845 protein-coding genes, 8 tRNA genes, 1 other RNA gene, 37 pseudogenes and 1 riboswitch (2 of these 892 only partly in view) are annotated in these 894,578 nt (G+C 68.9%); of the genes and pseudogenes, 427 read left to right on the plus strand and 464 right to left on the minus strand.

The features are described from left to right. The 7 genes and pseudogenes from lexA to HHL28_RS06535 all read right to left on the minus strand — a co-directional run. Positions 1-423, minus strand: the 5' portion of a protein-coding gene (gene lexA / locus HHL28_RS06505; protein ID WP_075769432.1) for a transcriptional repressor LexA. The gene continues 303 nt to the left of window position 1, outside the view; 423 of the gene's 726 nt are visible here — the first part of the coding sequence; its start codon is at positions 421-423; its stop codon lies off the left edge, out of view. A gap of 180 nt (positions 424-603) precedes the next feature. Next, on the minus strand, positions 604-1,803 hold the full coding sequence (locus tag HHL28_RS06510; RefSeq protein ID WP_075769433.1) for a molybdopterin molybdotransferase MoeA: 1,200 nt from the start codon (positions 1,801-1,803) through the stop codon (positions 604-606). Beyond that, positions 1,800-2,564, minus strand: coding sequence for a hypothetical protein (locus tag HHL28_RS06515; RefSeq protein ID WP_169654880.1), 765 nt, complete (start codon positions 2,562-2,564; stop codon positions 1,800-1,802). Before HHL28_RS06515 ends, HHL28_RS06510 begins: the two co-directional genes overlap by 4 nt. A 12-nt stretch (positions 2,565-2,576) precedes the next feature. Then, positions 2,577-3,061: pseudogene (gene moaC / locus HHL28_RS06520) on the minus strand (cyclic pyranopterin monophosphate synthase MoaC). A 3-nt stretch (positions 3,062-3,064) separates the two neighbouring features. Then, entirely contained in the window at positions 3,065-3,874 is an 810-nt protein-coding gene (gene trpC, locus HHL28_RS06525) for an indole-3-glycerol phosphate synthase TrpC (RefSeq protein ID WP_075769435.1), read from the minus strand. Further along, entirely contained in the window at positions 3,871-4,911 is a 1,041-nt protein-coding gene (trpD, locus tag HHL28_RS06530) for an anthranilate phosphoribosyltransferase (RefSeq protein ID WP_075769436.1), read from the minus strand. The genes trpC and trpD overlap by 4 nt, the downstream gene beginning before the upstream one ends. 3 nt (positions 4,912-4,914) lie before the next feature. Next, positions 4,915-5,508, minus strand: a complete 594-nt coding sequence (locus HHL28_RS06535; protein WP_075769437.1) for an anthranilate synthase component II — start codon at positions 5,506-5,508, stop codon at positions 4,915-4,917. Between the two features lie 135 nt (positions 5,509-5,643). On the opposite strand from HHL28_RS06535, the gene cueR reads away from it, so the two are divergent. The 4 genes from cueR to HHL28_RS06555 are packed head-to-tail and all read left to right on the plus strand — an operon-like array spanning position 5,644 to position 7,872. Then, positions 5,644-6,066 carry a Cu(I)-responsive transcriptional regulator gene (gene cueR, locus HHL28_RS06540; RefSeq protein ID WP_075769438.1) on the plus strand — a complete coding sequence of 141 codons (423 nt, stop codon included), beginning with the start codon at positions 5,644-5,646 and terminating at the stop codon, positions 6,064-6,066. Continuing rightward, positions 6,063-7,229 carry a divergent polysaccharide deacetylase family protein gene (locus HHL28_RS06545; protein ID WP_075769439.1) on the plus strand — a complete coding sequence of 389 codons (1,167 nt, stop codon included), beginning with the start codon at positions 6,063-6,065 and terminating at the stop codon, positions 7,227-7,229. The genes cueR and HHL28_RS06545 overlap by 4 nt, the downstream gene beginning before the upstream one ends. A 34-nt stretch (positions 7,230-7,263) precedes the next feature. Beyond that, the gene (locus tag HHL28_RS06550) at positions 7,264-7,467 is read left to right on the plus strand and encodes a heavy-metal-associated domain-containing protein (RefSeq protein ID WP_075769440.1); all 204 of its coding nucleotides are present in this window, start codon (positions 7,264-7,266) and stop codon (positions 7,465-7,467) included. Between the two features lie 6 nt (positions 7,468-7,473). After that, the gene (locus tag HHL28_RS06555; RefSeq protein ID WP_075769441.1) at positions 7,474-7,872 is read left to right on the plus strand and encodes a VOC family protein; all 399 of its coding nucleotides are present in this window, start codon (positions 7,474-7,476) and stop codon (positions 7,870-7,872) included. Between the two features lie 81 nt (positions 7,873-7,953). Here the strand turns inward: HHL28_RS06555 and HHL28_RS18410 are convergent, their stop codons facing one another. Next, positions 7,954-8,115, minus strand: a complete 162-nt coding sequence (locus HHL28_RS18410; RefSeq protein ID WP_404326670.1) for an alpha/beta fold hydrolase — start codon at positions 8,113-8,115, stop codon at positions 7,954-7,956. Continuing rightward, positions 8,112-8,918, minus strand: coding sequence for an alpha/beta fold hydrolase (locus HHL28_RS06560; protein ID WP_404326672.1), 807 nt, complete (start codon positions 8,916-8,918; stop codon positions 8,112-8,114). Before HHL28_RS06560 ends, HHL28_RS18410 begins: the two co-directional genes overlap by 4 nt. Before the next feature lie 108 nt (positions 8,919-9,026). Here HHL28_RS06560 and mnmA point away from each other — a divergent pair, with 108 nt between their 5' ends. Both mnmA and HHL28_RS06570 read left to right on the plus strand, forming a co-directional pair. Continuing rightward, on the plus strand, positions 9,027-10,163 hold the full coding sequence (mnmA, locus tag HHL28_RS06565; RefSeq protein ID WP_075769443.1) for a tRNA 2-thiouridine(34) synthase MnmA: 1,137 nt from the start codon (positions 9,027-9,029) through the stop codon (positions 10,161-10,163). 223 nt (positions 10,164-10,386) lie between these two features. Beyond that, on the plus strand, positions 10,387-11,286 hold the full coding sequence (locus tag HHL28_RS06570; protein WP_404326674.1) for an endonuclease/exonuclease/phosphatase family protein: 900 nt from the start codon (positions 10,387-10,389) through the stop codon (positions 11,284-11,286). On the opposite strand, the gene HHL28_RS06575 is transcribed toward HHL28_RS06570, so the two are convergent. Both HHL28_RS06575 and HHL28_RS06580 read right to left on the minus strand, forming a co-directional pair. After that, positions 11,283-11,894, minus strand: a complete 612-nt coding sequence (locus tag HHL28_RS06575) for an MSMEG_1061 family FMN-dependent PPOX-type flavoprotein (protein WP_075769444.1) — start codon at positions 11,892-11,894, stop codon at positions 11,283-11,285. The two genes, HHL28_RS06570 and HHL28_RS06575, sit on opposite strands and share 4 nt — an antisense overlap. A 158-nt stretch (positions 11,895-12,052) precedes the next feature. Continuing rightward, positions 12,053-12,127 (minus strand) — tRNA-Met (locus HHL28_RS06580). Between the two features lie 518 nt (positions 12,128-12,645). On the opposite strand from HHL28_RS06580, the gene HHL28_RS06585 reads away from it, so the two are divergent. Next, entirely contained in the window at positions 12,646-14,055 is a 1,410-nt protein-coding gene (locus tag HHL28_RS06585) for a hypothetical protein (RefSeq protein WP_169654886.1), read from the plus strand. Here the strand turns inward: HHL28_RS06585 and HHL28_RS06590 are convergent. Then, complete coding sequence (locus HHL28_RS06590; RefSeq protein ID WP_404326677.1) at positions 14,052-15,425, minus strand: AmpG family muropeptide MFS transporter; 1,374 nt, start codon at positions 15,423-15,425, stop codon at positions 14,052-14,054. The two genes, HHL28_RS06585 and HHL28_RS06590, sit on opposite strands and share 4 nt — an antisense overlap. Positions 15,426-15,637: 212 nt before the next feature. On the opposite strand from HHL28_RS06590, the gene HHL28_RS06595 reads away from it, so the two are divergent. Then, a complete protein-coding gene (locus tag HHL28_RS06595; protein WP_075769448.1) occupies positions 15,638-17,047 on the plus strand; it encodes a class II 3-deoxy-7-phosphoheptulonate synthase in 1,410 nt (469 codons plus the stop codon). A gap of 270 nt (positions 17,048-17,317) precedes the next feature. Continuing rightward, positions 17,318-18,580, plus strand: a complete 1,263-nt coding sequence (locus HHL28_RS06600; RefSeq protein WP_075769449.1) for a Xaa-Pro dipeptidase — start codon at positions 17,318-17,320, stop codon at positions 18,578-18,580. A gap of 88 nt (positions 18,581-18,668) precedes the next feature. Here HHL28_RS06600 and HHL28_RS06605 read toward each other — a convergent pair whose 3' ends face one another. The 3 genes from HHL28_RS06605 to HHL28_RS06615 all read right to left on the minus strand — a co-directional run bounded on the left by HHL28_RS06605 (position 18,669) and on the right by HHL28_RS06615 (position 21,827). Continuing rightward, positions 18,669-19,511: a protein phosphatase CheZ gene (locus HHL28_RS06605; RefSeq protein ID WP_075769450.1), complete on the minus strand. Its 843-nt coding sequence runs from the start codon at positions 19,509-19,511 to the stop codon at positions 18,669-18,671. Between the two features lie 16 nt (positions 19,512-19,527). Beyond that, positions 19,528-19,866, minus strand: coding sequence for a response regulator (locus tag HHL28_RS06610; protein WP_404326884.1), 339 nt, complete (start codon positions 19,864-19,866; stop codon positions 19,528-19,530). A gap of 290 nt (positions 19,867-20,156) precedes the next feature. Then, positions 20,157-21,827: an NAD+ synthase gene (locus HHL28_RS06615; RefSeq protein ID WP_075769452.1), complete on the minus strand. Its 1,671-nt coding sequence runs from the start codon at positions 21,825-21,827 to the stop codon at positions 20,157-20,159. Between the two features lie 190 nt (positions 21,828-22,017). Between HHL28_RS06615 and HHL28_RS06620 the strand changes: the two genes are divergently transcribed. From HHL28_RS06620 to HHL28_RS06635, 4 genes are all read left to right on the plus strand, one after another. Then, positions 22,018-23,658, plus strand: coding sequence for an FAD-dependent oxidoreductase (locus HHL28_RS06620; RefSeq protein WP_083698837.1), 1,641 nt, complete (start codon positions 22,018-22,020; stop codon positions 23,656-23,658). Positions 23,659-23,773: 115 nt separating this feature from the next. After that, the gene (locus HHL28_RS06625; RefSeq protein WP_075769453.1) at positions 23,774-24,403 is read left to right on the plus strand and encodes a hypothetical protein; all 630 of its coding nucleotides are present in this window, start codon (positions 23,774-23,776) and stop codon (positions 24,401-24,403) included. A 350-nt stretch (positions 24,404-24,753) separates the two neighbouring features. Beyond that, positions 24,754-26,439: a peptide ABC transporter substrate-binding protein gene (locus HHL28_RS06630; protein ID WP_075769454.1), complete on the plus strand. Its 1,686-nt coding sequence runs from the start codon at positions 24,754-24,756 to the stop codon at positions 26,437-26,439. 76 nt (positions 26,440-26,515) lie between these two features. After that, entirely contained in the window at positions 26,516-27,064 is a 549-nt protein-coding gene (locus HHL28_RS06635; protein ID WP_075769455.1) for an FKBP-type peptidyl-prolyl cis-trans isomerase, read from the plus strand. 89 nt (positions 27,065-27,153) lie between these two features. Here HHL28_RS06635 and HHL28_RS06640 read toward each other — a convergent pair whose 3' ends face one another. After that, positions 27,154-28,305 carry a beta/alpha barrel domain-containing protein gene (locus tag HHL28_RS06640; RefSeq protein ID WP_075769456.1) on the minus strand — a complete coding sequence of 384 codons (1,152 nt, stop codon included), beginning with the start codon at positions 28,303-28,305 and terminating at the stop codon, positions 27,154-27,156. Positions 28,306-28,485: 180 nt separating this feature from the next. On the opposite strand from HHL28_RS06640, the gene HHL28_RS06645 reads away from it, so the two are divergent. Further along, positions 28,486-28,986 (plus strand): YciE/YciF ferroxidase family protein, encoded by a 501-nt coding sequence (locus HHL28_RS06645; RefSeq protein ID WP_075769457.1) that lies wholly within the window; start codon positions 28,486-28,488, stop codon positions 28,984-28,986. 70 nt (positions 28,987-29,056) lie between these two features. On the opposite strand, the gene HHL28_RS06650 is transcribed toward HHL28_RS06645, so the two are convergent. The 5 genes from HHL28_RS06650 to HHL28_RS06670 all read right to left on the minus strand — a co-directional run bounded on the left by HHL28_RS06650 (position 29,057) and on the right by HHL28_RS06670 (position 32,758). Continuing rightward, the gene (locus HHL28_RS06650; protein WP_169654888.1) at positions 29,057-29,524 is read right to left on the minus strand and encodes a periplasmic heavy metal sensor; all 468 of its coding nucleotides are present in this window, start codon (positions 29,522-29,524) and stop codon (positions 29,057-29,059) included. Further along, positions 29,521-29,982 carry a hypothetical protein gene (locus tag HHL28_RS06655; protein ID WP_075773579.1) on the minus strand — a complete coding sequence of 154 codons (462 nt, stop codon included), beginning with the start codon at positions 29,980-29,982 and terminating at the stop codon, positions 29,521-29,523. The genes HHL28_RS06650 and HHL28_RS06655 overlap by 4 nt, the downstream gene beginning before the upstream one ends. Continuing rightward, positions 29,979-30,611: an RNA polymerase sigma factor gene (locus HHL28_RS06660; protein ID WP_083699675.1), complete on the minus strand. Its 633-nt coding sequence runs from the start codon at positions 30,609-30,611 to the stop codon at positions 29,979-29,981. The genes HHL28_RS06655 and HHL28_RS06660 overlap by 4 nt, the downstream gene beginning before the upstream one ends. 46 nt (positions 30,612-30,657) lie before the next feature. Continuing rightward, positions 30,658-31,098 (minus strand): EF-hand domain-containing protein, encoded by a 441-nt coding sequence (locus HHL28_RS06665; protein WP_075773580.1) that lies wholly within the window; start codon positions 31,096-31,098, stop codon positions 30,658-30,660. Between the two features lie 115 nt (positions 31,099-31,213). Then, entirely contained in the window at positions 31,214-32,758 is a 1,545-nt protein-coding gene (locus tag HHL28_RS06670; protein ID WP_169654890.1) for a sensor histidine kinase, read from the minus strand. Positions 32,759-32,979: 221 nt separating this feature from the next. Here HHL28_RS06670 and HHL28_RS06675 point away from each other — a divergent pair, with 221 nt between their 5' ends. Together HHL28_RS06675 and HHL28_RS06680 are read left to right on the plus strand one after the other, a co-directional pair. Next, positions 32,980-33,828 (plus strand): hypothetical protein, encoded by an 849-nt coding sequence (locus tag HHL28_RS06675; RefSeq protein ID WP_075772914.1) that lies wholly within the window; start codon positions 32,980-32,982, stop codon positions 33,826-33,828. Between the two features lie 118 nt (positions 33,829-33,946). Further along, a complete protein-coding gene (locus HHL28_RS06680) occupies positions 33,947-34,162 on the plus strand; it encodes a hypothetical protein (protein ID WP_169654892.1) in 216 nt (71 codons plus the stop codon). Positions 34,163-34,306: 144 nt separating this feature from the next. On the opposite strand, the gene HHL28_RS06685 is transcribed toward HHL28_RS06680, so the two are convergent. Then, positions 34,307-36,637, minus strand: a complete 2,331-nt coding sequence (locus tag HHL28_RS06685) for a S8 family peptidase (protein WP_169654894.1) — start codon at positions 36,635-36,637, stop codon at positions 34,307-34,309. Positions 36,638-36,881: 244 nt separating this feature from the next. Here HHL28_RS06685 and HHL28_RS06690 point away from each other — a divergent pair, with 244 nt between their 5' ends. The 9 genes from HHL28_RS06690 (at position 36,882) to HHL28_RS06730 (ending at position 47,418) form a co-directional block, all read left to right on the plus strand. Beyond that, entirely contained in the window at positions 36,882-38,096 is a 1,215-nt protein-coding gene (locus HHL28_RS06690; protein ID WP_404326684.1) for an acyl-CoA dehydrogenase, read from the plus strand. Positions 38,097-38,386: 290 nt separating this feature from the next. After that, the gene (locus HHL28_RS06695) at positions 38,387-39,514 is read left to right on the plus strand and encodes a hypothetical protein (protein ID WP_075772917.1); all 1,128 of its coding nucleotides are present in this window, start codon (positions 38,387-38,389) and stop codon (positions 39,512-39,514) included. After that, positions 39,511-40,914 carry a hypothetical protein gene (locus HHL28_RS06700; RefSeq protein WP_075772918.1) on the plus strand — a complete coding sequence of 468 codons (1,404 nt, stop codon included), beginning with the start codon at positions 39,511-39,513 and terminating at the stop codon, positions 40,912-40,914. The genes HHL28_RS06695 and HHL28_RS06700 overlap by 4 nt, the downstream gene beginning before the upstream one ends. Further along, the gene (locus HHL28_RS06705; RefSeq protein WP_169654896.1) at positions 40,911-41,867 is read left to right on the plus strand and encodes a hypothetical protein; all 957 of its coding nucleotides are present in this window, start codon (positions 40,911-40,913) and stop codon (positions 41,865-41,867) included. Before HHL28_RS06700 ends, HHL28_RS06705 begins: the two co-directional genes overlap by 4 nt. Further along, positions 41,864-42,382 (plus strand): hypothetical protein, encoded by a 519-nt coding sequence (locus HHL28_RS06710; protein WP_075772921.1) that lies wholly within the window; start codon positions 41,864-41,866, stop codon positions 42,380-42,382. The genes HHL28_RS06705 and HHL28_RS06710 overlap by 4 nt, the downstream gene beginning before the upstream one ends. A 95-nt stretch (positions 42,383-42,477) precedes the next feature. Then, a complete protein-coding gene (locus HHL28_RS06715) occupies positions 42,478-43,647 on the plus strand; it encodes an adenylate/guanylate cyclase domain-containing protein (protein ID WP_169654898.1) in 1,170 nt (389 codons plus the stop codon). Positions 43,648-43,715: 68 nt separating this feature from the next. Further along, a complete protein-coding gene (gltX, locus tag HHL28_RS06720) occupies positions 43,716-45,071 on the plus strand; it encodes a glutamate--tRNA ligase (protein ID WP_075772923.1) in 1,356 nt (451 codons plus the stop codon). Between the two features lie 132 nt (positions 45,072-45,203). Next, positions 45,204-46,574, plus strand: coding sequence for a cysteine--tRNA ligase (gene cysS / locus HHL28_RS06725; protein WP_075772924.1), 1,371 nt, complete (start codon positions 45,204-45,206; stop codon positions 46,572-46,574). Positions 46,575-46,680: 106 nt separating this feature from the next. Next, on the plus strand, positions 46,681-47,418 hold the full coding sequence (locus HHL28_RS06730; protein WP_075772936.1) for a tetratricopeptide repeat protein: 738 nt from the start codon (positions 46,681-46,683) through the stop codon (positions 47,416-47,418). Here HHL28_RS06730 and HHL28_RS06735 read toward each other — a convergent pair. Beyond that, the gene (locus HHL28_RS06735; protein WP_075772925.1) at positions 47,390-47,866 is read right to left on the minus strand and encodes a DUF6691 family protein; all 477 of its coding nucleotides are present in this window, start codon (positions 47,864-47,866) and stop codon (positions 47,390-47,392) included. The two genes, HHL28_RS06730 and HHL28_RS06735, sit on opposite strands and share 29 nt — an antisense overlap. Before the next feature lie 3 nt (positions 47,867-47,869). Continuing rightward, positions 47,870-48,304, minus strand: a complete 435-nt coding sequence (locus HHL28_RS06740) for a YeeE/YedE family protein (protein WP_075772926.1) — start codon at positions 48,302-48,304, stop codon at positions 47,870-47,872. 47 nt (positions 48,305-48,351) lie between these two features. Between HHL28_RS06740 and HHL28_RS06745 the strand changes: the two genes are divergently transcribed. Next, entirely contained in the window at positions 48,352-48,678 is a 327-nt protein-coding gene (locus HHL28_RS06745) for an ArsR/SmtB family transcription factor (protein ID WP_075772927.1), read from the plus strand. Here the strand turns inward: HHL28_RS06745 and HHL28_RS06750 are convergent. From HHL28_RS06750 to HHL28_RS06765, 4 genes are all read right to left on the minus strand, one after another. After that, positions 48,668-49,402, minus strand: coding sequence for an arginyltransferase (locus HHL28_RS06750; RefSeq protein WP_075772928.1), 735 nt, complete (start codon positions 49,400-49,402; stop codon positions 48,668-48,670). The two genes, HHL28_RS06745 and HHL28_RS06750, sit on opposite strands and share 11 nt — an antisense overlap. A 42-nt stretch (positions 49,403-49,444) precedes the next feature. Continuing rightward, positions 49,445-50,419 (minus strand): alpha-E domain-containing protein, encoded by a 975-nt coding sequence (locus tag HHL28_RS06755; RefSeq protein ID WP_075772929.1) that lies wholly within the window; start codon positions 50,417-50,419, stop codon positions 49,445-49,447. A gap of 16 nt (positions 50,420-50,435) precedes the next feature. Beyond that, on the minus strand, positions 50,436-51,983 hold the full coding sequence (locus tag HHL28_RS06760; protein WP_083699500.1) for a circularly permuted type 2 ATP-grasp protein: 1,548 nt from the start codon (positions 51,981-51,983) through the stop codon (positions 50,436-50,438). A 176-nt stretch (positions 51,984-52,159) separates the two neighbouring features. Beyond that, the gene (locus HHL28_RS06765) at positions 52,160-53,215 is read right to left on the minus strand and encodes a flagellar motor protein MotB (RefSeq protein ID WP_075772930.1); all 1,056 of its coding nucleotides are present in this window, start codon (positions 53,213-53,215) and stop codon (positions 52,160-52,162) included. A gap of 146 nt (positions 53,216-53,361) precedes the next feature. On the opposite strand from HHL28_RS06765, the gene HHL28_RS06770 reads away from it, so the two are divergent. After that, positions 53,362-53,838 carry a flavin reductase family protein gene (locus HHL28_RS06770; protein ID WP_075772931.1) on the plus strand — a complete coding sequence of 159 codons (477 nt, stop codon included), beginning with the start codon at positions 53,362-53,364 and terminating at the stop codon, positions 53,836-53,838. 61 nt (positions 53,839-53,899) lie between these two features. On the opposite strand, the gene HHL28_RS06775 is transcribed toward HHL28_RS06770, so the two are convergent. Together HHL28_RS06775 and erpA are read right to left on the minus strand one after the other, a co-directional pair. Beyond that, positions 53,900-54,673 carry an exodeoxyribonuclease III gene (locus HHL28_RS06775; RefSeq protein WP_075772932.1) on the minus strand — a complete coding sequence of 258 codons (774 nt, stop codon included), beginning with the start codon at positions 54,671-54,673 and terminating at the stop codon, positions 53,900-53,902. Positions 54,674-54,823: 150 nt separating this feature from the next. Beyond that, positions 54,824-55,204, minus strand: a complete 381-nt coding sequence (gene erpA, locus HHL28_RS06780) for an iron-sulfur cluster insertion protein ErpA (RefSeq protein ID WP_075772933.1) — start codon at positions 55,202-55,204, stop codon at positions 54,824-54,826. Between the two features lie 111 nt (positions 55,205-55,315). Here erpA and dgt point away from each other — a divergent pair, with 111 nt between their 5' ends. The 11 genes from dgt to tatC all read left to right on the plus strand — a co-directional run bounded on the left by dgt (position 55,316) and on the right by tatC (position 65,819). Next, entirely contained in the window at positions 55,316-56,641 is a 1,326-nt protein-coding gene (dgt, locus tag HHL28_RS06785; protein ID WP_075772934.1) for a dGTP triphosphohydrolase, read from the plus strand. Between the two features lie 115 nt (positions 56,642-56,756). Beyond that, positions 56,757-58,511, plus strand: coding sequence for an arginine--tRNA ligase (gene argS, locus HHL28_RS06790; protein ID WP_075772938.1), 1,755 nt, complete (start codon positions 56,757-56,759; stop codon positions 58,509-58,511). 18 nt (positions 58,512-58,529) lie between these two features. Continuing rightward, entirely contained in the window at positions 58,530-59,642 is a 1,113-nt protein-coding gene (locus HHL28_RS06795) for an SPOR domain-containing protein (RefSeq protein WP_169654900.1), read from the plus strand. Beyond that, complete coding sequence (gene nagZ, locus HHL28_RS06800; protein ID WP_075769113.1) at positions 59,632-60,657, plus strand: beta-N-acetylhexosaminidase; 1,026 nt, start codon at positions 59,632-59,634, stop codon at positions 60,655-60,657. Before HHL28_RS06795 ends, nagZ begins: the two co-directional genes overlap by 11 nt. 1 nt (position 60,658) lies before the next feature. Beyond that, positions 60,659-61,345 (plus strand): site-2 protease family protein, encoded by a 687-nt coding sequence (locus HHL28_RS06805; protein WP_075769112.1) that lies wholly within the window; start codon positions 60,659-60,661, stop codon positions 61,343-61,345. A gap of 6 nt (positions 61,346-61,351) precedes the next feature. After that, positions 61,352-62,167, plus strand: a complete 816-nt coding sequence (locus tag HHL28_RS06810) for a segregation and condensation protein A (protein WP_075769111.1) — start codon at positions 61,352-61,354, stop codon at positions 62,165-62,167. Between the two features lie 3 nt (positions 62,168-62,170). Next, positions 62,171-62,776, plus strand: coding sequence for an SMC-Scp complex subunit ScpB (scpB, locus tag HHL28_RS06815; protein WP_075769110.1), 606 nt, complete (start codon positions 62,171-62,173; stop codon positions 62,774-62,776). 245 nt (positions 62,777-63,021) lie between these two features. Next, on the plus strand, positions 63,022-64,140 hold the full coding sequence (locus tag HHL28_RS06820) for an ABC transporter ATP-binding protein (protein ID WP_404326691.1): 1,119 nt from the start codon (positions 63,022-63,024) through the stop codon (positions 64,138-64,140). Between the two features lie 145 nt (positions 64,141-64,285). Beyond that, on the plus strand, positions 64,286-64,483 hold the full coding sequence (locus HHL28_RS06825; RefSeq protein ID WP_404326693.1) for a twin-arginine translocase TatA/TatE family subunit: 198 nt from the start codon (positions 64,286-64,288) through the stop codon (positions 64,481-64,483). Positions 64,484-64,516: 33 nt separating this feature from the next. Further along, positions 64,517-64,999, plus strand: a complete 483-nt coding sequence (tatB, locus tag HHL28_RS06830) for a Sec-independent protein translocase protein TatB (RefSeq protein ID WP_075769108.1) — start codon at positions 64,517-64,519, stop codon at positions 64,997-64,999. A gap of 4 nt (positions 65,000-65,003) precedes the next feature. Continuing rightward, entirely contained in the window at positions 65,004-65,819 is an 816-nt protein-coding gene (gene tatC, locus HHL28_RS06835) for a twin-arginine translocase subunit TatC (RefSeq protein ID WP_404326694.1), read from the plus strand. Positions 65,820-65,871: 52 nt separating this feature from the next. Here the strand turns inward: tatC and HHL28_RS06840 are convergent, their stop codons facing one another. After that, positions 65,872-66,270, minus strand: coding sequence for a RidA family protein (locus tag HHL28_RS06840; RefSeq protein ID WP_075769107.1), 399 nt, complete (start codon positions 66,268-66,270; stop codon positions 65,872-65,874). Positions 66,271-66,440: 170 nt separating this feature from the next. On the opposite strand from HHL28_RS06840, the gene HHL28_RS06845 reads away from it, so the two are divergent. The 5 genes from HHL28_RS06845 (at position 66,441) to HHL28_RS06865 (ending at position 69,261) form a co-directional block, all read left to right on the plus strand. Continuing rightward, entirely contained in the window at positions 66,441-67,031 is a 591-nt protein-coding gene (locus HHL28_RS06845) for a TetR/AcrR family transcriptional regulator (protein WP_075769106.1), read from the plus strand. 52 nt (positions 67,032-67,083) lie between these two features. Then, positions 67,084-67,617: a mismatch-specific DNA-glycosylase gene (locus HHL28_RS06850; RefSeq protein ID WP_075769105.1), complete on the plus strand. Its 534-nt coding sequence runs from the start codon at positions 67,084-67,086 to the stop codon at positions 67,615-67,617. A 116-nt stretch (positions 67,618-67,733) separates the two neighbouring features. After that, positions 67,734-68,540, plus strand: coding sequence for a hypothetical protein (locus tag HHL28_RS06855; protein ID WP_404326697.1), 807 nt, complete (start codon positions 67,734-67,736; stop codon positions 68,538-68,540). A 78-nt stretch (positions 68,541-68,618) separates the two neighbouring features. Beyond that, entirely contained in the window at positions 68,619-68,930 is a 312-nt protein-coding gene (locus HHL28_RS06860) for a hypothetical protein (RefSeq protein ID WP_075769104.1), read from the plus strand. Positions 68,931-68,958: 28 nt separating this feature from the next. Beyond that, complete coding sequence (locus HHL28_RS06865) at positions 68,959-69,261, plus strand: hypothetical protein (RefSeq protein ID WP_404326699.1); 303 nt, start codon at positions 68,959-68,961, stop codon at positions 69,259-69,261. A 221-nt stretch (positions 69,262-69,482) separates the two neighbouring features. Here HHL28_RS06865 and HHL28_RS06870 read toward each other — a convergent pair whose 3' ends face one another. Continuing rightward, a complete protein-coding gene (locus HHL28_RS06870; protein WP_075769103.1) occupies positions 69,483-69,824 on the minus strand; it encodes a hypothetical protein in 342 nt (113 codons plus the stop codon). A gap of 195 nt (positions 69,825-70,019) precedes the next feature. Between HHL28_RS06870 and HHL28_RS06875 the strand changes: the two genes are divergently transcribed. Further along, the gene (locus HHL28_RS06875) at positions 70,020-70,421 is read left to right on the plus strand and encodes a hypothetical protein (protein WP_075769102.1); all 402 of its coding nucleotides are present in this window, start codon (positions 70,020-70,022) and stop codon (positions 70,419-70,421) included. Positions 70,422-70,425: 4 nt separating this feature from the next. Beyond that, complete coding sequence (gene recD2 / locus HHL28_RS06880) at positions 70,426-72,720, plus strand: SF1B family DNA helicase RecD2 (protein ID WP_075769101.1); 2,295 nt, start codon at positions 70,426-70,428, stop codon at positions 72,718-72,720. On the opposite strand, the gene HHL28_RS06885 is transcribed toward recD2, so the two are convergent. Both HHL28_RS06885 and HHL28_RS06890 read right to left on the minus strand, forming a co-directional pair. Then, positions 72,606-73,241: a LexA family protein gene (locus HHL28_RS06885; protein ID WP_075769100.1), complete on the minus strand. Its 636-nt coding sequence runs from the start codon at positions 73,239-73,241 to the stop codon at positions 72,606-72,608. The genes recD2 and HHL28_RS06885 overlap by 115 nt on opposite strands. A gap of 222 nt (positions 73,242-73,463) precedes the next feature. Beyond that, positions 73,464-74,348 carry a YqaJ viral recombinase family protein gene (locus HHL28_RS06890; RefSeq protein WP_075769099.1) on the minus strand — a complete coding sequence of 295 codons (885 nt, stop codon included), beginning with the start codon at positions 74,346-74,348 and terminating at the stop codon, positions 73,464-73,466. 181 nt (positions 74,349-74,529) lie between these two features. On the opposite strand from HHL28_RS06890, the gene fliN reads away from it, so the two are divergent. Continuing rightward, positions 74,530-74,847 carry a flagellar motor switch protein FliN gene (fliN, locus tag HHL28_RS06895; RefSeq protein ID WP_075769098.1) on the plus strand — a complete coding sequence of 106 codons (318 nt, stop codon included), beginning with the start codon at positions 74,530-74,532 and terminating at the stop codon, positions 74,845-74,847. 207 nt (positions 74,848-75,054) lie between these two features. Here the strand turns inward: fliN and HHL28_RS06900 are convergent, their stop codons facing one another. The 3 genes from HHL28_RS06900 to HHL28_RS06910 all read right to left on the minus strand — a co-directional run bounded on the left by HHL28_RS06900 (position 75,055) and on the right by HHL28_RS06910 (position 77,396). Continuing rightward, entirely contained in the window at positions 75,055-75,753 is a 699-nt protein-coding gene (locus tag HHL28_RS06900) for a Crp/Fnr family transcriptional regulator (protein ID WP_083698789.1), read from the minus strand. 99 nt (positions 75,754-75,852) lie between these two features. After that, positions 75,853-76,362, minus strand: coding sequence for an isoprenylcysteine carboxyl methyltransferase family protein (locus HHL28_RS06905; protein ID WP_075769097.1), 510 nt, complete (start codon positions 76,360-76,362; stop codon positions 75,853-75,855). Between the two features lie 11 nt (positions 76,363-76,373). Beyond that, complete coding sequence (locus tag HHL28_RS06910; protein WP_404326703.1) at positions 76,374-77,396, minus strand: type III polyketide synthase; 1,023 nt, start codon at positions 77,394-77,396, stop codon at positions 76,374-76,376. A gap of 207 nt (positions 77,397-77,603) precedes the next feature. On the opposite strand from HHL28_RS06910, the gene HHL28_RS06915 reads away from it, so the two are divergent. Next, positions 77,604-78,308 (plus strand): DUF502 domain-containing protein, encoded by a 705-nt coding sequence (locus HHL28_RS06915; RefSeq protein WP_075769095.1) that lies wholly within the window; start codon positions 77,604-77,606, stop codon positions 78,306-78,308. Positions 78,309-78,403: 95 nt separating this feature from the next. Here the strand turns inward: HHL28_RS06915 and trpE are convergent, their stop codons facing one another. Together trpE and HHL28_RS06925 are read right to left on the minus strand one after the other, a co-directional pair. Beyond that, complete coding sequence (gene trpE / locus HHL28_RS06920) at positions 78,404-79,918, minus strand: anthranilate synthase component I (protein ID WP_075769094.1); 1,515 nt, start codon at positions 79,916-79,918, stop codon at positions 78,404-78,406. 52 nt (positions 79,919-79,970) lie between these two features. Further along, complete coding sequence (locus HHL28_RS06925; RefSeq protein WP_169654904.1) at positions 79,971-81,815, minus strand: peptidylprolyl isomerase; 1,845 nt, start codon at positions 81,813-81,815, stop codon at positions 79,971-79,973. Between the two features lie 232 nt (positions 81,816-82,047). Here HHL28_RS06925 and tpiA point away from each other — a divergent pair, with 232 nt between their 5' ends. The 18 genes and pseudogenes from tpiA to HHL28_RS07015 all read left to right on the plus strand — a co-directional run bounded on the left by tpiA (position 82,048) and on the right by HHL28_RS07015 (position 97,981). Continuing rightward, positions 82,048-82,803: a triose-phosphate isomerase gene (gene tpiA, locus HHL28_RS06930; protein ID WP_075769092.1), complete on the plus strand. Its 756-nt coding sequence runs from the start codon at positions 82,048-82,050 to the stop codon at positions 82,801-82,803. Between the two features lie 142 nt (positions 82,804-82,945). Further along, the gene (gene secG / locus HHL28_RS06935; protein ID WP_075769091.1) at positions 82,946-83,293 is read left to right on the plus strand and encodes a preprotein translocase subunit SecG; all 348 of its coding nucleotides are present in this window, start codon (positions 82,946-82,948) and stop codon (positions 83,291-83,293) included. A gap of 141 nt (positions 83,294-83,434) precedes the next feature. Then, positions 83,435-85,063, plus strand: a complete 1,629-nt coding sequence (locus HHL28_RS06940; protein WP_075769090.1) for a CTP synthase — start codon at positions 83,435-83,437, stop codon at positions 85,061-85,063. A gap of 118 nt (positions 85,064-85,181) precedes the next feature. Next, positions 85,182-86,023: pseudogene (gene kdsA / locus HHL28_RS06945) on the plus strand (3-deoxy-8-phosphooctulonate synthase). A 61-nt stretch (positions 86,024-86,084) separates the two neighbouring features. After that, the gene (locus HHL28_RS06950) at positions 86,085-86,714 is read left to right on the plus strand and encodes a lysophospholipid acyltransferase family protein (RefSeq protein WP_075769088.1); all 630 of its coding nucleotides are present in this window, start codon (positions 86,085-86,087) and stop codon (positions 86,712-86,714) included. Positions 86,715-86,837: 123 nt separating this feature from the next. Continuing rightward, entirely contained in the window at positions 86,838-88,118 is a 1,281-nt protein-coding gene (gene eno / locus HHL28_RS06955; protein ID WP_075769087.1) for a phosphopyruvate hydratase, read from the plus strand. Between the two features lie 225 nt (positions 88,119-88,343). Next, on the plus strand, positions 88,344-88,643 hold the full coding sequence (locus HHL28_RS06960; RefSeq protein ID WP_404326707.1) for an FtsB family cell division protein: 300 nt from the start codon (positions 88,344-88,346) through the stop codon (positions 88,641-88,643). A 174-nt stretch (positions 88,644-88,817) separates the two neighbouring features. Next, entirely contained in the window at positions 88,818-89,831 is a 1,014-nt protein-coding gene (pdhA, locus tag HHL28_RS06965) for a pyruvate dehydrogenase (acetyl-transferring) E1 component subunit alpha (RefSeq protein ID WP_075769086.1), read from the plus strand. 28 nt (positions 89,832-89,859) lie between these two features. Beyond that, a complete protein-coding gene (locus tag HHL28_RS06970) occupies positions 89,860-91,254 on the plus strand; it encodes a pyruvate dehydrogenase complex E1 component subunit beta (RefSeq protein ID WP_075769085.1) in 1,395 nt (464 codons plus the stop codon). Positions 91,255-91,275: 21 nt separating this feature from the next. Further along, positions 91,276-92,727 (plus strand): pyruvate dehydrogenase complex dihydrolipoamide acetyltransferase, encoded by a 1,452-nt coding sequence (locus HHL28_RS06975; RefSeq protein WP_075769084.1) that lies wholly within the window; start codon positions 91,276-91,278, stop codon positions 92,725-92,727. 15 nt (positions 92,728-92,742) lie between these two features. Then, on the plus strand, positions 92,743-93,006 hold the full coding sequence (locus HHL28_RS06980) for a DUF4258 domain-containing protein (protein WP_075769083.1): 264 nt from the start codon (positions 92,743-92,745) through the stop codon (positions 93,004-93,006). Then, positions 93,003-93,203, plus strand: a complete 201-nt coding sequence (locus tag HHL28_RS06985; RefSeq protein ID WP_075769082.1) for a DUF2283 domain-containing protein — start codon at positions 93,003-93,005, stop codon at positions 93,201-93,203. Before HHL28_RS06980 ends, HHL28_RS06985 begins: the two co-directional genes overlap by 4 nt. 14 nt (positions 93,204-93,217) lie before the next feature. After that, entirely contained in the window at positions 93,218-93,577 is a 360-nt protein-coding gene (locus HHL28_RS06990) for a cupin domain-containing protein (RefSeq protein WP_075769081.1), read from the plus strand. A 163-nt stretch (positions 93,578-93,740) separates the two neighbouring features. After that, on the plus strand, positions 93,741-94,061 hold the full coding sequence (locus tag HHL28_RS06995) for a GNAT family N-acetyltransferase (RefSeq protein ID WP_404326711.1): 321 nt from the start codon (positions 93,741-93,743) through the stop codon (positions 94,059-94,061). A gap of 19 nt (positions 94,062-94,080) precedes the next feature. Next, positions 94,081-95,484, plus strand: coding sequence for a dihydrolipoyl dehydrogenase (gene lpdA, locus HHL28_RS07000; protein ID WP_075769079.1), 1,404 nt, complete (start codon positions 94,081-94,083; stop codon positions 95,482-95,484). Between the two features lie 10 nt (positions 95,485-95,494). Then, positions 95,495-96,484 carry an endonuclease/exonuclease/phosphatase family protein gene (locus HHL28_RS07005; protein WP_075769078.1) on the plus strand — a complete coding sequence of 330 codons (990 nt, stop codon included), beginning with the start codon at positions 95,495-95,497 and terminating at the stop codon, positions 96,482-96,484. A 41-nt stretch (positions 96,485-96,525) separates the two neighbouring features. Next, complete coding sequence (gene lipA / locus HHL28_RS07010; RefSeq protein WP_075769077.1) at positions 96,526-97,503, plus strand: lipoyl synthase; 978 nt, start codon at positions 96,526-96,528, stop codon at positions 97,501-97,503. Positions 97,504-97,513: 10 nt separating this feature from the next. Next, positions 97,514-97,981: a type II toxin-antitoxin system RatA family toxin gene (locus HHL28_RS07015; RefSeq protein WP_075769076.1), complete on the plus strand. Its 468-nt coding sequence runs from the start codon at positions 97,514-97,516 to the stop codon at positions 97,979-97,981. Positions 97,982-98,221: 240 nt separating this feature from the next. On the opposite strand, the gene HHL28_RS07020 is transcribed toward HHL28_RS07015, so the two are convergent. Genes HHL28_RS07020 through HHL28_RS07030 form a run of 3 tightly spaced genes read right to left on the minus strand, consistent with a single transcriptional unit; the run spans position 98,222 to position 100,627 of the window. Continuing rightward, positions 98,222-98,965 carry a nucleotidyltransferase domain-containing protein gene (locus HHL28_RS07020; protein WP_075769075.1) on the minus strand — a complete coding sequence of 248 codons (744 nt, stop codon included), beginning with the start codon at positions 98,963-98,965 and terminating at the stop codon, positions 98,222-98,224. After that, positions 98,962-99,462: a CinA family protein gene (locus HHL28_RS07025; protein ID WP_075769074.1), complete on the minus strand. Its 501-nt coding sequence runs from the start codon at positions 99,460-99,462 to the stop codon at positions 98,962-98,964. Before HHL28_RS07025 ends, HHL28_RS07020 begins: the two co-directional genes overlap by 4 nt. A gap of 4 nt (positions 99,463-99,466) precedes the next feature. Then, on the minus strand, positions 99,467-100,627 hold the full coding sequence (locus tag HHL28_RS07030) for a bifunctional 2-C-methyl-D-erythritol 4-phosphate cytidylyltransferase/2-C-methyl-D-erythritol 2,4-cyclodiphosphate synthase (protein WP_075769073.1): 1,161 nt from the start codon (positions 100,625-100,627) through the stop codon (positions 99,467-99,469). Here HHL28_RS07030 and HHL28_RS07035 point away from each other — a divergent pair. Next, positions 100,620-101,432, plus strand: a complete 813-nt coding sequence (locus tag HHL28_RS07035; protein ID WP_169654906.1) for an HNH endonuclease — start codon at positions 100,620-100,622, stop codon at positions 101,430-101,432. The two genes, HHL28_RS07030 and HHL28_RS07035, sit on opposite strands and share 8 nt — an antisense overlap. 48 nt (positions 101,433-101,480) lie before the next feature. Here the strand turns inward: HHL28_RS07035 and HHL28_RS07040 are convergent, their stop codons facing one another. Both HHL28_RS07040 and HHL28_RS07045 read right to left on the minus strand, forming a co-directional pair. Next, positions 101,481-101,837, minus strand: a complete 357-nt coding sequence (locus HHL28_RS07040) for a DUF3140 domain-containing protein (RefSeq protein ID WP_075769071.1) — start codon at positions 101,835-101,837, stop codon at positions 101,481-101,483. Beyond that, entirely contained in the window at positions 101,834-102,355 is a 522-nt protein-coding gene (locus HHL28_RS07045) for a hypothetical protein (protein WP_075769070.1), read from the minus strand. The genes HHL28_RS07040 and HHL28_RS07045 overlap by 4 nt, the downstream gene beginning before the upstream one ends. 214 nt (positions 102,356-102,569) lie before the next feature. Here HHL28_RS07045 and dusB point away from each other — a divergent pair, with 214 nt between their 5' ends. The 10 genes and pseudogenes from dusB to hflX all read left to right on the plus strand — a co-directional run bounded on the left by dusB (position 102,570) and on the right by hflX (position 114,828). Next, positions 102,570-103,586: a tRNA dihydrouridine synthase DusB gene (dusB, locus tag HHL28_RS07050; RefSeq protein WP_075769069.1), complete on the plus strand. Its 1,017-nt coding sequence runs from the start codon at positions 102,570-102,572 to the stop codon at positions 103,584-103,586. Next, complete coding sequence (locus HHL28_RS07055) at positions 103,583-104,713, plus strand: two-component system sensor histidine kinase NtrB (RefSeq protein WP_075769068.1); 1,131 nt, start codon at positions 103,583-103,585, stop codon at positions 104,711-104,713. The genes dusB and HHL28_RS07055 overlap by 4 nt, the downstream gene beginning before the upstream one ends. Before the next feature lie 3 nt (positions 104,714-104,716). Then, complete coding sequence (gene ntrC, locus HHL28_RS07060) at positions 104,717-106,162, plus strand: nitrogen regulation protein NR(I) (protein ID WP_075769067.1); 1,446 nt, start codon at positions 104,717-104,719, stop codon at positions 106,160-106,162. Between the two features lie 253 nt (positions 106,163-106,415). Continuing rightward, entirely contained in the window at positions 106,416-108,710 is a 2,295-nt protein-coding gene (locus HHL28_RS07065) for a sensor histidine kinase NtrY-like (RefSeq protein WP_075769066.1), read from the plus strand. A 4-nt stretch (positions 108,711-108,714) separates the two neighbouring features. Beyond that, entirely contained in the window at positions 108,715-110,121 is a 1,407-nt protein-coding gene (ntrX, locus tag HHL28_RS07070; RefSeq protein WP_075769065.1) for a nitrogen assimilation response regulator NtrX, read from the plus strand. A 47-nt stretch (positions 110,122-110,168) separates the two neighbouring features. Next, complete coding sequence (trkA, locus tag HHL28_RS07075; protein ID WP_075769064.1) at positions 110,169-111,545, plus strand: Trk system potassium transporter TrkA; 1,377 nt, start codon at positions 110,169-110,171, stop codon at positions 111,543-111,545. Between the two features lie 51 nt (positions 111,546-111,596). Then, positions 111,597-112,466 carry a D-amino-acid transaminase gene (locus HHL28_RS07080; RefSeq protein ID WP_075769063.1) on the plus strand — a complete coding sequence of 290 codons (870 nt, stop codon included), beginning with the start codon at positions 111,597-111,599 and terminating at the stop codon, positions 112,464-112,466. Beyond that, positions 112,463-113,134 carry an HAD family hydrolase gene (locus tag HHL28_RS07085; RefSeq protein ID WP_075769062.1) on the plus strand — a complete coding sequence of 224 codons (672 nt, stop codon included), beginning with the start codon at positions 112,463-112,465 and terminating at the stop codon, positions 113,132-113,134. Before HHL28_RS07080 ends, HHL28_RS07085 begins: the two co-directional genes overlap by 4 nt. Positions 113,135-113,238: 104 nt before the next feature. Beyond that, entirely contained in the window at positions 113,239-113,490 is a 252-nt protein-coding gene (hfq, locus tag HHL28_RS07090; RefSeq protein WP_075769061.1) for an RNA chaperone Hfq, read from the plus strand. A gap of 43 nt (positions 113,491-113,533) precedes the next feature. Continuing rightward, a pseudogene (gene hflX, locus HHL28_RS07095) lies at positions 113,534-114,828 on the plus strand (GTPase HflX). A 21-nt stretch (positions 114,829-114,849) separates the two neighbouring features. Here hflX and HHL28_RS07100 read toward each other — a convergent pair. Both HHL28_RS07100 and purU read right to left on the minus strand, forming a co-directional pair. Then, positions 114,850-115,020: a hypothetical protein gene (locus HHL28_RS07100; protein ID WP_169654908.1), complete on the minus strand. Its 171-nt coding sequence runs from the start codon at positions 115,018-115,020 to the stop codon at positions 114,850-114,852. A gap of 60 nt (positions 115,021-115,080) precedes the next feature. Continuing rightward, positions 115,081-115,926, minus strand: a complete 846-nt coding sequence (purU, locus tag HHL28_RS07105; RefSeq protein ID WP_075769059.1) for a formyltetrahydrofolate deformylase — start codon at positions 115,924-115,926, stop codon at positions 115,081-115,083. Between the two features lie 126 nt (positions 115,927-116,052). On the opposite strand from purU, the gene HHL28_RS07110 reads away from it, so the two are divergent. Continuing rightward, positions 116,053-116,862, plus strand: a complete 810-nt coding sequence (locus tag HHL28_RS07110; protein WP_075769058.1) for an inositol monophosphatase family protein — start codon at positions 116,053-116,055, stop codon at positions 116,860-116,862. A gap of 4 nt (positions 116,863-116,866) precedes the next feature. Here the strand turns inward: HHL28_RS07110 and HHL28_RS07115 are convergent, their stop codons facing one another. Together HHL28_RS07115 and mazG are read right to left on the minus strand one after the other, a co-directional pair. Next, positions 116,867-117,655, minus strand: coding sequence for an SDR family NAD(P)-dependent oxidoreductase (locus tag HHL28_RS07115; RefSeq protein ID WP_083698785.1), 789 nt, complete (start codon positions 117,653-117,655; stop codon positions 116,867-116,869). Between the two features lie 37 nt (positions 117,656-117,692). Next, positions 117,693-118,514 (minus strand): nucleoside triphosphate pyrophosphohydrolase, encoded by an 822-nt coding sequence (gene mazG, locus HHL28_RS07120; RefSeq protein ID WP_075769057.1) that lies wholly within the window; start codon positions 118,512-118,514, stop codon positions 117,693-117,695. Between the two features lie 224 nt (positions 118,515-118,738). Here mazG and HHL28_RS07125 point away from each other — a divergent pair, with 224 nt between their 5' ends. Genes HHL28_RS07125 through HHL28_RS07135 form a run of 3 tightly spaced genes read left to right on the plus strand, consistent with a single transcriptional unit; the run spans position 118,739 to position 120,013 of the window. After that, the gene (locus HHL28_RS07125; RefSeq protein ID WP_075769056.1) at positions 118,739-119,404 is read left to right on the plus strand and encodes an HAD family hydrolase; all 666 of its coding nucleotides are present in this window, start codon (positions 118,739-118,741) and stop codon (positions 119,402-119,404) included. A 45-nt stretch (positions 119,405-119,449) separates the two neighbouring features. After that, a complete protein-coding gene (locus HHL28_RS07130) occupies positions 119,450-119,773 on the plus strand; it encodes a SemiSWEET family sugar transporter (protein ID WP_075769055.1) in 324 nt (107 codons plus the stop codon). Between the two features lie 18 nt (positions 119,774-119,791). After that, entirely contained in the window at positions 119,792-120,013 is a 222-nt protein-coding gene (locus tag HHL28_RS07135) for a hypothetical protein (protein WP_169654910.1), read from the plus strand. Between the two features lie 54 nt (positions 120,014-120,067). On the opposite strand, the gene HHL28_RS07140 is transcribed toward HHL28_RS07135, so the two are convergent. From HHL28_RS07140 to ilvD, 9 genes are all read right to left on the minus strand, one after another. Then, entirely contained in the window at positions 120,068-120,835 is a 768-nt protein-coding gene (locus HHL28_RS07140; RefSeq protein ID WP_075769053.1) for an MBL fold metallo-hydrolase, read from the minus strand. Positions 120,836-120,839: 4 nt separating this feature from the next. After that, a complete protein-coding gene (locus HHL28_RS07145) occupies positions 120,840-121,637 on the minus strand; it encodes a TatD family hydrolase (protein WP_075769194.1) in 798 nt (265 codons plus the stop codon). Between the two features lie 11 nt (positions 121,638-121,648). Continuing rightward, positions 121,649-123,202: a methionine--tRNA ligase gene (metG, locus tag HHL28_RS07150; protein ID WP_075769052.1), complete on the minus strand. Its 1,554-nt coding sequence runs from the start codon at positions 123,200-123,202 to the stop codon at positions 121,649-121,651. A gap of 64 nt (positions 123,203-123,266) precedes the next feature. Continuing rightward, positions 123,267-124,406, minus strand: coding sequence for a DNA polymerase III subunit delta' (locus HHL28_RS07155; protein ID WP_404326721.1), 1,140 nt, complete (start codon positions 124,404-124,406; stop codon positions 123,267-123,269). Next, the gene (tmk, locus tag HHL28_RS07160; protein WP_075769050.1) at positions 124,381-125,016 is read right to left on the minus strand and encodes a dTMP kinase; all 636 of its coding nucleotides are present in this window, start codon (positions 125,014-125,016) and stop codon (positions 124,381-124,383) included. Before tmk ends, HHL28_RS07155 begins: the two co-directional genes overlap by 26 nt. Positions 125,017-125,018: 2 nt before the next feature. After that, positions 125,019-126,266 carry a D-alanyl-D-alanine carboxypeptidase family protein gene (locus HHL28_RS07165; protein WP_083698784.1) on the minus strand — a complete coding sequence of 416 codons (1,248 nt, stop codon included), beginning with the start codon at positions 126,264-126,266 and terminating at the stop codon, positions 125,019-125,021. A gap of 101 nt (positions 126,267-126,367) precedes the next feature. Then, entirely contained in the window at positions 126,368-127,300 is a 933-nt protein-coding gene (locus HHL28_RS07170) for a septal ring lytic transglycosylase RlpA family protein (RefSeq protein WP_404326723.1), read from the minus strand. Between the two features lie 216 nt (positions 127,301-127,516). Further along, positions 127,517-128,320 carry a YdcF family protein gene (locus HHL28_RS07175; protein ID WP_075769048.1) on the minus strand — a complete coding sequence of 268 codons (804 nt, stop codon included), beginning with the start codon at positions 128,318-128,320 and terminating at the stop codon, positions 127,517-127,519. 9 nt (positions 128,321-128,329) lie between these two features. Further along, the gene (gene ilvD, locus HHL28_RS07180) at positions 128,330-130,069 is read right to left on the minus strand and encodes a dihydroxy-acid dehydratase (RefSeq protein WP_075769047.1); all 1,740 of its coding nucleotides are present in this window, start codon (positions 130,067-130,069) and stop codon (positions 128,330-128,332) included. A 296-nt stretch (positions 130,070-130,365) separates the two neighbouring features. On the opposite strand from ilvD, the gene HHL28_RS07185 reads away from it, so the two are divergent. Then, positions 130,366-131,700: a putative bifunctional diguanylate cyclase/phosphodiesterase gene (locus tag HHL28_RS07185; RefSeq protein WP_169654912.1), complete on the plus strand. Its 1,335-nt coding sequence runs from the start codon at positions 130,366-130,368 to the stop codon at positions 131,698-131,700. 190 nt (positions 131,701-131,890) lie between these two features. Here HHL28_RS07185 and HHL28_RS07190 read toward each other — a convergent pair whose 3' ends face one another. The 5 genes from HHL28_RS07190 to HHL28_RS07210 form a co-directional block, all read right to left on the minus strand. Next, entirely contained in the window at positions 131,891-134,587 is a 2,697-nt protein-coding gene (locus tag HHL28_RS07190) for a valine--tRNA ligase (protein WP_075769045.1), read from the minus strand. A 207-nt stretch (positions 134,588-134,794) separates the two neighbouring features. Next, the gene (locus tag HHL28_RS07195; RefSeq protein ID WP_075769044.1) at positions 134,795-135,376 is read right to left on the minus strand and encodes a DUF2497 domain-containing protein; all 582 of its coding nucleotides are present in this window, start codon (positions 135,374-135,376) and stop codon (positions 134,795-134,797) included. Between the two features lie 173 nt (positions 135,377-135,549). Further along, complete coding sequence (locus HHL28_RS07200) at positions 135,550-136,950, minus strand: TolC family outer membrane protein (RefSeq protein ID WP_083698783.1); 1,401 nt, start codon at positions 136,948-136,950, stop codon at positions 135,550-135,552. Positions 136,951-136,953: 3 nt separating this feature from the next. After that, entirely contained in the window at positions 136,954-137,262 is a 309-nt protein-coding gene (locus HHL28_RS07205) for a rhodanese-like domain-containing protein (protein WP_075769191.1), read from the minus strand. A gap of 55 nt (positions 137,263-137,317) precedes the next feature. Further along, on the minus strand, positions 137,318-137,983 hold the full coding sequence (locus HHL28_RS07210) for a protein-L-isoaspartate O-methyltransferase family protein (protein WP_075769043.1): 666 nt from the start codon (positions 137,981-137,983) through the stop codon (positions 137,318-137,320). A 257-nt stretch (positions 137,984-138,240) separates the two neighbouring features. Here HHL28_RS07210 and HHL28_RS07215 point away from each other — a divergent pair. Beyond that, positions 138,241-138,314, plus strand: a tRNA-Cys gene (locus HHL28_RS07215). 74 nt (positions 138,315-138,388) lie between these two features. Here the strand turns inward: HHL28_RS07215 and HHL28_RS07220 are convergent. Further along, complete coding sequence (locus HHL28_RS07220) at positions 138,389-138,985, minus strand: NUDIX domain-containing protein (protein ID WP_075769042.1); 597 nt, start codon at positions 138,983-138,985, stop codon at positions 138,389-138,391. Positions 138,986-139,233: 248 nt separating this feature from the next. Here HHL28_RS07220 and HHL28_RS07225 point away from each other — a divergent pair, with 248 nt between their 5' ends. Then, positions 139,234-139,710 carry a PAS domain-containing protein gene (locus tag HHL28_RS07225; protein ID WP_075769041.1) on the plus strand — a complete coding sequence of 159 codons (477 nt, stop codon included), beginning with the start codon at positions 139,234-139,236 and terminating at the stop codon, positions 139,708-139,710. A 3-nt stretch (positions 139,711-139,713) separates the two neighbouring features. Here the strand turns inward: HHL28_RS07225 and HHL28_RS07230 are convergent, their stop codons facing one another. Genes HHL28_RS07230 through HHL28_RS07240 form a run of 3 tightly spaced genes read right to left on the minus strand, consistent with a single transcriptional unit; the run spans position 139,714 to position 140,557 of the window. Beyond that, positions 139,714-139,953, minus strand: coding sequence for a hypothetical protein (locus tag HHL28_RS07230; RefSeq protein ID WP_075769040.1), 240 nt, complete (start codon positions 139,951-139,953; stop codon positions 139,714-139,716). Between the two features lie 15 nt (positions 139,954-139,968). Continuing rightward, positions 139,969-140,358, minus strand: coding sequence for an SET domain-containing protein-lysine N-methyltransferase (locus tag HHL28_RS07235; protein ID WP_075769039.1), 390 nt, complete (start codon positions 140,356-140,358; stop codon positions 139,969-139,971). A gap of 25 nt (positions 140,359-140,383) precedes the next feature. Continuing rightward, entirely contained in the window at positions 140,384-140,557 is a 174-nt protein-coding gene (locus HHL28_RS07240; protein WP_169654917.1) for a hypothetical protein, read from the minus strand. Positions 140,558-140,740: 183 nt separating this feature from the next. Between HHL28_RS07240 and HHL28_RS07245 the strand changes: the two genes are divergently transcribed. The 8 genes from HHL28_RS07245 (at position 140,741) to HHL28_RS07280 (ending at position 146,853) form a co-directional block, all read left to right on the plus strand. Beyond that, positions 140,741-141,373: an NUDIX domain-containing protein gene (locus tag HHL28_RS07245; protein ID WP_075769038.1), complete on the plus strand. Its 633-nt coding sequence runs from the start codon at positions 140,741-140,743 to the stop codon at positions 141,371-141,373. 68 nt (positions 141,374-141,441) lie between these two features. After that, positions 141,442-142,443: a cysteine synthase A gene (locus HHL28_RS07250; protein ID WP_075769037.1), complete on the plus strand. Its 1,002-nt coding sequence runs from the start codon at positions 141,442-141,444 to the stop codon at positions 142,441-142,443. 22 nt (positions 142,444-142,465) lie between these two features. Beyond that, complete coding sequence (locus HHL28_RS07255; protein WP_075769036.1) at positions 142,466-143,194, plus strand: alanyl-tRNA editing protein; 729 nt, start codon at positions 142,466-142,468, stop codon at positions 143,192-143,194. Between the two features lie 11 nt (positions 143,195-143,205). Then, positions 143,206-144,072, plus strand: coding sequence for a 3-mercaptopyruvate sulfurtransferase (sseA, locus tag HHL28_RS07260; protein ID WP_075769035.1), 867 nt, complete (start codon positions 143,206-143,208; stop codon positions 144,070-144,072). Beyond that, complete coding sequence (locus HHL28_RS07265; RefSeq protein ID WP_404326728.1) at positions 144,065-144,712, plus strand: GNAT family N-acetyltransferase; 648 nt, start codon at positions 144,065-144,067, stop codon at positions 144,710-144,712. Before sseA ends, HHL28_RS07265 begins: the two co-directional genes overlap by 8 nt. Continuing rightward, entirely contained in the window at positions 144,696-145,886 is a 1,191-nt protein-coding gene (metC, locus tag HHL28_RS07270) for a cystathionine beta-lyase (protein ID WP_075769033.1), read from the plus strand. Before HHL28_RS07265 ends, metC begins: the two co-directional genes overlap by 17 nt. Continuing rightward, positions 145,883-146,287, plus strand: a complete 405-nt coding sequence (gene hisI, locus HHL28_RS07275; RefSeq protein ID WP_075769032.1) for a phosphoribosyl-AMP cyclohydrolase — start codon at positions 145,883-145,885, stop codon at positions 146,285-146,287. Before metC ends, hisI begins: the two co-directional genes overlap by 4 nt. 176 nt (positions 146,288-146,463) lie before the next feature. After that, positions 146,464-146,853, plus strand: coding sequence for a hypothetical protein (locus HHL28_RS07280; RefSeq protein WP_404326731.1), 390 nt, complete (start codon positions 146,464-146,466; stop codon positions 146,851-146,853). Positions 146,854-146,869: 16 nt separating this feature from the next. Here the strand turns inward: HHL28_RS07280 and HHL28_RS07285 are convergent, their stop codons facing one another. From HHL28_RS07285 to HHL28_RS07335, 12 genes are all read right to left on the minus strand, one after another. Beyond that, positions 146,870-147,136 carry a DUF6460 domain-containing protein gene (locus HHL28_RS07285; protein ID WP_404326733.1) on the minus strand — a complete coding sequence of 89 codons (267 nt, stop codon included), beginning with the start codon at positions 147,134-147,136 and terminating at the stop codon, positions 146,870-146,872. Positions 147,137-147,237: 101 nt separating this feature from the next. Then, positions 147,238-147,314: transfer RNA gene (locus HHL28_RS07290), tRNA-Arg, on the minus strand. An 8-nt stretch (positions 147,315-147,322) separates the two neighbouring features. Continuing rightward, entirely contained in the window at positions 147,323-147,628 is a 306-nt protein-coding gene (locus tag HHL28_RS07295) for an ETC complex I subunit (RefSeq protein ID WP_075769029.1), read from the minus strand. A gap of 35 nt (positions 147,629-147,663) precedes the next feature. Beyond that, positions 147,664-147,740, minus strand: a tRNA-Pro gene (locus tag HHL28_RS07300). A gap of 79 nt (positions 147,741-147,819) precedes the next feature. After that, positions 147,820-148,737: a DMT family transporter gene (locus tag HHL28_RS07305; RefSeq protein WP_075769028.1), complete on the minus strand. Its 918-nt coding sequence runs from the start codon at positions 148,735-148,737 to the stop codon at positions 147,820-147,822. Positions 148,738-148,878: 141 nt separating this feature from the next. Beyond that, a complete protein-coding gene (locus HHL28_RS07310; RefSeq protein ID WP_075769027.1) occupies positions 148,879-149,370 on the minus strand; it encodes a hypothetical protein in 492 nt (163 codons plus the stop codon). A gap of 34 nt (positions 149,371-149,404) precedes the next feature. Next, positions 149,405-149,875: a DUF192 domain-containing protein gene (locus HHL28_RS07315; protein ID WP_075769026.1), complete on the minus strand. Its 471-nt coding sequence runs from the start codon at positions 149,873-149,875 to the stop codon at positions 149,405-149,407. Positions 149,876-149,916: 41 nt separating this feature from the next. Further along, a complete protein-coding gene (locus tag HHL28_RS07320; RefSeq protein ID WP_075769025.1) occupies positions 149,917-151,065 on the minus strand; it encodes an acetoin utilization protein AcuC in 1,149 nt (382 codons plus the stop codon). Between the two features lie 69 nt (positions 151,066-151,134). Then, a complete protein-coding gene (locus tag HHL28_RS07325) occupies positions 151,135-151,530 on the minus strand; it encodes a DUF1850 domain-containing protein (protein WP_075769024.1) in 396 nt (131 codons plus the stop codon). A 4-nt stretch (positions 151,531-151,534) separates the two neighbouring features. Beyond that, complete coding sequence (locus HHL28_RS07330) at positions 151,535-152,989, minus strand: TRAP transporter permease (protein WP_404326736.1); 1,455 nt, start codon at positions 152,987-152,989, stop codon at positions 151,535-151,537. After that, the gene (locus tag HHL28_RS18415; protein WP_404326738.1) at positions 152,986-153,654 is read right to left on the minus strand and encodes a hypothetical protein; all 669 of its coding nucleotides are present in this window, start codon (positions 153,652-153,654) and stop codon (positions 152,986-152,988) included. Before HHL28_RS18415 ends, HHL28_RS07330 begins: the two co-directional genes overlap by 4 nt. 124 nt (positions 153,655-153,778) lie before the next feature. Then, a complete protein-coding gene (locus tag HHL28_RS07335; protein ID WP_075769023.1) occupies positions 153,779-154,747 on the minus strand; it encodes a TAXI family TRAP transporter solute-binding subunit in 969 nt (322 codons plus the stop codon). A 258-nt stretch (positions 154,748-155,005) separates the two neighbouring features. Here HHL28_RS07335 and HHL28_RS07340 point away from each other — a divergent pair, with 258 nt between their 5' ends. The 8 genes from HHL28_RS07340 to HHL28_RS18430 all read left to right on the plus strand — a co-directional run bounded on the left by HHL28_RS07340 (position 155,006) and on the right by HHL28_RS18430 (position 160,526). Further along, positions 155,006-155,839 carry an SRPBCC family protein gene (locus tag HHL28_RS07340; RefSeq protein WP_075769022.1) on the plus strand — a complete coding sequence of 278 codons (834 nt, stop codon included), beginning with the start codon at positions 155,006-155,008 and terminating at the stop codon, positions 155,837-155,839. 18 nt (positions 155,840-155,857) lie between these two features. Continuing rightward, positions 155,858-156,346, plus strand: coding sequence for a (2Fe-2S)-binding protein (locus HHL28_RS07345; RefSeq protein ID WP_075769189.1), 489 nt, complete (start codon positions 155,858-155,860; stop codon positions 156,344-156,346). A gap of 14 nt (positions 156,347-156,360) precedes the next feature. After that, positions 156,361-157,152, plus strand: coding sequence for an FAD binding domain-containing protein (locus tag HHL28_RS07350; RefSeq protein ID WP_075769021.1), 792 nt, complete (start codon positions 156,361-156,363; stop codon positions 157,150-157,152). A gap of 86 nt (positions 157,153-157,238) precedes the next feature. After that, on the plus strand, positions 157,239-157,742 hold the full coding sequence (locus HHL28_RS07355; protein ID WP_075769020.1) for a GAF domain-containing protein: 504 nt from the start codon (positions 157,239-157,241) through the stop codon (positions 157,740-157,742). 121 nt (positions 157,743-157,863) lie between these two features. Beyond that, positions 157,864-158,196, plus strand: a complete 333-nt coding sequence (locus tag HHL28_RS07360) for an XdhC family protein (RefSeq protein WP_075769019.1) — start codon at positions 157,864-157,866, stop codon at positions 158,194-158,196. Beyond that, positions 158,193-158,636, plus strand: a complete 444-nt coding sequence (locus HHL28_RS18420; protein ID WP_404326742.1) for an XdhC family protein — start codon at positions 158,193-158,195, stop codon at positions 158,634-158,636. The genes HHL28_RS07360 and HHL28_RS18420 overlap by 4 nt, the downstream gene beginning before the upstream one ends. Next, on the plus strand, positions 158,633-158,905 hold the full coding sequence (locus tag HHL28_RS18425) for an XdhC family protein (protein WP_404326744.1): 273 nt from the start codon (positions 158,633-158,635) through the stop codon (positions 158,903-158,905). Before HHL28_RS18420 ends, HHL28_RS18425 begins: the two co-directional genes overlap by 4 nt. 1,063 nt (positions 158,906-159,968) lie before the next feature. Next, positions 159,969-160,526, plus strand: coding sequence for a nucleotidyltransferase family protein (locus HHL28_RS18430; protein ID WP_404326746.1), 558 nt, complete (start codon positions 159,969-159,971; stop codon positions 160,524-160,526). On the opposite strand, the gene HHL28_RS07375 is transcribed toward HHL28_RS18430, so the two are convergent. Both HHL28_RS07375 and HHL28_RS07380 read right to left on the minus strand, forming a co-directional pair. Continuing rightward, positions 160,513-161,379, minus strand: a complete 867-nt coding sequence (locus tag HHL28_RS07375) for an alpha/beta hydrolase (RefSeq protein WP_075769016.1) — start codon at positions 161,377-161,379, stop codon at positions 160,513-160,515. The two genes, HHL28_RS18430 and HHL28_RS07375, sit on opposite strands and share 14 nt — an antisense overlap. A gap of 19 nt (positions 161,380-161,398) precedes the next feature. Beyond that, positions 161,399-163,177: an ABC transporter ATP-binding protein gene (locus HHL28_RS07380; RefSeq protein ID WP_075769015.1), complete on the minus strand. Its 1,779-nt coding sequence runs from the start codon at positions 163,175-163,177 to the stop codon at positions 161,399-161,401. A gap of 180 nt (positions 163,178-163,357) precedes the next feature. On the opposite strand from HHL28_RS07380, the gene HHL28_RS07385 reads away from it, so the two are divergent. Beyond that, on the plus strand, positions 163,358-163,831 hold the full coding sequence (locus tag HHL28_RS07385) for an RT0821/Lpp0805 family surface protein (RefSeq protein WP_075769014.1): 474 nt from the start codon (positions 163,358-163,360) through the stop codon (positions 163,829-163,831). A 24-nt stretch (positions 163,832-163,855) separates the two neighbouring features. On the opposite strand, the gene HHL28_RS07390 is transcribed toward HHL28_RS07385, so the two are convergent. The 11 genes and pseudogenes from HHL28_RS07390 to HHL28_RS07445 all read right to left on the minus strand — a co-directional run bounded on the left by HHL28_RS07390 (position 163,856) and on the right by HHL28_RS07445 (position 173,297). Then, positions 163,856-164,191: a PilZ domain-containing protein gene (locus tag HHL28_RS07390; RefSeq protein ID WP_083698778.1), complete on the minus strand. Its 336-nt coding sequence runs from the start codon at positions 164,189-164,191 to the stop codon at positions 163,856-163,858. Between the two features lie 3 nt (positions 164,192-164,194). Beyond that, positions 164,195-165,396: pseudogene (locus HHL28_RS07400) on the minus strand (PP2C family protein-serine/threonine phosphatase). Further along, complete coding sequence (locus HHL28_RS07405) at positions 165,393-166,046, minus strand: ATP-binding protein (protein WP_169654923.1); 654 nt, start codon at positions 166,044-166,046, stop codon at positions 165,393-165,395. Before HHL28_RS07405 ends, HHL28_RS07400 begins: the two are co-directional and overlap by 4 nt. A gap of 78 nt (positions 166,047-166,124) precedes the next feature. Further along, positions 166,125-166,430, minus strand: coding sequence for an STAS domain-containing protein (locus HHL28_RS07410; protein ID WP_075769010.1), 306 nt, complete (start codon positions 166,428-166,430; stop codon positions 166,125-166,127). Positions 166,431-166,447: 17 nt separating this feature from the next. Next, entirely contained in the window at positions 166,448-167,269 is an 822-nt protein-coding gene (locus HHL28_RS07415) for a protein phosphatase CheZ (protein ID WP_075769009.1), read from the minus strand. Between the two features lie 157 nt (positions 167,270-167,426). Then, a complete protein-coding gene (locus tag HHL28_RS07420) occupies positions 167,427-167,744 on the minus strand; it encodes an STAS domain-containing protein (protein WP_075769008.1) in 318 nt (105 codons plus the stop codon). A gap of 122 nt (positions 167,745-167,866) precedes the next feature. Beyond that, positions 167,867-168,028 (minus strand): hypothetical protein, encoded by a 162-nt coding sequence (locus HHL28_RS07425; RefSeq protein ID WP_169654925.1) that lies wholly within the window; start codon positions 168,026-168,028, stop codon positions 167,867-167,869. A gap of 158 nt (positions 168,029-168,186) precedes the next feature. Next, positions 168,187-168,262, minus strand: a tRNA-Lys gene (locus HHL28_RS07430). Between the two features lie 108 nt (positions 168,263-168,370). Further along, positions 168,371-168,880, minus strand: coding sequence for a pantetheine-phosphate adenylyltransferase (gene coaD / locus HHL28_RS07435; protein ID WP_075769007.1), 510 nt, complete (start codon positions 168,878-168,880; stop codon positions 168,371-168,373). A gap of 30 nt (positions 168,881-168,910) precedes the next feature. Next, positions 168,911-171,652, minus strand: coding sequence for a DNA gyrase subunit A (gene gyrA, locus HHL28_RS07440; RefSeq protein WP_169655663.1), 2,742 nt, complete (start codon positions 171,650-171,652; stop codon positions 168,911-168,913). A 289-nt stretch (positions 171,653-171,941) separates the two neighbouring features. Then, entirely contained in the window at positions 171,942-173,297 is a 1,356-nt protein-coding gene (locus HHL28_RS07445) for an MATE family efflux transporter (RefSeq protein WP_075769005.1), read from the minus strand. 164 nt (positions 173,298-173,461) lie between these two features. On the opposite strand from HHL28_RS07445, the gene HHL28_RS07450 reads away from it, so the two are divergent. Further along, positions 173,462-173,656, plus strand: coding sequence for a hypothetical protein (locus HHL28_RS07450; protein ID WP_169654927.1), 195 nt, complete (start codon positions 173,462-173,464; stop codon positions 173,654-173,656). Between the two features lie 61 nt (positions 173,657-173,717). Here HHL28_RS07450 and ssb read toward each other — a convergent pair whose 3' ends face one another. Further along, on the minus strand, positions 173,718-174,284 hold the full coding sequence (ssb, locus tag HHL28_RS07455; RefSeq protein ID WP_075769003.1) for a single-stranded DNA-binding protein: 567 nt from the start codon (positions 174,282-174,284) through the stop codon (positions 173,718-173,720). Between the two features lie 453 nt (positions 174,285-174,737). Between ssb and uvrA the strand changes: the two genes are divergently transcribed. Continuing rightward, positions 174,738-177,590 (plus strand): excinuclease ABC subunit UvrA, encoded by a 2,853-nt coding sequence (gene uvrA, locus HHL28_RS07460; protein ID WP_075769002.1) that lies wholly within the window; start codon positions 174,738-174,740, stop codon positions 177,588-177,590. Between the two features lie 130 nt (positions 177,591-177,720). Here uvrA and HHL28_RS07465 read toward each other — a convergent pair whose 3' ends face one another. After that, positions 177,721-178,110: a hypothetical protein gene (locus tag HHL28_RS07465; RefSeq protein WP_075769001.1), complete on the minus strand. Its 390-nt coding sequence runs from the start codon at positions 178,108-178,110 to the stop codon at positions 177,721-177,723. Positions 178,111-178,265: 155 nt separating this feature from the next. Here HHL28_RS07465 and HHL28_RS07470 point away from each other — a divergent pair, with 155 nt between their 5' ends. Beyond that, positions 178,266-178,907 carry a DsbA family oxidoreductase gene (locus HHL28_RS07470; protein ID WP_075769000.1) on the plus strand — a complete coding sequence of 214 codons (642 nt, stop codon included), beginning with the start codon at positions 178,266-178,268 and terminating at the stop codon, positions 178,905-178,907. On the opposite strand, the gene mfd is transcribed toward HHL28_RS07470, so the two are convergent. After that, positions 178,904-182,515: a transcription-repair coupling factor gene (mfd, locus tag HHL28_RS07475; protein WP_404326751.1), complete on the minus strand. Its 3,612-nt coding sequence runs from the start codon at positions 182,513-182,515 to the stop codon at positions 178,904-178,906. The genes HHL28_RS07470 and mfd overlap by 4 nt on opposite strands. Before the next feature lie 186 nt (positions 182,516-182,701). Further along, positions 182,702-182,974, minus strand: a complete 273-nt coding sequence (locus HHL28_RS07480) for an FAD assembly factor SdhE (protein WP_075768999.1) — start codon at positions 182,972-182,974, stop codon at positions 182,702-182,704. Between the two features lie 92 nt (positions 182,975-183,066). Here HHL28_RS07480 and recG point away from each other — a divergent pair. After that, positions 183,067-185,147, plus strand: a pseudogene (gene recG, locus HHL28_RS07485) (ATP-dependent DNA helicase RecG). Positions 185,148-185,165: 18 nt separating this feature from the next. On the opposite strand, the gene HHL28_RS07490 reads toward recG, so the two are convergent. Further along, the gene (locus tag HHL28_RS07490; RefSeq protein ID WP_075769187.1) at positions 185,166-186,263 is read right to left on the minus strand and encodes a pyridoxal phosphate-dependent aminotransferase; all 1,098 of its coding nucleotides are present in this window, start codon (positions 186,261-186,263) and stop codon (positions 185,166-185,168) included. 151 nt (positions 186,264-186,414) lie between these two features. Between HHL28_RS07490 and HHL28_RS07495 the strand changes: the two genes are divergently transcribed. Further along, positions 186,415-187,776 (plus strand): M48 family metalloprotease, encoded by a 1,362-nt coding sequence (locus HHL28_RS07495; protein ID WP_075768997.1) that lies wholly within the window; start codon positions 186,415-186,417, stop codon positions 187,774-187,776. A gap of 49 nt (positions 187,777-187,825) precedes the next feature. On the opposite strand, the gene HHL28_RS07500 is transcribed toward HHL28_RS07495, so the two are convergent. Continuing rightward, entirely contained in the window at positions 187,826-189,388 is a 1,563-nt protein-coding gene (locus HHL28_RS07500; protein ID WP_075768996.1) for a DUF3369 domain-containing protein, read from the minus strand. 372 nt (positions 189,389-189,760) lie between these two features. Here HHL28_RS07500 and HHL28_RS07505 point away from each other — a divergent pair, with 372 nt between their 5' ends. The 8 genes and pseudogenes from HHL28_RS07505 to HHL28_RS07540 all read left to right on the plus strand — a co-directional run bounded on the left by HHL28_RS07505 (position 189,761) and on the right by HHL28_RS07540 (position 195,731). Next, complete coding sequence (locus HHL28_RS07505; RefSeq protein WP_075769186.1) at positions 189,761-190,549, plus strand: DsbA family protein; 789 nt, start codon at positions 189,761-189,763, stop codon at positions 190,547-190,549. Positions 190,550-190,745: 196 nt separating this feature from the next. After that, positions 190,746-191,155, plus strand: a pseudogene (gene aroQ, locus HHL28_RS07510) (type II 3-dehydroquinate dehydratase). 35 nt (positions 191,156-191,190) lie between these two features. Beyond that, positions 191,191-191,658, plus strand: coding sequence for an acetyl-CoA carboxylase biotin carboxyl carrier protein (gene accB / locus HHL28_RS07515; protein WP_075769185.1), 468 nt, complete (start codon positions 191,191-191,193; stop codon positions 191,656-191,658). A 17-nt stretch (positions 191,659-191,675) separates the two neighbouring features. After that, positions 191,676-193,022 carry an acetyl-CoA carboxylase biotin carboxylase subunit gene (accC, locus tag HHL28_RS07520; RefSeq protein WP_075769184.1) on the plus strand — a complete coding sequence of 449 codons (1,347 nt, stop codon included), beginning with the start codon at positions 191,676-191,678 and terminating at the stop codon, positions 193,020-193,022. Positions 193,023-193,517: 495 nt separating this feature from the next. After that, positions 193,518-194,351, plus strand: coding sequence for a DUF2339 domain-containing protein (locus HHL28_RS07525; protein WP_169654929.1), 834 nt, complete (start codon positions 193,518-193,520; stop codon positions 194,349-194,351). After that, the gene (locus tag HHL28_RS07530) at positions 194,276-195,034 is read left to right on the plus strand and encodes a DUF2339 domain-containing protein (RefSeq protein WP_169654931.1); all 759 of its coding nucleotides are present in this window, start codon (positions 194,276-194,278) and stop codon (positions 195,032-195,034) included. Before HHL28_RS07525 ends, HHL28_RS07530 begins: the two co-directional genes overlap by 76 nt. Next, positions 194,989-195,273: a hypothetical protein gene (locus HHL28_RS07535; RefSeq protein WP_169654933.1), complete on the plus strand. Its 285-nt coding sequence runs from the start codon at positions 194,989-194,991 to the stop codon at positions 195,271-195,273. Before HHL28_RS07530 ends, HHL28_RS07535 begins: the two co-directional genes overlap by 46 nt. Beyond that, positions 195,267-195,731: a DUF2339 domain-containing protein gene (locus HHL28_RS07540; protein WP_169654935.1), complete on the plus strand. Its 465-nt coding sequence runs from the start codon at positions 195,267-195,269 to the stop codon at positions 195,729-195,731. Before HHL28_RS07535 ends, HHL28_RS07540 begins: the two co-directional genes overlap by 7 nt. A gap of 25 nt (positions 195,732-195,756) precedes the next feature. Here HHL28_RS07540 and HHL28_RS07545 read toward each other — a convergent pair whose 3' ends face one another. Next, a complete protein-coding gene (locus tag HHL28_RS07545; RefSeq protein WP_075768993.1) occupies positions 195,757-197,703 on the minus strand; it encodes a methyl-accepting chemotaxis protein in 1,947 nt (648 codons plus the stop codon). Between the two features lie 291 nt (positions 197,704-197,994). On the opposite strand from HHL28_RS07545, the gene aat reads away from it, so the two are divergent. Then, positions 197,995-198,648, plus strand: a complete 654-nt coding sequence (gene aat, locus HHL28_RS07550) for a leucyl/phenylalanyl-tRNA--protein transferase (RefSeq protein ID WP_075768992.1) — start codon at positions 197,995-197,997, stop codon at positions 198,646-198,648. On the opposite strand, the gene HHL28_RS07555 is transcribed toward aat, so the two are convergent. From HHL28_RS07555 to HHL28_RS07575, 5 genes are all read right to left on the minus strand, one after another. Further along, on the minus strand, positions 198,582-199,070 hold the full coding sequence (locus HHL28_RS07555; protein WP_083698807.1) for a DUF2155 domain-containing protein: 489 nt from the start codon (positions 199,068-199,070) through the stop codon (positions 198,582-198,584). The two genes, aat and HHL28_RS07555, sit on opposite strands and share 67 nt — an antisense overlap. Before the next feature lie 193 nt (positions 199,071-199,263). Further along, on the minus strand, positions 199,264-200,025 hold the full coding sequence (locus HHL28_RS07560; protein WP_075768990.1) for a class I SAM-dependent methyltransferase: 762 nt from the start codon (positions 200,023-200,025) through the stop codon (positions 199,264-199,266). Between the two features lies 1 nt (position 200,026). Next, entirely contained in the window at positions 200,027-200,575 is a 549-nt protein-coding gene (gene mlaD, locus HHL28_RS07565) for an outer membrane lipid asymmetry maintenance protein MlaD (protein WP_075768989.1), read from the minus strand. An 88-nt stretch (positions 200,576-200,663) separates the two neighbouring features. Next, entirely contained in the window at positions 200,664-201,053 is a 390-nt protein-coding gene (locus HHL28_RS07570) for an NADH:ubiquinone oxidoreductase subunit NDUFA12 (protein ID WP_075768988.1), read from the minus strand. Positions 201,054-201,222: 169 nt separating this feature from the next. Further along, on the minus strand, positions 201,223-202,260 hold the full coding sequence (locus HHL28_RS07575; RefSeq protein WP_404326758.1) for a lysylphosphatidylglycerol synthase domain-containing protein: 1,038 nt from the start codon (positions 202,258-202,260) through the stop codon (positions 201,223-201,225). Positions 202,261-202,609: 349 nt separating this feature from the next. Here HHL28_RS07575 and HHL28_RS07580 point away from each other — a divergent pair. Next, positions 202,610-206,402: pseudogene (locus tag HHL28_RS07580) on the plus strand (vitamin B12-dependent ribonucleotide reductase). A gap of 115 nt (positions 206,403-206,517) precedes the next feature. On the opposite strand, the gene HHL28_RS07585 reads toward HHL28_RS07580, so the two are convergent. The 5 genes from HHL28_RS07585 to HHL28_RS07605 all read right to left on the minus strand — a co-directional run bounded on the left by HHL28_RS07585 (position 206,518) and on the right by HHL28_RS07605 (position 209,392). Continuing rightward, positions 206,518-207,030 (minus strand): hypothetical protein, encoded by a 513-nt coding sequence (locus HHL28_RS07585; RefSeq protein ID WP_169654937.1) that lies wholly within the window; start codon positions 207,028-207,030, stop codon positions 206,518-206,520. A 159-nt stretch (positions 207,031-207,189) separates the two neighbouring features. Next, on the minus strand, positions 207,190-208,023 hold the full coding sequence (locus tag HHL28_RS07590; RefSeq protein WP_169654939.1) for a hypothetical protein: 834 nt from the start codon (positions 208,021-208,023) through the stop codon (positions 207,190-207,192). A gap of 174 nt (positions 208,024-208,197) precedes the next feature. Further along, entirely contained in the window at positions 208,198-208,494 is a 297-nt protein-coding gene (locus HHL28_RS07595) for a hypothetical protein (protein WP_169654941.1), read from the minus strand. Continuing rightward, positions 208,491-208,880, minus strand: a complete 390-nt coding sequence (locus tag HHL28_RS07600; protein ID WP_169654943.1) for a hypothetical protein — start codon at positions 208,878-208,880, stop codon at positions 208,491-208,493. Before HHL28_RS07600 ends, HHL28_RS07595 begins: the two co-directional genes overlap by 4 nt. Positions 208,881-209,095: 215 nt before the next feature. Continuing rightward, a complete protein-coding gene (locus HHL28_RS07605) occupies positions 209,096-209,392 on the minus strand; it encodes a helix-turn-helix domain-containing protein (RefSeq protein ID WP_169654945.1) in 297 nt (98 codons plus the stop codon). 171 nt (positions 209,393-209,563) lie between these two features. Here HHL28_RS07605 and HHL28_RS07610 point away from each other — a divergent pair, with 171 nt between their 5' ends. Both HHL28_RS07610 and HHL28_RS07615 read left to right on the plus strand, forming a co-directional pair. Next, positions 209,564-209,818 (plus strand): hypothetical protein, encoded by a 255-nt coding sequence (locus HHL28_RS07610; protein WP_075768982.1) that lies wholly within the window; start codon positions 209,564-209,566, stop codon positions 209,816-209,818. A gap of 670 nt (positions 209,819-210,488) precedes the next feature. Further along, the gene (locus HHL28_RS07615; protein WP_075768981.1) at positions 210,489-210,746 is read left to right on the plus strand and encodes a hypothetical protein; all 258 of its coding nucleotides are present in this window, start codon (positions 210,489-210,491) and stop codon (positions 210,744-210,746) included. 106 nt (positions 210,747-210,852) lie between these two features. Here HHL28_RS07615 and HHL28_RS07620 read toward each other — a convergent pair whose 3' ends face one another. Next, positions 210,853-211,215 (minus strand): hypothetical protein, encoded by a 363-nt coding sequence (locus tag HHL28_RS07620; RefSeq protein WP_075768980.1) that lies wholly within the window; start codon positions 211,213-211,215, stop codon positions 210,853-210,855. A gap of 174 nt (positions 211,216-211,389) precedes the next feature. On the opposite strand from HHL28_RS07620, the gene HHL28_RS07625 reads away from it, so the two are divergent. Next, positions 211,390-211,848, plus strand: coding sequence for a hypothetical protein (locus HHL28_RS07625; RefSeq protein WP_169654947.1), 459 nt, complete (start codon positions 211,390-211,392; stop codon positions 211,846-211,848). 3 nt (positions 211,849-211,851) lie between these two features. Here HHL28_RS07625 and HHL28_RS07630 read toward each other — a convergent pair whose 3' ends face one another. From HHL28_RS07630 to HHL28_RS07640, 3 genes are all read right to left on the minus strand, one after another. Continuing rightward, complete coding sequence (locus tag HHL28_RS07630) at positions 211,852-212,853, minus strand: LysM peptidoglycan-binding domain-containing protein (protein ID WP_075768978.1); 1,002 nt, start codon at positions 212,851-212,853, stop codon at positions 211,852-211,854. 89 nt (positions 212,854-212,942) lie between these two features. Next, positions 212,943-213,605, minus strand: coding sequence for a cytochrome b/b6 domain-containing protein (locus HHL28_RS07635; RefSeq protein WP_075768977.1), 663 nt, complete (start codon positions 213,603-213,605; stop codon positions 212,943-212,945). A 21-nt stretch (positions 213,606-213,626) separates the two neighbouring features. Further along, positions 213,627-214,094 carry a c-type cytochrome gene (locus HHL28_RS07640; protein WP_075768976.1) on the minus strand — a complete coding sequence of 156 codons (468 nt, stop codon included), beginning with the start codon at positions 214,092-214,094 and terminating at the stop codon, positions 213,627-213,629. Positions 214,095-214,278: 184 nt separating this feature from the next. On the opposite strand from HHL28_RS07640, the gene HHL28_RS07645 reads away from it, so the two are divergent. From HHL28_RS07645 to HHL28_RS07655, 3 genes are all read left to right on the plus strand, one after another. After that, entirely contained in the window at positions 214,279-214,863 is a 585-nt protein-coding gene (locus tag HHL28_RS07645) for an LOG family protein (RefSeq protein ID WP_075768975.1), read from the plus strand. A 125-nt stretch (positions 214,864-214,988) separates the two neighbouring features. Continuing rightward, a complete protein-coding gene (locus HHL28_RS07650; protein ID WP_075768974.1) occupies positions 214,989-216,206 on the plus strand; it encodes an NADP-dependent isocitrate dehydrogenase in 1,218 nt (405 codons plus the stop codon). A gap of 126 nt (positions 216,207-216,332) precedes the next feature. Further along, entirely contained in the window at positions 216,333-216,932 is a 600-nt protein-coding gene (locus HHL28_RS07655; protein ID WP_075768973.1) for an exopolysaccharide biosynthesis protein, read from the plus strand. Between the two features lie 46 nt (positions 216,933-216,978). Here HHL28_RS07655 and HHL28_RS07660 read toward each other — a convergent pair whose 3' ends face one another. From HHL28_RS07660 to recA, 10 genes are all read right to left on the minus strand, one after another. Continuing rightward, a complete protein-coding gene (locus HHL28_RS07660) occupies positions 216,979-217,284 on the minus strand; it encodes a GcrA family cell cycle regulator (protein ID WP_404326886.1) in 306 nt (101 codons plus the stop codon). Positions 217,285-217,605: 321 nt separating this feature from the next. Next, a complete protein-coding gene (locus tag HHL28_RS07665) occupies positions 217,606-219,063 on the minus strand; it encodes an NADP-dependent isocitrate dehydrogenase (RefSeq protein ID WP_075768971.1) in 1,458 nt (485 codons plus the stop codon). 122 nt (positions 219,064-219,185) lie between these two features. Then, entirely contained in the window at positions 219,186-220,376 is a 1,191-nt protein-coding gene (locus HHL28_RS07670; protein WP_075768970.1) for a vWA domain-containing protein, read from the minus strand. Positions 220,377-220,425: 49 nt separating this feature from the next. After that, the gene (locus HHL28_RS07675) at positions 220,426-221,814 is read right to left on the minus strand and encodes an adenylate/guanylate cyclase domain-containing protein (RefSeq protein WP_075768969.1); all 1,389 of its coding nucleotides are present in this window, start codon (positions 221,812-221,814) and stop codon (positions 220,426-220,428) included. A gap of 101 nt (positions 221,815-221,915) precedes the next feature. Then, a complete protein-coding gene (gene egtD, locus HHL28_RS07680; protein ID WP_075768968.1) occupies positions 221,916-222,890 on the minus strand; it encodes an L-histidine N(alpha)-methyltransferase in 975 nt (324 codons plus the stop codon). 14 nt (positions 222,891-222,904) lie between these two features. After that, the gene (gene egtB / locus HHL28_RS07685; protein ID WP_075768967.1) at positions 222,905-224,149 is read right to left on the minus strand and encodes an ergothioneine biosynthesis protein EgtB; all 1,245 of its coding nucleotides are present in this window, start codon (positions 224,147-224,149) and stop codon (positions 222,905-222,907) included. 116 nt (positions 224,150-224,265) lie between these two features. Next, entirely contained in the window at positions 224,266-225,114 is an 849-nt protein-coding gene (locus tag HHL28_RS07690; RefSeq protein ID WP_075768966.1) for an AAA family ATPase, read from the minus strand. Between the two features lie 36 nt (positions 225,115-225,150). Then, positions 225,151-225,366 carry a DUF2283 domain-containing protein gene (locus HHL28_RS07695; protein WP_075768965.1) on the minus strand — a complete coding sequence of 72 codons (216 nt, stop codon included), beginning with the start codon at positions 225,364-225,366 and terminating at the stop codon, positions 225,151-225,153. Between the two features lie 6 nt (positions 225,367-225,372). Continuing rightward, a complete protein-coding gene (alaS, locus tag HHL28_RS07700) occupies positions 225,373-228,066 on the minus strand; it encodes an alanine--tRNA ligase (RefSeq protein WP_075768964.1) in 2,694 nt (897 codons plus the stop codon). A 501-nt stretch (positions 228,067-228,567) separates the two neighbouring features. Beyond that, positions 228,568-229,644, minus strand: coding sequence for a recombinase RecA (gene recA, locus HHL28_RS07705; RefSeq protein ID WP_075768963.1), 1,077 nt, complete (start codon positions 229,642-229,644; stop codon positions 228,568-228,570). Between the two features lie 393 nt (positions 229,645-230,037). Between recA and HHL28_RS07710 the strand changes: the two genes are divergently transcribed. Then, on the plus strand, positions 230,038-230,586 hold the full coding sequence (locus tag HHL28_RS07710) for a hypothetical protein (RefSeq protein WP_075768962.1): 549 nt from the start codon (positions 230,038-230,040) through the stop codon (positions 230,584-230,586). Positions 230,587-230,608: 22 nt separating this feature from the next. Here HHL28_RS07710 and HHL28_RS18435 read toward each other — a convergent pair whose 3' ends face one another. The 7 genes from HHL28_RS18435 to flgB all read right to left on the minus strand — a co-directional run bounded on the left by HHL28_RS18435 (position 230,609) and on the right by flgB (position 236,408). Next, entirely contained in the window at positions 230,609-232,990 is a 2,382-nt protein-coding gene (locus HHL28_RS18435; RefSeq protein WP_075768961.1) for an ATP-binding protein, read from the minus strand. A 91-nt stretch (positions 232,991-233,081) separates the two neighbouring features. After that, complete coding sequence (gene flhB, locus HHL28_RS07720) at positions 233,082-234,161, minus strand: flagellar biosynthesis protein FlhB (RefSeq protein WP_075768960.1); 1,080 nt, start codon at positions 234,159-234,161, stop codon at positions 233,082-233,084. A gap of 18 nt (positions 234,162-234,179) precedes the next feature. Next, positions 234,180-234,944 (minus strand): flagellar biosynthetic protein FliR, encoded by a 765-nt coding sequence (fliR, locus tag HHL28_RS07725; RefSeq protein ID WP_075768959.1) that lies wholly within the window; start codon positions 234,942-234,944, stop codon positions 234,180-234,182. Next, a complete protein-coding gene (gene fliQ / locus HHL28_RS07730; RefSeq protein WP_075768958.1) occupies positions 234,944-235,222 on the minus strand; it encodes a flagellar biosynthesis protein FliQ in 279 nt (92 codons plus the stop codon). Before fliQ ends, fliR begins: the two co-directional genes overlap by 1 nt. A 12-nt stretch (positions 235,223-235,234) precedes the next feature. Next, on the minus strand, positions 235,235-235,540 hold the full coding sequence (fliE, locus tag HHL28_RS07735; RefSeq protein WP_075768957.1) for a flagellar hook-basal body complex protein FliE: 306 nt from the start codon (positions 235,538-235,540) through the stop codon (positions 235,235-235,237). Between the two features lie 34 nt (positions 235,541-235,574). Then, on the minus strand, positions 235,575-235,985 hold the full coding sequence (gene flgC, locus HHL28_RS07740) for a flagellar basal body rod protein FlgC (protein ID WP_075768956.1): 411 nt from the start codon (positions 235,983-235,985) through the stop codon (positions 235,575-235,577). Positions 235,986-236,003: 18 nt separating this feature from the next. Beyond that, positions 236,004-236,408 (minus strand): flagellar basal body rod protein FlgB, encoded by a 405-nt coding sequence (flgB, locus tag HHL28_RS07745; RefSeq protein ID WP_083698772.1) that lies wholly within the window; start codon positions 236,406-236,408, stop codon positions 236,004-236,006. A 294-nt stretch (positions 236,409-236,702) separates the two neighbouring features. Here flgB and HHL28_RS07750 point away from each other — a divergent pair, with 294 nt between their 5' ends. The 4 genes from HHL28_RS07750 to fliP are packed head-to-tail and all read left to right on the plus strand — an operon-like array spanning position 236,703 to position 238,527. After that, the gene (locus HHL28_RS07750) at positions 236,703-237,065 is read left to right on the plus strand and encodes an EscU/YscU/HrcU family type III secretion system export apparatus switch protein (RefSeq protein ID WP_075769182.1); all 363 of its coding nucleotides are present in this window, start codon (positions 236,703-236,705) and stop codon (positions 237,063-237,065) included. Then, complete coding sequence (locus tag HHL28_RS07755) at positions 237,062-237,391, plus strand: hypothetical protein (protein ID WP_075768955.1); 330 nt, start codon at positions 237,062-237,064, stop codon at positions 237,389-237,391. Before HHL28_RS07750 ends, HHL28_RS07755 begins: the two co-directional genes overlap by 4 nt. 36 nt (positions 237,392-237,427) lie before the next feature. Next, on the plus strand, positions 237,428-237,769 hold the full coding sequence (locus HHL28_RS07760; RefSeq protein ID WP_075768954.1) for a FliO/MopB family protein: 342 nt from the start codon (positions 237,428-237,430) through the stop codon (positions 237,767-237,769). Continuing rightward, entirely contained in the window at positions 237,766-238,527 is a 762-nt protein-coding gene (fliP, locus tag HHL28_RS07765) for a flagellar type III secretion system pore protein FliP (protein WP_075768953.1), read from the plus strand. Before HHL28_RS07760 ends, fliP begins: the two co-directional genes overlap by 4 nt. Positions 238,528-238,665: 138 nt before the next feature. On the opposite strand, the gene HHL28_RS07770 is transcribed toward fliP, so the two are convergent. Genes HHL28_RS07770 through HHL28_RS07810 form a run of 9 tightly spaced genes read right to left on the minus strand, consistent with a single transcriptional unit; the run spans position 238,666 to position 247,359 of the window. Beyond that, the gene (locus HHL28_RS07770; RefSeq protein WP_075768952.1) at positions 238,666-239,082 is read right to left on the minus strand and encodes a type II toxin-antitoxin system PemK/MazF family toxin; all 417 of its coding nucleotides are present in this window, start codon (positions 239,080-239,082) and stop codon (positions 238,666-238,668) included. 4 nt (positions 239,083-239,086) lie between these two features. Further along, on the minus strand, positions 239,087-242,320 hold the full coding sequence (locus HHL28_RS07775) for a tetratricopeptide repeat protein (RefSeq protein WP_075768951.1): 3,234 nt from the start codon (positions 242,318-242,320) through the stop codon (positions 239,087-239,089). Continuing rightward, a complete protein-coding gene (locus tag HHL28_RS07780) occupies positions 242,317-243,036 on the minus strand; it encodes an OmpA/MotB family protein (protein WP_083698770.1) in 720 nt (239 codons plus the stop codon). The genes HHL28_RS07775 and HHL28_RS07780 overlap by 4 nt, the downstream gene beginning before the upstream one ends. Continuing rightward, the gene (locus HHL28_RS07785; RefSeq protein WP_075768950.1) at positions 243,033-243,701 is read right to left on the minus strand and encodes a flagellar motor protein MotB; all 669 of its coding nucleotides are present in this window, start codon (positions 243,699-243,701) and stop codon (positions 243,033-243,035) included. Before HHL28_RS07785 ends, HHL28_RS07780 begins: the two co-directional genes overlap by 4 nt. A gap of 6 nt (positions 243,702-243,707) precedes the next feature. Beyond that, a complete protein-coding gene (locus HHL28_RS07790; protein WP_075768949.1) occupies positions 243,708-244,364 on the minus strand; it encodes a protein phosphatase CheZ in 657 nt (218 codons plus the stop codon). A gap of 57 nt (positions 244,365-244,421) precedes the next feature. Continuing rightward, complete coding sequence (locus HHL28_RS07795) at positions 244,422-245,222, minus strand: MotE family protein (RefSeq protein WP_404326770.1); 801 nt, start codon at positions 245,220-245,222, stop codon at positions 244,422-244,424. Between the two features lie 23 nt (positions 245,223-245,245). Beyond that, entirely contained in the window at positions 245,246-245,749 is a 504-nt protein-coding gene (locus HHL28_RS07800) for a DUF6468 domain-containing protein (RefSeq protein ID WP_075768948.1), read from the minus strand. After that, entirely contained in the window at positions 245,746-246,822 is a 1,077-nt protein-coding gene (fliM, locus tag HHL28_RS07805) for a flagellar motor switch protein FliM (protein WP_075768947.1), read from the minus strand. Before fliM ends, HHL28_RS07800 begins: the two co-directional genes overlap by 4 nt. Before the next feature lie 15 nt (positions 246,823-246,837). Further along, complete coding sequence (locus HHL28_RS07810) at positions 246,838-247,359, minus strand: flagellar basal body-associated FliL family protein (RefSeq protein WP_075768946.1); 522 nt, start codon at positions 247,357-247,359, stop codon at positions 246,838-246,840. A 355-nt stretch (positions 247,360-247,714) separates the two neighbouring features. On the opposite strand from HHL28_RS07810, the gene HHL28_RS07815 reads away from it, so the two are divergent. Beyond that, positions 247,715-248,656 carry a transglutaminase family protein gene (locus tag HHL28_RS07815; protein WP_083698769.1) on the plus strand — a complete coding sequence of 314 codons (942 nt, stop codon included), beginning with the start codon at positions 247,715-247,717 and terminating at the stop codon, positions 248,654-248,656. Here the strand turns inward: HHL28_RS07815 and HHL28_RS07820 are convergent. The 3 genes from HHL28_RS07820 to HHL28_RS07830 form a co-directional block, all read right to left on the minus strand. Further along, the gene (locus HHL28_RS07820) at positions 248,642-249,133 is read right to left on the minus strand and encodes a gamma-glutamylcyclotransferase family protein (protein WP_075768945.1); all 492 of its coding nucleotides are present in this window, start codon (positions 249,131-249,133) and stop codon (positions 248,642-248,644) included. The genes HHL28_RS07815 and HHL28_RS07820 overlap by 15 nt on opposite strands. Next, positions 249,133-250,746: a peptide chain release factor 3 gene (locus tag HHL28_RS07825; RefSeq protein WP_075768944.1), complete on the minus strand. Its 1,614-nt coding sequence runs from the start codon at positions 250,744-250,746 to the stop codon at positions 249,133-249,135. The genes HHL28_RS07820 and HHL28_RS07825 overlap by 1 nt, the downstream gene beginning before the upstream one ends. Before the next feature lie 84 nt (positions 250,747-250,830). After that, positions 250,831-252,564 (minus strand): DEAD/DEAH box helicase, encoded by a 1,734-nt coding sequence (locus HHL28_RS07830; RefSeq protein WP_075768943.1) that lies wholly within the window; start codon positions 252,562-252,564, stop codon positions 250,831-250,833. Positions 252,565-253,016: 452 nt separating this feature from the next. On the opposite strand from HHL28_RS07830, the gene HHL28_RS07835 reads away from it, so the two are divergent. After that, positions 253,017-254,123 (plus strand): energy transducer TonB, encoded by a 1,107-nt coding sequence (locus HHL28_RS07835; protein ID WP_169654949.1) that lies wholly within the window; start codon positions 253,017-253,019, stop codon positions 254,121-254,123. A gap of 122 nt (positions 254,124-254,245) precedes the next feature. Here the strand turns inward: HHL28_RS07835 and HHL28_RS07840 are convergent, their stop codons facing one another. Next, entirely contained in the window at positions 254,246-256,720 is a 2,475-nt protein-coding gene (locus tag HHL28_RS07840) for a glycogen/starch/alpha-glucan phosphorylase (RefSeq protein ID WP_075768941.1), read from the minus strand. Between the two features lie 756 nt (positions 256,721-257,476). Here HHL28_RS07840 and HHL28_RS07845 point away from each other — a divergent pair. Beyond that, entirely contained in the window at positions 257,477-257,950 is a 474-nt protein-coding gene (locus HHL28_RS07845; protein ID WP_075768940.1) for a sigma-70 family RNA polymerase sigma factor, read from the plus strand. 259 nt (positions 257,951-258,209) lie between these two features. Here HHL28_RS07845 and HHL28_RS07850 read toward each other — a convergent pair whose 3' ends face one another. Next, the gene (locus HHL28_RS07850) at positions 258,210-259,004 is read right to left on the minus strand and encodes an SDR family oxidoreductase (protein WP_404326774.1); all 795 of its coding nucleotides are present in this window, start codon (positions 259,002-259,004) and stop codon (positions 258,210-258,212) included. 233 nt (positions 259,005-259,237) lie between these two features. On the opposite strand from HHL28_RS07850, the gene HHL28_RS07855 reads away from it, so the two are divergent. The 4 genes and pseudogenes from HHL28_RS07855 to HHL28_RS07870 all read left to right on the plus strand — a co-directional run bounded on the left by HHL28_RS07855 (position 259,238) and on the right by HHL28_RS07870 (position 262,168). Beyond that, the gene (locus HHL28_RS07855; RefSeq protein WP_075768938.1) at positions 259,238-259,471 is read left to right on the plus strand and encodes an anti-sigma factor family protein; all 234 of its coding nucleotides are present in this window, start codon (positions 259,238-259,240) and stop codon (positions 259,469-259,471) included. Between the two features lie 45 nt (positions 259,472-259,516). Next, positions 259,517-261,064 carry an alkaline phosphatase D family protein gene (locus tag HHL28_RS07860; protein WP_075768937.1) on the plus strand — a complete coding sequence of 516 codons (1,548 nt, stop codon included), beginning with the start codon at positions 259,517-259,519 and terminating at the stop codon, positions 261,062-261,064. 41 nt (positions 261,065-261,105) lie between these two features. Next, positions 261,106-261,360: pseudogene (locus HHL28_RS07865) on the plus strand (CidA/LrgA family protein); the annotation flags it as partial. 94 nt (positions 261,361-261,454) lie between these two features. Further along, entirely contained in the window at positions 261,455-262,168 is a 714-nt protein-coding gene (locus HHL28_RS07870; protein WP_075768935.1) for an LrgB family protein, read from the plus strand. Between the two features lie 40 nt (positions 262,169-262,208). Here HHL28_RS07870 and HHL28_RS07875 read toward each other — a convergent pair whose 3' ends face one another. Together HHL28_RS07875 and HHL28_RS07880 are read right to left on the minus strand one after the other, a co-directional pair. Continuing rightward, complete coding sequence (locus HHL28_RS07875; RefSeq protein WP_083698767.1) at positions 262,209-263,567, minus strand: tetratricopeptide repeat protein; 1,359 nt, start codon at positions 263,565-263,567, stop codon at positions 262,209-262,211. A 101-nt stretch (positions 263,568-263,668) separates the two neighbouring features. Then, positions 263,669-263,914, minus strand: a complete 246-nt coding sequence (locus tag HHL28_RS07880) for a YdcH family protein (RefSeq protein WP_075768934.1) — start codon at positions 263,912-263,914, stop codon at positions 263,669-263,671. Positions 263,915-264,228: 314 nt separating this feature from the next. Between HHL28_RS07880 and HHL28_RS07885 the strand changes: the two genes are divergently transcribed. From HHL28_RS07885 to HHL28_RS07895, 3 genes are all read left to right on the plus strand, one after another. Continuing rightward, positions 264,229-264,894, plus strand: a complete 666-nt coding sequence (locus HHL28_RS07885) for a transglycosylase SLT domain-containing protein (RefSeq protein WP_075768933.1) — start codon at positions 264,229-264,231, stop codon at positions 264,892-264,894. Between the two features lie 160 nt (positions 264,895-265,054). Then, the gene (locus HHL28_RS07890) at positions 265,055-265,969 is read left to right on the plus strand and encodes a DMT family transporter (protein ID WP_169654953.1); all 915 of its coding nucleotides are present in this window, start codon (positions 265,055-265,057) and stop codon (positions 265,967-265,969) included. A gap of 26 nt (positions 265,970-265,995) precedes the next feature. After that, positions 265,996-266,853, plus strand: a complete 858-nt coding sequence (locus HHL28_RS07895) for a 23S rRNA (adenine(2030)-N(6))-methyltransferase RlmJ (RefSeq protein WP_075768931.1) — start codon at positions 265,996-265,998, stop codon at positions 266,851-266,853. A gap of 60 nt (positions 266,854-266,913) precedes the next feature. Here the strand turns inward: HHL28_RS07895 and phaP are convergent, their stop codons facing one another. Next, the gene (phaP, locus tag HHL28_RS07900) at positions 266,914-267,501 is read right to left on the minus strand and encodes a phasin family protein (RefSeq protein ID WP_075768930.1); all 588 of its coding nucleotides are present in this window, start codon (positions 267,499-267,501) and stop codon (positions 266,914-266,916) included. A gap of 202 nt (positions 267,502-267,703) precedes the next feature. After that, complete coding sequence (locus tag HHL28_RS07905) at positions 267,704-268,141, minus strand: YgaP-like transmembrane domain (RefSeq protein WP_075768929.1); 438 nt, start codon at positions 268,139-268,141, stop codon at positions 267,704-267,706. A gap of 159 nt (positions 268,142-268,300) precedes the next feature. Between HHL28_RS07905 and HHL28_RS07910 the strand changes: the two genes are divergently transcribed. Beyond that, positions 268,301-268,654, plus strand: a complete 354-nt coding sequence (locus tag HHL28_RS07910; protein WP_075768928.1) for a hydroxyisourate hydrolase — start codon at positions 268,301-268,303, stop codon at positions 268,652-268,654. Between the two features lie 121 nt (positions 268,655-268,775). Further along, positions 268,776-269,498: a protein phosphatase CheZ gene (locus HHL28_RS07915; RefSeq protein ID WP_404326779.1), complete on the plus strand. Its 723-nt coding sequence runs from the start codon at positions 268,776-268,778 to the stop codon at positions 269,496-269,498. A gap of 24 nt (positions 269,499-269,522) precedes the next feature. Here the strand turns inward: HHL28_RS07915 and HHL28_RS18440 are convergent, their stop codons facing one another. Then, positions 269,523-270,284 (minus strand): LuxR C-terminal-related transcriptional regulator, encoded by a 762-nt coding sequence (locus HHL28_RS18440; protein ID WP_083698763.1) that lies wholly within the window; start codon positions 270,282-270,284, stop codon positions 269,523-269,525. 239 nt (positions 270,285-270,523) lie between these two features. Between HHL28_RS18440 and HHL28_RS07925 the strand changes: the two genes are divergently transcribed. After that, a complete protein-coding gene (locus HHL28_RS07925) occupies positions 270,524-271,174 on the plus strand; it encodes a LuxR C-terminal-related transcriptional regulator (protein ID WP_075768926.1) in 651 nt (216 codons plus the stop codon). 76 nt (positions 271,175-271,250) lie between these two features. Here HHL28_RS07925 and HHL28_RS07930 read toward each other — a convergent pair whose 3' ends face one another. Both HHL28_RS07930 and HHL28_RS07935 read right to left on the minus strand, forming a co-directional pair. Then, the gene (locus HHL28_RS07930) at positions 271,251-272,318 is read right to left on the minus strand and encodes an OmpA family protein (RefSeq protein WP_075768925.1); all 1,068 of its coding nucleotides are present in this window, start codon (positions 272,316-272,318) and stop codon (positions 271,251-271,253) included. 229 nt (positions 272,319-272,547) lie between these two features. Further along, complete coding sequence (locus HHL28_RS07935) at positions 272,548-272,736, minus strand: hypothetical protein (protein WP_075768924.1); 189 nt, start codon at positions 272,734-272,736, stop codon at positions 272,548-272,550. A gap of 215 nt (positions 272,737-272,951) precedes the next feature. Between HHL28_RS07935 and HHL28_RS07940 the strand changes: the two genes are divergently transcribed. Beyond that, positions 272,952-273,995 carry an MBL fold metallo-hydrolase gene (locus HHL28_RS07940; RefSeq protein ID WP_075768923.1) on the plus strand — a complete coding sequence of 348 codons (1,044 nt, stop codon included), beginning with the start codon at positions 272,952-272,954 and terminating at the stop codon, positions 273,993-273,995. Positions 273,996-274,002: 7 nt separating this feature from the next. Here the strand turns inward: HHL28_RS07940 and HHL28_RS07945 are convergent, their stop codons facing one another. Beyond that, positions 274,003-274,209, minus strand: a complete 207-nt coding sequence (locus HHL28_RS07945; protein WP_404326783.1) for a hypothetical protein — start codon at positions 274,207-274,209, stop codon at positions 274,003-274,005. 113 nt (positions 274,210-274,322) lie between these two features. Here HHL28_RS07945 and HHL28_RS07950 point away from each other — a divergent pair, with 113 nt between their 5' ends. Further along, positions 274,323-274,562 (plus strand): glycosyltransferase family protein, encoded by a 240-nt coding sequence (locus HHL28_RS07950; RefSeq protein ID WP_075768922.1) that lies wholly within the window; start codon positions 274,323-274,325, stop codon positions 274,560-274,562. A 19-nt stretch (positions 274,563-274,581) separates the two neighbouring features. On the opposite strand, the gene HHL28_RS07955 is transcribed toward HHL28_RS07950, so the two are convergent. Genes HHL28_RS07955 through HHL28_RS07965 form a run of 3 tightly spaced genes read right to left on the minus strand, consistent with a single transcriptional unit; the run spans position 274,582 to position 276,357 of the window. After that, positions 274,582-274,911, minus strand: coding sequence for an AzlD domain-containing protein (locus HHL28_RS07955; RefSeq protein WP_083698760.1), 330 nt, complete (start codon positions 274,909-274,911; stop codon positions 274,582-274,584). Continuing rightward, a complete protein-coding gene (locus HHL28_RS07960) occupies positions 274,901-275,668 on the minus strand; it encodes an AzlC family ABC transporter permease (RefSeq protein WP_169654955.1) in 768 nt (255 codons plus the stop codon). Before HHL28_RS07960 ends, HHL28_RS07955 begins: the two co-directional genes overlap by 11 nt. Before the next feature lie 11 nt (positions 275,669-275,679). Further along, positions 275,680-276,357: a hypothetical protein gene (locus HHL28_RS07965; RefSeq protein ID WP_075768920.1), complete on the minus strand. Its 678-nt coding sequence runs from the start codon at positions 276,355-276,357 to the stop codon at positions 275,680-275,682. A gap of 54 nt (positions 276,358-276,411) precedes the next feature. On the opposite strand from HHL28_RS07965, the gene HHL28_RS07970 reads away from it, so the two are divergent. Both HHL28_RS07970 and HHL28_RS07975 read left to right on the plus strand, forming a co-directional pair. After that, positions 276,412-277,419, plus strand: a complete 1,008-nt coding sequence (locus HHL28_RS07970) for an ROK family protein (RefSeq protein ID WP_449687533.1) — start codon at positions 276,412-276,414, stop codon at positions 277,417-277,419. Between the two features lie 408 nt (positions 277,420-277,827). Continuing rightward, positions 277,828-278,988: a hypothetical protein gene (locus HHL28_RS07975; protein WP_075768918.1), complete on the plus strand. Its 1,161-nt coding sequence runs from the start codon at positions 277,828-277,830 to the stop codon at positions 278,986-278,988. Positions 278,989-279,409: 421 nt separating this feature from the next. Here HHL28_RS07975 and HHL28_RS07980 read toward each other — a convergent pair whose 3' ends face one another. Then, positions 279,410-280,579 (minus strand): baeRF3 domain-containing protein, encoded by a 1,170-nt coding sequence (locus HHL28_RS07980; protein WP_075768917.1) that lies wholly within the window; start codon positions 280,577-280,579, stop codon positions 279,410-279,412. Between the two features lie 341 nt (positions 280,580-280,920). Next, positions 280,921-281,430, minus strand: coding sequence for a ferritin-like domain-containing protein (locus HHL28_RS07985; protein ID WP_075769174.1), 510 nt, complete (start codon positions 281,428-281,430; stop codon positions 280,921-280,923). A 167-nt stretch (positions 281,431-281,597) separates the two neighbouring features. Here HHL28_RS07985 and HHL28_RS07990 point away from each other — a divergent pair, with 167 nt between their 5' ends. Beyond that, on the plus strand, positions 281,598-282,038 hold the full coding sequence (locus HHL28_RS07990; protein WP_075768916.1) for a PAS domain-containing protein: 441 nt from the start codon (positions 281,598-281,600) through the stop codon (positions 282,036-282,038). Between the two features lie 3 nt (positions 282,039-282,041). Here HHL28_RS07990 and HHL28_RS07995 read toward each other — a convergent pair whose 3' ends face one another. Then, positions 282,042-282,776, minus strand: coding sequence for a substrate-binding periplasmic protein (locus HHL28_RS07995; protein WP_169654957.1), 735 nt, complete (start codon positions 282,774-282,776; stop codon positions 282,042-282,044). Between the two features lie 491 nt (positions 282,777-283,267). On the opposite strand from HHL28_RS07995, the gene HHL28_RS08000 reads away from it, so the two are divergent. Continuing rightward, positions 283,268-284,794, plus strand: coding sequence for an eCIS core domain-containing protein (locus HHL28_RS08000; RefSeq protein WP_404326888.1), 1,527 nt, complete (start codon positions 283,268-283,270; stop codon positions 284,792-284,794). Positions 284,795-284,863: 69 nt separating this feature from the next. On the opposite strand, the pseudogene guaA reads toward HHL28_RS08000, so the two are convergent. Then, positions 284,864-286,454: pseudogene (gene guaA, locus HHL28_RS08005) on the minus strand (glutamine-hydrolyzing GMP synthase). Positions 286,455-286,665: 211 nt separating this feature from the next. Here guaA and HHL28_RS08010 point away from each other — a divergent pair. After that, complete coding sequence (locus HHL28_RS08010; RefSeq protein WP_169654961.1) at positions 286,666-287,262, plus strand: PRC-barrel domain-containing protein; 597 nt, start codon at positions 286,666-286,668, stop codon at positions 287,260-287,262. Here HHL28_RS08010 and gcvA read toward each other — a convergent pair. Then, positions 287,234-288,157, minus strand: coding sequence for a transcriptional regulator GcvA (gene gcvA, locus HHL28_RS08015; RefSeq protein ID WP_075768912.1), 924 nt, complete (start codon positions 288,155-288,157; stop codon positions 287,234-287,236). The genes HHL28_RS08010 and gcvA overlap by 29 nt on opposite strands. Before the next feature lie 160 nt (positions 288,158-288,317). Here gcvA and HHL28_RS08020 point away from each other — a divergent pair, with 160 nt between their 5' ends. Then, a complete protein-coding gene (locus HHL28_RS08020; protein ID WP_075768911.1) occupies positions 288,318-289,340 on the plus strand; it encodes a quinone oxidoreductase family protein in 1,023 nt (340 codons plus the stop codon). Between the two features lie 307 nt (positions 289,341-289,647). Here HHL28_RS08020 and thiC read toward each other — a convergent pair whose 3' ends face one another. The 13 genes from thiC to HHL28_RS08085 all read right to left on the minus strand — a co-directional run bounded on the left by thiC (position 289,648) and on the right by HHL28_RS08085 (position 301,629). Next, positions 289,648-291,489: a phosphomethylpyrimidine synthase ThiC gene (gene thiC, locus HHL28_RS08025; protein ID WP_075768910.1), complete on the minus strand. Its 1,842-nt coding sequence runs from the start codon at positions 291,487-291,489 to the stop codon at positions 289,648-289,650. 78 nt (positions 291,490-291,567) lie between these two features. After that, a riboswitch (TPP riboswitch) is annotated at positions 291,568-291,694 on the minus strand. A gap of 53 nt (positions 291,695-291,747) precedes the next feature. Further along, the gene (locus HHL28_RS08030; protein WP_075768909.1) at positions 291,748-292,302 is read right to left on the minus strand and encodes a GNAT family N-acetyltransferase; all 555 of its coding nucleotides are present in this window, start codon (positions 292,300-292,302) and stop codon (positions 291,748-291,750) included. A 69-nt stretch (positions 292,303-292,371) separates the two neighbouring features. Beyond that, a complete protein-coding gene (locus tag HHL28_RS08035) occupies positions 292,372-292,905 on the minus strand; it encodes a GNAT family N-acetyltransferase (protein ID WP_075768908.1) in 534 nt (177 codons plus the stop codon). Beyond that, positions 292,902-294,260 carry an RsmB/NOP family class I SAM-dependent RNA methyltransferase gene (locus HHL28_RS08040; RefSeq protein ID WP_075768907.1) on the minus strand — a complete coding sequence of 453 codons (1,359 nt, stop codon included), beginning with the start codon at positions 294,258-294,260 and terminating at the stop codon, positions 292,902-292,904. The genes HHL28_RS08035 and HHL28_RS08040 overlap by 4 nt, the downstream gene beginning before the upstream one ends. 55 nt (positions 294,261-294,315) lie before the next feature. Continuing rightward, positions 294,316-294,735, minus strand: a complete 420-nt coding sequence (locus HHL28_RS08045; protein WP_075768906.1) for a type II toxin-antitoxin system VapC family toxin — start codon at positions 294,733-294,735, stop codon at positions 294,316-294,318. Beyond that, entirely contained in the window at positions 294,735-295,052 is a 318-nt protein-coding gene (locus tag HHL28_RS08050) for an AbrB/MazE/SpoVT family DNA-binding domain-containing protein (RefSeq protein ID WP_075768905.1), read from the minus strand. Before HHL28_RS08050 ends, HHL28_RS08045 begins: the two co-directional genes overlap by 1 nt. Positions 295,053-295,114: 62 nt before the next feature. After that, a complete protein-coding gene (locus HHL28_RS08055) occupies positions 295,115-295,873 on the minus strand; it encodes a TrmH family RNA methyltransferase (RefSeq protein ID WP_075768904.1) in 759 nt (252 codons plus the stop codon). Positions 295,874-295,940: 67 nt separating this feature from the next. Beyond that, positions 295,941-296,993, minus strand: coding sequence for an FAD-dependent oxidoreductase (locus HHL28_RS08060; RefSeq protein ID WP_169654963.1), 1,053 nt, complete (start codon positions 296,991-296,993; stop codon positions 295,941-295,943). A gap of 188 nt (positions 296,994-297,181) precedes the next feature. Next, positions 297,182-297,424 carry a HigA family addiction module antitoxin gene (locus HHL28_RS08065; RefSeq protein WP_404326789.1) on the minus strand — a complete coding sequence of 81 codons (243 nt, stop codon included), beginning with the start codon at positions 297,422-297,424 and terminating at the stop codon, positions 297,182-297,184. Positions 297,425-297,473: 49 nt separating this feature from the next. Beyond that, positions 297,474-297,755, minus strand: a complete 282-nt coding sequence (locus tag HHL28_RS08070; RefSeq protein WP_075768902.1) for a type II toxin-antitoxin system RelE/ParE family toxin — start codon at positions 297,753-297,755, stop codon at positions 297,474-297,476. 54 nt (positions 297,756-297,809) lie between these two features. Continuing rightward, complete coding sequence (gene guaB / locus HHL28_RS08075; RefSeq protein WP_075768901.1) at positions 297,810-299,282, minus strand: IMP dehydrogenase; 1,473 nt, start codon at positions 299,280-299,282, stop codon at positions 297,810-297,812. Positions 299,283-299,862: 580 nt separating this feature from the next. Next, entirely contained in the window at positions 299,863-300,615 is a 753-nt protein-coding gene (locus HHL28_RS08080; RefSeq protein WP_083698753.1) for an RlmE family RNA methyltransferase, read from the minus strand. Positions 300,616-300,678: 63 nt separating this feature from the next. Next, on the minus strand, positions 300,679-301,629 hold the full coding sequence (locus HHL28_RS08085; protein WP_075768899.1) for a Ppx/GppA phosphatase family protein: 951 nt from the start codon (positions 301,627-301,629) through the stop codon (positions 300,679-300,681). A 342-nt stretch (positions 301,630-301,971) separates the two neighbouring features. Here HHL28_RS08085 and HHL28_RS08090 point away from each other — a divergent pair. The 3 genes from HHL28_RS08090 (at position 301,972) to greB (ending at position 303,896) form a co-directional block, all read left to right on the plus strand. After that, positions 301,972-302,045, plus strand: a tRNA-Gln gene (locus HHL28_RS08090). 91 nt (positions 302,046-302,136) lie between these two features. Then, complete coding sequence (locus tag HHL28_RS08095) at positions 302,137-303,330, plus strand: class I SAM-dependent methyltransferase (protein WP_075768898.1); 1,194 nt, start codon at positions 302,137-302,139, stop codon at positions 303,328-303,330. A gap of 14 nt (positions 303,331-303,344) precedes the next feature. Beyond that, on the plus strand, positions 303,345-303,896 hold the full coding sequence (greB, locus tag HHL28_RS08100) for a transcription elongation factor GreB (RefSeq protein ID WP_075768897.1): 552 nt from the start codon (positions 303,345-303,347) through the stop codon (positions 303,894-303,896). 6 nt (positions 303,897-303,902) lie between these two features. Here the strand turns inward: greB and HHL28_RS08105 are convergent, their stop codons facing one another. Next, positions 303,903-305,048, minus strand: coding sequence for a DUF2920 family protein (locus tag HHL28_RS08105; protein ID WP_075768896.1), 1,146 nt, complete (start codon positions 305,046-305,048; stop codon positions 303,903-303,905). A gap of 161 nt (positions 305,049-305,209) precedes the next feature. Between HHL28_RS08105 and HHL28_RS08110 the strand changes: the two genes are divergently transcribed. Next, positions 305,210-306,748 (plus strand): ATP-binding protein, encoded by a 1,539-nt coding sequence (locus HHL28_RS08110; RefSeq protein ID WP_075768895.1) that lies wholly within the window; start codon positions 305,210-305,212, stop codon positions 306,746-306,748. A gap of 56 nt (positions 306,749-306,804) precedes the next feature. Here the strand turns inward: HHL28_RS08110 and HHL28_RS18445 are convergent, their stop codons facing one another. From HHL28_RS18445 to HHL28_RS08125, 3 genes and pseudogenes are all read right to left on the minus strand, one after another. Next, positions 306,805-307,932: a thioesterase domain-containing protein gene (locus HHL28_RS18445; protein WP_404326890.1), complete on the minus strand. Its 1,128-nt coding sequence runs from the start codon at positions 307,930-307,932 to the stop codon at positions 306,805-306,807. A 17-nt stretch (positions 307,933-307,949) separates the two neighbouring features. Further along, positions 307,950-315,206 (minus strand): annotated as a pseudogene (locus HHL28_RS08120) (AMP-binding protein); the annotation flags it as partial. 78 nt (positions 315,207-315,284) lie between these two features. Continuing rightward, entirely contained in the window at positions 315,285-315,485 is a 201-nt protein-coding gene (locus HHL28_RS08125) for an MbtH family protein (protein WP_075768893.1), read from the minus strand. 413 nt (positions 315,486-315,898) lie between these two features. Between HHL28_RS08125 and HHL28_RS08130 the strand changes: the two genes are divergently transcribed. Continuing rightward, positions 315,899-317,383 (plus strand): ABC transporter substrate-binding protein, encoded by a 1,485-nt coding sequence (locus HHL28_RS08130; RefSeq protein WP_075768892.1) that lies wholly within the window; start codon positions 315,899-315,901, stop codon positions 317,381-317,383. 74 nt (positions 317,384-317,457) lie between these two features. Here the strand turns inward: HHL28_RS08130 and HHL28_RS08135 are convergent, their stop codons facing one another. The 3 genes from HHL28_RS08135 to surE form a co-directional block, all read right to left on the minus strand. After that, complete coding sequence (locus tag HHL28_RS08135; protein WP_075768891.1) at positions 317,458-320,646, minus strand: efflux RND transporter permease subunit; 3,189 nt, start codon at positions 320,644-320,646, stop codon at positions 317,458-317,460. After that, on the minus strand, positions 320,643-321,707 hold the full coding sequence (locus HHL28_RS08140; protein WP_404326794.1) for an efflux RND transporter periplasmic adaptor subunit: 1,065 nt from the start codon (positions 321,705-321,707) through the stop codon (positions 320,643-320,645). Before HHL28_RS08140 ends, HHL28_RS08135 begins: the two co-directional genes overlap by 4 nt. 328 nt (positions 321,708-322,035) lie before the next feature. Then, entirely contained in the window at positions 322,036-322,797 is a 762-nt protein-coding gene (gene surE, locus HHL28_RS08145; protein WP_075768889.1) for a 5'/3'-nucleotidase SurE, read from the minus strand. Between the two features lie 84 nt (positions 322,798-322,881). Here surE and HHL28_RS08150 point away from each other — a divergent pair, with 84 nt between their 5' ends. After that, positions 322,882-323,217, plus strand: coding sequence for a DUF1491 family protein (locus HHL28_RS08150; protein WP_075768888.1), 336 nt, complete (start codon positions 322,882-322,884; stop codon positions 323,215-323,217). A gap of 3 nt (positions 323,218-323,220) precedes the next feature. Here the strand turns inward: HHL28_RS08150 and HHL28_RS08155 are convergent, their stop codons facing one another. After that, entirely contained in the window at positions 323,221-323,619 is a 399-nt protein-coding gene (locus HHL28_RS08155; protein ID WP_404326797.1) for a type II toxin-antitoxin system VapC family toxin, read from the minus strand. Beyond that, positions 323,619-323,876, minus strand: coding sequence for a type II toxin-antitoxin system VapB family antitoxin (locus HHL28_RS08160; protein WP_075768886.1), 258 nt, complete (start codon positions 323,874-323,876; stop codon positions 323,619-323,621). The genes HHL28_RS08155 and HHL28_RS08160 overlap by 1 nt, the downstream gene beginning before the upstream one ends. 141 nt (positions 323,877-324,017) lie before the next feature. On the opposite strand from HHL28_RS08160, the gene HHL28_RS08165 reads away from it, so the two are divergent. Next, positions 324,018-326,162 (plus strand): TonB-dependent receptor, encoded by a 2,145-nt coding sequence (locus HHL28_RS08165; RefSeq protein ID WP_404326800.1) that lies wholly within the window; start codon positions 324,018-324,020, stop codon positions 326,160-326,162. Here HHL28_RS08165 and HHL28_RS18450 read toward each other — a convergent pair. From HHL28_RS18450 to HHL28_RS08175, 3 genes and pseudogenes are all read right to left on the minus strand, one after another. Next, the gene (locus HHL28_RS18450) at positions 326,159-326,815 is read right to left on the minus strand and encodes a hypothetical protein (protein WP_404326892.1); all 657 of its coding nucleotides are present in this window, start codon (positions 326,813-326,815) and stop codon (positions 326,159-326,161) included. The two genes, HHL28_RS08165 and HHL28_RS18450, sit on opposite strands and share 4 nt — an antisense overlap. Before the next feature lie 2 nt (positions 326,816-326,817). Continuing rightward, positions 326,818-327,684, minus strand: a pseudogene (locus HHL28_RS18455) (Ppx/GppA phosphatase family protein); the annotation flags it as partial. Positions 327,685-327,700: 16 nt separating this feature from the next. After that, a pseudogene (locus tag HHL28_RS08175) lies at positions 327,701-329,832 on the minus strand (RNA degradosome polyphosphate kinase). A gap of 142 nt (positions 329,833-329,974) precedes the next feature. On the opposite strand from HHL28_RS08175, the gene HHL28_RS08180 reads away from it, so the two are divergent. The 3 genes from HHL28_RS08180 to HHL28_RS08190 all read left to right on the plus strand — a co-directional run bounded on the left by HHL28_RS08180 (position 329,975) and on the right by HHL28_RS08190 (position 332,726). Continuing rightward, entirely contained in the window at positions 329,975-330,514 is a 540-nt protein-coding gene (locus tag HHL28_RS08180) for a SixA phosphatase family protein (protein ID WP_075768882.1), read from the plus strand. A gap of 659 nt (positions 330,515-331,173) precedes the next feature. After that, positions 331,174-332,541, plus strand: a complete 1,368-nt coding sequence (locus tag HHL28_RS08185) for a CYTH domain-containing protein (protein ID WP_169654969.1) — start codon at positions 331,174-331,176, stop codon at positions 332,539-332,541. Further along, positions 332,505-332,726, plus strand: a complete 222-nt coding sequence (locus tag HHL28_RS08190; RefSeq protein WP_169654971.1) for a hypothetical protein — start codon at positions 332,505-332,507, stop codon at positions 332,724-332,726. Before HHL28_RS08185 ends, HHL28_RS08190 begins: the two co-directional genes overlap by 37 nt. Positions 332,727-332,967: 241 nt before the next feature. On the opposite strand, the gene HHL28_RS08195 is transcribed toward HHL28_RS08190, so the two are convergent. The 3 genes from HHL28_RS08195 to purM form a co-directional block, all read right to left on the minus strand. Continuing rightward, a complete protein-coding gene (locus HHL28_RS08195) occupies positions 332,968-333,192 on the minus strand; it encodes a hypothetical protein (protein WP_075768880.1) in 225 nt (74 codons plus the stop codon). 94 nt (positions 333,193-333,286) lie between these two features. Beyond that, a complete protein-coding gene (gene purN / locus HHL28_RS08200; protein WP_075768879.1) occupies positions 333,287-333,946 on the minus strand; it encodes a phosphoribosylglycinamide formyltransferase in 660 nt (219 codons plus the stop codon). Beyond that, the gene (purM, locus tag HHL28_RS08205) at positions 333,937-334,995 is read right to left on the minus strand and encodes a phosphoribosylformylglycinamidine cyclo-ligase (RefSeq protein WP_075768878.1); all 1,059 of its coding nucleotides are present in this window, start codon (positions 334,993-334,995) and stop codon (positions 333,937-333,939) included. Before purM ends, purN begins: the two co-directional genes overlap by 10 nt. Before the next feature lie 111 nt (positions 334,996-335,106). Between purM and HHL28_RS08210 the strand changes: the two genes are divergently transcribed. The 4 genes from HHL28_RS08210 to HHL28_RS08225 are packed head-to-tail and all read left to right on the plus strand — an operon-like array spanning position 335,107 to position 338,778. Then, complete coding sequence (locus HHL28_RS08210; RefSeq protein ID WP_075768877.1) at positions 335,107-336,282, plus strand: DUF2066 domain-containing protein; 1,176 nt, start codon at positions 335,107-335,109, stop codon at positions 336,280-336,282. A gap of 32 nt (positions 336,283-336,314) precedes the next feature. Beyond that, positions 336,315-336,881 (plus strand): CDP-alcohol phosphatidyltransferase family protein, encoded by a 567-nt coding sequence (locus tag HHL28_RS08215; RefSeq protein WP_404326803.1) that lies wholly within the window; start codon positions 336,315-336,317, stop codon positions 336,879-336,881. Beyond that, the gene (locus tag HHL28_RS08220; RefSeq protein ID WP_075768876.1) at positions 336,878-338,053 is read left to right on the plus strand and encodes an AI-2E family transporter; all 1,176 of its coding nucleotides are present in this window, start codon (positions 336,878-336,880) and stop codon (positions 338,051-338,053) included. Before HHL28_RS08215 ends, HHL28_RS08220 begins: the two co-directional genes overlap by 4 nt. A 5-nt stretch (positions 338,054-338,058) precedes the next feature. Beyond that, positions 338,059-338,778 carry an HdaA/DnaA family protein gene (locus tag HHL28_RS08225; protein WP_404326804.1) on the plus strand — a complete coding sequence of 240 codons (720 nt, stop codon included), beginning with the start codon at positions 338,059-338,061 and terminating at the stop codon, positions 338,776-338,778. A gap of 213 nt (positions 338,779-338,991) precedes the next feature. On the opposite strand, the gene HHL28_RS08230 is transcribed toward HHL28_RS08225, so the two are convergent. From HHL28_RS08230 to HHL28_RS08265, 8 genes are all read right to left on the minus strand, one after another. Then, complete coding sequence (locus HHL28_RS08230) at positions 338,992-339,822, minus strand: ABC transporter permease subunit (protein WP_075768875.1); 831 nt, start codon at positions 339,820-339,822, stop codon at positions 338,992-338,994. 3 nt (positions 339,823-339,825) lie between these two features. Continuing rightward, a complete protein-coding gene (locus tag HHL28_RS08235; RefSeq protein ID WP_404326894.1) occupies positions 339,826-340,692 on the minus strand; it encodes an ABC transporter permease subunit in 867 nt (288 codons plus the stop codon). A 202-nt stretch (positions 340,693-340,894) separates the two neighbouring features. Further along, positions 340,895-342,070, minus strand: coding sequence for an ABC transporter ATP-binding protein (locus HHL28_RS08240; protein WP_075769169.1), 1,176 nt, complete (start codon positions 342,068-342,070; stop codon positions 340,895-340,897). A 234-nt stretch (positions 342,071-342,304) separates the two neighbouring features. Next, positions 342,305-343,405: a polyamine ABC transporter substrate-binding protein gene (locus HHL28_RS08245; RefSeq protein ID WP_075768874.1), complete on the minus strand. Its 1,101-nt coding sequence runs from the start codon at positions 343,403-343,405 to the stop codon at positions 342,305-342,307. Between the two features lie 165 nt (positions 343,406-343,570). Beyond that, positions 343,571-344,869, minus strand: a complete 1,299-nt coding sequence (locus HHL28_RS08250) for a replication-associated recombination protein A (RefSeq protein WP_075768873.1) — start codon at positions 344,867-344,869, stop codon at positions 343,571-343,573. Further along, positions 344,870-345,643 (minus strand): 5'-methylthioadenosine/adenosylhomocysteine nucleosidase, encoded by a 774-nt coding sequence (locus HHL28_RS08255; protein WP_075768872.1) that lies wholly within the window; start codon positions 345,641-345,643, stop codon positions 344,870-344,872. It abuts the gene before it with no gap. Position 345,644: 1 nt separating this feature from the next. Continuing rightward, complete coding sequence (locus tag HHL28_RS08260; RefSeq protein ID WP_075768871.1) at positions 345,645-345,965, minus strand: helix-turn-helix domain-containing protein; 321 nt, start codon at positions 345,963-345,965, stop codon at positions 345,645-345,647. A gap of 10 nt (positions 345,966-345,975) precedes the next feature. Beyond that, entirely contained in the window at positions 345,976-346,266 is a 291-nt protein-coding gene (locus HHL28_RS08265; protein WP_075768870.1) for a BrnT family toxin, read from the minus strand. A gap of 98 nt (positions 346,267-346,364) precedes the next feature. Here HHL28_RS08265 and HHL28_RS08270 point away from each other — a divergent pair, with 98 nt between their 5' ends. From HHL28_RS08270 to HHL28_RS08280, 4 genes are all read left to right on the plus strand, one after another. Further along, positions 346,365-348,728, plus strand: a complete 2,364-nt coding sequence (locus tag HHL28_RS08270; RefSeq protein ID WP_449687550.1) for a ligase-associated DNA damage response DEXH box helicase — start codon at positions 346,365-346,367, stop codon at positions 348,726-348,728. Further along, entirely contained in the window at positions 348,719-348,865 is a 147-nt protein-coding gene (locus tag HHL28_RS19105; RefSeq protein ID WP_449687552.1) for a hypothetical protein, read from the plus strand. Before HHL28_RS08270 ends, HHL28_RS19105 begins: the two co-directional genes overlap by 10 nt. A gap of 143 nt (positions 348,866-349,008) precedes the next feature. Further along, positions 349,009-349,386, plus strand: a complete 378-nt coding sequence (locus HHL28_RS08275) for a hypothetical protein (protein ID WP_075768869.1) — start codon at positions 349,009-349,011, stop codon at positions 349,384-349,386. A gap of 211 nt (positions 349,387-349,597) precedes the next feature. Beyond that, complete coding sequence (locus HHL28_RS08280) at positions 349,598-350,080, plus strand: Dps family protein (protein ID WP_075768868.1); 483 nt, start codon at positions 349,598-349,600, stop codon at positions 350,078-350,080. Between the two features lie 177 nt (positions 350,081-350,257). On the opposite strand, the gene HHL28_RS08285 is transcribed toward HHL28_RS08280, so the two are convergent. Then, positions 350,258-351,019: a creatininase family protein gene (locus HHL28_RS08285; RefSeq protein WP_075768867.1), complete on the minus strand. Its 762-nt coding sequence runs from the start codon at positions 351,017-351,019 to the stop codon at positions 350,258-350,260. Positions 351,020-351,081: 62 nt separating this feature from the next. Between HHL28_RS08285 and HHL28_RS08290 the strand changes: the two genes are divergently transcribed. The 4 genes from HHL28_RS08290 (at position 351,082) to HHL28_RS08305 (ending at position 355,550) form a co-directional block, all read left to right on the plus strand. Then, the gene (locus tag HHL28_RS08290) at positions 351,082-351,846 is read left to right on the plus strand and encodes a phosphodiesterase (RefSeq protein ID WP_075768866.1); all 765 of its coding nucleotides are present in this window, start codon (positions 351,082-351,084) and stop codon (positions 351,844-351,846) included. Positions 351,847-352,486: 640 nt separating this feature from the next. Continuing rightward, a complete protein-coding gene (locus HHL28_RS08295) occupies positions 352,487-353,980 on the plus strand; it encodes an aldehyde dehydrogenase (protein WP_075768865.1) in 1,494 nt (497 codons plus the stop codon). 99 nt (positions 353,981-354,079) lie between these two features. Next, positions 354,080-354,718 carry an ATP-dependent Clp protease proteolytic subunit gene (locus HHL28_RS08300; protein ID WP_075768864.1) on the plus strand — a complete coding sequence of 213 codons (639 nt, stop codon included), beginning with the start codon at positions 354,080-354,082 and terminating at the stop codon, positions 354,716-354,718. Positions 354,719-354,905: 187 nt separating this feature from the next. Beyond that, positions 354,906-355,550, plus strand: coding sequence for an MOSC domain-containing protein (locus tag HHL28_RS08305; RefSeq protein WP_075768863.1), 645 nt, complete (start codon positions 354,906-354,908; stop codon positions 355,548-355,550). Positions 355,551-355,590: 40 nt separating this feature from the next. Here HHL28_RS08305 and HHL28_RS08310 read toward each other — a convergent pair whose 3' ends face one another. The 5 genes and pseudogenes from HHL28_RS08310 to HHL28_RS08330 form a co-directional block, all read right to left on the minus strand. Further along, the gene (locus HHL28_RS08310) at positions 355,591-356,001 is read right to left on the minus strand and encodes a VOC family protein (protein ID WP_075768862.1); all 411 of its coding nucleotides are present in this window, start codon (positions 355,999-356,001) and stop codon (positions 355,591-355,593) included. A gap of 77 nt (positions 356,002-356,078) precedes the next feature. Next, a complete protein-coding gene (locus HHL28_RS08315) occupies positions 356,079-356,963 on the minus strand; it encodes a manganese catalase family protein (protein ID WP_075768861.1) in 885 nt (294 codons plus the stop codon). A 112-nt stretch (positions 356,964-357,075) separates the two neighbouring features. After that, positions 357,076-358,089 (minus strand): agmatine deiminase family protein, encoded by a 1,014-nt coding sequence (locus tag HHL28_RS08320; protein WP_075768860.1) that lies wholly within the window; start codon positions 358,087-358,089, stop codon positions 357,076-357,078. A gap of 529 nt (positions 358,090-358,618) precedes the next feature. After that, positions 358,619-359,943: pseudogene (locus tag HHL28_RS08325) on the minus strand (aminotransferase class III-fold pyridoxal phosphate-dependent enzyme). A 122-nt stretch (positions 359,944-360,065) separates the two neighbouring features. After that, positions 360,066-361,118, minus strand: a complete 1,053-nt coding sequence (locus tag HHL28_RS08330) for an esterase-like activity of phytase family protein (RefSeq protein WP_404326809.1) — start codon at positions 361,116-361,118, stop codon at positions 360,066-360,068. 62 nt (positions 361,119-361,180) lie between these two features. Here HHL28_RS08330 and HHL28_RS08335 point away from each other — a divergent pair, with 62 nt between their 5' ends. The 5 genes from HHL28_RS08335 (at position 361,181) to HHL28_RS08355 (ending at position 365,230) form a co-directional block, all read left to right on the plus strand. Next, positions 361,181-361,402, plus strand: coding sequence for a hypothetical protein (locus tag HHL28_RS08335; protein WP_075768857.1), 222 nt, complete (start codon positions 361,181-361,183; stop codon positions 361,400-361,402). A gap of 6 nt (positions 361,403-361,408) precedes the next feature. Next, complete coding sequence (locus HHL28_RS08340) at positions 361,409-361,732, plus strand: hypothetical protein (RefSeq protein ID WP_075768856.1); 324 nt, start codon at positions 361,409-361,411, stop codon at positions 361,730-361,732. Between the two features lie 203 nt (positions 361,733-361,935). Further along, positions 361,936-362,580, plus strand: a complete 645-nt coding sequence (locus HHL28_RS08345; RefSeq protein WP_169654977.1) for a sensor histidine kinase — start codon at positions 361,936-361,938, stop codon at positions 362,578-362,580. 43 nt (positions 362,581-362,623) lie between these two features. Continuing rightward, positions 362,624-364,594: a polysaccharide biosynthesis protein gene (locus HHL28_RS08350; RefSeq protein WP_075769167.1), complete on the plus strand. Its 1,971-nt coding sequence runs from the start codon at positions 362,624-362,626 to the stop codon at positions 364,592-364,594. A gap of 9 nt (positions 364,595-364,603) precedes the next feature. Continuing rightward, the gene (locus HHL28_RS08355) at positions 364,604-365,230 is read left to right on the plus strand and encodes a glutathione S-transferase family protein (protein ID WP_075768854.1); all 627 of its coding nucleotides are present in this window, start codon (positions 364,604-364,606) and stop codon (positions 365,228-365,230) included. A 138-nt stretch (positions 365,231-365,368) separates the two neighbouring features. On the opposite strand, the pseudogene HHL28_RS18460 reads toward HHL28_RS08355, so the two are convergent. From HHL28_RS18460 to HHL28_RS18470, 3 genes and pseudogenes are all read right to left on the minus strand, one after another. Further along, positions 365,369-365,920: pseudogene (locus HHL28_RS18460) on the minus strand (thiamine pyrophosphate-dependent enzyme); the annotation flags it as partial. A gap of 166 nt (positions 365,921-366,086) precedes the next feature. After that, positions 366,087-366,266: pseudogene (locus HHL28_RS18465) on the minus strand (thiamine pyrophosphate-binding protein); the annotation flags it as partial. Further along, positions 366,179-366,907: a thiamine pyrophosphate-binding protein gene (locus tag HHL28_RS18470; protein ID WP_404326812.1), complete on the minus strand. Its 729-nt coding sequence runs from the start codon at positions 366,905-366,907 to the stop codon at positions 366,179-366,181. The pseudogene HHL28_RS18465 and the gene HHL28_RS18470, both read right to left, overlap by 88 nt. Positions 366,908-367,037: 130 nt before the next feature. On the opposite strand from HHL28_RS18470, the gene HHL28_RS08365 reads away from it, so the two are divergent. The 4 genes and pseudogenes from HHL28_RS08365 (at position 367,038) to HHL28_RS08375 (ending at position 369,482) form a co-directional block, all read left to right on the plus strand. Then, on the plus strand, positions 367,038-367,271 hold the full coding sequence (locus tag HHL28_RS08365) for a hypothetical protein (RefSeq protein ID WP_404326813.1): 234 nt from the start codon (positions 367,038-367,040) through the stop codon (positions 367,269-367,271). Between the two features lie 270 nt (positions 367,272-367,541). Further along, entirely contained in the window at positions 367,542-368,510 is a 969-nt protein-coding gene (locus HHL28_RS08370; protein ID WP_075768852.1) for an ABC transporter permease, read from the plus strand. A 17-nt stretch (positions 368,511-368,527) separates the two neighbouring features. Continuing rightward, positions 368,528-368,647: pseudogene (locus HHL28_RS18475) on the plus strand (hypothetical protein); the annotation flags it as partial. 148 nt (positions 368,648-368,795) lie between these two features. After that, positions 368,796-369,482 (plus strand): ABC transporter permease, encoded by a 687-nt coding sequence (locus HHL28_RS08375; RefSeq protein ID WP_404326814.1) that lies wholly within the window; start codon positions 368,796-368,798, stop codon positions 369,480-369,482. Between the two features lie 74 nt (positions 369,483-369,556). Here HHL28_RS08375 and HHL28_RS08380 read toward each other — a convergent pair whose 3' ends face one another. Beyond that, positions 369,557-370,081: a protease complex subunit PrcB family protein gene (locus HHL28_RS08380; protein ID WP_083698743.1), complete on the minus strand. Its 525-nt coding sequence runs from the start codon at positions 370,079-370,081 to the stop codon at positions 369,557-369,559. Positions 370,082-370,083: 2 nt separating this feature from the next. Next, entirely contained in the window at positions 370,084-371,265 is a 1,182-nt protein-coding gene (locus HHL28_RS08385; protein WP_075768850.1) for a M20 aminoacylase family protein, read from the minus strand. A 213-nt stretch (positions 371,266-371,478) separates the two neighbouring features. Between HHL28_RS08385 and HHL28_RS08390 the strand changes: the two genes are divergently transcribed. After that, a complete protein-coding gene (locus tag HHL28_RS08390) occupies positions 371,479-372,270 on the plus strand; it encodes a MipA/OmpV family protein (RefSeq protein ID WP_075768849.1) in 792 nt (263 codons plus the stop codon). Between the two features lie 270 nt (positions 372,271-372,540). On the opposite strand, the gene HHL28_RS18480 is transcribed toward HHL28_RS08390, so the two are convergent. Continuing rightward, complete coding sequence (locus HHL28_RS18480; protein ID WP_075768848.1) at positions 372,541-373,854, minus strand: HAMP domain-containing histidine kinase; 1,314 nt, start codon at positions 373,852-373,854, stop codon at positions 372,541-372,543. Then, the gene (locus HHL28_RS08400) at positions 373,851-374,567 is read right to left on the minus strand and encodes a response regulator (RefSeq protein WP_075768847.1); all 717 of its coding nucleotides are present in this window, start codon (positions 374,565-374,567) and stop codon (positions 373,851-373,853) included. The genes HHL28_RS18480 and HHL28_RS08400 overlap by 4 nt, the downstream gene beginning before the upstream one ends. Before the next feature lie 200 nt (positions 374,568-374,767). Between HHL28_RS08400 and HHL28_RS08405 the strand changes: the two genes are divergently transcribed. The 5 genes from HHL28_RS08405 (at position 374,768) to HHL28_RS18490 (ending at position 378,846) form a co-directional block, all read left to right on the plus strand. Further along, positions 374,768-375,058: a PepSY domain-containing protein gene (locus HHL28_RS08405; protein WP_075768846.1), complete on the plus strand. Its 291-nt coding sequence runs from the start codon at positions 374,768-374,770 to the stop codon at positions 375,056-375,058. Positions 375,059-375,228: 170 nt separating this feature from the next. Next, positions 375,229-376,719 (plus strand): MocR-like pyridoxine biosynthesis transcription factor PdxR, encoded by a 1,491-nt coding sequence (gene pdxR / locus HHL28_RS08410; RefSeq protein WP_075768845.1) that lies wholly within the window; start codon positions 375,229-375,231, stop codon positions 376,717-376,719. A gap of 186 nt (positions 376,720-376,905) precedes the next feature. Continuing rightward, positions 376,906-377,259, plus strand: coding sequence for a hypothetical protein (locus HHL28_RS08415; RefSeq protein WP_169654979.1), 354 nt, complete (start codon positions 376,906-376,908; stop codon positions 377,257-377,259). A gap of 106 nt (positions 377,260-377,365) precedes the next feature. Beyond that, positions 377,366-378,259 (plus strand): redoxin domain-containing protein, encoded by an 894-nt coding sequence (locus HHL28_RS18485; RefSeq protein ID WP_404326818.1) that lies wholly within the window; start codon positions 377,366-377,368, stop codon positions 378,257-378,259. Next, complete coding sequence (locus HHL28_RS18490) at positions 378,250-378,846, plus strand: NHL repeat-containing protein (RefSeq protein ID WP_404326820.1); 597 nt, start codon at positions 378,250-378,252, stop codon at positions 378,844-378,846. The genes HHL28_RS18485 and HHL28_RS18490 overlap by 10 nt, the downstream gene beginning before the upstream one ends. Before the next feature lie 18 nt (positions 378,847-378,864). Here the strand turns inward: HHL28_RS18490 and HHL28_RS08425 are convergent, their stop codons facing one another. Together HHL28_RS08425 and HHL28_RS08430 are read right to left on the minus strand one after the other, a co-directional pair. Then, positions 378,865-379,407 carry a DUF6036 family nucleotidyltransferase gene (locus HHL28_RS08425; RefSeq protein WP_075768842.1) on the minus strand — a complete coding sequence of 181 codons (543 nt, stop codon included), beginning with the start codon at positions 379,405-379,407 and terminating at the stop codon, positions 378,865-378,867. Then, complete coding sequence (locus HHL28_RS08430) at positions 379,407-379,697, minus strand: hypothetical protein (RefSeq protein ID WP_075768841.1); 291 nt, start codon at positions 379,695-379,697, stop codon at positions 379,407-379,409. The genes HHL28_RS08425 and HHL28_RS08430 overlap by 1 nt, the downstream gene beginning before the upstream one ends. A gap of 179 nt (positions 379,698-379,876) precedes the next feature. On the opposite strand from HHL28_RS08430, the gene HHL28_RS08435 reads away from it, so the two are divergent. From HHL28_RS08435 to rpmG, 6 genes are all read left to right on the plus strand, one after another. Then, positions 379,877-381,274 (plus strand): aspartate aminotransferase family protein, encoded by a 1,398-nt coding sequence (locus HHL28_RS08435; RefSeq protein ID WP_075768840.1) that lies wholly within the window; start codon positions 379,877-379,879, stop codon positions 381,272-381,274. Between the two features lie 60 nt (positions 381,275-381,334). Beyond that, the gene (locus HHL28_RS08440) at positions 381,335-381,706 is read left to right on the plus strand and encodes a hypothetical protein (RefSeq protein WP_075768839.1); all 372 of its coding nucleotides are present in this window, start codon (positions 381,335-381,337) and stop codon (positions 381,704-381,706) included. Further along, positions 381,703-382,107 (plus strand): type II toxin-antitoxin system VapC family toxin, encoded by a 405-nt coding sequence (locus HHL28_RS08445; RefSeq protein ID WP_075768838.1) that lies wholly within the window; start codon positions 381,703-381,705, stop codon positions 382,105-382,107. The genes HHL28_RS08440 and HHL28_RS08445 overlap by 4 nt, the downstream gene beginning before the upstream one ends. An 83-nt stretch (positions 382,108-382,190) precedes the next feature. Then, a complete protein-coding gene (gene rnr / locus HHL28_RS08450) occupies positions 382,191-384,479 on the plus strand; it encodes a ribonuclease R (RefSeq protein ID WP_075768837.1) in 2,289 nt (762 codons plus the stop codon). A 275-nt stretch (positions 384,480-384,754) separates the two neighbouring features. Continuing rightward, entirely contained in the window at positions 384,755-386,314 is a 1,560-nt protein-coding gene (locus HHL28_RS08455) for a S41 family peptidase (RefSeq protein ID WP_075768836.1), read from the plus strand. A gap of 210 nt (positions 386,315-386,524) precedes the next feature. Continuing rightward, positions 386,525-386,692: a 50S ribosomal protein L33 gene (gene rpmG / locus HHL28_RS08460; protein WP_075768835.1), complete on the plus strand. Its 168-nt coding sequence runs from the start codon at positions 386,525-386,527 to the stop codon at positions 386,690-386,692. Between the two features lie 273 nt (positions 386,693-386,965). On the opposite strand, the pseudogene HHL28_RS08465 reads toward rpmG, so the two are convergent. The 3 genes and pseudogenes from HHL28_RS08465 to gatC all read right to left on the minus strand — a co-directional run. Then, positions 386,966-387,196 (minus strand): annotated as a pseudogene (locus HHL28_RS08465) (IS110-like element ISMno7 family transposase); the annotation flags it as partial. A 254-nt stretch (positions 387,197-387,450) separates the two neighbouring features. Beyond that, positions 387,451-388,932, minus strand: a complete 1,482-nt coding sequence (gene gatA, locus HHL28_RS08470; RefSeq protein WP_075768833.1) for an Asp-tRNA(Asn)/Glu-tRNA(Gln) amidotransferase subunit GatA — start codon at positions 388,930-388,932, stop codon at positions 387,451-387,453. Next, positions 388,932-389,234: an Asp-tRNA(Asn)/Glu-tRNA(Gln) amidotransferase subunit GatC gene (gene gatC, locus HHL28_RS08475; protein ID WP_075768832.1), complete on the minus strand. Its 303-nt coding sequence runs from the start codon at positions 389,232-389,234 to the stop codon at positions 388,932-388,934. The genes gatA and gatC overlap by 1 nt, the downstream gene beginning before the upstream one ends. A 71-nt stretch (positions 389,235-389,305) precedes the next feature. On the opposite strand from gatC, the gene ruvX reads away from it, so the two are divergent. Further along, complete coding sequence (gene ruvX / locus HHL28_RS08480; protein WP_075768831.1) at positions 389,306-389,839, plus strand: Holliday junction resolvase RuvX; 534 nt, start codon at positions 389,306-389,308, stop codon at positions 389,837-389,839. A gap of 273 nt (positions 389,840-390,112) precedes the next feature. Then, positions 390,113-391,042: an AEC family transporter gene (locus HHL28_RS08485; protein ID WP_075768830.1), complete on the plus strand. Its 930-nt coding sequence runs from the start codon at positions 390,113-390,115 to the stop codon at positions 391,040-391,042. Between the two features lie 13 nt (positions 391,043-391,055). On the opposite strand, the gene HHL28_RS08490 is transcribed toward HHL28_RS08485, so the two are convergent. Next, a complete protein-coding gene (locus HHL28_RS08490) occupies positions 391,056-391,394 on the minus strand; it encodes a hypothetical protein (RefSeq protein ID WP_075768829.1) in 339 nt (112 codons plus the stop codon). Positions 391,395-391,528: 134 nt separating this feature from the next. Here HHL28_RS08490 and HHL28_RS08495 point away from each other — a divergent pair, with 134 nt between their 5' ends. The 7 genes from HHL28_RS08495 to plsY all read left to right on the plus strand — a co-directional run bounded on the left by HHL28_RS08495 (position 391,529) and on the right by plsY (position 399,362). Continuing rightward, the gene (locus tag HHL28_RS08495) at positions 391,529-392,770 is read left to right on the plus strand and encodes a CaiB/BaiF CoA transferase family protein (protein ID WP_075768828.1); all 1,242 of its coding nucleotides are present in this window, start codon (positions 391,529-391,531) and stop codon (positions 392,768-392,770) included. An 86-nt stretch (positions 392,771-392,856) separates the two neighbouring features. After that, positions 392,857-393,732, plus strand: coding sequence for a dienelactone hydrolase family protein (locus HHL28_RS08500; protein WP_075768827.1), 876 nt, complete (start codon positions 392,857-392,859; stop codon positions 393,730-393,732). A gap of 127 nt (positions 393,733-393,859) precedes the next feature. Beyond that, the gene (locus tag HHL28_RS08505; protein ID WP_075769164.1) at positions 393,860-394,840 is read left to right on the plus strand and encodes an aspartate carbamoyltransferase catalytic subunit; all 981 of its coding nucleotides are present in this window, start codon (positions 393,860-393,862) and stop codon (positions 394,838-394,840) included. 325 nt (positions 394,841-395,165) lie between these two features. Next, positions 395,166-395,573, plus strand: a complete 408-nt coding sequence (locus HHL28_RS08510; RefSeq protein WP_169654983.1) for a hypothetical protein — start codon at positions 395,166-395,168, stop codon at positions 395,571-395,573. A gap of 163 nt (positions 395,574-395,736) precedes the next feature. Continuing rightward, a complete protein-coding gene (locus tag HHL28_RS08515) occupies positions 395,737-397,239 on the plus strand; it encodes a tyrosinase family protein (RefSeq protein WP_075768825.1) in 1,503 nt (500 codons plus the stop codon). A 177-nt stretch (positions 397,240-397,416) separates the two neighbouring features. Continuing rightward, positions 397,417-398,715, plus strand: a complete 1,299-nt coding sequence (pyrC, locus tag HHL28_RS08520; RefSeq protein ID WP_075768824.1) for a dihydroorotase — start codon at positions 397,417-397,419, stop codon at positions 398,713-398,715. A 14-nt stretch (positions 398,716-398,729) separates the two neighbouring features. Then, positions 398,730-399,362: a glycerol-3-phosphate 1-O-acyltransferase PlsY gene (gene plsY / locus HHL28_RS08525; RefSeq protein WP_075768823.1), complete on the plus strand. Its 633-nt coding sequence runs from the start codon at positions 398,730-398,732 to the stop codon at positions 399,360-399,362. 9 nt (positions 399,363-399,371) lie between these two features. Here the strand turns inward: plsY and HHL28_RS08530 are convergent, their stop codons facing one another. Continuing rightward, positions 399,372-400,007 carry a lysozyme family protein gene (locus HHL28_RS08530; protein WP_075768822.1) on the minus strand — a complete coding sequence of 212 codons (636 nt, stop codon included), beginning with the start codon at positions 400,005-400,007 and terminating at the stop codon, positions 399,372-399,374. A 138-nt stretch (positions 400,008-400,145) separates the two neighbouring features. Between HHL28_RS08530 and dprA the strand changes: the two genes are divergently transcribed. The 15 genes from dprA (at position 400,146) to HHL28_RS08600 (ending at position 419,367) form a co-directional block, all read left to right on the plus strand. Next, complete coding sequence (gene dprA, locus HHL28_RS08535) at positions 400,146-401,267, plus strand: DNA-processing protein DprA (RefSeq protein WP_075768821.1); 1,122 nt, start codon at positions 400,146-400,148, stop codon at positions 401,265-401,267. A 40-nt stretch (positions 401,268-401,307) separates the two neighbouring features. Further along, complete coding sequence (topA, locus tag HHL28_RS08540; protein WP_075768820.1) at positions 401,308-403,995, plus strand: type I DNA topoisomerase; 2,688 nt, start codon at positions 401,308-401,310, stop codon at positions 403,993-403,995. 230 nt (positions 403,996-404,225) lie between these two features. After that, entirely contained in the window at positions 404,226-405,443 is a 1,218-nt protein-coding gene (gene hemA, locus HHL28_RS08545; RefSeq protein ID WP_075768819.1) for a 5-aminolevulinate synthase, read from the plus strand. Positions 405,444-405,649: 206 nt separating this feature from the next. After that, positions 405,650-406,420, plus strand: coding sequence for an Hpt domain-containing protein (locus HHL28_RS08550; protein WP_075768818.1), 771 nt, complete (start codon positions 405,650-405,652; stop codon positions 406,418-406,420). 51 nt (positions 406,421-406,471) lie between these two features. Beyond that, entirely contained in the window at positions 406,472-407,131 is a 660-nt protein-coding gene (locus HHL28_RS08555) for an exopolysaccharide biosynthesis protein (protein WP_075768817.1), read from the plus strand. 194 nt (positions 407,132-407,325) lie between these two features. Beyond that, the gene (locus HHL28_RS08560; protein WP_075768816.1) at positions 407,326-407,703 is read left to right on the plus strand and encodes a response regulator transcription factor; all 378 of its coding nucleotides are present in this window, start codon (positions 407,326-407,328) and stop codon (positions 407,701-407,703) included. A gap of 25 nt (positions 407,704-407,728) precedes the next feature. Then, the gene (locus HHL28_RS08565) at positions 407,729-409,813 is read left to right on the plus strand and encodes a 3'-5' exonuclease (protein ID WP_075768815.1); all 2,085 of its coding nucleotides are present in this window, start codon (positions 407,729-407,731) and stop codon (positions 409,811-409,813) included. Next, positions 409,813-410,004 (plus strand): hypothetical protein, encoded by a 192-nt coding sequence (locus HHL28_RS18495; protein WP_404326828.1) that lies wholly within the window; start codon positions 409,813-409,815, stop codon positions 410,002-410,004. Before HHL28_RS08565 ends, HHL28_RS18495 begins: the two co-directional genes overlap by 1 nt. Continuing rightward, positions 410,001-412,682: an ATP-binding protein gene (locus HHL28_RS08570; protein ID WP_404326830.1), complete on the plus strand. Its 2,682-nt coding sequence runs from the start codon at positions 410,001-410,003 to the stop codon at positions 412,680-412,682. The genes HHL28_RS18495 and HHL28_RS08570 overlap by 4 nt, the downstream gene beginning before the upstream one ends. A 355-nt stretch (positions 412,683-413,037) precedes the next feature. Next, complete coding sequence (gene purQ / locus HHL28_RS08575; protein WP_075768814.1) at positions 413,038-413,727, plus strand: phosphoribosylformylglycinamidine synthase subunit PurQ; 690 nt, start codon at positions 413,038-413,040, stop codon at positions 413,725-413,727. Then, entirely contained in the window at positions 413,724-415,937 is a 2,214-nt protein-coding gene (gene purL, locus HHL28_RS08580; RefSeq protein WP_075768813.1) for a phosphoribosylformylglycinamidine synthase subunit PurL, read from the plus strand. Before purQ ends, purL begins: the two co-directional genes overlap by 4 nt. A 136-nt stretch (positions 415,938-416,073) precedes the next feature. Then, positions 416,074-416,313, plus strand: a complete 240-nt coding sequence (locus tag HHL28_RS08585) for a BolA/IbaG family iron-sulfur metabolism protein (RefSeq protein ID WP_075768812.1) — start codon at positions 416,074-416,076, stop codon at positions 416,311-416,313. A 133-nt stretch (positions 416,314-416,446) separates the two neighbouring features. After that, positions 416,447-416,782 (plus strand): Grx4 family monothiol glutaredoxin, encoded by a 336-nt coding sequence (gene grxD, locus HHL28_RS08590; protein WP_075768811.1) that lies wholly within the window; start codon positions 416,447-416,449, stop codon positions 416,780-416,782. Between the two features lie 292 nt (positions 416,783-417,074). After that, positions 417,075-418,229 (plus strand): hypothetical protein, encoded by a 1,155-nt coding sequence (locus HHL28_RS08595; RefSeq protein ID WP_169654987.1) that lies wholly within the window; start codon positions 417,075-417,077, stop codon positions 418,227-418,229. Positions 418,230-418,275: 46 nt separating this feature from the next. Then, positions 418,276-419,367 carry a spore photoproduct lyase family protein gene (locus tag HHL28_RS08600; protein ID WP_169654989.1) on the plus strand — a complete coding sequence of 364 codons (1,092 nt, stop codon included), beginning with the start codon at positions 418,276-418,278 and terminating at the stop codon, positions 419,365-419,367. Between the two features lie 4 nt (positions 419,368-419,371). Here the strand turns inward: HHL28_RS08600 and HHL28_RS08605 are convergent, their stop codons facing one another. Continuing rightward, the gene (locus HHL28_RS08605) at positions 419,372-420,265 is read right to left on the minus strand and encodes an alpha/beta fold hydrolase (protein WP_075768809.1); all 894 of its coding nucleotides are present in this window, start codon (positions 420,263-420,265) and stop codon (positions 419,372-419,374) included. Positions 420,266-420,398: 133 nt separating this feature from the next. Further along, the gene (rpsD, locus tag HHL28_RS08610) at positions 420,399-421,013 is read right to left on the minus strand and encodes a 30S ribosomal protein S4 (RefSeq protein WP_075768808.1); all 615 of its coding nucleotides are present in this window, start codon (positions 421,011-421,013) and stop codon (positions 420,399-420,401) included. A 345-nt stretch (positions 421,014-421,358) separates the two neighbouring features. Between rpsD and HHL28_RS08615 the strand changes: the two genes are divergently transcribed. Then, entirely contained in the window at positions 421,359-422,546 is a 1,188-nt protein-coding gene (locus HHL28_RS08615) for a hypothetical protein (RefSeq protein WP_075768807.1), read from the plus strand. Positions 422,547-422,789: 243 nt separating this feature from the next. Here HHL28_RS08615 and HHL28_RS08620 read toward each other — a convergent pair whose 3' ends face one another. Continuing rightward, complete coding sequence (locus HHL28_RS08620; RefSeq protein ID WP_075768806.1) at positions 422,790-423,596, minus strand: RNA methyltransferase; 807 nt, start codon at positions 423,594-423,596, stop codon at positions 422,790-422,792. A gap of 36 nt (positions 423,597-423,632) precedes the next feature. After that, the gene (gene cimA / locus HHL28_RS08625) at positions 423,633-425,249 is read right to left on the minus strand and encodes a citramalate synthase (RefSeq protein WP_075768805.1); all 1,617 of its coding nucleotides are present in this window, start codon (positions 425,247-425,249) and stop codon (positions 423,633-423,635) included. Between the two features lie 471 nt (positions 425,250-425,720). Here cimA and HHL28_RS08630 point away from each other — a divergent pair, with 471 nt between their 5' ends. Further along, positions 425,721-426,179, plus strand: coding sequence for a spore coat protein U domain-containing protein (locus tag HHL28_RS08630; RefSeq protein ID WP_075768804.1), 459 nt, complete (start codon positions 425,721-425,723; stop codon positions 426,177-426,179). Between the two features lie 207 nt (positions 426,180-426,386). Continuing rightward, positions 426,387-428,882, plus strand: coding sequence for an esterase-like activity of phytase family protein (locus tag HHL28_RS08635; RefSeq protein WP_075768803.1), 2,496 nt, complete (start codon positions 426,387-426,389; stop codon positions 428,880-428,882). A gap of 138 nt (positions 428,883-429,020) precedes the next feature. On the opposite strand, the gene parC is transcribed toward HHL28_RS08635, so the two are convergent. The 6 genes and pseudogenes from parC to HHL28_RS08665 form a co-directional block, all read right to left on the minus strand. Next, positions 429,021-431,288, minus strand: coding sequence for a DNA topoisomerase IV subunit A (gene parC / locus HHL28_RS08640; protein WP_075768802.1), 2,268 nt, complete (start codon positions 431,286-431,288; stop codon positions 429,021-429,023). Further along, positions 431,285-432,042: pseudogene (gene recO, locus HHL28_RS08645) on the minus strand (DNA repair protein RecO). The gene parC and the pseudogene recO overlap by 4 nt, the downstream one beginning before the upstream one ends. Before the next feature lie 319 nt (positions 432,043-432,361). Then, a complete protein-coding gene (locus HHL28_RS08650) occupies positions 432,362-433,336 on the minus strand; it encodes a YihY/virulence factor BrkB family protein (RefSeq protein WP_075768800.1) in 975 nt (324 codons plus the stop codon). Positions 433,337-433,355: 19 nt separating this feature from the next. After that, complete coding sequence (locus HHL28_RS08655) at positions 433,356-434,111, minus strand: DUF2383 domain-containing protein (RefSeq protein ID WP_075768799.1); 756 nt, start codon at positions 434,109-434,111, stop codon at positions 433,356-433,358. A gap of 108 nt (positions 434,112-434,219) precedes the next feature. Further along, positions 434,220-435,326, minus strand: a complete 1,107-nt coding sequence (locus HHL28_RS08660; protein WP_075768798.1) for a DUF2336 domain-containing protein — start codon at positions 435,324-435,326, stop codon at positions 434,220-434,222. A gap of 131 nt (positions 435,327-435,457) precedes the next feature. Next, positions 435,458-436,465: a glycosyltransferase family 2 protein gene (locus tag HHL28_RS08665; protein ID WP_075768797.1), complete on the minus strand. Its 1,008-nt coding sequence runs from the start codon at positions 436,463-436,465 to the stop codon at positions 435,458-435,460. A gap of 271 nt (positions 436,466-436,736) precedes the next feature. Between HHL28_RS08665 and HHL28_RS08670 the strand changes: the two genes are divergently transcribed. Continuing rightward, entirely contained in the window at positions 436,737-437,738 is a 1,002-nt protein-coding gene (locus HHL28_RS08670; RefSeq protein ID WP_083698737.1) for a hypothetical protein, read from the plus strand. 3 nt (positions 437,739-437,741) lie between these two features. Here HHL28_RS08670 and HHL28_RS08675 read toward each other — a convergent pair whose 3' ends face one another. The 6 genes from HHL28_RS08675 to HHL28_RS08700 all read right to left on the minus strand — a co-directional run bounded on the left by HHL28_RS08675 (position 437,742) and on the right by HHL28_RS08700 (position 443,343). Next, on the minus strand, positions 437,742-438,488 hold the full coding sequence (locus tag HHL28_RS08675) for a DUF6969 family protein (protein ID WP_075768796.1): 747 nt from the start codon (positions 438,486-438,488) through the stop codon (positions 437,742-437,744). A 228-nt stretch (positions 438,489-438,716) separates the two neighbouring features. After that, positions 438,717-439,733, minus strand: coding sequence for a TAXI family TRAP transporter solute-binding subunit (locus HHL28_RS08680; RefSeq protein WP_075768795.1), 1,017 nt, complete (start codon positions 439,731-439,733; stop codon positions 438,717-438,719). Between the two features lie 24 nt (positions 439,734-439,757). After that, entirely contained in the window at positions 439,758-440,435 is a 678-nt protein-coding gene (locus tag HHL28_RS08685; RefSeq protein WP_075768794.1) for an ABC-type transport auxiliary lipoprotein family protein, read from the minus strand. Then, complete coding sequence (locus tag HHL28_RS08690) at positions 440,432-441,391, minus strand: MlaD family protein (protein ID WP_075768793.1); 960 nt, start codon at positions 441,389-441,391, stop codon at positions 440,432-440,434. The genes HHL28_RS08685 and HHL28_RS08690 overlap by 4 nt, the downstream gene beginning before the upstream one ends. 7 nt (positions 441,392-441,398) lie before the next feature. After that, positions 441,399-442,202 carry an ABC transporter ATP-binding protein gene (locus HHL28_RS08695; protein WP_075768792.1) on the minus strand — a complete coding sequence of 268 codons (804 nt, stop codon included), beginning with the start codon at positions 442,200-442,202 and terminating at the stop codon, positions 441,399-441,401. Positions 442,203-442,206: 4 nt separating this feature from the next. Beyond that, positions 442,207-443,343: an ABC transporter permease gene (locus HHL28_RS08700; RefSeq protein WP_169654991.1), complete on the minus strand. Its 1,137-nt coding sequence runs from the start codon at positions 443,341-443,343 to the stop codon at positions 442,207-442,209. 178 nt (positions 443,344-443,521) lie between these two features. On the opposite strand from HHL28_RS08700, the gene HHL28_RS08705 reads away from it, so the two are divergent. Beyond that, the gene (locus HHL28_RS08705; RefSeq protein WP_075768791.1) at positions 443,522-444,037 is read left to right on the plus strand and encodes an adenine phosphoribosyltransferase; all 516 of its coding nucleotides are present in this window, start codon (positions 443,522-443,524) and stop codon (positions 444,035-444,037) included. Here HHL28_RS08705 and HHL28_RS08710 read toward each other — a convergent pair. The 8 genes from HHL28_RS08710 to HHL28_RS08745 form a co-directional block, all read right to left on the minus strand. Further along, complete coding sequence (locus tag HHL28_RS08710; RefSeq protein ID WP_075768790.1) at positions 444,034-444,822, minus strand: ABC transporter permease; 789 nt, start codon at positions 444,820-444,822, stop codon at positions 444,034-444,036. The two genes, HHL28_RS08705 and HHL28_RS08710, sit on opposite strands and share 4 nt — an antisense overlap. Further along, the gene (locus tag HHL28_RS08715) at positions 444,822-445,580 is read right to left on the minus strand and encodes an ABC transporter ATP-binding protein (protein ID WP_404326838.1); all 759 of its coding nucleotides are present in this window, start codon (positions 445,578-445,580) and stop codon (positions 444,822-444,824) included. Before HHL28_RS08715 ends, HHL28_RS08710 begins: the two co-directional genes overlap by 1 nt. Positions 445,581-445,587: 7 nt before the next feature. Continuing rightward, the gene (locus tag HHL28_RS08720) at positions 445,588-446,562 is read right to left on the minus strand and encodes an ABC transporter substrate-binding protein (protein WP_075768789.1); all 975 of its coding nucleotides are present in this window, start codon (positions 446,560-446,562) and stop codon (positions 445,588-445,590) included. 80 nt (positions 446,563-446,642) lie between these two features. Then, on the minus strand, positions 446,643-447,545 hold the full coding sequence (locus tag HHL28_RS08725; RefSeq protein ID WP_075768788.1) for a lysozyme family protein: 903 nt from the start codon (positions 447,543-447,545) through the stop codon (positions 446,643-446,645). Positions 447,546-447,834: 289 nt separating this feature from the next. Further along, the gene (locus HHL28_RS08730) at positions 447,835-449,022 is read right to left on the minus strand and encodes an acetyl-CoA C-acyltransferase (RefSeq protein WP_075768787.1); all 1,188 of its coding nucleotides are present in this window, start codon (positions 449,020-449,022) and stop codon (positions 447,835-447,837) included. 30 nt (positions 449,023-449,052) lie between these two features. Then, a complete protein-coding gene (locus HHL28_RS08735; protein ID WP_404326840.1) occupies positions 449,053-449,475 on the minus strand; it encodes an MAPEG family protein in 423 nt (140 codons plus the stop codon). Between the two features lie 226 nt (positions 449,476-449,701). Next, positions 449,702-450,622 carry an alpha/beta hydrolase gene (locus HHL28_RS08740; protein WP_169654993.1) on the minus strand — a complete coding sequence of 307 codons (921 nt, stop codon included), beginning with the start codon at positions 450,620-450,622 and terminating at the stop codon, positions 449,702-449,704. A gap of 49 nt (positions 450,623-450,671) precedes the next feature. Beyond that, entirely contained in the window at positions 450,672-451,271 is a 600-nt protein-coding gene (locus HHL28_RS08745) for a TetR/AcrR family transcriptional regulator (protein WP_075769157.1), read from the minus strand. A gap of 108 nt (positions 451,272-451,379) precedes the next feature. On the opposite strand from HHL28_RS08745, the gene HHL28_RS08750 reads away from it, so the two are divergent. Both HHL28_RS08750 and HHL28_RS08755 read left to right on the plus strand, forming a co-directional pair. Further along, positions 451,380-451,784, plus strand: coding sequence for a Crp/Fnr family transcriptional regulator (locus HHL28_RS08750; protein WP_075768785.1), 405 nt, complete (start codon positions 451,380-451,382; stop codon positions 451,782-451,784). A 100-nt stretch (positions 451,785-451,884) separates the two neighbouring features. Beyond that, positions 451,885-453,066 (plus strand): AI-2E family transporter, encoded by a 1,182-nt coding sequence (locus HHL28_RS08755; protein ID WP_075768784.1) that lies wholly within the window; start codon positions 451,885-451,887, stop codon positions 453,064-453,066. Between the two features lie 61 nt (positions 453,067-453,127). On the opposite strand, the gene HHL28_RS08760 is transcribed toward HHL28_RS08755, so the two are convergent. The 6 genes and pseudogenes from HHL28_RS08760 to HHL28_RS08785 form a co-directional block, all read right to left on the minus strand. After that, on the minus strand, positions 453,128-456,046 hold the full coding sequence (locus HHL28_RS08760; protein ID WP_075768783.1) for a TonB-dependent receptor plug domain-containing protein: 2,919 nt from the start codon (positions 456,044-456,046) through the stop codon (positions 453,128-453,130). A 350-nt stretch (positions 456,047-456,396) separates the two neighbouring features. After that, positions 456,397-457,569, minus strand: coding sequence for an isovaleryl-CoA dehydrogenase (locus tag HHL28_RS08765; RefSeq protein WP_075768782.1), 1,173 nt, complete (start codon positions 457,567-457,569; stop codon positions 456,397-456,399). Positions 457,570-457,740: 171 nt separating this feature from the next. Further along, on the minus strand, positions 457,741-460,683 hold the full coding sequence (locus HHL28_RS08770; protein ID WP_404326843.1) for a TonB-dependent receptor domain-containing protein: 2,943 nt from the start codon (positions 460,681-460,683) through the stop codon (positions 457,741-457,743). Positions 460,684-461,250: 567 nt separating this feature from the next. Continuing rightward, positions 461,251-464,085 carry a TonB-dependent receptor plug domain-containing protein gene (locus HHL28_RS08775; protein ID WP_169654995.1) on the minus strand — a complete coding sequence of 945 codons (2,835 nt, stop codon included), beginning with the start codon at positions 464,083-464,085 and terminating at the stop codon, positions 461,251-461,253. A 348-nt stretch (positions 464,086-464,433) separates the two neighbouring features. Continuing rightward, complete coding sequence (gene mgtE, locus HHL28_RS08780) at positions 464,434-465,858, minus strand: magnesium transporter (RefSeq protein ID WP_075768780.1); 1,425 nt, start codon at positions 465,856-465,858, stop codon at positions 464,434-464,436. After that, a pseudogene (locus HHL28_RS08785) lies at positions 465,855-468,135 on the minus strand (NADP-dependent malic enzyme). The gene mgtE and the pseudogene HHL28_RS08785 overlap by 4 nt, the downstream one beginning before the upstream one ends. Positions 468,136-468,371: 236 nt before the next feature. On the opposite strand from HHL28_RS08785, the gene HHL28_RS08790 reads away from it, so the two are divergent. The 4 genes from HHL28_RS08790 (at position 468,372) to HHL28_RS08805 (ending at position 470,625) form a co-directional block, all read left to right on the plus strand. Beyond that, positions 468,372-468,456: transfer RNA gene (locus HHL28_RS08790), tRNA-Leu, on the plus strand. A gap of 125 nt (positions 468,457-468,581) precedes the next feature. Then, positions 468,582-469,274: a lipoyl(octanoyl) transferase LipB gene (gene lipB, locus HHL28_RS08795; RefSeq protein ID WP_404326896.1), complete on the plus strand. Its 693-nt coding sequence runs from the start codon at positions 468,582-468,584 to the stop codon at positions 469,272-469,274. Then, positions 469,274-469,483 carry a hypothetical protein gene (locus HHL28_RS08800; RefSeq protein ID WP_075768777.1) on the plus strand — a complete coding sequence of 70 codons (210 nt, stop codon included), beginning with the start codon at positions 469,274-469,276 and terminating at the stop codon, positions 469,481-469,483. Before lipB ends, HHL28_RS08800 begins: the two co-directional genes overlap by 1 nt. 71 nt (positions 469,484-469,554) lie before the next feature. Next, a complete protein-coding gene (locus HHL28_RS08805; RefSeq protein WP_075768776.1) occupies positions 469,555-470,625 on the plus strand; it encodes a sensor domain-containing diguanylate cyclase in 1,071 nt (356 codons plus the stop codon). A gap of 73 nt (positions 470,626-470,698) precedes the next feature. On the opposite strand, the gene mscL is transcribed toward HHL28_RS08805, so the two are convergent. Further along, the gene (gene mscL, locus HHL28_RS08810) at positions 470,699-471,133 is read right to left on the minus strand and encodes a large conductance mechanosensitive channel protein MscL (RefSeq protein WP_075768775.1); all 435 of its coding nucleotides are present in this window, start codon (positions 471,131-471,133) and stop codon (positions 470,699-470,701) included. 107 nt (positions 471,134-471,240) lie between these two features. Further along, positions 471,241-471,525 (minus strand): acylphosphatase, encoded by a 285-nt coding sequence (locus tag HHL28_RS08815; RefSeq protein WP_075768774.1) that lies wholly within the window; start codon positions 471,523-471,525, stop codon positions 471,241-471,243. A gap of 143 nt (positions 471,526-471,668) precedes the next feature. On the opposite strand from HHL28_RS08815, the gene lepB reads away from it, so the two are divergent. Next, positions 471,669-472,418: a signal peptidase I gene (gene lepB / locus HHL28_RS08820; protein WP_075768773.1), complete on the plus strand. Its 750-nt coding sequence runs from the start codon at positions 471,669-471,671 to the stop codon at positions 472,416-472,418. A gap of 87 nt (positions 472,419-472,505) precedes the next feature. Here the strand turns inward: lepB and HHL28_RS08825 are convergent, their stop codons facing one another. Next, positions 472,506-472,751 carry a 2TM domain-containing protein gene (locus tag HHL28_RS08825; protein WP_075768772.1) on the minus strand — a complete coding sequence of 82 codons (246 nt, stop codon included), beginning with the start codon at positions 472,749-472,751 and terminating at the stop codon, positions 472,506-472,508. A gap of 203 nt (positions 472,752-472,954) precedes the next feature. On the opposite strand from HHL28_RS08825, the gene HHL28_RS08830 reads away from it, so the two are divergent. Beyond that, positions 472,955-474,382: a cytochrome ubiquinol oxidase subunit I gene (locus HHL28_RS08830; protein WP_075768771.1), complete on the plus strand. Its 1,428-nt coding sequence runs from the start codon at positions 472,955-472,957 to the stop codon at positions 474,380-474,382. An 11-nt stretch (positions 474,383-474,393) separates the two neighbouring features. Further along, positions 474,394-475,398, plus strand: coding sequence for a cytochrome d ubiquinol oxidase subunit II (cydB, locus tag HHL28_RS08835; RefSeq protein ID WP_075768770.1), 1,005 nt, complete (start codon positions 474,394-474,396; stop codon positions 475,396-475,398). A 45-nt stretch (positions 475,399-475,443) separates the two neighbouring features. Here the strand turns inward: cydB and HHL28_RS08840 are convergent, their stop codons facing one another. The 4 genes from HHL28_RS08840 to HHL28_RS08855 all read right to left on the minus strand — a co-directional run bounded on the left by HHL28_RS08840 (position 475,444) and on the right by HHL28_RS08855 (position 477,650). Further along, the gene (locus HHL28_RS08840; protein WP_075768769.1) at positions 475,444-475,749 is read right to left on the minus strand and encodes an SCP2 sterol-binding domain-containing protein; all 306 of its coding nucleotides are present in this window, start codon (positions 475,747-475,749) and stop codon (positions 475,444-475,446) included. Positions 475,750-475,828: 79 nt separating this feature from the next. Next, the gene (locus tag HHL28_RS08845; RefSeq protein ID WP_075768768.1) at positions 475,829-476,128 is read right to left on the minus strand and encodes a hypothetical protein; all 300 of its coding nucleotides are present in this window, start codon (positions 476,126-476,128) and stop codon (positions 475,829-475,831) included. A 135-nt stretch (positions 476,129-476,263) separates the two neighbouring features. Then, entirely contained in the window at positions 476,264-476,965 is a 702-nt protein-coding gene (locus tag HHL28_RS08850) for an ATP12 family chaperone protein (RefSeq protein WP_075768767.1), read from the minus strand. 10 nt (positions 476,966-476,975) lie between these two features. Beyond that, positions 476,976-477,650 carry an HAD-IA family hydrolase gene (locus tag HHL28_RS08855; protein WP_075768766.1) on the minus strand — a complete coding sequence of 225 codons (675 nt, stop codon included), beginning with the start codon at positions 477,648-477,650 and terminating at the stop codon, positions 476,976-476,978. Between the two features lie 337 nt (positions 477,651-477,987). On the opposite strand from HHL28_RS08855, the gene HHL28_RS08860 reads away from it, so the two are divergent. Beyond that, a complete protein-coding gene (locus HHL28_RS08860; protein ID WP_169655000.1) occupies positions 477,988-478,185 on the plus strand; it encodes a hypothetical protein in 198 nt (65 codons plus the stop codon). Between the two features lie 157 nt (positions 478,186-478,342). Here HHL28_RS08860 and HHL28_RS08865 read toward each other — a convergent pair. The 3 genes and pseudogenes from HHL28_RS08865 to HHL28_RS08875 all read right to left on the minus strand — a co-directional run bounded on the left by HHL28_RS08865 (position 478,343) and on the right by HHL28_RS08875 (position 480,619). Continuing rightward, positions 478,343-479,361: pseudogene (locus HHL28_RS08865) on the minus strand (RluA family pseudouridine synthase). After that, positions 479,358-479,741: a fluoride efflux transporter CrcB gene (crcB, locus tag HHL28_RS08870; protein WP_075768763.1), complete on the minus strand. Its 384-nt coding sequence runs from the start codon at positions 479,739-479,741 to the stop codon at positions 479,358-479,360. Before crcB ends, HHL28_RS08865 begins: the two are co-directional and overlap by 4 nt. Next, entirely contained in the window at positions 479,738-480,619 is an 882-nt protein-coding gene (locus HHL28_RS08875; protein WP_075768762.1) for a hypothetical protein, read from the minus strand. The genes crcB and HHL28_RS08875 overlap by 4 nt, the downstream gene beginning before the upstream one ends. 94 nt (positions 480,620-480,713) lie before the next feature. On the opposite strand from HHL28_RS08875, the gene HHL28_RS08880 reads away from it, so the two are divergent. Beyond that, positions 480,714-481,049 carry a hypothetical protein gene (locus tag HHL28_RS08880; protein ID WP_075768761.1) on the plus strand — a complete coding sequence of 112 codons (336 nt, stop codon included), beginning with the start codon at positions 480,714-480,716 and terminating at the stop codon, positions 481,047-481,049. Positions 481,050-481,174: 125 nt separating this feature from the next. Here the strand turns inward: HHL28_RS08880 and HHL28_RS08885 are convergent, their stop codons facing one another. Continuing rightward, a complete protein-coding gene (locus HHL28_RS08885) occupies positions 481,175-482,551 on the minus strand; it encodes an aspartate aminotransferase family protein (protein WP_075768760.1) in 1,377 nt (458 codons plus the stop codon). Between the two features lie 325 nt (positions 482,552-482,876). Here HHL28_RS08885 and HHL28_RS08890 point away from each other — a divergent pair, with 325 nt between their 5' ends. Then, entirely contained in the window at positions 482,877-484,652 is a 1,776-nt protein-coding gene (locus HHL28_RS08890; protein WP_075768759.1) for a response regulator, read from the plus strand. Between the two features lie 69 nt (positions 484,653-484,721). Here HHL28_RS08890 and HHL28_RS08895 read toward each other — a convergent pair whose 3' ends face one another. From HHL28_RS08895 to HHL28_RS08905, 4 genes and pseudogenes are all read right to left on the minus strand, one after another. Then, positions 484,722-485,084 (minus strand): hypothetical protein, encoded by a 363-nt coding sequence (locus tag HHL28_RS08895; RefSeq protein ID WP_169655003.1) that lies wholly within the window; start codon positions 485,082-485,084, stop codon positions 484,722-484,724. Positions 485,085-485,290: 206 nt separating this feature from the next. Further along, complete coding sequence (locus HHL28_RS18500; protein ID WP_404326849.1) at positions 485,291-486,547, minus strand: TonB-dependent receptor; 1,257 nt, start codon at positions 486,545-486,547, stop codon at positions 485,291-485,293. Beyond that, positions 486,484-487,713, minus strand: coding sequence for a TonB-dependent receptor (locus HHL28_RS18505; RefSeq protein WP_404326851.1), 1,230 nt, complete (start codon positions 487,711-487,713; stop codon positions 486,484-486,486). Before HHL28_RS18505 ends, HHL28_RS18500 begins: the two co-directional genes overlap by 64 nt. Before the next feature lie 274 nt (positions 487,714-487,987). Then, a pseudogene (locus HHL28_RS08905) lies at positions 487,988-489,330 on the minus strand (glutamine synthetase family protein). Between the two features lie 311 nt (positions 489,331-489,641). Here HHL28_RS08905 and HHL28_RS08910 point away from each other — a divergent pair. Both HHL28_RS08910 and HHL28_RS08915 read left to right on the plus strand, forming a co-directional pair. After that, positions 489,642-491,012: a glutamine synthetase family protein gene (locus HHL28_RS08910; RefSeq protein ID WP_075768757.1), complete on the plus strand. Its 1,371-nt coding sequence runs from the start codon at positions 489,642-489,644 to the stop codon at positions 491,010-491,012. 8 nt (positions 491,013-491,020) lie between these two features. After that, positions 491,021-492,295, plus strand: a complete 1,275-nt coding sequence (locus HHL28_RS08915) for an NAD(P)/FAD-dependent oxidoreductase (RefSeq protein WP_075768756.1) — start codon at positions 491,021-491,023, stop codon at positions 492,293-492,295. Positions 492,296-492,533: 238 nt separating this feature from the next. On the opposite strand, the gene purH is transcribed toward HHL28_RS08915, so the two are convergent. From purH to rpe, 3 genes are all read right to left on the minus strand, one after another. Beyond that, positions 492,534-494,141: a bifunctional phosphoribosylaminoimidazolecarboxamide formyltransferase/IMP cyclohydrolase gene (gene purH, locus HHL28_RS08920; protein WP_075768755.1), complete on the minus strand. Its 1,608-nt coding sequence runs from the start codon at positions 494,139-494,141 to the stop codon at positions 492,534-492,536. Positions 494,142-494,313: 172 nt separating this feature from the next. Further along, on the minus strand, positions 494,314-495,960 hold the full coding sequence (locus HHL28_RS08925) for a heparinase II/III family protein (RefSeq protein WP_075768754.1): 1,647 nt from the start codon (positions 495,958-495,960) through the stop codon (positions 494,314-494,316). A 6-nt stretch (positions 495,961-495,966) separates the two neighbouring features. Beyond that, entirely contained in the window at positions 495,967-496,638 is a 672-nt protein-coding gene (rpe, locus tag HHL28_RS08930) for a ribulose-phosphate 3-epimerase (RefSeq protein WP_075768753.1), read from the minus strand. Between the two features lie 203 nt (positions 496,639-496,841). On the opposite strand from rpe, the gene rraA reads away from it, so the two are divergent. After that, a complete protein-coding gene (gene rraA / locus HHL28_RS08935) occupies positions 496,842-497,321 on the plus strand; it encodes a ribonuclease E activity regulator RraA (RefSeq protein ID WP_075768752.1) in 480 nt (159 codons plus the stop codon). Between the two features lie 111 nt (positions 497,322-497,432). Next, the gene (locus HHL28_RS08940; RefSeq protein WP_169655005.1) at positions 497,433-498,122 is read left to right on the plus strand and encodes an FkbM family methyltransferase; all 690 of its coding nucleotides are present in this window, start codon (positions 497,433-497,435) and stop codon (positions 498,120-498,122) included. Between the two features lie 39 nt (positions 498,123-498,161). Here the strand turns inward: HHL28_RS08940 and HHL28_RS08945 are convergent, their stop codons facing one another. Beyond that, a complete protein-coding gene (locus tag HHL28_RS08945; RefSeq protein ID WP_169655007.1) occupies positions 498,162-499,397 on the minus strand; it encodes an RsmB/NOP family class I SAM-dependent RNA methyltransferase in 1,236 nt (411 codons plus the stop codon). 127 nt (positions 499,398-499,524) lie between these two features. Between HHL28_RS08945 and msrA (HHL28_RS08950) the strand changes: the two genes are divergently transcribed. Next, positions 499,525-500,067 (plus strand): peptide-methionine (S)-S-oxide reductase MsrA, encoded by a 543-nt coding sequence (gene msrA / locus HHL28_RS08950; RefSeq protein ID WP_075768749.1) that lies wholly within the window; start codon positions 499,525-499,527, stop codon positions 500,065-500,067. 113 nt (positions 500,068-500,180) lie between these two features. After that, positions 500,181-500,585 (plus strand): DUF983 domain-containing protein, encoded by a 405-nt coding sequence (locus HHL28_RS08955; RefSeq protein WP_075768748.1) that lies wholly within the window; start codon positions 500,181-500,183, stop codon positions 500,583-500,585. 243 nt (positions 500,586-500,828) lie between these two features. Here HHL28_RS08955 and HHL28_RS08960 read toward each other — a convergent pair whose 3' ends face one another. After that, complete coding sequence (locus HHL28_RS08960) at positions 500,829-504,002, minus strand: YhdP family protein (RefSeq protein WP_075768747.1); 3,174 nt, start codon at positions 504,000-504,002, stop codon at positions 500,829-500,831. 103 nt (positions 504,003-504,105) lie between these two features. Between HHL28_RS08960 and HHL28_RS08965 the strand changes: the two genes are divergently transcribed. The 3 genes from HHL28_RS08965 to HHL28_RS08975 all read left to right on the plus strand — a co-directional run bounded on the left by HHL28_RS08965 (position 504,106) and on the right by HHL28_RS08975 (position 508,098). After that, the gene (locus HHL28_RS08965; RefSeq protein WP_075768746.1) at positions 504,106-507,096 is read left to right on the plus strand and encodes a bifunctional [glutamine synthetase] adenylyltransferase/[glutamine synthetase]-adenylyl-L-tyrosine phosphorylase; all 2,991 of its coding nucleotides are present in this window, start codon (positions 504,106-504,108) and stop codon (positions 507,094-507,096) included. Then, a complete protein-coding gene (locus HHL28_RS08970) occupies positions 507,093-507,557 on the plus strand; it encodes a peroxiredoxin (protein WP_075768745.1) in 465 nt (154 codons plus the stop codon). The genes HHL28_RS08965 and HHL28_RS08970 overlap by 4 nt, the downstream gene beginning before the upstream one ends. 154 nt (positions 507,558-507,711) lie before the next feature. Then, positions 507,712-508,098, plus strand: coding sequence for a hypothetical protein (locus HHL28_RS08975; protein WP_075768744.1), 387 nt, complete (start codon positions 507,712-507,714; stop codon positions 508,096-508,098). Between the two features lie 3 nt (positions 508,099-508,101). Here HHL28_RS08975 and parA read toward each other — a convergent pair whose 3' ends face one another. Continuing rightward, positions 508,102-508,737, minus strand: a complete 636-nt coding sequence (gene parA / locus HHL28_RS08980) for a ParA family partition ATPase (protein ID WP_075768743.1) — start codon at positions 508,735-508,737, stop codon at positions 508,102-508,104. A gap of 175 nt (positions 508,738-508,912) precedes the next feature. Here parA and HHL28_RS08985 point away from each other — a divergent pair, with 175 nt between their 5' ends. From HHL28_RS08985 to HHL28_RS08995, 3 genes are read left to right on the plus strand one after another with little or no spacing between them, the layout of a single operon-like run. Then, positions 508,913-509,674: a substrate-binding periplasmic protein gene (locus HHL28_RS08985; protein ID WP_075768742.1), complete on the plus strand. Its 762-nt coding sequence runs from the start codon at positions 508,913-508,915 to the stop codon at positions 509,672-509,674. Between the two features lie 56 nt (positions 509,675-509,730). Then, a complete protein-coding gene (locus HHL28_RS08990; protein ID WP_075768741.1) occupies positions 509,731-510,720 on the plus strand; it encodes an L-threonylcarbamoyladenylate synthase in 990 nt (329 codons plus the stop codon). A gap of 34 nt (positions 510,721-510,754) precedes the next feature. Next, positions 510,755-512,155, plus strand: a complete 1,401-nt coding sequence (locus HHL28_RS08995; protein ID WP_075768740.1) for an FAD-binding oxidoreductase — start codon at positions 510,755-510,757, stop codon at positions 512,153-512,155. Positions 512,156-512,379: 224 nt separating this feature from the next. On the opposite strand, the gene HHL28_RS09000 is transcribed toward HHL28_RS08995, so the two are convergent. Beyond that, positions 512,380-512,832: a very short patch repair endonuclease gene (locus HHL28_RS09000; RefSeq protein WP_075768739.1), complete on the minus strand. Its 453-nt coding sequence runs from the start codon at positions 512,830-512,832 to the stop codon at positions 512,380-512,382. Positions 512,833-513,145: 313 nt separating this feature from the next. Between HHL28_RS09000 and HHL28_RS09005 the strand changes: the two genes are divergently transcribed. Next, the gene (locus HHL28_RS09005; RefSeq protein ID WP_169655009.1) at positions 513,146-513,595 is read left to right on the plus strand and encodes an ATP-dependent Clp protease proteolytic subunit; all 450 of its coding nucleotides are present in this window, start codon (positions 513,146-513,148) and stop codon (positions 513,593-513,595) included. Positions 513,596-513,611: 16 nt separating this feature from the next. On the opposite strand, the pseudogene HHL28_RS09010 reads toward HHL28_RS09005, so the two are convergent. Together HHL28_RS09010 and tsaD are read right to left on the minus strand one after the other, a co-directional pair. Beyond that, positions 513,612-514,552: pseudogene (locus tag HHL28_RS09010) on the minus strand (NAD(P)H-dependent glycerol-3-phosphate dehydrogenase). Between the two features lie 202 nt (positions 514,553-514,754). Then, positions 514,755-515,813 carry a tRNA (adenosine(37)-N6)-threonylcarbamoyltransferase complex transferase subunit TsaD gene (gene tsaD / locus HHL28_RS09015; RefSeq protein WP_075768736.1) on the minus strand — a complete coding sequence of 353 codons (1,059 nt, stop codon included), beginning with the start codon at positions 515,811-515,813 and terminating at the stop codon, positions 514,755-514,757. Positions 515,814-515,892: 79 nt separating this feature from the next. Here tsaD and hemC point away from each other — a divergent pair, with 79 nt between their 5' ends. The 6 genes from hemC to HHL28_RS09045 all read left to right on the plus strand — a co-directional run bounded on the left by hemC (position 515,893) and on the right by HHL28_RS09045 (position 521,605). Then, positions 515,893-516,786, plus strand: coding sequence for a hydroxymethylbilane synthase (hemC, locus tag HHL28_RS09020; protein ID WP_169655011.1), 894 nt, complete (start codon positions 515,893-515,895; stop codon positions 516,784-516,786). A 58-nt stretch (positions 516,787-516,844) separates the two neighbouring features. Next, entirely contained in the window at positions 516,845-517,555 is a 711-nt protein-coding gene (locus tag HHL28_RS09025; RefSeq protein WP_083698730.1) for a uroporphyrinogen-III synthase, read from the plus strand. 107 nt (positions 517,556-517,662) lie between these two features. Further along, complete coding sequence (locus HHL28_RS09030) at positions 517,663-519,150, plus strand: COG4223 family protein (RefSeq protein WP_169655013.1); 1,488 nt, start codon at positions 517,663-517,665, stop codon at positions 519,148-519,150. Next, entirely contained in the window at positions 519,147-520,562 is a 1,416-nt protein-coding gene (locus tag HHL28_RS09035; protein WP_075768734.1) for a heme biosynthesis protein HemY, read from the plus strand. The genes HHL28_RS09030 and HHL28_RS09035 overlap by 4 nt, the downstream gene beginning before the upstream one ends. Positions 520,563-520,604: 42 nt before the next feature. Further along, positions 520,605-521,474, plus strand: coding sequence for a cobalamin biosynthesis protein CobD/CbiB (locus HHL28_RS09040; protein ID WP_169655016.1), 870 nt, complete (start codon positions 520,605-520,607; stop codon positions 521,472-521,474). Then, positions 521,453-521,605 (plus strand): hypothetical protein, encoded by a 153-nt coding sequence (locus tag HHL28_RS09045; protein WP_169655018.1) that lies wholly within the window; start codon positions 521,453-521,455, stop codon positions 521,603-521,605. Before HHL28_RS09040 ends, HHL28_RS09045 begins: the two co-directional genes overlap by 22 nt. Before the next feature lies 1 nt (position 521,606). Here HHL28_RS09045 and HHL28_RS09050 read toward each other — a convergent pair whose 3' ends face one another. The 3 genes from HHL28_RS09050 to cobS all read right to left on the minus strand — a co-directional run bounded on the left by HHL28_RS09050 (position 521,607) and on the right by cobS (position 523,819). Continuing rightward, a complete protein-coding gene (locus HHL28_RS09050; protein ID WP_075768732.1) occupies positions 521,607-522,284 on the minus strand; it encodes a lipid-binding SYLF domain-containing protein in 678 nt (225 codons plus the stop codon). 108 nt (positions 522,285-522,392) lie between these two features. Beyond that, positions 522,393-523,013, minus strand: coding sequence for a histidine phosphatase family protein (locus tag HHL28_RS09055; protein ID WP_075768731.1), 621 nt, complete (start codon positions 523,011-523,013; stop codon positions 522,393-522,395). Then, a complete protein-coding gene (gene cobS / locus HHL28_RS09060) occupies positions 523,010-523,819 on the minus strand; it encodes an adenosylcobinamide-GDP ribazoletransferase (protein WP_075768730.1) in 810 nt (269 codons plus the stop codon). Before cobS ends, HHL28_RS09055 begins: the two co-directional genes overlap by 4 nt. Positions 523,820-523,929: 110 nt before the next feature. On the opposite strand from cobS, the gene cobT reads away from it, so the two are divergent. Beyond that, positions 523,930-524,982 (plus strand): nicotinate-nucleotide--dimethylbenzimidazole phosphoribosyltransferase, encoded by a 1,053-nt coding sequence (gene cobT / locus HHL28_RS09065; protein WP_075769152.1) that lies wholly within the window; start codon positions 523,930-523,932, stop codon positions 524,980-524,982. A 64-nt stretch (positions 524,983-525,046) separates the two neighbouring features. Next, the gene (locus HHL28_RS09070; RefSeq protein ID WP_404325449.1) at positions 525,047-525,514 is read left to right on the plus strand and encodes a DUF29 domain-containing protein; all 468 of its coding nucleotides are present in this window, start codon (positions 525,047-525,049) and stop codon (positions 525,512-525,514) included. Here the strand turns inward: HHL28_RS09070 and HHL28_RS09075 are convergent. From HHL28_RS09075 to HHL28_RS09090, 4 genes are all read right to left on the minus strand, one after another. Then, positions 525,511-525,984 carry a hypothetical protein gene (locus HHL28_RS09075; protein WP_075768729.1) on the minus strand — a complete coding sequence of 158 codons (474 nt, stop codon included), beginning with the start codon at positions 525,982-525,984 and terminating at the stop codon, positions 525,511-525,513. The two genes, HHL28_RS09070 and HHL28_RS09075, sit on opposite strands and share 4 nt — an antisense overlap. Before the next feature lie 51 nt (positions 525,985-526,035). Further along, the gene (locus HHL28_RS09080; protein ID WP_083698729.1) at positions 526,036-526,914 is read right to left on the minus strand and encodes an ABC transporter permease; all 879 of its coding nucleotides are present in this window, start codon (positions 526,912-526,914) and stop codon (positions 526,036-526,038) included. An 87-nt stretch (positions 526,915-527,001) separates the two neighbouring features. Then, positions 527,002-527,706 carry a cell division ATP-binding protein FtsE gene (gene ftsE / locus HHL28_RS09085; RefSeq protein WP_075768728.1) on the minus strand — a complete coding sequence of 235 codons (705 nt, stop codon included), beginning with the start codon at positions 527,704-527,706 and terminating at the stop codon, positions 527,002-527,004. 132 nt (positions 527,707-527,838) lie between these two features. Further along, positions 527,839-528,690, minus strand: coding sequence for a hypothetical protein (locus HHL28_RS09090; protein WP_075768727.1), 852 nt, complete (start codon positions 528,688-528,690; stop codon positions 527,839-527,841). Positions 528,691-528,919: 229 nt separating this feature from the next. On the opposite strand from HHL28_RS09090, the gene HHL28_RS09095 reads away from it, so the two are divergent. Together HHL28_RS09095 and HHL28_RS09100 are read left to right on the plus strand one after the other, a co-directional pair. Continuing rightward, on the plus strand, positions 528,920-529,594 hold the full coding sequence (locus HHL28_RS09095) for a TIGR04283 family arsenosugar biosynthesis glycosyltransferase (protein ID WP_075769149.1): 675 nt from the start codon (positions 528,920-528,922) through the stop codon (positions 529,592-529,594). Then, positions 529,591-530,181, plus strand: a complete 591-nt coding sequence (locus tag HHL28_RS09100) for a TIGR04282 family arsenosugar biosynthesis glycosyltransferase (protein ID WP_075768726.1) — start codon at positions 529,591-529,593, stop codon at positions 530,179-530,181. The genes HHL28_RS09095 and HHL28_RS09100 overlap by 4 nt, the downstream gene beginning before the upstream one ends. Positions 530,182-530,257: 76 nt before the next feature. Here the strand turns inward: HHL28_RS09100 and moaB are convergent, their stop codons facing one another. Both moaB and HHL28_RS09110 read right to left on the minus strand, forming a co-directional pair. Further along, entirely contained in the window at positions 530,258-530,794 is a 537-nt protein-coding gene (moaB, locus tag HHL28_RS09105) for a molybdenum cofactor biosynthesis protein B (RefSeq protein ID WP_075768725.1), read from the minus strand. 8 nt (positions 530,795-530,802) lie between these two features. Next, complete coding sequence (locus HHL28_RS09110; protein WP_075768724.1) at positions 530,803-531,489, minus strand: fumarylacetoacetate hydrolase family protein; 687 nt, start codon at positions 531,487-531,489, stop codon at positions 530,803-530,805. A gap of 208 nt (positions 531,490-531,697) precedes the next feature. Between HHL28_RS09110 and HHL28_RS09115 the strand changes: the two genes are divergently transcribed. The 3 genes from HHL28_RS09115 (at position 531,698) to HHL28_RS09125 (ending at position 534,306) form a co-directional block, all read left to right on the plus strand. Further along, a complete protein-coding gene (locus HHL28_RS09115) occupies positions 531,698-532,402 on the plus strand; it encodes a sensor histidine kinase (RefSeq protein ID WP_075768723.1) in 705 nt (234 codons plus the stop codon). Positions 532,403-532,650: 248 nt separating this feature from the next. Then, positions 532,651-533,559, plus strand: a complete 909-nt coding sequence (locus HHL28_RS09120) for a PA0069 family radical SAM protein (protein ID WP_449687612.1) — start codon at positions 532,651-532,653, stop codon at positions 533,557-533,559. A gap of 174 nt (positions 533,560-533,733) precedes the next feature. Continuing rightward, a complete protein-coding gene (locus HHL28_RS09125) occupies positions 533,734-534,306 on the plus strand; it encodes a hypothetical protein (RefSeq protein ID WP_075768722.1) in 573 nt (190 codons plus the stop codon). 37 nt (positions 534,307-534,343) lie between these two features. Here the strand turns inward: HHL28_RS09125 and HHL28_RS09130 are convergent, their stop codons facing one another. Next, positions 534,344-535,228 (minus strand): 5'-nucleotidase, lipoprotein e(P4) family, encoded by an 885-nt coding sequence (locus HHL28_RS09130; RefSeq protein WP_075768721.1) that lies wholly within the window; start codon positions 535,226-535,228, stop codon positions 534,344-534,346. 215 nt (positions 535,229-535,443) lie between these two features. Between HHL28_RS09130 and HHL28_RS09135 the strand changes: the two genes are divergently transcribed. Then, entirely contained in the window at positions 535,444-535,827 is a 384-nt protein-coding gene (locus HHL28_RS09135) for a response regulator (protein WP_075768720.1), read from the plus strand. Between the two features lie 103 nt (positions 535,828-535,930). Here the strand turns inward: HHL28_RS09135 and hemN are convergent, their stop codons facing one another. Further along, positions 535,931-537,283: an oxygen-independent coproporphyrinogen III oxidase gene (gene hemN, locus HHL28_RS09140; protein ID WP_075768719.1), complete on the minus strand. Its 1,353-nt coding sequence runs from the start codon at positions 537,281-537,283 to the stop codon at positions 535,931-535,933. Positions 537,284-537,363: 80 nt separating this feature from the next. Next, complete coding sequence (locus tag HHL28_RS09145; protein WP_075768718.1) at positions 537,364-537,618, minus strand: DUF2442 domain-containing protein; 255 nt, start codon at positions 537,616-537,618, stop codon at positions 537,364-537,366. Between the two features lie 104 nt (positions 537,619-537,722). On the opposite strand from HHL28_RS09145, the gene HHL28_RS09150 reads away from it, so the two are divergent. From HHL28_RS09150 to HHL28_RS09185, 9 genes are all read left to right on the plus strand, one after another. Beyond that, positions 537,723-538,349 (plus strand): ribonuclease HII, encoded by a 627-nt coding sequence (locus tag HHL28_RS09150; RefSeq protein ID WP_075768717.1) that lies wholly within the window; start codon positions 537,723-537,725, stop codon positions 538,347-538,349. A 109-nt stretch (positions 538,350-538,458) separates the two neighbouring features. After that, entirely contained in the window at positions 538,459-539,550 is a 1,092-nt protein-coding gene (locus HHL28_RS09155; protein WP_075768716.1) for a site-specific DNA-methyltransferase, read from the plus strand. Positions 539,551-539,803: 253 nt separating this feature from the next. Continuing rightward, positions 539,804-541,147 (plus strand): ergothioneine biosynthesis protein EgtB, encoded by a 1,344-nt coding sequence (egtB, locus tag HHL28_RS09160; RefSeq protein ID WP_083698727.1) that lies wholly within the window; start codon positions 539,804-539,806, stop codon positions 541,145-541,147. A gap of 97 nt (positions 541,148-541,244) precedes the next feature. After that, positions 541,245-541,649, plus strand: coding sequence for a nuclear transport factor 2 family protein (locus HHL28_RS09165; RefSeq protein ID WP_075768715.1), 405 nt, complete (start codon positions 541,245-541,247; stop codon positions 541,647-541,649). A gap of 11 nt (positions 541,650-541,660) precedes the next feature. Next, positions 541,661-541,981 (plus strand): hypothetical protein, encoded by a 321-nt coding sequence (locus HHL28_RS18510; RefSeq protein WP_404325454.1) that lies wholly within the window; start codon positions 541,661-541,663, stop codon positions 541,979-541,981. Further along, positions 541,879-542,502 carry a DUF6671 family protein gene (locus HHL28_RS09170; protein WP_404325455.1) on the plus strand — a complete coding sequence of 208 codons (624 nt, stop codon included), beginning with the start codon at positions 541,879-541,881 and terminating at the stop codon, positions 542,500-542,502. The genes HHL28_RS18510 and HHL28_RS09170 overlap by 103 nt, the downstream gene beginning before the upstream one ends. A gap of 111 nt (positions 542,503-542,613) precedes the next feature. Beyond that, a complete protein-coding gene (locus HHL28_RS09175; RefSeq protein ID WP_075768713.1) occupies positions 542,614-543,477 on the plus strand; it encodes a LysR substrate-binding domain-containing protein in 864 nt (287 codons plus the stop codon). Positions 543,478-543,550: 73 nt separating this feature from the next. Continuing rightward, entirely contained in the window at positions 543,551-543,883 is a 333-nt protein-coding gene (locus HHL28_RS09180) for a DUF6364 family protein (protein WP_075769146.1), read from the plus strand. Next, complete coding sequence (locus HHL28_RS09185; RefSeq protein ID WP_169655020.1) at positions 543,880-544,494, plus strand: hypothetical protein; 615 nt, start codon at positions 543,880-543,882, stop codon at positions 544,492-544,494. Before HHL28_RS09180 ends, HHL28_RS09185 begins: the two co-directional genes overlap by 4 nt. A gap of 65 nt (positions 544,495-544,559) precedes the next feature. Here the strand turns inward: HHL28_RS09185 and HHL28_RS19110 are convergent, their stop codons facing one another. Both HHL28_RS19110 and HHL28_RS19115 read right to left on the minus strand, forming a co-directional pair. Then, positions 544,560-544,925 carry an ABC transporter substrate-binding protein gene (locus HHL28_RS19110; protein ID WP_449686450.1) on the minus strand — a complete coding sequence of 122 codons (366 nt, stop codon included), beginning with the start codon at positions 544,923-544,925 and terminating at the stop codon, positions 544,560-544,562. A gap of 43 nt (positions 544,926-544,968) precedes the next feature. Continuing rightward, positions 544,969-545,910 (minus strand): annotated as a pseudogene (locus tag HHL28_RS19115) (ABC transporter substrate-binding protein); the annotation flags it as partial. A gap of 166 nt (positions 545,911-546,076) precedes the next feature. Here HHL28_RS19115 and HHL28_RS09195 point away from each other — a divergent pair. The 7 genes and pseudogenes from HHL28_RS09195 (at position 546,077) to HHL28_RS09225 (ending at position 552,256) form a co-directional block, all read left to right on the plus strand. Next, the gene (locus HHL28_RS09195; protein ID WP_075768711.1) at positions 546,077-546,829 is read left to right on the plus strand and encodes an ABC transporter ATP-binding protein; all 753 of its coding nucleotides are present in this window, start codon (positions 546,077-546,079) and stop codon (positions 546,827-546,829) included. Continuing rightward, entirely contained in the window at positions 546,822-547,544 is a 723-nt protein-coding gene (locus HHL28_RS09200) for an ABC transporter ATP-binding protein (RefSeq protein ID WP_075768710.1), read from the plus strand. Before HHL28_RS09195 ends, HHL28_RS09200 begins: the two co-directional genes overlap by 8 nt. A gap of 16 nt (positions 547,545-547,560) precedes the next feature. Further along, entirely contained in the window at positions 547,561-548,448 is an 888-nt protein-coding gene (locus HHL28_RS09205) for a branched-chain amino acid ABC transporter permease (RefSeq protein WP_075768709.1), read from the plus strand. A 46-nt stretch (positions 548,449-548,494) separates the two neighbouring features. Then, a complete protein-coding gene (locus HHL28_RS09210) occupies positions 548,495-549,439 on the plus strand; it encodes a branched-chain amino acid ABC transporter permease (RefSeq protein ID WP_449687614.1) in 945 nt (314 codons plus the stop codon). 144 nt (positions 549,440-549,583) lie between these two features. Beyond that, positions 549,584-550,246: a glutathione S-transferase family protein gene (locus HHL28_RS09215; protein ID WP_075768707.1), complete on the plus strand. Its 663-nt coding sequence runs from the start codon at positions 549,584-549,586 to the stop codon at positions 550,244-550,246. A 14-nt stretch (positions 550,247-550,260) separates the two neighbouring features. Further along, positions 550,261-550,872, plus strand: a complete 612-nt coding sequence (locus HHL28_RS09220; protein ID WP_075768706.1) for a glutathione S-transferase family protein — start codon at positions 550,261-550,263, stop codon at positions 550,870-550,872. A 257-nt stretch (positions 550,873-551,129) separates the two neighbouring features. Beyond that, positions 551,130-552,256, plus strand: a pseudogene (locus tag HHL28_RS09225) (acyl-CoA dehydrogenase family protein). Between the two features lie 203 nt (positions 552,257-552,459). Here the strand turns inward: HHL28_RS09225 and HHL28_RS09230 are convergent. The 8 genes from HHL28_RS09230 to HHL28_RS09265 form a co-directional block, all read right to left on the minus strand. Further along, the gene (locus HHL28_RS09230) at positions 552,460-552,765 is read right to left on the minus strand and encodes an SCP2 sterol-binding domain-containing protein (RefSeq protein WP_075768704.1); all 306 of its coding nucleotides are present in this window, start codon (positions 552,763-552,765) and stop codon (positions 552,460-552,462) included. Between the two features lie 13 nt (positions 552,766-552,778). Next, entirely contained in the window at positions 552,779-553,636 is an 858-nt protein-coding gene (locus tag HHL28_RS09235) for a BKACE family enzyme (protein ID WP_075768703.1), read from the minus strand. Next, on the minus strand, positions 553,636-554,505 hold the full coding sequence (locus tag HHL28_RS09240; protein WP_075768702.1) for an SDR family oxidoreductase: 870 nt from the start codon (positions 554,503-554,505) through the stop codon (positions 553,636-553,638). Before HHL28_RS09240 ends, HHL28_RS09235 begins: the two co-directional genes overlap by 1 nt. Continuing rightward, positions 554,505-556,418, minus strand: coding sequence for an acetyl/propionyl/methylcrotonyl-CoA carboxylase subunit alpha (locus HHL28_RS09245; RefSeq protein ID WP_075768701.1), 1,914 nt, complete (start codon positions 556,416-556,418; stop codon positions 554,505-554,507). The genes HHL28_RS09240 and HHL28_RS09245 overlap by 1 nt, the downstream gene beginning before the upstream one ends. Further along, on the minus strand, positions 556,415-557,209 hold the full coding sequence (locus tag HHL28_RS09250; protein WP_075768700.1) for an enoyl-CoA hydratase/isomerase family protein: 795 nt from the start codon (positions 557,207-557,209) through the stop codon (positions 556,415-556,417). The genes HHL28_RS09245 and HHL28_RS09250 overlap by 4 nt, the downstream gene beginning before the upstream one ends. Continuing rightward, positions 557,209-558,732: an acyl-CoA carboxylase subunit beta gene (locus HHL28_RS09255; protein WP_404325460.1), complete on the minus strand. Its 1,524-nt coding sequence runs from the start codon at positions 558,730-558,732 to the stop codon at positions 557,209-557,211. Before HHL28_RS09255 ends, HHL28_RS09250 begins: the two co-directional genes overlap by 1 nt. Before the next feature lie 360 nt (positions 558,733-559,092). After that, positions 559,093-560,283, minus strand: a complete 1,191-nt coding sequence (locus HHL28_RS09260) for an acyl-CoA dehydrogenase family protein (protein ID WP_075768698.1) — start codon at positions 560,281-560,283, stop codon at positions 559,093-559,095. Between the two features lie 7 nt (positions 560,284-560,290). Next, entirely contained in the window at positions 560,291-562,006 is a 1,716-nt protein-coding gene (locus HHL28_RS09265) for an AMP-binding protein (RefSeq protein ID WP_083698724.1), read from the minus strand. Positions 562,007-562,235: 229 nt separating this feature from the next. Between HHL28_RS09265 and HHL28_RS09270 the strand changes: the two genes are divergently transcribed. After that, the gene (locus HHL28_RS09270) at positions 562,236-562,865 is read left to right on the plus strand and encodes a TetR/AcrR family transcriptional regulator (protein ID WP_075768697.1); all 630 of its coding nucleotides are present in this window, start codon (positions 562,236-562,238) and stop codon (positions 562,863-562,865) included. A 131-nt stretch (positions 562,866-562,996) separates the two neighbouring features. On the opposite strand, the pseudogene HHL28_RS09275 reads toward HHL28_RS09270, so the two are convergent. Next, a pseudogene (locus tag HHL28_RS09275) lies at positions 562,997-563,830 on the minus strand (cation diffusion facilitator family transporter); the annotation flags it as partial. 250 nt (positions 563,831-564,080) lie between these two features. On the opposite strand from HHL28_RS09275, the pseudogene HHL28_RS09280 reads away from it, so the two are divergent. Beyond that, positions 564,081-565,690 (plus strand): annotated as a pseudogene (locus HHL28_RS09280) (L-lactate permease). A gap of 57 nt (positions 565,691-565,747) precedes the next feature. Here HHL28_RS09280 and HHL28_RS09285 read toward each other — a convergent pair. Both HHL28_RS09285 and HHL28_RS09290 read right to left on the minus strand, forming a co-directional pair. Continuing rightward, positions 565,748-567,889 (minus strand): calcium-binding protein, encoded by a 2,142-nt coding sequence (locus HHL28_RS09285; protein ID WP_169655024.1) that lies wholly within the window; start codon positions 567,887-567,889, stop codon positions 565,748-565,750. After that, entirely contained in the window at positions 567,856-568,302 is a 447-nt protein-coding gene (locus HHL28_RS09290; RefSeq protein ID WP_169655027.1) for a hypothetical protein, read from the minus strand. The genes HHL28_RS09285 and HHL28_RS09290 overlap by 34 nt, the downstream gene beginning before the upstream one ends. Positions 568,303-568,727: 425 nt before the next feature. On the opposite strand from HHL28_RS09290, the gene HHL28_RS09295 reads away from it, so the two are divergent. The 3 genes and pseudogenes from HHL28_RS09295 to ypfJ all read left to right on the plus strand — a co-directional run bounded on the left by HHL28_RS09295 (position 568,728) and on the right by ypfJ (position 572,132). Beyond that, a complete protein-coding gene (locus HHL28_RS09295; protein WP_169655030.1) occupies positions 568,728-571,118 on the plus strand; it encodes a PAS domain-containing protein in 2,391 nt (796 codons plus the stop codon). A 94-nt stretch (positions 571,119-571,212) separates the two neighbouring features. Beyond that, positions 571,213-571,353 (plus strand): annotated as a pseudogene (locus HHL28_RS18515) (neutral zinc metallopeptidase); the annotation flags it as partial. Between the two features lie 104 nt (positions 571,354-571,457). Further along, the gene (gene ypfJ, locus HHL28_RS09300; RefSeq protein WP_169655032.1) at positions 571,458-572,132 is read left to right on the plus strand and encodes a KPN_02809 family neutral zinc metallopeptidase; all 675 of its coding nucleotides are present in this window, start codon (positions 571,458-571,460) and stop codon (positions 572,130-572,132) included. Here ypfJ and HHL28_RS09305 read toward each other — a convergent pair. The 7 genes from HHL28_RS09305 to HHL28_RS09335 are packed head-to-tail and all read right to left on the minus strand — an operon-like array spanning position 572,122 to position 579,645. Continuing rightward, positions 572,122-573,438 (minus strand): glycosyltransferase family 4 protein, encoded by a 1,317-nt coding sequence (locus HHL28_RS09305; protein ID WP_075768691.1) that lies wholly within the window; start codon positions 573,436-573,438, stop codon positions 572,122-572,124. The two genes, ypfJ and HHL28_RS09305, sit on opposite strands and share 11 nt — an antisense overlap. Before the next feature lie 6 nt (positions 573,439-573,444). Next, on the minus strand, positions 573,445-574,233 hold the full coding sequence (locus HHL28_RS09310) for a class I SAM-dependent methyltransferase (protein ID WP_075768690.1): 789 nt from the start codon (positions 574,231-574,233) through the stop codon (positions 573,445-573,447). Continuing rightward, positions 574,230-575,531, minus strand: coding sequence for a glycosyltransferase family 2 protein (locus tag HHL28_RS09315; protein ID WP_075768689.1), 1,302 nt, complete (start codon positions 575,529-575,531; stop codon positions 574,230-574,232). The genes HHL28_RS09310 and HHL28_RS09315 overlap by 4 nt, the downstream gene beginning before the upstream one ends. Next, the gene (locus HHL28_RS09320; RefSeq protein WP_075768688.1) at positions 575,528-576,751 is read right to left on the minus strand and encodes a glycosyltransferase family 2 protein; all 1,224 of its coding nucleotides are present in this window, start codon (positions 576,749-576,751) and stop codon (positions 575,528-575,530) included. The genes HHL28_RS09315 and HHL28_RS09320 overlap by 4 nt, the downstream gene beginning before the upstream one ends. 5 nt (positions 576,752-576,756) lie before the next feature. Further along, on the minus strand, positions 576,757-578,583 hold the full coding sequence (locus tag HHL28_RS09325) for an ABC transporter ATP-binding protein (protein ID WP_075768687.1): 1,827 nt from the start codon (positions 578,581-578,583) through the stop codon (positions 576,757-576,759). Beyond that, positions 578,567-579,127 carry a hypothetical protein gene (locus HHL28_RS09330; protein ID WP_169655034.1) on the minus strand — a complete coding sequence of 187 codons (561 nt, stop codon included), beginning with the start codon at positions 579,125-579,127 and terminating at the stop codon, positions 578,567-578,569. The genes HHL28_RS09325 and HHL28_RS09330 overlap by 17 nt, the downstream gene beginning before the upstream one ends. 2 nt (positions 579,128-579,129) lie before the next feature. Next, a complete protein-coding gene (locus HHL28_RS09335) occupies positions 579,130-579,645 on the minus strand; it encodes a glycosyltransferase family 2 protein (RefSeq protein ID WP_169655036.1) in 516 nt (171 codons plus the stop codon). A gap of 250 nt (positions 579,646-579,895) precedes the next feature. On the opposite strand from HHL28_RS09335, the gene HHL28_RS09340 reads away from it, so the two are divergent. Further along, a complete protein-coding gene (locus HHL28_RS09340) occupies positions 579,896-580,894 on the plus strand; it encodes a glycosyltransferase (RefSeq protein ID WP_075768685.1) in 999 nt (332 codons plus the stop codon). A 255-nt stretch (positions 580,895-581,149) separates the two neighbouring features. On the opposite strand, the gene HHL28_RS09345 is transcribed toward HHL28_RS09340, so the two are convergent. The 3 genes from HHL28_RS09345 to HHL28_RS09355 all read right to left on the minus strand — a co-directional run bounded on the left by HHL28_RS09345 (position 581,150) and on the right by HHL28_RS09355 (position 587,339). Next, positions 581,150-582,583, minus strand: coding sequence for a mannose-1-phosphate guanylyltransferase/mannose-6-phosphate isomerase (locus HHL28_RS09345; protein WP_075768684.1), 1,434 nt, complete (start codon positions 582,581-582,583; stop codon positions 581,150-581,152). A gap of 237 nt (positions 582,584-582,820) precedes the next feature. After that, positions 582,821-584,404: a M10 family metallopeptidase gene (locus HHL28_RS09350; RefSeq protein ID WP_075768683.1), complete on the minus strand. Its 1,584-nt coding sequence runs from the start codon at positions 584,402-584,404 to the stop codon at positions 582,821-582,823. 679 nt (positions 584,405-585,083) lie between these two features. After that, the gene (locus HHL28_RS09355) at positions 585,084-587,339 is read right to left on the minus strand and encodes a GumC family protein (RefSeq protein ID WP_075768682.1); all 2,256 of its coding nucleotides are present in this window, start codon (positions 587,337-587,339) and stop codon (positions 585,084-585,086) included. An 858-nt stretch (positions 587,340-588,197) separates the two neighbouring features. Between HHL28_RS09355 and HHL28_RS09360 the strand changes: the two genes are divergently transcribed. The 5 genes from HHL28_RS09360 (at position 588,198) to HHL28_RS09380 (ending at position 593,703) form a co-directional block, all read left to right on the plus strand. Next, positions 588,198-588,851 carry a sugar transferase gene (locus tag HHL28_RS09360; protein ID WP_075769143.1) on the plus strand — a complete coding sequence of 218 codons (654 nt, stop codon included), beginning with the start codon at positions 588,198-588,200 and terminating at the stop codon, positions 588,849-588,851. Positions 588,852-588,958: 107 nt separating this feature from the next. Beyond that, a complete protein-coding gene (locus HHL28_RS09365) occupies positions 588,959-590,095 on the plus strand; it encodes a glycosyltransferase family 4 protein (RefSeq protein ID WP_169655038.1) in 1,137 nt (378 codons plus the stop codon). A 35-nt stretch (positions 590,096-590,130) separates the two neighbouring features. Continuing rightward, on the plus strand, positions 590,131-591,576 hold the full coding sequence (locus HHL28_RS09370; RefSeq protein ID WP_075768680.1) for a lipopolysaccharide biosynthesis protein: 1,446 nt from the start codon (positions 590,131-590,133) through the stop codon (positions 591,574-591,576). A 163-nt stretch (positions 591,577-591,739) separates the two neighbouring features. Next, positions 591,740-592,843, plus strand: a complete 1,104-nt coding sequence (locus HHL28_RS09375) for a glycosyltransferase (protein ID WP_169655040.1) — start codon at positions 591,740-591,742, stop codon at positions 592,841-592,843. Next, the gene (locus HHL28_RS09380) at positions 592,843-593,703 is read left to right on the plus strand and encodes a glycosyltransferase family 2 protein (RefSeq protein ID WP_075768678.1); all 861 of its coding nucleotides are present in this window, start codon (positions 592,843-592,845) and stop codon (positions 593,701-593,703) included. Before HHL28_RS09375 ends, HHL28_RS09380 begins: the two co-directional genes overlap by 1 nt. 76 nt (positions 593,704-593,779) lie before the next feature. Here HHL28_RS09380 and HHL28_RS09385 read toward each other — a convergent pair whose 3' ends face one another. The 3 genes from HHL28_RS09385 to HHL28_RS09395 are packed head-to-tail and all read right to left on the minus strand — an operon-like array spanning position 593,780 to position 598,802. Beyond that, positions 593,780-595,888 carry a glycoside hydrolase 5 family protein gene (locus HHL28_RS09385; protein ID WP_075768677.1) on the minus strand — a complete coding sequence of 703 codons (2,109 nt, stop codon included), beginning with the start codon at positions 595,886-595,888 and terminating at the stop codon, positions 593,780-593,782. A 20-nt stretch (positions 595,889-595,908) separates the two neighbouring features. Next, the gene (locus tag HHL28_RS09390) at positions 595,909-596,850 is read right to left on the minus strand and encodes a phosphoenolpyruvate carboxykinase (ATP) (protein ID WP_075768676.1); all 942 of its coding nucleotides are present in this window, start codon (positions 596,848-596,850) and stop codon (positions 595,909-595,911) included. Continuing rightward, positions 596,850-598,802, minus strand: coding sequence for an asparagine synthase-related protein (locus tag HHL28_RS09395; protein WP_083698717.1), 1,953 nt, complete (start codon positions 598,800-598,802; stop codon positions 596,850-596,852). The genes HHL28_RS09390 and HHL28_RS09395 overlap by 1 nt, the downstream gene beginning before the upstream one ends. Before the next feature lie 335 nt (positions 598,803-599,137). Here HHL28_RS09395 and HHL28_RS09400 point away from each other — a divergent pair, with 335 nt between their 5' ends. From HHL28_RS09400 to HHL28_RS09420, 6 genes and pseudogenes are all read left to right on the plus strand, one after another. Continuing rightward, positions 599,138-599,446, plus strand: a complete 309-nt coding sequence (locus HHL28_RS09400; protein WP_083698716.1) for a PqqD family protein — start codon at positions 599,138-599,140, stop codon at positions 599,444-599,446. Continuing rightward, entirely contained in the window at positions 599,421-599,867 is a 447-nt protein-coding gene (locus HHL28_RS09405; protein WP_075768674.1) for a lasso peptide biosynthesis B2 protein, read from the plus strand. Before HHL28_RS09400 ends, HHL28_RS09405 begins: the two co-directional genes overlap by 26 nt. Before the next feature lie 202 nt (positions 599,868-600,069). Beyond that, positions 600,070-600,210: a hypothetical protein gene (locus HHL28_RS09410; protein ID WP_169655042.1), complete on the plus strand. Its 141-nt coding sequence runs from the start codon at positions 600,070-600,072 to the stop codon at positions 600,208-600,210. 241 nt (positions 600,211-600,451) lie between these two features. Continuing rightward, positions 600,452-600,889: pseudogene (locus HHL28_RS18520) on the plus strand (nucleotidyltransferase family protein); the annotation flags it as partial. Between the two features lie 131 nt (positions 600,890-601,020). Continuing rightward, on the plus strand, positions 601,021-601,494 hold the full coding sequence (locus HHL28_RS18525; RefSeq protein WP_404326902.1) for a nucleotidyltransferase family protein: 474 nt from the start codon (positions 601,021-601,023) through the stop codon (positions 601,492-601,494). Positions 601,495-601,497: 3 nt separating this feature from the next. After that, a complete protein-coding gene (locus tag HHL28_RS09420; protein WP_075768672.1) occupies positions 601,498-603,330 on the plus strand; it encodes an ABC transporter ATP-binding protein in 1,833 nt (610 codons plus the stop codon). Positions 603,331-603,475: 145 nt separating this feature from the next. On the opposite strand, the gene HHL28_RS18530 is transcribed toward HHL28_RS09420, so the two are convergent. Both HHL28_RS18530 and HHL28_RS18535 read right to left on the minus strand, forming a co-directional pair. Continuing rightward, entirely contained in the window at positions 603,476-603,625 is a 150-nt protein-coding gene (locus HHL28_RS18530; RefSeq protein ID WP_404325468.1) for a DUF4345 family protein, read from the minus strand. A gap of 107 nt (positions 603,626-603,732) precedes the next feature. Then, positions 603,733-603,897 (minus strand): annotated as a pseudogene (locus HHL28_RS18535) (hypothetical protein); the annotation flags it as partial. A gap of 37 nt (positions 603,898-603,934) precedes the next feature. On the opposite strand from HHL28_RS18535, the gene HHL28_RS09430 reads away from it, so the two are divergent. Further along, positions 603,935-604,837 carry an alpha/beta hydrolase gene (locus tag HHL28_RS09430; protein ID WP_404325470.1) on the plus strand — a complete coding sequence of 301 codons (903 nt, stop codon included), beginning with the start codon at positions 603,935-603,937 and terminating at the stop codon, positions 604,835-604,837. 62 nt (positions 604,838-604,899) lie between these two features. Here the strand turns inward: HHL28_RS09430 and HHL28_RS09435 are convergent, their stop codons facing one another. The 7 genes and pseudogenes from HHL28_RS09435 to pdxH form a co-directional block, all read right to left on the minus strand. Further along, positions 604,900-606,129 carry an SLC13 family permease gene (locus tag HHL28_RS09435; protein ID WP_075768671.1) on the minus strand — a complete coding sequence of 410 codons (1,230 nt, stop codon included), beginning with the start codon at positions 606,127-606,129 and terminating at the stop codon, positions 604,900-604,902. A gap of 91 nt (positions 606,130-606,220) precedes the next feature. Then, positions 606,221-606,844: a PRC-barrel domain-containing protein gene (locus HHL28_RS09440; RefSeq protein ID WP_169655046.1), complete on the minus strand. Its 624-nt coding sequence runs from the start codon at positions 606,842-606,844 to the stop codon at positions 606,221-606,223. Between the two features lie 5 nt (positions 606,845-606,849). Then, positions 606,850-607,953: a PRC-barrel domain-containing protein gene (locus HHL28_RS09445; RefSeq protein ID WP_075768669.1), complete on the minus strand. Its 1,104-nt coding sequence runs from the start codon at positions 607,951-607,953 to the stop codon at positions 606,850-606,852. Positions 607,954-608,089: 136 nt separating this feature from the next. Beyond that, the gene (locus tag HHL28_RS09450) at positions 608,090-608,935 is read right to left on the minus strand and encodes an MBL fold metallo-hydrolase (protein WP_075769140.1); all 846 of its coding nucleotides are present in this window, start codon (positions 608,933-608,935) and stop codon (positions 608,090-608,092) included. 287 nt (positions 608,936-609,222) lie between these two features. After that, the gene (locus HHL28_RS18540) at positions 609,223-609,531 is read right to left on the minus strand and encodes a cation diffusion facilitator family transporter (protein ID WP_404325472.1); all 309 of its coding nucleotides are present in this window, start codon (positions 609,529-609,531) and stop codon (positions 609,223-609,225) included. Then, complete coding sequence (locus HHL28_RS18545; RefSeq protein ID WP_404325474.1) at positions 609,510-610,190, minus strand: cation diffusion facilitator family transporter; 681 nt, start codon at positions 610,188-610,190, stop codon at positions 609,510-609,512. The genes HHL28_RS18540 and HHL28_RS18545 overlap by 22 nt, the downstream gene beginning before the upstream one ends. Continuing rightward, positions 610,153-610,742, minus strand: a pseudogene (gene pdxH, locus HHL28_RS09460) (pyridoxamine 5'-phosphate oxidase). The gene HHL28_RS18545 and the pseudogene pdxH overlap by 38 nt, the downstream one beginning before the upstream one ends. Before the next feature lie 156 nt (positions 610,743-610,898). Between pdxH and HHL28_RS09465 the strand changes: the two are divergent. The 4 genes from HHL28_RS09465 to HHL28_RS09480 all read left to right on the plus strand — a co-directional run bounded on the left by HHL28_RS09465 (position 610,899) and on the right by HHL28_RS09480 (position 614,360). Beyond that, positions 610,899-611,372, plus strand: coding sequence for an RT0821/Lpp0805 family surface protein (locus HHL28_RS09465; RefSeq protein ID WP_075768666.1), 474 nt, complete (start codon positions 610,899-610,901; stop codon positions 611,370-611,372). A gap of 221 nt (positions 611,373-611,593) precedes the next feature. Further along, positions 611,594-612,514, plus strand: a complete 921-nt coding sequence (locus HHL28_RS09470; RefSeq protein ID WP_075768665.1) for a DnaJ C-terminal domain-containing protein — start codon at positions 611,594-611,596, stop codon at positions 612,512-612,514. Positions 612,515-612,528: 14 nt separating this feature from the next. Continuing rightward, on the plus strand, positions 612,529-613,077 hold the full coding sequence (locus tag HHL28_RS09475; RefSeq protein WP_169655048.1) for a tetratricopeptide repeat protein: 549 nt from the start codon (positions 612,529-612,531) through the stop codon (positions 613,075-613,077). Between the two features lie 47 nt (positions 613,078-613,124). After that, a complete protein-coding gene (locus tag HHL28_RS09480; protein WP_169655050.1) occupies positions 613,125-614,360 on the plus strand; it encodes a putative 2OG-Fe(II) oxygenase in 1,236 nt (411 codons plus the stop codon). A gap of 126 nt (positions 614,361-614,486) precedes the next feature. Here HHL28_RS09480 and HHL28_RS09485 read toward each other — a convergent pair whose 3' ends face one another. The 3 genes from HHL28_RS09485 to HHL28_RS18555 form a co-directional block, all read right to left on the minus strand. After that, on the minus strand, positions 614,487-617,318 hold the full coding sequence (locus HHL28_RS09485) for a TonB-dependent receptor domain-containing protein (protein WP_169655053.1): 2,832 nt from the start codon (positions 617,316-617,318) through the stop codon (positions 614,487-614,489). A gap of 325 nt (positions 617,319-617,643) precedes the next feature. Next, positions 617,644-618,321: a YhjD/YihY/BrkB family envelope integrity protein gene (locus tag HHL28_RS18550; protein WP_404325477.1), complete on the minus strand. Its 678-nt coding sequence runs from the start codon at positions 618,319-618,321 to the stop codon at positions 617,644-617,646. Next, positions 618,321-618,899, minus strand: coding sequence for a YihY family inner membrane protein (locus tag HHL28_RS18555; protein WP_404325478.1), 579 nt, complete (start codon positions 618,897-618,899; stop codon positions 618,321-618,323). The genes HHL28_RS18550 and HHL28_RS18555 overlap by 1 nt, the downstream gene beginning before the upstream one ends. Positions 618,900-619,036: 137 nt before the next feature. Here HHL28_RS18555 and fabI point away from each other — a divergent pair, with 137 nt between their 5' ends. The 8 genes from fabI (at position 619,037) to HHL28_RS09530 (ending at position 625,446) form a co-directional block, all read left to right on the plus strand. Then, a complete protein-coding gene (gene fabI, locus HHL28_RS09495; RefSeq protein WP_075768661.1) occupies positions 619,037-619,885 on the plus strand; it encodes an enoyl-ACP reductase FabI in 849 nt (282 codons plus the stop codon). A 110-nt stretch (positions 619,886-619,995) separates the two neighbouring features. Then, on the plus strand, positions 619,996-621,081 hold the full coding sequence (gene aroC / locus HHL28_RS09500) for a chorismate synthase (RefSeq protein WP_075768660.1): 1,086 nt from the start codon (positions 619,996-619,998) through the stop codon (positions 621,079-621,081). 151 nt (positions 621,082-621,232) lie between these two features. Further along, positions 621,233-622,138: an exonuclease domain-containing protein gene (locus HHL28_RS09505; RefSeq protein ID WP_083698712.1), complete on the plus strand. Its 906-nt coding sequence runs from the start codon at positions 621,233-621,235 to the stop codon at positions 622,136-622,138. A gap of 42 nt (positions 622,139-622,180) precedes the next feature. Further along, entirely contained in the window at positions 622,181-623,044 is an 864-nt protein-coding gene (locus HHL28_RS09510) for a phytanoyl-CoA dioxygenase family protein (protein WP_075768659.1), read from the plus strand. 105 nt (positions 623,045-623,149) lie between these two features. Further along, positions 623,150-623,821, plus strand: a complete 672-nt coding sequence (locus tag HHL28_RS09515; protein WP_075768658.1) for a TetR/AcrR family transcriptional regulator — start codon at positions 623,150-623,152, stop codon at positions 623,819-623,821. 77 nt (positions 623,822-623,898) lie between these two features. Further along, positions 623,899-624,270, plus strand: coding sequence for a DUF6491 family protein (locus HHL28_RS09520; protein ID WP_075768657.1), 372 nt, complete (start codon positions 623,899-623,901; stop codon positions 624,268-624,270). 48 nt (positions 624,271-624,318) lie between these two features. Then, positions 624,319-624,555, plus strand: coding sequence for a hypothetical protein (locus tag HHL28_RS09525; protein WP_169655056.1), 237 nt, complete (start codon positions 624,319-624,321; stop codon positions 624,553-624,555). 18 nt (positions 624,556-624,573) lie between these two features. Continuing rightward, complete coding sequence (locus HHL28_RS09530) at positions 624,574-625,446, plus strand: TolB family protein (protein ID WP_075768656.1); 873 nt, start codon at positions 624,574-624,576, stop codon at positions 625,444-625,446. Positions 625,447-625,529: 83 nt separating this feature from the next. On the opposite strand, the gene HHL28_RS09535 is transcribed toward HHL28_RS09530, so the two are convergent. From HHL28_RS09535 to adh, 3 genes are all read right to left on the minus strand, one after another. After that, entirely contained in the window at positions 625,530-626,513 is a 984-nt protein-coding gene (locus tag HHL28_RS09535; RefSeq protein WP_075768655.1) for a LysR family transcriptional regulator, read from the minus strand. Between the two features lie 207 nt (positions 626,514-626,720). Continuing rightward, the gene (locus HHL28_RS09540; protein ID WP_075768654.1) at positions 626,721-627,107 is read right to left on the minus strand and encodes a DUF779 domain-containing protein; all 387 of its coding nucleotides are present in this window, start codon (positions 627,105-627,107) and stop codon (positions 626,721-626,723) included. Positions 627,108-627,232: 125 nt separating this feature from the next. Next, positions 627,233-628,753 carry an aldehyde dehydrogenase gene (gene adh / locus HHL28_RS09545; protein WP_075768653.1) on the minus strand — a complete coding sequence of 507 codons (1,521 nt, stop codon included), beginning with the start codon at positions 628,751-628,753 and terminating at the stop codon, positions 627,233-627,235. Between the two features lie 236 nt (positions 628,754-628,989). On the opposite strand from adh, the gene HHL28_RS09550 reads away from it, so the two are divergent. The 5 genes from HHL28_RS09550 to HHL28_RS09570 all read left to right on the plus strand — a co-directional run bounded on the left by HHL28_RS09550 (position 628,990) and on the right by HHL28_RS09570 (position 634,683). Next, a complete protein-coding gene (locus tag HHL28_RS09550) occupies positions 628,990-629,442 on the plus strand; it encodes a pseudoazurin (RefSeq protein WP_075768652.1) in 453 nt (150 codons plus the stop codon). 250 nt (positions 629,443-629,692) lie between these two features. Then, complete coding sequence (locus tag HHL28_RS09555) at positions 629,693-631,792, plus strand: 4Fe-4S binding protein (protein WP_169655058.1); 2,100 nt, start codon at positions 629,693-629,695, stop codon at positions 631,790-631,792. A 97-nt stretch (positions 631,793-631,889) separates the two neighbouring features. Then, a complete protein-coding gene (locus HHL28_RS09560; RefSeq protein ID WP_075768650.1) occupies positions 631,890-632,897 on the plus strand; it encodes an FAD:protein FMN transferase in 1,008 nt (335 codons plus the stop codon). 250 nt (positions 632,898-633,147) lie between these two features. Further along, positions 633,148-633,789 carry a hypothetical protein gene (locus tag HHL28_RS09565; RefSeq protein WP_169655060.1) on the plus strand — a complete coding sequence of 214 codons (642 nt, stop codon included), beginning with the start codon at positions 633,148-633,150 and terminating at the stop codon, positions 633,787-633,789. 114 nt (positions 633,790-633,903) lie between these two features. Continuing rightward, positions 633,904-634,683 carry a DUF2927 domain-containing protein gene (locus HHL28_RS09570; protein ID WP_075768648.1) on the plus strand — a complete coding sequence of 260 codons (780 nt, stop codon included), beginning with the start codon at positions 633,904-633,906 and terminating at the stop codon, positions 634,681-634,683. A gap of 63 nt (positions 634,684-634,746) precedes the next feature. Here the strand turns inward: HHL28_RS09570 and HHL28_RS09575 are convergent, their stop codons facing one another. Continuing rightward, positions 634,747-635,505: an aminotransferase class IV gene (locus HHL28_RS09575; RefSeq protein WP_075768647.1), complete on the minus strand. Its 759-nt coding sequence runs from the start codon at positions 635,503-635,505 to the stop codon at positions 634,747-634,749. Beyond that, entirely contained in the window at positions 635,502-636,968 is a 1,467-nt protein-coding gene (pabB, locus tag HHL28_RS09580) for an aminodeoxychorismate synthase component I (RefSeq protein ID WP_075768646.1), read from the minus strand. The genes HHL28_RS09575 and pabB overlap by 4 nt, the downstream gene beginning before the upstream one ends. Positions 636,969-637,123: 155 nt before the next feature. On the opposite strand from pabB, the gene sppA reads away from it, so the two are divergent. Then, positions 637,124-638,929, plus strand: a complete 1,806-nt coding sequence (gene sppA / locus HHL28_RS09585; RefSeq protein ID WP_075768645.1) for a signal peptide peptidase SppA — start codon at positions 637,124-637,126, stop codon at positions 638,927-638,929. Positions 638,930-638,950: 21 nt separating this feature from the next. On the opposite strand, the gene HHL28_RS09590 is transcribed toward sppA, so the two are convergent. Further along, entirely contained in the window at positions 638,951-639,706 is a 756-nt protein-coding gene (locus tag HHL28_RS09590) for a TlyA family RNA methyltransferase (RefSeq protein ID WP_075768644.1), read from the minus strand. A gap of 194 nt (positions 639,707-639,900) precedes the next feature. On the opposite strand from HHL28_RS09590, the gene HHL28_RS09595 reads away from it, so the two are divergent. Beyond that, on the plus strand, positions 639,901-641,997 hold the full coding sequence (locus HHL28_RS09595; RefSeq protein ID WP_169655062.1) for a methyl-accepting chemotaxis protein: 2,097 nt from the start codon (positions 639,901-639,903) through the stop codon (positions 641,995-641,997). Positions 641,998-642,105: 108 nt separating this feature from the next. Beyond that, the gene (locus HHL28_RS09600) at positions 642,106-642,243 is read left to right on the plus strand and encodes an entericidin A/B family lipoprotein (protein ID WP_075768643.1); all 138 of its coding nucleotides are present in this window, start codon (positions 642,106-642,108) and stop codon (positions 642,241-642,243) included. Positions 642,244-642,386: 143 nt separating this feature from the next. Here HHL28_RS09600 and dxs read toward each other — a convergent pair whose 3' ends face one another. From dxs to HHL28_RS09625, 5 genes are all read right to left on the minus strand, one after another. Beyond that, positions 642,387-644,309, minus strand: a complete 1,923-nt coding sequence (gene dxs / locus HHL28_RS09605; RefSeq protein WP_075768642.1) for a 1-deoxy-D-xylulose-5-phosphate synthase — start codon at positions 644,307-644,309, stop codon at positions 642,387-642,389. Between the two features lie 35 nt (positions 644,310-644,344). Next, positions 644,345-645,244: a polyprenyl synthetase family protein gene (locus HHL28_RS09610; RefSeq protein WP_075768641.1), complete on the minus strand. Its 900-nt coding sequence runs from the start codon at positions 645,242-645,244 to the stop codon at positions 644,345-644,347. A 66-nt stretch (positions 645,245-645,310) separates the two neighbouring features. Further along, entirely contained in the window at positions 645,311-645,562 is a 252-nt protein-coding gene (locus HHL28_RS09615; RefSeq protein ID WP_075768640.1) for an exodeoxyribonuclease VII small subunit, read from the minus strand. A gap of 268 nt (positions 645,563-645,830) precedes the next feature. Next, a complete protein-coding gene (locus HHL28_RS09620; RefSeq protein WP_075768639.1) occupies positions 645,831-646,760 on the minus strand; it encodes a histone deacetylase family protein in 930 nt (309 codons plus the stop codon). A gap of 105 nt (positions 646,761-646,865) precedes the next feature. Further along, the gene (locus HHL28_RS09625) at positions 646,866-647,099 is read right to left on the minus strand and encodes a sulfurtransferase TusA family protein (RefSeq protein ID WP_075768638.1); all 234 of its coding nucleotides are present in this window, start codon (positions 647,097-647,099) and stop codon (positions 646,866-646,868) included. Between the two features lie 155 nt (positions 647,100-647,254). On the opposite strand from HHL28_RS09625, the gene HHL28_RS09630 reads away from it, so the two are divergent. Continuing rightward, positions 647,255-647,608 (plus strand): ArsR/SmtB family transcription factor, encoded by a 354-nt coding sequence (locus HHL28_RS09630; protein ID WP_075768637.1) that lies wholly within the window; start codon positions 647,255-647,257, stop codon positions 647,606-647,608. On the opposite strand, the gene HHL28_RS09635 is transcribed toward HHL28_RS09630, so the two are convergent. The 3 genes from HHL28_RS09635 to wrbA form a co-directional block, all read right to left on the minus strand. Then, positions 647,605-647,994, minus strand: coding sequence for a DUF423 domain-containing protein (locus tag HHL28_RS09635; protein WP_075768636.1), 390 nt, complete (start codon positions 647,992-647,994; stop codon positions 647,605-647,607). The genes HHL28_RS09630 and HHL28_RS09635 overlap by 4 nt on opposite strands. 176 nt (positions 647,995-648,170) lie before the next feature. Continuing rightward, on the minus strand, positions 648,171-648,881 hold the full coding sequence (locus tag HHL28_RS09640) for a pirin family protein (RefSeq protein ID WP_075769138.1): 711 nt from the start codon (positions 648,879-648,881) through the stop codon (positions 648,171-648,173). Between the two features lie 213 nt (positions 648,882-649,094). Next, positions 649,095-649,697: an NAD(P)H:quinone oxidoreductase gene (gene wrbA / locus HHL28_RS09645; protein ID WP_075769137.1), complete on the minus strand. Its 603-nt coding sequence runs from the start codon at positions 649,695-649,697 to the stop codon at positions 649,095-649,097. Between the two features lie 191 nt (positions 649,698-649,888). Here wrbA and HHL28_RS09650 point away from each other — a divergent pair, with 191 nt between their 5' ends. Beyond that, a complete protein-coding gene (locus HHL28_RS09650; protein ID WP_075768635.1) occupies positions 649,889-650,824 on the plus strand; it encodes a LysR family transcriptional regulator in 936 nt (311 codons plus the stop codon). Positions 650,825-651,086: 262 nt separating this feature from the next. Here HHL28_RS09650 and HHL28_RS09655 read toward each other — a convergent pair whose 3' ends face one another. Next, positions 651,087-652,880, minus strand: coding sequence for an acyl-CoA dehydrogenase C-terminal domain-containing protein (locus HHL28_RS09655; protein ID WP_075768634.1), 1,794 nt, complete (start codon positions 652,878-652,880; stop codon positions 651,087-651,089). Between the two features lie 285 nt (positions 652,881-653,165). Here HHL28_RS09655 and HHL28_RS09660 point away from each other — a divergent pair, with 285 nt between their 5' ends. Next, on the plus strand, positions 653,166-653,654 hold the full coding sequence (locus HHL28_RS09660) for a hypothetical protein (protein WP_075768633.1): 489 nt from the start codon (positions 653,166-653,168) through the stop codon (positions 653,652-653,654). Positions 653,655-653,797: 143 nt separating this feature from the next. On the opposite strand, the gene HHL28_RS09665 is transcribed toward HHL28_RS09660, so the two are convergent. From HHL28_RS09665 to HHL28_RS09675, 3 genes are all read right to left on the minus strand, one after another. Then, positions 653,798-656,143, minus strand: coding sequence for a 3-hydroxyacyl-CoA dehydrogenase/enoyl-CoA hydratase family protein (locus tag HHL28_RS09665; protein ID WP_075768632.1), 2,346 nt, complete (start codon positions 656,141-656,143; stop codon positions 653,798-653,800). 26 nt (positions 656,144-656,169) lie between these two features. Next, on the minus strand, positions 656,170-657,306 hold the full coding sequence (locus tag HHL28_RS09670; protein ID WP_075768631.1) for a thiolase family protein: 1,137 nt from the start codon (positions 657,304-657,306) through the stop codon (positions 656,170-656,172). A 105-nt stretch (positions 657,307-657,411) separates the two neighbouring features. After that, entirely contained in the window at positions 657,412-657,849 is a 438-nt protein-coding gene (locus HHL28_RS09675) for a MerR family transcriptional regulator (protein ID WP_169655064.1), read from the minus strand. 409 nt (positions 657,850-658,258) lie between these two features. Here HHL28_RS09675 and HHL28_RS09680 point away from each other — a divergent pair, with 409 nt between their 5' ends. Both HHL28_RS09680 and HHL28_RS09685 read left to right on the plus strand, forming a co-directional pair. Further along, entirely contained in the window at positions 658,259-658,603 is a 345-nt protein-coding gene (locus tag HHL28_RS09680; protein ID WP_169655066.1) for a response regulator, read from the plus strand. A gap of 54 nt (positions 658,604-658,657) precedes the next feature. Then, entirely contained in the window at positions 658,658-660,361 is a 1,704-nt protein-coding gene (locus HHL28_RS09685) for a histidine kinase famiy protein (RefSeq protein ID WP_075768628.1), read from the plus strand. A gap of 266 nt (positions 660,362-660,627) precedes the next feature. Here HHL28_RS09685 and HHL28_RS09690 read toward each other — a convergent pair whose 3' ends face one another. Together HHL28_RS09690 and HHL28_RS09695 are read right to left on the minus strand one after the other, a co-directional pair. Further along, positions 660,628-661,959 (minus strand): S8 family peptidase, encoded by a 1,332-nt coding sequence (locus HHL28_RS09690; RefSeq protein ID WP_083698710.1) that lies wholly within the window; start codon positions 661,957-661,959, stop codon positions 660,628-660,630. Between the two features lie 52 nt (positions 661,960-662,011). Continuing rightward, positions 662,012-662,860, minus strand: a complete 849-nt coding sequence (locus HHL28_RS09695; protein WP_075768625.1) for a tetratricopeptide repeat protein — start codon at positions 662,858-662,860, stop codon at positions 662,012-662,014. Between the two features lie 469 nt (positions 662,861-663,329). On the opposite strand from HHL28_RS09695, the gene HHL28_RS09700 reads away from it, so the two are divergent. The 5 genes from HHL28_RS09700 to HHL28_RS09720 all read left to right on the plus strand — a co-directional run bounded on the left by HHL28_RS09700 (position 663,330) and on the right by HHL28_RS09720 (position 669,599). Beyond that, entirely contained in the window at positions 663,330-664,253 is a 924-nt protein-coding gene (locus tag HHL28_RS09700; RefSeq protein ID WP_169655068.1) for an alpha/beta hydrolase family protein, read from the plus strand. A 546-nt stretch (positions 664,254-664,799) separates the two neighbouring features. Next, positions 664,800-666,509, plus strand: a complete 1,710-nt coding sequence (locus HHL28_RS09705; RefSeq protein WP_075768623.1) for a long-chain-fatty-acid--CoA ligase — start codon at positions 664,800-664,802, stop codon at positions 666,507-666,509. A gap of 5 nt (positions 666,510-666,514) precedes the next feature. Next, on the plus strand, positions 666,515-667,090 hold the full coding sequence (locus tag HHL28_RS09710; RefSeq protein WP_075769136.1) for a hypothetical protein: 576 nt from the start codon (positions 666,515-666,517) through the stop codon (positions 667,088-667,090). 47 nt (positions 667,091-667,137) lie between these two features. Beyond that, positions 667,138-668,058, plus strand: coding sequence for a ribokinase (locus tag HHL28_RS09715; protein ID WP_075768622.1), 921 nt, complete (start codon positions 667,138-667,140; stop codon positions 668,056-668,058). 191 nt (positions 668,059-668,249) lie between these two features. Then, positions 668,250-669,599 carry a peptide MFS transporter gene (locus tag HHL28_RS09720; RefSeq protein WP_075768621.1) on the plus strand — a complete coding sequence of 450 codons (1,350 nt, stop codon included), beginning with the start codon at positions 668,250-668,252 and terminating at the stop codon, positions 669,597-669,599. Positions 669,600-669,835: 236 nt separating this feature from the next. Here the strand turns inward: HHL28_RS09720 and mnhG are convergent, their stop codons facing one another. The 9 genes from mnhG to HHL28_RS09765 all read right to left on the minus strand — a co-directional run bounded on the left by mnhG (position 669,836) and on the right by HHL28_RS09765 (position 677,674). Continuing rightward, complete coding sequence (gene mnhG / locus HHL28_RS09725) at positions 669,836-670,225, minus strand: monovalent cation/H(+) antiporter subunit G (RefSeq protein ID WP_083698708.1); 390 nt, start codon at positions 670,223-670,225, stop codon at positions 669,836-669,838. Then, the gene (locus tag HHL28_RS09730; protein ID WP_404325490.1) at positions 670,212-670,514 is read right to left on the minus strand and encodes a monovalent cation/H+ antiporter complex subunit F; all 303 of its coding nucleotides are present in this window, start codon (positions 670,512-670,514) and stop codon (positions 670,212-670,214) included. The genes mnhG and HHL28_RS09730 overlap by 14 nt, the downstream gene beginning before the upstream one ends. Next, complete coding sequence (locus HHL28_RS09735) at positions 670,511-670,984, minus strand: Na+/H+ antiporter subunit E (RefSeq protein WP_075768620.1); 474 nt, start codon at positions 670,982-670,984, stop codon at positions 670,511-670,513. Before HHL28_RS09735 ends, HHL28_RS09730 begins: the two co-directional genes overlap by 4 nt. Next, a complete protein-coding gene (locus HHL28_RS09740) occupies positions 670,981-672,549 on the minus strand; it encodes a proton-conducting transporter transmembrane domain-containing protein (protein ID WP_075768619.1) in 1,569 nt (522 codons plus the stop codon). The genes HHL28_RS09735 and HHL28_RS09740 overlap by 4 nt, the downstream gene beginning before the upstream one ends. Then, complete coding sequence (locus HHL28_RS09745) at positions 672,549-672,959, minus strand: Na+/H+ antiporter subunit C (RefSeq protein WP_075768618.1); 411 nt, start codon at positions 672,957-672,959, stop codon at positions 672,549-672,551. Before HHL28_RS09745 ends, HHL28_RS09740 begins: the two co-directional genes overlap by 1 nt. Beyond that, positions 672,959-673,393, minus strand: coding sequence for an MnhB domain-containing protein (locus HHL28_RS09750; RefSeq protein WP_075768617.1), 435 nt, complete (start codon positions 673,391-673,393; stop codon positions 672,959-672,961). Before HHL28_RS09750 ends, HHL28_RS09745 begins: the two co-directional genes overlap by 1 nt. Before the next feature lies 1 nt (position 673,394). Continuing rightward, positions 673,395-675,755 (minus strand): putative monovalent cation/H+ antiporter subunit A, encoded by a 2,361-nt coding sequence (locus HHL28_RS09755; protein ID WP_075768616.1) that lies wholly within the window; start codon positions 675,753-675,755, stop codon positions 673,395-673,397. A gap of 122 nt (positions 675,756-675,877) precedes the next feature. Next, complete coding sequence (locus HHL28_RS09760) at positions 675,878-676,546, minus strand: hypothetical protein (RefSeq protein ID WP_075768615.1); 669 nt, start codon at positions 676,544-676,546, stop codon at positions 675,878-675,880. A 141-nt stretch (positions 676,547-676,687) separates the two neighbouring features. Then, positions 676,688-677,674, minus strand: a complete 987-nt coding sequence (locus HHL28_RS09765) for a calcium/sodium antiporter (RefSeq protein ID WP_075768614.1) — start codon at positions 677,672-677,674, stop codon at positions 676,688-676,690. A 122-nt stretch (positions 677,675-677,796) separates the two neighbouring features. Between HHL28_RS09765 and HHL28_RS09770 the strand changes: the two genes are divergently transcribed. Beyond that, positions 677,797-679,134, plus strand: a complete 1,338-nt coding sequence (locus HHL28_RS09770; RefSeq protein WP_075768613.1) for a cation:proton antiporter domain-containing protein — start codon at positions 677,797-677,799, stop codon at positions 679,132-679,134. A gap of 145 nt (positions 679,135-679,279) precedes the next feature. On the opposite strand, the gene HHL28_RS09775 is transcribed toward HHL28_RS09770, so the two are convergent. From HHL28_RS09775 to HHL28_RS09795, 5 genes are all read right to left on the minus strand, one after another. After that, positions 679,280-680,119 (minus strand): TIGR00282 family metallophosphoesterase, encoded by an 840-nt coding sequence (locus HHL28_RS09775; RefSeq protein WP_075768612.1) that lies wholly within the window; start codon positions 680,117-680,119, stop codon positions 679,280-679,282. Between the two features lie 4 nt (positions 680,120-680,123). Continuing rightward, the gene (locus HHL28_RS09780) at positions 680,124-680,744 is read right to left on the minus strand and encodes a 5-formyltetrahydrofolate cyclo-ligase (RefSeq protein WP_075768611.1); all 621 of its coding nucleotides are present in this window, start codon (positions 680,742-680,744) and stop codon (positions 680,124-680,126) included. A 124-nt stretch (positions 680,745-680,868) separates the two neighbouring features. Next, a non-coding RNA gene (gene ssrS / locus HHL28_RS09785) (6S RNA) lies at positions 680,869-681,027 on the minus strand. 14 nt (positions 681,028-681,041) lie between these two features. After that, positions 681,042-681,404, minus strand: a complete 363-nt coding sequence (locus HHL28_RS09790; RefSeq protein ID WP_075768610.1) for a cell division protein ZapA — start codon at positions 681,402-681,404, stop codon at positions 681,042-681,044. Positions 681,405-681,409: 5 nt separating this feature from the next. Continuing rightward, on the minus strand, positions 681,410-681,691 hold the full coding sequence (locus HHL28_RS09795; protein ID WP_075768609.1) for a DUF4164 family protein: 282 nt from the start codon (positions 681,689-681,691) through the stop codon (positions 681,410-681,412). A 264-nt stretch (positions 681,692-681,955) separates the two neighbouring features. On the opposite strand from HHL28_RS09795, the gene tkt reads away from it, so the two are divergent. From tkt to HHL28_RS09815, 4 genes are all read left to right on the plus strand, one after another. Beyond that, positions 681,956-683,953: a transketolase gene (gene tkt, locus HHL28_RS09800; protein WP_075768608.1), complete on the plus strand. Its 1,998-nt coding sequence runs from the start codon at positions 681,956-681,958 to the stop codon at positions 683,951-683,953. A gap of 242 nt (positions 683,954-684,195) precedes the next feature. Continuing rightward, positions 684,196-684,570, plus strand: coding sequence for a helix-turn-helix domain-containing protein (locus tag HHL28_RS09805; protein ID WP_075768607.1), 375 nt, complete (start codon positions 684,196-684,198; stop codon positions 684,568-684,570). A gap of 139 nt (positions 684,571-684,709) precedes the next feature. Beyond that, on the plus strand, positions 684,710-685,717 hold the full coding sequence (gene gap, locus HHL28_RS09810) for a type I glyceraldehyde-3-phosphate dehydrogenase (RefSeq protein WP_075768606.1): 1,008 nt from the start codon (positions 684,710-684,712) through the stop codon (positions 685,715-685,717). 141 nt (positions 685,718-685,858) lie between these two features. Further along, positions 685,859-686,092: a DUF3126 family protein gene (locus HHL28_RS09815; RefSeq protein WP_075768605.1), complete on the plus strand. Its 234-nt coding sequence runs from the start codon at positions 685,859-685,861 to the stop codon at positions 686,090-686,092. An 81-nt stretch (positions 686,093-686,173) separates the two neighbouring features. On the opposite strand, the gene HHL28_RS09820 is transcribed toward HHL28_RS09815, so the two are convergent. The 3 genes from HHL28_RS09820 to HHL28_RS09830 are packed head-to-tail and all read right to left on the minus strand — an operon-like array spanning position 686,174 to position 689,145. Next, a complete protein-coding gene (locus HHL28_RS09820) occupies positions 686,174-686,881 on the minus strand; it encodes an ABC transporter ATP-binding protein (protein ID WP_075768604.1) in 708 nt (235 codons plus the stop codon). Then, positions 686,881-688,131 (minus strand): ABC transporter permease, encoded by a 1,251-nt coding sequence (locus tag HHL28_RS09825; protein WP_075768603.1) that lies wholly within the window; start codon positions 688,129-688,131, stop codon positions 686,881-686,883. Before HHL28_RS09825 ends, HHL28_RS09820 begins: the two co-directional genes overlap by 1 nt. Before the next feature lie 3 nt (positions 688,132-688,134). Further along, on the minus strand, positions 688,135-689,145 hold the full coding sequence (locus tag HHL28_RS09830; protein WP_404325496.1) for an efflux RND transporter periplasmic adaptor subunit: 1,011 nt from the start codon (positions 689,143-689,145) through the stop codon (positions 688,135-688,137). 184 nt (positions 689,146-689,329) lie between these two features. Between HHL28_RS09830 and HHL28_RS09835 the strand changes: the two genes are divergently transcribed. The 5 genes from HHL28_RS09835 (at position 689,330) to HHL28_RS09855 (ending at position 694,326) form a co-directional block, all read left to right on the plus strand. Next, on the plus strand, positions 689,330-689,758 hold the full coding sequence (locus HHL28_RS09835) for a beta/alpha barrel domain-containing protein (protein ID WP_075768601.1): 429 nt from the start codon (positions 689,330-689,332) through the stop codon (positions 689,756-689,758). 125 nt (positions 689,759-689,883) lie between these two features. Then, entirely contained in the window at positions 689,884-690,813 is a 930-nt protein-coding gene (locus tag HHL28_RS09840; protein ID WP_075768600.1) for a class I fructose-bisphosphate aldolase, read from the plus strand. A 113-nt stretch (positions 690,814-690,926) separates the two neighbouring features. Continuing rightward, on the plus strand, positions 690,927-691,283 hold the full coding sequence (locus tag HHL28_RS09845; protein ID WP_075768599.1) for a hypothetical protein: 357 nt from the start codon (positions 690,927-690,929) through the stop codon (positions 691,281-691,283). Positions 691,284-691,355: 72 nt separating this feature from the next. Then, the gene (thiE, locus tag HHL28_RS09850; protein WP_075768598.1) at positions 691,356-691,979 is read left to right on the plus strand and encodes a thiamine phosphate synthase; all 624 of its coding nucleotides are present in this window, start codon (positions 691,356-691,358) and stop codon (positions 691,977-691,979) included. 238 nt (positions 691,980-692,217) lie between these two features. After that, positions 692,218-694,326 (plus strand): multicopper oxidase family protein, encoded by a 2,109-nt coding sequence (locus HHL28_RS09855; protein WP_083698706.1) that lies wholly within the window; start codon positions 692,218-692,220, stop codon positions 694,324-694,326. Between the two features lie 293 nt (positions 694,327-694,619). On the opposite strand, the gene HHL28_RS09860 is transcribed toward HHL28_RS09855, so the two are convergent. Genes HHL28_RS09860 through thrC form a run of 3 tightly spaced genes read right to left on the minus strand, consistent with a single transcriptional unit; the run spans position 694,620 to position 697,909 of the window. Next, on the minus strand, positions 694,620-695,213 hold the full coding sequence (locus HHL28_RS09860; protein ID WP_075768597.1) for a GNAT family N-acetyltransferase: 594 nt from the start codon (positions 695,211-695,213) through the stop codon (positions 694,620-694,622). 18 nt (positions 695,214-695,231) lie between these two features. Then, complete coding sequence (locus tag HHL28_RS09865) at positions 695,232-696,503, minus strand: M16 family metallopeptidase (protein ID WP_075768596.1); 1,272 nt, start codon at positions 696,501-696,503, stop codon at positions 695,232-695,234. After that, complete coding sequence (gene thrC / locus HHL28_RS09870) at positions 696,500-697,909, minus strand: threonine synthase (RefSeq protein WP_075768595.1); 1,410 nt, start codon at positions 697,907-697,909, stop codon at positions 696,500-696,502. The genes HHL28_RS09865 and thrC overlap by 4 nt, the downstream gene beginning before the upstream one ends. A gap of 134 nt (positions 697,910-698,043) precedes the next feature. On the opposite strand from thrC, the gene HHL28_RS09875 reads away from it, so the two are divergent. The 3 genes from HHL28_RS09875 to HHL28_RS09885 all read left to right on the plus strand — a co-directional run bounded on the left by HHL28_RS09875 (position 698,044) and on the right by HHL28_RS09885 (position 699,919). Further along, positions 698,044-698,637, plus strand: coding sequence for a hypothetical protein (locus HHL28_RS09875; RefSeq protein ID WP_075768594.1), 594 nt, complete (start codon positions 698,044-698,046; stop codon positions 698,635-698,637). Between the two features lie 160 nt (positions 698,638-698,797). Next, positions 698,798-699,379 (plus strand): hypothetical protein, encoded by a 582-nt coding sequence (locus tag HHL28_RS09880; protein WP_075768593.1) that lies wholly within the window; start codon positions 698,798-698,800, stop codon positions 699,377-699,379. Positions 699,380-699,382: 3 nt separating this feature from the next. Next, positions 699,383-699,919 carry a hypothetical protein gene (locus HHL28_RS09885; RefSeq protein ID WP_075768592.1) on the plus strand — a complete coding sequence of 179 codons (537 nt, stop codon included), beginning with the start codon at positions 699,383-699,385 and terminating at the stop codon, positions 699,917-699,919. Here HHL28_RS09885 and epmA read toward each other — a convergent pair whose 3' ends face one another. Next, positions 699,920-700,978: an EF-P lysine aminoacylase EpmA gene (gene epmA / locus HHL28_RS09890; protein ID WP_075768591.1), complete on the minus strand. Its 1,059-nt coding sequence runs from the start codon at positions 700,976-700,978 to the stop codon at positions 699,920-699,922. A gap of 91 nt (positions 700,979-701,069) precedes the next feature. Here epmA and HHL28_RS09895 point away from each other — a divergent pair, with 91 nt between their 5' ends. The 3 genes from HHL28_RS09895 to HHL28_RS09905 are packed head-to-tail and all read left to right on the plus strand — an operon-like array spanning position 701,070 to position 702,703. After that, positions 701,070-701,384 (plus strand): nucleotidyltransferase family protein, encoded by a 315-nt coding sequence (locus tag HHL28_RS09895; RefSeq protein ID WP_404325500.1) that lies wholly within the window; start codon positions 701,070-701,072, stop codon positions 701,382-701,384. After that, positions 701,365-701,739 (plus strand): HepT-like ribonuclease domain-containing protein, encoded by a 375-nt coding sequence (locus tag HHL28_RS09900; protein ID WP_075768590.1) that lies wholly within the window; start codon positions 701,365-701,367, stop codon positions 701,737-701,739. Before HHL28_RS09895 ends, HHL28_RS09900 begins: the two co-directional genes overlap by 20 nt. A gap of 4 nt (positions 701,740-701,743) precedes the next feature. Beyond that, positions 701,744-702,703 (plus strand): lipid II:glycine glycyltransferase FemX, encoded by a 960-nt coding sequence (locus tag HHL28_RS09905; RefSeq protein ID WP_075768589.1) that lies wholly within the window; start codon positions 701,744-701,746, stop codon positions 702,701-702,703. 6 nt (positions 702,704-702,709) lie between these two features. Here the strand turns inward: HHL28_RS09905 and HHL28_RS09910 are convergent, their stop codons facing one another. Next, a complete protein-coding gene (locus HHL28_RS09910; protein ID WP_075768588.1) occupies positions 702,710-703,309 on the minus strand; it encodes a glutathione S-transferase family protein in 600 nt (199 codons plus the stop codon). Then, positions 703,306-704,520: a YbfB/YjiJ family MFS transporter gene (locus tag HHL28_RS09915; RefSeq protein WP_083698703.1), complete on the minus strand. Its 1,215-nt coding sequence runs from the start codon at positions 704,518-704,520 to the stop codon at positions 703,306-703,308. The genes HHL28_RS09910 and HHL28_RS09915 overlap by 4 nt, the downstream gene beginning before the upstream one ends. An 83-nt stretch (positions 704,521-704,603) precedes the next feature. On the opposite strand from HHL28_RS09915, the gene HHL28_RS09920 reads away from it, so the two are divergent. Then, positions 704,604-705,500 (plus strand): LysR family transcriptional regulator, encoded by an 897-nt coding sequence (locus HHL28_RS09920; RefSeq protein WP_075769131.1) that lies wholly within the window; start codon positions 704,604-704,606, stop codon positions 705,498-705,500. A 134-nt stretch (positions 705,501-705,634) separates the two neighbouring features. Here the strand turns inward: HHL28_RS09920 and HHL28_RS09925 are convergent, their stop codons facing one another. Next, positions 705,635-706,078, minus strand: a complete 444-nt coding sequence (locus tag HHL28_RS09925; protein WP_075768586.1) for an HIT domain-containing protein — start codon at positions 706,076-706,078, stop codon at positions 705,635-705,637. Positions 706,079-706,327: 249 nt separating this feature from the next. Between HHL28_RS09925 and HHL28_RS09930 the strand changes: the two genes are divergently transcribed. Further along, positions 706,328-708,940, plus strand: a complete 2,613-nt coding sequence (locus tag HHL28_RS09930) for a glycosyltransferase (protein ID WP_075768585.1) — start codon at positions 706,328-706,330, stop codon at positions 708,938-708,940. Between the two features lie 343 nt (positions 708,941-709,283). Next, positions 709,284-709,802 (plus strand): helix-turn-helix transcriptional regulator, encoded by a 519-nt coding sequence (locus HHL28_RS09940; protein ID WP_075768583.1) that lies wholly within the window; start codon positions 709,284-709,286, stop codon positions 709,800-709,802. On the opposite strand, the gene HHL28_RS09945 is transcribed toward HHL28_RS09940, so the two are convergent. The 4 genes from HHL28_RS09945 to HHL28_RS09960 all read right to left on the minus strand — a co-directional run bounded on the left by HHL28_RS09945 (position 709,785) and on the right by HHL28_RS09960 (position 715,148). Continuing rightward, positions 709,785-710,396, minus strand: a complete 612-nt coding sequence (locus tag HHL28_RS09945; protein ID WP_075768582.1) for a GNAT family N-acetyltransferase — start codon at positions 710,394-710,396, stop codon at positions 709,785-709,787. The two genes, HHL28_RS09940 and HHL28_RS09945, sit on opposite strands and share 18 nt — an antisense overlap. Before the next feature lie 180 nt (positions 710,397-710,576). After that, positions 710,577-712,868 (minus strand): GumC family protein, encoded by a 2,292-nt coding sequence (locus HHL28_RS09950; protein WP_075768581.1) that lies wholly within the window; start codon positions 712,866-712,868, stop codon positions 710,577-710,579. Next, positions 712,865-714,103 (minus strand): glycosyltransferase family 4 protein, encoded by a 1,239-nt coding sequence (locus HHL28_RS09955; RefSeq protein WP_075768580.1) that lies wholly within the window; start codon positions 714,101-714,103, stop codon positions 712,865-712,867. Before HHL28_RS09955 ends, HHL28_RS09950 begins: the two co-directional genes overlap by 4 nt. 37 nt (positions 714,104-714,140) lie before the next feature. Beyond that, positions 714,141-715,148 (minus strand): glycosyltransferase family 2 protein, encoded by a 1,008-nt coding sequence (locus tag HHL28_RS09960; RefSeq protein WP_075768579.1) that lies wholly within the window; start codon positions 715,146-715,148, stop codon positions 714,141-714,143. A 548-nt stretch (positions 715,149-715,696) separates the two neighbouring features. On the opposite strand from HHL28_RS09960, the gene HHL28_RS09965 reads away from it, so the two are divergent. From HHL28_RS09965 to HHL28_RS18560, 4 genes are all read left to right on the plus strand, one after another. Further along, complete coding sequence (locus HHL28_RS09965; protein WP_075768578.1) at positions 715,697-718,102, plus strand: type I secretion C-terminal target domain-containing protein; 2,406 nt, start codon at positions 715,697-715,699, stop codon at positions 718,100-718,102. Positions 718,103-718,473: 371 nt separating this feature from the next. After that, entirely contained in the window at positions 718,474-719,451 is a 978-nt protein-coding gene (locus HHL28_RS09970) for a glycosyltransferase (protein WP_404326903.1), read from the plus strand. Between the two features lie 389 nt (positions 719,452-719,840). After that, positions 719,841-720,857: a UDP-glucuronic acid decarboxylase family protein gene (locus HHL28_RS09975; protein ID WP_075768576.1), complete on the plus strand. Its 1,017-nt coding sequence runs from the start codon at positions 719,841-719,843 to the stop codon at positions 720,855-720,857. Between the two features lie 91 nt (positions 720,858-720,948). Continuing rightward, entirely contained in the window at positions 720,949-722,331 is a 1,383-nt protein-coding gene (locus HHL28_RS18560) for a sugar transferase (protein WP_075768575.1), read from the plus strand. A 327-nt stretch (positions 722,332-722,658) separates the two neighbouring features. On the opposite strand, the gene HHL28_RS09985 is transcribed toward HHL28_RS18560, so the two are convergent. The 8 genes from HHL28_RS09985 to HHL28_RS10015 all read right to left on the minus strand — a co-directional run bounded on the left by HHL28_RS09985 (position 722,659) and on the right by HHL28_RS10015 (position 729,934). After that, positions 722,659-723,582: an NAD-dependent epimerase/dehydratase family protein gene (locus tag HHL28_RS09985; RefSeq protein ID WP_404325507.1), complete on the minus strand. Its 924-nt coding sequence runs from the start codon at positions 723,580-723,582 to the stop codon at positions 722,659-722,661. A 97-nt stretch (positions 723,583-723,679) separates the two neighbouring features. Then, positions 723,680-724,696, minus strand: a complete 1,017-nt coding sequence (locus HHL28_RS09990; protein ID WP_075768574.1) for a hypothetical protein — start codon at positions 724,694-724,696, stop codon at positions 723,680-723,682. Between the two features lie 15 nt (positions 724,697-724,711). Then, positions 724,712-725,359: an MBOAT family O-acyltransferase gene (locus tag HHL28_RS18565; RefSeq protein WP_404325509.1), complete on the minus strand. Its 648-nt coding sequence runs from the start codon at positions 725,357-725,359 to the stop codon at positions 724,712-724,714. A gap of 23 nt (positions 725,360-725,382) precedes the next feature. Beyond that, positions 725,383-726,276 carry an MBOAT family O-acyltransferase gene (locus HHL28_RS18570; RefSeq protein ID WP_404325511.1) on the minus strand — a complete coding sequence of 298 codons (894 nt, stop codon included), beginning with the start codon at positions 726,274-726,276 and terminating at the stop codon, positions 725,383-725,385. A gap of 18 nt (positions 726,277-726,294) precedes the next feature. Then, complete coding sequence (locus tag HHL28_RS10000; RefSeq protein WP_075768572.1) at positions 726,295-726,540, minus strand: acyl carrier protein; 246 nt, start codon at positions 726,538-726,540, stop codon at positions 726,295-726,297. Beyond that, complete coding sequence (locus HHL28_RS10005) at positions 726,540-728,474, minus strand: HAD-IIIC family phosphatase (RefSeq protein ID WP_075768571.1); 1,935 nt, start codon at positions 728,472-728,474, stop codon at positions 726,540-726,542. The genes HHL28_RS10000 and HHL28_RS10005 overlap by 1 nt, the downstream gene beginning before the upstream one ends. Before the next feature lie 414 nt (positions 728,475-728,888). Next, a complete protein-coding gene (locus HHL28_RS10010; protein WP_169654468.1) occupies positions 728,889-729,701 on the minus strand; it encodes a glycosyltransferase family protein in 813 nt (270 codons plus the stop codon). Continuing rightward, positions 729,698-729,934: a glycosyltransferase gene (locus tag HHL28_RS10015; protein ID WP_169655074.1), complete on the minus strand. Its 237-nt coding sequence runs from the start codon at positions 729,932-729,934 to the stop codon at positions 729,698-729,700. Before HHL28_RS10015 ends, HHL28_RS10010 begins: the two co-directional genes overlap by 4 nt. A 314-nt stretch (positions 729,935-730,248) precedes the next feature. Between HHL28_RS10015 and HHL28_RS10020 the strand changes: the two genes are divergently transcribed. From HHL28_RS10020 to HHL28_RS10065, 10 genes are all read left to right on the plus strand, one after another. Further along, on the plus strand, positions 730,249-731,802 hold the full coding sequence (locus HHL28_RS10020) for a hypothetical protein (RefSeq protein WP_075768569.1): 1,554 nt from the start codon (positions 730,249-730,251) through the stop codon (positions 731,800-731,802). A 581-nt stretch (positions 731,803-732,383) separates the two neighbouring features. Beyond that, on the plus strand, positions 732,384-733,202 hold the full coding sequence (gene rfbF / locus HHL28_RS10025; protein WP_075768568.1) for a glucose-1-phosphate cytidylyltransferase: 819 nt from the start codon (positions 732,384-732,386) through the stop codon (positions 733,200-733,202). Positions 733,203-733,252: 50 nt separating this feature from the next. Beyond that, the gene (locus tag HHL28_RS10030; protein ID WP_075768567.1) at positions 733,253-734,323 is read left to right on the plus strand and encodes an NAD-dependent epimerase/dehydratase family protein; all 1,071 of its coding nucleotides are present in this window, start codon (positions 733,253-733,255) and stop codon (positions 734,321-734,323) included. Then, positions 734,320-734,880, plus strand: a complete 561-nt coding sequence (locus HHL28_RS10035) for a dTDP-4-dehydrorhamnose 3,5-epimerase family protein (protein ID WP_075768566.1) — start codon at positions 734,320-734,322, stop codon at positions 734,878-734,880. Before HHL28_RS10030 ends, HHL28_RS10035 begins: the two co-directional genes overlap by 4 nt. 3 nt (positions 734,881-734,883) lie before the next feature. Then, positions 734,884-736,206, plus strand: coding sequence for a DUF4910 domain-containing protein (locus tag HHL28_RS10040; RefSeq protein ID WP_075768565.1), 1,323 nt, complete (start codon positions 734,884-734,886; stop codon positions 736,204-736,206). Between the two features lie 161 nt (positions 736,207-736,367). After that, a complete protein-coding gene (locus HHL28_RS10045; protein WP_075768564.1) occupies positions 736,368-737,630 on the plus strand; it encodes a class I SAM-dependent methyltransferase in 1,263 nt (420 codons plus the stop codon). Between the two features lie 693 nt (positions 737,631-738,323). Continuing rightward, a complete protein-coding gene (locus HHL28_RS10050; protein WP_404325514.1) occupies positions 738,324-738,656 on the plus strand; it encodes a hypothetical protein in 333 nt (110 codons plus the stop codon). Positions 738,657-738,661: 5 nt separating this feature from the next. After that, complete coding sequence (locus tag HHL28_RS10055) at positions 738,662-740,029, plus strand: DUF6745 domain-containing protein (protein WP_075768563.1); 1,368 nt, start codon at positions 738,662-738,664, stop codon at positions 740,027-740,029. Positions 740,030-740,233: 204 nt separating this feature from the next. Further along, complete coding sequence (locus HHL28_RS10060) at positions 740,234-741,913, plus strand: SAM-dependent methyltransferase (protein WP_075768562.1); 1,680 nt, start codon at positions 740,234-740,236, stop codon at positions 741,911-741,913. 131 nt (positions 741,914-742,044) lie between these two features. Next, entirely contained in the window at positions 742,045-744,864 is a 2,820-nt protein-coding gene (locus HHL28_RS10065) for a tetratricopeptide repeat-containing sensor histidine kinase (RefSeq protein WP_075768561.1), read from the plus strand. A 127-nt stretch (positions 744,865-744,991) separates the two neighbouring features. Here the strand turns inward: HHL28_RS10065 and HHL28_RS10070 are convergent, their stop codons facing one another. The 8 genes and pseudogenes from HHL28_RS10070 to HHL28_RS10105 all read right to left on the minus strand — a co-directional run bounded on the left by HHL28_RS10070 (position 744,992) and on the right by HHL28_RS10105 (position 750,851). Next, entirely contained in the window at positions 744,992-745,429 is a 438-nt protein-coding gene (locus HHL28_RS10070) for an arsenate reductase ArsC (protein ID WP_075768560.1), read from the minus strand. A gap of 8 nt (positions 745,430-745,437) precedes the next feature. Continuing rightward, positions 745,438-745,920: a UPF0262 family protein gene (locus HHL28_RS10075; protein WP_075768559.1), complete on the minus strand. Its 483-nt coding sequence runs from the start codon at positions 745,918-745,920 to the stop codon at positions 745,438-745,440. A gap of 73 nt (positions 745,921-745,993) precedes the next feature. Continuing rightward, positions 745,994-747,292, minus strand: coding sequence for a histidinol dehydrogenase (gene hisD, locus HHL28_RS10080; protein ID WP_075768558.1), 1,299 nt, complete (start codon positions 747,290-747,292; stop codon positions 745,994-745,996). Further along, positions 747,282-747,952 (minus strand): annotated as a pseudogene (hisG, locus tag HHL28_RS10085) (ATP phosphoribosyltransferase). Before hisG ends, hisD begins: the two are co-directional and overlap by 11 nt. Positions 747,953-748,114: 162 nt before the next feature. Further along, positions 748,115-748,585, minus strand: a complete 471-nt coding sequence (locus HHL28_RS10090) for a DUF2948 family protein (protein WP_075768556.1) — start codon at positions 748,583-748,585, stop codon at positions 748,115-748,117. 61 nt (positions 748,586-748,646) lie between these two features. Continuing rightward, positions 748,647-749,933 (minus strand): UDP-N-acetylglucosamine 1-carboxyvinyltransferase, encoded by a 1,287-nt coding sequence (gene murA / locus HHL28_RS10095; protein WP_075768555.1) that lies wholly within the window; start codon positions 749,931-749,933, stop codon positions 748,647-748,649. A gap of 100 nt (positions 749,934-750,033) precedes the next feature. Next, the gene (dcd, locus tag HHL28_RS10100; protein ID WP_075768554.1) at positions 750,034-750,588 is read right to left on the minus strand and encodes a dCTP deaminase; all 555 of its coding nucleotides are present in this window, start codon (positions 750,586-750,588) and stop codon (positions 750,034-750,036) included. A 104-nt stretch (positions 750,589-750,692) separates the two neighbouring features. Continuing rightward, on the minus strand, positions 750,693-750,851 hold the full coding sequence (locus tag HHL28_RS10105) for a hypothetical protein (RefSeq protein WP_169655076.1): 159 nt from the start codon (positions 750,849-750,851) through the stop codon (positions 750,693-750,695). Positions 750,852-751,027: 176 nt separating this feature from the next. Between HHL28_RS10105 and HHL28_RS10110 the strand changes: the two genes are divergently transcribed. Further along, a tRNA-Thr gene (locus tag HHL28_RS10110) sits at positions 751,028-751,103 on the plus strand. Between the two features lie 130 nt (positions 751,104-751,233). Here the strand turns inward: HHL28_RS10110 and HHL28_RS10115 are convergent. Continuing rightward, on the minus strand, positions 751,234-752,307 hold the full coding sequence (locus tag HHL28_RS10115; protein ID WP_075768553.1) for an anhydro-N-acetylmuramic acid kinase: 1,074 nt from the start codon (positions 752,305-752,307) through the stop codon (positions 751,234-751,236). A gap of 83 nt (positions 752,308-752,390) precedes the next feature. Here HHL28_RS10115 and tyrS point away from each other — a divergent pair, with 83 nt between their 5' ends. Then, positions 752,391-753,653, plus strand: a complete 1,263-nt coding sequence (gene tyrS / locus HHL28_RS10120; RefSeq protein ID WP_075768552.1) for a tyrosine--tRNA ligase — start codon at positions 752,391-752,393, stop codon at positions 753,651-753,653. Between the two features lie 52 nt (positions 753,654-753,705). Here tyrS and HHL28_RS10125 read toward each other — a convergent pair whose 3' ends face one another. Together HHL28_RS10125 and HHL28_RS10130 are read right to left on the minus strand one after the other, a co-directional pair. Further along, positions 753,706-754,062 (minus strand): hypothetical protein, encoded by a 357-nt coding sequence (locus HHL28_RS10125; protein WP_075768551.1) that lies wholly within the window; start codon positions 754,060-754,062, stop codon positions 753,706-753,708. Between the two features lie 153 nt (positions 754,063-754,215). Further along, positions 754,216-754,476: a hypothetical protein gene (locus HHL28_RS10130; RefSeq protein ID WP_075768550.1), complete on the minus strand. Its 261-nt coding sequence runs from the start codon at positions 754,474-754,476 to the stop codon at positions 754,216-754,218. A 449-nt stretch (positions 754,477-754,925) separates the two neighbouring features. Here HHL28_RS10130 and acs point away from each other — a divergent pair. From acs to HHL28_RS10145, 3 genes and pseudogenes are all read left to right on the plus strand, one after another. Continuing rightward, positions 754,926-756,865 (plus strand): annotated as a pseudogene (gene acs / locus HHL28_RS10135) (acetate--CoA ligase). Between the two features lie 130 nt (positions 756,866-756,995). After that, positions 756,996-757,247, plus strand: coding sequence for an AbrB/MazE/SpoVT family DNA-binding domain-containing protein (locus tag HHL28_RS10140; RefSeq protein WP_075768548.1), 252 nt, complete (start codon positions 756,996-756,998; stop codon positions 757,245-757,247). Further along, complete coding sequence (locus HHL28_RS10145; RefSeq protein ID WP_075768547.1) at positions 757,244-757,681, plus strand: type II toxin-antitoxin system VapC family toxin; 438 nt, start codon at positions 757,244-757,246, stop codon at positions 757,679-757,681. Before HHL28_RS10140 ends, HHL28_RS10145 begins: the two co-directional genes overlap by 4 nt. Here the strand turns inward: HHL28_RS10145 and HHL28_RS10150 are convergent. The 8 genes from HHL28_RS10150 to HHL28_RS10185 all read right to left on the minus strand — a co-directional run bounded on the left by HHL28_RS10150 (position 757,678) and on the right by HHL28_RS10185 (position 761,559). After that, the gene (locus HHL28_RS10150) at positions 757,678-758,118 is read right to left on the minus strand and encodes an NUDIX hydrolase (protein ID WP_075768546.1); all 441 of its coding nucleotides are present in this window, start codon (positions 758,116-758,118) and stop codon (positions 757,678-757,680) included. The genes HHL28_RS10145 and HHL28_RS10150 overlap by 4 nt on opposite strands. A gap of 11 nt (positions 758,119-758,129) precedes the next feature. Further along, entirely contained in the window at positions 758,130-758,870 is a 741-nt protein-coding gene (locus HHL28_RS10155) for a 2OG-Fe(II) oxygenase (protein WP_075768545.1), read from the minus strand. A gap of 64 nt (positions 758,871-758,934) precedes the next feature. After that, a complete protein-coding gene (locus tag HHL28_RS10160; RefSeq protein WP_075768544.1) occupies positions 758,935-759,585 on the minus strand; it encodes a hypothetical protein in 651 nt (216 codons plus the stop codon). Between the two features lie 62 nt (positions 759,586-759,647). Beyond that, on the minus strand, positions 759,648-760,115 hold the full coding sequence (locus HHL28_RS10165) for a thermonuclease family protein (protein ID WP_075768543.1): 468 nt from the start codon (positions 760,113-760,115) through the stop codon (positions 759,648-759,650). A gap of 153 nt (positions 760,116-760,268) precedes the next feature. Continuing rightward, the gene (locus tag HHL28_RS18575; RefSeq protein WP_404326905.1) at positions 760,269-760,562 is read right to left on the minus strand and encodes a DUF1674 domain-containing protein; all 294 of its coding nucleotides are present in this window, start codon (positions 760,560-760,562) and stop codon (positions 760,269-760,271) included. Continuing rightward, entirely contained in the window at positions 760,478-760,819 is a 342-nt protein-coding gene (locus tag HHL28_RS10175; RefSeq protein WP_083698795.1) for a Rieske (2Fe-2S) protein, read from the minus strand. Before HHL28_RS10175 ends, HHL28_RS18575 begins: the two co-directional genes overlap by 85 nt. Further along, a complete protein-coding gene (locus HHL28_RS10180) occupies positions 760,812-761,234 on the minus strand; it encodes an EVE domain-containing protein (protein ID WP_075769128.1) in 423 nt (140 codons plus the stop codon). The genes HHL28_RS10175 and HHL28_RS10180 overlap by 8 nt, the downstream gene beginning before the upstream one ends. A gap of 43 nt (positions 761,235-761,277) precedes the next feature. Continuing rightward, a complete protein-coding gene (locus HHL28_RS10185) occupies positions 761,278-761,559 on the minus strand; it encodes a YciI family protein (RefSeq protein WP_075768540.1) in 282 nt (93 codons plus the stop codon). Between the two features lie 170 nt (positions 761,560-761,729). Between HHL28_RS10185 and HHL28_RS10190 the strand changes: the two genes are divergently transcribed. Continuing rightward, the gene (locus HHL28_RS10190; RefSeq protein WP_075768539.1) at positions 761,730-763,178 is read left to right on the plus strand and encodes an SWFGD domain-containing protein; all 1,449 of its coding nucleotides are present in this window, start codon (positions 761,730-761,732) and stop codon (positions 763,176-763,178) included. Positions 763,179-763,346: 168 nt separating this feature from the next. Continuing rightward, positions 763,347-763,850, plus strand: coding sequence for an RDD family protein (locus tag HHL28_RS10195; protein ID WP_169655078.1), 504 nt, complete (start codon positions 763,347-763,349; stop codon positions 763,848-763,850). Positions 763,851-763,922: 72 nt separating this feature from the next. On the opposite strand, the gene uvrB is transcribed toward HHL28_RS10195, so the two are convergent. From uvrB to HHL28_RS10210, 3 genes are all read right to left on the minus strand, one after another. Beyond that, entirely contained in the window at positions 763,923-766,136 is a 2,214-nt protein-coding gene (uvrB, locus tag HHL28_RS10200; RefSeq protein ID WP_083698793.1) for an excinuclease ABC subunit UvrB, read from the minus strand. A gap of 140 nt (positions 766,137-766,276) precedes the next feature. Continuing rightward, positions 766,277-766,603 carry a hypothetical protein gene (locus HHL28_RS10205; RefSeq protein ID WP_169655080.1) on the minus strand — a complete coding sequence of 109 codons (327 nt, stop codon included), beginning with the start codon at positions 766,601-766,603 and terminating at the stop codon, positions 766,277-766,279. Further along, positions 766,567-766,902 carry a hypothetical protein gene (locus HHL28_RS10210; protein ID WP_169655082.1) on the minus strand — a complete coding sequence of 112 codons (336 nt, stop codon included), beginning with the start codon at positions 766,900-766,902 and terminating at the stop codon, positions 766,567-766,569. The genes HHL28_RS10205 and HHL28_RS10210 overlap by 37 nt, the downstream gene beginning before the upstream one ends. Positions 766,903-767,096: 194 nt before the next feature. On the opposite strand from HHL28_RS10210, the pseudogene HHL28_RS10215 reads away from it, so the two are divergent. Further along, positions 767,097-768,298: pseudogene (locus HHL28_RS10215) on the plus strand (aspartate transaminase). A gap of 6 nt (positions 768,299-768,304) precedes the next feature. On the opposite strand, the gene HHL28_RS10220 reads toward HHL28_RS10215, so the two are convergent. Next, the gene (locus tag HHL28_RS10220; protein WP_169655084.1) at positions 768,305-768,802 is read right to left on the minus strand and encodes a hypothetical protein; all 498 of its coding nucleotides are present in this window, start codon (positions 768,800-768,802) and stop codon (positions 768,305-768,307) included. 131 nt (positions 768,803-768,933) lie between these two features. Here HHL28_RS10220 and HHL28_RS10225 point away from each other — a divergent pair, with 131 nt between their 5' ends. The 3 genes from HHL28_RS10225 (at position 768,934) to HHL28_RS10235 (ending at position 771,032) form a co-directional block, all read left to right on the plus strand. Beyond that, positions 768,934-769,746: a universal stress protein gene (locus tag HHL28_RS10225; RefSeq protein WP_075768533.1), complete on the plus strand. Its 813-nt coding sequence runs from the start codon at positions 768,934-768,936 to the stop codon at positions 769,744-769,746. A 63-nt stretch (positions 769,747-769,809) separates the two neighbouring features. Beyond that, the gene (locus HHL28_RS10230; protein ID WP_075768532.1) at positions 769,810-770,592 is read left to right on the plus strand and encodes an SDR family oxidoreductase; all 783 of its coding nucleotides are present in this window, start codon (positions 769,810-769,812) and stop codon (positions 770,590-770,592) included. Positions 770,593-770,594: 2 nt separating this feature from the next. Further along, entirely contained in the window at positions 770,595-771,032 is a 438-nt protein-coding gene (locus tag HHL28_RS10235) for a dihydroneopterin aldolase (protein ID WP_404325521.1), read from the plus strand. A 652-nt stretch (positions 771,033-771,684) separates the two neighbouring features. Here the strand turns inward: HHL28_RS10235 and HHL28_RS10240 are convergent. Continuing rightward, a complete protein-coding gene (locus tag HHL28_RS10240; protein WP_169655086.1) occupies positions 771,685-771,978 on the minus strand; it encodes a hypothetical protein in 294 nt (97 codons plus the stop codon). Positions 771,979-772,037: 59 nt separating this feature from the next. On the opposite strand from HHL28_RS10240, the gene HHL28_RS10245 reads away from it, so the two are divergent. The 14 genes from HHL28_RS10245 (at position 772,038) to HHL28_RS10310 (ending at position 783,412) form a co-directional block, all read left to right on the plus strand. Next, a complete protein-coding gene (locus tag HHL28_RS10245; protein WP_083698700.1) occupies positions 772,038-772,367 on the plus strand; it encodes a helix-turn-helix domain-containing protein in 330 nt (109 codons plus the stop codon). 65 nt (positions 772,368-772,432) lie between these two features. Then, positions 772,433-773,137 carry a hypothetical protein gene (locus HHL28_RS10250; protein WP_169655088.1) on the plus strand — a complete coding sequence of 235 codons (705 nt, stop codon included), beginning with the start codon at positions 772,433-772,435 and terminating at the stop codon, positions 773,135-773,137. Positions 773,138-773,224: 87 nt separating this feature from the next. Then, on the plus strand, positions 773,225-774,427 hold the full coding sequence (locus tag HHL28_RS10255; RefSeq protein WP_075769126.1) for a helix-turn-helix domain-containing protein: 1,203 nt from the start codon (positions 773,225-773,227) through the stop codon (positions 774,425-774,427). 73 nt (positions 774,428-774,500) lie between these two features. Next, a complete protein-coding gene (locus HHL28_RS10260; protein WP_169655091.1) occupies positions 774,501-774,824 on the plus strand; it encodes a hypothetical protein in 324 nt (107 codons plus the stop codon). A gap of 27 nt (positions 774,825-774,851) precedes the next feature. Continuing rightward, a complete protein-coding gene (locus HHL28_RS10265) occupies positions 774,852-774,998 on the plus strand; it encodes a hypothetical protein (RefSeq protein ID WP_169655093.1) in 147 nt (48 codons plus the stop codon). 518 nt (positions 774,999-775,516) lie between these two features. Continuing rightward, positions 775,517-776,020, plus strand: coding sequence for a peptide-methionine (R)-S-oxide reductase MsrB (gene msrB / locus HHL28_RS10270; RefSeq protein ID WP_075768528.1), 504 nt, complete (start codon positions 775,517-775,519; stop codon positions 776,018-776,020). A gap of 464 nt (positions 776,021-776,484) precedes the next feature. Beyond that, positions 776,485-776,958 (plus strand): peptide-methionine (S)-S-oxide reductase MsrA, encoded by a 474-nt coding sequence (gene msrA, locus HHL28_RS10275; RefSeq protein ID WP_404325524.1) that lies wholly within the window; start codon positions 776,485-776,487, stop codon positions 776,956-776,958. A gap of 309 nt (positions 776,959-777,267) precedes the next feature. Beyond that, on the plus strand, positions 777,268-778,059 hold the full coding sequence (locus tag HHL28_RS10280) for an SDR family NAD(P)-dependent oxidoreductase (protein ID WP_075768527.1): 792 nt from the start codon (positions 777,268-777,270) through the stop codon (positions 778,057-778,059). A gap of 473 nt (positions 778,060-778,532) precedes the next feature. Then, complete coding sequence (gene uvrC / locus HHL28_RS10285; RefSeq protein ID WP_083698698.1) at positions 778,533-780,467, plus strand: excinuclease ABC subunit UvrC; 1,935 nt, start codon at positions 778,533-778,535, stop codon at positions 780,465-780,467. Positions 780,468-780,682: 215 nt separating this feature from the next. After that, a complete protein-coding gene (pgsA, locus tag HHL28_RS10290; protein WP_075768526.1) occupies positions 780,683-781,291 on the plus strand; it encodes a CDP-diacylglycerol--glycerol-3-phosphate 3-phosphatidyltransferase in 609 nt (202 codons plus the stop codon). Continuing rightward, complete coding sequence (moaD, locus tag HHL28_RS10295; RefSeq protein WP_075768525.1) at positions 781,288-781,539, plus strand: molybdopterin converting factor subunit 1; 252 nt, start codon at positions 781,288-781,290, stop codon at positions 781,537-781,539. The genes pgsA and moaD overlap by 4 nt, the downstream gene beginning before the upstream one ends. Positions 781,540-781,552: 13 nt before the next feature. Further along, entirely contained in the window at positions 781,553-782,014 is a 462-nt protein-coding gene (locus HHL28_RS10300; protein WP_075768524.1) for a molybdenum cofactor biosynthesis protein MoaE, read from the plus strand. Between the two features lie 226 nt (positions 782,015-782,240). After that, on the plus strand, positions 782,241-782,537 hold the full coding sequence (locus HHL28_RS10305; RefSeq protein WP_169655095.1) for a hypothetical protein: 297 nt from the start codon (positions 782,241-782,243) through the stop codon (positions 782,535-782,537). After that, positions 782,483-783,412 carry a sensor histidine kinase gene (locus HHL28_RS10310; RefSeq protein WP_169655096.1) on the plus strand — a complete coding sequence of 310 codons (930 nt, stop codon included), beginning with the start codon at positions 782,483-782,485 and terminating at the stop codon, positions 783,410-783,412. The genes HHL28_RS10305 and HHL28_RS10310 overlap by 55 nt, the downstream gene beginning before the upstream one ends. A 13-nt stretch (positions 783,413-783,425) precedes the next feature. Here HHL28_RS10310 and HHL28_RS10315 read toward each other — a convergent pair whose 3' ends face one another. The 3 genes from HHL28_RS10315 to HHL28_RS10325 all read right to left on the minus strand — a co-directional run bounded on the left by HHL28_RS10315 (position 783,426) and on the right by HHL28_RS10325 (position 786,022). After that, the gene (locus HHL28_RS10315; protein ID WP_075768523.1) at positions 783,426-783,782 is read right to left on the minus strand and encodes a GFA family protein; all 357 of its coding nucleotides are present in this window, start codon (positions 783,780-783,782) and stop codon (positions 783,426-783,428) included. A gap of 138 nt (positions 783,783-783,920) precedes the next feature. Then, a complete protein-coding gene (locus HHL28_RS10320; protein ID WP_075768522.1) occupies positions 783,921-784,703 on the minus strand; it encodes a hypothetical protein in 783 nt (260 codons plus the stop codon). A 419-nt stretch (positions 784,704-785,122) separates the two neighbouring features. Then, entirely contained in the window at positions 785,123-786,022 is a 900-nt protein-coding gene (locus tag HHL28_RS10325) for a branched-chain amino acid aminotransferase (protein WP_169655098.1), read from the minus strand. 141 nt (positions 786,023-786,163) lie between these two features. Between HHL28_RS10325 and HHL28_RS10330 the strand changes: the two genes are divergently transcribed. Further along, a complete protein-coding gene (locus tag HHL28_RS10330; protein WP_075768521.1) occupies positions 786,164-786,667 on the plus strand; it encodes a MarR family winged helix-turn-helix transcriptional regulator in 504 nt (167 codons plus the stop codon). A gap of 238 nt (positions 786,668-786,905) precedes the next feature. Here the strand turns inward: HHL28_RS10330 and pgeF are convergent, their stop codons facing one another. The 4 genes and pseudogenes from pgeF to rfaD all read right to left on the minus strand — a co-directional run bounded on the left by pgeF (position 786,906) and on the right by rfaD (position 790,600). Beyond that, entirely contained in the window at positions 786,906-787,673 is a 768-nt protein-coding gene (gene pgeF, locus HHL28_RS10335) for a peptidoglycan editing factor PgeF (protein WP_075768520.1), read from the minus strand. Between the two features lie 23 nt (positions 787,674-787,696). Next, positions 787,697-788,785: a class I SAM-dependent methyltransferase gene (locus HHL28_RS10340; RefSeq protein ID WP_075768519.1), complete on the minus strand. Its 1,089-nt coding sequence runs from the start codon at positions 788,783-788,785 to the stop codon at positions 787,697-787,699. A gap of 13 nt (positions 788,786-788,798) precedes the next feature. Next, a pseudogene (lgt, locus tag HHL28_RS10345) lies at positions 788,799-789,601 on the minus strand (prolipoprotein diacylglyceryl transferase). Between the two features lie 3 nt (positions 789,602-789,604). Continuing rightward, positions 789,605-790,600, minus strand: coding sequence for an ADP-glyceromanno-heptose 6-epimerase (rfaD, locus tag HHL28_RS10350; RefSeq protein WP_169655100.1), 996 nt, complete (start codon positions 790,598-790,600; stop codon positions 789,605-789,607). Between the two features lie 532 nt (positions 790,601-791,132). Here rfaD and HHL28_RS10355 point away from each other — a divergent pair. The 6 genes from HHL28_RS10355 (at position 791,133) to HHL28_RS10380 (ending at position 794,938) form a co-directional block, all read left to right on the plus strand. Next, positions 791,133-791,504 (plus strand): accessory factor UbiK family protein, encoded by a 372-nt coding sequence (locus tag HHL28_RS10355; protein ID WP_075768516.1) that lies wholly within the window; start codon positions 791,133-791,135, stop codon positions 791,502-791,504. Between the two features lie 227 nt (positions 791,505-791,731). After that, the gene (locus tag HHL28_RS10360; protein WP_075768515.1) at positions 791,732-792,235 is read left to right on the plus strand and encodes a type III secretion system chaperone family protein; all 504 of its coding nucleotides are present in this window, start codon (positions 791,732-791,734) and stop codon (positions 792,233-792,235) included. 61 nt (positions 792,236-792,296) lie between these two features. Next, positions 792,297-793,097 carry a pyrroline-5-carboxylate reductase gene (proC, locus tag HHL28_RS10365; protein WP_075768514.1) on the plus strand — a complete coding sequence of 267 codons (801 nt, stop codon included), beginning with the start codon at positions 792,297-792,299 and terminating at the stop codon, positions 793,095-793,097. Between the two features lie 4 nt (positions 793,098-793,101). Next, positions 793,102-793,599 (plus strand): YbaK/EbsC family protein, encoded by a 498-nt coding sequence (locus HHL28_RS10370; protein ID WP_075768513.1) that lies wholly within the window; start codon positions 793,102-793,104, stop codon positions 793,597-793,599. A gap of 103 nt (positions 793,600-793,702) precedes the next feature. Next, positions 793,703-794,314, plus strand: a complete 612-nt coding sequence (locus tag HHL28_RS10375) for a TetR/AcrR family transcriptional regulator (protein ID WP_075768512.1) — start codon at positions 793,703-793,705, stop codon at positions 794,312-794,314. Between the two features lie 153 nt (positions 794,315-794,467). After that, positions 794,468-794,938 carry a phasin family protein gene (locus tag HHL28_RS10380; RefSeq protein WP_075768511.1) on the plus strand — a complete coding sequence of 157 codons (471 nt, stop codon included), beginning with the start codon at positions 794,468-794,470 and terminating at the stop codon, positions 794,936-794,938. Positions 794,939-795,008: 70 nt separating this feature from the next. On the opposite strand, the pseudogene HHL28_RS10385 reads toward HHL28_RS10380, so the two are convergent. Further along, positions 795,009-796,390 (minus strand): annotated as a pseudogene (locus HHL28_RS10385) (ATP-binding protein). A gap of 17 nt (positions 796,391-796,407) precedes the next feature. Next, positions 796,408-797,097: a response regulator gene (locus HHL28_RS10390; protein ID WP_075768509.1), complete on the minus strand. Its 690-nt coding sequence runs from the start codon at positions 797,095-797,097 to the stop codon at positions 796,408-796,410. Between the two features lie 239 nt (positions 797,098-797,336). Here HHL28_RS10390 and HHL28_RS10395 point away from each other — a divergent pair, with 239 nt between their 5' ends. The 4 genes from HHL28_RS10395 (at position 797,337) to HHL28_RS10410 (ending at position 800,338) form a co-directional block, all read left to right on the plus strand. Further along, positions 797,337-798,269, plus strand: a complete 933-nt coding sequence (locus HHL28_RS10395; protein WP_075768508.1) for a ribose-phosphate pyrophosphokinase — start codon at positions 797,337-797,339, stop codon at positions 798,267-798,269. 234 nt (positions 798,270-798,503) lie between these two features. Continuing rightward, positions 798,504-799,097, plus strand: coding sequence for a 50S ribosomal protein L25/general stress protein Ctc (locus HHL28_RS10400; RefSeq protein ID WP_075768507.1), 594 nt, complete (start codon positions 798,504-798,506; stop codon positions 799,095-799,097). A gap of 117 nt (positions 799,098-799,214) precedes the next feature. Further along, complete coding sequence (gene pth / locus HHL28_RS10405; protein WP_075768506.1) at positions 799,215-799,835, plus strand: aminoacyl-tRNA hydrolase; 621 nt, start codon at positions 799,215-799,217, stop codon at positions 799,833-799,835. Between the two features lie 113 nt (positions 799,836-799,948). Next, positions 799,949-800,338, plus strand: a complete 390-nt coding sequence (locus tag HHL28_RS10410; protein WP_075768505.1) for a GxxExxY protein — start codon at positions 799,949-799,951, stop codon at positions 800,336-800,338. Between the two features lie 92 nt (positions 800,339-800,430). On the opposite strand, the gene HHL28_RS10415 is transcribed toward HHL28_RS10410, so the two are convergent. Continuing rightward, positions 800,431-800,658 (minus strand): hypothetical protein, encoded by a 228-nt coding sequence (locus HHL28_RS10415; protein WP_075768504.1) that lies wholly within the window; start codon positions 800,656-800,658, stop codon positions 800,431-800,433. A gap of 105 nt (positions 800,659-800,763) precedes the next feature. Between HHL28_RS10415 and HHL28_RS10420 the strand changes: the two genes are divergently transcribed. The 6 genes from HHL28_RS10420 (at position 800,764) to HHL28_RS10445 (ending at position 805,117) form a co-directional block, all read left to right on the plus strand. Then, the gene (locus tag HHL28_RS10420; protein ID WP_169655102.1) at positions 800,764-801,414 is read left to right on the plus strand and encodes a chromophore lyase CpcT/CpeT; all 651 of its coding nucleotides are present in this window, start codon (positions 800,764-800,766) and stop codon (positions 801,412-801,414) included. A gap of 71 nt (positions 801,415-801,485) precedes the next feature. Then, positions 801,486-802,757 carry a glutamate-5-semialdehyde dehydrogenase gene (locus HHL28_RS10425; RefSeq protein ID WP_075768502.1) on the plus strand — a complete coding sequence of 424 codons (1,272 nt, stop codon included), beginning with the start codon at positions 801,486-801,488 and terminating at the stop codon, positions 802,755-802,757. A 7-nt stretch (positions 802,758-802,764) separates the two neighbouring features. Beyond that, the gene (locus HHL28_RS10430; RefSeq protein WP_075768501.1) at positions 802,765-803,421 is read left to right on the plus strand and encodes a nicotinate-nucleotide adenylyltransferase; all 657 of its coding nucleotides are present in this window, start codon (positions 802,765-802,767) and stop codon (positions 803,419-803,421) included. Positions 803,422-803,470: 49 nt separating this feature from the next. Further along, complete coding sequence (rsfS, locus tag HHL28_RS10435) at positions 803,471-803,938, plus strand: ribosome silencing factor (protein WP_404325534.1); 468 nt, start codon at positions 803,471-803,473, stop codon at positions 803,936-803,938. A gap of 18 nt (positions 803,939-803,956) precedes the next feature. Then, a complete protein-coding gene (rlmH, locus tag HHL28_RS10440) occupies positions 803,957-804,415 on the plus strand; it encodes a 23S rRNA (pseudouridine(1915)-N(3))-methyltransferase RlmH (protein ID WP_075768500.1) in 459 nt (152 codons plus the stop codon). 132 nt (positions 804,416-804,547) lie between these two features. Beyond that, positions 804,548-805,117: a tetratricopeptide repeat protein gene (locus HHL28_RS10445; RefSeq protein WP_075768499.1), complete on the plus strand. Its 570-nt coding sequence runs from the start codon at positions 804,548-804,550 to the stop codon at positions 805,115-805,117. 489 nt (positions 805,118-805,606) lie between these two features. On the opposite strand, the gene HHL28_RS10450 is transcribed toward HHL28_RS10445, so the two are convergent. The 4 genes from HHL28_RS10450 to HHL28_RS10465 are packed head-to-tail and all read right to left on the minus strand — an operon-like array spanning position 805,607 to position 809,883. Beyond that, entirely contained in the window at positions 805,607-805,828 is a 222-nt protein-coding gene (locus HHL28_RS10450) for a hypothetical protein (protein WP_075768498.1), read from the minus strand. Between the two features lie 47 nt (positions 805,829-805,875). Then, complete coding sequence (locus HHL28_RS10455) at positions 805,876-807,177, minus strand: divergent polysaccharide deacetylase family protein (RefSeq protein WP_075768497.1); 1,302 nt, start codon at positions 807,175-807,177, stop codon at positions 805,876-805,878. Positions 807,178-807,199: 22 nt separating this feature from the next. Then, positions 807,200-808,603, minus strand: a complete 1,404-nt coding sequence (locus tag HHL28_RS10460; RefSeq protein WP_075768496.1) for a S41 family peptidase — start codon at positions 808,601-808,603, stop codon at positions 807,200-807,202. Between the two features lie 2 nt (positions 808,604-808,605). Next, positions 808,606-809,883, minus strand: a complete 1,278-nt coding sequence (locus HHL28_RS10465) for a murein hydrolase activator EnvC family protein (protein WP_083698696.1) — start codon at positions 809,881-809,883, stop codon at positions 808,606-808,608. A gap of 387 nt (positions 809,884-810,270) precedes the next feature. On the opposite strand from HHL28_RS10465, the gene rocD reads away from it, so the two are divergent. From rocD to HHL28_RS10480, 3 genes are read left to right on the plus strand one after another with little or no spacing between them, the layout of a single operon-like run. Further along, the gene (rocD, locus tag HHL28_RS10470; protein WP_075768495.1) at positions 810,271-811,539 is read left to right on the plus strand and encodes an ornithine--oxo-acid transaminase; all 1,269 of its coding nucleotides are present in this window, start codon (positions 810,271-810,273) and stop codon (positions 811,537-811,539) included. Next, entirely contained in the window at positions 811,536-812,498 is a 963-nt protein-coding gene (locus tag HHL28_RS10475; protein WP_083698695.1) for an arginase, read from the plus strand. Before rocD ends, HHL28_RS10475 begins: the two co-directional genes overlap by 4 nt. Before the next feature lie 57 nt (positions 812,499-812,555). Then, the gene (locus tag HHL28_RS10480; RefSeq protein ID WP_075768494.1) at positions 812,556-813,041 is read left to right on the plus strand and encodes an Lrp/AsnC family transcriptional regulator; all 486 of its coding nucleotides are present in this window, start codon (positions 812,556-812,558) and stop codon (positions 813,039-813,041) included. A 94-nt stretch (positions 813,042-813,135) separates the two neighbouring features. On the opposite strand, the gene HHL28_RS10485 is transcribed toward HHL28_RS10480, so the two are convergent. The 5 genes from HHL28_RS10485 to phaR form a co-directional block, all read right to left on the minus strand. Beyond that, complete coding sequence (locus HHL28_RS10485; RefSeq protein ID WP_075768493.1) at positions 813,136-814,182, minus strand: phosphotransferase; 1,047 nt, start codon at positions 814,180-814,182, stop codon at positions 813,136-813,138. A 56-nt stretch (positions 814,183-814,238) separates the two neighbouring features. Next, the gene (locus HHL28_RS10490) at positions 814,239-815,030 is read right to left on the minus strand and encodes an SDR family NAD(P)-dependent oxidoreductase (protein ID WP_075768492.1); all 792 of its coding nucleotides are present in this window, start codon (positions 815,028-815,030) and stop codon (positions 814,239-814,241) included. A 56-nt stretch (positions 815,031-815,086) separates the two neighbouring features. After that, on the minus strand, positions 815,087-815,845 hold the full coding sequence (locus tag HHL28_RS10495) for a glucose 1-dehydrogenase (RefSeq protein WP_075768491.1): 759 nt from the start codon (positions 815,843-815,845) through the stop codon (positions 815,087-815,089). Between the two features lie 123 nt (positions 815,846-815,968). Further along, positions 815,969-816,148: a hypothetical protein gene (locus tag HHL28_RS10500; RefSeq protein ID WP_075768490.1), complete on the minus strand. Its 180-nt coding sequence runs from the start codon at positions 816,146-816,148 to the stop codon at positions 815,969-815,971. 129 nt (positions 816,149-816,277) lie between these two features. Continuing rightward, a complete protein-coding gene (gene phaR, locus HHL28_RS10505; protein WP_075768489.1) occupies positions 816,278-816,898 on the minus strand; it encodes a polyhydroxyalkanoate synthesis repressor PhaR in 621 nt (206 codons plus the stop codon). 360 nt (positions 816,899-817,258) lie between these two features. Between phaR and HHL28_RS10510 the strand changes: the two genes are divergently transcribed. After that, positions 817,259-818,500, plus strand: a complete 1,242-nt coding sequence (locus tag HHL28_RS10510) for an alpha/beta fold hydrolase (protein WP_075768488.1) — start codon at positions 817,259-817,261, stop codon at positions 818,498-818,500. A 60-nt stretch (positions 818,501-818,560) separates the two neighbouring features. Beyond that, complete coding sequence (locus HHL28_RS10515) at positions 818,561-819,019, plus strand: GNAT family N-acetyltransferase (protein WP_075768487.1); 459 nt, start codon at positions 818,561-818,563, stop codon at positions 819,017-819,019. Positions 819,020-819,106: 87 nt separating this feature from the next. Here HHL28_RS10515 and HHL28_RS10520 read toward each other — a convergent pair whose 3' ends face one another. The 3 genes from HHL28_RS10520 to HHL28_RS10530 all read right to left on the minus strand — a co-directional run bounded on the left by HHL28_RS10520 (position 819,107) and on the right by HHL28_RS10530 (position 823,810). After that, positions 819,107-819,613 carry a cell wall hydrolase gene (locus tag HHL28_RS10520; RefSeq protein ID WP_169655104.1) on the minus strand — a complete coding sequence of 169 codons (507 nt, stop codon included), beginning with the start codon at positions 819,611-819,613 and terminating at the stop codon, positions 819,107-819,109. 473 nt (positions 819,614-820,086) lie between these two features. Then, entirely contained in the window at positions 820,087-822,345 is a 2,259-nt protein-coding gene (locus tag HHL28_RS10525) for a GGDEF/EAL domain-containing response regulator (protein ID WP_169655106.1), read from the minus strand. A 637-nt stretch (positions 822,346-822,982) separates the two neighbouring features. Next, entirely contained in the window at positions 822,983-823,810 is an 828-nt protein-coding gene (locus HHL28_RS10530) for an ImuA family protein (RefSeq protein WP_075768483.1), read from the minus strand. Between the two features lie 340 nt (positions 823,811-824,150). On the opposite strand from HHL28_RS10530, the gene HHL28_RS10535 reads away from it, so the two are divergent. The 5 genes from HHL28_RS10535 to HHL28_RS18580 all read left to right on the plus strand — a co-directional run bounded on the left by HHL28_RS10535 (position 824,151) and on the right by HHL28_RS18580 (position 826,514). Continuing rightward, on the plus strand, positions 824,151-824,378 hold the full coding sequence (locus HHL28_RS10535; protein ID WP_404325535.1) for a YqaE/Pmp3 family membrane protein: 228 nt from the start codon (positions 824,151-824,153) through the stop codon (positions 824,376-824,378). A gap of 11 nt (positions 824,379-824,389) precedes the next feature. Next, entirely contained in the window at positions 824,390-824,794 is a 405-nt protein-coding gene (locus HHL28_RS10540; RefSeq protein ID WP_083698694.1) for a DUF4112 domain-containing protein, read from the plus strand. Positions 824,795-824,834: 40 nt separating this feature from the next. Then, on the plus strand, positions 824,835-825,374 hold the full coding sequence (locus HHL28_RS10545) for a hypothetical protein (protein WP_169655108.1): 540 nt from the start codon (positions 824,835-824,837) through the stop codon (positions 825,372-825,374). Positions 825,375-825,468: 94 nt separating this feature from the next. Beyond that, positions 825,469-826,092: a hypothetical protein gene (locus HHL28_RS10550; protein WP_075768480.1), complete on the plus strand. Its 624-nt coding sequence runs from the start codon at positions 825,469-825,471 to the stop codon at positions 826,090-826,092. 299 nt (positions 826,093-826,391) lie between these two features. Next, positions 826,392-826,514: a hypothetical protein gene (locus tag HHL28_RS18580; protein ID WP_404325536.1), complete on the plus strand. Its 123-nt coding sequence runs from the start codon at positions 826,392-826,394 to the stop codon at positions 826,512-826,514. Between the two features lie 19 nt (positions 826,515-826,533). Here HHL28_RS18580 and HHL28_RS10555 read toward each other — a convergent pair whose 3' ends face one another. From HHL28_RS10555 to HHL28_RS10620, 15 genes and pseudogenes are all read right to left on the minus strand, one after another. Next, positions 826,534-827,031: an acyl-CoA thioesterase gene (locus tag HHL28_RS10555; protein ID WP_075768479.1), complete on the minus strand. Its 498-nt coding sequence runs from the start codon at positions 827,029-827,031 to the stop codon at positions 826,534-826,536. Between the two features lie 44 nt (positions 827,032-827,075). Further along, on the minus strand, positions 827,076-827,858 hold the full coding sequence (locus HHL28_RS18585) for a molybdopterin molybdotransferase MoeA (RefSeq protein ID WP_404326908.1): 783 nt from the start codon (positions 827,856-827,858) through the stop codon (positions 827,076-827,078). Then, entirely contained in the window at positions 827,792-828,328 is a 537-nt protein-coding gene (locus HHL28_RS18590) for a MoeA family protein (protein ID WP_404325537.1), read from the minus strand. The genes HHL28_RS18585 and HHL28_RS18590 overlap by 67 nt, the downstream gene beginning before the upstream one ends. Positions 828,329-828,350: 22 nt before the next feature. After that, positions 828,351-828,854 (minus strand): annotated as a pseudogene (mobB, locus tag HHL28_RS10565) (molybdopterin-guanine dinucleotide biosynthesis protein B); the annotation flags it as partial. Positions 828,855-829,022: 168 nt separating this feature from the next. Continuing rightward, a complete protein-coding gene (locus tag HHL28_RS10570; RefSeq protein WP_075769118.1) occupies positions 829,023-830,039 on the minus strand; it encodes a formate dehydrogenase subunit gamma in 1,017 nt (338 codons plus the stop codon). Between the two features lie 23 nt (positions 830,040-830,062). After that, complete coding sequence (fdh3B, locus tag HHL28_RS10575; protein WP_075768476.1) at positions 830,063-830,659, minus strand: formate dehydrogenase FDH3 subunit beta; 597 nt, start codon at positions 830,657-830,659, stop codon at positions 830,063-830,065. A gap of 30 nt (positions 830,660-830,689) precedes the next feature. Then, entirely contained in the window at positions 830,690-833,614 is a 2,925-nt protein-coding gene (locus HHL28_RS10580) for a formate dehydrogenase subunit alpha (RefSeq protein ID WP_075768475.1), read from the minus strand. 19 nt (positions 833,615-833,633) lie between these two features. Then, positions 833,634-833,846, minus strand: a complete 213-nt coding sequence (locus HHL28_RS10585; protein WP_075768474.1) for a hypothetical protein — start codon at positions 833,844-833,846, stop codon at positions 833,634-833,636. Positions 833,847-833,976: 130 nt separating this feature from the next. Further along, entirely contained in the window at positions 833,977-834,600 is a 624-nt protein-coding gene (locus HHL28_RS10590; RefSeq protein WP_075768473.1) for a TorD/DmsD family molecular chaperone, read from the minus strand. 256 nt (positions 834,601-834,856) lie between these two features. Next, positions 834,857-835,495 (minus strand): DUF3306 domain-containing protein, encoded by a 639-nt coding sequence (locus HHL28_RS10595; protein WP_075768472.1) that lies wholly within the window; start codon positions 835,493-835,495, stop codon positions 834,857-834,859. Further along, positions 835,488-836,015 (minus strand): DUF3305 domain-containing protein, encoded by a 528-nt coding sequence (locus HHL28_RS10600; RefSeq protein ID WP_075768471.1) that lies wholly within the window; start codon positions 836,013-836,015, stop codon positions 835,488-835,490. Before HHL28_RS10600 ends, HHL28_RS10595 begins: the two co-directional genes overlap by 8 nt. Continuing rightward, entirely contained in the window at positions 836,012-837,034 is a 1,023-nt protein-coding gene (locus tag HHL28_RS10605) for a DUF6352 family protein (protein ID WP_075768470.1), read from the minus strand. The genes HHL28_RS10600 and HHL28_RS10605 overlap by 4 nt, the downstream gene beginning before the upstream one ends. Next, complete coding sequence (locus HHL28_RS10610) at positions 837,031-837,549, minus strand: DUF6505 family protein (RefSeq protein WP_075768469.1); 519 nt, start codon at positions 837,547-837,549, stop codon at positions 837,031-837,033. The genes HHL28_RS10605 and HHL28_RS10610 overlap by 4 nt, the downstream gene beginning before the upstream one ends. A gap of 71 nt (positions 837,550-837,620) precedes the next feature. Next, positions 837,621-838,580: a hypothetical protein gene (locus HHL28_RS10615; RefSeq protein ID WP_075768468.1), complete on the minus strand. Its 960-nt coding sequence runs from the start codon at positions 838,578-838,580 to the stop codon at positions 837,621-837,623. Positions 838,581-838,644: 64 nt separating this feature from the next. Then, positions 838,645-839,373 (minus strand): biotin/lipoate--protein ligase family protein, encoded by a 729-nt coding sequence (locus tag HHL28_RS10620; RefSeq protein WP_083698691.1) that lies wholly within the window; start codon positions 839,371-839,373, stop codon positions 838,645-838,647. Positions 839,374-839,504: 131 nt separating this feature from the next. On the opposite strand from HHL28_RS10620, the gene HHL28_RS18595 reads away from it, so the two are divergent. Next, positions 839,505-840,068: a hypothetical protein gene (locus tag HHL28_RS18595; protein ID WP_404325539.1), complete on the plus strand. Its 564-nt coding sequence runs from the start codon at positions 839,505-839,507 to the stop codon at positions 840,066-840,068. Positions 840,069-840,070: 2 nt separating this feature from the next. After that, the gene (locus tag HHL28_RS10625; protein WP_404325541.1) at positions 840,071-841,519 is read left to right on the plus strand and encodes a 4Fe-4S binding protein; all 1,449 of its coding nucleotides are present in this window, start codon (positions 840,071-840,073) and stop codon (positions 841,517-841,519) included. A 74-nt stretch (positions 841,520-841,593) separates the two neighbouring features. On the opposite strand, the gene HHL28_RS10630 is transcribed toward HHL28_RS10625, so the two are convergent. The 5 genes from HHL28_RS10630 to HHL28_RS10650 are packed head-to-tail and all read right to left on the minus strand — an operon-like array spanning position 841,594 to position 846,604. Then, positions 841,594-842,898, minus strand: coding sequence for a c-type cytochrome (locus HHL28_RS10630; RefSeq protein WP_083698690.1), 1,305 nt, complete (start codon positions 842,896-842,898; stop codon positions 841,594-841,596). A gap of 6 nt (positions 842,899-842,904) precedes the next feature. Next, positions 842,905-843,111, minus strand: a complete 207-nt coding sequence (locus tag HHL28_RS10635; RefSeq protein WP_075768466.1) for a DUF6494 family protein — start codon at positions 843,109-843,111, stop codon at positions 842,905-842,907. Beyond that, positions 843,108-845,078 (minus strand): molybdopterin biosynthesis protein, encoded by a 1,971-nt coding sequence (locus HHL28_RS10640; protein ID WP_075768465.1) that lies wholly within the window; start codon positions 845,076-845,078, stop codon positions 843,108-843,110. Before HHL28_RS10640 ends, HHL28_RS10635 begins: the two co-directional genes overlap by 4 nt. Continuing rightward, positions 845,065-846,222 (minus strand): molybdopterin molybdotransferase MoeA, encoded by a 1,158-nt coding sequence (locus HHL28_RS10645; RefSeq protein ID WP_075768464.1) that lies wholly within the window; start codon positions 846,220-846,222, stop codon positions 845,065-845,067. Before HHL28_RS10645 ends, HHL28_RS10640 begins: the two co-directional genes overlap by 14 nt. Positions 846,223-846,247: 25 nt before the next feature. Beyond that, the gene (locus HHL28_RS10650) at positions 846,248-846,604 is read right to left on the minus strand and encodes a hypothetical protein (RefSeq protein ID WP_169654469.1); all 357 of its coding nucleotides are present in this window, start codon (positions 846,602-846,604) and stop codon (positions 846,248-846,250) included. A gap of 284 nt (positions 846,605-846,888) precedes the next feature. Between HHL28_RS10650 and fliG the strand changes: the two genes are divergently transcribed. Further along, positions 846,889-847,911, plus strand: a complete 1,023-nt coding sequence (fliG, locus tag HHL28_RS10655) for a flagellar motor switch protein FliG (RefSeq protein ID WP_075768462.1) — start codon at positions 846,889-846,891, stop codon at positions 847,909-847,911. A 392-nt stretch (positions 847,912-848,303) separates the two neighbouring features. On the opposite strand, the gene blaOXA is transcribed toward fliG, so the two are convergent. Next, complete coding sequence (gene blaOXA / locus HHL28_RS10660) at positions 848,304-849,101, minus strand: class D beta-lactamase (protein WP_075768461.1); 798 nt, start codon at positions 849,099-849,101, stop codon at positions 848,304-848,306. Positions 849,102-849,377: 276 nt separating this feature from the next. On the opposite strand from blaOXA, the gene HHL28_RS10665 reads away from it, so the two are divergent. From HHL28_RS10665 to HHL28_RS10675, 3 genes are all read left to right on the plus strand, one after another. Beyond that, positions 849,378-850,268, plus strand: a complete 891-nt coding sequence (locus HHL28_RS10665; RefSeq protein WP_169655110.1) for an alpha/beta hydrolase — start codon at positions 849,378-849,380, stop codon at positions 850,266-850,268. Between the two features lie 104 nt (positions 850,269-850,372). Continuing rightward, the gene (locus HHL28_RS10670; protein WP_404325545.1) at positions 850,373-850,606 is read left to right on the plus strand and encodes a type II toxin-antitoxin system HicA family toxin; all 234 of its coding nucleotides are present in this window, start codon (positions 850,373-850,375) and stop codon (positions 850,604-850,606) included. Further along, complete coding sequence (locus tag HHL28_RS10675; protein ID WP_075768458.1) at positions 850,603-850,953, plus strand: type II toxin-antitoxin system HicB family antitoxin; 351 nt, start codon at positions 850,603-850,605, stop codon at positions 850,951-850,953. Before HHL28_RS10670 ends, HHL28_RS10675 begins: the two co-directional genes overlap by 4 nt. A gap of 331 nt (positions 850,954-851,284) precedes the next feature. Here the strand turns inward: HHL28_RS10675 and HHL28_RS10680 are convergent, their stop codons facing one another. The 9 genes from HHL28_RS10680 to HHL28_RS10720 all read right to left on the minus strand — a co-directional run bounded on the left by HHL28_RS10680 (position 851,285) and on the right by HHL28_RS10720 (position 861,967). Beyond that, entirely contained in the window at positions 851,285-852,745 is a 1,461-nt protein-coding gene (locus HHL28_RS10680; protein WP_075768457.1) for a dynamin family protein, read from the minus strand. A gap of 80 nt (positions 852,746-852,825) precedes the next feature. Further along, positions 852,826-853,506, minus strand: a complete 681-nt coding sequence (locus HHL28_RS10685) for a fused DSP-PTPase phosphatase/NAD kinase-like protein (RefSeq protein WP_075768456.1) — start codon at positions 853,504-853,506, stop codon at positions 852,826-852,828. An 81-nt stretch (positions 853,507-853,587) separates the two neighbouring features. After that, a complete protein-coding gene (locus tag HHL28_RS10690) occupies positions 853,588-854,718 on the minus strand; it encodes a CgeB family protein (RefSeq protein WP_075768455.1) in 1,131 nt (376 codons plus the stop codon). Beyond that, positions 854,715-855,818 carry a CgeB family protein gene (locus tag HHL28_RS10695; RefSeq protein WP_075768454.1) on the minus strand — a complete coding sequence of 368 codons (1,104 nt, stop codon included), beginning with the start codon at positions 855,816-855,818 and terminating at the stop codon, positions 854,715-854,717. The genes HHL28_RS10690 and HHL28_RS10695 overlap by 4 nt, the downstream gene beginning before the upstream one ends. A 2-nt stretch (positions 855,819-855,820) precedes the next feature. Further along, entirely contained in the window at positions 855,821-856,945 is a 1,125-nt protein-coding gene (locus HHL28_RS10700; protein ID WP_075768453.1) for a CgeB family protein, read from the minus strand. A gap of 16 nt (positions 856,946-856,961) precedes the next feature. Further along, positions 856,962-858,077, minus strand: coding sequence for a glycosyltransferase family 4 protein (locus HHL28_RS10705; RefSeq protein WP_075769115.1), 1,116 nt, complete (start codon positions 858,075-858,077; stop codon positions 856,962-856,964). Beyond that, on the minus strand, positions 858,070-859,356 hold the full coding sequence (locus HHL28_RS10710) for a TIGR04295 family B12-binding domain-containing radical SAM protein (protein WP_075768452.1): 1,287 nt from the start codon (positions 859,354-859,356) through the stop codon (positions 858,070-858,072). The genes HHL28_RS10705 and HHL28_RS10710 overlap by 8 nt, the downstream gene beginning before the upstream one ends. A 395-nt stretch (positions 859,357-859,751) precedes the next feature. Then, complete coding sequence (locus HHL28_RS10715; protein ID WP_075768451.1) at positions 859,752-860,855, minus strand: NAD-dependent epimerase/dehydratase family protein; 1,104 nt, start codon at positions 860,853-860,855, stop codon at positions 859,752-859,754. Further along, entirely contained in the window at positions 860,852-861,967 is a 1,116-nt protein-coding gene (locus HHL28_RS10720) for an NAD-dependent epimerase/dehydratase family protein (RefSeq protein ID WP_075768450.1), read from the minus strand. Before HHL28_RS10720 ends, HHL28_RS10715 begins: the two co-directional genes overlap by 4 nt. A 308-nt stretch (positions 861,968-862,275) precedes the next feature. Here HHL28_RS10720 and HHL28_RS10725 point away from each other — a divergent pair, with 308 nt between their 5' ends. Next, the gene (locus tag HHL28_RS10725) at positions 862,276-863,424 is read left to right on the plus strand and encodes a trans-sulfuration enzyme family protein (protein WP_075768449.1); all 1,149 of its coding nucleotides are present in this window, start codon (positions 862,276-862,278) and stop codon (positions 863,422-863,424) included. Positions 863,425-863,430: 6 nt separating this feature from the next. Here the strand turns inward: HHL28_RS10725 and HHL28_RS10730 are convergent, their stop codons facing one another. Both HHL28_RS10730 and HHL28_RS10735 read right to left on the minus strand, forming a co-directional pair. Continuing rightward, positions 863,431-863,898, minus strand: coding sequence for a hypothetical protein (locus HHL28_RS10730; RefSeq protein ID WP_075768448.1), 468 nt, complete (start codon positions 863,896-863,898; stop codon positions 863,431-863,433). A gap of 151 nt (positions 863,899-864,049) precedes the next feature. Further along, positions 864,050-864,610 (minus strand): hypothetical protein, encoded by a 561-nt coding sequence (locus tag HHL28_RS10735; protein ID WP_075768447.1) that lies wholly within the window; start codon positions 864,608-864,610, stop codon positions 864,050-864,052. A 537-nt stretch (positions 864,611-865,147) separates the two neighbouring features. On the opposite strand from HHL28_RS10735, the gene HHL28_RS10740 reads away from it, so the two are divergent. The 4 genes from HHL28_RS10740 to HHL28_RS10750 all read left to right on the plus strand — a co-directional run bounded on the left by HHL28_RS10740 (position 865,148) and on the right by HHL28_RS10750 (position 870,647). Beyond that, entirely contained in the window at positions 865,148-866,146 is a 999-nt protein-coding gene (locus HHL28_RS10740) for a hypothetical protein (protein ID WP_169655112.1), read from the plus strand. Positions 866,147-866,315: 169 nt separating this feature from the next. After that, a complete protein-coding gene (locus HHL28_RS18600; RefSeq protein WP_404325549.1) occupies positions 866,316-866,849 on the plus strand; it encodes an alpha-amylase family glycosyl hydrolase in 534 nt (177 codons plus the stop codon). 32 nt (positions 866,850-866,881) lie between these two features. Then, entirely contained in the window at positions 866,882-869,707 is a 2,826-nt protein-coding gene (locus HHL28_RS10745; RefSeq protein WP_404325551.1) for a maltotransferase domain-containing protein, read from the plus strand. A gap of 268 nt (positions 869,708-869,975) precedes the next feature. After that, a complete protein-coding gene (locus HHL28_RS10750) occupies positions 869,976-870,647 on the plus strand; it encodes an outer membrane protein (RefSeq protein ID WP_075772008.1) in 672 nt (223 codons plus the stop codon). 27 nt (positions 870,648-870,674) lie between these two features. On the opposite strand, the gene HHL28_RS10755 is transcribed toward HHL28_RS10750, so the two are convergent. After that, positions 870,675-871,622 (minus strand): glycosyl transferase, encoded by a 948-nt coding sequence (locus HHL28_RS10755; protein WP_075772007.1) that lies wholly within the window; start codon positions 871,620-871,622, stop codon positions 870,675-870,677. A gap of 121 nt (positions 871,623-871,743) precedes the next feature. Here HHL28_RS10755 and treS point away from each other — a divergent pair, with 121 nt between their 5' ends. The 5 genes from treS to HHL28_RS10775 all read left to right on the plus strand — a co-directional run bounded on the left by treS (position 871,744) and on the right by HHL28_RS10775 (position 879,122). Next, complete coding sequence (gene treS / locus HHL28_RS10760; protein WP_404325553.1) at positions 871,744-874,038, plus strand: maltose alpha-D-glucosyltransferase; 2,295 nt, start codon at positions 871,744-871,746, stop codon at positions 874,036-874,038. 358 nt (positions 874,039-874,396) lie between these two features. Continuing rightward, on the plus strand, positions 874,397-875,113 hold the full coding sequence (locus HHL28_RS18605) for a hypothetical protein (protein WP_404325555.1): 717 nt from the start codon (positions 874,397-874,399) through the stop codon (positions 875,111-875,113). Between the two features lie 195 nt (positions 875,114-875,308). After that, a complete protein-coding gene (gene glgB / locus HHL28_RS10765) occupies positions 875,309-877,504 on the plus strand; it encodes a 1,4-alpha-glucan branching protein GlgB (protein WP_404325556.1) in 2,196 nt (731 codons plus the stop codon). Positions 877,505-877,959: 455 nt separating this feature from the next. Next, complete coding sequence (locus HHL28_RS10770; protein ID WP_169655114.1) at positions 877,960-878,355, plus strand: hypothetical protein; 396 nt, start codon at positions 877,960-877,962, stop codon at positions 878,353-878,355. Positions 878,356-878,654: 299 nt separating this feature from the next. Beyond that, positions 878,655-879,122, plus strand: coding sequence for a Csu type fimbrial protein (locus tag HHL28_RS10775; protein WP_075772004.1), 468 nt, complete (start codon positions 878,655-878,657; stop codon positions 879,120-879,122). A gap of 3 nt (positions 879,123-879,125) precedes the next feature. Here the strand turns inward: HHL28_RS10775 and HHL28_RS10780 are convergent, their stop codons facing one another. The 3 genes from HHL28_RS10780 to mutY all read right to left on the minus strand — a co-directional run bounded on the left by HHL28_RS10780 (position 879,126) and on the right by mutY (position 881,257). Further along, positions 879,126-879,308 carry a hypothetical protein gene (locus tag HHL28_RS10780; protein WP_075772003.1) on the minus strand — a complete coding sequence of 61 codons (183 nt, stop codon included), beginning with the start codon at positions 879,306-879,308 and terminating at the stop codon, positions 879,126-879,128. 174 nt (positions 879,309-879,482) lie between these two features. Further along, the gene (locus HHL28_RS10785) at positions 879,483-880,181 is read right to left on the minus strand and encodes a DUF1194 domain-containing protein (protein WP_075772002.1); all 699 of its coding nucleotides are present in this window, start codon (positions 880,179-880,181) and stop codon (positions 879,483-879,485) included. A gap of 35 nt (positions 880,182-880,216) precedes the next feature. Next, the gene (gene mutY, locus HHL28_RS10790) at positions 880,217-881,257 is read right to left on the minus strand and encodes an A/G-specific adenine glycosylase (RefSeq protein ID WP_075772001.1); all 1,041 of its coding nucleotides are present in this window, start codon (positions 881,255-881,257) and stop codon (positions 880,217-880,219) included. An 85-nt stretch (positions 881,258-881,342) separates the two neighbouring features. On the opposite strand from mutY, the gene HHL28_RS10795 reads away from it, so the two are divergent. From HHL28_RS10795 to smc, 3 genes are all read left to right on the plus strand, one after another. Then, positions 881,343-881,852 (plus strand): DUF721 domain-containing protein, encoded by a 510-nt coding sequence (locus HHL28_RS10795; protein ID WP_169655116.1) that lies wholly within the window; start codon positions 881,343-881,345, stop codon positions 881,850-881,852. Positions 881,853-881,880: 28 nt separating this feature from the next. Continuing rightward, positions 881,881-882,552 (plus strand): DsbA family protein, encoded by a 672-nt coding sequence (locus HHL28_RS10800; RefSeq protein ID WP_169655118.1) that lies wholly within the window; start codon positions 881,881-881,883, stop codon positions 882,550-882,552. Positions 882,553-882,659: 107 nt separating this feature from the next. Beyond that, entirely contained in the window at positions 882,660-886,181 is a 3,522-nt protein-coding gene (gene smc, locus HHL28_RS10805) for a chromosome segregation protein SMC (RefSeq protein ID WP_075771998.1), read from the plus strand. Between the two features lie 104 nt (positions 886,182-886,285). Here smc and rodA read toward each other — a convergent pair whose 3' ends face one another. From rodA to HHL28_RS18610, 7 genes and pseudogenes are all read right to left on the minus strand, one after another. Further along, complete coding sequence (gene rodA / locus HHL28_RS10810; protein WP_075771997.1) at positions 886,286-887,434, minus strand: rod shape-determining protein RodA; 1,149 nt, start codon at positions 887,432-887,434, stop codon at positions 886,286-886,288. Further along, on the minus strand, positions 887,431-889,260 hold the full coding sequence (mrdA, locus tag HHL28_RS10815) for a penicillin-binding protein 2 (protein WP_404326910.1): 1,830 nt from the start codon (positions 889,258-889,260) through the stop codon (positions 887,431-887,433). The genes rodA and mrdA overlap by 4 nt, the downstream gene beginning before the upstream one ends. Before the next feature lie 85 nt (positions 889,261-889,345). After that, complete coding sequence (mreD, locus tag HHL28_RS10820) at positions 889,346-889,855, minus strand: rod shape-determining protein MreD (protein WP_075771996.1); 510 nt, start codon at positions 889,853-889,855, stop codon at positions 889,346-889,348. Between the two features lie 11 nt (positions 889,856-889,866). Next, on the minus strand, positions 889,867-890,745 hold the full coding sequence (mreC, locus tag HHL28_RS10825) for a rod shape-determining protein MreC (protein ID WP_075771995.1): 879 nt from the start codon (positions 890,743-890,745) through the stop codon (positions 889,867-889,869). 80 nt (positions 890,746-890,825) lie between these two features. Continuing rightward, positions 890,826-891,865: pseudogene (locus HHL28_RS10830) on the minus strand (rod shape-determining protein). A 311-nt stretch (positions 891,866-892,176) separates the two neighbouring features. Then, positions 892,177-893,742 (minus strand): 2-isopropylmalate synthase, encoded by a 1,566-nt coding sequence (locus tag HHL28_RS10835; protein WP_075771993.1) that lies wholly within the window; start codon positions 893,740-893,742, stop codon positions 892,177-892,179. A 142-nt stretch (positions 893,743-893,884) separates the two neighbouring features. Beyond that, entirely contained in the window at positions 893,885-894,028 is a 144-nt protein-coding gene (locus HHL28_RS18610) for a hypothetical protein (RefSeq protein WP_404325561.1), read from the minus strand. A gap of 387 nt (positions 894,029-894,415) precedes the next feature. On the opposite strand from HHL28_RS18610, the gene HHL28_RS10840 reads away from it, so the two are divergent. After that, on the plus strand, positions 894,416-894,578 hold the start of the coding sequence (locus HHL28_RS10840) for a substrate-binding periplasmic protein (protein ID WP_075771992.1). 572 nt of this gene lie beyond the right edge of the window; only the first 163 of its 735 coding nucleotides appear in the window; its start codon is at positions 894,416-894,418; its stop codon lies beyond the right edge, outside the window.

Raw genomic sequence — 894,578 nt, forward strand, 5'->3', positions numbered from 1 at the left:
CTCGATGCTGCTGCTGTTGTCGCGCATGGCCTCGATGGGCAAGCCCGCGGCGATGCGGCCATAGAGGGGCAGGGACACCGCCTCCGTATCACCCTTGGCCTCCCGGCCGGTGAGGTTGGCGCGGAAGTTGCCGGCGATCACGTTGGGCCGGAAGCGCGGGGAGGTCGCCGGCTCTGCCACCTTGGGCGTCACCACCCCGGGGCTCAACTGCTCCGGCAGGCGCACCACCTCCAGCGCGCGGGCACGGTGGGCGAGGCGGCGGATGAAGCCCCGCTCCTCCAGCCCGGTGATCAGACGATGGATGCCGGATTTGGACTTCAGGCCCAACGCGTCCTTCATCTCATCGAAAGAGGGGGACACGCCGCCGTCCTTCAGGCGCGTGTTGATGAAGAGCAGCAGTTCCTGTTGCTTGCGCGTGAGCATATCGCCCCCTGGTGTCGTACCCCGACTTATCTGTCCCACAAGATATAGAACAATCCCGGAACGTCAAGCATATGTTCTAGGTGTGTTCACGATTTGCGTCAAGGTATGACGGGGAATTACGTCGAAGTCGTGACAAAGACGATTCGGTGCGGCAGCTGGTCCTATGACCTGAGACTCGGATCAGACGTCGTCCAGGGGCAGGACTTCCACAACCGTCCCGGCAGGGGCAGCGGGCGCGTGGCGCGCGCGGAGGACCAGCCCGTCCGCCCAGGCGAGGCGGCTCAGCATGCCGCTGTCCTGCTTGGGGAAGGGGGTGGCGACGGGCATGCCGTCGGGGCCTGGGGCGAGGGTGGCCCGCAAATAGTCCTCCCGCCCGTCATTGGCCGGTAGGTCCGTGCCCGCCACGGCGCGGATGAAGCGCGGCTCGGCCTGGAGTCCCAGCAGGGCCAGCAGCAGGGGCCGCAGGAACAGCAGGGCGCAGACCAGGGAAGAGACGGGGTTGCCCGGCAGCCCCAGCACCGGCATGCCGTCCAGCCGGCCGAACATCAGCGGCTTGCCCGGGCGCATGGCGATCTTCCAGAAACCCAGGTCCAGGCCCCGGTCGCCCAGGACCTTGCGCACCAGATCATGCTCCCCCACCGACGCGCCGCCGCAGGTGACCAGCAGGTCGGCCCCGCGGGCACCGTCCAGGGCCTGGGACAGGGCGGTGGCCTCGTCCCTAGCGATGCCCAGGTCCAGCGGCTCCCCGCCCAGGGTCTTCACCAGGGCGGCGATGGCCAGGGCGTTGGAGCTGACGATCTGGCCGGGGGCGAGGGTATCGCCGGGCATGACGATCTCATCCCCCGTCGCCAGGATGGCGACCCGCGGCCGGCGGCGCACCTTCAGCCAGGGCACGTTCATGGCCGCCGCCAGGGACAGGTCCCGCACCCCCAACCGCCGCCCGGCCTTAAAACCGACGACACCGGCGGCGAAATCCTGCCCCGCCGGCCGGACCCAGCGGCCCGGGCCGGACCCGTCCTTGACCCGGACGGACTCGCCCAGATCGTCGCAATCCTCCTGCACCACCACCGTGTCGGCCCCGTCCGGCAGGGCGCCGCCGGTGAAGATGCGCACGGCGTCCCCCGGCCCCAGGGTCCCGGGGAAGGGCTGGCCCGCCGGGGCGCTGCCGATGCGGCGAAGCTCCACGGGCAGGGCCTGGATATCCGCCGTCCGCACCGCCCAGCCGTCCATGGCGGACACCGCCAGCGGCGGGTGGGTCAGCCGCGCCGCCACATCCTCCGCCAACACCCGCCCCAGTGCCTCCGTCAGCGCCACCTGCTCCGCCGGGAGCGGTACTACCCCGGCCAGGATGCGGGCGCGGGCCTCGGCGACGGGAATCATAAGGGCGGCTCCACCGCATCGATCAGTCCAAGAAGAAACTTGGCTTCACTTTCCGTGATGTTTTCAAGGGCTCTGTCATCATAGCCACAACTCAAGGGCGAAATGGAGTAGTTCTTGAATATGAAACGGAACAAGCGATGGAACTTATTCGAAAGGTAAATTGGATATACAATCGATCTCAAGTTTTCCTTCTGGCCATCTTTATAAACGTATATTTCTCTGTATGCGGATGCTTCCATTTGAGTCAAATTTGTTTCGACATTTATATATGTAAAATCTGGCACAGAGCCATACATTTTGCTTATAATTGGACAATCAAATTCTCTTGCCATCAATCCAGCATCCAGCATTGCCTGCACTAGGCCATTGATTGGCATGTAAGATACCAAAAATTCTTCCAGTTGTTTGGAGCAAGATTTATTTGTTTGGGAAAAATCTATTACAATTGCAAAACTTTCTTCCGGAATTGATTCAAGGTTCAATCGCACTAGTACAATGTGAGTGAACTTTTTGCTATCGCGAGCGGCAATCAAAGCTTGAGTCAGTAATGTCCTACCCGGCCCGTAATTCCCAAGTGAATCCAATTTCATCATCAAAGCTGACGCATTTGGTTGCCCATTGTTCACTGTTACGGCCAATGGAATGCATTCACGGTTTAGGAAAATACTGTTGAAATACAGCAGCAGTGGAAGCAGCGACACGCCTGCCAGAAAGCCAGCCCCGGCAAAGAAGACCGCCTTTGGCCACCGCCGCTTGCCCACCCCTGGTCTCCATTATTCCGCGGTAAACGTCCCACTCTTCCCCCGGCCTTGTAGGCCAGGCGGATGTCGGAGATGGCCATGGCTTTGTCCACGGCCTTGCACATGTCGTAGATGGTCAGCGCGGCGACGGAAACGGCGGTGAGCGCCTCCATCTCCACGCCCGTCCGGCCCTTCAGCTTCACCGTGGCCTCGATGTCCACGGCGTCTCGGGCGGGGTCCAGCGTGAACTCCACGGCCACCTTGGACAACAGCAGCGGGTGGCAGAGGGGGATCAGGTCCCAGGTCTTCTTGGCCGCCATGATGCCGGCCAGGCGGGCGACCTGCAGCACGTCGCCCTTGGCCATCTGCCCGTCGCGGATCAGCGCCAGGGTCTCCGGCTTCATCGTCACGGTGCCGCGGGCGGTGGCGACGCGCTCCGTCTCTTCCTTGGCGGAAACGTCCACCATGGCCGCGTTGCCCTTGGCGTCGAAATGGGTCAGGCGGTTCTCCTCGCCCATGGCTCAGGCCGCGTCGGTCAGGGTGGCGGAAAGCAGGGCGCGGGTCGCGGCGGTCACGTCCGGCTTGGCCATCAGCGATTCCCCCACCAGGAACCGCCGGGCGCCCACCTTGGCCAGTCGGGACAGGTCGTCCGGCGAGTGGATGCCGCTCTCCGCCACCAGGGCGCGGCCGGGGGGCACCATGGCGGCCAGGGCCTCCGTCGTGGCCAGGTCCACGGCCAGGGTCTTCAGGTTGCGGTTGTTCACGCCCAGCAGCCCGCCGGGCAGCCTCAGGGCCCGTTCCATCTCCGGCGCGTCATGCACCTCCACCAGCACGTCCATGCCGTAATGGGTGGCGGCGTCGTACAGGTCGCGGGCCAGCGCGTCGTCCAGGGCGGCCATGATGATCAGGATGCAGTCGGCGCCCAGGGCCCGGCTCTCCGCCACCTGGTAGGTGTCCACCATGAAGTCCTTGCGCAGGCAGGGCAGGTCCACGGCGGCCCGGGCGGCCTGGAGGTAACTGTCGTCCCCCTCGAAGTACGGCACGTCCGTCAGCACGGACAGGCAAGTGGCCCCGCCCGCCTTGTAGGCCTTGGCCAGGGTGGGCGGGTCGAAGTCGGCGCGGATAACGCCCTTGCTGGGGCTGGCCTTCTTGATCTCCGCGATCAGGCCCCAGCGGCCCACCCCCGTCACCAGCTCCAGCGCCCGGGCAAAGCCGCGGGGCGGGCTGGCGGCACGGGCGGCGGCGTCCAGAGAGGCGAGGGGGCGCACCACCTTGCGGCGGGCCACATGCTCCCGCTTGTCGGCGCAGATGCGGGCCAGGACGTCGGTCATTCGCTGATTCCCGGGGCGTGGGTGATGGCGACAAGCTGGTCGAGGGCCTTGGCTGCGGCCCCGCTGGCGATGCTTTCCGCCGCCAGGGCCACGCCTTGCTTGAGGTCCCCCGCCTTGCCGGCGACGATGAGGGCTGCCGCCGCGTTCAGTAGCACGATGTCCCTGTAGGGCCCCGTCTGCCCGGCCAGCACGGCGCGCAGGGCCACGGAATTGGCCTCCGCGTCACCGCCGCGAAGGTCGTCGGCGCTCGCGCGGGGCAGGCCGGCATCTTCCGGGGTGATCTCGAAGGACCGAACCGTGCCGTTCTTCAGCTCGGCCACATAGCTGGGGCCGGTGGTGGTGATCTCATCAAGCCCGTCGGAGCCGTGGACGACCCAGGCCGCCTCCGACCCCAGCCGGCCCAGCACCTCGGCCAGCGGCTCCACCCATTGCCGGGCGAAGACGCCCATGAGCTGCCGCTTGGCCCCCGCCGGGTTGGCCAGCGGGCCCATCAGGTTGAAGATGGTGCGGGTGCCCAGCTCCACCCGCGTGGGCGCCACGTTGCGCATGGCCGTGTGGTGCCGCGGCGCCATCAGGAAGGCGATGCGAGCCTCCCACAGCGCCTGGCGGACCAGGCCGAAGTCCGCGTCCAGGTTCAGGCCCAGGGCGCCCAAGACGTCGGCCGCACCCGATTTGCTGCTGATGGCCCGGTTACCGTGCTTGGCTACCGGCACGCCGCACCCCGCCACCACGAAGGCCACGGCGGTAGAGATGTTGTAAGTCCCGGCTGAATCGCCGCCGGTGCCGCAGGTGTCGATGGTGCCCGGCGGCGCCTCAATCCCGATCACCTTGGAGCGCAAGGTGCGGGCGGCACCGGTGATCTCCGCCACCGTCTCCCCACGCACCCGCAGGGCCATCAGGAAACCGCCCATCTGGGACGGGGTGGCGTTGCCGGACATGATGATGCCGAAGGCGTCCTCCGCCTCCCGCTCGGACAGGCTGGCCCCCGTGGCGACTTTCGCCAGCAGGGCCTTCATGTCGCCGATGTCGCCGGACATGGCTCAGGCGGCCTTGGCCGTGGGCCCGCGGGACAAGCGCAGGAAGTTGCCCAGCAGCTTGTGCCCATGCTCCGACGCGATGCTTTCCGGGTGGAACTGCACCCCGTGGATGGGCAGGTCGCGGTGCTGGAGGGCCATGATCATCCCGTCCGGCAGCTCCGCCGTCACTTCCAGGCAGGCGGGCAGGGTAGCCCGCTCCACGATCAGGGAATGGTAGCGGGTGGCCTTGAACGGGCTGGGCAGGCCCTGGAACAGGCCGGTGCCGGCATGCCGCACCTCGCTCACCTTGCCGTGCATGGGCTCCGGCGCCCGCACCACCTTGCCCCCGAAGGCCTGACCGATGGCTTGGTGGCCCAGGCAGACGCCCAGCAGGGGAATACGCCGTTCGGCCGCCGCGGCGATCAGGGGCAGGCAAATGCCGGCCTTGTCCGGGTCGCAGGGGCCGGGGGACAGGACGATGGCCTCCGGCTTCAGAGCCAGCGCCTCCTCCGGGGCCAGGGCGTCGTTGCGGCGCACCTCCACATGGGCGCCCATCTCACCCAGGTAATGCACGAGGTTCCAGGTGAAACTGTCGTAATTGTCGATCAGCAGCAGCATGGCGCGCCCAAATCCTTACGGGAAGGCTAACGTAGCGCCCGCGGCCCCCGATTTCCAGCCATCCGCGCCCGCGCCGCGGTTGCGGCTGCGTTGGGATTGAGGCAGGACTGGCCGCGAATTGGAGAGGGCCCCCCGATGAAGATCGGCACCGCCGCGGAACGCTCCGGCGTCCCGGCCAAGACCATCCGGTATTATGAGGAGATCGGCCTGATACCCTCGGCCGGGCGGGCTGGGAACGGATACCGGGATTATGACGAGCAGGACGTGCAGGCCCTGCGTTTCATCAGCCGCGCCCGCTCCTTGGGCTTCTCGGTGAAGGAGGTGGCCGGGCTGCTGGCGCTCTGGCAGGACAGGGACCGCTCGGCGGCGGAGGTGAAGCGGTTGGCGGAGGCGCACTTGGCGGAGGTCGACCAGCGCCTTGCCGACCTGCAATCCCTTCGGCGTACCCTGACCGACCTGGTCTCACAGTGTCACGGCGGTGACCGGCCGGATTGCCCTATCCTGGACAGCCTCGCCGCGTCAGGCGGCCCGTGCCACGCCACCCCAGACCATCAATGACCGAGACCCGCCGTCCCCCGGCCAAGCGCCCCCGCGCCAAGGCCGCCCCGTCCCGCGCCGGCAGCCGCTCCCGTGGCAAGGCCCGGTCGCAAGGGTTGCTCGCCCACCTGGACCGTCGCACCCTGCAGTCCCTGGCGGCGCTGCTGGGCTTTGCCGCCTTCGTGGTGCTGCTGGCGAACGTCTATGGCGACGGCTCGAGGGAAGCGCCCGGCTACACCGCCGTGGCGCCCGCCCAACCGGAGGCAGGGGAGGAAGAGTTGGCCGAGTTGGGGGAGGATGCCCCGACCCTGCCGCGGGAGGCCCCGACTGTTCCCCAGGTCCGCACCGTGCCTGAGCCTGCACCGGTGGCGCCCACGCCAGCCCCGCCCGCGCCCGAGCCTGCGAGACAGGTACCCACCCAGACGGCCATGCTGCCCCCGCCGGTACCGCCCCCGGCCGGGACGCCGCTCTGGAAGCGCAACGCCGTGCCTGCCCCGGCCCAGGATGGCCGGCCCCGCATCGTCATCGTCATCGACGACATGGGCCCGGACCGGAAGCGCAGTGACCGTGCCGCCGCCCTGCCGGGCCCGCTGACCCTGGCTTGGCTGCCCTATGCCCGGGATTTGCCGCACCAGGCCGCCGCTGCACGGCGCAACGGGCATGAACTGATCGTCCACATGCCCATGGAGCCGGACGGCAAGGGCGACCCCGGCCGCGACGCCATTCTGACCAAGCTGCCCGCGGCAGAGATCAAGGCCCGCATCGCCCGCAACCTGGCCGCCTTCGACGGCTATGTGGGCATCAACAATCACATGGGCAGCCGTTTCACCGCCAACACGGCCGGCATGGCGGTGGTCATGGCGGAACTGTCGTCCCGCGGGCTGCTGTTCCTGGACAGCCGCACCACGGCCCAGACCAAGGCGCCGGAGCTGGCGCCCCGCTACCATGTGCCGCTGGCATCCCGCGACGTTTTCCTGGACCATGAGATGACGCCCGCCGCGGTGGAGGCGGCCCTGGCCAAGGTGGAGGCCGTTGCCCGGACAAAGGGCACGGCAATCGCCATCGGCCACCCGCACGACGTGACCGTGGCCGCCCTGGAACGCTGGCTGCCGACCCTGTCGGCCAAGGGGTTCCAACTGGTGCCGCTGACCGCCACCATCCGGGCGCAACCGCCGGCCAGTTGAGCTGTTGGGCGGGGAGCTAGATGAGAGGACCCTGATGAGCCAGACCTATCGCGTGACCGGCATGACTTGCCAGGGCTGCGCCAACGCCGTGTCCAACGCCATCACCCAGCAGGCCCCAGGCGCCCGCGCCTTGGTCGACCTTAAGGCCGGTACCGTCAGCGTGGAAGGCCCCCTGGAGGAGTCCGCCGTGCGCAAGGCGGTGGAGGGGGCCGGTTTCGACTTCGGTGGTGCTGCCTGACCCGCCATGCCACTGCGCCTAGCCCTGGTCAGCCTGCTGGTCCGTGATTATGACGAGGCGATCGACTGGTACACCCGCTCCCTCGGCTTCGCCCTCGTGGTGGACACCGACCTCGGCCAGGGCAAACGCTGGGTAGTGGTCACCCCGCCGGGCTCGGACGGCACCGGCCTGCTGCTGGCCCGCGCCACCACGCCGGAGCAGCAGGCCGCCATCGGCAACCAGTCCGGCGGCCGCGTCTTCCTTTTCCTCCACACCGACGATTTCGCCCGCGACCATGCCCGCTTGGCAGCGGCAGGCGTGCGCTTCCTGGAGGCGCCCCGGCAGGAGGGGTATGGGACCGTTGCCGTGTTCGAGGACTTGTACGGGAACAGGTGGGACTTGATCGAGCCGCACAAGCCCGGCTGACCAAGGAAAGGCGTGCCGGAAAGGGGCTGTCATTGGCAAGGTCGAGCGTGGCTCAGGCTCAGCTCGACCAGCAGCTTGTCCTTACAATCCCTTGAGGAAGCTCAGCAAAGCCGCGTTCACCTCCTCCGGGGCTTCCTGTTGCACCCAGTGGCCCGCGCCCTCCACCAGGGTGGTGCCACGGAAGTCGCGGCAGGTCTTCGGCAGGTTGTCCACGGCCTTGTCCATGCCGGGCATGCGGATCACGCCGTCCAGGGAGCCGGCGATGAAGCAGGCGGGGATGGTGATGGGGCGCCGGCCCAGGGGGCGTTCAGCTCCCAGTCGCGGTCCATGTTGCGGTACCAGTTCAGCCCACCCCGGTAACCCGTTCTGGCGTAAGTCTTTCCATAGGTGTCCAGGTCTTCCTCGCTCAGCCAGTCGGGCAGGGTGTCGGCTTCGGGGGACGCGTCCAGCAGGCCCATGCCCGGCGGGATGATGGCAGGCCAGCTCTTGCCATGCTTCACGCCATAGCCGGAGGCGCCCACCAGCAGTCGGCGCTGCACCTGATAGGGATCGCGCTCCAGGTCCGCCTCCGCCACGCCGGGCTCCTGGAAGTACATCATATAGAAACGGGTCAGGCCCATTTTGCCCAACAGGCTGGGCAGGCTCTGGCTGCCGCGGGGGCTGTAGGGCACGGACAGGCCGGCCACGCCACGGAACAGGTCCGGCCGGTAGAGGGCGCAGTGCCAGGCGACGGGCGCGCCCCAGTCATGGCCCACCACCACGGCGCTGTCGGCCCCCAGCGCGCCCACCAGGGCCACCATGTCGCCCACCTTGTGCAGCATGCCATAGGCGTAGAGGTCGTCCGGCGCGTCGGTCAGGCCGAAGCCGCGCATGTCCGGCGCCACCACCCGGTAGCCCGCCTGGGCCAGGGGCTTCATCTGCCGCCGCCAGCTATAGGCCAGCTCTGGCCAGCCATGGCAGAGCAGGACCGGCGGCCCCTCGCCAAGCTCCAGGTAATGGATGCGGATGCCGTTCGCCTCGACGAACTTGCCCTGGATGCTGTCCATGCGTTTCCCCCTCCCAAATGCGGCTTGGCGCCGTCATGTGCCCAGCATAGCCGGGCCCCGCGCCGGCGGCGATTGTGGAACAGGCGGCAGTCCCTATATTCCGCCCCCATGAACTCGCTCGGCTTCGACAAGGCTCCCGGCGACACCCGCGTGGTGGTCGCCATGTCCGGTGGCGTGGACTCGTCCGTCACCGCGGCGATCCTGCGCCAGGAAGGCTATGACGTGGTGGGGATCACGTTGCAGCTCTATGACCACGGCATGACCGTGGGCAAGAAGGGCGCCTGCTGCGCCGGACAGGACATCTATGACGCGAAGCGCGTCGCCGATGCCATTGATATTCCTCATTATGTCCTGGATTATGAGAGCCGGTTCCGCCAGTCGGTGATCGAGGATTTCGCCGACAGCTACCTGCGGGGGGAAACGCCGATCCCCTGCGTCCGTTGCAACCAGACGGTCAAGTTCAAGGACCTGCTGGCCCAGGCCCAGGACCTTGGCGCCGACTGCCTAGCCACCGGCCACTATGTCCGACGGGAAGGCGGGGTGTCCGGCGCCCACATGCTGCGCGGTGCGGATTCCAGCCGGGACCAGAGCTACTTCCTGTTTGCGACGACGCAGGAGCAGCTCGACTATCTGCGCTTTCCCCTGGGCGATAAGCCGAAGGCGGAGACGCGGGCCATTGCGGACCGGCTGGGACTGCCCGTGGCGGACAAGCCCGACAGCCAGGACATCTGCTTTGTCCCCACCGGCGGCTATGCCGCCATCGTGCAGAAGCTCCGCCCCGGGGCCATCGAGCCGGGGGAGATCGTGCATGTGGATGGCCGCGTCATGGGCCGGCACCAGGGCGTCATCAACTATACCGTCGGCCAGCGCAAGGGCCTGGGCATCGGTGGCCGCAAGACGGCGGAGGGGGAGGAGCTGGACCCCCTCTACGTCGTCCGGCTGGAGCCGGAGAAGCACCGTGTCGTCGTCGGGCCGCGCACGGCATTGGCGCGCGACGTCGTGCTGGTGAAGGAGGTCAACTGGCTGGGCCCCGACGCCGTGGGCGTGCCCCTGCCGGTGGCGGTCAAGCTGCGCAGCGCCCAGCCGGCGAGCCCGGCCACCGTGCTGTTGCATGGCGACGGCACAGCGCGGGTGGAGTTGGAGCAGCCCCAGTACGGCGTCAGCCCGGGGCAGGCCGCCGTCTTCTACCAGGGCGACCGGCTGCTGGGCGGTGGCTGGATCAGCGGCACGGCCTCGCGGGCTTGATCTCTAATTATACCAAGGGTTTGACCGGTATTTCCTGAATTGCCGGGTGAGGGAGGATTCGTGCGACGGTCGGCGTCGTAGTCCGGCAACCCTTGAGGTGTCATGGCATGTCGAGCGGCAGCCTTTCCGTCCCCTTGGTCAGACACAAAACCCTCATCTGCGCTCGATTGTATGTAGTTGCCTCGCGAGGCATAGTGCGGCCCTCTACCAAAGGGAGTCGCCCGTGCGTAAGTTCGCTTTGATTGCAGTGACCAGCCTGTTCCTCACCGCCTGCGCGAGCCAAGGGCCGGGCGGTCCGGCGGAGGTGAAGCTCGCCACTTGGAACATCGGTTGGCTGACCGACCGGACGGCGGAGATCAACGCGGACAACCGGGACCCGAACCGGGCCATCTACCAGCGCACGGCCGCGGATTATGCCCGGCTGAAGGGCTATGTGGGCCAACTCGGTGCCGACGTTGTGGCCATGCAGGAGGTGGACGGGGCAGAGACCGCGGCGAAGATTTTCGACCGCAAGCGCTACACCGTGGTGATGAGCGAGGAGGGGGACTACCAGCGCCCCGGTTTCGCGATCTCGAAAGGCATCAAGTTCACCCGCAACCCCGATTTGGCGGAGCTGGATGTCTTGGCCGGGCAGAAGCGCTCCCTGCGCCGGGGCGTGGACGTGACCCTGCACCTGGCCGGCGGCGACCTGCGGCTGCTGGCCGTACACCTGAAGAGCGGCTGCTTCACCCCGGGCCGGTCGGGGGAGGCCTGTGACCAGCTCCAGCAGCAGATCCCGTTCCTGGACGCCTGGATCGACGCCCGCCAGAAGGAAGGCGTGGCCTTTGCCGTGCTGGGCGACTTCAACCGCCGCTTCCCCGCCGGCGACCCGCTTTGGGCGGCCCTGGACGACGGGCCGACGCCCCTGGTCCGGGTGACGGAGGGCAAGAAGTCCACCTGCTGGGGCGGCCAGTACCCTGACTTCATCGACCATATCGTCCTGGGCAACGACGCCCCGAAGCACTTGGTCCAGGACAGCTTCGCCGTGCTGACCTATGCGGAGACGGACCGGGCGTTGCAGAAGGCCCTTTCCGACCATTGCCCGGTGTCGGTGCGACTGAAGGCTGGCGGGGCGGTGTCCTAGTACATCGTCTGCCGCTGCCGTTCAGCCAATGCCGCGTCATAGGCAGCACCCCCCTCCCGGCCGGCGCTGGCCTCGGCCAACATGACGCCCGCGGTCGGGAGGGTGCCGAGTGCCCGGAAAGTGGCCGGGTCCCACAGGCCGGAGCGGGCCACCGCGCGGGCGCACTGGAAATAGACGCTGCGGATGCTGACCCTGACGACCACCTTGGGTGCCTTGCCATCCACGGCGAAGGTGGCGTTCAGGGCCTCGTCGGCCAGGATCTCCGCCGTGCCATTGACACGCAGGGCTTCCCCGATTCCGGGAGTCAGGAAGATCAGGCCCACCTGCGGGTCGTGCAGGATGTTGCGCAGGCTGTCGATTCGGTTGTTGCCCCGCCTGTCTGGCAGCAGCAGGGTGCGTTCGTCCGCCACCCGAGCCAGTTCCCCCAGACGGTCTCCCCTGGGGCTGCAGTCCAAGCCCTGCGGCCCGCGGGTGGCCAGCACATAGAATGGGGAGGCTTCCAGCCAATCCCGATAGGCCGGGGTCAGGTGGTCGGCCACCTTGAGGACGGAAGCCGCGCCGGGCCGGCCATAGAGGCGGTCCAGTTCCGCCGGGTCGGTGATTCGCACTGGTATCCTCCCATCATCCTTTCGCGCCAGCTTAGGGGCATGGCAGCGGGGCAGGGAAGCGGATAGCCCATGCGGCGGGGCGGGGGCAGGGCGGCGGGGGCAGCCCGGAAACAAGAAGGGCGCCATCGCCATGCCGGCGAGGCGCCCTTCTGTCCGATTGGTAGCACCGGGGTGATTTGAACACCCGACCAAGGGCTTATGAGTCCCCTGCTCTACCCCTGAGCTACGGTGCCCCAGGGCCGGGCCGCAGCCCGGTGAGGCCGGTGATGTAGTGAAATCGATCCGGCCTGTCAAGCACTGCGGTGACGGCTTCCGTCGGAGGGCGGCGGAAGGGGCACATCCCCGGCCACCGCCTCCTTCAACCAGGCGCGATACTGGCCCAGCCGGGTGCCATCATGGCCCGGCCAGCCGGCGCGGCGGGCCGACTCCTCCGCTTCCCGTTGGGTTGCGGCCCAGCAGGTCAGGACGGTTCGCTTACCCTCGGCGTTCAGCCATTGGAACTCGAAGGGGATGGGGCCGGATGGTTCGCTCATCGCCGGGGGGGCTGTGACGGGGTCCTATGCCGGGGAGCATGGGGCGGGCCAGCCCTGCTGTCCAGGGTTGCGGCTGCGGGACGATTTGGTGGCGGAACCGTCGGTCCTGCCGGCTGAGACAAGCGGCGGGCTGCCATGGCTGGCTGTCCCCGGCCGTGGCGGGAGCGGGGTCAAGGCTGTAGGCTCCGCCGGAATACCCCTTCCGGTCGGTCCATCCCATGCTCGGCATCCTCCTCGCCCCCCTGCGCTGGCTGTTCCGGCTCGCCTTGTTCCTGCTGATGGCAGCCTTGCTGCTGCTGTTCGCGCTGCCCTATGCGGTGGACTGGCCGGGCCGGGCGAAGACCCTCCTGGCGGCGGTGAACAACGCCAACCTGCCCGGCGTGCGGGTGCAGGCCAGCCCCGACTCGGTCATCGGCTTCCCGCCCCGGCTGGTGGTGCGGAACCTCGCCCTGTCCGATGGGCCCGGGGGACCGCCGGCCCTGGTCGCAGGCACGGCCTATGTGGGGGTGGATGCCCTGGCCTCTCTCCTCGCCGGCGGGGTGGTGGTTAAGGCGGTCATCGAAGACCCCGTGATCCATGCCGATCGTCCCCTGGACCTCCAGCGGGTGACCCAGGCCGTCTCGGGCGCGCTGGGCGTGCCGACCCAACTGGTGCTGGCGGGTGGGGAGGTGGTGACGGCCGGCGGCCGCAGCACGGTGGATTTGGGCCCGGCCGAGACCCAGGTCGCAGCCCTTCCGCCCCCGGATACCATTGGACAATCTACCCCATCGGAGACGCGTCCAGCCGCGCCGGGGGGTGCGGTGGCAGGTACCGACCTCCGCGCCAATAACGGTGCGGTGGGCATCTCGCAGCCCGGGGCAGTCGGGCAGCCGGGTAACCCGGCGCGGCCAGGAACCGCGAGCGGCAGCCAGGGCGGGGCGGGAAGCGCCATTGCGGGCGGCGTTGCGGCCGGGGAGGCTTATGGTCGGGCACAGGGAACCGAGGGCACTACGGCGGGCCGGACGGTGCCCGGATCGGAGGCGACGGCAAGTGCCGGGCGTCCCGGTCCCGCCGGCGGCGCAGCCTCCAGCCCTGGAGCGGGTGGTACGAATGTGGGCCCCAGCGCGGCGGGCCCGTCAGGAGCGCAGCCAGGAACAGCAAGCGGCGGTTCTCCCCGTCCCGGGAACGGTGCGGGACCAGTCGGTATCGCGCAGGGCGGTGGGACGCAGGCCACGGGCTCCGGCGGAGGTGAAGCGATCGCCGCACAGGGCGGGCTTGCCGGCGTCGTCGGCGGCCTGTGGAACGACCTGTTCGGGGAACACCCGGGGCAACAGGTGACCGGTGGTGGGGCGGGGATGGCCGGTCAGCCTGGCTATAACGGAAGCGGGGCAGATGTCGGGCCTGGCGGGCAGGGTGCCTATTCGCCCGTCGGTCCGTCGGCCGGGTCCTTCCCGGCAGAGGCCGGGAGCGGCAAGGGTCCTGGACGGGCGAATGTCCCGGGCGGCGGCAGCAATCCCGGGCTGGCCGGCGGTGGGGCTTCCAGCCCAGCCTTTCCAGGCGGGCGCGGGCCGGTGGTGACAGAGGGGTTCAGCCCCATCCCGGTGCCGGACCAGCCCGGGGTATGCTTCTGCCCCTGCCGGGGCGGCTAATCCTTGGGCTGCCGCCGGGCCAGCAGGATACATAGCAGCAAGGCCGGCAGGCCCATCAGGGCGGTGCCGGCGAAGAACAGGGCATAGGCCGTCATGGTGGGATAGGCGGCCCCCAACCCCTCCACGATCCCGCCGGAGAAGCCCTTTAGGAACTTGCCCAGCAGCGTATAGAAGGAGCTGAGCAAGGCGTATTGCGTGGCTGTGTAGCCCAGGCTGGTCAGGCTGGACATGTAGGCGATCAGGGCCGTGCCCGCGAACCCCGTCGCCACATTGTCCACCACCATGACCGCGGTGAAGATGGGCAGGTCCGGCCCCGACAGGGCCAGGACGCTGAAGGCCAGGTTGGACCCGGGGCCCAGGATGGCGCCCAGCACCAACGTCTTGCGGAAGCCCAGCCGCACGGCGCAGATCCCGCCCAGCGCCACGCCGGCGACGGAGGCCCAGAGGCCGGCGGTGGCGCGGACGGAGCCCACCACTTCCTTCGTCAGCCCCACATCCACATAGAGCGGGTTTGCCATGGGGCCCATCAGGAAGTCCGGCAGGCGGTACAGGCTGATGGCCGCCAGCATCAGCAGGGCCATGGCCCCATGTGTGCGGAAGAACGCCTCGAACGGGCCCCAGACGGCATCCAGCAACCCCCGGCCGCTCCACAACGGCGCCGCACCCAGCTTGGCGGCAAGGACGACACGGGTGGGTTCGTGCGCCAGCAGCGTGGCGCCCAAGCCGATGGCCATGGCGGCACCGGCGGCGGCGTAGGAGGTGGCCCAGCCCACCTGGGCCGCCAGGATCAGGATCAGCGCGTCCGTGGCGATCAACGCTGCCCGGTAGCCCAACTGGTATGCGGCGGAGAGCAGCCCCGTCTCATCCGGGCTGGCCGCCGCCTCGATCCGCCAAGCGTCCACCACCACGTCCTGGGTGGAGGAGGCGAATGCCGCCACCAGGGCAAACGTCGCCAACAAGCCCAGTCCCGCCCCTGGCCCCGTGGCCGCCATGCCGAACAGGCCAGCGGCGACCAGCACCTGCGACAGGGCCATCCAGCCCCGCCGCCGGCCCAGGAACCGGCCGAAAATGGGCGCATCCACCTTGTCCACAAAGGGGGCCCAAAGAAACTTCAGCGAATAGGCAAGGCCGACCCAGGACAGGAAGCCGATGGTGGCCAGGTCCGTCCCGCCTTCCCGCAGCCAGAAGCCCAGCGTGTTGCCGGTGAGCATGAAGGGAAGGCCGGAGCTGAACCCCAGCAGCAGCATGACCAGCACCCGCGGCTGCCGCAGCGCCCGCAGCACGTCGCGCCAGCCGGCGGCCTTCCTGGCGGTGTCAGCGGCCGGAGCAGGGGCCGCCACATCGGCGGCAGTCGAGCTATGCGTGGACAAGGGGGATTTGGCCCTGGCAATCGGTGGCGGTCGACCCCAGCAGTATAGAAGGGCGCCTGGGACACAGGTAAGCTATTTGCGTACGAAGATTGCGCAAAACGCAGGTGTTCCGGACTGGAAAATACCAAGGCGCTTCCGGTAGAACGGTCGTCCCCCGATGCCGCGCCGCGGCAGGGGTTGGATCAGAAGTATTTGGAGCAATGGGGTCTATCATGCCGACGGAATCGAACGCCGCCCTCGCGTCTGGCCGCTGGTCGCCGGACAGCTGGCGCTTCAAGCCGGTGCGGCAGATGCCCCGATACCCGGATGAGGCCAAGCTGAAGGCGGTGGAGGAACGGCTGTCCAACTACCCGCCCCTGGTCTTCGCCGGGGAGGCGCGGCGACTGAAGTCCGCGCTGGCCAAGGTGGTGAAGGGGGAGGCGTTCCTGCTCCAGGGCGGGGACTGCGCCGAGAGCTTTGCCGAGTTCCACCCCAACAACATCCGCGACACCTTCCGCGTGCTGCTGCAGATGGCCGTGGTGCTGACCTTCGGCGGGGCCACGCCCGTGGTGAAGGTGGCCCGCATGGCCGGCCAGTTCGCCAAGCCCCGCAGCGCCGACACGGAAATGGTGGGCGGGGTGGAGCTGCCCAGCTACCGCGGCGACATCATCAACGGCCCGGAGACGACGCCGGAGGCGCGGGTGCCCGACCCGGAGCGGATGGTGCAGGCGTACAACCAGTCCGCCGCCACCCTGAACCTCCTGCGCGCCTTCGCCCAGGGCGGCTATGCCGACCTGCACAAGGTCCATGCCTGGACCCTGGACTTCGTGGAGAAGAGCCCGGCGGGGGAGCGGTACCGCGACCTGGCCGACCGGCTGGATGAGACGCTGGAGTTCATGGCCGCCTGCGGCATCACCGGGGAGACGACACCTCAACTGCGCGAGACGGAGCTGTTCACCAGCCATGAGGCGCTGCTGCTGCCCTATGAGCAGGCGCTGACCCGCATCGACAGCACCACGGGCGACCGCTACGACGTGTCGGCCCACATGCTGTGGATCGGCGACCGGACCCGCCAGCTTGACGGCGCCCATGTGGAGTTCCTGCGCGGGGTAAAGAACCCCATCGGCCTGAAGTGCGGCCCGTCCATGGACCCGGACGACCTGATCCGGCTGATCGACGTGCTGAACCCGGAGGACGAGCCGGGCCGTCTGACCCTGATCGTGCGCATGGGCCATGATCAGGTGGAGGCCAAGTTCCCGCCGCTGCTGCGCAAGGTGCTGCGGGAGGGGCGAAATGTCGTCTGGTCCAGCGATCCCATGCACGGCAATACGGTGAAGAGCAGCTCCGGCTTCAAGACCCGGCCCTTCAACCACATCCTGGGTGAGGTGGGCAGCTTCATGGATGTCTGCCGGGCGGAGGGTGCCCACCCCGGCGGCGTGCATTTCGAGCTGACCGGCCGGAACGTGACGGAGTGCACCGGCGGGGCCGTGGGCATCACCGAGGCTGGATTGGCCGACGCTTATGACACGGCCTGCGACCCCCGCCTGAACGCCAGCCAGTCGCTCGAACTGGCCTTCCTGCTGGCAGAGCAGCTGAAGAAGGCCCGGGCCTTGCAGCCGAAGGTGCGGGTGGCGGCGGAGTAAGGGGGGGGCGCTCACCCCATCATCGAATCCCCGATGTCCTGCCTCCCCCGCGAAGGCGGGGGTCTACAGTTCTTGACCCAGCCTGCACTTTCACCGTGGCCGAAAAACTGTGGACCCCCGCCTTCGCGGGGGAAGCGGCGAGGCTCGGGTGGGGCCGATATCGCTGCGCTAGCAATCCAATGATCGCAATCCCCTAGACGCCGTTCTTCGCTTGACCCCACAGCGCGTGTTCCCCTACGGCTTCCAAGGACACGAACCGAGGGGACCCTCATGCGCGCCGCCCTGCTTGCCACCGCCCTGACCCTGGGCGCCCTGCCGGCCGGGGCGCAGACGGTGATGGTGACCGCCGATCGCATGCTGGACGTGCAGGCAGGGCGCTATCTGGAGAAGCCTGCCCTGCTGGTGCGGGATGGGCGAATCGTTGAGGTCGGCACCCAGGGCCAACTCGCCGCGCCGGCGGACACGGAGATCGTGAACCTGGCCGGGCTGACCATCCTGCCCGGCCTGATCGACATGCATGTACACCTGACCGGGCGGCACGACATGCACGGTTTCCGCCGCCTGGAACAGAGCCCGGTCGATGAGGCCATCAACGGCGTGGTGCATGCTGAGCGCACCCTGAAAGCCGGATTCACCACGGCCCGCAACGTGGGGGCCGGTGGCTATGCCGACGTGGCGCTGAAGAAGGCCATCGACCAGGGGCGGGTGCCGGGGCCGCGGCTCTGGGTCTCTGGCCCGTCCATCGGGGCCACCGGCGGGCACTGCGACAACAACCTGCTGCCGCCCCGATTCCAGGCCAAGGGCGACGGCGTGGCCGACGGGCCCTGGGGCGTCACCCAGAAGGTGCGGGAGAACCACAAGTACGGCGCCACCCTGGTCAAGGTCTGCGCCACCGGCGGCGTCATGTCCAAGGGCACGGCCGTGGGCGCGCAGCAGCTTTCGGATGAGGAGCTGAGAGCCATCGTGGAGGAGGCCAAGCGACTGGGCCTTCGCACCGCCGCCCATGCCCACGGGGTGAACGGGGTGAAGGCGGCCATCCGCGCCGGCTTCGACACCATCGAGCATGCCAGCTTCATCGACGACGAGGGCCTGCGCCTGGCCAAGGAGCGAGGCACCTGGCTGTCCATGGACATCTACAACACCGAATACATCCTGGGTGAGGGGGAGAAGGCGGGCATCCTGCCGGAAAGCCTGGAGAAGGAGCGCCTGACCGGCCGCATCCAGCGGGAAAACTTCGGACGCGCCGTGAAGGCCGGGGTGAACATCGTCTTCGGCAGCGACGCCGGCATCTATCCCCATGGGGAGAACGCCAAGCAGTTCAGCCGCATGGTCAAGTTCGGCATGACCCCGTTGCAGGCCATCCAGGCTGCCACGGTGAACGCCGCCAAAGCGCTGGGCGCGGAGGAGGAGGTGGGCGCCCTGGCGGTGGGCCGCTACGCCGACATCCTGGCCGTAAAGGGTGACCCGTTGGCCGACATCTCCGTGCTGGAGCGGGCGGAGGCTGTGGTGAAGGGTGGGGTGCGGGTGAAGTAGGTCGGGGTGACCAACGGGAACCCCGACATGAAATGGCATAAGGCCGTGCAGTCGGGGTTCGGTTGATGCCTCACCCCGACCTAGGGGGTTACGGGAACAGGTCGTCCACGGCTGACTGGCTGAGGGTAGCGGCGGCAGGCTTGTCGTCCTCCGGCTCCGGCGCGGGCTCCGCGGGCTTGGGTGCGGTGGCGGGCGGGGTGGCCGTCAGCGGGTCGGCGCTGGCCTGGACGGAGGCGGCAGCACCGGCCAGCAGCATGTCGATGGCATCCTGGTTGATGCCGCCCTTGGCGCCGGGGCCATGGATCAGGTGGGCGTCGGGGCGGGTGTCCTGCGGCCCCTCGTCGGACGAGGCCTCCACCGGGTCCAGGTCACCCCAAATGGAGATCATGGCGTGGACCCGCCGCTCGATGTAGCGCAGCGTGTTCACCACCTTGGTCATGCGCTGCCCGGTGATGTCCTGGAAGCTGCAGGACATCATGATCTCCGTCACCTCGTTGTCCAGGGTAGCGGCCAGGTCGGGATGGGGCAGGCGCAGCCGGTCGGCCACGGACTGGATCCGCTCGGCACCGCCCAGGATCTCCGTGGTGGCGCGCTCCGTCGCCTCCAGGATGGCGTCCAACTCCTCCGTCGCCATCAGGATACGGTTGGCGGAGGGATCGTCCGGCTTGAGGGAGGCAATCTCCCGCCGGGTCTGGGCGATGTGGGAGGAAAGCTCCTGCAACTCCCGCCGCAGGATCTTGATGTGCAGCTTCGAGTCCGGGTCGGGGTTGTCCCGATGTTCCCGGAACAGGCGGCGGACATCATCCACCGCCACCACCCGGTGCCGCCGGTCCCGCATGCGCAGGAAGGCACGGCCCCGGGCGCTGGACAGCAGCGCGTCCTCGATCTGCTCGTACTCGAGGTCGGAAAGGTCGGCGATCAGGTCCGACACAATTCTACCCTGGTGCTCAGCCGATGGCGCCGAGGACGCTCTCGATCTTCTTCTTCAGGGTGTCGGCGTTGAACGGCTTCACGATGTAGTTGTTCACGCCGGCTTCCTTCGCCGCGATGACGTTCTCCGTCTTCGACTCGGCGGTGACCATGATGAAGGGCATGGCCTTCAGGCGGATGTCGGCCCGGACCTCCTTCAGGAGTTGGAGGCCGGTCATCGGCTCCATGTTCCAGTCGGAGATCACCAGCCCGAAGCTCCCCGCGCGCAGCTTGGCCAGCGCGTCGGCACCGTCACCGGCTTCCTCGATCTTGGTGAAGCCGATCTGGGTGAGCAGGTTCCTGATGATGCGCCGCATCGTCGCGTAATCATCGACAACCAGCACCTGGAGATTGGTCACGGACACGCGGGAGCCCCCACCTGGACAGTTTGCACGGATCAGCCCGGCCCACCGCGGCCGGTGCAGACCTTATCTCAGAAGAGGGTTAACCGGAGGTTCCCACCGGTCGTCCCGTACCCCTTCCGAACGGCTTGCAGGCCGGCACTTTGGTCGGCAGGGCAGGGGCTTGTCAAGACGGGCGAAGCGTTTGGCGCACTTCATTCCCCTTTCTTGCCCCGCTGACACGGGTCTTGCGGGCCAGTTCCGCGTCACCCCTCCTTGGCCAGGGACAGGAAGCCCGAGGTGATGGGGTAGCGGCGGTCCTTGCCGAAGCTGCGGCGGGTGACCTTGACGCCTGGGGGCGCTTGGCGGCGCTTGTACTCGGCCCGGTCCAGCATGCGCCAGACCCGCTCCACCGTTTCCCGCCCGTGGCCGCGGGCGACGATCTCCGCGATGGAGAGGTCGTTCTCCACCAGGCACTCCAGGATGTCGTCCAGCTCGTCATAGGGCGGCAGGGTGTCCTGGTCGGTCTGGTTCGGCTTCAGCTCCGCCGTGGGGGCCTTGGTCAGGATTCGCTCCGGGATCACCCGGCCGGCGGGGCCTCGGGCGCCGGTGGGCAGGTTGTCGTTCCGCCAGCGGCACAGGCGATAGACCATGGTCTTGTACACGTCCTTCAGGACCGAATAGCCGCCGCACATGTCGCCATAGAGGGTGGCGTAGCCCACCGACATCTCCGACTTGTTGCCGGTGGACAGGACCATGGCGCCGAACTTGTTGGACAGCGCCATCAGCGTCATGCCGCGGGCCCGGCTTTGCAGGTTTTCCTCCGTGATGTCCGGGTCGCGGCCGGCGAAGAAGGGGGCCAGCATGGATTCATAGGCCTTCATCGCCGGCTCGATGGCGATGGAGTCGATCCGGGCACCGATCAGCTCCGCGCACTCCGCCGCGTCCTCCAGGCTTTCCCGGCTGGTGTAGGGGCTGGGCATCATCACGCAGTGCACCCGGTCCGCCCCCAGCGCGTCCACCGCCACCGTGGCGGAGATGGCGGAGTCGACTCCGCCTGACATGCCCAGGATCACTCCGGCGAAGCGGTTCTTCTCCACATAGTCCCGCAGGCCCAGCACCATGGCCTGGTAGGTCGCCTCCTCATCCCCCGGGGGTGGGGTGAACTCGCTGGAGCTGGCCACCCAGCCATCGCCAGCGCGCTGCCAGTGGGTGATGGCCACATGCTCCCGGAAGGCGGGCAACTGGGCCGCCACCGAGCGGTCGGCGTTCAGCACGAAGCTCGCCCCGTCGAACACCAGCTCATCCTGGCCGCCCACCTGGTTCAGATAGACCAAGGGAAGGCCCGTCTCCGTCACCCTCGCCACGGCCAGGTTCAGGCGGGTGTCAGCCTTGTTGCGCTCGAACGGGCTGCCATTGGGGACGACCAGGATCTCCGCCCCCGTCTCGGCCAACGTCTCCGCCACGTCCGGTGTCCACATGTCCTCGCAGACCATGACACCCAACCGCACGCCCCGGAAGTTCACCGGCCCCGGCAGCGGGCCGGGGGAGAAGACGCGCTTCTCATCGAAGGGGCCGTAATTGGGCAGGTCGTGCTTCACCCGCACGGCAGCGACGGCACCGCCGTCCAGCAGCAGGGCGGCGTTGTGGCGCTTGCCGTCCACCCGCCAGGGGGCGCCCACCAGCAGGCCCGGGCCACCGTCCGCCGTCTCTGCCGCCAGGGCCTGTACCAGCGCTTCCACCCGGTCCATGAAGAAGGGCTTGAGCACCAGGTCCTCCGGCGGATAGCCGCAGACCGACAGTTCCGGGAACACCACCAGGTCGGCGCCGCGGGCCGCGGCCTCCGCCCTTGCGCGTCGGATCAGCTCCCCGTTGGCGGGCAGGGCGCCCACCGTGGGGTTCACCTGGGCAAGGGCGATGGTCAGGCTGTCGGTCATCGGAATCTCCACGAGGGCTGGGGCCCTTATACTCATTGCGAGCATATCAAGCCTATGCTCAGGATGAGCATAAGTGTCAAGCCCGCCGCGGGCACTCTGCCATATCGGGCGGGCCCGCCAAGACCGGAACTTACGGGGGAGGGACCTGTTCCCGTGCCGCGGATGGAACGGATCGGGACGGAGGCTGGACATGGCCGAGGCGTATAGGGGTACCGGCGTCACCAAGAGCCTGTGGATGGACACGGCACCCCTGCCGGAGGGGCCCCGCTCCATGCCGGAGGTGGACCCGCCGCCCCACGAATCCGGCCTGGACATGGCGTCCGCCGCCGCTTTCGCGCCGCCGGACTTCCTCAGCCATCAGGATACCCCCATCGACGTGGTGGTGGTCGGCGCCGGCATCTCCGGCCTGACCACCGCCTACTTGTTGGCGCGGGAGGGACGGCAGGTCTGGGTGCTGGACAAGGGTCCGGTGGGCGGCGGGGAGACCAGCCGCAGCACCGCCCACCTGGCCACCTACAGCGACGATGACTACCAGTTCCTGGAGGAGCAGCACGGGGAGGAGGGCGCCCGGCTGATCGCCGAGAGCTATGTCGCCGCCCGCGACATGGTGGGCCGCATCGCCCAGGCCGAGGGCATCCAGTGCGACTACCGCCGCCTGGACGCCTACCTGTTCCTGGGCCCCAACGACGGTCCCGACTACCTGCGCAAGGAACTGGATGCCTGCCATCGGGCTGGGCTGGGCGACACCGAATGGGTGGAGGATTTCCGGCTGGGCGAGGGGTATCGCGGCCCGGCGCTGCGCTTCCCCGACCAGGCCCAGTTCGACCCGCAACGCTATGTGGTGGGAGTGGCGCAGGCCATCGAGAGGCTGGGTGGCAAGATCTTCTCCGGCCAGCACGTGACGGGCATCGAGGGTGGCCAGTGGGCCACCATCACCCTGGCCGACGGGCGGACGATGCGGGCCGACAACTGCGTCGTCGCCACCAACTCCCCCATCGTCGACAAGGTGAAGATGCACACCAAGCAGGCGCCGTACCGGACCTATGTGGTCTGTCTGGCGGTGCCCAAAGGGTCCGTCGAGCCGGCCCTGTGGTGGGACACGCGGGACGTCTACCATTATGTCCGGCTGCAAGCCGCCCAGGACCAGGGCGCGGAAGACAACCTGATCGTGGGCGGTGAGGACCACAAGGTGGGTGAGGCCCATGACATGGAGCAGCGCTTCCTGCGGCTGGAGGACTGGGCCCGCAAGCACTTCCCCATGGCGGGCCAGGTGACCCACCGCTGGTCCGGGCAGGTGTACGAGCCCTTTGACGGGCTGGCCTTCATCGGGCGCGACCCGGCCAACACCGCCAACATCCTGATCGCCACCGGCGACAGCGGCCAGGGCACCACCCATGGCACCATCGCCGGCATGCTGCTGACCGACCTGCTGCAGCACCGTCCCAATGCCTGGGCGGGCCTGTACGACCCGTCGCGCAAGCCCACCAAGCACCTGACGGAATACCTGACTGAGAACCTGGACGTGGCCCGGGAATACGCCAAGGGCCACCTCGGTCCCAGCGAGGCCAGCAGCGAGGCCGCCATCCCCGTCGGCCACGGCGCGGTGATGCGGGAGGGCGGCACCAAGGTGGCGGTCTATCGCGGGGAGGACGGCACCTTCACCCGGGTCTCGGCGACCTGCACCCACCTGGGCTGCACCGTGCATTGGAACGAGCTGGAGCGCAGCTGGGATTGCCCCTGCCACGGCAGCCGCTTCACCCCCGACGGCACCGTCATCGCCGGGCCGGCGGTGACGGCACTGAAGCCGGTGGACCACACGGGCCAGGGTTGATCCGGAGATAGGCTCGCGGGGTGGGACGGCGCGTCCCACCCCGGCCTTGCGGTTGCGGGCGGGCGGCTTGGCGGCTAGGGTCCGGCCCCATCCCAAGCCCCCACGGACCCGTCCCATGCGCCTGCCCCTGATCCTGTCCGCCGCCGCCCTGTCGCTGGCGTCACCCGCCCTGGCTGCCAAGCTGCCACCGCTGAGGGCGGAATATGCGGCGGTGCAGACACTGGTGGTGAACAGCGCGAAGACGGAGGCCAAGCTGGCCCATTCCCGCGGCAAGGAGCGGAGGGAGACCACGGTGGACGGACTGGCCAACCTGCTGCTGCTCCGCCCGGACAAGGCCAAGGCCTGGGTGGTCCAGCCGGAATCGGGCATGGCCATGGAGCTGACCCCCATGGACCCGGAGATCGGCATCGACCCCTCCGCGCTCGCCACCCTGGAAGGGGAGCCGGCGGGTAAGGAGAAGGTGGCGGGACTGGATACGGTGAAGTACCGGGTGCAGGACGTCTTCGCTGAGGGCGGTGGGTTTGACGGCCATGTCTGGTCCACGGAGGACGGCATCTATGCCAAGGTGGAGGGCACGGCCACCGACGGCGGCGAACCCGTCGCCGTGCGCATGGAGTTGCGCGAGGTGAAGCGCGGACGCCAGGACCCGGCGTTGTTCGAACTGCCCGCCGGCGTGCGCCTAATGGACATGGGCACCCTGCCGGACCGTGTGCCGGCGCCGCCCGCGACTCCGGGTAAGCCGTGAATTCTCCCCCGCGGGTTGCGGGGGTCAGTGCAAGGCTGATTCCGCTAAGCGGTGATGTACTGGATGCCTGAGGCTTGGATGCTCGGGCCTTGTCCGACACCCGCCTCCCGAACCCCAGCCAGGTGCCAAGCCCGACCAACGGCTTTGCCGGGTAGGATTACCTGGGCTATAACAACCCATGGATGGACCGGCTGCCGGACAATGTAGGAACGGTGTGCGCTGCTGCGGGTGAACGCGCCCTGTGGCTGCGGCTCCAAGCGCGCCATGCCGGGGATCTGCCGGCGCGGCCGAATGTCCACCAGTTCGGGAGCGCCATGGGGAATCGGGGCTTGGCGACGGGAGGAAGGCTCATGGCGCGGCGATGGCTGTTGGCGGGCCTGACCTTGGCGGCGGCCCTGTTCGGGCCCCTGCCGTCAGGGGCGGCGGATGTGCCGGCGGGCGAGGGCGCAGCCACCCTGACCATCGGCATCACCAGCTTCCCCGGCAATTTCCATCCCAACATCGAAGCCCAGGCGGCCAAATCCTACATGCTGTGGATGGCCTACCGGCCGTTCACCACCTTCGACAAGGACTGGAAGCTCACCTGCCTGCTCTGTGTCGAGTTGCCGACCGTCGAGAACGGCAACGCCTGGATGGCGCCCCTGCCGGACGGCTCGCCCGGCATCAAGGTCCGGTTCCGCATCGACCCGGACGCCACCTGGGGTGACGGCAAGCCGGTGACCGCCCGGGACGCTGCCTTTGCCCTGGAGGTGGGGAAGAACGCCCAGTCCGGCTTCAGCAATTCCCGCCTGTACCAGCAGGACATCGCCGGCATCGAGGTGGAGGATGAGAAGACCTTCGTCCTGCACCGGAAATATGTCTGCGACTACAACCAGATCAACGACTTCCGCCTGCTGCCGGAGCATCTGGAGGGCCCGGTCTTCCGTGCCAACCCGGGGGAGTATCTGAAGCGGAACCTGTACGACACGGACACCCTGAACCCCGGCCTCTGGTTCGGGCCCTACAGGCCCGTGCGCATGACCCGCGGCGCCTTCGTCGTGTTCGAGCGCAATCCCACCTGGAAGGGCAATCCGCCGGCCTTCGACCAGATCGTCGTCAAGTCGGTGGAGAACAACACCGCCCTGGAGCAGACCCTGGTGGCGGGCGGCGTGGACATGGTGGCGGGGGAGGTGGGCTTCAACGTGGTGCAGGGTGCCCAGTTGGAGCGGCGGGTGGGTGACCGGATGAACGTGGTCTGGAAGCCCAGCCTGTCCTACTTCCACATGGACCTGCGGCACGACCACCCGGCCCTGAAGGACCGCCGGGTGCGCCAAGCCCTGATGTATGCCATGGACCGCGGCCTGATCGTGGATGAGCTGTTCTATGGCAAGGGGCTGGTGGCCGACACGCACATCAACCCGCTGAACCAGGTCTTCCACGAGGGCGTCTACCGCTACGCCTACGACCCGGCCAAGGCGGCGGCCCTGTTGGATGAGGCCGGGTGGACCCTGCGGCCCGACGGCTGGCGCTACGATTCGCAGGGGCGGCAACTGAAGCTGGAGTTGCTGGCCGCGGCGTCGGACCGGACGCTGGAGCTGTTGCAGCAGGTGGTGCAGGACATGTGGCGCCGGGTTGGCATCGCCACCGAGCTGCGCACCGTCACCACCCGGGTCATGTTCGGGGAGTTCCTGCGAAAGCGCACCTTCGGTGGCCTGACCATGTTCACTTGGCAGAGCAGCCCCAACGACGTGCCGGAGACGGTGCTCCAGACCACCTACATCCCCACGGAGCAGAATGGCTGGTCCGGCCAGAATTACGGTGGTTACAGCGTGCCGGAGATGGACGATTTGCTGGTGAAGATGGAGAATGTCTGCCAGCCCGAGGAGAACGCGGCCCTGTGGCGCCGCTTCCAGGACCTGTATGCGGAGGACCTGCCGGCTTTGCCGCTCTGGTTCCGGTCCCAGGTCTTCTTCATGCCCAAATGGCTCAAGGGGCTGGAGCCCACGGGCCATCAGTACCACAGCACCCAATGGGTGGAGAATTGGACCCGGGAATGACCGCCCTCGACTTGCCATGTTGGGGTTGCTAGATGCAGCCCCAGTTGCCTGATGTCGCCGCCGGAGTGGCCCCCTGATGAAGACCCGTACCCTTGTCCTGATCGCCACCCTGCTGGCCATGCCGCCCGCCGGCCTGATCGCCATGGCCCAGCAGGCGCCATCGACGCCGCCGGAAGCCGCGCAGCCCACACCCGACCCGCAGCGCCAGTACCTGGCCCAGAATGCCAAGCAGCCGGGTTGGCAGGTCACGCCCAGCGGGCTCCAGTTCAAGATTGACCAGCGCGCCACCAATCCCGCCGCCGTCCGCCCGGCCCTGACCGACATCGTGACCGTCCACTACCGCGGCACGCTGATCGACGGGAAGGAGTTCGACAGCAGCTACAAGCGGGGCCAGCCGGCCACCTTCCCCCTGAACCGCCTGATCCGTGGCTGGCAGGAGGGCATCTCCATGATGCGGGTGGGGGAGAAGTGGCAGTTTGCCATCCCGTCCGACCTGGGCTATGGCCCCAAGGGGGCTGGCGACGACATCCCTCCGGGGGCGACCCTCCTGTTCACGGTGGAGCTGTTGGACGTCCGCAAGCCGGACAACACCAACCTGCTGGACCCGAAGAACTGGGGCCGGTGAGCATCTGATCCGGTGAGGGGCGGGGAACTGCCCGTCCCCCTTCCGCAGATGCGACTTTCGAATTCGAAGGTCGCGGCGCCGCGCGCCGGCTATGGCGCCTTCCGCATCAGGAACTCCCGCCCAACCTTGACCCGCCTTACACCGTCATATTCGACGATGTCGGCGGTGGCGTAGGTCTCCGACCATTTGTCCGGCAGGTAGCTGCCGGTTCCCACCACGTCGATGGGGGCAAGGGCATCGGCCATCACGCGGCACTTTTCCGGGTTGAAGCCGCTGCTGGCGACGATCTTGGCCTTTGGGAAACCCGCCTCATCCAGCCTTTCCCGCATCCAGTGGATGGCGGCGGCAGAGACGCCGGGGCCGATCAGGTGGCGGAGTTCGCCTTCGTCCCGATAACCGCGCAGGCAGGCCGGGGCGCGGCGTTCCAGCACGGCATAGCTCTGCGGCGGGTCCAACCCCTCCACGAAACGGCCGCCGGGCGTGTCCAGGCGGAAGGATAGGTCTCCCGCCGCCGCCAGGTCGGGAAACCGGCGGCAGACTTCCAGGCTGTCGCTGACCTCCCGGCCGAAATAATCGCAGAGCACGGTCATGGGCTCGTCCGGGAAGGTCTCCCGGTACATCTCCGCGGCCCGCAGGGTAGAGCCGGCATAGCCGATCAAGGCGTGGGGCATGGTGCCCAGGCCGCGGGGCTTGCCAAAATGGTGTGCCGTGGCGTCGGTGGCGTTGCCGACGAAACCCACGGCGCCGTCCTTGCGCCGGGCGCGGGCGGAACCGACGGAGGCGGCGTAGGCCATCAGCTCAGCCATCTCGGTGCCGGCGCAGTGGCGGGCATCCATGGCCAGGAAGGCCACCTTGGGCAGGCCCGCGGTCATCATGTAGGCGTTGTATGCGGCCACACAGGCAGGGCCCAGCTTCATCAGGAACAAGGTCTCCAACTCCACCAGCCGGGAGAAGGGGCCTGAGATCCACATCATCGGCTCACCCGCGCCGACCCACTTGCCCTCCTCATAGTTCTGCTGGATGTCCGGCGTGAAGCCGCGGGCGGCACCGGTATCGAGGAGCCACTCCAGGGCAAGGCGCGGGGCGAAGACCACCGGGCGGCGCATGAAGACGGCATAGGTCACGTTGGCGTCGCCGAACCGCTCCACGATGGCCCGGGTCCGCTGGAAATAGACGTCGGTCCAGCGCGGCACGTCTTCGGCCGGGGGCGGGGACGGTGGGAGACGTTTCTGGTCGGCCATGGCGGTGTCCGCTCTCTCGGTGGCTTTCGGCCAGATAAACACCCCCCGGGGAAAAACGGTAGGCCCGTAACGATCTGCCCCCGACCCTGTTGGGGAGCACGGCAGGGACGGTTGGGGGGAACGCCCCGAGCGGTCCGCCATCCTGCCCTGAGAACGGAACCCTGAGAGGACGCGACAACCATGGCCACGAAGTCCATGAAAGACCTGCTGGTCGAAGAACTGCGCGACATCTATGACGCGGAGAAGCAGGCCCTGAAGGCCTACCCGAAGATCATGAAGGCCGTTCAGAACGAGCAGCTCAAGAAGGCCTTCGAGACCCACCGCGAGCAGACCGATGGCCAAGTGGAGCGCCTCAAGCAGTGCTTCGAGCTGCTTGACCAGCGTCCCCGCGCCAAGCACTGCGACGCCATGGAGGGCCTGATCGAGGAGGCCCAGAGCCTGCTGGACGAGGGCCTGCCGCCCCAGCTGCTGGACGCCGCCATCCTGGCCGCCGCCCAGAAGATGGAGCATTACGAGATCGCCGCGTACGGCACCGTCCATGCCTATGCCGAGGCTTGCGGCCTGAATGACGTGGCGAAGCTGCTGGAGCAGACCCTGGCGGAGGAGAAGCAGACCGACGAGCTGCTGAACCGCATCGCCATCGAGGACGTGAACAAGAAGGCCATGCAGGCGGCGGCGTAAGCTTCCGACTGCCGGACATGGGAAGGGCCGCCCCGGCAAGGGGCGGCCCTTTTTCATTGCGCTGCCCGTTTCAGCGCCGGGGCGGCGGGCCCGGCGGATCGTCATCGTCGTGGCCGTCCCGGCTGTCCACTCGGGGCGGGGGCAGGGTGCCGTTGGCCTGGGCCTCGGCCATTGTCCTGACCAGGGTGGCGTGGAGCTTGTCCGCCACCTGCTCTCCGTGGGCACGCAGGTTGGCCAGGGCGGCGTCCGCGGCGGCGGGGTCGAAAGGCCGCGCCCCCAGGGCCGCGGCCACCTGCTGCCGCGCTTCCCGCAACGCCTGCCGACGGGCTTCCCTGGCCTGCCCGTCCTCCGACATGGCGCGCCGCACCTCACGCCGGATCTCGTCGGGGACGGTGGCGAACAGCCGGTCCAACGAGGGATTGCCACCACGCCCGCCGCGGCCGGACAGGTGGTGTCCAAGCATAAGCCCAGCCACGAGCAGGTTCAGGGAAACCGAGATGACGAGGGCGATCGTCAGGAAGAGGGTGGATCGCCTCATTGGAACTGCTCCAGGTCGGAAGAGGTATCGTAATAGACAAGGGTGTCGCCGGACGCGGTGTCGGCTGACTGGCTGCCCGTGAGGTCGGGCACGCTGACCAGTTGGGCATAGCCCAGCACGAACCCCACCAGGGCGGCGGAACAGGCGGCGGCCATGCCCCCGGCGAAGGGTCGCCAGGCATGGCCGAGCAGGCCTTGGAGCCGTGCCCCCAGGCCCGGTGCCGCGACACGCGGGTGGGCCAGCGGGATGGACAGCACGGCCTGGCGCAGGGCGGGGCCCGCCCGCTCCGCCGGAAGGTCGGACAGGGCGTCGGCCAGCAGCCGGTCGGTCTCCAGCATCCGCCGCGCCGCCGGGTCGCGGGCCAGCAGGGACTCGGCGGCGGCGCGGTCGGGGGCGGGCCAGGCGGACAGGTCGGGGCCGTGGCGGTCCAGCAGGTCGGCGAAACGGTCAGGGGTCATGGCTGGCCTCCATCGGTCGTACTTCCGCCCCGCCAGCCGGCGAGGCGGTCACGCAGGCCCCGCTTGGCCCGCACCAGCAGGGTTTCCAGGGCCTTGACGCTGACGTCCAGGGCCTTGGCGGCCTCGGCGTTGCTCAGGCCGGCGTCATAGGTCAGGGAGATGGCCGCCCGCTGCCGTTCCGGCAGGTCGGCCACGGCATGGGCCAGGGCCCCGGCGAAGCGGTGTTGCTCCAGAACCTCGCCCGGGTCGGGGCGGGTGTCGGCGGGGTCCACCGACTCGTCCAGGGGAGCGGCGCCGGGGCGTCGCTTGCGGTCCAGGCAGAGGTTCATGGTCACGCGGTAGAACCAAGTACTGAAGCGGGCGCCGCCCGGCCGGAACCGGTCGGCGCCCTGCCACAGCTTCAGAAATGCCTCCTGGGCCACATCCTCCGCCTCCGCCCGGTTGGACAGCACGCGCTGCGCCACGGTGACGGTGCGGTCCAGGTGGCGCTCCACCAGCATCCCGTAGGCCCGACGATCCCCGGCGGCCACGCGGGCCACCAGCTCCTCGTCGCTCGGCTCTGCCGTCGGATGGGCCAGGGACACCGGGTCCTCCCCGTTGCGGGCGGACAGGACCCGGCCCGGTGCCATCCTAGCCTGTGTGGACGCGAGGGTCACGGGCCAGGCCTGCCGTCACTCAGCGATGGCCGCGGTGGTGGGGACGGTCGCCCGGCGACAGGGTGCCGTCATCATCCCGGTCCATGCGGTCGAACATGCGCTGGGCCGCGGCATCGAACTCCGCCTGGGTGATGGTGCCGTCCTTGTCGGCGTCCATCCGCTCGAAGCGGCGCTTGGCCATCTCCTGCCGGCGCTCCTCGCGCATTTTTTCCAGCCCCTGCTGGAACTGCGCCAGGGTGACCTTGCCGGTGCCCGTGGTGTCGAACTTCTTGAAGGTTTCGGCGCGGCCGGCCTTGAACTCGGCCTCGTCGATCTTGCCGTCCTTGTTGGTATCGAAACGCTCCAGCATCTCGGCGCCCTGGCCGCGCGGGCCCATGGGGCGGTCGCCAGCCGGCTGGGCGGTGGCGGCGGTGGCGAGGAGCAGGCCGGACAGGGCGGCCAGGGACAGGGAACGGATCATGGGGGACCTCTTTTCATCGCGGCGGGTGTCTCGCTGCCCGCCTGTCCCTTCTACGCAAGCGCCCCCGGACCCTGCGCGGGCACCCCGCGGAAATTTTCCCCGGTACCGCGGGCGGTCAGTCCGCCAGGGCTTCCTCCGCCGTGGGCGCGTCGGCCGGGGCGCTAGCCGGGAACCGGGCGGTGAAGGTGGTGCCGCACCCTTCCGCACTCTCCACCATCAGCGCGCCACCCAGGGTGCGAGTCACCAGGTTGAAGCAGATATGCATGCCCAGGCCGCTGCCGCCCGCCCCGCGCTTGGTGGTGAAGAAGGGCTCGAACACCCGGTTCAGATGGTGGGGCGGTATGCCCTTGCCGTCATCGCTGAAGCGCAGTTCCACCATGTCGTCCGGCAGTCTCAGCAACTCGATGGTCATGGTACCGCCCCTGCCGTCGTCGAAGGCGTGCAGCAGGGCGTTGATGACGAAGTTGGTCAGCACCTGGGCGATGGCGCCAGGATAGCTGTCCACCACCAGCCGATCCTCCCCTTGGATCAGCACCCGGTGAGGGGTGCGCTTCAGCCGGGGGCCGAGGCTGAGCATGACCTCCCCCACATAGGCCCGCAGGTCGAACGACCGCCTCTGGTCGTTGGCGCGGTCGACGGAGACCTGCTTGAAGCTCTGGATCAGGGCGGCGGCGCGCTGCATGTTGGATTGCAGCAGGGCGGCCGCGTCGAGGGCGGCCTTGGTGTAGTCTTCCAGGTCCGCCTTGCGGAGCTGGTTGCTCGCCAACGCCCGGTCCAGCGCCCGTGTCTCATCCGCCAAGTGGGATGCGGCGGTGAGGGCGATGCCCACGGGCGTGTTGATCTCATGCGCCACGCCGGCCACCATCTGGCCCAGGCTGGCCATCTTCTCCGCCTGGATAAGGCTGTGCTGGGTGGCGCGCAGGTCGGACAGGGCCTGTTCGGCCCGGTCACGGGCCATGCGCAGGTCGTCGGCGGCGCGGGTGCGCTCGGCCTCCTCCGCCGCCAGCTTGGACAGCAGGCGGTTGTAGGCCGCCATGATGGTTCCGATCTCGTCCTCGGACTCCAGGGGCAGGGGCTGCCGACGCCGCGGGTCCTCCGCCCGGTGGATGGCATCCAGGAAGCGGGCCAGGGGCCGGTCGATGGTCAGGGTGTGGGCGAGCACCGCGCTGCCTGTCGTGGTGGCGATGACAACCAGCAGCAGCAGCACGTCACGCAGCAGCTGCTTCTCCACCGCGGCCTGGATTCGGCCGTCGCCGAAGGTCAGGCCCAGCTCACCGATCAGTTCCGGCCTGCCCTCCGCCACCTCGGGGCCATGGACGGGCACGCGGATGGACCATTCCTTGCCCGGGACGTCCGGCCGGGCCGCGCGGGCCAGGCTCAGCCCCCGCTCGTCCCAGACCTCCACCACGGCGATGTCGGGGTTGGTGAGCATCGCGTCGACGATGCTCTGCAGGGTACGCTTCTCGAAGTTCCAAATCGGGGTGCGCACCGCCAGGGCCTGGGCGGCGGCCACCGTCTCCATCTCCTGTACCAACCGCTGGCGCAGCTCATGCCGGTTGGCCAGGACGGACACGGCGGAGGTCAACAGGGTGCAGGCGATGATCATCGGCAGGATGACCACCACGAACTTGCCCCGCGTCGTCCGCATCCGGCGCAGCATTCCCGATCCCGGCTACCTCGTCCGACAACACAGTTGCCCGATCGCGCGGCGGGCACAAGGTCCATATGAAAGGAAAAGCAGGGCCACACGCTGCACGGGCATGGGGCATGTGCCGCGAGGCGCGTGCATCGAACGCCCTTCGGTGGTAATCATAACCTGTTAATGTGGCGCTGCGGCCGGTCAAGGCCGGGTTCTCGACCCCCACGGGGCAGGGATACGGGATGGTGATGGCAGGTCCGGAGCCCAAGGTCAGGGGCGTCATCTACGGCAGGAGCCTGGATTTCAAGCCGCCCCCGCCGGCGGTGGACGTGCTCGGCTCGCCCTTGAAGCTCACGGACGTGGAGTATGTGCGGGTCCCGCAGAAGAGCTGGCGGGACCAACTGCGCCTTTTCCTCCAGTCCAGCGGTCTGACCACCATCCCCATGGCGGCCAGGCTCCGCTGGCAGTCACATGACGTGCTGGAGTGGTTGCAGGCCTCGCTGTTGGGCAGGGGGCGGGGCAGGCGGGTCGCCGTGACCCACCCCGTCCAACTGATGCCGGCCATCGAGTTCCTGATGGGCCTGCCGCCGGAGCTGGAGATCGAGCGGCGGCTGCTGCACACCCTGATCGGCCGCGGCCTGATCGAGTACCGCAAGCGTATGAGCCAGGCCCGGGAACGGCCGCTGATCTTCGCCAAGGAGGCCAACGGCCACTTCTTCGCCGGGTTCAAGGAGCAGCAGCTCGTTTCCAAGGTCTCCAGTCCCGGGGAGCAGTTCCAGGCTGTCCAGCGGATCTACAACAGCTATTACCATTTCCGCTGCCTCTACATCTTCGCCATCATCTCCCGCGAGCCGCCGGACCACGCCAGCAAGCTGTTCAGCAAGTTCATGCGGGCGTCCTTCTTCCTGTCCACCATCCAGGATGACGGCACGATCTCGTCCAAACCCGCCTACCGCCAGCTGCCGCCGAAGGAGCATGTGGTGTTCCTGGCCAAGCGGGACTCGGCCTTGCAGGCGCGGCTGCGGGAGGATGAGCAATTGCGGGCCGAGTTGCAGGGCCTGTTGCGCTATTTCCGCCCCTTGCGGGGGTAGGGGGGCGCTACCCCCAACAGGCGTGGCATCGCCGCAATCCGGCCATGGGGCCGCCCCGGTTTCGCCCGTGCGCGATGGTCAGGTCGGCGGCATGATGATGCCCCCGGTGAGTGCCCCCATGCCCAGACGCCTCCCCCTTGCCCTGATCGGACTGCTGGCCCTCGGCGCCTGCGCCAGCCCGTGCGACCGCATCAAGGAGGACATGCGCCAGCTCAACGCCGACACCATCCGGAATCCCGGCATCGCCCTGGACGGCACCTACATGTCCCGCTTCCAGGAACTGGCGGCGCAGTCGGTGGAGCATCGCTGCCTGGAAAAGGGCGAGCTGTTCTAGAACCGTTTCCCATAGACGGGAAACGGTTCTAGCCCTTTGTGTTCCTCACTCGCCGGCGCCGCATCCGCGGCTTGGCTTCGCCCGCATGGGCGGGCGCGGCGGCAGTCGCCGCCGGAGCGTGTCTACGGTCAGCGTAAACACGCTCTAAAACCTGACCCTGTAGCGGGCCGCCACGCCATAGGCCGGGGCCGCGTCCGCCACATGGTCCGGCTGGACGCGGACGTGGCCCGCCATCTCCAGGCTGCCGCCGGCCAGTGCCAAGCCATAGCCCAGGTCGAGCCGGATCTCCGCCCCGTCTGGCACGAGGGAGGTGCGGCTTTCCCGGAACAGGATCTCCCCGTCGTCGGAACGGCCCACCGGCACTGTCAGGCGGGCCGAGCCCGATGTGACCCGCAAGGGACGGCTGATGGTGAGGGAGAGCCGGTCGCCCCCGGCCCAGACATCCCCGCCCGCTACCCCGGCGGCGAGGCTGGTGGTGCCGATCCGGCCCCCCGTGACCAGCAGGGAGGCTGCTGATTCGTCTACCCGGGTCGCCCCGAAGGCCGCCGTGCCGAAAAGGGTCAGGCCCGCAAGCTCCAGGGCAAGGTGGCCGGCGACGAAGCCGGTCTCCGCAGCCTCACCGAGGGAAAGGGCACCGTCGCCCTGGCTGCGCAGGATGCGGTCCTGCTCCGTCGTGCTGCCCATTTGCAGGCCCAGGGACAAGGGCCCGGCGCGACCGGACAGCTCCGCCACGCCAATGGTGACGCGGTCTTGGGAGGTCCGGGCCGAGCGGCGCTCCCCCTCCTCGGACTGGGCCAGGGCCAGGCGCAGGGACAAGCCTGCGGGCAGGGGTATGCTGCCCAGGGCAACGCTGCCGCCCCGGGCGAAACCCAGGTAGGGGGTGGAAAGCGCTTCGTCCGCCGGGGTGCCGGCGGCACGCAGGCCCGCCGTGCCGGTCAGGCCCAGGGCGTTGCCAGGGTCATGACCGGACAGGAAACCCAGCTCCGCCCCGCCGGACAGGCGCAGGCGGACGTCCAGCGTCGCGTCATCCGCCCGTTCCGCCAGCCGACGGCTGGCCGGGCGGGCCGTGTCCCCGGGCCACCCACGGTCGGGGCCGGGTCGGTCCAGGGCCGGGACGGCGGCGGCCAAGTGAAGGCTGCCGATGCCGGACAGGGACAGGTCGGCGGATACAGGTGCGGTGAAGGCGGGCGTCAGCCAGTCGGCGATGCCAGACTCCCGATCCGGCTCAGCAAGGACCCGCCGGTCCAGGCGGGCGGGGAAAGGGCGGCCGAAGCCGTCCAGGAACACGGCGTCCCGCAATCCGGGGGCAGCAGCCAAGGCGTGGCCGAAGGCCGTGCCGGTCCGCAGGCCCGTGCCATCGAGGGGAAGGGTGGTGCCGGTGTTGGTGGGGATGAATGAGGTGCCCAGGGGCTGGAGGGCGCGGGCGAGGTTCACCAGGCCACGGCCATAGACGGCATCGGTGCCGGGGGCGCCCAGGTCGGTGGCGCTCTCCAGCAGGATGCTTGCCACCTGGTCCGCCCGGAGGAAGGGTGTGGCGGACCAGACGACCGCCGCGGCCCCCGTGACGAAGGGCGTGGAGATGGAGGTGCCGTTGACCACGGCGAGACCGTTGTTCAGCGTCGCCGTGGTGATGCTAACCCCAGGGGCGACCAGGAAATACGCCGCCGCCACACCGGCACGGTTGCTGAAGGCGGCGATCTGGTTGGTGGCGTCCACTGCCCCCACGGCGATCACCCGGCCGCGAACGCTCGGATCTGTGGCGAAGCCCGCCGGCTGTTCCGGGTTGGCCGAAGGGGGCGTGCCGTTGCCGGCGGAGGCGACGACCAGCAGCCCCGCCGCCGTCGCCCGGGCGATGGCGGCGTTCAGGATGGCGGAGGTGTCTCCACCGCCGAGGCTGAGATTCACGATCCGGGCGTTCTGGGCCACGGCATAGTCGAGTGCCGCGGCAAGGTCGGCGTTGGTGAAGCAGCCGAAGCGGCATTCCGCCGGCGACTGGGCGCGGAAATCCGGGTTGTCCGCCCGGATGGCCAGGATGGTGCTGTCATAGGCGACACCTTGGAGACCCGTGCCGTTCCGTCGCGCGCCGATGGCCGCCGAGATGCCGGTGCCGTGCTCCGACTGTTCGCGCAAGCCCGTCTGGTTGCCGGTGCGGATGTTGATGCTGGCGGCACTGACGGCACCGGCGAATTCCGGATTCTGGGTGTCGATGCCGGTATCCACCACGGCCACGGTGATCCCCTGGCCGGTGGCGCCCCGGTCATAGGCGGCCGAGGCGTTGAGGGCCGCGATGCCGCCGCTGAGGAAGTACTCCGGCGTCTCGAACCGAGCCGGGCCGGTGGCAGGCGGCGGTGGGGGCGGCGGGGGTGGCGGTGGCGGGGGGAGACGGGCGGCGCGACCGGAGCAGGGGTCGGCAGCGTGGCGGTTCCCCCGCCACCACCACCACCCCCGCAGGCGGTGAGTGTCGCCACGGCGCAAGCCAGCGTCAGCGCGACCCGGCTGCGATACCTTCGACCTGCCATGCGTCCCCCACGCAGCTTCTTCGGCTTGTGCGGGAGTTTCCTGCGAACGGCGGGGGTTATCAACAGCCCAGGGGGCATGTACATATCTTCGCATAGACGGGGCGGGCCTTCTGCCGCCCCCTTGACAGTTTACGTCCCACGCAGAATGTTTCGTTTGAAACGATCCTGCGGGACCACCGCCCTTCCGAGGAGGACCAGTCATGGCCGACGGCGCCACGCTCCCGCAGATGTCCAAGCCTGCCAAGGGCGGGACCTTCACCTGGGACGACCCGCTGAACCTGGACGCGCAGCTCTCCGAGGAGGAGCGCATGATCCGGGACACGGCCCGCGACTACTGCCAGGGGCGCCTGCTGCCGCGGGTGCAGTCCGCCTTCCGGGATGAGCGGTTCGACCGCGAGATCATGAGCGAGATGGGCGAACTGGGCCTGCTCGGCATGACCATCGAGGGCTATGGCTGCGCCGGCGTCAACCATGTGGCCTACGGGCTGGTAGCGCGGGAGGTGGAGCGGGTGGACAGCGGCTACCGCTCCGCCATGTCGGTGCAGTCCAGCCTGGTGATGCACCCGATCCACGCCTACGGCACGGAGGAGCAGCGTCAGAAGTACCTGCCGAAGCTCGCCAGCGGCGAGTGGGTGGGCTGCTTCGGCCTGACCGAGCCGGACGCGGGCAGCGACCCGGCCAGCATGAAGACCCGGGCCCGCAAGACGGCCACCGGCTATTCCATCAGCGGGTCCAAGACCTGGATCACCAACAGCCCCATCGCCGACGTCTTCGTCGTCTGGGCCAAAACCGATGACGGGGAAATCCGCGGTTTCGTCCTGGAGAAGGGCATGGCCGGGCTGGCCGCCCCGAAGATCGATGGCAAGTTCAGCCTCCGCGCCTCCGTCACCGGCATGATCATGATGGATGAGGTTCCGGTGGGTGAGGATGCCTTGCTGCCCAACGTGAAGGGGCTGAAGGGGCCGTTCGGCTGCCTGAACAAGGCGCGCTACGGCATCTCCTGGGGGGCCATGGGGGCGGCGGAGGCCTGCTGGCACGCCGCCCGGCAGTACACGCTGGACCGCAAGATGTTCGGCCGCCCCCTGGCCGCCACCCAGCTGATCCAGAAGAAGCTGGCCGACATGCAGACGGAGATCGCGCTGGGCCTGCAAGGGTCGCTGCGGCTGGGCCGGATGATGGACGATGGCACATGGACGCCGGAGATGATCAGCCTGCTGAAGCGCAACAATTGCGGCAAGGCCCTGGACATCGCCCGGGTGTCCCGCGACATGCATGGCGGCAACGGCATCAGCGACGAGTATGGCGTGATCCGCCATGTCCTGAACCTGGAGGCGGTGAATACCTATGAAGGGACGCATGACGTGCACGCCCTGATCCTGGGCCGCGCCCAGACGGGCTTGCAGGCCTTCAGCTAAATCCGGCGCGCGACTTCTCCTCCACATCCCAACGGCACCGCCCCTGGCACCAGGGGCGGTGCCTTCTTTTTGGGCGCTAGCGGCCGGCCTTGGCATAGACTTGCGCAGGCATGGAAGTGTTTTTACTCCCGAATGATTTCATGTCTTTGAACCTGTTTACGAATATTAGGTCCTTGAAAGCAAACGGGTGCAAAGCTAAACTCAGAAACCAATTAATTCTGTTCATACACGGTTTACGTCTTTGACTCGCCGCCACAGGGTGACCCCGTGGCCGCGGGCATGCAGGGATCATGGCTGAGCCCCTCCAGACCTCCCCCCACCTCGGCATCCTGCATGGGCGCCCGTCCACCTTCCTGGAGCGGGGGGTCTGCGTTCCGTTCACCACGCCGCTGCTGTCCCAGGCCCGGCTGCGCATGGACCGGTACGGGCAGTTGGAATGCTTGCTGCCCGGCTTTTCCGGCGGCAAGGGAACCTATGTATTCGCCTGGCGCACGGTGCCGGAGGTGTTCCGCACCACCCTGCACGACCGCGCCCTGCACCGGGAAATCCAGGAGCGCAAGGCCAACACCCCCGACGCCATGCGGATGGCCGCCCTGTCCGTGGCTGCCCGCGGTCTGGCCGGCATCGCCGCCGCCGTGGTGGCGACGGAGGCGCTGGAGAAGGAACAGCGCTTTGCCGTGGTGACCAACTATGTGCTGGTACTGGAACTGCTGCGGGAGGCCGGGGTCAACGCCCCGGACCTGATCCGCGCCATGGCGGATGCCGAGCAGGCCCGCCAGATGGCCAAGAACGCCCTGAAATGGATCGCCGACAGCTATGGCATGACGGCGGACGAGATGTATGCGCGGGCCGAGGCGGTGGCCAATGAACTCGCCCCGGTAGGCTTCCCCCAGGGGCCCACGCCGGGGCGGCTGCGCGAGCTTGTGCGCCGGTTGGCAACGTTCCGGGACGACATGAACCGCTGGGCCGGGACCGAGGCGACGGAAGCCGCTGGACTGGCCACCTTCCTGGCCAAGGTGGCGGACGAGACGCTGGGCATCGCCCAGGCGCGCCTGTCCAGCCTGGACAGGATCCTGGTGAAGACACGGGCACTGATGGTGGACCCGGCCATCCGCAAGGAGGCGGCATCCTTGATCGGGACCCTGTCCTGGCTGCTGGACGGGTGGGAGTACATGGTGCAGGTCTGGCAGGACGCCGCCGAGCAGTCGGACGATCTGCAGCGCCAAACCCTGTGTGAACTGTTCCGAATCGCCCCCGTGATCCCCATGGAGGAGTTGGCCAGCAACGAGAACCTGGACATCGAGGCGCTGCGCACCGTGCAGCGGCGCTGGGTACGGGGGAACCAGGACTGGCGCACCGGCGGGCTGGACTATGACGCCGTCCGCCGTATCGAGGCGGCGAAGGCCAACATCGCATGACCATGCCGCCCTCGTCGGAATGGAAGGACCTGGCGGACAGCGCGGCGTCGCTGACGGACGAGAAGTTCCTGCGGATCGTCGAGCTGCTGGAACAGATCCGCCACCGGCCCGGCGTTCCCATCGCCATCAGCCATCTGCGCCCGCGCATGGCCGTGCTGCGGCCGCCGCGGCGGATGACGGCGTCACGTCTGTTCTTCCTGCCGGTGGAAGACCTGTTGGACGACGTGGCCCGCTACCAACGCCGCCTGTCCCGCGTCTCCCGCTCCACCTTGGCGGTCTGTTGGGAGATCGTGGGGAAGGCGGTGCCCGAGCGGCAGATGCGCCGGATCGAGCGGGAACTGGCCACCCCCATCGGCCATGGCGCCGCCCGTGCGCAACTGGGCGGGGCCCTGTGGCAGGCAGGCTCGGCGGCGCTGCACGAGGCCCTGGCGGAGGCGGGAGCCGACCACAAGCGGCGTGTGGCCCTGTTCGGGCGGGATGACGACGTGCTCCGCCAAGTGCAGGTGGTGGCCGACGCCGCAGCCATCGGGGAGGAGATCGAGGCCATCAAGGCCAAGCTGCCCGATGCGCCCATCGAGTCCTTTGCCGACTTCCATGTGGAGGAGCTGCGCAAGGCGATCCGCGGGATGGCGGCGCGGGACATCACCGCGGTGACCACCTTCCTGCTGGTCCTGACCGCCCGGATGCTTCGGCCGGGCGACCTGTTGGCGGTCCTGGCCGACACCCGGCTGGATGGCATGCAGCGGGAGAAGGAGGCTGTCGGCAAGGAGGTGGGCGGCCACGCGCTGGAGAACCTGCTGCGCCAGTCCGGCGAGATGCCGACCCTGCTGAAGGGCGACGTGTCCGCCCGGGACGTGGCGCTGATGGCGGAGCGGCTGCTGGACGGGTTGGACAGCATGCGGGCCACCTTGCAGGATCCCGACCACCGCAAGTCCCTGGGGCGGGTGGAGCGGGCGCGGGGGATCATCGCCGATGCCATCCTGGACCGGGTGATCGGCCCGGCTGACCAGGAGGTGCTGGCCCCCATCTGCAACCTGCCCGATGCCGCCCTGGCGCCGCTGCGGCCCGGTGAGCCGCCCGTGAACGCGAAGGAACTGGCCAAGGCGGAGGAGTTCGCCCGTGCCTACCGCCGTTGCGCCCGCATCGCCCCCATGGTGGGGCTGAGGAACGAGTTGCAGGCCAAGACCTCGGCCATCTGCCTTGCCGCCCGCACCGCCGCCGACAACATCGGGGAGGCGCTGGAGGCGGGAGCCGCCATGGACCCCCGGGCGGCGGATACTCAGGTGGTGGCCCTGCTGCGGCTGGTGGAGATCATCTCCGGCCCCGACCAGGCGGAAGCCATCCTGCTTGAATGGGAGAAGCGGGCGCGGATTACGGGCCCGGCGGGAGGCGAGCCGTGAGGGAGATGCGCAGCATCAGCTTCAGCGAGCAGGAAGCCATCCGCGCGGTCATCGAACTGATGCAGCGGCAGCGGCAACCGCTGCCCAAGGGGCGGGTGCTGCGGCTGGAACTGCGGGAGGACCCGGTGGGGGCCAGCCTGGTGGTGGAGGATGATTACGGGGCCGTCAGCCACGTGCAGCGGAACGCGGCGGAACTGACGGCCTCGCTGGTCAGCTACTGCATCGACCGGCGCATCCGCCTGCCCAACCGCGGCCGGAAGTTCGTGGAGGTGATCGGCGGCGCCGTTAACCTGCTGCTATACCTGGACGAGGTGCCGGCCGGCAGGAGCCTGACCCGTCCCGCGCGCCAGGCCGGCACTAGGGCGCCGGGCATGGGGCACATCACCGACGCCATGGCCTTCTCGGCCACCATCATGCTGGTGGCCGTGCTGATGGTCATCCTGGCCGTGGGCATGGGGTGGGCCGCCCGCACCCATACCGCCCGGCACACGGTGCGGCTGAAGCTGCTGACCCGGCAGCTCACCGGCGAATGCGAGACGTTGGCGGAGGAGCTGGGGAAGGTCCAGGCAAGCAACCGCCAACTGGACGCGGAGGACAAGGCCCTGGCGACGGAGGCCATGCAGCTCCGCAAGGCCTGCGCCGTGGCGGCCCAGGACACGTTCCAGGTGGTGCACGAGCTGGGCGCCCCCACCGGCGGCAACCGCCGGCTGGACGTGGAGATCGTGATCAGCGCCGCCGCCCTGAACGAGGGCCCGGCAGCGGCCCAGGTGGACCCGCGGATGTGGGCCTGGAAGAACGTGGCACATATCTGGGCGCCCGGCCCGACGGAGGCGCTGCACATGGCCGCCCGGGCCTTCCCGTCGCGCTACGGCTATGTGGTGACGAGGGTGCTGACACCCGGCTACCAGAGCCTGCCGGGCACCGTGGTCGGGGCGGAAGAGGGCGGCGCATGATCGAAGGTGCCGTCTTCGTCGTCGCGCTGCTGCTCATCGCCAAGGCCATGGCCATGATGCTGCGGGCCAACAGGCTTTATGCGGCTTCCGTCAAGGAGATCGCCGCCGTCGCCGCCAAGCCGAAGGAACTGGCCGCGCTTAAGGCCCAGGTGGCCAACCAGATCGCCGAGCAGAAGCGGGAGGGGGAGCGGCTGGCCGCCAGTATCACCCGCCACAAGCAGGAAAAGGTGCATCTCGCGGAGGAGCTGGACCGGCTGCGCAACCGGCGCAAAGACAATCTGTTCGCCATGGAACGGGCCTCCGCCCCCGGGCAGCCGCTGTGGGAAGTCGTGGTCTGCAACGAGACCTATTTCCGCGACTGCGGCGAGCCGGAGTTCGTGTTGTCCTGGGCGGAAGGGCGGCGTTATCTGGTGGCCGCGCCCAGCGAGCGGGACGCGCGCAAGCGGGCCGAGTTGAAATTCCTGGCCTCGCAGGGATATCGGGTGCTGGGCATCGAGCGTTGCAGCCGTTTCTGAGGCGCCCGCGCCCGGCCTATTCCCTTGGGGGCCTTGCCCCCGCGGGAGGTGAGTACCATACCTTCGGGTACCCTGACGCCCTGGAGCCGCTGACCGTGGACTGTGCGCTGTCGCCCCGCATCCGCAGCTTGGCCGATTGGCTGGTGCTGACCGGCGCGTCCTTCCCCGGGCTGGACGAGCTGTTCCGGGCCAGCGTGGACCGGCTGGCAAGCATCGGCCTGCCGCTGGACCGCGTTTCCCTGAACCTGGAGTTCCTGCACCCGGAGGTGTCGGGGGAAGGCCGGGAATGGCTGCGCGACCAGGAGATGCGCCACCACCGGGTGAACCGGGCGGATGGCAACATCGAAGACTATGTCAACAGCCCGATCTATGTGGTGGACCAGACCGGCCAGCCCTACCGCGTCCGCCTGGACCGGGAGGAGACGGTCATGCCCCTGCTGCAACGGCTGCAGCGGGAGGGCTACACGGACTATGTCGCCCACCCGTTCCGATTCCAGGATACCCAGCGCACCGCCGCCATCACCTTCGCCACCAAGCAGGCCGGTGGGTTCTCCGACGCGGACTTCGTGGACATCACCAAGTTCGTCGCCGCCTTCACGGCCCCGGTGGAGGCGCGGGTGGTCCGGACCATCGCCAAGGACCTGCTGTCCACCTACCTGGGCGATGGGGTGGGGGCCCGGGTGTATGATGGTGCCATCGTCCGCGGGGATTATGAGAGCATCTTCGCCGCCGTCTGGTTCTGCGACCTGCGCGGCTTCACCGCCTTCACCCAGGAAAACCTGAACGAGGACGTGATCCGTCGCCTGAACTGCTGGTTCGGTCTGGCCGTGCAGGCGGTGGAGGCCCATGGGGGCGAGGTTCTGAAGTTCATGGGCGATGGCATGATGGCCATCTTCCCCGCCGACGCCATGGACCCTCGGGTAGCCTGTGGGCATGCCCTGGCCGCCTGCGCCGACCTGTCCCGCTCGGTGGCGGCCTGGAACGAGTCCCCGCCCAAAGGGCAGGTGCCCATGGATTACGGCCTGTCCCTGCATCTCGGCTATGTGGCCTTCGGCAACATCGGGGGGCCGCGGCGGCTGGACTTCACCGTGGTGGGCCCGGCAGTGAACGTGGCCAGCCGCCTGATGGACGTGGCCAAGGCGCTGAATCGCCGCGTGGTGGTGAGCCAAGCCTTCGCCGGCTGCTCCGGCCGGGAGTTCACGCCCCTGGGCACGCACGAGCTACGGGGCCTGTCGAAGCCGGAGCCGGTGTTCGGGGTGGATTGAGGGGGCAAGGCTTTCCAGCGGGAAGGCCCCATGTTATCGCTCCGCACCCCTCCAGGTGAGCATGAGACATGACCGTCGCCGTCCGCTTCGCGCCCAGCCCCACCGGCCTGCTGCATATCGGGAACCTGCGCGCTGCGCTGACCAACTGGCTGTTCGCCCGCAAGGAAGGCGGCACCTTCCTGTACCGGCTGGATGACACGGACGAGGAGCGGTCTCGGCCCGAATACGCTGAAGCCATCGAGGAAGACCTGCGCTGGCTGGGCCTGACCTGGGACCGGTTCGCCCGCGAGTCGGACCGCTACGGCCGCTATGCCGAGGCCGTGGAGGCCCTGAAGAAGGCAGGCCGGCTCTACCCCTGCTATGAGACGGCGGAGGAATTGGGGCTGAAACGCAAGGCCCTGCTGGCGCAGCACCGGCCGCCGCTGTACGACCGCGCCGCGCTGAAGCTTACCGATGCCGACCGGGCGCGGCTGGAGGCGGAGGGACGGAAGCCCCACTGGCGCTTCAAGCTGGAGCATGCGGACATCGGCTGGGACGATTTGATCCAGGGGAAGAAGCACTTCCACGGCCGCGACCTGTCCGACCCGGTGCTGCTGCGGGAGGATGGGCGGCCGCTCTATACCCTGACCAGCGTGGTGGACGATCTGGACCTGGACATCACCCACATCATCCGGGGGGAGGACCATGTCACCAACACCGCCGTGCAGATCCAGCTCTTCGAGGCCCTGATGGCGGCGGAGGGGCGGGGGGCGGTGCCCACCTTCGCCCACTTCCCGCTGATCGCCGATTCCGGCGGGCAGGGGCTTTCCAAGCGGCTGGGGTCCTTAAGCCTGAGATCCCTGCGGGAAGAGGAAGGGATCGAGCCCTTGGCGCTGCTGAGCTACATGGCGGCCCTCGGCACGTCGGACGCCATCGTGGCCCGGGCCAGCCATGAGGAGCTGGTGGCCCATTTCGACCTGTCCCACATGGGCCGCGGCACGCCCAAGTTCGACCCGGACGAGCTGCTGCGGCTGAACGCCCAGGTGTTGCATGCCCTGCCGTTCGACGCGGTGAGGAACCGTTTGGCGGCGCTTGGGATGGCGGCGGACGAGGCTTTCTGGCTGGCGGTGCGGCCCAACCTGGGCAAGCTGACCGACGCGCGGGATTGGTGGGAGGTGACCCACGACCCCGTGGTCCCGCTGGTGGACGATGCGGGCTTCCTGGCCAAGGCGGCGGAACTGCTGCCGCCGGAGCCCTGGGGGCCGGAGACCTGGGGCCAGTGGACCGAGGCGGTGAAGGCCGCGACGGGGGCGAAGGGCAAGGCCCTGTTCCTGCCGTTGCGCCGGGCGCTGACCGCGCGGGATCATGGACCCGAGCTGAAAACCTTGCTACCGTTGGTGGGTCGGGAACGGGCGCTGGCGCGCCTGTCCGGTCAGACCGCGTAGGGAATGCTTTCCATGGGTTTCCAGGCCGTGCATAGCTGTTGTCGCTAGCTGTCGCCTGCCGGCGGGGCGTACTGGATTTGCGCCCGGCCCCAAACCCCGTGACCGTCCCTGCTGCCCTTGAGTGCCCGACCCATGGCCCTGTCCCTGTACAACACGCTGACGCGTGCCAAGGAAGAATTCGCCCCCATTGATCCGGCCAATGTCCGGCTCTATGTCTGCGGCCCCACGGTCTATGACTATGCCCATGTGGGCAACGCCCGGACCTTCAGCGCCTTCGACCTGCTGGCGCGGCTGCTGAAGCACCTCTATCCCAAGGTGACCTACGCCCGGAACATCACGGACGTGGACGACAAGATCATCGAGCGGTCGAACCAGTCAGGGGAGGGGATCGACAGCGTCACCACGCGGACCACGGCCCAATTCCACGCCGACATGGACGAGCTGGGCCTGCTGCGGCCGGACATCGAGCCGCGGGCCACCACCCACATCCCGCAGATGGTGGCGATGATCCAGGCGCTGGTGGACAAGGGCTTCGCCTATGCCGCCGAGGGGCACGTGCTGTTCCACGTGCCGGCCATGGCCGACTATGGCCGCCTCTCCCGTCGCAGCCAGGATGAGTTGATCGCCGGCGCGCGGGTGGAGGTGGCGCCCTACAAGCAGAGCCCGGCCGACTTCGTGCTGTGGAAGCCGGCCAAGCCGGGGGAACCTGGCTGGGACAGCCCCTGGGGGAAGGGCCGGCCTGGCTGGCACATCGAGTGCAGTGCCATGACCGCCGCCCACTTCGGAGAGGTGTTCGACATCCATGGCGGCGGGCTGGACCTGATCTTCCCGCACCATGAGAACGAGATCGCCCAAAGCCGCTGCGCCCATGGCACGGCAGTGATGGCGAACGTCTGGATGCACAGCGGCTTCCTGACCATCGCCGGCGACAAGATGTCCAAGTCGCTGAACAACTTCTACACGGCGCGGGAGCTGCTGGACGAGTACCCGGGCGAGGCCATTCGCCTGGCCCTGCTGACCGCCCATTACCGCCAGCCCCTGGACTTCACCAAGGAGAAGATCGGGCAGGCGAAGCAGACGCTGGACAGGTGGTACGGAGTGTTGCGTGGGCTTGACGGGGTGGAGGCAGTCCCTGTGCCTGCGGAGGTGCTGGCGGCGCTGCAGGACGATTTGAACACGCCGCTCGCCTTCAGCCATTTGCATGAGCTGGCGGGCGCGTTCCACCGGGCGGCCAATGCGGACGAAAAGTGGGTGGCGGCCGCGAACCTGAAGGCGGCGGCGGGGCTGCTCGGCTTCCTGGGGCAGGACCCGGAGGCCTGGTTCCGCTGGGCGCCGAAGGGCGCCGGGCTGGACGAGGCGGCGATCGAGGCGGCCATCCAGGCCCGCAAGGACGCGCGCAAGGCCAAGGACTTCGCTAGGGCGGACCGCATCCGTGCCGACTTGCTGGCCCAGGGCATCGTGCTGGAGGACGGGCCGCAGGGGACGAGCTGGAAGCGGGCGTGACCCTGGTGCCGGGCAGCCTCTCCGCCAGGGGCTGCCCGAATATCTTGTTTGCCCCTTAGCGTTGTGAGACTTCTCGGCTCCCCTTTCAATTATGGGGCGGGGCATCATGCCGATAATCTTCCTGCTGTCATTCGCCATCGCCATCTATTTCGCGGTCCATGTGGTTCGGACCGGCCAGCCCATGTTCTGGCTGCTCATCCTGTTGATGTTCCCTTTCCTGGGAAGCCTGGTCTATTTCATCACCATCTACCTCCCGGACATGCGGAACAGCCGCGCGGCGGCGGCTGTGGTCGCCGGGGCCAGCAAGCTGGTCGATCCGGACCGGGAGTATCGGGAAGCAATGGCCGCCCATGCCGAGGTGCCGACCACCGAGAACAAGCGCCGGCTTGCCCAGGTGCTTGTGGGCCGGGGCGACGCGGCCGGCGCCGTCCGCCTGTACCGGGAGTCGCTGCAAGGCATGTACGCCAACGACCCCGGCATCTTGGAAGATCTGGCGAGGGCTCAACTGGCGGGGGAAGACCATAAGGGCGCACTCGATTCCATCACCCGCCTGCGGGAGCACAACCCGGACTACCATTCCGCGGAGGCGCACCTTGTGCTCGCGCGGGCCCTGGAGGGCGTGGGCCGCACGGATGAAGCCATCGAGGAGTACCAGGCCCTCGCCGGCTATTATCCGGGGCTGGAACCGCGCTGCCGCCTTGCCCTGGCCTTGCAGCGCCGTGGGCAGGTGGGCCCGGCGCGCAGCCTGTTCGAGGAGATCGTGCGCACGGCCGACCGGGCGCCGAAGCATGTGCGGGACGCGCAGAAGGATTGGATCAAGGTCGCCCGGTCAAACCTGGCGTAATCCCTCCCGGATCGTGGGCGCGCCGGTGCGTTCGTCGCTGCCATGCGGACCACGCGACGTGCAGCGCCATGCCCGCCAGCATGGAAAGGACGAACAGGCTCGCCTTGCCGGGGACGACCGACAGGGCGGCGAGGGCGGGGCCCGGGCAGAAGCCGACCAGCCCCCAGCCCACCCCGAACAGGGCGGACCCCAGGAGCAAGGGCGCGTCGATGTCCTGGCGGGTGGGGAGCTGGAAGGACGGGGCGAACAGGGGCGAGCGGCGGCGCAGCACCAGGGGCGTGGCGGCCAGGGTCACGCCCACGGCCCCGGCCAGGACGGCGGCCAGGGTCGGGTCCCAGGCGCCGGCCAGGTCCAGGAAGCCTAGAACCTTGGCGGGGTCCAGCATGCCGGACAGGGTCAGGCCCAGGCCGAACAGCAGGCCGGCGATCAGGGCGGCAAGGGCGCGCATGGCTCAGCCCCCGAACAGGTGGCGGGTGGCGTAGACGGTGGCGAGGCCTGCCGCCATGAAGGTAGCGACGGCGGCCAGGGACCGGGCGGAGCGCCGCCCCAGGCCGCAGACCCCGTGGCCGCTGGTGCAGCCGGACCCCAGCCGGGTGCCGAACCCGACCAGCAGGCCCGCCGCCACAAGCAGGACGGGGCTGGCACTCACCGCCACCTCGGGCGGGGCCAGGATGGCGGCATGGGCCAGGGGCGCCAGCACCAGCCCGGCCAGGAAGGCGACCCGCCAGGACACGTCCCCGCTTACCGGCGTCAGCAGCCCGGCCAGGATGCCGCTGATGCCCGCGATCCTGCCGGTGGCGAGAAGCAGCCAAGTGGCCGCCGCGCCGACCAGCACCCCGCCGGCCAGCCCGGCCGCGAGAAGGGGGATGGAAACCGGTAAATCCATGCTAGCCTCTATCTCCTGCCTCCGCACAGATACATATATTCAGAAATATGCAGATACAAGAGCTGGAACAGGCCGCCGACCGGGCGGTCGAACTGCTGAAATCCTTGGCGAACCGCTCCCGGCTGCTGATCCTGTGCCAGTTGGCCGCAGGGGAGCGGTCGGTGGGGGAGCTGGCCGGGCTGATCGGCATGCGCGACACGGCCGTGTCGCAGCAACTTGCCTTGCTCCGCAAGGACGGGCTGGTACGCAACCGTCGGCACGGGCAGACGATCTATTATTCCCTGGCGAGTGACGAAGCGGCTCAGGTGCTGCGGACCCTGTACGCCCTCTATTGCCCCGCCCCGGACGAAGGGACGGCCGGACTTAATCCTTGAAGACCATGGGCACCCAGCCGTCGCGGCCCAGCGCCTCCAGCGGTTGGAAGCGGGCCTTATAGGCCATCTTGCGGCTGCCCTCGATCCAATAGCCCAGGTACAGGTAGGGCAGCCCTAGGCGAAGGCATTGCGCCACGGCCTGGAGGATCAGCCAGGTGCCCAGGGAGCGCCGCGGCTCATCCGGGTCGTAATAGCTGTAGACGGCGGAGAAGCCGTCATCCAGCCGGTCCGCCAGCAGCCCGCCGCGCAGCATGCCATGCGAATCGCGGATCTCCAGCAGATGGGTGTTGACCCGCCCCTCATCCACCATGGCGGAGAAGTCGGCTAGGCTCATCCGGCTCATGTCGCTGTCGGCGTGCCGGGCGCTCTGATAGGCGGCGAAGACCTGGTACTGCTCCCGCGTCGCCGCGGCGGGCACCAGCCTCGTGTGGAAATCCTCGTTGCGGGCCATGATCTTGCGCATGCCCCGACCAGGGCTGAACTTGGCCACGGGGATGCGCACGGGGATGCAGGAAGAACAGCCCGGGCAGACCGGGCGATAGACGATGTCGTGGCTACGCCGGAACCCGGCGCGGGAGAGGGAGGCGTTCACCTCTGCCGCCTGCGGCCCCGACAGCCGGGTGAAGAGCTTCCGCTCGATCCGGCCGGGCACATAGGGGCAGGGCATCGGCCCCGACCGGAAGAACTGCTGTAAAGGCTGGAACTTCGGCGGGATGATGCTCATGGATGGGCGGGCATGCCAGCGGTCAGGGGCGGTACGGGGCGGTCAGGCCGTGACGGCCACAGGCTGGTCGAACCCGAAGAAGGCCCGGCTGATCCCGTCCGACAACGTCCCGAAACAGACCTGCAGGCCATCCAGATATTCATGAAGCCCATGGTTGATCACGGTTTCGATGGACTGTGATGCAAGGAGATCCTGGAGCTCATCCACCTTCTCCAACACCAGGTTACCACGACGCAGCCGGTATTTCGACGTCAGGCCCGACAGGACCTGTTGGATTTCGTGGGTACAGAGGGCGACCGACCGCGGGAACGACCGGTTGAACAGCAGGAACCCCGCCACCGTCGCGGGGGTCATCCCACGGGGGTTGATGCGGCGGAAGGCGTGGTAGCCGGCGGCGGAGCGCAGCAGCGCGTTCCACTGGCTGAGGTCGATGGGGGAACCCACCCCGCCCGACTGGGGCAGCAGGGTGTGGTACTTGATGTCCAGCAAACGGGTGGTCTGGTCCGCCCGCTCCAGGTACTTGCCCAGCTGGTAGAAGTACCAGCCCTGGTCACGGAAGAATGTGCCTTCCGTGATGCCTGCATGGGCTTGGCATGCCTCCTTGATGAAGGCGCATTGGCGCTGCAGGTTCGGCAGGGAGATGTCCGCAGGGCCCAGGGCCAGCAGCCGGTTGTAGAAGACGTTGAGCTGGGCCCACATCTCCGTGCTGATCAGGGGACGCAGTTGGCGGGCGTTCTCCCGCGCCGCTCGGACGGCGAACAGGATGCTGGTCGGGTTCTGGCCGTCCAGTATGTAGAAGTTCAGCACGTTCTCCGCCGTGGCGGCGGGATAGGACTGGAAGAACCGCTCCTGGTCGGCATTGAGCTGGAGGATGGGCCGCCAGTGGGTGGCGCCCTGGCCATCACGGGCGAAGGTCTCGTTCACGTCCAGGATGCGGGCCAGGTTCTCCGCCCGCTCCATGTAGCGGGCGAGCCAGAAGATGCACTCGGCATAGCGGGAGAGGAGGAGGGCAGCCATGGGGTTCGTCCTCCGCTCAAGGCAACTGCGACTGGGATTGGGACTGGCTCTGCAGGAATGCCTGCTGCCGTTCGGCGGCGCAGCGAGCCAGGGTCGTGTCGTCCGCCAGGACCCAGGTGTCCTTGGAACCGCCGCCCTGGCTGGAGTTCACGATCAGCGTGCCCCTCTTCAGGGCCACCCGGGACAGGCCGCCGGGCAGCACCCAGGTGTCCTTGGCGGTGATGGCGAAGGGGCGCAGGTCCACGTGCCGCGGCTCGATGCCTTCCTCCACCAGGGTGGGGCAGACAGAAAGCGGGACCATGGGCTGGCTGATGTAGTTGGCGGGGTCGGCCAGCAGGCTGGCGCGGCAGGCCTCCAGCTCCGCCTTGCTGGCACGGGGGCCGATGGTGATGCCATAGCCGCCGGCCTCACCCACCGGCTTGACAACCAGCTTGTCGAGGTTGTCCAGGGTGTACTGGAGGGCCTCCGGCTCCCGGCAGATGTGGGTTTCCACATTGGGCAGGATGGCATCCTCACCCAGGTAATATTTGATCATGCGCGGCACGTAGGCATAGACGGCCTTGTCGTCCGCGACGCCGGTGCCGATGGCGTTGGCGAGCGCAACATTGCCCTTGCGGTAGGCCTCGAAGATGCCCGGCACGCCCAGCTGGCTTTCCGGGTTGAAGGCCAGCGGGTCCAAAAAGTCGTCACCCACCCGGCGGTAGATCGAATCCACCCGGGCCAGGCCGCCGGTGGTCTTCATGTATACCCGGTCGTCCTGCACCACCAGGTCACGCCCCTCCACCAGGGGCACGCCCATCTCCCGCGCCAGGAAGATGTGCTCGAAATAGGCGGAGTTGTACGGGCCGGGGGAGAGGAGAACCACCTGCGGGTCCGTGCCCGACGGGGTGGGGCCTGCGATCTCGCACATGGCCTCCAGCAGCTTCATGCCGTAATTGTCCACGGGCCGGATGCCGATGTCCTGCATCAGGTCGGGGAAGGCCCGCTGCATCATGTGGCGATTCTCCACCACATAGGACACGCCGGACGGCACGCGGCCATTGTCCTCCAGCACGCGGAACGTCCCCTCGCCGTCGCGCACCAGGTCCACGCCCATGATGTGGATATAGGTACCGTGGGGCAGGTCCACGCCCACCATCTGTTCCCGGTAGTTGGCGTTGCCCAGCACCAGCTCCGCCGGGATCACGCCGTCCCGCAGGATCTTCTGGTCGTGGTAGACGTCGTTCAGGAACAGGTTCAGCGCGGCGATGCGCTGCTTCACCCCGGCCTCCACCCGCGCCCATTCGGCGGCGGAGATGATGCGTGGGATGACGTCGAAGGGGAGGATGCGGTCGATAGCTTGCGCCTCACTGTACACCAGGAAGGTGATCCCCAGGTTGTACAGCTCCCGCTCCGCATCGGAGGCGCGGCGCTTCAGGTCCGCGAATTCCAGGCTGCCGAGCCGTCGCCGGACCGCCTCCGCATGGTGGGCCGGGTTTGATGCGCTGCCGAACAGCTCGTCATAGAAGCCGTTCGATTGGTAGGCCGAGAGAAGGTGGCCGACACCGCTGCCTGGACCGATCACGGAGCCCCCCGCGCCCTGTCATGGTTACCCCGGGGCCGGGGGCGGTTCCGGCCCGGGCGTCTTCGCACTAGCGAAAGGAGCTTACCAGATGCAGGGCGTTTGAACAGGGCGACGTTCATGCCTTGGGCATCCCGCGAAACATAGTTCCACGGGCGGAACGACGCACCCCGGAGTGGTCAGCGCGACGTGGCCGGGCCGGGGACGGGGGGCGCCGGGATGGTGGGCAGGCTGCCGGGTAGCGGGGCCGCCTGGGCCGGCGCAGGGGCTGCGGCGGGGGCGGCGGCATTCTGTTCCCGCAACAGGACGATGCTGATGCGCCGGTTGCGGGGGGAGCGGGGGTCGTTGGGGAACAGGTGCTCCTTGTCCGCCTTGCCCACCACCGTCTCGATCCGGCCGGAATCCACGCCCGCGGCTTCCAGTGCACGGCGGCTGGCGTTGGCGCGGTCGGTGGAAAGCTCCCAGTTCCCATAGCTGCTGCCGGGGGCGTAGGGAGTGCTGTCCGTGTGGCCGCTGATGGACAGCTTGTTGGGCAGCTTGCCCACGGCCTGGGACACCAGGGCCAGGAGCTGGGCGGTCTGGGGGAACATCTTGGCGCTGCCGCCCGGGAACATGGAATAGCCTTCCTGGTCCACCAGCTGGATGCGCAGCCCTTCCCGCGTCTGGTCGATGACCAGGTTCTGGGCAAGGCTCTGCAGTTCCGGGACTTGCTGGATGGCTTGGCGCAACTCGGTGGCCGCCTTCTCGAACTGCTGGGCCTCATGTTTGGCCAGCGCTTCCTGCAACTCCTTCTCGTCCACCTTGCCGTCGCGGTTGGCATCGATGGCGTGCTTGCCGCCCAGCTTGTCGAACTGCTTGGCCTCGTCCTTTTCCCCGTCGGCGTCGCCATCACCCTTGCCGGTGGCGGGCGGGCCGGGGGTGGGGACCTCGATGGTTTCCGGCGAGCTGGCGTTCATCTGGGAGCCGGGCACGGACATCGTCCGACCGCCCAGGATGCCGCCGGAGCCGCTTTCCTGTTTGGAGGCGCTGGCCGGGGCGAAATAGTCGGCGATGCCCATCTTCTGCTCGGACGTGGTCACGTTCAGCAGCCAGAGCAGCAGGAAGAAGGCCATCATGGCGGTCACGAAGTCGGCGTAGGCCACCTTCCAGGCGCCGCCATGGTGCGCGTCGCCACCCTTGTTGACCTTTTTGATGATGATGGGGGCCTTCTCACCGGCCCCGCCGCCGCCTGCCACGGACGTCCCCGTACTCGATCGAACTTTATTGAGAGTAACAGGGTGTTGCCGCGGCGCAAACGGGTAAGCCAGGGTTTCGCTGTGACTTGCGCCGGGCCTGGGTGGCGGCTAGGGATGGGGACCTGCCTGGAGTTGCCGGAGTTCCCATGAGCATCGACCCGAGAGCCTTCCGCGATGCCATGGGCTGTTTCGCCACCGGCATCTGCGTGGCCACCGCCCCGGTACCCGGCGGGCGGCCCGTGGCGGTGACGGTGAACTCCTTCAGCTCCGTCTCCCTGGAACCGCCGCTGGTGCTGTTCTGCCTGGACAAGGACAGCGACAGGCTGGCGGCCTTCACCGCCGCACAGGCCTTCGCTCTCACCGTGCTGGCCGATGCGCAACAGGACCTCTCGATGCGCTTCGCCCGCCCGCCCTTTGACGGGCTCTGGGACGGGGTGGCGACGGAAAGTTGGGACACGGGGGCCCCGATCCTGGCCGGCGGGCTGGCCGCCATGGACTGCGCCCTGCACGCGGTGCATGAAGGGGGCGACCACCTGATCCTGGTGGGTCGGGTGCTTCGGCTGGAGAGCCGGGCCGACGGGCGGCCGCTGCTGTATTTCCGGGGGCAGTACGCGACTTTGTGAGCTTGGGATGTCGGATGCCGCCGCTATGCGGCCAATCCGACCTAGGAACTCGCACGCGTTATCAAACGTCTAGTTCGACGATCACCGGAGTGTGGTCGGAGGCCTTCTCCTGCCCGCGGGGACCGCGGTCGATGGCGCAGACCGTCAGGCGGTCGGCGGCCTGGGGGCTCAGCAGGAAATGGTCGATGCGCAGGCCCATGTCGCGCGGCCAGGCGCCGGCCTGGTAATCCCAGAAGCTATAGGCGTGGGCCATGTCCGGGTGCAGGGCGCGGAAGGCCTCCGTGTAGCCCAGGTGCAGGATTTCCCGGAACTTCAGCCGCGTCTCCTGCCGGAACAGGGCATCCTCGGTCCAGCCCTTGGGGTCGTAGACGTCCTCCGGCCCGGGGATGACGTTGTAGTCGCCGCCCAGCACCACGGGCTGACCCGACTCCAGCAGGCCCTTGGCGTGGGCCTTCAGCCGGTCCATCCAGCGCAGCTTGTAGGGATACTTCTCCGTCCCCACCGGGTTGCCGTTGGGCAGGTACAGGCTGGCGACGCGTACCCCCTGGACGGTGCCCTCCACATAGCGGGCCTGCTCATCCTCCGGCTCGCCGGGCAGGCGGGTCAGCAGGTCGGTGACCGGGTGCTTCGACAGCAACGCGACACCGTTGTAGCTCTTCTGCCCGACGGCATGGACCTCATAGCCCAGCGCCTCGAAATCCTTGGCGGGGAAGCTGGCCGTCTCGCACTTGATCTCCTGGAGCAGGGCCACGTCGGGGGAAGCGGTTTCCAGCCAGCCCTGCACGTTGGGCAGACGCGCCTTGACGGAGTTCACGTTCCACGTGGCTATTCTCATTCGTGTTCCCTCAGGCGCCCCCGGCTCAGGAGCCGGGGCAGGCTTGCGGCCGCGTCCGCGGCCTTGGCTTGCGTGCACAATTGTGCGCGTGGCCGCCGTCGCGGCCCTGCAAGCGCCAGAAGCTAACGCTTCCGCCGCTTGCCCGCCACGTCAGACCGCGAAGGACGTGCCGCAGCCGCAGGAGGAGGAGGCGTTAGGGTTGCCGACCTTGAAATAGGACCCCATCAAATCCTCCACGAAGTCCAGCTCCGCCCCGGCAAGCAGGTCCAGGGAGGTGTCGTCCACCACCAGCTTGGCCCCGTGGGCGGCGAAGACGTGATCGTCCTCGTTCGTGGTGTCGTCGAAGGTGAAGTTGTACTGGAAGCCGGAGCAGCCGCCGCCCGTCACCGACAGGCGCAGCATCAACGCGGGGTTTCCTTCCTGCGCCGCTAAATCCTGGATGCGCTTGGCGGCGGAGGCGGTCAGGCCCACGGCACGGCCGGCGGGCACCATGGCGGTGGTCTCAGCCTCGGGTACGGCGGTGGTGGCCATGTCGGTTCCTCGGTCAATTGGCGTCCGCCCGGGCGCGGGCTGGACATTTGCCTGTTCACTATGTAAGCGGCCACGGACGGTCCGTCAAAGCGGGGCCAGCGGGAGGGTGCCATGATGCGGTGGAAAAGCCTGTTGTCGCGCCAGCGGCTGGCCAAGCCGGGCCGCGACCCGGAGCTGCCCTATCGCAGCGCGTTCGAGATCGACATCGACCGCATCACCTTTTCCACCAGCTTCCGCCGCCTGTCGGACAAGCAGCAGGTGCACGGCATCGGCGGGTCGGATTATGTGCGATCCCGCCTGACCCACAGCATGGAGGCGTCCCGTGTCGGCCGCTCCCTGGGCGCCTGGGCGGGGCAGGAGATCATCAACAGGTATGGTGCGGAGGAGGTGGGGGCGACCCCCTTCGACATCGGCGACATCGTGGCCGCCGCCGCCCTGTCCCACGACGTGGGCACCCCCTGCTTCGCCCATACGGGGGAGGACATCGTCAGCGACTGGTTCCGCACCAGTGACCTGGGCCGGGACATCCTGGACGGGCTGCCGGACCAGCAGTGCCATGAGCTGACCCGGTTCGAGGGCAACGCCCAGGGCTTCCGCGTGCTGACCCGGTTGCAGGGCTGGCGGCCCACGGGCGGGCTGCAGCTCACCGCCGCCACCCTGGGCGCCTACAGCAAGTATCCCTGGAGCGCGCCCGCCGCGCCGGGGGAGCAACGCCCCCACAAGCGCAAATATGGCTTCCTGGGCAGCGAGGCGGAGCTGTTCCGCTGGGTTGCGGGGGAACTGGGGCTGGTGCCGCTGGGTCGCGACGCCTGGTGCCGCCACCCGCTGGCCTATCTGGTGGAGGCGGCGGACGACGCCTGCTACAGCATCGTGGACATCGAGGACGCGGTGAAGATGCGCATGCTGTCCTTTGATGAGGCGGAGGACCTGCTGCGCCCGGTGATCGACGAGCTGGACCAAGGGGAGTACCGGTCCATCGACGACGAGGACCGCAAGCTGATCTATCTGCGCGCCCGCGCCATCGACAAGCTGGTGCACGACGCCGCCGCCATGTTCCTGGAGCGCCTGCCAGCCATCATGGAGGGCAAGGCGTGCCCCGCCTTGCTGGACATGATCGAGCGGGTGGACGCGCTGAAGGAGATCGAGGAGGTCAGCTACACCCGCATCTACCGCGGCCAGCAGCGCTGCGAGACGGACATCGTAGCCGCCCGCACCATCACCACCCTGCTGGACGCCTATGGCGAGGCCTTCCTGGCCCGGGAAGCGGCGGGACCCTACGGCGAGCTGCCCCGCCGCTTCTCCAGCCTGCTGGAGACGGTGCCGCAGGTGCGCGCCGTCCCGTACGACCGGGCCGGGTGGGTAAGGGCGTTGCTGGACTATATCGCGGGGATGACGGACCGGTTCGCCATCAGGCAGGCGCAGTTGATCGCGGGGTAGGGCGGCTCCGCCGCCCCATTCTCGCCCCTGTGCGGCGCAACAGGAATGCGTTAGGGTGCGGCCGTCGAACGGATCGGCGGGCCGCACCGGCCCCCGCTGGCAAAGCAAGAACAAGATGCACGTCTTCAAGGAATTCGAGGCCAAGGTACGGGCCGCCCTGACCGCCATGGAAGCCGCCGGCGAGCTGCCGGCCGGGCTGGACCTGTCCCGCGTGACGGTGGAGCCGCCCCGCGACCCCAGCCACGGCGACGTCTCCACCAACGCCGCCATGGTGCTGGCCAAGCCGGCGGGCAAGCCCCCGCGGGTGCTGGCGGAGGCGCTGGTCGCCCGCCTGCGGGAGCTGCCGGAGGTGACGGCGGCGGAGCTGGCCGGGCCGGGCTTCGTGAACCTGCGCGTGGCTGCCGACTGGTGGCTGGCCCGGCTGGCGGACGTGCTGGTCGCCGGGACCGATTTCGGCAAGAGCGACATGGGCGCCGGCCACCATGTGAACGTGGAGTATGTCTCCGCCAACCCCACCGGCCCCATGCATATCGGCCACACCCGCGGCGCCGTGGTGGGCGACGCGCTGTCGGCGCTGCTGGAGAAGGCGGGCTATTCGGTCACGCGCGAGTACTACATCAACGATGCCGGCGCCCAGGTGGACGTGCTGGCCCGCAGCGCCTACCTGCGCTACCGCGAGGCGCTGGGGGAGGAGATCGGGGAGATCCCGGCCGGCCTCTACCCCGGCGACTACCTGAAACCCGTGGGCCAGGCCTTGGCGGAGCGGGACGGCAGGAAGTGGCTGGAAGCCGATGAGGCCGAATGGCTGGCGGTGTTCCGGGAGTTCACCGTCGCCCGCATGATGGAAGGCATCAAGTCCGACCTGGCCCTGCTGGGCGTGAAGCATGACGTGTTCAGCAGCGAGAAGGCGCTGGTGGATGCGGGCATGGTGGACGTGGCGCTGAAGGCGCTGGAGGACCAGGGCCTGATCTATGTCGGCGTGCTGGAGCCTCCCAAGGGCAAGAAGCCCGAGGATTGGGAGCCGCGGCCCCAGACCTTGTTCAAGGCCAGTGAGTTCGGCGACGACGTTGACCGGCCGCTGAGGAAGTCCGACGGGTCCTGGACCTATTTCGCCAACGACATCGCCTACCACTACGACAAGTTCCGCCGCGGCAGCCCGGAGCTGATCGACGTGCTGGGCGCCGACCATGGCGGCTATGTCAAGCGCATGCAGGCCGCGACCACGGCCATCACCGGCGGCAAGGGCGCCCTGGACGTCAAGATCTGCCAGCTGGTCAACCTGATGGATGCCGGCGTGCCGGTGAAGATGTCGAAGCGGGCAGGGCGGTTTGTCACCCTGCGCGACATCGTGGAGGAGGTGTCCGCCGGCGTCGTCCGCTTCATCATGCTGACCCGGCGGAACGACCAGACCCTGGACTTCGACGTGGCCAAGGTCACGGAGCAGTCCAAGGAGAACCCGGTCTTCTACGTGCAGTACGCCCACGCCCGCTGCAAGTCGGTGCTGCGCCACGCGGCGGAGGCCTATCCCGGCTGGGATCTGTCCGGCGATGCCCTGGCCAAGGCCGACCTTACCCGCCTGTCGGCGCCGGAGGAGGTGGACCTGGTCCGGCAGATGCTGTCCTTCCCGCGCCTTGTGGAGGCGGCGGCGGAGGCACATGAGCCGCACCGGGTGGCCTTCTACCTGTATGACCTGGCCTCATCCTTCCACGGTTTGTGGAACAAGGGGCGGGACGACACCACCCTGCGCTTCCTGATCGAGACGGACCCGGAACTGACCCGGGCGCGGCTGGCGCTGGTCAAGTCCGTCTCGCTGGTGGTGGCCGCGGGCTTGCAGATCATGGGCGTGGAGCCCGTCGAGGAGATGCGCTGAGGCGCGAGGGAAAGCAGCATGTCCTTCCACGACGAGGATGATGGCCGGGAGCGGAACGAGGGGCTGCGGGTGGAGCCGGGCTACAACCCCCGCGCCGCCTATGGCGCGGGGTTGAGCGCCACGCCGCGGGCCCAGCCGCGCACGGCCCCGCCGGCCGATGACGGCTATGGGCAGCAGGGCTATGGCCAGCAGCACGGTTATGACGGCTATGATCAGCAGGGCTACGCCGTCTCGGCGGAGCGGCCGCGCAAGCGCACCGTCACGAGCGCGGCCATCCTGCTGCTGGGCGTCGGCGCCTTCGGCGGGATCATCTATTACGCCTACAGCCAGGGCATGCGGGCGGGCACCGAAAGCGTCGCCCCCATCCTGCGCGCCGACCCGACCCCCACCAAGGTGAAGCCGGAGCAGCCGGGCGGGCTGGACGTGCCGCACCAGGACAAGCTGGTCTATGACCGGCTGACCTCCGGCGGCAACCCCGGCCAGCCGGAGGTGGAGCGCCTGCTGCCCCCGCCGGAAACCCCGCTGGAGCGCCCCAAGGCCGAGCCGCCGCCGGAGCAGGTGGCCCAGGCCCCCGCGGAGGTCGCCCCACCGGAACCGCCGCCCGCTGCCACCGCGCCCGCCACCACCCCGGCGGCACCGCCCCCGGCCGACCCGCGCTACGCCACCGGCGGGCCGATCCCGCTGACGCCGCAAGCCCAGGCACCCAAGCCGGTGCCGCCGCCCGCGACCACCACCCAGCCTCCGGCCGCGACGGCACAGCCGGTGAAGCCGCTGACGCCCCCGCCGGCCCAGCAGGCCGCACCGAAGCCGGCCACCCCGGCCCCCAGCCAGACGGCAGCCCTCCCGGCCACGCCGCCTGCGCCCACGGCGCAGCCACCGGCACCGGCCGGCGCGGTGCGGGTCCAGGTCGGCGCGGTGGACGCGGAGTCCAAGGCGGCCGGTGAGTGGTCGCGCCTGCAACGCAAATTCCCCGGCGAACTCGGCGGCCTTTCCATGAGGACCACGAAGGTGGAGGTCCCTGGCAAGGGCACCTTCTTCCGCATCCAGGCGGGCCCCGTGGACGGCAGCCGGGCTTCCCAGGTCTGCGCGTCGCTGAAGGCCCAGGGCGTGGGGTGCATCATTGTCCGGTAAGGCACCCCTGGCCATCGCCTTCGGTTGCGCCGGAACCAGCCTGACCCCCGGGGAGCGCGCGCTGTTCCGGGAGGCTGATCCGCTGGGCTTCATCCTGTTCCGCCGGAACGTGGACAGCCCCGACCAGGTCCGGCGGCTGGTGGCGGAGATGCGCGACAGCGTCGGCCGCGACGCGCCCGTGCTGATCGACCAGGAAGGCGGCCGGGTGGCCCGCCTGCGCCCGCCGCACTGGCCCGCCCTGCCGGCGGCGCGCGCCTGCGGGGTGGTGGCGGAACGGGACCCGATACGGGGGACGCGTGCGTCGTGGCTGCATGGCCGGCTGCTGGCCCACATGCTGGCGGACCTGGGCATCGACGTGGACTGCGCCCCCGTGGCTGACGTGCCGGTGCCCGGCGCCCATGACGTGATCGGCGACCGCGCTTTCGCGGGGGAGCCGGGGCTCGTGGCCACCCTCGCGCGGGCCCAGGCGGAGGGGCTGATGGCTGGCGGGGTGCTGCCGGTGATGAAGCACATCCCCGGCCATGGCCGCGCCCATGTGGACAGCCACAAGGAACTGCCGGTGGTCCATGCCGACCGGATCGACCTGGAGCGGCAGGACTTCGCCCCGTTCCGCGACCTGGCCGACCTGCCGCTGGGCATGGTGGCACACGTGGTCTACACGGAAGTGGACCCGCACCGGCCCGCCAGCACCTCCAATACCGTGATTTCTGAGGTGGTCCGCGGCTGGATCGGCTTCCGGGGGCTGCTGTTCAGCGACGACATCGGCATGCAGGCCTTGAGCGGCACAGCCGGCCAACGGGCCGCGGCGGTGCTGGCCGGCGGCTGCGACGTGGCGCTCCATTGCGGGGGTGACTTCGCGGAGATGCAGGACGTGGCCGCCAATGGGCGGGCGCTGACCCCGGAGTCGCTGGCCCGCTGGCAGGCGGCAAAGGCGCTGGTACGGGCGCCTGAGCCGGCCGACGCACAAGAGCTTCGGGCCGAGTTGGACGCGATCCTGGCGGGTGGGGTGGCCTGAGATGGACGAGATTTCCGGCTTCATCCAGGCCCTGACCGTGGTGCTGCTCCCCGGGCTGGTCGCCATCACCTTCCATGAGGCGGCCCATGGCTATGTGGCCAAGCGCTTCGGGGACAACACGGCCTACATGCTGGGCCGGGTGACCTTCAACCCGCTGAAGCACATCGACCCGTTCGGCACCATCATCCTGCCCCTGATCATGTTCTTCACCACAGGGTTCCTGTTCGGCTGGGCCAAGCCCGTGCCGGTGGATTTCCGGAACCTGCGTGACCCGAAGCGGGACATGATCTGGGTGGCCCTGGCCGGGCCCGGTGTGAACATCTTCCTGGCCTTGATGTCCGCCTTCCTGCTGCACACCGTGCCGCTGATGCCGGAGGCCGCGCAGGAGTGGTTCCACCAGAACCTGCTGTTCTCCGTCCAGATCAACGTGTTGCTGGCCGTCTTCAACATGCTGCCGCTGCCGCCGCTGGATGGCGGGCGGGTGGTGACGGGGATCCTGCCCGGCCGGCTGTCCTACCAGTTCGCCAGCATCGAGCGCTATGGCATGCTGATCCTGCTGGCGGCCGTGTTCCTGGTGCCCTTCACTGCCCAGCAGCTCGGGTACAGCTTCAACCCGCTGTTCTATGTGCTGCTGCCGCCCATGGACTTCATCACGGACCTGATCGTCCGCGTGGCCGGGCTGACCTGACCTCCCATGGCGGACCCGTTGAGCCCAGACCCGTTCGACCAGCCCGTGCGCGACGGGACGCCGGAGGTGGTGGCCGACGCGCCGCTGCTGCTGGCCATCGACGGTTACGAAGGTCCCATCGACCTGCTGCTGACCCTGGCGCGCGACCAGAAGGTGGACCTGACCCGGGTCAGCATCCTGCAACTGGCCGACCAGTACCTGTCCTTCGTGGAGACGGCCAAGCGCCTGCGCCTGGAGTTGGCGGCGGACTATCTCGTGATGGCGGCCTGGCTGGCTTACCTGAAGTCCCGCCTGCTGCTACCCGAGCCGGAGACGGAGGAGCCCAGCGGCGAGGAGCTGGCCGCCGCCCTGGCTTTCCAGCTCCAGCGGCTGGAGGCCATGCAGGGCGTGGCCGCCCGACTTCTGGCCCGGCCCCGGCTGGGCCGCGACGTCTTCGCCCGCGGCGCGCCGGAGGACATGCCGGTGCTGGAGAAGCGCATCCATGAGGTGTCGCTCTACGACCTGCTGAAGGCCTATGGCGAGCACAAGCAGCGCCAGATGAAGCAGGGCCCCCTGACCATCGCCGCCACCGAGCTGTATTCCATTGAGGACGCGGTGGCCCGGGTGGAGGCCATGCTGGGCAAGCTGCCGAGCTGGACCAAGCTCAGCAGCTTCCTGCCCGCTGGCTGGCGCAGCGGCGGGGTGAAGACCCGCTCCGCCCTGGCCAGCACCTTCGTCGCCACGTTGGAGCTGGCCAAGGCCGGCCGGCTGGAGATTCGCCAGGAGGGGGCGTTCGGCCCCATCTTCCTGCGCACCCCGCAATCCCAGGAAGGGGGCACCTGACCCATGCCCATCCCCGACGACCGCAACCAGCAGCTCCGCCTCGTGGAGGCCATCCTCTTCGCCAGCGCCGACCCGGTGCCGGAAGAGGCGCTCCAGGCCCGTTTCGGGGAGGGGGTACAGGTGCGGGAGCTGCTGCTGGACCTGCAGGCGCTGTATGAGCACCGTGGCGTGAACCTGTCCGCCATGGGCGGCCGCTGGGCCTTCCGCACCGCCCCCGACCTGGGCGAGCACTTGCGCAGTGAGACGGAAGTGACGGCCAAGCTGTCCCGCGCCGCCATCGAGACCCTGGCCATCATCGCCTACCACCAGCCGGTGACCCGGGCGGAGATCGAGAGCATCCGCGGCGTGGCCACCAGCAAGGGCACCCTGGACATCCTGATGGAGGCGGGCTGGATCAAGCCGGGCCGCCGGCGGGAAACGCCGGGCCGGCCGGTCACCTGGGTGTCCACGCCCCATTTCCTGGACCATTTCGGCCTGGAGTCCCTGCGCGACCTGCCGGGGGTGGAGGATCTGCGCGCCGCCGGCCTGCTGGACAGCCGTTCCGGCATGGGTCCGCTGGCGCCGGTCGCCCTACCGGCGGAGGCCGAGCCGGAACCCGCCGAGGGCTGAGGGCGGGGGCCGGCGCAACAGGCCCATTGTCGCACGCGACTGATAATGGTTTGCATTCTGCGCTGGGCGTGACTTAATGGGCGGATATGGCCCCGCTCCCCGGGGCGCGATGTGGGTTCGTCGGCCATCATGGATGCGACGTTTCTGTCTCCCCCCGTTCCCGTTCTCCCCTCTGGCGCAGCCTGTCCGCGAGGGTGGAGGCTGCTGCCCCGGCCAAGGTCCCGGCTCGGGAACGTGGCAGCCCGGTGGACGCCCTGGGCCCCCGGCAGGCGCCGGCCGCGGCGGAGCTGCGGCCTGCCCTGGCTTTGGAGCGGGTAAGCCACCGCTACAAGGCCAAGGTAGCGGTGGACGATGTCAGCCTGCACATCGCCTCGGGGGAGATCGTCTGCCTGGTCGGCCCGTCGGGCTGTGGCAAGTCCACGCTGCTTCGCCTCGCGGCGGGGCTGGAGCGGCTGCAGCAGGGTACCGTCGCCATCGCCGGGAAGACCATTGCCGATCCGTCCGCGAGCCTGCCGCCGGAGCGGCGGGGAATCGGCCTGGTGTTCCAGGACTTCGCCCTGTTCCCGCACCTGACCGTGCTGGACAATGTCCGCTTCGGCCTCAACAAGCTGCCGCCCGCCACCCAGAAGGAGCGGGCGCTGGCCGCCCTGAAACAGGTGGGCATGGAGGCCTATGCCGCCGCCTACCCGGACGCCCTGTCCGGCGGGCAGCAGCAGCGGGTGGCTCTGGCCCGCGCCATGGCGCCCCAGCCGGCGGTGCTGCTGCTGGATGAGCCCTTCTCCGGCCTGGACACCCGCCTGCGTGAGACGATCCGGGACGAGACGCTGCATGTGCTGAAGCAGAGCGGGGCCGCCACACTGGTCGTCACCCACGACCCGGAGGAGGCCATGTTCCTGGCCGACCGCATCGCCCTGATGCGCGACGGCCGCATGGTCCAGGTGGGCAAACCGGTGGATCTCTACACCAAGCCTGTCTGCATCTTCGCCGCCAGCTTCTTCGGGGAGGTGAACCGCCTGCGCGGCACCGTCCGCCAGGGCCGGGTGGAGACGCCGGTGGGCAGCGTTCCGGCGGCCCGGCACGCGGACGGCACGGCCGTGGACGTGCTGATCCGGCCGGAGGGCCTGCGCCTGTCCGCCGACCCGGCCGCCGGCCCGGATGGGCGGCTGCCGTACCTGGCCCGGGTGGAGGCGGCCCGGCTGTTGGGGCGCACCAGCCTGGTGCATCTGCGGGTTTCGGACGGGCAGGGGGGCATCCACCTGCATTCCCGCATGCCCGGCCAGTTCCTCCCCGAGGAGGACAGCCATGTCTCGGTCACGCTCGACCCGCAACAGGCCTTCGTCTTTTCCGCAAGCGACCCCATGTAACGGGTGGCGTTGAGGTGTGGGGGGCGGCGTTGCGGCCCCCGACCCTTTCTGCCATTATCCCGCGCCAGCGTCCGGGGCGCCCCCGAACTGCGGAGAAAGCATAATGTCCATCGGTATTTGGCAGCTCGTCCTCGTGCTCGTTATCGTGCTCCTGCTCTTCGGGGCGGGGAAGCTGCCGCGGGTCATGGGTGACCTCGCCAAGGGCATGAAGAACTTCAAGCAGAACCTGAAGGAAGGCGAGGAGACGGAAGCGGTGGACGCCGGCCGGGCCATCCGGTCCGACACCGCCGTGCCGCCCGCGTCCACCCAGGGCACCGCCTCCAAGGAAGAGGCCAAGGGTTGAGGCCGGCCCCGTCACCTCTAGGACGCTGCCGCCATGCTTGACATCGGTTGGTCGGAGATCGCCGTCATCGCCGTGGTGGCCCTGCTGGTCATCGGGCCGAAGGACCTGCCGCGGGCCCTGGCGACCGTGGGCAAGTGGGTGCGCAAGGCACGCATGCTGGCCCGGGAGTTCCAGTCAAACGTGGATGAGATGGTCCGGCAAGCGGAACTGGAAGACCTGCGCAAGCAGGTGGACGAGGCCCGCAGCTTCAACCTGGCCACCCAGTTCGAGAAGACTGTGGACCCGGACGGCGGCCTGCGGAACGCGCTGAAGGTCGACGACACACCACGCCCCACCGCGGTGGATGCGGGCCGGGAGGCTGACAAGGCCCCGGCACCGGCGGCGCTTCCCCCGGCCCAGCCGGTGCCGACCCTGGAGGCCGACCCGGTGCCGGTCGCGGCCCCCGTCGCCCCGGCGGCCCCCGCCGAGGCCGCCCCGCTGCCCAAGGCGGCAGGCGACACTGCGGCGCGAGGCTGACCCCATGGCGATGCACAACATGCCCGCCGGCGAGGAAGAGGTCGATGCCAGCAAGATGCCGCTGCTCGACCACCTGATCGAGCTGCGCAACCGGCTGGTCTACAGCCTTGCAGCCCTGTTCATCGCTTTCCTTCTCTGCTTCTACTTCGCGGAAGCGATCTACAAGCTGCTGATGTACCCGCTGGTGCTGGCCTATGGCCCGGACGCGCAGAACCGGCGGATGATCTACACGGCGCCGCAGGAGGCGTTCCTGACCTATGTGAAGGTGGCGTTCTGGGGCGGGGCGCTGATCTCCTTCCCCATCATCGCCAACCAGGTCTGGAAATTCGTCGCCCCCGGCCTCTACAAGCACGAGAAGAAGGCGTTCCTGCCGTTCCTGGTGGCAACGCCGGTCCTGTTCAGCATCGGCGGGCTGCTGGTCTATTTCTTCATCATGCCCATGGCCCTGCGCTTCTTCATCGGCTTCGAGTCCGCCGGCGGTGAAGGAAGCCTCGCCATCGTGGCTGAGACGCGGGTGGCCGAGTACCTGTCGCTGGTGATGACGCTGATCTTCGCCTTCGGCATCGCGTTCCAGCTGCCCGTGTTGCTGACCCTGCTGGCCCGGGTGGGGCTGGTGACGGCGGACGGGCTGGCGTCCAAGCGGCGCTACGCCGTCGTCATCATCTTCGTCGCCGCGGCCATCCTCACCCCACCGGACGTGATCAGCCAGGTGGGCTTGGCCATCCCGCTGATCCTGCTCTACGAGGTCTCGGTCTTCATGGCCCGCCGGATCGAGAAGCAGCGCGCGGCGGCCGAGGAAGCCGAGGACGAGGCGGTCTGACGGCTGCACCGGGGCGGCATGGCAGGCGTTCGCCATGCCCCCAGGCAAGCGGTCAGCGCCCCGTGGGGATGCGGGCGATAACCTTGATCTCGAAGTCGAAGCCTGCCAGCCAGGTCACGCCGACCGCGGTCCAGTTCGGATAGGGCGGCGCCCCGATCAATTTGTTCCGCACCTCCATGAAGGTGGCGAACTGTGACGCCGGGTCGGTGTGGAAGGTGGTGACGTCCACCACGTCCCCGAAGCCGCACCCGGCCGCGGTCAGCACGGCGGCAAGGTTGTCGAAGGCAAGCCGGACCTGGGCGGCGTAGTCGGGTTCGGGCGTGCCGTCCATCCGGCTGCCCACCTGTCCCGAGACGAACAGCAGGTCGCCGGAGCGGATCGCCGCGGAATAGCGGTGCTGCTCATAAAGCGCGTGGCGGCCGGGCGGGAAGATCGCTTGGCGTTCGGGCATTGGACTGCTCCAGGTTGCTCTATGGGTCCGTGCGGTACGGGAGCGCGGGGGAGGGCCGGATTTTTTGGCCCTTCCCGGCGAGAGACCGTTTCGCGTACGGTGCGTATGTGATGGCATCACACATACGCTGCGTATGTCAATGCTGCTTTGAGTAAGGCGAGGAGCAGGGGATGGTCGGGAAACGGCGGGCGGAGATGATGGAGGAGACCCGGGCCAAGCTGGTCCGCGCCGCCCGCAAGGCCTTTGCCGAGCAAGGATATGCCGCCGCGTCCATGGATGAGCTGACGGCCACGGTGGGCCTGACGCGCGGCGCCCTCTATCACAATTTCGGCGACAAGCGCGGCCTGCTGCTGGCGGTGGTCAACCAGATCGACGGGGAAATGGCTGCCCAGGCCCGCGCCGTCGGCGCCCGGGCGGGCAATGCCTGGGAAGGGCTGCTGGCGGAGGGCATCGCCTATATCGAGATGGCGCTGGAGCCGGAGGTGCAGCGCATCGTGCTGCTGGACGGGCCGGCCTTCCTGGGGGACCCGTCGCTCTGGCCTAGCCAGAACAACTGCCTACAGGAGACGCGGCGGACGGTGGAACGGCTGGTAGCCCAGGGCATCGTCAAGCCGGTGGACCCGGAGGCCGCCGCCCGCCTGCTGAACGGGGCCGCGCTCAACGCCGCCTTGTGGGTGGCGGCCAGCCCGAACCCGCAGGAGGTGCTGGCCAAGGCGGTGGAGGCGTTCCGCTGCCTGGCGGGCGGCCTGCTGAAGCCCTGAGCGGCAGCGGCCATGGCTTGAAGTGCGGGACGGCGGGTGCCAGCTTCAGCGCATGATCCTGCCTGACGTGCTGGCCCCCGGCCTCGACCTCGTGCTGTGCGGCACGGCGCCGTCCCGCATCTCCGCCGCCAAGGCGGCCTATTACGCCAACCCCGGCAACCGGTTCTGGCCCACCCTGCATGAGGTGGGTCTGACGCCATGCCGGCTGGACCCGGCGGAGTACCGGCGGGTGCTGAATTACGGCATCGGCCTGACCGACCTGAACAAGACCGAGTTCGGCTGCGACCACGACCTGACCCCCGGAGCCTATGACGTGGCCGGGTTCAGGGCGAAGATGCTTGCCTGCCGGCCGACGGCCATCGCCTTCGACAGCAAGAACGCGGCGAAGGCGTTCTTCCGTGCCCCCGTCGTGCCCTATGGGCGGCAGGACGTGACCCTTGAGGGGATCGTGATCTTCGTCGTGCCGTCGCCATCCGGGCTGGCACGGCGCTTCTTCGACCTGGGTCCCTGGCAGGAACTGGGGGATTTCGTGGCCCGGCTGAGGAACCGGCGCGAAGAAGTGGGGGGTGCCTCGCAAAGGGGTTAAGGGCCCGATCTGTTCTTGGTCTGTTCTTGCAAGCTGCGAGTTTGCAGCCATATATTGGTCTCCCGAGTCGCCGTCCCCGGGTAGGGCATGAGGCGACCGGCAGGAGGCTGATCAGCATGGTGAAGATGACCAAAGGGCCCGCCGACCAGACCGCCGCGCCGCAGGAGAATCCCGCGGCGGCCGACGTGGCCAAGAGCAAGAGCGAGAAGGTGGTGGCCCTGCGTGAGCATCTGGGCCTGTGGAACCGCCTGAAGCGGACCGACCCGAAGGCGACGAAGCCATTCCAGCGGTCCGGCGGCTTCCGCGGCACCCAGATCGACCCCACCTGGCGCCTGCAGCAGATGACCGAGCAGTTCGGGCCCGTGGGCCAGGGCTGGGGCTATGAGCAGACCGAGTGGACCGTCGTCGAGCGCATGGTCTTCGTCTGCGTCAAGGTCTGGTACCGCGACCCGGAGAACGGCACCGTCGCCTGGACGGGCCCGCAGTGGGGCGGGACGGAGCTGGTGCGCCGCCGCCGCGACGGCTCGGAGGAGCCGAACGACGAGGCGTTCAAGATGTCCATCACCGACGCGGTGGGCAAATGCCTGGTCCAGCTCGGCCTGGCGGCGGACGTCCATATGGGCCAGTTCGACGACAGCAAGTACCGGGAGGAGTCGGAGGCCTATTTCACGGCCAAGGCCAACCCGGACACCCAGCCCGCCGCTGTGGAGGCCTTCGAGGCCCAGATCAAGGCGAAGCTGGACAAGGTGGCCGACCTGGACGCGCTGGACACCCTCTGGCGCAGCGGTACCGCCACCCGGGTGCGGGAGATCGGCTTGGTGGACAAGGCCGCCCAGCACCGCATCACCAGCCACTTCGCCCAGAAGAAGGCGGAGATCCTTGCGAACGAGCGCGCCCCGGGTCCCGGCCGCGAGGCCGCCTGAGGCCAGGGAGGAACGCACATGCCACGCCTGCCTTTCAGGAAGTGCGAATTCGCAGCTCAAGCGGCCCGGGCTGCTTCCATGTCCGGCACGGCGCCCAGCGGGCTGTTCGGCCGGGCGGCCTTCGAGCGCGACTTGCTGGAGCGCAGCCCGCGCCGCCCGACCTGGTGGGCTGACCCGCAGGCCCGCGATGCCCGCTACCGCGCCTGGGTGCAGGCGGAGGCCGGCGGCATGGTTGCCCAGTTGGGACGGTTGGAGCTGGCGGAGGCCGAGTCGGGTGTCGCCGCCAGCGTGCGGCGGGTGATGGCGGCCTGCGCGGAGGACATGGCCTGGGCAGAAGCCGGTTCAGGCCCACGCGAACAGGACGGGGATGCGCGGCGCGACGCCGCCTGACCGAGGGGGAACGAGGGGAATGGCTGTGATGACCGACAAGATGACCCTGGACCAGCTCCGCCGCCGGCTGCGCACCGTGCATGCCCGCCTGGGCATGGAAGGGCGGCTGGCGCTCACCCTGGACCAGGACGTGGGCGACCGCTGCTACGTCACCCATTGGGTCCGCCCCGACGGCAGCGCCTTTGAGGACTGCCGGGCCGTGGGGCAGGGCACGGTGGTGGAGTGTCTGGCGGCGCTGGAGCGCTATGCCGCCGCCTATCGGCCGCAGCTTACCGCCGAGGATGTGGGCCGCACCCTGGGCCTGCTGCCCCGCGGCCGACTGTCGGGCTGAAGGTCGCGGCGGAGTGACGGGCCGTGGGTGTGGCCACGCTTGCACCCATTCTCGCTAATCGCTCCAACTCTGGCTGGAGTGGAAGCCGAATCTTGCCGCCATGTCCCCTGCTCCAGAGGGAGAGGGGACGCAAGGGCGGCGTTCAGCCAACCTGCTTTGCCGCGGTGGCGACTTTCGAATTCGAAAGTCGGGCTCCGTTGGTATCCACCAGCCTCACGACCTCAGAACGGGATCGTCCCCCGCACCGGTTCCCGCATGCCGGTGAAGGGGAAGGGGTCCCGCCCCATCGCCCGGGCCTGCTTCACCCCGTCATAACGGCGGGCGTACTTGCCGATGAAACCCTTCTGGCAGGCGCGGCCGAAACGCTTGGCGGCGTCTTCGAACCGGTCCTCCGGCCGGACCCAACTGACATGCGGGGTGCCGGTGCGGGCGTCAGCGCGCAGGAAGCGGCCGATGCCGCGCTCGCCGTCGCGCACCCACTGGCCGGGTTGCAGATGCAGGGCACCCCGGGCCAGCAGCAGGCGGACCTGCGGGGTCAGCTCGATGGTGGGAAGGTAACGCATGGGGGGCCTCGCTGGGCCCCGTCCGGCATGGGTTCCGGCCGCCGCGGGCCTGAAAGGCTGCGGCATTCGGGGGCCCGGCGGGTCGGGGCTGATGTCTTGGGATTGTCACTTATATGGGCATTTCCTCCTGGATGTTCCAGGTCTGTTCGCCTATCTTTTCCAGAACAGAACAGGAACATATTGGAGCATCGCCCCATGGCTATCGCAGCCGCCACCGCTGGCCGCAGCCGTCCCAACACGCTTCCTTCCGTGGCGGACCGCGTCGCCTTGGCCCTTTCCCGCGGCACGCTGATGCAATGGCTGCAAGTGGAGGACGGGGCCCAGGCCGCGGAGGCCAAGGCGCTGCTGTCCGCCGCCAAGGCCAAGCACATCCAGGTGCTGACCGACGCGCAGGTGGCGGAGCGCCACGCCAAGGCCCTGGCCGAGGTCACCGCCCGTGCCTTCGCCACCACACCGGCCCCGGTCGCACCGGTGATCGAGGTGGAGGAGGCGCCGAAGCCTGCCGCCCTGAAGTCTCGCCGAAAGGCCGTCGCGGCGCCGAAGCCCACCGCCCGCCGGGCTCCCGCCCACCATCCGATCCCCATCGCCGCGGAGTGAAGGAATGCCGCCGCTCGACACCGGCACGGACCGCTATGACCTCTCCGGGACCGTGGAACGCGTGACGTTCCACAACCCGGACACGGGCTTCAGCGTGCTGAAGGTGAAGGCGCGCGGCCACCAGAAGCCCGTCGCCGTCGTCGCCCACGCCCCCTCCATCGAGCCGGGAGAGCGGCTGCGGGCCCGGGGCACCTGGGTGCATGACCCGAAATACGGGTTGCAGTTCAAGGCGGAGGAGGTGACCTCCACCTTGCCGCGCACGGTGGATGGGATCGAGCGCTACCTGGGGTCCGGCCTGATCGAAGGGGTGGGGCCGATCCATGCCGCCAAGCTGGTGGAGGCATTCGGGGAACAGACCCTCGACGTGATCGAGCGGCAGCCCTGGCGACTGCGCCAGGTCAGCGGCATCGGCCCGGTGCGGGCTGAGTGCATCCGCAGCGCCTGGAGCCACCAGCAGACCCTGCGCGACCTCGTCCTGTTCCTGGGCACACACGGCATCGCGCCGGAGCGGGCCTTGCGCATCCACCAGGCCTATGGCGGTGCCGCCCTGGCCCGGGTCAGTGCCGACCCGTACCGCGTGGCGGCGGACGTGCGCGGCTTCGGCTTCGAGGCGGCGGACGGCTTGGCCCAGTCGCTGGGCTTGGCGCCGGACGACCCGCAGCGCTTGCAGGCGGGCTTGCGCCACTTGCTGGACGCGGCGGCGGAGGAGGGGAGCTGCGGCCTGTCGGAGGCGGAGCTGCTGGACCGCGCCGCCGGCCTGCTGGGGGCGGAGACGCCGAAGCTGATGCGGGCGCTGACGACCGAGGTGGAGGCCGGCACCATCGTGGTGGAGGAGCTGGGCGGGGAGCGCTGCGTGTTCCCGGCTTGGCTGCACCGGACGGAGCGGTCCGTGGCCAACCGGCTTGTGGCCCTGTCCCGTGGGACGCTGCCCTGGCCGGCCTTCGAGGTGACGCCGGCCCTGGCCACCCTGGCGGTGGAGACGGGCATGGTCCTGGCCCCCAGTCAGCAGGCAGCGCTGGAAGCGGTGCTGCGCTCCAAGGTCTGCGTCATGACCGGCGGCCCCGGCGTGGGCAAGACCACCCTGGTGAACACGGTGGTCAAGGTGCTGCGCGCCCGCGGGGTGGAGGTGGCCCTGGCCGCGCCCACCGGCCGCGCGGCCAAACGGCTGGCGGAGGCGACGGGACATGAGGCCCGCACCATCCACCGCCTTCTGGAGGTGGACCCGAATGGGGGCTTCCGCCGCAACCAGGACCGGCCCCTGCCCATCGACTTGCTGGTGGTGGATGAGGTGTCCATGTTGGACGTGCGGCTGATGGCCTCCCTGTTGGCCGCGCTGCCGCTGCGGGCGGCGCTGCTGCTGGTGGGGGACGTGGACCAGTTGCCCTCTGTCGGCCCGGGTCGGGTGCTGGGCGACGTCATCGCGTCCGGCACCATCCCCGTGGTGCGCCTGCGCGAGGTGTTCCGCCAAGCGGCGGAGAGCCGGATCATCCAGGCCGCCCACCGGGTCAACGCCGGGGAGCGGCCCCTGCCGCCCGCAGCCGGGGAGGAGAGCGACTTCTACCTGGTGGAAAGCCGCAGTGCCGACGGCTGCCTGGACAAGCTGTTGCAGATGGTCACCAAGCGCATCCCGGAGCGGTTCGGCCTGGACCCGGTCAAGGACGTGCAGGTGATCTGCCCCATGAACAAGGGCGGCCTGGGCACCCGCGCCCTGAACGCCGCCCTGCAACAGGCCCTCAACCCCGCCACCGGCCCCCGCCTGCACCGCGGCCCCTATGCCTATGCCGTGGGGGACAAGGTCATGCAGGTGGAGAACGACCATGAACAGGACGTCTTCAATGGCGACATGGGCGTGGTCACTGCCGTGGACCTGGACAACCAGGCCCTGACGGTGGAGTTCGACGGGAGGCCGCTCCGCTACGCCGGTGGGGACCTGGAACGGCTGTCCCTGGCCTATGCCGTCACGGTGCACAAGGCGCAGGGGTCGGAGTACCCGGCCGTGGTCATCCCCCTGACCCTGCAGCATGCGCCGCTGTTGCAGCGGACCCTGCTCTATACCGGCATCACCCGCGGGCGGAAGCTGGTGGTGCTGGTGGGGGACGGGAAGGCGCTGGAACATGCGGTGCGCAACGTGCGCGCCCGGCCTCGGCGGTCCACCCTGGCCACCCGGCTGAAGGAGGCCCTGGCTCAGGCCCGCAAGGCGCGGACCAGCTGGACCGCCACCCCGGCGACGGAGGCGCCATCATACAGCATGGGGCAGCAGCTCGAATCCGTGCTGACCGGCACCAGCAGCGGCGGGTAATAGCGGTAGCCGCAGGCCTCCTCCCCGTCCAGCACCACCACCATGTCGCCGTTGCGGGCGGGGACCGTATCCGCCGGCTCCACCACCACATGGTCCTGGGGCAACCAGCCACCGGCGTTCATGTGCAGGCTGGTGATGCGCATGGCGAAGGCGCGGGGGCTGGGGACGGGGTCGGCAGGCACGGTGGGCGTGCCGCCGCGCAGCAGCTTCTCCAGGAACGCCATGCCATCACGCTCCGGCAGGGCCAGCAATTCCTTGGCCGCCTGCGCCTCCAGCACCGGCACGCGGGCGGCGGAGGGGAAGGCGGGCTCTTCCAGGAAGCGGGGCTCCCGGCCCGCGGCAAGGGCCAGACGGCCGATGGTGTCGGCGCTGGGTAGGCTGGCCGTGGCGGGGTCCTTCAGGAAACGGGTGATGTTGGTGGGCGTGACCTCGGCAAGCCGGGCCCAGGCGGCGGCGGTCCAGCGCCGCTCCGCCATCACGTCCCGCATCCACCCCGACAGTGCCTTCCGCACCCGGTCCATGGCCTACCCCTCTGCTCATCCGAGGTCACCAGGGTGGTAGGGAGGATGCGATTTCGCAAGCTTTGGCCGGTGGACAGGCTTGTGGATTACGGTGATTGATGCGGAATCGCAGTGGATCGGAGGTCGGGTCAGGCGCTCCAAGTCGTAGTCCGACAGCCCATAACATCTTGATTCAACATCGGATTCTGCGGGCGAAAGCGCGCTAATCCGACCGACGATCCCTCACAGCCAGGAAATTTCCTTATCCGACATCGGATCACCCCAGGGCTCCGCCTTTGCGGTGTATTGCGGGGAAACCCGGCCGAATCGGAGGGTGATCCTGCCGTCGCGGGACCGGCTGAGATAGAGGCCCTCCGCGACAAAGGCGATGCGGGCGTCCTCCGGCATCAGCGCCTTCAGCCCTGCCTCAGCAGCCCGGTAGGCGGCCCAATCCTCCCGGCATGTCAGCAAGGTGGCCGCATGGGATGCGAACTCGTTGTGGCGACCCATGTCCACGATCCGCATCTGGTCAAGGTCGGGGGCTGGGACGGGCAGGGGATCGCCGGGCTCGATGTCATTCTCCACATGCCACCAGAAGGCCTGGAGGTTTTCCATCAGCCTCGCCTGGTCCGGCGCGCTGTAGGGGATGGCAAGCCAGGAGTAGGAGCCGGGCCGCAGGATGGACAGCACCGCCTTGTCCAATCCCGCGACCAGCATCTGGTGCTGGACCTGCCAGTAATACTGCTCCCCCAACTCCTCATCCGATTTTGGGCTGCCGCAGAACTTGGCTTCCAACAGCGTGTCGGGCTTGGCGAAGGGGTCGAGGGGGAATGCCTCCCAAGTCAGGAAATCCGGGTGGCAGACCAGCCAATCATGCTGCGAGTGGGCATAGCTGCGCCCGTTGGCAGGCAGGCAGGGCAGGCCGGTGCGGCGTTCCCAGAACTTCGGGTGCAGCGCCTCCGTCACGATGCCGATCTGCACGGCGGGGACGAAGTCCAAATTGTCCGGCTCTACCCGGCCCGTCTTCTCCAGCCAGAGCTGGTGCCAATCCCCGGCCATGACCCGCGTCGCGTCAGAGGAGCCGAGGCGGCGGGAACGGTATTGGCGCTGGTCCGGACTGATGGCCATGGGATGGCTTATCCTCGTGCACTGCGGAGTCGCTGTCATTTGGTGATTTGTTCCGGTCAGGCAACGTGAATGCCTGCGCAGTCGCAGTGTCCATCGCCACGTCCCATGTTTTGCCCCGACGGGGTGCCCCTGTTATGCTATGTCTACCCCATACAGGCGTGACCCGGCGGAGCGTGCGGCCATGGCGGACCAGGACGATATCGACGCGATGTTCGGAGAGGCAGGCGGGGCCAACCCGGCCAAGGCCGCGCCCGAGGCGATGGAGATCAGCGCCGTCTATGACACGGAGGTGGAGGTCAGCGTGGTGCTTGGCACCTCGACCATCCGTGTGCGTGACCTGCTGAAGCTGGGCCGCGGTGCCATCGTGGAACTGGACCGCAAGATCGACGACCTCAGCGACATCATCGTTTCCGGCCGCATGGTGGGGCGGGGGGAGGTGACGATCGTGGAGGACAAGATCGCCGTGACCTTCCGGGAATTCGCTCGCATCAACGGGTAAAGGTCGGGCGGCATCCCCCCGGGGAATGCGCGCAAAAAGAAAGCCGGCTGACGAATCAGCCGGCGAAGATGAAGGGAGCCTCATAAGGAGGTTGCTAAACCGTGGCAGCGCTGCCACGGTCAAGCCCTCTCTATATAGACCCTGGCATCGGTGAAGAAAAGATAAAAAGCGTGTGCCTCAGGCCACACATTAGGGGGTCTACTCCCCTCAATCGCCGCGTACTTCTTCCACCATCGCCTCCAACTTCTCGAAATCGCGGATAAGCAGGCTGTTGCCATGCCGTTCGACGATGTGGTCGCGGGCCAAGTCGCTCATCACCCGCGCCACGGTTTCCCGCGTGGTGCTGACACGGCTGGCGATGTCGCTGTGGATGGGTACCGGGGTGATCTCCGCCGTGTTGTCCGGCTTCAGGCCCGGCTTGGCAAGACGCAGCAGCTCGGCATGGACCCGGTTGTTGGCGCCCAGGGTGCTGAGGTCCATGATTCGGCCGGTGGAGGCACGGACGATGCGCGCCAGCCGCTTCATCACCTGCCATGCCACCTCCGGGTGCTTGGTCACCGTTTCCTGGAACAGGCGCGGCGACATGAAGGCGACATGGGTCTCCGTCAGCGCCACGATGCTGGCGGAGCGCGGTTCCCCGTCTATGGCGGACAGTTCCCCCAGGTAACCGCCGGCGTTCACGTCGTCGAAGGTGATCTCCCGGCCCGAGAGGGAATAGTTCACCACCCGGACCCGGCCCTCCACGATCATGCAGACGTCCCGGCTTTCCGAGGCACGGTCGATGATCTGCTCCCCCGGGTGGAAGTGGCGCCAGCTGCACTGCCGCGCGAGGGACGCCCGCTCCTCTGCCGTGCAGGCGCGGAACAGGTCGATATGGTCGAGGCTGGCGGGATGAAGCTCGGTCACGGGAGGTGCTTTCCGCTATGGGACCTTGGCAGGATACCCCATACGGTTCCAGCGGCAAACCTCCCCTCGTGAATGAATTGCCCTGCGAGGCGCAGCGGCTCAGGCGGTACCGCGCCGGGGCGCCAGGGCCGACTCCTCGACCCGGATGCGCCACGCCAGCAAGGCCGCGTTCAGCAGGCTGAAGACCACGGCAACCTCCCACGCCCCGAAGGCCAGGGGCAGCACCGCGATCTCCCCCGTCACGATGAGGTAGTTGGGATGGCGGACGAAGCGGAAGGGCCCGCCTCGGACCAGGGGAGCGGTGGGCAGGGTGATGATGCGGGTCGTCCAGTAGGGGCCCAGGGTGGCGATCACCCAGACGCGGCCAAGCTGTAGCACCAGGAAGACGGCCAGCAACGCCCATGAGACAGGCGCGTCCCCAGGCACAAGGGTGAACAGGGCCAGCAGCCAGGCCGTGTGCAGCAATGGGAACAGCGGATAGTGCCCGGCGCCGATCTCCACCGCGCCCATGTCCTTCAGGTGGCGGGTGTTCCGGGCGGCAAGGACGAGTTCGGCGATGCGCTGGGCGGCCACCAGCAGCACGACCAATTGCGGCAGGCCGGGTTCCATGGCTGCCTCCCTCACAGGTCCAGCAGGGCCATGCCGGCGGTGAAGCCGGGGCCCAGCGCCATCATCAGGTGGGGTCCCCTGGCGCCGCTGGCGATCCGCCGTTCCAGCACGAACAGGGCCGTGGCGGCGGACATGTTGCCATGTTCCCGCAGCACCTCCCGCGCCTCGCCGAGCCCCTCATGGCAGGGGGCCAGGACCTCGGCAAGGGAATCCAGCACCTTGGCCCCGCCGGGATGGCAGACGGTGCCGGCCAGGCTCTCCCTCGTGTGGCCATTGCGCTCCAGGAACGTTTCCATCACGGGACCGAAACGGTCCCGCACCAGGGCGGGGATGCTCTGGCTGAAGATCACGCCCATGCCGTCGGGCTCCACGCTCCACCCCATGATGCCCAGCGTGTCCGGCCAGGTATGCTCCCCCCAGGCCGTCACCGCAGGGCCTCGGCCGTCCGGGTCGGCCCGGAACAGGCAGGCGGCCCCGCCATCGCCAAACAGGGCAGTGGCGATGACGTTGGCCTTGGAGAGGTCGTTGTGCCGGAAGGACAGGGCGCACAACTCCACCACCAGGAACAGCACCGTTTTGCCCGGCATGCTGGCCGCCCAGTTGGCGGCGCGTGACAGGCCGATCACCCCACCGGCACAGCCCAGGCCGAAGACGGGCAGCCGCTGCACGTCCCGCCGCAAACCCATCCGCTCCATCAGCAGGGCGTCCAGGCTGGGGGTAGCGATCCCGGTGGAGGAGACGCAGAGGATGGCATCGATGGCATTGGCTTGCAGGTCGGCCCGGGCCAGGGCCTTGCGGGTAGCCTGCTCCAGCACGTCCAGGGCGCTGTCCAGGTAGACGGCATTGCGCTCCGGCCAGCCGCGGGGCTGCATGTACCAGTCGATGGGCACGCAGGAGAACCGAGCGTCGATTCCGGCGTTGGTGAAGACGGGGGCGAGCCGGTCGAAGTCCCGCAGCCTGTCCGCGAACACTTGGCGGGCCGCGTCCCGGGTCAGTTCCTGCGGGAAACGGTAGGGTGGGGTGGCCGTGGCCATCCCAATCAATCTTGCTGTCGCCATCATGCCCCCGGAAGGGTAGGACCCGTGTCTGTCAGGTCAACGGTGCGGGACGGCGAAAAGTCACCCATCGGTAACCGATTTAGTGCAAAAAAGGGTGGCCGGGTCTGGTGGAACAAACAGAGTTTGCTCACATGCTTAACCCTGGTCCCCTAGGCTGGGGTGGCCGGCACGAGAAGGGGTACCATGGGCCAGTCACCGTTGATTCCCATCCACCGACGCTGGGGGATGAGCCTTGCCGCGCGGCTGAGGGCCTACCTGTTCGCCGGCATCCTGGTGACGGCACCCATCAGCATCACCCTCTATATCGCCTGGATCATCATCGACGCCGTGGACCGTATGGTCTCCGGGATCATCCCGGCGGCCTATAACCCGGAAAGCCTGCTGCCCGTCACCATCCCAGGCGTCGGCCTGCTGGTGGTGCTGGTCTTCCTGATCCTGGTGGGCATGTTCGCCGCCGGCTTCGTCGGCCGCGGGCTGGTGCATATCGGCGAGGGGGTGGTGGGTCGGATGCCCGTCCTGCGCGGCATCTATTCCAGCGTGAAGCAGATCTTCGAGACGGTCCTGGCCAACAAGTCCAACGCCTTCCGGGAGGTGGTGCTGGTGGAGTTCCCCCGCCGGGGCGCCTGGACCATGGCCTTCGTCACCGCGCCGACGACGGGGGAGGTGAAGGACCTGGTCGGCGATGACGAGTTGCTGAACGTCTTCGTCCCCACCACCCCCAACCCAACCGGCGGCTACCTGCTGTTCGTGCCGCGACGGGAGGTGCGCACCCTGACGATGACGGTGGAGGAGGGGCTGAAGTTCATCATTTCCGGCGGCATCGTCACCGGCCCGGACCGACGCCCGGTGCCGGAGCAGGACCGGCAGAAGCTGCTGGCGGGGGAGTGAGCAGGTAGGTCGGATTAGCGACCGGAGGTCGCGTAATCCGACGGCAAGGATAACCCCCGGGATGTCGGATTACGCCGCAGGGCGGCTAATCCGATCTATGACCCGCTTCGTTCCCGGGCGAAGCGGACAGCTTCCTCCGCCGCCTTGAACAGGGCCTTGGCCTTGTTCACCGTCTCCTGGTACTCGGCCTCCGGGTCGCTGTCGGCCACCACGCCGCCGCCCGCCTGCACATACATCATCCCGTCCTTCAGCACGGCGGTACGCAGGGCGATGCAGGTGTCCATGGTGCCGTTAGCGGCGAAATAGCCGATGCAGCCGCCATAGATGCCGCGGCGGGTCTTCTCCAACTCGTCGATGATCTCCATGGCCCGGATCTTGGGCGCGCCGGAGACGGTACCGGCGGGGAAGCCGGCCACCAGGGCGTCCACGGCGGTGAAGCCGGGGTCCACCTTGCCCTCCACGTTGGAGACGATGTGCATGACGTGGCTGTAGTACTCGATGGTGAACTTCTCCGTCACCACCACGGTGCCCGTCTGCGCCACCCGGCCCACGTCGTTGCGGCCCAGGTCCAACAACATCAAATGTTCCGCCAGCTCCTTCGGGTCGGACAGCAGCTCGGCCGCCAGGGCCTTGTCCTCCGCCGCGTCGCGGCCTCGGCGGCGGGTGCCGGCGATGGGGCGGATGGTGACGGTGTTGTCGCGCAGGCGCACCAGGATCTCCGGGCTGGCCCCGACCACGGCCAGGTGCCCGAAATCCAGGTAGAACATGAAGGGCGACGGGTTCAGCCGACGCAGCGCCCGGTACAGGGCGAAGGCCGGCAGGGTGAAGGGCACGGAGAACCGTTGGCTGGGCACCACCTGGAAGATGTCGCCGGCGCGGATGTACTCCTTCGCCTTCTCCACGATGCCATGATACTCCTGCCGCGCCGTGTTGGAGCTGGGCGGGGGCAGGGGGCTGACGTCCCAGTCTGTCTCATGGGCCGCGGGAACCGGCCCGTCCAGGTCGGCCAGCGCCTCCGCCAACCGGGCCTTCGCCGCCTCATAGGCGTCCGCGGCACTCATGCCCGGCACCGGGCGGACCGGGGTCACGATGGTGACCACGTTCTCGATCCCGTCAAAGATCGCCATGATGGTCGGCCGGATCAGGAAGGCGTCGTCCAGGTCCAGCTCATCCGGGTTGCTGTCCGGCAGCTTCTCCATCAGCCGGACCATGTCATAGCCCAGATAGCCGAACAGGCCCGCCGACATGGGCGGCAGCCCCTCCGGCAGGTCGATCCGGCTCTCCGCCAGCAGGTCCGACAGGGCCTTCAGCGGGTGCCCCGGATGGGGTTGGAAGGCGTCCGGGTCCGTATCCGGGCTGCGGTTGATCTCCGCCACCGTGCCGCGGCAGCGCCAGATCAGGTCGGGCTTCAGCCCGATCAGGGAATAGCGGCCCCGGATGGAGCCGCCGGTGACCGACTCCAGCAGGAAGGCGTTCTTCCGGCCGCGGCCCAGCTTCAGCATGGCCGAGACGGGCGTGTCCAGGTCGCTGACCAGCCGCGTCCACATCACTTGCGCCTGACCGGCGTCATAGGCGGTGACGAAGGCGGGCTGTTCGGGATAGCTGCGCAAGGCCGTCACTCCGGCTGGCGGTACATCTGGTCGATGGCGGCGCGGTTCACCGTCACGCCATAGCGGGCGCGAAGGGCGGCCAGGTACTCGCCGGCCAGGTCGCCGGCCAGGGTCTCGGCCGCCTGGGTGCGGATCGCCTCCACCTGGGCCGCGTTCGCGGCGGGATCGACGGGGACCACCTGCACCAGCTTGGCCACGACATAGCCGTCCGCCGTCTCACCGGAAGCGACGGCGTTGGGCTGCGCGGCGAACAACTCCGCCAGGACGCCCGGGGAACCGGGGCGTTGCGGCCGGCATTGCGCAGCAGCGGCTGCGTGCGGGCGAACAGGGCACCCTTCAACCCGGCCGCGGTGGCGGCGGGATCGGCGCCCTCCTTCAGCTTGGCCACGATCTCGTCCGCCTTCGCCTTGGCGGCAACCGACCGCTGCTCTGCCTTCCAATCGGCGATGACCTGGGCCTTCACCTGGTCCAGGGGGCGGAGCTGGGCGGGCTCCACCATCCCGACCTGGACGGCGTAATAGCTGTTGGCCTCACCCTCCTTCACGCCGCTGTTCTCCCCGGACTTCAGGGAGAAGCCGTTCTCCAGCACCGGGGCCAGGGTGGCGCCGAGCTGGGCGGCGGCGGGCAGGGGCTTGCCGTCGGGGCCGTTGCCCTGGTTGTCCACCCGTTCCAGGGTGGTGACTTTGGCACCCACCTGGCCAGCGGCCTCCTCCAGGCTCGCGCCCCCGGCCAGGGCGTCGTCCAGCTTGGTGGAGGCCTGGAAGACCTGGTCCAGGGCGCGCTCACGGCGCAGCTCCGCCCGGAGTTCCTCCTTGACCTCATCATAGGTCCTGGTGCCCCCGACCTTCACGTCCTTCACGGTAAGGACGTGGAAACCGAAGGCCGACTCCACCGGGCCCACATTGGTGCCCGCGGCGGCGGAGAAGACGGGGTCGGCCAGTTCGGGCGGCAGGGCGTCCTTTGTGCTGTCCTCCAGGGTCACGGCCTCCAGGCCGGCATCCTTGGCCACCTGCTCCACGGTCCTGCCGCCGTTGAGAGCCGCAAGGGCCTTCTCGGCAGCCGCCTTGTCAGCGAAGACGGCCTGTACGATGCTGCGCCGCTCCGGCGTCACGAACTCCGCCGCGCGGTTGTCATAGGCGGCCCGGACATCCTCGTCCGACACCTCAATGCCGCCGGCCAGGGCGTCGGCGGTCAGGGTGGCCACCTGCAGGGTGCGGTACTCAGGTGCCGTGTAGCGCACGGCCTTGTCCTGGTGGTACTGGGCAACGGCCGCGTCGTCCGGATTGGCCGGCTCGGCCATGGCGGCGTTGGGGATGGTGACGACGTCGAAGACCCGCTGCTCCTGCCGGTAGCGGAACAGGGACTCCGCCAGGGTCTTGGAGCCGGCGGTACCGCCGGTGATGCCGCCCACCAGGGTGCTGCGGGCGATGTCGGAGCGCATCTGCTCCACGAAGGCCTGCTCGGTCAGGCCGTTCTCCGCCAGCACGGCGCGCATGACGTTGGGGTCGAACTGGCCAAGCCCGTTACGGAAGGCCGGGAAGGTGCTGGCTTCCCGGGCCACGGCTGCGTCGCCCACGCGCAGGCCCTGGTCCTTGGCGGCCAGGGACAGCAGGGTGCGCTGGATGATCTGCTCCAGGGCCCGGTCCACCAGGCCGAACTGGCGGGCCTGCTCGTCCGTCAGCTCCGGGCCGACGATCTGGCGCAGGCGGCGGATCTCCGACCGGTACTCCCGGTCCAGCTCCTGGGGCGTGATCTTGACGTCGCCGATCTCGGCGACACCGCCGCCGACCCCACCCGTGAGCGGGCCCATGCCCCAGAAGCCGAAGCTGACGATCAGCAGGATGAACAGGATCTTCACGACCCAGGAGCCGGCGGTGCCGCGGATGGACTGGAGCATTGGGAGTACGGGTCTTCTGGTTCGGGCGCACGCGCGCGGATACGCCGGGGGTTCCCGGAAAGCGGCGCATCATAGAGAGGCGGTTCCGTGGGGGCAAGCCTGGGGGACTTTGGCGCACCCCCTGCCGGGCCTGTGGCGTAACGGACCCTGGCCTGTTACAGCAGCGCCCATGATCGGCACGGCCAATCGTGCCGACCACGGACCGCCACGAGGGACTTAGGGGAGGACAGGCATGGCCGCGCGCCGCAAGCTGATCGCCGGGAACTGGAAGATGAACTGCCTGCGGGCGGAGGGGTTGGCCCTGGTGGGCGAGCTGTCACGCCGGCTCGAGTCGGCCAAGGACCCGGTTTTCGACATGCTGGTCTGCCCGCCCGCCACCCTGGTCGCCCCCGTGGCCGACGCGCTTAAGGGCGGGAAGCTGGCCGTGGGCGGCCAGGACTGCCATGCCAAGGAGAAGGGCGCCCATACCGGCGACGTCTCCGCCCCCATGCTGAAGGATCTGGGCTGCACGGCCGTGATCGTCGGCCACTCGGAGCGGCGCCAGGACCATGGGGAAACGGACGCGGTGGTGAAGGCCAAGGCCACCGCCGTGCATGTGGCCCACATGACCGCCATCATCTGCGTGGGTGAGACGGAGGCGGAGCGCGACGCCGGCAAGGCGGAAGACGTGGTGGCCGGGCAGCTGCGCGGCTCCATCCCCCAGGGTTCCAGCGCCGCGAACACCGTCATCGCCTATGAGCCGGTCTGGGCCATCGGTACCGGCCGCACCCCGACCAACGACGACATAGCGGCCATGCACGCCATGATCCGCCGCACGCTGGACGGGCTGGTTGCGCACCCCGAATCCGTGCGCATCTTATATGGCGGCTCCGTGAAGCCCTCCAACGCCGTGGAGATCATGGCGCTGGCCGATGTGGACGGGGCCCTGGTGGGCGGGGCCAGCCTGAAGGCGGACGACTTTTGGGCCATTGCGGAATCTTGCCGCTAGCGCTCCGCCGCCTGAGCTAGTAATGAAGCGGCCGATGGCAAGCGGCCCGCCCGCGCGACCGGCGCCCCACCTCCGGGGCGCCGTTTTGGCGTGCGGGCGCTTTTGGTTTTGCCAATAGGGTTTTCGAGCCAGGGAAAGTGTGATGGAGAAGGTTGTTCTGGTCATCCACCTGCTGATCGCGTCCGCGCTGGTGGGCGTCGTTCTCGTGCAGAAGTCGGAGGGCGGCGGCCTGGGCCTGGGCGGCGGCACCATGGGCGGCTTCATGACCGCCCGGGGCAGCGCCAACCTGCTGACCCGGATGACCGCCATCCTGGCGGCGGCCTTCTTCACCACCAGCCTGCTGCTGGCCATCCTGGCGGGCAACGCCCGGGAGGGCCGGTCCATCTTCGACCAGGTGCCACCTGCGGCGCCGTCCGCCCCCGCGGGCGACGCGGCCCCCGCCACCCCGCCGGCCACGCCGGCCCAGCCCGCAGTGCCTTCCGGGCAGTGACGCCTGGGGCAGCGGCGCGGTTGTGAGAGGCGGCGGCAGCGCCGCCTCTTTCCGTTGGGGGACAGGTTTTCGTGTCGGGCCCTGTGGCCCCGGTTCGTTCGGTCAGGGGCGATGGCCCCGGTTGCGATAGGTTAGGGTTCCATGACGCGCTTCATCTTCATCACCGGCGGCGTGGTGTCTTCGCTCGGCAAGGGCATGGCCTCCGCGGCGCTCGGCGCCCTGTTGCAGGCCCGCGGCTTCAAGGTCCGCCTGCGCAAGCTCGACCCCTACCTGAACGTGGACCCGGGCACCATGAGCCCGTACCAGCACGGGGAGGTGTACGTCACCGATGACGGCGCCGAGACCGACCTGGACCTGGGCCATTATGAGCGCTTCACCGGCGTGCCCACCCGCAAGTCGGACAACATCACCACCGGCCGCATCTACTCCAACGTCATCGCCAAGGAGCGGCGCGGCGACTACCTGGGCGCCACGGTCCAGGTGATCCCGCACATCACCGACGCCATCAAGGAGTTCATCGCCGCCGACCTGACGGATGAGGATTTCTGCCTGTGCGAGGTGGGCGGCACGGTGGGCGACATCGAGTCCCTGCCGTTCCTGGAGGCCATCCGCCAGTTCGGCAACGATGTGGGGCCGGAGCGGGCCCTGTTCTGCCACGTCACCCTGGTGCCCTACATCCCCGCCGCGGGCGAGCTGAAGACGAAGCCGACCCAGCACTCCGTGAAGGAGCTGCTGAGCGTGGGCATCCAGCCGCAGATCCTGCTCTGCCGCGCCGATCGGGAAATCCCGGAGAACGAGCGGCGCAAGATCGCCCTGTTCTGCAACATCCAGAAGGAGCGGGTGATCGCCGCCCTGGACGTGGACACCATCTACCGCGTGCCCATCAGCTACCATGAGCAGGGCTTCGACACCGAGGTGCTGCGCTACTTCGGCATGTCCACCGACGGCAAGCCCGACCTGTCCCGCTGGGAAGAGATCGTCCGCCGTGTGCGCAACCCGGAGGGTGAGGTGACCATTGCCGTGGTGGGCAAGTACACCAGCCTGCTGGACGCCTACAAGTCGCTGGGTGAGGCGCTGACCCATGGCGGCATCGCCAACAACGTGAAGGTCAGGCTGGACTGGCTGGACGCCGAGATTTTCGAGACCGACGGCGCCGTCCTGCGGCTGGAGGGGGTGCACGGCATCCTGGTCCCCGGCGGCTTCGGCGAGCGTGGCACCGAGGGCAAGATCAAGGCGGCGGAGTTCGCCCGCACCCATAACATCCCCTATTTCGGCATCTGCTTCGGCATGCAGATGGCGGTGATCGAGGCTTCTCGCCACATGGCCGGCCTGGACCATGCCGGCTCCAGCGAGTTCGGCAACCCGGACCCCGCCGTCGTCGGCCTGATGACCGAGTGGATTCGCGGCAACCAGCTTGAGAAGCGCAGCGTCGACGGCGACCTGGGCGGCACCATGCGCCTGGGCGCCTATGCCTGCCACCTGACCCCCGGCACCAAGGTGCACGAGATCTATGGCAGCGACGTGATCGAGGAGCGGCACCGCCACCGCTATGAGGTCAACATCAACTACCGGGAGCGCCTGGAGAAGGTGGGCCTGACCTTCTCCGGCCTGTCGCCCGACGGGGTCCTCCCGGAGATCGTCGAGCTGCCGGACCACCCCTGGTTTATCGGCGTCCAGTTCCACCCCGAGCTGAAGTCCAAGCCCTTCGAGCCGCACCCCCTGTTCACCAGCTTCATCCGCGCGGCCATCGAGCAGAGCCGGTTGGTGTGACGGGTCGCGGCTGTCGGTTGTCACGCATCGTAGGTCGGGCCGAACGGTAGGTGAGGCCCGCCATGTCCAGGGACGTCGGGCTTCGCTGCACCCAGCCCGACCTACGGCAGGGAAGCCCATGACCACGCCCCGCACCGTCACCGTCGGCCCGCTCGCCATCGCCAACGACAAGCCCTTCGTGCTGCTGGCCGGGCCCTGCCAGCTCGAATCGCGGCAGCACGCGCTGGAGATGTCGTCCGCCCTTGTGGAGCTGACGCGCAAGCTGGGGATCGGCCTGATCTACAAGACCAGCTTCGACAAGGCGAACCGCACCTCTGTCAGCACGGCCCGTGGCCTGGGTATGGCCAAGAGCCTGCCCATCCTGGCGGAGATCAAGGAGAGCCTGGGTATCCCCGTCCTGACCGACGTCCACGCGCCGGAGCAGTGCGCCCCGGTGGCGGAGGTGGTGGACGTTCTACAAATCCCGGCATTCCTTTGCCGTCAGACGGACCTGCTGCTGGCGGCGGGGGAAACGGGCAAGGCCATCAATGTCAAGAAGGGCCAGTTCCTCGCCCCTGGGACATGAGGAACGTGGCGGCCAAGATCGCCAGCACCGGCAACGAGAGCATCCTGCTGTGCGAGCGGGGGGCCAGCTTCGGCTACAACACCCTGGTCAGTGACATGCGCAGTCTCCCCATCATGGGGCAGACCGGCTATCCCGTCGTCTTCGACGCCACCCACAGCGTGCAGCAGCCGGGCGGGCAGGGGACCAGCAGCGGCGGCCAGCGGGAATTCGTGCCGGTGCTCGCCCGCGCCGCCGTGGCCATCGGCGTTGCGGCCGTCTTCATGGAAACCCACCAGGACCCGGACAAGGCCCCCAGTGATGGCCCCAACATGGTCCCGCTGCGGGAGATGGAGGGCGTGCTGACCACGCTGCTGGCCCTGGACCGCATCGCCAAGGCGGACCCGGTCCGCATCTGAACCTTCCCGGGCGGGCCCGTTCTCGCCCGGATGCGCATAACTGCTTGAGGCCCTAGCCCGGATGTCGCTGAATCTGCCTGAGGTCGGCCCGAACGTGCCCCGCCGGGGCAATGCCCTCTCCCGCTGGCTTGGCCGCACCATCCTGTCCCTCGGGGGCTGGGGCTTCGAGGGGACCGTTCCCAACGTGCCGAAGTTCGTCTGTGTCGGTGCGCCGCACAGCTCCAACTGGGATTTCGTCTGGGTCATGGGCGGGCTTCTGTCCTTGGGCATCCGCATGACCATCATGGGCAAGCACACCCTGTTCAAATGGCCCATGGCCGGCTTCATGCGCTGGTGCGGGGTCGTCCCGGTGGACCGTCGGGCGGCGGGCGGCGTGGTTGGCGCCAGCATCTCCGCCTTCCGGGAAGCCGACCGGATGAGCATGGCCATCGCGGCGGAGGGCAGCCGCACCCCCGGCGCCCACTGGAAATCCGGCTTCTGGCACATCGCGCGCCAAGCCAACGTCTATATCCTGCCGGCGGCCCTGGACTATGGCCGCAAGCGCATCCGCTTCGGGGAAGCCTTCCTGCCCACCGACGACATGGCCGCCGACCTTAAGCGCATGTCCGACTTCTACATTGGGACCAAGGGTGCCAAGCGCACCATCGACCGGCCGATCACGGTGAAGGAGCTGGAACGCCCCCCGGCGTGAAGTTCCGCCGCACCCGCATGGGTGGGGTAGCCGATCCACCCCCTTGCCGCGGCGCGGCATGGCGTTTATCCCCTTCCCCTGATATCGCCCGATTCAACGGGCCTTTGCAGAGGAAGCGCGCCCATGTCCGCCATCGTCGACATCCACGCCCGGGAAATCCTGGACAGCCGCGGCAACCCGACCGTCGAGGTCGAGGTGCGGCTGGAGACCGGCGCCCTTGGCCGCGCCGCGGTCCCGTCGGGCGCCTCCACCGGCGCGCATGAGGCGGTGGAACTGCGGGACGGCGACAAGTCCCGCTACCTGGGCAAGGGCGTGAAGAAGGCCGTGGAGAGCGTGAACGGGGAGATCTTCGAGGCCCTGTCCGGGCTGGACTCCACCGAGCAGGTCGCCATCGACCAGATGATGATCGAGCTGGACGGCACCCCGAACAAGGGCCGCCTGGGCGCCAACGCCCTCCTGGGCGTCAGCCTGGCGGTGGCGCGGGCCAGCGCGGAGGAGTTGGACCTGCCGCTTTACCGCTATGTGGGCGGGGCCAACGCCCGCACCCTGCCGGTGCCGATGATGAACATCATCAATGGCGGCGCCCACGCCGACAACCCCATCGACATCCAGGAGTTCATGGTGATGCCGGTGGGTGCGCAGAGCTGCGCCGACGCCATCCGCATGGGCGCGGAAATCTTCCACGCCCTGAAGAAGAAGCTGAAGGACGCCGGCCACAACACCGCCGTAGGCGATGAGGGCGGCTTCGCCCCCAACCTGTCCTCCACGACCGAGGCGCTGGACTTCATCATGAAGTCCATCGAGTCCGCCGGCTACAAGCCCGGTGACGACGTCCTGCTGGCCCTGGACGCGGCCTCCACCGAGTTCTTCAAGGACGGCAAGTACAACCTGGCCGGCGAGGGCAAGGTGCTCGACAGTGGCGAGATGGCCCGGTACTGGGAGGACCTGATCGGCCGCTACCCCATCGTCTCCATCGAGGACGGCATGTCCGAGGACGACATGGAAGGCTGGAAGGCCCTGACCGACCTGATCGGCAGCCGCTGCCAGCTGGTGGGTGACGACCTGTTCGTGACCAACCCGGCCCGCCTGACGGACGGCATCAAGAACGGCCTCGCGAACTCCATCCTGGTGAAGGTCAACCAGATCGGCACCCTGACGGAGACGCTGGAGGCGGTGCGCATCGCCCAGGGCGCCGGCTACACCGCCGTCATGTCCCACCGCTCCGGCGAGACGGAGGACAGCACCATCGCCGACCTGGCGGTCGCCACCAACTGCGGCCAGATCAAGACCGGGTCCCTGTCCCGTTCCGACCGGATCGCCAAGTACAACCAGTTGATTCGCATCGAGGAGGCCCTGGGCCGGGCCGCCGTGTACCCCGGCCGGGGTGCCCTGAAGCGCGGCTGATTGTAGCCTTCTGCCCATTAGACTACCAGATATGGGGGCCGGCCCGCCGTGGCCGGCCCTTTTCTTTGGGGGTCAAGTAATACTGGCGGTGATCTTTTGATCATTGGTGACAATTCATTTGACCGTCCCTTAAGTGCATGATTCCATGCGCTCTATGTTCAAGAGCTACCAGATCCGTGCCGCCCTCGGCGGTCCCTGCGCCAGATCGTCGGCCCCGCCCTGGGCGTGGCCGTCGTGGGATACTTCGCCTATCACACGGTCCAAGGCGACCGGGGCCTGGTCGCCCTGACTCACCTGCAAGGGGAAGTGTCGGAGGCGCAGGTGACGCTCGCCCATGTCCGGGCGGAGCGGGAAGAGATGGAGCGCCGGGCCAAGCTGCTGCGGCCGGACAACCTGGACCCCGACATGTTGGAAGAACGGGCCCGCGTCCTGCTGAACATGACGCATCCGGATGAGCTGGTGGTGCTCCTCCCGGGCCGGCCTGCCCCGCAATCGACGCAAGGCGGGGCGGTAACGAACCGTTAAGCTGCTGAAATCGCACTGATTAGCCAGAAACCGGTTAATCGCAAAATCTGCTGCGATTTCAGTATTTTGCACTGCACACTGCTTGCACTCATCGGCGCAGGGCGTTAGGTCTAGCCACGCATTGCGGCGCGGCAAGGGCCTGCGACCGCCATCCTGCACCGTTGGGAGGAGCCAGTGGCAACGTCCAAGCGCCGCGCCAAGTCCGCCACCCCCGAAGCCCCGACCCCGCCCAGCAAGGACGAGCTTCTCCACTATTACCGGGAGATGCTGCTGATCCGCCGCTTCGAGGAGAAGGCGGGCCAGATGTACGGCATGGGCCTGATCGGCGGTTTCTGCCACCTGTATATCGGCCAGGAGGCCGTGGTTGTCGGCATGCAGGCTGCCATGGACAGCCGCGACAGCGTCATCACCAGCTACCGTGACCACGGCCACATGCTGGCCTGCGGCATGGAGAGCAAGGGCGTGATGGCCGAGCTGACCGGCCGCCGCGGAGGCTACTCCAAGGGCAAGGGCGGCTCCATGCACATGTTCAGCCGTGAGAAGAAGTTCTACGGCGGCCATGGCATCGTCGGTGCCCAGGTGCCGATCGGCACCGGCCTCGCCTTCGCGCACAAGTACAGCAAGGACGGCGGCCTGAACGCCTGTTACCTGGGCGACGGCGCCGTCAACCAGGGCCAGGTGTACGAGTCCTTCAACATGGCCGCACTCTGGAAGCTGCCGGTCATCTATGTGATCGAGAACAACAAGTACGCCATGGGCACCGCCCAGGCCCGCGCCTCGGCCGGTGAGCTGTACCTGCGCGGCAGCGCCTACGGCATCCCGGGCCGCCAGGTGAACGGCATGGACGTGCTGGACGTGAAGGCGGCCGCAGACGAGGCGGTGGCCTATGTGCGCGGCGGCAACGGCCCGATCATCCTGGAGATGAAGACCTACCGCTACCGCGGCCACTCCATGTCCGACCCGGCCAAGTACCGGACGAAGGAAGAGGTCAACAAGATGCGGTCCGAAAGCGACCCCATCGACAACCTCAAGAAGGTCCTCCTCGAGCAGAACATCGCCGACGAGGAGGCCCTGAAGGCCATCGACCGCGACGTGAAGCAGGTCGTCACCGAGGCGGCCGAGTTCGCCACCCAGAGCCCCGAGCCCGACCCGTCCGAGCTGTGGACGGACGTGCTCGTCGAGGCCTGAGCCAGAAGCCGACCCGGAGGGAACGAGAATGTCCGTGCAGGTCCTGATGCCGGCCCTGTCGCCGACCATGACGGAAGGCAAGCTGGCCAAGTGGGTGAAGCAGGAAGGCGACACCGTGAAGAGCGGTGACGTGCTGGCCGAGATCGAGACCGACAAGGCCACCATGGAGGTGGAAGCGGTCGACGAGGGCACCCTGTCCAAGATCCTGGTGCCCGAGGGTACCGAGGGCGTGGCCGTGAACACCCCCATCGCCGTGATCGTCGGCGAGGGCGAGAGCGCCGACGAGAGCCTGGGCAATGCCGAGGAGGTGACGCCCAAGTCCGTCGCCGCCCAGCGGGTGAAGGGGGAGGAGGGGCTGGCCCCGTCGCTCCCCGCCGAGCACCCCAAGGGCAGCCCGGCCGCCCCGCCGCCCATGGACGAGGACAAGTTCTTCGCCAACACGCAAGTGATCACCGTCCGCGAGGCGCTGCGCGACGCCATGGCGGAGGAGATGCGCCGCGACCCCACCGTCTTCCTGATGGGTGAGGAGGTGGGCGAGTACCAGGGCGCCTACAAGATCAGCCAGGGCCTGCTGCAGGAGTTCGGCGCCGACCGCATCATCGACACGCCGATCACGGAGCACGGCTTCGCGGGCCTGGGCGTGGGCGCTGCCTTCGGTGGCCTGCGGCCCATCGTGGAGTTCATGACCATGAACTTCTCCATGCAGGCCATCGACCACATCATCAACTCCGCCGCCAAGACGCTGTACATGTCCGGCGGCCAGATGGGCTGCCCCATCGTGTTCCGCGGGCCCAACGGCGCCGCGGCCCGCGTGGGCGCCCAGCACAGCCAGGACTACGCCAGCTGGTACGCCCACGTGCCGGGCCTGAAGGTGGTGGCGCCCTACACGGCGGCCGACGCCAAGGGCCTGATGAAGGCGGCGATCCGCGACCCGAACCCGGTGATCGTGCTGGAGAACGAGATCCTGTACGGCCACAGCTTCCCCGTGCCGACGGACCCGGACTTCATCATCCCCATCGGCAAGGCCAAGGTGATCCGCCAGGGCACCGACGTGACGGTCACCGCCTATAGCCTGATGGTCGCCCATGCCCTGGCCGCGGCCGAGCGGCTGGCGGAGGAGGGGCTGAGCGTGGAGGTCATCGACCTGCGCACCATCCGCCCGCTGGATATCGAGACCATCGTCACCAGCGTCAAGAAGACCAACCGCATCGTCTCCGTCGAGGAGGGCTGGCCCTATGCCGGCATCGGGTCGGAGATCGCGGCCGTGATGATGGAGCAGGCCTTCGATTACCTGGACGCGCCTGTGGTGCGGGTCTGCGGCAAGGACGTTCCGCTGCCCTATGCGGCGAACCTGGAGAAGCTGGCCCTGCCGCAGCCTGACGAGATCGTCCAGGCCATCAAGTCCGTCGCCTACCGCAAGTAACCGGGACCGGGAGACAAGAAGATGCCGATCGACATCCTGATGCCCGCCCTGTCCCCGACCATGACGGAGGGCAAGCTCGCGAAGTGGCTGAAGAAGGAAGGGGACCCGGTCAAGTCCGGCGACGTGCTGGCCGAGATCGAGACCGACAAGGCCACCATGGAGGTGGAGGCGGTGGATGAGGGCACCCTCGCCAAGATCCTCATCGCCGAAGGCACCGACGGCGTGGCGGTGAACACCCCCATCGCCGTGCTGGTGGAGGAGGGGGAGGACATCTCTGCCGCCGCCTCCGGCGGTGGGGCGAAGCCTGCCCCGCAGCCCCAGGCGAAGGCCACCGACGCACCCCAGCCGCAGAAGGTGGATGCCGGCCACCGGGAGGGCACGTCCGGCCCGCAGGACAACGCCCTGACGCCGAAGCCCGGCCAGACAGCCACCGGCCCCGTGGGCGGGGCCAGCCCCAGCCTGCCGCAGGGTGGTGAGCCCACGGCCGCCGCCCCGGCCCAGTCCGGCGGCGGTGACCAGGGCGACCGCGTCTTCGCCAGCCCCCTGGCCCGCCGCATGGCGCAGCAGGCCGGCCTGGACCTTACGGGTATCCAGGGCAGCGGTCCCCAGGGCCGCATCGTGAAGGCCGACGTGGAGGCCGCCCTGGCCAAGGGCCCCTCCGCCAAGCCCGCCGCGAAGACGGATGCCGCCCCTGCCGCCGCGGCGCCCGCGCCCCAGGCCAAGGCGCCGTCCCCGGCCCCCGCCGCGCCCCCTCGCGGCATCGATGCCAAGGACATGGCCGACAAGCTGGGCATGAAGTACAAGGTCCTGCCCAACACCGGCATGCGCAAGACCATCGCCAAGCGCCTGACCGAGGCTTGGCAGACGATCCCGCACTTCGGCCTGACGGTGGATTGCGAGATCGACCGGCTGCTGGCCCTGCGGACGGAGTTGAACGAGCGCTCGGGCGAGAAGATCAGCGTCAACGACTTCGTCGTGAAGGCGGTGGCCGTGGCGCTGCGCAAATTCCCCGCGGCCAACGTCTCCTGGCACGAGGACGGCATCCTACAATACGAGCAGGTGGACGTCTCCGTCGCGGTCTCCACCGACGGGGGGCTGATCACCCCCATCGTCCGCAACGCCGACCAGAAGGGCCTGTCCGCCATCTCCGCCGAGGTGAAGGCCCTGGCCGCCAAGGCCCGCGACGGCAAGCTGAAGCCGGAGGAGTTCCAGGGCGGCACCTTCAGCGTGTCCAACCTGGGCATGTTCGGCATCAAGGGCTTCACCAGCATCATCAACCCGCCCCAGGCCTGCATCCTGTCGGTGGGCGCCGGTGAGAAGCGGCCCGTGGTGAAGGGCGACGCCCTGGCCATCGCCACCGTGATGACCCTGACCCTGACCGTGGACCACCGCGCCGTGGACGGGGCCGTGGGCGCCCAGTACCTGAAGCTGCTGAAGGGCCTGATCGAGGACCCGATCACCCTGATGCTGTGACCTGGGGCGACCGACATGGGGCCGCTCGCCTTCTCCGCCCATGCCATGGTGGCCATGGAGGAACGGAGGATCGAGCGGCCCTGGGTCGAGCGTGTGGTGGAGGCGCCGGCCTGGACTGAGCCGGACGCCTCCGACCCCACCCTCCGCCTGATGTTCGGCCCGGTGCCTGAGCGGGATGGCCGCATCCTGCGCGTGGTGTACAGTCCGGGGGCACACCGCGTCGTCACGGTGTTCCTGGACCGGACACGCCGCCACGGACCAAGGGGGACCATGCCATGAAGGTGCGTTTCGACGAGGCTGCCGACGCCCTCTACATACGCCTGGATGAGGCCGCCATTGAGGAGTCCGAGGAGGTAACGCCTGGCGTCGTCCTGGACTTCGACGCCGCGAACCGGGTCGTTGGCATTGAGATCCTGAAGGTCCGCGAACGCCTTCCCGGCGCCGACCTGAAACGCATCCAGTTCGAGGTCGCCTGAGGGAGCCCAAGCCCATGGACACCGTGAACATCGCCGCCAAGCTCGCCCAGATCGGCGACCACTGGAACCCGCGCATCATCGGGGAGGTCAATGACTTCCAGGTGAAGGCGGTGAAGCTCCGAGGGGCATTCGACTGGCATCACCATGTGGAAGAGGATGAGCTGTTCCTGGTGGTGAAGGGTACCCTCACCATGAACTTCCGCGACCGGACCGCCACCGTCGGCCCCGGCGAGTTCATCGTCGTGCCTCACGGGGTTGAACACCAGCCGGTGGCGGAGCAGGAGGTGGAAATCCTGCTGTTCGAGCGGGCCACCACCCTGAACACCGGCACCGAACGCACCGCCCGTACCCGCGAGCAGTTGGAGCGGCTGTGAACGACGGCATCGCCATCCGCGAGGCGACCCCCGCCGACCTGCCCCTGGTGGTGCGGTTCGTGCGGGAACTGGCCGAGTACGAGCGGCTGGCCCATGAGGTCAAGGCGGGGGAGGCGGAGTTCGGCGCCGCCCTGTTCGGGCCGGCCCGCGGGTCTTCGCGCTGGTGCTGGAGGCGGGCGGGCAGCCGGCCGGGGTGGCGATCTGGTTCTACAACTTCTCCACCTTCCTCGGCCGGCACGGCATCTATGTGGAGGACGTGTATGTGGCGCCGGAATACCGGGGCCGCGGGCTGGGCCGGAAAGTCTTCCAGTACCTGGCAGCCAAGGCGGTGGATGAGGGCTGCGGGCGTCTGGAATGGTGGGTGCTGGACTGGAACCAGCCGGCGCTGGATTTCTACCGCTCCATCGGGGCGGAACCCATGACGGAATGGACGGTGCAGCGCGTGACGGGGGATGCCCTCCGCCGGCTGGCCGCGACGGATTGACAGACAGGGGACCAAGACCATGGCCGATACCGACTTCGACCTCCTCGTCATCGGCGCCGGGCCCGGCGGCTACGTGGCGGCCATCCGCGCCGCCCAGCTGGGCATGAAGGCGGCCGTGGTGGAGCGGGAGCATTTGGGCGGCATCTGCCTGAACTGGGGCTGCATCCCCACCAAGGCGCTGCTCCGCACCGCGGAGATCGCCCACTACATCCAGCATGCAAAGGACTATGGCATCACGGTGAACGGCAGCGTCAGCTATGACGTGGCGCCCATCGTGAAGCGCTCCCGCCAGGTGGCGGGCCAGCTTTCCGCCGGCGTGAAGGGCCTGTTGAAGAAGAACAAGGTCACCGTCATCGACGGCACCGCCAAGCTGCTGGGCAAGGGCAAGGTGGAGGTGGCGGCCAAGGACGGCAACAAGTCCCAGCTCGGCGCCAAGCACATCATCATCGCCACCGGCGCCCGCGCCCGCACGCTGCCGGGGCTGGAGCCGGACGGCAAGCTGGTCTGGACCTACCGGGAGGCCATGGTCCCGGAGAAGATGCCGAAGAGCATCCTGGTCATCGGCACCGGTGCCATCGGGGTGGAGTTCGCCAGCTTCTACCGCGCCATGGGCGTGGACGTGACCATCGTGGAGGTGGTGGACCGCATCCTGCCGGTGGAGGATGAGGAGATCAGTGCCCTGGCCCACAAAGCCTTCACCAAGCAGGGCATGAAGATCAAGACCGGGGCCAAGGTCACCAAGCTGGACCGCCACACCGACAGCGTCACCGCCACCATCGAGAGCGGCGGCAAGTCCGAGCAGATCACCGTGGACCGGGTCATCTCCGCCATCGGCATCACCGGCAACACGGAGAACCTCGGCCTGGAGAACACCAAGGTGAAGGTGGAGCGGAACCACATCGTCACCGACCAGTACATGCGCACGGACGAGCCCGGCGTCTATGCCATCGGCGACGTCTGCGGCGCCCCCTGGCTGGCCCACAAGGCGAGCCATGAGGGTGTCTTGTGCGTGGAGAAGATCGCGGGCGTGGAGGGCACTCACCCCATGGACATCCGCAACATCCCCGGCTGCACCTACTCCATGCCCCAGGTGGCCAGCGTCGGCCTGACGGAGGCCAAAGCCAAGGCCGCCGGGTACGAGGTGCGCGTGGGCCGCTTCCCCTTCATCGGTAACGGCAAGGCGATCGCCCTGGGTGAGCCCGAGGGTCTGGTGAAGACGGTGTTCGACGCCAAGACCGGGGAGCTGCTGGGCGCCCACATGATCGGGGCGGAGGTGACCGAGCTGATCCAGGGCTACACCATCGCCAAGACCATGGAGACCACCGAGGCCGAGCTGCTCCACACCATCTTCCCACACCCCACCCTGTCGGAGATGATGCACGAGTCCGTCCTTGCCGCCTATGGGCGCGCCATCCATTATTGAGGCCCCTTGATTGAGTCCCGCCCGCATCCACCCGGGCCGGCGTCTTGGCCGGGCCCTGCTGCTGGCCGCGGCGTTGGCCTTGGTCATCTTGTCCCTCGCCGGCTGGGTGCCCGGGTTCCCTACCTTCGAGCACCTGCGTATCCCGTACCTCTGGGCCGGGAGTGCGCTGCTTGCGCTTTCCATCCCGCTGCGGGCGTGGGCGGCGGCCGGTATCACCGTGATGACGCTGGCCCTGAACGCCTGGCTGGTGCTTCCCACCCTGCCGCTCGGCAACACGGTTGCGGCAGGGTCGGCGGACGTGACGCTGGTCCACATCAATATCTGGAAGGACAACGCCACGCCGGAGTTGGTGCGCGACCTGCTGCGGCGGGAGCAGCCCGACGTGGCCGTGCTGCTGGAAGTCCACGACCCCCGCGCGGACCAGTGGCTGCTGGAGTTGGAGCGGCTGTTCCCCTTCAAGGTGACCTGCGGCCGGGTGGCCTGTGGCGTGGTGCTGCTGTCCCGCTGGCCGCTGGAAAAGATCGAGACCACCGGCCTGGATGAGAAGCCGTATCCCGGCTATGTCGCCGCCCGGGTGGACCGGCCTTCGGGTGCCTTCACCCTGGTAGGCACGCACCTGTCCCAACCCTTCTTCCCGGAGCGTCAGGCGGCAGAGGCCGAATGGCTGGCCCGGCGGGTCAGGGAACTGCCGGGCCCCGTGGTGCTGACCGGCGACTACAACGCCACGCCCTGGTCCAACCTGGTCACACGGCTCCAGGAACAGTCGGGCCTGCGCCGCCTGGCCAGGAGCTGGACCACCTGGCCGACCTGGGGCCTACCCATCGGCATCCCCATCGACCTCGGGTTCGGCAGCGACGGCGTCACGGGCCTGCGGGCGGAGGTGCTTGGCGATGTCGGCTCCGACCACCGGCCGGTGCGCTTCACCCTGACGCTCCCACCCGGCCCTGCGGTTGATGCGGGGGAGGGTGGCACCGCGCCGCGCTTGGTAACGCAACCGTAAAGCCCTATCTTCCGGCCAGCCCTTTGCCGAGGTCACGCGACATGCCCATCGACCCGAACCGCGTCCGCCATCCCGAGAAGGCCAACCGCCCGGAGAACCCGATCCAGCGGAAACCGGAATGGCTGCGGGTGAAGGCGCCGGTCAGCCCGGAATATGCCCAGACCCGGGACCTGATGCGGGGGCTGAAGCTGAACACGGTGTGCGAGGAAGCCGCCTGCCCCAACATCGGGGAGTGCTGGAAGAAGAAGCACGCCACCTTCATGATCCTGGGCGCCGTCTGCACCCGGGCCTGCGCCTTCTGCAACGTGGCCACCGGCCGCCCGGACCAGTTGGACCCGCATGAGCCCGACAACGTGGCCGAGGCGGTGGGCAAGCTGAACCTGGAGCACGTGGTCATCACGTCCGTGGACCGCGACGACCTGCCCGACGGCGGGGCGGAGCATTTCGCCCGCACCATCCGCGCCATCCGCAAGGCCGCCCCCGGCACGACCATCGAGATCCTGACACCCGACTTCATGCGCAAGCCCGGCGCCATTGAGGTGGTGGTGGAGGCGCGGCCGGACGTGTTCAACCACAACCTGGAGACCGTGCCGCGGCTTTATCCCGGCATCCGCCCGGGTGCGCGTTACTTCACCTCGCTCCACCTGTTGGCCCGGGTGAAGGAACTGGACCCGTCCATGTTCACGAAGTCCGGCATCATGGTCGGGCTGGGGGAGACGCGGGAGGAAGTCGGGCAGGTGATGGACGACATGCGCGCCGCGGACGTGGACTTCATCACCATCGGCCAGTACCTAGCGCCGACGCCAAAGCACGCGCCGGTGGACCGGTTCGTGACCCCGGACGAGTTCGCCTCCTATGCCTCCTGGGCCCGGGGCAAGGGGTTCCTGATGGTGTCCAGTTCCCCGCTGACCCGCAGTTCCCACCATGCCGGCGACGATTTCCGCAAGCTGCGGGAGGCGCGGGAGGCCCGCCTGTCCGGCCGCACGGTGGCTGAGCCTGTCGCCGTCCCGGCGGAGTAAGGCAGGGCCGATGCCGACCCACGCCGAACAGCGCGTCCTGCCCTACAGCCCGGAGCAGCTTTACCGCCTCGTGGCGGACGTGGAGCGCTACCCGGAGTTCCTGCCTTGGGCGGTGGCCTGCCGCATCCGAAAGCGGGATGGGAACGTGCTGTGGGCCGATCTGGTCATCGGCTTCAAGATGATCCGGGAACGCTTCACCAGCAAGGTGACCCTGGATGAGCCTGGCCGTGCCATCCATGTCGAGTATGTGGAAGGGCCGTTCCATTACCTGAACAACCACTGGACCTTCCACCCGCACCCTGAGGGGTGCCTGGTGGATTTCTATGTGGACTTCGAGTTCCGCAACAAGGTCCTGCAGAAGATCATCGGCGCCCTGTTCAACGAGGCGGTGCGCCGCATGGTGGCCGCCTTCGAGGGGCGCGCGCACCAGCTCTATGGCCGCGGCGCGGTGCCGGGCGGGGCGGCGCGGCCGGTGTAGGTCATTTTGGCGACCGGGTTTCCCCCTCACCCCAACCCTCTCCCCGGTGGGGAGAGGGGGAATGAGCCTGGCGCGCGCTTTTGGTCCTAGTTGCGACGTCGCAACTCGGCCTCTGGTCCTACAGCAATCCAAAACGGAGAATGTCCCCCTCTCCCCACCGGGGAGAGGGTCGGGGTGAGGGGTTTAGCAGCGACACGCCGCCCCGCAGCAGCCGACTTTCGAATTCGAAAGTCGCGTTTCTCAATCCCCCAGCCGCCAGTCAGACGGTGCGATCCGCCGGTGGCCCACGGTGTGGCGGCCGCCGTAGGGGTCGAGGCAGAGGTCCACGAGGGCCACCGCCTCGCCCGGGTCGCCGTCGCGGTACAGTTCCAGGAAGGCGTGCTCGAAGGCGGCGGCGAGACCGGGGTCCAGGCGGCGCAGGGCCTTGAACAGGCCCTTGCCGCTGCCGGTCCAGGCGCCGGCCGCGCGCAGGGTGAAGTCGGCCAAGTCGATGTAGAGGCGGGAGCCGATGGCGAGCTGCTCGGCGCGGGAGCGCCCCTGCGCTAGGTCGGCGGCGAGGTCGGAGATGGCGTAGCGGCGGGCCTGCATCTCCTCCTCCGCCAAGGGTGGCGGGCCGGCGTCCAGCACGGCCTGGGCTTGGCGCTTCAGCTCCTCGATCAGGCCGGGGTCGCCGGCGACGGGCAGGCCGTTGGCCACCATGCGGGCCAGGGAGGGCTTGCCGGCCTTGCGGTCCTGCTCCCAGAACCAGGCCAGGGTGTCCGGGTCGTGCAGGAACAGCTCCACGGCGATGCCCTGGCGCTCATGCGTCTCCCGCACCGCCGCTTCCAAGTGGTGATAGATGATGACCGCGTCGATGTCGGAGCCGGGCCCGGCGGTGCCGCGGGCAACCGAGCCTGCCAAGAAGGCGGCGATCACGTCCGGCCCGTCTGTCCATTCCCGCAGGATTCCGTCGGCCAGGTCGATGGTCGGGGCAGGGGGCCTCATTCGCCCTCCGCGGCTGCGGCCAGGGCCAGTTCCAAGGCGCGCTTGACGGTGGCGAGGCGGATGGCGGTGCGGTCGCCGGGGAAGACGTGGCGCTCCACCCCGATGCTGCCGCCCCGGCGGGCGCAGGCAATGTAGACGAGGCCCACGGGCTTGTCGGCACTGCCGCCGCCCGGGCCGGCCACGCCGGTGACGGCCAGCGACACGTCCGCCCGGCCGGCGCGGGACAGCACCCCTTCCGCCATGGCCTGGGCCACCTCCGGGCTGACGGCGCCCACGGCGGGGAAGAGGGCCGTGGGCACGCCCAGCATCCCGGTCTTGGCCTCATTGGTATAGGTGACGAAGCCCCGGTCCATCATGGCGGAGGAGCCCGCCACGGCGGTGACGCACCCCGCGATCAGCCCGCCGGTGCAGCTCTCAGCCGTCGCCAGCCACAGGCCCCTGGCCGTGAAGGCGTCGCGGACCTGTTCCGCCAGGGCCAGCAAATCGTCCGGGAACATGGGCCTACTCCGTGAAGGGCAGCCTGACGGTGGCGGCGGCCTGGGCGGCGATGCCCTCCCGCCGGCCGGTGAAGCCCAGGCCCTCCGTCGTCGTCGCCTTGACGGAGACGCGGGACGGGGCGATGCCCAGGATTTCCGCCATGCGGGCCACCATGGCTTCCCGGTGCGGGCCGACCTTGGGCCGCTCGCACAGGATGGTCACGTCCACATGGGCGATGACGCCGCCGCGCCGGGCCACCAGGTCGGCGGCGTGGCGCAGGAACTTCGCACTGTCCGCACCCTTCCATTGCGGGTCGCTGGGCGGGAAGTGGGTGCCGATGTCGCCTTCGCCCAGGCAGCCAAGGATGGCGTCGGTCAGGGCGTGCAGGCCCACGTCGGCGTCGGAGTGGCCCTCCAGCCTCTGGGTATGCGGCACCTTCACACCGCAGAGCCAGACATGGTCGCCCTCGCAGAACTTGTGCACGTCGAAGCCGGTGCCGGTACGGATGTCGCCGAGGCCGGACAGGAACAGCCGCTCCGCCCGGGCCAAATCGTCGCTCTGGGTCACCTTCAGGTTCTCCGGGTTGCTGGGCACCAGGGCGACGGGCAGGCCCGCCTGCTCCGCCACGGCGGCGTCGTCTGTCAGGTTCATGCCAACGGCCATGCGGTGGGCCTTCAGGATGTCGGCGAAGCGGAATCCCTGGGGCGTACGGGCCCGCCACAGGGCGGTGCGGTCCACGGTGCCCGCGGACAGGCCGCCCTCCGCCCGCTTCAGCGTGTCGGCCAGGGGGATCGCGGCGATGGCGCCGGGGTGCTTGGCCAGGGCCTCCACCACGCGGGTGATGGTCGCGGCGTCCACCAGGGGGCGGGCGGCGTCGTGGATGAGCACCAGGTCGGGGCTGTGACCCACCAGCGCCTCCAGCCCGTTGCGCACGCTGTCCTGCCGGGTGGGGCCACCCTGGATGGGGTCGGGCAGGTCCAGGCCCTGGACCGCCTGCTCATACAGCTCCCGGTGCCGCGGGTCGATCACCACCCGCACGCCCGACACCAGCGGGTGGTGCAGGAACGGCTCCACCGACCGGCGCAGCACGGGCCGGCCGGCCAGGTGCAGGTACTGCTTGGGCAGGTCGGCGCCGAACCGCTCACCGCGTCCGCCGGCGACGATCAGGGCCACGCAGGTGGGCATGCTCTCGCTTCCACGTCCAGGAAAGAAGGACGGGACCCTAGCGCAGCGGGCCCGGTTCCGCCAATGGCGAGATTACGAACGTCGTTCTGTTATCCTCGCCAAACAGAGAGTATGGAAGCAAGAAAAATACACTATTTACGACAAATCTGGTGTGGCTCTAGTTTCCTTTGCATGGCTGACAGAGCATGTGAGGTCAAAAATCATGACGGATCGTGAAGCACTGCTGGACGGAAAATTTCTCAAGCTTGTATTCTCAGTCCTGGATGGAAAGAGCATTAGAGCGTGCCACAGGCGTTGGCGAGATTTCATCCTCACACGGGACGGATTCCGATGTTTTCTATGTGACGCACAAAGTAAATTGCACGCGCATCATATCATAAGAAAAACTTTATACCCCATAGCACGTTTTGATACTGGAAATGGGATAACGCTTTGCAAAGCTTGTCACCAAGCACTGCATCCGAAGTTTAATGGTAGGCCAAATTTTTACGAGCCTCTAGATGCACAGGGAGGTGAAAACATTGATTGGATGATGGACCTTTTTGGTTTGCTGGCGGAGCAGGCTTTAGAGGATGGTCCTGGCTATAGAGAATTTCACTATTATCTAAGTGAAGCAACCGTAAGTTTCCTAAAGCGATCACAGGGCTTTACTGATAGTACAGAGTTTCCAGGGTTGCTTGTTTATCAAGCTTATCTCATCCTCCGCCAGCCATCGCCCCACATCATGCGGGAGCTCCTTGAGGCAAACGGATTTTCCATGCCTTCTATGCCATTTCTGCCAGGTGTGACAGTTTTTCAGCAGTAAAGGTTTGGGGCGACTTCATAAAGTTGCCCCGAAACATATTTCTGTTGTTTACCCCTTGTCCTTCAGCGGGTCGTGGCCCCAGTTCATCAGGCTGTAGCGCCAGCGGGTGTCGGCCACGTCGCCGGACGGGCGCTGGGCCAAGTGGCGGTGGACATAGCCGATGACGCGGCGCATCTGGCGGTAGTCCTCGTCCGTCAGGTCGGCCTTCTTCTTGTGGCGAAGCGCTACGATCGCGCGGCCGGACTGGTGGCCAACGGCCTCCGCCTCCCCATCCTGGTGCCAGCCGACCTCCTTGCTGTGCTCGGTCTCCAGCCAGCGTTCCAGCTCCTTCGGCGTCATGTTCACAGCCTGGGAGAATTCCCACACGATGCCCGGCTTGTCGGAATCCTGGATGGAAGCTGTCATGACAAGGCCCTCCGCAGCTCCTCCTTGCTCATCTTCGAGCGGCCGGGGATGTCGCGCTTCTTCGCCTCTTCATAGAGGGCGGCGCGGCTGCCGTTGTCCTGCCCGCCGCCATGGCCGTGGCCGGTGCGGCGGCTGGCGGAGGTCTTGCGGGCCACGTCGGCCGGTTGTCTGCTGAACTGCTGCCCCTTGGCGCTGTCCTTCCGCTTCTTGGCAGTGGTGCGCTTGTACTCGCTGTCCGATAGCGTCTCCCGCGCCTCCTTCGGCAGGTAGCGTTCGCCAGTGTCCGTGCTCTTCCGCCCGGACTTGGTGCCCCAGTCCTCCTTCTCCCACTGGACGAGGCTGTTGTCGGCGGACTTGCGGCCCTGATAGCCGCCGCCGCGGCGCTTGTATTCCTGCACCGCCATCTGGGCCTTGCGGGCCGACCATTGGCCGGGGTTGCCGCCCTTGTCGCCCTCCGTGACCTCGTGCTTCACCTTCTCCCATAGCTCGGGATTGTCGCGTTTCGCGCGCGGCGCCATGGCCCTTGCCCCTCGGTTGCCGTCTCCCCCGGCGCGGTCCCCAACAGGCGTCGGCGGCAAAGGGTTGCGGGGCGGTTGATATGGCACGAAAACCACATCATCTCTGACCTTCCGCGCAGGCATGGCGATACCTCGGGCCGATGGTTTGCAAACCATCGGATGCATGGTATTTTCCGCGCCTGATTTTTGTGCATCTGTAGAAAGTGCCTTAAGAATGGGCAAGCGTTTGAAGCCGATCCAGGTCGGCCCGGTGAAGATCGACGATCCCGTGATCCTCGCCCCCATGTCGGGGGTGAGCGACATGCCCTTCCGCCGGCTGGTGAAGCGCACCGGCGCGGGCCTGGTGGTGTCGGAGATGATCGCCAGCCAGGCGATGATCCGCGCCAGCCGGGAAAGCATGCTGAAGACCGAGTGGTCCCTGGACGAGGCGCCCATCTCCATGCAGCTCGCCGGCTGCGAGCCTGACGTGATGGCGGAGGCGGCCAAGCTGAACGAGGACCGCGGCGCCCACATCATCGACATCAACTTCGGCTGCCCGGTGAAGAAGGTGGTCAACGGCTATGCCGGCTCCGCCCTGATGAAGGACGAGCCGCTGGCCGGCAAGATCATGGAGGCGACCGTCAAGGCCGTGTCCGTGCCGGTCACCATGAAGATGCGCAAGGGCTGGGACGAGCAGAATCTGAACGCCCCGCGCCTGGCCCGGATCGCCGAGGAATGCGGCATCAAGATGCTGACCGTGCACGGCCGCACCCGCTGCCAGATGTACAACGGCACCGCCGACTGGCGCTTCATCCGCCAAGTGAAGGAGGCGGTCAGCATCCCCGTCATCGCCAACGGCGACATCACGACCCTGGAGGACGCGGTGCGCTGCCTGGAGGAGAGCGGGGCCGATGGGGTCATGGTGGGCCGCGGCACCTATGGCCGGCCCTGGTTCATCGCCCAGGTGATGCACTACCTGCGCACGGGCGAGGTGAAGCCGGAACCGGCGCTTGCCGACCAGTTGCAGATCGTGCTGGAGCATTACGACGCCATCCTGGCCCATTACGGGACGGAGGCCGGGCTGAAGATCGCCCGCAAGCACGTGGCCTGGTACTCCAAGGGCCTGCCCGGCTCCGCCGACTACCGCAACGCCATCATGACCACCGAGGACCCGGAGCGGGTGAAGCAGGCCGTCATCGGCTTCTACACCGCCGCCATGGACCGTGGCATCACCAGCAGGGCGGCGGCATGACGCGGCGCGCGGCGGTGACCCTGGTGCGGCGGAACACCCGGGACGAGCTGGACCCGGCAGGCATCCTGGCTGCCCTGCCGGACCCGGTGCTGGTCATCGACAGCGACGGCATCGTGCGCTTCGTGAACCTGGAGGCGCAGGAGTTCTTCGACATCTCCGCCGCCCGCGTGGTGGGCACACACCTGTCGGAGCTGATCCCCCCGGACAGCCCCGTCTTCACCCTGCTGGAGCAGGCGCGACAGACCCATTCCAGCGTCTGCGAGTATGGCGTGACCGTGGAGAACCCGCGGATCGGCACCCATTTCGTGACGCTCCAGGCCGCCCCCCTGGCCGACCCGCCGGACCAGGTTGTGGTCAGCATCCATGAGCGCACCATCGCCCGCCGCATCGACAAGCAGCTCACCCACCGCGGGGCCGCCCGGTCGGTGGTGGCCATGGCAGCCATGCTGGCCCATGAGGTGAAGAACCCGCTTTCCGGGATCCGGGGGGCCGCGCAGTTGCTGGAGGACAGCGTCGGCGAGGAAGACCGCATGCTGACCCGCCTGATCTGCGACGAGGCGGACCGCATCGTCGCCCTGGTGGACCGGATGGAGGTTTTCACCGACGGTCGCCCGCTGGAGCGCACGGGCGTGAACATCCATGCGGTGCTGGAGCATGTGCGCCGGGTGGCGCAGAGCGGCTTCGCCCGGCACATCCGTTTCGTGGAGCGCTACGACCCATCCCTGCCGCCGGTCTATGGCAACCGGGACCAGCTGGTGCAGGTGTTCCTGAACCTGGTGAAGAACGCGGCGGAGGCCTGCCCCGAGCAGAACGGGGAGATCGTCCTCAGCACCGCCTACCAGCACGGCGTCCGGCTGGCGGTGGCAGGTTCGGACAGCCGGCTGCACCTGCCGCTGCTGGTCAGCGTGCAGGACAACGGCCCCGGCATCCCCGACGACATCCGGGCCAACCTGTTCGACCCCTTCGTGACCACCAAGCGCAACGGCACTGGCCTGGGACTTGCACTGGTGGCGAAGATCATCGGCGATCATGGCGGGGTCATCGACTTCGAGAGCCAGCCGCGCCGTACGGTTTTCAAGGTCTCTCTGCCCGTGGCGGCGGACGGGGCCGCAGGGGAGGGTGCCTAAAAAATGGGCGCAACTATTCTGGTGGCGGATGACGACCGGGCGATCCGCACCGTGCTGACCCAGGCCCTGGCCCGCCTGGGCCATGAGGTCAGGACGACCGGCAATGCCTCCACCCTCTGGCGCTGGGCGTCGGAGGGGGAAGGCGACCTGGTCATCACCGACGTGGTGATGCCGGATGAGAACGGGCTGGACCTGATCCCCCGGATCAAGAAGGTGCGGCCGGAGCTGCGCATCATCGTGATGAGCGCGCAGAACACCCTGCTGACCGCCGTGAAGGCGGCGGAGCGGGGGGCCTTCGATTACCTGCCCAAGCCCTTCGACCTGAAGGACCTAGTCACCATGGTCCAGAAGGCGCTGTCGGCGCCCCAGGCCAATGGCACGGCCCTGCCGGCCGCACCGGTGGAAGAAGAGGAGAACCTGCCCCTGATCGGCCGGTCGCCGGCCATGCAGGAGATCTACCGCGTCCTCGCCCGGCTGATGGGCACGGACCTGACGGTGATGATCACGGGCGAGTCAGGCACCGGCAAGGAGCTGGTGGCCCGCGCCCTGCACGATTACGGCAAGCGCCGCGGCGGCCCCTTCGTCGCCATCAACATGGCGGCGATCCCGCGGGAGCTGATCGAGTCCGAGCTGTTCGGCCATGAGAAGGGCGCCTTCACCGGCGCCACGGTGCGCTCCACCGGCCGGTTCGAACAGGCCCAGGGTGGCACCCTGTTCCTGGACGAGATCGGCGACATGCCGCTGGAGGCGCAGACCCGCCTGCTGCGCGTGTTGCAGGAGGGGGAATACACCACGGTGGGCGGGCGCACGCCCATCAAGACCGACGTGCGCATCGTCGCCGCCACGCACCGCGACCTGCGCACCCTGATCCGCCAGGGCCTGTTCCGCGAGGATCTGTTCTATCGCCTGAACGTGGTTCCCATCCGGCTGCCGCCCCTGCGGGAGCGGACGGAGGACATCCCCGCCCTGGTCCGTCACTTCCTGGCCCAGGCCGCCCAGCAGGGCCTGCCGCACAAGAGCCTGGACGGGGAGGCGATGGAGCGCATGAAGCGCTACCGCTGGCCGGGCAACGTGCGCGAGCTGGAGAACATGGTGCGGCGCCTCGCCGCCCTCTATTCCCAGGAGATCATCGGGGTGGACGTGGTGGACCAGGAGCTGGCCGATACCAGCCCCGCCGCCACGCCAGCGCCGGAGCCGGTGAACGAGGGGCTGGGGGCCGCGGTAGAGCGGCACCTGCGCGACTATTTCGCCGCCCACAAGGACGGCATCCCCGCCGCCGGCCTGTATGACCGCATCCTGCGGGAGATCGAGCGGCCCTTGCTGGCCCTGTCGCTGACTGCCACCCGTGGCAACCAGATCAAGGCGGCACACATGCTGGGGTTGAACCGCAACACCCTGCGCAAGAAGATCCGTGACCTGGAGATCCAGGTGGTGCGGGGACTGAAGTGAGGCAGGGCGCGGGTCCGGGCGCCCTGGCAACCTTGTCACGCCTTTGCCGAAAAACCCCACTGTCCGAAGGCTGGCGTCGGGTGTAGCTTTCTGGTAACAGTTCACGAGACCGGGCCGCCCCCATGGGCAAGGCCCGGCGTCCCTTGTTCCGTCACCAGGGTACCGGATTGGCCGGACACGCCAGCACAGCCAGGACCGGCGGCAACGCCAGGGCCTTTGACGCGGTGGCGCCAGACTTGGCGGCGCCGGCATCATGAGCGTGGCGACGGACAAGGTCCCGGGCGCCACGCTGTGGCGCCGGTTGGCCGCATGGTCATCCCGTCGCCATCTGGGCGGTGTGTTGGCCGTTCTGCTGACCTTGGCGGCGCTGATCTCCGGCGCCGCCACCTATGGCGCGCTGACCGAGACACCGCCCTTCGGCAACGACCCGAACACGGTCACCTTGCTGCTGACCGCCGACGCGGTGCTGCTGCTGCTGCTGGTCGTGGTGGTGGCCCGGCGCATCGTCGGCCTGTGGGTGGAGCGGCGGCGGGGGCTGGCGGGGTCGCGGCTGCACATGCGGCTCGTGGCCGTCTTCTCCCTGTTGGCGGTGCTGCCGGCCATCACCATGGCCATCTTCAGCGCCCTGTTCTTTTACGTCGGCGTCCAGTCCTGGTTCAGCGAGCGGGTCCGCACGGCGGTGAACGAGTCCCTGGCGGTGGCCGAGGCTTACCTCCAGGAACACCAACTCGCCATCACCCGCGATGCGGAGCTGATGCGCAACGACCTGATCCGCCTGCCCCTGGACGTGGTCTACAACCCCCTGCGATTCCAGCAGGTGTTCAATGAGCAATCCTTCCAGCGCTCGCTGACCGAGTCTGTGATCTTCGACGGGACGGGACGCATCTACAGCGTCTACGGCCTTGGGTTCGCCTTCGACTTCAAGAACAGCGTCAGGGCGGAGGAGTTGGAGCGGGCGCGCCGGGGTGAGGTGGTGCTGCTGGTCAGCGAGGCGGGTAACCGGGTGAGCGCGCTATTGCAGGCCGACCCGCGTTTCGACACGTTCCTGTTCGTCGGCCGTCCGGTGGAATCCAGGGTGCTGGAGCACATGGACGCCACCCAGAGCGCCGTGCGGGAGTACCGGCAGCTGGAGGGCCAGCGGTTCGACCTGCAGACCCGGTTCAGCCTGATCTTCCTGGGAATCGCGGTGTTGCTCCTGCTGGCGGCAATCTGGATGGGGCTGCTGTTTGCGACCTACCTGGTCCAGCCCATCGGCGCGCTGATCGCCGCGGCAGAGCGGGTGCGGTCCGGCGACCTGACGGCCCGCGTGCCGGACACCGATGGGCCGGAGGATGAGCTGTCATCCCTGTCCCGCGCCTTCAACCGCATGACCAGCCAGTTGGAGAGCCAGCGGCACGAGCTGGTGGAGGCCAACAAGCTGCTGGACCTGCGCCGCCGCTTCACGGAGGCGGTGCTGTCCGGCGTTTCCGCCGGCGTGCTGGGCCTGGACCAGGAAGGTGTGGTCAACCTGCCGAACCTGTCGGCGGCGGAGCTGCTGGGAGTGGGCGACCCGCAGTCCCTGGTCGGGCGCAACCTGCTGGAAGTGGCGCCGGAGATGGCGGACCTGATGGGCACCATCCGCCGCCGCCCCGGGAGGCTGGTGGAGGGGCAGGTGCAGCTCCGCCGCGGCGGGCAGCTCCGCACCCTACTGGTGCGTCTGGCGGCGGAGGTGGTTGGCGGCGAGGTCAAGGGCTTCGTCGTAACCTTCGACGACGTGTCGGAACTGCTGTCCGCCCAACGCAAGGCCGCCTGGGCCGACGTGGCCCGCCGCATCGCCCATGAGATCAAGAACCCGCTGACTCCCATCCAGCTTTCCGCCGAGCGGCTGCGGCGGAAATACTTGAAGGAGATCAGCAGCGACCCGGACACGTTCCGGGCCATGACGGACACCATCGTCCGGCATGTAGACGACATCGGCAAGATGGTGGACGAGTTCTCCGCCTTCGCCCGCATGCCGTCGCCCGTCATGAAGCCAGTCTCCATCCAGGAGCTGTGCCGTCAGGCGGTCTTCCTCCAGGCCACCGCGCAGACCGGCATCAAGTTCGAGACCATCCTGCCGGAGGAGCCGCTACAGATCGTCTGCGACAGCCGACAGATCGGCCAGGCCCTGACCAACCTGCTGAAGAATGCCGTCGAGGCCATCGAGGGCAAGGCGGAGGAGGTCGGCGACGACGCGACGCTGCCGCCGGGCCAGGTGACGTTGCGGGTCGCCCAGGAAGACGACCGGGTGATCCTGGCGGTGGAGGACAACGGCAAGGGCCTGCCCACCGAAGAGCGGGACAGGCTTACCGAACCTTATGTGACCACGCGGGCCAAGGGCACGGGCCTTGGGCTCGCCATCGTGAAGAAGATCATGGAAGACCACGGCGGCGCGTTGCTGCTGGAGGATCGGCCGGGCGGCGGTGCCCGCGTCAGCCTCGTGCTGCCGCGGACGCTCGCCCCCGCCTCACCCGAGGCGGCCCCGGCGACCCTCGAGCCAGCGGTGGCCGTCGCCGGGCGGAAGGGCTGAGAAGATGGCGCACGATATCCTGATCGTGGACGACGAGGCAGATATCCGGATGCTCATCGCGGGCATCCTGGAAGACGAGGGGTTGAAGACCCGCGAGGCGGCGGACGCGGACCAGGCCCTGGCGGCCGTGGCCACGCGCCGGCCCAGCCTGGTGATCCTGGACATCTGGCTGCAGGGCAGCCGGCTGGACGGGCTGCAGATCCTGGCCGAGTTGAAACGCGACCATCCCGACGTGCCCGTGGTCATGATCAGCGGCCATGGCAACATCGAGACGGCCGTGGCCGCCATCAAGTCCGGCGCCTACGACTTCATCGAGAAGCCGTTCAAGGCCGACCGGCTGCTGCTGCTGGTGGAACGCGCCATCGAGGCGGCGCGGCTGCGGCGGGAGAACCGGGAGCTGCGGGTCCGCGCCGGGGCGGAGGCGGAGCTGACGGGCCGCAGCCTGGCCATAAACCAGCTCCGCCACGCGGTGGAGAAGGTGGCCCCGACGGGGTCGCGCGTCATGGTCTCCGGCCCGCCGGGCAGCGGCAAGGAGGTGGTGGCACGGATGATCCATGCCCGCTCCCGCCGGGCCGACGGGCCCTTCGTCGCCCTGAACTGCGCCACCATGCGGCCCGACCGGCTTGAGGTGGAGTTGTTCGGGACGGAGGGGAGCTTCGATGGCGGCGGCCGCAAGGTGGGCACCTTCGAGCAGGCCCATGGCGGGACCCTGTTCCTGGACGAGGTCTCCGACATGCCCCTGGAGACCCAGGGCAAGATCGTCCGGGTGTTGCAGGAGCAGACCTTCGAGCGGGTGGGCGGCACCGCCCGGGTGGAGGTGGATGTCCGCGTCATCGCCAGCACCAACCGCGACCTGACCGCGGAGATCGAGCAGGGCCGCTTCCGCCAGGACCTGTTCTACCGCCTGTCCGTGGTGCCGCTGAAGGTCCCGCCCCTGCGGGAACGGCGGGAGGACATCCCCCTGCTGGCCCGCCACTTCATGCAGCGCACGGCGGAGACGTCCGGCCTGCCCATCCGCATCTTCGGCGAGGATGCCATGGCGGCCCTCCAGGCCTATGATTGGCCGGGCAATGTCCGCCAGCTCCGCAACACCGTGGAGTGGCTGCTGATCATGGTTTCCGGCGACCCGCACGAGCCCATCCGCGCCGACATGCTGCCGCCGGAGATCGGCGCCATCACGCCGACGGTGCTGAAGTGGGAGAAGGGCGGGGAGATCATGGGCCTGCCCCTGCGCGACGCCCGCGAGGTGTTCGAGCGGGAGTACCTGCTGGCCCAGGTCACCCGCTTCGGCGGCAATATCAGCCGTACCGCCGCCTTCGTGGGCATGGAACGCTCCGCCCTGCACCGCAAGCTGAAGTCGCTGGGCGTGCACGGGACGGAGAAGGCGGGAGCCCGGGTGGGGGTGGAGTGATCCACCTCAACGCTTGGTCGCGCTGGTCGAATTAGGGTCTGGTTGCCATGAAAGTCATCGTCTGCGGGGCCGGGCAGGTCGGGTCGAACATCGCGCGCTATCTGGCGAGCGAAGGGAACCATGTTACCGTCATCGACCAGTCGCCGGAGCTGATCCAGAAGATCAGCGACACGCTGGACGTCCAGGCCATGGTGGGCTTCGCCAGCCATCCCAACGTGCTGGAGGCCGCCGGCGCGACCGAGGCGGACATGATCATCGCCGTCACCTTGGCGGACGAGGTGAACATGGTGGCCTGCCAAGTGGCGGACAGCCTGTTCAACGTGCCCACCAAGATCGCCCGCGTCCGGCACCAGAGCTACCTGCAACCCATCTGGCGCGACCTCTATTCCCGCGGGCACCTGCCCATCGATGTCATCATCTCCCCCGAGATCGAGGTGGCGCGGGCCATCGGCCGGCGGCTGCAGGTGCCCGGCGCCTTCGACATGATCCCCCTGGCCGACGGAAAGGTGCGGGTCATCGGCGTCGTCTGCGGCCAGAACTGCCCGGTGATCAACACGCCGCTGCGCCAGCTCACCGGCCTGTTCCCCGACCTGAATATCGAGGTCGTGGCCATCGTCCGCAACGACAAGCCCATCATCCCCAGCGGCGACGACCAGATGTTGGCGGGGGACGAGGTCTATTTCGTGGCCGACACGAACCATGTGGCCCGCGCCATGTCCGCCTTCGGCCATGAGGAGCCGGAGGCCCGCCGCGTCATCATCGTCGGTGGCGGCAACATCGGCCTGTGTCTGGCGGAGGACATCGAGGAAAAGCATCCCCAGGTCTCCGCCCGCATCATCGAGATGGACCGCAAGCGGGCCCAGATCGTGGCACAACGCCTGACCCGCACCATGGTACTGCACGGGGACGGGCTGGACCCGGAGATCCTGGAAGAGGCGAACGTCCGCGCCAGCGAGACGGTGGTCGCCGTTTCCAACAGCGATGAGGGCAACATCCTGGCCTCGCTCCTGGCCAAGCGCTACGGCTGCCAGCGGGCCATCACCCTGATCAACAAGACCACCTTCCAACCCCTTGTGCAGCCGTTGGGAATCGACGCGGTGGTGAGCCCGCGCTCCATCACCGTCTCCTCCATCCTCCAGCATGTCCGCCGCGGCCGCATCAAGGCGGTGCACAGCCTGCGCGAGGGGTTCGCCGAGATCATCGAGGCGGAGGCGCTGGAGACGTCCAGCCTGATCAACACCCCGCTGAAGGAGGTCCGCCTGCCGGAGGGGGTGATCGTCGGCGCCATCGTGCGCGCCGGCCAGGTGATCATCCCGCGGCCCTCCACCGTCATCAAGCCGAATGACCGGGTCATCATCCTGGCCGCCGTCGGCCAGGTGAAGAAGGTTGAGAAGATGTTCGCCGTGCGGCTTGAATTCTTTTGAGAATTCGCCGCCGTTCCCCTTCAGACATCACGTGAGATCGGAAGAGGCGCCATGCCCCGCATCGCCTATGTCAACGGCCGCTATGTCCCGCACGGGGAGGCCAGCGTCCATGTGGAGGACCGCGGCTTCCAGTTCGCCGACGGGGTCTATGAGGTGGTCACCGTAGTCGGCGGCAAGCTGGCGGATGAGGAAGGGCACTTGGCCCGGCTGGGGCGCTCCCTCGGCGAACTCCAAATCCCCTGGCCGGTGAAGCCCGCGGTGCTGAAGGTCATCATGCGGGAGGTGGTGCGGCGGAACGGGGCGCAGAACGCGCTGCTGTACATCCAGGTGAACCGGGGCGTGGCGCCCCGCGACTTCCGCTTCCCGGCGAATCCCAGGCCCAGTCTGGTGCTGACCTGCCGCCGGACGAAGTTCCAGACCGCCAGGCAGTTGGCCGAGGGCGTGCCCTGCGTGACGGTTCCCGACATCCGCTGGCTGCGGCGGGACATCAAGTCCGTCGCCTTGCTGGCCCAGGTGCTGGCCAAGCAGAAGGCGGTTGAGGCGGGGGCGTTCGAGGCCTGGCAGGTGGACCCGGACGGGACGGTGACCGAAGGCTCGTCTTCCAACGCCTGGATCGTCACCGCGGACGGCGTGTTGGTGACGCGGCCTGCCAGCAACCTGATCCTGAACGGCATCACCCGGCAATCTATTCTGAGGTTGGCGGGCGAGTTGGGCATCCCCTTCGAGGAGCGGCCTTTCACGGTGGAGGAGGCCTATGCGGCGCGGGAGGCCTTCATCTCCAGCGCCAGCACCTTTGCCTTGCCGGTGACCCGGCTGGACGGCCGCAGCATCGGTGACGGCACGCCGGGCCCGCTCTGCCGCAAGCTCCGCCAGGCCTACATGGAATATGTGGGCAGCCCCGACCCGGTGGGGGCGGCATGACCATGCTGGCGCGGCCCCGGGCCATCCTGTTCGACTGGGACAACACGCTGGTCACCAACTGGCGGTGCGTCCACGCTTCCATCAACGCCGCCCTGTTGGCCTTCGGCAAGGAGCCCTGGAGCCTGGAGGAGAGTTACCAGCGCATCCGCCACAGCCTGCGTGACAGTTTCCCCATCATCTTCGGGGACGACTGGACCAAGGCGCGCGACATCTTCTACGGCCATTTCGAGGCCCACCACCTGGAATATCTGGAACCCCTTGCCGGGGCCGCCGAGATGCTGGAGGAGCTGGCCGGGCAGGGCATCTATCTCGGCGTGGTCAGCAACAAGACCGGCCGATTCCTGCGGGCGGAGGCGAAGCTGCTGGGCTGGGACCGTTACTTCGGCGTGCTGGTGGGTGCCATGGACGCGCCAGCGGACAAGCCGGCCGTGGCGCCGGTGGAGCTGGCGCTGGCCCCGGGAGGCCTGAAGCCCGGGCCCGACGTCTGGTTCGTCGGCGATGCCGACATCGATATGGAATGCGCCCACCGCGCGGGCTGCGTACCCCTGCTGGTGGGGGATACGCCGGCCGTGGGGGAGGGGCTAGACCGTTTTCCGCCGGCCCTGCGCCTTGAGGGCTGTGCTGCGATTTCAGCCTTGGTCCGGAAGGCTCCGCATACCATATCCTGACAGGACGGGACGGCGGGGCTATCATGCCCCGTCGGGCGCCGAACTGTTAATCCGGGTGTTCTGCCAAGGGGCGCCCCAAGAATGAGCGAAGCGAGGCAATTCCAATGTCGGAAAAATCGCAGAACGTGCAGGACGTCTTCCTGAACCATGTGCGGAAGAATAAGACGCCTGTGACCGTTTTCCTGGTCAACGGGGTGAAGCTCCAGGGGATCATCACCTGGTTCGACAATTTTTCCGTCCTGCTGCGCCGGGATGCCCATTCGCAGCTCGTCTATAAGCACGCCATCTCGACCGTGATGCCGGCCCATCCGATCCAACTGTTCGAGCCGGCCGCCAAGGAGACCGACCACGACTGAGGTCCGTAACGACGATCAGCGCGGGCAACCCACCCGCGCCTTCGTGATCCACCCGGTCCTTCCTGAGGACCGGAATGATGCCCGTGATCCCGCCGCGAAGCTGGCCGAAGCCGTGGGCCTCGCCGCCGCCATCGAGCTGGAGGTCGCGGGGGCAGAGAGCTACCGCGTGAACCGTCCCACGCCCGCCACCCTGTTGGGGTCTGGCGTGGTTGAGCAGGTCGGCCAGCGCGTGGAACAGGATGAGATCGGGCTGGTGGTCATGGACCACGGCCTGTCCCCCATCCAGCAGCGCAACCTGGAGCGGGCCTGGAAGACCAAGGTCATCGACCGTACCGGCCTGATCCTGGAGATTTTCGGTGCCCGTGCCCGCACGCGGGAAGGCCAGTTGCAGGTGGAACTGGCGGCGCTGACCTACCAGCGGTCCCGCCTCGTCCGGTCCTGGACCCACCTGGAGCGGCAGCGCGGCGGCTTCGGCTTCCTGGGGGACCTGGTGAGAGCCAGATCGAGCTGGATCGGCGGCTGATCAGCGACCGCATCGACAAGCTGAAGAAGGAACTGGAGGAGGTGCGCCGCACCCGCGGCCTGCACCGCAAGGCGCGGGAGAAGGTGCCGTACCCGGTGGTGGCCCTGGTGGGCTACACCAACGCCGGCAAGTCCACCCTGTTCAACCGCATGGCCGGGGCGGACGTGTTCGCCAAGGACTTGCTGTTCGCCACGCTGGACCCCACCATGCGGTCCATCACCCTGCCGTCCAACCGCAAGATCATCCTGTCGGACACGGTGGGCTTCATCTCCGACCTGCCGCACGGCCTGGTCGAGGCCTTTCGTGCGACGCTGGAGGAGGTGGAGGCCGCGGACATCATCCTGCACGTGCGCGACGTCTCCCACCCCGACACGGAGGCCCAGAAGGCCGACGTGGAGGCGGTTCTCAGGGATATCGGTATCGAGGTGGAGACGGACGACCGGGTGGTGGAGGTGCTGAACAAGGTGGATTTGCTGGCAGCGGAGGAACGCGCCACCCTGCTGGCCGCCGCACGGCGCACCGGTGGTGCCGTCACCATCTCCGCCCTCACCGGGGAAGGGCTGGACACGCTGTTCGACTTCCTGGACCGCCGCATGGTGGCGGGGCGGGATGTGGTGGAGTTGGAGGTGCCCGTCACCGACGGCGCCGCCATAGCCTGGCTGTATGAGCGGGGCGAGGTGCTTGAGCGGCAGGACCTGGAGGATGCCATGCGCTTCCAGGTGGCGCTGGAGCCCGCCGACGTGGCCCGGTTCCAGACGCGCTTCGGCTTTGAGCCGCGGCAGGTCCCGCCCGTGAAGGCGGTGCGGCGGGCCTGACCCCGCCGCCCCACCCAAAAGTCAGTCCCTCTGCTGGTCCGGCCGGACGTGGTCCACGCCCTGGGTAGCCGGCTGGTCGGGGTTGGGGCTCTCAGGTTGGCCGATGCCGCCGGTCCCCGCGTCATTGCCCGGCAGGTTGCGCTTCTGGTCGCCCTGGTTCTGGCCCAAGGTCTTGTCGGTCTTGTCCGCCATGGGGATGCTCCGTCGTTGCGGTGCCGTGGCAACCCGGGACGGGGGCGATCCTCACGCGCGTCAGCGGAAGACAACAGTTTTGTGCCCGTTCAGCAGGACCCGGTGCTCCAGATGGTAGCGGACGGCGCGGGCGAGGACGATATTCTCGATGTCCCGGCCGACGGCGACCAGATCCTCCGCCGTCTGGGTGTGGTCCACCCGCTGCACCTCCTGCTCGATGATTGGGCCCTCATCCAGGTCGGTGGTCACATAGTGGGCCGTGGCGCCGATCAGCTTCACGCCACGGGCAAAGGCCTGGTGGTAGGGCTTGGCTCCCTTGAAGCTGGGCAGGAAGGAATGGTGGATGTTGATGCAGCGCCCGGCCAGCGCCGCACACAGGGCAGGGGACAGCACCTGCATATAGCGGGCGAGCACCACCAGATCCGCCCGTTCCCGCGACACCAGCTCCAGAAGCCGCGCCTCCTGCGCCTCCTTGGTCGCCGACGTGACGGGCAGGTGTATGAAGGGCAGGCCGTGCCATTCCACCAAGGACCGGAAATCCTCATGGTTGGAGACGATAGCCGGGATCTCCATGCCCAAGGCACCGGTGCGGTAACGGTAGAGCAGGTCGTTCAGGCAATGGCCGAACCTTGAAACCAGGATCATCACCCGCGGCTTCCGGGTAAGGTCGTGCAGCTTCAGGTCCATGGCAAAGCGGCGGCCCACCTCCAGCAACGCTTCCGTCAGGGCCACGCGGGCATCCCGCGGCACATCTATGGTCTGGCGCAGGAAGAAGTGGTTGCTGTCCGGGTCGCCGAACTGGGCACTGTCCACGATGTTGGCGCCATGGCCTGCCAGGGTGCCGGACACCGCGGCGACGATGCCCACCGTGTCGGGGCAGGAAAGGGTCAGCACATGGGTCGCCACCGTTGTTCCCCCTGTTGTTCCGTGGGACCGGCATGCACGCCGATCCCTTGCGGCTTGTCTGCGCCGCTGCCATGAAAGGCCCCTGAGCATGGCGCCCAGCCTGCCCGAGACCAAGGACCAAAGTGAATGATCCCTGATATCGACGCCGTGTCCCGGATCGTCCGGGAGGTCTCCGACGCGGAGATCATGCCCCGTTTCCGGAACTTGGCCGAGGGCGAGATCAAGGAGAAGGGTCCGGGCGATTTGGTGACCGTGGCGGACGAGGCGGCCGAGAAGGCGCTGACCCGCCGCCTGTCCGACTTGCTGCCGGGGTCCCTGGTGGTGGGGGAGGAGGCCTATGCCGGGGACCAGGGCGTGCTGGACCGGCTGTCCGGCGACCAGCCGGTCTGGATCATCGACCCCGTGGACGGGACCCACAACTTCGCCGGGGGCAAGCCCATCTTCGGCACGCTGCTCGCCCTGGCCGTGAAGGGGCAGACGGTGGCAGGCTGGATCCATGACCCCAACAGCGGGCGCATGGCGACGGCCGTACGGGGTGAGGGGGCGTGGATGGCGGGGCGGCGCCTGACGGTGCTGCCGCCGGCACCGCCGTCGGAGATGACCGGCGCGATGCCCACGAAATTCTGCGATCCGGAACGGCGGGAGCTGCTGGAGAGCCGCCGGCCGCGCCTCGGCCCCACCTACAATCTGTTCTGCGCGGCCCACGAATACCTGAAGCTGGCCCTGGGTGAGGGCCACTTCTCCATGTATCACCGCACCATGCCTTGGGACCATGCCGCAGGCGTGCTGGTGCATGGGGAGGCCGGGGGCTACTCGGCCAAGCTGGACGGCAGCCCCTATGCGCCAACAGACAGGGGCGGCGGGATCCTGATGGCCCCCGACAGGGCCAGCTGGCTGGCCCTGCGGGACGTGTTGCTGGCCGAGGAAGGCCCGTAGGCGATCAGGCCTTCGGCGTGCGGTGGACGCCCAGGGCACCCGGGCCCTGGGTGGTGGGCATGATCTCCACCCGGTTCACGTTGAAGTGCGGGGGCAGGGTGGCGGCCCAGGTCACCGCCTCCGCCACGTCGTCCGCCGTCAGGGGCACGGTGTCGGCATAGACCTTCGCGGCCCGCTCCGCGTCGCCCTTGAAGCGTACCAGGCTGAAGTCGGTCTGAACCATGCCGGGCTCCACGGATGTGACCCGCACGCCGGTGCCGATCAGGTCGGCCCTGAGGGCCAAGCTGAACTGCGTCACAAAAGCCTTTGACGCGCAATAGACATGGCCGCCTGGGTAGGGGTAGCTCGCGGCGGTGGAGCTGATGTTGATGACGTGGCCGCGGCCCCGCGCCACCATGCCCGGAAGCACCAAGCCGGTGACGATGGCCAGCCCCTTGTCGTTGGTATCCACCATCACCTCCCAGTCGGTGATGTCGGACTTGAAGGCCGGGTCGGCGCCCAGAGCGAGGCCGGCATTGTTGACCAGCAGGTCGATTTCCGCAAAGTCCGGGGGCAGGGAGGCCAAACCCGCCTCCACCGCCGCGCGGTCGCGCACGTCGAACTGCACGAGGTAAGAGGTGCCACCAACCTCTTCCGCCAAGCCCTTGAGCTTGTTCATGTCTCGGCCGGCCAGGACCAGCTTGGAGCCGAGGGCGGCGAAGCGCTTGGCGAAGGCGCTGCCGAAGCCGCCGGTCGCGCCGGTGATCAGAACGATGGCGGGCACATGGGGCGGGTGGTAGGCCGGCTGGGCCATCTCTGTCTCTCCCTTATTGTTTATTGGAATCCGGGGTTTACTCGGCGGCCTCCGCAGGCCGCTCCAGGGATTTGGCGCGCTGCCAGAGGCTTTCCATCTCATCCAGGGTGGCCTGGGACGGGGTGCGCCCCTCCGCGGCCAGGTAGGCCTCCACCTGGCGGAAGCGGCGCTCGAACTTGGCGTTGGCGCCGCGCAGGGCCGTCTCGGGCTCCACCTCCAGCCGGCGGGCGAGGTTCACCAAGACGAACAGCAGGTCACCCATCTCATCCTCGACCCGGGCCGGGTCACGGGTGCCGGCCTGGAGTTCAGCGCGGAGTTCGCCGATCTCCTCTTCCATCTTGTCCAGGATCTGCTCCGCCTCGGTCCAGTCGAAACCGACCCGGGCAGCGCGCTTTTGCAGCTTCAGGGCCCGGGTCAGGGCAGGGAGGCCGGTAATCACCCCGTCCAGGGCGGACGGTGCCTTGCCCTCCGCGGCAGCCTTCTCAGCCCGCTCCCGCGCCTTCTGTTCCTCCCAGCGGTTCGTCTGGTCGTCGGCCGTGGGCACCACGGCATCACCGAAAACGTGGGGGTGGCGGCGGATCATCTTGTCGGCGATCTGGCCGGCGATGGCGTCGAAATCGAAGGCGCCTTGCTCCTTGGCCATCTGGGCGTAGAAGACCACCTGGAACAACAGATCGCCCAGCTCATCCTTCAGCGCGTGCATGTCGCCGGACTGGATGGCGTCCGCCACTTCATACGCTTCCTCGATGGTGTGCGGGGCGATGGTGGCGAAGGTCTGCTCCACGTCCCAGGGGCAACCGCCTTGCGGATCCCGCAGCTTGGCCATGATGTCGAGCAGGCGGGCGAGGTTCTGGGACATGCTGGCAGGTCCTGGCAGCGGGGCAACGGGCCTGACCTTAGCCGAGGGGCTGGCGCGGGGGAAGGCTCCCCACATACCCCCTTTTTGAGGGCAACTTGAACGCGATAAGCATGATTATGGAAACGACCCTATAGAACTATCCGGAATCCCGTGCGACTTGACCGCCCCGCCGCTGTTCAAAGCAGCCCGTGACGCTCCCGCGGAGCATCCAGAAAGGCCTTCCGATGATCAAGGCGGTATTGTTCGATGTGGACGGCACGCTGGTGGATTCCGTCGATCTGCACGCGCGGTCCTGGCATGAGACGCTGAAGAAGTTCGGCCACGACCTGCCCTATGAGCAGGTCCGCAGCCAGATCGGCAAAGGCAGCGACCTGCTGGTGCCGGCCCTGATCGGTGAAGACGCGGACAAGCGGAATGGCGATGAGATTCGGGACGCGCGGCACACCCTGTTCAAGGACCAGTACCTGGATCAGGTAAAGCCGTTCCAGAAGACACGGGACCTGATCCAGGCCGTGCTGGATGATGGCAAGAAGGTCGTCCTGGCATCCTCTGCCAAAGCCGATGAGCTTGAGGCCTACAAGAAGGCTGCCGGGATTGAGGATCTGATCGACAAGGCCACGTCATCCGATGATGCAGAGAAATCAAAGCCCTATCCGGATATCTTCCAGGCGGCGCTGAAGCAGGCCGGGGTTCGGCCCGATGAGGCGGTGGTCATCGGGGACACGCCCTATGACGCCGAGGCTGCCGGCAAGGCGGGCATCCCGGTGCTCGGGGTTCTGTGCGGCGGGTTTCCGGAGGCTGACCTGCGGGAAGCCGGCGCACGAGAGATTTACCGGGACCCGGCGGACCTGCTGGCCCGTTACCAGGACAGCCTGATCGCCAAGGGCTGAAAAGACCGGCGCCCAAACCTGCGAAACGACGAGGATCGGACGACCATGGATGCGAGCTTCATGCCCACGGCGGTGGGGATCGTGGCGGGGCTCTTCTCCACCTACAGCTTCGTGCCGCAACTGCTGAAGGTCTGGCGACAGGGCGATTGTGAGGCGATCTCCAAACGCATGTACCTGGTGACAGTCACCGCTTTTTCCCTGTGGATCACCTATGGGGTGCTGATCGACAGCCTGCCGGTGATGTTGTTCAACAGCCTGAGCCTGTTGCTTAGCGGCAGCATCCTGCTGATGAAGCTGCGCCATGACCGGCGGGCCAAGGCAGGCGGCGCCACGACCGGTCTGGCCAAGGCACCCGCAACCGGAACCTGAAGGATGGGAGACAACCCCATGAACGACAAGGCATCCCAGCCCGGTGACGTGAACACCACGGACAAGCCCAAGGGCTCTTCCCCGGCCGGCACGCCGCTGCCGGGCGATGAAAAGCTGGACTTGGACAAGACGCCCGGTGAGGGATCGCTCACCGGGTCCACGCCGGCTGGACTCAGCGCGGAGGAACTGCGCAAGCGGGCCGAGACGCCCGGCCAGAGCAATGACACGGGCACGAGCTGAACTGACCCCCTGCCCCTGATTTCCATGCGCTTCCAGCGGCTTGGCCGATGAGCCTCAAAGCTCGATTGCCATGCCGTCATAACCCGGCTCCACCCCGTCAGGCAGGGTGCGGCAGAGGGTATCGTAGTCCATGGTGTGATTCATGTGAGTCAGGATCGCCCGGCGGGGGTTCAACCGGTCGATCCAGCCCCGCGTGATGGGCCAGTGGGCGTGGACCGGGTGCGACGGCTCCATGCGCACGCAGTCCACGATCCAGGTGTCCACGCCGTCCAGCGCGGCGAAGGCGCCGTCGTCCAGGGCGACGCAGTCGGTGGAGTAGCCCAGCTTGCCGAAACGGAAACCAAGGCTCTGGCTATATCCATGGTCCTGGACGAAGGGGACGATATCCAGGTCGCCGATGCGCAACGGCCCGGTGATCTCATGCGCCTCCAGCGCCGGCCGGGCGTAATAGCCACTCTCCGACGGGCCCTTGAAGCAATAGTCGAAGCGGTGCCGCAGGCTGGCCAGGGTGGCCGCATCCCCATAGACGTCCACCGGTGTGCGCATCTGCCAGTTCAAGCCGCGCAGGTCATCGATCCCGTGGGTGTGGTCGGCATGGGCATGGGTATAGAGCACGCCGTCCAGGTGCCGGATTCCGGCGTCGGTGAGTTGGTCCCGCATGTCCGGGGTGGTGTCCACCAGCACCGTCGTCGTTTCCGTCTGCACCAGGATGGATGGCCGGCGGCGGCAGTTGCGGGGCTGGTTCGGGTCGCAATCGCCCCACACGCCGCCGATCAGGGGCACACCACTGGAACCGCCGCAGCCGAGGATGGTGACCCGCATCCCGTCAGGCCGCCTTCGCCACGTCGGCCGGCACCCGGTCGAACAGCCGTAGGAAGTTGGCCGTCGTGACCCGTGCCAGTTCCGCGGGACTGACACCCTTCACATCGGCCAGCACGTCGGCCGTGTGCACGGTGAAAGCCGGCTCGTTGCGCTTGCCACGCATGGGCACGGGCGCAAGGTAAGGCGCGTCCGTTTCCACCAGCAGCCGGTCCAGCGGCACGATGGCGGCGGTCGCGCGCAGGTCGTCGGACTTCTTGAAGGTCAGGATGCCGCTGAAGCTGATGTGGAAACCCAATTCCAAGGCCTGTTCAGCCAGTTGGCGGCTACCGCTGAAGCAGTGCAGGAGCCCCCTCACCTCTTTGCATGCCCCTTCCTCCCGCAGGATGCGGATCGTGTCTTCCTCCGCGTCGCGGGTGTGGACGATGACGGGCAGGCCGGTTTCCCGGCAGGCGCGCAGGTGGCGGCGGAAGCTGTCCTGCTGCACGTCGCGGGGGCTCTGGTCGTAGTAGTAGTCCAGGCCCGTCTCCCCGATCCCCACCACCTTGGGCCGCGTGGCGAGGTCCAGGAGGGTTTCGAGGCTGCTGTGCGGCGTCTCATCCAGGGCGTGGTGCGGGTGGACGCCCAGGGTGCAATAGACGTCCGGGTAGGCCATGGCCACCCCGTGGACCTGCTCGAACTTGCTGACATGGGTGCAGATGGTCAGCATCAGCTTCACGCCCGCATCCCGGGCCCGCTGCACCACCGCATCCCGCTCCGCCTGGAAATCCGGGAAGTCCAGGTGGCAATGGCTGTCGACGATCATGGTCATCTACCTCAGGCACCCGCCGCCGGGTCGGCCTCGACGAAGCGGGGGAACACGCCCTGCGGGGCCGGCAGGGCCGTGCCACCGGCCAGGGTCCCCGTCGCCAACGCGTCGAAGCCGCGGGCGTTCCCCGGCACGGCGAGCTGATCCAAGATGCGGTTGCTGGTATCGGGCATGAAGGGCTGGGTCAGGATGGCCACCTGCCGGATCACCTCCGCCAGGGTGTGCAGCACGGTGCCCAGGCGCGCCATGTCTGTCTTGCGCAGGCTCCAGGGCGCCATCTCGTCCACATAGCGGTTGGCGGCGCCGATGACCGCCCAGATGGCGTCGAGGGCCTTGTGGAAGGCCTGCACGTCGATCTCTGCCCGCACCGTCCCCAGCAGCGCGCCGGCGGCAGCCAGCAGCTTTTGATCGGCCTCGTTGTGTGGGCCCGGCTCCGGCAAGGTGCCGCCATGGTACTTCTGGATCATGGAGAGGACGCGCTGGCAGAGGTTGCCATAGTCGTTCGCCAGCTCCCCGTTGATCCGCTGCACCATGGCTCGCTTGGAGAAGTCGCCGTCATTGCCGAACGGGATCTCCCGCAGCAGGAAATAGCGGGTCTGGTCCAGGCCATAGGTCTCCACCAGGTCGCCGGGCTTCACCACGTTGCCCAGGGACTTGGACATCTTCTCCCCCTCCACGGTCCACCAGCCGTGGGCGAAGACACGGCGAGGCGGCTCCAGACCCGCGGCCATAAGGAAGGCCGGCCAATAGACCGTGTGGAAGCGCAGGATGTCCTTGCCGACCATGTGCAGGTCGGCGGGCCAGTACTTCGCGTACTCCCCCGCGGTGTCGGGGTAGCCGACGGCGGTGATGTAGTTGGTCAGGGCGTCCAGCCAGACATACATCACGTGCTGGTCATCGCCCGGGACCTTGATGCCCCAGTCAAATGTAGTCCGGCTGATGGACAGGTCCTTGAGGCCACCGCGCACGAAGCTCACCACCTCGCTGCGCTTGCCGGCGGGGGCGATGAAGTCCGGCCGCTCCTCGTAGAACTTCAGCAGCCTGTCCCCCCAGGCGGAGAGCTTGAAGAAATAGCTGGGCTCCTCCACCCATTCCACCGGCGCTCCGGTAGGGGCGAAGCGCTGGCCGTCGCGGGTGGTCAGCTCATCCTCGCCGTAATAGGCTTCGTCCCGGACCGAGTACCAGCCGCCATAGCTGTCCAGGTAGACGTCGCCGCTGTCCAGCAGCCGCTGCCAGAGCGCCTGGACCGACGTGATGTGCCGCGCCTCCGTGGTGCGGATGAAATCGTCGTTGGAGATGTTCAGCAGCTTGGCCAGGTCGCGGAAGTTCTGGGAGTTCTTGTCCGCCAGGGCGATGGGGGAGACGCCCGCGGCCTCCGCCGACTTCTGCACCTTCTGCCCGTGCTCATCCGTGCCGGTCAGGAACTTGACGTCGAAACCGTCCAGCCGCTTGAAGCGGGCCATCACGTCGCAGGCGATCGTCGTGTAGGCGTGCCCGACATGGGGCGCGTCGTTCACGTAATAGATCGGGGTGGTGACGTAGAAGGGCGTGCGCCCGGCCATCTGACTTCTCCGCTGCGACGGTCTGCCCCGTCCGCCGCGGAGCCGCGCCCCGGCTGGCGGCCGGTCAGGCCGCGGCCGCCTCGATCTGCAGCAGCGCGTTCAGCAGGGTCTGCTTGCGGTCGAGGTTGGCGGAATCCGCCTTGGCGAACAGGCGGTTGGTGTTCTCCCACAGCTCAACCCAACGATCAAGGCCGCTTCCCCCAACGCTCCCCTGCGCCAGCCGCTGGAGCAGCACCCCTTCCCCCGGGACGACCTCCGGCGGCAGCTCCCGCCTTGCGGCCGCACGGGCGATCCGGCCCAGCCACCAGGACAGCAGCTCGGTCACCGCCGCCCAGGAGGCGTCGTCGTTGGGCTTCACCGTGGCGTCGATGAAGGCGTAGGCGTTCAGGATGTCCAGCCGCGGCAGCGGCTCCATCAGGCCCAGCATTGCCTTGTACAGGTTCAGGCCGCCGGCACCGTGCAGCTCCAGCGCCCGGCCGATGGACCCCTCCGACAGGCGGGCCAGGGCCGTGCGCTCCCCGTCCGGCATGTCGGGCCGGTAGCGGAACAGCAGGTTGCGCACCGTCTGCTCCGGCAGCGGGTCCAGCATCAGGCGACGGGTGCGGCTGCGGATGGTGGGCAGCAGGGCGCCCACATTGTCCGCCACCAGCAGGATCAGGGTCTTGGGCGGCGGCTCTTCCAGGATCTTCAGGATGGCGTTCTGGCCGGCGGTGTTGAGCTGGTCCGCCCCGTCCACCACCACCACCCGCCAGCCGCCCTCCGCCGAGGTCAGGCGCAGGAAGGGGGCGATGCGGCGTACCTCCTCCACCGGAAGGTCGCGCTTGAACCGCTTCCGCTTCTCGTCCCAGGTCCGCTCGATGGACAGCAGGCCGGGCTCACCCCCGGCCGATACCCGTTTGAAGACGGTGCTTTCCGGGTCGATGTCCAGACGGGTGGGCTTGGGCGGCGGGCCGAACAGCCCGTCCCCTCCGCCGCCTCCCCGCCCTTGGCAAGGACGAAGCGGGCCATGCGGTAGGCGAGCGTCGCCTTGCCGATCCCCGGCAGGCCGCCGATCAGCCAGGCATGGTGCATGCGGCCGCTGTTCCAGCCCTCCAGCAGCAGCTTCTCCGCAGCGCTGTGCCCTTCGAGGTGGGAGTTGCGGCGGGGGGAAAAGGGGTCCTGGTCCAGGGGGGCGGTGCTCATAGGGGCAGCCCCAGCCGGTCACGCAGGGCGGCGCGCAGGTCGGACTGGATCGCCTCGACCGAGCGGGACGAGTCGACCAACAGACATCGCGCGGGCTCCGACCGGGCCAAGGCCAGGTAGGCGTCCCGCAGGCGGCCATGGAAGGCCAGGTCCATCTGCTCGTACCGGTCCTCGGTCCCGCGGCGGGAGGCCGCGCGGGTAAGGCCCACCGCCGGGTCGATGTCGAAGACGAAGGTCAGGTCGGGGGTCAGGCCGCCGGTGGCGATGGCATGCAGGGTCCTCAGCACGCCAGGGTCCAGCCCATGGCCGGCGCCCTGGTAGGCGAAGGTGCTGTCGGCGTAGCGGTCACACAGCACCCAGGTGCCGGCGGCAAGGGCTGGCTCCACCGTCTCGGCGATGTGCTGGTGGCGGGCCGCGTTCAGCAGCAGCGCCTCCGTCAGGGGCTGCCAACGGCCCGGCTTGCCGGTGACCAGAAGCGCGCGGATCTCCTCTGCCCCCGGGGAGCCACCCGGCTCCCGCGTCGTGACGACGGGGACCCCGGCCCCGCGCAGCGCCTCCGCCAGCAGGCGGAGCTGGGTGGACTTGCCGGCCCCCTCCCCGCCTTCAAGCGTGATGAAGCGCCCACGGGCCATGCTCAGGAGGCCTTGGCGGTGGCGGCCGGCTGCTGCGCCGGGGTGGCGGGTGCGGCAGCCGGCGCAGGCTGCTCCGGCGCGCCGAAGATCAGGTGGCGGGCGGCGGCGGCAACGCGGCCAAAGAAGCCCAGCTCCGCCACGTCCGCAGCGGCAACCAGCGGCACCTCCTTGGCGGGCATGTCCGGCGCCTCGATGCGCAGGGTGGCCAGCTTGGTACCCTTGGTGATGGGGGCCGCCACGGGGGCATCGGCAAGGACGCTGACCTTCATGGCCCGACGCTGGTCATGGGTCAGGGTGATCTTCACCGGCTGTTCGGAGACCAGGGGCACCTGCTCCTGCTGCCCCAACCAGACCGGCAGGCTGTCCACCGTCTCCCCGCCCTTGAACAGCGCATAGGTCTCGAACTCCCGCCAGCCCCATTCCAGGATGCGGGCGGACTCGTCGGCGCGGGCCTGCATGCTCGGCAGGCCGTTGACTACCATCACCAGGCGGCGGCCGTTGCGCTCCCCCGTGGCGATCAGGCCGTAGCCGGCGATCTCCGTATGGCCGGTCTTCAGCCCGTCCACGTTCATGTTCCGGTACAGCAGCGGGTTGCGGTTGCCCTGCTTGATGCCGTGGTAGGTAAACTCCTTCTCCGAGTAGTAATGGAAATGCTCGGGGAAGTCCTGCATCAGCCGGGTGGCCAGGGTGGCCAGGTCACGTGCCGTGGAATAGTGGTTCGGGTCCGGCCAGCCGGAGGCGTTGACGAAGTTGGAGTTGTGCATCCCCAACTCCTTGGCCCGCTTGGTCATGGCGGTGGCGAAGGCCCCCTCGGAACCTGCCAACCCCTCCGCGAGCACGACGCAGGCGTCGTTGCCGGACTGGATGACGACGCCGCGGATCAGGTCCTCAACCTTGATCTGGTTGCCCAACTCCACGAACATCTTGGAGCCCTGGACCTTCCAGGCCTGCTCGCTGACCGGCAGGGTGTCGGTCAGGGTCAGGCGGCCGGACTTTATGCGCTCCAGCACCAAGTACATCGTCATGACCTTGGACATGGACGATGTGGGCATCCGCTCGTCGGCGTTCTTCTCCAGCAGCACCGTGTTGGTGCTGAGGTCGATCAGGATGGCCTCCCGGGCGATGGTCTCCAGCGGGGCGGCCTGGGCCGGAAGCACGGCGGCCCCTGCCAGCAGGAGGGCGAAGCCCGTGCGCCGGGCGGCGGCACCGAGGAGGGCGGGAAGTCTCGTCACGTCGAAGCCGCGAACCATGGCGTTGTCGCTACCTTTGCTGCGAGGCCGGGCCGGCGACTCCTGCCGGCCCGAGGCTGTCTTGCCGTGTTCTAAGGCGGGGCCGGGGCCCACGCCAAGGGTCAATCCACGATGATGCGGGCTTGGTTCTGGCCGGTGGCCAGGACCTGGGCGAGCACCTGGTCCGCCCGGTCCACTGTCTCCAGCGGGCCCAGCCGGACCCGGAAGAACTGGGTGCCGGACACCATGGCGGAAGAGATGGTGGCGGGGCTGATGGAATTCAGCCGGGCGCGGAGCTTGTTGGCATTGTCATAGACGCTGAAGGCGCCCGCCTGCACCCAGATGCGCTGGGGCCCGGCCACGGGCTTCTGCTCCACCACGGGGGCGGGCAGGAAGCGGCCATCGGAATCGGTCTGGCCGGCGACGGTGGTCGGGGCCGATACGGTCCGGACAGGGGCTGGCGGGGTGGCCGGGGCCGGCACGCCCTCCACCTCCACCTTCGGCCGCGGGGCCGCCTTGGGAACCGGGCCGCCGTCGGGGGAACCGGCCATCTGGGTGTTGCCGCCATTCTGGGCCGCCGCGGCGATGGCGCGGCTTTCCTCCGCCAGGACCTGCACCCTGACCTTGGCCGTACCCTGCTGGTCGAACCCCAGGAGCTGCGCGCCCCGGCGGGACATGTCGAGGATGCGCCCGGCCACGAAGGGGCCGCGGTCGTTGATCCGCACGACGATGGAGCGGCCGTTCTCCAGGTTCGTCACCCGCACCAGGCTGGGCATGGGCAGGGTCTGGTGGGCGGCGGTCAGCTCGTTTTCATTGTAGGTCTCACCGTTCGCGGTGGACTTGGTGTGGAAGCCCGGGCCGTACCAGGAGGCGATGCCGGTCTGGTCGTAGTTGTAGTCCACCTGCGGATAGTACCAGACCCCGTTGATCTGGTAGGGCTCCCCCACCTTGTAGATGCCGCCGGCGGGCAGCTTGGGCCCGGCAGGTGCCTGCGCGGCGGGCTTTTCCGGCGGCTTGGTGGCACAGGCGGACAGGCCCGCGGCGACCGCGGCCAATACCAAAATCCTTACCAGATGTGCCCGGACCATGCGCCTTCCACCCCTACCGATTGTGGGCCGCACCCTACATCATCCGGTGCCCTGCCGCCAAGCCGGTGCCGCATGGCCAGGCGTGCTGAGACGGGATCTGACGAACGGGGTACCCCCGGACGGACCGCTTCTGCCACAGGCCCCGGGCTGCCGCAACGGGGCGGCCGCCCGGGCGCAAGCTTGTCACTGCGCCGGTTCCGGGGCCGGGAACCAAGCGTCGGTTCGTCCCATCAGGTGATAGGCGACCAGCCCTATATGTTCCCGCGTGGCGAGGTTAAGCAGGCTGATGCCCTGCTCCAGGTCGAAACCCAGTTGGAACCGGACCTCCCTCCTGGTCTGGAAGTCCACCGGATAGGGCAGCACCGGCCATCCGATCCGACGGAAGATGCCAACGGACCGGGGCATGTGGAACCCGCTGGTCACCAGCAGCCAGATCTCTCCCTCGGCGGGCCGGACGAGTTCCTTGGTCAGGACAGCGTTCTCCCAGGTGTTGCGGGACTCTGATTCGAAAGTCACCCGCGCCGTGTCCACGCCGAGCCGATCCCAGAGCAGTCGGGCATCGACAGCTTCCCGGTTCATTTGGTCCCAGAGATTGCCGGAACCGCCGGTGAAGACCAGCCTTGCCTCCGGGAAGCGCCGGGCGAGCCAGAGCGGATCCAGCATCCGCTCTGCGTGACGGTTCACTTGCGGCACGCCGTGGGATGCGGTCAGGCGGGGCAAGACCGCCCCGCCCAGGACAATGATACCATCCACCCTCTCCGGCAGGTCGGTGGGCACGGGGAATCGGCTCTCCAACCCATGGACCAGGTAGGTTCCGATGGGCAGCACGGTGACTGCGACGGCAACGGCAGTGACGGTACCGACGATCGCCATCCCGGCGCGCCGCCACCGGGTCCAAAGCAGGATCGCTCCCGTGACGAGGCCAATGACCAAGGCATTGCCGGGCTCGGCCAGGAGCCACAGCACCTTGGACAGGACGAAGGACATCCGTAACCCTTACTGGTCGGCGTAGACGTGCGTCTCGGCCTTGGCGCCCGGGTGCGTCACCGCCCCTTTTTCCGCAGGCCCGACCAGTTGAGCGTACTTCCAAAGGGTACCCGATTGGAAGTCGTGTCGGCGCGGCACCCAAGCGGCCCGACGGGAAGCCAGCTCGGCATCGTCCAACTCCACGTCCAATGTCCCAGCCACGGCATCAAGCACGATCACGTCACCATCCCGCAGCAGCCCGATGGGCCCACCCACCGCGGCCTCGGGGCCCACATGCCCGACGCAGAACCCGCGGGTCGCGCCGGAAAAGCGGCCATCCGTGATCAGGGCCACCTTGTCGCCCATGCCCTGGCCATAAAGGGCCGCGGTGGTCGCCAGCATCTCCCGCATGCCGGGGCCGCCGCGTGGCCCCTCATAGCGGATGACCAGCACGTCCCCTTCCCGGTAGTCCCGCCGCTCTACCGCGGCGAAGGCGTCCTCCTCGCAGTCGAACACCCGGGCGGGGCCGCGGAAGGTGAGCTGCTTCATGCCGGCCACCTTCACCACCGCTCCCTCGGTGGCGAGGTTGCCGCGCAGGACCACCACGCCGCCGGTGGGGGACAGGGGGGCGGAGGTGGGGCGGACGATGTCCTGGCCCGTGGGGAAGGCCACGTCGGCCAGGTTCTCCGCTATGGTGTTGCCGGTGACGGTCAGGCAGTCCCCGTGCAGGTAGCCGCCGTCCAGCAGGGCCTTCAGCAGGATGGGCACGCCGCCCACCTCATACAGGTCCTTGGCCACATAGCGTCCGCCGGGCTTCAGGTCGGCGATGTAAGGCGTGCGCTGGAAGATGCGGCCCACATCATGGATGTCGAAGTCGATGCCCACCTCGTTGGCGATGGCGGGCAGGTGCAGGGCGGCGTTGGTGGAGCCGCCGGACGCGGCCACCACGGTTGCCGCGTTCTCCAGCGCCTTGCGGGTCACGATGTCCCGCGGGCGGAGGTTCAGCTCCAGGAGCCTCATCACCGCCTCGCCCGACCGCACGGCCCAACGGTCCCGGTCCTCATAGGGGGCGGGGGCGCCTGCCGACCCCGGCAGGGCCAGCCCGATCGCCTCTGACACGCAGGCCATGGTGTTCGCGGTGAACTGGCCGCCGCAGGCCCCGGCGGAGGGGCAAGCCACGCATTCCAACTCGTGCAGGTCCTCGCTGCTCATCTTCCCGGCGCTGTGGGCGCCCACGGCCTCGAACACGTCCTGGATGGTGACGTCCCGTCCCTGGAAGCGGCCCGGCAGGATGGAGCCGCCATACATGAACACCGCGGGCACGTTCAGCCGCAACATGGCCATCATCATGCCGGGCAGGGTCTTGTCACAGCCGGCAAGGCAGACCATGGCGTCATAGCAATGCCCCCGCATGGTCAGCTCCACCGAGTCGGCGATGACCTCCCGGCTGACCAGGGACGACTTCATGCCCTGGTGGCCCATGGCGATGCCGTCGGTCACGGTAATGGTCGTGAACTCCCGCGGGGTGCCGCCGCCCGCCCGCACCCCCTGCTTCACGGCCTGCGCCTGGCGGCTCAGGGCGATGTTGCAGGGCGCAGCCTCGTTCCAGCAGGTGGCCACGCCGACGAAGGGCTGGGCGATCTCCTCCGCCGTCATGCCCATGGCGTAGTAGTAGGAGCGGTGCGGTGCCCGCTCCGGCCCCACCGAGACATGGCGGCTTGGCATCCGCGACTTGTCCCAGACCTTCCCAGCCCCACCGCCGTTCGCCATTTCCCGCCTCCTCCACCCACGCCCGTCTTGCCGACGCGCTCCGCAGCTTCAAGGATAGGCTTCACCACCGCCTGCGCAAGCACAGCTTGCCCCCGGCATGAGTAAGGCCTTGTTCCGACATTCAATCGTGATGAACAGCAAAGGTCCCGGGGGTGATCACGATCCGGATCACAAATCAATCCCCCTCATTGGTCATACGAAGGGTCTGGAATTCCAGGGTTCAAAGCTGTAAGGCTGGGAGTCGCCGAATACTCGGCCCCTGTCACGCCAATAGTCCATACCGGATCCCATAGACCGTGCCCCCCTCCCCGCCGGCCCCTGGCCCAGCAAGCAACCGCGATCCCGGCGGCCGGCGTGACAGCGTCACCGGGCTGCTGGAGATGCGGCCCTTCTCCGCCCGGGTGGCGGAGGTCCTGGCGGAGCATGGCGGCAAGCTGGTCGCGGCGGTGCTGCTGGTCGAGATCGACCGCATGCCCCAGCTTTTCCGGGTGCACGGGCAGGCCGCCCTGGACAACGCCATGGCCCTGCTGGCCCGCCGCGTCATGGACGGGATCGGCGCCAACGACCTGGTCTGCCGCTTCGGGCAGAGCCAGTTCGCCATCTTCCTGCCAGGGCTGGAACATCCGGGAAAGGCGCTGTTCGCCGCTTCCGCCATCGTGAACCGGATGTCGGAGCCGATCATGGTGGAGGGGCGGCAGCTCTTCGTCACCGCCAAGATCGGCGTCGCCATCGCGCCCAAGGACGCCGCCGACGGCCCCTGCCTGATCCGCAACGCCGCCCTGGCCCTGGACCATGCCAAGCGGTCCGGGAAGGAATCTTACACCCACTACGCCGCCAGCATGCGGGATGAGGTGCGGCAGCGGCTTGACCTGGAAGACGAGCTGCGCGCCGCCATCCGGGACGACCAGTTCGTGCTGCACTACCAGCCCAAGGTCAGCCTGGGCGACCGCCAGACCGTCGTCGGTGGCGAGGCGCTGCTGCGCTGGGGGCACCCGTCCCGTGGGTTGCTCGCCCCGGGCGCCTTCGTGCAGACGGCGGAAGAGACGGGCCTGATCGTCCCCATCGGGGAATGGGTGCTGCGCCAGGCCACGGGCCAGATCCGGCGCTGGCTGGATGCCGGCTTGCCGCCCACGCAGATCGCGGTGAACGTCTCCGAGCGCCAGTTCCGCTGGGGCCACCTGCCCGCCCTGATCGACGTGCTGCTGACGGAGACGGGCATCCCGCCCCACCTGCTGCAGCTTGAGATCACCGAGACGATCCTCCCGGACGACCTTGAGGGCGCCCTGAAGCAGATGCGCTGGATCGCCGACCGGGGCGTGGCCCTGTCCCTGGATGATTTCGGGACCGGCTACTCATCCATGTCCTACCTGCGGGAGCTGCCGCTGGACTGCCTGAAGGTGGACCGCAAGTTCGTCATGGACATGGAGACCGACCCCCGCACCCGCCACATCGTGGAGGCTACGGTGGCCATGGCCCAAGCCATGGACCTGAAGGTGGTGGCGGAGGGGATCGAGACGACGACGCAGTTGGAGCTTCTGCGGCGCATGGGCGTCGAGGAGGGCCAGGGCTACCTGTTCTCCAAGCCTATCCCGTCGGAGGAGTTTGCCAGCTTCGTGCGGGCCCATAGCTGACCCGAGCTGGCGTCAGGTCCGCGGAAGCCAAGCCGCGGATGCGGCAGAGCCCGCCCCGGACCCCGGTCCGGGGGCGCGTGAGGAACACGAAGGGCCAGACCCGTTTCCAGTCTGCGGGAGACGAGTCCAGGGAAAGCGGCCCGGCGGACTGCGGGGCTAGAACGGCCGCGCAGTCCGCCGGGCATCCACATCACCCCAGCCGAGCCAAGGCCTCTTCCAGCTTGGCACGGACGCTCTCCGCCTCCGCACGGCGGTCGCGCTGCTCCTCGATCACCTCTTCCGGTGCCCGCTCCACGAATTGCGGGTTGGCCAGCTTGGCGTCGATCTTGGAAACCTCCTGTGCCAGCTTGGCAATCTCCTTGGACAGGCGGGCCTTCTCCTTCTCCACGTCGATGAAGTCGGCAAGCGGCAGGACCAGCGTAGCCTCTTCCACCACCGCCTGGGCGGAGCCCTTGGGCGGCTCGGCGTCCGACAACTCCACCCCCGACAGGCGGGCGAGGCGCAGGATCAGGTCCCTGTGGGTGGCAAGGCGGGCCTTGGTCACCTCTCCCGCCCCGCGCAGCACCAGCGGGATCTGGGCGGACGGGGGCACGTTCATCTCAGACCGGATGGCGCGGACGGTGGAGATCAGCTTCACCACCCACTCCATCTCCGCACTAGCCGCCGCGTCGATCAGGCCCAGCTGCGGCTCAGGCCACGGCGCGGTGATCAGCTGGCGCTCGTTGCCGCCGATCTTCTCGTTCAGCTCCTCCGTCAGGAAGGGCATCAGCGGGTGCAGCAGGTGCAGGATGCGGTCCAGCACCCAGGCGGTGGTGGCGCGGGTTTCCGCCTTCGCCGCCTCGTCCTCCCCGGTCAGGATCGGTTTGGTGAACTCTAGGTACCAGTCGCAGAAGCTGTTCCAGGCGAACTGGTAGATGCCCAGGGCCGCCTCGTTGAACTTGTAGCCCTCCATGGCCTCCGTGATGCGGGCCGCGGCCTGCTGGGCGGCACCCACGATCCACTTGTTGACCGTCAGCTTCACGCCGGCGGGGTCGAAGCCCGCCACCGGAGCGACCTGCTTCATCTCCGCGTAGCGCGCGGCGTTCCAGAGCTTGGTGGCGAAGTTGCGGTAGCCCTCCACCCGGCTGACCGCCAGCTTGATGTCGCGGCCCTGGGCGGCCATGGCGGCCAGGGTGAAGCGCAAGGCGTCGCAGCCATACTGGTCGATCACGTCCAGGGGGTCGATGATGTTCCCCTTGGACTTGGACATCTTCTGGCCCTTCTCGTCGCGGACCAGGGCATGGATGTAGACGGTGCGGAACGGCACGTCGCCCATGAAGTGGATGCCCATCATCATCATCCGGGCGACCCAAAAGAAGATGATGTCAAAGCCGGTCACCAGCACGTCGCCGGGATAATAGCGGTCCAGCTCCGGCGTCTTCTCGGGCCAGCCCAGCGTGCTGAAGGGCCAGAGGGCGGAGCTGAACCAGGTGTCCAGCACGTCCTCGTCCCGGCGCAGGTTGCAGCCGGGGCCGAACTTGGCCTCCGCTTGGGCCTTGGCGTCCTCTTCCGTCTCCGCGACGAAGACGCTGCCCTCCGGCCCGTACCATGCGGGGATCTGGTGGCCCCACCAGAGCTGGCGGGAGATGCACCAGGGCTGGATGTTGCGCATCCACTCGAAATAGGTGTTCTCCCACTGGCGCGGGACGAAGACGGTTCGGCCCTGCTCCACCGCCTCGATGGCCGGCTTGGCCAGCGTCTTGGCGTCGCAATACCACTGGTCGGTCAGCCAGGGCTCGATGACCACGCCGGAACGGTCGCCGTGGGGGACGGTGTGCTTGTGCGGGTCGATCTTCTCCACGAGGCCCAGGGCCTCCAAGTCGGCGACCACTCGTCTGCGCGCCTCGAAGCGGTCGAGCCCGCGGTATTCCTCCGGCACGGGCTCGCTGAACGGCTCCAGCCCGCCGCCCGCCTTCGGCAAGTACCCTTCGAAGGCCTGGACGATGCGGGCGTCCCGGTCCAGCAGGTTGATGAGGGCCAAGCCATGGCGCCGGCCCACCTCGAAGTCGTTGAAGTCGTGGGCCGGGGTGATCTTCACCGCGCCGGAGCCCGTCTCCGGGTCGGCATAGTCGTCGGCCACGATGGGGATCAGGCGGCCCACCAGGGGCAGGCGCACTTGTCGGCCGATCAGGTCCTGGTAGCGCTCATCCTCCGGGTGCACGGCCACGGCCGTGTCGGCCAGCATCGTCTCCGGCCGGGTGGTGGCGACCACGATGAAGCGGCCCTCCTCCCCGTCGATCGGGTAGCGGAAGTGCCAGAGGTTCCCGTTGACCTCCTTCTGCTCCACCTCCAGGTCGGAGATGGCGGTGTGCAGCTTGGGGTCCCAGTTGACCAGCCGCTTGTCCCGGTAGATCAGGCCCTGGCGGTACAGCTCCACGAACACCTTGCGGACGGCGACGTTCAGCCCCTCGTCCATGGTGAAGCGCTCCCGCGGCCAGTCGGGGCTGGCGCCCAGGCGGCGGAGCTGGCGGGTGATGGTGCCACCGGACTCGGCCTTCCACTCCCACACCCGGTCCAGGAACTTCTGGCGGCCCAGCTCCTGCCGGGTCAGGCCTTCCTTCGCCAGGTTGCGCTCCACCACCATCTGGGTGGCGATGCCGGCATGGTCGGTGCCCGGCTGCCAGAGGGCGTCCTTGCCGCGCATGCGCTCGAACCGGATCAGCGCGTCTTGCAGGGTGAAGGTCAGGGCGTGGCCCATGTGCAGGCTGCCCGTGACGTTGGGCGGCGGCATCATGATGGCGTAGGGCCGCTGGTTGCTATCTACCTTCGCGCCGAAGGCCCCGGAGCGCTCCCAGCGCTCATAGTGCTTCGCCTCGACCTCGGCGGGGGAGAACGTCTTGTCCAGCATGGCGGGAACCTTGGATTGGCTGCTCCGGGGGAGCGGTTGTCATAAAGGAACGGGGCGGCACCATCAAGGCGCCGCCCCGTGTTTGCTGTTCCCTCAATCGCCGGGCGCCCGCTCCGCGGGCTTGGCTCACGCGACCATGGGGTCGCGGGCCGCCGGTCGGCGGCCTGGGAGTTTAAGATCCAGGCCGCGGGGGATCGGGCAGGCGCGTCAGTCCAGGCCGCGCCGTACCACCTTCTCGATCTCGCGCTTGACCAGCCGCTCCACCATGGGCGGCAGATTGTCGTCCAACCATTCCTTGATCATCGGACGGACCAAGGCATGGACGATTTCCTCCAGCGTGGTCCCCCCGTTCCCGATGGGGCCTTCCCCGATCAGGCTGGGGCCGCGCTTGAAGCCGGACAGGCTGCTGAAGGCACGGCTCGCCGCCTCGGCGCTGGCGGCGGACAGCAGGCCGTCCTCGTCCATGGGGGGCATGGGCCGCCGCGGCGGCGGGGGTGGAGGGGGCGGCGGCGGGTCGTAATCGAACGGGTCCGGCAGCACCGGCTCGTCCGGCGCCACCTGCGTCAGTTCCAGCACGTCGTCCTCGACCATGGGCATGTCCATGGGCTCCGGCTCGAACACCGGGTCCATCATCATGGGCGGCGGAGGCGGCGGGGGTGGGGGCGGCGGCGGTGGAGGGGGTGGTGGAGGCGGCGGCGGGGGTGGGGGTGGCGGCTCGGCCTCGGCGGCGGGCGGGACGTCGCTGTCCTCGGAAATGATCCTGCGGATGGAGGCGAGGATTTCCTCCATCGACGGTTCTTGTTGGGACCGGTTGTCGACCATCTCGCCCGTGACCTGATGACGTGCCTAGGGGAGGCAGCCTAGGCACAAGTGAGGTAAATGCCAAGGGGATGATACGGTTCGGGGGGCCAATGGCCCCCCGAAAGCACAGGTATCGCCCCGAAAGGGGTGGGATTGTGCGGTCAGTCGATCGACACGCCCCACAGCTTGTTGCGGGACTCCTTGTAATACGCCTCGTAGTCGTAGGCCTGCACCGGCAGGCCAAGGCGGCTGGCGGTGAGTTGCCCCGTGGCGGCGAGGACCTGGAAAGCGGCCACCAGCTCATCCCGCTGCGCCCGCACCAGGTTCACGCGGGCGTCCAGCAGCTCCTGCTCCTGGTCCAGCACGTCCAGCACGGTACGGGACCCGACCGTGGCTTCCTGGCGGACACCTTCCAGCGCGATCTCGGACGAACGCACCTGCGCCTGGCGCGACTTGATGGTCGCACGGGCGGTCACCAGGCCTTCCCAGGCGCGGATCGCGTTCTCCCGGGACTGGCGGGCCGCCTCATCCACCTCGATTCGCCGCTGGCGGGCAGTCTGCTTGGCCTCACGGACCCGGGAAGTGGTGTTGCCCGCCTCATACAGGGGGATCGTCACCCGTGCGGTGATGGCGGCGCTGTCCACGGGCACGTCGCGGCGGCCCGCGCCGGCGCTGCTGGAGCCCCAGTCGCGCCCGGCCTGGGCGTTCAGGCTGACCGTCGGCAGCAACTCGCCCGTCACCACGTCCACCGCGGCATCGGACGCCTTCTCAGAGTACTTGGCCGCCACCACGGCCGGGTTGTTGGCCTCCGCCAGGGCGATGGTCTCGTCCATGGTGGATGGCAGGGTGAACGTCGGCGCCGGCTGGGACAGCTTCTGCGGGACGATACCCACCAGCCGGGCGAAGGTGGCGCGGCTGGCGTTCAGCAGGCCTTCCGCCTGGATGCGGCTGGAGGTGGCCCCGGCGAGGCGGGCCTCTGACTGGCTCACGTCCGTGCGGGTGATCTCACCCACCCGGAAGCGGTCGTTGGATGCCTCGAGCTGGCGGCGCAGGACCTGCTCGTTGTTCACGTTGAGATCCAGGACCGCCTGGTTCTGGACCACATCGAAATAAGCCGTGGCGGCGTCCAGCAGCACCGACTGCTCGGTGGACAGCAGCGAGGCGCGCTGTGCCTGCACCACGTTCTCCGCCCGGTTGACGCCGGCGCCGGTGCGCCCGCCGCGGTAGATGGGCTGGCTGGCCGTCAGGCCGACGCTCTTGCTGGTACGGGCGACCACCGCGGTGTCGCCGCCCTTCTGGTCCACCCAGCTCCGGGAGATGTCCGCCTCGGCGTTCAGGGTCGGCAGGTAACCGGACCGCGCCTGCGGCACCAACTCGTCCGTCGCGCGGAGCTGGGCGCGGGCGGCCTCCAGCGTGGGATTGCCAGTGTAAGCCTGGGCCAACGCATCCTGAAGGGACTGCGCCCTGGCCGGCGACAGGCCGAGGCCGACGGCGAGTGCCGCCAGCGGAAGGGTCGCGCGCACCATGCGGCGGAGGGTCGGCTTCAGGCTCATGGCATCCATGTCTCAGTACACCTTCATGCTGGGATCAATCCGCCGGGCCCAAGCGTCGATCCCACCCGCGAGGTTGATGGCCCGGTCAAAACCCTGTTGCCGCAGCCAAGCCGTGGCGTGCGCGCTGCGCATGCCGTGGTGGCAGACGACCACGATGACCTCTTCCGCCGGAAGGGCGCCCGCGCGGGACGCCAACTGGCCCAACGGAATGTGCGTGCAGCCCGGAATAGCGCACAGTTCCACTTCCCAGGGTTCGCGCACGTCCAAAACGATGGGAGTGTCACCGGCCGCGCGCATGGCCGCCAGAGTCTCCACTTCCATCTCGTAGTCTGTGACGGGGCGCACAGCAGGTCCGTGTCCAGGCGGGCGGGACGGCTCAGAACTGGAAGGTCGGCTTCGGCTCGAAGCCCGGCAGCTTGCGGACGGCCGCATCAAACAATGGCCGGTGGGAGACCTTGCCGCCCAGCTTTTGGTACAGGCGGGCATAGCCGATGCGGGCATCCTCATTGACGACGCCGACCAGCCGGCCGCCTTCGGCCAGTTGGTCCAGCAACACCTGCGGCACCTGGACCACGCTGCCCTGCAGGATGATCAGGTCATAGGGGCCCTGGTTGGGCCAGCCGGCCTCCAGCGGGCCCTGCACGGCCAGGGCATTGTCGATGCCCATGCGCTGGAATGTCTCGTTGGCCTGGGCCACCAGGGTTGGGTCGCTCTCCAGGGCCACCACGGTGGCGGCCAGCCTCCCGATGACGGCGGCGGAGTAGCCGGTGGCCCCACCCACGTCCAGGACCATGTCCTTCTCCCCCACCCGCGCTTCCTGCAGCAGGCGGGCGAGGACCATGGGCTCCATCAGGAAGCGGCCGGGGGAAACCTGGATGTCCTCATCCACATAGGCGATGCCCCTCAGGGCCTTGGGCACGAACTCTTCCCGCGGAATGGACAGGAAGGCATCGACGACGCGGAAATCCGTCACCTTGTTGGGGCGGATCTGGCCCTCGACCATGTTGACGCGGGCAGTGGCGAAATCCGTGGTGGCCATCATCGGGCGCTTCTTCTGGCTGGGGCTCGAGGCAGGGTGCCTGAGGGGGGAATGACGGGGACGCGAGGTGGGGCGCACGGGCCGGCCAAGGCCGCGCCCAGAGGCTATATATCCCCCTGCCCGCCTGAACACAATGTTGCGCCGCGAGATCACCCCGCCCCCGCGACACCGCTTTCCATCGGGTTCGCACGGCCCTTGACCGCGCCCATGGGGCCATCCTATAAGGCCACTCCCGAGCCGGACACCGGCTCCGGTCCTCTGGCGCGGTGGCAGAGTGGTGATGCAACGGACTGCAAATCCGTGAACCCGGGTTCGATTCCCGGCCGTGCCTCCAAGGACCTCTTTCCAGACATCATAAAGCGCTGATCCAGTGGGCCCGGTGTACTGCACCGCGGGGCTCAGAGCGCCTCACGCCAGCCCGCGCGCGACCGCCTCGGCGGCGCCGGCTGGGATGCGTCCGTCGTCATGCAGCAACCTGAGACGCAGCAGGCCGGCCACGCTGAGGGAATCGGTGATGGTCCCGTCCAACACCAGTGCCACCGCCTCCTTCAAGGGGACCCGGCGGAGCTTCAACTGCTCCGTCTCCTCCGGCGCCGGTTGCCCTTGGGTCAGGTCCCAGGCCAAGTAGACCACCCCTGACTCGTTGCTGACGCTGTTGGAGAGGTCCAGGCGGACCACCTCGGCGATGCTGGAGGCCGCAAGCCCGGTCTCCTCCTGGAGTTCGCGCAAGGCGGACTCCTGCCCCGTGCTGCCCTCCGGCGCGCCGCCTTCGGGAATTTCCCAGCTGTACCGGTCCAGGGGGAAGCGGTATTGGCCGACCAACCACGTATGTCCGTCCTGATCCACCGGGATCACCCCCACGGCCAGGTTCCGGTACTGGACCACGCCATAGATCCCCGGCTTGCCGCTGGGGTTCAGCACCTCATGGTGCACGACGCGAATCCAGGGGTTCTCATACCGAACCTCCTGGGAAAGGGACTTCCAGGGATTGCGAGTCTCGTCCATGCCGCACCGGGGTTGTCGGTCCTTGGCCATGGTAACTGGGATCAGCCCGCCCCGGCCAGGGTGTGGAACGTGCCGACAGGGCACAGGGGGTTTGCTCGGGATGCGTCGCCATCAGCTCCCCACCCCCATGCCACCCTGGGCGCCCCGCATCATTATATGCGCGCAGAACCCGTGCTGGTGGTGCCGCTTGTTTGCGGCGACAACCCAGGCCATGCTACACCGCGGGACGACAGCCACACGGGACCGGCATGCTCCCGCAACTTCAATCCCTGCTCAGTTTCTGGGAAAGCCTCCGCAAGGGGCGGGAACTCCCGTCGCGCCAAGACTTCCGCCCGGAGGACTTGGGCCCCTGGATGGGGCATTTGGGCCTGGTGGCCGTGGAGCACGGCGGCCGCTTCCGGGTGCGCCTCTCCGGTACGACCATCGTGGAATATGACGGGGAAGACTTCACCGGCCGTTACCTGGACGAAGCCGTGCCGCCCGCGGCCTATCAGGAAATCCTTCGGCCCTACCGGCAGGTGCTGGAGACGCGGCAGCCCGTCCATTCGAGTTACGTGTCCCGACTCGGGCCCAGCGCTTCGGCAACTTTGGAAAGGTTGCTCCTGCCATTCTCCGACGATGGCTGCCGCGTGGACCTGATCATGGCCGGCATCTATGCCGTCACGGATGAGCCGTTGAGCCTGCTGCATTCCGACCTGTATGGCCGACCCCGTCTCCGTGGCTGACGGTCACAACTCGTCATAAAGCGTGGGGGCCGGGTCCTGCTCCCCAGGGCTGTCGGCCCTGAGCCCCTGGTGGCGGTGCCATTCCCCGCACCAGTCGGTGGACAGGGTGATGGGGAAGGTACCGCCGGGCGCGCGGTCCGTGACGACAGGCGGATAGCGGCGGCAGGTTCCCTTCGGTCCCCGCTCCCGGACACCGTGGCCCAGCCAGAACCGGCAAGTGTAGCAGCTGTCGCCCCGGCGCATGGCCTGTCCTGTCCCTCAGTCCTTCACCTCGAACCAAAGCTCACAGCCATAGTCGAAGGTGATCTCCTCGCCCGCCTGTATATCACGCAGGGCGTAGAGGTCGATCCGGCAAGACTCCAGGTCGGCCTCGAACCGGGAGTTCGGCGCCTCGGAGTGGTTGCACAGACTGACCGGGCCCAGCGCGATGGCGGCGGACCAATCCTCGTCCGTCGCGCCCTCGTCCCAATAGAACCAGTAATGGGCGACCCGGCTGTCCTCCATCCGCCGCCTGTCCTCCGGCGGCAGGATCAGGACCGGGGCCGAATCGATCAGCAGCCCGCGGGGGATTGGAAGCAGGGCCACCATCCCCCTGCCCTTCGGGCCTAAGTCCCGCACCGCGACGCGGTTCAGCGTGTCCAGGGGCATCGCGGTCTCCATTGCCGGCCCAGGATCAGCGGGGCGGCTTTGCGACGCGGACATCCTCGGCATGGATCTGGTAGAACATCTTGATCTGGGCGTCCAATTCCATCCGCCGCTTGCCTTGGGGCGAGTCATCCGGCGCGTCGCGCAGTTCATTGAACTCCCGCACCGCGTCGGCGAGTTGCTCCTCTGTCTCGATGCCCATGTCAGTCTTCCCTTCTGTTGGTCGACAAGGGGAACCCGGCATGACGGCTGCAAGTTCCTGGACGGGCGGCACACCCCAGCCATCCGGCCCCCGGCAAGGACGGGCTGTTACCGTGCCGGGTCAGCCTGCACTATGCGTTCCCGCTCACGGGCCCCTTCGCCGCCGGAACCCCGAGGATCGACCATGACAGACGACATCCCCACCACAGGGCCCGGCCATAAGGCGGAGGTGCTGGAACGCACCGTGGCCTACAAGGGCTTCTTCCAGATGCACGAGCTGACCCTGCGCCACACCCTGTTCCGCGGCGGCTGGAGCAAGTCGTTCAGCCGCGAGGTGTTCGTCCGCGGGGAGGCGGCTGGAATCCTGCTCTATGATCCCGACCGGGACTCGCTGGTGCTGGTGGAGCAGTTCCGCGTCGGCGCCCTGGCGGCCGGGGAGGCGCCCTGGATGCTGGAGATCGTCGCCGGGATCGTCGACCCGGGTGAGACGGCGGCGGAGGTGGTGGTGCGGGAAGCCATGGAGGAGGCTGGCTGCACGGCGACGGACGTCTTCCCCATCAGCCGCTTCATGCCCAGCCCCGGCGGCTGCAGCGAGGTCATCAGCCTGTTCTGCGGCCGGGTGGACAGCCAAGGCGTCGGCGGCGTCCATGGGCTGGAGTCGGAGAACGAGGACATCCGGGTCCATGTTGTACCCGCGGACCAGGCCATCGCCTGGATGGATGAGGGGCGATTCACCAACAGTATCGCGCTCATCGCGCTTGGCTGGTTTGCGCGGCACCGCGACTCGTTGCGGCGACGCTGGCCTGTGACCACCTAGGCGGGGTTGCACCGCATCGGGGCGGTGTCTACGCTCCCTGCTTTGACCCGCGTAAAGAGGCTGCGCACGTGGACGCGCGTAACGGATTCATCGACACCATCGGCCGCACCCCCCTGATCCGCCTGATAGGCCCGTCGGAGGCCACTGGCTGTGAGATCCTGGGCAAGGCCGAGTTCCTGAACCCCGGCGGCTCGGTCAAGGACCGTGCCGCCCTGGCCATCGTGGAGGACGCGGTGGCCAGCGGCCGGCTGAAGCCGGGCGGCGTGATCGTCGAAGGCACGGCGGGCAACACCGGCATTGGCTTGGCCCTGGTGGGCAACGCCCTGGGCTTCCGCACCGTGATCGTCATGCCGGAGACCCAGAGCCAGGAGAAGAAGGACATGCTCCGCCTCTGCGGGGCGGACCTGCGGCTGGTCCCGGCGGTGCCTTTCAAGGACCCGGGCAACTATGTCCATGTCTCCCGCCGGATCGCGGAGGAGTTGGCCCAGACCGAGCCGAACGGCGCCATCTGGGCGAACCAGTTCGACAATCTGGCCAACCGGGAAGGCCACCGCCGCACCACGGGGCCGGAAATCTGGGAGCAGACCGGCGGCAAGGTGGATGCCTTCACCTGCGCCACGGGCACGGGCGGCACGCTGGCTGGCGTGGGCATGGCGCTGAAGGAGCGGAACCCGGATGTCCGCATCGTCCTGGCAGACCCCATGGGCTCCGCCCTCTATGCCTGGAAAAAGACGGGGGAGCTGAAGGCCGAGGGCAACTCCATCACCGAAGGCATCGGCCAGGGCCGCGTGACCGCCAACCTGGCGGACGCGCCGGTCGACGACGCCGTGCAGGTGACGGATGAGGAGGCGCTGCCCATCATCTTCGACCTGCTGAAGGATGAGGGGCTGGTCCTTGGCGGCTCCAGCGGCATCAATGTCGGCGCCGCGATCAAGGTGGCGAAGGCGCTGGGCCCCGGCCACACCATCGTGACGATCCTCTGCGATTACGGTACCCGCTACCAATCCAAGCTGTTCAATCCCGCGTTCCTGCGGGAGAAGAACCTCCCCGTCCCGGACTGGCTGGCCTGACACGAAGCGGAGCCCCTGCCCCATGACCCTCCTCTACCGCGACGAACCCTATGACCGCACCGCAGAGGCCGTGGTGGTGGAGAGCGACCCCGGCGGCATCCGGCTGGACCGCACCATCTTCTATCCCAGCGGCGGCGGCCAGCCGGGGGATACCGGCGCCCTGCGCTGGGACGGGGGTGAGATCCGCATCATGGACACCCGGAAGGGCGCCGACCTGGTCCAGGTCGGGCCCGACGTGATCCATGTGCCGGCGGAGGGGGCGGCCCTGCCCCCGCCGGGGACCAAGGTGACGTTGGAGCTGGATTGGGAGCGGCGGCACCGGCACATGCGCATGCACACGACCCTGCACCTGCTCTGCGCCGTGGTGCCCGGGGCGGTGACCGGCGGCCAGGTGGGCGCGGACAAGAGCCGGCTGGACTTCGATGTGCCCACCGGCAGCCTGGACAAGGAAGAGATCGAAGAGAAGGTGAATTCCCTGATCGAGGGCGACCATCCCGTGGTGGAGCGTGTCATCACCGATGAGGAATTGGCGGCGACGCCGGACCTGGTCCGCACCATGTCCGTGAAGCCGCCCACCGGCAGCGGCATGGTGCGCCTGCTGAACATCGGCCCCAGCGACATGCCCATCGACCTGCAGCCCTGCGGCGGCACCCATGTGGCCCGCACCGGGGAGATCGGCGGGGTGCAGATCGTGAAGATCGAGAACAAGGGCCGGCAGAACCGCCGGATCGTGCTGGCGCTGCGGGATTGAGGGAGGAACGGATGGCAACGGCGCGCGACCCGCTGGTGACCGTCGAATGGCTGGCGTCCCGTCTGGGGGACCCGTCGGTGCGGGTGCTGGACGCCTCCTGGCACCTGCCCACCTTGAAGCGCGACCCCCGGGCGGAGTTCCTGGCCGGACACATTCCCGGGGCGCGGTTCTTCGACATCGATGCCCTGAGCGCCCCTGGCACCGACCTGCCCCACATGCTGCCCAGCCCGGCGGCCTTCGGGGAGGCCCTGGGGGCGTTGGGCATCGGCAGCGGCGACACGGTGGTGGTCTATGACAGTGTCGGCATCTCCAGCGCGCCACGCGCCTGGTGGATGTTCCGCGCCTTCGGGCACCTGGACGTGTTCGTGCTGGATGGCGGGCTGCCGGCCTGGACCGCCGCGGGCCACCCGGTGGAGACCGGCGAGCCCTCTCCCGCCGAGCCGCGAAGCTTCCGCGCCAGGCTCGACCCGGCCCTGGTACGGGATGTGGCAGACATCCGTGCCAACCTGGAGACGGGGTCGGAGCAGGTGGTGGATGCCCGCGCCGCCGGACGGTTTGAGGGCACGGCGCCGGAGCCGCGGCCGGGCTTGCGGATGGGCCACATCCCCGGCAGCCTGAACCTCCCCTTCACCGACCTCCTGGACCCCGCGACCAAGACCCTGCTGCCGGCGGACACCCTGCGGGACCGCTTCAAGGCGGCTGGCGTGGACCTGTCCCGGCCGGTCACCACCTCCTGCGGCAGCGGCATCACGGCCTGTGTCCTGGCCCTGGCCCTGTACCGGATCGGGCGGAGCGATGTCCCGGTCTATGACGGGTCCTGGGCCGAGTGGGGTGCCCGGGAGGATCTTCCCCTGGCGACGGGGCCCGCCCATGGCTGAGCCGATCCCCTTCCCGCGGCCCCGCGAGGCGGTGCCGTCCCTGCCCGCCGCGGCACCCGGCATGATCCGGACCACCATCACCTACCTGGAGATGACGGAGAAGCCGTCCCGCACCTTCCGGCCCCCGCCGCCGGAAAAGTCCGCCCTGCTGCGGGCGGAGCGCTGCACCGTCTCCTACTACCGCTACCTCTACGACACGGTGGGCGGGCCCTGGCTCTGGTGGTTCCGGCGGGCCATGCCGGAGCAGGAGCTGGCCGCGATCATCGGGGATGAGCGGGTGGAGATCTTCGTGCTGTACGTTGGCGGGGTGCCCGCCGGCTATGCGGAGATCGACCGCCGCGTCGAGGGCACGGCCAACCTGGCCTATTTCGGGCTGGTACCGGATTTCATTGGCCATGGCCTCGGCCCCTGGCTGCTGGATTGGGCCGTGGACGCGGCCTGGGCTGGGGCCGGCGTGACGCGGGTGACGGTGAACACCTGCACCCTGGACCACCCCAAGGCTCTGATGATGTACCAGCGGGCCGGCTTCCAACCCGTTCGCCAGGAGGAGAAGGAAGAGCCCGACCCCCGTCTGGCCGGCCATCTTCCCCGGGGCATCGCCCCCACGTACCCCTGGTGGAACCGTGAGCAAAGCGGGTGACCGGGCGGAGGGAACGACGCAGGTCCATGCGGGCCGGGACCCCGCCGGCCATTCCGGCGCGGTGAGCATCCCGCCCTACCGCGCCTCCACCATCCTGTTCCCCGACCTGGACTCGCTGGAAGCACGGGATCCGGACTATGAGGCCGTCCGCTATGGCCGGACGGGCACGCCGACCAGCCACGCCTTCGAGGAGGCCATGGCGGAGCTGGAAGGCGGTTACCGCGCGGTCAGCTTCGGCTCCGGCCTGCAGGCCATCACCACGGCCTTGCTGGCGGTGCTGCGGTCCGGGGACCATCTGCTGATGGCGGACACCACCTATGGCCCCACCCGCGCGTTCTGTCAGGGCATCCTGGCCCGGATGGGGGTGGAGACCTCCTTCTATGACCCGCTGCTTGGCGCGGCCGACCTGGAAGCGCTGTTCAGGCCGAATACCCGTGCCCTGTTCCTGGAGTCGCCGGGGTCCCTGACCTTCGAGGTGCAGGACGTGCCCGCCCTGGCCGCTGCCGCCAAGACCCGCGGCTGCACCGTGCTGATGGACAACACCTGGGCGGCGGGCGTGTATTTCAAGCCGCTGGCCCATGGGGTGGACATCTCCCTCCAGGCCTGCACCAAGTATGTCGCCGGCCATGCGGACGCGAACCTGGGAACCGCCATCTGCACCAGGGATGCCTGGCGGGCCGTGAAGCAGGCCGCCGTGGACCTTGGCGCCACGGCATCGGCCGACGACCTGTTCCTGGGCCTGCGGGGCTTGCGTACCCTGTCCCTGCGCCTTGCCCGCCACCAGGAAGCCGGCCTGCTGCTGGCGGACTGGCTGGCCGGACAGTCGGAAGTTCGGCGCGTGCTGCACCCGGCGCGGCCGGACTGCCCGGGGCACCAGATCTGGAAGCGCGACTTCACCGGGGCCAGCGGCCTGTTCACGGTGGAGTTGGCACCGCTGCCCCGCCCGGCGCTCAAGGCGCTGGTGGAAGGGCTGCGGTTCTTCGGCATGGGCTATAGTTGGGGCGGGTTCGAAAGCCTCGTCCTGCCCACCAACCCCCGCCGTATCCGCACGGCCCGCCCCTGGGCCGGTGACGGTACCTTGGTCCGTTTCCATGCGGGGCTGGAGGAACCGGCGGACCTGACCCGTGACCTGGAAGCCGGCTTCGCCCGGCTGCGTGAGGCCCTGAAGACATGAGCACCCGAGTGCACCCCGGCCTGCTGGAGGCCATCCGTTTCAACGCCGACGGGCTGGTCCCCGCCATCGCCCAGCAGCACGGCACGGGTGAGGTGCTGATGATGGCCTGGATGAACCGGGACGCCGTGGTCGAGACGCTGGAGACAGGCCGGGTCTGCTACTGGTCCCGCTCCCGCGGCGGTCCCTGGCGCAAGGGCGAGTCCTCCGGCCAGGTGCAGACGCTGGTGGAGCTTCGGCTGGACTGCGACGGCGACACCTTGCTGCTGCTGGTGGACCAAAAGGGCGTCGCTTGCCACACCGGGCGGCGGAACTGCTTCTACCGGGCCGCCCGCGACGGGGAACTGGTCACCATCGCCGAGGTCGCGATCCCGCCGACCGAGCTTTACGGCAGCGGTTTTTGAGATGTTCGCGACGTTTGATCCAAGTCAAAGCGGCTTGAGGGAAAGGCATCTACAAGGAGGATGTCTCTAAACCCTCCCTATACCACTGCTCCGGGGCCCAGAAATGAGCCCCGGAATTTTTTTGTCCCTATCCCTAAGGTCAGGGTTCCTGGCGTGGCAGACGGCGAAGGGCTAGCATGCTCCTATCGTTGGTGGGAGCCTATGGGATGAAGGAACTGCGCTGCATCGTCTTCTCGGACAACGAGCTGTTGGCAGCCATCCTGGACCGTCGCCGCAAGTTGAAGGAGCCGATGCCGGAGGGGGAGATCACCGGCCTGAACACCGAGATGGGTGACGGGCTGAAGGTCAACCTGGAGCTGGACGGCGGCAAGCGTACCCTGGCGCTGGCGGAGCATGAGGTGCAGGGCGCCCTGCTGGCCTATTGCATGGCCAAGAACGTGCCCTTGCCGGTGGAGGCGGACAAGATGGTCTACCTGATCCGGGGCAAGGTCACCCTGATGATCACCATGAACTTCAACAAGCAGCCCCGCCTCGTGGGCGGCGCTGCGGCATCCGCGGGACGTTGAGCGGAAACGGGCCGGATCAGGGCTGCTGCGGCGGGGGCGGCGGGATCTGCCGCCGGTTCTTCCTCTGCATCAGCTTCAGCACCGTGGAGATGGCCACGATGGGCACCACCACGACGGCACCGGTGAGGATATAGGGGATCAGGCCCGCAAGCGCACCGAACACGGCCTCCGGCGCGTTGATCACCGCGTTCCAGGCCCCGCTCAACAGGCGCACCGGGTCGATGTCCAACCAGGACAGGAGGACGCCCACCACGAAAGACGCCACCAGGACCTGGAGCAGCAACCGCAGTGATTCCCTGACACCCATGGATGGTTCCCCTGGCACGGACACGGCTGCGGAACGCCCCTCGGACGGCTGGGTTCCTGTCGGCCTCCGGGATGGGATGGCGACCCCTGCTGGATTCGAACCAGCGACCTACCGCTTAGAAGGCGGTTGCTCTATCCAACTGAGCTAAGGGGCCGTGACCGGTCAGAAGCGGCCGATGCGGGGGCGGTCGGTACGGAAGTTGTCACCGTAGTTCTTGGGCGTGACCCGGCGGTCATGCGGCTCGATCAGGTCCACCTGCCAGCCCTTCTTCTCGGCGAAGGCCAGGGCCTCCTCCTTGCTGTCGAAGCGCAGCTTGACCTGGTTCAGCGTGTCGCCGGAGCTGATCCAGCCCATCAGCGGCTCGGGGCGGCGCGGCGTCTCGATCTCGTACTCCAGCACCCAGGTGCCGGTGGTGGCCCGACCGGACTGCATGGTGGTCTTGGCCGGGGAGTAGATCCGCACCTTCATCAGGGAACCCGTTCCGCAATGTCGTTCGTCAGGGATGGTCGGGGCGAGAGGATTCGAACCTCCGGCCTACGGTTCCCAAAACCGTCGCGCTACCAGACTGCGCTACGCCCCGACACGCCCTGGAGATACACCAGCCTTCGCCCCTGGGCAAGGGTGGGGACTGCTTTGTCGCCCCCCTGCCCCCCGGTTGTTCACGGCTTGGCTTCTGCGCCCAGGAAGCGCCAGCGCGGCAGGCGGCTGGGCGGGGTCATGACCAGCAGGTTTCCGCCCACGGCCAGGGCCAATCCCGCCGCACCCACCGGCGTCCATTCATAACTCTCGAACAGGGTGGAGATGACCAGGGCCACGATGGGGACCATGACAGCCACATAGCCCGCCCGGTCCGCCCCGATGCGGCCCAGCAGGGTGAAGTAGCAGAGGAACGCCGCGACCGAACCGGCCAGGGCCAGGTAAAGCAACGAGCCCACATAGGGCAGGCTCGGGTCGAAGGTGAAGGGCACCCCCCGCACCGCGGCGATGACGGCCATGGTGGCGGAGCCCAGCAGCATGCCCCAGGCCGTGGCGGCGAACAGCGGCACCTCCGCCTTGCGGGCCTTCGCCACGGCCATGTTGCCCAGGGAGGCGCAGAGGTTCGCGCCCATCATCAGCCCGAAGCCCAACAGGGCGCCGCCGCCCAAACCGTGGGCCGTGATCTCCGGCCCGAACAGCATCAGCACGCCCAGCACGCCGATCGTGCCGCCCAGCAACACGACAGGCCGCAGGGGCTGGCCCAGGAAGATGCGCGCGTTCACCACGTTCATCAGGGTCAACACGGACCCTGCCACGGCCACCAGGCCGGAGGGCAGTAGGCTGGTGGCCTTGTAAACGAACAGGTAGTTGCCGGAGAAGGTGAGGATGCCGGTGATGGCGACCCAGTGCCAGCCGTGCCGCGGCGGGACCAATGGCTGCCGCCGGATGGCCAGCCAAGCCAGCAACAGCCCCCCGGCCAGCGCGAAGCGGTAGGCCACGGAGACCGACGGGTCCACGACGCCGAGCTGGAACTTGATGACGAACCAGGTCGAACCCCAGATCAGGATGGTGGCGGCATAGAGCAGGTTGTTGCTCGACATGGGAAGGCACCCAGGGGGCGCGGCCCGGGAAGGACCGCTCGGAGGCGCACGGTAATCCCCTGCCCGGCCTTGTAGAAACCCGATTGTTGTTGGGGTGACATGATTTGCCGGGGATGCGCCAGTGCTTCCCGGCGGTGCCTTTCAGACGTCGATCTCCACTTGGTGGGCGTCCGGCGCGGTGGCCTGGAGGGCATGGACATAGGAGGCGATGCGGCTCGCCGGCTCCGTGTGCATGGACAGGAGCCGGTCCAGTTCCTGGGCCAGCCGCAGGTTCTCGGCCTGCTCCTCCGGCGGCAGGTCAGGGTGCCCGTCCACGGGGGCCGCCGCCTCCACGACGCCGATGGTGGGCTGGGTCGGCTGGCCATCCGGGCCGGGGCCGGGGTGATGGCGGGCGAAAAGCTCCAGGTTGCGGTGTACCCGTTCCCTGTAATCCGGCGTCAGGTCCGGCAGGGAGTCCACCTCGACCTTCAGGAAATCCAGCAGGTCACGCCGTCGGCGCCGCTTGTAGCCAGGCCCCTTGTCTTCCTTGTCCCGATCCCCGACGGGCTTCGCCGGGGTCACGCCGTCCCGGCGCTCGGGCGGCCGTACCGGCTCCAGGATCGGGCGTTGGATGGGTGGCGTGAAGAAGGCCATGGGAGAAGCCTAGCACACCCCGACCGTGTCGTCCTCAGGGTGCGCGCTTGGTGCCGACGGCGGGGTGGCGGACCATGTCGCCCAGGCGGATGCCCAGCCTGGCAGCCAAACCCCCGTTGACCTCCAGCGCGGCAATGGCCGGCCCTTCTGAATAAAGTGGGGTCAGGTCCAGGGGCTTGGCATTGGCGATGTTCAGGATGCGGCCACCCTCCGCGATATAGATGATGTCCAGCGGGATCAGCGTGTTCTTCATCCAGAAGCTGAGCGGCTGCGGCCTGTCATAGGGGAACAGCATCCCCTTGTCGTCGTCCATGCGCTCCCGGTACATCAGGCCGCGGGCCTGCTGGGCGGGGGTGATGGCCAACTCGACCGTGAATCTGTGCTTGGCCCCGCCCGCGGTCTCGATGACCAGGGAGTCGGTGGCCAGCGTCTCGGACAGGGCCGGGTGGGCCAACAGGCCGAACAGGATCAGGGCGGGGGCGATCAGCCGGAGGATCAGGCGCATCTGTCCTGCCTAACCCAACGGCGGGCGCCTGTAAATGCGGGTCAGGTCGCGAGGACGACGGGGACCAGCGCCCTCACCTCCTCCCGAACCGGGCCCTCGTTGGGCGCGTCGGCTATGGTGGTGAACCAGTGCGCCGGCGGGTTTCGTCCTTCCCGCCGCTCCCAGGTGATGGAACGCAACAGCCTCTCGGCCTCCGGCGTGGGGTCCGTCGCAGGGTCGATGCCGTTCATGACCGCCCAGATCCCGCCCCAGCAGCGGGCCACCGACCAGGGATTGTATCCCCCGCCACCCACCACGATGGTCCGGGGCGCCAGGTCCAGCAACTCCAGCACCGCTTCCCACAGGGCGTTGTTGGACAGGGTCAAACGGCTCAAGGGATCGTCGGCCAGGGCGTCCGACCCGGTCTGGAGCATGACCGCCTGGGGCTTGTACCAGGCCGCCAACGGCAGGATCGCCTGCTGCACCAGGAACCGCAGCTCGCTGTCGTTCAGCCCGGCAGGCACGGGCAGGTTCCGGGCGAAGCCGCCGGCCCGGTCCCCAGCCTTGCCCGTATAAGGCCAGCGGGCGCCCTCATGGACGGAGATGGTCAGCACCCGCGGGTCGTCGTGGAAGGCGTCCTGCACCCCGTCGCCATGGTGGGCGTCCAGATCCACATACAGGACCCGCTCAAGCCCCTGGTCCAACAGCTCCAGGATGCCCAACACCGGCGCGTTGAAGAAGCAGAAGCCGCTGGCCCGGCCGGGTGCCGCGTGGTGCGTCCCGCTGGCGGGGCTGTAGACCAGCCCCCCGTCCTTGACAAGCCGGGCAGCCAGGATCGCCGCGCCCGCCCCGGTGGCGGGGCGGCGGTACATCTCGGGGAAGACCGGGTTTTCCAGCTTGCCCAGATTGTAGCGCTGGCCGGTTTCGGCATCGACCCGCTGGTCCGCCTCCGCCTTCGCCAGCGCGGCGATGTAGTCCCGCGTATGGAACCGGGCGAGCTGGTCCACCGACGCCAGGGGCGAGTCCAGGTAGGCCTCGTCCGGCAGCCAGCCCATGGCCCGGGTCAGGTCCGTGGCCAGGCTGACCCGCTGGATGGACAGCGGGTGCTTCCGGCCATAGCTGGAGTTCCGGTAGACCTCCGCGCCCAGGTACAGGGGGCGGCGGGCGGCAGAGGTGGTCGTGCCGCGGGCGGCTAGGCTGTGCGTGTCCATGCCCATCCAGGTAGAAGCAGGACCCACCCGGGTCAACGGCCCGAACGGCAGCCCTGCCGCCCACCCGGGCTATGGCGCGCAGGCCGCCATCTCCACCGGGCTCTCATCCCCGGCAGGGCGGCGCACCCATTTGGCCAAGGGCTCGCATTTGCCGGCGGCACAGAGGGTGTGGTCGGCCGTGAAACCGCTGGTCGCCAGCATCACCTGCCGCTGGGGCGGGAGCTGGGGCACATAGGCCCACCAGCCGTCCCGCAGCACCGCGCCCTCCGCCGGCTCCATGCCGACGCCGCTGCCCTTGACCCGTGCCTCCAGCACCCGCAGGCCCTCCGGCCCGACGGCCCAGTCCTCCTGCCACTCCACCTTTTCGATGGAGTGGGTCCAGGACAGGGTGAAACGGTCCACCTCGACCCGCACGGGCGGGTTGCCGAGCAGGGCCAGGCAAAGGGCCGCGGCAGCCACCGGCATGGGCTCAGGCCGGTGACAGGGGGCGTGACGACCGCTCCCGGTACCATTGCCACAGGAAGAACAGGGCCGCCCCGGCAAAGCCCAGCTCGTCGGTGATCGGCAGCGCGATCACCAGCATGGCCGCGGCGATGCCGGCCCCGAGCCGCTCCAACAGGTTCAGCGGAGTCCAGAAGTAGCCGATCATGGCGGCACCCCAGAGGATGATGCCCAGCCCCGCCTTGAACACCATGTAGGCGGAGTGCCAGTAGTCCCCGCCCTGGAGCATCAGGGCCGGGTCGTACACCGCCATGAAGGGCACGAGATAGCCGGCCATGGCGATCTTGGTGGCCAGCCAGCCGATCTCCAGGTGGCCTGCCCGCGCGATGGGTGAGGCGGCAAGCGCGGCCAGGGCGACGGGCGGGGTCAGGTCGGCCATGATGCCGAAATAGAAGCAGAACATGTGGCTGACGATCAGCGGCACGCCCATCTGCAACAGGGCCGGCGCCGCGATGGCCGCGGTGATGATGTAGTTGGCCGTCGTGGGCAGGCCCGTGCCGAGCACGATGCACGCCACCATGGTCAGCAGCAACGCTGCCAGCAGGTACCCTCCCGACAGGTCCACGATGATGCCGGCCAGGCTGGAGGCGAGCCCGGTCAATGTCAGCATGCCGATCAGGATACCCACCAGGGCACAGGCGATACCCACCGCCACCGCGGCCCGGGCCCCGTCCGCCATGGCGTCCACCAAGGCCCTCAGGAGCTGCCGGCCTTCCATGAAGAAGAAGGAGGGTATGATCAGCAGGCCGACCAACGTGAAGGCCATATGCTCCGTACGGAAGCCGGCCTTGGAGATGCCATAGGCCACCAGGCCCAGGATGACCCAGAATGCGAGCCGGATCGCCAGGGTTCGGCCATGGGTGTTGAGCAGCGTCGTGCCCAGCAGCAGGATGACGGTGCCCGCGATACCGATGACGCCGGCAAACAACGGTGTGAAACCGCTGAACAGCAGGTAGACCAGCGCGACCAGCGGCAGCAGAAGGTACCACCCATTCTTCATGGCCTGCAGCGCGCTGGGGCATTCCGCCTTGGGCAGGCCCAGCAGCTTGCACCGCCCGGCTTCCAGATGAGCCATCCAATAGGCACTGGCGAAGTACAGGATCGCGGGGATGACCGCGGCCTTGCAGACCTCCAGGTAGGAGATGCCGATGGTCTCCGCCATGATGAAGGCGGCCGCCCCCATGACCGGCGGCATGATCTGGCCGCCCATGCTGGCCGTCGCCTCCATGGCCCCAGCGAATGCCGGGCGATAGCCGAAGCGCTTCATCAACGGGATGGTGAACTGGCCGGTGGTCAGCACGTTGGCGACGCCGGAGCCGTTGACCGTGCCCATGAAGCCGGAGGAGATGACCGACACCTTGGCCGCCCCGCCCTTCCGGTGCCCCACCAACCCCAGCGACAGGTCGTTGAAGAGCTGGATCACCCCGCCCGCTCCAGGAATGAGCCGAACAGGATGAACAGGAAGATGAAGGTGGAGGAGACGTAGATGGGCGTGCCGTAGATGCCCTCTGTGGAGTATTGCAGGTTGTCGATGATCTGGTCGAACTCATAGCCCCGGTGGGCGAACATGCCGGGCATGTAGGGGCCGTACATGGCGAAGGGGATGAACAGCACGCAGAAGATTGGCAGCCCCAGCCCCAGGAACCGCCGCGCCGCCTCCACCACCAGGACCACGTTGACGACCCCCACCGCGATGTCCAGGTCGGTGGGCGTGCCGGAGCGCAGGATCAGGTCGTTCTCGAACACCAGGTGGTACAGGCCGATGACGAAGGCCAGCACGCCCAGGGCCCAATCGTACCAGGGAACACGGCTCCGCCCCTTCTCCGTCGCCCCGATCAGGGCGAAGGTCATCAGCAGCAGGAAGCCCACATGGACCGACCGTACCACCAGGCTGGACAGCGGGTTGAAGGTGGCGGTCCAGACCTGGAACACGGCGAAGGCCACGCCGATGGCATAGATCATCCGCTTGTCGAAGGGTGACAGGCCCAACCAGGCGGTGGTCGGGTTGTCCTTCTCGATGGCCTTGCGGATGGCCTCCTCATCGATCTTGAGGTCCGGTTCCGGCAGCTTCGCGGCGTCCGACGCCATGGGCGGTGTCCCCCTGCTACGGGCAGGAACATGAAGGCCCCCAAGGGGCCCGAAAAGGCAAAGCGGCCCGCCCCGTCTGGTCGGGGGCGGGCCGCAGCGTCAGGCCGGCATCAGGCGGTCAGCCTCACACCAGCCCCTTCTCCTTGAAGAACTTCGCCGCACCGGGGTGCAGCGGGGCGAAGGCCTTGGCTGCGTCCTTGCCCAGGGCGATCTGCTTGGCCGCGGCGTGGGCGGCCTGCATCGCCTCCAGGTTCTCGAACAGGAGCTTGGTCATCTTGTAGACCACATCCTCGCTGACGCCGGAATGGGTGGCCAGCGCGTTGCCCGTGGCCACGGTCTGCACGTCCGTGGTCTGGCCGGAGTAGGTGTTGGCCGGGATGACGGCGTTGAGGTAGACCGGGTCGCCGATCTTCGCCACCACGTCGGGCGGCACCGGGACCACGGTGATCTCCATGGAGCTGGAAAGGTCGCGCAAGGACGCGACACCGAGGCCGGCGGACTGCAGGGTCGCGTCGATCTGCTGGTTCTTCATCAGGTCGACCGATTCGGCGAAGGGCAGGTACTCCACCTTCGAGAAGTCCTTGTAGGTCATGCCGGCCGCCTTGAACACGGCGCGGGCGTTCAACTCCGTGCCGGATTTGGGCGCGCCGACGCTGACCTTCTTGCCCTTCAGGTCTGCCAGCGACTTGATGCCGGAAGCCTTGCTGGCGACGATCTGGATGTAGTTCGGGTAGATCACCGCCACGGTGCGCAGCTTGTCCAGGGGCTGGGCGAAGCCCACCTCCGCGTCGCCCTTGACCGCCTGGGCCAGGGTGTCGGTCTGGGTGAAGGCCAGCTCGCCGCGGCCGGCCTGGAGCAGGTTCAGGTTCTCGGCCGACGCCTTGGTGGCCTGGACCGTGAACTTGGCGTCGGGGATGCCTTTGCCGTAGATCTGCGACAGCGCCACGCCCAGCGGGTAGTACACCCCGCTGGTGCCGCCGGTCAGGATGGTCACGAAATTCTGCTGCGCGGCGGCGGGCCGGATGCCGGCCAGCGCGGTGGCCGTGCCGGCCAGGGTCAGCGCGCCGAATGCACGCCGGGTGATGAGCGCCATCTCTGTCGTCCCTCCCAAGGTCGACCGTTGCCGGTCTGGATCATTGATTGCGGGGTATGCCCGTCGGCTTCAACGGGATGCCGCCAACCCTGGCGGTGGGCAGGCACACCGTTCCGAGCCTGATCTTTCAGGAATTCCAGCCGTCTTGCAACCATACCGATGCGACATCCCGTCCCCCAACGGGCTTCACAGTCCGTCCGGCCCCGTTTACCGTTCGCCAGAGGCCATCGTCGCCACGCATTCCGGGAGAGCGCCACCATGGACATGACCGGCGAGTACCGCATCGCCGCCCCGCGGGACCGGGTCTGGGCCGCCCTGAACGACCCGGAGGTCCTGCGCCAGTGCATCCCGGGCTGCGAGGAGCTGACCAAGGTCTCCGATACGGAGTATGCCGCCGCCGCCAAGGTCAAGGTCGGCCCGGTGGCGGCCCGCTTCACCGGGCGTGTGCTGATCACGGACCTGGACCCGCCCGCCGGCTACACCATCACCGGCGAGGGCCAGGGCGGGGCCGCCGGCTTCGGCAAGGGTGGGGCCAATGTCAACCTGGCCGAGGACGGCCCTGACGCCACCATCCTGCGCTATGTCGCCGACGCCCAGGTGGGGGGCAAGCTGGCCCAGCTCGGCTCCCGCCTCGTCCAAGGCACGGCCCGGAAGCTGGCCGACGACTTCTTCGCCCGCTTCGCCAACCTCGTGGCGCCCGGCAGCGTGGCGGCCACGGATGACGAGACCGCCGACGAGGCCGCGACGGAGCTGCTGGTGGAGGCGGCGGAGGAGATTGAGTCCCGACCGGAAGTCCCGTCCAGCGGCATGCCCGGCTTCGCCTCGGTCCCCCTGGTGGCCCGGCCCGAACTGGTGGCGAATGAGGGGCCCGACGCCCCCGGGGACATGGCCCGCCTCGCCGAGCCCCATCACCGACTGGATGAGGATGACGAGGTGGACAGCCCCCCGCCCCTGCCCGAACGTATCCGGTCCGGCCCCGGCGCCTTCCCTGAGGAGCCTGCCGCCGCTCCCGCCGGCAAGGGGCTTGGCCCGGTGGTCTGGATCGGCGGGCTTGCCGCCATCCTGCTCGCCCTGATCCTGATCTTCCGCTGACCCCGACCGCGAGGGATGATGCCGATCACCGTGAGCCTGACCGTCAACGGCAAGCCGGCCAGCCGCGAGGTGGAGCCCCGCACCCTGCTGGTGGAGCTGCTGCGCGACCATCTCGGCCTGACCGGGACCCATGTGGGGTGCGACACCAGCCAGTGCGGCGCCTGTGTGATCCATTTGAACGGCCGGTCGGTGAAGAGCTGCGCCGTGCTGGCCGTGCAGGCGGAGGGTGCCTCCGTCCTCACCATCGAAGGCTTGGCGACACCGGACGGGACCCTGCACCCCATGCAGGCCGCCTTCCGGGAGCACCATGGCCTCCAATGCGGCTTCTGCACCCCGGGGATGGTGATGAGCGCCGTGGACCTGCTGAAGCAGAACCCGCGACCCAGCGAGACCGAGGTGCGGGACTGGCTGGAGGGCAATCTCTGCCGCTGCACCGGCTACCAGAACATCATTAAGGCCGTGCTCGCCTGTGCCGAAGCGACGGCACCGGCGGCCTCGGCGGGCTGAACGGGGGGACGGAAATGTACGCCTTCGACTATCACCGGCCCGCCTCCCTGGCCGAGGTTGCCCGCCTCCTGGCCAGCCGGGAGGATGCAAAGCTGCTGGCCGGCGGCCAGACCCTGCTGCCGACCCTGCGGCAGCGCCTCGCCCAGCCGACGGACCTGGTCGACCTGGCCCAGGTGGATGAGCTGCGCGGTCTCCGCGCGGTGGATGACGGGCTGCTGGTCGGCGCCATGACCACCCACCACACCGTCAGCGCCAGCCCCGTGGCCCGTCGGGTGATCCCCGCCCTGGCAGAGCTTGCCGGCGGCATCGGGGACCCGCAGGTCCGCAACCGCGGCACCCTGGGCGGCTCCATCGCCAACAACGATCCGGCGGCCGACTACCCTGCCGCCCTGCTGGCCCTCGGCGCCACCGTGCGCACCAACAAGCGCGCAATCCGGGCGGATGCCTTCTTCACTGGCCTGTTCGAGACGGCCCTCGACCCGGGCGAGCTGGTCACAGCGGTGCAGTTCACCCGCCCGGATCGGGCCAGATACCTGAAGCTCCGCAGCCAGGCGAGCCGATACGCCACGGCCGGCGTGTTCGTCGCGACATTCGGGACGGCCGTTCGTGTCGCCGTTACCGGGGCCGGGGCTTGCGTCTTCCGCTGGACGGACGCGGAGCGGGCGCTGGCGGCGGATTTCCGGCCGGACGTGATCGACGGGCTGACCCTGGACCCGGGGGACCTGAACGGCGACATCCATGCCAGCGCGGAATACCGGGCGCACCTCGTCAAGGTTCTGGTACGGCGTGCGGTCAACCAATGTTGACACCCTGCCGTGAGGTTAGGGCATGGGAATACCCACACGCGCAGTGCTAATAAGTAGAGACCACATCCCAACGACGTTCCCTCCCCATGCAGCTCGCCCGTACCGCCCTGTCCGGTTTCCGGCGTGACCGCCCGTCCCTGTCACGGGTCTTCGAAGGGGCGTGCCGGGACATCATCCGCGACCTTGCGGTGACCAGGGCCAGCATCTGGTTCTTCTCCTCCGCCGGCACCGCCATCACCTGCGCCTGTGAGGTGGATGAGCGAACCGGACAGGTGATGCAGGGGGAAACCCTGGAGGAATCAGCCTGCCCGGCCTACTTCGCCGCCATCCGGCGGGATCACCGGGTGGTGGCGGATGATGTGATGGCCCATCCGGATACCGTCTGCCTCGCGGACTCCCATCTGCGCGCCCATGGGGTCCGGTCCCTGCTGGACCATGTGGTGATCGCCGACGGGCGGCCCATGGCGGTCCTCTGCGCCGAACAGTGCGGTGAACCCCGGTCCTGGACCTCGGCGGACGAGGAGTACCTGTTCCAGATGGCGACCCTGCTGGGCGTCGCCTTCCAGACCCGGATCGAACTGGCCGCCTGAGGGGCCATACCCCTTCCCCCATTGCCTCGCCTGCACGGCGGGCTAGACTGCGGCATCGATAGCAACGGTGGCCTCGGCCAACCGTTGCCCCAAGGAACCGCTTTTTTAGGGGAAAGCCCGCATGGCCGAAGCGGCAGCGGAAGTCGCCTCCGTCCTGGACCAGGCAGCCGCCTGGCTGGCGGAGGGGCGGCAGGTGGCCCTGGCGACGGTGATCGCCACCTGGGGATCGTCCCCCCGCCCGGTCGGCAGCCAGATGGCCGTGGACGACCGCGGTGCCATGGCCGGTTCCGTCTCCGGTGGCTGCATCGAGGGTGCGGTGGTGCATGAGGCGCAGCAGGTCCTCACGACGGGGGAGCCCCGGCTGCTGTCCTTCGGCGTGGCGGATGAGACGGCTTGGTCCGTCGGCCTCGCCTGCGGGGGCAAGGTCGAGCTTTACCTGGAGGCAATCCGGTGAGGCGCCGCCTGTTCGACGCCCTGCGCCGCGCCCAGGCGGAAAAGCGCGCGGTCGCCCTGGTCACCGACCTGGGCACTGGCCTGCAGACCCTGGTGCACGCGGATGCACAGGAAGGGGACGTGGCCCTGGAGGATGAGTTCCTTCCCCAGGTGCGCGACGCCATCCGCCGGGACCGCTCCGGCATCGTGGAGTTCTATGAGGGCCGGTTCTTCATCCAGGTGCAGAACCCCCCATTGCGGCTGATCATCATCGGCGCGGTGCACATCGCGCAGGCCCTGGCCCCCATGGCGGCCCTGGCCGGCTATGACGTGACCGTGGTCGACCCCCGTCGTGCCTTCGCCACCGACGCCCGCTTCCCCGCCATCACCCTGAACGGGAGTGGCCGGATGACGCCCTGGCCGCCCTGGCCCCTGACCACCGCACCGCCATCGTCACTTTGACCCACGACCCGAAGCTGGACGACCCGGCCTTGCTGGCCGCCCTGTCCTCCCCGGCCTTCTATGTGGGCGCCCTCGGCAGCCGGAAGACCCATGCCAAGCGCCGAGAGCGCTTGGCAGAAGCTGGGGCCGGTGAGGACGCCTTCGCCCGGATCAAGGGGCCCGTGGGGTTGGACATCAGCGCGGTGACCCCGGCGGAGATCGCCATTTCCATCCTGGCGGAGATGACCCTCACCCTGCGCGGTGGCCCGAAAGCCAAGGGCGAGGGCTGAATGCGCTTCGGCCTCATCCCGACCGCGACGGCAGAAGGCACCATCCTGGCCCATTCCATGAAACTCGCCGGCGGCATGCTGCGCAAGGGCCGGCGGCTCACGGCGGCCGATATCGATGCCATAACCCGTTCCGGGATCGACACCATCGTTGCGGCACGCCTGGAAGACAGCGACGTGCATGAGGATGAGGCCGCCGCCAGGGTGGCGGGGGCGCTCGCCGGACCTGGCCTGACCGTCAGCGCCGCTTATACGGGCCGGGTAAACCTTTTCGCCTCCGTAACGGGGCTGGTCGTCCTGGATACGGAGCGGCTGCATGCCTTGAACCTGCTCGACGAATCGGTGACCGTCGCCACCCTGCCCCCCTTTACGCCGGTGCAGGCCGGGCAGATGGTAGCCACCGTGAAGATCATCCCATTTGCCACCCCGGCCGGTGTTGTATCGGAGACGGAACGGCTTGCTGCGGGCCCACCCCCGCTCTGGGTGGCACCTTGGCAGGGGGTGCGGGCCGGGCTGGTACAGACCCTGCTGCCCGGGACCAAGCCCGGGATGCTGGACAAGACCCGATCCGCGACGGCGGAGCGGCTTTCGGCGGTAGGCGCCAGCCTGCTGGCGGAACGGCGTGTGGACCATGACCCGGCTGCCGTGGCTGAAGCCCTGGACGGCTTACGGGTTGAGGGATGCGACCTGCTGCTGGTGATCGGGGCCTCCGCCATCACCGACCGGCGCGACGCGCTGCCCGCCGGCATCCAGCAAGCGGGCGGGGACGTGCTGCATTTCGGGATGCCGGTGGACCCGGGCAACCTGCTGCTGTTGGGCCGGTTGGGTGGCGTGCCGGTGCTGGGCCTGCCGGGCTGTGCCCGCTCGCCTAAGCTGAACGGGTTCGACTGGGTGTTGCAGCGCTTGGCTGCCGGCCTTTCGGTGGGGCGGGAGGACATCATGCGCATGGGGGTCGGGGCCTGTTGGCCGAGATCCCCTCACGCCCCCTGCCCGCGCCGCAGCCACATCGGTCCCTCGCGCGCCACGCATCGCCGCCCTCGTCCTAGCCGCTGGCCTTTCGCGCCGGATGGGCAGCAACAAGCTGCTGGCCGAGGTGGACGGGGTGCCCTTGGTGACTTGGGCCGTGGATGCTGCCCTGGCCTCCCAGGCCGTGTCGGTCACGGTGGTCACTGGAAACCAGGAAGAGGCGGTTCGTGCCGCCCTCACCGGCCGTGACGTGGCGTTCGTCCGGGCGGACGACCACGCCCAGGGCCTGAGCGCCAGCCTGAAAGCCGGGCTGGCCACGGTGCCCGATGATGTGGATGGGGTGGTGGTCCTGCTAGGGGACATGCCCAGGGTCACCCCGGCCGTCGTCAACCAGCTCATCGCCGCCTATGCCCCGGCGGAGGGCAGGGCCATCTGTATACCCACCCACCAGGGCCGGCGCGGCAATCCTATCCTGTGGGACCGGCAGTTCATCCCGGAGATGCTGGCAACGTTGTCCGGCGACACGGGTGCCAGATCGCTGCTCAACTTCCATGCCGACCGGCTGGCAGAGGTGGAGGTCGGCGATGACGGGATCCTGCTGGATGTGGATACGCCGGAAGCCCTGGCGGCGTTGCGGGGTGGCATCAGCGCGGGATGATGGCCGTTCCCCGGCGGGGTCCCTGGTGGTCCAGGGTCGGCGGGGCAGTTCCCTGGGGCCGGTTCAGCCCCGACAGGAAGCCGACCACCTTTTCGGCCAGGCCATGGGCCATCAGGTCGTTGTGCCCCGCCTGCGGAAGCCAGACCGACGTTTTGGGCTCATTGGCCCGGGCGAACAGGGCCTTGCCGAGGCGCGTCGGCACCACCCGGTCCTTCTCCCCCTGGATGACCAGCAGGGGTGAGCCGACATTTCCGATCCTGGACAAGCTGTCAAACCTGTCTTTTAGGAGAAGTCGCACTGGGAAAATCGGGTAGTGGCTTGCCGCCGCATCCGACAGGCTGGTGAAGGGCGCCTCCAGCACCAGGGCGGCGGCCTTCCTTTCCGTCGCCATCTGCGTCGCGACCCCGGTGCCCAGGGACTCGCCATAGATCACCAGCTTCTGGCCGGAGATGCCCTGCCCCACCAGCCAGTCCAGGGCCGCCCGGGCGTCGGCATAGAGGCCCTGCTCGGTCGGCGAGCCGGGGTTCCCGCCATAACCGCGGTAGCCTGCCAGGAACACGCCATAGCCCGCCTTCTGGAACACCCTGGCCTTGTCGGCGCGATAACCCAGGTGCCCCCCGTTCCCGTGGAACAGCACGATGGTCGGCAGGCCTTCCTCTCGCGGCGGGACGAACCAGCCGTCGATGCTCAGACCGTCCGCCGTTGTCACCGTGACGACCCGAAAGTCCGGCAGGCCCGCATCCTCCGGCACCGCTACCCGCCGGTCGGGCATGTAGATCAGGGAGCGCTGGTAGGCATGGAGCAGGCCGCAGACGGCACCGTAGACCAGAAGTACCCCGACCAGCCATGCCATGAGCCGCCTCCCCATCCCCCTACCCTGATGTCCCGGCCAATGCCTCGGCCCCGGACTGCAAGGCGTGGAAGCGGGCATAGGCGCCACCCTTTCGGATCAGGTCGGCGTGGCTGCCCCATTCCAGCACACGCCCCTGGTCCAGCACATAGATGCGGTCCGCATCCACGATGGTGGACAGGCGGTGGGCGATGACCAGCGTCGTCCGCCCCTTCTGCAGCCGCCGCAGGGCTTCCTGGATCAGCCGCTCGCTCTCGCTGTCCAGGGCGGACGTGGCTTCGTCCAGCAACAGGATGGGCGCGTCCCGCAGCATGGCACGGGCGATGGCGATGCGCTGGCGCTGCCCGCCGGACAGGCGCAACCCGTTCTCCCCCACCCGTGTGTCATAGCCGTCCGGCAGGGCGGTGATGAAGTCATGGGCGGCGGCATCCCGGGCCGCACGGATGATCTCCGCCTCGCCCGCCCCTTCGCGGCCATAGGCGATGTTGGCCCGGATCGTGTCGTCGAACAGGGCCGTCTCCTGGCTGACCAGGGCGATGTTGCCGCGGAGCGATGCCAGACCCAGGTCACGCACGTCATGCCCGCCCACCAGCACGCGGCCGCCCGTCACGTCATAGAAGCGCGGGATCAGGTTCAGGACGGTGGACTTGCCGGCGCCGGACGCCCCCACCAGCGCAACCGTCTGGCCGGCTGGGACCTCCAGGTCGATCCCGTCCAGGGCCCCCTTGTCCCCGCCATAGCTGAATCGGACGCCCTCGAACCGCACTCCATGCCGCCCGGCCGGCAAGGCCACAGGTGCCGGCGGGTCCACGATGTGCGGCTTGGTATCCAGCACCTCCAGCACGCGCACGGCCGCGGCGAGCCCGATCTGGAGCTGCGCGTTCAGCTTGGACAGGGCGTTCATCGGCTGGTAGGCCAGCATGAAGGCGCCGATGAAGCTGACCAGCTCACCCGGCGTCCGCTCCCCGGCGGCGATCTGGTGGCCGCCATAGACGATCACCGCCACGACCGCGATGCCGCTGAAGGTCTCGTTCAGGGGCATCAGCGAGGCGGAGATGCGGAAGCTCTTCACCGTCAGGCGGCGCAGCCGGTCGATGGTGCCGCCGACCCGTTCCTCCTCATGCGCCTCCATGCCATAGGCCTTGACGTGGCGGGCGCCCTGGAAAGTCTGGCCCAGGATGGCGGAGAAGGTGCCCAGCTCCTCTTGGGTCCGGGTCGCGACCTTGCGCAACCGGCGCCCCAGCCTGCCCAGGAACCAGCCCGCCACCGGGAAGACGGTGAAGGCGATGGTGGCCAGCAGCCAGTCCTGCATGAACATCACCCCGACCAGGACGACGAGGGTCAGCCCGTGCCGGACAATGCCGGTCAGGCACTCCGCCACAGCCATCCGCATCTGGTTCACGTCATTGACCAGCCGGGAAATGAGCTGCCCCGACGCTTGCCCCTGGAGGTAGGCGAGGTCGGAGCGGATCAGGTGCCCATAGACCTGCCGCTGGATGGTGGCCACCACCCGCTGCCCCACGGCGTTGACGATCACGGAGTGGGCATAGGCCGCCCCGCCCCGGACCACGAATGCCAGGAACACCGCACCGGCGAAGGGCCAGAGTATCCAGCCATTGTCGGGCTGGAAGACATTGTCCAGCAGTGGCTCGAACGCCTTGGCGATGGCGCCGGTGGCCCCGCTCTCCGCCGCCATCAGCAACAGCGCCAGCACCACCCACCAGCGGTAGGGCTTGAGGTAGCTCGCAGCCAACCGGCGCAGCAGGTGCCAGGTCCCCTGGCGGGCGTCGGCGGCAGACAAGGATGAGGGTGCGGGATCAGGCACGATATGGGGCACGGCTCGGGTAAGGGCGGCCGATACCTAGCACAGCCGGCCCCCGCGGGCACCGGCAAACCCCGCCCCGACCCGGGCGAAGGGAACCATCAAGGTCGGGAAAGGGTTGCCGAAGCAAAGACCTGCCGTTGAGCAAGGAAAGCCATCATGATCCGCGCCTATCGCAACACCGCGGCCGCCCTGGCCACCGTCGTCACCTTGGCGGCCTGCCAGCAGGGCCAGGGCCCCTCGAACGAAACCATCGGCACCCTGGGCGGGGCGGCCGGCGGCGCCCTGATCGGTAATCAGTTCGGCAAAGGCGCTGGCAACACAGCGGCCACGGCCGTCGGCGCGGTTCTGGGCGCCCTGGCCGGCCGGGAACTGGCCAAGTCCATGTCCACCACCGACCAGGACCGCGCGGTGCGGGCGGAGCAGACGGCCGTCGCCCGGAACGAATCCATCACCTGGAACAACCCGGACACGGGCAACCGCGGCACCATCGAGCCGACGCGGACCTACACCAACTCCAACGGCAACACCTGCCGGGAGTATAACCACACCGTCTATATCAACGGCCGAGCCGAAACGGCCCGCGGCACCGCCTGCCGCGAGGATGACGGCACCTGGCGCCTGGTGGGCTGAGGACGGGAAAACCAGCCGGAAGGGTCAGGAAGAAGTATCCTGTCCTAAGGTCCAGCCGGCGATGATGGCGCCGATGTCATCCCGTTGGAACCGGATGCCCACGCCTTGGGGCGTCCGGCGGACGACGGTCGCCTCGGCCATGATCCCGGCATCGGGGAGCTCCAGCACCCCCTTGGTGCCCACGGCCAGGGCCAGGGGCGGCTCCAGGAAGGCCCCGGCGGGCGACACATCCCGCAGCCGGCAGTCATGCCGCTGCCCGCCGACGGCAAAGGTGACGGTGCCGCGGACCGGCTGGCGGTCGAACGCCCGCCGGTTCGTGCCCAGCAACCCCGCCATCCACCCCAGTATCCCCTTCGCCATGGCTCACACCCGGGTCACGCAGATGGCCGTCAGGTCGTCGGCCAGGGGGCGGGCGACCACCTCGTCGAAGCGGGCCAGCAGCCTCGCCAGCCGCCCCTCGCCCCCCGGCAGTGATTCCGTGGCAAGGCGCACCAGCCCGTTCTCCCCCAGCAGGTGGCCACCGCGATCCACGGCCTCGGTCATGGCGTCACTGTACATCAGGATCGAGCTGCCCGGGGGAAAGGCAAGGTGTCGCTCGTCAGCAGCGGCGTGTTCGACACCCCCAGCATCAGGCCACTGGCGTCCAGCAGGGTCGCGGTGCCGTCCCGCAGCAGCAGCGGGCTCGGCGCGCCCGCGGCGGCATAGCTGAGTGAGCCCTCGACCGGATCGATTACGGCATAGAAGCAGGTGGCGAACTGGCCCACCGGCAGCAGGTCCTTCAGCGGCCGGTTCAGCATGGTCAACCAGTCCGCGGGCGCATAATCCATGGGGTTGATGCGCTCGATCAGCGTATGGAAGCGGAAGGTGTTGATGGCGGCGGAAATGCCGTGGCCGGAAAAGTCCGCCACCAGGAACCCGACCTTGCCCTTGCCCAGCTCGAACAGTGTCCAGAAATCGCCGCCCAGCTCGTCCGAAGGTTCAAAGTGCCCCTCGATGGACAGGCCGTGGCGGGCACCCACCGCAGCTAGCCGGCGAAAGTCCGGGATCAGCGAAAGCTGCATGCTCCGCGCCAGCCGCAGGTCGCTTTCCAGCCGGCGGTGGAAATCCGCCAGGTTGCGCAGGAAGAACTGCTTTTCCAGGTGCAGCCGCACCCGGGCCATGCACTCCCCGGGGTTGATGGGCTTGGCGATGATGTCGCTGGCGCCCGCGTCGAAGCAGTTCACCCCCGCCGGGTCGGAGGCGGGCGAGGTCTGCATCAGCACCGGCAGGTCCGACCAGGACGGGTTTGACCGGATCCGGCGGCACATTTCCAACCCGTTCATCACGGGCATGTCGACGTCCACCAGGACCAGGTCGGCACCCCGGGCTTCCAGCATGGCCAAGCCCTGCTGGCCGTCGGCGGCGAACTCCACCCGCCCGATGCCGACCCAGGCCAGGAATCGGTGCAGGATTTCCCGGTTGAACTTGCTGTCATCCACCACCAGCACGCGGCAATCGGCGAAGCTGATGCGCTGGGGCGATGGCTGCCCGGTGCCGCCGCTCCAGGGATAGGGGCCGCCGCTCATCGCCGGAACCGGAGGCGGACCGTCCTGCCGCCCCTGTCGAAGGAAACACCGTCAGAGAGTTCCCGCATGATGTGCAGGCCCCGACCCGACTTGGCTGCCGGCGAGGAAGGCAGCGCCTGGGGGCCGGACTGGAACCCCGCCCCTTCATCGTCGACCTGGACCTCCACGGCCGCGCCGTCCCAGACGGCATCCAACCGCAGGATCCTGCCGGCGCGGACGGGATCGGCAAGGCGCATCCTTACTTCCGCATAGAAGCGGTCGAAGCTGGCCGGGTCCTCACTGGGGCCGTGCTGTATGCCCAGGTTCCCATGAACAATGGCGTTGCTCACCGCCTCGTGCACACATAGTTCCACCTCCGGGCGGCGGTCGCCGGCGATCCAGCCCCGGCATTGCAGCGCCTCACACAGCAGCGGCGCCAACTCCAGCCGGAAGGCACGCAACGTGCTCAGCGACAGGTGGATCAGGTTGGGCCGCCCCAGGACAGGCAGGACACCGTCGGCCCGGGCGGGGTCGTCGGCATCCACGACCACCCCGATGCCCCGCACCAACGCGGCCCTAAGTTCATCCGCCGATGTGTCCCCCACCAGCAGCAGGTCCGGCGGCGAATCCGTCTCGGCCCCGTCGATGCCCAGGCCCAGCTTCTGCGCCACCCCGGCAAGCAGACCCTGCGGGACCCCGTGGCCCGCGATCCGGAACCTGCCTGTGGGTACCGGGGCCACGGCGCCACCTCAATCCAGGACGGTGAACAGGGTGTGGAACTTGGCGATCTGCAGGATGCGCCTGACGCTCTCCTGCGCGCCCTTGAGCTGGATCTCCACGTTCTTGGGCATCGCCACGTCCCGGGCGATGAGGAACATGCCCAGGCCGGAGCTGTCCACGAACTCCAGGGCGGCCAGATTGAACTCACAGGCCGTGCCCTGCATCTTCTCGATGGCGTCGACCACGGCGCGGAACTTGTCATGGTCGACCAGGGTCATGCGCCCGGTCAACGTCACCCTGATTCCGTTGTCGGTCGTCTGGACAGAGTAGTCCATCCCCGTCTCCCATGCATTCAGTCGAAAAGGTTGTCGATGGCGGATTGGTCGAGCGGTACCGGCCTGGCCGCGGCAGGTGCCGGCTTGGCGGTTTCGGCAGCCGGTGCCGGTGTTGGCGTCTGGATGATGGTGGCACCGCTCATCAGCGCGTCCACGTCGTCCTGGTTCACCCCGTCGGAGCGCGGGCCGCCCAGCAGATGGGCATCCGGGCGGGTGTCGGCAGCGGCCTGCACGCCCTCCACGCCTTCCAGGTTCCAGATGCTCAGCATGGCGCTGACCCGCTGCTCCACATAGCGCAGCGCATTGACCACCTTGCTGGTCCGCTGGCCGGTCAGGTCCTGGAAGGAGCAGGCGGTGAAGATGCTCATCACCTCCGCCTCCATGGCATCGCAGATATCGTCCCGCCCGCCGGACTGGCGCAGGCGGTTGCCGATGTCCATCAGCCGCTCGGCGGATTGCAGGATGTCGAAGCTGGCCCGCTCGGTCGTGGAGACGATGGCGTCCAGCTCGTTGCTGGCGATCTCCAACCGGTTCGACCCGGCATCCTTGGGGCGGAGCGCCGCCACCTCGCGGCGCGCCTGCTCGATGGAAGCCGCCATTTCCAGAAGTTCGCGGCGCAGCGCATCGGCCCGCCCTGCGGTCAGGAGGGCGTCGGCCTGCTCGCGGAACAACACCTTCAGGTCGGCCAGGGTCTGGGCCAGTTGGGCTTGGCCGGCCTCACCGGCGCGGCGGGCATGCTCGCGAAGGAAAGCCTGGCCCCGGGGCGAAGCCGCGACACGGTCGTACAGTGCCGTGTATTCCTCTTCCCCCAGGCCGCTCGTCTTGCCTTGCTCGAACACCGACGCCGCTCCCCAGTGTCGTCCGGCCGGAACCTATCCGTAAGACGGATGCCCGCCGCCGGCCACTCTTCCCTATAGCTACCACTATCGACGCACAGTCTCCAACCGCTTGCGCGCACGGCAGCTTTTTGACCCGGCCGGGCCTGGACACCTCCGCTCAGGCCGGCACCAACCCGTCGATGTCGAAAAGGGTATGCAGGCAGGCGACGCGAAGGAAGCCGGCCACAGTCGGCCGCGGGGCGCGCAGGATGACCCGACCGCCCCGCCCCTGCACCTTATCCCGCAGCATCAACAGCATGCCCAGGCCGTTGCTGTCGATGAAGGATAGGGCCGACAGGTCGAAGCTCAGACTCGACCCGGCCTTCCCTTCTGCCATGTCCAAAATTTCGCGGAACTGGTCGTGGTCCGCCAGGGTGAGCCGTCCCTGCATGACAAGCACCATGCCCCCGGCCCGCGCCTCGGCCTCATCCTCCATGTCCGCCCCGCACTCCCCCCGCCCGTGCTCGACGCCAAGGGAGAATATCACAGTAGGAAGGCCATACCGCAAGTGTAAGCAGGCACAGACAGATCAACCGCGGATCAACAGAGCCGGAGGGATCAGTGGGTCACGCGCTGGCGCAGCAGCAGCTCGACATTCTCAGCGGCCAGTTCGGCAAGGAACGTCTCCAGGCGTGACCGTTCCTCCGGGCTCGCCTCGGCATAGACCAGCGTCTGCCGGAACCCGGCGAGAAGGTCTTTGTCGTCGTGCCCCTGGGACATCTGCCAGCCCATCTTTGCCCCGTCCTTAAGACAGCCTTAATCATGCCCCATTCTATCGATTGGGCGGGCGTGACCAGAATTGGGCAAAAGGGGTACCAGCGGCGGATTAAGATCCGTTTCCGCCGGAACTTGGATCGAAAACCGATGCGATCTGGAAGTGGTGATCTCGCTGGGATTCGAACCCAGGACCCTCTGATTAAAAGTCAGATGCTCTACCGGCTGAGCTACGAGATCATCCATGCGCCGTGCGGTGCCGGCCGGTGCGGCGGAACATAGGGGGCACGGGCGCGGAGGTCAACGCGGGAGATGTGATTTTCTGCCGCCCTGTCCTGCGCGCCGGGGTCAGCCCGCCGTCAGCTTGAACCGCTCCGCCAACTTTGTGGAGACGCGCGGGCTGACGAAGGTGGAAATGTCACCCCCCAACCGCCCGATCTCCTTCACGAAGCGGGAGGAGATGAACTGATGCCTTTCCGACGCCATCAGAAAGACGGTGTCGACGCTGGGATTCAGGCGGGCGTTCATCCCTGCCATCTGGAACTCGTACTCGAAGTCGGAGACGGCGCGCAGGCCGCGGATGATCACCTGCGCGCCGCTGGCCACGGCGAAGTTCATCAGCAGCTGGTCAAAAGGTTGGACCTCCAGGCTCATGCCTTGGGCCTTCAGCGACTCCAGCTCCCCCGCCACCATGTCCACCCGTTCCTGGGTGGAGAAGATCGGGCCCTTCCCGTCGTTGCGGGCCACGCCGATGATCAGGTGGTCCACCAGCCGCGCGGCACGCTGGATGATGTCCATGTGGCCGTTGGTGATGGGGTCAAAGGTCCCCGGATACACCCCGATGCGCCGCCCCGCCATGTCTTCCCCCTTCCCCTCACCAAGCCGGCGTCAGGCGTCCCCGGCCGGGCTTGCCGCCCCGTTTTCCCCGCCGTCGGCGGGGATGCCATGGTCGCCGTTGCCGTTCTCACCGTTGCCGTTGCCGTTCTCGCCATTGCCGTCATCGGCCAGGCGGGCGACGGAAACGACCTTTTCATCCCCCGACAAGCGGAACAGGGTGACGCCCTTGCTCTTCCGGCCGGTCAGGCGGATGTCGTGGGTGGGCATGCGGATCACCTGGCCGCCGTCGCTGACCATCATCAACTGGTCCGTCTCGGCGATGGGGAACACGGCCGCGATGGCGCGGTTGCGGTCGCCCATGTCCATGTTCCAGATGCCCTGGCCGCCGCGGCCGGTCAGGCGGTATTCATAGGCAGAAGTGCGCTTGCCGAAGCCCTGCTCCGACACGGTCAGGATGATCTCCTCCCGCGCCTGCATCTCGGCGAACAGCTCTGGCGTCAGGCTGACGGAGGTCTCCACCGGCTCGGCCTCCACGTCCGGCGCCTCGTCCGTGTCCACCGACTCGCCAAGCGCCCGGCGCAGTTCCCGCGCCTGCTTCAGGTAGGCCGCCCGCTGCTCCGCCGAGTACTCGGTGTGGTGCAGGATGGACATGCCGATGACCTCGTCGCCCTCCGCCAGCCGGATGCCGCGCACGCCGGTGCTGGTCCGGCCGCTGAAGACGCGCACCTCGTCCACCGCGAAGCGGATGCAGCGGCCCAGGTGGGTGGACAGCAGCACGTCGTCCCGCTCGTTGCAGGTCCGCACGGCGATCAGGGTCTCGCCTTCCTCCTCCAGCTTCATGGCGATCAGGCCGTTGGCCCGGATGTTCTGGAAGTCGGACAGGCGGTTGCGGCGCACCCCACCCTTGCTGGTGGCGAACATCACGTGCAGGTCGCCCCAGGTGGACTCGTCCTCCGGCATGGGCATGACGGTGGAGATGGTCTCCCCCTCCGCCAGGGGCAGCAGGTTGACCAGCGCCTTGCCCCGGGTCTGTGGCGTGCCCTGCGGCAGGCGCCAAACCTTCAGCGTGTAGACGATGCCCCGGCTGGTGAACAGCAGCAGCGGCGTGTGGGTGTTGGCCACGAACAGGTCGCTGACCGTGTCCTCCGCCTTCAGCGACATGCCGCTGCGGCCCTTGCCGCCACGGGCCTGGGCCCGGTAGGTGGACACGGGCACGCGCTTGATGTAGCCGCCCTGGGTCGTGATGACGACCATGTCCTCGCGCTGGATCAGGTCCTCGATGTCGGACTCGAACTCCAGCTCCTCGATGGTGGTCCGGCGCGGCGTGTTGAAGCGCGCCTTCATCTCCCCCAGCTCGTTGCGCAGGATGTCCAGCAGCAGCCCCCGGTCGGCCAGCACCGCCAGGAAATGGCGGATCTGGTCCACCACCTGCCCCAGCTCCTCGCCGATCTTGTCCCGCTCCAGACCCGTCAGCCGGTGCAGGCGCAAATCCAGGATGGCCTTGGCCTGCGCCTCGGAGATGCGGTAGGTCCCCTCCGCCGACAGGCCACGGCCCGGCTCGTCGATCAGGGCGATCAGCGGCGCCACGTCGGCAGCCGGCCAATCCCGGGCCATCATCTGCTCCCGCGCCGTGCCCGGGTCGGGCGCGTTGCGGATCAGGGCGATCATCTCATCCAGGTTGGCCACGGCCACGGCCAGGCCCACCAAGGTGTGGGCGCGCTCACGGGCCTTGCCCAGCTCATACTCGGTCCGGCGGGTGATGACCTGCTCGCGGAACCGGATGAAGGCGGTCAGGATGGACTTCAGGTCCAGCAGCTCGGGCCGGCCGCCGTTCAGCGCCAGCATGTTCACGCCGAAGCTGGTCTGCAGCGGGGTATGGCGGAACAGCTGGTTCAGCACCACCTCCGCCACCGCGTCGCGCTTCAGCTCGATCACCACGCGCACGCCGTCGCGGTCCGACTCGTCGCGAACGTCGCTGATCCCCTCGACCAGCTTCTCGTTCACCACCTCGGCGATGCGCTCCTGCAGCTTCGCCTTGTTCACCTGATACGGGATCTCGGTGACGACGATGGCCCAGCGGTCCTTGCGGATCTCTTCCACGTCGGTCTTGGCGCGCATGACCACGCTGCCACGCCCGGTGTGGAAGGCGGAGCGGATGCCGGAACGGCCCAGGATCAGGCCGCCGGTGGGGAAGTCCGGACCCGGGATGATGTCGATCAGCTCATCGATGCTGATCTCGGGGTTGTCGATGGTGGCGATGCAGGCGTCGATCACCTCCCCCAAATTATGGGTGGGGATGTTGGTCGCCATGCCCACGGCGATGCCGCCGGCGCCATTAACCAACAGGTTCGGGAACTTGGCCGGCAGGACGGTCGGCTCTTCCGACGACTCGTCATAGTTCGGCTGGAAGTCCACCGTCTCCTTGTCGATGTCGTCCAGCAGGAACTCCGCCACCTTGGCAAGGCGCGCCTCGGTGTAGCGCATGGCCGCCGGCGGGTCGCCGTCCATGGAGCCATAATTGCCCTGACCGTCGATCAGGGGCAGCCGCATGGAGAAGTCCTGCGCCATGCGGACCATGGCGTCATAGATGGCGCTGTCACCGTGCGGGTGGTACTTGCCCATCACGTCGCCGACGATGCGGGCGGACTTCTTGTAGGCCTTGGTGCTGTCGTAGCCGCCTTCCTTCATGGCGTAGAGGATGCGGCGATGCACCGGCTTCAACCCGTCGCGCACGTCGGGGAGGGCGCGGCTGACGATCACGCTCATGGCGTAATCGAGGTACGAGCGCCGCATCTCCTCTTCGATGGTCACGGGGGAGATGTCGGACGGGAGCTGATTCGCTGAAGTCACCGAGGGCTACTCGTTCTGATCGGCGGAAAACCGGGGGATACAGGCACATATGGGCATGCGGGCCCCCCGCGGGAACGGACCGCGTCTTGTATCACCATATGCCCGACGCGACAACGAAACGGGGTGCTTGGCACGCAGCCAGTCCAGCGGTCACCGAAGGCCGGCGACCGCCAGCCCGCGGAGCGGGCGCGAGCCTGCCCCGGCTCCAGAGCCGGGGGCGCTTGAGGGCACGTCATCGCTTACCCAGCCACCAGAAGCGGACGGACAGGATGGAGACGGATACGACGCTGGCGATGAAGATGCCCTCGAACAGGCCCAGCACGCCCCGGCCCAGCGGGAAGGCCAGGTACCAGCCCACCGGCATCATCACGGCGAAATAGCTGAAGAAGTGCAGCACCGTGGGAATCCAGGCGTCGTTCCGGCCCCGCAAGGCCTGGGCCATCACCACCTGCCCGCCGTCGGCCACCAGCAGCCAGGCGCTGAACGCCACCACGGGCACTGACAGGGCCACCAGGTCGGGATCACGGGTGAAGACCGCCGCGATGGACCCCGGCGCCACCGCGAACACGAGGCCCAGCAGGCCGAGGACGGCGACGGTCACGCCCAGGCTGGTCCACCCGGCCAATTGCGCCTCCCGCCGGTCCCCCGCGCCGTACGCGGTGCCGACCCGCACGGCCGTGGCGCTGGCCAGTCCCAGGGCCATCATGAAGGGCAGCGCGATCAGGTTCAGGCCGATGGTGAAGGTCGCCACCCCCAGCGCCCCCAGCCAGCCAGCGAACAGGCCAAGGGCGGTGAAGGCGGAGGCCTCGATCCCATTGCTCAAGCCCGCGGCATAGCCAAGCTGCCGCTGCGCCCGCCCGCCGAGCCAGAGGCCCTGGACCGGCTTGCGGATACCGAACCGCTCATGGTCCGGCAGCCGCCATACATAGAGGATCAGCGCCAGGGCCATGGCCCAGCGGATGATGGTGGTGGCCAGGGCCGAACCCTCCGCCCCCAGGGCCGGCACGGGACCGCCGCCGAACACCAGCCACCAATCCAGCCCGATGTTCACCACATTGGCGATGAGGATGGCGACCATCCCAGGCAGGGGGCGCTTGATCCCCTCCAGGAAGAAGCTGGTGGTGAACAGCAGTGCCGCACCGCCCATGCCGAAGGCATAGACCATCATCACGCTGCCCCCGCCCGCCGCCAGGTCCGGGGTCTGGCCGGTCAGCAGGAACAGCGGCTCCCCCGCCAGGCAGAACAGCCCGGTCAGCAGCCCCAGCAGCAGCGAATAGGGGATGGACCGGCGCCAGACGGCCCCCGCCTCCTCCTCCCGCCCGGCGCCCATGGCTTGGGCGGTCTTGACCGACGTGCCGAGCAGCAGCCCCGCCAGGATGGCCAGCAGGGTGCCCTGGATGTTGCCGGCGAGGCCCAAATGGGCCAGCGCCTCGGCGCCGTAGCGGCCGACGACGATGGTGTCCACCGTGACCATGGTCATCTGCCCGGCCCGGGCCACCATGACCGGCACAGCCAGCCGCACCAGCTCACGCACATGGCGGGAAACCCGGGGGGCCAGGCTCTGCTGGGCGAGGTCGGCGGCGGACATGGGACGCACTCTGGATCAGCGGCGGGACGGAGCCCCTAACGCAAGGTGGCGCGGGATGCTGTGACGGCGGACACGGGCGGGAGCGGGCGCCCGGAGCCATGCAGGAACCCGGCCCCACCCGTACCGGTTACCTATGGGAGCGCACGGAACAGAAAGGCACGACCATGGGTATCGCCCCCACCCCGCCGGGCATGCCGTCTCCCGGCAACACCGAGATGCCGCCCCCGGCCGACCAGCCGGCCACCACGCCGTCCTACCCCGGGGAACTGCCGCCGGGCACGGAGAACCCAGGCCACGACACGCCGACCCCGGGCGACTTCCCCGACCGGCCGAGCCCGACCACGCCGCAGCGGATGTAGGGCCAAGGCCGCCAAACGCAACGCGGCCCGGGGTGACCGGGGCCGCGCTTCATGACTGTCCTCAGAACGGGATCTCGTCGTCCAGGTCCGCCGCCGGCGCCGGGCGGCCACCGCCGCCCCCGCCACCACGCGGCCCGCCAGACGACCGGCCGCCGCCGCCGTAACCGCCACCGCCGCGGTCCTCATACCCGCCGCCATAGCTGCCGCCGCCACCGCCGCCGTAGTCGGCGCCGCGGTCCTCGTAACCGCCACCGCCGGCCCCGGCGCCGCCACCCTCCCGACCGTCAAGCAGGGTCAGCTCACCCCGGTACTGGCGCAGCACGACCTCCGTCGTGTAGCGCTCCTGGCCCTGCTGGTCCTGCCACTTGCGGGTTTCCAGCTGGCCCTCGACATAGACCTTGGAGCCCTTCTTCAGGAACCGCTCGGCCACGCCGACCAGGTTCTCATTGAAGATGACGACGCTGTGCCACTGGGTGCGCTCCTGGCGCTCACCCGTGTTCTTGTCCTTCCAGTTCTCGGACGTGGCGATCCGCAGGGTGCAGACCTTGCCGCCGTTCTGGAGGTTCCGGGTCTCCGGGTCCTTGCCCAGATTCCCGATCAGGATGACCTTGTTGACGCTGCCAGCCATAGTTCGCTCTTTCGCTAAATCGTTGTTCCTTCGCCAATAGTCCGATCTGCACGGGATCACCCGCACAGGGCCGGCCGGCGCCGAGGGCCCATCCGGACCCAAGGGGGTGGGAGAGCCTACAGCGCCCCGGTTCCGCCGCCAAGGCGACCAGAACCGGAACGGAGCGGGACCCCATCCCCTCGCCCCGATATGTAGAACATTTGCGGAACTTTGGGAAGACCTATGCCCACCGGCAATCTCCGATCCCCCGCGATTCGGCCCGAGTCACCCGCCGGTTCGGCCGCCCAATCGGTTCCCGCCCGGCGCACAAGCCCCCTTTCGGCAAGGCTGCCTCACGGCAAACCCGAGTCTCCGATGCTCCCGGCCCGTCGAAATACCCGTATCGCGGTGCCATATTGCTGCGACCTTCCAAAGTCCCTTCCCCGGCCCAGGCATTCGCGCTAAGAACATAGCATGAACAAGCACATCAGCGTCCGCGGCGCCCGCGAGCATAACCTGAAGAACGTCGACGTGGACCTGCCGCGCGACAGCCTGGTGGTCATCACCGGCCTGTCCGGCTCGGGCAAGTCCTCGCTGGCCTTCGACACCATCTATGCCGAGGGGCAGCGCCGCTATGTGGAGAGCCTGTCGGCCTATGCCCGGCAGTTCCTGGAGCTGATGCAGAAGCCGGACGTGGACAGCATCGAGGGGCTGTCCCCCGCCATCTCCATCGAGCAGAAGACCACCAGCCGCAATCCCCGCTCCACCGTCGGCACGGTGACGGAGATTTATGACTACATGCGGCTGCTCTACGCCCGCATCGGCGTGCCCTACTCCCCCGCCACGGGCCTGCCCATCGAGAGCCAGACGGTCAGCCAGATGGCGGACCGCATCATGGCCATGCCGGAAGGCGCCCGCCTTTACCTCCTCGCCCCCATCGCCCGCGGCAAGAAGGGTGAGTTCAAGAAGGAGATGGCGGAACTGCGCAAGCGCGGCTTCACCCGCGTGCGCATCAATGGGGAGCTGATGGAGATCGAGGACGCCCCCGCCCTCGACAAGAAGCTGAAGCACGACATTGAGGTTGTGGTGGACCGGCTGAAGGTGGGGCCGGACCTGGGCAACCGCTTGGCCGACTCCATCGAGACGGCGCTGGAACTGTCGGATGGGCTGCTGTTCATCGAGAACGCGGACACGCAGGAGCGCACAGTCTTCTCCGCCAAGTTCGCCTGCCCGGTGAGCGGCTTCACCATCGAGGAGATCGAGCCGCGGCTGTTCAGCTTCAACAACCCGTTCGGCGCCTGCCCCGCTTGCGACGGGCTGGGGGAGAAGCTGTATTTCGACCCGGAACTGGTAGTCCCGGATGAGCGGTTGAGCCTGCGGGAGGGCGCCATAGCCCCCTGGGCCGGCAGCACCAGCCAGTACTATGCGCAGACCCTGGAAAGCCTCTGCCGGCACTTCAAGGCGAAGATGGAGACGCCTTGGAAGCTGCTGCCAGACGCCATCAAGGACGCCATCCTGTTCGGCACCGGCGGCAAGCCGGTGACCATGCGCTATGACGACGGCCTCCGCGCCTATGAGACCAACAAGCCCTTCGAGGGTGTGGTCCGGAACCTGGAGCGGCGCTGGAAGGAAACCGAATCCGCCTGGATGAAGGAGGAGCTGTCCAAGTACCAGTCCTCCCAGCCCTGTGAGGCCTGCGGCGGGGCGCGGCTGAAGCCGGAGGCGCTGGCGGTGAAGGTCCGCGCCCTTAACATTGCCGAGGTCAGCCGCATGTCCATCAAGGACGCCGGCGCCTGGTTCGGCGAGCTGGACCAGCACCTGACCCAGAAGCAGCGGGAAATCGCGGTCCGGATCCTGAAGGAAATCAACGAACGCCTTGGTTTCCTTAACAATGTCGGCCTGGAATACCTGGCCATGGACCGCGCCTCCGGCACCCTGTCCGGCGGCGAGAGCCAGCGCATCCGGCTGGCCTCCCAGATCGGTTCGGGCCTGACGGGCGTGCTCTATGTTCTGGACGAGCCCAGCATCGGCCTGCACCAGCGGGACAACGACCGGCTGCTGGCGACCCTGAAGCGGCTGCGCGACATCGGCAACACCGTCGTCGTCGTGGAGCATGACGAGGACGCCATCCGAACCGCCGACTATCTGGTGGACATGGGCCCGGGGGCCGGCGTCCATGGCGGCACCGTGGTGGCCGCCGGTACCCCAGCAGAGGTGATGCAGAACCCCAACAGCGTCACCGCCGCCTATCTGTCGGGCCGCAAGCGCATCGAGATTCCGCGGGTCCGCCGCCAGGGCCATCCCGGCCAGTTGCTGGAGATCACCGGCTGCACCGGCAACAACCTCAAGGACGTCACGGCCCGCGTGCCCCTGGGCACCTTCGCCTGCGTCACCGGCGTGTCCGGCGGTGGCAAGTCCACCCTTGTCGTGGAGACCCTGTACAAGGCCCTGGCCAAGAAGCTGATGGGTGCGCGGGAGCATCCCGGCCCTTATCAGACCATCAACGGGCTGGAGAACCTGGACAAGGTCATCGACATCGACCAGTCCCCCATCGGCCGCACACCCCGTTCGAATCCAGCGACTTACACCGGTTGCTTCACCCCGATCCGCGACTGGTTCGCCGGCCTGCCGGAGGCGAAGGCCCGCGGCTATGGCGCCGGGCGGTTCAGCTTCAACGTCAAGGGCGGCCGGTGCGAGGCCTGCCAGGGCGACGGCGTCATCAAGATCGAGATGCACTTCCTGCCGGACGTCTATGTCACCTGCGACGTCTGCCACGGCAAGCGCTACAACCGTGAGACCCTGGAAATCCTCTACAAGAACAAGAGCGTGGCCGACGTCCTTGACATGACGGTGGAGGAAGGGGCGGACTTCTTCAAGGCCGTGCCCAGCATCCGGGACAAGCTGGACACCCTGAACCGCGTCGGCCTCGGCTACATCAAGATCGGCCAGCCGGCCACCACCCTGTCCGGCGGTGAGGCGCAACGCGTCAAGCTGGCCAAGGAACTGGCCCGCCGCTCAACCGGCCGCACCATCTACATCCTGGACGAGCCCACCACCGGCCTGCATTTCGAGGACGTGCGCAAGCTGCTGGAGGTGCTCCACGCCTTGGTGGAGCAGGGCAATACCGTGCTGGTGATCGAGCATAACCTGGAGGTCATCAAGACCGCCGACTGGATCATCGACATGGGCCCTGAGGGCGGCTCCGGCGGCGGGGAGATCGTCGCCGAAGGCACGCCTGAGGACGTGGCCGCCGAACCCCGCAGCCACACTGGGCATTACCTCCGCCCCTACTTGGAAGCGGCCAAGCCGAAGAAGAAAAGGGCGTGATGTAGGTCGGATTAGCGGGCTTCTGCCCGCGTAATCCGACGGCAAAACAATTGGTTCACGACGATTGCTAACCCGCCTTGTAATGTCGGATTACGCCGCCCTTGGCGGCTAATCCGACCTACGCGCGGCGTCAGAACTTCCGCTTGAACGCCGCCGCAAGGGTCTTCAGCGACTCCGCCTGTTCGCCCCCTTCGGGCGGTGTCGGCTCCGGCTGTTGGGTACCCATGCGGGCGATGATGGCATCCAGCATCTGGGGCGGGAGCTTGCGCGGGGCGGGCTTGGCGCCGCGGGTGATGCCCTGGCCAGGGGCCGGGGTCACCGATGCCGGGGCCGGTTGCCCCTTCGCGGCGGAGGCGATGGCGCTGCCGGCGATGGCGCGCAGGAAGGGCTTGCACAGGCCGCGCAGGAGTTGGTCGTCATCCAGGGCCCAGGCCACCAGGATACGCTGCGCCTGGGCGCGGCTGCCCTGGGCCGCTGCCAACGCCTCACGGATCTTGAGCGTGACATAGGTTTCGCTCATGGCCCGCCCCCTTGGTTGCATGCTGCCCCAAACTAACGGGTTGGCGGTGGCGCGGAAATGGCAAAGTGTCGGACATATGCTGGAAGGTGCGCTCCGGCACAGCTTCCACGGGCACCCTCGCCAAGGCTTTCCAGGGAAGGTAACCTGCCTTTCCCATGCTGATCGAGATTTACGCCGACTTCACTTGCCCTTGGTGCCACATCGGCAAACGGCGCCTGGAACGGGCCTTGGCGGAGCGGCCACGTTTGCCCGTGGAGATCCGCTGGCTACCATTCCTGCTGAACCCGGACCTGCCGCCGGGTGGCATGGACCGGCAGAGCTATCTGGCGGCCAAGTTCGGTGGGCTGCTGCGGGCGCGCGATGTCCATACGGTGATCGAGCAGACCGCGGCGCGGGACGGCGTGCCCCTGCGCCTCGACCTGATCCGCCGCACCCCCAACACCCTGGACGCCCACCGGCTGGTGCGGCTGGCGGAGGAGGCGGGTTTGGCCGACCGGCTGGTCTCCCTGCTGTTCCGGGCCTTCTTCGAGGAAGGCCAGGATATCGGCAACCACCGGGTCCTGGCCACCCTTGCCGGCCGTGCGGGACTGAACCCGGCCGAGGCCTACGGCCATGTGCGCGGCGACCGCGACCGACAGCGCGTGCTGGCGGCGGATGAGCGGGCCAAGCGCCTGGGCGTCCATTCCGTCCCGGCCTTCGTCTTCAACCGCCGCTATGCCCTGGGCGGGGCGCAGGACTGGACGGCCCTGGTGCCGATGCTGGACCTGGCGGCGGAGGATGCCGCGCTGGAAGACTAACGCTTCCAGGGCGGCAGCACCTTGCGCTTGGCGGGCGGGAACTTGGGCGGCGGGGGGATTGGCGGCGGTGGGGGCGGCGGGGCCAGGTCCTCCGTCACCTTCTCCCCCGCCGCCATCTGGGCCAGGGCCTGCATCAGGGTGCGGACGCCGGCCATCCGGGTCTCCGGGCTGTCCCAGGGCCGCAGCACCACCAGCTTGTGGTCGGGACGCAGCTTGGCCGTGCCCGCCTGTTTTTGAAGGAATTCAACCAGCTTGGGCGGATTCTTGAAGTTGTTGTTGCGGAACCCGACAACCGCGCCCTTCGGCCCCGCATCCAGACTGGCGACGCAGGCCTCCTTGCACAGCCGCTTGATCTCAACGAGCTTCAGCAGGTTGTCCACCTCTTCCGGCAGCGGCCCGAAGCGGTCGATCAGCTCCGCCGCGAAGCCCTCGATCTCGTCACGGGTCTGGAGGTCGGACAGGCGCCGGTACAGGGTCAGCCGCACGCCCAGGTCGGCCACATAGGCTTCCGGGATCAGCACGGGCATGCCCAGGTTGATCTGGGGCGACCAGCCACCCTCCTCCGCCATCTGGGCGTCGGTCTTGCCTGTGCGGGCGGCGGAGATCGCCTCCTCCAGCATCTGCTGGTACAGCTCCACGCCCACCTCGCGGATCTGGCCGGACTGCTCCTCACCCAGCAGGTTGCCGGCGCCGCGGATGTCCATGTCGTGACTGGCCAACTGGAAACCCGCACCCAGGCTGTCCAGTGTCTCGATCACGTGCAGCCGCTGCTGTGCCGTGGCGGACAAAACCGCCCGGGGCTGGTAGGTCAGGTAGGCATAGCCGCGCACCTTCGACCGGCCCACACGCCCACGAATCTGGTAGAGCTGGGCCAAGCCGAACAGGTCCGCCCGGTGGACCACCAGCGTGTTGGCCCGGGGGATGTCCAGGCCCGATTCGATGATGTTGGTGGCCAGCAGCACGTCATAGCGGCCATCGTCGAAGGCGGTCATCACCTCCTCCAACTCCGTGGCCGCCATCTGCCCGTGGGCGGTGATGACCTTCACCTCGGGTACCAGCTCCTCCAACCCGCGGCGGACCTTCTCCAGATCTTCCACCCGCGGGCAGACATAGAAGCTCTGCCCGCCGCGGAAATGCTCCCGCAGGATGGCCTCGCGGATCACCACCGGGTCGTAGGGCAGCACGAAGGTGCGCACGGCCAGCCGGTCCACCGGCGGCGTGGCGATCAGCGACAGCTCCCGCACGCCGCTCAGCGCCAGTTGCAGGGTGCGCGGGATGGGCGTGGCGGTCAGGGTCAGGACGTGGACATCGGACCGCAGCTCCTTCAGCCGCTCCTTCTGCTTCACGCCGAAATGCTGCTCCTCATCCACGATGACAAGGCCCAGCTTCTTGAAGTCCACCCCCTTGCCCAGCAAGGTGTGGGTGCCGACGACGATGTCCATGGTGCCGTCGGCCAAGCCCGCCTTGATCTGGTTCTGCTCCTTCGCCGTCACCAGCCGCGACAGCTGCCCCAGCCGCACTGGCAGGCCCTGGAACCGCGCCTCGAAGGTGCGGTAGTGCTGCCGGGCCAGCAGGGTGGTCGGCACCACGACGGCCACCTGCATACCGTTCATCACCGCCAGGAAGGCGGCGCGCAGGGCCACCTCCGTCTTGCCGAAGCCCACGTCGCCGCAGACCAGCCGGTCCATGGGCCGGCCGGAGGACAGGTCGTCCATCACATCGCTGATGGCGTTCAGCTGGTCGTCCGTCTCCGCATAGGGGAAGCGGGCGCAGAACTCGTCCCAGGCGCCGTCGGGCACGCCCACCGGGTCGGCCTTGCGCAGGGCCCGCTCCGCCGCGATGCGCAGCAGGGCGTCGGCCATGTCCTTCAGCCGCTTCTTGACCCTGGCCTTGCGGGACTGCCAGCCGGCCCCGCCCAGCTTGTCCAGGGTGGCCGCCGCGTCCTCCCCGCCATAGCGGGACAGCACCTCGATGTTCTCCACCGGGACATACAGCTTGTCCCCGCCCTCATAGACCAGCCGCAGGCAGTCATGGGGCGCGCCGCCGACGGTCAGGGTCTCCAGGCCATCATAGCGGCCGATGCCATGGTCGATATGGACCACCAGGTCGCCGGGGTTCAGGCCTGACGCCTCGGCGATGAAGTTGGCGGCCCGGCGCTTGCGCTTCGTCCCGGCCCGCACCAGCCGGTCGCCCAGAACGTCCTGCTCGGTGACGAGGGCAAGGCCGGGGGCCGTGAAGCCATGGTCCATGGCCAGCACCACCAGGGCCGTGGTGGTGCGCGGCAGGGCCAGCACCTCCGCCCAGGTATCGCAGGGCTTCAGCTTCTCCAGCCCATGCTCCTTCAGCACGGACAGAAGGCGGTCACGCGCGCCGGTGGAATAGCCGGCGATGACCACCTGCCGGCCGTCCGCCTGCATGGCATCGATATGCTCGCGGAGGGCGTCATAGACGTTGACGCCGGACTGCACGCGGGCGTCGGCGAAGTCCCGACCCTTGCGCCCGCCGGCATCGGCCAGGTCCGGGTTGCCGCCGGCCTCGACGGCAGCGAAGGGGCTCAACTGGGCCACGGCGCGCACGGACAGGTGCAGGTCCCAGGTGGGGCCGTCCAGGAACAGCATGCTCGGCGGCACCGGCTTGTAGACCGGGTTGCCGGACTGCTTCTCCGCCTCCTTCAGGGTCTTGCGGGCGGTGTAGAAATCGTCCACCTGCGCCAGCCGCTGGTCCCGCGCCTCCTCCACGTTCGGGTCCAGGGTCATGGAGGCGTTCGGCATGTAGTCGAACAGCGTCTCCATGGATGGGTGGAACAGGGGCAGCCAGTGCTCCATGCCCGCCTGCTTGCGGCCGGCGCTGATGGCCTCGTACAGCGGGTCGTCGCCGGTCACGGCACCGAACAGCTCCCGGTAGCCGGTACGGAAGCGCTGGACGCTGACCTCGTCCAGGAACACCTCCGACATGGGCATCAGGACGAAGCTGTCCCGCTTCTCCGTCGTCAGCTGGGTCATGGGGTCGAAGGTGCGGACCCCGTCCAGATCGTCGCCGAACAGGTCCAGGCGCAGCGGCTCCGGCGTGCCCGGCGGGAACAGGTCGATGATGCCGCCGCGCACCGCATACTCGCCCGGCTCCCGCACCGTCTGGGCGCGGACATAGCCGTTCTGGCTGAGGAAACGCTGCAGCTCGTTGACGTTCACCGTGCCGCCCACCTTGGCCCGGAAGGTGGCGTTGCGGAAGGCAAGGCGCGGCGGGACCTTCTGTAATGCGGCGTTCACCGTGGTGACCACCAGCAGGGGCCGGGTGCGCTTGGTCTCCAGCAGCCGGGTCAGCGCGTCGATGCGCTTGGCCACGATCTCCCCGTTCGGGGACACCCGGTCATAGGGCAGGCAGTCCCAGGCCGGGAACTGCACCACCTCCACCTCCGGGTCGAAGAAGCTGACGGCGTCTGCCAGCCGGGCGGCGCGGGCATCGTCCGTGGCCACATGCAGCAGCCCGGCGCTGCCCCCCTTGCGCGCCAACTCCACCAACACGCGGGCATCCTGCCCCTCCGGCGTGCCGGCCAGCAGCAGGCGGCGGGGCGAGCCCAGGTTCAAGGCGACGGCAGGGGCGGGAATCACGGGACATCACCCAACGGCAACGGACAGGCGGGACGCCTTATATGGGAGAGGCCGGGGCGTCGTCGATGCTTTGGCGGGCCCGGAACATCACGACGGGTGAGATCGTCAGCGGCCGGCGGCCAACGGTCACCAGTTCAGCTCTCGCAATTGCCAGAGGTGAGCCGCATCATGAACGGCGCCCTGACGTCACGCGTACCGGTGCCCCTGGAGCAGCGTCATGACAGGCGTGTCATGCTCCGCCGGCACGGGCAGGCGGCCCAGGATCCAGTCATAGACGTCCGGGTCCTGCTCGAACAGCAGGCGCTCATAGGCGTCCACGTCGGCTTCGGACAGCACCGGCAGGTGCTTCTCCGCGAAGCTGCCCATCAGCAAATCCATCTCCTTCGTCCCGCGGTGCCAGCTGCGGAAGATCAGGCGCTTGCGGCGGGTGTCCAGGGTGGCTTCGCTGCTGTCGGTCATGGCCTTGGATGTACATGGTGAAGGGCGTTCCGCTGTAGGATATAGAACCCGGACACGATCCTGTCAGCACCCGCGACCTTACGGCCCTGCCCTTGCGCCCCGCCATCCTGTTCCCCCTGTTCGCCCCCATCACCAGCCTGCCCGGGCTGGGCCCGAAGCTTGGCAAGCTGGCTGAGCGGCTGGCCGGCCCGCATGTGGTGGACCTGCTGTGGCACAAGCCCAGCGGTGTCATCGACCGCCTGGCCGTCGGCAGCATCGCCGAGGCGCCGGAGGGCCGGGTGGTGACCCTGACCGTGCGGGTGGACGGCCATGCCCCCGCCCTGCAACCCGGCCGCCCCTACCGTATCCGCTGCACGGACCATACCGGCCTGATGGAGATGGTGTTCTTCCACATCAAGGGCGACTGGCTGGAGAAGAAGCTGCCCGTCGGCCAGAAGATCACCGTCAGCGGCAAGGCGGAGCGGTTCAACGGCCAGCTCCAGATCGTCCATCCCGACTATTACGGCCCGGCGGAGGAGACGGCCCCCACCAGCGCCACGGAACCGGTCTATCCCCTGACCGGCGGGCTGAACCCAAAGCCGCTGCGTACCGCCATCCAGGCCGCCCTGCAGAAGGCGCCGAAGCTGGAGGAATGGCAGGACGCCGCCTGGATCAAGCGGGCAGGCTGGCCGGACTGGCACACCGCCGTCACCCGGCTGCACCACCCGGAATCGGCCGACGACGTGCAACTGGACGCGCCGCACCGGCAGCGGCTGGCCTATGACGAGCTTCTGGCCAACCAGCTCGCCCTCGCCCTGGTGCGCTGGCACCAGCGCCGGCTGGCGGGGCGGGAGATCAGGGGCGACGGCCGGCTGCGGGCCGCGGTGGCCGCCGCCCTGCCCTATACCCTCACCGGCGCCCAGGCCAGGTCGCTGGAGGAAATCTACCAGGACATGGCCGCCCCCGAGCGCATGCTGCGGCTGCTCCAGGGTGACGTGGGCAGCGGCAAGACCGTGGTCGCCTTGATGGCCATGCTGAACGCGGTGGAGACCGGGGCCCAGGCCGCCCTGATGGCGCCGACCGAGATTCTGGCCCGCCAGCATGCGGAAAGCCTTTCCCCCCTGTGCGAGGCCGCGGGCGTCACCCTGGCCGTGCTGACCGGCCGGGACAAGGGCAAGGCGCGCCAAGCGGTGCTGGACCGGCTGATATCAGGGGAGATCGACATCCTGGTGGGCACCCACGCCCTGTTCCAGGAGGAGGTGGCCTTCCGTGACCTGGCCCTGGCGGTGATCGACGAGCAGCACAAGTTCGGCGTCCACCAGCGCCTGCAACTGGCCGGCAAGGGCCGCGGGGTGGACACGCTGGTCATGACCGCCACCCCCATCCCCCGCACCCTCACCCTGACGGCCTATGGCGACATGGACGTGTCCCGCCTGACGGAAAAGCCGCCGGGCCGCCAGCCGGTGAAGACCGTGGTCATGTCCGCCGACCGGCTTGAGGAGGTGGTGGAGGGCCTGCCCAGGGCCATCCGGAACGGCCAGCGGGTCTATTGGGTCTGCCCCCTGGTGGAGGAGTCGGAACAGGTGGACCTCGCCGCCGCCACCCTGCGCCACGCCACCCTGCGGGAGCGGCTGGGGGAGCGGGTGGGCCTGATCCACGGCAAGATGAAGGGCCCGGAAAAGGACGCCGTCATGGCCCGCTTCGCCGCCGGCGAGCTGGACGTGCTGGTGGCCACCACGGTGATCGAGGTGGGCGTGAACGTGCCCGAGGCCACCATCATGGTGATCGAGCATGCCGAGCGCTTCGGCCTCGCCCAGCTCCACCAGCTCCGCGGCCGGGTGGGCCGCGGCAGCGGGGCCAGCACCTGCCTGCTACTCTGGTACCAGCCGCTGGGGAAACGGCGCGGGAACGCCTCCAGGTCATGAAGGACACGGAGGATGGCTTCGTCATCGCCGAGAAGGACCTGCAACTCCGCGGCGCCGGCGAGGTGCTGGGCACAAGGCAGAGCGGCCTGCCGGAGTTCAGGTTGGCCGACCTTGCCGAACATGGCGACCTGCTGGCCACCGCCCGCGACGACGCGCGCCTGGTGATCGAGCGGGACCCGGAGCTGAACAGTGAGCGGGGCCAGAACCTGCGGGTGCTGCTGTACCTGTTTGAGCGGGACGCGGCGGTGAAGTACCTGCGGTCGGGCTGAGGGCGCGGGTCGCCCGCCCTAAAGGGTCCGTAGCCGCCTCGCCGCCTCCGCGATCTCCGCCTCACTCCCGGCGAAGCTCAGGCGAAGGAAGCGGTGCCCCCGGGCGGTGTCGAAATCCACGCCCGGGGTGATGGCCACACCGGTCCGCTCCAGGATATGGCGGCAGAACGCCTCGCTGTCGTCGGTCAGGTCGGAGACGTCGGCATAGACATAGAAGGCCCCGTCCGCCGGGGCCAGCTTGCCGAACCCGGCCTTGGGCAGCTCTTCCAGCAGCAGGTCGCGGCTGCGGCGGTATCGGGCCACGTGGCCCTCCAGCTCCTCCACCGCGTCGAAGGCGGCCACGGCGGCATGTTGGCTGATGCTGGGCGGGGAGATGTAGAGGTTCTGCGACAGGCACTCCAGCGCCCGCTGCAACTCCGGCGGCACCACCAGCCAGCCCAGGCGCCAGCCGGTCATGCTGAAATACTTGCTGAAGCTGTTCACCACCAGCGCCCGCTGGCTGGTCTCCAGCGCTGTGGACGCGGCCACGCTGCCAAAGGTGATGCCGTGGTAGATCTCATCCGACACCAGCCGCACGCCGTTCGCCTCACACCAGCGGGCGAGGGATGCCAGCTCCGCCGGGGACAGCATGCTGCCGGCGGGGTTGCTGGGGCTGGCGACGATCAGGCCGCGCACGGGCCTGTCCAGCGCTTCCAGCAGGGCCGGGGTGGGCTGGAACCGCGTCTCCGGCCCGCAGGGCACCTCCACCGGCTCCAGGTCAAGGGCGCGCAGGATGTTGCGGTAGGCGGGATAGCCGGGTGCTGCCAGCGCCACCCGGTCCCCCGGCTCGAACGCCGCCAGGAAGCCCAGCAGGAACCCGGCGGATGAGCCTGTCGTCACCGCCACCCGCTCGGCCGGGACGCTCACGCCGTGCCGGTCACGATACCAGCGGCTGATGGCTTCCCGCAGGGCCGGCAGGCCCAACGCGTCCGTATAGCCCAAACGGTCGGACCGCAGGGCCTTCTCCGCCGCCTCCACCACCGCCTTGGGCGCCGAGGTGCTGGGTTGGCCGATCTCCAGGTGCAGCACGTCGCCGCCCGCCGCGGCCCGGGCGTTGGCGGCGCGCATCACCTCCATGACGATGAAGGGTGCCACCCGCCCCCGTGAGGCGGGCTCCCAACAGCCCTGGCCCGGCACGCCCGAAAGGCCGGATGGTAATTCCGCCCTTCCCTCGCCAGATTTTTCATGCTGATTTCCCGGCGGGGGGGCGGCGGTGAAGGAAGGTCCCATGTTCTCGACCCTGAAACGACTGGCCATCGCGGGCGTGGCGCTGGCCATGTCCACCACTCTGGCGGTGGAGCCGGTGCTGGCCCAGGGCCGGCAGCTCAGCTTCATCCGTGACGCGGAAATCGAGCACACCCTGAAGGTCTTCGCCAGCCCGATCCTGCAATCGGCCGGAATTGTCCCCGACGCGGTGACCATCGCGCTGATCAACGACGACAGCCTGAACGCCTTCGTGGCCGGGGGCCAGAACATCTTCTTCCACACCGGCCTGCTGTCCGACACGGACCTTGGCCAGTTGATCGGCGTGACGGCGCACGAGATCGGGCACATCGCCGGCGGGCACCTGGCGCGGTCCTCCGACGCCATGGCCAACGCCTCCACCATCGCCACGCTGTTCACCCTGCTGGGCCTCGCCGCCGCAATTGGTGCTGGCCGGGGCGACGTGGGCGCCGGCGTGATGGGCGGCGGCCAGGACATCGCCATGCGCAGCTTCTTCTCCTTCACCCGCGCGCAGGAGGGCTCGGCCGACGAGTTCGCCATGGGCACGCTGGAGCGCATCGGCTGGTCGTCCCAGGGCATGCTGGAGATGATGCGCAAGCTGGGCAGCCAGGAGCTGCTGCCGGAGAACCGGCAGGTGGAGTATGTGCGCACCCACCCCCTGACCCGGAACCGCATCGAGGCCATCCGCAACTTCGTGGAGACCCGGTCGCAGAACAACGGCAAGCGCTTCCCCGACGAGTTCTATGAGATGCACCGGCGCATGGTGGCCAAGCTGGTTGGCTTCATGCGCCCCGACATCGCCTTGCGCCGTTACCCGGAGGGCGACACCAGCGTCTCCGCCCGCTATGCCCGCGCCATCGCCCTGTACCAGAAGGGCAGCGTCACCCCTGCCCTGAAGCTGGTGGACCAGCTCATCTCCGAGGAAAAGGACAATCCCTACTTCCATGAGCTGAAGGGCCAGATCCTGCTGGAGAACGGCCGCCCGGCAGAGGCCGTGGTGCCGTACCGGCAAGCCGTGAAGCTGGCGCCGGAGGAAGGGCTGATCCGCTCCTCCCTCGGCCATGCGCTGCTGGAGGTGGGCGATGACCGGCTGGTGAAGGAGGCGATGGTCAACCTGCAGGAATCCGCCCGGCTGGAGCGGCGCTCCGCCCTGGTCTGGCGCCTGCTTGCCAGCGCCTACAGCCGGTCCGACATGCAGCCCCAGCTCGCCTACGCCCGCGCGGAGGAAGCCCTGGCCCGCGGCGACGTCCGCGCCGCCAAGTTCCACGCCGACCGGGCGGAACAGATGCTGCCCGCCGGCAGCCCGGAATGGCTGCGCGCCCAGGACATCCGGGTCATGGTCGAAAGCCGCGTGGACATGAACTGAGGCCCGCCAGGGCCTGCGCTGACGCACGCAGCGGGGCCAGGGGAAAGGTTCAGCGCACGCGCCCGCGGCCCTGCATGACCCGGAAGAAGGCCCTGACCACCGCCGGGTCGAACTGGCTCCCGGCCCCTTGCTCGATGGTCTTCAGCGCCTCCGCCACCGGCACGGCGTCCCGCCAGCTCCGCCGGTGGGTCAGGGCGTCGAACACGTCGGCCACGGCGACGATGCGGGCGGCCAGGGGGATGTCCGTGCCGGCCAGGCCCTTGGGATAGCCGGTACCGTCCCAGCGCTCCTGGTGGGTGCGGGCGATGGCGGCGCCGAAGGACAGGTAGTTGCTGCCCTCCACCATCCGCGACGCCTTCTCCAGGATGGCGGCACCCCGTTCGCAGTGCTGCTGCATCAGGGCGCGCTCGTCCCCGTCCAGCGCCCCCTGTTTCATGGTGACCCGGTCGGGCACACCCACCATGCCGATGTCGTACAGCATGGACCCCATGGTGATCAGGTCCAGGAACTCGTCGTCGACCTGCGCGGCATAGTCCGGGTCCGTGCGCAGGATGAAGGCGATCTCCGTCACCAGCCGGGACAGCCGCAGCACGTGGTCCCCGCCCCCGTCCGGGTCCTTGTACTCGGCCAACCCCGCCAGGGCGATCACCGTGGCCTTGTGGGCCTTCTTGAGCTGGTCGTAGAGGTGCAGGTTGTCGAACCCGACGGAGATCTTGGCCACCAGCACCTCGGCCAGCCGCCGCTCGAGCTCGTCAAGCGGCCGGCCGCTGTGCAGGCAGGCGGCGGCATCGCGCCCGTCCGCCGTGCGCAGCCACAGGATCACGCGGTCATCGCCGTAATCGTGCCGCCGCTCCCGCAGCACCGTCAGGACGGCATCCGCCAGCTCCGGGTCGGTGGTGGCCACCAGCGGCATCCCGGCACTGCCGGCATGGCGACCGCTGCCCGCCAGGATCTGCGCGTCGGACTTGGCGAGGCCGCGGGGCACGCAGATCAGCCCGTCCTCCGGCAGGTCCAGCACCCGCGACAGCTCCCGCACCACCGCCTCGGCGAAGCGGTCCACGGTGCGCAGGGTGAAGATCTGGGTGGAGGCGCCGATGATGCGCTCCATCCCCTGGCGGGACCGTTGCAGGGCGGTGATGTGCTCGTATGACCGCAGGGCGGCCACGGTGGCGGTCCCCAGCTTCTGGGCCGTCAGCTCCGTCTTGGCCTTGTAGTCGTTGATGTCGTAGCCGTGGATGACCGCATCCTCCGGCGCCTGGCCGGGCTGGCCGGTCCGCAGGATGATACGCACGGCGTCATTGCCCAGCTCCTCCCGGATGCGGGGCACCAGGCGCAAGCCGGCATCGTCCGTCTCCATCACCACGTCCAGCAGGATCATGGCGATGCCGGGGTCGTTGCGCAGGATCTGCAATGCCTCTTCCGCCGAATAGGCGGACAGGAACTGCACCGGCCGGCCGTTGTAGGCGAATTTCTTCATGACCAGCCGGGTCATGGCGTGGACTTCGGGGTCGTCGTCCACGATCAGGATCAGCCAGGGCTTGGCCACGGCAGCCGGCGCCGGCGGGGCCTCCACCGGCTCGTCCTGGAACAGGAAATCGTCACCGGCGGTCATCGAGCCCCCCAGCCGCCATGTTGTGGGCCGGCGCCCCGGGCACCCCGACCTTGCGCCCCACCGGGCAGGAACGAACCAGGTAACCGTCCAAGGGTGGGGGTCCTTCCGTCACACTTCCGCCGCAACGCCGGCCCAAGTTGGAAAGCCAGACTACCAGCGTAGGCCGTGGCCGCATAGGCTCGCATATCTCGGCATACCACGGTTGGCTAGGCAAGCACCATGTGCCACCCCGGGCAGCGGTCCGTTTCGCAGGGTCCGGAGGGCACCAGGCAACCCGCGGCCCCGCTTTCCGGTTGCACCCCACACGGCGCATGCGCAAGCTGCGCCGCCCGTTCCACGGCCCTGACACGCCCGATTCCGATGGACCTGCCCATGACACCGTTCCGCCGCGCCGTTTCCCGCGCCCTGCTGCTCACCGCCGTGGCGGCCCTGCCGGCCACCGCCCCGGCCCTCGCCCAGGACAAAGGCGCCAAGCCCCTGGACCGGGCTGCCGTGGAACAGATCGTCCGCGAGTACATCCTGGCCCACCCGGAGATCATCCTGGAGGCGGTGCAGGAGCTGGACAAGCGGGAGAAGCAGGCCACCGAGCAGGCCCAGGCCGACGCGCTGAAGGCGAATCGCGACAAGCTGGTCGCCAGCCCCACCAGCCCGGTGGGCGGCAACCCCAAGGGCGACGTCACGCTGGTGGAATTCTTCGACTACAACTGCGGCTACTGCAAGAAGGCCCACCCGGAGCGGGTGGAGGCGGTGAAGGCCGACGGCAAGGTCCGCGTCGTCTACAAGGAATTCCCCATCCTCGCCCCCTCCTCGGAGGAAGCCGCGAAGGCCGCCCTGGCCGCCGCGAAGCAGGGCAAGTATGAGGCCATGCACAGCGCCCTGATGTCCAACGCCGGCCGGCTGGACAGCGCCGCCATCGACGCCGCCGCCAAGACGGCGGGCGTTGACGTGGCGAAGATGCGCAAGGACATGGAAGATGCCGCCATCACCAGGGAGATCGAGGACAACAAGGCCCTGGCCTCGGCCCTCGGCATCCGTGGCACCCCGGGCTTCGTCGTGGGCGACACGCTGATCCCCGGCGCCATCGAGAAGGACCAGTTCGCCCTGGTCTTCGCCTCGGCGCGGGAAGACGCGAAGGCCGCCGGCACCAAGCGGGGCGGCTGAGGCTGGATGGGGGCGGCCGGCCCCCTTCCCGTCCCGCGAAGGTCACCGGCGTCTGCGGGGCGGACGGCTGCCGTTCACGCGCCTTGCCCCGCGGGGCCGCGTGCTATAAAGCCGCCGCCTGTCGTGACACCTCCAGGGTACCGATCCCGTGGCGATCCAGCCGTCCGTGCTCCTCCTCAATGGGCCGAACCTCAACATGCTCGGCACGCGGGAGCCCCATGTCTATGGCGGGAAACGCTGGACGACGTGGAGGCCCTCTGCCGGGTGGAGGCTTCCCGCCTCGGCCTGGACCTGGATTTCCGGCAGTCGAACCATGAGGGGGAGCTGGTCACCTGGATCCAGGAGGCGCGCGGCGAGCACGACGCCATCATCCTGAACGCCGGTGCCTATACCCATACCTCCATCGCCATCCTCGACGCCCTCGCGGCCGTCGACCTCCCGGTCGTCGAGGTGCATCTGAGCAACATCTTCCGTCGTGAGCCGTTCCGGCACCATTCCTACGTGTCGACGATCGCGAAGGGGGTCATATGCGGCTTCGGTTCGCATGGCTACGTCCTGGCGTTGCAGGCGGTGTCCCGCCTGATCGACGCCCAGGCCCAGCCGTGAGCGATTCCGGGCCTGAGAAGAAGGTTGAGAAGACCATGTCGAGCTTCGATCTGGATGCCGAGTTCGTCCGCACCATGGCCAAGCTGCTGCAGGACAGCGGCCTGACCGAAATGGAGTATTCGGAGGGTGAGCGCCGCATCCGCCTGACCCGCGCCGTGCCCCAGGCCCCCACCCTCGCCTACGCGCCCATGCCGGCCGCCATGCCCGCGGCGGCCCAGGCGCCTGCCGCCGCGACCCCGGCCGCCCCCGCCGGCAACCCGGCCCAGCACCCGGGCGCGGTGAAGTCCCCCATGGTCGGCACCGCCTACCTGGCGCCGGAGCCCGGCGCCGCCCCCTTCGTGAAGGCGGGTGACACGGTGAAGGCCGGCCAGACGATCCTGATCATCGAGGCCATGAAGGTGATGAACCCGATCAAGGCCCCGCGTTCCGGCACCGTCACCGACCTGCTGGTGAAGGACGCCCAGCCGGTCGAGTATGGCGAAGCCCTGCTGGTCATCGAGTGATGGCGATGCAGGACGGGCTGTTCGAGAAGGTCCTCATCGCCAACCGCGGTGAGATCGCGCTGCGCATCCACCGCGCCTGCCGGGAGATGGGCATCAAGACCGTGGCGGTGCACTCCACCGCCGACGCCGACGCCATGCATGTGCGCCTCGCGGATGAGAGCGTGTGCATCGGCCCGCCGGCCGCGAAGGAAAGCTACCTGAACATCCCGGCGATCCTGTCGGCCGCCACCATCACGGGTGCGGACGCCATCCATCCCGGCATCGGCTTCATGGCCGAGAACGCCCAGTTCGCCGAGATGGTGATCGAGCACGGCTTCGCCTGGATCGGCCCGACGCCGGAGCATATCCGCATCATGGGCGACAAGGTCACCGCCAAGAAGACGGTGATCGGCCTGGGCCTGCCCTGCGTCCCCGGCTCCGACGGCCCGGTGGAGAGCTTCGAGGTCGCCGCGTCCGTGGCGGACAGCATCGGCTACCCCGTCCTGATCAAGGCCGCGGCCGGCGGCGGCGGCAAGGGCATGAAGGTGGCCTGGGACCGCGACCAGCTGCGGGAGGCCTACCAGCTCGCCCGGGGCGAGGCGCGCGCCGCCTTCGGCAACGACGAGGTCTACCTCGAGAAGTACCTGGCCAACCCGCGCCACATCGAGATCCAGCTGCTGGGCGACCACCACGGCAACGTGGTGCATTTCGGGGAGCGTGACTGCTCCATCCAGCGCCGCCACCAGAAGGTGGTGGAGGAGGCGCCCAGCCCCGCCCTCAACGCCGAGGAGCGGGAGAAGGTGGGCAGCCTGGCCGCCCGCACCGCCAAGCTGCTGGGCTACCGCGGCGCCGGCACGATGGAGTTCCTGTACGAGAACGGCCAGTTCTACTTCATCGAGATGAACACCCGCCTCCAGATCGAGCACACGATCACGGAGATGATCACCGGCGTGGACCTGGTGCGGGAGCAGATCAAGGTCGCCACCGGGGCGCCCCTGGGCATCACCCAGGCGGACGTGCGCTTCAACGGCCACTCCATCGAGTGCCGGATCAACGCCGAGCACCCGGAGAGCTTCATGCCCTCCCCCGGCCAGATCAAGCAGTACCACGCCCCGGGCGGCCTGGGCGTGCGGGTGGACTCGGCCCTCTATGTGGGCTACCGGGTGCCGCCGCACTATGACAGCATGATCGCCAAGCTGATCGTGCACGGCAACAGCCGCAACGAATGCCTGATGCGCCTGCGCCGCGCCCTGGAGGAGTTCGTGATCGAGGGCGTGGACACCTCCATCCCCCTCCACATGAAGATCATCGCCGAGCCGGACTTCATCAACGGCCAGTACGACATCAAGTGGATGGAAGAATGGATGAAGCGGCGGTCCTCCTGACCGTCCCTTCCCAGCCAGCGACCGGGGCCCGGCGGCGACGCCGGGCCCTTCTCGTTTCCGCCCACGCAGCGTCTTGAACGTCGTTCACCCCGCATGTACCGTCCCCGCGTTACCCCACCCCGCGCTTTCCGGAGTGCGCGTCGTGTCGGATGATCTCTGGATGCTGGACCTCCTCCTCCTGATCGGCGCGATCCTCGGCGCCCTCGCCTTCCGGGCCAACCGGCGGCTGGAGCGCGACGTGGCCGCCTTGCGGCAGGAGGTGGCCCGGCTCCAGGCCGTGATCGGTGGAGAGCCGCCGCCCCAGCCCATGCCGGAGGCCACCCCGGCAGCCGCCGGCTCCTGGCCCCGCAGTCCCGCCGCCATCCGCGCTGGGATATCCCCGATGAGGAGGCGCAGGAGCACGCGCCGGCCACGCCGGTCCTGCCACCCGTCGCCGCCCGCGAGCAAGCCGAGGACGGCGCCTCCCTGGAGCAGGCCTTTGCCTCCCGCTGGCTGGTGTGGCTGGGCGGGCTGACCCTGGCGCTGGGGGGCGTCTTCCTCGCCCGCTACGCCATCGAGCAAGGCCTGCTCGGCCCCGCCGCCCGGATGACCCTGGCGGTGCTGCTGGGCCTCGCCCTTGTCCTGGGTGGGGAGTGGCTGCGGCGCCGGCCCCTGGCCCGCGACCTGGGCCGCATCCGCGGCGACCAGGTGCCGTCGGCGCTGGTGGCGGCGGGCCTGTCCATCGCCTCTGCCGCCATCTACGCCTCCTTCGCCCTCCATGACCTGCTGGGCCCCGCCACGACCTTCGTCGCCCTGGCGGCCTTCTGTCTTGCGGCACAGGGCCTGGCCCTGCGGCACGGTGCCCTGGTCGCGTTGCTGGGGCTGGCGGGAGGCCTGGCCTTCCCCGCCCTGATCCCGTCCGACACGCCGTCCGCCTGGACCCTTCTGGCCTGGCTGCTGCTCCTCACCATCGCGACCCTGGCGGCAGCCCGCCGCCTCGGCACCCCCTGGCTGGCGCTGCCCGTCCTGGCTGGGCACGCAGTCTGGACGGTAGGGCTGCTGCACCTGTTCCCACGGGGAGCGGCCGACTGGGCAGCGCTCCTCTACGTGCTGGCGGTGCCCCCGCTGGTGACCTGGGCAACCCTAGGGAATCGGGCCAAGCGCCGCCTCGCCGCCGGCATGGCAGAGGCGTCCGGCTGGCTTGCCACCGTCCTCGCCGTGGTGCTGGCGGGGTGTCGGACTGGTCCGCCGCCGGCTGGGCCGCGACGATCCTGGTGGGTTTGCTCCTCCTCGCCCTCGCGGCCACCGAACCCCGACGCTGGCGCCTGTCCCTGGCGGCGGGGCTGCTGACCCTGGTGAGTGTCGGCCTCTACCAAGCCGTCCCCACCGGCCCCACCCCCGGCACCCGGCTGCTTGTCGCCGGCGGATTCGGCATCGCCTATCTGGCGTTGGGCACGCTGGCCCTCCTCCGCCACCGCCGGCCCGCCCGCGCCTGGGCACTGCTGTCCGGCCTTGTCCCCCTGGGCCTCGCCGCCACCGCTTACGCCCGGTGGGAGGGGGAGGTCACAGGCTGGGCCTGGCTCCCGCCCCTGCTCCTGCTCACCGCGGCCCTGGCCTCGCTCGCCCTTTTCACCCTGCGCCGAGGCTGGCGTCCCGCGGCGGAGGCCCATGCCGCCACTGCCCTGGCCGCCGCCGCCCTCACCTTGGTCACCCAGCTCGACCAGGCCCCACTGACCGTCGCCCTGTCCCTGCTTGCCCCGCTGGCGGCCCTGGCGAGCCGCCGGACGGGCCTCACCTGGCCGGCCTGGGGCAGCAACGCCGTGGCCGCCATCGTCCTGTCCCGCCTGCTGCTTAACCAGGACGTACTGGACTACCCGGTCTGGACGCCGTTCCCCTGGGTGCTCTGGGGCTATGGCATCCCGGCCCTGGCCTTCTGGTGGGCAGCCCGGCAGTTGTCGCCGACAGCCCGGCGCGGGCCGCCTTGCAGGTGGGCAGCCTCGTCCTCGCCGTCGTGCTGCCCGCCTTGGCCGTGAAGGCCTGGACCGACGGCAGCCTGCGCGGCAAGAGTTGGGACCTGCTGGAACTGTCCCTGCGCAGCCTCGCCTGGCTCGCCACCGCCGCGGGCCTGGCGGGCCGGCGCCACCTGCCCACGGTGCTCCTGTGGGGAAGCCGTGCCCTGCTCGTCCTCGCCGGCCTGCATGTCCTGGTCCTGCAACTCCTGGTCCAGAACCCGCTCTGGACGGGGAGGATGTGGGTCCCTGGCCCGTGCTGAACCTGGTCCTGCTGGCCTACCTGGCCCCCGTTCCCCTGCTGCTCCTGGGCGCCCGGCTCTGGCCGGCGGGGGGCCGCGCCCGCACCCTGGCTGCCGCGGCCGCGCTGCTTCTGGCCTTCGCCGGCCTGTCGCTGGAAGTCCGCCAGGCCTTCCAAGGCCGGTACCTCTATGTCGGCAACGGCATCGGCGACGGGGAGCTTTACGCCTACTCCGTCCTCTGGCTGCTCTTCGCCCTGGGCCTGCTGGCGGCAGGTATCCGCCTGCGGCTCTCCGCCGCCCGCTACGCGGCCTTGGCCGTGCTGATGCTCACCGTGGCCAAGGTCTTCCTCCTGGACATGGCGGACCTGGAAGGCCTGCTGCGCATCCTGTCCTTCTTCGGCCTGGGCGCCAGCCTGATCGGCATCGGCTGGCTCTACCAGCGCTTCGTCCAGCCGCCGCGGCCCGCAGCGGCCTCTTGAGCACAAGCGGCGTGGAACAAGGATATCAGGCCGCCCGGCTCCCCTCCAGGATGGCCACCAGCCGTTCCCGCAGGCTGGCCACCTGGGCGGTCACCGCCGCCGCCTTGCGGTCCAGGTCGTCGGCCAAGGTGCGGGCGGCGCCCGCGTCCTCCGCCACGGTGCGGATCCTGTCCGACACCTCGATGGTGCCTGCGGCAGCGCTGGCGGCACTGGCGCTGATGCCCTCGGTGGCGCTGCCCTGCTCGGTCACGGCACTGGCAATGCTGCCGGCGATGTGGTCCACCCGCCCGATCACGTCGAAAAGCTGGGCGATGTCGCGGATGGCCCGGTCGGTGGTCTGGCGCACGGCGGCGATCCGGGTGGCGATCTCCTCCGTCGCCTTGGCCGTCTGGGTGGAAAGGCTTTTCACCTCGCTCGCCACGACCGCGAAGCCCTTGCCCGCCTCCCCGGCCCGTGCCGCCTCGATGGTGGCGTTCAGGGCCAGCAGGTTCGTCTGGCCGGAGATGTCGCCGATCAGCTCCGCCGTCCGGCCGATGGTCCGGGCCGCCTCGGCCAGCTCCGCCAGGATGGCCCGCGTCTTCTCCCCCTTGGCCACCGCCTCATGGGTGATGCCGGCCACGCTTTCCACCTGACGCCCGATCTCGCGGGAGCTGGCGGCCAGTTCCTCCGTCGCCGCGGCGACGGCCTGCACGTTCCCGGTGGCATCCTCCGCCGCACCGGCAACGCCGCGGCTCTGCTCCCCCGTGCGCTGGGCCGCCTCGTTCATCCGCTGGGCCAGGCCGGCGATGGCCCCCGCCTCCGCCAGCACCGCCTCCACCGTACCGGCCACCTCGCGCTCGATGGCAGCGGACAAGCCGCTGAACCGGTCGGCGAACTCCTGCCGGTGCAGCCGCTCCCGCTCCCGCTCCTCCACCTTCAGCCGCTCCACCTCCTCGGCATTGCGGCGGAACACGTCGATGCCCCTGGCCATGTCGCCGATCTCATCCTGGCGGCCGATGCCGGGGATCAGGGACAGTCGCCCGCCCCCGGCCAGCACCTCCATGGCCCCCTCGATCTCCACCAGCGGCCGGGTGATGGAGCGGACCAGCAGCAGGGACAGGCCGCAGAACAGGGCCACCAGCACCCCGGCCACCGCCAGGGTCACCCGCTGCGTCCCCGCCCGGATCGCCTCCTCCTCCGCCTTGGCGGCGTCCAGCCCCTGGCGGGTGAAGGTGAACAGCCCATCCACCAGCGGCCGCACCGCCCCGAACGCTCCCTGGAAGGCCTTCAGCTCAGCCTGCTGCTTCTCCGTCGCCTCGGCGAAGGCAACCATGTCCTGCCTGTAGGCCGTCACCAGCGTGTTCAAGGTGGCCTTTGTCGCCTCGTCCAACTTTGAAACCGGCAGGTTGAAGCCAAACTCGTTATAGGCCTTGCGGTGGAGCCCCAGGAACGACGGGTCGCCGGACATCAGGAAGCTCTTCTCCGCCCCCCGCATCTCGCCCATCCCGATCAGCAGGATGGCCGCCATGTCCGCGGGCCATTTCTTCAGCTCCTCCTGCACCGCGCCAGAGGATTTCAGCATCCGGCCCCGCAGCCCGTCGGTGTCGCTGAAGCCCACCACCCGGGTCTGCTCATACAACCTGTCGAACAACTCCGCCGCCTCGGCCAGCCGGGCCGCCACCCCGTCCAGCGTCTCCCGCGCCGGGGCGGCCGCCGGGTCCTGCCGCACGGCCTCCAGGGACCGGGTCGCCTGCGCCATTGTCTGCCGGAACGCCTCCCCCGCGCCCGGGTCGCGGTCGCGCAGGAAGCCGGCCACCACGGCCTGCAAGGCCATGGCGTTGCGGTCCAGGGTCGCCGCCGACTCCGCCAGGGCGGAAAGCCCGGTCATCCGTCCCGTCGCGGCCTGCCGCTTGGCGTCACCGACCAGGAAAAGGCCGCTGGTCAGCAGGACGGTCAGCAGCGCCGCCCCCACCAGCGCCCCGATGCGGGTCACGATCGAAAGCCGCGCCAGCCATCCGCCCTCATCAGGCGTTACATCCCTGACATCAGCCCCGGGAGAGAGCATCAATGCGGTCATGGCGATGGTTCCTGTCTCCGGCGGGCCCGGTCCGGGCCAAGCGCGTACGGCCACGCCGCCATCGGAACCCGGGGCGCGGTACCCCCATCGATCTAGGGGGCGAGTGCGACAGTTCCGTCACCGACGCTTGAACTTTCCGTGACCGGTTGCCGGGGCTCAGGTTTTGCTAGGAATAAGGCCCAGTGCCGCCGTGGATGCCACGTCCCCATGAACACGCTCACGCCCGACCTGCTATTGCGCGCCTATGCGGTCGGGGTCTTCCCGATGGCAGAGAGTGCCACGTCGGATGAGCTGCTGTGGTTCGACCCGCCCTGGCGGGGCGTGCTGCCCCTGGACCGGTTCCACGTGCCCAAGCGCCTGCGCCGCACCATCCGCCAGGGCACCTATGAGGTGCGGGTGGACACGGCTTTCCGTGACGTGATGCTGGCCTGTGCCGAGCCTGCCCCGGGGCGGGAGAATACCTGGATCAACCAGGGCATCCTGGATGCCTATTGCCTGCTCCAGACCATGGGCCACGCCCATTCGGTGGAAAGCTGGCAGGACGGGAAGCTGGTGGGCGGCCTCTATGGCGTGTCCCTGGGCGGCGCCTTCTTCGGGGAAAGCATGTTCTCCCGTGCCGATGACGCCAGCAAGGTGGCCCTGGTCCATCTGGTGGCCCGGCTGAAGGCCGGCGGCTTCACCCTGCTGGACACCCAGTTCGTGACCAAGCACCTGTCCCAGTTCGGGGCGGAGGACATCCCCCGCCACCGCTACCGCAGGCAGTTGGCCGACGCGCTCAAGCGCGAGGGCCGCTTTCAGTTGGACGTGCCGGAGGACGCCTTGGTGTCCGGGTTCCTGCAATCCTTGACCCAGACGTCATAGACCGGGTGCTCCATCGCCGACAGGGCGGGGCTGCTGGCGAACATCCAGCCGTCGAACACGGGCACCACGCCCTCATCCGGCTTCTGCTCCTGCACCTGCAGGAAGGCGGCGGATTCCGGCGGCTCGATGGGCGGGGCCTTCTTGCAGGCCTTCACCAGGATGGTCAGCTTCCCGAAGGTCGCCGCCTCCCCCACCTTCGCCGTGAAGGTGTTGGTCCGGGCCGTCACCTTGTCCAACCCCTGCAACACCACCACCGGCATGTCCTCGAAGCTGCGCGCCGGCGGCGGCGGCGGGGCCGGCCGGTCCACCGCGGTCGAGGCCGGCGGGGCGGCGGGCGTGGTCTGGGCCTGAGCGGGGTGCGCGAGAAGCGCGGAGACCAGGGCGGCCACACCGGCCCGGGTGCCGCACCGACCAACTGCCATCGCCATCATCCGTGCCATCTGCCTCACATCCCTTTTCCGTCATCCCGCGGAAGCGGGACCCAGGATCACGATCACCACGGTATGGTTCATGCCCGCCACGCCGGAGGGCAAGGCGCACTGCCACCCTGGGTTCCCGCTTTCGCGGGAATGACGGGTTGGAGCGACCCGATGTTTGTCCGCAGAGATGGCAACTCTATGGCCGCACCGCCCGGAACCGCAGCCGGACATAGTCCAATACCGCAGTCCCGTCCGGCCCGGTCAGGCCCGGCTCGATGGCCGCCGCCACCTCGTCCAGGTAAGGGCCCCGCTCGGCCTTGGGCAGCAGGGCGGTGAAGCTGCCGCCGAAGGTTTCCAGCCAGGCGCGCACCCCGGCAGGCACGGGCGTGGGGCGCGGGAACAGCAGCATCTGCTCCACCCGGAACCCGGCCTCCTCCAGGCGGCAGGAATATTCGCCGATGCTGGGGAAGACCCAGGGGTCGGCCGCGGCGCCGTCCAGCCCGCGGCGGTCCAGCGCCTCTATCAGGGCCCGTTGGGCGCTGCGGACGTTGCCGGCCCCGCCCATCTCCGCCACGAAGCGGCCTCCCGGCTTCAGCGACTGGAACACGCCGGCCGCCACTGCCTCCACGTCGGTCATCCAGTGCAGGGCCGCGTTGCTGAACACCGCGTCGAACTCGTCGCGGAACGGCAGGGACTGGCCGTCCACCACCCTGGCGTCCAGCCCGCGGGCACGGCAGGCTTCCACCATGCTGGCGGAGCCATCCACCGCGAGGACGCTGGCGCCGGTGGCCGCGATGGCCGCCGTCAGCTCCCCGTCACCGGCACCAAGGTCCAGGATCCGCTCACCCGGCTTCGGGTCCAGCCAGCCCAGCAGGTCGCGGGCCATGTCGGCCACGAACCGGTAGTCCCGGCCATAGCCGCCAGCGTCCCAGACCTGGCCATCCCCGCCGGGCGCCATGTCACTGCCCCCCGAGCAGGCCGCCCGGAGATCCCTGGGTGGGGGGTGCCGCCCCCTGCTGCCCGCCGGCCGGCGGCGCCGCGTCGCCACCCTGCCCACCGCCGCCGCCGCCACTGGCGCTGAAGATGAAGCGGCCCAGCAGCTCTTCCAGGTTCACCGCGCTCTGGGTGTACTCGATCCGCTCGCCGGCCTTCAGCATCTCCTCCTCGCCCCCGGGCTGGAGCTGCAGGTAGCGCCCGCCCAACAGGCTCTCGCTGGCGATGGCGGCAGAGGTGTCGCGCGGCAATTGCACGGTGGGGTCGATCTCCATGGACACCACGGCCTGGAAGGACTTGGGGTCCAGGGTCTGCCCGGTGACCGTGCCGACCTTCACGCCGCTGATCCGCACGTCGGACCCGGCCGACAGGCCGCTCGTGCTGCTGAACCGGGCCTCCAGCGTATAGCCGCGCACCGGCCGCAGGTCGGCGGAGGTGTAGGCGAAGAACAGGAAGAAGCCGGCCACGACCAGCACGACGGCGCCGAGCACGGTCTCGATCACGTTCCTGCGCATGGGAAGGTCCGTTCAGTTCCGGAAAAATGGGGCACCCACGGCGCGGGTGCCCCTGGTCGAACACATCTCAGGGCCGATCGGCCAACGCTCAGGACGGCGTCCAGGGCTCATAGTCGCCCGTGGCGCGGGCCCGCTCACCCCCCTCGAACAGGTGGCCCGGCGGCCGGTAGGCCTGCAGGGTGCCCGTCGGGTTGGGCAGGTGCTCCTTCTGCCACGGCTTGTGGAACGGGCTGTTCTCGCCCAGCGGCTCCTTCACCGTGTGGTGCAGCCAGCCATGCCACTCCGGCGGGACCTTCGACGCCTCGGGCTCGCCATTGTACAGGACCCAGCGCCGTTCCCGCATGCCGGCACGGGCCTTCTTCTCCCGGTAGTACCGGTTGCCGGCCTTGTCCGTGCCCACCAGCACGCCCAGGCGCCAGGTCAGGAGGTTGATATGGATGTTGGCCATCCAGGTGACGAAGGAGACACGGTTCTTCATGGCCGTCCGTTCTGGGCCCAAGGGGACAAGGACCCGTTGCCGGGTCCCCGGGGGTAAGCTCTTCCCGTGAACATGCGTTCACGCCGGGCGGTACGCAAGCCCCGCCCGGACGCGCGGACTATGGCACCGCGTCGCGGCATCGTCCACTGTCCCGCACGGATGGGCAGCCCTACCGCCGCTTCGCCAGCATCCGCTTCCCGTGCGCCTTGGCCTCCCAGGCCAGCATCAGCAGGCCCGCCACCGCCAGGGGCAGCACATAATACACGGCGCGGAAGGCCAGCAGGGCGCCCAGCACGGCGCCGGCGGAGGCCCCCTGGACCGACAGGCCCAGCAGCATGATGGACTCGAACACGCCCAGGCCGCCGGGCACGTGGCTGACCATGCTGACCACCAGGGCCGCGCTGAACACGCCCAGGAAGCCGCCGAAGCTCACCTCATGGTCAGGCGGCATCAGCACCCAGAGGGCCGCCGCCGCCAGCACGATCTCCACCGACGCGATGACGATCTGGCTGATGACCACCTTGCTGGACGGGGTGGAGAAGCTCCAGCGCCACAGCTTCACCGGCTTGTGGGTGACGCCGGCGATGACGCACAACGCCAGCAGGAAGGCCAAGCTCGCCCCGGCGATGAGCTGCACCGCCAGGTCGGGGATGCTCAGGATGGTGGCCACCGGGTGCGGCCCCACCAGCATGCCGATCGCCCCGGTGAAGGTGACGCCCAGGGTGAAGGTGGTGGTGCTGAACACCAGCACCTTCGCCACGTCCGCCGCCCGCAGCCCCGCCACCGAATAGACCCGGTACCGCACCCCGGCGCCGGAGATCACGGCCCAGCCCACATTGTTGCTGATGGCATAGCCGGCGAAGCTGGCCAGCGCGGTGGTGCTGTAGGGCACCCTGATCTTCAGGAAGCGCAGGGCCGACACGTCATAGAGCGTCAGCACCAGGTACCCGGCGGCGGTCATGGCCACCGCCTCCAGCACCGCCTGCATGGGCAGGCCGGTCAGGTAGGCCCAGACCTCCGCGAAGTCCACCTTCTCCATCACGTGGTGCACGGCCACGCCCAGCAGCGCCACGATGAAGACCACGGTGGCGATGCCGGTCCAGGTCTTCATCCGGGCCGACGGCCCACTGCCGCTGCCGGCCGCCCCGGCGATTCCGGAGTCGGGGGTATCCTCAAGCTCGGTCTGCCCGCTTGGCAGGGGGTGCACGGATGAGTCCATCAAGTCTTGGCCAAAAAGGGGGCAGGTCGCAGGCCCGCGCACCCTGCCACCGAACCGGGTGCTTGCAAAGCCCCCCTGCGGCAGCCTGTCCGCAGGATGCCACGGGCCGGGCCGGCCAGCCCCCACAACCCCAGCCGGGCGCGCGGGTTCCGAGCAGCCGCTCATTGTCCCGACCACCCACCAGACCCGGTATGTCGATCGGCCAGGGCCCCAAAATGTGGTTGAAGGGGCGAGACGTCGTGGCCTAGCCTCCTGTTAGCTACAGCATCTTGGGGAGGGGTGCTGCTGACGGGCCTCGTCGCGCCCCCTCCCCCGTCACAGGCACAGGGGACAGGAAATGCGGGTCGAGCGCCGTTTCACCACCGAGGGCCAGGACGCGTACGCGGGCATCCCGTTCCGCACCGCCACCAGCGAGATCCGGAACCCCGACGGCTCCGTGGTCTTCCAGGCCAAGGACATCGAGGTCCCCGCCGACTGGTCCCAGGTGGCCTGCGATATCCTGGCCCAGAAGTACTTCCGCAAGGCCGGCATCCCCACCGCGCTGAAGCCCGTGGAGGAGCACGACGTCCCCTCCTTCCTCTGGCGCAAGGCCCCCGCCAGCGCCGACACGCCCACATCGGGGGAAACCAGCGCCCGCCAGGTCTTCGACCGCCTGGCCGGCACCTGGGCCTATTGGGGCTGGAAGGGCGGCTATTTCGACACGGAGGCGGACGCGTCGGCCTTCCATGATGAGCTGCGGCACATGCTGGCCCGCCAGATGGCGGCCCCCAACTCCCCCCAATGGTTCAACACCGGCATCCACTGGGCCTATGGCATCGACGGCCCCAGCCAGGGCCATTTCTACGTGGACTTCCGCACCGGCCAGCTCACCCGCTCCGAGTCGGCCTATGAGCACCCGCAGCCCCATGCCTGCTTCATCCAGTCCGTCGCCGACGACCTGGTGAATGAGGGCGGGATCATGGACCTCTGGGTCCGGGAGGCCCGCCTCTTCAAGTACGGCTCCGGCACCGGCACCAACTTCTCCCGCCTCCGCGGGGAGAATGAGCGGCTCAGCGGCGGCGGCAAGTCCTCCGGCCTCATGTCCTTCCTGAAGATCGGCGATCGCGCGGCCGGCGCCATCAAGTCCGGCGGCACCACCCGGCGTGCCGCCAAGATGGTGACCGTCGACCTGGACCACCCCGACATCGAGGCCTACATCGACTGGAAGGTGACGGAGGAGCAGAAGGTCGCCGCCCTCGTCACCGGCTCCAAGACGGTGCGCAAGCACCTCAACACCATCATCGCCGCCTGCAATGAGGGCTTCGGGCCGGAGGCGGACCGCCTCGACCCGCAGAAGAACCGCGCCCTGAAGCGCGCCATCCTCGCCGCCCGCAAGGCCCTGGTGCCGGAGAACTATGTCCAGCGCGCCATCCAGCTCGCCGGCCAGGGCTACGCGGAGTTCGACCTCAAGACCTTCGACACCGACTGGGATTCTGAGGCCTACCTGACCGTCTCCGGCCAGAACTCCAACAACTCCGTCCGCGTGCCCGACGCCTTCCTGAAGGCGGTGGAGGAGGATGGGGAGTGGACGCTGACCCGCCGCACCGACGGCAAGCCGCACAAAACCCTCAAGGCCCGCGCCCTCTGGGACAAGATCGCCTATGCGGCCTGGCAGTCCGCCGACCCCGGCGTGCAGTTCGACACCACCATCAACGACTGGCACACCTGCCCCGCCGCCGGCCGGATCAACGCCTCGAACCCCTGTTCCGAGTACATGTTCCTGGACGACACGGCCTGCAACCTGGCGTCCCTGAACCTGATGGAGTTCCGCCGCCCCGGCGACGGCAGCTTCGACGTCGAGGCGTTCGAGCATGCCTGCCGGCTCTGGACCGTGGTGCTGGAGATCAGCGTCCTCATGGCCCAGTTCCCCAGCCGGGAAATCGCGCAGCTTTCCTATGAGTACCGGACCCTCGGCCTGGGCTACGCCAACATCGGCGGCCTGCTGATGGCCGCCGGCATCCCCTATGACAGCGATGAGGGCCGCGCCCTGTGCGGCGCCATCACCGCCGTCATGACCGGTGTGGCCTATGCCACGTCAGCGGAGATGGCGGAGGAGCTGGGCCCCTTCCCCGGCTATGTCCCCAACAAGGACGCCATGCTGCGGGTGATCCGCAACCACCGCCGCGCCGCCCATGGCGCGGCAAGTGGCTATGAGGCCCTGTCCGTCACCCCCGTCCCCCTGGACGCCGCCCAGTGCCCCGACCCGGCCCTGGTGGATGCCGCCCGCCGCGCCTGGGACCGCGCCCTGGACCTGGGCCAGAAGCACGGCTACCGCAACGCCCAGGCCACGGTCATCGCCCCCACCGGCACCATCGGCCTGGTGATGGACTGCGACACCACGGGCATCGAGCCGGACTTCGCCCTGGTGAAGTTCAAGAAGCTGGCCGGCGGCGGCTATTTCAAGATCATCAACCGCGTGGTGCCGGAGGCGCTGGCCAAGCTCGGCTACACGCCGGAGCAGGTGGCCCGGATCGAGCGCTATGCCGTCGGCCACGGCACCCTGTCCGGCGCCCCGGGCGTGAACCATGACCGGCTGCGCGCCAAGGGCTTCGGCGATGCCCAGCTCGCCAAGCTGGAGGAAGGGCTGAAGTCCGCCTTCGACATCAAGTTCGCCTTCAACAAATGGTCGTTGGGGAGGATTTCTGCACCGGCACCCTGGGCATCCCCGCCAGCAGCCTGGATGATTTCAGCTTCGACATGCTGGCCTTCCTGGGCTTCACCAAAGCCGACATCGACGCCGCCAACACCTATGTCTGCGGCGCCATGACCCTGGAGGGCGCGCCGGGCCTGAAGGTGGAGCACCTGCCCGTCTTCGACTGCGCCTCCCCTTGCGGCCGCATCGGCACCCGGTACCTCAGCGCCGAGGCCCATATCCGCATGATGGCGGCGGCCCAGCCCTTCATCTCCGGCGCCATCTCCAAGACCATCAACATGCCCAACCACGCCAGCGTGGAGGCCTGCAAGGACGCCTACCTCCTGTCCTGGCGCCTGGGCATCAAGGCCAACGCCCTCTACCGCGACGGCTCCAAGCTCTCCCAGCCCCTGAACGCGAGCGTGCTGGAGGAGGATGAGGAGGATTTGTCCGAGGAGGAGCAGACCACGCTCGAGCGCATCCTGGAGGCCCCCGCCGCCGTCCGCACCGTGCAGGTGACCGAGCGCGTGGTGGAGCGGGTGGTGGAGAAGATCGTCCGCGCCAGCGAGCGGGAAAAGCTGCCCCACCGGCGCAAGGGCTACACCCAGAAGGCCATGGTGGGCGGGCACAAGGTCTATCTCCGCACCGGGGAGTACCAGGACGGCCGCCTGGGCGAGATCTTCATCGACATGCACAAGGAAGGCGCTGCCTTCCGCAGCCTGATGAACAACTTCGCCATCGCCATCAGCCTCGGCCTACAATACGGCGTGCCGCTGGAAGAGTATGTGGAGGCCTTCACCTTCACCCGGTTCGAGCCCAGCGGCATGGTCCAGGGCAACGACGCCATCAAGATGTCCACCAGCATCCTGGACTACGTGTTCCGGGAGCTGGCCATCTCCTACCTCGGCCGCAACGACCTGGCCCACGCCACGCCGGAGGACCTGCTGCCCGACACCATGGGCCGCGGCGACGCCCAGGCCGACCTGGCCGAGCCCGCCCACGACCATGCCCACCACCACGCGCACCACGCCCACGTGACGCCGGAGACCCTGGCCCGCATCGCCAGCACCGGCTACGTCCGCTCCAACCTCCGCGTCCTCCCCGGCGGCCAGTCCAAGACCGCCGTCACCGCCTACGCCAGCTACGCCGCCACCGGCACCGATGGCCCCACCGCCTTCGCCGGCCCCCATGCCCCCTCTCCCCACCGGGGTGACGGAGCCCCCCATTCCCCCTCTCCCCCCGGGGAGAGGATTGGGGTGAGGGGGTCCCCGGAGCAGGCCACACCCACCGGGGAGAGGGGGTGTCTCCCCAAGCCCGACATGCCTCCGACCGCATCCGCGAAGCCCGCGCCAAGGGCTACGAGGGCGACCCCTGCCCCGAGTGCCAGAACATGACCCTGGTCCGCAACGGCACCTGCCTGAAGTGCGACACCTGCGGCGGAACGACGGGGTGCAGCTGAGGCAACGGTTTGCTAAACTGCTATGGGATTGAGGAACCGTCGGTCGGGTTAGGCGCCGAAAGGCGCCGTAACCCGACTTTTTAAATACAAATGAGTTAAAATCTTGCAGGCCATTCTAATCTTTAGATGCCGGCAGCACTTGGCGCGGTTTGCTCTTTTGATTGGCGGCGTCTTTTTCCAATATTTGTTCCTGTAGACTCGCAATATATGTCAGCATCTGACGTTTCTCGACATCTAATTCTTCAGTTTCGACCAAATTTTGCTTGCGCATTTGAGTAATTACAAATTGTATAGTTGCCACCAGTCCGACCACTTGCCAGCTTGTGCGAACTGCAATGCATCCGAAAAAGGTACAAACCAAGATAGTTACGTCGGCGATCAAACTCTGCGACCAGGTAGGCACTGCTTTTCCTGACGGAGGATCAAAATAACCAGTGGCAAGAGCCGCCCAAGATAAGGTAGCGATTAGAAAGATCAATATTGCATATTGGAAAGGGAATACATAGTTTTCCAAGCCATCAGGGTTTAATTCTGATAGAGCTACAACTTCTTTCGATAGAATTAATGCTTGGGTGTTTGCGCTCCAAGAGATCGTTAACCCGATGAATATAGCAGAAAGCGGGAGCACTACCGCCTTCGCTACGTCACTTGGTGAAGCGGTTATGACCAGTGGGAAACATACGCTAATTCCCAGGTCTAAGTATATCCAAGGACTAAACGCGCGCAGGAACTGGGATAGTTATATCCACGACCCAATAGCCACCGCCAGAAGTTAGGCGGGAACTGCCTATCTACCGTTCTTAGAGCCATATCGGGTGTCTTCATAGGCTTTGTTGATCCTACGTGCAATCTGATGTTTCTGTTCTGCAACCTCTTCTTCAGTCGCCCTTACAAGAACTGGATTTTTACTTAATGACTTTTTGTGCTTTCTCTTGCTTCCAACTTCTCGATATACAGCGCCTGCATCTTGGCCCGAAGCAGCAGCTTCTCGTGTCAACCCCACTGCAAAATCGTTTTTCAAGCCAACACCGTCCACCACAGCCGTGGTCGTATCGCCTCTCATTGCTTTGGTTAAATGCTTCAACGGGTTAGTAAAGTCTGACATGTCAATAATGTTCGGCTTCCGAACTGTAAAGTAGAACTTGTGTATTTCGACATTCTGGCTCAGGCGCTCGATCAATCCCTGCGGATCTCTCATCGGCTCAAGATAGAACTGCACACCGAATTTCTCAACAACCGGCGAAAGCAATAAGACTGCAGTTAATTGACGAGCAATCCCGTTGGCGCTTTCGGCAACCCTACTCTTCCGAGCAATGGCACAAACCTCTGTCTCATAGTCCAGGAATATCTCGGTAAATGGCGTGGCTTCATCGTCATATTCAGAAAAAACACCATCTTTATATTTAGGAACCTTAATGTGGGATTTCTTGCCGAATTTAAAGAAACACATCGAGTCAAAAAGGCTTTCGTAGTTACCTATTAACCAAGTTTTCGTCTTTAACTGCCTTTCAGGCTTGGACTCAACCATTTCGCGGAGTATATCCTGGGGTCTCGGCGTTTTATCGAACATGTCGGTTTGCGTTGGAAAAATCTGAAAACGATACAGATGAAATTCACGCATCGTCTACGCTCCTAGTTCATCACCTCCAAGGTGTTACCCATTATGGTAGTTTCTGTCAATCCCGAGCAGTTAGTGATCAGGGAGTGCGCGCCATACTCTTCAACTCTTTAGTATGCAGCATTGACTCGGATTTGAGTGAAGGTTCAATGGAAAGGTATGTGTAGCGCCAACGGCTCAATGCCGCGGCACCTTCGCCCGCACAGTGTCGTAATCATCATGCGGGCCAACATGGAAAAGCTCACTTACCTTCCCGTCCATCTCCTTGACCAGCACATAGAAGACCCGCCAGCCGCTGTTCACCCGGAACGCCCAGCAATCCAGGCCTTGTTTGTACTCCACCCGCAGCGCGTTCTCGTTGCTGCGGTTGATGAAGTGCTGGACGGCCGTATCTACGGCAGCCTGTTGCGATGGGGTCAGCTTCTTGCGGGCGTGGAGGAAGGACGGACGGAACCGCACACGCCGCGGAGTCATTCGGCCGCTTGATCCCGCAGATAGCGGATCGCGGCATCCGCATCATCAAACACCGGCCCGGGGGCCTGCTGGGCATTCATCCGGTCGGCATGGACCTTGACCACACGCAGACGCGCATCCCGCAGGGCCCGCAGGGCTGCCAGCCCCTGCCCCTCGGCCTGCTCCACCAGTGCCGTGGCAACGCCGGCTGCTTCCGCCCGCTGGACTGCCTGCCGCACCCGCGCGTGCAACTCCTGCTCCAGCCCCAACAGGGCGTCGGCGTCTTGGTCTAGGTCGTCAAGGGTGCGGCCCGGGGTGCCCAGAGCTTCCGCCACCGCCTCCCGCGCCAGCCGTTCCACCGCCCGCCTGAACTCCCCCAGGGCAGCCACCAACTCCTGTCCAGGCATGGCATCCCCCACGCTCGAAGGCACGAGCGCTTGGATCGGCCCCTTGAGGGCTTGGATATGCTGGGCAAGGGTCATGACAAGAGCATGGGCACACACCCGCACCGTGTCAACGCAGGTCAGATGACCCCCGTAGGTCGGATTTGGAGCCGCGAGGCTCCGTAATCCGACGCCGACGGCGCCTGCCGTCGGATTACGCGGCAAGCCGCTAATCCGACCTACGAGCGGAACGCCACTACGCAGCCCACCTGCCCCCGCACCAGCTCCAGCGCCTTGTCGTCCAACTGGCGGCAGAGGTCCTGAATTTCCCGTTCCAGCCGGCGGCGGGGGGTGTCGTCGGGGTCGTCGATGTAGGCGATCAGGTCGTGCACCGGCATGGCGAAGGCGGTGGCCAGGCTCTCCAGCGTCTTCATGCTGGGGCGGTTCTCGCCGCGCTCCAGGGCGGAAATGGTTTCGGGGGCCAGCTCCGAGCGGCCGGCAAGCTCCTCCTGCGTCAGGCGTCGGGCCTTCCGCAACTCCCGAATCCGCACTCCGCGTCTGGTTTGCTCATCCATAATCCGGAGTTTCCTCCGGGTTCTCGGGCTTGACCACGAGACGGTTCCCGGTTTTCATGTCTCTCAAATCGGGAAGAAACACGGGTCATATTACCCACCCCAACACAGGATCGGCAAGCGCGGAGGGGGCACATGCGTCTGGTGGAGGGGGTGCGGGCGCTGGCGAAGGTGCTGGTGGTGGCCGGGGGGACGGTGCTGTTGGTGGCGCTGCCCTGGGCGCACGGGATGAACCCGGACCGGGGCTTCATCCTCTCCCTGCTGCGCGCGCCCTTCGGCCCGCCGGACGGGGCGCCCTGGTTCTTCTTCCCCCAGCTCTGGACGGCGGCCGTCCCCGCCATGGCCCTGGGCGTGCTGCTGCTGTGGCTGCTGCCGCGGCGGGGGTCGTGACGGCTCTTTCGACGATGGTCGCGAGGCGGGTCGCTCGTTTCGGAACGCAGAGGACGCAGAGGGCCGCAGAGGACAGGGAGGTCTTCTTGATCCTGGGGACCGGGTGACGTGGGGGGCCGTCGCTGAAGGCCACCCATCGCATGAGAATGCTTGCGCCTGCGGCGCGACAGCCTCCCCGGACGTGCCCGATGGCAACGGGGCACGGCCCCTCTGTGTCCTCTGCGGCCCTCTGTGTCCTCTGCGTTCCAGAAACCCGCTGTCCGTTGCCCGACGAGGGCCTGCAACTGGACAATTTTCCTATCCCATGCCACACTCACCCCCGCGCCGCCCCTCACCGGGCGGGGCCGGGTCTTGGGCATGGTGGGGTTCGGGGGATGTGTTAAGGAGACAAAGGTGACACCGTCGCGGGTGCGTCTCCTTTGTCTCGTTAAGCCAAAAATCGCTGTCGCGTCAGGTACTTGGGATGTGACACGCGTCACCTTAAGCGTCACCTTTGGTCACCTTAAGGTCTCCTTAGGTCACCGCGCGTCACCGGCCCGGGCCCCGGGGCGTGCCTACCCGGACGGGCTGCGTTGCGTGGATGCCGCTTTTTCGCCCCATGATCCCTGTTATCCCTGGGGCAGGACGGGCCGTTGGCCCCGGTAGCCGATCTATTGGAAGGATGTGAGCGATGTCGACCCTTCACCGTCAGGCCATGGAAGCCGTGCTGAAGGCTGCGGAGATGGACGTGCTGGGCACGTTGGAGGAGAGCGGCATCACCGACCGCCACAGTGAGGAGGCGGACAGCGCCGTAATGGACGTGGCCATCAGCCATGCCTACCGGGTCTTCGTGCGTATCTGCGAATCGCAGGGCCTGACCGCCGACCCCTGGCTGTTCGCCGACCTGGCGGGGGAGCTGGCGGAGGAGGAAGGTCAGCAGAACGCCTGACCAGAGCGGCGGCGCTTGTCGCCGCAGGCCGGCGACCGCCGGCCCGCCGCCTCGTGGCGGCGTAAGCCAAGGGCGCGGATGCGCCCGCCCGGCGCCTGAGGGAACGCTAGCGACCGAGCGAAGCTCGGAGTTCCCGGGCGCGGGCGGCCACCGCCTCCGGGGTCACCGGCGGGCTGGGGGCGGCGGGGGTCACGGGCAGGCCGTCATGGCCCTTGCCCTCCATGAACTGGCGGCCGTCCCAGGGGCTCAGCATCAGCTCGAAGGGCAGGCCCAGCCGCTCGATATGCTGGGCCAGCAGGTGGGCGGCGTGGCGGTCCAGCGCCGTCTCGGTGGAGACGGCGACCCGGTCCAGGTCGGGGCGGCGGCGGCGCAGCTCGTTCACCAGCCGGACGAGCCGGCTGACGGCCTGGGCCTGGTCGTCCGGCAGGCGGCTGATGTCGGGGTACGGGATGCTCGTCTGGGCGTCCACGCGGGTCCTGGCTCTGGGCGGCTGAGGTTCCGGGAGTATGCGCCTGTCCGCCGGGACAGGAAAGGGCGCAGAACAGCGGCTTGGCGGGCCAATGGCGGAAATCGCTGGACCCGGCGGGGCACCCCGATCTATCAGGGATCAGCACTATCCGTTCGGTCGGTGGGGAGGTTGCGCGTGGCCCAGGCGCTGGAGATGGTCGCCAAGCTGGCCCGGGAGGTCGAGAAGGGCCTGCCCCTGGGGCCGGGGGCCGTGCGGGTGGAGGAGGACGGGGACGTCATCGTGCTCCGCCCGGCGCCACCGTCGCGCCACCACTTCTACCTGGACGGCCTGCTGTTCCATGTGGCGATCACGCCCAAGCCGGACGGGACCACCCTGTTCCAGATCTGGGCGGAGGTGGGCTACATGCCCTACACCATCGAATCGCCGGAGAAGCGGGCCAAGCTGCAGGCCATCCTGCGCTCCGCCAGTTGGATCAACGGCGCCCGCTTCGTGGTGGACGAACAGCAGAAGATCCTGGTGCTCGGCCAGCACGAACACCCCGGTTCCTTCACGGTCAACGACCTGATGTGGGAAACGGTCCAGTTCCTCCAACACGCCCGCCCCTACCTGCGGGTGCTGGGCCAGTACCTGTAACCCCTAACTCTTTGGTTTTTCCGGCGGCAGCAGGAAGATCTGGCCGGGATAGATCAGGGCCGGGTCGCGGATCTGCCCCTCATTGGCCTGGAAGATCAGGCTGTAGCGCAGCCCTTCCCCATAGGACCGGCGCGCGATGGCCCAGAGGTTGTTCCCCGGCAGGACCACCACCGCCTTGTCGCCCAGGGCGTTCTCCGGCAGGGGCCGCTTGTCGAAGGCCACCTCCGCCCGGCCGGCCACCTTGCCCTCCGGCCCCAGCTGGTCGGCCCGCAGGGTATAGCTGCCGGGGTCCAGGTTGCGGCCCGGGCTGATGCTCCAGCGCCCCGCGGGGTCCGCCTTGGCCCGGCCCACCAGGGCATTGTCCAGGTAAAGCATCACCTCCGCCCCCGGCGCGGCCTGCCCGCCCACGGTGACGTTGCCGGCCCGGTCATAGTCCACGGCATCAAGGCTCACCGCCCCCGGCGGCCCGCCTGCCTGCGGCGCCTGGAGCACGCGGGACGCCCCGCCCTCCGGCCCGGTCAGCAGGGCCAGGGCGCCGCCGGTCTCCCCCTGCTTCCGGCCGGCCACGTCCTGGTTCCGCTCCGGCACCACCAGCACGACGGTGCCCTGCCCGTCCTGCCGCTGCCCGTCCGGCCCGGTGGCCTCCAGCCGCAGCTCCCGCCCGCCGGGCGCCAGGGGCTGGTCGGGCAGGTAGACCCACTCCCCCCGGCTGTCGGCGGTGACGCTGCCCAGCTCCTTGGCGCCGTCGAACAGGGTGACGCTGCTGCCCGGCGCCGCCCGCCCGGCGATCACGGCCCGCCCGTCAGGCTCCACCCGGACCACGTCGAAGCTGGGCTTGTCGGACGGGGCCTGCGTCGGCGCCGCGGGGGCCTGGGGCGCGGGCGCGGCGGCGATACCCGCAGGCGCCTGCCCCGGGGCGGACACCTGCCCCCCGGACAGCCACAGGGCGCCGCCGGCCACGGCCAGCCCGCCCACCACCGCCACCGCAAGGATTGCCCGGTTCACACTGTCCCCCGACGGAAACGAACGCGGCAGCCTACCCGCCCGGGGCCGCCGCCGCCAGCTTTCCCTTGGCTTCCGCTGATGTAAGCCCTTCAGGCGAGCGTCGCCAGGGCCCAGACCACACCGCCGGCCCCCAGCGCCACCAGCAACGCCTTCAGGGGTGAGGCGAGGCGTGGCGGCGCCCCCTCCACCTCCGCCCGGCCGGTCAGCATGGGCCCCACCAGGTCGCGCCGGGCGAACAGGCCATAGAAGGCGATGGCCAGCACATGCACGGCCACCATCACCTGCAACAGGATGAAGGCCGTCTCATGCACCGTCTCCAGCCAGTCCTCGGTGCGCTGGTCGACATACTGGCTGAGCGGGCCCTCCACCAGCACGATGTCCCCGCCGGACAGGAACAGCCCCGACCCCACCTGCACCGCCACCAGCCCCAGCAAGGCCAGCACCGCATAGGCGCCCAACGGGTTGTGGCCGGCATGGGCCTCCAGCGCCTTGGTCCCGAACAGGTGCCGCAGGTGCAGCCAGGCGGCGGCCGGGCCCTTCACGAAGCTGGCGAACCGCGCCGTGTCGCTGCCCACCACGCCCCAGACGACCCGGAACAGCAGCAGCGCCAACGCCCCATAGCCGAACAGCAGGTGCGTCTCCAGCCGGTCCTCGTCACCGGACGTGTACCAGGACCCCGCCAGACAGAAGACCAGGCCCCAATGGAAGACCCGCGTGGGCAGGTCCCAGACGGTGACACGGCGCTTCGGCATGGCGGGCCCTTGTGGCTGCGGTCAGTCCTTTTTCTTGTACGAGTCGTGGCAGGCCTTGCAAGTGCCACCGACCTCGCCGAAGGCGGCGCCGGTGGCGGCCTTGTCGGTGAAGTTCACCGCGGCCAGCTTCTTCGCGGCAGCCTGGAAGCTGGCGTTCTTGGCCTCGAAATCGGCCATGTTGGTCCAGATGGCCGGCAGCGCCTCGCTCTTGCCCACGCCCACGGCGGTGCCGGCGGGGAACCAGGTGTGCAGGCCGGCACCGACGGTCACCAAGGTCTGCGCGGCCTTGGAGGCGTCGGCGGCGGTGCCCTCCCCATCCTTGGCATAGCCCTTCAGCACCTTCATGGCGCCGCCGAACTGCTTGAAGTTGGCCTTGCGCTGCTCGATCGTCACCTCCGCCGTGTCCTGGGCCACGGCGACGCCGACGGTGCCGACCAGGGCCGCGGCCAGCAGGGCGCCGGCGGTGGTAATGCCGAAACGACGGGTCATCCTGTCTCTCCTCACCGAAAAGGGGGCCGGTCCTCGGCCCCCTCCGTCTTGTTTCCACGGGGTGGATGGTGTAGGGCCGTCCGGCCGGGTCCCCGCACCGCCAGAGTGCCCGCCCCGACCGGATGGCGCAAGCCCTGCCACCTGCGGCTTAGCCACCCGACTTTCGGTACCAGAAGGAAGCACCATGACCGCCCTCCGAAACGTCTGCGTCTATTGCGGTTCCTCCGGGTCCGTTGATCCGTCCTACAAGGAGGCCGCGCACGCGCTGGGCACCGCGCTGGCCGAGAGGGGCCTGGGACTGGTCTATGGCGGCGGCCGGGTGGGCCTGATGGGCATCGTGGCCGATGCGGCCCTGGCGGCGGGCGGCGAGGTGGTGGGCATCATCCCCGAGCATATCCAGAAGCTGGAGGTGGAGCACACCGGGCTGACGGAGCTGCATGTGGTGGACAGCATGCACACCCGCAAGCGCATGATGGTGGAGCGCTCGGACGCTTTCATCATCCTGCCAGGCGGCCTGGGCACCCTGGACGAGGCGTTCGAGATCATCACCTGGCGGCAGTTGAAGCTGCACGACAAGCCCATCATCATCGCCGACATTGGCGGCTATTGGCAGCCCCTGCGGGACCTGTTGACCCACCTCAAGGACACCGGCTTCGGCCGCGGCGACATTGACCAGCTCTACACCTTCGTCGAGCGGGTGGAGGACATCCTGCCGGCCCTTCGGCGTGAGCCGGAGCCGCAGCAGGCGGTGGACACCGCGCGGCTCTGACCTGCCCCCAAGCGCGTCGGGTCAGGTTGCGGCCTTTCGATGATTGGGGGTAAGGTCGGCCGTCACGGTCGGGGGCCATGTCCGAACCCGACCCACTTCCAAGAGATGCCCGGGAGAGCGTATCCATGCCGAAGATCAAGGTCGTCAACCCCATCGTGGAGATGGACGGCGACGAGATGACCCGCGTGATCTGGCAGTTCATCAAGGACCGCCTGATCCTGCCGTACCTGGACGTGGACCTGAAATACTTCGACCTGGGCATCGAGCACCGCGACGCCACCGACGACAAGGTGACGGTGGAGGCGGCCGAGGCGACGAAGGAATATGGCGTCGCCGTGAAGTGCGCCACCATCACCCCGGACGAGGCGCGGGTGAAGGAGTTCAACCTGAAGCAGATGTGGAAGTCCCCCAACGGGACCATCCGCAACATCCTGGGCGGCACCGTCTTCCGTGAGCCCATCATCTGCAAGAACGTTCCGCGCCTGGTGCCGAACTGGACCGCGCCCATCGTGATCGGCCGCCACGCCTTCGGCGACCAGTACAAGGCGACGGACTTCATCATCCCGTCCGCCGGCCGCCTGTCCATCACCTTCACCAGCAAGGACGGCACCTCGAACATCCGTCACACGGTGTTCGACTTCGACGGCCCGGGCATCGCCATGGGCATGTACAACGTGGACGAGTCGATCCGCGGCTTCGCCCGGGCCTGCATGAACTACGGCCTGCTGCGCGGCTACCCGGTGTACCTGTCCACCAAGAACACGATCCTCAAGGCCTATGACGGCCGCTTCAAGGACCTGTTCCAGGAGGTGTTCGACACCGAGTTCGCGGACAAGTTCAAGGAGAAGGGCCTGACCTACGAGCACCGGCTGATCGACGACATGGTCGCCAGCGCGCTGAAGTGGAACGGCAACTTCCTGTGGGCCGCCAAGAACTATGACGGCGACGTGCAGTCCGACCTGGTCGCCCAGGGCTTCGGCAGCCTCGGCCTGATGACCTCCGTGCTGATGACGCCGGACGGCAAGACGGTGGAGGCGGAGGCCGCCCACGGCACGGTGACGCGCCACTACCGTGACCACCAGAAGGGCAAGCCCACCAGCACCAACCCCATCGCCAGCATCTTCGCCTGGACCCAGGGCCTGAACTACCGCGGCAAGTTCGACGGCACGCCGGAAGTCACCCTGTTCGCCAAGACGCTGGAGCGGGTCTGCGTGGAGACGGTGGAGTCCGGCTTCATGACCAAGGACCTGGCCCTGCTGATCGGCCCGGACCAGCCTTGGCTGACCACCCAGGACTTCCTGGCCAAGATCGACGAGAACCTGCGCAAGGAGATGGGGCTGTAAGCCCCGGAGTTTCGAATTCGAAAGTCGAGGACCCCGGCCCTTCGCGGCCGGGGTTTCTTTTTGTGGGGCCGGGCTTGCGGGCCGAAGGGGCGCCCCCACCTTCGGGAAGCTGCCGCAGGAGCCCCGATGTCCGCCTATCCTTCAGAAAGCCTTGGCCGCCTAGCCGACGAGCTTGGCGAGGGGGCCGTCACTGTGGAGGGCTTGGCGGAGCGGATGCAGGGCAAGGGCCTTGCCCTGCTGCTTGTCATCCTGGGCGTCTGCGCCCTGGTCCCGTCCCCCGGGATCCCCATCGGAATCCCGGCGGGCATCATGCTGGGACTGCTCTCGTTGCAGATGATCCTGGGTGCCCGGGAATTGCGGCTGCCAGGATGGCTGGCCCGCCGTCGGATAGAGGCGTCGCGGGTTGGCAACCTGTTACGGCGGGCCGTGCCGACGGTCCGATGGATGGAGAGGCGCCTGCGCCCGCAACGCATGTCCCACCTGACGGAGGCCGGGTGGCTGCGCCTGCTGGGCGTGCTGGTGCTGCTGCACGGCGTGCTTATTGCCTTGCCGATCCCGCTGGGCAATACGCTGCCGGGCCTCAGCGTGATCCTGTTCGGTTTGGGATTGCTGGCCCGCGACGGGCTGGCGGTGGTCGCCGGGCTGCTGATGAGCTTGGTGGCGGCCCTGTTCGACGCGCTGATGGTGGGCGCCGCGGTCTGGTTCCTGGACTGGTTGGCCCGATGAGGGGCGGGGCTGCCGACGGCCCCAGCCCCCTACATCTGGTACCCGCTCAGGCGACGCCCAGCTTGCGGTCGTCGTCGCGCTTCTTGGCGGGCTGGTAGGCCAGGGCGGCGTGCTCGGCGCAGTAGGGCAGGCCCTGGACGGCGGCCTTGCCGCAGAAATGGAAATCGGGGCTTTTCGGGTCGCCCACCGGCCATTTGCACATGCGCTCGGTCAGCGACAGGATGGTGGCGCCCTTGCTGGGCTTCTTCTTGATGGGTGACGGGCGGCCGGACAGGCCAAGGCGGTGCGCCTTGCCGATGACGGCGTTGCGCGTGACATTCCCCAAGGCGTCGGCGATCTCGCTCGCGCTCATGCCCTGGCCCCAGAGCTGGCGAAGCTTCTCGACCCGCTCATCGGACCATGTGGTTTCAGTCGCTTCCACGCTCCCACTCCCCCTCTAATTCAAGGTGCCGGTCGTGGCCGCCGGCTAGGCTGGCAATCCCTACAACACGCGAACCCACAAAATGTTGTGGCCCACGGGTTGGGAGGCTACCAGACTTGTATCTATCTGGGTAGAGGGGGGACCGGTGAATCCTGTGGGTAAGTGCGACTCCGGCAGTTGGAAAGGCGACTCAGCGGCATCCCGGCAACAGGGGGCCTGACGATCGGGCCAAGCCCCCTGCCCCGTTTTCCCTTACTGGCCGGCGGCGACGGAATAGCCCGCCGCGCCGTCGAAGGTGTAGAGGCTGGCGGTCTGTACCACGTCCAGGCCCGACTCGGCAAAGCGGCCGAGCAGGGAGACCACCTCTGCCGGGGCGACTGTGTCTTTCCCGTCAGCCAGCAGGCGCAGGCGCCAGTGGTCGGTGCAGAAGGTCTCCGGCGCGCCCTCCGGCCAGACCTTCTGGCCGCGGTTGGAGATCATGGCCAGCTTCAGGCCCTGGCCCACCAGCGGCTGGATGCGGGCGGCCATGTCGTCGCCGTTGCCACCCTTGTGGTCCACGAACACGTCCACGCCCACCTGCACCTTGCGCACCGGCGGCAGCTCCTTCAGGGCGATGCCGGCGAAGCTGGCCTTCTCCCCCACCTGATAGCTGGCGGGGGTCAGGGTGGTGGGCCGCTCGCCCAGGCGGTCGATCAGGTTCTGGGCGAAGTCGCGGGTGCCCACGCGGGCCTTGGAGACGCCGCGCTTGAAGATGTCGACGGTGTGGATGCCGTCCTCCACCATCTTCAGCCAGGCGTTATGGATCTTCTCCGCCGCCTGGGCCTGGCCGATATGGACCAGCATCATGACGCTGGCCAGGATCAGGCCCGACGGGTTGGCGATGCCCTTGCCCGCGATGGTGGGGGCGGAGCCGTGGATGGCCTCGAACATGGCGCACTGGTCGCCGATGTTGGATGAGCCGGCGAGCCCGACCGAGCCGGTGATCTGGGCTGCGATGTCGGAGATGATGTCGCCGTAGAGGTTCAGGGTGACGATGACGTCGAAATGCTCCGGCGTGTCGGCCAGGCGGGCCGCGCCGATGTCGATGATCATCGTCTCATGCTCAATGTCCGGATACTCCGCCGCGATCTCGTCGAAGACGCGATGGAACAGGCCATCGCTGATCTTCATGATGTTGTCCTTCACGAACGCCGTCACCTTGTTGCGGTGGTTCGCGCGGGCATACTCGAAGGCGTAGCGGATGATCTTCTCGGAGCCGGGGCGGGAGATCAGCTTGACCGCCTGGGTGACCTCCTGGGTCTGCCGGTACTCAATGCCGGCATACAGGTCCTCCTCGTTCTCGCGCACGATCACCACGTCCATCTTCGGGTGCTTGGTGCTGACGAACGGGTGGTAGCTGACGCAGGGCCGGATGTTGGCGAACAGGCCCAGCGCGCCGCGGATGGTCACGTTCAGCGACTTGTAGCCGCCGCCCTGAGGGGTGGTGATCGGCGCCTTCAGGAACACCTTGGTGCGGCGCAAGGACTCCCAGGCGGACGGCTCCATGCCATTCATGATGCCGCGCTTATAGACGCTCTCGCCGATCTGGATTTCCTCATAGGCGAGGTTGGCGCCGCTGGCCTGCAGCACCTCCAGGGTCGCGTCCATGATCTCGGGCCCGATCCCGTCGCCGCGGGCGATGGTGATCGGGGTGGGGGTATTCTCGGTCATGTCATTGGTCCTTCCGTCAGCCCGTCCCCTTCAGCGGGGTTTGCCGGGCGCGGCGGGACACTAGTCGGGAGAGCCCCCGGGATCAATGGGGCGAAGCGGCGCGGGTGGTACGACCAAAGGGGTCAATGCCCCAGCTCCCGCATGCCCGCGTCCAGCCCCTCCAGGGTCAGGGGGTACATGCGGCCGCCCATGGCCTGGCGCAGCATCTGGATGCTCTGGGTGTAACCCCAGAAGCGTTCCTGGGTGGGGTTCAGCCAGATGGCGTGCTTGTAGTGGGCCAGCAGCCGTTCCAGCCAGACGATCCCCGCCTCCTCATTCCAGTGCTCCACGCTGCCGCCGGGCTGGACGATCTCGTACGGGCTCATGGCCGCGTCGCCGACGAAGACCAGCTTGTAGTCTGGGCCATAGGTGTGGATCACGTCCCACACGGACGTCTTCTCCGCATGGCGGCGGCGATTGTCCTTCCACACGCCCTCATAGACGCAGTTGTGGAAGTAGAAGTACTCAAGGTGCTTGAACTCGGTCCGCGCGGCGCTGAACAGCTCCTCGCACAGCCGGATGTGGTCGTCCATGCTGCCGCCCACGTCCAGGAACAGCAGCACCTTCACGGCATTGTGCCGCTCCGGCACCATCTTGATGTCCAGGTAGCCGGCGTTGCGGGCCGTGGAGGTGATGGTGTCCGGCAGGTCCAGGATTTCCGCCGCCCCGGTACGGGCGAACTTGCGCAGCCGGCGGAGCGCCACCTTGATGTTGCGGGTACCCAGCTCGACCTGGTCGTCCAGGTTCCGGAACTCCCGCTTGTCCCAGACCTTCACGGCGCGGCGGTTGCGGCTACCGTCCTGGCCGATACGCACGCCCTCGGGGTTATAGCCATAGGCGCCGAAGGGGCTGGTCCCGGCCGTGCCGACCCACTTGCTGCCACCCTGGTGCCGTTCCTTCTGCTCCGCCAGCCGCTGGGCCAGGGTCTCCATCAGCTTTTCCCAGCCGCCCAGCGCCTCGATCTGCGCCTTCTCCTCCTCGGTCAGCAGCTTTTCGGCCAGCTTCTTCAGCCAGTCCGCGGGGATTTGGGCGTACAGCTCTTCCAGCGTCGTGGCAGCACAACCTTCCAAGCCCTTGAAGACATGGCCGAACACCCGGTCGAACTTGTCCAGGTTCCTCTCGTCCTTCACCAGGATCGCGCGGGACAGGTAATAGAAATCCTCCACCTGGAAGCCGGCCACCCCGGCCTGCATGGCTTCCATCAGGGCCAGATATTCCTTCAGGCTGACGGGGACGCCGGCCTTGCGCAGTTCATAGAAGAAGGTGGGGAACATGGGCGGACCTGGGGATTTGCGGTTGCCGGCATCCTAACAGGGAACGGGCTCAGGCCGCCACGCTGGGCGCGGCCCGGCGCCCCTCCGGCCGGTGGTACCAGAGGGCGATGGTCCCGTCGCGGCCGCGCAGGGGCATCTCCTCAATCCGATGGAACCCGTCCAGCGCGGGTTCCCCGTCGGTCACCAGGGTGGCGCCGGCCACCTCGTCGCTGATGACGATGTCGGTGTCCAGTTCCCGGGTCAGGTGCATCAGACGGCTGGCCACGTTCACCGTGTCGCCGATGACGGTGAACTCCAGCCGGCGGTCGCTGCCGATGTCGCCGGCCACCACCACCCCGTAATGCAGCCCGATCCCCAGCCCGATGGGCTCCAGCCCATGGGCCGTGCGGAGCCGGTTCCAGTCGGCCACGGAGGCCTGCATGGCCCGGGCGCAGGCCAGCGCCGCCGCGGGGTCGCGGCCGGAGGGGGTGAGCAGCCCGAAGGTGGCCATGACGCAGTCGCCGATATACTTGTCCACCGTGCCGCCATGGTCGAACACCGCCCGCTCCATCCTCAGGCGGAAGCCGCGGAGCAGCTCGATGATCTGGTCCGGCGGGGAGTTCTCGCACAGCCGGGTGAAGCCCGTCAGGTCGGCGAACAGGACCGCCACGGCCCGGGTCTGCGGGTGGGACAGGGGGCTGTCCTTGTTGGCCAGCCGATCCACCATGTCCGGGGAGAAATAGCGGGCGAGGTTCGCGCGCTCCCGCTCCGTGGCGATCTGGTTCATCACCAGCCGCCGTGAGCGCTGCACCGCCATGGCCAGCACCAGCGACACCAGCAGGAGCAGCAGCACCTGGCTGACCCAGGCGGTCAGGTCCACGAAATTGGGGTTCTGCAGAATGCGCAACACCTCCGCCATGTTGGGCTCGTACCACAGCATGGTATGGGGCAGCGTGAAGCTGCCCGGCTGCTGCACCACCCAGACCACGGCCGCCGACCAGGCGATGCTGGCCGCCGCCCCGCTGAACACCACCAGGGCCGGCGACTGGGCCAGGGCGCTGGCACCGATGAACAGGAAGAAGACGGGGAACCAGACACTGCGCAGGTTCAGGGCGGCGGGCGCCACCTCCCCCCCGATGGTCATGGGCATGACCAGGGCGGCGGCGATCAGGGCATGGTCGAAGGCCACGGCCGCGTACAGCATCCACGGGCGGAAGGCCCGCGTCCGGCTACCGCCCCACACGCCCAGGCCCGTCGCGGCCAGCAAGGCCAGGATGAAGTACGGCGTCAGGTTCTCGAAACTGGTCTCAAGCCACAGGGCCCAGCCCAGGATCACGCCCAGGGCGATCAGCCGTGCCTTGGTGGCGATGTCGATGCCCTGGCGCTGTTCACGCAAGAAGGCCGCCGCGACGCGCGCCTCCTGCCGTTCGGCCAAGCCATCCTTGTCCAGCGCCGCCATGCCGGCTCCCCCCTCCCACCGCCTTCATCTTAGCGCATCGGTGCCGGTTAATCCCGGCGAAAGCGTGGCGCCTAGGCCGAAAGGAGGAAGGCCGTGGGTGCTCAGGCCTCCAGCCAATGGACGCTGAACAGGGCCGCCGGGTCCGTCCATACCCGTGCCGGGCGGTAGCCGGCCCGGGCTGCAAGGGCCTGGAACTCCGGCAGGGAGTATTTGCACGAGATCTCGGTGTGGATGCTTTCCCCCGCTTGGAAGGCGAAACGCCGGCCCGCAGCGGGGACGATCTGGTCGCGGGTGGAGACCAGGTGCATCTCCACCCGCCCCTTGGCCGGGTCGTAGAAGGCGTGGTGGCGGAAGGCGGACAGGTCGAACCCGCCCCCCAGCTCCCGGTTGATGCGCGCCAGCAGGTTCAGGTTGAAGGCCGCCGTGACGCCCGCGGCGTCATCATAGGCCGCGTCCAGCACGGCCTTGTCCTTCTTCAGGTCCACCCCCACCAGCATGCCGCCCCCGGCCAGCTCCGGCCGCCAGTGGGCCAGGAACCGCTCCGCCTCCTCCGGCAGCAGGTTGCCGATGGTGGAGCCGGGGAAGAACGCCACCCGCCGCCGCGGCAGGCCCGTGGTGGGCGGCGGTATGGGCACGTCCTGGGTGACATAGTCGGCACAGAGGGCCAGCACCTCCAGGTCTGGATAATCCGCCGCCAAGCGGTCGCAGGCATCTCGCAGGTGGTCCCGGCTGATGTCCACGCCCACATAGCCGGCGGGCGCTTCCAGCCGATCCAGCAACAGCCGCACCTTCACCGACGACCCGCTGCCCAGTTCCACGAGCTGGACGCCCGGCCCCAGCAGGGCCGCCATCTCAGCCCCATGGTCGCGCAGGATCCCGACCTCCGTCCGGGTCGGGTAGTATTCCGGTAGGTCGGTGATGCGATCGAACAGGCGGGAGCCCTCGGCATCATAAAAGAAGGTGGCCGGCAGGCTCTTCGGCGTGCGCGCCAGCCCATGCACCACCGCGTCGGCGAAGCTTTCCACCGTCGGCGCAAGGTCGAGGAAGCCGCTTCGGGCGGCGCTGGATAGGGCCATGTCTCGCGTTCCCGTCAGGCGTCCCGGGCCAGGCGAAGGCCGCTGAACTGCCAGCGGCTCCCGGCCGGGAAGAAGTTCCGGTAGGTCGGGCGGCCATGGCCCGGCGGGGTAACGCAGGAATGGCCGCGCAGGACCACCTGCCCGCTCATGAACTTCCCGTTGTACTCCCCCACCGCCCCCGGGGCCGTGCGGAAGCCGGGGTACGGCAGGTAGGCGCTGTTGGTCCATTCCCAGACCCGGCCCGCCGGGGTGGGGCCGTCCATCGCCGGCGGATGGACCACAAGGCCCGCCATTTCCCTGTCCGGCGCCCAGCGACAGGCAACCTCCCACTCCGCTTCGGTCGGCAACCGTGCCCCGGCCCAGCGGGCGAAGGCGTCGGCCTCGTACTGGCTGACATGGGTGACCGGCTCCGCCACGTCCGGCCGCCGCTCGCCATGCAGGGTGAAGACCCGCCAGTCCCCCTGCCCCGCCTCACGCCAATACATCGGCGCCCGCCAGCCCTCCGCCTGCACCCTGGCCCACCCGTCCGCCAGCCAGAGCGACGGGGTGGCGTAGCCGCCATCGGCCATGAAGGCCAACCACTCCCCCACGCTCACCGGCCGGTCGGCCAGCCGGAAGGGTTCCAGCCACACCCGGTGCCGCGGCCCCTCATTGTCGAAGGCGAAGCCGGGGCCCGCATGCCCGACCTCCACCAGCCCGCCGGGATGGGCGACCCAGCCCAAGGGCGGCACCGTCCCGGCGACCGGCTTTTCCGCCGACCGGTAAGCCGGCTTCAGCGGGCTTTCGTTCAGCAGGTGCTTCAGGTCGGTAAGGATCAGTTCCTGATGCTGCTGCTCATGGTTCAAGCCAAGCTCGACGAGGTCCAGCACCTCCACCGACGGCCCCGTCTCCAGCAAGTCCATGACCTGCCCGTCCACCACGGCGCGCCATTCCAGCACCTCGGACACCGGGGGCCGGGTCAGCAGGCCCCGCTTCGGCCGGGGGTGCCGGTCGCCGATGGCGTCATAGTAGCTGTTGAACAGGAAGCCCCATTCGGCCCGCCAGGGCTGGCGCCCGCCATGGGGCCCCAGCACGAAGGTCTCAAAGAACCAGGTCGTATGGGCCAGGTGCCACTTGACCGGGCTGGCGTCCGGCATGGACTGGACGACCATGTCCTCCGCCGACAGCCCCTCTGCCAGGGCGAGGCTGCGGGCACGGACGGCGCTGAAGGACGCGGCCAAGCGGGTGAGGCGGTCGGAAACTCTGTGCAAGTCCGGCATGGGGCGGGTCCAGGCTACGGGACGGGTGCCCAGCCTTAACCCCTGACACCCCCGCCTGGTCCCTGGCGAGCCCCGGCCCTCACGCGCATTTGAGGGCTACCCCGTCGGACCTAGGCTCACCCGCCCTGCCGCCGGGCCAGGAAGGCCAGCCGTTCGAACAAATGCACGTCCTGCTCATTCTTCAGCAGGGCGCCGTGCAGCGGCGGGATCAGCTTCTTCGGGTCGCGCTGGCGCAGCGTCTCGGGCGTCATGTCCTCGACAAGGAGCAGCTTGATCCAGTCCAGCAGCTCCGACGTGCTGGGCTTCTTCTTCAGGCCCGGCGTCTCCCGCACCTCATAGAACAGGGTCAGCGCCTCGCGCAGCAGCTCCTGCTTCAGGTCGGGGAAGTGCACGTCGACGATCTTCTGCATCGTCTCCGCGTCGGGGAAGCGGATGTAGTGGAAGAAGCAGCGGCGCAGGAAGGCGTCCGGCAGCTCCTTCTCGTTGTTGCTGGTGATGATGACCACGGGCCGCTGCCGGGCCTTCACGGTCTCTCCCGTCTCGTAGACGAAGAACTCCATCCGGTCGAGTTCCAGCAGAAGGTCGTTGGGGAACTCGATGTCCGCCTTGTCCACCTCGTCGATCAGCAGCACCGGGGCGCTGTCGGCCGCGAAGGCCTCCCATAGCTTGCCCTTGCGGATGTAGTTCCGGATGTCGCTGACCCGCGGATCGCCCAGTTGGCTGTCGCGCAGGCGGCTGACCGCGTCATACTCGTACAGGCCCTGCTGCGCCTTGGTGGTGGATTTGATGTGCCACGACAGCAGCGGCTTGCCCAGGGCCTTCGCCACTTCCTGCGCCAGCACGGTCTTGCCGGTCCCCGGCTCCCCCTTCACCAGCAGCGGCCGCTGCAACACCAGCGCCGCATTGACCGCCACCCGCAAATCATCGGTGGCGACATAGTCCTTGGTGCCTTCGAAACGGGTCATCGGGTGTCCTAGGTCGGGGTTCTGAAGGGGGACGACTCACGCTGCCAATCTTGAATGACGCTGCACCAGCGCCAAGGCTTCTGCGATCACATCCGCCTGGCAGCTAGCCAACTGGATGTCATAATCAACCGGCTCACCATCGTCGCCCAGGTCGATGATGACCTCACGATCCTCATCGACCTTCTGCCGGACGGAAGCGCCAGGCCTGATCTTGACGTGAAGGCTCTCGGAGGCGGGGTCGTAGGAGACCATGCGCCCTCAAGCCCCCGCCCCTTGCAGGATCTCCGCCACGGTGGCCTCCACCTCTTGCACGGCCAGGTCGGCCTTGCCGCCGTCCGGGCCACCGGCCTGGGCCATGTCGGGGCGACCGCCGCCGCCCTTGCCGCCCATGACGACGGAGGCGATGCGCACCAAGTCCACGGCGTTCAGCTTGGCGGTCAGGTCCTCGGTCACGCCGACGACGACGCTGCCCTTGCCGTCCGCCACGGCGATGGCCACGACCACGCCGGTGCCCACCTGCTTCTTCAGGTCGTCGGCGAAGGGCTTCAGGTCCTTCGCGGGCAGGTCTTGCACCACCCGGCCCAGGAACTTGATCCCGCCGATCTCCTTGGCCCCGCCGGCCGCCGCACCCCCGGCCGCGGCCCCGCCGCCCAAGGCCACTTGGCGGCGCAGCTCGGCCAGCTCCTTCTCCAGCTTGCGGCGCTCCTCCACCAGGCTCGCCACCTTGGCCGGCACCTCCGCGGCGGGCACCTTCAGGGCCTGGGCGGTGGCGTGCAGCCGCTGCTCCTGCTGCTCCAGGTAGGCCAGGGCCCCGGCGCCGGTCAGCGCCTCCACCCGGCGGATGCCGGCGGCGACGGCGCCCTCCGACACGATCTTGAACAGGCCGATGTCGCCGGTGCGCCGCACATGGGTGCCGCCGCACAGTTCGACGGAGAACTCCTTGTTGGCGCCCTCGTCATGCCCGCCCATGGAGACGACGCGCACCTCGTCGCCATACTTCTCCCCGAACAGGGCCATGGCGCCCTGGTCGATGGCCTCCTGCGGGGTCATCAGGCGGGTGACCACGTCGCTGTTCAGGCGGATGCGGCGGTTCACCTCCGCTTCCACCGCGGCGACGTCGGCGGCGGACAGGGGCGTGGGCTGGCTGATGTCGAAGCGCAACCGCTCCGGCGCCACCAAGGAGCCCTTCTGGGTCACATGCTCGCCCATGCGGCGGCGCAGCGCCTCGTGCAGCAGGTGGGTGGCGGAGTGGTTGGCGCGGATGGCGCCGCGGCGCTCCGTCTCCACCCGCATCTCCACCACGTCGCCGACCTTCAGCGTGCCCTTGCCCACGGTGCCCAGGTGGGCCCAGACGGCGCCGAGCTTCTTCTGCGTGTCCCTGACCGCGAACTCCGCCCCGGTGGGGGTGAACATGATGCCGCTGTCGCCCACCTGGCCGCCGGACTCGCCATAGAAGGGCGTCTGGTTGACGACAACCATCACCTCCTGGCCCGCGGCGGCCTGCTCCAGCCGGCTGCCGTCGGCGGCCAGGATGGCGCGCACCTCACCCTCCGCCACCTCCGTGTCGTAGCCCAGGAACTCGGTGGCCCCCAGCTCGTCCTTCAGCTCGAACCAGACCCGCTCGGTGGCGGCCTCGCCAGAGCCGGCCCAGGCGGCGCGGGCCTTCCGGCGCTGCTCCTCCATGGCGGCGTTGAAGCCGTCCGTGTCCACCCCGCGGCCGCGGGTGCGCAGCACGTCCTGGGTCAGGTCCAGGGGGAAGCCGAAGGTGTCGTACAGGGTAAAGGCGACCTGCCCCGGCAGGGCCTGCCCTTCGCCCAGCTTGCCCTCCTCCTCGGTCAGCAGCTTCAGGCCGCGGTCCAGGGTCTGCTTGAACCGGGTCTCCTCCAGCCGCAGCGTCTCGGTGATCAGGGCCTGGGCGCGCTGCAGCTCGGTATAGTGGCCGCCCATCTCCCGCACCAGGGCGGGGACCAGCCGGTGCATCACCGGGTCCTTGGCGCCCAGCATGTGGGCATGGCGCATGGCGCGGCGCATGATCCGGCGCAGCACATAGCCGCGCCCCTCGTTCGACGGCAGCACCCCGTCCGCCACCAGGAACGACGTGGCGCGGAGGTGGTCGGCAATCACTCGGTGGCTGACCGCGTGGGGGCCGTCCGGGCTGGTGTTGGTCGCATCGGCGGAGGCCAGGATCAGCGACCGCAGCAGGTCCGTATCATAGTTGTCGTGCACGCCCTGGAGCACGGCGGCCAGCCGCTCCATGCCCATGCCCGTGTCGATGCTGGGCTTCGGCAGCGGCACCCGCTCCCCGCCGGGGAGTTGCTCATACTGCATGAAGACCAGGTTCCAGATCTCGATGAACCGGTCGCCGTCCTGTTCGGCGCTGCCCGGGGGGCCGCCGGGGATGTGGGAACCATGGTCGAAGAAGATCTCCGAGCAGGGGCCGCAGGGGCCCGTGTCACCCATCATCCAGAAATTGTCCGACGTGGGGATGCGGATGATCTTGTCGTCGCCGAGGCCGGCCACCTTCTTCCAGAGGTCCGCCGCCTCATCGTCCGTGTGGAAGACGGTGACGCAGAGCCGCTCCTTCGGCAGGCCGAATTCCTTCGTGATCAGGGTCCAGGCCAGCTCGATGGCGTCGGCCTTGAAGTAGTCGCCGAAGCTGAAGTTGCCCAGCATCTCGAAGAAGGTGTGGTGCCGGGCCGTGTAGCCCACATTGTCCAGGTCGTTGTGCTTGCCGCCGGCGCGGACGCACTTCTGCGACGTGGTGGCGCGGCTGTAGGGCCGCGTCTCCTGGCCCGTGAAGACGTTCTTGAACTGCACCATGCCCGCGTTGGTGAACATCAACGTCGGGTCGTTGCGCGGCACCAGGGGCGAGCTGTCCACGACGGCGTGGCCGTTCTTGCCGAAGAAGCCGAGGAAGCTGGAGCGGATCTCGTTGATGGTCTTCTTGGACATGGGGCCACGGGCTCGTGTTCAACGGGTGCGATGGGGAACGGGTTGTACCGTGGGGATGTGGCGACTGTCCACGGGGCAGCACAGGGGCGACGGGAACGGAGGGGGCCTTGCGGCGGTTTCCCGCGGTCCGACCAAGCCAGGGGAGCAACCTGATGCCCAATGACAATGGCCCCCGGCGCGAGTCCCCGCCAAGGAGGGGTGGAAGGGTGCCGTCTACCAGGTCCCCTCAGCCGGCCTCGGCTCCCGCTACCCGCCCATCGGCCGGCACATCCTGTACACGCTGCTGACCATCGGGGTGGCGGTGTTGCTGGCGTTGCTGCTGATCTGAGCCGGTCGGTGCGCGGCATTGCATTTCGCAAAACACCGTCCATTCCGTTGCTGATTGCAGTGCTTCCGGCAAAAGCTGCGCAGGCAAGAGGCCCCCAGCTGTCCCTGGAACAGCAAAAGGGGCGCGACCCCCGAAGGATCGCGCCCCTTCCGAATCCCAATCACACCCGGCGGTCAGTCTGGGCTGCTGGCGTCCGCGTCGGCTTCCGGCGTGCCCATCATGGCGCCGGCGACGATGCCCGCGTTGGAGCGGATCTTCTGCTCGATGGCGTCCGCCGCGGCGGGGTTGTTGCGCAGGTAGGCCTTGGCGTTCTCCCGGCCCTGGCCGATGCGCGTCCCGTCATAGCTGAACCAGGCGCCGGACTTCTCCACCACGCCGGCCTGGATGCCGAGGTCGAGCAGCTCGCCCACCTTGGACACGCCCTCGCCATACATGATGTCGAATTCCACCACCCGGAACGGCGGGGCCATCTTGTTCTTCACCACCTTCACGCGGGTCTGGTTGCCCACCACCGTGTCGCGGTCCTTGATGGCCCCGATGCGGCGGATGTCCAGGCGGACGGAGGCGTAGAACTTCAGCGCGTTGCCGCCGGTCGTCGTCTCGGGGTTGCCGAACATGACGCCGATCTTCAGGCGGATCTGGTTGATGAAGATCACCAGGCAGCGGGACTTGCTGATGGAGCTGGTCAGCTTGCGCAGGGCCTGGCTCATCAGGCGGGCGTGCAGGCCGACATGGCTGTCGCCCATCTCACCCTCCAACTCGGCCCGCGGCACCAGGGCCGCCACCGAGTCCACCACCAGCACGTCGATGGCGCCGGAGCGCACCAGCGTGTCGGCGATCTCCAGCGCCTGCTCACCGGCGTCGGGCTGGGAGATCAGCAGCTCGTCCACGTTCACGCCCAGCTTGCGGGCATAGGACGGGTCCAGCGCGTGCTCCGCGTCCACGAAGGCGCAGGTGCCGCCGTTCCGCTGGGCCTGGGCGATGGCGTGCAGCGCCAGCGTCGTCTTGCCCGAGCTTTCCGGCCCGTAGATCTCGATGATGCGGCCCCGCGGCAGGCCACCGATGCCCAGCGCGATGTCCAGGCCCAGCGAGCCGGTGGAGACGACCTCGGTCTCGGTCGCCGCCTCCCGGGCGCCGAGCTTCATGATCGAGCCTTTGCCAAACGCACGTTCGATCTGGCCCAGAGCCGCGTCGAGGGCTTTCTGCTTGTCCATTGGGGTCTCAACAAGACGGAGTGGGGCTGCCGACATATCCCTGTCCCTTTCCTTCTCGCACGGCTGCGGGGTGCGTTCAACTGAACCTGAATGTACCCGTTCCGTTCTTGCCCGCCAAGGGGAAATGTTTCTGATCTGTTCTCATTCAGGGCGACAGAACAGCGATAAGGGGGGAACGGAACGGCGGGTCGGGGGTCCCGCCGGAGGGCCCTGGCACCCTGGCCGAGGGGGGGAGTGGCCGGGCGCCCGGCCGGCTCCGGCGGGGAGCCCTCATATGGGCGACTCGGGTCGTTGGACAAGGGTCCGCGGCCCCTTTCCGGCTACCCCGGAGCCGTCCTTTCCCTGCCATCGTTCTGCCATGGCATGCCCCCAGCTTGGGGACATACGGGTATCCCGGCGTGGATGCCCGGGTGAACGGAGGAACTCGCGATGGGCACCCTTTTCCGTGGCGCGGCCCTGGCCCTGGTGGGCGGCACCCTGTTGCTGGGCGGCACGGCCGCCCCGGCCTTCGCCGACGATGACGGCCGGCACTGGCGCAAGCACCAGGGCTGGCGGCATGACCACGGCCACCGCTGGGACCGGGATGACCGCAGGTGGGACCGCCGCGACCGGCACTGGGACCGGCGCCACCACCATCACCACCACCGCGGCCGGGACGTCTATATCTATGAACGCAGGCGCGGCGGTGACACGGGCCTCGCCTTCGGCCTCGGCGCCATCACCGGCCTCGCCGCCGGCGCCCTGCTGGCGGCCCCGCCGGCCTATGCCGCCCCGCCCCCGCCGGTCACCTACTACACCCCGCCCCCGCCGGTGACCTATGGGCAGCAGGCGCCCATCTACGCCGCCCCCACCGGGCGGCAGAGCGCCGACGGCCATTGCCGGGAATACCAGACCCAGGTCCGCGTGAACGGCCGGCTGGAGCCGGCCTACGGCACCGCCTGCCTGCAACCGGACGGGTCCTGGCGCACGGTGGACTGAACCAGCGTCGGCGGGCGGTGCCTCACTCCCCGCCGATGACTTCCTTCACCTTGCTGGCGAGTTGCTTGAGGCTGAAAGGCTTGGGCAGGAACTCCACCCGCATGCCGTCGCCCACCTGGGCGCGGAAGCGTTCCTCCGCATAGCCGGAGATGAAGATCACCTTGAGGTCCGGCCGGAACTCCTGCACGTGTCGGATCATGGTGGGGCCGTCCATCTGGGGCATGACCACGTCGGTGACGATCAGGTCCACCACCGGCCCGTCCTGCCGCTTCAGGATTTCCAGGGCGGACTCGCCGCTCTTGGCCTCCAGCACGTGGTATCCCTTGTTGCGCAGGGCCCGGGCGCCGAACACGCGCACCGCGTCCTCGTCCTCCACCAGCAGGATGGTGCCCATGCCGGTCAGGTCGGCCACCTTTTCCTTCGCCTCCGCCGGCAGGGCCGTCGCGGCCCCCGTCTCCTGGAATCGGGGCAGGTAGATGGAGAACTTGGCCCCCTCCCCCGGCGCCGAATCGACGAAGACGAAGCCGCCCGTCTGCCGCACGATGCCATAGACCGTGGACAGGCCCAGCCCGGTGCCGGACCCGATCTCCTTCGTGCTGAAGAAGGGCTCGAAGATACGCTGCAGGTTCTCCTTCGGGATGCCGCAGCCGGTGTCGATCACCTCGACCACCACATAGTCGCCGGGCTGCATCTCCTCCGTGTCGCGGCGCACGGGCACGGGCGTGGAGAAATTGGAGGTGACGATGGTCAGCCGGCCGCCGGCCCCGGCCATTGCGTCGCGGGCATTCACCACCAGGTTGATGATCACCTGCTCCAACTGGCCCTGGTCCACCTTGACGAGGCCAAGGTCCCGGCCGTGAATCATCCGGAACTCGATGTTCTCACCGATCAGGCGGCGCAGCAGGTTGGACAGCTCCGCCAGCACGTCGGTGATGTTCAGCACCCGGGGCTGCAAGGTCTGCTGCCTTGAGAATGCCAGCAACTGCCGCACCAGGTTGGCGGCGCGGTTTGCGTTCTGCTTGATCTGCATGATGTCGGTGAAGCTGTGGTCGCCCGGCTTGTGCCGCAGCAGCAGCAGGTCGCAGAAGCCGATCATGGCGGTCAGCAGGTTGTTGAAGTCGTGCGCCACGCCGCCGGCGAGCTGGCCGATGGCCTGCATCTTCTGCGACTGGACGAACTGCGCCTCCAGGTTCTTCTGGGTGGTCATGTCCACCATGTGCAGGATCAGGGCCCGGCCGCCACCCTCCGTCTCCACCCTGCGGGCATAGACATGCACCGCGGGCGAGGAGCCGCCCCGCAGCCGCGCCTCCACCGGCGCGCTGCCGTCCGCGCCGTCCAGCACGGCGGCCAGATGGGCCAGGAACCCCGCCCGCTGGTCCCGCTGGAACAGCAGCCCCACGGCCTTGCCCTGCACGTCCGCCAGCGGGGCCGCCACCAGGGACAGGAAGGTGGCGTTGCACTCCTCCAGCTTCAGCTCGGCGTTCACCTGGGCGATGCCGATGGGGGCGTAATCGAAGAAGCGCTGGAAGCGTTGCTCCACCCGCTCCAACGCCTGCACCAGGGCCGGGTCGGGGACCGGGGGCGGCACCAGCCCCACCACGCTCCAGCCGCCGTCAGCCCCGTCCAGCAGCCGAACGGTCGGCAGCGCGGCCCCCTGCCCCTGGATGAGGCTTTCCAGCGTCTTGCCGACATTGGCGATGTCCAGGGCGTCCTTGCCCAGCAGGTGTGCCAGGGTGGGGTTTGCCGCCCACACGACACCGCCCGAATCGACCAGGGCGAGGCCGAGGGGCGTCTCATCCGCCAGCAATGGCGGTGGAGACGAGGCAGCCGCATCGCCCGCCGACAGCTGCACGCCCCCCGCCGGCGGCGGTTCCGCCGGGGCCGGCAGGGCCTGCCAGACCACATGGCCCGGGCAGGCCGACAGCGGCTTGGCGCTGACCAGCATCCGGCGCTCCCCCTTGGCTTCGCGGAAGGAGAGTGTCGCGCTTGCCGCGCGCCCTTCCCGCGCCGCCAGTTCCAGGCGGCGGATTTCCAGCCGCGCCTCCGGCCCGGCCGCCGCCTCGGCGAGGGCTTCCGCCGGGGACCGGCCGCGGGGCTGCGCCAAGTCGCGGAACGCCGGGTTGAAGGTGGCAGCGCGCCCATCGGGCCCGGCCAGGGCCGCGGGGCCGTCCAGCTCCTCCAGCATGCGGGCCAGCACCATCCGGCCGCGCTCCACCTCGCCCACGGCCTTGCCCACCAGATGCACCAGGGCGATGGCCCCGAAACCCAGGGCCCCGGCCAGCAGCCAGAGCAGCATCGCCCCCGCCACCCCGTTCATCCCGGCCGCCAGCCACAGGCCGGCGATGCCCAAGGCCGCCAGCGCCCCGGCGCCGATGGCGGCGACACGGGTCGGGCTGGCAACCAAGCTCTCGGAACGGGGAGACAGGGACACGAGTGCGCCTATGCCGTCGTTGGAGGTCCCCCACCCTAACAGCAAATGCACCGATTGGTGGGGATCAGGAGGGGATCGTCTTCCGCTTCAGCTTGAAGACATAGGAAATGACCTGGGCCACCGCCTTATAATGGTCGGCCGGGATCTCCTCATCCACCTCCGCCGTGGCGTACAGGGCGCGGGCCAGGGGCGGGTTCTCCACGATGGGGATGTCGTGCTCCTCCGCCACCTCGCGGATGCGGAAGGCCAGGTTGTCCACGCCCTTCGCCACCACCTTGGGCGCCGACATGGTGGTGCCGTCATACTTCAGCGCCACGGCGAAGTGGGTCGGGTTGGTCACGACCACGTCCGCCGTGGGCACGTTGGCCATCATGCGGTTGCGGGCCCGCTCCATGCGCAACTGGCGGATCTTGCCCTTGATCAGGGGGTCGCCCTCGGACTGCTTGAACTCGTCCTTCACCTCCTGCTTGGTCATGCGCATCTGTTTCATGAACTCGAAGCGCTGGTACATGTAGTCGGCACCGGCCAGCAGGCTGAGGACGATCAGCACGGCGAAGATCAGCTTGCCCGCGATCTCCTTCGTCTCCTGGATCAGGTCGGGCAACGACATGGCGATGAAGTGGTCCACCGACCCCCATAGCGGTGCCAGCAGCCAGGTGACCACCACCCCAACCACCAGCAGCTTCGCCAGGGACTTCAGGAACTCCACCAGGTTGCGCATGGAGAATTTCTGCCCCAGCGCGGCCAGGGGGTTCAGCTTGTTCAGGTCGAAGCTGAACACGCTCTCGGTGCTGAACAGCCAACCCACCTGAAGCAGGTTCCCCGCCACCACGGCCACCGCCAGCACCAACAGCGGCACGATCATGGCGATGAAGATGTCCAGCGCCAGCTCCGACAGCACCCGGCCCACGCCGGCCAGGTCCGTGGCGAATTGGTGGGGCCGCTCGATGAAGGGTACTAGGGACCCGCTGAGGTGGCCGAAGGACCAGGGCAGGATGCCGATCACCAGCACCAGCCCCGCCCCCAGCACCATCAGGTGGTTCATCTCCTGGGTCTTGGGCACCTGGCCGCGGGAGCGCGCGTCGGCCAGTTTTTTCCCTGTCGGGTCTTCTGTTTTGGAGTCTTCGTCCTGGTCCTCGGCCATGCCGCGCGCCCCCTATGCTCAAGGCTGCAGGATGGTGACGAGCTGGTCCTCGAAGGCGGCCAGCCAGAATAGCATCAGCCCCGACAGGCTGAGGCTGAAGAGCAACGTGCCCAGCAGGATCTGGATGGGCGCGGTGACGAAGAAGATCTGGATCTGCGGCACCAGGCGGGAGACCAGCCCGATGCCCAGGTAGAACAGCAGCCCGATGACGACGAAGGGGGCCGAGAGCTGGATGCCCACCAGGAAACTCTGCGCCACCGTGCGGGCCAGATGCTCCGTCGCGTCGCCCACGGGCAGCCCCTGGCCCGGCGCGAACAGGCTGTAGCTGTCCACGATCCCCATGATCAGCATGTGGTGCAGGTTGGTGGCGAACAGCATCACCATGGCCAGGATGCCCAACAGGCCGCTCAGCGCGTTGCCCGGCGATGCCATGGCCGGGTTGAAGGACTGGGCCGCCGACAAGCCGAGCTGGTTGGCGATCATGAAGCCTGCCGTTTCCAGCGAGGACAGCATCACCCGCGCCAGCGTGCCGATGAAGATGCCCACTACCGCCTCCGCCAGGATCAGCAGCACCAGGTCACCCGGCGATGGCGGGCGATCCGGCAGGATCGGCTTCAGCACCGGCATCATCAGGAATGAGACGGACAGCGCCAGCAGCAGCCGGAACCGCGCGTTCACGAACTGCTCCCCGATCCCCGGCATGACCAGGAAGGCGGAGCCCAGGCGCACGAAGACCAGCAGGAAGGCGAACAGCGACCCGCCGACCAGCGCGTCGAGCTGCATCAGCCGTCACCCGTGCCGACGGCCACCACCCGGTCCATCACCTGCTCGGTGAATGTCTTCAGGTGGCCGAACATGAAGGGCAGCAAGAACACCAGCGCCGCGAACATGGCGATGATCTTCGGCACGAAGGACAGGGTCTGTTCCTGCAACTGGGTCAGGGCTTGGAACAGGCTGATGGCCGTGCCGATCACCAGCCCGACCAGCATCAGCGGCCCGCTGACGATGATGGTGATGTAAAGGGCGTCGCGGGCGACGTCGATGGCTTCTGCCTCGGTCATCGGTCCCGCCCGTCACATGGGCATGCGCAGGATTTCCTGGTACGCGCTGATCACCCGGTCGCGCACGTTCACCACGGCCTGCAGGGTCATCTCCGCGTTGGTGACGGCGTTCACCACGTCCGACAGGTCGGCCTTGCCCAGCACGCCCTTGGCGGTCATGGCCTCGCCCCGGTGCATGGTGTCGATGGCGCTCTCGGCGGCTTCCTTCAGCACGTCGCCGAAGGCGGGGCCGTCCGTCTCCGCCGGCTTGGTGGCGGACCGCAGGCCCTGGCCGGCAGCGTTGGCATAGGCGGCGGCGGCGTTGGAGAAGGGGACCATGGTCGTGGTTTCCTGGGTCTAGGGCGGGCCGGGGTCAGTTCCGCAGCAGGTCGAGGGTGCGCATGATCATCGTGCGCGTCGCCTCGATGGTGTTCAGGTTGGCCTCGTAGCTGCGCTGTGCCTCGCGGTAGTCCGTGGCCTCCACCAGGGAGTTCACGTTCGGCATCAGCACATAGCCGTCCTGGTCGGCGCTGGGGTGGCCGGGGTCGTAGCGGCGCTGGAACTCGCTGCGGTCCACGTCGATCTTGCGGACCTTCACCGTGTTGGCGCCCAGCTCCTTGTTCAGCGCGTTCTCGAACAGCACCACTTTGCGCCGGTAGGGCAGGTCGCCCGGGGAGGGCGCGGTGGAGTTGGCGTTGGCGATATTCTCCTGGATCACGCGGATGCGCGTGCCCTGGGCCTTCAGCCCGGCGGCGGAGATGGCGAGGGAGTTCATCAAGTCCATGGCGGCACCCCTCCCCTATCAGCCGCGGTTCGGCGTCATGGCCGTGCGCAGCATGCCGACCTGCTTCCGGTACAGGTTCAGCACGGTCTGGTACTCCATGGAGTTCTGGCCGACCTTGAACATCTGCTCCTCCAGCACCACGCCGTTGCCGTCAGGGGACGTCTCGTAGGGCTGCTCCTTCTCGTCACGGAAGCTGCCGCGGTTCGGCAGGGTGCCGGTCAGGTGGCCCGGGCTGCTGGCCACCGGCTGGAGCTGCGAGGTCTGGCGGAGCTGGCGCTTGAAGTCGAAGGCCGTGAGGTCCTTCGCCTGGTAATCCGGGGTGTCGGCATTGGCGATGTTGTCGGACAGCACTTGGTTGCGCTGGCTGTGCCAGTCCATCTTGTCCGTCATCAGCTTGAACAGACCGATCTGCCGCAGGTCCATGGCACCCATCCCTGAAGTCTGGCCCCGTACGCCGGGCGGCTGACGCCACCCTGGTCCAGAAAGGTTAAGCAATTTCCGGACCAGCTTTCGCGCGAACGGGGTATGGACCCAAGCCATACGCCGCCCGCAGCGGGCTGCCGTACGATCCTTGAGTCTTTATTCCCAGGCAGCATACTCCATCTTCCGGGTTAAGGAACCGAAAAGATGCACCATCCGGGGTGTACCGGATGCAGCGATTTGTTAAGCTGGATGGGTGAGTATCCCCTGCCCCGGCACGCGAGACAGGCCGCCGCCTTGACCCATCCCCAGGACCCGCCTTCCCAGGACGCGCAAAGGCCCCGCCGACAGGTCGCCGTCGCGCTGAAGCACGACAAGGACCTGCCCGGCCTGCCGCGCATCGTCGCCTCCGGCCATGGCGCGCTGGCGGAAAAGATCCTGTCCCGGGCGTTCGAGACGGGGGTGAAGGTCCGCGAGGATGCGGAGCTGGCGGAAATTCTTGCCGTGCTGGACGTGGAAAGCGAGATACCGCTGGAGGCCATTTCCGCCGTGGCGGAAATCCTTGCCTATGTCTATCGGGCCAACGGCCTGTGGCGCCCGGGCGAGCCCTGGCCCCCGTCCGGCTTCCACGACAGCGCGGCGGGGGAGATGCCGGCATGACCGACCGCCCCGCCGACATGGCCACCATCGCCGCGGCCCTTGCCGACCTCCAGGACCTGCTGGACCGCAGCGCCGCCCTGGTCGCCCAGGGTCAATGGGTGGACCTTGCGGGAATGGAGCGGGAGGCCAAACCCCTGCTGGACGCCGTCATCACCCTGCCGGCCGCCGATGCCCGCGCCCTGCTACCTGACCTGGAGCGGCTGCTGACCGCCCTGGACGCGGTGGGCACGGCGCTCCAGGCCGCCCACGGGGAAACCTTGGCGGCGGAGCGCAACGCCGCCCGCCTGCGCGCCGCCGCCGCCTATCGCCCGCCGGAGGAGCGCTGATGTCCTCCCGCCCCGCAGCCTGACGGGCCCGCCCCCATGGAAACCACCTCGCTGGCCAGCATCTTCCTGGCCTTGGTCTTCGTCCTGGCCCTGATCGGGCTGTTCGGGCTGGTGCTGAAGCGCTTCGGCCCCGGGGCCGGCCTGCCCGTCCGACGTCGCGCCGACCGGCGCCTGGGCATCGTGGAGGTGCTGCCGCTGGACGCGCGCCGCCGCCTCGTCCTGGTGAAGCGCGACGGGGTGGAACACCTCTTGCTTCTCGGCATGGGTGACGACCGGGTGGTGGAGACGCACATCAACCCGCCCCCGGCGCCGCCCGAGACACCCAGCTTCCCCACCGCCCTTACCCAGGCCGGCAAGACCGGACAGCCCGCCCCATGAGCCGCCACCACCTTCCCCGCCGCCTCGCCCTCCCGGCCCTGCTCGGCCTTGTCTCCATGGGCCTGGTCGCCTGGGCCGGCCCGGCGGCGGCGCAGAGCCTGTCGCTGGACATGGGCGACGGGGGCGGCAGCAACACCGGCCGCATCATCCAGTTCGTCGCCCTGCTGACGGTGCTGTCGCTCGCGCCCAGCATCCTGATCATGATGACCTGCTTCGTGCGGATCACCATCGTGCTCAGCTTCCTGCGCAGCGCCCTGGGCACCATGCAGGTGCCGCCCAACCAGGTGCTGGTCAGCCTGGCCCTGTTCCTGACCTTCTTCATCATGACGCCGACCCTGAAGGCCAGCTACGAGCAGGGCATCCGGCCGCTGATGGAGGAGCGGGTGGACGAGATGACGGCCTTCAACCGCGCCGTCGCCCCCTTCCACGAGTTCATGATGGGCCATGTGCGGGAGAAGGACCTGCAGCTGTTCATGGACATCTCCAAGACCGCGCCGGTGGCGGAGCCGAAGGACATGCCCCTCCAGGTGCTGATCCCGGCCTTCATGCTGTCGGAACTGAAGCGCGCCTTCGAGATCGGCTTCCTGATCTTCGTGCCGTTCCTGGTCATCGACATGGTGGTGTCGAGCGTGCTGATGGCCATGGGCATGATGATGCTGCCCCCCGCCATGGTGGCCCTGCCCTTCAAGCTGATCTTCTTCGTGCTGATCGACGGCTGGTACCTGGTGGTCGGCAGCCTGGTGCAGAGCTTCGGGTAGCTCGCAAATAGTGAAGGGCAGCCCGCGGGGGCTGCCCTTCCTGTATCTCTCCACCTCTTGCGAGGTTTTGATCGGCGGACATGCCTGACGGCATCCCGTAGGACTACACATAGCGCTTTTCGGGGCCGCTGACAATCTTCAGCGGTGGCCCTCCGTCGGCATCTTGGGCAACCACTCATGGACACGGGCCAGGATGGGTGCGAACTCAGCCTCCGTAAATCGTGGCACGGCCCCCCTGACGGATGACAGCCGCGACGGGGAGACAGTCAGCAAGTGATTGCACACGGCCCACGATTCCGTTTCTGGACCGAGATAACGATGCCGGAATGGCACTGCCCACCGGTTCCCGGATTGGGCCTTCGTCGTCAGCGGCACCACCAGGCACGGCCCTGCCAAGCTGTTCCGGTAGCTCACCACCACGACCGGGCGCCGCTTCCAGAACTCGGGCTTCCGCGCATCCGCCCATAGGTCGCACCAATAGAGGTTCCGGATCGCGGGTGCCGCCTTGATCCGGTTGGCGACATCAGGCGCCTCGACCTCGTCCACAAGCCCCATCGGTTCACCTCGGCGCCTGCGCCTGCTGCCCTGCTCCGGTGGGTGCCGGCGCGGCGTTGCCACCGGGCTTGGTCCGGTAGCTGTCCAGGAAGCTGCGGAACAGGTCGATCTCCGCCATCCGGCCCTGGATGGTGCGGGCATCCACCAGGCCCGCGGCCTCGCCCGGCCGGGTCAGCACCCGGAAGGCGGTGGCCTCGCGGCTCTTCTCCATGGCGGTGCCGAAATCCTGACGCAGCTTGTCCAACCCGACATTGTCCTGGGCCAGGGACAGGGCCACGGCCCGGTTGACCACCAGCCCCACCACCTGCGGGTCCAGCGCTTGCCCGGCGGGCGGCGGCGGGCCGATCACGTCGCCCAGGGCCTGGGCGGCGGCCTTCCACTGCTTGTCCCGCATGGCGATGTCGATACGCAGCAGGTTGGCCGGGCGGGACTGGTCCGCGGTCAGCAGTTGCAACGCGTCCCCGCTCCTGGCGGTCTGCGACAGGGCACGGGCGCGGAGAAGGCGCCGCTCCTCCGCCAGCGGGCCGGGCAGCCCTTGCATCTCGCTCTTGTCCAGGGCGGCCAGGGCCTCCTCCGGCCGGCTGTCCAGCAGCCGGATGCCGGCCAGCCGGGCACCGACCCGGGCCTTCTCCTCCCCCGCCAGCCGGAACTGCACCTGATGGTCCAGCAGGGTACCGGCGCGGTCCAGCAGGTCGATCTCCACCAGCCGCCCGGCCAGCATCTGGATGATCCGGTCGCCGTCGGGGCCGGGCGGGGTCAGTTCGCGGTATTGCTCATACAGCGCCAGCGCCTCCAACGGCGACAGGTGCGCCGCACCGTCCTTGCCGAACAGGTCGGTGAAGGTACGGGTGATCTGGGCCGCGATCTCCTTCGCCGCCGGGTCGTCCGGGAACAGCGAGATGGTGCGCTTCATGGTGTCGAAGGCCTGGGCATAGTTCCCGGCCTTCACATGGGTGTCGCCGATGCGGCGCTGCACAGCCAGTTCAAGCTGGTCGCCGCGCCAGGCGAAGCGCAGCTTCTCCATCTCCTCCGCGGCCTGCTTCGGCGTGATCTTGCCGGCCTTCAGCCGCAAATCCACCAGGTCCATGTCGGCCCGGACCTGGTACAGCCGGTCGTTCCCGGCCAGCGCTTCCTGGAAAGCCTTTTCCGACTTGTCCGTGTCGCCCAGCGCCGCGAAGACGGCCCCGCGCATGTAGTTGACGGCGGCAGCCTGCGGACCCTTGTGGCTGCCCCGGCGGACCAGGCGGTCCACCACCAGCGCCGCCGCCTCCGCCTGCCCCCGTTGCAAGGCCGCGTCGGCCGCCGCCAAGGACATGCGGGTGAAGTAGAGCTCAGGGTAGTTGGACAGCAGCTCCTTGTGCTTGCTGAACAGGTCATGTGCCCGCCCTGGGTCGCCCAGGCCGGAGGCGGCCAGCGCCCGCCAGAGGTCCGTGTCCGGCTCGGCGTCCAGGCTCGCCGCCGACAGGTCCTCCGCCCCACCCTTGAAGTCGCCGGACAGCAGCCGGGCCGGGCCGCGCACGGCCAGGAACTCGGCCCGGCGGTCCACGTCCGGCTGCTTCTCCTGCACGAGCGCCAGCATGCCCAGCGCTTCCGGCCCCATGCCGTTGGCCAGGTAGAACCGCGCCAGGTCCAGCCGCCCACGGTTCCGGATGGCCTCTGGCTGGGCGATCATGGCATCCCAGCGGGCTTGGCGGGTGCGCATGTACTGGTCCGCCGGGACCTGTCCCCAGCGCTTGTAGTCGTACAGCCGGTCAGGCTCGCTCACCACCGGCGGCGGGTTGGCGACGCGGACATCCTCCTCCGGCGACAGGCGCAGGCCCCCCGGCACGGTCAGTTCCACCCCTTCCCGCACCGGCTGGACCAGCAACTGGTCATGCAGCGGCCGGACGACGATGCCCTGCAAGGTGGGCAGCAGCTGCGCCTCGGCATAGCGCTCCGGCGCCGCCACCCGGTTGTCGGGCACGGGCAGGGGCGCCACCCGCAGCCGGTCGCCCACCACCGGGTCGGTGAAGGTCAGCACCTTGTCCGCGTCCTCCGCCTGCACCACGAGGCGGGCCCCCAAGGCAAAGTCGGGGTCGGCCTGCACCGGCAGGCTAGTTACCGCCTGGCCTGCCGGCCGTTCCAGCACCACCCGCCAAGCGGTGCCGTCCCGTTGCACCCTGCCCTCCAGCAGGGCCGGTGACGGCAGGCGGAAGCCGGCGCCCTCCGGCACCTGGACCGGCTCCACCGGCGTGGTCAGGCCGGGGACGGAGCCCGGCGCCGGTGCCGTGCCCGGCGGCACCTCCCGGTCGAACAGCACATAGAGCCACCCTGCCCGCTCAAACACGGCCGCCGCCGCCGGGATCTTGGGGTCGAAGACAAGGGTCACCGACTGGGCCGCCTGTTGCTGCTCGGCAGCCGGGGCCGGCGCGACTGGGGCACCGGCGGCCGGCTGGGCAGCGACCTTGGCCGCCGGGGCCGGCTGGGCCTGGGCCTGCGTCGTGGGCGCTGGCGCAGCCGCGGGGCTTCCCTTGCCCGGGTTCGGGGGCATCAGGGGTGTCGGCGCGGCGGTCGCGGGGCTTGCCGTATCCGGTGTCGGCGCAGGAGCCGCCTGGGCCGTTGCCGGATTCCCGGGGACCGGCGGGGTCTGCTGGTTCCCACGGATCTGGAACAGCGGCGCGCCTTCGGCTTGGCGGCGCGCGGCGGCCTGTTCCTCCGCCGTCGGCGGCTTGGCCGCGGGGGCCGGCTGTTGCTGGGCAACTTGGGCGGGGGGTGCCTTTGCCGGGCTGGCGGCCTGCTGTGGTTGGACCGCTTGCCCAGGCGATGCCGCGGTCTTCGGCGGGTCGGCCACGTCAAGCACCACCCGCGGCCCGATGCGGCTGTCCCGCACCACCGCACCGTCCGGCACGGTGAAGCTGACGGACAGCATCCCGTCCCGGCTGGTCTGGGTCAGGCCGCTGATGCGGGCAAGGCGCGTGCGGCTGGCCGGGGTCAGGTTGGCGGTGGCCGCAACCGGGAAGGTCACCGTCACCCGGTTGCCATCCCGGCTCACCCGGTACTCCGTGGGCTTGGTCCAGTCGAAGACCAGCCGGTTGTAGTCGGGATGGATTCCCCCGCGTACCCCCACCACGGCGGCGGGAGCGGGCGCCACGGCGGCCGGCGGCTGGGCCGTCGCCGGGGCCGGCGCGGCGACCTCCTGGGCCAGGCTGGGCAGGCCCGCCAAGAGGGCGATGGCGGCGGTCAGGCCGGCGCGTCTCATCGCCCGCTCCCATGCTCACGGATCACCAGATCCACCCGGCGGGCGAGCTGTCGCCGCTCAACCTCCTCCGCCCAGGGCGCCACCTCGGCGAAGCGCCCGTCGCCGTGCCCCCGCACCGTCATCTCCCGCTGGTAGCCGGAACGGCGCAGGCTGTCCGCCACGGCCTGGGCCCGGGCCAGGGACAGCTCCCAGTTCGAAGGCCATAGGTTGCCGGTGGGCGTGGGGTCGGCATGGCCCACCACGTCCAAGGCGTTGCCGATGTTCCCGGCCACCCCGCCCAGGATGAACAGGGCCCGCTCCCCCTGCGCCGACAGCTCGGCGGAGCCCGGGCGGAACAGCAGGTCGCCGGGCAGGCTGACCACCAGCGCGTCCCCGCGGCGGCCCAGCCGCACATCCACCAGTTCCGGCTTGCCGACGAGCTGGCTCTCGAACACCCGGCCCAGATAGCCCAGGTCGATGGCCCGGCCCCGGTCCAGCCCCTCAGCCGTGAAGGCCGCCTCCGCCCGCTCCGCCCCGTCGGCCCGCGGGGCGGACTGGCCCGGCACGCTTTCCGCCAGCGCCTTGAACCGCTTCGGGTCCGGGTCCGACATGGCATACAGCATCACGAAGAAGGTCAGCATCAGGCAGACCAGATCCGTGAAGGTGACCAGCCAGGCCTTCCCGGCAGGCCCTTGGCCGATGAAGCTGAACTGCATGAGGGCACGGCCGGCCTTCATGATTGCCCCCCGACCCGGCGCAGGTCCGGCGGGATGCCCGGCGCCTGGATGCGGAACAGCAGGCGCGCCGTGCCCGGCACCCCGCGTTCCAGCCCGATGCTGACGGGTGCGGCAGGCGCCCCCAGCTTCTGGAGTTCACGGGCGAGCAAGCCGGCCTGGGCCACCTGCATCCCCTTGTCCACACCGGGGCTGGTGGCCAGCAGAAGCTCCATCTCCACCTGCACCCCACCGGCGCGTGGCTGGAGTGCCACCGCCGCCCGGTGCAGCAGCCCGCTGGCGCCAGGCGCGACCGCCCCCGCCTCCACCAGGACCGTCACCGGCAGGGCCACCACCAGCGTATCCCCGTCCGCCCCGGCTTCCAGCTTGGCCAACGGCAGTTCCGCCCGGACCAGGTCGCCAAGGTCCCGCAGGGCGCGCGCCGCCTCCGCCCGCGCGCCCTCCCGCTGGCGGTCGGTGCCGGCCCCGTCACGGTCCGTGGACAGGGAGAAGGCGCGCTCCACGCTCTCGCGCACCGCCCCGACCTTGTCCTGGTGGAAGTTGGACAACGCGTTCAACAGGATGAAGAAGGCCAGCAGCAGCACGAAAAGGGCAAGGTACAGCACCAGCCCGGTGGAGCCGTCGCCCTCCGGACCCGTGTCCCGCACCCATGTGCCCTTGCTGGCCATCCCTCCTCAGTCGAACAGGCTGTCGATGAAGGACTGGTCCACGGCGGCGCCGGGCAATTGCGGCCCGTGCAGCAGCAGCTTGTCCGCGTCCTCCGGGCTCATGCCCGTGCTGTCCTGGGTGGCGGGGGCATGCGGGTGGCGGCGCTGCACCTCCTCGCCCAGGGCCACCAGCAGGTGCTCCACCTTCTGCTCGATATGCTTCAGGGCCTTGACCACCTTGGTGATGCGTTGGCCGGTAATGTCCTGGAAGTTGCAGGCCTCGTAGATGTTGGTGGTGATGTCCATCATCTTCGCGGCCACCGCCGGCGGCACGTCGCCGGACAGGCTCATCATCTGGTCGCAGCCGTCCATGATCCGGTTGGTGGCGTCCTCCGTGGCGCCCACCACCGCGTCCAGCTCGTCCGTGGCGCGGGGGATGTGCTCCTGGTGGATGTCCGTCGGCTGGATCGCCGCGATCTCCTTCTTGGCGTTGTTGATGTAGCGCGCCAGCGCCTCCAGCTCAGCATAGAGCTTCAGGTCGTGCTGCGTGATCTCCCCCCCCATGGAGGCGACCACCGAGCTGACGATCTCCGCCACCTCCTCACGCGACAGGGGCTGGCGCGCCTGGGCGCGGGCAGTGTCCAGGCGGTCCTGGAGGATGGGGTCGGCGGCGGCACGCAGCATGTCACACCTGGGCAACGCTAGGGGGGATGGTGGCTTGGGGCTGGCGGGTCCGGCGGGTCATTCGGGCACCGCCGGCAGCTTCTTCCGTTCGGCCAGCAGGATCGTCACCTGCTGGGCCCGCTTGGATTCCATGGCGGCCAGGATGGGGGCCGTCTTGCCTTCCTTCATGCGGCTGATCACGTTCAGCAGCACCGTGTTGTCCAGGTCGTTGAAGATCTTCGCCGCGTCGGCCGGCTTCATGGCCTCATAGATCTTCACCAGGCTGTCCAGCTGGGTGGCCTGCTCCTCGCTCACTTGGCGCAACAGGCCCTGGATCTCGCCCCGCAGCTTCTGCAACTCGGCGATCTTCTGGTCGAAGCGCTGTTCCGCCGCGGCAAGCATGGCCTCCCGCTGGTCCAGCTCGCGCCCCCGCTGATCCAGCTGCTCACGCCGTTCCTGCAGGCGCTGGAGCAACTCCAGTTCCGTGGGGGAGAAGGTCTGCCCGGCGGCGGAGGGCTGGCTGCCGCCCGCTGGCGCCGCTGGGGCGGGTGCCTGGGCGGCCGGGGCCGGCGGGGTCGCGGGCGCAGGGGGCGCTGCGTGCTCGGCGGGCTTGCTCTCCGCCACCTGGGTGGGGGCGCCCTCCACCGGGGCGGCCGGACGGTCGAGCGGCAGGCTCTGCACCGCCCCGCCTTCCGCCACGGCAGACGGGCTGGGCAGGGCGGCACCGGCCGTGACCGAGTACCAGAGGTCCGTCACCTTCGCCCCCAGCATCAGCACGGCGACGAAGATGGTGAGGGGCAGCAGCCGCAGCCTGGGCAGGCCGCGTTTCGCCTTGGCCGGCTTCTGCGCCGCGGCCTTGGGCTTCGTGGGTCTGGCCACCGGGGCCCTGGGCTTGGCCGGGGTCATTGGCGCAGGTTCTCAAGGGCCTGCAACAGCTCCTTCTCCGCCTTGGAGCGGGGCTCCGAAGCAGGGGCGCCGGTGGCGGCGGGGGCTGCGGCGGGACGGGGCTGGGCGGGGGTCGGGGCTGCGGGGCGGCCGGGGGCCGCGGCGGGGGCCGGGTTGGGCACCACCGCCTGCCGCGCCTTGCCGGACGCGGCTTCCAGCCGGTTGGCCAGGCTGTCGGCCGCTTGGACGATCTGGTCCAAATCCTCCTTCAACGCCCGGCCACGGGTGATCATGGAGGACAGGGCCTCCCCCGATTCCTGCGCAGCCTTGCGCATGGCCTTGACGCTGCCGTCGGCCTGGGCCGTGGCCTCGGCGAAGCCGCGCACCAGCTCCTCAAGCTCGACCCGGCTGTCCTTCACGGCGGCAAGTTGCTTGTTCAGCCGGACCGCGTAGACGATGGTCGCCACCAGCAGGCCGATGACGGCCAAATCCAGCAGCAGGGAAACGAAACCCGGGATCATGGCGCCTGCTCCGGCTTCGGGGCCTCGCGGTCGATGCGCACGGCGATGTTGCCGCCCTTGCGGCCCATGCGGCCCAGGAACATGGGCACGTCGCCGCAGCGCAGCTCGATGGTCTCGTCCGGTGCCACGTTCAGCAGCACCCGGCTACCCACCCGCCAGGCCAACACCTCGTTGAGGGGAAGGACGATCTCGTCCAGCACGGCCGACAGGTGCACGTCCGTCTGCCACAGCTCCGACGCCAGGTGCGTTTCCCAGATGCTGTCACGGCCGAACTTCTCGCCCATGAACATCTGCAGCAGCAGCTCGCGCACCGGCTCCAGCGTGGCGTAGGGGATCAGCAGCTCCAGCCGGCCGCCGCGGTCTTCCATGTCGATGCGCAGCTTCACCAGCACGGCGGCGTTGGCCTGCCGGGCGATGGTGGCGAAGCGTGGGTTGGTCTCCAGCCGGTCGAAGCGGAAGGTCACCGGCGACAGCGGGTCGAAGGCGGCGGACAGGTCCGACAGGACCACGTGCACCATGCGCTCCACCAGGTTGCGCTCGATGGTGGTGTAGGGCCGGCCCTCGATGCGCATGGCCGCCGTGCCGCGGCGGCCGCCCAGCAGCACGTCCACGATGGAGTAGATCAGCGCGCTGTCGATGACCATCAGGCCGTAATTGTCCCACTCCTCCGCCTTGAACACGGCCAGCATGGCCGGCAGCGGGATGGAGTTCAGGTAGTCCCCGAAACGCACGGAGCTGATCTGGTCGAGCGACACCTCGACGTTGTCGCTGGTGAAGTTGCGCAAGCTGGTGGACATCATGCGGACGAGGCGGTCGAAGACCACCTCCAGCATGGGCAGGCGCTCATAGTTGACGAGGGCGGAGTTCACCAGCGCCATGACGCCGGTGTTGTCGCCATCGCCGGCGCCGTCCTTGTCGAAGCCCAACAGGCTGTCGATCTCGTCCTGGTTCAGGACGCGGGTCGCCCCGCCGCCGCCCAGGTCGAATCCGTCGCCGCCCGCCCCTTCGTCGGCCAGGGCCGCCCATTCGGCGGCCATCCGTTCTTCTTCGCTCAGCTCTTCCGGTCCGGCCATGTCAGCGCCCCCGCCTCACTGGACCAGGAATTCTTTGATCAGCACGTCCTTCACCTTCAGCGGTGCGGCGGCCATGTTCACGCGCATCAGCAGCTCCTCCCGCAGCCGGTGCAGGCCGGCGGAGCCGCGGAGGTCCTCCACCCGCAGCTCCCGCAGGTAGACCTGGAAGCTGTCGTTGATGCGGGGCATCAGCGTGTCCAACTGGGCCTGGTCCTCCGGCCGGGAAAGCTCCAGCGTGATCCCCAGCTTCAGCAGGGTGGAGCGGCGGTCGCCCGTGTTCAGGTTGACCAGGATGTCAGGCAGGTCCCTGAAGACCGGGGGGCCGGTATAGTCCGGCGGCGGGGCGGCATGCTCCTCCGCATGTTCCTCATGCTTGCCCAGCAGGCTGTCCAGGATGCCGGTGAAGAACAGGGCCGCGCCGCCACCCACCACGAACAGGATGGGCAGGACGATGAACAGGACGATCTTCTTTCCCGCGAACTTCTTGCGGGGCAATTCCTGTTCTGTAGTGCCGCCGTCGGTGTCCAACGCCGTCATCGGATGTGTGCCCCGTTCCCCGAAATCCCGCGGAGTCGCCCCAAATTTCTTACACGTCCGCGGTAACACCTAATCATGGGACGGTTAACAAGCGCTTTCAACAGTTTCCGCCTGCACCCCGCCCTTGTCCCCTGCCCCGTGCGGCCCGGACACACCCGGCGCCCGCCGCCGGGGCGGAAAAGCTGATGCAAGACAAGGGCCAAGGGACTTGGGACACGGTGTCCGGGCCCCGTGCCGCCTGTCGCGGGACTGTCAAAAATCCCCATGACGGCATGGCCCGCCGCCCCAATTACCTGTAGCATCCCGACCATGACGCGCCCGGGGTCTTCGGGCACCCAGAATCGGCAGTCCGCTGTTGCCCCCGTCCGCCCGCCTGATCCAGCCCGCTGAAGACCTGCTGCCCGACCCTGGTCCGGCGGGACCGGTCCGTTACCGCTGCTGGCACCTGACCCGGTACAGCTATGGCGACATGGTGCTGTCATCCCACCTGGTGGCGCACCTGGCCCCCCGCCCCCACCCGAGGCAGGACGCCAAGGTCCTGCGGCTGGAGATCGAGCCGCGGCCGGCCTTCGCCGTGGACCGGCGGGACTGGTTCGGCAACCCCACCACCGTGGCCGGCATCCAGGAGCCGCACCGCACCCTCTCCGTCATGGCGGAGATGGAGGTGGAGGTCAGCCCACCCCCACCCCTGGACCCCTTCGCCACCCCGGCGTGGGAGCAGGTCCGCGCCGCCGCCCCCGCGGACCCGGCATTGGTGGAGTTCACCCTGGCCAGCCCGCGGGTCCCCGCCCCCGACCCGGCCTTGGCCGCCTTCGCCACCCCCAGCTTCCCGCCCGGACGGCCCGTGGCCGCCGGCGCCATGGACCTGATGCGGCGCATCCGGGACGGCTTCACCTTCGACGCCACCGCCACCACGGTGAGCACACCGGTGGCCGAGGTGCTGGCCCGCCGCTCCGGCGTCTGCCAGGACTTCGCGCACCTGATGATCGGGGCCCTGCGGTCGCTGGGCCTGCCGGCCCGCTATGTCAGCGGCTATCTGCGCACCATCCCGCCGCCGGGCCGCCCCCGTCTGGTGGGCGCCGACGCCAGCCATGCCTGGGTACAGGCCTGGTGCGGGGACGCGGTGGAATGGCTGGATCTGGACCCCACCAATGGCAAGCTGGGCGACACCGACCACCTGACCCTGGCCTGGGGCCGGGACTATGACGATGTCTGCCCCTTGCGCGGCGTGATCGTCGGCGGCGGCAGCCACACGCTGACGGTCAGCGTGGATGTAGAGCAGTTACAAGGCGGCTGATTGCGCCAGCCCACGCCCGTGCGCCGCCCAGTTGTCCAGCGCCCGTTCCACCAGCCCCGTCTCCCAGGCCGCCATCCAGGCGGCTGTGGCGGACAGATAGGTCGGCTTGTGCGCCTCGACCCAGGACGCGAAATCCCACCCCTCACCGCCCAGGACCAAGCCCGCGGAGCCAAGGCAAGCGAAGGCAGGCACCGGACCGGCAACGGAACATTCCACCACCGACTCGACAAGCGTCTGGGCATACCCCTCGAAGAACTGCACCCGTTGCCGCTCGAAGTCGTTCCGCAAAGGGAACAGCCGTCCCGCCACCGTACCCGCCGGGTCCTCCGCCAGGGCCGGGAACGCCTCCCCCACCACCGCCACCCGGCGATAGCCGCGCAGCAGCGCCGGCCGGCCCTCCCCGTCGGGGCTGGGCCGGCCGAGCACGATGGACCGGACGTCGGGGTCCAGCAGGGTGCCGTAGGCGAACAGCAGCATCAGGCGGCCTGGGTGGTGACCGCCTTGTTCTGCTCCCGGGTCTTCAGGAACCGGATCTCGGGAAAGTCCTCCTGTGCCCGGTTCAGTTGCCAGCCATTGCGGGCCAGGTAGACCAGGGCGCCGTCATGATCCTCCGCCATGTCGGCACGCCGGCTGTCGATGAACGCCTTCAGGCGGATGGGGTCTTCGCACTCCACCCAGCGGGCGGCGTCATAGCCGCAGGTCTCAAACCGGGCGGTCATGCCGTACTCCGCCTCGATGCGGGCGGCCAGCACCTCGAACTGCAGGGGCCCGACGACACCGACGATCCAGTCGGCACCGATGATCGGCTTGAACACCTGGCTGGCGCCTTCCTCGGCGAAGTGATCCAGCGCTTTGCGCAGGTGCTTCACCTTCATAGGGTCGTCCAGGCGGACGCGCTGCAACAGCTCCGGCGCGAAGCTGGGCACGCCGGTGTAGCGCAGCTCCTCCCCCTCCGTCAGCGTGTCGCCGATGCGCAGGGTGCCGTGGTTGGGGATGCCGATGATGTCGCCGGGGAAGGCGTCCTCCGCCAGCTCCCGGTCGCGGGCCAGGAACAGCACGGCATTGTTCACCGACAGCACCTTGCCGCTGCGCATGTGCTTCAGCTTGATGCCGCGGCGGAACTGGCCGGAGCACAGCCGGAAGAAGGCGATGCGGTCGCGGTGGTTGGGGTCCATGTTGGCCTGGACCTTGAAGACGAAGCCGGTGACCTTGCCCTCATCCGGGTTCACCGAGCGCCCGTCGGCCTTCTGCGGCCGGGGCGGCGGGGCATACTCGGCAAGGCCCAGCAGCAGTTCCCGCACGCCGAAATTGTTGATGGCGCTGCCGAAGAAGACCGGGGTCTGGTGGCCCTCCCGATAGGTCTCCAGGTTGAAGGGCGGGCACAGCTCCCGCACCATGGCCACGTCCTCACGCAGCTTCTCCGCCTGGTGGGCGGGCAGCAGCTCGTCGATCTTCGGGTCGTCGATGCCCTGGCACTCGATGCCTTCGGACGCCACGTCGCCGGCGCGGCGATCCATCAGGATCAGCCGGTCGCGGATCAGGTCGTAACAGCCGCGGAAATCCTGGCCGGAACCGATGGGCCAGCTCGCCGGCGTCACCTCGAGCTGCAGGTCGCGCTCGATCTCGTCCATCAGCTCGAACGGGTCCCGCGCCTCCCGGTCCATCTTGTTGACGAAGGTGGCGATGGGCACGTCCCGCATGCGGCAGACCTCGAACAGCTTGCGGGTCTGCGCCTCAATGCCCTTGGCGGCGTCGATCACCATGACCGCGCTGTCCACGGCGGTGAGCGTCCGGTAGGTGTCCTCGGAAAAGTCCTCGTGGCCCGGCGTGTCCACCAGGTTGAAGGTCCGGTCCGCATAGTCGAAGTTCATGACGGAGGCGGTGACGGAGATGCCGCGCTCCCGCTCCACCTTCATCCAGTCCGACCGGGCGCGCCGCTGCTCCCCGCGCGCCTTCACGGCACCCGCCATCTGGATGGCGCCGCCGAACAGCAGCAGCTTCTCCGTCAGGGTGGTCTTGCCGGCGTCCGGGTGCGCGATAATCGCGAAGGTCCGGCGCTTCTCGACTTCTTCCAGCAGGTTGGCGGGCATGGCGGTCACCGAATGGAGGGCATCACTGAATAGGTTCGGGCGGGCCCCTTGTGAAGGCCCGCCCGTCGCAGTCACGTCAAGATATCAGAACCCGCCGGGCTTGCCGCGGCGGAGCGGCTTGCCGCCGCCGGCGGTGCCGGTGGCGCGCTCACCGTGCCAGGGCTTCTCGGACCGCGGGCCGGAGCGGAAGTCCGTCCGGTTGCCCCGGGGACCAGGATGGCCGTGGTCCTTGGCAGCCTTGTGGTGGGCTTGCGGGCTGGAGTCCGGGGACCAGGGGCGCTGGGGACGCCCCTCGCCGCCCTGCTCATTGGCCGGGGCGCGGTCCTGGAACCGGTCCTGGCGCGGCCCGCCGAAGGGCTTGCGCTCGCCGTACGGCTTGCGCTCACCCTGGAAGCCGCCCTCCTGGAAGCGCGGCCGGTCGTTGAAGGACCGCCGCTCACCCTGGAAGCCCTCGCCACCCTGGGGGCCGCCCTGCGGACGGTCACCCTGGAAGCCCTCGCCACCCTGCGGCCGGTCGCCGAAGGAACGGCGCTCGCCATAGGGCTTGCGGTCGCCGAAGTTCCGGCCGCCCTGGCCGAAGCTCTTGCCACCGTAGCCGCCACCCCCGAAGCCACCGCGGCCGCCCTTGTTGAAGGGCTTGCCGCCGAAGCCGCGGCGATCCTGCTCGGGCTGCGGCTCCAGGCCGGGGATGGTGTGCTGCACCATGGGCATGCCGGTGTACTGCTCGATTGCCCGCACCAGGTTGCGGTCGGACCGGGTGTACAGGCTGCACGAGATGCCGGTGGCGCCGGCGCGGCCCGTGCGGCCGATGCGGTGGACATAGTCCTCCGCCACGCGCGGCAGGTCGAAGTTGATGACGTGGCTGATGTCGGAGATGTCGATGCCCCGGGCGGCCACGTCGGTGGCCACCACCACGCGGATGCGGCCGTCACGCAGCCACTGGACCACGCGGTTGCGCTCCCGCTGCTGCATGTCGCCGTGCAGCGGCATGGCCAGGTGGCCGGCCTCGGACAGCTTGTCCGCCACGCTGTCGGCATCAGCCTTGGTGGCGATGAAGACGATGCCCTTCTGGAAGGACTCGTCCCTCAGCAGCGCCTCCAGCAGCTGGTGCTTGTGGTCAAGCCCGTCGGCGCGCAGCCAGCGCTGCTCCACCTGGGCGGTGACCACGGTCTTGCCGGCCACGTCCACGCGGACGGCATCCTTGGTCAGGGTGGCGGCCAGACGCTCGGCGGTGCGGTCCAGGGTGGCGGTGAACAGCAGGGTCTGCCGCTCCGCCGGGCATGCCGCGGCGATGTGCTCCACCGCCTCGCGGAAGCCCATGTCCAGCATGCGGTCGGCCTCGTCCAGGACCAGGACCTCCACGGCGGACAGGTCGACCTTGCCGTTCTCCAGATGGTCGATCAGGCGGCCGGGGGTGGCGACCACCAGGTCGGCCCGGCGGCGCAGCATCTCGATCTGCTGGCGATAGGGCATGCCGCCCAGCACCGTGCCGGTCTGCACCCGGTGGTACTTGGACAGGGACCGGACATTGTCCAGCACCTGGCTGGCCAGCTCACGGGTGGGGGTCAGCACCAGGACGCGCGGGCCCCAGCTCCCCTCGGCGCGGGGCACGGAGGCGATGCGGGCCAGGGACGGCAGCACGAAGGCGGCCGTCTTGCCGGTGCCGGTGTTGGCGGACGCGACGACGTCGCGGCCTTCCAGGGCGGCCGGGATGGCCTGGGCCTGGATCGGGGTGGGGGTGGTGAAGCCAAGCTCTTCCACGGCCTGCAGCAGCGGCTGCGGGAGGGCGAGGTCGGCGAAGGAAACGGTAACGGTCACGCTCAGACTACCTTTCAGGACACAAGCACACCGCCCCGGCAACCCCATCAGGGCTGCCGGCCGACGGCGCGCAAGGGTGCGGACCCGTCTCATCACGGGGTCCCGCGGTTGCGCGTGAGCGGCCTGGATTGTTCGGAGAGCGAAGGGCGGCGATGCCCTGGGGCATCACGCGCATATACGACCCGACACATTTGGACGGGGCGGTATGCAGGCGCGCTGGCGAAAGCCGTTTCAGCGCCGGAGGCCCCTCAGCCACTCGGTACAGGGCCTTATATGGGCGGGCACCCCACCGATGCCAGGACTTTGCGCACATGGCGGCACGGCGTGGAACGCAGGGCGGCCAGCATCCCTCCCCCGGCTATGCGTTCCTATGCGGCGGGTGTCTGAAGCCTTGCCCCCGCAACCGCTCCGGCTATCATCCCGTCGACGAAATCGGATGGGGTATGCGCTTCATGAAAACCCGCCTGATGGCTGTGGCGTCGCTTCTCGCGCTGATTGCCGCTGGGCCGTCCCTTGCCATGACCTGGCAGGAAGCCAACAAACAGTCGGCCGCGGCCCTGGACGCCGGCAAGCTGGAAGAGGCGGAGGAGCTGGCCCGGAAGGCCGCCGAACTTTACACGGCGAGCCCGACTTACAAGCCGGCGAACCATGCCCAGCTCCTGCTGAACTACCTGGGCATGGTCGAGGAGTCTGGCGACGCGAAGAAGCGGCTGGTGGCTGCCCGTTACGTCCTGCGGGCGCTGGAGGCCCGGGCGGGCGAGGGCGTGGTGGAGACGATCCAGTTCCAGGAGGAGATCCTGCGGGCCCAGTACCGGGTGGGGGAGTTCGCCGACGCCCAGCTGACCCACGACAAGGTCGTGAACCTGAACGCCAAGCATTTCGGCACGGATTCGCTGCAATATATCAGCGCCCTTCTCCAAGCCGCGGACGACGTAAAGCAGGTCAAGGGGGCTGTCGATGGCCGCCGCTACCTGGACCGGGCGTCGGAGGTGGTGGCTGCCCTGGCGCCCGACCATCCGGCGCGGCTGCTGGTTGACCTGCAACACGCCAAGCTGGATGTGGAGGGTCGTCGCTATTCCACGGCGGAGCCGAAGCTGACCCGCATCCGCGACCTGCTGCTGGCCCGGAAGGCGGGTGAAGCCGCGGGGCTGCTGCGCCGGACCTATGGGCTGCTGGCCTTCATCCATGACATGCGGGGGGACGACGCCGCCCTGGACGCGGTGATCAACGCCACCCGCGACCTGCCCTACCCGCCGGGTCGGCCTGTCCCCTTGGCGGGTCGGGCCCCGGAGGTGCCCCGGTCCAACAGCTCCCAGCTCCGCGGGCACGCCGTCGTTTCCTTCGACATCAGCGGCGACGGCCGGACGGCCAACGTCAAGGTCGTGGAGTCCAGCGGGAACCCGCAATTCGCCGCGCTGGCCGCCAATGCGGTGGAGCGTTGGCGCTACCAGCCCCGGTACCAGGATGGCCGGCCGGTGGCGACCACGGGGATGGTGGAAAGCTTCAGCTATTCCATCGAGAACGACGAGCCGGAGCTGGGCACCCGAATCAAGAAGTGACGGGAACCAACCCCGGCCGCTTCCGGTTACACGGTCTGCACGTGCGCTGGACACGGCAGACCGGCAAGACAGGGCCCCTTCCGATCCCCGCGATCGGAAGGGGCCTTTTCCGTTCGGCGGGGCTATTCCGCCGCGGCGAGGACCGGCTGGATGTCCCAGATGTCCCGGGCGTATTCCAGGATGGTCCGGTCAGAGGAGAACCAGCCCATGTTGGCCGTGTTCAGGATGGCCTTGCGGGTCCATTCCTCCGTGTCGCGGTACAACTCCACCGCCTCCGCATGGACGTTGCAGTAGTCCTCGAAATCGGCGGTCACCAGGAAGTGGTCGCTGTTGTACAGGCTTTCCACGATGGGCCGGAACCGCTGCGGGTCGTCGGGGGAGAAGACGCCGGAGGAGATCATGTCCAGCGCCCGCTTCAGGCGCGGGTTGTTGGCGATCACCTCGCGCGGGTTGAAGCCGCCGCCCTGCTTCAGCTCCTGCACCTCGGCCGCGGTCATGCCGAAGATGAAGATGTTGTCCTCGCCCACATGCTCGCGGATTTCCACGTTGGCCCCGTCCAGCGTGCCGATGGTCAGGGCGCCGTTCAGGGCCAGCTTCATGTTGCCGGTGCCCGACGCCTCCATGCCGGCGGTGGAGATCTGTTCCGACAGGTCGGCCGCCGGCATGATCACCTCGGCTTGGCTGACATTGTAGTTGGGCAGGTAGACCACCTTGAGCTGCCCGCGCACCACCGGGTCCTGGTTGACCACGTTGGCGATGTCGTTGGCCAGCTTGATGATCAGCTTGGCCTGGTGGTAGGCGGGCGCCGCCTTGCCGGCGAAGATCTTGGTGACCGGGACGAAGTCCTTGGTCGGGTTGTCCCGGATGTCGTTGTACAGCGCCACCGTCTGCAACAGGTTCAGCAGCTGGCGCTTGTACTCATGGATGCGCTTCACCTGCACGTCGAACAGGCTGTCCACGTTCACGTCCACCTGGACATGACGGGCGACATAGGCGGCCAGGCGCTTCTTGTTGTGCCGCTTAGCGCGCCGGAACTCCTCCCGGAACACCTCGTCATCCACCTTGGGCGCCAGGGCGGTGAGCTGGGACAGGTCCTTGACCCAGCCATTGCCGATCCGGCTGGAGATCAGCTTGGACAGGGCCGGGTTGGCCTGGTGCAACCAGCGGCGGGGGGTGATGCCGTTGGTCTTGTTGTTGATGCGGTCCGGGAATTCCTGGTGGAAGTCGGCGAACACGGTCTGCTTCATCAGGTCCGTGTGCAGGGCCGACACGCCGTTGACCTTGTGGCTGCCCAGGAAGGCCAGGTTGCCCATGCGCACCCGGCGGTCGCCATGCTCGTCGATCAGCGACAGGCGCTGGATGCGCGGCAGGTCGCTGTTCCGCTTGATGCGGGTCAGGAAGTGGGCGTTGATCTCATAGATGATCTGCATGTGCCGGGGCAGCACCCGCTCCACCAGACGCACCGGCCAGGCCTCCAGGGCCTCCGGCAGCAGCGTGTGATTGGTGTAGCTGAAGGTGCGGCTGGTGATGTCCCAGGCCTTGTCCCACTCCAGCCCGTGCTGGTCGATCAGGATACGCATCAGCTCGGCGATGCCGATGGTGGGGTGGGTATCGTTCAGCTGGATAGCCGCCTTTTCCGGCAGCGCGTCGAAGGTGCTGTGGTGCTGCATGTAGCGCCGCAGGATGTCCTGGATGCTGGCGCTGGTGAAGAAGTACTCCTGCTTGAAGCGCAGCTCCTTGCCGGTGTCCGTCGCGTCGTTCGGGTACAGCACCCGCGACAGGTTCTCGGACAGGACCTTGCTTTCCACGGCCTTCAGGTAGTCGCCCTCATTGAAGTGGCCGAAATGGAAGTCGCTGGTCGCCCGCGCGGACCAGAGGCGCAGGGTATTGATCGTCTCCCCGCCATAGCCCACCACGGGGGTGTCGAAGGCCATGGCATGGACCTTGTCCGTGTCCACCCAGCGGTACGACTTGCGGCCGGCGCCGTCCCGCACCTCCTCCACCCGGCCATAGAACTGGACGGGGTACAGCACCTCCGGCCGGGCGAATTCCCATGGGTTGCCGAAGCGCAGCCAGTTGTCGGGGTATTCCACCTGCCAGCCATGCTCGAAGCGCTGCTCGAACAGGCCGTACTCATAGCGGATGCCATAGCCATAGCCCGGCAGGTTCTGCGTCGCCAGGCTGTCCAGGAAGCAGGCCGCCAGCCGCCCCAGGCCGCCATTGCCCAGCGCCGGGTCCGGCTCCACGTCGACCACGTCCTCCAGCCGCACGCCCAGCCCGTCCAGCGCCTCGCGGCAGGCCTCCACCAGGCCCAGATTGGCCAGGTTGTTGGTCAGCAGCCGGCCGATCAGGAATTCCATGCTGAAGTAATAGACGCGCTTGGCGTCCTGGGTATAGACGCCGCGGGTCGTGTCCATCCACCGGTCCACCACCCGGTCGCGGACCGCCAGGGCCGCCGTGGTGAACCAGTCGCGCCGCGTGGCGGCGCGCGTGTCCTTGCCGACCGAATAGATGAGCCATTCGACGAAGGAGCGCTTCAGCGCCTCCACGTCCAGCGCCTTGCGACCGATCTCGCGCGTGTTGAGTCGAGCGTCCATGAACGACGTGTCTTTCCGTGACGGTTCCGCGACCTGCCCCCGACCCCGGCAACAGGCGCCGTGATCCAAGGTGCGGGTCGGCCCGGCCCTTACTTGGACCGTGACTTCGTTAAAACTCGGTCTACCGAGCGGCCCTTCCAGGGGCTTGCCCGATATTCGGCACCGCGACTCCGCCTTTGGCAACACCTTTTCGTTCAGGGGCCGGCAGTCCAGCCTATGCCCGGTGGCAACAGCGTGCCCGAAGGCCGGCATGCCGCCCGGCTGCCGTTCCGGCAACCGTTGCTGGCGCATCGTTCTTTGTCTCAGCCGCTTAACCCGATCGGGAGACGCCCCGGCGAAGGGTTCTGCCCCCTTATCGCAGAGCTTCTAAGAACGTTTTTTTCTTCAACGCCTTAGTATCGATTCTTCGTGCGGCAGCGGAACAACACCCAAGACCCCACGTTACTGAGGCAACGGCAAGCAAGCCGTATCACTTCCGAGACCGACATGGTCCCGAATGCGTGTTCCGCAGTGACCGGGAGGCAACAATGAGGGCCGACACGGGAGGAACCGGGCAGGTGAGGCACCCCATGCCAAGCCGGGCCCAGGCGCCATCGGGATCCACCAACAGGTCCTGACCACAGGGCTTACAGCCACCGAAAACCAACGAGCGACCAACGCGGGGACCCGCTTCCCGCGACAGGGCCGGCGCGCGTCCGCCGCGTGCCCCTTCCCCCCACCAGACAGAGCGTCAAGCGAGACATGGAGCCCACACCGATGGCCTACTCCTTCACCGACGAGCTGATCGGCTGCATCCCCGCCCTGCACCGTTACGCCTGCAAGCTGACCCGGGACGCCGCGGCGGCGGAGGACCTGACCCAGGACTGCATCGCACGGGCGCTTTCCCGCTCCCACCGCTTCGAGCCGGGCACCAACATGCAGGCCTGGCTGACCACGATGCTGAAGAACCTGCACTTCAACAACCTGCAGCGCGACAAGCACATGACCAAGGTGGAGCTGTGGGACCACGCCGCCTCGGTGGAGGCGACCCAGATGTCTCGCCTGCTGTGCCGTGACGTGGACCGCGCCTTCAAGTCCCTGACCCCCTGCCAGCGCAAGGTGGTAAAGCTGGTCGCCATCGAGGGCCGCCCCTACCAGGAAGCCGCGGAGCGCCTGAACGTCTCCATCGGCACCATCCGCTCCCGCCTCTGCCGCGCCCGTGAGCGCCTGAACAACATGATGGCGGCGTAAACATCCCGGAGTTTTGTGCAAGGGGCCGGCGGGGAAATCCTCGCCGGCCCTTTTTGCCGTTGTGCGCAAAGCGCTTGAGGTCACCCCGGGCTTGACCCGGGGTCCTCGGGATCGGTGCATGCAGGGCACCGGAAGCCCACTTTCGAATTCGAAAGTGATGGTTGGTGGCGATCCTCGACCCTGCTGCCGCCCCTTGGCACGTCCGCTTTCCCAAGGTCCCCGGCTCAAGGCCGGGTGACCCTCCTTCCCTCGCACCACCCTACCCGTTCACCACCTCGCCCCCGTTCGGGTGCAGCACCTGGCCGGTCATGTAGGCTGCGTCCGCGCTGGCCAGGAAGACGAAGGCCGGGGCCACGTCCGCCGGCTGGCCGGCGCGGCCCAGCGGCTCGTTGGTTCCGAACTTGGCCGTCTTCTCGGCGCTGAAGGTGGAAGGGATCAGTGGGGTCCAGATGGGCCCGGGCGCCACTCCGTTCACCCGGATGCCCTTCTCCGCCAGGGCAGACGCGAGGGAGCGGGTGAAGGCCACGATCGCACCCTTGGTGGAGGAATAGTCGATCAGCTGCGGGTTGCCGCGGTAGGCGGTGATGGAGGTGGTGTTGATGATGGCCGCGTCCTTCTTCAGGTGCGGCAGGGCGGCCTTGGTCAGGTAGAACTGGGCGAAGATGTTGGTGCGGAAGGTGCGCTCCAGCTGCTCCGCGCTGATCTTCTCCAGGCTGTCCTGGGGGTGCTGCTCGGCGGCGTTGTTCACCAGGATGTCCAGCCTGCCGAACTTGTCGATGACCATGGCCACCAGCTCCCGGCAGCGCTCCTCATAGCCGATGTCGCCGCGGAAGGTCTGGCAGCGCCGGCCCTCCGCCTCCACCATGCGGCGGGTCTCCTCCGCGTCCTGATCCTCGTCCAGGTAGCCGATGCAGACGTCGGCCCCCTCGCGGGCGAAGTGCACGGCCACGGCCCGGCCGATGCCGCTGTCCCCGCCGGTGACCAGGGCCACCTTGCCCTCCAGCTTGCCGCTGCCCCGGTAGTCCTCACGGATCACCACGGGCTTCGGGTCCATCTGGTCTTCCCGTCCCGGCTGTGTCTCCTGGTGCTGCGGCGGCTGCCCCTGCTTCCCGTCCGATGCCATGGCTTCCCCCGTATGTGGCGTGTATCCGTCTCCCGGTGACAACAGGTCGGGGTACCCACGTTCCGGGAACAACCGCCTGACGGTGATGTTGACGGATGGCCCGGGGGGATTGCACGCTGAGCGGCTGTCGCGCCACGGGTGGATGGGTGTTCCGGACGATGTTGATGAAGCGGCTGACCATGAACGACATCAACGCCTACCTCGACGGGGCGCTCGGAGATGACGAGCGCCAGGAGGTTGAGCGGGCGCTGGAACATGACCCGGAGGCGCAGGCCCTGATGGGCCGCTACCGCCAACAGGTGGATGAGCTGCACCGCCTCTATGACAAGGTCCTGGATGAGCCGGTGCCCGACAGCATGCTGAGCCTGCTGCGCGCCCGCCCTTCCAAGCCGAGCTGAGTGTCGGGGTGCCCCCGCCGGGCATTACCCGCTACAGTCCCCGCCATGAGACGTGACCTGAAGATCCGCGGCGTCGGCAGGCGCCGGGCGGGGCCCGACATCGTCATCGGGCCCCTGCTGCATGCGCGGGGCGCCCAGGCGGGCGGCGTGGTGCTGCCGCGCTGGCGCCTGTCCGCCACCGCCTTGCTGGCGGGGGAGCGGGAGCCGCCGGACTTGCGGGTGGAAGGCGTCGGCCTGCCGGTGCCGCCCCGCTTCCTGCATGATTACGGCCCGGTCCTGAAGGGCAAGGGCCCCCTGCGCCTCTGGCGTTGGGACTTCGCCGTGCCGCGGGGGCTGCAGGACAGCCGCAGCGCCTATGGCTTCGACGGGGATGAGCGGCGCTGGTACCTGGACGTGCCCGGCACCGCCATCCCACCCCGCATCGCCTATACGGCCTGTGGCGGCTGCGAGGATGAAAGCCAGATCGCCGCCGCCGGCCTATCCCGCAACGCCCGCTGGGGCCACCTGCTGGGCCGCCACCGGGCCAGCCCCTACCACCTGCTGCTGGCGGGCGGTGACCAGGTCTATGCCGACGGGCTGTGGGAGGGCGTGCCGGAACTGGCGGATGCAGCACTCCTGTCCCTCTCCCGCCGCGCCGCGCTGGACGCCCCGCCGGGGCTTGACGCCTCGCTGGACCGCTGGTTCCTGGAGGTCTACCGCCACGCCTGGACCCAGCCGGAGACGGCGGCCGTGCTGGCCAGCGTCCCGGGCCTGCGCATGTGGGACGACCACGACATCCTGGACGGCTGGGGCTCCCACCCCGAGCCGGTGCTGGACAGCCCCCTCTACCGCGCCATCTACGCCGCCGCCCGCCGCGCCTTCCGCCTGTTCCAGATCGGCATGCCGGAGGACGACCCGGCGGAGACCCTGTTGGCGGATGAGCCCCCCAGTTTCACCCAGGGCCTGGTCGTCAATGGCGTGGGCATCCTGGCCCTGGACCTGCGAAGTGAGCGGCGGCCCACCCGGGTCATGTCCAGCCGGTCGCTGGACGCCCTGCCCGGCTGGCTGGAGCGGTTCCGCGGCTGCCGGCACCTGTTGCTGATGTCCAGCGTGCCCATGATCTTCCCCAGCTTCAGCCTGGTGGAGCGCCTGCTGAACTGGATCCCGGGCCGCCAGGCCATGGAGGACGACCTGCGCGACCAATGGCGCAGCCCCACCCACCGGGAAGAATGGGAGCGGGTGCTGCGCCTGCTGGCCGGCTTCATGCGGGAAAGCCGCTGCCGCATCACCGTCCTGTCCGGGGAGGTGCACCTGGGCACCGTGGGCGTGATCCGCGGCCTGGACCTGGAGCTTTGGCAACTCGTCAGCTCCGGCATCGTCCACCCCGCCCCCACCGGCCTCCCCCTGGACATGCTGGAGCGCGCCGCCCGCCGGACGGAGACACTGTTCGACGGGCTGACCCTGGAGATGCCGGGCTTCCCCGAGACCGGCCGCAAGCTGCTGGGCACCCGCAACTGGCTGTCCCTGACCGCCACCAACGACGGCGGCATCGAGGCGGAATGGCACGCGGAGAGCGGGCCGACACCCCTGAGGCTGAGCATCCCCGGCCTCTGACCGCGTTCACCCCTTGAGCCCACCCCAATCCCGGGGGTCCCATGGTCCACGCCATCGCCACCATCCTGCTGGCCCAGCTCGCGGGGGAGCTGGCCGCCCGCGGCCTCGGCCTTCCCCTGCCCGGCCCGGTGCTGGGCGCCTTGTTCCTGGTGGGCCTGCTGGCTTGGCGCGGCGGTCCGGGGGAAAGCCTGGAAAGGGCGGCGGACGGCCTGTTGTCCAACCTGTCCCTGCTGTTCGTCCCCGCCGGGGTGGGGGTGATGCTGCATGCCGGGCTGATCGGGCGGGAGTGGCTGGCCATCGCCGGGGCCCTGCTGTTCAGCACAGTCCTGACGGTGGCGGTCACGGGCCTGGTCTTCCGCCTGCTGTCCAGGCCGCCCCGGGGGATGCCCCATGACGGAGTTGGAGCGCCTCTGGGTCTACCTGGCCGCAAGCCCCCTGCTCTGGCTGACAGCAACGCTGCTGGCCTACCTGGCCGGGGCCTGGGCGTTCGAGAAGTCCGGCCGCCTCGCCCTGGTGAACCCGGTGGCGGTGGCCATGGCCCTGCTGATCGGCGTGCTGGTCGCCACGGGCACGCCCTACCGCACCTATTTCGAGGGGGCCCAGTTCGTGCATTTCCTGCTGGGTCCCGCCACGGTGGCCCTGGCCGTGCCCCTCTGGCGCTACCGGTCCCAGCTCCGCAAGGCTGCCCTTCCCCTGGCCGCGGCTTTGCTGGCCGGGGCGGCGACCTCCATCCTGTCCGCGGTGGGCATCGCCCTGGCCCTGGGCGCCGACCCGGTGACGGTCGCCTCCTTGGCGCCCAAGTCGGTCACCTCCCCCATCGCCATGGGCATCGCCGAGCAGATCGGCGGCATCCCTTCCCTGACCGCGGCCCTGGTGATCTGCACCGGCATCCTGGGCGCCGTGCTGGGCCCCACGGTCCTGCGCCTGCTCCGCATCACCGACCCGCAGGCGCAGGGCACGGCGCTGGGTACCGCCAGCCATGGCATCGGCACGGCCGCCGCCTTCCAGATCGACAAGCTGGCCGGCACCTTCGCCGGCATCGCCATGGCCCTGAACGGCTTCCTGACCGCCCTGCTGGTGCCCGTGTTCGTGAGGCTCCTGTAGGTCGGGCTGGAGCGGAGCGGAAGCCCGACAGCAAGACTCTTTATCCGCTTATGTCGGGCCTCGCTGAGCTCGGCGCCGACCTACGGCGCAGCACCACCAGCAACCCGTCCAGCGGCTTGCCCCGGTCAAGGCGCGGCACCAGCGGCTCCAGCATTTCCACCTCCAACCCCGCCGCCTCGGCGGCCGCCCGCACATGCGCCTCCGAATGGGCGTAGCGGCGCGACTCCTGCAGCACGAACCCGTCCGCCGCCCGTTCCACGCTGAAGGCGAAGCGCCCACCCGGCACCAGCGCCGCGGCTGCCGCCCGCATCACCGGGTCCAGGTCGCCGAGATAGACCAGCACGTCGGCTGCCAGCAGCAGGTCCCAAGCCCCCGGTTCCGCCCGGAAAGCCTCCACCAGTTCCCCCACCCACAGCCGGTCATAGATGCCGCGGGCGCGGGCCTTTTCCACCATGCGGGGCGACAGGTCGAACCCGGCGAGCGTGCCGGCCAAGCCCCTCGCCTCCACCCCCATCAACCCGGTTCCGCAGCCCGCGTCCAACACCCTAAGCCCGGCCCCATCGACAAGGCCCAACCGCCCCAGCGCCTCCCGCAGCTTCCCCGGCACGCCATAGCCCAGCTTGCCCACCAGATGCTGGTCGAACCGGTCGGCATACTGGTCGAACAGGGCGCGCACGAAAGCCGGGGTCAGTTCGCCACCGCTTCCGTCGATCCCGTCAAGGAGCACCTTCGCGCCGGCCGTATCCGCCGGATCGGCTTCCAGCGCGGCCTCCAGCACGTCCCGGGCCTTCCGCGGTTCCGCCAGCTCGATCCAGGCTCGGGCGAGGGCGACGCCCGCGGCGGCCCGGGCCGGGTCCATGGGGTGGGCCTGGCGCAGGGCGGGCTCCAGCACCTCCGCCGCCAGCAACGGTTCCCCCGCCTCCCGCCAGACATGGCCCAGGGAAGCAAGGCCTGACAGGTCCCGCGGGGCCAGGAAGCGCGCTTCCCGCGCGTGGGACAGGGCGCCGTCCCGCTCCCCCACCGCCAGCAGCAGCCGCGCCAGCAGCCGATGCAGGGCGGCATCGTCAGGACGCCGGTCGAGGGCCGCCGCGGCCACGGCCCGCGCCTCCGCCACCTGCCCGTCGCTGGCCAACGCCTCAGCGAGCAGCCGCTGCCATTCCAGGCGCCCAGGCTCGGCCGCCACCGCAGCCCGGGCATGGGCCACCGCCGTCCCGTCGGCTTGGTCGGCCAGCAACTCCGCCAGCAGGGCGTGCGCCTCACCGACGCCGGCGTCCAGGTCAAGCGCCGCGCGGGCGTGGGCCAGGGCCGCCGTCCTGTCGTCCCGGTACAGCGCCTCCTGCGCCGCGGCCAGGGCCGCCTCCACCCCCTCACCCACCGGCACGCCGACGACTGGCACCATACCCCTCCGCGAGAAAAGCGAGACCCGGTGCCGTGGGGCACCGGGTCGGGGATATGCGCTTCGGCCGCGTTCCGGTCAATCCGGGGGCCTCGTGCCAAAGTTCAGGCGGCGTCCGCCTTGATCATGGCATAGAGCTGGTCCTTCAGGCGCAGCCGCGCGACCTTCAGGGCTTCCAGGCGCTCGTCGGTGGCGGCCTCCGCCCCGCTCTCGATGCGGTGAACCGCATGGTCGGTCTCATGGTACTCGGCGAAAAGCCGGGCGAAGTGGTTGTCGTTGAGCTTCAGGGCATGGATGCGCTCCCGGTGTTCCGGGAACTCATGCACCAAGTCATGTTTCTGGAGGCTCACGTCTCTCTCCCTTATCTGCCCGGATTGGGCGTTGGAGAAAGCATCCTCCCGCGCAAAGGTTGGCTCATTGACACAGGTCAACATGTCGGGCCGCCCCGTACGGATGGGCTAGTCCACCCCTTATGTGCGATTCCGGGTTGACGGGATGCGGAAACTTTGTGATTGCTATGCGGCCGGCGCATGGTGCCGGTGACAATGTCAGGGAGCGGTCGTCGAACAGCGTATCGGCGGCCTGTCAGGAGCGGCCCGCAGCCACGCGGGCGGAACGGACCGGTGGGATGTCCCCCGGGCCACGGATCGAACGGAGGGACGACATGAAGCACAAGCGCGCCCGCGCCGCCGCCCGTCCCCAGCCGGATTCCCGCCTCGCCCTGGCCCTGCTCCTGCTCTTCAGCCTGCTCCTCCTCGCTGCCGCCCCGGCCCGCGCCGGCACCTGCCTGGAGGAGATCGTCCAGGCGGAGAAGGACTACAAGATCCCCCGCGGCATGCTTCTCGCCGTCTCCCTGGTGGAGACGGGCGCCTCCGGCACCCCCGTCGCCTACGCCCTGAACGTGAAGGGCCGCGCCGTCATGGCGAAGACGGAGCTGGACGCCGCCAAGCACCTGCGTGACGCCAAGGGCAACCTGCGGAGCAACGTCTTCGCCGGCTGCATGCAGCTTTCGGTCAGCCACCACAAGAAGGCGTTCACCCCGGTCGAGCGGATCGTGAACCCGGCCGAGAATGTGCGCTACGCCGCCAAGTACCTGCTCCGCCTCCGGACGGAGACGGGAAGCTGGGGCGCCGCCGTGGCCCGCTACAATGGCGGCACCGGCAAGACCGCCATGGCCTACCAGTGCAAGGTGCGTAGCCGCCTCGTCGGCCTGGGTGCCGGCGACTCCGCCGCCCTGATCGACGGCAAGCGCTGCCCCAGCGACGACCCGGCCGCCGTCTCCCCCAAGACCCGCCGCACCTTCCAAGAAGCCCAGGTCCCGGTGGGCTGATCCCCACCCGGGCAACAGTTTCGTCGGCGAACGGTAACCCTGCCATTCCGCATGGGCGGTGGCGGCACCGGGTGGAATGGGCCAAGTCTGTGCCGCCCTCCCCGTTGCCCCGGCAAGTCCGATGACAGCAACCCCGGCGACCGCCGGTGCCCCCGGTTCCGTGGCTGCGGCCATCGCCAGCATGGTCTGCGCGGTGGCCCTGTTCGCCACCATGAACGCGATGATCAAGTCGCTCGGGGATACCTACCCGGTCAGCCAGATCGTCTTCTTCCGCTCACTGTTCGCCCTGGTGGTGCTCTGGCCCATGATCTGGAGGGCCGGCGGCTGGAAGTCGCTGAAGACCGAACGGCCCTGGGGCCATGCCTGGCGTTGCGCCGCCGGCGTCAGCGCCATGACCTGCGGTTTCACGGCCATCACCCTGCTGCCCCTGGCCCAGGCGGCGGCCTTCTCCTTCACCGCGCCGCTCTGGACGACACTGCTGGGCGTGCTGCTGCTGGGGGAGCGGGTGCGCTGGCGGCGCACGGTGGCGCTGGTCGTGGGCTTCCTGGGTGTGCTGTTGATGCTCCGCCCCGACTCGAGCCTGCTCACCGGGTTGATGCAGGGCGATGCCCGGGCCCTGGGTAGCCTGCTGGGCGTCACCTCCGCCATCCTGGCCGCCCTGGCCATGATCTCCATCCGGCGCCTGTCCACGTCGGAGCCCAGCACCACCATCGTCTTCTACTTCATGGTCACCGGGGTGGTGGCCAGCGGCCTTGCCCTGCCCTTCCACTTCGTCCTGCCGGACCTGCCAGACCTTGTGACCCTGGTGACCATCGGCCTGGTCGGCGGTGTCGCGCAGGTTCTGCTGACCCGCGCCTACCGCGGCGCCCCGGTGGCGGTGGTGGCGCCCTTCGACTACACGGCCATGGTCTGGGCCACCGGCTATGGCTACCTGATCTGGGGTGAGCTGCCGGACAGCCTGGTGATCCTCGGCGCGCTGGTGGTGGTGGGCAGCGGGGTGTACATCACTCTGCGTGAGGTGAAGCTCGGCGTCCCCCGCCCGCGGGAGACGACGCCGGCCGCCAAGGGCTCATGACTCGCAGCAATTCGTGACGGCCAAGGATGAACTACCGACACGCCTACCATGCCGGGAACCCGGCGGACGTGGTGAAGCACGCGGTGCTCTGCCTGCTGCTGCAGAAGCTGACCGCGAAGCCCGCCCCTTTCTGCGTGCTGGACACCCATGCCGGCATCGGCGGCTACGACCTGGACGCCACGGAGGCGCAGAAGACGCGGGAGGCGGAGGCCGGCATCCGCCGCCTGCTGGCCCTCCCCGACCTGCCCGTGGCGCTCGCCCCCTACCTGGAAGCCGTGCGCGCGCTGAATCCCGGCCTTGCGGAGGGTAAGGTACCCCTGCGCCACTATCCCGGCTCCCCCCTGCTGGCCCGCCATTTCCTGCGGGAACAGGACCGGCTGGTGCTGGCCGAGCTGCACCCCGACGATGCCCAGACCCTGCGCCGCGCCTTGCAGGGGGAAAAGCGCGCCGCGGTCCACCACATGGACGGCTGGCTGGCCCTGAAGGCCCATCTGCCACCCAAGGAAAAGCGCGGCCTGGTCGTCATCGACCCGCCTTTCGAGGCCACGGACGAGTATGGCCGCCTTGCCGCCGCCCTGGCCCTGGTGCACCGGCGCTGGGCCACGGGCCAGGTGCTGGCCTGGTATCCCATCAAGGACCGCGCCAGCGTCTGGAGGCTGCACCAGCAGATGGAGGACCTCGGGATCCCCAAGGTGCTGGCGGCAGAACTGACCTGGTCAGAGGATGACCGCAGCGACCGGCTGAACGGTTCTGGCCTGATCCTGGTGAACCCGCCCTGGCAGTTGGACGCCACGCTGGCGGAGCTGCTGCCCGCCTTGCACCGGCTGCTCGGCGGCAGGCAAGGCGGCGGGCGGGTGGATTGGATCGTGCCCGAGGCGGCATGAAAAACCCCCGCAGGCGTACCTGCGGGGGCGAAGATTTCATTGTCGAAGAAGCCGTGAGGTTCAGGCGCTCTTGCGCATGTCCTCGGCCTGCTCCTCCGCCCGCTGGGTGATGCGGCGGGTGGCGTCGTTGGTGATCTGGCTGGCCAGCTCGGACATGCGCTGGCTGGTCTTCAGCAACTGCTCCATCTCCGTGCGCACCAGGTCCTGCTGGGCAGTGACCAGGTCCGTCAGGGTGCGCGCGCCGGTCAGGGCCTTGGTCTGCTGGGTCCAGCGGTCCAGGGCGCCCTGGGTGTAGGCGAACCACTCGCGCCACACGGTCTGGAAGCCGTCGGCCACCACGGACTGGGCGGACATCACGGCGTCCATGTTGCGGGTGGCCCGCTCGGACATGGTGCGGCCGGCCTTCACCGCCTCATCCGACAGGCGGCCGAACTGCTCGGCCGCGGCGCCGGTGGTGCGTTGGGCGGTTTCGGCCGCCGTGCCAGCGCCGGCCTGGAGGGCCTGGCTGGCGGTCTCGGTGGTCTGCCGGGTGGCCTTGCCGAAATCCTGGGCCGCATCCCGGGTCTCCGCCGCCCGCTTCTGCGCGTTCTCCTTCGCAGTCGCAACAGTGTCCTTGACAGCGACGGCCAAATCCTTGTCAGCGGTCATTACATTTCTCCTCGAAATCCCGAGTAATTCTGTTGGCAGAACGTTTGCTGCAACAACGAACGCTCATGCTGCGCCGCCGTAATAACATGCCATCGGCGCAACAGGTCAGTGAAAACCGACCTGTCGTTCCGATGGAACATTGGTTGATTCGCGGTAGGCCCTGGGTATTACCTGGATTTCGTAGGCGAATTCAGCCCGTCCCTCACCCCGCGTGGGAAGGCGTGAAGGTTGGCGGGTCGCTGGCCGGGAAGGTTCCTTCCACCGCCTCCTCCACCAGATCCTCCTGGTGGTCCTCCGGCAGTTGGCCGCGGTTGGCCATGGAGTCCGGCCGCGGTCCGGCGAAGACCTCGGCCAGGGCGGGGTCCCGCGGCGCCTCCCGCCAGACCGCCCGTTGGCGGTCGATCCGGCCCCGGCGAAGGCCGCCGCCCATGGCTTGGTAAGCCGGGCAGTGGCCACTTACGGCGCGGACCAACAAAAGGCCGCCCAAGGTCGCCAGGGCGGTCCCGCCGCCGCGGCCCCGGTCCATGCCGAGCGCCAGCAGCGCGCCGCCGAGTCCCCCGGTCAGGATGCGCTCGGCCGGGCTGACATTCACCGGCCCGATGGGCAGGAAGCTGGAAAGCTGGTCGCTGGACAGGCGCACCGCGGTCTCCCCTATCTCAATGGTGTGGACAGAAAGGCAACGGGCGGGGCGCGCGCCGGGTTCCCGGGAAGTCTGCGGCAATAACCGTAGGGATTGTGACGTTGACAAGTGCGGCACAGCTTCCAATCATCCGCCATCCCCTGGCGACATGAGCCCTCGATGGCCAGCCTGACCACCCAAGTCACCGACTCCCTGCACGGCCAGCCTGCGGACGGCATGCATGTGGAGGTGTTCTGGCTCGGCCCGAACGACGCCATCCATCCCATCCGGGAAATGGTGACCGGCCCGGACGGCCGCCCGTCCCGCCCCGCCATGGTAGGGCGCGAGTTCGAGCGCGGGGAGTATGAGCTGCGCTTCCGCGTCGGCGACTATTTCCGCGCCTTCTCGATCATAGAGGCGGAACCGCGCTTCCTGGGCGTCATCGCCGTGCGCATCGGCATCGCGGATGCGGAGCAGGACCACCATGTGCACCTGGTCGTCAGCCCCTGGTCCTACACGGTGTTCCGGGGTTGATCGCCCCTAATCCGAACGGACTACCAATTTAAGCATGCGCGGCGCTCTGTTTTTCAGCACACTCCCCCGACGCTGGCCGTGGGATGGGCCAGTGCTTGAAGACCAGGGGGCTAGGATGGGTGTGCAGCGGCCGTTCATGGCGGAACTCCAGCGGGCCAAGCGGGTGCAGGAGGGGCGCGGCGGCATCCCCGAACCGGCGGCCAGCCAACCTTCCCCGGCCGCCGCCCTGCCCCCGCCCGTGGTGGTGGCGGACAACAGCGAGGTGCTGGCCGCCATCCAGGCCGTCGGCCACAAGCTGGACCGGTTCCTGACCGTCGACCATACGCATATCGAGAAGATCCAGCTGGAGGTGGCCGATATCGCCGGCCGCATCAAGGCGACGAAGGTGGAGATCGCCGCCCTGCGCCACCCACTGGCATCGGAAGACAAGTTTCAGGAGGCAAGCCAGCAGCTCACGGCCGTGGTGAAGTCTACGGAGGCGGCCACCAACGCCATCATCGGCGCGGCCGAGGAGATCGAGGACATCGTCAACGAAGTCCGCTCCCAACTCCCCGAAGGTTACCAGAACAGCCGGCTGAAGGACCTGAACGAGGTCATCCTGCGCATCTTCGAGGCCTGCAACTTCCAGGACCTGACCGGCCAACGCATCACCAAGGTGGTCCAGGCCCTCACCTTCATCGAGGAGCGGGTGGAGGGCATGATGTCGGTCTGGCACGCCAAGGAGTTCGAGGCCCTGCCCCTGCCCCCGTCCATCGCCAAGAAGGACGAGCACCTGGAACTGCACGGTCCCGCCCACGAGAAGGACACGATCAGCCAGGCGGACATCGACGCGCTGTTCGACTGACCGGGCGCGGCCCGGCCCTGCCGCTCAGGCCGCGTGGCCGGGGCGGCGGGCGCAACGGGCCGCCAGCACGGCCACCTGGGTACGGTTCCTGGCGCCCAGCTTCTGCATCATGGCGCGCACATGCACCTTCACGGTGCCTTCCAGCACGCCCAGGCGCCGCGCGATCTCCTTGTTGGAGCAGCCTTCCACCAACAGCTCGAAGATTTCCCGCTGGCGGCCGGTCAGCGTGCCCAGGCCCGCCATGTCCAGCCCACCTGACGGTATCGAGGGCGCCTCCGGAACCAGTGACGGCCGCGGCATCAGGACATAATCCTCCCCCGACAGGGCCAGGGCGACCGCGTGCTCCAGCACGTCGCTGGGGTCGTTCTTCGAGAGCACGGCCCGCACACCGGCGGCCAGGAACCCGCGTGCCTCCGCGCCCGTGGGGCCGCTGGCCATCAGGATCACCGGCGTCGGGGCCACGGCGGCGGTGAAGCCGGCGACCTGGACCGCCTTGTCCTGACCCAACCCGTCCACGTCCATCACGATCAGGTCCGCCGCGGTGCCGCGGCGAAGCATCTCCCCCGCCTCGTCCAGTGTGGCCGCCTGCATGACCTGCGCGCCGGCATGGTGCGACGTCAGGGTGAGGGCAAGGCCATGCCGCACCAGCGCCTGCGGGTCGATGACCAGGAAGCTGCGCCTGTGCAGCGCCGTCACGGGCCGCGGTGTCGCCTGGGGGGCCACCGTCGACAGGACGACCGGTGCGGAAACCCGAACGGCCGCCATGTTCCGCAGTGCCATGCTCATCCCGAGCCTCCTTGCCTTGACCCACAATCCCGTGTTAACGGTGTGTCAACGTATACTACCGAGGTAAGACTTGGCGCAAGTATGACGTAGGGCTTAAATGAAATTTGGGATTACGGCCGGGCTCCGGTGAGTGAACCTGATGTTATCCTCATTATGTTTCGAATTTCGATGTAATTTTCCCTTCCCCTCCACTCGGCCTTGTCTGGGCTTTTCCTAAAATGCAAGGGAATGAGGCGGCGATGCAGAAGACCAACGTGATGCTGGTGGACCATGACCAGCTTTTCAGCGCAGCCCTGGCCGCCCTGCTGGCCGAGGAAGGGTATGGTGCGGACAGCCAGCACGCCGATCTTGAAGACGCGTTGGAGGAGCTGGCAGGCCCCGATGCTCCGGAGGTGGTGATGGTGGATCCCGGTTGCCTGGCCGGCGACCCGCTGACCGCCTTGCGCCGCCTGCGCCAAGCCCTTCCTGAAGGCAGGCTGATCGTCATGGGCGCGGCTCTGGGCGATGAGGCGTTGCGCGCCAGCCTGACGGCCGGGGCGGACGGCCATGTCTCCAAGGCCGCCGCCTTCGACACGGTGCTGCGGGCCGTGCGGCTGGTGATGCTGGGACAGGCGGTCTTCCCCTCCCGGGCACTGGAAATCTGGGAACCGGGCGCCACCCATGGCGCCACCGGATCGGCGGCGACGTCGGAGTTGTCGCGACGGGAGACGCAGATCCTGGCCTGTGTCCTGGGCGGCCAGTCGAACAAGGCCATCGCCCGCCGCCTGGACATCACCGAATCCACGGTGAAGATGCACTTCAAGAATGTGATGCGGAAAATCCAGGCCAGCAACCGCACCCAGGCCGCGGTATGGGCCATTGACCACGGCATCGCGCCGATGGCGTCCTGACGCCGAACCGCCCTTTCCCATTGAAAAAGGGGCGCCCCGGGGGGCGCCCCTTTCCGTTCCGCAAACCCGTCGGGACTTACGGGAACAGGATGACCGCACGGCGGTTGGACGGCTCGCGCACATTGTCGGCGGTCGGCACCAGCAGCTCCGTCTCGCCACGGCCGGCGGTGGCGATCTGGTCGGCGGTCAGGCCCTGGGACACCAGGAACTCCCGCACGGCGGCAGCGCGCGCCTCGGAGAGCTTCTGGTTGTAGGTGGGGGAGCCCGAGGTGTCGGTGTAACCGGTCACCTGCACGGCGGCCACCTTGCCGGTCATGGCATCACGGGCCACGTTGCGCAGCACCTGCTCCGCGTCGGCGGTCAGGGTCGACTTGTTCCAGTCGAAGAAGACCGTGAAGTTGCGGCTGATGGTCGGGGCCGCCACGGCGGGCTGGGCCACCGGCGCCGGCTGCTGGACAACCGGCTGCGGCGCCGGGGTCGGGGCGACCGTGCGGGTGGGGGCGCCGAACAGGACGCGGATGCCGACCAGGACACTGTGGTTGTCGTAGTCGAACTCGAAGTTGTTGCCGGTGGTGGTGGCCATCTTCACCGGCTCCGCCCGCAGGTACCGGTAGCTCAGCGTCGCGTCCATGTTGGACAGGATGCTGTAGTTCAGGCCGGCGTTCAACTGGTAGGCGACGGTGGTGTCCTTCTCATCCGCGAACTGGTTCGCGCTGAACAGGGCACCGGCGTCCCGCAGGCCGATGCGGGCCACACCGACGCCGCCGCCGAAGAAGGGGCTCAGCGGGGTGCCGGTGTCGATGCTGTAGGCGGCGACACCCATCAGGGTCAGGGCGGAGGTGCTGCCGTTGCCGCCGGAGCGGCCGGCGACGCCGCCGACGATGTCACCGATGGTGTGGACACCGTAGCCACCCTCGACGCCGAAGCGCAGGCCGTTGTCCAGCTGGTAGCCCAACTCGACGACGGAGCTGATCGCCGTCTTGAAGTCCGCCTTGTTGGTCACCGGGCCGTTGTACTTCGTGTCCTCCAGCCAGCTCGCGCCGACCTGGGAACCGAAATAGAAGCCCTGGGTGGTCTCGGCCAGAGCCGCGGCGGGGATGGCGGCCGCCAGGGCGGTCCCCAGCAACAGGGTACGGAAAGTCATGGTTGCTTCTCCTTATGGGGCCGCACGTGACGGCCCACTCCCGAGCTGCCGCCCCGTTCTTGGCGCGGGGCGGCGTGAAAATGGGTGAGGGCGGCCGGAATCCGGGCCGCCCGTTCGCGCAAGACTTACCCAAATCGTTTTAGTGACGCAAGCTGGCAACATTGTGGCGAATCGGCCTAAGCCGTTCGGGGAGGCGCAATATTTTCGGGCGGGAACGGTGCGGAGCGCGTCAGGCCGCTTCCCGGAAGACGGCCACGGCGCGGTGGCCGGCGGCTGTCGCATCGGCGAAGGTGTGCCCGTGCAGGCCCGTCAGGGCCGGGTGCACAGCGTGGAACACGACCCGCTCACCCTCTTCCGGCACGGCGATGCCGAGGGGCTCCTCATCCAGCTCGATCACGATGGGCGGAGGGGTTCGCATGGCCTGACTCGTCTTCCCGCAATGCAGTCATGCCCCGGCGCAAGCAGGGCGGGGGCGGTCTAGCAGGCCCCCATGTTCCCCTGCCATCGCGGTTCCATGACGTTCCTGTCACAAGTCCGGGTCAGCGGCATGCCCGCCCGGCGACCGGCGCGGGTTCCTTCCGGCGTGGGAGGCACTATGGTTACGGCGGACCCCATGATGAGCCGAGACCCGCCGTGACCGCACAGCCCACCTCCCCCCTCCGGTTTCCCTTCGCCGCGCCCCCGCCGGAGGGTGAGGTCGCGGAGGTGGCGCCGGGGGTGCTGTGGCTGCGCATGCCCCTGCCCTTCGCGCTGGACCATGTGAACCTCTGGCTGCTGCGCGACGGGGAAGGCTGGGCCGTGGTGGACACGGGCATCTCCAGCAACCGGACCCGGGCCATCTGGGAAACCGTCTTCGCCCAGCACCTGGGTGGCCTCCCGGTCAGCCGGGTCATCGTCACCCATTTCCACCCGGACCATCTGGGCCTTGCCGGCTGGATCACGGAGAGGTTCGGCGTCGGCCTCTGGATGACCCGGACCGAATGGCTGCTGGGCCGCATGCTGTCCCTGGACGGCGGCCCTGACCTGCTGGCGTCCAACCGGCGGTTCCATGAGGAGGCGGGCCTCACCGCCGACCAGATCGCCGCGCTGGAGGAGCGCGGCCACGCCTTCCCCAAGGGCGTGCCGAGCGTGCCCGCCGGCTTCACCCGCATGGTGGATGGTGGGGAGTTGCGCATCGGCGACCACACCTGGCGCGTGACCACCGCCGGCGGCCACGCGCCGGAGCATGCCTGCCTTACCTGCGCCGACCTGGGCCTGTTCATCGCCGGCGACATGGTCCTGCCGCGCATCAGCCCGAACGTCAGCGTCTGGCCCAGCGAGCCGGAGGCCGATCCCCTGTCCGATTTCCTGGAAGGCCTTGCCAAGCTGAAGGCGGGTCAGCCCGACAGCCTGCTGGTCCTCCCCTCCCACGGCCTGCCCTTCCACGGGCTGCACGCCCGCATCGACCAGCTCGCCGCCCACCACCAGGAGCGGCTGGAAGAGGTGGTCGCCGCCTGCCGGCTACGGCCCACCAGCGTGGGGGAGCTGACCGGCATCCTGTTCCGCCGCCCCATGGACGCCCACCAGCTCAGCTTCGCCGTGGGCGAGGCGTTGGCGCACCTGAACCACCTGCTCCAGCAGGGCCGCCTGTCGCGGGAGCGGGATTCCGCCGGCGTGCTTCGCAACCGCGCCGCCTGAACCGCGGTCAGGCCACGAGCTGGAACTGGCTGGGGTCATCCAGCACAGAGGCGGCAAGGGTCTTCAGGGTCCGGGGGTCACCCACTTGGCGAAGCCGGACGTGGGTATTGCCCAGCGCATCCTCGCTGAGCCCTACCACCTCCCAGAGCATGGCACCGAATCCCAGCTTGCGATAGCGCTGTCCCGGGATGATCTCGCGACGTCGCCGGATCAATCCGGTCTCCCTGGCTACGGGCCTGTCGCGGGTGGAACAGGGGCAGCCCGCCCGTGTTCCGCAGGGCCGGGAGGATCCGGGAACGTTGCCGCTGCCGGGCCGTTAGGGACCCCATGACAAACAACCTTGATGCCCTGGCCGTCGCCGTCCTGCTCGTGAGGGAGTTGGGTGACGATGCCGTCATCGTCAGCCGCAACCGCCTGGTGGAGCTGACCGCCGCCGACAACCGCCGTGCCGCCGCCTTCTGGCGGGCCGTCATGGAAGCCTGCGAGGACCGCCTGTCCACGGCCCCGACGCCCCTGCCGGGCACCGGTCCGGGCGTGGCCTCCCATCCCGGCATGACCATGCACTGACGGCCGGGCCGACCGGTCTTCAGCGAAGGGTCATCAGCAGCAAGGTGGCAAGGCCGGCGGCAAGGCCCAGCAGCAGGCTGCGCCGGGCCAGCAGGAACACGCCCAGCCCCACCGCCGCGGCCAGGGCCCGCGCCTCCAGGGATGCCGCCGCCAGCGGGCCGATGGGCAGCAGGATCATGCGGGCCACCAGCCCGGCCAGCAGGGCGTAGGCGACGCAGCCCACCCACTCGAACAGCGGTCCGGCCGGGTCGATCCGCCCACCCAGCAGGACCCCCAGCCCGCGCCAGACATAGGTCACGGCCGCCGCCACGGCCAGGGCGGCAAGCAGGATCAGCGGGTCAGACATCATCCGGTGCCTCCCCCACGGGGGCCGGCGGCGCCGGTCGCTCCTTCGGCAGGGCACGGTTCACCAAGAAGGCGGCCGTCCCGCCCACCAGCCCCGTCGCCAGAAGCCCCCATTCCCCGCCCAGCCAATGGAACACGGGCCCCAGGACGGTGCCGAACGCCAGGGCCAGGACCTTGGACCGGGGCCGCAGGTCCAGCAGGAACAGCAGCAGGAAATAGAGCGGGTTCAGGAAGACCAGGGCGAGGGTCACCGGCTTGGGCACCAGCCCCGCCAGGAAGAACCCGGCCGCCGTGGACACCAGGGTGATGGTCCAGAGGCTGACGGCGAAGGTGGCGAACCAGGCGAAGCGGTGCTCCTGCGCCAGCCGCGGCGTCTCCCGCATGCCGTTGGCCCAGGAGGTGACGGCGATCAGGTGCGCGATGGCGTAATAGCGCCAGGAGCCAACCCCGGGCCGGCGCAGGGACGGCAGCAGGGTCACGGTCATGGGCATCAGGCGGGCGTTGGTCAGCCCCACCGCCATGCCGATCACGAGCAGCGACGACCCGAGCGCCGCCAACTCCACCAGCGCCACCTGCCCCGGCAGAGCCCAGCCGGTGGCCGTGCTGGCCAGCCCGAACCACAGGGGGAACCCCGTTTCCCGCACCAGGGAGCCGAAACCCAGGTAGCTGGCGGCCAGGACGAGACCTGGGATCCCGAACGCTTCCCGCAGCGCGGCGCGGATCACCGCGCCGCGGGCCACCGGCACCCCATCCCTGCCCATCCCGGCGCGGCTCAACCCGCCGAGCCGGACCCGGCGGTCTTTGCCTGTTCCTTCTTGGCCGGAGCCTTGGCGGCGGGCTTCTCCGCCGGCTTCGGGGCGGAGGGGGCGGCCACGCTGATGGCCTGGGCGGGCTGGTCGCAACGCGGCGCGGCGGCGACGCGGACGATGCCGGCGGACTCGCCATGGGCCAGGATGGCCTTCTGGACGTCCTTGTCCGGCATGGACATGGCCTTGCCCACCACCGGCACGTGGTTCTCACAGAAGATCTGGGCGCTCAGCGCGATGGCACGCTGGGACATCTCGTTCGCCAGCCGGGTGCGGAAGCTGTCGAACTCCTTGGTCGGGTTCCGGGAACCGGCGCGCTTGAAATGGCCGATCAGCGACTTCTCCCAGCCCTGCACCGCCGCCTGGTGCTTCAGGGTGAACATCTTGTACTGGGCGAACAGGGAGGGACCGTCCTTCGGGTCCATGGCCTGGCAGGTGAGGCCGACCACCATCAGCTCCGTATGCAGGCGGATGGCCTGCTCCGCCTCGAACTCCGCGGGGGTGTAGCAGGGGGCCTTGGCAGCGGCCTTGCTGGGCTTGGGGGTGGCCTTCTTGGGCGGCGTCGGCTCCGCGGCAGCGACGGGCAGCGTGGCCGGCAGGGCCAGGGCGGCGAGGACGGTCAGGGCGGTACGGAGGCGCGGCATCGGGGTTTCCGGGACCAAGGGGATGCGGGAAAACGGGGATCTGCGGCGCGGAGAATGCCCGAAGGCCCGCTCGCGCCGCAAGTACGGGCTGACGGGCCAGGCCCTCGCGCAGTATTGTCACGCCGCTTCCCGCATCGCTCAACAGGCAACAATGGCGCGAATCGGCATCGACCTCGGCGGCACCAAGATCGAGGGTATCCTGCTGGGCGAGGACGGCGCCGAACGGGCGCGGCGGCGGGTGCCCACCCCCGCGGCGACTATGCCGGGACCGTCGCCGCCATCAATGGTCTGGTCCGGGCGTTGGAGGCGGAAGCCGGACCGCGCACCTGCACCGTCGGTGTCGGCATTCCCGGCGTGGTCTCCCCGCGGACGGGGCTGGTGAAGAACGCCAACTCCACCTGGCTGATCGGCCATCCCCTGGACAAGGACCTGGAGCGGGCCCTGGGCCGGCCGGTGCGGCTGGAGAACGACGCCAACTGCTTCGCCGTGTCCGAGGCGACGGACGGGGCCGCCGCCGGGGCGCACACGGTCTTCGGCATCATCATCGGCACCGGGTGTGGCGGCGGGATCGTGGTGGGCGGCCGGGCGCTGGTGGGCCGCCATGCCATATCAGGGGAATGGGGGCACAACCCCCTGCCCTGGCCCACCCGCGATGAATGGCCCGGCCCTGACTGCTTCTGCGGACGCCGGGGCTGCCTGGAACGCTGGGTATCCGGGCCGGCCTTCGCGGAAGACCACCGTCGGACCACGGGGGAAGACCTGGCGACGGCGGAGATCGTGGCCCGGGCCGAGGCGGGCGACCCGGCCGCCTCCGCCAGCCTGGACCGCTATGTGGACCGCCTTGCCCGCGGCCTGGCGGGCGTGGTGAACCTGCTTGACCCGGATGTGGTCGTGTTGGGCGGCGGCATGTCGAACGTGGCCCGGCTCTACAGGGACTTGCCCGCCCGACTGTCCGCCTGGTGCTTTTCCGACGGGGTGGACACACCCATCCTGCAGGCAAGGCACGGCGATTCCAGCGGCGTCCGCGGGGCCGCCTGGCTGTGGCAGCCGGGGGATTCCTGAAATCCTGTATTTTAAAGAACCGGCATCCCTGCCCGAAATCCGCACCGATTCGCGTTTTTCAAAAGCGGATGGCACCAGGGATGGTGTCCCGACCCGGAACAGCCCCCATTCGGTTGCCCGTACCTTTCAAAACACCGGGTTTCCCGGCTACTTTCGGGCTACGCGAAGCGGGACCTTTTCAAAAGCCCCCGGCGATTTTATAAAAACCGCGAACCTTTTGCCGGGGACCGGCGTTCTTCCTATAGAAATCCGTCCCGGTTTCGACCATATCTAACCTGCTGCTCCTGGCATATCTCCGTATCCGCCATGTTCAACGCCCCACGCGGGCAGAACATCGCGGCGGAGCATCTGCCGAACCCATGAATCCGCGTCATGACGCAAGAGCCTCTCTGGCAACCGAGTGACATCTTGACCGCCGAACCCGAAAACGATTCGGAATCCCCCAAGCGCCGGGGCCGCATTCCGCAAACCGCGTGGCCGCGAATCCTTGAGCGTTACAAGGCCGGGGCCACCCTGTCCGCCATCGCGCGTGAGTTCGACTGCACGCCGAGCGCCATCTCCTACATCGTCCGCAAGGCCGAGGCGGCCGGCGTGGGCGCCGAGGGGGGTGAGGCTGCGCCGGCCCAGGGTGAACTGGCGCCCGTGACCGCGCCCACCCCTGCCCCGGCACCCGCCCCGGTGGTGGAAGCCGCCCCGGTGCCGGAACCGGCCCCGCTGGCCCCGCTGGTCGAATCCACGCCGGTGCCCACCGGCGGTGAGGTCCGCTTGCCGGACCCCCTGCGCGGCGACACGCAGCGGGAGCCCGCCGCCAGGCTGGAACACCGGGGCGAAGGCCCGCGCCAGCCGCGCGCCGACCTGCCACCGCGTGAACCCCGGGAGCCGCGTCAGCCGCTGGAGGGTCGTCCCCAGGGTGACCGCCCGCCGCGCCCGCCGCAGGAAGGCCGTCCGGAGATGCGCCGCCCCGGCGGCGACCAGCCCCAGCGCCCGCCCATGGGCCAGGGCGGCCAGCCGCAGCAGCGCCCCTTCCCCCCGCGGGAGGGTGGCGAACAGCAGCAGCCCCGCGGTGACCGGGACCAGCGTTTCCAGAACCAGCGCTTCGAGCGGGGTGAGGGTGGCGACCGCGGCCAGCGCCCGCAACAGGACCGCTTCCGCAATGAGCGGGCTGATCGCGGCAACGACCGTGGCTTCCAGAATCGCGGCAATCGCGATGAGCTGGACTATGACGTGCCGGCCGGGCTGGAACTGTCGGACAAGCCGCCCGAGGCGACATATCCCTATCTGCGCCACCGCAACGCCAACCGGCTGGAAGCGGCGGAGGTGCCGTCCGTCCCCGCCGACCAGCGGATGGAAGCCGCGGCCAAGGCCGTGGCTGACGCCTACCGCGGTTGGAAAACGCAGGCCCCCGACGTGACCGCCCAAGTGCTGACCGACGCGTTGCATGAGCTGCGCAAGGTCGTCGCCCGGATGGAGATCGAGATGTCGGCCAGCCGGAAGGAAGAGCAGCGGTCAATGCCCCTGCCGAACTACCGGTACAACCAGCTCCCGGCGCCGCAGCAGTCCCGTAGCTGACGAGGGTCGGTGGTCAAGAGAAAGGCCCGGCTCCCACAAGGGGGCCGGGCCTTCTTCTTTTGAGATGGCCACTCTTTAGTCCCCATGTCGCGACTGACCAAGCGACGGACGCCAGAGCAAGATCGGAAATGGGTTTGGGGCGAACGTCGCGGCAGCGTCCCCTCCCCCAGAGGGGGAGGGACAGGGAGAGGGGTTGTCTTGTCTCCGGAGAAGGAAACCTTCGGCGAGGCTCCTGCTGTCCTGGTCGCACCACCCCTCTCCCTGTCCCTCTCCCCCGGGAGAGGGGACGGAACGGCGCCGTTCAACTGGCCCGACAGAGGAGACCCAGTCGCTACGTCCGTTGCCTCAGCTCCCTTCAGCGAAAGCAGGGATGCCTGTGGAGCGAAGCAGGACGCAGAGAACTTCAGCGAACTGATGCAGCCTAGAACCGCAGGATCGCCGCCACGGGGCTGTTGGCCGGCATCTGGTCCTCCGGCAGCTCATACACGGTGCCATCCTTGGCCACCACATGGCCGGCGGCATAGTCGATCAGTTCCCGGTCGCCTTCCTTCCGGTCGTGGTGCATCACGGCCCGCTGGGCGTCGGGCAGCCAGCGACCCCAGCACTGAGCGCCGGCCCGTACGAACAGGGTGTCCACCCGCCCCTGGGCCGCCGCCGTCACCACCTGCGCCGGATCGGCCACGCTCTTGGAGTTGTTGTCGCCGTTCAGCATGCGGAAGCGGTCCGCCGCGTTGCGCAGCCCCTGCTCGAACCGGGGCTTCACCAGCTCCAGGCTGCGGCGGTGCAGATCGTCCCGCGACAGGGAATCGGGCGGCAGGGTCAGGGCAGGTTCCACCAAGTGCTTGTACTTGCAGATGGTCTTGAAGTGCCCGGCCACCCGCTCGTCCGCCACCAGGACCAGGGGCGTGTGGGTGCCGCCCAGATACTGCTCCATGCAGCCGCTGAGCTGCTTCAGGTACTGCATCACCTCGTCGTTGGTGACCAGCTTCTGGCTGCCCGCCTCGGCATAGGCCGGCGCGTCGGAGGCATTGGCCGTCACCGGCTTGCGCACCGTCCCGTCATCGCGGCCCACGGCCTCGCCCTGGATGTTGGGGCCGCCGTTGAAAAGGTTGTCCATGCCCCGGGGCAGTTCCTCGGGCGGGATTTCCTGCAGGCCGGACTTGCCGCCCTCGAAGATTTGCGCCTGCTTCAGGCTGATGGCCAGAACGACGAAGCGCCCGCCCTCCGACACCACCGGCAGCAGGGGGCGCACATGGAACCGGTCATCGATGAACATCTGCTCCGGCACGCTGACCGGCAGCTTGAACGCATGGTGCCGCCCGGGGGACAGGAATACCGCGAGCCCCTCCTGCTGGTGGCGCCAATAGGCGCCGTCATGGACCAGGTCATAGCCGGGCTTCAGGATGGTGTCCGCGTCGGGGCCGCGCATGCCGCCCTCCACCAGCCGGCGGCGGGCCTCATCCAACTGGTTCCTCAGCCGGACGGAGTCCTGGCTGATCTCACGCCCGGCCACATGGGTCGGCAGGAAAATGGAAATCGCCGGGGCCGTCACATCGGCCATCAGCGCGTCAAGCTGTTCGCGGCTGAACATATGGTCCCTCGCGGTTGGGGCAGTGGCTTGTCGCCTTTGCCCATGCCAACCGGGGGAGGCGCGGGTCGGTTCCCCGCCAAACGCCCGTCAGGTCAGAAGCGCCGACCCGAACACGAACCAGCCGCACAGGGTGCCGAACATGCCGGTCACCGCCACGAAGTCCCGAACATAGGCGATCGTTTTCATCGTCTGCTCCCGTGTCGCGCCAACCGTGGCGGGTGGGTGGATTACCGTGACGCACCTCATCGCTACACCCCCAGCATGTCAGAACAAAAATGGAACAGCAAGCGGTTTGTTCTTTATCCGTTCCGCGTAAGTCTCTCCTCCGTTCTCCCGGGTGGTCAGGCGGTCAGGACACCCTCGTTCCCACCCGACCGGGCAAGATAGGCGCGGGTCACCGGCGCCACCTGCCCGTCCAGCCATTCGGCCATGGCCAGTTCCTCGGCCAGGCTTTCCTCCGCCAAGCGCCGCACCTCCGGCTCGCCCGCCTCCTCGGCCACCACGGCGATGATGCGGTAGTTCACCGCCTCCCATTGCTCGTAGGTGTAGGCGGCCATCAGGTCCTTCACGACCTCGTCATCCGCCATGCCGGTGAGGGCCGCCTGCACGAAGCCGCTGAGCTTGGCGCCCATGGTCTTCAGGGCGGACGTGTCCGCCCCCATCCGGTGCAGGGCCGCCTCCAGCCGCTCCGCCTGGTGCTCCGTCTCATCCCGGTGGCGCCGCAGCCGGTCGGCCAGATGGGGCTGGCTGCCGGCCCGCTGGATCTGCCGGTCCAGGATGCTCAAGGCCTCCTGTTCCATGGCATAGGCATCGCGCAGGTAGGCGACCAGGGTCTCGCGCGGGGTTGTCATGGACAGGGCCTCCAAGTCGCGGCACTTGTGTGTTGCCTGAACACCGCAGCCCGATGGGTGTTGCACGCCTGCCCCGATTCCTGACCCTAAGGTCAGCTTGCGGTACCCCTTGGCGGCATCCACTGTCCCGGCAGGCTTAACCCCGCATCCCAGCAAGACCCGCCCCCGTGTCCCCGCCGCCGCCCGACCTCCCCGGCCCAGGACTGCTCCGCCAGCTCTGGGACTATTGGGAATCCAGGCATCCCAAGGGTTTGCTGCCCGGGCGCCAGCACATCGACCCGTCAGACATTCCAACCCTGCTCCCCAACATCTTGCTGGTGGAACGGGTGGAGGGATACTACCGGTACCGTCTGGCCGGGACGCGAATCGCGGAACTGCTTGGGCGTGAGGTGACCGGAAGGCGCCTTGCCGACATCCCGCTGGGCGAGTCGGCCGTCCCCTGGGCCACACGACTGGATGAGATGTGGCAGGCGGGCATTCCCCTTTACGGGGCGGAGTCGGGGTGGAAACGGGGGTTCACCCTGCGTGAACTGCACTGGCTGGCCCTGCCCCTGGCCCGCGACGGCAGGCAAGTGGACATGGCCCTGTGCGGCCTGGATTGGACCTGACGCTCAGTTCCCGCCCAGGCCCCGGGACCAGCCCGTGGGCGCCCCGTACAGGGCGTCGATGCGGGCCGACGACCCGTCGGCGAGCAGGCTGTCCAGGGCCGCCTGCATGCGGTGGACGAGGTCCTTGTCCATGTCCCGATGGCAGGCCATCCCGCCCACCGAAGCGGACAGCCGCCAGACCAACCGCACCGGAACCCCTTCCCGTCGGGCCTGGAAGGTGCCGGACCAGACCCCCGCCGCGTACAGGTCCACCTCCCCCCGCTCCAGCCGCCGCAGGTTCGCCGCCCCGGGGTTGGTGTCCAGGGTGACCCCGCCCACCCGCATCACCAAGTCGCGCAGCCACCCCTCCAGGGCGCTGCGGTCCTGCACGCCGATGCGCAATCCCCGCAGGTCGTGCAGCCCCTCCACCTTGCGGTCCCAGTCGGCGCGGGAGAACAGGGCCCAGCCCCCCGTCATCAACGGCGCGACCCATTGGAACTGCGCCAGCCGTTCCTCGGTCAGGTTGGCCATGAACACGCAGGCGCGGGGATGCTCCTGCGCCAGGGCAAAGGCCTCCGGCCAGGGCAGCAGCCGCACCTCGAACGGCAGCCCGGCCCGGTCCATCAACAGGCGGACCTTGTCCATCGCCACACCGGCCAGCTTGCTTGTGGCGGTATCGGTGAAGTTGGCGGGCGGGTTCTCTTCCGTGGCCAGGATGATCGGCTCGGCCCAGGCGGGAAGGCAGGCGGCCAGCGCCATCAGGCAGGCGCCCAGCAATCGGACCAGAAACTCTTTCCGTCGTCGCCCAGGCATCCATTCCAACCCAGGATGATTAACACGATCGTACTCACACTTTTCGCCGGATGTACAGAATGGCGGTGAAACGGTCCGAAACCCCAAGCCTAGTACCATTGCAATGCGGAGGCGCACTGCACCCTGGAACGTCCTCCTTTTTGGATGCATGATGGTCGTGCCGAGGGGGGAAGCCCGCTGGCGCCCGAATGGGGGATGCGATGGAGAAGGCGGTCCAGCATTTGGGACGCTCGGCCACACGACCGGACCAAGCGTCGGGCAAGGGTGTCGTCGGGCCACAGCATGAGCGGTTGGCAACGATGGCCCGGGAACTCAACGCCGGTCCAGCCGTCCAGCGGCTTGCCGCGTTAGGCTTGAAGCCGGCAACGGATGCGACCGGACGTTCCGATCTTCCAGCCCCGCTGAGGAAAGGGATCGAGGCGCTGTCCGGCATCTCCATGGATGGCGTGCGGGTCCACCGCAACTCCCCGCTGCCAGCGACCATGCAGGCATATGCGTTCGCCCGGGGCCGGGACATACACCTCGGCCCGGGCCAAGAGCACCACCTGCCCCATGAGGCATGGCATGTCGTCCAGCAGGCGCAGGGTCGGGTATCGCCGACGACACAATTGTCCGCTGGGGTGGCAATCAATGACGACGCCCACCTTGAGCGGGAAGCGGACCTCATGGGCGCCCGCGCCTCCGGGTCCGGCGGGTCCGCACCCCTGGCCGGTGCCCTGGCCCCCCTTCACGTCGGCACGGCACCTGCCGCTCAGCGCCGCGCCGGCATCGAGTTCGAAACCTCTGTGGAGGCGCGCGTAACGGCGTCCTACCAACCCAATCAAGCCCCACTTTCCGGCTGGGTGGCACAGGACGAGACCATGGCGCAGTCGAACGGCTGGCAGATCGATTCGGACAACAGCAAGCTGGAGTTCGTCACCCATCCCCCGGTCAATCTCGCCGCGTTGCCGGCCGTGGCCACTGACATGCTGAACCATGTCAGCGCGCTTCCAGCGTCCCTGAATGCGGGCGCTGACCTGGGCACCTTGCTGAACATTGCAACGACGAAGCCCTACACCGTCCTTCCTTATGCCAACCGCAGGATCACCGGGGCGCCGCAAGGAACTGTTGGCATACCCTTCGACAGGCTTTTCTCCTTCTTCGACCTGCTTACCCATTACCAGATGGCGATGGGCGACCTGCAAGTGGCGCAGAACAAGGACGAGCTTCAGCAGGCCTGGAGAAGGTGGAAGGGCCTCCCGGAACGCAATGAAGCGGAGCGAGCCCAAAAAGCCGCAAGGAAAGAAAGACGGATCCAGTTTGGCCGAAACCTCAAGGCTGACCAGCGGCACCACGGCGCCATCTCAGCAAACACGGCCCGGACCTTCAGGGGCGTTGCCGCCGCGGTCAACCAAGCGACCGCCGGCCTCGGCAACGTTGCGCCAGCAGAGTTGGCCAAGCTGAAGGGGCTGCTGCATTTCCTTGGCCAGTACGCGACCTTCGGAAGCACAGAGAACCAGGGGTATGAGAAGAAGCGCTTCCCGGTCATGGCGCGCTCCTCCTTCCACAGCATGTACGCGGCGCTGGGCCAGGAAGCGAAAAACGCCTTTCCCGATGCCGCGACGGCTGTCGTCCAGCACCTGGGTTTCACCGTCGACACCACCCTCTTGCCTGGACGGCCTGGCGTCAGCTTCAACGTGGGGGGATGGCTTGACAGCATCCAGAACCCAACGGATGTGACGATCCCAGAACCGCAGCCACGGGTCGTCCAGTCAGATTGGATGACGGCACCAGGAAGCGTCCAGTATGAGGGCGGCCCGGTGGCGATGAACACCGACAAGTCCATGGGCAGCCTGGGCCTGGACAACGGCTTGGTCGTGGTCGAGTTGCGCCAGTTCCGGCTCAGGTCGACGGGGAACAGCTTCTCCATCGCTGCCGCCAGGCAATTGGTCAATGACCTCGCGGCCCTGGTGGCACGGGCCTGAGCGCTCCGTCCGGCAGGCCGGCAGGTTCGGTCACCCGCCTGCCGATCCTGCCAGGGAAGGCGGCCTCCCTCACTCCCACTCGATGGTGCCGGGGGCTTGCTGGTGATGTCATAGGTGACGCGGTTGATGCCGCGCACCTCATTGATGATCCGCGTGGCGACGCGGCCCAGGAAGCCGTGGTCGAACGGGTAATAGTCGGCGGTCATCCCGTCCACGCTCGTCACCGCACGCAGGGCGCAGGCATAGTCATAGGTCCGCCCGTCGCCCATCACGCCCACGGTCCGCACCGGCAGCAGCACGGCGAAGGCCTGCCAGATGGCGTCGTACAGGCCGGCGTTGCGGATTTCCTCCAGATAGATGCTGTCCGCCTTGCGCAGGATCTCCAGCTTCTCCCGCGTGATCTCGCCGGGGATGCGGATGGCCAGGCCCGGCCCGGGGAACGGGTGGCGGCCGACGAAGCTGTGGGGCAGGCCCAGCTCCCGGCCCAGCGCCCGCACCTCGTCCTTGAACAGCTCGCGCAGGGGCTCCACCAGCTTCAGCTTCATGCGCTCCGGCAGGCCGCCCACATTGTGGTGGGACTTGATGGTCACGCTGGGCCCACCGGTGAAGGAGACGCTCTCGATCACGTCCGGGTACAGCGTGCCCTGGGCCAGGAACCCGGCCCCGCCCACTTTCGCCGCCTCCCGGTCGAACACCTCGATGAACAGGCGGCCGATGGTCTTGCGCTTCACCTCCGGGTCGCTGACGCCCTCCAGCTCACCCAGGAAAAGGTCAGCGGCATCAACGTGAACCAGGGGGATGTTGTAGTGGTCCCTGAACAGGGTCACCACCTGCTCCGCCTCCCCCGACCGCATCAGGCCGGTATCCACGAAGATGCAGGTCAGCCGGTCGCCGATGGCCTCATGGATCAGCACGGCGGCGACGGAGCTGTCCACCCCGCCGGACAGGCCGCAGATCACCTTGCCCTCCTCGCCCACCTGGGCGCGGATGCGCGCGATGGCCTCCTGCCGGAAGGCGGCCATGGACCAGTCGCCGGTCAGCCCGGCCACGCCGAACAGGAAGTTGCGGATCAGCGCGTCGCCATGGGGGGTGTGGACCACCTCCGGGTGAAACTGCACGGCATAGAAGCGGCGCACATCGTCGGCGATGATGGCATAGGGCGCGCCCTCGCTCTGCGCCACGATGCGGAAGCCCTCGGGCAGCTTCGTCACCCGGTCGCCATGGGACATCCAGACCTGTTCCCGGGCGCCCACCTGCCACACTCCCTCGAACAGGGCGCAGGGCTCCTTCACGTCCACATAGGCGCGGCCGAACTCCCGCGTCTCCCCCGGCTCCACCTTGCCGCCCAGCTGCTCGCACATGGTCTGCTGGCCGTAGCAGATGCCCAACACCGGCACGCCCAGGGTGAACACGCATCCGTCCGCACGGGGGAGCCCGGTTCGGTCACGCTGGCCGGGCCGCCGGACAGGATGATGGCCCGCGGCCCGAAGGCGCGGATACGTTCCTCATTGGCGCTGAAGGGATGGATCTCGCAGTAGATCCCCGCCTCACGCACCCGGCGGGCGATGAGCTGGGTGACCTGCGACCCGAAATCCAGGATCAGCACCCGGTTCGGGTGGTTCGCGGCGGATGCGGGGGCGGGAGCGGCGGTGGCAGCCATGGCGCACTGTTCCTGGTCGGGTCGGAAAGTGCGCCGCACCCTAGCCCAGGACCCAAGCCCCTTCAAGAAAAGCCGCCCCCTGCCCGGCGCGGGTCGGGGGTGCGGCAGCCGGGGCGCGCCCCTGGCGGGGCGGCAACAAAGCGGCCGCCCGCGGAACGACCGACCCTTCCCGCCGTTCCCACGGCGAATGGACCCGCAAGGAGCATCCTGCATGAATCGCCGTCTTCCCCTGGCCGCCGCGGCCGTCGCCATCGTGATCAGCGCCGCCGCCCTGGCCCAGACCCCCGCCCCGTCAGGCAACCGCCCCGCCCCGCCGCCGCCCGCCGACAACCCGGTGGCGGGCCAGAACCCCATCGAGGCGCAAAAGGGCAAGGGCGCCACGGCCGGCCGCATGGGCCAGGCCACGGCCCACGCCTTGATCGGCCGCGACGCGGAGGGCCGCGACGGCAAGGAGCTGGGGGAGGTGGTGGACGTCATCACCGACAACCGTACCGGCGCCGTGGACAGCCTGATCGTCAAGGTGGGGGAGATCGACGGGCTGGAGCGGCTGAAGGACCGCACGGTGGAGGTCCCCTTCCAACGCGTCATCATCCAGCCCTCGGCCAACGCCGTGGTGCTGAACATGCCGCCAGAGGACCTCGCCAACCTGAAGGAGTGGGCCTACAACGACGAGGGTGAAGGCATGGTCGGCGTGGGGAACCCATCCCCACCGCCCCGGCGTCCCCCGCGCCCGCCGGCAGCCAGAACAGGCCGAAGCCGGTGGAAGGCAATTCCGGCCGTTAACCTTCCCCCTTCGCCTCGGCGATGATCCAGCCCTTGAAGGCCGCCACCTTGCCCGGGGTGGCGGCCCCTGGCCGATGCACCAGATGGTAGCCCCAGCGCAATGGGGTGCTGACGTCCGGGAACAGGCGGACCAGCCGGCCGGCGCGCAGATCATCGGCAACCACCACGCTACGGGCCAGCGCCACGCCCTGCCCCTCCAGGACCGCCTGCACCACGGCGATGGATGAGTTGATGGTGATGCCCCGGCCGGCATCGACCCCTTGCACGCCCACAGCCGCCAGCCAGCTCTGCCATGTGGGGAAATCCGCGTCGAAGCGGATCGCCGCGTCATGGACCAGGGTGTGGTGGCGCAGGTCCCCTGGCCTTTCCAGCGGGTGCGGCCCGGCCAGCAGCCGCGGGCTGCAAACCGGGAACACCTCCTCCCGCATCAGCAGCGTTGCTTCCACCCCCGGCCAGCTTCCGCCGCCATATCGGATGCCGACATCCGCATCGGACATGGCGAAGTCCACCAGCCGGTCGGTGGCGTCCAGACGCACGTCCAACTGCGGGTGCGCCGCCCGGAACCGGTCGATGCGGGCCAGCAGCCACTTGGCCGCGAAGGCGGGTGAGGATGTGACCGTGACGATCCCGCCCGCCTTCGCCTCCCGCAGCCGGCGCAGGCCCTGCGCCAGCCGGTCGAACCCCTCCCGCAGGTCGGGCAAGGCCGCCTGCGCCTCCTCCGTCAAGGCCAGCCGCACCGGCGGCCCCGGGCTGCGGCGGAACAGGCTGACGCCCAGCCAAGCCTCCAGGGCCCGCACCTGCTGCCCCACCGCCGCCGGCGTCACCCCCAACTCCGCCGCGGCAGGGGCGTAGGACAGGTGCCGTGCCGCCGCCTCGAAGGCGCGCAGGGCGTTCAGGTAGGCCAGGGGTTGGTCCGGCATCCGGGATAGCTTTCCTTTTCCGTGGGCGCACATCTTCTCGTTCGAGGGCGCGCCTGTAAACGGCCAGGATGCCCCTGTCCGAAGCTTCCGGCCAGCGCGCCAGGATAGTCAGGCTATCCGGCACGCCACTGTGCCCGATCCCTGGAACATGGAGAGAGTGATGAAGGCCGCGATCCTGCGCGCGTTCGGCGCGCCCGAGGTGCTGACCCATGGCGACCTGCCCACCCCGGAACCGGGCCCGGGTGAGGTGCTGGTGAAAATCCTGGCCGCCGGCATGAACCGGCTGGACCACTATCTACGCAGCGGCGTCCGGTCCACCCTGCCCCTGCCGCATGTGCTGGGGTCCGACGCGGCCGGCGTGGTGGAGGCCCTCGGGCCCGGTGTCACCGGCTTCAGAAGCGGTGACAGGGTGATCCCGATGCCCGGCTACCCCACCGACCCGGCGGAAGCCGCGTTCCAGCCCATGACCGGCGCCCCCAGCTATGCCATCCGCGGCGCCGGGCCGACGGGCACCTACGCCCAATACATGACCATCCCGGCCCGCTGGCTGCTGCGCGACGACACCGGCCTGCCGCCGGAACAGGTGGCGACCCTGCCCATGGTGGTGGCAACCGGCGTCCGCGCCGTGAAGGTGGTGGGAGAGGTCAAGCCCGGCGACGCGGTCCTGGTCCATGCCGGCGCCTCCGGCACCGGCAGCATGAACGTCCAGGTCGCCAAAGCCCTGGGCGCCCGCGTGGCCGCCACCGTGCGCACGCCGGACAAGGCCGGCTTCGTCCGCGACCTGGGCGCCGACCTGGTGGTGCCGCTGGACGGCTTCGGCGCCGCCATCCTGGATTGGACCGGCGGGCGCGGGGTGGACGTGGTGATCGACAACCTGGGCGGGGAAGTCCTGACCAACAGCCTGGACGTCCTGGCGCCCCTGGGCCGGCTGGTCTCCATGGGCTTCGTCATGGGCACGGAAGCCTGCTTCCCCCTCCGTCCCTTCTTTTTCGGCCAGAAACAGATCCGCGGCACCCTGATGGGCGACCGCGCCGACCTGGAATGGGGCCTGGCCCAGGTAACGGCCGGCCACCTCCGCCCCACCCTGGACCGCACCTACCCGCTTTCCGAAGCCGCGGCAGCCCATGCCCGACTGGCTGCCGGGGAGGCGTTGGGGACGATCGTGCTGCTGCCGTGGGGGTAAACAGGCTGCCCGGATTGGACACGGTAGAGAATAGGTAAGAACAGCGCCCCAGCGTCCCCTCCCCCAGAGGGGGAGGGACAGGGAGAGGGGTTAGGCCCTCTCCGGCTAAGGAAGCGCTGCGGCAAGGGTCCTGCTGTCCTGGTCTGGCCTCCCCTCTCCCTGTCCCTCTCCCCCTAGGAGAGGGAACGACATGGCACCCTACTCCCTTACCGAAGACCCAGTTCTCGTGAACAGCGGCGAGACAAACCGCGATTCCAGGGTCGTGCACAAGCGGCGGGGCTCACCACCCGCCGCCAGCCACTTCCCCTCAGTGATGATCCTCCGGCACCGGCTTGTCGGACAGATAGATCTGCCCGCCGGTGTGCCGGAACGCCTCGGACATCTCCGCCATGCCCTTCTCCGCCTCTTGCGCGGCGGCATAGTCGCGGACCTCCTGGGTGATCTTCATGGAGCAGAACTTCGGCCCGCACATGCTGCAGAAATGGGCCAGCTTGGCGCCCTCCGCCGGCAGGGTCTGGTCGTGGTATTGCTCCGCCGTCTCCGGGTCCAGGGACAGGTTGAACTGGTCGCGCCAGCGGAACTCGAACCGCGCCTTGGACAGGGCGTTGTCCCGCTCCTGCGCCGCCGGGTGGCCCTTGGCCAGGTCGGCGGCATGCGCGGCGATCTTGTAGGTGACGACACCCACCTTCACGTCGTCCCGGTCCGGCAGGCCAAGGTGCTCCTTCGGCGTGACGTAGCAGAGCATGGCGGTGCCGAACCAGCCGATCATGGCGGCGCCGATGCCGCTGGTGATGTGGTCATAGCCAGGCGCGATGTCCGTGGTCAGCGGCCCCAGGGTATAGAACGGCGCCTCCCCGCACTCGCGCAGCTGCTTGTCCATGTTCTCCTTGATCAGGTGCATGGGCACGTGGCCCGGCCCCTCGATCATGGTCTGCACGTCGTGCTTCCAGGCGATCTTGGTCAGCTCGCCCAGGGTCTCCAGCTCCCCGAACTGGGCGGCGTCGTTGGCGTCCGCGATGGACCCGGGGCGCAGGCCGTCGCCCAGGGAGAAGGCCACGTCATAGGCCTTCATGATCTCGCAGATCTCCTCGAAGTGGGTGTAGAGGAAGTTCTCCTTGTGGTGGGCCAGGCACCACTTGGCCATGATGCTGCCGCCGCGGCTGACGATGCCGGTGACCCGCTTGGCCGTCAGGGGGATGTAGGCCAGCCGCACGCCGGCATGGATGGTGAAATAGTCCACCCCCTGCTCCGCCTGCTCCACCAGCGTGTCGCGGAACAGCTCCCAGGTCAGCTCCTCCGCCTTGCCGCCCACCTTCTCCAGCGCCTGATAGATGGGCACGGTACCGATGGGCACAGGCGCGTTGCGCAGGATCCATTCGCGGATGGTGTGGATGTTGCGCCCCGTCGACAGGTCCATGACCGTGTCCGCACCCCAGCGGATGGCCCAGACCAGCTTGTCCACCTCCTCCCCCACGCTGGAGGTGACGGCGGAGTTGCCGATGTTGGCGTTGATCTTCACCAGGAAGTTCCGGCCGATGATCATCGGCTCGGTCTCCGGGTGGTTGATGTTGCTGGGGATGATGGCCCGGCCGCGGGCCACCTCGTCGCGCACGAACTCCGGCGTCACATAGTCCGGGATGGCGGCACCGAAGGATTCGCCCGACCGCCGCGCCGCCTCCCGCAGCCGCTCGCGGCCCAAATTCTCACGGATGGCGATGTATTCCATCTCCGGCGTGATGATCCCGGCTTTGGCGTAATGCATCTGGCTGACATTGCGGCCCGGCTTGGCCCGCAGCGGCCGGCGCGTGGCCCGGTCGAACAGGGGCACGGGGCTTTCCTGCCCGGCCTTCAGCCCGTTGTCCTCCGGCCGGATCTCCCGGCCCTGGTAGTACTCCACGTCGCCGCGCCCCTCGATCCAGGCCTGGCGCAAGGCGGGCAGGCCCAGCCGGATGTCCGTGCGGATGCCGGGGTCGCTGTAGGGACCGGAGGTGTCATAGACCCGCACCGACGGCTCGTCGCCCGTCAGGTCGATCTCCCGCATGGCCACGCGCAGGTCGGGGAACAGGGTCCCCGGCACATGGACCTTGCGCGACGCGGGCAGCGGGCCCGTGGTCACCTGGAAATCGGGGTTCAGCAGGGCATCAGGCATCGGGACCTCCCAGAAACGGTCAGGAGATCCGGGAAGGTGCGCTGGAGCGGCGGAAGGGGCGGCAGCCCTGTCGGACCCATTGCCCCGTCATCCCATCCCTACGCCGGTACGACCCGGATCAGGTTCATAGGGTTCCCGCGGTGCTGCCTTGGCCGGCAGCGTAGCGGTATCTCAGCCCCTTGCCGGGGCTCCCCTTGGTGCTGGGCGGATGGTGTGGGGGATGAACGGTGGAGTCAACCGGGAACGGTGATTTCCCCCTCACCCCACCGGCGGATCGGCCGCCAGGCGGGACAGCGGGATCAGGTCGGTCCAGCCATAGGCGGTCTCCGTCAGGCGCGCGCCGGCGAAGCTGATGGGCTGCTCCGCCAGCCTCTGCCCGCCCAGCCGCTCATAGAACCAGCGGGAGGGGTTGTCCCGCAGCACCCAGACCACGGCCGCCGGCACGCCCACGTCCAGCAGGTCCTGCGCCATGGCGCCCAGCAGGCGGCGACCCCAGCCCTGGCCCTGCGCCTCCCCCGCCACATAGATCGCATAGAACTCCCCGCCATAGCCGGACAAGGCCGTGCGCTGCGGCCCGCAGGAGGCGAAGGCCACCACGTCGCCCCGCCCGTCCACCCCGACAAAGGTCCGCCGCCCCCGCCGCTCCTGCCCCAGCAGCACGGACCAGCGGCGGGCATAGGCGGCGGGTGACAGGTTCACCAAGTAGCGGTCGGGCAGGATGCCGGGATAGGTGGTGCGCCACGTCTCCACATGCACGCGGGCGATGGCGGCCGCGTCCACGGGCAGGGCGGGACGGATGTGGCTGGCGGCCATGGGCGGGCCTCCCCCGGGTTCCGTAGCGACTAAGGACCCATCCTGCCGCATCCGCGAAAGCGTGGCGAGTCAGTCGAGCGCGGCAAGCACCCGCAAATCGGGCCAGCCATACGCCACCTCAACCATCTCCATCCCGTCGAAGATGTGGAAGGTCTGCTTCCTGACCTCCCGCCCGCCCAGCCTCCCATAGAAGCGCCGGGCCGCTTGGTTCGCCTCGAAGACCCAAAGGATCGCGCCCTGCCCGCCCCGGTCCCGCATGGCGCGCCCAGCGGCCCCCATCAGGGCACGGCCCAGCCCCAACCGCTGGGCGGCCGGGTCCACATAGATGCGGTAGACTTCCCACGCATATCCCGGCACCTCGGGCTTGGGCGGCCCGCAGGCGATGAAGCCGCGCACGGCGCCGCCCTCATCCACCGCCACCAGGGCCAGCACGCCCGGCTCGGCCAACATGAAGGCCCAGTCGGCCAGGAACCGCCCGATGTCCAGCCGGTCCAGGAAACCCTGCGGCACGATCCCGGGATAGGCCGCCTTCCAAACCGCCATGTTCAGGGCGGCCAGGGCGTCGATGTCGTCGGCGACCGCGGGGCGCAGGCGCGGGGTCATGCTTCCCCGGCCTCCTCCGCCTCCCCCTCGCCCTCGGCCACGGGCGCGGACCCGTCATCCTTGCGCACCATCACGGCGGCGAAGAACCCGTCCGTGTCGTGGCGCAGCGGGGTCAGCCGCAGCATCACGTCCTTGACCGGCGGCGCGCCCCAGTTGGCGGGCCAGGCCTCCGGCACCGGCAGCAGGGTGAAGTCCGGGTGCCTGGCCAGGAACCCTTCCACCTGCCGCTCATTCTCCTCCGGCAGCAGGGAGCAGGTGGCATAGACCAGCCGACCGCCCGGCCGCACCAACCGGGCGGCACTCTCCAGGATGCTGGCCTGCAGCCCCTCCAGCTCCGACAGCCCCGGGCCTAAGGGCCGCCAGCGGCTGTCCGGGTTGCGGCGCCAGGTGCCCGTGCCGGTGCAGGGCGCATCCACCACCACCCGGTCGAAGCGCAGCTTGTGCCGCTTCACCCAGGGGTCCCGCTCGTTCGCCAGGGGGCGCGTCTCGATGTTGTGCAGGCCCGCGCGGCGGAACCGCTCCTTCGCCCGGGTCAGGCGGCCGGCCAGCACGTCGGCCGCCACCACCCGGCCGCGGTTCTCCATCATGGCGGCGATGGCCAGGGTCTTGCCGCCGGCCCCGGCGCAGAAATCCACCACCTGCATGCCCGGCTGCGCGTCCGTCAGGAAGGCGACCAGTTGCGAGCCCTCGTCCTGGATCTCGATCAGCCCGTCCTTGTAGGCCTGCAACGCCATGATCGGCGCCCGCCCCTCCAGCCGCAGCCCCACCGGCGACAGGGCGGTCGGTTTCGCCTCGATGCCCGCCGCGGCCAGTTGGGCGATGGCCTCCTCCCGCGTGCCCTTCACCGGGTTCACGCGCAGGTCCAGGGGCGCCTCCCCCAGCATGGCGCCCATCTCCGCCAGGAAGCGGTCGCCGAAGGCCCGCTGCAAGGGCTCCGCCGCCCAGTCCGGCACCTCCACCTTCACCGGGTCCGGCTGCTTCGGGTGGGCCAGGGTGCGCGTCTCCAGCGCCTTGGCCAACTTCCACTCCGCATCCGACATGGGCGGGGGGGAGAAGCGGCCACCGGCGAAGTTGTTCTCGATGCTTTCCGGCGTCTTGCCCTGGGACAGCATCAGGTCGGCGATGACCAGCGTGCGCGGCGTGACCGGGGCCCCCACCTTCTCGATCCACCAGGACAACCGCGCCCAGCGCCGCAGCACGCCATAGGCCTGCCCCGCCACCGCCGCCCGGTCCTTGGCGCCGATATAGCGGCGGTTCTTGAAGAACAGGCTGGCGATGGCGTCCGCCGGCCGGGGCGTGTCCATGATCTCCGTCAGCAGTTGGATGGCGGTCTCGATGCGTGCGGCGGGGGTCATGGGGGAACTCGGTGTCTGGAAGAGGCGAAGCGCGAGGGTTTAGCAGAACCGGCGCTCAGGCGGCAGACCAATCTTCCACCGACAACCCAGGCACGCGGCCGAACTCCCCCATGTTCGCCGTCACCACGGCCAACCCACGGGCCAGCGCCTGCCCGGCGATCAGCAGGTCATAGGGGCCGATGGGCCGGCCGGCGGCACGGAGGTGCTCGCGCACACGGCCGGCGTGGGCGGCGTCCCCACCATCAAAGGCCAGGAACCTCAATGCCGGATCCCCTTTTAGGCGTCCAAGCCTCGCCCTGTTCTCCGCCTGCCGCCTTCCCGCGCTCTTGGCGATGCCGAATTCCAGCTCGAACACGGTGATGCTGGACACGAACAGGCCCACCCCACGACGGGATGCCGCATCGTACCGGGCCCACACCGAACCGCGGTCGCTGTTCAGGATGGCGACGCAGACATTCGTGTCGAGCAGGTACATCAGTCGAAATATGTCCGGTCATCATCGGGCATCGGCGGCTGTTCGCGCCCGTCCGGCATGAAGTCCCCAACCTCGTCACGAAACCGGGCCATGTCCTCAAAAAGCTTGCGAGCCGCCTCGCCTCGCTCCTCCGGCGTCATCCGTTCCCAGGCGATGGCCTTCTGGACGTTCACGGGATCGGAGTCGACGACCACCCTGTCACCGTCCAGCCGCACGACGGCCGCATCCCCCGGCAGCACCATCCCCGCCGGCAGGATCACCGCCTGCCCCTCCTCGGTCATCCGCAACTTGGCGACACTGTTCAAGGGGGCATTCATGGCGACCTCCGCCTCGTGGCTGCCACCGGGAGTATAAGCCCGCCCCGCCCCGCTTGGAAGGCCTATGCCCTGAGGTACCAGGCGTACAGCGCCACGCTGGCAGCCACGGTGGCGTTCAGGCTCTCCACCGCCTCCGTCATGGGGATGGTCAGGCGGTGGGCGGCCAGGTCGGGGGGCACGCCCTGCCCCTCCTCCCCCAACACCACGCGCACGTCGTGCGGCCAGTCGAAGCGGGACAGGTCCTCGCCCCCGGCGTCCAGCGCCACCAGCGGCCCCGCCGCCCCCGCCAGGCCGGACCAGCGCGGCCCCCGCCGGATCTCCAGGCTGAACACGGCATTGGCCGCCGCCCGCAGGCACTTGGGATGGAACGGGTTGGCGGACTCCTCCAACAGCACCACCGCCCCCGCCCCGAACCCCGCCGCACTCCGCAGCAGCGCCCCCAGGTTGGCCGGGTCGCCCAGGGCGCAGACCACCTCCAACCCCCGGGGCGGCTGCTTCAGGTCCGCCACCGGCATGGATGGCACCGTGCCCAGCAGCAGCGGGTAGTTGGTGCCGGACACGTCCAGCACCCGGAACAGCTCGGGCGCCAGCTGCACCGGCTGGATGGAGTCCGGCAGCGGCCAGCCCTCGATCCACTCCAGCCTCGGCACCAGGATGGCCTGGAACCGGTCGGGCCAGCGCGTCAGCGCCTCCGGCACGGTCTTCAGCCCCGCCAGCAGGAACTGCCCGGCCTTGCGGATGCCCTTGCCTTCCAGCAGGGACTCCCAGCTCTTGAAGCGGGGATTGGCGGGGCTGTCGATCAGCAGCGGCGGACGGGGCATCACATCATCCAGGCGTCAGGGAACCGGGGCGGACGCTGCCCCAGTCCGGCCCCCGCCGCAAGCGCCGTCACACAGCGGCGAACAGCGACGCGATCGTCCCCACCGCCCGCTCCGCCTCTGCCCGGTCCGGCGCGGTGCCCTCGTCGCCATAGCCGTAGTAGTCGTCAGGACCGGTGAACTGGAACACCAGCCCGTCCCGCCGCGGCACGAAGCTGACCTGGTTGTAGAACAGCCCGTACCCCACCCCCGGCTGGGGCGGCATCCGCGCCAACTGCCCCCGCACCGGCACCACGCTCTCATCCCGCATCAGCGCCCTTGCGCCATAGCCGGTGCAGTTCACCAGCGTCTTCTCCTTCAGCGCCGCGAAGTCCGCCGGCCCCCGGAACTCCCTTATTTCCGTCCGCCCACCGGTGGCGCGGAAATCGGACAGCAGCCGGTCTGCATAGGCGGTCAGGTTGTACATCATGAAGCTATAGCGACGCGCCACCCGGTCGCCGAACGGGTGGTTGCCGGGCGCGTACTCCAAGGCCTTAATGGACAGGTCCGGCACCAGCTCCCGCCGCAGCACGGCGAACCGGGGCCGCGTGTCCGGCCCGGCTTGCGCGGGCCCGCCGGGGTCGGCCACGTAATAGCTGTCGATCCACTCCACCGGGTTGCCGGGCAGGCCCAGCATGTTCTGGAACCGGCCGAAGGAATGCCGGGTCATCGCCTCCCACTGCACCTTGAAGGCCGGGGTGGCGTGCTGCTCCAGGCAGATGCGGCTGTCCGGCGACCACACCCCCGTGGCGGCAGAGGAACGCACGTCCGGCGGCAACTCCTTGGCATAGATGGTCACCCGCGCCCCCGCCCGTTGCAGCAGCACGGCGGTGGTCAGGCCGATGGCCCCGCAACCGATGACCGCGATGTCCCGCGCCCCCGTCCGCATCGCCATGTCCGTGGCGATGGCGCCGGAGCCCCAGGACAATGACCAGCCGCTGCCGCCATGGCCGTACTGGTGGATGACGTCCTTGTCCCCGATCCGCTCCAGCTCGATCCGGGGCCCCTGCGCCCGGAAGGGCCGGGTGCAGACGCTGATCGCGGTGATGCGGTCCACACCGGCCTGGAGCGGCGGCAAGCTCAACACCGGCCCCGAAGGCCGCGCCACGGGCGCCGGCCGGGTGGCACATCCCCCAGCGCCCCCAGCCCTAGCGACGCCCCCGCCCCCAGCAGCACCCCACGCCGCCCCACCAACCCCGCCATCATCCCCTCACCGCCCATGGGTATTCCGCCCTTGATAGCGGCGGAGTGTGGCGGATCAAGGGAGAAGCGTCAGGCGGCGGTCCGCGGCGTGATACCTTCCAGTTCCGCCGCGATCTCCCGTCGGCGAGCCATCAGGTCATGGTCGGCCTGGAGCCCCAGCCAGAACCCCTCGGACACGCCGAAGAACCGCGACAATCGCAAATCCGTGTCCGCCGTGACGGCCCGCTTGCCCTGAACGATCTCGTTGATCCGCCGCGGCGGCACCTTGATGGCGCGGGCCAGCGCATTCTGGCTCAGGCCCAAAGGCTCCATGAACTCCGTCGAGAGGATCTCGCCCGGAGTTGGATTGGGTAGAAGCCCGTCAGTGGTAATCGACGATGTCGACATCGGCCGGCCCTCCGTCGGTCCAGCGGAAGCAGATGCGCCACTGGTCATTGATCCGGATGCTGTGTTGCCCCTTGCGGTCTCCCTTCAACGCCTCCAGCCGGTTTGCCGGAGGAACCGCCAAGTCCTGCAAGACGCGGGCGTTGTTCAACAGTCGGAGCTTCCGAAGGGCCACGGTCTGGATATCGGGAGGCAGCCTTCGGCTGACCTCACCACGCCAGATACGCGCCGCCTCAAGGCTCCGGAAACTCACGATCATGCAGGACCATAACTCCCGGCGTCGGCATGACGCAAGACGTTATGCGTTATACCATCACCCCGGCCGGTAGTTCGGTGACTCGTTGGTGATGGTGATGTCGTGCACATGGCTTTCCCGCAACCCGGCGTTGGTGATGCGCACGAACTCCGTGTTGCTCTGCATCTCCGTAATTGTGGCGCAGCCGGTATAGCCCATGGCCGCGCGCAGGCCCCCGATCAGCTGGTGGATCACCGCGGCGATGGGGCCCTTGTAGGGGACGCGGCCCTCCACCCCCTCCGGCACCAGCTTAAGGGTGTTGCTGACCTCCGCCTGGAAATAGCGGTCGGCGCTGCCGCGGGCCATGGCGCCCACGCTGCCCATGCCGCGGTATGATTTGTAGCTGCGGCCCTGGTACAGGATCACCTCGCCCGGGCTTTCATCCGTGCCGGCGAACAGGCTGCCCATCATGGCGCAATCGGCACCGGCGGCGATGGCCTTGGCCAGGTCGCCGGAATATTTGATGCCGCCGTCGGCGATCACCGGCACGCCCTGCTTCTTGCACTCTTCCACCACGTCCAGGATGGCGGTCAGCTGGGGCACGCCCACCCCCGCCACGATGCGGGTGGTGCAGATGGAACCCGGGCCGATGCCCACCTTGATGGCGTCCGCGCCCGCGTCGATCAGGGCCTTGGCCGCGGCGGCCGTGGCCACATTGCCGGCGACGATCTGGGTATAGTTGGACAGCTTGCGGGCGGCTGAGACCTGGTCCGCCACCTTCTTGCTGTGGCCGTGGGCGGTGTCCACCACCAGCACGTCCACGCCGGCGTCGAACAGCGCCTCCGCCCGGGCCAGCCCGTCGGGGCCGGTGCCCGTGGCGGCCGCGGCGCGCAGCCGGCCCTTGGCGTCCTTGCAGGCCTTGGGGTGGAGCTGGGCCTTCTCGATGTCCTTCACCGTGATCAGGCCGATGCAACGGTACTCCCCATCCACCACCAGCAGCTTCTCGATCCGGTGCTGGTGCAGCAGGCGCTTGGCCTCCTCCTTGTCCACCCCTTCCTGCACCGTCACCAGCCGGTCCTTGGTCATCAGCTCGGACACGGGCTGCTTGGGGTTGCTGGCGAAGCGCACGTCGCGGTTGGTCAGGATGCCCACCAGCTTGCCACCCGCGTCGGTCACGGGGATGCCAGAGATGCGGTACCGCGCCATCAGGTCCAGCGCGTCCTGCAGGGTCGCCTCCGGGTTGATGGTATAGGGGTTCACCACCATGCCGGATTCGAACCGCTTCACCTTGCGGACCTCTTCCGCCTGGCGGGCGATGTCCATGTTGCGGTGGATCACGCCCAGGCCGCCGGCCTGGGCCATGGCGATGGCCAGCGCGCTTTCCGTCACCGTGTCCATGGCCGCGGACATCAGCGGGATGCCCAGCTCGATGGATTTGGTCAGCCGGGTGCGGGTATCCACCTCCGCCGGCATGACGGAGGATTCCGCCGGGACCAGCAGGACGTCGTCGAAGGTCAGGGCTTCGCGGATACGGTCGGCGCGGACAGTCATGAACCTGCTCTCCCGGGCGGGGGCGCAGGGCTGGGGTGAACCTGCGCCGGATATGGCTTATGGGCCGCCATCCCTGCTGGCTGAACAGCCTAGCGGGCGATGCGTCCCAAGTCTCAAGGTTCGCCGCACTATACACACGGGCTGTGGGATGGGAAGACGCAACATATGGGGGGCAGGGTTGCCAAAGGCGGGGGACAAGGCTGGGCCAGACCGCACCCTGGACAAAATTCCTAATCTGGGACAAGCTATTTCCGGTGGCGGCGATGCCCCACGGGTCTTGGAAACGTGAATGTCGTGGCAGGCGGCAAGGCACTACGGGCCGCAGCAGCCCTCCCCCATCGCCCGGGACGGCCCGCCCGGACCTGGCCGGCAAGGCACGACGGGGAGACTAAGGAGACACAATCCCGACCCAGGGGGATTTGGTCACCTTAAGGGGAATTCCCCAGCAAAAACAATGGCCGGATAGCAGTCGCCTGTCACCTTAACGTCTCCTTAGCGTCTCCTTAGCGTCACCTTTGGTCACCTTAAGGTCGCCTAGGGTCACCGTGGCGTCACGCCGGGCCACCCCGGGCCGGACGGCTCAGCCCTCCCCGTCCTGGCCCTTCGCCCCGCCGCGGAACCCCGTCGCCACGATGTAGGTCTCGCTGCTGTCCTGGCGGCTGGCGGCGGGCTTGGCGTTGCGGACAACGGCGAAGTCGCGCTTCAGCCCGTCATTCAGCTCCTTCTGGGCGCCCCCCTGGAACAGCTTGCAAACGAAGGCGCCGCCGGGGCTCAGAACCTCGGAGGCGAACAGGTACGCCGCCTCCGCCAGCCCCACGATGCGGAGGTGGTCGGTCTGGGCGTGGCCCGTGGTGTTGGCGGCCATGTCGGACAGCACGATGTCCGCCGGCCCGCCCAGCAGGTCCTTCAGCTTGTCCGGGGCGCTGGGGTCCAGGAAGTCCAGCTGGATGATGGTGGCGCCGGGCACCGGCTCCACCTCCAGCAGGTCGATGCCGATGACCTTGGTGGCCCCCTTCTGCACGGCCACCTGGGTCCAGCCGCCGGGGGCGGCGCCAAGGTCCACCACGCGCTGGCCCTTCTTCAGCAGGTGGAACTTCTCGTCCAATTGCAGCAGCTTGAAGGCCGCCCGGCTGCGCAGGCCGCGCTTCTTGGCCTCCGCCACATAGGGGTCGTTCAACTGCCGCTCCAGCCACCGGGCGGAGGAGACGGAGCGCTTCTTCGCCGTCTTCACGCGGACGGCCTGGCCGCGGCCGGTGGGGATGTTGCCGCCGGATTTGCTGCTCATGGCATCGGACCTGCTGTTCCCGCCAGGGGTGCGGGGAAAGGCGGACATATCGGCGGGATCGGCCGGCCGCGCAAGGCCGACGGGAGCAAGGCTGGTATCGGGCCCAGGGGGTTAGCGGCCCCGGCTGGCGGCGGCCAGCTCGAACAGGATGCCCTCCCGCACGCCCCGGTCGGCGATACGCAAGCTCGGCACGGCCCAGCGCCCCCAAATGGCCTCCAGGATGGCGCAGCCGGCGATCACCAGGTCGGCCCGGTCGCGGCCGACGCAGGCATGGGCGGCCCGCCCCTCATAGTCCAGGCCCAGCAGGGTCCGGCTGATGTCCAGGGCATGCTTCCGCTCCAGCCAGGACCCGTCCACCTTGGACCGGTCATAGCGCGGCAGGCCCATCTGGATTCCGGCCAGGGTCGTCACGGTACCGGAGGCACCCAGCATCTGCACCTTGCCGGCGGCCACCGCCTCGGCGATCCGGTTGCGTTGGTCGAACCCCTCCAGCACATGGTCCACCGCCCGGACCATGGTGGCGTAATCGTCGGGGGAGACGCGGTCGCTGCCATAGGTCTCCGTCAGGTTCACCACGCCCAGGGGGATGGAGATCTGGTCGATCAGCCGGGGCTTGCCCCGCAGCAGTTCCAGCCAGACCAGCTCGGTGGAGCCGCCGCCGATGTCGAACACCAGGGCCTTGGGCACCTTCGGGTCCAGCAGGGGCGAGACGCCGGCCAGCGCCAGGCGCGCCTCCTCCCCCGCGGTGATGATCTCGATGCTGATGCCGGTTTCCGACTCCACCCGGTCCAGGAACTCGTTGCAGTTCCCGGCGCGGCGGCAGGCCTCCGTCGCCACGGCCCGTGCGACGCTGACGCCGCGCCGCTCCATCTTGCTGCGGCAGACCTTCAGGGCCTGGACGGTGCGGGTCATGGCCTCGTCCGACAGGGTGTTGCTGCGGGTCAGCCCCTCGCCTAACCGGACGATGCGGGAAAAGGCGTCGATGACCCGGAACCCGCCATGGCAGGGCTTGGCGATCAGCAGGCGGCAGTTGTTGGTGCCCAGGTCGAGGGCGGCCAGCACCGGCGTCTTCCACGCCGCCGGTCCCTCGCCCCAGCCAGGCCGCAACCCCGCGGCCGGCGACTCCACTGGCATTCCGTACCCCACTGGGCACCCCGACTTGCGGCGAAAGCCGCGCCACCTTGTAACCAAACTGTATCGTACCTGACCGGTGCTGCGGCGCAAAGGCTTCTGGCAGGGGTTGCCCCATGCGAGGATATCCGTCCCCTCCGGCAAGGGCGCGCCCGCCACCCTGGCAGGCCGGAAGAAAATTTCTGAAGAAAGGGGTTCACAACCCAAAAACCCGGTGCTATAAGCCCGCCCACTTCGCCGGTCGGGCCGCAGCGCCTGACGCGACGTCCCTGCTGGGGGATCGTCTAACGGTAGGACAGCGGACTCTGACTCCGCCAGTCTAGGTTCGAATCCTAGTCCCCCAGCCACTCCCCTTCCTGGTCACCACCCCACCGCTTCCCAAGCCGCCGCACCCCGCCCACATGGTGCCGGTCGCACCCCCTTTTGCCGAAGAGCCCCATGGCCGAACCCCTCGCCCCCGCCCTGGCCGACATCCGGTCCCTGTTGCTGGACCCGGAGGGGCTGGTGCGCGCCGTGGCCTCGGGTGCCGCGCGGGGCAGTGAGCCCAAGTGGCGGCGGGTGGAGTTGCGGCCCGTGGAGCTCAAGGCTGGCCGCCGCTTGCAGGTCGTGGCCTATGATGAGCGGCAGGCCCACACCAGCAACCACGCCTATGGTCCGGCGGCGGAAGCCGCGGTGGACGGGCTTATGGCCGAGGGCTTCGGCAACTGGCATGTGGAGTCCGCCAAGGGCACCACCCAGCTCCGCGTCACCAAGAAGGGGGAGGCGCAGGTGCACCGGGACTCCAAACCCGTCGAGGCCAAGCCGGCCCTGGCCCACAACCGGGAAAAGAACCGGCTGCTGGATCCCAAGGACCGGTTCTGGCAGGTGCTCGGCCTGGCTGACGCCTCCGGCGCCATCAAGCCCAGCCGCCAGGACAAGTACCGGCAGGTGGAGGCCTTCGTGCAGGCCCTGGACGCCGCCCTGAAGCCGGACAAGTTGCCCGCCGACCGCCCCTTGCGCGTGGTCGACCTCGGCTGCGGCAACGCCTACCTCACCTTCGCCGCCTACCGCTTCCTGACCGCCACCCGGTGCCTCACGGTCCAGATGGTGGGCGTGGACAGCAAGGCCCAGGCGCGGGAGCGGAACACCGCCCTGGCCGCCCAACTGGGCTGGGACGGCTTGAGCTTCATCGAGGGCTCCATCGCCGAAGCCCCGGTGGAGGGGGCGGACGTGGTCCTGGCCCTGCACGCCTGCGATACCGCCACCGACGACGCCCTGGCCCGCGCCGTGGCCTGGAAGGCGCCCTTCGTCCTGGCCGCCCCCTGCTGCCACCATGATTTGCAGGCCCAGCTCAAGGACCAGCCGCCCCCGCCGGCCTATGCCATGCTGACCCGCCACGGCATCCTGCGGGAGCGCTTTGCCGACGTGCTGACGGACGCGCTCCGCGCCAACCTGCTGCGCCAGGCCGGCTACCGGACTGAGGTGGTGGAGTTCGTGGGCAGCCAGCACACCCCGCGCAACACCCTGCTCCGCGCCACCCGCACCGGCGCTGCACCGGACCCCAAGCAGGTGGCGGAGTATGAGGAGCTGGTGAAGAGCTGGAACGTCCGGCCCAAGCTGGCCGACCTGCTGGCCACCCAGCCCGCCTTCTGACCCGGAGCCCACCGATGGTGACCAGCCGCACCCCGGCCCCCGGCACGGGCGACGAGGATGAGGACGACCTCCCGCCCCTGCCCAAGGGCACCAAGAACTACATCACCCCCGCCGGCTTCGAGAAACTCCAGGCGGAGCTGCGCAGCCTGTTGCGGGTGGAGCGGCCCAAGGTGGTGGAGATCGTCTCCTGGGCCGCCGGCAACGGCGACCGGTCGGAGAACGGCGACTACCTCTATGGCAAGAAGCGCCTGCGGGAAATCGACCGCCGCATCCGCTTCCTGACCAAGCGGCTGGAAGCGTCGGAGGTGGTGGACCCATCCCGGCAGCCGAATAAGACAAGGGCCTTCTTCGGCGCCACCGTCACCTATGCCCGGGAGGATGGGGCGGAGCGGACGGTGACCATCGTCGGCATCGACGAGGCGGACACAGACCAGGGCAAGGTCTCCTGGATCTCCCCCATCGCCCGCGCCCTGCTGAAGGCGGAGGAAGGCGACTTGGTCAAGCTCCACACACCCGCCGGGGTGGAGGAGATCGAGGTGGTGGAGATCCGCTATCCCAGCGCCTGATCCCGCTCAGTCCCGGCTGAAGCACCAGGTCAGGTCCGGCGCGTAACGGGCCCGGTAGGTTCGCCCCCCAGTGGTCAGCGCCACCTCCGTCCCCCGGTCGAAATCCGTCAGCGCTTCGTCCGCCGCCGGCGGCAGCCCGCCCAGCGCGTCCGTCGCCATGGCGCGCATGGAGGCACCCAGCCCATGCTCCGTGGTCTTGAACAGCCGGCCGTCCAGGTCGCCCCGGCCCACCCGGACATCGCGCAGCCGCATCCGACGTCCCGCGACCAGCCAGAACGCCAACTTGTCCGTCATGGGCACCAGCGTGTCGTCCACCCCGTGGTAGGAGACGACATGGGTCCGCGAGGCCTGCCAGTGGCCCATGCTGGACAGATCCCGGATGCCCTTGATGGCCGGCCCCACGAACCGGTCCGACCCCTCGTCCACCAGCGTCCAGGGGGACTCCTCGATGCTCGACACGGACACCCCGGCGAAGGTGAAGCGGTGGACCAGGCCGCTTTCCAGGTAGTTCATCTCCCTTGTGTCGGCCCGGACATAGCCGGAGTTCTCGATGACCACATGGAAGGTGTTGGGAAGGAACTTCAACGCGAGCGCCGCGCTGTAGCCGCCATAGGACGTCCCGAGCATGAGCAGCCGGTCGCGCCGGACCGGCCACCGCCGCAACGCGTCGGCGAGCACGGCAATCTGGTCCATCGCGGGGATCAGGCCAAAGGACTGGTAGGCCCCGCCGTCGAACCGGCGCACCAAGGGGAACTGGCTGGGCACCGACCCGACACCGAGCGCCGACAACCTGACGAAAACGTCGTCCAGGGACAGGCCGTGGAGGTCCGTGTCGAAGTGGCGCCCCAGCCTCTCCCGCCATCCCGGCAGTTCGTCCAGGAACATCCGGCCCGTCTTCAGGCCGATGCCATGGTAGGCAGCGGACACCGCCACCACGTCATGGTTGGCCGCGAGGCTGGGCAGCAGCTTGTCGGCGACATAGGTCTGGTCCGGACGCATGCCGAACCCGCAGACAAAGATCAGCAGGCCGGTGCGCGGCCCGATCCCCTCAGGCGGGAGGCACCAATGGTAGTCCAGGGGTGGCCTTGGCAGGCCCAACTCGATATCAGGCGGTGGCGGGTCCACAACCGCCACGCCGCTGCGTGCCTGCATCCATCATCTCCCGAAGCCTTGGACGCAGGATGCACGCGACCCGTCGCGGTCGCAATCCCGCCCGCCGACGCAGGGCCGACCCCACCCTTCGCCCGTGCAGTCCGGGCCGGTCTGCGCTATAGGCTGTGCGGTTCAACACGGGTGGGTACCAGGGAGCGGGCATGAAGGTCGGCATCGACATGGGCGTGGCGACGGACGGCAAGCCCGTGCTCATGGACCTGGAGGAGTTGCTGGCCACCCGCCTGCTGGTGCAGGGCAACTCCGGCTCCGGCAAGTCGCACCTGCTGCGCCGCCTGCTGGAGCAGAGCGCAAGGCATGTGCAGCAATGCGTCGTGGACCCGGAGGGGGACTTCGTCACCCTGGCGGACAAGTACGGCCATGTGGTGGTGGACGTCGCCGAGCATAGCGAATCGAGCCTGCAACGGGTGGCGGCCCGGGTGCGCCAGCACCGGGTCTCCACGGTCCTGAACCTCGAAGGGGTGGACGTGGAGGCGCAGATGCGCCTGGCCGCCGCCTACCTGGGCGGGCTGTTCGATGCGGAGCGGGACTACTGGTATCCCATGCTGGTGGTGGTGGACGAGGCCCAGCTCTTCGCCCCCGCCGCCGCCGGTGAGGTGTCGGATGAGGCGCGGAAGGCCTCCCTCGGCGCCATGACCAACCTGATGTGCCGCGGGCGCAAGCGGGGCCTGGCCGGGATCATCGCCACCCAGCGCTTGGCCAAGCTCGCCAAGAACGTGGCCGCGGAGGCCAGCAACTTCCTGATGGGGCGCACCTTCCTGGACATCGACATGGCCCGGGCCGCCGACCTGCTGGGCATGGAGCGCCGGCAGGCGGAGATGTTCCGCGACCTCGCCCGCGGCCACTTCGTGGCGCTCGGCCCCGCGGTGAGCCGGCGGCCCCTGCCCGTCACCATCGGGACGGTGGAGACGGCGGGCCGTGGCGGCTCGCCCAAGCTGCTGCCCCTGCCGGACGCCGCGCCAGAGGATGCCCGCGACCTGATCCTGACCCCGTCGGAGGAGGAGCTGGCCGCCCCGCCCCCGCCGGCCAAACGGTCCCCGCCCCCACCGCCTCAGGACATGACCCACCTGCTGCGCCTCGCCGGTCAACGCCAGGCAGAGGCCGCCGCCGCCCAGGCGGCCCTGCCGGAGGAGCCGGAGGGCGACCCGGCCGAACTGGAGGCGCGGCTCGACGAGGTGCTGCGCCAGGTTCTGTCCGACCCGGGCGCCGCCTTCCGCACCGACGCGGTGCTGTACCAGGACTTCCTGGTCCGCTGCCGCATCCATCGCCTAAGGGGTGAGGCCCTGGACATGCCCGCCTTCCGCCGCCGCCTGTCGGTGCTGCGCGCCGGCGTGGATGAGGCGCGGGAGGAAAGCCCGGAATGGCAACAGGCCGTGGAGGCCGCCAAGAGCCTGCCGGAGGACATGCAGGGCGTGTTCCTGCTGCTGGCCCGCGCGGTGCTGGCCAAGGCGCCCTGCCCGTCTGACGCGGAGGTGGCGCGGGCCTGCGGCAGCCGCTCCCCCGGCCGGGCGCGGCGGCTGCTGAGTTACATGGAGCAGCGGGGCGTCATCGTGCTGCGCGCCCAGCTCGGCGGCCTGCGTTCCATCGCCCTCCCGCACCTGGGCAAGGAGACGGCCGCCGGGGACCCCAATGCCGCCGCGCCGGAGGAACCCGGCGACGGCGACCTGTTCGCCGTGGCCTGACGCCGCCGGGCGCGTTTCACCAGAACGCACTTTCGAATTCGAAACCCGCCCCCGTATCAGGCCGCCTGCACCCGTACCCGTCCCGGCTCCGCCAACACCCCGGCCATGACCATGGCGACAGAGCCTACATTCTCCGGCCCCAACAGGCTGAAATGGTCACCCGGCAGGTCATAGACCCGGGTGTCGGGGGCCAGGACATGCCACGCCGGCGCGGGGTCGGCACCCGCCGGCACCTCCGACGCCCGCAGCAGTGTCACCGGCCCGGCATAGGGCCCACCATGGTAGGCCCGGGCCAGGCGGATGTCCGCGTCCAGCATGTCGGACACCCGCAGCCAGAATTCCAGCTCCGCCTCCACCTCCGCCAGGGCCGCCTTGGTCGCCAGGTCGAGCATGGCGCGCAGGCGTGCCCGCAGGGGAAGGCCTTCCACCTGCGCCATGTCCAGCATCGGCACCTCAGCCGTCATCCGGCCCAGCAACCCGCCCACGATCCCCGGCGGGATGACTTGCCCTGCCAGCGCATGGTCCGCGTCCCGTGCGTCATACGGCGCGCTCCCCGACAGCCAGCTATCGACCAGGAACAGGTGCGACACGTCCTCCCCGGCCACCGCCAACTGCCGGGCCATCTCGAACGCCACCAGCCCGCCGAAGGACCAGCCCGCCAGCCGGTAGGGCCCGTTTGGCTGCACGGCGCGGACAGCCAGCAAATACTCCGCCGCCATGTCCTCCACCGACGGCGGCGGGTCGGCGTCGTCATTGCCCTGGATGGCATGGAAGGGCTGGCGGGTTCCCAGGGCGTCCGCCAGGGGGCGGTAGGCCCAGACCTGGCCGCCCGCCGGGTGGACGCAGAACAGCGGCGGGCGGTCGCCCTGGGGCTGGAGGGTGACCAGCGGGCTCCAGTCGCCACCCCTGCCCAGGGCTTCCGCCAAACCGGCCAGGGTCGGGTCCTCGAACAGCCTGGAAACGGCAAGGCCAGACCCGAAGACCTGCCTTATGCGGGCCGCTAATCGCACGGCCAGCAGCGAGTGGCCGCCCAGGGCGAAGAAGTCGTCATGTCGGCCCACCCGGTCCACGCCCAGCAGTTCCGACCAAAGCTTGGCCAGGATGCTTTCCAGCCCGGGCCGCGGCGGCTCGTACCCTTCCTGGCCCCGCAGGCTTTCAGGTTTCGGCAGCGCCTTGGCATCCACCTTGCCGTTGGTGGTCAGGGGCAGGTCCGGCAGCCAGACGAAGGCGCCGGGCACCATGTGGGGCGGCAGCCGGCGTTGCAGGGATTGCTTCAACTGGGCGTCGGCCGGCCGGGGAAAATCCGGCTGGCCCACCATATAGGCCACCAGCCGCTTGTCGCCCGGCGTGTCCTCCCGGACGACGACAGCCACCTGGACCACGCTGACCTGCTCCATCAGCGCGGCCTCCACCTCCCCGGGCTCGATCCGGTAGCCGCGGATCTTCACCTGGTCATCCATGCGGCCAAGATAGTCCAGCAGCCCGTCGGCCCGGCGCCGCACCAGGTCGCCGGTGCGGTAAAGGCGGCTGCCCGGCGGGCCGAACGGGTCGGCGACGAAGCGCTCCGCCGTCAGCCCCGGGCGGTTCAGGTAGCCGCGGACCACCCCCATGCCGCCGATATACAGCTCCCCCGTGACGCCGTAGGGCACTGGCTGCATCCACTTGTCCAGCACGTACAGCCGGGTGTTGGCGATGGGCCGGCCGATGGGGACGCTGCCGGTCCAGGGCGTGCCCAGCCCCACCACATAGGTGCTGCACCCGACCACCGTCTCCGTCGGGCCATATTCGTTGATCAAGCGGGTGGCGGGGGCATGGTCGCGCCAGGGCTTCAGGGCCGGGGCGGTCAGCGCTTCCCCCCGACTACCAGGGCGCGGGCCTGGAGGGCCAACTCCTCCGGCGCCATGGTGGCGGCCAGGATCTCCAGGTGGGCGGGGGTGAGCTTGACCAGGGTCAGGTCGCGCCGGTCCCGCAGCACCTGAACCAACGCCTCGATCTCCCCCTCCTCGGGCAGCATGATGACGGGGCGGCCGGTGGCCAGCGGCACGAACAGGCTGGTCACCGTGGCGTCGAAGCTGACGGACGTGTTCACGGGCACGCCGCTGCCGCCGGCCGCCCAGTACTCCCGCCGGGCCCAGGCAACATAGTTCACCACACCCCGGTGCGGCACCGCGACCCCCTTGGGGCGGCCGGTGGAGCCCGAGGTATAGATGACATAGGCCAGGTCGTCGGTGAGCAGGGGCCGCGTCCGCTCGACGTCCATGAGCATGCCGTCAGGCAATGCCGCCAACCGCGACCGCTCCCCCGTATCGTCCAGGAGCAGGACCGTGGCGTCATATGGCAGCAGGGCGGCGGTCGATGCTTCCGCCAGCACCACCGCCGCCATGGCATCGTCCAGCATGAAGGCCAGCCGGCCCGCGGGGTAGGCCGGGTCCAGCGGCAGGTAGGCAGCCCCGGCCTTCATCACGGCCAACAGGGCCATCATCAGGTCCGGCCCGCGGCGCAGGCAGACCCCGACGATGCTGTCCGGGCCCACGCCCAGGCCGATCAGCCGACGGGCCAACTGGTTGGCGCCGGCATGCAGCTCCGCATAGGAAAGCGTCCGGTCGCCGAAGACCAGGGCGTCCCGCCCGGGATGCCGCCGCGCTTCCACCTCCAGCAGGTCCACCAACGTCCCGGGGGGCACGTCCGCCGCCGTGTCGTTCCAGGCGGCGAGCACCTGGCGGCGCTCCGCCTCCGTCAGGATCGGCAGGGCGTGGACGGGCCGGTCGGGGGCCGTGGCCATGCCCTCCAGCGCCACCGACAGGTGTCCGGCAAGGCGCTCCACCGTGGAATGGTCATGGAGGTCCGCGTCATATTCCAGGGCCAGGGACAGGCCGCTGCCCGTCTCCTCGAACAGGAAGGACAGGTCGAACTTGGCCTGCTCCAGCCGAGGCGGGATCACCTCGCAGGTGATGCCGTCCAGGGACAAGGGTCGCGCCTCCGGCGTGTTCTGAAGGGCCAGCATGACCTGGAAGAGGGGCGTCTCCCCCAAGGTCCGCTCCGGCTGCAGGACCTCTACCAGCCGGTCGAAGGGCAGTTCCTGGTGGGAGAAGGCGCCGAGGGCCGAGTCACGGACGCGGCCCAGCAGCTCAGCCGCCGTGGGGTTGCCGTCCAGGCGGGTCCGCATGACCAGGGTGTTGACGAAGAAGCCCACCAGCCCTTCGAACTCCCGGTGCGTGCGGTTCGCCACGGGCGTACCCAGGGCGATGTCCTCCTGCCCGCTCCAGCGGGACAGGACGACGGACAGGCCGGCCTGCAACACCATGAACAGGCTGGCGCCATGGGCCTTCGCCAAATCCGAAAGGGCGGTCCGCAGCCTGCCATCGAAGGTCGTCCGGTGCCAACCGGCCCGGCGCACCCGTCGGGCTTGGCGGGGGCGGTCGGTGGGCAGGCCGAGCTGGCCCGGCAGGCCGGCCAGGGCTTCGCGCCAATATTCCTCCTCCGCGGACAGGGGGCTGTCGGCCGCCGACAGGCGGGCGCGCTGCCAGACCGCATAATCGGCATAGGCGAGGGCAAGCGCCGGCAGCCGGGGCTCCGCCCCCCGGCGCAGGGCATTGTAGGTGGCCTCAAGCTCGCCCAGGAAGACACCCACGGACCAGCCGTCGAAAGCGATGTGGTGGACCACCACGGCCAGCACATGCTCATCCGGCCCCAGCGCGACCAGGTCGGCCCGGATCGGCAGTTCCCGTGAAAGGTCGAACCGGTGGGAGCAGAGGCACAGCACGTGGTCGCCCAGGGCGGCCCGGCCCAGCGCCGTGCGTGCCAGTCGGAAAAGGCCGGCGTCACCGACCACCTGGATACCTTCGCCATCCACGGCGGAATAGGTGGTGCGCAGGATCTCATGCCGGTCCACAAGCCGGCGCAGGGCGATCTCCAGCAGGTCGGCGTCCAGGGCACCGCGCAGGCGCAGCACCATGGGGATCAGGTAGCGCCCGCCCCCTTCCAACTGCTCCAGGAACCACAGCCGGCTCTGGGCGAAGGACAGGGGCAGATGGTCCGGCCGGGGCAGCAGCTCCAGCCGCGCCGCGGTCCCGGCATCGCGGAGCTGCTCCGCCAGCTCGGCGACGGTCGGCTTCTCGAACACGGTGCGGACTTGCAGCTCGCTGCCCAGCACGTCGCGCACCCGGGACACCAGCCGCGCCGCCAGCAGGGAGTGGCCGCCAAGGGCAAAGAAATCGTCGTCGATGCCGACGCGCTCCACCCCCAGCAGGTCGGCGATGATCTCCGCCAGCACCGCTTCCCGCCCCTCCCGCGGGGCACGGTAGGCGGCGGCATGCTCAACGGCCATGTCAGGGGTCGGCAGGGCCTTGCGGTCCACCTTGCCGTTCCCGGTCAGCGGCAAGGCGTCCAGCCAGACGAAGGCCGCCGGCAACATGAAGGCCGGCAGCGTGGCGGACAGGTGCTCCCGCAACAGTGGGCCCAGCAGCTTGCCCTGGGTGCCCAGCAGCGGGTTGTTGGTGGCGGTGCGCCAGTCGCCCGGCTGTGGCAGGGGCCGGGCGATGGGCATCAGGGCCGGCGGCTCACCCGCGGCCAGGAAGGCGGCATCAAGTCGGCCTGGGTCCAGCCCTGGGGACAGTTGGACGCGGTAGCCGTATCGGGCGGCCAAGCGGAACAGCGCCTCCGGGTCGACGCCCGGTTCCATATCCGCTGCCAGGGCGGCGGCCAGCTCGCCGACGCTGCCGACGGAACCGGCGTCCAGCAGGTCCAGGGTCCGCAGGTCGGTGGCGACGCGGGCGTTGCGAATGCCGGTCAGGCACAGGCGACGGGGGCCTGTCGCCAGCAAGGCAGTGATGTCTTCGGCGGACAGGCGGCTGCCGTCCTGCCAGGCGTCGTCCGGCGCGGCTGGTACCTCCCCCGTGCGCAGCACGACGCCGTAGCGGAACTTGGTCAGCTCGTTCCAGGCCTCCCCCGGCTGGAGGGCCAGTTCCACGCCTGTCACCTGCGGGAAGCGGTGGGCGATGGCGGCGAACAGGGTTGGGTCGACCAGCAGCTCCTCATCTTGGGTCACCTCCCGGTCGATGACCCGGCGCAGCATGGCGGCCTTCCAGTGCGACGGCGCCCGGTGGCGCTGCACCCAGGCGTGGAAGGCCCGCAGCAGGCGGAGGTCGCGCAGGTCGCCCAGGAACAGCGATCCCCCGGGCCGCAGCTTGGCCAACGCTGCCCCGACCACGTCCAGCAGGTACCCGGCCCCGGGGAAGTACTGGACGATGGAGTTCAGCACCACCGTGTCCACCGACGCGTCGGGGATATGGCCCAACTGGTCGGCGCGGCCATGGTGCAGGGTGATGTTGTCGAACCGCGGCGCGAACCGCCGGACCTGCCCCGCCACATGAGCAAGCGCCTGGGCGGAAAAATCGATGCCGTGATAACTTTCCACCCGCGGCGCCACGCGGAAGGCCAGCAGGCCGCGGCCACAGCCGATCTCCAGCACGCGGCCGGTGCCCAGGGCCAGGATGCTGTCCACGGCGTGGTCCACCCAGACCCGCATCTCCCCTTCCGGGATGGGCTTGCCGTCCTGGCTGCCGAACCAGCCACTGACGTCGAACAGTGGGTCGGCGGAGCTGCCTTCCGGTGTGCCGCCCTCCCCGTCATAGAGCTGCTGCCAACTGTCCACGTGGCTGTCGCCCATGTCGGCGGCGCCGTCCGCCGCCAGGGGCTGCCAGCCCGGCTCCGGCACCACATAGGCGAACAGGCGGGTGTTGCCAGCATCGTCGTCCCGGGCCACCACGGCGGCATCCTGCACGCCCGGATGCTCCACCAGGCGGGCCGCGACCTCGTCCGGCTCGATGCGGAAGCCGCGGATCTTCACCTGGGTGTCGGCGCGGCCCAGGAAATCCAGTTGCCCGTCCTCGCGCCAACGCACCCGATCACCTGTGCGGTAGAGCCGGCCGGGGCCGAAGGGGTTGGCGACGAACCGCTCCGCCGTCAGCCCCGGCTTGCCCAGGTAGCCGCGGGCCACGCCCTTGCCGCCCACATACAGCTCCCCCGGAACGCCCACCGGGACCGGTTGCATGCGGGTGTCGAGCACGAACACCTGTGCGTTGTTGATGGGACGGCCGATGGGTGGGCTCGCCAAGCCTTCCAGGGTCGAGGGGTCTAGCGGCCCTGCCATGGTGGAGCAGACGGTGGCCTCCGTCGGGCCATATCCGTTGAACATGCGCCGGCCTGCCGACCAGCGCCGGGCCAGCTCCGCCGGGCAGGCCTCCCCCGCCACGACCAGGTGGCCGACCGTGGACAGGCTGCCCGCCGGCATCACCGCCAGGGCGGAGGGCGGCAGGATGGCATGGGTGATGCCATGCCGGTCCGCCAGGGCGGCCAGCGGCTCCCCCGGCATCAACCGATCCTTGGGCGCCATCACCAGGGCGCCGCCGCCGGAAAAGGCCAGCAGCATCTCCACGATGGAGGCGTCGAAGCTGGGGGACGCGAACTGCAGCACCCGGGCCTTGTCGGTCACTCCCAACGTCCCGACATGGTCGGCACCCAAATTCACCGCGTTGGCGTGGCTGACCCCCACCCCCTTGGGCCGCCCCGTGGAGCCCGAGGTGTAGATCACATAGGCGAGGTTGTCCCTGTGCAGCGGGCGGCGACGCTCCGCATCGTTCAACGGCCTTGCCTCACCCATGTCCAGGCGGGCCGCGGTTTCCACGTCGTCCAGCACCAGGGTTGGGGTGCCTGGCGGCAGGGCGTCCCGGGTCGCCCGGGTGCAGACCACCAGCTTCAGCCCGCTGTCCTCCACCATATGGGCCAGGCGCTTGGCCGGATAGGATGGGTCCAGCGGCAGGAAGGCGCCACCCGCCTTCAGCACGCCCAAGTGGCTGGTGACGAGGTCTGGGCAGCGGTCCAGGCAGACGCCGACGACATCCTCGGTCCCGATGCCGCGGCCGACCAGCAGGCGGGCAATCCGGTTGGCGCGGGCGTCCAGCCCGGCGTAGGTGTGCGCCTCGTCCTCGAACAGGATGGCCGGCGCGTAGGGGGTCCGCGTGACCCGCGCCTCGAACAGCTTGACCAGGGTCGCCGATGAAGTCTCCGCCGAGGTGCGGTTCCAGTCCTCCAGGATCCTCCGCCGCTCATCGTCGCGGACCAGCGGCAGCGACCAGACCGGCCGGTCTGCCACCCTGTCCAGCGCCTCCAGCAGGTGCAGTACCTGGTCCAGAAGCCGCTCCGCCGTGCCGGGCGGCAGTACCCCGGGATCATGGTCCAGGTCGATGAACGGGTGACCGTCGTCGCTGATCGTCCGCAGCGTGGCCGACAGGGGCGCCTGCACGAAGCCCGTCTCCACCGACTCCGTGGAAAGGGACCGGGCCCCGAACGGATGGTCGAAATCTTCCGTTTCCAGGGAGAAGGTCATGTCGAACAGTTGGCGCCGGCCGGCCTGGAAGGTGTTGGCCGTCCGGTTCAGCTCCGCGATGGGATAGCGGTAATGGCGGGCGGTGACGTTCACCTCCGCATGGACGGACCGGAACAGGTCCATCAGGCTGGCGGTCAGGTCCACCCCTATCCGGATGGCGTTCGCGACCGAGAACATGCCGGCCGTCTGCTTCTTCCAGGCGTTGGGCCGGTTGTGCCGCGCGATGCCGATGGAGATGTCCGTCACACCGGTTTCCCGGGCCAACAGGGCGTAGAACAGCCCCAGGAGCACCGTCTGGATCGAGAGCCGCCGGTCCTGGGCAAATCGCTCGGCCGCCGCATAGACCGGCCGTGGAATCACGCCGACCCGGCGGACGCAGGCGCTGGCGAACTGGAAGCCGCGGCCCTGCGTGTCGAACAGCGGCGGCGGCAGCGTGGCGAAGCGCCCTGCCCAGAATGCGGCGTCCTGGGCGTATCGGGGCGAGTCGCGGTACTCGACATCGTCCCTTACGAAGTCTGCGTAGGACGGGGCCACGACGGCGGGCTCACGCCCCGCCAACAGGTCCCGGTAGGCCGCTGACGCGGCCCGCATGACCAGGGACATGGACCAGCCGTCACCGATCAGGTGGTGGCAGGTCAGTTGCAGGAAATGCCGGTCCTCAGCCGCCCGCAGCAGCCAGACATGCCAGAGGGGTTTCCCGGCTTCCACACGGAAGGCGTGGACACCCGTCTCCCGCGCGAAGGCACGGATGCTCGCCTCCGGGTCGGGTTCCGCCCTGAAATCCAGGAAGCCGACCCGGACGGGCACGGACGGGAGGATGACCTGCTCCGGCCGGGTGTCCGGCGCCGGCAGCACGATGCGCAACGCATCCATCCCCGCGGCCACGGCCATGAAGGCACGTTCCAGCAGCCGTAGGTCCACCTGCCCCTCAAGGCAGGCAAGCAGACCGACATTATACATGGCGTTGTCGGGATGCAGGAGCAGATCATACCAGATCACGCGTTGGGGCGCCGACAGGGGAATGGCCCCCTCGACAAGGTGGGTTTTGTCCCCCGTACCGTGATCGGACATGACCTTCAGCCCTGCTTATGCTTGGGATTATGACGGAGAAAAAGCGTTTGTGGCCCGGATGACTTGCGGATCTTCAGCTCACGCAGGGTTGGCCAGAGTGTCGCGAAGGCTCTTTGGCCTCATGTCGGACCAGACGCCATCCACGAACGACAGGCATTCTTCCCGCGTGCCGGACTGGCCTGCGGATCTCCACCCCTTGGGAATTTCCACTTCGGCCTGCCACAGGCAGTACTGTTCCTCATCGTTCACCAGGACGATGAACGGCCCATTCTTAATCATGCGTGCGGAAACTCTGGTTGTGTCTGGCATAGTTCCTCCGGCAGCCGTCAGGTTTGCGGGTTTACCGCACGCCGTGGCATACCGAAAGGTAATAGGCCTTGCATCGTGACTTTGTCAAAAGTCATAGGCATTGGCTGCCTGCCAAGCCACGGCCGTGTTCATCCTATACGTTTATTGATCGGGCCCCGTTAGTGTTCTTACAACCTCTGGCCCAGGTGTCACCGGCCAGAGATCGCGTTATGGCTGAGGATTGTTGTGGAAGGCTACAAGCACAAAGGGCAAGATCAGCAACGCTGCCGTGACGACTGACCGGGTAACCGTCCCCCATGGATCTAGGCCGGATCGCCTTACGGACCTTGCTGGTCCTCCTACTTCTGGCAGGCGTGCCCAAGGCCTCGGCCACGGATTTGCGCATGGGCCTGGAATCGGTAGCCTCCACGGCGGATCCCCATGCCTATTCCCATGTGGACGGCCGGACCCTCGCATTCCACCAATTCGACCCGCTGGTCGCGAACGACACCCATCTCCAACCCGTGCCGGCACTCGCGGCGAGTTGGTCGGTTGAGAACGAGCTGCGGTGGACCTTCAATATCCGGCCTGGGGTGCGCTTCCACAATGGCAAGGAACTGACGGCCACGGATGCGGTGTACTCGCTCTGCCGCATCGCCCACCTCCCGGGAAGCGGGCTTCTGGGGTCCCTCCAGGGCATCGCCTCGGCCACCGCGAAGGACCGCCTGACCCTGGTGGTCGAGACGGACGTGCCGGCCCCATTACTGGCACGGAACCTCGCCAACATCGCCATCATAGCGTCCCCGCCGGGCTGGGAGGGGCAATACCACCCCGACGGGTGCGGCACGGGGCCTTGGCCTGACGGCGCGTCTTTCGACAAGGGGCAGGTTGCCGGGACCGGTCCGTACAGGCTGAAATCCTTCACCCGCAATGGTGAGACGACCCTTGCCCGCTTCGACGGCTATTGGGGCGAGGTCCCCGCCTGGGAAACGGTCACCATGCTGCCGTTCCCCGATCCAGGGGCGCGGAACCGCAGCCTTGTCCGGGGCATGGTGGACTTGGTGAATCAGGTCTCGGCGGAGAGCATGGCCTTCCTGTCGGAGCAGAGCCGCCTGCGGGTGGAGGCGAGCACCCGGGCCCGTTCGATCTTCATCGGCGTCAACCTGTCGCCTGGGACCACGACGGGGAAGGATGGTGGGAACCCGTTGTCCGATGTCAGGGTGCGACAGGCCATCTCCCTCGCCATCGACCGCAAGGCGCTGAGCGACCGGCTGATGCCGGGGATGTCCGGCCCCGCCTACCAGTTCATGCCTGAGGGGATGCTCGGCTACGATCCCGGCGCCACCTCCCCGTTCAACATCGCCCAGGCGCGGAAACTCCTGGCGGAAGCGGGCTTTGCCAACGGATTCGACACAACGCTGACCGCCGTCGAGCCGTTCGCCAGGGTCGCAGAGGGGGTCAGCCGATACCTGGCCGCGGTGGGGATCCGTGTCCAGATCAGGTTCGTGCGGCCGGGGGAAGTTGTCGACATCATGTCCCGGCGGGACTACGCGCTGGTGCTTGTCAGTTCCGTGCCGCTGACCGGTGAGTTCTCCACCATCGCCCGCGAGGTGTTCGCCCCCATGGACCCGGCCTCGGGAATGGGGATGCAGAACTTCGGGGGGTATTTCAATGACCAGATGAACGTCTTGATCATGAAGGCCCTGGCGACCACCGACACGGAGGTGCGCGGGCGCCTGTTGCAGCAGATCACCGCCATCGGGCTCCAGGACCTGCCGTTCATCCCGCTGCTGCATGTGTCGCGCGCCTGGGCGATGCGCAAGGACCTGCGCTTCCAGGCCCGGGCTGATGGCCATACGCTGGCGCAACACGTCCGTCCCGCGGAATAGCTGCCCGGCATATGTTCCAAAAGGGAAGCGGGCCGCCCCCGGGGGCGGCCCGCTTGGCATTGCCGACCGGAAGCTTACTCCGCCGCCTGCTGCACCGGCTGGTGGGCCGAATCCGGGGCCGGGCTGCGGCCGCCGAAGAAGCGGCGGATCACCACATAGAAGACCGGGGTGAACACCAGGCCGAAGAAGGTGACGCCCAGCATGCCGAAGAACACGGCGGTGCCGATGGCCTGCCGCATCTCCGCCCCGGCGCCGCTGGCGATCATCAGCGGCACCACGCCCAGGATGAAGGCGAAGCTGGTCATGAGGATCGGCCGCAGGCGCAGGCGGCAGGCCTCGATCACCGCCTCGAACCGGTCCTTGCCTTCCGCCTCCAGCTGTCGGGCGAACTCAACGATCAGGATGGCGTTCTTCGAGGCGAGCCCGACCAGCACGACGAAGCCGATCTGGGTCAGCACGTTGTTGTCCATCCCCCGTGCCATGATGCCGGACACCGCCGACAGCAGGCACATGGGCACGATCAGGATGATGGCGAAGGGCAAGGCCCAACTCTCATACTGCGCCGCCAGCACCAGGAAGACGAAGAAGACGCACAGGGGGAAGATGTACAGGGCGGAGTTGCCCGTCTGCTTCTCCTGGTAAGACAGGTCCGTCCACTCGATGCTGAAGCCGTCCGGCAGCTTCTCCGCCGCGATCCCCTCCATGGCGGCGATGGCTTGGCCGGAGCTGGTGCCGGGCAGGGTGTTGCCCTGCAGTTCCGCTGCCGGGAACAGGTTGTAGCGCAGCACCCGGTCCGGGCCGGTGACGTAGCGGAAGTCCACGAAGGACCCCAGCGGCACCATGCGGCCCTGGTTGTTGCGGGTTTCCAGCTTGGCGATGCCCTCCGGGTCCAGGCGGAAGTTTCCGTCCGCCTGCGCCGTCACCCGGAAAGTGCGGCCGAACAGGTTGGTGTCGTTGACGTAGGAAGAGCCCAGATAGATCTCCAACGTGCGGAACAGGTTGGTGATGGGCACATCCAGCATCTGTGCCTTGACGCGGTCGATGTCCACAAAGACCTGCGGCGCCTTGGCGCTGAAGGGGCTGAACACGAAGGTCAGGCCGGGGGTCTGGTTGGCCGCCATGGCCATGTCCCAGGTCGCCGCCTCCAAGTCCGCCGGGCCGCGGCCGGCCCGGTCCTGGATGCGCATGGTGAAGCCGCCCGACGTGCCCAGCCCCTGCACCGGGGGCGGCTGGATCACGAAGATCTGCGCCTCCGGGATACTGAACATCTTCATCTGCAGGGCTTGCAGCAGGCTCTGCGCCGACTGGCCCGCGGCCACCCGCTCCTCGAACGGGGCCATGACGGCGAAGATCGCGCCGGCGTTGGTGGCGATGGTGCGCGTGGCGCCGGAGAAGCCGGCGAAGGTGGCGGTGTGGACGATGCCGGGGGTGTCCAGGATCATCTTCTCCGCCCGGTTGATCACGTCGTCCGTGCGGGCCAGCGACGTTCCCTCCGGCGTCTGGACGGCGACGATCAGGTAGCCCTGGTCCTGCGCCGGGATGAAGCCGCCGGGCACCCGGGTGAACAGGAACCCCGTCAGGGCGATCAGCACCACATAGAGCACCAGCATGATGCCGGCCTTGCGCGTCACCCCGCTGACCAGCCGGCCATAGCCGTGGGACAGCCGGTCGAAGCCCCGGTTGAAGGCACCGAAGCCCCGCTGCACGAGCGCGCCCGCGAAGGCCAGCCGGCCCTTTGCCTGCTCATGCCCGGCATGGTGGCCACGCAGCAACATGGCGCAGAGCGCCGGGCTGAGGGTCAGGGAGTTGAAGGCGGAAATGACAGTCGCCACCGCGATGGTCACGGCGAACTGGCGGTAAAACTGGCCCTGGATGCCTTCGATGAAGGCCGTGGGCACGAACACCGCCGACAGCACCAGGGCGATGGAGATCAGCGCCCCGCCCACCTCATCCATGGTCCTGCGGGCCGCCTCCTTCGGCGACAGCCCCTCGGCCAGGTATCGCTCCACGTTCTCCACCACGACGATGGCGTCGTCCACCACGATGCCCACCGCCAGCACCAGGCCGAACAGGGTCAGGTTGTTGATGGTGAAGCCCAGGGCCGCCATGACGGCGAAGGTGCCGATCAGCGACACGGGGATGGCCACGATGGGGATGATGGTGGCGCGCCAGCGCTGGAGGAAGACCAGCACCACGATCACCACCAGGGCCACCGCCTCGATGATGGTCTTGATCAGCTCGCTGATGGATTCGGCGATGAACTCCGTCGGGTTGTAGATGATCCGGTACTCCAGCCCGGGCGGGAAGCTCTGGCTGATGGTGCGCATGGTCTCCTGGATGCGCTCCGCTGTGCCCAGGGCGTTGGAGCCGGGCAACTGGCTGACGGCGAGCACCACGGCCGGCTTGCCGTCCAGGTAGCTGTTGGTGACGTAGTCGCGCGCCCCCAGCTCCACCCGCGCCACGTCCACCAGCCGCACGATGCGGCCATCCTCGCCTGCCTTGACGATGATGTTCTCGAACTGCTGCGGCTCGGTCAGGCGCCCTTGGAGGGTGAGGTTGAGCTGGTAGTCACGGCCCGTGTCCACCGGCGGCTGGGCAAGCTGCCCGCCCGCCACCTGCACGTTCTGCGACTGGATGGCGGCGACCACGTCCCCGGCGGTCATGTCCAGCTCCGCGATCTTCTGCGGGTCCAGCCAGACCCGCATGGAATAGTCGCGGGCGCCGAAGATCTGGATGTTGCCGATGCCTTCCACCCGGGCCAGCGTGTCCCGAACCTGCAACAGGGCATAGTTGGAGATGTAGAGCTGGTCGTAGGTATCATCCGGGCTGATCAGGTGGATGACCATCAGCAGGTCGGGTGAGTTCTTGCGGGTCACCACGCCGATGCGCCGGACCTCCTCCGGCAGGCGCGGCTGGGCGACGGCGACGCGGTTCTGCACCAGCACCTGCGCCTCGTCCAGGTCAGTGCCCAGGGCGAAGGTGATGGTCAGGTTCATCTGCCCGTCGGAGGTGCTCTGGGAGGACATGTAGAGCATGTTCTCCACCCCGTTCACCTCCTGCTCGATGGGGGCCGCCACCGTGTCGGCCACCGTCTGGGCGTTGGCGCCGGGATACGTGGCCTGCACCGTCACGGTGGGCGGGACCACCTCCGGGTACTGCGCCACCGGCAGGGCGAGGTAGGAGATGCCGCCGATGGTCAGCAGCACGATGGACAGGACGATGGCGAAGACCGGCCTGTCGATGAAGAAACGGCCCATGTTCATCGCGGTGCCTCCGCCTGCTGCGGCTGCTGGCTCAGCGGCTGGTCGACCGGCGTCACCGCCTGCCCCGGCCGGACCCGTTGCAGGCCCGACGTGATCACCCTCTCATCCGGCTTCAGCCCCTCGCGCACCACGCGCATGCCGTCGATGATGGGGCCCAGCTGCACGGGCCGGTACTGGGCCTTGTTCTCCCCGTCCACCACCAGGACATAGCGCCGGGTCTGGTCGGTGCCGATGGCGCTGTCCGGCAGCAGCAGGGCCGGGTAGTCGCCGCGCCCGATCAGGCGGATTCGGGCGAACAGGCCGGGAGTGAACAGCAGGTTGGGGTTCTCGAAGATGGCGCGGCCGCGGATCGTGCCGGTGGAGGCGTCGATCTGGTTGTCCACGAAGTCCATCTTGCCGGCGTGCTTGAAATCCTTCTCGTCCGGCAGGGCCAGGGCGACGGGGTTCTGCGCTTCCCGGCTGCTCTTGCGGGCGCCATCCTGGGCCAAGCGCACATAGCGCAGGTAGGCGGCCTGGTCGGCGTCGAAATAGAAATGCATGGGGTCCAGGCTGACGATGGTGGTCAGCAGGGTGCTCTGCGCCGTGCCGCCGCTGACCAGGTTGCCCACGCTGACCAGCCGGTTGCTGACCCGGCCGGTGACGGGGGACCGCACCTGGGTGAACTCCAGGTCCAGCTCGGAGGTGCGGAGGTTCGCCTCGGCCTCAAGCTGGGTGGCGGTGGCGGATTGCAGCTCCTGCGCCCGCTGGTCCAGCACGGCCTGGGACACTGCCTGGGTGCGGCGAAGGTCCTGGGCACGGCCCAGTTCCCGCTGGGCCAGGGCGACCTGGGACCTGGCCTGCTGTACCCGCGCCTTCGCGGCATCGACGGCCGCCTGGTAGGGCCGCGGGTCGATGACGAACAGCAGGTCGCCCTTGTAGATGATGTCGCCGTCGCGGAAGTTGATGCTGTCCAGGTAGCCGCTGACGCGGGCCCGGACCTCCACCTCCTCCACCGCGGCGAAGCGGCCGGTATACTCATCCCATTCGCTGACGGTCTTCTGGATCGGCGGGCTGACGACCACCTGGGGCGCCTGCTGTGCGGCGCCGGCCTGCTGGCCGGGCTCCTCCCCCCGCAGGCCGCCAGGGCGAGCAGGCTGGTGAGCGCCAGGGCCGGAACCGCCATCCCCCAACGGCGACGGGACCGGGCAAGTGACGCGCCCGCGCCTGGACGGGCCAAGACCTGAGGATGGCCTATGGACATGGACTCTCTCCGGATGAAACCCCACCGTCCCGGATGATGGGCGGCAGGTCCCGGAAAGAATTCCAAATTCTTGCTGCGGCATCGGCCAATTGCCCTGGCCTATCCCGGCAAGACTAATCAGCCTAAGTCATAAGTAATAGCGGCAACCCTTATGACTCCATTTGCCGAAGGGCGTCGAAGACCTTCCGGTCCGTCTGGTCGAACCCGACCGGCGTCACGCTGATCCGGTGGCGGCGAAGGGCGGCGATGTCCGTGTCATCCGCCTGTTCCCCGGGGCTGCGGCGGAAACCCAGCCAGTGGTAAGTCAGGCCGCGGGTGTCGGTCCGGGTCTCCACATCCACCCCCAACAGGGAACCGCCGCCCTGGCGGGTGATGTCCAACCCGGTGACTTGGTCAGGCTCCACGTCGGGGAAGTTCACGTTCAGCACGGTCTCCGGCTTGCCGAAGCGCTCCACCACCTGATGGATGAGTGACAGGGCCGTCTGCCAGCGCACGTTCTTGCGGTCACGGAAAGCTTGGCTGAACGCATAGGCAGGGATGCCGAACAGCCGCGCCGCCAAGGCGGCGCTGACCGTGCCGCTGTAGGACAGCTCATCCGCGATGTTGGCACCGCGGTTCACGCCGGACAGCACGATGTCCGGCGGGTTCTCCGCCATGATGTGCCGCACGCCCAGGATGACGCAGTCGCTGGGCGTGCCAGTGACGGCGAAGCGACGCTCCCCCCGCGGGATGACGCGCAAGGGATTGTGCAGGCTGACGGCCCGGCTGACGCCGGACTGGTCATGTTCCGGCGCCACCACCCAGACCTCCTCCGCGAGCTGCGCCGCGGCTTCCGCCAGGACGGCCAGCCCTGGCGCGTCGATGCCGTCATCGTTGGTCAGCAGGGCGCGGGCGAACCGGGGAGCTTGCATCGGGGGGGCCTTCGGGTGTTGCTACGGGCACGCGCCCATCAAAGTCGAACAGGCGTTTGAAGTCGAGCCCGGAGTCGCCCCCGCATGGAAGAACGCCTGCCCACGCATCTCTACGTTCAGGCCCATGTCTGGCGATGCAGCGCCGCTTCCATCCCCGTCTATGTCCTGCGTAAGGGTGAGTGGGAGAGCGGGCTGGTCCTGCTGAAGGTCGCCATCCCCTTCCAGGGCGTGAAGGTCTTCACCCAGAGCCGCGACCTGGACGGCAAGCTGGGCTGGCTGCCCGGCCTGGGCGGCAACATGGTCAGCGAGCAGGAGGCCAACGACTATGTGGACCGCCAAGTGAAGCGGGACCCGGATTTGTGGGTGGTGGAAGTGGAAAGCCGCGACGGCAGCCATCCCTTCGAGGGCAAGCAGATCTGACGGTCAGGCGGCAACCAGGTCCGTGTGGCGGAAATCGTCGCCCTTGAACAGCACGGGCGCCCCACGCTCCTTCGCCAGGGCATAGGTAAAGCAGTCGCCGAAGTTCAGTTGGGCGGGGTGGCCGGAACCCTTGCCGAAGCGGGCATAGGCTTCGCGGGCGAGTTTCGCCTGTGATCGCGTGACGTCCACGACAGTGAACTGACCCTTTTGCAAGAAATTCTCAATCCATTGATCCACCTCCGAAGCTGTCAGACGCTTCCAAGAGGACAAGACGATACCAATCTCCAACAAGGTTGCCGCCGATATCAAAGGGTTACCATGCCTCCCGATTTGCAGCGTGTAAGCCTCAGCATCAAATTCCTGCTTGAAGATTGCAATGGCAATCGAGGTGTCGACGACCATCAGCGGGGCAACCCGAACTCATCATAGCCAAGGATTTCGTCAGCAGAACGCCTATCCCGGTCCGGCAAGGCAGCAAACCGCCGGCCAAGATCCATCAAGGCCGCAGCCCGCTCCTCAGCACTTCGGCGGCGCTCACGCTCCCGCTCCACTTTGTCGAGGACGACCTTTCGGACGGCATCCTCCCAATTTTCACCGGTCAGGCTCGCCAACTCTACGGCAGCCTCTTCCAGAGCCTTGTCCTTGATGACCAGTCCCATGCCCGCCTCCTTCCAACCGCCTCCATCCTACCACAGGGTGCGCCATGGCCTGAAGTGTCGCCCCGCGGCCCGATGATCCTTGATTCGCCGAGCCGTTCCGCTACACCACCCGCTCCGCATTAACACGCCCGTATGAAGCCCGTGCCCCGCATCGCCCTGCCTGCCGCCTCCGCCCTCGCCCTGCTCGCCGCCCTGCCCGCCCTGGCCGCCGATCCGTCACCCCTGGATGAGGTGGTGGTCACCGCCAACCGGCGGGCGGAGGCCCTGCGGGACGTGGCGGCCAGCGTCTCCACCGTGGACCGGGAGAGGTTCGAGGCCCAGGCCACCCGCTTCATCGGGGAGGAGCTGCGTGGCCTGCCGGGCCTGGTCCTCCGCACCAACGACCAGGGCACCTACAGCGATATCACCCTACGCGGCGTGCCCAACCGCATCCACAACGACACCCTGGCCGTGCTGCTGGACGGGGTGCCCTTCGTCACTGGTGACGATGAGGTGGATCTGGAGCAGCTTCCCTTCGGCGCGGTGGGCCGGGTGGATGTGGTCCGCGGCCCCATGTCGGCCCTCTATGGCCGCGGCGCCATCGCCGGGACCATCAACTATCTGACTCGGGACGTGGGTGACAGCCGGGAAGGCGCGGTGGAGGCCACCATCGGCAGCCATGGCTGGCGCCGGCTGGGCGCGCTGGTCCAGACCCCTACCGTAGAGGGCGGGGCCCTGCTGCTGTCCGGGGAGGTCCAGGAGGGTGATGGCTGGCGCGATCGCACCGGGCGGGAGGAGAGGAACGTCTTTGCCAAGCATCGGCTGGGCTTGGGCGAGTGGGGCCGGCTGAACCTTTCCGCCTCCTGGGTGGACACCGAACAGCGCTTGGCCGGCGAGTTGCCGGTGAACGCAAGGGGCGAGCCCATTCCCCTGCCCCGCGGCCGCGAGGGAAACTGGAACGAGGATGACGCCGGCTTCTACAAGCGCATGCTGACCGCCACGGCGGTGCTGGACGCCGACCTGGCCCCCGGCCTGACCGGCACCACCCGGCTGCATGCACGCCAGGGCAAGACCAGCGCCCTGCAAGGCTTCTTCAACCCGTTCGACCCGGCGGCGGGGACCGTCACCTTCACCGGCTTCCGTGTGGATGCCGATACCGACACCCTGTTCGCCGAGCAGCAGTTCGACTGGACCCTGGGCGACCTTCGCCTGCTGGCGGGGGTGAGCGCGGAGCAGGTGCGGGCCGTGCATCGGGAGACCTGGATCGGGGAGTTCGACTTCGGCCCGCTGTTCTATGCCCAGCAGCGGGACATCCGCACAGGGCAGCACATCAACCGAGACCAGTGGATCAGCGACCGGTTGCTTGACGGGCATGGAAGGGCGCGGAACTATGCCGCCTATGCCCAGGGCGACTACACCTTGGGCGCGGTGACCCTGTCCGCCGGGGCGCGGTTCGACCGGTTCAGCCGCAGGGTCTTCTATGGCCCCAGCGCCACCGGCTTCGGGCCGGAGCCGGTGGCGACCATCCAGGACACGGACCAGCGCGTCAGCCCCAAGGCCAGTGCCAGTTGGAAGCTGTCCGACAGCCTGACCGCCTATGCCGCCTATGGGGAGGGCTTCAGCCCCGCCTTCGGGCCCCTTTGGTCCTTCCGCGGCCGCGACACCGGCCTGGACCCGGAAACGGCCCGGAATTATGAGGCCGGCCTGAAGGGCGACGCGCTGGACGGGAAGCTGGCCTTCACCCTGACCGGCTATGTGCTGAAGCGCGAGGACCTGCTGCAGCTCCTGCCCGTGGGCGGCACGGCCCGGACCATCAATGCCGGCCGGCAGCGCTCCCGCGGGATCGAGGCCAGCGCCACGGCGGACCTGGGCATCCTGGCGGAGGGGCTGTCGGCGGAGGCGACCTATGGGCTGACGGACGCCGTCTGGACCCGCAACGCCTTCCTGGAGCCGGACACGGGCCGGCCCTTCGACTTCACCGGCAAGGACGTGCCCGGCGTGCCCCGGCATGCCGGGCGGCTGACCGTGACGCAGGTGCTGGAGCCCTGGGGCCTTACGGTCCAGGCCTGGGCCGACCTGTCCGGCGACTATGCTTATGACAGCGCCAACAGCGTCCGCGCCGGCGGCCATGCCCTGGTCAATGCCGCCGTCACCTGGGCGCCTGTGGAACGGCTGGAGTTCACCTTGACCGCCCGCAACCTGTTCGACCGGAAGGTGAACACCGTGGTGGGCAACAATGACGGCCCCCTCGCCTACTTCCCGCAGCCGCCGCGGGAGGTTTTCCTGACGGCGCGGCTGTCATTCTAGCCCGCCAGCCGCGCCCCCGGCTGCACCTTGATTTCCCCGCCGCGGTTGAGGGCCTTCGCCAGGGCCTCCACCCGGCGCTGGACGGCGTCGCCCAGCAGCATCTCCGCGTCCTCAGGCAGGACCAGGGTCAGCTTCTCCTGTCCCAGGCGCAGCCCGGTGCGTTGCAGCAGCAAGGCGGCGCCCCCGGTCAGGGTGTGGCCCAGGCGCAGGGCTAAACCCAGGATGTAGGCCCGTTGCAGAGGCCCTTCCTTCAGCAGGCCCCGGGCGGGGGCCAGGGCCGGGCTGTCCAGGGTGCCGGCGTAACGCACGAAGATGGCGGTGGCGAGGAAGGCCCGTTCCGCATGGTCCGCCCCGGCGAAGGGCATGCGTAGGATGCGCAGGAAGGCGTGCTCCGCCCGGTAGTCCGGGTGCTCCGCCCAGCCCAGGTCGGACAGCAGGCAGGCGGCCTGGCGCAGGCGTTTGGCCGACTCATCCTCCCCGCGAACAGGGGCGCCGTCCAGCCGGTCAGGATTTCCGCGTTGCCGAAGCGGCCGATGCGGGTCGCGACGGCCTGGCAGGCGATGACCAGCGGGTCCCTGCGCCGCTCCTCCGGCGAGAGCAGGTCGTGCAGGTGCCCTTCCCGAAGGCCGAAGGCGGAGAAGGCGACCTTCCACGGCGTCACCGCCTTCAGCACCCGTTCCAGCACCAAGGCTGCCAGCGGCAGCGTGTCGATGCGGCGGCGGGAGATGCCGGGCATCTTTTCCAGGGAGGAGCGGGACTGCCGCGCCACCAGCCCGGCGAACTCCGCCATCTGGCCGGCGTCCACCGTGTACTGGTGGATGATGTGCAGGGGGTGGTTCACCTGCTCCATGTGCAGCTTGGCGAGCGCGCGCCAGGCACCGCCCACCGGGTAGAAGGACCGCCCCTTGGCGGCCCCCGCCAGCCAGGGCAGCCGGTTCAGGTGCTGGTCCACATACTTCGCCATGGAGCCGGGCTTGCCGTCCGTCGCCTCAGACAGGCGAAGGGGCCCGAGCGGCGTGGTGGCCTGGGCGCCGATCACGCCCTTGTCCAGGCCCACCAGCTCCAGGCTGCCGCCGCCTAAGTCGCCGACGATGCCGTCGGCGTTGGGGGCACCTGACAGCACGCCCATGGCGGCCAGCCGCGCCTCATCCTCCCCCGACAGGACGGAGACAAGGAAGCCCGTCCGCGCCGTGATCTCCCGCACGAAGTCGGCACCGTCGGCGGCGTCGCGGACGGCGGCCGTGGCCAGCACGTCCACCCGGTCCACCTTCATGGCTGTCAGCAGCCGGCGGAAGCGGACCAGGTTCTCCAGGGCCAGCTTCACCCCGTCCGGGTTGAGCCTGCCCGTCTTCTCGATGGTCTTGCCAAGGCTGGGCAGGACCTTCTCGTTGAACAGGCCGATGGGCGACCGGCTCAGGCTCTCATACACCACGACACGCATGGAGTTGGAGCCCACGTCGATGACGGCGAGCCGTTCATCGGCGGGGTGGGCCTGGGCATAGGTGTCCCCTTGGGCAGGCATTTGCTGTCACTCGTCCTCAGAACGGGAAAGACCGAAGGCTCAGCTTCGGCGGCAGCCGCGCCTCCCCCACCGCGCTGCCCCGGCCGGACAGGCTGGGGTTGGTCATGAAATAGGTGTGGGCCGAGAAGGGTTCCGCGCAGGGCTCCACCCGCTGGTAACGCCCGTCGGGCCGCAGGATCCAGGATTGGGTGTCGTCCTTCAGGTTGGCCACCAGGATCTGGTCCAGGATCTGCTGGTGGACCGTGGCGTTCTCCATGGGCACCAGCGTCTCGATCCGGCGGTCCAGGTTGCGCGGCATCCAGTCGGCGGAGGAGATGAACACCTTCGCCTTGGGATGCGGCAGGCCGTGGCCGTTGCCGAAGCAGACCACGCGGCCATGCTCCAGGAAGCGGCCGACGATGGACTTCACCCGGATGTTCTCCGACAGGCCCTTGATCCCCGGGCGCAGGCAGCAGATGCCGCGGATCACCAGCTCCACCTTCACCCCGTTCTGGGAGGCCTCGTAGAGCTTGTCGATGATCTTGGCGTCCACGAGGCTGTTCAGCTTCACCCAGATCTCCGCCGGGCGGCCGGCATGGGCGTGGGCGATTTCCGCGTCGATCAGCTCCACCAGCCGCTGGCGCAGGGCGATGGGGGCAATGGCGATCTTTTCCAGGTTCCTCGGCGTGGCGTAGCCGGTCATGTAGTTGAACATGTGGGCCGCGTCGTGGCCCAGGGCCGGGTCGCAGGTGAAAAAGGACAGGTCCGTGTAGACCTTCGCGGTGATCGGGTGGTAGTTGCCGGTCCCGAAATGGACATAGGTGCGCAGGCCCTGGCTTTCCCGCCGGACCACCAGGCTGACCTTGGCGTGGGTCTTCAGGTCCACGAAGCCATAGACCACCTGCACGCCCGCCCGTTCCATGTCGCGGGCCCAGCGGATGTTGGCTTCCTCGTCGAAGCGGGCCTTCAGCTCAACCAGGGCGGTGACGCTCTTGCCCTGCTCCGCCGCCTCGATCAGCGCCGCCACGATGGGGCTGTTCTTGGAGGTGCGGTAGAGGGTCTGCTTGATGGCCAGGACGCTGGGGTCCAGGGCCGCCTGCCGCAGGAACTGCACCACCACGTCGAAGCTTTCGAACGGGTGGTGGACGACGATGTCCTTGTGCCGGATGGCGGCGAAGCAGTCGCCGCCGAAGTCGCGGATACGCTCGGGGAAGCGGGCGTTGTAGGGCGGGAAAAGCAGGTCCGGCCGCTCATCCACGATGACCTGCTTGGTGTCGGCCAGGCCGATCAGCCCGTCCAGGACGAAGACGTCGTCATGGCTGACGTGCAGCTCGCTGATCAGGAAGTCCCGCAGCTCCCTGGACATGCCCTGGTTCACGGCAAGCCGGATGACGCTGCCGCGCTTGCGGCGCTTCAGGGCGGACTCGAAGGTGCGGACCAGATCCTCCGCCTCTTCCTCGATCTCCATCTCGCTGTCGCGCAGCACCCGGAAGACGCCGTGGCCCTTCAGGGCGAAGGGGGGAACAGGCGGTCGATGAAGGTCAGGATCACCTGCTCCATCAACACGAAGCGCAGCTCCGACCCGGGCAGGCGGACGAACCGCTCAAGCTGCTGCGGCACCAGGACCAGCGCGTCCAGGTTCAGGGACTTGTGCGGGTCCATGAGCTGGAGGGCCAGGGCGAAGCCGCCGTTGGGGATGAAGGGGAACGGGTGCGCCGGGTCCACCGCGATGGGGGTGAGGACCGGGAAGATGTCGTCGATGAACTTGGCCTCGAGCCAGTCATGCTCCGCGGGGGTCAGCTCCTCCGGGTCGATGACGGCGATGCCCGATCCGCGCAGTTCCTGCCGCAGCATCAGCCAGCTCGCCTGCTGGTCGCGCATCAGTTCGGAGACGCGGGCGTTGATGGCGGCGAGTTGCTGGGCGGGGGTCAGCCCGTCGTCCGAGGGCATGGCGACGCCGGCGGCCACCTGGGCCTTCAGGCCGGCGACGCGGACCATGTAGAACTCGTCCAGGTTCGAGGCGGAGATGGCCAGGAAACGCAGCCGTTCCAGCAACGGGTGATTGCGGTTGTACGCCTCTTCCAGGACGCGCTGGTTGAAGGCCAGCCAGGAGAGTTCCCGGTTGATGAACCGGTCCCGGCTTCCCATGTCGATGCGGTCGGTTTCCATCTCGGCAAGGGCGGTCACGTTCGGGTCTTCCTTCAAGGGCACGTGGGGGGACACGACAGTATGCGCCGCTTCTGTTACGCTTTTCACCGCGGCACCTCGCACCGCCCGCTGTCGGGGACGCTTCGTCGATGTCCGAGTCGTCATGAGAACACTCACCCTGCTGCGCCATGCCAAGTCGGATTGGGGAAACCCTGCCCTGCCCGACCATGACCGCCCGTTGAACGCCCGGGGCCTCCGGGCCGCGGCGACGATGGCCGATTATCTGGGAGGAGGCAAGGGTGCCGCCGGGCGCCCGGACCTGATCCTGTGCTCCACCGCCCGGCGCGCCGTGGACACGCTGGCCCCCCTGCTGGGGACGTGGGAGGACCCGCCGACGGTGCGGTACGAGCGCGACCTTTACCTGTGCGGGCCGTCGGCGCTGCTGCTGCGGCTGCGGCAGGTGCCGGCCCAAGTGGGGCACGTGATGGTGGTCGCCCACAACCCCGACCTGCACGAGTTGTCGCATGGGCTGGCCGGGTCCGGGGACGAGGCGCTGCGCCGGTCCCTGGCCCGCAAGCTGCCGACGGGGAGCTATGTCCGGATCGAGGTGCCGACGGACGATTGGGCCAGCCTGGACTGGAGCCGGGGTCGCTTGGCCGCCTTCGTGCCGCCCCGGTCACTGGGGGAAGAGGCGGGGACGTGAGGGCCGCCGCTGTTTGACGTATGGCGACCTTAACTTGACTAACTTTACCTTAAGGTGACGCTTAACTTTACCGGCGTTAAGTTATATGTGCCTGGAATTGCTGGAGTTTGTCGCTTAAGGAGACAAACTTTACCGGGTTGAGAGTTTGGTAAAGTTAAGGGCCGGGGTGAAGTAGGTCGTCTGTCCTATTTCAGGCGTGGGAACGCGCTGCGGGGACCTACGATTCAGCAGTCCAAGAGCCGGGTCCCGTCAGGGAGCCGCATATGAATCTGCCAGTCCATGGGATTTTTGTCCAGATCCATGCAGGGCACGGGAGTCATCCCGGCCTCCGAGCCGGACCCCTGGGGAAAGCGGATGTGCCAAGGGGCGGCAGCAGGTGCAAGTCAAAGGAAAACGGGGCTTTCGGTGCCCTGCTGTGACCGAACCCGAGGGCTCCGGGTCAAGCCCGGGGTGACTTCCAGTGCCCTGCACGGCGCCATCCCCGGGTCCAGTGCCCTGCAAGGCCCCCTCCCCGGCACACCTCCGTCGGAACGGGACAAGTGCTCCACTTGCCCCTACCGGCAGCTTGGGTTATCCCTGCGCCGCCCCTGCAGCAACGACCGATCCCGCCCCATGACAGGACCGGCCCCCTTACCCCGCCCCGACCGGCCGCCCCGGCCGTGGAAGAGGCGATTCCAGGGCGGGAGGTGGAGCTGAAGCTGCTGGTCGCCCCCGCGGACTTGCCCAGGATCGGGTTGCTGCCGGAAATCCTGGCCATGGCCGACGGGCCGGCGGTGAAGCAGCGCCTGCATACGAGTTATTACGACACGCCAGCGCTGGAGTTGGCGGCGCGGGGCGTGGCACTGCGGCTGCGGCGGCAGAACGGGCACCGGGTGCAGTCGCTGAAGACCCTGGGCGCCGACACGGCCGGCGACGCCGCCGGCATCGCCATGCGGCGGGAATGGGAGTGGGAGATCACCGGCGACCGGCCGGACCTGTCCCTGCTGGCGGAGGGGGAGTTGGCGCGGGTGTTCCCCGCCGACCTGGCTGACCGGCTGGACCCCGTTTTCGCCACCGACATGCAGCGCACCACCCTGCTGCTGCGGCCGGAACCGGGCATCGCGGTTGAGTTGGCCCTGGACCTGGGCCAGGCCGTGGCCCAGCCGCCCGGCAAGGCCAGCACCCACCGGCCCATCAGCGAGATGGAGCTGGAGCTGAAGTCCGGCCGGCTGGTGGACCTGTTCCGGCTGGCGGCCGTGGTCCACCGCAAGGTGCCCCTGCGCCTGTCCACCCGCAGCAAGGCCGACCTTGGCTTTTCCCTGCTGACCGGCGAGTCGCCCAAGGCCAGCCCGGCCCGCCCGTTGGGCCTGACCCCGGTGACCACGGTGGCCGAGGCCTTCCGCCATATGGGCCGCAACGGCTTGGCCCAGTTGCTGGACAACGAGCCCGCCCTGATGGCCGCCAGCGACCCCGCTGCCCTGCGGGAGGTGGCGGCCGCCCTGCGGCGGATCGAGGCTGCCTTCGCCCTGTTCAAGGGCGTGGTCGCCAGCCCCAGGGGCGACGGGCTGCGGCAAGAGATGCGGGAGCTTGGCCAGCCCATCGAACGGGCCCGTGCCTGGGACCGGGTGGCCATCCGGGTCATGGAGCCGCGGCAGCGTGGCCGGCAGACGCCGCGGGTCCTGTCCGCCGCCGTGGCGGGCGCCCGCCGCGCCGCGCGGATGGAGGCGGTGGAGCGTCTGAACTCCCCCGCTGGACGGCATGGCTGCTGGAGTTCGGCACCTGGCTGGAGGGTGGCGACTGGGACCAGGAAGGGGAGCCCGGCCTGTTCGCCCGCACCATGGCGGAGATGGCCCCCGGCCTGCTGGACCACCGGCTGGACAAGGTGGCCAAGGCCGCCGCGAAGATGGCCGCCGGAGAGGATGCGTGGCGCAAGCTGTGGAAGCGTACCCAGCGCCTGCGCTACGCCCTGGACTATTGCCGGGCCGTCTGGCCGGTGGAGAAGGTCCGCCCCATGCTGGCAGCCGTGGAGGCGCTGCGGGCCAAGCTGAAGCAGGCGGCTGACGCCCACCAGGCCCTGACCCTGCTGGGCGGCCTGGCAGAGGGGCGGGACGACATCGGCCAGGCCGTACGCCCGGTGACCGCCGACCTGCGCCGGATGCGGGACGAGGCCCTGCGGGAGGTCCCTGCCCTGCTGGCGGCGGTGCAGCAGGCGGCGGTGGGGTTGAAGGGGTGAGTGCGGGGGGGGAGTGGCACTTCCGAGGAGAAGTGGGTTCTTTGCCCGGTGCGGGTCCTTGGAACGCAGAGGACGCAGAGGGCCGCAGAGGACACGGGGGGTTGGTGCGGCGATGACGTCGGCCCATACCCCCGCCCCGGGGATGATGCGCGGGGGGGGGGTGGCCACCACCTCACCGGAAAAACGAAAAGGCCGCCGGTTTCCCGGCGGCCCCTGCGTCTCGGCGCCGAAACCGGCGACGTCAGATCTTGCCCAGGGCGGCGGCGACGGTGGTGACGATGAAGCCCAGGATCATGAAGGCCGCCGCGTAGCCCCAGCCGATGGCGAACTGGAGCACGAACATCAGCAGCACCAGGATCACGCAGATGATCCCGATGGTGGTGAAACGGGTGAAGGCGTGCCAGTCCTCGGCATGCTCCTTCACGAGCTTGTCGTTGACCACCGGTGCGGTGTGGTTGCCGGCCATGTCTCAAGTCTCCCCGGGATGAAGTCGATGGTGTTTTGCCATCGGTTTAAGCATCGCACGCTTCATTGACAAGACGGTTATGTAAGCCGGTGCATCAGGCCGCAGGGTTCAGCACCGGCGCCGGCACCGCCGCGTCGCCGACGACCTCCGCCCGCTCATCCACCACCCGCACCCGGCCCTCCGCGATCAGGCGGACGGCCATGGGATAGGCCCGGTGTTCCTGCTCCAGCACGCGGGCGGCCAGCCCATCCTCCGTATCGCCGGGCAGCACGGGGACGGCGGCCTGCACCAGGATGGGGCCCTGGTCCATGATGGTGCGGACATAGTGCACGGTGCAGCCATGGAAGCGCACCCCCGTCTCCAGCGCCCGCCGGTGGGTGTCCAGGCCGGGGAAGGACGGCAGCAGCGACGGGTGGATGTTGATCAGCCGGTCGTGCCAGCGCTCCACGAACCAGGGGCTGAGCAGGCGCATGAAGCCGGCCAGGCAGACCAGCTCCACCCCTGCCGCCTCCAGCGCCTCGGTCATGGCCTGCTCGAAGGCGGGCTTGTCGGGGAAGTCCTTGTGGCGGACGACGGCCGAGGGCACGCCGGCCTTGGCCGCCCGCTCCAGCCCATAGGCGTCGGACTTGTTGGACAGGACCAGCGCCACCTCTGCCGGGAAGGCGGGGTCCGCCGCGGCGTCCAGCAGGGCCTGCAAATTGCTGCCGCGGCCGGAGATCAGGACGCCCAGCTTCAGCCGGGCGGTCACTTCCAGCCCTCCAGCCCGTTGATCACCACCCGGTGGCCGCCAGCGGCGATGGGCGCCACGGTGCCGAGGCGGGTCACCACCTCCCCATGGGCGGAGAGGGTGGACGCGGCTTCTTCAGCCTTGTCGGCGGGGCAGACCACCACCATGCCGATGCCGCAGTTGAAGGTGCGCGCCATCTCCGTCGCCGCGATGCTGCCGGTGCGCATCAGCCAGCGGAAGACGTTCGGCAGCTCCCACGCGGTGGCGTCCAGTTCCACCCCCAGCCCGTTCGGCAGGACGCGGGGGATGTTCTCCAGCAGGCCGCCGCCGGTGATGTGGGCCAGGGCGTTGACCGTGCCGGCGCGGACGGCGGCCAGGGTGCTGCGGACATAGATGCGGGTGGGGGTCAGCAGCGCCTCCCCCAGCGTTTTGCCGGCATCCCAGGGGCACGGGCTGCCATAGCCCAGGCCCGCCACGCCCACCAGCTTGCGCACCAGGGAGAAGCCGTTGGAGTGCACGCCCGAGGAGGCCAGGCCCAGCACCACGTCGCCCGCCTTCACGCGGTCGCCGGTCAGCACCTGGGTCCGCTCCACGGCGCCGACGGAGAAGCCCGCCAGGTCATAGTCGCCGTCGGAGTACATGCCCGGCATCTCCGCCGTCTCACCGCCCACCAGGGCGCAGCCGGCTTGGCGGCAGCCCTCGGCGATGCCGGCGACGATGGCGCGCCCGGCGTCCACCTCCAGCTTGCCCGTCGCGAAATAGTCCAGGAAAAGCAGCGGTTCCGCCCCCTGGACGACAAGGTCGTTGACGCACATGGCGACCAGGTCGATGCCTACCGTGTCGTGCTTGCCCGCCTCGATGGCCACCTTCAGCTTGGTGCCCACCCCGTCGGTGGTGGAGACCAGCAGCGGGTCCTGGAAGCCGGCGGCGCGCAGGTCGAACAGGGCGCCGAACCCGCCCAGGCCGGCGTCGGATCCGGGGCGGGCGGTGGACTTCGCCAGCGGCTTGATGGCCTCGACCAGCGCGTTCCCGGCGTCGATGTCGACCCCGGCGTCCTTGTAGGAATAGCTGTTCATGGCATGCTCGCTTCTGGCGTCGGGAAAGTCTGCTAGGGTAGAACGCTGGCACGATGCGGGGCGCCGGGCGTTTAACCGGCGCCGAACATAACAACATCGGAAACCTTGGCAATGCCGGTCCGCTGCACCCCCGCCTTGCGCCATATCCTTCTGGCGCTGAGCCTCGCCGCCCTTCCCCTGGCGCTCCCGAAGTTGCTGCCGCCCGCCGCGGCGGCGGAGACGGTGGGCGACCTGTTCATGGTGCGAGACGTGGCGGTGGACGTGACCGCCGCCTCTGCCACCGCCGCCCGCGACCAGGGCATCCAGGAGGGGCAGCGCCGGGCCTGGGCCATGCTTGTGGACCGGCTGACCCCCGCCGGCACCACCGCCCCCACCCTGCCGGCGGAGGAGCTGGGCCGGATGGTGGAAGCCTTCCAGGTGCAGGAGGAGCGGACGTCGGCCGTGCGCTACCTGGGCCGGCTGGCGGTGCGCTTCAACCCGACCGCCGTGCGGGCGGCGCTGCGGAACCGGGGCGTGGCCTTCACGGAGATCCGGTCCAAGCCGCTGGTGCTGCTGCCGGTAGACCAGACCTCCGGCCAGCCCGTGCTGTGGCAGGGGGAGACGGGCTGGCGCACCGCCTGGGGCGAGGTGGACGCGGCCGGCGGGCTGGTGCCGCTGCTGCTGCCCATGGGCGACGCGCAGGATGTCTCTGCCGTGGATGCCGCCACGGCCCTGGCCGGGGACCCGGCGCAGATGCAGGCCCTGGCGGAGAAGTACAGGGCGGGCGGCGTGGTGGTGACCGTGCTGGGGCCGCAGAATGTCAGCAGCACCATCCACCGGGACGGGGGCAGCCCCGAGACCTTTACCTCCCCCGTGCCCGCGGGACGGGAGACCGCGCTGGAAGCGGCGGCGCTGACCGTGATGGGCGCCATCGACGATGCCTGGGCCAAGGCGAACATCGTGCAGGGCGGCGCCGTCCGCACCCTGGCCGTGACCGTGCCCCTGGCCGACATGGGCGAATGGGTGGAGGTGCGCAAGCGCCTGTCCCAGGTGCCCACGGTCACCGGCAGCCGGGTCATCAGCCTGTCCCGCGGCAAGGCGGATCTGGAGCTGACCTACCAGGGGGACGAGTCCCTGCTGCGCACCGCGCTGGCCCAGCAGGACCTTGGCCTCAGCACCGGCGGCGGCACGCCGACCTTGCGCTATGAGGGCCGGCGGCCCACCTCCGCGGGTACGGCCCCCGCTGCCGAGACCGGCACAGCAGAGCCGTCCGCCACGCCCGCCCAGGCACCCGCCACGGGTCGCTGAGCATGGCGGCCCCCGGGCAGGGAGGGACGCGCTTGCAGAACCTGATGCTGTATGTCCCCAACACCATCACCATCCTGCGCCTGCTGGCGGTGCCGGTGACGGTGTGGCTGGTGCTGGAGGGGCGGATGGCGCCGGCCTTCTGGCTGTTCGTGGCGGCGGGGGTGTCGGACGCGGTGGACGGGCTGATCGCCCGCAGCTTCCGCGCCCGCACCCGGCTGGGCGCCTATCTCGACCCGGTGGCGGACAAGGCCCTGCTGGTCGGGGTGTTCCTGGCCCTGGGCTACACGGATCTGCTGCCCGGCTGGCTGGTGGGGCTGGTGGTGCTGCGGGACGCGGTGATCATCTTCGGCGTCTGGTACCTGACCATGCACCTGAAGGAGCGGCTGGCCATGCAGCCGCTCTGGGTCAGCAAGTTCAACACCGTGGCCCAGATCGCCCTGGCCATCCTGGTGCTGGCGGTGGAGGGCAAGGGGTTGGAGTCCCTCGACACCTATGTCCCGGTGGCGGTAGGACTGGTGGCCGTGACCACCACCTATTCGCTGGCCGCCTATGTCCTGCGCGGCCTGCTGATCCTGAGGACGCGGGAGACGGCGGGATGACATCGGCACGGCAGGTACGGTTCTGGCTGATCGGGTTCGCCGTCTTCGCGGTGCTGCTCTGGCTGCTGCGCGACGTGCTGGGCCCGTTCGTGGCCGGGATGGCCGTGGCCTACCTGCTGGACCCGCTGGTGGACCGGCTGGAGCGGGCGGGCCTGCCCCGCTGGCTGGCCACCACAGTGGTGCTGCTGTCGTTCGTGTTCGTCGTCCTGCTGGTGCTTGTGTTGCTGTTCCCGCTGCTGCGGAGCCAAGTGGTCCAGGCGGTCCAGGGCCTGCCGAACCTGGTGGCCTGGGTGAAGGGGGAGGTGCTGCCGCGGGTGGAGGCCATCGTCGCCACCCTGTCGCCGGAGGATGTGGAGCGGCTGCGCACCGCGGTGGGGGAATATGCCGGGACCGTGGTAGGCTGGGCCACCGACCTGGTGCGGGGCGTGCTGAGTGGTGGCGTGGCCATCGTGGACGTGATCTCCGTCCTGCTGATCACCCCGGTGGTCGCCTTTTACCTGCTGCGGGACTGGGACAAGCTGGTGGGCACCGTGGACAGCTGGCTGCCCCGCCCCCATGCGGAAACCATCCGGGAGCAGGCGCGGGAGGTGGACAGCACCCTGGCCGGGTTCGTCCGCGGGCAGGCCAGCGTCTGCGTGGTGCTGGGGCTGTTCTATGCCTTGGCCCTGTCGGCGGTGGGCCTGGATTTCGGGCTGATCATCGGGCTGTTCTCCGGCCTGCTTTCCTTCATCCCCTATGTGGGGTCGCTGGTGGGGTTCGTGTCCAGCGTGGGCGTGGCCTTCTTCCAGTATGACGAGCTGTGGCGGGTGGGCCTGGTGGCCGGGATCTTCATCCTGGGCCAGGCGGTGGAGGGTAATGTCCTCACGCCCAAGCTGGTGGGCGACAAGGTGGGGCTGCACCCGGTCTGGATCATGTTCGCCCTGCTGGCGGCGGGCAGCCTGTTCGGCTTCGTGGGCGTGCTGCTGGCCGTGCCGGTGGCGGCGGTCATCGGCGTGCTGGTACGCTTCGGCCTGAAGCAGTATATGGCGAGCCCCATCTATACCGGGCGCTTCGCCCGCCGGACGGCGCCGGAGACGGTGGCCGTCTTCCCGGCGGAGATGCCGCTGGCCGGGCCGGCGGGGGCGGAGCACACGGTTACCCGCGCCCCCGCCGACGTACCGGGCGCGCCCTGAGGACCATGATGACGGGCGAGCACCGGCAGATACCCCTGGACTGGGGCCACCGCTCCGCCATGGGTGAGGCGGACTTCATGGTCGCCCCCGGCAACCAGGACGCGGTGGCGTGGCTGGACAGCTGGCCGGACTGGCCGGCCCCGGCCTTGGTGCTGTTCGGGCCGCAGGGCTGTGGAAAGAGCCATCTGGCCCAGATCTGGCGCGCCCGCAGCCGGGCCAGCCTGATCACGCCGGAGGATTTGAGGACCGACGACCTGCCGGACCTGCTGCGGCCCATCCGCGCCCTGGTGCTGGACCATGCCCAGGACGTGGCGGGGGACGCGGGCCTGGAGCGGGCGCTGTTCCACCTCTACAACATCGCCAAGGAGGTGGGCGGGCACCTGCTGCTGCTGGCCGACCGGGCGCCGGTGAACTGGGTGATGCGCCTGCCGGATCTGCGCTCCCGCCTGATGGCGGCGCCGGCGGTGGGCATGGCGGCGCCGGATGACGCGCTGCTGATGGCGGTGCTGGTCAAGCTGTTCGTGGACCGGCAGTTGCGGGTGGGCGAGGACGTGATCGCCTGGCTGATGACCCACACGGAGCGCAGCTTCGCCAACGCCCGCCGGGTGGTGGCCCTGCTGGACCATGAGGCGTTGGTGGCGAAGAAGCCCATCACCGTGCGGTTCTGCCGGCAGGTGCTGGGGGATGGGGGGGCGAACCCGGCGCCGTTGCCGGAATTGGGTTGAGGCGGTTGGGCGTAGCGTTGCCAACAGGATCACCCGCCTCCCCTGCGGAAGCAGGGGCCCACGGTTTTCGAGCCCATAGCCAACTTCACCAGGATTGAAGAACTGTGGGCCCCTGCTTTCGCAGGGGAGGCAAAACAAGCGGGGCGGCTTTCCACCATCCTGCTGCCCTGCCCACCCCCAAACCGCACTTTCGAATTCGAAAGTCGCGCCCCCTCACCCCTGCGCGGCCATCTTCTCATCCAACTGCCGCATGCGTTCCTGGCGGGCGTTGTAGATGCCGGCGATGATGATGCCGACGGCGACGATGGCGACGACGATGGTGGCCAGGGCGTTGATCTTGGGGCTGAGGCCCAGGCGGACGCTGGAGAAGACCACCTGGGGAAGCGTGGTGCTGCCGGGGCCGCTGACGAAGCTGGTGATGACCAGGTCGTCCAGGGACAGGGTGAAGGCCAGCAGCCAGCCGGACACGATGGCCGGGGCGATGATGGGCAGGGTGATGACGAAGAACACCTTGGCCGGCCGGGCGCCAAGGTCCATGGCCGCCTCCTCCAGGCTGGCATCCATGCTGACCAGCCGGGACTGCACCACCACGGTGACAAAGGCCATGGTGAAGGTGATGTGGGACAGGATGATGGTCAGCATCCCGCGCCCTTCCGGCCAGCCGGTGAGCTGTTCCAGGCTGACGAACAGCAGCAGCAGCGACAGGCCCAGGATCACCTCTGGCATGACCAGGGGAGCCGACACCATGCCGGAGAACAGGGCCCGCCCCCGGAACGCGCCGAAGCGGGCCAGCATCAGCCCGGCCAGCGTGCCCAGCACCACGGCGAAGGTGGCGGAGACGAAGGCCACCTGCACCGACAGCCAGGCGGCGGAGAGGAGTTGCTGGTCGTTGAACAGCTCCCGGTACCAATGGAAGGAGAAGCCGCTCCACACCGCCACGGACCGGTTGGCGTTGAAGGACAGGATGACCAGCAGGAGGATGGGCAGGTAGAGGAACAGCAGCCCCGTCACCAGCCCGATGCGGAGGAACCAGCTTTTCGGCATCGCTCAGCCCCTTCCCGCTTCCTGTTGCCGGCCCTGGACGTTCTGGAACAGCATGATGGGCACCACCAGGAACAGCAGCAGGGCGATGGCCACGGCGGAGGCCACGGGCCAGTCGCGGTTGTTGAAGAACTCCGACCACAGGACCCGGCCGATCATCAGCGTGTCCGGGCCGCCCAGCAGCTCGGGGATCACGAATTCCCCCGTCGCCGGGATGAAGACAAGCAGGGAGCCCGCCAGCATGCCGGGGATGGACAGCGGCAGGGTGATGGTCAGGAACGCCTTCCAGGGCGGGCAGCCCAGGTCGGCCGCCGCCTCCAGCAGGGTGTTGTCCATCTTTTCCAGCGTCGCGTAGAGCGGCAGGATCATGAAGGGCAGGTAGCTGTAGGTGATGCCGATATAGGTGGCCGTGGGCGTGTAGAGGATGCGCAGGGGGCTGTCGATGATCCCCAGCATCATCAGGAAGTTGTTGAGCAGTCCCGTGTCCGAGAGGATGCCGATCCAGGCATAGACCCTGATCAGGAAGCTGGTCCAGAAGGGCAGGATGATCAGCATCAGCAGCGGCGCCCGCCAGCGCGGGTCCGCCTTGGCGATGGCATAGGCCACGGGATAGCCGATCAGCAGGCAGAAGATGGTGCTGACGAAGGCGATCCACAGGCTGTTCAGGTAGGCGATGATGTAAAGGTCATCGCCGGTCAGCCGGCGGTAATTGTCCCAGAACAGGGTGATGACCGTCCGCCCCTCCTCCGCCAAGGTCTCCGTCAGCGGGGTGAAGGGCGGGATGGCGAGCTGCGCCTCCGACAGGGAGATCTTCAGGACGATCAGGAACGGGATCAGGAAGAACAGCAGCAGCCAGCCATAGGGGATGGCCATGACGACGCCGCGGCCCGGCCGGAAGCGGGACAGCAGGCCAAGCCCGCTGCCGCGGGGCCCCGGTTCGGCGGCCCCTGCCCCGCCGGGCGCCTGGCCGGACGTGACGGGTTCCACCGGTTCGGGGGGCACGAGGCCCGCGGAATTCCGGCTGCCGCCGGGGACGGGGTTGCTGATCGCGGCCATGCCGGCGTCCCTCCCCCGCCTACTCGGTCAGCACGCTGCCGGCGAAGGGCCGCCAGCTCAGGTGCACGCGGTCTTCCCAGGTGATGGGCATCTCCGTCCGGCGGGTGACGTTGGGGGCGGTCACCCGCACCCGCTTCCCGCTGTCCAGTTCCACGTCATAGATGGAGACATCGCCCAGATAGGCGATCTCCTTCACCACGCCCTGGGTCTGGTTCCGACCGGGCTCCCCGCCCATGGGCTGGTCCTTGGAGATGGTCACCTTCTCCGGCCGCACGGCCACCCAGCAGGGCGTGCCCGTGGCGATGTGGGACGGGTGGGAGATGTAGAGGTCGCAGCCCGCCTCCTCTGACCGGACGAGGCTGTGGTCCTGGGCGGACTCGATGACACGGCCGGAGAAGGTGTTCACCGAGCCGATGAACTCCGCCACGAAGCGGTTGTTCGGGTATTCGTAGATTTCCGTCGGCGTGCCCACCTGGGCGATGTAGCCCCGGTTCATGACCGCGATGCGCGATGACATGGTCATCGCCTCTTCCTGGTCATGGGTCACGATGACGAAGGTGATGCCCACCTTCTCCTGGATGTTCACCAGCTCGAACTGGGTCTGCTCCCGCAGCTTCTTGTCCAGAGCGCCCAAAGGCTCGTCCAGCAGCAGGATCTTCGGGCGCTTCACCAGGGCGCGGGCCAGGGCCACGCGCTGGCGCTGGCCGCCGGAGAGCTGGTGCGGCTTGCGCTTGCCGAACTGGGCGAGCTGGACCAGTTCCAGCACCTCCCGCACCCGGTCCTGGATCTCCGCCTTCGGCACCTTGTCCTGGTGCAGGCCGAAGGCGATGTTGCCCTCCACCGTCATGTGGGGGAACAGGGCGTAACTCTGGAACATCATGTTCACCGGCCGCTCATAGGGCGGCACGCCGGACATGTCGACGCCGTCGATGAAGATGCGTCCCTCGGTGGGCTGCTCGAACCCCGCCAGCATGCGCAGCAGGGTGGTCTTGCCCGAGCCGGACCCGCCCAGCAGGGAGAAGAACTCCCCCCGGTAGATGGACAGGCTGACATCGTCCACGGCGGTGAAGTCACCGAACTTCTTGGTGACCTTCTCCACCCGCACATAGGGCTTGGCCTGGGGGTCGCGCCAGGGCTCGAGGGTCGTCTTGGCCGCCGTGCGGCTGGGGCTGGCGGCGGCGGTGGGCGGGGGCATGGCCATGCGGGGTCAAGTCCCTGGGGTCGGGGCCGGGGTGGGCATAAGCGCTTGCAGCATAACTCAAAAGGAAACGCCCCGGCATAGGGCATGCCGGGGCGGTCCGCAACTTTCATATGGGTAGGCCACTCAAGACACTTTTCCCTACTCGGATCAGGGGGTGGGTCGGCCTGCTCCCGGCACCCCCTCACCCCGACCCTCTCCCCGGGGGGGAGAGGGGGAGGGTTGGGCTGCTTACTTGCCCGTCTCGATCCGGGTCCAGGTGCGGGTGCGGTCGCGGTCGGCGCGTTGGCTGACCTGCTTCACCGTGAACATCTTGGCCATCTGCTCCTTCGGCGGGAACACCTTCTCGTTCTTCGCCACGTCGGGGTTCATCAGCGGCCAGGACGCCGGCACGGCGTTGGCGTAGGAGACGAAGTCGCTGATGCCGGCCATGGTCTTGGGCTCAAGCATCGCGTTGATGTAGGCGTGGGCGTTGTCCTTGTTCGGGGCGCCGGCCGGGATGGCCATGACGTCGAACCAGAGCTGCGCGCCCTCCTTGGGGATGCTGTACTCGATGGTGTTGCCGTTCTTGGCCTCCTCCGCGCGGGCGGCGGCCTGGAACACGTCGCCGGAATAGCCGAGGGCCACGCAGGCGTCACCGGTGGCCAGCGGGTCGATCACCGACGGCACGAAGGTCTTGATGTGCGGGCGGACGGCCAGGAAGGTCGCCTCGACCTTCTTCAGGTCCTCGGCCTTCTCGGAGTTGGGGTCCAGGCCCAGGTAGTTGAAGACGGTGGGCAGCACGTCGGTCTGGGAGCGCAGGACCACGATGCCGCACTTGGCCAGCTTCTGGGCGTTCTTCGGGTCGAAGATGGCGGACCAGGAGGTGATGTCCACGTCCGGGGCGACCTGCTTGATCTTCTCGACGTTGTAGCCGATGCCGATGGTGCCCCACTGGTAGATCACGGCGTAGTCGTTGCCGGGGTCCGTGGTCTCCACCAGCTTCATCAGGGCGGGGTCCAGGTTCTTCAGGTTCGGGATCTTGGACTTGTCCAGCTTCTGGACGGCCTTGGCCTGGATCAGCTTGCGCAGGGTTGGCTCGGCGGTCGGGACGATCACGTCATAGCCGGAATTGCCCACCAGCAGCTTCGACTCCAGCGTCTCCAGGTCGGTGAAGACGTCGTACTGGACCTTGATGCCCGTGGACTTGGTGAACTCCTCCAGGGTGGTCTCGCCGATATAGTCGGCCCAGTTGTAGACGTTGACCTTCTTCTCTTGCGCCACGGCGGCCTGGGAGAGGGCGATGGCGGCAACGGTGCCGGCCATGGCGGCGAGGACGGTCTTCAGCTTCATCAACAGACCCCCAACGGATGGGACGGGCGGGGGACGGATCGCTGTCCCGCGCCCCGGGAGACCCCCTCCCGGACGGGCCGCATTGCACCCGCAGCGCAGCCCGTTGTCAATGCAACACGATTGCGGCGCAAAGACGACGGCGCAGGGCGGTAAACGACTGGCGCGTCAGGTCTTCTCCGACTTTTCCGCCCGCAGGCGGGCCCAATAGTCCAGGCGCTTCTTCACCTCCCGCTCGAAGCCGCGCTCCACCGGCCTGTAGAACTCCCGCCGGCCCATCTCCTCCGGGAAGTAGTCCTGGCCGCTGAAGCCCTCCGCCGTGTCGTGGTCGTAGGCGTAGCCCTTGCCGTAGCCGAGCTGCTTCATCAGCTTGGTGGGCGCGTTGAGGATGTGCTTGGGCGGGGACAGGCTGCCCGTCTCCTTCGCCGCGGACACCGCCGCCTTGTAGGCCACGTAGGCCGCGTTGGACTTGGGCGCGGTGCCCAGATAGATGACCAGCTGGGCGATGGCCAGCTCCCCCTCCGGGCTGCCCAGGCGCTCATAGCTTTCCCACGCCGCCACGGCCTGGGCCAGGGCGCCGGGGTCGGCCATGCCCACATCCTCCACCGCGAAGCGCAGCAGGCGGCGGGCGATGTAGCGCGGGTCCTCGCCCCCCGCCAGCATGCGGGCGTACCAGTAGAGCGCGGCGTCCGTGTCGGAGCCGCGGAGCGACTTGTGCAGGGCGGAGATCAGGTTGTAGTGCCCCTCCTGCGCCTTGTCGTAGAGGGGCATGCGCCGCTGCACGGCGGTGGCGAGGCCGGCCGTGTCCAGCACCGTGCCGGGCGGCAGGGCGAACAGCTCCTCGCACAGGTTCAAGCAATAGCGGCCGTCGCCATCGGCCATGGCCTTGAGGGCCGTGCGGGCGTCGGCATCCAGCGGCAGCGGGCGGCCCTCTTCCGCCTCCGCCCGGGCCAAGAGCTTTTCCAGCGCCGCCTCATCCAGCCGGTTCAGGACGAAGACCTGGGCGCGGGAGAGGAGCGCCGCGTTCAGCTCGAAGCTGGGGTTCTCCGTCGTGGCGCCGACCAGGGTGACGGTGCCGTCCTCCACATAGGGCAGGAAGCCGTCCTGTTGGGAGCGGTTGAAACGGTGGATCTCATCGATGAACAGCAGGGTGCCCTGGCCGGCGGCGCGGCGGGCCTTCGCCGCCTCGAACACCTTGCGCAGGTCGGCCACGCCGCTGAACACGGCGGACAGCGGCTCGAAATGCAGGTCGGAGGCCAGGGCCAGCAGGCGGGCGATGGTGGTCTTGCCCACCCCCGGCGGGCCCCAGAGGACCATGCTGGTCAGGCGCCGCGCCCGGACCATGCGGCCCAGGGGGCTGTCGGGTTTCAATAGGTGCTCCTGCCCCACCACCTCTTCCAGGCTCTTGGGCCGGAGGCGGTCGGCCAAGGGCCGGGGGGCCTGGGACTCGAAGAGGCCGCCGGGCACTTAAACCACCCCGGCCAGACGGCAGACGATGCGGGCCGCCGACTCCGCCGCGGCGTGGACGAAGCTGGGGAAGTCCATGTGGCTGTCCTGGCCGGCCAGGTCGGACAGGGCACGGACCACCACCCAGGGGGTGCCGTACTTCTCCGCCACCTGGGCGACGGCGCCGCCCTCCATCTCCACCGCGCGGGCGTCGAAGCGGGTGAACAGGCGGGTGCGGGTCGACTCGCAGTTCACGAACTGGTCGCCGGTCAGGATGGTGCCATAGACCACCCGCGGCCGCCGAGCCTCCCCGCCCGTGGCGGCGGCGGACAGGGGGGGCAGGTCGATGCCGTCCAGGGCGCCGCGCACCTTGTCCAGCAGGGCGCGGTCCATGGGGTAGCCGTGGTCCTCCGGCAGGCCGGGCATGGGGAAGTTGCCGGGCTGGTAGGTCTTCACCTCCCCCCGGAACACGGCGCCGTAGTCGTGCTGGACGAGATTGTCGGCCACGACCACGTCACCCACGCCCAAATCCGGGTCCAAGCCGCCGGCGACGCCGCTGAACAGCAGCACCCGGCAACGGAACCGTTCCAGCAACAGGGTCGCCACGGTGGCGGCGTTGACCTTGCCGATGCCCGTCTCCACCACCACGGCGGCGCGGCCGTCAAGCTGTCCGCGGCGGAAGGCGAAGCCGGCGACGGTGTCCGCCCCCTCCTCCCGGAAATGCGCGCCGAAATGGGCGATCTCCTCCGGGATGGCGCAGATGATGCCGATGGGGCGGGGGTCGGGGGTGGTCATGTCAGCGCCCCGACACGGCTTGACGGACGACGTCCGGGTTCCGCTCGATCACCCGCAGTAGGGTGCGGGCCGGGCCTTCCGGTTCGGCCTTCTTCTGCTCCCACTCCCGCAGTGTCCAGACGTTGATGCCGAAGGCGCGCGCGAACTCCTCCTGCGTCATGTGCAGGTTCTGGCGAAGTTCGCGGGGGTCCGGGTAGGGGCGGACGACGCGGAAGTCGGGCGGATTGCCCTCGTCAAGGTCTTCATCGCCATCCTCGGCCATCTGGCGCTGGATTTCCTCTTCCGTGGTGGCCTCCAGCCTCGCCCGCGTCTCAGCCGACATGGGCGGAAGATCATAGATGGAAATGAGCTTCATAAGCCCTCCTCTCCTTGCGATTTGCCCGCCGTGCCGAGATGATCCAGCGAAATGGGCCATCAAGCGGGTCGAGCCGCCAAGTGGTGATCACGGCAAGGCAGATGCCATCAACCATGCCTATGCATTTGATCCGGCGCTCGCCATAGTCGAAGCGGCGGTCATCCCACTCCAGCGTGTCGCTCAGGAAAATCAGTGCGGCCGTGGGGAATGCCAGCCCACGCTCGCGGATGTTCCGCTCGTTCTTGCCAGGGTCGAAGCCGATCTTCACGGGTGGAGCATAGACCTGCCCAAAAAGATCGGCAAGAGCAGGCTAGGGCCAGACCCTACCCACTCCCCCAAAGGCCCTTGAGTGCTACATGGTGGGGCATGATGATCGACGCCATGCACGCCGACAGCCCCCTGCCCCCCGCCATCGCCGGCTGGTTCCGCTCCCGCGGCTGGAGCCCGCACCCGCACCAGCTTGCCATGGTGGCAGCGGCCGAGGCGGGGGAGAACGCGTTGCTGATCGCGCCGACGGGCGGCGGCAAGACGCTGGCGGGGTTCCTGCCCAGCCTGATCGAGCTGGCGGAGCGGCCGCGGCCGGGGCTGCACACGCTGTACATCTCCCCCCTCAAGGCCCTGGCGGTGGACATCGCCCGGAACCTGGAGCAGCCCATCGCCGAGCTGCGCCTGCCCATCAGGGCGGAGACGCGCACCGGCGACACGCCGGACGCCAAGCGCGCCCGCCAGCGCACCAACCCGCCCCACATCCTGATGACGACGCCGGAAAGCCTGGCGCTGATGCTGTCGTACAAGGAGGCGGCGGACATGTTCCGGGGCCTGCGCTGCGTCATCATCGACGAGTTGCATGCCCTGGCGGGGACGAAGCGGGGGGACCTGCTGGCCCTGGGGCTGGCGCGGCTGACAAGGCTGGCGCCCCATGTACGGCGGGTGGGGCTGTCGGCCACGGTGGCGCACCCGGACGCGCTGGTGGCCTGGCTGTCGCCCACCGGGCGGCTACATGACGAGGAGGGGGAGCTGGCGCCCGTCCGCACCGTGCTGGGCCGGACAGGGGCCAAGGCGGAGGTGGAGATCCTGGCCACCGCCGAGTACCTCCCCTGGTCCGGCCACATGGCCCTGCACGCGCTGGCGGAGGTGTACCAGCGGATCAAGCGGCACGGCACCACCTTGGTCTTCGTCAATACCCGGGCGCAGGCCGAGCTGGCGTTCCAGGAGCTGTGGCGGCTGAACGAGGAGAACCTGCCCATCGCCCTGCACCACGGGTCGCTTGCCGTGGAGCAGCGCCGCAAGGTGGAGGCGGCCATGGCGGCGGGGAAGCTGCGGGCGGTAGTCGCCACCTCCTCCCTCGACCTGGGCATCGACTGGGCGGCGGTGGACCTGGTGGTGCAGGTGGGGGCGCCCAAGGGGGTGTCGCGGCTGCTGCAGCGCATCGGCCGGGCCAACCACCGGCTGGACGAACCGAGCCGCGCCCTGTTGGTCCCCGCCAACCGGTTCGAGGTTCTGGAATGCGAGGCGGCGCTGGACAGCATCTGCGCCGGGCAGCTTGACGGGGACAGGCTGCGGCCCGGCGCCCTGGACGTGCTGGCCCAGCACGTCACCGGCACCGCCTGCGCCGGGCCGTTCAGCGCGGACGAGATGTATGCGGAGGTGACGAAGGCCGCGCCCTATGCGGACCTGAGCCGGGACGAGTTCGACGACGTGTTCGACTTCGTGGCGACCGGCGGCTACGCGCTGGGGGCCTATGAGCGGTTCAAGCGGCTGAAACAGGACGAAGAGACGGGGCTCTGGCAACTGGCCAACGCCATGGTGGCGCGGCAGTACCGGCTGAACGTGGGCACCATCGTCGAGGAGGTGATGCTGAACGTCCGCCTGAACCGGGGTGGCGTGCTGGGCAAGGTGGAGGAGTATTTCGTCACCGGCCTGACCCCGGGGGACACCTTCATCTTCGCCGGGCAATTGCTGAAGTTCCTCGGCGTGCGGGAGATGGAGGTGCAGTGCGCCAAGGGCGGCGTGGGCGAGCCGAAGGTGCCGGCCTATGCCGGCGGGCGGCTGCCCCTGTCCACCCACCTGGCCGACACGGTGCGCGGCATCCTGGAGGACCCGGACCGCTGGGCGATGCTGCCGGAGGCGGTGCAGGAATGGCTGCGGCTGCAACGCCACCGCTCCGTCCTGCCGGACAGGTCGGGGCTGCTGGTGGAGAGCTTCCCGCGGAACGGCAAGGAATATTTGGTCGCCTATTGCTTCGAGGGGCGCAACGCCCACCAGACCCTGGGCATGCTGCTGACCCGGCGGATGGAGCGGATGGGGCTGAAGCCGCTGGGCTTCGTCGCCACCGATTATGTGCTGGCCACCTGGGCCCTGAAGGCGCCCACGGACCGGGACATCGACGCCCTGTTCGACCAGGACATGCTGGGGGACGACCTTGAGGCGTGGATGGAGGAATCATCCATGCTGAAACGCATGTTCCGCAATGTGGCGGTCATCGCCGGCCTGATCGAGCGGCGGCACCCGGGGCAGGAGAAGACGGGGCGGCAGGTCACCTTCAGCAGCGACCTGATCTATGACGTTCTGCGCAAGCATGAGCCGGGGCATGTGCTGCTGCGGGCCACACGGGCGGACGCCGCGGCGGGACTGACCGACGTGCGGCGGCTGTCGGACCTGCTGGCCCGGGCCAAGGGGCGAATCCGGCACCGGCGGCTGGACCGCATCTCCCCCTGGCCGTGCCGGTGATCCTGGAGATCGGGCGGGAGGCGGTCTATGGCAGCGCCACCGACGCGCTGCTGGAAGAGGCGGCGCAGGATCTGGTGGCCGAGGCGGTGCCGGAATTGGCGCCGCGGCGGGACGGGCAAGCCCGGCTGGCCCTATAAGCTGCCATGCGTTTTGATCATGAATGGTGTGGTCACCATCACATTCCGGGCAGGCCTGGGGGGCCATGATCGCCTCATCCAGACGGCGTCGAGCGCCCCATCGTGCGAGCGCCCCGCCACAGTCCAGGATGATGGAGAGATCGATGCGCACCCTTGCTTCCCTGGCCGCCGCTTCTGCCCTGACCCTGCTGTCCCTCGCCAGCCCCGCCCTCGCCGCCGAGACGAAGGGCGTGGCCCCCCTGCCCGCCCCGATCACCATCACCGCCGCCACCCCCACCAGCGAGGTGCGGGCCTATGAGGCGGCGCTGAAGGCCCATGAGGCCAGCCTGCGCCAGGAGCTGGCCGCCAACCGCGCCAGCCTGACCGGCGAGGAGAAGGCTGCGCTGGCCGCCCGGCTGAGCCGGGTCGAATATGCACTGCGGACCGTGGGCAGCGACCATGCCGCGGCGCAGCGGGTGGCGAGCCTGACCGGGACCCAGACCGCGGAGATGGTGCCGTCCCTGGGGCTGCCGAGCCGGTAAAGGGTTCCGCCCCCTTTCACCTCCTTGCATTGACCATTGCCGCAGCCCCCTTCCCACCGGGAAGGGGGCTGTTCCGTTTGTGGCGTTGCGGTAGGCTGCGGGTTCGTGGCTGGCATGCCCCGCTTGTTTAGAAGAGTTCTAAAAAGCTCTTGCCGCTGCCCGGGCCCAGGACCATCCTTCCTGGGAGCAGACGAGGATTCGGAGAGGAACCATGGCAAAGTCCGTCGCCATCGACATCGGGATCGCCGCCGAGGACCGGCAGGCCATCGCGGAGGGGCTGTCGCGCCTGCTGGCCGACACCTTCCAGCTGTACCTGAAGACCCATGGCTTCCACTGGAACGTCACCGGGCCGCAGTTCAACACGCTGCACACCATGTTCATGACCCAGTACACGGAGCTGTGGACCGCCCTGGACGAGCTGGCGGAGCGCATCCGGTCCCTGGGCCACTTCGCCCCGGCCAGCGGCGGCCAGTTCGGCCGGCTGACCAGCGTGCGCGAAGAGCAGGGCGTGCCCAACGCCACGGACATGATCCGGCAGCTGGTGGAAGGCCATGAGGCTGTCGCCCGCACCGCCCGCGCCGTGTTCCCCGCCGCCGAGAAGGGCGGCGACGAGGCCACCGCCGACCTGCTGACCCAGCGCTTGCAGATCCATGAGAAGACCGCGTGGATGCTGCGGAGCCTGCTGGAGGATTAAGGCCTGGCCGTTGCGTGTCGGATTACAGCGCCAAGGCGCCTAATCCGACCTACGGGGCTGAGGGATTGGGCGTCGGATTACGGCGCTCACGCGCCTAATCCGACCTACGGGGTGCCGCATCGTAGGTCGGATTAGCGAAGCGTAATCCGACAGTACACGGCGCACAGGTTCGACAGGTCACGGCCAGGGGTGGGCCGCGACCTCTTCCAGCAACGTCGCCAGACCCCGTGCCGCGTGCTCAAGCACCGCGGCGCCCTTCCCCGCCGTGGCGAGCGTGGTGTCACCCACGACCCCGGCCGGGTTCAGGTCCTGGGCGGCCCAGCCGATGTCGTGCAGGCGCAGGGCCTTGGTCCGCAAACCAGCGGCGGCGGATCGGAAGTCGGCGAGCTTGTCGGCGCGCACCAGGTCCGGGCGCAAATGGAGCATCAGGCTGGTCTCCACGGCGCCGCCATGGATGCCCCATTTCAGCTCATCCTCCGGGAACAGCCTGTCGGGCAGGCCGAAGCGGCCCCAGCTCACCGGCACCACCAGCATGCCCAGCCGCTGGCGCAGCTCGAAGGCCAGCAGTTCCATGACCGGCGGGTTGCCGCCATGGCTGTTGAACAGGACGAGTCGGCGCAGGCCCGCGCGGTGCACCCCCTCCGCCACCGCGCGCCAGCCGGCCAGCAGCGCCTCCGCCGGGAGGGTCATGGTGCCGGGGAAAGACAGGTGCTCAGGCGAGAAGCCGTAGACCCAGGGCGGCAGGGCCAGGGCGGGGACGCTGTCCGGCAGCTGGGACAAGGCCCTGTCCAGGATGCCGGCATTGATCACCGCGTCCGTGTTCAGGGGCAGGTGGGGGCCGTGCTGCTCTGTGGCCGAGACGGGCAGGATCGCCACGGTTTCCGGCAGGAGGGCGGCGATGTCCGGTGAGGTCAGCTCTTCCCAACGGCGGGGCGGCATGGTGGGGTGTCCGGTGTCGGCTCGGCTGACCAGGAAGATAGGCCACGGGGGGAGCGCTGCCCATGATCATCGCCCAGCTTTCCGACCTGCATTGCACAGTGCCCGGCGAGCGGGCGGTAAAGCGTTATGACACCAATGCCGCCCTGGCCCGGGCGGTGGAGCGGGTGAACGGCCTGCGGCCCCGGCCAGACCTGGTGGTGGTGACCGGCGACATCGGCAACGGGCCGAAGCCGGGGGAGTACGGGCCGGCGGCGGAACTGCTGGGGCGGCTGGAGATTCCCTTCCTGCCCCTGCCCGGCAACCATGACGACCGCCAGGGCCTGCGGGAGGCGTTCGGGCATTTGGGCCTGTTCCCGGCGGAGGGCGAGTTCCTGCATTACGAGCACCGGGTCGGCGGATTGCGTATCCTGGCCCTGGATACGGTGATCCCCATGGACGTGCCGGGCCGCCTGTGCGACGCGCGCCTGTCCTGGGTGGAGGCGCGGCTGCGCGAAGATTCCGGCCCCACCCTGGTGATCATGCACCACCCGCCCTTCCTGGTGGGCTCCGGCGTCATGGACCCGATCCGCTGCCAGGGGGGTGAGGCGTTCGAGATGCTGCTGCGGCAGCACGGGAACATCGCGGGCGTGCTGTGCGGGCATGTGCACCGGGGGATCGCCGTGCCCTTCGCCGGCACCCTGGGTTTCTGTGCCCCCAGCACCGGCATGCTGCTGGCCTTCGACCCCACGCCCGGCGCCCCGCCCGTGTGGACCGACGACCCGCCGGGTTTCGCGCTGCATGTGTGGGAGCCGGGGGTGCCGTTGAGGAGCCATGTGCTGACGGTGTGATTGCCCGCCGCCCATAGCCCCGTGCCCGGCTCTGATTCCCCGTGAAGGCGCAGAGGGCGTTCACACATTCTTGGATGACGCCAGCTTCAGAAGCCAGATGCGGCGAGCATTTGGAGGATCGGCTTGGCCCTGCGGAGAAGTGTGTGGGGAAAACGGATTTAAACGGATCGGAACGGATGGTAACGGATAGAACTGCTATTTAGCATTCATAGTTCTGTTCTTAAATACGACTTAGCAATCCAGAATTCTTAGGAACGGAAATTGGTTGCTATGTTATAGTATCCGTTAAATCCGTTTTGATCCGTTAAAATCCGTTTTCCAAACACACCTATGCCCAGGCACCTCGTTGCCCGATTGGACCGGCCAAGCTGTTGATCCATAAGCGTGCCGGGATTTTGTGAATGCCCAAGCGCGAAGGCGGGGGTCCACTGTTGTTGGCGTGGGTTCCGCGCCGGCTGAGGCAAAGAACCGTGGACCTCCGCCTTCGCGGGGGAGGCAATTCTGCGTGGGCCTCGCTGGTCAGCCAACCCAAAGCGACGGCCGGGAAGCACCTCCCCGCCCCGCTTTCCGGCTTGTCCGGAAGGTTGCCGCCGGTGCACTGTGCGACCAACGAAAAGCGATCCCACCAGGGAGGACAGAGATGGACGCGCTCGCCACCACCAACTGGCACGACCGCGCCGCCCGGATGCAGTTCCGGACCCAGGCCTTCATCGACGGCAAGTTCGTGCCGTCCGCGTCGGGAAAGACCTTCGACAAGGTCAGCCCGCGGGACGGCAAGGTGATCGCCCATGTGGCGGAATGCGACCGGGAGGACGTGAACCGCGCCGTGGCCGCCGCGCGGCGGACCTTCGAGTCCGGCGTCTGGCGTGACCAGCACCCGCGGGCGCGCAAGGCGGTGCTGCTGAACCTGGCCCTGCTGATCGAGACCCATGCGGACGAGCTGGCGTTGCTGGAGACGCTGGACATGGGCAAGCCCATCCGCGACAGCCGCAGCATCGACGTGCCCCTGTCCGCCCGCTGCGTGCAGTACTACGCCGAGGCCATCGACAAGCTGTACGACCAGGTGGGCCCCAGCGGCACGGATGCCATGTCCCTGATCCTGCGGGAGCCGCTGGGCGTGATCGGCATCGTGGTGCCCTGGAATTTCCCGCTGATGATGGCGGTGTGGAAAGTGGCCCCGGCGCTTGCCACCGGCAACTCGGTCGTGCTGAAGCCGGCGGAGCAGTCGCCCCTGTCCGCCATCCGCCTGGCGGAACTGGCCATCGAGGCGGGCCTGCCGCCCGGCGTGCTGAACGTGGTCCCCGGCTTCGGGGAAACCGCGGGCCAGGCCATCGGCCGCCACATGGACGTGGACATGCTGGCCTTCACCGGCAGCACGGAGGTGGGCAAGTACTTCATGCGCTATTCGGGGGAGAGCAACCTGAAGCGCGTGTCGCTGGAGTGCGGCGGCAAGACCCCGCACATCATCATGCCCGACGCTGCCGACCTGGACAAAGCCGCGGCCGAGGCGGCAGGCGGCATCTTCTTCAACCAGGGGGAGGTGTGCAACGCCGGCTCCCGCCTGCTGGTGCATGAGAGCATCAAGGACGCGTTCCTGGAGAAGGTGGTCCATTACGGCCAGAAGTGGGTCCCTGGCGACCCGCTGGACCCCAAGACCCGCATGGGCGCCATCGTGGACAAGCGCCAGCATGAGCGGGTGCTGGGCTATATCGAGAAGGGCAAGGCCGAGGGCGCGGTGCTGAAGAGCGGCGGTGCCGCGGCGCACGCGGACTGCGGCGGCTATTACGTGCAGCCCACCGTGTTCGACAAGGTAGACAGCGGCATGACCATTGCCCGGGAGGAGATCTTCGGCCCGGTCCTGTCCACCCTGACCTTCAAGACGACGGAAGAGGCCTTCAAGATCGCCAACGACACGATCTATGGCCTGGCCGCCGCCATCTGGACCCGCGACATCTCCACCGCCATGAAGGCGGCGCGGACCATCAAGGCGGGCAGCGTCTGGATCAACTGCTTCGACGCCGGCGACATCACCACCCCGTTCGGCGGCTTCAAGCAATCCGGCTTCGGCCGCGACAAGAGCCTGCACGCCCTGGAGAAGTACACCGACCTGAAGAGCGTGTGGATTCAGTTGTGACAGTGGGAGGGCGGCTGTGACACGGACCGGATGGGTTGAACAGCCGCCCATTTCCCGCTAGGTGACTAGGCAGACCCGCGAAGCCATGGAGCGACCCCAGTGTCGGTGAACCCGTTCCGCCTTGACGACGAAGAGCCCGAGACCCCGGAGACCCCGGACAACGGCGCGAAGAAGGCCGAGACCCAGCCGGGCCCCTTCCAGGCCATCCAGCAGGCCCTTTTCAAGAGCCGCACCGTGCTGGTGTTCGGCGAGATCAACCAGAAGGTCGCCCAGGACACGGTCGCCCAGCTGCTGGCCTACTCCGCCATCAGCGACGATCCCATCCGCCTGGTGATCAACTCCCCCGGCGGGCACGTGGAGAGCGGCGACAGCATCCATGACATGATCGGCTTCATCAAGCCGCGCGTCATGGTGCTGGGCACGGGCTGGGTGGCCTCGGCCGGCGCGCACATCTTCCTGGGCGCCAAGAAGGAAAACCGCTTCTGCCTGCCCAACACCCGCTTCCTGATCCACCAGCCCCTGGGCGGGGCCGGCGGCCGGGCCACGGACATCGCCATCGAGGCGCAGGAAATCATCAAGATGCGCAAGCGCATCAACAGCATCATCGCCCGGGAGACCGGCCAGCCGCTGGAGCGGGTGGAGCAGGACACCGACCGGAACTATTGGATGAGCGCCACCGAGGCCAAGGACTACGGCATCGTCAGCCACATCGTGGGCTCGATGGACGAGTTCGTGTGAGGTTTCGTAGGTCGGATTAGCGTAGCGTAATCCGACATCCCAGATCATCGTGGAAGGCACGAAGGCATTGTCTTTCGTGCCTTTCGCTTTGTCTGGGCAGGTTGCCAGGTCCTCACGGCGGGGATGCCGTCGGATTACGCGCCGCTGGCGCTAATCCGACCTACGGGAGGTTGCGGGAGGTTCGGCAATGCGTGTCGTCGGGGTCTATGCGGGGAAGGTGCAGACGCGGCTCAGCAGCAACGGCAAGCCGGGCGATACGGGGATCGCCAAGGCGCCGGTGGACGGGCCGGTGCGGGTGGGACCGCGCGGGCTTGAGGGGGACGAGAGCGCCTATCGGGCTCGGGACCTGGGCGACACGGCCGTGCATGCCTTCTGCCGGGAGAGCTATGCGCAGTTCGGCGCCCTGGCCGGGGACGGGCGGCAATTCCCGATCCCCAGCTTCGGGGAGAACCTGTCCGTCGAGGGCTATACGGAGGCCGAGGCGCGGGTGGGTGACGTGCTGCGGGTCGGCACGGTGCTGCTGCGGGTGAACCAGCCGGTGGTGCGCTGCCGCTGGCCCACCACCGTGTCCGGTGAGCCGCGGATCAGCAAATGGGCGACGCAGCAGGGGCTGACCGGCTGGTACATGGACGTGCTGGAGCCGGGCACGCTCCAGGCCGGGGACGCCATCGAGCTGGTGGAACGGGGGCCGGAGGGGTGGACCATCCTGGCCCTGAACCGCATCCTCTATGCCAAGCCCAAGGTGGACGCGGACGTGCGCGCGGCCCTGGCCCTGCCGGAACTGGCGGACCGGTGGAAGGAAGACCTGCGGGAGGCGTTGGCGGAGGTGTGAGGGCCTGATCTGTCGGGCTTCGCTGCCGCTCAGCCGCGACCTACGGGGCGTTGGGCGTGATCTCCACGCTGTCTGCGGAGCGGGTGGCGGGGCCGTGGTGGACGGCCTCGATGTTGTTCCCGTCCGGGTCCAGCACGAAGGCGGCGTAGTAGCCGGGGTGGTAGTGCCGTTCGCCGGGGCCGCCATTGTCCGTGCCGCCAGCGGCCAGGGCGGCGGCGTGGAAGCCATGGACGGCATCGCGGTCGCGGGCCTGGAAGGCGAGGTGCAGGCCTGAGGTCAAGGGCTCGCCGGTGGAGACGTACAGCTCATCGATGGCCAGGTGGTCGGCGTCCTCGCTGCTGACGGGGATGCCCAGCACCCCCGCGACGGCCTTGTAGAAGCGGCGGGACGCCTCCAGGTCGCGGACCTTCAGGTGCACATGGTCGATGAAGCGGCCGGTGTGGTACGGCATGGCCCCTCCCCCCTCCAAACCTTCTTGCTTGCGGGAGAACGGCCGGGGCGGGCGCTTGGCACGCCCCGGCCGGTGGCTCACATCACGGCGGGGCCCGACGGCTTGCCGATCTGTTCCTTCTGGGCGCCGGAGCCGTCGCGGGCAGGGCCGAGGACCGGTTCCTCACCCAGCGGCTCGGACTGGAGCGGCTTGAACTGGCCCTTGCCGTCCAGGGACGGGCCCTGGGTGAAGCGGCCGGCGGGCGGCGGGGTGCCGTCCTTGTCATGGCCGAAGAAGGCGTAGGAGAACTCCTTCTTCTCCAGGTTCTGGTCGAAGCTGTTGGGGATCGGCAACTGCTCCCCATAGCCGCCCAGCTCCTCGATCACGGCCAGCCACTGCTGCTGGTGCATGGTGTCGCGGGCGATCAGGAAGCTCAGCATGTCCTTCATGCCGGGGTCGTGGGCCGCGTTGTACAGGCGCACGGCCAGGACGCGGCCCGTGCTTTCCGCCGCCACGTTGGCGAACATGTCGGCGGCCAGGTTGCCGCTGGCATAGACGTGGGAGCCGTCGAAGGGCACGCCGTCGGAGTTGCCGGGGAAGGCGGCGAGGCCGGTGGACAGCAGGTGCTTGTGCAGCATCCCCTCCACCACATGGCGCGGCCGCTCACCACCCATGACGGCGTTGACCACCGGGTTGGCGGCGGCCGTGGATTCCTGCAGCGACAAGGGCGCCGTCTCCAGGTTCAGGGCGACGGCGGTGGCCAGCATCTCGATGTGGCCGATTTCCTCCGTCGCGGTATGCAGCAGCATGTCCCGGTATTTGGTGTTCGGGCTGCGGTTGCCCCAGGCCTGGAAGAAGTACTGGAGGCAGACGCGGATCTCCCCCTCCACGCCACCGATGGCCTGCTGGAGCTGGCGGGCGAACAACGGGTCGGGGGTGGTCACCTTGACCGGGTACTGCAGGCGCTTGTCGTGGAAGTACATGGGGCTGGGCCTCCTGCTGACGGGCACAATGACCCCGCCAACAGCCGAGCTGCCCGCCCGTCAGGCCCTTACCCACATTTTTCTAATGATTTTTATTCTCAAGCAGCCGGCATCACGCCGGCTGCTGCTGGGTGATGCAGTGGATGCCGCCGCCGCCGCGCACGATGTCCAGGGCCGGGACGGGGACGATCTGGCGGTCGGGGAACAGCTTCTTGAAGGTGCGGATGGCTTCGTCGTCCGCCGCGTCCTCGAACAGGGGCATGACCACGCCGCCGTTGGCGAGATAGAAGTTCGTGTAGGACAAGGTCAGGCGCACGCCCGCCTGCTCCCGTCGCGCCGGGGTGCGCAGGGTGACCACTTCCAGCTCCCGCCCCGCGGCGTCGCGGGCCATGGCGAGGCGCTCAAGGTTGTCCTGGAAGACGGGATAGTTGGGGTCGGCGGTGTCATCCGTGGTCATGGCCAGGACCAGGCCCGGGCGAATGAGGGTGGCGATCTCATCGATATGGCCGTCCGTCTCATCCTGCTCATAGCCCTGGCCCAGCCAGATGAAGCTGGTGACGCCGAGCTGGTCGCGCAGGTGGCCCTCGATCTCTGCCTTGCTCAGGTGCGGGTTGCGGTTGGGGTTCAGCAGGCACTCCTCCGTGGTCAGCAGGGTGCCCTGCCCGTCCACATGGAAGCTGCCGCCCTCCATCACCAGGGGCGCCTCGTACCGGCGGAGCTTCAGCCGGTCCAGGATCTGGCGGGCCACCAGCGTGTCCGGCTCGAAGGCGTCGTAGTTGCGGCCCCAGGCGTTGAACTGCCAGTCCACGCCAGCCACCTCCCCCGTCGCCGGGTTCTTCACGAAGCTGGGGCCGTTGTCGCGGATCCAGCTGTCGGAGATGCTGATGGGCATCACCGCCACGTCCTTGCCGACCGCGAGGCTGACGGACGCCACTTCCCCGTCCGGGCAGACCATGGTCACCGGCTCGAACTGGGCGATGGCCTTGGCCACCTCCGCATAGGCCAGGCGGGCCGCCTCCAGGCCGTTGGGGAACGTCTCCCCCCGGACAGGCCAGGCCATCCAGCAGCGGGCATGGGGTTCCCACTCCCCAGGCATGCGGAATCCGTCGGCGGCGGGCGTGCTCATGCGCGTCTGTCCTTCGTGCGACTCAGGAACCGGTGCGTCCTGGAAAACGAACGCCCCGGCGAACTTAATCGCCGGGGCGTTGGTCTGACAACCTCATGCCGGGCCGCGGAAACGGGCACCGGCCAGATCGGCTTTCATTCCCACATCAAAACGAGACTGAGAAAAGAAAGGGTCCGGTTCGCCTTAATCGCGGCGGGCGGACTTTTGGACGTCAGACTGGGCGGCGAAAGGCGAAAAAATGCCGAGCCGCAGGGTCGGGAGCATGAAAAAGTACCGCAAGATGGATCCCCATCGCTGTTGACGATGGACGTAATATAGTTGCGCGGCGCCCTTACAGCCATGCCGGGGCCCGCCGGGGCCGGGCTGCGCCGCGCGCATGGCTTGGTGGGGGGCCCTCCTCATCGAGGCCTTCCAAGATAAAAGGAAGCCCGTCATCCCGGCTTTCGCCGGGATGACGGTAGATCCGGTGGATTAGGGCAGAGCTTCATCTAGCAAGTAGCTGCGGTCATCCGACACGCTCCGCGCACACTCATTCGACGGCCGCAAGGGCATCGGCGATGGTCTCCACCATCCGGGCAATTTGCCCTTCCTCCACGATCAGCGGCGGTGACAGGGCGATGATGTCGCCGGTGACGCGGATCAGCACGCCTGCCCCATAGCAGCGGACGAACACCTCATGGGCGCGGCCGCCGGGGGCGCCGGGGCGCGATTCCAGCTCGATCCCGCCGACCAGGCCCAGGTTGCGTACGTCGATGACATGGGGCTTTCCGCGCAGGCTGTGCACGGCGTCGGCGAAGGCGCCCTCCAGCCCCGCCGCGCGCTCGAACAGCCCTTCCACCGCATAGGTGTCCAGAACGGCCTCTGCCGCGGCACAGGCCAGGGGGTGGCCGCTGTAGGTGTAGCCGTGGAACAGCTCGATCAGGTGCTCCGGCCCCTGGACGATGGCGTCATGCACATGGTCCCGGGCAAAGACGGCGCCCATGGGCACGGCGCCGTTGGTCAGCCCCTTGGCCGTGGTCATCAGGTCCGGCAGCACGCCGAACCGGTCGGCGGCGAAGGGTGCGCCCAGCCGGCCGAAGCCGGTGATCACCTCATCGAAGATCAGCAAGATGCCGTGCCGGTCGCAGATGCCGCGCAGCCGCTCCAGGTAGCCCACCGGCGGAACGAGGACGCCGGTGGAGCCGGCCAGGGGCTCCACGATCACGGCGGCGATGGTGTCGGCCCCGTGCAGGGCCACCAGCCGCTCAAGGTCGTCGGCCAGCTCAGCCCCATGGGTGGGTTGGCCCCGGCTGAAGGCGTTGCGGGCGGGGTCGTGGGTGTGGCGCAGGTGGTCCACCCCGGCGAACAGGCTGCCGAAGGCGCGCCGGTTGTTCAGGATGCCGCCCACGGCGATGCCGCCGAAGCCCACGCCGTGGTAGCCCCGTTCCCGCCCGATCAAGCGGGTGCGCTGGCCCTGGCCCTTGGCCCGGTGATAGGCCAGGGCGATCTTCAGGGCGGTTTCCACGCTTTCCGACCCTGAACCGGTGAAGAAGACGTGGTTCAGGTCACCGGGGGCGAGCTCCGCCAGCCGACTGGCCAGGCGGAAGGCGCCGGGGTGGCCCATCTGGAAGCTGGGGCATAGTCCAGCACGCCCGCCGCCTGGCGGATCGCCTCCGTCACCCGCGGGGCGTTGTGGCCGGCATTGACGCACCAGAGCCCCGCCGTCCCGTCCAGCACCTGCCGCCCGTCATGGCTGCGGTAGTACATGCCATCCGCGGCAACCAGCAGGCGGGGGTTCGCCTTGAACTGGCGGTTGGCCGTGAACGGCATCCAATAGGCGCCGAGGTCGTTGGGCGGCGGGGTCAGTCCATCCATGACACGCACTGTGGTTGTTGCGGGAACCCCGAGCCTAGACCCGTTTCCAGGTGGCGGGAAGCGGGTCCGGGCCATCCGATCCCCGTCATGCGCTCCCGCGATATCCGCCGCCGGGCCGCGGGTTACCCCGGCGGCAGCTCGAACATCAGCAGCAAGGTGCGCTGGAGGATGGAGAAATTGTCGTCGGACAGCAGATAGATGAACAGGCTACCGTCCTTCCCCGGACGCACGTCGATTCCTTCGAAATTGTCCACCAGCAGGGGCGGGTCCAGGCGGGCCAGCTCGGCCCCTTCCACCACCCCACCCGTCGCCGCCGCCCGGGACAGGTCCGACGCGGCGATGCGGACCAGGCGCGAACCCCAGCCGCCGATCCAGGAGGCCCGCCGCTCCAGCACCAGCACGTCACCGCCCGGCAGCAGGGCCGCGTCCACCGGCAGGAAAGGCGGTCGCGCGGCATAGGTGAAAGCCTTCCAGTCCCCAGACCGGCCCAGCCAGGCCTTGTGCCGCCCTTCCCCCGCATCATCCTCTGCCAGGGCCAGCAGGGTGCCGTCCGAAAGGGCGAGCACGGTCTCAAGCCCGCTGTTCAGGGGAAGGTCAGCGATGCCCGGCGGGCCTTGCAGCGTCTTGCCCGCGACCCCGGCCAGGGCGGCGGGATAGCGGACCAGCCGGTGGTCCCGCTCGAAGGAGACAACCCAACCGTCGCCGGGCCAGGAGCCCAGGATCGCCAGCCCTTCCGAGTCCCGCTCCCCGCTTCCCAGCGGTTTGCCCCCGCCCCCAGCAGGCCGCGGATGGCATAGGAACCGGCACCGGCCAGGGTCCCGTCGGGCCTGTAGGACAGCCGGCCGTTGACCACGGCCCCCCGGTCGGTAAGGGCGACGAACTGGCTGCCGTCGGGGCTGACCCGCAGGGCGGAGAGGCCGCCGAAGCTGGATGATCCGGACCGCAGGTGCAGCCCGCCCCGGAAAATCAGGGGTCCCACCCGGTCCCCGCGACCCCGTTCCTCCGACAGGCCGACGGGGCTGGAATCGGCCGGCGGGGCGGCTTCGGTCGTGGAAACGGCCAACAGGATGGCCGTTAGCAGGGCGGCGAATAGGGAATGGCGCATCCGGGCTGATCCGGCTTCGGGAAAGGGGCCGGGACCATGGGGCCGGCGGTCCCATCATGTGCCCTTCCATCCGGCCGGACGAAAGGGGTATCTTGGATCAGACTTTCCTCCCCTTCCACAACCGTACAGATCATGAGCGAGCACGACACCCGACTGGACAGCCTGGAGCAGCGCCTTGCCGAACTGGAGGCGAAGCTGGAGCGGCTGGCCGGCCAGACACCGGCCTTCCAACCCGCGGCCGAGCCCGGCGTATCGGCCCCGGTGGGGCTGGACACCTGGCTGCAGAACAACCCCATCCTGGCCGTCTTGATCGTGACCGTCGTGCTGGTGCTGCTGGTCCACCTGTTCGGGTAACCGCCCATGCCGTACTACGACTTCGAGACGACACTGAAGTTCAAATCCAGCGGGGAGATGGACAAGGCCGAGGATTGGATCCGGGCCAACGTCAAAGGGTTGTGGGCGGTGGAGTTCATCGGCCTTCAGGAGGAGATGGACATCGGGACCGGGATGAAGAGCCAGGTCACCCATGTCCGCTTCAAGTTCGGCCGGAAGGAGGATTTCGACCGCTTCCGGAATGAGTATGTGCAGGGCAAGCCGCCGGCCCCGGGACCACGCCGGCCGGCGGCGCCGAAGGCCGGGGGGAAAACGAAGCCCAAGGGCCTGTTGGGCTGGCTGCTTCGCTGATCGGGGAATCCGGCAACTTTTCCGATAACTCCACCGTATGGCAGGGGAAGTAGGTCGGAAGCTCTATTTCAGCACCAGCACCACTGCATTAGAAATTTGGGCTTGGCGAATAAATCGCGGTGGCCGGTTCCCGGATGGCTAAGGCAGATGTGGCGACGGGCAATATGCCCGGCTCCGAAGCTCAACTCGAAGATTTGGAGAACTTGCCGGCAAGCGTTCTTGCCGAGCGGTGCCGTGCGCTTGAGTTAGCACTTTCGGAGAAGGACACGGCGCTGCGCGAATTGCAGCACCGGGCCAAGAACAGCCTCCAGCTTGTCATCAGCCTGCTGCGCTTGCAGCACCACCGGATCACCGACCCCGCCGCCCGCGCGGCCTATGACCAGACCATGTACCGGGTGGAGGTGCTCGCCATCCTGTACCGTCAGGTGCATGAGACCCGGTCGGAGACCCAGGTAAACCTGGCCCGCTACATGCGGGAGGTGTGTGAGACGGCGGTGGCCAATGTGGGCGACCTGCCGGCGCCGGTGAAGGTGACGGTGGAGGGCGAGCCGCTGACCACCTCCCTCTATACGGCCATGCCGCTGGGCCTGATCCTGAACGAGCTGGTGATGCAGGGCCTGCGCCATGCCTATCCGGACGATGCCTGGATGAAGGTCCGGCTGGAGCGGCTGGCGTCCGGCCAGGCGCGGCTGACGGTGGCCGACAGCGGCCGCGGGCTGCCCCAGGGCTTCGACCCGGACGCGGATGCCGCCACGATGCTGGTGGAGGCGCTGGCCACCCAGCTGGGCGCCGACCTGGACATCAACCTCGGGGCAGGCACGGCCGTCCGCCTGACCCTGAAGCTCTGACCCGATGGTGCGCCCGGCCATCCCGGCCGGGTACGGGGGACCCATGGAGAGACTGGCCGACTTGGCGCGACGTTCCGCCAGCGATGCACGCACGCTGGCCTATACGCACGACATCCTGGCCGCCGCCCTGTCGTTCGTCCTGTCCCTGTACCTGCGGGTCGGCGACGACTTCATGGAGTTCATCCCCGCCCTGTGGCCGGGCCTGCTGATCTTCACGGCCATCGCCGCCGTCAGCTACCGGGTGTTCGGCATGAACTCCGGCGTCTGGCGCTATGCCTCGCTGAGCGACCTGGTGGCCATCGCCCGGGCGGTCACGGCCACCATCCTGGTCTTCGTGCTGCTGCTGTTCCTGGTGACGCGGCTGGAGCTGCTGCCACGGTCCCTGCCCATCCTGAACTGGTTCGTCCTGATGGTGTTCCTGGGCGGGCCGCGGCTGGTCTACCGCATGATGAAGGACCGGCGGGTGGCCAGCATCCTGGAGCACAACAGCGGCGACCGCATCCCGGTGCTGCTGGTAGGGGCCGGCGACCCGGCCGAGCTGTTCATCCGCGCCATGCAGCAGGACCCCGATGCCACCTTCCGGGTGGTGGGGATCCTGGACGACAAGCAGAGCCGCATCGGCCGCGAGATCCACGGCGTCAAGGTGCTGGGGCATGTGGATGAGCTGACGGACGTGGTGAAGCGGTTGGCGGAAGGGGGCGAGCATCCCCGCCGCCTGATCCTGACCCGCCCGCGGGAGCGCCTGTCCGGTGACGAGCTGGGCCGGTTGGTGGAGCAATGCGAGGCCCTGAACCTGGTGCTGGCCCGGCTGCCGGACCTGACCGATTTTCGCGCGGCCGTGCCGGAAAACGGGCTGACGCCCAAGCCCATCGTCATCGAGGATCTACTCGGCCGGCCGCAGGTGGCCCTGGACCGCCAGTCCATCGGCGGGCTGATCGCCGGCCGGGCCGTGCTGGTGACCGGGGCCGGCGGCACCATCGGGTCGGAGCTGGTACGCCAGATCGCCAGGCTTGGTCCCAAACGGCTGGTGCTGCTGGATAACGCGGAGTTCAACCTCTACACCGCCGACCTGGAACTGGGCGAGAGCTTCCCTGGGCTGGACCGGCGGGCGGTGCTGGCCAGCGTGCGCGACCGGTCCCGGATCATGCAGGTCTTCGCGGAGGAACAGCCGGAGCTGGTGTTCCACGCGGCGGCCCTGAAGCATGTGCCGATGGTGGAGTTCAACGCCGTCGAGGGTGTGCTGACCAACGTCATCGGCACCCGCAACGTGGCGGACGCGGCGGCGGCCCATGGGGTGAAGGCCATGGTGCTGATCTCCACCGACAAGGCCGTGGCGCCCACCAACGTGATGGGTGCGACCAAACGCAGTGCCGAGGCCTATTGCCAAGCCTTGGACCTGGCCACCGGCGCCGAGGGCGGCACCCGGTTCATGACCGTGCGCTTCGGCAACGTGCTGGGCTCCACCGGGTCGGTGGTTCCGCTGTTCACCCGCCAACTCCGCGCCGGCGGGCCGCTGACCGTGACCCACCCGGAGGTCTGCCGCTATTTCATGACGGTGCAGGAGGCGGTAGAGCTGGTCCTGCAGGCGTCCGCCTACGGCATGGCGCACCGGGACGAGCGGGGGCGCATCTTCGTGCTGGACATGGGCCAGCCGGTAAAGATCGTCGACTTGGCGCGGCAGATGATCCGGCTGGCGGGCCTGCACCCCGACCGGGACATCAAGATCGCCTTCACCGGCCTGCGCCCCGGCGAGAAGCTGTATGAGGAGATGTTCGACGCCAAGGAGCCGCCCCTGCCCACCGATGCGCCGGGCGTGCTTGTGGCCTCCCCAAGGGCGGTGGATTGGGCTATCCTGTGCCGGTCGCTCGACGAGCTCGAGGCGGCGGCCCTTTCCTGGGATGAGGCGCGCGTGTTGGCCCTGATCGAACATATCGTCCCGGATTTCCACCGTGCCGCCAACGTGCCGCCCGACGACGAGAGCGCCAGGGGCGCCCTGCCCCGCCGGCCCCGCTGAGGGGTGGCCATGTCCCGGCTCACCCTGCACACCGCCGGCTCCCCCCACGGCCACCGGGCCTCCGTGATGCTGGAGGAGCTGGGGCTGGAGTACGTGGTCCACAAGCTGGACTATGTGGGCGGCGTGGTCCGGGACCCGGGCTATGCCAAGGTCAGCCCGCTGGGCAAGTTCCCCGCCCTGGAGATCGACGATGCCGACAGCCTGCCCCATACCCTGTTCGGGTCGGGCGCCATCCTGCTGCACCTGGCGTTGACCACCGGCAAGCTGCTGCCGGGTGAGCCGGCGGCGCGGGGTGAGGTGCTGAACTGGCTGAACCTGGTGATGACCGACCTGACCCCCGCGGTCAGCGGCCAATTCCGCTTCAACGTGCTGGCCCCGGACCGCTTCGACTACGCCATCGACTTCTTTGCCGCGGAGGTACGCCGCTGCCTGGCGGCGCTGGATGGGCGGCTGGCCTCCTGCCCCTACCTGGGCGGCGCCGAGTACAGCGTGGCCGACGTGGCCGCCTTCCCCTTCGTGGACGCCACGGCGAAGGGTGGGTCGCTGAAGGACGGCAGCATGCCCCACCTCGCCCGCTGGTACGCGGAGGTGGGCGCGCGGGAGGCGGTGCAGCGGGGGATGAAGGTGCCGGCCTGAACGCTCAGCCCGACCGGGCCTTGGCGCGCAACGCCGACAGGGTGGTGCGGGTGGTGATCGCCTCGGGTCCGGCTTCAATTCGATGACGGCGGCCCGTCCTGACGCCACGGCTTCCTCGAAGGCCGGGGCGAACTCTTCCGTGCGGGTGAGCGTGGCCCCGAAAGCGCCGTAGGACCGGGCCAGTGCGGCGAAGTCGGGGTTGGTCAGGTCGGTGGCGCTGACGCGGCCGGGGAAGCGGTTTTCCTGGTGCATGCGGATGGTGCCGTACATGCCGTTGTTGATGACCAGGGCGATGGGGGCGGCGCCGGCATGCATGGCGGTGGCCAGCTCCTGCCCCGTCATCAGGAAGCCGCCATCGCCCGACAGGGACAGGACCAACCGCTCCGGATGGGTGATCTTGGCCGCCACCGCCGCCGGATAGGCATAGCCCATGGCCCCGCTGGTGGGGCCGAGCTGTCGGCCCGGGCGGCCGTAGCGCAGGAATCGGTGGCCCCAGCCGGAAAAGTTGCCGGCGTCGTTGGTGACGATGGCATTCGGGGGCAGCCGATCCCGCAACCAGCAGAAGACGGCCCCCAGGTCGAGCGTCCCCGGGCAGGGACCCGGCCGCTGCCACGATTCGTAATCCTGCCGTGCCGCCGCGGTCCAGGCGGCCCAGGGCAGCTCGGGTGGCGGGGCCAATGCGGCGGCCACGTCGGCAAAGGCGGCGGGGCTGGATGGGATGGCAAGGTCGGGCTGGTAGACCCGGCCCAGTTCTGCCAAGTCGGCATGGACATGGATGAGGGCCGCCGCGGCCTTGGGGCGGGGCGGGCAGGCCGTAGCCCTGGGTGGTGATCTCCCCCAACCGCGCGCCGGCCACCAGCAGCAGGTCGGCGGCCCGCACCCGCTCCAGCAAGGCCGGGTTCGGGCCGGTGCCCAGGTCGCCGACGTAGGACCGGCTGGCGTTGTGCATCACGTCCTGGCGGCGGAAGGAACACGCGACCGGCAGGTGCCACGCCTCCGCGAAGGACTGGAACCGGGCGCAGGCCGAATCGGGCCAGGGTGCGCCGCCGACGATGGCAAGGGGCCGCTGCGCCCGGCGCAGCATCTCGGCGAGTCGCCCCATGTCGCCGTCGGAGGGGTGGCCTGGACGGGAGCGGCCCGCGGCAGGTCGGGCACGTCGGCCCGCTCCCGCAGCATGTCCTCCGGCAGGGCCAGCACCACCGGGCCCGGGCGGCCCGTGATGGCGGTGCGGAAGGCCCGGGCGACGTATTCCGGGATGCGCGCGGCACTGTCGATCTGGGCCACCCACTTGGCCAGCGGTCCGAACATCTGGCGGAAGTCCACCTCCTGGAAGGCCTCCCGGTCCCGCTGGTCGCGGGCCACCTGCCCGACCAGCAGCACCAGGGGCGTGCTGTCCTGGAAGGCGGTGTGGATTCCGATGCTGGCATTGCAGGCCCCTGGCCCGCGGGTCACCATGCAGACGGCCGGGCGGCCGGTGAGCTTGCCGTACGCCTCGGCCATGAAGGCGGCCCCGCCTTCCTGCCGGCAGGTGATGAGGCGCAGCTCCGGCCGGTCCAGGGCGGCGTCAAGCACCTCCAGGTAGCTTTCGCCCGCCACGCAGAAGGCGATCTCCGCCCCCTGCCCCACCAGCGCGTCCACCAGGATTCGCCCGCCCGTCCGGCCTGCGGCCATCGCCATTTCCCCCCGTCCAAGCGCCCACCCGAGGGGCGCCCGCTTCTTCCGGGGTCACCCCCGGCGCCCCCTTGCATTTGGGGGGAGCATTCCGTATCTGCCAAGCCGAAACCGCCCCCTTCCTGGAGGACGCGCCATGACGATGCCCCTGACCCGTGACATGGTCATCGAGATCTGCGGTCCCATGGACGATTTCCGCATCGCCAGCATCATTGGCACCGGCGTCACCCCCGCCCAGCTGACCGAGGCCAAGGGCTGGATGGCAGCGGACGACGTGCTGGGAGGCACCCTGGGCAAGCGGCTGGACCCCTCTGTCGCCCGGTTGATCGAACTGCTGCGCGCCGACGAGGCGGAGTGGGACGACCGCTGACGGCGGCCCTATCCTGGCATCTCGTGCGGGCTTAGACCTGCTTCCAGCAGACTGGAAGCAGGTCCAGCATTTCGTGGTCCTCAGGCGCCGGCGCCGCATCCGCGGCTTGGCTTACGCGCACACGAGTGCGCGCGGCGGCAGTCGCCGCCGGAGCGGTTTCCAGTCAACTGCAAACCGCTCTGAGCGCGCGGGAAAACCGTAGACAGCGTCGCGGCCCGGCGGCATCGTGCGATGGTGGTAACGGCACGATGCGGGGATGGCGGGCTGCCCATGGCAAGGTTCCTGGTCAACCGGCTGTTGCAGTCGCTGGTCGTCCTGCTGGTCGTCTCCTTCGTCGTCTACATGCTGATCGGGCTGATGCCCGGCGACCCCATCGACCTGATGATCGCCGCCAACCCGGAACTGACGCCGGAGGACGCGGCGCGGCTGCGCGCCCTGTATGGGTTGGACCAGCCGCTGCTGGACCGATACTGGAACTGGCTGACCGCCCTGTTGCAGGGCGACCTGGGCTATAGCCGGCTGTTCGCCCAGCCGGTGGGCGAGATCCTGCTGCCCCGGCTGCTGAACACGCTTGCGCTGCTGGCGCCGGTGTTGGTCATTTCCCTGGCCATCGCCATCCCGGTGGGCATCTACGCGGCCCGGCACCCCTATACGAAGCTGGACAGCCTGATCAACCTGATGTGCTTCGGCGGCATCTCCATGCCCCCGTTCTGGCTGGCGCTGCTGCTGATCATGCTGTTCGCGGTGACGCTGGGCTGGCTGCCGGCCGGCGGCATGGGGACCATCGGCGGGGCGGGAGGCGTCTGGGACTCCCTGAAATACATGGTGTTGCCCGTCACCACCCTGGTGCTGCTGAGCATCGGCCACCAGACACGCTATGTGCGGGCCGCCATGCTGGAGGCGCTGCGCCAGGACTATGTCCGCACCGCCCGGGCCAAGGGCGTGCCGGAGGGGGGCGTCGTCTACCGCCACGCCCTGCGCAATGCGCTGATCCCCGTGGTCACCATCGTGGCGCTGGAGTTCGGAACCCTGTTCGGCGGCGCCCTGGTGACGGAGACCATGTTCAGCTACCTGGGCATGGGAAAGCTGATCTATGACAGCATCCTGGGCAACGACTTCAACGTGGCCCTCTGCGCCCTGCTGTTCGTCACCATCATGGTGCTGCTGGGCAACCTGCTGGCCGACATGGCCTATGTGCTGCTGGACCCGCGGGTCAGCTTCCAGGCGAGGGCGGGATGAGCGCGCTCCCCCAGGGCATGGCGCCCGATACCGGCCAGCTTGCCGCTGCCACCGCCACGGCCGCCCTCCCCTCCGTCACCCCCGGCCGGCTGCGCTGGGAGCGGTTCAAGAGGCACCGGGCGGCGCTGGTCAGCGCCGGGGTGCTGGTGTTCCTGTTGTGCCTGTGCTTCAGCGCGCCACTGCTGGCGGCGGCGCTGGGGTGGATTCCACCAGCATCAGCCTGTTCAAGCGGTTCGACGCCCCTCGGCCCAGCACTGGCTGGGCACGGACGAGCTGGGCCGCGACGTGCTGATCCGCCTGCTGGAGGGTGGGCAGGTGTCGCTGACGGTGGGGCTGGTCACCGCCGTCTTCGCCGCCCTGATCGGCACGACGGTGGGGCTGCTGGCCGGCTATCACGGCGGGCGGCTGGACCAGTTGCTGATGCGATTTACCGACACCATGATCGCCGTGCCGGTGCTGCCGCTTCTGATCATCCTGGCGGCCCTGGACCCGAAGAAGCTGCCCCTGCCGGAGGCGCTGACCGGGTCAGACAGCTTCAGCCTTTACCGCATCGTCCTCATCATCGCCCTGTTCGGCTGGACCACGGTGGCAAGGCTGGTGCGGGCAGCCACCCTGGCGGCAAGGCAGCGGGAGTATGTGCGGGCGGCGGTGGCCCTGGGTGCCGGGAACGGCCGGATCATGCTGACCCACATCCTGCCCAACGTGGTCAGCCCCATCGTCGTGGCCACCACCCTGTCCATCGGCAACATCATCCTGCTGGAGTCGGTGCTGAGCTTCCTGGGACTGGGCATCCAGCTTCCCCTGCCGAGCTGGGGCAACATGCTGACCAACGCGCAGGAGACCATCTGGTCGGCCCCGCTGCTGGCCTTCTGGCCCGGGTTGCTGATCTTCGTCACCGTGATCAGCTTCAACTTCCTGGGCGACGGGCTGCAGGACGCGCTGGACCCCCGCTCCTCAGGGGACAAGAAGTAGGTCGTGGATGGGGCGGAGCCGAACCCCGACAATCGCCGGCCTGGGATGTCGGGGTTCCCGTTGGTCACCCCGACCTACGGGCGTCTGGGCTCGTCCGGCAGCTTGGCATAGCGGACGGGGGCGTCAGTCTGGTCCACCAGGATGATGGCATAGGGGCTGGTCAGCATCTGGGCCACCATCAGCTGCTCCGGCGGCGATTTCTCCCGGTATTCCACCAGAAGGCGGTCGCGCTGGCCGGGGCGGCTGTCCAGGCGGATGTTCTGGATGTCCACGCCGTAGCCGGTGCTGGTGCGGGTGCCGATGAAGACGCCCAGGGCCATCAGCTTGTCCGGCAAGGCGCCCGGCGGGTCCTTGCCCACCAGGTCCCAAAGGGCCTTCCACTCGGCCTCCGTCCGCGCCACCAGGAAGGCGGTGCTCTGGGCGCGGCTGACGTCGCCGTGCCATTGCCGCCGTCCCACCAGCGGCATTCCCGCCTCCGACGGCGGCATGTCGGCCGTGCTCATGGCCGACTCCCCCGCCAGCCAGGCAGATGCCCCGCCGCAGCCCGACAGCGCGGGCAGCAGCAGGGCGGCGGCGACGACCGGGCGTGCCAGCCGCATGGTCAGGCGGCCTTGGGCAGTGCCGTCTCTACCAGCTTGGCCCAGTAGCTGGCGCCCAGCGGCAGCACCTCGTCGTTGAAGTCGTAGCGCGGGTTGTGGAGCATGCAGCCCAGTTCCGACCCGCCCTGGCCGATCCAGACATAGGTGCCCGGCCGTTCCTTCAGCATGAAGGCGAAGTCCTCCGCCCCCATGCTGGGCCCGAGGTCGTCATGCACCCGGTCCCTGCCGACCAGCGCCTCCGCGGCGGCGCGGGCCAGGTCGTTGGGGGTGCCGCTGCTGTTCACGGTGGGCGGGTAACCGATGCGGTACTCGATCTCCGCCGTCGCGCCGAACGCCTGCGGGATGGTGTCCACGATGCGGCGCAGGCCCGCCTCCAGCATGTCCCGCACCTCATGCGTCAGGGCGCGGACAGTGCCGCGCAGGGAAACCTCCTGCGGGATGACGTTGTAGGCGCTGCCGGCATTCACCTGGGTGATGCTGACCACGCCGGCCTCGATGGGGCTGACATTGCGGCTGACCAGGGTCTGGGCGGCCATGATCACCTGGGCGGCCACAACCACCGGGTCGATGGAATGGTGCGGCAGGGCGGCGTGGCCGCCGCGGCCGTAGATCCTGATGTCGAACTGGTCGGCGCCGGCCATGATCGGGCCGGGCTTCACCATGATCTCCCCCGGCGGCATGTCAGGCCAGTTGTGCATACCGAAGACCAGGTCGCAGGGGAACTTCTCGAACAGCCCCTCCTCCACCATCTTGCGGCCGCCGCCCTTCCCTTCCTCGGCGGGCTGGAAGATGAAGTTCACCGTACCGTCGAAGTTGCGCGTCTCCGCCAGGTAGCGGGCGGCCCCCAGCAGCATGGTGGTGTGGCCGTCATGGCCGCAGGCGTGCATCTTGCCGGGGACCTTGGAGGCGTGGGCGAAGTCGTTCGCCTCCTGCATGGGCAGCGCGTCCATGTCGGCACGCAGGCCGACGGCCCGGCCGTTGGGCCCCTTCGCCCCGTGCAGCACGCCCACCACGCCGGTACCCGCCAGGCCCCGGTGCACCTCGATCCCCCATTCCGCCAGCTTCGCCGCCACCAGGGCAGAGGTCTGGTGCTCCTCGAAGCCCAGTTCCGGGTTGGCGTGGATCTGGTGCCGCCATTGCGTCATGTCGGCGTGGAATTCGGCGATGCGGTTGACGATGGGCATGTCTCGAAACTCCGTTGGCCCGCGTCTTCCGCGCGGGTGCAAGGTGAGGACATTAGCAAGCGGCGCGGGCGCGGTCACCCTGGTAACGTTTGTTTTCGCAACGACTTCGGCCCGTGACACCGGTCACAGCCACGGGATACCGCCGCGGGTACCACCACGCCGCGGCCGACCCTATGGTGGTGTCGCCGCCAGATCATCGGGAGTCTTCGGACCATGAGCTTTTCGCTGCGCGCGCCAGCCGCCCTGGCGCTGCTGGCCGGCCTGACCCTGCCTGCCCCCGCCCTGGCCCAGGGTGGCCCGCCCCCGAAGGAGGGGTGGAATGCCCGTGTCGGCCTGCTGGGCCTGGTGCTGCCGGAATATGAGGGAGCGGACGAGTATGAGGTGAAGCCGGTCCCGGACCTGGAGATCACCTATGGCGAGACCTTCTTCCTGGATCGCCGAGGCCTGGGCGTGAACGTGCTGAACACCCGGTCCCTGACCGCCGGCGTCAGCCTGAACTATGACGGCGGGCGTGAGGAAAACGACAACGACGCCCTGCGCGGCCTGGGCGACGTGGACGGGACCATGGTCGGCACCGCCTTTGCCGAGTACCGGATCGGCCAGGTGGGGCTGGGGCTGGATGTGACGGGCGATCTGCTGGGCGACGGGCATGACGGGGTGACGGCCACCGTCTCCGCCATCTACCAGGCCCGGCCGACCGACGACCTGATGCTGTTCGCCGGTCCCTCCGCCACCTGGGCCAGCAAGGATTACATGCGGTCCTATTTCGGCATCACCCCGGCCCAGGCCGAGCGTTCCGGGCGGCCGGTATACGAGACCGACTCCGGCTTCAAGGACGTGGCCTTCACCGTGTTCGGCATCTACAGCCTGACGGAGGATTGGGCCCTGACCGGCATCGCCGGCTACAAGCGCCTGCTGGGCGACGCGAAGGACAGCCCCATCGTGGACCGGGACGGCAGCGCCGACCAGTTCTTCGGCGGGCTGGGCGTGAGCTACAGCTTCTGAGGTGGGGTGGGGCGGGGTTTCCGTTGGGCACCCTGACCCGCAGGCTCCAGCGCCATCCCCCACGGCGACAGTTGCCCTTCCCTGCTTCCCCCGCGCAGGCGGGGGTCCACGGTTTTTCCAGAACCCAGTGACAGCACATCCCTGGTCAAGAACTGTGGGCCCCCGCCTGCGCGGGGGAAACAGAAACGCGGCCCTGCCGCTTGACCCGACGCCTATGGCTTTCGCCGGGATGACGAAAGCTTCAATGGCTCCGGAAGACAAACACTACCCTCACCCCTCCCCCACCGGCAGGGTCACCGTCACCCGGAGGCCGCCGCCGGGCCGGTTGGACAGGCGGATTTCCCCGCCATGGCCGCGGATGATGTCGTTGGCGACCGACAGGCCCAGCCCCGTGCCGCCCGTGTCGCGGGAGCGGGAAGCCTCCAGCCGGTAAAAGGGCCGGAAGACGTTGTCGAACTCCGCCTCCGGGATGCCGGGGCCGTGGTCGTCGATGGTGACCGTCACCGTTTCCGCCCCGCGGGACAGGCCAAGCTCTGCCGTGCCGCCATACTTCACGGCATTGTCCAGCAGGTTGCAGAAGGCCCGGCGCAGGCCCATGCGACGGCCCATCACGGGCAGCGGCTGCGGCGCGGGGGTGAGGCCCACCGGCCTGCCGGCATCGCGCATGTCCTCCGCCACCTTGCCCAGCATGGCGTTGAGGTCGATGGCCTGCATCGGTTCCTCGTTCGCCTGGTCACGGGCGAAGGCCAGGGTGGAGCCGATCATCGCCTCCATCTCCGCCAGGTCCTCCAGCATCTTCTCCCGCACCGCGTCGTCGTCGATGAACTCCGCCCGGAGGCGCAGGCGGGTAAGCGGAGTGCGCAGGTCGTGGCTGACGGCGGCCAGCATGCGCGTCCGGTCCTCCACGAACGCCTTCAGCCGGCGCTGCATGGTGTTGAAGGCGCTGGCGGCCAGGCGCACCTCCCGCGGGCCGGACTCGTCCAGGGACGGCGCGCTCATGTCCACGCCCAGCCGGTTGGCGGCGGCGGCGAAGCGGCGAAGCGGCCGGGTGGTGAAGCCCAGCACCCAGGCGGACAGCAGGATGGCCACGGCGGCGCTGCCGGCGAGCGAGGCCATGAAGCCCGGCTCCTTCAGCGCGTCGGTGGCGGTGACGGGGGCGTGGAACTTCATCCAGGTGCCGTCCTTCAACTGGCGCGACACCTCGATGATGTTCGGCTCCGGCGGGGGCGGCAGGGGCACGCCGAAGGGCGGGACGGAGACGGCGGGGCTCATCTCCGGCTTGCCCTCCACCTTCTTCTGCCTCTCATAGACGTCCAGCACGACGGAATGGCCGGCCGCCGTGCGCACGGTCAGCTCCTGCTGCTTCAGGCTGGCCAGCAGGCCGGTGCGCACGTCGGTGGGCTGCCCCTCGATGGCCAGGGCGAAGGCGTCGAGGCAATTGGAGAGCTGCCCGCCTTCCGCGTCGGCCACCGCCTCTGCCCGGTCGTTGCGGTAAAGGCCCAGGGCGATGGCCTGCGACAGCAGGATGCCCCCCACCAGCACCGCGAAGATCGAGTAGGACATCCGGTCGGTGAGGGCCCTCATGGTGCGGAGACCTCCGGCGAGAAGATGTAGCCGCCCGAACGGACGGTCTTGATGATGGTGGGGTCGGCGGGGTCGGGCTCGATCTTCCGGCGCAGGCGGCTGATCTGCACGTCGATGGAGCGGTCGAACGGCCCGGCGGAGCGGCCACGGGTGATTTCCAGCAGATCATCCCGGGACAGCACCCGGCGTGGCCGGGTGGCCAGGGCCACCAGCAGCTCATACTCCCCGGCGGTCAGCGCCACCTCCTGCCCGTCCTTGTCGGTCAGGCGGCGCTGGGCCTGGTCCAGGGTGAATCCGCAGAAATGGACGGAGCCGGTGGCGACCGGCCCGGCATGGGACGTTCCCTGCGCCCGGCGCAGCACCGCCTTGATGCGGGCCACCAGTTCCCGCGGGTTGAAGGGCTTCGGCAGGTAGTCGTCGGCGCCGATCTCCAGGCCCAGGATGCGGTCCGCGTCCTCACCCATGGCGGACAGCATGACCACGGGGGGCCCACCTTCCGCCCGGACGGAGCGGCAGAGGGACAGCCCGTCCTCACCCGGCAGCATCAGGTCCAGCACGATCAGGTCTATGTTGCGGTCCGCCAGGAAGCGGCGCATCTCCGCCCCGTCCTTGGCGGCGGTGACACGGTATCCGTGGCGCGTCAGGTATCGCGTCAGCAGGTCCCTGATCTCTCGGTCGTCGTCGACGACAAGCAGATGCGTGGTCTCGGTCATGGCCGAATATTAACGTCGCCCTGGGGTGGTGCCGAACGGCTTGTTGTTACCGCACTGTAACGCTTTGGCCCCACCGATACGAAGTGTTTCAAAAGCCCCGCGCGGGTGACATGGACCGGCAACGGCCCTGTGGTCTCCTCCTCCTTACCTGATCCGTTCGCCGCCCCGGACGGTTGCCTTCCCACCGAGGAGACAACCAGATGCGTATCCTGACCGCCGCCGCCCTGGCGACCCTTTTGCTGGCCGCACCCGCCCTGGCCGCCACCGAGACGCCCGGCCGAGGTGAGGCAACAGCCGCCACGGCGCAGCCCATGACCATGTCCGAGGCCAAGCAGGTGGCACGTGCCCACCTGAAAGAGACCAAGAACAAGGGCTGGTTGGGCACCGGTCGGCAGGTGGACGGCAAGTACCACTTCAAGGTCGAGAGCCGCGAGGGCGTGCCCCTGGGCACCATCGTGGTGGACCCCGCCACCGGCAAGGTGGAGGGCTGACGTTCCGAGAGACCGCCGGCGGGCTGCCCCTGCCCGCCGTCGTCGGGGCGGCTCCCCGGTCGTCAAGCCGCCCCAACCCACTTGGCAGGCGGTGTTCCCCACCGCCTGCCAGGGTCCCCTTCCCGAGCCCCACCCAACCACCCCGCCCCGATCCCGAAAGGCCCGGTCGCATGAAGCTCAGCCAAGGACCCCTGGTCAGCCTGTTCGCCGAGGATACCGGCGTGCCGCTGCAACAGCGGCTGTTCGACCGGCTGCGCGGCGCCATCCTTTCCGGCGCGATAAGGCCGGGCGACCGCCTGCCCAGCACCCGGACCCTGTCCCGCGACCTGGGCGTGTCCCGCAACACGGTGGTGGCGGCGGTGGACCGGCTGACCTCCGAGGGTTACCTGGAAGCCCGGGTCGGCAGTGGCACCTACGTTTCGCGCGCCCTGCCGGAGGAGGCCATGGCCCCGGCCCTGCGCCTGGCCCCGACACCGCGGCCCGTGCGGCCGGCCACCGTCCCCGCCGCGGGGGCGGAGCTGCTGCCCTTCCGCCCCGGCGTCCCCGCCATCGACCAGTTCGAGGTGGAGACCTGGCGCAAGCTGCTGGCCAAGCGCTGGCGCGATGCCGCCGGCCTGCTGCTGGGGTCCGACACCTCAGGCGGGTGGCTGCCCTTGCGCCGCACCCTGGCCGCCCATTTGCAGACCAGCCGCGGGCTGGACTGCGACGCCGAACAGATCCTGGTGCTGCCGGGGCGCACGGCCGCCCTGCAGCTCGCCGCCGCCCTCGTCCTCGCCCCTGGCGCGCGGGTCTGGGTGGAGGACCCCGGCTGCCCCGTGCAGCGGACCGTGCTGAACGGGCGGGGGCTGCACCCGGTCACCGTGCCCGTGGACGCCGAAGGCATGGACGTCGACCGTGCCCAACGCCTAGCCCCGGACGTGGATGCCGCCCTGGTCACGCCGGGCTGGCAGTTCCCCCTGGGCGGCAGCCTGGGCATGCGCCGCCGGCAGGCGCTGTTGGCCTGGGCCCGGCGGTCCGGCGCCTGGATAATCGAGGATGATTGTGACGGCGGCATCCGCTACAGCGGCCGCCCGCTGGCCTCCCTGCAGGGGTTGGACGGCGGCGGCCGGGTGCTGCACCTGGGATGCCTGGAGCGGACCCTTGTGCCCGCCCTGCGGCTTGCCTGGCTGGTGGTGCCGCCGGAGCTGGTAGGCGCCGCCCAGGCCCTTCGCCAGACCCTGGACCTGGCCGTGGCCCTGCCGGAGCAGATGGCGGTGCACGACTTCCTGGCGGAGGGTCATTTCGCAAGCCACCTGCGGCGGGCCCGCTGTGCCTATGCCGAGCGGCAGGAGGCCCTGCTGACCGCGGCCAAGCGGCACTGGCATGGGGCGATCAGCCTTTCCCCCTCGCCGGCCGGGCTGCACCTGACCGGCCGGATCGACCCGGGCCTGGGTTTCGCCGACACGGAGCTGGAGGCCCTGGCCGCCGCCCACCGCCTGGAGCTTCCCGCCCTGTCCGGCTTCCGCCAGGGGGCGGGGGAGCGGGACATGGTGGTGCTGGGCTATGCCCCCTTCACGCCGGAAAGGATCGGCCGGGCCGCAGAGCGGCTGGCCCTGGTGCTGGACAGGGCCCTGCCCGCCCGCCGCCGCGGCCTGTTCCGCGCGGCCGTGCCGGCGGAATGAGGTCTCCAGCATTTTAAGAATTTTTCAGACCGGCCTTAAAGACGCCTGCCCCGCGACCGGCGCATCCTTTGCCCCATGACGGCCGCGGCAGAAGCAGGCGGCCAGGATGATCGCTTCGGGGGATGTAGATATGAACACCGTATCCGCCTGGTTCCTGCGGCTGGCGGCCCTGTCCGGCGTGGGGCCATGGGCGTGGGCATCGCCATGGCCATGAGCGGCGACCACAGCCAGGTGCCGGTGCATGTGCACCTGAACACGCTGGGCTGGCTGTCCATGACCTTGTTCGGGCTGGTCTACCACGTGGTGCCCGACATGGCCTGGGGCCGGCTGCCCCGCTGGCACCTGGGCGCCTCGGCCACCGGTTTGGCCCTGATGCTGCCGGCGCTGGTGATGATCGGCATGGGCCAGCATGAGAAAGTGGGCCCGCTGGCGGGGGCCGGCGCGATGCTCACCATCCTTGGCATGGCGCTGTTCGCCGTGCAGGTCTTCCGGGCCACCAGTTCGGCCCGACGGGCTGCGGCCCTGCCGGCGGCGGAGTAACGGCAGGGCTGCGCGGACGGCCGGCAGGGGAACATCGGGGGCCCTGTTCCCTTGCCGGCTGTCCAATCCAATTTAAGGGCCTGCGGTACCGCCAGAAGGAACCAACATGGCGCGGCAGGCTTTCGGCATCACCCGGGCCCCGGAGATCGACCGGCCCGGGCTTACTTGGTTCAACACCGGCAGGCCGCTGTCCCTGAAGGACCTGCGCGGCAAGCTGGTACTCCTGGATTTCTGGACCTTCTGCTGCATCAATTGCGTCCAGATCCTGCCCACCCTGCGGCTGGTGGAAGAGACGTTCCCCGACGACGTGGTGGTCATCGGCGTCCACTCCCCCAAGTTCAGCGCGGAGCGCCAGCCGAAGAACGTGGCCGCCGCTATCGCCCGCTATGGCATCCGGCACCCGGTGGCCCACGACCCCGGCTTCCAGCTCTGGCAGCAATACGGCGTGCGGGCCTGGCCTACCCTCTCCTTCATCTCCCCCCACGGCTATGTGGTGGGCCAGACCTCCGGCGAGTCGGACCCGCAGGTCCTGTTGGAGGCGGTGACCGAGGCGTTGCGCCAGTACCATGGGGAGGGGCTGATGCGCCCCGGCGCACTGGACCTGCCGGAGCCCGTGGTGCCTGCCGGCAGCCTGCTGTTCCCCGGTAAGGTCAAGCCCTTGCCCGGGCCGGACAAGGGCTGGGTCGTGGCGGATGCGGGCCACCACCAGGTGGTCCTGCTGGATGATGAGGGGCAGGAGTTGCTGCGCTTCGGCTCCGGCCGGGAAGGGCCGGGGGACGGGGCCGCGTCCCACGGCGTGTTCAGCAGCCCCCAGGGGCTGGTGGCGGATGAGGACAGCGTCTATGTGGCCGACACGGGCAACCATGCCGTCCGCCGCATCGACCGGGCAACGGGGAAATCACCACCCTGGCCGGGACGGGCAAGCGCGGGCCGGCACTGGGCTTCGATCCCGTCCCCGGCCTTGCCACCGCCCTCGCCTCCCCCTGGGATTTGGAACTGAAGGGCCGCACCCTGTACATCGCCAACGCCGGCACCCACCAACTCGCCGCCCTGGACCTGGACACGGGGGAGCTTCGCGCCATCGCCGGCAGCGGGGCGGAAGGGCTGCATGACGGCCCGGCGGCGGAGATGCCGCTGGCCCAGCCCAGCGGCTTGAGCCTGTCTCCAGACGGGGCCACCTTGTACTTCGCCGACAGCGAGACCTCCTCCGTCCGCGCCCTGGACCTTACATCCGGCACCGTAAGGACCCTGGTGGGTACGGGCTTGTTCGACTTCGGCAACGAGGATGGCCCGCTGGACCGGGCCAAGCTGCAACATCCGCTGGGCGTGGCGGCGTGGGGAAACGGCAAGCTGCTGGTGGCGGACAGCTACAACGCCGCCATCCGGGTGCTGGACCTGGAAACAGGGACCCTTATGGAGCTGGAACAGGGCCGTATCACCTGCATCGACCCCGTCTGCCTGCCCTATAGCGAACCGGCGGGCGTCTGGGCCGACGGGCCGGACCGCATCCTGGTCAGCGACACCAACAACCACCGCATCATGGAAATCCGGCTGGATACGGGCACGAGCCGGACGTGGGCGGGATAACCGGTGACTAGCCGGCTCTTATCGCCCGGTGGCGGCCTTGATGCTTGCCAGTCGGTCGAGCAACACCGGCAGGGCTGGTGCCTTTATCGGCAGGTCTGTCAGCCTTTCGGCCATCTTCTCCACCCGGATCAGGCCTGACCGGGCCGCCACCTTCAGCCAGTCGATGTCCTTCTCTCGCCAGGCGCACAACTTCGACAGGGCAACATCATCATTCTCAGGGCACACGACCCTGATGTCATCCGGTGTCAGATGTGTCTTCTGCCGAGCTTCCCATCCGGCCGGAAGGATCGCCGTCGTCGGGCTCACCCCATCGCAGAAGTATCCAAACCGGGCGTGGAAGGGACTATCCCTGCCGAGGCTGCCGTCGATGATCTCTGACACCAGTTCCACGTCATCAGCGTGCGGCGCGTAGATATCGACCTCCGGCGTCAGCATCATCGTCGCGGGGAGAGTCCGCGCGTTCAGGATCATCGCCCCGCTGCCGACCATGACGAAGCTTGCCTGACCGGTGAGCGTAGCTGCGGCCCGCAAGATATGATGGATCTTTTCCCGGTTGAGCATCACTCAGCGGCGTCTTGCGCTTCCCCGTAGAAGGCGGGCCTTGTCTCGCGGATCAGGGCGCCGCGGGGGGTGTCCTCAACGAGGGCGGCAGCAATCTCATGGGCTGGCAGATCCAGCAGGTCACGCCAGAGGGCCGTGTACCGGGCCATATGGGGATCGTTCGCCATGAAGCGTTCCACGTGCCGCTTGGCGTTGGCGACCAGCGACGCGTCGCGCCGCAACTGGTCCGCCAGGATCAGTGCCTTGCGGTAGTCGCGTTCTTCATGCCGGTCATGGAAAACAGTCTTCATGAGCGGGTCCCCACGGCAGCCATTGTGGCCCGTACCCCGGCGTAAATCAATGATGGCCCGGCGACCAGCCCCATACCCTGTCTATACAGCCATGCCATCCGCCCCCTTGCCCGGCGGGGGCGGGGCGGCGCATCCTGCGGGGCAGAGAAGAAACGATCCTTGGGACGGGACGCACCGCCATGCAAGCCCCTGCGCACCTTGGCAATTCGGCCGCGAGCCGCGACATCGCCTATCACCTGCACCCCTACACGAACGCCAAGGCGCATGAGAGCGTCGGCCCGCTGGTGATCAGCGGCGGCAAGGGCGTGACCGTCACGGACGACACCGGCAAGAGCTACATCGAGGGCGTGGCCGGCCTGTGGTGCACCTCGCTGGGCTTCGACGAGCCGCGGCTGGTGGATGCCGCCATCGCGCAGATGCGCAAGCTGCCCTTCTATCACGCCTTCGCCCACAAGTCGCATGAGCCCGCCATCGACCTGGCGGAGAAGCTGGTGGCCCTGGCGCCCGTGCCCATGAGCAAGGCCTTCTTTGCCTGTTCGGGGTCGGAGGCCAACGATACGGCCATAAAGCTGGTCTGGTACTACAACAACGCCCTGGGCCGGCCGGAGAAGAAGAAGATCATCGCCCGGACCAAGGCCTATCACGGCGTTACCGTGGCGGCGGCCAGCCTGACGGGCCTGCCCAACTGCCACCGCGACTTCGACCTGCCCATCGCCCGGGTGCTGCACACGGACTGCCCCCACTATTACCGCTTCGGCCAGGACGGGGAGACGGAGGAGCAGTTCGCCACCCGGCTCGCCGACAATCTGGAAGCCCTGATCCTGCGGGAGGGGCCGGAGACGGTGGCCGCTTTCTTCGCGGAGCCCGTGATGGGCGCGGGCGGCGTGATCCCCCCGCCCGCGACGTACTTTGAGAAGGTCCAGGCGGTCCTGGCCAAGTACGACGTGCTGTTGGTGGCGGATGAGGTGATCTGCGGCTATGGCCGGACCGGCAACATGTGGGGCAGCCAGACCTATGGCATGCGGCCGGACATCCTGACGTCGGCCAAGGCGCTCACCTCCGCCTACCTGCCCCTGTCGGCGGTGCTGGTGTCCGACGCCATCTATAAGGCCTGCGTGGCGGAGTCGGAGAAGATCGGTGTCTTCGGCCACGGTTTCACCTATGGCGGCCACCCCGTGAGCTGCGCCGTCGCCCTGGAGACCCTGAAGATCTATGAGGAGCGGGACATCGTCGCCCGGGTGCGCGACCTGTCCCCCCGCATGCAGGGCACCCTGCGCCGGTACCTGGACCACCCGCTGGTGGGGGAGGTGCGCGGCGTCGGCCTGATCGCCGGGGTGGAGCTGGTGGCGGACAAGGCCACCAAGCAGCCCTTCGACCCGAAGCTGAACGTGGCCGGCAAGCTGGTCGCCTTCGCCCACCAGCACGGCGCCATCCTGCGCCCCATCGGCGACACGGTGGGCTTCAGCCCGCCCCTGGTCATCAACGAAGGCGAGCTGGACGAGCTGCTGGCCCGCTTCGGCAAGGCGCTGGACGACACGGCGGACTGGCTGGTTCGGGAGGGGGTGCGGGTGGCCTGACGGTTTGCGGGTGCGCGGCGTGCCCCTTGCCTCGCGCACCCGCTTTGCTAGAGTACGGCCATGGCGACACGCATCCCCCTGTCCGGCGAGCAGCTTCGGGCTGCCAGAGCCCTGCTGGGCTACGACCCCGGCCATATCACCTTCCTGACGGCGGTGCCGGAGGAGGTGGTCTTGGCCGTGGAGGAAAGCCGCGACCCGGCGGGGCACTGGCCAGAGGCGGTGCGGTCCATCCGCGACAAGTTCGAGGAGTTGGGCCTGGAGTTCCATGCCGGCGGGGTCCGGCGGCAGGAGCTAACCCCGGACGAGCGGGCCGAGGGAGACGCGCGGAAGCGACAGTTCCAGGCCTTCCTGCGGGAACAAGCGGGCCTTTATCCCGGTATCGGCAGCGGCCAGGCCGATACGCTTTATGGTGACGACGGCCTGCCGGCATGATTGCCATCGACACGTCCGCGGTGCTGGCGATCCTGTTGCTGGAGCCTGAGGAAGACCATTTCCTCGACTTGGTCCGGACCGCCCGTGGCGTGTGCATGTCGGCGGTGAACCTGCATGAATGCGCAATGGTCCTGACCGGCAGGCAGGGCAGCGGGGGCATGCCGGACATCCTGGAACGGTTCATCGCCGAATTCGGCGTGGCCATGGTGCCGTTCGGGCTTGCGGACGTGCGGGAGGCCCAGGACGCGTTCCGCCGCTTCGGCAAGGGCCGGCACCCCGCGGCGCTGAACATGGGGGACTGCGCCGCCTATGCCCTGGCCCGGTCCCGCCGCATCCCCCTGCTGTACAAGGGCAACGACTTCCGCCGCACAGACCTGGCCCCCGCATTCCGGCCGCATTGAGCCATTCCCCGCGACGGGGCGCCCCCGCATCCGTTATAGCTGTCAGGAGCAACCGTCCCCGACACGCAACCACGGATCGCCCGTTGACCGCGCCAAAGAAGAAAGAAGCCCCCTTCCCCAGCCGGGAGCAGGTCCTGGAATTCATCCGGGAGAGCCCCTTTCCCGTGGGCAAGCGGGAAATCGCCCGGGCCTTCCACATCACAGGGGACAACCGCGCCCTGCTGAAGCATTTGCTGCGGGAGCTTGAGGCGGACGGGTCCATCGAGAAGGGCGGACAGCGCCGCGTCTCCGTTCCCGCGGCACTGCCGGAGGTGGGTGTCCTCATCATCACCGACATCGACCCGGACGGGGAGGTGCTGGCCCGGCCCACCAACTGGACGGACGAGGAGAACGAACCACCCCGCATCGTCATGCAGCCGGAGCGGCGGGGCAACCCGGCCCTGGCCGTGGGCGACCGGGTGCTGGCCCGGCTGGCCCGGGTGGAAGACACCCTCTATGAGGGCCGCACCATCAAGAAGCTGGGCGGCAACGAGACTGCCCGGGTGGTGGGCGTGTATGAGCTGGGCCGCGACGGTGGCCGCCTACGCCCCGCCGACCGCAAGGCCAAGGCCGAACTGGTCATCATGCCCCAGAACAGCGAGGGCGCCCGGCCGGGTGAGCTGGTGGTGGCGGAGCTGCTGCCCTCCTCCCGCCACGGGCTGAAGCAGGCAAGGGTGGTGGAGCGGCTGGGCGGGGTGGAGGAGCCCAAGGCCATCAGCCTGATCGCCATCCACCAGAACGGCATCCCTACCGTCTTCCCCAAGGCCGCCATCGAAGAGGCGGAGCGGGCGGAGGAGCCGACGCTGGAAGGGCGCACGGACCTGCGCGACTTCCCCCTGGTCACCATCGACGGGGCGGACGCGCGGGACTTCGACGACGCCGTCTTCGCCGAGCCGGACACGGACCCGGAGAACAAGGGCGGCTGGCACCTGCTGGTGGCCATCGCCGACGTCAGCTTCTATGTGCGGCCCGGCTCCGCCCTGGACCGGGCGGCCTATGAGCGGGGCAACAGCTGCTACTTCCCCGACCGGGTCGTGCCCATGCTGCCGGAAGCCCTGTCCAATGAGCTGTGCAGCCTGAAGCCCAAGGTGAACCGGGCCTGCCTGGCCGTGCATTTGTGGATCGACGCCAAGGGCAACCTGAAGCGCCACAAGTTCGTGCGCGGGCTGATGCGCTCCGCCGCCCGGCTGACCTATGAGCAGGCGCAGGCTGCCCATGACGGGCAACCGGATGAGACCACAGGGCCCCTGCTGGATACCGTGATCCGGCCGCTCTACGGCGCCTATGACGTGCTGGCCAAGGCGCGGCAGAAGCGGGGCACCCTGGAACTGGACCTGCCGGAGCGCAAGGTGCGCCTGACCCCGGACGGCAAGGTGGCCGAGATCGGCGTGCGGGAGCGGCTGGACAGCCACCGCCTGATCGAGGAGTTCATGATCGCCGCCAACGTGGCCGCAGCGGAGGCCCTGGAGGCCAGGCACGCGCCCTGCATGTACCGCGTCCATGCCGAGCCCGCGCGGGACAAGCTGGAGCCGCTGCGGGAGTTCCTGAAGACCTTCGGCTACAATCTGGCCAAGGGGCAGGTGCTGAAGCCCATCGCCTTCACCAACATCCTCGACAAGGCCAGGGACACGCCAGAGTCCGAACTGATCAGCACGGTCATCCTGCGCAGCCAGGCCCAGGCGGTGTACCAGCCGGAGAACATCGGCCATTTCGGCCTGGCGCTCACCCGCTACGCCCACTTCACCAGCCCGATCCGGCGCTATGCCGACCTGCTGGTGCACCGGTCGCTGGTGCGGTCCTATCGCCTGGGTGATGGCGGGCTGGACGACCATGAGGCCGCCACCCTGGACAAGATCGGCGAACATATCAGCTTGACCGAGCGCCGTGCGGCGGAGGCCGAACGGGACAGCATGAACCGCTACATCGCCGCATACCTGGCTGACCGGGTGGGCGGGATGTTCAGCGGCAAGATCGGCGGCGTCACCCATTTCGGCCTGTTCGTCACGTTGGACGAGACGGGGGCGGACGGGCTGGTGCCCGTCTCCAGCCTGCCCGAGGACTTCTATGACCATGACGAGGCCAACCACGCCCTGGTTGGCCGGCGGTCCCGGCGGGTGTTCCGGTTGGGCTCCCGGGTCAAGGTGCGGCTGGTGGAGGCGGACCCCATCGCCGGCAGCATGGTGTTCCGCCTGCTGGACGAGGACGGGGCGGATTTGCCCCCCGGCCGCGGCGGGGCGCGGATGACCATGCCGCGCCGCGGCCGGGACCGGGACCGGAATTTCTCGGAAGGGGGGTCCCTGGACGCGCCCAAGCCGCCCCGGCGGCGGCGATAGTGCGGTTCCCGGTCGCGTGAGCCCAGCCGCGGGTGCGGCGGAGCCTGCCCCGGCCCCCGAGCCGGGGGCGATTGAGGACCCCGAAGAGCTGGGGCCGATTCCAGTGCGCTGGAAATGGCACCAGCCAGACGGGGTAGGCCCTACCCTCCCAGGGCCTTTACCCAGCCATGCGGATTGTGCAGAGTCCCCCCATGCGCGACGTAGACCTGCCCCGGACCCTTCCCCTCCCCCGGCCCGCCTTGGCGGGCGGGACCGCCGACTGACAGGGATCGCCAATGCCCAAGCGCCTCGCCCCCCTTGCCCTGGCTGTCGCCCTGGCCCTTGGTGGCGGGGGCATGGCCTGGACACCCCCGGCTGTGGCGCAGGAAGGGCGTGGGGCGCTGGAACGGCTGCCGGGTGAGCGGCTGTTCACCGTCGCCTACACCCAGATCGCCGACGTGTACCTGGACCCACCCGACCTGCGCCGGCTGATGGTGGACGGGCTGCGCGGGCTGGCGGAGGTGGAGCCGGGGCTGAGCCTGGGCCTGGGCAAGGACAAGCTGGTTGCTAAAGTCGGCAACCTGTCCCTGGGCGAGATGGCCCTACCCGACGGCAACGACCCGCAGGACTGGGCCCAGGCCACGGCCAAGGTGCTGGAGAAGCTGCGCCCCCTTTCCCCCAAGCTGGGCGGGATGGGCCGGGATGAGCTGTACAGCCATTTCTTCACGGCCATGGTGTCCGACCTTGACCCCTATTCCCGCTATACCGACGCCCGCCAAGCCGGGGCGGAGCGGTCGCAGCGGGAAGGCTATGGCGGCGTCGGCATCAGCATCCGCTATGCCGGCAACATCCCGGAGATCGCCGCGATCCAACCCGACGGGCCGGCGGAGAAGGCCGGGCTGGTGATCGGGGAGCGCATCTACGCCATTGACGGCACTTCCACCGCGGGGCTGGAGCAGGATGCCGTCGGCAACCGCCTGCGCGGCATGGAGGGCACCTCCGTGCTGCTGACGGTGGGGCCCGTGGCCAACCACACCCGCAAGGTCTCCGTCCGCCGGGCCCATGTGGTGCCCACCACGGTGGAGGCGCGGATCACCGACGGGGTCGGCGTGCTGCGGGTGGACCGCTTCAACGCCGCGACGGAGACCACCCTGCGTGCCGCCGCGGCCCGGCTGGCGCAGCAGCTTGGGCCGTCGGCCAAGGGCTATGTCCTGGACCTGCGGGGCAACCCCGGCGGCAAGCTCGATCAGGCGGTGGCCGTGGCCGACCTGTTCGTGCGCGAGGGTCGGATCATCACCACCCGTGGCCGCAACCCCGCCAGCCTGCAGCAATGGGATGCCAAGCCGGACGACATCCTGGATGGCAAGCCCATGGTGGTGCTGGTGGATGGCCGCAGCGCCTCCGCGGCGGAGATCGTGGCCGCCTCGTTGCAGGATTCGGGGCGGGCCGTGCTGGTGGGCGCCTCTTCCTATGGCAAGGGCAGCGTACAGACCGTGACCACCCTGCCGAACCAGGGTGAGCTGTTCCTGACCTGGGCGCGCATCTATGCCCCCAGCGGCTATACCCTGCACCGCCAGGGGGTGCAGCCCACCATCTGCACCAGCAACGACGTGGCGACGCCCGAGCAGGCCTTCCAGGTGCTGAAGGCCGGCGGCACCGTCCCGCCCTCCACGCTCGCCTTGTGGCGCATGCGGGCCCCGGAGGATGAGGCGGCGCTGACCGAATTGCGCGGCGCCTGCCCTTACAAGGAGCACGCGCCCGAGCTGGACGTGGACATCGCCAAGGCCCTGCTGGGCGACCCCAACCTGTACGCCCGCGCCCTGGCCCTGTCCGGGACCCGCATGGCGCAGCGCTGATTTCGTGTCCTCTCAAACGGCGGGCGCCGTCGTCACGGCCGTGAGCCGTACCGGCAGGCCAGGACGGCTCCTTCTGGTGGATTGCCCTTGACATCAGGGCGCTTATGGCTAGATTGCCGCGCTACGCCGCAGGGATGCGGTACGGATTCGTTTCACGGCCTGGCATGACGCTGTGGCCGCCCAAGTAAGGCCGCAGGTAGGACTCGTATCATGGCAAAGCAGAACACCGTGCTGATCAAGCTCGTCAGCACCGCCGACACCGGGTACTTCTACGTGAAGAAGAAGAACCCCCGTAAGACGACCGAGAAGCTGTCGTTCAACAAGTACGACCCGGTCGCCCGCAAGCATGTCGAGTTCAAGGAAGCCAAGATGAAGTAAGCGGCCCCGCCGCGCTTCGTCCGAAAGGCCGCCCCGCAAGGGCGGCCTTTTTGTTTTGGGACGTGCAAAATACCGAAGGTCACCCCGGGACTGACCCCGGGTGCCTTGGCAAAGCTGATTTGCCAACGGGCGGCAGCGGATGACAGGATAAGGAAAACGGGCGTTCGGTGCCCTGCATGGGCCAATCCCGATCGACTGTCTTGCCGGTCAAGTGGTTTGCAATGAGGTCTTGTCCCTGAGGATGAGCAGGAGCTTTCGGGCGACGGCGACGAGCACCTGGCGCGGGTTCACCAGCGGCAGCCCCGCCGCGGCCAGCCCGGCCGCCATTACCATCTCAAACTCGCCGATGGCATCCAGTACCACCAGCGCCGGGCCGAGCGCCAACAGCCGCACCGCCAGCGCGCCGTCGCGCGCGACGGCGAGGGCCTCCCCCGTGGGCCGGGCACGCGCGTCCAGCCGGTCCTTGGAGACGTCCACTCCGACGTACAGCAGGTCCCCCGACATGACCCCTCCTTGCCGATGCGAGCTCGCTTGGCGGCTCCGGCGACTGTCCGGGTTTCGGGGAACGACGGCCGGGGGCCCGCGCTCGGGAACGGGCTTCGCTGCCCTGAGGCCTCCCGGCCGCTGCCGCTGAACCTTTACTGGGCGATGGCTCGGGCAGGATACAAAAGCGCCGGGTCAAGCCAGGGATGACATCCAGAGATCGGCATCGGCGCGGTAGTGTCGGGGTTCGGCTGCGCCTCACCCCGACCCACGGGTCACCCCACATACGGCGGCAGGGGCTGCGGGCCTGCCGCCTGTTCCAGGACGCCGGCGACGCGCAGCAGGGTTTCCTCGTCGAACGGCCGGCCCAGGAGCTGGAGGCCCAGGGGGAGGCCATCGTTGGCGAGGCCGGCGGGGACGGAGATGCCGGGGAGGCCGGCGAGGCTGGCCGGGACCGTGAACACGTCGTTCAGGTACATGGCGATGGGGTCGTCCTGCTTCTCCCCGATGGCGAAGGCCGTGCTGGGGGCCGTCGGGGTCAGGATGACGTCGCACTGCTCGTAGGCTTTCGTGAAGTCCTCCGCGATGCGGGCGCGGACCTTCTGGGCCTTCAGGTAATAGGCATCGTAATAGCCGGCCGACAGCACGTAGGTGCCGATCAGGATGCGGCGGCGCACCTCCTTGCCGAACCCCGCGGCGCGGGTGTTCTCGTACATGTCCTTCAGGTCCTTGCCCTCGACCCGCAGGCCGAAGCGGACGCCGTCATAGCGGGCGAGGTTGGAGGAGCATTCCGCCGGCGCCACGATGTAGTAGGTGGGGAGGGCGTACTTGGTGTGGGGCAGGCTGATCTCCACCGGCACCGCGCCGGCCGCCTTCAGCCACTCGATCCCTTGCTGCCAGACGCGCTCCACCTCCGCCGGCATGCCGTCCACGCGGTATTCGCGGGGGATGCCGACGCGCAGGCCACGGATGTCGCCGGTGAGCGCTGCGGCGAAGTCCGGCACGGGCATGTCCACGGACGTGCTGTCCTTCGGGTCGAAGCCGGCCATGCTTTGCAGCATGAGGGCCGCGTCCTTCACCGTGCGGGTCATGGGGCCCGCCTGGTCGAGGGAGCTGGCGAAGGCGACGATTCCCCAGCGGGAGCAGCGGCCATAGGTGGGCTTCAACCCGACGATGCCGACGAAGCTGGCGGGCTGGCGGATGGAGCCGCCGGTGTCAGTACCCGTGGCGGCGATGGCGAAACGGCCGGAGACGCTGGCCGCGGAGCCGCCGGAGGAGCCGCCGGGGACCAGCTTGCGCGGGGCGTTGGCGGGGTCCTTGCCGGTCCAGGGGTTCAGCACCGGGCCGTAATGGCTGGTGATGTTGGCCGAGCCCATGGCGAACTCGTCCAAATTCAGCTTGCCCAGCATCACCGCGCCATCGCGGAACAGGTTGCTGGTGACCGTGCTCTCATACGGTGGGTGGAAGCCGTCCAGGATGTGGCTGGCGGCGGTGGTCAGCACCCCCTCCGTGCAGAACAGGTCCTTGATGCCCAGGGGCATGCCGTCCAGCGGCAGGGCCTTGCCGGCGGCATAACGCTCATCCGCGGCCTTCGCCTGGCGCAGGGCGATCTCCGGCGTCTCGGTGATGAAGGCGTTGAGGGGACGCGCCGCCTCCACCGCCTTCACATAGGCCTCGGTCAGCTCGGTGGCGGTGAACTGCTTGGAACGCAGGCCCTCCAGGGCCTCCGCCATGGACAGGTGGGTCAGGTTCGTCATTATTCGACCACCTTGGGCACGGAGAAGAAATGTTCGGCGGCGTCGGTGGCGTTCTTCACCACCTTGTCCGGGTAGCCGCCGTCGGAGACCACGTCGTCGCGGCGGCGCAGGGTCTGCGCGGCCACGCTGGTCATGGGGGCGACCCCGTCCGTGTCGACCTCGTTCAATTGCTCCACCCAATCCAGGATCTTGTTCAGCTCCTGGGCCAGGCCGGCCTGGTCCTCCTCCGGGACCTTGATCCGGGCCAGGTGGGCGATCTTCGCCACCGTCTTGGCGTCCAATGTGGCTTTGTCGACCGACATGGTGCTAAGTCTCTCCGCGCCGGGGCATGATGCCCCCTCCTGAAAAAGCGCACGGAAGCTAGCACCCCGCCATGCCGATCCGCAACCTCATGGAACTGAAGGACGCGCTGCCGAAGGGCGGGCGCATCATCGGGCTGGACCTGGGTGAGAAGACCATCGGGATGGCGGTCAGCGACCCGGACCTGCGCGTCGCCTCCCCCATCGGCACGGTCCGGCGGACCAAGTTCACGCAGGACCTGAACGAGCTTGCCCGGGCCATGAAGGACCGCAACGTCCGCGCCCTGGTGGTGGGCCTGCCGGTCAACATGGACGGGACGGAGGGGCCGCGCTGCCAGTCGGTTCGGGACTTCTCCCGCCTGCTGTTGCAGAAGTCCGCCGTGTTCGGGTTCGAGCCGGACCTGGCCTTCTGGGATGAGCGCCTGTCCACCAGTGCGGTGGAGCGGATGATGATCGGCTTCGACATGACCCGGAAGCGCCGGGACGAGGTGGTGGACAAGATGGCCGCCGCCTACATCCTGCAAGGGGCGCTGGACTTCATCGGCCGGCCGCCGTCGCTGCCGGACACGTTCGGGCGGGACTTCGACGGGGTGGATGAGGGGGAGTGACGTCCGCTGTCGGCCGGGCGGCGAGGTGTGTGGGGAAAACGGATTGGAACGGATCACAACGGATGAAAACGGTGGGGCCGGTGTGATCCCGCCGTTGGGGAAGTCCTTGGAGGTCTGATTGCCTGCGGCGCAGCCATTCAACATCATGGGGCTTGGCACCCGGGCTGCTGGTGTGTCGACCAATCCGTTCAAATCCGCTTCGATCCGTTCCCATCCGTTTTCCCAACACAGGCCCATGCCAGGACCAACCGCCCTATCCAGCAGGCCGCCCCCGTGACCGCCGTCGTCCTGGCGCTTGCGCCCATCTTCCTGTTGATCGTGCTGGGGTTCGGGCTGCGGCGGTTCCGGGTGCTGCCGGACCATTTCTGGCCGCCGGCGGAAAAGCTGACCTATTACGTGCTGTTCCCTGCCCTGCTGGTGGACAGCACGGCCAAGGCGGACCTGGCCGGGTTGGACATCGTGGGCCTGGGCGGGTCGCTGCTGGCGGCCATGCTCTGCGGGGCGGCGCTGGTGCTGGCGCTGCGGCCCTGGCTGGCGACGGACGGGCCGGCCTTCACCTCCGTTTTCCAGGGGGCGGTCAGGGTCAACACCTATGTGGGCCTGGCGGCCGGGTCGGCGCTGCATGGGCGGGAGGGCACGGCCCTGATGGCCATCGGCGTGATCGCCATCGTGCCCATGGTCAACGTGCTGAGCGTGCTGGTGCTGACCCGCTGGGGGCGGAAGGAAGGGCCGGGCCGGGCGACATGGCGGCAGGCGGTGAAGGGGGTGCTGACCAACCCGCTGATCCTGTCGGTGACGCTGGGGGCGTTGCTGAATGCCCTGGGCATCCATGCCGTGCCCGTCGTGTCGCCGCTGCTGTCCATCCTGGGCGCGGCGAGCCTGCCGCTGGGGTTGCTGGCGGTGGGCGCGGGGCTGGATTTCAGCGCGGTGCGGGCGGCGGGGGCGAGCCTGGTGGCGGCCAGCGTCATGCGGCTGGCGGTGGTGCCAGGGATCACCCTGGGCGTGGGCAGCCTGTGGGGGCTGGGGCCGCTGCCCCTGGTGGTGGCGGTGCTGTACAACGGGCTGCCCACCTCCGCCTCGGCCTATGTGCTGGCGCGGCAGATGGGCGGTGACTCAGGGCTGATGGCCGGGATCATCACCGCCCAGACGCTGGCGGCGGCGCTGACGCTGCCCCTGTGGCTGTGGGTTGTCAGCCTGGTGTGACCAAGGCCGCCGTTCAGACCCGCTTGCCCTTGGGCGGGCTCTGCTGGGCGCTGCGGTCGGCGGAGGTGTAGGCCTGGGCGGCCTGGTCGCCCTTCTTCATCATGTCCATCAGGCGCTGGGCGAACTGGCCCCGGTCGTTGCGGGCGTGGAGGAACTGCATCACCGCGTCCCGCGCCGCCTGCTTGTCATAGGGCTCCATGTCCGGCGGCGGGGCGGCTGGCTTCACGCCGGCGGCCCGGGCCACGGGGGTGTTGCGGGCCGCCTCCTCCGCCCTCTTCAGCACAGCCGGGTCGATGCCGGCGCGCAAGTCCCGGATCTGGCGCAGCAGGGTGGTCTTGGCGTCGGCGGGCATGGGTGGCTCCGGCAGTCGGGCTTCACGGCCAAGGATGCGCCGGGGCCCGGCCGGGCGCAAGGCCGGGACCTTGCCGCCGCTCGACCCCGGGACCTATAAGGGCGGGACACCCACCCGCCACAGCCTGGTGCCCCATGCCGAACCGCGCCCACGTCCCGCCCGTCACCGGCCCGTTGGCAGGGATCAAGGTGCTGGACATGAGCCGCATCCTGGCGGGACCCAGCGCCACCCAGATCCTGGGCGACCTGGGCGCCGACGTGGTGAAGGTGGAGAAGCCCGGCGAGGGCGACGACACCCGCAAGTGGGGCCCGCCCTTCGTCAAGGACGCCGACGGGAACGAGACGGCGGAGAGCAGCTATTACCTGAGCTGCAACCGCAACAAGCGGTCCCTGACGCTGGACTTCACCAAGCCGGAGGGGAAGGCCCTGGCCCTGCGGCTGGTGGGCAAGGCGGACGTGCTGGTGGAGAACTACAAGACCGGGACGCTGGCGAAGTACGGGCTGGCGTATGACGACCTGCGCGACGCGCACCCGCGGCTGGTCTATTGCTCCCTCACCGGGTTCGGGCAGACGGGCCCCTATGCGCCGCGGGCCGGGTACGACTTCCTGGTCCAGGGCATGGGCGGGATCATGTCCCTGACGGGGGAGCCGGGGGGCGAGCCCATGAAGGCGGGCGTGGCCATCGCCGACCTGATGGCGGGGATGTATGCGACCGTGGCGATCCTGGCGGCCCTGCGCCACCGGGACCAGTCGGGCCGCGGGCAGCACATCGACATGGCTTTGCTGGACAGCCAGGTGGCCTGGCTGTCCAACGCCGGGCAGTATTTCCTGACCAGCGGGCAGGTGACGCCGCGCTACGGCAACGGCCACCCCACCATCGTGCCCTACCAGACCTTCCAGGCGGCAGACGGCTGGATCATCCTGGCCGTGGGCAATGACGAGCAGTTCCGCAAGTTCTGCGCCTTCGCCGGCTGCCCGGAGCTGGCGGCGGACGAGCGCTATGCCAGGAACCGCGCCCGGGTGGCGAACCGGGGGGAGTTGGTCCCGGTGCTGGCGGGGATCATCGCCGCCAAGCCGGCCGCGTACTGGCTGGAGGGGCTGGAGCCGCTGGGCGTGCCCTGCGGGCCGATCAACCGGCTTGACCAGGTCTTCGCCGACCCGCAGGTGCTGGCGCGGGAGATGGTGGTGCGCATGCCCCACGCCGCGGCGCCGGAGCCGGTGCCCCTGATCGGCAGCCCGCTGAAGTTCAGCGACACGCCCGTGAACTACCGCCACGCCCCGCCCACCCTGGGGCAGCACACGGGCGAGGTGCTGGGCGAGTGGCTGAAGCTGGACGGGGCCGCCGTGGAGGCCCTGCGCGGCAAGGGCGTGGTCTAGGCCGCCTTCGGCCGTTCGCCGGACTGGACAGCCGGTCCCGCGGCCCCATGCTCTTGCGCCAAAGCGCCGATCCCCTGGGAGGAATGATGAGCACCGATTCCGCCGAAGCCAAGTGCCTGCTGCCCGACCCGGAGATGACCCGCCGCGGATTCGCCATGACCACGCTGGCCACCGGCTTCGCCCTGGCCTCCCTGCCCGTCAGCGCCCAGACCATAGTGACCACCCCGGCGGACGGGCTGATGGTGGGTGAGATCACGGTGAGGGTGAAGGACGGGACCATCCCCGCCTATCACGCCATGCCGAACACCAAGGGGCCCTTCCCCATCGTGCTGGTGGTGCAGGAGATTTTCGGCGTGCATGAGCATGTCAAGGATATCTGCCGCCGCTTCGCCCAGCAGGGTTACCTGGCCATCGCGCCGGAGCTCTATGCCCGCCAGGGCAACCCGGCCGCCATCAAGGACGTGCAGCAACTGATGAAGGAGATCGTGTCCAAGGTGCCGGACCTGCAGGTCATGGCCGACCTGGACGCCACCGTCGCCTGGGCCAAGGAGAATGGCGGCGACACGAACCGGCTGGGCATCACGGGCTTCTGCTGGGGCGGGCGGGTGACCTGGCTGTACGCCAGCCACAACCCGTCCCTGAAGGCGGGCGTGGCCTGGTACGGCCGCCTGACCACCCCGGCCAACCCGTTGCAGGACATGGTGCCCATCGAGCGGGTGAAGGAGCTGAAGGCCCCGGTGCTGGGCCTGTACGGTGAGGCGGACAAGGGCATCCCCGTGGCGGACGTGGAGAAGATGCGTGAGGCGCTGAAGGCCGCCGGCAAGACGGACAGCGAGATCGTGCTGTACCCCGGCGCCCCGCACGCCTTCTTCGCCGACTACCGGCCGAGCTATACGCCCGACGCGGCGGCTGACGGGTGGAAGCGGTGCCTCGCCTGGTTCAAGCGACACGGGGTGGCGTGAGCTTGGGGTGTCGGGGTTCGCTGGCGCTCACCCGCGACCTACGGTATCACGTGCCCCGTAGGTCGGGGTGACCATCGGGAACCCTGACGCTTCCCGCCTGCCATAGTCCCGGCCCATGGACACCGCCATGCCCACCCCCGCCCCGACCTTCGTGCATCCCCATGACCTGGAGGGGCGCGCGCATGCGTTCCCGCACCGGCACCTGCTGGGGATTGAGGGGCTGACGGCGCCGGAGATCAACCTGGTGCTGGATCTGGCGGACACCTATGTCGCCCAGAACCGCAGCCAGGAGCGGAAGAGCAGGGCCCTCAACGGCAAGACCGTGGTGAACCTGTTCTTCGAGAACAGCACCCGGACCCGCACCAGCTTCGAGCTGGCGGCCAAGCGCCTGGGCGCCGACGCCATCAACATGTCCGTCGATGGCTCCTCCGTGAAGAAGGGGGAGACGCTGATCGACACGGCCATGACCCTGAACGCCATGCACCTGGACGTGCTGGTGGTGCGCCACCAGGAATCGGGCGCGCCCAAGCTGCTGGCGGACAAGGTGAACTGCGCCGTGATCAATGCCGGCGACGGCCAGCATGAGCACCCGACCCAGGCCCTGCTGGACGCCCTGACCATCCGACAGCGCAAGGGCAAGCTGAAGGGCCTGACCGTCGCCATCTGCGGCGACGTGCTGCACAGCCGCGTGGCCCGGTCCAACATCCACCTGCTGAACATCATGGGCGCCACGGTGCGCGTGGTGGCGCCCCCCACCCTGCTGCCCGCGGCCGTGGACCGGATGGGGGTGGAGGTGCACCACACCATGGCCACCGGCCTGCGCGACGCCGACATCGTGATGATGCTGCGCGTGCAGAGCGAGCGCATGCAGGGCCAGTTCCTACCCAGCCAGCGGGAGTATTTCCGCTTCTACGGCCTGGACCGGGACAAGCTGGGGCTGGCCAAGCCCGACGCCCTGATCATGCACCCCGGCCCGATGAACCGGGGCGTGGAGATCGACAGCCTGGTGGCCGACGACATCCACCGGTCGCTCATCCTGCAACAGGTGGAACTGGGCGTGGCTGTGCGGATGGCGTGCCTGGACTTACTGACCCGCGGCCGGAACTGAGGACGCGGACACCGTCGGCTTGGGACCCTGCAATAAAGGGCAGGACTAGTTGCCGCCGGTGACGGCCGTATTTTCGCCATTGATACATCCTATCGTTTTGGAACCGCATCTGCGACCATGTCACCGGTCACTCGATGCAATAGGAGGGATCGATGACGGACAGGATCAGGCGGCGTTTGCTGGCAGTCACCATGGGCCTGCCCTGTCTGGCGCCGGTGGCCGGCCTCTCCAGCGCTTGGGCCTCCGACCGCTCCCAACCCGCCCCACGACCGGCCCCGTCCGTTTGGCCGTCCCGGCGGAGCCTGGGCCCATTCCCTTGGACGGGGTGGCGACCCTGGTGCGGCTAGTGCCCGACGGCGGGGCGCCAAGCTTCCGGGCAGCGCTCGACCGGGTCGGCCCCGGCGCGCGGATCCACCTCACCTGCTATGGCCTGATGGCGGCGGGGCCGGTGTCGCGGCCATTCAACCTCTATCTCGGCATCGACCCCGCCGCCCCGCCGGCGCTATGGCCGCGGGCGCGCTTCGTCGGCGCTCTCTCCTTCTTCAACGCCGTCGGGCGCAGCTACACGGCCGAAGAAGACCCGCCCATTGATTTCAGTGCGGAAGTGACGGGCCTGATCGGCCGCCGCTTTGCGGAGGCGGGGGAGATTTGGGTGGGTATCTTGCACTCCGGTCCGATCGCGGCCGGGTCCGATCCGCGGCTGCACAGCCTATCTCTGATTGCCGGCGGCTGAACCACGTATCGCTTATTCCGATAACTCCACCTACAGATCGCGTTGAAAGCGCACTTGGGTATATTGAATATACCTGATAAAACTGCCATCCCCTCGAAAAAATCAATGCTAAGGAGGTATACGCATGATGACCATTTCGCGCCGTGGGGCTCTGATCGGAACGATGGCGGGTATTGGCAGCCTTGCGGTGCCTGGCCTGCTCGCCCGGGTCGCCAGCGCCCAGCAGCCGACCGTGCGGTACAATGCCTACTCGGCCAAAGGTAAGCAGATGCTGGCCATCTACGCCGATGCGGTCGGCAAGATGATGGCCCTGCAGACCAAGGACCCGCGGTCCTGGGATTTCCAGTGGTACACGCATTTCATCCCCGGCCCCCAGAACCTGACGACCAAGCTCCCGAAGATCCTGGAGGTCTACGGCGCCTCCAAGGACCCGAACCGGCAGCTCGCCGAACAGATGTGGAGCATGTGCCAGTCGCACCTAAAGGCTCAGAACGCCTACATGTTCCTGCCCTGGCACCGCATGTACGTGCTCTGCTTCGAGGAGATCATCCGCGCCATCTCCGGCAAGCCGGAATTCACCCTGCCCTACTGGGATTACCTGGACCCGACGCAGAAGTCCCTGCCGGAGGAGTTCCGCCAACCGAACGATCCACTCTACAAGTCCCTCTACCGTCCGGACCGGAACAAGTACGTCTACACCGACCCGAAGACCGGCAAGACCTACAACATCGATGTCAATGCGGGCACGCCCATCGACCTGGGCCAGCCGGAGGGGGCGATCAACCTGAATTGCATGCAGGCCACCACCTATGACGATGCGAGCGGGGTGGCGGGGTTCTGCAACGGCCTGAACAGCAATCCCCACGGCATCGTCCACGACTATGTCGGCAACGAGAAGGGCATGGGCTATGTGCCCACGGCCGCCAACGACCCGATCTTTTGGCTGCACCATTCCAACGTGGACCGCGTCTGGGCCAGCTGGAACAAGAACGGCGGCCAGAACCCGCTTTCCGAGTGGACGAGCTACGATTACACCTTCGCCGACGGCAACGGGAACGCGGTCAGCTACAACGCCGCCAAGGTGGGCGACACGGTGGAGCTGGGCTACGTTTTCGACGCCTATTACGGCGCGCAGTTCGGGCCCGGCACAGCCAAGGTGGAGACGCTGCAGCTCGCTGTGAACACGGCCCCTGTCGGTGCGGCCGCTCCCGCCCCGGTCCAGGCGGCGGCGGCCACGGGCCCTACGGTGCTGGGCGCCGGGCTGACCCGTGCGGTCCTCACCTCCACGAGTGAGGGCACAGCCCTGTTCCAGGCTGCCCCGAAGGCGCCCGCCGCGGGCAAGCGCATGGTCCTGGAGTTGAGCCAGCTCGTGCAGTCCGGGCCGGTGGGCCAGGCCTTCAACGTCTATATCGGGGAGGATGCGAAGTCCGGCACCTATGTCGGCCAGGTCTCCTTCTTCCCGGCCATGCCGGCCGACATGGACCATTCCGCTCATGGTGGCACGGCGGGCGGGGTGAACGCCTATTTCGACATCACCAATGAGGTGGCCAGCGGCGCCATCTCCGCGAAGATGCTGGCGAAGCCGGTCGTCGCCTTCCTGCCTGCCGGGCCGGTGAACGACGCGGCCAAACCCACCGTCGGCGCCATCCTCATCCGGCAGGTCTGATCCCCATAACCGCCCACCAGGGGCGGCATTCGCGACGTCCGCCGGGCACCGCACCGGCGGACGTCGTAATTCCGGGCCCGCGCCGAAAAGGGGCTGCCGGACCGTCACCGCATCTCGACAATCCGGGCGGTTTATGCAGAGTTCGACTGCCTTCCCCGCCGTGAGCCGAGTTGCCTGATGACCAACCGCACCGCCTATACCAACGCCCGCTTGCTGGACCCCGCGACGGGGCTGGATGCCTTGGGCACCCTGCTGACGGAGGGGGCGAAGGTGGCGGACTTCGGGCCCGGGCTGTTCGCCGACGGGGTGCCGGAGGGCATCCAGGTGGTGGACTGCGCCGGGGCCTGTCTGGCGCCCGGCCTGGTGGATCTGCGGGCCCAGGTGGGGGAGCCGGGGTTCGAGCATAACGAGACCATTGCCACCGCCAGCCGCAGCGCCGCGGCGGGCGGCATCACGGCGGTGGCGGTGCTGCCCAACACCGATCCGGTGATCGACGACGTGTCGGGGCTGGAATTCATCGCCCGCCGGGCGCGGGAGACCAAGCTGGTCAAGGTCTTCGCCTATGGCGCCCTGACCAAGGAGACGGCGGGCAAGGAGCTGACGGAGATGGGCCTGCTGTCGGAGGCGGGGGCCGTGGGCTTCACCGACGGCACCTGCGCCGTGGCGGACGCGCTGCTGCTGCGCCGGGCCCTGTCCTATGCCACCGTCTGGGGCAAGCCGATCATGCAGCACCCGGCGGAGCCGCGCCTGTCCGGCGGGGTGATGAACGCGGGGGAGATCGCCAGCCGGCTGGGCCTGTCCGGCAGCCCGGCCATGGCCGAGGTGATCATGCTGGAACGGGACATGCGGCTGGTGGAGATGACCGGCGGCCGCTACCACGCCGCCCATATCAGCACCGCCGAGTCGGTGGAGGTGATCCGCCGGGCCAAGGCCAAGGGGTTGCGGGTGACCTGCGACACGGCCCCGCCCTATTTCGCCCTGACGGAGCAGGATGTCGGCGAGTACCGCACCTTCTTCAAGCTGGACCCGCCACTGCGGACGGAGATGGACCGCCGGGCCATCGTGGAGGGGTTGGCGGACGGCACCATCGACGCCATCGCCAGCGACCACACGCCCCACGACCAGGATGAGAAGCGGGTACCCTTCGCCCAGGCGGCCTTCGGTGCCGTGGGGTTCGAGACGCTGCTGCCCCTGGTGCTGGAGCTGCACCACAAGGGCGCCCTGCCCCTGCTGGCGGCCCTGGACAAGGTGACCAAGGTGCCCGCGGACATTCTGGGCCTGCCCGCGCTGGGCCGGCTGGCGAAGGGCGGGCCGGCGGACCTGGTGGTGTTCGACCTGGACCGGCCCTGGAAGGTGGACGGGGACCGGCTGGCGTCCAAATCCAAGAACACCTGCTTCGACAAGCGGCCGGTGCAGGGCATGGTCCTGCGCACCGTGGTGGACGGGCGCACCGTCCATACCCGCGCGTCGGCCTGAGGGGGGCGATACCGATGGTCGAGACGTCTGCCCTGGTCCTGGCGGCCGCCGCGCTGGGCGGCTACCTGCTGGGTTCCATCCCCTTCGGCCTGGTGCTGGCCCGGCTGGCCGGCTATGGCGACATCCGCAAGATCGGCTCCGGCAACATCGGCGCCACCAACGTGCTGCGGACGGGCAACAAGCCGCTGGCGCTGGCGACCCTGCTGCTGGACAGCGGCAAGGGCGGCATCGCCACCCTGCTGGCCCTCTGGCTGGGGGGCCAAGAGTCGGCGCTGCTGGCGGCGGGCGGGTCCATGCTGGGCCACGCCTTCCCGGTCTGGCTGGGCTTCAAGGGCGGCAAGGGGGTGGCCACCGCCCTGGGCGTGCTGCTGGCCATATCCTGGCCCGTGGGCCTGTTCGCCTGCGGCATGTGGCTGCTGACGGCGGTGGTGTTCCGGATCAGCAGCCTGTCGGCCCTGGTGGCCCTGGCCCTGTCGCCCCTGTTCGGCTGGTGGTGGTCGGGTCCCGCCGTGGCGGGTCTGGCCGCCTTCATCGCCGTGCTGGTGTTCGTCCGCCACAAGGACAACATAACCCGCCTGCTGGCCGGGACCGAGCCGCGGATCGGCGGCAAGAAGGCGGAGGCGGCCGGGGCCACCCCCACCCCCTGACCAGCACCCTCACGCCACCGGCGCGGCGGCCATGGCGTTCAGGCCTTGCTGGAACATCTGGGATTCCGCGTCCCGGCGCTTCTGCAGGCCGGGGGCGTTGGGCCACAGGCGCTTCATGGACGTGAACTGGGCCGGCACGCCTTCCGGCTTGCCCTGGGCGATCAGGTCGCGGATGGCCTGCATCTCCGTCCGGGTGGGGCCGGTCAGGACCGTGCCGCGGTTGTAGACCAGGCTGACCATGGCGCCGATGCAAAGGCCGTTCAGCTTGTCCAGGCCGGGAAAGGCCGCCAGGGTCTTGGCCTCATACACGGGCAGTGACTTGGTGGTGAAGACCTGGACGACGTCGGCGAAGGGGATGGTGATGCCCTTGAGCTGGGCCACCAGGGCCTGGAGCTTCGCCTGGTTGGCGGGGGAGCCGACGATGCCCACGGCGGTGCCGAGCTGCTGGATCGTGGCGGCGTCCAGCAGGTCGCCCCAGGTGGCCTTGAGGTCGGCCAGGGTGTTCTGCCCCAGGTCATAGCCGACGCCGATGGTGATGCCCGACGCCCCGCCCGGCCAGACCGGGTGGCAGGCGAACTTGGTGTAATAAGCTTGGCCGCCCGTTTCCTCGGTGATGATGAAATCGATGCACTGCTGCGGGATCATCGACGCCCTCTCCCCCTGACATGCCGGCCATAGGACGGCCGCGCGTATCCAGGGAGCTTACCATAGCTCTATCGAATGGAGTAACCCGGCAGGCGCAAAGGGGTTGACGGGACCTACGAATTCCACAACCCTTCTTGTATGCAGATCGACCGACGCCCGTTGAACGCGCAAGAGCGCCTGGACTGGCTCCGCCTCTCCCGGGCGGAGAATGTGGGGCCCGTGACTTTCGCCCGGCTGCTGGAGCGGTTCGGCAGCGCCGCGGCAGCGCTGGCGGCCCTGCCCGACCTGGCCCGGCGCGGCGGCCGGGCGCAGCCCCTGCGGGTGCCCGGCAAGGCGGAGGCGGAGCGGGAGCTGGCGGCCCTGGACAGGATGGGCGGGCGGCTGGTCTGTGCGGTGGAGCCGGACTATCCCCTGCCCCTCGCCGGGATCGACGACGCGCCGCCGGTGCTGAGCGTGCTGGGCTTCGCGCAACTGCTGCAACGGCCCAGCGTGGCCGTGGTTGGCGCGCGCAACGCCAGCGTCAACGGGCGGAAGATGGCGGAGACCCTGGCCCGCGACCTGGCGGAGGCCGGGTTCCTGGTGGTGTCGGGCATGGCCCGGGGGATCGACACCGCGGCCCATCTGGGGGCCATCGCCGGCGGCACGGCGGCCGTGGTGGCCGGCGGGGCGGACGTGGTCTATCCGCCGGAGAACAAGGGGCTGTATGAGGATCTGCGCCACCGCGGCGCCATCGTGGCCGAGTCGCCCCTGGGCACCGAACCGCAGGCCCGGCACTTCCCCCGGCGGAACCGCCTGATCTCCGGCCTGTCCCTGGGCGTGCTGGTGGTGGAGGCGGCGCTGAAGTCCGGTTCCCTGATCACCGCCCGGCTGGCGGGGGAGCAGGGCCGGGACGTGTTCGCCGTGCCGGGCTCACCCCTGGACCCGCGGGCCCAGGGTTGCAACCGGCTGCTGAAGGACGGGGCCGTGCTGGTGGAAAGCGCGGACGACGTGGTCATGGTGCTGCGCCAGGCGGCGACCCGCCCGCTGGCGGAGAAGGAGCGGTTCTACCGGGCCGCGGGGCCGGTCGCCGCCGACGAGCGGGACCTCCAGGAGGCGCGGCGGCTGGTGCTGGAGGCGCTGTCCCCCACCCCCGTCCTCATTGACGAAGTTGTCAGGGGCTGCCAATTGTCTGCCGGGGTGGTGCTGACCGTCTTGCTGGAGCTTGAGCTGGCGGGGCGGCTGCATCGGCATCCGGGGGGCCAGGTCAGCCTGGTGGGTTGAGGGCCCCCTTGCACATTTCCGTTGGGGTAAAGGGCCTCCCGTGGCTGGCAGCAGCGTCCTCATCGTCGAGTCCCCGGCCAAGGCCAAGACGATCAACAAGTATCTCGGCTCCGACTTCACCGTCCTGGCGAGCTTCGGCCATGTGCGGGACCTGCCGCCCAAGGACGGGTCCGTGCGGCCGGAAGAGGATTTCGCCATGGAGTGGGAGCTGGGCGACCGCTCCAAGCGCCATGTGGACGAGATCGCCCGGGCCGTGCGCGGCGCGCAGAAAGTCTACCTGGCCACCGACCCGGACCGGGAGGGGGAGGCCATCGCCTGGCACGTGAAGGAACTGCTGGCCGAGCGCAAGCTGCTGGGCAAGGCGGACGTCAAGCGCGTCACCTTCAACGAGATCACCAAGTCCGCGGTGCAGGAGGCCATCCGCAAGCCCCGCGACGTGGACCAGGAGCTGGTGCAGGCCTACCTGGCCCGGCGCGCCCTGGACTATCTGGTGGGCTTCACCCTGTCGCCGGTGCTGTGGCGCAAGCTGCCGGGGTCCAAGTCCGCCGGCCGGGTGCAGTCGGTCGCCCTGCGGCTGGTCTGTGAGCGCGAGGCGGAGATCGAGGCGTTCCGCCCGCAGGAATACTGGACCATCGAGGCGGAGTTCAAGACCCACGCCGGCCAGTCCTTCACCGCGCGCCTGACCCAGCTGGACGGCAAGCGGCTGGAGAAGTTCAGCCTGGGCGACAAGGGGGCGGCCGAGGCGGCGCTGGCCCGCATCCGCCCCATGCTGTTTAAGGTCGGCCGGGTGGAGCGCAAGGAGGTGCGGCGCAACCCCTACGCCCCCTTCACCACCAGCACCTTGCAGCAGGAAGCCAGCCGCAAGCTGGGCTTCGGCGCCATGAAGACCATGCGCACGGCCCAGAAGCTGTATGAGGGTGTGGATATCGGCGGGGAGACCGTCGGCCTGATCACCTATATGCGTACGGACGGCGTCTCCCTGAGCCAGGAGGCCATCGACGGGGCGCGGCGGCTGATCGACAGCACCTGGGGCGACAGTTACGTCCCGGAGAAGCCGCGCATCTACAAGTCTGCCGCCAAGAACGCGCAGGAGGCCCACGAGGCGATCCGCCCCACCGACCTGTTCCGCCGGCCCGAGGACGTGGCCCGGTACCTGGACAAGGACGAGTTGCGGCTTTACGAGCTGGTCTGGAAGCGCACCGTGGCCAGCCAGATGGCCAGTGCCATCCTGGACCAGGTCACCGTCGACATCATGAGCAAGGGTGCCGAGGCGGTGTTCCGCGCCACCGGCAGCGTCATCCGCTTCGACGGCTTCCTGAAGGTCTACCAGGAGGACCGGGACGACGACGGCGACGAGGACGAGGGCAACCGCCGCTTGCCCGCCATGAAGGACGGCGACGACCTGACCCGCGGCGCCCTGAAGAGCGAGCAGCACTTCACCCAGCCGCCGCCCCGCTACTCCGAGGCCAGCCTGGTGAAGCGGCTGGAGGAGCTGGGCATCGGCCGGCCGTCCACCTATGCGTCCATCTTGCAGGTGCTCCAGGACCGGGAATATGTCCGGCTGGACAAGCGGCGCTTCGTGCCGGAGGACCGGGGCCGGCTGGTCACCACCTTCCTGGAGAGCTTCTTCCCCCGCTATGTGCAGTACGACTTCACGGCGGGTCTGGAGGAGAAGCTGGACGACATCTCCGGCGGGCGCGTCTTCTGGAAGGACGTGCTGCGGGAGTTCTGGTTCAACTTCTCCAAGGCGGTGGAGGGGACCAAGGACCTGACCATCACCCAGGTGCTGGACGCGCTGGACGCCGCGCTGGGCCCCCACTTCTTCCCCCAGGTCACCGGGCCGGACGGCAAGGTGGTGGACACCCGCGTCTGCCCCAACTGCCACCAGGGCCGGCTGGGGCTGAAGCTGGGCAAGACGGGGGCCTTCATCGGCTGTTCCCGCTACCCCGACTGCAAGTACACCCGCCCCCTGGCCGTGGCCGGGGAGGAAGGGGAGCAGGCGGAGGGCGACCGCGACCTCGGCACCGACCCGGAGACGGGCCTGCAGGTGCAGATGAAGCGCGGGCCCTATGGCGTCTATGTGCAGCTTGGTGCCGCCGCGTCGAAGGAAGACAAGCCCAAGCGCGTGTCCCTGCCCCGCGGGCTGAACCCGGCGGACGTGGACCTGGACATTGCCTTGCGGCTGTTGGCCCTGCCCCGCTCGTTGGGCACGCACCCCAGCTCGGGCCAGGAGATCCTGGCGGGCATCGGCCGGTTCGGGCCGTACCTGAAGCATGGCGACGCCTACAAGAACCTGACCGCCGACGACGACGTGCTGACTATCGGCCTGAACCGGGCCGTGGTGCTGCTGGGCGACGGGCCGGTGAAGAAGGCGGTGCAGGGGCGCGAGCTGGGGCCGCATCCCAAGGACGGCAAGCCGATCAGCGTCGGCTCCGGCCGGTTCGGGCCCTATGTCAAGCACCTGAAGCTGTTCGCCAGCATCCCGAAATCCATGAACGCGGACGAGATCACCCTGCCGCAGGCGGTGGAGCTGCTGGCGGCCAAGGCGGCCAAGGACTCGGGCAAGGCCCCTGCCCCCGCTGCGGCCGAGACGGAGAAGGCCCCGGCGAAGAAGGCGGCCCCTGCCAAGAAGGCCCCGGCGAAGGCGGCGGGGACCAAGTCCGCAACCAAATCCACGGCTGCCAAGGCACCCGCAAAGCGTGCGGCGGCGAAGAAAGTGACGGCCTGACACTCGCAATACGCGAAGGCTCAGGAAACCGCGCGGCGCCGGAATGATGAATTGAGCGAAATCAATGCGGCGCCTTTCAGGTTGATGCCAAAGTCGCATACGGTCGGGTGCCAAACCGCGCGACAATGGGACGCGTAGGCGTTCCAGCGGGATCGGCGCTGGATTATATAGGGATGGACAATCCTTCCGGCCGGGGTGAGACTGGATCGGCCAACACGGGACCACGGCCCATGGATTACGAGAGCTTCTTCAAGAGCCAGATCGACGGGCTGAAGCGCGAAGGCCGCTATCGCGTCTTTGCCGATCTGGAACGCAAGGTCGGGGAGTTCCCCGTCGCCTCCTATTACCCGGAGCCCGCCGGGCAGCCGAAGGACGTCACCGTCTGGTGCTCCAACGACTATCTGGGCATGGGCCAGCATCCGGTCGTGATCGGCTCCATGGTGGACGCGCTGCACAAGTGCGGCGCCGGCGCCGGCGGCACCCGGAACATCTCCGGCACCAACCACTACCACGTCCTGCTGGAGCAGGAGCTGGCGGACCTGCACGGCAAGGAAGCGGCCCTGCTGTTCACCTCCGGCTACATCTCCAATGAGGCGACCCTCAGCACCCTGCCCAAGCTGCTGCCGAACTGCGTGGTCTTCTCCGACGCGCTGAACCACGCCAGCATGATCGAGGGCATCCGCCACTCCGGGGCGGAGAAGCACATCTTCCGGCACAACGACCCGGCCCACCTGGACCAGTTGCTGTCCCGCTACCCGAAGTCCCTGCCCAAGCTGGTGGCGTTCGAGTCCGTCTATTCCATGGACGGCGACATCGCCCCCATCGATGAGATCTGCGACGTCGCCGAGAAGCACGGCGCCATGACCTACCTGGACGAGGTCCATGCGGTGGGCATGTACGGTTCCCGCGGCGCCGGCGTGGCGGAGCGGGACCGCCAGATGCACCGGCTGACGGTGATCGAGGGCACGCTGGGCAAGGCCTATGGCGTGATGGGCGGCTACATCACCGGGTCGTCGGCCCTGGTGGACTGTGTCCGCAGCTTCGCTTCCAGCTTCATCTTCACCACCTCCCTCGCCCCCGTCCTGGCGGCGGGTGCCCTGGCCAGCGTCCGGTTCCTGAAGGAGCATGACGAGATGCGCCAGCTGCACCAGGAGCGCGCGGCCACCCTGAAGCGCCGGCTGGCGCAGGCCGGGCTGCCGGTCATGCCGTCGGCCAGCCACATCGTGCCGCTGCTGGTGGGCGACCCGCGGTTGTGCAAGCAGGCCAGCGACGACCTGCTGACCAACCACAACATCTATGTGCAGCCCATCAACTATCCCACCGTACCCCGCGGGACGGAGCGGCTGCGCATCACCCCGACCCCGTACCACGACGACCGCAAGATGGACCATCTGGTGGACGCCCTGCTGTCCGTCTGGGCAAACCTGGAGCTGCGCAAGGCGGCTTGAGGTCGGGCCAAGCTTGAGTTCGAGGGGCCGGCGGGGCGACCTGCCGGCCCCTTCGCTTTTCGGGGTTACCCTTCGCCGTCCGTAGACACGTTCAAGCGGAGCCCGCCCGACCCCTGCGACGGCTCGACACTTGAATCGTCACACCCTTCGGCTTGCCCCTCCCGCGTCCGCGGGCGTACAAGGGGCTGCAAAGGTGGGGGAAACGAATGGCCGAGCTTCACGATTCCGATGAACTGATGGACCAGCTCCGGCTGGAGTTCCGGGACGACGTGCAGGACCGGCTGGGCGGTGTCTACCGCGCGCTGGAGGAGGTCCGGGAGGGCCGGCGCACGGCGGCGGAGACGATCCGCGACATCAGGCGTGAGACCCACAGCCTGAAGGGCACCGGCGCCACCTTCGGCTTCCCCATCGTGACGCTGATCGCCCAGCGCATGGAAACCTACCTGTCGGGCCTGCGGGACCTAGACGGGAAGCAGGTGGCGCACCTGCACACCTTCGCCGACCGCATCGCCGAGATGGCGGAGCGGGACCTGCAGCCCACCCTGGTGGAGACGAACCAGATCATCCGCGCCCTGCCGGTGCGGTACGAGTTCGACATCACCGAGGTCGAGGTCCGCGACGTCGACATCATGCTGGTGACCCCGAACAAGCTGGTGGCGAAGAAGGTCTCGCAGGAGCTGGCGGCCTGCGGCTTCAAGGTCAACGTGGTGCCGGACCCGATCGAGGCCATCAGCATCGCGGTGCGCATGCCCCCCGACATGGTGATCGCCGCCGCCGTGATGGACGGGCTGGGCGGCGTGGACCTGATCCGCGGCCTGAAGGCCATCTCCGTCACCGAGAAGGTACCCATGGCCCTGCTGACCAGCCTGGACGCCAACGCGCTGAAGGGGATGCCGGACCAGACCGCCGTGATCCGGCTGGGTCCCGCCTTCCAGGACGACATCGCCGCCGCCATCACCCGCTTCAACCTCGGCTGAAACCCTCCCCGACCGCTGTCGCCGCGGTGTGCCGCGGCGGAGTCGCCCGCGATGCCCATGAGACAGCCGGAACCCCGGACGAGCGACATCCTGCTGGCCTTCCTGGCCGGCGACGGGCCGGACGCGCCCGCGTCCCCCACCGGCGTGCCGGCGGACCGGGTCAGCATCGGCATGCTGATCGACGGGATGGGGGAGCGGGCCTATGGGCTGCTGATGCTGCTCTGCGCCCTGCCAAACTGCGTGCCCGGGCCGCCCGGCGTCTCCACCGTCACGGGGATGCCGATCCTGCTGTTCGCCTTCCAGATGCTGCTGGGCAGCCCGCGGCCCTGGCTGCCGCGCTTCCTGCGCGACCGCAGCTTCGCCCGGTCAGACATGCTGACCATGGTGAACAAGGCCCTGCCCTACATGCGCCGGGTGGAGCGGGTGGCCAAGCCCCGCCTGCCCGGGATGGTGGCCGGGCTGGCGGAGCGGGTGGCGGGGGCGGTGGTGCTGTTCCTGTCGGTGATCCTGGTGTTGCCGGTGCCGCTGGGCAACCTGTTCCCCGCCGTGGCCATCGCCATCATGGCCATCGCCCTGCTGGAGCGGGACGGGCTGGTCATGCTGATCGGCTATGTGGCGGCCGCGGCCTCCACCGTCGTCGCCGCCACCAGCATCTATGTGGTGGTGAAGCTGATCATCCTGGGCATCCGGCACTTCTTCCTCGGGGAATGAGCGGGCGGGGAAAGACCGACCACGCCGCTGGGCGACCTTCGTCGCGTGGCAGAGTGGCGCACCGGTGATGCCCCTGGGGCGCCCTTGATCCCTTGTTCGCCAAGGGCCTACACTGCCTGCATGCGGCCGCCCTGATATGCCAACGGCCAGCGCCGGCACACGGTGCGGACGGGGCGGCACGGGGGAAACGCCTGATGTCGCACAGCATCCTGGTCGCCGACGACGAGCCGAGCATCGTCCTGTCCCTGGAGTTCCTGCTGAAGAAGGCGGGCTACCGGGTGCGGGTGGTGCGGGACGGGTCCGCGGTGATCCCCGCCATGCTGGAGGAGCGGCCGGACCTGGTGCTGCTGGACGCCATGATGCCGGGGCGGGACGGGTTCGACCTGTGCCAGGCCATACGGGCAGAGCCGGGCTGGGCGACCATCCCCGTGCTGATGCTGACCGCCAAGAGCCGGGAGGTGGAGAAGCAGAAGGGCTTGGCCCTGGGCGCCACCGACTACATCACCAAGCCCTTCTCCACCCGCGACCTGGTTGAGACGGTTCGCCGCCACCTGGCCGGGGGTGGGCCGTGACGGCCGGCATGGGCGGGGAAGCCTGATGGACGCGGCCCGGCTGGGGCGGGTCGCCCTGTTCATCGCGTTGGGCGCCGCGGCCTTGTGCCTTTCCCTGCCCTGGGTGGTGCGGGGGTCGCCGGACCCGGTTCTGACCATGGCCTTCGTCTCTGCCGCCGTGGCGGGGATCGCCGTGGCGCTGGTCTGGGGGCTGGTACGGCTGGGGGTCATCAATCCCGGCAAACGCCTGGCGGCCCAGGTGCCGGTGCTGCTGATGAGCGACGGCAAGGGCGGGCTGCCGCCGGAGAACTATGGGGCCATCGGCCCCCTGGCCGCCCTGGTGGCGGAGCTGGCGGCTAAGGTGGCGGCCCTGAAGGCGGACACCGACCGCACCGTGGCGGAGGCGACCCGGCGGGCGGAGGAACAGTCCGGCCGGCTGGCGGCCCTGCTGCGGGACCTGCACCAGGGTGTCCTGGTCTGCAACCTGCGCCACCAGGTGCTGCTATACAATGAGGAGGCGCGGGCGCTGCTGCCCCAGGCCGCCGCCCTGGGCCTGGGCCGGCCGCTGGTGGAGCTGGTGACGGCGGAGCCGGTGCGGCACACCCTGGACCGGCTGACCCGGCGCATCGCCGAGGGCCGGCACAAGGAGCACCGGGATGGCACCACCGCCGGCTTCGTGGCCGGCACGGCGGAGGGGCGGCTGCTGCAAGGGCGGATGGCCGCCATCCTGGGCACCGACGAGTCGGTCACCGGCTATGTGGTGACCCTGGAGGACGCGACGGAGGAGATGGCGTCCCTGGCCGCCCGCGACCGGCTGCTGCGCAGCGCCACGGAGGATGTGCGCGGCCCCCTGGCGAACCTGTCCGCCGCGGCGGAGATGTTGGCGGAGCACCCGGAGCTGTCGCCGGAAGAGCGGCAGGGCTTCGAGCAGGTGATCCTGGCCGGGTCCGGGCAGTTGCAGGACACCCTGGCCCGCATCACGACGGAGTACCGTGCCGGCATCACCGCCGCCTGGCCCATGGCTGACATCATTTCCGGCAACCTGTTCGCCCTGGTGGCGGAGCGCTGCGCCCGCCAGGGGGGGCCGGCCCTGACCTGCACCGGCCTGCCCTGCTGGCTGCATGGGGACAGCTACGGCCTGGCACTGCTGCTGTCCCGGCTGGCCCAGCGGGTGGCGGAGGCGACAGGGCAGCGGGAGCTGGACATCGCCGCCACCCATGACGACCGCTTCGTCTATGCCGACCTCTGCTGGAAGGGGGAGCCGCTGGCGGCGGCATCGGTGGAGGGCTGGCGGGCCGACAGCCTGGCCGACGCTTTGGCCGCCCTGACCGTGGCGGACATCCTGGATTACCACAACGCGGACCTGTGGTCGGAGCGCTGTGGCGAGGGGTTGTCCCGGCTCCGGGTGCCCCTGCCCCTGCCCAAGGAGCCCCACGGCCGCCGCAAGGCCGCCCCGGCGCCGCGGCCGGAGTTTTTCGACTTCGACCTGCTGCACCAGCCCCTGCCCGAGGACGCGCTGGCCAGGATGCCGTTGAAGACCCTGTCCTATGTGGTCTTCGACACGGAGACGACGGGCCTGTCCCCCAGCCAGGGGGACGAGCTGGTGTCCGTGGCCGGGGTGCGCATCGTCAATGGCCGCATCCTGACGGGGGAGACCTTCCAGAGCCTGGTCAACCCCGGCCGCGCCATCCCCGCGGCCAGCACCGCCATCCACGGCATCACCGATGCCATGGTGGCCGACGCGCCGCCGCCGGAACAGGTGTTGAAGCAGTTCCGCGCCTTTGTCGGCGGGGCCGTGCTGGTGGCGCACAACGCGGCCTTCGACCTGAAATTCCTGAAGATGAAGCAGAAGGCGGCGGGGGTGAAATTCGACACGCCCGTGCTGGACACCATGGTCCTGTCCCGGCAACTCCAGGGGGAGGACGGGACACACAGCCTTGACGGCATCGCCGCCAGCCTGGGGGTGGAGGTGGTGGACCGCCACTCCGCCCTGGGGGACAGCCTGGTCACCGCGGCCATCTTCCTGAGGTTCCTGGACGCCCTGGCGGCCCAGGGGATCGTCACCCTGGATGACGCCATCCGCCGGTCCAACATGGCGGTGGAGCTGCACGCGCGGGAGCGCGCCTTCTGATGCCCCGGCGTCGGCGGGAAGCGCGGCACCGGGCGCGGATGCTGGGGTTGTTCCTGGCAGGCTGCGTGATGGTCAGCCCGCCCCTGCTGTCGGGGTTCGGGCAGGAAGCCGGGGCAGGCCTGCTGGCCTGGCTGTTCGGGGCCTGGGCGTTGCTGGTCCTGCTGCTGGCCTGGGCCGGGAGGGGGCGGTGAGCAATACCTTGCCCGTCTGGCTGGTGGCGGGGGTCAGCCTAGCCTACCTGCTGGGCCTGTTCGCCCTGGCCTATGGGGCGGACCGGCGGGCGGCGGCGGGCAAGGCGGTGGGCGGGCCGGTTGTGTATGCCCTGAGCCTTGCCGTCTACTGCACGGCCTGGACCTTCTATGGCAGCGTCGGCCGGGCGGCGGAGGCGGGGGTGGGGTTCCTGCCCACCTATCTGGGCCCGACGCTGGTGATGGCGCTGGCGCCGCTGCTGCTGGCGAAGATCCTGCGGGTGGCGCGACGGCAGCGCTCCACCTCCATCGCCGACTTCATCGCTGCCCGTTATGGCCGAAGCCAGGCATTGGGCGGGCTGGTGGCGTGCGTGGCGGTGGTGGGGCTGGTGCCCTACATCGCCTTGCAGCTCAAGGCCATGTCGGCGGGGTTCGAGCTGCTGACCGGTGGGGCGGCGCCGGGCGGGTTGGCGGACACCGGCCTTTGGATCGCCCTGCTGATGGCCCTGTTCGCCATCATCTTCGGCACCCGCAGCATCGACGCGACGGAGCACCATCCCGGACTGGTCACCGCCATCGCCTTCGAGGCGGTGGTGAAGCTTGTGGCCTTCCTGCTGGTGGGGGCGGCGGTGGTCTGGGGCCTGGCCGGGGGGCCGGGGGCGTTGCTGGAGCGGGCCGCGGAGGTGCCGCGCACGGCAGGCCTGCTGACCGGCGCGCCGGCCCTGGAGGGGGGCGCCTGGGTGACGGGCTTGCTGCTGGCCATGGCCGCCACCCTGTGCCTGCCGCGGCAGTTCCAGGTGATGGTGGTGGAGAACACGGACGAACGGCACCTGCACACCGCCCAATGGCTGTTCCCCCTGTACCTGCTGCTGATCAACCTGTTCGTCCTGCCGCTGGCCCTGGCGGGGCTGCTGCTGCTGCCGGCGGGGAACGTGCCCGCGGACATGTTCGTGCTGGGCTTGCCCCTGGCGGCGGGGTGGGAAGGCTTGGCCCTGCTGGCCTTCATCGGCGGCCTGTCGGCCGGCACCGGAATGATCATCGTGGAGACGGTGGCCCTGGCCACCATGGTGTCCAACGACCTGGTCCTGCCCCTGCTGTTCCGCGGCAAGGGCGCGCTGGAGGGGGTGCGCGACCTGGGCCGGCTGACCCTGATGGTGCGGCGGGCCGCCATCGTCGGGCTGATGCTGCTGGGGGCGCTGTATGTCCAGGCGGCGGGCGGCACGGCGGGGCTGGTGAGCATCGGCCTGGTCAGCTTCGCCGCCGTGGCCCAGTTCGCCCCGGCCTTGCTGGGCGGCCTGTTCTGGATCGGGGGCACGCGCCAGGGCGCCATCGCCGGGATCGCGGGTGGTACCCTGGTCTGGGCCTATACCCTGCTGCTGCCGAGCCTGGTGCCGGAAAGCAGGCTGGTGCTGGCGGGGCCGTGGGGAATCGGGGCGTTGCGACCGGAGGCGCTGTTCGGCGTCCAGGGCCTTTCCCCCTTGGCCCACAGCCTGTTCTGGAGCCTGGTGGCCAATGTCGGGCTGTATCTGGGCCTGTCGGTGCTGGGGCCCGAGGATGAGGGGTCGCGCGCCCAAGGACCCGCCTTCGTAGAGGCGCTGGGCGACGGGGAGGAGGAACCCGGCGACTGGCGCGGCACCGCCACGGTGGCGGAGCTGGAGGGCCTGCTGGCCCGCTTCCTGGGGCCCGGACGCGCCTGGCTGGCCGGGCCGGGGGAGAGTTGCCCGCCGCCGCAGGCCCTGGCCGACGCCGGTCTGGTGCGGCGGGCGGAGCGGCTTCTGGCGGGGGCCATCGGCGCGGCCTCCGCCCGGGTGGCGCTGGCCTCCGTCCTGGGCGGGGGTGCGGTGGGGCGGGCCACCATCCTGCGCATGCTGGATGAGACCAGCGGCGTGATCGAATACAGCCGGCGCCTGGAAAGGAAGAGCGCCGAGCTGGAGGCCGCCACGGCGGCCCTGTCGGCGGCGAATGACCGGCTGCGCGAGCTGGACCGGATGAAGGACGAGTTCCTGTCCACCATCACCCACGAGCTGCGCACGCCCCTGACCAGCGTGCGCGCCCTGTCGGAAATCCTCTATGACACCCCGGACCTGCCGGAGGAGCAGCGGCAGGAGTTCCTGGGCACCATCATCAAGGAGAGCGAGCGCCTGACCCGCCTGATCAACCAGGTGCTGGACATGGCGAAGATCGAGGCCGGGGCCTTGGACTGGAGCATCGGGCCGGTGGATCTGGCAAGGATCGCCCGCGACGCGGCGGATGCCACCCAGGCCCTCTACCGGGAGCGGGGGGTGGCGCTGGAGTTGTCCGTCCCCCCTGCCCTGCCGCTGGTTCTGGGGGACGCGGACCGGCTGGCCCAAGTGGTGCTGAACCTGCTGTCCAACGCGGTGAAGTTCGTGCCCCAGGGGAGCGGGCGGGTGGTGCTGTCGGTGGAGCGGGACGGGGACGGGATGCTGCGCCTGTCCGTGGCCGACAATGGGCCGGGCATCCCGCCGGAGTACCAGGAGGAGGTGTTCGACCGATTCCGCCAGGTCAGCGACGCCCAGGCCGGCAAGCCCCAGGGCACGGGCCTGGGCCTGGCCATCTGTCGCCGGCTGGTGGAGCACATGGGCGGCCGGATCTGGGTGGAGAGCCTGCCCGGCCAAGGTGCGACGTTCCGGTTCACCGTGCCGCTCGCCCCCACCCCTTAATTGGAGGCCCAGAGCAGGTAGAGGCCGTACTTCATGCCCACGAAAGAGCCGAAGCCGATGACGACGATGCTGAGCTTGTCATAGAGCGACATGGGAATCCCACTTTCGATTTCGAAAGTCCTGACGTGGGAAGACCTGCCGACATCCGCAAGAGCCTGTATTCCCACAAAAATTCTGTGGTCCGGCCTGTGATGAAGGGTCGGGAGACGAACGGTTTCCGCCGGGCTGCCATGGCCGCGGCAAAGGCGGCCCGCCTTGCAATCCACCCCCTCGGCCATTAGGGTGCGGCGGCATCGGGGTGACGGCCCCATCCGGTGCCGGCAGCCCTTCCCCATTCACGGAACGGGTCCGCGGGATGAAGTCCGCCGTCATCGTCTTCCCCGGCTCCAACTGCGACCGCGACGTGGCGGCCGCCCTGGAGCAGGTGTCGGGAAGCAAGCCCCACATGGCTTTCCACAAGGATACGGAACTGCCGGAGGTGGACGTGATCGCCGTCCCCGGCGGGTTCTCCTATGGCGACTACCTGCGCTGCGGCGCCATGGCGGCCCACAGCCCCATCATGGCCGTGGTGCGGGAGCGGGCGGCCAAGGGCGTGCGCGTCATGGGCATCTGCAACGGCTTCCAGATCCTGACGGAGGCCGGGCTGCTGCCGGGTGCGCTGATCCGCAACAAGACCCTGAAATACATCTGCAAGACGGTGGACCTGAAGGTGGAGACCACCGACAGCCCCTTCACTGCCCACTACCAGGCCGGCCAGACCATCCGCATCCCCGTCGGCCACGGCGAGGGCAACTATGTGGCGGATGGGGAGACGCTGAAGCGGCTGGAGGGCGAGGGCCGGGTGGCCTTCCGCTATGTGGGCGCGGCCGGTGCCGCGGACGCGGAGGGCAACCCCAACGGCGCCATGAACAACATCGCCGGCATCCTGAACGAGAAGCGCAACGTGCTGGGCATGATGCCCCACCCGGAACGCGCCTTCGAGCCCCTGCACGGCAACACCGACGGCCGCGCCTTCTTCGACAGCCTGCTGGAGTCCCTGTCGTGAGCAAGACCTGGAAAGAGCCCGAGGTCACCGAGGCCCTGGCGGCCGAGCACGGCATCAAGGCCGACGAGTACCAGCGCCTGCTGGAGATCGTGGGCCGCACCCCGACCTTCACGGAGCTGGGCATCTACTCCGTCATGTGGTCGGAGCACTGCTCCTACAAGTCGTCCAAGGTCTGGCTGCGCAAGTTCCCCACCACGGGCCCGCACGTGATCTGCGGCCCGGGCGAGAATGCGGGCGTGATCGACATCGGCGACGGGCTGGCCGCCATCTTCAAGATGGAGAGCCATAACCACCCCAGCTACATCGAGCCGTTCCAGGGGGCCGCCACCGGCGTGGGCGGCATCCTGCGCGATGTGTTCACCATGGGCGCCCGCCCCATCGCCAACCTGAACGCCCTGCGCTTCGGGGAGCCGTCGCACCCCAAGACCAAGCAGCTCATCGCCGGTGTTGTCTCCGGCATCGGGCACTATGGCAACTGCGTAGGTGTGCCGACCGTGGGCGGGGAGACGAACTTCCACAAGGCCTACAACGGCAACTGCCTGGTCAACGCCATGACCGTGGGCATCGCCGCCCAGGACAAGATCTTCTATTCCAAGGCCGCGGGCGTCGGGAACCCGGTGGTCTATGTGGGCTCCAAGACCGGGCGCGACGGCATCCACGGCGCCACCATGTCCTCGGCCGAGTTCAACGAGGACAGCGAGAGCAAGCGCCCCACGGTGCAGGTGGGCGACCCCTTCACCGAGAAGCTGCTGATCGAGGCCTGCCTGGAGCTGATGGCCACCGACGCCATCCAGTCCATCCAGGACATGGGCGCCGCCGGCCTCACCTCCTCCTCCGTGGAGATGGCGGGCAAGGGCGGCCTTGGCATCGAGCTGAACCTGGAGAAGGTGCCCCAGCGCGAGCCGGGCATGACGCCGTACGAGATCATGCTGTCCGAGTCCCAGGAGCGCATGCTGATCATCCTGAAGCCCGGCAGCGAGGACCTCGCCCGCTCCATCATGGAGAAGTGGGAGCTGGATTTCGCCGTCATCGGCCACCTGACGGACACGGGCCGCTTCGTGCTGAAGATGCACGGGGAGACCTATTGCGACCTGGCCCTCGCCCCCCTATTCGACGCGGCGCCCCTGTACCACCGCCCCACCGAGCCGACCCCGGCCAAGCCGGACCTGGAGGATGGGGTGCGGGTGCTGAAGGGCAGTGCCGCCGACGCGCTGAAGACCCTGGTCGCCTGCCCCGACCTGGCCAGCAAGCGCTGGATCTGGGAGCAGTATGACAGCCAGGTGGGCGCCAGCACCAAGTTCCTGTCCGGCCAGGCCGACGCGGCCGTGGTGCGGGTGCACGGCACGAAGAAGGGCTTGGCCCTCACGTCCGACGTGACGCCGCGCTATTGCTATGCCGACCCCTACCGCGGCGGCATGCAGGCGGTGGCGGAGAGCTACCGCAACATCAGCGCCGTGGGCGCCACGCCGCTGGCCATCACCGACAACATGAACTTCGGCAACCCCGAGAAGCCGCGGATCATGGGCCAGTTCGCGCAGTGCGTCGAAGGCATGGCGGAAGCCTGCCGCGCCCTGGATTACCCGGTCGTGTCCGGCAACGTGTCGCTCTACAACGAGACCAACGGCGAGGCCATCCTGCCCACCCCCACCGTGGGCGGCGTGGGGCTGATGGCGGACGGGATGGCGGCCGTGGGGCTGGCCCTGCGCACCGCCGGCGACGTGCTGGTGCTGCTGGGCGAAACCCGGGGGCATCTGGGCCAGAGCCTGTACCTGCGCGAGGTGCTGGGCCGGGAGGACGGGCCGCCGCCGCCGGTGGACCTTGCGGCCGAGCGCAAGCATGGCGAGTTCGTCCGCGCCCTGGTGGCCGACGGGCTGCTGACCGCCAGCCACGATTTGTCCGACGGCGGCCTGTTGGTGGCGGTGGCGGAGATGGCCATGGCCGGCGGCATCGGCGCTGCGCTGGAGCTGGGCGATGCCGACGCGGGCTTCCTGTTCGGGGAGGACCAGGGCCGCTACCTGCTGGCGGTGCCGGCGGCGCAGGCGGACGCGGTGCTGTCCCGCGCCACGGCAGCGGGGGTGCCGGCCCGGAAGATCGGGACCGTGGGCGGGGACGCGTTGAACGGCTTGCCGGGCGGGGCCATCTCCATCGCCAGCCTGAAGCAGGCCAACGAGGCGTGGCTGCCGCAGTTCATGGCAGGCACAGCGCATTGATTCGTGCGCCCTCAGGCGCCGGGCGCCCGCATCCGCGGGCTTGGCTTTCGCGGGCACGCGCCCGCGGGCCGGCAGTCGCCGGCCTCCGGGGGCATCAAGAGTTGATGCCCTCGGCCAGCAGGAAAGGGGACCGACGATGGCGATGGAAGCGGGCGAGATCGAGCGGATGATCCGTGAGGCCCTGCCGGACGCGGTGGTGCGCATCGACGACCTTCGGGGCGACGGTGACCATTACGCGGCCTATGTGGAGTCCGCCACCTTCAAGGGGAAGACCCGCGTGGCCCAGCACCAGCTGGTGTACGCCGCCCTGAAGGGCCGCATGGGCAACGAGCTGCACGCCCTGGCCCTGACGACGGCCGTGCCGAAAGACGCGTGAGCCGCGCCGGGGGGCTGGCTTGCAGGGGCCGGGCCTTCACGGCCTTGTCTGCCATCCCCACCTGTTCCATCATCCTGGCCGAGATAGGGGCCAGTCGTCCGGCAGGCCCGGACGCACCAAGGGGTCGAGAGCAATGAGCAACCCGGTTTTCGAGCGCATCCAGCAGGACATCCAGGACAACGACGTCGTCCTCTACATGAAGGGCACGCCGGTGTTCCCGCAGTGCGGCTTCTCCGCCGCCGTGGTCCAGGTGCTGAGCCACATGGGCGTGAAGTTCAAGGGCATCGACATCCTGGTCGACCCCGCCCTGCGCCAGGGCATCAAGGACTTCTCCCAGTGGCCGACCATCCCCCAGCTTTATGTGAAGGGGGAGTTCGTCGGCGGCTGCGACATCGTCCGCGACATGTATGAGACCGGCGAGTTGCAGACCCTGCTGAAGGACAAGGGCATCGCCTACGAGGCCGCCTGAGCTTTCAGGGTTCCAGTGTGAGTACGGCGGGCCGCCCTGGCGACGGGGCGGCCCAGTTCGTATCGGCTTCGTATCGATTGCGCGCGGGGTGTGCGGGGGCTAAGCCTACGCCAAACCCACCTGGATTGGCATGGCCCCGATGCGCCTTGTCTTCGCGCCGTTTCTTCTCACGATGGGCATCCTGGCCGGCACCGTGGGGGCTTCCCCGGGACAAGGCGGGTCGCAAAGGCCATTCGATTACCTGCAGGGCTTGGCAGATGCCGAAGCAGCCCTGTCCATGACGACAGAGTCCATGGCGGTCGGGGTTGAAGCCGTGCTGGGGAAGGAAGCGGTTCTCCTCTCGCAACTCGCCATGAACCTGTCCTATGTCGGCCGCCATGATGAGGCGATCAGCGTGTTCAACCGGGGCCGGGATGCCCCACCTCCGGAAAGTGATGAGGACGCCGCACAGGCAACAGCCGCCTTGCCGGCCCTTGATGGGATCGCGCGGGCTGCCCAGGGGCGCCGCGTCGTCTTCATCAATGAGGCCCACCACGTGCCCATGCACCGGGCCTTCACCCTCCGGCTGCTGGTCAGCCTGCGGCAGGCGGGATTTACCCACTTCGCCGCGGAAGCCTTCCCGACCATTGCTGGCGGGTCCGAATGGCGGGACGCCGCCCCGGTTCGCAGCCCTTACGGCGTCCTGACGGATGAGCCGATCTATGCGGACCTGATCCGGACAGCCGTCGGCCTGGGCTATAAGCTGGTCACCTATGATGCTGCGCCGGATTGCGAGATCACGGCGGAGACGCGGGAAAAGTGCATTGACCAGCGGGAAAGGGCGGCTGCCGAAAAGCTGGTGCGCGGCATCGAAACGGAGCCCAATTCCAAGGTCCTGGTCCATGTCGGGTTTGGACATGGGGCCAAGGTGACTGGGCCTGGATACAAGTCCCTGGGCCAGTACGTCGCCGAGTTGACAGGGTCAGACCCGCTTTCCGTGGATCAAGTCTCCTTCTCCCCCCAGGACCGACGCGACCTGGAGACGCCCGGCTATACGACATTGCTCAGGCTCTCGGGCCAGACCGAGCCTTTCGTCCCGGTGAAAGGCGACGGGACAATCTGGCGGCAGGCAGGGCCGGGAACAGACATCCAGGTCGTCCACCCCCGCCCCAGGGACCAGTCAGGCCGTCCGGATTGGCTGCGGATGGGGGGATTGCGTGACGACGTGCCCATTCCACCGTGGATGTGTGGTTCCGCCCGGCCGTGCCTGGTCCAGGCCTTCGCAGCCAAGGAGGACCCCGAGAGGTTTGTCCCCGTGGACCAGGTGCTGGTGAGGCAGGGTGAGAGGATGCCGGTCCTGGTCCTGCCACAGGGCGAGCACCTGATCGTGGCCCGCGGGCCCAGGGGTGTGTTGAACACCTCCCGGGATCGGCCCCAGCAGCAGGGCCCCACAGGGGACCAACGCTGACAGGCCCTGTTGTCCCGGCTCCCCACGCGTTGCCTGGAGCCACCCCATGGCCCTGCCCCTGGACCTGCCTGCCCCCGCCCCGAAGCTCTGGATGCCCAAGCGGGTGCTGGTGACCAAGTCCGCGCTGGGGTGGGAGCACGGGCAGCGGATGGTGGCGCGGATGCGCGGGCTGGGGCTGGCGGTGTCGGAGCTGAACGGGGACCGGCTGACGGGGCTGAACAATGACGACCCGCGCCGGGCCTATATTGACGCGAAGAACACCCTGGCCGTGGTGGTGGCCCCGCCGGGGAAGATGCGGTTGCAGCCGATCCCGCCCAGCGCGGATTGGCGGGTGGACCTGGCGGAGGGGTGCCCGGCGCACTGCCAGTACTGCTACCTCGCCGGCTCCCTGGGCGGGCCGCCGGTCACCCGGGCCTATGCCAACCTGCCGGACATATTGGGCAACCTGCGCGCCTACCTGGGCAAGGGCAACGTGACCAGCAAGGCGGGGGAGCGGCAGGCGGAGGGGACGACGTTCGAGGCCTCCTGCTACACCGACCCGCTGGGGATCGAGCACCTGACGGGTTCGCTGTCCGAGTTCATCCGCTTCTTCGGGGCGTGGGAAGAGGCGGTGCAGCTGCGCTTCACCACCAAGTTCGACGATGTGGGCCCCCTGTTGGGCCTGCCCCACCGGCGGCGCACCCGGGTGCGGTTCAGCGTCAACGCCGCCCCCCTGGCCCGCAAGTTCGAGGGCGGCACGGCGCCTTTGCCCGCCCGGCTGGACGCCATGCGACGCATGGCCCTCGCCGGCTATCCCGTCGGCCTGACCATCGCCCCGATCATGCCCATGGAGGGCTGGGAGGAGGCCTATGGCGCGCTGCTGGATGACGTGGCCGCCCGGCTGGCCCCCGTGCCGGGCCTGGATTTGTCGGTGGAGTTGATCACCCACCGCTTCACCCCCGGCAGCAAGGAGGTGCTGACGGGCTGGTACCCCGCCAGCAAGCTGGAGATGGACGAGGAGCAGCGCGCCAGGAAGATGACCAAGTTCCGCTCGGTCAAATACGTCTACCTGCCCGCCCAGATGAAGCGGATGAAGGTCTGGTTCGAGGACGCGGTGCCCCGGGCCTTGCCGGGGGCGCGCATCCTGTATTGGACGTGAGGGTTCACGACCCCTTCAGGAACGCCCCCAGCTCCTTCCGGAACGCCTCCGGCTGGTCGAACATGATGAAGTGCAGGCTGTTCGGGATGTGCTTGAGCTGGGCCTGGGGGGCGGTGGCGTAGGAGAGCTTGTAGACCATGCCCAGCTGCTCCTCCGTCAGCGGCACGGTGGGCGGGCGGACCCAGAGGACGGTCAGGGGGGCCTTCAGGTCCTTCAGGGCCGGGCGCAGGTCGGTGGTGATCAGCTCGTACAGCGCCTGGCCGGACAGGGCCGGGTCGGTGGCCAGGGTGTGGGCGATGGGGGCGGCGCGCAGCTCGGGCGAGGTCACCATGGTAGCCATGGTCGCCTCCACCACCTTGCGGCGGTCGTCCCCGCTGGACGCGGCGGTCTTGGCGCGGAGTTGGGCGGCCACGGGTTCCACGCTCTGGGCCGTGGTGCCGGGCGGGCCGAACAGCACGCCCAGGAAGGGCAGCATGTCCACCACCATCACCTTGCCCGCCGACTCCGGCTTGCGGGTGGCGACCAGCATGGCCAGGGTACCGCCCAGGGAGTGGCCGACCAGGGCCGGCTGCTTCAGGCCCGCAGTGGAGACGTATCGCGCGATCTCATCCGCCACGGGGGTCAGCAAGGGGCCCGTGGCGCTGTTGGCCCCGGCAGGCTTGCCGGCGAAGCCCGCCACATGGACCAGGTGGTAGCGGTAGCCCGGCAGGGCGGCCACCGTGCTCTCCCACACCTCCGGCGACGAGGCCGTGCCGGGGATCAACACCACGTCCGGGCCGGTGCCGCGCACATCCACGCTGATGCGGTCGCTTTTGAACTCCGCCGGCTTGGCGAGGGTGGCGGGGGCCCAGAGCAGGGCCAGGGACGCCAGCAGGCGGGACAGGAAACGGACAACCATGGGCCACCCCGAACTTGAAAGGTGGTTCAGGTTCCATATCCGTTGTTGTCTGGTCAAGCACCAGATGGTGAAAAACGAAAAGGGCCGCCCCCGGGGGAGCGGCCCTTCGTCTGTCCCTGAGGGGACCGGAACCTTAGCGGGAGTAGAACTCGACCACCAGGTTCGGCTCCATCTGGGTGGGGTACGGCACGTCGGACAGGGCCGGGGCGCGCAGGAAGGTGCCCTTGAAGTTGCCGGTGTCCACGGTCATGTAATCGGGGAAGTCCCGCTCACCGGACTGGATGGCTTCCATGATCAGGGCGAAGGACTTGGCCTTCTCACGCACCTCGACCACATCGCCGTCCTTGATCATGTAGGACGGGATGTTGACGCGCTTGCCGTTCACCTTGATGTGGCCGTGGTTGATGATCTGGCGCGCGGCGAACGGGGTCGGCGCGAACTTCATGCGGTAGACCACGGCGTCCAGGCGGCGCTCCAGCAGCTGGATCAGGTTCTCGCCGCTGTCGCCCTTGCGGCGCACGGCCTCCTGGTACAGGCGGCGGAACTGCTTCTCACCGATGTTGCCGTAGTAGCCCTTCAGCTTCTGCTTGGCCATCAGCTGCAGGCCGAAGTCGGACGGCTTCTTGCGGCGCTGGCCGTGCTGGCCGGGGCCGTACTCGCGCTTGTTGATGGGGGACTTGGCCCGGCCCCAGAGGTTGACGCCAAGGCGGCGGTCGATCTTGTACTTGGCCTGGATACGCTTGCTCATCGCTGCTCCACCAGCCGCCGGGGGCGGCCGTTTCTGATGGGGGCCGCCATTCGGCTGGCCCTTGTTGTCCCGGTAGTTCCCACGCGTGATGCCCTGTCCCCCGTAGGGTAAAAGGCAAAACCGGGGACGGGACGCCACCGAACGCCGCGCCCGCCTTCCCAGGAATGAGGGCGGCACTATACGGATCGGCGCGGCCGAGTCAAACCCTGCGCGCCCGGCCCGCGCTGTGGGGCGGCCATGCGCCAGGTAGCTACCCTAAAGATTACCCCTTCCGTCTAGGTGGTCTGCTGACGCACACTCGCACCGGTCGCAACGGACCTATGCACAAGCGGGAGGGGGTTGGGGATGTCGGTGGATTTGTCGAAGATCATCGACGTGGCGTTGGGGCTGGTCCTGGTCTATCTGGTCCTGAGCATCGTCGTCACCGCCATCACGGAAAGCATTGCCGCCGCGTTCAAGCTGCGGGCCGGGGTGCTGCGCACGGCGTTGGCCTGGCTGCTGCGGACGGAGCTGAAGGCCGGCAGCGGGGCCGCGCCGAACCAGGGCAATTATGCCGGCTTGGCCGACCAGGTGCTGGCCCACCCCCTCATCAACAACCTGGCCCAGGGCAGCGACACGCCCAGCGCCATCCCCAGCCGGGTCTTCGCCATCAGCCTGCTGGACGTGCTTCACGGAGCCCAGGCGGGGGCCGAAGGGGCGACCAGGCCGCCAGGGGACCCCGCCTTCACCTTTGCCGACGCGCAGGAGCTGGTGTCAAAGCTGCCGGATGGGGAGTTGCGGAAGAGCCTGGGCCTGGTCCTGGCCGATGCCCAGCGCCGGGCCATCGCGGCGGAGGACGCCATCGCCGCCTGGTACGACCAGATGATGGACCGGGTGGGCGGCTGGTACAAACGCAAGGTCCACGTCATCAACCTGACCGCCGGGTTCGTCCTGGCCGTGGCGGTGAACGCCAGCACCATCCACATCGTGGAGGACCTCTGGCGGGATGACGTGGCCCGCGAGGTGGCGGTGACCACGGCGCAGCAGACCATCAGCGGCCCCATGGGCGGCAGCCTGTGCGGCAAGGCGGACGCCGTCGCCACGACCGGCGGGCAGGCGCAGACCGATGCCGCCGCTGCGGTCATCCAGTGCCAGACCCAGGCGGCCATATCAGCCTATACCAGCGTCGGCTCCCTGCCCCTGGGCTGGTCCCAGGGGGCGCCTGGGGACGCGACGGGATGGGTGACCCTCGTGCTGGGCTGGCTGATCACCGGCTTCGCCCTGTCCCTGGGCGCGCCCTTCTGGTTCGACCTGTTGCAGAAGGTGGTGAAGATCCGCACCTCCATCACCGGCACGACCAACAGCCAGCCGCAGGGCGGGACCCTGCCGACACCGGTGGGCCCGACCTTGGCCATGGCGTCAACCCCCTGCGCCGCCGCTGCCATCCCCTGCCCGCCCTCGGCCCCCGCGGCAGTGGTGGACGGCACCCCCCTGCCCGACGCCCAGCCGGCCCCCTGCGCGCCGCAGCCGGTGCAGCAGCAGCAGCAGGGCTGAGGGACGGGTCAGCGTCCTTTCCCAATGCGAAAGCTCGCCTGAATCAGGTCGAACGGAGCCGCACCGTCCCCTCTCCCGGCGGGAGAGGGACAGGGTGAGGGGTGGTGCGAGCAGGACAGCAGGACCCTGTACGCAGGTTCCCCTTTCCGGAGACAGCCCAACCCCTCTCCCTGTCCCTCCCCCACTGGGGGAGGGGACGCTAGGGGCACCGTTCGGCTTGGTGATATCGGGGTGCCTGAACCCTTAAGCGCCCGGGGTGCGCTGCTTCTTGCGGCCCACCAGGGCGGCGATCAGGCCGTGGAAGGTGCGGATTTCCTGTTCGGTCAGGTGCGCCCGCTGAAGCGTGTTGCGCACGTTGCGGATCATGGAGGGGCGCTTGTCCGGGTGGGTGTAGAAGCCGGTCTGGTCCAGTTCCCCCTCCAGATGGACGAAGAGGTTGTGCAGCTCTTCCTTCGTGGCCGGGCGGCTGGCGCCGGTATGGGTGTAGCGGGGTTCCGTCTCCCCCGCCTCCCCCGCCATCCACCACTCATAGGCCACCAGCAGCACCGCCTGGGCGAGGTTGAGGGAGGAGAAGCCGGGGTTCAGCGGCACGGAGATCATGGTGTCGCTGAGGGTAATGTCGTCATTGTTCAAGCCCGTGCGCTCCGGCCCGAACATCAGGCCGACGCGGCGGCCCGCCTCCATGTGGGCACGCACCTCGGCCGCCGCCTCCCGCGGGGTGACGATGTCCTTGACCAGGTCGCGCACCCGGGCAGCGGTCGAATAGATTTTCTGAAGGTCGGATATCGCCGCCTCCGTCGTGTCGAAGACCTTCACCCCGTCCAGCACGGCGGTGGCGCCGGCGCTGGCGGAGACGGCCTTCTCGTTCGGCCAGCCGTCGCGGGGCGCCACCAGGCGCAGCTCTGTGAGGCCGCAGTTCAGCATGGCCCGGGCGCAGGCGCCGATATTCTCCCCCATCTGGGGCTGGATCAGGATCACCACCGGCCCGCCGGCGGCGATGCCCGCCGCATCCGCCTTGGCCAGTTCGCGACGGTTGGTGCCGCTGGACATGCTCTGACGACTCTCCCGCTGGGCGGCGGGTAAGGGTCAGGCCGCCGCCGTGCGGCTGTCGATACGCGCCCCGGCCCGGAACAGGCAATAGGTAATGCTGTCCGACAGGGCGTTGAAGCTGGCGTCGATGACGTTGGCGGAGACGCCGACCGTGGTCCAGCGATGGCCCGTGGCATCCGCGCTCTCAATCATCACCCGGGTCACGGCCTTGGTGCCGTCCTGGGGGGTGAGGATGCGGACCTTGTAGTCCACCAGCCGCATGCCCTCCAGCGCCGGGTAGGCGGGGATCAGGGCCTTGCGCAGGGCTTGGTCCAGGGCGTTCACGGGGCCGTTGCCCTCCGCCACGGTCATCAGGCTTTCGCCCGCCACCTCCAGCTTGGTGGTGGCCTCCGACATGGTGACCAACTCGCCGCGGGCGTTCCAGCGCCGCTCATCCAGCACGCGGAAGCTGGTCAGGTGGAAATAGTCCGGTACCTCCCCCAACGCGCGGCGGGCCAACAGCTCGAACCCGGCTTCCGCCCCGTCATAGGCGTAGCCCTCGAACTCCCGCCTCTTCACCGTGTCCACCAGCTGGCCGATGCGCGGGTCGTCGGGGGACAGGGTGATACCCACCTCCATCAGGCGGGACAGGATGTTGGAGCGGCCAGCCTGGTCCGACACCAGCACATGCCGGCGGTTGCCCACCAGGGCGGGGTCCAAATGCTCATAGCTGCTGGGGTCGCGGGCGACGGCGGAGACGTGCAGCCCGCCCTTGTGGGCGAATGCCGCCTCCCCCACATAGGGCGCGTGGCGGTTGGGGGCGCGGTTCAGCCGCTCATCCAGCAGGCGGGAGGCGTGGACGAGGCGCTTCAGCCCGTCGGGCCCCACGCCCGTCTCATACCCCAGCTTCAGCACCAGGGTGGGCAGCAGGCTGACCAGGTTGGCGTTGCCGCACCGCTCCCCCAGCCCGTTCAGGGTGCCCTGGACCATGCGCGCCCCAGCCCGGACGGCGGCCAGGGAGTTGGCGACCGCGTTCTCCGTGTCGTTGTGGCAGTGGATGCCCAAGTGGCTGCCGGGGATCGACTTGGCGACCGCCGTGACGATGGCCTCCACCTCATGCGGCAGGGTGCCGCCATTGGTGTCGCACAGCACCACCCAGCGGGCACCGGCCTCATAGGCCGCCTTTGCGCAGGCCAGGGTGAAGTCGGGGTTGGCCTTGTAGCCGTCGAAGAAATGCTCCGCGTCGAACAGCGCCTCCCGCCCCCGGGCGACGATGGCGGCGATGCTGTCGCGGATCAGGGACAGGTTCTCCGCCTGGGTGATGCCCAGGGCCATGTCCACGTGGAAGTCCCAGCTCTTCCCCACGATGCAGACGGCGGGGGCGCCGCTGTCCAGCAGGGCGTTCAGGCCGGGGTCATTGGCGGCGCTGCGGCCGGGGCGCCTTGTCATGCCGAAGGCGGTGAAGCGGGCGCGGGACAGGTTGGGCGCGTCGGCGAAGAAGGCGTCGTCCGTGGGGTTCGCGCCGGGCCAGCCGCCCTCGACGTAATCAATGCCCAGGGTGTCCAGCTCCCGCGCGATGGCGGCCTTGTCCGCCACCGTGAAATCCACGCCGGAGGTCTGGGCACCGTCCCGCAGGGTCGTGTCGTACAGGTAAACCCGGTTACTTTCGTTCATGAACGCACACCTTCACGCAACAGCGTTGCGACAATGGCCGAGCGGGCTGGCCGGATCAACCGGCTTGTGGGGTGCGGCCGGGGATGGCCGGGTTGCGGAGGGCTCGGGTCCGGGCCGGATTTTGTAAACGGCATGTGCATTGCGAGGGTGTGTCGCAGAGACCCACCAGCCGCGGGAGGCAACTGCCCGGAAGTATCAGACCCTGCGCCCTGCCCCCACACTCTGCTGCCAGCCTACCCGTGCCACGCCCGTCCCGCGCGCGGCAACAGGATCATTGCATTCCGCATGCATAGTGCAAAAACATTTGCATTTTCTAAGTTTCTGCAAAATGCAAGGACCACCAGATCAAAGCGGCTTTCTTCTAAATTCTTGATTTCCCTAAATTCAGCCGTGCCAACCGGGTTGGCACCGGATCTGCATTACTCCTCGGCATCAAGGCGCAAACGCCAAACCGAACCGATGGAGCCCACGATGTTCAAGTCCTTCGCCACCGCCGCCCTGCTCGCCGCCGCCACCGTCGCCGCCGCGGCCCCCGCCTCCGCCAACACCTCCGGCAACATCCAGCTCAAGGGCTCCGTCACCCAGAGCTGCACCATCCAGGTCCAGGACCTGGGCCAGAGCCTGAACCTGAGCGGTGGTGAGAACCAGAAGACCGTCGGCTCCGTCACCGAGACCTGCAACGCCGGCCAGGGCTACCGGATCACCCTCGCCTCCGCCAACGCTGGCAAGCTGCGCAGTGGCAACAACGCCATCGACTACCAGGTCGCGTATGAGAGCCAGTCCGGCAACCTGGGCGGCCAGATGGTGATCGACCGCGCCACTGCCCAGTTTGGCCGCAAGGCGGACCTGAAGGTCACCATCCCCGCCAGCGCCCAGTACATCGCCGGCGAATACGCCGACACCGTCACCGTGACCATCGCCGCGAAGTAAGCGCAGGCAAGGCACGGAACCCCCGCCGGGAGCCCTCCCGGCGGGGGTTTCGCGCTTCCGGCCCCTGCGACCATTCTGCCCAAGGAAACGGACCGGCCAGGGCCGTACCGCAACAATCCTGACATGCCGATGAAACGCCGCCGTCACGCGGCGGCTGTATCAGCCTACCCCGAAAGAATAGCCTCACGAAGGATCGGGGAAATCACCATGGCATCATCGTTCCGCGGCCTGTTGCTGGCGACCGCGCTGTCCACCCTGGCCCTGCCGGTGCTGGCCCAGTCCACCACCACCCTGAACGGCACCACCTTCACCAACCAGGGCCTGCAGGGCGTGGGCCGGATGGCCGCCAACCTGAAGGACAAGTTCGGGGAGACCTTCGGGTCCATCTCCGGCATGCAGATCGACCTGCGGACCTGGACCCGGCGGGCCGACGGCAGCTATGCCGCCACGCTCTATACCCTGCCGGACCGTGGTTACAACGTGAACGCCACCACCAACTACATCCCGCGCTACAATGTGGTGGACCTGACCTTCGCGCCCTTCACCGGTGCCTCCGCCACGGCCCAGAACCAGATCGGGCTGACCCTGCGGGACACGATCCTGTTCACGGACAATACGGGCACGCCCTTCACCGGCTTCGACCCCGGCACCAACGGTACGGCCCTGACCTATCGCCCGGCGGCGAACGGCCTGCCCAACCTGCCCAAGGCGGGGAATGGTCGGCTGGCCCTGGACCCGGAGGCCATCGTGCGCACCCGGGACGGCAGCCTGTGGGTCAGTGACGAGTACGGTGCCTACATCTACCGGTTCAGCGCGTCCGGCCAGCTTCTGTCCGCCATCCGCCCGCCCGAGGCCCTGATCCCCAAGCGCGCCGGGGTGGACAACTTCGCCGCCGCGGAGGGCACGCCGGCCAACCCGACCACCGGCCGCCAGAACAACCAGGGCTTCGAGGGGCTGAGCCTGTCCGCCGACGGCAAGACCCTGTTCGTGGCCCTGCAATCCGCCGCCTTCCAGGACCTGAACGGGTCCAGCGTCAACACCAGCCGCCGGAACACCAGGCTGCTGTCCTATGACGTGAGCAACCCCAGCAGCCCGGTGCTGAAGGGCGAGTGGGTGATCCAGCTGCCCCAGTACAACAACAACGGCAACCCCGCCGGCCCCCTGAACCGTGTGGCGGCGCAGAGCGAGCTGCTGGCCCTGAACAATTCCCAGTTCCTGCTGCTGTCCCGCGACGGCAACGGCTATGGCAGCGGCGCCACCCCGAACAGCAGCCCCACCAGCTTCTACCGCCGCATCGACCTGATCGACATCAGCGGCGCCACCAACATCGCCGGCACGGCCTATGACACGCCGGGCACGCCCATCGCCCCCAATGGCGTGCTGGCGGCCAGCATCACCCCGGTGCAGTTCGCCAGCTTCGTGGACATGAACGATGCGGCCCAGCTGGCCAAGTTCGGCCTGGTCAACGGTGCCGCCAACAACCCCAACTGCCGCACCCAGTGCCTGTCGGAAAAGTGGGAGGCGCTGACCCTGGCCCCGGCCCTGGACGCGGCGCGGCCGGACGACTTCTTCCTGTTCGTGGGCAACGACAACGACTTCGTGACCCAGGACGGCTTCCAGGCCGGCGCCGCCTATCGGGACGCGTCGGGTGTCGAGAACGACACCATGCTGCTGGCCTACCGGCTGACCCTGCCCACCTATGTGGACCCGCTGGCCAGCGAGAGCCAGCAACTGACCGGCGGCCTGCTGGGCCAGGCGCTGATGGAGACGGGCCTGTCCAGCCAGCGCGCGGCGGCGGCCGACCAGACCGGCCGCACCCAGGCCATCCGTGGCGGCTTCGCGGGCAACCGCAAGCAGGGGAGCTTCGACCTGGCCGCCGGGGGCGACTGGGCCAGCGCGGACCGTAGCGACTCCGCCAGCCGCCTGTCCAAGCCGGAGGGGTGGAGCCTGGGCGCGGGGGCCGATTATGCCGTCACCGACACGCTGCGGGTCGGCGTCGGTTTCGGCTATGCCGACATGGATGGTGACTTCGGCGATCTGGGCGAGGCGCGGGGCAAGAGCTGGGGCGTGGGCCCCTATGCCACCCTGGCCCTGCCGGGCGGCTTCTACGCCGATGTCAGCTATCGCTATGTGGACGTGAAGCTGGACGGCATCCGCCGCAACAGCTTTGCCTATGGCCTGACCGCCACGGGTGAGACGGAGGGCACCGGCCATTCCGTCGCGGTGGAGCTGGGCAGCGTGCTGGAGTCGGGTGGCTGGCGCTTCGGCCCGGTGCTGGGCGTGAAATACGACCGGCTGAAGCTGGACGCCTGGAACGAGGGCAGTGCCATCCACCTGAACCTGGACCATCCCGGCCAGACGGTGAAGCAGACCACCCTGAACCTGGGCGGCCACCTGTCGACCAGCGTCGATCTGGGCGGTGGCATGGCCCTGGTGCCGGAATTGCGCGCCGGCTACCAGGCCGACGTGTCGAAGGATGACACCCGGTCCTACACCACCGTCCTGTCCACCCGCCGCACCAGCCCGCTGGGCAGCCAGACCGCCCTGTTGGCGGCGCCGGACGACAGCGGCTGGCGCGTGGGCGCCGGCCTGGGCCTGGCGGTCAGCCAGGGCGTGACCCTGCTGGTGAACGGGGAGACCCTGTTCGCCCGCGGCGACGACCCGGACCTGGCCGTGGGCGCCGCCCTGCGGGTCGGGTTCTGACAGGGCTGAAAGGCAAGACCCCCGCCGGGAGCGGCGGGGGTCTTCGTTTGTAGGTCGGATTAGCGAAGCGTAATCCGACGCAACCGCGGCCCTTGGACCGTCGGATTACGGCGCGTCCGCGCCTAATCCGACCTACGGTCAGTCCTGGAACTTGTTGTCCTTCGGGAAGCCGTTGGGGGCCATCTTGCCAGGGGTGCCGCGGTCGGCGATCCAGGCGTTCAGTTCCGGCTGGGCCACCGTGCGGGTCTTGCCAGCCGTGCCGCCCATGGTCCAGGAGATGCCGTCGGCCAGCTTGAAGACCATCAGGTCGGACAGGCTGGCGTCCTTGTATTTCTGGAGCGCCACACCCTTGCCGCGGGCCATGACGGGGAGCTGTTCCAGCGGGAAGACCAGGAGCTTGCGGTTGTTGCCGATGACGGCCACCGTGTCGCCCTCCACCGGTATGGCCAGCATGGCCCTGGAGCCCTCATCGCCCACGTTCAGCACCTGCTTGCCGGCGCGGGTCTGGGCCACGACCTCGTCCGCCTCCACCTGGAAGCCGCGGCCGTCGGTGGCGGCGACTATCAGCTTCTGGCCCGGGCGGTGGCGCAGCACATGGATGATCTCGGCGTCGGCCAGGTCCACCATCAGCCGTACCGGTTCCCCGAAGCCGCGGCCGCGGGGCAGCTTGTCGGCGGACAGGGTGTAGAACTTGCCCGTGCTGGCGAAGAGCAGGATCTTGTCCGTCGTCTCCGCATGCAGGACGAACTTCTCCTTGTCGCCCTCCTTGTACTTGGCCTCCGCGGCCTCGGCCGGGGTCAGGTGCTTGGAGACGGCGCGGATCCAGCCCTTTTCCGACAGGAACACGGTGATCGGCTCCCGCTCGATCAGGGCCTCCACCGGCACGGCGATGTCGGCCGGGGCGTCCGCGATCTCCGTCCGGCGCTCCCCCAACGCGGTAGAGCGGCCGAACTTCTTGTCCATCTCCGCCACTTCCTTGGAGATGGACTTCCAGCGCTTGCGCTCATCCTCCAGCAGGGCTTGCAGGCCCTCCCGCTCCTTGGTCAGGGCATCGTGCTCCTTCTTGATCTCGAATTCCTCGAGCTTGCGCAAGGAGCGCAGGCGCATGTTCAGGATGGCCTCGGCCTGCACGTCGGTCAGGCCGAAGCGGGCCATCATCTCCTTCTTCGGCTCATCCTCCTCGCGGATGATCCGGATCACCTCATCGATGTTCAGGTAGGCGATCAGGTAACCCGCCAGCACCTCCAGCCGATGGTCGATCTGGGCCAGCCGGTGGCGGGAGCGGCGGATCAGCACCTCCTGCCGGTGGTCCAGGAAGGCGCGCAGCACCTCGTGCAGGGTCATGACGCGCGGCACCAGGCCGCCATCCAGCACGTTCATGTTCAGGCTGAAGCGGGTCTCCAGGTCCGTGTTGCGGAACACCTGTTCCATCATCACGGCCGGGTCCACGTTCCGGCTCTTCGGCACGATGACCAGCCGGACGTCTTCCGCCGATTCCTCCTTGATGTCTTCCACCAGCGGCAGCTTCCGCTCCGCCAGCAGGTCGGCCATCTTCTCGATCAGCTTGGACTTGCCGACTTGGTATGGGATCTCCGTGACCACCACCTGCCAGGTGCCCTGCCCCAGCGGCTCCTTGTGCCACTTGGCGCGCAGGCGGAAGGAGCCACGGCCGGTGCGGTAGGATTCGCGGATGACATCCTTGCTCTCCACCAGCACGCCGCCAGTGGGGAAGTCGGGGCCTGGGATCCACTGTACCAGCTCGTCCACCGTCACCGGCCGGCGTTTCTCCGGGACGGGCAGCAGTTCCCGCTCGATGATCAGGTTCAGGGCACCGCAGATCTCCCCCACATTGTGGGGCGGGATGCTGGTGGCCATGCCCACGGCGATGCCGGCAGAGCCATTGGCCAGCAGGTTCGGGAAGGCCGCCGGCAGGACGACCGGCTCCTCCTGCTCCCCGTCATAGGTGGGGCGGAAATCCACCGCGTCGTCGTCGATGCCGGAGAGCATGGCCTTCGCCACCTCCGTCATCTTGGCCTCGGTGTAGCGCATCGCCGCCGGGTTATCGCCGTCGATGTTGCCGAAGTTGCCCTGCCCCTCCACCAGCGGATACCGGGCGGCGAAGTCTTGGGCCAGGCGCACCAGCGCGTCATAGACGGACTGGTCGCCGTGGGGGTGGAACTTGCCGATCACGTCACCCACCACGCGGGCGCATTTCTTGGGCGGCGTGCTGGGGTCCAGCTTCAGCTGGCTCATGGCGAACAGCAGCCGCCTGTGCACCGGCTTCAACCCGTCGCGCACGTCCGGCAGCGAGCGGGAGACGATGGTGGACAGGGCGTAGGACAGGTACCGCTCGCCCAGGGCTTCGGCGAGGCGCTTGTCCAGGATCTCGAGTGCGGCGTCAGTCATGCCGGGTTTGTACCAGATGTGGTGTGCGTGCGGGTATAGCGTTCTACGAATCGCGTGCGGGCCGGCGGCATCTCCGCATGCCGTTGGGCGAAGACGTGGCGGTCCAGGAAATGCCCGGTCAGGGCCAGGCCTTGCGCCACCTCCCGCGCACCGCCAGCCGACTGCCCCACCAGGAAGCCGGGCAGGGCCAGGAGCTTGTCCTTGAAGGGTTCACCGGCCGTCAGGCTGACGGCGCGGCCGGTGCGGGGGCTGACATAGGCGAGGTAGTCGTTGCCCGACGGGGGCTGGCCGGTGCTGGCGCAGACCGACAGGTCCAGGCCGAACCCGGCCTCCTCCAGCAGGCCCAGCTCCCACCGCACATAGACCTCCCCCAAAAGTCGGTGGGCAGGCTGCGCAGCAGGGAGGAGGTGGCGTCATACAAGGCGGGGTGCGGTTCCCGCTCCGGCAGGATGGCGTCAACCAGGGCGCAAGCCGCGGACAGGGCGGCCAAACGGGTTGGGTCGTCCATCACGGCGGCGGCGTGGGCCTTCGCCATCTCCAGCGCGTAATGGCCGAGCTGGTCGGAAAGGCGGGCCTTCCAGGAGGCCTGGAGCAGGTTGCCGGGCTGGAGCAGCGGGCGCTGCCGCGACCCCTGCCCGCCATGCACAAGCCCGACATGGCGGCCATGGCCGCGGGTCAGCAGCACGGCCAGAGCCGCCGTTTCCCCATGGGGCTTGGCGGAGAGGAGGATGCCCTCATCGACCCAGCCTTCCATGTGCAGCGCCCTCCACCGTTCCCGGCCCTTATATGGGAACGATAGTAGAACAGAGCAACCGTGGGGGCCAGCGTGATGGTGGGCGGCGTCTTCAGTTGAGCTCGTTGCCAGATAGGTCGAACGGCATCGAAGCGTCCCCTCCCCCTGAGGGGGAGGGACAGGGAGAGGGGTTAGGACATTTCCGGAAAGGGAAACCTGCAAATAGGAGTCTGCTGTCCTGATCGCACCACCCCTCACCCTGTCCCTCTCCCCCTGGGAGAGGGAACGCAGGAGCGGCGTTCAGCCTTAAGCCAAGCGTGGCCGGCACTTGCTCAGGTTCTTACTTCGTCTGCGCTTCCCCGACCGTGTCGGCGACGAAGGCGCTGCGTTCGCCCATGGGCTTCTCCGGGCCCGTGGTGGTGTCCTTCTTGGTCTGGTGCTCCATCTCCGCGTCCAGCTCCGCCCCCAGCAGCACGGCGTAGGCGCCGAGGTAGAGCCAGAGCAGCAGGATGATGCCAGCCCCCAGGGAGCCGTAGGTGGCGTTGTAGTCGGCGAACTTGGAGATGTAGATGGAGAAGGCGATGGAGCCGGCCAGCCAGAGCAGCGTGGCCGCGGCGGCACCCCAGGTGATCCACCGCCATTTCGGCGTGGCCCGGCAGGGGCCGTAGCGGTAGAGCACGGCCAGGGCCAGGATCAGTGCCGCGCCCAGCAGGGGCCAGCGCAGGATGCGCACCGCCCACTCCACCACCTGCCCCAGCCCGATGAAGTGCAGGGCGGCGGGCACGGCGATGACGATGCCGATGGTCACGACCAGCAGCATGATGGCGCCCAGGGTCAGGGTCAGGGCCGTGGCGGTGAACTTGAGGAAACTGCGCTTCTCCTCCTCGTCATAGGCGATGTTCAGGGCGGACATCATGGACTTGATGCCGCCGGCCGCACTCCACAGGGCCAGCACCAGGCTGGAGACGAGGCCGAAGCTGAGGGCGCCGCTGTTCTGGGAGGCCAGGTTCTGCAACTGGCCCTGGAGCACCTGCAACCCATCCGGCGGCAGCACGCCGGACAGGCTGTTGACGTGTTCCGGGATGCTGGCGGGGTCGGCCACAAGGCCATAGATGGCGATGGTTGCCGACATGGCCGGGAAGATGGCCAGCAGGCTCAGGAAGGCCACCCCCGCCGCGACGATGCTGATGTTGTCGCGGCTCGACTCGCTCCAGGTCCGCTTCAGGATATCCCACCAACCTTTGGCCGGGATCTGTGTCGGGGTGTCGGCGTGGCGGCCACGGCTGTGGTCGTCTGCGGTCCCGGTATGCGACATGCTAAGGCTCCCCTCGGGTTCAGGCGGTCGCCTCGCGAAAGGCATGCAGGCGGGCGTGGGTGCGCTCCACCTCGTGGTAGCGGCCGCCCAGGGCGATGCGGACATCGTCCGGCAAGGGGCGGCGCAGGGCAGAGCGGAATCGGGCCAGGGTCTCCTCCTCCGCCTTGTCCACGGCGCGGAGGATGGCGGCCTCGTCGTTGCTGCCGACCAGCTCCTCCACCTTCTGCCAGAGCTTCACCCAGTCGCCGGTGGGGGCGTGGCCATGGATGGAGCCGAAGCCCAGCCGCTCCGACTCGGCCTGGAGCAGTTTGGCCGTGGTGCCCCGCTCCTCCGCCGCCAGGCGCAGCACGGTGCGCACCCGCCCCTCCGGCAACGAGGCGCCGGCTTGGCGCAGGGCCTTGGTGGCTTGGCGGGCGATGCCCGTCAGGTCGGCCAGCAGGTCGGCGATGTCGGTTTCCACCGGCGTGGCGGTGAGGGTCAGTTCCTTGCCGCCGCGGTCGCCACGCCCGATCTCGATCAGCATCCAGGCGAGCCCGGCCCCCATCAGCAGCAGGGGCAAGGGGTTCCGGCGGATCGCGTCGCCCACGGGATGGGGCCGCCCCTCCGCCATGCTGCGCAGCATCTCAAGCCCGTCGCGGGCGACGTTGGCCGGGCGCAGACGGCGGTCGAGGTCGGCCATGCGGCTGTTCAGCCGGGCGCGGATGGCCTCGATGTCCTCGTGGATGTCATGGGGGCGCGAGCCGGTGCGGTTCGAGTCCTGGTCTGCCGACGCCATCGCCGTTGATCCCCTGTTCCGTTCGTCGGACAGGGACAACAGGGAAGGGATTCCTTGGGTTCCGCCCGGCGGACCCCGCGGCGTGGAAAGGCGGGCGATGCCAGGCCCTCACGCCGCCGCGGTCAGGTCCGACAGCTTTTCCAGCAGGTAGTCGATGTCGTCGCTGGCCAGTTCCTCGAACTGGGTCAGGATGCGCTCCAGCATGCGGCGACGGTGCCGCTCCAGGTCGCGGTCGCCGCCGTCGAACTCCGTCTCGCTGGCCACGTCCAGGGCGATGCGCATGGCCGGGTAGAGCTTGGGCGGCAGGCCGGTGCGGTCGAACAGGGACTTCATGCCCATCTTGCCCGCGTCATGGATCAGCAACCGGCTGTTCACCAACGGCACGCCGCCGAGCTGGGCCATGGCCATCTCGAAGAAGGGCACGTCGCCCATGCAGAGCGCCCGGACCATCAGCGACGGGGTCAGCCGGTTCCCGCGCTTGAGCTGGGTGACGAGCTTTTCCAGCTCCGCCTCCCCCGCCCCGCCGACGAGGCCGTAGGTCGCCTTCTCCCGCGTTTGCAGGACGATGTCCGTGGCCATGTCCGCCGGCAGCTCATGCTTGGCGACGAGCCGTTCCTTGAGCTGCTCCGACACCAGGGCGACCAGCCGCTCCGCCACCGTCACCGGCAGCTTGGCCCGGTTGACCATGGGGCCGGCCACCGACTCGCTGCCCGCGAAGCGGTCCAGGGCGCGGCCCATCTGCGACTCGGTCACCTTGGCCGACTCGTTCCCCATCAGGGCGGCGACCGCCTTTTCCGAGCCAGTCTCCACCAACACGCCGGCCACCGCCTCCGACACCTCGGCGCGCTTGGCCACCGCCGCCTGCTTGTCGGAGGAGCCGGTGCGGATGATCTCAACGAGGTCGCAGTCGGTCAGGACGGTGCTGACCTCGATGAAGGGGAGCGAGACCTGCTCCACGTCCCGCGCCATGGACAGGGCCACGTCGCGGGGCAGGTTGGGGTTGGATTTCAGGCTGTCGGCCAGGGCCGCACGCACCTGGGTCGCGACGTCACGCGCCAGGATGCGGACGATGTCCTCTGCCAAGACCCGTTCGGACGGGGAGAGGCCCTGCGCGCCGAAATGGCTCGCGACCTTCCCGGCCATCTCGGCCCGGGTGGTGGGGGACGGGTCTTGCAGCAGGCGCTGGACGTCCTGCTTGCTCAAACTCTCTGACATGGGATGGACGCATCCTCCCTCGGGGCCGGGATCGCGCGTCGGCCCGGCTACTCCCTTCTATTTAGTCCAGGAGCATCCGTTTTGCGAACGGCAAAAAGCGGTCAATGAGGGGACGGGGCCTGTACTTGTGCTCAGGCCGTGTCGCGGTGGCCGGACAGCTTCACGAACTGGCGCCGGATTTTGCGGCCCAACGGCTCCGGCGTGACCTTTTCCAGCACCTGGATCTGCTGTCGGGTCGTGGGGGCCAAGCGGTAATAGGGGTTGCGGCCGGCCTGGCGGTAACGGGCGGCCAGGCCCACGCTGGCAGCCACGCCGCGCAGGGCGCTGAACACCAGCCCGTTGTAGGCGCCCTTCAGGGTCCAGGCGGCGGCGGACATGGCAAGGGTCGCGGCGGAGGTGCCGAACTTGTACTCCATGTAAAGGCTGTTGCGGACGGCGTAGAAATAGCGCCCGCCCGTCCACGCCACCCGCTTCTCCGGTTGCACCTTGTGCCGCACCACGGCGGTGGCCAGGTAGCGCAGCCGGTAGCCGGCGTTGATCAGCCGGTAGGACAGGTCCTTCTCCTCGCCCAGGAAGAACAGGCTCTCATCATAGCCGCCCACCTGCTCGAAGGCGGCGCGGCGGATGGCGTGGCTGCATCCGCAGTACTGGGTGGCCTCGAAACCGAAGGCGGCCTGGGGCTTCAGGGCGGCCGGATAGCACCAGGACTGCCAGTCATCCTCGCCGTTGAAGTAGTTCATCACTCTGAAGGCCACGACGGCCAGGGTAGCGTCCTTCTCCAGCGCGCCGACGGCCAGGGCCACCGTGTCCTCATGCTCGAAGATGGCATCGTTGTCCAAGGCCACCACGTAGCGGGAGCTGCCCAGCCGCGTGGCGGCGTTGCGCCCACCGGCCACGCCCAGATTCCGCGGGGAACGGTGAATGCGAACGCGCGGTTCGTCGGCGAAGCGGGCCTGGATGGTGTCGATGCAGTCCGCCGTGCTGTTCTGGTCGAACAGGATGACCGTCGGCGCCACCCCCTGCTGGGCAAGGGCGCTCTCCACCGCGGCGATGGTATCCTGGGTACGATTATAGGACAGGATGATGATGTCCACGTCCGGCCCAACGCACGATGTCGGGTCACTGGTGGGAATCGCCACGGCGGTGCTCCTGTTTCCCGAAGTCGGGACGCGCAATCATCGGACTTTTGCTGTGCACAATGATAACAAGACAGGTCCCTTCCACTCCGCGGCGCATCCGGCCAATCCCCCCTCTTCTTGCGTAGGCCCGAAAGGGTCACAGCCGGGTTAGGCCTGAAATTCTCCGACTCGTGCCTTTGCTTGGTTTTTACTCAATCGCTGGAACGGCGATAGTGCATCGCATCACGACCCGCACCTGCCGGGCCGGATCGCGCCCCAAAAAGGGGGTATCATGCTGGTCGAGACCACCGCCGCCGTTCAGCCGCGAACCACGCCCTACCCCGGCGCCTTCCCGGCGCTTGAGGTCCCCGTCGTCCTGATCCTGTTCAACCGGCCGGAGGCGACGGCCAGGACCCTTGAGGCTATCGCCGCTGTCCGGCCCAGGCAGCTGTACGTCATCGCCGACGGGCCACGCCCGGGGCACCCCACCGACCCCGCCCGCTGTGCCGCGGCCCGCGCCGTCATCGACCGGGTGGACTGGCCGTGCGAGGTGCTCACCGACTTCGCCGACACGAACCTGGGGACACGGCACCGGGTGGCATCCGGCCTGTCGAAGGTCTTCGCGGCGGTGGAAGAGGCCATCATCCTGGAGGATGACTGCATCGCCAGCCCCACCTTCTTCCGATTCTGCGCGGAACTGCTGGAGCGCTACCGGGACGACCCCCGCGTCTTCGCCATCTGTGGCCGCACGTCGGTGGCGGGGTCACGGCGCAACAAGGATTACAGCTATTTCTATTCCAACCTCTTCGCCAGTTGGGGCTGGGCGGGCTGGCGACGGTCCTGGCAACATTTCGACATGGAGATGTCGGCCTGGCCCCAGATGCGGCGGGAAGACAGGTTGATGGACCTGTTCAACGACCGGGCGGCGGCCCGGTTCTGGACCTCCACCCTGGACCTGCTGGCGGCGGACCGGCTGAATTCCTGGGCCTACCGTTTCCAGCTCGCCTGCTGGGCGGCCAATGGGCTGGTGGTCAAGCCCACCTGCCATCTGGTGAGCAACATCGGCTTCGGTGACGACGCCACCCTGACCAAGGACGTGATCCCAGGGATCAATGACCTGGCGGGGCACATGCGGTTCCCGCTGAAGCATTTCCCGGTGATGATCCCGGACCGGCTGTCCGACCTGGACAATCTGCGGCGCGGCTATTACCGGCCGCTGCACAGGAAGGCGTGGTTCAAGATGCGGCGGATCGCGCAGCGCTTCTCAGGCAGCGCCCCGAAGCTGCCGGCCTGAGGGTCACGCGACGCCGCGCTTTTCCCGCTGGCGGCGGCGCAGGCGGCGCATGGCCAGTTCCACGCGGGAGATGTGCTCCTCCACCGACACATAGGCCTCAGACGTGACCTCCAGCGCCCGGTCCTCATAGGCGTTGGTGTCGGGGTGGTCCTGCTGCCATTGGGCGATGGTGGCGTCCCGCTGCTGGAGCAGCTGGACGACCAGGGGCCGGTACAGCCGCATCAGGGCGGTGATCCAGCGGTTCAGGGGCCAGGACGGGCGGGCGTGGTCGATGACGAAGCCGTCCAGCATGCGGACCGCATCCGCCGCCGCGTACCAGGTCTCCCCCGTCACCCAGCGGTTGGTGGTGAACAGACGGATGGGGCGGCCGGCCTTGTCCATGGAGATGCCGACCAGGTGGCAGAGGGCGTCATTCCCGTCGGGGTCCGGCTTCAGGTCCGGCAAGTCCAGGGGCTTCACCCCCTCCGGCATGCCCAGGGGGCGCAGGAACGTGTGGAAATGACCATGCTCCCCGTCCACCCGCTCCTCCGGCGGATGGGCATGGTAATAGTACTGGGCGTGGTATTCCGGGTCGTAGACGTCGTTGCTGGGGTAATGGCGCCATTCATAGAAGGGGCCGGCGCCGCGCAGCAGCTCCCCCACCATGGTGTCGCCGGTCTTCGCCAGGACGCGGGTGCACAGCATCACCTCCCGCCCGGCATCGGACAGGGCTTCCAGCTCTTCCTGCGGCAGCAGCTCAAGGTCGATCATGCCAGGTGCCCCGGGGCGCCCGCCCGCCTGCGGGACGCACAAGCCCCTAAGGTAGGTGGGGCCATGGGAAATGCAAACCCCTGTCCATCCTGCGGACAGATTGTCCCAGCAGGGCGTGTTCCCGCTGCCTGGCGACACGCTCCGGCGGTAGCCGCCGCCGCGCCCGCCCATGCGGGCGAAGCCAAGCCGCGGATGCGGCGCCGGCGATTGAGGCGCGCATAAACCACCTCACGGCGCCAGCCCGGCCTCCTTCAACGCCGCGACGGCGCCAGGGTGCAGCGGGGCGGAGCGGCCAAGGTTGGCCAGCGTGTCCACCTGCAAGCCTTCCAGGGCGGGATGCTCCCCGCGTAGCGTGTCGAACTCGTCCAGCACGGCCTTCACCAGGGCGTGCACCAACGATTCGTCCGCCTTGGCCGTCGTGACCAACGTCGCGATCAGGCCCACCGTGGGGATGTCCGTGTCGATGCCGGGATATAGGCGCGCCGGGATCCGGGTGGTGACGAACCAGGGCCGCTCCGCCAGCAGCTTGCGCATGGCATCGCCAGCCAGGGGAACCGGCACGGCGCCACAGTCGGTCACCGCGTCGCGGATGGCACCGTTGGGATGGCCCACGGCGAAGACGGCCACGTCCACCCGCCCCTCGCAAAGGGCAGCCACCGCCTCTGGCGAGGGCAGGTCTTGTGTCTCCGCGAACTTGCCGGCCCCGGCGGCGGCAAGCACCGTCTCCGCCAAGCCGCGCAGGGCGGAGCCCTTCGGCCCCAGGCTGACCCGCTTTCCCGCCAGCGCTTCCGGCCCGGTCACGCCGGCCTCCGGGCGGGCCAGGATGGTCAGCGTCTCCGCATGCAGGGACATGACGGCGCGCAGGTCGGCGAAGGGGCCGGCGGCGGCGAAGCGCCCCTCCCCCTTCAGGGCTTGGTACTGCCAGTCCGACTGCACCAGGGCGAAATCCAGCAAGCCGGCGCGCAGGGCGGTGAGGTTTTCGACAGAACCCTCCGTCGCCTCCACCAGGCAGCGGGGGCCGTTGCGCCCGACCTCATCGTTCATCACCCGACAGAGGGCGCCGCCGACGGGGTAATAGAGGCCGGTGACGGCTCCCGTCCCCAGGACGACGGGTGCCCTCGCCGGGGCCGGCGCGGGGTCGGGGGCCGACGGCTTCGTCTGGGCGGCCGCCGGGAAAGCCAGGAAGGCGAGGCTGGCGGCCAGGATGCCGAGGCGACGGGCCGGGGCGAACGGGGGGAAGGACATGTGCGGGAGCGCTCTGGGGTAAGGTCAGCGGGACGCGGTGGCCAGCGGGTCGAGGTCGGTGTTGGCGGCACCCTGGCGCAGCGTCCACTCCACGACCCGGCGGAGTACCGTTTCCAGCGCCGTGTCGAAGGCCTGGATCACCTGGGCGAAGTTCGGGCCCGCGGCGGGCACCTGCGCCTCGAAGGTGTCGCTGGCGACGATGGTGCGGCGGGGCATGCGCACCAGCTTGGCATTGATCCGGACCATGGCCGCGGGGATGCCAGTGCCAGGCGCGCCGGCGCCATAGTCCGCCGCGAAGTCCCGCAGGTCTGTCTTCAGCACGAAGTCGGACCGGAGGCCCGAGGCCTCGATCCCCACAGCGACGATGCGGTTGCTGTTCTCCAGCGACTCCACCAGCAGGAGCTGGACCATTTCCGGCGCCGTGTCGATCCAGTTGGCATCGGCGAAATAGGTGATGCGGTTCCCGTCCTGCCCCAAGGCGATGCGGGTGGTATTGATGGCGGTGTTGGAGAGCGGCGTCTCCACCAGCAACTGCCAGGGCACCCGCGGCAGGCCGGCGGAGAACTCCCGCGCCGGGGTCAGGGTGTACAGGTTCGGCGGGCGGCCGGCGTCCAGCAGGCGGGTCGCGTTGCAGCCGGCAAGCGGCAGGGCCGCGGCGGCGGCCAGCAGGCCACGCCGGGACAGTCTGGGGGTCGGGGTCATTTCACCTCCACGCCTTCGCTGCCGCCGAAGATCAGTTCCGACGGGTCACGCTCCAGCCGCCCGGTGACGCGGGAGAGCTTGGCCGCCAGGTCCTGAAGGTGGACCAGCAACTGGCTGAAATCATAAAGGCCGGTGTTGGTGAAGTCGCGGATGGGCTCCCGGTTCTCGGCGATCAGGGCCTGCAACTCGTTCGATGTCTTCACCAGGGATTGGGTGAGCTTCTTCAGCTCCTTCGTGGTGTCGGCAAGCTCCCCGGAAATGGCCGTGGCGTCCTTGCCGACGGAACCCACGGTCTGGTTCGCGGTCTTCAGCAGGACCTGCGCCTCCCCACCCAAGGTGGCGAGCTGCCCGCGCAGGTCGACGATCAGCTTGTTGGTGTTGTCCAGCGTGGCGTTCGCCCCGGCGCTGGCGTCGGCGAGGTTGGCAAGCAGGGTGGAGATGGATTGCTGGTTCTTGTCGTCCAGCAGTTCCGACAGGCGGCTGGAGATGGTGATCAGGTTGGCGAAGACCTCCGGCGCCCGGTCCAGCAGGGAGGCGATGGAGCTGGGCCGCGACTTGATCACCGGGATGCCGGACACCTGCTCCCGCAGCAGGGGTGCCGCTTGCGAGCCGCCGGCGATCTCCACATACACGCCGCCGGTGACGCCCACCGGTTCCAGGCTGGCGATGGCGTCGGTCTTGATGGGGGTGTCGCGCGGGACCTCGACGGTGACGCGCACCTCCTCCACATTCTCCGGGTTGATGCGGATGTCGCCGACCGTGCCCACGGCCACGCCGCGGTAGCGCACCGGGCTGCCGGTGACGAGGCCGGTCACCGAGCCGGTGAAGTTGATGTAATAGGCCTGCCGGTCCTCGTTGAGCTGGACCCGCGCCAGCCAGACCACGAAGACGAACAACGCCGCCGCCAGGGCGAGGACGAACGCCCCGACCAGGGTATAGCTGGCCCGTGTCTCCATCCCTGTCCTACCCTTCCCTGGAATCTGCCGCGCCGCCATGGGCGGCGACCGCGGCACGCCCGCGGGGCCCGTGGAAATAGTCCTTGATCCAGGGATGCGTCTCCTGGAGCAGCGAATCGATGGTGCCCACGATCAGCCGTTTGTCGATCAGAACAGCGATACGGTCGCAGATTGCATAAAGGCTGTCGAGGTCGTGGGTCACCATGAAGACGGTGAGGCCCAGGCTCTTCTGCAGGCTGCCGATCAGCTCGTCGAAGGCGGCGGCGCCGATGGGGTCCAGCCCGGCCGTGGGTTCATCCAGGAACAGGATTTCCGGGTCCAGCGCCAGGGCGCGGGCGAGGCCGGCGCGCTTGCGCATGCCGCCCGACAGCTGGGACGGGTACTTGGCCGCCGCGTCGGGGGCGAGGCCCACCATCCCCACCTTCACCCGGGCGATGTCCTCGATCAGGTCCGGCGGCAGGGTCGTGTGCTCCTGCAACGGCACCTTGATGTTCTCCAGCACCGTCAGGCTGCTGAACAGCGCGCCGTCCTGGAACAGCAGGCCCCAGCGGGATTGGAGGTTCAGCCGGTCCCGGTCGGATAGGTTCAGCGCGTCCTTGCCCAGCACCTCGATGCTGCCGGCGCTGGGGCGCAGCAGGCCGACGATCTGCTTCAGCAGCACGGACTTCCCGGTGCCGGAGCCGCCCACCAGGCCCAGCACCTCCCCCTTGCGCACGTCCAGGTCCACCCCGGCATGCACCACCTGGGCGCCGAAGCGGGTGTGCAGGCCCCGCACCCGGATCACGGGCGGCGCGCTGTCGGCCGGGCCCATGGCCTCAGACCCCGAGGTAGGAGAAAAGGACGGAGAAGAACGCATCGATGACGATCACCAGGAAGATGGACACCACCACCGAGCGGGTGGTCAGCAGGCCCACGCTCTCCGCGCTGCCGCTGACGCGCAGGCCTTCGTAGCAGCCGACGAGGGAGATCACCATCGCGAACACCGGCGCCTTGGACAGGCCGACGAACAAATGCTCCACCGGCACGGCCAACTGCATCTGCCGCAGGAACTGGCCGAAGGTGATGTCCAGGTAGAAGTACGCCATCACCGCGCCGCCGAACAGGGCCACGATGCCGGCGTAGAAGCCCAACAGCGGCAGGGCCACCATCAGCGCCAGCATGCGGGGCAGGACCAGCATCTCCACCGGGTCCAGGCCCAGGACGCGCATGGCGTCCACTTCCTGGTTCACCTTCATGGTGCCGATCTGGGCGGTGAAGGCGCTGCCCGACCGGCCGGCCACGATGATGGAGGTCATCAAGATGCCGATTTCCCGCAGGACGCCGATGCCCAGCAGGTTGACCACATAGATCTCCGCCCCGAAACGGCGGAGCTGGTCCGCCCCCTGGTAGGCCAGGACGACGCCGATCAGGAAGGACAGGAGCCCGACGATCGGCAGCGCGTTCAGGCCCACCTGCTCCAGGTGGAAGGCGAAGCTGGTCAGGCGGATGCGCCCGGGCCGTCGCAGCAGCCGCAAGAGGGTGACGGTGACGAGGCCCAGGAAACTCAGCAGCTCCGCCCCGGATTGCAGGGCGCCGATGGTGGCCTTACCCGTGCGCTGGACCAGGTCGAGGGCCGGCTTGTGCGGCGGGGGCTGGGCGCAGTCCAAGCGCGCGGCACGCTGCACCTCCTTCAACAGGTGGCACAGGTCGGGCCGGGCGCCGACCACGGCGACATTGTGCCCCTGGTCCCGCAGGCGGCGGATCAGGCGGTCGATCAACAGGGACCCGGCCGTGTCCAGGGCGGACAGGTCGGACAGGTCCAGGCAGACATTGGCACCCGACCGGCCCGGGTCGGCCGTGCGCAGGCGTGGTTCCAGCATGGCGACAGCCGCCAGGTCCCAGCGCCCGGCGGCGGCCAGGACCCACTGGTCGGCCTCCCAGGCCATGCTGATGCTGCCGGTCTCGCCAGCCATGTCCTTCCCGCGGCGCACAATCGGTCCGGGCCACTTGACATGAGCCCGGCGGAGCGGTCAACAGCGGCACACCAAACGGAGGGGGTGTGCGCGATGTGGCGCGCCCGGACCCTTCCCCCGTAAGATGCCGTTGCACCGCCGGCAGGACAACTGCCGGCCCACGACGCGAAAGCCCGCCATGGACCTCCGCCAGCATATCCGCACCGTTCCCGACTTCCCCAAGCCGGGCATCCTGTTCTACGACATCTCCACCCTGCTGGCCCATGGCCCCGCCTGGAAGGCCACGGTGGAGCAGTTGGCCGACGCGGTACGGCCGCACAAGCCCGACCTGCTGGTGGGCATCGAGTCCCGCGGCTTCCTGACCGCCGCCCCCCTTGCCGTCGCGCTGGAGATCGGCTTCGTCATGGTGCGGAAGAAGGGCAAGCTGCCGGGGGAGACGATCCGCTTCACCTATGAGCTGGAGTACGGCAGCGACACGGTGGAGATCCAGAAGGATGCCATCCAGCATGGCCAGCGGGTGGTGGTGCTGGACGACCTGCTGGCCACCGGCGGCACCATGGCCGCCGCCATCCACCTGCTGCGCATCGCCGGCGCCGACGTGCGCGCCGCCGCCTTCGTCATGGAGCTGGACTTCCTGGAAGGCCGGAAGCGACTCGACGTGCCGGTGACGAGTCTGGTGCGGTACGAGAGCTAAGGCCGCCCCACCTCGCTCTCGTGCCAGCGGCCCAGCAGGCGCTTCTGGACCCAGGACAGCAGGGCGAAGATCATCACACCCAGGGCGGCCAGCAGGAACAGGGCGGCGAACAGGCGGGGGATGTTCAGGCGGTTGCCGGACTCGATGATCCGCCACGCCAAGCCCGAGGCGGTGCCGCTGCCGGCCACGAACTCCGCCACCACGGCCCCGATGAGGGCGAGGCCGCCGGACACCTTCATGCCGGCCAGGATGTAGGGCAAGGCGGAGGGGAACTGGAGCCGCCACACCACCTGCCAGCGGCTGGCGCCGTAGAGGCGGAACAGGTCGCGCAGGTTGGGGTCCACCGCCGCCAGGCCCAGGGTGGTGTTCGACAGGATGGGAAAGAAGGCCACCACCCAGGCCAGGATCAGCAAGGCGAGGTTCACCCGCTCATACCCCACCCAGATGATGACCAGCGGCGCGATGGCGACGATGGGCGTGACCTGGAGCACGACGGCATAGGGATAGAGGGCGGCGGCCAGCAACCGGCTCTGCGCGAACAGCATGGCCAGGGCCACGCCGCTGACGACGGCGAGGCAAAAGGCCTGCAACGTGATGGTCAGGGTCAGCCAAGTGCTGTCGGCCAGGATGCGCCAGTCGCTGGCCAGGGCCGTTGCGATTGATGAGGGCGGCGGCAGGACGAAGGGCGGCACTTCCCAGGCCCGCACCGCCCATTCCCAGAAGCCCAGCACCGCCGCGCCGAGGGCGAGGGGCACCAGCGCCCGCGCGATCCGCCCCGCCACCATCACGCAGCCTCCTGCCCCATGGCCCTGGCCAGGGCGGCGGAGACGTCGCGGCACAGGGCGCCGTAGTCGGCTTGCGTGCGCAAGGCCGCCGTGCGGGGGTGGGCCAGGGGGATGGGGATGTCCGCCACCACCCGGCCGGGGCGGGCGGACATGATGGCGACGCGGCTGGAGAGGTAGACGCTCTCGAACACGCTGTGGGTCACGAACACCGCCGTGAACCCCTCCGCCCGCCAGAGGGCCAGCAGGTCGTCGTTCAGCTTGAAGCGGGTGATCTCATCCAAGGCGGCGAAGGGTTCGTCCAGCAGCAGCAGGGCGGGCTTGGTCACCAGGGCCCGGGCCAGGGCCACCCGCATCCGCATGCCGCCGGAGAGTTCGCGCGGAAACGCACTTTCGAATTCGAAAAGTCCGACCCGGGCCAACTGCTCGGCTACACGCGCATCCGCCTCTGCCTGCGGCACGCCGGCCAAGTCCAGGGGCAGCCGGACGTTGGCCGCCACCCGGGCCCAGGGCATCAGTGTGGGTTCCTGGAAGACGAAGCCGATGCCGCCCCGCCCCGGCCTGCGCCCCCAGGACAGGGTGCCGGAGGTGGGCGCCAGCAGGCCGGCGATGATGCGCAGCAGGGTGCTCTTCCCGCAGCCGGACGGGCCGACCAGGCTGAGGAATTCCCCCTCCCCCAACCGTAGATCCACCCCGTCCAGGGCGCGGGTGCCGCCGGGATAGGCCAGGGTCAGGCCGCTGACGGTGAGCAGGTCCGGCACGATGGCGTCAGTTCTTGGCCGCCGGGTTGGGGAGGAAGCGGAAATCCACGCCCTTCCGCCAATCCAGGTCGGGCTTGTAGATGCCGAGCTGCTGCATCTCCTTGGTGAAGGCGTCCCAGCGGGCTTCCGACATGGCGCCGATTCCGTCGCCGCTGTCGACGATGCCATACTCCACCATCCTGGATCGTGCATAGGCCAGGGTGGCGTCGTCCATCTCCGGGTTGTCCTTCTTGATCAGGGCGTTGGCGGGGGACGGGTCGCCGTACAGGTAATCACGCCAGCCCTCGATGCTGGCCTGGACGAAGGCGCGCACCACCTCCGGCCGCTTCTCCGCCAATTCCTTGCGGACCATGATGGTGGCGGCGTAGCTGAGGTAGCCGTTGTCCGCCAGCAGGAAGACCTGCGGCTTCACGCCATTCTTCTCCGCCGTGAAGGGCTCCGACGTCACGTAGCCCTGCTGGATGGCGTTCCGGTCCACCAGGAAGGGGGCGATGTTGAAGGTGTATTTGCGGATCTGCCGGTCCTCGAACCCGTAGCGGGACTTCAGCCAGCGCCAGATGGTGTTGACGCTGGGGTCGCCGATCATCACCGGCTTGCCTTTCATGTCGGCGATGGACTTAACGTCGTCCCTGGGGTGGGACATGAGCATCCAGGGGTCCTTCTGGAACAGGGCCGCCACGGTCACGACAGGCGCCCCTGCCTCCACTAGGTTCAGGGTGAAGAAGCCGGAGCTGCCCATGGCCGCTTCGATGGCGCCGGCGGCCAGGAGCTGCTGCGGGTCCATGCCCACGCCGCCCTGGCGCAGGGTCACGTCCAACCCCGCCTTGGCGTACAGCCCCTTGGCCAGGGCCTGGTAGAATCCGCCATGCTCCGCCTGGGCCCGCCAGTCCGTGGCGAAGACCAGCTTCTCCGCCGCAGCGGCGGCCTGGGCCGCCAGGAGCCCCACCGCCAGGGCCAGGGCCCCCGCAACACGACGCAGCATTCCCTCACCCCCTCACCATCCAGGACGGGGCAAGAGAATAGCCGGGTGGGCAATCTTTTCCAGGGGAGGATACTGCCCGGTCAGGCCTGCACCACGGCAGGCGCCAGGTTGGGGGCAGCCCTTTCCTCCGCCTGCCCGTCCTTACCGCCGGCGGCGGCCGGCTGCTGCTTGTCCTTCTCGTCACCCGTGGGCGGGGTCAGGGCGTTCAGCATCATGACGGTGAAGGTGGAGATGGGCTCCAGCGCCGTGGCGACGGAGCGGCCATATTGCCAGGGCTGTGAGCTGGTGTCGGCGGCCTGCACGGTGCCGAAGCTGGTGCTGTCGGCGAAACGGGGCTCCTCCCCGTCGAACTTGGCGGCCATGCGGTCGAAGACCTGGCCCAGGGAACGGGGCCGGGCACCTTCATAGAAGACGGACATGTTGGCCCGCGCCGCGTCCGGCACCACGGATGCTGCCGAGGCGTTGGGGTTCTTCTCCATGGCCTTCAGGAACTTGGCGGCCCCGCCGGCGCCCAGGAAATGGGCCATGTACAGCTCCGCCTTGCCCACCGGGCGGCCCAGCCTCTCCTCAAGGAATTCCTTGTTGTCCTTGGCCAGTTCGCTGGCCATGAGGGCGGAGACGCGGGGGTCCTTGCGCAGCTCCAGGATTTCCTTGCGGGCCTTGGGGTCGGAAACGGTCAGCTTGCCATTGGGACCCGACTCGATCATCTCGGCATAGGCGCCCAGGCCGTGCTTTGCCCCATGCTCCTTCACCGTCGCCAGCCAGGTGTTGTCGATGAACTGGAACAGGCCCGTGGCGCTGCTGGTGCGGGCCTTGGCGTCCGTCTTGAAGCCGCTCTCCACCGACGCCTTTTCCAGCAGGTAGGAAAAATCGACCCCCGTGCTGGCACTGGCCTGCTTCACCGCATCCACCACCTGGACCGGGGCGGTACGGGACCCCGCCTTGAGGGTGGTGAGCTGGGCGGTGGTCAGGGCGCTGGTCATGGCGAACCTCACGGGGGTACCGAATTTGCCGGGCGGCCCGGCGTCTGGCCCATGAGAAAGCAAGGCGCGTGCCAGGAGGGGTTGGGATGGCGGCCTAATGCCAGATGAGATCCGCTGCGGTGCCCCTTACTGCTTCCCCCGCGAAGGCGGGGGTCCACGGTTCGTCAACGACAGTGCCGTCACACAACGGGTCAAAAACTGTGGGCCCCCGCCTTCGCGGGGGAAACACAAAGGCTGATCGGCGAGGGTGAGGAGCCCCACCCCACGGGCAGGGCTCCCCACCCCATCCTCAGTGCAGCCGCTCCACCGCCATGGCGGTGGCCTCACCGCCGCCGATGCACAAGGACGCCACGCCGCGCTTCAGGTCGTACTTCTCCAGCGCGTTCAGCAGGGTGACCAGGATGCGGGCCCCGGAGGCGCCGATGGGGTGGCCCAGGGCGCAGGCGCCGCCATGGACGTTCACCTTGTCCCGCGGCAGGTCGAACTCCCGCATGGCCGCCATGGCGACGACGGCGAAGGCCTCGTTCACCTCGAACAGGTCCACGTCCTTGGCGGACCAGCCCGTCTTCTCGAACAGGGTCTGCATGGCACCGATCGGCGCGGTGGTGAACCAGGCCGGGGCCCGGGCGTGGCTGGCATGGCCGACGATGGCGGCCAGCGGCTTCAGGCCGCGCTTCTCCGCCTCGGACCGCTTCATCAGCACCAGCGCGGCGGCGCCGTCGGAGATGGAGGAGGCGTTGGCGGCGGTCACCGTGCCGTCCTTGCGAAAGGCGGGCTTCAGGGTGGGGATCTTCTCCGGCTTGGCCTTCAGCGGCTGCTCATCCTTCCCGACCACGGACTCGCCGCTGCGGGACTTGACGGTGACGGGCACCACCTCCCGGTCGAAGCTGCCATCCTCGATGGCACCCTTGGCCCGGCGCAGGCTTTCCAGCGCGTACTCGTCCTGCATGTCGCGGGTGAACTGGTAGTGGGTGGCCGTATCCTCGGCGTAGGTGCCCATGGCGCGGCCGCGGTCATAGGCATCCTCCAGCCCGTCCAGCGCCATGTGGTCATAGACGGTGCTGTGGCCATAGCGGTAGCCGCCGCGGGCCTTCTCCAGCAGGTAAGGGGCATTGGACATGCTCTCCATGCCCGCCGCCACGATGATGTCGGCACTGCCGGCGGTGATCAGGTCATGGGCCAACATGGTGGCCTTCATGCCGCTGCCGCACATCTTGTTGAGGGTGCTGCACGGCACCGACTGGGGCAGCCCGGCGCCCAGCGCCGCCTGGCGGCCGGGGGCCTGGCCCTGGCCGGCCTGCAGGACGTTGCCCATGATCACCTCCCCCACGGCGGCGCCGTCGAGGTTGGCGCGTTCCACCGCCGCCTTGATGGCGGCGGCGCCGAGCTGGGCGGCGGACAGGCCGGACAGGTCGCCCATCAGACCGCCCATGGGCGTGCGGGCGGCAGCGACGATGACGATGGGATCGCTCGACATGTTCAGGTTACTCCCATGCTTGCCGGGGCTTCAGGCGGAGCCCACGCGGTAGAAAGACCAGACGATCAGGTTCAGGGAGCCGATCAGGATCACCAGCCAAGTCAGCATGGTGCCCGACATGCGGCCGAAGCTCTTGCCCCCAGGGTGGGTGGACAGGCCGTAGGCATGCAGCCCGCGTCCCAGCACCAGGGCGATGCCCAGGGCATGGACCTGCCAGACGCCCTGGCCGGACAGCTCCGTCATCAGGATCAGCACTAGGGCCAGGGGCACATACTCGGTGAAGTTGGCATGGGCGCGGATGACCCCGGCCAGTTCCTTGTGCCCGCCGTCGCCGAGGGAAACCTTCTTGGACAGGCGCTGGCGCGAGACGAGGTAGCTCAGCATCAGCAACATCAGGCCCAGCAACCCGGCATAGAGCGCCGTGGCCACGGGCAGCACCGCGGTGTCCGTCAATCTCCCCTCCCCCTTTCCTGCCCCGCTTGGGCGGGGTCGTTGTCGGGCGGCACACTAGACCAGTTTCCAGCGGACTGGAAACCGGTCCAGCCTGCATGTCGCTCAAGCGCCTGCGCCGCATCACCGGCCCATCGCGCCTGTTGGCAAGGGCCAGCGGGGCTTGCGCCACCACGCTGCCGCGCGGCGCCGGTCGCTGGCGCAGCCGGCCGCCCAGGTTGGTAAGCCTTCACGGACCCTGGTCGGCGATGAAGGCGACGGCCTTCGCCACCACGGACGGGTCCCGCAAAATCCGGCGGTGCCCCAGATCGTCCACCAGGTGCACCCGGGCACCGCGCCACAGGGCGGCGGCGTGCAGGACCCCGTGGACGGGGGCGACGCGGTCGTCAACGCTGTGGATGAACAGGGCCGGGACGGTCAGGCCCGCGGCGCTGGCGGCGACGGAGATGTCGGCCACCGGCCGGCCGAGGGCGCGGTCCAGCAGGGCCAGCATGGCCTGGGTCTCATCCGCCGTCAGGTGGTGAAGGGTGGCGCATTCCTGGGCGTAGCTCAGCGGCTCCGCCGGGGTGCCCAGCAGGGCGACCCGGTCCGCCTTGAGCCCGCCTTCCAGGGCCAGGCTGGCCGCCGCGGCGCCCAGGGAATGGCCGATGATCCCCGTCATCCCGCCCGCGGCCCTGGCCACAGCCGTCATGGCGCGGGCGAAGTCCACCAGGGTGGCGGTTTCCCCGCTGCTGCGGCCATGGGCTGGCGCGTCGAAGGCGACCACGCGGAAACCCCGGTCCAGCAAGGGCTGGATGAAGGGCAGCATGGCGTAGAGGTGGCTTTCCCAGCCATGGACCAGCAGCACGGCCGGCGCCCCGGCGGGGCCCCAGACCCGGGCGTTCAGGTGTGGCTCAAAACCGGGGACGGCCAGCACGGTGCCGCCCTTGGGTTCCGGCAGCATGGGCGGGGACACCACCCGCTCCGGCGACAGGAAGGCCATGGCCGCCTGCTCCGCCCGGCTCCAGGGGCGCAACCCCTCCGCCAAGGTGCCCAGCAGGCCATGGGCTCCCTCGACTAGGAGAGAGGCGACGTTTTTATGACGAACGTTCGTGCTATTTTCTGAGACGAACAGGGCGACCATGTCCAGGTCCTCCGTCAGGCGGCCCACGCGGGGCCGGGTCGATGGGCCGCCATCCCACCCGGGACGGCGGCTCGGTTCAGGTCTTGTCCGGCAGGGAGCGCTGGACCAACCCGCGGATGGCATTGCGGGCCCACTGCTCCGCGTCCGGGTGGTTCAGCAGCCGGTGGTTCATGGCAAAGCCGAAGGAGATGGAAATCCCCTCGAACACGAACTGGTCCACGTCCAGGTCGGGGCGCAGGTGCCCCTCCTCCATGGCCATGCGCACGCCGCGGGCGATGAAGCTGCGCAGCCGGTCCTGCTGGTGGGCCACCAGGTCCCGCAAAGGGCCCGGCTTGTCGTCCAATTCCAGCGAGGCGGACTGCATGGGGCAGCCGCCCGGCAGGCCGGCGCCCTTGGTCCAGTCGATCCAGTTCTCAAACAGGGCGCAGACCCGTGGCAGGCCGCGCGGCTTTTCCAGGGAAGGGCGGATCACCACGTCGGTGAACATCTCCCCCGCCCGCTCGATCACCGCGGCCTGGAGCTGTTCCTTGCTGCCGAAATGGGCGAACAGGCCACTTTTCGACATGCCCAGCCGTTCGGCCAAGCTGCCGATGGTCAGGCCGGCCAGCCCGTCGGTGCTGGAAAGCGCCAGGGCCTCATCGAGGATCATGGCGCGCGTGCGTTCGCCCTTGCTCATGGCGCGCATTAAAACGAACGGTCGTTCTTTTGTCAACACCCCTGGCCCCACAGCTTTACCCGGTGTAGGAAAGGCAGGCCTGCAACCACCGCCGGGACCGGAACCGCCATGTCCGCCGCCTTCCAGCGCCGTGTCTTCGCCCCGGGGGAGATCGTGTTCCATGAAGGCGACCCGGGCGACAGCCTGTATGTGGTGGAAAAGGGCCGTGTCCGCATCTGGCGCGCCCATGACGGGCACGACACGGTGATCGGCATGGTGGAAGAAGGCGGCGTGTTCGGCGAGATGGCGATCTTCGACCGCAAGCCCCGCATGGCCAACGCCAGCGCCGACATGGAGTCCACGCTGATGCGCATGCCTGCCAGCGTGCTGCGGGAAAGCCTGTACGGCGCCGACCCGCTGCTGCGCCAACTGGTGCAGATCCTGATCGACAACATCCGCACCATGGCCCGCCGCATCGACGAGCTGGAGGACATGGTGGAGGCGGCGCAGAAGGGTGACGCCCCGCAGAACTGAGGCCCCTGCCCCATCTCCGCAGGTCTGCCGCCCGGGAACAGACCCGGGAATGTGCGTTTCTACCGGTGGTCACTGAACCGCCGGAAGGGACGCCCCCACCATGGATGACCGGACTTTCGTCCGACGCGTGCTGATCGTCCTGTTGCTGGCAGGCATCGCCGCGGCCCTGATCATGGCGGCGCAGGTGCTGCTGCTGCTGTTCGGCTCCGTCCTGATCGCCGTGCTGCTGCGCGGCCTGGCCCGGCAGGTGAAGAAGCTGGTCCGCATGCCGGACGCGGCGGCGGTGGGGATCGTGGTCCTGGTCCTGGCCGGGGTCACGGGGCTGTTCTTCCTGGTGCTGGGGCAACAGGTCTCCAGCCAATTCAGCAGCTTGGCGAAGACCCTGCCCGCCAGCGTGGACCGGATCAGCGAAAGCCTGGAGCAGACGGCATGGGGCCGGCAGGTGCTGGACCGCATCGGCCAGTTCGCGCCCTTGCCGGGCGACGACAACTCCCCCCCGGCCCAACAACCCGCCCCGCCCGGGGGCCAGCAGCCCCCTGCCCCACCCACGGCACCGGCACCGCCGCCGGACCAGGGCGGCGGCGGGCTGGACCAGCAGCGGGTCGGCCAGATCGTCGGGATCCTTGGCAGGGCGGTGATGACCGTGGTCAACGCCCTGGGGGACCTGGCCTTGGTGCTGGTGGGCGGCATCTACCTGGCCTTCCAGCCGAGCCTGTACCGGCACGGGATCGAGAGCCTGGTGCCCAAGGACATGACGGGGGAACTGCGGACCCTGCTGGACCGCTCCGGCCGAGCGCTTTGGCTGTGGGCGCTGGGCCAGTCCCTGGGCATGATCGCCATCGGCCTGCTGACCACCCTGGGACTATGGGCCCTGGGCGTGCCGGTGCCGCTGGCCCTTGGCCTGATCGCCGGGATCCTGGAGTTCATCCCCATCGTCGGGCCGATCCTGGCAGCCATCCCGGCGGTGCTGCTGGCCTTCCTGCAGGGGCCGGAGGTGGCGCTCTACACCGTGCTTTTCTACCTGGCGCTCCAGCAGGTGGAGGGGAACCTGCTGATGCCGATCATCCAGAACAAGGCCGTGTCCCTGCCACCGGTGGTGACCCTGTTCGCGCTGCTGGTCTTCGGCACGCTGTTGGGCAGCACGGGCGTGATCTTCGCGACGCCGCTGGCGGTGCTGCTGATGGTCTGGGTCCAACAGGCCTATGTCCGCGACACGCTGGGCAAGCGCGTGGAGGTGACGGGCGCGCCAAAGAAAAACGGGTCCCCCGAGGGGGACCCGTGAAGGTTTGTATGGGATACGACAACCGGGGCACCGAGGCGCCCCGGCAGGACATGAAGAAACCTTAGAACCTGACGGTGGCACCCAGGGTGAAGTACCGGCCGACCACGTCGTAGGTCTGCGGGAAGGTGTTGCCGCTGTTCTGGGCGGTGCTGCCAGCGCCCTGACCAACGAACGGGGCCTTCTTGTCGAAGAGGTTCGAGACGGTCAGGTTCAGGCTGAGGGTCTCCTCCCAGTTCCATCCCAGCGCCAGGTCGAAGTAGTCGTACGCGTCGATCTTGCGGTAGGCGGGCAGCAGCGTGGGGCCGATCGGCTCCGCCTTCAACTCGCCGATGTGGCGCCAGGTGAAGCCGACGTCGAAGTCGCTGACCTGCCAGTTGGTCCGCAGGCTCCACTTGTACTCGGGGATCGGGCCGTTGAAGTTCGTGCCGCAGGCGGAGCTGTAGTAGCCCAGGCAGTCACGGTTCACGGCACTCGGCGTGGCCTGGTACTCGACGGTGGTGTTCTTCGTGCCGCGGAAGCTGAAGGTCAGCGCCCCGAGGTCGTTCAGGCCCACATCATCCAGGTCAAGCTTGTAGTCCAGGCCGACATCGATGCCCTTCACGTCAAAGACGCCCAGGTTGGACAGCGCCAGGGTGACGCCGCGGGCATCGTTGCCGTTCAGGGTACCGGTGTTCGCATTGCGGCCGATGAGGGCGCAAGCCGAGTTGAAGGCGAAGGTCGGGTTGGCCGCCGCGCTGTAGCAGGCGTTCACGATGTCGGCAACGGCGGGGGTGCCCACCGCGCCGGTCAGGCGCACCTGGAAGTAGTCGGCGGTGATGGTCAGGTTGTCCAGGAAGCGGGGTTCCAGCACCACACCGGCGGTGAAGGTACGACCCACCTCGGGCGCCAGGGCCGGGTTACCGCCGGACAGGATGTTCACCTGGCTGGAGGACGGGGGCGCGACGCTGCCGATGGCGCCCACTGGCACGCCGGTCAGGCGGCACAGGTTGGACAGGGTGCCGGCCGTGTTGGCCTGGCCCTGGTTGATGTTGGTGCCCTGGCAGGGGTCGGTGGCCAGGTTGCTCAGCTGGGTGACCAGCGGGGCATACAGCTCGTTGATGGCCGGGGCGCGGGTGGCCTTCTGGTACATCGTGCGGACACGGATGTCCTTGATGGGGCTGTAGTCGCCGCCGATCTTGTAGGTGCTGTACTCGCTCTTCTTCTGCGCCTCGAACTGGGTCAGGCGAATGCCCGCCTCCAGGTTCAGGTGCTCGACGCCGGTGATGCCGGAGACCAGCGGGGCGATCAGCTCGCCATAGTACTCCTTCAGCTCGACCTTGCCGCGGCGGTCAGGCGTCGGGGCGCCGGTGCCCAGCACCTCACCGAAGATCTGGGACGGGCCGTCGGACTTGTTGGCGGCCTCCATGTTGCGCCACTCGGCACCGAAGGCGACGCCGATGGCATCCTCCGAGAGCGGGCTGCGCAGGCTGCCCAGGTCACCGGAGACGCTGCCCGACAGGACCTCCATCTCCACCGTCTGGTTCACGATGGCGTCCAGGTTGATGAAGCCCAGCATCGCCGGGGTGATGCTGCCGGCGTTGCCGAACAGGTTCAGCGGCACGCAGCCGTTTGCGGTGTTGGTGCAGCTCGTGGTGTTCAGCGCCCGCAGGGCCTGCTGCACCTTGCTGTTGGAGCCCCAGTTGCCACGGGTCTGGGTCTGCTCCGACTTGCCGTAGGTGTAGTAGGCGTCATAGCTCCAGCCCTCCAGCAGGTCGGCGAAGTCGCCGCGCAGGCCGGTGGTGATCTGGTAGGTCTGGTTCGCGAAGGAGTTCAGGCGGGGCCCGAGCTCCACGAAGCGGCGGTCGATGGTCATCGGCACTTCGGTGGCGTTGCCGACCACGCACTGGCTGGCCGCGATGCCGCGGGCCGCACAGATCTGATCACGCGCCGCCTGCGGGATGAACGGGTTGCCGATGGGAACCTGGTAGGTGTTACCGAAGGTACCGGACGAGGCGAGCTGCGTGTCGACGTCGCTCTCCACGAACATCGCGTTCACATACGCCTCGGCGAAGGAGGCGATCTCGTACTTCGCGATGCCGGTGATCTGCTTCCGGTCCAGCGGGGTGACGTAATACTGTTCCGGGTTGGTGTTCTGGGTGTTGTACGGCGCCACCAGGGTGCCGGTGGCCACGTCGAGCTGGCGGTTCGGCAGCGGCAGGACCTGGATGCGCGACGGCACCGAGGTGTTGGAGCCCTGGAACAGGCCGCTGACCGAGGAGATCGGGCCGGCGCCGACATAGGAACGGTCGATGAACAGCAGCGGGTCGGTCTTGGTGTAGCCGGCGCTGACAACCGCGTTACCGCGGCCGTCGGCGAAATTGCCGCCCAGGGTCACGTCCACGCGGCGGCGCTTCGCGTCGCCCTCGTCCGCCAAGCCGTAGGAGGCATTGACCGAAGCGCCCTCGAAGTCGTCACGCAGGATGAAGTTCACGACGCCGGTGATGGCGTCCGCGCCATACACGGCGGAAGCGCCGCCGGAGACCAGGTCCACCCGCTTGATCAGGGCAACGGGGATGGAGTTGGTGTCCACCGAGCCGAACAGGTTGAACGGCGTCACCCGGCGACCGTCGATCAGCACCAGGGTACGGTTGGAGCCGAGGCCGCGCAGGTCCACCGTGGCCGCGCCGCCGGAGCCGTTGTTGGTGCCCGGGCCGATGGCGGGAATGGCGACGGGCAGGTCCTTGATCAGCGATTCGACGGCGACTGGCTGGGTCTGCTTCAGCTCCAGTTCGCCCACCGAGGAGATCGGGCTGTTGGCGACCAGACCCGGCGTGCGGATGCGCGTGCCAGTGACGATGATCTCCTCAAGCTGGGCGGATTGGTCGCTGGCGGCCGGCGCCGATTGGGCCAGGGCCGGCAAGCTGCTCGCGGCAGCCAAGCCACAGATGGCGACCGTGCGGCCGAGTTGCCGGCGGTAAGCGTTGATCACGGAGTTCTTCATAGACTGAGGCCTCGTTCCCCTGTTCTGGCCCTATGGCATGTCCCATTTTTCGGCATTCCTGCCCAATTGGGCGGGAGCCGGGCACGCCAGTGGCTCTGTAAGGCTCTCTATGTTGAAAGGCGTGATCTGCCAACAAAGGATTACTGCATACGTCTTAGTCAGTGGCGTTTGTGGTATTTAAGCAATAACCCATATGGAGTATATGGTTACTGGGGTGTTTCACGCGCGCCCGCGAAGTCATCTGCGCTGCTGAATTCAGCAGGCGCGCATGCAAAAGGCCGGCGCTGAACGCCGGCCCCTGCAATCTGCGACCAAATACTGTCTCGTTCGGGCGCCTGCCCCGATGCCGGTCAGACCGTCTCGCGGAACAGTTCGCGACCGATCAGCATGCGGCGGATCTCGCTGGTGCCGGCGCCGATCTCATAGAGCTTGGCGTCACGCAACAGTCGCCCGGTGGGGTACTCGTTGACATAGCCGTTGCCGCCCAGGATCTGGATTGCGTCAAGCGCCACCTGGGTCGCCTTCTCCGCCGCCAGCAGGATGGCGCCCGCGGCGTCCTTGCGGGTGATGCGCTTCTGGTCGGCGGCGCGGCCCACGGCATAGACATAGGCGCGGCAGGAGTTCAGGGCCACGTACATGTCGGCCACCTTGCCCTGGATCAGCTGGAACTCGCCGATGGACTGGCCGAACTGCTTGCGCTCATGGATGTAGGGCACGACCACGTCCAGGGCCGCCTGCATGATGCCCAGGGGACCGGCGGCCAGCACGGCGCGCTCATAATCCAGGCCGGACATCAGCACCCGCACGCCGCCATTCACCTGGCCCAGCACGTTCTCTGCCGGGACCTCGCAATCCTCGAAGACCAACTCGCCCGTGTGGCTGCCGCGCATGCCGAGCTTGTCCAGCTTCTGGGCGCAGGAAAAACCCTTGAACCCTTTTTCGATCAGGAAGGCCGTAATGCCCTTGGGCCCGGCCTCCGGGTCGGTCTTGGCATAGACCACCAACGTGTCGGCGTCCGGGCCGTTGGTGATCCACATCTTGGAACCGTTCAGCACATAGCGGTCGCCCCGCTTGTCGGCCCGCAGGCGCATGGAAACCACGTCCGACCCGGCGCCCGGCTCGCTCATGGCCAACGCGCCCACATGCTCACCGGAGATCAGCTTCGGCAGGTAGCGGCGGCGCTGCTCTTCATTGCCATTCAGGCGTATCTGGTTGACGCACAGGTTCGAGTGGGCGCCATAGGACAGGCCGACCGAGGCGCTGGCGCGGCTGATCTCCTCCATGGCCACCATGTGCTCCACATAGCCCATGGCAGCGCCGCCATACTCCTCCTCCACCGTCACGCCGAGGACGCCCAGGTCGCCCATCTTGCGCCAGAGGTCCATGGGGAACTGGTCGGTGCGGTCGATCTCCGCCGCGCGGGGTGCGATCTCGTCGGCGGCAAAGCCGGACACCGCGTCGCGCAGCGCGTCCGCTGTTTCACCAAGGCCGAAGTCGAACATGGGCAGGCTGTTGCGCAGCATCTGGTCGTTTCTCCCGGAACAAATTTGCCGCGGAGACTAGCCGCGATAGCCTATGGGGGAAAGGGACGGATTGCGATGCCTCCCCTGCCCTGCCCGAAAAGAAAGGGCCGCGCCCCCGGGAGGGCGCGGCCAAAGCTTGGGTGAGGCCCGGGCTTCCCCGGGCCTGCCCGATCAGAACTTTTTGGACACGTTGATGAACAGCTGGCGGCCGACATAGTCGTATCCGCTGTACAGCGGGGCGTTGCCGACCCGGTTGTACGCGCCGGAGGAAATCTGCGGCGGCTCCTCATCGAACAGGTTACGCACGCCGAACGTGGCCTGCCAGTCCTCCGCCTCGTACTGCACGGAAGCGCGGTGCAGGTAGTAGGAGTCGGTCTGGAAGTAGAAGTTCGACTCACCCTGGACGATACCCACCAGATCGTAGCTCTCGGTGGCCGAAATCCACTCGACGCCGTACCGGAACTTCCACTCCTCGTAGGCAACGGTGGCGTTCACGTCACCCACCCACTCCGGCGAGCCGATGGTGCCGTTGTTCTCGTCGAAGGTATCGTCCGAGAAGGTGCGGGTCTTCTGGGAGTTGTACTTGGTCACGTTGGCGTTCAGGCGCAGGTTCACCGGACCCACATCGCCGGTCCAACGCAGGTTGTAGTCGAAACCACGGACCAGCTGGGTGGCAATGTTGGTGAAGGCGTCCTGGACGGTCAGCTGGTTGCTGCCCGCCGCACGGGTGACCAGGTTGCAGAGACCGCCGCCGGCGCGGAAGTCCGGATCGTCATAGCAACGGGAGAGGATGTTGGAGGCACCCACGCGCTCCACGCCGTTGTCGATCTGGATGTCGAAGTAGTCGACCGCGAAGGCGATCTCACCGAACTGCTCCGGCAGCTCCGGACGGATGACCGTGCCGAGCGTCAGGTTGTCGGAGGTCTCCGCCTCCAGGCCGGTGCCGGCGCCGCCCTTGGAGATGACGGCGATGCCGGAGGTGGCCTGGAAGCCGGCCGGCAGGCCCTCGCTCGCGCAGTTCTTGGCCCGGTTCGGGTTTACGCTCGGGCCGTTGTAGTTGTTGCAGGGGTCGCTGTTGGAGCTGAGGAAGCCGCTCGTGGCGCCCTGGAACTGCTCAAACAGCGCCGGGGCACGGAACGAGGTGCCGTAGGTACCGCGGAGCGACAGCCAGTCGAACGGCTGGTACTCGCCGCCGACCTTGTACGTCTCATCGGAGCCGTAGGAGTCGTAATCCGTGTAGCGCGCGGAGGCGTTCACGGTCAGCGACTTCACGAAGGGCAGGTCGGCCAGCAGCGGCACCTCGACCTCGCCATAGGCCTCGATCACGGAGTCGTTGCCGCGGGTCGGGGCGGAGGAGGTCAGGTTCAGCAGGTTGCCGGCGACGCTGTTCGGGTCGGGCGTGTCGTTGATCTTCGCGTAACGGTACTCGAAGCCCGTGGCGAGCTGGACCTTGCCGGCCGGCAGGCTGAACAGCGGACCGTCGAAGGCGGCGGCGAGCACCGTCTCCTCATAGGTCGTGGTGCCCTTGATCGGCCGGAAGATGTAGTCACGGAAATCCTGCGGGAGGATACCGGCAATGGTCTGCGAGTTCAGCACCGGCGCCGGGATGCAGTTCGCCGTCGGATCGGTGATGTTGATCGCGCAGGTGACGTTGGTGCCATTTGCGCCGGGCCGGACCAGGGCGGAGTTGAAGCCGACCGGGGCGGCGACCACGTTGACGCTACGGGACAGGCGGTCCGTCAGGAACGACTGCTGCTTGTAGTACGCGTCGGACTTGGAGAAGGTGCCGGTCAGGTCATACTTCCACTCCGGCAGGAAGGTCACGTCGCCACGGACGCCCAGCGTGCCCTTGTAGAACTCGACGCTCTGCTCGTTCTTGTCGTTGCCGAACCCGATGAAAGCGCGCAGGCCGTTGCCGGCGTGCAGGGTGCTGCCGAAGGCGGTACCTTCCGTCTGGAGGAAGGTCGGCACCAGCAGGCTGGCCTGCGGGTAGTCCAGGGACAGCTGGCGGAAGCCGGTCTGCTGGGAGTCGCGCTTGTTGGCCAGGACCTCCGCATAGACCTCAGCGTCGCCCAGGGCCTGCAGCTCGTAGCTGGCCTGGCCGAAGCCGCTGAAGATCTGCACGGGGGAGATCAGGGACTGGTTCAGGACCCGCGGGTCATAGGTGTCGCGGACGTTGATGTTGTTGGAACCACCACCCACGCCCTCGAAGCCGACCAGGCCCGTGGTCACGGCGGCGTTCGGGCGCCAGCGGTTGAAGCTGGCACCGACGGACCCCGGCGCACCGACGCCCGCGCGGCTGCGCGTGCCCAGCGTGTTGATGGTCACGCCGCCCTCACCCGTGCTGCCCGTGGGGTAGCACTTGGGCTGGCCGGTCAGCGGGTCGATGTAGTCGCCCAGGGCGCCAGTCACCGGGTTCAGGCGGTACTGCGTCTGGCAGCGGGTCCAGTCGCGGTCGGCCAGGGTCAGGTTGCCGCGCTCGTAATACTCCAAGGAGCCGGAGGCCTTCCAGCGGTCGCCGGACGTGCCGCCGACGATGGAGAAGCGGCCCTGCTCGCCATTGCCGTGGACCGGGCGGTTGTAACGACCCTCCACGGTGACGCCGTCGACGTCCACCTCGGTGATGACGTTGACCACGCCGGCGATGGCATCGGAGCCGTAGATGGAGGAGGCGCCGTCACGCAGGATCTCGATGCGCTCGACGATCGCGTTCGGCAGCACGTTCAGGTCGGCGGAGCCCACCGCGCCGCGGGTACCAGCGGGGGCCACGCGACGGCCGTTGATCAGCACCAGCGTACGGCCGGCGCCCAGGCCGCGCAGCGAGATGGTGTTCGCACCGGGGCCGCCCTCGGTCACGAAGCCGCCGAAAGCGTTGTTGATCTGTGCGGAACCGCCGCCGACGGAGGTGCTCTGCAGCAGCTCGGCGGCAGAGGCCAAGCCGGCAGCGGTCGCCTCGTCACGGGTGATCACCTGGACCGGCGACGGCGAATTGAACGTGTCGCGACGGATGCGCGAACCAACGACGACGATCTCTTCGATCTTGTCGCCGGAAGTGTTGGAGGTGGACGCGGAGCCCTGCTGAGCCATGGCCGCGTCGGCCATCAGCAGTCCCATCGCGCATCCGCCCAGGAGCGCGGCCTTGAGGCCATGCCCGAGGACTCCCAGTCCCTTGCTCATTCCACATACCTCTTCTTTTGATTGCAGCGCACCACCGTGGCGATCGAAATATGTACTACCAAAGAGGCAGCGCGCCGAACCCGGTCAGTTAGCCCCGCGAGTCATCGATCCGCAATAAAGCATTGCACCTTTCTGCTAGGCGCGGGCTCCCTGTTGCAATTTTGCAAAACGGCGATGGCGTTGGCCGAGCAATAACCGGCAAGATATTAGACGTCTCCTGGTCACTCTGTTACAAATTGGTATCTGCATATGGGGACGTGGCGCCTGACGGCATGGCCAGTGGCGTGAATGCCAAGACAGGTAGCCCATTGACGACGTCAGTATTAGTATCAGGCAAACAAAGATGGTTTGGTGGCACTCGGATACTTACGCTCTTTTTTGCTGGAGCACCCCGCCGCGACCTTGATTGGCTTGGCAAGGGCCTGCCCCCGAACCCGTCTGGGCAAAAGAAAAGCCCGACGCGGGCAAGGCCGCGTCGGGCTTGGGAAGGGAGCGGTGGAGACGTCAGAACTTCGCCGTCACACCCACGAAGAAGCGGCGGCCCAGAACGTCATAAAGCGACGGGTCCGTGTTGGCCTGGACCTGGGCGTCGCCCAGGGTGGGTGGGCTGCGGTCCAGCAGGTTGTCCACGCCGCCCACGAAGGTCAGGTTCTCCGACGCCATGAACTGGAAGCCCAGGTCGAAGTAGTTGACCGCGCCCACCTTGGGCACGGGCACGTCCTCCCGCGGGGTGCCGGTGGAGATGCGGGCATCCTTCATGGAGCCGATGAACCGCCACTGCACGCGCATGCTCAGCGGGCCGGTCTCAAGTGTCGTGGACAGGACGTGCTTCCACTCCGGCGTGCCGGTGCCGGTGACGGCGCCGCCCGGGCCGGGGCACGGGCTGCCGGTGAAGCCGGCGCACTGGATCTCATCCAGGCCGGGGCCGGACTGGAACTTGTAATCGAACAGGTAGGTGCCGAGGAACCCGAAGCGCAGGGCCGTGTCCCCTTCCAGCAGGGTGAACCCGTCCAGCGGCAGGGCGTAGTTGGCCTGGATGTCCAGGCCTTGGGTCTTCAGCGAGGCGTTGTTGGCGTTCGGCGTGTCGACGATGTCGATGTTGCCGCTCTGGTCACGGGTGAAGGCCTGGCAGAAGGGGCTGTTGATGTCGAGGGACTGGAAGCACAGGCTGACGATGTTGCCGGCCCCGCCGCCGAACTGGCCGACGGCATCCTTAACCTTGATGTTGAAGTAGTCCACCGTGATGGACAGGTCGTCGATGAAGGTCGGCGTCAGCACGGCGCCGATCGTGTAGGTGTCGGATTTTTCCTCGTTCAGGTCCGGGTTGCCGCTGAGGCGCGCTTCCACCTGGCTGTTGGCCTGCTCGAAGATGCCCAGCTGGGTGCGCGGGATGCCCTGGGCGACGCAGAGGTCGGCCACAGCACCCGCGGGGCCCTGTCCGGCGTCACAAGGGTCGGTGTAGGCCGGGAAGTCCTGGCTGGGACCGGAGAACAGCTCAAGCACGTTGGGCGCGCGGACGGCGCGCTGGTACAGGCCGCGGATGCGGATGTCGTCGGTGGGGGACCACTCGCCGCCGGCCTTGTAGGTCCAGACGCTGCCCACCGTGGAGTAGTCGGAGTAGCGGAGGCCGCCCTCGAAGCTCAGGTCCTTGACGAAGGGCAGGTCCGAGAGGATGGGGACCAGCACCTCGCCGAACAGCTCCTTCACCGTGAAGGAACCGGCCGTCGGCTCCCCGGCGTTGAAGCCGACCACGTCGCCGGAAGCCAGGAACTCATCCGGGGTGAAGGCCGACTTCTCCTTGCGCCACTCGGCACCCAGCGCCACGCCCAGGCCGCCGGCCGGCAACTCGAACAGGTCGCCGGAGATGCTGGCCGCCGCCACCTGCTCCTCGATGGTGGTGCTGTTGGTGGCGCCGACGCGGATGAAGTCGGCCGCCTCCTGGCTGATGTTGCCCGCGCCGAAGATGTTCAGCGGGACGCACCCGCCGCTGGGGTCCTGGCAGGTGACGGTGCCGCCGGGGCCGGCCACGGCGAACAGGGCCTGCTGGATGCGGGACAGGGCCGCGTCGTTCTCCAGCCGGTTCTCGCGCTTCACCCGGCCATAGGAGTAGTAGGCGTCGTAGTTCCAGCCGAACGGCAGGTCGCCGCGCACGCCGCTCAGGACCCGGTAGGCATTGTACTCGTCGTTGGAAATGCGGGGCCCCAGCTCCGCCAGCCGGCGGCCCACGGTGATGTCGGCGATGCCGTCGCCGTCCTCGTCGAAGTTGGTGGCCAGGATCTGCCGCGTGGCCGCGCTGAGGAACGGGTTGTCCAGGTTGACCTGGATGTCCTCGGCCAGGGGCGATGGGGCGAGCTGCTGGGGCACCTGGTTGTTGATGAAGTTGGCCTCGACATACAGCTCGGCAGCCTCGGCGATCTCATACCGGGCCATGCCGGTCAGGGCCCAGCGCTCCTGCGGGACCTGCAGGTAGTTCACGGGAGCGAAGTTGTAGAGGTCCGTCGGGATGCGGAACGGGCTGGGATTGCCGGCAGTGTCGAAGCCGACGCCGGTGGACGAGGTGGCCCCGTTGGGCAGGGTCAGGGGCCCGAACAGCCGGGTCCCCAGCACGCTGGAGCTGCCGCCGCGGGACAGGATGGCGCGACCCGACGCATCCTCGTCATCCTGCAGGGCGAAGGCGGAGAACTCGCGCTCACCCTGGAAAACCGCCTTGCGCTTGTAATAGTTGGCGAAGACGACGGCATTGCCGCGGCCCTCGGCGAAGTTGCCGCCCAGGGTGGCGGAGACATCATAATCCTCGCCGTCGCCCTCCTGGGTGATGCCATATTGGGCGTTCACCTCCGCGCCCTCGAAGTCGTCGCGCAGGATGAAGTTCACCACGCCGGCCACGGCGTCGGAGCCGTACACCGCCGAGGCACCGCCCGTCACGACCTCCACCCGCTGCACCAGCGAGGCGGGAATATTGTTGATGTCCACCACGCCGCCCTGGCTGGAGGGCACGAAGCGGCGGCCATTCACCAGCACCAGCGTGCGCTGCGGCCCCAGGCCGCGCAGGTCGACGGACGCCGTGCCGTTGCCCGGGTTGTTGGACGTGGAGGTCAGGCCGGGCACGACCTGTGGCATCTCGTTCAGGATCTGCTCGACATTGACGTTGCCCGACAGGCGGATGTCCTCGTTGGAGACGACGGCCACCGGGCTGGAGCTGGTCAGCTCCGGCCGGGAAATACGTGAACCCGTCACCACGATCTCTTCAAGCTGCGCCGAGTCCGTGCCCTGCGCCTGGACCGACCCGGCGGCGAGGCCGAACCCCATGGCGGCCCCGGCCATGAGCCAGGTCCGCATCCGACGATGCTTCGATTGCCGCATCTGCATTCCCACTCTCCCAGTTCAGGTGCCCGGTTTTTCGATGCCGGCCATGCGTCTGCCAGCTTTGATCCGGCTGGGATAGCAGAGATGCGCAATAAAACCCAATCGCATAGCTGCAAGTAATTCTGCTTTATTCCATTGTTGTTGCGATTTCGCTTCGGCCCTATGTCATAGTTTCTAATGTGTTCATTAAACGACTGCGGTGTTCCCAATATACGAGGGATTATATCTTAAATACTCTCATCGCCCGCTGGATTAAGCTTCGCCCAGGCACCCGCCTTAAAGTTCGGGGTGGACGTGGTGGTTGACGGCAGGGAAATCGGCTCAGAACAGGATGAGGGTCGCGAGTCCCAGGAAGGCCAGGAAGCCCACCACGTCCGTTACCGTGGTCAGGAAGACGGCGGAGGACACAGCCGGGTCGATGCCCAGGCGGTTGAGGCCCAGGGGGATCAGGGCGCCGAACAGGCCGGCGCAGACCAGGTTGATGACCATGGCCGCAGCGATGACCACGCCGATCAGCGGGTCCTGGAACCAGGCGAAGGCGGTCAGGCCGGCGATGACGGCGAACAGCACGCCGTTGGCGGTGCCCACCAGCACCTCCTTGCCCACCACGCGCAGGGCGTTGGCCTCCGACAGCTCCCGCGTGGCCAGGGCCCGCACGGCCACAGTCAGGGTCTGGGTACCGGCGTTGCCGCCCATGCTGGCGACGATGGGCATCAGCACGGCCAGGGCCACCACCTGCTCGATGGTCGCCTCGAACAGGCCGATGACGACGCTGGCGACAATGGCGGTGATCAGGTTGATGAACAGCCAGCGGAAGCGGCTCTTGGTCGTGTCCAGCACGGCACGGTAGAGGTCGCCCTCCTCCACGCCGCCCAGGGCCAACAGGTCGGCCTCCGCCTCCTCCTCGATCACGTCCACCACGTCGTCCACGGTGATGACGCCCAGCAGCCGCCCGCCCCCGTCCACCACAGGGGCGGAGACGAGGCCGTATTTGCGGAACAGGCGGGCCACCTCCTCCTGGTCCATGGTGGCCGGGATGCGGTGGATATCCTCGTGCAGGATCTCGTTCAGCTTGACGCCGCGCTTGGCCCGCAGCACCCGCGACAGGGGCACGGTGCCCGCCACCTTGTGCCGGGGGTCGACGATGAAGATGTCGTAGAATTGTTCCGGCACTTCGTCGCTGCCGGACACGGCGGCGGCGCGCAGATAGTCCAGCAGCTTGCCCACGGTCCAGAACATGGGCACGGAGACGAATTCGCGGCTCATCAGGCGGCCGGCGGAGTATTCGGGGAAAGTCAGCCCCTCTTCCACCAGCGCCCGCGTCTCCGGCGGCAAGTTGGCCAGGATGGCGGCCTGGTCCTCCTCCTCCATGTCCTGGATCACGTCGACGGCGTCGTCCGTATCCAGCTCCGCCATGGCGGCGGCCAGTTCCTTGGGCTCGAGCTGGCCGATGACCTCCTCGCGCAGCTCCCCCGGCAGGTAGGCCAGGACCTCGCCGTCGAAGGACGGGCGCAGCAGGTCGATCAGCTCCGTCCGCTGCTCCCCGCCGAGCTGCTCCAGGATGTGGGCCACGTCCGACGGGTGCTCGTCCGCCAACAGGGCGGCGAGGCGGGGGAAGTCACCCGCCTCCAGCAAATCCTCCACCGCGCGCACGGGCATGGCCCCGGCGCCGTCGTCCGAGTTGTCTGTCCGGTCCTCCCCCGGCCGGCGCCCCTCCCTGTCCAGCTCCGCGTCCTGCTGGGTCATGCCCCCGCCGTCTTGTGCATCTGCGCGTCGATCACCGCCAAGGCCGACATGTTGACGATGCCGCGCACGGTAACACTCGGCGTCAAGATATGGGCCGGCATCGCCGCGCCAAGCAGCACGGGGCCCACCGCCAGACCGTCACCCAGCACCTTCAGCAGGTTGAAGGCAACGTTGGCGGTATCACGGGTGGGCATGACCAGCAGGTTGGCCGAACCGGTGAGGCGGGAGTTGGGGAACACCCGCTGGCGGATCTCCTCGCTGATGGCGGCGTCACCGTGCATCTCGCCCTCCACCTCCAGCTCGGGGCAGCGGGTGGAGAGTTCTGTCAGCACCTGGCGCATCTTCTGCGCCTCCACGTCGTTGTGGCTGCCGAAGTTGGAGTGGCTGAGCAGCGCCACCTTGGGCGTCAGCCCAAAGCGCCGCACCTCCTCCGCCGCCTGCTCGGTGATCTCCGCCAACTCGGCCGCGCTGGGGTCGTCGTTCACGTAGGTGTCGGTCAGGAAGAAGGTGCCGCGGTTCAGGATCAGCACGCTGAGGGCCGCCGGGGTACGCACGCCCGGCTTCGGCCCGATCACGTCCATGACATGCTTCAGGTGCCAGTCATAGAGGCCGACGGTGCCACAGACCAGGGCGTCCGCCTCCCCCTTGCGCACCATCAGGGCGCCGATGACCGTGGTGTTGCTGCGCAAGACCTGGCGGGCGCGGTCGGGGCTGACGCCGCGGCGCTCCATCAGGCCATGGTAGCTGGTCCAGTAGTCGTGGTAGGCTGGGTCGTTCTGCGGGTCCACCAGCCGGAAATCCTCACCGATGCGCAGCCGCAGTCCCAGCTTGTCCAGCCGGCGCTGCACCACTTCCCGCCGGCCGATCAGGATCGGGTAGGCCAGGCGGTCATCGATCACCTGCTGGGCGGCGCGCAGCACGCGCTCCTCCTCCCCCTCCGCATAGACCACGCGCCGCGGGTCGGCTTTGGCCTTGGCAAAGACCGGCTTCATCACCAGGCCGGAGCGGAAGACGAACTGGCCCAGCCGGTCGCGATAGGCGTTGAAGTCCTCGATGGGCCGGGTGGCCACGCCGCTGTCCATGGCCGCCTTGGCCACGGCGGGCGCGATCTCCAGGATCAGGCGCGGGTCGAAGGGCCGGGGGATCAGGTATTCAGGCCCGAAGCTGGGCACACCGTCGCCATAGGCGGCGGCGACCACGTCCGACGCCTCCGCCTTCGCCAGGTTGGCGATGGCCCTCACCGCGGCGATCTTCATGGCCTCGTTGATGGCCGTGGCGCCCACGTCCAGGGCCCCGCGGAAGATGAAGGGGAAGCAGAGGACGTTGTTGACCTGGTTGGGGAAGTCGCTGCGGCCAGTGCCGATGATGGCATCGGGGCGGACGGCCTTCACCTGGTCCGGCATGATCTCCGGCGTCGGGTTGGCCAGGGCCATGACGATGGGACTGGCGGCCATGCGCTGCACCATTTCCGGCGTCAGCACCCGGGGGGCGGACAGCCCCAGGAAGATGTCGGCGCCGCCGATGATGTCGCCCAGGGTGCGGGCGTTGGTGGGCTTGGCGTAGCGGGCCTTGCGCGGGTCCATCAACTCGGTCCGGCCCTCATAGACCACGCCGGCGATATCGCTGACCCAGATGTTCTCCACCGGCAGGCCCATGTCCACCAGCAGGTCCAGGCAGGCCAGCGCCGCGGCGCCCGCGCCGCTGCACACCAGCTTCACCGTGGCGAAGTCCCGGCCCGTGAGCGCCAGGGCGTTGGTGATGGCGGCGGCCACGATGATGGCGGTGCCGTGCTGGTCGTCATGGAAGACGGGGATCCTCATCCGCTCCCGCAGCTTCTTTTCCACGTAGAAGCATTCCGGGGCCTTGATGTCCTCCAGGTTGATGCCGCCGAAGGTGGGCTCCAGCGCGGCGATCACCTCCACCAGCTTGTCCGGGTCCTTCTCGCTGACCTCGATGTCGAACACGTCGATGCCGGCGAACTTCTTAAACAGGACGCCCTTGCCCTCCATGACCGGCTTGGATGCCAGCGGCCCGATGTCGCCCAGGCCCAGCACCGCCGTGCCGTTGGTGATGACGGCCACCAAATTGCCGCGGCTGGTGTATTTGGCGGCGTTGGCGGGTCGGCCGCGATTTCCTCACACGCCGCCGCCACCCCGGGGAATAGGCCAGCGCCAGGTCGCGCTGGGTGGCCAGCGGCTTGGTCGGGGTCACCGCCACCTTCCCGGGCGTCGGCAGCCGGTGATAGTCGAGGGCGGCGTCGCGGAAGGCGTCGGACATGGGGGTCCCCTGGGTAACGGAACGGGTCGGTCAGGCACGCATTTGCCTGCTTAGGCCGCGCCAAAGCCCCTTGTCCAGGCGGAATGCCGCACGTCTGGGGCGTGATGATGGCGGGGGTGTCGGGACAGGCATGCGGTGGCGCCTCGCAATCCCCTTGCCCCCCATCGCGGTCTCTGCTATCTCCCCCGCACCCGACGGCAGGAACCTCGCCTGCCATCGTTCGCCCGGGTAGAGTTGCGGTCGTGGCGGAACTGGTAGACGCGCAGCGTTGAGGTCGCTGTGGGGCAACCCGTGGAAGTTCGAGTCTTCTCGACCGCACCACCCGAACGGAAAAGGGCCGCCGGCTGATCCCGGCGGCCTTTTTCGTTCCCTGGCGGGGGACTACATTCCAGCCGCGGTTCACACGTACCAGGGTCCCTGCCCCCATGACCCCATCCCCTTCGACCATCGAGTGGCGCATCAGCGACAGCCCCGTCGACTATCCCGATGCCGTTTCCTTCATGGAACAGCGGGTGGCCGACATCCGCGCCGGCACGGCGCCGGAAACGGTCTCGCTGCTGGAGCACCCGCCCCTTTACACCTCGGGCACCTCTGCCAGGGCAGGCGACCTGCTGACACCGGCCCGCTTCCCTGTCTATCCGGCCGGCCGCGGTGGGCAGTACACCTATCACGGGCCCGGGCAGCGGGTGGGCTATGTCATGCTGGACGTGGCGGCCCGGGGCGGCGACCTGCACGACTTCGTCTGGCGGCTGGAGGAATGGCTGATCCGCACCCTGGCCCAGTTCGCGGTGAAGGGGGAGCGGCGCTGCGGCCGGGTGGGCGTGTGGGTGGACATGGCGGCCCATGGCGGCCCGCCGGGCCAGGAGGCGAAGATCGCCGCGCTTGGCGTTCGCATCCGCCGGGGCGTGAGCTTCCACGGCGTGGCCCTGAACGTGGAGCCGGACCTGACGCATTTCGAGGGCATCGTCCCCTGCGGCATCCGGGAGCACGGCGTGACCTCCCTTGCCGCCCTGGGCCATATCGTCAGCATGGCCGAGGTGGACATGGCGATGCAGTCCTCTTTCGCCGAGGTGTTCGGCACCGGCCCCGTGCCCGCCGACATGCCTGTCGCGGCTCGGCCCTGCGCGGTGCCGGCCTGATGCAGCGGCGGAGATCCATCACGGCGATCGTGCTCTATGCCGTGGGTGGGGCGGCGCTGCTGGTATCGCTGTTCACCCTGTCGGCGCCGACGGCGGAAAGCTACGGCCCCGGGCTGGTGGGCCTGCTGTTGGGCTTCGTTCTGCTGGGCTTGGCGCGGGCTTGCCAACAGCTTTCGCGCATTCGGGATATTCTGGAGAAACGTAACTAGGACCTGTCCATCAGATGTAGTATCTATGACAAAGTGATTACATCTTGATGGACGAAGGGAGGATCGGCGGGATGACGGCGGCGCTGCTCAAGTCTCCCCCGGTCCCGGTTGCCGCCCTCGACCCCACGCTGGCGAAGGCTGATTGTGCCGAGCCGGACCTGGACGGGGTCCTCTGGTCCATCCTGGCCGGCACGGCCGGCAAGACCGGCGAGGATTTCCTGCACAGCCTCGTCGAGCATTTGGCGCGGCTTCTGCGCGTGAAGCTGGTCATGGTCACCCGGCCGGCCGACCACCCGCCCACCAAGGCCACGGTGCTCGCCGCCTCCAAGGACGGCGTCCGGCAGGACAGCTTCACCTATCCCCTGGCCGGCCTGCCTTGCGCCCTGGTGCTGGGCGCGGGCCGGGTGGTGGAGGTGCCATGCGACCTCGCCACCACCTTCCCGGCGGAGGTTGGCGGCGGCTACAGCGCCTATCTCGGCATCCCGCTGATGGACCAGGACGGCATCCTGCCCCTCGGCCACCTCGCGGTGCTGGACGACAGGCCCCTGGTACCCAACGACCGCCGTTCGGCCATCGTCCGCATCTTCGCCACCCGGGCGGAGGCCGAGCTGCGCCGCCTACGGCTGGAGGCGGAGTTGCGCCGCCAGGCTTCCACCGACCCGCTGACCGGCGTGGACAACCGCCGCGCCTTCCTGGCGGCGCTGGAGGGGGAGATTTACCGCGCCCGCCGCTATGACCATCCCCTGTCACTTCTGGCGGTGGACGCAGACCGGTTCAAGCAGGTCAACGACAGCTACGGCCACCAGGTGGGCGACACCGTCCTGGTGGCCCTGGCGGAGATCATGCGGGCCAACATCCGGGCGAGCGACCGGGTCGGACGGCTGGGCGGGGAGGAGTTCGCCATCCTGCTGCCGGAAACCGACCTGGCCGGGGCGGAGGCAGTGGCGGAGAAGCTGCACCGCGCCGTGCGCCGCCTGTCCATCCCGGCCTCCCACGGCATGATCAACGTGACCATCAGCATCGGCGCCGCCCAGATGGCCCGGGCGGGTGAGCCGGTGGAAAGCCTGCTGACCCGCGCGGACCACGCCCTTTATACCGCCAAGCATCTGGGCCGGGACCAGACCGTCACGGCCGGGGCCTGAGCGGTCGCTCGCCCTCAAGCGCCGGGCGGTCGCATCCGCGCCCTTGGCTTACGCGGGCAACGAGCCGCTGTCGTCAGTCCGCCGCGCTGGTGACACGGCCGGAGTCGCGTCGCAGGATGTCGCGGATGTCCGACAGCAGCTCTTCCTGCTTGGTCAGGGCATGCGGCTTCGCTTCCTCCTTCCGGCGGAAGCGGTTGACCTGCTTCACCAGGATGAAGACCGCGAAGGCCACGATCAGGAACTTGATCACGGCGTTCAGGAAAAGGCCGTAATTGATGGTTGCCGCGCCCGCGTCCTGGGCCGCCTTCAGCGAGGCATACTCCCCGCCGGTCAGGTTGATGAAGTAGTTGGAGAAGTCGATCCCGCCCATGATGAAGCCGATGGGCGGCATCAGGATGTCATTGACCAGCGAGTTGACGATGGCCGTGAAGGCGGCACCGATGATGATGCCGACGGCCAGGTCGACCACATTGCCGCGGCTGATGAACTCCCTGAATTCCTTCAACATCGTCCCAATCCCCCTGAAGTGCCGGTTTCCGGCTTGGTAGAAAAACTGACTCGATTCAGGCCTTCCGACCAGTTCCCCCAGTTGGCGTAGGCCTACCACTTCCCTCATCACAAGGTTGGAAGCTGCGTGAAGCCGGTATTGCCAGGATCATCGCCTGGATGCCGCTCCACCCCGCTGACCTGTGCCGCGGGTGGACCCTGGCGGCAGGCATCGAGCATCGACTCGACAGCGGCAGCCGGTCCGGCGAACAGGGCCTCCACGCTGCCGTCGGCCCGGTTGCGCACCCAACCGTCCAGGCCGCGGGCCGTGGCTTGCTCCACCGTCCAGGCGCGGTACCAGACGCCCTGCACCTTGCCCCGGATGCGGGCGAGCACGGCAACGCGGTCAGACATGGGATCCTCAGTCAGCTTCATGGCATGGGTTTAACTGGACTGTACGCTGCGGTTGCTGTCAATCAGGCTGGGAGCATGCCGATTGACCGGAGCGGACGAGTACCGGCATGTTCCGCGCATATGCGAGCGGAGGTAGGGGTCTCATGGGTTCTGTTACGTCCTGGGTGAAGGAATGGCTGGGCGTGGCCGCGGGTGCGGCGGCCATCTGGTTCACCATGAACACCTTCGCCTTTGCGGGCTTCCATGTGCCGTCAGAGAGCATGCTGCCCACCCTGAAGGTCGGCGACCAGTTCTATGCCAACAAGTTCGCCTACGGGTACAGCCGCTACTCCACCCCCTTCTGGCCGCTGCCGGTGGACAAGTTCGGCACGGAGACAGGCCGCTTGCCGGGCGGCATGCCGGAGCGGGGCGACATCGTCGTCTTCCGCCTGCCGGGCGCGGAAGTGGACTATGTGAAGCGCGTCATCGGCTTGCCCGGCGACCGCATCCAGGTCCAGGACGGGCGGCTGTTCATCAACGGCACCCCGGTGGAGCGCACGGAGACGGGCAAGTACGCCTACCGCCAGTACACGGGTGAGGTGGTGCAAGCGACGGAATACCGGGAAACCCTGCCCGGCGGGCGCCAGCACCTGATCCTGGAGCAGTCTGACAGCGGCTATGCCGACAACACGCCTGTCTATACGGTGCCGGCCGGCCACTTGTTCATGATGGGCGACAACCGCGACAACTCCCAGGACAGCCGCTTCCTGCGTGAGGTGGGCTACATCCCCGTGGAGCGCGTGCTGGGCCGCGTCGGGGCCGTGGCCTTCGCTTGGTATGGCTGCCAGGAAGAGCCGGGCCTGACCTGCGTCGGCGGCGGCTGGACCGACCGGCTGGCCCGCTCGGTGGAGTGACGGGCCGGACGGGCCGGAGCGTGTTTGCGCCGACCGTGACCACGCTCCGGCGGCGACCGCGGCCGCGCCCGCCCCTGCCCCTGCCCCTCAGCGCTTCTTGTCGAACAGCCCCATGGCCCAGGCCGTGTGCAGGGCCAGGGGCGCCATCCATGCCACCATGGGGTAGATGAACCAGACCCGGTCGGGCGTGGTGATGAAGTTCAGTGGCACCAACAGGACCAACGCGCCGAAATAGGCGATGAAATGGTTCAGCAGCTGGCTGCGCCGGCGGCGGTTGCGCGCCTGCAGGGCCGTATCCTCGGCCGGGCTCGTATCGGGGGTGTGGGTCGTCATGGCTCCTCCGCCCCGACAGGTTGGCACGGTGCGCAGATTTGCCAAGAGGGCACCGGGCGGGACCGGTTGACATGCCCCTGCGTCAATTCCTCCCGCCCCGTGCGACTTTCCCCGGCCCGGCTGTTATCCCCGCAACGACGAATGAGATATCGCCATCGCTCCATCAGTGGAGCGTCATATTCCGTCTGTCCAGGGGCGCCGCCATGGAACTCGATCCGGTCCTGCTCGCACGGATACAGTTCGCCTTCACGGTATCCTTCCACATCATCTTTCCGGCCTTCACCATCGGCCTTGCGAGTTGGATCGCGGTGCTGGAAGGGCGGTGGCTCTATACGGGCAAGGAGATCTACAAGTCCCTGTCCGAATACTGGACGAAGATCTTCGCCGTGTCCTTCGGCATGGGCGTGGTGTCGGGCATCGTCATGTCCTACCAGTTCGGCACGAACTGGAGCCGCTATTCCTATGTGGGCGGCTACGTGCTGGGCCCCCTGATCAATTATGAGGTGGTGACCGCCTTTTTCCTGGAGGCGACCTTCCTGGGGGTGCTGCTGTTCGGCCGCGACCGGGTGCCAAAGCGTGTGCACTTCTTCGCGGCCTGCATGGTGGCCTTCGGCACGCTGATGAGCGCCTTCTGGATCCTGTCGGCCAACAGCTTCATGCAGACGCCGCAGGGGCACGAGATCCGCGACGGCATCCTGTACCCCGTGGACTGGTGGCAGATCGTCTTCAACCCCAGCTTTCCCTACCGCTACTTCCACATGGTCATCGCCTGCTACCTGACCACCAGCTTCGTGGTGGCGGGGGTGAGCGCGTGGCACCTGCTGAAGGGGCAATTCCAGCAGCATGCCCGCATCGGCCTGTCCATGGCGTTGGGGTTGATCGCCGTCCTGGCCCCGGTGCAGGCCTTCGTCGGTGACCTGACCGGCCTGAACACGCTGGAACACCAACCCACCAAGCTGGCCGCCATGGAGGGCCATTGGGAGACGCACAAGGACGGTGCGCCCCTGATCCTGTTCGCCATCCCCGACCAGGAAAGGGAGATGAACCATTACGAGATCGCCATCCCGAAGCTGGGCAGCCTGATCCTGACCCATAGCTGGGACGGGGAGATCCGCGGCCTGAAGGAATGGCCAAAGCAGGACCGGCCGCCGGTGTGGATCGTGTTCTGGGGCTTCCGCCTGATGGTGGGCCTGGGCCTGATCATGATCGCCCTGGGCCTCTACAGCCTGTGGCTCCGCTTCCGGAAGCGGCTCTATGACACGCGCTGGTACCTGTGGTCCCTGGTGCTCGCCTCCCCCATCGGCTTCTTCGCCCTGACCTTCGGCTGGTTCACCACCGAGGTGGGCCGCCAGCCCTGGACCGTCTACGGCATCCTGCGCACGGCGGACAGCGTCACCCCGGCCCTGACGGGGGCGGGGGTGCTGGCGTCGTTGATCACCTTCTTTGTCGTCTACCTGATCGTCTTCACCGCCGGCACCTACTACCTGGTCCGCCTGTTCCAGCGCGGCCCCGCCGGCCCGGTGAAGGCGGCGGAACCCGCCGTCGGACGGCCGAAGCGGCCCATGTCCAAGGCGGACGAGGAGATCGAGATGGGCGCCCCCCACGGGCCCCAGCCCAGCCCCGCCGAGTGAGGGAGCAGCCCATGAACATCGACCTGACCCTGGTCTTCGCCGGCATCGCCGCCCTGGCCGTCTTCATGTACGTGCTGATGGACGGGTTCGACCTGGGCGTGGGGATCCTGTTCCCCTTCGCCCCCGGCGGGGAGCCGGACCGGGACAACATGATGAATACCGTCGCCCCCATCTGGGACGGCAACGAGACCTGGCTGATCCTGGGTGCGGCGGCGCTGTTCGCCGGTTTTCCCCTGGCCTATTCCATCCTGCTGCCGGCCTTGTACCTGCCGGTGCTGCTGATGCTGATCGCCCTGATCTTCCGCGGCGTGGCCTTCGAGTTCCGGTTCAAGGCCAACACCAGCCGCTATCTCTGGAACATCAGCTTCTTCGTGGGCTCCCTGTTCGCCACCTTCGCCCAGGGCATCATCCTTGGCGCCTTCATCCAGGGCTTCGAGGTGAAGGGCACGGACTTTTCCGGCAGTATCTGGGATTGGGCCACGCCGTTCAGCCTGATGGTCGGCATCGCCATGGTCGCGGGCTATGCCCTGTTGGGTGTCACTTGGCTGATCTGGCGGACGGAGGGGCCGCTACAGGCTTGGTGCTACAAGCTGGCCCCCGGACTGCTGCTGGCCGTGATGGTCTTCGTCGGGCTGGTCAGCCTGATCACGCCCCTGTGGCAGGAGGATGTGCGGAACCGCTGGTTCAGCTTCCCGAACCTGCTGTATCTCAGCCCCGTGCCGGTGATCACCCTGCTGCTGGCGGCGCTGCTCTATACCTCGCTGCGCCGGGGGCGGGAGTTGGCGCCCTTCATCCTGACCATGGCGCTGTTCCTGATGGCCTATATCGGCTTGGCCGTCAGCTTCTGGCCCTATGTGGTGCCGCCCCGCATCAGCATCTGGGACGCGGCTTCCCCGCCGGAGAGCCAGGTTTTCCTGCTGGTGGGGCTGGTGTTCCTGATCCCCACCATCCTGGCCTATACGGCCTTCACCTATTGGGTCTTCCGCGGCAAGGTGAAGGGCGGGTACGCGCACTGACAACCCCGCGGGCGGCGGGCCGGATGCCGGCCCGCCCCTTGCCGCTCAATCCTCCAGCATGGAGGATAGCTTCATCGCCACGCCCATGTTGCCGCTGACCTTCAGCTTGCCGGTCATGAAGGCCATGGTCGGGGCCAGCTTGCCCTCGCTCAGCTTGATGAAATCGTCGAGGGAGATGGCCAGGGTCGTGTCGGGGTCGGTGCCCTGCTGGCTGATGCTGGGCGGCATGGTCTTGCCGTTGACGAAGATGGCGCCCATGCTGCCGAAGTCGAACTTCACCACGGCGTTCAGCCCGGCGAAGCTGGTGGCGCGGGCCTTCATCTGAGCCTCGACCTGGTCGATGGTGGACATGGCTCCCTCCCATTGATGACGTTTACGTAAAGGTAAGTGCATTTACCCGATTTGGGCGCCCGCGACAAGGTCATGCCGGTCAGGGCAGGCGGGCGCGTTCCAACCGCTCGATCCGGCGGGCCAGGTCGCGCAGGGCCAGGGCTTCCTCCAACTGGCTGTGGCTGGCCAGGGCCTGGCGGTAGCGCTGCAGCAGGTACAGCACCGCCTTCTCGTCGCTGATGCCGGGCAGGGCCTGGCCATTGGCCCTGGCCACCGTGATGCCCAGCACGGCCATGGCTTCCGCCACCAGGGTGACCGCGCGGGCAAGCTCCGGCTCGCCGGCTTCCGCGGCGTTCAGCACCGGCTCCAACAGGTCGGCCATGCAGATGCGGCCCGTCACGCGCGTCCCCTTCGTCCCTTGCCATCCTGCCGCCGGGCGGCGGCAGGGGCGGGGCATATAGGGTGCCAGAGGCGTGATTGCGACGGAAGAAGCGAAGCGGGGCGAAGGCCCGCCCCTTTTTGAGTAAGGGGGGCTTCAGCCCGCCAGCAGGGTTAGGAACCGCTCTGTCACCACCAGATCGTCCAGCAGGGATTTGCGCCGGGCCGCAGCCTCCGCATCCTCGCCCCATTGCTCGATCTGGAAGCTCTCATCCAGTTGGGAGACGTCGAAGGCGCCCCTGGCGTCCAGCTTTCCTTCCAGCAAGGCCAACGCGATGACCAGCGACCCGCAGATGCCTACGGCGTTCTGCAAGGCCGTCAGCCGCCATTCATCCATCCCCTCCAGCGCGGCGCGCAGGGCCTTCAGGGCGCTTTCATCCTGGGCGACGTGGCGGATGCCCGTCGTGGGCCTCAGCAAGGCGTCATAGCGCAGGGCCGCCCAATCCAGCAGCGGTTGCCACGCCTTGGCCTGCCGTTCCGCCAGTTCCTGCGGGTGGTCAGCGCGGTAGCACAGGAGGTCCGTCCCGGCATAGGCGGCGGCGGCATCCGCCACCTCGGCCGGCCGGGCCCGCACCCCATCGATGGCCGTGCTGGAAAGCTGGGTCAGCGGCATGGTGCGGGGCACCACCTCCTCCCCCTGCCCTTGCCATTCCGCGGCGATGGCTTCCGCCAGGGCCCGGGTGGGGACAGCCAGGGGCAGCTTGGCCGGGGTCCGCAGGGGCTTGCCGTCCAGCAGGACCGTCCAGCCATCCGGCCCCGCCGTCCCGGCGGCGGTGGCCTGCTTGTAGAAACGCTTCATCCCCATCCCCTTACTGCGTCGCCACGGAGGGCATCAGCCCCAACACCGCCGACGGCACCTCGGCATAGCTGTCCACCAGGCAATTGGCACCGGCGGCCACCAGTTCCGCCCCCTCATGGTAGCCCCAGGTCACGCCCACGCAGCGGACCCTGGCGTTCCGGGCCATCAAAACGTCGAAGGTCGTGTCGCCGATCACCACCGCCGCCTCCCGCTCCACTCCCGCCTCCGACAGGGCATGGATCACCATGTCCGGGTTGGGCTTGCCGGCCACCAGGTCGCTGGTCTGCAGGGTGACAAACCGGTCCAGCAGCCCATGGTGCTCAAGGATCGCCACCAGCCCGCGGCGGCTCTTGCCCGTGGCGATGCCCAGCAGCACCCCGGCATCCTCCAGCGCGTCCAGCGCCTCACGCACACCGGGATAGAGTGGTTCCAGGTAACGGCCGCTGGTCCGGTTCTGGAAGAAGGCGGCCTTGTAGGCCTCTGCCACCCGCTCATGCAGGGCGGGGTCCGCCTCCGGCAGCAGCATGGCCACGGCCCCCACCAGCGGCAAACCCACCACCCGGCGCACCAGGGCCGGGTCCGGCGCCGCCAACCCCTCCGCGGCGAAGCCGGCGGTCATGGCGGCGACGATGGCGTGCTGGCTGTCCACCAGGGTGCCGTCACAGTCGAAGATGGCTAGGCGCACGCGAGGCTCCGTTCACCGGTGAGGCGTCAGGCCGGCTTGTAGCCCAGCGCCGCCGCCCTTTCCAGCCCGCGCATGGCAGTGCACCGCCGCCGCGCGGCCTGGGAGCTACAAGGAAATGTTGAGTATACGCGGACGCAAAATAAACCTATCGGATCATCCCATCCTTTTGTTATAAGGCTTTCGTAAAATTTACTCAGACGGGGCGGCGATGAGAGCGGTATTGGGCTTGTTCCTGCTTGCCCCAGGGTTGGTTGGCTGCTCCCTCATCTCGGGTGGCCCTGATGCCGGTATGTATGTTTATGACAATCGGCCGATACGGCCCTTGGTCTCGGCTGACGTGATCGGTAAGCCGCTGTCCCAGGTCATGCAGACCGTCAGCATCCCAACCCAGCGCGAAGCAGGCCCGGGGGGCGCGGAGTCGCTGGTCTGGTTACAGGCGGACCGGTCCCGCTTGGATGGCAGCCTGATCTATTGCCGGGAGACGGTGACCGCCAGCAATGGCGTCGTCACCAACTACCAGCGCAATGGCTGCTAGACCCGTTTTCCGATGACCGGAAACGGGTCTAGCCGATCAGTTGCCTCAATCGCCGGCGCCGCATCCGCGGCTTGGCTTCGCACGCATGGGCGAGCGCGGCGGCAGTTGCCGCCGGAGCGGGTTTACGGTCAGCGTAAACACGCTCTAACGGTCCCGCTCAGAACTGGAGTTCCGCGAACGGGTCGGCCTTCAGGTTGGTGCTGAAACCGAAATAGTCCCAGGCCGGCCGCATGTGCTCAGGCAGCGGCGCCGTCACGTCGATGGTGCCGCCCCGCGGGTGGGGCATGATGATGCGCCGTGCATGCAGGTGAAGTTGACGACGGATCTCCGCCCCGCCCTCCAGGAACGCCCCCTGCCCGCATATTTCCCGTCACCCAGGATGGGCGTGCCCAGCGCATCCATGTGGACGCGGAGCTGGTGGGTGCGCCCCGTGCGCGGCCACAGCGCCACGAAGGCTGCCTGCCGGTGGGCATGCTCCAGCACGGTGTAATAGGTGATGGCGTGCTGGCCGTCCTCGTCCACCGCCATGCGCTCCCCGCCGCTGCTCGCCTCCTTGCCCAGGGGCAGGTCGATGCGGCCCTGGTGGGGGGTGGGGACGCCGACGGTCACGGCCCAGTAGATCTTGCGCGCGTCGCGGCTGCGGAAGGCCGCCGCCAGCTTCGATGCCGCCGCGCTGGAGCGGGCCAGCACCAGGCAGCCGCTGGTGTCCTTGTCCAGCCGGTGGACCAGCTTCGGCCGCTCCTTCCCGTCCAGCACCAGCAGGTCCAGCATGGCGTCCAGGTGCTTGTCCTGGTTGGTGCCGCCCTGCACGGCAAGGCCCGCGGGCTTGTCCAACACCAGCACGTCCGCGTCCCGGTACAGGACGCGGGAGCGCAAGCCCTGCGCCTCCTTCTCGCTGAAGACCGGCTTCCTCACCGCGGGCTTGGCACCCTCGGCCGCCGGGGCCGGGTCTGGCAGCGGTGGGACGCGGATCGCCTGGCCGGGGGCGAGGCGGGTATTCGCCTCCGCCCGCTTGCCGTCCACCCGCACCTGGCCGGTGCGCAGCAGCTTCTGGAGCTGGATGTGGGAAAGCTGCGGGTAGTGCCGCTTGAACCAGCGGTCCAGGCGCACCTCCCCCTCGTCCTCGCCCACCAGCCGGGTCTCAACCACCCGGCCCGACTGACCTGCCTCGCTCATCCCGCCACCAGAACCCTTGTTGCCCACATGCCCGCGAACAGCCCGCCCACGGACAGCAGCACGGACAGAACCACATAAATGGTCGCTGACGCCACCTCCCCCCGCTGGGCCAGCAAGGCCACGTCCAGGGAAAAGCTGCTGAAGGTGGTGAAGCCGCCCAGCACCCCGACGGTCAGGAAGGCCCGCAACTCCGCCCCCGGCGACCAGACCAGGGCAGAAAGCTGCACCAGCACGCCCATGACGACCGAGCCGACGATGTTCACCGCCAGCGTGCCGTAGGGGAACGCCGCCCCCAACCCCTGCCCCACCCAGGTGATGGCAAGGTAGCGCAGGACGGAGCCCACGGCCCCGCCCAGGGCGATGGCCAGCAGCATCTTCATGCCCCGACCCCGAAAATCCAGCCTTCCCGCCGTGCCGTGTCGGGGTCCAGCCCCGAAGGCGCCCAGGCACTGGCCTTGCCCGCCAGCACCGACAGGCCGGCGGCAGAGATCATGGCATCGCCGGTATGGTCATCCAAGCGCTCCGGCAAGCTAGGTGCCGCACGGCAGCCATACGGCGCCAGCGCCCGCTCCAGCACCGCCAGGTCGGTGATCTTCAATGTCCGGCCCAGGGCCTGGATACGGAACAGGGTCGGATAGATCTCCAACACCACACTGCGCCCGGCGGGGTTCTCCGCCGGCCAGACGGCGATCTGGTCGCCCAGCAGGCCCTTCAGCCGCCGCAGGGTGCGCATCCCGGCCAGCGAGGCCTTGCCCACCTGCTTGGCCGCCGCGGCCAGATTGAACAGGCTGACCGGGGTGCCCGCCCCCGTGGCCGCGGCGGCCAGCTCCGTCCTGCGGCGCTTGGTGCTGCCGTCGCCCCACATGGCGGGCCGCGGGCCTTTGGCCCAGTAGCTGGGCGCGAGCCGCGGATCGGTCACCGCCAGGCCGGCGAAATCGTCCGGCGCGTCGCCGCTGGCATCCTCCACCAGGTCCCACAGGGCGGGCATGTCGGTGACATGGGGCACCCGGCCATCCAGGTAGCCCACGTCAGGCACCCAGGGCATGCCGAAGCCGCAGTCGATCCCGGCCAGGACACGCTTGCCCTCCCGCACCCGCGCGGCGACCCATTCCGCCGCCTCAGCCCGGCCCCAATACCGCCCCGCGGGGGCGATGGGGTGGACGATCCGGTCCGGGCCGACGACGGCGACGGCCACCGCCTTGGCCGGCTGGGCCCCGGTCCAATCGATGCCGACATACAGGTCGAAAGCGAAAGACACCGACGGCCGTCACAGACAAAGTGGCGAAGAGGTGGCGACCCTAGACCCTGCGGCGCTCCCGCGCCAGCACCAACGCCCGCTGAAGAGGCCTGCCATGAAGCCCGGAACCCGCCTGTCCCTCGCCCTTCTGGTCGCGATGCTGGGCAGCGGGCCCGCCCTGGCCCAATCCCCTTCCCCATCGGCCTCCCCACCCCCACCGCCGCCCGCGGCGGCACAGCAGGAGGAGGATGAGGTCATCGTGACAGGCCGGCGCCCCGTCATGCCGTCGATGATGGAAGAGCTGGAGTACCATAACCAGGAATACCGGCGGCTGAAGCAGATCTACGATCCCGACCCGCCGCCGATCCCCCGCGCCGACAAGCTGGTGCGCATCCCCGAATCCATCAGCCAGACGATCCAGGGACGGCCCACCTTGCCGGACAAGTATTGAGTTGTTCCCTCAAGCGCCGGGCGGGCGCATCCGCGCCCTTGGCTTGCGCGGGCATTTGCCCGCGGGCCGGCGGTTGCCGGCCTCGGCTCGGCTGGCTTGACCTCCGGGCAAGCCAGCCGAGCCGGTCAGAGCACTCCCAGGTCCCGCGCCGTCTGGTCCAGGGACAGCTTGGCCAGCCGCGCGATCTCGTCCGCCTCCCCATGGCTCAAGGTCAAAGGCGGGGAGAAGACCAAGCTGTCGCGGATGCCGCGCAGGATCACGTTGTTGCGGAAGCAGTGGTCGCGGGCCATCAGCCCGACCTTTCCGCCACCCGGGAAGCGCTCCCGCGTCTTCCGGTCCTTGACGATCTCGATGGCGCCGATCAGCCCCTCGCTGCGGATTTCCCCGACGATGGGGTGGCCGTCCAGGGCCTCCTCCAGCTTGGCGCGCAGGTAGGGGCCGATGTCGGTGCGGGTGCGCTCCACCAGATTCTCGGACTCGATCACCGCGATGTTGGCCAGGGCCACGGCGCAGGCCACCGGGTGCCCGCTGTAGGTGAAGCCGTGGTAGAACTCGCCCCCTTCCTCGATCAGCGTCTCCGCCACCCGGTCGCCCACCATGACGGCGGACAGGGGCACGTAGCCCGAGGTGATGCCCTTGGCCAGGGTCATGAAGTCCGCCTCGATCCCGAAGCGCTGGCTGCCGAACCAGTGGCCGAGCCGGCCGAAGCCGCAGATCACCTCATCGGCGATCAGCAGGATGTCGTGCTCCCGGCAGATGCGGTTGATCTCCGGCCAGTAGCTGTCGGGCGGGATGATCACGCCGCCGGCGCCCTGGATGGGCTCCCCGATGAAGGCGGCCACGTTCTCCGCCCCCAGCTCCAGGATCTTCTCCTCCACCATGCGCGCGGCCAGCCGCCCGAAGGCCTCCGGCTCCATCCCGTTGGCAAGGTCGAAGGGGTAAGGCGGCATCACATGGACGAAGCCGGGCAGCGGCAGGTCGCCCTGCCCGTGCATCACGCTCATCCCGCCCAGGGAGGTGCTGGCCATCGTGGTGCCATGGTAACCGTGGGTGCGGCTGATGAAGGTCTTCTTGGACGGCTTGCCCTTCAGGTTCCAGTAATGCCGCACCATGCGCACGATGGTGTCGTTGGCCTCCGACCCGGAGTTGGCGAAGAACACCTTGTTGAAGCCGGCCGGCGTGATCTCCGCCAGCTTGGCGGACAGCAGGGCGGCCGGGCCGGTCGTGGTCTTGAAGAAGGTGTTGTAGAAGCTGAGGTCCAGCATCTGCCGATACCCGGCCTCCGCCAGCTCCTTCCGGCCATAGCCGACGTTCACGCACCACAGCCCGGCCATGGCGTCCAGGATGCGGTTGCCGGAGTCATCCTCGATCCAACACCCCTCCCCCCTGGTGATGAGGCGGGAGCCCCCTTGGGCCGACAGTTCCTTGAAGTCGGTGAAGGGGTGCAGATGGTGGGCGTCGTCGAGCTTCTTCAGGTCGTGGTTGGAGAGGACGGCATTCATGGCGTCGGGACCTTCGCGAAAGGGTTCTGCTGATCTGTCTGGCGGGAGGCGGCGAACGGCCTTAGCCCGGCGGGTTGAACCCGATCCGGGCGCAGAGCAGCAGCAGGGCTTCCTTGCGCGTCATGGTCTCGTACAGCATCGTCAAGTCCAGAAAGGCCGGCCGGACACCCCATGATAGCCCAATAGGGGCCGGGCTGGTCAGCCCAAAATCACGCCGGTGCCGCCCGGCCGTTGGGGAACGCCCCCGACGCTGGCCCTTGCCTTATTCCTTCGGGGACTACACAAAAGGCGTAGCAGGTCCGCTCCAGCCAGGACCGGGGGACCCATGCCCGAATCCATGCCTCTTTCCGCGCGGGTCCGACTGGACCAGTTGCGACTGTATGCGGAGACCCACCGCAATGACGCCTTCCTGGAAAGCGTCATTGTGTTCTTGGTGGCGGGTGTGATGCTGGCCTGGATAGGGTGGGCGGCACCGGCCATGTGGGCCGCCGCCTATCTGCCGGCCCTGCTGGGGGCGCACCGGCTGTTCGCCCGCTTCCTCGGCGCCGTTCCCGGCCCACAGGACTACCGGCGCTGGCTTTGGCGGATCGGCGGCATACGGCTGCTGGTGACCTTGCTGTGGGCCTCGATCCCGTTCTGGGGTTGGCAGCAGGGCAACATCCTCAACAATGGCCTGGTGGTGATCCTGCTTGTGGGTTCGCTGGGTGCGACGGCAGCCCTCAGCACGGCCCATTGGCGGCTCTACCTGGTGGACACGGCCCCGGTGGCCCTGGCCCTGGTTGCGGTCCCGTTGCTGGACAGTGAGCTGGGCCTGACCTACTCCGCCCTGGCCCTGGCCTTCGTCTCCTACCTGGTGCTCCCGGCAGTTGTGACACACCGGAACACCGCCCACCTGATCCGGCTGCGGCATGAGAAGGACCGGCTGATCACGGATCTGGCCGGCGCCCGCGATACCGCACAGCGGGCCAATGCCGCCAAGACCCGTTTCCTGGCCAGCATGAGCCATGAGCTGCGCACCCCCCTCAACGGCATGATGGGGATGGCGCAGCTGCTGCGCAGCCGCCAGCTGGGGGAGGAAGAGGCCGCCATGGTGGACGTGCTCCATAGCGCCGGCGAGGGGCTGGTCACCCTGGTGAACGACCTGTTGGACCTGTCGAACATCGAGGAGGGGCGTATCGCCATCACGCAGGCCCCCTATTCCCCCCGGGTGTTGCTGGACACGGTTGCCGGAATCCTGCGCCCCACCGTCACGGCCAAGGGGCTGTCCTTGCGGGTGGAGGTCGGCGACGGGCTGCCCGACCGGCTTGTGGGGGACGAGGCCCGGCTGCGCCAGGTGGTTCTCAACCTCGCCTACAACGGGGTCAAGTTCACCGACCACGGTGGCGTCACCCTGGCCCTGGAGCATCGGGACGGGTGGTTGCGGGTCACCATCCAGGATACCGGCATCGGCATCGCCGCCGATCGGCTGGCGGAACTGGAGGAGGGCGTGGTGATGCCGGAACCGGGCCGCGGCGGGGCCGGGCTCGGCCTTGCAATCTCCCGCGGCCTCATCCGGGCCATGGGGGGTGGGTTGGAGCTGGCGAAGCGCCCAAGCGGCGGCACGGAGGCGCGGTTCAGCATCCCGGCCCCACCCGCGCCCGCGGTGGACACCGGCTGCATTCCCAGCAACGGAAAGGGGCGCTGCCTGTCGGTGCTGGTGGTGGAGGATGACGCCACCAACCGCTTGGTCCTGGGGAAGATGCTGGAACGCCTGGGCCATGACTGCCTGCCGGTGGAAACGGCGGAGGCCGCGCTCGACCTGCTGGCACGCCAAGCGGTGGACGTGGTGCTGATGGACGTTCGGCTGCCCGGCCTGGACGGGGTGGAAGCCACCCGCCGACTGCGGGCCTCACCCGACCGGCGGCTGGCAGGCCTGCCGGTGGTGGCCATGACGGCCAACCTCTTCCCCGACGACATTGCCGATTATTGGGCGGTGGGCATGGTGGACATCCTGCCCAAGCCGATCCGCCTGTCCGCCCTCACCACCCTGCTGGACCGCATCGGCGGCAGCCCGGAAATGGCGCAGGACGCGGCCGTGTCGGACCAGACGCTCACTGCCTGACTTCAGCCAAGGGTGTTTGACTTGGCTGGCGCATCTTGGATCAGAAAGCTCTACACGTTTGAAGAGGGATCACACAGCCTGCATCTGACAAGCTGGCCGGACTGCAACGTCGGCTTTTCCTGCTACCAAACGGATCGCCGTATTCATCCGGATGCCAAAACGGTCATGGTAGCTGACGAACCGGTCCAGGCTGTAAGCCGCCCTGAAGGCGCGTGGCGGGTTGGACCATTGGGCATCGGAATAGAACCAGATGCCTTCTTGAGACTGGCGGAGCAGGCTGCCCAGCAATACAAGGAAACCAGCCCGGGTCGCAGGCGTGAAGGTAAAGCGGGACCAGCCCGTCTCCTCCACGATGTCATAAGCCCAGCGCCGCCCGTCCGCCCGGGGCGGCAGGTCGAAGCAATGTACGACCGTACCACCCAGTCTCCCCATGTGACCTTCCCAAAGGGGGCTGGGCCCCCGGTCGCTGCGGGGCGGACAGGACAAGGCGGTCCCGAATGGCAGCCCGTCCGGCAGCACCAACTTGGTTACCCCGGCACACAGGATCTCGATAGACAGTGTGGGCATGCGGCAGCCCGCGGCTGGAATCAAAACGGCGCCGCCCCATCCGGGACGGCGCCGCTGCACAATACACCAACTTAGAACCGCGCGCTGGCTGTCAGGCCATAGGTGCGGGGCTGGTTGACCTGGAAGGCCGCGCGGGCGCGGAAGCCGCGTTCGCGGTCCAGGGACAGGTAGGCCCGCTCATCCAACAGGTTGTTGACATAGGCCGCCACCTCCCAGCCCTCCAGCCGCACGCCGGCCCGCAGGTTGACCTGGTTGTAGGATGGCAGCTTCGGGTCGAAGCGGTAGGTGCCCGCCGGCTGGCCGCCGATGGGGATGCGGTTGATCACGCCCACCTGGGTCGGGTCCTGGTCCACCGCCTGGGTAAAGCGCGATCCCACATGCTGCACGGCCAGCACGCCGAAGCCGGTCAGGTCGGCGGACAGCTCCTTCTCATAGTTCAGGGAGCCGGTGAGCTGCACCTTCGGCACGGTGGGCAGGCGGTTGCCGTCGCGGATGCCGCCCACCACGGTGGCCACGCCGCCGCTGACCGACGTCACCGTGTCCGTGAACTCGCTGTCCGTGTAGCTGCCGCCCAGCGCGATCGCCAGTTCGTCCGTGAGCTGGTAGTTCAGCTCCGCCTCGATGCCCATGGCCCGGGCGTCGGCGTTGAACACGATTCGGGAAGAGCAGGTGCCCGCGTCCAGCGTGACCTGCAGGTTCTTGATGTCGCTGTAGAAGCCCGCCACGTTGAACTGGCCGCGGCCGCCGGCGAAGCCGATCTTGGCGCCCAGCTCATAGTTCCAGACCTCCTCGTCGTCGAAATCCTCCCGCCCGCCGAAGGTGACCAGATCCTGCGGGGTGCAGAGCGGCGCGTTCAGCGGGTCGTTGATGCCGCCCAGGCGGAAGCCCTTGGCCACCTGCGCGTTCAACTTCACGTCCTCCACCGGCTCGTAGCTCAGGATGACGCGGGGGCTGACGCCGGAACTGTCGGTCTTGCCCTCCCGGCCGATGGTCTGGTCGGCGAACAGGCCGTCGAAGTTCAGGACCCGCTCCTCCTCGAAGTCGAACCAGCGCAGGCCCGCCGTGGCGGTGATCTGGTCGGTGAGCTGGTAGCTGGCCTCCCCGAACAGGGCGAACTGCTTGAAGTCATAGGGGATGCGGGAGAAGTAGAGCTGGTCCACCCCCGCCAGCGGCCCGGCCGTGGGGATGCCAGTGGCGGCCTGGAAGCCCGGCACGGACAGGGTCTGCGCATAGCGGCGGTCGATCTTGGAGTAGAAGGCGCCGGCTACCCACTGGAAGGGCCCGTCGCCGCTGGACGCCACCCGCGCCTCCTGGGTGAAGACCTCCACGTCCGTGGTGTCGTCCAGGGGGAGGAGATGCCATAGATGCTGCGGGGGAAGCCCGCCGGGTCGAAGCTGCCGGGCTGGCCGGTGATGGAGCCGGTGAGCTGGGTGGCGTCGCGCCGGACCAGGATCTGCCGGTCCGTGTAGCTGGTGATGGAAGTCAGGACCACCGGGCCGAAATCATAGCTGGCGGTCAGGTCCACCAGGTAGAACTCGTCCTCGAACTTCTCCTCCAACTGCCGGTACTGCTGCAGCTCGTCGAACTGGAACAGCCGGTCCGGCGCGGGCGCCAGGTCGTTGGCCAGGATGTTGAAGATGTCCTGCCGGTTGAAGCCGTCCGCCTCCACCTTTTGGTAGACCACGCGCGGCGTCAGGCTCAGCGCCTCCGTCGGCTGGAACAGCAGGGAGACGCGGCCGCCGGTCCGCTCACCGTCATTCACGTCCTTGTCGATGCTGCCGTCCGGCTGCACCGCGTTGATGAAGCCCGGATAGGCGGTGTGGTAGGCGACGGCGCGCAGGGCCGCCTGCTCCGAGATGGCGACGTTCGCCATGCCCCGGGCGCCATAGCCCACCTCCCCCTTCTCCACCATGTTCACGTCCAGCTCGGCCGAGCCGCTGTTGCCAGAGGTGTCGGGCTTGCCGGTGATGTAGCGGATGGTGCCGGAGAGCGAGCCGGAGCCATACAGCGTGCCCTGTGGCCCACGCAGTACCTCCACCCGCTCCAGGTCGTACAGGTCCAGGTCGGGGGTGAAGAGGGAAAGGGAGATGACCGATTCGTCCAGGTAGACGCCCACCTGCTCCTTCACGCCGGGCTGGTCGCGCACGATCTGGCCGGCGGAGATGCCGCGGATGGCCACTTGGCTCTGGCCGGGGCCGAGGTTCTGGATGGTCACGCTGGGGATGTTGCGGGCCACGTCCTCCAGGTTGACTGCCCCACGCTCCTGGATCTGGTTGGCGCTGAGGGCATTGATGGAGAAGGGCACGTCCTCAAGCGCTTCGGCCCGCTTCCGGGCTGTGACGATGACCTCCTCCAGCATCACGGGCTGGCCTTCCTGGGCCAGGGCGGCCGGCGAGGGCGCAAGCGGCACCAGGGCCGTGCCCAGCAGCAGGGTCCCCGCGAAGGCGGGCAGGCGCCGGACATGGTTCCGGCGGGTCGAGACGATTCCCAGCATATGCGATCCCCATTCTTCTTGGCTCCGGCACGCCTACCCCAATCGATAGGTAAACGAACCGTGCGGTGAATGAATGGTAACGGAAGCCGGGCGGCGGCAAAGCCGGGACTGGGGGTAAGGGCGAGGACGCGCAACACTTTGCCAGCGGGGCGTGGCAAGGCTGCAACTTTCCTCTGAATACAACGAATTTCAGATAATTCCCGGATGATGCCTTCGTACAAAAGCAAAGGCGCCGGCCCGCGGGGTGCAGGCCGGCGCCTGGAGCTGTCCTGGATCAGACGTTCAGCAATAGGTTCTCACGCTCCCAGGAGCTGATCACCCGCTGGTAAGCCTCATACTCCGCCTGCTTGACATGGGAGACGGCAGAGACGAACCGGTCGCCCAGCAGCTCCTTCAACGGCCTGCAGGAATTGAACTTGTTCAGGGCATCGGCCTGGTGCCGCGGCAGGGAGAAGGCAAGGCGGTGGGCGCTGCCCTTCACCGGGTCGCTGGGCTCCAGCTCCTGCATGATCCCCAGCATGCCGCAGGCGAGGCTGGCGGCGATGGCCAGGTAGGGGTTGGCATCGGCCCCGGCCACCCGGTTCTCCACCCGCCGCGCCTCTGGCGGGCTTACCGGCACGCGGAAGCCGGTGGTGCGGTTGTCCCGGCCCCAATGCACGTTGATGGGCGCGTCGGAGCCCTGGACCAGCCGGCGGTAGCTGTTCACGTTGGGCGCCAGCAGCGGCATCGCATAGGGCAGGTACTTCTGCAGCCCGGCGATGAAGCTCAGGAACAGGGGGCTGTCGCCGCCGTCGGGGTAGCGAACAGGTTCTGGCCCGTGTGGATGTCCACCAACGACTGGTGCACGTGCATGGCGCTGCCGGGCTCGTTCTGCATCGGCTTCGCCATGAAGGTGGCATAGACATTGTGGCGGATCGCCGCCTCACGCACCGTGCGCTTGAACAGGAAGACCTGGTCGGCCAGTTCCAGCGCGTCGCCATGGTTGAAGTTGATCTCGATCTGGGCGGCGCCCGCCTCGTGGGACATGGTGTCCACGTCGATCTCCTGCTTCTCGCAGAAGTCGTAGACGTCCTCGAAGATCGGGTCGAACTCGTTGACCGCGTCGATGCCATAGGCCTGCCGCCCGCTCTCCTGCCGGCCGGACCGGCCGACGGGCGGGACCAGGGGGTAGTCCGGGTCCTTGTTGACGGCGACCAGGAAGAATTCCAGCTCCGGCGCCACGATGGGCCGCCAGCCCCGCTCCTCATACAGCGCCAGGACGCGCTTCAGCAGATAGCGGGGGGAAATGTCCACCGGCGACTGGTCGGCATAGAAGCAGTCGCAGATCACCTGGGCCGTGGGCTCGTTGTACCAGGGCACCATGCGGACGGTCCCGGGGTCCGGGATCATGTAGACGTCCCAGTTCTCGGGGCTGGTGACGTCCTCATCCTCCGGGTACTCACCCGTCACGGTCTGGATGAAGATGCTTTCCGGCAGGCGCAGGCCGCGGTCGCGGAGGATGCGCAGGAACTTCTCGGCCGGGACGATCTTGCCCCGCGCGATGCCCGCCATGTCAGGGACCAAACACTCGACCTCGGTGATGGTCCGGCTTCGGATGAAGTCTTCCAGGCTTTGCATGAACTCGCCGCGTTCGGCGGCCCGACAGGGTCCCCTGGGCTGGCGCCCGCGGCCCTCCACGTTGTTTCAGGTGGGTTGGAGTATAGGCAGAGGCCCCCCGGACCCGGCAAGGGGGGTTCCGCCACCTCCGACGAATAAGTGCGTGAGACCGACGGTTCTCAGACCAGACATTGCGCATCGACCGCCCCGGGGCGGCGCCCGGCGATTGAGGGGACAGGCAATGCTATGCCCAGGGGTTGACTTGTGTCCCGCCCCCGCCAACCATGCCGCCCTGTCTAGACAACGGGGGCGCCAAGCCCCGGGGATGCGCCATGACCGAGTACGCCACCGCGTCGGAGATCCAGGAGTTCCGCAGCCGCCACCCGGACGTGGTGGCCGTGGACGTGCTGCTGCCGGATTTGTGCGGGGTGTACCGGGGGAAACGGGTGCCCATCGATGAGCTGGGCAAGGTCTATACCGACGGCGTCGCCCTGCCCGGCTGCACCTTCGCCGTGGACATCACGGGCGAGACGATCGAGGAAACCGGCATGTCCATCGAGCGGGGCGTGCCGGACCAGACCTGCCGCCCCGTGCCCGGCACCCTGGCCCCCGTGCCCTGGGCGGCCAAGCCGCTGGGCCAAGTGCTGATGAGCATGCGCTCGCCCGACGGTGGCCCCTACCCCCTCGCCCCCCGGTCGCTGGTGGAGAGCCTGCTGGCCCGGCTGGCGGCCAAGGGGCTGACGCCCATGGTGGCCATCGAGCTGGAGTTCTACCTGCTCCAGGGCGGCCGCGCCCCGGCGGAGGCGCCGCAGCCCCCCGTCAGCCCCAAGAGCGGCCTGCGCCAGGACCGCACCCAGGTCTATGGCCTGGCGGAGCTGGAGGATTTCGAGGCGGTGCTGGACGAGGTCACCGCCGCGGCCCGTGCCCAAGGCATCCCCGCCGGCACCGCCATCGCGGAGTACGGGCCTGGGCAGTATGAGATCACCCTGTCCCACCTGCCGGACGCCCTGCGCGCCGCGGACGACGCGGTGCTGTTCAAGCGGGTGGTGAAGGGCGTGGCCCAGCGCCATGGGTTCGAGGCCACCTTCATGGCCAAGCCCTATACCGACCAGGCCAGCAGCGGCATGCACATCCACATGAGCGTGCTGGACAAGGACGGCCGCAACATCTTCGCCGCGGAGGACCCGGAGGGCAGCGAGGCCCTGCGCTGGTGCATCGGCGGCCTGGCGCAGACCATGCCCGCCTGCATGGCGCTGGCCGCGCCGGGCGCCAATAGCTGGCGGCGGTTCCAGGTGGGCAGCTATGCCCCCACGGTGATCGCCTGGGGCGTCAACAACCGCACGGCCCCCTTGCGCATCCCCGCCGGCCCGCCCAACAGCCGGCGGGTGGAGTACCGCATCGCCGGGGCGGACGCGAACCCCTACCTGGTGCTGGCGGGCATGCTGGCCGGGCTGCTGCACGGGCTGGAGACCAAGGCCGACCCCGGCCCGGCCACCGAAGGTAACGCCTACGCCGCCGACGCGCCGCGCCTGCCCACTACCTGGGACAAGGCATTGGAACTGTTCGCGGCCTCGCCGGTGTTGCGGGAGCACCTGGGCGACGCCTTCGTGGACACCTACCGCATCACCAAGCAGGCGGAGCGGGACAAGTTCGCCGCCGTGGTGACGCCGCTCGAGTACGAATGGTACCTCCGCAACGCCTGAGCCCCAGCATGCCCAAGCCCCATGTCGCCTCCTGGTACGCCGACACGGCGAACCCCAGCCGTGAGCGGCCGGCCCTGGACGGGGACCTGTCGGCGGACGTCTGCGTCGTCGGCGCCGGCTACACCGGGCTGGTCACCGCCATCGAGCTGGCCCAGCGCGGCCATTCCGTCGTGGTGCTGGAGGCGGAGCGGGTGGGCTGGGGTGCCTCGGGGCGCAACGGCGGCCAGATCGTCACCGGCTTCAACAAGCCCGTCAGCACCATCGCCGGCTGGATGGGCGACAAGGACGCCCGCCTGTTGTGGGACCTGTCGGAGGAGGCGAAAACAATCCTCTCCGGCCTGGTCGAGACCCACAAGATCGACTGCGACCTGCGCTGGGGCTATTTGCTGGCAGCATTGAAGCCCCGCCACATGGCGGAGCTGCGGGACTACCAGGCGGAGCTGGAGGGGCTGGGCTACGACAAGACCCGCATGGTGGACCGGGAGGAGGTGCGGTCCATGGTGGACACGCCGGCCTATCTGGGCGGCCTGTACGACGCGGGCAGCGGCCAGCTCCACCCCCTGAACTACGCCCTGGGCCTGGCGGACGCGGCGGAAAAGCTGGGCGTGCGAATCTTCGAGGGCACGCGGGTCACCGGCATCGACACCGGCCCCTCCCCATCCGCCACCACGGCCACGGGCACGGTGCGGGCGAGGTTCCTGGTGCTGGCGGGCAACGCCTACCTCGGCAAGCTGGTGCCGTCGATCCAGAGCCGGATCATGCCGGTCGCCACCTACATGATCGGGACGGAGGTGCTGGGGGAGAACCGGGCCAAGTCCCTGCTGCCGGCGGACATCGCCATCGCCGACATCAACTTCGTCCTGAACTATTACCGCCGGTCCAAGGACCACCGGTTCCTGTTCGGCGGCGGGGTCAGCTATTCCGGCCTGGACCGGCCGGACCTGAAGCGGGTGTTGCGGGGCACCATGCTGAAATACTTCCCGCAGTTGAAGGACGTGGCCATCGACTATGTCTGGGGCGGCCACGTGGCCATCACCCTGAACCGCACCCCCCATCTGGGCCGCCTGTCCCCCACCACCTATTTCGCCCATGGCTACAGCGGCCACGGCGTGGCCTTGACCGCCGTCTGTGGCCGGCTGCTGGCGGAGGTGATCACCGGCCAGGCTGACCGCTTCGACGTCTTCGCCAAACTCCCCCACGCGCCGTTCCCGGGGCCGGGGCCGTTGAAGACGCCGGCGCTGGTGCTGGGGATGCTGTGGTACCGGTTGCGGGATTTACTGTAGTCGCGTGGTGCCTTTCGCGGCCGTTTCGTACCCCTCACCCGGCGCGCGAGCGCGCCGACCTCTCCCGCAAGGGGAGAGGTCAATTACGCTGCCGAACCGTTTGGTGCAACGCCGACTGCGAAGCGGATGACGGTTTGCGGATGGCCCTATCGGCCGGGAGCAGCACCAAGTAGACCTCTCCCCCGCGGGAGAGGTCGGCCGGCTTGCCGGCCGGGTGAGGGGGCAGCCCCCTCCCCTCTCAATGCCGGAAGTGCCGCATCCCGGTGAACACCATCGCCAAGCCCCGCTCGTCCGCCGCGGCGATCACCTCCGCGTCGCGGACGGAGCCGCCCGGCTGGATCACGGCGGTCACCCCCGCCTCCGCCGCGGCGATCAGCCCGTCGGCGAAGGGGAAGAAGGCATCCGATGCGACCACGCTGCCCCGGGTCCCGGCCTCCGCCTGGCCCGCCGCCTTGGCCACGTCGGCGGACTTCCAAGCGGCGATGCGGGAGCTGTCCACCCGGCTCATCTGCCCGGCGCCGATGCCCACGGTGGCGCCGGCCTTTGCATAGACGATGGCGTTGGACTTGACGTGCTTGGCGACGCGGAAGGCGAACAGCAGGTCGGCCAGCTCCGCCTCCGTGGGCGCGCGCTTGGTCACCACCTTCAGCCCGTCCAGGCTGGCGCGGCCATTGTCCCGGGTCTGCACCAAATAGCCGCCGGCCACAGACTTGACGAACAGGCCGGGCGCCGCCGGGTCGGGCAGGCGGCCCGTCAGCAGCACGCGCAGGTTCTTCTTGGAGGACAGGACTTTTCGGGCGCCCTCATCCGCATCGGGGGCGATCACCACCTCGGCGAACAGCTTGGCGATCTCCTCCGCCGTGGCGGCGTCCAGGGTGCGGTTGCAGGCGATGATGCCGCCGAAGGCGCTGACGGGGTCGCAGGCAAGCGCCCGGCCATAGGCCTCCAGCAGCGTCTCCCCCTCCGCCACGCCGCAGGGGTTGGCGTGCTTGATGATGGCGATGGCGGGGCGGTCGAACTCCGCCACCAGCTCGAACGCCGCGTCCGTGTCGTTCAAATTGTTATAGGACAGCTCCTTGCCCTGGAGCTGGGTGGCGGTGGCGATGCCGGGCCGGTCCTCCCCCGTGGTGTAGAAGGCCGCCGTCTGGTGCGGGTTCTCGCCATAGCGCAGGGTCTGGCGCAGATCGCCGCTGAAGGTGATGCGGCGGGGATAGTCCTCCCCCAACTGGCCGCCGAACCAGGCAGCGATGGCCATGTCATAGGCGCCGGTGCGGGCATAGGCCTTGGCGGCGAGCTGGCGGCGGAAGGCCAGGGTGGTCTGGCCGTCGTTGGCTTCAAGCTGGGCCAACAACTCGGCATAGTCGGACGGGTCGGTGACCACGGCCACGAAGTCATGGTTCTTGGCGGCACCGCGGATCAGGCTGGGGCCGCCGATGTCGATGTTCTCGATGCAGGTGGCGAAGTCGGCACCCTTCCGCACCGTCGCCTCGAACGGGTAGAGGTTCACCACCACCAGGTCGATGCCGGGGATGTCATGCTGCTCCATGGCGCCGGTGTGGGTGGGCAGGTCGCGGCGGGCCAGGATGCCGCCATGGATCTTGGGGTGCAGGGTCTTCACCCGGCCGTCCATCATCTCCGGGAATCCGGTGTGGTCGCCCACCTCCGTCACCGGGATGCCAGCGTCCGCCAGGGTCTTGGCGCTGCCGCCGGTGGACAGGATCTGCACGCCCCGGGCCGCCAGGGCCTTGCCCAAATCCAGCAGCCCCGCCTTGTCGGAGACGGAGATGATGGCGCGGCGGAGGGGGACGAGGTCCACGTTGGCGGCGGGGATGCTGGCGACGGTCATGGCGGCAGGTCCGGCTGGGAGGGGAAAGCTGGCGGCTGCGTACCGCCGCATGCCCAACCGCGCAACCCGCGTTTTGGCATGGGTGGGCGGGGTCTGGGGAGTGCCTTGCGACTTCGCGGGTTTCCCCCTCACCCCAACCCTCTCCCCGATGGGGAGAGGGGGTAAAGGCGCCCTACTCCCCGTCGTTCCCTTCCCGCCGCAGCGCCCACTTCACCGTGGTGGCGCCCGGCGCGGTCACGCCCCGGCAGACCACCTGCACCGTGTGCGCCGGGTCGGTGCCGTGGCCCAAATAGATGCTGTCGGCGATCTCCAGCGCCTCCGTCGCGCGCAGGCGCCAGACATTGCCGGAGGGCAGGCGCAGCCAGGCGATGCGGGCGTCCTCCTCGTCCAGCACGGCCTGGACGCCGGGGTGCAGGTGGAAGCGCAGGGCGAAGGCCTTGCCGCCGGCGCCTTCCAGCGTGTCCTCCCCGCGCAAATCCTCGCCCGTGTCGGCGAGGTAGAGGCGGCGGCGGTGGGTCAGGCTGTGGGTCTCGCGGTAGCCATCATGGCTGGCGTCCACCAGCCCGCCGCCATTGTTGGCGTCCTGGCGGTGAGATTCGACCTTGGCCGGGCGGCGGCCCAGGCCCCCCTCCGGCAGCACGGCGCTGGAGTTGGTGTCCTCAACGGTCACGGTGGAGTGGGCGGCGGTGGCGGCCAGCGCGGTGCGCCAGGGCCCCACACCGGCCGGGTGGGCGCCGCAGTTCACGATGAGGCGTTCCCGCCCCACGCTCATCTCGAAGCTCAGCGTGCCGGCATGGGCGTGCTCGTCGAGGCCGGGCGGCGGGGGCGGGCCGGCGTCCAGCAGCACGCAGGCGCGGCCCGCGGTCAGCCGCTCGAACCCCACATGGGGGATGCTCTTCAGGGGGCGTCCGCGGGCGTCGGCCTGGCCGAGGACGGTGTCGATCACCACCGGCTCCCCCTCCTGCGCGCCGTTGAACAGGGCCAGGCCCCCGTCCCCGTGGCGGAAGAAGCGCAGGGTCGGCGTCATCCGGTCGATGGCGTGCTGCAAGGCCTCCGGCACCTCCACCCGCGCCGCGCGGAAGCAGCCGCGGATGTCGATCAGGTGGCGCAGGACGATGAGCTGCTGCGCCGGGGAATGCTCCGCATGGCCGCCGTCGGGCAGCACCTGGCGGGGCAGCTCCCGAACCAGGGCCGTGCGCGCCTTCTCCGCCGCCCGGGACAGGCCGGGCAGGGTCAGGCCGCCATAGGCGAGGCCCTTCAGCGCCACGGTCAGGGTGGTGCCCAACAGCTTGCCGGGCGTGACGCGCGAGAGATGGCGCACCTGCCGGGCCAGGCTCTCGAACACGCGGGCGCGAAGCTCGTCATCGGCGCTGGCCAGGAAGAAGTCGTGCTGGCCGATCCAGGCGGCCACCCGGGTGCCCAGCACGTCGGGCGCCCAGGCCACGGGGTGCCAGCCCCGGCCGAACTGGTCCAGCCAAGCACTGACCAGCACGCGGGCCTGCCGCCGCGCCGCGTCGCCGCCGGTGGCGCGCAAATGGCGCAGCCAGTCGAAGCCATGCAGCTCCGCCAGCCAGGCAGGCCCGGCCTCCGCCGCCAGCCAGGGGGGCGACTCGGCGCTGAAGCTCTGCCCGGCGAAGTGGAAGACGTTGTTCAGCAGCTCCTGACCCACATGGGCGTCACCGGGCCAGGGGTCCGGCGGCACGAAGGACAGGCCGGGCGGCACGGGCCCGCGCAGGGAGAGCAGCCGGTAGGGGGCGCTGCCATAGTACCAGCCGCGGCCGGACCGGAACCGCTTGTGCGCGCTGCCGCCGCCAGGCATGGGCGGTCAGTCCCCCAGCCCGCGGAGCTTGCGCATGTTCGGCCCATAGGCGGCAGGCCCGCCCTGGAAGGTGGAGGTGCCGGCCACCAGCACGTCGGCCCCCGCCTCGATGCACAGCCGCGCCGTCTCCACGTTCACGCCGCCGTCCACCTCCAGGTCGATCTGGCGTCCCGTCGCGTCGATGCGGCGGCGCAGCTCGGCGATCTTGTCCAGCTGGCTGCGGATGAAGCTCTGCCCGCCGAAGCCGGGGTTGACCGACATGACCAGCACCAGATCCACGTCGCCCAGCAGGTAGTCCACCATGGCGATGGGAGTGTGCGGGTTCAGCACGATGCCCGGCTTCTTGCCCAGGGAGCGGATCAGCTGCACCGTGCGGTGCGGGTGGGGCCCCGCCTCCGGGTGGAAGCTGATGATGTCCGCCCCGGCCTCCGCGAAGGCCTGCACGAACGGGTCCACCGGCGCGATCATCAAATGGACGTCGAACGGCTTCTGCGAGTGGGGGCGCAGGGCCTTCACCACGCCGGGGCCGATGGTGATGTTCGGCACGAAGTGGCCGTCCATCACGTCGACATGGATGTAATCCGCCCCGGCCGCATCAACGGCGCGGACCTCCTCGCCCAGCTTGGCGAAGTCGGCGGACAGGATGGACGGGGCGATCTTGACGGGCTGCTGTGGCATGGCCCGGTTCGTACCAATCTCTTCGCCACGCCGCAAGGTGGGAGGGGTGGTGTGACCACCCTTGGCCCACCGGTTTCCCGCACTTTCGAATTCGAAAGTCGCGCCAACCGCGCCCCGGGGCCATCGCCCCCGCGACCTTGGGGGCATGGCGCCCCTCCCCGCCCGCCGCTACCATGCAGGACATCCAACGAGGGGGGAAGCCCATGGAGTTCGCCACCGCCGACCTGGTGGACCGGTTCGAGGCCGTGATCCAATCCTGCTCCGTGCAGTTCCGCAACCTCGGCGGCCGCACCCGCTTCCACGGCCCCATCCGCACCGTGCGCTGCCATGAAGACAATGCGCGGCTGAAATCCGTGCTCTCCACCCCGGGCGACGGGGCGGTGCTGGTGATCGACGGCGGCGGGTCCCTGCGCACCGCCCTGGTGGGCGACGTGATCGCCGGGCTGGCGGTCAAGAACGGCTGGGCCGGCTTGGTCATCCACGGCCCCATCCGCGACAGCGCCGCCATCGCCACCCTGGACCTGGGCGTCAAGGCCCTGGGTACCAACCCGCTGAAGAGCGGCAAGACAGGCGCCGGGGAGACGGACGTGCCCGTGACCTTCGGTGGCTGCACCTTCACCCCGGGGCACTGGCTGTACGCGGATGAGGATGGGGTGGTGGTGCTGGAGGGTTCCGCAGGGTAACGAAAGGTCGTTTCCCCACCCTATCCACCACCCCCTTCCTATGCTATCCGGCCAGCATCGCGATGGGGGCGGTGGGGCATGGGCGGGTGGCTGGGGCGTGTGGGGCGAGTGGTGCGGACGCGATGGCGGAAGCTGACCCGGCCCGCGGTGGTGCAGATCGGCGGGGTCAGGCTGCGGACGACGGGGCCCGCCATTACCCCGACCATCGCCAAGTACCTGTACAAGGGCGCCTATGAGGCTCAGGAGCGCCGGATCATCGGGGAGAGCTTACGGGCCGATGATGTGGTGCTGGACGTGGGCGGCGGGCTGGGCTTCATCGCCGCCTTCTGTGCCCGGCGCTGCCGGGGCGTGACGGTGGTGGAGGCAAATCCGGACCTGTGCCCGGTGATCCGCGACACGCTGGCCTTGAACGGTCTGGCGGGCGAGGTGGTGAACGCCGTGCTGGCGCCGGGGGACGGGACCGCGACCTTCCATGTGGCGCGGGACTTCTGGGCGTCCTCCCTCTGCCCCGTGCCGGACACGGTGCGGACGGTGGAGGTGCCGGCCCTGGCCGCTTCGGCGCTGATGGCGCGGGTACGGCCGACCTACCTGGTCATGGACATCGAGGGTGGAGAAGCAGAGCTGCTGCCCCACATCCCCCTGGACGGGGTGCGCTGCCTGTGCGTGGAGATCCACCCGGAGGCGACGGGCCAGGAAGCCATGGACAAGGCCCTGGCCAGCGTCACCGCCCGCGGCTTCCACCGGGACGAGACCCTGTCACAGCCGCAGCAGATTCTTTTCAGGCGGTCGGCCGCTTCCTGACCCGCGCCACGAAGAACCCGTCCATGCCCCCCTGGTCCTTCAGGTCGCCGGGGTGCAGCGCAGGGTGCCTGTGTCGGTGAGGATGCCGGTCAGGCCGCCCACCTCGCCCGCGTCGATGGGGACCAGCTCGGCATCATGGCGGCGTTCCAGCAGGCGGGTGAGCTGGGCCTCCCCCTCCTCCGGCTGGAGGGAGCAGGTGCCGAAGACCAGCAGGCCGCCGGGCTTCAGCATGTCCAGCGCGTGGGTCAGCAGGCGGGACTGGACGCGGGCCAGCTTCTCCACGTCCTCCTCCGTCTTCAGCCGGGCCACGTCGGGGTGGCGGCGGATGGTGCCGGTGGCGCTGCACGGGGCGTCCAGCAGGATGGCGTCGGCCGGGGCGCCGGGGTCCCAGGTGATGGCGTCGGCCGCCACGGTGCCCGCCGACAGGCCCAGGCGGGCCAGGTTCTCCCGCAGCCGCTCCAGCCGCTTGTCGCTGCGGTCCACCGCGGTTACCTGCGCCCCGGCGGCGGCGAGCTGGGCGGTCTTGCCGCCGGGGGCGGCGCACAGGTCGAAGACGCGCTTGCCCGCCACGTCGCCCAGCAGCCGGGCCGGCAGGCTGGCGGCGGCGTCCTGCACCCACCAAGCGCCCTCGGCGAAGCCCGGCAGCTCCGTCACCGTGCCGCCGGCGGGGCGGCGCAGGGTGCCCGTGGGCAGCAAGGTGGCTTCCAGCCTTTCCACCCATTCCGCCGGATCACCCTTGGTGGTCAGGTCCAGCGGTGCCTCATTCAGGTGGGCATCGACGATGGCGCGGGTGCGGCCGGTGCCATAGGCCTTGCGCCAGGACAGCCACAACCAGTCCGGCGTGTTCAGGCGGCCGGCATCCTGGGCGGCCACCATCTCCGCACCCTCCCGCGACAGGCGGCGCAGGATGGCGTTGACCAGCCCCTTGAAGGGCGCCTGGTTGCGGGCCACGGCCAGGGCCACGCTGGTGTCCACCGCCGCGTGGGCGGGGGTGTTGAGGAACAGCAGCTGCGCGGCGCCCAGGCGCAGCAGGTCCTGCACCGGCGCCTTCAGCAACTGGCCGGGCGTGGTCAGGCAGGACTGGATGACGGCATCCAACTGCCCCAGCCGGCGGAACACGGTGGCGCAGAGCAGGCGGGTGAAGGCGCGGTCGCGCGGTTCCAGGTCCCGCAGGCCCTTGTGCGCCTCCAGCGCGTCGTCGAAGGGGACGCGCTTGTAGAGGACCGAGGCGATGAGGTCGAGGGCGGCGGCGCGGGCTGCGAGTTCTGGAGTCATGGAGCCGGATGTAGCGGAGCCGTGAGGGCACGTGAAGCGCGGATCACGCACAGGTGACCGCCGCCGGGCTGGACGGCAAGGGCCTTCGCGCCTAGCTGTAGGGTCAACCAACCAATGGAGGAGTCCAATGGCGACCGAGACGGCGATCCTGGCGGGTGGCTGCTTCTGGGGCATGGAGGATCTGGTCCGCCGCGTGCCCGGCGTGCTGGCGACCCGTGTCGGCTATACCGGCGGCAGCCTGCCGAACGCCACCTACAACGACGTGAAGAAGGGCACCACGGGCCATGCGGAGGCCATCCGCATCACCTTCGACCCGTCGCGCCTGACCTACCGCCGGGTGCTGGAGTTCTTCTTCCAGATCCATGACCCGACGACCCGCAACCGCCAGGGCAACGACATCGGCAGCCAGTACCGCAGCGCCATCTTCTTCACCTCGCCCGAGCAGGAGCGGGTGGCGCGGGAGGTAGTGGCCGCGGTGGACGCGTCGGCCAAGTGGCCCGGCAAGGTGGTGACGGAGATCGTGCCCGCCGGCGATTTCTGGGAAGCGGAGTCCTTCCACCAGGACTATCTGCTGCGCAACCCCAACGGCTATACCTGCCACTGGGTGCGGCCGGATTGGGTGCTGGGCGACGAGTTCAGGACCGACCGCCCGGCCAGCGCGGCGAAATGACGCTGCCCCTTCCCCCTGCCGCCGGGCTGCCATGTCCGGCGGCGGGGTGCCGTTCGCCCGGCAAATCGTCCACATAAGGGTTGTGGAATAGACGAACCCGGGAGGGATGGGAGATGGGCACGGACCGGCCGGACCTGAGTGTGACGCCCTTCGGCTTGGGCATCCGTGGCCTCTGCCCCCGCTGCCACCGCGGCCACATCTTCGACGGCTACCTGACCCTGGCCAAGGAATGTGACGCCTGCGGGCTGGATTTCAGCTTCGCCGACCCGGCGGACGGACCCGCCTTCTTCGCCATGTCCATCGTCAGCTTCCCCGTGGTCGGCGTCGCCGCCTGGCTGGAGATGGGTATCGGCATGTCCGTCTGGTTGAACGTGCTGATCACCTGCACCTTGGCCATGGCGGGCTGCATGCTGCTGCTGCGGCCCCTGAAGGGCTGGCTGGTCTGTTCCCAGTACATCAACAAGGCCGAACAGGCCCGGCTGGCCGAGGAGGAGGAGCGGGAGGGGTCGGGGTATTGAGGGGGGCGGTTCGAACCCATCACCCCGCCGCCAAGCAGCCGCCACCCCAGAGTTTTGTGCTTCCCCCGCGAAGGCGGGGGTCCACGGTTCCTTGACTTCGGCCAAGTTGGAGCACGGTTGAAAAACTGTGGACCCCCGCCTTCGCGGGGGAGGCAAGCGTGCCTGTCACGGGCAGATTGGCCATGACCCACCACCTGTGGGCTTTCGCCGGGCTGATGCCACCGGGCCCGGACAAGAGGGCCCCTACCGCCCTTCCCGCTTCCGCTCCGGCGGCTTCGGCGCCTCCGGCTTCATGCCTTCCTCCCCCGCCGGCTCACCCAGGAAGAACAGGTTGCGCAGGAAGCCCGGGGCCAGGACGGCCAGCGGGTTGACGGAGGTCTTCAGGTCCGCCAAGGGGCCGGTCATCCGGTAGGTGGCGGCGAACAGCCCCTGCCCCTCCCCGCCCACCAGCGCCTCCCCCAGCAGCGGGATGGCGCCCAGCAGCTTGTTGACAGTGCTGAACGGCACCACCGTGCCTTGCAGGTCCGCCGTGTCCTGGTCCAGGTCCAGGTTGCCCTCCAGCGTGATACCCACTTGGGAACCGGAGGTCCGGACCTCTCGCAGGCTGATGCCGCCCTCATGCCAGTGGAAGGTGCCGGACAGGCGGCTGAAGGCGAGGGGTTCGCCCGCCACGAAGTTGGCGAAGCCCTCCGGCCCGGCGGCGGACAGCAGCCGCGCCAGGACCGGCGCGTCCTGCACCTTGTAGTCCCGTATGTCCACCTCTCCCGTCACCGTCCGCTTGGGGTCGCGGGGGTCGCTGCGGCCCACAACCGTCAGGCTGCCGCCGCGGAGCTGGCTCAGCACGTCGAATTCCCGGAAGGCGGCGCCGGCGTCGTCGCTCTCGATGCTCAGGGCCAGCCGGTCCCCCTCCGGCCCGTAGCGCACCCGCACGGTGCCCTTCTCCCCCACCTGGGCGTCCAGCACCGCCAAGTCCCAGGCCTTGCCCGTCCGGCTGAGCTGGCCCACGGCGCGGCGGATGGCCTGGCCCTCATCCCCCATGATGGCCTGGTCCAGGTCGAAGGTGATGGCGAGGGGCGTCGGCTTCTCCTCCGCGGCCGGTGGGGACTTGCCCTTCTCCGGGTCGTCCTTGCGGAAGGGACGGATGTCGAAGGACTGGCCGCGCACGTCCACCACTTGGCTGCCGTCCGGCTTGCCGCGCAGGTCGATGCGGGCGTTTGACTGGCCCAGGCGGAACCGCTCCAGCACCAGATGGTCGATGCCATAGTCGGCCGGGCGGAGGTCCAGGCGTCCCTCGGCACGCAGTTCCCCCGTCTGGACCAGGAAGGCGGGAATCAGGATGGGCTTGCCATCCACGAACCGCACGGTGACGGTGCCCTTGCCGGGCAAGCCGGGTGTCTTGCGCCAGTCCAGCAGGTCGATGCGCACGGTGGCGGGGGTCAGGTCCACGTCCGCCTGGATGGTCTCCACCCGCTTCCCCGCCGACCCTTCGCGGGTATAGGTCATGTCCACCGGGGCGGGGCCGTTGATCCAGTCCGGGAAATCCAGCTTGAACCGGGCACGGCCGGCATCATCGGGCGTCAGGCGCAGGCGGACGCGGGTGCCAACCTTGGCCGCCTCGGGGAAGTTCTCCTCCCACTCCACCTGGGCGGGCACGCCGTTGACATGGGCGGTGCCGCTGACCTGGAGCTGCTTCTGGTCAACGGTCAGGTCCAGTTCCCCGCGCGTGGCACTGATGTCCGCCACCACGTCGGGCACGGCCACGTCGGACAGTTTGGCCTTTCCCCGCAGGTCCACCATGTCCATGGTGAGGTTTGAGATCAGGGGGAACTTGAAGGTCAGGTCCACCTTGGCGGTGCCCTTCACCGTGTAGGGCACAAGGTTGACCTTCTTGGCATAGCCCAGCGGCGGATGGTCCAGCACGGTGAGCGCCGTGGACAGGGGTCCTGACAGGGCCACGGCGATGTCGATGGCCTCTCCCTTGCCCACGTCCAGGTTGGTGATGCGGACTGTGCCCGGGCCGGCGTCCATGTCCAGCAGCTTGCCCGACGCGATGTTGATCAGGAACTCCCGCCCGTCGAAGGTAGCCGTGCCCGCCACCTGCCGGGCCGGCGGCAGGGGCCGGCGGTAGTGGATGGTGAAGCCGGACAGGTCGAAGGTGCCGCGGACCTTCGTCTCCTTGAAGGCGCCCAGGTCGTTTTCCGGCGCGCTGCCTTCCAGCACGAATGTCGTCCTGTCGAAGCTGCCGTCGGCCAGGTTCTCCATCATCCAGCCGCGGGCGCCGGGGGAGGCCTTGGCCGGCCAGTACCGGCCCAACTCAGCCATGGGCATCCCGGTTAGCTCGGCGTTCAGGGCCAGGGCCACCTGGCCGTTGGCCCGGGTGGCGGTGCCGGTCAGCGCCAGCAGCGGCTTGCCCAGGTCCAGGGCCAGCTTGTCCAGGATGAAGCGGCTGCCGCCCCCTTCCAGCCGGCCGTGCAGGTCCAGCCCGTCGAAGGGCACCGGCTTGGGGAAATGCTCCGGCAGCACCAGCCGCCCGGCGGAACCGGTCAGCCCCAGGGCCAGGGTCAGGGGCGCCAGGTCCGGCCCCAACTCCAGGGAGATGGAGCCGTTCAGGTCCGTCTCCAGTGCCGTCAGGGGCGCCAGCACCGGGGCGATGGGGGCGAAGTCGGCGGGGTGCAGGTTCACCAGGGCCGTGCGGATTGAGGTGGTGCCCTCCCGGGCCCGGTACTCGATCTCCGACTGAAGCCGGTTCAGCTTGCCGCCCAGGTCCAGGTCCACGGCGGCCGTGCCACGCACCCCGTTGGCGTTGCGGCGCAGGCGCAGGTCCAGCAGCGGCATGCGCCAAGTGACGCCGATCTGCCGATTCTCCAGCTCCAGCTGCCCGCGGGTGATGCGGACCTCCCGCAGGGCGCCCAGGCTGGTGGTGGGGTCGGGCGGGCGGCGCAGGGCGTCCAGAAGCTCCTGCAGCAGCTTGTCGCCCATGTCATCGTCGTCGTCATCCTTGTCCCGCCGGATGTCCAGGCGGAACTTGCCGTCCTCCGTGCGCAGGCCGTACAGCCGGGGTTCCACCAGCTCGATCCGGGTGGGGGCGATGTTGCCCTGGAGCAGCCCCGGCAGGGAGAGGCCCAGCCTGAGGGCGGGGAGCGATGCCACCACCGCCCCCGACTCGCCATAGGCGGTCACCGACATGGCCTGGATGTCCAGCGGCGCGCCGAAGCCGGGCCAGCTCAGGGCCGTGGAGCCGATGGCGATGCGGGCGGGCGCGTCACGGTTCAGCGCCTCCTCCACATAGGGGGTCAGGAAACCCACGCTCAGCGGACCCTGGGTCAGCCGCCAGGCCAGCAGGCCGCCGCCCAGCGCCAGCACAGCCAGCAAGCCGGCCAGCAGCTCCAGCACCACGATGCCGGTGCGGCGCAGCATTCTTTTGGAAAGGTGGAGCATTCCCGCCGGGCTTGACCGTCGATCCGGCCGGGGCGCAACCTGCGCCGGCCCTTCGTCCCTGGGATAGCCCGGTCCACCGTCCATGTTCAATCCCGAAACCCTTCCCCGGGCGAGCGATGCCCACCGTGCCACCCTTGGCCATGAGCGCTGGCTGGAGTCGGCCGACGCGTCCGGCGACAGTACGCTCGCCGCCTTCGCCAGGGATTTCGCCGCCGACCCCGGCGGCCGGGCGCTGCTGGACGCCGTGTTCGGCAACAGCCCATATCTGGGACAGGCACTGGCCCGGGAGATCGGCTTTTTCCGTGAAGCGCTGGCCGAAGGGTTCGATGCCAAGTTCAAGGCCCTGCTGGATGGACTCGCGGCCGAGCTGGCGGCAGAGGCTGACACGAACCGGCTGATGAAAACCCTGCGCCTGGCCAAGCGCCGGGTGGCCCTGCTGACCGGCTTGGCGGATATCGCCGGCCTGTGGCCGCTGGAACAGGTGACCGGGGCGTTGAGCGACTTCGCCCAGGCCGCCCTGGGGCAAGCGGTGCGCCATATCCTGCGCCAGGCCCACGCGGCGAACCGCATCCGCCTGCCGGACCCCGTCAACGACCCGGAGCGGGGCAGCGGGCTGACAGTGCTGGCCATGGGCAAGTTCGGGGCGCGGGAACTGAACTACAGCTCCGACATCGACCTGATCGTGCTGTATGACGACGGCGTCGCCGACGTGCCGGACGGGGAGCTGTCCAAGACCTTCGTCCGCATCGCCCGGGAACTGGTGCGGGTGATGGAGGAGCGGACGGTGGACGGCTATGTCTTCCGCACCGACCTGCGCCTGCGCCCCGACCCCGGGGCCACGCCCATGGCCGTCAGCCTGTCCGCGGCGGAAGCCTATTACGGCAGCCTGGGCCAGAACTGGGAAAGGGCGGCCATGATCAAGGCCCGGCCGGTGGCCGGCGACCCGGCCGCGGGCAAGGCCTTCCTGGAGATCATCCAGCCCTTCGTCTGGCGCCGCAGCCTGGACTTCGCGGCCATCCAGGACATCCACTCCATCAAGCGGCAGATCGGCAGCCACAAGGGCCACCGGCAGAAGACCGTCAACGGCCACAACATCAAGATCGGCCGCGGCGGCATCCGGGAGATCGAGTTCTTCGCCCAGACCCAGCAGCTTATCTTCGGTGGGCGGGACCGGTCCTTGCGGGTGCCCGGCACCATCCCGGCCCTGTACGCCCTGGTGGACGCCGGGCAGGTGGATCGGGAGGTGGCCGACGACCTGGCCGAGGCCTACCGCTTCCTGCGCCGGGTGGAGCACCGGGTGCAGATGGTGGACGACCAGCAGACCCATGAGCTGCCGAAGACCGACGAAGGGGTGGCGAACATCGCCGCCTTCCTGGGCTATCCTGGCGACGGGCCGTTCCGGGAAGCGCTGATGGACACGCTGGGCCGGGTGGAGGACCACTATGGCCGCCTGTTCGAGGAGGCCCCGCCCCTGTCCGGGGCGGGAAGCCTGGTCTTCACCGGGACGGAGGACGACCCGGAGACCCTGGCCACCCTGCGGTCCCTGGGCTTCCAGAACCCGTCCGCCGTGGCAGGCCAGATCCGAGCCTGGCATCATGGCCGCTACCGCGCAACCCGCAGCACCCGGGCGCGGGAGTTGCTGACGGAGCTGGTGCCCACCCTGCTGGAGGCCCTGGGCAAGACGGCCCACCCGGACCAGGCCTTCATGCGCTTCGACGACTTCCTGGCGAAGCAGCCGGCGGGGGTGCAGCTTTTCAGCCTGTTCTACGCCAACCCCGCCCTGCTGGACCTGGTGGCGGAGGTGATGGGCACGGCGCCGCGGTTGGCGGAGCTGCTGGCACGCCGCCCGGCGGAGCTGGACGCCGTGATGCTGCCCGGCTTCTACGGCCCCCTGCCCGAGCGGGAGGAGCTGGAGGAGAGCTTCGACGCGCTGGTGGGCGGCGCACGGTTCTTCGAGGAGGTGCTGGACCTCACCCGCCGCTGGACCAACGAGCAGCGGTTCCGCGCCGGCATCCACATCCTGCGCAACATGACCGACGCCGACCGGTGTGGCCCCTTCCTGACCGACGTGGCGGAGATCGCCCTGGCCCGGTTGCAGGACGCGGTGCAGGAGGAGTTCGCCAAGAAGCACGGCCAGTTCCCCGGCGCTTCCTTCGCCATCATCGGCATGGGGCGGCTGGGCGCCCGGTCCCTGTCGCTGCGGTCGGATCTGGACCTGATCACGGTCTATGAGCTGCCGCCCGACGCCGCTGCCAGCGACGGGGAGCGGCCCCTGTCGCCCAACGACTATTTCATCAAGTTCACCCAGCGGCTGGTCAACGCCATCACCGCCCAGACGGCGGAGGGCCAGCTTTATGAGGTGGACATGCGGCTGCGGCCCAGCGGCAACGCCGGGCCCCTGGCGGTGAGCCTGGAGGGTTTCGGGCGCTACCAGAAGGAAAGCGCCTGGACCTGGGAACACATGGCCCTGACCCGTGCCCGGGTGGTGACCGGGCCGAAGGAATTCCGGCAGCGGCTGACCCGGATCATCTGTGACGTGCTGACCACCCCCCGCGACCCGGACAAGCTGCTGGCCGACGTGGCCAGCATGCGAGCCCGCATCGACCAGCAGCACCACACCCCCGACATCTGGAACGTGAAGTATGTCCGCGGTGGCATGATCGACATCCAGTTCCTGGCCCAATACCTGGCCCTCCGCCACGCCCCGCACCGGCCGGAGATCCTGGATTCCAACACGGTGGGCGCCCTGGCCTGGCTGGGGGACAGCGGGTTCCTGGACCCGGCCACGGCCAACGTGCTGATCGAGGCACAGAAGCTCTATCGCCGCGTCCAGGGCTTCCTGCGGCTGACGACGGAGGGGCCGTTCATCGCGGCCGCGGCACCTGGCGCGCTGAAGGTGGCCCTGGCCCGGGCCGCCTTCCCCGACCTGCCGGCGGGCGTTGACTTTGCCGAGGTGGAGACCAAGCTCAAGGGCGTCGCCGAAGGGGTACGCGCCCACTTCCGGCGCCTGATCGAGGAGCCAGCGGCCGCCCTGCCCAAGCCGGCGGCCCAAGAGGAGAAAAAGAAACCATGACGGTCGTAGTCGGCGCCCCCGCCCCGGATTTCTCCCTGCCCACCGACGGCGGCGGCAGCGTCAGCCTGTCGGCCCTGAAGGGCAAGACCGTGGTCCTGTACTTCTACCCCAAGGACGACACGTCAGGCTGCACCAAGCAGGCCTGCGGCTTCGGTGAGGCCATGCCCGACTTCGGCAAGGTGGACGCCGTGATCATCGGCGTGTCCAAGGACAGCGTCGCCAGCCATGACAAGTTCAAGGCCAAGTACGACCTGCCCTTCATCCTGGCCTCCGACAAGGACTCGGACGTGACCGAGCGCTATGGCGCCTGGGTGGAGAAGAGCATGTACGGCAAGAAGTACATGGGCATCGACCGTTCCACCTTCCTGATCGGCAAGGACGGCATCGTGAAGGCAGCCTGGCGCAAGGTGAAGGTGCCGGGCCATGTGGAAGAGGTGCTGAAGGCCGCGCAGGGGGTGTGAGCCGCCCGTCCCCGCCGGGCGTCCCTGGCAGGGCGCCCGGCGACTTCCCCGAATAAGAACCTTCTCTGTGCGGATTTTGCCGCAATCCTTGGTAAAGCTCGACCCCATCGAGATCGCGCCGGGGCACCCCTGCCCCGGGCCGGGATGGAGCAGGATGATGGTCGCGCGCGGGGTAGTGTTGGCGCTGGGCACGGTGTTGCTGGCCGGGTGTGCCGAGCTTGAGGCCATGGAGCGGGAGCAGGCAGCCCGCCAGTATGCCGATGACCAGTACACCTGTTCCGGCTACGGCTTCCGCCCCGGGTCTGACGGGTTCGCCGGCTGCATGATGCGCCTGGACCGGGACCGGCAGTACCAGCAGGTGGTGGCCGAGCGGGAGGCGGAGGAGGATCGCCGCCGGGAGCAGTGGAAGGCAGATTACGGCTATCGCAAGAACGGCCGCTGCGACGACCCGCGCTACAGAACCTCCAACGGCGGCCGGGCCAGCCCCGGGTCGGACGAGTATGACTGCAAGAAGCTGGGACTGGGCGACGGGCGGAAGTAGGGGTTAGAACCGGCGCGCGATCTCCGCCGCCAGTTCCGCCATCTCCTCCGCGCCGCGGCTGCGGGGGTCCGTTTCCTGGAGGGACAGGCCGTCCAGGACGGCGCCTGCGAAGCCGATGCGGTTGCCCACGGTGGCCTCGGCCACGGGCACGCCCAGCTCCGCCGCCTTTGTGGCCACCGCGTCCACCAGCTTGCCGCGGGAGGGGACGCGGTTCATGACCAGCAGGACCGGCCGCTTCTCGCTTTTCGCCAGGTCCAGGGTCGGGCGGGTGGCCCAGAGGTCCATGGGGCTGGGCTGGACCGGGACCACCACCAGGCTGGCGACGCGCACGGCGATCTTGGCCTCCGTCTCCGCATGGGGCGGGCTGTCCACCACCACCACGTCATGGGTGCGGGCCAGTTGCTCCACCTCCTTCTGGGTGCGCCAGCCGGATACGGCGGCATGGGTCAGGCCGGTGCGCCCCTCCCCCAGGGCCGCGGTGCGGGCCCGGTGCCACTCGCTGAAGCTGCCCTGGGGATCGATGTCCACCGTGGCGACGCGCTTCCCGGCCAGGGCCCAGGCCACGGCCAGATGGATGGCCAGGGTGGTCTTGCCGGCCCCGCCCTTCTGCTGCGCGATGGTGACGACCCGTCCCGCCATGGTGCCCCTGCCCCCCGATAATCCTTCCGGCGGAGTGTGCAGGAGCGGGGGTGGAAGGGCAACGGTGCGCCGCACAAAAATGCCCGGCCGCCAAAGGCCGAAGGTCGCAGCAGGTCCCGCCGGCCCAGGTCATGGGGCTTGCCAGGATACCCCGATCGAATTAGTGAATTGATCCATGCGCCTGCGGATCGCCCTCATGACCGTCGCCCTGGCCCTTTGCGGCCTGTGGGGGCTACCTGCCCGGGCGGCGGACCTGACGGTCTATGTCACCCGCACGCCGCTGATGACCACGGAAGACGAGCGGCCGAGCCAGGCGGTGCGTGACTGGTACGCCCTGCTGTCCGGCCGGTCGGGTGTGGTGATCGACGTCCGCGTCCTGGATTTCGGCCGGGCCATGCCCCTGGTGCAGCAACGGGATGACGCCTGCATGGCCGGGATCGTCCGCACGGCGGAGCGGGAAACCCTGGTGGACTGGATCGCCCCGGTGCTGACAGACCGCATTGTCCTGGCGGCCCGGGCGCCCGACGGATTCGATGGTGACATGGCGGCGCTGGACATGGTGGCCGGCGGCAGCATCGCAGCACCGGAGGGCATCCTGTCCAACCTGCTGACAAGCCGGGGCATCCGCCACCGCCAAGTCTCCAACCACCGCACGGCCTTCAGGTTGCTGCTGGACGGGCGGGTGCGCTTCACCCTGGTGTCCGGAATCCTGGCGGAACGGATGGAAGCCCAGGGGGTCAAGCAGGTGGCCGACCTGGACCCGGTGAACAGCTGGCTCGCCTGCGGCAAGAAAACCCCGGCGGAGGTGAAGGACCGGCTGCGGGAGGCGCACCGGGCACTGGCCACCGCGCCGGAGGCGGAGCCTTTCCTGGCGCTGTTCACCGCACGCGGGCTGACCCCCGCCCTGCGCGGCATGGCCGCCCCGTCGGCGAACTGACCGCGCACGCCCCCGCCCTTGCCCCGCGCCGCCAAGGGGCGTTAGATGCGGCGGCCATGACCGAGAACCTGCCAAAAGCCCGCCCGGACCTGCTGACCCCCGGCCCCGCCGCCTATGCTAGGGGGGCGGAGGCCCTGGCTGCCGGTGACCTCGTCTCCTTCCCGACGGAGACGGTCTATGGGCTGGGCGGCGACGCCGGCAACGACAAGGCCGTCGCCGCCATCTTCGCCGCCAAGGGCCGGCCCAGCTTCAACCCGCTGATCGTGCATGTGCTGGGGGAGGAGCAGGCGGAAAGCTTCGCCGCCTTTGACGACCGCGCCCGCCGGCTGGCGGAGCTGTTCTGGCCCGGGCCGCTGACCCTGGTGCTGCCCCGGAAGCCCAACGCGCCCCTGTCCCTGCTGGTCAGCGCGGGCCTGGACACGGTGGCCGTGCGCGCGCCGGTGCACCCGGTGGCAAGGGCCCTTCTCCAGGCTTCCGGCCGGCCCATCGCGGCGCCCAGCGCCAACGTTTCCGGCCATGTCAGCCCCACCGCCCCCATCCATGTGGCGGAGGAGTTCCCGGATGGCGGCGGCGGGCGGTTGAAGCTGATCCTGGCGGGCGGGAAATGCCCCATCGGCGTGGAATCCACCGTTCTGGACCTGACCGGCGAGCAGCCGGTGCTGCTGCGGCCGGGGTCGGTGACGCGGGAGGAGCTGGAAGCTGTCCTTGGCCCCGTGGCCCTGGCCGGGGCCGATGCGGGGGTCAAGGCGCCTGGGATGCTGTCCAGCCACTATGCCCCCAACCTGCCGGTACGGCTGGACGCCACCAGCGTCGGCGCGGACGAGGCGCTGCTTGCCTTCGGGCCGGACCAGTTCACCCGGGGCGGGCATGAGCGGCTGAACCTGTCGCCCACGGGCGACCTGCATGAGGCGGCGGCAAACCTGTTCGCCATGCTGCGCGCCCTGGACAAGCCCTGCTGCAAGGCCATCGCCGTGATGCCGATCCCCGAACAAGGGTTGGGGGTGGCGATCAACGACCGCCTGCGCCGGGCGGCGGCACCCAGGTGACGTGACCTCAGACCCCGCATCGGGAAGCCCGACCATGGATGACCTTCTCGACAAGCTCTCCGCCCTCCTCGGCCCCGGCGGGGTGGTCACGGGCGGGGACATGGCGCCTTTCGCCTTCGACTGGCGCAAGATCGAGGAGTCCACGCCATCCGCCGTGCTCCGCCCCCGCTCCACGGCGGAGGTGGCCGACGTGGTGCGGCTGTGCGGGCAGGCCGGCGTGCCGCTGGTGCCCCAGGGCGGCAACACGGGGCTGATGGGCGGGACCGTTGCCAAGCCGGGCGCGCTGCTGCTGAACCTGGGCCGCATGGACCGCATCCGGGACATAGACCCGCTGGGCTATACGGTGACGGCGGAGGCGGGCTGTATCCTGGCCAATGTCCAGGCTGCGGCGGCGGGGGTGGACCGGCTGTTCCCGCTGAGCCTGGGCGCGGAGGGGACCTGCACCATCGGCGGGAACCTGTCCACCAACGCCGGCGGCATCCTGACCATCCGCTATGGCAACGCCCGCGACCTGGTGCTGGGGTTGGAGGTGGTGCTGCCGGACGGGCGAGTCTGGAACGGGCTGCGGTCCTTGCGCAAGGACAACACGGGCTATGACCTGAAGCACCTGTTCATGGGCGCTGAGGGGACGCTGGGCATCATCACCGCGGCCACATGCAAGCTGTTCCCCCGGCCCCGGCAGGTGGAAACCGCCTTGGTGGCCGTACCGGACCCGGCGGCGGCGGTGGACCTGCTGGCAAGGCTGCGCGGTGCCAGTTCCGACGCGCTGACCGCGTTCGAGCTGATGCCGCGCTTCGGCATCGACGGGGCCAAGGAGCTGCTGGGTCGGGACGTGGACCCGCTGGCCGCCCCCGCCCCTTGGTACGTGCTGGCCGAACTGACGGCCGGCACCGCCGGGCCGGCATTGCGGGAGCAAGCGGAGGGGGCGCTGGCCGCGGCGCTGGAGGGCGGCACCGTGCTGGACGCCACCTTCGCCGAGTCGGAGGAGAAGCGGCGCCAACTCTGGCTGATCCGGGAAGGGCTGCCGGAGATCGGCCGTGCCGTCGGCGGGGCCGTGCACCATGACGTGTCCGTGCCGGTAGCCCGGGTGCCGGACCTGATCACCCTGGCGGGGAAGCGGCTGGAGAAGCTGCTGCCCGGCATCCGCCCCTACCCCTTCGGCCATGTGGCGGACGGCAACATCCACTACAACGTGGCCCGTCCCCGCGGGATGGAGACCAAGGCCTATTTGGACCGGGCCAAGGAGATCACCGCCACGGTACACGGAACGGTGCGGGAACTGGGCGGCTCCATCAGCGCGGAGCACGGCATCGGCAGCCGCAAGCGGGAGGAGATGGCCGTCGCCAAGGACCCGGTGGAACTGGACCTGATGCGCGCCATCAAGGGTCTGCTGGACCCCAGGGGGATCATGAACCCGGGGAAGGTGCTTCCCTAGGGATCGATCCAAGTGGCCTGTGAGAAAGGTCAGACGGCACCGTTCCGTCCCCTCCCCCTGAGGGGGAGGGACAGGGTGAGGGGTGGTGCGGCCAGGACAGCAGGACCCTATCCGCCGGTTTCTTTTTCCGGAGAGGCTCTAACCCCTCTCCCTGTCCCTCCCCCTCAGGGGGAGGGGACGCGGTGGCTCGGTTCGGCTTTGGGTCGGAACGAGGTCGCCAGAGGTCAGAAGCTGGCGTCAGGCTTGGAGCGGATGCTTGCGATGGGCCCCGGCGGGCCCAGGAAATCCCGCAGCTTGGCCTCCACGGCCTCCATGTCCTTCAGCTCGCACTCGAAGACGGACAGGCTGCGCCAGCCCTTGTCCTGGAGCTTGGCCGCCACCTCCGGCACCCGGCGCTGGTTGCGGGCCAGCTTTTCCTGCCAGAACGGGGGCAACGCGCTGAGCGGCTTGCGGCGGCAGGGGGCGTGCCAATGCCAGAAGCAGCCATTGATGAAGACCACCGCCCGCCGCGCCGGGAAGACCAGGTCGGGCGTGCCGGGCAGCCCGCGCACATGCAGCCGGTAGCGGTAGCCGAGGGCATGGAGCAGCCGCCGGACCTTCCATTCCGGCTTCGTATCCTTGCCCCTGATCTTCGACATGAGGCGCGAGCGCGCCTCCACCGTCATGATGTCGCCCATGTCCCCCCATCTGGGCATGTGGGGACGATTGGGCAAAGGGGTGCGGCAAGGCAGATCGTTCCGTTCACGAAACTTCACGGGGAACCGCCGGGCATCAATCCCCGGTTAATGATTGCGGGTACGGAATAAAGGGGTAGCAGCATCCCTGGACCGAGCCGAGCCCCGTGACCCGCAGCATCGTCGCCGACCGTTCTAGCCGCACCGCCGCCTCTGCCGAACCGCCCTTCGAGGCCTATGTGTCCTTCGTCAGGCCCGTGACCATGGAAACGGCGGGCACCCTGCTGGCCGCCTGCCAGACCCTGATGAGCGAGGGGTGGAACACATCCACTTGGCCGTGGGCAGCGGCGGGGGCAGCATCATCGCCGGCCTGTCCGTGTACAACCAGCTCCGCGCCCTGCCGCTGCGCTTCACGACCTACAATGTCGGCAGCGTGGACAGCGTGGCCATCCTGCCCTACCTGCTGGGGGAGGAGCGCTATGCCGACCAGTGGACCAGCTTCCTGTTCCACGGGGTGAGCTGGACCTTCGGCAGCAACGGGGACACGGCCCATACCCAGGTGGCCGACGCCTATGCCTGCGTTTCCAGCTATGAGCGCACCCTGTCGGCCATCACGGCTTCACGCACCGGCATCCCCGAGCAGCGAATCCGGGAGATGCGGTCCAACAGCACCATCCTGTCCGCCGAGGACGCCCGGTCCATGGGCCTCGCCACCCGCCTGGGCGCCTTCAGCATCCCCCGGCAGGGGCGGTGGTGGCAGGTGTAGGGGTGGGAATAGGGGCCTAAAAGCCCTCCGTTTTGAACGGCCGGGTCATGAGGGCGCCGATGGTGGCGTCCAGGTCGGCGCCGTGGTTCAGGATGGCGTCCACGGCCTGGCAGATGGGCATGTCCACGCCCTTGGCCGCGGCGAGGCCCACCACCGCCTTGGCCGTGTAAACCCCCTCCGCCACGCTGCGGCGGGCACCCAGGATGTCTGCCAGGGCTTTCCCCTCCCCAGCGCAAAGCCCAACGACATGTTCCGGCTCTGCATCGAGGAGCAGGTGAGGGTCAGGTCGCCCAGGCCCGACAGGCCCATCAGCGTCTCCGGCCGCGCGCCCAGGGCCAAGCCAAGCCGCGCGATCTCCGCCAGCCCGCGGGTGATCAGGGCGGCGCGGGCATTGTCCCCAAGCCTGCGGCCCTCCACCACGCCGCAGGCGATGGCCAGCACGTTCTTCACCGCCCCGCCCACCTGGGCCCCGACAAGGTCGTCGGACAGGTAGGGCCGGAAGGTGCGGCCGCCGATGGCCTCCACCAGCGCCTTGCCCAGGGCCTGGTCGCGGATGGCCAGGGTGACGGCGGTAGGAAGGCCCTTTGCCACCTCCGCCGCGAAGGTGGGCCCGGACAGCACGGCCAGGGGCTGGTCGCCCAACTCCGCCGCTGCGGCTTCCGTCATCAGGCAGCCCGTGTCCAGCTCGATCCCCTTGGCGCAGATGGCAACGGGGACGTTCGGGCGCAGGAGGGGCTTAAGGGAGCGGCAGGCCGTGCGCAGATGCTGGGCCGGGGTGACCAGCAGCAGGGCGTCGGCCTCGGCCAAGTCGGACAGGGTGCCGGTGGCGCGCAAGCTTGGGTCCAGCGGGATGCCGGGCAGGAAGGCGTCGTTCACCCGGCGGGCATTGACGCTGTCCACCACCTCCGGCTCCCGGGCCCAAAGGATGGCCTCCCGCCCGGCCCGCACCGCCGCCATGGCCAGCGCCGTGCCCCAGGCCCCCGCCCCCACAACCCCGATCCGCCGCACCACACCCTCCCCCGCTGGTTTTGCCGAAGGCTTAGCGCGACTTGCGGTGCGAGGCTAGCGCCGTAGGCCGTGGGTGAGTGCAGCGAACCCCGACAGGAATGGATGATGACTCATGCTGCCGGGTTTCCGCTCCGCTGCAACCCGCCCCACGTCACGCCTTCACCCCCGCGAAGGGCGCAGCCTTGGCGGTGCCGTCCAGGGGCCACCTGGGGCGGGGGGCGAAGTCCAGGCCGTCGGTCTGGCCGAGGCGCAGGCGCTCCAGCCCGGCCCAGGCGATCATGGCGGCGTTGTCGGTGCAGAGCTTCAGCGGCGGGGCCACGAAGCCGAACCCGTGCCGCCGGGCCAAATCCTGGAGTCGGCCTCGCAGGATCTGGTTCGCCGCCACCCCGCCGGCCACCACCAGGGTACGGCCCGTGGGGTGGTCCTGCTTGAACTGCTTGATGGCGTGGGCGCAGCGGTCCAGCAGGCTGTCGCCCACTGCCTTGTGGAAGGCGGCGGCGATGTCCGCCACGTCCGCGTCTGTCAGGCTGCCACCCAGCAGCTCCACCTGCCGCCGCACCGCCGTCTTCAGGCCGGAGAAGCTGAAGTCGCAGCCGGGGCGGCCCTTCATGGGTACCGGCAGGTCAAACCGGCCGGGATCCGTGGAGCGGCGGGCCGCCTGTTCCATCAGTGGGCCGCCGGGATAGCCGAGGCCCAGGATCTTGGCGGACTTGTCGAACGCCTCCCCCACCGCGTCGTCGATGGTGGTGCCCAGGCGCCGGTACTTGCCCACCCCTTCCACCGCCAGCAGCTGGCAATGGCCGCCGCTGACCAGCAGCAGCAGGAAGGGGAAGGCCACGTCGTCGGTCAGCCGCGCCGTCAGGGCGTGGCCCTCCAGGTGGTTCACGGCGACGAAGGGCAGGCCGCGCACGGCGGCCATGGCCTTGGCGGTCATCACCCCCACCATCACCCCGCCGATCAGCCCGGGGCCGGCCGTGGCGGCGATGGCGTCCACCTGGCCCAGGCCCACACCGGCCTCAGCCAAGGCTTGGCGCACCAGCCGGTCCAGGTGCTGCAGGTGGGCGCGGGCCGCCACCTCCGGCACCACGCCGCCATAGGGGGCGTGGTCGTCCAGCTGGCTCAGCACGACGTTCGCCAGGACCCTTCGGTCCGCGGTGACCAGGGCCGCGGCGGTCTCGTCGCAGCTTGTCTCGATTCCCAACACGATCATGATGGCCGAAACTAGGGATCGCGGTCATGCTCGGCAAGGACCGCTTCCCCGGGAGCCATTCGGGATTATCCAGTCAACCATGACGAGCCCCCTTCTCAAGATCGGCACCCGTGGCAGCCCGCTGGCGCTGGCACAGGCCCATGAGACCCGCGACCGCCTGGCCGCCGCCTTCCCGGAGCTGGCGGCGGAGGGTGCGGTGGAGATCGTGGTCATCAAGACCACCGGCGACCGCATCCAGGACCGCACCCTGATGGAGGCGGGCGGCAAGGGCCTGTTCACCAAGGAGATCGAGGAGGCGCTGCTGGACGGCAGCGTCGACCTGGCGGTCCACAGCATGAAGGACGTGCCCACCTGGCTGCCGCAGGGGCTGCACATTTCAGCATTGCTGCCGCGGGAGGACCCGCGCGACGCCTGGTTCTGCCGCCATGGCTGCGGCCTGGACGAGCTGCCGGCGGGCAGCGTGGTGGGCACGGCGTCCCTGCGCCGCCAAGCCCTGATCCTGATGCGCCGGCCGGACCTGAAGGTGCTGGCCTTCCGTGGTAACGTGCAGACCCGCCTGCGCAAGCTGGGCGAGGGGGTGGTGGACGCCACCCTGCTGGCCCTGGCCGGCCTGCGCCGCCTTGGCCTTGCCGACAAGCTGACCGCGGTGCTGGAACCGCACCAGATGCTGCCCGCCGTGGCCCAGGGCGCCATCGGGATCGAGACGCGGATGGATGACGCACGCACCAACGCCTATGTCGCCGCCCTGAACTGTGGGGAGACGGCGGCGCGGGTCGCGGCGGAGCGGGCGGTGCTGGCGGCGCTGGACGGCTCCTGCCGCACCCCCATCGCCGCCCTGGCCACCATCGCCGACGGCAGCCTGTCCCTGTCCGCCCTGGTGATCCGGCCCGACGGCACGGAATGGTACCGGACCGAGCGCATCGGCCTGCCGGAAGAGGCGGCCCTTCTGGGCGCCGCCGCGGGCAGGAGCTGAAGGATCGACTGCCCGGGGACTTTTTCGTGCAGCCCGGGGCGGGGACCGGGCCGGTCCTGTGACCCTGGTCCTGGTCACGCGCCCCCGGCCCGAGGCGGACAGCACCGCCGCGGCCGTGGCGGCGCTGGGCCATCGGGCTTTGGTGGAGCCGCTGCTGGACATCCGCTTGTTGCCCCTGCCGGGCCTGGAGCTGGACGGCCTCCAGGGCGTGGTGGCCACCAGCGTGAACGGCGTACGTGCCCTGGCCGGGGCGACGGACGTACGCTCCCTGCCCCTGTACGCCGTAGGGGGCAAGACCGCCGCCATGGCGCGGGATGCCGGCTTTGCCAGCGTGGTCGAGGGCGGCGGGGACGCCGCGTCCCTGGCGGGCCTGCTGGCCCGGACGCTGGACCCGCGGGCGGGCCCGCTGCTGCATGTCAGTGGGGCGGACGTGGCGGCAGACCTTGGCGCGCTGCTGGCCCCGGCTGGGATCGGGGTGCGGCGGGTCGTGGGATACCAGGCGGTGGCGGCAGGGCGGCTGTCGCCCGACGTACAGCTGGCCTTGGCGGAAGGCCGCATCGGGGCCGCGCTGTTTTTCTCTCCCCGCACCGCGCGTACGTTTGCTAGCCTTTGTACGATCGAAGGGGTAAGCGCGGCCTGCGCCGGCCTTACCGCCCTCTGCCTCAGCCAAGCCGTCGCGGATGGCTTGGCAGGCCTGGGCTGGGGGGCGGTGCGGGTGGCGGAGCGGCCGACCCAGGAGGCGCTCCTGGCGCTGCTGCCCCCGGCATAGGGACAGTTCCGGGGACTCGGGATGAGCGGCGACGACAGCAGGACCTTGCCCGAGGCGCCGGAGAACCCGGCCGACGACCCGGCCGCCACGCCCCCGCCGCCGACGCGGTGATCGAGCGCTTCGGCGGCATCCGCCCCATGGCGGCCAAGCTGGGCATTCCGGTCACGACCGTGCAGGGCTGGAAGAAGCGCGGCCACATCCCGGAGAACCGCCGCGCCGACATCCTGGACGCCGCCGCCCGCCATACCGTCGCCCTGTCGGAGGCGGAGTTGGACGCCGCCATGGCACCGGAACCGGCAGGGGCGAGCGAGACGGAAATGGAGGTCATCCCGCCCGCGAGGCAGGATGACGCTCCGGGTCTGCAACCGGCCGTGCTCCCATCCGAGCCAATGGCTGACACGCCTCCCCAGCCCGACCCTTGGGCGGCGGATTTCAAGCCAGAGCCTGTGCCGGATCGCGAACCGCTGCCCCCACCGCCCTCCCCCATCCCGGCGGCACCTTCGCGGAAGGGCAACGGTCTTGCTGCCGTTGCGCTGGCGGCTTCCCTCCTGGCGCTGGGAGTGGGCCTCTATGGCGTGGCCCGGACGGGCGGCATCCCCGGCCTGTCTCTCGGCCCCACGGACGCAGACCCGCGGGTGGCGGTGCTCGAGGCTGAATTGGCGGAGGTGCGGCAGGCGCTGGCAGGCCGCCCCACGGCCCCCACCCTGCCCCCAGGGCTTGCGGACCTGCCCGCCCGGGTCCAGGCGCTGGAGGGGCGGTTGGCATCGGTCGGGGAACAAACCCCTGCGGTCCAGGCAGGCAGCGGGTCGGCGGACCTGTCGGCGGTGCGGGCGGACCTGTCGGCGCTGGCAGCCCGGATCGCGGCCTTGGAAAACACCCCAGCCGGCGGTGCTGGTGTCGATCCGGCCCTGGCCGGGTCCCTCGACTCGTTGCGGGGCCGTATCGTCGCGTTGGAGGCGGCGGCCCAGCGCCAGCAGGCGCTGGAACAGGCCGTGGGCGAGTTGTCCCGGCAGGCGCAGGAGATTGCCGGCCAGGTCACCAACGCCGCCCAGGGCGCCAGCGAGGCGGAGGCCCTGGTGCTGGCGGCGGGGCAGCTCCAGTCGGCCCTGGCGGCCGGCCGGCCCTATTCGGCGGAGTTGCGGGCTGTGGAGGCCCTGGCGGGGCGCTGGCCCGACCTTGCCCCGGCCCTGGAAGCCCTGCGTGCCACGGCGGGCGTGGGCCTTCCCACCTCCGTGGCCCTGTATGACCGCTTCAAGGCGCTGGCACCGGAGGTGGTCCGCGCCGACCGGCTGCGACAGGACGCCGGATGGGTGGACCAGACCCTGGGCCGCCTCTCCACCCTGGTGACCGTGCGCCGCGCGTCCGGCGAGGTGGCGGGGGACACCGTGGACGCGATCCTGGCCCGGGCGGAGGCCGCCGTTGACAAGGGCGATCTGGGCAAGGCCGTGGCCGAACTGGACACCCTGCAAGGCCCCGCGGCCGAGGTGGCCGCGCCCTGGTTGGCGGAGGCGCGGGCGCGGGTGGCGGCGGAGCAGGCGGCGGCAGCCGTGGCAGACTTGGCCGTGGCCCGGCTGGGCGGGGGGGCGAAGCCATGACTCGCCGCTGGCTCTGGTTCTTCGCGAAGGTGGCCTTGCTGGTGGCGGTGGCCGTCTGGCTGGTGCGCCGGCCTGGCACTGTCAGCATCGAGTGGATGGGCTGGCAGGTGGAGATGCGGCTGGCCGTGTTGGCCCTGGCCGTGCTGGTGCTGATGGCCCTAGCGGTGGGGCTGTACCGGGTCTGGCGCGCCCTGCTGGGAGGACCCGGCCTGTGGCGGCGCGGCCGGGCGTCCGGCCGGAAGGAAAAGGGCTACCGCGCCCTGAACCAGGGCTTGGTGGCCGTGGCGGCGGGGGATGCCGACTCCGCCCTGAAGCATGCCCGCAAGGCGGAGGCCCTGTTGGAGGGCGCGCCGCTGGCGCTGCTGCTGTCCGCCCAGGCGGCCCAGTTGCAGGGGGACGAGGGCGCGGCGGAGCGGTTCTTCCAGGCCATGCTGGCAGGCAAGGAGACGGCCTTCCTGGGCCACCGCGGCCTGCTGACCCAGGCGCTGAAGCGGGGGGACCGGGCGGTGGCGCTGGAGCATGCGCGGCAGGCCCAGGCCCTGCAACCCAAAGCCGAGTGGCCGGCCAGTGCCGTGGTGGAGCTGGAGGCGGCCAGCGGCAATTGGCTGGCGGCGGAAGCTGCCCTGGACAAGGCCCAGCGGGCCCAGGCCATCACGCCGGAGCTGGCCCGCCGCCGCCGCGCCGCCCTGCTGGTGGAGGAATGCCGCGCCGACTTGGCGGCCGGCCGGTTGGAGGAGGCGTTACAGGACGCCCAGAAGGCCCACGACCTTTACCCGGCCAGCGTGCCCGCCGCCGTGCATCTGGCGAAGCTGCGCGCCCGCAGCGGCAACGCGAAGGCGGCCAGCCGCGCGATTGAGCAAGCCTGGAAGCTGTCCCCCCATCCGGACCTGGCGGACGCCTGGGTCGATGTGGCCGACACCCAGGACCCCATCGCAAGGGTGAAGCGGGCGGAGGCGCTGGTCGCCTTGGACCCAAGGGCGGCCGACGCCCATGTGGCCCTGGCCCGGGCCGGGATGGACGCAAGGCTGTGGGGCTTGGCCCGCACCCATCTGGAGACAGCGCGCACCCTGGCCCCCACGGCCCGGGTCTACCGCCTGCTGGCCGAGCTGGCCCGGGCCGAGCATGGCGACGGGCCCCAGGCGCGGGAATGGCAGGCCAAGCTGGCCAGCGCCGCGCCAGACCCCGCCTGGGTCTGTGGGTCCTGCGGGACCCAGGCCCATGGCTGGGCGGCCGTCTGCCCCCATTGCGGGGGGTTCGACACCCAGGCCTGGACCACGCCCGGCCCCACCCTGCGGCTGGCCGCCCAGGCGGATGAAGGGCCGGCGGCCCTTTTCTCCCCCACCTCCCGGCCGACCCGTCTTCCCGCCCCCTCGGACAAAGCGGCGCCCCTGGTCGGGCAGGCTTCACAGTAGCGCGCCGCGGGGCTACACCCATCCGAACGGAGGGGTGGGGTCATGCTGTTGCCGTTGCCGGGTGGGGTGGACACCCTGCTGGTCCTGTTAGTGGCGCTGGTGGTGGAGGCCGTGGTCGGCGACCTGCGGCCCGTGGCCAAGGTGCTGCCGGGTCCCCTGCCCCTGCTGGCCCGGCTGGCCGGGATGCTGGACAAGCGCCTGAACCGCATCGACCGGACCGACGGGGCCCGGCGCCTGCGCGGCGCCCTGGTGCTGGTGGCCCTGGTGGCAGGGTCTGCGCTGTTCGGCTTGGCCGTCACCATCTTCGCCCATGGCGCCCGGCTGGGCGTGGCGCTGGAGATCGCGGTACTGGCCAGTTGCCTGACCGTGCGCCGGCCCTGGGTCGCGGTGACGGAAACCTTCGGCGCCCTGGTCAAGGAGGGAGCGGAGGCCGGGCGCTTGGCCGTGGCCCGTATCACCGACCGCCAAGCCTGGAGCCTGGATTTGCACGGCGTCGTGCGGGTGGCCGCGGAGTCCGCGGCGCTGCTGCTCTATCGCGGCGTGGTGGCGCCGGCCTTCTGGTACGCCCTGCTCGGCCTGCCCGGCGCCCTGGCCTGGACCGCGGTGTCGGTGGCGGAACTGGTGATCGGCCCGGACACGGGCCGTTACAAGGAGTTCGGCCGGGCGGCCCGGCTGGTGTCCCGACTGATGGGCTGGCTTCCGGCCCGTCTGTCGGCGCTGTTCATCGCCCTGGCCGCCCTGTTCGTGCCCCACGCCAAGGCCGGGCCCGCGCTGAGGGCCGCGGCCCGGGAGGCCGGCGGCCATCCCCTGGGCAACCCCGCTTGGCCCGTCGCCGCCCTGGCGGGTGCCCTGGAACTGGCCCTGGCAGGCCCGCGGCGGGAGGGGAGCTGGTGGTGCGGGAGCCCTGGTTGAACGCCGACGGCCGCGCACGGGCGGTGCCGAAGGACCTCCGCCCGGCGCTGGCGCTCTACTCCGTCACCATCGTCATCACCGCCGGCCTGACCCTGGCGGCCGGCCTGCTGGTGATGCGGCTGGGGTGGTGATTTATGACCGCGGGCTCAGCGCCGCGGCCAGGGCCTGGGCCTCGGGCCGGAAGAACTGGCGGCGGACCAGGATGGATTCGGGGCTGGTCTTCTGGCCGTAGAAGGTGTCGTTGAACTCCTGCCGCGGGGTGATGACGCTGCCCTCCACCGCCATTCCGCCGAACAGGCCGGACGATTTGGCATAGACATACACGTCCGCCGACAGGCCCACGCCATAGGCGGCGCCGACGCCGGTGCCAAGCTCGCCGATGGCGACATTGGCGTCGGCGCCCAGCTTGAACTTGCGGTCCATGATGGCGTCCAGGCCCTTCTGGGTCATGATCACCAGGATCATCTCCGAGCTTTGCCCACCGAACTGCAGGCCGAAGCTGGCCTCCGCCATGGTGTAGAAGGCGGGGCCGGACCAGGCGCCGTCGTCGCCGCGGGCCACCATCACGCCGGTTCCGCCGCCGCCGCCCAGGAAGAAGCCCGCCTGGATCACGTTGGGCAGGATCAGCACGGCACGGGCCCGGCCCACCAAGCCCTTCAGGTTCTGGTACTCCGGGTCGGTCAGCAGGGTCAGCGCCGTGACCCGGGCCCGCTCCACCAGCAGCTCCGGCTCGCTCAGCGCGTGCGCCGGGCGCGCGAACGCCACCACCGCAAGCACCAGACCCAACAGGGCAGCCCCGAACCGCCTCATCCCAAACCTCCCCGATCAAACGGACTATGCGTTGCGTAGCTCGCGCATTTGCCTACCACATCTGGACGGCAACGCCCAGACACGCGATCGTAGAAGCCGATCGCGGCATCACCGGGGCGGAATGTTGGCCGCGGTAAGCCGCCAGGTGCCCGGCCCCTCCCCGGCGATATGGTCCAGGCGGGTCAGGTGCAGGCAATCCACCGACAGGGCCAGCATACGCTCCGGCGGCAGGCCCAGCGCATGGCCCAGGGCGGCCCGGATCGGCCCGGCATGGCCGACCATGACGATGTCCCGCCCACAATGGCGGCCGGTCAGCGCCTCCACCGCCGCGGCGGTGCGGGTAACCAGCCCGGCGAAGCTCTCCCCCTCCGGCGGGGTGGCCGTCGCGGGGGCCTGCCAGAAGGCGGCGACGGCCTCGGGCTCCTCCGCCGACAGGTCGGCATGGGTGCGGCCCTGCCAGCGGCCGAAATCCTGTTCCGTCAGCTCCGGCACGACCTGAAGCGGCAACCCTTCCCCCTTTGCGTCCATCAGCGCGCGGGCGGTGTCGCGGCAGCGGCGCAACGGGGTGGTCAGCCACAAGGCCTCAAACGGCAGGCGCGCCGCCATGGCCGCCACGGCGCCCGTGTCCGTCAGGTCCGCGGGCAGGTCCAGGCGGCCGGCGATGGTGCCGGATGGCGCGTCGATGGGGGCATGGCGCACCCACCACCAGCGGGTGACAATCGCGCTCACCCGGCTTGTCCCATGGCGGCGACGATGCCCACCAGGAAGGCAAGCTCCGAAAGCTGCTGCGACGCGCCCAGCACATCCCCCGTCACCCCGCCCACCTGCCGGTGCGCGATCCAGCCCATCAGCGCCACCGCCCCGGCCGCGACGGCCATGACCAGCAGGCCCATGGACCCACCGCCCGGCAGGGCCAGCTTGCCCAGGCAGGTGGCGGCGAAGACGAAGCCCACCACAAGCGCCGCCAGGGCGCGGGCGCTGTCCGGCTTGCCCGTGGCGGCCGACAGGCCGGTGCCCCGCGCGTCCGGCAGGGCCAGTTTCAGCAGGGGCAGCAGCCCGCGGCTGAAGGCATGGGCCCCGATCAGGGCCAGGGCCACGGACCGGGGGTGCGCGATGGCAGACAGGGCCGCCAACCGGGTTGCCAGGGCCAGCACCAGCGCCGCGGCGCCATAGGTGCCGACGCGGCTGTCCTTCATGATCTCCAGCTTGCGCGCCTTGTCCCGCCCGCCGCCGAAGCCGTCGGCCACGTCGGCCAGACCGTCCTCGTGCAGCGCGCCGGTCAGCAGCATCAGGCCGGCCACGGTCAGCAGCGCCGCCAGGGCCGGCGGCAGTCCCAACCCGCCCAGCGCCCAATAGGCCAAGCCCCCCGCCGCCCCGATCAGGGCGCCGACGATGGGGAACCAAGCCAGGGCCCGCCGGTCAAGGTCGTCGGGCCAGGCGCCGCGCCAGGGGATGGGCAGGCGGGTGAGGAAGATCAGGGCTGCCGTGAACTCCGCGAGGGCGGAGGGGCGCTGCGGCCGGGTTGCGTCGCTCATCCCAACGGTATACGGGAGAGCCGGCCCAGCCGCCAGGGTCGTCGCTGCCGCAAGTGGTAGCCACGGCCCGGCGCCGCCCCATTCCATGACCGACGATGGTTGAGACCGACATGGCTGCCGACGACACCCCCACCCTGGACGAGATCCGCCGCGTGCTGCCGGAACTGCCGGGCCCGGACCTGGAGGCGGCCACCGCCGCCGTGCAGCGGGAGTCCAACCTGCTGAAGCCGCGGGGCAGCCTGGGCCGGCTGGAAACGCTGGTGGAGTGGCTGGCCGCCTGGCAGGGCCGCACCCCACCGGAGCTGACCCATCCCCGCATTGCCGTCTTCGCCGGGGCGCACGGGGTGGCGTCGCTGGGGGTTTCCGCCTATCCGCCCGCGGTGACGGGGCAAATGGTCCAGGCTTTCGTCAACGACCAGGCCGCCGTGAACCAGCTGGCCAAGGCGGCGGACGCCGACCTGCGGGTCTATGAGATGGACCTTGAGCACCCCACATCTGACTTCACCCTGGGCCCGGCCATGGGTGAGGCCGAGTGCGCCCGCGCCGTGGCCTATGGCATGATGGCGGTGGAGCCGGGGCTGCACCTGCTGTGCTTGGGCGAGATGGGCATCGGCAACACCACCAGCGCGTCCGCCCTCTGCCTCGCCCTGTTCGGCGGCAATGCCGAGGATTGGGTGGGCCCCGGCACCGGCGTTGATGCCGAGGGCATCCGTCGCAAGGCCGCCGTGGTCGCCGCCGGCCTCGCCGCCAACCCGACGGCGGCCACCGACCCATTCGAGGCGCTGCGTTGCGTCGGCGGGCAGGAACTGGCGGCCATCGTGGGCGCCGTGATCGCCGCGCGGCTCGCCCGCGTGCCCGTGGTGCTGGACGGCTTCGCCTGCACCGCCGCCGCGGCCGTGTTGTACAAGGCGGACCCGAAGGCCCTGGACCACTGCATCGTCGCCCACCGTAGCGCCGAGCCGGGCCATACCCGCCTGCTCCAGGCCATCGGCAAGCAGCCCCTGTTCGAGTTCGGCATGCGGCTGGGGGAGGCCTCGGGCGCCGCCCTGACCATCCCGGTGCTGAAGGCCGCCCTGGCCTGCCACACCGGCATGGCCACCTTTGCCGAGGCTGGCGTGTCCGGCCCGGACGGCAAGGCGGGCCCGGCGGGCAGCGTGCACTGACCCCAGCGACGCACCCTCCCCGCCCGTGATATCCTCTGGCCGCAGGAACGGGAGGGTGCTTCCCATGAACATGATCCGCAAGGACAAACCTCTGTACGAGGCTGACGGCTATGCCTGGTACATGGAACAGGCACGCCTGATACGCGAGGGCCGGCTTCACGAGGCCGACCTGTCGAACATCGCGGAGGAGTTGGAGGATATGGGGAGGTCGGAGGCCGCAAAGTTGAGGTCGATGCTGCGGCTGATCCTCCTGCACCTTTTGAAGTGGAAGTACCAGCCACAACGCAGGGCTCGGAGCTGGGCCGTCACGATCGGGCGAGAGCGGGTCAATGTCCCCAGCCATATGCGGGCGAATCCCAGCCTCAAATCCCGGATCGCTGAGGATTTTGCCTGGGCCTACGACGACGCACGCCAGGAAGCGGCAGTGGAGACTGGCCTCCCCATCGTCACCTTTCCCAAAGATTGCCCTTTCACCCTGGATCAAACCTTGCAGCAGGGTTGGATGCCCGAAGACGGGGACAGTTCCCGCTAAACCTTGAACCACAGGGCCCACAACACCAGCGCCAGTGCCCCGAACAGGAAGGCGGCGGCGTAGGTGGTCATGGGGATGGGGATCTTCTCCCCATCGGGCTTGGGGCGGAGGCTGGAGCCCGGGCGGGTGGGCTGGCGCGGCGGCGGGGCCGGGCGCTGGCCCGGGCGGCCGACCGGCTTGCGGGCCTGGGCGGGTGGCGTGGCGCGCTCGCTTCCGGCGATCACCGTGGGCTTGGGGCGGCCGCCCTTGCCCTTGTTGGGGTCGTGCAGCTCGATCAGCCGCCAGTCGAAGTCGGCCAGCGCCTCGTCGCTGCGGAAATCCACCTGGATCAGGCGGATGGGCTTGGCGCCATGCTCGCTGACCGCCACTTGGAACTGCTGTTTGCCGTCGTCCAGGTCATCCACCAGGGCCAGGGTCTCCCACTTGGAGCCCTTGGGCTTCTGCACGGCGTATTTGCGCGGGCCGCTCACGTCAGTCGCCGCCTCCCTGGCAGTCTCCCCGGGTCCGGTCAACCCTGGGCCTCATTCGCCCGCCTGCAGCAGGGCACCGCGCTGGCGCGCGTCGCGGAAGGCGGAGAGGAAGTATAGGACGGCCAGGGCCCCGTAGAGAAGGTTCAACAGGACGGCCCAGCCAAGGTGGTCCCAGCGCATCCCCTGCCCGAACAGGACGGACCGCATGCCCTCGAACACATGGGTGCTGGGCAGGGCCAGCGAGATGTACTGCACCACCAGGGGCAGTGAGGAGACGGGGTAATAGACGGCCGAGACGGGCGCCAGCACGAACACCGCCATCCAGGCCAGCCCCTCCGCCCCCAGGCCGTTGCGCAGGATCAGGCCCGAGGTGATGAGGCCGATGGTGATGCCCATCAGCATGAGGTTGGCGAAGAAGCCGATCAGCGGGAATCCCAGATCAAAGATGGAGAAGCCGAACAGGGGCATGGCGAGGAAGATGGGCAGGGACAGGCCGATCAGCACCCGCAGCCACGCCAGGACCACCAGGGACGCCACCCATTCCCAGGGCCGCAGCGGGCTGACGAACAGATTGCCCAGGTTGCGGCTCCAGAGTTCCTCCAGGAACGTGACGCTCATGCCGATCTGGGTGCGGACCAGCACCTCCCACAGCAGCACCGCCCCCACCAGCACGCCCACCGCCTGGGCCACATAGCTGCTGTTGGTGCGGAGGAACTGGGACAGGAACCCCCAGATCAGGAGCTGGACCGTGGGCCAGTAGCAAAGCTCCAGCATGCGCGGCCAGGAGGTGCGGATCAGGAACCAGTTGCGCAGGACCATGGCCCAGATGCGCCGGACCGCACCCGGGCTGCGGTCGCCGCGGTCATAGGAAAAGGCCGCCACGTCGGGCAACGGCGGGGCGCGGTATCCGGGGGCTGGGTCAGCGGTCATGGCCTGTCACTTAGACCAGCCATGCCCCTTCGGCAAGCGGGGGCGCCTGAGGGGCCGTTGATCGGTCACGACCAACGGCCGCGGGTATCAAGCGAAGTCCGGCATTTCCTGGGCCTCGCCGGGGGTCAGCCACCAGCTCGCCTCCAGCAGCTTGCCCTCATGCAGTTCCATGACCGGGCGCTTCATGCGGTCCACCAGGTACATGTCGTGGGTGGCGACGACCACCGTGCTGCCCAGCTTGTTCATCTCGATGAACAGCCGCATGATCCTGTACGACATCTCCCGGTCGATGTTGCCGGTGGGTTCATCCGCCACGATCAGCTTGGGGCTGGTGATGACGGCGCGGGCGATGGCGACCAACTGCTTCTGCCCGCCGGACAGGGTCGGCGGCAGGGCGTGCATCTTCTCCTCCAGCCCGACCCAGGCCACGAGGTCGCTGACCATCTCCTGCACCTTCTTCTCCGGCGTGCCGGCGATGCGGAGCGGCAGGGCCACGTTGTCGAAGACGGTCATGTGGTCCAGCAGGCGGAAATCCTGGAAGACCACGCCGATCTTGCGCCGCAGCTCCGCCAGTTGCGACCGGGGCGTCTTGGACAGGGCTTGGCCGAACAGGGTGACCATGCCGCGGGAGGGTCGTTCGGACAGGTAGAGCAGCTTCAGCAGGCTGGACTTGCCCGCACCCGTCGGGCCCACCAGGAAGTGGAAGGAGCCCGGCTGCAGGTGGAAGCTGACGTCGCGCAGCACTTCCGGCCCGTTGCCATAGCGCAGGCCGACATTCTCGAACCGGACCAAACCGTCCCCCTGCCCCGAGGCGGGCACCTGGAATGCCAAAGGGCCCCCGCCGGCTTGGCAGGGGCCCCCTAGATGTAATGGACATGCCGCCTGACCGCGAGGGTCATGGTTCAGACATGGGAACGGGCCCCGTCAGGCACACCCCGCGCCCACGGCCTCCACCGGCGCGGGGGCGGGCTCCGCCTTCTCCCGAACCGGGGTCAGGCCCACGGAGTCGAAGGCGGCCAGGGTCTCGTCCGCCCAGGCGCGCAGGTCGGTCAGGCCGCCATGGCCGGTCCAGACATCGATGCCGAACCGCTTCTCCAGATCCACCTCGGTCAGCTTCAGCGCGTCGCGGACGGAGATCAGCTCCTTCTCCAGCAAGGCCCAGATGTCGGACTCGCAGCGCTTCATGCGGATGACATGCACGCCCATGCTCTGGAACGCCTTCAGCTTCTTGAAGGCGGGGTCGTTCTCATACCGCTCGAACCCGCCGGCCACCTCGTTCAGGATGACGAACCGGCGGGCGATGGGCAGCCATTCCTGCTTGTCGAAGCTGTACTGGATCAGGGCGCGGGCATCGTCGATGGCCTGCCCCTCCGCCTTGGTGGCCACCACCAGGTCGATGGGGGCGGAGTTGCGGCGGCGCAGCAGGCTGCCGGCGTTGCGCGCCTCCGCCCAGGCGAACAGCTCCGACGCCACGTTGGCACCCACGTCGATGACGGTGCCGCCGTCCAGAAGGGTGCGACCGAACTCGTCCCAATACTTGATGGCCAGGTTGGGGTCGGTGGAGGTCTTGATCTTGGTCAGCTCCTCCCCGATGCCCAGCTCCTTCACGTTGGTGAACAGGCGGCCGAACTTGGAGCGCTGGTTCAGGCTGTCGCTGTCGGCGGCGGCCAGCTTGGTGGGCACGCCCTTCCGCTCATGCTGGAGCACAAGCATCTGCGCCACCAGGGTCTTGCCCTGGCCGCCGGTCTTGGCCATCGAGATGAAGGTCCGGGTCATGCCTCTCGCTCTCCTCAAGCGCCCTCGGGGCGGCCGCGGACCGGGTTAGCCCGTCCGGCCTAGTCGGGGCGAATCGTTACCCGTTTTCGCAAGGGGCTTCAATGGCGAGGGGACTTCCCAGAGCATTTGACACAACCCCCTTCACGAGCGCGGGAGCCTCATCAGGACAGGGAGGACGGGTGGGGCATCAGGCGCTAGAGTGCCGCCGCCAAGCCACCTGCCCCGGCCCATGCTGAGCATCATCATCCCCACCCTGAACGCCGCCACCACCCTGCCCGCCACCCTGGCGGCGCTGGAGGCATGGCGGCCGCGCCCGGTGGAGGTGCTGGTGGCCGATGGGGGCTCAACCGATGGCACCACGGCCCTGGCCGACTCCGCCGGCGCCCGGGTCCTGCCGGTTGCCCGTGGGCGGGGGGTGCAACTCTCGGCTGGCGCCGGGGCGGCCCGGGGGGACTGGCTGCTGTTCCTGCACGCGGACACGCGGCTGGAGCCGGGCTGGGCCGCGGCGGTGGCGGGGTATGTGGCCGACCCGGCGAAGCAGGGCCGCGCCGCCCATTTCCGCTTCGCCCTGGACGACCCGGGGCCGCAGGCGCGGCGGCTGGAGCGGATGGTGGCCTGGCGCTGCCGGGCGCTGGCCCTGCCCTATGGTGACCAGGGGCTGCTGGTCTCGCGGGCGCTGTATGACGCCGTCGGCGGGTTCCGGCCCTTGCCGCTGATGGAGGATGTGGATCTGGTGCGACGGCTCGGGCGGGATCGGCTGGTGGGGTTGCCAGTGGCGGCGGTGACCAGTGCCGAGAAATGGCGGCGGGATGGCTGGTGGGCCCGCTCCGCCCGCAACCTGGCCTGCCTGTCCCTGTGGTATGCGGGCGTGCCGCCCCGGATCATCCGGCGGGTGTACGGGTGAGGCGCGGCACCCTGATCGTCCTCGCCAAGGCCCCCGCCCTGGGTCGGGTCAAGCGCCGCCTCGCCCGCGGGTTGGGGGAGGCACAGGCCCTGCGGTTCTACCGCACCTGCCTGTCCGGCACCCTACGGCGGCTAGGCAACGACCCGCGCTGGCGGTCGGTGCTGGCGGTAGCACCGGACCGGGCGACGGTGGCACGCCACTGGCCAAGGGGCTGGACCGTGGTGCCCCAGGGCGGGGGCGACCTAGGCGTCCGCATGCTACGCCAACTCCAATCTGCCGGCGGCCCTGCGGTGCTGGTGGGAGGCGACATCCCCGGCATCACCCCAGCCCTGATCGCCCGCGCGTTGGATGCCTTGCGTTACGCAGACGCCGTCTTCGGCCCCAGCGATGACGGCGGCTATTGGCTGATCGGCCTGGCAAGGTCACCCCGGCGGCTGGATAGTCTGGCCGGGGTGCGCTGGTCCACCGAGCACGCCCTGGCGGACAGCATCAGGGCCCTTGGCCTGAAAACCGCCCTGGTGGACCGGCTGGCGGACGTGGATGAGGCGGAGGGGTACCGGCGGTGGGTGCGCAATAGGTCGGATTAGCGGGCATCGGCCCGCTAATCCGACGGCTTGGTGCGGCGGGACGTCGGATTACGCTTCGCTAATCCGACCTACGGACCTACCGGACATGCTCCTGCAAGCGCGGCATCAGCTCCACCAGGTTGCAGGGGCGGTGGCGGTTGTCGAGTTGCCATTTCAGGATCAGGTCCCAGCCGTCGCGGCAGGCGCTGGGGCTGCCCGGCAGGGCGAACAGGTAGGTGCCGCCGGCCACGCCGCCGGTGGCGCGGGATTGCAGGCTGCTGGTGCCGATCTTCTCGTAGGAGAGCATGCGGAACAGCTCCCCGAACCCGTCGATCTTCTTCTCGAACAGGCTCTCGAACGCCTCCGGCGTCACGTCGCGGCCGGTCAGGCCGGTGCCGCCAGTGGAGATGACCACGTCCACGCCCTTGTCCGCGATCCAGGCGCGGAGCTGGTCGACGATGGAGCGCACGTCGTCCTTCACGATGGCACGGGCGGCCAGCACGTGCCCGTCCGCCTGCAGGCGCTCCACCAGGGTGTCGCCGGACTTGTCGGTGGCAAGCTCACGGGTGTCGGACACGGTCAGGACGGCGATGTTGACCGGCAGAAAGGGGCGGCTTTCGTCGATGCGGGCCATGGGGTGCCTCACGCGATTCGGTTGGTCAGGGTGCCGATGCCGGCGATCTCCGCCACCATCACGTCTTCCCGGCGCACGGGGCCGACGCCGGCGGGGGTGCCGGTGAAGATCAGGTCGCCGGCATGCAGGTGGAACAGGCGGGACAGGTGGGCGATCACCTCCGCCACCGACCAGGTCATGTCGGACAGGTCGCCGGTCTGGCGCCGCTCCCCGTTCACGGACAGGGTGATCAGGCCGGATGTGGGGTGCCCCACCTCCGCCACCGGCCGCAGGGGGGACACGGGGGCGGAATGGTCGAAGCCCTTGCCCACCTCCCAAGGCTTGCCCGCAGCCTTGGCCTGGCCTTGCAGGTCGCGACGGGTCAGGTCGTTGCCCACGGCATAGCCCCAGACCAGGTCCAGGGCCTTGGCCGGGTCGATGTCGCGCCCGCCGGCGCCCAGGGCGGCGACCAGTTCCACCTCATGGTGCAGATTGTCGGTACCGGGCGGGTACGGCACCTCCGCCCCATCGGGCAGGATGGCGTCGGCCGGCTTCATGAAGAAGAAGGGTGGTTCCCGCACCGGGTCGGCGCCCATCTCCCGCGCGTGCTCCGCATAGTTCCGGCCAACGCAGTAGATGCGGCGGACGGGGAAGCGGGCGGCGCTGCCGGCCACGGCGAGGCTGGGTTGTTCCGGTGCCGGGATGACGAAGTCCATTGGCGGCTATCCTCTGCGACGGGACCCGCAGCAAAGCGCAGAACCGCCGGCCGGGCAAGGGGACGGCCTGTCACGATCCCCTTACCCCTGGCAGGGACGCGCCACCCATTTGGGGAATGGCCGCCTGTTCCATGGTCGGAACGAAATCGTGCGGCATTGTAAGCATCACAGGACAGGCCCGAAGCGGCCGATCACGGAGGGGGTCACAATGGGAGGCGGAAGCGGCGCGGCCGGTCTGGCCGGCGCCACGACGGAGGGTGACGAGTCCCTGGCCAGCCAACTGGCGCAAGCCAAGCGGGAGTTGGCCCGGCGGGACCTGTTGTTGCGGGTGGCGGCCCACCGGGCCCGCAGCGCGTCCGGCTCCATCATCGCCCTGCTCAGCCTCCAGATCCGGGAAATGCGCGACCCCGCCGTGAAGGCGGCACTGGAGATGACCCGCAGCCGCATGCAGGCCATGGGCCGCGTGCACCAGATCCTGGAAGAGGAGATCGATGGCAAGTCGGTCGACCTGGGCCGGGTGATCCGCGGCGTCGTCCAGGCCCTGGCGGAGGCGCTGGACGCCCAGGACCGGCGCATCAACGTCTCCGTCAGCCACGACGCCCCGCCCATCCTGGCAGAGGCCGCCGTGCCGCTGGCGCTGGTGGCGAACGAGTTGGTGGGCAACGCCCTGCGCTATGCCTTCAAGGGCCGTGATCGGGGCCGGATCTGGGTACAGCTCAAGGTGGATGGCGGGCGGCTGACCATGTCGGTGCGTGACGACGGCATCGGCATCTCCGAGAAAACCCTGGCCGCCGGCAGCAGCGGCCTGTTCCTGGTTCGGGCACTGGCCAGCGATCTGGGTGCCCGGCTGGATTTCGTGCGGTCGGAGGGCACGCTGGTAACCCTCTCCATGCCCTCCGCCTTGGCGGTGTGAGGTGGTACAGCCACTTCCCACGTTCTTGATCGGTTCAACCCGCCATGGCAGCATCGGCCCATGGTGGACGAACTCCCGGACAGGGCCGTCAAGGGTCGCGGCGCCACCTCGAACCGCACCGGAAGGTTCGAGGCGCTGAGCCGTGTGCGCATTAATGATGGCTGGTCCCCGCCCTGCCCGCGGCCGCGGAGGACGACCTGCTGCCGCGGCTCGCCACCCGGCTGCTGGACGACGCCACCCGCGGCATCATCGCCACCAATGACAGCCCGGACATCCCTTTCGACCAGTCGGTGAACCCTTACCGGGGGTGTGAGCATGGCTGCGTCTATTGCTTCGCCCGGCCGACCCACGCCTATCTGGGCTATTCGCCGGGCCTGGATTTCGAGACGGTGCTGTTCCGCAAGAAGGACGCGGCCGCCTTGCTGGCGAAGGAGCTGCGGCGCAAGGGCTATGTCTGCAAACCCCTGGCCCTGGGGGCCAACACCGACCCCTACCAGCCGGTGGAACGGGAGGAGCGGATCACCCGTGCCGTGCTGGAGGTCTGCCGCGACTTCCGCCAGCCCGTGGGCATCATCACCAAATCCGCCCTGGTGACCCGCGACCTGGACATCCTGGCCCCCATGGCGGCGGAGGGGCTGGCCCATGTCTCCCTCTCCGTCACCACCTTGGACCGGCACCTGGCCCGGACGCTGGAACCGCGGGCCAGCACCCCCTCAAGGCGGCTGGCCGCCATCCGGGAGCTGTCTGCCGCCGGCGTCCCCGTGGCCGTCCTGTCCAGCCCCATGATCCCCGCCCTGAACGACCATGAGATGGAAGCCATCCTGGAGGAAGCGACGGCGGCGGGCGCAAGCATGGCAAGCTACATCCTGCTGCGCCTGCCCCTGGAGATCGCGGCCCTGTTCGAGGACTGGCTGCGGGAGCATGCCCCCAACCGGGCCGACCGGGTCCTGTCCCTGATCCGCCAGAGCCGCGGCGGCGCCCTGTACCGCGCCGACTGGGGCACCCGGATGAAGGGCGAAGGCCCCTACGCGGAGATGTTGCGCACCCGCTTCAAGCTGGCCTGCAAGCGCCTGGGCCTGGACAGCCGCCGGTGGGAAATGAGCACAGGCCTGTTCAAGCCACCCCCGGCCCCGGGGAACCAGTTGGGGTTGTTCTGAGGACGATGGCCAGGCGGAGCGTCAACGGCGTTGACGGCCACTGTCCACGAGAAGGACGACGCCGCGGAAAATTGGCCTCCTCACTTCGCAATCCCAAACCTTTAGGTGGCCAGCGGGAGTGGCGCGGGAATTGCTGACATAGGAGACAAAGACCCACAGCCAATGGATCGAGCTATGGACGACACCGTCCCCACCCAGGTTGGCACCGGCCGCAAGATCGCCGCCATCTTCGTTGCCAGCCTTGTGGCTCCGGCCGCAACCGGCGTCTTCACAGGGATCGCCATGCTCACGACCTTCAATCTTCGGGTTCCCGCCGACGCGACCCTGGCCGGCCGCCTCGTAACCTTCATCACGGAATCGCTGCCAAGCGCGTTGCTGCTGATTGTCGTGACGGGGTTCTTCGGGATGATCCTGGGCGCCGTGACCGCAGGTCTGATCATGACGGCAGTGGCCGGCCTCCTCACGCACATCCATCCGGGCCGGCAGGACGGGAGTGCCATCGGCTTGGCGGCCAGTCTAATCTACCTCGCCCTGGGCGTCATGGCGGTGAGGCTTACCGAGATGGGCACCGTCGACGTCACGCTTGTGCCGGCCGCAGATTTCATTGCGAAAATCATCCTGGCTGGCTTCACGCCCTGCTTTCTCCTGGCACAGAAAGGTGGACTGGCGGCCGGAGCCGTGACTGTGGCCGGAACATTGCTGGCCGGAATGGCTGCAGGCAAGATCTACGCCGCGATCCGCTGGTGAACCCCCTACCTGGGAGGTAACGGCAGAGGCCCCTCCCTCAATCCACCCGCAGCGCCGCCACCGGGTCCGGCAGGCTGTCGGCCCAGCCGCCATACATGGGGTTCGGCACCATCACCCAGCGGGTGGAGAACTGGCCGGCGTCGGCCAGGGTGCGGCGGGCGGTGCGGTCAGCGGTGCGGGGGACGTCCACGAAGTCGCCCAACTGGTCGCCCACCAGCATGACGATGCGGTACTTGGCGGCCACAGCCGCCCGCCGCTTGGACTTGTCGGCGGTCCAGCCCTGTTCCTTGTAGAGCAGCAAATCCTCCGGCGGCACCTCGCCGAAGCCGGTGGCGCGCAGGTTGGCGATGGTGTCCGCCTTCTGCGGGCAGTCCTCTTCCGGGCGGTCGGGCCGGGGGGCGCAGGCGCGGTTGGTGACGAAGACGGGCCGAACCCCCGCCTTTCGAAGGGCCGCGACGAAGCCCGGGGCGCCGGGGATGGCGGCGGCCTTCTTCTCCGACACCCATTGGTCCCAGGTGGGGGCGGTGAACCTCTCCCCCGCCAGGATGGCGCGGGCCTGGTAGGGGCTGTTGTCCAGCACCGTCTCATCCACGTCGAAGACCACGGCCGGCGGCTTGCCCTTGCCGCCGTCGGGCTGTTCCAGCGGCGCGGCGCTGCCGGTCTTGCGCAACGCGTCGGGCAGCCGCAGGGCGGCCAGGGCGAAGGCCTGCTCCGCCGCGCGCCGTGCCTCTTCCGCCTGCTGTACGTAGAGGGTCGCCAGCAGCCGGGGATCGTTCGCCCCCTTCACGACCGGCGCCGCGGCGACCGGGGCCGGGGCGGGAACCGGCGGCGCGTCCGGTACGGGGGCCGCCCGCGGGGGTGTCAGGGCGGAGCAGGCCGGGAGCAGCAACGCTAGGGCGAGCAGGGAAAGGCGGAGGCGCATGGTCTTCGTGTGACGGTTTCATGACAGCGCCCCACCATGCACGGGTCAGGGCACGCCGTCCACCAGGGCTTGCAGGCCGGACGCGACAAAGGGCCTAGCCCCAATTTCCGAGTGAGGCTGCCGCGCCCGCTGGGGCATTGTGGCGTCGGAAAGGTGTCTCCGGCCTTCCCGACGCGATCCCGCCGCCCCCGCCAAGACTGACGAAGGTAGACGCCATGACCCCCGCAGGACAGGGACCTGGGTCCGACCTCGCTGGCCGCCGCATCATCGTGGTGGAGGACGAGGCCTTGATCGCCATGATGCTGGAAGACATGCTGACCGACTTCGGCTGCGAGGTCGTCGGCGTGGCCGGCAGCCTGCCGGAGGCGTTGCGCTTGGTGGACAAGGCCATCGACTGCGCCGTGCTGGACGTGAACCTGGGCGGCAGCCCCATCGACCCCGTCATGGAGCGGCTGACCGACCGGGGCGTGCCCTTCGTCTTCCTGTCAGGCTATGACGCCGCCGACCTGCCGCCGCACCTGTCGAAGGCGCCGCTGGTCCGCAAGCCCCTGAAGGCGGAGACACTGCGCCGCGCCATCGTGGACCAGTTGGCAGCTTGAGCCCCTTTCGTAGGTCGGATTAGCGAAGCGTAATCCGACATCGCTTGGCCCAGGCCGTCGGATTACGCGGCTTGCCAGCCGCTAATCCGACCTACGGCCCCCGTCAGATCGCCCGGCTATGGCGCCCGCCCTGCGGGTCCAGATAGGCATCGAACAGGGCGGCCACGCTGCGGACCAGGGGCCGCGCCTCGTCCCGCACCTTGATTCGGGTGCCGTGGAATTCCACCAGCCCGTCATCGCGCAGCCTTTCCAGCTCGGCGGCCGCGGGCAGGACCATGTGGGCCTCATGCCCGTGGCGGCCCGCCACCTCGGCCACGTCCACCTCGAAGCTGCACATGACCGTCTCGATCAGGTCGGCACGCAACTTGTCCTCTCGGCCCATGACGAAGCCACGGCCGACGGCGAGGCCCCCCTCCTCCACCGCCTTCAGGTAGCCCGGCACGGGGACGATGTTGGCGACGAAGCCCTGGGGCAGCTTGCCGATGGCGCTGGCACCCAGGCCAATCAGGGCGTCCGCGTCGTCCGTCGTGTAGCCCTGGAAGTTCCGCCGCAGGGAACCGCCGGCCGCGGCGATGGCGATGGGGTCGTCCGGTCGGGCGAAATGGTCCATGCCGATGCGGACATAGCCGGCATCCATCAGCGCGTCCTCGATGGCGATCACCTGGGCGATGCGCTGGTCGGCGTCGGGCAGCTCCGCTTCCTTGATGCGGTCCTGGTGGGACTTGAAGCCGGGCATGTGGGCATAGCCGAAGACCGACAGCCGGTTCGGGTTCATGGCCACGGCCTGCCGCACCGTCTCCACACAGCTGTCGATGGTCTGCCGCGGCAGGCCGTAGATCAGGTCCAGGCTGATGGCCTTGATCCCCGCCGCGCGCAGGGCGGTGACGGCCTCGGCGGTCTGTTCCGGGCTCTGGAACCGGTTGATGGCGGCCTGGACGTTGAGATCGAAGCTCTGCACGCCCAGGGACGCCCGGTTGATCCCGCCCCGCGCCAGGGCGGCGGGCATGGCCTCACCCAGGGTGCGCGGGTCGATCTCGATCGCCAACTCCGCGTCCCGGTCGAAGTGGAAGCTGTGCCGCAGCGTGTCCATCAGGCTGACGAAGGCGTCCGGCGGGATCAATGTGGGCGTGCCGCCGCCGAAATGCAGGTGGGTGACCTTCGGCCCCTTGGGCAGCAGGGCCCCCACGGTCTGCGCTTCCTTGGTCAGCGCACCAAGGTAGCGGTGAATCGGGTCGTCGTGGGGCACCACCATGGTGTGGCAGCCGCAGTACCAGCACATGGACCGGCAGAAGGGCACGTGCAGGTACAGGGACACGGTCGCGTCATGCGCTTGGCCCCGCAACCAATCCCTATATGTCTCCGCATCCACCGCCGGGCTGAAGTGGGGCGACGGCGGATAGCTGGTGTAGCGGGGGACGCGCTGGCTGCGATACTTGGCGACAAGCTCGGGACGCATGCGGGGGCTCCTATCGTGCGCCCACAGAATGCGTCACTCGCCGAAAGGTCCGCTTTGATGTAGCGCAAACCCGATGCCGATCAGGCGGCCTGGGCCTGGGCGCGGTCCCAGAGCCATGTGCAGGGGATCTCCATGTCGTCTGACCAATGGAGGTCATAGCCCCACTCCCCGACCGACACGGTCCCGAACAGGGCGGGATCGTCCTTGATCGGCGCGTAAACGGGGTTGTCGGCAACAACGTCGGAGAGGTCCACGATATTGACCACCCCGTTGGCCCAGGTCAGCCTGATGATGAAGTTTGGCAGCGGTTCCGCCGCTTTGATCCTTATGGCCATGGGAGCGCCCTAAGTTTGCAACAAGTGTATGAGGCCAGCTGGTACCCTGTCCAGCCCGCCATTCCCCTTGCCCTCCCCCGCCCTTTCCGCCAAACCTCCGGCCCATGCCTGACCTGTCCCATGAAATCCGCCTCGGCCACGCCCCCGCCGCCCTGGTCTGCGGGGTGGATGAGGCGGGGCGGGGTCCCTTGGCCGGGCCGGTGGTGGCCGCGGCGGTAATCCTGCCGCCCGGCAAGGGCATCCCCGCCTGGTGCGCCGGCATCGACGACAGCAAGGCCCTGAAGGCAGCGAGGCGGGAGGCGCTGTTCGAGGCGATCCGGGCCAACGCCCCCGCCCATGGCATCGGGATCGCGTCGGTGGAAGAGATCGACGAGGTCAACATCCTGCGCGCCACCTTCCTGGCCATGGGGCGCGCCGTGGCCGCGTTGGGCCTGACACCCGCCATCGCCCTGGTGGACGGCAACCAGCGACCGCCCCTGCCCTGCCGGGTGGAGACGCTGGTGGACGGGGACGCGCTGAGCCTGTCCATCGCCGCCGCCAGCATCCTGGCTAAGGTGACCCGGGACAAGATCATGGGGGACCTTGCGCGGGAGTACCCCGGATATGGGTGGGAGCGGAACGCGGGGTATGGCACGGCCGCCCACAAGGAGGCGATAAGGCGCCTGGGCGTCACCCCCCACCACCGTCGCAGTTTTGCACCTGTCTCCGAACAACTTTCCCTAACGCTCTGACTCCACTGACTCTTCCCTGAACTTTCGTGTTGACGGCGACTCGGCCGGGACTCATTGTCAGGTCGATTCGGCCCCGATTCGGCCCAACAACACGACGGTCCAGAACCCCATGTCCCAGCCGCTCCAGACCAACCGCATCCTTGTCGGCGACTGCGTCCAACTGATGCGGGACATGCCCGCCGGCTCGGTCGACATGGTGTTCGCCGACCCGCCCTATAATTTGCAGCTCAACGGCGACCTGATGCGGCCCAACCACACCCGGGTGGACGGGGTGGATGAGGAATGGGACCGGTTCCAGGATTTCGGAAGCTATGACCGCTTCACCCGCGACTGGATGGACGGCGTCCGGCACACGCTGAAGGACGACGGCACCTTCTGGGTCATCGGCAGCTACCACAACATCTTCCGCGTGGGCGCCATCCTCCAGGATTTGGGCTTCTGGATCCTGAACGACATCATCTGGCGCAAATCCAACCCCATGCCCAACTTCAAGGGCCGCCGCTTCGCCAACGCGCATGAGACGCTGATCTGGGCCGCCAAGTCCAAGGACGCCAAGTACTACTTCGCCTATGAGGCGATGAAGAACCTGAACGAGGATCTGCAGATGCGCAGCGACTGGACGCTGCCCCTCTGCACCGGCGGGGAGCGGTTGCGGGACGAGACGGGGCAGAAGGCCCACCCCACCCAGAAGCCGGAATCCCTGCTGTACCGCGTGATCATGTCGTCCACCCGCCAGGGCGACGTGGTGCTGGACCCCTTCTTCGGCACCGGCACCACCGGGGCCGTGGCCAAGCGGCTGAAGCGCCGCTGGATCGGGCTGGAGCGGGAACACCAGTACGCCCGCCTCGCCAATGAGCGCATCGCCCAGGTGCAGGAGGTGGCGGAGCCGGAGTTGCTGGAGGTGCCGTCCAAGCGCGCCCAGCCGCGCGTGCCCTTCGGCAACCTGGTGGAGCGCGGCTACCTCCAGCCCGGCACCCTGCTGTTCGACCAGCGCCGCCGCAACATCGCCAAGGTGCGCGCCGACGGCACCCTGGTGGCCGAGAACCATCTGGGTGAGCACAAGGGCAGCATCCACAAGGTGGGTGCCGCCCTCCAGGGCCTGCCCGCCTGCAACGGCTGGACCTATTGGCATTTCCAGCAGGGCGCCAGCCTGGCCCCCATCGACGTGCTTCGCCAGAAGGTGATCAGCGAGATGCATTGAGGGCCATGCGCCCGCATCTGCCTGGACCGAACAGGTTCTAACAAGTTCGATTCAAAACCGTTCCAAAAGTGAACGGGGTGATCCGGACGTGGTGTGGCTACCCCCACAGGGAAGGGCGGTAGCCACGGTGCGTGGTGGTACGCCCATCCCCACCCGGCGTTGAATGGTCCCGACCGGTACCTTGTCGCACCCCCAGCGGGGGAGGCCGGCGGGGTAGCCAGAAGTCGCGGGGCAAACGCGGGGGGATTGGGCGATGGACGGTTTGCGGGATTTCACCGCCGACCTGTCGGGGATGAGCCCGGCATCGGGGTATCAAGGGCAGCCGGCGGCACGGCCGGACACGGAGGCGCGTCCCATCCTGGCCGGACGGTTCCGGCGCATCCGGGGCCTGTCGGGGCAGTTGGCGGCACGGCTGTCGGCAGAGGACCAGATGGTCCAGTCCGGGCCGGAGACGAGCCCCACCAAATGGCACCTGGGACACACCACCTGGTTCCTGGAGCGCCACGTGCTGGAGCGTTTCATCCCCGGCTACACGGCTTTCGACGACCGTTTCAGCTATATCTTCAACGCCATGGTGGAACCGGCGGAGACCTGCCACCCCGCCGCCCAGCGCGGCCTGCTCTCCCGCCCCACGGCGGAGGAGGTGGCGCGCTACCGCGACCATGTGAACGCCGCCGTGCTGCGGCTGGTGGCCGACACCCCGTCCCTGGGCTGGCCCGCGGTGGCCCGGCGGCTGGAACTGGCCCTTCAGCATGAGCAGCAGCACCAGGAACTGATCCTGGCGGACATCAAGCACGCCTTCTGGCTGAACCCGCTGCACCCCGCCTACCAGTCGCCCCAACCCACCGGCCTTGCCGCCGCCGCGGGGCAGAGCTGGCAGGAATATCCGGGCGGCATCTGCGAGGTGGGCATGGAGCCCGGCGCCCATGCCTTCGAGCTGGAGACACCGCGCCACCGGGTCCACCTGGAGCCGTTCCGCTTCGCCGGGCGGCTGGTGACCAATGCCGAGTACCAGGAGTTCATGGAGGATGGCGGCTACGGCAATGCCAGCCTCTGGCACCCGGACGGCTGGTCGCTGGCCCAGCGGGAGGGCTGGAAGGCGCCGCTCTACTGGTTCAAGCGTGGCGGCATCTGGCACACCTTCACCCTGTCCGGGCCCAAGCTGATGGACGGTGAGGAACCCGCCTGCCATGTGAGCTGGTATGAGGCCGACGCCTTTGCCCGCTGGGCCGGCAAGCGCCTGCCCACGGAGGCCGAGTGGGAACATGCGGTGCAGGGTCAGCGCCGCACCGGCAACCTGCTGGACTACGGCAAGCTGCACCCGGTGCCCGGCTCCTGTTCCGGCAACCCGGGGCCGTGGCAGGCCTATGGAGACGCCTGGGAATGGACGGCCAGCGCCCTGGCCCCCTATCCCCGTTACCGGCCGGGCGACCTGGCGATCGGGGAATATGCCCATGTTCCCGCCGCCGGCCGCATGGTGCTGAAGGGTGGCAGCGCCCTGACGCCGGGTGAGCTGGTACGCGCCAGCTTCCGCCACCATCTGGCACCGCACGCCCGGTGGCAGATGACCGGCATCCGCCTGGCGGACGACGTCTGAGCCTGTGCCAATGGCGGGGGGTGCGGATGGCCGCGCCCCCTTGCAACCCAGGCGCAAACGGGGCACTTCTCCCGCGTTAAGCAGGAGGCCCCATCCCTTGTCCGAGACCGACCTTGTCCTGGCGGCCAACCGCCGTTTCTACCAGGCCTTCAACAACGGCGACGCCGACCGGCTTGTGGCCCTGTTGGCAGACCGTGATGACGTGGCCTGCGTGCACCCGGGCTGGCCGGCCTTGCTGAACCGGGCCGAGGTGGTGGCCAGTTGGCGGTCCATCCTGCGCAGCCGCATGACCCCGCAGGTGTCCTGCACGGGCGAGCATGTGATCCTGAACGGGGAAACGGCAGTGGTCCTCTGCCAGGAGACCATCAACGGCGTGGCCCTGGCCGCAACCAACATCTATGTGCGCGTCGGCGGAGACTGGCGGCTGCTGCACCACCAGGCAACCCCCGTCAACCCCGGCATGGACAACCGACCGGCGGAGCGGCCGCCTGTCCTGCACTGAGCGGGCCGCCCATGCGCCATGCCGGCCGCACCGTCGCCCTGGGTACCCGGCACGGCAAGGAACGCGCCTTCGCCCCGCCCCTGCTGCGCCGCCTGGGGCTGTCGGTCACCCTGGCCGACATCGACACCGACCAGCTCGGCACCTTCAGCGGGGAGGTAGAGCGGCAGGGCACCCCCGCGACACGGTCATCACCAAGGCCCGGCTGGCGGCTGAGGCGTCGGGCCTGCCCTTGGGTCTGGCGAGCGAGGGCAGCTTCGGCCCGCACCCGTCCCTGCCCTGGCTGGCCATGGGGCATGAGCTGGCCTGCTTCCTGGACCTGGAGACGGGACTGACCCTGGTGGAGTCCCGGGCCAGCCTGCGCACCAACTTCGGCCACGCCACGGGCCGCACTACCGATGACATTGCCGATTTCCTGGCCCGTGCCCGTTTCCCCAGCCATGCCGTCATCGCCCGCCCCAACGCCGGCCCCTCCCAGCCCCTGGTGAAGGGCATCCGGGAGCTGGGCACCCTGGCCGCCGCCATGGCCGCGGCGGCGGAGACCTCCCCCGACAGGCTCGCCCGGGTGGAGACGGACATGCGCGCCCATCTGAATCCGACCCGCATGGGGGAAATCCGCAAGGTCGCCGTCCGTCTGGCCCGACGCCTTGCCACCCCCTGCCCTGCCTGCGCCGCCCCCGGCTTCGGGCCGGAGCGGGTTGTCCCCGGCCTGCCTTGCGGCTGGTGCGGGGAGCCGACGCCGGCCCCCTTGGGCCTGTCTTGGCGCTGCCCCGCTTGCGACCACGCGGAGACCCGCCCCCGACCCCACCAACCCGCCCTGGCCGATCCCGGCCAATGCCCGGGCTGCAATCCCTGACCCATAGTCCGAATCCAATGGATTTGATGTGAATTATTCATTTCCCGTTGCCCCACAACCATCCCATCTTCCCAATGCAATCCATTGGTGCCGGTGGGCAGGAGGGGTTTGATGGGTACCCGGAACCTGGACCTGGACCTGTTGCGGACCTTCGTGGCCATCGTCGACCTGGGCGGCTTCACCCGCGCGGCAGAGCGGCTGGGCCGCACCCAATCCACCATCAGCCTGCAGGTGAAGCGGCTGGAGGACAGCCTGGGCCAGGACCTGTTCCGCCGCGTGGGCCGCGGCGTCCAGTTGACGGCGGAGGGGGAGCTGCTGCTGGGCTATGCCCGCCGCATGCTGCACCTGAACGATGAGGTGCGGGCCCGCCTGACCGAGCCGGAGGTGGAAGGCACGGTGCGCCTGGGGACGCCGGAGGATTTCGCCACCGTGCACCTGCCCGGCGTGCTGGCCGCCTTCGCCGAGGCGCACCCGCGGGTACAGCTTGAGGTGCGCTGCGACTTCACCATGAACCTGCTGGAGGCCTTCGACCGCAACGAGTTCGACTTGGTGCTGGTGAAGCGGGAGCCACGCGGCCCCAGCGACGGCGCCCTGGTCTGGCGGGAGCCCCTGGTCTGGGCGGCGGCCGGTTCCTTCCCCACTGCGCGGGAGGGCAGCCTGCCCCTGGTCTTGCACCCGGCCCCGGACGTCTACCGCAAGCGGGCCCTGGCCGCCCTGGACGGCGCCGGCCTGTCCTGGCGCATCGCCTACACCAGCCCCAGCCTGGCCGGCACCCAGGCCGCCGTGCGCGCCGGGCTGGGCGCCACCGTCCTGCCCCGCGACATGGTGCCCACGGGGCTGCGCGTCCTGGGCGCCGAGCACGGCCTGCCCGACCTGGCCGAGGCCGAGATCGCCCTCCGCACCGTCCCCTCCGCCAGCCGCGCCGCGACCATGCTGGCGGAGTCCATCATCCAGGGCATGGAGCAGCGGGGGTAGGAGCCGCTTGGTGCCTGTTGACTGCATCCGGCGGTGAGATCACATATATATGTGGACCGTCGGAGGCATCATCATGCTGCGGAACACGACCCTGAACCTGCCGGACGAGCTTGTGAGCCGGGCGAAGGCGTATGCGGCCGCCCATGGCACGACCATGACCGCACTGATCCGGGAGCATCTGGAGACCATCACCTCCACGGGATCGGCGGCCCCTCGTAACGACCCGTTGCTTGCCTATTCCCAGGGGAAGCTTTCCCGTGCTGACGCCATCCGCGAACTCGGCTTGCGGGATTACGCGGAGTTGCTGGTGGCTTTGGGGGACGCCGACCTGCCGATGCCCCTGCCGCCGCCGCATGAGGTGGAGAACCAGGCGGCGATGTTCGCCAAGCTATGGAGGCAGGGGTGAACCGTTGCACCCTGATCATCCCGGATGCCGGGCCCTTCAACAGCCTTTGGGTCGCCGACCGGCTCGACCTTCTGCTCGCGTTGGATATGCCGCTGGTGGTGGTGGACGCCGTATATGACGAGCTGACCAGCGACCCGTCCTATCCCAAGGACCGGGCTGTGAAGGCATTCATCGACGCCAACCACCCCCCCTTCATCGCCCCCACGGAGATCGGGGAAATGGAGAGGGAAAAGCGCCGGGCCGGCAAGAAGCTGAAAAGCAACGCGGGGGAACTGGCCATCGTGGACTTCATGTCCTCCGACGACGGCCTGCGCCGTTATGTCTCGTCCGGGGAGCCGGTTGCCCTGCTGTTCGAGGATGCCGCCATCCGGGTGATCAACAAGCCGCCCCACCTGCACCTGCTGTCCACCGTGGCGCTGTTGCGGGGGCTTGAGAAGGTGGGCGTGATCGACTCCGCCGACGCGGTCATCCATGACATGACGCACCCCACCAAGGCCGACCGCCGCCCCCAGGACCGCCGCGCCTTCACCGACCTGCCCGATGGGATCGACGACCCTGCCGCCATCGGCAGCACCTGGGTGCCGGCGAGTGCCGTGGGACGTCGTCGATAGTCCCGGAATGCAAACGGCCGGGGCACCCTGCCCCGGCCGTCGCTCTCATGCCAACCCGGCCAGCCTCAGCTCTTCGCCAGCGGGCAGGCGCTCTTCTCGATAGGGAGGAAGGCGTCCTTGGCGGGGATGGTCTTGACCAGCTTGTAATAGTCCCAGGGCTTCTTGCTCTCTGCCGGGGTCTTCACCTCGAACAGGTACATGTCGTGGACCATGCGGCCGTCCTTGCGCACGGTGCCGCCGCTCTCACCCACGAACACGTCCTTGACCGGCAGCTCCTTCATCTTGGCGGCCACGGCCTTGCCATCGTCGGTCCCGGCGGCCTTGACGGCGTTCAGGTAGTGCATGACCGAGGAGTAGGTGCCGGCCTGGATCATGTTCGGCATGCGCTGCATCTTGTCGAAGTAGCGCTGCCCCCTTGCGGGACTCGTCATTGCGGTCCCAGTACCAGCCCTCGGTCAGGGTCAGGCCCTGCGCCGTCTTCAGGCCCAGGGCGTGGGCGTCGGTCAGGGTGAACAGCAGGCCCGCCAGTTTCTGGCCACCGGCCACCAGCCCGAACTCCGCCGCCTGCTTGATGCTGTTGGTGGTGTCGGTGCCCGCGTTGGCGAGGCCCACCACCTTGGCGCCGGAAGACTGCGCCTGCAGCAGGAAGGAGCTGAAGTCCGACGTGTTCAGCGGGTGCCGCACCGCGCCCAGCACCTTGCCGCCGGCGGCGGTCACGAACTCGCTGGTGTCCTTCTCCAGCTGGTGGCCGAAGGCGTAGTCGGCGGTCAGGAAGTACCAGGTCTTGCCACCGGACTCCACCACCGCCGCCCCGGTGCCACGGGACAGGGCATAGGTGTCATAGGCCCAGTGGAAGCCGGTGGGGGAGCAGGCGTCGCCCGTCAGGCGGGAGGTGGCCGCACCCACCACGATGTTCACCTTGCCCCGCTCCTTCGCCAGGTCCTGCACGGCCAGGGCGACGGAAGAGGTGGTCAGCTCCCCGATCATGTCCACGCCCTCGGCGTCGAACCACTGGCGGGCGATGGAGACGCCGATGTCCGGCTTGTTCTGGTGGTCGGCGCTGACCAGCTCGATCTTCTTGCCGAGCACGGTGCCGCCGAAGTCCTCGATGGCCATCTGGGCGGCGACGACCGAGCCCTTGCCGCCGAAGTCCGCGTACGGCCCGGACTGGTCGTTCAGGATGCCGATCTTCACGGTGTCGCCGGACACCTGGGCGTTGGCCGCCGTCGGCGCGGCCGCGGCGGCGAGGGCCAGGGCCGCACCCGCGAGCAGGGATTTCGCAAAGCTGGAGCGCATTCGGTTTCCTCCTGGACTTGGTTTCCGCAAGGGCTTGTTTTTCCGTCTCGGCCGAGCGGCCGGCATCCCCTGTCCGTGCAGCACTATGCCGAACGTCCTTGCCACTTCCAAGGGGATCATGGCAAAAACCTGGAACTTGAATCACTTTTCATGTTTGTGCCCCGGATGCGGCCTTGCCAAGCCCTAAGTGCTTGATGCCTAATCCAGGGCGGGAAACGAAAGACGGGGCCCCCGTGGGGGCACCCGGCAGCATGGCCGGCGACAAAGCCGGCCCCGGGGAGGGACGATGACGGAGTACGTCCTGGAGACCCGCGGCCTGACGAAAGAGTTCAAGGGCTTCACGGCAGTGAAGAACCTGAACTTCCAGGTGCGGCGGGGCAGCATCCATGCCTTGATCGGCCCCAACGGGGCCGGCAAGACGACGGTCTTCAATCTGTTGACGAAGTTCCTGGTCCCGACCTCGGGCCAGATCCTCTACCATGGGGAGGACATCACCCATGTGGCGTCGGCGGCCATCGCCCGCCGCGGGGTCGTACGGTCCTTCCAGATCTCCGCCGTCTTCCCGCACCTGACGGTGCTGGAGAACGTGCGGGTCGCGCTGCAGCGGCACACCGCCACCACCTTCCAGTTCTGGCGCTCCGAAAGCATCCTGGACCGGCTGAACGACCGGGCCATGGAGCTGCTGGAGGAGGTGGGCCTGTCCGCCTTCGCCCAGGTGACGGCGGCGGAACTGTCCTATGGCCGCAAGCGGGCGCTCGAGATCGCCACCACCCTGGCGCTGGAACCGGACACGCTGCTGCTGGATGAGCCGATGGCCGGCATGGGGCATGAGGACATCGGCCGCATCGCCAACCTGATCCGCCGCGTCGCCAAGGGCCGCACGGTGGTGATGGTGGAGCACAATTTGTCCGTCGTCGCCGACCTGTCGGACCGCATCACCGTGCTGATGCGCGGGGAGATCCTGGCGGAAGGCCCCTATTCGGAGGTCAGCGCCAACCCCGACGTTCGTGAGGCCTATATGGGGACGGGACATGCCTGACGCCGCCACCTTGACCCGCACCCTGCTGTCCGTGCGCGACCTGCACGGCTTCTATGGGGAAAGCCACGTCCTGCACGGCGTCAACTTCCAGGTCGCCGAGGGGGAGGTGGTCACCCTGATCGGCCGCAACGGCGTGGGCAAGACCACGACACTCCGCGCCATCATGGGCCTGCTGGACCGCCAACAGGGCTCCATCCAGGTGGCCGGGACGGAGCTGGTGGGCCTGCGCCCCGACAAGATCGCCCGCGTCGGCATCGGCTATGTGCCGGATGACCGGGGCATCTTCGCCAGCCTGTCGGTGGAGGAGAACCTGATGCTCCCGCCCGTGGTGAAGCAGGGCGGGCTGACGGTGGAGGAGGTCTATGGCCTGTTCCCCCGGCTGAAGGAGCGGCGCAAGAGCCAGGGCACCAAGCTGTCAGGCGGCGAGCAGCAGATGCTGTCCATCGCCCGGATCTTACGCACCGGCGCCAACCTGCTGCTGCTGGACGAACCGACGGAAGGCTTGGCGCCCGTGATCGTGCAGCAGATCGGCGACATCATCCGCCAGCTCAAGGCCAAGGGCTTCACCATCCTGCTGGTGGAGCAGAACTTCCACTTCGCCAGCACCCTGGCCGACCGCCACTACGTGATGGAGGACGGCAAGGTGGTGGACATGATCCCCAACGACCGGCTGGAGGCCGAGGCCGAGAAGCTGGCCCGGTATCTGGGCGTCTGACACAGGGGCAATGGTCATGATGGAACTGATCGGCATCCCGCCCCAGGCCCTGTTCGGGCAGCTCCTGCTGGGGCTGATCAACGGCGCCTTCTATGCCCTGCTCAGCCTGGGCCTGGCGGTGATCTTCGGCATGCTGGGGGTGATCAACTTCGCCCACGGTGCCTTGTACATGCTGGGCGCCTTCGTCGCCTGGCTGCTGTTCCAGGAGCTGGGCGTCGGCTACTGGCCGGCCCTGATCCTGGCGCCCCTGGTGGTGGCGGCGTTCGGCGTGGTGCTGGAACGCACCATGCTGTCGCGCATCGCCAAGATGGACCCGCTCTACGGCCTGCTGCTGACCTTCGGCATCGCCCTGGTGGTCGAGGGTTTGTTCCGCCACCTCTACGGCGTCTCCGGCCAGCCCTACCCGGTGCCGGACGCGCTGCAGGGCGGCACCAACCTGGGCTTCATGTACCTGCCCACCTACCGGGCCTGGGTGGTGGTGGCCAGCCTGGCCGTCTGCCTCGGCACCTGGTACGCCATCGAGCGCACCAAGCTGGGCAGCTACCTGCGCGCCGCGACGGAGAAGCCGCAACTGGTGCAGGCCTTCGGCGTCAACGTTCCCCTGCTGGTCACCGGCACCTATGCGGCGGCCGTGGCGCTGGCCGGGTTCGCCGGGGTGCTGGCAGCCCCCATGTACCAGGTGAACCCGCTGATGGGCTCCAACCTGATCATCGTCGTCTTCGCGGTGGTGGTGATCGGCGGCATGGGTTCCATCCTGGGCGCCGTCATCACCGGGTTCGGCCTGGGCTTGGTGGAGGGGCTGACCAAGGTCTTCTACCCGGAGGCCGCCAACATCGTGATCTTCGTCATCATGGCCATCGTGCTTCTCGTCAAGCCGGCCGGCCTGTTCGGGAGGACCACCTGACATGGTCGCTCAACACACCGATCCCATGCCCGCCAAGCGCCCCACCATGGCCGTGGCCCCGGGCAACCCCGAGCGGCCGCTGATGATCCTGGCGGCGGTGGCCCTTGTGGGCCTGATCATCGCGCCGTTCGTCGTCTATCCCGTCTTCCTGATGAAGGCGCTGTGCTTCGCCCTGTTCGCCTGCGCCTTCAACCTGCTGATCGGCTATGTGGGCCTGTTGAGCTTCGGCCACGCCGCCTTCTTCGGCGGGGCAGCCTATGTCACCGCCCACGCGGCCAAGGTCTGGGGGCTGACGCCGGAACTGGCGATCCTGCTGGGCGGCTTGTCGGCAGGCGTGATCGGGGCCGCCATCGGCGCCTTGGCCATCCGCCGCCAGGGCATCTACTTCGCCATGACCACGCTTGCCCTGTCGCAGATGGTGTTCTTCGTCTGCCTCCAGGCCCCCTTCACGGGGGGCGAGGACGGTATCCAGGGCGTGCCGCGGGGCAGCCTGTTCGGCCTGATCGACCTGAACAACCCCTATGCCATGTACTTCACCGTGCTGGCCATCTTCGCCGGCGGGGTCTGGTTCATCTACCGCATCGTCCACTCCCCCTTCGGCCAGGTGCTGAAGGCGATCCGGGAGAACGAGGCGCGGGCCACCTCCCTGGGCTATGACACCGCCAAGTACAAGCTGATGGCCTTCGTCCTGTCCGCCACGCTGGCGGGCATCGCCGGGGGTACCAAGGCGCTGGTCTTCCAGCTTGCCACCCTGACCGACGTGCAATGGCAGATGTCGGGTGAGGTGGTGCTGATGACCCTGCTGGGCGGGATCGGCACCATGGTGGGCCCCGCCGTGGGCGGGGTGATCGTCGTCATGCTCCAGAACTACCTGGCCACCACCACGCTGCCGGCCACCGTGGTCATCGGCCTGGTCTTCGTGGCCTGCGTACTGTTGTTCCGCCGCGGCATCGTGGGGGAGCTGGCGCACCGGCTGAAGATCCGCCTCTGAGTCCCACACTTCCCGACACTTTCGAATTCGAAAGGCCCCTTTCGCGGGGGCCTTTCCTGTTTCAGGGCACACGAGAAAATGCGTGCCGCGGCCGGGCCCCCTGCCCTACCCTGCCACCAACCAACAAGAACACCGGGAGGAAGCGTGATCGACCTGTACACCGCCCCCACGCCCAACGGCCACAAGGTGAGTTGCACGCTGGAGGAGCTGGGCCTGCCCTATACCGTCCACGCCCTGGACCTGTCCAAGGGCGTGCAGAAGGAGCCCTGGTTCCTGGCCATCAACCCCAACGGCCGCATCCCCGCCATCGTGGACCGGGAGGCGGGGGACTTCGCCGTCTTCGAGTCCGGCGCCATCATGGTCTACTTGGCGGAGAGGACGGGCCGCCTGATGCCGACGGACCCCAAGGGCCGGTCGCTGGTCATGCAGTGGCTGATGTTCCAGATGGGCGGGATCGGCCCGATGATGGGCCAGGCCAACGTGTTCTTCCGCTATTGGCATGAGACCTACCAGCCGGCCATCGACCGTTACCAGAAGGAGTCCCACCGCCTGTTCACCGTGCTGGACGGGCGGCTGGCAGAGCATGAGTGGCTGGCCGGGGACTTCAGCATCGCCGACATCGCCAACTGGTGCTGGGTGCGGACCCACAGATGGTCGGGCGTGGAGTTGGAGGGCCTGCCCCACCTGACCCGCTGGGTGGACGCCATCGCGGCGAGGCCCGCCTGCGCGAAGGGCATCACCGTCCCGCCCCGGCCGGAGAAGGCGGAGCAGGTGGTGAAGGCCGGCCAGTCCATGGTCGTGCGCTGAGGGGGACCGGAACCATGAAGCTCTATGACGACCCCGTCGCCCCCACCCCGCGCCGCGTCCGCATGTTCCTGGCCGAAAAGGGCCTGGACATCCCCAAGGTCACCGTCACCATCGGCAAGGGGGAGCACAAGTCCCCTGATTACCGCGCCAAGGTCGCCAGCGGCCGCATCCCGGCGCTGGAGCTGGATGACGGCACGGTGATCTGTGAGAGCGTCGCCATCTGCCGCTATCTGGAGGGCATCCAGCCCGAGCCCAACCTGATGGGCCGCGACCCCAAGGAGGCCGCGGTGATCGAGATGTGGCAGCGTCGGATCGAGTGGGAACTGCTGCTGCCCATGGCCAGCGTTTTCCGCCACAGCCACCCCAAGATGGCGGCCCTGGAGGACCAGTGCCCGGAGTTCGCCGGCAAGCAGAAGCCGGTGGCGGAGAAGCGCCTGCGCCAACTGGACCGCGACCTGGGCGAGCGGCCCTTCATCGCCGGCGACCGCTTCACCATCGCCGACATCACCGCCTTCACCACGGTGGAGTTCTTCTGCCGCTACGGCGGCGTGCCCCTGCCGGAGGACCATGCCAACACGCGGCGGTGGCTGGAGGAGATCAGGGCGAGGCCGAGTGCAAAAGCTTAGTGCAGAGCGCGTGATGTCACCCCGGGCTTGACCCGGGGCCCTTGGGAAAGCGGACGTGCCAAGGGGCGGCAGCGGGGTGCAGAACAAGGTAAAACAGGACTTTCGGTGATCTGCATCGACCGATCCCGAGGGTCCCGGGTCAAACCCGGGATGACCTCCCGTGCCCTGCATCCCCCTCCCCGCCTCCCCCCTTGCCCCTCCCGCCCCCGCGCAATAATGTGTCGCGCAACATTCCAACCCTTGCCCGGGCCCCTGCCATGATCCTGACCGACGACCAGACGATGATCCGCGACATGGCCCGCCGCTTCGCGCAGGATCGGCTGGCCCCCAACGCGGCGGCGTTCGAGGAGGCGGGGGAGCTGCCGCGGGCGCTGCTGACGGAGATGGGGGAGCTGGGCTTCCTGGGCATGTCCATCCCGGAGGCCTATGGCGGGGCCCAGGGCGACTATGTCTCCTACGCCTTGGCGCTGATGGAGATCGCGGCAGGCGACGGCGCCACCAGCACGGTGATGAGCGTCCACAACAGCCCCGTGGCCGCCGCCATCGTCGCCATGGGCAGCGATGCCCAGAAGGACCGCTGGCTGCCCCGCATGGCGTCGGGGGAGTGCATCGGCGCCTTCTGCCTGACGGAGCCGCAGGCGGGCAGCGACGCCAGCGCACTGAAGACCCGCGCCCGCAAGGTGGGGGACCGCTGGGTGCTGAACGGGTCGAAGCAGTTCATCACCTCAGGCAAGATTGGCGGCGTCGCCATCGTCTTCGCCGTGACGGACCCGGAAGCCGGGAAGAAGGGCATCTCCGCCTTCGTCGTGCCCACCGACGCCAAGGGCTATGTGGTGGCGAAGGTCGAGGACAAGCTGGGCCAGAAGGCCAGCGATACCTGCCAGATCGTCTTCGAGGATCTGGAGTTGCCCCTGGACGCCCTGTTGGGGCGGGAGGGGGACGGCTACCGTATCGCCCTGGCGAACCTGGAGACAGGCCGCATCGGCATCGCGGCGCAGAGCGTGGGCATGGCCCAGTCGGCCCTGGACTACGCCATCCAGTACGCCAAGGACCGCGTCACCTTCGGCAAGCCCATCGTCGAGCACCAAGCGGTGGGCTTCCGCTTGGCCGACATGGCGGCGCGGCTGGAGGCGGCCCGGCAACTGGTCCTGCACGCCGCCAGCCTGAAGGATTCCGGCCGCCCCTGCCTGACGGAGGCCTGCATGGCCAAGCTGGTGGCGTCGGAGACGGCGGAGGCGGTGTGCTCCGCCGCCATCCAGACGCTGGGGGCTATGGTTACCTGAAGGACTACCCGGTGGAACGCATCTACCGCGACGTCCGCGTCTGCCAAATCTATGAGGGCACCAGCGACGTGCAGAAACTGATCATCGCCAGGGCGCTGTAGCATACCCCTCACCCGGCCCGCGAGCGGGCCGACCTCTCCCGCAAGGGGAGAGGTCAGGTACGCTGCCGATACGAATGGTGCAACGCCGACTGCGGAGCGGGTGGCGTTGGCCGGATGAGTTGAATGGCCGGGAGCAGCACCAGGTAGTCCTCTCCCCTTGCGGGAGAGGTCGGGCGCGACAGCGCCCGGGTGAGGGGTGAACCTCACTCCTCCAGCATGTTCCCCAGCTTCATGGCCAGGCCCATGTCGCCGTTGACCTTCAGCTTGCCTGTGGTGAAGGCCATCATGGGGTTGCTCTCCCCCCTATAGATCTTCACCAGCTCCGGCAAGGGGATGGCGAGGGTGGTCTTGGGATCGCCCTCCGCTGTGCGGCTGACGGTCGGTGGTTCCTGGCGGCCGTCGATGAAGAGCTGGCCGTCATTGGCGAAATCGAACCGCACCAGCCCGCCCAGGCCGGCGAAGTTGGCGGGGTTGGCCTTCAGGGCGGCTTCGAACTCGTCCAGCGTCATGGCTGTCTCCAGGTCAGAGGGAAAGGATCGCGCGGGTCTCGGCGGGGCTGGCAACCTCGCGGCCCGCCTCCCGCGCCAGGGATGCCAACTGTTCGATGAGCCTTGCGTTGCCATCGGCGCGGCTGCCGTCGGGCAGGTAGAAGGTATCTTCCAGCCCCGTGCGCAGATGCCCGCCCAGCTCCGCGGCGCGGCGGTGCACGGCCCAGACCTCTGCCCGTCCGATCACCGTGGTCTGCCAGGAGGCACCGGCTGGCAGGTACTTCAGCAGGATCGGCAGCAGGTCCGGGTCCGCCGGCATGCCCGACGCGACCCCCATGACGAAGTTCACCTGCGGCGGACGCCTTACCATGCCCACCTGCTGGTAAAGGCTAACAGACCGGACGATGCCGATGTCGAAGCACTCGAACTCCGGCACGGCGCCGATCTCGGCCATCGCGTCCAGATAGGCTTGCAGCTTCTCCACCGGGTTGTCGAACACCATGGGCGGCCAGGCCCACTGCCCCTCTGACGTGGCTTTCAGGTAGTTCAGCGTGCCGGCGTTGGCGGCGGCGATCTCCGGCCTGACGGCGCGCAGGCAGTCCAGGGGCCCCGCGATGTCCGGCCCGATGGTGCCGGTGGTGCTGTTGACGATGATGTCCGGCACTTCCGCCCGGATCGCCTCCGTGATGGCGGCAGCGACGGCGGGGTCCCAGCTGGGCAGGTGGCCGCGGCCGGGCTTCTGGGCGCGGTAGTGGATGTGGACGATTGAAGCGCCCGCATCCCGCGCCCCGCGGGCGGCCCTTGCCATCTCCTCCGGCGTCACCGGCACGTTGAAGCGGGCGGGGTCGGTCAGGACGCCGTTCAGGGCGGCGGTGAGGATGACCTTGGACATCACCCCTCCCCCAGCACGGACGGCTTGCTGGCCAGGGGGAAGGCGTCCCATTCCGGGGCCGGCTTGCCCTTGGCGGCGGGCCAGTGGGGCTTGAAGTTCGGGGCCGCCCCGTCCACCCGCAAGGTGGTGCCGCTGATGAAGGCCGCGGCGGGGGACAGCAGGAAGGTGATGGCCGCCGCCACCTCCGCCTCCAGCCCCAGCCGGCCCAAGGGCACATGCTCGGCCAAGCCGCGGATGATGTCCCGCATGTGCGGTGGGTACCTGTCCATGCCGCTGCTGGCGATCCAGCCGGGGGCGACGGCGTTGACCCGCACGGCACACCCCGCCCACTCGAAGGCCGCCGTCTCCGTGAAGTTCACCATGCCGGCCCGGGCAGCACCGCTGTGGCCCATGCCGGGCATGCCATTCCACATGTCGGCGACGATGTTGACGATGGACCCGCCATGGTCGGCCATCCATTGGATGAAGCAGGCCCGCGCCACCAGGAAGCCGCCGGTCAGGTTGGTGCGCACCACCGCCTCCCAGCCCTTCTGGTTGATGGCGGCCAGGGGTGCCGGGAACTGGCCGCCGGCGTTGTTGACCAGCCCGTCGATGCGGCCGAAGCGGGCCAGCACCGCCGCCACCGCGGCCTCCACCGCTGGCTCCTCCCGTATGTCCAAGGGGAAGCAGGCGGCCTCGCCGCCTTCCCCTTCAATCTCCGCCCGGACGGTTTCCAGCTTGTCCGGGTTGCGGCCCAGCAGCGCCACCTTGGCACCCAGGCTGGCCAGCTCATGCGCCGTGCAGCGGCCGATGCCGGACCCGCCGCCGGTGACGATCACCACCTGGCCGTCGAACAAGCCGGGGCGGAAGGCGGAGCGGTAGGACGACATCACAGGCCCTCCCCGCCCAAGTCCAGCCGGGCCAGCAGCGCCCGGGCCGGTACCTGCTGGCCCTGCCGCACCGGCAGCTCCGCCACCACGCCCGCGGCGGGGGCCTTCAGCTCCAACTGCATCTTCATGGCCTCCAGCACCATCAGCTTCTGCCCCTTGGCCACGGCTTGGCCGGCTTCCACCGCCAGCTCCACCACGGTCCCTGGCATGGGCGACAGCACCGTGTCCGCCGCCGCCCCGTCGCGCTTCGCCGCCTTGGACAGGGGCGCGTCCTCAAGCACGTAGGTCCGGCCCTGCCAGTCCAGCCACAGGGCATTCCCGTCCCGGGTGACCGGCAGGGTGTGCGTCCCCCCGTCCACCGTCACCGTGGCCTGTCCGCCGCACTCCCCGACAAGGCTGACGGCCAGGGTCTCCCCGCCGACGGCAACCCCCTCCGGCGTCACCGCCGCCAGCGCCTCGCCCCCGTCCCAGGCGAGGCGGAGCCGCGCCGTCGGCGTGCCATGGCTCCACCAGCCGAGTTTGCCGGCCAGGATCGCGGCGGCGATGGCCTGGACCACCAAATCCGGCGCCGCGTCCCCCACCACGAAGTCGTTGAGCAGGCCCGTGGTCGCCCGCCCCTCCACGAAGGCCGGCGTCTCCAGCACCTGGGCCAGGAAGGCGCGGTTAGTGACAACCCCGTGCAGCCGCGTCTCCCCCAGCGCCCGCACCAGCCGCCGCCGCGCTTCCTCCCGCGTCGCGCCGGACGCGATGAGTTTGGCCAGCATGGGGTCGTAGTGGGGCGTGACCGGCTGGCCCTCAACCAAGCCATGGTCCACCCGCACCCCGTCCGGCGGCACCCAGGCCAGCACCGGGCCGGTCTGGGGCAGGAAGCCTCTGCCTGCGTCCTCCGCATACAACCGCACCTCGATGGCGTGGCCGCAGCTCCGCACCTGGTCCTGGGCCAGGGGCAAGGGCTCCCCCGCCGCCACCCGCAACTGCCACTCCACCAGGTCCAGCCCGGTGATGGCCTCCGTCACCGGGTGCTCCACCTGCAGGCGGGTGTTCATCTCCATGAAGTAGAAGCGGCCGTCCCCGTCCAGCAGGAACTCCACCGTGCCCGCGCCCACATAGTCCACCGTGCACGCCGCGGCCACGGCGGCGGCCCCCATCTCCGCCCGCAGCTCGGGCGTCAAGGCAGGGCTCGGTGCCTCCTCGACCACCTTCTGGTGGCGCCGCTGGACGGAGCAGTCCCGTTCGCCCAGGTGGATGATATTCCCGTGCCGGTCGCCGAAGATTTGGATTTCCACGTGGCGCGGGTCCAGCAGGGCACGCTCCAGGATCAGCTCCCCATCGCCGAAGCTGGCCAGCGCCTCCGCGGCCGCCCGCTCCAGGGCCGGGCGCAGCTCGGCCGGGTCCCGCACCGGCCGCAGCCCCTTGCCGCCCCCGCCGGCGCTGGCCTTCACCATCAGCGGCAGGCCGATCCTCCCGGCCTCCCCCACCAGCCGGTCAAGCGACTGGTCCGCCCCCGTATAGCCCGGCAGCACCGGCACCCCATGGGCCGCCACCCGCTCCTTCGCCAGCCGCTTGGAGCCCATGGCGCGGATGGCGGATGGCGCCGGCCCGATGAAGACCAGCCCAGCCTCCACCACCGCCTGGGCGAAGTCCGCGTTCTCCGACAGGAAGCCATAGCCGGGATGCACCGCGTCCGCGCCTGAGCGCCGGGCGGCATCCAGCAGGGCCGGGATGGACAAGTAGGACTGCGCCGCCGCGGCCGGGCCGATGCGGACAGCCTGGTCGGCAAGCCTGGTGTGCAGCGCGCCCGCGTCGGCGTCGGAATAGACGGCCACCGTCCCATAGCCCAGCCGCTTGGCCGTACGGGCAATGCGGCAGGCGATCTCCCCCCGGTTGGCGATGAGGATGCGGCGGAAGCTCATGCGTCCCCCTTCGCCCACGGGGCCGGTTGCTTGGACAGGAAGGCGGGGATGCCCTTCATGGCCTCCCGACCCAGGGCGGCCTGGGCGAACAGGCTTGCGGCCTCATCCAGCAGGGCGCCGGTGGGTTCCTGCCCAACCCGGTTCAGCAGGCGCTTGGTGGCGGCCACCGCCTTCGGGGCGCAGGCGCGAATCTGGTCGAGGGTGGCGGTGAGGGCCGCGTCCAGCCCGCCTGCGGGCACGATCTGGTGCACCAGCCCCAGGGCCAGGGCTTGGCTACCGTCCAGCTTCCCACCCGTCAGGGCCAGCCGCCGCGTGGCGGGCAGCCCGATGCGGCGGGCGACAAAGGGGGCGATCTGGGCGGGGACCAGGCCCAGCTTGACCTCCGGCAGGCCGAAGCTGGCCGTGTCGCTGGCGATGGCGATGTCCGACACGGCCACCAGCCCGAACCCGCCCCCCATGGCGCCCCCCTCCACTACCGCCACCAGCACCTGCGGCAGCGCCTCCGCCTGCTCCAGCAGCGCGCCGAAGGCCCGGTTCACCTTGGCCAAGCCGGCGGCGGGATCGTCGCCCAACCCGCCGCCCATGTCGCGCAGGTCCCCGCCCGCGCAGAAGGTCCCGCCCGCGCCGCGCAGCACCACCGCGCGCAGGGTGTCGTCCGCCGCCGCCTCGGCGAAGACGGCGGACAACTCCCCCACCATCGCCCCGTTCATGGCGTTGCGGGATTCCAGGCGGTGGAGCGTCACATGCAGCGTCCAGCCCGTGCGCTCGGCCAGGATCGTCTCGTACCCCATTACCCCCTCGCCACGCCGAAGCTGTTGGGCCGCAGGGCCCTGGTTTCCGCCTCCCGCGCCGTGGCCAGGCAGAAGGCCAGGACGCGGCGGGTGTCGCGGGGGTCGATGATGCCGTCGTCCCACAGGCGCGCGCTGCCGAACAGGGCGGTCGTCTCCGGCTCCATTCGCTTCACCATCTTGGCCTTCATGGCGTCCAGCACGGCGGGCTCCATCTCGCTGCCGGACCGCCGGACCTTCTCCTCCATCAGGATGCCCATGACGGTGGCGGCCTGTTCCGGGCCCATCACGGCGGTGCGGGCGTTTGGCCAGGCGAAGATGAAGCGGGGGTCGTAGGACCGGCCGCACATGCCATAGTTCCCCGCCCCGAAGCTGCCGCCGATGAGGAAGGTCACGTGGGGGACGGCGGAGTTGGCGACCGCCTGGATCATCTTGGAGCCATGCTTGACGATCCCGCCCCGCTCCGCCTCCGTCCCCACCATGTAGCCCGTGGTGTTCTGCAGGAAGCAGATTGGCGTGCCGGACTGGTTGCAGAGCTGGATGAACTGCGCCGCCTTCACGCTGCCGGCCGGGTCGATCGGGCCATTGTTGCCGATGAAGCCGCAGGGCCAGCCCTCCACGTCGCCCCAGCCGCAGACGGTGGCCGGGCCGTATTCCGCCTTGAAGTCCAGGAACTCTGACCCGTCCAGCAACCGCGCCAGAACCTCCCGCACGTCATAGGGCCGGCGATAGTCCACGGGCACGGCACCTGCCAGCTCGTCCGGGCTGAACCGGGGCGGGCGCGGCTGCCTCGGCGGGTTCATCGCGGGCAAGGCGGGCGCTGCCCTCGCCAACACCTCCCGCGCCACCTGGATGGCGTCGGCATCATCCTCCGCCACGAACTCGCCCGTGCCGGCGACGCGGGCGTGCAGGTCGCTGCCGCCCAGCTCCTCGTCCGTGGCGATCTCCCCCGTCGCGGCCTTCAGCAGGGGCGGGCCGGCCAGGAACACCTTCGCCTTGCCCCGCACCAGGATCACATAGTCGGACAGCCCAGGCAGGTAGGCGCCACCCGCCGTGCTGGAGCCATGGACCACGGTTACCTGCGGGATTCCGGCGGCGGACAGGCGGGCCTGGTTGGCGAAGCTGCGCCCGCCCTCCACGAACATCTCCGACTGGTAGGTCAGGTTGGCGCCTGCGCTCTCCGCCAGGGTCACCAGGGGCAGCCGGTTCAGCAGGGCCAGTTCCTGGAGCCGCAGGGTCTTGCGCAGGCCCATGGGGCTGATGGCACCGCCCTTGATGGCACTGTTGCTCGCCGCCACCATCACCCGCCGCCCGGCCACGAAGCCGATCCCGGCGATGACGTTGCCCCCCTGCGCCTCCCCCTGGCCGTCGTCGTCATGCATGCCGGTGCCGGCGAAGGGGGCAACCTCCAGCCAGTCGCTGCCCCGGTCCAGCAGGGCCGCCACCCGGTCATGGGGCAGCATCTGGCCCCGCTTGGCGAACTTCTCTGCCTGGCGTTCGGCGTTGGCCCGGATGCGCCCGTGCAAATCCCGCACCTCCCCAGCAGCGCCATCATGTCGGCGCGGTTGCGGGCGAAGTCGTCGGAAGATGGGTCGAGGGTGGGGTTCAATACTGGCATCGGGGTGGTTCGTTCTCTTCAATCAAGTATCTGTGCCTAGGGTTGCGGAACTGCCGTAAATAGGGCCGAACCTCACCCCAGCGTCCCCTCTCCCTGAGGGAGAGGGACAGGGAGAGGGGTTAGGGCCTCGCCGGAAGGGGAAACCTGCGGTCAGGCACCTGCTGTCCTGGTCTGGCCTCCCCTCTCCCTGTCCCTCCCCCCATGGGGGAGGGGACGAAGCGGCGCCGTTCGGCAACAATCCAGGCGTCGGAAAAACGGCGCGATCCTCCTACTCCGCCGCCTGCCGCTCCAGCGCCTCCGTCCCGAACCGAATCTTCGGCAGGGTGCCCATGTATTTGCAGATGATGGACAGCATCACCTCGTCGGCCCCGCCGCCGATGCTCATCAGGCGACCGTCGCGGTAATGGCGGCTGATCAGGGTCTCGTTCATGAAGCCCATGCCGCCGTAATATTGCAGGCAGGCATCCGTCAGCTCCCGCAGCAACCGCCCGGCCTTCAGCTTCGCCATGCTGGCGAGTTGTGTCGCGTCCTTGCCGCGGCAGAAGGTCTCCACCGCCCGATAGGTGAGGGAGCGCAGCGCCTCCACCTCCGTCTTCAGCTCGGCCAGGCGGAAATGGACCACTTGGTTGTCCAGGATGGGCTTCTGGAAGGCCACCCGGTCGCGGGTATAGGCGATGGTGTCCTCGATGATCAGGTCCATGGACTTCAGCACGCTGGCCGCGCCCCACATCCGCTCCTCCTGGAACTGGAGCATCTGGTAGGTGAAGCCCATGCCCTCCTCCCCGATCAGAAACCGCCGGGGGACACGAACGCCGTCGAAGAAAATCTGTGCCGTGTCGCTGGACCGCATGCCCATCTTGTCCAACTGCCGGGCGACACTGACGCCCTTCGCCTTCATGGGCACGCAGATCAGGGACTTGTTCTTGTGCGGCGGCCCGTCGCCGGTGATGGCCAGCAGGCACATCCAGTCCGCCTGGGTGCCGTTTGTGGTCCACATCTTGCCGCCGTCGATGACGTAGTCGTCCCCGTCCTTGCGGGCCACGGTGCGGATAGAGGCGACGTCGGACCCCGCCCCCACCTCCGACACGCCCAGGCACGACACCAGTTCCCCCGCGATGGAGGGGGCCAGGAACTCCCGCCGCAGCTCATCCGTGCCGAAGCGGGCAAGTGCCGGCGTGGCCATGTTGGTGTGGACGCCGATGCCCATGCCCACGCCGGGAGCCCGGGTGGCGCCGATCTCCTCCGCGAACACGGCGGAATAGCTGAAGTCCAGACCCAGCCCGCCATACTCGGTCGGCATGTTGATGCCCAGCAAGCCCAGCTTCGCCATCTTCCCGAACAACTCCTTGGCCGGGAAGATTCCCTCCGCCTCCCACTGGTCGGCGTGGGGGTCGATCTCCTCCTTCACGAAGCGGGCGACCGTGCGGGCCAGTTCCTTGTGTTCCTGGGTGAACTGCATGGGGTCCTCAGGGGGCGTGGAATGGGGAAACGGGGGCGGCGCGCAGGCGAAGCTCACGCTTCAGCACCTTGCCCACGGGGGTCTTGGGCAACTCCGGGATGATCTCCACCTGCCGTGGCCGCTTGTAGTTGGTGAGGCGTTCCTTGCAGTGCTCACGCACGGCATCCACGGTCAGGGCGGGGTCGCGGGCCACGACGAAGGCCTTCGGCGCCTCCCCCGTCGCGTCGTCGGGTACGCCGATGACGGCGCATTCCAGCACGCCCGGATGTTCGGCGATCACCGCCTCGATCTCGCTGGGATAGACGTTGAAGCCGCTGACCAGCAGCATGTCCTTGCGCCGGTCCACGATGCGCAGGAACCCGCCCGGGTCGCGCACCACCACGTCGCCCGTATGCAGCCAGCCGTCGCGCAAGGTGGCCGCCGTCTCCGCCGGCTGGTCCAAATAGCCCTTCATCACCTGGGGGCCGCGCAGCAGCAGTTCCCCAGGTTCCCCGTCAGGGACCTCGTTGCCCCCGGCGTCCACGATGCGGGCCGACAGGCCGGGCAGCAGGCGGCCGATGGACCCGGTATGGTCCTGCCCATCCAGCGGCGTGGCGGTGGCGAGGCCACACTCGGTCATGCCGTACAGCTCATGGATCGGCTGGCCCATCACTTGGCGCCAGCGCTGTTGCGTCGCCGGGGTCAGCGGGGCGGCGCCGGCCAAGCACAGGCGCAGGTGCGGCTTGGCGGCGGGGACGAACCAATCCTGGTTGGCCAGGTTGGCGAACAGGGTGGGCACGCCCGGCAGGAAGGTGGGGTGGAACCGCTCGATGGACTTCTTAAGGTTGGTCAGGGGCCGAGGGTTGGGGATCAGGATGATTTCCCCGCCCAGCTCCAGGGCCTGGAGCATCATGCCCACGCCGAAGATGTGGTAGAAGGGCAGCACCAGCAGGGTGCGCGGCGGTTCGGTCTTCCAAGGCTCCGCGAAGGCGTGGTTGATCAGCGCCATGCTGGCCAGCAGGCTGCGGTGGGTGTGCACCACGCCCTTGGACTTGCCGGTGGTGCCGCCGGTGAACCAGAGGGTGACCGTGTCATCCCCCGTCACCGCCTCGCCATAGGCCCGCACCCGCTCCGCCCCGCCGCGGACCCGCAGGGCCTGCCCCCGGGCCAGGATGTCGTCGAAGCGCCGGTGTTCCACCGGGATGGGCGGCACCATCCGCTTCACCCGGCGCAGCATGAAATGGATGAAGGCGCGGGTGGGCCTCGCAAAGAACTCGGCGATGCCGAAGGTGACCACCGGCAGCGGGCCCGCCTGCTCCAGCACCATGTCCAATTTACCGGCCAGCGCGTCCAGGACGAACAGCACCCGGGCCTTGGCGGCCTTAAGCTGGTCCGACACCTCCCGCGGGGTGTAGAGCGGGTTGATGGCGGTGGGCACCATGCCCGCCTTCAGCGCACCCCAGAAGATGACGGGGAAGGCCAGGCAGTTGGGCCCCTGCACGGCCACCACCGCGCCATGGGGCAGGCCCAGCTCCTCCCGCAGCCAGAGGGCCACGGCGTCCGATGCCTCCGCCAACTGGTTGAAGGTCAGGGTGCCGGCCATGCCGTTTGGCAGGGCGCAGCGCATGGCCGGTCGGGCGCCGTAACGGGCGCAACGGGCCTCCAGGAAAGCCACCAGGGTCGGCGGCAGGGCCATGTCCCCTGCCGCCCCCGGCGACCCACGCACCCAGGCGGAGCCATCCATGCGTCACCTCCCCAGGGATCGGGGCCCTGACTGCGCCGCCGGTTTCCCCGACTGGCGCGGCCCCATCCCATTTGCATGCAGGTTGGATTGGAATTTGGGGCGTGTCAATGGGGCGGTGGGGAGGCGAGCTATCTTCAAGGCACCACCTGTTCTCAGATGAACTTCCATTCACACCATATTGTTTTTTCCCCGCCCCCATCGCATCCTGCCCCTTCACCGGGGAAGACAAATGGCCACCAGCACGGCACGGCGGACACAAGGGGAGCGCAGCGCGGAGGCGCGGCGGCGGCTGTGTGAGGCGACGATCGACTGCCTCGCCGCCCACGGCTATGCCGGCACCACGACCCTGCGGGTGGCGGAGATCGCCGGCCTGTCCCGCGGGGCCATGCAGCACCATTTCGGCAGCAAGCTGGACCTGGTGACCGCGGCCGCAGAGTACCTGCTGGACGGCGCCCTGGCCCGGACCGTGGAGATGGCGCACCGGCTGCGGCCGGGGGAGGACCGGGTGCGGGGCTTCGTGCGCGACGCTTGGCGCAAGCTGGTGGCCAGCCCCCGCTATGACGCCATCCTGGAGATCTTCGTCGCCGTGCGCAGCGACGCGGAGCTGCGCGGCCGGATCGAGCCGGTGCTGCGCCGCCTGTCCCTCAGCCTCGCCGCCGCGGTGGGCACCCTGTTCCGCACCCGCGACGGCAGCGATCCCGCCCTTCTGGTGGGCATGACCTTCACCCTGCTGCGCGGCCTGTCGCTGGAGGCAGGCCTGTACCGGGACCCCGCCCTGGTGGAGCGGGTGCTGGACCAGTGGGCGGACATGCTGGGCGACCGGCTGGTCTTCGTGGACGAGGCCGCAGCCGCGGGCTGACGGTCAGTCGCCGCCCAGGGCCGCCGCCGCCGGGGAGGCGCCGATCCCCGGCCATGGGCCTGGAAACACTGCGCCTCCACGAAGATGCGGGAGACGATGGGGTGGGCGGCGCGCACCTGCCGCTCCACCCGGGTCACCACCCGCTCCACCTCCCCCGCCGGCAGGCTGTCGTCGAAGTCCAGGGACAGGGCCACGAACACGTCGTTCGGCCCGAAATGCATGCTCAGCAGGTCGTTGACCCCGCGCACGCCCGCCTGCTCCCCCGCGATGCGGCGGATGTCCCGGCGCACCTCCGGGTCCACGCTCTCCCCTGTCAGCAGGCGCTGGCACTCCCGGGCCAGCATCATGGCGGTGATGGCCAGCACCACCCCGATGGCGATGGAGGCGACCCCGTCCAGCCGCGGGTCGCCCAGGGCCTCTGCCGCATAGATACCGGCCAGGGCGATGACCAGCCCGGTCAGGGCGGCCGTGTCCTCGAACAGCACGGTGAAGACGCTGGGGTCCTTGCTGCTGTGGATGCCGGCCAGCAGGCCCCGGCGGCCGGCATGGCGGCGGAACTCCTTCAGCGCCACGGTCCAACTCGCCCCCTCGAACAGGATGGACAGGCCCAGCACCACATAGTTGACCCAGGGGCTCTCCACCGGATGGGGGTTCCGCACCTTGTCCACGCCCTCATAGATCGACACGCCCGCACCCAGGCCGAAGATCAGGATGGCGACGACGAAAGCCCAGAAATACAGCTGCAAACCATGGCCGAACGGGTGGTCGGGCGTGGCCGGCCGGGCGGCCCGCCGCATGCCGTACAGCAGCAGGCCCTGGTTGCCCGTGTCCACGGTGGAATGCACCGCCTCGCTCAGCATGGCGGAGCTGCCGGTATAGGCGGCGGCGGCGAACTTGGTGGCGGCGATGGCCAGGTTGCCGGCGAGCGCGGCATAGACGACGGCTTTCGAGCCATGGGCGGCCATGGGGACCCCGGGGGTTTGCGGCGGGAAGGGCCGGTGCAACAGCCCGGGCCGCAAATCCGCACCCCGCCCGGCACTTTCCGGCCATCCGGGTGGGATGCCCCTTCTGCCGTACCCCCATCCATGCAGGAAACCCTACAGACCTTCAGGGTATTGCAGGCCGGTCAGCTCACGATTCCCGCGGCAGGGGTTTACCGGCATGCCTTGGTCACAGGTCTACGATCCGCTCGGCAACCCATGGCTTTCCACGGTCATGGCCGGCATCCCGGTGCTGGTGCTGCTGGGGGGCCTGGGCTTCCTGCACATGAAAGCGCACACGGCGGCCCTGCTGGGCCTCGCCTCCGCCCTGCTGGTGGCGGTGTTCGTCTTCGGCATGCCGGCGGACATGGCGGGCAAGACGGCCCTGTTCGGCGCGGCCTACGGGCTGTTCCCCATCGGCTGGATCGTGCTGAACATCATCTTCCTCTACAAGCTGACGGAGGAGAAAGGCCTGTTCAAGGTGCTGCAGGAGAGCATCACCGGCATCACCGTGGACCGGCGCTTGCAGCTCCTGTTGATCGCCTTCGCCTTCGGCGCCTTCTTCGAGGGGGCGGCCGGGTTCGGCACGCCGGTGGCGGTGACGGGGCCATCCTGATCGGCCTCGGCTTCTCGCCCCTGGCCGCGTCGGGCCTGTCGCTGATCGCCAACACGGCCCCCGTGGCCTATGGCGCGCTGGGCACGCCGGTGATCGCGCTGGCGGGCGTGACCAACCTGCCGCTGGAGGATCTGTCCGCCATGATCGGGCGGCAGCTGCCCTTCTTCAGCGTGCTGGTGCCCTTCTGGCTGATCGTGGCCTTCGCCGGGTTCCGCGGCATGTGGCAGATCTGGCCGGCCATCCTGGTGGCAGGGGTCAGCTTCGCCGTGCCGCAGTTCCTCGTCTCCAACTATCACGGGCCCTGGCTGGTGGACGTGGTGGCGGCCATCGTCTCCATCCTCTGCCTCACCGGCTTCCTGAAGGTCTGGCGCCCGGCCCAGGTCTGGACCTCCCCCAGCGGGGCCGCCCCGGACGGCGGGCCGGTGGACCTGACGCCCCACGACCACGGCCATGACCGGTCCCTGCTGGTCCGCGCCTGGGCGCCCTGGCTGATCCTGTCGGTGCTGGTCTTCATTTGGGGCATCCCCCAGGTGAAGACCGTCCTGGACGGCATCTTCGCCCCGTCCTACGCGGTGGAGGGGCTGGACAAGATGGTGCAGCGGGTGCCGCCCGTGGTGGCTGCCCCGGCGCCGGAGGCCGCGGTCTTCAAGTTCAACATCCTGTCCATGACGGGGACGGGCATCCTGATCTCCGCCATCATCAGCGGCTTCCTGATGGGGTTCAGCCCCGCAGGATTGCTGCGCACCTATGGGCGGACGCTCTGGACGGTCCGCTACAGCCTGCTGACCATCGCGGCCATGCTGTCCCTGGGCTACACCACCCGCTATTCCGGCCTGGACGCCACCTTGGGGTTGGCGTTTGCCCAGACCGGCTTCCTCTACCCGTTCTTCGGCACCCTGCTGGGCTGGCTGGGCGTGGCTCTGACGGGGTCCGACACGGCCAGCAACGTGCTGTTCGGCAGCCTGCAACGGATCAGCGCGGAGCAGCTCGGCCTCTCCCCCACCCTGATGGCGTCGGCCAACAGCTCCGGCGGCGTGATGGGCAAGATGATCGATGCCCAGTCCATCGTCGTCGCCGCCACGGCCACCGGCTTCACCAACCAGGAAGGTACCATCCTGCGCTACGTCTTCTTCCACTCCATCGCCCTGGCCTGCCTGGTGGGGCTGGTGGTGATGCTCCAGGCCTATGTCTGGCCCTTCAGCGCCATGGTGATCCACAGCGGGGGGTAGGCACGGATCGGGCGCCGCCGGGCAAGGCCAAGACCCACCCGGCGGCGCCTCCCCCCCTCACACGAACTTGAAGTCCGTCGCCGACACGCCCCCCAGGTCCAGCCCCAGCAGCAGCATCACCTGCCCAAAGGCCGTGCCCACCAGAAGCCCCTCCGCCGTGTCGGTGAAGGAGAGCCCCGCGAAGCCCAGCCCCAACCCGCGCAGGTCGATCTTGTCGGACCCTTGGGTGAAGTCGGTGATGGTGTCCAGGCCCCAGCCCTTGGCGAAGCGGAAGATGTCGGCCCCGCTGCCGCCGGTCAGGGTGTCGTTGCCCAGCCCCCCTTCCAGCCAATCGTTGCCGGCACCGCCGTCCAGGCTGTCGTCACCGTCCTGGCCGTAGAGCTTGTCGTTGTCCCCGGCCCCGAAGATCGCGTCGTTACCCTTGCCGCCCCACAGGCTGTTGCGCAGCCCGTCGCCGATGAGGGTGTCGGCATGGTTGGAGCCCGTGACGTTCTCGATCCCGGACAGGGTGTCGCTCCCCTCCCCCGTCGCGATACCGGCGGCCAAATCCACGCGCACGCCCGTGGTGGCGGTGCGGAAGTCGGCGTTGTCGGTTCCCGCCCCGCCGATGAGCGTGTCGTCCCCCGCCCCGCCATAGAGCCTGTCATTGCCGTCGCCGCCCTCCAGCCGGTCGTTGCCGCCCAGGCCCTTCAGCGTGTCGTTGCCGGCCAGCCCCTGCATCAGGTCCCCCGCCGCGGTACCGGACAGGCTGTTGCCGGCGCTGGTCCCGAGGATGGTGTTGAGGGTCGGCGCCGTGGGAATCGTCACCGGCGGCACGTAGCGCACCGGCACGTCCAGGTAATGCAGCACCGGGTCCAACAGCAGGTCCGCCTTCACCTGCGCGTCCGTCAGCGCCGCGGCCCCCACCAGGGTGACGCTGCCGCCCGTGCCGCTGACCACCAGGTTGCCGTTGGCGCGGCTGAACAGCAGCCCCGTCGGGTCCGCCAAGCCCCAGTGGCCCAGGTCCAGCTTGTCGATCCCGGCCTCATAGTTCCGTACGGTCAGGTTGGTACCCTTGGATGCCACGAACACGTCCTGCAACCCGTCCCGGGTGCTGGACAGGTCCGCCACGGCGGAACCCACCAGCACGTCCTTGGCCGCCGTGCCGAACACCCGCCCGTCCAGGGCGGCCGCGGCATAGACCACGTTGTACCTGGCGAAGACCTCCTCTGCCGTGCCCAGCGGGCCGGTGTAGGTCAGGCGCACATGGACCTTGGTGTTGTCGAAGTCGCTGGAGCCCGCGGGGTCCAGGATCACGTCCACCCTGTCCCCCGCCTTGAGGGTCAGCACCTTGTTACGAAGGGTCACGTCCGTGCCGTAATAGACGTTGGACGACCAGACCGACGTGCCGTTGACCATGATGATGGCCTTCACGCCGGTGCTGCGGTTGTTGGCGATGGACCATTCCCCATCCAGCCGCACCATCCCGTCCTCGGTGGCCACGTAGCGCTGCATGGCCTGCGCGCCGCTCCAGCCCGTGATCATGTTGTCCCGGCCCACGGTCAGGAACGGGTTGCTGCTGATGCCGATATGGATGTCCCAACCGTTGGGGTCCGGCACCTGCTCGGACAGGGGTGTCAGCTTGCCGGTCCCGGCCGAGCGGGCGAAATAGGCCCACTTGCCCGTGTTGTAGTCCGCCAGCGTGTCAGCCGCGACCTGGGACTTGTCCAGCTTCACCTGGAAGTCGCCCCGCACATAGACCGGCTGGTCGCTGATCTTCAGCACGTCCGCCAGCACCGTGCCGCGGGCGTCATACAGGGTCCGGCTGCCGTCGAACCTCACATTCTGGTCCAGGCCCCAGACCACATGCATGTCGGGCGCCACCTTGAAGGCCTGGATGCGCGGCCCAGCCACGTCCGTGCGCACAGGCGTGTAGCTTTCCCCCATGTTCTTCAGCAGGAACTGGTGGGCGGCCAGGGCCGGGTGGGGATTCATCTGCTCGTCGAACAGGCCCATCCGCTCATAGCCCGGGTGGTCCTTGAACACGTACCAGTAAGCCGCGTCCACGCCGGAGGACGCCATGAGCGTGGTCATCTTCACCAGATAGGCCGGGCTGTCGGCCACGTCGTCCACCTTCTTCCCATATTCGGTGGCGATGATCGGCTTCTCCCCGCCGTACTTCCGCATCAGCGCGCGCAGGGCATATACCTCCTCATCCACCCCCTCGGGCGTGGGGCGGTAGGGTGCACGCTGACCGCGTCCATGTAATTCAGTGCCCCGGCCTGGAACAGCTTCTCCAGGTAGGGCAGCGGGATGCGCACGGTGGAGGCGCCCACCACCTGGACGTCGGGATATTTGGCCTTGATGGCCGTGTAGACGTCCTTCAACATCTCCGTGTAATAGAAGATGCGATCCTGGGTGGCTGGGCCAGTTACGAAGGTCCCACCATTGTATTCGTTCCAGATCTCCACCTGCTTCACTTGGCCGCCATAGCGGTCGAGCATGGCCAATGCATAGTTCACGTAACCCTGACGCCCCTCCTCCGTATAGGGCGCGTGACCGCCATCATAGTTCTTGTTGCCGAATACGAGCTGGACGAGGGGCTGGACGCCGACCGCCTTTGCCTTTGCCATGTATTGGGTGGACATCCAGGAGGGTGAGTAAGTCCCCTTCACCGGCTCCCAATTGGCCCATTGCTGCTCGTCCCTGATATGGTTAATGCCCAGTGACTTGATTGTGTCGAGAAGGCTTGTATTCCAGCCATGGGCGAAATGCGTCTGGACCCCCAACTTCATTTTAATCCCCTGAACCTATCGGCATCTCCAGACATCTTCTTATTGATTGCTTAAGACTCACCTAACGATAAACCAAACTTTAATAACTGAATCCTCGTGATTTACCCGGAGATTTGAACGACTTTCCGTCTGCTTGTCCGTCTGGCGGCGGGGCGGCGCCTTTTCCTGGCGCCGTCGGGTCTGCCTAAGCTAAAAGGAGGGTTGGCGGATTGGCCCCCCGAAAGGCAGGGTGGCCGGCGCGCCGAAAGGCACATGAACTGTTGATGCCGATGCCCCCCGCACCTTCCATCCGGCCGAGCCTCAATGCCGGCCGGCCATTGACACCCGCCCGCTCCGTCCTGTGGCTTTCCGCCGTGGCGGTCATGGTCTCCGCCGGGCTGCTCGCCCTGCTAGGGGTGCAGGAACATGGGCGGGTCTATCGGCAGGCCACCGCCGACACGCTGGGCAGCGCCCGGCAGCTGGCGGAACATGCTGAAAAGGTGCTGAGCATCCACGCCCTGGCGCTGCAGAACGTGCAGTGGACCTACGACGTGCTGGGCTGGGACCGCATGTCGGGCACGCCGTTGGTGCACCGCTGGCTGACCTCGCTGGCCGACCAGGCGCCGGAGGTGCAGTCATACTGGCTTATGGACGCCGCCGGCCAGGTGCGCGTCAACAGCTTCACCTGGCCGGCCCCTTCGCTGGACGTGTCCGACCGCGAATATTTCCGGGCCCACCAAGAGGGGGCGGACCCGGACAGGGTCCATGTGGGCGCGCCCCTGCTGGGGCGTGTCCGGCCGGACGTGTTCTTCACCCTCAGCCGACGGTTAGCGGACGCGGACGGGAACTTCGCCGGCGTGGCGCAGGTCTCGCTGATGCCGGAGTATTTCTCGCGCTTCTACGGCACCATCGCCCGGGCTTCGAAAACCACCATCATGCTGGTGAGGGACGACGGCACGGTGCTCGCCCGCTTCCCGCAGCTTGGGTCGGGCGCCGATTTCGGCAGGGTGCCGGAACTGCTGGCAGGCCCCCGCGCCGCCGGCACGCTGGAGACCGACGGCCCCGCGGACGGCGTCCGGCGCCTCTACGCCCATGTGCCGCTGGAGAAGCTGCCGGTGCAGGTGGTCTATGGCGTTGCCGTGGACAACATGCAGGCGGAGTGGGTCCGCCGCATGCGCGGGTCGCTCCTGCTGGTGCTGGCAGGCCTGGCCCTGCTGGTGCCGTTCGTGCTGCTGGCCTTCCGCAATGCCCGCCGGGCCGAACTGGCCCACGACGCACTGTTGAGCGCCAACAGCGACCTGGAGCGGCGGGTGGCCGACCGGACGGCCCACCTGGACAAGGCCCTGGCCGACCTGTCCAGCAGCGAGGAATGGCTGCGCTATGCCCAGGAGGCCGGCGGCATCGGCACGTGGGAACTCCAGGCCGGCAGCAACGCCCTTATCGTGTCGGACCAGGTCAACGCCCTGTGGGGACTGCCGGCCGGCACGCAACTCGGCCTGGAACGGATGCAGGACCCCATCCACGCGGAGGACCGCCCCGGCGTCCAGCAGGCGCTGGAGGAGACATGGGATGGCCGCCGGCCCCGGCTGGAGTTGGAGTTCCGCGTGGTGCGGCCCGACGGGACTGTGCGCTGGATGCTGTCCCGGGCGGAGGTGCGCGGTGCCGCGGACGGCAGCCCGGAGGCCATGACCGGCGTGGTCTTCGACATCACCGACCTGAAGCGCGCCCTGACCGCCCTTCAGGAGAGCGAGCTGCGCTCCACCCTGGCGCAGGAAGCGGGGGGCGTGGGGACCTGGGATTGGGACCTGGTCAACGGCGCCGTGCACTGGTCCCCCACCTACCGCCGCATCTGGGGCGTGCCGGACGGGGTCAAGCCCAGCTTCGACGGCTTAATCGCCGGCGTCACGCCCGAGGATCGGGCCCGGGTGGAGACGGCCGTGGCCGCGACCCTGGCGGGCGAGGCCCCGCTGGACCAGGAGTTCCGGATCATGCGGCCGGACGGCAGTCGGCGCTGGCTGCTGCTGCGCGGTGAACTGCTGCGCGACAAGACGGGCCGCGGTTCCCGGATGACCGGCATCTGCCGCGACATGACCGACCGCAAGGAGGCGGAGGAACGCCAGCTGCTTCTGATGCGGGAGGTTGACCACCGGGCCAAGAACGCCCTGGCCGTGGCCCAGGCGGTGGTCCGCCTGAGCCGCGCCAACACGGTGGAACAGCTCGTGGCGGCGGTGGAGGGGCGCATCTCCGCCCTGGCCCGGGCCCACAGCCTGCTGGCCACCGCCGCCTGGTCCGGCGCCGACCTGAACCGGCTGGTGCAGGACGAGCTGGCGCCCTTCGCCGAGCCGGGCCATGTCCTGCTGGAGGGGCCGGCGGTGCAGCTCATCCCCGACGTGGTCCAGTCCATCGGCCTCATCCTGCACGAGCTGGCCACCAACGCCGCCAAGCACGGGGCCCTGTCCGTCCCCGCCGGCGTGGTCCGGGTGACCTGGACCCTTGACGGCACCCGCCTGCGCCTGACCTGGCAGGAGGAAGGCGGCCCGCCGGCGGTGGAGCCCAAGCGCAAAGGCTTCGGCTCCACCCTGCTGTCCATGGTGGTGCGCCACCAGCTCCAGGGGACTACCGCATCGAATGGACGGACCAGGGCCTGCGCTGCGTGCTGGACCTGCCCGACATGACCGGCAAGAAGGCGGCGTGACCATCCGCGGCGCGGGGGAGCCACTTTCCCGCCTCGCCTGTTCTTTCCCCGACAAACAATCCGGGGGAACGGCCATGCGCTGGCAAGGCGGGCGACGCAGCGACAATGTGGAAGACCGGCGCGGGGCCGGGGGCGGTGTCGGGCCGGGCATCGGCGGCGGCGGGTTCCGGCTGGGCGGGCGTGGCGGCCTGGGCATCGGCGGCACCATCATCGTGCTGCTGCTGGCCCTGTTCTTCGGCGTGGACCCGCGCATGCTGCTGGGCGGCGGGGATGCAGGCTACGGCCCGGCCCCGGCTACCAGACGGAAGGTGACCCGCAGGTGGCCTACGGCCCGCCGCCCGCCGCCACCGCGGGCCAGGACCCGCAAGGTGAGTTCGTGCGCGTCGTGCTTGGCTATACCGAGGATGTCTGGAACGAGCAGTTTCGCAGCCTGGGGCAGGATTACCGGGAGCCGACCCTGGTGCTGTTCAGCGGCAGCGTACAGTCCGGCTGCGGCTCCGCCCGGTCCACCATGGGACCCTTCTACTGCCCGCTGGATGAAAAGCTGTACATCGACCTCACCTTCTATGACGAGTTGCGCCAGCGCCTGGGCGCGCCGGGGGACTTCGCACAGGCCTATGTGATCGCCCATGAGGTGGGCCACCATGTGCAGAACCTGCTGGGCATCTCCGGCCAGGTGCAACAGGCCCGCCGGACGGCCGGCAGCGAGGCGGAGTCCAACGCCCTGTCCGTGCGGCTGGAGCTGCAGGCCGACTGCCTGGCCGGCGTCTGGGCCCACCACACCCAGGAACGGTTCAAGGTGCTGGAGGCCGGGGACGTGCAGGAGGCCATGGGCGCCGCGGCGGCGGTGGGCGACGACCGGTTGCAGAAGCAGTCCCGCGGCGTGGCGGTGCCCGACAGCTTCACCCATGGCAGCGCCGAGCAGCGCACCCGCTGGTTCGACACCGGCTTCCGCCAGGGCACCATCGAGGCCTGCAACACCTTCAAGGGTTGAGGACGGCGGCCAGCCTCTTGCCCACGGGCTCCAGCGCGTACTCCCGCTCCACCCGCGCCCGCGCCCTCTCCCCCAGGGCGCGGGCCCTGGGCGGGTCGTCCAGCAGCCGCAACAGGGCGGCGGCCAGGGCGTCCGGGTCCTCCGGCGGGACCAGAAGGCCGCCGCTGCCCTCCCCCTCCGCCAGCACGTCGCGGATGCCGTGGGTCTCCGCCGCCACCACGGGCAAGCCGCAGGCCATGGCCTCCAGCGGTGCCACGGGGAAGCCTTCCTGGCGGGAAGCGATGACATAGGCGTCGGCGGCCGACAGGGCCCGCACCACCGCCTTCCGGTCCAGCGTATAGCCCCGGTTCCAGGTCAGGCCCGGCACCGGGTCGGCCGCAAGCAGGGCCTGTAGCCTGTCCCCGTCCGCGCCGTCCCCCAGCAGCAGCAGCCGGATGTCCTGCCCCGGCCGGGCAGCCGCCACCTGCCGCCACGCCGCGAGCAACAGGTCCAGCCCCTTGCGCCGGATCTCCACCCGCCCGTGGCAGACAACCACCCGCGCCCCTTCCGGGATGCCCAGGGCGGCGCGGGAGTCCGCCTTGTCCCGGGCCTGCCAGATCCGCAGGTCCAGCGGGTTGCCGATGCGGTGCAGCCGGCAGGGGTCCAGGCCATAGCGGGCCTTCAGCCGCTCAAGTTCCGCCCCGCTGCCCACCACCAGCCCCGCCGCGGACTTGAGCGACCGGGGGCGGATACGGTCCTCGATGCCGGGCGGGTGCCCGTCCCCCCCCTGGAAGGTGGCGAAGACCGGGATGCCCATGCGCCTGCCCAGCCGGACCGCCAGGTCGAAGCGGGCGTACTCATACTCCTGGACCATCAGGGCGGTGCAGCCCTCGCCCCGCAGCACCGCCTCCAGCGCCGCCCCGGGGAAGGCCATGTAGGGCAAGGCCTGCCGCAACAGGTCCGCCGCCGGGCGCAGGGGCCGAGGCACCGGCCCGAACATGGCCTGGGCGGTCCAGCCATAGGGGTCCCTCACCCGCCGAACCACCTTGGCATAGGCCGGCGGCACCGGCAGCCGCACCATGACGGCCCCGCTCCCGGCATGGATGGTGCGGACGAGGCCCATCTCGTTGGTGCGGGTAAAATGGGCGGCACGGGAGGGATAGGCGATCACCGTCCGCCAGCCCGCCTTTGCCAGGGCCTGGGCATAGCCGAACAGCCAGCCGCCGGTCATGCCCTGCTCGAAATCGTCCACGGTCAGGCCGATGGGGTCGAGGAAATCCTCCACCACGTTGCCCCAGGGCAGCAGCGCCACGGTGCCGCCGGCCATGTCCGCTCAGCCCCTGCGCCAGACGGCGGCCACTTCCTGGCACCGCTCCGGGCCCGGGGTGGCGATGTAGCCAGCCCAGCTCAGCGGGGCCAGCAGGGTGCAGAGGGCGACCTTGGCCTTCTGCGGCAGCCAGGAAAAGGCCACGTCATGCCCGATCACCGACAAGGCCGTGATGAAGCCAACCGCATTGTCCGGCCTGGCCCCGAACAGCCTTTCCAGCTCGGCCATGGCATAGCCGCGGCGGACATGGCCCCACTCCGCCATCAGCTCCGCCTCCGGGCGGCAGATGGGGCGCATCCAGCCATGGTAGGGGTGGCGCCAGTCCGCGCAGGGGGTGCTGACCAGCACGTGCCCGCCCGGCCGCACCACCCGCAACGCCTCCTTCGCCACGGCCGCGTCGTCGGGCACGTGCTCCAGCAGGTCGAACAGGGTCACCGCGTCGAAGCTGCCCGTCTCGAACGGGAGGTTGGTGGCATCACCGCCCACGAACCGGACACGGGGCCCCTGGTTGCAGGGGGCCTTGGCGTATTTGGTGTCCAGCTCCAGGTTCACCACCTGGGCGCGGGGATAGAGCAGGCCGGTCAGCCCGCTCTGCCCCCCGCCCACCTCCAGCACCCGGCGCACGCCGGTGGCCGGGGCGATGCGGTGGATGGCGCGCATCTTCTCCCGGTAGAAGAACCCCAGGGTCAGCGGTCGGGGAAACGGGTTGCCTGCCAGGAAGGCGGCGAGGGCGGCCTTGTCGGGTACCTCGGCCGCGGGGGCCGGGGCGGGCGCCAGTTCGGCGATGCTGCTCATTCGCGGGCCTCCTTGCCCAGGCGGGCACCTTCCCACAGGCCGGACAGGCAGCCCCCCAGCTCCACCGCCAGCAGGGCGTTGCGCCGCCGGTCGCCCCGTCGGAGCAGGGTACGGGCGGACAGCTTGACATAGTGGGCCGGCAGCGACAGGCCGATGCGCCGGACGTTGCCCCAGTGCCGGTGGCGGGCGAACTGCACCAGCAGGGCCGCCACATGGCCCTTCATGTAGGCATGGACCTGCCCCCGCAGCGCCGACCATTCCCGCCGGTGGTGGTGCAGGACGACGGCGGTGGGGTCGTACCGGCAGGTGAGGCCGGCTGCCAGCAGCCGGTACCACATCTCCGAATCCTCGCTGCACCCGGCGGCCCCGGCCCCCAGCCGCTCGTCGAACAGGCCAACGCCCTGGAACACGTCCCGCCGGAAGGCCATGTTGGCCCCCGCCCCCAACCGCCAGACTGGGGCGCCTTGGCGGCGGTAATCGTCCAGGAAATCCGGCCCGAAGGCCACCGGGCGGAAGCCGCCGGAGAAGCCCCCGAAGCCCTTCTCGAACACCACCTGGGCGTCTGTCTCCAGGCTGGCGGGCAGCACCAGGCCGGTCACCGCCGCCACTTCCGGCCCGGTGAAGGCGCAACGCAGGCGCAAGGCCCAATCGGGGCGCACCTCCACGTCGTCGTCGGTGAAGGCCACCAGGTCGCCTTTGGCGGCCCGGATACCGGCATTGCGGGCGCGGCTCAGCCCCGGCCGCGTCTCGGCCACGTAGCGCACCCAGGGCCGGCCCTGCACGACGGCGAAGGTGCCCGGGTCGGCGGGGTCGTTGTCCACCACCAGCAACTCGTCGATGTGCCCGCGGCAGGCCTCCAGCGCGTCCAGGCACTTGGCGAGGGCATCGGGCCGGCGCCGGGTGCAGACGATGACGGACAGGGTCCCCGCCGACCGGCAGCGCGCGGCCTGCCGGGCCAGTTCCTCCTCCAGGGCGCGGAAGGGGTCCTCGACCGCCAGCAGGGCGGCCAGGTCGGCCCCAGCCGCGCGGCGGCGGGCCGGGCTGCGGTACAGCGTGCGGTCCTCGAACCCGGGCAGGCCCAACAGGCCGCCCAGGGCCGGGGCGATGGCCTGCACGGCATCCACCCGCACCGCGGCCGCCGGCCGGGGCAACTCCCCCACATCATATTCCCGACACCCGAGGGGCGTGCCCTTCCATTGCCAATAGACCAGCAGCTTCCGCCAGGGTGGCGAGATCTCCAGGTCCGGCAGGGGTTCGGACAATTCCAGGTGCAGGATGCGCCAAGGGGCCGGGGTCATGGGAAGCGCCTCCGGATTTCCGCGGTCCGGCGAAGGGACCGGTCATACTCGCCAAGGATGCCCGTGACGGCGCCGCGCAGCTCGGCCACCACCATGCCGACGGGCACGTCGCCCTTTCCCCGCAGGGCACGGGCCAGTTCCCGCCCCTGGTGACGCAGCCACCAGAAGATCAGCCAGGAAAACCGCCGCCGCGCGGCCGGGTCGGACCGGCGGGACTTGGTGACAAAGGCCATGAAGCCCTGCCCCCAGGTCCAGTACTGCCGCTTCAGCCCCGCCATGTCCTTGCGGTGCTCATGGGCCAGCGCGTAGTCCGGGTCATAGACCAGCGGCCGGCCGGAGCGGACCACCCGGTAGAAGATGTCCAGGTCCCCGCCGCCTGGCAGGGGGCGGCCGGTGTCCAGCGCCTCGTCGAAGCCGCCGAGCGCGATCAGCACCTCCCGCGGGAAAGCCATGTTGCAGCCGGCGCCGAAGGTCCCGGCCCCGCAGGGATGCACCCTGTTGCGGGGGTCCACTGGCATGTGGCGGATGCGGCGGTAGCCACGGCCGAAGCCGCCCCGCCGCTCGAACAGCACCTGGGCTTCCGTCTCCAGCGCGAAAGGCAGGACCAGCCCGGTGAAGCCGCCCGCGTCCGGGTTGTCCGCCCAGGCCCGGCGCAGGCCGGCCAGCCAGCCGGGCGTCACCACCGCGTCGTCGTCCACATAGGCCAGCAGCCCGTCCCGGCTGGCGGCGATGGCCTTGTTGCGGGCGAAATCCAGGCCGGGGCGCGGCTCCATGGCATAGTCCACGCCGGGGAAGCGGGCGACCACCGCCGCCGTCGCCCCATCGCTGGGGGCGTTGTCCACCACCAGGATGCGGAAGGTCGTCCGGTCCTCCGCCACCCATTCCGGCAGTGCGGTCAGGGCCGCCAGGCAGCGCTCCACCAGGTCCGGGTGGTCCTTGGTGCAGATGCAGGCGGTGACCGGCAGGGGCGGCGGCGCCGGTTCCCCCGCCGCCAGCGCTGCCAGGGCGCGCTGTTCCAGCAGGCTGGTGCCGGCGGCCTTGGCCACCAGCGCCTCCAGCCGCCCGCGTCCGACCACCTCCCCCGGCTTGCCCGGTTCCATCACCATCCCGGCGGGCCGGCCACGGTGGCGGACGACCAGGGCGAACCCGTTTTCCTCCGTGCCCAGGGCAAGGCTGTCAGGAAGGTTCTCGATATCCAGCGTGTGCAAGGCATAGGGCATGGCGGCTATCCCGCGGTCTGGCGGGCGCCGGCCGCTTGGGCGGGGCGCTCCTGATAGGCGTGGAGCTGGGCGAACAGGCCGCGGCGGGCCAGCAGGGTGGCATAGGCCCCCTGCTCCACCACCCGTCCCTGGTCCAGCACGACGATGTGGTCGGCCAGCGCCAGGCTGTCCAACCGGTGGGTGATGACCAGCACGGTCCGGCCCTGGCGGAAGGTCTCCAGCGCCTCCCGCACCAGATGCTCGGCACGGCTGTCCAGGGCTGCGGTGGCCTCGTCCAGCAGCAGGACGTCCGGTTGGCACAGCATGGCGCGGGCCAGCGCGATACGCTGGCGCTGCCCGCCGGACAGCCGCATGGCCCGGTCGCCCAGGGGCGTGTCAAAGCCCTGCGGCAGGGCGGCGATGAAGCCGTCGGCCTGGGCCATCCGGGCGGCCTGCTCCACCTCCGCCCGCGTGGCGTCGGGGCGGCCATAGGCGATGTTGTCGTGGACCGTGCCGCTGAACAGCACCACGTCCTGGGCCACCACCCCGATGCGCCGCCGCCAGGCGCGCAGGTCCAGGGCAGGCAACGGCGTGCCGTCCACCAGGATGGTGCCGTCCTGCGGGTCGAAGAAGCGGCAGAGCAGCCCGGCCACGGTGCTTTTCCCCGCGCCGGACGGGCCGACCACGGCGGTGACCTTGCCCGCCGGGATGGTGAAGCTGGCCTCCCGCAGGGCCGGCTCCCCCTCCCCATAGCCGAAGGTGACCCGGTCGAACGCCACGCCGCGGGTGAGCGGGCCTGGGACCCCGGTCCCGCCGCGGATCACGTCCCGCTCCGCCGGGTGCAGCAGGCCGAACACCTCCGCCACCGGGCCCGCCAGGGTGGACAGGGCCGTGCGGTGGGCGATCAGTTGGCGCACCTGCGGCTGCAGGCGGTAGAGGATCAGCGCGAAGGCCGCCATGGAGGGCAAGGCGCCGCGGTCCTGCACCAGCAGCGCCGCCAGCATGCCCAGGACCAGCAGGGCCGACAGGCTCTCGAACAAGGGCGACGCCAGGGCCGTCATCCGCTCCATGCGGAAGAAGCTGTGGCGTACCCGCTCCGACGCGGCGGCGAAGCGCTCCGCCTCCCGCTCCTCCTGGCCGAAGGCGCGGATCACCCGCATGCCGCCCAGCGCCTCCCACATGCGGTCGGCAAAGGCCTTGTTGGCCGCCACCCCCGCCGCGCTCAGCCGCCGGGCCCGGCGTGTCACCAGATGCACCAGCAGGGCGATGCCCCCCAACGCCCCGGCCACCACCAGGGTGGCCCGCCAGTTGATGGCCAGCAGCAGGGCGACGAACAGCAGGATGGTGCAGACATTGGCGATGGCCGCCAGCAGCACCGACAGGGCGCGGGTGGCGCTCCAGGTCTCCGTCGCCAGCCCGTTCATCAGGGTGCTGGAGCGCTGGCCCTCGAAGCAGGCCTGGCTCATGCCCAGGAAGCGGTGGAAAAGCTGGCTGCGCAGCCTGTGCCCGGCCTGCCCCGCCAGCCAGGAGGCAGCCGTGGACCCGGCATATTGCAGCAGGGACTTCAGGCAGATGCAGCCGAAGATGGCCAGGACGATGGCCGGCATCCGCCAGTCTTCCGGGATGCCCTGGCCCAGGGCCGCCAGCCGCCCCACCAGGTCGCCGCCCACCGGCAGGGGCGCGTCGGCGAAGCTGTGCAGCAGCGGGATGAACAGGGAAAGCCCGATCCCCTCGAACAGCGATGACAGGATACCCAGCCCGATGACGGCGGCCAGCGGCCCCGGCCAGCGTGCGGCCAGGGACCACAGGGCGCGCAGGCCCCGGCGTGGGGGCGGGTCAACCCGCGCGGGCATGGGTCTCGTACCGGGCAGGGTCATGGTCGGTGCCCTGGGCCGGGTTGTCCAGCCATGACCGGATGGAGCGGCGCAGGGCCGGTCCCTGCGACCAGTACCCGCCGTAGGCGCGGAGCTGCCCGCGGAAGAACGCGGCGGAGATGCGGGCCGACAGGACATCGGCCGGGCTGGTGGCCCCCATCCGCGCCAGCCGCCGCTTGCCCAGCTTGGCGGTGGCGGCCAGCACGCGGGGCACGGGGCTGCGCCACAGCGCCTTCAACCCCTTGCCCTGCCGCTGCCAGATCACCTGGCGATAGGTCTCGATCAGCGGGACGGAGCGGCCAAGCTCATAGAACAGGCCCTCCAGATAGCCCTCCGTGAGGCGCCTCGGCGTCATCAGGTGCTGGAAACGCAGGCTTGGCTGGAACCAGGTGTCCCAGCCGTCGGCCACCAGGGCGAGGCACAGCTCCGCATCCTCGCCGGAGGCCAGCCCGGCCCCCGTGCGCCCTGTCAACAGGGGGGTGAAGCCACGGTCAAGCAGCGACAGCACCGCCGACCGGCGCACCGTCAGCCCGGCACCGTAGAAGATGTCCCCCAGGGGAACGGGCCCGCCGCCAGCCGGTCCCTGCGGCCCCACCGCATAGCCGTGGCGGAAGCGCTGGAACCAGGGGGGCCGCCGTCCGCGGGGAAGCGTGCCTCCCCTTCCGCCCCGACCAAGCCGACCGTCGGGTGCTCTTCCATGGTGCGCAGGGCCGTGGCGACCCAGTCCGGTGCCATCCAGGTATCGTCGTCCACGAAGCTCAGCACCTCGTGCCGGGCGGCGCGGATCCCGGTCAGGCGGGCATGCACGAGCCCGAGCCGCGGCTCCGGCACGACGCGCAGGGGCGCCGTCGCCCCTTCACGCTGCCAGACTTGCCGGGCGAGGTCGGCGGTACCGTCGGTGGAACCGTTGTCCACCAGCACCACTTCATAGCCCTGGCCCACAATCAGGCGCTGCCGGGAGAGGTGCGACAGGCAGTCGCCGATGCGGTCACGGGCATTGTGCGCGCACAGGACAAAGGAAAGGCTGTTGTCACCCAGCACGACTTCTCCCCCGCCGGCCCCCGGGACTTGGGACCGCCCAGGCGGCCCTACTGAACTATGCCTGTCCGCTTAGCCCGTTGCCTTTGGGAATAGGGCTTAGGCTGGGGCAGTGACGGGATAATTCGGATTGAACGCATTTTACCGATCGGCGAATCCAGGCGCGACCGCATAGCGGCGTATGCATATATGGGCAAAACACGGCAGATGTCCGTCCCTGGGACACAGGTTTCCAGCGGGGAGGACCTGTGTCATGACCGGATCGTTGCTGCAGATCGTCGTCTGCACCTACAACAACGCGCCAATGCTCGACCGGACCCTGGCGGGGCTGGCCGCTCAGGACGCCCCGCGCGACGGGTCCTGGGCCGTCATGGTGGTGGACAACAATTGCACGGACGACACGCCGGACGTGGTTGGACGTCACCGGGCGGCGGGCCTCGTCCCCGGGCTTGTCCGCGTGCCTGAACCGGTGCAGGGCCTGACCCCTGCCCGCCGCCGCGGGGTGGTGGAAGCCGCGGCCCCCTGGGTGGCCTTCGTGGACGATGACTGCCTGTTGGCGCCCGACTGGGTGCGACATGCCTTGGACTTCGCCCGGTCCCACCTGGGAACGGCCGGCTTCGGTGGGCGGGTGGTGCTGGACTGGCAGGGTGAGCCCACCCCGCTGGCCGTTCGCCACGGCTGGTGCTTCGCGGCCCAGGACCGCGGCGACCAGACGCTGGCCGTGGATTTCCTGGTGGGGGCCGGCATGGTGGTGAACCGCGACGCCCTGGCGGCCACCGGCTGGCTGGACCGGCAATACCTGGATGACCGGGTCGGCAAGCGCCTGGTATCCGGCGGGGACGTGGAGATCGCGTTGCGCCTCGCCGCCACGGGCCGCGGGCTCTGGTACGTGCCGGGGTGTGTGCTGCGCCATGCCATCCCGGCCCGGCGGACCACCGTCCGCTACCTCATGCGCATGACGGCAGGCCTCGGCCGCTCCCAGGCGCTGGCGGACTCCCTGGGACAGCGCCCGGCAGCCGGCTGGTCGGCGGCGGTGGCATGCAAGGCGCTGCGCCACGCCGGCAGCCTGGGCCCCCTTGCCCTGGGGGTGCTGCGGGGGCGCCGTGGCCGCGGCGACCTGCTGCTGGCGGCCTGCTTCGCCTGGGGACGGCTAACAGGGGCGGCGGGCCTGGCCGCCCAGGATCTCACCGCCCGCCTGCCCGAATTCGTGGGCTGCGCGGTGCCGGCCCGCCGGACTGGACAGAACTCCTAGACTGCGCCAGGATGGGCAGGTCGCCTGTATCGGGCGCGCCGGGTCTTGGACAGTGCGGAATGCGGCAAGCTGCTGGTTTTAAAGTGACAAAGGAGACATGGTCGGAACCGCGTCACCTTTGTCACCTTAAGACAGTTTCCCTATGCGGATCAACGTCCTGGGAAGGAGACATGGTCACCTTAAGCGTCACCTTAGCGTCTCCTCAGGTCACCTTAAGGTCACCCCAGGTCTCCCAAGCCACGCCCAGCCCCCGGGTCAGGACCGGCCGTAATGGTCGGCTAGGCGGACGATATCATCCTCCCCCAGGTAGCTGCCGGTCTGCACCTCGATCAGGTGCAGCTCCGCCGGGCCCAGGTTCTCAAGGCGGTGCACCGCCTCGCGCGGGATGTAGACGGACTCGTTGGCGCGGATGGTGCGGACCTCGTCGCCGACGGTGACGATGGCCTCCCCGTCCACCACGACCCAGTGCTCCGACCGGTGGTGGTGGTATTGCAGGGACAGGCTACGGCCGGGATAGACGGTGATGCGCTTGACCTGGAAGCCGCTGCCGTCATGGACGGACTGGTAATAGCCCCAGGGGCGGTAGACGCGCTTGTGCTCCAGGTGCTCCCGGCGGTCATCGGCCTTCAGGCGGGTGACCACCTGCTTGACCTCCTCCACCCGGTCCTTGGCGGCGACCAGCACGGCGTCTTCGGTGACCACCACCACGGCGGACTCCAGCCCCACCGCGGCCACCAGCTTGCCGTCCGTGGTGCGGACATAGGTGTCGCGGCTGTCCACCAGCATCACGTCGCCCAGGGTGACGTTGCCGTCCGCGTCCTTCGAAGCGATGTCCCACAGGGCGGACCAGGAGCCCACGTCCGTCCAACCCAGGTCGCAGGGGATCACGCAGGCCCGGTCGGTCCGCTCCATCACCGCGATGTCGATGGAGACGGAAGGTGCCGCCGCGAAAGCCGCCGGGTCCAGGCGCAGGAAGTCCAGGTCGCGGGCGGCGCGCATCAGCGCCTGCCCCGTGGCGGCGGGCACCGCGGGCTCGAACCGCTCCAGCTCCGCCAGCAGCAAGGCCGCCGGGGCCAACAGGATGCCGCTGTTCCAGAGATGCCGCCCGCCGGCCACATACTCCTCGGCCACGGCGCGGCAGGGCTTCTCGGTGAAACGCTCCAGCACGTGGACGCCCTCATGCCCGTCGAAGGCCGCCCCCACCTGGATGTAGCCGTAGCCGGTGTGCGGGCCGGCGGGCCGGATGCCGAAGGTGACGATATAGCCATGGCCCGCCAGGGCCGCCGCCTTCGCCACCACCTCATGGAAGGCGGGGACGTCCAGCACGGCATGGTCCGCCGGCAATGCCAGGACCAGGGCCTCCGGATCCGCCTCCACCGCCAGCGCCGCCGCCACCGCCAGGGCCGGGGCGGTGTTGCGGCCGGCAGGTTCCAGGACCAGGTGGCGGGGGCTCACCCCCACGGCGCGGAGCTGTTCCGCCACGGCGAAGCGGTGTTCCTGGTTGCAGACCACGATGGGGTCGGCGAAGGCGGGGCCGTGCACCCGCAGGGCCGTCTCCTGCACCATGGTGCGCTCCCCGCACAGGGGCAGGAGCTGCTTCGGGTAGCGCTCCCGCGACAGGGGCCAGAGCCGTGACCCTGACCCGCCGGACATCAGCACCGGGATGATGCGCGCGCCCTGCCTTGCCATGCTGGCCCCCTCCGACACTTGCTTGCCGCCGTTACGGTCAGCGGCAGGATAAGGACCGCCGGCCCCAGGACCGCAGGGGGCATCGGGACTAGCCGTGTTGTGCGCCTGCGAGATGCGGGGTGAGACCCCGCCCTGGGTAGCCGTTTCGCACCGCTCCCCCACGCGGCACCCCGGAATGGCAAAAGGGCGGCCCTCGCCGGGCCGCCCCCCTACTTCCCATTGCCCCGGGAAGGCCCGTCAGGCGCCGATATACTCCAGCCCGTCGGCGGAAACGAACATCTTGGACCCCACCAGGTCCACGGTCTTCACGCCGTTCAGCACCACCCGGTTGCCGTCGCCCATGTCCAGCACGGCCCCGCTGCTGCCCTGGCTGACCTTGATCCCGCTGTCGGACAGGCTGTCCACGCCGTAGCCGCGCAGGTCCAGCTTGTCGATGCCGGCCTCGAAGTTGAAGATGCGGTCGGCGCCGCTGCCCTTGGCGAAGACGAAGGTGTCAGCCACCCCGTCCTTGGCGGAGTAGAGCAGGTCGTTGCCCGCCCCGCCGATGAACTTGTCCGCGCCGTTGCTGCCGTACAGCTTGTCGGATCCGCTGGTGCCCTGGACGGTCTTCCCGGCCACCGTGCCGGGGTCCGGGCTGGTCGAAGGCGGCGGCGGCGGGGCGGCCGTGGCGCCGCCGGCCCGGGCCACCAGGTCGGCCCAGCTCTTGGTCGTGTCGGAGAAGACGAACTTCTCCACGTTCACCACCCGGTCCGTGCCGTCCAGCGTGCTGGTCATCACCAGCGTGCCGCCATCCATGGCGAACTTGAAGCCGCTGAGGTTGCCCTTGTAGGTGGCCGTGTCGGTCCCGGTGCCGCCGTCGATGGTGTCGTTGCCCGCCCCGCCGGTGATGGTGTCGTCGCCACCATTGCCCCGCAGGACGTTGTTCAGCGCGTTGCCGACCAGCTTGTCGCCGGCATTGCCGCCATTGGCATTCTCGATCTTGGCACCGAAGGCCACGGCGATGTTGTTCACCGCGGCGGTGCTGCCCTTCGCCCCGACGGAGCTGAAGGCGCCCTCGTTCAGGTTGATGGTGGCGGACCGGGTTTCCCCGGTGGCGTCGAAGGTGTCGGTGCCGCCGGCGTCCCAGAAGGTGGCGACGTAGTCCTTCAAGCCGGCCAGCTTGTACACGTCGTTGCCGGTCTTGTACGACATGTTGGCGCCGTACAGGTGCTGCAGGGCGGCGATGTCATAGAGCTGCAGGGTCTGCGGCCGGACGGACCCCATGGTGGGGTGCATGTCGTAGGCCATGACCGTGTATTGCTGGTTGTCCGTGGAAGACGGCAGGAACGGCCCGTCCTCCTTACCCCCGGCGACGTCGTAAGGTCCCGGATGCTTCAGGCCCAGGGCGTGGCCCAGCTCATGCATCATCACCCAATAGGGCTTCTGGCCGGCGACGGGGTTGTCCCAACCGGTCTTGGCGGTGCTGATCCACACATCGCCGCCGACCGTGGACGAGGGCGGGTAGCCCCAGCCGCTCATGCCGGAATTGTAGGCGTTGCCGAAGGCCAGCTTGCCGACATCGCCTTCGGCCGTGCCGGACTGCGTCTTCTCGGTGAAGCTGACCTTGGCCACGCTCGAATAGGCAGCCAGGATCTTCTTCATGGCCGCCTCTTGGGCGTCCGTATAGGGCTTGAAGCCATCCTTTTCGCGGACGAGGCGGGAATAGTAGGTCGGGAGTTTCTGGAGGAAGGTGTAGGTCAGGTTGGTGGCCACCCCGACGGAACCTTTGTTCCATTGGGTCATGTCGGGGCCGAGCAGGGCGTCGATGTGGTTGGCGACCATGGCGCAATACCTCTCTTCCGGCCGGCATGGGGAATGCCGACGCATATCGATTGTGGTAATCCCGATCTGATGGGAATTCTTTGGCGGGGTTGTTAAAAAGAGGTAAATGTGTCAGGAAAAAGGCAAGACTATTTAGGTCACAGATAAGTCTACTGTCTGGTCAACTGTGAAAAAATCCGGACCTCACCAGCAAAATTACCCAATATTCGACATGTATCCTTCCATGGATACCTGACGGGAAATTGCATTAGCGAATGCCAATATTCGGATGACGCAACAGGGGCTTGGCCGCACCCACATCGCAAGAAGAAGTCCTGCAACAATCCTGCATGAGATGCAGAAAGCGCATGCTGCGGCGCCGAAAGCCCCAGCAAATGTGATGCCGTTGCTTCGGTGTTGCTGAAGCCCGATTGCGATGGGAAAATGTGGCGAGGTCACAGTTCTGTCACGGCAGGAACGTGCGTCCGCCAACGTTTCGAAGCCTCGCCGAAGCCGCCGCGGCGGGCATTGATCCCGGTCAATCCGGACCCTCCCACCCGTCCGGGAAGGCGTTTTCCAGCCAGCCGAAACGATGCCGGCGTGCTGCGGGCATGACCTGCCTGCCCCGGAAACAGAAAGGCCGGCCCGTTCGTCACGGGCCGGCCTTGTCGCAGGTCGGTTGCTCGGCGGATGCCGGGTGTCAGCTTGGGAAATAGCTTTGCTGGTACTTGGCGGGGGCCTGGGTGCGGCTGTAGCGGGCCAGCTTCTTGATGTTGACCCGGGACAGCACCACCCCGCTGATCCGCGTCCCCGTGCCCGCCAGCTTGGCGACGGCGGAAGAGACGAGGTGGCGCGACGTACGGCCCCAGCGGACCACCAGCAGCGTGGCGTCGGCCATGCCGGCCAGCACCAGCGCGTCCAGCACCACGCCCACGGGCGGCGTGTCGATCACCACCATGTCGTAGGTCGTGGCAAGGTCGCAGATCAGCATCTGCGTCCGCGGGCTGCTCAACAGCTCCACGGCGAAGCGGATGCGCTTGCCCGCGGGGACATAGTGCATGCCGCTGGCCGGGTCGACGCGCAACACCTGGGACAGGTCGTGCTCGCCCTGGATCACCTCCGCCAGGCCTGCGGCGCCCACGTCCGGCCGGCGGCCGGCATTGGCCATCACCCGGGCGATGGTGGGCTTGCGCAGGTCGCACTCCAGCAGGATCACCCGCTTCCCCGCCGCCGCCGCCAGCCGCGCCAGGGACACGGCCACGTTGGTCTTGCCCTCGTCCGGCACGGCGGAGGTGACCATCACCACCCGCGGCCGCCGCTCCGCCGGGGCCAGGGTCAGGGAGGTGCGCAGGGCGCTCACCGCCTCCGCATACTGGCCCAAGGGTTCCTTGATCGCCGTCAGCGACGGGTGCTCCCCGGTGCCGAGACGGCGGAGCTGCGGCACCATGCCCAGCACGGGCAGGCCCAGCTTCTGCTCCACATCCTCCGGGGCGCGGTAGCCGTGGTCCAGGAACTCCACCACCAGCACCAGGGCCAGGGCGGCCAGGATGGCCCCGACCAGCGTCAGCGCCATCAGGATGGTGCGTTGCGGGTAGGACGGGCCCAGGGGACGCTCGGCGCGGGACAGGATGCTGGCGTCGGCGCCGGGGGCGTCCAGCTGGACGGAGATGCGCCCCGCCCCTTCCAGGAAGGTCTTGTAGAGCGACCGGGCGGCGTCCGCCTCGTTCTCAAGCTGGCGCAGGACGATGCTGGCGCGGTCGCCGGCCTCGTTGGTCTTGGCGGCATCCGCCACCTTGCTGTCCAGCTCCCGCTCCTCGGCCCGGGCGGCACCCAGTTCCGCCTCCAGCCGCTGGATGGAGGACTGGAGTTCCTGGGTGAGTTGGGTCTGTACCTGCTTCAGCCGGGCATTGGCGTTGACCACGTCCGGGTGCGTCGGCCTATGGGTGGTGCGCAGCTCGGCCAGCGTGGTGTTTAGGGTGTGCATCTCCTGCCGCAGGGACTGCAGCAGGGGTGTCGTCCATACCGCGGGCGTGGCGTTGGCCGCGTCGCGGGCCGGGTTGCGGGCAAGGTCGCGGGCCTCTCGCAGGGCCGTCTCCGCTGCGGAGCGCTTGGCCCGGGCCGCGATCTGCATGCTGCTGAGGGTGCCAAGCTGGTTGTTGGCCAGGGTGTTGCCGTTCACCGTGACGATGTTGTTCTGCTCACGGTAGAGCTGGACGGCGCGGTCCGCCTCCACCACCCGCTGGCGCAACTCCTCGCTTTTCTGCTCGAACCAGGCCGACGCCCGCTCCACCGCCTGGTATTTGTTCTCGAACTGGGCGGTCAGGTACATGTCGGCGAAGGTGTTGACGATCAGCGCCGCCTTGGCCGGGTCCTCCGACTGGTAGGTCAGCAGCACCGTGTAGGACTTGCCGTCGTTGAACACCCCCAGCTTGGACACCGCGGAGCCCACCACCGCGCTCTCGATGATCTCGGGCGGGATCAGGGTGGGGTCGATCGGCTTCTCTTCGAAGCGGGAACGCAGCGGCTCCGGGAACAGCTTCACCAGACCCGTGCGGGTCAGCAGGCCCGGCTCGAAGGGTTGCAGGGCGAAGTTGAACTCCGGATCCTGTTCCAGGTCCAGCTTGTCCACCACCCGGCGCGCCAGGGCGCGGGATTTCAGGATGTCCATCTGGCTCCGGATCAGGGCGCTGTCCTTGCTCAACCCCGGTTCGAAGCTGTCCATGGCGATGATGTTGTTGTTCTTCACCTCCAGCAGCAATGCCGTGGTCGCGGTGTAGCGCGGCACGATGCTGTTGATGGCCATCACGCCAAGCACGGACAGGACCACCACGACGGCCGCCATCAGGTAGCGGCGACGCCAGAGCATGGTGAAGATCTGGCGAAGGTCGATGTCCTCCGACGCATCCACCGGGGCAATACGCTCCACGGCGACGGGAGGTTTGCCGATCGCGTTCATGTCAGGCGGGGTCCTTCCACGCTGCGGGGCTCCCAAAAGCCCGGGTTGTCAGGCTCGGGGGACTGTGACCGTCCCCTTCATCTCTATTGGAAAGGATAAGCGACAGGTCGCCAATCCTTCTCTTGGCGTGCCCAATTATTGCAGCCATAACCACTTAGCCGGTATGCGGCAGTGCAATGTAATCGGCACACAAATCGGCGCAAAAGGCGCATCTGGATTAGGCGAATAGGTTCCGCTGCTTAGTGGTAAGCACCCCGGGCGACGGCATGCTATTGCGGCGGAAGGCCCGGGAAGCAGGTGGTGGAATCCGGCGATGTCCGGCCACCTCGCAAGTGTCGGCGACCCTTGTCGGTCCGGGTATGGCGATGCAGGCCGAAACCCAAGCTTTCAGCGGCTTCCGGCACCGATCAGGGCAGCTTTCCCTGCCCACCCCCATCCCGAAGATGAACGAGGTTTTCCACAGGGGTGGTAACCTTAACCGCTCTACAAGCGCCTATTTACCCGAAATTGCGGGAACAACACGTTTACCGATGGGGCACTTGATGACATTAAGCATGCCTGGGAGTACACCCACAGCCATTCCGTCGGTCCCGGCCGGAAGCTTGCTTTGACGGCCCGACTGTTTTAGTCAATCGATACATGCGTTGCATTGCAGCAACGGCATGAAATCAAAAGCGAATTCACCTCAAGTCTTGAAGTGTTCGGCATATGAAGCAGACGCTTTACCCGGACATTTAGACTAAAGACGTCAAACCAAGTGAAGGGGCTGCTGCCCGGTCAGCGCGTCGCTCGAAGGCAAACCAGGAGGCGGGGGCAATGGTCGACCAGTCGCTTGCGGCTGATTCCGTCTTTGATCCGATTTCAGAATTCGGCTTCGAAGAGGAACAGGAAGCCAAACCCCTTTACCGCAATGGCGCCAAGCGGGCGCTAGATGTCGTCGGGGCGCTCTGCCTCTTCCTTCTCTTCCTGCCGGTCATGTTGATCGTGGCCGTTCTCATCAAGCTGGATGGCGGCCCCGTCCTGTTCCGGCAACAGCGCATCGGCGCCGAGGGCAAGCCATTCACCTGCCTGAAGTTCCGCACCATGGTGGGGGACGCGGAGACCCGGTTGCAGCGGCTGCTGGCAAGCGACCCGGCCGCGCGGGAGGAGTGGGAGAAGCAGCAGAAGCTGAAGAAGGACCCCCGGATCACCCTGGTGGGCCGCTTCCTGCGCAGGAGCAGCCTGGACGAGCTGCCCCAGATCTTCAACGTGCTTGGCGGCAGCATGAGCCTGGTCGGCCCCCGACCCATCATCGCGGCGGAGATCGAGCGCTATGCCGACTGGTTCGATCATTACAAGCGCACCCGCCCCGGCCTGACCGGCCTGTGGCAGGTGCTGCGGCGGGACGACACCGACTATGACCGCCGGGTGGAGCTGGACAACCTGTACGTCGCCCATTGGTCCCTGCGGGGGGACGTGGTGATCGCCCTGCGCACCGCCTGGGTGATGCTGATCGCCCGGGGCGCCTACTGAGTGCCCGACCAACGAGCGAGCCGGCGACCAACGCCGGCCGGAGGACCTGAGGTCATGCGGATCTGTTACATCGTCGAGGCCATGGGTGCCGGGTCGGACGCCATGTGGTGGACATCGCCCTGGGCATGTCGGCCCGCGGCCATACGGTGCACGTGGTCTATTCCCCCTTGCGGGCAGACCCGGCGCTGCTGGCGGAGTTGGCGGTGGATGCGCGGGTGGTAACGTCCGCCATCCCCATGCGGCGGGAGCCGCACCCCTCCGATGCCCTGGCGCTCGCCCGGATCGCGGCCTACCTCTCCAAGAACGGCCCGTTCGACATCCTGCACGGCCACAGCTCCAAGGGCGGCCTCTATGCCCGCCTGCTGGGCCTTCTGGGCACCGCGGCCAGCATCTATACCCCCCATGCCTTCATGACCTTGTCGCCCGGCCTGTCCGCGGCGGAATCGCGGCTCTACCGCACGGTGGAGGGCGTCCTCGGGGGCATGTCCAGCAAGGTGGTCTGCACCTCCACCCAGGAAAAGGAGCATGCCCAGACCCTGGGCATCCCGGCGCGCAAGCTGGCGGTGATCCGCAACGGCATCGACGCCAAGGGCTTCGAGCCCGCCACCGACTTGCGGGCGGAATTGGGCCTGGCGCCGGAGAAGCTGCTGGTGGGCTTTGTCGGCCGGCTGGAGTACCAGAAGGGCGTGGACGTGCTGCTGCGTGCCGCCCGCATGGCCCTGGACAGCTACCCCGCCCTGCATTTCGCCATCATCGGCAGCGGCAGCCTGGAAGACGACCTGAAGTCCCGCGCCTTCCTGATGGGGCTGAAGGACAACGTGTCCTGGCTGGGCGGGCGGAAGGCCCGGGCCTGCTTCCAGAGCTTCGACCTGCTGGCCATGCCCAGCCGCTATGAGGGGATGCCCTACACCCTGCTGGAGGCGCTGCATTGCGGCGTGCCCGTGGTCTGTTCCGACTTCGGCGGCGTGAGCGACACCATCCGTGACCGGGTGAACGGCATGATCTTCCCCATGGAGGACGCGGCCACCTTCGCCACGCGCCTGGTGGAGCTGGCCAAGGACCCCGCCCTGCGCGCCGGCCTGTCCGCCTCGGCGAGCAACATGTCCCGCCATTTCACGGTGGAGCGCATGTGCGCCGAGCTGGAGGCCCTCTATTACGGCCGGCCCGTCCGGAAGGCCCGGATCACCGTTGTCCGGGACGGGTCCCACCCCCAGGCATCCGCGGTACCGGCAGCCGGCGATTGAAGCCCATCACCCGTCAGGGGGGAACGGAGACGAGCTTGCGCCACCGCTTCTCCATCGCCGTGATCTGGTCGGCCCTGGGCAACTGGTCACGGGAAGGCATCAACTTCCTGGTCTTCCTCATCCTGGCCCGGCTGCTTGGGCCGGAGGCCTATGGCCTTGTCGGGATGGCCATGGTGCTGGCGGCCCTGGCCCAGATCTTCCTGGTGGACGGAATCGGCACCGTGCTGGTGCAGCGCAAGGAGCTGGAACCCGGCCACATCGACATGGCCTTCTGGCTGCTGCTGGGGGTCGCGGGGCTGATCTCGGGCGCCATGCTGCTGGGGGCCCAGCCATTGGCCGCCTTCTACCGCCTGCCGGAGGTGGCGGACCTTGTCCGGTTCATCGCCGTGCTGCCGCCCCTGTTCGCCCTGTGCGGCGTGCAGGTCGCCCTGCTGAAGCGCGACATGCGGTTCGACGTGCTGACCCTGCGCAGCATCCTGGCCACCATCGTGGGCGGGCTGGTGGGGGTGGGCATGGCGCTCCGGGGCCATGGCCCCTACAGCCTGGTTGCCATGTTTGCCACCCAATGGACGGTGCAGCTCATCGTCCTCTGGGCCAAGTCCTCCTGGCGGCCCGGCTTGGCCGCGCGGGCCACCCATTTTCGCGACATCCGCCGCTACGTGGCGGAGACGGTGGGCACCCGCATCCTGATGTACCTGGAGCAGCAGCTTCCCCGCATCGGCATCGGCGCCTTCCTGGGCCCGGTGGCGCTGGGCCTGTTCACCATGGGCTGGCGCCTGCTGGAGATCCTGAGCATCCTGGTCATCATGCCGGTGAGCCAGGTGGCCATGCCCGCCTTCAGCCGGTTGCAGCATGACATGGAGCGGACGGCCGCGGCGCTGGGGTCCATGCTGCGCCTGTCGGTGCTGCTGGCTTTCCCCGCCTTCATCGGCCTGGCGGCCATCGCCCCGGTGCTGGTGCCCCTGGCCTTCGGCGAGAAGTGGGCCGAGGCGGTGCCCGTGGTGCAGGTGATGCTGCTGCTGGGCCTGCCCTGGGCCATGACCTATTGCACCAGCGCCCTGATGGCCGGGGTGGGCATCCTGCGCTGGCGCCTGATCCTGGGCTGGGTCAGCCTGGCCGGGCTCTTCCTGGTCCTGCCCGTGGGCTATTTCCACGGCATGGTCGCCCTGGCCTGGGCCCTTGTGGCCCGTGCCGTGCTGCTGCTGCCCCTGAACTTCTGGGTCCTGCGGAAGGAGCTGGGCATCGCCACCGGCCCCCTGTTGCAGGGCGTGGCGCCGATCCTCATCGCCTCGCTGGGCATGGGGGCCGCGGTGATGGCCTGGCAGCATGAGCTGGCTGGCCACCTGTCGCCCCTGGCCCTGTTGGCGAGCAGCATCCTGGTGGGGGTGGTCAGCTACCCGCCGCTGGTCCTGCTGCTGGCGCGGCGGGCGGTGATGCCGCTGCTGCGCATGCTCCGCGGGTTGAGGCAGGTGACGCCATGAGGGCCCTGGTCCTGTCCGACTTCGGCCATGTCAATGGCGGCGCGCCAAAGGTGGCTATCGCCGCCACGCTGGCCCTGCACGCCCAGGGCACGCCGGTGGAGTTCGCCTATTGCGTCGGCCCGCCGGACGAGGCGCTGGTTGCCTCCGGCATCCCCTGCACCAGGTGCGGGCGGCCAATGTCTGGACGAAGCGCAACCCCCTGGCGGCGGCACGGGACGGGGTGTGGAACCCCTCCACCCGCCGGCAACTGGCCGAGCTCCTGTCGCGCTTCGACCCCGCGGATACGGTGGTGCACAGCCACCAGTGGACCAAAGCCTTCAGCCCCTCCGTCCTGTCCCTTCCTGGGGAGCTGGGCTTCCGTCATGCGGTGACCCTGCACGACTATTTCTTCGCCTGCCCCAACGGCGCCCTGTATGACTTCAACCGCCGCCGGCCCTGCGGCGTGGCGCCCATGTCCGGTGCCTGCCTGCGGACCAACTGCGACAGCCGGGCCTATGCCCACAAGCTGGTGCGGGTGGCCCGGCAGGCCCTTGCCGACCGAGCCTTGGCGGCGGCGCCCGCCTGGCCGGAGCTGGTGCATGTCAGCGACTTCGCCCGGCGCATGGTGGCCCCCTACCTGCCTGCGGGCATCGGCCAGCACGTGGTGCCGAACCCGGTGGAGGTCACCGACCGCGGCCGCGCCCCGGCGGAAAACTACGAGCGCGCCGTCTATGTGGGCCGGCTGGTGCCCGAGAAGGGCGTCGTCCTGGCCGCCCAGGCGGCGGCCGATGCGGGCATGCCCATCACCTTCGTCGGCGACGGGCCGGAGGCCAACGCCATCCGCCTGGCCAACCCGCGGGCTGAGCTGGTCGGCTGGGCCGAGCCCGCCCGGGTGGCAGAGATCGTCCGCACCTCCCGCTGCCTGCTGTTCCCCTCCACCTGGTACGAGACCAGCGGTTTGGTCTGTGCCGAGGCCCTGGCCAACGGCATCCCCGTCATCGCCAGCAGCACCACCGCCGCCGCGGACCTGGTCGGCGAGGGCGGCGGTGGGATCGTCGTTCCCCCCGGCGACCGGGAAGCACTGGCCAGCGCCCTGCGGGTGGTCCGCCAACCGTTGCGCGCGGTCAAGATGAGCCACGCCGCCTACATGCACTTCTGGCGGGACCCTCCCAGCCCCGCGGCCCATGCCGCGGCCCTGGCCCGGCTCTATGCCGGGATGCTGTCCCGCCCCCTCCCCTCACCCGCCGACGCCCCCGCGGCGCGGCACGCCACGCCCGAGGTCGCCTGATGCCCCCCACCCTTGCCGACTATGCCGCCACCTCGGCCCGTCGCCCGGCCCCGCCGTCGGCCCCCATCGTCACCCTGGTCACCGTCTGCCTGAACGCGGCCAAGACCATCGGCCGGACCATCGACAGCGTCCAGGCGCAGACCTTCCCAGGCATCGAGCATGTGGTGGTGGACGCCTGCTCCACCGATGGCACGGTGGAATTGCTCCGGAAAAGGCTGCGGCCCCAGGACTTCCTGCTCAGCGAGAAGGACAAGGGCATCAGCGACGCCTTCAACAAGGGCGTGGCCCTGGCCCGTGGCCGCTATATCCAGTTCATCAACGCCGACGACTGGCTGGAGCCCGACCAGGTGGCAAAGGCCGTCGCGGCCATTGAGGCTTCGGGGGCGGACTTCGTCTTCGGCGACCTGCTGTTCTACCAGGGCGGGCGGCCCACCTTCCGCTACCGGGGGGATGGGAACTATGCCCGCACCATCGGCAAGGTGATGCCAGCCCTGAACCACCCCACGGTGCTGGCCCGGAAGTCCGCCTTCCAGCGGGTGGGCCTGTTCGACCCGGGCTACCGCTGCGCCATGGACTATGACTGGTTCCTGCGCCTGCACCGGGCCGGCGGCAAGGGCGCCTATGTGCCCGGGATCCTGGGCCACATGACCCATGACGGCGTGTCCAACACCCAGTACCTCCGCACCATCGAGGAGGTGCGCCGCATCGCCATCGCCCACGGCCGCCCGGCTGCGCTCGCCACCGCCGAGGCCATGGCCCGCCGCCTGAAGACCGGCCTGGGCCAGCAGGTCAAGGCGAAGGCCTTTCCCCTGTACCAGCTGGTCCGCCAGGGCATCAACCGGAACTACCAGCGGGTGTAAGGGACCCTAGGTCGGGGTGAGCGGCAGCGAACCCCGACATCGCGCCCACGTCGGGGTTCCCGGTGGTCACCCCGACCTACCGCGCCTCCACCTGCACCTCGAAGCTGGTGCTGTCATTGTTCACGTCCAGCCCCGGGCCGGGGGTGATGGCGAGGGTCAGGGTCGTGCCCGGCTTCAGCGTCTCCGGCACGCTGAAGCGGGCCTGGCCGGGGCGCCCCTCCCCACCCAGCAACGCGGACCAGACCGGCTTCCCGTCCAGCAGCATCAAGGCGCAGGTGCCGTCGCCCCGGCTGGAGGAGCGATTGGCGCGACCTTTCAGCAGCACCGGCCCGCCGGTCTCCGCCGTCCAGTTGCGCACCACCCAGACCTGCTGGCCCTTGGTGACGCCGGGATGCCCGCCCTGGGGCGTCACCTCCAGGAAGGGCACCTTGCCCCGCCAGGTGGTGCTCCACTCATTGGCCTTCCATTCCAGCGGGTCGCTTTCCGCGGCGCGCCGGGCAGCGATGTCGGCGCGGCCTTCCGGCAGGGGGCAGGCCGGGTCCAGGTTGCCATCGGCCTTTGCCGCCAGGGCCGCCGGCTGCCCTGCCGCGTCGGGCGGGGCCACGGCCAGGGTGGTGTAGGTCCAGCCCTTGGCCCCCTGGCTGCCGGCGAAATCCAGCCGGCTGTCGGCCAGCAGCGGCTTCCGCCCAGGTTCCTTTACCGCGCCCAACGGGCCATCGATATAGACCGGCGTCTCGTCCAGGGTCAGGGTGACCCTGCCGCCCTTGGGCTGCACCTGTGTCGTGGCGCCCACGGGGGTCGTGAGGGTCAGGGGACCCGAGGCCTCCGCCTCCAGCACCGACGGCCCGTCGGAGGACCAGGCCACGTGTCGCGCCGCGCCGCCGGCGTCGAATCGGTACAGGCGGGTCCGGGGGTCCGTCTTGACCCGGCCCATCGGCTCCGCCGTGCCCAGCTTGGCAACCAGCGTTGCATAGGCCGGGTAGGTGGGGGCCGGGGCGTACATGCCCATGGGGTCGTCGGCGGAGCGGACCAGCCCCATGCCGCCGAACTTGTCATAGTCGCGCAGCAAGTACCAATAGACCCGATCCACCCCGCCGGTCAGCAGGATGGCGCTGATCTTCACCATGTAGCGGGCGGCGTTGTGGCGCCCCTGGGGGCTGGGGTCCCGCCGCCCCACCTCCGTCGCCCAGACGGGTTTGGGCCGGCCACCGTTGGCGTCGCGGATCTGCCGCTGCAACACCTCCAGGTCATCCTCCAGCCCCTCTGGTATGGGGCGGTAGGGGTGGATGGCCACGGCATCCATGTTGTCCAGGGCGCCCTTGTCGAACAGGGCCTGGAACCAGGGCTGGGGCAGCAGCACCGCCGCCCCGCCGGCCACGACCAGGTCCGGCCGGTCCGCCTTCAGGGTGCGGTAGGTCTCCGCCAGCATGGCCACGTAGGTACCGGGGCGGTCCTGCTTGCACGGGCCCTTGCAGAAGCTGCCATTGTACTCGTTCCACACCTCCACCGCCGGCACCTGGCCGCGGAAGGTCTGGGCCAAGAAGCGGGCGTAATTGGCGAATCCCCGGTGCCCCGCCGCCGTGTGGGGCGTCTGGCCGTCGTCGTAATGCTTGTTCTCGAAGCTCAGCACCACCAGGGGCGTGATCCCGGCGGCACCCAGGGCCTGCATATAGGCACGGTAGCGGTCGGGCACGGCGTAGCGGCCCTTTTCCTTCTCCACCTGGGCCCAGTACAGCTCATCCCGCACATGGTTGACGCCCAGCCGGGCGATCAGCGGCACGATGTCCGTCTCCCAGCCCTGGGCGAAGTGGGTCATCACCCCGAAGCGGGCCGGCCCCTTGCCTTCCGGCTTTGGCACGACGGCGAGGCTGGTGGTGGCGGTCTGGCCCCCCGCCTCCACCGCCAGCTCATAATAGCCCGGCACCTGCCAGCGCCGGGGCAAGGCGGCCGCGCCGCCCTGGGCCTTGCCCTGGCCGGAGTCCACCGTCTTGCCGTCGAAGTCCGTGAGGGTCCAGGTAAAGGACGGCGCGTCGGTCAGCACCCGCACCGTCCCCTCCTCCCCCGGGGCGAAGACGTTGCCGAACCGGCCCGTCTCCAGCCGTACGTCCGCCATGGCACTGCCGGAGAGGAGCGCCAGGGCCAAGCCCCAGGCCACGGCCCGTCGGCTTTCGGGGCGGGGTCTCATCACGCCTTGCTCCTTTGGTCTCAGGCATCCACGGTGGCGGTCGCCCCGAGCCGCGCCACATCCCGTTCCACCAGCTCTGCCACGGCCGGCAGCAGGTCGAAGGATTTGGGCCGGACCAGGCGGCGCACCGCCACATGCCGGGCCGCCTCGCCGCACACGGCGAAGCGCCGGGCCTGCTCCGCCGCCCCCCTGACGAAGTGGCCACGATAGGTGTTGGCCAGCAGCACCCGCAGGGCCTCCGCCGGCGGCACCGGTTCCAACCGCGGCGCGGTGCCGTCCGGCGCCACTTCCAGCGCATAGATCGCCACCAGGGGCAGCCCGTCGCGGGCGGCGGACAGGGGCACGCGCAGGTCCGCCTTGTCCATCTCCGGCAGCAGCTCGGCCGCCGCCACCGCCTCCTCCCCGAAGGCGGGGCCCAAGGCGGCAAGGGCGTCCAGGCACAGCTTCGCCCTGGGATAGGCCGGGAAGGCCAGCGGCGGGCGCCCGGGCCGGGGCCGCGTGACACAGACGTCGTCGGACACCAGCCTATAGCCCCGCGCGGCCATCCAGGCGGACATGGTGGTCTTGCCCGCCCCGCTCTCCCCCACGAAGCCGATGGCCATGCCATCGATCTCTACCGACCCTGCATGCAGGGGCAGCAGGCCGCGCTGGTGGTACAGCGCCCCGAAGGCCGAGCCCAGCAGGTACAGCCGCACCGCCGCCGGGTCAGCCCGGCCGATGGGCTGCACGGTGATGGTCCGCCCGCCGCTGACAAGGAACCGGGCCACATCAGGCACGGTCAGCAGCAGGCCGGCGTCGGTGAACTGCACATAGGATTGGGCCGGGTCGCTGTCCGGGATGTCCGGCACCTCCCCCAGCAGCACGCTGGCGTCGGCACCGCCCGGCGGGGCGGGTACGGAGGCCAGTTCCGACAGGTCCAGGGCCGAGGCGACGGTCAGGCCGGAGAAATGGTAGTGCCGCATCACTCCGCCCCCATGGCCACGGGCTGGGGTGCCGAGGCGGCCGGCGGCAGGGAAGCGGCCCATTCCAGGAACCGGGCCACACGGTGGCCCGTCGTCAGCACCATCTGGGTGCGCAGGTCCCAGCCATTGTAGCTCACCCCGTCCGGCGTCTCCGCCAGGGCGGCCTTCAGCTTGGGGATGTCCAGCATGGCGGCCACCTCGGGCACCTTCTCCAGCCGTTCGAACTCCGCGGCGAATCGCTGCCGGTCCCGGGCCACTCGGCGGTGGAAGTCGGGGGTGAAGGCACCCTTGCTGACCCGCCAGCGGATGGGCGGCGGCAGCAGGTCGGCCATGGCGTCGCGCAACAGCCGCCGCCCGTAGCCGTCCCGGTGGATGGCGTCGATGGGGGCGGACAGGCTGACCTGCGCCACCCGCAGGTCCAGGAAGGGGCTGACCGGGCGGATGCCATGGGCGGTGGCGATGGCCGTCACCTCCTCCTGCGTCATGAACAGGGTGGGGGCGGCCAGCTCCTCGTACTGGCGGGCCTTCAGGCTCCAGCGCTTGTGCCAGGCCAGCGGCTTCTGCTGCACGGCCAGCCGCTCCAGGACCCGTTGCCGTCGGGCGAAGTCCGGGTGGATGGACGACAGTTCCAGCAAACGCGCCGGGTCCCCGTTGTTCAGCCGCTGGTTCGAGCGCATCCAGCTATCGGGCACAAGGGGCGCCAGCACGTGCTTGACCAGGTCCTTGCGCCGCATGCGGTAGGAGCGGGCCAGCAGCTTCATCTCCCGGTCCAGGGTCAACAGCCGCCCGGACGCCAGGAGTTGCAGGAAATAGGCGGGGTGCTGGTAGGACGCGAAGGCATCGCCCCCGAACCCGTCCATCAGCAGGCTCACCCCCTGCCGCTTCACCTCGGCCCAGAGCCGGAAATTCATGTAGTCGAAGGCATTGCGCGGCGGGGCCGCCAGGATGTCGATGCTGTCCCCCAACCGGTCCAGCGGCGAGGCGTCGCCGCCCGTGACATAGGTCAGGTCGATGTTCCGCTCCTGGGCCACCACCATTTCCATGTAGGGCCGCTCATCCTCCTCCGGCCCCACATGGTCCTCCGGCAGGACGGAGGAGAAGGCGGCCAGCCGCCGCCCCGACCGGTCCAAGGTCCGCGCCAGCAGGCAGGCGAGGGAGGAGCTGTCCAGCCCGCCCGACAGCTTGATGCCCAGCGGGCTGGGGGCGGAGGCGAACTCCCCCACCACATCGTCCAGCACGCGGCGCAGCTCGCGGGCATATTCGTCCCGGTCGGCGAAGCGCAGCATCTTCATGTCCTGCGCGGACCAGTACCGGCGGGGCTGCGCCGACCCGCCGGGGCCGAAGGTCAGCCGGTGGGCCGGCGGCAGGCGGCGGATGTGGCTGAAATAGGTGCCCTCGTGGTCTGCCACCAGATGGGCAAGCTGTCCCGCCACCCGCTCCAGGTCCAGGTCACGACGGACCCCCGGAATGTCGAGCAGCTGCCGGACGGAGGAGGCGAAGGCAAACCCTTGGGGCAGCCGGGCATAGAAGAGGGGCCGCCGGCCCGACGGGTCGCGGGCGCAGAACAGGGTGCGGTCGGACGTGTCCCATACGGCGAAGGCGAAGGCGCCGGACAGGTGGTGGACGCAATCCTCCTTCCATCGCTCAAACGCCCGCATGATCAGGGCGGAGTCCGACAGGGGTTGCTCCCGCGGGATGCCCAACGCGCCCCGCAGGTCCCCCCGTTCCGTCAACCAGGCGTCGGCCACCAGCACGAAACGCCCGCCGCCTCCAGTGACCGGTTGCCGCTCAAGGCTTTCCGCCGGCAGGAGGGGTTCCACCACGGCGCGAAGCTCCGCCTGGGATGAGCGCCACGCACCCCCTAATCCCGATAACCCCACCCCTCCCCGGTCGGCATCGGCCCGGTCCCTTGCGGCGAAGCTGGTGCCGACCGTCCCGCTGATGGTTGCCATGTCCGCTACCCCCGATCCAGGTGCCCCGGCCCGCGACCCCACCCCTTCCGGCGACCCAATAACCCGATTTTTCGGTCAGACCGCCGCAAAGCCTGGGAAAGAAGAATGGCCCCAGGCGGGGGAGGCTCCTCGTGCCTTCGCGAAGATGATGCAGAAGACAGGGGCGCTGGGTATGGCAGCTTTCGCGCTGCGGCATCTCTCAGGCGGAGTAATTCGCCTCGCCTCTGGACCCATGAAGGTCACCGGTACCACTGTCAGGCCAGAAATACTGCGATGCACCCACCTCGCTTCTTGGGAAGGGTAGAGCACGCGGAACGATCATGGGGGAGTCCTGAATGGCGGCGATGGATCTGGATACCGTCGTGGCGCAGTGCGCCGGCCTGGTTATGGCCGACATCGGGGGCAACCAGAAGGCCCTGATGGATGTGGAGACGGGCACCTATTTCGTGCTGAACCCGCTGGGCGCCGACATCTGGGCGCGGCTGGAAACGCCGCGCCGCGTCGCGGACTTGTGTGAGGAACTCTGCACCGCCTATGCCGTGGAGCGGGAGATTTGCCGGGCCGACACCCTGGCCTTCCTGGGGCGCCTGCAGCGGGACAACCTTGTCCGGGCCGACCATGCGCAAGCTTCGCAGGCTGCTTGACGTCACCGGCGCCGACCGCCGGCTGCTGGCGGAGGCGGTGGGGGAACTGGCCCGCGCCCGGGCCCGCATCCTCCTGGGACACCTGATGCGGCGCAAGCCCGACCTGGGCCGGCTGCACGGGGAGACGGGGGAGAGGCTGAGCCCGGCCCAGGAGCGTGAGGTCGCCCGTATCCGGTGGGCGGTGCGGGCCGCGGCCCGCCACGTGCCCTGGAACGCGGTCTGCCTGCCCCGGGCCATGGCGGCGAAGGCCATGCTGCGGCGGCGGGGCATCGGCTCTACCCTCTATCTCGGCGTCGCCCTACGGCCCGAGCCGGGGGTGCAGGGGCGGGCGGCGGCCCATGCCTGGTTGCGCGCCGGGGCTGTGGTGCTCACCGGGGAGGAGCACATGGACCAGTACACCTGTATCGCCAAGTTCTCCTGAGCAACCTTTATTAGTGGACGCGGCGCTCCGGCTTTTGCCGGCGCGCCGCTTTTTGTTCCTTCACTATAACTTCTATTCGGAACCGTCAGTCGCCGTATTTGGTATTATTTGGTACTTTCGGAGAGGCTCCGGATGGAAGATTGATGGTGACTTGGTTCTGTAGCAATTGAAACCTGCTTCTCCAACCCAACGGGAGCGTAACATGACTGAGAGCAAGATGGCCTGGGCCCGCCCGGACTATGAGAAGATCGACCTGATCGGCACCGAGGGTTCGTCCCTGCCGAACAGCGATGATGGTCAGACCGCCAACAACGCCTTCCCCAACCCGGGCGGGGCGTCCTGACGACCCTTCGGGGTCCGATGGCCTGAGGGATGATGGCAGGGCCGCACGGCCTTCCCACCATCCCGACCGCCGGCCGGGGCATCCCCCCGGCCGGCGTTTTTCTCTGTGGTTGGTCCACTGCCCCAGGGGCCCGGATGCTGTCCACCTTCGCGCCCGCCCTGCCCGACATCCCCGCCCGCCTGAGCCGGGAGCAGCGCCTGTTGGCCGCGCTCTGCCGGGGGGCGACGACATCGACCAAGCGATGCTTGCCGCCGCTGCCTATGGCGACGGGATCGACTTGGCCGCCTTTGACCTGGACGTGCGTCGCCAGAAGGTGATCCCGCGGGTTCATGAGCGGATCAGCGCCCTGCCCGCCCGTGGCCCCGACTGCCCCAGCCGCCGCTTCGCCCGCGAGTATGCCGGCAACGTGAACTGGAGCCTGCGGCTGGTGAAGGAGCTGCTGGCCGCGACCCGCATGCTGCGTGAGGCCGGTATCCCTTCGGTGCCCATGAAGGGCGTGTCCCTGGCCCAGCAATGGTACGGCAGCCTGGCCGCCCGCACGGCCGGTGACGTGGACCTGCTGGTCGCGCCGGAGCATGGAAACAAGGCGGAGCGGCTGTTCCGCGAGGCCGGCTACCTGCCCTGGGAGAACCCGGTCGACCCGGAAGACCGCCTGCCCGAGCGGCTGCGCTATGAGGAGGCGTTCCGCAACCCCCGCACCGGCGTGCTGGTGGAACTGCATTTCCGCCTGAACCACAACCCCAACCTGATGCCCCTGCCCTTCGCGGGATCTGGGCCGAGGCCGAGCCCCTCGCCATCGGGGGGGAGACGATCCGCGTCATGGGCGACGCGCACCAGTTCGCCTACCTCTGCGTCCACGGCGCCCGGCATGAGTGGAGCCGCCTGCAATGGGTCTGCGACCTGGACCGCATGCTCCGGGCCAAGCCTGACGATGCGGGGTCCTGGCTGGCCACGGCCGACCGGTTGGGCGTGGGCGGCCCCGTCATCCAGGGCATGGTCTTCGCCAACGCCCTGCTGGGCAGCCCCATCCCCGACGCGGCCCGGGCCAGGGCGGAGCAGGTGGCCAGCGTGCGTTACCTGTTGGCCCATGGCGCCCAGCACCTGTTCCGCCGCCAGCGCAAGCCGGAGCGGCGGTCGGGCGACCCGCGCACCTCGGCGACCCTGTACATGATGTGCCTGAGCCCCCGACCCGCGTATCTTGCGTTCGAGTTCAGCTCACGGGTGCGGGAGTTCGGGAAGGAAGTGCTGCCCCGCCGGGTCGCCCGGACCATCGGGGCGGGCTGAGCCATGGCCCGCATCCTGCCCCTCCGCCGCGTGGACGGCGAGGACGGCGTGTTCGCCTTCGCCCGCGCCCTGGCGGGCCAGGCCCGGCACAAGCTGGCCATCGCCCTGACCCTGCTGCTGCTGGGCGGGTTGATGGAAGGGCTATCGCTGCTGGTCTTCATCCCTGCCCTGGAACTGGCCGGCCTGTCGGAGACGCGGTCCGGCCTGGGGGCTGCCCTGTCACGGGCGCTGGACGCGGTGGGCCTGCCCGCCACCCTGTCCGGCGCGCTGCTGGCCTGCTTCCTGCTGATCACCCTGCGCAGCATCTTCGTCTCGGTCAAGAACGTCTACCTGACCCGGCTGGTGGTGGAGTTCACCGACCATATGCGCGGCTCCCTGTACCGCAGCCTCGCCGCGGCGCGCTGGTCCGGCATCGCCCGCCTGCGCACAGCCGACATCAACCACATGCTGACCAACGACGTGCAGCGCATCGAGGGCGCCACCAACGCCCTGTTGCAGCTCACCAACTCCCTTGCCATGGCGGCGGTGTACCTGGCCATCTCCCTGCTGGTGGCGCCGCTGGCCACGGCGGTGGTGATGCTGAGCGGCCTTGCCATGTTCGCCATCCTCTACCCGTTGCGCCGCCGCGTGGTGCGCAGCGGCATGGCGGTGGGGGAGAGCCGGCAGGAGCTGTTCCGCACGGTCAGCGAGTTCCTGGGCGGGCTGAAGGTTGCCAAGAGCTTCCAGGCCGAGGCCCGCTATGTCGGGGAGTTCCAGGGCGCCCTGGACCGGGTGAAGGCGGCCACCTTCTCCGTCTCCCGCCTGCAACAGGCCAGCGCGCTGCTGTTCCAGGTCATGGGCGCCGCCGCCCTCTGCGGCTTCCTCTATGTGGGGCTGGAGGTGCTGGCCCTACCGGCGGCAGAGCTGCTGGTGCTGGTGATCCTGTTCGCCCGGCTGTCGCCCCTGTTCGGCCAGGCGCAGAGTTCGTTGCAGGGCTTCCTGTTCATGGTGCCGTCCTTCCGCGCCGCCCGCGCCCTGCAACGCCGCCTGGCCGCGGACCCGGAGGCCGCCACCGCGTCGGCCGGCCGGGCACCCCTGCCCGCCCTGTCCCGGGCCGTGCGGTTCGACCGGGTGGGCTTCGGCTATCCGGGCAACGAGCCCATCCTGAAGGACCTTTCCTTCAGCATCCCCGCGGGCCAGGTCACCGCCTTGGTGGGTCCGTCCGGCAGCGGCAAGACCACCATCGCCGACCTGGTCATGGGCTTCCTCAGCCCCTCCGCCGGGACGATCAGCATCGACGGCGTGCCCCTGGGCCCGGAGACGCTGCGCGCCTGGCGGGCACAGGTGGCCTATGTCCCGCAGGAGACCTTCCTGCTTTGCGACACGGTGCGGGCCAACCTGAAGCTGGCCGCCCCGGATGCCACGGACGCGGAGCTGTGGCATGTCCTCTCCCTCGCCTCCGCCGAGCTGCTGGTCCGGCGCCTGCCGCAGCAGCTCGACACGCTGGTGGGGGAGCGGGGGACACGCCTGTCGGGCGGGGAGCGGCAGCGCATCGCCCTGGCCCGCGCCCTGCTGCGCAAGCCGAGCCTGCTGATCCTGGATGAGGCCACAAGCGCCCTGGACGGGGACAGCCAGGCCGCCATCGCCGCCGCCATCGCCGGCCTGCGCGGCAGCCTGACCGTGGTCACCATCGCCCACCGCCTGTCCATGATGGCCTTCGCCGACACGGTGGTGATGGTGGAGGACGGCAAGCTGGTGGAGACCGGCCCCTTCCAGCAACTGGCCCGCGACCCCGCCAGCCGCCTGTTCCGGGTGGTGCAGGTGGAACAGGCCGGGCGGCTGGCCGTGGGGGCTTAGACCCGTTTCCCGCAGGCTGGAAACGGGTCTAGCCTTTCGTGTTCCTCACACGCCGGCACCGCATCCGCGGCTTGGCTTACGCGGGCATGGGCCCGCGCGGCGGCAGTCGCCGCCGGAGCGTGTTTACGGTCAGCGTAAACACGCTCTAATCCCCGGTCAGTCGCGCCACCCGCCCCTGCCATAGGCAGAGCAGCGGCACCACACCCAGCTCCAGGCCCAACCCGACCAGGTGCGGCAGGGTCGGCGCACCGTGGAACAGCAGGGACAACAGCCGCCCCAGCCCGCCCAGCACCACCAGCGCCGTGCCCAGACGGAACGCCGCCCCGCGCCGTTCGATGGCGGCACGGTACAGGCGAACAGCAAGCCCACCCCCAGGAAGATGCCGGATAGGTAGCGGTAGTGGCTGTCCAGGTCCGGCGGGGTTCCCGGCCCCTCTCCCACCATGGCCGGCCCCACCAGCACACCCGCCAGCCCTGCCGACAAGGGCACGAGGCAGAGCAGGGCCACCACCGCCTGCAACAGGCGCCGTTCCGCCCGGAAGGAAGTTCCCGGCTGCCCAGGGGCCATGCTTTACTCCTTCCGGTCGCGCCCTACCTTCCGGCCCATGATGCCAGAGACCACCCGCCGCCGTCGCCCCTCGCCCCTCCGCCTGCTGGTCCTGGCGGCCGGGGCGATTGCGCTGGCGGGCTGCAACGCCCTGCTGAACGGCACGGTACCGGGGGATGGCTACGCGGTCAGCCGCGACCTGGCCTATGGCGACGGGCCGCGCCGCACCCTGGACCTGTACGTGCCCGACGGGGCGCCGGCGGACGCGCCGCTGCTGGTGTTCATCTATGGCGGGTCCTGGGACAGCGGGTCCAAGGGCATCTACCCGTTCGTCGGCCAGGCATTCGCCTCCCGCGGCTATGTCACGGCCATCCCGGACTACCGGGTCTATCCGGAGGTCCGCTTCCCCGGCTTCATCGAGGACGCGGCCGCCGCCACGGTCTGGGTGGAGCGGGAGGTGGCGAAGCGCCGGGGCGCCCGGCCGCGGGCGGTGTTCCTGGCCGGCCATTCCGCGGGCGCCCACATCGCCCTGATGCTGGCCCTGGACCCCACCTGGATCATCAGGGCGGGCGGCGACGCCTGTGTCCAGCCCGCGGCGGCGGTGGGCTTGGCCGGCCCCTACGACTTCCTGCCCCTGACCAGCGAGCGGTTGAAGCAGGTTTTCGGCCCCGGTCCCGCCGGGCCGGAGACGCAGCCCATCAGCTTCGCCGGCGGCGGCGACCCGCCCTTGCTGCTGCTGCACGGCACCGACGACGACACGGTCCTGCCCCGCAACGCCGAACGCCTCGCCGCCGCGGTGAACGCCGCCGGGGGGCAGGCCACGGTGAAGCTCTATGACGGCGTCGGCCACATCCGCATCGTCGGCGCCTTGCAGTACCGCCTGCGCTTCCTGGCGCCCGTGCTGGACGATGCGGATGGGTTCCTGAAGTCGGTGCCTGCATGCCACCGTAGGTCGGATTAGCGAAGCGTAATCCGACATCATCCCGGCGTCGTCGGATTACGGTGCTTCGCACCTAATCCGACCTACACACCCACATACCCCATCCCGACCAGCCACAGGCTGGCCAGCACCGTGCTGGACAGGGTCATGGGGATGCCGCAGCGGGCATGCTCGGCGAAGGACAGGCGCACCCCGACGGCCGCGGCGCGCTCCGCGACGATCAGGTTGGCCATGCTCCCGGTCAGCAGCAAATTGCCCGCCAGGGTGCTGAGCACCGCCAAGGCGTAGAGGGCGCCATCCGAAGGGTCCGGCCAGACCTGCATCAGCAGGGCGACGGCGGGGACGTTGCCGATGCTGTTGCTGGCCAACAAGGACAGGGGCGCCAGCACAGCCAGTCTTTCCAGCGGCAGGCCCGCCGCGGCCATGTCGCCCACCACCTGACCGGGCAATCCCGTGTCCGCCAAGGCGCGCGTAACGACGAACAGGGACGCGAACAGCAGCAACAGGTGCCAGTCCACCAGCCCCAGCATGCGCCGGCTGCCCAGCTTGCGGCTGACCAGCATGCAGGCGGCCACGGCCAACACGCCTTGTTCGTGGGGCAGCGGCGTGGCGAACAGGGCCAGCAGGGCGAGCGTGCCCAGCGCCCCCTTGCCCAACTGCCAGCGGTCCAGCTCCGGCACCGCCACCGGCGCCCCCGCCCCACCCGGGCAGACCAGCCGCCCCCGCCAGACGCGGGCGACGGTCACGTACACGCACCCCAGCGCCAGCAGGGCCGGCACCCCGCAGGCCGCCAGGAAGGGCCAGAAGCCCAGGCCCCCCACCTGCCCGATCAGGATGTTCTGCGGGTTGCCGATCAGCGTGGCGGCAGAACCGGCATTGGCCGCGCCCGCGAGGGCGATCAGGTAGGGCCGCGGGTCCAGACCCCGCGCCGCCAGCCCGGCACAGAGCAGCGGCGTCATGGCGAAGACCACCACGTCGTTTGCCAGCACGGCGGACAAAGCCCCACCGGTCAGCACCACCAGCCCCAACAGCGCCTCTGGGCTGCGCCGGGCCCGGGCCACGCGGTCGGCGCACCAGCCATAGAAGCCCGCCAGCTCGAACTGGGCGGACAGGACCATCAGGCCCAGCAGGATGAACAGGGTGGGGAAGTCCACCGCCGCCACCAGGGCCCGGTCATCCATCACCCCCGCCAACAGCAAGGCGATGGCGCCCAGCAGCGCGATGCCGGTGCGGTCCACCTGCAAGCCCGGCAGGCGCCCCAGGGCCATGCCGAGATAGACCAGGGCAAATACGGTCAGGACCAGGGCTGTCATGGGAAGGTGGGCGTGGCGGGCGGTGGAGCCCCAGCCCTACGCCGCCCGCCGGGGTCTCCGCAAGCCCAACGGGCGTTCGGAATGGCTCCCGTCAAGGATCGGGCTGGAACCCGCCCCTGCGTCCCCTCCTGCCGAAAGGGAAAGGCCGGGAGGGAAGTTGTGCGGCTTTCGAATTCGAAAGTTCATTGGAAGGGGCGCCTGTCCTGGTCCGGCCTCCCCAGCCCTTGGGTGATGGAAAGGAACGGCACCGCATGGCGCCTTCCCCCAGCCTGATCCAACGTCCGTGCCGGAGGGCCGGCGTGTCAGCGCTCCCCAGCGCCACCAACCCGTCTTCAAGCCGCGCCGGGTCGAAGGGCGGCAGGGCGGCCACGCCGTCGGCATCCAGCCGGGTGCGCAGCCCGTCCCCTTCAGCGTCCAGCCGCACCTCGCCCCGGTGCAGCAGCACCGGCCGGGCGCCTGCGCCCTGGAACCCCTCGGTTGCCAGCACCAAGGCCCGCACGGCGCCGGTCCGCCGGTCCACCAGCACGTCGGCCACCTGCCCCACCGGCTGCCCTTCCGCCGTATAGACCGGTTTGCCCACCAGGTTCTCCGGCAGGGCCGCGTCGGCCATGGGCGCCTGGTCGGGCCCGGACAGGGCGTCCGGGCCCGTGGCCGCCACCAGGGTGGGCGCCAGGACCAGGGCGCCCGCCAGCATCAGGTCCGGCCGGCGGATCATCGCCGCTACTGCCCCGGCCGCGCCTGGCCCACCGTGGGGCCGTTCATCTCAAAGGTCGGCGCCTGGGCCATGTCGGCGGCCGTGAAGGGCACGGCCAGCGCCCCGCCATCCACCGGCCGGATCGCCTCCCACGGCACCAGCACCTGCCGCCCGCCACCCAGCGCGACCACGGCGTGGGAGACGCCGCCGCCCCGCGGGTCGATCAACAGGTCGGCCACGGTGCCCAGGGCGGACCCGGCGGAATCCACCACCGCCTTGCCCAGGACGGAGCCCAAGGCCGCGTCCCCGGCGGCCAGGGCACCCACGGCGGACTGCGCATCATCCTGCGGTGGCAGGGCGGCGGTCTCCGTCCCTGACTGGGGTGCCGGGGTGCTCGGGTCGGTGATCTGGCCCGGGTCGGTCATGCCCAGGGCCGGGCCGGTCTTGTCCGCGGCGTCGCCGGTCCGGGTCTCGGGCGTTAAGGCGGCATGGTGGACATCGGCGACATAGGCATCCAACTGCCGTTCCGCCTCCGCCAGGGTCCAGGCAGCGGCGCGGCGCTGCTCCAGCACGTCGCCCGTGTCGCCTGCCGCCTCGGCCACCGCCGACTTGGCCGAGCGCAGGGCCTGCAGGGTCTGGTCCCAGCTCTGCCGCACCTGGGGCGACTGGCTGGTGTCCGTCCCGCCTTCCAGCGTGGCGGTGAGCTTGTCCAATACCTCGGTGGTCAGCCGGCTCACCTCTGCCGGGTCACCGCCTGGTGTGCGGGCCATGGTGTCGAAGACTTCCCGCGCCTCCGCCAGGGCGGCGCGGCCCTGGAGCAGCGAGGCCGCGGGGCTGCCCTCCGGCAGGCCGCCGGCCAGGGTGCCCGGCTGGTCGGCTTCCGTCGGGGCGCGGGGCAGCAGGATCACCTCGTTCCGGCGTTGCGGCGCCCGGAGCGTCTCCGCCTCCGCCGGCGGGGCAGGCAGGATGATGATGTTGTTGCGGCGTTGCGGCGCGGTCAGGCCGGTCCCGCTGTCCGGGGAGCCCTGGGCCGGGACCGGCGGGCTTTCGGGGGTGGCCTGCGCCCAGGCCGCGGGGGCGAGGGCTGCGAGGGCGAGCGCCAGGGTGGTGGCACGGGGAAGGCGGCGCATGGGGATGGCTCCCACTGGGGTCTTCGGGGGATTCCCCTCTCAACCCCACGCACCGCCCACGGTTCCGGTGACAAGCTGGTGTCAGGGATGGGCGGGGCGCACTATCCGCCCCGTCCATCCCGTGATCGACGGCGGATCAGGCCGCCTCGGCCGCCAAGTCCAGCATGTTCAGGGTCGTGCCCTCCCGCGCGGCGAAGGTGCCGGCGAACTCCCGCCGAGCCTCCCGCTCCAGTCCGGCCATGAAGGCATCGTCATGGTCCGGGTCGTGGTGGAACAGGCAGAGCTGCTTGGCCCCCGCCTCCTTCGCCAGCGCCACGCCCTCGTTCCAGGTGCTGTGGCCCCAACCACGGCGGGTGGCGAACTCCTCCTCCGTGTAGGAGGCGTCATAAACCACCAGGTCCGCGCCCTCGATCAGGGCCAGGATGTTCTCATCCCGCTGGCCGGGGATGTGCTCCGTGTCGGTGACATAGCAAAAGGCCTTGCCGCCATGCTCGATCCGGTAACCCACGGCCCCGCCCGGATGGTTCAGCGAAGCGGTCTTCACCGTTACCCCTGGGGCCAGGTCGAGCTGGTCGCCGGTATGCAGGTTCTCGAAGCTCATCTCCGCCCGCATGGTGGTCAGCGGCACGGGGAACAGCGGCGATTCCATGCAGGTGGACAGCACCTGGCCGATGCAGTCGCAGCCCTTCAGGTCGCGCGCCATGATGCGCAGGCGGAAGTCGGGCCGGTAGCCCGGCTCGAAGAAGGGGAAGCCGTTGATGTGGTCCCAATGCGCGTGGGTCAGCAGCAGCGTGGCATCGCGCACCCCGTCCTTCAGGAAGCGTTTGCCCAAGCTGCGCAGGCCGGTGCCCGCGTCCAGCACCAGCACCTTGCCGCCCACCCGGACCTCCAGGCAGCTGGTATTGCCGCCATAAGCCAGGTGGGAGGGCGACGGGCACGGGAAGGTGCCGCGCACACCCCAGAACTTGACGTTGAACTCCATTTCCGCCCCTTGGCCCGGCGGGATCGCCGTGCCGTCTGAGATCCAGGCGTCGGCCACGGGGGCCCACACCGACTGGAAACGTTCCAGAATTTAGGCGTTTCCGCTACGCCCTTGTGTGACGGGGCGCACAGGGGGCACCGCGAATCCATGACCCCTGCCCCGCACTTGCGGGGGTTTTCCACGGGGTGGAAGCGCCTAGGCCACAGGACCACCCTGGGGCAACGCCCCGCCCCCGGCCTTTGATCCAGAACGGGGAGATCAGCACGCCGCCATGTGGCTTGGCGGAATCACCGTCTCAGCCGGTGATCCAGCCGCTCATCCTCCAGCCCCGCCGGTTCCTGGTGGATGGTGAACTCCGCCGTGGGGAAGGCAGCGCGGAGGTGCTGTTCGATGTCGTCGGTGATGTCGTGGGCGCGGGCCAGGGTCAGGTCGGGGTCCAGTTCCAGGTGGAACTCGATATGCTCCCCCGTGCCGGTGGAGCGGGTGCGCAGGTCATGCAGGCCGCGGGCTTCCGGATGGGACAGGACCACCTCCCGCACCCGCTTGCGTTCCGAATCCGGCAGTTCCCGGTCCATCAGCACGCCGAGGGAGCGCATGGCGATCCGGCTGGCCCCCACACCAGGAACAGGGCGATGCCCAGGGCGAAGACCGGGTCCCAGAAGGCTTGGCCGGTCGCGGCGGTGACGGCCAGGGCCGCGATCACCGCCAGGTTCATGAACACGTCGCCGCTGTAGTGCAGGCTGTCCGCGTCGATGGCCATGGAACCGGTGTGCCGGATCACCCAGCGCTGGAACAGCACCAGCGCACCGGTCAGGGCGATGGCCAGGATCATCACGGCGATGCCGGCCTCCGCCTGCTCCACCGGCCTTGGGTCCGCCAGCCTGCCGATGGCCTCATACCCCAGGAAGACGCCGGAGCCGGTGACGAAAGCCGCCTGGGCCAGGCCCGCCAGGGGTTCCGCCTTGCCATGGCCGAAGCGGTGGCTGCTGTCCGGTGGCTGCAGGGCCTGGGCCACGCCCAGAGGGTGACCAGCGAGGCCAGCAGGTCCACCGAACTGTCGATCAGCGAGGAAAGGATGGCCACCGACCCGGTGTGCAGGTAGCTGCCCAGCTTGGCCGCGATCAGCGTCAGCGCCACGGCCACGCTGGCATAGGTGGCGCGCCGCCGCCAGCGGTTGGCCGTCACCGGGTCCAAGGTGGACATGCCTTCCGCCATCCTCAGGGGTACAGCCGGGCCGTGGCCCAGCCGGCGCCATCGCGGGTGAAGGTGATGCGGTCGTGCAGCCGGAATTCCCGGTCCTGCCAGAACTCCAGGTAGTCCGGCACCAGCCGGTAGCCGGCCCAGTGGGTCGGGCGGGCACGTCCTTGCCCTCATGCTCCGCCGTCAGGGCGGCGATGCGCTGCTCCAGGGTCGCGCGGCTGTCCAGCGGGCGGGACTGTTGCGAGGCCCAGGCGCCGATCTGGCTGCCACGGGGGCGGGAGGCGAAATAGGCATCCGCCTCCGCGTCCGTCACCCGCTCCACCGGGCCCTCCACCCGCACCTGGCGGCGCAGGCCCTTCCAGTGGAAGTTCATGGCGGCCACGCCGGTGGCGTCCAGGTGCTGGCCCTTGCGGCTCTGGGTGTTGGTGTAGAAGACGAAGCCCCGGTCATCCAGCCCCTTCAGCAGCAGCACCCGCACGCTGGGACGCCCCTCCGGGCTGACGGTGGCCAGGGCGAAGGCGTTGGGGTCGTTGACCTCCGTCCCCTCGGCCTCCTTGAACCAGGCCTGGAAAAGCTCAAATGGGTCGGTGGCGGCAGCAATGTCCATGGCCATGCTCTTCGTCATAGTTGTGCCTGATTTGCCGCCGAGGATAAGCGACACAAGGTTGATGTCCATGCCCGCCGCAGCATGGCTGCATCCGCCGCCGGGGTGGCGGCAGGGGCGCCGGGGCCGGCGGGGTGGCTCTTGAGAGAGGCTGTTGAGATGATCCGCAAGTTCGTTGCCGTCGCCGCGGTGGCCGCCCTGCTGACCGGGTGCCAGACCTATGGCGGGCAGAAGCAGACCGGCGGCGCCCTGCTGGGCGGCTTGGCTGGCGGCCTCGCCGGGTCGCAGATCGGCGGCGGCGAGGGCCGGCTGTGGGCGACGGGTGCCGGCGTGCTGCTCGGCGCGCTGATCGGGTCGGAGGTGGGGTCGTCGCTTGACCGCGCCGACCAGCAGGCGCTGGAGCGCAACACCCGCGTGGCTTGGCAGCCCAGCACCCCCGTGGGCCAGCCCATCGTCTGGGACAACCCCAACAACGGCAACCGCGTGGTCGTGACCCCGACGCGCGAGGGCCCCACCAACTATGGCAGCTACTGCCGCGAGTTCCAGCAGACCATCATCGTCGGTGGCCGCAGCGAACAGGCCTATGGCACCGCCTGCCAGCAGCCTGACGGCAGCTGGAAGATCGTCGGCTGATCCCATAGCAGTCGCCGTTGGCCGTGACCGGGGTTCCTGTCGACAGGAACCCATGTCGCGATCGGGCACGGAATGGCAGACCCCCGGCGGCAGCGATGCCGCCGGGGGTTGTCTTTTCGGGGGCGCTGCCAAGGTAAGGATTGGAAACCATCCGGTCCGCTTGACCCCACCGTGTCGCGGCGTAGGATGCGGGCAGTGATTCTCCAGAATTTGCGGTGACCATGCGCGATCCATACCTAGTCCTGGGTGTCGGGCGGACAGCGACCGCCGATGACATCAAGGCGGCATATCGGCGCCTGGCCAAGCAGTACCACCCGGACCTGAACCCCGGCCGGGCCGACATCGAGCTGAAGTTCAAGGAAGTCAACGCCGCCTACAGCCTGCTGTCGGACCCGGAGAAGCGTGCCCGCTTCGACAAGGGGGAGATCGACGCGTCCGGGGCGGAGCGGCCGGACCGCAGCTTCCGCCGGGCCTATGCCGGGGCGGGTGCCGGCCGGGCCGGCGGGGCGGATGATCCGTTCAACTTCGGTGACGATCCCTTTTCCGACATCTTCGGCGCCGGCCGCCGCCGCTATGGCGCCCATTCCGCCGGGGTGAAGGCCAAGGGGGCGGACGTGGCCTATTCGGTCACGGTGCCCTTTGCCGACGCCTGCCTGGGCACCAAGCGCCGCCTGTCCCTGTCCACGGGCAAGAGCATCGACGTGGTGATTCCCCCGGGCACAAGGGACCAGAGCAAGCTGCGGCTGAAGGGCCAGGGCCTTGCCGGCCTGGGCGGCGCCGGGGCCGGTGACGCCATCGTGGAGGTCCATGTGGACCCCCACCCCCACTTCACCCGCCGTGACGACGACATCCACCTGGACGTGCCGGTGACCCTGGCGGAGGCGGTGCTGGGCGCCACCATCAAGGTGCCGACCCTGGACGGCCAAGTGGCGGTGAAGGTGCCGAAGGGCGCCAACACCGGCACGGTGCTGCGCCTGAAGGGCAAGGGCGTACCCAACCCGGAGCGCAAGGTGAACGGCGACCAGTATGTGAAGCTGGTGGTCGTCCTGCCGGACCGGCCGGACGCGGAACTGACCGGCTTCATTGAGAAATGGGCCAAGACGCACGAGTATGACGTCCGCCGCAAGGCGGGCCTGGGCTGATCGGGACCACGCCGATGCGCCCCGCCCCGCCCTCGCCCCAGTTGCTCGCCTGGCTCCAGGCCGGGTTGGCGGCCCAGAAGGCCGGGCGGTCGGCGGAGGCCGAGTCCCTGTACCGGCGCGTCCTGGCCGTGGACCCCCGCAACCCCGACGCCCTACAGCTTCTGGGGTTGGCGGCCAAGGCCGCCGGGCGGCCGGCGGAAGCGGTGGAGCTGATGCGCCGCTCCCTGGCGGCCCAACCCAGCCAGCCCCATGTGCACAACAATCTGGGCAATCTGCTGCTGGATGTGGGCCGCCCGGCGGATGCCCTGGCCAGCTATGACCAGGCGGTGTCCCAGAACCCCGGTTATGCCGAGGCCCATTTCAACCGATCCAAAGCCTTGGAGACCCTGGGCCGCCCAGCCGACGCGGAGGCCGCCCTGCGCACAGCCCTGCGGCTGAAGCCGGACTATGGGGCGGCGCTGACCAACCTGGGCGTGCTGCTGGTCCGGCTGGAGCGCTTCGCCGAGGCGGAGGCGACTTACCGCAAGGCCCTGTCCCTGGGCTCCCCCTCCCCCGCCTGCTGAACAACCTGGGCCTTGCCCTGAAGCACCAGGGGCGGCAGGCGGATGCGGTGGCCTTCTATCGCCAGGCCTTGTCCGCGGCGCCGGACCTGCCCGAGGTCTGGCACAATCTGGGCAACGCCCTGTCCGGCCTGGACCGGCATGAGGAGGCCATCGAGGCCTATCGCCGGGCCTTGTCCCTGGACCCGTTCAACCGGGACACCCACGCCAACCTGAACAAGCTGCTCTGGCAGTTGGGCCGGCATGGGGAGGTGCTGGAGTCCTACCGCGCCGCCAAGCGGGCCGCCCCTGACCGGGCCGACGTGCTGGAGATGGCGGCGGAGGCGGAGGCCCATTTCGGCCGGCCAGAGGAGGCCCTGGCGGACGTGGACCGGGCGCTGGTGCTGGCACCGGACTCGCCCGCCGTGCGGCATACCCGCGGCAACGTGCTGCTGCGCCAGGACCGCCCCGCTGAGGCATTGGCCGATTTCGAACGGGGGTTGGCCGCCGCTTCCGACTCAGCCGCCCTGCTCCGCGGCGCGGGTGAGGCGGCGCTGGCTGCCGGTGACCCGGATAAGGCGCTGGCCTATGCCCGCCGCCTCGCCACCCTGGCGCCGACGGACCAGCTCGCCTATGCCCAACAAGCCCTGGCCTTGCGGCTGAAGGGAGATGCCGGGGAAGCCTATATCAACGATTACGACCGGCTGGTGGGGGTGCTGGACCTGCCGCCGCCGCCTGGCTTCGCCGACATGGAGGCGTTCAACCGTGACCTGCTGGCGGCCCTTCAGACCCTGCACACGACCAAGCATGAACCCATAGACCAGACCCTCCGCCACGGCACCCAGACGGCGGAGACGCTGTTCGGCCGCCAGGGGCTGCCGCCTGTCGTCGGCGTGCTGCAGCGCTCGCTTGAACAGGCCATCACCGGCTGGATCGCCACCCTGCCCGACGACAAGGCCCATCCGTTCCTGGGACGCAAGACAGGGGGCATCCGCATCAGCGGGTCCTGGTCGGCCCGCCTGCATGACCAGGGATACCACACCGACCATGTCCACCCGGCCGGCTGGCTGAGCGCCTGCTACTATGCGGAGGTTCCAGACGCCGTGGCCGACGAGAAGGCCAAGCAGGGCTGGATCAAGTTCGGGGAACCCAACATGGGGCCGCGCCTGCGCCTGCCCTGGGTCCGCGCCGTGCAACCCCGGCCCGGGCGGCTGGTGATCTTCCCCAGCTATGTCTGGCACGGCACCATCCCGTTCCACGGTCCCCAGCACCGGACCACCGTGGCCTTCGACATGGTCCCCGCCTGACCACCCTTCCGTGACGGCAAGAAAAAAGCGGCATGGTTCCCCATGCCGCTTCTTCTTTGACTCCGGTCCCCGGAACCCCGGCAGGGCTTGTGGCACCTGCCGGGGACGCGGGATGGTCGGCGACGATCAGAACTTGATGGTCGCGCCGACATAGAACTGCCGGCCCAGCACGTCGTAGGCGTTCGGGTCGGTGTTGCCGTCCGGGGAGTTGTCGAACACCGGCGGCTTCTTGTCCGCCAGGTTCTTGATGCCGCCGAACAGGTCCACCTGCTCCACCACCGCCCAGCGGAAGGAGACGTCGTGGTACCAGAACGTCTTCACGCCGCTGTAGCCGCCATCCTCGAAGTCGGGGATGTTGCCCTGGTTGTCCATCTTGTCGATGAACTGGGTGTTCCAGGTCAGCGTCACCGGGCCGATGTCATAGGCCAGCCGCAGGTTGGCCTTCCACTCCGGCAGGGTGGCGGAGATGTTGTAGGCGCCGGCGGTGCCGATGTACTCGATGCCGTCCAGCTTGTAGCTGTCGACCCAGGTGACGTTCAGGCCCACGTCGAACTTCTCACCGAAGATGCCGGTGTCGCCGACCATGTCGGCCACCGGGATCTTGTAGTTGATGCCGACGTCGATGCCCGAGGTCTTCAGGGAGGACACGTTGCCCAGGGTGCCGCGGGCCTTCAACTCGCCCGTCGCGTCACGGAACACCTTGTCGCCGATCAGCGGATCGCGGCAAGCGGCGCTGGTCTGGTCGAGGCTGGCGAAGCAGGCAGCCACGATGCCGGCGATGCCGCCCTCGATGGTGCCGATATAGTCCTTCACCTTGATGCTGTAGTAGTCGACGGTCAGGTCCAGGTCCGGGACGAAGTCCGGCTGGAACACGCCACCGATGGTGTAGGTGTCGGACGTCTCTTCCTTCAGGTTCCGGTTGCCGAAGAAGAACGCCTCGATCTGGCTGTTCGGCTGCACGAAGTTCGCGGCGACCGGGTCGAAGCCCAGCTGCTGCGTGCAGAACGCCCGGGTCGCCGCGGAGATGGTGCGGACGGCGCCGGTGTTGACGTTGCGGGTCGAGCAGGGATCGGTGATGGCCGGGAAGCCCTGGTCGCCGTTCTGGAACAGCTCGAACACGTTCGGCGCGCGGCTGGCGCGCTGGTACATGCCGCGGAAGCGGACGCCGTCCACCGGGGCCCACTCACCGCCCAGCTTGTAGCTGGTGACGCTGTCGATCGAGGAGTAGTCGGAGTAGCGGACGCCCAGTTCCAGGCCGACATACTTGGCGAAGGGAACGTCGGCGATCAGCGGAACCACGGCCTCGGCATAGATTTCCGAGACGTCGTACTTGCCGTCCACCGGCTGCTCGGCGTTGAAGCCGAAGATGTCGCCCGCCGCCTTGGCCGCGTCCGGCGTATAGGTCAGCGTGTCCTCGCGGTACTCGACACCGACCGCGACGCCCAGGTCGCCCGCCGGCAGCTCGACCACGGAGCCGGAGACGTTGGCGTTGATGGTGTAGCGCTCATACACCGTCAGGTCGGAGATGTTCAGGCGGATGTAGTTCGCGCCGGCCGGGCTGATGGAACCGGTCGGGCCGAAGAAGTTGATCGGCACGCAGCCGGGAGCCAGGCGCAGGACGGCCGCACCGCAGCTGGTGGTGCTGGCAGCGTTCAGCGCGGCAGCCACGCGGGAGCGGGAGACGTCGTTCAGGATCTGGTCGCGGAACTCGGTGCGGCCATAGCCGAAGAACGTGTCGGCCCTCCAGCCGCCCGGCAGCTCGGCCTCGAAGCCGAAGTTGCCCTGGAACAGCTTGGAGGAGCTGTCCTGCACGCGCGCACCCACCTCTTCCATGCGGCGGCGCATGATGACGGGGGCGTTCGGGTCCGGACGGGCCGCCAGCGCGGCGCGCACGGTCGGGGACAGGAACGGGTTGTTGGCCGGGACCAGGGCGCCGGTCAGCGGGGTGGGGGCCAGCTGGGCGCCGCGGCGGCTGTCGCTGTAGAAACCCTCACCGGTGAACTGCAGCCAGTCCGTCACGTCGTAGTGGCTGAGGAAGGCGGCGGTGATGCGCTCGGCCGGGGACTGCAGGTTGTTGACCGGGGCGAAGTTGTACCGGTCGGTGCTGGGGCCCAGGTCCAGGTCGTTACAGAAGCCGCGGACAGACCCGTCGGCATTGAAGGTCAGGTTGGTCGAGGCCGCGGCCGGGCAGCCGGCGTTGGTCGGGCGCGACGGGAACGGGTTCAGCGGGACGTTGTCGAACCGGGCGCGGCCGGTGGCCGAACCGCCGGCATTGCTGATGCGGGCCCAGTCGCGGTCCGCGCCCAGGACGCGGTTGCGGTCATAGTGCGACGCGAAGGCGGTCACGTTGCCGCGGCCGTTGTCGAAGTTCGCGCCGATGATCATGGAGTTGTCGATCTGGCGCCCATCACCTTCCTCGGTGATGTTGTACTGGCTGTTGAACTCCAGACCCTCGAAGTCGTCCTTCAGGATGAAGTTCACCACGCCGGCCAGCGCGTCGGAGCCGTACACCGCGGAGGCGCCGCCGGTCACCACCTCGACACGCTCGATCAGGCGGGCCGGGATGTTGTTCAGGTCGACCGAGGAGCTGCCCTTGGTGGACGGGTTGAAACGGCGGTTGTTCACCAGCACCAGGGTGCGGGAAGCGCCGAGGCCGCGGAGGTCGACCGTGGCCGTGCCATCCGAGGGGTTGTTCGACGCGGCGGTGAAGCCCGGGACCACCTGCGGCAGGGTGTTCAGCACCTGCTCGACGGCCAAGCTACCGGTGGCCTGGATCTGCTCGGACGTCACGGTGGACACCGGGCTGTTCGCCACGAAGTCCTGGCGCGCGATGCGCGAGCCGGTGACCACGATCTCCTCGAGGTCGGAGGCCTGCTGCGCCTGGGCGGCCGGGGCGACGGCGAACACACCCAGCGCGGCGCTGGCCAGCAGCGCGGCGCGGACGGACCGAGACTTCATCACGGATTGCTTCATGTATGTCGTTCCCTTATCGCGATGCCGTCTGGTGCGGCATCTGATCGGGTAGCCCGGCCTAGGCCGGTGCTGCCCATCGGTCGAGGCATGGCGACGCGGAGGAGGAAAGCCCCACCCGTTCGCATACCTGCTTTCCCGATTTAGCGGAGAGAACGACGATCTTTCAAATACCCCTACCCATTCGAGGTGAAGATTACGGGGAACCGTTGCACTTTTGCAATTCAATGCCTCCCCTAAGTAGCGGCACGGCCGGGGCGCCGCCGCTTCGGCCTATGTCTCGTCCCTTCAGGGCCGCGCTTGGCACAGGGCCTCATGAATTGTCATCTTCCTCGAACAAGGTGGCCAAAGGCACGGCCAGGATCCCGCTGTCCGCCAGCTCCGTCTGTTCGAACAGGTCGGCCAGCCGCGCCTGCCAGCCCGTCTGCAAATGGCCGACGGCGCGCAGATTGCCCCGAAGGGCAAGGCCCAGGCTGTGCCGCAGGTCGTCGATGGTGGCGGTGTGCAGGTCCCGGCTGGCGATCCAGGCGCCACGGGCGGTGCGGTCCACCCAGCGGGCATGCTGGAGTTGCTCCAGCATCCCCTCGATGATGACGGCACCCACGGGGATGCGGGAGGCCAGCGTGGGTTGGCGGATGCCGACGCCCAGCTTCGCCGCCCGGTGCAGCTCCCGCAGGATGGCCACGGCCACGACGATGCGGTGGGCGGACAACAACCCCTCCGGCCCGCCCTCGGTGATGCGGCCCGCCCGCCATTCCGGCAGGGTGGCGGTGATCTCCGCCCCGAACAGGACGATGGACCAGACGGTGTACAGCCAGACCAGGAAGATCGGGATCACCGACAGGGCACCGTAGATGGTCTCATAGGTCGGGAAGGCGGTGACGTAGAGGACGAACCCGATCTTCGACACCTCCATCAGCACCGCCGCCACCAGCCCGCCGGCCAGGGCGTCGCGCCAGCGCACGGCCCGGTTGGGGATGGCCAGGTACATCAGGGTGAAGGCCGCCGCCTCGAACAGGCCCGGGACCAGCAGCTTGAATCCCTCGATGGCTTCCCCCCGAAGGCGTGGAAGTCCACGGCCATGCTGCTGCTGAGCGACATGCTGGCCCCCAGCAGCAGCGGCGCCATGGTCAGCACCGCCCAGAAGGACAGCACCCGCATCAGCAACGGCCGCGGCTCGGTGATCCGCCAGATGGCGTTGAACGCCCCCTCGATGCTGCTGAACAGCAGGATGGCGCTGAACGTCAGGCCCACGGCGCCGAATCCGGTCAATGCCGCGGCGTTGGCCATGAACTGGCTGGCATAGCCCTGGACCTGCTGCCCCACCTGGGGCACCAGGAACTCGAAAAGCATGGTCTGGGCCTGCTCCCGCACCCGGCTGTAGGCGGGGAAGGCGGTGAAGATGGCGAAGGTGACGGTCAGGAGCGGCACCAGCGCCAGCAGCGTGGTATAGGTGAGCGCGGCCGACGCCTGCAGGTCGTTGTTGCGCCAGAAGCGGCCCATGGCATGCCAGGCGACGCTGCCGAAATCCTTGATCCTGTGCGGCAGGGCCAGCCCCCAGGCCTGCAATCGCCCTGCCCTAGACAATGGCGGCATCAGGCGGCCCCCCCATGGGCATGCGGCCCGGATTTGACCCCAAGCCCGGTTCGTGTAGGATGCCGGCCGTTTTTCCAGGCCCCGACAGGGGTCTTGGCGGAGAGATCGGTATGAATCAAACCTCCCCTGCCCCGCTGATGGCCGGCAAGCGCGGCCTGATCATGGGTGTCGCCAACGACCGTTCCATCGCCTGGGGCATCGCCCAGCAGGCGGCCGCCCACGGGGCGGAACTGGCCTTCACCTACCAGGGCGACGCCCTGCTGAAGCGCGTCCGCCCCCTGGCGGAGCAGGTGGGTTCGGACATCCTGCTGCCCTGCGACGTGACGGATGAGGCCAGCATCGACGCGGTGTTCAAGGCGCTGGAGGAGCGCTGGGGCAAGCTGGACTTCGTGGTGCATGCGATCGCCTTCTCGGACAAGAACGAGCTGGATGGTCTGTACCTCAACACGACGCGCGCCAACTTCGCGCGCACCCTGGACATCTCCTGCTACTCCTTCACCGCCGTCAGCCAGCGGGCCGTGCCGCTGATGAAGGACGGGGGCAGCCTGCTGACGCTCAGCTATTATGGCGCGGAGCAGGTGATGCCGCACTATAACGTCATGGGCGTGGCCAAGGCGGCGCTGGAGGCCAGCGTCAAGTACCTGGCCAACGACCTGGGCCCCCAGGCGATCCGGGTCAACTCCATCTCCGCCGGCCCGATCAAGACGCTGGCCGCCAGCGGCATCGGCGACTTCCGCTTCATCCTGAAATGGAACGAGCTGAACGCGCCCCTGCGCCGCAACGTCACCATCCAGGAGGTGGGCAACGCCGCCCTGTTCCTGCTGTCCGACCTGGGTACCGGCGTGACGGGCGAGAACCTGCACGTGGACGCGGGCTACCACACCGTCGGCATGGCCCGGGTGGACACCGCCGCGGAGACGGGGGCCCTGTTGCAGAGCATGACGCCGGCCGGGCATTAAGCGCCCTCAGACGCCGGGCGCCGCCTCCGGCGGCTTGGCTTGCGCGACCACGTGGTCGCGGGGCCGCGGTCGCGGCCCTTGGGTGATTCATTTCGTCGGGAGGCCGGGCCATGGCCGGCAACAGCTTCGGCACCCTGTTCCGCTTCACCACCTTCGGGGAGAGCCACGGGCCGGCCATCGGCTGCGTCGTGGACGGGGTGCCGCCGCGGCTGCCACTGGACGAGGGCTTCATCCAGGCCTTCCTGGACAAGCGCAAGCCCGGCCAGAACAAGTACGTCACCCAGCGGCAGGAGCCGGACCGGGTGCAGATCAAGTCCGGCGTGTTCGAGGGGCTGACCACCGGCACGCCGGTCATGCTTTTCATCGAGAACGAGGACCAGCGGTCCAAGGACTACGGCGACATCAAGGACAAGTACCGTCCGGGCCACGCCGACTATACCTATGACGCCAAGTACGGCATCCGCGACTATCGCGGCGGCGGCCGCTCCAGCGCGCGGGAGACGGCGAGCCGCGTCGCCGCCGGCGCCGTGGCGCGGCGGGTGCTGGAGTCGGTGCCGGGTGCCGGCATCACCATCCGCGGCGCCATGGTGCAGATGGGCCCGCACAAGGTGGACCGGGCCAACTGGGACTGGTCCGCGGTGGCGGAGAACCCCTTCTTCTGCCCCGACCGGCAGGCGGCTGAACGCTGGGCGGATTACCTGGACGGGCTGCGCAAGTCCGGCAATTCCGTCGGCGCGGTGGTGGAGGTGGTGGCCAGCGGCGTCCCCGCCGGGTGGGGGGAGCCCATCTATGACAAGCTGGACAGCGAGCTTGCCGCCGCCATGATGACCATCAACGCCGTCAAGGGCGTGGAGATCGGCGCCGGCTTCGCCGCGGCGGAATTGACCGGCATCGAGAACGCCGACGAGATGCGCGTGGGCCCGGACGGCAAGCCGGTCTTCCTGTCCAACCATGCCGGCGGCGTGCTGGGCGGCATCAGCACGGGCCAGGACATCGTCGTCCGCTTCGCCATCAAGCCCACCAGCTCCATCCTCACCCCCCGGCTGACGGTGGACCGCTTCGGCAATGAGACGGAGATCGTCACCAAGGGCCGCCACGACCCCTGCGTGGGCATCCGCGCCGTGCCGGTGGGGGAAGCCATGATGGCCGTGGTGCTGGCGGACGCCTACCTGCGGCAGAAGGCGATGGCCCGCTGACCCGTAGGTCGGATTAGCGAAGCGTAATCCGACAGCACGCGAGGCACCCTCCACTCAACCCCGGGCATCGGCGGCTTGCCCAGGGATGCTGAGGATCTGCCTTGCAGAAGGCACGTCGTCGAGCGGGCGACGAATGGCTATACTGGAACCCATGTCCGCCGCATTCCCCACCCCCATCGTCGCCATCGATTTCGAGACCGCCAACGAGCAGCGGGCCAGCGCCTGCGCCATCGGCCTTGCCTTCATCGAGGGCGGGCGGGTGGTGGCGACGGAGGAGTACCTGATCCGCCCGCCGGAGCTGCGCTTCACCCCCTTCACCATCGGCGTCCACGGCATCCGGCCGGAGGACGTGGCCCACAAGCCGGAGTTCCCGGACCTGTGGGAGCGGCTGCGGCCACGCCTGTCCGACGCCCTGCTGCTGGCCCATAATGCCAGCTTCGACATGTCGGTGCTGCGGGCGACCCTGGCCTGGTACGGCTTGACGGTGCCGGCCCACAGTTACCTCTGCACCCTGTTGACGGCCCGCCGGCTCTGGCCCGATCTCGAGCGGCACAAGCTGAACTACCTGGCCTGGCATTTCGGGATCGAGCTGGACCATCACAAGGCCGGCAGCGACGCCCGCGCCTGTGCGGAGATCGCGTTGCGGGCCATGGCGGAGTCGGGTGCCGACGACCTCGCCACCATGGCCGCCCTGTCCGGCATCACCCTGGGGAGCTTCGGGGGCGAGCAGGACCTGACCTGCAAGGCCTATGGCGCCCCCCGGCGCGGCGGCGCGCAGCCTATCCGCCTGCCCCAGGTGCTGCGTGACCCCACCCTGGCCGGCCGCCGCATCTGCTTCACCGGCACCCTGTCCAGCCTGACCCGCGGCGAGGCGGAGACGCTGGCCGCCGTGGCCGGCATGGTTCCCCAGGGTAGCGTGACGGCGGAGACCGCCTACCTGGTCGTCGGCCGCACCCGTGACAGCACCAAGCTGCGCACCGCCCGCAACCGGGGGGACCAGGGCCCGGCCATCCTGGACGAGGCCCAGTTCCGCGCCATGCTGGGGCTGGCGGGCTGAGCGGCCTTGCCCCTTGCCCACGGCCGCGCTTACCCTGCCGCCATGACTGGAACCTTCCCCTCCCCCGACCTGGTCGCCCGCTTCCACCGTGACGGCTTCCTGGTCCTGCCCGGTTTCATGCCCGCTGAGCGGTGCGACGCGCTGGTGGCGCGGGCGGGGGAGTTGGTGGAGGGGTTCGAGCCCGCGGACATCCCCAGCGTCTTCTCCACCACCGACCAGAAGAAGACGACGGACGCGTATTTCCTGTCCTCTGGCGACCAGGTGCGGTTCTTCCTGGAGGAAGGGGCGCTTGGGCCCGACGGCGCGCTGAACCGCCCCAAGTCGGTGGCGGTGAACAAGATCGGTCACGCCCTGCATGACCGGGACCCGCTGTTCAGCGACTTTTCCCGCGACCCTCGCCTGGCCGCACTGGTGACGGCGCTGGGGATGCGCGACCCGCTGCTGATGCAGTCCATGTACATCTTCAAGCAGCCGCGCATCGGGGGTGAGGTGGTCTGCCACCAGGACGCCACCTTCCTTTACACCGACCCGCCCAGCGTGATCGGCCTGTGGTTCGCGCTCCAGGATGCGACCCTGGAGAATGGCTGCATGTGGGCGTTGCCCGGCGGGCACGCGGCGGGCCTGAAGTCCCGCTTCGCCCGCGCCGGACAAGGCGGCGTGCGGATGGACGTGCTGGACCCCACCCCCTGGCCGGCCTGCACGCCGGAGAACGGGTATGTGCCGCTGGAGGCGGCGAAGGGCACGCTGGTGGTGCTGCACGGCCTGCTGCCCCACCTGTCCGGCCCGAACCATTCGGACAAGAGCCGCCACGCCTATGCCGTCCATGTGGTTGACGGCACCCTGCCCTACCCCGCCGACAACTGGCTGCAAAGGCCGGCCGACAACCCGGCGCGGGGGTTTGCCTAGGCACCGAACAGTCCCCGCATTCCCTCCCCTGGCACCGCCCCGCCAGAACCGCTACAGTCGGCAAACAAAAGAACGAACGTTTGAGCGGAACGGGGCGGGGGGCGCATGGCGGGGACGGGGGTGGGGGCCGAGGAGGCCCCACGCACGGACGGCAAGGACACCAAGGAAGTGATCCTGGACGCGGCGGAGCGGCTGTTCGCCGAGCGCAGCTATGCCAGCGTGTCCCTGCGGGAGCTGACGGCGGCGGCTGGGGTGAACCTGGCCGCGGTGAACTATCATTTCGGCTCCAAGGACGCCCTGCTGCTGGCCGTGTTCCGCCGCGGGGCCGTGACCCTTAACAAGGAGCGCGCCCGCCTGCTGCGGGAGGCGGAGGCGCGGGCCGGCGACCAGCCCCCGCCGGTGCGGGAGATCGTGGAGGCCCTGGTGGGCCCCGCCATCCGGGCCAGCCTCACCGGCACCGCCCTGTCGCTCTACAACCAGTTCTACACGCTGGCCCGCGCCGGCGGCCCGCCCGAACTGCGGGAGATGCTGGAGAAGGACGTGGGCCACCTGCAGCGCTTCGTCACCGCGCTCACCCGCGCCCTGCCCCACTTGCCGGCGGAGGAGGTGTACTGGCGCCTGCACCTGTCCCTGGGCGTTCAGCACGGCAGCTCCAACGACCTGGGCCGCCTCGCCACCCTGTCCGGCGGCCTCTGCCAGGTCACCGACCGGGATGCGCTGGTGCGCCGGGTGGTGGATTATGTCACCGCCGGCCTGACGGCGCCTTTCGATCCTTGACAGGGGCCGCCCCGCCCTACGCGACGGGAAAACCGCACCCATATGATGGGAATGTCCCACCCCCGGGGAGTCCCGCCATGCTGCGCCTTGCCATCGCCGCCGCCATCGCCCTTGCCGTCTCTTCCCCCGCCCTGGCGCAGGAGGCTGAGCCCAAGAAGGACAAGGGGATCACCTGCATTCCCCTGCGCGACATCGACCGGACGGAGACCATCGACAGCAAGACCATCCTGGTGAAGCTGCGCGGCAAGGACCGGTACCAGAGGATCAGCCTGGCCAACCGCTGCACCGGCCTTCTGTTCAACGGCTTCAGCTTTGCCACCAGCACCAACGACCTGTGCAGCACCGACCCGTTGCGGGTGGTGGAGCCGGGCAGCCAGTTCTGCCTGATCGACAGCATCGACCCCATCACCGCCGAGCAGGCGGACGCCCTGCGCATGGCGAAGAAGTGACGCCCTGGCCGGTCGCCTGTTGCCTTCCCGAACCCGAGGAGGTGACAGATGACCGGCAAGCCCAGTCTGGACGGCCCCGACCGCCCCCAGATCCCCCGCCCGCCCACCAAGGAAGAACAGGCGGAGATGGACCGCGCCCGCAGCCTGGTCCATGACGACTGGACCGGCGACGGCCCGAAGCCGGGGACAAGCCGCCCGCGTCGAATTCCTGACGGCCTCCACCCGTTCCTCTGGAATGGCCCTATCCCGCCCTGGGTCCATCTGGTTTCTGTCGGCGCAGGTTGACGGAAGCGGGAATGGATCATGCGACAGGTCGGGATCGGGTTGCTGGCGGTGGTGCTGACGGCTGGGGCCGCGGGTGCGGCGGATTTGGCCATGGAAGGCCCGTGGCTGCCGGGCACCGTCTCCACCGCGGAGAACGAGTACAACTGGAACATCAGCGCCGACGGCACCCTGGCCGTCTTCGCCCGCTCGGCCGCCAACTTCCAGGGCGCCCGCATCATGGTGATGGAGCGGCGCGGTGATGGTTGGACCGAACCGGCCCCCCTGCCCTTCACCGACAATCGCTACAAGGACAGCGACCCCTGGCTGGCGCCCGACGGGCGGACCCTCTATTTCGTTTCAGACCGCCCCACCCCGGCCAAGGCCGACAAGAAGGACATGGACATCTGGCGCGTGACCCGCACCGCCGCCGGCTGGGGCACGCCCGAATGGCTGGGGGAGGCTGTGAACAGCCCCGGGGAAGAGTTGGGGCCGGAGGTGCATGGCGGCGTCCTGACCTTCAACTCCAGCCGCAAGGGCAGCCAGGGCGGGCTGGACATCTATGCCGCCAAGCCCGATGGCAAGGGCGGGTTCACGGCACCAGAAGCCCTGCCTGCCCCCATCAACTCCGCCAGCCAGGAAGGCGATTTCACCCTGGCCCCGGACGGCAAGTCGGCCCTGTTCTGGAGCCTGCGCGGCGGCAAGGGGGAAATTTACCGGGTCGCCAAGCAGGGCGATGGCTGGGGTGAGGCGGTGAAGCTGCCCGATGCCGTCAACACCGGCCCCTTCACCTTCACCCCGCAGTTCAGCGCCGACGGCAAGACCCTGACCTTCGGCAGCATGCGCGTCCGCGACGGCCAGCCGGCCGGGATGGCGGACGTGTACCGGGTGCCCACATCCTCCGTCCTCCCGTAGGTCGGATTAGCGAAGCGTAATCCGACATAATGGGCTCGACGCGGGGCCGTCGGATTACGGAGCCTTGCGGCTCCTAATCCGACCTACGAGACGGCCTTCCACTCCGCAGGCCCAGCGGCGAGGAACGGGGGCATGTCCCTTACGTCAGGCAGGGTGACCTGCCCCGCGGCCTTCTTCAGGATGGCCAGGAAGCGGGAATAGACATCCACCCGCAGGTTCTGCGGCGGGGCCAGGGCCACCAGGCGGCGTTCCGGCATGGGAACCCTGTACAGGTTCACCGCATGGTCCAGGTGCGGCCCCAGCTTGGCGGCCAGCGCCGGCACCAGCGCCACGCCCGCCCCCGCCTCCACCATGGACAGGGCCACCTCATAGGTGCGGGTCTGGCAGAGCACCCGGTGGCGCGGCAGGTAGTCCCGGTACCATTGCTCCACCCGCCGGCTGCGCTGGTTGCCGAAATTGAACTGGATGCAGTTGTTCAGCACCCGCTTTTCAGCCTCGCCCAGGTCGCGGTCCAAATCCTTGACCGCGGACAGGTCCAGTGAGCGCGGCACGGCCAGCACCTGCGGGTCGGCAAGCAGGTCCACCTGCTGGAAGCTGGCGCTGGTGGCGGCGATGCTGTCGGCGCCCAGGACGGCCATGGTGATGCGCCGGCCATAGAGCAGCTCGAGCGCCTCCGCCGGCGCCACCTCATGGATGTCGATCTCCACCCCCGGCATGGCTTCCGCCGCCTGGGCCAGGGCGAGGGGCAGCACCGTGCGGCCGACGGAGTTCAGCACCCCGATGGAGACCACGCCGCGCGCCCCGTCGCGGAACTCGGTCATGCCGGCGCTGACCTCATCCATGTTGGCCAGGATGGCTTCCGCCTTGCGCAGCAGGAAGCGGCCGGCATCGGTCAGTTCAAGGTTGTTGCCGGCCCGGTTGAACAGGCGGTTTCCCGCCTCCTCCTCCAACTTGGCGAGCTGCTGCGACAGGCTGGGCTGCGCCAGGCCCAGCACCTTGCTGGCCTTGGTCAGGCTGTCCGCATGGGCGATGGCCCAGAAGATCTCGATCTGCCGCAGGGTCATCATGGGCCACGCATCCTCCCGGTCCCGGGGGTTGGGCGGTCCTTGCTGGCCGCGCTCTTCTCCCCACGTGCATGGATGCTAACGGTTTGCCGGGCAGACCGGTCTTGGACTTTGGGCTAATAGAGATCTTCTATCGAGAAAAGCAAAAAAGAGCGCCGCGGAGTGTCCCGCGGCGCCCACAGTTTCGCCGTCGCCACCAGGGAGGGTATGCTAGACGGCGTCGCCGCGCGGGGGAGGGCCCGCAGCGGACAGCTCTTCGGCCTCATCGTCGGTGAAGACGCGGGAGCGGGTCAGGAACCGCATGCCCTCCGGCGCCTCCAACGAGAAGCCCGCGCCGCGCCCAGGCACGGCGTCGATGATCAGTTGGGTATGGCTCCAGTACTCGAACTGGGCCGCCCCGATGAAGACGGGACAGCCGGCGATCCGACCCAGGAACACGTCCTGCTGCCCCACCTTGAACTCACCCAACGGATAGCACATGGGTGCCGACCCGTCGCAGCACCCGCCGGACTGGTGGAACATCAGGTCGCCATGCACGGCACGCAGCTTCCCGATCAGGGCTTCTGCCGCCGGCGTGGCAAGGACGCGATCCACCATGGTGCCATCCCTCAGGTGTCGTGCAAGGGGGTGTCGGGCTTCGCGCCGGGGCTCAAGCCGACCTACGGTACCATTCCCGTAGGTCGGTGCCGAGCGAAGCGAGGCCCGACATTAACACCCCAGGCTCAGAAGAAGCCCAACGCCTTCGGGCTGTAGCTAACCAGGAGGTTCTTGGTCTGCTGGTAATGGTCGAGCATCATCTTGTGGTTCTCACGCCCGATGCCCGACTGCTTGTAGCCACCGAACGCCGCATGGGCGGGGTACAGGTGGTAGCAGTTGGTCCAGACGCGACCGGCCTGGATGGCGCGGCCGAAGCGGTAGGCGCGGTTGCCGTTGCGGCTCCACACGCCGGCGCCCAGGCCGTACAGGGTGTCGTTGGCGATCTCCAGCGCTTCCTCGTCCGTCCGGAACTTGGTGACGGCGACGACCGGCCCGAAGATCTCTTCCTGGAACACCCGCATCTTGTTGTGGCCTTCCAGGATGGTCGGCTGCACGTAGAAGCCGCCCTCCAGCTCGCCACCCAGCTGGGCGCGGGCGCCGCCGGTCAGGACGTTGGCGCCCTCGTTCCGGCCGATGTCGATGTAGCTGAGGATCTTCTCCAGCTGGTCGTTGCTGGCCTGGGCGCCGATCATGGTGCTGGGGTCCAGCGGGCTGCCCTGCTTCACCGACTGCACCCGCTTGATCGCCCGCTCCATGAAGCGGTCATAGATGCTCTCATGCACCAGGGCGCGGGACGGGCAGGTGCAGACCTCGCCCTGGTTCAGGGCGAACATCGCAAAGCCCTCCAGGGCCTTGTCGAAGAAGTCGTCATCCTCCGACGCCACGTCGGCGAAGAAGATGTTCGGCGACTTGCCGCCCAGCTCCAGCGTGACGGGGATCAGGTTCTCGGAAGCGTACTGCATGATCAGCCGGCCGGTGGTGGTCTCACCGGTGAAGGCGATCTTGGCGATGCGCTTGTTCTGGGCCAGCGGCTTGCCGGCCTCGACGCCGAAGCCGTTGACGATGTTCAGCACGCCGGGCGGCAGCAGGTCGGCGATGATCTCCGCCAGGACCATGATGGCCATGGGGGTCTGCTCGGCCGGCTTCAGGACGACGCAGTTGCCGGCGGCCAGGGCGGGGGCCAGCTTCCACACCGCCATCAGCAGCGGGAAGTTCCAGGGGATGATCTGGCCCACGACGCCCAGCGGCTCATGGAAATGGTAGGCCACGGTGTCGTGGTCGATCTCGGCCAGGCTGCCTTCCTGGGCCCGGACGCAGCCGGCGAAGTAGCGGAAATGGTCCACGCCCAGCGGCAGGTCGGCGGCGGTGGTCTCGCGGATCGGCTTGCCGTTGTCGATGGTCTCCGCCAGGGCCAGCAGGTCCAGCTTCTCTTCCATCCGGTCGGCGATCCGGTTCAGGATTAAGGCGCGCTCGGCGGGGGAGGTACGGCCCCACTTGTCCTTCGCCTTGTGGGCGGCATCCAGCGCCAGCTCGATGTCCTCGGCGGTGGAACGGGCAACCTTGCAGATCGGCTTGCCGGTGACGGGGGAGATGTTGTCGAAGTACTGGCCCCGCACGGGTGCCACCCACTCCCCACCGATGAAATTGTCATAGGTCGAGCGGAGGGCGATGCTCGACTTCAGCTTCTCGAGGGCTTGGTGCAACACGGCGCGTTCTCCCTGGTCGGTTTGGCGGGCCGCGTCGGCGCGTTCTTTGGGCGGCGGCCCCTGCCATGCCGCACACCCTGCGCCCCGGGGCTGCCGCCGGTAAATTAGACCTTGGGCGAAGACCCCTTGCCCAGGGGTTCCTGGGCGGCACCAAGGTGCAATTGCCATCTGGGCGTGTGTCCGCGAAACCTGCCCCCGCCATCGCTTCACCCCCCAAACGATACGGGAGAGAACCCATGCGCCACGCCCTGGCCGCCGCCATCCTTGCCGCCCTCGCCCTGCCCGCCGCGGGCCAAGCCGCCGAGCACCAGGTGAAGATGCTGAACCAGGGCACCGCCGGGGCCATGGTGTTCGAACCGGCCTACCTGAAGGTGGCCCCCGGCGACACGGTGCGCTTCCTGCCCACGGACAAGAGCCACAATGCCGAGGCCATCAAGGGCATGGTGCCCGACGGGGCGGAGATCTTCGTCGGCAAGATGAATGAGGAGGTGGTGGTCACCTTCGACAAGCCCGGCCTGTACGGCATCAAGTGCAAGCCCCATTACGCCATGGGCATGGTCGCCCTGGTCCAGGTGGGCGACGCCGCCAACCTGGACACCGCCAAAGCCGTGGGCCACCCCGGCAAGGCCAAGCAGGTGTTCGGCGCCCTGCTGGAGGAAGCGGGCAAGACGCAGACGGCGTCGAACTGAGGGTGATGGTCCGTCGGTGCCTTTTTGCACGGACGGCACGGACTTTCCACGGACGGACACGGACAGGGTTGATGGCTGCGCCGCGTGGCAGTTACCCGCCGGAGGCAATTTTTCACTCGCCCGTGTCGTCCGTGGCTTGTCCGTGTCGTCCGTGTCTGCTGCCCCGACGGCCCCAACGCAGCCCAAAGTACAATTCCCGCCCGCGCGCTGGCCTGCCACGCTCCCGGCGTCCCGCCACGCCAGGAATCCCATGCGCCAGCAGCTTTTCCGCCTGTTTCTGACACTGCTGCTGGTGGTCACCCTTCCCCTCGCCGCCCGGGCGCAAGGGGTGGTGCTGGATGATGAGACGGCGGCGAAGCTGGCGCCCCCCGGCTACGACCTCGGCCCCAAGGAGAAAGACGTGCCCGCCTGGCCGCTGATCAAGGCGGGCATGGTGGCGGGGTACGTCTATGAGACGGGGAAGCTGGCTTCCATCCCCGGCTTCAGCGGCACGCCAATCAACCTGCTGGTGGCCATGGACACCCAGGGCCAGTTCCTGGACGTGCAGATCCTGCACCAGGCGGAGCCGGTGTTCGTGGAGGGGCTGGGGCCGCAGCCCTTAGTGGAGTTCCTGAACCAGTACCGTGGGAAGTCCATCCGCCAGAACATCAAGATCGGCAGCGCCTATGGCGGCTCCGACAAGGGCAACAGCACCAGCGTCACCCTGGACGGGGTGCTGAAGGCCACGGCCAGCGTGCGCATCGCCAACCTGACCATCCTGGCCGCCAGCACCAAGGTGGCCCAGGCCAAGATGGCCGGCGTCGCGCCCCGGCCCAAATCCACGCCCAAGGAGGATGTGGGCCCCGCCCTGCCCTGGGACGAGCTGGTGGCCAAGGGCCATGTGGGGCACCTGCGGCTGAGCAACGCCGACGTGGAGAAAGCCTTTGCCGGGACCAGCTTCGCCGGCCGCGACCCGGAGGCCCTGTCCGACCCGGACGGGCTGTTCACCGACCTGTGGTTCGCCTACCTGAACAGCCCCGCCATCGGCCCGACGGTGCTGGGGGAACGGCAGTACCAGCACTTGCGCGGGCGCTTGCAGGAGGGGGAACAGGCCCTGCTGGTCTGGTCGTCGGGCCGTTACCGCTACATCCCCGATGATTTCGTCCCCGCCACCGTGCCGGACCTGCTGGCCCTGGACCAGGGCGGGTTCCCCGTGAACATCCGGGACATGGTCCACGACTATTCCCTGCCCCCCGGCCTGCCGGAGGGGGAGGAACTGCGCATCTTCCGCATCGACGGCAGCGCCCCGTTCGACCCCGCCAGCCCCTGGACCCTGTCCCTGCGGGTGGTGCGGGAAAAGGGCATGTTCATGCCGGAGACGGAGGCGCGGGACTTCAAGGCGGACTACGCCCTGCCCGCCACCTTGTTCATCGCGCCCGTGGTGGACAATGCGCCGGAATGGCTCAGCGCCTGGACCGACCGGCTGCCGGAGCTTTCGATCCTGGGCCTGATGCTGCTGGCGCTGACCGGGGCCCTGGTGATGCAGCAGCGCCTGTCCCGGAATGAGCGGCTGTTCTACGCCATCCGCCTGTCCTACCTGGCGGCCACCCTGGTCTTCATCGGCTGGTATGCCCAGGGGCAGCTCTCCATCGTCACCGTGCAGGGGGTGATGAAGGGGTTCCGCCAGGGCTTCGACTTCGGCTTCTTGCTGTACGACCCCATCAGCCTGCTGCTCTGGGCCTATGTGGCCGTGGCGGCCATCGTCTGGGGCCGGGGCACCTTCTGCGGCTGGCTCTGCCCCTTTGGTGCCTTGCAGGAGTTCAGCCACTGGCTGGGCAAGCTGCTGCGCTTCCCGCAGGTCAAGGTTCCGGCTTGGCTAGACGGGCGGCTGGTGCTGGTGAAGTACGGCGCGCTGGCGGCGCTGCTGGCGGTTGCCGTCATCGCCCCGGCCCAGGCCGAGAAGGCGGCAGAGTTGGAGCCCTTCAAGACCGCCATCACGCTTGGGTTCGTCCGCGACCTGCCGTTTGTCGTGTACGCCGTCGGGCTGGTCGTGTTGGGCGCCTTCCTGTTCAAGCCCTTCTGCCGCTATATGTGCCCGCTCGGCGCCTTCCTGGCCGTGGTGGGGCGGCTGCGGCTGTGGGATTGGATCCCGCGGCAGAAGGCCTGCGGCAGCCCCTGTCAGCTCTGCACCGCCCGCTGCAAATACAAGGCGATCCGCCGGGACGGCAGCATCCGCTATGACGAATGCTTCCAGTGCCTGGACTGCGTGGGCATCTATGCCGACGCCAAGCGCTGCGTGCCCAAGGTCCTCGCCGCCAAACGGGGCGCCGGCTACGTCCCCCAGCCGCGGAGGGCTGCACATGGAGCCTAATTCGCCCTCAGACGCCGGACGCCGCCATCCGGCGGCTTGGCTTACGCGGCCACGTGGCCGCGGGCCGGCAGTCGCCGGCCTCCAGCGCCCATCGGTGATGGCCGCTGGGCTCACCCGCCGCCGATTCCTGTCCCTGGCCGGCGTCGCCGCCGCCTGCGTTGGCACGTCCGGCTGGGCCACGGCCAAGCCCCCGGTCCCCGTCACCTGGCGGGGTCAGGCGCTGGGCGCGGAGGCCGACCTGACCCTTTACCACCCCGACCCGGATGAGGCCGCCGCGATCATCGAGGGGGCGTTGGGAGAGGTGGCGCGGCTGGAGCGGCTGTTCAGCCTGTACCGGTCGGACAGCGCCCTGTCCGCCCTGAACCGGGACGGCAGCCTGACCGACCCGCCGCGGGAGTTCCTGGATCTGCTTCGGCAGGCGCAAGCGATCTCCGCCCTGTCCGGCGGAGCCTTCGACGTCACCGTCCAGCCGCTCTGGTCACTCTATGCCAGCCATTTTGCCAAGCCGGGCGCCGATCCCGCCGGCCCCTCCCCCGCTTTGGTGAGCGGGGCCCGGGCCCGCGTCGGCTGGCAGGGCATCGACCTTTCCCCCCGGCGCGTCGCCTTGCGGGACGGGATGGCCGTCACCCTGAACGGCATCGCCCAGGGCTTCATCACCGACGCGGTCACCGACTACCTCGCCGCCCGCGGCATCACCGCCACCCTGGTGAACATGGGGGAGTACCGGGCGCTGGGCAGCCACCCGGACGGCCGCCCCTGGCACCTGGGCATCCCCCACCCCGCCGACCCCGCCCGCCTGCTGGCCAGCCTGGACCTTAGGGGGCGCGCCGCCAGCACCAGCGCCGGCCTGGGCACCGCCTTTGACGCGCAAGGCCGCTTCCACCATTTGTTCGAACCGAGCAGCGGCCGCCCGGCCAGCGCCTGGGCCAGCGTCACCGTGGTTGCCCCCACCGCCACCCTTGCCGACGCCCTCTCCACCGCCATCGCCGCCGCCCCGCCGGACCGGGCCGCGGGCATCCTGCGGGCGGGCGGCGGGTTGGAGGCTTGGCTGCTGGGATGGGACAGGAAGGTGACGCGACGGTCCCTGGGCAACGATCCCGCCTGATGGGCAGGGACCCGTGTTGCCGAGATAATTCGGCGCCCGAGTTGCAGGGAGTTTAAATTGCATATATCCTTGTCGACCTTTGAATTCTTGGCTTGAGGCAAGAATGCCCCGGTGGGCTGTCGCTGTTTTGATGGTCATTCTCCTTGCAGGCTGTGACCAAAGCCGTTTTAGCAAAGTGGTCGAGTCTTTCACGACGCCAGAGCGGGTAACCTTAGCGAGAACCTACCTGGACGGGCTCTTTAAGGGGGAGATGGAAGCTTTGGCCCCCCTTACCGCGCCGGAGTTGAAATCGAAAATCCCGGCGGTGGTGCCTCAAATCGGCGGCATCATAGGCGGACAGGTGCCAATCAGTATGGACCTCGTGAACATCCAGATTTTGGAGGAGAGTGGAAAAACCATCACTGTCCTGGTGTTCGACGTAAGGTTCCGGGACCGATGGGTGCTGTCTCAGGTCCAGGTGCAATCAACCCCCAATGGTGAGTTCATCAACGGTTTCCATGTCACGCCGACCCCAGGGCCAGCTGCCTCGTTGAACCCCTTCAGTCTGGCAGACAAGAGCTGGCGGCATTGGCTGATGCTCATGTTGGGCGCCGCATCGCTGGCAACCACCTTGTCCGCCCTTGCGTTGCTGGTACGGTCAAGGGGACTACCGCGCCGGTGGCTCTGGGGTTTGGGGATCATTGTCGGCTTCGGACAGCTTTCCCTGAACTGGACATCCGGCGAAGCATCGTTTTCGTTGCTGGCGCTCCAGGCTTTCGGTGTTGGGGCCAGCAAAGTGCCGATCTATGCGCCTTGGGTCGTCCAGGTCTCCGTTCCTGTGGTCGCGGTCATCTTCCTGATACGTCGTGATGCCCTGCTTGCCCGCGCCCAAGCAGCAACGATGGGGTCCTAGACGGCAACCCTGTGCGCCGCCACGGTGGCGGATTCCGGAAATTTGCCGGGCTTCCCTGTCCGGCCATGCCGACAAGCCCACTTCCCTGTTTGGCACAGGGTTGGAGGAGCTTGCATGACACACCGGATCGGCGCCGCCTTGCTCACCCTTTCCCTTCTCGCCACGCCGACCCTGGCCGCGCCCGCGGACACGGACATGGACCTGATGGACGTCCACGTCCGCCCGGCGGAGCGGGTGCAGCCCACGGACGAATGGATCGACCGCATCACCGGCCTTTTCGCCGAGGGCGTGCTGAAGGATGAGAACAAGCGCGAGCGGCCGGTCACCAAATGGAAGGGCCCCCTGGTGATCGCCCTGCGCGGCGACGCGACCAGGGACTTCCTGACCCCCGTCTATGAGCTGGCGGATGAGCTGTCCGCCGCCACGGGGCTGGAGATCGAGGTGCTGGACCGGCCCCTGCAGCGGGGCGACATCGACGTGATCCTGACCTGGCGCAAGCGCTACTGGCCCTTCTTCGCCGCCCCGGTGGACCCCAAGGACACCCAGTTCACCTGCATGGCCATCCCCAGCTCCGCCGAGAACGGGATCATGCTGCGGGCGGAGGTGCACATCAACGCCGGCAATGTGGGCACGGAGACGGCCAAGGCCTGCCTGCTGGAAGAGATCGCCCAGAGCCTGGGCCTGTTCGGGGAGGTGGAGGACCCCTCCACCCTGCTGAACGACAATGTGGGCTACCAACGGCTGGGGGAGGTGGACACCATCCTTCTGAAGACGCTCTACGATCCCCGCCTCGTCCCCGGTTCCCAGGGGCTGGTTGCCCTGCACCAGGCCCGGCGCATCATCACAGAGCTGGTCCGCAAGCCGCAGGTGGCGGCGCGGCGCGACCCGCCGTAGGTCGGGTTGCAGCGAAGCGGAAACCCGACAGCAAGACTCTTCATCTTTCATTGTCGGGCCTCGCTACGCTCGGCACCGACTTACCCTGGCTTCCCTCACCCCCAGCGCCGTGGTCAGCCGGATGGCCTCCGCCCGGCCCAGCTCGTCAACGGTAAGCGCCCGCTCCACCGCCGCCCATTCCCGGATCATCGCTGCCCGCATCACCCCGGGCAAGGCGCCCTCCCCCACCGGCGGCGTCACCCAGACCCCGTCCAGCAGGGCGAACAAGTTGGCGGCACTCGCCTCCGCCACGCGTCCCCGGGTGTTCAGCAGCACGGCATCGTCGGCCCCGCGGGCCGTGGCCTCGTTCCTCGCCAAGATGCTGTCCAGGTAGTTCAGGCTCTTCACCCGTGACAGCGGGCTGCGCTCATTCCGGCAAGTCACCGTCGCCACCACCAGCCGCGCCGGTCCCTGTGGCGGTGGCAAGGAAGCGGCGGTGAGCATGAGGGTGGGCCGCGGCACCGTCGGCCTCGGCAAGCCCCGCGGCCCCGGGCCGGCGGTGAGGGTCAGGCGCACCGCCGCGTCGGCCAGCCCGTTCGCCCCCGCCACGGCGGCCACGGCATCGGCCAACCTGTCGTCGCCCGGCGGCACCGGCAGGCCCAGCAGATCGGCCCCTTGCCCCAGCCGGGCGAAGTGGGCGTCCAGGCGCATCCCCTGCCCACCTTCCACCCGGATCGTCTCAAACAGCCCGTCGCCCAGGGTCAAACCGCGGTCGGCGGGGTCGATGCGGGCCTCCGCCGCCGGGACCAGGGCCCCGTCCAGCCACAGGACGGGGCCGCTCATTCCGCGGCCAGCCCCAAGGGCGCAACCGCCAGGGGCGGCCAGGCCATGTCGGGGTCCAGGGCGGTCAGCATGGCCTTGGCCTTGGTCAGGCTTTCCTGGTACTCCGCCGCCGGGTCGCTGTCGGCGACGATGCCGCCCCCGGCCTGGGCCTGCACGCACGTGCCGCCCTGCCCGTCCGGGGCGAGGCAAAGGGTGCGGATGACGATGGAGCTGTCCATGGCCCCGTCCCAGCCGATCCAGGCGACGGAGCCGCAATAGGGCCCGCGCCGCGCCGGCTCCAGTTCATGGATGATCTCCATGGCCCGGATCTTCGGCGCCCCGGTGATGGAGCCGCCGGGGAAAGCCGCGCGCAGCAGGTCCACCGGCCCCAGCCCATCCTTGAGCCGCGCCTCCACCACGCTGACAAGGTGGTGGACGGTGCGGTAACTCTCCAACCCGCACAAGGTCGGCACCTTCACGCTCCCGACCTGCGCCACGCGGCTGAGGTCGTTGCGCAGCAAATCCACGATCATCAGGTTCTCTGCCCGGTCCTTCTCGCTGGCCAGCAGCTCCGCCGCCAGGGCGTCGTCGTCGGCCGGGGTGCCGCCGCGGGGCCGCGTCCCCTTGATGGGTCGGGTCTGCACCCGCCCGTCGGCGGAAAGCTTCAGGAACCGCTCCGGTGAGCCCGACGCCACCGCCCGCCCGGCACCCAGGTTCAGGAAGGCGCTGAACGGCGCCGCCGTCCGCGGCCGCAACGCGCGGTAGGCATCCCAAGCCGTGGCGCCGGGTGCCAAGGTCCCCAGGAACCGCTGGGTCATGTTGGCCTGGTAGATGTCGCCGGCCCGGATGTACTCCAGCACCCGCGCCACCGCGGCCTGGTACGAAGCAGGTGGAAGCTCCGCCCGCCAGCCGGGGCCGGACAGCAGTCGCCGGGGTGCCTCCCCCGCGGGCCGCACGGACAGCAACCGCCCCCGCAGGCCCTCGGCCAAGGCCCGGGCCGCCGTGGGCCGGCGGGCCGGGTCCGGCTCCCGCTCCCCGCCGGACAGCACCCACGCCCGGCCGCTGTGGTGGTCGAAGGCGGCGACGGTGTCATACAGGCCCACGGCCAGGTCAGGCAGGGCGATGCCCCGGTCCCGCGGCATGGGGAGCCGCTCCAGCCAGCCGCCCAGCTCGTAACCCAGCATGCCCACAACCCCACCGCGGAAGGGCGGCAGGTCCGGGTCGGGGTCCCGGCGGAAGGGTGCCAGCAGTCGCCCCAGCACGGCGAACGGATCGCCGTCCACCGGGCGGCCGTCGACGGTGACGCGGGTGCCCGAGGCTTCCACCCAAGCAAAAGGGTCGGCGGCGATGAAGCTCCAGCGGGCCCGGGCCGGGTCCGCGGCACCCGAATCGAGCAAAATGGCCCCGTCCTGCCCCGCCAGGGCGGCGAAGGCGTCGGCGGGGTCGGTCCAGGGCAGGTCGAGGCGGACGGGCAGGTTGGCCATGGCCCGGGACCATATCGCCCCGCCGCCCGGCCCACAACCACAGGACCGGTGGGGGCTTGGACCGGCCCCTTGGTGCGCTGCCCGCAACGGCCCTGGCGCGCCCGCGCCGGCTGTGGTCAAGTGGCCGCAATCGCGATTTCGTGGATGGTCTTTCCATGCGCTTCCTGGTTCGCCTGTTCGCCGTGATCGGTCTTCTGGCCGTGCTGTTGGTCGGGGGCCTGGTCGGCCTCTGGCTGATGCTCCGCCCCGATGCCAAGCCCCTGCCGGACGGCCTGGTGCTGTCCTTCGACTTCCAGAAGTCCCTGGCCGAGGCGGCCCCGGATGATCCCATCGCCGGCCTCCTCTCCGGCAAGCAGCCCACCCTGGTGGAGGTGGTCACGGCCATCGACCGCGCTGCCGCCGACCCGCGGGTCGTGGGGCTGGTGGGCACGGTGGGCGACTCCGGCGGCAAGGGTTTCGCCATGACGCAGGAGCTGCGGGACGCCATCCAGCGCTTCCGCGCCGCCGGCAAGTTCACCATCGCCCATGCGGAGACGTTCGGGGAACTGGGCAGCGGCATGCAGGGCTATTACCTGGCCACCGCCTTCGAGCAGGTATGGATGCAGCCCATGGGCGACGTCTCCACCACCGGCCTGCGGGCGGAGCTTCCCTTCCTGCGCGGCACCCTGGACAAGCTGAACGTCGTCCCGCAGTTCGAGAAGCGGTACGAGTACAAGACCTTCGCCGAGCAGTACACGAACAGCGAACCCTCCCCCGCCAACAAGGAAGCGACCGAAAGCCTGATCGGCGACCTGTTCGAGCAGTGGGTGGCAGGCGTGGCCGCTGCCCGCAACCTGCCGGTGGAGGCGGTTCGCGCCGCCGTGGACAGGGCGCCCCTGCTGGACGATGAGGCGGTAGAGGCCAAGCTGGTGGACAAGCTGGCCTATGCCGACGAGGCGCTGGACGCCGCCAAGGCCAAAGGCGCCAAGGGCAACGACACGCCGGTGCTGGACCTGCTGGAATATGGCAGCGCCGCGAGGGCCGAGCCGACCTCCGCCCCGCCGGCCGACGCGCCCAAGGTTGCCCTGATCGTGGGCAGCGGCCCCATCATGCGCGGTGAGGGGGAGGTGGACCCCCTGTCCGGGGAGAGCACCTTCGGCGCGGAGACGGTGGCCGAGCATTTCCAGGCCGCCATCGATGACAAGGACGTGCGCGCCATCCTGTTCCGGGTGGACAGCCCCGGCGGCTCCGCCGTCGCGTCGGCCGTGGTGGGCCGGATGGTGGACCGGGCCCGGGCCGCGGGCAAGCCGGTGGTCATCTCCATGGGTCCCGTGGCGGCCAGCGGCGGCTATTGGGTATCCATGAAGGCCGACCGCATCGTCGCCCAGCCGGGCACCATCACCGGATCCATCGGCGTGGTCGGCGGCAAGATGGTGACCAAGGGCCTGACCGATTGGGCCGGGCTGAACTTCGTCGCCATCGAGCGCGGCAAGAACGCCGGCATGTGGTCGTCCAACAACGGCTTCAGCCCCAGCCAGACTGAACGGTTGAACGCCTTCATGGACTCCACCTACGACGCCTTCACCCGCGGCGTGGCCGATGGGCGCAAGCTGCCGGTGGAGAAGGTGCGGGAGATCGCCAAGGGCCGCGTCTATACCGGCCGGCAGGCGAAGGAGATCGGGTTGGTGGACGCGCTGGGCGGCTACCAGACGGCGCTGGCCCAGGTGCGGGAGCTGATCGGCGTCGCCGCCGACGCCAAGGTGAACCTGGTCCCCTTCCCGCAGCCCAAGGGCCCGATCGAGAACCTGATGGACCTGATGTCCGGCGACACCCGGGCCGAGGCAGGCCGTGCGGTCAGTGCCCTGGTCGCCGCGGACCTGCTGGCGGAAATCCGCCCCGTCATCGCCCCCCTGGCTCCCTATATCCGGGCCCGGAGCATGGATGAGACGGTGCTGCTGATGCCGCCGCTGCTGGTGGAGTGAGGTTGACGGGGTGGGGGAGGTTCAGCCCTCCCTCACCCCGCCGATCAGGAATTCCTTGTTGCCTTCCGGCCCGGTGATGGGGCTTTCGGTCAGCCCCAGCACCCGCCAGCCCGGCAGGGCGCCCAGCCAGGCGCTGATCCGGTCGCAGACCTCCTGGTGCAGTTCCGGCTCCCGCACCACGCCACCCTTCCCCACCCGGCCCTTGCCCACCTCGAACTGGGGCTTCACCAGGGCCACCAGCCGCGCACCGGGCCGGGTCAGGGCCAGGGGTGCCGGCAGCACCACCTCCAACCCGATGAAGCTGGCGTCGCACACAACCAGGTCCACCGGCTCAGGGATCTGCGCGCCGCCCAGGCTGCGGGCGTTGGTTTTCTCCATCACCACCACCCGCGGGTCCTCCCGCAGTTTCCAGGCCAGTTGGCCGTGGCCCACATCCACGGCATAGACCTTGGCCGCCCCCCGGCTGAGCAGCACGTCGGTGAAGCCGCCGGTAGAGGCACCCACGTCCAGGGCGACCAGCCCGCTGGGGTCGATGCCGAAATGGTCCAACCCCTTCACCAGCTTCAGCCCGCCGCGGCTGACCCAAGGGTGGTCCTGCCCCTTCACCGACAGGGGCTGGTCCGCGGCGATGGAGTCGCCCGCCTTGGCGATCCGTTTGGTGTCCGAATAGACCAGACCGGCCAAGATCAGCGCCTGCGCCTTGGCGCGGCTCTCCGCCAAGCCCCGTTCCACCAGGGCCTGGTCCGCCCGGACCTTGCCCGACTTTTCTGCAACCATGGCTCCCCGCCCCAGACTTTGGTCTGCACCTATCCTGATGAACCTGACTTGCCAAGGGTCCGCTGTTGAAAATCGGTGCGGAAGAACATTTCATTCTAACCGAAAGGCCTATTCTTGCTTTCCGATCGGCATAGATGGATAGGACGGTAGTTGTAACCATGCCCTTGCGCCCGGCTTCCCCGACGTCCCCATCCATGCCCCCCTTCCTGCGGCTCCCCTTGATCCTGCTGGCGGGACAGGCCGTGCTGGCTGCCGGGGCGGTGGCCGGCGGGTTGGCCGGGTCGGTGGCAATGGCCGCTGGATTCGGAGCGGCAGCCTTGGCCCTGCTGCTGATGGCGGCTTGGCTGGTGATGTCCGGCATGGCGCAGGCAGTCGCCGGGGTCACCCTGGCCATGTCCCGGCTCGGCACCGATGAGGGCGCCGATGCCCAGACGGGCCTACCAGCCCTGGACAAGGATCTGGCGGAGGTGTCGCGGCGGGTGGCGGGGCTATCCCTCACGGCGGCCGGCTTCCGGGCGGGGACGCTTCCCGCTGTCCTGGTCGGGCCCGACAACAGCTTGGTACAGCTCAACGACGCCGCCCGGCAGCTATTGGGCGATGCGGACGGGCATCCCTTGCCTGATCCCGCTTCCCTTGCCGCTGGGGCCGGGCGGCGGTTCACTGCCCGGACAACGGACCTGCCGGGTGCCGTGCGGTACCGGCTGGTGGAGTGGCGGGAGGAGACGACCCTGGACCGCTTCGCCGCCGCCCTGGAGTCCGCCCTCCAGGCGGTCGCCAAGGGCGAGACGCCGGCGGGTTCCCTGCCCGGTTCCGGCAACACTTCCCTGGACCGTGTGGCGGCAACCCTTGACGGGCTGGCGCGGCGGCAGGCTGACCTGCTGCGCGGCGTCGCCGACCAGTTCGACGCATTGGCCCGGGGCGACCTGACCCACCGGTTCGCGCTGGAAGGGGCGACGGGCACCGGACTCGGCGCCGTTGCCGACGGGGCAGCCGCGACGTCCGGCAAGATGGGGGAGACGGTCCAGGCCATCTTCGGCGGCACGGTGCGCATTTCCAACGATGTCAGCCAGATCGCCGCGGACTTCAACGACCTGTTCCTGCGCACCGCCGACCAGGCCTCCCGCCTGGAGGAGACGGCCGCCGCCGTGCAGCAGATCGCCGCCACCACCCAGGGGACCGCGGCCGGCGTGGCCGATGCCGGGGTGGCCGCCCGCCGCAGCCGCGAGTTGGCCGATGAGGGCTTCCAGACAGCCGGGGAAGCCATCAAGGCGGTGCTCGCCATCGCCGAGAGCGCCAAGCTGATGGCGGAAAACGTGGGCACCATCGAGCAGATCGCCTTCCAGACCAACCTGCTGGCCCTGAACGCCGCGGTGGAGGCCGCCCGGGCCGGGGAGGCCGGGCACGGCTTCGCCGTGGTGGCACAGGAGGTGCGCACCCTGGCCCAGCACACGGCCACCGCCAACAAGGAGATCAAAGCCCTGATCGAGGCCAGCAGCCAGCGCGTCCAGGCCGGCGTGGCCCAGGTCCGCCGCGTGGGAGAGGCGCTGGACAGCATCCGTGACGGCACCGGCCGGGTGGATGGCCTGCTGGACAGCATGGCCCGGTCCAGCCGGGAGCAGGCCCAGACCGTGGCCGCCATCAGCGAGGCGCTGATGCAGCTGGACACCATCACGCAGGAGAACGCGGCCCTGGTGGAGCGCACCCGCGAAGCCGTGACCAACATGGATGAGGAGGCGGGCCGCCTGGGCAGCCAGATGGCCTTCTTCACCATCACGGCGGACGTGCCCTTCGTGGAGGCCGCGACGGATACCGCCGCCCGCATCGCCGACCTGTTCGAGCGCGCCCTGGCCGGCGGGCGCATCGGCCTGTCGGACCTGTTTGACGAGAATTACCAGCCCGTCCCCGGCACCGACCCGCAGCAAGTGCTGACCCGCTTCACCGACCTGACGGACACGCTGTTGCCAAACCTTCAGGAACCGCTGCTCCGCAGCCTGGAGGGCATCGCCTTCTGCGCCGCGGTGGACCGCAACGGATACCTGCCCACCCACAACAAGAAGTTCTCAAAGCCGCAGGGGCCGGACCCGGTCTGGAACGCCGCCAATTCCCGCAACCGCCGCATATTCCGCGATCCCACGGGCCTGGCCGCTGCCAAGAACAAGGAACCCTACCTGCTGCAATGCTACCGCCGCGACATGGGCGGCGGGGTGTTCGTGCTGATGAAGGATGTGTCCGCCCCCATCATGGTCCGAGGCCGCCATTGGGGCGGCTTCCGCATCGGGTACCGGGCGTGACCTTGGCGGGCCTGCTACCCCTTCCGACATAAGGGCCTGGACTTGGCAGGGGCGTGCCACGACTATACTAAGCAAATCCAAGAACTATCTTCCCGGGACCCTCACGCCATGACCGCCCGCCTCGCCCTGATCCTGCTGTCCGGCCTGCTGGCCCTCTCCGCCTGCAACACCGTCTCGGGCATCGGCAAGGACATCGAGAAGGCCGGGGAAGCCATCCAGGGCGCCGGCGAGAAGGGCAGGAAGTAGGCGGTCTTGGTCGGGCGCGCTCGTAGGTCGGATTAGGGGCGGAGTCCCGTAATCCGACATCCCGTCACGACACCACGCGGTACGCCCGCCGCCGTCGGATTACGGCGCCGATGGCGCCTAATCCGACCTACAAGAACAGCGGGTCAGGCCCTCACCGGCGCCGCGGCGCTCTCGTGGATGCCCAGGGCCTTCAGCACCGTGTCCACGATGTGGGGGGCGTTCAGGCCGGCCTCGTCATACTGCTTCTGTGGGCTGTCCTGGTCCTGGAAGCGGTCGGGCAGCACCATGGGCCGGACCTTGCAGCCCTGGTCCAGCAGCCCTTCGGTGGCGAGGAAGTGCAGCACATGGCTGCCGAAGCCGCCGACGGAGCCCTCCTCGATGGTCACCAGCACGTCGTGCTCGGTGGCCAGCTTGCGGATCAGGTCACCGTCCAGGGGCTTGGCAAAGCGGGCGTCGGCCACGGTGGTGGACAGGCCACGCGCGGCCAAGTCCTCCGCGGCCTTGAGCGACTCCGCCAACCGGGTGCCCAGGCTGAGGATGGCGACCTTGCTGCCCTCGCGCACGATGCGGCCCTTGCCGATGGGCAGCACGCGGCCCCGCTCCGGCATCTCCATCCCCACCCCCTCGCCGCGGGGATAGCGGAAGGCGATGGGGCCGGAGTCATAGGCGGCGGCGGTGGCCGTCATGTCCATCAGCTCCACCTCGTCCGCCGCGGCCATCACCACCATGTTGGGCAGGCAGCAGAGATAGGCGAGGTCGAAGCTGCCGGCATGGGTGGCACCGTCGGCGCCCACCAGCCCGGCCCGGTCGATGGCGAAGCGCACCGGCAGGTTCTGGATGCAGACGTCGTGGACCACTTGGTCGTAGCCACGCTGCAGGAAGGTGGAATAGATGGCGCAGAACGGCTTGTACCCCTCTGCCGCCAAGCCGGCGGCGAAGGTCACGGCGTGCTGCTCGGCGATGGCAACGTCGAAGGTGCGCTCGGGGAACGCCTTCTCGAACACGTCCAGGCCGGTGCCTGACGGCATGGCCGCGGTGATGGCCAGCACCTTCTCGTCCCGCTCCGCCTCCTTCACCAGGGCGTCGGCGAAGACGCGGGTGTAGCTGGGGGCGTTGGCCTTGGGCTTGGCCTGGGTGCCGGTGATGACGTCGAACTTGGTGACGGCGTGCAGCTTGTCGGCGCTTGCCTCCGCCGGGGCATAGCCCTTGCCTTTCTGGGTGACGGCGTGGATCAGCACCGGCCCGCCGGCCGGGTCGTCGCGCACGTTCTCCAGGATCGGCAGCAGGTGATCCAGGTTATGCCCGTCGATGGGGCCGACGTAATAGAAGCCCAGCTCCTCGAACAGGGTGCCGCCGGTGACCATGCCACGGGCATATTCCTCGGCCCGGCGGGCGGCCTTCTGCAAGGGGCGCGGCAGGTGCTCCGCCACGTGCTTGCCCACCTCGCGCAGGCCCCGGTACTGCTTGGAGGAGATCAGCCGCGACAGGTAGCCCGACAGCGCCCCGACCGGCGGGGCGATGGACATGTCGTTGTCGTTGAGGATGACCACCAGGCGGGAGCCCAGGGCGCCCGCGTTGTTCATGGCCTCGTACGCCATGCCGGCGCTCATGGCGCCGTCGCCGATCACGGCGATGACGTGGTTCTTCTTGCCGGCCTTGTCCCGCGCCACGGCCATGCCCAGCCCGGCGGAGATGGAGGTGGAGCTGTGGGCGGCGCCGAAGGGGTCGTACTCGCTCTCCGACCGCTTGGTGAAGCCGGACAGGCCGCCGCCCATGCGCAGGGTGCGGATGCGGTCACGCCGCCCGGTGACGATCTTGTGCGGGTAGCACTGGTGCCCCACGTCCCAGATCAGCCGGTCGTCCGGCGTGTTGAAGACATAGTGGATGGCCACCGTCAGCTCCACCACGCCAAGCCCGGCACCCAGATGGCCGCCGGTCACGGAGACGGCGTCGATGGTTTCCTGCCGCAGCTCGTCGGCGAACTGCCGGAGCTGCCCCGGCTGGAGCTTGCGCAGGTCCGCCGGGATGCGGACCTGGTCCAGCAGCGGGGTCTTCGATTGGCCCATTGCCTCTACTCCCTCGATCCCCGTCGGATTGCCGCTCAAGACCGGCGCTCCACCACGTAGCGCGCCACTTCCTTCAGCATTTCCGCACGGTCCCCGAAGATATCCAGGTGGGCGGCCGCCTGGTCGGCAAGCCGGCGCGCCTGGTCCTTCGCTCGTTCTACGCCCAATATCGAAACGAAAGTAGCCTTTCCTGCGGCAACGTCACGCCCCACCGACTTGCCCACCTCCGCCTCGGAGCCTTCCACGTCCAGCAAATCGTCTGCGATCTGGAAGGCGAGGCCGAGGTCATGGGCATAGGCCTGGAGCGCGTGCTGCTGCGCCGGGCCGGCCTTGCCCAGGATGGCGCCAGCCCCGGAGGAGAAGGCGATCATGTCGCCGGTCTTCATGCGCTGTAACCGGGTGATGGCGCCGATGTCGAAGGTCTGCTTCTCCGCGATCAGGTCCAGCATCTGGCCGCCGACCATGCCGCGCGGCCCGGCAGCCCGGGCCAGGGCCGCCACCAGCTTGCAGCGGACCTGCGGGTCCTCGTGGGTTTCGGGGTCGGACAGGATCTCGAAGGCGGCGGTCAGCAGCCCGTCGCCGGCCAGGATGGCCGTGGCCTCGTCGAATTCCAGGTGCACGGTCTTGCGGCCACGGCGCAGGTCGGCATTGTCCATGGCCGGCAAATCGTCATGCACCAGGCTGTAGCAGTGCACGAACTCCACCGCCGCCGCGGCGCGCAGGGCACAGGCCGGGTTCACCCCGAACATGCGCGCGCTTTCCATCACCAGGAAGGGGCGCAGCCGCTTGCCCCCGCCCAGGCAGGCATAGCGCATCGCCTCGAACAGCCGCGCCTCCACCAGGTCCACCGTGGGCAACAGGACCTCAATGGCGGTCTCCACCTGCTCGACGGTGTCGGCCATGGCGGATTGCAGGGTCTTGGGCAGGCTGGGCATGGGTGTGCACCCGGGGGCTGGGCCGGACGACGGCCGGGAAAAGGTCAGATGGGGCGTGGGGGCGGTTCAGTCCAGCCGGGCCGGCTCGGAGCCGATGGACCCGTCGGCGGACACGGTGATGCGGTCCACCTTGGCCTGGGCTTCCCGCAGCTTCAGCTCGCAATGGCGCTTCAGCAGGGTCCCGCGCTCATAGAAGCGTATGGCATCGTCCAGCTTGGCCTTGCCTTCCTCCAGCTGGCGCACGATGCGTTCCAACTCGGCAAGGGCGTCCTCGAAGCTGAGGGCGGCGATGTCTTGGGGTAGGTTCTGCTCGCTCATGGTACGCCGGACCGTTGCGGAAGGGCGGACTGTATGACTCATGGGGGTAGCGGTTCAAGCGGCCTTGCAGGGGGGGCTGGCATGGCCGAACCGCCCGGGACCCTACCCCTTTCGGGGGTGGCGGGATTGACGCAAGGCTGGCTTGGCAGGGCGCCCTGGCACCAAACGCGGCCCGCCTGCCCAGCTCCGCTGATGCCTTTGCCCGGGCGACACAGGCGCGGCGGTCACCGATGGGGAGGAAGCGGGTCGAGCCACCCCTCCCCTGCCCTCAGACCGCCATCAGCGCCTTCACATGGGCCGCGGCGCTGCTGGCCAGGGCGCGGATGTCATAGCCGCCCTCCAGCACGGACACCAGCCGCCCGGTGGCGTGGCGCTTGGCGATCTCCCCAAGCTTCGTGGTGATCCAGGCGAAGTCGTCCTCTGTCAGGTCCAGGCCGGCCAGCGGGTCGCGGGCATGGGCGTCGAACCCGGCGGAGATGATGACCAGCTCCGGCTTGAAGGCGTCCAGCCGGGGCAGCAACTGGGTCTGCACCGCGTGCCGGAACTCCGGGCTGGCGGCCATCGGCGGCAGGCAGGCATTCACCACATTGCCGAAGTCGCCATGCTCCTTGGCGGATCCGGTACCGGGGTAAAGCGGCCACTGGTGGGTGGAGCCGTAGAAGATGTCCGGGTCGTGCTGGGCGAAGCTCTGCGTGCCGTTGCCGTGGTGCACGTCGAAGTCGATGATGGCGACGCGCTTCAGCCCATATGCGGCGCGGGCATGGGCGGCGCCCACGGCGGCGTTGTTGAACAGGCAGAAGCCCATGGCCTTGTCCGGCTCCGCATGGTGCCCGGGCGGCCGCACGGCGCAGAAGGCGTTGCGCACCTCCCCGGTGCAGACGGCGTCCACCGCCGCCACCACGGCCCCCGCCGCCCGCAAGGCGGCCTCGCCCGAGCCGGGGGACAGCACCGTGTCGTCGTCCACCTCCGCCCAGCCATCGGCGGGCACCATGGCCAGGACGCGCTGCACATGGTCGCGCGGGTGGACACGGGCCAACTGGTCCTCCGTCGCCCGCGGGGCTTCCCGCCGGTCCAGGAACATGAAGGCCTCGCCCTCCAGGGCGTTCAGCACGGCACGCAACCGGGCAGGGCATTCCGGGTGACCTTCACCCGTGTCATGGGTCAGGCAGGCAGGATGCGAGAACAGGGCCGTGTCCATGGAGAACCGTTTCTTGTGGCGTTTCCTCTTCGCCCCACTTTCCCCCATTACGCGACAGGTTTCATGGGGAATCAGCACCCCTCCCCCTTCGCCCACCTGTGACGTTCAGCCGCCCTTCCGGATGCGGAAGGAGTAGACCCCGTCCGCGCCTGCGTTCTCCAGCAGGCCATGGCCCGCCTCACGGCAGAAGGTCTCGAAGTCCCGGGGTGCCGCCTTGTCCGTGGCCAGCACCCGCAGCACCTGCCCATCGGCCAGGTCCTTCAGCCGCTTGCGCGCCCGCAGCACCGGCAGGGGGCAGATCAGGCCGCTGCAATCCAACAGGACATCGGTGTCGGACATCCCATCACTCCTGGGCATCGGGATAGGGCCCGTGGGGCCGGGTTCGACCTTGCGCCGGGGCGACCCTGACGCGGGCAGCCTTTCACTATTCGGCCGGGGAATTTTTTTATCGGGCTGCGCTTGACGGCCCGGGCGCCCGCCCGATTTTCACCCTCATGGACGCACAATCGCTCAGAGTCAACGCCCGCAAAGCCAGCACGCTGCTGAAGGCGATGGGCAATGAACGCCGCCTGTTGATCCTCTGCTACCTGGCAGAGGGGGAACATTCGGTGGGGGAACTCGAACGGCTGGTCGGCCTGTCCCAGTCGGCCCTGAGCCAGCATTTGGCGCGGCTGCGCAAGGACAAGCTGGTGCGGACCCGGCGCAACGCCCAGACCATCTATTATTCCCTGAACGGGCGCGACGCCTCCTCGGTCATGCGGACCCTTTACGAGCTTTACTGCGCCGATGACGCCCGCCACCGCAACGGCCGCGACGCCCCCTGCTCGCCCGAGCCGGTGATGGGTTAACGGGCGCGCAGGGCCGCTGCCGCGACACACAGCCAACCCAGGATCAGGCTGAGGCCCCCTATGGGTGCAACGGCGCCCAACGCGCTTGGACCGAACCAGCCCAGCAGGTAGACCGCCCCCGGAAAAAGCAGGCTGCCCAGGGCGACCAGCCACCCCGCCGCGGCCAGCAGGCCCCTACCCGCCTCCATCCGCGCCTGCAGGGCCACCAACCCGACCAGCAGGGCCGCGTGGACCATCTGGACCTGGGACCCGGTGCGCCACAGCTCCACCGCCCTTTCCCCCTTCACCGGCCCCAGCCCGTGGGCGGCATAGGCCGCGCAGGCCACCGCCATCGCCCCGAACAGGCCGGCGAGGAAAAGCTGCGGGCGGGCGCTGCGGTCGGTCATGGTTCGGTTCCGGTTGTTCTGGACGGGCCTGATTTAAGCCATCCTGTCCCCCGGCCCAATGGCAAACGGGGCCGTGTCGCCACGGCCCCGCTTCCACGTCCAACATACATCCCCGAAAGCCCGTTGTGCGACTCTCGGATTACGCTGCGCTGATCCGACCGACGGCGGGCCAGGCGTCAGGCCGCCTGGGGCAGGTCGGCCAGCAGGATCTCGGCCTCCTCCAGCGCCTCGATGGTCAGGGTCGGTTCGCCCCGGATGGCGGCGCCGTCGCGGGCGTCGATCTCCACGCCGTTGACCCGGACCTTGCCTCGGGCCGGCACCAGATAGGCCAGCCGGTCACCCAGCTCATGCGTCACCGTGGTGCCCGCCGGCAGGGTGGCCCCCAACAGGGCGGCGTCCTGGTGGATCATCAGGGCCTGGCTGTCCTTGTCCTGGGCCCGGCCGCTGGCCAGCGTGACCAGCTTGCCGGCACTTTCCCCCTTCGGGAACTGGCGGGCCTCCCAACGGGGCTGCACGCCGGCCTTGTTGGGGATGATCCAGATCTGGAAGATCTGGGTCTCACCCGGTTCGCGGTTGTACTCGGCATGGACGATGCCCGTGCCGGCGGACATCACCTGCACGTCCCCCGCCTCGGTCCGGCCCTGGTTGCCCAGCCGGTCCTGGTGGGTGATGGCCCCTTTGCGGACATAGGTGATGATCTCCATGTCCCGGTGGGGGTGCGGGTCGAAGCCGGTGCCGGCGGCGATGGTGTCGTCGTTCCACACCCGCAGCGGGCCCCAATGCACCCGCTTCGGGTCATGGTAGTGGCCGAAGCTGAAATGGTGCTTGGCGTCCAGCCAGCCGAAATTGGCGTTGCCGAGGCTGGAAAGGCTGCGACGTTCGATCATGGTCCTGTCCTCCAAGGCCCCGCCCCCAGCCCCGACCATCGGCGGCCGGGGGGCGGTCCTGTTTGGTGTCCCCCTCTCCCCTGGGGAGAGGGTGCCCCGCAGGGGCGGGTGAGGGGACGGGTTCCTCGAAACGGGTTGGTTCAAGAGGTGGTCTCTACGCCCACCTCCCTCACCCGGCGCTGCCGCGCCACCCTCTCCCTAGGGAGAGGAAACTTAGGCCGCCAGCTTGGCGGCCGTCTTCGCCACCAGGGCGCCCTGGAAGCGGGCGGCGTCCAGTTCCACCGCGCTGGGCTGGCGGCTGCCGTTGCCGTCGGCGATGGTGGAGGCGCCATAGGGGCTGCCGCCCTTCACCTCGTCCACGCCCATCTGGCCCTGGAAGCTATAGGGCAGGCCGACGATCACCATGCCGAAGTGCAGCATGTTGGTGATCACGCTGAACAGCGTCGTCTCCTGCCCGCCATGCTGGCTGGCGGTGCTGGTGAAGGCGCTGCCCACCTTGCCGTTCAGGGCGCCGCGGGCCCACAGGCCACCGGTCTGGTCCAGGAAGTTGGCCATCTGGCTGGCCATGCGGCCATAGCGGGTGGGGGTGCCGATGACGATGGCGTCATAGTCGGCCAGCTCGGCCACCGTGGCGACGGGGGCCTCCTGGTCCAGCTTGATCCCGGCCTGCTTGGCCACCTCGGGCGGCACCAGCTCCGGCACGCGCTTCACGGACACCTCGGTGCCGGGCACGGAGCGGGCACCCTCCGCCACGGCCTTCGCCATCGTCTCGATGTGGCCGTAGCTGGAATAGTAGAGGACCAGGACCTTGCTCATCATCGTCTCCATCAGCTTTTCGGGTTTCCGGGGTGCGGGTGCTGCCCCAACCTCTCGACGCCCAAGATATGCCGTTGCCGTCCATCCGATAATCGCCCAATATCGCACCGGAATGTTGCGCCATGCGCGACAATCCATGGCCCGGCGTCGGGGCCATGGAAGAGGTATGGCCAAGCGGAAAGGTCGCAAGCATGGATCGGTTGGATGACCTGAAGCTGTTCACCCTGGTGGCGGAGACGAAAAGCTTCACCAAGGCGGCCGACAAGCTGGGCCTGTCCAAGTCCGCCGCCAGCCGCCGGGTAGCGGAGCTGGAGGCGCGGCTGGGTACCCGGCTGTTCCACCGCACCACCCGCAGCATCAGCCTGACCCAGGTGGGCCAGGGCTTCTGCCAGCGGGTCAGCCAGATCCTGGCGGAGTTGGAGGAGGCGGAGCGGTCGGTCACGTCGGAGCACGCGGCCCCCCGCGGCACGCTGAAGGTGGCGGCGCCCATGTCCTTCGGCCTGTCCCACTTGGCCCCGGTCCTTTGCGGCTACATGGAACGGTACCCGGAGGTGCAGGTGGACATGGACGTGTCCGACCGCTTCGTGGACCTGGTGGAGGAAGGCTATGACGTGGCCGTGCGCATCGGCCGGCTGAAGGACAGTTCCCTGGTCGCCCGCCGCATCTGCCCCATCCGCATGGTGGTCTGCGCCAGCCCCGCCTACCTGGCTCGCCGCGGCACGCCCCAGACCCCGGCGGAACTGGTCGAGCATGACTGCCTGCTCTACACCAACAGCCAGAGCTTCGACCAATGGAGCTTCCGCATCGCCCCCGGCTCGGCGGAGACCCAGGGCGTTCGGGTGCAGGGGCGGATGCGGGTCAGCAACGGCGACGTGCTGCGCCAGGCGGCCTTGGCCGGGCTGGGCATCGTCGTGCTGCCCAGCTTCATCGTCGGGGATGACCTTCTATCCGGCAAGCTGCGCGGCATCCTGACCGAATACACCGTGTCGGAGGGCGCGCTCCACGCCGTCTACCCCGCCAACCGCCACCTGTCCCCCAAGGTCCGCGCCTTCGTGGACCTGCTGGCGACCAGCTTCGGCCCGGTCCCCTATTGGGACGCGGGGTTGGTGGTGCTGAAGGGGGGATAAGACCCAAGCAGTGCAAGGCACCTGATGTCACCCCGGCCGCAGCGCAGCGGAGAGCCGGGGCCCTCGGGGCCCCTTAGTGCAGGTCACCGGAAGCCCCGTTGTTCCTTGTTCTGGAGCCCCGCTGCCGCCCCTTGGCACATCCGCTTTCCCAAGGGTCCCGGGTCAAGCCCGGGATGACATCCTGTGATTGGCAGCAATGGTCAAATGGAAAAAGCCCCGGCGTTTCCACCGGGGCCCTTCCCTTTCGCCTGACCGATGACGGTCAGAACTGCTCCACCGACATGTCCATCATGGACTTGCCGCCGGACATCAGGCTGCGGAAGCGGAACTCCACCTCCGGCAGCATCTTCTCCATGAAGAAGCGGGCGGTCTTGACCTTGGCGTCGTAGAAGTCGGCCTTCCCGTCGCCACCCTCGGCCAGCTTGGCCTGGGCGACCTTGACCATCTTCAGCCACATCCAGCCCAGGCTGACCAGGCCGAAGATGCGCAGATAGTCGGTGCTGGCGGCACCGGCCTCGTCCGGCCGCGCCATGCCCTTCTGGGCGACGACGGCGGTGGCCTGCTGCAGCTTGCCGAAGGCCTTGTAGAGGGGGCCGGCGAACTCCACCAGCCCGGCCTCGGACATGGACTGCTCCAGCTCCGCCTGCATGGGGTGGAAGAAGCGACGCAACAGGCGGCCCATGTTCTGGGGCATCTTGCGGCCCACCAGGTCCAGCGCCTGGATGGCGTTGGCGCCCTCATAGATCATGGCGATGCGGGCGTCGCGGACGAACTGCTCCATGCCCCACTCGCGGATGTAGCCGTGGCCGCCGTACATCTGCTGGGAATTGGTGGCGACCTCGTACCCCATGTCGGTGAAGTAGGCTTTCACCACGGGGGTGATCAGGGCGACGAAGTCCTCCGCCTCCTGCCGCACCTTGGCGTCGGGGTGCTTCTCGTACATGTCGATCATCATGCCGACCCAGTAGCCGAGCACGCGGGCACCCTCGGTGAAGGCCTTGGCCTGCAACAGGTTCTTGCGCACGTCCGGGTGGACGATGATCGGGTCGGCGGCCTTGTCCGGGTTCTTGGCGCCGGACAGGGCGCGGCCCTGGATGCGGTCCTTGGCATAGGCCAGGGCGTTCTGGTAAGCGACGACGCCGATGCCCAGGCCCTGCATGCCCACGCCCAGGCGGGCGGCGTTCATCATGGTGAACATGGCGCGCATGCCCTTGTGGGGCTCGCCCACCAGCCAGCCGGTGGCATCGTCGAAGTTCATCACGCAGGTGGCGTTGGCGTTGATGCCCATCTTGTGCTCGATGGAGCCGCACATCACGCCGTTGCGCATGCCGGGCTCGCCATCCTCGGTGGGCAGGAACTTCGGCACCACGAACAGGCTCACACCCTTGATGCCCGCCGGGCCGTCGGGGATCTTGGCCAGCACCAGGTGGATGATGTTCTTGGTCAGGTCATGCTCGCCGGCGGAGATGAAGATCTTCGTGCCGGTGATCTTGAAGCTGCCGTCCTCCTGCGGGACGGCCTTGGTCTTCATCAGGCCCAGGTCGGTGCCGCAGTGCGGCTCGGTCAGGCACATGGTGCCGGACCACTCGCCGGACGCCATCTTCGGCAGGTAGCGCTGCTTCAGCTCCTCGCTGGCGTGGGCGTGCAGGGCGTTCATGGCGCCGTGGGTCAGGCCCGGATACATGGCGAAGGCCATGTTGGCGGAGCACATCAGCTCCTCCATCACGAAGCCGATGGTGTGGGGCAGGCCCTGGCCGCCGTATTCCGGGTCGAAGGACAAGCCCTGCCAGCCGCCCTCCACATACTTGTCATAGGCCTGCTTGAAGCCCTTGGGCGTGCGCACCACGCCGTTCTCGTAGTGGCAGCCCTCCTCGTGGCCGCTGCGGTTCAGGGGCTGCAGCTCGTTCTCGCAGAGCTTCGCCGCCTCCTCCAGGACCGACTGGATCAGGTCCGGGGTGGCGTCCTGGTAGCCGGGCAGCTGGGTCAGGGACTGGGCGTTCAGCACGTCGTTCAGGACGAAGTTGATCTCGTCCAACGGGGCCTTGTAGACGGGCATGGGAGGGTCCTTCCTCTCATGGGCAGCCGACGCGGCTCCGCCCCGGCAGCAGGCTTGAGTCGCCCGCATTCGGGGTCGAAGGCACCGGGGCGCCCTTGTTTTCCGTGGTGGCGACGCCGACCGACGCGCCAGGACAGACCTTACCATTACGTAATGGTAAGGTCCAGCGCCATGTGGGCAGCGGGGCCGGGCATGATGACTTCCAGTTGCGCGGCGGCTGGAATCCTGCCCGCATCCAAGGCATCCTTCGGATTACCCCCACCCCCTGAAACTCGGACACCCCCGATGCGCCATCCCCTGACCGCCTTGGCCGCCCTGCTGCTGTTCTCCCTTCCCGCGGCGGCGGAGGCGCCCCACCCGGCGGCCACGCCCATGGAGAAGGCCTTGCACACGCTGCTGACCGGGTTCAGCCGGGACGAGCGGTCGGTGGAGGTGCTGCTGGGCCGCCCTGACAGCAAGGGCAAACTGCCCGACAGCCTGACCCCCGCCCTGGTCCAGGCCATGCGCGCGGCGGAGCGGGAGACGGTGATGCGGGACTGCGGCGGCAAGTACCTGGAGGGGATGATCTGCGGCCTGGAGTACCACCCCGTCCTGTGCGGCCAGGACGCGCCGGCGAAGTTCCTGTACCGGACCGTAGGCCCCGACCGTGTCGAGATGTTCTGGCCGGGGCAACCGAAGCCGGCCGCGACCTACCGCATGGCCGAGGCAGGCGGGGCCTGGAAGCTGGACGGGGTCGCGTGCACGGAGGCCGACAGCTTCAATCTTGCCAAATGAAATAGGGGCCGCGACGCCTCCCGGCACCGCGGCCCCCAGGTTCTCCGTAGGTCGGATTAGCGGCGCAGCCGCGTAATCCGACGGTCCGGGGCAAAGGGCTGTCGGATTACGGCGCAGGGCGCCTAATCCGACCTACGACGACATCAGTTCCGCAGCGGCTTGCCGGTCTCCAGCATGTGCTCGATGCGGTCGATGGTGCCCTTGGTCTTCACCAGGGCCATGAAGTGCTTCCGCTCCAGCTCCAACAGGTCGTCCTCGCTGACCTCCACCGTTATGTCGGTGTCGCCACCGCTCAGCACCGTGGCGACAGCGCCAGACACCACCACGTCGTGGGGCGTGGCCTTGCCCTGGGCGGCGAAGCCCTCCACCGCGTTCTCCAGGGCCGCGCGGGCACCCGGGCCGGGCAGGCGGATTTTCACCTCCTCCGGCGGCGTGTAGCCCGCGGCCACCAGCTCCAGCGCCTTCTTCTTGGCGTCGGCCAGCAGCCGGTCCTTGTTGAAGGTGATGCCGTCGGCCGGCCGCAGCACCAGCATGTCACGCGCCTCGAAGGCGGACTTCGCCACCTTGGCGGTGGAGATCATCTCGAAGGCGGTGGCGATGGGGGGCATGGGGCCGCCCGGCCGCTTCTTGTTGATGGTGTGGCGGAAGACCATCTCCTTGCAGCCGCCCCAGCCCGGCAGCAGGCCGACGCCGACCTCCACCAGACCGGTATACAGCTCCGCGTGCGCCTGGATCGCGCTGGAGTGCAGCAGGATCTCGCAGCCGCCGCCCAACGCCATGCCCGACGGGGCGGACACGGTGGGGAACGGGGCGTACTTCAGGGCCTTGTAGGTCTGCTGCCCATCGGCGACCGACTGCTCCACCTGCGGCCACAGGCCGATGTTCAGGGCGAACAGGGCGAGGCCGAGGTTGGCGCCGACGGAGAAGTTGGACGCCTCGTTGTGGACCACCAGGGCCTTGAACGAGCCGGACTTGCCGTCGCCGATGATCTCCATGGACTTGCGGATCATCGCCATGATGTCCGCGTCCAGGGCGTTCATCTTGGAGGTGAACTCCAGGCAAAGCACGCCGTCGCCGATGTCCCACAGGCTGGCGGAGCCGTTCTTCGCCACCGGCTTGGACCCGCGCTTCACGTCCGACAGCAGCAGCACGCCCTCCGGCCGGACCACGTCATGGTAGTCGCCGTCGGTGCCCAGGAACTGCAGCTTCGCCCCTTCGGTCCGGTAGAAGGACCGGCCGGCGGCCAGCTTCACCATGTGGGGGACGGGCTTGCCCTCGGCGGCCAGCATCTCGGCGAACCAGCCGGTGCCGAGCTGGTCGATCATCTCGAACGGCCCGAACTTCCAGTTGTAGCCAAGGCGCATGGCCTCATCCACCGACTGCACGTCGTCGGCGATCTGGGGCACCAGGTCGGCGGCGTAGGACAGGCTCTGGCTCAGCACGCGCCAAGCGTACTGGCCGCCCTTGTCCTTGGTCTCCACCAGGGCGCGCAGGCCCTTGGCATTGGCCGACTCCAGCGAGGCGCGGCCGGACTTGCGGTACTCACCGGTCCGCAGGTCGATGGCCTCACGCAGGCGCTTGCCGTCCGGCAGCTTGGTCTGGCGGTAGAAGCCGCCCTTGCCCTTGCGGCCGGTATAGCCCTCGGCGATCATCTTCGCCGCCAGCGGGTTGTCCCGGTAGATGCGGCGATAATCGTCGTCCTGCGGCAGGGTGGACAGCAGCGACTTGGAGATCAGCGGCATCAGGTCCAGGCCGACCAGGTCGATCAGCCCGAAGGTGCCGGTCTTCGGCAGGCCCATGGGCTTGCCGGAGATGGCGTCCGCCTCCTCCACCGTCAGCCCGCCGTCGATGGCCTCGTTGACGGCGGCCTGCATGAAGTAGGTGCCGATGCGGTTGGCGATGAAGCCCGGCGTGTCCTTGCAGCGGACGACACCCTTGCCCAGCACCACGTCGCAGAAGGCGCTGACCGCCTGGAAGGCGTCGTCGCGCGTCTTCTCACCCTTCACCACCTCCAGCAGCCGCATGTAGCGCGGCGGGTTGAAGAAGTGGGTGATCATGAAGTCGGCGGCGAACCGTTCGCTCTGCCCCTGGAGCAGGATGTTCAGCGGGATGGTGGAGGTGTTGGACGACACCACCGAACCGGCCTTACGCACCCCGTCCAGCTTCTTGTAGAGGTCGGCCTTGATGGCCGGGTTCTCGACGATGGCCTCGACGATCCAGTCGACGTCGGCCAGCTTGGGCAAGTCATCTTCCAGGTTGCCCGGCGTGACCAGGCTGGCGGCCTTCTTGTGCATGAAGGGTGCCGGGTCGGTCTTCAGCATCTTCTCGATGGCGGTCTTGGCCACCACCGAGCGGTCGCCCCCATTGTCCTTCACGGACTGGGGGACGATGTCCAACAGCATGACGGGAATGCCGGCGTTGGCGATGTGGGCGGCGATGCCGCTGCCCATCACGCCCGAGCCGATCACGGCGCAGGATTTGATCTGCATGGGTCTATCCTCCCCTACCGGCCGGCTCAGACCGCCTCGAGCACGGTGGCGATGCCCTGGCCGCCGCCGATGCACTGGGTGGTCAGCGCCAGGGCCTTGCCCTCACGCTGCAGCAGGCTGGCGGCCTTGCCGGTGATGCGGGCACCGGTGGCGCCCAGCGGGTGGCCCAGCGCGATGGCGCCGCCGTCGATGTTCACCTTGGCGGGGTCGAAGCCCAGCTCCTTCGCCACGGTCATGGACTGCACGGCGAAGGCCTCGTTGCTCTCCACGATGTCCAGGTCGGCGACGGTGATGCCGGCGCGGGCCAGGGCCTTCCTGGAGGCGGGCACCGGGCCGTAGCCCATGATGGTGGCGTCACAGCCGGACACGGCGATGGAGCGGATGCGGGCCATCACCTTCAGCCCGTGGGCCCGGGCGAAGTCCTCCGAGGTCACCAGCACGGCGGACGCGCCGTCGGTCAGGGGGGAGGAGGTGCCGGCGGTCACGGTGCCGGCGGCGTCAAAGGCGGGCTTCAGGGTGGACAGGCCCTCCGGCGTGGTGTCCGGGCGGATGCAGCCGTCCTGGTTGACCAGCTTGCCCTGGGTCTCGATGCCGACGATCTCCGCCTCCAGCTTGCCGGCGGCGCGGGCGGCCGCGGCCTTGCGGTGGGACTCGGCGGCATAGGCCTCCTGGTCGGCGCGGCTGAAGCCGAACTTCTTGGCCAGGTTCTCGGCGGTGATGCCCATGGACATGTAGGCGCCGGGGTTGGCGGCGGCCAGGGCGGGGTTCAGGGACGGGTTGAAGCCGCCCATGGGCACGCGGGTCATGCTCTCGATGCCGGCGCAGATGAACGCCTCACCGGCGCCCAGCGCGATGGCGCCGGCGGCCTGGTGGATGGCCTGCATGGAGCTGCCGCAGAAGCGGTTCACGGTGGTGCCGGCCACGGACTGGGGCAGGCCGGCGATCATGCCGATCAGCTTGGCGACGTTGAAGCCCTGCTCACCCTCGGGGAAGGCGCAGCCGACGATCAGGTCCTCGATCTCCTTCGGGTCCACGCCGGTGCGCTGCACCAGCGCCTTGACCACCGCGGCGGCCAGATCGTCCGGGCGGACCCGGGTCAGCTCGCCCTTGTTGGCGAGGTGGAAGGGGGAACGGGCATAACCGGCAATGACGACGTTCTTCATCGACTGAGCACTCCTCGCCTGGTGGACTTGCTGCCCGGGTGGGCCCGGGACGTTCACGGAACTGTTTGACCCTTAAGGTATCGGATCGTCAGGCCCTCCGCCCGCTCATTCCGACTCCGGGTCGACACCCTGGTGCTTGAGGTGCGAGACGATCTGGTCGTCGATGTCCCGCAGCTCCCGCAGGGTCTGCTGCACGTCGCGGAGCTGCTGCTCCAGCTGGCGGATGCGGTCGCGCGCCAGCCCGTGCATGTATCGCATCTGCTCGACCTGGGCCTCGTCGGCGTCGTACAGGTCGAGGAAATCCTTGATGTCGCCGATGGAGAAGCCGAGCCGCTTTCCGCGGCAGATCAGCTTCAGCCGCGCCCGGTCCCGGCGGGAATAGATGCGGCTCTGCCCGGCGCGGGCGGGGCGGATCAGCCCCTCATCCTCATAGAAGCGCAGGGTGCGCAGGGTCAGGCCGAATTCCTCGGCCAGCTCGCCGATGGTGTAGGTGCGGCCTTCCTTGCCGGTCGCCTGCGGCTCAGCCCCGTCCAGCATCGCCATCCCCTCCCCCGACACCAGGCCGGCCGATGGCCGCCTATTTCCCCGCGCCACATAGTGGCTTACGTTTACGTAAAGGTAATTGCAGCTTACGTGCACGTCAAGGGGTTTCTGTCCCGGCCGCGTGCCACCCCATTGGGAGCGCCCATCCCCGACCGGCGCCCACTGTTCGGGCGCAGAGCCATTCTACCCCCTATGACTTTGGTAAAAGCTCCTCGGCCCGGCGTAGCACCAATTTCTGACCGGCCATCGCGTCGCACGGCATGGAATCCGCGTTACCCAGCAACTATTCATGCGTCGGGGGCGCCCGCTATCCCTGGCGTGCGCCGAGGCCGCCCGTCGGCCATCCCTTCCCCCCTTGGGATGGCCCGGCAACACCCCGCCCCTGGCACGAAGGACCCGGAGACCCCTGTTGCACGTAATCGTCGCCGAGGATGAAGCGCTGGTGGCCATGATGTTCGAGGCAGCCCTGTCGCAGGCCGGATACCGCGTCAGCCTCGCCCGCGACGGGCAGGAGGCGCTTGAACTCCTCGACCAGGACCCGGCGGACGCGGTGGTCACCGACCTGCGGATGCCGCGCATGGACGGGCGCGACCTGATCCTCCGCCTGCGCGCCAGGGACCCGGGCCTGCCGATCCTGGTGGTCACGGGCTATCAGGGGGACGCGGGCAACGTCGGCCGGGGGACCCGCTGGTCACCTTCTTCAGCAAGCCGGTCAGCCCCAAGAGCCTCGCCCACCACCTGGACCACGTGCTGAAGCGCGGCACGCGGCGGGGCGCCGGGCCCGAGGCCCCCCTGGGCGGCGCCGGCCATGGCTGACACGCGTCGGTCCCAGCCGGACGAAGGCCGCCCGGTCGAGCCGGGCCCGGACAAGGGTACGGCGGGCAACAACGACACGGGCCAGGGGCAACACTGGCGCAAGGGCGTCATCTCCAGGCCCGGCCTGGACGAGCGGGGCAGCATCTTCTTCGCCGCGGTGGAGATGACGCGCATGCCCATGATCGTCACCGACCCCAACCTGCCCGACAATCCCATCGTCTTCGCCAACGAGGCGTTCCTGGACCTGACCGGCTATGAGATGGAGGAGATCCAGGGGCGCAACTGCCGGTTCCTGCAAGGCGCCCGGACGGACCGGGAGACGGTGAACGAGATCCGGGAGGCGCTGGAGGCGCGCCGCGCCGTGTCGGTGGAGTTGCTGAACTATCGCCGCGACGGCACGCCCTTCTGGAACGCCCTGTTCATCGGCCCGATCTTCGACGAGTCGGGGACGCTGCGGTATTTCTTCGCCAGCCAGTTGGATGTCACCCGTCGCCGGGTGTCGGAACAGGCTTACCGCCAGGCCCAGAAGATGGAGGCCATCGGCCAGCTCACCGCCGGGCTGGCCCATGACTTCAACAACCTGCTCCAGGTAGTCTCCGGCAACCTGGAACTGGCGCTGGAACTGGACGGCCTGCCGCCTGAGGCGGGCCGCGCGGTGGAGAACGCGGACCGCGCCGCCCGCCAGGGCGCCAAGCTGACCCAGCAGTTGCTGGCCTTCGCCCGCAAGACGCGCCTGGACCCCCGCCCCACCAACCTGAACAGCCTGGTGGTGGAGTTCAGCGACATGCTGGACCGCACCCTGGGCGACCAGATCGAGCTGCGGCTGGACCTGAAACCGCGCCTGCCCGAATGCACGGTGGACCCCATCCATGTGGAGATGGCCCTGCTGAACGTGCTGATCAACGCGCGGGACGCCCTGCCCGGGGGCGGCAAGGTCACCATCTCCACCGGCAACCTGAAGCTGAATGGCGACGCCGCGGCCCACCAGCTCACCCCCGGCGACTATGTCTGGCTGGCGGTGAGGGACGAGGGTACGGGCATGTCGCCCGACGTGCTGGAACGGGCCATCGAGCCCTTCTTCAGCACCAAGGGACCCGGCAAGGGCACGGGCCTGGGCCTGTCCATGGTGCACGGTTTCCTGCAACAGTCCGGCGGCCGGCTGGAGTTGCAGAGCGAGGCGGGCAAGGGCACCACGGTGCGGATGGTCTTCCCCGTGCAGGCCGTGCGCTCCACCTGGCCCATGACCGTGCCCGACCACCCCCGGGAAGAGCAGGGCGGCGAGGAGACGATCCTGGTGGTGGACGACAGCGAGGACGTGCGCGGCATCACCGCCCACCAGCTCCAGGGCCTGGGCTACCGCGTCCTCACCGCGCCGTCGGGGGAGGAGGCGCTGAAGCTGCTGGAGGCGGGCGACCGGGTGGACCTGCTGTTCACCGATTTGGTCATGCCCGGCGGCATGAACGGGCTGGTGCTCATGGAAAAGGCCCGCGCCGTGCGGCCCGACCTGGGCGTGCTGCTCGCCACCGGCTACACGGAGGAACTGGTGGCGGAGGGGCCGCGCACCCCCGCCATGGACGTGCTGGGCAAGCCTTACCGCCGGTCCGAGCTGGCCGACCGGGTCCGCGCCGCCCTGAACCGCGCCCACGCCCCACCCCAACCCGGCGCCCGCCGGGGCAAGCCGGTGCATGAGGCTTGAGATGACATCAAACCTTTACGGCAGACCATAGGTGCTCTGACCGTAAACCTTCCAATCATGCAAGGTGTCCTCCAGGCGGGACCGGATACGGGCAATTTCGGAGGCATTCCGGCCATCGATTTCAATAATTGCCGTACCCGGCCCTACCTCGACCAGCTGGACCTGCGGAAAATCCTCCAGAACTGAAGCCAACTCCGACTGGCTTTCCGAAACTGGCGCCGACGACGGCTTGGACCAGTTCTGAAGGATAAACCTGTCCGACATCGTCAAACCCTCGGTAGGCCATACCCCTCGTAATCGAAGCTGCCGAGGCCGACCTGCGTGGAGCGGCTCAGCACGGATTGGAGAATGGCGTGGGAGCGCTGCTCATCCCGTTTCGCGTTCAATATATTCAAGTTCCTGGACAGGACAACAGCCGCAAACCCGGCGACCGCAGGGGATGCCATGGAAGTGCCACTCATGGCACCAATTTCCCCGTTCGGAAGAGTCGAGACGATCCAGACACCGGGGCCGGTCAAATCGATCTGCGGGCCGATGTTGGAGAACGACGCGAGGAATATGTTTTGGTCCGATGATGCAAATGGGGAGCTCACAAAGGTTTGGCCCGTAGACCCTGGCGGGAACGTACCCACTCTTCCAATAGCCGACACAGCAATACAATTATGATGGGCAGCAGGATAACTCACAGGCCTTCTCTTATCATTGCCCGCAGCGGCTATACAAACAGAACCGTTTACCCAAGCATAGTTTACGGCATCTCTCACGCCATCATCTTTTGCAGCGCGCCCACCAAGACTCAGATTTATGATATCGCATCCATCTTCGACTGCCGCCCTGATCGCTTGAATAATGCTATAGTTACTGGCACCATCCGACATGTCTTTTGGAAAAACCCGATAGCTCCTGACCTTGGCCCCTGGCGCCACCCCGACCGGACCTGAACTTGGATCGCCCCCCGCACAAATAATCCCAGCCACATGCGTTCCGTGGGCACCCTTGTCCGTCGAGCATGCGCCCCAATCAAGGGGGTTCTCCCCCTGGACTGTGCATCGACCTCCGGTCACTCGACCCGCCAACCGGGAATGATTGCCGTCGACGCCACTGTCCACGACGGCAACGGTAACCCCTTCTCCTTTCGGCGAGCTTGCCGAGGATAGAGGTTCGGAAAAGTGCGTCCGCAGGAAATCGTTATAACCCGCCACCGCGGAGCCAGTCTCAGGGCTGCTGAAAAGGATCACAGGTGCTGACGCCACTTGCAATTGATACTTTGTAATTGGCACGAGCCTGAACGCGCCAGCTCGCAGTATACGCTCACCTTCTGCACTTAGCTTGACGAGTTTTGGGCCATCATCAAGAAAAGAGTCGATCACCTCTCCTAGTTCATAATCATCTTCCATTGAGTCTTTCATGAACGGAAGGCTAACATCCTCTCCACTTGACCATATGCGATTCTTTCCTGACGCTGATCTGAAATCACCGACAATATCTTTCAACCGAAGCACTTCATGACTTTGCGAAAGCGCTTTAATCGTCAGCGCCTCTGATGTTAAACCCTGTGCGGGCAGAACTACATAGAGCTTTGTACGGCGCTTGCTCATATCCACCTCACGAGTTTGAGTCTAGGGTTGTATGGCATACTAAACTATTTTCTTAGCCCCTTGTAAATGCCTGACTCTCTAAAGGTGTAGATATGACGTATGCGTTGTTAATGTCGCAAGGCCATTCAATCTCGATAGGGTTGCAGAAGAGGCTACGCAAAGCCTGTTGGACAAGGGAGTTTCCCGGCATCCGCTCCCGCGCCCCGGCCAGCAGGGCGAGTGCGTCCTCCCGCCGGCCCTGGGCGGCGAAGACCCGGGCCAGACCGATGGCCGCCTCCGCCCGGGACAGGTCGGCGGCCAGGGTGCGGGCATAGAGCAGGGCCGCCTCCGCCAGCCGCCCCGTGTCTAGCAGCAGCCCCGCCAGGTTCAGCCCGGCCTCCGCCAGGTCCGGACGGAGGGCCAGGGCGTTGCGGAAGCAGAACTCCGCCTCTTCCCACAGGCCGCGGTCGCGCAGGACGACGCCAAGGCTGTCATGGGCCTCGGCATAGGCGGGGCTGAGGTCCAGGGCGCGCCGGAAACAGGCCTCCGCCTCCGCCGACCGGCCCTGGCCGCGAAGGGCCGCGCCCAGGTGGTTGTGGCTGGCGGCGTCCCCTTCCTCCAAAGCCAGGGCCCGTCGGAACCGCGCCTCCGCTTCCGCATAGCGTCGGCGGGCCAACAGCAGCTTGGCCAGGCTGGCATGGTAAAGGGGCTCGTCCGGGTCGGCCGCCACGGCCCGCCCGAAATGCTCTTCGGCCTCCTCCGGCCGGTAGCAGCGCAGGGCGATCTGGCCCATCAGGTGCAGCGCCTCCGCGTCCGCCGGCGCCGCTTCCAGGGCGCTGCGGCAGGTCAGCTCCGCATCGGCCAGGAAACCGGCCATGAGCTGCTGGCGGGAAAGGCTGACGCACGCGGCGGCGAACGACATGGGCAGGCTCCATGCGGGGCACGTCCGGCCCCGCGGCGGGTTGTTCGGACGGGGAACAGCAACCGCCGTGCCAGGGAAAAAACCAGGGCTCCCGCGGCTTCCGCCCTTGACCCCGGTTGCCCCCGGGCAATTCATGCCGGGCGGAATGGGCAGGGCCTTCCCGCCTTGATGCCGCCACCGTCCGCTCCTACCCCTTCCGACAAGGGTCGCTCCCCCGCCCTTCCCATGACAGGCCCGCGATGAGACGACTGGCCGCCTTCCTGATTTCCCTGGTGGCCCTGGCCGCCACCCTCTGGTGGTTCCGGGTCCCCACGACCGTGGCCGTGCTGTGGGACATCGCCGACGGCCCCGCTGGGCGCGGCGGCCACCGGGGGCGGAGCCCGCGCGCTCAACGGTATCGGTTGACGTCTCCGGTCGCCCCCTGCCGGCCGATCTTTACGCCCCCGCGGACCCGGGTGGTGCGGGTTTGGTGCTGCTTCCCGGCCTCACCGCCCAGGGCAAGGCGGACGAACGGCTGGTGGATTTCGCGCTGAACTTGGCCCGGGCTGGGTTCACGGTGCTGGTCCCCGACCTGTCCGGCCGGGCCACCCTGTCCGCGGGCACGGCGGACGTGCCGGAAATCCTGGCCACCGTCGCGCATCTGTCCGACCGGCTCGGAGGGCGGCAGGTCGGGCTGGTGGGCATCTCCTACGCCGTCGGCCCCGCCATCCTGGCGGCGCTGGAGCCGGCGGGGCGGGAACGGGTGGCGACCCTGGTTTCCTTCGGCGGCTACCACGACCTGACCCACATGGTCGCCTGGGTCACCACCGGCCAGCGCCGCGGGCCGGACGGCGCCTGGATCAAGGGTTCGGTACCGGACCTGGCCGTCTGGTTCTTCGTCGCCGGCAATGTGCGCTTGCTGAACGACCCCATCGACCGCCACCTGCTGAATGAGATGGCCCGCCGCCGCTGGAACGACGCCACCGTTCCCGTGGGCGACCTTGCCGCCCGCTTGGGCCCGGAGGGGCAGGCCGTCTTCGCCCTGCTGACCAACCGCGACCCGGAGGCCGTGCCGTCCCTCATCGGCACCCTGCCGGAGCGCCTGCGCGCCGAGCTGGCGGCCCTGGACCTCTCGAAGCGGGACCTCAAGGCCCTGCCCGCCCGCCTGGTCCTGGTCCATGGCAAGGACGACCCCGTGATCCCCTGGACGGAGAGCGTGTCCCTCGCCGCCGCCACGGACCCCGCCCGCACCGACCTGTTCCTGATCGGCAAGATGGGCCACACGGAGGTGGGCGGCATCGGCCTGTCCGACGCCCTGGACCTGTGGCGCGCGATCAGCGCCGTGCTGGGGGAGCGGGAGCGGCTGGAGGAACAGACGGGCCCCAGAGCTTCTGGAACAGGCGCTGGCCGGTGAACAGCAGGATGCCGACGACTGCGCCATAGGCCGCGGAAGCGACAAAGAAGTCTGACGGCAACAGATACTTTTCACCCTCCGGTACGCCTCCTGAACTCAGGCCCCACAGAATGAAAGGCGTCAGGTATCCCGCGGCACCGGCCACCATCCCCGCAATTGGGGTCAGGAGCCATCCGCGTCGCCCCACCTGTCCCAACCTCCAGACGAACGCCGCGCAAAGGCCAGCAACTAAACTCGGGAACAGGACCATCGCCGCGAACGGAATGACCAAGGACTTCGGAGATGCGTCCCATTCCGCCTGGCTGAACAGCCAACCAAACAGGCCGAACGAGGCCAGGGCAGCAATCACTCCCGCCTGGAAAGCCCCTTGCCCCGGTCCCCTCATGCCCTGTTCTCCGCCCAAGCTCCCCCACACAGGCTGGAGCCACCGCCCTGCCCGTAAGTTCAAGTTATCAAGAATCACTTGAGTAGCCAAAGCGGGTCCCGATATAGGTCAGGGAAAGGGCGGTCACGCTGGAGGGCCCCCGTCAAATAAGGGAGGGATCGATGCCCGACGCGGCCACCTTGTCGCATCAGAAGACCACGCATGTCTGGGAGGCCGCCTACCCGCCCGGGGTGGACTGGCACGCCAGGATCCCGCAGCGCTCCATGGTCGAGCTGTTCGACGAGTCCGTGCGCCGCTTCGCCGACCGGCCCTGCATCGACTTCCTGGACAAGAAATACACCTACGCCCAGACGGGCGCCCTGGTGGACAAGGTCGCCAAGGGCCTCCAGGCCATGGGCGTGAAGAAGGGCGACAAGGTCGGCCTGTTCCTGCCCAACACGCCCTATTCCGTCATCATGTTCCACGGCATCCTGAAGGCCGGCGGCACCGTGGTGAACTTCAACCCGCTCTATGCCGAGCGGGAGATCCAGCACATGATCCAGGACGCCGAGGCGGACATCATGGTCACGCTGGACCTGAAGGTGGTCTACGACAAGCTGGCCAAGATGTTCGGGCAGAGCCGGCTGCGGACCATCATCGTCTGCCCCATGGCCAGCATCCTGCCCTTCCCGAAGAACCTGCTGTTCCCCTTCGTGAAGAAGGCGGAGATCGCGGACATCCCCCGCGACGACCGGCACGTCTTCTTCAAGGCGCTGACGTCCAACGACGGCCGCCCCGCCCCTGTCCCCGTGAACCCCACCGAGGACGTGGCCGTGCTGCAATACACCGGCGGCACTACCGGCGTGCCCAAGGGCGCCATGCTGACCCATGGCAACATCACCGCCAACACCTTCCAGGCCAACCTCTGGTTCACGGAGGCCAAGGACGGGGAGGAGCGCATGCTGGGCGTGCTGCCCCTGTTCCACGTCTTCGCCATGACCTGCGTGATGAACCTGACCCTGTCCAAGGGCGGGGAGATGGTGCTGCTGCCCCGGTTTGAGCTGGACCAGGTGCTGCAGACCATCCACAAGAAGCGGCCCACCCAGTTCCCGGCGGTGCCCACCATCTACACCGCCATCATCAACCACAAGGACCGGGACAAGTACGACCTGTCCTCCATCAAGCTCTGCAACTCCGGCGGCGCGCCCCTGCCGGTGGAGGTGAAGGCCAAGTTCGAGGGCATGACCGGCTGCTCCCTGGTGGAGGGCTACGGCCTGTCGGAGAGCGCGCCCATCGCCACCATCAACCCGCCGAGCAAGAGCAAGGCCGGCAGCATCGGCCAGCCCGTGCCGGGCACGGAGATCCGCATCATCAGCCTGGAAGACCGCAAGACGCCGGTCCCGCTGGGCGAGCGGGGCGAGATCTGCATCGTCGGCCCGCAGGTCATGAAGGGCTACTGGAACAAGCCCGAGGCGAGCGCCGAGACCCTGGCCGACGGCATGCTGCACACGGGCGACGTGGGCTACATGGATGAGGAGGGCTACATCTTCATCGTGGACCGGATCAAGGACATGATCCTGGCCGGCGGCTACAACGTCTACCCCCGCAACGTGGAAGAGGCCCTGTACCAGCACCCGGCGGTGGCCGAGTGCATCGTGCTGGGCGTGCCCGACCCCTACCGCGGCCAGACGGTGAAGGCCTACATCAAGCTGCGCGACGGCATGACCACCGACAAGGAGGACCTGAAGGCCTTCCTGGAGGACAAGCTGTCCCCCATCGAGCAGCCCAAGCTCTACGAGTTCCGCGACGAGCTGCCCAAGACCATGATCGGCAAACTGTCCCGCAAGGCCCTGCTGGACGAGCTGGAGGCGGAGAAGAAGAAGGCGGGGTGAAGGCCATGCGCGCGCCCCTCCTCGCCGTCCTCCTGACCCTCGGCCTGGTCTCCCCCGCCCTGGCATCCCCGGCCGACGAGTTCGTCGCCCGGCTGTCCGGCCTGTGCGGCAAGGCGTTCGAGGGCAAGGTGGTGGCTTCCAGCACCCCGAACGACCCCTTCACCGGCCAGCGGCTGGTGATGCATGTGCGGGAGTGTTCGGCGGACGAGGTCCGCATCCCCTTCCATGTGGGGGAGAACCGGTCGCGCACCTGGGTCATCACCCGCACCCCCACCGGCCTGCGCCTGAAGCACGACCACCGGCATGAGGACGGGTCGGAGGACAAGGTGACCCAGTATGGCGGCGACACCGTCGCCCCCGGCAGCGTCGGCCGGCAGGAATTCCCGGCCGACGCCTTCTCCAAGGAGATGTTCCGGCGGGAGAACCTGCCCCCCGGCGCCCAGGAGAATGTCTGGGCGGTGGAGGTTGAGCCGGGCAAGGCCTTCACCTATGAATTGTCCAGGCCGGGCCGCCTGTTCCGGGCGGAGTTCGACCTGACCAAACCCGTGGACCCGCCGCCCGCCCCCTGGGGTGCCAAGTAGGCCCGCGACACCTTCCCTCCCCACCCGTTCCCGAAGGCCCATCCCCGATGCCCAAGGTCGTCATCGCCGGCAGCATGAACATCGACATCCTGTCCACCATGCCCCGCGCCCCGCGGGCGGGTGAAACGGTGAACGGCGACACGGTGGCCTTCATGCCCGGCGGCAAGGGCCTGAACCAGGCGGTGGCCGCCGCCCAGCAGGGGGTGGAGGTGGCCTTCGTCGGCCGCCTGGGCCAGGACGCCTTCGGTGACCAGGTGGAGTCGTTTTTGCGGTCCAAGGGCATCGACACCGGCGGCATCGTCCGCACCACCACCTCCCCCACCGCCAACGCCATCATCTTCGTGGACAAGTCGGCGGAGAACTACATCGTCGTCATCCCCGCCGCGAACGCGGAGACGAGCCCGGAAGACGCGGCCAAGCTGGAGATCAACGCCGGCGACGTGGTGGTCAGCCAGTTCGAGATCCCCCGCCCGACCATCGCAGCCGTCTTCGCCCGCGCCCGCCAGGCCGGGGCCCGCACCGTGCTGAACGCCGCCCCGGCCCTGGACGACGCGCCGGAGTCCCTGTGGGCCGACACGGACATCCTGGTGGTGAACGAGACGGAGCTGGGCCACTTCGCCGGCACGGAAGTCAGCGGCGACGCCCCGGTGGCGGAGGTGGGCCGCGTCGCCCGCACCCTGCTGCGCCGCCCGGGCCAGACCATCATCGCCACCCTGGGCGTGCGCGGCGCCGTGGCCGTGACGGCGGAGACCGAGTTCCTGGTCCCCGGCCGCCCCGTGAAGGCGGTGGACACCACCGGGGCCGGCGACTGCTTCGTGGGCAGCCTGTGCGCCCGCCTGTCCGCTGGGGACGAGCTGGAAACCGCCATGCGCTATGCCAACGTGGCTGCCAGCATCAGCGTCACCCGCATCGGCACCGGCACCGCCATGCCGACGGCGGATGAGGTGCGGGGCGCGTTGGCGGGTTGAGCCCCGGCGGGCTCGCGCTGCCCGCCAAATTCCTTGCGACATCGGCGGGACCTTGCCCTTACATCCCGTAGGGAAAGCGTGCTATAGGCCGCGCAAACCGGCCAGGTGAGGGAGGGGCGGGCGGCCATGTCGCCGCCGCCGACACCGGAAAGGCCGGGCCCAACACCACTTGAAGGACGGTGTCGCGCTTCATGACGAACATCAGCATCCCCGCCGGCACGGGTCCGGCGGTTTCCGGCCGGACCATCGCCGGCCATCCGGCCGGGCTGGCCTTCCTGTTCATGACCGAGTTGTGGGAGCGTTTCTCCTACTACGGCATGCGTGCGCTTCTGGTCTATTACATGACCAAGCACCTGCTGATCCCGCAGGCCGAGGCCTCGAACATCTACGGCATCTATACCGCCCTGGTGTATTTCACCCCGCTGTTCGGCGGCATCCTGGCGGACCGGGTATTCGGCCAGCACAAGATGGTCCTGGCCGGCGGCATCCTGATGGCCCTCGGCCATTTCCTGATGGCGTGGGAAAGCCTGTTCTACGTCGCCCTGGGCTTCATCATCCTGGGCAACGGCGCCTTCAAGCCCAACATCTCCACCCAGGTCGGCAACCTCTACCCGGAGGGTGACCCGCGGCGGGACCGGGCCTTCTCCATCTTCTATGTCGGCATCAACATCGGCGCCTTCCTGGCCCCGCTGGTCTGCGGCTACCTGGGGGAGACGGTGGGCTGGCACTACGGCTTCGGCGCCGCGGGCGTGGGCATGGTGATCGGCCTGATCACCTACATCGCCGGCCGCAAGTACCTGCCCCCCGACAATCTGGCCCGTGAGAAGGCCGCCCATGTGGAGCACGAGCCCCTGCACAAGGGCGATTGGGAGGCGATCGGCGCGCTGATCCTGATCAGCTTCTTCACCATCTTCTTCTGGGCCACCTATGAGCAGCAGGGCAACACCATCGCCCTCTGGGCCGATACCAACACGGACCGGGTCATCGCGCTGGGCAGTTGGTCCTGGGAAGTGCCGGCCAGCTGGTTCCAGTCCGTCAACCCCTTCATGATCTTCGCCTTCACCCCCTTCATGGTGGCGCTCTGGGCCAACCAGTCGGCCAAGGGCCGGGAGCCGACGACGGTCAGCAAGATGGCCATCGGCTGCTTCCTGGTGGGCATCAGCTATCTGGTGATGATCGGCGCGGCCTGGGACTATGCCGCCAACGGCCCCACCAACATGCTGTGGCTGGTGGGCTTCCTGGCCATCCTGACCATCGGTGAGCTGTACCTGTCCCCCATCGGCCTGTCGCTGTTCAGCAAGGTGGCGCCCACCAAGTACGTGTCCCTGCTGTTCGGCGTCTGGTTCCTGTCCAGCTTCTTCGGCAACTACGCCGCGGGCTGGTTGGGGTCCTATTGGGAAGTCTGGTCGAAGGAGACGTTCTTCTTCGTCATGTTCCTGATCAGCGCCGGTGCCGGCCTGGGTATCCTGGTCTTCAACAAGCCGCTGAAGCGCATCATCGCCAGCCGTTCCGCCAGCGAGGCCCGCGGCGGCGCGCACTGACCACCGTCCCATCGCGCACGAACGACAACGCCGCCGGGGTGACCCCCGGCGGCGTTTCTGCTTCTGGAACTGCCCCCCCCCGGGACCTTATACCAGCCGCCGTTGATCGTGACCGATCAACGGCCCCTCAGGCGCCGGGCGCCGCCATCCGGCGGCTTGGCTCACGCGGGCATGAGCCCGCGGGCCGGCGGTCGCCGGCCTCCAAGCGCATGAGTCAAAAACTCATGCGCTTGGTATTACGGCTCGTGGCCGTCCGCCGTCAGGGTCTTCAGCCGGTTGCAGGGGTCGTCGGGGGTGCCGCGCAGCTCGTCCGCCACGGTGCCGGACCAAAGCTTGGTGCCGCTGGCATAGGCGGCGCGGCCGATCATGTGGCTGGCGATGGGGGTGCTGACCAGCAGGAAGGCGATGGCCGCCATGGCCCGGGTGACGGTGCCCACGTCGGGGAAGACAAGCGCCACGGCCAGCAGGACAAGGCCGCACCCCACCGTCCCCGCCTTGCTGGAGGCGTGCATGCGCAGGATGGCGTCCTGCAGCCGTACAACGCCGATGGCGGCCACCAGGCAGAACACCCCGCCGCCCACCAGCAGCAGCCCGGCCAGGACCTGGAGCAGGTCAGCGACGGTCATCGGAAATCTCCTCCTGTGCCCGGCGCTCCACATAGCGGGCATAGGCCACGGTGCCGAAGAAGGCCACCAGGGCCAGGGCGATGGCCGCGTCCACCAGCACCGGCTGGCCCATGTGCAGGGCCAGCAGCGCGATCAGCGCCACCGCCAGCACGCCGAACAGATCCACCGCCACGATGCGGTCCGGCAGGGTCGGCCCCTTGAGGATCCGGAAACAGGCCAGGACCGTCGCCAGCAGCACCAGCAGCAGGGCGATGTCGATGCAGGTGGCCAGGAAGGGGGACAGGGTCACCGCAGCACCTCCAGGATGCGACGCTCCATGGTTTCCTTCGTCTCGCGGCGCAGGGCGTCCACGTCGTCGGTGAACATGGAGTGGATGTAGAGGGTCTTCCGGTCGGGGGAGACGTCCAGGCTCAATGTCCCCGGCGTCAAGGTAATGCAGCAGGCCAGCAGGGTGATCTCGAAGTCCGTCCGCGCATCCAACGGGATGGCGACCACCGCGGGCGTGGGCTTCGGCCCGATGCCGACGACCGCCTTGGCCACCCGCACGCTGCTGACCCAGACTTCCTTCAGGAACCAGAGGGTGAAGGCGACGCTGCCCCACAGGGTGCGGAAATAGCGCTGCTCCGGGAACAGCCGCCGGGCCAGGTACAGCACGATGTGGGACAGGATGAAGCCGGCCACGAACCCAGCGCCGCTGAAGTCGCCGTTCACGGCCATCCAGGCCACGGCCAGCAGGATGTTCATGACGAGCAGGATCATGGCGCGCCCCCCTGCCCCGGTGCCGCGGGTGTGACGGGCAGTTCGCCCACCATGGTGGGCTGCGGCGCCGGGGCACCCAGCACCGCCTCGATATAGGGGGCGGGGTCCAGCAGGCCCAGCGCCGCCCGTCCGGCCAGGTCCATCACCGGCTCCGGCCAGACGCCGATGGTGACGGTCACCAGCGACAGGGCGACCAGCGGCGCCACCAAGGCGACCCGCCGCCCGGGGGAGAAGCCGCCCAGCCCCGCGAGGTCCCCCGCCGGATGGGCCTTCCAGACTACCTCGGCCCAGATGCGGCCGGCCAGCATCATGGTCAGCAGGGCGGTGACCAGGGCGGCCGCCACGATCCACCAGGACTGGGCGGCCAGGCCCGCCTGCACCAGCACAAGCTTGGACCAGAAGCCAGACAGGGGCGGGAACCCGGCGAGCGAGCCCAAGGGCACGAACATCACCAACGCCAGGATGGGCGCCGACCTGAACAGCCCGCCCATGCCCTCGTACCGGCTGCTGCCCGACAGGCGGCGGGCCACGCCGGCGCCCAGGAACAGGTTGGTCTTCACCACGATGTCATGGACCAGGTAGAAGACCACGCCCGCGATGGCCAGCGGCGTGTAAAGCGCCAAGCCCATGACCATGTAACCGATATGCGCCACCACCTGCCAGGACAGGGCCTTGCGCAGATCCTTGGTGGCCAGGGACCCCAACGCCCCCGCCACCAGGGTGAAGCCGGCGATCCACAGCAGGATGCCGCCATGGGTCCAGCCCGTGTCGCCCACGAAGATCAGGGTGAAGGTGCGCAGCAGGGCATAGACGCCCACCTTGGTCAGCAACCCGGCGAAGATGGCCTGCACCGCCACGGCGGGGGTGTGGTAGCTGGCGGGCAGCCAGAAGAACAGCGGGAACACCGCCGCCTTCATGCCGAAGGCGATGATGAACAGCACGGCCACGGTGGTCACCGTGCCCTGGTTCTGCACCTGGGGCACCAGCCGGGCCAACTCCGCCATGTTCAGCGTGCCGGTCAGGCCGTACAGCAGCACCACCGCCAGCAGCAGGGCCGCCGTGGCGATCAGGTTCAGGGCGGCGTACTTGATGGCGCCGTCCAACTGTTCCTTCGTGCCGCCCAGGGCCAGGAGGACGAAGCTGGAGATCAGCATCGCCTCGAACCAGACATACATGTTGAACAGGTCGCCGGTGACGAAGGCCCCACCCACGCCCACCAGCAGGGCATGGAAGACGGGGTGGAAGCCGTTCCGTTCCCGCACCGGGTCGATGTCGCCCAGGCTGTAGGCCGCCACGGCCACGGCCATGATGGCGGTGACCAGCACCATGATGGCGGTCAGGGTGTCGGCCACCAGGGTGATGCCGAAGGGCGCCTTCCAACCGCCCATCTGCATGACCTGCACGCCCCCGGCCACCTGCGCCAGCAGGCCGATGGCGCACAACAGCAGGGCCACGGCCCCGGCGAGGGAGATGCCGCGCTGGGCCGGGATGCTTCTCCAGGCCAGGGCGCAGAGGGCCGCCGTGGACAGCGGGACCAGGATGGGGGCGGCGACCAGCCAGCTCATCACGCCGTCTCCCGGCCATGCTTACGCGCCCGCGCCGCGGCTTCCAGGGCGGGCGTGGTCTCCACCGGCTCGGCCACGCGCAGGGCGTCGCCGTCGATGGTGCCCATGTCCTGCCAGCCCCGGTAGACCAGCACCAGGGCGAAGGCCAGCAGGCTGAAGCCGATGACGATGGCCGTCAGGATCAGCGCCTGGGGCAACGGGTTGGCATAGGTGCCTTCCAGCACCTTGTCCGCCCCCTGGATCAGGGGCGGCACGCCATAATCCAGCCCGCCCGCCAGGAAGATGGACAGGTTGACGGCGTTGGACAGGATGATCACGCCGAAGAGCAGCCGCAGCAGGTTGCGCGACAGCAGCATGTAGACGGCCCCGGTCACCAGGCCCCCGATGGTGAAGGCGAGCACCACCTCCATCACAGCTCCTCCATCAAGCCGCGGACCATGGCCAAGATGCCGCCGATCACCACCAGGTAGACGCCGATGTCGAACAGCACCGGCGTGCCGATGGCGAAGCCCTTCTCACCCGTTTCGGTGTAGCTGATGTACCAGCGGCTGGCCATGTAGGGGTCGGCCAGCAACCCTCCCTGCCCTACCACGGCGAACAGGCCGGAGACGATGGCCAGCGCCAGCCCGGCGCCCAGGATGGTCTTCGGATCGGCGGGCAGCATGCGCCGCATCTCCGCCACGCCAAAGGACAGGGCCACCAGGCTGTAGGCGACGGCGGCGATCAGCCCGCCGATGAAGCCGCCGCCGGGCTCGTTATGGCCGCGCCACAGGATGAACAGGCTGAACAGCACCATCAGGGCCAGCAGCAGGCGGGTTCCGGTGCGCAGGATCAGGGAATGCATCTCAGTCCGCCTCCCCCGTCATGGGCTTGCCGGGGTCCAGGCGCGGGGCGGCCGCGTCCTCCTCCGGCTTTGGCGCGTTGCGGGCCTTCAGCAGGGCCAGCACGCCCAGGCCCGCCATGGCCACCACGGTGATCTCCCCCAACGTGTCGAATCCGCGGAAATCCACGATGATCACGTTCACCACGTTGCGCCCGTACGCCTCCACATAGGACGCGGCGGCGAAGTAGTCCGACAGGTGGGGCGACAGGGGCTGGGCCGTGACGGACAGCAGGATCGCCGTCGTCACCCCGCCCGCTGCAACGGCGACCACCAGCTTCACCAGCCGGGTGGCGGCGTCCGTCCGCTCCGACGGGCCGAACTTGGGCAGCTTGGCCAGGACCAGGACGATGATGATGACGGTCAGCGTCTCCACCATCAGCTGGGTGATGCCCACGTCGGGCGCGCTGTAGGCCAGGAAGAACAGGGCCACGGCCAAGCCACTGATGCTCAGCGCCGTCACCGCCGCCAGCCGTGACGTGGCGAGCATGGCGCCGAAGGTGCCCAGCAGCATCAGGAAGCAGAGGAACCAGCCCAGCGGCTCCGCCCACCCCTCGGCCTTGGGCATGGCGAAGCCGCCGCGCAGCAGCAGGGTGATGCCCGGCAGGGCGAACATCACGGCGATGGTCAGCAGCATGTAGCGGCTGAGCCGGCCGGCCTGGAGCAGGTTGGTCACCGCCCGGGCCAGGGCATCCACCCCGGCCAGCACATGGTCCCAGGCCGCGTCGAAGTTCACGCGGCTCGCCCGCGCCAACCCGCCCAGGGCCGCGGTCACGCCGCGCAGGCCCAGGAACAACGCGGCACCCAGCGCCACCGTCACGGCGGACAGGCCCAGGGCGGGCGTCAGGCCATGCCAGAGGTGCAGGTCCACCGTCTTCGCCGTGCCCGCCACGGCAGAGGTGACGGCCCCCATCAGCGGGGCCGGCAGGCTGCCGAACAGGCCGAAGGCCAGGCCAAGGCTCGCCAGCACGGCGGGGCCGATCCACAGGGAGGGGGAGCCCTCATGCGCGTGCTCCGCCGCCTGGCTGGGCTTGCCCAGGAAGGGCTTCACGAAGACCAGCCCGGCGGCGCCCAGCATGGTGGCGTTGGCAAGCACCATCCCCACCAGGACGAAGGTGCCCGTACTCCCGGCTTCCAGCATGCCTTCATACATCAGCTCCTTGCCCAGGAAGCCGAAGAAGGGCGGCAGGCCGGCCATGGACAGGCTGGCCAGCAGGATGAACAGGCCCGTCAGCCGCATCTTGGGCCACAGGCCGGACAGTTGGTTGACGTCGCGGGTGCCGGTGCCGTGGTCCACGGCGCCCGCACCCATGAAGAGGGCGCCCTTGTACAGGCTGTGCGCCAGCAGGAAGACGGCGAAGCCCTTCAGCGCATACTCCGTCCCCAGCCCCACCAGCATGGTCAGGGTGCCCAGCGCCATCAGGGTCGTGTAGGCCAGCACCTTCTTCAGGTCGGTGGAGCGCAGGGCCATCAGCCCGCCCCAGACCGCGGTGACGGTGCCGAAGGCGGCCAGCGTGTAGGTCCACACCTCCGTCCCGCCCAGGGTGGGGTTCAGCCGGGCCACCAGATAGACGCCGGCCTTCACCATGGTGGCGCTGTGCAGGTAGGCGCTGACGGGGGTCGGCGCGTCCATGGCGTTGGGCAGCCAGAAATGGAACGGCACCTGGGCGGACTTGGTAAAGGCGCCCAACAGGATCAGCACCAGGATCGGCAGGTACAGGGCATGGGCGCGGAAATCGATGCCCGACGCCTCCATGGCCGTCAGCCGCCACCCCTCCCCCACCAGCCCCATCAGCACCAGCCCCGCCAGCAGGGCCAGGCCGCCAAGGGACGTCACCACCAGCGCCTGCACGGCGGACCGGCGGCTGCGCCCGTCCTCATGGTTGAAGCCGATCAACAGGAAACTGGTGACGCTGGTCAGCTCCCAGAAGACAAACAGGCTGATCACGTCGTCCGCCAGGACGAGGCCCAGCATGGAGCCCATGAAGGCCAGCAGGAACAGGTAGAACCGGCCCTGGTGCTCGTGCCCGTGCAGGTACCCGCCGGCATAGGCCGTGATGAAGGTGCCGATGCCCGTCACCAGCAGTGCGAACAGCAGGGACAACCCGTCCAGCCGGAAAGCCAGCTCCACGCCCAAGGCCGGGACCCAGGGGACCACCTGCAGCACCGTCTCCCCGCCCGACACGGGGCCCAAGAACTGGGCGAACCAGACGGTCACGCCCGCGGGCACCAGGGCCAGCAGCCAATGGGAAAAGGCCGGCAACAGCCGGTGCAGTGTCGGCGCGATGGCCGCTGCCAGGAAAATGACCAGCACCGCGGCCAGCATCCGCCCCGTCCCTCCCCTAGCGTCCCAATAGAACCGGCTGCACCACACCCCCGGACGGGGGCGGGCGTCAAGGACGCGGCAAGGGCAATGCCTACCCCTTTGCCGCATTCATTCGCTTTCGCCTATATGGGACGGGCCACTCTTGCTTCAACCAAAATCGGAAGCTGAAGCTTCGGGATAAACCTGTTCTGGAACAAGGGCTTTGCCTCGGGCTCCAGGCCAAGCAACTGCCGCGACCGCCCCAGGGCCGCCTGCAAGCCCAGGGATTCCACCCGTGCCAGCCCGTGCAGCTGGCCACAAGCCTGCTCCAGGGCGGCCCGCTCCCGCTCGACCTTGGCAGCCAGGACCGGACGGCTGCCGGGGCCGCAGCGCCGCCGGGCGCAGAGGTGACGGACACAATCGGCCACGGGGGTGTCCAGCCGCAGCACATGCAAGGGTCGCCGCCGGGCCAGGGCCGACGTGGCCACATGCTCCCCGCTCAGCACCAGCCCTTCCAACAGCACGTCATGGCCGTCCGCCGCCATCGAGTCGGCCAGGGCCAGCGCCCCGGCAGGCCCGCCATCCGCCTGCCCGATGGTGTCACAGCCGCCGACGGGGCCCTCACCATAATGCCCCAGCACCACCAGCGGCCGCCCGCCGAGCGGGTGTGCCAGCCGCCAGGCCAGGGGCCTGTCGCGGCCCGGCCGGGTTACCGCCTCGCCGGCCGGCCAGCCGAACTCCGCCATCAGCCGCCTCACTAAGGTCGTCTTGCCCGACCCGCTCGTCCCCCGCACGTTGATCACCAGGCCCATGTCGCCTCCCCTATCGCCGGTGGGGGCGACAAGACCATGGGACCAGTGCTCGCTCAACCCGAAGCGGGGAGGCGCCCTGGAAAGGAAGTGGTAGGGATTTCCGAGACTTGGGCGCGCAGCCCCCAGTCGCCGGAACCCCGCTCAGCCCGGCACGGCCTCCGCCGGTGCCATGGCGCCGATCTGGATCTGCACGGCGATGTAGGCGGCATAGAAGGCCAGCAGGATCCAGCCTTCCCGCCGGGAAATGCGGCCCGACGTCCAGGCGAAGATCACCAGCAGGGCGGAAACGGCCAGCATCACCCAGATGTCGAAGCTGGCGATCTGGGCCGGCACGTCCAGGGGCTGCACAAGGGCCGTCACGCCCAGGATGCCCATGACGTTGTAGATGTTGGACCCGACGATGTTGCCGAAGGCCACGTCCCCGTGCTTGCGGACAGCGGCCATGACGCTGGTCACCAACTCCGGCATGGAGGTGCCGACGGCCACCAGCGTGACGCCGATCAGCGTGTCCGACACGCCCCAGGTCTTCGCCACCTCGATCGCCCCGCCCACCAGCAGGTCGGCGCCGAACACCACCGATCCCAGGCCCGCCGCCGCCACGACCAGGCCTGCCAGCAGGCCCATGCCCGGCGGCTCGGACTTCTCCGCCACCGTGTCGTCGGCCTGGTGCAGTTCCTCCGCGGAGGCGGTGCGCTCGCTGCGGTAGACCCAGACGATGTAGGCCAGCAGCAAAGCCACCAGCAGGGCGCCCACGGGGCGGCCGATATGACCGGTCAGGGTGAAGCCGACCGCCAGCAGGGCGGAGCCCATCAGCACCGCCCCGTCCCGCTTCAGCGGCCCCTTCAGCACGGTCACCGGCATCAGCGCGGCGGAGATGCCGAGGATCAGCAGGATGTTGGCGATGTTGGAGCCGACCACGTTGCCCATGGCGATGCCGGCGGACCCCGCCAGTGCCGCGTCCACGCTGGCCACCAGCTCGGGCGTGGACGTGCCGAACCCCACCAGGGTCAGGCCGATCATGAGCGGGGAGACGCCCAGCCGCTTGGCCACCGCCACCGCCCCCCGCACCAGCAGCTCGCCGCCGGCCAGCAACAGGACCAGGCCGCCCAGGATCGCCAGATAAACCATGCTTGTTCCCCCTGCACCCCATGTGCCGACGATAGATTGGGCTAGATCAGCAAATTCCAAGATTGCGGTTGCACCTGCGAACACCGACATTCACCCGGACCGTTGCCCCGATCGATCGACGTATGGACGCACACCTGGACCTTACCGGCATCGCGCTGGTCACCTCCGTCGCCCTGCTCTGCGGCTTGGCCCTGTCGCGCCTGCGCCAGCCTTCCATCGTCGGCTACATCGTGGCGGGCGTGGTGCTGGGCCCCACCGGCTTCGGCCTGATCCGGGACGCGGAAGCCGTGCGCGCCCTGGCCGATCTGGGCGTGCTGATGCTGCTGTTCCTGGTAGGGATGGAGCTGTCGGTCCGGTCCTTCCGTCAGGTCTATGCCGTGGCGATCCTGGCGGTGCTGGGCCAGGTGGCCTGTTCCCTGGCCGTGACCTTCGCGGCCGGGGCCCTGCTGGGCTGGCCGGCGGAGCGGGCGGTGCTGTTCGGCTTCATCATCGCCCTGTCGGGCACCGCCGTGGCTATCAAGATGCTGGAGGACACGGGCGACCTGCACACGGACACGGGGCGGGTCACCATCGGCATTCTGGTGGCCCAAGATTTGGCCTTCGTGCCCATGTTGCTGACCGCCCAGACCCTGGGACCCCAGGGCGGCGGCTTCGATGCCACCGTGGTGCTGAAACTGGCCGCCGCCGTGGCGGTGCTGGCGGGCCTGGTGATGGTCCTGTCACGGCGGGAGCGGCTGCCCGTGCCCTTCGCCGACTGGTTCCGGAGGAATCCCGACGTGGTGCCGCTGGGCGCCCTGGCCTTCTGCTTCACCCTGGCGGCGCTCACGGGCCTGTTGGGCCTCAGCACCGCCTTCGGCGCCTTCCTGGCCGGCTTCATGCTGGGCAACTCCACCGGCCGCGCCATGGCCCTGCGCGCCACCAAGCCCATCCAGGCGGTGCTGGTGGTGGTGTTCTTCCTGTCCATCGGCCTGCTGATCGACCTGGGCTACATCTGGGAGCACCTTGGCCCCGTGCTGCTCCTGCTGCTGCTGGTCACCCTGGTGAAGACGGCCATGAACGTGGGCATCCTGCGCCTGCTGCGGCAGCCGTGGGAGCGGGCATTCCCCGCCGGCGTGATCATGGGGAGCCTGGGGGAGTTCAGCTTCGTCCTGGCCGCCACGGGCCTTTCCCTGGCGGTGGTGGACCCGGAAGGCTACCAGCTCGCCGTCACGGTCATCGCCCTGTCCTGGCTGTTCAGCCCCCTGTGGCTGGTCAGTGCCCGACGCTTCCACAAACTGGCGGAGACGGGCATCACCTCCATCCGCACCACCCTGGCACAGGTCTATGGTGGGGAGATCGCCTTCGCCAACCGGGTGTTCCGGGCAGTGATCCACGGCGCGAGCATGGTGGCGGAGCACTTTCGAATTCGAAAGTCGCGTTTGGTGGAGGAGCAGAAGGACGATCGGCGGGACGCGGCGTGAGGGGGGCCTTCTTGCACGGACGACACGGACAGTCCACGGACAAGCACGGACGCGTGCTTAACCCAGGATCGTGATCCCGTCAGACACTGTTACTCGCGGCGAAGCCGCAATGTCCTTTTGTCCGTGCCGTCCGTGAAAAACGGCCCTACACCCCCACGCTCTCCTTCAACCGCCCCCCCACCCGGATCGCCTCGGCCCGCCTCGCGAGGCCGGTGCGGTCGTCGGTCTCCACGAACACGCCGCAGACCGTCACGGTGGCGTCGTTCTCCGCGGGGCTGAAGCGTTCGCCGGGGATCTTGCGGAGCATCTTCCACATGGCGGCGTCCTTCTTCATGCCGATGACGCTGTCATAGTCGCCGCACATGCCGGCGTCGGACTGGTAGGCCGTGCCGCCGTTCAGGATCTGCAGGTCCGCCGTGGGCACGTGGCTGTGGGTGCCCACCACCAGGCTGGCGCGGCCGTCCAGGAAGTGGCCCATGACCATCTTCTCCGACGTGGCCTCCCCGTGGAAGTCCATGATGACCGCGTCCACCCCCGCCGGCCCCATGCGGGCGCCGCCCAGCTGGTGGACCTTCAGCACCTTGTCCGCGGCGGCGAAGGGGTCGTCCATGGGGTCCATGAAGACCCGGGCCATGGCGTTGATGACCAGCACCTTGTGGCGCCCGTTCTTGGCCGGAAGCACGGTGAAGCCGCGGCCCGGCGTGCCCTCCGGGTAGTTGATGGGCCGGATCAGGTTGGGGATGCGGTCGATCTGGCCCACCAGCTCCTTCTGGTCCCAGGAATGGTTGCCCAGGGTGATGCAGTCCACGCCGGCGGCGAAGAATTCCTGCGCGATCTTCTCGGTGATGCCGAAGCCGCCGGCCGCGTTCTCCCCGTTCACCACGATGAAGTCGGGCTTCAGCCGATCCCGCAGGCCCGGCAGGTGGCGCAGAACGCCCTCCCGGCCGCTGCGGCCCACCACGTCACCCAGGAACAGCAACCGCATGCCGTCAGTCCTTCGATATCCGGACGGCAGCCTGTTCCGTCACGATCCAATCCAGACGCTGGTCATAGCCATCCCGCGGCACGGCGGGAAGCTCCTGCGCCGCATAGCCGATGCCCGCGGCCACCACGGGCGGCCCCTCCAGCCGCAGCGCCTCCAGGGTCCGGTCGTAGTAGCCGGCCCCGTAGCCCAGCCGGTAGCCCTGCCTGTCCCAGGCCAGCAGCGGCACCAGCAGCAGGTCGGGCCGGACCACCGGCGCCTCTGCCATGGGCTCCATCACGCCGAACCCGCCGGGAACCAGCGGGTGGCCGTCACGCCACAGCTTGAACAGAAGCGGCCAGCCCCGCCCCGCCACCACGGGCAGGCAGGTGCGGATTCCGCGGGCCGCCAAGGCCCGCAGGATGGGCCGCGTGTCCAGCTCATCCCCCCGCGGCCAATAGGCGCTGACGATCAGTTCGGGTGCCAGCCGGTCGGCGAAACTCTCCAGCACCAGCTTGGCCACCGCCTCACCGGCGCCGTTCGGATCGATACCGGAACGGACGGCCCTGGCCGCGGCCCGGGCGGCTCGTTTCGCTTCCGCAACGGCGTCGGCGTCACTCTGTGGGGACAGGGTCTGGCTGCTGGCCATGGGGCGGGCCCGTCTGGTGCTGCCCGGGCACGGGCCTGTTCCCTGCCGCCGGCTGGCGGGCAAGGGCCCGGCACCCCGAGCGGTAAGGCCGGCCCCGATCGGGCCGGACAGGGAATGAGGCCGGAAGACAGCCACCTCGGCCGTTGGTATGTGCGTATCCCTCGTGACCTGCCAGTGCAGGTGGGCGCCGTATGCCGACACCACGGTGCCGGTAGGGACAGCTCCCAGAGAGATGGTTATCGGCCCCGGGGATTATGCGACCTGACGCGCCAGGCAGCCGTCTTCCGTAACCCCAATCTAGGCACGATCGAGCCGCGCGGCAATGTCTTCGATGCGTTTTGCCAACGTGTCCACGGCCGATACCACCGCTTCGTCCTCTGCCGCGCCGCGGGCGGGCACCTGGATGGGGGCCGCCGGGGCCAGGCCCAGGCGGGCGCCGCGCAGGGCCTGCACCTCTGCCTGAAGTTCCTGAAGCCGGTCGGCCAGGACCAGGCTGGTGACCAGAAGCAGCTGGGGCTCGCTGCCGCTGGGCCGGTCGCCCGCGATCTCCCGCAGGGTCTCGTCCACCACGCCCGCCAGCTCGCGGATGCGGCCTTCCTGCCCATCCTCGCAGGCCACCATGTAGCCGCGGCCGTTCACCACCACCTCAACCCGCGCCATGGCGCTCACTCCTCCAACAGGGTGCGCAGCCGCTCGATGGCGGCGTCCAGCCGGGTGGCCGCCGCGTCGGCGTCCGCCCGGGCCTGGGCCTCGCGCTCATTGGCCAGCCGCTCGCGCGCTTCCGCCTCGGCCAGGGCCTGCTCCAGCCGGGCCCGTTCGGCCTCGAACAGGGCGGCGGCCGCGCTGTCCCGCTCGGACCCCACCCTTTCCAGCCGCCGGGTCAGGGCGCTGTCCAACTGGCCGATGGCCTGGTCCAGGTGGTCGAGGGCGGATTTCAGGCGTTCCACGGCAGTTCTGTCCCCGTATCAAGCCCCGGCAAGGGCGCTCCATCACGCAAGCGCGAACAGTAGGGGCCGGGCGTCGCCCCCGTCAACCGCGCGGGGCCCCGGCTAACCTTCCGGGCGGCGGCGGGGGCGCAAAGGCCCTGCCGCCCCTTGACGCGGGCGGGCCGCCTCGCCATGGTGCCGGCCTTTGCGGGCGGGACCCTGGTCCCCTGCCCGCCTTTTGTTGTTCCCAGCCCGTGTCCCGCCCTGCCCGAAAGGTTCCCGTCGATGTCGTCCGCCCCCTTCGACAGCGTTTCCCACAACGACCTGGCCAATGCCATCCGCGCCCTGTCCATGGATGCGGTGGAGGCGGCGAAGTCCGGGCATCCCGGCATGCCCATGGGCATGGCCGACGTGGCGACGGTGCTGTGGACCAAGTTCCTGAAGTTCGACGCGAAGCGGCCGGACTGGGCGGACCGTGACCGCTTCGTGCTGTCCGCCGGCCACGGCTCCATGCTGCTCTACAGCCTGCTGCACCTGACGGGCTTCGAGGACATGACCCTGGACCAGCTGAAGCGCTTCCGCCAGCTGGGCAGCATCACCGCCGGCCACCCCGAATACGGCATGGCCAAGGGCATCGAGATGACCACCGGCCCCCTGGGCCAGGGCATCGCCACCGCCGTGGGCATGGCCCTGGCGGAGCGCATCCTGAACGCCCGCTTCGGCGACGGGCTGGTGGACCACTTCACCTATGTCATCGCCAGCGACGGCGACCTGCAGGAAGGCGTCAGCCATGAGGCGGCGTCCCTGGCCGGGCACCTGGGCCTGAAGAAGCTGATCGTGCTGTGGGACGACAACCGCATCAGCATCGACGGCCCCACCGACCTGTCCTTCACCGACGACACGCTGGCCCGCTTCCGAGCCTATGGCTGGGAAGTGCGGACCGTGGACGGGCATGACCCGGCCCAGATCGAGACGGCCATCGAGTACTGCAAGACCACCGACGCCCCGTCCCTGATCGCCTGCCGCACCACCATCGGCTATGGCGCGCCGACCAAGGCGAACACGGCGGGCAGCCACGGCTCCCCCCTGGGCGCCACGGAGATCGAGGGTGCTCGCAAGAACCTGAACTGGCCGCACCCCGCCTTCCACGTGCCGGATGAGATCCTGCTGGCCTGGCGTGACGCCGGCAGCCGCGGCGCCCCCGCGGCGGACGCGTGGGAGCAGCGGCTGGCCGCGGCGGAAACCGACATCAGCGCTGCCTTCGAGAAGGCCCTGAAGGGCGACATCCCGGCGGAGGTGGTCGCCGCGGTCAACGAGCTGAAGAAGAAGATCAGCGAGGCCAAGCCGAGTGCGGCCACCCGCGTCTCCTCCGGGAACGCGCTGGACGCCCTGGTGCCGCTGCTGCCGGAGATGATGGGCGGCTCCGCCGACCTGACCGGCTCCAACAACACCCGGGCCAAGGGCGCCGGCGCCCTGAAGAAGGGCGACTTCTCCGGCCGCTACATCCATTACGGCGTGCGGGAACACGGCATGGCCGCCGCCATGAACGGCATGGCCCTGCATGGCGGCGTGATCCCCTTCAGCGGCACCTTCCTGACTTTCAGCGACTATTGCCGCCCGGCCATCCGGCTGGCCGCGCTGATGAAGCAGCGGGTGGTGTTCGTTATGACCCATGACAGCATCGGCCTGGGCGAGGACGGCCCCACCCACCAACCGGTGGAGCACATGGCCGCCCTGCGCGCCATCCCCAACCTGCTGGTCTTCCGCCCCGCGGACGCGGTGGAGGTGGCGGAGTGCTGGCTGCTGGCGCTCCAGTCCAAGGACCGGCCCAGCGTCATGGCCCTGACCCGCCAGAACCTGCCCACCCTGCGTGACCAGCACACGGAGGAGAACCTCTCCGCCAAGGGCGCCTATGTCCTGCGGGAGGCCGCCGCCGGCCCGCGCAAGGTGACCCTGCTGGCCACCGGTTCGGAGGTGGCCATCGCGGCGGAAGCGCGGGAGAAGCTGGAGGCCATGGGCATCGGCACCGCCCTCGTCTCCATGCCCAGCTGGGAGCTGTTCGCCGAGCAGCCCGCCGGCTACCGCGCCCAGGTGCTGGGCAGGGGCACGGTGCGCATCGGCGTGGAGGCCATGGTGCGCCTGGGCTGGGACCGCTGGCTGGGCGAGGACGGCGCCTTCATCGGGATGCCCGGCTTCGGCGAGTCCGGCCCCTACCAGGAGCTCTATAAGCACTTCGGCATCACCGCCGACGCCATCGTCCAGGCGGCGAAGGCGCGGGTGTGACCTGATCCCCTTCTCCCTGGGGAGAAGGTGGCGCGCCAGCGCCAGATGAGGGAGGTGGGCGTAGGGACAGACCGTTGCCCTGCCCCCCTCTCCCAAGCGGAGAAAAGGTGAGCGTTTCGCTGCTCCCGTCTCCCTCACCCGCCTCGCTCCGCTCGGCACCCTCTCCCCAGGGAGAGGGGACGATGTTTCGGTCCCGACAGGTCTGGATTATTGTGGTGGTCGCTCCTGAACCGGAGGCAACCATGGACATCCGCATCATCCGAACCGAGGAAGATTACCGCGCCGCCCTGGTTGCCACGGAAGCGTTGATGGATGCCGAACCCGGCACGCCGGAGGCGGAAAAGCTGGAGTTGCTGGCCACGGTCATCGAGGCCTATGAGGCCGAACGCTATCCCATCGACGCGCCCGACCCCATCGACGCCATCCTGTTCATGATGGAGCAGAAAGGCCTGAGCCGCCGCGACCTGGAACCGGCCATCGGCGGGCGCGGCCGGGTGTCAGAGGTACTGGCACGCAAGCGGGCACTGACCCTGCCCATGATCCGGGCCCTGGCGTCGCTGCTGTCCCTGCCTGCTGACATCCTGGTCAGGGAATACCCCCTGAACCGTGCGGCCTGAGGTCACAGCCCATCCGGCTATGCACACCAAACGCCGCTCCTGCGCGATTGCACCGCTTGCCCGGCGGGACCTGCCGCGGTAATCGGCGTTGGAACCAAGGCCGCTGAATGGCCCCCTTACGCTTGCCGGAGGAATGCACATGGCTGTGAAAGTTGCGATCAACGGCTTCGGCCGCATCGGCCGCCTCGTCCTGCGCGCCATCTACGAGTCCGGGCGCACGGACGTTACCGTGGTCGGCATCAACGACCTGGCCGACGTCAAGACCAACGCCCACCTGCTGAAGTATGACAGCGTGCATGGCCGCTTCCCCGGCACCGTGGCGGTGGAGGGCAACAACCTGGTCGTGAACGGCCATTCCATCCCCTGCACCCAGCAGCGCGACCCGGCCCAGCTTCCCTGGGGCGACCTGGGCGTGGACGTGGCGATGGAGTGCTCCGGCGTCTTCACCAGCCGCGAGGCCGCCTCCAAGCACCTGACCGCCGGCGCCAAGAAGGTGCTGATCTCCGCCCCCGCGACGGATGAGGACATCACCGTCGTCTATGGCGTGAACCACGACAAGCTGACGGCCGAGCACAAGATCGTCTCCAACGCCAGCTGCACCACCAACTGCCTGGCCCCGGTCGCCTATGTGCTGCACAACGCCATCGGCATCGACCATGGCTTCATGACCACCATCCACAGCTACACGGGCGACCAGAACACGGTCGACACCATGCACAAGGACCTGCACCGCGCCCGCGCGGCGGCCCTGAACATGATCCCGACCTCCACCGGCGCCGCCAAGGCCGTGGGCAAGGTGCTGCCGGACCTGAAGGGCAAGCTGGACGGCACCGCCATCCGCGTGCCGACCCCCAACGTCTCCGTGGTGGACTTCAAGTTCGTCGCCAAGCGCGCCACCACCACCGAGGAGATCCAGAAGCTGATCACCGAGGCGGCCGAGGGCAAGCTGAAGAACATCCTGGGCGCCTACAGCGAGCCGCTGGTCAGCACCGACTTCAACCATGACCCGCACAGCTCGATCTTCGCGCTGAACGAGGTGAAGGTCATCGACGGCACCTTCGTGCGCATCCTGACTTGGTACGACAACGAGTGGGGCTTCTCCAACCGCATGAGCGACACCGCCGTCGCCATGGCCAAGGTCGGTTGACCCATACCTGACGCGGGGGGAGGACGGGGCATCCGCCCTCCCCCGGACGACGCTGGGCGCCCGTGCCTTTGACAGGCGGGCGCCCTTCGTGCTTTTCCTGACACCCGACCATCCCGAGCAGCAGACAAGGCCTGACACGCCATGACCCCGAACGAGATCGCCCGCCTGCAGGCCTACCTGCGCAAGACCTTCGGCAACGAGAAGGTCACCGTGAACCCGCCGGCCAAGAAGGGCCAGCCCGTGGAGGTGACCCTGGGTGATGAGTTCATCGGCACCCTGTACCGGGACGAGGACGAGGGCGAGGTGTCCTACACCTTCTCCATGAGCATCCTGGAGGAGGACCTGCCCGCCGCCGCCCCGACCAAGGGGAAGTAACGCCAAGCCGCCGGATGGCGGCGCCCGGCGTTTGGGGGGCCGTTGATCGGTCATGATCAGCGGCCCTTAGCGTAAGCAACATCAAGCCGGGTGGGCCGCCTCCGTGCTGCCCACCAGCTTCCCATCCACCAGCAGCACCCTCCGGTCCGTCTGGGCGGCCAGGTGCTCGTCATGGGTGACGGTGACGACCGTGGTCCCGGTGCGGTGGGCCAGGTCGCGGAAGGTGTCGAAGACTAGTTGGGCGTTGCGGCTGTCCAGATTGCCCGTGGGCTCGTCCGCCAGCACCACCCGCGGCTCGTTCGCCAGGGCCCGGGCGATGGCTACCCGTTGGCGCTGGCCGCCGGAAAGCTGGTCCGGCCGTTTCCTGGCATGGTCCCCCAGGTCAAGCTGCACCAGCAGCGACTGGGCGCGGGTGCGCATCTCCCGGTCCGACAGGCGCGCCAGCTTCCGCATGGGGATCAGCACGTTGTCCAGGGCCGTGAACTCCGGCAGCAGGAAGTGGAACTGGAAGACGAAGCCCAGCTTCTCCAGCCGCACCCGCGCCAGGTCCGCCGGGGTCAGGCGGGAGGTATCCTCCCCCTCCACCAGGACCGAGCCCGATGTGGGCGTGTCCAGCAGCCCCAAAAGGTAGAGCAGCGACGACTTGCCGGAGCCAGACGGCCCGGTGATGGCCGCGAACTCCCCCCGCCCGATGGACAGGTCGATCCCCTCCACCAGGGTTACCGGGATTGCCCCCGACAGCACCCGGGTCACGCCCCGGGCCTCCAGGACCGGCTCCCCCGCGCCCATCAGGCGGCCCCCCGCACGATCTCCACCGGGTTCAGCCGCGCCGCCCGCCGCGCCGGCAGGTAGGCCGCCAACCCGGCCGCCACCAGGGCGAAGCCGCCGCCCAGCATGTAGTGGAGCAGCGAATAGGACAGGTGGAACCGGTTCTCGCTGGGGTCGTCGGAGAAGTCGAACCGGATGCTGGCCAGCACCTCCGTCAACCCATAGCCCACGGCCCAGCCCATCACCGCCCCGATGGCCCCGGCGATGATGCCCTCCACCAGGAAGATGCGGCGGATGTCCCCCTCCGTCAGGCCCATGGACTTCAGGATGGCGATGTCCCGGGTCTTCTCATAGATGACGGTGGAGATGACGTTGAAGATGCCGAACGCCGCCACGATCAGGATCGCACCGACGATGGAATACATGATGGCGTTCTGGACCGTGAAGATCTGGAAGATGTTCTGGTTCGTCTCCTGCCAGCTCTCCGCCTTGTAGCGGAACCGCGCCTCCACCCGTTGGGCCACGGCAGGGGCCTGGTCCGGGTCGGCCAGGCGCAGGCGCACCTGGTTCACCACGTTGATCCGGTCCTGCAGCACCTGGGCCCGCTTCAGCAGCATGTAGGCCACGCCCTCGTCCAGGTTCTGGATGCCGGTGTGGAAGATTCCCTCCACCGTCACCCGCCGCGTCACGCCTGCAGCCGTCACGGCCAACAGGCTGTCGCCCAGCTTGGCCCCCAGCTTCTTCGCCAGCTCCCGCCCCAGCACGATGCCGTTGGCCGTGGTGTTCAACCGGTCAAGGCTGCCCGCCTCCATGTCCTTGGCCAGGGTGGTGACCCGCTGTTCCTGCTCTGGCTCGATGCCCACCAGGCTTGCCGCCTCATCCACCCCGCCATAGCGCAGCACCACCTGCCCCGACAGGGTGGGCGCCACCGTCACGCCCGGCATGCGCCGCAGCGCCTCCACCATGGCGCGGGCGTTGCGGATGCCCCGCCGTTCCTCCTCCGGCTTCAACCCGCGCAGCTCCACCGCCCCGCCGGCATAGAGTGCCTGGACCGGCTGGCGGGGCGGGTTCCGGAACTCGTCCTCCACCACAACGTGGGGGGAGACGTCGATGATCGTCTCCCGGAAATAGGTCTGGAAACCCTGCATCAGCGCCGCCACGGCAATGAAGAACCCCACCCCCAGCGCCACGCCCAGGACGGAGACGATGGTCTGCCGCCGCCGGCCCATCAGGTGCGTCACCGCGATATCCACCGACAGGGGCAGCGCCATGGCTCAGCCCCCCGCCCGCACCGCGGCCCCGTCGGCCAGGCCGGCGGGCGGGTTGGTGATGACCGTCTCCCCCTCCCGCAGGCCGCCCCGGATCTCCGCCTTCTCCCCCACCACGCCCACGTCCACGGGGCGGGAGCGGGCGGCACCGCCCTCCACCACGAACACCACCTGCCCTTCCCCGCCGGACACCAGCGCCGTGTCCGGCACCAGCAGCACCTTGTCGGCGGTGCGGACGATGATGTTGGCCTCCACCGTCATGCCGATGCGCAGCGGCGTGTCCTCCGGCAGGCCGATGCGCACCCGGTAGCTCTTGTTCACCGGGTCGCCCTTGGGCGTGATCTGCGCCACCGTGCCCTCCGGCACCTTGTCCGGGAAGGCGTCGGCCTTGATCAGGGAGCGCTGGCCGACCTTGACCAGGGGGATGTCCTCCTCATCCACCTCCACCACGGCCCACAGGGGGCTGGGCTGGCCCACCCAGTACATGGCGGCGTCCGGCCGGGCGATCTCCCCCAGCTCCCCGTCCCGGCGCAGCACCATCCCGCCGATGGGCGCCCGCAGCACATAGTTCTCCAGCTTCTGCCGCTGCGCCTCCACCTGGGCGCGGGCCTGGTCGAGCTGGCTCTGCGCCCGTTCCAGGGCCTGGGGCGCGGCGATGCCCCGCTGGGCGAGCTGCCGCTGCCGCCCCAGCTCGGACTCCAGGAACTTGGCGTTGGCCTGGAGGCTGGTGAGGGTTGCCAACTGGTCCGTGGGGTCCAGCCGGGCCAGCACCTGCCCCGCCTCCACCCGGTCCCCCTCGCGCGCCGCCACCTCCACGATGCGTGCGGCCTGGATGGGGCGGACCTGGGCCCAGGTGACCGGTTCCACCGTCCCGTTGGCATAGACGGCCTGCACCACCGGCCCCACCGTCACGGCGGCCGTATGCACCTGCGGTGCCGTCCCGCCGGAAAGGTGCCAGCCCAGCGCCGCCATGCCCGCGACGACCGCCACCCCCAATCCCATCAGACCGCGGCGCACGCTCCGCCCTCCACCGTTCCGGGACCGGACCAGCCTCCCACGCCGCGGCCCGCCCCGCCTTGACCCGCCTCAACCATGGCAACGAGCGGGGCGCGGCGATGTCACCCGCAAGGCAGCCCCCTTGCCTTTCCGCCGCACCCGGCCGACTGTCCGGGGCCAAGCCCCACCAGATCGCCCCACCGCCTTGCCGCACCACCCCGCCTTCCGCCTCCGCTCCCTGCCCGACGGCCGCGCCATCCTCTCCGTGGCTCAGGCCGCAGGCGTTCCCGTGCTGCTGGTGAGCGACCCCGGGGCGGCCAGCTTCGCGGGCGCCGGCTGGTGGCGGGCGCTGACCGACGACCTCCGCGCGGAATTCCCCGACCTGCCGTTCACCACCCTGCTGGACTGCGGCGACTCCGCCGGTGCCGTGATGGGGGCACTGCGGGAAGGGGTGCGCGCCCTGGCCTTTTCCGGGCCTCCGGGGACGCTGGAGAAACTCCACGCCATGGCCGTGCAACTTGGCGGGCAGGTCATCCGTCCGCCGGAAGCGGCAACCGACCTACGCGGCCTGCGCAAGGGTGACGCATCCATTCGGCAGGCCATCATCCAATCGATTGATTCCAAAAGCTTGTAACGGTCGCGCTTCCGTTACATTGCCGTCCCGCTCCGTTGCAATGCGGGATGCGCTGGGCTATTCAAGCCGCCATCCGCCCGTCCGGCCGCCCTTGGGCCGGACCAGAAGCTAGGGAAGAAGCCGACATGAAGCTGACCCGCCGCGTCAAGGAAATCCTCTCCTTCTATGAGAGCGACAATCCCGGCACCAAGGCGAACCTCGCCCGCATCCTGATGGAAGGCCGCCTGGGCGGCACCGGCAAGCTGGTGATCCTGCCCGTTGACCAAGGCTTCGAGCACGGGCCCGCCCGTAGCTTCGGCGTCAACACCCCGGCTTACGACCCGCACTACCACTACCAGCTGGCCATCGACGCCGGCCTGTCCGCCTACGCGGCCCCGCTGGGCCCGCTGGAGGCCGGGGCCGGCACCTTCGCCGGTTCTATCCCGTTGATCCTGAAGATGAACAGCTCCAACAGCCTGTCCCGGCTGAAGGAAGGCGCGGACCAGGCCGTCACCGCCAGCATCGACGACGCCCTGCGCCTGGGCTGCTCGGCCATCGGCTTCACCATCTACCCGGGCTCCGACGCCATGTTCGGCCAGTTCGAGGAGATCCGGGAGCTGTCGCGTGAGGCGAAGTCCAAGGGCATCGCCACGGTGATCTGGTCCTACCCGCGCGGCGGCGCCATCAGCAAGACGGGCGAGCTGGCGCTGGACGTGGCCGCCTATGCCGCGCACATGGCGGCCCTGCTGGGCGCCCACATCATCAAGGTCAAGCTGCCCACCGCCGACCTGGAGCAGGATGAGGCGCGCAAGATCTATGAGTCGACCAACGTCCCGCGGGAGACCCTGGCCGACCGCGTGAAGCACGTCATGCAGGCGAGCTTCAACGGCCGCCGCATCGTGGTCTTCTCCGGCGGCGCCGCCAAGGGCGAGGACGCGGTGTTCGAGGATGCCCGCGCCATCCGCGACGGCGGCGGCAACGGTTCCATCATCGGCCGCAACGCCTTCCAGCGCAGCCGTGAGGATGCGCTGGCCCTGCTGGACAAGCTGGTGCGCATCTACCAGGGCAAGGAATAACCCCTCCTTCCCCAACGCCTGATTTCAGGACGCGAAGCCGCCGGGCCCTTGGCTCGGCGGCTTTTCTCGTGCTAGTTTATGTGCGAACGGGGTAGCGCGCCGCGGGGTGGTCCATGTCGCCGGATCAAGGCACCGAGATTCTGAAGAGGCTGGACCTGATCCTGGAGCTGTTCCAGCGGCAGGACGGCCGTATCGGGAACTTGGAAACCGGGCAGCAGCGCCTGGAAGCCGGGCAGCAGCGCCTGGAAGCCGGGCAGCAGCACCTTGCCGGTAGGGTTGAGCGGCTCGAAGTTGGGCAGCAGCAGCTCACCGCCAAGGTCGAGCGGCTGGAGGAAGGTCAGCAATCCGTCCTGCGGCAGCTCGCCCGCATCGACGGCACGCTTGAGGCCCAGGCCAAGCGGCTGGATGACCAGAGCCGCATCCTCGCCGCCCTGATCCCCACCAAGATCGCCGCGGTCGGCCCGCGCTGACACGGGCTTGACCCCGGCCTGCCGGGATGCGACAGGGTCCGGGTCCCTGCCCCCTCCCCCACCCGGGTCCCCATGGCCGACTGCCGCCTCTACCTGATCACCCCGCCGACCCTCGACCCCCAGGCCTTCGCCCCCACCCTGGCCGCGGCGCTGGACGCTGGCGACGTGGCCTGCGTCCAGCTTCGCCTCAAGGACGCGTCGGACGATGCCGTGCGCCGGGCGGTGGAGGTGCTGCGCCCGGTGGTGCAGTCCCGCGACGTGGCCCTGATCCTGAACGACCGGCCGGACCTGGCGGCGGCGACCGGCTGCGACGGGGTGCATGTGGGCCAGGACGATATGCCCTTCCGCGACGCGCGGCGGGTCATGGGCAAGGACGCCATCGTCGGCGTCACCTGCCATGACAGCCGCCACCTGGCCATGGTGGCGGGGGAGGAAGGGGCGGATTACGTGGCCTTCGGCGCCTTCTTCCCCACCAGCACCAAGGAGCCCAAGGCCAAGGCGGAGCCTGAACTGCTGACTTGGTGGCAGGAGATGATGGAGGTCCCCTGCGTCGCCATTGGCGGCATCACCGTGGACAATGCCGCGGTGCTGGTGGACGCCGGGGCGGATTTCCTGGCCGTCTGTGGCGGTGTCTGGAACCACCCGGACGGCCCTGCCGCGGCGGTGAAAGCGTTCAACGCCCTGATGGCCCGCTGAGCCAACCCCGCCCCTATCTAAAACTCCCGTATTGCGAGTAGGTAATCCTTGTGAGTTAGGGGCGCCCGTCATATAACTTCGGGCGCCGCGTCGCCTTGCCGTGGCACCACCGGCAGGATCGGGGGAGCCTGCCGTCGCACCAGCACGCGCAGGTACCCTTTCGCTCCCCGCCTTTGCCCGGCCCGCGGCGGACCGGCCGCGGGTCTCCATCCCCGGATTCGTCGAAGACGGAGGCCCCATGCCCGATCCGAACGCCCCCCGCTTGCCCGCGCGCCGGCTGGCGCCCCTGGCAGGCCTGTTGCTGCTGGGTGCGGCCCCGCCGGCACTGGCGCAAGAGGTGCTGCAACCCCTGAAGGACCCGCCCAAGGCGGAGATCTTCCGCGGCACCGCCACGGCCAAGACCCTGTTCGCCCTGCCCAAGGATGCCCCGGCCCTGGCGGATGAGGCGGTGCTGGACCTTCGGGTCAAGTACATTGAGGGGGAGATCGCCAACCCCTCCACGGGCAAGCCGGACAAGGTGAAGCTGCGGGGCTTCGTGGGCACCGGCACCAGCAAGGACGCCCCCTTCGTCGGCCCCACCATTGAGATCATGCCGGGCGAGACCGTCCGCATGACCCTGCACAACGACCTGCCCCCCGACAGCACCTGCGAGGAGGCCGGCGGCAGCGCCAACACGCCCAACTGCTTCAACGGCACCAACATGCACGCCCACGGCCTGTGGGTGAACCCGGCGGGCAATGGCGACAACGTCCTGATCTCCATCAACCCGAAGGTCTCGTTCCAGTACGAGTACAACGTGCCGCCCGACCACCCGGCGGGCACCTTCTGGTACCACCCGCACCGGCACGGCTCCACGGCGCTGCAGGTGTCCAGCGGCATGGCCGGCGCGCTGATCGTCCGCGGCAACCGCCAGCCCACCAAGGATGCCAACGGCGACCTGGACGTGCTGCTGAAGCCCACCAAGGACCAGAAGTTCCAGGAGCGCGTCCTGGTCTTCCAGCAGATCCAGTACGCCTGCCGCGACGCCTCGGGCACCATCCTCACCAACCCGGACGGCACCTATGCCTGCCCGGCCGGCAGCGTGGGGGAAATCAACAATTACGACCTGTTCGCCCCGGGCGCCTGGGCCAAGTCCGGCCGCTACACCAGCGTGAACGGCCGCATCCTGCCCACCATCGCCGAGACCGCCGTGGGCCAGGTGGAGCGCTGGCGCATGGTCCATGCCGGCGTGCGCGACACCATCTCGCTGGAGATCCGCAAGTTCGCCGGCGACACCAGCGCCCTGCCCACCGACCTGCGCAGCCTGACGGCGGTGAACAACGACGCCTGGATCCAGAAGAACTGCGGCGGCGACCCGGTGGAATATGTGCTGGTGGCCGCGGACGGGCTGACCACCCAGCAGGCCATCCAGACCTCCATCGCCACGCTCCAGCCCGGCTACCGCTGGGACGCGCTGGTCACCTTCCCCAGCGAGGGCCGGTACTGCGTGCTGGACACCAGCGCCCCGCCCACCGCCACCCTGTCCGGCAGCGCCCCCAGCCGGCGCCTGCTGGGCATGGCCGACGTGAAGGCCGGCACCGCCCCCATCCCCGAGGGCGGCATCATCAAGGCCATCGCCGACCAGCTCGTGGCCGCGGCCAAGGTGAACATCACCACCGACGCCCAGGCCCAGGTGGTTGCGGACCTGACCTACAACCGCGACCGCGGCAAGACCGACATCCTGCTGACCAAGTTCATCCCCCACGCCACCATCACCGACAAGGAGGTGACGGGCACGCAGGAGCTGGTCTTCAACATCAACGTGACCCAGCAGGGCGCCGCCTTCTTCGAGGTGAACGGCAAGCCCTATGCCCCCGGCCGGATGGACCGCACCCTGGTGCTGGGCGCGGTGGATGAGTGGACACTCAGCTCCGATTTCGTCGGCCACCCCTTCCACATCCACGTCAACCCGTTCCAGATCGTCAGCATCGAGAGCCCGAAGCCGAAGGGCGGCCAGCGCGTGGCCCTGGGCAAGGGCAGCACGGTGGACAACTTCACCGTGGACAAGACGACCAACGCCGTCATCCGCTCCGACCAGCCCAAGGACTTCGACCCGCAGTACAACAACCTCATCGGCGTCTGGAAGGACACGCTGTTCGTCAAGAGCCTGCTGCCTTCGACCGTCGCCGAGGGTCAGACGGCGGAGGACTACAAGTACGTCATCAAGGTGCGCACCCGGTACCAGCGCTATATCGGCCAGTTCGTCCTGCACTGCCACATCCTGGACCATGAGGACCAGGGCATGATGCAGAACGTCCAGATCGTCCTCCCCGACGGCCAGGGCGGCGCCAGCCACGGCCACCATTGAGATGCCGTCGCACTGATTTCAGGCCGGCCGAGGGCGACCCTGGCCGGCCTTTCCTTTGCCGATGTCGACAAACCAAGGTTCACGGCTTGGCCGAACGGCACCGTCCCGTCCCCTCTCCCAGGGGGAGAGGGACAGGGAGAGGGGTGGTGCGATCAGGACAGCAGGACCGGTTACGCAGGGGTACTTTTTCGGAGAGGGCCCAACCCCTCTCCCTGTCCCTCCCCCTTTGGGGGAGGGGACGCCGCGGTGATGTTCGGCTTCAGCTCACACGGTGACGAACGGGGTTGCCCCCCTCACTCCCGCCAATCGTCCCGCAGGATGGCGTACAGCACGTGGTCGGCCCATTTGCCGTCGATGCGCAGATAGGCGCGGGCATAGCCTTCCTCGCGGAAGCCCACCTTCTCCAGCAGGCCCCGGCTGGGCGCGTTGGTGGGAAGGCACGCCGCCTCCACCCGATGCAGGCCCAGCTGGCCGAAGGCGAAGCCCAGGACCAGCCGCGCCGCCTCGCTGGTATAGCCGTGGCGGGCATAGGCCTTGCCGACCCAATAGCCCATGGTGCCCATCTGGGCCACGCCGCGGCGGATGTTGGTCAGGCCCACGCCGCCCACCACGTTGCCGCTGCCCTGCTCGAACACCAGGAAGGCATAGGCCTCGTCCTCCCGCCACTCCGCCGCCTGCCGGCGCACCCGGCGCAGGAAGCTGTCGCGGGTCAGGGCATCGGTGGGCCAGGTGGGCTCCCACGGCACCAGGAAGTCGCGGCTGGCCTCCCGCACGTCGGCCCAGCTCTTCCAGTCCTTGGGCTGGGGCGGGCGGACATAGACCCGCTCCCCGTCCAGCCGCATGGCCGGCGGGCTCAACAGCCCCTCGGGGATCAGGCGGATCGGCATGTCCAGCGCTTCCCTCCCTCAGCCCAGCCGCGCCACGGTGGCTTCATAGGGCTCCAGCGCCTCCAGCGGGCCCAGGGCGGCCACGGTGGGCGTGCTGCCGAACAGCCGGTCGGCACAGGCGCGCACGGCGTCCAGATCCACCGCGTCGATGCGCTGGATCACCTCCCCCGTGGGGATCGGCCGGCCATAGACCAGCAGCTGGGCGCCCAAGGCCTCCGCCCGGTTGGTGGTGCTCTCCAGTCCCATCAGCTGGCTCGCCTTCATCTGTGCCCGTGCCCGCGCCACCTCTTCCTCCGTCAGGCTGCCGGCCAGCTTGGCCACCTCGCCGCAGATGACGGGGACCAGCTCGCCCGCCCGCTCCGGGTCGGTGCCGGCGTAGATGCCGAACACGCCACTGTCGGACATGGACCAGGTGAAGCTGTGCACGCTGTAGACCAGGCCGCGCTTTTCCCGCACCTCCTGGAACAGCCGGGACGACATGCCCCCGCCGAGCAGGGTGGAGAGGACGGAGGCGGAATAGAGGTCCTTGTCGTGGCTGCCCACGCCGTTGAAGCCCAGGACCAGGTGCATCTGCTCCAGGTCCCGGTCCTCCCGGAAGTCGCCGCCGCGATAGGTGGCCTGCTCCGCCCCACGAAGGTCGCCGGCGGGCAGGTCGGTGAACAGCAGGGTCACCAGTTCCACCAGCCGGTCATGGTCCACATGGCCGGCGGCGGAGACCACCATGTTGGCCGGCACGTAGCGGCTGCGGACATAGTCCACCAGCCCGTCCCGCGGGGTGCTGCCCACCACCTCCGCCGTGCCCAGGATCGGGCGGCCCAGCATCTGGCCGGGGAAGGCGGCGCTGACGAAGTGGTCGTAGATGATGTCGTCGGGGGTGTCCTCCACCTGCCCGATCTCCTGGATGATGACCTGGCGCTCCTTCTCCAGGTCTTCCGGATCGAACTTGGCGTGCTGCACCATGTCCGCCAGCACGCCAAGTGCCAAGGCCAAATCCTGCTTCAGCACCTTGGCGTAATAGGTGGTGTGTTCCCGCCCCGTATAGGCGTTCAGGTGGCCGCCCACATCCTCGATCTCCGCGCTGATGCGGAAGGCGTCGCGGGTGGGCGTGCCCTTGAACAGCATGTGCTCCACCAGGTGGGCGATGCCGTTGGCATCCTGCGGCTCATGCCGGCTGCCCACGCCGATCCACACGCCCACCGTCACCGTCTCCACATGGGGCATGAAGTCGGTGGCGACCCGCAGCCCGTTGGGCAGGGTGGTGACGCGGATGCCGGCGCTCCCCTTGCTCATGCGACACCTGCGGCGACGCGGGAACGGGCGCGGACGAAGTCTTTCAACACGTCGATGTCATTGGGCAGCACGGACAGGCGTTCCTCACGCTCGAACAGGTCGGACAGGTGCCGCGGCAGGCCGGGGCGGACGCCGGTCGCCTGCTCCACCGCGTCCGGGAACTTGGCCGGGTGGGCACAGGCCAGGGCGACCACGGGGATGCCGGGGTCCAGTTTGGCGGACCGGGCGGCGTGGAGCCCGACCGCGGTATGCGGATCAAGCATGTAGCCCGTTTCGCGGTAAGTGGAAGCCATGGTCTCCATGGTCTCCGCCTCACCGCAGCGGTGCCCCTCGAACAGGGCCAGCGCCCGGGCAAGCTGGCCCTGGCTGACGGCAAAGCGCCCGGTGGCCCGGAACTCCGCCATCACCTGGGCCGTGGCGGCCCCGTCCCGGTCCATCAGGTCGAACAGCAGCCGCTCGAAGTTGCTGGAAACCTGGATGTCCATGCTGGGGCTGATGGTGGGGGTGACCCCGTTGGCCCACATGGTGCCGGACTGGAAGAAGCGGGCCAGGATGTCGTTGCTGTTGGTGCCGACCACCAGCTTGGCCACCGGCAGCCCCATGGCCCGGGCGGCATAGGCGGCGTAGACATTGCCGAAATTCCCGGTGGGCACGGCGAAGGCCACCTCCCGGTCCGGCGCGCCCAGGGCGACGCCGGCGGCCACGTAGTACACGATCTGGGCCATGATCCGGGCCCAGTTGATGGAGTTCACGGCCGACAGGTTCAGCCCGTCCCGGAAGGGCTGGTCGTTGAACATGGCCTTCACGGCGTCCTGGGCGTCGTCGAAGGTGCCTTGCAGGGCCACGTTGGACACGTTGGGCGACAGCACCGTCGTCATCTGGCGGCGCTGCACGGCGCTGGTCCGGTTGTGGGGGTGCAGTATGACGATGTCCACCCGCTCCCGGTCGCGGCAGGCCTCGATGGCGGCAGAGCCGGTGTCGCCGGACGTGGCGCCCACCACGGTCACCCGCTCCCCCCGCTGGCCCAGCACATGGTCGAACAGCCGGCCCAGCAGTTGCAGCGCCACATCCTTGAAGGCCAGGGTCGGCCCGTGGAACAGCTCCATCACCCAGGTGCGCTCATCCAGCTGCACCAGCGGCACCACGGCCTTGTGGGCGAAGCTGCCATAGGCGTCGCGGACCAGGGCGCGGAACGCCTGCTCATCCACCCGACCGCCCAGGAACGGTAGCATCACCCGCGCTGCCAGCTCCGCGTAGGGCAGGCCGCGGAAGGACCGCAGCTCCTCTGCCGTGAAGCGGGGCCATGTGTCCGGCACATACAGGCCGCCGTCACGGGCCAGCCCTGCCAGCAGGACGTCATCGAAAGCCAGGGTCGGGGCCGCGCCCCGCGTGCTGATGTACTGCACCCGAACCACCTTGGTCCTGAAACGGACGCTACCCTACAGACGCCCCGGCCTTGGGCGCAAGCAACCCAAGGGCCGGCGCGACGACAGGGCCGCCATGCCGGTTGAGGGGGCATCGATCGACCGGAGACCCGAGCATGCCCGACAGCCCCGCCCTTCACCCGCCCCAGACCGGCAGCATGGGGCTGGAGGAGGCCCGCCGCCTGACCACCGCCTTCCTGACCGGCCCCATGGCAGAGGTGCTGCGGTCCGTGGACTATCCCCAGCCCGACTGGCGCCGCCCCGGGGAGCCGCTGGGGGAGCGGCTGGAGCAGGTGGCCAAGGCGGAGGTCACCTTGCGCCACGTCCCCGGCGCCTCCGACGCCCTGTACCGGGTGAAGGCGCTGGGGGAGGTGCTGTCCATGAAGGTGCAGCTCAACGTCTGGCGCTTCGTCATCGTCTACACCATCCCGGCGAGCGAGCTGGTGGACGCCACCGCCATGGCCCCGCGGTTCGAGCGCTGGCAGACCGGGGCCGCCCATGCCGGCTGGACCATCGGCTGGCGCGACGCCGCGGACCCCTGGGACCATGACCGGCGGCAGGTGGAGGTCTATTGCTATGCCATGCTGCCCCGGGACTTCCTGATGGACCCGCTGGCCCAGCTCTATTGGCGGACGGACATCGTGCAGATGACCCGCGGCTTCCTGCTGGAGGCGCGCCGGCTGGGCGTGCTCCTGTCCGCGGCGGGCTGACACCCGCACCGGATCGCGGGGCGCAAGGACAAAACCTTTCGTCCGCCGCATAACTTCATGCGCCCGCAACGAAATCTGCCCCTAGGCCCGTCGTCCGGGCGTGCTATCTTGCGACGCATCACGATTTCGGGGGGCATGGCATGTCGCGGGTGGGCGGGCGATGACCTATGGCAGCGCCCTGATCCTGGGCGGGCTCCTGGCGGTGGCGGCCTGGATCTTCGCCTACCTCGTGGGCAAGATCGGGGAATCCGTCATCGAGGGCCGGCCGGAAGTGCGCTGGGTGGAGCAGGCCCTGCCCCGCCGTTCCCTGATCGAGAGCAAGTTCGACATCCGTTGCAGCGACCTGCGCGCCCGCATCACCGAACTCCAGGCCGAACTGGCCAACCTGCGCCGCAAGCGCTTCACCCTGGAGAAGGAACTGGTGGACTCGCGCAAGGAGGCGGAGTCGCCCATCCGCGTCGTGGGGCGGGAGAATTCCACCGACTACCGGTTCCGCGCCTGGGTCATCAACCGTCAGGTCCAGCAGGCCCTAGGGGAGGGCAAGTCCCACCCCACCCTGGACGTGGAGTGGGCCACCCCGCAGGTGGTGGAGATCTGGGCGGACACGCTGAGCGACGCCCGCCGCGACCTTCAACGCCTTTACCCCCTCCCCCTGGGCTTCAGCCTGCTGAACATCCGGCTGGAGGCCGGCGGCCCGCTTAACGACCAGCCGGCGGACGCCCCGGCCGAGCCGGTGGCCTGAGCCATGTTCAGCGCCCCGATCCTGGTCGCGCTGATGATCGCGGGGGCCGCCCTGGCCTTCGCGCTGGAACGGGCCGTCCGCAAGGTGCGGGAAGCCCAGGCCCGCTACAAGGCCATGATGGCCAAGCGCATCGCCCAGGTGGAGCGGCTGCGCAAGGCGGGGCGGGAAAGCCTTGGCCTGAAGCGGGAGCTGCGCCAGGCCAAGCTGGCGGTGCGCGACGTCACCCTGGAATGCGACCGGCTGGAGGCGGAGATCCGGGAGATGGGCCGGCCGGAAAACCGGCTGTTCGTGCTGGATGAGCGGCGGATGGTGGGCGACACCGACTGGATCGCCCTGGTCGCCGCCCCCCTCGCCCCCGCCGGCATCCCCGACCCCCGTAGCGGTCCCACTTGGCAGGGTGAACGCAAGTTCCGCATCTGGGCCAGCAGCGAGGAGGCGGTGCGCGCCAAGGTGGCCCGCAAATACCCACCGTCGGAGGGCTACACCGTCACCTCGGTCCTGCCCCGCCTGAAGCCCATCGCGGCCATGCCCGCCGCCTGATCAGGCCTTGGCCACCGGCACCCACAGCACGTCGTCGATCTCCGCCGCCCCGGTCACCAGCATGACCAGCCGGTCGAAGCCGAGCGCGATGCCAGCCGACTCCGGCATCAGGGCCAGGGCCTCCAGGAACTCCTCGTCAATGGGGTAGCGCTCCCCGTACAGTCGCTCCTTTTCCGCCATGTCCGCCTCGAAGCGGCGGCGTTGCACCTGCGCGTCCGTCAGCTCCCCGAAGGCGTTGGCCAGCTCCACCCCGCAGGCATACAGCTCGAACCGCTCCGCCACCCGCGGGTCCTCCGGCTTGGCGCGGGCCAGCGCGGCCATGGAAACGGGGTAGTCCGCCAGGAAGGTGGGCCGGCCAAAGCCAAGATGCGGCTCGATCCGCTCCAGCGCGATGCGGAAGAACAGATCCTCCCACGTGTCGCTCTCCGCCGTGCGGATGCCAACCCTCGCGGCCTCCGCCGCCAGAAGGTCCCGGTCGGGCCGCAGCGGGTCCGGCGCCGTGGCCAGCAGGTCGATGCCCGCATGGCGTTGGAACGCCTCCTGCACTGTCAGCACCTCCCACTCCCCGAACGGGTCGCAGGTGCCGTGCCTCCCCGTCAGCCGCTCCGCCCCCGTGGCCCGGCAGGCCGCCCGGACCAGGCCGACACAATCCTCCATCAGGTCCCGGTACCCGGCGCCGGCCCGGTACCACTCCAGCATGCTGAACTCCGGATGGTGGGTTGGCGACCGCTCCCCGTTGCGGAAGACGTGGGCCAGTTGGAACAGCCGGGGCACGCCGCCTGCCAGCAGCTTCTTCATGCTGAATTCGGGGCTGGTGTGCAGGTACAGCCGCCGCCGGTCCTCCGGGTGCGGCCCCACCAGCTCCGTGCCGAAGGCCATCAGGTGCACCTCCAGCCCGGGGGATATCTGCAGCGCCGGCGTCTCCACCTCCTCGAACCCCTGCCCCTCGAACCAGTGCCGCAGGGCCCGCGTCACCGACTGCCGGGCCTTCAGGTGCGGCCGCCGACGGGCTAGGGAATCCGGGTGCCACCAGGGCAGGCGGGGGGTGGTGGGGGGCATGGGCGTTGTTCCATCCATCGTGACGGCCCTGTTTGCCATGCGGCGCGACAAGGTTCATATAGGTGACGTACGCAGGCCGGGTGGGTCCATCATGCAGCACGCCATGCCGCCAAACATCGAGACGATCCGCACCGCCCTGGACAGGCGGGCGACGGAGCTTGCCCGCTACAAGGTCCGTGGCATGTCCGTCTTCGGTTCCGTCGCCCGGCGGGAGGCCGGCTCCGACAGCGATATCGACCTGCTCGTGGAATTCGATGAGCGCCGCCGGCCGACTTTGATCGACCTTGTCGGCCTGGAACACTTCCTGGCCGACCTGTTCCAAGGCCCGGTCGACGTCGTCGAGGCGACCGGCTTGAAACCCGGCATACGGGATCGGGTGCTGCGCGATGCCGTCAAAGTCTTCTGATCCCGTCCGGATCCGCCAGCGGCTGCTGGACATGCTGGGGTCGATCAACCGCATCCAGGATTATACGGCGGGCATGGGCTTGGCCGCTTTCCTGGCGGACCAGAAGACAATCGATGCCTGCGTCCGCAACATCGAGATCATCGGTGAGGCGTCCCGGCATGTCCCCGCCGACTTGGCCGCCCTGTACACCCGCGCCCCTTGGCGGGTAATCGGGGACCTGCGGAACAAGGTCATCCACGAGTATGACGGCATCGACCCCGCCCGCATCTATCAGACCATCACGGATGAGCTGCCGGACCTGAAATCTGCCCTTTTCCGGATGCTCGACGCCTGTCCTGACCCGGCGGCCGACTGACATCGTGACCACCCCCGAAGACCTCCGCATCCTTTGGGACGTGGGCCGCGTGGCCGAGTGGGAAAGCCTGTTGAAGGCCGTCCCCCGCAGCACCCTGACCCAGTGCTTCGGCTATGCCGTCGCCATGCGGACGGTGGAGGGCTGGACCCCCCGCCTCGGCCTCATCGAGCTGGCGGACAAGCCCATCGGCCTGGTGGTGGTGATGGAGAAACGGGCCTTCGGCCTGGCCCGCGTCGCCCGGCTGCACCGCGGGCCGTTGCTGCTGCCCGCGGCGCAAAAACCCGCCATCCTGGCCCTGGTGATGAAGCAGCTCCGCCAGCGCTACCCCACCGGCCCCCTGCGCTGGACCGCCATCGTGCCGGAGCTGCCGGACACGGAGGAGAACCGCGCCCTGCTGCGTTGGGCCGGCTGGCGCCAGGACAAGGGCCCCGGCTACCGCACCCTCTGGCTGGACCTGCGCCCGGATGAAGCGACCTTGCGCAAGGCCCTGGCCCAGAAATGGCGCAACGCCCTGAGCCAGGCGGAACGGTCCGGCTTGGCGGTGGAGGTGGACCGCGACGGCTCGAGCCAGCTTTCCTGGCTGACGGAGCATTATCTGAAGGACCGGGCCGCCAAGGGATTCCGCGGCCCCTCCGCCCCTTTGCTGACCCGCCTGCGCACCGCCCTGCACCGGGACGGGGACATCCTGCTGCTCCGCGCCTGCAAGGACGGGGAGCCGGTAGCCGGCGTCCTGTTCCTGGGCCACGGGCAGGCCGCCACCTACCAGGTGGGCTGGACGGGCGCGGAGGGCCGCCGCACCCGCGCCCACAACCTGCTGCTCTGGCGCGCCATCCTGGAGCTGAAGGCCCAGGGCCGCACCCAGTTGGACCTGGGCGGCCTGCTGCCGGACCAGGCCCCCGGCGTCACCGCCTTCAAGCGCGGCGTGGGCGGGGAAGAGGTGGAACTGTTGGGGGTGTGGCGCTGACCCCCCTCACCGCGGGTCCGTCGCCCGCATGGACGGCCGCTCCCGCACCCCCTCGAACCACTCCCGCAAGGCCGGCGCCCGCTCCCCCCAGGCCAGCGCGGCATGCCTGAAGTCAAGATAGTCCAGCGCCACCGCCACCGTCAGCGCGCCCAGGCCGAAGCCGACGGACAGGGCAGCGACCTCCCCCTCCAGCACCGGCAAGGCGCGGAGGATGGCCGCCTTCTGCCGTTCCACCCAGCCGGGGGATCGCTCCCCCTCCGGCCGCCGCCCCTCGATCACGGCGCTGAAGGCGGCGTCGGTCACCCCCTGCCCCAGGGCGGCGAGGCGCAGTTCCAGCCCCCGCGGCCCCGGCTCCTGGGGCAACAGGCGCGGGCCGGGCAGGGTCGTGTCAAGGTAGTCGGCGATGGCCCAGCTTTCCGGCAGCACCCAGCCCTCATCCGTCACCAGGGCCGGCACCTTGGCCAGGGGTGTGGCGGCCAGCAGGTCGGCCGGGTTGGCCCAGGGATCGGCGTTGACCACCTCCACCCGGTCCAGGGCGCCCTTCTCATGCAGCAGGACCAGCACCTTGCGGGCATAGGGGGACGGTTTGTTGACGAACAGCTTCATGGCACCTCCTCCTTGGCGAAACGCAGGGCCACCCAGGCGCAGGCCGCACCGGCCAGCAGCGTCACGGCGCCCACGGCGAACAGGGGCCTGTGGCTCCCCGTGGCGGCATAGAGGGCGGACATGGCATAGCCGCCCACGGCCTGGGTCAGGGCGAAGGCCGCCGTCATCCGCCCCCAGGCCCTCACATGCCCCCCGGCCCCCGCCAGCAGGGCAGAGACGCCGGAGGCCACGGCCACGCTGCCGGGCGTCAGCAGCCCGGCGACGAAGATGGACAGGGCCAGCGTCGGTGCGGTGGTGGAGGCCAGCGGCAGCGCAACGGCCAGCCCCTTCACCGTCAGCAGCAGGGCGAAGGCCTTGGGAAAGCCGAACCTCGCCCCCAGCCATCCCCCGAACACGGCCCCGCAGGCGGCCCCTGCCCCAAACAAGGCCCAATAATAGCCGCCGACCGCCACCCCCTGCCCCAGCCCGCGGGCCACGAAGTCGGCGAAGAACAGGGTGTGCGGCACATAGCCGATGCCATCCCCGGCATAGGCCAGGGTTGACAGCCACAGAGGCGCCGACCGCACCTTCACCGGCGCCCCCGCCCCCGCCGGACGCGCCACCGGCCCGGGCCAGTGCGGCCATGCCGCCAGGGTCAGCAGCAGGGCGAGCGCCCCCACCACCAGCCAGGCGGCGGACACGCCGGCCCCCGCCAGCAACGGCACGCCCAGCCCGGCCAGCACCACGCCCACCCCGATCCCGGTGAAGACCACGCCGATAGCCCGCGCCTTCACCGCCAAGGGCAACGGCGCCACCACCGTTGGCCCGGCCAGCACGATCAGCACGGCGCCGGTGGCCCCGGCGACGATGCGCCAGACGCTCAGCCAGACCAGCCCGCCGTTCCAGGCGCAGGCCAGCAGCGACAGAGCCGCCAGGGCCATGGCCCCCCGCAGCACCGCCCGGTTCCCGAATCGCCCGCCCAGGGGCGCCGCCGCCAGCGCGCCGACCAGGTACCCCAGCAGGTTGGCCGCCCCCAGATAGGCGGCCTGCGATGAGGTCAGCCAGCCTTCCTGCACCAGGGCCGGCAGCAGCGGCGTATAGGCGAAGCGGGCCAGGCCCAGCCCCAGCAGCGTCGCCGCGAACCCCGCCAGGGCCGGGGCCAGCCAGCCGGGCGCCTGCCCTGCGGCGGCGGCAACGGGAACGGCCATGGATCGGGAGGGCGTCTTATCCATGGCCCCGATCCTGGCACGGACTTGACATCTTGAAAAATGAAACCTCAGGATATCTCCGTTCACTGATCCTGATGGGTGGCGTCATGGACAGCACCGACCTGGCCTTCTTCGCCGCGGTGGCGGAGGAAGGCGGCATCTCCGCCGCGGCCCGGCGGCTGCACTGTGTCCAGTCCAACGTCACCGCCCGCATCCGCGCGCTGGAGGCCGCCCTCGGCGTGCCCCTGTTCCACCGCAACGGCCGCGGCGTCGTTCCCACCCGGGCGGGGGAGGTGCTGCTGCCCCACGCCCGCAAGGTGGCCGCCGCCCTGGCGGATGCCCGGTCCGCCCTGCGTGACCTGATGGACCCAGCCACCCCCCGGGGCCCCCTGGCCATCGGCAGCATGGAGACGACGGCCGCCGTCCGCCTGCCCGCCGTGCTGATGGCCTTCCACCGGGCCCACCCGGACGTGGAGCTGACCCTGCACACCGGCCCCACTGGCCTGCTGCTGGGGGAGGTGGCGGGCTACCGGCTGGACGCCGCCCTGGTCGCCGGCCCGGTGGAGCACCCGGACATGGTCGCCGAGCCCCTGGGCGTGGAAGAGATGGTGGTGGCCACCGCCGCCAATGCCATCCCCTGGCCCGCCCTGCTGGAGCAGCCGAGCCTCGCCGCCCTCAGCTTCCGCCGCGGCTGTGCCTACCGGGAACGGCTGGAGGCCATGCTGGCCGCCCTGAACGCCCGGCATGTGCGGCTGCTGGAATTCGGCACGCTGGAGGGCATCATCGGCGGGGTCGCCGCCGGCATCGGCATCGCCCTGCTGCCCCGCGCCGCGGCGGAGGGGTCCCGCCTTGCCGGCGCCCTGCGCCTGCACCCGGCACCGGCGCCCTTCGCCACCGCCCCCACGGTGCTGGTCCGCCGCCGCGACGCCCTGGTGACCGCCGCCCTGGCCCGCTTCACCGAAACCGCCCGCCTGGGCTGGGAGGAACGGCGGGCGGCGGCGTGATGGACTGTGAGGGTGAGGTCAGGCACATCTGGGGCCACTGCCGCCAGCTTTCGTAGGTCGGATTAGGGCGGAGCCCGTAATCCGACGGCTCACGAACGAAAGGGATCGTCTGCGGCGTGTCGGATTACGCTCCGCTAATCCGACCTACCGCACCCCAGCCACGCCGCCACCCGGCCCGCTACGGCCTGCCCCTCCCCCGCCGGATAGGGCTCGGCATGGCCGCTGCCCCAGACCGGGCCAGGCCAGGCGGGGTCGTCGTGGCGGCGGGCGATGACATGGACGTGGAGTTGCGGCACCAGGTTGCCCAGGGCGCCCAGGTTCACCTTGTCGCAGGGGAACAGGGCCTCCAGCGCCCCGGCAGCACGGGCCATCTCTTCCACCAGCAGGGCCCGGTCGGCCGGGTCCAGCCGGTGCAGCTCCACCGCCCCGGCCCGGCGCGGCACCAGGACTAGCCAGGGGAACAGCCGGTTGTCCATCAGCAGCACGCGGCTCAGCCCCAGCTCGCCCACGGGGATCGTGTCCGCCGCCAGCCTGGGATGCAGCCCGAAGCCGGCTTCCGCGCCCTTCTCCCGGTCCATCCGCGCCTTTCCGTTGTTATAGCCGCCGACATGGCTGCCGCCGGGGGACTCTGTACCATGGCGGGGGGCCTGCGCTATGCTTTCGTGGGACCGACCGCCGCGCCGCCCGTCCGGCCCTGCGCCCCACGCAGGGCCGCCGGGTCGATGGCGGCGGGGCGGTCTTCACGAAAAGAACAAAAAGGCTTGCCAGATAACGCCAGTGCCGGGCGCGGGCTGCCCGGTGGAGTGCGCCAAGGGGCTTGAGACAGAATGCGGAAGATCCTGACCATGCGCGGTTCCGCCTGGGCCGTGCTGCTGCTGGTCATGCTCGGCAACATCGCGGCGTGGGCGTTGACCAACCGCCCGGCCATGCCGGAGCGACTGTGGTCCGGCACCATCGCCGGCGTGGCCTTCAGCCCCTACCAGGAAAACCAGAGCCCCATCGACAAGCGCTTCCCCAGCCGGGAGGAGATCGAGCGGGACGTGGCCGTGGTGGCGCCCTATGTCCGCTCCATCCGCAGCTACTCCACCCTCAACGGGTTCGAGGCCATCCCCGAGCTGGGGGCCAAGTACCGGCTGGACGTGACCGCCGGCGCCTGGCTGTCCGGCAACCTGGGTGAGAACGAGCAGGAGATCAACGCCCTGGTCCGCCTCGCCCGCACCCACAAGAACGTCACCCGCGTCATGGTCGGCAACGAGGTGATGTTCCGCGGCGACCTGAAGGTGCCCCAGCTCATCGATTATATCGAGCGGGTGAAGCGCCAGGTGGACGTGCCGGTCAGCACGGCGGAGCCGCCCTATGTCTGGCATGACCATCCGGAACTGGCCGACGCGGTGGACTACATCACCATCCACCTGCTGCCCTACTGGGAGAAGGTGCCCATCGAGCAGGCCATGCAGCAGGTGCTGCAGGAATACAACCGCATCAAGCAGCGCTTCCCCAACAAGCACATCCTGATCGGGGAGGCCGGCTGGCCGTCCGACGGCGCCTATCGCGGCGGGGCGGAGGCGAGCCTGGTCAACCAGGCCAAGTTCATCCGCAGCTTCCTGAACCTGGCGGGGGAGAACCGCTGGGACTTCTACATCATGGAGGCCTTCGACCAGCCCTGGAAGCGGGCCATCGGCGGCAACGCGGAGGCCAACTGGGGCATCTGGGACGCCAACCGGAACATGAAGTTCCCCATGGAGGGGAGCGTGTTCGAGGTGCCGGGCTGGCCCGTGCTCTGCGCAATCGCCACGGCCCTGGCCTTCCTGCCCCTGTTCTGGTTCGTGCTGCGGCGCAGCGACCTCCGCCCCGGCGGCCAGCTCTTCTACGGCTTCCTGATCCAGGCCGTCGCCTCCGGCCTCGTCTGGACGGCGACGGAGGCGATGACCGCCGGCATGGGCCCCATGTCGCTGACCGCCTTCATCATCCTGATGCTGGCGCAGGTGATCCTGCTGGCCGTCATGCTGATCGACGGGCTGGAACTGACGGAGGTGGTCTGGACCCAGCGCTGGCGCCGCAAGTTCAACCCGGTCAAGGAGCTGCCGCCGGGCTACGCGCCCAAGATCTCCATCCACGTGCCCTGCTACAACGAGCCGCCGGAGATGGTCATCGAGACCATGAACGCGCTGGCCCGCATGACCTACCCGAACTTCGAGGTGTTGATCATCGACAACAACACCAAGGACGAGGAGGTCTGGAAGCCGCTGGAGGCGCACTGCGCCAAGCTGGGGCCGAACTTCCGCTTCTTCCACCTGGCCAAGTGGCCGGGCTACAAGGCGGGTGCTTTAAACTTCGCCCTCGCCGTCACGGCGGAGGACGCGGAGATGGTGGCGGTGATCGACAGCGACTACCAGGTCACGCCGGACTGGCTGACCAGCACCATCCCCTATTTCCAGAACCCCAAGGTCGCCTTCGTCCAGAGCCCGCAGGACTACCGGGACTGGAACGACCATCCTTTCCACCGGATGATCAACTGGGAATACCAGGGCTTCTTCCACATCGGCATGGTGCAACGGAACGAGCGCAACGCCATCATCCAACACGGCACCATGACCATCATCCGCACCAAGGTGCTGAAGGACGTGGGCTGGTGGGCCGAGTGGTGCATCTGCGAGGACGCGGAACTGGGCCTGCGCCTGTTCGAGGAGGGGTACGAATCCGTCTACATGCCGGACAGCTTCGGCCAGGGCCTAGTGCCCGACAGCTTCGGCGGCTACAAGACCCAGCGCTTCCGCTGGGCCTATGGCGCGGTGCAGATCATCAAGCGCCACTGGAAGGAGTTCCTGCCGTCAGGCAAGAAGCTGACCTTCGGCCAGAAGTACCATTTCGTCACGGGCTGGCTGCCCTGGTTCGCCGACGCGGCCCACATGGCCTTCGTCGTCGGCGGCATCATCTGGTCCATCGGCCTGCTGGCCCTGCCCGCCTATTTCGAGTTCCCGCCCACCGTCTTCATCATGCCGACCCTGATGGTGTTCTTCTTCAAGGTGCTGGTGGGCATCTGGCTGTATGAGGCGCGGGTGAAGTGCCGCTTCGTGGACAAGGTCATGGCCGCCATCGCCGGCATGGCCCTGACCCACACGGTGGGCCGCGCCGTCTGGCAGGGCCTGTTCACCAAGGGGCGCCCCTTCGTCCGCACGCCCAAGCTGGAGAACCAGCCGGCCCTGGTGCAGGGCTTCCTGAACGCCCGGGAAGAGGTGGTGCTGATGCTGGGCCTGTGGGTCACCGCCTTCCTGGTCGCCTGGATCGAGGGCGGGGAGAACCGCGACGCCTACATCTGGTCGACGATGCTGGTAGTCCAGTCCCTGCCCTACATCGCCGCCCTGGCCGTCGCCACCATGAACGCCCTGCCCATGCCCAAGGGCAACGAGCCCGCCCCGGCCCCGGCGGGGGCGGATTGAGGGTGGTTGTCGGTTGACAACTGAAATCTTGCGGTCCACCTTGTTGGAAGATAATGGTGACAGGTCGGCCCCGGCACCCCAGCAAAGAGATCGAGGGCGCAGTCTCCTACGCGGAAAGCCAGGGGTGGACCTTCGTCAAGGGGCGCGGCCATTGCTGGGGCATGCTCCGTTGCCCGGCGAACGAGGCGGACTGCCGCTGCGGGGAGTTCTGCCAAGTCTCTGTCTGGAGCACGCCGCGGGTGCCTGAGAATGAGGCGCGCAAAATCCGCCGGGCCGTGGATGGCTGCATCTTCGGTCCGGGGGACTCGGTTGCCAGCATGACGTCGAAGCGGGGTCGAGGGACATGACCTGGGAATTCATCCTGAAGTTCCGCCTGCCGCCTGACGGCACGGCCCCCGCTGGTTGGCTGGACGCGTTGTATGAAGCGGGGTGTGATGACGCGACGGTCGGCGTCGGCAAGCCCGGGACCATCGCGTTGGACTTCTCCCGGGAGGCCGACTCTGCCGAGGCCGCGGTCAGGTCAGCCATCAAAGACGTGGAACGGGCGATCCCGGGGGCGGTGCTGGCGGAGGTCGGACCCGACCTGGTGAACCTCGCCGATTTGGGGGAGATCACCGGCTGCTCCCGCCAGAACATCCGGAAGTACGCGGCCGGGGAGATTAAGGCGGCCAAGGCCCCCTTCCCGGAGCCGGTCCATACCGGGAACCCCAGCCTGTGGCGGCTGGCGGAAGTACTGCCCTGGTTCCACCGCAACACCGACCTGCGGCCCGACCCGGCGTTACTAGAGCTTGCGCGGGTCACATCCGCCATGAACCTGGACATCCAGCGCCAACGCCTGAACCATCTACTGGCTGCCGAATAGCAGGATCGGGGAGCGCTTCAGGAAAAACCGCACCCCGCACCGGCAAACTTCCCCCCGAGCCGGGCAGCGGAACGCTCCGGCGTCGCAGCCTTCCTTCCAGTAGGCGCCGATGTCGGCCAGGTGCCGGTAGCCGCCTTTCACCAGGACACCCTCCAGGTTCGTCCGCGTCCCGTCGCACCAGGCAGGCACCAGGAAGACCCCGGCCCCGAGCCCGGCCAGCCGGCCCTCCACCGCCCCGAACAGCCTCGAGGCGATGCCGCGGCCCCGCATGGCCGATGACACGGCGATGGTCTGGACAATGGCTACCCGCCCCTCCCCGTCCAACGCGCGAACATCATCCGGAAAGCCGGCCTCGGCCAAGCGCGGCAACTCCACGGCAAGCCGGCCCCTGGGCACCATCCAGGCATAGGCGAAGCCGACGACACCTTCAGGCCCAGTCGCCACCAGGAACATCACCCCGTCCCGCGCGGCGATGGCGGCCAGGTCGGTGAAGTAGCCTTCGCCCAGGGCCTCACCGGCGATCCGTTCGACGGCGGCGCCGTGGCGGGCCGGGTCGAAGGGCAGGTTTTCGAATTCGAAAGTCTCTTCGGGCATCGGCGAGCCGCCTCTGGTGAAAAAGCTCAAGCCTATACTTGCCCGCCGCGGCCCGCGCAGCAGAAAGGGCCGCCCCGGCGGGGGCGGCCCTTCTTCTCGGGGTTGTCGGGGTTCGCTTCGCTCACCCGCGACCTACGTAGGTCACGGGTGAGGCGCGGCCGAACCCCAACAGGCACAGTGTCAGTCCGCGTAGTACTTGTTGGTCCCGCGGAGGTAGGCCTTGGTGTAATAGTCGGTGAACAGGGCGTTCTTCTCCACGTCCACCACGCTGAACATCACGCCCAGCACATGGGCCTCGCTGGCGCGCAGCTCCTCCAGTGCCCGGGTGGCGGTCTTGCGGTTGGTGGTCTTCCAGCGGCAGACGAACACGGTCTGGTCGGCCGCGGCAGCGATGATCTTGCTGTCCGACAGGGCCATGACCGGCGGGCCGTCGATCAGCACCAGGTCATAGTTCTGGGACAGCTGCATCAGCAGCCGCTGGAAGGCGGGGGTGCGGAGCTGGTTGCTGCCGTCGAAGGCCCCGCGCCCGGCAGAGATATAGGCAAGCCCCGTGGCGGCGTCGGTCTGGACGCAATCCGCCAGGTCGGCGCGACCCAGCATCAGGTCCACCGTGCCCACCTTGTTCTCGCCGCCGAGGTGCTTGTGGACGTTGGGGTTGCGGAAGTCGCAATCGATCAGGATCACCCGCTCCCCATGCATCGCCGACATCCGGGCCAGCCAGACGTTCAGGGTGGTCTTGCCCTCGTTGGCCAGGGAGGAGGTCAGCACCACGGTCCGGGTCCGGCCGCCGCGGGTGGCCAGCCAGATTTGGGACCGCAAGGCGTTTATCGCCTCCGCCGCCTGGGACAGGGGTTTCTGGATGACATAGTCCGCCACCGCCCGGTCACCCTTGGCCGCCCGCTTCAGGTCGGGCACCAGGGCGATGACCGGGGATCCGGTGGTCGCCTCCACCTGGCGCACGTCGCGGAAGCCGGCGTCCAGCTTCTCCACGATGCCCACCACGGCGATGCCCGCCAGGGTGGAAACCACCAGGACCGCCAGGAACATCAGCTTCTTGCCGGCCCCGGCCGGGTCGGTGGGCACGGTGGCCCGCGAGATGACGCGGGCGTCCGCCTCCACCATCTGTCCCTGCTCGCCCACCTGCTTGGAGCGGGTCAGGAAGGTTTCCAGCAGGGTGCGGCTGGCGGCGGCCTCACGCTCCAGCTCCCGCAGCTTCACCAAGTCACCGGTCAGGCCCTCGGCCCGCTTCTCCACGCCGCGCAGGTTGCCTTCCAGGGCGTTGACACGGGCCTGGGCGGCGTTGACCTCCGACCGCAGGCCGGACAGGCGGCGCTGGATCTCGGCGTTCACCTGGCTGGTGGCCCCGGCCAGCTCGGCCTTCAGCGCCACGATGGCGGGGTGGCGGTCACCCAGGGACTGGCCCTGGTCGGCCAGCTTGCGCTGCAGCTCGGCCTCCTTGCCGATCAACTCGCTCAGCAGCGGCGAGGCGATGGCGGCGAGGGCCGAGACGTTGCGGCTGCCGGAACCGGCGGCCGACTGCGCCTCGTTCAGGCGCGACCGGGCGTCGGCCAGGGTGGCGCGGGCCTGGGACAGGTTGGCGTTGGACTCGCTGATCTGCTGCTGGATGATCGTGGTGTCGTCCTTGCCCGCGACCAGGCCGGCCTGGGCGCGGTACTGCTCCACCTTGCTCTCGGCCTCGGAAACGGAGGCGCGCAGCTCCTGGATGCGGTCTTCCAGCCAGTTGGTGGCCCGCTGGGTGGCCTGGTACTTGGCCTCGTACTGGTCGGTCAGGTACAGGTCGGCCACGGTGTTGACCACGTCCGCTGCCAGCACCGGGTCGCTGGCCTGCAGGCCCAGCAGGATGGTGTAGGACCGGCCGATCTGGGTGGCGGTCAGGTTCTGCGCGATCCAGATGGCGATGCCCTGGGCCTTGTTCGGGTCGGGCGGGAAGACGCAGGGTTCCTCCGTGCCGAAGGCCCGCAGCACCGTGTCACGCAGACCGGAGACACCGCTGAAGAAGGCGCAGACCTTCTGGGCGCGGGAGGGCTGGTTGAAGAAGGGATGCTCGGTCAGCTTCAGCCGGTCCACGACCTTGGCCGCCATCTCCCGCGACTTCAGGATCTCCACCTCGGACTGGATGGCCTCGGCCGTGCCGCCGACGCTCTGCACCAGCTCGTCCAGGTTGACGATGTTGGGGCGCCGGTTCTCGATGAAGATGACGCTGTCCGCCGTGTATTGCGGCGTCAGGTTCATGATCGCCACCAGGCCGGTGATGGCAAGCAGCGCGGCCGTGATGACGAACCAGGGAAGCCGGCGGCGGAAGATGCGCAGCAGGCCGGTGAGGTCGAGGTCCAAATTGTCCCCGATGGCGCGTGGGCTGTCGCCACGCAGCACGCTGACGGGGGCCGGCCCGCCAGGCCCCACCGGGGCCAGGCGCGGCGATGGAACCGGGCTGGAGGTCTGTTGTGTCATGCCTGCTTCCGTGAGGGATTCTCGACCTTGCTATCGGCCTGGACCTTGGGGCCCAGCGTGGCGAACAGGGCCAGCAGCCGGTCACGGCTGTGGCGCCAGGCGATGTCGCGCTCAAGGCGCTCGCGCCCTGAACGGCCCAACTCCTCCCGCCGCCCCGGATCCTGGAGGAGCGCCACCATCGTGTCGGCGAAGGCGCGTTCGTCGCCATGGGGCACATACTCGGCACCCGGTCCGGCTGACCGACGCGTTTCCGTCAGGTCGAAGGCCAGGATGGGCAACCCGAAATGCATGTACTCCATGATCTTGGTGGCCGTGCTCTTGTCGGCGTAGGGCGTATAGGGGTTGGGGTCCACGGCCAGGTCGGCGCTGGACAGGACCCGGCTGATCGTGTCGTTGCCCACGCGGCCGGTGAAGGTGATCATGTCGTCCACCTCCTCCGTCGCGGCATAGGCGCGGATGCGCTCGAAGGCGGGGCCACCGCCCATCAGCACGCAATGCACGGCCCGCGGCCCCATCTGCTGCCGCACCCGGATCAGGGACCGGATCAGCACGTCCACCCCGTCCTGCTCCCCGATCTCGCCCAGGAAGGCGACCATGAAGCTGGCGCCATGGCGCAGGTCCGGCTCCGGCGGCAGGATGCTGAAGCGGTTGGGGTCCGGCGCGTTGCGCACCACGACCACGTCCTCCGGCTTCTTCCTCCCCCGGCCGCGGGCGATCTCCGCATAGCTCTCGTTGGTGCTGATGACCTTGTGGGCGACGGCGAAGGTCAGCCTCTCCATCCAGCGCAGGATGGCCAGGAAGGCCCCGTCGTCCCGGTCGAACTTCGCCGTGTACATCTCCGGCGACAGGTCATGGTGGTCGAAGACGATGGTCTTGCCCATCAGCCGCCAGAAGCCGGCGATGGGCCAATAGATCTCCGGCGGGTTGCACAGGACGATCACGTCGAACCCGCGCCCCCGCACGGCGACCACGAGCGTCAGCCAGAGGAAGCAGAGGAAGCTCCAGACATACTCGGCGATCAGACCCAGCTTGCCCTCGCCCTCGATGCCCTGGCTGTAGCGGCGGATGTCCACGTCCTCCAGCACCTCATGGGGCTTGGTCCATTGGCGGGCGGCGGGGGAGATGACCGTCACCGCATGCCCCGCGCGCTGCAGCGTCGTCGCGTGCTGCCAGACGCGGCGGTCATAGGGGACCGGCTGGTTCTCCACGAAGATCAGGATCGAAGGCAGGGCCATCAGGCTTTCCTGTCGCGTAGGGTCGGGGCGCCGGGCATCAGCCCAGGCGCGTGAAGATTTCCTGGCGGACGCGGCGCAGCAGCGGCCCGCGGTGCGCCAGGTCGGTGTCCCGGAAGTAGGTCCGGGTGGATGGCTCCAGCTTCGTGTTGGGGTCCCGCGGCTTGCCCTTCAGCCCGAAGCAGAGGCGCAAGCCATCCTTGATGCCGCGGAAGGTCTGGGGCAGCAGCCCGTTGTAGGCGCCCTTGGCGATGTACCCCAGGGCGTAGAGCCCGATGCGGGCCGGCTCCCGGTCGTACTTGTAAGTCACGTACAGCCGGTTGCGGACCAGGTAGTAGAACCGGTCCCCCGCCCAGTTCACCCGGGCCTCCGGCGCCACCTTGTGGCGGACCGTGACGTCCGGCACGTAGCGGATCTGGTAGCCCAGGTTCACGATGCGCAGGCAGATGTCCAGCTCTTCCCAGCAGAAGAACAAGGCGTCGTCATAGCCGCCGGCCCGATCGAACGCCTCGCGCCGGTAGGCGTGGCCGGTGCCGTTGAAGCGGGGCACGGCATGCTCCCGCCGCTCCCACTGCTCCAGCGGGCGCTTGGACACCCAGGTGCGCCGGTCGAAGTCGCCGCTGAAATAGTTCACCACCCGGAAGGCCACGGCACCCAGCCCCGGGTCGGCCCGGAAATGCTCGGCCATCCGGCGGAGCTGGTGCGCGTCCTCCAGCACCGCGTCATTGTCCAGGGCCACCACCAGGGGGCGGCTGCCCAGCCGCGTGCCGATGTTGCGCCCGCCCGGGACCCCGGTGTTGCGCCCGACCTCGTGGTAGACGACCCGGTCCGCATGGGCGGCGGCATAGGCCCGCATCTTCTCCAGGGTGGCCGGCTTGCTGCCCTGGTCCACCACATAGACGCGCGCGTCCACCCCTTCCTGGGCCAGCACGCTGTCCAGGGTCTCGATCGTGTCGTCAACCCGGTCCCAGCACAGGACCACCACATCCAGCGGCGCCAAACCCTCGGCCTGCGTGACCTCGCCACGGGGCGCACCAAGCTCCGCCATGAACGGCTTCCTTCCTAAAGGTACCCTGGGTCTTGCCCCGCCGTCGGTCGGCGGGGTCAGGCTGCAAACGCGCCACGGGGTGCTTTGGTGCCCCGACCGATCCCCATTGAACCGGTCTACCCCGCCCCCTCAACGCCGCTTGCGGATTAACGCCCGGACCAGCGGGGCGTGCGGTTAAGTATTTATAAATAATTAACGGCCAATTCCCTGCCCGCCATAGGGTTACCTCAGGCGCAAGTCTGTGATGTCACACCCGGTTGGAGACAGCCGAAGTCGCCTTCCCTGTGGCATTGATGCCACCTTTTTTAGGGCAGACTGGCCTAAACCCTTGATTTCCAAACCACCTACCTCTTAGGAGGGGTTACCTCTTATCGATCACAACATCGGAAAGGCTAAGCCAAATAGCTTGACCGCGTATTGAGAGACACAGCGGAGGAGCTGACATGACCGACGTGATCACTTTGCGTTCCGGGGTGAGCGCGCAGGAAATCCTTGCGACGATTGCCCGTGCCGGAAGTGACACGCGGATTGTCTTTCCGAAGGGAGAGATGATCCGTATCGATCAGAGTCTGGCTTTTGACCTGAATGGTCGGAAGATCACCCTGGACCTTAACGGCTCGACCCTGCAGCAGGGCGCCAGCATGGGCAGCGTCATCAAGGTCGACCCTGGCATGGAGCAGACCTTCGGCGTCAGCTCCCTGGCCACGAAGGACGGCAAGGTCGCCGTGACCTTCAAGTCCGCCCCGGCGGGCATCCAGGTGGGCGACTGGATCAAGGTGGCCGCCGATGACAAGCTGCCCGGCGGCACCCACAGCAGCACCAACCCGGTCCGCATCGGCCAGGCCACCAAGGTGGTCGCCATCCATGGCAACACGGTGGTCTGCGAGCCCCCCCTGAACGACCAGGGCCTGTACAAGACCAACATCCGCGCCGCGGCCTATGAGCCGGGCAAGTTCGTGCTGGAGAACGGGACCATCAAGGGCAACGGCGACAGCGGCGCCGCCCTGGTCAGCATCCGCTCCACCGTGAACCCCGAGGTGACCAAGGTCACCGTGCGCGACGGCGGCGGGCCGGGCATCGACTTCGTCAACACGGTCAACGCCAAGGCGACCGAGGTCGCGGTCATCAACCTGAAGGACGACATCTACAACGGCCACTACGGCTATGGCGTCCACTCCGCCCAGTCCTACGGCACCACCGTGGACGGCATCTATGGTGAGCGCACCCGCCATACCGTGGACAACAATAGCGGCAGCGACCCGGCCAACTCCGACATCGCGAAGTATGGCGGCGACATCGGGCTGAAGGTCACCAACGCGGTGTCCTATGACGCCACCAGCGGCCACTACTCCACCCACTCGGAGGCCAACTGGGCGGTGTTCGACCATGTGCTGGCCTTCAACGGCAGCCAGCTCGCGGTCATCCGCGGCCTGAACAACGTGATCCAGAACAGCGGCGCCAACAATTCCGGCCGCGGCATCCAGCTGTTCCAGTATGGCGAGGGCGACGGCCGCAAGCTGACCGTCAACAACGTCACCCTGAACGACATCAAGGACAAGACGGTCTATACCGCCCGCGCCGTCGGCGACAGCAAGGTGACGAACAGCACCTTCGACAGCAAGATCCAGTACGTGTTCAACGGCAGCCAGTGGGTGTCCGTGACGAACACGAAGCAGACCACCACCGGCGTGGGTGACGACAAGTTCACCGGCACCGACGGGCTGAACATCATGCTGGGCGGCGACGGCAACGACAGCCTGACCGCCCTGGGCGGCAACGACACCCTCTGGGGTGGCATGGGCGCCGACACGCTGAGCGGCGGCGCGGGCCGTGACCGCTTCCTGTTCAACGACGCGGCGGAGGGCGGCGACACCATCACCGACTTCCAGGCGGGCAAGGGCGGCGACGTGATCGACGTGGGCGCCCTGGTGGTCCGGGCCGGGCTGATGCAGAAGGACATCATCGGCGGCGGCTACCTGAAGGTGGCCCAGTCCGGCGCCGACACCAAGGTCATCTGGGATGCCGACGGCAAGGGTGCGGGCACCGGCACCACCCTGGCCACCCTGAAGGGCGTGGCGGCCAGCGCCGTCACCGGCGACAACCTGAAGGTCACCCTGGGCGTGAGCGGCGGCCCCGCCGTCATCCCGGTCCCGACCCCCGACCCCACCCCGACCCCGACGCCTACACCCACGCCAACGCCGACTCCGACCCCCACCCCCACTCCCACGCCGACTCCGAAGCCGCCGGTGGCGGGCCCGGTGGACCTGCTGAAGGACATGGGGCTGAAGGTCGGGGCCTGGTTCAAGACCGCCGTCCCCAGCTACGCCAACCAGGGCGCCCTGGACGGCGCGCCCAAGGTGGTGATCACCAAAGCGGACGGCTCGGCCCTGCCGAACTGGCTGAACTTCGACGGCAAGTCCCTGTCCGGCCAGCCCAAGAGCTGGGACAAGGGCACGGTGGAGCTGAAGGCCACGGTCACCGACGCCGACGGCACCAAGGTGGTGGACAGCTTCAAGCTGGTGGTGAGCGACAGCGGCCTGCTGCCCAGCGGCGGCACCACCGCCCTGGCCACTGCCGCGCCGGCCCAGCCCACCACCCAGGCCAGCCCGGCGGCCCCGGTCCGGCCGACCCTGCCGGACGCCAACACCCCCCTGCCGGACAAGGTCCTGCCAGACCTGATCGCCGACCAGGCGGTGAAGGCCGGCAGCTTCCTGAAGTTCACCTTCCCGGAGGAGAAGTTCGGCGACGGCTCCGTCAGCTTTAAGGCCACCATGGCCGACGGCTCCCCCCTGGAAAGCTGGATGGGCCTGACCGGGGACACCCTGATCGCCAATCCCAAGACCTGGGACATCGGCCAGCATGAGCTGGTGGTCACGGCTTACGAGGGCTCCATCCCCGTCGGCCAGGACAGCTTCACCCTGACGGTGACCGGCGCCAGCAACTGGCTCATCTGACGCCGGCCCTGGGATAAATCCAGGACCAGGTCCCTCGCGATGCCCCGGCGGAGCAGCCCTCCGCCGGGGCTTTCGCTTTTGGGGAAGCGGCCTTTGCGCCGTCGCCGCCTCTCGGCTGTTTCCGCTAGGCCTGGACACCACGCCTGGAGCCGCCGGATGGCACGCGCACCCGATCCCACCCCCATCGCCATGTACCTGCCGGACTTCGCCATGGGCGGCGTCGCGGCCGTGGCCCTGCGGCTGGCGGCCGGATTTGCCGGGGCGGGCCTGCCCACCCGGCTGGTGGTGGACCGAGACACGGGCCCCCTGCGGGAGGAGGTGCCCCCGGCATCCCCGTCACCTCCCTCGGGGCCGGGCGCAAGCTCCAGGCCCTGCCGAGGCTGGCCCGGTTCATCCGGGCGGAGCGGCCGCGGGTGCTGGTGTCCCACCTGGGGCACGGCAACATCATGGCCGTGCTGGCCGCCGCCGGGACGGGGACGAAGGTAGTGGCCTGCCAGCACAACGCCCTGTCGGCCCAGACCAGCGCCACCGGCACTTGGAGCCACCGGGTGCTGCCCCGGCTCTACCGCATGACCCAGCGCTGGACCGCCGGGTTCGTCGCCGTGTCCGAAGGGGTGGCGGCGGACTGGTCGGCGGCGGCCTGCATCCCCCGCCGCCGCATCGCCACCATCTACAACCCGGTGATCGACGCGGGCTTCCAGGACCGCGCCGCCGGGACCGTGGACCATGCCTGGTACCGGGACCGCCCGGCCCCCCTGCTGGTGGCGGTGGGCCGGCTGGAGGACCAGAAGGACATCCCCACCCTGCTCCAGGCCTTCCGCATCCTACGCGACCAGCGGGAAGCCCGCCTTGTCCTGGTGGGCGACGGCAGCCGCCGGGAGATGCTGGAGGACTTGGCCCGGTCGCTGGGCATCGCGGGGGATGTCTGGTTCGCCGGCGCCCAGCGCAATCCCCTGCCCTTCATCCGCGGGGCGGACCTGCTGGCCCTGTCTTCCCGGTTCGAGGGGTTCGGGCTCGTGCTGGTGGAGGCGCTGGCCTGCGGCACCCCCGTGGTCAGCACGGACTGCCCCCATGGCCCGTCTGAGGTGCTGGGCGGGGGCCGGTATGGCCGTCTGGTGCCGCCGGGAGACCCCGCCGCCCTGGCCGTGGCCCTGTCCGCCAGCCTGGACTCCCCGCCGGAGGCAGAGCTGCTGCGCCGGCGGGCGGCGGATTTCTCCACCGAGGTCGCAACCGCCGCCTGGCTGGACATCCTGCGCCCGCTCCTGGTGGACAGCAGGCCCGTCGCGGCGGTGGAAGCCGTCCCCACCGGCCTCGCTACCCCGGCTGCGGAGCCGAGACATCCACGGTAGCAACCACCCCGGTCGGATTACACCCGAACAAGGGGTGCATTGGCCCATCCGCCCATCGGGATTAGCTGCCACCCCATAATCACCCCGTTCGACAGGATAGTAACAAGGATTCTGCGGTTGATAACGGGGAGCCATCAAGGGTCCGTGGAAGCACGCCCTTATTGGTGATGCAGCGCACACAGCAGAACCATTACTGTGTCATGGCCCGCCTTCTTTTGAACTGCCCAAAAAATGGCCCGTCTTGGTTCTTTGAAAGTCCCAAGCATCACCCGGCCGGGGCGGATCAAACGGCCCTGCCCCCCGTTCCTTGCTGCGCCGGCGTCGAAGCCGCCGGCCCCGAAACAGTGCCGACACAAGCCGGCCACCTTGCTGCCTGAGATGGAGGTCCCATGAACCGCAAGCAGTTGCTCTCCAAGTTCGCCAGCAGGAAGCGTTGTCTGGTGACCGGAGGAGCTGGGTTCCTGGGCTCCCACCTGTGCGAGCGGCTCCTCGCCATGGGGCACGAGGTGCTGTGCGTGGACAACTTCTTCACCGGAAGCCGGGTCAACATCGCGCACCTGCTGGACAACCCGCGGTTCGAGGTGATGCGCCACGACATCACCTTCCCCCTCTATGTGGAGGTGGACGAGATCTACAACCTGGCCTGCCCGGCCAGCCCCGTGCACTACCAGCACGACCCGGTCCAGACCACCAAGGTCAGCGTCGTCGGCGCCATCAACATGCTCGGCCTCGCCAAGCGCACCGGGGCGAAGATCTTCCAGGCCAGCACGTCGGAGGTCTATGGTGACCCCACCGTGCACCCCCAGACCGAGGAATACCGGGGCAACGTGAACCCCATCGGCCCGCGCGCCTGCTATGACGAGGGCAAGCGCTGCGCCGAGACGCTGTTCTTCGACTACCACCGCCAGAACGGGGTGAACATCCGGGTGGTGCGCATCTTCAACACCTACGGCCCCCGCATGCACCCGGCGGATGGGCGCGTGGTCAGCAACTTCATCATCCAGGCCTTGGCGGGCGAGCCGATCACCCTCTATGGCGACGGCAGCCAGACCCGCGCCTTCTGCTTCGTGGACGACCTCATCGAGGGCTTCATCCGGCTGATGAACGCCCCGGACGAGGTCACCGGCCCCATCAACATCGGCAACCCCGTGGAGACGACGGTGCTGGAACTGGCGGAGCGGGTGCTGAAGCTGACCGGGTCCAACTCCCGGATCGAGTTCAAGCCGCTGCCGGTGGACGACCCCATGCAGCGCTGCCCCGACATCAGCCGGGCCCGCAGCCTGCTGGACTGGCAGCCGCGGGTCCCCCTGGACGAGGGGCTGGGCCGCACCATCCGGTACTTCCAGGAAGTGATCGGGAACCCGGCCGTCGCGACCCCGGCTTTGGGCAAGGTCGCCACCCGCTGATGACGAGACGGGCGGGGAGGACTCGGGCCGTCGCCTGTTACCGGGCTGGCGGCTACCCGCCCTGCATTCCGATACCCGCGGGGACGGGTGAATGACGCAAGCGCTATCCAGTGAGAAGCCCACGGGCGCGATCGACCATGTCGTCGAAGTGCCGCCTCTGGCGCAGCCCCGGCTGCCCGGGCAGTGGGGGTTCCAGGCCACCCAGTTCGGTGGCGAGTTCCTGGCCATGCTCTGCCTGGGCATGCTGCAAAGCTGGCTGATCCCGGGCTCCGGCCCCAACGTGGCCGCCGTGCGCGCCGGCGTGGAGGCGGCCTTCCTGCTGCTTCCCGTCTGGTACCTGGGCCAGGGCCTGTACCGCTGCGGCGGTCCGGTCGCGGCCAAGCGCATCCAGCGCCGGGTGATGGCGGTGGGGGCGGCCTTCTGCTTCATCGGCGCCCAGTCGCTGTTGCTGGCCCCACGCCTGTCCAGCATGCTGCTGCTCTGCTACCTGCTGGTCACCACCCTGATGGTCGGGCTGGTCATGGAGGGGCTGGTGCGGCCCTTCCTGTCGCGCAAGCTGAAGGCGCGGCTGCCGGCCCTGGTGCTGGGGGACGCCGATTTCCGCCAACTGACGGCGGAGATGATGCGCGCCGGCGCCGATTTCGGCGGCCTGTCGCCGGCAGACCCGGACCCCGACGGGGTGGTGGTGCCCTGGGCCGGGGTGCCCGGCTGGACCGGGCGTGGCCGCGGCCTGGCGCCCGGGCAGGAGGCAGCCTTCATCGTCCCCGCCCCCGGCCGCGCCGACGGCACCCAGCTGGAATTGCACGACCTTGGCGGTTTCCTGGGCCTGGTCTACCGCCAGCACAAGCCGCACCCGCTGCAACTGGCGGCCAAGTACGGCATCGACAAGCTGGTGGCGGGCGTCGCCCTGCTGGCCTTCCTGCCGGCCATCCTGGCCATCGCCCTGGCCATCAAGCTGGGCAGCGCCGGCCCAGCCTTCTACAGCCAGATCCGCGTCGGCCAGGACGGCAAGCCCATCCGGGTCTGGAAGTTCCGCACCATGGTGCTGGACGCCGAGCAGCGCCTGCAGGAATACTTGGCCGCCAACCCGGAGGCCATGGCGGAGTGGAAAACCTACTTCAAGCTGAAGAACGACCCCCGCATCATCCCGGGTGTCGGCAGCTTCCTGCGCAAGAGCAGCCTGGATGAGTTGCCGCAGCTCTTCAACGTGCTGAACGGCACCATGAGCCTGGTGGGCCCGCGCCCCTTCCCGGCCTACCACCTGGAACAGTTCCCGCCCGCCTTCCAGCGGCTGCGCAACTCGGCCCGGCCCGGCATCACCGGCTACTGGCAGATCTCCGCCCGCAGCGACGGTGACCTGCGGGTGCAGGAAGCGCTGGACACCTACTATATCCGCAACTGGTCCCTCTGGCTGGACCTGCACATCATGGCCAGCACCCCCTATGTGATGCTGGCGAGCAAGGGCGCGTATTGAATGGGGCAGTGTCGGGGTGACCAAGGGGAACCCCGACAGAACCCAGCCCCCGGTCATGACCGGTTCTGGACTTTTTTCCTATGCCGTAGCATCCTGGACCAGGTGTCCGAAGCGGCGCCGAGGTCTTTGACATTGTGAAGGCAGGTCGTGGCGGGCCGGGGATCGCGCCCTGGCAATGAGACAAAGGAGACCGCCACGCGAATCACGTCACCTTTGTCTCCTTAAGCAAAAACACCCTGTTTTCTCAATGGGTTGTGATGTGACATGTGTCACCTTAAGCGTCACCTTTGGTCACCTTAAGGTCTCCTTTGGTCACCCTGCGGTGCCTCACAGCCGGTCGCGGTACCAGGCCACCGTCTTCTCCAGCCCCGCCCGCAGGTCGGTGTTGGCCTTCCAGCCCAGCAGGCGCTCCGCCGGTTCGGTCTGGGCGGCGCGGACCATCTCCATCGGCCGGTCGCCCAGGGCGCCGAAGCGCAGCAGGTCCTGGCGGCCGGTGATCTCCCCGATCAGGCTCGCCACGTCGCGCACGGTGGCCAGCCGCCCGGTGCCCACGTCGATGCTCTCCGCCCCCACCCCCTGCACCAGGGCGGCGCGGACGAAGGCATCGGTCACCTCGTCCACATAGACCCAGTCCACCGGGCGGACGCCGCTGCTCAGGGTCGCCGCCTCGCCCTTCAGCAGGGCGCGGATGGTGGCGGGGATGACCTTGTAGTCCTTCTGGCCCGGGCCATAGGTCATCATCAGCCGCAGCACCACCACGGGCAGCCCGTGCAGGGCGGCCAGCATGCGGGCATAGCCGGCGGTCACCCACTTGGCCGCGGCATAGGGGGAGGACGGCACCGCCGTGCCCGCGTCGCCCATGGGCTCCTCCATGGACGCGGTCAGGACGATGCGGGGCGTCTTCTGACGGTGGGCCTCCAGCAGCACGTTCAGGGTTGCGGCCACGTCGTTGCGCAGGCTGTCGGGGATCAGCTCCACCTCCCGCCCGCCGCGGCTGTCGCTGGTCAGGTGGTAGACCACGTCCGGCCGGATGTCCGCGAAGGCGGCGCGGACCTGCCCTTCGTCGCTGGCATCGCAGCGGTGGTTCGTGATGCCGCCGCCCAGGTCGGGGACGCTGCGGGACAGGGCGAATACCTGGGCGCCCAGCGCGTCCAGCCGCCGGGCCACATGGGCGCCCAGGAAGCCGCTGGCCCCGATGACCATCACCCGCCGGCCGCGGAGGTCCTGGTAGTCGATCCTGTCGGCGTGCACGTCCCACTCCCGGCATGGTTCCCGCTCCCCCCGCGCATGGCGGCGGGGGCGGGGCAGGTTATCGCGGCCGTGACGGTACCTTCGGGGCCCGCCCCCGTCAGCGGCCCCGATGGGCGGCCAACTCAGCCTCTTGGGGGGGCACGACCGGGGGAAGGCCGACGGAGAGGGTGTGCCCCAGCCTGTCCGCCACCTCCGCCGAGAACCGGCGCACCGCCGGCCAATGCAGGTGGAAGGCGTCGTAGAAGTCCGCCGACGCGTAACCCGGCGCCTCCTGCATCTCCAGCACCAGCCCGCCCAGGGGGGCCAGCCGCTGCCGCAGGGCGCCGGCCAGGGCCACGGTCTCCTCCCGCATGTCGGGGTACCGCTGGAAATAGCCGGGATGGACCGGGGCGAAGACCACCACGTAGCGGATGCCGCGGCCCGCCGCCTGGCGCGCAAGGGCCACCAACGGCTCCAGGCAGTCCCGCTCCACGGCGATCCGGCCATAGAACAGGCCCCTTGCCTTCTGGGTGGTCCCTGGGGTCCCGCCGATGGGGCCGGCGCCGTAATCGTCCAGGGCCAGCTCCCCGGAGCCGAGCCGCCGCTGCTCCGGCAAATCCTTCAGGGTGCGCAGGTACCGCACGGGCGCGAAGTAGCGCAGGTAGAACAGCAGCGCCGGCTCACCCTTGAAGGCATAGGCCGCGGCGTCCGTGGGGTCGAACATCTCCGCCGGCTCGGAGTTGCAGCGGCGGAAGTCCGGCACGTTGGTGACCTGGACCAGGGTGTGCACGTTGCGGAATTGCTTGAGGTAGAAGTCGGTCACGAACTGGGTCTGGTGGGTCTTCAGGAAGGCGGTGCCGCCGTTCAGCACATGGCTGCCGCCACCGGCCAGATGGGCGAAGGCCGCCCCGTCGAACTGCCGCCAGGTGATGGAGGACCCGACCGCCAGCACCCGCGGGTCCAGCCCGGGGTGCTGGCGCAGGAACTGCAGCTTCTCGTCCAGGTGGTCCAGCCGGCTGATGGCCGGGGCCGGCATGTGCTGGGGTGCGACGAGGCTGAGGGCCTGGATGCCGCCGACCAGCAGGAGCAGCGTCCCCACCACCCCCGCCGCCAGCCCGTACAGGTATCGCCGCATCTTCTCCCTCCCCCCTTAGAAGGTGAAGTACAGGAACTCGGTCGGCGTGACCGAGAAGGCGCGGACCAGCGTCAGGCACAGCACCACCCCCAGCGCCGCCCCATAGGCCAGGGTCGGCCGCCAGCGTGGCGTCGGCAGGTACCGGCGGCGGGCCGCGGCCGGCGGCGCCCCGCTTGGATCCTCGATCCCCCAGCGGGACAGGCCCAGCCACTGCACCGTGTTGGGCAGGCCCCAGACGATGGCGAAGGCGGTGAGGATTTGGACCGCCTCCAGCTTCGGCACGTGGGCGATGTTGGCCGGCGTCATGAAGCCGTGCGGACCCAGCCCCGCCATGGCGCCCAGGATGGTCAGCGCGTGCTCCACGCTGGCCGACCGGAAGAAGACGAAGCTGACCAGCACGCAGAGGAAGGTCAGCCCCACCCCCAGCGCCCGGAAGCGCCGCCCCTGCTCCGGCCCGATCTTCCGCACCTGCCGCACCGCCCGCCAGGCATGGTTGATGGTGATGTAGGCACCGTGGAGCAGGCCGAAGATGAGGAACTGCCACCCCGCCCCGTGCCAGATGCCGGCGATGGTCATGGTGGCCATGGTGGGCCAGGCCAGCAGCGCCAGGAAGGGCCCGGCCTTCGGCGCGTTCTTCCGCAGGGGCGGCTTGCCCGCCAACATCCGCGCCTTGGTCGCGCGCAGGGTCAGGGGTTGTAGATATAGGCGGTGATGAACCTGGTCAGGGTGATGTGCCAGCGGGACCAGAACTCGATGATGCTGGCGGCCTTGAAGGGGCTGAAGAAGTTGATCGGCAGCCGGATGCCGAACATCAACCCCAGCCCGATGGCCATGTCGGAATAGCCGGAGAAGTCGAAGTACAGCTGCAGCGCATAGGCCAGCGACGCCACCCAGGCATCCACCATGTCCGGCGCCACCCCGTCCTGCGCCGGGCCGAACACACCGGCGACGATGGGCGACAGATTGTCGGCCAGCAGCACCTTCTTGGCCAGGCCGATGACGAAGACGGTCAGGCCGACGGCGATCAGCTCCAAGTTCGGCCGGAAGGTTTCCTCTTTCCGGAACTGGGTCAGCACTTCCCTGTGGTGGACGATGGGCCCGGCCACGAGTTGCGGGAAGAAGCTGATGAACAGGGCATAGTCCCAGAACCCCGCCTCCTCGGCCAACCCGTCATGGGCGTCCACCAGGTAGCCCACCTGCTGGAAGGTATAGAAGCTGATGCCCAGCGGCAGGATCACCTCGGGGATCGGCAGCCCCAGGCCGGTGAGCTGGTCGATGGTCAGGGCCAGGAAGCCCGCATATTTGAACCAGCCCAACGCCGCCAGGTTCGCCCCGATGGCAAAGACCAGCATGCCCTTGGTGGGCGCCCGCAGCAGCCGCCGGCCCGCCCAGAAATTGAAAGCCAGCGACCCAAGCAGCAGGCCGGCGAAGGGCGGGTTCCACCAGCCATAGAAGAACACCGACGCCAGGACCAGCCAGACCACGCACAGCCGCGTCAGCCCCAGCCGCCCCAACAGGAAGAACACGGCCAGGGTGACGGGCAGGAAGGCCAGGATGAATTCCGGCGCGTTGAACAACATGGCCGCGGCCTCCCCCGGTTACGCGGCCTTGCGCTCGGCGATCAGCCGCGCGAAGTCGCCGACATTGCGCAGGGACTCGATCTCCGCTGCCCGGAACTTGACGCCGAAGCGCACCTCGGCGGCGACGATGATGTTGATGTGGTTGAAGCTGTCCCAGCCGGGTACGTCCTTGGCGGTCAGCTCGGGCGTGGCGACGATGTCGTCGTCGCCGAAGACGTCACGGAAAATCTCCGTCAGGCCGTCATAGATCCCCTGGTCGGTCATCATGCCTCCGGTCGTTGTTGCGGGGTCAGGTGCAGGTCCAGCGCCACGTGGGGCGCGGTCGGCAGGTCGGCGGCCTCCAGGTCCAGGCGCCAGCGGGTCGCCTCCCCCTCGTCGCCGTCGGGGGCGAAACCCAGCCTGGGGTAGTGCTCCCGCACCATCCCGTTCTTGGGACTCGGCAGGTAGGTGCCAAGCAGCAGGCCGATGCCGTGGACGCGGGCGTCTTCCGCCACCACGCGGAGCATAGCCTGCTCCACCGTCCGGCCCAGGACGCGGCAGCTCATCAGCCAGGTGTCCAGGTCCAGGGCGGGCCGTCCCCCGGCGTCTATCCGGCGGCCGATGATGATGGCGATGATGCCGTTGTCGCCGAACCGGTCCCGCAGCCGCGCCGCATAGGCCAGCACTTGCGCGTCGGCTGCCAGTTCCTGCACCTCCGGCTCGGTATAGCGGCGGGTGGTCAGGTTGAACTGGTTGGTCTTGTTGATCAGCTGGGTGATGCGGGGGAGGTCAACGGGCGTGAAGCGCCGCACCTCCAGCACCATGCCCAGGTCGCGCAGGAACCCGTCCATGTCCGTGGACCCGGCCGCCATCTGCTTGCGCTCGGCGTTGGCGCGGTACTGGTCGGTGCGCTTGGCGTCGTCGACGGTGAAGGCCACGGCCTCGAAATAGCCGGCGTCGGCCAGGGTCTGGACATACAGCTCCGGCGCGTCCGGCACCTCCGGCACCGCCACCTCGGGCAGGGTGCGGCGGACCAGCTCCCGCTCCGCCGGGTTGTCGTCGAAGAAGACCAGGCTGTCGATGCCCAGTTCCAGGTCGCGGGCGATGCGGCGCAGGGCGCTGGGCTTGTCCTCCCAGTTGGCCTCGAAGGCCGCGATGTCCTCCCGCCTCAGCACCATCTCCGGGTGGTCGCGGAACACGGCCTCCGCGGTGTCCAGGTTGTTCTTGGAGCTGACGGCCAGGACCACGCCCCGCCGCGACAGCCGGTGGACATGGCGCTGGAAGGCGACGAAGGCCTCCCCCGTCGCACTCCCCTGCCCCAGCACGATGCCGGCCAGCCCGTCATCGCCGATGACCCCGCCCCAAAGGGTGTTGTCCAGGTCGAGGACCAGCACCTTCTTGGACAGGCCGCGCAGGGCCGCCAGGATGCGCCCCACCTGCTCCCCGTACCAGGGCGTGGCGGCGGGGGAGATGGCCTGCTTGGCATGGTGCCAGAGGCGGAGGTCCCCCACCTCCCGCGCACCGATCTCCGCCAGAGCCGTCCGCAGGTCCAATAGCAGCACCCGCTCCCGCGCCGCCGCCTCCACCAGCTTGGCATCCAGGGCGGCGGCCAGGGCCCCGCGGGAGGCCGGCACCAGCCGCTCCAGGTGGCCGAAGGTGGCAGGCTCGTTCAGGGGCATGGCCTGGTGGATGATGGCGGCACCGGTGCGCTCCCGCGCGCGGCGCCACAGGCCCACCACCTCCTCCGCCACCGCCTCCACGGCCTGGGCGGCATCCTCCGCGCTCGCCGAGAGGGGAAGCTCCGGCAGCAACTCGGCGGGATCGACGGCGAGGAGCAGGACGTCCGGCTTGGCAGCGGCCAAGGGGGAGCCGGGGTCCAGGATGTCCTGCCGCCACTGGCCATAGCCGGATACCGCGCAGTCCACCCGCAGGCCGCGGCGCAGGGCGGCGACCCGGATGCCGGGCGGCAAGTGCTCCATGGTGCCGGTGCCCAGCAGCGTCACGCGCAGCCGCGGCCGGCCGCTCCAAACCTCTTCCGGCAGCTTCTGGACAATGCCGTCCAGGCGGCGGGTCTGCAGGAAGTCCAGCCGCGTGTTGGCCAGGGCCATCGCCTCCGCCAGCCCGTCCGCCCGACCATGGTCGGCTTTCAAGGCGGCGAGGCGGCGGTCGAGGTCCGGACACGGGGGGAGCCAATGCAGGGCATGGGCCGGGAGGATCATGGCAAGGGGTCGCCGTGGTGACGGGTTGCCGTGCGGGCAGGGAGGGACGGCGGCACCGCGCCCTTGGCTGGCGGCACCGGGACGGTCAGCGGTCAGCGGCCCTTCAGGGCGGCGTCACTCGGCTGGCGGTCTGTCCCTGCATGGCGATCTGCCCGTTCGATGGTTCGGGATCACGGGATCCGATGCCCCCATTAACGGCCTGGACGGGCCTCTCGGGCAGGGGCGCAGGCAGCTAGGCCAGTCGCGCAAGGGGGGTAGCATCCCTTACGTTCGGAATAGGTGGGGACAGAAATGGGGCACGGGCCCCCTGCACCGGGGTTACGGGGTCCTCCGCGCGAACAGGGGTACCCAGATGCGAAAACGGCCCGGCGCGGAGGCGCCGGGCCGTTCAGGCCGCAGTACTCTGGATGGGTGTCAGCGCGCGTAGGCGCCGGCCGCCCTTGTGAAGGCCGGGGGCGCGGCCCCCGTTTCCCCCACCTCCTGCGGGCGGTAAAGCCCCTGTCCCTCCGCATGCAGCACCTCAGCCTCCCGCATCAGGGACGGTTCGGCGGTGGCGGGGATGGACGGGCGGAACCAGAAGCCGGCCAATGTCCCGGTGAAGACCACCCGGGCGGCGGCGAACTTGCCGGACAACACCGCCTTCACGGTCAGCCGCACCCCGTCGATCAGGCTCATCAGCACCTCCGCCGGCGGGTAATGGTGGCGGCGCAGGTAGACCAGGTTGCGGTACATGAAGAACATGCGCCGCAGCCGCGATGGGTCCGTCTCCGTCAGCGGGTGCAGCGGACGGGAGATGGCCCGCAGGTGGACCACCTTGCTGCCCGATACCAGATAGGCCCGCCGGTTCTTCGTCGCCCGCATGGTGAAGTCGGAGTCTTCGCCCCACATCCAGAAATCCGGCGCGGAGGGCGGCACGTCCCGCAGCGTCGACCGGGGGAACAGGGTGGAGGTCAGGGAGGCGCGGCGGATCTGGACGAGGCCCAAGTCCAGCTTTTCCTCCCAGGTGGCGTACTCGTCATGCAGGGCCGCCCGCCAGGCCACCTCCGGCGTGTTCATCGGCTGCCCCTCGGGTCCGCGGACCCGGCTTGACAGGAAGGCCAGCTTCTCGGGGTCCGGGAACTCCGTGCCCGCGGTGGAGAGCAGCACCTCCAGCGCCGTGGGGTCGGGGATGATGTCGTCGTCCATCACCCAGATCCAGTCCGCACCGTCGGCATAGGCTTGGCTCATGCCCTGCCAGAAGGCCCGGGCGGGGCCCCGGTTCTGGGGAAGCGCACGAAGACCGTGTCCGCCGTCAGCAGGCCCTGGGCGGCCAACTCCTCGTAAGTGCCGTCGGCTGACCCGTTGTCCATGATGATGATGCGATCGGGCCGCCGTGTCTGGCCGTGGATGGCGGCCAGGCATTGGCAAAGGATGGCCTTGCGGTTGTAGGTGACAACGACCGCCGCGACCTGGTTGCTCATTCCGTTCCCCATGCCTCCCCCGTCCAATCGGGGACCCTTCCAACCGGACGGGCACACCCCGTCCCCGCCCTAACAGCCGGGAACGCATTTCGGGTCGAATTCGAAACATCCGGCGCCGGCATCATAGCCGTGCCCGCCTGGGCAGCGGCGGGGGCTTGGGGGCGCCCCGGGGCGCGGCCGGGCTACCACGCCGGTCCCCTTGCCCAAAACCGGGTGTCGCCTGTTTGTGGGGGCGCCTGCCCGCCCCGCCCCTGCGGCCGGGGCGCCGGCGGCACCTTCCGGAGAAGCAGAAAGCCAACAGGGGAAGAACACCCATGCCGACGCCGCCCGACGCCGGTCCCATCCACCGGCGCCAATTCATCATCGACACCGATCGCCACCGTGAGGCGGAGGGGTGGATGGCGGAACGGCTGGGCAACGGGCTATGGCTGTCCCACTGCCCGCGGCTGCGGGTACGGCGGCTGCCGGACGGCCAGGGCGGCACGGCCCTGTTGCTGGGGACACCGCTTCTGGCGGACCCGGACCAGGACGATTTCCAGCTTTCCCCAGCGCGCGCGGCGCAGGATCTGGCCGACGCCGCCTATGCCTGGTCGGGGCGCTGGACGCTGGTCACCGGCGACTGGCTGCTGGCGGACAGCACCAACCTGGCGAGCATCTTCTACCAGCCAGGCCCGGGCGGTCGGACCCTGGTGTCCACCAGCCTGGCGCTGATCCACGGGCTGCGGCCGGAGTTGCCGGTGCTGAAGCGGCGGATCGGCTGGTATGGGATGAACTGGTTCCCGCCGCCCCACAGCCGCATCGTCGGCGTGCGCAAGCTGTTGCCGGACCAGGCCCTGCGCCTGTCGGACGGCACTGTCCACAGGGTAAGCCGCTGGAACCCGGAGCGTTTCGCCGGGAAGCCGGTGGGGGCGCTGGCGGAGATGCTGCTGCGTTCCCTGGGCCAGTGCTTCAAGTCGGCGGCGTCCGTGCAGGACCGCCTGGCCCTGGCCCTGACGGCGGGCCTGGACAGCCGCACCCTGCTGGCGGCGGCGCTGGAGGTGGGGGTCCGGGTGGACACCATGATCCAGCTCTTCCCCCTGATGCCCCTGGCGGACAAGGTGCTGCCGCCGGAGATCGCCCGCCATTGCGGGCTGCGCTGGGACGCGGTGCCCCGCGGGGCCTTCAACCTGTCACGCCAGCGCCGGTTCGATGCCCACACGTTCCGCAACATGGGCGACGCGGACCGCAGCTTCTATGCCCGCGGCATGTATGACTGGATGGGCCCCGGCACCGCCCTGGTCCGCGGCGGCGGCTTCGAGGTGGGGCGGGAACGGATGGAGGACCGGTTGCGCGGCCTGGGCTGGGAGGAGGCGCTGGCCGACCCGGACGGGCTGCTGGAGTCTTACGGCGATTTCGGCAGCCGCCCCTGGCTGAGGACGCAGATGCGGGATTGGCTGCGTTGGGCGGTGGACGGGCCGCGGCCCTATGGCTTGGGCAACCAGTTCTACCGCGACCAGCGCCTGGCGGGCTGGCTGTCGGCGGCGGAGCAGTCGTCGGACATGCTGGAGGGCTGCGCCCTGCAGGTGGTCAATTGCGGTTACCACCACGACCTGATGCTGGCCGCCCCGCTGGAGGACCGGCGCACGGGCACGGTGCAGCGCCAAGCCATCGCCCTGGCCGGCCGCGGCTTGGCGGAATTCCCGGTGAACCCGCCCATGGAGACGCGCATGCAGCGCCGGCTTCAGCGCTGGTCCCTGAAGGGCCGCCGCACGGCCGGGGAGCTGCGGAACATGGCGATGGGATTGCTGGACGGCCCCGCGGTGGGGGTCACGCCCGTCCGGACCGCTGCAACGGCAACGAGCCCCCCACGGGCGGCGGAGGGCCGCTGACCCGGCTGGTGGGCCTGGGCCTGAACATGGTGTGGCTGTCTTCCACCACGATGGCGGCCCGCAATTCCGCGCAGACCCAATAGACGACGCCCAGCAGGGCGAGCGCCGCCAGCAGCATCATTTCCACCCACGCCTCCCCGCGGCGCTTCTGCGCCCTTTGTGCACTTTCTGTGACCCCGCGAGGAGATTGGACGGCCAGGGGCGATCGGGCAAGCCCCGGAATGGGCCTAACTCGCCAGCCGGACATGCCACCCCGCCCGGAAGGGGTGATTCCAAATCATGGACCCCACACCCGGCCGCGCTTGTGCCGCCGCGGGGGCCGTCGCGTTCATGCTTCGCGACGGGAAGGGGTGAATGGCCGACCGGGCACCCCCTTCCGAGCGCGGGACCAACACATCAGTCACCGCGCATAAGTATCAACTGAGTAATACCACCGATCTGGCATCGGTTTTATCAGTGAGTTCGTAAGTGAAGAAGTGCCGCTTGGCGAAGGGTGTTACGGCTTTCACGGCGTTCGCGCGGCCCTGACCTTGAGCTATGTAGCGGGATACGCCCAACACGGGAAGACTCCGGGGGACATTATGAAGGTTGTCATCCTGGCCGGTGGTTACGGCACACGGATCAGCGAGGAAAGCCAGGTGCGGCCGAAGCCGCTGGTGGAGATCGGCGGACGACCGATCATCTGGCACATCATGAAGATCTACTCGCATTACGGCTTCAATGACTTCGTGATCCTTTGTGGCTACAAAGGCGAGATGCTGAAGCAGTACTTCCGCGACTTCATGCTGACGACGGGTGACGTGGTCTTCGACCTGGCCCAGAACAGCATGAAGATTGTCCCTCGGGAGGTGGAGCCCTGGCGTGTCACCCTGGTGGACACGGGCCAGGAGACCATGACGGGCGGGCGCCTGAAGCGCGTCGCCCACCTGCTGGACGACACCTTCTGCCTGACCTATGGCGACGGAGTGGCGGACATCGACATCGGCACCCTGGTGCGGCACCACAAGGAGGGCGGCCGCTGGGCCACCGTCACCGCCGTGGAGCAGCCGGGCCGGTTCGGCGCCCTGCACCTGCTGCCCCACGACCCCATCGTCCACGGCTTCCGCGAGAAGGGGCCGGAGGATGGTGGCCTGATCAACGGCGGCTTCTTCGTGCTGGAGCCCAAGGTGATCGACTTCATCGACAATGATAGCACCGTCTGGGAGCGGGAGCCGCTGGAGAGGCTGGTGGCCGCCAACCAGCTCCAGGCCTTCCGCCACCATGGCTTCTGGCAGCCCATGGACAGCCTGCGGGACAAGATGGTGCTGGAGAATTTGTGGAAGGGCGGCGACGCGCCCTGGAAGGTCTGGGGCAAGGAACCGGCCATGCCGGCAGCAGCCCCCCGGATGCGGGCGGTCTGACGCCCCCCTTCCCCACCGACACGCATGTGATGACGAAGGGAGCATTCCCCGTGAAAGTCCTGGTGACCGGGGCCGACGGCTATATCGGCGCAGTGCTGACCCCCTACCTGATGAAGCGCGGTTATGACGTGGTGGGGCTGGACGCAGGCTTCTATCGCGGCGGCTGGCTGTTCGACGACCTGGAGGATCGGCCGCGGGTCATCACCCGCGACATCCGCCGGGTGACGCCCAAGGACCTGGAGGGCTTCGACGCCGTGGTCCATCTGGCGGAGCTGTCCAACGACCCGCTGGGCGCCCACAACCCGGAGATCACCTACGACATCAATTTCCGGGGCAGCATGAACGTGGCCCAGTCCGCCAAGAAGGCGGGGGTGCCGCGGTTCGTCTATGCCTCCTCCTGCTCCGTCTACGGGGCCGGCAACGACGACATCAAGACCGAGGAGTCGGCGCCCAACCCGCAGACCGCGTACGCCGAGTGCAAGGTCCGCTGCGAGCAGGGCCTTGCCGAGCTGGTGGAGGACAGCTTCGTCACCACCTGCCTGCGCAACGCCACCGCCTTCGGCGCCAGCCCGCGCATGCGCTTCGACATCGTGCTGAACAACCTGTCGGGCCTGGCCTGGACCACGGGCAAGATCGCCATGACCAGCGACGGCAAGCCCTGGCGGCCGCTGGTCCACGTGCTGGACATCTGCCAGGCCATCGAGTGCACCTTGCGTGCGCCGAAGGAGGACGTGAAGGGCCAGATCTTCAACGTCGGCGACGAGCGGCAGAACTACCGCGTGTCGGAGATCGCGGAGATGGTCGCCGCCGCCTTCCCGGGCTGCACCATCAGCTTCGGCGCGCCGGGGCCGGACAACCGCAGCTACCGCGTGGACTTCTCCAAGATCCGCAAGCACCTGCCTGACTTCCGGTGCCAATGGTCGGCGGAGCGCGGGGCGGCGCAGCTCTACCAGGTGTTCAGCCGCATCGGCATGACCCGGGAGATGTTCGAGGCACCGGCCTTCACCCGGCTGAATGCCCTGAAGCTGCTGGTGGGCTCCGGCCAGCTCGACCCGCTGTTCCATTGGCTGGACATGCCGGAGACCCCGGCCGCCGCGGCCAGCCGGCAGGCCGCGGAATGAAGTTCGAGGACCTGCCCATCCACGGGGCGAAGCTGGTCCGGCTGACGGTGCACCGGGACGAGCGCGGCGGCTTCGCCCGCACCTGGTGCGCCGACAGTTTCCGGGAGGCCGGCATCGACTTCACCCCGGTGCAGGGCAACAGCTCCGTCACCCATGGCCGGGGCACGTTGCGGGGCATGCACTTCCAGCGGGCCCCGCAGCAGGACGCCAAGGTGGTGCGGCTGACCTCGGGCCGGGTCCATGACGTGATCGCCGACCTGCGACCCGACAGCCCCACCTTCCGCCAGAGCTTCGCCATGGAGCTGTCGGCGGAGGCCGGGGTGATGCTGTACCTGCCGCCGGGGCTGGCCCACGGCTTCCAGCTGCTGGGCGAGGAGGCCGGGGTGGAGTACCTGATGGGGGCGGCCTATGTGCCCGACCTCTATGACGGCTGCCGCTTCGACGACCCGACCCTGGGCCTGGCCTGGCCGCTGCCGGTGGAGCGCATCTCGCCCAAGGACCTGTCCTGGCCGCCGCTGGCCGGGCGGATGCCGGGCTTCGGCGTGTCGGCGGGGTGAGCCATGGACGGAAGCTTCGCCAAGCCGCCCCTGACCGGTGAGGGCATGCACGCCCTGGCCGCCGAGCTGTACCCCATCTGCCGCAGCCTGACCGGCGACGGCGTCCGCCGCACCCTGGCCAGGGTGGCGCGGGAGGTGCCGCTGGAGATCGTGGAGGTTCCCACCGGCACGCCCGTGCTGGACTGGGAGGTGCCGCGGGAGTGGAACATCCGCGCCGCCTGGATCGAGACCCTGGACGGGCGGCGGGTGGTGGACTTTGCCGACCACGCCCTGCACATCCTGAACTACAGCCGCCCCATCGACATGGTCGTGTCGCGGGAGGCTCTGGCGAAGCATGTCCACACCCTGCCGCAGCAGCCGGACCTGATCCCCTACCGCACCGCCTATTATGCGGACACCTGGGGCTTCTGCATGGCCCACCGAACCTGGGAAGCTATGACCGACCCGGAATACCGGGTGGTGGTGGACAGTACCCTGGAGCCGGGGCGGCTGACCTATGGGGAGTTGCATGTCCCCGGCACGACGGAGGGGGACATCCTGGTCTCCCTCCATGTCTGCCACCCGCAACTGGCCAACGACAATCTGTCGGGCTTGGTGGTAGCGACCGCGCTGGCGCAGCGGCTGCTGAACGGGCCCAAGCGGCGGCTGGGGGTCCGGTTCGTGTTCCTGCCGGCCACCATCGGGGCCATCACCTGGCTGGCCCGGAACGAGGCGGCGGTGGACCGGGTGCGGCACGGGCTGACGCTGAGCTGCATCGGCGACCCCGGGCCCTTCCACTACAAGCGCAGCCGGCGGGAGGACGCCGCCATCGACCGGGCCGTGGCCCATGTCCTGGCGGCCCGCGGGGTGGAGCACGGCATCCTGCCCTTCAGCCCCTATGGCTATGACGAGCGGCAATATTGTTCCCCCGGCTATGACCTGCCGGTGGGGTGCTTCATGCGGGGCGTCCATGGGACCTTCCCCGAGTACCACACCTCTGCCGACAATCTGGACTTCATCCGGCCCGAGGCCCTGGCGGAGAGCCTGTCCGTGCTGGCCGAGGTGCTGGACCTGCTGGACGCGGACGTGACCTACGCCCGTACCGACGGCGGCAAGGGCGAGCCCCAGCTTGGCCGCCGGGGGCTGTACCGGCAGATCGCCGGGCAGAAGGACCAGGGCGGGCTGGACCAGATGGCCGTGCTCTGGGTGCTGAACCTGGCGGATGGGAAGCACCGCCTGCTGGACATGGCGGAGCGGGCCAGGATGCCCTTCGCCAAGGTCAGGGCTGCGGCGAGGGCTTGCGAAGAGGCGGGGTTGTTGGAGGTTGTCCCCGATACGCGCCGATGAAGAGTTTGCCTCCCCTGCGAAAGCAGGGGCCCACTTTTCTTTGACCCGAACCCAGCGGGACTGGCGGTGAAGAACTGTGGGCCCCTGCTTTCGCTGGGGACGCAGGTAGAGCGAACCGACCCACACTACCGACCACTGACGTCAATCCGACGAGGAACCCAATGAGCCGTATCACCGAGTGCCGGTCCTGTGGCAGCCCGAACCTGACGCCCATCCTGGATTTGGGCGCCCAGCCCCTGGCCAACGCGCTGGTGGAGCCGGACAAGGCCGGCCAGCCGGAGGAGCTGTTCCCGCTGGATGTCTGCTTCTGCGGTACTTGCGCCCTGGTGCAGGTGACGGAGACGGTGCCGCCGGAGGTGCTGTTCGGCCGGGACTACCCGTATTTCAGCAGCTTCTCCCCCGCCCTGCTGGCCCATAGCCGCAGCCACGCGCTGGAGCTGATCGAGCGCCGGAAACTGGGGCCGGACAATTTGGTGGCGGAGGTGGCGAGCAACGACGGCTACCTGCTGCGCAACTTCGCCGCCGCGGGCATCCCCGTGCTGGGCATCGACCCCGCCAGCGGCCCGGCCGCCGCGGCCCGGGCCATCGGCATCCCCACGGTGGAGGATTTCTTCAACCGCACCCTGGGCGAGCGGCTGGCCGCCGAAGGCAAGGCGGCGGACGTGATCCTGGCCAAGAACGTGCTGGCCCATGTGGACGGGATCAACGAGTTCGTGGCGGGCTTCGCGGCCCTGCTGAAGGCCGACGGCATCGCCGAGTTCGAGTTCCCCTACCTGCGCGACCTGATCGAGGAATGCGCCTTCGACACCATCTACCATGAGCATGTCTTCTACTATTCCCTGACGGCGCTGGAGCCGCTGTTCGCCCGTCACGGGCTGCACCTGAACGACGTGGTGCGGCTGGACATCCATGGCGGGTCCCTGCGCCTGACCGTCAGCAAGAACCCGGGCAAGTCGGAGCGCCTTTCCGCCCTGATGGCGGAGGAGCGGGCGCTGGGCATGCACGAGGCCCGCTATTACCAGGACTTCGCCCGCCGGGTGGCGGGGGTGAAGGAGGCTCTGCTGGCCCTGGTGGACAGCCTTCGCGGCCAGGGCAAGCGCATCGCCGCGTATGGCGCGGCGGCCAAGGGCGCCACCCTGCTGAACTATGCCGGGCTGACGGCGAAGGAGTTGGATTTCGTCGTGGACCGCAACACCCACAAGCAGGGCAAGCTGATGCCCGGCGCCCAGCTTCCCATCCGCCCGGTGGAGGCGCTGCTGGAGGAGAGGCCGGATTACCTGGTCGTCCTGGCCTGGAACTTCGCCGACGAGATCATGGAGCAGCAGCGGGCCTATGCCGAGGCGGGTGGGACCTTCATCCTGCCGATCCCCGAACCCCACCTGGCCCGCCCGCAGGCGGTGGAACCGGGCATCGCGGCGGCCTGAGACATGGCAAGCGGCGCCGGGACACCCCCGGCGCCGCTTGACAAACTTCACCTTAGCTTGACTAAGTTTACCTTAAGTTGACGCCTAACTTTACCATGGTAAAGTTATATGCGTTTGAAAATGCTGGATTTTGCGCCTTAAAGTGACAAACTTTGCCGGGTTCGGGCCGGGTAAAGTTAAGGGGTGCGGATTGGACAGGCGGATTGGCCGGATTCACGATGTGCAAGAACTGGCGCCCTTGGATGGGCGACGGTTGTAGAATGGCAGAGGCTAGGATTTTTGTCCATGATTTGCCCGCCCTTGTTGGCCGTCGGTGAGCGGATCGGGACGACGAGCCCGATATGCTGTCCTAGCTGATACCGCAGTCGATAGCTCACCGCGTCGGGCAAACCCTACCGTTTCCCCGCGAAGGAAAACACCTTCGCGGGGGAAACAGTGAGAGCGGACGGGACGTGAGGGGCGAGAGGTTCCCGGCAGCAGGACCGGTTGCCACCCCGTCCTACGCCCCCGCAGCCCGACCTAGGCCCGGCAAGACCTTTGGCGGTTCCGGCAGCCCGCCCGTTCAGGCGACGGGCTTACCCACAGTGCACCGGTGGGCATTGTCACCGAACGGGCCCCAAGCTGTTGTTCCTGTGTCCGACCGATATGCCGGCCGACAAGCGTTCCGCCCGTCCATCCCATGGGAGATGCGTCATGGCCATGCCTGTCCAGTTCCGCCAAGGTGACGTCCTGATCACTGCCGTAGACGGCCTGCCGCCGACGGCGCTTCCGGTCCGCCCCGACGAGGGCCGCGTCGTGCTGGCCTATGGTGAGGTGACGGGCCACGCCCACGCCATGTCGCCCAACCGGGTCGTCATGTTCCGCGACGATGGCGGCGGCCGCAGCTACATCCAGGTGCTGGGCGACCAGCCGACGGCGCTGAGCCATGAGGAGCACCACACCATCGAGGTACCGCCCGGCACCTATGAGGTGGTGCGCCAGCGCGAGTACGAGCCCAAGGCGCGGCCCCGGGCCATCGCGGACTGACGCCCATGGCGCGCGGGGGATTGCCGGGGGAGGCCGTCCCCTGGCCCAGCCATGACGACTGGCGGAAGCGCCTGGCGTGGCGGCAACCTTTTGAGAAGGCGGAGGCGGAGGAAAGCATCCGGGCCGCCTATGAGGCTGCCGGACTCCCCCCGCCGCGCACCATCCTGTGGGCCGGCGGCCCACGGGAGGCCCGCGGCATCCTGAGCCGGACCGGCTGGCGCCGGGCCGGTCCCTGGCTGCTGATGCTGGTCGCGTTGCTGGCCATCGTCGCCTCCACCCTGGGCCTGCCGGCGCGGGAGGGGGTGGCGGCGGTGGAGTTGCCGCGGGGCGCCTTCGTGGTGCTGGGCTTGGCCTTCGTGGCCTTCTGGACCTTCGCCCTGATGCTGTCGGGCGCCTTGCAGGAAGCCAAGTCGCCCCTGGTGCTGGTGGGGGTTCCGGTGGCCATCGCCGGGGCCCTGATGGCGGTGGGGTTGCTGAGCAGCGGCCCCATGGTGCAGGTCTCCCCCCTGGCCATGCTGGGCGGGTTGCTGGCCCTGCCCGCCTCCATCCTGCTGGCGGCGCAGCGGGGGGAAAGCCGGGTCGGCCAACCCTTCCTGTTCGGCCGGTCGGTGGCGCCGCGGCTGAGCCGGACCTTCCACGTGCTTTTGGACAAGGCCCGGCCGGCCATCCGGCCGCGGCCCTATGGGTTGGATTTGGGTGACCGGCTGGCGGCCTTCGTCCGGCTGCTGGCCATCGCCTGCCCGCCCAGCTTCGAGACGCCCATCGCCTTCTATGCCGTGGACCGGCTGGTCCGCGTCGCCCCCGACCCCAAGGCCGGCGGCGACGCGGAGCGCAAGCTGGCCGCCTTCACCGACCTGGTCTACCGGGTGGACGGGCTGTGGGCCTTCGCCAAGGTGGCGGTGGCCCTGGAGCCGCCGTCGGAGGTGCACCTGGACGAGTTCGGTCGCTTCCACCGGACCGACGGCCCGGCCCTATGCTGGAAGGACGGGTCCACTCTGTTCGCCGTGGACGGCCGCTTCGCCGCCGACCCGGCCATCCTGCTGGGGACGGAAGAGCTGACCATCTTCCACATCCGCCAGGAGCCCGACCCCGGCATCCGCCGCGCCCTGTTGCAGACCTATGGCCCGGACAAGGTGATGCGGGAACTGGGCCGGAAGGTGGGGCAGGACGGCACCGGCGAGCTGTGGCGGGTGGATGATTTCGACGGGGAGCCGTTGGTGATGGTCCGCGTCATCAACTCCTCCCCCGAGCCGGACGGCAGCTACAAGCCTTATTGGCTGCGCGTCCCGCCGGCCACGCCCAGCGCCCATGCCGGCGTGTCCTGGACCTTCGGCCTGGTGCCCAGCCGTTACCGGCCCCAGGTCGAGACCTGAGCCTTTCCCCTTTTCCGGCAAATTAGGATCGTGAAGTCCAACGAGGCTGGCCGTGCGATACGCCGGCCTTGCGGACCCGCATGAAAATTTCCTGCCGCCCTATCCCAAGGGATAGGACAACTACCCCTAAAGTGGTTAAGATCACCATCGTAGGGCCGCACAGGCCATACGCGTGGGAGATCTGCAACGTAGGGGGGAAGGCACATGCCGAATTCCATCGAGTCCGTGCGCCCGGTCGCTGCCGGGACCCGGTTGGGCAGCCTAACGGTCGTCGGCACCGGTATCCGGGCCGTGTCACACCTGACGCAGGAAGCCATCGGCCACATCCGGGATGCGGACGCGGTGTTCTACAGCGTGCCGGACGGCATCACCGCCGCCTACATCCGTGACCTGAACCCCAACGCCACCAACCTGTCCGTGCTGTACGGGGAGGACAAGCGCCGCAGCGTGACCTATGTGCAGATGGCCGAGGTGATCCTGCGCGCCGTGCGCCAGGGCAAGACGGTGGTCGCCGTCTTCTACGGGCACCCCGGCTATTTCGTGAACCCGGCCCGCCGTGCCCTGACCATCGCCCGCAAGGAGGGCCATGCCACGGCCATGCTGCCGGGCATCTCCTCCACCGACTGCCTGTTTGCCGACCTGCGCATCGATCCCAGCTTCCAGGGCTGCCAGATCCTGGAGGCGACGGACTACCTGCTGCGTGACCGGCCGCTGGTCACGTCCGGCCATGTGGTGCTGCTCCAGGTGGGCTCCGTCGGTGACGCCTATTTCTCCTATGGCGGCTTCAAGAACTCCAAGCGCGCGGTGCTGTTCGAGCGGCTGATCGAGACGTACGGCCCCGACCATCCCTGCGTGCATTACGTCGGCGCCACCTTCCCCGGCACCGACCCGCAGGTGACCCGCCGCCCCCTGGGCGCCTATCGGGACCCGAAGGTGCTGGCGGGCATCCATTATGCCTGCAGCTTATATATCCCGCCCAAGGAGACGCTGGCCATCGACCCGGCCATGGCGGAGAAGCTGGGCCTGTCCGCCCTGTTGAAGGGCGGCACCCCGGCCCCGCGGCGCGGCGACGAATATGGCACCTTCGAGCTGGAGGCCATCGCCAAGCTGGACAGCCAGAAGCCCACGATGCGGAACCGCGGCGTGTCCAAGGCCCTGTACCGGGTGCTGGCCCAGATGGCCGGCAGCCCGGCGTTGGAGACCGCGTTCCGCGGCGATCCGGCCGCCTTCACCCTGCTGTACCCCGGCCTGACCGAGGCGGAGCGCAAGGCCTTGGTGGGCCGCACATCCAGTGCCCTGCACGCCGTGTCCGCCCAGGTGACTAAGGCCGAAGGGCCGAGGGAGCAGGACGCCGCCGAACTGTCCTCCACCGAGCAGGATGCCGCCGAGCTGTCGTCGAGCGAGCAGGACGCGGCGGAGCTGTCGTCCAACGAACAGGACGCGGCGGAGCTGTCCGGGCCGGAGCAGGATGCCGCGGAACTGTCCAGCAGCGTGACCACGGTGGAGCTGTCGACATCGGAACTCTCCTCCTCGGAGCTGTCCAGCGCTGAACAGGACGCGGCGGAGCTGTCCAGTGCCGAGCAGGATGCTGCTGAGCTGTCGAGCGCCGAACAGGACGCGGCGGAGCTGTCGACTTCGGAACTCTCCTCCTCGGAGCTGTCCAGCGTCGAACAGGACGCCGCGGAGCTGTCGAGCACGGAGCAGGATGCCGCGGAACTGTCCAGTGCCGAACAGGACGCGGCGGAGCTGTCCACCGCAGAACTGTCCACGTCGGAGCTTTCCTCTGCGGAGTTGTCGTCAGCGGAGTTGTCGTCAGCGGAGCTGTCCTCTGCCGAGCAGGACGCCGCGGAGCTGTCTTCCACGGAGCCGGACACGAAGGAGTGACGGCAGCCACCCCCGGGCCCGGTGACGGGCCCGGGGCGCGCTGGCAACGGGACGGCGCGTGCCGTCGTCAAGATTATCGCGCGCCCGTACTCGAACGTGGTAGAGGTGGCGGGGGCCACGTGCGGGATCTCATGGTCGACCTTTTCGGATTGCCTGCCAGGGTTGCCGAGCTGGAAGGACGGTGCGGGCGCCAGGACGGTGACACCGCCGGACGGCTGTCCGACCTGCTGCACCTGGCCTGGTACCTGCGCCAGCGGGATACCCAGCGCTGCCTGTCCCTGCTGGGGGAGGTGGAGCGGCTGCTGGACATGGCCCCCCTGTCCGAAGACACCCTTGCCCTGGCCCGCGCCCGCGCTTCCCTGACCCGGGCGGAATGCGTGGCCCGCCTGCATGTCGACCTTGGCGCCGCCGAGGGGCTGGTCGCCGCCGCCCGGGCCGGGTTCGCCGCCCTGGCCGACCCGGTAGGCGAGGGTGATTCCTGTTTCTGCAGTTCCGACATCGCCTTGCTGCGCGGGGACATGCCCGCCGCCACCCGGCGGCTGGAGGAAGCCCGACAGCTCTACCGTCGCGGTGACGACCCGGTGCGGGCGGCCATTGCCGATGCCTGGCTGGGACGGCTTGAGAGCTATGGCACCCTGGAACAGGCGGAGGTCCGGTGGACCGCGCCGCTGCGGGAGGCCAACACCCTGGAACATCCGGCGGTGCGGGCCCACGTGGCCTGTTTCCTGGGTGGCATCGCCTTCCAGCGCAGCGACTTCACCGGCTGCATCACCCATTGGCAGGAGGCCTTCGACAACGCCGTGGTGGCCGGCTGCCGCTGGCTGAGCATCACCTTGGCCGCCACGACGGGTGCCGCTTACGCCAACCTCAACGACCTGCCCACGGCCCTGGAGTGGAAGGAGAAGGCCTTCGCCCTGGCGGAGCCGACCGGCTGGCCGGAGGCCCTGGGCACCGCGCTTTCCTCCATGGCGGAGACGACCACCAGCCTGGGGCACCATGCCCGCGCCCGGCACCTGTTCGAGGAGGCGCTGACATACCTGGCCAAGGTGCAGGGCGTGCGCCGCTATGTCATCACCTGCATCGCCTATGGCGACCTCTGCCTTGCCATGGGCGACGCGGGCACGGCCCTGCCCTGGTATGAGAAGGCCTGCACCGGGGCCGTCCGGCTGGGCCACCCGGACACGGAGCACTCGGCCATGCGCGGCATGGCCGCGGCCCTGCTGGCGCTGGACCGGCTGGACGAGGCCAAGGCGGCGGCGGAGCGGGCGCTCTCCCTGTTCGCGGACCGGGGCGACCGGTTCCACCAGATCCGGGTGCTGCAGGTGCTGGCCGGCATCCACCGCGCCCAAGGCGACGTCCGCGCCGCCGCCGGCCTGTTGGAGCGGGCCGTGGCGATCGGGGAGGAGATGGCGGGATACCAGCTGCCGCCCGACCTGTTCGCCGAGCTGTCCCACGACCAAGAGCTGGCAGGCGACCTCCGCAAGGCCCTCGCTTATGAGCGGCGGGCCCGCGACGCCCTGGGCAACCTGTATGAGCGCCAGGGCCGCAACCGCGTGCAGGCCATGCAGGTGCGCTTCGACACGGAGCGGGCGCGGGCCGACGCGGAGCACCACCGCCTGCTGGCCAGCGCCGAGGCCGCCCGCGCCGCCGCCCTGGACCACGCCAACACCACGCTGGAACTGCTGGGCCGCATCGGCCAGGAGATCACGGCCACCCTGGACAGCGAGTCGGTGTTCCAGGCCCTGTACCGCCACATCGGCGACCTGCTGCACGCCCCCAGCCTGTTCATCGGCCTGCTGGACAAGGAGGGCGGGAAGCTGGATGTCCGCTTCCGCATGGAGGACGGGCGGCGGCTGCCGCCCCGTCATGACCTGCTGACATCCGACACGCTGGCGGCCCAGGCGGTGCGGGAGAACCGGGAGATCCACAAGGATTTCAGGGAGGACGAGCCGCGCCTGACCATCCCCGGCACCCGGCCCATGCGCACCGCCCTCTACCGGCCCCTGGTGGTGGGGGAGCGGGTGCTGGGCGTGTTGTCGGTGCAGTCCGACCGGGAATCCGCCTATGGCCCGCGCGAGTTGCAGGTGTTCCGCACGCTCTGCGCCTATGGGGCCATCGCCCTGGCCAACGCGGAAGCCTACCGGCAACTGGACCGGGCCGTCACCGACCTGCGCGACGCCCTGGGCCGGCTGGTGCAGCAGGAGAAGATGGCCGCCCTGGGCCAGTTGGTCGCCGGCGTGGCGCATGAGGTGAACACGCCCTTGGGCGTCACCCTGTCGGCCGTCTCGCTGCTGCACGACAGCATGAGGCAGATGCAGGAGACCCTGAACGGTGGCGTGCTGACCCGCACCAGCCTGGCGGAGCACCTGCAGACCGGGGTGGAGCTGGCGGGGCTGGCCCAGCGGAACGTGGTGCGCGCCGCGGACATGGTGCGCAGCTTCAAGGAGGTGGCGGTCGACCGCAGCAACGATGACCGCCGCATCTTCGACCTGGGCGACTATCTGAAGGAGCTGCTGGGGCTGGTGCGGCCGCGGCTGGTGCAGGCGGGGGTGCGGGTGGAATTCGACGGCGCGCCACCCATCCAGATGGACACCTTCCCCGGCGCCCTGGCCCAGGTGGTGACCAACCTGCTGGCCAACGTGGCGGACCATGCCTATCCGCCGGGCAAGGCCGGCACCGCCCGGGTGACCGCCGACGCCCTTCCCGACGGCGGGGTGGAGATCACCGTGGCCGACGACGGGGCCGGCATCCCCGCCGATATCCTGCCCAAGGTCTTCGACCCGTTCTTCACCACCCGGCGGGCGGCCGGGAACATGGGGCTGGGCCTGCATGTGGCCTTCAACCAGGTGACCCAGCGCCTGCGCGGCAGCATCGAGGTGGAAAGCCAACCGAGCCAGGGCACCGCCGTCCGGGTGCGCATCCCCGCCGACGTGATGGCCGCCGCGCCCTAGGCCTGTTTCCAGCAGACTGGAAACAGGCCTAGCATTTTGTGTTCCCCAGGCGCCCCCGGCTCGGGGACCAGGGCAGACTCTGCGGCAGTCGCCGCCGGAACGTTCTTACAATGAAGGTAAACACGCGCTACGCCGGGAACCGCTCCTTCAGCCGGCGCATCAGGGCGTCGCGCACCTGACGGTAGGCGTCCAGCCGCGTCTCCCGCGTGCCCTCGATGATGGAGGGGTCGAAGGTGTGCCAGAACTCCACGTCGCAGGCCATGGTGCGGGTCATCTCCACCGCCCGGTGCTGCGCCTCCGGCGAGAGAGAGATGACAAGGTCGAAGCTGGTGTCCTCCAGCTGGTCGAAGGTCTTGCAGCGGTGGCGGGACATGTCCACGCCCAGCTCCGCCATCACGGCGGTGACGAACGGGTCCTGGTCCCCTTCCCGCACCCCGGCCGAATCGACGTACAGCCGGGTGCCTTGCAGCTTCTTCAGCAAGCCCTCGGCCATGGGGGAGCGGATAGCGTTGTGGGTGCAGGCGAACAGGACGCTGGAAATCCGGGTGGGGTGGATTTCGGCCATCGCCTTGCCTAGCCCCGGATGTGCAGGACGCAGATCAGGGTGAAAAGCCGCCGCGCCGTCTGCAAATCCAGGTCGATCTTGCCCGACAGCCGTTCCCGCAGCAGTTCCGACCCCTCGTTGTGCAGGCCGCGGCGGCCCATGTCGATGGCCTCGATCTGGCTGGGGGCCGCCGTCTTGATGGCCTTGTAGTAGCTGTCGCAGATCAGGAAATAGTCCCGGACGATGGTGCGGAACGGGCTGATGGGCAGCACCACCTTGGCCACCTCCCCGTCATCCTCCCCCCGCACGTCGAACACCAGCCGGTTGTCCTCGATGGACAGGTACAGGCGGAACGGGCCCTGGTCCGGAAGCTCCGCCAGGCGGAACCGGTTCTCCTCCAGCAGGTCGAACAGGGCCACGGCCCGTTCATGCTCGACCTCCGGGTTGCGGCGGACGACATGCTTCTCGACGAGCTGGACGTGGGTGACGCGGTGGTGCGGCTGGTGGGTCATGGCAGGCGCATGATCCCCAACCCCGGGGGGGTATGGCAAGCCGTATCAGTGGGGGTGCCCGCCCTCAGGTACGTCACGTCCCCTGCCCCAACCGGATCGCCACGGACAAGGCGTGCGCCCCGAGCCCCTCCGCCTCTGCCAGCGTCACCGCCGCCGGGCCGATGGCGCGCAGGGAATCGGGCGTGCAGCCCACCAGGGTGGTGCGCTTCATGAAGTCCAGCACGTTGAGGCCGCTGGAGAAACGGGCGGACCGGGCCGTGGGAAGGACATGGTTCGGCCCGGCCACATAGTCGCCGATGGCTTCCGGCGTGTAGCGGCCCAGGAAGATGGCGCCGGCATTGCGGATTTCCGCCGCCAGGGCGTCCGGGTCGGCCACGGCAAGTTCCAGGTGCTCCGGCGCCAGCCGATCCACCAGGGGCACGGCCTGGGACAGGCTGTCCACCAGGATGATGGCGCCATGCTCGGCCCAGCTCTGCCCCGCGATCTCCGTCCGCGGCAAGGTCTGCAAGTGCAGCTCCACCGCCCGGGCCACGGCATCGGCAAAGGCGGCGTCGTCGGTGATCAGGATTGATTGGGCCGAGGTGTCGTGTTCCGCCTGGGACAGCAGGTCGGCGGCGATCCAGGCCGGGTCGTTCTGCCCATCGGCCACCACGAGGATTTCCGACGGGCCGGCGATCATGTCGATGCCGACGGTGCCGAAGACTTGCCGCTTGGCTGCGGCCACATAGGCATTGCCGGGCCCGGTGATCTTGTCCACGGGGGCGATGGTCTCCGTGCCATAGGCGAGCGCGCCCACGGCCTGGGCCCCGCCGATGCGATAGATTTCCGTCACGCCCGACGCGCGGGCGGCGGCCAGGACCAGGGGGTTCAGCACCCCGTCGGGGCTGGGCACCACCATGGCGATGCGCGGCACCCCCGCCACCTTGGCGGGGATGGCGTTCATCAGCACGGAGCTGGGATAGGCCGCCGTGCCGCCGGGCACATAGATGCCCACGGCGCCAACGGGCGTCCAACGGGCGCCCAGGCGCACGCCGGCCGCATCCACATAGTCCTGCCGGTCCGGCACCTGCCGGCGGTGGAAATCCTCGATCCGGGCGGCGGCCAGGTGCAGCGCGTCCAGCGTGGCCGGGTCGCAGGCGGACACGGCGGCATCCACCTCCGCGGCCGTGACGCGCAGGGTATCGGCGGTGAGGTCCAGCCGGTCCCAGCGCTTGGTGTAGTCCAGCACCGCCGCGTCGCCGCGGGCGCGGACGTCTGCCAGGATGTCGGCCACGGCGGCGTTCAGATCCTCGGCCGTCTCCCGCTTGGCATGGAGCAGGCCCCGGAAGCCGTCCTCGAAGCGGGGGTCGGCGGTGGAGAGCCTAAGCGGCATGGGATGCTGCCTCCTGGAATCGGTCGATCCAGCCCTGGATCTCTTCATGGCGGGTCTTGAAGGCCGCCCGGTTGACGACGAGCCGGCTGCTGATGTCGGCGATGTGCTCGATCTCCACCAGCCCGTTGGCCTTCAAGGTGGACCCGGTGGAGACCAGGTCAACGATGCGGCGGCAGAGGCCCAGGCTGGGCGCAAGCTCCATGGCGCCGTTCAGCTTGATGCATTCCGCCTGCACGCCGCGGGCGGCGAAGTGGCGGCGGGTGATCTCCGGGTATTTGGTGGCGACGCGGACATGGGACCAGCGGCTGGGGTCGTCCTCCCCACCAGGGCCACCGGCTCGGCCACGGCGATGCGGCACTTGCCGATGCCCAGGTCCAGCGGCGTGTAGATCTCGGGGTAGTCGAATTCCATCAGCACGTCGTTGCCGCAGACGCCAAGCTGGGCCGCGCCGAAGGCGACGAAGGTGGCCACGTCGAAGCTGCGCACCCGGATGATCTGCACGTCGGGCCGATTCGTGGCGAAGCGCAGCGCGCGGGACTTGGGATTGTCGAAGTCCGGCTCCGGCTCGATGCCCACATGCCGCAGCAACGGGCGCACCTCGTCCAGGATGCGGCCCTTGGGCAGGGCCAGGACCAGGAGGTCGTTGGCGGGCGGCGACATGTCTATACAGGCTCCGGCGTCTCGACAGGCCGACGGCCAGAAGACGCCCGGCCGCCGGGCGCCCTTACTTGGCATGGCAAAGGGCGTGCGTCCAGCCGTGAGCGATACGCGGGCGGCAACCCTGCCCGGATGTCAGAGGGTCCAGATGCGCCGTGGCCCCGCTCAGGCCGTCGCCGCCTGCCCATCATGGCAGGGCCGGGCCCCCGTGGGCCAGGGCTCGCCGATGTCCTCCAGGCGCACGTCCAGGGCAGCCGTCTCCAGCCGGACGCAGTGGCCGCCGGAGAAATGGAGCAGCACCGCGCCTTCCCCCGGCTCGATGGACAGCAGGCTCAGCATCTGGGTGCGGTCGCGCAGGTCCAGGTTGCGGTAGCTGGCGCGGGTGATGTTGTGGAAACGGATGGCGCAGTTGGTGCGCTCGAAGCCGCAATCCTCGTCAGGGGTGGGGCCGGTGGCGGCCTTGGCGCCGTTGCGCTCGGCGCATTCCCACTTGAAGCGGTTGGCCACCAGGACGAAGGCCTGCTCGTCAGGCAAATAGCCCACGTCGCAGATGGGGATGATGGCGTCCTGCATCATGGCGGAGACCACCTTCAGATCATCCGCGTCCTGCGCGCGCAGCTTGAGACCCGTCGCCATCGCCCCGACCACCCCTTGGCAAGCCCCGGCGGTCCCGCACGGGACCGCCACGGCCCCATATTTAGGAAGCGTCCCGCAGACGTTCCATATCCGCCCCGCAGGCGATGAGCTTCTCTTCCAAATGCTCATAGCCCCGGTCCAGGTGGTAGATGCGGTTGACCACCGTCTCCCCCTCCGCCGCCAGGCCGGCGAGCACCAGGGAAACCGAGGCGCGCAGGTCCGTGGCCATGACGGGCGCGCCGGTCAGCTTCGGCACGCCGCGCACCAGGGCGGAGGCGCCGTGCACGGTGATGTTGGCGCCCATGCGCGCCAGTTCCGGCACGTGCATGAAGCGGTTCTCGAAGATGGTCTCCGTGATCATGCTGGCGCCCTTGGCCACGCACATCAGGGCCATCATCTGGGCCTGGAGGTCGGTGGGGAAGCCGGGGAACGGCTCGGTCATGGCGTCCACGCCGATCAGGTCGCCGGTGCGGGCGACGCGCAGGCCGCGCTCCGTCTCCGTGAAGGTCACGCCCGCGCCGGCCAGGATCTTGGCCATGGCGCGGAGGTCGTCCAGCCGGGCGCCCAGCAGCTCCAGGTCGCCGCCGGTGATGGCGGCGGCCATGGCATAGGTGCCGGCCTCGATCCGGTCCGGCAGGATGGCGTGGGTGGCGCCGTGCAGGGTCTTCTTGCCGCGGATGCGCAGCCGGTCGCTGCCCACGCCGTCGATGTCCGCCCCCATGGCGATCAGGCAGCGGGCAAGGTCGCCGATCTCCGGCTCCCGGGCGGCGTTGACCAGGGTGGTCTCCCCGTCTGCCAGGGCCGCCGCCATCATCAGGTTCTCGGTCGCGCCCACGGAGACCTGGGGGAAGACGATCTCCGCCCCCTTCAGCCCGCCCTTGGGAGCCTTGGCCAGGATGTAGCCACCCTCGATATCGATCTCCGCCCCCATGGCCTGCAGGCCCTTGATGTGCAGGTCGACGGGGCGGGGGCCGATGGCGCAGCCCCCGGGCAGCGACACCTTCGCCTCCCCGAACCGGGCCACCAGGGGGCCCAGCACCAGCACGCTGGCGCGCATCTTGCGGACCAGGTCGTAATGGGCGGTCAGGTTGGTGATGTTGGCGGCGTCCAGATGGACATCCCGCCCCTCATAGCTGGTGCCCTTGCCGTTCACCACCACGCCGACGCCGTGCTGGGCCAGCAGGTTGGACATGGTGACGATGTCCGCCAGGTGCGGCAGGTTCCGCAGCGTCAGCGTCTCCTCCGTCAGGAGGCAGGCGGCGAGGAGCGGCAGGGCGGCGTTCTTGGCCCCGCTGATGGCGATCTCGCCCTTCAGCGTGCGGCCACCGCGGATACGGAGCTTGTCCATGGCAGGTTCTGAGGCTCGGGGGTGGGGACGGGCGGGGACTGTCGGCCGGGACCATGGCCGAAGCATGGTTAACGCGGGGTATGCCTGCGGCAGGAAACCTTCAGAGCCGCGGCAGGGTCACGCCCTTCTGGCCCATATATTTGCCGGCCCGGTCGGCATAGGAGACCTCGCACGGGGTCGCGCCCTGGAAGAACAGGAACTGGCACAGCCCCTCATTGGCATAGACCTTGGCCGGCAGCGGCGTGGTGTTGCTGATCTCCAGCGTCACATGGCCCTCCCACTCCGGCTCCAGCGGGGTGACGTTCACGATCAGGCCGCAGCGGGCATAGGTGGACTTGCCCAGGCAGACCACCAGCACGTCGCGGGGGATGCGGAAATATTCCACCGTCCGGGCCAGGGCGAAGCTGTTGGGCGGGATGACGCAGACGTCGGTCTTGCGGTCCACGAAGCTCGTCTCATCGAACCGCTTGGGGTCGACGACGGCGTTGTCCACGTTGGTGAAGATCTTGAACTCGTCCGCCACCCTTGCGTCGTAGCCGTAGGAGGACAGGCCGTAGGAGATCACCCCTTCCCGCTTCTGCGCCTCCGTGAACGGCTCGATCATGCCCTTGGTGGTCGCCATGTCGCGAATCCAGGTGTCGGGCATGATGGGCATGGGGACCTCGGCGGGTTGGGGTCAGCGGGTTGGGGATCGGTGGCGCGTGACGCACGATCCTTGGTAGCCCACCGGGTACGGTCCTGCCAAGCGGGACGGGATGCCTAGGCCGCCCCCTCCGTCGGGGTGACGGGCGCCGGGTCCGTCACTTCCCGCCCGCGCTCTTGTTCTTTCCGTTTGCGCAGGTTGTCGCGCAGGGCCTGGGCCAGGCGGTCCTTGCGGTCGTCCTTCTGGGGCGGGGATTTTTTCGGCGGGGTGGTCATGGTGCTCCCGGGGAGTGGCGTGTGGCATCCGTTGGCCGGATTCCAGGCTTTCCGCGGCTTCCCGTCAAGTCGGCGGAAAAACTGTGGCGAGCCGGGCGATTTGTGTTGCAAGCCCGGAAACCCTGTGGCACATAGCGCGCCACTTCGGCGGACGGACGCCGGGGTGACGAAAGGTTGCTGCCGTAGCTCAGTCGGTAGAGCGCGTCCTTGGTAAGGACGAGGTCGTTGGTTCGATTCCAATCGGCAGCACCATTCCCCCTCCCCAAAATCGGTAAATCGTAGGTCGGATCAGGCGCGGCGCGCCGTAATCCGACATCCATGACGACCGCCTTCGGCGCGTCGGATTACGCGACCTTGCGGCCGCTAATCCGACCTACGGGTCTCACGCCGCCCAATAGCGCCCGCCGGTCATGGGCTGCGGCACGCCCGTGGTGCCCGGGACGGAAAGGGGCAGGCCCAGCCGGCTGCGGACGGCCAGGTAGGCGAAAGCCTCCGCCTCCAGCGAATCCCCGTTCCAGCCCACCGCGTCCACAGGGGAGACGGGCGCGCGCAGGCGTCGGGCCAGCATCCACATCAGCGTGTCGTTGCGCCGCCCGCCGCCGGTGACCAGCCAGCGCGCCGGGCGGCTGGGCAGGTGCTCGGCCGCCGCCGCGATGGAAGCCGCGGTGAAGGCGGTCAGGGTGGCGGCCCCGTCCTCCAGCGACAGGCCGGCCACCGCGTCGGCCGACCAGGCGTCCCGGTCCAGGCTCTTCGGGAACGGCGCGGTGAAATAGGGATGGGCCAGCAGGGCGGCCAGGATGCCCTCGTCCACCGTGCCCTTGGCGGCGATGCGGCCGCCATCGTCGAAGGGATCGCCCGTGTGGCGCAGCACCCAATCGTCCACCAAGGCGTTGCCCGGGCCGGTGTCGAAGGCGGCAACGTCCAGCTCCCCGGCCCCCAGCCAGGTCACGTTGGCCACGCCGCCGATGTTCAGCACGGCAAGGGGCCTGTCCAGGTCCGTCGCCAGGGCCTGGTGGTAGAGGGGGACCAGCGGCGCCCCCTGCCCGCCCGCCGCCACGTCGGCGCTGCGGAAATCGTTCACCACGGGGATGCCGGTCAGGGTGGCCAGCAAGGCGCCGTCGCCGATCTGCCAGGTGCGGCGCTGCTCCGGCGCGTGCAGGATGGTGTGCCCGTGGAATCCGACCAGGCCGACCTCTTCCCGCTCCACGCCCGCCATGCCCAACAGGCTGTCCACCGCGGCGGCATGCAGCTCGGTCAGTTCCCGCTCCACCCCCGCCACGTCCCCCTGCCCGCCCAGCACGGCGCGCAGCCTGTCGCGGAAGGCCCGCCGGTAGGGCACGGTCAGGAAGGCACCCGCCTCTGCCACCCCGCGCCCGTCCGTGCGCAGCAGGGCGGCGTCGATCCCGTCCAGGGAAGTGCCGCTCATCAAGCCGATGGCGAGGGTCGTGTCTGGCATGCGTGGGATCCGTCAGATTTGTCCGGGGGCATCCGACATGATAACAGACACGCCCTTACGCAACGCTCAACAGGTTCCGTGACATGACCACGCCCCTGCCTTCATCCGTGAAGTCCGACTTCCTGCGCGTGATGCTGGAGCGGGGCTATTACCACCAGGCCACGGACGTGGAGGCCTTGGACAAGGCCCTGGGCGCGGGCGGGCTGGTGGCCTACAACGGCTACGACGCCACGGCGGACAGCCTGCATGTGGGGCACCTGCTGCCCACCATGATGCAGCGCTGGCTCCAGAAGTGCGGCGGCAAGCCCATCCTGCTGATGGGCGGCGGCACCACCAAGATCGGCGACCCCTCCGGCCGGGACGAGACGCGGCAGCTGCTGACCAACGAGGCCATCGACGCCAACATCGCCAAGATCAAGACGGCGTTCGACCGGCTGTTCGACTTCGGCCCCAACGGCGCCCTGCTGGTGAACAACGCGGATTGGCTGGACCGGCTGGAATACATCCCCTTCCTGCGGGACGTGGGCCGGCACTTCACCATCAACCGCATGCTGACCTTCGACAGCGTCCGCCTGCGGCTGGACCGGGAGCAGCCGCTGACCTTCCTGGAATTCAACTACATGATCCTCCAGGCCTATGATTTCGTGGAGCTGAACCGGCGCTACGGCTGCGTGTTGCAGACCGGCGGCAGCGACCAGTGGGGCAACATCGTCAACGGCGTGGATCTGGGCCGGCGCATCGCCAACAAGGATTTGTTCGGCCTGACCTGCCCGCTGCTGACCACCGCGTCGGGCGCCAAGATGGGCAAGACTGCCGCCGGGGCCGTGTGGCTGAACAGCGACCGCCTGTCCGACTGGGACTTCTGGCAGTACTGGCGCAACACGGAGGACGCGGACGTGGGCCGCTTCCTGAAGCTGTTCACCGAGCTGCCGTTGGATGAGATCGCCCGGCTGGAAGCCTTGCAAGGGGCCGAGATCAACGAGGCCAAGAAGATCCTGGCCACGGAGATCACCAAGCTGGTCCGCGGCCCCGAGGCGGCGGAGGCCGCGGCGGAGACGGCCCGCCGCACCTTCGAGCAGGGGGCTCTGGCGGAGGGCCTGCCCACCGTGGAGGTGGCGGGGGCGGAGCTGGCGGACGGAGTGACCGTCTTCTCCCTGCTGGCCAGGGCGGGGCTGGTGGCGTCCAACGCCGAGGCCCGGCGGCAGATCAAGCAGGGGGCGGTGAAGCTGAACGACCAGCCGGTGAGTGACGAGTTCGCCAAGGTGACGGCAGCGGACTTGGTCAGCGACGGTGCCGCCAAGCTGTCCCTGGGCAAGAAGAAGCACGCGCTGGTGCGGGCATCGTGACGGGTACGGCCGGGGCGGGTGCCATGCCCGCCCCGGCCATCCGCGACAGGGCTTACTTCTCGCCCTTGTGCTGCTCCATGTAGGCGCGGGTGTGGTGGTGGACGTTGCCGTCGGCGTCCTTGTATTCCCGGCTCTTCAGGTCGTCGGCCCCCTGCCCCGTGCTGGGGGAGCCGCCGCTGGCGGACTGGCGGCCGGTGTCGGACTTGCCGCTGTCGGAGCGGTTGTTGTCCGAGCGCTTGCCGTCATTGCCGGAGGCCGACTGGCGGCTGTTGTCGGACTGGTGGCTCTCGGATCGGCTGCTGTCGCTGGCGGACTGGCGGCCGCCCCCGTCGTCCTTGGTGTGGGGATAGGGTTCGGCCGCGCTCTTGTGCGGGTGCTTTCCCGTGCCCTGCTGGCTGCTGTTGGCCATGCTGTCTCTCCCTCTGTTCTTCGATCCCGGCTACACGGGCCGGAAGGGACCGGGTGAACAGGATGGGCCGAGCGGGCATCGCGCCGGGGAAGCGGGGTGGCCCCGCCCCCTCTGCGTGGCGAGAGCATTAGCGAACAGCGGGGTGCCTTGCCTTCAGGCCCGCGACAGGCAGCCCGGCATGGCGGCACGCAGGTCGTCGGACGTGGCCTGGAGCCGGCGGGCAAGGATGCGGGCCTCCATCGCGGCATCGACATAGCCGTGGTCCTGCTTCGGCAGGGAGGCCAGCAGCGCGTCGATGGACATCAGTGTCGTGCGGTTGGCGATGCGGCTGAGATGGGCCGGGCTGCCCGGCACCTCCTCCTGCGGTCCGCGGCGCCCGCTGGGCAGCCCGCCGCCTTGCCATTCGTCTGACATGGGTTCCCCTCGGTCCCGTCCGGTGCGCCTTGTGTCGGCGCTTTTCGCTGTCGGGAGCAGACTAACACGTATGGTCGGATTCCGCACCCATGGGATGGGCGCGACCGGCCAATGTCCTAGCCGAACGGACGGTCGAATCGGTCCCGGACAGCCACTAAAGGATGAGCAACAGGTTGAGATGGATCAACGACCGTGACGGGGGACCGTGCATAGATGTCGCAGCGGGGAGGACGGATGAATTTTCGTGTCCCGGAACCGGCCCCCGGTTGATATGTCTGGCCGCAAGGCCTGGGGACCGGCCTACTAAGGTCTAGGCCGCCGTGGAGGTGGATCGGCTTGAGCAACCGACCGCGCCGCGGGATAATCAGGAAACGCTAGGGATCGGCGGCGCCCCTCTTTCCGGTGCCGACCATGGATCAAACCAGAACCCGCGGGGGGATAACCAGCCCATGAGCAACAACACGTTCTTCCCGGTGCAAGAGGACGTCGCCCGCAGCGCCTGGGTCGACGCGGCCAAGTACCAGGCCATGTACGACCAGTCCATCAAGGACCCCGAGGGCTTCTGGGGCGAACACGGCAAGCGCATCCACTGGTTCAAGCCCTACACCAAGGTCAAGGACACCTCCTATACCGGCGACGTGCACATCCGCTGGTTCGAGGACGGCACGACCAACGTCGCCTACAACTGCATCGACCGGCACCTGGCCACCCGCGCCGACCAGACGGCCATCATCTGGGAGGGCGACAGCCCGGAGGAGAGCCGGCACATCTCCTATGCCGAGCTGCACCAGAACGTCTGCCGCCTGGCCAACGTGTTCAAGAAGCACGGGGTCAAGAAGGGTGACCGGGTCACCATCTACCTGCCGATGATCCCGGAGGCCGCTTACGCCATGCTGGCCTGCGCCCGCATCGGCGCCATCCACTCCATCGTCTTCGGCGGCTTCTCCCCCGACAGCCTGAAGGACCGCATCGAGGGCTGCGAGAGCGCCCTGGTCATCACGGCGGACGAGGGCCTGCGCGGCGGCCGCAAGGTGCCGCTGAAGGCCAACGTGGACAAGGCCGTGGCCGGGCTGGACGTGGTCAAGTCCGTGCTGGTGGTGAAGCGCACCGGCGGCGCCGTGGCTTGGACCGAGGGCCGCGATCTCTGGTACGACGACGAGATGTCCAGCGTGTCCAGCGACTGCCCGGCGGAGGAGCTGGGGGCCGAGGACCCGCTGTTCATCCTGTACACGTCCGGGTCCACCGGCAAGCCCAAGGGCGTGCTGCACACCACGGGCGGCTACCTGGTCTATGCGTCCATGACGCACGAGTACGTCTTCGACTACCATGACGGCGACATCTACTGGTGCACCGCCGACGTGGGCTGGGTGACCGGCCACAGCTACATCGTCTATGGCCCGCTGGCCAACGGCGCCACCACGCTGATGTTCGAGGGCATCCCCAACTACCCCGACGTCAGCCGGTTCTGGCAGGTCATCGACAAGCACAAGGTCAACATCTTCTACACCGCCCCCACCGCCATCCGCTCGCTGATGCGCGAGGGCGAGGGCCCGGTGAAGCGGACCAGCCGCGCCTCCCTGCGGGTGCTGGGCAGCGTGGGTGAGCCCATCAACCCCGAGGCCTGGCTCTGGTACTACAACGTGGTCGGCGACGGCCGCTGCCCATCGTGGACACCTGGTGGCAGACGGAGACGGGCGGCATCCTGATCAGCCCGCTGCCCGGCGCCATCGGCCAGAAGCCCGGTTCGGCCACCCTGCCCTTCTTCGGCGTCAAGCCCGTGGTGGTGGACAATGAGGGCAACCTGCTGGAGGGGGAGACGGAGGGCAACCTCTGCATCGCCGACAGCTGGCCCGGCCAGATGCGCACGGTCTTCGGCGACCATGAGCGGTTCGTGCAGACCTATTTCAGCACCTTCGCCGGCAAGTACTTCACCGGTGACGGCTGCCGCCGCGACAAGGACGGGTACTACTGGATCACCGGTCGCGTGGATGACGTGATCAACGTGTCCGGCCACCGCATGGGCACGGCGGAGATCGAGAGCGCCCTGGTCGCCCACCCGAAGGTGGCGGAGGCCGCGGTGGTGGGCTACCCGCACGACCTGAAGGGCCAGGGCATCTATGCCTATGTGACCCTGAACGCCGGCGAGGAGCCCAGCGACGAGCTGCGCAAGGAGCTGGTGACCTGGGTCCGCAAGGAGATCGGCCCCATCGCCACACCGGACCTGATCCAGTGGGCGCCGGGCCTGCCCAAGACCCGTTCCGGCAAGATCATGCGCCGCATCCTGCGCAAGATCGCCGCCAACGAGTACGAGGCCCTGGGCGACACCAGCACCCTGGCCGACCCCAACGTGGTCACCGACCTGGTGGGCAACCGCATGAACCGCGGCTGAACGGCCGGTTCGGTGGAGTGAGAGACGGCGGCCGGGGCAACCCGGCCGCCGTTTTCGTTGGGTGTGGTGTTGCCGATGCGCTGGCAGGCCGTTAGCTTGTAAGGCACGGAACCCTTGCGGGATTGGCGCCATGGGCATCATGTTGACGGTGACGGCCAAGGGCCAGGTGACCCTCCGCAAGGAGGTGCTGGAGCACCTCGGGGCCAAGGCTGGTGACAAGCTGGAGATCGACCTCCTGCCCGGGGGGCGGATGCAGGTGCGCGCCAAGCCGACCCGGCCGATCTCCGACGTGTTCGGCATGCTGAAGCGGCCCGGGCAGCCGACCCTGACCGTCGAGGAGATGAACGACATCATCGCGGCAGGTTGGGCCGGAGAGCGATGAGGCGGCTAAGGGTCACCGCGGACACGAACATCCTGGTCCGCGTCATCACCGAGGACGACCCCGCCCAGGCCGCGGTGGCACGGCTGATGCTGGATCAGGCGGAGATCGTATCCATCCCCGTGCCTGCCTTGTGCGAGATGGCCTGGGTGTTGGGTAGGGGTTACAGGTTGCCCGCGGCGGATATTGCCGCAGCCATCGAGCGCCTACTGGAGGCCGGGACCGTCGAGACGGACACGCCGTCGGTCGAAGCCGGGTTGGCCCTCCTCAGGCAGGGCGGTGACTTCGCGGATGGCGTCATCGCCTTCCAGGGACAACAAAGCGGCGGGGTTGTTTTTGCCAGCTTCGACAGATCGGCCGTGAGAAAGCTGGCCGCGTCCGGCATCGCTGCGGCCGATCCCGTCGAACTGGTCGAGGCGGGGGCGTCGCGCCCCTAATCGGCCGTTGCCACAAGGTGACGCACGGTCGTCGGCGGCAACGGCAGCCACTCCTTCAGCACCGCCGGCCTCAGGTCCACACCCTCAAGCCCGTCCAGGTCGAACCAGGCGAACTCCAGCCGCGGCTCCACCCCACGGAACGGGTTGGTGGGCAGGTCGGGGATGGTGGCATCGTAGCAAAAGCCCACCTCGATGAAACCCGTGCCCGCATAGGTGAATTGGTTCTCCACAACCCAGAGCAGCGAGCCCACGGTGGCGGTGCGGCCCAGCTCCTCCCGCAGCTCGCGTGCCACGGCCTGGGCGCTGGTCTCCCCCGGCTCGATCCCGCCGCCGGGCAGGGACCAGAAGCCGTCCCCGTCCTGCCGATGCAGCAGGACGCGGCCGCCCTGGCGGACCACGGCCACGGCGCGGATGTGGCGGCGGATCGCGTCGGGCATGGCCCCTCCCCTCACCTCTCCCGCAGCCACCCGGTCATGCTGTAGCGCCCCGCCCCGGCGAAGGGGGTGACGTAGCTGACATGGTGGGGGGTGGGCACGTGGAAGAGGTTCAGGGCGTTGAAGCTGGGGATGAAGCCTTCCAGCACGTTGCCGGCCGGGTCGGTGAACTCCAGGATGCCGCCCCACTCGGTGCGCCATTCCGGGGTCAGGTTCAGCACATAGGCCAGCTTGCGCTTCTGGGCTGACGTGCCCAGGTCGGTGTGGCCGGTCAGGAAGTGGTGGGGCTTGAACAGGGTGGCTTGGCTGTCGGCCATGGCGATGGTCGGGACGCCGCTGATCTCCCGCACGAAGTCCAGGAAGGGTTCGCTGTTCAGGAACTCCAGCAGCCGGAACACGTAGAGCGGCTGGTTCGGGTCCCGCTGGTACAGGTCCCAGACCGGGTAGTTGCAATAGATGTACTGGAAGCCCTGGCGCGCGCTGGTGCGGATCAGGTTGGCCAGCCAGGCCTGCTTGTCCGGGGTCAGGGCGGCATATTGCTGGGGCGCCAGGGCGTGGACCTTGTCCCCTTCGTTGAAGATGACGTTCCAGGGCACCTCGGAGACGAGGCAGCGGTGCAGCCGCTGGGCCGCGGCGGGGTCGAGTATGCCGGGGATGTGGGCGCGCCCGTGTTGGCGCAGCCTTTCCGCGATGGCGGCCCGCGCTTCCGGCCGTTCCAGGTCAGGGTGAAGGCGGATGGGCGGCTCGGCGGTCATGGGCGGGTTCCCGGCGGCAGGTCACCCGCTGCATAGCCGGAAGCCCGCCGCCGGTCCAGGCCCCTCAGCGCGTGCGGGTCGAGGCGGACGCCCCCATGCCGGGCAGCACGTCGAAGCCGCTGGGGAAGAGCTGTTTCGCCACGTCGGACACCAAGAAGCGGAAACTGGCCTGGTCGGGACGCAGCTCACCGCTGACCTGGTTGGTGGCGGTGCTCAGCGCCTCCTCCCCCTTGCAGAAGGCGCCCGCCACGCGGACGGTGCTTTTCAGGTCCAGGAAGCCGGCGTTGGCGGCGGGCGCGGCCTGTTCCTTGGCCACCGTGGCGCACAGGCCGCGCGGGTCCAGCTGGTCGTCGCCATGGAAAACCATGACCATGCGGTGCTCCGCCTTCGGGTCGAAGCCCTCGCCCCGGGTGAAGTTGCGGGTCGGGTCGGTGAGTTGCTCCGGCAGGGCCTTCATGACCGATTCCGCGAAGGCGGCGGGCTCCATGCCGGGCACGTTGCCCTGGACCACCAGGGCGAAGCCGGGGTTGCCGGGCGGCAGGGGGGAGTCGGGGGCCGGCGCGGGGCTCGCCGGGGTGCTGGGCTGGACAGGGACCACCTGCGGCTGGGGCGGCGGCTCCGCCGGCTGCTGCGCCAGGGCCGGCATCGCCAGCAGGGCCGAGGTCGCCAAGAGCAGGGAAAGCCGCGCGGCGCGGGCAAACTTAAGGGTTCGCAAGGGCTGTCCTCCGTCGCGTCGGTAAGGACGGAACGCGGACAGGGGTCACGGGTTCCCCTGCGCTACCCGATATCCCGCTTCAGCACGCCGCCCGCCCCGCACCAGGGCAGGCGCTTGCCGCCCTTGTAGGGCCGGGCTAAGCCGTCGGCGATCAGGGTCTTGGCCAGGTCCGTGCCGTCGGCCAGCACCACCCGGGCCCGGACGCGCCCGCCGAACTTGTCGTCCTGCACGTCCAGCAGGCGCACCTGGGCATCGCCCCGGGCCACAAGGGCTTTCAGCCGCGCCTTGGCTTCCTGGGCCAGTTCCTTTTCCGCCTTGCAGCGGGAACGGGTCTCCGGCGTGTCGATGCCGTCCACCCGCACCCGGGTCTCCACCGCCTGGTTCAGCCAGACGGTGGCGCGGACGGCCAGGGTATCGCCGTCCACCACCTCCAGCACCTCCGCCGGCACGGGGCCGGACAGCCGCTCCACCGCCCCGGCGGGGGCGGACAGCAGGGCCAGGAGGGCAACGCTACTTAGGACGGTGCGCACGGGAGACCTGTCGGCCTTGGGATCATGGTCTGACCATACCCCAGAACCCGGTCTCGATGAAGCGCAATCGGGATGATGGTCCTATATATCCCGCAGGAATAGACCATTTTGCACGCGCCAGGGGGATAATAGGCGCGCTTACCTACACTAGAATTAGAAGTCGCTGCACCGGCCGCCCTGTTCCCAGTCACCATAGCGCGTGGGCTCCGGGCCGGCAGGCCCGCCGATCTCACCGGGCGGCTGGGCGGCCGGCTTCTTGGCGGGTCGGCGGCGGGCGGGGTGGCCTCGGTGGCCTGGGGCTTGGTGTCGGTGTTGGTCATGGGCCTGATATGGCGCTGGGTGAACGGGATGCCAAGGTGGGGTCAGTCGGCGACGACCTGCCCGTCGGCGTCCACGGAGACCGCCAGCGGGCGCAGGCGCCGGCCCTGGCAGGGGCCGGAGACGCAGAAGCCATCCTCCACCCGGAACAGGGCGCCATGGGTGCCGCATTGCAGGTGCTGGCCGTCCAGGCTCATAAACCGGTCGTCGCCCCAGTCCAGGGGCACGCCCACATGGGGGCAGGCGTTGAAATAGCCGAAGGCCTGGTCGCCACGGCGGGCCACCAGGAACTTCACCTTCCGCTCCCCCTGCCCGCCCTCGATCCCCTTGGCCTGGCCGTCGGGGATGTCGGAAAGGGCGCAGAGGACGGTGCCCGGATCAAGCACCGGCAAGCTCGACCCCCGCGAGGCGGCAGGCGTGGGCCCACTGCTCCGGCGTCACCGGGCAGACGGACAGGCGCGATTGCTTGATCAACTGCATCTGCGACAGGACCGGGTCCTGCTTCATCTGCTGGAGCGTCACGGGCACCTTTACCGGGGTCACCGGCTTCAGATCCACCATGACGAACTTGCCGGATTCATCGGAGGGGTCCGGATAGGCCTCCCGCACCACCTCGGCGATGCCGACGATCTCCAGCCCTTCGTTGGAATGGTAGAAGAAGGCTTGGTCGCCCACCCGCATGGCCTTCAGATTGTTGGCTGCCTGGTGGTTGCGCACCCCGTCCCAATGGGTGCGGCCGTCGGCCACGAACTTGTCCCAGGAGTATTTGAAGGGCTCCGACTTCACCAGCCAGAAGGCCATGGTGGGCTCCGATTTGCGTTGCACGGGCATGGGATCGGGCGGCTCAAGCCGCCGGAAAGACCTTGCGGAAGGGTCGGATGGTGGTGCTGGCGAACAGCCCCGCCTGCGCATAGGGGTCGGCCGCGGCGAAGGCCTCAACCTCTGCCTTCGTGTCGAAATCCAGCACCAGCAGGCTGCCGATGGGGCTGCCCTCCTCCGTCAGGATCGGGCCGGCGATCATGACCTTGGCGATGTTGGCCTCGATGTAGGCCAGGTGGGCCGGCCGGTTGGCCAAGCGGGTGTCGAGCGCGCCCGGCTTGTCCAGGCATTCCAGGATGAAGGCCATGTGGGGGTCCCCTCGGCGTTCGGATGAGTCGGCCGGGACCTTAGCGCGGGGGCGCCCCGCGATAAAGCGTCAACCAAGGGTGATGTTCGGGCGCCCCGCCTGTTGGGGAGGCGCTGGCCGCGTGGCCGGCCCATCCTTCCCGAAAAGGCAAAGACGAGGAGCGCACAACCATGGCGGACCACGACGATCGCTACCGCGGTGACCGATCCCGCGGCGACAACCGGGGCCTCCGCGGCTATGCCGAGGAGTTCCGGCGCGAGTTCACCGGTGAGGGCTATAACCGCGGCGACCGGGATTATTACGGCGCCCGCGACCAGGGCTCCCGCGATTATGGCCGCAGCGGCGCGGACTATTCCCGTGAGGGGCGCGACTATGGCCGCACCGACTATGCCCAGGGCATGCGCGACGACATGCGCGGCTATTCCGAGCAGTCCGGCTCCGGCGGCAGCCGCGGCTATGGCGACGAGGACCGGTTCTTCGGCCGTGGGCGGGAATATGGCTCGGGCAGCATGGGCGGCAGCTACAACGAATCGTCCCGCGACTATGGTTCCCGCCTGATGGGCAACCGCGACTATGACCGGCAGGAGTTCGGCTCGCGGGAACGGGACTATGGCTCGCGGGATTATGGCAGCCGGTCCTATGGCGACCGCGACTACGGCCGGTCCGGCGAGGATTATTCCTCCCGCAGCTATGGCTCCAACTATGGCGGCGGCGGCGCCCTGGGTGGCGGCTTCCGGGAGCGGGTGGACCGGGACTTCGGCGCCCGCGACTATAACTTCGGCAGCCCCAACGTCAGCCGCGGCGGCTATGGCGGGGGCAGCTACGGCTCCTCCTACGGTTCCTCCTCCGGCGGTGGCCGGGACGACAATGAGCGCGGTTTCTTCTCCCGCGCGGGGGACGAGGTGAAGAGCTGGTTCGGCTCCGACGATGCCGAGCGCCGGCGCGAGATGGACGCCCGCCGGGGCGATGACGGGGCGCAGCACCATGTGGGCCGCGGCCCGCGCAACTACCAGCGCTCCGACAGCCGCATCCAAGAGGATGTGAGCGACCGGCTGACCGCCGACCCGCGGGTGGACGCCAGCGAGATCGACGTGGCCGTGAGCGGCTGCGAGGTCACCCTGACCGGCACCGTCAACAGCCGGGAGGAGAAGCGCCGGGCCGAGGACGTGGCCGAGGCTGTCATGGGCGTGAAGCATGTGCAGAACAACCTTCGCGTCCAGCAGCGCGGCAGCTCCACCAGCTTCGGCGGCTATGGCAGCAGCAGCTATGGCACCAGCGCCGCGGGCATGAGCGGTGCCCTGGGCGCCGGCGGCCTGTCGGGCGGCACCGGCGGCGGCATCTCCAACGCCGGGATGGGCGCGCTGAACAACAGCGGCGGCAGCACCGGGACGGGTGACCGCTCCACCGGCAGCAGCTTCGAGGGCACGGGCAGCATCGGCGGCACCAACAATGCCAGCGCCGGCCTGGGCTCCATGGGCGGCGGCACCGGCAGCACCAGCACGGTGCGGACGGGCGACACCGCCTCTGGCAGCAACGCCGTCAGCGACCTGGGCAGCACCCCCAGCAGCGGCGGCACCGGCGCCACCACCGGCACGTCGGGCACGACGACGCGGAAGTGAAACTGGCCGGGGTAATCGACAATAGGGCCGCCCTGGCAACAGGGCGGCCTTTTTCCTTAATGGGAACAGCTACTTGTGCCATTGCAGCGGGCCACACCGCCTGGACATCCTGCGCCCCGGATAAATCGATGGGGGATGGGGATGTCGGGGAACATTGGGGTCGGCGCAATGCGCCTGGGCCAGCAGGCCGCACCGGGGATTGGGCGCTTCCGGGTCACGCCGGCAGATGCCGCCCTGGACCCGCCTTATGCCGGGTTCTGGATCCGGGTTGCCGCCTATCTGGTCGATATCCTGGTGCTGTTCGTCTTTTCGAGCGTCTACATGTTCATCGGCCTGGTCGCCATCGACCTGTTCGGCGGCGACCCGGTGCGCGGGCCAGAGCGGGGAATCCTCCAGATTGTCCTCACGGCCCTGTGCGCGTCCTACTTTGCCATTTTCCATTCCAGCAGTTGGCAAGCGACCGTGGGCAAGAAATGCTTCGGCCTCTATGTCGCGCGCCGGGACGGCAGCCAGGCAGGCCTGGTCCGATGTGTGATGCGATACTTCGCGACCGGGGTCAGCACCTTGACCCTGGGGATCGGCTACCTTGCCGTCGCCTTCACGGCAGAGAAGACTGCCTTCCATGACATGCTCGCCGGCACCCGGGTATACCGGGGGATACCCGGGGAGTGATGGCAGAATGCGGCCATTCCCGACACAAAGATAGGCTGCTTTATCCCTAATACCGGTGAGGGGAATCGCTCTTTACCGTCGCCGCTTCGTGTTCTTCCCCCCGAACTCGATCCCGCCCACCTCCAGCCCGCCGTCGCGGGTCTTGTGGGCGGCCTTGGGTTGGCGGCTTCCCTTGCCGCCGCGGTTCTCGCTGCTGGGGCGGCCGGGGCTGCGGCGTTCGCCTTGGGCGGAGGCGCGGATGGGGGTGCTGCCGGGGCCGGGGGCGAGGCCCAGGTCCATGGCTTCCAGGCGGCGGATCTCGTCGCGGATGTTGGCGGCGGTCTCGAACTCCAGGTCGCTGGCGGCCTGGCGCATCTTCTTCTCCAGGTCGGCGATGACAGCCTTAATGTCCTTGCCGGCCAGGCTGATACCCGCTTCCCCTGTGTCCACCTCCACCCGGTCGCCGCGCTCATAGACGCTCATCAGCACGTCGGCGATGTTCTTCTTCACCGACTCCGGCGTGATGCCGTGCTCCGCGTTGTAGGCGAGCTGCTTGGCGCGGCGGCGGGCCGTTTCCTCCAGCGCCGCCTTCATGCTGTTGGTTTCCTTGTCGGCGTAGAGGATAGCGCGGCCTTCCACGTTGCGGGCGGCGCGGCCGATGGTCTGGATCAGGGAGGTGCGGCTGCGCAGGTAACCTTCCTTGTCCGCGTCCAGGATGGCCACCAGCCCGCATTCCGGGATGTCCAGGCCTTCGCGCAGCAGGTTGATGCCGATCAGCACGTCGAAGACACCGAGGCGCAAATCGCGGATGATCTCGATGCGCTCCAAGGTCTCCACGTCGGAGTGGATGTAGCGGACCTTGATGCCCGCCTCCATCATGTACTCCGTCAGCGCCTCCGCCATCTTCTTGGTCAGGGTGGTGACGAGGACGCGCAGGCCCTTGGCCACCACTTCCTTCACCTCCGCCATCACGTCGTCAACTTGCGTCTCGGTCGGGCGGACGATGACCTCCGGGTCTACCAGGCCGGTGGGGCGGACCACCTGCTCCACGAAGACGCCGCCGGTGCGCTCCAGCTCCCAGTTGCCGGGGGTGGCGGAGACGAAGACCGTGGGCGGGCGCATGGCCTCCCACTCCTCGAACTTCAGGGGGCGGTTGTCGGTGCAGGACGGCAGGCGGAAGCCGAACTCGCTCAGCGTCGTCTTCCGCATGAAGTCGCCTTTGAACATGCCCCCGATCTGGGGGACCATCACGTGGCTTTCGTCCACGATCAGCAGCGCGTCCTCCGGCAGATACTCGAACAGGGTCGGCGGCGGCTCCCCCGGCTGGCGGCCGGAGAGGTAGCGGGAATAGTTCTCGATGCCGGCGCAACTGCCCGTCGCCACCATCATCTCGATGTCGAAGGTGCAGCGCTGCTCCAGCCGCTGGGCCTCCAGCAGCTTGCCCTGGGCGTAAAACTCCTCCAGCCGCAGCTTCAGGTCCCGCTTGATCTGCTCCACCGCCTGCAACAGGGTCGGCTTGGGCGTGACATAGTGGCTGTTGGCGTAGATGCGGACTTCCTTCATCCCGCCCAGCTTTTCCCCGGTCAGGGGGTCGATCTCCAGGATCGCCTCCACCTCATCCCCGAACAGGGAGAAGCGCCAAGCCCGGTCCTCCATGTGGGCGGGGAACAGCTCGATCGTGTCGCCACGCACCCGGAAGGAGCCGCGGCCGAATCCGGCATCGTTGCGGCGGTATTGCAGTTCGACGAGGCGCTGGAGCAGTTGCTGGCGGTTCAGGGTCTGCCCCACCGCCACGTCCACCGTCATCTCCGAATAGGTCTCCACCGAGCCGATGCCGTAGATGCAGGACACGGAGGCCACGATGATGGCGTCCCGCCGCTCCAGCAGTGCCCGGGTGGCGGCGTGGCGCATCCGGTCGATCTGCTCGTTGATCGAGGATTCCTTCTCGATATAGGTGTCCGTCCGGGGCACATAGGCCTCCGGCTGGTAATAGTCGTAGTAGGAGACGAAGTATTCCACCGCGTTCTCGGGGAAGAAGCTCTTCATCTCGCCATAGAGCTGGGCGGCCAGGGTCTTGTTCGGCGCCAGGATCAGGGTGGGCCGCTGCACCTGCTCGATCATGTGGGCGATGGTGAAGGTCTTGCCCGACCCGGTGACGCCCAGCAGGACCTGGTCCTTCTCCCCCGCGCGCAGGCCGGCCACCAGCTCCTGGATCGCTTTGGGCTGGTCGCCCGCCGGCTGGAACTCGCTGACCACCTTCAGCGGCGTGCGCATGGGCGGCGACACCGTGCGGGTGCGCCAGGGCATCACCACGGGGTTCAGGACGGGATAGGTGGCGGCGGTGTGGGGGGCATCCTGCGGCATGGCCGTAACATAGGCGTGTCGGAAGCCGGGGGCTAGGGGGTTTGGTCCGCGTTTGTTCCCCGCGGTTGGGGAAGTGCCCTCCCTTATGCCTTCGCCTCCGCCGTCGCCTTCTGGAGCGAGGTGGACAGGCTTTCCCAGGCCTGTTCGATGACCGGGCTCTCGACCCCGTCCTCCGCCGCGAACTCCCTCACCGCGGGGACCACGCCGTCGCCCAGGCAGCAGCCGCGGGGCGGCTTGCCGCGGAAGTCGGCGGAGGCGGGGAAGACGGTCAGCAGCCGGACCTTCACCAGGGGATAGCGGGCGCGGATGGCGTGGATCAGGGGGTGGAGCTGGACCACCGGGTTCAGCATCACGGACACGGCCCCCTGCCCGTTCACATATTTCCACTGCCCGGCGGAGGGGGACGCCATGACCTGCCCGCCCACATCCTGGGGGCCGAGGTGATGAGCAGGATAGAGGCCGGGAGGCGGATGACCTGGTCGATGGCGATGATGCCGCCCTTGGTGTCCTTCAGCCGCACGTCATGCAGGACGGCATAGGGCAGCTCCTCCAGCGCCATGCGGCGCTTGAACAGCTCGGCATTGTACTGGCGGGTGGAGAGGCGCTTGGGCCGGCGCGGGCGCAGGGAGAGGATGAGCACCAGCAGGAATACCAGGACCACCGCGCCCGCGGCCCCATAGGTCACGATCTGTGCGACGTCCAGCTTCATCCCGTCCCAAGCCTGCCTTTCCCGATGGATTACCCCAGCACGGGAAGATTGTCACGGGGGCGGCCGGCCCCGCAAATCCGGCCCCGCCCTGCCGAAAACGGGACCTTGACCCGACAAAGGCGCGATTGCCGGGCCGGTTGCCGCCGAAATACCCTGCGCCCCGGTCATTTTCCGTCCTGACTTGGGGATCAACCATGCCGTTCCTTGCCGACCGCCTGTCCCGAATCAAGCCGTCGCCCACCATCGCGGTGACCAGCAAGGCCCGCGCCCTGAAGGCGGCCGGGCGGGACGTGATCGGCCTTGGCGCGGGGAGCCGGACTTCGACACGCCGGAGAACATCCGGGAGGCGGCGAAGACCGCCATCGACAAGGGCCAGACCCGTTACACCGACGTGGACGGCACGCCGGAGCTGAAGAAGGCGATTTCCGCCAAGTTCCGGCGGGAGAACGACCTGGCCTATGAGCCGAACCAGATCACCGTCGGCACCGGCGGCAAGCAGGTGCTGTACAACGCCCTGATGGCCACCCTGAACCTGGGCGATGAGGTGATCATCCCCGCCCCCTATTGGGTCAGCTATCCGGACATGGTGCTGCTGGCGGAGGGCACGCCCGTGCCGGTGGAATGCCCGGCGGAGGTGGGCTTCAAGCTGCAGCCCGCCGACCTGGAAAAGGCCATCACGCCGAAGACCAAGTGGCTGATCCTGAACAGCCCCAGCAACCCCACCGGCGCGGCCTACACGGCCGATGAGTTGAAGGCGCTGGGGGAGGTGCTGCTGCGGCACCCCCATGTCTGGGTCATGACCGACGACATGTACGAGCACCTGGTGTTCGACGATTTCCGCTTCACCACCATCGCCCAGGTGGTTCCGGCGCTCTATGACCGGACGCTGACGGTCAACGGGGTGTCCAAGTCCTACAGCATGACCGGCTGGCGCATCGGCTATGCTGGCGGTCCCGCCGCCCTGATCAAGGCCATGGGCATCATCCAGAGCCAGAGCACCAGCAACCCCAGCAGCGTCAGCCAGGCCGCCGCCGTGGAGGCGCTGAACGGGCCGCAGGACTTCATCCGCGAACGGGCCAAGGTGTTCCAGCAGCGCCGCGACCTCGTGGTCGGCATGCTGAACCAGGCGGCCGGCCTGCACTGCCCCAACCCGGAGGGGGCGTTCTATGTCTACCCGTCCTGCGCCGGGGTGATCGGCAAGACCACGCCCGACGGCAAGACCATCGCCAATGACGAGGACTTCGTCACCTACCTGCTGGAGGCGGAGGGGGTGGCCGTGGTGCAGGGGGCGGCGTTCGGCCTGTCGCCCTTCTTCCGCATCAGCTACGCCACCAGCACCGACGTGCTGGAGGAAGCCTGCCGCCGCATCCAGCGGGCTTGTGGGAACCTCCGCTAAATCAGGTCACTGCTCCGGCGCGGCGCGCAGGGGTTTGGCGAGGACCAGGACCCAGACTTGGGCATCGTTGGGGCCCTGCGTGCGGGGGTTGGGGGCGCGGGCCAGGCCGATTTCCTGGAACACCGGGTTGGTCAGGGCGAAGCCCGTTTCCGGGTCGCGGACCAGGATGTCCAGCACCTGGAGCGGGTCGTCGCCGGCCCGGGCGGCCAGTACCGCGTCCTGCATGGGGATGTAGCGCTGGCGGTGCAGGGCGGCCTGCACCGCGTTGCCGTCGGGCCGCCCGCCGCCGAGCGCCAGGGCCCGCGCCTGCTCCGCCGCCACGGCGTCCAGCAGGGGGTGGCGGGTGAGGCCGGCGACGCCGACCCGCTGCCTTTCCTCCAGCACCAGCCCGTAGAGCGCCCCCTCCGGCGAGGTGGCGGCCACCGAGGGGGGCAGGCCGCCCATCTGGGCCAGGGCCGGGGTGCCCAGCAGCAGGGCGAGCATGGCGAGGGGGGCGAGGCGCATCCTGGTCACCGCATGTGGTTCCGATCTTCCCATGGTGTGAACGCCCTTGACCCAGGTCAAGGACCGCCGGACCTTGGCGGCGCAGGGTGCGGGCCGAACCGTTGCCCGAGCGAAAGGGGAGGAAAAGAACCATGGCCGTGAAGACCATCCTGGTGCATCTGGGACCGGACCCGGAGTCGCCGCACCGACTGGCCGTGGCGGCGGACATGGCGCGGCGGCAGGACGCAAGGCTGCTGGGCCTGTACGTGATCCTGCCCATGGACGTGCCCGGCGTCGCCATCGGCGACGGGCTGAACCAGGCCCGGGACGTGGCCGCCGACCTGGCGGACCGGGAGCAGGCCGCGTTCGAGGCCGTTTGCGCCGAACACGGCATCCGCGGCGACTTCATCTTCGAGCTGGGCGACGCGGCCGAGCACCTGGCCGAGCATGGCCGCTACGCCGACCTGATCGCCGTCAGCCAGGACGCCCCGCGCACCGCCTTCGCCGACTTCCATTCCGACCTGACGGAGTACCTGCCCTTTGCCGCCAGCGCCCCGGTGCTGGTGCTGCCCCGCGGCTTCCGGGGGCCGGTGGACACGGCCTATGTCGCCGTGGCCTGGAAATCCGGCAAGGAGGCCGCCACCGCCGTGCGCAATGCCCTGCCCCTGCTGAAGGAAGCGGAGCAGGTCCGGGTCGTCACGGTGCAGGAACAGGGCGACGACGAGATCCGCGGCGGCGGCATCGGCCGGTTCCTGGCGGAGCACGGCGTGAAGGTCGAGCTGGCCCGCATCACCGCCCGCGAGGGCCAGACCGGCGAGGCCATCCTGGCGGAGGCCAAGGCCAGCGGCGCCGGGCTGATCGTCATGGGCGTCTATGGCCACAACCGCCTGCGCGTCCGCATCCTGGGTGGCGTCAGCAAGTATGTGCTGGGCCATTCGCCGGTTCCCCTTTTGGTAAGTCATTGAGGAAACGGCTGTTCGGGCTATATCTCCCCTGCCCTGCCCGCCCCGGAACCCCCTGGCCGTCCCATGACCGAGCCCCGTCGTCGTACTGTCCTGGTCACCGGCGGGGCGCAGCGCATCGGGCGCTGCATGGTGGAGCATCTGGCGGCCCGGGGCTGGGCCGTGGCCATCCACTATAACCACTCCGCCAAGCCGGCCGAGGAGCTGGCGGCCCGCCTAAACGCCGGTGGCGGGCGGGCCGTGGCGCTGGGGGCCGACCTGTCCAGCCCCACCGCGTCCCGCGCCCTGGCGGAGGACGCGGCCAAGGCCCTGGGCAGCCTGACCGCGGTGGTCAACAACGCCAGCCGCTTCGTGGAGGACAGTGCGGAGTCCGCCACGCCGGAGAGCTGGGACGCCCACCTGACCGCCAACCTGCAAGGCCCCGCCTTCCTGGCCCAGGGCTTCGCCGCCGTCACCAAGCCTGAGGACGACCCGGTGCTGGTCAATATCCTGGACCAGAAGGTGGGCAACCTGAACCCGGACTTCTTCAGCTATACCGTCAGCAAGCTGGGCCTGGCCGGCCTGACCCGGCTGCTGGCAGTCACCTGGGCCGGGCGCATCCGGGTGCACGGCATCGCCCCGGGGCTGACCCTGCCCTCCGCCGACCAGACGGCGGAGGAGTTCGAGCGGACCCACCGCATGAACCCCCTGCGCCGCGGCAGCGACCCGGAAGACCTGGCCCGCGCCGTAGCGTACCTGCTGGACACCCCCAGCGCCCGGGCCGAGCTGCTGTATGTGGATGGCGGCCAGCACCTGGAGCCCCGCGCCCGCGACGTGATGTTCGAGATCCGCCAACCCTTCAAGGAGTGATGATGACCGTGACCCCCGCTTCGGGTACGCCGGGCCTGGACCTGCCCCGGCTGATGCTGCTGTCCCGCTGGGGCGAGGTTCGGGCCATCTATCTGCGCGACTTCGCCCTGAAGGTGAACATCGGCATCCACGACTTCGAGAAGCGCGGACCGCAGCGCATCCTGGTGAACATCGAGCTGTTCCTGAAGCCCGAGAGCCCCGGGGCGGACGAGATCGCCGAGGTTCTGGACTATGACTTCCTGCGGCGGGAGATCATGGACCTGGCCGGCCGCGGCCACTTCAACCTGCAAGAGACGCTGCTGGACGGCATCCTGTCCCTGTGCCTGGCGCCCCCGTCCGTGCTGGGCGCCCGGGTCCGGACCGAGAAGCCCGACGTGTACCCCGACTGCGCCGCCGTGGGACTGGAAGCCGTGCGGTTCAAGCCCGGGGCGCTGGGCTGAACCAGGAGACGCCGGGAGACATAACGAGACCTTAAGGTGACGTAAGGTGACGCTTAAGGTGACACGTGTCACATTCCATGTGCCTGACAAGACCGCACTTTTCCGCTTAAGGAGACAAAGGTGACGGGGTCGAAACCATGTCTCCTTTGTCTCCTTAACTCCCCCTCACCCCACTTGTCCCAAGACCCGCCGCCCGGTTGGGCAGTGTCGGGAGGGTACCAAGTTCTGGGAATTTTGTCCACTTTCTGGGGGTCGGGTTTGGGGAACGCAGAGGACACGGATGGTCGCAGAGGACGCAGAGGGGTCGGGATGGCCCAGCCCCGGCACGGCCGCGGCGGGCATGGTCGGGAACACGGATGGACACGGATCACAACGGATGAACACGACAGACATTCCCTCTCCCTGGGGAGAGGCTGCCCCGGAACCGTTCCCGTAAGGGCGTAGAGTTCAGGCTGGTCGGCGTCCGCCAAGCACTCCTGTGTCCCCCGCGAAGGCGGGGGCCCACGGTTCTTGACCCCTTGTCAGCCGTTGCCCGCGCTGAAAAACAGTGGACCCCCGCCTTCGCGGGGGAAGCAAAAAATCCTTCGCCGACGAAGGCAGTACCGAGCCGGCATGTTCCGGAGAACCGGGTGAGGGGGGAAACCCCGTCAGGTCACCCCCCCATCCCCGCCAACGCCGCCGCGTCCGCCCGGGCCGATTCGGCCAGCAAATAGTCCGTGGTCACCCCACCCTGGGGTAGGTCCAGCCGCAGGCGGCGGCAGAGGATTTCCAGCTTGGCCTGGAGCTGCGCCGGCCCGTGCGCCGGGAGCTGGGCCAACAGCCAGGTCAGTTGTGAGCGCTTGTCCAGGAAGGCATCCCGCTCCTCATCCGTCATGCCCCAGGTGTCCCGGGCATACATGGGCATCAAGGTCCCCAACACCTGCGCCGCCTGCCCACCCTCCGCCATGACTCCTCCTTCCCCGCGCCGAGGCTGGCGCGGGCTATCCGATTGGGCCTGAGATGACTATGATCAATGTAGCAGGGTCACGCCTAAACGCAATTGGTAATCCAGTGGATAATCATAAAAACATTACGCCCGCCCAGTGCCGCGCCGCCCGCGCCCTGATCCGCTGGTCCCAAACAGACCTCGCGAAGGCGAGCGGAATATCCGTGCCGACCATCGCGGAGTTCGAGCGGGAGATGGACAGGCAGCTCCAGCCGCGGACACTCAGGGATTTAAGGAAGGCGTTGGAGGATCAGGGAGTTAGCTTTTCTTTCGACGAAAGCGGCTTTATCGGCGTGGGGGTGATTCCTCGCTCCACATCGGCACCCGATCCGTATGCGCGAAAGGGCTAGTCAGGCCTTGTATAATGCAAAATTTCGGGGTACGTTTCCTGACGATTATGGCCCAGGAGACCCCGATGTCCGCCAAAAGGTGCAAGCAGATCATCAGAAAGAATGTTGCGCGTGAGCAACTTCTGGAAATGGTTGAAGCGCTTCGTGCCATTCGCACAAAGGCGGGCACTGGTGCGCTGAGCATTGGGCTGAAAGGTTCAGGACTCGCTCGGATTACCGGCCTATCCGCTTATGAAATGATGCTGCTTAACTTACCAGAAACAATCGAGAATAATGGTGGAATTACGATACTTGGAGAGTATTTTCCCGGCACATCGCTGAGAAATTACCAAGTACTCGGCAAGTTTGGACAAGTTGTGATTGGCTGTGCGAGCATTGGAGATGCTCGCACGCTCCCTACGGCGAACATGACGCGCGCCAATGGCGCACTATTGAATAAACCGTACAGTAAGCAGTTGGCACTTCCAACCTTCGAAGACGAATTCGAAGAAAGTGAGGCTATCTATGTTCTGATCCTAACATGCCGAGATCGGAAAGATGTACTCAAGCTACATGAGGTCGCTATTGCAGTCATTGAGCCGGATTTTTCCGATTTCATACTCTATGAAGAAATGGACAGCTTTATTGCGGGTTACGCGGTTGAAGCAATCGAACCCGCATTGACTGAAACTTCAATTACAGAACTCACTTTGGAACTTCGGGTAGATGTGCCGCCTTTCGTCGGAGCAGAAAACGCTTCTGAAGATCAACTTGATATAGCGGCAAAATAATAGCTGACCAACCAAAATTATACTGCTTGAGCCACGCCCTTCATGTATGCAGGGCGTATTGGCTGCTTGGTGTGTGGGAGGAATTCCATGAAAACCGGAACTCCGCGATTCGTTAAAGAGAGGTTGCGTGAAGCGATGGACGCGCGCGGAATTTCGACCTTGGTAACAATTTCTGACCTTCTGAACGTCCACACTAGCACGATTTCTAGATGGGAACATGGAGACTCAACACCCACGCCAGAGAAGCTTATTGAACTTGCAAATGCATTGAAGGTCAGACCGAGCTACTTTCTACGTCCGTTATTTGTTCATGGGAGCAATCCATTTTTCTTCCGATCATTGGCGAGTGCACGGAAGCGCGACTTGGCGCGCCAACGTGCTAGGCTGCGTTGGGCCCAAGAAGTCAGTTATATTGCTCAGCATTATGTGAAGTTCCCAGCGCTCAATCTTCCGGATTTCTTGAATGGTGCCAGCTATAAATCTTTGCGAGATGATGACTTAGAGAATATATCAAAGAGCATGCGCGAACATTGGAAAATTGGAGACCGTCCAATCACAAACATGATAGAGGTTTGTGAGAAGAATGGTGTCGTCGTTTGCTGCGATGAGATGGGAACATCAGCTCTTGATGGGCTTTGCAATTGGTCAGAATATGATTATCGACCCTACATCCTGCTTGCGAATGATAAGATGTCTTTTTTCAGAAGACAAATGGACGCTGCTCATGAACTCGCCCATGCGGTGCTTCACAAAAATGCAACCCATGACGAATTGAAAAATAACTTCAAGCTTATAGAAAATCAGGCATTTAGACTTGCGAGCGCATTTCTGATGCCTGCCGATAATTTCTCACTTGAACTTGGGGTGCCAACACTTTCCAAGCTTTTGCTTTTAAAGGAAAAATGGAGAGTTTCAATCAAAGCAATGATTAGGCGCTGCCGTGATCTTGAACTGTTTGACGAAGATTACGAGCGGCAACTCTATAAATATTATAGCGCAAAGGGATGGTCAAGGGAAGAGCCAATGGATCGAGATGTACAACCCGCAAAGCCTAAACTGGTTTATCAAGCAATCCGCATGGTAGTAGAGGCAGGCATGCGAACAAAGCAAGATTTTCTCGACAATGATTTCACCATATATGGCCATGACATTGAAGAATTATTTGGTTTCGATGAGGGTTGGTTCGACAAAGGATCAGGAGTTATTCTTACCCTTCAACCTAACGCAACAACTGCCAGCACAAAGGGGACCGGTGTAGTCGTTCCATTTACCCCAAGGCAAAGAGCCTAATCACGCCCTCGTGACCCCGCCCCACCTTGCCCCCTCCCCTGCCCGGCTATAGCCTCAGGGCATGATCAAGGGCTTGCGCAGAAGCACCCGGGTGCTGCGGTGGGTGGCCGTGGTGGTGGCCATGGTGTTGGGCGTGGGCGGGTGGGTCGCGCCCGCGGTGGCGGCCAGCGTGGCTGTCCAGGCGGGGGAGGCGCACGGGTGTTGTGACCCGGTGGCGGTGCCTTGCCCGGCGGCCTGTGCCGTGCTGTGCCATGGGGTGCCGTTGGCCTCGGCACCGGTGGGTCCGCTGGGGCTCGCCCAAGCGGGATGGGAGGCCGGGGTGGTGGCCCTGTTGGTGGGGCGGTTGGTGGAGGTGGAGGAGCCGCCGCCGCGGGATGTGCCCGCGTTCCCGACGTGACCGACAACCATCCCTTGGAGATTGATCATGAAGCGTATCGTGCTGTTCGCCTCTGCCGCCATGCTGACCGCCACTGCCTCGGCCTATGCCGCGGCGCCGGGGGCGGTGGTGAGGGCCGTGGAGGCCTGTTGCGAGATGGTGCTGTCCTGCTGCGGCCTGGGTGGCTGCTGCTGACACGGCGCCTTTGAGCGCGTGATGGGCGCCCGTCCCCCGGTGTGGGGGCGGGCGCTTTTCGTTTCGGGGGTGGGTGCGGTCCGGGCAAGCGGCGGCGCCCGGGTTTGCCGCCGTGCGCGACGTGACGGGTGCTTGGGAACGCAGAGGACACTGAGGGCCGCAGAGGACGCAGAGGGTGCCGTCCGGGCGGCAGCGTGCCTTCGATCCCAATCCCTATTGATCGCGCGCCTCGGCGCGCAAGGCTTTCCGGGGGTAAAGAGAGGGGATGACGTCGTCACCGCGCCGACCCTCTGTGTCCTCTGCGGCCCTCTGCGTCCTCTGCGTTCGGATTCCACAGGTCGGTCCCGGTAGGACGGCCCCTGGTGAGCGCCCCTGACGCCACCCAGGCCTCAGACATCTCGATGCACACGCCGCTCTCACGCCCTCGTGACCCGGCGTGGTGCGCTGTGAGTGGTCAGGGGTGGGGGGTGGACCACATTAGGGGCCAGGGAAATCCCTTTCGTGGGAGGCTTCAGGTGATGAGCAAGCGTGGATTCTTGGGCCTGCTGGCGGCCGGGGTGGCCGGGGCGGCGGTGAAGGGTGGGTTGTCGGCCGGGGAGGCCCAGGCCACGGGGACGGCGGGGAAAGCCTTCCCGTTCCAACTCCCGGACGCGGAGTGGAAGAAGCGGCTGTCGCCCGCGGCCTATGAGGTGCTGCGGGAGCATGGGACGGAGCGGGCGGGAACCAGCCCGCTGAACCAGGAGAAGCGGCCCGGCATCTTCCACTGTGCCGGCTGCGACCACCCCCTGTTCGACGCCAAGACCAAGTATGAGAGCGGCACCGGCTGGCCCAGCTTCTGGGACCACCTGCCGGGCGGCATCGGCACGTCGGAGGACCGCAAGTTCTTCATGGTGCGGACGGAGGTGCACTGTGCCAACTGTGGCGGGCATCTGGGCCACGTCTTCGACGACGGGCCGAAGCCCACGGGGCTGCGGTACTGCATGAACGGCGTGGCCATGGGGTTCAAGCCGGCGGTGGGGTGAGCATCGCGGCGGTGTGGCCGACGACCAAACTTCAAGACGGACGGGGGCCGTGGCGTCCCCTCTCCCGGCGGGAGAGGGACAGGGAGAGGGGTGGTGCGATCGGGATAGCAGGCGCCTGCCCGCAGGTTCCCCTTTCCGGCAAGGTCCTAACCCCTCTCCCTGTCCCTCCCCCTCTGGGGGAGGGGACGCTATGGCGGCGTTCGGTGTGGCCGGGTGCCTTCCATTGGGGCTTACGGACGTTGGCGTGCCTGCGTGACAGACGACAGACATGGATTGGGGATGGAGGTCCTTATGCTGCGGCGGGTGGTGTTGGCGGGGGTGGGTGCGCTGGGGCTGGCCTGGGTGGCCGGTGTGGGCGGGGCGACGGAGACGGCGCCGGCCAGGGTGCCCGCGAAGACGGAGGTGGCGGTCTTTGCCGGCGGCTGCTTCTGGTGCGTGGAGAGCGACTTCGACAAGGTGCCGGGGTGGTGGACACCGTCTCCGGCTATGCCGGGGGGCGGACGAAGAACCCGGACTACAAGTCGGTCAGCGCCGGCGGCACCGGCCACCTGGAGGTGGTGAAGGTCACCTTCGACCCTGAGGTGGTGAGCTATCGGCAACTGGTGGACTATTTCTGGCGCACGGTGAACCCCACCGATGCCGGCGGCCAGTTCTGTGACCGGGGCGAGAGCTACCAGACCGCCATCTTCGCCCAGGACGAGGCGCAGAAGAAGGCGGCCGAGGAGAGCAAGGCCGCCCTGGAGGCCAGCAAGGTTTTGAAATGGCCGGTGGTGACGCCGGTGCGGGTGGAGACCCAGTTCTGGCCGGCGGAGGATTACCACCAGAACTATTACCAGGTGAACTCGCTGAAGTATAAATACTATCGCTATGGCTGCGGCCGGGACGCTCGGCTGAAGGAGCTGTGGGGCGACACGGCGGGCAAGTTCGCGGGGAGCTGAGGGGCGTTGCGGAGCCGGTGCGGAAGGATGAGGGCACGGATGAAAGGGATGATGACGGATTGGCGCGGATCGGGCTTGGTCGGTGAGGGGGCGCCCGGGGCTTGGGGGAGGTTGCCTGCGGCGCTTTCGCGGCGGGAGACCTTGTGGCCTTATCCGGGACGATCCGGCATTGATCCGGGTTCATCCGTGCCTTCTGGATGCATGCCTCAGGATCAAGCCCGAGCTTCACGGAACCGTCATCGCCCCTAAATATCCCGGTGACGCAACGGCTTGCCGCCGGTTGTGGACGGGTCGGGTGAGGATCGGGTGATGGCGGTTGTGACGCGGAAGGTGGCCTTGGTCACCGGCGGGGGACACGGGATCGGGCATTGGGTGGCCGTCGAGCTGGGACGGCTGGGCTGGACCGTGGGCCTGCAATACTCGACCGGCGGGCGGGCGGCGGCGGATGCCGTGCTGGGCGAGATGCAGCGCGGCGGCGCCCATGGCGCGACCTTCGCCTGTGACCTGGCGCAGGAGTCGGAGGCCGAGCGGCTGGTGCCCACCGTGTCCGAGCGGCTGGGGGCGCTGCACCTGGTGGTGCATGCGGAGGCCCTGGCCATCGACGACACGGCCCAGACGGCGGACCGGTTCACCTGGGACCGGCAGATGGCCGTGAACCTGCGGGCACCCTTCCTGCTGGCCCAGGGGCTGGCCCGGCAGCTCCCCGCCGGGGAGGACGGGCATGTGCTGCTGCTGGTGGACCAGCGGGCCGCCCTGGAGGCGCCGCACTTCCTGAGCTATGGCCTGGCCCAGGCCGGGGTGCTGGCGTGCGTGCGGGCGCTGGCCCTGGGGCTGGCGCCGCGGGTGCGGGTCAACGGCTTCGGCCCCGCGGCCCCCGTGCCCGGCAGCGAGGTGACCTTGCCCACAGGCGACCCGGCGGCGGAGATCTGCCGCACCTTGCGCTTCATCCTGGAGACGCCCTGCCTGACGGGCCAGGTGCTGGCCCTGGACGGGAACGAGGCGCTGGGCTGGCCGGTGCTGGAACGCACCGCGCGTTCGGATTGGGCCGGACCGGCGGGGTACCCCCAGGCGCCTGCCACCAGCCCCGCCAGCGCCGATTAGGGTGCGAACGGAAATGACCCATCCCGCCTAAGTTTTGCACATAGATGCGGAACAATCGCCCGAATCCGCAGAACGCCTGGAGTCAAGGGCCGAAATGTTCGATGTGACAGGCGTGTGACCCCTTGACTGGGAAAAAAGTGAATGAAATCAATGGCTCGGTGTTTTCTGCCTAAAAATTGGGCAGAGACGCCAAAGCCGCGGGACGCTTGGGGTCGCACAAGGTCCGCCCAGGGTTGTCCGCAGAGTTATCCACAGGAATCGTGGAAGACTCCAACGGCCCTTTGCACAAAGGGGTAGCCCCGTCGATTCGCTATGCTTTCGCCCTCAGGCGCCGGGCGCCCGCTCCGCGGGCTTGGCTTGCGCGGCCACGAGGCCGCGGGCCGGCGGTCGCCGGCCTGCGACGGCTATCGCCGTCGCTTTCTGGGTGTCAGGCTGCATTGACCGGCGGCACCGCATCGGCCACATGTCGGGCCATGATCGTGGATGACAGCACCGACCTACAGCCCCCCTCCCCCGCCGCCCCGGCCGAGGCGCCGCCGGGCCGCCGCCGACGCTCGGCCGCCGACCTGCAACGGGGCGTGGAGACCATCAGGGGATACCTGCGCACCCTGCCGGAGACGCCGGGCGTCTATCGCATGATGAATGACGACGGGGACGTGCTGTATGTGGGCAAGGCGCGGAACCTGAGGCGCCGCGTCACCAACTATACCCAGGTCAACAAGCTGCCCATCCGGCTCCAGCGCATGGTGGCGGAGACGACCACCATGGAGTTCGTCACCACCCATACCGAGGTGGAGGCGCTGCTGCTGGAATCGAACCTGATCAAGCGGCTGATGCCGCGGTACAACGTGCTGCTGCGGGACGACAAGACCTTCCCGCACATCCTGATCACCGGCGACCACCCCTATCCCCAGCTCACCAAGCATCGGGGCGCCCGCGATCAGGCGGGCAGCTATTACGGGCCCTTCGCCTCGGCCGGGAGCGTGAACCGGGTGATGACGGCGTTGCAGCGGGCCTTCATGATCCGCAACTGCGCCGACGCCGTGTTCAGCAGCCGCACGCGGCCCTGCCTGCAATGGCAGATCAAGCGCTGCACCGCCCCTTGCGTCGCCCGGGTCAGCCAGGACGAGTATGCCGAGCAGGTGCGGGAGGCGAAGGCCTTCCTGGCCGGCAAGACCAGCGAGGTGCAGCAGCGCATCGCCGAGGCCATGATGGAGGCCAGCGAGAACCTGGAGTTCGAGCGCGCCGCCAAGCTGCGCGACCGTATCCGGGCGCTCACCGCCATCCAGGCCCACCAGGACATCAATGTGGAGGGGGTGGAGGACGCGGACGTGGTGGCGGCCTTCCAGGAGGGGGGGCTGACCTGCGTGCAGGTGTTCTTCTTCCGCGGCGGGCGGAACTATGGCAACCGCGCCTACTTCCCCAGCCATGACAAGGGGCAGGAGGTGGGCGAGGTGCTGGCCGCCTTCGTGGCGCAGTTCTATGAGAACAAGACCGCCCCGCCCCTGGTGCTGGTCAGCGAGGAGCTGGCGGAGCACGAGCTGCTGGAGGAGGCGCTGGGCATCCGTGCCGGGTCGCGGGTGGAGCTGCATGCGCCGAAGCGCGGCGACAAGCGGCGGGTGGTGGAGCACGCCCTGAACAACGCCCGGGAGGCGCACGGGCGCCGGCTGGCGGAAAGCGGCAGCCAGGCCAAGCTGCTGGCCGGGGTGGCGGAGGTGTTCGGCCTGTCGGAGCCGCCGAAGCGGATCGAGGTCTACGACAACTCCCACATCCAGGGGACCAACGCCATCGGCGGCATGGTGGTGGCGGGGCCGGACGGCTTCATCAAGAACGCCTACCGCAAGTTCAACATCAAGACCCCCGGCGCGGCGGGCGACGACTATGCCATGATGCGCGAGGTGCTGACCCGGCGCTTCGAGCGGCAGGTGAAGGAGGACCCGGAGCGGACCGGCGAGGGCTGGCCCGACCTGGTGCTGATCGACGGGGGCGAGGGCCAGTTGCGGGTGGCGGTGGAGGTGTTCGGGGAGCTGGGCATCGACGACGTGCCCTTCGCCGCCATCGCCAAGGGCAGCGACCGGGAGGCGGGGCGGGAGCGGTTCTTCCTGCCGGACCGGCCGCCCTTCGGCTTGGACCCCAAGTCGCCGGTGCTGTACTTTCTGCAGCGCCTGCGCGACGAGGCGCACCGCTTCGCCATCGGCGGCCATCGGGCGAAGCGGGAGAAGGCGATCGGGGCGAGCCCATTGGACGAGATCCCCAACATCGGCCCGAAGCGCAAGAAGGCCCTGCTGCACCATTTCGGCAGCGCCCGCGCCGTGTCCCGCGCAGGGCTCCAGGACCTTGCTGCGGTGGAGGGCATCAGCGAGGCGGTCGCCAAGCGCATCTACGACCATTTTCACCCCAACGGCTAGCCCGTGGCCGGGCCAGCCATTGGGCTTTCGTGTTCCCTCAGGCGCCGGGCGCCCGCATCCGCGGGCTTGGCTTGCGCGCCCACGGGGGCGCGGGCCGGCGGTCGCCGGCCTTGGGTGCCTGGGGAGACATGGAACCCTGCACCCCAGAGTTCGCGGTACCAAAGCGGCGGGCGGGCGGCTAGGATGCCGCCGCCACTCCGGGTTCATCGAGCGCCATGCTGTCCAGCCTGCCCAACATCCTGACCCTTTCGCGGATCGTCGTGATCCCCGTCGTGGTGGCCCTGCTGTTCTTCCCGGGGCCCGCCCCGGCCTGGACGGCCCTGGGGCTGTACGCCGCCGCCTGCATCACCGACTGGTTCGATGGCTACCTGGCCCGGGCTTGGCAGGAGGAAAGCCTGATCGGCAAGTTCCTGGACCCCATCGCCGACAAGCTGCTGGTGGCCGCCGTGCTGATGATGGTGGTGGCGGTGGACAAGGTGGACGGGCTGGCCGTGATCCCCGCCGTGATCATCCTGCTGCGCGAGGTGCTGGTGTCCGGCCTGCGGGAGTTCCTGGCCGGGTTGCAGGTGAGCGTGCCGGTCAGCAACCTGGCCAAGTGGAAGACCGCCATCCAGATGGTGGCCATTGGCATCGTCATCGTCGGCGACGACGGCCCGGCCTGGCTGCCCGTGACGACCATCGGGGAGGCGGGGCTGTGGATCGCCGCGGCCCTGACCCTGGTGACGGGCTGGGATTACCTGCGTGCCGGGTTGAAATACATGATGGCCCCGACGTCTGCGCCGCCGGCGCGACCGGCGTCGGGGCTGGTGGGGGAGAAGCGATGAGGCTGCTGTACTTCGCCTGGCTGCGCAGCAAGATCGGGCTGGCCGAGGAAAGCGTGGAGCCGCCCGCCGGGGTCACGGACGTGGCCGGGCTGGTGGAATGGCTGCGCGGCCGGGGGCCGGGCTATGCCGACGCGCTGGCCAACCTGGCCGTGGTCAAGGTGGCGGTGAACCAGGAGTACGTGCCCTTCGACCACCCGGTCGGGCCGGGGGACGAGGTGGCCCTGTTCCCGCCCGTCACCGGCGGCTGAGGGGGGCCCCGCCATGGCCGTGCGGGTGCAGGAGGCGGACTTCGACATGGGCGCCGAGCTGGCCGCCCTGTCGGCGGGCAACCGGCGGGTGGGCGCCCTGGCCAGCTTCGTCGGCCTTGTCCGGGACATGCATGTGGACGGGGACGGGCAACCTGTCTCTGCCATGACCCTGGAACATTACCCCGGCATGACCGAGCGGCAGTTGGAGGCCATCGAGGCGGAGGCCCGGGCGCGCTGGCCGCTGGAGGACTGCCTGGTCATCCACCGTTATGGAAGGCTGGAGCCGGGTGACCGGATCGTGCTGGTGGCCTGCGCCAGCCCGCACCGGGACGCGGCCTTCGAGGCCTGCCGCTTCCTGATGGACTGGCTGAAGACCAAGGCGCCGTTCTGGAAGCTGGAGGAGACCCCCGAGGGGCGCCGCTGGGTGGAGGCCCGGGACAGCGACACGGCGGCGGCGGAACGCTGGCAGGGCTGAAAGCGATTCCTTAGAGTACATACGGTCGCGTTACTGCCCGCCTTGCATGAGTAACCCCGACGGGCCAAGGAATCGCGGGACAAATCCTTTTTTGAGGCATAGACTTCACCCAGTCGTTGAGGCTGGTGCCGCTGATCATGCCGTACGCCGAGAGTTCCCCTTCCATCCTGCTTGTCGGCGGGGCAAATCCCCGCTGCTGGTGCCGGAAGGGCTGTGCGCCGATGGCATGTCGCTGGCCCTGCATGGGGTGGCGGAGTCGCATGAAGTGCTGCCCGCCTGCCGACGGCTGTCCCCCGACCTGGTGCTGATCGACGGCCCCGCCGTGGCCGGGCCGCTGGGCCTGCTGGCCGACGTGGCAGCGGCCGACCTGCCCTGGCCGCCGGCCCTGCTGCTGGTGGCGGACGACCCGGACGGGCGCATGCGCGACCAAGCCCTGGGACTGGGGCCTGGGATTTGCTGGCCAAACCAGTGGATCGGGCGACCCTGCTGGCGCGGATCGCCTTGTGCCTGCGGGCCCGGCTGAAGCAGCGCGCCCTGGTGGGCCGGGTGCAGAAGCTGGAAGCCGGGCTGAACGACCGCAACCAGCGGCTGGCCGACGCCATGGACCTGCTGCGGGCGGCGGAGCGGCGGTTGTCCGATTTGGCCCGCCAGTCCGAGGGCAAGCTGCGCCAGCGCACGGACATGATGGCCAACGCGGCGCATGAGTTGCGCACGCCCCTGCACGCCATCATCGGCTTCGCCGACCTGATCCGGCAGGAGGCCTATGGCAAGGTGGGCGACCCCCGCTATGCCGAATATGCCGACGACATCCACCAGGCCGCTCGGCAATTGCTGGATCTGGTGGACGGCACCCTGGACCTGGCCCGGGCCGAGTCCGGCGCGGACGGGCTGGACATCCGCGAGGTGGATATCGGCCGCGCTGTCCAGGACAGCGTGCGCATGCTGCGGCAACTGGCCGACGGCAGCGGCGTGACCCTGAAGGTGGTGGTGCCGGACACGCCCCTGCGAATCCGCACCGACCCGGAGAAGGTGCGGCAGATCGTGCTGAACCTGGCATCCAACGCCATCAAGTTCACCCCGTCGGGCGGGACGGTGACGGTGGAGGTGACCCGCGCGCCCGACGACGGCGCCATCATCATGGTGGTGCGCGACACGGGCATCGGCATGTCGTCCCAGGACATCCCCACCGCCCTGCGCCCCTTCGGCCAGGTCCGCCGCCCCGACCGCCCCCACCCCAAGGGCACCGGCCTGGGCCTGCCCCTGACCAAACGCTTCGTGGAGCTGCTGGGCGGCCGGCTGGAGATCGAGAGCCAGCCCGGCAAGGGCACCATGGTCCGCGTCGTCCTGCCCGCCACCGCCCCCCAGGGCAGCGGCATCCCCCAGGCCGAGGTGGCGTGAGGGGGGTCCTGCGTCAATCCAGGAATGTCCAACTGTCCGCCCCGTCGAACCGGCGGACGGGGATGCCGTCCAGGGCCGCGGGCGGGAACAGGCGCGCATTGACGCCCATGCGGTCGGTTCCGGCTTCCAGGCTTTCCCAATGGGTGACGCAGGCGCAGGTGGGGCAATGGTGCGTCGCCAGGGTCCGGTCCCCCTGGACATAGGGCACGGTGCTGCCGGCCCCGGCGGTGAAGGTCACCTGCCCGGGCCGGTAATAGGCCCAGAGGGTACCCAGGCGGCGGCAGAGGGAGCAATTGCAGGAGGTGAGCCGGTCGGGCACCGCCGCCACCGTGAAGCGGACGGCACCGCAATGGCATGTGCCCTCGAGCATTTGTCCCCTCCCCTGCCTGCTGGGTCGGCCCCCTGCCATCATAACGTCGTGGCTGCTTATTGACGCAAGCCGGGATGAGGTTGGGGGATCAGGGGGAAATCGGACCCGCTGGGATGGGCTCGGGCCCTGGGGGGGAGGTCACGCCATCCTTCCCCGCCGGGTGGTCATCATGCGGGCGGCCATGATGGCCAGGGCCACCAGCAGCCCCAGGGCGATGCCCCCGGCCAGGAGCGCCACGGCCGTGCTGAGGTCCCGTTGCAGGTTGGCGACGACGATCCCGCCCAGGGCCCAGGCCACCGTCAGGCCATAGGCCAGGTTCCAGCGGGACAGGCGCAGGATGACGAGGGCCAGCAGGGACGCGGCCGCCACGATGCCGAGGGAGAAGGCTTCCACCGACAGGCCGAACCGGCCGAAGCCATAGAGGGGCAGCACCTCGGCCGCGTTGACGAAGGTCGCTGCCGTCAGCCAGCCCGCGAACAGGGCGAGCGGCGTCGTGACCAGCCAGCGCCGCCCGGCCGAGGCCCGCCCGGGCCAGCGGCAGGCGATGAGGAAGGCCCTTGCCAAAAGGCACAGCATCCCGGTGATGACAGGCACCGTGGCCCAGAGGGGGCCGACCCTTGCCACCACCAGCCACAGGCAGGTCAGTCCGTAGCCCCCGGCCGTCAGCCAACCGATGCGGGCCAGCAATGGGTCGCCGGCCAGGGTGGGGCGGGCCTGGTAGAGGGCATAGGCCAGGGCGCCCAGGTAAATCAGTCCCCAGATAATGAAGGCATAGCCCGCCGGTTCCACCGGGGTCGGGCCGGCGCTCGGCCGCGGTGCCTGGGCGGGCTCGAACCCGTTGGCGAACAGCAGACCCGGCAGGGCCACTTGCCCCACGGCGAAGGCCAGGGTGGCGGCACGGCGGTTGAGGCCAGGGGCCATGGGATCGTCCTGATGCATGACACGCCGGGACAGGTGGGCATGTGTCCTGAAGTATCGTCCGCCATGGTCCAGGCAAGGGTGGGGGCTCCCCCTCCCCCTACCCCGAGTCGCCAGCGTTCCCGCGCGCCTGGGCGGCTGCCCGATTTTTGTGCAGGGCAGCGGAGTCCCGCGGGCGGCAAGGCTCCCCGGCCACTCTCCTTCGGGTTACTCCCAGGCTTATCCACAGGTTCTGGGGAACACGATATTGTCAAGACGCTCGGCCGGATACGTCTTCCGTCTAGATATGGTGCGTCATAGGGCCATGTGCCGGGATGGCAACAGGCCGCTGTCCACAAGGACACGCATTCTGTGCAGGGCGAATAGAAAAGCCCCCGGGCGGGTGGCCCGGGGGCTTGCGACAGGACCGATGGTGACGGGGATTATTCCGCGGCCTGGGCCAGGGTCAGCCGGCCGTTCACCAGGTCGTCGTAGTCGGTCATCAGGGTCTTGCACACCTCACCCGGGGTGAAGGTCAGGTCGCCGATGCGGCCCACCGGCGTCACCTCCGCCGCGGTGCCGGTCAGGAAGATCTCCGACGCGCCGGCCAGCTCCTCCGGGAAGATGGCCCGCTCGACCAGGGTGTAGCCGCGGCGCTTGGCCAGGTCGATCACCGTGCGGCGGGTGATGCCGTCCAGGAAGCAGTCGGGGGTGGGGGTGTGGATGGCCCCGTCCTTGACCATGAAGAAGTTGGCGCCCGTCGCCTCTGCCACCTGGCCGCGGTAATCCAGCATCAGGGCGTCCTGGAAGCCGTCCTGCTCCGCCGCGTGCTTGGACATGGTGCAGATCATGTAGAGGCCCGCCGCCTTGGCCGCGGTGGGTGCCGTGTCCGGCGCGGGGCGGCGCCACTTGGACCATTGCAGGGCGATGCCCTTCATCCGCGCCTCGGGGCTGAAGTAGCTCGGCCACTCCCACACCGCGATGGCCAGGTGGATGGTGTTCTTCTGGGCGGAGACGCCCATCATCTCACTGCCGCGCCATGCCACCGGCCGGATATAGCCGTTGGTCAGGTTCATGGCCTTGCAGGTCTCCTCCTTCGCGGCGTCGATCTGCTCCGCCGTGTAGGGGATCTTCATGCCCAGGATCTCACCCGAGCGGATCAGCCGCTGCGAGTGTTCCCGCGACTTGAAGATGCGGCCGCTGTAGATTCGCTCCCCCTCGAAGACCGAGGAGCCGTAATGCAGGCCGTGGGTCAGCACATGTACCTTGGCGTCCCGCCAGGGCACCAGCTTGCCGTCGAACCAGATGACGCCGTCACGGTCATGGAAGGGGATCAGGGACATCTCGAACGCATCCTCTTTCTTTGGCTGGCGCCACCGCCCCCGCCTTGCGGGCGGTACCGCCCTGGGTCCTGCCGGCGCGGCCACCACCTTGCCGCCACGCATCGCTTGACCAATGGGCCGGACTGGCGGAAACAAGTCAACATGACTGACGTAAAAACCGGCCCGAACCCCCTTTTCCTGCGCGAGGAAGACCTGCGCCAGGGAATGGAGCTGCTGTTCTACGCCTACCGTGACTTTACCGCCGAACCCGACGCAATGCTTGCAAAAATCGCCTTGGGGCGGGCGCACCACAGGGTTGTCTATTTCGTGGGCCGGTACCCCGGCATCACGGTGAGCGAATTGTTGGCCATCCTGCAGATCACCAAGCAGAGCCTGTCACGGGTGCTGTCGGAGCTGGTGGCCGAAGGCTATGTGGAGCAGCGGACCGGGACCAAGGACCGCCGCCAGCGGCTGCTGGCCCTGACGGAGAAGGGCCAGGAGCTGGAGCGGCAACTGTCCGACGCCCAGCGGGCTCGCATCGCCCGCGCCTATCGCGCCGCCGGGGCCGCGGCGGTGGAGGGGTTCCGCACCGTCATGCTGGGCATCATGGACGAGGCCGACCGGGCCAAGTTCCCCCCGCCCCGGGCGCCGGGGACGAAGCGCTGAGGGTGGCGGCCCGCATGGCCGCACCAATGATGGTGCCCGTCAGTTCCTCAAATCTTGTCCCGATCTTTTCCCGATCTGTGTCCATCCTGTTAATCCCGTCGAATCCGTGTTCCCCAAACACGTCCCCAACGGCACCACACCCCCAATCCTACACAACCAACCCTACGCCACCGTGCACATGGCCAGCACGGCCAGCACCAGGAAGAACAGGACAAACATCCACACGTAGTGCACGGCGCTACTCGGCGAGCGCGATAGCGGACAGGCCGCGGCCATAGTCCTTCTCGCCGTTCAGGGTGGCGCGGCGATAGCTGAAGAAGCGGTCGGACTCCGCCAGCGTGTCGTGGGGGGAGTGGTGGACGAACTGCACCCCCGCATTGGCCAACCGCTGCTCCACATAGCCGCCCAGGTCGAACAGATAGTGCCCGGCCCGGCGGGCGGGGACGAAGTGGTAGTCGTTGGCCGGGGCTTCCGCCAGGAACCTGTCCCGGAACTCCGCCCCCACCTCATAGGAGCGGTGGGCGATGTGGGGGCCTACGGCGGCCACGATACGATCGGCCTTGGCGCCCAGCGCCTCCATGGCCGACACGGTGGCCTCCACCACCCCGCCCATGGCGCCCTTCCAGCCGGCATGGGCGGCACCGATCACCTCCGCCTGCGGGTCGCAGAACAGCACCGGGGCGCAGTCGGCAGTCAGGATGCCCAGGGCCACCCGGGGCAGCCTGGTCACCATGGCGTCGGCCTTGGGCGCGTCCTTCGGGGCGAAGGGCTTGTCCACGGTCACCACGGTGGGGCTGTGCACCTGGTAGACGGTGACCAGCCCCTCCGGCTGCAGGTCCAGGAAGCGCATGGCGCGGGCCCGGTTCTCCGCCACCGCCTCCGGCGTGTCGCCGCTGCCGAAGCCGCAGTTCAGGCTGTCATACAGCCCGCTGCTGACGCCGCCCTCACGGGTGAAGAATCCGTGGCGGATGGCGGGGATGTCGTTCAGGGCGCCTAGGGTGATCACGGGAACGCTGCTCTCGCCTCTGGTCAGGTCTGCTGCTCGAAACCGGCGGGGGCCGGCAGGCCGGGGCTGGCCAAGGCCTGCGCCTTGAACAGCCGCCCCATGGACACGTCCCCGACCAAACGGTGCAGCGCGGCGTCAATATCCCCTGCCTGAACGGGCGTCGCAAGCCGCTTCAGGGCCGCGGCACGCTGTTCGATCCCTAAGGATATAAGGAAATCCCTTTGTGGAACAGGGGCATAGGCCGCCGCTCCCGCCGTGGCCGCGGCTTCGCCCAAGGCGGTGAAGTCCACATGGGCGGTCAGGTCCGCCTCACCCGGCGCCTCCAGCACAGGGACGAAGGCATGGCGCCGCAGCGCCTGCACCGTGTCCCCCACGGCCGGGCCGGCATAGCCGTAATCCACGAACAGGGCCGCCCCCGGATGGGCCGCCAGCCGCGCCCCGATCTCCGCCGCGATGGCCACGCCCGCCGGGCAGATCTCCACCATGCTGCCCTCCGGTGCCGCGCGCAGGGAGGGGTGCACCAGCGCGTCCCCCGCCGTGGGGTCCAGCTTCCAGGACAGGTTCCCCGCATCGTCCAGCCCCACCTTCCGCTCCGCCCAGCGGCCACGGGGGCCTTTCTGGAACTGGCGCACGGGCAAAGCGTCAAAGAACTCGTTGGCCAGCAGCAGCATCGGCCCGTCCGGCACCTCCGCCAGCCGGTCATGCCAGTTGGGGCCGTACTTGCCCAGCGCCGCCGCCTGCCGCTGCCGCAGCACCGGGCTGGTCTCCACCAAATGCAGCCGCACCGCTTGGTGGAACCCTGGCAGCCGCGCCGTGGCGCGCAGCGCGTCCGCCATCAGGGTGCCGCGGCCCGGCCCCAGCTCGACAAGCTGCACGGACCCGGGCTGGCCCATCTGTATCCAGCACTGGGCCGCCCACAGGCCCAGCAGCTCCCCGAACATCTGGCTGATCTCGGGCGCGGTGGTGAAGTCCCCCGCCGCCCCCAGCGGGTCGCGGGTCATGTAATAGCCGTGCTGCGGGTGGCCCAGGCAGAGGGCCATGTACTCCGCCACCGACAGCGGCCCCGCCAGGGCGATCCGCCGAGCGATGATGTCCTGGAGAGCCGTCGTCATGGACCCTGTCCCGTCACGCCTCCGCCGCGCGCCGTCCCCACGGCGCCCGCAGGATCAGGAACAAGCCGGCCAGCACCATCGGCACGGACAGCAACTGCCCCATGGTGGCGCCGAAGGCCAGGAAGCCCAGGTTGGCGTCCGGCTCGCGGAAGAACTCCCCACGATGCGGGCCAGGCCATAGCCCACCAGGAAGCTGCCCGCCAGGGTGCCCGTCCGCTCCAGCACCCCGGGCCGGCGGGACAGCAGAAATAGCACCACGAACAGCACGATGCCCTCCAGCCCCGCCTGGTAGAGCTGGCTGGGATGGCGGGGCTGCCCGTCGGAATAGGGGAAGACCATGGCCCAGGGCACGTCCGTCGCCCGCCCGTACAGTTCCCCATTGATGAAATTGGCCAGCCGGCCCAGGAACAGCCCCACCGGGGCCGCACAGGCCACCACGTCCCCCAGCGCGACGGGGGAGAAGCCGCGCTTCCAGCTGTACAGGAACATGGCGGCGATGACGCCCAGCAGCCCGCCATGGAAGCTCATGCCCCCATGCCAGACCATCAGGACCTCCAGCGGGTTCTCCAGGTAATAGCCGGGCCGGTAGAACAGCACGCTGCCCAGCCTGCCGCCCAGGATCACGCCCAGGATGGCCCAGGTGACGAAGTCCGACACCTCCTCCGGCGTCGGCCGCCCGCCCCGCCGCTGCGCCAGGCGCATGCAGTACCACCAGGCGAACAGGAACCCGGCCAGATAGGCCAGGGCGTACCAGCGGATGGCGAAGGGGCCGATGGCGACGGCCACCGGGTCGATCTGGGGGAAGGGCAGGGCCATGGCCTAGGTCAGCTCAGACGTAAGGGTCGGGGTGGCGAGGTGGTCGCGCACATAGCGGCCGACCCCGTCCTCCAGGCTGGTGAAGGGCCGGTCATAGCCCGCCGCGCGCAGCCGGTCCATCCGTGCCTCCGTGAAGTACTGGTACTTGCCCAGCAAATGCGGCGGCATTGGGACATACTCAATCCGGTTGGGCAGGCCCGCGGCGGCGAACAGCGCCGTGGCAAGGTCGTTCCAGCTCCGCGCCTGCCCGGTGCCCAGGTTGAACAGCCCGCTCACCTCCGGGTGGTCGTGCAGCCACAGCATCACGTCCACGCAGTCGCCCACCCAGACGAAGTCGCGGACCTGCCCGCCATCGGCATAATCCGGCCGGTCGCTGGCGAACAGCCGGGCCGGCTCCCCGGCGACCAGTTGCGGGTACAGCTTGGCGACGACGCTGCGCATGTCGCCCTTGTGTCCCTCGTTGGGGCCATAGACGTTGAAGAACTTCAACCCTGCCCATTGCGGCGGCCGTCGGCCGCCCAGGGCCAGCCCCTGCGCTATCCGCCGGTCGAACAGATGCTTGGACCAGCCATAGGGGTTCAGGGGCCGCAAGCTCGCCAGCGACTCCGGCCGGGGATCATCGTCGAACCCGGCGGACCCGTCACCATAGGTGGCGGCGGACGAGGCATAGATGAACCGCGTCTCCGACCGGGCACACCACTCCCACAGGTCCAGGCTCAGGCGGAAATTGTTGGCGACGACGGCGTCCGCGTCCGTCTCCGTGGTGGCGGAGATGGCGCCCAGGTGGAACACGGCCGCGATCTCCCCCGCATGCCGCTCCAGGAAGGGGAACAGGGCCTCCGGCGTCAGCAGGTCCCACAGGGCGCGCTTGGCGATGTTGCGCCACTTGTTCTCGCTGCCCAGCCGGTCACAGACCACGATGGGCCCCAACCCCCGCCGCTCCAGCGCCGCCACCAGGTTCGACCCGATGAACCCGGCCCCGCCTGTCACCACCAACATTCCCGCACCTCTTGTCTGCCGGGCGGGATCATAGGGGGCGGAGGGCCTGGACGCCATGGGGTGCGGCGATTTCCGGTGCGGGACCGGCGCGGTCGGGCTTGGGGGTGGGGACGGTGCCGTTCAACACGGACGACATGGACCCGCTTCGCGGGACACGGACAGACACGGACCGCTGTGGGGCCCGATGGTGCGGGCCGGAGACCGCGGCGAAGCCGCAACCAAGCTTGGCCTTGTTTGTCGGCGATGCCGGGAATTAAACGATGGGTTCACTGCGGCTTCGCCGTGGGATGTCGGTGCGTGGTCGGCCGTGCGGCCCCCATAGGACCGTCCGTGTTTGTCCGTGTTGCCGCGAAGCGGCGTCCGCGTCGTCCGTGTTGAACGGCCCCACCGCCTGCCAAGCGCACGCCAGCCCTCATCCTGGGCCCCAAGACGCACCGTGGCATGCCAGCCTCCCACCCCCGCGACGCCACGGCCATGGACTCGTCCCCCCTCCCTACCCATAATGCCGCGCTTTCTGGCTGGAGTGGGACCGATGCAGGTCGAGAACAGGCTGTTGGATGACCTTGCCCGTGTGGCGACGGGGGCCGTGGGTGCCCTGACCGGGATTCGGACGGAGGTCGAGGGGCAGGTCCGCCAGCAGTTCGAGCGCATCCTGGCGCAGATGGACGTGCCCAGCCGGGAGGAGTTCGAGGCGGTGAAGGCCGTGGCCGCCCAGGCCCGCACCACCCAGGAGGAGCTGTCGGAGTCGCTGGCCACCGTCGCCGCCCTCCAGGCGGAGGTGTCGCGGCTCGAGTCCCTGCTGAAGATCCTGGCGGACAAGGCCGGGGTGGAGCTGCCGGCCCCCGCGGCCGCCCCGGCGCGGGACGCGGCGCCGGCTGACGGGGCCTTGAGCGACGGCGGCTGAAAGGCAGGCGGGGCAAGGCTTTCCGCCCCCCGCCCGGTCCGGTTCATGGAAAGGTAACGGGGCGCCCGGGAAAACCCGGTTGCGGCGGCTGTCCGGCTTCTGGCAGCGTATTCCTTGTAGCCCCGTGGTCCGAGCCCACCAGATATGGGTTTAAGAGAGAAAGTGGGCGCGGGCCCAGGAGGGGGAGAGGGGACCCCTTCCCACCGCGCGCGAGAGGAGGGCGCAGCATGACGGACATGACCGTCGAGACCTCGACGAACACCCACAACCCGCTCGACATGCTCGAGGAGATCGTGGTCGCCAATGAGTGGCCGTTCGAGCGCGTCAGCGAGGAGGAGATGGTGGTCGAGATCACCGGCCGCTGGTGCGACTACCGCCTGTTCTTCCTGTGGCAGACGGAAGTCAGCGCGATGCAGTTCTCCTGCCAGTTCGACATGAAGGTGCCCGGCGCCCGCAAGGCCGCGGTGAACGAGCTGCTGGGCGAGGTGAACGCCAAGATGTGGCTGGGCCACTTCGACGTGAACCCGGACGAGCATACGCCGATGTTCCGGCAGACCACCCTGCTGCGCGGCGCCCGCGCCGCCAGCGTGGAGCAGCTCGAGGACCTTGTGGACATCGCGCTGTCGGAGTGCGAGCGTTATTACCCCGCCTTCCAGTTCGTCATCTGGGGCGGCAAGACGGCGCAGGAGGCGGTCGCCGCCGCCATCCTGGACACGGTCGGAGAGGCCTGACATCCGCACACCGGACCCCGGCGCCGCGAGGGGGTGTGCGCCGGGGAGGAAGTGGGTCGAGATGAGCGCAGCTTTGTTGCTGGTCGGGTGCGGCAAGATGGGCGGGGCCATGCTTGCCGGGTGGGAGGCGGCCGGTGCCGCCGGCTCCGTCGTGGTGGTGGAGCCGCACAGCGTGCCCCAGGGCCTGCCGGCCCGGGCCACCGTGGTGAAGGACGCCGCGGAAATCCCCGCCGATTTCAAGCCGGACGCCGTGATCCTGGCTGTGAAGCCGCAGATGATGGATGCGGCCCTGCCGGCCTACCGGCGCTTCGCTGGCTCTGCCGTCTTCGTCTCCATTGCCGCTGGCAAGCCCATCGCCTATTTTGAGAAGCACCTGGGGGCGGGGGCGGCCATCGTCCGCGCCATGCCCAACACCCCCGCCGCCGTGGGCCGGGGCATCAGCGTCTGCATCGGCAACGCCGCCGCCAGCCAGCCGCAGAAGGACCTGGCCCAGCGCCTGCTCTCCGCCGTAGGGGAGGTCACCTGGACCACCGACGAATCGCACATGGACGCGGTGACCGCCGTTTCCGGCAGCGGCCCGGCCTATGTGTTCCTGCTGACGGAGGCCTTGGCCGCCGCCGGCATGGCCCAGGGCCTGCCCCAGGACTTGGCCGTGCGCCTCGCCCGCAGCACCGTCGCCGGGTCGGGGGAGCTGATGCGGCAGAGCTTCGAATCGGCCGAACAGCTCCGCCGCAACGTCACCAGCCCCAAGGGCACGACGGAGGCCGCCCTGGACGTGCTGATGGCGGAGGGCGGGTTGGTCCAGCTCCTGGGCCGGGCGGTGGACGCGGCCACCCGGCGCTCCCGCGAGCTGGCGGGGTGACCCCATGCCGGGCCCGCTCAGCCCCTCCGCCCAGAAGATCCAGGACCTGCTGAATGATGCCGGCCACCCCATCCATGTGGTGGAGTTCTCGGCCCTGACCCGCACGGCGGCGGAGGCCGCCTCGGTGATCGGCTGCGAGGTGGGCCAGATCGCCAAGTCCGTCATCTTCCGTACCCGGGACGGCAACCAGCCGGTCCTGGTGGTGGCCAGCGGGTCCAACCGGGTGAACGAGGCGGCGGTGGCCCGGCACCTGGCAGGGGTGCTGGGCGGCGACCGGCTGGCCAAGGCGGACGCGGACTTCGTGCGCAGCCGCACCGGCTATCCCATCGGCGGCGTGCCGCCCTTGGGTCATGAGGTGCCGCCCCTGGCCGTGCTGTTCGACCGGGACTTGCTGGAGCACGGCACCGTCTGGGCCGCGGCCGGCACGCCCAACACCGTCTTCCCCATCGCCCCCGGCAGCCTACGGGACCTGATCGGCGCCACGGTGGAGACGGTGACTTAAGGTGGGCTCACGCCCGGCGGGAACTCACTGACGCATGGGAATGGCCGGGGACCCCTCGCCACACCATCTTGTTCAGCACTGGAACGTGGGTGTGGAGACCGGAATGGCGAAGAAGGCGGACAACGCTCGCAAGGTGATCGACGCGGCCCTGGAACTGGCGGCGGAGCAGGGCTGGCGCAACACCAGCCTGGCCGCCGTGGCCCAGCGCGCCGGCCTGTCCCTGGCGGAGGTCTATCGCCACTTCCCCGGCCGTACCGCCATCCTGGAGGGGCTGGCCCGGCAAGTGGATGCGGCCGTGCTGTCCGGCGGGGAGCCGGACATGGAGGAGCGGCCGCGGGACCGGCTGTTCGACGTGCTGATGCGCCGTTTCGACGCGCTCGCCCCCTACAAGCCCGGCCTGCGGGTGATCTGGGAGGAGACGAGGCGCAACCCGCTGCCCGGCCTCGCCACCGCCGCCCAGCTCCGCCGCTCCATGGCCTGGATGCTGGAGGCCGCCGGCCTGTCCGCGCCGGGCTTCCGGGGATTGTTGCTTTCCAAGGGCTTGACGGCCGTCTGGGTCGCCACCCTGCGCACCTGGTTCGAGGATGACAGCGAGGACCTGGCCCGGACCATGGCCGCCCTGGACGCCAACCTCCGCCGGGCGGAGGAGGTCTGGAACAGCCTGCCCGGCCGCCGCGCGCCCACTGCGGACACCGCCGAAGCCGCCGTTCCATAAGTCGACGCTTTTGTGCGGTGCACAAAAACTATTGACGAAAAAACAGGCAGCCCCCATTATCTCGACCAGTTATGTTGCGGCGCAACAAACGGGGTAACCCGGTCGCGCGCCGTGGCCTTCGCCGAAACGTCTTTGTCATCAGGGGAAACGACCATGGCTGCCAAGAACCCGTTCCTGGACTTCGACCCGACCAAGTTCTTCGACCCCACCAAGTTCACCGAGATGGCCAAGGGCTTCGGCGACTTCAAAGTCCCCGGCATGGACGTGGAGTCCCTGCTGGCCTCCCAGCGCCGCAACATCGAGGCGCTGACCGCCGCCAACCAGCTGGCCGCCGAGGGCTTCCAGGCCGTCCTGCGCCGTCAGGCCGAGATCCTGCGCCAGACCATGGAGGAGAGCTCTTCCATGGTGTCCGAGCTGATGGCCGCCGGCACGCCCGAGGACAAGGTCGCCAAGCAGGCCGAGCTGGTGAAGGTCGCCTTCGAGAAGGCCATCGCCAACATGAAGGAACTGGCTGAGATCGTCGCCAAGTCCAACAGCGAGGCCGCCGAGGTCCTCTCCGGCCGCGTGAAGGAGAGCATCGAGGAAGTCAAGGCGCAGCTCGCCAAGATCACCCCGAAGAAGTAAGCGCCGGGCATCACGCCTGACGCCGGAAGGGCCGCCCTGGCGACGGGGCGGCCCTTTTTGTTTCAGGGCCTCACACCGGCAGCCGCACCACCGCCCGCAATCCCCCCCGCGGGCTGTCCTCCAGCACCACGTCGCCGCCATGCCGCCGTGCCGCGTCGCGGGCGATGGTCAGGCCCAGGCCGACGCCGCCCGTCTCCGGGTTGCGGGACGGGTCCAGCCGCTGGAAGGGGCGGAACACCGCCTCCCGCTGGGTCGGGGGATGCCCGGCCCGTCATCGTCCACCACCACCTCCCAGGCCCCTGGCGCCGGCCGCAGGGTGACCCAGGCCTGGCGGCCATAGCGCAGGGCGTTGCCCACCAGGTTGGCCAGGCAGCGTTTCAACGTGGCGGGCAGCAGGGGCAGCACCACCTCGTCCTCCGCGGCGGGGCCTAGGTCCAGCGCCACGGTCCCGCCCTCCCGCCGGGCGTTGCCCGCCACCTCCTGCAACAGGCTGCCCAGCTCCACCGGCTGGGGCGCCTCGCCGCCCTCGCCGCGGGCGAAGGCCAGATAGCCCTCCACCATCGTCTCCATGTCCGCCACGTCGGCCTTCAGCTCCTCCACCTCCGGGTGGTCGGGCAGCATGGCCAGCTGCAGCTTCATGCGGGTAAGAGGGGTGCGGAGGTCGTGGCTGACCCCGGCCAGCATCTCCGTCCGCTGGCGGATCTGGCGGCGGATGCGCTCCCGCATCACCAGGAAGGCGTGGGCCGCCTGCCGCACCTCCAACGCGCCCTCCGGCTTGAACTCGGGCGTGTCGCGCCCCTTGCCGAAGGCATCCGCGGCCACGGCCAGCCGGCGGATGGGGCGGATCTGGTTGCGCATGAACAGGATGGCCACGGTGAACAGCACCAGCTGGCTGCCGATCATCCACAGGATGAACAGGTAGCTGGTGAAGCTGAACAGCCGCCGCTCCGGCGACAGCACGGACAGCACCCCGTCCGGCATCTGCACCCGGATCTCGATCCACTCATGGGCCACGTTGGTGTCCAGCCACCAGGGCCGCCGCACCCGCTCGTCCAGGGCCTTGGCCAGGGTTGTCTCCAGGATGCCGCGCAGCCGCTGCCGCCCCTCAGGCAGGCGCTCCCCGGGGCTGAAGGTCACCAATATGTCCATGGTCCGGGCCGCGGCCACGAACACGCCGTTGCGCCCTTCCTCGCCGGCGGTGCGGTCCATCTGGTCGATGACCATGGCGATCTCCCCCGCCACGCCGAAGGCCAGGCGGTTGGTCATGGTCTCCCAGTGCCGGTCATAGAAGACGAATGTGGCGATGGCCTGGGCCAGGACGACGGGCGTCATCATGATCATCAGCGACCGGCCGAACAGGGTGCGCGGCAGGAAGCGCTTCACCCAGCGGAACGGCCGGGGCCGCCGCTGCCAGGCGGTGGGCGGTCGGGATAGGGCGTCCGGCAGGGCCATGGGTCAGGGTCCCCCCGTCAGTCCGGCCGCAGCACATAGCCCTCGCCGCGCACGGTCTGGAGGTAGCGGGGCTCCCGCGGGTCCTCCTCCAGCTTGCGGCGCAGGCGGGTCACCTGCACGTCGATGGTGCGCTCGTTTGCGGCGTCGGCGCCTGCCATCTCCACCAGCCGCTCCCGGGTGAAGACCGCGCCCGGCTCCGCCGCCAGCGCCTTCAGCAAGCCCGCCTCGGCGCTGGTCAGCCGCACCGTCTCCTCCGGCGCGCGCAGCTCCTCCCGCACCGGGTCGAACACCCAACGGCCCAGGCGTATCTCGCTGGGCGCGGGGGCCGCCGGCTTGGGCAGGCGGCGCAGGATGGCGTTCAGCCGCAGCACCAGCTCCCGCGGCTCGAACGGCTTGGCCAGGTAATCGTCCGCCCCGGCCTCCAGCCCGGCGATGCGGTCCCCCGGGTCGCCGCGGGCGGTCAGCAGCAGCACCGGCACCCGCGGGCCGGCGGACAGGGACCGGCACAGCTCCAGCCCGCTCTCCCCCGGCATCATCACGTCCAGCACCAGCAGGTCGAAGGCCAGGGACGACAGCTTGGCCCGCGCGTCCGCGGCGTCGCTGGCCGTGCTCACCAGGAACCCGTTCTGGGTGAGGTAGCGGCGCAGGGCCTCCCGCAGGCGGGTGTCGTCATCCACGACCAGGATATGGGGCAGCTCTTCCGTCATGGGACGGAGCTTAGCAGAACCGGCCCGGCCGCGGCACTGGCCGCGCGTCCGGCGCTCGCGACCCTTGTTGCCTGCATTCGCATGCCTCTCTTGTGCGCATGCGAAGGTCACAAGGTTTACAGGGGCAAGCCCCTTGGGTATGGTGCGCGCGCTTTTGTGACGGTTCGGCGACACCTGCCAGCCCAGAGGGGCCGCGGGGCCGGGCCGCCCCGACCACCCCAGACGACGGGCCCGCCCCCATGAAGCTGATCGCCGGCAACAGCAACAGGCCGCTGGCCGAGGCCATCTCCACCTGCCTGGAGATCCCCCTGACGCGGGCCCTGATCCGCCGGTTCGCGGACGCCGAGGTGTTCGTGGAGATCCAGGAGAATGTCCGCGGCGAGGACGTGTTCCTGCTGCAGTCCACCTCCGCCCCGGCAAACGACCATTTGATGGAGTTGCTGGTCACCATCGACGCCCTGCGCCGCGGCTCTGCCCGGCGCATCACGGCGGTGATCCCGTACTACGGCTATGCCCGCCAGGACCGCAAGACCGGCCCCCGCACCCCCATCTCCGCCAAGCTGGTGGCGAATCTGCTGACCACCGCCGGGGCCAACCGGGTGCTGACCATGGATCTGCATGCCGGGCAGATCCAGGGCTTCTTCGACATCCCCGTGGACAATCTGGTGGCCGCCCCGGTCTTCACCAAGGACATCCAGGCCGCCCTGCCCGGCGGCAACCTGATGGTGGTCAGCCCCGACGTGGGCGGCGTGGTGCGCGCCCGTGCCATCGCCAAGCGCATCGACGCGGACCTGGCCATCATCGACAAGCGGCGTGAGCGGGCCGGCGTGTCGGAGGTGATGAACGTCATCGGTGACGTGACGGGCCGCGACTGCATCCTGATCGACGACATCGTGGACAGCGCCGGCACCCTGTGCAACGCCGCCGTGGCGCTGAAGGAGCGGGGCGCCCGCTCGGTCCGGGCCTATGTCACCCACGGGGTGCTGTCCGGCGGTGCCGTGAAGCGCGTCAGCGAGAGCCCGCTGGACGAGCTGGTCACCACCGACAGCATCCAGGCCACCAAGGACGTGGCGGAGGCCCGCAACATCCGCCAGCTCTCCATCGCCCGCCTGATCGCCGACGCCGTCGAGCGCATCAGCAACGAGCGGTCGGTGTCCAGCCTGTTCGATTGAGCTTTTCCTGTTCCCTCAAGCGCCGGGCGCGGGCACGGGCCCGCGGGCCGGCGGTCGCCGGCCTCCTGCGGCCAACCATGTTGGCCGCAGGCTTCCCGGACCTTGACTTCCCGCGCGGTTTCGCCTACACGCGCGCATCGGTTTTGCGGGCGGGCAGCACCCCTGGAGGCTGCCGCCCATTCCGGGCCCGGGGACCATCATCCCCCGGGCCCTTTGTCGTTGAGGAGAACACCCATGACTGAGATCATCACGCTCGCCGCCGAGGCGCGTGACCGGGCCGGAAAGGGGACCGCCCGGTCCACCCGTCGCGAAGGCCGCATCCCGGCAGTCATCTACGGCAACAAGGAGAAGCCGGTGATGATTTCCTTGGACTTCAACAAGTTCAACAAGGAAATCCACCGCAAGGGCTTCTTCACCCACCTGTTCGACATCACGCTTGGCGACGCCACGCACCGCGTGCTGCCCCGTGACGTGCAGCTGGACCCGGTGACCGACCGCCCGATCCATGCGGACTTCCTGCGCGTGTCCGAGACCACCGAGATCGTCGTGAAGATCCCGGTGGAGTTCGTCGGCAACGACCAGTGCCCCGGCCTGAAGAAGGGCGGCGTGCTGAACATCGTCCGCCACGAGATCGAGGTGACCTGCCGCGCCGCCGCGATCCCGGAGAAGATCACCGTGAACCTGGCGGGCGTGGACGTGGGTGCCTCCATCCACATCTCCGCCGTGACCCTGCCGGAGAACGTGCGGCCGACCATCACCGACCGCGACTTCACCGTGGCCACCATCGCCGCCCCCTCGGGCTCGGCGGAGGATTCCGCCGCGGCCTGATCCGGGTCGTGGCAGTGTCTGGGGTGGCGCCTTGCCATCCCGCATCGACGGCACGGGGGCCCCACCCCCGTGCCGTTCGTGTTTGTGGGATAAGCTTCAAGATCGAGGTGAGGGGTCATGCGGCTGGTCGTCGGCCTGGGCAACCCGGGCCCGGAATATGAGCGCCACCGGCACAATGTCGGCTTCATGGCCGTGGACGAGCTGCACCGCCGCTACGGCACCGCCCCCTGGCGCAAGCGCTTCCAGGGGCTGGTGGCAGAGGGGAGCATCAACGGGGAGAAGCTGTACCTGCTGAAGCCCCAGACCTTCATGAACCTGTCCGGCCAATCGGTGGGGGAGGCGCTGCGGTTCTACAAGCTGATCCCGGAGCAGCTCATCGTCTTCCATGACGAGCTGGACGTGGCCGCGGGCAAGGTCCGGGTCAAGCAGGGCGGCGGCCATGGCGGCCACAACGGCCTGCGTTCCATCGACGAGCATGTGGGCAAGGATTACTGGCGCGTGCGCGTCGGCATCGGCCACCCCGGGTCGAAGGAACAGGTCCATGGCTGGGTCCTGTCCAACTTCGCCAAGGCGGACGAGGCGTGGCTGCCCGCCCTGCTGGACGCCCTGTCCAAGGAATTCCCCCTGATGGCAAAGGGCGATGCCGAGAAATACGCCAGCCGCATCGCCCACCTGACCGCCCCGCCGAAGCCGCCCAAGCCGGTGAAGGAAGGACCCAGGGGTGAGGGGGTGGGGTAAGTTGATCTTTCTGCGTTAGGCCTGCGTAATCCCGTAGGGTCCGGTGCTCCGTCCCAGCCATCGCGAAGGTGGCTGCGTGCGTGGGGAAAACGGATTCTAACGGATCAGAACGGATGAAAACGGATCGCGTTTCGCTTGATCCTGAGACCCAGGACCTCACCGCCACCATCATCGGTGGCGCCATGAAGGTTTCCAATGCCCTCGGGCATGGTTTTCTGGAGGCGGTCTACCGGAAAGCCATGCTGGTAGAGTTGGGGCGGCGAGGTTTGTCAGCAACCGCGCATGTGCCGTTCAAGGTTCGCTATGAAGGAACAGTCGTTGGCGACTACGTCGCCGATCTGGTCGTGGAAAAACGGGTGATCGTGGAATTGAAGGCTGTTTCCACGCTGCTACCAGAACATAAAGCGCAAGTGATCAATTACCTACGCGCCAGCGGCTTGCACATCGGGTTGCTGTTCAACTTTGGCAGTTCAGAGCTTGAGTACAAACGCCTTATCTACTGAACCATTCCGTTAAAATCCGTTCTGATCCGTTCAAATCCGTTTTCCCAACACAGGCCGGGAGCAGGCCGCCCATTCCAAAAGAGCCCCCCGGTTCAAGCCATCACGTCCAACAACGTCCCCAAACTCTGGTCGGCCAGCTTGATCACGGCCGCGCTCACCTCTGCCGCCAGGGCGGATTGGGAGAGGGAGACGATGACCTCGGGGTCCAGGCTGCCGCCGGCGATCTGGGTGGCGGCGTCGGAGGTGGCTTCCTGGGCGCGTTGGAAGCCCTGGATGCCGATGGCGAGGGGGGATTGGGCGGTGGCGGCGATGCTGCTCATAAGGGGTAGCGTAGCACGGGGCGGGGCCCGGCGCACCGGGGGATTGCGGCCAGGCTGGACGTGCCCAATCTTTCGGCCAGGGCTGGACGGCGGGAGGACGTTGGCGTGCGGCGGGGGATGATGGTGGCGCTTGGCGCGATGGTGCTGGCGGGTGGAGGGGTGCAGGCGCAGGACCGGCCGGCGGACTTGGCGCGGCTGTTGGCGGGGAGCTATGACAACCCGGCCCAGTGGGAGGACGGGGGCAGGTCGCGACCGGGCCAGGGGGCTGGGCACCTGCGGATGAACGCCCGGGTGGTGCCGCTGCCGGACGGGGCCTTGGTGGACGGGACGGCGCTGTATATCCAGCAGATCCAGGACAACTTCGCCCCCCATGTGTACCGGCAGGCGGTGCTGGTGTTGAGGCAAGCGGGCGGGTCGGTGCTGATGGAGCAGTTGCGGCTGAGGGAACCGGACCGCTGGCTGGACGCGGATGCCGCCACGCTGGCGACGCTGGGGGAGCGGGACCTGTTGCCCGCGGAGCCCGGCTGTGATCTGGCCTGGCGGCGGACGGGCGCGGCCTGGGTGGGGGAGATGGCGCCGGGGACCTGCCGGGTGGAGGCAACTTGGCTGGGCACGACGCTGACCCGGCATGAGCGTTGGACCGTGGACCCCAGCAACCTGACCCACCTGGACCGGACCACCAAGGCGGACGGGACAGTGTTCGAGCAGACGCCCACCGGCACCCCCTACCGGCTGGCGCGGCTTTCCGGCGGCTAGGGTGTGGGGTGCGGCGATTGCGGGGTGCGGGGCCTGGGCCTGTCGGCTATCGTCCATCGCGGAGGTGACAGATGGGTGACATGGTGGCCGGGCTGGCGGAAGAGATGGAGGCGATGGGTCGGCGGGCCCGCGCCGCGGCAAGCGTGTTGGCGGTGACGCCGACCGAAGTGAAGGACGCGGCCCTGCGCGCGGCGGCCGCGGCCATCCGGGCGAACCTGTCGGACATCCTGGCGGCCAACGAGAAGGACATGGTGGCAGCCCGGGACAAGGGCCTGTCCCCTGCCCTGCTGGACCGTCTGCTGCTGGACCCGAAGCGGGTCGAGTCCATGGCCAGGGGGCTGGAGGACATCGCCGAGCGGGCGGACCCGGTGGGCGCCGTGCTGGAGGATTGGACCCGGCCCAACGGCCTGCGCATCCAGAAGGTGCGGGTGCCCCTGGGCGTCATCGCCATCATCTATGAGAGCCGGCCCAACGTCACGGCGGATGCAGGGGGCCTGTGCCTGAAATCGGGCAACGCCGCCATCCTGCGCGGCGGGTCGGAGAGCTTCCACAGCAGCCGCGCCATCCTGGCCTGCCTGCACCAGGGCCTTCGTGCCGCCGGCCTGCCGGAGGATGCCGTCCAGTCCGTGCCCACCACCGACCGGGCCGCCGTGGGCCACCTTCTGGGCATGACGGCCCATGTGGACGTGGTGATCCCCCGTGGCGGCAAGTCCCTGACGTCCCGCGTGGCGGCGGAGAGCCGGGTGCCGGTGATCTATCACCTGGACGGCATCTGCCACACCTATGTGGACCGGGCGGCGGACCCGGCGAAGGCGTTGGCGGTGACCTTCAACGCCAAGATGCGCCGGACCGGCATCTGCGGGGCGACGGAGACGCTGCTGGTGGACCGGCCTGTCCTGTCCACCCACCTGCCCGCCATCCTGGACAAGCTGATCGCCGCCGGCTGCGAGGTCCGCGGCGACACAGAGGTGCAAGCGCTGGATAACCGGGTCAAGGCGGCGAGCGACGAGGACTGGGACACGGAGTACCTGGACGCCATCCTGTCCGTGAAGGTGGTGGACGGGGTGGACGGCGCCATCGATCACATCGCCCGCCATTCCAGCCACCACACCGACAGCATCATCACCGAGGACCCCGCCACGGCGGAGCGGTTCCTGTCCCGGGTGGACAGCGGCATCGTGCTGTGGAACGCCAGCACCCAGTTCGCCGACGGGGGCGAGTTCGGCTTCGGGGCGGAGATCGGCATCAGCACAGGCAAGCTGCATGCCCGAGGGCCCGTGGGCGCCGACCAGCTGACCAGCTACAAGTACGTGGTCCGCGGCGACGGGCAGGTACGGCCGTGAGGGCCGCATGACCCGGTCGCTCCCCCGCCCCCTGGCCGGAAAGCTGTGGGACGGGATGGTGGTGGGCCTGCTGGGCGGGTCCTTCAACCCGGCCCATGGGGGCCACCGGTTCATGAGTCTGCAGGCCCTGCGCCATCTTGGCCTGGACCAGGTCTGGTGGCTGGTCAGCCCGCAGAACCCGTTGAAGGCGGCCACCGGCATGGCCGACCTGTCCACGCGCCTGCGTACGGCCCGCGCCCGGGCATCCCACCCGCGTATCGTCGTGACGGACATCGAGCGGGAGTTGGGAACCCGTTTCACCGCCGAGACGTTGGGGGAACTGACGCGGCGGTTCCCGCGCACCCGGTTCGTCTGGCTGATGGGGGCTGACAACCTGTCCCAGATCCCCCGCTGGAAAGACTGGACCGGAATATTCGGGATGGTGCCCGTTGCAGTCTTCCCCCGCCGTCCCTATTCTATCGGGGCGCTGGGCGGCAAGGCTGCCCGACGCTTCGCCCGGGCACGGGTGGGGGCGGCCAAGGCGCAGGCCCTGCCGACGATGGAACCGCCGGCCTGGACCTTCATCGGTGGACCGCTGCATCCCGCCTCTGCCACGGATATCCGTGCGCGGGGCGATTCGCTTGCCTGGGTTGCGGGCGATCGTGATGCGGCGGACAGAGTTTGATTGTATCCCAGTGCCAAGAACCCAGGCGTACACGAGACAAGGACCAGAGGTGACCACCATCACTACCGCCGCCCCCAACGGCGCCACCGGGCCGCAGGCCGCGCCCATCCCGGCGCCCACCGCCAATGATCCCGACATGCCCGCGCGCATCCGGGACCTGATCCTGCAGAGCCTGGACGAGGACAAGGCCGAGGACACGGTCCTGATCGACCTGCAGGGGAAGACCAGCTTCGCCGATTACATGGTGGTGACGTCAGGCCGCTCCGCCCGCCAGGTGGGCGCCATGGCCGACCACCTGCTGCGCAAGCTGAAGGACCTCGGCCTGTCCGGCCTGGACGCGGAAGGCCTGCCACAGGCCGACTGGGTGCTGGTGGATGCCGGCGACGTGATCGTCCACCTGTTCCGGCCGGAGGTGCGCGCCTTCTACAACATCGAGAAGATGTGGGGCGTGGAGCCGCCGCCATCGGTGGCGCTCGCTGCCAGCATGGCCGACGCCTCGCCCTACGAGCCCTCCTGACCGGGGGCCTGCGGGACCATGCGCCTCTGGCTGGCCGCCGTCGGCCGGGCCCGGCCGGGTCCCGCGCGCGACCTGTTCGAGGAGTACAGGGGCCGCATGTCCTGGCCCCTGACCCTGAAGGAGGTCGAGACGAAGAAGCGGGTGGAAGGGGAGGAGTTGAAGCGGCTTGAGGCCGAGCTTCTCCTGTCCGCCATCCCCGACGGGGCCACCCTGGTGGCCCTGGATGAGCGGGGCAAGGTCTTCCCGTCGGAGGAGTTCGCCCGCAAGGTCGGCACCTGGCGCGACGGCGGGGTGCAGGACCTGGCCTTCGTCATCGGCGGGGCCGACGGGCTGGCGGAGGAGGTGCGGCGGCGGGCCGCCTTGGTCCTCGCCTTCGGCCCCATGACCTGGCCGCACATGCTGGTCCGCGGCATGCTGGCGGAACAACTGTACCGGGCCCAGCAAATCCTCGCCGGGCACCCTTACCACCGGGCCTGACATCAATACTTGCCCTGGCGTGGGAAGCTTGCGGCCTTCGTTTCACGGCCGCAATCGAAACCGGTACCGGCGCGGGCCGGGCTGGCGCTAATCTCCCTGTGACAGACGCCCTCTCGTCGCGGGAGATTGACCATGATCCTTCGGACCCTGCTGCTGGCCGGCATTGCCGCCACCGTCCCCCTGGCTGCCATGGCCGCCGGCGGCACCCGTTCCCTGGACAGCGTCGGGCCCAGCGTCGTGATCGGCTTGTCGGACACGGCCCTGTGCGTGATGGAGACCCAGCGGGACAACATCTCCGAAGCCTATTACTGGTGCGACCGGGCCATCCGCCGGGCCGAGAGCAGCATCGACGAGCGCTCTGTCGCCTACATGCACCGGGGGGTTGTCCACCTGAAGACCCATGACATCCAGGCCGCCATCAAGGACCTGGACAAGTCCATCGAGCTGACGCCGCACTATGGCGACGCCCATTTCAACAAGGCCAACGCCCTGTTCGCCCTTGGCCGCTACCAGGACGCGGTGGACTGCTACGGCCAAGCCCTGGCGAACAATCCTACCACCCCCGACCTGGCCCACTACAACCGCGGCAAGGCCTATGAAAGGCTGGGCAAGGGCGACCTCGCCAAGACCGACATGCAGCAGGCCATGGCCCTGATGCCGGAAGACAGCCCCCTGGTGGCACGTTTGGGCAAGAGACCCTGACGGAACCCCGCCCGGGGGCAAAGTCCCCGCCCCGGACGCGGGCCAGACGCCCGGCGGCCCCGCCCGAGCCGCCGGGCGTCAGCTTTTCTGGGAGGACGCGGGGCGCCGATAGCCCAATCGCCAGCAAGGCGGCAATGGGGTCGATAAACAGGAGCAGTGATGACGGGATAACCAGTGATGACAGTGATGGGTCGCTGCCCGTCAGGCCGTAGCGCCCATGGCCAGTTTGATCTTGGAACGCAGAGGACGCAGATGGCCGCAGAGGACACAGAGGGTTTGAGGCCTCGGTTCTGTCGGGCCCGGACGTCGGCGGACCTACAGATCAAGCGCCGCAGGCACCATGCCTTATAAAAGAACCGGCTTCATTGCCAAACCGAACCCATCACTGTCATCACCGGCCATCCCTGTCATCACTGTTACAGTAAGTACCTCTGGGTTCTCTGCGGCCATCTGTGTCCTCTGCGTTCAGAAGACAAGTCAGCAACCGCATCAACGCCGGGCAGGTGCCGCCAAGGGCCGGACCTCACTCCTGGCAATCCGGTCACGTGCCTTAGCCGCCAATCCGGCCAGCACGCCCGGCGACTTGGCAAAGCGCTCGGCCCAGCCCTTCTCAGCCTCCACCTGCTCGAGCATGGAGGCGGCGATCGCCTCCTGAACATCGTCGGGGAGGCGGGACACTTCAGAGATGGCGCGGTCGAGGAGCGGGTTCATGGGTGGCAAGATATATCTTCCTTCCCCATCAGGAAAGCCCATGCCCCTCACCGGTCCGCCTGACGGTTCACCACGGCGGTCACCGGGGCCAGGACGATGCCGCGGTCCCTCAGGGTGGCGCTCCAGGCGGCCAAGCGGTCGATGCTGACGGGGTTGGCGGCTTCGGCGAAGCCCACGGCCACGCCGTTGGCCTTGGCCAGGCGCTCCAGTTCGGCGAGCTGGGCATCGATGCCGTTGGGGCTGGCGACCCGGTCCACCTGCAGGTCGCTGACCGCGCGGGGCAGGCCCAGGCGCGTGGCGATGCGGGTGGCCTGGCTTTCCGCCACCTGCCAGAGGTCCAGGTACAACACGCCGCGGCGCTGGAGTTGGGACAGGACCGGGGTCAGGCTGGCGGATTGGGTCAGGAAGCGGGTGCCGGTGTCGGTGCGGCTGGTCAGGCCGACATAGCCGGTGGCGGAGGCCATCACGTCTTCCAGCCGGCGCAGGTTCTCCTCATCCGACAGGCGGGTCAGCAGGGTGCCTCGGCCGGGGTCGTTGCGGGGATAGCCCAGGGGCTCCATGGGCACGGACAGCAGCACCTCGTGCCCGTCCTTCCGGGCGGCGTCCACCCGTTCCTGCAACCCGGGCAGGCCCGGGATGAAGGCGAAGGTCACGGCGCCGGGCAGGCGGGCCACCGCGTTCTCCGTCGCCGCGTCGGACAGGCCCAGCTCCGTCACCACGATGGCGATGCGCGGGCGGGGATCGTCCTGCGGGAAGGGCCGGGCATAGGCCTGCCAGGGCTTGGTCCCGTCCGCCCCCACCTTGGGCAGAAGGCCCGGACGGCCCCGCTCCAGCAACGCGTCCTGGCGGGAGGGCGCCAGCTCCACCGGCAGGTCCACCGGGTCCACGGGGGCGGCCTCCGGCGGCACCGCGTCGGGAAAACGCTTGCTGCCGTCGGGCAGCAGAACGGGCACCTGGCCCGACGGCTCCCCCACCCGCGCAAGGGTGGCCGCGGTATGCGGCGCCCGGATGGCAAGCCACCCGGCCGTGCCCGCCACCGTCAGCGCGACGGCAGCGGCGGCCACGGGAAAGGCCAGCGCCTTCCTGTCCACCGTCCGCCGCGGCGGGTCGGCGAACGGGTCGGCCACGGTGAAGCCGTCCGCCCCCTTGGGCTTGCGCTTGAACGGCAGGGGGAGTTTCAGGCCGCGCAGCCACCCGGCCTTGCCGCCGGGCGCGCCCTCCCCACCCGCGCCGCCCGCCACGCCGAAGCGGGCGGCCAGCACGGCGGCGCTGCCGGCGGGGGTTGCCCCCTCCGGCAGTTCCCCGTCAGGGGCGGCGGCCTTCTTGGACCGGAACTGGAAACGCGCCACGATCGCCTACGCCGCCTTCCCGTCAGTTCGTGTGCTTGGCGCCGGCGAACAGCGACACGCCGCGCAGCAGGTCCAGCGCCCGGGCGAGCTGGTAGTCGAAGGGCTGCTCCCCGTTGGCACCGGGGGCGGTGGCGGTGGGCTGCTGCGGCGCCTGGGGGGCCGAGACCTCACCCGCACCCGGCGTGCCGGTGCCGGCGGGTGGGGCGGCCGGGGTGGTGGGGGTGCCGGAGACGTTCGGCTGGGTCGCGTTGCGCTGCGCGTTGGCGTCGGTGTTGCGCAGGGCATGCGGCAGGTCCGCCTCCCGCCGGCGCTGGGCCTGGGCGATCTGCTCCACCTTGGCGGGCTGCACCTCGATGTCCGGGGTGATGCCGAGCTGCTGGATGGAGCGGCCGGCCGGGGTGTAATAGCGGGCCGTGGTCAGCCGCATGGCCCCGGCGTCGCCGGACAGCGGGATGATGGTCTGGACCGAGCCCTTGCCGAAGCTCTGGGTGCCCAGGACGATGGCGCGCTTGTGGTCCTGCAGGGCGCCGGCCACGATTTCCGACGCCGATGCCGAGCCGCCGTTGATCAGCACCACGATGGGCAGGCCGCCCGCGGCGTCGCCCGCCTTGGCGTTGTAGCGCTCCCCGTCCTTGGGGTCGCGGCCGCGGGTGGAGACGATCTCCCCCCGCTCCAGGAAGGTGTCGGAGACGCTGATCGCCTGGTCCAGCAGGCCGCCGGGGTTGTTGCGCATGTCCAGCACATAGCCGATCAGCTTGCCGCCCAGCTTTTCCTGGATAGCCTTGATGGCCTTGTCCAGGCCCGGCTGGGTCTGCTCGTTGAAGCCGCTGATGCGGATGTAGCCGACATTGTCCTCCACCCGGTAGCGGACGGACTGCACCTTCACCACGGCGCGGGCCAGCTTGATCTCGATGGGTTCCTGCACGCCCTGGCGGCGGATGGTGACCTTGATCTCGCTGCCCACGGGGCCGCGCATCTTCTCCACCGCCTCGTTCAGGGTGAGGCCGACGATCTGCTCGTCGTTCAGGTGGGTGATGAAGTCGCCGGGCTGCACGCCGGCACGGAAGGCGGGCGTGTCGTCGATGGGGGAGACGACCTTGACGACGCCGTTCTCCTGCGTGACCTCTATGCCCAGGCCGCCGAACTCACCCCGGGTCTGCACCCGCATGTCGGCGAAGTGCTTCTTGTCCATGAAGCTGGAGTGCGGGTCGAGCGAGGTCAGCATGCCGTTGATGGCCGCCTCGATCAGCTGCTGGTCGGAGACCTGCTCCACATATTCGGACCGCACCCGCTCGAACACGTCGGCGAACAGGTCGAGCTGCTTGTAGGTGTCCGACTTCACCGGCTGCTTCGCCTGGGCGAAGGACGCGGCGGGGGCCAGGACCAGCAGGGCGGCGGTGGCGACCGTGGAGAAAAGCTTCGTCATGTTCAACCTTGTCCTTTGCCGTCGGGGGCCGCGAGGCCACGCAGGGGGTTGATCGGCTGACCCGCCCGTCGCAGCTCGAAATACATCGTGGGCGTCCCCTCCTTGGCCAGGCTACCCACGGGTTCACCGGTCAGCACGCGCTGACCCACCTGCGCATCGATCTTTCCCAAGCCTGCCAGCAGGGAATGATATCCATGCGCGTGTTCCAGGATCAAGATCAGCCCGTAGCCCTTGAAGGGCCCCGCGAACATCACCGACCCGTCATAGGGGGCGACGACCGGCCCGCCGGCCCGCCCCTTCAGCGTCAGGCCGCGGCTGGTGGTGCCCAGCTCGTCCTGCTCCCCATAGCGGGTGACGACATCGCCGCCCACCGGGAATTCCATGCCGCCCAGCCGGGGCAGGCCCTTGCCGGTGCCCAGGGCCGCGACCCGGTCCTTGGCCTTGCGCTCCCGCTCCGCCTCGGCCGCCGCCCGCCGCGCCGCCTCAGCCGCCTTCTGGCGGGCCTCGGCCTCCTTGCGCTGGGTCTCCAGCTTCTCCAGCAGGTCCTTCAGGTCCGAGGCCCGCGTCGCGAGCTGGGCCACCTGCCTCGTCACCTTGTCCCGCTCCGCGTCGGTGGCGCGGGACAGTTCCTCCCGCCGGGACACCAGGCCGCGGATATCGTCCTGCCGCTTGGCCAGGGTGGCGGCGGAGGCCTCCACCACGCCGCGCTGGCGGGCGAGATCCTGCCGCAGGGCGGCCAGCCCCTCCAGCTCCTTGGCCAGGGCGTCGGCGCGGTCGCGCAGCTCCGGCACGGCGGCGCGCAGCAGCAAGGCGCTCTTCACCGTGTCCGCCGGCGGCTGGGGCCGGGCCAGCAGCACCTCCGGCGGCAGGCGCGACAGCCGTTGCAGGGCGCCCAGCAGCTCCGCCAGGGCGGCTCGGTCGGCGTCGATCCGGGCCACCCGCTCGCCCTCCTGCCGGGACAGGTCGGCCAGGGCCTGCTCCAGCCGGGCCAGTTCCTGCTCCTGCGCGCGGGCCTGCTCCGCGGACTGGATCAGGCGGGCGCGCAGCTCCACCAGCTCCCGCTCCAGCGCCTCCGCCTGGGCATCCAGCTCCTTCTGGCGGGCGGTGCCCTGCTCCAGGTTCCGCTCCACCTCCCGCAACTTCTGGCCGGCCGCGGCGGGGTCGGACGGGGCAGTGCCCTGCGCCGCGGCCGGGAGGGCCGGGGCGAGCGCCAGCAGCGACCCGATCAGGGCGGCCGCCACCGCCGTGGCGGCGGTTATGGCGCGGGGGGCGGGCGGCATGGGCGGGGCGGTCTTCCTCCGGCTACGTCACGAAATCGCGGGCCATGTGGGCACGGGCGCCCGCACATCCCAGGGGTGATACTAGGGCGCGGCAAGCCGTCCGTCGATGCCGCTCCGGGACCCGGCCGCGGGTCCGCTTGTCCGTGACCTGTTTGGCACCCCCATCAAGCGACCGGTTTGGTTAACGGGAGCTTTCCCGCCGCCCCGCCGACCCTTGCGCAAGCGGGGTGCCCCTCCCCCGACCGCGCGTGGCCGCCCCTGTGCCGGGCCCGGCTGCGGATCGCCACGGCCACAACCGAAGCTGTCGCCCGCGCCGCCCACTTCAGCCATTTCGGCTGCGCGCTCCTGGCATGCTGGGAACAACGAACTTGCGTCGGGGAGACAACCATGGACATGCGCGCGACGCTGGCAGCGGACGCCATCGCCGTCGAGGAGCGCTGGTGCGCCCGGAACTACAAGCCGCTGCCCGTGGTGATATCCCGCGCCAAGGGCGTGTGGCTATGGGACGCGGACGGGCACAAGTACCTGGACATGATGAGCGCCTATTCGGCGGTCAACACCGGCCATGGCCACCCCCGCATCCTGAAGGCCCTGACCGAGCAGGCGGAGCGGGTGGCCGTCGTCTCCCGCGCCTTCCACACGGACCGGCTGGGGCCGTTCCTGGCCAAGCTGTGCCAGGTCACCGGGCTTGACGGCGCCTGCCCCATGAACACGGGCGCCGAGGCTGTCGAGACGGCCATCAAGGCCGCCCGACGCTGGGCCTATACGGTGAAGGGCGTGCCCGCCGACCGGGCGGAGATCATCGTGGCGGAAGGCAACTTCCACGGCCGCACCACCACCATCGTCGGCTTCAGCAGCGAGCCGGAGTACCGGGACGGCTTCGGCCCCTTCGCCCCGGGCTTCACCCTGGTGCCCTATGGCGACGCCGCCGCCATCGAGAAGGCGATCACCCCGAATACCGCCGCCGTGCTGCTGGAGCCCATCCAGGGGGAGGCGGGCATCGTCGTGCCGCCGGCCGGTTACCTGCAGGCGGTGCGGGAGATCTGCGACAAGCACAATGTGAAGCTGATCCTGGACGAGATCCAGGCCGGCATGGGCCGCACCGGCAAGTGGTTCGCCTTCCAGCATGAGGGCATCCGCCCCGACGGGCTTTGCCTGGGCAAGGCGTTGGGCGGCGGGGTGATGCCGGTGTCCGCCTTCGTCGGCACCCATGAGCTGATCGCCAGCTTCAAGCCGGGCAACCATGGCAGCACCTTCGGCGGCAACCCGCTGGCCGCCGCCGTGGGGCTGGAAGCCATCCGGGTGATCGAGGAGGAAGGGTTGGTCCAACGCTCCGCCGAGTTGGGGGGGCACCTGATGGATCGGCTGCGCGCCATCGGCAGCCCGCTGGTGAGACAAGTCAGGGGCAAGGGCCTGTGGGTGGGGGTGGACATCGACCCGGGCCTTGCGACCGCCCGCGCCGTCTGCGAGGAGCTGATGCGCCGGGGCGTGCTGAGCAAGGAGACGCACGAGACGGTGATCCGCCTGGCCCCCCCGCTGGTGATCAGCCGGGAGGAGCTGGACTGGGCCATCGACCGGCTGGAAGACACCCTGGCCGCCATGCACCCCGGCCGACGTGACCATGACCGCAGCGCCCTGACCCAGGAGCAGGCATGACCGCCTTCATGAACGCCCGCCACTGGTACGGCCTGGTGGGCGCGCCGACGGACATCGGCAATTTCGGTTGCGGCGCCGCCAGCGGCCCGGCCGCGCTGCGGGCCGGTGGCTTCCTGGACCGGATGCGGCACCAGGGCATCGTCGTGCGCGACATGGGCGACGCGGAGGGCCCGGCGGAGGGCACCGGCATCGGGGAGCACGGCATCCGCCATGTGGAGGCCACTGCCGCCTGGTGCCGGGCGGTGCGCGATGGCTGCGGGCAGGTGCTGGCCGATGGGGGCACGCCCCTGATGGTGGGCGGCGACCACAGTTTGGCGCTGGGCTCCGTCGCCGCCGCGTCGGCCCATGCCCGCAAGTTGGGCAAGCCGCTGCACGTCTTCTGGTTCGACGCCCACCCGGACTTCAACACGCCGGACACCAGCCCGTCCGGCAACACCCACGGCATGCCCATGGCCGCCGCCTGCGGCATGGGCCACCCGGAGATGCTTGATGTGGGGGCCTTCACCCCCCTGCTCCACCCCCACGACCTGACCCAGTTCGGCATCCGCGACGTGGACCATGGGGAGCGTGCCCACCTGCTGCGCCATGGCGTGCGCTTCCATGAGATGCCGGAGGTGCGACGCGCCGGGCTGGTGTCCCTGGTGGCGGAGGCGCTGGAGCGGGCGGAGCGGGCCGGTGCCCACCTGCATGTCAGTTTCGACATGGACGCCCTGGACCCCGAACACGCCCCCGGCGTGGGCACCCCGGTGCCGGGTGGCCTGACCCTGGACGAGTCCGTCGCGGCCCTGCGGCTGGTCGGCGAGTCCGGCCTGACCGGCTCCTTCGACCTGGTGGAGCTGGCCGCCGTGCGGGAGGCGGGCGGTTCCCGCACCGTGCAGTCCGCCCTGGAGCTGCTGCAAGCCTTCCTGCGAGCCGACCGGCGGCTGTTCGTGGAGCCCTTGGCGGTGCGGGTGGCTTGACGATGTTTGTCGGGGACGGTGCTTGACCCAGGCCGCCGTCCCCGATAGAGCCGACCCATGCGTCGCAAACTCGACCATATCGACCTGAAGATCCTGCGCGAGCTGCAGGCCGACGGGCGCATCACCAACCAGGCCCTGTCGGAGAAGGTGGGCCTGTCCGCCCGCCCCTGCCTGGAGCGGGTCCGCAAGCTGGAGAAGGACGGCTACATCGTCCGGTACCAGGCGCTGCTGGACGTGCGGCGGCTGCAATCCTGCGTGCAGGTGCTGGCCCAGATATCGCTGGAGCGCCAGGGCCGCGAGTCCCGCCAGCTGTTCGAGCGCACCCTGCGCGACACGCCCGAGGTGATCGAGTGCTTCGAGGTGTCGGGGGAGCACGACTACATCGCCAAGCTGGTCTGCCGCGACATCGCCGCCTACCAGGAACTGACCCAGGGCTGGATCGACGACCCCCAATTGGGCGTCAGCCGGGTGACCAGCAACATCGTGCTGCGCCCGGTGCGGGACTTCGGCAGCGTGCCGATCTTCGAGGAGGAGTTGGCTTAGGTCGGATTAACGGGCGATCGCCCGCGTAATCCGACGGCCCAACGGTCGGCCGACGTGACGTCGGATTACGGAGCCTTGCGGCTCCTAATCCGACCTACTTCACGAAGCCCCATCCCACCTCCGCCGTCGCCTGGGCCACCTGGCCGTACATCTTGGCGCGGCGGTCGGCGGCGTTGCCGGCCAGGGCGCGGGCGTAGACGCCCTGGCAGATGCTGGCGATGCGGAAGAAGCTGAAGGCCAGGAAGAAGGGCCAGTCGGGGATGCCGTCGCGGCCCGTGCGGCGGCAATAGGCGGCGACGTATTCCTCCTCCGTCGGGATGCCAAGGGCGGGCAGGTCCAGGCCCTTCAGGCCGGGGAACTCCTTGATCCCGGCGGGCAGGTGGTAGGCCATGCAGTTGTAGGCCAGGTCCGACAGGGGGTGGCCCAGGGTTGCCAGCTCCCAATCCAGAATGGCGACCACCCGCGGCTCCGTGGGGTGGAGCATCAAATTGCCCAGGCGGTAGTCGCCGTGGGCGATGGTCGTCTCGTCCCCCGCCGGGACGTGGCGGGGCAGCCACTCCATCAGCTTGTCCATGGCGGGGATGTCGTCGGTCTTGGCGGCCACGTACTGCTTGGACCAGCGCTCCACCTGCCGGGCCACGTACTGTTCCGGCTTGCCGAAGTCGCCGAGGCCGGCGGCTTTCCAATCCACCTGGTGCAGGGCGGCCAGGGTGGCGTTCATGGCGTCATAGGTGGCCGCCCGTTCCGCCGGGTCCATGCCGGCCAGGGCCACGTCGGAGATTACCCGGCCCTCCACATGGTCCATGACATAGAAGGGCGTGCCGATGACGGTCGCGTCCTCACACAGCAGCCGGGCGGTGGGCACGGGCGCGGCGGTGCCCGCCAGGGCCTTCATGGCCTTGAACTCCCGCTCCACCATGTGGGCGGAGGGCAGCAGCTTGCCAGGCGGCTTCTTGCGCAGCACATAGCGGCGGCCGTCGCCTGATGTCACCAGGAAGGTGGGGTTGGACTGGCCGCCCTGGAACTGTTGCAGGGTCGCCGGTTCGGCGAACCCGTCCAAATGGTCGGCCAGGTAGCGCCACAGGGCCGCCTCGTCGAAGCGGTGCTGCGGCAGGACGTCGATCAGGACGGCCCCGGTCATGGCGCTTTCCTCCCCCTTGTTTGTTTTCGTCAATTGCCCGTGCCCGCAGGCACGCCCTAGGCCATGGTCGGGTCGCCGACTGTGGCGCCGCCATCCACCACCAGCAACTGTCCGGTCATGAAGCGGCCGGCGGCACTGGCCAGCATCAGCGCCACGCCGGCGATCTCCACCGGCTTGCCGAAGCGGCCCAGCGGGGCCCGGCGCATCACGGCCTTGGCGATATCCGGGTTGTCGGTCAGGGCCTTGGCGAAGTCCGTCTCGATGATGCCGGGGGCGATGGCGTTCACCCGCACGTTGGCGCGGCCATACTCGACGGCAAGATTGCGGACCAGCGCCGCCTCCGCCGCCTTGGACACGCCATAGGCGCCGATCACCGGATTGCCGCGCAGGCCGGCGATGCTGGACAGGACGATGACCGACCCGTCCTTCCGCTCTGCCATCTGTGGCATCACCATGTTGCAGAGCTGCCAGGTGCTCCGCAGGTTGGTGCCCATGATCTTGTCCCAGGCGTCGTCCGTCACGGTGGCGAGGGGACCATAGACCGGGTTGATGGCGGCGTTGGCCACCAGGATGTCGATCCGGTCCCACTGGCCCATGACCGCCTGCACCAGCCGCTCCAGGTCTTCCTTGCGGCCGATGTTGCAGGGGACGGCGATGGCCGTGCCCTCCCCCACCTCGGCGTTGATGGCCGCCGCCACCGCGTCACAGGCATCCTGCTTGCGGGAGGAGATGACCACCTTGGCCCCGGCGCGGGCATATTCCTCCGCGATGGAGCGGCCGATGCCGCGGGAGGAGCCGGTGATGAGGGCGACCTTGCCGGTCAGGTCGAAAAGCGGGTTCTGCGCCATGGGTGTCCGTCCCTGGTTATCGTTGCTTCTGGGCGTGCCTGGGGAAAGGGCCAGTGTCAGCGGGCGGTGGTGCCGCCGTCCACGACGAACTCCGCGCCGGTGACGAAGACGCTCTCATCCGACAGGAGGAACAGCATCATGTTGGCCGCGTCCTCCGCCTTGCCCATGCGGCCCATGGGGGAGGCGCGCTCCAGCCCCTTGCGCATCTTGTCCCCGTCCTTGGCCAGGTCGATCATGGACTGGACCATGGCCGTCTCCAGGAAGCTGGGGTGCAGGCTGTTGCAGCGGATGTTGTAGCCCCGCTCCGCGCACCACACGGCCACGGACTTGCTGAGCAGCCGCACGGCGCCCTTGGAGGAGCAATAGGCCGGCAGGGTGGCCGCGCCGATCAGGCCGGCCACGGAGGAGACGTTGACGATGGAGCCGCCGCCGGTCTGCTTCATGGCCCGGACGGCATGCTTGCAGCCCAGGAACACGCCCTCCGTGTTCACGGCGTGGACGAAGCGCCACTGCTCCAGCGTCTCTTCCTCGATGTTGTTCATGGAGCCGACGCCGGCATTGTTCGCCAGCCCGTCCAGCTTTCCATAGGTGGAGACCGTGTGGCCGATCACCTCGACCCAGCGGTCCTCCTTGGTCACGTCCTGGATCAGGAACTCAGCCCCCGGGATGCCGGCCGCAGCCTGTTCCCCCGCCGGGTTGCGGTCGGTCATGACCACCCGCGCCCCTTCCTCCGCAAGGCGCTTCGCCGTGGCGAGGCCGATGCCCGAGGCGGCACCCGTGACGATCACGACCTTGTCCTGCATGCGCCCGGCCATGGGCATCCTCCCTGGTGACGTTGTTGGTTGCCGGGGAGGATAGCGGAGGGGGACAGGCGTGGGAAGGGAAATTCAAACGGGCGTTTGAGGTGGCTTAGCCATCTCCCTGGGGAGAGGGGGATGTCAGGCCACCTCCCCCCGTCGCAGATCCTCATTCAGCATCCGCAGGCGGTAGGCAGCGCAGGCGCGGGCGTGGGCGGCGCGGTCGGGCGGAGTGGGCAGCAAGGCGAGGGCCCGGGGTTCCGGCGGCTCCGGGACGGCCGGCGGGTCGGGGGCGCGGTAGGGGATCAGGGCGCGGGTCATACCCCCGAGGCTAAGGGCACGCGGGCACCGCGGCGCGGAAGCGGACGGGGAACGGCGACGGGCGTTGGAAGCAAAACGGGCGGCCGTGGAAGGCCGCCCGTCTCACTGAAATATCGAGGTAGGAACCGCTCAGTCCGGCTTGCGCTTGGTCAGGGTTTCGAGCTGGTTCTGCAGCTCGTCTAGGCGCTTCTGCAGCTCACCGAACTTGTCGTCCTGGGCCTTGCGCGGCTCCGCCGGGGCGGGGGTCGCGGTCGGGGCGGTGGGGAGGTTGTCCTTGCCCTCAGGCCCGCCGAAGGGGCTGAACATGCGCATCGCCCGCTCGAACATGGCGATGTTCTGCTTGCTCATCTCCTCGAACGTGCCGAACGGGAAGACGCCGCCCAGCGTGTTCGTGAAGTAGTCCCGCATCTTTTCCTGGTTGCGGGTGAAGGACTGCATGCTGTGTTCCAGGTACCGCGGCACCATCCACTGCATGTTGTCGCCGTAGAAGCTGATCAACTGGCGCAGGAAGGGGATGGGCAGGAGGTTCTGGCCCTTCGACTCCTCCTCCACGATGATCTGGGTAAGGACGGAGCGGGTGATGTCGTCACCGGTCTTCGCGTCGTAAACGACAAAGTCGGTTCCGTCCTTGACCATCTGGCAGAGATGGTCGAGGGTCACGTAGCTACTGGTCGCGGTGTTATAGAGACGCCGGTTGGCGTACTTCTTGATGGTCACCGGCGCGGGTCTGGTCTCATCTTTTTCAGCCATCGAGGACGTTTCCCGGCGATGTCGGTTTCGTATTTGGTAGAAGTACGTCATCACGCACCCGCAACGCAAGTATCCCGCGGCGCCGAAATCTTCGCTCGCAAAGGGTATGGCGCCGCAAAATCAGCATCCCCGAATGGAAGGTGCCCCCATGGAGAAGCGGGAGCCCCCCTCCCCGAAGAGTTGGCAAGGCGTTACCTGGACTTATGGCAGGACCAATGGGCTGCGGTCAGCGCCGACCCGGGCGTGGCGGACGCGATCACGCGCTCGTTGGGGATGCTGGGCCAGTCGGCCCTGATGCTCAATCCCTTCATGGCAGCGGCCGGGACCTGGCCGACTCCGTGGACCACGACGGGGCACCCCATGAGCCGCCGAAGCCCACCCCATCCCCGACGCCAGGGCCCGCGGCCGCTGGGCCTGCACCTGGCGGCCAGCCTGACGGTGTTGCTGAGCTCGCCCGCCGGGTTGCAGAGCTTGAGGAGCGCCTCACCGCGCTGGCGGCCGGAACTGGCGGAACGGGCGGCGGCCCTCGCCCGCGACGCGGCAAGCGTCCCGGCTGATGCCCTGGCCCGGGAGGTGGACCGGGAGATGCGGCGGCGGCTGGACCGGTTCCTGACCGGGCTGGAGCGCTATCGCCACCACCCCTACCGGCGCGACGTGGCGGACCCCGAGCCCTTGTGGCAGGAAGGGTCGGCCCGGCTGCTGGACTATGGCACGGCGGAAACCCCGGCGGACGCCCCGCCGGTGCTGTTCGTGCCGTCGCTGGTGAACCGGGGCTATATCCTGGACCTGTCCGCCCGCAAAAGCCTGGTGCGCTGGCTGGCGGGCAACGGGGTGCGGCCCTTCCTGCTGGATTGGGGCGCGCCGGGGCCGCTGGAGCGGGGCTTCACCCTGACCGACATCGTCGCCGGCCGGCTTTGCCGCGCTACGGTGGCGGCCAGCAAGGCGGCGGGGGGCCGAAAGCTGGGCCTGGTCGGGTACTGCATGGGCGGGCTGCTGGCACTGGGTGCGGCGCAGCGGCAGCCGGAGTGTTTCGCCAACCTGGTGGCGCTGGCCACGCCGTGGGACTTCCACGCCGACGACAAGCCGGGCGCCCTGCGCACCGCCGCCTTCCTGGGCCCGTTCGAGCCCACCATGCGGCTGTTGGGCGAACTGCCGGTGGACGCCATCCAGACCCTGTTCGCCCAGCTGGACCCGCAACTCGCCCTGAAGAAGTTCAGCCGCTTCGCCCTGCTGCCGGAAGGGTCGCCGGAGGTGGAGGACTTCGTGGCGCTGGAGGACTGGCTGAATGACGGGATCACCCTGCCTTCGGCCATCGCCCGGGAATGCCTGGGCGCCTGGTACGGGCAGAATGAGACGGGGCGGGGCTGCTGGCTGGTCGCCGGCCGGCCGGTGGAGCCGCGGGAGGTGGAGCTGCCCACGCTGGTGGTGGTCCCGGCCAAGGACAGGATCGTGCCCCCCGCCAGCGCCAACGCCTTGGCCGACGCCGTGCCGCGGGCGGAGCGCTGGACACCTTCCCTGGGTCATATCGGCATGATCGTCAGCGGCGGGGCGGAGCAACGGGTCTGGACACCCCTGCGGGACTGGCTGGTGGCCCACGCGTGAGGGGACGGCGCCGGGAGCTGTTGGGGATCTGCCCCCGCCTCCCTCCCGGAGCCCCAAACCATGCCGATCCGTGCCGCCATCCCGGAAGACGATCCGCTGGTGGTCCGGCATTACTTGGCGGTGTGGGACAGCTATGGCACCCCGGCGGACCATTACCGCGCCGATGCCGGGGCCCTGGTGCTGGCCTGGCTGGCGGAGGCGCGGGCGCAGCAAGGCCTGGGCGTGTTCCTGGCGGAGGAGGACGGGCAGGCGGTGGGGTCCGCCTGCTGCCAACGCTTCCAGACCCCCTACCCCGACGTCATCCAGCCGACCCGGCGCAACCCCGGCTATGTCTGGAGCGTGTATGTGGAGCCAAACTGGCGCGGGCGGGGCCTTGCCCGCCTGTTGGTGACCCGCGCCGTGGAACACCTGCGGGGGATCGGCTGCTCCCGCGTCCTGCTCCACGCGTCCCAGGCGGGACGCGGGGTGTATGAGCGGCTGGGCTTCGTGCCCGGCAGCGAGATGCGGCTGGAGCTATAGGGTGGCGCCAGCTAGCCGGAACCACCACGGCCGCGGATGTGGCGGAGCCTGCCCAGGCCCCCGAGCCAGGGGCGGCTGGGGATCAGGTTAAATCTGCGCCAGGCTGCGGGGCTTGTAATAGAGGTGGCCGTCGATGCGGGCGGTCTGGTCGAAGACCTCCTTCCAGTCCGGCTTGGCGTCCAGATGGTGGAAATAGAGGGCGCCGTTGGTGGGGTCCGGCAGCTTCTTGTCGAAGGCCAGCTCGGCGATGCGCTTCGCTTCCGCCCAGGCCTCCGGTTCCTTCGCCTGTTCCGGCTTGCCGTCGCAGTACCATGAGAACTGGCAGGGCGGCGTCTCCCCGCCCTGGCGGACGACGCCGCAGACCGTGTCGGGGAAGCTGCCATGGCCGACACGGTTCATCACCACCGCCGCCACGCCCTGGCGACCCTTCTCCGACTCGCCCCGCGCCTCGAAATAGACCGCTTGGGCCAGGCATTCGATCTCCTGCGCGCGGAAGGCCAGCTCCTGCGGGCTGGGGCCCGGCGGCGGGGCCGGGGCGGCCACGGGCGGCGGGGCCGGCGGCGGGCGGGAGGCGCAGGCGGACAACATCACCATGAAGACAAGCCCAAGGACCCGCGCCCACATGCCCGACACTCCGCCAAGGGTTCCGAAGAGACGGGCGGAAGAACGTCGGCGGGGGTGGAGAGGTTCCAAGGCCTTCGTGTATGCCAAGAAATGATGTCACCCCGGCCGCAGCGCAGCGGAGAGCCGGGGCCCTCGGGGACCCTTCGTGCAGATCACCGAAAGCCCCTGTTTCTTTTGCGGATATCGAGGGATGGATCTTTGGAGAAGGAAATTTGGAAACACGAAGGGCACGAAGGACATTAGAAAAAAGTAACAGTCCGGTGTCTGAGAGTATAAGGCTGTTGTCTTCTTAATTCTCGTGTTCTTCGTGCCCTTCGTGTTTCATAAAATTCACACCTGCTGCCGCTCGTCTTTCACACAACTCGGCCCCGCTGCCGCGCCATCTGCACGTCGGCTTTCCCAAGGGCCCCGGGTCAAGCCCGGGGTGCCTCATTTATTGGCAGTCAGGGGGTGCCCATCACCAGCGCGCCCGCCAAATCCGCGGGCATGGGCTTGCCGTAGAGGAAGCCTTGCAGGAAATGGCAGCCAAGGCGGGCCAGTTCGTCGGCCTGTTCGGGGCTTTCCACGCCTTCGGCCACCACCTCAAGCTCCAACTGCTGGGCCAGGGCCATCATGGTACGGAGGATGGTGCGGCTCTCGAACCGGTCGATCATGCTCTTCACGAAGGCGCGGTCCACCTTCAGGAAATCGAAGGGCAGGGTCTGCAGGTAGGACAGGTTGGAATAGCCGGTGCCGAAATCGTCCATGCACAGCCGGATGCCCAGGTCGCGCAGGCCGGTCAGGATCTCCGCCGCCAGCTCCGGGTCGCCGATGATGGTGCCCTCTGTCACCTCCAGCTTCAGCAGGGTGGGGTCCACGCCCGTCTCGGCGATGACCTGGGCCACATGCTCCAGGAAGCCCGGCTCCGACAGTTGCGCGGCGGAGATGTTGACGCTGACCCACACCGGCTTTCCGGCGGCCCGGGTCCAGGCCGCCGTCTGCAAGGCCGCCTCCCGCATGGCCCAGGCGCCGATGGGGACGATCAGGCCCGTCTCCTCCGCCGTGGGGATGAAGGCGATGGGGGTGACGATGCCGCGGGTGGGGTGGCGCCAGCGCACCAGCGCCTCGAAGGCCACCACCTCCCGCGTGTCCGCGGCGACGATGGGTTGGTAGTACAGCTCGAACTGCTTCTGGCTGAGGGCGGCGTTCAGCTCGATGGACAGGTTCAGGCGACCGGGGGTCGTCGGCTCATCGCCCACCACCACCTCCTGCAGGCGGCCATGGGCGCGCTTGGAGCGTTGCAGGCTTTCCTCAGCCCGGGCCAGCAGCTCCTCCGCGTCCACCAGGCCCGTGTCGCACCAGGCGAGGCCGGGGGTGGCGAGGGGCTGCACCTCCCGCCCGGCCAGCAGGATGGGGGCGGCGACGGCGGTGACGATGTCTCGCACCCGGGCCTTGGCGTCGTCCAGGGTCAGGTCGGGCAGCAGGATGGCGAACTGGTCGCCGCCGATGCGGCCGCAGCAGGCCCCCTGCCCCGCCGCGGCGGACAGGCGCACCGCCGTCTCCGCCAGCAGCCGGTCACCCCAGACCACGCCCAGCTCCTGGTTGATGTCGCGGAAGCGGCGCAGGTCGATGCTGGCCACGGCCAGGGGGCGCAAGGCGGCCTTGCCCACCACCAGCCGGTCCTCCACCGCCGCCACGAGGCCGGTGCGGTTCAGCAGGCCCGTGGCCCGGTCGTGGGTGCGGTCCTCCGCCAACTGCTCGAACAGCAGGACATTGTCCAGGCCGATGGCCACGGTGCGGGTGAAGAGCTGGACCAGTCGCGGGTCCAGGCCGAAGGGCCGGTCCAGCCCGGCCACATAGACCACCACCGCCAGGGTGGGCGAGACGGCGACGTGGACCGCGTGCCAGTCCGGCCCGCTGACGCTGGCGCCCTGCGCCATGGCCCGGGCCACGCGCTGGCAGACCTCCGCCGGCACCGCATGGGACAGGGGTCCGGGCAGCAGGGAGGTGACCATGGCCCCGGACGGGCCGAAAGGGCCATAGCCCGCCAGCACCCGCGGCTCCCCCGTCGGTTCCCCCGCCACCAGGGGGCAGCGGGCCAGCAAGACCCCGTGCGCGCCCCCGACCAGGGACCGGAGGCTGAGCACCACCCCTTCCGTGAACCGGTCCAGGGACCGCTCCCCGAACAGGCGGGTGGAGGCGTCCAGGATCTGTTCCAGACCGTGCCGGTTGTCCTCCAGCGCGCGGAGCTGGTCATAGGCACGCAAGGCGGTGGCGACGGACGTCCAGAGCCGCTGGGCCGTCAGCTCATCCTTGGAGCGGTAATCGTTGATGTCGTACTGCACCACCACGTCCCGCTCCGGCGCCTGGCCGGGCTGGCCGGTGCGCAGGATGATGCGGACCAGGTGGTTGCCCATCTCCTCCCGGATGGCGCGGGCCATGCGCAGGCCGGCGTCGTCCGTTTCCATCACCACATCCAGCAGGACCAGGGCGGCATCCGGGTTGGCCCGCAGCAGGGCGAGGCCCTCGGCGGCGGAGCGGGCCTCCAGGAAGCTCAAGCGGCGGCCCAGCAGCGACAGGCCGCGCAGGGCATAACGGGTGACATGGTGGACTTCCGGGTCGTCGTCCACCACCAGTACCAGCCAGGATGGCAGGCTGGCGGCCGGCGACGCTTCCCCATCCTCGTCGGCGAAGACGATGTCCTCGTCCGATACCCCCTCCACCACCCCTACCCCAGCGGCGATATCCCCTTTCTCCTTCTAGCAGAGGCACGGGCGGCTGTCGCCTGCGGCGGATGGGACCAGGTGAACGGGTTTATGACTCATAGCACGCGCCGTTGATCGTGAACGATCAACGGCCCCTCAGGCGCCGGGCGCCCGCATCCGCGGGCTTGGCTCACGCGGGCATGAGCCCGCGGGCCGGCGGTCGCCGGCCTCCAAGCGCATGAGTGAACGGCTCATGCGCTTGGCATCAGCCCTTCGAATCGCCCAACCCCAGCCCCATATCCCTGTCATGAGCAAGGTAATCCCCCTGATCGCCGCCCTGCTGGTCGCGGGAAGCGTCCCGGCCTCGGCGCAGAACAACCCGCTGCTGTCACCGGCGCCGTCCACCTCCACGCGCTTTTCCCCGGCGCCGCGGTCATTGACGCCGCTGGAGCAGGAAAAGGCGCGGGCCACCCGCGACAGCCTGAGCGACCCCCTGCGGGAGCGGGAGGTGCTGGACGCGCAGGGTCGCCTCGACCCCTTTGCGGAACGGGAGACGCGGGAGCTACGCGGGGAGGCCAACCGGCTGGATCAGGTGGTGCGGACGCCGACCCGGCCGCTGGAGCCGGCGCTGAACGACCGCAAGCTGGACGACACGCTACGGCCCGAGCCCCTGCCCGGCACGCTGGAGCGGCTCCCCCGCCTCGGTGAGGGCGGGGCGACCCTGAAGCCCGGTGAACGGCCCGGAACCCGGGCCAAGCCAAGCCAGGTCCCAAAGGCCGGGCCGGCCACCACGGCACCGCAGCAGCTCAACCCGCCAAGCAACGGCACCCAGCCGGGGCAGGTCCGGCAGGATGGGGTCACGGGTGACCTCCAGGGCCAGGGTGGGAAGGGGCGCTAGCCGCCAGCGGGTGACGGCGGCGCTGGCCTCCAACCGGCGCGGCCCCAGCCGCAGTAGCACCCCCGGAACGCCCCCCGCCTCCGCCGCCAGTTGCAGGCGGCGGCTGGCGGCCAGGTCCAGCTCCCCCACCTCCCCCAGCACGGCGCCCACGCCGGGGTGGCGCAAGGCCTCCTCCAGCACCCAGAGCACGTCCGTCTCCCCCTTGCGGCCGGGGGCGGCCTGGACCAGCAGCACATCCTGGGGCAGCAGCCCGTACTGGCCCAAGGCGGGGGCGTAGAGGTCGTCGGTGCGGGCCACCCACAGCACCGGTCCCCGGCCCGCCGCCAGCTTGCCCAGCAGCACGGCGCTGAAGGCGGTGGCGATACCGCTGTCCAGCACCGCGTCGGGGCCGATCACCTCATGCACCGCGCCCAGGGGCAGGCCACCGCCCGGCAGGGCCGCGTCCAGTTCCGGCAAGCCTAACGGCACCACGGCGGTGCCATCCTTGCCCCCCACCCCCTCGATCCTCCGCACCCGCTCCCGCAGCTCGTCCAGCAGGCGGGCCTTGTCCGGGGCAAAGGGCGGGCGTGACGCGAATCCGTCCATGGCGGGCGCCTTTCAGGGGTTGGTCTCAACAGGGTATTTGTTCCTGTTATGTTCTAGTTTGGGGGCGGCGGGGTGTCAAGGGGCCGTGGGCCATGCGGCTTGGGGAACGGTGTGTTGGGAACACGGATTTCCAGAACTCAACAGAATTACATGAACAGACGCCTGCACAGACAAACCATAGCAAGCTCCCGATAAATAACTTCATAGAACGCGCCCGCGGCGTCTCCAGTTAAAAACTGCCGGAACGCCAAACTCGACAGGCCAGGACAAAGGGGCCCGCATAATCCTTTCAATCCTTTAAATCCGCGTTCCCCCAACACCTGCCCGCAGCATAGCCGGCTTGGGAACGAACACCTTCCCCCAGGGTTATTCCCCCAACACATCCAAGACCAAGGAGGCCCGGTCCCATGGACATCGTCCGCATCCTGCTCGCCATCCTGCTGCCGCCGCTGGGGGTGTTCCTGCAGGTGGGATTCGGGGGCAGTTCTGGCTGAACGTGCTGCTGACCATCCTGGGCTACATCCCCGGCATCATCCACGCCCTGTACGTCATCATCAAATACAAGTGACGGGGGCGGCCTTGTCCCGGCACACGCCCAAGCCCATTGACCCGGCCACCATCGCCCGGCTGCGCGACCTGTCGGACCTGCTGGACAGCCGCTGGCGCATCCCTGGCACGGGCATCCGCTTCGGCCTGGACGGCATCGCCAGCATCGTGCCGGTGGCGGGTGACACGCTGACCGCCCTTGTCTCCGCCTACCTGATCATGGAGGCGCGACGTGTGGGCGTGCCCACCAGCACCTTGGTGCGGATGGTGGGCAATACCGGGCTGGACTGGGCCGTGGGCAGCATCCCCGTGCTGGGCACCATCTTCGACGTGGCCTTCAAGGCCAACAAGAAGAACATGGACCTGCTGCGCCGCCACCTGGACCGCCAGGACGACCAGGCCGCCGCCCGGCTGATGAAGAGCGACCCGAGCCGGTAACCCCACAAACACTGGCATTTACGCGGCCGGAGGGATCGGGTTGAGTGGGGGGAGCGTCCACCACCGCGCCGCCCGGATGAACCGCGCCCTGCCCCTGTTCCTGTTGCTGCTGCTCCTGCTGGGCGCGGTGAAGGCCTACCACCTGCTGGCGCCGGGCTCGCCGGACGACACCTGCCCCTGGTCCCTGCCGACGGAGGGGCCGCCGGACAAGGGCGGCATGCTCTGCCCCGACGTGGACTTCTTCGAGGTGGCCTTCCTGACCTGCGAGGGGGGCCGGCCGACGGTGCTATATCTGGAGGCCCCCTGCCCCGAGGGGCAGGCCTGCGCCGTCACCCTGCTGGCCGACGGCAGGCCGCTGTCCTTCAAGGGCACCGGCGACGTGAACGAGATGTCCGACGTGCCCACCGTCGCCATCCCGCTGGCGGGGAACGAAGGCGCCTTCGCCGCCCTGGGTGCCGCACGGCTGCGGCGGCTGGAACTGCGGGTGGGTGACGGCCCCACCCAGGCCTTGGCCGCCAAGGGGGCGGACCAGGTGATTTCCCGGGTGTTGGAGCACTGTGCCCGCCGGCCGGCCCAATAAGGTCACGGGGGCCGCGGCCCTGCCTTAACCCTGCCTTCACCAGCCCCGGCCAACGGTTGCGCACGCGCATCCTTGTCCGCCGGAGGCTCCCCCCATGTTCATGTCCGACAACAAGCTTGGGTTCCGGTTCGGCCGCGAGGCCCAGCCCGACCCGGAACAGTCCCCCCTGCGCGCGGCCTTGACCGCCGCTGGCCGCGGCCCGGCCCCGGTGCCTCCGCCCTTGCGCCTGACCCCCGCCCCCACCGGCCCCGCCGACGGGGAGGGCGAGCCCCTGACCCTGACCGACTTGGCCCCCGCGGCCGATGCCGCCAAGGCCGAGCCGGCCGCCACCGACACCCCGGACACCCACGCCCCCACGGCCACCCAGGAGCCCCGCCCCATGCAGCCGATCATCGCCCAGGCCCGCGCCGTGCTGACCCAGCCCCCGGGCGAGGATGAGGCCCGCGCCCTGGACAAGGTCATGCGGACCATCAACGAGTTGTCCACCCGCCACGCCGAGCAGGAAAAGGAAGTGGCCGCCGCCCGCGAGAGCGTGGCCCGCATGCAGGCGGAGAAGGCCCGGCTGGTGGAGGAGAACCAGCAGATGCGCGACCTGCTGTCCGCCCTGCTGCGCACCGTGGAGGCGGAGCGCCGCCGCCGCACCGAGACCCTGTCCCGCATCGGCGAGCGCCTGCAGGGCATGGTGGCGGAGGACAATGCCGAGGCCAAGGCGGCCTGACCGCCGCTTCTGCCCTTTGTACGGTGATGGCCGTCGGTCGGCACGGCGGCGTTTGTCACCAAGGTTATCGCTGCTTTCCTGCTTCCCCCGCGCAGGCGGGGGTCCACGGTTCTTGACCCGCCACCCCATGGCATCGTGGCATAAAACTGTGGGCTCCCGCCTTCGCGGGGGAAACAATGGAGTGCGAGCCACCCGTCCCCACCGCAATGGCATTGGCAAGCATGGCGAGCGCCTTGCGGACGGCCTCCCTACCCCCTAAAATCGGCATCAAGAACAACCGCTTGCCGGGAGGTATGGAGATGAAGGCGTTCCTGTCCGCCGTGATCGTCGCGCTGGGGATGGCGCTGGGCGCGGCCGTGATCCTGGGTGAGGTGCAGACCCCCGCCGAGCAGGCCTTCACCACCCAGGGCGTGCGGCTCTGACCCTTCCTGCCGGGAAGCTTCACACCCCGGACAGCATCTTTCGGAAGGCGGGCATGGGCCCGGCGCCGGCGTGGTCCACCACCCGGCCCGGCGCCCCGTCCAGCAGCTTGGCGCGCATGTCCTCGGGCACGCGCACCTTGGCATAGTCCGGTACCGAGACCAGCACATAGACCGTCTCGGCCAACAGCACGGGGCGGCCGGTGCCGTTGTCGCTGAACTCCATGGCCAGGGTGAACGACGTGGTGCCGATCCGGCCGGCCTTCACCCGCGCCTCCAGCACGTCGTCGAACCGGGCGGGCGACAGCCATTCCTTGGTCTGCTTCACCACCTGGTAGTCATAGCCCACCGCCAGCAGCTGCTTCGGCCCGCCCCAGACGGCGCGGACGAACTCCGTTGCGGCGATGTCGATGTAGTCACCATAACGGGCGTTGAAGACGATGCCTTGGGCATCGCACTCCCCGTACCGGACACGCATCAGGTAGCGGAAGCAATCGTCGGAGTCCTGGAACGCGACCATGTGGGAACCCTGGGAGACGGGGCGGGCTTCTGCCGCGCCAGCCCTTAGATCAACAGACCCAGGGACAGATAATCAATGGTATCGCCCGGGGCAACCCGGGTTACCTCCTCACCCAACTCAACCAGGCCATCGGCCTCCACCAGGCTGGAGAGGATGCCTGCCCCCTCCCGCCCGGACTTGTGGGCTTCCCAGGTCCCGTCGGTGGCGCGGACGAGGCGGGCGCGCACATACTCACGGCGGTCCTTCTTCTTTCTATAGGCGAAGGCGGCGCGGACGGGGAAGGCCGGGACCGCCTCCGGCTCAGCCCCCTGCAGCCGCCGGACCAGCGGCCGGACGAGTCGCAGGAAGGTGACCATCACCGCCACCGGGTTGCCGGGCAGCCCGACGAAGGGTGTGTTGCCCACCTGGCCCAGGGCCACAGGCCGGCCCGGCTTGATGGCGAGGCGCCAGAAATGCAGCGATCCGTGCGCCTCCACGGCCGCCTTCACATGGTCCTCCTCCCCCGTGGAGACGCCGCCCGAGGTGAGGATCAGGTCATGGGACGGGGCGGCGGCGGCCAGCGCCGCGCCGATGGCGTCACGGCTGTCGCGCAGGATGCCGAGGTCGGTGACGGCGCAGCCCAGCTTGGCCAACAGGCCCTGGAGGGTGAAGCGGTTGCTGTCATAGATGGCCTGGGGCGCCCGCTCCCCGCCCGGCTCCGCCAGCTCATCCCCGGTGGAGAAGACGGCCACCCGCAGGGCCTGCCTGAGGGGCAGGCTGGTCAGGCCCAGGCTGGCGGCCAGGCCGATGTCCTGGGGCCGCAGCACCCGGCCGGCGGGCAAGGCCACGCTGCCCTCGCCACATCCTCCCCCGCCGCCCGCGCGTTGGCGCCGCGCTTCAGGCCGGGGCGCAGGGTGACGGTGCCGTCGCCCAGCACCGCATCCTCCTGCATCATCACCGTGTCCAAGCCCGGCGGCATCGGCGCGCCGGTGAAGATGCGCACGGCAACGCCCGGGGCTACCGGCACCCCCAGCCGCTGCCCCGCGGCCACCCGGCCCTGGACCGGCAGGGTGGTGTCCGCTTCCGGGTGCAGGTCGTCGAAGCGGACCGCATAGCCGTCCACGGCGGAATTGTCGAAGGCGGGCACGTCGATGGGCGCGACGACATCTGCCGCCAGCACCTTGCCCAGCCCGGCCAGCAGCGGCAGCTCCCCCACCCCGGCCACCGGGGCCAGCCGTTCCCGCACCAGGGCGACCGCGTCGTCCACCCGCAGCAGCGGCCCGCCGAAGGCGAAGCAGTCGTCGCTGAGCTGGGCCATCAGCCCCGCCCTCCCCACGGACCAGACCGACATGGCCCAGGATGAAGCCGGCGATGGCGTCCACGTCGTTCAGGTCCAGCACCGGCAGGGGGCAGCCGGGGATGCGTTCATCGCTGGCCACCGCCACGATGTGCGGGTCGTCCGGGTGCAGCAGGGGCTTGCCGTTGGCGGCGCGCCAGACCTCCAGTTTCGGATGGCTGTCGCGCTTGAACCCCTCCACCAGCACCAGGTCCACGGGGGAGAGCTTGCCCAGCAACTCCGCCAAAGTCGGCTCCGGCGCGCCGCGGTTCTCATGCATCAGGGCCCAGCGGTTGGCGGAGGACACCAGCACCTCCGTCGCGCCGGACATGCGGTGGACATAGCTGTCCTTGCCCGGCTGGTCCACGTCGAAGGCGTGGTGGGCGTGCTTCAGGGTGGAGACGGTGAAGCCCCGGGCGATGACCGCCGGGATCAACTTCGCCATCAGCGTCGTCTTCCCGCTGCCGCTCCACCCGGCAAGGCCGAAGGTTTTGTGCCTGTTTGTCATCCAGCGAGTTTAGTAGGTCGGATTAGCGGGCGCCAGCCCGCGTAATCCGACGGACTCCCGTCGCCGATGGATGGATGTCGGATTACGCATCGCTAATCCGACCTACGAAACGAAAAGGGCGCCGGGGTTGTCCCCCGGCGCCCTTCTCGCTCTTCCTTGAACCGAAGCTTATTCCGCCGCCACCGGGTGGCCGCGGCCCTCATGGCGGGTGCCCATCATGTCCTGGACCCAGAGGTCGTGGTGGGCGCGGGCCCAGTTCAGGTCCACCTCACCGGAGCCCATGGCGGCGAAGGCGCCCTCCATGCCGACGGAGCCGATGTAGATGTGGGCCAGGATCATGGCGATCAGCAGGACGCCCAGCACCGCGTGGACGATGTGGGCCAGCTGCATCCCGGCCATGTCGGTGACCGTGAAGGGGAACATCAGGAAATAGCCGGTGGCCGCGATGGCGCCGCCGCCCAGCACGGTGCTCCAGAAGATCATCTTCTGGCCGCCGTTGAAGCGGTGGGCATGGGCGTGGCCCTTGCCGACCAGGCCGCCGCCGGCCTTCAGCCAGTCGATGTCCAGCTTGTTCGGGATGTTGTCCTTCGCCCAGAGCAGGAACATCAGCACCACGCCCAGGGTGAAGGGGAAGGACAGGTAGTTGTGGGCATATTTGCCCGCCTGGGAGACGGCGGTGAAGGCTTCCGGCCCGATGACCGGCAGCAGCAGCGCCCGGCCGAAGGCGATGTTCAGCCCGCTGAGGCCCAGCACGATGAAGCAGCTGGCCGTCAGCCAATGGGCGAAACGCTCCAGCCCGTTGAAGCGGGTAATGGTGCGCCCCGCCGGGCCGCCCTCGATCTTGATCCGGCCGCGGGTGGCGAAGAAGATCGCCAGCACGGCCAGGATGCCGAAGATGGCGATACCGCCGATCAGCTTCAGCTCCTCGCGCTGGAAGTCGCGCCAGGACTTGCCTTCCGGCTGGATCAGCAGGCTGGCCTTGGCGTCGGGGATCGACACGCGGCCGGCCACGTTGCCCTGGAGCTGCTGGAAGAGCTGCACCTCCTGCTCGGAGATGTTCTGCGGCTGCTGGCCGGACGGGGTCTGGCCCACCGGGCCGGCACCTTGCGCGAAGGCGGGACCGCCGGCGAGCAGCGGCAGGGCGAGCAGCCCGGCGGCGGCGAGACGGGTAAGGCGGTTGGTCATGGTCATCCCTCCTCCCCCGGGCCTCAGGCCGCGGAGCTGTCCTTGTAGGCCACGGACCAGCCCCAGGCGCCGGTGCCATAGCCACGCTTCACCACACGCTCCTTGTAGATGGCGGCGATGATGTCGCCGTCGCCCGCCAGCAGCGCCTTGGTGGAGCACATCTCCGCGCAGAGCGGCAGCTTGCCCTCCGCCAGGCGGTTGGAGCCGTACTTCTGGTACTCCACCGGGGTGATGTCATCCTCCGGCCCGCCGGCGCAGAAGGTGCACTTGTCCATCTTGCCGCGGCTGCCGAAGTTGCTGGTCTGCGGGTACTGCGGCGCCCCGAACGGGCAGGCGTAGAAGCAGTAGCCGCAGCCGATGCAAAGGTCCTTGCTGTGCAGCACCACGCCGTCGGCGGTGGTGTAGAAGCAGTCCACCGGGCACACGGCCGCGCAGGGCGCGTCGGTGCAGTGCATGCAGGCCATGGAGATGGAGCGCTCCCCCGGCTCGCCGTCCTTGATGGTGACGACGCGGCGGCGGTTGATGCCCCAGGGGACCTCGTGCTCGTTCTTGCAGGCGGTGACGCAGGCGTTGCACTCGATGCAGCGCTCGGCGTCGCAGAGGAACTTCATGCGTGCCATAGAATTACCCTCCCTTCCCGGCGCTTCTCGTTACGCGGCCTCGATGCGGCACAGCGTGACCTTGGTTTCCTGCATGAAGGTCACCGGGTCGTAGCCGTAGGTGGTCACCGCGTTGACGCTGTGGCCCAGCACGATGGGGTCGGTGCCCTTGGGATAGGCGTCGCGCTGGCTTTCCCCTTCCCAGAAACCGGCGAAGTGGAAGGGCATGAAGGCCACGCCCTTGCCCACCCGGTTGGTCACCAAGGCCTTGACCTTGACCTTGGAGTCCCCCTCCGGCCCATAGACCCAGACCATGCCGCCATCCTTGACGCCCAGCTTGCCGGCATCCTCGGTATTGACCTCGACGAACATGTCCTGCTGCAGCTCGGCCAGCCACTTGTTGGACCGGGTCTCCTCGCCGCCGCCCTCATACTCCACCAGGCGGCCCGAGGTGAGGATGACCGGAAACTTCTCATGCAGCTTGGCCTCCACGGCCTTGGTCTGCACGGACTTGCCGACGTTGGCGACGCGGAAGTCGCGGTTGTCGTCGCGGGTGGGATACTCGGCCACCAGCTTCGGGTTCGGGCTGTAGATGGGCTCCCGGTGCACGGGCACCGGGTCGGGCAGGTTCCAGGCCACGGCGCGGGCCTTGGCGTTGCCGAAGGGCGAGCAGCCATGCTGCAACGCCACCCGGATGATGCCGCCGGACAGGTCGGTGGTCCAGGACACGCCGTCGTTGTTGGCCCCGCCGATCTTGTTGATGACCGCCAGCTCCGCCTCGGTCAGGTCCTTGTCCCAGCCCAGCTTCTTCAGCAGGCCCATGGTGAACTCGGGATACCCGTCCTCGATCTCCGAGCCCTTGGAGAAGCTGCCCTCCGCCAGCAGGGTCTGGCCGTCCCGCTCCACGCCGAAGCGGGCGCGGAAGGTGCCGCCACCCTCCATCACGTGCTTGGTGGTGTCATAGAGCACGTGGGTGCCGGGGTGCTTCAGCTCCGCCGTGCCCCAGCAGGGCCAGGGCAGGCCGTAATACTCGCCCGCCACAGGGGAGCCCGGGGCGCCCTTCAGCGTGATCTTGTCGAAATGCTCCTGGTTGGCCATGTGCAGCTTCAGCCGCTCCGGCGACTGGCCGGTGTAGCCGATGGACCAAGTGCCGTAGTTGATCTCCCGCAGGATGCTCTCGGCCGTCGGCTCCACGCCGTTGACCTCGATCTTCTTGAACATCTCGTTCTGGAAGCCGAGCTTGCCGGCCAGGCGGTACATGACCTCGTAGTCGTTCTTGGACTCGAAGATCGGCTTCACCACCTGCTCACCCCACTGGATGGAGCGGTTGGAGGCGGTGCGGGAGCCCGCGCACTCGAACTGGGTGCAGATGGGCAGCAGGTAGGTGCCGTTCTTGCGGCCCGACAGGCTGGCGAAGGTGGTGGGGTGCGGGTCGGCGACGACCAGAAGCTCCAGCGCCTCCAGGCCCTTGCGGCTCTCGCCCATGCGGGTGACGGTGTTGCCGCCGTGGCCGAACACCACCATGCCCTTCAGCGGGGCCGGCTGGTCCACATCCTTGGCATCGGCCAGCGTGGCGTCGAACCAGCGCGTGGTGGGGATGCCCTTGGTCTCCATCAGCTTCTTCTTGGCCGCCCGGTCCATAGTGGCGGTGCCGAAGCGGTTCAGCAGCCACTCATAATCCACGTCCCAGACGCGGGCCCAGTGCTTCCAGGCACCCTCCGTCAGGCCGTAATAGGCCGGCAGGGTGGTGACGTCGAGGCCCAGGTCCGTGGCGCCCTGCACGTTGCAGTGGCCGCGGAAGATGTTGGCCCCGCCGCCCTCGACCCCGATGTTGCCCAGGGCGAGCTGCAGGATGGACAGCGCCCGCACGTTGGCCGTGCCCACCGTGTGCTGGGTCACGCCCATGCACCAGATCAGGGTGCTGGGGCGGTTCTTCGCCATGATCTCGGCGACGCGCTTGACCTGCTCGCCCGGGACGCCGGTGACCTCCGCCACCTTCTCCGGCGTCCACTTGGCCACCTCCTTGCGGATCTGGTCCATGCCGTGGACGCGCTGGGCGATGTACTCCTTGTCCTCCCAGCCATTCTCGAAGATGTGCCAGAGCATGCCCCAGACCAGCGGGATGTCCGTGCCGGGGCGCAGGCGCACATACTCGGTGGCATGGGCGGCGGTGCGGGTGAAGCGCGGGTCCACCACGATCATCTGGGCCCGGTTCACCTCCTTGCCGCGCAGCACATGCTGCAGCGAGACGGGGTGCGCCTCCGCGGGGTTGCCGCCGATGATCAGGATGGCCTTGGCGTTGTTGATGTCGTTGTAGCTGTTGGTCATGGCGCCGTAGCCCCACGTGTTCGCCACGCCGGCGACCGTGGTGCTGTGGCAGATGCGGGCCTGGTGGTCGACCGAGTTGGTGCCCCACAGCGCCGCCATCTTGCGGAACAGGTAGGCGCCCTCATTGCTGAACTTGGCGCTACCCAGCCAGAACACGCTGTCCGGGCCCGACTTCTCCCGGATGTCCAGCAGCTTGGCGCCGACCTCGTCGATGGCCTGGTCCCAGGAGATGCGCTTCCACTCCCCGTTCTCCAGCTTCATCGGGTACTTCAGCCGGCGGTCGCCATGGACCAGCTCACGCACCGAGGCGCCCTTGGCGCAGTGGGTGCCCACGTTGATCGGGCTGTCATAGGCGGGCTCCTGCCCCACCCAGACGCCGTTCTGCACCTCGGCATGCACGGTGCAGCCGACGGAACAATGGGTGCAGATGTTGCGTTTCAGCTCAATCGGTACGCCGGGCGTGTGGGGCCCGGCCTCTGCCTTGCGCACCGTGGTGAGCGACAGGCCGGACACCGCGGCCAGGCCACCGGCCGCAAGGCCGGAGCGGCGCAGGAAGGTCCGGCGGTCGAGGGCGCCGGAGGCGACGGATGCCAACGCCTCGGTCAGGCGGGCACGGTTGGGCGACGCGGATGCGCGCTTGGTCAGCATGGCAGGCCTCCCCTGGGGATCAGTACCGGTTGGTCCGGTAGTAGGTCTTGACGTGGTCGGTTTCCTTGTACCGGGCCTTGACCCGGTCGGCTTCCGACTCCTTGGCCTCGGCCGGACCGGCCGCGACCAGGGGCACGGCCACGGCCGCGCCCGCGGCGGTGGTGCCCAGCACGCGCAGGAACCCGCGGCGGCCGGTGCCGACCGCGTCCTTTCCAGACTTTTCCGACGCCATGGTGCGTACCCTCCCCAATGCCATGCCGCCCGCAGGCCCCATGGCCCGCGGGAGGGTAAGAAGTTCCCTGAACCGCCCCCGGGCCGGTGCCCACCCCCTTGGCAGGGGCAAGCCGGCCCGGTGTCGTTTGTCAGGCGGCGAGCCGGTAGGCCTCCGCCTCGATCTCCACGAACAGCCGCCCCACCGTGCCCAAGGGCCGGTAGAAGGCTGCCTCCCCCGCCTGTTCCAGGTCTGAGAAGAACCGGCCCGCCCAGGGGGCGATATGCCGGGTGAAGAACTGGTTCTGCCGGGCGAGCGGGACCGCGAAGTCCCCTGCGATCAGCCCGGCCATCATCTCGGAAATGCTGGCGATATGGTCCTCCGGGTCGGAGGCGCCCTCGGCGCGGGCGATGCCCAGATCCGCCATGTCGCCGCGCAGCCGCGCCAGCGGCTTTTCGTTCAGGAAGCCCGTCAGGTAGAAGCTGGCGTAGGGCACCAGCTCCCCCCGGGCCACACCGATGAACAGGTTGTGGTATTCACGTTCCGCCCGCCTCTCCTCCGTCGCCGCGGCCGCGGCGGCCAGGGCGGACAGGGCTTGGCCCAGGGGCGATGCGTCGCCGGACAGGCCGGACAGTTGGGAAAGCAGCTCCGCCGACGGCGGGCGGGCCAGCAGGGTGCCCAGCAGGGACCAGAGACGCGCGCGCAACAGGTCGGCCTCATCCAGGGCGATGCCCTGGCTGCCGCTCCCGGCGCGATCGTTCGGTACGCCTGACACGCTCCCCAATCCCTTCTTGCGGAAGGCGGCAGGCCCTGATGAGGTCCTTGACCACCTGGCGGGCATGTTATGCGGAGAAAAAACTTGGCGGCAAGCGCAATCGGTCAAGTCCCGCTGAGAAATCAACATATTGCATTGCAATGATATAGCTATGCAGGAATTCCTGCAAATGGGACTTGGCAAGTCCTCACTAAATGCAAATGATTCGCAATTGGCCGTGAACTTCAGAAACTCTGCGGTCCCGCAGTTCCGCGTCTCAAACCGGCATGGCCCCACCATGGCGCCGGCGACGTATCGGCATTTCCGCTTTGCCCGCGTCACTTGTGGGGGTTGCCGCCTCGGGAACATCAGAGGCTGCGATTATGGGGGAGGCCTCCGGCACGGGGGCAGCAAGCGCGGGAAGGCCGGGTTCCCCCTGCACCTCCGCCGGTTCCACGCTGTCGGTTGCCGACTCAGCGGACGCCTGTGGGGCGTCGGATGCCTTCTTCGGCAGATGTTCTTCCAGGTGTCCCAGGATGCGGTCCACCGCCTGTTTCACCTGGTCGGTGGGCAGCAGCTTGCCATAACCGGGGGCGTTGAAGTCCCAGTCATAGTCGGCCAGGGTCTTGTAGTTCAGGATATCCGGGTCCGTGACCCAGAGCTTGCGCAGCGCCGCCACGCGCAGGGCCGACGGCACGCCCTTCTGCAGGAAGGCCGCGTAGTCGCTGCCCGGGCCCAGGCTGTCCAGCGACGGCAGTTGGGACAGGTCGAACCCCTCCGCCTCCTCCGTACCGGCGGCGGTCTCTGGCGCGACTCCCTCAGCCGGGGCCGTCGGCTCCACCGCCTTGGCTTCCTCCTCCCGCACCCGGCGCTTCAGGCGGGACCAGCGGGACAGGAAATTGCCGTCGTCAGTCATCCAGCTCCTCCGGCCCACGGGGGCCCCGGCGCTCCCGCCGCGGGCCGGTGGCCAGCGCCTCCGGGTCGGCGCGGTCGCGCTTGCGCTTGTAGAAAGCCCGCTCCACATGGTGCGTCGCCACGAAGCCGGCCACCCAGGACCGGACCGGGTCCGGCATGGGCACGGCTTCCAACAGGTCATCGCCGCTATCGGCATGGGCCTGCGCCTCGCCCACATCCACAGTAGCAAGCAGCAGCTCGTACCCGCTCACCGTCTCCGCCCGGCGGAGGACGATGTAGACCGACGGCATCTCGCTCTCCACGTTGGGCTTGTAGGTCTCCGTCTCCTTCTCATAGAGCACCAGTTCCGCCGTGCCGGCGTAATAGGTGGTAATCCCGCCCGCCTCCCCCAGCACGGTCCAGGGCGGCGTCTCCGGCGCGCCGGGCAGCACCCCGACGGCCCGCCAGACCCACGGCTCCCACCGGTTGTTGGAGGGCCGCCGCTCCACCACGACCCCCACGGGCCGACGTTCGACGATCAATTCACCCCTCCCTCGCGGAACGGCAGGTTCAGCAGGAGGTTCTGTGGCTTGAGGCGCAGCTTCTTGTCCTTGCCCATCGCCAGGGCCAGGTAGACCGGCCGCCCCGCCACCCGCTCCAGCATGTCGCCGGGGTCGGCGAACTCCAGGCGGAACAGGGACAGCACCTGGGCCAGCGCCTCCTCCCCCGGTTCCTCCCCGTTCCATAGGGCGTTCAGGATGCGGGTCGCCTCCGCGTCCAACCCCACATGCCAGACCCAGCGCTGGTCGCTGATGGTCTGCACCGGCTGGATGGAGACCTTGACCCGGGTGAAGTGGGCCACCCACCGCTCCAGCACCCGGGCCAGGGCGTCCAGGCCCGGGCGGGTGAAGGCGATGTCCAGCACCATGTCGAACCGATCGCTACGGTCCCAATACAGCTCGGCATTGTCGGCGGACATGACGTCCAAATCCACCACCCGTGGGGCCGTCCCAGCCTCCGCCAGCAGATTGCCCAGGCTGCCGAAGCCGCCCGTGGTGGCGCGCTGCTCCACCGTCTCCTCATCGGCCAGCAGGATGCCGCCTTCCTGGATTGTCACCCGCTGCGGCCGGAACAGCAGCTCCGCCGCCCGCAGCCGCAGGGGGTCCGTCTCCCCGTCCAGCATGTTGCGCAGGATGAGGTGGACGAGCTGGTCCACGAACAGGTGGGGCACCCGCTGGGCGCCGTTGCGCATCAGGGAGAGGTACGCCGCCTCCAGCGTCGGCTGGGCCAGCAGCCGGTCGCGGAAGCCCAGCCAGACCTCGTAGTTCTCCCGCGCGTCGCGGTCCTCAATCCCGATGATGCCCACGGGGGTCACGGCCAGGGTGGGGTCGGCCAGCAGGGCCTGGTGCAGCGCCCGTTCCCGCGGGCCCGACTCCGGGATGGGCGCCATTTCCGGCCGGGCCAGGAAGGCGCGCAGGAAGTCCGGCGTCACCAACAGCCCGCCATTGTCCGCCCGGTCCAGCAGATGGTGGCCGGAGGAAACCCAGAAGTCACGGCTCAATGCCTTGTCTCCCCAACATCATCCGGCCCGATATCGTCCGCCACCAAGTCCCAGATGCGGGCGTGGCTCTTGCCGCCGGGCGGCTCCACCACCCGGTAGCCCTCGCGGATGCCGCCGTCCTCCGACAGCTCGCGCCGGATGGCCAGCAGGGTGTTGACCGGATGCTCGGCGCAGAGTTCCCGGGCGAAGTCCACCTCTGTCCGCGCCGCGTCCACGGCCTGCTGCCGGGTGGGGGCGCCGAAGCTCTGTTCCAGGTGGGTGGCCAGTTGCTGCACCACTGCCTCCACCTCCGCCTCCGTGGCGCTGGCGACGCTGACGAAGGTGGACCAGCCCAGGCTGCCCAGGCCCAGGAAGCCGCTGGCAAATGCCTGTTTCCGCTTGCCGGACAGGACGGCCGGGTCCCCGGCCAGGAAGACGAAGGCGCCGGAGACGGCCCATTCCCCCGGCTCCGCCGCACGCTCGAACACGTGCAGGTCGGACGGGTCCAGGCGGATGGTGCGGGGCAGCTTTGGCATGCCCGATTGTTACGGCATTTTCCGCTTCCCCCGCAACAGAACTGGGAAAGGCGTCGCCGGCGAACGGCCGCTCACTGCAGGCCGAAGACCGGCTCCAGTTGCGGGCGGGTGGGCACCATCTCCAGCCAGCCCACCAGGGCACTGCCCGTGGTGTTGTGCTGGCGCACCACGCCAAGGGTGCGGCCTTCCCCCTTGGCCTGCCCGACCTCGACCAGGGTGCCGGCATCATCCATCAGGATCAGGAACCTTGTGTGGTAGGCTCCCTCGCCCACCGGCCCGCGCAGGACCATGCGGGTGTCCTCGCCGATCCGGACCGGCTTGTCGACGCAGACCCCCTTGCCGTCCGCCGGCCAGGCGATGCCGCGGAAGGGCTTGGCATTCAGGCCGTTCGCCATGTCGGCCAGCTTGCCCTTCACCTCCAGCTCCGCCGGGGCGGCGCCGGTCGGCTCCGTCAGGCAGGGGACCGGCTTCCACGGGGCCAGCGGGTCCGGCCCGCCGGCCTTGCCCCAGCCGATGGCGGGCAGCACCGCGTCGGCGACGGACAGCACCTCCGCCTGCCGGGTCGCCGGGCCGCTGACGCGCACCTTCACCAGCCATTCCCCGGTCCGCGCCACCACCAGGGCAGAGGCGAGCTTGCCGCCATCCACACCGGCATAGACCACCCGCCGCGCGTTCGGGCGGGAGCCGGCCACGGCCACCAGCCGGTCGTCCTGCACCGTCAGGGCGGCGCCATGCTTTTCCCGCAGGATCTTCTCCAGCACCAGGGCGAGCAGGTTGGGGTCGGCCAGGGGCGGGCGGTAGAGATAGATCGTGGCCCAGATGCCGGACGCCTCGTACCGGATGACGTTGTCCAGCCCGTCACCGTTGGAGTCCTTCTGGCTGACCATGGGCAGCCCGCCGATGCTCCGCGGCAGGGTCAGCCCGGCCTTGGGATAGGACAGGGATGTACCGCCACCGGGCGGGGGCGAGGTCGCCACGGCTCCCCCTGCCAGGGCCAAGCACAGGGTCAGCGCAAGGGCAGCGGCACGCATCCACATCCTCCCGGGTCGTTACACCGGAAGGATTACCTAAAATTCGAAGGGCTGGTAGTGACCATTAGGCCTGGGGGTCGGCCTGCGCCGCCGCCAGGTCCATGCGCCGCGGTTTGGTGGAGCCCGGGTCCAACAGCAGCAGGTCGCCTGTCCTGGGGTCCAGCCCGTGCTTCACCGCCCCACCCAGCAGCCGGGGCGCAAGGTGGTCCAGCCATTCCTGGGCCACCGGCTCCCCGCCCTCTTCCAGCCAGCGGTTGGTCCAGTGCAGCAGGTGGCGGCTGAAGCTCTCCACGATCTCCACCCCGGTGACGTCGCCGAACCCTTCCTCATACAGGGCCGTGCGCTCCGGGGTCTTCCCTGGATCGGAAACATCGGGCGGGAAGGACAGGCGCAGCTTCACGCCGGCGACAAGCCATTCCGGCACCGACTCTTCCTCCGCGAAGGCCGGGGCGGTGACGGAGACAGACCCCACCTCCGCGCCGTCCACCTCCAGGGTGCCGGGCCAGGCGAAGCGGCAATCCTTCTGCGGCGGGCCCAGGGCAGCCAGCGCGTCTGCCATGGCCAGCATCAGCACCGGCCCCACCAGCCGCGCTTGGCGCAGGGGCATCTCCGGCTCGAACACCACAGCCAGGTCCACCAGGTCCGGGCGGCTGGACCAGACCAGGGTGGCGGCGCCGGCCTCCGCCTCCGCTTCCACCACGGCGCGCAGGAAGGCGTCGGACGGGCCGGAGCAGACGGCGTGGAACGGGGGCGGCACGCTGAGCGTTGCCATATCTTCCAGACCGTCGGACATGGGTCCCTCTTCTCTGAGCCCCCGGCCTTTAGATTGCCGGTCGGCGGAATATCTGTTTTCTAATCAAACCTGACAAGAACGGCCGGCCCACCAGTCCGGCGCAGGTGAACGCGACAGGGAACGCCAGGAACATGGAAGTCAACGGCCGGACGGTGGTCCTCTGCTCCTGCGAGGGCACCATGCCGCTGGACGCGGCAGCGCTGGGCAAGGCGCTGGGCACGGCCCCTCCCCGCATCCACCACCAACTCTGCCGGGCGGAGCGTGACCGGCTGGCCGCGGCGGCCAGCGGCGGCGGCCCCATCCTCGTCGCCTGCACCCAGGAGCGGGCGGTGTTCGAGGAGACGGTGGAGGAAGCCGGCGGCGACCCCGACCTGATCCAGCTGGTCAACATCCGCGAACGGGCCGGCTGGTCGGCGGAGGTCGGGTCCGCCACACCCAAGATCGCCGCCCTGCTGGCCGAAGCCACCCTGCCCCTGCCCGGCACCCCCCTGGTGGGGCTGAAGTCTGAGGGCGTGGCCCTGGTCTATGGCAGGGATGAGACGGCGGTGGAAGCCGCCCGGCAGTTGGCGGACAAGCTGGATGTCACCGTGCTGCTGTCCCGCCCGGGGGAGGTGGTTCCCCCCGCGCCACCGACTTCCCCATCCTGCGGGGCACCATCCGCGCGGCCAAGGGCTACCTGGGCGCGTTCGAGCTAGTGGTGGACGATTATGCCGTCCCCGCCCCGTCCAGCCGCCGCCATCTTGACTTCGGCCCTCCCCGCAACGGCGCCAGCAGCCGCTGCGACGTGATCATCGACCTGACCGGCGGCACGCCCCTGTTCCCGGCAGACCACAAGCGCGACGGCTATTTGCGCGCCGACCCGAACAGCCCAGCGGCCGTGCAGGCCCTGCTGTTCAAGGCGGCGGACCTGGTGGGGGAGTTCGACAAGCCCCGCTACGTGGACTACCGCGCCGACCTGTGCGCCCACAGCCGCAACCGGCGCACCGGTTGCACCCGTTGCCTGGAGGTCTGCCCCACCGGCGCCATCACGCCGAACGGCGACCATGTGGCCCTGGATCCCTTCGTCTGCGCCGGCTGCGGTTCCTGCCACGCCGTCTGCCCCACCGGGGCGGCCAGCTATGCCCTGCCCCCGGCGGACGCCATCCTGGAGCGGCTGCGGGTGCTGCTGTCCACCTACCACCAGGCCGGTGGCAAGGATGCCGTGCTGCTGGTGCATGAGGGGGAACATGGCCTGCCCCTGCTGGACCTGCTGGCCAGGGTGGGCGATGGGCTTCCGGCCCGGGTGCTGCCCGTGGCGGTGAATGAGGTCACCCAGTTGGGTATCGAGTTCTTCGCCAGCGCCCTGGCCTATGGTGCCGCGGAGGTCCGGGTGGTGACGGCCAAGCGCAGCCGGTCCGACCGGGCGGCCCTGGCCCATGTGTTGGGGCTGGCGGAGACGGTGGCCAGCGGCCTGGGCTACGGTTCCGGCCGCTGCGGCCTGCTGGAGGCCGACGACCCGGACGAACTGGCCTTCCTGCTGGCCGGGCTTACCCGCCGGCCGGGCGTGGCCGCCAAGAGCTTCTTGCCCATGGGCGACAAGCGCGCCCTGATGAAGCTGTCGCTCCGCCAGATGCACGCGGCCGCCCCGGCCCCCGTGCCCGTGCTGCCGCTGACGCCAGGGGCCGTGTTCGGCGGGCTGGACATCAATGTCGATGGCTGCACCCTGTGCCTTGCCTGCGTGCAGGTCTGCCCCACCGGCGCCCTGTCGGACAACCCGGAGAAGCCGCAGCTTTCCTTTACGGAGGATGCCTGCGTCCAGTGCGGCCTGTGCAAGAACACCTGCCCGGAAAAGGTGATCAGCCTCGTCCCCCGCCTGGACTTCACCGATGCCGCCCGCACCCCCCGCGTGGTGAAGGAGGAGGAACCCGCCCACTGCATCACCTGCGGCAAGGCCTTCGGCACCAAGAGCACGGTGGAGCGCATCGTCGCCAAGCTCCAGGGCCAGCACTGGATGTACGCCGGCGGCGCGGCGGCCCTGGGCGCCAACCCCATCGACCGCATCCGCATGTGCGCCGACTGCCGCGTCGTCGCCCAGGCCAGCCACACCCTGGACCCCTATGCGGGACCGGCACGCCCGCGGCCGCGGACGGCGGAGGATTACGAGTAGGTCGGATTAGCGGCGGAGCCGCGTAATCCGACGGCCTGTGCCGCCCGCGTCGGATTACGCTTCGCCAATCCGACCTACGGCGCTGAAGTCGCCCGCCGGATGTAGGCGACCAGGGCGGCGCGTTCTTGCGCATTGGGGATGGTCTGGACGGGCATCTTGGTGCCGGGGGTGACCTTGTCGGGGCCGCGGTCGAACAGGTCGGAGATGGTCGCCTCATCCCAGACGATGCTGCCGTTCTTCAGGGCGTCCGAATAGGGATAGCCGGGGGCCGTGCCGATCTTGCGGCCCATGACGCCATAAAGGGTGGGCCCGGCCCGGTGGCCGCCATCCGGGGTGAGGGTGTGGCAGGCGGAACACCGCTTCCACAGCCGCTCCCCCACCGGGTCGCCGCCCGGCTGCACGTCAGCGGCGACAGTGCGGACGGGGGTGGGGGCATCCAGTTCGCGGCCCGTCTCCAGTGACCATTGCCGGATCATCCGGTCATTACCCCCGGCCAGCAGGGTGCGGCTGTCGGGGGTGAAGGCCAGGCTCCAGATCGGGCCGCGGTCGCCGCCCAGCCGGTACAGCACCGCCGCGTCCGGCAGGCGCCAGACGGTGGCGGCCCCGTCGATCCCGGCGGCGGCGATGGTCCTTCCGTCCGCGCCCCAAGCCACGGACAGCAGGGGCACCGGGGCCAGGGTCGCCAGGGGAAGCGCCGGCTTTTCCGCCCCCAGTTCCCAGACCCGCACCTTGCCGTCCGCCCCGGCGGTGGCGGCCCGGGTCCCGTCGGGGGAGAGGGCGAGGCCGTTGATGGGGGCGCCGCCGGGCACCACGTCCCGCAAGGGCGTGCCGTCGGCTACCCGCCAGAGCTTCAGGGCCCCGTCATAGCCGGCGCTGGCCAGCGTGGCGCCATCGGGCGTGAATGCCACGGCGTTGACGTTGTCCTTGTGCCCTTCCAGCGTGCGCAGGGGCTTGCCTGTCGTGAGATCCCAGAGCCGCACCGTGCGGTCCCAGGCCGCGGAGGCCGCCAGCTTTCCGTCAGGCGACACGGCCACCGCGGAGACCCGCCCGGCATGGCCGTTGAGGCGGGCGGAAGGTTTCTCCGCCCCGGCGGTCCAGATGGCCAGGCTGCCGTCATCGCTGCCGGTGACGAAGCCCTTGCCTCCCGGCAGCCAGGCCACCGCGTTCACCGCCGCATCATGGCCGTAGAGGACCGACAGGGCCGAGCCGTCCCGCAGGCTCCAGCGGATGGTGGAATAGTCGAAGCTGGTGCTCACCATCTCCGCCCCGTCGGCGGAGACGGCGAGGCCTTTCACAGGGCCGCCATGGCCCACGAACTCCCCCCACGCCGCGCCGGCACCCAGCGCGGCGGCGAGCAGGCCGACCATCAGGGACCGCACGGGCGACTACTCCAGGGCGATGCTGTCGGTGACCTCATGGATGGCGCCGAGGGGCTCCAAGGTCAGCACCACCTTGGCCTGGAGCACCTCCGTGCCCGTCAGCTTGCCATCGGCGAGGGCCTTCTGCACCGCCTGCTCGATGGCACGCTGGCTGGTGACGCCCACCTGCTTCAGGAACTTGCGCAGCTCCATGTTGAAGACATCGTCGTTCATGCATCCTCCGTCAGGTCGAAGCCGAGTTCCGTCAGGCGTCGGCGCACGGACGCGTTCGCCAACAGGTCAAGGAAGCGCCGCACCGACGGCCGGTCCAGCCGGTCGGCGGGGATCGCGAAATCATATCGTTCCGGCTGCACGGGAAGGAAGCCCAGCCCGTAAGGTTCCGCCACCGTGTCAATGGCCATGCCCCAGTCCGCCCGCCCCTGCGCCACCGCGGCGGCCACGGCATTGTGGGACTTGGCCTGCGCCCAATAGCCCGGCGGCTTCGCCCCGGCCAGCAGCCGATCCAGCAGGATGCGGGTGCCGGCGCCGGCGTTGCGGTTGACCATGCGGCAGTCCGGGTCCGCCAGGGCGGCGGCCAGCGCCTCCGCCGCCGCCCTACCCTCGAACCGCCCGTCGCCTTTGCGGAAGACGATCCCCTGCCGCCGGCCATAGCCGCGGGCCAGGGTAAGGCCTTCGGCCAGGAAGGGGGTATTGTAGGTGCCGGTCCTGGGGTCCATCAGGTGGATGGGGGCGATGTCGCACTCCCCCCGCCGGGCGGCGGCGAGGCCGCCCATGCTGCCCACGTTCAGCAGCTTCACCCCGATCCCCTGCCCCGCCAGTTCCCCCACCAGCAGGTCCAGCCCGACGCAGTGGCTGCCGATGATGGACAGGGACGCCGGTTCCAGGTCGCGGCCGATGCGCTGGACGGTAACCCGCGTACCCGCCTCCACCGCCTCCACCCCCTGGGGCACGCAGAAGAAGCCGTCCGCCTGGGCGAAGCTGGTGACGGCGCCGGAGCCCTTGGCCGTGGGGTAGGCGGCGAGGCCGGCGGGGGTGTCCACCAGCGACACCATCACATACTCGGCCCGCCCCCGCTCCGACAGGGCGCGCACCGGCAGGGTGGCCTGGACCGTGTCGGCAGCGGCTGGCTTCAGCCCGGCGAGGGCGCGGATGACGGGGGCCACGAACTCATGGAAGGTGAAGATGGCGGAGGTGGGGAAGCCCGGCAGCAGGACCACCGGCTTGCCCCGGACGACGCCCAGGGCCACCGGCTTGCCCGGCTTGATCGCCACGCCATGGACGACGATCCCCGGTTCCCCCAGCCCGCCGATGATACGGTAGCTGATGTCGCCGGCGCCCTTCGACGTGCCGCCGGACAGGACCAGCATGTCGGCTTCCAGGCCCTGTTCCACCTTCGCCGCGATCTCGGTTTCCCGGTCGCGGGCGATGCCGAGGGGGACCGGCTCCCCGCCCGCCTCCGCCACCGCGGCGGCCAGGATGGCGGCGTTGCTGTCATAGACGGCGCCGGGGCGCATGGGCTCCCCCGGTGCCAGCAGCTCATCCCCGGTGGACAGGATGGCGACCCGGGGCCGGCGGACGACGCCCACCCGGGTCAGGCCCAGGGCGGCGAGGACGCCCAGCTCCCGGCTGGTCAGCACCGTGCCGCGGCGGAGCACCACCTCACCCCGCCCGATGTCGCTGCCGGCGAAAGCGACGAAGCTGCCGGGGGAAGCGGGTTTGCGGATGTCCACCAGGGGGGTGCCGTCCGGCCCCTCCCGATAGTCCGTGTGCTCCACCATCACCACCGCGTCGGCGCCGCGGGGGACCATGCCGCCGGTGGCGATGACCGTGGCGGTGCCGGGCAGCACCTCCTGAACCGGGGCGACGCCACAGGCCAGCACCTCCCCGTTCAGGCGCAGGGTGACAGGGCTGTGGTCGGTGGCGCCTGACGTGTCCGTGGCGCGGACCGCGAAACCATCCACGCCCGAGCGGTCGAACTGGGGCACGTCCAGGGGCGCCACCACGTCCGCCGCCAGCACCCGGCCCAGGAGGTCGGCGGACAGGGGGACATGCTCCGCTGGCAAGGGGGCGAGGGTCAGGTGGGCGTGGAAGCGGCGGTTGGCCTCTTCCCGCGGGACCACTTCCAGGAACTGGTCCTGGCTGGCGACGCGGCGCAGGAAGGGCGGGTCAGTGGTCGGCATCACGGGTCCCAAAACAATCGAACAGGCGGACGGCCACTTCGGTCCCGGCAGGCCAGCCCTCCACGTGAGGCGGGACCAGCACGAACCCATCCGCCCGGACAAGCTGCGCCAACCCGGGGCAAGGCGGCAAGGGTACTGCCCCTTGCGGCGACAGCCTGACCGGGACCAGCCGCGTCGCCCCCACTTCCCCCACCAGCTTCACCGCCAGGGGCACCGGCATGACCGGGTGCGGCAGGCCCGGGGGCAGGCCGGCAAGGCGGCGGATCAACCGGCCGGCCAGCATCTCATAGGCCGACCAACCGGCCGCGGGGCCGCCGGGCAGCAGGATGGCCGGGGTGTCGCCGACGAGACCGGCCCCCGCGGCCTCCCCCGGGTCGAGGGCCAGGCCGTGCCAGTCCAGGCGGCCCAGTTCCCGCAGCAGCACCGCCCCCCTGGGCGCGCCGGGGCTGGTGCCGCCCACCAGGAGGATCAGGTCGGCGCCCGGCGCGGTGAGGGCTTGGCGCGGGTCGGCAGCGCGGTCAGCCACCGGGTCCGCCACCCCGCCGTCCCGGGTGATGAGGTCGGGGTAGAGGCGGCCAGCCAAGTCCACCCCGCCCCCACGCCCGATGGGGACCAGCCGGATGCGGGGCTGCCGGGTGGCTTGCAACCTGTCCAGGCCCATCGCGGCGGCCAAGGCCGTATCCATGGACCGGAGACGGCGGCCGCCGGGGATGAGCACCGAGCCGGCGGCGCAGTCCTGGCCGGCCCGTTCCACATGTTGGCCGGGGGCGACGGGGCCCAGCAGTTCCAGCATCCCGCCCGCTTCCTGCACCAGATGCAGGGGCAGGACCGCGTCCGCACCCGGCGGCAGGGGGTCGCCGGCGGAGAGGGGGGCGGCGGTGCCGGGGAGGACCGCCGCCCCCACTGCCAGAGCTTGCGCGAAAAGGGGGCTGTAGGCGCTGGCGCCCACCGTGTCGTCGGCGCGCAGGGCCCAGCCGTCCACCAAGGCCCGGTCGGCAGGGGGCAGCGGGCCGGGGGCGTGGAGGTTCGCGGCCAGGACCCGGCCCACAGCGGCGGCCAGCGGCACCGCCTCCGCCACCGGTGGCCGAGCCAGGGAGTCGAGCCGGGCTTGCGCCTCCGCCAGGGTCAACGGGCGGTGCATCATGGCGTCATCCGCCCGCCGACGGCCCTCACAGCATCGGCTTCACCTCGATGGTGTTCAGGGCCTGGCGGACCTGCTCCATGCCGGCGTCATAGTCCTTGGCGTTGCAGGCCTTGTTGCCGGCGGCGCGGAGGTCGCGGGCCTTTGCCTTCACGTCGTCGGCGGCCTTCGAGGCGGTCAGGCGGTCATCGAACTGGGTGACCAGGCTCTGGCAGGTGACGGCCTTCTTGATGTCCGCCGGGCCCACATCCTTGGGCGGGGCCGCAGGGGCCGCGGCCGGGGCGGGGGCGGCTGGCTTGGCGGCCTGGGCCAGGGCGGGGCCGGCGGCCAGCAGGGCGAGCGTCCCGAGGAGGGCCGGCAGCTTCACGGAAACCATTGCACGCATGGGGGAATTCCTCCGGGCAGGTCTTGGGCAGGCGGGGGCCGCCGCCAGGATCATGGCCGCAACGGCTTGCCGCTTGCAAGGCCGCTCGAACCCCTTCCTTAACCGGCCGGCAACCACGTCCGGTCCATCCTGACGGGTGATGGGGCGGGCGCGAAAGTGTCACGGGTGGGATTCACCTATCCGACCGGACGTGCTAGATTCCTTCCGGACTCCGAACGGGTCCGCCTGTCCCATGCCTTGATCGCCCCTGTCTTGACCGACTGAGCACCCCGGGAGTTGCCGCCATGGCGATGCGCGTTCGTGAGGATTATCGCGGCCTGACCGGGCCGGAGAAGGCCGCCATCCTCATGCTGGCGCTGGGTGAGGAGATCGCGTCGAAGCTGTTCGCCCTGATGGGCGACGACGAGATCAAGGAACTGTCCCAGACCATGGCGAACCTGGGCTCGGTCAGCTCCAACCTGGTGGAGCGGCTGTTCGTGGAGTTCGCGGAGCAGATCAGCTCCACCGGCTCGCTGGTCGGTTCGTTCGACAGCACGGAGCGGCTGCTGACCAAGGTCCTGCCCAAGGACAAGGTCGACCAGATCATGGAGGAAATCCGTGGTCCCGCCGGCCGAACCATGTGGGACAAGCTGACCAACGTGAACGAGCAGGTGCTGGCCAACTATCTGAAGAACGAATACCCGCAGACCGTCGCCGTGATCATGTCCAAGATCAAGGGCGACCATGCCGGCCGCGTGCTGCAATTACTGCCCGAGAGCTTCGCCATGGAGGTCATCATGCGCATGCTGCGCATGGAAGCGGTGCAGAAGGAGGTCATCGACGACATCGAGCGGACCCTGCGGACCGAGTTCATGTCCAACCTGGCCCGCACCAACCGCCGCGACGCCCACGAGATGATGGCGGAGATCTTCAACAGCCTGGACCGCAACACCGAGAGCCGCTTCATCGCCGCCCTGGAGGAGCGCAACCGCGACAGCGCCGAGCGCATCCGCGCCCTGATGTTCACCTTCGAGGATCTGGCGAAGCTGGACCCCAGCGGCATCCAGACCCTGCTGCGCAACGTGGACAAGCAGAAGCTGTCCGTGGCCCTGAAGGGCGCCAGCGACACGCTGAAAGACATGTTCTTCACCAACATGTCCGAACGCGCCGCCAAGATCATGCGCGAGGACATGGCCGCCATGGGGCCTGTGCGCCTGCGCGACGTGGACGAGGCGCAGATGTACATGGTGCAGCTGACCAAGGATATGGCCGCCCGCGGCGAGATCGTCATCGCCAGCGGCAAGGGCGAGGACGAGCTGGTGTATTGACCGGCGTCGGTCGGCGCCGGACCGACAGGGATTGCCGAAGAGTCTTGCTGTCGGGCTTCCGCTCCGCTCCAGCCTGACCTACGGCTGGCGGTGCCTTGGCCGTGTTTGACAAAGGCGACCTTAACTTGACTAACTTTACCTTAAGGTGACGCTTAACTTTACCACGGTAAAGCTATATGTGGCTGATTTGGTTGGGCTTTTGCCCTTAAGTTGACTAACTTTACCGGGTTGGGACTTATGTCTCCTTAAGGGGGCTCCGCCGCTAGGCATCGGACGATGGATGCCATCGAGGGGGCGCCCAATTTGCGGACGAGATGAACGTTTTCCAAGATCCGACGCCGACGTGGGCGTGATGGAAGCTTCGCAGATTATAGGAATACTGTCCAGTTCTGTCAGGGTGCATCCGCCTTGCCCAACAGCCCGGGCAGTTCAGCCAGCAGGGCGTCGCGGGCGCGGAAGCTGGCGGGGGTGTCGGAGCGCGCGTCGTCCTTGACCAGGCGGACGAAGACCAGGGTGCGGTCGCCCTTGCGGGCCCAGCCCACATACCAGCCGAAGGGCCGGTTGGGATCTGGCTTGCCGTCGGGGCCGGGCAGGGAACCGGCGCCGGTCTTGCCGAAGCTGGTCCAGCCGCCGGGGAGATCGTCGCGGCGCAGCAGGGCCTCCGTCTTGCGCACCGTCTCCGCTGAGACGGGGAGGTCGCCGCGGACCAAGCGGCGGAGGAAGGCGGCCTGCCCCGCGGGGCTGATCCTCAGGGAGGAGCTGAGCCAGGCGCGGGTGAGGCCGTTGCCCTGGCCGGGGTCGCCGGACAGGTCGCGGTTGCCATAGTCCAGCCTGTCCACCCAGGCCTGGAAGGCGTCCATGCCCAGGCGTTTGGTCAGCTCTTGGGAATACCAGACGACGGACTCCTTCATCCAGTAGGCCGGGTCGGTGGTGGTCTTCCAGGCGTCGCGCCAAGCCGGGTATTCGGGCTTGTAGGGCAGGGCTGGGGCGTGGCTGTCCTGGAGCTGGCCGGACTCTAACCCCATCAGGGCCAGGGGGATCTTGAAGGTGGAGGCCGGGCTGTTGGGCCGGTCGCAGTCGGGGCCGCTTCGGTCCAGCACCGCGCCGTCGGCCGCGTCCACCAGCAGGGAGCAGGCAAGCTGGCTGCCCGACGCGGCTGCGGGCCAGGGCAGGAGCAGGGCGAGCAGCATGCCGATGGCTGCAATCGAGTGTCCGCGCTTGAGCTTCCCTGCCTCCCCTGAGAAGGCAGGGGTCCAGGGTTCTTGAGCTTTGGGGACGTTGGGCGGGGGGACAAGAACTGTGGGCCCCTGCTTTCGCAGGGGAGGCGGTTGGTCTGGCTGGGGGCGGATCGCTGCCCCGTTGGCGGCAACGTCCAGTATCCAGGTCCCGCGGTGGTCCCTTAATTGACCGGCCTTGGGGCGCCGTGTACCACCGCCGGGCACAACCTTCGTGAGAGTATGCAAGCCTTGCCGACCTTCCTCCGCCGGGCCGCGGTCGTCGCCGCCCTCGCCTTGGCGATCCTAGGGACCCGCCCCACCCCGGCGCAAGACGCCCCGCCCTTCCAGCTTGAGCGCAGCGCCGTCCATACGGTCGTGTCCAAGGCGGTGGGCCGGACGTACCAACTGTATGTCAAGCTGCCGCCGGGCTATGGCGACCCGGCCAATGCGGGGCGGCGCTATCCCGTGCTGTACCTGACGGACGGGGACTACACGTTCCAGGTGGCGTCCGGTGTCACCCGGCTGCCGCACAACGCGGGCAAGCTGGAGCACGTGATCCTGGTGGGCCTGTCCTATGCGCAAGGGGAGGACGGCATGGTGTCCCGCCGGCGGGACCTGACGCCCTGGCCCAACCCCTCCCTGCCCTCCCCCACCGGCGGGGCGCGGGCCTATCTGGACTTCATCACCAAGGAGGCGATCCCGCTGGTGGAACGCCAGTACCGGGCCGACCCGGCGCGCCGCACCCTGGTGGGCCAGTCCTTCGGCGGGCTGTTCGGCCTGTGGGTAGCATTCACCGAGCCGGGGCATTTCGAGAGCTACATCCTGACCAGCCCGTCCTTCTGGTACGCCGACGAGGCGCTGCACGCGCTGGAGGCCGCCCATGCCGCCAGACACAAGGACCTGAAGGCCCGTATCTATATGGCGACCGGCGGGTTCGAGACGGTGAAGCCCGGCGCCAAGGACCCCCGCTATAACAAGACCAACGACATGGTGGGTGCGCAAGGAGCGATGGCGCGGCGGCTGGGCTCCCGGAAGTACCCGGGCCTCAAGGTCCGCGCCGACGTGATCGAGGGCACCGTCCATGAGACCACGTTCCCGGTGGGGTTCGTGCATGGGATGACGTGGTTGTACGGGGGGTGAGGCGAGATCTGTGCGACTGTATCTGGTTGCAAGCCGGGGGCGGGCAGCCCATACTGGTGCAGTGACCGTAGCGGTAGGCTGACGTGACTCGGCGGGACAAGCTGGTGGCCCGGCTCAAGGGCAAGCCGAAGGATTTCACCTGGGACGAGCTGGTCAGGCTGCTCGAAGGGCTGGGTTACAGGGAGGCAGCCACCGGCAAGACGGGCGGGTCCCGACGACGTTTCATCCACGCGACCGCCCCGACCATCGCCTTGCACAAGCCGCACCCCGGCAACATCGTCAAATCCTATGTCATCGAGGACGTCGTGCGGGTGCTGACCGAGGAAGGCCTGATATGAGCACGCTGCTGGAATACAAGGGATATCTCGGCTCGGTCGAGTACAGCGACGAGGATGAGGTCCTGCATGGCCGGCTGGAGTTCATCCGTGACCTGGTGACCTATGAGGGGGCGGACGCCAAGGGCCTGAAGGCGGCATTTCATGAGGCCGTGGACGACTACCTCGAGCTTTGCGCGGCGGAGGGACGGAAGCCCGACGTGCCGCTGAAGGGCAGTTTCAACGTCCGGCCCGGACGCGACCTGCACCGGCGCGCCATGCTCTATGCCCAGCGCCAAGGCATGAACCTGAACACCGTCGTCAGCGACGCGCTGCGCCGGTACCTCGACAGCGAGGAGCGCGCGGGCTGACCGGCCAACCTCGTCGCTCAGGCCGCCGCCAGCTTGCTCTCCGGCGGGACCAGCTCGTGGGATGACGTGGTTGTATGGGGGGTGAGTCACCGCTATGCGGGGTACTGGATGTCGCCCCGGACAAGCGCCGCAGGCGCGCCGATCCAGGGCCCTCGGGTTCGGTCGATGCAGGGCACCGGAAGCTCTATGGCCTCTCCGCTGGCCCGCTGCCGCGCCATTGGCATGACGGCTTTCCCGAGGGTCCCGGGTCAGGCCCGGGATGACGTCAAGTGCCTTGCAGGTTTCCTGACTGGATGCCGTGCCGATCTGGCCGAGCTGGGATGGCTGCTAATCACACCGCAGCCGGCTTGCCCTCCGGCGGGACCGGCTCGGGGCGGATGACGGAGATGCCGGGTTGGGGGATCTCGCCGGGGCGGACGGGGCCGGCGCCGGGGCGGGCGAAGCGGTCGTTCAGCTTGCGGATCTCGGCGGCGACGATGTCGTGGATGCGGTCCAGCTTCTTGTCCGTGCGGCGGGACCAGCCGATGGGGCCGCGGCGGAACAGGCTGAAGCGGGTGGCGGCCAGGAAGGCGTTGCGGACGCTGAGGCCGAAGCCGCCCAGGCTGACCGGCAGGTCGCGGGCGATGCGCCGGGCCATGAAGCGGCCAGTGAAATGGCGGGCCAGCAGCACGCCCAGCAACAGCAGCAGGATGACGAGGGACGGCCAGGGGCTTTCGAACAGCAGGTCCACCGGTATGGCCGACCAGGCCCAGAGCACGATGGCGAGCGCCGCGGCCGCCACCAGGGCCGCCAGGGTCACCCCGTTGACGACGGAGCGCCAGCGCTTCACGGCGCGGGTCAGCATGGGCACCGCTTCCTCGCGGATGTCCTTGGTCACCGCCTCCAGCCCGTTGGCGACGCGGTAGCCGCGGATGCTGGGCACCTCCTGGATGCGGCGGGTGATGTCCTGCATGTCGCGGTTGCGGATTTCCCGCAGGCGGGGCTGCACGGCCATGCCGTCCGCCGCCTTCTCGCTATAGACGGCATAGAAGCGGCCACCGGCGATGCCGACGCTGGCCATGGCCCGCTGCCAAGCGCCCACCACCTCTTCCAGGTTGTCCTCGCGGCTGGTGGCGTCGATCTGGTTCAGGATGAACATGAACTTGTCGGCGTCGGACCGGTCCTTCACCCGGGCCACCAGCTTGTCCAGCGTATCGCGCATGACGCCCGGTTCCGGCTTGCGGGCATCGAACAGGACCAGGGTCAGGTCCGACAGGTCCAGGATGTGGTCGATCAGGCGCAGGGTCGCGTCGCGGTACTTGTCGCTGTCGAAGCCGGGACTGTCCACGATGATCAGGCCGCGCAGACGGTCGCTGGGCACCGTCTTCAGCGACATGTAACGGTCCACCATCTTGCCTTCCCCCGGGGCGACGCGCTCGATCTCGTCGCCCATGGCGTGGAAGGGGAAGCGGGCGTCGGCGTCCAGCGCCGTGCCCGGCAGCTCCCGCAGCTCGGTGCCGTGGCAGAGCACGGTGAACTTGTCGTCCACCGCCTGGTTGCCGGTGCGTTGCACGTTCTGGCCCAGCAAATCGTTGATCAGGGTGGACTTGCCGGAGGAGAAGAGGCCCACCGCCGAGACCACCGGCCACCAGCCGATGCGGTTGGTCAGCGTCTCCTCCTTCCCGATCAGGCGCATGCGGCGGAGGATGGCATCCATGCGGGAATAGGCATCGACCAACGGTACCAGGTCCGGGTTCTCCGCGGACAGGTGGACACGCAGGTTCTTCAGGCGCTGGTCGGCGGCATTGGGCATGGCGGCGGGTCCCGGCTTCTGGTTGTCACCCGGACTAACGCACCATCCGCCCCGATGTGCCGAAGAAGATGGGTAAAGTGCTATTCCCGACGGATGATCCGGTCGGTCAGGACATTGGCCCACCATTGCGCCATGAACCCGGCCTTGAAGGCGACGGGGTCGTAATGCTTCTCCACCCACTCGAAGAACTCGGTGGGGGTGGCCTTGTCATGGGCCCGGTAGGTTTCCCAGAAATGGTCCAGGATGCCGGTCTTGGCCTGCTTCAGGTGGCCGAAGCGCCAATGGAGCTGCTTCACCGCCTGCTCAATCGGCACGCCCTCATGGACATAGAGGTAGAGGGCGGACATGAAGCCGACACGGTCGGAGCCGGCCTTGCAGTGCATCAGGGCCGGGTATTCGATGCGGGACCAGATCTCCCGCGCCTCCAGCATCTTTTCCTTCTTGGGCGCGTCGCGGCTGTTGACCGGGAAGTCCACCAGGGTGATGCCGTACTTCTCACACGCGCGCTTTTCCAGGTAGTAGCTGCCGCAATCGTCCCGCCGGCCGCGCAGGTTGATGATGGTCTTGATGCCCATCTTCGCCGCGGCGGCCACGTGGGCCGGCGTCGGCTGGCTGGAGCGCCACATCTTGGGCGAGATCTGGAACATGTTCTTATAGGCCATGCGGATGAAGGCATGGTCCTTGAACAGGCTGTTCACGTAGCGGCCGAACAGGGCCCGCTTCGTTTCCACCACCAGGGCCTTGGCCGCGTCCTTGTGCATCGTCGTCCCGCACACCCCGAAATCCCCCGCCCATATAGGCGAGCGGCGCGCCGGGGGCGAGGGGGAAAGCGGGGATGGCTGTCAGGCGCGGGCCGTCGCCACCGTCTGCCGGGGGGCGCGGGCCGGGGCGGCGCGGCGGCGGGCCATCGCCTCCGCCAGGTAGCTCTCCAGCTCAGCGGCGCGGTGGGCGGCGGTGTGGGCGGCCAGGACGCGGGTGCGGGCACGGTGGCCAAGGGCCTTGATGGCCTCCGGCGTCATGTCGCGCAGGGCGTTGACCACGTCCGCGGTGTCGCGGGCCACCAGGATTTCCCGGCCCGGGCGGAACAGGCTGTCCAACCCGTCCCAGGGATCGGAGATGATGGGCGTGCCGCAGCACGCGGCCTCGAACAGGCGCACGCTGGGGGACCAGCCGGCCCGCACCATGTCCGCCCGGGTGACGTTCAGAGTGAGGGATTGGGCGTTGTAGAAACGGCGATGCTCCCCCGGCGGCAGGTGTTCGATCCGCTCCACGTTGTCGGGCCAGGCGATGTCTGCGGGGTATTGGGGGCCGGCCACGACGAAGCGTTGGTCCGGCAAGGCGTGGGCGGCCTGGACCAGCAGCCTGTCCAGCACCGGCTGGCGGTCGGGGCTGTAGGTGCCCAAATAGCCGAGGGCCCATTCGGCCTCCGCCGGCTCCGGCCCGTGCACGGTGGGGTCGGCGGAGCAGTAGAGGGCGCGGGCCATGGGGGAGCCGTAGGTCCGCTCCAGCTTCCGCAAGGTCGGGCCGCCGGTGAAGGAGAGGTAGAGGCCGTAGCCGGAAATCTGCCGGGCGGCCAGGTAGCCGGTCCCCTGCCCCGCCAGGGCCGCCAGGGTCACCGGCGTGTCGATGTCGTAGAAGGCGGGCAGGCCCTTGGCCGTGGCCTGCACCCAGTCGCCCACGGCGATGCCGTCGGGGACGTAGGAACCGACGATCACCGCGTCCGCGTCGCGCACCAGGGCGGCGTGGCTGTCGTACAGCTCCTCCAGCGTGGCGTAGAGGATGGTCTCGCAGCCCTCCGGCGCCTTGCAATCCCGGTTGTCCCGGTACCAGGGCACGTCCCGCTCCAGGAAGGTGACCCGGTGTCCGCGGGCCGCCAGTTCCCGCACCAGCCCGCGGTAGGTGGTGGCGTGGCCGTTGCCCCAGCTTGAGGTGATGGACAGGCCGAGGATGACGATGTGGATGCCGCTGGTCATGCCGACAGCCTCAGCGAGGAGGGCCGCAGGTCGGCGCCGGCCAGCAGCGCTTCCACCTGGGCGGCCCGGTGGGCATAGGTGTGGGCGGAGAGGACACGTTTGCGCGCTGCCTCCCCGATGCCGCGTGCCTTGTCGGGGGTGAGGGCTTCGAGGTGGGCGGCCACGGCGGCGCCGTCGTCGGCCACCAGCACCTCCGCGCCGGGGTCCAGGAACAGCTCGATCCCCTCCCACCGGTCGGTGACCAGGCAGGCGCCGGCCCCCGCCGCCTCGAACACCCGGGTGGGCGGGGAGAAGCCGTAGCTGGCCATACTGTCCCGGTTGACGTTCAGGACAGCCAGGCAGGAGCGGTTGAAGGCGTTGTGGTCGGCCGTGTAGACGTGGCCGTGGTAGCGCACGTTGCCGGGCATGGGCTTGTCGCCCCAACCGGCCCCGCCCAACAGGAACTGGCGGCCGGGTGCGAGGCTGGCGGCCTTCAGGAAGAACTCCTCCACCCGCTTCTCCCGGTCCGGAAGGCGGTTGCCGACGAAGCCCAAATCCGCCTGGAAGCGGGGGTCGGGCGGCACGGGGTGGTGGGTGTCCGGGTCCACGGCGTTGTAGACGGGGACGCAGAGCCGGGCGCCGAAGGCGGCGTAGGCGTCCACCACCGGCTGGCCCCCGCCATAGGTGAAGACCGCGTCATAGGCGGGGACCAGGGGGCGGAAGCTGTCCAGCGGGTCGTTGCGCATCCGGTCCAGCGTCGCCGGCGCGTCCACGTCCCAGAAGATGGCGAGGGCGTCGGCGCGGCGGCTGGAGAGCACGGCGGCTTCCAGCTCCGCGTCGAAGACACCGACGCCGCTGGCCTTCACCACCACGTCGGCGTTGCGGCCCTGCTCCACGGCGCGGGACATGCCGTCGGGCGTCGCCTCATACACCACCACCTTGGCCCAGTCGGGGTCGGCCATGTCCCGGTGCTTCTGCCGGTCATAGGCGTCGGGCTCGAAGAAGGTGACCTTGTGCCCGCGGCGGGCCAGGTTCTTGACGATCCCGCGATAATAGGTGGCGGCCCCGTTCCAATAGGCGGAGACGAGGCTGGAGCCGTAGAAGGAGATGGAGAGGCCCATGGTCACTGCACCTCCGCCAGGGCGAGGAAGGAGCCGGGCGCCGCCAGCTCGGCACAGACGGCCAGCAGCTCATCCACCCGGTGGGCGCAGGTGTGGCGGCTGCGGATGGTCTCAAGGCCGCACCGCGCCTGCTCCGCGGCGGCGGCGGGATCGTTGAGCAGTTCCTTGAGGGCGGCGGTCATTTCCTTGCCGGAACGGACCATGCGGAGGTCCTTGCCGACCCGGAACAAGCCTTCGGCGTCCTGCCACGGGGCGGAGACGAGGGGGATGCCGCAGGCCAGGGCCTCGAACACGCGGATGGTGGGGATGCCGGGCAGCGCCTCCACATAGGGGCGGCGGGGGACGTGGACGGTCAGCCGGTAGCGGGCGAAGACTTCCGGCGCCCGGTGGTTGGGCAGCCAGCCCCGGTACTTGATGCCGCTTGCGGCCAGCGCTAGGCGCCCCTCGTCCGGGTAGCGCACGCCATGGACGTCTGCCGACAGGCCCAGGGCCTTGACGGGGCCGAGCAGGTATTCGTGCAGCTCCGCCGTGCGCTCATCGTCACCCCAGTTGCCGACCCAGACCAGGTCGCCGGTCTTTGCCATCTCCGGCATCGGCCTGAAATGACGGGTGTCGGCGGCCTCATGCCAGGTCCAGGCGCGGTTCGCCCAGCCTTCGCGCAGGTAGCGCTGGCGCACCGCCTCCCCGAAGGCCAGCACGCCGTCATAGGCGGAGAGGTCGTAGCGGGACATCTCCGCCGGGGCGGTGACGCTGCGGTGGTGGGTGTCGTGGAACAGCAGGCGGAACCGGCCGCCCGCCGCCCGTCGCTGCCCCAAGCGGGCCACCAGGGCGGGGTCGTTCCATTCATGGACGATGACCACGTCCGCCCCGTCCAGGGCGGCGTCCAGGTCCAGGCTGTCCAGGTCGTATTCGGTGGACGACAGGCCGGGGAAGGCACTGGCGATGTCGTCCCAGGCGGCTTGGCCGTGGCCGTCCAGCAGGTTGGCCTTGCTCCAGCCGCCGGCGGGCTCGAACGCGCGGACGTCGTGGCCGCGGGCCAGCAGCTCCGCCGTGATGCCGCGCAGGAAGTGGGCGTTGCCGTGATTCCAATCGGACAGCAACGAGTGGACGAACAGGACGAAGCGCATGGTTTCCGTCAGGTCCCTATTCGGCGGCCAAGCGGCGGGTCTGGCCCAGCAGGGCGGCGTAGGCGTCCAGGTAGGCCCCGGCCATAGCCGCCACCGTGTAGCGGCGGGCGCGGATGCGGGCGCGCTGGGCCAGGTCGGCCCGGCGGGCGGGGTCGGCCATCAGGCTGTTGAGGGCGCGGCGCAGGCCCTCGTGGTCATCAGGCCTGACATAGACGGCCGCCTCACCCCAGATCTCCCGCTGGCTGGGAATGTCGCCCAGGACCAGGGCGCAGCCGGACAGGGCCGCCTCCAGCGCCGCGAGGCCGAAGGGCTCGTACCGCACGGGCAGGCAGAAAACGGCGGCACGGGCGTACCAGTCGCGCAGCTCCGCCGTGGGCAGGCGGCCCAGGACGGCGATGTTCTGGGGCCGGCGCTCCTGCCCGTCCGGGTGGACGCAAGTGCCGGCCACCGCCACCGGGCTGCCCAGGGTGGGGGCGATGGCATCGAGGGCCGCGATGTTCTTCGCTTCGTCCCAGACCCGGCCGACGGAGAGGATCAGGTCGTCCTTCGGCCCGGCCGCGAAATCTTGCGGGTCGCGGCCGTTGGGGATGACATGGGCGGGGGTGCCCAGGCCATGGTGGAAGGCGAGTTGGGCCGCCATGGCCCGGCTGGGGGCGATGACCATCTGCGCCGCGGCCAAGCCGGCCCGGGTGCGGGCGCGGTAGGAGTCATACTCCTCCGGCGGCTCCTCACCCCAGACGGCGGCGTACCAGGAGGGGACGCAGGAATGGGCGACGCAGACCACCGGCGCCTTGAACGGCAGGGCGGCGTGGGCATAGCCGTTCACATGGACGATGTCGGGGTCGAGGGTCCGCTCCAGGTCCAACAGCCATTCGCCGGAGCGGACCACATGGTCGCCGCAGTCCGGCATCCATTCCAGCTTCCACTCGCTCTCCACCAGCGACAGGCCGAAGATGCTGGAGGCTGCCGACCGTTGGTCGTCGGCCAGGGGGCCGCCGAGCACGGCCAAATAGACCTTCACCCCCCGTTCCGACAGGGCCTTTGCCAGGGTCAGGGAATAGTCCCAGATGCCGCCTAGGCAATCCGCCGTCATCAACACGCGCCGCAGGGGTCGCCCCGCGAATTCAGCCATGCGCCGCCTCCAGTTCGTGCAGGCGCCGGGGCCGGTCATCCTGGATGTCGGAAAACCGACCATGCCGATCCAGGTACCAGTCCAGCGCCCGTTCCCAGGCCTTGTCGTCCGGCAGCCCCCAGAGCTTCCGGTAGTCAGGGCTGCCAGGGTAGGGGAACAGGGGCACGGGCTCATTGGCCCAAACGCCGTGGGCGCGGAGCCTGTCGCGCCAGGCGGTGACGTATTCGGGGTCGTCCGTCCCGGCCTCGATCAGGTTGGCCTGGACGAAGGGCACATGGCGTTTGGCCAGGATCAGCCGTTCGGTAAGCTCATCCGTGGACATGCGGCAGTTCTTGTCGAGGAGTTGCCGCCCCTCCTCCGTCAGGCTTTCCACCCCCGCCTCGATGGAGACACAGCCGGCCCGGCCGAGCAGCTCGATCATGTCGGGCTTCCAAAGGTCGATGCGGGTCTGCACGCCAAAGGTCACGGGCCGCGTGACCAGCGCCTCCAGCAGTTCCTTGTTGGGCAGGAAGATCTCATCGATGAAGTAGAGGTACTCGACCCCCTGGGCGATGAGGCGGTCGATCTCCTGCATCAGCACCGGCACCGGGCGGCGACGGTACTTGTCGCGGAAGTTTTCCTTGGCGCAGAAGGTGCATTTGTAGGGGCAGCCGCGGCTGGCCTCCACCTCCGCCCCTGGGCCCTTGGGCGGGGCGTCGAAGCGGTGGTGGTGGTGGTGGTGGCGGGCCACCCATTCGTCCGGCCATTCCAGGGCCGGCAGGTCGGTGAAGGTGCTGGCGTAGGGGCCGCCCTGCACGCGCACCTCGCCGTCGCGGGCGTAGCAGAGGGCGGGGATCTGCTCCCACGGCTCGTCGGCCAAGCGGGCGATGATCTCCTCGCACTCCCCCATCACCACCACGTCCGTGCCCATCTTGGCGAGGGCCGCGCGGGGGGTGGTGGAGGCGTGGGGGCCCACGCCGACCATGGCACCCCTGGTCACTGGCCGCAGCAGGGCGACGGTTTCCTGCGGCACCCGCAGCTCCGGCGGACAGCAGCGCCAGAACAGGTAGCTGGGGGCCGTGGTGACCACGGTCATGTCCGGGGCGAAGGCCGCCACCGCGTCCCTCAACCCGTCCGGCGAGAGGTCCAGGAGCTGGGCATCGAAGATCTCCGCCACATGGCCTTTCCGCTCCAGCAGGACCTTGGCATAGCCAAACTCCAGCGGCAGGTGCGGCTCACGGCAGCCGAAATAGATGGAGCCGCCGAAGCTCCAGCTCGGGTTCACCAGGGCGACGCGCATCAGGGGGCTCCGTCGGGGTGGTGAAAGGCGGCCGTATCGGGGGTTTGGAGGGCCGAACGGCGTCGTCGCGTCCCCTCTCCCAGGGGGAGAGGGACAGGGAGAGGGGTGGTGCGACCAGGACAGCAGGACCCTGGCCGCAGGTTCCCTGACCGGAGACCATCTAACCCCTCTCCCTGTCCCTCCCCCTCAGGGGGAGGGGACGCGGTGGCGAGGTTCGGCCTCACTGGGACCAAGCACGCCCGGTCAAAGCCTGCTTCCCCTGCGGAAGCAGGGGCCGACAGTTCTTTGACGGGGTGGGCAGCGGAGAGCGGGTCAAGAAAAGTGGACCCCTGCTTTCGCAGGGGAGGCAATTCTCTTTGGGCGGAGGCAATGTAAGGACGGATCATCTGCCCCCCTCACCCCACCGCCGGGATGGACCAGGCCGCCGGCAGGTCCGGGGCGGTGTCGATCCGGTTGGACTTGAGCCACCAGTAGAGCTGCTCGATGCCCTCGGTGGCGGAAATGGCGGGTTCCCAGCCGGTGAGGCCGCGGAACTTGGCGCTGTCGGCCACGTACCAGGGCTGGTCGCCCACCCGCCAGGGGCCGTAGCTGACCTCCACCGGGCGGCTGTCCAGGCGGCCGATGATGTCCAGCACCTGGCGCAGGCTGACGGCATTGTCCGCCCCGCCGCCGATGTTGCAGGCCTGACCGGCCAGCTTGTCCATGTTGGCCATGCCCAGGACGAAGGCATCCACCAGGTCGTTCACGTGCAGGATGTCGCGCACCTGGCGGCCGGTGCCGAACAAGGTGACCGTCTTGCGTTCCAGTGCCGCGAGCAGGAAGTGGGCGACCCAGCCCTGGTCCTCCGTCCCGAATTGGTGCGGCCCGTAGATGCAGCTCATCCGGAAGACGGCGGCCTTCAGCCCGTAGCTGCGGGCATAGTCCACCACATACTGGTCGGCGGCGCCCTTGGAGCAGCCATAGGGGCTGTGGAAGTCCAGGGGCCGCCCCTCCCCCACCCCCACGGCCTGGGCGTGGTCGGTGGGCTGGTACCGCTCCCCCTCCTCCGCCAGGGCCAGGTCGGGCAGGGAGCCGTAGACCTTGTTGGTTGAGCTGAAGATGACCGGCGGCGGCAGGGGCTGCGCCCGCACTGCCTCCAGCAGGTTCAGCGTGCCCAGCGCGTTGACCTCGAAGTCGGTGCGCGGGTCGGTCAGGCTGGTGGTCACCGCCACCTGGGCCGCCAGGTGGAAGACGGCGCCGCTGCGGGCAACCGCGCCGGCCAGGCGGTCGGCATCGCGGATGTCCGCCACCTCGGCGATGATCCTGCTGCCGTGGGTGCGCCGAAGCCAGGCCAGGTTCCGCTCAACCCCGGCGCGGCTGAGGTTGTCATAGATGATGACCGTGCCGCCCTGGCGGACGATGCGGTCGGCCAGGTTGGTGCCGACGAAGCCGGCACCGCCGGTCACCAGCACGGGCTTGCCATCGGCCCAGGCGGGGCCCTGCGAGACGCCCCCGCTCATACCGTCAACCCCCGGCTGGCCAACTCGCGGGAGGCTTCCTCCACCCGGTCCACGGCGATCTGGCCGGACAGCCAGTCGGCCAGTTCCTCCAGCCCCGTCTCCAGGGCAACCTTGGGCTCATAGCCCAACAGGGCGCGGGCCTTGCCGATGTCGGCGAAGCAGTGGCGGATGTCGCCCACCCGGTAGCGGCCGGTCACCTCCGGCGTCAGGTCGGGGCGGCCGACGCTGGCCGCCACCCGGTCGCCCAGGGCCTTGATGGAGATGGCCTTGCCGCTGCCCACATTGATGGCCTCCCCCGCCGCGGCGGGCTTTTCCAGGGCCAGGGTGCAGGCGCGGGTCACGTCCTTCACATGGACGAAGTCGCGCATCTGCTGCCCGTCCTCAAAGACCAAGGGCCGCTTCCCGTTCAGCAGGCGCGACGCAAAGATCGCCAGCACGCCGGTATAGGGGTTCGACAGCGCCTGGCGTGTGCCATAGACGTTGAAGAAGCGCAGGGCCGTGGTGGGGATACCATAGGCCGCGCCGATCAGCAGGCACTGCCGTTCCTGCACGTACTTGCCCAGGGCGTAGATGCTGGCCAGGGCCGGCTGCTTCGATTCCGGCGTGGGCAGGGGGGCCAGGGCCTGGCCCTCCGCCGTGCGCAGCTCCCAATCGCCCTTCTCAAGCTGGGCGCGGCCACGGTCGCCGGCAAGCACCGCCTGCCCGTCGGGGCCGCGATAGAGCCCCTCCCCATAGATGCTCATGCTGCTGGCCACGACCAGGCGCTGGACGGGGCGCTTGATCAGCGCCTCCAGCAGCACGGCGGTGCCAAGGTCATTCACGCCGGTATAGTCGGCCACCTGGTACATGCTCTGGCCGACGCCCACCATGGCGGCGAAATGGTAAACCATGTCCACGCCGCGCAGCGCCTTGGCCACGGCCTCCGCATCGCGCACGTCGCCCTTCTGCAGCTCCACGTCCTTGTGCAGGTAGTCGGGGCGCCGCCCGTCCGGGTGGACCTGGGGCGACAGGCAATCCAGGACACGCACGTGGTGACCTGCCTGCAACAGGTCATCGGCAAGATGCGAGCCGATGAATCCCGCTCCGCCTGTTATGAGGATGGTCTTCGCCATGTATTCCTCGAGTGTCCGTCGCGGCCCGACACACCTTACCCGCACCCACGACGCGGCTCGTCTGGGCAGGGATCAGGTGGCACTGGACGGCGGCTGCTTCTGGTCTGGGAGAGTGACCGGTTCTTTCGATTTCGACGTATGTACCTGGGGTAAACGTCACGACTCCGGGATGGTTCCGACACCAGACGTTCATCAATGATGATGAAGGGCGGGGTGCCTGGGCCGCATGCCCCTCAGCCGCATTTGCCCCTTGCCGGACAAGGGCTTGAGGGTGTCCCCTGCCGGCCCGGTCGTGAGGAGGGTTCCAGATGGCGGAAAATCAGGGCGTGTCGCCGGAGACGTGGCTGGCGCGGGCATTGGGGCGGCATGACGAGGCCACCCACGGGGTGGTGCCCGGCATCCACCCCGCGACCACCTTCCTGCGGGAGGGGGACCTGAGCTATCCGGGCCTGGTCTATGCCCGGCCGGACAACCCCACCTTCACGGCGGCGGAGCAGTTGCTGTCCCAGCTGGAGGGGGCGCAGGAAAGCATCCTGTTCGGGTCCGGCATGGCGGCGGCCACGGCGGTGTTCCAGACCTTGCGCCCCGGCGACCATGTGGTGGGGCCGACCGTGATGTACTGGGCCCTTCGCCGCTGGCTGAAGGGCTATTGCGAGCAGTTCGGCATCGCCCTGACCCTGGTGGACATGGCGGACACCGACGCCATCGCCGCGGCCGTGGTGCCTGGCAAGACCCAGGTGGTCTGGGTGGAGACGCCGGCGAACCCGACCTGGAGCATCACCGACCTGTCCGCCGCGGCGGATATCGCCCACAAGGCCGGGGCCGTCCTGGCGGTGGACAACACGGTGCCGACCCCGCTGCTGACCCGGCCCATCGAGCATGGGGCGGACATCGTCATGCACGCCGCCACCAAGTATCTGAACGGCCACAGCGACGTGGTCATGGGTACCCTGTCCTGTGCCCGCGCCGACCACCCGGCTTGGCAGGCCATGAAGGCGGTGCGGCGGGACATCGGCGGCATCCCGGGCCCGTTCGAGGCCTGGCTGCTGCTGCGCGGCATGCGGACCCTGGCCTTGCGGGTGGAGCGGGCGTGCGGGACGGCCATGAAGGTGGCCAACCACTTCCACGGCCATGCCAGGGTGGCGGAGGTGCTGTACCCGGGCCTGCCGAGCCATCCCGGGCACGCCGTGGCGGCGCGCCAGATGACGGGCGGCTTCGGCGGCATGCTGTCCATCCGGGTGGCGGGCGGCGGCCCGGCCTCGGTGGAGGCGGCGGCGCGGCTGCGGCTGTGGACCCGGGCCACGTCCCTGGGCGGGGTGGAAAGCCTGGTGGAGCACCGGGCGAGCGTGGAGGGGCCGGACAGCCCCTGCCCGCCCGACCTGCTGCGCCTGTCCTGCGGCATCGAATCGGCGGACGACCTGATCGCCGACCTGGAGCAGGCGCTGGCGGGGGTGTAGGTCGGGTCAGCGGCTCATCAGGCCGTGCAGGGTGGGGAGCAGCGGGGCGAGGGCGGCGCGGTCCGCCTCCGTCTCCTCTGCCAGTTGGGCCAGGTCGGCGCGCTGTTCCCGGGCCATGGCCAGCATGGCGGCCCGTTCCCAATGGGTGGGGGTCGGCTGGGCGACGGGTTGCGCCTTGGGCTTGGCCGGAACCGGCTGGTCGACGAATCGCTGGGCCTGGTAAGCCGCCAGCATGCGCTGTCCCACGACGCGCCACCGCTCCGGCGTGAAGCCGTGGCGGGCCAGCAGGTCCGGCGAGGACTCGGCCAGGAAGGCGATGCGCCCCGGCGCGTCGATGGGAAGCGCCCCCGGGGCGCCCGACGCCTCTGACACGGCGGCGACGAAGCGGCCGGCCTCTGCCGGGTCCAGCGGGGCCCGGGCGAGTTCCGGGGCGGAAAGGATCACCATCAACGACAGGAGGATTGCCGCGCGCATGGTCCAAGCCCGTGTGGGGGTGCCCGAAAGGGCCATCCGAATGGGGATGCCCCCTTATACAACGGGATTGGTTTACGGAGTACTTAAAGTGCGTACGTCCTGAAGTGATATGCAGCGTAATTGGAACAATTTCCGCAGCATTTTAAGTATTCTATCCGGACGACCCAAGTCCCCACCGGCGCCAGGGCCTTCTGCGCGGCGAAGGCAGCGGCCAGGTCACGTCCGAGGGGAAGCCGACCGCGTCAAGGGCCGACCGGGCCCGTTCGTCCGGGTCCTGGCCGCCCCGGACCATCCGGTTGAAGTCACCCCGCAAGGCCCGCAGGGCCATCCGCTCGGCCGCGATCTCCTCCGCCGTCCGCACGCCGAGCCGGCGCAGCAGCGCCATGGGCGGGCACCAGCCCTGGAGCGCGTGCTGCAACAGGAAGCCGGCGGCCCCCAGGGACAGGAACCGGAACCGCGGGTCCACGCGGTCGGCCATCAGCAGGCCGCCCAGGATGATCCCGGCGGCGTTGGCTTCCAGCGCCCGTTCCAGGTCCCATTCCCGGTCCAGCTCGGCCAACCGTTCGGAGATGAGGTGGCGGTTGCGGGCATAGTAATGGACGCTGTCCACGATCTGGGCGTGGATGCGGCGGAGCACGGGTTCCGGCGTGTTGGCGGGCACCCGCTCCGCCGTGCGCGGCAGCAGCCGGCCGGGCAATTCCTTGGCGCGCATCCTGGTGGCGTTCCCCCAACCTGTCCGGGTTCCGTGCGCAGGGGCAACGGGGGTTTGGCGTTAACGGTTCCGCGAGGCCTTGGCCCTTGCGTGAAGGGCGTGGCTGGCCTAGGGTCCGCGCGCGCCGTCTTTAGCAAGGATCAGCTGTCCCGTGGTTTCCCGTCCCGTGTCGCGTACGATCGCCTGCCTGCTGCTCGCCAGTGCCGCGATCCCCCTGGCCGGCGCCGCCGTGGCGCAGTCCGGCCCCGCCGCCGGTACCCTTCCGACCCAGCAGCAACCGCCCGCGGCCGGGGGCCTCGTCCTGCCCGGACAGGTGCAGACCAGCCCCGGCGGCTCCACCGCCGCGGGCACCATCAACCCACAGCAGCGCCCGCAGGCGGCCCCGCCGGCCGCCGGCCCGGCCCCGCAGCAGGCGGCGCCCCAGCAGCAGGCCGCCCCCGCCCCGCCCCCGCCCAGGGCGGCGGGCAACCGGCCACCCCGGCCGCGGCCAGCCGCGCGCCCGGCAAGCCGGCCGCGCCGAAGGGCGCCTGGGAGATCGTGCCGCAGGTGTTCAGCGACGGCAGCTTCAAGCTGTGCGCCGCCGCGGCGCAGTTCGACAACAACCTGCACCTGCTGTTCCTGCAGAACCCCGAGAAGAAGACCAACCTGATCCTGGGCGTGCCCGGCGCACAGATGCCGGCCGGCCAGCAGGTGATGGTCAAGGTTTCCGTGGACGGGAAGGTCACCAAGGAGAAGGGCGCCGTCATCAGCCAGCCGGAGGCCATCGCCATCCCCCTGGCGGACGACCCGGACCTGGTGCGGGCCATCACGGCCGGCAACGTGCTGAGCATCGAGGTGCCCGGCGACACCGCCACCTTCCAGATGAAGGGCGCCACCAAGGCCCTGAAGGACCTGGGCGCCTGCATCGACCAGGCCAAGGCCGGCACCCTGAAGCTGCCCGCCCCGGCCCAGCCGCCCATCCCGCCGGCCCTGGCGAAGATGCTGGTGGAGGCGGGCCTGAAGGATGCCCGCGCCATCCCCATCGACAAGATCCCGCCGCAGCAGCGGCCCGGCGACTTCGCCTGGCAGTTGGGTGAGCGGGTGCTGGGCTCCGTCCGCAGCTTCCCCCTGTCGGAAGAGGCCGGCGACTTCGGCGCCATCAGCCAGAAGTACCTGGACCAGTTGAAGCAGAGCTGCGAGGGCAACTTCACGCCCAACTTCGGCAATGTGGAGAACCTGACCGCCTATGGCCTGCGCACCGGCACCGCCGGATGCGACAGCAAGGAGGGCAAGATCCACGTGGCCATGACCATGCAGCTCATCCCCGTGCCGAAGCAGCAGGGGCAGGAGAAGCAGGTCCGCGTGCTGAACGTCTATACCCACGAGACCGTGGAGGCGGAGAAGGCCAGGGCCGACAGCGCCAACCAGGGCATCTACAAGGTGCTGCAGGAGCGGGGCAAGCAGCCCCTGCCGACGGCCCAGGCCCCGCAGGGTCAGGCCCCGCAGCAGGGCCAAGCCAAGCCGGCGGCCGCCGCGCCGAAGCCGGCCGGTCAGTAAGGGAGCACCCGGCACGGGTGGCGCGAGGGGGAGGCCGGGCAACCGGCCTCCCCTTTCCGTTTTCGGGGCGTGTGCGGGTGGGACGGCTCGCGCGGCGGGGGAACCGGGGAAGCCGATATGGGGTTCTAGGGACATTCGCCCCGCCCTTCCCGACAGACATGGCCGTCCCATGCCCGAGAGCGCCCTCGCCCGCCCCCTCCCGGCCGACGCGGCCCCCCGCAGCGACGCCCGCCCGGCCAGCCGCAGGCCGGGCCCCCGCATCTACAACCTGTTCCCCCTGCTGGCCGGGCCGATCAAGGGCTGGGACCGGCTGCTGCCGCACATTGCCGGCATGGGGTTCGACTGGCTGTATGTGAACCCGGTGCAGTATCCGGGTTTCAGCGGCAGCCTGTATGCCATCAAGGATTACTGGCGGCTGCACGACCTGGTCCGCGGCGACGCGGGCGAGGATGACGACACCCTGCTGCGCGGCTTCTTCCAGGGGGCAGGGGCGCAGGGGCTGAAGGTGATGCTGGACCTGGTGGTGAACCACACCTCCAAGGACGCCATCCTGGCCCAGGAGCATCCCGACTGGTACAAGCGCGAGTATGACGGGACCCTGCGCAGCCCCCGCGCGGTGGACCCCACCAACCCCACCAACGTGACGGTCTGGGGCGACTTGGCCGAGCTGGACTATGAGCGGCCCGAGGCCGCGAGGGGCTGATCCGCTACTTCGCCGACTGGGTGCGACACCAGGTGGGCCTGGGCGCCAAGGGCTTCCGCTGCGACGCGGCCTACCAGGTGCCGGCGGGGGTCTGGCGGACGCTGATCGAGGCGGCCCGCAGCGTGGACCCGGAGGTGCAGTTCTTCGCCGAGACGCTGGGCTGCACCCCGCGGCAGGTGGAGGCGCTGGGCGACGCGGGCTTCGACTATCTGTTCAACTCCGCCAAATGGTGGGACCTGCAGGAGCCCTGGTTCCTGGAGCAGTATGAGCTGTACCGCTCCATCGCGCCCACCATCGCCTTCCCGGAAAGCCACGACACCGACCGGCTGGCGGCGGAGGTGGGCACCGACGACCCGCAACGGCTGGCCGCCGTCACACGGCAGCGCTACCTGCTGGCGGCCAGCATCAGCACCGGCGTGATGGCGCCCGCGGGCTTTGAGTACGCCTTCACCGGCAAGCTGGACGTGGTGAAGACCCGGCCCGAGGACTGGCAGCGGGAAGCGGCGCAACCCAGGCTGGACCTGTCCCGCTTCATCGCCGAGGCCAACGCCATGAAGGCGGCCCTGCCGGCCCTGAACGTGGAGGGGCCGTTGGCGCGGCTGACCACCAGCGACCCGGCCGTGACCGCCCTGCTGCGCCGCGACCCGGGGTCGGGGGAGGCGGCGCTGTTGCTGGCCAACACGTCCACCCATGAGGCCCGGTCGGTGGAAGCGGGGCCGCTGCTGCTATCCGCGGGCGGCCTTGCCTTCGACGACGTGACGCCGGGGACGGCGCCCCTGTCCCTGGCGCCGGGGGCGCGGCTGCACCTGGAGCCGCTGGCCCTGCGGGTGTTCCGCGGCCGGGCCCAGGTGGCCCGCGCCGAGCCCACCCATGAGCAGTCGCTGGAGCGGTTGCAGGCCCTGGCCCAGGACCGGGTGGCCGTGGAGGATGTCTATCCCGCCGTGGACGATGGCCGGTTCCCCGCCAAGCGGGTGGTGGGCGACCTGCTGGAGGTCTGGGCCGACGTCTTCGCCGACGGGCACGACAAGATCGCCGCCTGCGTGCAGATCCGGGCCCTGGGCGAGGAGCAATGGGCCGAGGCGCCCATGACCTTCCTGGAGAATGACCGCTGGCGGGCGTCCGTGCCCCTGTCCCGCAACGCCCGCCTGGAATACCGGGTGCAGGCCTGGCGCGACCTGTGGGCCACGTGGCGGGCTGAGGTGGTGAAGAAGAAGGAGGCCGGCCGCGACATCGCGCTGGAAATCGAGGAGGGCCGGCGGCTGCTGGACAACGCGGTGGAATGCGCCGAGGAGGGCCGCCCCCGCCAGACCCTGGTCGCCCACCGGGACCATGTGAAGGGCATCCCCGATTGGGACAAGGACCGGGCCTATTCGGTCATGATCGGGGAGACGCTGGCCGCCGACATGGCCCGCTATGGCGTCCGCACCAACAAGAGCCACGGCAAGACCTATGAGCTGATCGTGGACCGCACGGCCGCGCGGTTCAGTTCCTGGTACGAGCTGTTCCCGCGGTCCATGAGCGACGACCCGAACCGGCATGGCACCTTCGACGACGTGATCCGGAAGCTGCCCTATGTGCGGGACATGGGCTTCGACGTGCTGTACTTCCCGCCCATCCACCCCATCGGGAAGAGCCACCGCAAGGGCCGTAACAACAGCCTGACGCCCGGCCCCAACGACCCCGGCAGCCCCTATGCCATCGGGTCGGAGGACGGCGGCCACGACGCCATCCATCCGCAGTTGGGCACACTGGAGGATTTCCGCCGGCTGGTGGCCGCGGCGGCAGAGCACGGGCTTGAGATCGCCCTGGACTTCGCCATCCAGTGCAGCCCCGACCACCCCTGGATCAAGCAGCACCCGGACTGGTTCGACTGGCGGCCCGACGGCACCATCAAGTACGCAGAGAACCCGCCCAAGAAATATGAGGACATCGTCAACGTCCATTTCTACCGCAAGGCCATCCCGGACCTTTGGTTCACGCTGCGGGACGTGGTGCTGTTCTGGGCGCGGGAGGGGGTGAAGATCTTCCGGGTGGACAACCCGCACACCAAGCCCCTGCCCTTCTGGGAATGGATGATCCGCGAGGTGCAGGACCGGCACCCCGATACGATCTTCCTGGCGGAGGCCTTCACCCGGCCGAAGATGATGAAGCGGCTGGCCAAGCTGGGCTTCACCCAGAGCTATACCTACTTCACCTGGCGCCAGCACAAGGGGGAGTTCACCGAGTACCTGACGGAGCTGACGCAAGGGCCGGCCAAGGAGTACTACCGGCCGAACTTCTTCGTGAACACGCCGGACATCAACCCGCCCTACCTGCATTCCGAGAACCCGGCCATGTTCAAGGCCCGGGCGGTGCTGGCCACCACCCTGTCCAGCGTGTGGGGCCTGTACAGCGGGTTCGAGCTGTGCGAGGGCACGCCCGTGCCCGGCAAGGAAGAATACCTGGACAGCGAGAAGTACGAGATCCGCGCCTGGAACTGGGACGACCCGAGGAACATCCGCGACTATATCCGCACCCTGAACAAGGTGCGGCACCGGTTCCCGGCGTTGCAGCAACTGACCAACCTTCGCTTCTACAACGCTTACAACGACAAGGTCCTGTACTACGGCAAGCTGGACCAGAACCGGCGGGAGATGGTGCTGGCCGCCGTGAACCTGGACGGGGACCAGGGCGCCTACCAGGTGGCCATCGAGGTGCCTTTGTGGGAGTTCGGCCTACCCGATGACGGCGTGGTGGAGGTGGAGGACCTGTTCACCGGCGGCCGCTGGTTCTGGTATGGCAAGTGGCAGCACATCACGCTGGAGCCTTGGGTGAACCCAGCGGGTCTCTGGCGAATCAGCGCCCCGCGCGGGGCCTGAGGGGACGGGCTGCGATGCTTAATGACTCCTTTCCCGCATGGCAGCCCTGTTCCACAAATCAGTGGGGCACCACCAGTGCTAGGGTCAAGTAACCGTGTATCTAGTGGGAGGTAACGCGGTCCCGCTGCCAAGCTGAGATGACGGGCTCGAATCCGTGTCCTTTGCGACACACCCCGCCGTGACACGACGGGCGAGGCCTTAATCCTCAATCGTGGTCGCATGACTCTGCGTTGCTGCTCATATAGAGTGGGGCCGTGGAGAAGGCCAGATGAACGCGTTCACGACAACCGCCCTTGCCCTTGCAGCACTGATCAGCGTCCCCGCCGTCGCCCTGGCCCAGGGCATCCCGGCGGACGGGACGGCGGGCGGGCTGTATGTGCAGGGATTGGGCGGGCGCGTGGCCCCGGATGCGTTGGGCACGCCGGCGGGTTCCCTGGGCGTCAACCTTCCCCCCGTGGCCGGCAGCACGGCGCTGAGCAGCGGTGGCGCCTCCAGCACCTCGCTGGGCTGGCAGCCCCTGGAAAGCCTGCGGCTGGAACTGGAATACGCTTACCGGGCCAATGACGCGGGCGCCGTGGTCACCGGCCCGGCGGATGGGACCGTCGGGTCCCACAGTGTCATGGCCAACGCCCTGGTGGACCTGAAGGTCACGGATTGGTTGACGCCTTATGTCGGCCTGGGCGTGGGCTGGACCCGGGTGGACGCCGACCGGATGATCGCCGCCGGCCTGACCCCGGTGGACGGCAAGGGCGACGCCATCTCCCTGCAAGGCATCGTCGGCCTGTCGGTGCCGTTCAGCGACCAGCTCTCCTTCTTCGCCGACACGCGCTACATGCGCACGGGTGACTTCGCCCTCACCCCCAGCACCGACAACTCCGCCCACGGGGTACAGAGCTGGTCCGCCCTGGCCGGCCTGCGGTTCCGGTTCGGGGGGAAGTGACCTGACCGGCCCCCCCGGCCACCGCCATCACACCATTTCCAGTTCTTCCACCTTGCGTACCACTGCCGCCCGCCGCTCCCAATGCGGGTAGCGCAGGGACAGGTCGTGGGGGCGGTCGTCCAGGTCCAGGATGGGGGTGGTGACTGTGGGGTCGCGGCGCATGGCATCGGCGCCGGCCATGTGGACCACGCCCACGGGGCGGTTGGGCAGGTAGTATTCCACCAGGCAGTCCCGCTGGGCGTCGTAGCGCCAAGGGCCGAGGTAGTTGCACCATTCGGGCAGCAGCTCCACCGGCATCTCATCGACAAAGATGCCCAATGCCATGGCGAGCTGGACGGAGCTGAACAGGCGGCAATGCCTGACCACCTGGGCATGCCAGCGGCGGAAGGCATCCCAGTGGGGCGCGTCCGTCCGCAGGGCGAAGGCGCCGCCATTGAGGGTCGGCCGCAGGGCCAGGGACTGGCGGATCGCCTGGGGCAGCCGGGCCTTCGCGGCGGCCTTGTACAGGATGGAGCGCACCCGGACCACGTCCCGGAACAGCCACTTGACCGTCACCTCCGTCGGGCGGAAGCGGCCGGTCTGGGCGACGCTGGCGAATTTGCCCTTCTCCGCCGCCCGCAGGAACAGGTCGATGGCGGCCCAGTCCTGGATCCAGGCGTCGGCGTCTATCCAGACGATGCTGCCATAGCCGGGGAAATGCCGGTCGAGGAACAGCTTCGCGATCTCTGCCCGCACATGGTCCTGGCCCATGGTGCGCAAGGGCGACAGGTCGTATTCCCAACCGGGGGTGACGAGCCGGCAACCCGCGGCTTCCAGCTCCGCCCGCTGTTCCGGCTTCAGGCCCACGTCCAGGATGCCCACGGGGCATTCGTCCACCGTCTTGAAGCGGCGGATGGATGCCAGCAGTTCCCGCATCAGCGGGAAGTAGTTCGCGTCGCCGCCGCTGACCAGGATGAAGCGTCGGGAGGCGGTCATGCTGCACCTTGGCTGGATCGGGCTAAGCCGAACGGTATAGGCGACCACCAGCGACCATTCAAGCCGCGCTCGGCAGCAATCCGCGCATATCCCAGAAACCTAATGCCGCCTGGACCTGTTCATGGGGGTGACCCGCCCGCAAGCCACGGCCCCCAGCATGATCGACCGCAGCGACCGCACCTGGTACAAGGACGCGGTTATCTACCAGACCCACGTCAAGGCCTTCTTCGACGGCAACAATGACGGCATCGGCGACTTCGCCGGGCTGGCCAGCAAGCTGGACTATATCCAGGAGCTGGGGGTCAACACGCTGTGGCTTCTGCCCTTCTACCCGAGCCCGCTGCGGGACGACGGCTATGACATCGCCGATTATCGCGACGTCAACGGCCGGTACGGCAACCTGAAGGACTTTCGCACCTTCGTGCGGGAGTGCCACAACCGCGGCATCCGCGTGATCACCGAGCTGGTGGTGAACCACACCAGCGACCAGCACCCCTGGTTCCAGCGGGCGCGCAAGGCCCCGCCGGGCCACCCGCACCGGAATTATTATGTCTGGTCCGACAGCGACCAGAAATACCAGGGCACCCGGATCATCTTCCTGGACACGGAGAAGTCCAACTGGACCTGGGACGCGGAGGCCGGGGCCTATTTCTGGCACCGGTTCTACAGCCACCAGCCGGACCTGAACTTCGACAACCCGAAGGTCCTGCGGGAAGTGCTGAACGTCATGCGCTACTGGCTGGACATGGGGGTGGACGGGCTTCGCCTGGACGCCGTGCCCTACCTGATCGAGCGGGAAGGCACCAACTGCGAGAACCTGCCGGAGACGCACGACATCCTGCGCAAGATCCGGGCGGAGCTGGACAAGGGCTACAGCGACCGCATGCTGCTGGCGGAGGCCAACCAGTGGCCGGAGGACGTGCTGCCCTATTTCGGAAACCCCGAGGTGGGCGGCGACGAATGCCACATGGCCTTCCACTTCCCCCTGATGCCGCGCATGTACATGGCGCTGGCCATGGAGGACCGGCACCCCGTCACCGACATCATGCGCCAGACGCCGGAGATCCCCAGCACCTCGCAATGGGCGATCTTCCTGCGCAACCATGATGAGCTGACGCTCGAGATGGTGACCGACAAGGAGCGGGACTATCTCTGGAATTTCTATGCCGGCGACCGGCGGGCGCGGATCAATCTTGGCATCCGCCGGCGGCTGGCCCCACTGATGGACAATGACCGGCGCAAGATCGAGCTGCTGAACAGCCTGCTCTTCTCCATGCCCGGCACGCCGGTGATCTATTACGGCGACGAGATCGGCATGGGCGACAACGTCTATCTGGGCGACCGGGACGGCGTGCGCACGCCCATGCAGTGGAGCCCGGACCGCAATGGCGGCTTCAGCCGTGCCGATCCGGCGGGCCTGTACCTGCCGGCCATCCAGGACCCGGTCTATGGCTTCCAGGCGGTGAACGTGGAGGCGCAGGCGCGCTCCCCCTCCTCCCTGCTGAACTGGATGCGGCGGCTGGTGGCCGTGCGGCAGCAGACCAAGGCCTTCGGTCGCGGCACGCTGAAGTTCCTCTACCCCGGCAACCGCAAGGTCCTGGCGTACCTGCGGGAGCATGAGGGCGACACGGTGCTGTGCGTCGCCAACCTGTCGCGGGCCCCCCAGGCCGTGGAGCTGGACCTGAGGACCTTGCGCGGCTGCGTGCCCATGGAGATGATCGGGCGCAGCGTCTTCCCGCCCATCGGCGACCTGCCTTATCTGCTGACGCTGCCGGCCTATGGCTTCTACTGGTTCCTGCTGACCACCCAGTCGGTCCAGCCGAGCTGGCACGAGCCCATCCCCGAGCCCCTGCCCGACCTGATCACCCTGGTGCTGAAGTCCGGCTGGCAGGATGTGTCCCAGGGCCGCGGCGCCCGCGACCTGGAAGAGGCGGCCCTGCCGGCCTTCGTCGCCAAGCAACGCTGGTTCGCCGCCAAGGACGCGCAGGTGACGGGGGTGAAGATCGTCGGCAGCACCGTGCTGCCCGGGCCGGGCGAGGGATACCTGCTGGCCCGAATCGACGTGAGCCATACGGGCGCGCCGGAGCCGGTGCCCTATTTCCTGCCGCTGGCGCTGGATTGGGGGGAGAATGCGGGCGGCACGGGCTGGCCGTTGCTGCCCTACACCCTGGCCAAGGCACGCCGGGGACCCAAGGTGGGCGCGGCGTTCGACGCCATGCAGGCCCCGGCCTTCGCCCGCGTCCTGGTGGATGCCATCCGGCGGGGAACCGAGATGCCCGCCGGCCGCGGCACCCTGCGGTTCCGCCCCACCGAGCGGCTGGCGGACGTGCAATTGCCAGAGGGGGAGATGGAGACACGCACCCTGGGGTGGAGCAGTCGAACACCAGCGTGCTGCTGGCCGACGCCATGGTGCTGAAGATCTACCGGCGGCTGGAACCGGGCACCCACCCGGAGCTGGAGATCGCCCGCTTCCTGACGGAGAAGGTACCCTTCGCGAACACCCCGCCCTTGCTGGGCAGCGTGGAATACCACGCTGACGACGGCTGCACCGCCCTGGCCGTGCTGCAGGGCTTTGTCCGCAACCAGGGCGACGGCTGGCGCTTCACCCTGGATTACCTGACCCGTGAGCTGGAGGACCGCCGGCTGCGCCTGTCCGCGGCGGCGGCCACCCCGGACAGCCCGGTGCTGGCCGACATGGCCGCAGCCGGGGCGGACGATTGGGGCCTGTACACCACCCTGGCGCGGACCCTGGGCGAGCGGACGGCGCAGATGCATTGTGCCCTGGCCACGGCCACCGGCACCCCGACTTCGACCCGGAGCCCCTGTCGGCAGAGGACAGTTCCGCCATCCTGGACAACGCCCGGCGGCAAGCCGACCGTGCCTTCCAGGCGCTGCGCCTGGCCAGGCCGAACCTGACCGAGGAGGCCGGACAGGCGGTGGATACCCTGCTGGCCCGCGAGGCGGAGGTGCATGACCGGCTGGCGCGGCTGGTGCGCGGCCAGATGGACGTGAGCAAGACCCGGATCCATGGCGACTACCATTTGGGCCAAGTGCTGCGCTCCGCCACCGACTGGTTCATCATCGACTTCGAGGGGGAGCCGGCCAAGGGCATCGCCCAGCGCCGGGCCAAGCAGAGCCCCTTGCGCGACGTGGCCGGGATGTTGCGCAGCTTCGACTATGCCGCCTGGGCGGCCCTGTTCCAGATCGCCGAGGTACATGCCGACGCCCTGCCCCGCCTGCGCCCCTTGGCGGAGGAATGGGAACAGGCGACCCGCGCCGCATTCCTGGAGGGCTATCGCAGCGCCATCGGCGGCTGCTCCGCCCACCCGCCGGGCGAGGAGGACGCCGACCGGCTGGTGGCCCTGTTCGAGCTGGAGAAGGCCCTTTACGAAATCGTCTACGAGGCCGGCAACCGCCCGGCCTGGTTGCCGATCCCGGTACGGGGGGCCCTGCATGTGCTGGACAAGGCGGGGGTGGAGCCGGTGGCCTGATCCTTCAGCCGGGTCTCCCCCTCACCCCGACCCTCTCCCCGGTGGGGAGAGGGGGCGGGTTGTACCATTGACGATCCGGTTGCCGATGCCCGCCACATTCCCCCTCTCCCCCACGGGGAGAGGGTTGGGGTGAGGGGGCAAACCGGGCGGGGACCAAGACCCCCGACCATGAACGAGACCCCAGGGACGAGAACCATGCCCGACACCATCGACAGCCCCTTCCGCGCCGCCATCGAGGCGCTGGTGCATGCCGACCATGGCGACCCGTTCAGCGTGCTGGGCCCGCACCCCGGACCTGGCGGCACCTGGCAGGTGCGGGCCCTGTTCCCCGGGGCCACCAGACTGGAGATCATCGCCCGGGAAGGCGGCGAGGTTCTGGCGGAGGGCCGGCTGGTCCACCCGGACGGGTTCTGGCTGGCGGAGCTGGACGAGGAGCGGCGGGACTACAAGCTGCGCCTGGACTTCGGCCACGGCCCGGTGGAGTTCGAGGATACCTACCGCTTCGGCCCCTGGCTGGGGGAGCTGGACCTGCACCTGATGGGTGAGGGCAACCATGAGCGCATCTGGGAGCGGCTCGGCGCCCATGTGGTGGAGCATGACGGGGTGGGCGGCACCGTCTTCACCGTCTGGGCCCCCAGCGCCCGCAAGGTGAGCGTGGTCGGCGACTTCTGCACCTGGGACGGCCGCCGCCTGCCCATGCGCAAGCACCAGGGCATCGGCGTGTGGGAGCTGTTCGTGCCCCATGTCAGCCATGGCGACCGCTACAAGTTCGAGATCAAGGGCCCGCGCGGGGAGATGCTGCCCTGGAAGGCGGACCCGGTGGCCTTCTATGCGGAGCACCCGCCGGCCACGGCCAGCGTGGTCCACGGCCTGCCACATTGGGACTGGTCGGACGCCGCCTGGCGCGATCGCCGCGCCGCCGCCAATGACCGCAAGGCGCCCATCAGCATCTATGAGGTGCATATGGGGTCGTGGAAGCGGGGCGACGGCAATCGCTACCTGACCTACCGGGAACTGGCGGACCAGCTGGTCCCCTATGTCAAGGAGATGGGCTTCACCCATATCGAGATGCTGCCCATCACGGAGTTCCCCTTCGACGGGAGCTGGGGCTACCAGCCGGTGGGGCTGTTCGCCCCCACCAGCCGGTTCGGCACGCCGGAGGACTTCAAGTACTTCGTGGAGGCCTGCCACAAGGCGGGGCTGGGCCTGTTGCTGGACTGGGTGCCCGGCCACTTCCCCACCGATGCCCATGGGCTGGGCCTGTTCGACGGGACGCACCTGTATGAGCACGCGGACCCGCGCCAGGGCTTCCACCAGGACTGGAACACCCTGATCTACAATTACGGCCGGCGGGAGGTGCGCAACTTCCTGCTGGGGAACGCGCTGTACTGGATGGACCGGTTCCACCTGGACGGGCTGCGGGTGGATGCGGTGGCGTCCATGCTGTACCTGGACTACAGCCGCAAGGCCGGTGAGTGGGTGCCCAACCAGTTCGGCGGGCGGGAGAACCTGGAAGCCATCGACGTGCTGCGCCGGATGAACGAACTGGCCTATGGCCACCATCCAGGCACCATGACCGTGGCGGAGGAAAGCACCGCCTGGCCCGGCGTGTCGCGGCCCACATACCTGGGCGGCCTGGGCTTCGGCTTCAAATGGAACATGGGGTGGATGCACGACACCCTGAACTATATGAGCCAGGACCCGATCCACCGGCGCTGGCACCACCACAACCTGACCTTCGGGCTGCTCTATGCCTTCAGCGAGAACTTCATCCTGCCGCTGAGCCATGACGAGGTGGTGCACGGCAAGGGCAGCCTGTTGAACAAGATGCCGGGGGACCGCTGGCAGAAGTTCGCGAACTTAAGGGCCTATTACGGCTTCATGTGGACCCACCCCGGCAAGAAGCTGCTGTTCATGGGCGGCGAGTTCGCCCAGGAGCGGGAATGGAGCCACGACCGGGGCCTGGACTGGTTCCTGCTGGACCTGCCGGAGCACCAGGGCCTGCGCGACCTGGTGCGGGACCTGAACATCCTATACCGCGACAACCCCGCCCTGCACCGGCTGGACTGCGAGCCGGAGGGCTTCGAGTGGCTGGAGGGCAACGACGCGGAGAACAGCGTTCTAGCCTTCCGCCGTACCGATGGGGAGGGGCGGAGCGTGGTGACGGTGTGCAACTTCACCCCCCTTCCCCGTCATAACTACCGGGTGGGCGTCCCCGCCCCCGGCCGCTATGTGGAGCGGCTGAACACAGACGCGGCCCAATATGGCGGGTCCAACGTGGGCAATGGCGGGGCGGTGGACGCCGGTGACATCCCCGCCCACGGCCGGCCCTTCAGCCTGAACCTGACCCTGCCGCCGCTGGGGACGCTGGTGTTGGAGCTGGAGCAGTGAGGGTGTGCCGGAGCTGTCAGGGCCTGGGGTGGGATGTTCAGGGAGCACGGATTTGACGGATTGAAGGGGTTGCAAGGATGAAGAAGGGAAGAAAACAGCTGGATGCCGCAGCCTGGGGACTATCGTGGTTTCACCGCGGTTCGCCTGGAACTGGCCTGTCCGCCTGAACTTTACTTGTGTCCGTGTTCATCCTGTTGGTTCCCCGACCCCAAATCCGCTTTCCGGCCCGGGACATTCGAATTGCGTTCATCTGCATGTGGCATTGCGTTATGCAATACGCGACACCCCCGGCCCCTGATCGCTTTTGCATTGGGCAAGTGCCATTAACATTGCCCGGCCGCATGTAAACGGTTGGTCGGCGAACTGCTGGCACCAGGGTTGCTATGTCAGGGGCAAGCGCAAGAAGCGCCGGCCGTGGCGGAAAACCGCCTGATCGAACCGACAGCAACCCGACAATGTGCCCCCGGCGCGGCCCCGGCCGCCTGACCCTTGCGATCCTGGCCCTACCGGCCCTGTGCGCCGCCCCCGCGGCGGCCCAGGGGACGGGAAGCCTGCGGCTGGGGGCCCTGGTGCAGGCGGAGTGCGCCTTGCAGGTCATGGAGAACCTGACCGTCCTGGACGTGCTGGGCGGTGTTCGGGACGTGCCCATCGCCACGGTGGGGGAGCGATGCAATGACGGCGACGGCTACCGGGTGGTGCTGACCTCCCGCAACAACGGCTTCCTGCGGGGCCAGAACGGGGATGTCCTGTCTTATCTGGTGAGTTATGGCCCGCTGGAGGCTGCCAAGCTCTCTGCCCCCGAACCGTCATCGCCAACCATGCCCAGACCAATTGGAAGCAGCGCACGCTGATGGTGACCATCCCCGCCGCCCAGCAGGTGCTGGCCAGCGCCTACAGCGACGCCCTGACCCTGACCATCGAGGCGCGCTAGACCCGTTTCCCGCAGACTGGAAACGGGTCTAGCCCTTTGTGTCCCTCACACGCCGGCGCCGCATCCGCGGCTTGGCTTACGCGACCATGTGGTCGCGCGGCGGCAGTCGCCGCCGGAGCGTGTTTACGGTCGGCGCAAACACGCTCTAAGACGGCTGGCCCCCGGATTGCATCGTCCCACCGGACACGTCCCCGCCCCTTCGCGCCCTTGCAGGATGCAATGACCCTGTCCCGCCCCGCCCTCCTGTCACTCGTCGCGTTGGCGGGGCTGATGTCCGCCGGGCAGGTGGCAGCGCAGGGCACGGTGCGGCTGGCCGGGTCGGTGAACCCGAACTGCAACCTGCAGGTCCAGGATCTGGGCGCCACCCTGAACATCACCGGCGGCAGCACGCTGGTGCGGGTCGGCAGCATCAGGGAATATTGCAACGACAAGGACGGGCTGACCCTGACCTTCACCTCCAGTAACGGCGGGGCGCTGGTGGGGGAATCGGGCTTCCGGGCCGGTTACAGCATCAGCTATGCGGGGACAAGCAACTGGCAGGCCCTGTCCGTGCCCTATGTGGTCACCCGCAACAACAAGCAGACCAACGAGCCCTGGCGCGACCTCTATGTCAGCCTGCCCGCCAACGCCCAGGCGCATGCCGGCAGCTACCGGGACACGGTCACGGTCACCATCGCGGCGCGCTGAGGTTCAGGCGCCCTGCCCCGGGTCGGCCGGCCCCGAATCCGCCACCGCCGCTGTCGGGAAAGTGGACAGCCCGGGCGGCTCGGACCAGACGATCGTCCCGGTGCCCAGGATGATGCCGAACAACAACCCCACCACGGCGGCCAAGCCGTTGCGGTCCTCATCGATCACACCGTAGTGACGCATCATCGGTCCTCCTGCCCGGGAGGAACAAGCGTGGGCACGCCAAGTTGCGAGGCGGTCGCGCGGGACCCCCGAATGGGCAACGGGAGCCCAGGGCCATCCTGCGCCACTTCGTTGCAGGGCGCCACTGCCCAGCCGGGCAGGTCAGAGGGGAGAAGGGACGGGAAGGGGCCGTTCGGGTCAGGCGATTTCCGTGACCAACTTCTGCAGGAAACTCTCGGCGAAGCTCTCCGCGCTGTCGGCGCTGCGGACGAAGGCCCCCTCCCCGCCGATGATGCTGTCGGCGTAGTAGGATTCCAGCCAGGGATACTCGTCCAGGATGGCCAGGGCGTTGACCGTGACCCCCGCGGCGGCGGCATAGCCCCTGGCCGTGGCGGGGTCGATGCCGGCGTTGCTGAAGCCGTTGGAGACCAGGTCGATCTTGCGCTTGTGGGTGGCGAAGGGGGCTGCTTCCAGCAGCTGCACCGCCCCCACCACCGCGCTGCCCAGGGCCGTGCTGCCGCCCATGGCGATGCCGGGCAGCCCGTCCACGGTGGCGGCGAAGTCCTGGCAGTCCGCCTCCCCCGCCAGTTCCCGCCAGGGGACGAGGGTTGCCAGCGTGTCTGGCCCGGCGAACTGGGCCAGCATCACGGCGATGCGCCGCCGTGGCCCATCCTGGATGGCCCGGGCCACGGCCGGGTGCCGGAAGGCCGCCGCGTGGCCGCGGAGTTGGAAGTCCAGCAGGTCCTTGTTCACGCTGGCGGAGGCATCCACGGCCAGGACAAGCTGCAAATCCACCGGCACCCGGCCGACCCCCTGGGCCAGGGCGGGCGGGCCCAGCAAGGGTGCTGCGGCCAGCGCCCCCAACCCCTTCAGCACGGACCGACGATTGACAGGCACGACAGGACCTCCCGCCTTTGCGGCCCGCCCTCCCGTCAGGTGGCGTGGGCGAGGCCGTGGCGCACGACTTTGGCCATGACGGTGGGCAGCGCCTCCCCACCCAGCCGGTCCGGCGCCACCCAGGTGCCGTCGGGCACCGGGACGGCCGCCGGGACCCGACCCGCCAGGACGGATAATTCCAACTCGAAATGGGTGAAAGTATGACGGACGATCCCCGGCAGGAGGCGCCATGCGGCCTGCACCGGCGCCTGGGCCAAGGCAGCGTCCAAATCCGGCACCTCCGCCCCCCAACCGGTGGACGGCACCTCCATCATCCCGCCCAGCAACCCCGTCTCTGCCCGCCTCCGCAGCAGGATGGACCCGGTGCCGTCGGTGACGAAGAAGGCGACGCCGCGGCGGAGGGGCTTTGCCGCCTTGGCCGCCTTGGCCGGCAGTTCCTCCTGGATGCTTAAGCTCCGCGCCTCGCACCATTGCGCCCAGGGGCAGAGCATGCAGCGGGGCTTGCGCGGGGTGCAGATGGTGGCGCCCAGGTCGAACAGGGCCTGGGTGTAGTCGCCGGGGCGCTGGTCAGGCACAAGGCCCGCGGCCAGGGCCTGGAGGGCGGGCTTGGCCTGGGGCAAGGGGTCGGCGACGGCATAGATGCGGGCCAGCACCCGTTCCACGTTGCCGTCCAGGGCGGCGGCGGGCTGGTCGAAGGCGATGGCGGCCACGGCGGCGGCCGTGTAGGCGCCGATGCCCGGAAGCTGCCGCAATCCCGCTTCATCCTCCGGGAAGCTGCCGCCCAGTTCCGTCGCCACGACGCGGGCGCAGCGGTGCAGGTTGCGGGCCCGGGCATAGTAGCCCAGGCCGGCCCAGGCCCGCAGCACGTCGTCCAGCTCCGCCGCCGCCAAGTCGGTGACGGTGGGCCAGCGGCGGGTGAATTCCTGGAAATAGGGTCCCACCGTGGCAACGGTCGTCTGCTGCAACATGATCTCCGACAGCCAGACCCGGTACGGGTCCATCCGCCGCCCCGGCGGGGCCCGCCAGGGCAGCACCCGGGCGTGGCGGTCGTACCAGCCGAGCAGGACCCCTGCCATGGCGCCCGCCCGGGGATCGGGATTGGTCTGGCCCGCGGCGGGCGCTTCTGCTTTAACGGGTCGGCCGGAACCGGGACGCTTCGCCATGCACTACGGACCCCAGAGATTAGGACGGCAGCTCTCCGCCATCGCCGGCAAGGCGCTGGGCAAGCACGGGCTGGCCTTCGGCGCGCTGCTGGCCGACTGGGCGAGCATCGTGGGCTCGCGCCTTGCCGACCAGACGTCGCCGCTCAAGCTCGTCTTCCCCAAGGGCAAGCGGGAGGAGGCGGTGCTGCACCTCCGCGTGACGTCCCCGGCAGCGCTGCTGATCCAGCATGAGGAACCCCTCATCCTGGAACGGATCAACGCCTTCATGGGCTGGCGCGCGGTGGCACGGCTGAAACTGGTGCATGGCGCGCCGGTCCTCAAGACCCGCAGCTATGTGCCGCCCCGGCCCAAGCGCCTGACGCCGGAGCAGGAACAGGCCCTGGCGGCCAAGACATCCACGGTGGAGGACCCGGAGCTGCGGGCCTCGCTGGAGCGGCTGGGCCGCGCGGTGGAGGGGGACCCCCGCCGGGGTGAGGGGCTTGAAGCGCCCGGACCACAACGTCTATGATCCAACATCTAGTGTCGAGGAGGCTGGAGTGCCCCGTTCTACCCGCAATCCCTTGGGCCGCCGCACCCTACTGGCCGCCGCCGGCGCCACCCTGCTGGCCCTGCCCTTCGCCGGCGCCGCGCTGGCGCAGACCACGGCCGTTTCGCCGCAGGACGCGGTGAAGTCGGCCATGGAGGGGATCACCTATGGCGACCCGAAGGCCCCGGTGACGGTGGTGGAGTACGCGTCGCTCGCCTGCTCCCACTGCGCGGACTTCAACAACACCATCCTGCCGAAGATCAAGGCGGAGTTCATCGACACCGGCCAGGTGAAGCTGGTGTTCAAGGACTATCCCCTGAACGCGCCGGGCCTGCGCGCCTCCATGCTGGTGCACTGCGTCGGCGGGGACCGGGGCAAGGCGCTGAAGAACGCCCTGTTCAAGACGCAGAGCGCCTGGCTGAACCAGGATTTCCTGAAGCACATCGCCCAGACGGCCAAGTTGGCGGGCGTCAGCCAGCAGACCTTCGACGCCTGCATGGCCAACAAGCCGCTGGAGGACACGGTCATCCAGAGCCAGCAGGTCGCGTCCCAGAAATATGGCGTGAACTCCACCCCCACCTTCATCATCAATGACGGGGCGGCGAAGATCGAGGGCGCCAACGAACAGGCGCTGATCGACGCGATGGTCAAGGCCGGCGCCAAGCGCAAGCCGCAGGGCTGAGGGGCGGGTTAGAGATGGGGGACAGGGGGATGGTGGGTCTGGATACCAAGGCCGGGAGCTGCGCGCGCCCCGGCCGCCCTCTGCCCTGCTGAGCCGGGGCGGCGCCCGTGCAGTTCACCAAGCTCCGCCTGTCCGGCTTCAAGTCGTTCGTGGACAACACCGAGCTGTTGGTCGAGCCCGGCATGACCGGGGTCGTCGGCCCCAACGGCTGCGGCAAGTCCAACCTTGTCGAGGCGCTACGCTGGGCCATGGGGGAAACCTCGGCCAAGAAGATGCGCGGCGAGGACATGGACGACGTGATCTTCGGCGGCACGGCCACGCGGCCGGCGCGCAACATCTGCGAGGTCACGCTGGTCCTGGACAATGCCAGCAAGACCGCACCGCCGCCCTTCAACGACTTCGACGAGCTGGAGGTGACGCGGCGGCTGGAGCGGGGGTCGGGCTCCGACTACCGCATCAACGGCAAGCTGGTCCGCGCCCGCGACGTGCAGATCCTGTTCGCGGACAATGCCTCGGGCGCCAGCTCCCCCGCCCTGGTCAGCCAGGGGCGGGTGGGCGCCCTGATCAACGCCAAGCCCGGCGACCGCCGCCAGTTGCTGGAGGAGGCTGCCGGCATCAGCGGCCTGCACGCCCGCAAGCATGAGGCGGAACTGCGCCTGCGGGCGGCGGAGACGAACCTGACCCGGCTGGACGACGTGCTGGGCACCATGGAGCAGCAGCTCCAAGGCTTGCGCAAGCAGGCCCGCCAGGCCAGCCGCTACCGGAATTTGCAGGAGCATATCCGCCGGGCCGAGGCCATCCTGCTGCACCTGAAGTGGAGCGAGGCGGAGCGGGCGCTGGTGCGGTCCCGCGCCGGGTTCGACGCGGCGGAGAACGCCGTGCGCGGCCTGATGCTGGCGGTGACCCAGGCCACCACCAAACGCACGGAGCAGGCCGCCGGCCTGCCGTCGAAGCGCCAAGCGGAGGCCGCGGCGGCGGCGGCGCTGCAACGGCTGGTCCTGGCGCGGGAACAGCTGGACCAGGAGGAGCGGCGGGCCAAGGAGGCCTTCCTGGCCCTGCAACGCCGCCTGGCCCAGGTGGAGGGCGACCTGTCCCGCGAGTCCGGGCTTGCCGCCGATGCCCGGCAGGCGCTGGAGCGCTTGGCCGAGGAACGCCAGATGCTGGCCGAGGCCCAGGGTGAGGAAGGGCTGGAGCAGGAGGAGGCGCAGGCCGCCCTGCTGGAGGCCAAGGACGTGGTGGAGGCCCTGGACCGGGAGCTGGCCCGGGCCATGGAAGCCGTGGCCGCCGACGAGGCCAAGCGCGCTTCTCTTGAGCGGCAGGTGCGGGAGCTGGAGGCGCGCGCCACCACCCTGCGCCGCCGGCTGGAGGAGCAGCAGGCCCAGAAGGACGCCCTGGAGCGGGAGGTGGCCGGCCGCGGTGACATGGCGGAGGCGGAGGCCGCCCTGGCCGAGGCAGAGGAGCGGCTGGAGCTTGCCCGGGAAGAGGCGGAGGCCGCCGAGCGGGCGAAGGCCGAGGCGGAGCATGCGGCGGAGCAGGTGCGGGCGGAGGGCCAGGTGGCCCAGGCCCGAGCGCGGGAAGCCGTGCAGGCCGCCGACAGCGCCCGCGCCAAGCTGAAGGCCGAGCGGGACGCCCTGGCCGACCTGCTGAAGGCCAACAAGGGCGACCTGTTCCCGCCCCTGATCGACGCGCTGACCGTGGACCCCGGCTATGAGCAGGCCCTGGCGGCGGCCCTGGGTGACGACCTGACCGCGCCCTTGGATGAGGCCGCACCCGTGCACTGGCGCGCCCTGCCCGCCCTGCCGGACCCGGCGCCCCTGCTCCAGGGCGTGGAGCCCCTGGCCGCCCATGTGCAAGCCCCGGCGGCCCTGGCGCGCTGCCTGTCCCTGGTGGGGATGGTGGCGGACGCTGCCACCGGTGCTGCCTTGGCCCCCGGCCTGAAGCCCGGCCAGGTGGTGGTGACCCGGGATGGCGGCGCCTGGCGCTGGGACGGGCTGACCACCGCCGCCGGCGCCCCCACCGCCGCCGCCATCCGCCTGCGCCAGCGCAACCGGCTGGCGGAGGTGGCGACCGAGCTGGAAGCGGCGGAAGAACGGCTGGCCGAGGCGCGGGAGCTGCTGGAGGAGGCGCGTCTCGCCGGGGAGAAGCGGGTGGCGGAGGCCCGCGGCGCCGTGGAGCAGGCCGCCGGCCGCGACCGGCAGGCGCGGGAGGCGGTGCGCACCGCCTTCACCCAGGCCGGGCAGGCCCGGGACCAAGTGTCGAAACTGGCCCAGGCGGCGGCGGCCACGGCCTCGCGGCTCCAGGCCCTGGCAGAGGCGGTGGGCCAGCTGGCCGCCGACCGGGCGGTGGCGGAGGAGGAATGGGCGGAGGCCCGCGCCACGCTGGAGGAGATGCCCGACGCCACCGAGGGCCGGACCCGGGTGGCGGAGCTGCGCGGCAGGTTGGCGGAGCAGCGCACCCGCCTTGCGGAGCGGCAGGGCGCCGCCGACCGGCTGGTGCGGGAGGCGGAGGCGCGGCGGCGCCGGTTGGAAGCCATAAGGCAGGAGGAGCAGTCCTGGGCCAGCCGCATGGCCGGCACCGACGGACGGCTGGCCGAACTGGCGGAGCGGGCGGCGGAGGCGCGGGCCGAGTTGGAGACCCTAGCCGGGCGCCCGGCGGAGATCGAGCTGGAGCGCACCGACCTGCTGGACCGCATCGCCGAGGCGGAGCGCGTCCGCAAGCGGGCGGGTGACGAGCTGGCGGCCCTGGAGGCCCAGGTCGCCACCGTTGAGAAGGACCTGAAGGAGGCGGAGAACGGCTTGGCCGACGCCCGCGAGGCCCGCGCCCGGGCCGAGGCTGCCGTGGGGGCGGCGCTCCAGCTCCAGCAGACCGTGGCGGAGCGCATCGCCGAGCGGGTGGATTGCGCCCCGGAGAAGATCCTGGAGGTTGCCGGCATCGACGAGGGCGAGGAGCTGCCCGAGCCGGCGGCCGTGGAGGCGCGGCTGGAACGCCTGCTGGCCGAGCGGGAGAACATGGGCCCCGTCAATTTGCGCGCCGAGCAGGAGGTGAAGGAGCTGGATGAGCAGATCGGCGTGATGAAGGGCGAGCGGGAGGATCTGGTCGCCGCCATCGGCAGGTTGCGCCAGGGCATCTCCGGCCTGAACCGGGAGGCGCGGGAGCGGCTGATGGCCGCCTTCGGCAAGGTGGACGCCCATTTCCAGGAGATGTTCACCAAGCTGTTCGGCGGCGGCCGGGCCCATTTGAAGCTGACGGAGGCGGAGGACCCGCTGGACGCGGGGCTGGAGATCTATGCCTCCCCGCCGGGCAAGAAGCTGCAGGTGCTGTCGCTGCTGTCCGGCGGCGAGCAGGCGCTGACCGCCCTGTCCCTGCTGTTCGCCGTGTTCCTGTGCAACCCGGCACCCATCTGCGTGCTGGACGAGGTGGACGCCCCCCTGGACGAGGCGAATGTCGGCCGCTTCTGCGACTTGGTGGAGGAGATGGCGAAGGGTGGGAACACCCGCTTCCTGATCGTCACCCACCACCGCCTGACCATGGCCCGCATGGACCGCCTGTTCGGCGTCACCATGATGGAGCGCGGGGTGAGCCAGCTTGTCTCCGTGGACTTGGCCGTGGCGGAGAGTTTGGCGGCGTGAGTAGGTCGGATTAGCCGCGGCGCGGCGTAATCCGACGGCGTCACCGGCGTCCCCAGCCGTCGGATTACGTGGCCTTGCGGCCACTAATCCGACCTACTTCCCGGTCAGAAATCCGTAATGCCCCGCTTGGACATGCGCACGTCGCGGTGGACATGGACGGACAGCAGCAGGCCAAAGCCGATCATCACCGCCAGGGTGGCCGTGCCGCCGTAGGAGATCAGCGGCAGGGGAACGCCGACGACTGGGATCAGGCCCATGATCATGGCCACGTTGATGAAGAGGTAGAGGAACAGGTTCACCGTCAGGCCCAGGGCCACCAGCCGGCCGAACTGGTGACGGCAGCGCAGGCCGATGACGAAGCCGAACAGCAGGAGCAGGCAGTAGAGCCCGAGGAAGCCCACCGCCCCTACCATGCCGAACTCCTCCGCCAGCATGGTAAAGATGAAGTCGGTCTGCTTTTCCGGCAGGAAATTGAGGTGGCTCTGGGTCCCCATCAGGAAACCCTTCCCGAACAGCCCGCCGGAACCGAAGGCGATCTTGGACTGGGTGATGTGGTAGCCCATGCCCAGGGGGTCGTTCTCCGGGTCCAGGAAAGTCAGCACCCGGCGCTTCTGGTAGTCATGCATGAACTGCCAGATGATGGGGATCGCGGCCAGCACGCTGCCGATGACCAGCCCGAACTTCCAGAGGCGCACGCCGGACAGGAAGAAGATGGCACCGCCGATCATGACCAGGATCAGCGACGTGCCCAGGTTGGGCTGCATCAGCACCAGCCCCACGGGGGCGAAGATGATGAGCAGCGGGATGAACAGGAACGGGATGCGGCCCGTGTCCTCCAGCGTCGCGCCATGGAAATAGCGGGCCAGCGCCAGGGTCAGGGTGACCTTCATCACCTCCGACGGCTGGAGCTGGATGAAGCCAAGGTCGATCCAGCGCTGGGCGCCCTTGCCCACGTCGCCCACCAGTTCCACCGCGATCAGCAGCAGGAAGACGATGCCGTACAGCGGGTAGGCCAGCTTCATCCACACCCGGATGTCCACCAGGGCAATGGTGAGCATCATCACCATGCCGACGCAGAAGCGCACGATCTGGCGCGATGCCCAGGGGTCGAAGTTGCCGTTGGCCGCGGAATAGAGCATGGCGAAGCCGACGGAGGCCACCACGCAGATCAGCAGCACCAGGCTCCAACTGATCTGGGCGAGCTTCTCGCCCAGGGACATGGTGTCGGCGGCGCCTAGGTCGAGGCTGCTCATCGCTTGGTCCCCGGCGCGACGGGTTCGGCCGGCGCCTCCGCCTGTTGCGCCACGGTGGCGCGGGCGGCGTCCAGCATCTGGCATTCCAGCAGGATGTCGCGGGCGATTGGGGCGGCCACCTTGGAACCGCCGCCGCCATGCTCCACGATCACGGCACAGGCATATTTCGGGTTCTGGATGGGCGCGAAGCTGATGAACAGCGCGTGGTCGCGCTCCTTCCAGGGCAGGTCCTCGTTCTTGCGGACGCCGGTGGCGCGCTCGGCCATGGTGATGCGGCGGACCTGGCTGGAGCCGGTCTTGCCCACCATCTCCATGCCCACCTGGGTGATGCGGGAGGCATAGGCTGTGCCGCCCTGCTCGTTCACCACGCCGTTCATGCCGTCGATGACCAATCTCAGATTTTCCGGCTTCACGCCGATGGCGGGCCAGACAGTCCGCTCCTCATAGGCGGACTCCACCGACTTGGTGACGTGTGGCTCCACCGCGTAGCCGCCATTGGCCATGCGGGCGGTCATCACGGCCAATTGCAAGGGCGTGGCAAGCATGTAGCCCTGGCCGATGGAGTTGATCAGCGTCTCGCCGTCGTACCAGGGCTCCTTGAGGGTCGCGCGCTTCCACTTGCCGTCAGGGACCAGCCCCGCGCGCTCCCCCGGCACTTCCAGCCCCGTCTTGGACCCCAGGCCGAAGCGGCGGGCCATCTCAGCAATGCGCTCAATGCCCAGGCGGCGGGAAACCTCGTAGAAGTAGATGTCGCAGGAGTGCTTCAGGGCGTCATGCATGTTCATGGCGCCGTGGCCGCCCTTCTTCCAGCAGTGGAAGCGGTGGCCGCCCAGCTCCATGTGGTCGTTGCAATAGACCCGGTGTTCCGCCGACACCACCCCGGCCTCCAACGCGGCCAGGGCGACCAGGCACTTGAAGGTAGAGCCCGGCGGGTACTGGCCGGCGATGGCCTTGTTGGTCAGGGGCCCACGCTCATCCGCCAACAGGGCCTGGTAGGCGTCATAGCCGATGCCCATGGCGAACTGGTTGGGGTCGAAGCTGGGGTTGGAGCACAGCGCCAGGACCCCGCCCGAACGGACATCCATCACCACCGCGGCCGCGCTGGGATGTTCCTGCAACCGCTGCTGGGCATAATGCTGGAGCTTGGCGTCCAGGGTCAGGGTGACCTGCTTGCCCGGCTGGCCTTCCTGCCGGGACAGTTCCCGCACCACCCGGCCGACGGCGTTGACCTCCAGCTGCTGGGTGCCGGCCTGGCCACGCAGGGCCAGGTCATGGGCTTTCTCCAGCCCGTTCTTGCCGATGCGGAAGCCCGGCAGGGATAGCAGCGGGTCCTCGGACCCCTGCAGCTCCTTTTCCGACACAACGCCCACATAGCCCAGCACATGGGCCATGGTTTCGCCGAACGGGTAGGCGCGGACCTGGCCCACCTCGATGGACACGCCGGGAAGGTCGGGGGTGTTCAGCTCGATGGCGGAGACCTGGTCCCAGCTCAGGTTCTCCTTCACCGTCAGGGGCGCGAAGGGCCGGGTGCGCGGCACGTCGCGCATCACCCGGCGGATATCCAGCTCTGTCAACGGCACCAGCTTGGACAGGCGTTGGAGCATGGCTTCCACGTCGCCCGCCTGCTCCCGCACCATCATCATGCGGAAGTTCTGCTCGTTCAGGGCCAGGGGCACACCGTAGCGGTCCACGATCAGGCCGCGGGGCGGCGACAGCAGCCGCAGCGAGATGCGGTTGTCCTCCGCCAGCATGGTGTAGCGATCGGCCTCCAGGATCTGGAGGTAGTAGAGCCGGGCCACCAGGGCCGAGACGGCTGCCGCCTGCATGCCGCCAAGCACCAGCGTGCGGCGGGTCAGCAGCCGCTGGCGTTCGGTGTCACGGTCGAAGGAGGACAGCACGGCCAGGGGCTCCTCAGCTCAGGTATGAGCGGTGCAGCTTCTGCATCAGCGCCGCCAGCGGGGGGAACAGGGCCACGGTCAGCAGGGCCTGGACCACCACGGGCTTCGGCTCCACCAGGCTGGCCTGGATGACGCAGAAGGTCAGCCACTGGACCAGCAGGTAACCGGCGGCCACCAGGGTGAAACCCAGCCACAGCATCAGGAAGGAAGTGCCCAGGAAGAAGCGCCGCTGCGTCAGCAGCAGCCAGTAGCTGAGCATCAGGGCCAGCGGGGTCAAGCCCAGCGGCGTGCCGCCCAGCAGGTCGGCCAGCACCCCGATCAGGAAGACCAGCGACGGGCGCAGCAGGTCCGGCCGGTGCACCGCCCAATAGAAGATGCTGACCAGCATGTAGGGGGGCGAGACCTGGCTCCACCCCGCCAGCGGCACGGGTGCCATGCCCACCAGCAGCAGCAACACGGTGATCCCCGACGGCAGCATGTTGCGCGCCGTCTGGTCCAAGCGGTTCCAGACCCCCACGGCCATGGGCGTCGCCTTCACTGCATGGCGCCGGGCTGCACGGCCTCGGCGGCGAGGCCCCCGGCGCCCCCGAAATCGACGATCTGCACATGCTCCACCCGCGACAGGTCCACCAGCGGGGCGACGCGGGGCTCCCCGTCGGGGGAGAGATGGACCATGCCCACGGGCAGGCCCGGCGGGAAAAGGCCGCCATGGCCCGACGTGAAGACCCGCTCACCCGGGGAGACCTGGGCGCCGCGGGGGACGTAGAGCAGCCGCGGCTGGTCGGAGTTGTCGCCGCCCAGCATGGCGCGCTGGCGGCTCTGTTCCAGGACCACGGGGATGCGGGCGTTGATGTCGGTGATCAGCAGCACGCGGGCCGACCATTCCCCCACCTGGACGACGCGGCCGATCAGGCCGGTGCCGGCCATGGCGGCCTGGCCGCGCTGCACCCCGTCGCGCCGGCCGGCCGTGACCACCACCGTGCGCACGAAGGCCCCGCCGGGATCGCCGATCACCCGGGCCGTGACCACGGTGGCCGGCGGGTCGGGGCGGAAGGACAAGAGGCCGCGCAGGGACCGGTTCTCCGCCTCCAGCCGCAGGGCGGCTTGCTGCCATTGCTGCAGGCGGGCGTTCTCATCCCGCAGGCGGGCATTCTCCTCATAGATGTCCAGCAACTGGCGGCCGGACTCGATCACCTGGGCCACCGCCGCCGCCGGCCGGGACAGGATGTTCAGGATGGGGGAAAAGGCGTCGGTCACCCGGGTGCGGGCTTGGTCCACCAGGACCGGTTCCATCCGCGCCAGCATCATCAGGGCGATGGCGGCCATGACCAGCAGCAGGAAGTAGAACCGCTGGACCAGCGCCCAGAGGGGCGCTGCCACTCGTACCACCGCGCCGCCGTTGCGAGTCTTCACGGGCCCAACCCATCCCTGTGCGCCGGCCACGGGGCCTGCGGACCAGGACCCCGGCAATGGCAACACGTGGTTAAACTAGCTCAATATGGGCTAATCAGCACGTTCTTCAGGGTCTTCATCTCTTCCAATGCGCGGCCTGTGCCCAGGGCGACACAGGACAGCGGGTCGTCGGCGATGGAGACAGGCAGGCCGGTGGCATGCCGCAGGACGAAATCCAGGTTGGACAGCAGGGCCCCGCCGCCGGTCAGCACGATGCCCTTGTCCACGATGTCGGCGGCCAGCTCCGGCGCGGTATGCTCCAGGGCGACCTTCACGGCCTCGATGATCTGGCTGACCGGCTCGGCCAGGGACTCGGCGATCTGCCGCTCGCTGATGATCAGCTCCTTCGGCACGCCATTCATCAGGTCCCGGCCCTTGATCTCCATCACCCGGCCCTCACCATCCTCCGGCGGGCAGGCGGAGCCGATCTCCTTCTTGATGCGCTCGGCCGAGCCCTCACCCACCAGCAGGTTATGGTGGCGGCGGATGTAGCCGATGATGGCCTCATCCATCTTGTCGCCGCCGACGCGGACGGAGCGGCTGTAGACGATGCCGCCCAGGGACAGGACCGCGACCTCCGTCGTGCCCCGCCGATGTCCACCACCATGCTGCCCGTCGGCTCCGTCACCGGCAGCCCGGCGCCGATGGCGGCGGCCATGGGCTCCTCGATCAGGAAGACGCGGCGGGCGCCGGCGGCCTCCGCGCTCTCCTGGATGGCGCGGCGCTCCACCGCGGTGCTGCCGGACGGCACGCAGATGATCACCTGCGGGCTGGCGAAGCTGCGGCGGTTGTGGACCTTGCGGATGAAGTGCTTGATCATCTCCTCCGCCACCTCGAAGTCGGCGATGACGCCGTCCCGAAGCGGGCGGATGGCCTGGATGTTGCCAGGGGTGCGGCCCAGCATCAGCTTGGCCTCGTCCCCCACCGCCAGCACCTGCTTGCGGCCGCGCGAGTTCGCGATGGCCACCACCGAGGGCTCGTTCAGCACGATGCCACGGCCGCGCACATAGACGAGCGTGTTGGCCGTTCCCAGGTCGATCGCCATATCGGCCGAGAACATACCGAGCAGGTTCGGGAACATGTGTGGGGAATTCTCTGGATGCCGGTGTCTTCAGGCCGCTCCGCGCCCGGCCACCGGTATGTGCCGGACCGCGCCTGTTCCATAGACCATTCGGGTGACGGTCCTCAAGGGCGGAAAGTCCCCGCCCCGGTTTTTGTCGCCACCGCAGGGATGATTCCGCGGCATTGCAGCAACAGTTCGCGGGCGGGGACGGTGTTAACATCATCGTAGGTCGGATTAGCGGGCGTGCGCCCGCGTAATCCGACAGCCATGACCACCCCTGGGGCCGTCGGATTACGGCGCCTCGCGGCGCCTGATCCGACCTACGGGCGTCACGCGCTGAGCGCCACCGGGGCGGTCTTCAGGCGCTTCGTCAGCAGCTTGTTCAGGGCGTGGACATAGGCGCGGGCGCTGGCGACCAGCGTGTCGGCGTCGGCACCCTGGCCGTTGACGGTCTTGCCCTGCTCCTCCAGCCGCACGGTCACCTCGGCCTGGGCGTCGGTGCCGGCGGTGACGGCGTGGACTTGGTAGAGCTGCAGCCGCGCCTCATGCGGGAAGGCCAGCTTCAAGGCGTTGAAGACGGCATCCACCGGGCCGTTGCCGAAGGCCACCACGGGCGGGATGGGCTTGCCGTCCACCTCCAGCTCCAACACCGCGTGCTGCGGCCCGCGGGAGCCGGCGACCACGTGCAGGGCCAGGAAACGGATGCGGTCGTGCTGGCGGCCAGCCTCATCGTCGAGGATGGCGATCACGTCCTCGTCATAGATGTCCTTCTTCCGGTCGGCCAGGTCCTTGAAGCGGCCGAACGCGTCGTTGATCGCGTTCTCGCCCATGTCCTCATAACCCAGCTCCTTCAGCTTGGCGCGGAAGGCGGCGCGGCCGGAATGCTTGCCCATGACCAGGGAGGAGCGATGCAGGCCCACGCTCTCCGGCGTCATGATCTCATAGGTCTCGGCGTGCTTCAGCATGCCGTCCTGGTGAATGCCGCTCTCATGGGCGAAGGCGTTGGCGCCGACGATGGCCTTGTTCGGCTGAACCTGGAAGCCGGTGATGGTGGAAACGAGGCGGGAGGCGCGGGTGATGTTTTCCGTCTTGATGCCGGTATGGACCTTCATCAGGTCGTGGCGGGTGCGAATGGCCATCACCACCTCCTCCATGGAGGCGTTGCCGGCCCGCTCGCCCAGGCCGTTGATGGTGCACTCGATCTGCCGGGCCCCGGCGCCGATGGCGGCCAGGGAGTTGGCGACGGCCACGCCCAGATCGTTGTGACAATGGGCGGAAAAGACGGCCTTGTCGCTGTTCGGGACACGCTCGATCAGGGTGCGGAACAGGGCCGCGTACTCCTGCGGCATGGCGTAGCCGACCGTGTCGGGGATGTTGATGGTCGTGGCGCCGGCCTTGATCGCCGCCTCCACGCAGCGGCAGAGGAAGTCGATGTCGGATCGGCTGGCATCCTGGGCCGACCATTCCACGTCGTCGGTGTGGTTGCGGGCCAGGCTCACATACTCGACGGTGCGGGCCAGCACCTCCTCCTCCGTCATCTTCAGCATGTGCCGCATGTGCACAGGGCTGGTGGAGATGAAGGTGTGGATGCGGCGGCGCTCGGCGAACTGCAAGGCTTCGGCCGCGCGCTCGATGTCAGCCCGGTTGGTGCGGGCGAGGCCGGCGACGATGCTATTCTTTACCAAGCGCCCCACCTCACGCACGGCCTCAAAGTCGCCGTTGCTGGCGATGGGGAAGCCGGCCTCGATCACGTCGACGCCCATCTCCTCCAGCACCGTGGCGATGCGCAGCTTCTCCTCCAGGTTCATGGAGCAGCCGGGGGCCTGTTCCCCGTCGCGGAGCGTGGTGTCGAAGATGATGACCTGGTTGGGGTCGCGGGTGGCGGTGCTGGTCATGGCTCAAGCTCTTCGGGGATGCCGGCGGCGGGCCAAAGGGCCATGGGCCACCGTATGCGTTGATCCTGATATCGGCTGGGTACGCGGGCTCCGCCGCGTCAGTCCCCTGAACGCGGTTGCCGGAAAGGCCGGGCGGCTGCGCTCAGGGGCCGATTAGTCGAAGGCCGGCCAGTGCCAGCAGGCTCAGCAGCAGCAGGCCAAGGGACAGCGCGTTCGCGACCGGCAAACCATTCTCACGGGCGATGGCCCGGGCGGTGGTGCGGGTGCGGCGGCGAGGGGCAGACACGGGGTCCGGTCCTGTCCTTGGTTGCGCGAAGGCCCGAACGGAAAGGCCCTGTCTGGATTGGAGAGTAGGTCGCAATGCCGTTAGCGGCAAGTGCATTGTCGACGCAATGAACCGTCGCAGGGCGCATGCCAGCCCTCACAAGCCGGCAATGGGCGGCAACAGCCCCGCACCGAATGGCAGGGCGTCCTTGCGGGCAGCAGAAGAGCCGACCGGCATTTGCCACCTGGAAGGGTGCGCCCTGCGGGCATTCGGGATTTCCTTACGGAATCGTGCGCGCCTGCTCCCCTACAGGTCGCAGGAAACCATTGCGCGGGTAGGGAAATCATGGCATTCACGCAATCGCATACCGATCAATAAACACAAAACAATTCAACTTTGGGGGGAGACATGTTCCGCGTACTTGCGTCAATCGCCGCGCTTCTGCTGGCCGGCACCGTCCACGCCGAGACCATCACCCTGCGGGGGAACAACAACGTCGCGCCGAAGGCGTGGCAGGATGGCTCGACGCCCCGCGGTTATGCGGTCGAGGCCGCCATCGCCGTGCTGCAAG

The organism is Aerophototrophica crusticola, assembly GCF_012913305.1.
GTDB lineage: Bacteria > Pseudomonadota > Alphaproteobacteria > Azospirillales > Azospirillaceae > Niveispirillum > Niveispirillum crusticola.

What these genes read in the sequence shown, in the direction of transcription:
- HHL28_RS06510 (WP_075769433.1), bottom strand. Translation starts at nt 1,803, where the DNA reads ATGATTCCCGTCGCCGAGGCCCGCGCCCGCATCCTGGCCGGGGTAGTA.
- trpC (WP_075769435.1), bottom strand. Translation starts at nt 3,874, where the DNA reads ATGACCGACGTCCTGGCCCGCATCTGCGCCGACAAGCGGGAGCATGTG.
- trpD (WP_075769436.1), bottom strand. Translation starts at nt 4,911, where the DNA reads ATGTCCGGCGACATCGGCGACATGAAGGCCCTGCTGGCGAAAGTCGCC.
- HHL28_RS06535 (WP_075769437.1), bottom strand. Translation starts at nt 5,508, where the DNA reads ATGCTGCTGCTGATCGACAATTACGACAGTTTCACCTGGAACCTCGTG.
- cueR (WP_075769438.1), top strand. Translation starts at nt 5,644, where the DNA reads ATGAAGATCGGCACCGCCGCGGAACGCTCCGGCGTCCCGGCCAAGACC.
- HHL28_RS06545 (WP_075769439.1), top strand. Translation starts at nt 6,063, where the DNA reads ATGACCGAGACCCGCCGTCCCCCGGCCAAGCGCCCCCGCGCCAAGGCC.
- HHL28_RS06550 (WP_075769440.1), top strand. Translation starts at nt 7,264, where the DNA reads ATGAGCCAGACCTATCGCGTGACCGGCATGACTTGCCAGGGCTGCGCC.
- HHL28_RS06555 (WP_075769441.1), top strand. Translation starts at nt 7,474, where the DNA reads ATGCCACTGCGCCTAGCCCTGGTCAGCCTGCTGGTCCGTGATTATGAC.
- HHL28_RS06560 (WP_404326672.1), bottom strand. Translation starts at nt 8,918, where the DNA reads ATGGACAGCATCCAGGGCAAGTTCGTCGAGGCGAACGGCATCCGCATC.
- mnmA (WP_075769443.1), top strand. Translation starts at nt 9,027, where the DNA reads ATGAACTCGCTCGGCTTCGACAAGGCTCCCGGCGACACCCGCGTGGTG.
- HHL28_RS06585 (WP_169654886.1), top strand. Translation starts at nt 12,646, where the DNA reads ATGCTCGGCATCCTCCTCGCCCCCCTGCGCTGGCTGTTCCGGCTCGCC.
- HHL28_RS06595 (WP_075769448.1), top strand. Translation starts at nt 15,638, where the DNA reads ATGCCGACGGAATCGAACGCCGCCCTCGCGTCTGGCCGCTGGTCGCCG.
- HHL28_RS06600 (WP_075769449.1), top strand. Translation starts at nt 17,318, where the DNA reads ATGCGCGCCGCCCTGCTTGCCACCGCCCTGACCCTGGGCGCCCTGCCG.
- HHL28_RS06610 (WP_404326884.1), bottom strand. Translation starts at nt 19,866, where the DNA reads ATGCGGCGCATCATCAGGAACCTGCTCACCCAGATCGGCTTCACCAAG.
- HHL28_RS06615 (WP_075769452.1), bottom strand. Translation starts at nt 21,827, where the DNA reads ATGACCGACAGCCTGACCATCGCCCTTGCCCAGGTGAACCCCACGGTG.
- HHL28_RS06620 (WP_083698837.1), top strand. Translation starts at nt 22,018, where the DNA reads ATGGCCGAGGCGTATAGGGGTACCGGCGTCACCAAGAGCCTGTGGATG.
- HHL28_RS06625 (WP_075769453.1), top strand. Translation starts at nt 23,774, where the DNA reads ATGCGCCTGCCCCTGATCCTGTCCGCCGCCGCCCTGTCGCTGGCGTCA.
- HHL28_RS06630 (WP_075769454.1), top strand. Translation starts at nt 24,754, where the DNA reads ATGGCGCGGCGATGGCTGTTGGCGGGCCTGACCTTGGCGGCGGCCCTG.
- HHL28_RS06635 (WP_075769455.1), top strand. Translation starts at nt 26,516, where the DNA reads ATGAAGACCCGTACCCTTGTCCTGATCGCCACCCTGCTGGCCATGCCG.
- HHL28_RS06640 (WP_075769456.1), bottom strand. Translation starts at nt 28,305, where the DNA reads ATGGCCGACCAGAAACGTCTCCCACCGTCCCCGCCCCCGGCCGAAGAC.
- HHL28_RS06645 (WP_075769457.1), top strand. Translation starts at nt 28,486, where the DNA reads ATGGCCACGAAGTCCATGAAAGACCTGCTGGTCGAAGAACTGCGCGAC.
- HHL28_RS06650 (WP_169654888.1), bottom strand. Translation starts at nt 29,524, where the DNA reads ATGAGGCGATCCACCCTCTTCCTGACGATCGCCCTCGTCATCTCGGTT.
- HHL28_RS06655 (WP_075773579.1), bottom strand. Translation starts at nt 29,982, where the DNA reads ATGACCCCTGACCGTTTCGCCGACCTGCTGGACCGCCACGGCCCCGAC.
- HHL28_RS06660 (WP_083699675.1), bottom strand. Translation starts at nt 30,611, where the DNA reads ATGGCACCGGGCCGGGTCCTGTCCGCCCGCAACGGGGAGGACCCGGTG.
- HHL28_RS06665 (WP_075773580.1), bottom strand. Translation starts at nt 31,098, where the DNA reads ATGATCCGTTCCCTGTCCCTGGCCGCCCTGTCCGGCCTGCTCCTCGCC.
- HHL28_RS06670 (WP_169654890.1), bottom strand. Translation starts at nt 32,758, where the DNA reads ATGCTGCGCCGGATGCGGACGACGCGGGGCAAGTTCGTGGTGGTCATC.
- HHL28_RS06675 (WP_075772914.1), top strand. Translation starts at nt 32,980, where the DNA reads ATGGTGATGGCAGGTCCGGAGCCCAAGGTCAGGGGCGTCATCTACGGC.
- HHL28_RS06680 (WP_169654892.1), top strand. Translation starts at nt 33,947, where the DNA reads ATGCCCAGACGCCTCCCCCTTGCCCTGATCGGACTGCTGGCCCTCGGC.
- HHL28_RS06690 (WP_404326684.1), top strand. Translation starts at nt 36,882, where the DNA reads ATGGCCGACGGCGCCACGCTCCCGCAGATGTCCAAGCCTGCCAAGGGC.
- HHL28_RS06695 (WP_075772917.1), top strand. Translation starts at nt 38,387, where the DNA reads ATGGCTGAGCCCCTCCAGACCTCCCCCCACCTCGGCATCCTGCATGGG.
- HHL28_RS06700 (WP_075772918.1), top strand. Translation starts at nt 39,511, where the DNA reads ATGACCATGCCGCCCTCGTCGGAATGGAAGGACCTGGCGGACAGCGCG.
- HHL28_RS06710 (WP_075772921.1), top strand. Translation starts at nt 41,864, where the DNA reads ATGATCGAAGGTGCCGTCTTCGTCGTCGCGCTGCTGCTCATCGCCAAG.
- gltX (WP_075772923.1), top strand. Translation starts at nt 43,716, where the DNA reads ATGACCGTCGCCGTCCGCTTCGCGCCCAGCCCCACCGGCCTGCTGCAT.
- cysS (WP_075772924.1), top strand. Translation starts at nt 45,204, where the DNA reads ATGGCCCTGTCCCTGTACAACACGCTGACGCGTGCCAAGGAAGAATTC.
- HHL28_RS06730 (WP_075772936.1), top strand. Translation starts at nt 46,681, where the DNA reads ATGCCGATAATCTTCCTGCTGTCATTCGCCATCGCCATCTATTTCGCG.
- HHL28_RS06735 (WP_075772925.1), bottom strand. Translation starts at nt 47,866, where the DNA reads ATGCGCGCCCTTGCCGCCCTGATCGCCGGCCTGCTGTTCGGCCTGGGC.
- HHL28_RS06740 (WP_075772926.1), bottom strand. Translation starts at nt 48,304, where the DNA reads ATGGATTTACCGGTTTCCATCCCCCTTCTCGCGGCCGGGCTGGCCGGC.
- HHL28_RS06745 (WP_075772927.1), top strand. Translation starts at nt 48,352, where the DNA reads ATGCAGATACAAGAGCTGGAACAGGCCGCCGACCGGGCGGTCGAACTG.
- HHL28_RS06750 (WP_075772928.1), bottom strand. Translation starts at nt 49,402, where the DNA reads ATGAGCATCATCCCGCCGAAGTTCCAGCCTTTACAGCAGTTCTTCCGG.
- HHL28_RS06755 (WP_075772929.1), bottom strand. Translation starts at nt 50,419, where the DNA reads ATGGCTGCCCTCCTCCTCTCCCGCTATGCCGAGTGCATCTTCTGGCTC.
- HHL28_RS06770 (WP_075772931.1), top strand. Translation starts at nt 53,362, where the DNA reads ATGAGCATCGACCCGAGAGCCTTCCGCGATGCCATGGGCTGTTTCGCC.
- HHL28_RS06775 (WP_075772932.1), bottom strand. Translation starts at nt 54,673, where the DNA reads ATGAGAATAGCCACGTGGAACGTGAACTCCGTCAAGGCGCGTCTGCCC.
- erpA (WP_075772933.1), bottom strand. Translation starts at nt 55,204, where the DNA reads ATGGCCACCACCGCCGTACCCGAGGCTGAGACCACCGCCATGGTGCCC.
- dgt (WP_075772934.1), top strand. Translation starts at nt 55,316, where the DNA reads ATGATGCGGTGGAAAAGCCTGTTGTCGCGCCAGCGGCTGGCCAAGCCG.
- argS (WP_075772938.1), top strand. Translation starts at nt 56,757, where the DNA reads ATGCACGTCTTCAAGGAATTCGAGGCCAAGGTACGGGCCGCCCTGACC.
- HHL28_RS06795 (WP_169654900.1), top strand. Translation starts at nt 58,530, where the DNA reads ATGTCCTTCCACGACGAGGATGATGGCCGGGAGCGGAACGAGGGGCTG.
- HHL28_RS06805 (WP_075769112.1), top strand. Translation starts at nt 60,659, where the DNA reads ATGGACGAGATTTCCGGCTTCATCCAGGCCCTGACCGTGGTGCTGCTC.
- HHL28_RS06810 (WP_075769111.1), top strand. Translation starts at nt 61,352, where the DNA reads ATGGCGGACCCGTTGAGCCCAGACCCGTTCGACCAGCCCGTGCGCGAC.
- scpB (WP_075769110.1), top strand. Translation starts at nt 62,171, where the DNA reads ATGCCCATCCCCGACGACCGCAACCAGCAGCTCCGCCTCGTGGAGGCC.
- tatB (WP_075769108.1), top strand. Translation starts at nt 64,517, where the DNA reads ATGCTTGACATCGGTTGGTCGGAGATCGCCGTCATCGCCGTGGTGGCC.
- tatC (WP_404326694.1), top strand. Translation starts at nt 65,004, where the DNA reads ATGGCGATGCACAACATGCCCGCCGGCGAGGAAGAGGTCGATGCCAGC.
- HHL28_RS06840 (WP_075769107.1), bottom strand. Translation starts at nt 66,270, where the DNA reads ATGCCCGAACGCCAAGCGATCTTCCCGCCCGGCCGCCACGCGCTTTAT.
- HHL28_RS06845 (WP_075769106.1), top strand. Translation starts at nt 66,441, where the DNA reads ATGGTCGGGAAACGGCGGGCGGAGATGATGGAGGAGACCCGGGCCAAG.
- HHL28_RS06850 (WP_075769105.1), top strand. Translation starts at nt 67,084, where the DNA reads ATGATCCTGCCTGACGTGCTGGCCCCCGGCCTCGACCTCGTGCTGTGC.
- HHL28_RS06855 (WP_404326697.1), top strand. Translation starts at nt 67,734, where the DNA reads ATGGTGAAGATGACCAAAGGGCCCGCCGACCAGACCGCCGCGCCGCAG.
- HHL28_RS06860 (WP_075769104.1), top strand. Translation starts at nt 68,619, where the DNA reads ATGTCCGGCACGGCGCCCAGCGGGCTGTTCGGCCGGGCGGCCTTCGAG.
- HHL28_RS06865 (WP_404326699.1), top strand. Translation starts at nt 68,959, where the DNA reads ATGACCGACAAGATGACCCTGGACCAGCTCCGCCGCCGGCTGCGCACC.
- HHL28_RS06870 (WP_075769103.1), bottom strand. Translation starts at nt 69,824, where the DNA reads ATGCGTTACCTTCCCACCATCGAGCTGACCCCGCAGGTCCGCCTGCTG.
- HHL28_RS06875 (WP_075769102.1), top strand. Translation starts at nt 70,020, where the DNA reads ATGGCTATCGCAGCCGCCACCGCTGGCCGCAGCCGTCCCAACACGCTT.
- recD2 (WP_075769101.1), top strand. Translation starts at nt 70,426, where the DNA reads ATGCCGCCGCTCGACACCGGCACGGACCGCTATGACCTCTCCGGGACC.
- HHL28_RS06885 (WP_075769100.1), bottom strand. Translation starts at nt 73,241, where the DNA reads ATGGACCGGGTGCGGAAGGCACTGTCGGGGTGGATGCGGGACGTGATG.
- HHL28_RS06890 (WP_075769099.1), bottom strand. Translation starts at nt 74,348, where the DNA reads ATGGCCATCAGTCCGGACCAGCGCCAATACCGTTCCCGCCGCCTCGGC.
- fliN (WP_075769098.1), top strand. Translation starts at nt 74,530, where the DNA reads ATGGCGGACCAGGACGATATCGACGCGATGTTCGGAGAGGCAGGCGGG.
- HHL28_RS06905 (WP_075769097.1), bottom strand. Translation starts at nt 76,362, where the DNA reads ATGGAACCCGGCCTGCCGCAATTGGTCGTGCTGCTGGTGGCCGCCCAG.
- HHL28_RS06910 (WP_404326703.1), bottom strand. Translation starts at nt 77,396, where the DNA reads ATGGCCACGGCCACCCCACCCTACCGTTTCCCGCAGGAACTGACCCGG.
- HHL28_RS06915 (WP_075769095.1), top strand. Translation starts at nt 77,604, where the DNA reads ATGGGCCAGTCACCGTTGATTCCCATCCACCGACGCTGGGGGATGAGC.
- HHL28_RS06925 (WP_169654904.1), bottom strand. Translation starts at nt 81,815, where the DNA reads ATGCTCCAGTCCATCCGCGGCACCGCCGGCTCCTGGGTCGTGAAGATC.
- tpiA (WP_075769092.1), top strand. Translation starts at nt 82,048, where the DNA reads ATGGCCGCGCGCCGCAAGCTGATCGCCGGGAACTGGAAGATGAACTGC.
- secG (WP_075769091.1), top strand. Translation starts at nt 82,946, where the DNA reads ATGGAGAAGGTTGTTCTGGTCATCCACCTGCTGATCGCGTCCGCGCTG.
- HHL28_RS06940 (WP_075769090.1), top strand. Translation starts at nt 83,435, where the DNA reads ATGACGCGCTTCATCTTCATCACCGGCGGCGTGGTGTCTTCGCTCGGC.
- HHL28_RS06950 (WP_075769088.1), top strand. Translation starts at nt 86,085, where the DNA reads ATGTCGCTGAATCTGCCTGAGGTCGGCCCGAACGTGCCCCGCCGGGGC.
- eno (WP_075769087.1), top strand. Translation starts at nt 86,838, where the DNA reads ATGTCCGCCATCGTCGACATCCACGCCCGGGAAATCCTGGACAGCCGC.
- HHL28_RS06970 (WP_075769085.1), top strand. Translation starts at nt 89,860, where the DNA reads ATGTCCGTGCAGGTCCTGATGCCGGCCCTGTCGCCGACCATGACGGAA.
- HHL28_RS06975 (WP_075769084.1), top strand. Translation starts at nt 91,276, where the DNA reads ATGCCGATCGACATCCTGATGCCCGCCCTGTCCCCGACCATGACGGAG.
- HHL28_RS06980 (WP_075769083.1), top strand. Translation starts at nt 92,743, where the DNA reads ATGGGGCCGCTCGCCTTCTCCGCCCATGCCATGGTGGCCATGGAGGAA.
- HHL28_RS06985 (WP_075769082.1), top strand. Translation starts at nt 93,003, where the DNA reads ATGAAGGTGCGTTTCGACGAGGCTGCCGACGCCCTCTACATACGCCTG.
- HHL28_RS06990 (WP_075769081.1), top strand. Translation starts at nt 93,218, where the DNA reads ATGGACACCGTGAACATCGCCGCCAAGCTCGCCCAGATCGGCGACCAC.
- lpdA (WP_075769079.1), top strand. Translation starts at nt 94,081, where the DNA reads ATGGCCGATACCGACTTCGACCTCCTCGTCATCGGCGCCGGGCCCGGC.
- lipA (WP_075769077.1), top strand. Translation starts at nt 96,526, where the DNA reads ATGCCCATCGACCCGAACCGCGTCCGCCATCCCGAGAAGGCCAACCGC.
- HHL28_RS07015 (WP_075769076.1), top strand. Translation starts at nt 97,514, where the DNA reads ATGCCGACCCACGCCGAACAGCGCGTCCTGCCCTACAGCCCGGAGCAG.
- HHL28_RS07020 (WP_075769075.1), bottom strand. Translation starts at nt 98,965, where the DNA reads ATGAGGCCCCCTGCCCCGACCATCGACCTGGCCGACGGAATCCTGCGG.
- HHL28_RS07025 (WP_075769074.1), bottom strand. Translation starts at nt 99,462, where the DNA reads ATGTTCCCGGACGATTTGCTGGCCCTGGCGGAACAGGTCCGCGACGCC.
- HHL28_RS07030 (WP_075769073.1), bottom strand. Translation starts at nt 100,627, where the DNA reads ATGCCCACCTGCGTGGCCCTGATCGTCGCCGGCGGACGCGGTGAGCGG.
- HHL28_RS07040 (WP_075769071.1), bottom strand. Translation starts at nt 101,837, where the DNA reads ATGACAGCTTCCATCCAGGATTCCGACAAGCCGGGCATCGTGTGGGAA.
- HHL28_RS07045 (WP_075769070.1), bottom strand. Translation starts at nt 102,355, where the DNA reads ATGGCGCCGCGCGCGAAACGCGACAATCCCGAGCTATGGGAGAAGGTG.
- dusB (WP_075769069.1), top strand. Translation starts at nt 102,570, where the DNA reads ATGGGCAAGCGTTTGAAGCCGATCCAGGTCGGCCCGGTGAAGATCGAC.
- HHL28_RS07055 (WP_075769068.1), top strand. Translation starts at nt 103,583, where the DNA reads ATGACGCGGCGCGCGGCGGTGACCCTGGTGCGGCGGAACACCCGGGAC.
- ntrC (WP_075769067.1), top strand. Translation starts at nt 104,717, where the DNA reads ATGGGCGCAACTATTCTGGTGGCGGATGACGACCGGGCGATCCGCACC.
- HHL28_RS07065 (WP_075769066.1), top strand. Translation starts at nt 106,416, where the DNA reads ATGAGCGTGGCGACGGACAAGGTCCCGGGCGCCACGCTGTGGCGCCGG.
- ntrX (WP_075769065.1), top strand. Translation starts at nt 108,715, where the DNA reads ATGGCGCACGATATCCTGATCGTGGACGACGAGGCAGATATCCGGATG.
- trkA (WP_075769064.1), top strand. Translation starts at nt 110,169, where the DNA reads ATGAAAGTCATCGTCTGCGGGGCCGGGCAGGTCGGGTCGAACATCGCG.
- HHL28_RS07080 (WP_075769063.1), top strand. Translation starts at nt 111,597, where the DNA reads ATGCCCCGCATCGCCTATGTCAACGGCCGCTATGTCCCGCACGGGGAG.
- HHL28_RS07085 (WP_075769062.1), top strand. Translation starts at nt 112,463, where the DNA reads ATGACCATGCTGGCGCGGCCCCGGGCCATCCTGTTCGACTGGGACAAC.
- hfq (WP_075769061.1), top strand. Translation starts at nt 113,239, where the DNA reads ATGTCGGAAAAATCGCAGAACGTGCAGGACGTCTTCCTGAACCATGTG.
- HHL28_RS07100 (WP_169654908.1), bottom strand. Translation starts at nt 115,020, where the DNA reads ATGGCGGACAAGACCGACAAGACCTTGGGCCAGAACCAGGGCGACCAG.
- HHL28_RS07110 (WP_075769058.1), top strand. Translation starts at nt 116,053, where the DNA reads ATGATCCCTGATATCGACGCCGTGTCCCGGATCGTCCGGGAGGTCTCC.
- HHL28_RS07115 (WP_083698785.1), bottom strand. Translation starts at nt 117,655, where the DNA reads ATGGCCCAGCCGGCCTACCACCCGCCCCATGTGCCCGCCATCGTTCTG.
- mazG (WP_075769057.1), bottom strand. Translation starts at nt 118,514, where the DNA reads ATGTCCCAGAACCTCGCCCGCCTGCTCGACATCATGGCCAAGCTGCGG.
- HHL28_RS07125 (WP_075769056.1), top strand. Translation starts at nt 118,739, where the DNA reads ATGATCAAGGCGGTATTGTTCGATGTGGACGGCACGCTGGTGGATTCC.
- HHL28_RS07130 (WP_075769055.1), top strand. Translation starts at nt 119,450, where the DNA reads ATGGATGCGAGCTTCATGCCCACGGCGGTGGGGATCGTGGCGGGGCTC.
- HHL28_RS07135 (WP_169654910.1), top strand. Translation starts at nt 119,792, where the DNA reads ATGAACGACAAGGCATCCCAGCCCGGTGACGTGAACACCACGGACAAG.
- HHL28_RS07140 (WP_075769053.1), bottom strand. Translation starts at nt 120,835, where the DNA reads ATGCGGGTCACCATCCTCGGCTGCGGCGGTTCCAGTGGTGTGCCCCTG.
- HHL28_RS07145 (WP_075769194.1), bottom strand. Translation starts at nt 121,637, where the DNA reads ATGATCGTCGACAGCCATTGCCACCTGGACTTCCCGGATTTCCAGGCG.
- metG (WP_075769052.1), bottom strand. Translation starts at nt 123,202, where the DNA reads ATGGCCGGGCGCACGCCCTTCTACGTCACCACCCCGATCTATTACGTG.
- tmk (WP_075769050.1), bottom strand. Translation starts at nt 125,016, where the DNA reads ATGGCCCGTGGGCGCTTCATCACGCTTGAAGGCGGGGAGGGGGCCGGC.
- HHL28_RS07165 (WP_083698784.1), bottom strand. Translation starts at nt 126,266, where the DNA reads ATGGTTCGCGGCTTCGACGTGACGAGACTTCCCGCCCTCCTCGGTGCC.
- HHL28_RS07175 (WP_075769048.1), bottom strand. Translation starts at nt 128,320, where the DNA reads ATGTCCTTCGTCCTGTCCAAGGTGCTGTGGCTCCTGGCCGAGCCCGGC.
- ilvD (WP_075769047.1), bottom strand. Translation starts at nt 130,069, where the DNA reads ATGGCGAACGGCGGTGGGGCTGGGAAGGTCTGGGACAAGTCGCGGATG.
- HHL28_RS07190 (WP_075769045.1), bottom strand. Translation starts at nt 134,587, where the DNA reads ATGCTGGACAAGACGTTCTCCCCCGCCGAGGTCGAGGCGAAGCACTAT.
- HHL28_RS07195 (WP_075769044.1), bottom strand. Translation starts at nt 135,376, where the DNA reads ATGGAGGAAATCCTCGCCTCCATCCGCAGGATCATTTCCGAGGACAGC.
- HHL28_RS07200 (WP_083698783.1), bottom strand. Translation starts at nt 136,950, where the DNA reads ATGGATGCCATGAGCCTGAAGCCGACCCTCCGCCGCATGGTGCGCGCG.
- HHL28_RS07205 (WP_075769191.1), bottom strand. Translation starts at nt 137,262, where the DNA reads ATGGAAGTGGAGACTCTGGCGGCCATGCGCGCGGCCGGTGACACTCCC.
- HHL28_RS07210 (WP_075769043.1), bottom strand. Translation starts at nt 137,983, where the DNA reads ATGATGGCCACCACGGATTTCGCCACTGCCCGCGTCAACATGGTCGAG.
- HHL28_RS07220 (WP_075769042.1), bottom strand. Translation starts at nt 138,985, where the DNA reads ATGGACGAGACTCGCAATCCCTGGAAGTCCCTTTCCCAGGAGGTTCGG.
- HHL28_RS07225 (WP_075769041.1), top strand. Translation starts at nt 139,234, where the DNA reads ATGCTCCCGCAACTTCAATCCCTGCTCAGTTTCTGGGAAAGCCTCCGC.
- HHL28_RS07230 (WP_075769040.1), bottom strand. Translation starts at nt 139,953, where the DNA reads ATGCGCCGGGGCGACAGCTGCTACACTTGCCGGTTCTGGCTGGGCCAC.
- HHL28_RS07235 (WP_075769039.1), bottom strand. Translation starts at nt 140,358, where the DNA reads ATGCCCCTGGACACGCTGAACCGCGTCGCGGTGCGGGACTTAGGCCCG.
- HHL28_RS07240 (WP_169654917.1), bottom strand. Translation starts at nt 140,557, where the DNA reads ATGGGCATCGAGACAGAGGAGCAACTCGCCGACGCGGTGCGGGAGTTC.
- HHL28_RS07245 (WP_075769038.1), top strand. Translation starts at nt 140,741, where the DNA reads ATGACAGACGACATCCCCACCACAGGGCCCGGCCATAAGGCGGAGGTG.
- HHL28_RS07255 (WP_075769036.1), top strand. Translation starts at nt 142,466, where the DNA reads ATGACCCTCCTCTACCGCGACGAACCCTATGACCGCACCGCAGAGGCC.
- sseA (WP_075769035.1), top strand. Translation starts at nt 143,206, where the DNA reads ATGGCAACGGCGCGCGACCCGCTGGTGACCGTCGAATGGCTGGCGTCC.
- HHL28_RS07265 (WP_404326728.1), top strand. Translation starts at nt 144,065, where the DNA reads ATGGCTGAGCCGATCCCCTTCCCGCGGCCCCGCGAGGCGGTGCCGTCC.
- hisI (WP_075769032.1), top strand. Translation starts at nt 145,883, where the DNA reads ATGAGCACCCGAGTGCACCCCGGCCTGCTGGAGGCCATCCGTTTCAAC.
- HHL28_RS07280 (WP_404326731.1), top strand. Translation starts at nt 146,464, where the DNA reads ATGCTCCTATCGTTGGTGGGAGCCTATGGGATGAAGGAACTGCGCTGC.
- HHL28_RS07295 (WP_075769029.1), bottom strand. Translation starts at nt 147,628, where the DNA reads ATGAAGGTGCGGATCTACTCCCCGGCCAAGACCACCATGCAGTCCGGT.
- HHL28_RS07305 (WP_075769028.1), bottom strand. Translation starts at nt 148,737, where the DNA reads ATGTCGAGCAACAACCTGCTCTATGCCGCCACCATCCTGATCTGGGGT.
- HHL28_RS07310 (WP_075769027.1), bottom strand. Translation starts at nt 149,370, where the DNA reads ATGGCCTTCTTCACGCCACCCATCCAACGCCCGATCCTGGAGCCGGTA.
- HHL28_RS07315 (WP_075769026.1), bottom strand. Translation starts at nt 149,875, where the DNA reads ATGCGCCTGATCCTCCGGCTGATCGCCCCCGCCCTGATCCTGTTCGGC.
- HHL28_RS07320 (WP_075769025.1), bottom strand. Translation starts at nt 151,065, where the DNA reads ATGGACACGCACAGCCTAGCCGCCCGCGGCACGACCACCTCTGCCGCC.
- HHL28_RS07325 (WP_075769024.1), bottom strand. Translation starts at nt 151,530, where the DNA reads ATGCCGGTGGCTGCCGCGGCCCTTTGCCTGGCCCTGCTCGGCAACCCG.
- HHL28_RS18415 (WP_404326738.1), bottom strand. Translation starts at nt 153,654, where the DNA reads ATGGCGTCGGACGCCGCGAAGCTGCCGGAACCGGACCTCAAGATCGAT.
- HHL28_RS07335 (WP_075769023.1), bottom strand. Translation starts at nt 154,747, where the DNA reads ATGGCGCTCATCACCCGGCGTGCATTCGGCGCGCTGACCCTGGCCGGC.
- HHL28_RS07340 (WP_075769022.1), top strand. Translation starts at nt 155,006, where the DNA reads ATGGACATGACCGGCGAGTACCGCATCGCCGCCCCGCGGGACCGGGTC.
- HHL28_RS07345 (WP_075769189.1), top strand. Translation starts at nt 155,858, where the DNA reads ATGCCGATCACCGTGAGCCTGACCGTCAACGGCAAGCCGGCCAGCCGC.
- HHL28_RS07350 (WP_075769021.1), top strand. Translation starts at nt 156,361, where the DNA reads ATGTACGCCTTCGACTATCACCGGCCCGCCTCCCTGGCCGAGGTTGCC.
- HHL28_RS07355 (WP_075769020.1), top strand. Translation starts at nt 157,239, where the DNA reads ATGCAGCTCGCCCGTACCGCCCTGTCCGGTTTCCGGCGTGACCGCCCG.
- HHL28_RS07360 (WP_075769019.1), top strand. Translation starts at nt 157,864, where the DNA reads ATGGCCGAAGCGGCAGCGGAAGTCGCCTCCGTCCTGGACCAGGCAGCC.
- HHL28_RS18430 (WP_404326746.1), top strand. Translation starts at nt 159,969, where the DNA reads ATGGGCAGCAACAAGCTGCTGGCCGAGGTGGACGGGGTGCCCTTGGTG.
- HHL28_RS07375 (WP_075769016.1), bottom strand. Translation starts at nt 161,379, where the DNA reads ATGGCATGGCTGGTCGGGGTACTTCTGGTCTACGGTGCCGTCTGCGGC.
- HHL28_RS07385 (WP_075769014.1), top strand. Translation starts at nt 163,358, where the DNA reads ATGATCCGCGCCTATCGCAACACCGCGGCCGCCCTGGCCACCGTCGTC.
- HHL28_RS07390 (WP_083698778.1), bottom strand. Translation starts at nt 164,191, where the DNA reads ATGGCGAAGGGGATACTGGGGTGGATGGCGGGGTTGCTGGGCACGAAC.
- HHL28_RS07410 (WP_075769010.1), bottom strand. Translation starts at nt 166,430, where the DNA reads ATGGACTACTCTGTCCAGACGACCGACAACGGAATCAGGGTGACGTTG.
- HHL28_RS07420 (WP_075769008.1), bottom strand. Translation starts at nt 167,744, where the DNA reads ATGGAGGATGAGGCCGAGGCGCGGGCCGGGGGCATGGTGCTTGTCATG.
- HHL28_RS07425 (WP_169654925.1), bottom strand. Translation starts at nt 168,028, where the DNA reads ATGTCCCAGGGGCACGACGACAAAGACCTTCTCGCCGGGTTCCGGCAG.
- coaD (WP_075769007.1), bottom strand. Translation starts at nt 168,880, where the DNA reads ATGGCGGGGCGGCGCATCGGGGTGTATCCGGGGACCTTTGACCCCATC.
- gyrA (WP_169655663.1), bottom strand. Translation starts at nt 171,652, where the DNA reads ATGCGGCGCTCGTACCTCGATTACGCCATGAGCGTGATCGTCAGCCGC.
- HHL28_RS07445 (WP_075769005.1), bottom strand. Translation starts at nt 173,297, where the DNA reads ATGTCCGCCGCCGACCTCGCCCAGCAGAGCCTGGCCCCCCGGGTTTCC.
- HHL28_RS07450 (WP_169654927.1), top strand. Translation starts at nt 173,462, where the DNA reads ATGGGTATCGCCCCCACCCCGCCGGGCATGCCGTCTCCCGGCAACACC.
- ssb (WP_075769003.1), bottom strand. Translation starts at nt 174,284, where the DNA reads ATGGCTGGCAGCGTCAACAAGGTCATCCTGATCGGGAATCTGGGCAAG.
- uvrA (WP_075769002.1), top strand. Translation starts at nt 174,738, where the DNA reads ATGAACAAGCACATCAGCGTCCGCGGCGCCCGCGAGCATAACCTGAAG.
- HHL28_RS07465 (WP_075769001.1), bottom strand. Translation starts at nt 178,110, where the DNA reads ATGAGCGAAACCTATGTCACGCTCAAGATCCGTGAGGCGTTGGCAGCG.
- HHL28_RS07470 (WP_075769000.1), top strand. Translation starts at nt 178,266, where the DNA reads ATGCTGATCGAGATTTACGCCGACTTCACTTGCCCTTGGTGCCACATC.
- HHL28_RS07480 (WP_075768999.1), bottom strand. Translation starts at nt 182,974, where the DNA reads ATGACCGACAGCAGCGAAGCCACCCTGGACACCCGCCGCAAGCGCCTG.
- HHL28_RS07490 (WP_075769187.1), bottom strand. Translation starts at nt 186,263, where the DNA reads ATGGAGGTGATGCGCGCCGCCAACGCCCGGGCCGCGGCGGGCGGCGAC.
- HHL28_RS07495 (WP_075768997.1), top strand. Translation starts at nt 186,415, where the DNA reads ATGTTCTCGACCCTGAAACGACTGGCCATCGCGGGCGTGGCGCTGGCC.
- HHL28_RS07500 (WP_075768996.1), bottom strand. Translation starts at nt 189,388, where the DNA reads ATGACCGCCGGTGACGATTTCCTGTTCCAGGACGAGCCGGTGGAGGCC.
- HHL28_RS07505 (WP_075769186.1), top strand. Translation starts at nt 189,761, where the DNA reads ATGACACCGTTCCGCCGCGCCGTTTCCCGCGCCCTGCTGCTCACCGCC.
- accB (WP_075769185.1), top strand. Translation starts at nt 191,191, where the DNA reads ATGTCGAGCTTCGATCTGGATGCCGAGTTCGTCCGCACCATGGCCAAG.
- aat (WP_075768992.1), top strand. Translation starts at nt 197,995, where the DNA reads ATGAACACGCTCACGCCCGACCTGCTATTGCGCGCCTATGCGGTCGGG.
- HHL28_RS07555 (WP_083698807.1), bottom strand. Translation starts at nt 199,070, where the DNA reads ATGGCAGTTGGTCGGTGCGGCACCCGGGCCGGTGTGGCCGCCCTGGTC.
- HHL28_RS07560 (WP_075768990.1), bottom strand. Translation starts at nt 200,025, where the DNA reads ATGGCGCCCGGCGGGGATGGCCAGGTCTGGGACGCTGGCGGCTATGGC.
- mlaD (WP_075768989.1), bottom strand. Translation starts at nt 200,575, where the DNA reads ATGCGCAGGAACGTGATCGAGACCGTGCTCGGCGCCGTCGTGCTGGTC.
- HHL28_RS07570 (WP_075768988.1), bottom strand. Translation starts at nt 201,053, where the DNA reads ATGAAGAACCGTGTCTCCTTCGTCACCTGGATGGCCAACATCCATATC.
- HHL28_RS07590 (WP_169654939.1), bottom strand. Translation starts at nt 208,023, where the DNA reads ATGCGTGAATTTCATCTGTATCGTTTTCAGATTTTTCCAACGCAAACC.
- HHL28_RS07595 (WP_169654941.1), bottom strand. Translation starts at nt 208,494, where the DNA reads ATGACTCCGCGGCGTGTGCGGTTCCGTCCGTCCTTCCTCCACGCCCGC.
- HHL28_RS07600 (WP_169654943.1), bottom strand. Translation starts at nt 208,880, where the DNA reads ATGCCTGGACAGGAGTTGGTGGCTGCCCTGGGGGAGTTCAGGCGGGCG.
- HHL28_RS07610 (WP_075768982.1), top strand. Translation starts at nt 209,564, where the DNA reads ATGCGTCTGGTGGAGGGGGTGCGGGCGCTGGCGAAGGTGCTGGTGGTG.
- HHL28_RS07615 (WP_075768981.1), top strand. Translation starts at nt 210,489, where the DNA reads ATGTCGACCCTTCACCGTCAGGCCATGGAAGCCGTGCTGAAGGCTGCG.
- HHL28_RS07635 (WP_075768977.1), bottom strand. Translation starts at nt 213,605, where the DNA reads ATGCCGAAGCGCCGTGTCACCGTCTGGGACCTGCCCACGCGGGTCTTC.
- HHL28_RS07640 (WP_075768976.1), bottom strand. Translation starts at nt 214,094, where the DNA reads ATGACCCGTCGTTTCGGCATTACCACCGCCGGCGCCCTGCTGGCCGCG.
- HHL28_RS07645 (WP_075768975.1), top strand. Translation starts at nt 214,279, where the DNA reads ATGACCGCCCTCCGAAACGTCTGCGTCTATTGCGGTTCCTCCGGGTCC.
- HHL28_RS07650 (WP_075768974.1), top strand. Translation starts at nt 214,989, where the DNA reads ATGCCGAAGATCAAGGTCGTCAACCCCATCGTGGAGATGGACGGCGAC.
- HHL28_RS07655 (WP_075768973.1), top strand. Translation starts at nt 216,333, where the DNA reads ATGTCCGCCTATCCTTCAGAAAGCCTTGGCCGCCTAGCCGACGAGCTT.
- HHL28_RS07660 (WP_404326886.1), bottom strand. Translation starts at nt 217,284, where the DNA reads ATGAGCGCGAGCGAGATCGCCGACGCCTTGGGGAATGTCACGCGCAAC.
- HHL28_RS07665 (WP_075768971.1), bottom strand. Translation starts at nt 219,063, where the DNA reads ATGACCGAGAATACCCCCACCCCGATCACCATCGCCCGCGGCGACGGG.
- HHL28_RS07670 (WP_075768970.1), bottom strand. Translation starts at nt 220,376, where the DNA reads ATGTTCCCCACCTTCTTCTATGAACTGCGCAAGGCCGGCGTCCCCGTC.
- HHL28_RS07675 (WP_075768969.1), bottom strand. Translation starts at nt 221,814, where the DNA reads ATGGCGGCGCTGGACAAGGATGGCTTGGCCGAACGGCAGGAGGCGCGC.
- egtD (WP_075768968.1), bottom strand. Translation starts at nt 222,890, where the DNA reads ATGGCCCTATCCAGCGCCGCCCGAAGCGGCTTCCTCGACCTTGCGCCG.
- egtB (WP_075768967.1), bottom strand. Translation starts at nt 224,149, where the DNA reads ATGCCGGACTTGCACAGAGTTTCCGACCGCCTCACCCGCTTGGCCGCG.
- HHL28_RS07690 (WP_075768966.1), bottom strand. Translation starts at nt 225,114, where the DNA reads ATGACCCGTTTCGAAGGCACCAAGGACTATGTCGCCACCGATGATTTG.
- HHL28_RS07695 (WP_075768965.1), bottom strand. Translation starts at nt 225,366, where the DNA reads ATGGTCTCCTACGACCCCGCCTCCGAGAGCCTTCACGTCAAGATCAGG.
- alaS (WP_075768964.1), bottom strand. Translation starts at nt 228,066, where the DNA reads ATGTCCAAGAAGACCATCAACGAGATCCGCTCCAGCTTCCTCGGCTTC.
- recA (WP_075768963.1), bottom strand. Translation starts at nt 229,644, where the DNA reads ATGTCGGCAGCCCCACTCCGTCTTGTTGAGACCCCAATGGACAAGCAG.
- HHL28_RS07710 (WP_075768962.1), top strand. Translation starts at nt 230,038, where the DNA reads ATGGGCACCCTTTTCCGTGGCGCGGCCCTGGCCCTGGTGGGCGGCACC.
- flhB (WP_075768960.1), bottom strand. Translation starts at nt 234,161, where the DNA reads ATGGCCGAGGACCAGGACGAAGACTCCAAAACAGAAGACCCGACAGGG.
- fliR (WP_075768959.1), bottom strand. Translation starts at nt 234,944, where the DNA reads ATGCAGCTCGACGCGCTGGTCGGCGGGTCGCTGTTCGCCTTCCTGCTG.
- fliQ (WP_075768958.1), bottom strand. Translation starts at nt 235,222, where the DNA reads ATGACCGAGGCAGAAGCCATCGACGTCGCCCGCGACGCCCTTTACATC.
- fliE (WP_075768957.1), bottom strand. Translation starts at nt 235,540, where the DNA reads ATGGTCCCCTTCTCCAACGCCGCCGCCGCCTATGCCAACGCTGCCGGC.
- flgC (WP_075768956.1), bottom strand. Translation starts at nt 235,985, where the DNA reads ATGGACTTGATGAACTCCCTCGCCATCTCCGCCGCCGGGCTGAAGGCC.
- flgB (WP_083698772.1), bottom strand. Translation starts at nt 236,408, where the DNA reads ATGGACCTGCGGCAGATCGGTCTGTTCAAGCTGATGACGGACAAGATG.
- HHL28_RS07755 (WP_075768955.1), top strand. Translation starts at nt 237,062, where the DNA reads ATGACCGACCGCCCCGCCGACATGGCCACCATCGCCGCGGCCCTTGCC.
- HHL28_RS07760 (WP_075768954.1), top strand. Translation starts at nt 237,428, where the DNA reads ATGGAAACCACCTCGCTGGCCAGCATCTTCCTGGCCTTGGTCTTCGTC.
- fliP (WP_075768953.1), top strand. Translation starts at nt 237,766, where the DNA reads ATGAGCCGCCACCACCTTCCCCGCCGCCTCGCCCTCCCGGCCCTGCTC.
- HHL28_RS07770 (WP_075768952.1), bottom strand. Translation starts at nt 239,082, where the DNA reads ATGGGGCTTGTGGACGAGGTCGAGGCGCCTGATGTCGCCAACCGGATC.
- HHL28_RS07775 (WP_075768951.1), bottom strand. Translation starts at nt 242,320, where the DNA reads ATGAGACGCGCCGGCCTGACCGCCGCCATCGCCCTCTTGGCGGGCCTG.
- HHL28_RS07780 (WP_083698770.1), bottom strand. Translation starts at nt 243,036, where the DNA reads ATGAAGGCCGGCCGTGCCCTCATGCAGTTCAGCTTCATCGGCCAAGGG.
- HHL28_RS07785 (WP_075768950.1), bottom strand. Translation starts at nt 243,701, where the DNA reads ATGGCCAGCAAGGGCACATGGGTGCGGGACACGGGTCCGGAGGGCGAC.
- HHL28_RS07790 (WP_075768949.1), bottom strand. Translation starts at nt 244,364, where the DNA reads ATGCTGCGTGCCGCCGCCGACCCCATCCTCCAGGACCGCCTGGACACT.
- HHL28_RS07800 (WP_075768948.1), bottom strand. Translation starts at nt 245,749, where the DNA reads ATGATCCCGGGTTTCGTTTCCCTGCTGCTGGATTTGGCCGTCATCGGC.
- fliM (WP_075768947.1), bottom strand. Translation starts at nt 246,822, where the DNA reads ATGGCCGGACCGGAAGAGCTGAGCGAAGAAGAACGGATGGCCGCCGAA.
- HHL28_RS07810 (WP_075768946.1), bottom strand. Translation starts at nt 247,359, where the DNA reads ATGACGGCGTTGGACACCGACGGCGGCACTACAGAACAGGAATTGCCC.
- HHL28_RS07820 (WP_075768945.1), bottom strand. Translation starts at nt 249,133, where the DNA reads ATGCTGCTGTTCGCCTACGGCACCCTGCTGGACCCCGACGTCCGGTCC.
- HHL28_RS07825 (WP_075768944.1), bottom strand. Translation starts at nt 250,746, where the DNA reads ATGCCCGCCAACCTGCTGGAAGAAGTCGAGAAGCGCCGGACCTTCGCG.
- HHL28_RS07835 (WP_169654949.1), top strand. Translation starts at nt 253,017, where the DNA reads ATGAAAACCCGCCTGATGGCTGTGGCGTCGCTTCTCGCGCTGATTGCC.
- HHL28_RS07840 (WP_075768941.1), bottom strand. Translation starts at nt 256,720, where the DNA reads ATGGACGCTCGACTCAACACGCGCGAGATCGGTCGCAAGGCGCTGGAC.
- HHL28_RS07845 (WP_075768940.1), top strand. Translation starts at nt 257,477, where the DNA reads ATGGCCTACTCCTTCACCGACGAGCTGATCGGCTGCATCCCCGCCCTG.
- HHL28_RS07850 (WP_404326774.1), bottom strand. Translation starts at nt 259,004, where the DNA reads ATGGACCCGAAGCCCGTGGTGATCCGTGAGGACTACCGGGGCAGCGGC.
- HHL28_RS07855 (WP_075768938.1), top strand. Translation starts at nt 259,238, where the DNA reads ATGAAGCGGCTGACCATGAACGACATCAACGCCTACCTCGACGGGGCG.
- HHL28_RS07860 (WP_075768937.1), top strand. Translation starts at nt 259,517, where the DNA reads ATGAGACGTGACCTGAAGATCCGCGGCGTCGGCAGGCGCCGGGCGGGG.
- HHL28_RS07870 (WP_075768935.1), top strand. Translation starts at nt 261,455, where the DNA reads ATGACGGAGTTGGAGCGCCTCTGGGTCTACCTGGCCGCAAGCCCCCTG.
- HHL28_RS07875 (WP_083698767.1), bottom strand. Translation starts at nt 263,567, where the DNA reads ATGGTGCCAGTCGTCGGCGTGCCGGTGGGTGAGGGGGTGGAGGCGGCC.
- HHL28_RS07885 (WP_075768933.1), top strand. Translation starts at nt 264,229, where the DNA reads ATGAAGCACAAGCGCGCCCGCGCCGCCGCCCGTCCCCAGCCGGATTCC.
- HHL28_RS07895 (WP_075768931.1), top strand. Translation starts at nt 265,996, where the DNA reads ATGAACTACCGACACGCCTACCATGCCGGGAACCCGGCGGACGTGGTG.
- phaP (WP_075768930.1), bottom strand. Translation starts at nt 267,501, where the DNA reads ATGACCGCTGACAAGGATTTGGCCGTCGCTGTCAAGGACACTGTTGCG.
- HHL28_RS07910 (WP_075768928.1), top strand. Translation starts at nt 268,301, where the DNA reads ATGGCCAGCCTGACCACCCAAGTCACCGACTCCCTGCACGGCCAGCCT.
- HHL28_RS18440 (WP_083698763.1), bottom strand. Translation starts at nt 270,284, where the DNA reads ATGAGCATGGCACTGCGGAACATGGCGGCCGTTCGGGTTTCCGCACCG.
- HHL28_RS07925 (WP_075768926.1), top strand. Translation starts at nt 270,524, where the DNA reads ATGCAGAAGACCAACGTGATGCTGGTGGACCATGACCAGCTTTTCAGC.
- HHL28_RS07930 (WP_075768925.1), bottom strand. Translation starts at nt 272,318, where the DNA reads ATGACTTTCCGTACCCTGTTGCTGGGGACCGCCCTGGCGGCCGCCATC.
- HHL28_RS07935 (WP_075768924.1), bottom strand. Translation starts at nt 272,736, where the DNA reads ATGCGAACCCCTCCGCCCATCGTGATCGAGCTGGATGAGGAGCCCCTC.
- HHL28_RS07950 (WP_075768922.1), top strand. Translation starts at nt 274,323, where the DNA reads ATGACAAACAACCTTGATGCCCTGGCCGTCGCCGTCCTGCTCGTGAGG.
- HHL28_RS07955 (WP_083698760.1), bottom strand. Translation starts at nt 274,911, where the DNA reads ATGATGTCTGACCCGCTGATCCTGCTTGCCGCCCTGGCCGTGGCGGCG.
- HHL28_RS07960 (WP_169654955.1), bottom strand. Translation starts at nt 275,668, where the DNA reads ATGGGCAGGGATGGGGTGCCGGTGGCCCGCGGCGCGGTGATCCGCGCC.
- HHL28_RS07965 (WP_075768920.1), bottom strand. Translation starts at nt 276,357, where the DNA reads ATGCCGCGCCTCCGTACCGCCCTGACCGTCCTCGCCGCCCTGGCCCTG.
- HHL28_RS07970 (WP_449687533.1), top strand. Translation starts at nt 276,412, where the DNA reads ATGCCCGAAGGCCCGCTCGCGCCGCAAGTACGGGCTGACGGGCCAGGC.
- HHL28_RS07980 (WP_075768917.1), bottom strand. Translation starts at nt 280,579, where the DNA reads ATGTTCAGCCGCGAACAGCTTGACGCGCTGATGGCCGATGTGACGGCC.
- HHL28_RS07985 (WP_075769174.1), bottom strand. Translation starts at nt 281,430, where the DNA reads ATGACAACCCCGCGCGAGACCCTGGTCGCCTACCTGCGCGATGCCTAT.
- HHL28_RS07995 (WP_169654957.1), bottom strand. Translation starts at nt 282,776, where the DNA reads ATGGCGCTGGCCGCCTGCCTTCCCGCCTGGGCCGAGCCGATCATCCTG.
- HHL28_RS08000 (WP_404326888.1), top strand. Translation starts at nt 283,268, where the DNA reads ATGGATGGCGTGCGGGTCCACCGCAACTCCCCGCTGCCAGCGACCATG.
- HHL28_RS08010 (WP_169654961.1), top strand. Translation starts at nt 286,666, where the DNA reads ATGAATCGCCGTCTTCCCCTGGCCGCCGCGGCCGTCGCCATCGTGATC.
- gcvA (WP_075768912.1), bottom strand. Translation starts at nt 288,157, where the DNA reads ATGCCGGACCAACCCCTGGCCTACCTGAACGCCCTGCGCGCCTTCGAG.
- HHL28_RS08020 (WP_075768911.1), top strand. Translation starts at nt 288,318, where the DNA reads ATGAAGGCCGCGATCCTGCGCGCGTTCGGCGCGCCCGAGGTGCTGACC.
- thiC (WP_075768910.1), bottom strand. Translation starts at nt 291,489, where the DNA reads ATGCCTGATGCCCTGCTGAACCCCGATTTCCAGGTGACCACGGGCCCG.
- HHL28_RS08030 (WP_075768909.1), bottom strand. Translation starts at nt 292,302, where the DNA reads ATGGCCGCCAGCCACATCCGTCCCGCCCTGCCCGTGGACGCGGCCGCC.
- HHL28_RS08035 (WP_075768908.1), bottom strand. Translation starts at nt 292,905, where the DNA reads ATGACCCCGCGCCTGCGCCCCGCGGTCGCCGACGACATCGACGCCCTG.
- HHL28_RS08040 (WP_075768907.1), bottom strand. Translation starts at nt 294,260, where the DNA reads ATGACCCCCGCCGCACGCATCGAGACCGCCATCCAACTGCTGACGGAG.
- HHL28_RS08045 (WP_075768906.1), bottom strand. Translation starts at nt 294,735, where the DNA reads ATGTACCTGCTCGACACGAATGTCTGCGTCGCCATCCTGAACAGCGAC.
- HHL28_RS08050 (WP_075768905.1), bottom strand. Translation starts at nt 295,052, where the DNA reads ATGAATGCCCCCTTGAACAGTGTCGCCAAGTTGCGGATGACCGAGGAG.
- HHL28_RS08055 (WP_075768904.1), bottom strand. Translation starts at nt 295,873, where the DNA reads ATGCCCCGTCCGCCGCTGCTGATCGACAGCCCCGCCAATCCCCGCTTC.
- HHL28_RS08065 (WP_404326789.1), bottom strand. Translation starts at nt 297,424, where the DNA reads ATGGAGCCTTTGGGCCTGAGCCAGAATGCGCTGGCCCGCGCCATCAAG.
- HHL28_RS08070 (WP_075768902.1), bottom strand. Translation starts at nt 297,755, where the DNA reads ATGATCGTGAGTTTCCGGAGCCTTGAGGCGGCGCGTATCTGGCGTGGT.
- guaB (WP_075768901.1), bottom strand. Translation starts at nt 299,282, where the DNA reads ATGACTGTCCGCGCCGACCGTATCCGCGAAGCCCTGACCTTCGACGAC.
- HHL28_RS08080 (WP_083698753.1), bottom strand. Translation starts at nt 300,615, where the DNA reads ATGTCCGCCTTTCCCCGCACCCCTGGCGGGAACAGCAGGTCCGATGCC.
- HHL28_RS08095 (WP_075768898.1), top strand. Translation starts at nt 302,137, where the DNA reads ATGGCCGAACCCCTCGCCCCCGCCCTGGCCGACATCCGGTCCCTGTTG.
- greB (WP_075768897.1), top strand. Translation starts at nt 303,345, where the DNA reads ATGGTGACCAGCCGCACCCCGGCCCCCGGCACGGGCGACGAGGATGAG.
- HHL28_RS08105 (WP_075768896.1), bottom strand. Translation starts at nt 305,048, where the DNA reads ATGCAGGCACGCAGCGGCGTGGCGGTTGTGGACCCGCCACCGCCTGAT.
- HHL28_RS08110 (WP_075768895.1), top strand. Translation starts at nt 305,210, where the DNA reads ATGAAGGTCGGCATCGACATGGGCGTGGCGACGGACGGCAAGCCCGTG.
- HHL28_RS08125 (WP_075768893.1), bottom strand. Translation starts at nt 315,485, where the DNA reads ATGATTAAGAATGGGCCGTTCATCGTCCTGGTGAACGATGAGGAACAG.
- HHL28_RS08130 (WP_075768892.1), top strand. Translation starts at nt 315,899, where the DNA reads ATGGGCCTGGAATCGGTAGCCTCCACGGCGGATCCCCATGCCTATTCC.
- HHL28_RS08135 (WP_075768891.1), bottom strand. Translation starts at nt 320,646, where the DNA reads ATGAACATGGGCCGTTTCTTCATCGACAGGCCGGTCTTCGCCATCGTC.
- surE (WP_075768889.1), bottom strand. Translation starts at nt 322,797, where the DNA reads ATGCAAGCTCCCCGGTTCGCCCGCGCCCTGCTGACCAACGATGACGGC.
- HHL28_RS08150 (WP_075768888.1), top strand. Translation starts at nt 322,882, where the DNA reads ATGGAAGAACGCCTGCCCACGCATCTCTACGTTCAGGCCCATGTCTGG.
- HHL28_RS08155 (WP_404326797.1), bottom strand. Translation starts at nt 323,619, where the DNA reads ATGGTCGTCGACACCTCGATTGCCATTGCAATCTTCAAGCAGGAATTT.
- HHL28_RS08160 (WP_075768886.1), bottom strand. Translation starts at nt 323,876, where the DNA reads ATGGGACTGGTCATCAAGGACAAGGCTCTGGAAGAGGCTGCCGTAGAG.
- HHL28_RS08180 (WP_075768882.1), top strand. Translation starts at nt 329,975, where the DNA reads ATGAGAACACTCACCCTGCTGCGCCATGCCAAGTCGGATTGGGGAAAC.
- HHL28_RS08190 (WP_169654971.1), top strand. Translation starts at nt 332,505, where the DNA reads ATGCTGGCAGCCGTGGAGGCGCTGCGGGCCAAGCTGAAGCAGGCGGCT.
- HHL28_RS08195 (WP_075768880.1), bottom strand. Translation starts at nt 333,192, where the DNA reads ATGGCCGGCAACCACACCGCACCGGTGGTCAACGACAAGCTCGTGAAG.
- purM (WP_075768878.1), bottom strand. Translation starts at nt 334,995, where the DNA reads ATGAACAGCTATTCCTACAAGGACGCCGGGGTCGACATCGACGCCGGG.
- HHL28_RS08210 (WP_075768877.1), top strand. Translation starts at nt 335,107, where the DNA reads ATGCCGGTCCGCTGCACCCCCGCCTTGCGCCATATCCTTCTGGCGCTG.
- HHL28_RS08220 (WP_075768876.1), top strand. Translation starts at nt 336,878, where the DNA reads ATGACATCGGCACGGCAGGTACGGTTCTGGCTGATCGGGTTCGCCGTC.
- HHL28_RS08225 (WP_404326804.1), top strand. Translation starts at nt 338,059, where the DNA reads ATGATGACGGGCGAGCACCGGCAGATACCCCTGGACTGGGGCCACCGC.
- HHL28_RS08230 (WP_075768875.1), bottom strand. Translation starts at nt 339,822, where the DNA reads ATGCCGAAAAGCTGGTTCCTCCGCATCGGGCTGGTGACGGGGCTGCTG.
- HHL28_RS08235 (WP_404326894.1), bottom strand. Translation starts at nt 340,692, where the DNA reads ATGGCCATCCCCTATGGCTGGCTGCTGCTGTTCTTCCTGATCCCGTTC.
- HHL28_RS08240 (WP_075769169.1), bottom strand. Translation starts at nt 342,070, where the DNA reads ATGCCCCCGCCCACCGCCGCCGCCAGCCCCAGCCGCACGGCGGCCAAG.
- HHL28_RS08245 (WP_075768874.1), bottom strand. Translation starts at nt 343,405, where the DNA reads ATGAAGCTGAAGACCGTCCTCGCCGCCATGGCCGGCACCGTTGCCGCC.
- HHL28_RS08255 (WP_075768872.1), bottom strand. Translation starts at nt 345,643, where the DNA reads ATGACCACCCCCGACCCCCGCCCCATCGGCATCATCTGCGCCATCCCG.
- HHL28_RS08260 (WP_075768871.1), bottom strand. Translation starts at nt 345,965, where the DNA reads ATGTCGGCTGAGACGCGGGCGAGGCTGGAGGCCACCACGGAAGAGGAA.
- HHL28_RS08270 (WP_449687550.1), top strand. Translation starts at nt 346,365, where the DNA reads ATGATGATCGACGCCATGCACGCCGACAGCCCCCTGCCCCCCGCCATC.
- HHL28_RS08275 (WP_075768869.1), top strand. Translation starts at nt 349,009, where the DNA reads ATGCGCACCCTTGCTTCCCTGGCCGCCGCTTCTGCCCTGACCCTGCTG.
- HHL28_RS08280 (WP_075768868.1), top strand. Translation starts at nt 349,598, where the DNA reads ATGGCAAAGTCCGTCGCCATCGACATCGGGATCGCCGCCGAGGACCGG.
- HHL28_RS08285 (WP_075768867.1), bottom strand. Translation starts at nt 351,019, where the DNA reads ATGCCGCCCCGCCGTTGGGAAGAGCTGACCTCACCGGACATCGCCGCC.
- HHL28_RS08290 (WP_075768866.1), top strand. Translation starts at nt 351,082, where the DNA reads ATGATCATCGCCCAGCTTTCCGACCTGCATTGCACAGTGCCCGGCGAG.
- HHL28_RS08295 (WP_075768865.1), top strand. Translation starts at nt 352,487, where the DNA reads ATGGACGCGCTCGCCACCACCAACTGGCACGACCGCGCCGCCCGGATG.
- HHL28_RS08305 (WP_075768863.1), top strand. Translation starts at nt 354,906, where the DNA reads ATGCGTGTCGTCGGGGTCTATGCGGGGAAGGTGCAGACGCGGCTCAGC.
- HHL28_RS08310 (WP_075768862.1), bottom strand. Translation starts at nt 356,001, where the DNA reads ATGCCGTACCACACCGGCCGCTTCATCGACCATGTGCACCTGAAGGTC.
- HHL28_RS08315 (WP_075768861.1), bottom strand. Translation starts at nt 356,963, where the DNA reads ATGTACTTCCACGACAAGCGCCTGCAGTACCCGGTCAAGGTGACCACC.
- HHL28_RS08320 (WP_075768860.1), bottom strand. Translation starts at nt 358,089, where the DNA reads ATGAGCACGCCCGCCGCCGACGGATTCCGCATGCCTGGGGAGTGGGAA.
- HHL28_RS08330 (WP_404326809.1), bottom strand. Translation starts at nt 361,118, where the DNA reads ATGGAAGGGCACATGATGGGACCGCCGGCCCCATGGTCCCGGCCCCTT.
- HHL28_RS08335 (WP_075768857.1), top strand. Translation starts at nt 361,181, where the DNA reads ATGAGCGAGCACGACACCCGACTGGACAGCCTGGAGCAGCGCCTTGCC.
- HHL28_RS08340 (WP_075768856.1), top strand. Translation starts at nt 361,409, where the DNA reads ATGCCGTACTACGACTTCGAGACGACACTGAAGTTCAAATCCAGCGGG.
- HHL28_RS08350 (WP_075769167.1), top strand. Translation starts at nt 362,624, where the DNA reads ATGGAGAGACTGGCCGACTTGGCGCGACGTTCCGCCAGCGATGCACGC.
- HHL28_RS08355 (WP_075768854.1), top strand. Translation starts at nt 364,604, where the DNA reads ATGTCCCGGCTCACCCTGCACACCGCCGGCTCCCCCCACGGCCACCGG.
- HHL28_RS18470 (WP_404326812.1), bottom strand. Translation starts at nt 366,907, where the DNA reads ATGGCGATGGCCGCAGGCCGGACGGGCGGGCGAATCCTGGTGGACGCG.
- HHL28_RS08365 (WP_404326813.1), top strand. Translation starts at nt 367,038, where the DNA reads ATGACGATGCCCCTGACCCGTGACATGGTCATCGAGATCTGCGGTCCC.
- HHL28_RS08370 (WP_075768852.1), top strand. Translation starts at nt 367,542, where the DNA reads ATGGCAAGGTTCCTGGTCAACCGGCTGTTGCAGTCGCTGGTCGTCCTG.
- HHL28_RS08380 (WP_083698743.1), bottom strand. Translation starts at nt 370,081, where the DNA reads ATGCGGCTGGCACGCCCGGTCGTCGCCGCCGCCCTGCTGCTGCCCGCG.
- HHL28_RS08385 (WP_075768850.1), bottom strand. Translation starts at nt 371,265, where the DNA reads ATGCCCATCGTCAACCGCATCGCCGAATTCCACGCCGACATGACGCAA.
- HHL28_RS08390 (WP_075768849.1), top strand. Translation starts at nt 371,479, where the DNA reads ATGAGCTTTTCGCTGCGCGCGCCAGCCGCCCTGGCGCTGCTGGCCGGC.
- HHL28_RS18480 (WP_075768848.1), bottom strand. Translation starts at nt 373,854, where the DNA reads ATGAGGGCCCTCACCGACCGGATGTCCTACTCGATCTTCGCGGTGCTG.
- HHL28_RS08400 (WP_075768847.1), bottom strand. Translation starts at nt 374,567, where the DNA reads ATGACCGAGACCACGCATCTGCTTGTCGTCGACGACGACCGAGAGATC.
- HHL28_RS08405 (WP_075768846.1), top strand. Translation starts at nt 374,768, where the DNA reads ATGCGTATCCTGACCGCCGCCGCCCTGGCGACCCTTTTGCTGGCCGCA.
- pdxR (WP_075768845.1), top strand. Translation starts at nt 375,229, where the DNA reads ATGAAGCTCAGCCAAGGACCCCTGGTCAGCCTGTTCGCCGAGGATACC.
- HHL28_RS08415 (WP_169654979.1), top strand. Translation starts at nt 376,906, where the DNA reads ATGGGCGTGGGCATCGCCATGGCCATGAGCGGCGACCACAGCCAGGTG.
- HHL28_RS18485 (WP_404326818.1), top strand. Translation starts at nt 377,366, where the DNA reads ATGGCGCGGCAGGCTTTCGGCATCACCCGGGCCCCGGAGATCGACCGG.
- HHL28_RS08425 (WP_075768842.1), bottom strand. Translation starts at nt 379,407, where the DNA reads ATGCTCAACCGGGAAAAGATCCATCATATCTTGCGGGCCGCAGCTACG.
- HHL28_RS08430 (WP_075768841.1), bottom strand. Translation starts at nt 379,697, where the DNA reads ATGAAGACTGTTTTCCATGACCGGCATGAAGAACGCGACTACCGCAAG.
- HHL28_RS08435 (WP_075768840.1), top strand. Translation starts at nt 379,877, where the DNA reads ATGCAAGCCCCTGCGCACCTTGGCAATTCGGCCGCGAGCCGCGACATC.
- HHL28_RS08440 (WP_075768839.1), top strand. Translation starts at nt 381,335, where the DNA reads ATGGCGACACGCATCCCCCTGTCCGGCGAGCAGCTTCGGGCTGCCAGA.
- HHL28_RS08445 (WP_075768838.1), top strand. Translation starts at nt 381,703, where the DNA reads ATGATTGCCATCGACACGTCCGCGGTGCTGGCGATCCTGTTGCTGGAG.
- HHL28_RS08455 (WP_075768836.1), top strand. Translation starts at nt 384,755, where the DNA reads ATGCCCAAGCGCCTCGCCCCCCTTGCCCTGGCTGTCGCCCTGGCCCTT.
- rpmG (WP_075768835.1), top strand. Translation starts at nt 386,525, where the DNA reads ATGGCAAAGCAGAACACCGTGCTGATCAAGCTCGTCAGCACCGCCGAC.
- gatA (WP_075768833.1), bottom strand. Translation starts at nt 388,932, where the DNA reads ATGACGAACCTGACCCACCTGTCCATGGCGGAGGCCCTGGAGGGCCTG.
- gatC (WP_075768832.1), bottom strand. Translation starts at nt 389,234, where the DNA reads ATGTCGGTCGACAAAGCCACATTGGACGCCAAGACGGTGGCGAAGATC.
- ruvX (WP_075768831.1), top strand. Translation starts at nt 389,306, where the DNA reads ATGCCGATCCGCAACCTCATGGAACTGAAGGACGCGCTGCCGAAGGGC.
- HHL28_RS08490 (WP_075768829.1), bottom strand. Translation starts at nt 391,394, where the DNA reads ATGCCCGCCGACGCCAAGACCACCCTGCTGCGCCAGATCCGGGACTTG.
- HHL28_RS08495 (WP_075768828.1), top strand. Translation starts at nt 391,529, where the DNA reads ATGCCGAACCGCGCCCACGTCCCGCCCGTCACCGGCCCGTTGGCAGGG.
- HHL28_RS08500 (WP_075768827.1), top strand. Translation starts at nt 392,857, where the DNA reads ATGAGCACCGATTCCGCCGAAGCCAAGTGCCTGCTGCCCGACCCGGAG.
- HHL28_RS08505 (WP_075769164.1), top strand. Translation starts at nt 393,860, where the DNA reads ATGCCCACCCCCGCCCCGACCTTCGTGCATCCCCATGACCTGGAGGGG.
- HHL28_RS08515 (WP_075768825.1), top strand. Translation starts at nt 395,737, where the DNA reads ATGGCGGGTATTGGCAGCCTTGCGGTGCCTGGCCTGCTCGCCCGGGTC.
- pyrC (WP_075768824.1), top strand. Translation starts at nt 397,417, where the DNA reads ATGACCAACCGCACCGCCTATACCAACGCCCGCTTGCTGGACCCCGCG.
- plsY (WP_075768823.1), top strand. Translation starts at nt 398,730, where the DNA reads ATGGTCGAGACGTCTGCCCTGGTCCTGGCGGCCGCCGCGCTGGGCGGC.
- HHL28_RS08530 (WP_075768822.1), bottom strand. Translation starts at nt 400,007, where the DNA reads ATGATCCCGCAGCAGTGCATCGATTTCATCATCACCGAGGAAACGGGC.
- dprA (WP_075768821.1), top strand. Translation starts at nt 400,146, where the DNA reads ATGCAGATCGACCGACGCCCGTTGAACGCGCAAGAGCGCCTGGACTGG.
- hemA (WP_075768819.1), top strand. Translation starts at nt 404,226, where the DNA reads ATGGATTACGAGAGCTTCTTCAAGAGCCAGATCGACGGGCTGAAGCGC.
- HHL28_RS08550 (WP_075768818.1), top strand. Translation starts at nt 405,650, where the DNA reads ATGGCCGAGCTTCACGATTCCGATGAACTGATGGACCAGCTCCGGCTG.
- HHL28_RS08555 (WP_075768817.1), top strand. Translation starts at nt 406,472, where the DNA reads ATGCCCATGAGACAGCCGGAACCCCGGACGAGCGACATCCTGCTGGCC.
- HHL28_RS08560 (WP_075768816.1), top strand. Translation starts at nt 407,326, where the DNA reads ATGTCGCACAGCATCCTGGTCGCCGACGACGAGCCGAGCATCGTCCTG.
- HHL28_RS08565 (WP_075768815.1), top strand. Translation starts at nt 407,729, where the DNA reads ATGGACGCGGCCCGGCTGGGGCGGGTCGCCCTGTTCATCGCGTTGGGC.
- HHL28_RS18495 (WP_404326828.1), top strand. Translation starts at nt 409,813, where the DNA reads ATGCCCCGGCGTCGGCGGGAAGCGCGGCACCGGGCGCGGATGCTGGGG.
- purQ (WP_075768814.1), top strand. Translation starts at nt 413,038, where the DNA reads ATGAAGTCCGCCGTCATCGTCTTCCCCGGCTCCAACTGCGACCGCGAC.
- HHL28_RS08585 (WP_075768812.1), top strand. Translation starts at nt 416,074, where the DNA reads ATGGCGATGGAAGCGGGCGAGATCGAGCGGATGATCCGTGAGGCCCTG.
- grxD (WP_075768811.1), top strand. Translation starts at nt 416,447, where the DNA reads ATGAGCAACCCGGTTTTCGAGCGCATCCAGCAGGACATCCAGGACAAC.
- HHL28_RS08595 (WP_169654987.1), top strand. Translation starts at nt 417,075, where the DNA reads ATGGCGGTCGGGGTTGAAGCCGTGCTGGGGAAGGAAGCGGTTCTCCTC.
- HHL28_RS08600 (WP_169654989.1), top strand. Translation starts at nt 418,276, where the DNA reads ATGGCCCTGCCCCTGGACCTGCCTGCCCCCGCCCCGAAGCTCTGGATG.
- HHL28_RS08605 (WP_075768809.1), bottom strand. Translation starts at nt 420,265, where the DNA reads ATGGTTGTCCGTTTCCTGTCCCGCCTGCTGGCGTCCCTGGCCCTGCTC.
- rpsD (WP_075768808.1), bottom strand. Translation starts at nt 421,013, where the DNA reads ATGAGCAAGCGTATCCAGGCCAAGTACAAGATCGACCGCCGCCTTGGC.
- HHL28_RS08615 (WP_075768807.1), top strand. Translation starts at nt 421,359, where the DNA reads ATGTCGGTGGATTTGTCGAAGATCATCGACGTGGCGTTGGGGCTGGTC.
- HHL28_RS08620 (WP_075768806.1), bottom strand. Translation starts at nt 423,596, where the DNA reads ATGTCCAGCGGCACCAACCGTCGCGAACTGGCCAAGGCGGATGCGGCG.
- cimA (WP_075768805.1), bottom strand. Translation starts at nt 425,249, where the DNA reads ATGAACGAAAGTAACCGGGTTTACCTGTACGACACGACCCTGCGGGAC.
- HHL28_RS08630 (WP_075768804.1), top strand. Translation starts at nt 425,721, where the DNA reads ATGTTCAAGTCCTTCGCCACCGCCGCCCTGCTCGCCGCCGCCACCGTC.
- HHL28_RS08635 (WP_075768803.1), top strand. Translation starts at nt 426,387, where the DNA reads ATGGCATCATCGTTCCGCGGCCTGTTGCTGGCGACCGCGCTGTCCACC.
- parC (WP_075768802.1), bottom strand. Translation starts at nt 431,288, where the DNA reads ATGACTGACGCCGCACTCGAGATCCTGGACAAGCGCCTCGCCGAAGCC.
- HHL28_RS08650 (WP_075768800.1), bottom strand. Translation starts at nt 433,336, where the DNA reads ATGTCGCATACCGGGACCGCAGACGACCACAGCCGTGGCCGCCACGCC.
- HHL28_RS08655 (WP_075768799.1), bottom strand. Translation starts at nt 434,111, where the DNA reads ATGGCGTCGGCAGACCAGGACTCGAACCGCACCGGCTCGCGCCCCCAT.
- HHL28_RS08660 (WP_075768798.1), bottom strand. Translation starts at nt 435,326, where the DNA reads ATGTCAGAGAGTTTGAGCAAGCAGGACGTCCAGCGCCTGCTGCAAGAC.
- HHL28_RS08670 (WP_083698737.1), top strand. Translation starts at nt 436,737, where the DNA reads ATGCTGGTCGAGACCACCGCCGCCGTTCAGCCGCGAACCACGCCCTAC.
- HHL28_RS08675 (WP_075768796.1), bottom strand. Translation starts at nt 438,488, where the DNA reads ATGATCGACCTTGAGCTGCTGCCGCAGGAAGAGCTGGAAGCCCTGTCC.
- HHL28_RS08680 (WP_075768795.1), bottom strand. Translation starts at nt 439,733, where the DNA reads ATGTCCTTCCCCCCGTTCGCCCCGGCCCGTCGCCTCGGCATCCTGGCC.
- HHL28_RS08685 (WP_075768794.1), bottom strand. Translation starts at nt 440,435, where the DNA reads ATGACCCCGACCCCCAGACTGTCCCGGCGTGGCCTGCTGGCCGCCGCC.
- HHL28_RS08690 (WP_075768793.1), bottom strand. Translation starts at nt 441,391, where the DNA reads ATGGAGACACGGGCCAGCTATACCCTGGTCGGGGCGTTCGTCCTCGCC.
- HHL28_RS08695 (WP_075768792.1), bottom strand. Translation starts at nt 442,202, where the DNA reads ATGGGCCCGGCCGACAGCGCGCCGCCCGTGATCCGGGTGCGGGGCCTG.
- HHL28_RS08700 (WP_169654991.1), bottom strand. Translation starts at nt 443,343, where the DNA reads ATGGCTGGCGAGACCGGCAGCATCAGCATGGCCTGGGAGGCCGACCAG.
- HHL28_RS08705 (WP_075768791.1), top strand. Translation starts at nt 443,522, where the DNA reads ATGGACCTCCGCCAGCATATCCGCACCGTTCCCGACTTCCCCAAGCCG.
- HHL28_RS08710 (WP_075768790.1), bottom strand. Translation starts at nt 444,822, where the DNA reads ATGGTGGCGGGGCGGATCGCGCGGGCGCTGGTGCCCCTCGCCCTCGGC.
- HHL28_RS08720 (WP_075768789.1), bottom strand. Translation starts at nt 446,562, where the DNA reads ATGCTGCGTCGTGTTGCGGGGGCCCTGGCCCTGGCGGTGGGGCTCCTG.
- HHL28_RS08725 (WP_075768788.1), bottom strand. Translation starts at nt 447,545, where the DNA reads ATGACCAGCGCCCTGACCACCGCCCAGCTCACCACCCTCAAGGCGGGG.
- HHL28_RS08730 (WP_075768787.1), bottom strand. Translation starts at nt 449,022, where the DNA reads ATGTCGAGCGATCCCATCGTCATCGTCGCTGCCGCCCGCACGCCCATG.
- HHL28_RS08745 (WP_075769157.1), bottom strand. Translation starts at nt 451,271, where the DNA reads ATGAGCAAGGGCGAACGCACGCGCGCCATGATCCTCGATGAGGCCCTG.
- HHL28_RS08750 (WP_075768785.1), top strand. Translation starts at nt 451,380, where the DNA reads ATGTCCGCCGCCTTCCAGCGCCGTGTCTTCGCCCCGGGGGAGATCGTG.
- HHL28_RS08755 (WP_075768784.1), top strand. Translation starts at nt 451,885, where the DNA reads ATGGATGACCGGACTTTCGTCCGACGCGTGCTGATCGTCCTGTTGCTG.
- HHL28_RS08760 (WP_075768783.1), bottom strand. Translation starts at nt 456,046, where the DNA reads ATGAAGAACTCCGTGATCAACGCTTACCGCCGGCAACTCGGCCGCACG.
- HHL28_RS08765 (WP_075768782.1), bottom strand. Translation starts at nt 457,569, where the DNA reads ATGCTGCGCAACAGCCTGCCCATGTTCGACTTCGGCCTTGGTGAAACA.
- HHL28_RS08770 (WP_404326843.1), bottom strand. Translation starts at nt 460,683, where the DNA reads ATGGGACTGCTGATGGCCGACGCGGCCATGGCTCAGCAGGGCTCCGCG.
- HHL28_RS08775 (WP_169654995.1), bottom strand. Translation starts at nt 464,085, where the DNA reads ATGCGGACCTGGCTCATGGCCGGGGCCGCCATGGGGTTCGGCCTCGCC.
- mgtE (WP_075768780.1), bottom strand. Translation starts at nt 465,858, where the DNA reads ATGACCCAGCAGGACGCGGAGCTGGACAGGGAGGGGCGCCGGCCGGGG.
- HHL28_RS08800 (WP_075768777.1), top strand. Translation starts at nt 469,274, where the DNA reads ATGCAGCGGCGGAGATCCATCACGGCGATCGTGCTCTATGCCGTGGGT.
- HHL28_RS08805 (WP_075768776.1), top strand. Translation starts at nt 469,555, where the DNA reads ATGACGGCGGCGCTGCTCAAGTCTCCCCCGGTCCCGGTTGCCGCCCTC.
- mscL (WP_075768775.1), bottom strand. Translation starts at nt 471,133, where the DNA reads ATGTTGAAGGAATTCAGGGAGTTCATCAGCCGCGGCAATGTGGTCGAC.
- HHL28_RS08815 (WP_075768774.1), bottom strand. Translation starts at nt 471,525, where the DNA reads ATGTCTGACCGCGTTGCCGTGCTCGCCCGCATCCGGGGCAAGGTGCAG.
- lepB (WP_075768773.1), top strand. Translation starts at nt 471,669, where the DNA reads ATGGGTTCTGTTACGTCCTGGGTGAAGGAATGGCTGGGCGTGGCCGCG.
- HHL28_RS08825 (WP_075768772.1), bottom strand. Translation starts at nt 472,751, where the DNA reads ATGACGACCCACACCCCCGATACGAGCCCGGCCGAGGATACGGCCCTG.
- HHL28_RS08830 (WP_075768771.1), top strand. Translation starts at nt 472,955, where the DNA reads ATGGAACTCGATCCGGTCCTGCTCGCACGGATACAGTTCGCCTTCACG.
- cydB (WP_075768770.1), top strand. Translation starts at nt 474,394, where the DNA reads ATGAACATCGACCTGACCCTGGTCTTCGCCGGCATCGCCGCCCTGGCC.
- HHL28_RS08840 (WP_075768769.1), bottom strand. Translation starts at nt 475,749, where the DNA reads ATGTCCACCATCGACCAGGTCGAGGCTCAGATGAAGGCCCGCGCCACC.
- HHL28_RS08850 (WP_075768767.1), bottom strand. Translation starts at nt 476,965, where the DNA reads ATGAAGCGTTTCTACAAGCAGGCCACCGCCGCCGGGACGGCGGGGCCG.
- crcB (WP_075768763.1), bottom strand. Translation starts at nt 479,741, where the DNA reads ATGAAGATGCTGCTGGCCATCGCCCTGGGCGGGGCCGTGGGCTCCGTC.
- HHL28_RS08880 (WP_075768761.1), top strand. Translation starts at nt 480,714, where the DNA reads ATGAAGCCCGGAACCCGCCTGTCCCTCGCCCTTCTGGTCGCGATGCTG.
- HHL28_RS08885 (WP_075768760.1), bottom strand. Translation starts at nt 482,551, where the DNA reads ATGAATGCCGTCCTCTCCAACCACGACCTGAAGAAGCTCGACGACGCC.
- HHL28_RS08890 (WP_075768759.1), top strand. Translation starts at nt 482,877, where the DNA reads ATGCCCGAATCCATGCCTCTTTCCGCGCGGGTCCGACTGGACCAGTTG.
- HHL28_RS08895 (WP_169655003.1), bottom strand. Translation starts at nt 485,084, where the DNA reads ATGGGGAGACTGGGTGGTACGGTCGTACATTGCTTCGACCTGCCGCCC.
- HHL28_RS18505 (WP_404326851.1), bottom strand. Translation starts at nt 487,713, where the DNA reads ATGCTGGGAATCGTCTCGACCCGCCGGAACCATGTCCGGCGCCTGCCC.
- HHL28_RS08910 (WP_075768757.1), top strand. Translation starts at nt 489,642, where the DNA reads ATGACCGAGTACGCCACCGCGTCGGAGATCCAGGAGTTCCGCAGCCGC.
- HHL28_RS08915 (WP_075768756.1), top strand. Translation starts at nt 491,021, where the DNA reads ATGCCCAAGCCCCATGTCGCCTCCTGGTACGCCGACACGGCGAACCCC.
- purH (WP_075768755.1), bottom strand. Translation starts at nt 494,141, where the DNA reads ATGACCGTCGCCAGCATCCCCGCCGCCAACGTGGACCTCGTCCCCCTC.
- HHL28_RS08925 (WP_075768754.1), bottom strand. Translation starts at nt 495,960, where the DNA reads ATGCCTGGCGGCGGCAGCGCGCACAAGCGGTTCCGGTCCGGCCGCGGC.
- rpe (WP_075768753.1), bottom strand. Translation starts at nt 496,638, where the DNA reads ATGCCACAGCAGCCCGTCAAGATCGCCCCGTCCATCCTGTCCGCCGAC.
- rraA (WP_075768752.1), top strand. Translation starts at nt 496,842, where the DNA reads ATGGAGTTCGCCACCGCCGACCTGGTGGACCGGTTCGAGGCCGTGATC.
- HHL28_RS08945 (WP_169655007.1), bottom strand. Translation starts at nt 499,397, where the DNA reads ATGACTCCAGAACTCGCAGCCCGCGCCGCCGCCCTCGACCTCATCGCC.
- msrA (WP_075768749.1), top strand. Translation starts at nt 499,525, where the DNA reads ATGGCGACCGAGACGGCGATCCTGGCGGGTGGCTGCTTCTGGGGCATG.
- HHL28_RS08955 (WP_075768748.1), top strand. Translation starts at nt 500,181, where the DNA reads ATGGGCACGGACCGGCCGGACCTGAGTGTGACGCCCTTCGGCTTGGGC.
- HHL28_RS08960 (WP_075768747.1), bottom strand. Translation starts at nt 504,002, where the DNA reads ATGCTGCGCCGCACCGGCATCGTGGTGCTGGAGCTGCTGGCCGGCTTG.
- HHL28_RS08965 (WP_075768746.1), top strand. Translation starts at nt 504,106, where the DNA reads ATGTTCAATCCCGAAACCCTTCCCCGGGCGAGCGATGCCCACCGTGCC.
- HHL28_RS08970 (WP_075768745.1), top strand. Translation starts at nt 507,093, where the DNA reads ATGACGGTCGTAGTCGGCGCCCCCGCCCCGGATTTCTCCCTGCCCACC.
- HHL28_RS08975 (WP_075768744.1), top strand. Translation starts at nt 507,712, where the DNA reads ATGATGGTCGCGCGCGGGGTAGTGTTGGCGCTGGGCACGGTGTTGCTG.
- parA (WP_075768743.1), bottom strand. Translation starts at nt 508,737, where the DNA reads ATGGCGGGACGGGTCGTCACCATCGCGCAGCAGAAGGGCGGGGCCGGC.
- HHL28_RS08985 (WP_075768742.1), top strand. Translation starts at nt 508,913, where the DNA reads ATGCGCCTGCGGATCGCCCTCATGACCGTCGCCCTGGCCCTTTGCGGC.
- HHL28_RS08990 (WP_075768741.1), top strand. Translation starts at nt 509,731, where the DNA reads ATGACCGAGAACCTGCCAAAAGCCCGCCCGGACCTGCTGACCCCCGGC.
- HHL28_RS08995 (WP_075768740.1), top strand. Translation starts at nt 510,755, where the DNA reads ATGGATGACCTTCTCGACAAGCTCTCCGCCCTCCTCGGCCCCGGCGGG.
- HHL28_RS09000 (WP_075768739.1), bottom strand. Translation starts at nt 512,832, where the DNA reads ATGGGCGACATCATGACGGTGGAGGCGCGCTCGCGCCTCATGTCGAAG.
- tsaD (WP_075768736.1), bottom strand. Translation starts at nt 515,813, where the DNA reads ATGATCGTGTTGGGAATCGAGACAAGCTGCGACGAGACCGCCGCGGCC.
- hemC (WP_169655011.1), top strand. Translation starts at nt 515,893, where the DNA reads ATGACGAGCCCCCTTCTCAAGATCGGCACCCGTGGCAGCCCGCTGGCG.
- HHL28_RS09035 (WP_075768734.1), top strand. Translation starts at nt 519,147, where the DNA reads ATGACTCGCCGCTGGCTCTGGTTCTTCGCGAAGGTGGCCTTGCTGGTG.
- HHL28_RS09040 (WP_169655016.1), top strand. Translation starts at nt 520,605, where the DNA reads ATGCTGTTGCCGTTGCCGGGTGGGGTGGACACCCTGCTGGTCCTGTTA.
- HHL28_RS09050 (WP_075768732.1), bottom strand. Translation starts at nt 522,284, where the DNA reads ATGAGGCGGTTCGGGGCTGCCCTGTTGGGTCTGGTGCTTGCGGTGGTG.
- cobS (WP_075768730.1), bottom strand. Translation starts at nt 523,819, where the DNA reads ATGAGCGACGCAACCCGGCCGCAGCGCCCCTCCGCCCTCGCGGAGTTC.
- cobT (WP_075769152.1), top strand. Translation starts at nt 523,930, where the DNA reads ATGGCTGCCGACGACACCCCCACCCTGGACGAGATCCGCCGCGTGCTG.
- HHL28_RS09070 (WP_404325449.1), top strand. Translation starts at nt 525,047, where the DNA reads ATGAACATGATCCGCAAGGACAAACCTCTGTACGAGGCTGACGGCTAT.
- HHL28_RS09080 (WP_083698729.1), bottom strand. Translation starts at nt 526,914, where the DNA reads ATGACCGCTGACCCAGCCCCCGGATACCGCGCCCCGCCGTTGCCCGAC.
- HHL28_RS09090 (WP_075768727.1), bottom strand. Translation starts at nt 528,690, where the DNA reads ATGACCCGGACCTTCATCTCGATGGCCAAGACCGGCGGCCAGGGCAAG.
- HHL28_RS09095 (WP_075769149.1), top strand. Translation starts at nt 528,920, where the DNA reads ATGCTGAGCATCATCATCCCCACCCTGAACGCCGCCACCACCCTGCCC.
- moaB (WP_075768725.1), bottom strand. Translation starts at nt 530,794, where the DNA reads ATGGCCCGCATCGACGAAAGCCGCCCCTTTCTGCCGGTCAACATCGCC.
- HHL28_RS09110 (WP_075768724.1), bottom strand. Translation starts at nt 531,489, where the DNA reads ATGGACTTCGTCATCCCGGCACCGGAACAACCCAGCCTCGCCGTGGCC.
- HHL28_RS09115 (WP_075768723.1), top strand. Translation starts at nt 531,698, where the DNA reads ATGGGAGGCGGAAGCGGCGCGGCCGGTCTGGCCGGCGCCACGACGGAG.
- HHL28_RS09125 (WP_075768722.1), top strand. Translation starts at nt 533,734, where the DNA reads ATGGACGACACCGTCCCCACCCAGGTTGGCACCGGCCGCAAGATCGCC.
- HHL28_RS09130 (WP_075768721.1), bottom strand. Translation starts at nt 535,228, where the DNA reads ATGCGCCTCCGCCTTTCCCTGCTCGCCCTAGCGTTGCTGCTCCCGGCC.
- HHL28_RS09135 (WP_075768720.1), top strand. Translation starts at nt 535,444, where the DNA reads ATGACCCCCGCAGGACAGGGACCTGGGTCCGACCTCGCTGGCCGCCGC.
- hemN (WP_075768719.1), bottom strand. Translation starts at nt 537,283, where the DNA reads ATGCGTCCCGAGCTTGTCGCCAAGTATCGCAGCCAGCGCGTCCCCCGC.
- HHL28_RS09145 (WP_075768718.1), bottom strand. Translation starts at nt 537,618, where the DNA reads ATGGCCATAAGGATCAAAGCGGCGGAACCGCTGCCAAACTTCATCATC.
- HHL28_RS09150 (WP_075768717.1), top strand. Translation starts at nt 537,723, where the DNA reads ATGCCTGACCTGTCCCATGAAATCCGCCTCGGCCACGCCCCCGCCGCC.
- HHL28_RS09155 (WP_075768716.1), top strand. Translation starts at nt 538,459, where the DNA reads ATGTCCCAGCCGCTCCAGACCAACCGCATCCTTGTCGGCGACTGCGTC.
- egtB (WP_083698727.1), top strand. Translation starts at nt 539,804, where the DNA reads ATGGACGGTTTGCGGGATTTCACCGCCGACCTGTCGGGGATGAGCCCG.
- HHL28_RS18510 (WP_404325454.1), top strand. Translation starts at nt 541,661, where the DNA reads ATGCGCCATGCCGGCCGCACCGTCGCCCTGGGTACCCGGCACGGCAAG.
- HHL28_RS09175 (WP_075768713.1), top strand. Translation starts at nt 542,614, where the DNA reads ATGGGTACCCGGAACCTGGACCTGGACCTGTTGCGGACCTTCGTGGCC.
- HHL28_RS09180 (WP_075769146.1), top strand. Translation starts at nt 543,551, where the DNA reads ATGCTGCGGAACACGACCCTGAACCTGCCGGACGAGCTTGTGAGCCGG.
- HHL28_RS19110 (WP_449686450.1), bottom strand. Translation starts at nt 544,925, where the DNA reads ATGACGAGTCCCGCAAGGGGGCAGCGCTACTTCGACAAGATGCAGCGC.
- HHL28_RS09195 (WP_075768711.1), top strand. Translation starts at nt 546,077, where the DNA reads ATGACGGAGTACGTCCTGGAGACCCGCGGCCTGACGAAAGAGTTCAAG.
- HHL28_RS09200 (WP_075768710.1), top strand. Translation starts at nt 546,822, where the DNA reads ATGCCTGACGCCGCCACCTTGACCCGCACCCTGCTGTCCGTGCGCGAC.
- HHL28_RS09205 (WP_075768709.1), top strand. Translation starts at nt 547,561, where the DNA reads ATGATGGAACTGATCGGCATCCCGCCCCAGGCCCTGTTCGGGCAGCTC.
- HHL28_RS09210 (WP_449687614.1), top strand. Translation starts at nt 548,495, where the DNA reads ATGGCCGTGGCCCCGGGCAACCCCGAGCGGCCGCTGATGATCCTGGCG.
- HHL28_RS09220 (WP_075768706.1), top strand. Translation starts at nt 550,261, where the DNA reads ATGAAGCTCTATGACGACCCCGTCGCCCCCACCCCGCGCCGCGTCCGC.
- HHL28_RS09230 (WP_075768704.1), bottom strand. Translation starts at nt 552,765, where the DNA reads ATGACGCTGGACGAGTTCGAAGCCGCCCTGAAGGCCAACCCCGCCAAC.
- HHL28_RS09235 (WP_075768703.1), bottom strand. Translation starts at nt 553,636, where the DNA reads ATGTCCAAGGTCATCCTCACCGCCGCCCTGAACGGCGTCCTGACCGAC.
- HHL28_RS09240 (WP_075768702.1), bottom strand. Translation starts at nt 554,505, where the DNA reads ATGTCGTCCTACCGCTCCGCCTTCCGCCCCGGCTTGTTCGACGGCCAG.
- HHL28_RS09245 (WP_075768701.1), bottom strand. Translation starts at nt 556,418, where the DNA reads ATGAGCTTCCGCCGCATCCTCATCGCCAACCGGGGGGAGATCGCCTGC.
- HHL28_RS09250 (WP_075768700.1), bottom strand. Translation starts at nt 557,209, where the DNA reads ATGGGGTACGAGACGATCCTGGCCGAGCGCACGGGCTGGACGCTGCAT.
- HHL28_RS09260 (WP_075768698.1), bottom strand. Translation starts at nt 560,283, where the DNA reads ATGCAGTTCACCCAGGAACACAAGGAACTGGCCCGCACGGTCGCCCGC.
- HHL28_RS09265 (WP_083698724.1), bottom strand. Translation starts at nt 562,006, where the DNA reads ATGGATGGCTCCGCCTGGGTGCGTGGGTCGCCGGGGGCGGCAGGGGAC.
- HHL28_RS09270 (WP_075768697.1), top strand. Translation starts at nt 562,236, where the DNA reads ATGGCCACCAGCACGGCACGGCGGACACAAGGGGAGCGCAGCGCGGAG.
- HHL28_RS09290 (WP_169655027.1), bottom strand. Translation starts at nt 568,302, where the DNA reads ATGGCAAAGGCAAAGGCGGTCGGCGTCCAGCCCCTCGTCCAGCTCGTA.
- HHL28_RS09295 (WP_169655030.1), top strand. Translation starts at nt 568,728, where the DNA reads ATGCCGATGCCCCCCGCACCTTCCATCCGGCCGAGCCTCAATGCCGGC.
- HHL28_RS09305 (WP_075768691.1), bottom strand. Translation starts at nt 573,438, where the DNA reads ATGGCCGGCGGCACCGTGGCGCTGCTGCCCTGGGGCAACGTGGTGGAG.
- HHL28_RS09310 (WP_075768690.1), bottom strand. Translation starts at nt 574,233, where the DNA reads ATGAGCAGCATCGCCGAACTGGCGCCCGCCCCGGCCCCCGCGGCCGAG.
- HHL28_RS09315 (WP_075768689.1), bottom strand. Translation starts at nt 575,531, where the DNA reads ATGACCCCGGCCCCTTGGCGCATCCTGCACCTGGAATTGTCCGAACCC.
- HHL28_RS09320 (WP_075768688.1), bottom strand. Translation starts at nt 576,751, where the DNA reads ATGCCCTATGCCTTGCACACGCTGGATATCGAGAACCTTCCTGACAGC.
- HHL28_RS09325 (WP_075768687.1), bottom strand. Translation starts at nt 578,583, where the DNA reads ATGCCCGCGCGGGTTGACCCGCCCCCACGCCGGGGCCTGCGCGCCCTG.
- HHL28_RS09340 (WP_075768685.1), top strand. Translation starts at nt 579,896, where the DNA reads ATGACCGGATCGTTGCTGCAGATCGTCGTCTGCACCTACAACAACGCG.
- HHL28_RS09345 (WP_075768684.1), bottom strand. Translation starts at nt 582,583, where the DNA reads ATGGCAAGGCAGGGCGCGCGCATCATCCCGGTGCTGATGTCCGGCGGG.
- HHL28_RS09350 (WP_075768683.1), bottom strand. Translation starts at nt 584,404, where the DNA reads ATGGTCGCCAACCACATCGACGCCCTGCTCGGCCCCGACATGACCCAA.
- HHL28_RS09355 (WP_075768682.1), bottom strand. Translation starts at nt 587,339, where the DNA reads ATGAACGCGATCGGCAAACCTCCCGTCGCCGTGGAGCGTATTGCCCCG.
- HHL28_RS09380 (WP_075768678.1), top strand. Translation starts at nt 592,843, where the DNA reads ATGCCCCCCACCCTTGCCGACTATGCCGCCACCTCGGCCCGTCGCCCG.
- HHL28_RS09385 (WP_075768677.1), bottom strand. Translation starts at nt 595,888, where the DNA reads ATGAGACCCCGCCCCGAAAGCCGACGGGCCGTGGCCTGGGGCTTGGCC.
- HHL28_RS09390 (WP_075768676.1), bottom strand. Translation starts at nt 596,850, where the DNA reads ATGCGGCACTACCATTTCTCCGGCCTGACCGTCGCCTCGGCCCTGGAC.
- HHL28_RS09395 (WP_083698717.1), bottom strand. Translation starts at nt 598,802, where the DNA reads ATGGCAACCATCAGCGGGACGGTCGGCACCAGCTTCGCCGCAAGGGAC.
- HHL28_RS09400 (WP_083698716.1), top strand. Translation starts at nt 599,138, where the DNA reads ATGGCGGCGATGGATCTGGATACCGTCGTGGCGCAGTGCGCCGGCCTG.
- HHL28_RS09405 (WP_075768674.1), top strand. Translation starts at nt 599,421, where the DNA reads ATGCGCAAGCTTCGCAGGCTGCTTGACGTCACCGGCGCCGACCGCCGG.
- HHL28_RS09410 (WP_169655042.1), top strand. Translation starts at nt 600,070, where the DNA reads ATGACTGAGAGCAAGATGGCCTGGGCCCGCCCGGACTATGAGAAGATC.
- HHL28_RS09420 (WP_075768672.1), top strand. Translation starts at nt 601,498, where the DNA reads ATGGCCCGCATCCTGCCCCTCCGCCGCGTGGACGGCGAGGACGGCGTG.
- HHL28_RS09430 (WP_404325470.1), top strand. Translation starts at nt 603,935, where the DNA reads ATGATGCCAGAGACCACCCGCCGCCGTCGCCCCTCGCCCCTCCGCCTG.
- HHL28_RS09435 (WP_075768671.1), bottom strand. Translation starts at nt 606,129, where the DNA reads ATGACAGCCCTGGTCCTGACCGTATTTGCCCTGGTCTATCTCGGCATG.
- HHL28_RS09440 (WP_169655046.1), bottom strand. Translation starts at nt 606,844, where the DNA reads ATGATCCGCCGGCCGGACCTGATGCTGGCGGGCGCCCTGGTCCTGGCG.
- HHL28_RS09445 (WP_075768669.1), bottom strand. Translation starts at nt 607,953, where the DNA reads ATGCGCCGCCTTCCCCGTGCCACCACCCTGGCGCTCGCCCTCGCAGCC.
- HHL28_RS09450 (WP_075769140.1), bottom strand. Translation starts at nt 608,935, where the DNA reads ATGGAGTTCAACGTCAAGTTCTGGGGTGTGCGCGGCACCTTCCCGTGC.
- HHL28_RS18540 (WP_404325472.1), bottom strand. Translation starts at nt 609,531, where the DNA reads ATGCGCTCCCTCGGCGTGCTGATGGACCGGGAACTGCCGGATTCGGAA.
- HHL28_RS18545 (WP_404325474.1), bottom strand. Translation starts at nt 610,190, where the DNA reads ATGGCGCCGGCTGGGCCACGGCCCGGCTGTACCCCTGAGGATGGCGGA.
- HHL28_RS09465 (WP_075768666.1), top strand. Translation starts at nt 610,899, where the DNA reads ATGATCCGCAAGTTCGTTGCCGTCGCCGCGGTGGCCGCCCTGCTGACC.
- HHL28_RS09470 (WP_075768665.1), top strand. Translation starts at nt 611,594, where the DNA reads ATGCGCGATCCATACCTAGTCCTGGGTGTCGGGCGGACAGCGACCGCC.
- HHL28_RS09475 (WP_169655048.1), top strand. Translation starts at nt 612,529, where the DNA reads ATGCGCCCCGCCCCGCCCTCGCCCCAGTTGCTCGCCTGGCTCCAGGCC.
- HHL28_RS09485 (WP_169655053.1), bottom strand. Translation starts at nt 617,318, where the DNA reads ATGAAGTCTCGGTCCGTCCGCGCCGCGCTGCTGGCCAGCGCCGCGCTG.
- HHL28_RS18550 (WP_404325477.1), bottom strand. Translation starts at nt 618,321, where the DNA reads ATGTACCTGGCCATCCCCAACCGGGCCGTGCGCTGGCGCGACGCCCTG.
- fabI (WP_075768661.1), top strand. Translation starts at nt 619,037, where the DNA reads ATGAATCAAACCTCCCCTGCCCCGCTGATGGCCGGCAAGCGCGGCCTG.
- aroC (WP_075768660.1), top strand. Translation starts at nt 619,996, where the DNA reads ATGGCCGGCAACAGCTTCGGCACCCTGTTCCGCTTCACCACCTTCGGG.
- HHL28_RS09505 (WP_083698712.1), top strand. Translation starts at nt 621,233, where the DNA reads ATGTCCGCCGCATTCCCCACCCCCATCGTCGCCATCGATTTCGAGACC.
- HHL28_RS09510 (WP_075768659.1), top strand. Translation starts at nt 622,181, where the DNA reads ATGACTGGAACCTTCCCCTCCCCCGACCTGGTCGCCCGCTTCCACCGT.
- HHL28_RS09515 (WP_075768658.1), top strand. Translation starts at nt 623,150, where the DNA reads ATGGCGGGGACGGGGGTGGGGGCCGAGGAGGCCCCACGCACGGACGGC.
- HHL28_RS09520 (WP_075768657.1), top strand. Translation starts at nt 623,899, where the DNA reads ATGCTGCGCCTTGCCATCGCCGCCGCCATCGCCCTTGCCGTCTCTTCC.
- HHL28_RS09525 (WP_169655056.1), top strand. Translation starts at nt 624,319, where the DNA reads ATGACCGGCAAGCCCAGTCTGGACGGCCCCGACCGCCCCCAGATCCCC.
- HHL28_RS09530 (WP_075768656.1), top strand. Translation starts at nt 624,574, where the DNA reads ATGCGACAGGTCGGGATCGGGTTGCTGGCGGTGGTGCTGACGGCTGGG.
- HHL28_RS09535 (WP_075768655.1), bottom strand. Translation starts at nt 626,513, where the DNA reads ATGATGACCCTGCGGCAGATCGAGATCTTCTGGGCCATCGCCCATGCG.
- HHL28_RS09540 (WP_075768654.1), bottom strand. Translation starts at nt 627,107, where the DNA reads ATGGTGGATCGCGTCCTTGCCACGCCGGCGGCAGAAGCCCTGATCGGG.
- HHL28_RS09550 (WP_075768652.1), top strand. Translation starts at nt 628,990, where the DNA reads ATGCGCCACGCCCTGGCCGCCGCCATCCTTGCCGCCCTCGCCCTGCCC.
- HHL28_RS09555 (WP_169655058.1), top strand. Translation starts at nt 629,693, where the DNA reads ATGCGCCAGCAGCTTTTCCGCCTGTTTCTGACACTGCTGCTGGTGGTC.
- HHL28_RS09560 (WP_075768650.1), top strand. Translation starts at nt 631,890, where the DNA reads ATGGCCGCTGGGCTCACCCGCCGCCGATTCCTGTCCCTGGCCGGCGTC.
- HHL28_RS09565 (WP_169655060.1), top strand. Translation starts at nt 633,148, where the DNA reads ATGGAAGCTTTGGCCCCCCTTACCGCGCCGGAGTTGAAATCGAAAATC.
- HHL28_RS09570 (WP_075768648.1), top strand. Translation starts at nt 633,904, where the DNA reads ATGACACACCGGATCGGCGCCGCCTTGCTCACCCTTTCCCTTCTCGCC.
- HHL28_RS09575 (WP_075768647.1), bottom strand. Translation starts at nt 635,505, where the DNA reads ATGAGCGGCCCCGTCCTGTGGCTGGACGGGGCCCTGGTCCCGGCGGCG.
- pabB (WP_075768646.1), bottom strand. Translation starts at nt 636,968, where the DNA reads ATGGCCAACCTGCCCGTCCGCCTCGACCTGCCCTGGACCGACCCCGCC.
- sppA (WP_075768645.1), top strand. Translation starts at nt 637,124, where the DNA reads ATGCGCTTCCTGGTTCGCCTGTTCGCCGTGATCGGTCTTCTGGCCGTG.
- HHL28_RS09590 (WP_075768644.1), bottom strand. Translation starts at nt 639,706, where the DNA reads ATGGTTGCAGAAAAGTCGGGCAAGGTCCGGGCGGACCAGGCCCTGGTG.
- HHL28_RS09595 (WP_169655062.1), top strand. Translation starts at nt 639,901, where the DNA reads ATGCCCCCCTTCCTGCGGCTCCCCTTGATCCTGCTGGCGGGACAGGCC.
- HHL28_RS09600 (WP_075768643.1), top strand. Translation starts at nt 642,106, where the DNA reads ATGACCGCCCGCCTCGCCCTGATCCTGCTGTCCGGCCTGCTGGCCCTC.
- dxs (WP_075768642.1), bottom strand. Translation starts at nt 644,309, where the DNA reads ATGGGCCAATCGAAGACCCCGCTGCTGGACCAGGTCCGCATCCCGGCG.
- HHL28_RS09610 (WP_075768641.1), bottom strand. Translation starts at nt 645,244, where the DNA reads ATGCCCAGCCTGCCCAAGACCCTGCAATCCGCCATGGCCGACACCGTC.
- HHL28_RS09615 (WP_075768640.1), bottom strand. Translation starts at nt 645,562, where the DNA reads ATGAGCGAGCAGAACCTACCCCAAGACATCGCCGCCCTCAGCTTCGAG.
- HHL28_RS09620 (WP_075768639.1), bottom strand. Translation starts at nt 646,760, where the DNA reads ATGGACACGGCCCTGTTCTCGCATCCTGCCTGCCTGACCCATGACACG.
- HHL28_RS09625 (WP_075768638.1), bottom strand. Translation starts at nt 647,099, where the DNA reads ATGTCCGACACCGATGTCCTGTTGGATTGCAGCGGCCTGATCTGCCCC.
- HHL28_RS09630 (WP_075768637.1), top strand. Translation starts at nt 647,255, where the DNA reads ATGGACGCACAATCGCTCAGAGTCAACGCCCGCAAAGCCAGCACGCTG.
- HHL28_RS09635 (WP_075768636.1), bottom strand. Translation starts at nt 647,994, where the DNA reads ATGACCGACCGCAGCGCCCGCCCGCAGCTTTTCCTCGCCGGCCTGTTC.
- HHL28_RS09640 (WP_075769138.1), bottom strand. Translation starts at nt 648,881, where the DNA reads ATGATCGAACGTCGCAGCCTTTCCAGCCTCGGCAACGCCAATTTCGGC.
- wrbA (WP_075769137.1), bottom strand. Translation starts at nt 649,697, where the DNA reads ATGAGCAAGGTCCTGGTCCTCTACTATTCCAGCTACGGCCACATCGAG.
- HHL28_RS09650 (WP_075768635.1), top strand. Translation starts at nt 649,889, where the DNA reads ATGGATCGGTTGGATGACCTGAAGCTGTTCACCCTGGTGGCGGAGACG.
- HHL28_RS09655 (WP_075768634.1), bottom strand. Translation starts at nt 652,880, where the DNA reads ATGCCCGTCTACAAGGCCCCGTTGGACGAGATCAACTTCGTCCTGAAC.
- HHL28_RS09660 (WP_075768633.1), top strand. Translation starts at nt 653,166, where the DNA reads ATGCGCCATCCCCTGACCGCCTTGGCCGCCCTGCTGCTGTTCTCCCTT.
- HHL28_RS09665 (WP_075768632.1), bottom strand. Translation starts at nt 656,143, where the DNA reads ATGCAGATCAAATCCTGCGCCGTGATCGGCTCGGGCGTGATGGGCAGC.
- HHL28_RS09670 (WP_075768631.1), bottom strand. Translation starts at nt 657,306, where the DNA reads ATGAAGAACGTCGTCATTGCCGGTTATGCCCGTTCCCCCTTCCACCTC.
- HHL28_RS09675 (WP_169655064.1), bottom strand. Translation starts at nt 657,849, where the DNA reads ATGGCGATGCTGGACGGGGCTGAGCCGCAGGCGACCGGCAAGGAAGGC.
- HHL28_RS09685 (WP_075768628.1), top strand. Translation starts at nt 658,658, where the DNA reads ATGGCTGACACGCGTCGGTCCCAGCCGGACGAAGGCCGCCCGGTCGAG.
- HHL28_RS09690 (WP_083698710.1), bottom strand. Translation starts at nt 661,959, where the DNA reads ATGAGCAAGCGCCGTACAAAGCTCTATGTAGTTCTGCCCGCACAGGGT.
- HHL28_RS09695 (WP_075768625.1), bottom strand. Translation starts at nt 662,860, where the DNA reads ATGTCGTTCGCCGCCGCGTGCGTCAGCCTTTCCCGCCAGCAGCTCATG.
- HHL28_RS09705 (WP_075768623.1), top strand. Translation starts at nt 664,800, where the DNA reads ATGCCCGACGCGGCCACCTTGTCGCATCAGAAGACCACGCATGTCTGG.
- HHL28_RS09710 (WP_075769136.1), top strand. Translation starts at nt 666,515, where the DNA reads ATGCGCGCGCCCCTCCTCGCCGTCCTCCTGACCCTCGGCCTGGTCTCC.
- HHL28_RS09715 (WP_075768622.1), top strand. Translation starts at nt 667,138, where the DNA reads ATGCCCAAGGTCGTCATCGCCGGCAGCATGAACATCGACATCCTGTCC.
- HHL28_RS09720 (WP_075768621.1), top strand. Translation starts at nt 668,250, where the DNA reads ATGACGAACATCAGCATCCCCGCCGGCACGGGTCCGGCGGTTTCCGGC.
- mnhG (WP_083698708.1), bottom strand. Translation starts at nt 670,225, where the DNA reads ATGACCGTCGCTGACCTGCTCCAGGTCCTGGCCGGGCTGCTGCTGGTG.
- HHL28_RS09735 (WP_075768620.1), bottom strand. Translation starts at nt 670,984, where the DNA reads ATGATCCTGCTCGTCATGAACATCCTGCTGGCCGTGGCCTGGATGGCC.
- HHL28_RS09740 (WP_075768619.1), bottom strand. Translation starts at nt 672,549, where the DNA reads ATGAGCTGGCTGGTCGCCGCCCCCATCCTGGTCCCGCTGTCCACGGCG.
- HHL28_RS09745 (WP_075768618.1), bottom strand. Translation starts at nt 672,959, where the DNA reads ATGGAGGTGGTGCTCGCCTTCACCATCGGGGGCCTGGTGACCGGGGCC.
- HHL28_RS09750 (WP_075768617.1), bottom strand. Translation starts at nt 673,393, where the DNA reads ATGCATTCCCTGATCCTGCGCACCGGAACCCGCCTGCTGCTGGCCCTG.
- HHL28_RS09755 (WP_075768616.1), bottom strand. Translation starts at nt 675,755, where the DNA reads ATGCTGGCCGCGGTGCTGGTCATTTTCCTGGCAGCGGCCATCGCGCCG.
- HHL28_RS09760 (WP_075768615.1), bottom strand. Translation starts at nt 676,546, where the DNA reads ATGGGCCTGGTGATCAACGTGCGGGGGACGAGCGGGTCGGGCAAGACG.
- HHL28_RS09765 (WP_075768614.1), bottom strand. Translation starts at nt 677,674, where the DNA reads ATGGTTTATCTGGCGATCCTGGGCGGCCTGGTCCTGTTGCTGGCCGGC.
- HHL28_RS09770 (WP_075768613.1), top strand. Translation starts at nt 677,797, where the DNA reads ATGGACGCACACCTGGACCTTACCGGCATCGCGCTGGTCACCTCCGTC.
- HHL28_RS09775 (WP_075768612.1), bottom strand. Translation starts at nt 680,119, where the DNA reads ATGCGGTTGCTGTTCCTGGGTGACGTGGTGGGCCGCAGCGGCCGGGAG.
- HHL28_RS09780 (WP_075768611.1), bottom strand. Translation starts at nt 680,744, where the DNA reads ATGGCCAGCAGCCAGACCCTGTCCCCACAGAGTGACGCCGACGCCGTT.
- HHL28_RS09790 (WP_075768610.1), bottom strand. Translation starts at nt 681,404, where the DNA reads ATGGCGCGGGTTGAGGTGGTGGTGAACGGCCGCGGCTACATGGTGGCC.
- tkt (WP_075768608.1), top strand. Translation starts at nt 681,956, where the DNA reads ATGTCGTCCGCCCCCTTCGACAGCGTTTCCCACAACGACCTGGCCAAT.
- HHL28_RS09805 (WP_075768607.1), top strand. Translation starts at nt 684,196, where the DNA reads ATGGACATCCGCATCATCCGAACCGAGGAAGATTACCGCGCCGCCCTG.
- gap (WP_075768606.1), top strand. Translation starts at nt 684,710, where the DNA reads ATGGCTGTGAAAGTTGCGATCAACGGCTTCGGCCGCATCGGCCGCCTC.
- HHL28_RS09815 (WP_075768605.1), top strand. Translation starts at nt 685,859, where the DNA reads ATGACCCCGAACGAGATCGCCCGCCTGCAGGCCTACCTGCGCAAGACC.
- HHL28_RS09820 (WP_075768604.1), bottom strand. Translation starts at nt 686,881, where the DNA reads ATGGGCGCGGGGGAGCCGGTCCTGGAGGCCCGGGGCGTGACCCGGGTG.
- HHL28_RS09825 (WP_075768603.1), bottom strand. Translation starts at nt 688,131, where the DNA reads ATGGCGCTGCCCCTGTCGGTGGATATCGCGGTGACGCACCTGATGGGC.
- HHL28_RS09840 (WP_075768600.1), top strand. Translation starts at nt 689,884, where the DNA reads ATGAAGCTGACCCGCCGCGTCAAGGAAATCCTCTCCTTCTATGAGAGC.
- HHL28_RS09845 (WP_075768599.1), top strand. Translation starts at nt 690,927, where the DNA reads ATGTCGCCGGATCAAGGCACCGAGATTCTGAAGAGGCTGGACCTGATC.
- thiE (WP_075768598.1), top strand. Translation starts at nt 691,356, where the DNA reads ATGGCCGACTGCCGCCTCTACCTGATCACCCCGCCGACCCTCGACCCC.
- HHL28_RS09855 (WP_083698706.1), top strand. Translation starts at nt 692,218, where the DNA reads ATGCCCGATCCGAACGCCCCCCGCTTGCCCGCGCGCCGGCTGGCGCCC.
- HHL28_RS09860 (WP_075768597.1), bottom strand. Translation starts at nt 695,213, where the DNA reads ATGCCGATCCGCCTGATCCCCGAGGGGCTGTTGAGCCCGCCGGCCATG.
- HHL28_RS09865 (WP_075768596.1), bottom strand. Translation starts at nt 696,503, where the DNA reads ATGAGCAAGGGGAGCGCCGGCATCCGCGTCACCACCCTGCCCAACGGG.
- HHL28_RS09875 (WP_075768594.1), top strand. Translation starts at nt 698,044, where the DNA reads ATGCCCGACAGCCCCGCCCTTCACCCGCCCCAGACCGGCAGCATGGGG.
- HHL28_RS09880 (WP_075768593.1), top strand. Translation starts at nt 698,798, where the DNA reads ATGACCTATGGCAGCGCCCTGATCCTGGGCGGGCTCCTGGCGGTGGCG.
- HHL28_RS09885 (WP_075768592.1), top strand. Translation starts at nt 699,383, where the DNA reads ATGTTCAGCGCCCCGATCCTGGTCGCGCTGATGATCGCGGGGGCCGCC.
- epmA (WP_075768591.1), bottom strand. Translation starts at nt 700,978, where the DNA reads ATGCCCCCCACCACCCCCCGCCTGCCCTGGTGGCACCCGGATTCCCTA.
- HHL28_RS09895 (WP_404325500.1), top strand. Translation starts at nt 701,070, where the DNA reads ATGCAGCACGCCATGCCGCCAAACATCGAGACGATCCGCACCGCCCTG.
- HHL28_RS09900 (WP_075768590.1), top strand. Translation starts at nt 701,365, where the DNA reads ATGCCGTCAAAGTCTTCTGATCCCGTCCGGATCCGCCAGCGGCTGCTG.
- HHL28_RS09910 (WP_075768588.1), bottom strand. Translation starts at nt 703,309, where the DNA reads ATGAAGCTGTTCGTCAACAAACCGTCCCCCTATGCCCGCAAGGTGCTG.
- HHL28_RS09915 (WP_083698703.1), bottom strand. Translation starts at nt 704,520, where the DNA reads ATGGATAAGACGCCCTCCCGATCCATGGCCGTTCCCGTTGCCGCCGCC.
- HHL28_RS09920 (WP_075769131.1), top strand. Translation starts at nt 704,604, where the DNA reads ATGGACAGCACCGACCTGGCCTTCTTCGCCGCGGTGGCGGAGGAAGGC.
- HHL28_RS09925 (WP_075768586.1), bottom strand. Translation starts at nt 706,078, where the DNA reads ATGGACCGGGAGAAGGGCGCGGAAGCCGGCTTCGGGCTGCATCCCAGG.
- HHL28_RS09930 (WP_075768585.1), top strand. Translation starts at nt 706,328, where the DNA reads ATGCGGAAGATCCTGACCATGCGCGGTTCCGCCTGGGCCGTGCTGCTG.
- HHL28_RS09940 (WP_075768583.1), top strand. Translation starts at nt 709,284, where the DNA reads ATGACCTGGGAATTCATCCTGAAGTTCCGCCTGCCGCCTGACGGCACG.
- HHL28_RS09945 (WP_075768582.1), bottom strand. Translation starts at nt 710,396, where the DNA reads ATGCCCGAAGAGACTTTCGAATTCGAAAACCTGCCCTTCGACCCGGCC.
- HHL28_RS09950 (WP_075768581.1), bottom strand. Translation starts at nt 712,868, where the DNA reads ATGACACAACAGACCTCCAGCCCGGTTCCATCGCCGCGCCTGGCCCCG.
- HHL28_RS09955 (WP_075768580.1), bottom strand. Translation starts at nt 714,103, where the DNA reads ATGGCCCTGCCTTCGATCCTGATCTTCGTGGAGAACCAGCCGGTCCCC.
- HHL28_RS09960 (WP_075768579.1), bottom strand. Translation starts at nt 715,148, where the DNA reads ATGGCGGAGCTTGGTGCGCCCCGTGGCGAGGTCACGCAGGCCGAGGGT.
- HHL28_RS09965 (WP_075768578.1), top strand. Translation starts at nt 715,697, where the DNA reads ATGATCCGTATCGATCAGAGTCTGGCTTTTGACCTGAATGGTCGGAAG.
- HHL28_RS09975 (WP_075768576.1), top strand. Translation starts at nt 719,841, where the DNA reads ATGAACCGCAAGCAGTTGCTCTCCAAGTTCGCCAGCAGGAAGCGTTGT.
- HHL28_RS18560 (WP_075768575.1), top strand. Translation starts at nt 720,949, where the DNA reads ATGACGCAAGCGCTATCCAGTGAGAAGCCCACGGGCGCGATCGACCAT.
- HHL28_RS09990 (WP_075768574.1), bottom strand. Translation starts at nt 724,696, where the DNA reads ATGCGGCGATACCTGTACGGGCTGGCGGCGGGGGTGGTGGGGACGCTG.
- HHL28_RS18565 (WP_404325509.1), bottom strand. Translation starts at nt 725,359, where the DNA reads ATGTTGGCGGGCAAGCCGCCCCTGCGGAAGAACGCGCCGAAGGCCGGG.
- HHL28_RS18570 (WP_404325511.1), bottom strand. Translation starts at nt 726,276, where the DNA reads ATGTTGTTCAACGCGCCGGAATTCATCCTGGCCTTCCTGCCCGTCACC.
- HHL28_RS10000 (WP_075768572.1), bottom strand. Translation starts at nt 726,540, where the DNA reads ATGACCGACCAGGGGATCTATGACGGCCTGACGGAGATTTTCCGTGAC.
- HHL28_RS10005 (WP_075768571.1), bottom strand. Translation starts at nt 728,474, where the DNA reads ATGATCCTCCCGGCCCATGCCCTGCATTGGCTCCCCCCGTGTCCGGAC.
- HHL28_RS10010 (WP_169654468.1), bottom strand. Translation starts at nt 729,701, where the DNA reads ATGAGCCAAGCCTATGCCGACGGTGCGGACTGGATCTGGGTGATGGAC.
- HHL28_RS10015 (WP_169655074.1), bottom strand. Translation starts at nt 729,934, where the DNA reads ATGAGCAACCAGGTCGCGGCGGTCGTTGTCACCTACAACCGCAAGGCC.
- HHL28_RS10020 (WP_075768569.1), top strand. Translation starts at nt 730,249, where the DNA reads ATGCCGACGCCGCCCGACGCCGGTCCCATCCACCGGCGCCAATTCATC.
- rfbF (WP_075768568.1), top strand. Translation starts at nt 732,384, where the DNA reads ATGAAGGTTGTCATCCTGGCCGGTGGTTACGGCACACGGATCAGCGAG.
- HHL28_RS10035 (WP_075768566.1), top strand. Translation starts at nt 734,320, where the DNA reads ATGAAGTTCGAGGACCTGCCCATCCACGGGGCGAAGCTGGTCCGGCTG.
- HHL28_RS10040 (WP_075768565.1), top strand. Translation starts at nt 734,884, where the DNA reads ATGGACGGAAGCTTCGCCAAGCCGCCCCTGACCGGTGAGGGCATGCAC.
- HHL28_RS10045 (WP_075768564.1), top strand. Translation starts at nt 736,368, where the DNA reads ATGAGCCGTATCACCGAGTGCCGGTCCTGTGGCAGCCCGAACCTGACG.
- HHL28_RS10050 (WP_404325514.1), top strand. Translation starts at nt 738,324, where the DNA reads ATGGCCATGCCTGTCCAGTTCCGCCAAGGTGACGTCCTGATCACTGCC.
- HHL28_RS10055 (WP_075768563.1), top strand. Translation starts at nt 738,662, where the DNA reads ATGGCGCGCGGGGGATTGCCGGGGGAGGCCGTCCCCTGGCCCAGCCAT.
- HHL28_RS10060 (WP_075768562.1), top strand. Translation starts at nt 740,234, where the DNA reads ATGCCGAATTCCATCGAGTCCGTGCGCCCGGTCGCTGCCGGGACCCGG.
- HHL28_RS10065 (WP_075768561.1), top strand. Translation starts at nt 742,045, where the DNA reads ATGGTCGACCTTTTCGGATTGCCTGCCAGGGTTGCCGAGCTGGAAGGA.
- HHL28_RS10070 (WP_075768560.1), bottom strand. Translation starts at nt 745,429, where the DNA reads ATGGCCGAAATCCACCCCACCCGGATTTCCAGCGTCCTGTTCGCCTGC.
- HHL28_RS10075 (WP_075768559.1), bottom strand. Translation starts at nt 745,920, where the DNA reads ATGACCCACCAGCCGCACCACCGCGTCACCCACGTCCAGCTCGTCGAG.
- hisD (WP_075768558.1), bottom strand. Translation starts at nt 747,292, where the DNA reads ATGCCGCTTAGGCTCTCCACCGCCGACCCCCGCTTCGAGGACGGCTTC.
- HHL28_RS10090 (WP_075768556.1), bottom strand. Translation starts at nt 748,585, where the DNA reads ATGGCGACGGGTCTCAAGCTGCGCGCGCAGGACGCGGATGATCTGAAG.
- murA (WP_075768555.1), bottom strand. Translation starts at nt 749,933, where the DNA reads ATGGACAAGCTCCGTATCCGCGGTGGCCGCACGCTGAAGGGCGAGATC.
- dcd (WP_075768554.1), bottom strand. Translation starts at nt 750,588, where the DNA reads ATGCCCATCATGCCCGACACCTGGATTCGCGACATGGCGACCACCAAG.
- HHL28_RS10105 (WP_169655076.1), bottom strand. Translation starts at nt 750,851, where the DNA reads ATGACCACCCCGCCGAAAAAATCCCCGCCCCAGAAGGACGACCGCAAG.
- HHL28_RS10115 (WP_075768553.1), bottom strand. Translation starts at nt 752,307, where the DNA reads ATGCCAGACACGACCCTCGCCATCGGCTTGATGAGCGGCACTTCCCTG.
- tyrS (WP_075768552.1), top strand. Translation starts at nt 752,391, where the DNA reads ATGACCACGCCCCTGCCTTCATCCGTGAAGTCCGACTTCCTGCGCGTG.
- HHL28_RS10125 (WP_075768551.1), bottom strand. Translation starts at nt 754,062, where the DNA reads ATGGCCAACAGCAGCCAGCAGGGCACGGGAAAGCACCCGCACAAGAGC.
- HHL28_RS10130 (WP_075768550.1), bottom strand. Translation starts at nt 754,476, where the DNA reads ATGTCAGACGAATGGCAAGGCGGCGGGCTGCCCAGCGGGCGCCGCGGA.
- HHL28_RS10140 (WP_075768548.1), top strand. Translation starts at nt 756,996, where the DNA reads ATGGGCATCATGTTGACGGTGACGGCCAAGGGCCAGGTGACCCTCCGC.
- HHL28_RS10145 (WP_075768547.1), top strand. Translation starts at nt 757,244, where the DNA reads ATGAGGCGGCTAAGGGTCACCGCGGACACGAACATCCTGGTCCGCGTC.
- HHL28_RS10150 (WP_075768546.1), bottom strand. Translation starts at nt 758,118, where the DNA reads ATGCCCGACGCGATCCGCCGCCACATCCGCGCCGTGGCCGTGGTCCGC.
- HHL28_RS10155 (WP_075768545.1), bottom strand. Translation starts at nt 758,870, where the DNA reads ATGACCGCCGAGCCGCCCATCCGCCTTCACCCTGACCTGGAACGGCCG.
- HHL28_RS10180 (WP_075769128.1), bottom strand. Translation starts at nt 761,234, where the DNA reads ATGGCCTTCTGGCTGGTGAAGTCGGAGCCCTTCAAATACTCCTGGGAC.
- HHL28_RS10185 (WP_075768540.1), bottom strand. Translation starts at nt 761,559, where the DNA reads ATGGCCTTCATCCTGGAATGCCTGGACAAGCCGGGCGCGCTCGACACC.
- HHL28_RS10190 (WP_075768539.1), top strand. Translation starts at nt 761,730, where the DNA reads ATGGCGGACCACGACGATCGCTACCGCGGTGACCGATCCCGCGGCGAC.
- HHL28_RS10195 (WP_169655078.1), top strand. Translation starts at nt 763,347, where the DNA reads ATGCGCCTGGGCCAGCAGGCCGCACCGGGGATTGGGCGCTTCCGGGTC.
- uvrB (WP_083698793.1), bottom strand. Translation starts at nt 766,136, where the DNA reads ATGCCCTGGCGCACCCGCACGGTGTCGCCGCCCATGCGCACGCCGCTG.
- HHL28_RS10205 (WP_169655080.1), bottom strand. Translation starts at nt 766,603, where the DNA reads ATGGCGTCCCCCTCCGCCGGGCAGTGGAAATATGTGAACGGGCAGGGG.
- HHL28_RS10210 (WP_169655082.1), bottom strand. Translation starts at nt 766,902, where the DNA reads ATGAAGCTGGACGTCGCACAGATCGTGACCTATGGGGCCGCGGGCGCG.
- HHL28_RS10220 (WP_169655084.1), bottom strand. Translation starts at nt 768,802, where the DNA reads ATGCGCCTCGCCCCCCTCGCCATGCTCGCCCTGCTGCTGGGCACCCCG.
- HHL28_RS10225 (WP_075768533.1), top strand. Translation starts at nt 768,934, where the DNA reads ATGGCCGTGAAGACCATCCTGGTGCATCTGGGACCGGACCCGGAGTCG.
- HHL28_RS10230 (WP_075768532.1), top strand. Translation starts at nt 769,810, where the DNA reads ATGACCGAGCCCCGTCGTCGTACTGTCCTGGTCACCGGCGGGGCGCAG.
- HHL28_RS10235 (WP_404325521.1), top strand. Translation starts at nt 770,595, where the DNA reads ATGACCGTGACCCCCGCTTCGGGTACGCCGGGCCTGGACCTGCCCCGG.
- HHL28_RS10240 (WP_169655086.1), bottom strand. Translation starts at nt 771,978, where the DNA reads ATGGCGGAGGGTGGGCAGGCGGCGCAGGTGTTGGGGACCTTGATGCCC.
- HHL28_RS10245 (WP_083698700.1), top strand. Translation starts at nt 772,038, where the DNA reads ATGATCAATGTAGCAGGGTCACGCCTAAACGCAATTGGTAATCCAGTG.
- HHL28_RS10250 (WP_169655088.1), top strand. Translation starts at nt 772,433, where the DNA reads ATGTCCGCCAAAAGGTGCAAGCAGATCATCAGAAAGAATGTTGCGCGT.
- HHL28_RS10255 (WP_075769126.1), top strand. Translation starts at nt 773,225, where the DNA reads ATGAAAACCGGAACTCCGCGATTCGTTAAAGAGAGGTTGCGTGAAGCG.
- HHL28_RS10265 (WP_169655093.1), top strand. Translation starts at nt 774,852, where the DNA reads ATGAAGCGTATCGTGCTGTTCGCCTCTGCCGCCATGCTGACCGCCACT.
- msrB (WP_075768528.1), top strand. Translation starts at nt 775,517, where the DNA reads ATGAGCAAGCGTGGATTCTTGGGCCTGCTGGCGGCCGGGGTGGCCGGG.
- HHL28_RS10280 (WP_075768527.1), top strand. Translation starts at nt 777,268, where the DNA reads ATGGCGGTTGTGACGCGGAAGGTGGCCTTGGTCACCGGCGGGGGACAC.
- uvrC (WP_083698698.1), top strand. Translation starts at nt 778,533, where the DNA reads ATGATCGTGGATGACAGCACCGACCTACAGCCCCCCTCCCCCGCCGCC.
- pgsA (WP_075768526.1), top strand. Translation starts at nt 780,683, where the DNA reads ATGCTGTCCAGCCTGCCCAACATCCTGACCCTTTCGCGGATCGTCGTG.
- moaD (WP_075768525.1), top strand. Translation starts at nt 781,288, where the DNA reads ATGAGGCTGCTGTACTTCGCCTGGCTGCGCAGCAAGATCGGGCTGGCC.
- HHL28_RS10300 (WP_075768524.1), top strand. Translation starts at nt 781,553, where the DNA reads ATGGCCGTGCGGGTGCAGGAGGCGGACTTCGACATGGGCGCCGAGCTG.
- HHL28_RS10305 (WP_169655095.1), top strand. Translation starts at nt 782,241, where the DNA reads ATGTCGCTGGCCCTGCATGGGGTGGCGGAGTCGCATGAAGTGCTGCCC.
- HHL28_RS10315 (WP_075768523.1), bottom strand. Translation starts at nt 783,782, where the DNA reads ATGCTCGAGGGCACATGCCATTGCGGTGCCGTCCGCTTCACGGTGGCG.
- HHL28_RS10320 (WP_075768522.1), bottom strand. Translation starts at nt 784,703, where the DNA reads ATGGCCCCTGGCCTCAACCGCCGTGCCGCCACCCTGGCCTTCGCCGTG.
- HHL28_RS10325 (WP_169655098.1), bottom strand. Translation starts at nt 786,022, where the DNA reads ATGTCCCTGATCCCCTTCCATGACCGTGACGGCGTCATCTGGTTCGAC.
- HHL28_RS10330 (WP_075768521.1), top strand. Translation starts at nt 786,164, where the DNA reads ATGACTGACGTAAAAACCGGCCCGAACCCCCTTTTCCTGCGCGAGGAA.
- HHL28_RS10340 (WP_075768519.1), bottom strand. Translation starts at nt 788,785, where the DNA reads ATGACGACGGCTCTCCAGGACATCATCGCTCGGCGGATCGCCCTGGCG.
- rfaD (WP_169655100.1), bottom strand. Translation starts at nt 790,600, where the DNA reads ATGTTGGTGGTGACAGGCGGGGCCGGGTTCATCGGGTCGAACCTGGTG.
- HHL28_RS10355 (WP_075768516.1), top strand. Translation starts at nt 791,133, where the DNA reads ATGCAGGTCGAGAACAGGCTGTTGGATGACCTTGCCCGTGTGGCGACG.
- HHL28_RS10360 (WP_075768515.1), top strand. Translation starts at nt 791,732, where the DNA reads ATGACGGACATGACCGTCGAGACCTCGACGAACACCCACAACCCGCTC.
- proC (WP_075768514.1), top strand. Translation starts at nt 792,297, where the DNA reads ATGAGCGCAGCTTTGTTGCTGGTCGGGTGCGGCAAGATGGGCGGGGCC.
- HHL28_RS10370 (WP_075768513.1), top strand. Translation starts at nt 793,102, where the DNA reads ATGCCGGGCCCGCTCAGCCCCTCCGCCCAGAAGATCCAGGACCTGCTG.
- HHL28_RS10375 (WP_075768512.1), top strand. Translation starts at nt 793,703, where the DNA reads ATGGCGAAGAAGGCGGACAACGCTCGCAAGGTGATCGACGCGGCCCTG.
- HHL28_RS10380 (WP_075768511.1), top strand. Translation starts at nt 794,468, where the DNA reads ATGGCTGCCAAGAACCCGTTCCTGGACTTCGACCCGACCAAGTTCTTC.
- HHL28_RS10390 (WP_075768509.1), bottom strand. Translation starts at nt 797,097, where the DNA reads ATGACGGAAGAGCTGCCCCATATCCTGGTCGTGGATGACGACACCCGC.
- HHL28_RS10395 (WP_075768508.1), top strand. Translation starts at nt 797,337, where the DNA reads ATGAAGCTGATCGCCGGCAACAGCAACAGGCCGCTGGCCGAGGCCATC.
- HHL28_RS10400 (WP_075768507.1), top strand. Translation starts at nt 798,504, where the DNA reads ATGACTGAGATCATCACGCTCGCCGCCGAGGCGCGTGACCGGGCCGGA.
- pth (WP_075768506.1), top strand. Translation starts at nt 799,215, where the DNA reads ATGCGGCTGGTCGTCGGCCTGGGCAACCCGGGCCCGGAATATGAGCGC.
- HHL28_RS10410 (WP_075768505.1), top strand. Translation starts at nt 799,949, where the DNA reads ATGAAAACGGATCGCGTTTCGCTTGATCCTGAGACCCAGGACCTCACC.
- HHL28_RS10415 (WP_075768504.1), bottom strand. Translation starts at nt 800,658, where the DNA reads ATGAGCAGCATCGCCGCCACCGCCCAATCCCCCCTCGCCATCGGCATC.
- HHL28_RS10425 (WP_075768502.1), top strand. Translation starts at nt 801,486, where the DNA reads ATGGGTGACATGGTGGCCGGGCTGGCGGAAGAGATGGAGGCGATGGGT.
- HHL28_RS10430 (WP_075768501.1), top strand. Translation starts at nt 802,765, where the DNA reads ATGACCCGGTCGCTCCCCCGCCCCCTGGCCGGAAAGCTGTGGGACGGG.
- rlmH (WP_075768500.1), top strand. Translation starts at nt 803,957, where the DNA reads ATGCGCCTCTGGCTGGCCGCCGTCGGCCGGGCCCGGCCGGGTCCCGCG.
- HHL28_RS10445 (WP_075768499.1), top strand. Translation starts at nt 804,548, where the DNA reads ATGATCCTTCGGACCCTGCTGCTGGCCGGCATTGCCGCCACCGTCCCC.
- HHL28_RS10450 (WP_075768498.1), bottom strand. Translation starts at nt 805,828, where the DNA reads ATGAACCCGCTCCTCGACCGCGCCATCTCTGAAGTGTCCCGCCTCCCC.
- HHL28_RS10460 (WP_075768496.1), bottom strand. Translation starts at nt 808,603, where the DNA reads ATGACGAAGCTTTTCTCCACGGTCGCCACCGCCGCCCTGCTGGTCCTG.
- HHL28_RS10465 (WP_083698696.1), bottom strand. Translation starts at nt 809,883, where the DNA reads ATGCCGCCCGCCCCCCGCGCCATAACCGCCGCCACGGCGGTGGCGGCC.
- rocD (WP_075768495.1), top strand. Translation starts at nt 810,271, where the DNA reads ATGGACATGCGCGCGACGCTGGCAGCGGACGCCATCGCCGTCGAGGAG.
- HHL28_RS10475 (WP_083698695.1), top strand. Translation starts at nt 811,536, where the DNA reads ATGACCGCCTTCATGAACGCCCGCCACTGGTACGGCCTGGTGGGCGCG.
- HHL28_RS10480 (WP_075768494.1), top strand. Translation starts at nt 812,556, where the DNA reads ATGCGTCGCAAACTCGACCATATCGACCTGAAGATCCTGCGCGAGCTG.
- HHL28_RS10485 (WP_075768493.1), bottom strand. Translation starts at nt 814,182, where the DNA reads ATGACCGGGGCCGTCCTGATCGACGTCCTGCCGCAGCACCGCTTCGAC.
- HHL28_RS10490 (WP_075768492.1), bottom strand. Translation starts at nt 815,030, where the DNA reads ATGGCGCAGAACCCGCTTTTCGACCTGACCGGCAAGGTCGCCCTCATC.
- HHL28_RS10495 (WP_075768491.1), bottom strand. Translation starts at nt 815,845, where the DNA reads ATGGCCGGGCGCATGCAGGACAAGGTCGTGATCGTCACGGGTGCCGCC.
- HHL28_RS10500 (WP_075768490.1), bottom strand. Translation starts at nt 816,148, where the DNA reads ATGACCCGCGCCCTGATCCCCTACCGCGCCCCCGACCCGCCGGCCGTC.
- phaR (WP_075768489.1), bottom strand. Translation starts at nt 816,898, where the DNA reads ATGGCTGAAAAAGATGAGACCAGACCCGCGCCGGTGACCATCAAGAAG.
- HHL28_RS10510 (WP_075768488.1), top strand. Translation starts at nt 817,259, where the DNA reads ATGAGCCGCCGAAGCCCACCCCATCCCCGACGCCAGGGCCCGCGGCCG.
- HHL28_RS10515 (WP_075768487.1), top strand. Translation starts at nt 818,561, where the DNA reads ATGCCGATCCGTGCCGCCATCCCGGAAGACGATCCGCTGGTGGTCCGG.
- HHL28_RS10520 (WP_169655104.1), bottom strand. Translation starts at nt 819,613, where the DNA reads ATGGTGATGTTGTCCGCCTGCGCCTCCCGCCCGCCGCCGGCCCCGCCG.
- HHL28_RS10530 (WP_075768483.1), bottom strand. Translation starts at nt 823,810, where the DNA reads ATGGACGGATTCGCGTCACGCCCGCCCTTTGCCCCGGACAAGGCCCGC.
- HHL28_RS10550 (WP_075768480.1), top strand. Translation starts at nt 825,469, where the DNA reads ATGTTCATGTCCGACAACAAGCTTGGGTTCCGGTTCGGCCGCGAGGCC.
- HHL28_RS18580 (WP_404325536.1), top strand. Translation starts at nt 826,392, where the DNA reads ATGAAGGCGTTCCTGTCCGCCGTGATCGTCGCGCTGGGGATGGCGCTG.
- HHL28_RS10555 (WP_075768479.1), bottom strand. Translation starts at nt 827,031, where the DNA reads ATGGTCGCGTTCCAGGACTCCGACGATTGCTTCCGCTACCTGATGCGT.
- HHL28_RS18590 (WP_404325537.1), bottom strand. Translation starts at nt 828,328, where the DNA reads ATGGCCCAGCTCAGCGACGACTGCTTCGCCTTCGGCGGGCCGCTGCTG.
- HHL28_RS10570 (WP_075769118.1), bottom strand. Translation starts at nt 830,039, where the DNA reads ATGACCAACCGCCTTACCCGTCTCGCCGCCGCCGGGCTGCTCGCCCTG.
- fdh3B (WP_075768476.1), bottom strand. Translation starts at nt 830,659, where the DNA reads ATGGCACGCATGAAGTTCCTCTGCGACGCCGAGCGCTGCATCGAGTGC.
- HHL28_RS10580 (WP_075768475.1), bottom strand. Translation starts at nt 833,614, where the DNA reads ATGCTGACCAAGCGCGCATCCGCGTCGCCCAACCGTGCCCGCCTGACC.
- HHL28_RS10585 (WP_075768474.1), bottom strand. Translation starts at nt 833,846, where the DNA reads ATGGCGTCGGAAAAGTCTGGAAAGGACGCGGTCGGCACCGGCCGCCGC.
- HHL28_RS10595 (WP_075768472.1), bottom strand. Translation starts at nt 835,495, where the DNA reads ATGACTGACGACGGCAATTTCCTGTCCCGCTGGTCCCGCCTGAAGCGC.
- HHL28_RS10610 (WP_075768469.1), bottom strand. Translation starts at nt 837,549, where the DNA reads ATGCCAAAGCTGCCCCGCACCATCCGCCTGGACCCGTCCGACCTGCAC.
- HHL28_RS10615 (WP_075768468.1), bottom strand. Translation starts at nt 838,580, where the DNA reads ATGCGTGCCGCTGCCCTTGCGCTGACCCTGTGCTTGGCCCTGGCAGGG.
- HHL28_RS10620 (WP_083698691.1), bottom strand. Translation starts at nt 839,373, where the DNA reads ATGTCCGACGGTCTGGAAGATATGGCAACGCTCAGCGTGCCGCCCCCG.
- HHL28_RS18595 (WP_404325539.1), top strand. Translation starts at nt 839,505, where the DNA reads ATGGAAGTCAACGGCCGGACGGTGGTCCTCTGCTCCTGCGAGGGCACC.
- HHL28_RS10635 (WP_075768466.1), bottom strand. Translation starts at nt 843,111, where the DNA reads ATGAACGACGATGTCTTCAACATGGAGCTGCGCAAGTTCCTGAAGCAG.
- HHL28_RS10640 (WP_075768465.1), bottom strand. Translation starts at nt 845,078, where the DNA reads ATGCCGACCACTGACCCGCCCTTCCTGCGCCGCGTCGCCAGCCAGGAC.
- HHL28_RS10645 (WP_075768464.1), bottom strand. Translation starts at nt 846,222, where the DNA reads ATGATGCACCGCCCGTTGACCCTGGCGGAGGCGCAAGCCCGGCTCGAC.
- HHL28_RS10650 (WP_169654469.1), bottom strand. Translation starts at nt 846,604, where the DNA reads ATGCGTGCAATGGTTTCCGTGAAGCTGCCGGCCCTCCTCGGGACGCTC.
- fliG (WP_075768462.1), top strand. Translation starts at nt 846,889, where the DNA reads ATGGCGATGCGCGTTCGTGAGGATTATCGCGGCCTGACCGGGCCGGAG.
- blaOXA (WP_075768461.1), bottom strand. Translation starts at nt 849,101, where the DNA reads ATGCTGCTCGCCCTGCTCCTGCCCTGGCCCGCAGCCGCGTCGGGCAGC.
- HHL28_RS10675 (WP_075768458.1), top strand. Translation starts at nt 850,603, where the DNA reads ATGAGCACGCTGCTGGAATACAAGGGATATCTCGGCTCGGTCGAGTAC.
- HHL28_RS10680 (WP_075768457.1), bottom strand. Translation starts at nt 852,745, where the DNA reads ATGCCCAATGCCGCCGACCAGCGCCTGAAGAACCTGCGTGTCCACCTG.
- HHL28_RS10685 (WP_075768456.1), bottom strand. Translation starts at nt 853,506, where the DNA reads ATGCACAAGGACGCGGCCAAGGCCCTGGTGGTGGAAACGAAGCGGGCC.
- HHL28_RS10690 (WP_075768455.1), bottom strand. Translation starts at nt 854,718, where the DNA reads ATGACCAGCGGCATCCACATCGTCATCCTCGGCCTGTCCATCACCTCA.
- HHL28_RS10695 (WP_075768454.1), bottom strand. Translation starts at nt 855,818, where the DNA reads ATGGGCCTCTCCATCTCCTTCTACGGCTCCAGCCTCGTCTCCGCCTAT.
- HHL28_RS10700 (WP_075768453.1), bottom strand. Translation starts at nt 856,945, where the DNA reads ATGCGCTTCGTCCTGTTCGTCCACTCGTTGCTGTCCGATTGGAATCAC.
- HHL28_RS10705 (WP_075769115.1), bottom strand. Translation starts at nt 858,077, where the DNA reads ATGGCTGAATTCGCGGGGCGACCCCTGCGGCGCGTGTTGATGACGGCG.
- HHL28_RS10710 (WP_075768452.1), bottom strand. Translation starts at nt 859,356, where the DNA reads ATGCGCGTCGCCCTGGTGAACCCGAGCTGGAGCTTCGGCGGCTCCATC.
- HHL28_RS10715 (WP_075768451.1), bottom strand. Translation starts at nt 860,855, where the DNA reads ATGAGCGGGGGCGTCTCGCAGGGCCCCGCCTGGGCCGATGGCAAGCCC.
- HHL28_RS10720 (WP_075768450.1), bottom strand. Translation starts at nt 861,967, where the DNA reads ATGGCGAAGACCATCCTCATAACAGGCGGAGCGGGATTCATCGGCTCG.
- HHL28_RS10725 (WP_075768449.1), top strand. Translation starts at nt 862,276, where the DNA reads ATGGCGGAAAATCAGGGCGTGTCGCCGGAGACGTGGCTGGCGCGGGCA.
- HHL28_RS10730 (WP_075768448.1), bottom strand. Translation starts at nt 863,898, where the DNA reads ATGCGCGCGGCAATCCTCCTGTCGTTGATGGTGATCCTTTCCGCCCCG.
- HHL28_RS10735 (WP_075768447.1), bottom strand. Translation starts at nt 864,610, where the DNA reads ATGCGCGCCAAGGAATTGCCCGGCCGGCTGCTGCCGCGCACGGCGGAG.
- HHL28_RS18600 (WP_404325549.1), top strand. Translation starts at nt 866,316, where the DNA reads ATGCCCGAGAGCGCCCTCGCCCGCCCCCTCCCGGCCGACGCGGCCCCC.
- HHL28_RS10750 (WP_075772008.1), top strand. Translation starts at nt 869,976, where the DNA reads ATGAACGCGTTCACGACAACCGCCCTTGCCCTTGCAGCACTGATCAGC.
- HHL28_RS10755 (WP_075772007.1), bottom strand. Translation starts at nt 871,622, where the DNA reads ATGACCGCCTCCCGACGCTTCATCCTGGTCAGCGGCGGCGACGCGAAC.
- treS (WP_404325553.1), top strand. Translation starts at nt 871,744, where the DNA reads ATGGGGGTGACCCGCCCGCAAGCCACGGCCCCCAGCATGATCGACCGC.
- glgB (WP_404325556.1), top strand. Translation starts at nt 875,309, where the DNA reads ATGCCCGACACCATCGACAGCCCCTTCCGCGCCGCCATCGAGGCGCTG.
- HHL28_RS10770 (WP_169655114.1), top strand. Translation starts at nt 877,960, where the DNA reads ATGTGCCCCCGGCGCGGCCCCGGCCGCCTGACCCTTGCGATCCTGGCC.
- HHL28_RS10775 (WP_075772004.1), top strand. Translation starts at nt 878,655, where the DNA reads ATGACCCTGTCCCGCCCCGCCCTCCTGTCACTCGTCGCGTTGGCGGGG.
- HHL28_RS10780 (WP_075772003.1), bottom strand. Translation starts at nt 879,308, where the DNA reads ATGATGCGTCACTACGGTGTGATCGATGAGGACCGCAACGGCTTGGCC.
- mutY (WP_075772001.1), bottom strand. Translation starts at nt 881,257, where the DNA reads ATGGCAGGGGTCCTGCTCGGCTGGTACGACCGCCACGCCCGGGTGCTG.
- HHL28_RS10795 (WP_169655116.1), top strand. Translation starts at nt 881,343, where the DNA reads ATGCACTACGGACCCCAGAGATTAGGACGGCAGCTCTCCGCCATCGCC.
- rodA (WP_075771997.1), bottom strand. Translation starts at nt 887,434, where the DNA reads ATGAGCAGCCTCGACCTAGGCGCCGCCGACACCATGTCCCTGGGCGAG.
- mrdA (WP_404326910.1), bottom strand. Translation starts at nt 889,260, where the DNA reads ATGCAGGCGGCAGCCGTCTCGGCCCTGGTGGCCCGGCTCTACTACCTC.
- mreD (WP_075771996.1), bottom strand. Translation starts at nt 889,855, where the DNA reads ATGGCCGTGGGGGTCTGGAACCGCTTGGACCAGACGGCGCGCAACATG.
- HHL28_RS10835 (WP_075771993.1), bottom strand. Translation starts at nt 893,742, where the DNA reads ATGACCAGCACCGCCACCCGCGACCCCAACCAGGTCATCATCTTCGAC.